Below are 922,746 nucleotides of genomic sequence, written 5' to 3'. Positions count from 1 at the left end.
GCCACCTGCCAAGCAGGTAACGGACAAATTGGTACACAGTGCCAGTCAAGCAAATACGCATGCCTATCAGTCTTATCGATCAATCCCTGAATTGAGAAGTGCTATTGCCAACTTCTATAGCCGTCATTATGACGTCACCTTGGATAGCGTTACTGAAGTTTTGCCCCTATTGGGTTCTAAGGAAGGCGTAATGTATATTTCAATGGCATTTTTAAATCCAGGAGATACCGTATTGATTCCTAATCCAGGTTATCCCGCATACAAAACGGCTGCCGAGATGATGGGTGCCAATGTAGTCTCTTTTGATCTGAAAGAAGAAAACAACTGGTTTCCTGATTTGGAGAATCTGGACAAAAACACATTGGCTGCTGCCAAAATGATGTGGGTCAACTATCCCAATATGCCAACGGGTCAGAGAGCGACCAAAGAAATATTTGAGCAATTAGCACTATTTGCTCAGAAGCATAACATTCTAGTCGTAAACGACAACCCGTACAGTTTCATCCTCAATGACCATCCGATGAGTTTGTTGTCAGTGCAAGGAGCTAATGAGAATTGTTTAGAGCTTAACTCGATGAGTAAGGCGTTTAACATGGCTGGCTGGAGAGTAGGAATGGTTTGTGGAAGAGAAGAGTATGTGAATGCTATTTTGAGGGTAAAATCTAATGTGGATTCTGGGATGTTCAAACCTGTGCAAGAGGCATCTGTAGAAGCCTTGAATTTGCCTGATTCATGGTTTGAAAACGTGAATCTGGAATATGCTCAAAGAAGAAAATTGGCTGAAAGAATATTGGATATTCTGGGATGTAGCTATGACGTGAAGCAGTCTGGTATGTTTATGTGGGCCAAGATACCTGTAGGCAGAAAGAGTGAAGAATTCATAGAAGAAATTTTGCAAGAGCGATTTGTATTTATCACTCCTGGAACCATTTTTGGTTCTAATGGTGAAGGCTATATTAGAATATCACTCTGTTCAAATAAAGAAATGTTTAATGCAGCCATTGAACGGCTAGAAATGATAAAAGCATGATCGTATCAATTATAGGACTGGGACTGATTGGTGGCTCTGCAGCACTCAAACTAAAGAAGAGTGGATTTGCTGATCAAGTGATTGGTGTGGATGTCAATGACGAACATGCAGATAAAGCCAAAGCTTTGGGTTTGGTAGATGATACGCTGGTATTGCCAAAAGCATTGGCCATTTCGGATTTGGTGATATTAGCAATTCCTGTGGATTCTATCAGAAAGTTATTACCAAGTGTGTTGGATCGGATAGAAGAAGGTACTACAGTCATAGATCTAGGTTCTACTAAATCAGGTATTTGTGGAGCAGTTCTGGGGCATATCAATCGAAAAAACTTTGTAGCTGCCCACCCCATTGCCGGTACTGAAAATTCTGGGCCAGAGGCGGCATTTGATTCTTTGTTTGACGGAAAAACAGGGATAATCTGCGACAAGGAAGAAAGTCAGGAATCTTCATATTTGTTAGCGAAAGCTTGCTTAGAAGCCATGGATATGCATGTGGTAGAAATGGATAGCAAGTCGCATGATTTGCACATTGCCTATGTCTCTCATTTGTCTCACATCAGTTCATTTGTTTTGGGACAAACCGTATTAGAGATTGAGAAGGATGAAGCCACCATTTTCAATATGGCTGGTAGTGGGTTTGAATCTACCGTTCGTTTGGCGAAGAGTTCACCTAAAATGTGGGGGCCTATATTCAAACAAAACCAAAAACACATATCAGACTCCTTGGGGGCTTATATAGAAAATTTAAAGGCATTTAAAAATATGATTGATGAAGGGCAGGAAGAAGCCATGATGGATTGTATGGAGAATGCCAATGAGATCCGTCGAGTTTTAGATGGGATCAATGATAAATCAAAAGAAAGAGAAAAACTGAATCAAATTATTTAGAGTATAAAGACATGGACGTAAAATTAACTTTATCCCCACTGGAAAATTGGATCGAAGGACTCGACCAACCCTTAGTGATATCTGGACCTTGTAGTGCAGAAAGCGAAGAGCAGGTGTTGGAAACAGCCAGACAACTGAAAGAGCACACCAATATCAAAGTATTGAGAGCAGGTATTTGGAAACCTAGAACTAGGCCAGGCGCTTTCGAAGGTATCGGAGTGGTTGGTTTGAAGTGGTTGAAAAAAGCCAAGGAAGAAACTGGTTTATTAACAGCTGTAGAAGTAGCTACAGCTGAGCATGTAGAGTTGGCCTTGAAGTTTGGTGTGGACATTCTTTGGGTGGGTGCGCGCACTACAGTCAATCCATTTGCCGTACAGGAAGTAGCAGATGCTTTGAGAGGATATGACGTGCCAGTATTGGTAAAAAACCCAATTAACCCAGACTTGCAATTGTGGATTGGTGCCTTGGAAAGAATCAATCAGGCAGGTATCACCAAGCTAGGAGGCATTCACAGAGGCTTCTCGCCAATGAGTGGTTCACAGTACAGAAACGATCCGTCTTGGGAGATTCCGATTGAATTGAAAAGAATCATTCCTGCATTGCCAATCGTATGTGATCCCAGTCACATTGCAGGTAACAGAACATTGATTGAGCCGATTTCACAAAAGGCATTTGACATGCAAATGAATGGGATCATGATTGAGTCTCACATCGATCCAGACAATGCCTTAAGTGATGCCAAACAGCAGATTACTCCTAAAACATTGGCTGGTATTTTGGATCGTCTGATCATCAGGGAACCTGCCACTGAAAATGTAGATTTCGAATTGAGATTGAAGGAGTTGAGATCTAAAATTGATAAAATCGACAACGAACTGCTTGAAGTGATGGGGGCCAGAATGCAAGTAGCAGAAGAGATCGCTCTTCATAAGAAGGAACACAACATTACCATCCTTCAAGTCAATAGATATGAAGAGATCATGAATGATCGTATTCAGAAAGGTAAAAATGTGTTGCTGAAAGAAGAGTTTGTCAAGCATTTGTATGAATTGATCCATGACAATTCGATCAAGCGTCAGACAGAAATTATGAATACAGAAAATAAAGCAGGAGAAACGGTCTAAGAGTTTTTGAACTCAAAAAGGAGCCGAATTGCTACTGTGTGATTCGGCTTTTTTATGTCTTTTGAAATCAATACTGAAATAATTCAAATAACCTAAAGCTCCACTTTGAATTAAAAATCAATTAGTATAGATTTGCACCTCGAAAATTAATAGCAGAACAATGGCTGTAACAAGATTAAAAAGAAAAGGAAGAAGAAATAAAGTGGTTGCAAAGGGTAAAGTAGCTACAATCCAAAGATTGAGCGCTACGCCAGTGATCAAGCAAGTAGATATTGAGCAAATGAAAGAAGGGTTCAAATCTGCTGCTAAAGCACCAAAAGCTGCTAAAGAAGAAACGAAAGCACCTGAGGCTGCTGTAGTAGAAGCGCCAGTTAAAAAAGCTGCTCCTAAGAAAAAGGCTGCACCAAAAAAGGACGCTGAAGCTAAAGAAGATACAAAACCAGCTGCTAAGAAAACTGCTGCAAAAAAGCCAGCGGCCAAAAAAGCTGCGGCGGCCGAAGCTGCTACTAAGAAGGAAGACAAAGAAGAAAAATAATAAGCATCACGCTTACACTCAAGAAACCATCTCGATACTTTTCGGGATGGTTTTTTTATGTACAAATCTGGGGTAGGAGTAATCTTTTTGCTCAAGTTTCAGTTGTCATTCTTATACGAAAACAAAAAATTGCCAGAACTCTTTCAGAGCCACTTGAATAGGGGTTGGAAAATTGTCTGATAGACCAATAATTAGTTTTTGAATAATTATTTTTCAACTTCATTAACCACATCAACCCAAATGGAAGATTCCATCTATTATCATCAGGTACTGGTCTCATCAAAAGACTGTACCAAGCATAAGACTATCAAACTCCCAAATTTGCTAGATCACATGCAGGAAGCAGCTTGGTCCAATGCGACTGCACTCGGCTTCTCTACTGTTGATTTGATGGAAAACAACATCACTTGGGTGATGAATAGGATGAAACTAGAAATTTATCGACTGCCTGTTCACAAAGAAGAAATTAAAGTCGAGACTTGGCCAGCTGATATGGATAAGTATTTCACCAAACGTGATTTTCGAGTTTGGGGTCCAGGTGGAGAACTGCTGGTAGAAGCCACTTCCAATTGGTTGGTGATGGATATCAATGAAAGGAAATTGATTGCCATTCCTGATGATATCAAAGCAGCTGATTTTGTAGTGGATCGAAATAATGTGGCTCCAATTATTCATAAGGTAAAATACGACAAGAAACGAACTGAGAGATCCAGAGATATTCAGGTCTCATGGTTTGATATGGATATCAATGATCACGTCAATAACATCAAGTACTACCAATGGATCTTGGACAGTTTGGGAGGGGAATATCTTGAGCATCACACCCTGAAAAAAATAGATATTACTTTCAAGCACGAAGGCAAATATGGAGACGCGTTTGTGTCAAAGTCTTATTTTGATCAACAAGAAGGGTGTTGGTTGCACGCATTGGATCATACGCAAACGGGGATTGCACATATTGTGGCCAAAAGTTGGTTTGAGTAAATGTATTGGAACCCTGATAGGGTTCTAAACCCTATCAGGGTTGCTCCAGAAGCGAGCTTAACAAAATTTAACATCATCCATTTTTCATTTCTTGAAAATTTAAAACTCACTTTCTATACTTGCGGACTCAGTTTAAAAAATATTGAACTCAATCTGTTTTAGTACATGTCGATAGTAATTGAAAATCTGACCAAAAAGTACGGAGAACAAAAAGCAGTAAACAACATCTCGTTTGAAATCAAAACGGGAGAAGTAGTAGGTTTTCTTGGACCCAATGGCGCTGGGAAGAGTACAACCATGAAAATGATTACTTGCTATATGTCTCCAAGTTCGGGCGATGTGAGATTGGACAACTTGTCTATTCTGGATCAACCTGAAGAAGTAAAGAAAAAGATTGGCTATTTGCCAGAGAACAATCCACTGTATACGGATATGCCCATTGTGGAGTATTTGCGCTTTGCTGCAGAAATCCAAGGGGTAGAAAAATCCAAAATTTCTACTCGAATCGCTGAAATGATCGAGATGTGTGGATTGGATTTAGAGAAGCACAAAAAAATCAATGAACTCTCCAAAGGATATCGCCAAAGGGTAGGCTTGGCACAAGCTATGATTCACGACCCTGAGGTCTTAATTCTGGATGAACCTACTACAGGCCTTGATCCTAATCAGATTATCGAAATTAGAAAACTGATTAAGAAACTAGGTAAAGAGAAAACAGTTATTCTGAGTTCTCATATTCTGTCAGAAGTAGAGGCCACTTGTGATCGAATTTTGATCATCAATAGAGGCCGTATTGTCGCAGATGGATCATCAGAAACTTTGCGCAAGCAATCGCAAGGACAGGAGCTACTCCATGTGAGCATAGAAGCTGAGGACGAAGAAGTGAAGAAGGAATTGCTTGCACTGGCTTCTGTAGAGACGGTAACTGCCATAGACGGAAAAGTTGGAATATTTACAGTGCAGAGCAAGCCTGAAAAGGAATCACGAAAAGCCATTTTCGATTTGTGTGTGAGCAAAAAGTGGTACCTCCTGGAGATGACTGGTATTGAGACCCAGTTGGAGGATGTATTTAGAGATTTAACGAACTAAAAACGTAAGAAATGAACAAAATTTGGATTATCACCAAAAGAGAATTAGCCTCATTTTTTGATTCGTTGATTGCCTATGTAATCATCATCATGTTTTTGGGGTTCACAGGATTCTTTACCTGGCTTACAGGCAACAATGTTTTTCTGATGGGGCAGGCCAATCTGCAGGTATTCTTCCAGATCGGCTTTTGGACGCTGTTTTTCTTTATTCCAGCTCTGACTATGAAGATGTTGGCAGAGGAAACCCGATCTGGCACCATTGAGCTCTTGAGCACAAAAGCAATTTCAGATTGGGAAATCGTAACTGGCAAATTTATGGCCTGCTTACTACTGGTAGTCATAGCACTGACCTGCACGATTCCATATTATGCAACAGTGAGCCAACTGGGATCTGTAGATCATGGCGCCATGATTGGTGGATATATGGGTTTGTTGCTGTTGTCGGCGGGTTACATCAGTATTGGCTTATTTGCTAGTTCTATCACCAATAATCAAATTGTAGCTTTTTTGATTGCCTTGTTAGTAGGTATATTCTTTCAACTACTGTTTGATATTATGGGATTCACCTTCAGAGGTGGTATTGGTAATGTATTGAACTATCTAAGTATGAGAACACACTTCGACTCCTTGTCTAGAGGTGTAATAGATAGCCGTGATTTGATTTATTTCTTTTCTGTGATTGGCGTAGGGTTGACCTTCGCACAAGCGATGTTGTCAAGACGCAATTGGCAATCCTAAATCTGAAGAAGAACAAAAAGCATAAAGAATTAAGAACATGAAGAAAAATACTGTAATAATCAGATTAATGGTGTTTGCACTCATTTTGGTAGTGGTAAACATGATTTCTTCGAAACTATATTTCCGATTAGATTTTACAGAAGATCAGCGCTATACTTTGAGTAAGGCTACTGATGATATACTGACCAATCTGGATGATGTCATTACTGTAAAAGCCTATTTTTCGGAAGACCTGCCAACACAGCTGATTAGCAATCGACAGGATTTCGAAGATCTATTGCTAGAATATGAAAACAGGAGTGGAGGCAATATTGTCTATGAGTTCATCAGTCCCAATGAAGATGAAACACTCGAAGCAGAGGCACAACAAAGTGGTATTCAACCCATCATCATCAATGTATCTGAAAAAGATCAAGTCCAGCAACTGAAAGCCTATATGGGAGCTGTGTTAATGATGGGTGATCAAAAGGAGATTATCCCAGTAGTTCAGCCTGGTGTAGACATGGAGTATGGTCTGACCACTTCTATAAAGAAACTTGCTGTCACTGATAAACCTAAAGTGGCTTTGCTGCAAGGCCATGGAGAACCTTCTTTGCAAGAAGTAGCTCAACTTGCACAACAGCTTACTGTGCTTTACGAAGTAGAAACTATCAATTTGAAAGAAAAAACTGAAGTACCTTCTTATGTCCGTACTTTGGCCATCATCAATCCCAGTGACACGATTTCCGCCATGGAGTTTTCCAAAATAGATGATTTCATGAGTAAAGGAGGCGCTGTGTTTTTAGCATATTCCAATATGAATGGTGACCTGCAAAGTGGCCGATTGAGCAAAGCCAATGATATTGGGCTAGAAGGCTGGTTGAGAAATAAAAATTTGAATTTAGGGAGCCAATTTGTCGTGGATGCACAAAGTGGTTCTGTCAGTGTGCAACAAAACAATGGGGTTTTTACCTATCGTTCACAATTGAAATTTCCTTATTTTCCAATGGTCAATGACTTTCCAGAACACCCAACGACCAGTGGCTTGGAGTCTCTCATGCTTCCATTTGTCAGCGCTATTAACTATACAGGGAATGATTCCACAATGACTTACAGTCCTTTGATGTTGACTTCAGAAATGTCTGGTCTGGCGCCTACGCCTTCTGGCCTTGATATTCAAAAAAGGTGGACTGAAAATGATTTTAGAGAAGGAACACAGACTTTGGCTGTAGCCTTGGAAGGTGCATTGGCAGGTAATCAAGAATCCAAATTGGTGGTGATTGCTAACGGCCAGTTCATTGTCAATGGAAATCCTCCCCAACAAATCAGTGAGGATAATGTTAACTTCGCATCAAATGCGATCGACTGGCTATCTGACGATACTGGACTGATTGATTTGAGAACCAAAGGGATTACGAACAGACCATTGGAGGCTGTGGAGGATGGAACACGTGAAATGATCAAATACGGCAACGTAGTGATTCCAATCTTGTTGGTATTTGTTTATGCATTCATTCGCAGACAGCAGTATATGAGTAAGAAGCAAAAATGGATGGAAGGAAAATTTTAATCAGTTAGCAATGAAGAAATTATCTAATGGAAAATTAGTTGGGCTATTGATTGCCCTATGTCTCATCTATTTTGTGGTGGACTTTTCTGGAAACAGAAGCAAGAGCAAATCGCTAAGGACTGAGCTGGTTGAGATTGATACGGCGAAAGTGACTAAGATCAGTGTGGAAGCACCAGACCATAAAAATGTGCAGCTTGACAAAGTGCAAGGCGAATGGGAACTGACACTTGCCAACGGCAAAAAAGTAATGGCCAGTCCGACTGCGGTAGACAATGCACTATATGCGCTGTTGAGCATCAAACCTTCCAGAATGGCTACTAAATCAGAGGCTAAATGGAAAGACTATCAGGTAGATTCTACTGGCACCAGAGTGAAGGTATATGAAGGTGGAGACCAGACGCTGGATTTGGTAATTGGAAGATTTGGCATGGAAGGCCAGCAAGCCTATCATACATTTGTGAGGCTCTTTGAAGACCAAGAAGTGTACGTGGCTAAAGACTTCATGGGATTCTCAGTGTCCTCAGATCCATCAGCTTATCGTGATCAGGTATTGGCTAGAATCAAAAAAGATTCTGTGGCTTCTGTTACTTTCAACTATCCATCAGACTCATCTTTTAGGTTAGAGCGAGTGGGAGAGACTTGGATGGCCAATGGTCAGTCTACAGATTCTGTTTCCGTGACCAAATACTTGAACGGATTGGGTTATGTATCTGGCAAACAATTTATGGATGAGGAAAAACAATTGGCAGTACCAGTGATGTCAGCAGCTATTGATTTGAATAATGGTCAAACAATTTTATTTGATGGATATCAAATGGAAGGGGAATGGGTATTTCATTCCTCAGATAATGAAAGAGGTTATTTCAAGGATGAGGCTATTTTAGACAAAGTATTTGTGGGGCTGTCACAGTTGAAGTAATCCAAAAATACTTAATGAAAGCGAGTATTGGCTATCGCCAGTTCTCGCTTTTTATATTTTTAACTGCACGCATAATATCTTTTTGACTGATTTGCCCTACCAATTTACCTGTCTCATCCAAAACAGGAAACCGTCTGATTTTCTTTTCCAAAAACATATTGGCGGCTTCGAAAATGTTGGTACCTGGAAGGATGGTAATCACATTTTGAGCCATGTGATCTTTTACTTTACCATCCATGATTGGGTGATTGTGGTATTTGCCTTTGACTACTTCTTTTAAACAATCTCCTTCTGATATCACTCCGCACAATTCTTTTTGATCGTTCACCACAGGTGCTCCAGAGATTCGATGTTTAAGGAGTTGGTCTACTACCTCCATCATAGATTGTTCTGGGTGAAAAGTGATGAGTCTGGTGGACATATAATCACTGACTGATACGGGTTGTGTTTCGACTGAGGTATCCTTTTCAATTTGGGCTCCTTGATAACTTTTGACCATGGCTAGTAGAATTTTGGTGGGTAATAAGTTACTCATTTTCTAGGTCATTCACAATAGGCAATATCAGGATAGAAAACATAAAAAAGCGAAGTCATCCAATCATTAGGGAGATTTGTAAATGATCAAATGAGCTTCGCCATCACCAAGATTGAGTGGCTGCCTTTTCAATTAGACGACCTTTTTATTTTCAGCTATTCACTGACCCTTTTTTTATTCATCCCTCAATACTTCGGAAGGATTAGATATAATCACCTTGTAAAAGTTGCTTAATACAGTAACTGAAGAAATGACAATGGCCAATGTGCCTGCCAATACATAAGGCCAAACGCCAATATTGATTCTGTAGGCAAAATCATCTAGCCAGCCTTCTACGAAATAATAACTAATAGGAATGGAAGAAATAAATGCAATAACAATCAAAATGAATTGCTCTTTGTAGCCAACATAGAACAGTTTCAAGAAATTGGCTCCTAGTACTTTTCTGATACCTATTTCTTTCATTTTTTGCTGCGCAATGAATGATGCCAGAGCGAATAGTCCTAAGCATGCAATGATTACTGTAAGTATCGCAAAGGTGCCCAAAATAGAACCCATATTGTTTTCCTCTTGATACAGTTTTCTCAATTCATCATCCAGCATTTTGTAAGTGAACGGGACATTGTTGACGTTCTTTTTCCATACTTCTTCCAGATGGGTCAATGTTGCCTGATCTGTATTGTTCAATCGGATCGCAATATGACGAGTGAAGAAATTGCCATTGTTATTCTGCCTGTTTCTCCTGATGTCCAGCGCAAAGGGGCCAATGGGAGAGTGCAAGGATTTGTAATTGAAATCTTCCACCACGCCTATGATTTTCTCGTTACCTCCTCTCGACACCATTCTTTGACCAATGGCATCTTCTGGATTGGCATAGCCCAATGTCTTAGCCAGTGTTTTGTTTACGATCATGGACATAGAGTCTTCTCTGGCGTATTTCACTGAGTAGTCTCTCCCGGCTATGATTTCCATTCCCAAAGAAGATACAAACTCCTCATCTACAACCAATGCCGGATAGTAGTTCCAGACACCTGCAGCCATGCCTTCATGGTTGAATTCATGATTGTTATTGTTGACGGCCAGAATATCACTCATGACCGTCACATTCTCAACGGCCACGTTACTCATGAGCTGGGTTCGGAAGGCGTCATAGGTTTGTCCTATTCTGGTATTCGCCACGTCCAGTACCATGATTTTATCTGCGTCAAAGCCATAGTCTTTGTTGTTCATCATGGCCAATTGATTATAGGTCACATAAGTGAATATGATGAGTACAATAGCAATCGTGAATTGAGCAATCACTAATACTTTTCTCAGAACCTTTCCACTGCCTTGTGAGATCATTTTGCCCTTGAATACCACCAGTGGATCAAACGATGAAATAAAGAAGGCTGGATAGACTCCTGACAGAAAGCCAATCAGAAATACAATGCCCGTCATGATAGAAAGCATCTTCAAATTGAATAGCTCGCCAACGCCAATTTCTAAGGAAGGTTCTAAGTAAGATATAGATACAAAGGAAATGCCCAGCGCAATAAAATAGGCAATGAAAGCAATAATGATAGACTCCGCTAAAAATTGAATGATGAGCTGACTCTTGGTGGCACCAGTGACCTTTCTGACACCAATTTCTTTTCCTCGCAAGAGAGAATAAGAAGTAGAGAGATTTACAAAATTCACCATGGCAATGATCAACAGAAAGACAGCACATGAAGCAAAGATGTACACGTATTTGATGTCACTGTTGGGTGCCATTTCGAATTCCAAATGAGATTTCAAATGCACGTCTTCTATAGGGATCAAATAATGTGAAGTCCCATCCTTGGATCTGGGATCGTAGTATTTTTCTATAAATTCAGGAAATTTGGCTTCGAAGTTTTTAGCAGATACATTTTCTTTCAAGGTGATGTATGTCCATGCTGGATTCCATACCCAGTTTTGTTGTAAGAATGGAAAGGCATCTACTGTGGCAAACGAGTGCAATATGTTCGTTTTGATATGTGATACTGAATTTTGTTTGTATACCCCAGTCACTTCAAATTGATTTTGAAAACCTACTCTGGTAATTTTTTTTCCAATTGGATTTTCCTCTCCCCAGTATTTTTTGGCTATTGCTTCGGATACTACAGTTTTCCAGGGTGCATCCAGCACCGTTTCCTTATTGCCCTTAATCAATTCGAAATCCATCATATCGAAAACAGCAGAGTCTGTGAAGTAGACATATTTTTCATTGTACAGTTCTTGATTTTCGAGTTGGATGGTGACGATGGGGTTCTGAAAATCGAAAAATCTGGTCATGTATTCGATATCATCTGGAAAGTCCTTGAGTAAAAACTTACCTGTGTTTGGCGGACAGCTGGCAGAGTTTTCCGTAAAGTTGTCGCTCTTGATGATTTCGGCTATTCTATACAGTCGATCAGCATGGGGGTGGCCTGTATCATAGCTGAGTTCTTTTTTGATATAAAGGGTAATAAATATAAAGGCAGACAAACTGATCGCCAAGCCTAGTATGTTGATGGATGAAATGAGTTTATTCTTGGATAGGCTTCTGAGTGTTACTTTGATATAGTCTGTTAGCATGAGTGTTGAGTTTTTTGATTAACTGCTATTACGAAGATGCAACTGTGCCGTTATTAGTTTTACATGAATGGTGATTTTTAGTGACCCAAAAACCATTTACCTTAGTCTAATGAACAAATCACCTTTAGCCCAGTGGCATCAAATGCTTGAAACCAAAGACATCAGTCTATTAGAGCAGATCATTGATGATAATTGCGTGTTTCATTCTCCCATTGTTTTCAAGCCGCAAGAGGGAAGGCGCTTGACCCTGATGTACCTGACTGCTGCTTTTCAAATGTTTAATGAGGCAGTTTATTTCAAATACATCAAAAAAATAGTTCAAGAGCAAAATGCCATGTTGGAATTCAATGCGGAAATTGATGGGATTCTGATAGATGGCATAGACTTGATCACCTGGAGTGATGCAGGCCAAATCACGGAATTCAAGGTGATGGTAAGACCACTAAAGGCCATTGATTTGATCAAGGAAAAGATGCTCGCCCAGCTGACCAACATGAGCACTATGGACAAGCTGAAACTCAAAGGAGGTATGCTTTGGGACAAGTTGAAGTCCTAATTAGACCAGGGGAGAGTCTCTTGTTACAAATGCACGAGTCGGGTAGTATTTCAATGATTTGATAAACCAGATAAATATAGATCTGATTATTAATTCAATTCTTATCGAACATGCTTCGTTTAAGTCCAGTATTGAATTTGATGTCAGTCCAAGTCACAATGACCCAAGGTGCATCACTTACTTCGGCATCCCAGGTGGATCTTTTATACTTTCTCTGGCTGGGTATCGGTAGACCGTCTATCTCTTCATATTCTACCTGCATGAGCAATGGGGTCTCCATCATATTGAAGTCCGCCACTGTAAATAGAAACTGATCTACCAGTGATGTCTCTTGGTTGATATAAACTTGGTAGGTATCAGTAGGTTTACCGTTTTCGGAGTTGAAGGTGATAGTCACAATATCGTAGGTTTTGGTTCCAATGAGTTTTTTGCCAAGATGTTCATAATTCAGCCCTGGATCGAGTAATTTTTGAAACATGGCAAACCAGTAGAAGTTTGTCTTTCTGTTGAACTGAACGCGTTTCATAAATTCTTCATTTTTCACGTATACTTCTTGATGTTTGAGCCAGAACTCTTTGCCATTGTATCCTTGAGTAAAGGCACCATCCAATTGCGGTAAGGTTCTTTCATGCTTGAGGTAAGTGCCCATGGACAACTCCCCATCAAAAATGTATTGTTCTGAAGAAACGTCTGTCTTACCATCTGGTGTTTGGTACGTGTAGGTGTACACCACATCTTTTTTGTCCAAAAGGTCTTGATAACTTCCAGTTCTCTCCACCATACCATAGATCAGTTCATGGCCTTTGTTTTGAAATTGAACAGTGGCCTGCTTCTGATTTTCTGAGGGTTTGCTTTGCTGGCATGCAGACAGGAGAACTAAAGGTAGAAAGAAAATGTAAAGCGCTTTTTTCATTATGGTTTTCTTTGATATTTTGATGGAAATCAATGGTTCGTATTAATGTAAACTATGCCCAACGCGACATGGACAGATTGGTTGATCTTTCGTCTCGAACTGCTGGACACACGCCTAACTAAATGTACTGTAGATAAGTTCCAGGTTTTTTTGACAGTGTATGAAAAACTGGTTGATTTATTTCTTTGCTGAATCTAATTGACCATGACGTCCAGCTATGGCATGTACCTTGGACTTTCAAATATCCTTAAAGTTTTCGGTTTATTCAATCACTGTCCAACTGCTCATTAGAGGCATGTGCTATATCGTTTGTTACATTTTGTTTTTACAGTAAAGAATAATTTGTTCCAGGACCGGTTCCATGACGTTCGATTAAATTCAAACTTAGCAAATCACTAAGTACACGTTTAACAGTAGGGTTTGGAATGTCAAGATTTTTAGCAATGTCTCCTGATTTGCATCCTGCATGGTCTGAAATGAATGCCAATATTGACTTTTCTCGTGGGGACAATTTTGAAGTTGTTCCGGTTTGTTCCAGTTTGGCCAAAAGCTGTTCTTGAATATTCATTAAAACACTGAAAAAGAAATTGATCCAAGTTGTTACATTCTCATTTGGCCTTTGGGCTTGACAGCTTCTTAATTCTCTGTAATATTCGGGTTTTCGACTTTCAATTTCATGTTCGAAACTGACATACTGAATCCATTTATACCCGCCTTTTAGAAGGAGTAGACTGGCTAATAATCTACTCAGTCTGCCATTGCCATCTTGAAAAGGGTGAATGGAAACAAATTCGTAGGAGAAAAGAGCGCTTTTGACGAGTTGGTGTGTTTGAGTATCTCTATTGTACCATTCGAATAGAGACCTCATTGCATCATCTGTTTCAAAACCAGGAGGAGTTGTCTCAAAAATCAGTTGTTTGGTACCATTAGGTAAATTTGCTTCCACATTATTACTGTGCTGCTTATAATCACCTTTATGCCATTGATCTTTTTCGCTATATTTCAAAAGGATATTGTGAAGGTTTTTTATTTCGTTTTCTGTTACTCGTATGTCATTGTATGATTCCGAAATAATATCTAAAGCTTCAAAATATCCAGCGACCTCTTGTTTATCTCTTTCGGTTAATTTGTCGATAGAAAGATTCCGTAATAAAATATCAACCTCTTCATCACTCATCTTCGATCCTTCAATGCGTGTAGAAGCACCAACACTTCTGACAGTTGCGATAGACTTTAGCTGTTTAAGGCTTTGACCTTCTCTTTTTTCGATTGAATTCCAGGAAGCATCAAATCGATCCAGTTTGCTGATGTTGTTGACCAGTTCCCAGTTAAAATCTAATTCAAAATTGCATACTTTCATTTAAAATGATACGATATGATCCGTAAATATACGATAATGAAACGATAAGTTTGATACGATATGAGCTAAAAATATACGTAAATGATCCGAAGCTTATGAAATGTAACGCCTGTGTAGGACGATGTGTGAGGTTGATGTGTTTTTGATTGGTCCTTCATCTTGTTACTAGTTTGGGCATACTACCTCCTGTCATCTTTGATAACTATTTTGATGGAAATCAATGGTTCGTATTAATGTAAACTATGCCCAACGTGACATGGACAGATTGGTTGATCTTTCGTCTCGAATAGCTGGACATACGCCTAACTAAATGTACTGTAGATAAGTTCCAAGATTTTTTGACGCTGTATGAAAAACTGGTTGACTTATTTTTTTGCTGAATCTAATTGACCATGACGCCTCTGTATGAATCGTGCGTTTTTGTGAAGATAATGTTTCGTCTACTAAATAGCCAACTCTGCGAAGTGGGCTATTACCTTTTTTATTTCTCAATAGGCCAATTCGCAGAATTGGCAGGGCTTCCCGAATGCATGAAACTTTCGTCTAGCACTATCAAAGCATGATTTCATCACAGCATGTTATGATCTTTATTCAGCCGAATAAATGATTACATCTAATTCTTCAACTTTGTCAAATGCTTTATCTGCGGTGAGCAAAGGTAATTTGCTGTAAAAAGATGATGCCGCTACAATTGCGTCAGGTAGTTTCAGTTTTCTTGATTTCCGAAATTCTATAGTTACTTTCTTGATACCTGAGTTGATGTTGAGCACTTGACATTCGCTGATCAGTTGCTCAATCAAAGACTGTTCTTCAGTTGATAAGTTCGGTACTGCCAGTAATTCAAGTTCAGTGATTACAGATATTACTAGTTGCTTGCCATCAAGAATTTGTGTGATTTCCGGGTCGCCATTAAGAAGATAAATTAGAATGTTGGTGTCAACAAAAAGCTTATTTCCAATCATTTCTTGAGTTCGACTGGTAATTGATTGGGTCTATTTTGTCTTTAAGTATTCCGCTGTACTTAGTTGCCGAAATACCCTTGTTTTCCTTGGATACTACTTCATTCAACTTCTGGAGTTGCTCTTGTATTGGAGTGCCTTTTTTTATTACTGTTACCATAAGACAAATATACGAAATGTTACGTTCAGAGTTCAATAAAGGCATTGATCATAACTCGCCTGTGTAGGACGATGTGCCCTCACAGCTTGATTAAAGCAGAAAGATAGCCGATCCGCGCACAACCACAAAAGCTTGTTTAGCCATTAGCCCAAGTTTGGATTGCTGTGGAAATCACGAATGCGTTATCGGTATTCTAGAGTTTCCGCGAGGAGCGATGGTGCTGATTCTGGCATTGATTCGGAAAGCTCGTAAGGGCATTCATGCCTACACCATGTTATATGGATTTATTTTAGGTGTGGTTTTAAATCCATTCTTTCGTGCAGAATTCTTACTACTTCTATTTCTTCTGCTGAGCTCTCGTGATAAAAAATGATGTGCTTGTTAATACTGTAACCCAAAATCTGAGATGATATTTCATTATATGGTTTTCCAATGTTGGGTTTGTTCGAAATATCTATGCAAGCAGACTTAATTGCTTGATAGTATTTATCCGCTTGGTTTTCAGACCAAGTTTCTGAGGTGTATTCCCAAATATCAGAAAGGTCGTTGATGGCTTCCTGTCTCAATGCGAGTTTAGCCATTTTTTGCTCGATTAGCTTTCAGAGACGTTAAGTGTTCATCAAAGTCAAAGTTTTCTACTCTCTGGCTATCCATTCCTTTTTGAATAGCTGCCTTGAGGGCGATGACTTTTTTTTCTTCTTCTTCGAGCAGTCTTAGTCCAGCTCGAATAACTTCACTTACGTTCTTATATCTGCCGTCTGAAATGCTGTGTTGAACAAATTCATCGAAATAGTTTCCAAGCGATATGGATGTGTTTTTACTCATACCCAAAAGTACCAAATATTGGTATTATATACAAATATGCTCTTTCCCTACAACGTCCAACTATCACCTGTAAGCTGGACTTTTCAAATATCTATAAAAGTATCTCATCGCACTAGCCCTTGCAAATAGCTCAGTTAGCTTATGGATGATAGTGTCTGTTAGGCTTTCGGTTTATAGTTCGGGTTCCAAGCTAATTGTATATTCGTGCCAATTTTCTCCTTTTTATAAGAATTCCACAAGGAGGCCATTACTCCTCCATCTTTTAACCTTGGACAACTGTTATCTCGATAATAATGTGCAGAACAAACGAACGCTGTATTATTTGGAAAAAGGTCGAATTTCCTGCGATCTGGATTGTTCACAAATACGTTTAAGAAAACGATATCTGCCTGTGTTTCTCCGAATTTAGTTACCTCATACGGGTTTTGTGGCGTTTTTAATTGTAGCATCTCGCCAACAATTCGTTCTACCAAAGTTCTGATGTCTTTTTTGCTGAATCGTTCATTCAGAAGCACTTTTGCTTTCACTCTTTTAAAATTCTCAATACTACAGTCCTTGATGTCCAAAACTTCATAATGCTTGGAATCCAGCTTAGGGAAGAAGTGATATTTATAAGCATTTTCATTGATCTCAGTCTCCATAATGGGCATGATCAAAATATCCTGAGTATCGATCAGTTTCTTATAAAGTTCAGCCACATCATCAGTAAGATTCAAATCATTACTTGCTAGTCTGATAAATCCAGATGAACTACGATTATGTGTGAAACCTACTAAATATCTATCATAATCAGGGAATTGAATTGAAGCCCCTTTTGCCAGTTCAATTAAAGCGAAAACCAAATGATTTTTATCTTCAATTGTAGTGTGAATATTGACATTCAATTGAGGTTGATTTAGTTGAGCTTCATCCAGGTATTTGATATGAGCTTTGGGGTTTTTATACATCAAGCGAAACCATTGTTGTGAATTCACTTTGGAGCTCTGAAAGTGCTTAATTATAATTTCAGGGTTGCTAGCAAGCACTCTTAGAAAACCAACCAAAATACCACAACCTATGTCGTAGCTGTCATCTATAATGCGGTCATATTCCCAATATTTCATTGAGGAATTTTCGTATGTCTTTGGAGATTTGCCATAGCGGTAACTTATGGTGTCTCCATCAACAAAAACATTCCCATGGTTTACAGCATTTCTTAGGTTTAAGTTAATTTCTGTTGAACAGTTAAATCCATTTTTTGAAAGACAAGGAAGTATTTGTCCGAGCGTGTTAAGGTTGGAATAGTCTTTTTCGGAATATTCGTCCACAATGTTTTTAATAACTCGAAATAGATTCATCAATAAATCTTCACAAATCTGAGCGAATGCAGGATTCCTAAAAAGAGTGGTTTTGAACGACTCTTCGAAGGCTACATGTCTAATCTCCGAAATTCCTTTTGTTATATTTTCGAAGGCCCGAATTGCTTCAAAAAACTCTACCGTGGAGTTCTCAAATCCATTTTCAAAAGGTGTAAATCCATTATCCAATAGTTGATTTAGGTTTACCTCAACCTCGTCTGCCACAGTTCGATTCCAATAATAAGGCGGTTTAGCAAAAGACAGTTCACGCAACAACCCTAGTAGAGCAATAGGAATATCGCCCTTAATTTTCGTTATCTTCTTAATTTTTTTGGAGTCCTGATCTAAGTCTTTTACACCACAGGCTTGGTTGTAGAAAATTAAACTTTGAAGAAATCTAGACTCGTCATCCATGTGTTGATTTTTGCGCTACCTCACTGAAGCCTAACATTCGTATATCACGCACTGGTGCGTGATATACGTTCAGTGTTTTCCTGCAAAATAGTTAATATCAATTACTTCTTCCTGTCATTCCACTTCAGATCCTTCCACGCTTTCTGTTGTGCTTTGGTGAGGAAGGTCCAAGTCACGATACGGCTGGATTTGTTGCCTTGACCCATGGGGAGGGTATGGACAATCGTGGCTTTGACCTTTTCCAGTGCCTCGTAGATGCCTTTGAGATTGGACTGCTTGGAAACCAATGAAGAGTACCAGAAGCAAGACTCAGGAAACTTACTGCTCTGACGCACCAGCTCTCGGATGAATTTTCTTTCACCACCCTCACACCAGAGCTCGTTGGTTTGCCCTCCAAAGTTGAGTGTTGCCTTTTTAGTCTTTTCTTTATTCAGATTGTTCACTTTTCGTAGTGAGCCTTTTTGCGCTTCTTCTGCTGAAGCGTGGAAGGGAGGATTGCAGATGGTGAGGTCTACACGTTCTTCTTTGGTGAGTATGCCATAGATGATGTCCTTGGGTTCAGTTTGCAAACGAAATTCTATTTTCCCATTCAGTGTTGGGTTTTGGTCTGCAATCTTTTGTGAAGAAGCCATGGACTTTGCATCTATGTCAGAAGCGATAAACCGCCAGCCATATTCTTTCTGTCCAATGATCGGGTAGATGCAGCTCGCACCTACACCAATATCCAAGCAGGTGATCTTCTCACCAGTAGGAATCTTACCATAATTGTGACTGCAAAGCCAGTCCGCGATATGGTGGATGTAGTCGGCTCGCCCGGGAATAGGAGGGCAGAGATAACCGTCAGGAATGTCCCAGCCTTCGACTTCGTATTGAAGTTTAAGCAGCGCTTTGTTTAGGATCTTTACACTGTCTGGATTTGCAAAATCAATGGAGTCGTCGCCGTGTAGGTTGGGACGGATATGTTCGGCTAGTTCGGGCAGGGCACCTGTCAAAGCATTGAAGTCATATCGCCCAGTGTGCTTGTTTCGCACATGTAGTTTGGGTATTGATTTTTCCTGTTTCTTTTTGCCTCCCATTTTTATGTTTATTCTATCTAGAATTATAGTTTTTTTGTCATTTCGAACGGATGTGAGAAATATCATCACCATTTAATCAGTACGATGAGATTTCTCTCGTTACCACCCTTTTGGTCTGCGTATCATTAGGTGCAGAAGAAGGCCGAACGGGATTGCTACGTCGATTCAAAGCCTGACGACAAAAGAGTCTTCTCGCAATGACGAAAACGTCATCCCTGTTGCTCTCTTAAGTAAGTCGCCAATAGTTTTTCTAGCAACTCCTCTTTTGACAAATGCTTCAGTTGATCTTTGAATTCTTGTTTGGTAGCAGTATCCAGTTTATCACCCACAGGTTTAGATTTTGCAACCTTTTGCGCCCAAACCATTGCTTTGCCCACCAGCTGATCCTTGGCACTAGGTACAGGCAGGGTTTTAAACTTAAGGTCTAAACCTTTCTGTATCTCATTCCATTTTTCTCTTTCTTCTGGAAAGATGAAAGTCAGGCTAATTCCAGTTTTGCCAGCACGAGAAGTACGACCACTTCTGTGCGTATAGGACTCCTTGGTATCTGGCATGTGATATTGGAAAACAATGCCTATGCTATCCACATCCACACCTCTAGAAGCTACATCAGTAGCAATCAGTGTACTGATACTGCCAGCTTTGAACTGATCCATGACTTTGTTGCGAAGGCCTTGTGGCAAATCTCCATGGATGGCTCCACAACTGAATTTGTTGGCTGATAGCTGCTTGTATAGCTTTTGCACGCCAGATTTGGTTCGGCAAAAGATGATGCTTTTTTCCTGGTTGTATTTTTTGAGAAACTGGAGCAGTACATCCAGTTTTTGTTCGGCCGCCAGCTCGATCAACTGGTGCTGAATTCCAGTGTTTGGAGTTTCAGCCTTGCCCACCAAAACTTTGATCAGGTCCTTATTTAGATATTTTTTAATCAGATGATTGACTTCATCTGGCATAGTGGCCGAGAACAACCAGGTGGAATAGGTACGATTGGCCGTCGCCAAAATCTTATCAATGTCCCCTTGAAATCCTTTGAAAAGCATTTCGTCTGCTTCGTCAAACACCACATATTTCAATGTTTCTAAATGCACTACATGGCGCTGAACCAAATCCATCAGACGGCCAGGCGTAGCCACTACGATATGGGTGCCATTGCTCAAATCGTGGATTTGTGTCTTGAGTGATACACCTCCATAGATAGATTCTGTTTTGAGATTGGGGATGTATTTCGATAGAAAAGTCAGCTCTTTGCCCACTTGCTCACACAATTCTCGGGTAGGCACCAATACAACAGCTTGCACCTTGCCAACAGAAGAGTCAATTCGCGAAAGCAGTGGTGCACCATAGGCGTAAGTTTTTCCAGTGCCAGTGGCTGATCTACCAATAAAATCGCCTTCATGGCTCATGAGGACAGGAATCGTCTTGGCTTGTATCTCACTGGGGACGTCAATGCCTTTTTCTGCCAGGGCTTTTTTGATATTGAGATGCAGATTGCTCGAAGAAAACTTTTCCATAGGTACTTACATGAATATAGGCGCAAAGCTAGCGATATAAATGGTAGAATTGATCGGCAATGTCATCTTCATAGCCTGTTATAAGTCATTGAAAGTTTAAGAAGATAGTATGGTCTGGATTGTCCACCATTCAAACCTTGGAGACTCATACTTTTTCTTGATAAAAGTATCGGTTTGCCGAAGTGGTAAAAGTCAAGAAAACTTAAACGTTCAGGGACTTTTCGCCACACCCCTCAACAATTTTTTCACCAGCACTGGTTGTCACATTTTGTAAATGCGGAAGAGATAAGCTTCTATTCATTGTATGAATATTAGATAACTAGATGAATGGGAGCCTATTTTTTGTCACAAGATCAAAGAAAAAGTTAAATTGTCGGGCTTTAAGTTTTGGGTGATCCCATAAAAAGAAACCACTGACTGAATGGAAGGATTTATCATACTGTTATTAATTGTACTCTTGATCATGGTGGTCAGGCTGATGGATAGGATTGACAAAATAGATACCAGAGTCAAACACATCCACGATGAAGTATTGGGCGAAATGGACGGCAGGCAGCCAAAATCAGTGAAACAGCCTGTGGTAGAGAAACCAAAGCCTGCTGTAGAGCCACCCAAAGAGGTGGTGAAAGAAAAAGTGCCTGACCCTGTGAAGGAATTGATCGCACAATCCCAGGCGCCAAAAGCTGCTGCCGTTCGGCCAAAAAGGAAGGTGGTGAGCAAACCACCAAGGCCATCTTTCATGGAGCGCAATCCAGATTTGGAGAAATTCATTGGAGAAAACCTATTGAGCAAAATCGGTATTGTGATTTTTGTGATTGGCATGGGATTTCTTGTCAAACTGGGTATTGACAATGAAGTAATTTCCGAGAGCATGCGGGTGGCGATTGGGATATTGATAGGTGGTGGCATGATAGGATTGGCGCATTATATGCGCACCTCGTTTAGTAAGTTTAGTTCTATTCTGGTTGGTGGTGCTTTGGCTGTTTTGTATTTCACCATTGCTTTGGCGTTTCATGAATATGCATTGATCCCTCAGACGGCTGCCTTCATTATTATGGTATTTATTACAGCCTTTGGTGTGCTGCTTTCTGTTGCTTATGATCGTAAGGAACTGGCCGTATTGGCTATCATAGGTGGTTTTGGTACGCCCTTTTTTGTAAGTACAGGCTCAGGCAATTTCAGTGTACTACTCACCTACATATTGATTTTAGATATTGGTATGTTGGCCCTGGTGTACTTCAAGAAGTGGAACGTGATCAACTATTTGGCATACGGGTTTACCTATTTGCTCTTTCTTGGAGTTTATTTTACCAAGTTTATAGACAATCAGGATGAAACCAGATTTCCTCTGTTTTTATTTCTGACAGCTTTCTACTTGATCTTCTTTTTGATGACGATTATCTACAACGTGAAGAATAGCAGGAAATTCAAGTATCCTGAAATTATGATGCTTTTGACAAATTCCAGCTTGTACTTTGGATTAGGGCTTGGATTGGTGCAGGGTTACAAAGAAGGCCTATTGAGTGGTTTGTTTACAGCACTGGTGGCTATTTTCAATTTCGGTTTTGCCTTTGTGCTTTATCGAAGAAAGGACATTGACAAAAATCTACTATTTTTATTGATAGGGCTGGTATTGACTTTTGTCAGTTTGATTGCGCCTATTCAGTTGGAAGGCAACTACATCACGCTATTCTGGGCAGTGGAGGCCGTGCTACTGCTATGGCTTTCGCAAAAATCTGGTATTCAATTGATGAAAGCTGCTTCTGCACTCATTACCATTTTGATGTTGATTAGTCTTACGATGGACTGGCAGCAAAACTACTATCCGCGATATGATTATGTAGTACTCCAAATATTCTTAAATAAGGCTTTTATGGCCTCGTTTGTTGCCATGACTTCTTTGATTGGGTCAATGTTTTTGATGAAGGCAGATGAGACTTTTGAAATAAAAGGGATGCAACTCACCTGGAGAAAATCATCTATTCAAGTGCTATTTGCTTTAGTTTTCTATTTGGGATTTGCTTTCGAACTTCATTATCAGTTTTTAAGTATGGATTGGGTGCTTTCGAAGCGACTCATCTTGCTGGGTATCTACAATTACATTTATGTATTGCTCGTGGTCATGGTAGCACGTACCAAGCCAAGTGCGCTACTGGAGAAGGCTAGTTTTGGGCTGTCCGTTCTGGCTGTGGGGTCATATTTGACCTATTATTTGAGTGCGGTCAATTATTCAATAAGTTTTCACATCTTGGACGACGGATTAAATACAGGTTTCTACTGGCATTATGTGATGTTGATTCTGTTTGTGTTGATCTTGATGAGTGCTTATCAATACATTCAAAAAAACTATACTTTCCAATCGAAAATAGGGCATGTCTCACTCTGGGTTTTGGCTTTTATTGGCGTGTTTGTCAGTTCGGCTGAGGTGGGACATTTGTCCATGTTGTATCAGTTTGGTTCTGGCAAGGAAGAGTATGAAGCTTATGATGCAGCTGTTCGATCCGTATATCCTGTGGTCTGGGCGCTATCTGCTTTGATCCTGATGGTAGTGGGGATGAAGCTAAGAATGAAGCCTTTGAGATTGGCTTCACTGGTCGTGTTTACCATCACCATAGCTAAATTGTTCTTTTATGACCTGGCTGGAAATTCGACAGGCAAAATCATTTCTTTCATCTTGTTAGGTGTGATTTTGTTATTGATCTCATTTCTATATCAGAAGCTAAAATTTATTATTCAAGATGATGAAAAAAAGAATTAGTTGGCTGATCTGCCTATTGATAGGCCTACAAGCCAAAGGGCAAGATTTCAAATTTGAAGCGTCACTACCTACAGTGGCTGACTCTGGTTTCCATCAGGTGGTGCTGTCGCCCGAACTATTGGGGCAAACTCAAAAAAACTTGTCTGATCTCAGGGTATATGATCATGCTGGGGAGGAGCAGCCATATCTTGTATGGAAGGAATCTGAAATTTCCACTCAATCGCTTTTTAGGGAATATGAGATCACAGAGAAGGAGTATCAAGAGGATGCTATTTCGTACTTGATCTTTAGCAATAAAGACAAAAAAGCAATTGATAACGTGAGTTTTCTGGTAAAGAATACAGACGTAAAAAAAAGAGCAAGATTAAGCGGCAGTAATGATTTGGAAAATTGGTATGTGATCAAAGACAACTACTTGCTACATGCTATGAGAAGTGAGGAGGAGACGTCAGAAATGAAAATCCTAAACTTCCCGTTGAGCGACTATGCCTATTTCAAATTGGAAATCAATGACAACTATCGTTTGCCTATAAATATTCTCAAAGTTGGCTATTATGACATGCAGCAGGCGAAAGGCCTCACCACCTCATTCCAATGCCCTAGAATAGAACAAAAGGATAGCGCCAAGGTTTCTTACGTGAAGATGACTTTCTCCGAGCCTATGTATATGGAGCAACTACAGTTTACGGTAAGTGGCGCAGAATATTTTTTCAGACCTGCCTGGGTGAAGGTGAAGCGAACTGGGGTGAATAAACAAAACAAGCGTTATATCTATTTTGAATCATTAGGCAGTTTTGACTTGAATTCTAATAGTAAAAATGAGCTTTCGTTTGAGGGAACTGTGGGAAAGGAATTCTTGCTAGAAATAGATAACCGTGACAATCAGTCACTCATTGTAGAATCCATTCAAGCTGCTTATCTCAATAGGTATGTGGTGGTGGACTTGTTGCCGTCTGCCAAGTATACTTTGAATTTTGGTGATGAGCAATTGAGAAAGCCAGACTATGATCTCAAGCAATTTGCTGATCAAATCCCTAGTGATCTTACCAGGATCAATCATCAGGCTGTGGTCGCTATTCAGCCAGAAGAAGATCAAGTCGCAGAGTCAGGATTCTGGAACAACAAATATCTGGTATGGTTGGTTATTGCTGTGGTGGGTTTTGGACTGACTTATATTTCACTGAAAATGGTGAAGGAGATAGGGGGGTGATGCTGGAGACTCATTTGATACTCAGAGCTCTCAATGAGAAACTCTGAGTGAAATCAAACCGATAATTTTTATTTTCTTTTCTTGTGATCTGGTCTTTTGTGCGCTTTGAATTCTTCCAAGCTCACAAAACCGTCTGAGTCAGTATCCATCTTTTCAAAGAGTAAGTCTGGATTCATTTTTTTAGATCTTCTTTCTTCACGAGCTTCACTCATTTTTTCGAATTCTGAATATTCAATGGTGCCATTTTTGTCAGCATCCATTTTGTCGAAAGCCTTCCTTGGGTCGCGCTTTTCCTTGAGGTCTTCTTTTCTTTTTTCTGCCCCAGATTTGAATTCTTCCTTGTCTAGCTTGCCGTCTTTGCTGGCATCCAATTTGGCGAATACTTCTTCTTTGTCGGGACGTGGAGGCTGTGCTTGTGTCTGAGAATAAAAGAATACACCTACAACAAGTGCGCTCATTTTTAACATTGATACTTTCATTTCTTTAGAATTTTTGATTTAAAGTTCGTTAGACTACTGAAGTATCAAAAGGTTTAATTGGAACCACAGATTCTTATTTTAATCAAAAAACCTCTTTTGCAATTTTCTGCACACTTGATGATTTTCCCATAGAGTAGTAGTGCAACACGGGTACGCCATGTGCCTTGAGCTCCTGAGACTGCTGAATACCCCATTCTATGCCCACTTCTTGTACCTCTTTGTTGTCTTTGCATTTTTCGACAGCATCTACCAAAGCATCTGGCAAATCAATCTTGAAAAAACTTGGCAGTACACTTAGTTGGCTTTTGGTTTTGAATGGTTTCAGCCCTGGGATAATAGGCACATCAATGCCAATTTCCTTGCATTTCTTTTCGAAGTCAAAAAACTTTTGATTGTCGAAAAACATTTGGGTCACAATATATTTCGCGCCCGCATCTACTTTTTGTTTGAGGAATTTCAAGTCAGAATTCAAGCTTGGTGCCTCAAAATGCTTTTCGGGATAACCTGCCACACCAATACAAAAATCAGTAGGATTGGCATTTTCCATTTCATCATCTAGGTATTTGCCTTCATTCATGCCTTTTACCTGATGAAGCAAATCGATGGCGTAGTCGTTTCCTCCTGGTTCTGGGGTAAACTTAGGCTCAGATTTGATCGCATCACCACGGAGCACGAGTACATTGTCAATCCCCAAGAAATTAAGATCGATCAAAGCATTTTCGGTTTCCTCTTTGGTAAATCCGCCACAGATAATGTGGGGCACAGGATCTACATCATATCTATGCTTCAATGCCGCACAGATTCCCACTGTTCCAGGCCTTTTTCGGGTGGTCTTTTTCTCAAGGAGACCATTCGGATGTTTTTTGTAAACATACTCCTCGCGATGATAGGTCACGTCAATAAAAGGTGGATTAAACTCCATCAGTGGATCTAAATGATCAAAGATGTTTTGAATGTTTTCTCCTTTTTTTGGTGGAATAATTTCCAGTGAAAAGAGCGTGTTGCCTTTTGCATTCGCTATATGTTCAGTTACTTTCATGGTTATTCAATATTCTAATTATAGTTTAGGTTAGGCGAAAGCCATTTTTCGACTTCTTCCAAGGTCATGCCCTTCCTTTTCGCATAATCCTCTACTTGATCCTTTTCAATTTTACCGAGTCCAAAATATTTAGATTCTTCATGAGCAAAATAGAAACCACTCACTGATGCTGCCGGATACATGGCATTTGATTCTGTTAGTATAATTCCTGTTTCGTTTTCTGCATCCAATAGACCAAACAAGATCGGTTTTTCGGTATGATCAGGACAAGCTGGATAGCCTGGTGCTGGTCGGATACCCATGTACTTTTCTGAGATCAAATGCTCATTGTCAAGTTTTTCATCAGAGGCATAACCCCAAAGTTCTTTTCTGACCTTCTCATGCATGAGTTCAGCAAAGGCCTCTGCCAAACGATCAGCTATGGCTTTGATCATAATGGCATTGTAGTCGTCGTGCTCCTGCTCATATTTCTCTACCAATTTCTCTATACCAAGGCCTGCAGTGACCACAAATCCGCCCAAATAGTCTTGTTTCTTGGTAGATTCAGGAGCTATAAAATCGGCCAAAGACATATTGGCGATATTGGCTCCTTTTTTTCCTTGCTGTCGCAGAAAATGAAAAGTTGACAGCTCTTTTCCAGAACGATCCGAGACTTTCACGTCTTCCCCATTGGTATTGACAGCTGGATAAATGCCAATGACTCCATTGGCCTGTAAGCTTCGTTTGGCTATGACTTCATCCAGTATTTTATTGGCGGCATTGTATAGCTCAGTAGCTTGCTCGCCTATGACTTCATCTTGCAATATTTTAGGGTACTTACCTTTCAGCATCCAGGTCTGAAAGAATGGCGTCCAATCAATGTATTTCCGTATTTCTTCCAGAGGAAAATTATTGAAAGTCTTATTTCCAATGAAATTTGGCTTTTGAATCGCAGTCTTTTCCCAATCAATCTTATAGTTATTGGCCTTGGCATCTTCAAACTTGATGTAATTCTTTGCCTTAGTTCTGGAAGCATGATTTTCTCTAGCTTCGGCGTATTCCTTCTTGGTTTTTTCTACAAAGGCTACTTTCTTCTCATTTAATAAATCTCCTGCCACAGGCACACTTCGTGAGGCATCCAATACATGAACGACTGGCCCACTATAGCACGGATCTACTTTCACTGCCGTATGAATTCGCGAAGTAGTAGCTCCACCAATGAGTAGGGGGAAGGTCGTTTTTTCCTTCTCTAGCAATTTGGCAAAATCCACCATTTCGTCTAGGGATGGGGTGATCAAACCACTTAGCCCAATAATATCGGCATTTACTTCTTTGGCTTTTTCCAGGATTTTTTCATTGGGTACCATCACACCCATGTCTATGATCTCGTAATTGTTGCAAGCCATGACTACCCCCACAATGTTTTTTCCAATATCATGGACATCACCTTTCACAGTAGCTAACAGTACAGTTCCTGCATTTTGTGCTGCTCCTTCAGCCTTATCAGCTTCTAGGAAGGGAGTCAGGTAAGCCACTGCTTTTTTCATGACTCGTGCACTTTTTACCACTTGTGGCAGAAACATTTTTCCTTCTCCAAAAAGATCTCCAACTACATTCATACCGTCCATCAAAGGTCCTTCTATCACATGCAGTGGCTTGTCAAAAGATTGTCTGGCTTCTTCTGTGTCAGTTTCAATAAATTCTATAATGCCTTTTACCAAAGCATGTTCGATTCTTTTGGCCACAGGAAGTTGTCGCCATTCATCATTTTTCTTTTCAATTTTATCGCCACCTTTTACTGTTTCAGCAAAGTTGAGCAGACGTTCGGTTGCATCCTCTCGTCTATCAAAAAGTACATCTTCTACATGCTCCAACAAGTCCTTTGGTATGTCGTCATATACTTCTAGCATGGCAGGGTTTACAATTCCCATGTCCATGCCTTGTCCAATGGCGTGATAAAGAAAAGCTGAGTGCATGGCTTCTCTTACTGGATTATTGCCACGGAAAGAGAATGACACATTACTCACACCGCCACTTACATGTGCGGATGGTAAATTTTCACGAACCCAGCGTGTAGCTTGAAAGAAGTCAAGTGCATTCGTCCTATGTTCATCCATCCCAGTGGCCACTGGGAATATGTTCAAATCGAAGATAATGTCTTCAGGTCTGAATTTGATTTTTGGCCCCACCATGAGCTCATAAGATCGCTTGACGATCTCAACTCTACGTTCGTAATTGTCTGCCTGGCCATCTTCATCAAAAGCCATGACGATTACGGCTGCACCATACTGCTTTACGAGTTTGGCTTGTCGGATAAACTCCTCTTCACCTACTTTTAAACTAATGGAATTGACCACAGACTTGCCTTGCGTACACTTCAATCCTGCTTCTAGGATTTCCCATTTCGAAGAATCAATCATCACAGGTATTCGGGCAATGTCTGGTTCGGCAGCCATAAGGTTGAGGAAATTGGTCATGGTCTCTATGCCATCCAACATGCCCTCATCCATGTTTACATCAATGATTTGAGCACCACCTTCTACTTGATTGCGAGCAACTTCTAATGCTTCTTCAAATTTTTCTTCTTTTATGAGTCTCAAGAATTTTCTAGACCCAGTTACATTCGTTCTCTCACCCACATTGATGAAATTCATGTCAGGAGTGACTATGAGCGGTTCGAGTCCACTCAGTTTCATTGGGGCAAGGTCATGCCACTTGTATTCGTATCTGCCTGGGTAGTCTGGATGTATGTTCATTATATTTTGTCCATAGTTAATAGTCCATAGTCAATAGATTCTTTTGCCATTTGAGTGAATTTCTTAGCCCTTGTAACATTTTGACAATGTCTGTGAGCTTATCATAGAATTGGTCAAACTCTCTTTGATCAATTAGTTCTCTGCCATTGCCTGGGTATAAACAATTGACGACTTCCAAAGCAGAACGAATGGCATAACCTAAGAATCTTGAAAATTCTGCATTGGATTGTCCTGTGCTTCCTTCTGTGAGATTAAGTGAGATCGAATCAGATGCCCGCTTGATTTGAGAAGTCAAGACATAGATCTCTTCTTTTGGCCATTTTTTGGTCATATTATGAATCTCAATCGAGAGATCAATGTTTTTTTTCCAGACGTCTAATTTTTCAAACTTGAATCCCATCTCAGTTTATTTATTGAACAATCATTTTCATCTGTCGACTATTGACTATCAACCATTGGTTGTTCACTTTCAATTTTTCTTGGTTCGTATTTAGCCGCCAACTCGGCAATGGCTTTGATGTGCTCGGGCGTAGTACCACAGCACCCTCCAATGATGTTGATCAAACCGTCGTCTAAAAATTCTTTGATCTGAGCGACCATGTCTTCTGGTGTTTCATCATAAGCACCAAATTCATTGGGCAATCCAGCGTTAGGATGCGCACTGATATTAAAATTCGATTTGCTGGAAAGTGTGCTTAGATATGGTTTCAGTTCTCTTGCACCCAAAGCACAATTCAAACCAATACTCATTAAATCCAAGTGAGAGACTGAAATCAGAAAAGCCTCAGTATTTTGGCCTGACAATATTCTGCCACTGGCATCTGTGATCGTACCAGAAACCATAATTGGAATACGAATACCTCTTTCTTCTGCTATTTGGTCTATTGCCATTAGTGCAGCTTTGCTGTTGAGTGTATCAGTGATTGTTTCTACCAATAATATGTCGACACCACCATCAATCAACGCTTTGGCTTGTTCGCCAAAAGCCTCTAATAATTGATCGAAAGTAATCGCTCGGAATCCTGGATCGTTTACGTCTGGAGACATGGATGCCAGTCTGTTTGTAGGCCCCATTGATCCAGCTACAAATCTTGGCTTGTCAGGATTATTAGTGGTGAATTCAGCGGCTACTTCTTTGGCAATTTTAGCAGATTCATAGTTGATTCGGTACACCCAGTCTTCTAACTCATAGTCAGCTTGCGCCACCCAGGTACTTCCAAATGTATTTGTTTCTATGATATCAGCACCTGCTTCGAAGTATGCTGCATGAATTTCTTTAATGATCTCTGGGCGTGTGACAGAGAGCAAATCATTATTCCCTTTGAGTGGGATATTATGGTCTTTCAATTCTTCATTGCGAAAGTCTTTTTCTTCCAAGCCATACCGCTGAATCATGGTGCCCATTGCGCCGTCCAATACTAAAATTCTTTCTTTTAGAATATCAAGAATATTCATATTCTTCAATTTGTTTAAAAATGAATAGTGGTTGGTCAATAGACAAAACACTATGATGAACCATCTCGGAAATATTCCGATACAGTACTTACCAAAAAAGAAATCTTATTGAGATAACCTATCTTTTTCTAAATGATGATTCATTCAGAATGGGAGTTGGCACAACATCCAGTATTGCGGCTTTGGATATGTTGCCAAGACGTCAACGGGCCCAGTCCCTCGGTCTTTCTTGATAAGTGAAGCAAAGATAGCTGAATTTGAAGTCCGCACAACAATTCAATGTATAATTAGAGAATTCTTATTAAAATGGGTTGTTTGTTGAGAGAATGGAAATGTGTCCCTGTAATTCTGGAAGAGAAAAATTATGTCTTTATTTTTTTGGCTAGTTGTTGAATTTAACGTCAGACGCCAGATTGGCCAAGATTTTTTGCTCTTAGGTAGTCAAATTCCTGTGACTAGCAAGCGAACTGCCTGGCTCTCAGGTATGCTAAAGCGTTTTCCTTCTGAAGTTGAATACTTCAGTATTTACACTGCCATCTTTTTGTTTCAATTTCAATGAGACTTTTAAATAATTGGGATCCACCAATTCATAGATGAGTCCTTTGAAAATAGCCTTATTGGGTTCCACGGACTGAAGGGTGAAGGTGACATATTTGTCTTTTTCTTCCCAGCCTGTCATGTCTGGATTAAAATGTTTAAGACGCAATCTAATGGTGTCATTTACTGTGAAAATATCCATGAACTCCATGAAGGTGGTTTGGTCATCTTTCATGTGCTTATAGATGCCATTCATTCTGCCGAGTGAGGCAGGCATCCACACTTCTTCTGATACGCCTCCAAATCCGTCGCCCACCCAGTAGCCACGAAGGAAATTAAGATCGTCGATGGTTGGTTTGTTTTCTTGTGCATTTGCCTGAAGGCAAAGGACAAAAAGAAAGGGAATGAGTAGATTTTTCATTTCTTTAAGGTAATTGTTTTTTCACCAGATCTAAAAAAAATGCTCTTTTATTACTTTTACGAACAACCCAAACCCATCAACACCCTGCCAAATTGTTAACTGGCTCACTTTAACATAAAAGATTTAATATAAATTTTTCAGTATTTTATTGATCTACTGTTCATTGTTGAGTTTAAATATGAAGCCAATGGAAATGCTGTAAGATTTAAACCACAAATCATAATCTTTGAATTTTTCTTCTCCCATATGGGTATATGTAAGCCTTCTATTATAATAGTATGTCAAGTCTTTAGAGTATTGATAATTGGCATTGAATGATGTTTTATTGTTGATTGGGATTTCAAGGTTTACCCCCAAATGAAATGAAGGTACTATTGATTTTGTATCAAAGTCTCCATAGGTTCCCATGGTTACATCATCAGCAGTCGAAATTAAACTATTTAAGCTAAATCCTGATTCCAGTCCTAATTTGAAGGCTGAACTTTCCAAGTTAATAGGTTGTATTCCTATGAGAATTGGTATTTGAAGAAAATTATATGGTCCATGAGTTGGGTAAATCACTCTACTGCCCTCTACATGACCATTTTTTTGATAGAACCCAACCCCAGATTTAAAGTAGAACAAATTATTAAATTCATGTTTTACCCGAAAAGCAATTTCCAACCCATTTTGCCTTACAAAGCTTGCACCTGAATTATCAAGTTCAAGATTAATTTGTTCACCTGTCATTTCGCATGATGTTAAGCCAATCTGAAATCCAATGAAGGTTGTGGAAATATTGTTGTTTCCCTGAAGGGTTTGTGAGTATCCATTGGTGATAATAATTAACAGACCAACAACCAAACTCGTTCTTTTCATTTATTTTTTAAGTTATTATTTCCACAATTATAAGGTATTTTTATTTCTCTATTTCATAGGAAATGAACACTTGGTCGCTGATGGTCAAATCTTTGGCTTCGAAGTTGGACATGTCGCTTTCGGCGAATGTTTTCATCATGCCCATATTGGCTGCGTAGGGACGAGGGCCACTATTGGAGCTACCATAGTTGATTTCCTTTATGCCTTTTATGCTGTATCCCGTAGCTTCTGCAAGCACTTCTGCTTTTGACTTAGCATCTGCTACTGCCATTTGCATCAGTTGTTTCTTTACCTTTTCCTCCTGTTCATCAGACATACCAAATGCGATAGATACAGATGGGGCAGATTCGTCAGAGGCTGTTTTGTTGAGCACTTCTAGTAGGCGTTTGGTAGAGTGATTGAATCGAATCTCCAACATTTGAGAAGCCACATATTCTTCCCCTTTGGGTTCGCCTTGTCTGTATTTTCTATTCTGTCGAATATTAAAGTTGGCAGTTTTGATCTCTTCTTTGTCAAAACCTATTTTCGTCAAAGAAGCTGTCAGTGCATCTATTCTTTTGGTCATCAAAGCTATGGCTTCATCATAACTGTCTCTGGTTTCATTAATTGAATAAGTGATAATGGTACGTTCGGGAGTGACGGAAAGAGTAGCTTGTCCAGTAACATTTAATTGAGCCAAAGCAGCTACCATAGTTAGAAGGTAGAAAGGGATTAGGATTAACTTTTTCATGTGTATTCAATTTGTTTGTTTGGTCATTTACAAAAATCAGCCCAAACTTATCTTCTTGACTTAGGTTTTACTCTTAATTAAGAATGAATTTTATCTGCCTGAAAAATTTTAACGATCTTTGTCACAAATATTGGACTTTCTTGTCCTTAGAGTATCAAACAATTGTAGTAGTATTTTATGAGTGACATTGAAATTAAAGCTTTTGCGAAGGAGATGATGGCGACGCTGCAGAAATATAAGCAGACGTCTTACACGAAGGCAATTTGGCAAATTTGTAATTCGATGATCCCGTTTGTAGCGATTTGGATTGCTATGTATTGGGCTTTTTCTTATAACCTTTTTTTATTTTTTGGATTGGGCATAGTCAATGCTTTTTTCCTTGTTCGAATATTTATCATTCAGCATGATTGCGGTCATCATTCCTTTGTGAAATCAAAGAAGTGGAGAAATGCCATAGGTTTTGTGTGTAGTATATTCAGCGCGATGCCGTATGAATATTGGGCTGATGCTCATGCGTTCCATCACAATCATAATGGTAAACTGGAGACCAGAGATATTGGTGATATCAATACCTTGACAGTAAAGGAATATCAGGAAATGGGTACTTGGGACAGAGTCAAATATCAAATTTTCAGATTTCCTATTGTTACTTTTATGATTGGCCCAATCATTTATTTTATAAGAAATATGAGATTGCCATTGGTGGTCTTAGAAAATAAAAAAAGCAGGGCTTTTTGGAGTGTGATGATCAATAATGTTGTGGTGATTGGTGGAGTAGTAGCCTTGTGTATGATATTCAACTGGCAGGCAATTTTGGCCACCTATTTGACAGTACTCTATCTGTTTTCAATCATTGCGATTTGGTTTTTCTTTGTACAGCATCAGCATGAAGATGGGTACAAAAGATGGGAAAACGACTGGGATCATTTTGTATCAGCAGTGAAAGGCAGTACCTATTATAAATTACCTGGATTGGTCAATTGGTTGACTGGTAATATTGGTGTGCATCACATTCATCATTTGTATTCGGCTATTCCGAATTATAACCTGGTTAAGTGCATCAAAGAAAATCCAGAGTTTAGCAAGTACACAACAATAGTGACGTTTTGGGAAAGCCTTAAATATATGAATCACAAACTCTGGGATGAAGATGCTCAGCGCATGATCACCTTTGGAGAGTATAAGAAACTATACAAGATGGCTGCCTAGTCAATAAGGTCGAAGAAATCAAAAATAGCCCATGCAAATCACATGTATGGGCTATTTTTTTGCACTCTTGGAGATGGTATATACTTTCTGCTCATTTGTTTGATGATCCTAAGATAGTTAATGATTGAATTTTATTGAATCCATCAAAAATGGCAGATTAGTGAAGTTTTTCGAAAGAGAAGTGAAGTTTGAAGGATTGAATTTGACCCTTGCTTACCACATGTACACATGCTATTTTTATAAAATTCCCGATTCATATCTCTATTTGCAATAGTAATAAGAGCAAAAAACTCTTCTGATTATTAAGAATCTAAACTATTGTAAAATGCAACTACACATTATCAAAAAAATTCTTATGGCTTTACTTGCCACCAACTTTTATTCCTTCCTTGCTACTGCTCAAAGTGACCATTATTGGGTTGGGGGGTCGGGTAATTGGTCTGACTTTTCAAATCATTGGGCTACGTCGTCAGGTGGAGATGAATTTCACGTTTCCTATCCATCCCAAACTGATAAGGTTTTTTTTGATGAGAACTCTTTTTCCGAAAAGGGGCAGATCGTTACCTTTGATTTGGAAGGAATATTGTACGTGCCTGAAATGGATTGGTCAGGATCGAATGAACCTCGTTTCTACCGTGGAAGCACTAGCGCGGTAATCGTTAGTGGGTCTTTAATATTGGAGCATGGGTTGGATTTTGATATTCCGTCAGTTGTCATTCGCCCACCTTCGTCAGATGAATTTGCGCTTGACACTAATGGAGCTAGCATGGCTGAGACGGATTTAAGAATTCAAGCCTTAACTGGAATTGTCTCATTCTTAGATTCTTTAAGTGTCAAAAATCTATCCTTAGAGGGAAACGGAGGAGATGTCAATGCGTTGGTGAAAACAAATGGGAACCCAATCTATACAAATTTGTTTGAATCCGTTTTTTTACAAACTGCCAGTTTTGATTTTTCTGGTTCGACTATATATGCCAAAGACGTAAAATTCATCTCTGCCAACAATGGGGGGACTGTTACTCCAGGTGCCAAATTGATCATAGATAGAGCTGATGGAGAGACTATTATCGATAGGGAAGAGTTTGTTGCTTCTCTTTTTGAAGAGTATATCATCGCAGAAAATCATTCCATTGTAACCCACAGCCCAATATTTGAAAATTTAAAAATTCAGCCTGGTGTAGAATTACAAATTGACCCGGCCATTGATATCTCTTTTGAAAATTTGACCGCAGTTGGTATTTATGATAGTCGTATTTCAATTAAGTCCAATACAGAAGACATGGCTGTTACCATAGAAAAGGCGACTGGGGTGGTAGAGGTGGGCTTGGTTGACTTGAAAGACATTGATGTCACGGGTGGAGCTACATTCAATGCCTATGCTTCTCGGGATAATGGGAACGTTTCTGGATGGCATTTTCTGAAAGCTGATCAAACCATCGAATTTGAGCTAACCAATAGAGATGCAGAGGACATTAATTCTACATTTGACATAGATGCCGACGCTACGTCAGGATTGGATATTGAATATAGCAGTAGCAATGCAGATGTAGCTGTTATTAGTGGTGGGAATGAGTTGTTGATACTAGGATTGGGTACTACACAAATTACCGCCAAGCAGGAAGGAAACGATGAATTCAACGAAGCTGAGGTTATTAGAGTCTTAGAAGTGACAAAGGCTTCACAAATAATTACATTCAACGAAATAGAAAGTCAATGGATAGGAGATAATTTTGTGAATCTAGATGCTAAGGTGTCATCGGGGTTAAATATCTCTTATGACGTAGTAGGCCCTGCTGAAATAGTAGGTAATGCGCTTGAATTTACGGATGTAGGACAGGTCCAAGTTACAGCTACTCAAGACGGAAATTCGAATTACTTGGAAGCTCAAAGTGTGAGCCGTTCATTTGATATATTTAAAAAAGAACAGATAATTTCCTTTACTTCAATAGAAGATATGTGGGTAGGTGATGAGTTTTTCCTTTTGGATGCTGCTTCAGATGTTGGTTTACCCATTACGTATGAAGTAATAGGTGCTGCTACCATAGAGGGAAGTACTTTAGAGTTTATTGGCGACGGACATGTTCAAGTTACTGCTACTCAAGACGGAAATTCGAATTATTTGGAAGCTCAAAGTGTGAGTCATTCATTTGAGCTATTTAAAAAAGCGCAAAGTATTGTTTTTGATGAAATTGAAGATGTTGCACTTGAGAATTCTTCACTCATTTTATCAGCGATAAGCACTGCAGGATTACTAGTAACTTATGATATTTCCGGACCAGCTGAATTGGAAGGAAATACAGTTTTGTTCAAAGAGGATGGATTTGTGACCATAAGGGCTAGTCAATCTGGAGATGAATATTATCTGTCAGCGGAGGCAATTGAAAGGACATTCGAAATTGTTTCCTCTTCAATTCCGTTGTCAATATCTGATTCACGGGTAGAACTATCTGTCTATCCTAATCCATTTACAGATTCGTTTAAATTGATGAGGGTTGGAAATATTCAAACTGAAGCTTATACAATCCAATTACTTACTTTGGCTGGAAAGACCATTAAATCAGAGGTGACCAAAGGAGTTGCTCCAGTTATTAATGCTTCAGATTTGCAAAGAGGAACATATTTATTGCAGATAATGACGGATCATGGACGATGGACAACCAAATTAGTAAAAGATTAAATCCCTTTCCGCAACAACCACAATTGAGCCCATAGGAAATATTCATGGGCTCTTTTTATATATCTCTTTTCTTCAATACCCAATAGCTCAGCCCGATGTTAATCATTAACCAACCAGATACAATCGCTAATTCTTTCCATGAGATATAATCTTGAATTTCCTGGAAGAAGTACTTCATGAAAGGTACGTGAATCAAGTTGTTGAGTGCTGTGACAGGTAGATAGTCTTTTATGAATCTGATTTCATCCCAGATGTATGGGAAGTGTTCTATGAATTTGGCTGCTACTGGATCAAAGATTAAAGTATACATGAGTAAGCCCACGATAACCAGGCCAGATTTTCTCACTAGTAGTGCGATCATTAAGGCAAAGGTTAAATAACAGAAGACCTCGAATCCATAGGCAAATAGAAACTGGAGGTCAGAAAACACATACTTCCATCCCAAGATATGTGAATAAATGCCACCAGTAATCAAGCCAATCAAGAACAACAGAACCATGGCACTTATGGATAAAATACCAATGATCAAAAGTTTGGTCTGTAGGAATTCCTTTTTGCTCAAACCATCTATGACGTTCTGTCTCATGGTGCGATAGGAGGCCTCATTGGCAATTGAAATGACTATGATAAACCCAAGAAGCACTTTGAAAAAGGTAGCCACATAGGAGATGTTGTGCCATACATCCGGGAAGTCGTAGATAGGAATTATTGTAGGGTCGATTCCGTCAAAATCAGCCCCTTGATTTTTCAGAAAGTTTAGGAATAGCATACCGCCCGAGCAGACGATAATAACACCTATGGAATACATGGCCACTAAAATCCAAAAAGGTCTGTTGTATTTGAGTTTAAGCCATTCTATTTGTAAGAGTCTAGTCATTTTCGTTGAGTATTTTGAGGAATTGCTTTTCTAGGCTACCACTTTTCTTGACCAGATGGGTAGCTGTGAGTCCTTTTTCGAAAAGAAAAGCGTTGATCGATTCAGTTGAAAGCCCATTCTCAGTAGTCAGAGATATGACATCTGTAAGCTTTTCTACTTTATAAATGCCATTCATTTTCTTAAGTGTTGCTTCAAGATGATCCAAATTGGAAGCAGCCACCTCTATCGTTTTCTGATCAGAAAGTGCTTCGTCTACACTGCCCTGATACAGTTTTTGTCCTTTACGCAGTACACAAAAATGTGTACAAACCTTCTGCACTTCATCGAGCAGATGACTGGCTAGAATAATGGTTTTTCCTGAAGAAGCAATTTGTTGAATGACCTCTCTTATCTCGACAATTCCCTGTGGATCTAGTCCATTGGTAGGCTCATCTAAAATAAGCACAGGCGGATCTGCCAGCAGGGCAGAGGCGATTGCCAATCGCTGTTTCATGCCCAGGGAGTAATTTTTGAATGGGTCATCTTTGCGTTCATAAAGACCTACCTGTCTTAGCACCTCCTCTATTCTTGATTCCCGACACTCCTTGATCTTGGCGATAATTCTAAGGTTTCGTACGGCTGACAGATAGGGGTAGAAACATGGTGTTTCCAGGATGGCCCCAATCTTTTTACGACTGTTGGCACTTGGTGCTTCGTCGAACCAGAGGTAGCTGCCACTGCTTGGCTTGGTAACCTCTAGAATCATCCCTAAAGTTGTGGTTTTTCCACTTCCATTCGGGCCTAGCAGTCCGAAGACCATACCTGGTTCTATGGTCAGATTGAGTTGATCTAACGCAGTAAGTTTGCCATATTTTTTGGTGAGCCCTTTGGTTTCGAGTATGTATTTCAATGGTTGAGTTTTTTTAGTCTACTATATCATCTCCTAGCTCCACCAGGTTTAGTATTTGTGAAAACTTGCTTTGAAAAGTTGAGTCATTTTCTGAAATGTATTGGTAGAGCTTGGGGATTTCCTTGAGTTCTAAACTACCAGCAATATCAAATACGTAATGCTCTTCATTCATCAAAGCCAGGCCTACCGTTTCTGTAGGTTTTTCTCTACCCAATAGATAGAACTTTTTGGTTGGCCCATCTATGACTACATATTCTTCAAAAGACTCTTCTGTTTGCAATTGCCCCACAAGATTGTACAAATCTATATTTTCAAATTTTCCATTCATTTTATAGAAAATAAGCTTTTCAATATCCTGAATGAGTCTATTGAATTCTTCGTTTTTATCCAGATTGACCATCCGTAAGGTGCTTGGGTAGAAGTACAAACTCAATTCCGTAAGTCGGTCTTTCTTCAAATCTGTAATTAGACTCGTTTGTCCAAATGAAAGATGAGTTCCAAAAAGCAAACCCAGCGTGAGTAAGCAAGCTCTGCTCTTTATATAAAGAGCAGAGTGAGTGAGTATTTGACCTATAAAATTTTTATTCATCATCACCACCATCTAGGACTTTTAGATGATCCATACCCTTCATTTTCATAATTCTGGAGAGCTTTGCTATTTGCTTTAAATCTATTTCACCAAAAAGGCTCATAATTAAAAACTCCTCTTTTCCACCTACTATCATCAGCAGTTCATTGATGATACTTCCTTTATCTCGGATCATGAATTTGACATTTTCATCACCATCTTCTACAGACATCAGCTCTTCGTAACCTTTGTCCTTACTTATTGTGGTTACTGCATTGCTGTACAATGTAGCTGGATCTTTTGGCTCCTCATTGATCAAAACCTTGATGCCCTTGAGTTTACTCAATGCCTCCAGTACTTCTTTCTCAGCTTCATCTTCTCCTTCTATTTCAGTAAATAGAGAAAACATCTTGCTGGTTACCGTCACTTTCGTGAAAGCCGTATCTGATACATGTTTAGCGAAGTATTTGCTGATGGCATTGTCCTGTGCCATAGTAGATACACTCCAAATCATGGCTATTGCTATTATTGATATCTTTTTCATATGCTTAATTGTTGAAATTCTGAGTTTTAATTTTTTGATGGGTTTCTTCGAATTTGGTGAGTCCATCCAGTGTGTACTGACTGCCTCTACTCATTTTGTCCGAAACCATAAAAAGGGCGCTTTTTGCAATTTCAAATGCCACTCTGGCTTCTTGTTGGCGTGCCAGTTGTCTTTCTTTGTATGAATGAAAGCCTCCAACCATGCCAATCATGAGTAAGACAGATGCCGCTAGCTGAAACCACTTTTGATGATAGAAGGAGACTGTTTTTTGTTCTGATTCTATTTTTTCAAAAAAGCGATCTTCGAAGTCATCACTGAGTTGTGCTGAGGAGAACTGCTCGATGGTTTTGAAGTACTCGACCTCCTGCGGATCCAGTGGATCGTCAGAGGGTGTAATGTTTTTTCTGAGTGCTCTTTCCTCTTCTATTGTCGTGTCAGCCTGCCAGTATTTTTCAGACAGCTGCTTGATTTGTTTCCACTCCATAGTTCAATATTTTACTCAATGATGCCCTTACTTTTTGTCTTGCCCTGAACAAGTACACTTTCACCTGAGTGTCATCCAAACCCATGATCTCCTCGATCTCCTGATTGGAATAGCCCAGTAATTCCCGCAGCCGAAAAATCTCGCGTTGTTTTTCGGGTAGCAGCTCCAGCGTAGATTTGATCTTTTCTATCAAATCATTATGGATGCTGAGGTGGTCCGATACCTGATGCCCTGATATTTGGTATTTGGCTTCCGAAAGATCCACCACATGCATTTTCTTTTTTCTCAATTTGTCCAAACATTGATTTCTGGTAATTGTCATACTCCAGGCTTCAATGTTTTGGATGTCTTTGAGTTTTTCTCGCTGGTTCCAAAGCTTCATGAACACTTCTTGTACGATATCCTCGGCCAATTCTACCTCACACACGATACTCAGGGCATATCGGTAGAGTTTGTTCTTGACTGATAAGACGTCGGTTTTAAATTGTTCTGTGGTCATGTTGCTTAGGAGACGCGGGGTGTAGCGCTCGGTTACAATGAGTTTGAAATATTTTTCATATTGGTGAGTCAAAGAGTTGATTTATTACAATCCACCAGTAGCATGCAACCAAATGACGAGTAGGTTGTCTACTTATAAGACTCTAAATTTTGTCATTATTATTGTTGCTAAATGTCACTCTTAGAAACGCATAAACGTCATTGGATCATTAAAGTAGTAATAGCATCTGCCCTACTTCTTGTGATTTACTACATCAGACTCCCTGAAATAGGTGCCGTGTTTGGTGTCATTTTTTTAAGCAGGAAATGGATAACTCAATTTTTTGGTTCCAAGCTAGGTCAGAGCTGGTATCCTCTTAAATTTATGATACTTGCTTTCCTTGTTGTTTTGTGCTCTGCGTGTGTTTATTTCTTAATTGCTTTGTTGAACCCGTCAGGTACTGATGATTTGATTTCGTATTTGCATCTAGGGAAATTGATTGTCTTTTCAATTGTGGGAGTTACCCTGTTAGCGGCTTTAGAGTGGAGGAGTGGCATGGTTGAGAATCGTGCTTTTTCTAGACAGATTATAGTTATTGGATTTCTAATCGTGTTTTTATTTTATTTTGGGAATCCAGATCGATTTGTCCAGGCCAGTTTCCCACTCGATGACCTAATGGATCTGATGTATTTGATCTCAACCATGTTGTTGAATTGGACGATTTATCAACTTGTTTCACCTAGGGTCAAGGGATTTATGAAGAAGTTTGACCATGTGATTTTTGTCATTGGTCATGTGATCGTATTGATGCTGGTGTTTCTGCCTCTGGACTACTTTTTGCTCAACTGGTATTTGAAAAATCATTATCAAACTGTTATTTATTCAGACTATTGGGTATTAGAAATGCCAATTAAAGCCATCTTGGTTATTCTGGTAGGCTACTTTGCAAGTAGAAGACAGGATGCAGAACGGGAATCAGAAACGCTGAAGTTTCATGTTAAAGCAGGAAAAGCCACCAAACTTCTTTCGGTCGACGAGATTCTATTTTTTCAAGTCCAGTATCAAAATACTTATGCCATTACTATCAGCCAAGAAAAAATGGTGATGGATGAGTCTCTGTCAAATTTGGAAACTAAACTTGATCCATTTGGTTTTTTCAGGCTGAACAGACAGGTGTTGGTAAAGAAGGAAGCTATACAAAGTTTTGAGCCATTGGCTAACAGAAAGCTTAGGATAAGGCTAGTTCCAGTACAAGATTTTTCACCATTTCATGAAATCAGCAGACTGAAAGCACCAGACTTCAAACGCTGGGTGGCTAATTAATCCGTACAATTCAACCTCATTTTTGGTACACTTCGACTTTTTCACTGTCTTCAAATCTGGTTGATAGGGTTCTGAAGTCTAGTATAGCGATATAATTTGAATTCGCCATGAATAGAGTAAAACATCAAGTTTTTTGTTCGATTGTAATTATGCTTATGCAATTGGGTTGTATACCTAAAAAAGATTCAAAGCATGAGATCGCCACAACTAACAGTCTACAACAATATTCAGATTTAGATCAATACATAGAAGGATTGATCGAGGGGTATCAAATAGGTGGGGCAATAGCCATTGGCGTAGTGAAAGACGGTGAGGTTGTTGAGGAAAAAGTATTTGGGTATGAAGATTTCGAAAATCAGAAGAAAGCTGATTTGAATACCAAATTCTACATTGCCTCTATGACAAAATCATTTATCGGAACCCTGATGAAGCTAATGGAAGATCGTGGAGAGTTGGATTTGAAAACTAAGATGAATGATTGTCTGAAAATAAATTTCCCATCAGGCATGCAGACAAACGAAATCACTCTTGAGGATTTGCTTATTCATACCTCCGGCCTTCAAAATACTTCCGTGGCCATTAAAACCGCCTATACTGGAAATTTCACTCAAGACGAACTCATTCAAGATTTGGAGACGTCGACGGGTCAGAGAGGTTTGGGAACATACGATTATACCAACCTAGGATATATTTTAAGTGGTATGGCATTGGAACAATTGACCCAAAAAGGCTGGAAACAACTACTGTATGAGGATATTTTCAGACCCCTGGACATGAAGAGCACCAGTGCTTATTTACAACCAAGTGCTAGTGTCGAATCAGCAAGTCTTTTGGCATTGCCTCATACTTATAGTAATGGCAGTATCAGGACTGGCAGTTTTATGAAGCGTGACGATACGATGCATGCGGCAGGTGGATTGATCACCACAGTTGCTGATATGAACAAATGGTTAATGGCGCATTTGGATACTTCAAATAATGCGTATTTCACACGGGCTGTATTGGATGATATTCATACTGATCGAATAGACTTTTACGATAAGTCCGCAGGGATCAATAACTATGGTTATGGTCTGGGTTGGGAGCAGGGTGACTGGCATGAGTATGATATCTCATGGCATGGTGGTGGTTATCCTGGTTATGTGTCTGTTCATGCGCTGGTGCGTGAAGAGAATTTGGGGGTGGTGATTATGATGAGCCAGCAAAGTCGCGCAATAGAGCTAATCTTAAATTATATACTGGCAGAGCAGTTAGGAGTGGATAATGCTAAAGAATTGGATGCCATGGAAGAATCTATTCGTGTTCGAACCAAGCGATATAGACACTACAAGGACAGCATTTTTCAGTCTGTGGATAGTGAAGAAATAAAAAACGTCTCACTAGAAAAATTTGTTGGGAGGTATGTTAGTGATCAACTCAATCAATTGGTAGTGAAAGCGAAAAACCAACAATTGATTTTGCAATTGGGCAATCTACTTTTCATAGGAGAATATATAGGAGATGATAAATTTCTGATCAAATCTGAAGTGGATGACTCCTTTGATGTTGTGGATTTTTATCATCTCAATTCTGCTGATCGTGAGTCTTATTTAGAGATGTTCGGACAAAAATTTTATAAAGGTCAAAATAATTAATACTCAAAATTCAAATATTTATGAAACTCAAAATATTTATTTATCTGTTCTGTTTCCTTTTTGCTTCACGTGCCTGGTCACAGACAGATGGCTACATTTCAATTTCAAGTAAAATTTTAAATGAAGAAGGAGAACCTATTTCATTTGCTCATCTCTTGGTGAAAGGTAAGAACCTTGGTGGCATCACTAACCAAGACGGTTTCTTTAGCTATAAAATCCCAGAGGAGTATCTGGAAGATACTTTGGTGGTGTCTTCCATTGGATTAGCTTCCTTGGAGCTTCCTATTAAGGAATTGACTGCCTCCAAAACACCTGAATACATCATGGTAGAGCAGGCGATTGAGTTGGAAGGAATTACTATTTATGCTCCGGCCAAATTACTGCAGAAGGCTTTTGAATCATTCTCTTCGCAAGTACCTCAGACGTCTTACTACAAATGTTCGGGCGTCTATACTATTACTTCAGAAGAGAATGAGACTTATACTTTGTTCGAGCAATTGGTTTTTGATGTTTACTACCGAGGAGAGCAGGACGATCCGGGTATGGATATCTTAGCCCACCGCAGAAGCATAGATTACTCCATGTTTCCTGTGCTATACTCTCAAAAGTCACAATCGCATATGTTTTCCGTGTCTGGCGAAATTTTGGGGCTACCTGTTTTTAAAAGAATTAATTCCAAACAAGATAAGCTGGATGGACTTGAACTGAAGATAACAGACATTTTGGAATTGGACGGACAACAGGTTTATGTCATTACCGAGTTTGCCAAAGGAGCCGATAATTTTATACATGAGTATTATCGCTATTACATCACAGAGGAGAGCAATCGGCTAATTAAGGTTTCAGAAATACTCGCTGATTTTTCTTTGCGACCGAATGAAAGGATGACAAATAGTGGAAAGTACAACAACGACTTGATAGAAACAAGACATTCTTATTGGTTGGCTGAGGTGAATGGTCAAATGAGGATTACTGAAGGGGAGCGGGTGTTCAAATGGCTCAATGTGGAGCGATTGACGGGAAACCTCTTGAAAGTTCATAAAGAAACCGCTCACACGCAGTTGTATGATTTTGAAGATTTGGATGTGCAGCCGCAGAAGTTTCCTTCTCGATTGAAGCTTCCAGATGATACGCCTTATGATGAGCCTTTTTGGAATGCCTGGGATTCGAAGCGCGATTTTAAGTTTGATGAAAGAGTGCAGCGTGACCTGACTGCTTATCTTTCATTGAAATCTCAATTCGCTCAGACGAATGGATTAATCAAATTGACTCAAAGCATGCGAGAAGAAACATTCAATAAGAAAGACCAAAGGAAGCAAACAGAGGTCTCCAATACAGAGCAATTCATTGAAGACTTATTGAGTAACAATTATAACTCAGGGTTTGCGCCAGATTTAGGTTGGGAAGATATTCCGGCGCTGATGGAAATTGTCAATTCGAATGAAATACTGACCAACTTTCCTAGGAATATTTTAGGCAGGTACTATGTCGATCAATGCCAGGCAGGGATTGTGGCGATGTGGCTCATCGACTCCATTCGAAAAAATGAAGGGAAAAAACCTCGAAAGGCATGGTACATTTCTCCGTTTCCAATTTTACAAAGTGAGGTAGATACCAGACAAATCAGTGAATTTATGAGCCAAGGAAACAGGGCCAATGTGATGATAAAAAACACGGAGGAGAAACTGAATCAAGCCCATGAATCCTTTGTGTCCTGGTGGACCATCGCTCAGCAGATGAACCCAAATAAAGCCAAACGAATCAACCCTTTAGCTGATTCAGATTTAAAGTGGATGGGGTTATAAAAGAGCACTTTTCAACGCTCTGGCAGACAATGATCAAATGGTTAAATCGAAATACTTTTGGCAAGATGGTCAGATTTATTCTCTAGAGGCATTAACTTCATAGGGTGAATTTAAAATGAACCCGTGCGCTTTATCATTGCCCTTTGTTTATTGTCTTGTTGTACAGATAGACTGGTAGAATATCCTGTCAGTGAAAAAACAAAGCAACTAGAGATTACTTCAGAATTTATAAATTCTTTCGAGTCGAAACAGGCGACTTATGTTGTACTTGTATCAATAGATGGATTTAGATATGACTATGCCAAAAGGTATGGCGCTGAGAATTTACTGTCGTTTGGTGTGAGGGCAGAGGGGCTGATCCCAAGTTTCCCTTCAAAAACATTTCCAAATCATTACTCCATTGTAACGGGCTTGTACCCTGGCAACCATGGATTGGTTTCTAATTCATTTTATGATCGAAAAATTGGTCGAGCTTATGATATACGCAATAGGGATGAGGTAGAAAAGTCCATTTGGTATTATGGAAAGCCGTTATGGACACTAGCAAGAGAACAAGGGATGGTAACTGCAAGCATGATGTGGGTAGGGACTGAAGCTCCTATATATGGATATCATCCTACTTATTACTATAAATACAATTCTCAAATAAGCCATGAAGACAGAGTAAACACTGTGGTGAACTGGCTGATGCTGCCGGAAGAAAAGCGGCCGCATTTCATTACGCTATATTTCTCAGATACAGATAACATAGGTCATAAGTTTGGGCCCGATTCTAAAGAAATAGCCGACTGTGTATTAACGATGGATGGCATTATCGGAGATTTACTGATGAAGCTAAAAACTACTGATTTGCCTGTGCAACTGATAGTAGTTTCAGATCACGGAATGAAGAGTTTTGATACTGAAAATTTGATTCGATTGAGTGAATTGATTCCAGAAGCTGGTGAGTCTACAGTTATTACTAAAAGTATGCCCACCATGATTTATAGTTCTGACAGTTCGTATCTCAACGAATGCTACCAAATTTTGTCTCATGATGAGCGTTTGGAGGTATACCGTATGGGACAATGGCCAGAAAACTTTTATTATTCAACCCATTCTAGAATTGGAGATTTAATAATCATTCCCAAACCAGGGTTTCAGATCAGTGAAGCCAAGGAAATGTCCCCTGGGAGTAGTACGCATGGTTATGCGCCCTTTTCTACTACGGAAATGCAGGGAATATTTTACGCAAAAGGATCAGTTTTTCTGCCTGATATTGAAATTGCGCCTTTTGAAAATGTCCATATTTATCCATTGATTGCCAATATTCTTGGATTAAACTTTGATAAAAATTCAATAGATGGAAATACAGAAGTGCTTAAACCTGTTTTAAAATAAACTTTGAATTTGAGGATTTATTTGTAGAGTCTGGATGTTGTGCGTTGAATAATAGAAAGAAACTAAGATATGGAGTTGAACTGTGAAGAAGGAGCATGCGAAGTGCCAAATACAACAATCAGCATAGAGAAAACGGAAACCAAGAAGCACAGGGATCAGCTCATTTACGTGGGGGATCCAATGTGTAGCTGGTGCTGGGGTATTACTAACCACTTGGAAAAAATAAAAGAAGAGTATGTCAATCAGTTTGATTTTGAGTTGATACTGGGTGGACTTCGACCAGGCGGAGGAGAAGAGTGGACGGAAGATTTTCGTGCGATGATCCGTCAGCATTGGGAGCATGTGCAGACCGCGTCTGGTCAGCCTTTCGATTATAGCTTTTTTGATCGCGAGCAATTCAACTACGATACTGAGCCATCCGCAAGAGCGGTTCGTGTGGTTAGAGATATGGATGCGTCGAAAGAATGGTTTTTCTATAAAAGACTGCAGCAAGCATTTTATGCTGAAAATAAGGACGTACATGATCTGAATACGTACAAAGCTCTATGTGAAGAATTGGGATTGAACTACACCACTTTTGAGTCGCTATTTTTATCCCAAGGCTATAAGCAGTTGGTGTATCAAGACTTTGCCAAAGCTCAGCAAATGGGTGTGCGTGGCTTTCCTGCCGTCGTGCTCAAAAAAGGAGAAGAGTACTTGGCCGTGAGCATGGGTTATTCGGATTATGATAAAATGAAGTCTACGATTGAAAGTATACTGAGTGCGTAGTCTCATTATTTAATTTGTTTTTTCCTCACTTGAATAATGATATAAAAAGGGATTCCTATGAGAAGAAGTATGAAGCCCCAAAATACTGTATCATTTCCAGACCCTGCAATCGCCCATACTGAGAAAATAAAACCTATGGCTGCTATTATGATTTTAGAAAGATGACCTTCCTTGCCAAACAGCCCTTTTTCTGCTGAGATAATAAAGTAACCAGCTGTGGAGAATACATAAGGAATCACACAGGCTATGGTCGCCAATAAAATCATGAACTGGAATTGTTTTATCAGTCCATCAGATTTGCCCATTACAACCAAGATTGATACCAGTACTGTGGAAAAAATAATGCCAAATAGTGGTGTGCCGTGTTTGTTGAGCTTTTTGAATTCTCTAGGGAATAGGGCGTCTTGTGCAGCTGCCAGTGGCATTTGTCCCACCAGTAGCGTCCAGCCATTGAGTGCACCAAAACACGAAATGGTTGCGCCTGCCGCAATTATATAGCGGCCATTTTCTCCCCACAAAATGGCTGCCGCATCCGCAAAAGGGGCAGTAGATTGCTGCAAATCCAAGGGAGAAACTAGGCCAATGATGGCTACAGAACTGATCATATAAAGTAGGCCTAAGACTGAGGTACCTATGACTGTAGCTTTGCCTATGTTCTTTTCAGGATCTTTTACATTTTCGCCAGCCACTGAAGCACTTTCTATTCCTAGAAATGCCCAAAGAGTAATAGATACTGTCGCTAAAATTGCTTTAAGGTCAGACTTGCCACTGATGTTAAACGACTCAAAGTGATTCCAGTCAAGATAAAAAATGCCAATGCACCCAACAAGAATAATGGGTAGTATTTTGATAATGGTAGTGACTAGTGCCAGTCTACCAGCAGTTTTAATTCCTTTGCTATTTACCCAAACCAAAAACCATAAAGTAGTCAAAGCCATAATGAGGCCTGCAAAAGAGTTTTCTGTCAAATAAGGAAAGAAAACACCTAAATAAGCTATAAATGCTGTAACAATTGCTGCTGAACCCACCCAAATGGAGATCCAATAACCCCAAGCCACCCAGAAAGCAGCAAAGTCACCAAAACTTGCCTTGGTATAAGCATAAGGGCCACCTGTTTTAGGGATGTGTTTTGATAAATATCCAAATGTCAAAGCAATGGCCATTGAACCCACGGTTGTAACCATCCAGCCTATTAGGCTAATGGAACCAAAACTTGCAAGACTAGAAGGAAGAAGAAAAATGCCAGACCCTATCGTATTGCCAACAACCAGAGCTGTAGTAGTCCAAAGTCCAATTTTACTTTGTTTTTCAGACATGTAGAGTTAAGAATTAATCTAGTAAATTGAGCTGTTATTGAGTAATATAGGCATTCAGAGCTATGAATCATAATTATCAAATTGACCCGGACATTACCAAAGCAGAAACGCTCCCAGCATCTTTTTATAAGGACTCCAGCGTATTTGACTTGCTCCGAGAGAAAGTGTTTTTAAAAACCTGGCAATTCGTTGGGGATGAGCAATTGGTGCCACTTACTGAAGATGTGTTTCCGTCTGTCTTGCTGGACAATTATTTGACAGAGCCTATATTATTGACCAGAGATCGATCTAATCAGATTAGGTGCATGACCAATGTGTGTACACATCGTGGGAATTTAATAGCCCAGCACCCTGGGAAGCAGAAAAAATTGAAATGCATGTATCATGGACGTCGATTTGGCCTAGACGGAAACTTTGAGCACATGCCTGAGTTCAAAGAGGCACAAAATTTCCCTAGGGCATGTGATGATCTCCATCAATTTCCACTTGAAAAGTGGGGGCCACTATTGTTTGCAGGTCTCGACGATGAATTTCCGTTTGGTTCTATCATAGGCAAAATGAAGGAACGTGTTGGTTTTTTGCCTATTCAGGATTTTCGGTTGGATACGAGTCGTTCCAAAGATTACCTGATTAATGCGCACTGGGCACTGTACTGTGATAATTATTTAGAAGGATTTCATATTCCGTTTGTACATAAGGATCTGAACGATGCATTGGATTATGGTTTGTATACCACAGAAATTTATGATTATCTCAATTTGCAAATTGGATATGCTGATGATGATACCGAATTATTTGAATTGCCAGAAGGACATCCAGATTTTGGGAAGAAAGTAGGAGCTTATTATTACTGGGTGTTTCCAAATATGATGTTCAATTTTTACCCTTGGGGTTTGTCCATCAATGTGGTTAAGCCAATGAGTCCTAATAAAACAAAAGTCTCGTTCATATCTTATGTATACGATGAAAGTAAAATAGACAGTAGTGCAGGGGCGTTGTTGGACAAGGTGGAGCGTGAGGATGAGTTTGTGGTGGAAGGAGTGCAGAAAGGAATTAGATCACATTTTTATCAAGCAGGTCGCTACTCCCCAAAAATGGAAAAAGGAGTTCATCATTTTCATCGTTTGCTTGCAGAGTTTTTGAGTAGATAGAAACTCTAAAATTTAAACATCTGCCCTTCGTGTACAATATTGAACCCCCTATCAAAGACTTGATTTCTTTCAGGCGATTCAAAAAGTGCTGGATTGGTATGGTTGAAATGAATAAAGTGTACTTTCGATTTTTCCTTAGCAGGAAGGTCTTTGAGTAAGTTCATCGTCTCTGTGGTAAACGGATGTGGAATTTTGCTCATGTCTCTTCCAGGCAGCTCACCATCTGCGAAAAATGAAGCATCCAGCAAGGCATAATCAACGTTTTTGATTTCTTTAGCTAAGTCTTTGTTCCACGTTTCCCATTTGTTGATATCTGGAATGAACAGAATGGTTTGATCAATCCCTTCCATTTCATAACCTACAGTTTCAGAATATTCATCTCTATGCGGAACCAACCAAGGTGTGACTTTCATTCCTCTGTTTAGCAAAACAGGGGATTCATTTTTCAATTCTTTGATCGAAATATTGTTGAGCGATACCAATTGGCTCCATGGGCCATTAGTTTCAAGAAATGCTTTCATCTTTGGCATGGCAAAAACGGGCATGTCTTGAGTCCCCATCACTTCACGACCCAGATGGATCAGTCCTGCATAGTGACCGACATGCGCATGTGTGAGGAAAATACCTGATAGCTCATAACCCAAGGTGTCCAAAGCATGCATTTGATACTTTATGTCTGGTGTGGCTTCGAACAACCAGGCTTGCTTTGTTGATCGATTGAGTAGTGCCAAGCATGTGGCATGTTGTCTTTTATTTGTGCCATCCCAGTAGGCCTTGCAGCACGACTTCTTACAGCCAGCCTGGGGATAGCCTGCGTCTTGAGCTATGCCCAAAATAATAATTTCCCATTCATCAGGCTTGGACATGCTATAACTGCAGCATATTGTTAATACGAGAATATGTATGAGTATTTTTAGTTTCATGCGCTATCTATACTAATTAGCATTGAATTGTCGTCCAAGTGCTTATCTTTAATTGGGATGAGGCGACTTCCGAAGATAGGAACATTCTGTTATAATTGTTACTTAAACAATTCTAAGCCTCCTGAACTAAGAATTTATGTTTGCACAAATCCAACTAAAAATTAAAGCGTCACCTGTATGGTCAGATTTGGTGAACGCTGTATTTTTTGGATTACTTTCCATTCTATTTGGTCATGTGAAAATTAATTTGCCTGTCCTTGCGGGTATTATTGCTGACTTTAGAGAGATTCCTTTGCTGATCTCAATTTTCTATCTTCGCTCTATTTGGCCTCTGGCCATTGTCTGTGGATTGACTTTACTAACTCCTTCGTCTGTTAGCCCCATTACAGTTTATTTTATGCATTTGGCAGCTTTGTTATTTGCATGGATCGGTTATCACTACTTGTTGGCCAGGATACAACTTGATTGGTATCGGGCATTGACATGGACGATTATTTGTACCATCTATTATTTTATTTTCATCATTCCACTTTTAATACTTATTAATCAATGGATTAGTCCAAATGAAGGGTTTAATTTTATTGATTTCTATTTAAAAATGACCAGACTCATAAAGTATGAATGGATTGTTACTGCTTTGGTGACAACTATGTACTTGGTACAACTGGACATCAGACGAAAGTTGGTAGACCACGAAATGACCCTTGAAAAACAAGTGAAAGATCGTACACAAGCGCTTGCATCAGCCAATGAAAAATTGCAGTTGATGAATGAAAACCTGGATGATCTAGCCATACAGAGGTCATTGAGGATCAAGGATCAATTAAATACACTCAATAAGTATGCGCACATGAATTCACATGAGTTGAGGGCACCTCTTTCAAATATTTTGGGGCTGGTGGACTTACTCAAAAAAGGCAAGGATGAAAAGGAGCAATTGTTGTTATTAGAAAAATTGGGTGTGTCGGCTGAAAATCTGGATACCATCATCAAGGAAATGAATTTACTCCTTGAGAAGGAAATGAAATTGCCAGCTGATCGGAAGAGTGTTTGATTTTCTTTTATGCTCCTGTGGGCAGGATGATTTTGAACGATGACCCCTTACCTTCTTCAGATTTCACCTCAATGGTCGCGTTTAGTTTTTGTGTTGTTTCTTTTACTACATACAGACCTAGACCTGACCCAATGCTATGATCATTTGCTCTAAAGAACATATCAAAAACACGGTCTATCACGTTTTTGGGGATGCCTTGTCCGTTATCTATCACTGACAATTCTATATTCCTATTGTTTTGACGAAGCATGACTTTGACAATAGGTGTAGGCTTATTGGTATCTGAAAAAACTACAGCATTGTGAATTAAATTTCTGAGAATAACTTTAAGTCTTGTTTCATCTCCAAGTATTTTTCCGTCCATGGAAAAATCATATTCAAGCGAAATTCCTCGTGGTGTCACACGCTCTTTCAGACCTTCCCAGATGCTGTCAATCACGACTTTGAGTTCAAATTCACGATATTCTATCTTGTCATTTTTGTTTTTGGAATAATTAATCAACTCATTGATGAAATGGTTCATTTTATCCGTGCACTGCTTAATGAGTCCAAAGTACTGATCACGCTGACCTGGGTCTTTTTCGTCAAGAGCAAGGTTTACAATCCCCATAGTAGAAGTCAGTGGTCCGCGAAGGTCGTGGGATGCACTATACACAAAATGGTCCAGCTCAGTATTCATCTTGCGAAGTACCTTATTTGTTTTCTTTATGTCGTAAACTCGCCAAGTGTACAGTCCCCAAGCTAAGGCAATAAAAAAGGCGAGTAGTCCAATTCTAAACCATAGGGTTTCAAAATAAAACGGCATGACAGTGAAAGAAAGTTTAGCACCAGTTTCGTTCCAAATGTCATCATTGTTGGATCCTTTAACCAATAAAGTATAATCGCCATAGGGGAGGTTAGTGTACTCTATCCTTCTTTTTTTGGTCGGGCCATTCCATTGCTCATCAATGCCTTCAAGCTTATACATAAACTGAACCTTAGAAGGGGCAAGAAAACTGAGAGAGGTAATATCAAACAAGTACCTGAATGTACCTGGTTTAATTTTTACACCATCTTGTATCGGAAAAATAGAGCTGTTGTCCACTTGTACTTGAGTGATATAGACATTGGGAATTTTTTGATTAATCACCTTTTGGCTTGGGTCTATGATCGCAACTCCTTCAAATGTGGGTATCCAGATTTTACCTGTTTCTTCATCAAAGTAACTTTTGGTGGCGCCTGTGCATTCTTGGCTTTCCATGCCGTCGTCTTCACCAAAAAAATCATAAGCAACGTAATTTTGGTTGCCTTCAAAGTAATTATAAAGTTCACCTTCTGTAATGCGAATTACGCCAATGGCTGAGCTCAACCAAAAGTTGCCAGTCTTATCATTCACTACATCAAAGAATTTTTCCATTTTCAATGAAGGGTGAAGCTGTACTTTTTCTATTTTGTTATTGAAAAATCGATAGAGTCCGAGGTTTGTACTGAGCCAGACAAAATCCTGATCATCAGTTAGAATGCCAAATATGAGTGATCCTGAGTCGTCCTCTTGGATAGAGTAATTGTTTAAAGTCCCATCAGGGGATAACACACTCAACCCACCAGCATTAGTGCCAATGAGAATATTTCCCTGCTTGTCTTCTGCTATTGAAAGTATGTAATTGGTCAGGAGGCCAGAGTCTTTATCATAGACCTTGTGTTGGCCGTTTTCATTAAACCTGATAAGTCCTCCAGTTCTTGATCCGAGCCAGATTTGATCATTTGAATCCTTGAAAATTGTTCTCAGGTTATTGTTGGGAAGTCCATTGCTTTCATTGATATACTGCTGATTCCCATTTGATATTTTTGCCAACCCTTTATAGTTGGCCACCCAAATGGTATCTTCCTCGAAATGTATGTCTCTGATTACATCTTTCCTAAATTCCTCTGATAGCTCAAGATATTGAATGTTTTCGCCATCAAATATGTTGATCATACCGTCTTGCGTGCCGATATAATAAAGATCATCTTTTCTATTGATGATGTGAACCTGATTTGTGGTGAGTCCATCTTTAATAGTTAAGTTATTAATTATTCCAGCTTTAAATCGCACCAACCCACCTTCATAGGTACAAACCCATAAACTGCCTTCATTATCAAAACTTAAGTCTACAACTCGTTTGCTGGGAAGCCCATCTGTTTCAGAAAATACCTCATAACTTTGCGGGTGTGAACTATATTTTGCAATTCCCCTTTCCGTACCAACCCATAACACGCCATAATCATCTACTACGATGTCATTGATGATTTCTTTGTCGAAGGCCTCTATTTTATCTACTTTATCACCAATTATTATATTCAGTCCATTGAGCGTCCCTATATAGGTGGTGTCATTTTTTTGATAGACCGTACTTATTAGATTGCCCTGAAGACCATCAAGAGTGGTAAATTGCTTGGTCTCCGTGGTATTTATTCGGAATGCTCCTTTATTGTCAGTGGCTACCCAAATATTTCCATGAAGATCCTCTGAAATATTGTGAATCGTAAGGTTTGGGATTTCTAGTTGTTTATTGAGTACTCCATTATTGTTTTTTACATACAATCCGTTGTTTTTAGTTCCTATCCATAGTCTTCCCTGGCTATCTGAGAAAATTGATACAATAGAACTTGGTATAGTGTCTGGTAGATCTAATTTAAAAAAATCTTTTCCATCATAACCAATGATCCCACTGGCTCCAGTACCAAACCAAAGTACGCCTTTTTTGTCCTGTGTGCATTCATAAAAAGTATTGGAAGCGAGTTCTGAGATATTAGTTTGATCGTAAATTTCAAATTTGTTTCCGTCAAATCTCTGTAGGCCATTGTAAGAGGTAACCCAGAGATAGTCGTTATTTGCCTGATAAATTGAGATTACATTGTTGGAAACTAAGCCACTCTTATTTGTCCAAGTATCCATGGTAAGATCCTTAAAGGCATATTTCGGATCAAATCCAATGCGTTGAGGAGTGCTTTGACCGAGCGACTTGAAAGTTAATATAAGAGCCAGACCAAACAGTAAACAAACAATTCTCATAGCTGCGTTTAAAAGTGCACATATTGACAGAAGATAAGGTACAGAATTTTGGCTGTTTGAAAAAGGCCCAGGTCAAAATATCAAGAGAGCTTTCGATAGTTGTGTCAAATTTTAGGTCGAATGAGATGAGATAATGCAGAATCTGACTGAAAAAAGAACAAAGTAGATTCAAATGTTTCTAAATGAAGCAAGGTAGACGATAGGTCAATTTTTGGACGTAGTCACGTATGTTTAGTGCTTTTATAATAGTTAATTCTATTTCCAAAGTATTGATTTTTGGTTTTTCGCAGCATTATCTATGTCCAGCCACAATGGGGTGCTTGACTCAATCTTTTATTTGAAGGTGGAGAAGCTGCCTATGTGGATCCACCTGATGCTTATGTTGACATGAGTTCCACGGCCATGCTGTCTGGTCAAGTGGATTTTCCATGGGGAGAATGGATAATTGGCGGAGCCTATATTGATGCTGTGCCAGCAGGAGGCAATGATGACTTTTTTCAGCCATGCTCCATAGGTCTATATTGGAAGTGGGATTATTATTCACACGGATTGATCCGCAAAAAAAATGCTACTGGATAGTAGCATTTTTTTAGATCTTTTCCGACGGAGTTTTATCTCAAGTCTTACTGAGGAATGGTTTGAAACTCCACAGGAGCCTCGTTGTCTTTAAATGAGGCTCTTGGTTTTAAATTCAATGTTTGGAACATTTGCTTGTCCATGTCCTCTTCTGGGTTAGGCGTAGTGAGCAATTTGTCTCCCGCAAAAATAGAATTGGCTCCAGCTAAGAAGCAAAGTGCCTGCTCCTCTATATTCATTCTCACTCTACCGGCAGATAGTCTCACCATTGCATTAGGCATGATGATTCGAGCAGTAGCAATCATTCTGATCATCTCCCAGATAGAAACTCTTGGTTGATCTTCCAATGGTGTGCCTTCCACTGGCACTAGAGCATTTACTGGTACAGATTCTGGATGCTCTTCCAACGTAGCTAGGGTATGTAGCATACCTACTCGGTCGTTATGGCTTTCACCCATGCCAATGATACCACCAGAGCAAACAGAGATTTTTGCTTTTCTCACGTTGTTTAAAGTATCCAAACGGTCATCATACGTTCGGGTAGAGATCACTTCTTCGTAATGCTCCTCACTCGTATCTAGGTTATGATTGTATGCATACAAGCCAGCATCTTTCAGTTTCTCAGCTTGTTCTTCAGACAACATACCAAGGGTACAGCAGACCTCCATGCCCATGCCATTCACGCCTTTCACCATTTCTAGTACTTTGTCAAAGTCTTTGTTGTCACGAACCTCTCTCCATGCCGCACCCATACAGAATCTCGTACTGCCATTGTCTTTAGCTGCCTTTGCAGAATCCAATACCTCATCTACTTCCATCAGTTTGTGTACTTTCACATCCGTGTGATATCTGGCTGCCTGAGGGCAGTAAGCACAATCCTCAGGACATCCTCCAGTTTTTACAGAAAGCAAAGTACAAACCTGTACTTCATTAGGGTCGTGATAGGCTCTATGTACGGTAGCTGCTCGATAAACCAAATCCATCACTGGTGTGTTGTATATCTCTGTAATCTCTTCTCTCGTCCAGTCGTTTCGAATGATCATGTTCAAAAATCTTTTGTTAAGGATTAATATTATGGAGCCGCTAAATTAGAATATTTTGATTATTTCATGTCCTATTCCTGTAGGTTATCTTGAGAAGATTTGTCTCCTCATGGAGTTCTTCTATTCTTTCAAAATCCATATCTTGCAGCCATGATAGCTACGTTTGGAGAAATACTTTTGAGGTTGACCCCGCCTGACCATGGCATGATTCAGCAGATGGGTTCTTATGATGCAAATTTTGGAGGCTCAGAAGCCAATGTGGCCATTTCTTTGGCCAATTTTAAAATTCCCACACGATTCATTTCTGCGCTGCCAGATAACGAATTGGGCAAAGCGGCCATTTTTGAATTATCGAAATATAAAGTGGATACCAATCATGTACAGATCAAAGGGCAGAAGATGGGTATTTACTTTGTGGAAATGGGCTCCTCTATTCGTGGCAGCAAAGTGATTTATGATCGCGAAAACTCTTCGTTTGCCAGGCTACAGGCGAATGATCTGGATTGGAAACAGGTATTCGACGGAGTAGAAAGATTTCATTGGTCCGGTATAGCCCCTGCCGTTTCACAAAATTGCGCTGCTGTGACTTTAGAGGCCGTGAAACAGGCGGCTAAGGCAGGAATTGAGATATCTACAGATTTGAACTTTAGATCTTCACTTTGGGGATATGGCAAGCAGGCCGGAGAAATTATGCCCGAATTATTGGAGCATACTTCACTCATGCTTGGAGATCCCAGATCACTGGAAATCATGACGGGCATCAAGAATCCGTTTGCGGGAGACATCAAAGAGGAACTAGATAAACTTTCGGCCTATTATGACACGGTTTTTTCTAAATTCCCAAATTTGAAATGGATTGCAACCTCACTCAGAACAATCGTGAATGATACACATCATCGCTGGATGGGTGTTATATATGATGGCACCAAATTGTATCAGTCGGTCGAATATGATTTGTACCCATTGATAGACCGAGTGGGAGGTGGGGATGCATTCATGGCAGGACTGATTTACGGTCGGGCCAAATACAATGACCCACAGCAAACTATTGATTTTGCCACTGCAGCTTCTGGAATCAAGCACACCATTTCAGGAGATTTCAATCTCGTGTCAGTAGACGATATCAATGACCTACTAAAGCGTGGAGGAGCTGGTAATATCAGTAGATAGATTTTAGCAAGATGAGTTATTCAACTTGAAGGATTAGAGTAGTCCTTTTCCAAGTCTGAAATGATTTTACCGTGGTGATGGTAAGATGTCTATAATTAGGAGCGTGCGTGCTTTTTGTTATTTTAAATTGGACACTACCTGGATTCTATCTGTACCTGATCACATAATGACTGAAAAATTTTCTAATGAAAGATTTATTTACATATTTGCTCAAAATAATTCAAAATATTCTCTAAATATTTCAATCGCTATAAATGTACTATCTCTTTAAACCTGCGATTGTCTGCCTTTTGTTATGTAATTTTTTGGGATCTGTTCAAGCACAAAACGGAGTACCGCCAGCAGAAAAACATCAGGTGACTAGCACAGGAGTATGGCTAGGCTTTTACACTAAATATCATTTTAATGACAAGTGGGCCTATTATGGAGAGTATCACCTTCGAAAGCGAGATGGTTTCAATGACATGGCACAAGTCTATTTGAGATTTGGAGCTACTTATTCATTGTCCAAATATGTGGATGTGACTGTCGGAGTTGTAAATCCCTATTATTGGGCTCCAGATCAGGATGATCCCAATTTGGATAAGGTCGTGCCACAGTTCAGAACTTGGGAGCAGATGGTATTTGCTACACCATTTGATCATATCAAACTATTTCATCAAATTCGAATAGAACAGCGTTACAAGAGAGGCTACGAAAAGGGATCGGATTTTAAACTGACGCATAGATTTAGATACAAACTGACTTTGTACGTACCCCTCAATAAGCCCGCTTTTGAAAACCACACTTTGTTTTTGAGTGCGTATAATGAAATTTTTATACAGGCTGGGAAGTCTGTTGTCTATAATTATTTCGAGGACAATCGCACATTTTTAGGATTGGGCTATAATCTCATGGATCAGCTACAAGTACAAGCAGGTTACATGTACACCTTCCGGCACTTTGGGGCTCCCAATGTTTATGAAAACCGCCATATATTCAGACTGAGCCTTTATCACCATTTGGATCTCCATCTCGACAAACATCGCGAGCACAAAGATCGTACTTTGCCGATTCATTGATTTGAAGGGGCGTCTGACTGCCCAATAGAATCCTGTGAGACACAAGGAAATAGAAGAGATTGTTAGAAAAGTAGACGTGCTCCATATAGTTGAGTGATGCCTTGTTTATCTCCTTCTTGCAGACCCTTGTAGTTGTATTTTTCAACGCCAGGATTCATGATGTTTTCAGACGATACATGCCCCAGTCCCAGGACATGTCCTATTTCATGAAGTGCAAAAATGTAAAACCTTTGACAGTTGTTGTCGGCTTTAGTATTGGCTTTGATTATGATGTTTCCTGCGAGTTGGTCGCATGGTGACTCTGGATAATTAGGAAATCCTATACCACTCACATGAATATCTGCCACAGCTATTTTGATAGCTGCCTCACTATTCTCAACCAGTTCTTTAAATCCAATGTTGGCTACATCAGCCCACGTATCAAAAGCTTTCCTGAATTGTGTTTTGGCACAATCAGGAAGTGAAATCAAGGATAAGCTTGGCAAATCGATTTGAGCATGGGTATTTACGAGTCCATTACTTTCTTGAAAACTGAAAGTGATGTGCTGAACTCCCAATTGAGGGCCCTCAGCATTCAACCCTTTGCTGTTCAAAGGATTTCCTTCACCCCATTTATAACCATTTAGGCAATATGCTCCATTGGAATCCGAACAAACACCAATTAATTGGTTGCAACTGGAATATCTGCTTGATTTGTTTTTTAAAGGCTTGTTGCAGCTTAGAAGGCTGATGAGAAGGAGGGATGTGAAGATTGGTTTCATAGACTGATAATATTTCCCCTTCTCCACCAGAGTTACTCGATAGAGAGTTCTGATTAAAAGCCAATCTAAACAGCGTTCTTTCGGGTGACTCTGAGTGGTGAGCATGGTATAGGTTTATTGTTTAAACTCTGTTTGGCAATCCTCACATTTGAAATTTGTAATCAAATTTCCCACTGGTGCTACCAAAAAAATTCCAATGAATATAATTTTTAATCTTTCGAGAATTGGTTTGGCCTTGTTTGAAATATTCTTTGAGTTACAGTTTGGACACTTTAATCGTCCATCTGGCAATTGAATTATTTCTTTGGCTTGATCTAGAAGTTCATCGGAAATCATCACTCGAACACCACTGCCAAGCAGGTTGTAATAATGAGGCATGAGATTGGTAAAGTTTTCATTGTTCAAAAAGCAAGGAATACCCTCGTGCTCAAGTTTCGTTCTGATTAAGTTGGCATCAATTGAATTATCGCATGTAGTAAGTAAAACTAGTTTCATTTCAACTCCACCTCAAAAGGCATCCTGGCTTGTACCCCCTGATATTTTTCCAGCTCCTTGATGGCGTCTATATATTTGGCCATTTCTCCATAGTTAGCATGGAAGATTCGGGTTTCTGTCTCTTCCAGCACTGTGCTGAAGATTTCTTCCCACTTGGATTTCAAATCAGGATAGTACTTCACAGCATAGTCGTCTGATATACCTGCTTTTTCTGCGGCTAGTTCTACGGCATCATGGTAGGTGCCCAGGATGTCTACTAGGCCTCTTTCTTTGGCCTGGCTTCCTGTCCATACTCTACCAGAGGCTACTGCTTTGATCGCGTCTTGGGTCATGCCTCTGCCTTCTGCTGCTTTGCTGGTAAAGGTTTCATAGCCGCGCTCTACTGAGGTTTGTATGATAGCTTTTTCTTGTGGATTGAGAGCGCTTGATACCCTATATAGATCAGAATATTGTCCAGTACTCACCCCATCATTGGTGATGCCAAGCTTGTTTTCCAAGAAACCACCCAGATTAGGAATCATACCAAAAATCCCGATAGAACCAGTAATAGTCATGGGCTGTGCCACAATGGTGTCGCAAGGCATGGCCATGTAGTAGCCACCAGAAGCTGCCATGTTGGACATGGAGGCAATCACAGGTTTTTCCTTTTTTGTTAGCATGATTTCATTCCACATCACGTCTGAAGCTACCATAGATCCACCAGGAGAGTTGATACGAATCACCACGGCTTTTACTCTCTTGCTTTCTCTTGCTTTGCGGATGGCTTTCATGAATTTTTCTGAACCTACTGATTCCAAATCGCCATTGCCTGATACGATCTCACCATCAGCCACGATCACTGCTACTTTGTTGGATGAGTAGTCAGAATCTATGGTTTTCATATAATTTCTCAGACTGACAAACTTGATTTTGTCCTTTTGAGCTAAGTCCAGTCTGGTCCTAATCATATCTTTCACCTGATTCTCATAGGCTACCTTGGTGATCAAACCAAACTCAGCTGCATCTTCTGCTTTTCTCACCAACATCTGATCTGAAATTCTCTTCAACTCGTTCAATTCAATGTTTCTTGAGGTACTTACATTTTTGAGAATATTGTCATAAATGTCATTGACGAAAGAAGTCATCTGCTCCTTGTTGGCCTCACTCATGTCTTTTCTGAAGAAGGGCTCTACGGCACTTTTGTAAGTGCCTACTCGGAAAATCTGAGCTTCAATATCCAGTTTTTCGAATAGCCCCTTGAAGAAAGTCACACTTGCATTTAATCCATTAAACTCCAGTGATCCAATAGGATTCAAAACGATCTCATCTGCAACAGACGCCACATAGTAGTTTCCTTCTGAGATAAACTCACCATAACTATAGATAAATTTACCTGAGCTTTTAAAGTCTTCGAGCGCCAGTCTGATTTCGTCTAAGGCAGCATAACCACCACTGATGTAGCCGTGCTCCATATAGATGCCTTCAATGTTGCTATCGTACTTAGCTGCCTCGATAGAGGCAAGTGTTTTTAGTAGTGGTAATTGTGTATCTCCTTCATCTGGAAATATTTCAGCAAATGGATCTTCTGCCACTCGCTCGGAAATTATACCACTGAGATTGATGTAGAGCATAGAGTTTTCTTCTACCACTGGTGCGTCTTCTGAACCCATAGCAGCCAATACTCCAATGATGGCGGGAATGAAAATGAACAAAAAGATAACACAGAAGATAATCAGTGCAGTGATTGTCGATAAGACAGATTTAAAGAAGGACATAGACTTAGATTTCTTTTATTTTCTATTATTGCAAAACTATAAATTTCAGCTATAGGCTGACTCAGATTCAAATTTATTTTATGAGCCAATGCCACTTGCTTTTAGGTACCAACATAGGTGACAAAAAGCACAATTTATTACAAGCAAGGGAATTGATAATAGCGCGTATTGGTAAAATCATCAAACCGTCGGCCATCTATCAAACCTCTGCCTGGGGCAAGGAAGATCAGGATGATTTTCTGAATCAGGTATTGGCTATTGAAACCGAACAGAGTCCTGAAGTTTTACTCGGCAAATGTCTGGATATAGAAAAGGATCTGGGTAGAGTGAGGTTTGAACATTGGGGCGAACGCCTGATTGATATTGACATACTTTATTACGGAGATCAAGTCATCACCAGCCAGCGTCTAACTGTGCCGCATCCTGAAATTCAAAATAGAAGATTTACCTTGGTGCCATTGGTAGAGATAGCACCAGAATACAAACACCCAAAAATGAACCAAACCAACAAGGACTTGTTGGGGCTTTGTACTGATCCACTGGAAGTGGTTAAAATCGAATAGACATGGAGTATTATGAATACCTATTGATCTTTGGTTCTGGGTTGATCGCCGGTTTTATCAATGTAGTGGCTGGTGGTGGTTCACTGCTTACACTACCCATACTTATTTTTTTGGGCTTGCCTCCAGCTATGGCCAATGGTACGAATCGTGTAGGCATTTTTCTTCAAAACATATTTGCTGTTGGAGGGTTCAAAAGCAAAGGCGTTTCTTCTTTTCGTTTTTCCATCTGGTTATCTATTTCTGCTCTGATTGGGGCTATACTCGGAGCAAAAATAGCTGTGGATATTAGCGGCGAATTGTTCAATCGGATTTTGGCTATTGTTATGATGATGGTCATTGCAATTACCGTATTTAAACCTAAGAAAAAAAGTGAGGAGGGTGTTGAGCTCATGAGCAAGGGGCGTCAAACAGTGAGTATCATTGCCTTTTTCTTTGTAGGCATATATGGTGGATTTATTCAGGCAGGAGTAGGGTTTATTATTATTGCTGCACTGACTGGTATCAATCATTTGTCTTTGGTGAAAACCAACAGCATTAAAGTTTTTGTGGCATTGATCTACACCCTTTTTGCTCTGGCAGTATTCACTTGGGAAGGTCAGGTGGATTGGGTGCTTGGGTTGACTTTGGCTGCGGGTACTTCTATTGGTGGGTGGTTTGCTAGCAGATGGTCAGTAGACAAGGGAGACAAATGGATTCGCTATTTCTTGATTGTGACAGTTTCGATTATGGCCGTGAAACTTTGGTTTTTCTAAGGTTTCAACATTTCATTGATGACCTGTGGCTCTTCTTCTAGCAAGACAGGAATACTGCCGATTCCTTTGATCTGCCAATGTTGTCTGTAGACTGATGAGTAGTTGATAATGACATTTGCTTCTCCACTACCAAAAATTTCTATCAATGGATGTTTGTAAGATGAATCTTTTAGGATTTGAAGAGGCCATATTTTTTCTCCTGGTTGCACGATTCGTCCTTTGCCCAATGTAGAAGTTCCTAAAGAATAAGGGAATTTTACTGTATCCAAATAAAGACGAGCAAATCCTCTGGGGTCAAGATCATAGATCGAATCTTTGTATGCGACTTTGATATCTTCAAGTATCCCTGGACCTAATCCTGTATTTTTTAGTTCTAATTGGTATTTAGTATCCAGGTTATTATTCCAAAGTTCGAGCTTAGGGAAAGAAGAATTTTCTTCATGCTCACGCATGATTTTGGATTGGTACATCAGCGTAATGAGAGTTGCCAAACTGATTACAAGTGCTGAAAGACTTAATACTTTTTCACTATTCCAACGCATGTTTATGGGTTTATTAGAATTTGGTATCGAATTTAAAGAAAAATGTAAAACTGAAATGTTTTATTTCAAAAGTGCCAAATCCTGAGGTGTATCAATATCCACCTGTGCTTCTGGATAGGAGATAATTTGTGTGCTTTTGAAGTGTTTTTGAATGACTTTCTTGGCGCCTTGCTCACCGTGGAGGTTGAGCAAGTCCAAAAATGTTTTTCTATTGAAAATGGCAGGTGCACCATAGGATTTGTCATATCCACAGGCTGTGATTAAATGATCTGATTCTTCATGAAAAAAAATCAACTCCGTAAGTATTTGCTCTGTTACATGTAGCTGGTCGCAAAGCAATATGAGGATATTTTTTGTGTATCTATCTTGGTTTAGAATCTGCTGCACACCAAAGGAAATCGTACTGCCCATGCCTTGTTGCCATTCTTCAAAGTAGGTTATTTTGGCAGAGGCATGTGGAACCATGGGCGCAATTTTTTCGTGACTGCTGCCAAGTATTACAAAAACTTCATTCGATAGACTGGAAGCTGTTTTCACCACGTTCTCGATTAGTGTTTTGCCTTTGAAGTGCAAGAGTTGTTTAGGTTGTCCCAATCGACTGGAGCTGCCTGCAGCCAAGATCAATATGGTAGGAGAGGTGCTAATTGGATTTTTGTTTAGGGAAGAAATTTTTAAGATATACTTGTCTAAAAACCTGATCCTCTTTTCCATCTCTGTGATGAATAGGCCCTGTTCTATATTTGATGAATCCCCCAGATCGATTAGAAAATTTGGCTTGAATTTCGCTGATGATGGATACTGCGATTTCATCTGGTGTCTCAGCACCAATGTCTAATCCAATAGGTGCATGGATTTTGTCCAGCTGGTGAGATGTAATGTCGATTTCATATTTGTCTTTGAGTGTCTTGAATATTTTTTCCGCTCTTTTCTTAGGCCCAAGAATGCCAATGTATGGCGCATCACTATTGATGATCTGGCGCATCACTTCTTCATCATATTTCAGATTGTGCGACATGAGAACCACAGCTGTAAAGGGTGTGATTTTGATTTCTTTTTGTACAAACTCCCTTTTGCAAGATTGCAACTGATTAGCGAGAGGGAAGTTGATTGGAACCAAGTGAGCTACGCATTCGTCGGTCACTCTCACATTCCAGCCAAGCACATGGGCCAGTTCGGTAACAGGCTTTGCGTCAAACCCGCCTCCAAAAATCAAGAGGTCTATTCCAGGTTGGATCAGTTCAAAAAAGACTTTGATTTTCTCACCTTGAATTTCAAAGCTTTTGATTTCTGGTTTTTGATTTTCTACCACTGCATGCAAATCTGCGATTAGTAACTGCTGCAGCTCATTTGAAGCGCCTGACAGTTCTTGTTTGTCATTCAGGTCAACTTTTGAGCCTACAGGAATATTTTCAGTGCTCGATTCAAAGACAGTTGCACTGGCTCCCAGACCTCCATAGTTTAGGAAAGTCTCAAGATTCGTGATGGGGTTGGATTCTTGATTTGGATCAATGGGTTCTATGATAATATCTATGATACCATTGCAGCCTAATCCGATTCCCAACTGATTATCATCATCATTGGATGTATCGTAGGTAACTGTTCTTGGCTCACCACTTAGTATGACCTGACGAGCTTTTCTGAGCGCATCCCCTTCCAGGCAACCACCACTGATAGAGCCTACCCATCTTCCATTGTCCAGCATCAGCATTCGCGCACCAGGACTGCGATAAGATGAACCTTTCACTTGAACGACAGTCGCCAATGCCACCTTGCGTTCGTTAAAATCTATTTTGTGGTATGCTTCTAGTATGGTTTTGAATTCTTTCATCTCATTTTTTCAATATCATTCGCCGTCAATTCTGTGGCCTTTCCGCCCCAGCTATTTCGAATGTAGTTTAGTACATCAGCTAGTTCTTGATTAGATAACTTTATTGGATCCATCAAACCATAATAGGTTTCATTATTTACTACAATCTCACCTTCCAGTCCGTTTGATATTGCTTCTACAGCCTTAGATATATCGTCTTCAAAGTAGTCTGAATTGGCCAAAGGAGGAAAAGCTCTCACCAGTCCTTCTCCATTTCCCGCATGACAAATCATGCATTCATTCCGATAAATGAGTTTGCCTCTGGTCATACTGCTTTCAAGCGAAGATTGAGCCATGACCTGAGATACGGGTGGACAAGAAATGAGTATAGCTACAAGCAGTCCGAGCACATTTTTTTTGAGTCTGATGTCCAAGTTTATTGATCTAGATGATTAATATTTATCATTATAAATATAAGAAAAAGAGCAGCTATATTTATTTCTTCGTGATGGACAACCACAATGGCCATATCAACGGCAATAAACCACCTTTAAATTACAAGCAGAGATCATGAGAGTAGACTGGAATCAGATTAGGGCTAACTATCAACTACCCAACGAAAAAGTATTTTTTGAAACACCCTATTTTGGGGCAATGTCAGATGCTACTGTGGAGAAACAAATGGATTGCATAAAAAGTCTTCAAACTCAGGGCAATACCCTGTATGCTGAGACTATTGAGAAGTCAGAAGATATTCGAGAAAAGATATTGGAGGTGACCAATGCAAAGCATCATCATGCTGCACTAATTGGGGATGTCAGTACGGCAATGGTACATTTGGCTGATAGATTGTCAGATAAAAAAATTGTGCTGTTGGATCAGGATTTTCCTTCTGTAACCGCCCCTTGGGTTGGGCGAAAATGTAACATTGAATGGATCGCGCGAGAAGGATATAATTATCCATTAGACAAAATTGAAGAGCAACTCAAGCGTGGGGCTGAAGTGCTGGTCTTGAGTTGGGTAATGTACAACTCTGGGCTGATCTTTGACTTGAAAGTCATAGGAGACATGTGCAAAAAGTATGGGGCGATTTTTATAGTGGATGGAACCCAGGGCTTAGGCCCGCATGAGCTTGATTTAAGTGAGGTTTATATAGATGTATTTTTGGCTACCTGCTACAAGTGGTTGTTGGCGGGATATGGCACTGGAGTAGCTATCGCCAGGCAACACTTCGAGGAAAAATACCCATTTGAAGTGGCAGGCCACTGTTCAATAGTTGATGGGAAAGAGGATGTGAAAGACGTTGATAATTATGTTTCTGGGGTCAGACGTTTCGAGTTGGGTCATGTCAAAACGCAACAGGTTTTCGCCTTGCATCAGTCACTTCATGAGTTGTTGGAAATAGGTTTTGAAAATATTCAAACAAGAACCAAGGAGTTGCATGCGTGCTTGGTTGATGAATTGTCTCGTATTGATATTGAACTAATCACACCCACTCCTATGAGTTCAAACATTTTAATGATTGAGGGTAGTGAAGCGCGAGTAAAGGCACTTCGTGCTGCGAATGTAGCTTTCACGCATCGCCACGGGTTGATCCGTTTGGGTATTTATTTTTACAACAATGAAAAGGATATTGAACGATTAATTCAAGCCTTGAAATAGTATTTAGATTCATTTGAGCTAATATTACCTTTAGAATATTTAGAACCCAGCACTTCATTAGATTTATGCTAAATCTCAATTTTAAGAAAGACCTTTTGCCACATGCAGTAGCTATTGCTATTTTTTGTTTAGCCACCGTTTTGTTTTTCGCTCCAGTATTTTTTGAAGGAAAAACGCTGCCACAACACGACATTACACAATGGGAGGGAGGAGCTAAGGAACTGATTGATTATAGAGAAAAGACAGGAGAAGAAGGTCTCTGGACCAATTCCATGTTTAGTGGAATGCCTGGGTATCTCATTAATGTCAGGTTTTCAGGTGATTTAATGAAGTATGTACATCGACTGTATGGGCTATTTTTGACCTACCCAATGTCAACAATTTTCGTGAGTTGCCTTTCGTGTTACCTATTGTTGTTGGTCATGGGCGTGCGATCATGGTTGGCGATTGCAGGAGGGCTGGCCTATGGATTTACAGCCTTTTCTATTATTGGCCTAATGGCCGGACACAACTCCAAAATCTCTGCTGTGTCTACTATGCCATTGGTGATGGCAGGGATTCATTTGGCCTTCAAAGGCAATAGAATTTGGGGATTTGTGGTTACTTCCATAGGACTGGCCATACACCTTCGTCCTAATCACCTTCAAATCACCTACTATCTATTGCTCATCGTGCTTGCCTATGGGATCATGCAGCTGGTCTCTGCCATAAAAGAAAAGACGTTTCCTGATTTTGCGAAGACCAGTGTCATATTAGTTGTGGCTGCACTTTTAGCAGTTGGAGCCAATTTTGGATCATTGATTACCACCATGGAATATAGTAAGTATTCGATTCGTGGTAAATCTGAATTGACAGAAGTAGGAGGGGTTGAAGCTAAAGCTGGCCTGGATACAGACTATGCCTTTCAATACAGCAATGGCATTTTTGAGCCATTGTTTCTATTCATCCCCAATTTTTATGGAGGATCTGCCAGAGAGGATTTAGGTAAGAATTCTAATCTGGAGGAAGCGCTAAAAAAGAATGGAGCTAATAGACAGCAGATCAAACAGCAAGTTTCGGCCGCACCAGCCTATTGGGGTGATCAACCACTCACTGCTCCTTATTATGCAGGAGCCATTGTGGTGTTTTTGTTCGTTCTAGGGATGATTTTGCTAGAGGCTAAGTACAGAATTTGGTTAGGGGGATTGGTCATTTTTGCACTTGTATTGAGCTGGGGAAGTAATTTCAGTTTGAATTATTTCATATTTGATTACCTCCCAGGGTACAGCAAGTTTAGATCAGTGACTTTTGCGATTATCATTGCAGTGTTTGCCATGATTTTGGGAGGATTCTTGGGATTGGAAAAATTGTTGTCATCTGACTTCAATAAACAAACTCAGAAGAAATTACTCATGGCCATTGGAGGTGTAGCTGGTTTTGCATTGCTATGCGTCTTATTTGCAGGTATGGGAAGTTACAGAGGAGCTGTAGATGCACAATTGGCGAATTACCCAGATTGGTATCTGAATGCCTTGCGAGCAGATAGGGCTTCTTTGCTCAGAATGGATGCTTTGCGCAGTTTGATCTTTGTACTACTATTTGCTGGTGTGATTTTGGCATTGCTTAAAGAAAAGTTATCCAAAGGAATAGCGTACACCTTGCTTATCCTTTTTGTTTTCGTTGATATGTTTGGCATATCCAAGCGTTTCATCAACTCAGATACATTCGTAAGAAAGTCTCGCCAGTCAGAATTTCAGTTGACTGAGGCTGATAAAAAGATTTTGCAGGATAAAGATACTGACTATAGAGTAATGAATTTGCTCAATCCATTCAATGACGCAAAAACCTCCTATCATCATAAGTCCATTGGCGGCTATCACGGAGCAAAGCTAGGGCGTTATCAAGAGTTGATAGAAAGGGCCATAGCACCAGAGCAGTCTCAGATCATTTCAGCTTTGCAAAGTGGGTCTTTTGATTTTGGCGAGATTGGCGTTCTTAATATGCTGAATACGAAATACTTCATTGCAGGGGCTTCCGCAAACGCTGTTTTACCTAACTCTACAGCTAACGGGAATGCTTGGTTTGTTCAAGATATTATCGAAGTCACTAGTGCAGACGAAGAGATCAATGCAGTAGGGCAGATTGACACAAAAAAATCTGCTGTTATAGATGAATCTAAATTTTCTATTTCAGATCAAGTACCTTCTGCTGATGGCCAAATTAAATTGCTGGAATACAAACCAAACTATCTAAAATACTCTGCTAGCAATTCGAGCTATGGAATTGGTGTTTTTTCAGAAGTCTTTTACCCTGAAGGTTGGATAGCCACAATTGATGGGGAAGAGGCTGGAATCTTAAGAGTCAATTATATATTAAGAGCTTTGGAAATACCGGAAGGTGAGCATGTGATTGAGTTTAGATTTGAACCAGCATCCTATACTATAGGAAATACGGTCACTTTAGTATCCAGCAGTCTATTGATTCTATTGTTGATAGGTGCTATTGGGTATTCTTTTGTTAAAAAGGAAGTACTACCTCAGGTTTAATTCTTGGTAAAATTCTATACCAAATTCACTGGATGAATAGTTGAATTTTTTGCGAATGGATTTGGCTGCGTTTTGCCCCAGTTGAGTTCGTAAAGTTTCATCTAAATACAATTTTTTGAGTTGCTTAGCGAAGTCTTCTGGATCATTGGCCTCGTGAATAAGGCCCCATGATTCACTTTCTATTAGATTTTTCTGAGCAGTACTATTGCTTGCCAGTATTGGTTTTCCAAGTCTGGCATATTGAAATAATTTGTTAGCATACGTGGTGTCGTGGTGTAAATTTCTAAGGATAGGGCAGAGGCCTACATGTGCGACATTTACATAATCGGCTAAAAGATTTTCAGATTGCCAGCCTTCTACAGAGACGAAATTTTCAACGCCTTCTTTTTGCATTAAAACTCTAAGGTTTTCGTCATTGCTGCTGGACCCCACAATGATCAAGTTGAGGTTTGAAATGTCATTGATCAATAGCGGGATGGCTTTCATAACTGATTCTAATCCTCTTCTGACTCCTGTATCTCCGATATAGAGCATATTGAATTTACTCTTGAATCTAGCAGCAAGAGATTTGTCGTATTCGGGTTTGATGAAGGAATCATCTGTGAAATTGGGGAGTACAAGTATTTTGCTATCATCTATTTCCACACGGGACAAGACCTCTTCCTTGGCTTCATTTGTCACCACAATGATAGCAGCTGATCGTTTGATAAATTCTTGCTCTTTCTTTTTCCAAACGACTGGATTGATTAGAAATTTACCTAGCCCTTTTTGTAGATGTGGATAGAGCTTCATGATTTCAGGTACATTTTCATGCAGATCCAGTACGATAGGCAGTTTTGCGGATTGGTTGATGTCAAAAACTGGTTGAGCCAAATTCATATTGTGAAGGTGTAATGTCTGCGCTTTACTGTTCTGTATAAATTGCTTGAGGTGTGAGCTCATCAGACGATGGTAAAGCGGGAAAGTATAGGCAAGTGCAGACAGCTTGTACATCCAGTTAGGTAGATAGGTGCGATGCACATTGATGCCCTTGTGCACAACCATGCCAGCTTTCTTTTTTTGATAAGTGACACAGAAAAGATGGATTTCTGCACCCTCTGAGATCAGATGTAGCGCCTGATTTTCTATCCTGGGATGAGTAGGGTACTCGCCATGAAAAATCATTCCAATGATTGTCTTTTGCATATCCAGGTTACTCAGTACTACCTTAATTGAATTTTTTGTGAGATTGGATGTAATCTAATATTCTTTGGGAGGACTTTCCATCCTGATATAGGTGAAATTGATCCCTTATTGATTCACGTTCGTTTGAATACTTGTCTATCCCACTAAAGATGTTAGATAGTTCCACTTTGAACTGCGCCGTATCATACACTTTAGCGCCAGGTGTGTTTTTCTCATAGTCGAATAAAAATCCTGGCTTAACACAAAATTGATCCATGTCGTAAGGAGCAAAAACCATGGGTCTGTCCAAAAGCAAGAAATCAAAATAAATACCTGAGTAATCTGTCATCAAAATATCGACATGAGGCAAAAGCTCCTGTACTTCCTCAAATTCGCTTTGTCCGGCCTTGAATATGTGCGTACATTCTGCCAGTTCATCGTACCCCATCGCTTTTTGGTAATACCATTCCCTGTGGTGCTTTCTTACCAATAAGTTGGTGTCATTCGCTGCCAAAAAGGCATCCAGTTCTTTCAAGTCAAAGTCATTGAATGGCAGAAGGTTGGTGATACCGTTATTTCTAAAAGTGGGGCAGTAAAGAATTGTTCTTTTGGCCAGTTCAGGATTTCTAGTGACTAAATCATCATTGGGTTGTTTATTGAGTAAATAGTCGTTTCTGGGTGTGCCCGATACCAAAATTTTCTCTGAAGAAAGTCCGAAACAATCATAGAGCGAATCGGCTTCCTTTTTAGAACTGGCAACAAATGCGTCAATCAATTGCATTTCCTTTTTTAGCTTCAGTGCATGGATTTTGCTCAGGCCTGCGGCAAGGCCAAGTTTTTTGATGGATATGCTATGCCACAGATTGATTACAAGCTTGTTGCCACTGACCTGAAAGGGATGAAAATCCCAATCAGCATAAGCATAAACCAGGCACTTGGATTTTACAAACTGGATAAAGGCACGGTACGAATAGGCATATAGAATATGGTAGCCATAGGTCTTGGATAGATGAATGTAATCTTCTTTTCGATTGACCGTGTAGAAGCAATTAACTTCATTTTCATATAGATAGCGGAACAAAAAACTCGAATTATCAGCAAACCGAAACCCTTGTGGAGCGGCAATGAAAATGGAGTGATTTTTTTTTATAAGTAATCCAGCCAATCCTTGTAGGAGAGCCATGAAAGTCCTCAAAAAATAACCAATGACAGGCTTTCTAAACCAACTGACTGGACTCATATATTCAGATATAAAATAAGGAAGTGACTGACATCTTTTGATTAATGGATGTCAAAGATAGAAATTGACTTATGTAATAACTAATAGATTGATATCTTCGCCACTTGAATTATTGATCTATGAGTGATAAAGAATTTTGGGAAGACTTTTATTCGAAGAAAAAGGGCACATTGGAGCCTTCTCCCTTTGCCACATTTGTATTTGATGAAATAGGACTGGCAGGCACTTTAATTGAGTTGGGCTGCGGCAATGGTAGAGACAGTTTGTTTTTTTCTGAGAGAGGAATTAGTGTGTATGGGATCGATCAGTGCGAAACGACAATTTCAAGATTGAACAAACTAAGCCGATCCAATGCCAAATTTGAGGTTCGTGATTTCACCACTCTGGACGGCTTAGGACAATTCGACAATGTCTATTCCAGATTTACACTTCATTCAGTCTCGAAAGAACAGGCCACGCAGACCTTGGTATGGGCATTTCAATCGCTCAACGAAGGAGGGAAGTTCTGTATTGAGGTTCGAAGTATAAAAGACGAACTCTTTGGTCAGGGAACTGAGGTGGAAAAAGATGCTTTCGTTACTGATCATTATCGAAGATTCATCAGAATAGATGAGATGCTAGAAGAACTCAAGGCTATTGGTTTTAAGATAGACTATTCCATCGAATCGAAAGGTCTTGCAGTCTACAAAGACGAAGACCCCTCAATCATACGCATTGTAGCTGTTAAATAACCTCACTCACTCCTAATCGCATCCACAGGATTAGCAATAGCAGCCTGAAAGCTGTGATAGAACACGGTAATGAATCCAACCGCCATAGCTCCTAATCCTGTGAAGAGAAAAATATCCCAGCCAATGCTGATCGAATAGGCATAGTTGTCGAGCCAGCTGCTCAATATGACAAATGCAAAAGGTGCAATGATGAGGTTGGCGATCAATATAAGACGCACAAATTTCCAGGAAAGGCTTCTGACAATTTGCATAATGTCTGCGCCCAAGATTTTACGAATACCAATTTCCTTATATTTTCTTTCCACCAAAAAGGCAGTAAGCCCAAGCAGTCCTAAACATCCAATGACGATACTAAGGCCTGTAAAAAGCACCAATAAATCTGCCGTGCGTTTTTCACTCTGATACAGTCGATCCAATTCATTAACCAAAAAAGTAGGCTCAATAGAACTTCCAGGCACGATTTGCTTGAAAGTGGCTTGGATGTGGGCCATAGCTTCAGGTGATTGATTTTTGTTGACTCTTACGTACAAATTGCTGATTTCATGATCAATATAAGTGAGTACCACAGGCCCGATTTTTTGATGGAGAGAAGTGAAGTGAAAATCTTCGACCACTCCAATCAATTTACCCTCAGGCATGGGTAGCATACTGAAATCTTTGCCAATCGCTTCTTCTGGAGTCCAACCCAATTTGTTAATTAATTTACGGTTAACAATGTAGTGCCATACGGAGTCATTTTCTGACGTTTTAGTGAAGTCTGATCCCGCAATCAATTGGAGTCCCATGGTGGCAATTCCATTTCTGTCTATAGAAAAACCTGTACAGCTGTTATTTTCTTTGTTGATGAGACCTTCCGCATCATAACCATAGCCAGCTCGCACGTTGCCAAGAACCTCCGAAGCCTTTGCGGTTTTTTGAATGGCAGGATGATTGCCCAGTTCAGCTTCTATGGCATCTAGCTTGTCAAAAGTAGCTTGGTCGGCTAATGGAATAACTATAATCTGCTCTTGGTCAAATCCGAGTTTCTTTTCGCTACCATACATGACTTGTTTGTAGATAATTATAGTTCCCAGAATTAAAAATATTGAAATAGAGAATTGAAATACAACTAATGCTTTTCTAAACTTATCACCAGACTGGGCGGATAAAAACGTGCCCTTCAGGACAGACACTGGTTTGAATGAGGAAAGAAATAAGGCGGGATAGCTTCCAGCCAAGGCTGTTATTATGACTCCCAGACTTAATAAAAATATTGGCCATTGCCAACTACTGGTAATATCAAATGGGATGTCAGAGCCTATGATTTGATTGATGTAAGGTGTTGATATTTCAGCAAAAACGACTGCTAAAACTATAGAGAGGTAGGTGAGTACAGCAGTTTCTCCCAAATAGCTTTTGATGAGTGCCTGTCTGCTACTGCCTAGTACTTTTCTGATGCCTACTTCTTTGGACTTTTTCTCTGACTGCGCTGTAGAGAGATTGATATAATTGATACAAGCAATGAGTAATATAAAGAGCCCAATAAATACAAATGCAAGTGTATTTTTTCTATCTCCACGATTTCCTACGTCAGCGGCTATGCCGTCCTGCAAATGAATCTCTGATAAGGGCTGTAAACTAAAATTTATATTGGCTACCTCTGTGGCTAATTCTCCCGTAAACTCTGTTTCTACCTTTTTCAAAAATACTTCTGAAATTTTTCTGGTGTCTGCCTGGTCAGAAACTAGTATGAACGTCATAAAATTCATTGGAAACCATTCTATCCCATAGCGTTTCTCGATCCGTTTGAAAGAAGCCAGTGCGCCAATTGGAAGGGAGGAGTTTTTAGGAGGATTGATCATGACTCCAGTTACGATCAGCTCAGTGTCACCATTTACGGTTACGGATTTACCCATGGGGTCTGCTGTACCAAAATACTTCGAGGCCAGTTGTTCAGTCAAGATGATCGTATTGGGTTCGTCCAAAGCAGTTTCAGGGTTGCCAGATTTGAGCTCGAAGTCGAAAATTTTAAGGAAAGAAGGATCTGCATAAGCAAAATCTGTTTCCTGAAACACTTTGTCTTCTACCTTCAGCGAAAAAGGGACTCTCGATCCTATTGGAAAATATTTAGCAACTTCTTGAACTTCAGGAATTTCATTGTCTGCAATATGTGAAACCTTAGTTCCAGTGACTACCAACTTTTCCATGCGATCACCACCCGACCAGTGTGTCAATACGCGATAGATTTGATTCTTTTTTGAATGAAAATCATCAAAACTTAATTCGAATAAAACAAAAGAGAGAATCACAATGGTGGTGGCTATGCCAAGTGAAAGACCCAGAATATTGAGGAGTGTGAAGAACCTGTCCTTTTTAAATCTACGCAGGCTGACTAGAAGGAATTGGTAAAGCATGGTAAAAAGGTTTACGTTTTGATTAAGTCAATTTCGCCAAGTTTGATGCCAAAACAAAAATCAATGATTTTGGTTAATAGACATGGTTTGAGTCTATGGGATATGTTCGATTCTGATACAACTTGTGTCAATTATGGACAGACATAAACGTCTACTATATTTGACCTATGAATATCAGCATCATCATCCCGACACTAAATGAAGCCAACTACATCTCTCAAACCATTGACAGGATTCGAGCCAATCAGTCCAAAAAATCAGATATTGAGATCATTGTCGTAGATGCAGGAAGTAGGGATGATACTGTAGGATTGGTTACCCAGAAGGTGAATCAGGTTTACGAGGATTCATCATTAGCTGGAGCTAAATATAAGTCCCTGAATCAGGGTGCCAAATTGGCCAAAGGAGCTGTTCTTCTTTTTTTGGATGCCGATACGTTTTTGCCACCAAATTTTGATAAGTATGTAGAGGAAGCACTAAGTCAGCATGGCGTGGTAGGAGGTGCCTTCGAGTTTGGTTTTGATAGAAAAGGCATAATTTATCGCATGATCCAATGGGTCAATAGAATCCGCTATCGTGTGGATAAAAGGTACTTTGGAGATCAGGGTATTTTTTGTAGCCAGAAGGTTTTTGAGCAGGTAGGAGGCTATCCAAATCAGCCCATTATGGAAGCCGCATATTTGTGTAAGGCCTTACGAAAGCTAGGGCAACTCGCTTTGATTAAGGTTCCTATCATTACTTCGACCCGTAGATTCGAGCAAGGCAATATCTTTAGCGTGTTTTTAAAGGACACTTGGATATGGATACAATTTACCCTTGGGTTAAACATCAAGAGATACGCTTTGGCTTATTGGAAAGAAAATGAAAATGGGGGATAACTTCTCTCGTTTTATTTTTGAAAGCAATTGAAAATTGTAGTACTTGTGGCCGTAAAAAATTTACTATCCGCCTGTCCCAATTTGGATGTGAATTTTCAATCAACTATGCAGAATTAATGAGTGAGGAGACGATCAAAGAAGTATTTGATATTATCGTCAATATGGAAGTCGTAAGGGCTCAGAAGGAGTTGCCCGAATATGACGAAGGAGATGCCAGCGCTTCCATAGTAGATGCACTTAATATTGTTACTGTCGCGCTAGAAGACAGACAATCCGAAATAGATAATCTTAAAGAGACCAATAAGGAACTACTACTTTCTTTGCAGGAAGTGAGTCGCTACCAGTCTGCACTGGATATTTCTTCCATTGTGAGTATTGGAGATGAGAACGGAAACATTGTTTATGTCAACGATCTATTCTGTCAACTTTCTGGGTATGAAAAGGAAGAGCTCATTGGTAAAAATCACAATATTCTAAAGTCAGATCAGCACAAAAGAATTTTCTGGGATGGCATGTGGCAGATCATCAGCCAGGGAAATATCTGGCATAACGAAATCATGAACCTCAATAAGGAAGGGATTGGATACTGGGTAGACACCACGATCGTACCTTTCTTCAATAGTAAAGGTGAAATCGTAAGCTATTTGTCCATGGGGCACGACATTACCAAAAGAAAACTACAAGAGGAGGAAGCCAAGGAGTACCATTTGCAACTCGAAAGTATCAATAAAAACCTTGAAGATTTTGCACATACCGTCTCTCATGATTTAAAATCTCCACTGAATAATGCGAAAGGTCTGGTGTCGATAATAGAAGCCTCCCTTGGTGAGGATCAGCCACCTGAGGTTAAAGAATATCTTTCCCTGCTCAATCAGACGAATGACAAAATGCGATCTTTGATTGACGGCATATTGCAATATTCTAAAGCCAGTGGTAGAGACGCCAAATTGGATAGAATCCTGCTTGAACCATTTATTAAAGAAGTGGCCAACACATTGACTGAAAAAGGCAAAGCGAAGCTGATATTCAGAAATACGCTACCTGAAATCAGCTACAACGAAACAGTATTGAAGCAAGTCATTTCAAACCTGATGAGCAATGCGATTAAGTTCAATGATAAAGATCAATGTGTGATTGAGTTTGCCAGCAGAATGGATGATCACTATTACCATATCAGCATATCAGACAACGGGCCGGGAGTTGCCAAAGAATTTCAGGAAGATATGTTCAAGCTTTTCAACAAAGTGAATAAAGATGAAACAAAGGATAGTTCTGGTGTTGGTTTAGCGACAGTGAAGAAAATCATCAATGAAGCTGGAGGCAACATTTGGGTAGATTCAGAGCTTGGTCAGGGGACTAAGTTTACATTTACCGTCAGGATAAAACCCAAGGTTCACTGGTAAAACATCACATCGTCGATCCAGAATCGACGTGTGCCGCCACCTGTCTGGTAGTCCACCCAGCCAATCATGAGCTCTTCAAAAACTGGGAAGACCCATTTTTCATCAAGATCATCAGAGACACAGCCCTGACCTTTTCCAATAACGGTTAGGTCTTCTATCAATTCATCATTTAACCAGAATTTCATCAGCTGATTATTGCCGTCAAATTGCCAGCCAATCTTCACCCATTCTTTTTCTGGTATGCCAGTGGCAGAATGCTGCCAGCAGTCTGATTTTTTCCTCTGGGTGTCGTAGTTGGCCATGAGTTTTTTGTTGTGCTGACCTCCATATCGCACTTCACTGCTGTAATCCTGATCTCTAACAGGCCCAGTCCCTTGCACCATTGTCCAATGAATGCCGTCAGGTGAGGCTTCTTCCAACCAGATATAAAATGATCCAGTTATTCTGTTGTACATAAAAGGGAATAATGGAGTTCCTTCAAGTCTTAGAAACGCCCGATTGGCGAATCCCTCCCCAGATTCAAAATAAACAGACTGTTTCCCTGAATGACTTTTGGTGGTGTCAACTTTTACGAGGCCATTCCCTGCCGTGCTCCATGGACCAAGTGGAGCAGTCCCAATATCATAAAATTCAAAGCTGTCGTGAAAGACCAAATCTCCATCCGACTTGCAACTACTGATAAACAATTGGACAATTAGGCAAAAGAGAATCTTAAATTTCAAATCTTGAATTTTGAATCCTAATCTCATCCTTTCTTGCTGGCATTGAACAGTTTCTGCTTTTCCTCTTTGCTCAGGCTTTCATAACCCGATTGGGAAATTTTGTCCAGAATTTTATCAATTTCTGCCTGATCAGCAATATTGCTGGCAGTTGATGATTTAGAAGTGTTGGTTGTCGAATAGGTTTTGGTTCTTTTCTGATTGCTGCTTACCTTCATTTTAGGTTGAGATACAAAGAAACTTTTGACAAAGCGCATCACTCCACCAACCCAAGCGCCCCAGTCTGTTCCTGATTGGAGTTGTTTGATGTACACGAATCCCATGAGCGCACCACCCAAGTGCGCAATATTACCACCAGCATTGCCTCCTACAGAACCTAAAAAGGAAATAACGATATAGAAACCTGCGATATATTTGATTTTGACAGGACCAAAAAACAATAGAAAGAAAGTATAGTTGGGCACAAGAGTGGCTGCCGCCACAGTGATGGCATAGACAGCAGCAGAAGCACCTACCATGCCATGGAAGTTTGAATTCTCTGCATAGAAGGGTACAAAATTATATACGAACAAATACAAAAGTCCTCCAGCCAGTGCACCCATGACATAAAGGTTAATCAACTTCTGATTACCTAAATACTCAACAATGAGTTTTCCAAACCAATAAAACACCAACATATTAAATAGGATATGGAAAATGCTTTGGAGGCTATGGGCAAAAGCATAGGTGATTAAGGTCCAAGGCCTCAGAATGAAATCTGCAAACAGAGGAGGAATTGAAAATTGGTCATATACGAAGTCGGATATTATCGAAAAACCGAAAATCTTACCGAATACATTGAGTACAGCCAGCACCAAAAATACCACCACATTGATGATGATAATCTGTGGTAGGGCGTTGTTGGGCCTGCGCCAGGCATCTTTAAACTCATGTAAAAAATTGTCCATCATATATACTGCAGAATTAAGCGTTTAATTTACAACTTCTGATTTATACTTCAATTACTTTCTATGGTTTCAAATTGCCCGGGAGATACTTCAATAGGTTCAGGAAACCCTTTGCCCAGTACTTTCATCTGATCAGTGTTCAGACCATCCTCATTCTGAAATCCCTCATTCACCACACGGTCAAAAGACTCCTTGCAATCCCAAACTACAATATTGACAAAATTAAATTTGTTTTCTGAGTTAATGGATTTATAGAAGGTAGAGCTTAAAAAACCAGGCTTGCTTTGAAAATACTTTACATATTCATTTCGAATATTAATTGCTATTTCTTCCCAGCCTTCTGGTACTATCAAAGAATTGATTACACTTATCGTCTTCATTCTTAATAAAAATTTCCGCGCTGTTTCTGCCAATATTTTAGAATAATAAAAGCAATGAGCATACCACTCAGATGCGTAAAGTGCGCCACGTTATCGCCTCCTGTTCTATTGATTTCAGAATAGAGTTCGTATGCGCCATAGAAAAATACAAGATACTTGGCTTTGATTGGGATAGGAGGAAACAGCAGCATCAGTTCTGTATTAGGGAAGAGCATGGCAAAGGCCAGCAGCACGCCAAATACAGCTCCAGAAGCACCAATCATTGGGATATTGCTAATGTCATTATAAATGGTGTTTACCACATCTACAGCCTGACTGGTATAGCTTGGGTTGTCATAATACTTGTCATTGAAATCTTCAATTCTGAGCATGTCGAACCTTCTGGATTTATAAGTATGGGTGTAGATATAGAAATCATCAGGATTAGGGTTGGCTATGAAGTTTTCGGTATCCTCACTCAAATTTCCTTTGCCAATCGTATCTACTACTCCATATAAAACACCAGCACCAATACCTGTAATCAAGTAGAAAGTCAGGAATCGCTTAGAACCCCAAACTCGCTCCAGCATGGGTCCAAAGACCAGGACAGCGAACATGTTACTCAGTAAGTGCCAAAATCCACCATGCAGCCACATATAGGTCACATATTGAAAAATGAAGAAATGTTCTGAGAATACATAGTGAACCCCGAAAATGGGGGCAAGATTTACATTCAGAAACGTTTCTAATGCCAAAAGCACGGCATTGATGATAAGTATATTCTTGACGATAGGTGTCAGTTGAAACATGCGCTATTGATTAAAAAATTCTGCAATTTTCTCAAGTCCCAATATAATAAATGTTGGGGTGCCGTTTGGCGTATAGTTGGGTTGGTGACAAGCAAATAGCCTGTCGATCAAAGTCCTTAACTCTATACTGTCATTTGAAATTTTTGTTTTGCTGGCTGACCTTTTTGCAATAGATCGAGCCATATTTTCTTGAGTACTCAGCGAAAGCTCTGATTTATTGAATTTGAATTGCTCCAATAATCCTTCGAAAAGTTCCTTTTCATTGATGTTTTTGATGTCAGCTGGAACACCATTGATGGCTATGGTATTTTTGCCAAATTCTTCAAACTCAAAACCCAAAGCACTGATTTCTTCTTTCAGTTCCATGACGAGAGAATAGTCTGCTGGATTCATTTCAAAGGTCACTGGAAACAAACTGCGTTGAGATGTACCTGATTTTTTATGAAGTGTTTCCAGATACTTTTCATATAGTATGCGCTCATGGGCTAATATCACATCCACGACCATCACACCTTTTTTCACCTGTTTGAGCACATACTTCTCATGCATCAAAACGGGCTTGGCATTGGACTCTTCAACTTCAAGATCAGCTGACTGCTGTGTATTTACTTCGCTTTGGAATATCATCTGGGGTGTATCCAACCCAGCCAATTCTTCTTGTCTGATTTCAGCAGGAGAAGGTCTGGACTCGTCAATGGCCTGTTCGTACATTTCGTCCCATCGTGTGCTTTTGCCTTGTTTATCCAAAGATTTAAAACTGCCATAGTTTCCCTCTGACTTAGTAGGGGCATTAAAATGAGAATTATCTATCGCCAAATTCTTGAAGTTCACGTCAGATCCAAAATCCAAACTTGGCGTCACATTGTGAGTACCCAAGGCTTGTTTGACAGCTGCTTTGATAATGCCGTAGACGCTGCGTTCATCATCAAACTTAACCTCTGTTTTGGTAGGGTGTACGTTGATGTCAATATGCACGGGATTCATTTCAATAAATAAGGCGTAAAATGGAAACTGGCCTTCCTGAATCATGCCTTCATAAGCACCCTGAACTGCATGATTGAGATAACTGCTTTTGATGAACCTGTTGTTGATAAAGAAGAACTGCTCGCCTCGAGTCTTTTTACAAAACTCAGGAGTACCAATATAGCCATGCACCTCCAGCCAGTGAGTTTCCTCCTGACAAGTAATGAGTTGCTTCTGATAATTTTTCCCAAATAGAGAAACGATTCTTTGACTCAGCTTGCCTGCTGGTAGCAGATAGATTTCTTTGTCGTTTTGGGTCAGTGAAAAGCCAATAGCTGGGTTGGATAACGCCACACGATGAAATTCATCCAGGATGTGACGCATTTCTACAGGATTACTTTTGAGAAAATTTCGTCTGGCAGGTACGTTGTAAAATAAGTTCTTAACGGCAATAGATGTACCTTGATTAGTGGAGACAGGTTGTTGTTTTTTGGTCTCTGAGGCTTCAATATGGATGAAAGTTCCGAGTTCGGCCTCACCTGTTTTAGACTTCAGTTCTACACGAGCGACAGCAGCAATGGAAGCCAATGCTTCACCACGAAAGCCCATGGTTTTAATTTTGAAAAGGTCTTCTGAAGTAGAAATTTTAGAAGTGGCGTGCCGCTCAAAGCACATGCGAGCATCAGTTTCAGACATACCTAAACCATTATCAATGACCTGAATCAGGACTTTCCCGGCATCATTGATAATCAATTCAATATGAGTCGCGCCAGCATCTACACTATTTTCAAGCAATTCTTTGACTACAGAAGCGGGTCGCTGTACTACTTCGCCTGCTGCTATTTGGTTAGCGATAGCATCCGGTAGTAGATTAATAATGTCTGGCATTAATTTTTGGATTTATTTCTTCCTTTTAGTCTAAAATAGAAATAGAGAGGAGAAAGTAATAAATAGATATAAAAGACGTCGTTGCCATAAAATACCCAACCTACAAATGTAACCAGCATAGCTGCTGCGATTAGCATTTGAACCACTGACGCTTGGCTCGACTTGCGTTCTCTTTTTCTAAAGGCAGCACTTATACTAGAGGCATATTGAGTAGAAGGATTCTCCGTGTCTTTATTGGCACGAGCAGCTTTGAGTTTCCCCTCAATCTCCTCTTTGATGGGGTCGTAGTAGCGAGGCTCGTAGTGAAACTGGCTGAATTTACTCGTACGGATTAATGAAGGGAATTTCATAAAGCAATATTCTTTATTCTCAACAAATCAAATCATAAATTACCATTGATGGAAAAAAATGGCACTCTTTATGCAAGGCGTTCGTTGGTTAATTATTATATGAATAATTTTCAGCCTAACTACTTCCATCCACCTGTAGTAATACTTTGATTATTCTGTATGCAAACTTACTTAGTTTCTATTTTATTACGGACAATTACAGGTAGAGTTGGTCTTCTTTTTTACCTGATAGGGATTAGTTTTTGCTCGTTTGGAGCAAATCGCATTTCGCCAGACCCAATAGAGAAGGATAGCCTTTTTGCTCAATGGGCGAAGAGTAAATCTACACTTCCCACACTATTTTACGAACTCATTGATTTTAATGATTTTGCGGATCGAGTGGAAGCAGAGAGCCTTATTCGTATGTATGGCATTGGAGGGGTTATTGTACCGAATGGCAATTCTGACGAAGTGAAAACATGGATAGTCAACAATCGAAAATGGCGATCAGAGCCGCTACTCCATATAGCTGCCATCCATGACATATTTGAATTGCCATTTAATGAATCATCTAATTATCCAAGCCAACTTTCAGTAGAGTGCTTTACCAATGATAGTCTGGTTTATTGGCTTGGGCAGGCTCATGCCAATGATTTGCGCGAAATGGGTTTTGGGCTAATTCAAATCAAAGAATTACCAGCTTATTATTCTCAGCATGAATTTAAGAAGGTGGCCAAATACCTAGATGGGCTGAATGCTGGAGGGATAGACTATTTCTTAACCAAGAAACCAATGGCTGTATTTTCAAAACATTCATTTTTTGATCAAAGTAAACTCAGGATTCTGGATGCCAGTCAGATTAAACCAGATGGAGTGCTAGATAAGACAACGCTCAAGAAATATAGAAAGGAAACCAAAGAAAAAAGAATTGTGCTAGGGGAGCTGGCTAATGTGGAAACTTCCGTAAAACAAATGGAGCGAGGAGTTGGAATCATGACCATGCACCAATCATCAAAACCACAAAGCTTCATCAATGCTATTTTGATTGAGGGTATTCCATCCAAGGGTTATTACAGGCATCAAGTGAGAAAATATTTTGGGTTGCTTCATCAGGTAGAGCAAGTGCTTCAAGAGCCATCAGATATTTCAACAGATTGGGATCAAATAAAAAACCTATTCAAATGTAGGGATGTCATATTAACTCAGCATTTGAATGATTTGGTGCCAATTGGCCATCTAGAAGGTTGGAAAATTCATACTATTTCTGATCAAATAGCATTTGAACAACATGTTGATAGATATCTGACAGGAATACATTGGCCACTGTCCAGTATGATTCAAGGTGTTGATTCCTTGATAAGCAAGACCTCTACTGATGCATTATTTCTTATTGATTTGACGACCCTTTCTGATTTGGTATTGGCTCGTGCATTTTGTGATTCTTTAAGTTCGCACAGGTCAGTTGTGGTGTTCCTTGAGGGAGAAGATAAAAGAATGCTGGCCGAAAATCTGAATGCCACTGTGATTTGGAATCCAGATGATTCGCATTCAAAACTAGAAATACTTGTGGAAATGGCCTTTGGCGCTCGAAGTATCTCGGGAGCATTACCAGGTTATTTTCAAGATGATTTGAGTAGAAGAGGTCTAAGTTCCCAGTCAATTGGACGATTAAAATATTTTCAAAATGATGAAAGTAAGGTGGATCGACAAATCTTGAGTCGAATAGATACATTGATAGCTCAGGCGATTCGCGAAGAGATGATGCCTGGCTGTCAGATTATGATGGTGAAGGATGGGCAGGTAGTTTACGATAAAAATTTCGGGTATTTGACTTATGACAGTTTGACCCCAGTGCAATGGGATCATGTATATGATATTGCTTCTGTTACCAAAACGGTAGCAACAGTTCCAGCACTGATGCATAGAATGCAACAAGGGAAAATGACTTTGAGTGCACATGTAGGGGATTATATCTCGAATCTGGATTCTACCAAGGCGCAACTGTCAGTGGATGATATTTTAACTCATCAATCAGGTTTGAAATCCTACATTCCCTTTTGGCGGAATGCCAAATACTTTTCTGATAGTGCTAGCTTCCTATATAAAGAACGCAAATGGCGAAGAAAATACTCCTATCATGCAATTAATTGGGGTGACTCCATACAGTCCTGGATTGCTCGTTCATCTTACAACAGTTTGTCTAACAAGGATGGCACTTACCGTTATCTATATAGTGACTTAGGCTTTATGCTCATGAAAGATCTCGTAGAGGAAAACTGTGCCTGCGATTTTGATCAATCATTAGATGAGTTGATCTATCGTCCATTAGGGATGGATTACACATTTTTCAACCCATTGAATAAAATTCCCAAGGAACAAATAGCGCCCACTGAAGAAGATAAGTATTTCCGATCTGAACTATTGCAAGGTATCGTGCACGATAAGAATGCTGCTTTATTGGGTGGTGTAAGTGGCCATGCAGGCTTGTTTTCGAATGCCAATGATTTGGCTAAGTATATGCAGATGCTGATACAAGGCGGATATTATGGTGGGGTAAGGTACTTTTCTGACTCTGTAGTTCAGATTTTTACTTCCAAAAAGAATGAAAATGATCGAAGAGCCATGGGGTGGGACAAACCTTATCAATCTGTAGGCAATGCATCTAAATATGCTTCAAAGCAGTCTTTTGGACACTCAGGTTTTACGGGTACACTGATCTGGGCTGATCCTAAATACAACTTGGTTTATATTTTCCTTTCAAATCGAATATACCCCGATCCTCAGAATTATAAACTTATAGAAAGTAATACTCGTACTAAAATCCACGACCTGATGTATGAATCGTTTTTAAACTTAGAAAAGGAATCGAACCCAGGAAGCTAATATTATGTTAGGATGTGAGTTTAGTAATGGTTAGCAACCTAATTTCGCAGCATCCAAGCCTAAACGTGAATAAAATTTTAAGCAATACATGAATATAGGAGTTGTTTGTTATCCGACTTATGGAGGATCTGGAGTAGTTGCCACTGAATTAGGCAAGGCTATGGCAGCAGAGGGGCATAAGGTTCATTTTATCACCTACTCTCAACCTACGCGACTTGATTTCTTCAACGAGAACCTATTTTACCACGAGGTAGATATCAAACCTTACCCTCTTTTTCAATATCCCCCTTATGAAATTGCCCTGGCCAGCAAAATGGTTGATGTAGCTAAAAAAGAAAAGCTAGATTTATTTCATGTGCACTATGCTGTGCCTCATGCCTCTGCTGCCTATATGGCTCGGGAGATTTTGAAAATGGAGGATTTGCATGTGCCGTTTATCACGACACTTCATGGTACTGATATAACAATTGTAGGTAAGGATGCTTCCTTAGAGCCAGTTGTGACATTTTCTATTAATCAGTCCGATGGGATCACAGCCGTGTCTAGTGATTTGAGCAAGGATACTTATGATCATTTTAAAATCACCAAAGAGATTAAAGTAATTCCTAACTTTATTGATCTCGACAGGTTTAAAAAACAAAAAAAGGATCATTTCAAAAAAGCCATTTGCCCAAATGGCGAGATGCTCATTGTACATACTTCCAACTTTAGAAAAGTGAAAAGAGTACAGGACGTAGTCAAAGTATTTAATGAAGTGAGGAAAACAGTCCCCGCCAAACTATTACTTGTTGGGGACGGGCCAGAGCGGTCGGTTATTGAAAAATTAGCAGAGCAGTCTTGCAGCATGGATGACGTGAGGTTTTTAGGCAAGTTGGAAGCCGTAGAAGAAGTTTTAAGTGTCTCCGATTTGTTTTTGATGACTTCAGAAAAAGAAAGCTTTGGTTTGGCAGCGCTGGAAGCTATGGCGTGTGAAGTACCTTTGATTTCCACTAATGCAGGCGGGTTGCCAGAGCTCAATGTGGATGGAGAAACGGGCTTTTTGTGTAATGTAGGAGACATTGAGGATATGGCTGCGAAAGCATTGCAGGTTCTTGACAAAGATAACTTGCCGCGTTTTAAAACTGCCGCACTCAAAAGAGCTAAAGAGTTCGAACTCTCCAATATTCTACCTATGTATGAAAACTTTTATCAAGAGGTAGTCTCCGAATTCAAAGAAAATATTGTTGTCAAATAATCTAGTGACATTTGTCATATTAAAATGAATTGCTTGTTATTGCATTTGTTTTAGGTTTATAGATATGTTTGCAGTTCAAAACTTGATTTAATTGTTAGTATTATTGTTTCATGGAAAACAAAGCCAAAAATTCTGGAACCGGAAGAGTTTTTAAGAATCCAATCTTAGAAAAACTAACCAGGACCCATATTTCAATGCCATTGATTGCTTTTTCAGTAGTCTCTTCCTATTTGATATATACTGGAGCCTCCGAATATGGCTTGAATGCAATCACCCTTGTTCTTTTATTTTTGGCAGGGATGTTAGCTTTCACGTTTGTAGAATACCTGATGCACAGATTTTTGTTTCACATGCCAGAAACCACGCCTGCAAGAAAGAAAGTCGTATATACCATGCATGGCGTTCATCATGATCATCCTAAGGACAGGGACAGACTGGCGATGCCCGTACCGTTAAGTCTGACTATTTCGTTTTTATTTTTCTGGTTGTTCAGATTTGCAATGGGTGAATTAGTCTGGGGGTTTCTCCCAGGATTTTTGATGGGCTATGCAGGATACCTTTGGATTCATTTCATGATTCATGCGTTTCAACCACCAAAAAATTTCTTCAAATTTTTCTGGGTGCACCACGGGATACATCACTATAAGCAGCCTGAGCGTGCGTTTGGGGTTACTACTCCCATTTGGGATTTGGTATTCCGGACGATGCCCAATAAGTGATTGGTCAATTGATCATTCTCCTATCATTACGAATGCCCCCCAGTTATAAGGGTTTTTAAATTCCTTTTTAAGTTTTAGCTGTGCTTGGTGGAAAGCCTGATGCTTTTTCATGCCTGACATCCAGTTGGTATAGAAAGCGGACATGAGCTTTTGAGTGGCCTCATCATTTACTTTCCATAGGCTCATGATCAGTGAGTTTGCTCCAGCTATTTGGAAGGCACGTTGCAATCCATACACACCTTCGCCAGCTTTGATTTCGCCCAATCCAGTTTCACATGCACTAAGCACCACCAACTCTGTATGGGTAAGATCAAGGTTGATGGCCTCGTAGGCTGTGAGAATGCCATTGTTTTGTACGGTTATGTCAGTGGAGACAGTGTCAATTAAGGACTGTCCTACATTGGCCAGTAATAGCCCAGATCTAAGCAATGGGTTGTTTTTTGCATTATCGTAATGCACCCCAAAAGACGACTCATTGCTCACCTCTTCGTCTGGTTGAAAATATCCGTGCGTGGCAATGTGCACTACTCCAGGATTATCGATCTTTTTAAGATTGTCTTCAGTAGCAGATTCCGACAGGTTTTTGGATAGTTTGAAACCATTGTTTGCAAGAAGCTTCGAGATAGACTCAATCTCTACCTGCGTGCCTGGAAGTGGGGTCACTTCGTCCGTTTGGTAGTCAGGATAGCCTAGTAAGAATGCATTTTTTGTAAGTGTGGATTTCTGTTGATTTTGGATGATATCTTTTGCATTTCCGACCATGACAATGTTGTATTTGTCAATTAGGTATTGATCATTTTGAGTTTGCAGGGTATTGATATTTACTTGATTATAGACGCCATCAGGCGAAAAGTAAATTTTGCTCTTCCCAATTATATGAGGCTCTATTGCTCCCCAAAAGTTGGCATAGGAGTGAGTGTCTTCAATTTTATGTTTAATGCTATTTCTATATCGCAGTAAGGATTTTCCTTCAAGCAAATTTCCATCTGGAATTTCAATTAAGATCGGACGTGTGGAGGTGGCATCTAGTATCAATGCCAGATAGGTGCTTTCTCCTGTAAAGTCTTGGTCATATTTATTCACCCTTATCATGTCTACAATAGCCTCTTGAGGGTTTAATTTACTTTTAAAGCCTGCAAGGTCTATTTCAACTGGAGAAGTTCCTGCGAAATTAGCAGAGCGCTCGGAGATACTTTTTTCCAATTGATTGGCTTCAGCTTCCAGCTGTTTCAAATCAATTTTTTGAGATTTTAGTTTGGCCTTTGAATAGGAATAAAGTCTGGCTAGTTGGTCTTTTTGATCTTGCCAAGCCAGATAGTCAGCTATGAGCCCCTCATTATTACTAGCTAATATTTGATTTCTTATTTTGGTGGCATTGCTTAGTAATATGCCTTTGGTATCCAGATTGTATTCGAATATTGTTTTTGTCAGCTCTGGCTTTTGTTCTAAATAAGAGATGGCAAAATTGTAAAATCGTTGAAATCGTGGAGAAGTGATATCCCAATAGTGTGTCTTTTCGGCCTCACTCATAGCAGGAAAAAAGTTGTGCAATAAAGTCATTGTTTGATCCATCACTTCTTGGTACAGGGGATAAGCCCTTTCTGGTTGATTCATTTTCCAATAAAGGATAGCCAGGCTTTCTTGCGACTCTACGTATGCTGGGTGGGTATTGTTCAGAAGTGATTTTCGAATGTCGAATGACTTGGTAAGCCAATTTTGGGCATCCTCATACTGTCCTTGGATCCTATGAAAATTACCCAAATCCATTGCGGTTTTGGCAAAGTAGATGTTGTTTTCACCCCAGCGTTTCTTGTAAACGTTCAAGGCTTCTACGAAAAGACCACGAACTTTTTCGTACCTATTCATTTGGATGTACAAAATACCGAGCTGATTAACCAGTGCTGCATATTCAGCGTTTTTGGTTTGTCGTCTGTTTTCTGCTATTTTTTTAAGTTCGAGCAGGATGGCCTCGGCTTTCTGGTACTGTTTAGCTGCCTGGTAGACAAATGCTAGATTGGCTTGAAACTTTCTGTTGTCAAATGAACGTTCCCCTTGCAATGGCTTTTTAATGGCTTGATTGGAAAGGTTATTGGCTTGTTTCATTAAATCAATGGCACGCTCATATTGACCAATGGTTTGATAGAGCATGGCCTTGTTGTTGAGGATGATAGCCTGCTGCATACTTCCATCATAATTTTCCTTTGAGAGCTCTAGTGCTTCGTCAAACATTTTTTCAGCTTTGGTGTATTCTCCCAGCAGCTGTTCTTTTTTAGCAAGATTATTCAGGTTGGCCAGATAGGCCATACTTTTAGACCCCAGCTGCTCTTCTGCTTTTGAGAGTGCTTGATTGATATATGCTGTAGCTTCAGCTATTTTTCCTTGAGTAAGATTGATTAAACCTAGGTTGGATATCACTCTAAGGTAGACAACTTCGTCTTCAAGAGACGAAGATTCCATATACTCCAAAGTCCTTTTGGTTTGGTATTCGGACATTTCGTACCTTCTGATATTGTACAAGCCTATGGCAATTTCAAGAGAATCTCTAGCCAGATCCAAAGGTGTTTTGTCCTCTTGTTCTTTAAATCCATAGAGTACCTTTGAAAAGGTTTCTCCCTTTTGTTCAATATCAAAAAAACCAGCACCTTGATTGATGGAAATGGCAAATTGGAAGTCAATAGAATCAATTGAACCTCTCATGTCAGTGCCTTTTTCGCCAATTTTGTCAGTAGCTAATTCACCTAATTGTTTTAAGAAGTTTTGTGCTTGCAACTGTGTAGCACTAATGATGAGGAAGAGCGGAAGGATTTTTTTCAGGTACATGGTGTTCAAAATAAAAAGAGTTAGCTACAAGATAGTTTGTTTCTTGTGGCTAACTCTTGTGGATATAATGTCAATGATTATTCAATAATTTCTCCACGTGATTTTAATTCATCTCCAATGAGTTTTAGGTTATTGCTCAATAACTCTTTGGTGGCAGACAGATCAGCTTTGGATGCGTCAAGTGCCTGAATGGACTTGTTGGTGTTTTTTACTGCACCTACAGATTTCATTTTTGGTTTGATACCCTTGGCGTTGCTGAGTACATCCTGACTTTTACCATTCAGTTCTGCCAGCTCCTTGGAAAGTGTACCTACAGCCTCAGTTCCTTCTTTAAGTGCTTTGTAGTTTTGTTTTAGTTTGTCTATACCAATGGTATTCATTGCTCCAGAGTAGGTTTTTACTTCATTGTCTACTGTAGTTGCACTTTCTTTCAGTGTGGCAGATTCTTTCATAATGTCGAAAGAGGACTTTTTGAAATTATCATATTCTGAGACGCCAATATCCTTGGGCTCAGCCAAGTCTTGTGCGCTAAGGGAAAAGCACAGTATTACAGTTAAAAGTGCGAATAAGTTTAAAGTTTTCATGGTTGTGTTTGTTTGTTAATATGATTATTGATAGAAAGTTAGAATTTATTGGGGACAAATAAAATTCAGAACGAAGTACTAAAAGTTAGATCAATACAGTGGTTATTTTTCCTTTTTATCTTTCTTGGGTTTTTTAGGCTTTGGCTCTAGAATCATTTTGAACGTAGTATCTCTGATAAAGAGAATAGTGTCCTGCACCAGAGTGGCGAATATGGGTCTACGTCCTGCCATTTGCGTTTGCTAATTTTTAGTTGGTAACTAGCCTCATTAAATTTATTAAAATTATACCAACATTAAGTGGTTAATCCAGTTTAATGTTACGAGTTTTAATAAGAAAAGAAGAGGATGATAGGCTACCGTTTTACTGAATTTATTCCTGAAAAAAAGGAGTCGAGCGACACCTTTGATAATCTATGGAACATTTTCAGGGAGTTGCTACTGATCACCTCTGGCGATCCAAACGAAGCTTTGAGTTGGTTGACTAATCTTGACAAACAGTACAATATCACCAGTGAAAATTATGGAATAGGAGACTTCATTGATGAGCTTAGAGAAAAAGGATATCTGGACGAAGAGCGACAAACTGGCAAACTAAAAATCACTGCAAAAACAGAAAATGATTTTCGTAAGAATGCCCTAGAGGAGATTTTTGGCAAACTAAGAAAATCAGGAAAGGGGGATCACAACACCTTCATTTCGGGTAGAGGAGAAGAAAAAGGAGCAGATATTCGAGATTTTCAATTTGGTGATTCTCCTGACAACATATCTGTAACTGATAGTTTGAGGAACGCTCAAATCAATCATGGATTTGGAGAGTTCATGCTCACTGAAGATGACCTGGAGGTAGTAGACAATGAGTACAAAACCCAAACCTCCACTGTGCTGATGATTGACATCAGTCATTCCATGATATTGTATGGCGAGGATCGAATCACACCTGCCAAGAAAGTGGCTATGGCACTTTCTGAACTTATATTAAGCAAATACAAAAAGGATACATTGGATGTCATTGTATTTGGCAATGATGCCTGGCAGATCAGTATCAAAGACCTGCCTTACTTAAGTGTGGGACCTTATCATACCAATACTGTAGCTGGACTAGAGTTGGCCATGGATATTTTGCGCAAGCGAAAAAACCAGAACAAGCAGATCTTTATGATTACTGATGGAAAGCCTACTTGCATGAAAGTAGGCATCAAGTATTATAAAAATAGCTTTGGGCTTGATCCTAAGATATTGAAAAAGACTATGAATCTGGGCGCAGCTTGCCGCAGATTAAATATTCCTATCACCACTTTTATGATTGCCTCTGATCCATACCTGAAACAATTTGTAAAGGAATTTACAGCCGTAAATAATGGCAACGCCTACTATAGTGATTTACAAGGTTTGGGTCATTTAGTGTTTGAAGATTTTAAGAAAAATAGAAGAAAGAATTTATAAATGACGAATGCATACGCAGGCCTGAGTGCCGATGAAAAATTGGCTATTACTACACTGGGTCAACTGAAAGCGGCAGGTTACGAACCGCAATCTATCAAAGACGAGTTGAGAACCAATTTAATTTCTGCCATTCAATCTGGAGACCATGTATTTGAAGGTATATGGGGATATGAGGATACAGTAATTCCCGACATTGAGCGGGCCATTCTATCCAGACACAATATCAATTTGCTGGGACTTCGTGGGCAGGCTAAGACAAGAATTGCTCGTTTGATGGTTGGTCTGTTGGACGAGTGGGTGCCTTTTGTACATGGCAGTGATTTGAATGATGATCCACTACAGCCTTTGTCCAGATATGCGATTGATTTGGTTGCGGAGAAGGGAGATGATACACCAGTCAACTGGCTGAATCGTAATGATCGCTTTACAGAGAAGCTGGCCACGCCAGATGTATCCATTGCCGATTTGATTGGGGATGTAGACCCCATCAAAGCCGCGACATTGAAATTGCCTTATTCTGATGAAAGGGTGATTCATTATGGTTTGGTGCCCCGTTCGCATCGTGGCATTTTCGTCATCAATGAGTTGCCAGATTTGCAGCCAAGGATTCAAGTGGCCCTATTTAACATTCTCCAGGAAGGAGATATTCAAATCAGAGGATTTAAGCTCAGACTGCCGTTGGATATTCAGTTTGTATTTACAGCCAATCCTGAAGATTATACCAATAGGGGAAGCATTGTAACGCCACTAAAGGATCGTCTGGGCAGCCAAATCATCACGCACTATCCAAAGACAGTAGAGACTGGTTTGAAAATCACTCAACAAGAAGCAGCTATTGCCAAAAATACTTCTGGCAACATTGTAATAAATGAATTAGCGAAGCTACTCATAGAACAAATCGCCATAGAGGCCAGGAGCAGTGAGTATGTGGATGTGAAGAGTGGTGTTTCTGCTCGATTGACGATTTCCAGTTATGAGAACCTGGTGAGTGCAGTAGAACGAAGAATGCTGAAGAACAAGGAATCTGATGGATACGTGCGAATTGCAGATTTTATTGGGATTATACCTTCTATCACTGGGAAGATTGAGTTAGTGTATGAAGGCGAACAGGAAGGGGCAGGTATAGTTGCTCAAAATTTGATTGGGAAGGCCATCAGAACTTTGTTTGTAGATTATTTCACGGATCCTGATCAAGTAAGGAAGAATCGTGAGATGAAAGATCCTTACAAGCCTATTGCTGATTGGTTTGGAGACAGCAATATGATTGATATGCTGCATGATTATTCCCAAAAGGAATATAAAAACGAATTGAAAAAAGTGCCTGGTTTGACTGAATTGGTGAAGGATCAAATCAAGGGCAACAAGGATGAAAACTTCAAACTGTTTCTGATGGAATTTGTGCTATTTGGGTTGGTGGAATACAGCTACTTAAGCAAGCATCCACTCGAAAATGGAATGAGAATAGATGATTTACTAGGGAGTATGATTTCAGGATTTACTGATCCTGGAGAAGATATTGATGATCAGCCGTAACGGAACGTGAAGTCAACCGTCCTAACAGAAATAAACGAATATGCCTGAAATAATTAAGACCACAGAAATTTCCAGAAAATATGTGATGGGTGCTGAGACCATTCACGCGCTCAAATCTATCAGTATTTCTATCAACAAAGGTGAGTATGTGGCATTTATGGGACCGTCTGGCTCTGGCAAATCTACTTTGATGAACATCATTGGCTGCTTAGACACACCCAGCTCTGGTGCTTATATCCTCAACACCCAGGATGTATCTGACCTGGATGAAAACGAGCTGGCGGAAATTCGGAATAAGGAAATTGGATTTGTCTTCCAGACTTTCAACTTATTGCCTAGATCTACAGCATTAGAAAATGTGGCCTTGCCGCTGGTGTATGCTGGAATGGGCAAATCAGATAGGGAAGAGCGAGCGCATGAAGTGCTTGAAGGAGTTGGCCTAGCAGATCGTGCACTACACAAACCCAATGAACTCTCGGGTGGTCAAAGACAACGTGTAGCCATTGCCAGAGCCCTAGTAAACAACCCTAGCATCATCCTGGCGGATGAACCTACAGGAAACCTGGATACCAAAACCTCTTATGACATCATGGAGCTTTTTGAACAGCTGCATGCGCAAGGTAATACCATCATTATGGTCACACATGAAGAAGACATTGCCCAATATGCACATCGTGTGATTCGTTTACGAGATGGCTTAATTGAGAGCGATGAAATCAATAAGGAGGTGAGGAAGGTAAAGGAAACTGTAGTGGAAGCTTGATGGATAATTGTATTTAGCTGCTGCATTTATACTTGCAGTTTTTCATTCGAAAGGGTAATCTAAAGCGTTTATATAAAGGCAGAAACTCTAAGGGAGAATAGCTGTCTGACTGTTCCTATTCAGAATCAAAAACTCAGAACCATGAAAAGATTGCTTTTAATGACTTGTGTTTCATTTATGGCAACACTCAATCTGTTTGCTCAAAATGAAGGCCTCAAAAAAATAGATTTCTTTATAGGCGAATGGGAGCTGACCACCAAGGCCAGTCGACCAGATGGCTCAGTGATGATGGGCAAAGCGCGGACAAAGGCTTATTATATCTTAGACCAATCTGCCATTCAGGACGATTTCTTCGCTCTTGATGCCAACGACAAGATAGTTTTCAGAGGCACCAGCATCCGAAGTTTCAATCGCCAAAGTGGTAAATATCAGATCGTGTGGGTGATGCCCGGAATGACTGGGATTACTGATATTTCAGGCGTGATGTCCAATGGGAAATTGGTAACTACAGGAAAGGGCTACGATGGTAATGGAGAGTTTCTTGAGCGCTTTGAATATTACAATATTGAACCCAATAGCTACTCTTTCAAAATGGATAGGTCGTATGACGGAGGGAAGACCTGGTTGGTTAACTTCTCAAGCTTTGAAGCAAAAAAAGTGAAGTAGTCGAAACTACTTCACTTATACATTTTTCTATTTGCTACTGACTCAGAGCGACTCTCCTAATGAAGCCAAGCGCTTGCTTGGAATCATACCTTTGATTGAGATAGACTGCTCGTTCATTATATATTTGAGTTTACCTTCAGAGATGTACACTACGGCATTGGCGCCTTTTTGTATGTGTGCTTTCTCCTCGCTTACTAGCAGAATACTTTTCTCGTATAAGCTGGCATAAAGTGGTTTGATCAAACCACCTTGCGCTTTTGATAGATAAACCAAATGACAACTGGCGGCTTCATTGGTGTTGTTCAATTTTACAACTTCAAGGTTTTCTTTGCGAGAAGCAAATCGTACCAGTTCATTGTAAATGGGCGAATTACCCATCACACCAACTTTGATTACAGAAGGACTATTGGGCCAAACAATATATTCGGTAAACTTGTATACAAGTAATGCCTTGAACTTGTCCGAATCTTCTGAGAAGGCGGAAAAACTCAAGATCATACAAAGTACTGCAACTACAAATGATTTCATCTTCTGATTTTTAGCGGTTGACAGAAATCAGTTGATTTACCAATTTCTACTTTGCAAAGATGAAGAGATAAGTAACACCTATCAATAGGGTATTCTCCGAATTTCATAGGGTATATGCGTAAATTAGGTACTACGCATAAACCAAAGAGTAATCCCTTCGCTCTTATAATCCCAGGTATGATACACTTCAAAGCCAAAGCGCTCGTACACCCTTTTGTTTTTGGCTATGGAAGTTTCCAGATAAATAGGTAGGTTTTCTTTTTCTGCTTCTGCAAAAACGGCCTTTTGAAGTTCATGTGCTGCACCTTGCCCTTTTCCCTCATCACTCACACCAAAAAACCAGAAGTACATAAAGTCTCCAGATTTGGGTCTTTGCTTCTTTACGTAGCTGTCCCTTTGGAGTACTTTAAAAATGCGTTCGATTCCAATGGCAGTAAAAGCCAGAACTGCCTGATTCCAGTAGTCCATCAAATTTTCTTTATGACTATTGAATCTGTAGCAAACGGCCACGCCAGTACGGTCAGAGGAGATGAAAATGGCATTTCTTCTGAGTGCTGTTTTGAATACGTATCGTGCCAGCCAGCGCATTCTTTGGGGTTCATGTTTGTCGTTTTTAATGACAGACAGCACGCTGGGATTGTAAGGAAAGGACTCAGCAATGATGTCTATGACCAGGGCTTCGTCGGCTTTGGTGGCTTTTTGCATAGGTAACTTATCAAAGCCGCTAAATTAATCGTTCGGATGGAGATTACTAATATAAAAAGCCACCGCAATGCAATGGCTTTTACCCCTCAATTCACCCCTGCTTTATATTTTCAAAATATGTTTATGGCCGTTTTATTAAATCTGGATTCCTATAAAGCCAAATTACTTTGTAAAGCTGTATTTAGCTTTGATTATAAATTCGCGGCTAGCGGCTGGTAATGGCGCATGACTACTGTTGTACGGTTGGATAAATGCATAATCATTATTTGTCAGATTGTAAACGCCAGCGCCTATTTGAAGACCAGGAATAAATAAATCCTTATAGAGCATATATAGGTTTAAAAAGGTTTCAGCATCAAAGTTTTGAAGAACTGGATCGTCACTCGCATCTGCCGTAGCGTATCCATGTCTTTCGCCTAAGTAGGTGATGGTAGGATTAATACTAAACTGATCTGTGACTTTAATGCTTGCCAGCAGATTGGCCTTGTTTTGACCAAAACCTAGTAGCTCATCATCGTTTCCATCTACGGAATAGGAGGCCACCTTATTGTTGCCTGCAGCAGTGTAAAAGCTATAGTTGAAACCGACAGATCCCCAGTCTCCTCTGTATTGGTAATCTACTTCAATACCTCTGGTTCCTGTTTTGTCATAATTTGTGTATCCCTCTTCATCTGTGGCTACGTCATAGAAATAGACTATTGGATCATTGATCAGAATGTTGTAAAAATTAGCAGTTAGCAGCATGTTTTGAGTCATCTGATATCCAGCTTCCAATTCAAAAACAGTAGTTGTTTCAGCTTTGATGTCCAAATTGGCATCTATGTTTTCTATACTTGGCGCTCTGAATGCCTGGCTGAGTAAAAGCTTTCCATGAAATTTATCAATCACTTTGGTAATACCAATTCTTGGTACGAAGGCAGATCCAAACTGCTCGTGCTTATTGTATCTGGCACCTACTGTGATTAGTGCAAAGTTGGTTTTGAATAGGCCCTGAGCAAATGCACTGAAGTTGTAAAAAGAGAGTGACGTACTGTTGTTACTGGCAAATTCATAGCCAGTTTGACTTTCTGCTTTGTCATTGTAGTATTGCATACCACCAATCAAATTCGTCTTTTCACTGATTTGACTATTCAATACAACTTCGCCTAAAATTTGGTTAATCGTTTTGTCATAGTATATATCCAAGTCTCTGGCAGTTTGATCATTTTGAACCCAAGGCTTTTGAGACTTGTATTGGATCTTAGGGGTTACAGTTAATTTTTCTGAAATTTTCGCATCGTATTTTACTTCGCCATAGATACCCTGAAACTTTATATCCGTAGTCACAGGGAGGATCGCATCGTACAAATCGCGTTGTTCCAAATTATAATCCTCAAAAATGAATCGAGTACTCAAGTTGTTCTTTTTGATTCCTGCATTGATCATGGTAGTTCTAAGTCCAGAGTTATCTTTCATGTCGTAGGCATCTCCGTAAAGGTCTGTGTAAATTCTATCGCTTCTATTACCATCTCCTATATGGAACTTAATATCATAACTAAGGTCTTCTTTGGCTTGACCAAACATGACATCAGCTTCTCTTCTACCGAAAGTGTTTTGCATTTGTCCATATTTCAAAGCCAAACTACCTCCATTGAGGTCTTTTCCTTTTTTCGTATGAATATTGATTACGCCAAGTTCGGCATAGCCGCCATAGGTAGCAGACCCTGGGCCTCTTATGATTTCAATTCTGTCAATTTGTTCCAGGGGGAAGTGATTGCCAATTTGTGAGGTAGCATAGCTTCTTTCATTCATTTCCTGACCATCTACTAGAATTAAGATTTTACCCTCATGACCCCAATTGCCTCTCAGTCCAATACCAACTACACCTTGCACATCAACGCCAAACTCAAATCCTGGTATGGTTCTTAAGACATCTATCAGATCCCGGGCTCCTGATTTTTGAATGTCCGAACTTGTGATTAAGGAAATAATGCCTGGAGACTCTCTGGAGGTCAATGCTTGTGTAGATGCAACAGTTACTTCCATATTCATCAGCTCTTCTAGCGACATTTCAAAAATGTCCTCGTCTGCAACCTGCCCAAAGAGATTTGAGCTCACTAGCGTAGATAAACCTAGTACGCTGTAGAAAAAAATGTTTGTTAATTGCTTCATGATATTTTTGTTTGGGGTGTGTTCGTTCATGCGATCTTCCGAAAGCTTGAAATTCAACAGTCTAAGGGTTTTTCTTTGGTTAGATGGTTTTACCCAATGCCAATAATTTAGAACTAGGTATCATTTTTTTGTCTCTGATACTTTTTTCGCTAATAAGGAATCTTAGTTTCCCACTTTCCAGATAGAAACCAATGTCTGAGCCTTTTCCGGTGAGGTCACTATTTTCAGATACCACCAAGACGCTCTTGCCACCTATTGCCGAATTATAAGCACTTACTTGATTGTCAATTGACTTAGGTAGAAAAACGATGTCGCATTTATTGACATCGCCAGGGCCCGCTATATCCAAAACGGTCATATTGCCTTTGGAAGCAGCAAAATTGGACAACTCCTTGGATACGTCTGATTTGCCTGCTACACCAACCGTCACATTTTTTTTGCCAGATGGCCATTCGATGTATTCTGCAAACTTGTAAATAAATAGTGCTTTGAATTTGCTCTCCTGTGCCTGACTCTGAAAAGAAGAAAGAATCCCAAGTATAAGTGCTAATCCAAATACAATTTTATTATGCTTCATTGAGTTTAGTTTTAAGTCTTTCTTAATCTTGATCTCTTACTTTGCTAATTTGAACTTACTCACACTGTCCTTAAGGGCTGTTGCCACATGAGTCAATTGTTCGGATTTTTGATTGTAATTTTCCATTCCAGAAGAGAGTTCTGTTGCCGAACTGGCAACTTCTTCCGTACCTGCTGCGGTTTGCTCTGCTATGACCACTACTGATTCCGTGATAGAAACTACCTTCCCAATATCGGTTTGTTGGAATTGAGTAGCGTTTACAATTTCTTCTGAGTAGGATAGGGTGCGACTGGTCGAATCAGCTATCTCTTTAAATACTTCTGACGCTTCAGTAGAGGCTTGTCCACCCACTTTTACGCTTTGATTCATGGTTTCCATTACCTGAGCCGCTTGTTCAGTATCTTTCTGCACGTCGGCTACAAGTGTTTCAATTTCTCTAGCGGAACTTCTTGAGTCTTCTGCCAACTTACGAATTTCTTCGGCCACCACTGCAAATCCTCTGCCGGCATCTCCAGCCTGAGCAGCTTCAATGGCCGCATTCAATGCTAATAGATTGGTCTGTGAAGCAATTTCCGTAATCACTCCCAGTACCCGTGTGATTTCTTCTGACCTCTGTGTTAAGACCTTAATAGAGTCATTGGTTTTCACTGAGTAAACAGAGATTTCTTCCATACTGGTAGCCACGTTGTCTACCATTTCCTTACCCTTTTTGCTACTCTCTACGCCTGACTTAGCTGCTTCATTGATGTTGGAAGCTTTACTTCCCATTTCATTGGAAGAGTTTCTGATGCCTTCTACAAGGTTGGATGCTTCATCCACTTTTACCACTTGGTTTTGTGCCCCTGCACTCATTTGACTTATGGCTGAGGCAATTTCACCAGTGTTTGACGACATTTCCTCACTGGCGTTGAGCATTTCTGTAGAAGCCTCTTCTACTACTACTGCACTATCTGATATTTTTAGTAGGAGGTCATTCAAATTGGAGGTGGCTTTGTTCAAGTTACTGACCAATGTATAGATGTCTCCTTTTGAGTCCAATAAATACTTGTGCGTCAAATCGCCATCGGCTAATGCTGTTACGATTTTGTTTACCTCAAGAATTGGGGTAGCTATTGAGTGCAAGAGGTGATTGATCGTTTCGCTCAATTCAAGCCATGCACCTGCTTTTGCTTCAGTGGATATGCGTGTATCCAGGCGACCATCTTCTCCCGCGGCTTTAACAACTTCATTGGTTTCGTTGATTACCTTTTTGAGATTGGTTCTCATAGATAATAAGGCATGTCCCAGTACATCATCTTCACTCAATGCTTCAAAATGTGCTTCAAGATTTCCTTGTCCTATTTCACTTGCGAATTCGGAGGAGGACTTAAACCCCAGTATCAATGAATTGATTCCATGACTCATTTCTCCAATTTCATCATTGTTCATCGCTGTTATAGATTCAGGAATAACACCTCGTCTTATTTGACCTATTTTTACCTGCAGGGCTTTTACCGGTTTGGTGATATTTCTTGACAACCAACCTGAGATCACTAAGCCAAACACTGCCCCCATGAGGCCAAGGATAAAAATGGCTACACTGAGACTAGAAAAAGACTCCTCCATAGTTGCACTGATAGTGCTAGTTTCAGCTGATTTTAGAGCCATAGTGGCGTCTAGTTTTTCTATTAACTCATCACAGATAGGAATGATATTGCCCTCTACTAAATCCTCACACACAAACAGTGTCATGGCATCTTCATAAGCCAGCGCAGTATTAAGACTTTCCATAACCGTTTTTTGATCACTTAATATGCCTTCGAATGTTTCTAAAATGGAACCAATTACTTCTGCTTCCTCCGGATGGGTTGTGGTAATGATTGCTTGAAGCCTTTTTTTAATTATTGGATAGGTTTCATTGTGTATAATCCTTAATTTTTCTTTGTCTTTTTCGTATCGACTCACATATACCCAGTTGGTGGAGTAGGCTTTGCTGTCTTTTATAAGGTTACGAAAATCACCATACGTGTTGAGTGTGGGATAGACATCTTTTGATACCTTGTTAAGCAAATCTATGCTATTGTTCAGCGTACTGTAGGTGTAGAGGCCATTGAGTATGATTACGCCTATAAGAACGTAAAAGCTAATTCGGATTTTTCTTCCGATTGTAAAGTTGAATGTAATCAGATGCCTAAGCTCCATCATTGTTTTGGTTCTGTTTTGTACCAACTTTAAGTTACTAAAATCGAAACAAACTGAGTTTATAATTGCTAATTCTCTTCAAACAAAGTGTATTTGAGAAATAACTTTTACAAAAGTACAATGGTGTCGTTGAGTAAGACAATAAGCGGAACTACTCAATTTTGAAATAGGAGAATATACGGATAGATATATGTAGGTACAGATAGGTAAAAAACCTGTTTCGAGTCTTAATGGGGTAGTTGAGTATATCAGCGTCTTTAAAATGTAGCTGAATGGACAAGTAGCTATAGATAACTCCCGCATCTGATTCAACAAACCAACTAATGAGAAAAGGAATTTAGTTCATTATAATACTTCGCTTTTAATGACCATGAGTTTTTCGCGTGTCATATCGTGCATAGAGTGAGGGATACTTCCTAACCCAAGTCCAGAGGCATCTCTTCCTCCAAAAGGCATCCAGTCCACTCTGAATGCCGTGTGGTCGTTGACCATTACCGCTGTAGCGTTGAGTTTTCTTACGGTATCTAGTGCGACATCTATGTTTTTGGTAAATATGGATGATTGAAAAGCAAACTCTAGTGCATTTGCTTTATTGATAGCCTCTTGTCGATCAGTATAAGAATAGACACAAACCACAGGGCCGAATATTTCTTGTGTGGACACCTTGCAATCGTCTGAGGGATTAAGCAGAATGGTGGGTTCATAGAAAGTGTTTGATATTTTTTGCCCACCACAAATAACCTTCGCACCAGCTTCTTTGGCTTCAGCAACCCACTCATGGACGCGGTCTACCTCTCTTGGTAGGATGAGAGGCCCCACTTCAGTCTCTTTTTTTAATGGATTTCCAGATATTAATGCACGAACTTGTGTATCCATTTCTTCTACTACTTCATCTACGATTGATTCATGGACGAAAATACGCTGTACAGACACGCAGACTTGACCTGCATGATAAAAACCTCCTTTGACCAAAGCAGGAATCATAGATTTGATTTCAGCATCAGGCTCAATAATGACAGGAGCAGAACCTCCATGCTCTAAGGCACATCGAGTACCTGGAGCAAGTTTGGATCTCAGATACCAGCCCACCTTGGCAGAACCAATGAAAGAAAAGAAGTTGACCTTTGGGCTTGTGACCAACTGTTCTGCTACATCATTATCACATGGCATGGCTGTGCACCAGCCTTCTGGGAGGCCTGCCGACTCAAATATTTCCACTAATAGTAGGCAGGTCAATGGTGTAGTGGGGGCAGGTTTGATAATGACGGGACTACCTACAGCAATAGCCGGAATAGTCTGATGTATGATTAAGTTGATGGGATGATTAAAGGCGCTTACTGAAGCTACCACACCAATGGGCTCTCGCATGGTGTAGGCCAGTCTATTGGCTGACGACACGGTGTGACCCATGGCTACTTCTTCGCCTTTCAAGTGTCCCATATTTTCTATAGCCAGCTTGACCCCATTGATTGCTCGTTTCATTTCTACTTCTGTATCCATCCAAGGTTTTCCACCTTCCATAGCTGAAATTTGAATGATTTCCTCACTTCGTTCTTCCATCAGAAAGGCAATGTTTTCAAGAATTTCCACCCTTTTATACTTTGGAAGCCATTTGGATTGATCCAGAAATAAGCCAAGCGCTCTGTCAATGGCATTGCTCATTTCTTTACTGGTAGCCAGCGGGATTTCTTTGATTAAAGATTGATCGAATGGGGCGTATACAGATAGTGTTGACATGGTGCTAGAATTGATAAATTGGCTTAGAGTGCTTTTGCTTTTTCTTTGATTTTGACATTGAGGATGGCATGATTGAGAGAGTAGTCTACTGGGCAATCAATCACGTGAACGCCTTCCGTATTTAGGCAATGATCCAGTGTTTTGCTAAAGTCTGCGTCACTTGTGATTCGGTGACCAAAGGCGCCATAACTTTCAGCATATTTCACGAAATCAGGATTGGTATAATCCAGCCCAAAATTGTCGAATCCCATGCCTTCTTGCTTCCATTTGATCATGCCATAGGCATTGTCATTCAGAATGATCACTACTACATGGAGTTTTTCTCTCACAGCAGTTTCTAATTCCTGTGAATTCATCATAAATCCGCCATCACCACATACAGCAATTACTTTCTTGTCTGGATGGATGAGCTTGGCGGCCATTGCTGAAGGCAATCCGGCACCCATAGTTGCCAGTGCGTTGTCGAGAAGCAAAGTGTTAGGTTCGTAGCATTTATAGTTTCGTGCAAACCAAATTTTATAAACCCCATTGTCAAGTGTCACAATACCATCTGACGGCATGATATTTCGGATTTCATTGACAATGCGCTGAGGCAGCATAGGATACCTTTCGTCTTCAAAATACTTAGAAATATGAGACTCGACCTCCTCATCTACTTTCTTGAAGAAGCTAAAATCCCAGTGGCTTTGCCTGGTGATTCCTTCCATAATATCCCAAACGGATGCAGCAATATCACCCAGCACATCTAGATCTGGAAAGTAAACCTGATCTACCTCGGCAGAGAAGAAGTTGATATGGATGACCTTCTTTCCACCATGCTCCATGAAAAACGGAGGTTTCTCTATCACATCATGTCCTACATTGATGATCAGGTCTGCTCTGTCAATGGCATAGTGTAGGTAATCATTGGACGAGAGTGCGGCCGTACCCAGGTGCTGGTCGTGCCTATTGTCAACTACACCTTTTCCCATTTGGGTATCGAAGAAATAGATGCCAGTTTTTTCGATTAGTTTCAAAAGTGCGTTGCCAGTTCTTTTTCTGTTGGCACCCGCACCAATGAGAATAAGTGGCATTTTTGCCGCCTCTATCATTTGTATGGCCTCCTTGATAGCCTTTGGGTCAGGTGCTGGTCGGCGTACCTGAGGTACATCAAACAAAGGTTCTTCGGCTGTTTCTGCTGCCACGTCTTCTGGTAATTCGATATGAGCCGCTCCTGGTCGTTCCTCGGAAGCCAAACGAAAAGCCTCTCTGATGATTGATGGGATGTTGTTGGCACTTACTACTTGCCTAGTGTATTTTGTAATGGGTCGCATCATATCTACGACATCAAGAATTTGGAACCTACCTTGTTTGCTTTTTTTGATGGGCTTCTGGCCTGTAATCATCAGCATAGGCATAGCACCTAATTGCGCATAGGCAGCAGGTGTTACCAAATTAGTAGCGCCAGGACCTAGTGTAGATAAGCATACTCCTGGTTTACCCGTCAATCGTCCGTAGGTAGCTGCCATAAATCCGGCACCCTGCTCGTGTCGGGTCAATAGGAGTCTAATTTTAGAATCCTTTAATGAATTCAGTAAGTCTAGGTTTTCTTCTCCAGGAATCCCGAAAATGTATTCTACTCCTTCGTTTTCGAGTGCTTGTACAAATAAATCAGAAGCTTTGGTCATGTTATTTTGTGTTTGGCTTGATCTACTTTGAATTTAAGACTTTAGCTTGGACGTGCCAAGTGTATAGATGATTTTGTGTACTTGAAGGGCGAATGATCGGTATTTTTACTTACCTTAATATTGAAATTATGCATCAAAATGGAAAAATTCATTGATTTTTTTACAAATGTTCCCCTTTGGTTTCGAGCTACAATTTTGATAGGAGGGCTGGTTGTTTTTTGGATTCTGGAAGGTGTCATTCCCCTTTTTAGGTTTCAATATAAAAAGGTGAAACATGCTGGCATTAATCTATTCTTTACCATGACTACTATGGTGATTGGGTTTGGAATGGCCAGTTTGTTGTTGCTTGCCTCTGATGCTGTGGCCAATAATGAATTTGGACTGTTGTATCTGATAGATATGCCACTGTGGCTTCAAGTTGTTGTAGGTGTGTTATTGTTGGATTTGATTGGTGCTTACCTTATCCATTGGGTAGAGCACAAAGTAAAATGGATGTGGAAATTTCATCTGGTGCACCATACAGATACCACCATTGATGTTACCTCTGGACTCAGGCACCACCCTGGTGAAACAGTGTTTCGCATACTTTTCACCATTATGGCAGTGATTGTCATAGGAGCGCCCATGGGCATCATCATGTTGTACCAAAGCTTGTCAGTGCTTTTTGCACACTTGACTCATGCGAATAGCTCGCTATTTGGAAAGTGGGATAGGGTCATGTCGTATGTGGTTGTGACACCCAACATGCACAAAGTGCATCATCATTTCACCCAGCCTTGGACGGATACCAATTACGGAAATATCTTTTCTGTGTGGGATAGAATATTTGGCACCTTTCAATATGTAGATGATATGAGTGAGGTTAAATATGGTATAGATACGCATATAAAACCTGAAGAACATGCAGAGTTGGGGAACCTATTGGCTATTCCGTTTCAAAAATACAGAGTACCACCAGAATCAAAATTTGGTTCGGAATGAATAATACCCTACTACTTTATCCGCCAAATCGCTAAATGATTTGTGATAAACAATGATGTCATAATTGTTTTCAGTCTGATAAAAAGAACCTTGTAAATCATAGGGATCATCACCATCTACCCAATAGATGTAGTCATACAATCCTTGCTTCAGCAGTACCTTAGAACTGTAGACTTGCGTTTCAGTATTGTATCTCAATAAACTTTTATCATCTTTTTGGTAATCATTGAAGCCACCTAGCACATATACAGGATCTGGTAGTGGGGCTGATTTTACCTGAAACTTGGTCAGTAGGTAATCGCAAGCAAGGTAATCTCCCATAGCTTCAGTTGATGCAATGATGAATCCTCCATTTTTGTCTTGCGTCTGTGAGTAAGCCTCTTGTTTGCGGCTTTTACCCATATTGACGGTAGCTTCTCTAGGATTTGCGTCTGGGTTGATGTGTGAAACATAAGCTCCTCTATAGCTATAGCTTCTCAAATCGGCCATTCTGAACTCATTACCTCCTTTGAAATTGTTTTCCATATTGAAATGCCTGTATTCAAGAAGTGACTTATCTCTTCTGATGGCAGTAGGTTGCAATCCCTCCAAGGTATTGTCCCATCTTTGATTTTGCCTGATCACAATTTTGAATTCAGTGCGAGGGTTTGAGGCTTTGATTCTACTATGAATAATATCAAAATCTATCTGCTGATTAAAGTCTCTTTGCATGACTCCAGTTGATATTCTGACGTTGGGTTGGATGCTGACGTTGTGGTCAAATACAATATACCTTCTTGTGAATAGCACATCTTCTTCGTCATTATTTTGATAGACTTGAATGATGTAATTGCCAGTTACTTTCACTCTTGGTATTTTAAACCAATAGTTGACATACAGTGTTTTGGCATTTATAGAATACTCAAAGTCGCGGAGATCAAAGCTGTTGTAGTCGTACAAAAACTCGATATCGTTCAGTACAGATTTAGTCCAGTCAGCATTACAGTGAACGATTTTGGCCTGCACATCAATGTATTCTTCTAATAGCAGATCAAATTGCAGTAGCAGAGATTCCACTTTGCTTCTGGGGACAATGGGTGCTCCTAGTTCTTGATCAGGGTTGTTTGTAATGGGATAGAGCTGTACCACTCCGACAAATGGCTCATATTTTTTGTTCTCGTATACAATTTCTTTTTGCTGAGCGATGCAAATAGGGCTAATTTTTGCTAGTAGAATGGTAACAATGAAAAGGCTAAGGCTAAATTTCATAAACTGGAATCAATAAAGGTATCAACGAAAGTACATTGGATTATTTTGAATAAAAATAATTTTCATTCCAACCCTTTGCATGGGGGTCGTGTCTTAACAGCAAACCAAAACAAATTTTCATTCCTGGAGAATGGCGATAGACGAAAATAAACTTATCAAAGGTTGTGTCCGAGGAGATCGAAAAGCTCAAGAGCAGCTGTATCGGCAATTTTCGTCGAGCATGTTTGCTATTTGTCTCAGATATACAAAAGCACAGCAGGAAGCTGAGGATGTGTTGCAAGAGTCGTTTATCAAAGTTTTCAAACAAATAAAAAACTATAAGGGAGATGCCCCTTTAGTGTTTTGGATCAAGCGAATTGTGATCAACACGGCACTTAACTCACAGAGAGGTAAGCTGTATTTGTATCCAATGGTGGATGTAGATGATCTGAAAGAGTCTCAGGGACAACAGCAAGAAGTCTCTGACTATACCATGAACGAATTGATGGCCATGGTGCAGGCTTTGCCGGGCAGTAGTCAGGTTATTTTTAACCTGTATGCCATAGAGGGTTATAAGCATCAGGAGATAGCTGAGATGCTAGGTGTATCAGTAGGTACCTCAAAATCACAGTATTCTAGAGCAAAATATTTGCTAAGAGAGCGAATGAAGGAAAATAAGAAGAATTATGGAAAAGGCTAATTCGACATTTGAGGAACAGTGGAGCCAGTCTTTAGCCAATGCTGAAGTGACTCCGCCAGAGCAAGTTTGGGTGGCGATAGATGGCCACCTCGCCAATGAGCAAGCCCTGGTTTATAAAAAACAAGCAGATTTTTATCGTTGGGTTGCTGCTGCTTGTTTGTTTTTGATTACGCTTGGAGGAGCTTTTTTCTGGATGAACGACACCTCAGAGATTCCATCTGATTTAGCTAAGAATGAAGATAGATCTGTTTCCAGGCCATCACTAGAGGAAAACGCTTTTTCTTCCTCAAAAGCCTTAATCTTGGAGGAAGAAGATAAGGTAGAGTTGAAAGAATTAGATCAGGCAATTGAAAACGTACAGCCTACTTTGGTAAATGCTTCTGCTAAAAGAATAAGTACCCCAGTGTTGACACAAACAGAACCAGCATTTATTCCTTCAACTGGCACTAAACAAGTTAAATCCCTGAGCAGATATGCAGCAACCCATCAGACGGTGTTTAATGCCCTGTCAGCTAAGTCAGTTGAACTGGCATCTGCAATAGAGCCTTGGGAAGCAGAACATTTGTTTGGTGTGGCAAGAACATGGGAGACCATTGCACCTAGCAAAGTAGTGAGTCCACTATGGGCAGGAGTGAGCTTTTCTACTGGCTCATTTGATCCTGGGTTTGGCAAGAGTTCAGGAGGGGACATGGCTTTTGCGAGTCAGGAGGGAATTTCCAATGATAGTTTTGTTCGTAGCCAAACGGCCAATCCTGTTTATGCTAGTGGCCAGTCTGTTGCAGGCGGTCTGAATTTGGGTAAAAAGTTTGCCAACCGTATTGTTATAAGCAGTGGGTTGCACTACAGTGCTTTTAATACTGGGTCTAGCTCTAGTCAGCTGGTTTCTGATCAGCAGGACAACACTTATGCATTGACTAATGAGAGAAATGACAGTAATCTGGAGAGCGCCCTGTCTGATGGAAATTTGAGATATGAAGGCCAACAGGTTCAGCTTGCTAATGAATATCAGTATCTGACCATACCAATCAAAGCTGGTTATGTACTGTTGGATAACAAGTTCAATATTACACTCAATACAGGATTATCCAGTAATATTTTGGTCGATTCAAAACTGGTGTCAGAAAGTGATGCTCAGAATTTGAATAACGACTTTAGTACTTCAGGCAGTTATGAAAGCGTTTATTTCAATTTCCTGACCAGCGTCGAATTCGGATACATATTCAAACGTCATTATCAGCTTTTACTTGAGCCTAACTACAATCAGGCATTGACAGAATTTACCAATGCAAACCATACGGATAAAGCAAAACCCAAAAACCTGGGAATAGCCATAGGATTCAGATATAATTTCTAAACCAAATGAACATGCGTACAAATCGAATGACGACTAATAGTCTAAAAGCCCTAAGTAGGCTTATTGCTTCAGGTATATTGTATTTACTCATGCTTTTCATTCTGGGGAGTTGTGACGACAAAGCGTGTGATACGGAGATGATCACTTATTACGAACCAGTTTTTGTCCCAAGGTCGGAAGTGGTGAAGGATGCAGAGTTTGCAGCTCCACAGCTGATAGAGAATCCTGGAAAAATCTACTACAAGGATGAGTATTTGTTTATCAATGAGATAGATCAAGGGATACATGTCATAGATAACAGGGACAGGTCAAATCCTGTTGAAATTGGATTTGTGGTATTGCCAGGGAATAAGGATTTAGCTGCTAAAGGCAATTTCTTATATGCTGATAACTATACTGATTTGGTGGTATTGGACATCAGTGACAAAACCAATATTACTGAGGTCAATAGAATTGAAGGTGTTTTTGACGCTTATTACTATTACACGGAAGCAGACGGCATGCTCATCTCCTATACAGAAGTGCAAGAGGAAATAGAAATTGATTGTGATAATGAAGACTGGATGTATTATACAGATGACTTGGTGTTTGCTAGTGCAGAATCAAATTTGGCACGAAACAGTTCAGGAGCAGGAATAGGAGGGTCTTTGGCGCGGTTCACAATTACAGATAATTTCCTGTATACCGTCAATGAATACCGTCTTAAGCTATTTGATATTACTGTGACAGACAGCCCCATAGAAGGCAATAGTGTGGATTTGGGATGGGGAATAGAAACCATTTTCCCCTATGGCGACAAGCTGTTTTTTGGCGCACGATCTGGCATGCATATCTATGATAATTCAAATCCTGCCGAGCCAGTATTTATTTCTACTTATGAGCATATCAATACCTGTGATCCAGTAGTGGTTCAAAATGACTTGGCTTACGTAACACTTCGATCAGGGACTGAGTGCGAAACTTTTACTAACCAATTGGATGTCATTGATATTTCGGACGTGAGCAATCCTGAATTGGTCATTTCGCATGACATGGATAATCCGCATGGTCTGGGCATCAGAGGAGACTGTTTATTTATCGCAGAAGGGGAATATGGACTGAAGGTCTTTAATGCGGCTGATCCATTGAAAATTGGAGAAAATTTGACCGCCCATCACAAAGAGATACATGCTTTGGATGTCATTCCTTTGGATGATGTTTTGTTCATGATTGGTAATGATGGGCTGCATCAGTACCAATACGATTGTAATGATCTATTTACTTATATCAGCACGATCAACTTTTAATGATTCGGTTTATTTGATTAGTAGAGGCTGGCTCATTAGAGTCAGCCTTTTTTGTTTGATAGGGGTTTGAATTTTAGTATGTCAGTTTTATTTGTTTAATTGGTAGTTAAACTTAAATCTCATGATCGATCAAAATCATAAATCTTATTGGAATAAAAACTTGAAATACTTAGCTGTACTGCTGAGTATTTGGTTTTTGGTTTCTTTTGGATGTGGTATCCTATTCGTAGATCAGCTCAATGAAATAAGAATTGGCGGATTCAAACTTGGGTTTTGGTTTGCTCAGCAAGGGGCTATTTATGTTTTTATAATTATCATTTTCATCTACGTCTACCTTATGAATAAATTGGATAAGACCCATGGTGTAGAAGAATAGCCAAGTATTGCAACATTACCCCAAGAGTACAATTACAAAACGCAATACTATATATCATGAATGTACAAATCTGGACTTATCTAATCGTTGGAGTCACCTTCGTCCTATATATCGGAATAGCCATTTGGTCACGTGCAGGCTCTACCAAAGACTTTTATGTAGCAGGAGGGGATGTCTCTCCTCTAGCCAATGGGATGGCTACAGCTGCTGATTGGATGTCAGCTGCTTCTTTTATTTCAATGGCAGGGTTGATCTCTTTTATGGGATATGATGGAGCCGTTTATCTGTTGGGATGGACAGGGGGCTACGTGCTGCTTGCGCTGTTACTAGCACCTTATCTCAGAAAGTTTGGGAAATTTACTGTTCCAGATTTTGTAGGTGATAGATACTATTCGCAGACGGCCAGATCTGTAGCCGTGTTTTGTGCCATATTTGTGTCATTCACGTACGTGGCAGGTCAAATGCGAGGTGTGGGCGTGGTCTTTTCCAGATTTCTGGAAGTAGATGTGACGACAGGTGTGATTATAGGCATGGTGATTGTGTTTTTTTATGCCGTGCTTGGTGGAATGAAGGGGATCACTTATACTCAGGTAGCTCAATTTTGTGTGTTAATATTTGCGTTTATGGTACCAGCCATATTCATCTCTATCATGATGACAGGCCATGCCATACCGCAATTGGGTTTTGGGAGCACACTCAGTGATGGAACTTATTTGCTGGACAAGTTGGACGGTCTACACGAAGAGCTAGGATTTGCTGCCTATACCATTGGAAAGAAAAGCACCATAGATATATTCTTTATCACGGCTGCACTTATGGTAGGTACAGCAGGATTGCCCCATGTAATTGTAAGGTTTTTTACAGTGCCTAAAGTCCGTGATGCAAGAGTCTCTGGAGGATATGCACTCTTACTGATTGCTATATTATACACTACTGCTCCGGCCATTGCAGCTTTTGCCCGGACAAATCTGATCAACACTGTCAGCAATCAAGAGTACAAGGCCTTACCAGAATGGTTTGGCAAATGGGAGGAAACTGGCCTGATCAAGTTTGAAGACAAAAATCAAGATGGACGAGTTCAATATGTAGGAGACGTAGAAAAAAATGAATTGACCATTGATAGAGATATCATGGTATTAGCCAATCCTGAGATTGCCAACTTGCCTGATTGGGTGATTGCACTAGTGGCAGCAGGAGGACTGGCAGCAGCCTTGTCTACTGCAGCTGGATTGCTGTTAGTCATCTCTACATCCATTGCGCATGATTTGGTAAAAAAACAGATCAATCCAAATATTTCTGATAAGGGAGAATTGGTGGTGGCCAGGGGAGCTGCAGCTGTGGCAGTTGTAATCGCTGGTATTTTCGGAATATATCCGCCAGGTTTTGTGGCTCAGGTGGTAGCTTTCGCATTTGGATTGGCAGCCTCATCTTTCTTTCCAGCCATTATCATGGGAATTTTCAGCAAGAGAATCAATCGAGAAGGTGCTGTGGCTGGTATGGTAATAGGGATGCTGTTTACAGCCTCTTATATTGTCTTTTTTAAGTTCATAAGCCCTGAACTCAATACAGATGAGAATTGGTGGTTTGGGATTTCACCTGAGGGTATTGGTACGCTGGGGATGATATTGAACTTCTTGGTTTCTGGTATAATTTCGCACTTATCTCCAGCCCCACCTCAAGAAGTACAGGATATGGTGGAGCATATTAGATATCCTAATTAATTCCAAAATCCATTTATCTTTTTGCTACTTCCACGAGGCATCTGAAGCCCACATCAGTTTTATATGACTGTGTATAATCTTCTTCGAAGAGAGCTTCTTCCGTATTTGAAGTCAGATAGCTGCCTCCAATGGAGTATCCTTCAGCAACTAGCTCTTTTACATTGCCATAAAGGTTGTAAAAACCTCTCTTATTTGGCTCGAAACTATAGATGTATTGAGGCATTTCAATTGGGATGCCTTGATTTTCGTACTTCAGATTTACATTATAACTGATAAAAGATGCCTTGAGAAGCATTGATTCTGTTGCAAACCTTTTTTTGATGATATCTTCTTCAAGAAATTGACTGCCCTTTTTTGTCACTTCGTGGGGAGCAATTCTAATTTCGTCAATAGGAGAACCTGCTGCAACCAGCCATTCTTCTTTCGTTGGGAGTCTGCCAATGAATTTGTATTTATTGGGCTCGTCCATCAGCATTTCTTTCAGACCAACATTCAACTGTTCTGCACGCCATTTACAATACGTTTCTGCAGTTTCAAATGACACAGCTAGTACAGGGAAAAAAGAAAATTCTGAGTTTTTGTAATAGTTTAGCACATATTTATTTTCCTGCTTGGGTATGTAAGTTCTGTCCTTATACCTACCAGAGTCTCTGACCATAAAGAACAAGAACTCCTCAAAATGGATATTGGCTACTTCAGTCTGGTCTAGGAATTTACCTTTAGCTATTGGGAGAGTACCAGGTGGCACAATATATCTCTGATTATAAAGTTCTGAATCTTTGTATTCTGAATCTTTCCATGGGTCGTATTTGCCATTATAAAAAATGGACTTTTCCGAATATTTATTAGCCACATAGACCTGCATCATTTCACCTGACTCATCAGGGTTATAGGTATAGATAGGAATGCCAGTTCGTTCACTACAGCAGCCTGGCGCAAAACTCACTGGATGTAAATCCTGTGCCAAAGTGAGCGCAGGAAAAAACAAAAAGAGTAATATTTTTTTCATAATAAGGTATCTAGCAATTAGCGGACAATTTTTGTTATGCACCTAAATCCAATATCAGTTTGGTAGTCGAAAGTTTCTGTATGTTCGTGCAGTTCAACATGTGTGTTTTTTGATTTATAACTACCTCCTATGGCGTAACCTTCATTTACAATTTCTTTCACATTTCCATACATATTATAAGTGCCAGAGGTTCTTGGCTCAAATCCATAGATGTAAAAAGGGATTTCCTTATTAATGGCAAAATCAGTTCCATGATCTAGATTTACATTGTATCCATAGACAGTTTCAGATTCCAATATTTTCTTATCAGCAAAGCCATTATCTACCACATCGTTTTTGAGAAACTCCAACCCTTTTTTACTTATTTCATAAGTTCTGTCTTCTATTTCTTTGGTGCTATGACCAGCAGCTCTTTTCCACTCATGTTCAGTAGGTAAGCGCCCCACATATTTATATTTCTTATAAGGACTTTCGTTCTCTAGAAACACCTGCAATCCTTCATTGAGGTTTTGTGCCCTCCAGTCGCAATAGGTTTTCGCACCCTTAGGGTTGATCCCTATTACTGGAAAGAAGTAAAACTCAGGGTTGTTGTAATAGTTTTTCATGTACTTCTCATCAAGTACTGGCAGGTAAGAGTCATGAATATCCTGTCCTGAATCTCTTTCTACAAAGTGCAAGAACTCCTGATAGTGAATATTGGCGACCTCTGTGGCATCTATATAAGTTTTCTTGAATAGTGGAATGGAGTGAGGTGGCACAATGTATAGTTGATAATATAGTGCATTGCTTTTGTTTTCCTTTTGTTTCCATGCATCAAAATAACCATCATAGAAAATGGATTGTTCAGAATATTCGTTCGCCTCGCCTAAGAATAAATGATCGATTTCATAAACACGGTTATAAGTGTAAATCTCACGATCCGTAACTTCAGAAACGGGTCCTGGCGAATTGGCTTCTGGGTGCTTTTTATTTTGAGCAAATGATGCCTCTCTGCTTAAATAAAGACAGGCAGAGACGAGTACCGCTGAATATATAAACGACTTCAATATTGTGTTTTTAGTTGCTACAAATCCATTCTACAGCTTCGTCCATCTGACCATAATCAAAACGTTTAAGTTCTGCTTTCACAAAGTGGCCAGCAAGGCCTGGAAAGGATGAAATCAAATTGTTCTCAGTCATGAACCCAACTTTACCTATCACCTTGTGATGGTCTTTAATGAATTTCAAATGGTGAAAAAAACTATCCAAATTATCCCACCCAGGAAACTGTTCTACTTTGATGATCAGGCCAGATAGCTGTCCAAATTCTTCGATGTATTGATCTACTTCAGTGGTCAGATTTTCTATATCAAAAACTGAAATAGGACCTGTTACCAAAAGAATTGCGTAGCCTTTATTTTTGTTAAGACTTAGATTAATCATAGATGAAATTTGATGATTGCTGCGTTTAAAAATACATGAATTAATTTGAAAATCCAGCAACCAAAGAACCGCTATTCGACGAATGACTAGAGTAAATTTTTCTAAAGAAGGCAATTCTTGGGATCGTAATAAGTTTTGTTTGTTCCGTACAGGATATGCAACTAGACAATCTGTGTTTTTCGGCCTTTTTTTGATTGCCCCATACTATCTTAGCGGCGAAGTGCAAGATTGAAATATGGATTATCTATTACAAATCAAGGAAGCTGTTGCTTTCATCAGAAAGCAAACTGATTTTGAACCTGACTTTGGAATCGTTTTGGGTACGGGTTTGGGTGCGCTAGTCAATGAGGTGAAGGTTGTCAGTGAAATCAATTATGAAGACATACCTCACTTTCCGTTATCCACAGTGGAATCACATTCAGGTAAGTTGATATTTGGCTACCTGAGTGATAAAACAGTTGTTGTGATGAAAGGGCGCTTTCACTACTATGAAGGCTACAACATGAAAGAGGTTACTTTTCCTGTTCGGGTGATGAAGTTGCTTGGTGTCAAAAAGCTCATCATTTCCAATGCATCTGGAGCACTAAATCCAGATTACCGGAAGAGCGAATTGATGGTGATCAACGATCACATCAATCTACAAACCGAAAACCCGCTGACTGGAAAAAATCTTGATGAATTGGGGGTGAGATTTCCAGACATGAGTGAGCCATACGATCAATCTATGATTGATACAGCTATTAGAATTGGTAAGGAAGAAAATATAACTTTGCATCAAGGCGTTTATGTAGGAGTAAATGGCCCGAATTTGGAGACGAAAGCAGAGTACCAGATGCTTAGGGTAATTGGGGCAGATGCAGTAGGCATGTCTACAGTTCCTGAGAATATTGTGGCCAGACAAATGGATATGCCAGTTTTTGCAGTTTCTGTGCTTACAGATTTATGCTATCCTGGTCACTTACAAAAAATATCCGTAGAAGAGGTGATTGCTGCGGCAATGAAGGCAGAACCCAATTTGACCAAACTTATCAGAAGGGTGATTGCAGAGGCTTAAGAATTAGAAAGATTGAAAATAGTATATAACAACATGAGTTTAGAAGGGAGAGTAGCCATCGTTACTGGAGCCAGTAAAGGTATAGGACTCGAAATCGTGAAACTTCTCCTTCATAAGGGAGTGAAAGTAGCAGGCTGGAGTCGAACAGATAATGATGTGACTGATCCAAATTACCTTTTCATATCAGTAGATGTGAGTGACCCAGAGAGTGTGGCTCATGCGTATAATCAAACTACTGAAATGCTTGGTGAAGACGTGGATATTCTGGTCAATAATGCAGGAGTAGGACATTATGGTATGATGGATGAGATGCCCTTTGAACAATGGAAGCAGATGTTTGACGTCAATGTGCATGGTATCTACTTTGTGTCGAATGCTGTCATCCCAAAAATGAAAGAACTAGACAGAGGCCATATTATTAATATTGGCTCTATAGCAGGCAAAAATCCAGTAAAAGGCATGGTAGGCTATTCAGGTACCAAACACGCCGTGACAGGTATCTCACATTCCATGTTCATGGAGCTGAGAGACTTTGGAATCAAAGTGACCTGTATTTATCCAGGTAGTGTGAATACTAATTTCTTTGATGACATTGAAAGCGTCACGGCCAACGAAAACATGATGAGACCACAAGATGTGGCAAGTAGTGTTGTGCACTGCTTGGAAACACATCCTAATTATTTGCCTGTAGATTTTGAGGTAAGACCCTTGCGTCCAAAGCCAACTAAATAATCCTAATTCAAACTGCATTTCCCTTGTCTATAGAAGTTCAAAACCTTACAAAAATCTACGGGCAGCAAAAAGCTGTCAATCAGATTTCCTTTGCGGCAAAGAAAGGAGAAATCTTGGGTTTTCTAGGACCGAATGGGGCTGGCAAATCCACTACCATGAAAATTGCCACAGGCTATCTGGGTGCTAGTGAGGGCAAGGTGCTGGTTGGAGGAATAGATGTGGGTCTTGACCCCTTGCGAGCCAAACAAATCATTGGGTATTTGCCAGAACATAATCCATTGTATTTGGATATGTATATTCATGAGTTTTTAGCCTTTTCGGCTAAAGTGAATAAAATGAAATCAGCTGAAATTAAAGAAGCCATAGCACGTGTCGTGGAGATGTGTGGGTTAACGCTCGAACAAAACAAAAAAATCGGCCAACTGTCCAAAGGTTATAGGCAAAGAGTGGGATTGGCTCAAGCGCTATTGCACGACCCAGAAGTGTTGATTTTAGACGAACCCACGACAGGTTTAGATCCAAATCAGATTCTTGAAATACGAAAGCTGATAAAAGAAGTGAGCAAGGACAAAACTGTCATTTTTTCATCACATATCATGCAGGAAGTAGAGGCACTTTGTGATCGAGTAGTGGTGATCAATAAAGGTGAACTAGTTGCTGACCAGCCGATTGCAGCGTTTTCTAAAGGACTCTCAGATGAAACCTTGCTTCGAGTGGAGTTCCAATCTGCAGTGGATGTAGAGTTGCTTCAATCTATTGCAGAAATCAAAAGAGTGAAGGAAGTACATGTGGGTATTTATCAGCTACTGGTTACCAATAGTGAGGAGGCTAGAAGTGCCGTGTTTAGATTGGCTGGCGAAAAAAATCTTCCACTGGTTGGTTTACAGGAAGAAGAGAGTTCTTTCGACGAAATTTTTCATTTACTGACTAAAGACAAATAGATGCTCGCAGTATTTGTAAAAGAAATCAATGGTTTTTTGAATAGTCTGATCGCCTACATTGTAATAGGTGTGTTTCTAACATCCATTGGATTATTGATGTGGGTATTTCCAGAAAGCAGCATTCTGCAATACGGCTATGCTGATATGAGTACCTTGTTCAATCTGGGACCCTATGTATTTATGTTCTTGATTCCTGCTATCACCATGCGTTTTTTCTCAGAGGAGAAAAGAACGGGGACAGAAGAACTTCTCATGACCAAACCACTGACCACGCTTCAAATCGTGCTTGGTAAGTACTTTGCGGGATTTGCACTGGTTATCATGTCAGTATTGCCTACTTTGATTTATTTCTATTCTGTCTATACCTTGGGCAATCCAGTAGGGAATTTGGATATTTCTGGTACTGTAGGTTCTTATGTTGGACTCATTCTTTTAGGTGGTGTGTTTGTAGCTATTGGGATATTTTCTTCTGCACTCACTGACAATCAGGTAGTTGCTTTTGTGTTGGCCGTTTTTTTATGTTTTGTACTCTATTCAGGATTATCATCTTTGGCCAATATAGACGTATGGGGGCCAGCTTCATTAGTGCTTCTGCAAATCAGTCTTGTTTTTCACTATGAGTCACTGAGTAGGGGATTGATAGACCTAGCAGATCTTGTGTATTTCATCAGTGTAGTTGCGACAATGATACTTTTTACTCAACTCAAACTAGACGCTAAAAAATGGTAAATCAGAAGCGAATAGAAAGCCTGTTGAGGTTGGGGATTGGTTTGCTCCTCATTGTGATATTGAATCAATTGGCAGGGATATTTGCTGCGCGATTGGATTTGACAGAAGAAAAAAGATACTCTGTAACGCCAGCAACAAGAGCCATGCTGGACGATCTTCAAGAGACAGTATATGTGGAAGTATTTCTGGAAGGAGAAATGCCAGCAGGATTCAAAAGATTGCGCAAAGCCATAGAAGAGACACTGAGCCAATTCGACTATTATGCAGACGGACTGTTGAAAGTCAATTTTATTGATCCATCTGCAGCCTTGAATGAGAAAGCACGAAACGAGTATTTTCGATCACTGATTGAACGTGGCCTTCAGCCCACAAATCTTTCTTACAAAAGAGATGGAAACAAAACGGAGAAACTCATCTTTCCAGGAGCCATTGTCAGCTATTACGGTCAGGAAGTGCCTGTGACCTTATTGAAAGGCAGCCAGTCTGCGACAGCAGAAGAGCGATTGAATCAATCCATAGAAGGGCTTGAGTATGAATTGGCGAATGCGATTCGAATATTAGCGAATGATCGCAGAAAAACTGTGGCATTGATACAGGGGCATGGCGAACCAGATAGTTTGAATTTAGCAGGATTGACCAATGCACTGTTGGAGAAATATGACGTGTTTAATGTGGATCTAAGTACTGAAGATAAAGACTTGAGTCGCTATGATGCCGTGATTTTCCCAAAGCCTACAGCGGCATTTACATCAAAAGAAAAGTACCAGATAGATCAATACATTATGAATGGAGGGAAGTCCTTGTTCTTTGTAGATGCGCTTAGGGTAAATATGGATAGTGCCAGTGGAGAAGGAACTTTTGCCTTTCCTTATGAAACTGGTCTGGATGATCTATTTTTCAAATATGGCGTAAGGGTCAATCGCGACTATGTACAAGATATTGTTTGTGGAGAATATCCAATTGTGGCAGGCAATATGGGTGATCAAGCGCAAATCAGAATGTTGCCTTGGCCATTTTTTCCTATGGTGAACAATTTCGGGAACCATCCTATAGTAAAAAACCTAGATGCGATTTCAATGAAGTTTGTCTCTACGATCGATACCGTGAAAGCGGAAGGTATTGAGAAGATACCATTGCTCAAAACTTCCCAATATTCTATGGTAAATCAGGCACCAGTCAAAGTGGCTTTTAATGAATTACGTAAGAATCTAGACCCTGAGCGATTCAATCATGGCTCTAAAAATGTGGCCTATCTATTGAAAGGAGAATTCACCTCCATTTATAAGAATAGAATTCTGCCCAAAGGAATTGATAAGAGTGGTTTTAGGGAAGTGGGAATGGAGACTTCCATCTTAATCTGCTCAGATGGTGATATGATCAGAAATGAATTTAGCTTAAAAGACGGAACGCCTATGGAACTGGGCTTGAGTCCGTATAGTCAGATGAAATTTGCAAATAAAGACTTCGTCATGAACGCTGTGGACTATATGCTGAATGAACAGGGATTGATAGTGTCAAAGAATAAATCCTTTGCGATTCGTCCATTAGACAAGGTGAAAGTGGCTAACGAAAAGCTCAAATGGCAGATGATCAACTTGGTACTCCCAATTGTGCTGTTGATAATATATGGCGTGTTGAGGGCCTATTGGAGAAGGAAAAAATATGCCAGTTTTAAGTAAATAGGAAATGACAAAAATCAAGAAGCTTAGTTTTGTTTTTGTAGGACTCCTTATGGTTTCCTTACTTCTGATGTGGGTAGGGAAAAAAGATCGCGCAATATCTTCTGTTGATAAAAATTTGTTTGCAATAGCTGATACCACTCAAATCACTGGAATAGTCATACAGTATGGAGGTAAAGCGATTGCAATCCAACGTGGAGATAATGAATGGAGTATCAATAACCAGCACAAGGCCGACCCACAGCTGATCTACTTGTCCCAACGCATTCTGAGTGCCGTTGAAACGCAGCGACCTGTGAGCAAATCTAATCTAGAAACTATAAAGAAAGAATTGCTCGAATCGGGTAGGCAGGTGACGGTGGAGCTTTCTGGGGGTGAATCAAAACATTTTTATGCAGGGGGAAATACAGCAAAAACTACTGCTTATTTTGGGAACCAAGACTTGACTAAGATTTTTACTGTAGCGATTCCAGGCTATCAAAGTTACCTGTCTGGCATATTTGAGCTTACACTCAATCAGTGGAGAGATCGTGTGTTGTTTGCTTCCAGTTGGCGTACTGTTCAACATTTGACTGTCGACTATGCTGATCCAGTTCTCAATGATTTGAATATTTATTTTGACAATCAATTTCTAGCTGTGAATGGAGTAAGTGACTTGGACACCACAGTACTCATGACTTATCTCCAGCCATTGGAATTTTTTCAATTGAATGATTACCTGAACCCAGGAGCTTTCCCAAGGTATGATAGCTTGTTGAATGTTGAACCTATTGCGCAAATTAGCCTGGAGGACATTAATGTCACCAACAATAGGCAATTGAAAGTGTACCCTAAAATAGATGGTCAACGTTTCTATCTGCTGACCAATGCTGCTAATGAAATGATGGTGGTAGATGAGGGGCGAATGCAAAGACTAATGGCACAGCCCGTCCAGTTTCAAAAAGAATAAATCCCTTTAAGGATGAGCTCGATAGTTAATATTAAAAACATGGTTTGTCCCAGGTGCATCACAGCTGTCGAGCACATATTTGACCAACTTGACCTGGAAGTGAATTCAATACAGCTGGGAAGAGTCGAACTCAAATCTAATTCACTGAATCAAGATCAAATTTCAGTGTTAGACTTTCAGCTGGAAAAGCAGGGGTTTGCGAGAATTGATGACGGCAAGTCCAAGCTGCTAGAACAAATCAAGACACTCATAATTGATATGATTCATCATCAGGATCATTCCAATTTCAATGTCAATTGGTCAACTTTTCTTTCCGAAAAATTAGATTACGAATATCACTATTTAAGTACTTTATTTTCATCTGTTGCTGGCATTACCCTTGAGCAATTTATCATTAGACAAAAGGTTGAAAAAGTAAAAGAGTATTTGATCTATAATCAGCTCTCCATAAAAGAAATAGCCTATAAACTGGGCTATAGCAGTGTAGCTCATCTCTCCTCACAATTCAAAAAAACAACAGGCATGACTCCCACGGTTTTCAAAACTGATCGTTCGAGCAACTTGCGCAAGCCTCTGGACAGTATCTTATAATTTTATAATTCTTCCTGAAGATTGTGTAATGCAAAATATATTGACCTTGTAGAGTTTTGTATAGGTTAATTTTATAAGCCAAACATGATGAAACATACTTATCAGATTACAGGCATGTCTTGCAATGGATGCAAGTCCCATGTGGAAGAAGCACTACTCCAAATCCCTCAGGTCAAGTCAGTCTCAGTGGATCTCAAGGCAGGGAAAGCGAATGTTGAAATGTCAGAAGACATTTCCCTTGACAAGCTACAAGAGACTTTAGCGAATGCTCAGTACGACATTTTTCCAGAAGACCATGAGGTAGAAGATCTGCAGTTGGCACCACTGCCTATTATTGATGTTAAAGGAGTGTACTATTGTCCCATGCACTGTGAGGGAAATAAGACTTACACTAAACCTGGTCATTGCCCAGTATGCGGAATGGATCTCGTGCCAGAAGCCAGTAGGCAAGAGGAAGGTGCATCTGAAGAGCAGAAGGCCTATGACGCATTGGTGAAGAAATTCAAAGTTGCCTTAGCTTTTACACTTCCTATTTTTTGTATTGCCATGTCAGACATGATTCCAAACAATCCTATGTTTGAATGGATGCCTCTTGAATACTGGAATTGGGTGCAGCTGATGCTCTCTATTCCAGTGGTTTTTTATGCAACTTGGATGTTTTTTATTCGAGCCTATTCATCCGTCATTTCTGGTATGTACAACATGTTTACCTTGATTGGGATAGGTGCAGGAGTGGCGTGGCTCTTTAGTGTGTTTGGTTTGCTTTTGCCTGACGTGTTTCCAGACCAATTTAGAACAGAATCAGGTACCATCCACATGTATTTTGAGTCGACGGTGGTAATATTGACCTTGGTGTTGTTAGGTCAGCTATTGGAAGCCCGTGCGCACAGCAAAACGTCAAGTGCAGTCAGAGAGCTTCTCAAACTGGCTCCCAGTCAGGCAATTAAAGTGGAAGGAAGTCAGGAGATTGTAATATCCATTGAACAGATCAAAGTAGGGGATATCCTGAGGGTGAAGCCTGGTGAAAAGGTGCCTGTGGATGGAACGATTTCAAATGGGCAAAGTGTGATTGATGAATCTATGGTTACAGGGGAGCCAACACCAGTGGATAAACAGATGGGAGATAAAGTAGTAGCCGGAACGATCAACGGCAATCAATCCTTTCTGATGGAAGCCACCAAGGTTGGGGCAGATACTTTGCTTTCGCAAATCATTGATATGGTTAAACAGGCAAGTAGAAGTCGTGCACCCATACAAAAAATGGCTGACAAAATTTCTGGCTATTTTGTTCCTGCTGTTGTAGGAATTTCTGCGTTGACTTTTATTGTGTGGTTGATATTTGGCCCTGAGCCATCTATGGTGTATGCGCTTGTCAATGCTATTGCTGTGTTGATCATTGCTTGCCCTTGTGCCCTCGGTTTGGCTACACCCATGTCTGTCATGGTTGGTGTAGGTAAAGGTGCTGAATGGGGTGTCCTGATCAAGGAAGCTGCCTCACTTGAAAAAATGAGTGAGATAGATGCAATTATTATAGACAAAACGGGTACGGTCACAGCAGGCAAACCATCTGTAGAAAAAGTAATGGCATTTGATTTGGATGAAGACAAACTAATCAGTTTAATGGCTTCTGCTAATCAACAAAGTGAGCACCCTCTGGCGGCAGCCATGGTAAAATATGGAAAATCAAAAAATGTTGAATGGCTTCCTTTAGAAGATTTTGAGTCTATCACTGGTAAAGGGGTAGTCGCAAAAATTGATGGGATTGAAATTGTGATGGGTAATGATAAACTCATGAATGATTTTAAAATTGATAGAAGTGAATCTATTGAGACACAAATTAAAGAACAGCAAGAGTTAGGTAAGACGGTTCCTTACCTAGCTGTCAGTGGTCAAATAGTAGGTGCTGTTGTGATTTCTGACCCCATCAAAGCTACGAGCAAACAAGCCATCCGAGAACTCAAAGAGAGTGGGATAGAGGTAATTATGATGACGGGAGACAATCAACTGACTGCCCGTACTGTAGCACGTGAATTGGATTTGGATGAAGTGATTGCTGATTGCCTCCCTGCTGATAAAATGAACCGAGTTGCTAAATTAAAGGAGGAGGGAAGATCTGTAGCTATGGCTGGTGATGGTATAAATGATGCACCAGCACTGGCATTGGCGGAAGTGGGCATAGCTATGGGGACAGGTACAGATGTAGCCATAGAAAGTGCAGCTATTACTTTAGTGAAGGGGGACTTGCAAGACATAATAAAAGCTCTAAAATTGAGTAAGGCCGTAATGAAGAATATCAAACAGAATTTGTTCTTTGCATTAGTGTACAACGGTCTGGGTGTTCCACTGGCTGCTGGTGTTCTGTTTCCATTTTTTGGTATCCTCTTATCTCCTATGATTGCAGCATTGGCTATGAGCTTTAGTTCAGTTTCAGTAATTTCAAATGCACTTCGTTTGAAGAGATTGAAAATCGATTGAAAAGTGATTTTTGAGTCATTAAAATGCAATGAAATACAAGTAGTTTTTTATTAGCATTTTATCATTAACTTTGGCTCAAATTTGGGGTGGCTTTGCCTCACGCAATTTTCTGAATCTACAAACTTAAATATAGACTAGCGAATGAAATTTATAGTTTCTTCCTCTTACCTGCTCAAACAGTTGTCTGCCATCAATGGTGTAATCACTACCAATCCAGTGGTGCCAATTTTGGAAAATTTCCTGTTTGAAATTGCCGATGGAAAATTAACCATTACGGCTTCGGACTTACAGACTTCTATGATCACAGAACTCGAAGTTGAAGCCAAAGAAAATGGCAACATTGCTGTTCCTTCTAAGATTTTGTTGGAGACTTTGAGAAACTTGCCAGAGCAGCCAGTTACTTTCAGTATTGACGAAGAAACTTATAGCATTGAAATCAATTCAGATAACGGTCGATACAAATTGGCAGGAGAGAATGCTACTGACTTCCCAAAGGTGCCTAGCGTATCTGATGGTAATGATGTAAATATCTCATCAGATGTTTTGGGTCATGCGATCAACAACACCATTCTAGCCACCAGTAGTGACGAGCTTCGCCCAGCTATGACCGGGGTGTATTTAAACCTGTCTGATACAAATACCACTTTCGTGGCAACAGATGGGCATCGTTTGATCAGATACAGAAGAGTAGATATTGCTGCGGACAATGGTGCAAGCATGATTATTCCTAGAAAAGCATTGACTTTATTGAAATCTACTTTGCCAAGCGGCAACACCAATGTAAACGTTCAATATAATGTAGCCAATGCTTTTTTCAAGTTTGATGGCATACACATGGTTTGTCGTTTGATTGATGAGCGTTTCCCAGATTACGAGAATGTGATTCCAGCAAACAATGACAACGAAATGATCATTGATCGAACGGAGTTATTGGGCTCATTGAAACGTATCGCGATATATGCCAATAAAACTACACACCAAGTAAGACTGAAGATTACAGGTAGCGAATTGGTGATTTCGTCTGAAGATTTAGATTTCTCAAATGAGGCCAACGAAAGATTGTCTTGCGATCATAATGGAGCAGATATCGAAATTGGGTTCAATGGCAAATTTTTAATTGAAATGCTTGCGAACATAGATTCGACTCAGGTGTCTATGAAGTTTTCTGAACCTAACAAAGCTGGATTGCTTTTCCCAGTAGACAAGGACGACAATGAAGATCTATTGATGCTAGTAATGCCAGTGATGCTGAGCAATTATTCGGCGTAAATGGGATCCAAATTTTAAGAAATTAAAAAGCCACTCAATCGAGTGGCTTTTTTGTACTCCGAAAATAAGGCTAGTTAATAGCCCAATGCGTGTTTCTCTTTTGTGCTCAACTTGATATAGTTAAAGTCGTCCCAAAAACTTTCTGAAAAGGTTGATGCTTGATGAAAGAAGATGTCGTTTTTAGTCAGTGATTGTGTCAACTCAGGCTTGGAGGTGATGGTTTCAAAGTCAGTTACAACCAACAATGCCTCAAAAGTGACGGTTCTACCATGCTGATCCCACTCGCCCAAATAGGACACCCTGTGGATATACCAGCTGCTATTGACTTCCTTATACTCTTCAGTCCATTTTGCTTTTTTCCAGAAATTCTGACCGTCTAGCAGGGGTTCGTATTCAGTACGGATGATCGCCTTGGATTCCGAATCTATGTATATGGTACCTCTACAATCCCCCTTTTTGGATTTGGGCTCAAAGTTGATCTGAAAGACTTCTTTCCCGTCATACCAAGTCAACCCTTCTTTTGTAAAAGTGTAGTGATCAAGCCTTTCTTTTTTTATAAAGCTGTCTGTTCGTCTGGTCACCCCATTGATCATGTCTGTGGCATGGCCATGAATCAATGGCATGTACATGGTATCAAGGTCTGCAAAATTTTTCTTTCGGGTTTTTCTCGCATGTATAGTAGGTTTCTCCTTGCTGTATACAGTCGGATAGTAGATATCAAAAATACCTTCCGCGAGGTAAATGCAGTCTTTATCCGTACTGAGAGTCTCCTTGTAATAGGAGGAGAGTAGTTGGTCCGAGTATTCGTAGTTGATTTGGTGATAGTTGTTTACATCTTTCAATACCTGATCTGCCGTAACCACAACTACCTCTTCCAGCATTTCTGCTTTTGGGATTAAATTGACTGATAAATTGGTGTTGTCATGGCTCAATGGAATGGCGGCAGTTTCATAGCCAATGAATTTGATAAGCAACAAGTTTTCTGCTCTGTGATAATTGATTTGAAACACGAATTCCCCTTCAAGATTCGTGGTAGTACCTGTTTGGTTATAGATGATGTTTGCAAAGGCCAGTGGTAGACTAGTCGCTTGATCAATAACTTTTCCAGATACTTTCAGTGAAGTTCCTTCTTCTAGGTTAGGAAGGTTGGCTTGCGTCCTGTTTGCTATCAAAAGCAACAAGGCAAATAAAACCAATCGCTTCATTGTAGTTGCACATTAATTGTCTAATAATTAAAATCTTTCTTAGCTGATTATTAGAATAATACCAATCCATGTGCTGGTGAATGGATGCAGTAATTTAGATAAAATAATATTATTTATAGCAATTATTGGTCGTTCGTATAACTGCTATTCGTCGAATTTGTTTCTCATCTATATGGGTAGAGTTATAATAATTCGTAGAATCGTATCATTTTAAGAATTTTCAAAAAATTCATCAAACAAATCCCTGATTTGAGGATCTGACGGGCGTGGCGCATTTGGATTTACAATATTTCCTTCTGGATCAATGATGATAAATCTAGGAATGCCATCTATTGCATAGGCTTTTACAAATTCAGATTGCCAGTCACTATCGGCAAAAAGTTGTACACCTTTCAGTTCCTTGTCTGCTATCATTTGCTGCCACTTTTCGAAATCCTTTTGTACATCTATAGAGATACTCACAAACTCGATGCGTGCATCATGATAATCATTTTCCAGACTTTTTAAAGACGGAATTTCTCTAAGACATGGGCCACACCAGGTCGCCCAAACATCCACATACAAATACTTTCCCCTGAGGTCTTTTAAAGTAACAGTCTCTCCATTAATGCTTTGATAGGCGAATGTAGCAGAAGGCATGCCTGCCTGCAGTTTTCTTATTTTTTCAATTTTATCCGATAGTTTGGAAATAGTGACACTATCTGTACTAATGGACACTATGCCATTATAAATGGCTTCAGCATTTTCATTGCCTGCTTCCACGTCATATATGAAGCTTGGGATAATGCCTTGCTTGATAGTAGACGATTCTATGTTTCTCATAGCGGTAAATGCTTCTTCGATCTCTCCACGTTGAATCATGGCGCCAAAGTAGCTCTGAATTAGATTCTTGTAATTTCTAAGGGTATTGAAATCTGCCTCACTGCTTAAGTCGATGTTGGTTAAATTCTTGTTGAAATTTTCGGATACCTTAAATTCAGAATCTTTAACTGCGTGTTGATGGTAATATTCGTAATTGACGAATTGAGCGAGATATTCATACTCAATGTTTCTTTGCTCAAGAGATACAAACTGATTGTCATCAATCCCTGCAGCAGCCAAGAGTTCGTTCATTTTAGATTTCCAATCTTGAAGAGTGGCTGAAAAAGGAGCCTCTTCTTGAGAAAACAAACTTTGAAAATCGACAGTCAGTTCTTCATCCAGTCGAGCCTTATTGGCTAAGTAATTATTGGTTTGAGTGCCTTTTCCTTCTCCTTTGAAGGTCAGTGTTTCATCAAACATAGGTTGGTCAATGGAAAGATTGATTGAATAGCCCTTGTCAAGGAAAATATTAGTTCTTTCTCTCCCTGAGTAGAATAGGTGGTAGCCTCTTTCAACCTTTAGGGTGTCGGAGAAAGTGCCATCTGCATTCAGATCTATGTCGTACGAAAAATCATTTCCTTTTACGGTAACATAGGCCCCATCTGTGTTGGTGATAGTTCCAGAAAAAAGAATGTAATCAATCTGGCTGGTCGGCTGACAGGACACGGTTAGTATGAATACAAGGAGTACAAGTGAGTGGAATTTTTTGAGTATTGACATGAGTAATGTTGTTTGTTTAGACCAAGATACTTATTCTTTTGGAAGTTCAATTATGAATTTCGACCCTTGGCCTGGTTGACTTTCTACTTTAATCTTTCCATTTAAAGCATTCACATGGTTTTTGACCAAATACAGCCCTAAGCCTCTGCCTTCCATTTTACCATCAAGCTTTTCGTAGATTAGGAAAAGGCGATTTTCATCCGCTTCCAGATCTATGCCTATTCCATTGTCGCACACGGATAGTACATAACTGTTTTGAGTTTCCTCAAAGCTGATTTTTACTTTAGGCTGTATGTTGGATCTTCTGAACTTGATCGCATTGTCTACCAAATAAGACAGGATATTTTTTATGAAATCATGAACTGATTTCAATTGTGCATCTGGAGAGATGTTGAATTCTACCTGAATGTCATTGTCTTCAATAATGCCACGAAAATTGACTAAAATTTCATGAGACATAGGGTAAAGGTCAATAACTTCACGGAGTTTTTTTTGACCTTCTCTTGCGGTCAATGTCTGATTCAAATCTTTGATGATTTGATCCAGGTTAACCGTGCTTTGCTCGATCAGGTTGAGAATTTCCAGATTATCGGAAGTTACTGAGGATTTGTCAAAAATTTGGGTTAGCCCCATCATATTGGATAGTGGGCTTCTCAAGTTATGAGAGATGATAAAGGCGAATTCTTCCAAATCTTTGTTCTGCCCCTTTAACGTTTCAATCAAATTGGATTTTTCTTTTTCGCTTTCCACGCGATCTGTAATGTCTTGCACAATACCATGAAGTTCGTTGCCCTCAATCAATGAATTCTGCTCACCAACAAAGGTGGTTCCATCACTTCTCTGGAATGTCATCTGATAATCAGTCAGTTTGCCACTTGCATTAAGCTCATCAAGTAGTTCTTCTCTATCTACAGGGTTTGCATATAAAGCAAAACAGTTTTGTCTGAGAAGTTCTTCTTCTGAATCAAATCCAAACATCTCAACCATGGCCTGATTCACAAATAGTAACTCACCCTTCACGTTTGACCTGAAAATGGCAACAGGCAGACTATCAGCTAATAGATGGTATTTTTTCTTTTCCTGAAAGAGTGACTTTGAAATTTCTTTTTGAGTAGTAATATCCTGTGCAGTACCGAATAAGCTATGAGGCTTTTTGTCCTTGTCAAAAATCGCACGACCAGTGGCTGCTATGTATTTGATATCTCCAGTGGATATTCGGATGCGATATTCCATCCTGCGCGAAACACGACCATTCAAGTGGTCTCTCATAGACTGATCAAACACAAGCCTATCCTCTTCAAAAATCTGCTTTCGAAGATTGTCGATGTTTGGTCCCTCATCTTTTGGGAGATCGAAAATGGCATACATCTCATCCGACCAATAAACTTCATTGGTTCGGGTGTTCCATTCCCAACTGCCGATTTTGACTTCTTGCTGTGCTTGCCTAAGCATAAACTTCAGGTTCTTATTCTCCTGAAGCAATTTTTTGTTAGGTGGTATGCGCTGCTTGAATCTCCGGCTCCAAGTGCCTTGATAAATTGAGTATACTCCGCTACCAAGTATTAGCATACCTAGTAGGGTACTCACTGTACTCTGTATTTCCATAAATGCTACTCTGCGAAACTGGTACAGGTGGATGTACATTTCGCATTTATTAAATCAAACCTTTCTTTCTCAAGCCTAATCTATATCAAAAGAAAATCCTAGCCAAAAATTCAAAAAAAACTTTAAACTAAACTTGAATGAAATTATTGTAACTCACTGAATATCAATGGATAGTTGTTGAATTATTTTTTCAATTGTTTAAACTCCTTCAAAAGCAGTAAAATCAATAGCTTCGCAGTTCTAATCTGGCTATGTTCAAATGAGTAAAATAAGAATTTTAGGGGTGGTGTTGGCCTTGTTAGGCGTGGTGCTTTTTTCTGCGAAAGCCGTTATGGTAAAGCTGGCCTACCAATATGATATTGACGCGGTTTCTCTATTGTTGATGAGGATGCTGTTTGCCTTGCCGTTCTACTTAGTAATAGCGTTGGTCAAAAGGCCGAAAGATACGAAAGTAATGAACTCCAGGATTTACTTGTGGATATTAGGGCTAGGTATAGTAGGCTACTATTTGGCTAGCCTATTTGATTTTTTAGGGTTGCAATATATCAAGGCAAGTCTGGAGCGAATTATTTTATTCATTTACCCTACAATTGTGCTGACTTATTTCGGTATTGTACTTGCTTTTTCACTGGAGCTTTCATTGGAAGGAAAGGGTTTGCTTATTGGTGGTAGCCTGATATTCCTCAGCGCGACTACTTATGCCTCATACATTGCTGGAAGTGGCTGGCTGATTCCAAAAATAGGAGCTACAGTTTTTACTTCTTATGCTATGATCGTGTCCTGCCTTTGTGTTCTGATACACTACGGATTAGTTGGAGATTTTAATCTTTTAAATTATCCTAATGAAGTTTATGGTTTGGGGCTGGCCATGGCAATTTTGTCCACAGTTATTCCATCATATTTGGTGTCCTATTCGATAAAAATGATTGGTGCACCAAGCTTCGCCATTGTGGCGAGTTTCGGACCCATTTCTACAATTCTGCTAGCTGATTATTTTCTGGGCGAAAGCATGCATTGGGCTCAATGGTTAGGAACTGTTTTGGTCCTGATTGGCGTCTTTTTTGTGACCAAAAAGGATTAACCAAGCAAAAAATGATTTTAATCATAAACTACGAGTTTAACTATTAGTACGTTTGCAGTTGGAAATTTTTGAGGTCTATCAATTTGCCAAGAATCAGTAGCCAGAAGTGGCAACTTAATTGAAATTACACAGTATATGATTTTTACTGCTGTAGGCATTTTATTATACCTAACGGTTTCATTAAATGATTGAGTTGAGGAGAGGAATCTGACATAATGATATTGAAATTTTTAAAACCACTGTTTTCTAACAAATTGACCACAGTGCTCTTAGTACTTTATGCCTTCACCATGGCGTATGCTACCTTTTTAGAGAATGACTTTGGCACACAGGCCGTGCTATCAATCATATATCGCGCTTGGTGGTTTGAAGTTATCATGGGACTACTTGCCTTAAACTTTGCAGGTAATATCTGGAGATACAAGCTATATCGTAAAGAGAAACTTGCTGTTTTAACTTTTCATGTTGCCTTTATTGTTATCCTCATTGGTGCCTTCGTGACGCGTTATGCAAGTTTTGAAGGACTGATGCACATCCGAGAAGGGGATTCATCCAACAAGATTGTTTCTCAGGATCGCTACTTGATGGTTGAGGTGAAAAAGGGAGACGAAGTGGAAAGTTTCGAAAAAAAATTGAATTTATCTGTATTCAAACAACCCGACTTGGTGGTGAATATGGGAGCCAATGACGAAATAGAAATAGAACCGAAAGCTTTTGTACCACAGGCAGAACAGCAGGTGATCGAGACTGAAAATGGATCTACAGTTTTGAAACTGGTGACCACATCTGGGGAAGGCAGGGAAAACTTGTATCTCGCCTCAGGTGGGGCTTTACTGATCAATAACTACCCAGTGACTTTCGATCGTCCAGTGGCCGGAGCAATTAATATTTTCAGCAAAGGAGACGAGCTATACATCCAGTCACCATTCGAAATGAATTTTATGGTGATGGCAACACAGACGGCCGGTATGCTGCCAGCTGATTCATTGATGCCTTTAAAAACCAGAGCGTTGTATCGAGGAGAGAACACACAATTTGTTATTCCCGAAGTCTACGAAAAAAGCTCAATCGTTTACTTGCCAGCCAAGGATCAAGAAAAAGGCAAGATGCTTGATGATTTACTTTTTGTAAAAATCAAATCTGAGGATCGAACACAAGAGATTCTTTTGAGCTCGTTTGATGGTAACTTCAGTGAAAAACAACACCTGGAAGTAGGAGACTATCACGTGGACATCAGTTACGGGCCAAAACCTATTGAAATTCCATTTTCAATTGAGTTGAGAGATTTTCAACTGGATAGATATCCAGGCTCTACAAGTCCCTCTTCATTTGCAAGCGAAGTGACCGTGATCAATGAAGATTCCTCTTTTCCTTATCGCATTTATATGAACAATGTATTGGATCACAAAGGGTACCGATTTTTCCAGGCCTCTTATGATACGGATGCACAAGGCACGGTTTTGTCGGTAAATCAGGATTTCTGGGGAACCAACATTACTTATCTGGGTTATACTTTAATGACATTAGGTATGCTGTTAACCCTTTTCGGGAAATACTCTCGTTTTCAAACGATCAATAAAAAACTGAATGACTTGAAGGCTAAAAAAGTAGCTGCTGCCGTCTTATTGGCCGTGATGGGGTTTGGTACTGCAACAGCGCAAGAAGGGCATAGCAAATTCAACTATGAACAGTCTCTGTTGACCAATGAAATCAATAAAGACCACGCATCTAAGTATGGTGAATTGATGGTTCAGGATATGGATGGCCGGATTAAGCCCATCAATACCTTGGGTTCTGAATTTTTGAGAAAAGTGCATGGTAAATCTACCTTCAAAGTGAGTGATGGAGACTACACGTCCAAACTCAATAGTGATCAGGTCTTCCTGATGATGCACGTCAATCCTTTAGTCTGGCAACAAGTGCCAATTATAAAAGTTGACCCTAATGGTGGAAAGGAGATCATGGACGTCATTGGTACGAATGAAGACCAATATTATTCATTTATTGACTTTCTGGATAAAGAAGGCAACTATCTCTTGACAGATATGGTAGATGTGGCCAGTCGAAAAAAACCAGCCGTACAGAATGCTTTCGATAAAGAGTTGATCAAAGTAGATGAAAGATTTAATGTGTTTTTTCAGGGTTTGACAGGCAATTACCTGAAGCTTTTCCCTAAGGAAGGAGACCCAGCCAATACTTGGTACACTGGCGCCTTTGAAGGTGGAATTTTCACAGGGGAGGATTCTACCTTCGTGCGACGAATTTTGCCTATGTATTATCAAAGCATCATGGAGTCTGTACGTGAAAAAGACTGGGCCAAGGCAGATGAAGTGTTGGGCTACATCAAAAAGTATCAAAACATCAAAGGTGCAGAGGTGCTGCCTGAAAGTGGTATTGTCAAAGCTGAGTTGCTATACAATAAGCTAAAGCTCTTCAATCACCTTTTTGGGTATTTGTGGTTATCTGGTATTGCGCTTCTTGCTGTAGCAATATTGAAAATTTTCAAATCAGAATCTCGTGGGATAAATATAGCCAGCAACGTACTCACTGGCTTGGTGTTTGTGCAGTTCCTGGCTTTGACATTCAACTTGGGCTTGCGCTGGTATGCTTCGGGTCATGCCCCTTGGAGTAACGGTTACGAAATGATCATTCTGGTAGGGTGGGGCTTGCTTTTCTTTGCTTTTATTTTTTATAAGAAATCGAATTTCGTAGTGCCATTGGGTGCTTTGTTTTCAGGCACCTTGTTGTTTGTTGCGTTTCTAGATTGGCTCAATCCTGAGATTACCAATCTGGTACCTGTACTCAAGTCCTACTGGCTCAAAATCCACGTAGCCATCATTGTAAGTAGTTATGCACCATTAGGTTTGTCAGCATTACTCGGCCTTATGACTTTGATTTTTATGATCATTGACAAAAAGAAAAATATCAAAATTGACATCAGTATCAAAGAAATGACCTACATCAATGAGATGTCAATGACCATTGGCTTGTTCTTGCTCACCATTGGCACATTTCTGGGTGGCATTTGGGCCAATGAATCCTGGGGGCGCTATTGGGGTTGGGACCCGAAAGAAACATGGGCATTGATTTCTGTCATTGTTTATGCTACAGTGCTACACTTGCGACTCATTCCAAAACTAAATGATGCCTATGTGTTTAATACGGCCAGTGTCATTGCCTTCTTCTCCATTATCATGACCTCCTTTGGGGTGAACTACTACTTGTCTGGTTTGCACTCCTATGCCAAAGGCGATCCATTGCCAATCCCAACTTTTGTGTACTACACAGTCGCGATCATTTTGGGGATTTGTACTTGGGCTTATTTTGCTAGGAGGAGGGTTGAAAAGGGTTGATATATTTGTAAGTTGAAGTGAATCTAGCTTCTAACCTAATTGAATTATATGAATAGTGAACAAATTCAAAGAATCGAAAAAACCCATTACGGTAAAGGGCTGATCTCTCAATATAACTCAAGTGTTAATCAGATAATTATTGGTATTCAATATTCTGGAAATGACGAATACTTTGCTGCTCCTAGAAAGTTAAATATAACACCAACTGATCGAGTTGTCCAATACATAGATTGTATCAATGACAGTTGTACAAAGGGAATTATTGATTTTACTTTTACATTGCAATTGATGCTGGCAAAAAGCCAAATGGAATATTTAGAAGATATCATTTGTGATGGTTATCAAGATGAAGAAAGAATGAGAGGAAACGGAAGCAGATGTAGAGCTAGAACACAAATCAAAATTTCTATTGAATATAGAAAATAATCTCCTGCCCTTGTTGGTCTTGTGACCAATCAAGCCTCAGCAGTCCTTAGCTGGCAGCTCCAGTTTGTTGAAGACAACGCCAACAAAGGCGAGCAAGTCCTCCTAAACCCTAGAACGTACAGAGTGATGGTACGACTTTCGACTTTGATTAGCGATTATATTTCATTGAGTCGAATAAGTTTAATGAGTCGTACCATCACTTGTGGCAGATGCTAATGTCCCTTGTGACACATTCGTCTTTTTAGATAACCTATGAGCCAAACTTTTTCATTTAGAATCAATATTGATCCTCTGAACCCTGAGTCATTTACGTCCATTAGTAAGTGTTGGGAGATTTCGCTAGTTTTATACTGGAGGCTCATGAAGCTACGCTCGCTCATCAAGGCCAACTGGCAAAATCTATTGAATCATGAAAAAGATATTTCTATTGTTGTTTAGTGTTGTTGTGCTTTCTACGAGTGTCTCAGCCCAGTCTAAAGTTGACCTGATTGATACCACTAACTATTATAGCTTTCATCTCAACTATTGGTTGAATATGCATCACTTCCTTTGGACAGAGGCTTTTTTGAATGTCAAGGCGGATAGTTCTATTGTGACGGTTGAATTTCCGTCAATTGATCGATCAAAGTTCGATAGTACTCTAAACTATTATAAGGAAGTTTTAGTAGGAAAAGACTTAAGGTACAATGACTACATGTCTGGTTTTAAAGACTGGATCACTGATCCGAATACGAGTTTTGAAGCTATTCCTGCTGAATTTGCTGAGCAGATGGATATATTGATCAATTTTGATCCAGTATATCAAAAGTATTTTTGGCTTGATCATCGTGCAGAAGTGATGGCAGTATTCAATGAAAATATTGATCTAATTCGAAAGACTGAAAACGAATTTGTAGATCGAATAACGTTGCTGACCAGACATTATTGGCAATTTGACCCACCTAGAGTCAGGGTAGACCTTAGTTATTTTGGTAAATCTACTACTAGGACTTTTGGCAATAATCCCTATACCACGCCATTCCCCACACACGTCGTAATGAATGTCGCGGGAGAGAATGAAGTACCAGGTAATTGGCTTGAACTGCTCTATCACGAATCTGCTCATGGCCTGATTCTTGGCAATTCGTACTTCGTGGCCGGAACCATAAAAGATTTAGGGGAAGCCGAAAATTTGAAACTACCTAGAAATCTCGAACACGTCTATCTATTCTATTTTACTGGTTATATCGCCAAGGAACTTCTTGAAAAACAAGGTGTCAAATATCCTCAAATGTATATGGAAAGGGAAGTCTATACTCAGTATTATCCATTGCTAGAAAAGTACTTGAAGTCTTATATAAAACGGAAATCAACCCTGTCTAAAGCGACCAGAAATTTTTTGAAAGAGTTGAATAAAGGCCAGTAACTAGAATGGAAGCTGAGAGACGAGGGGCATTACAGACTGATCCGTCATTAGGGTGTTTGAGATATCGCTTCTGAAATGTTTTACGGTATGATAAAACCAAAAAAGGGTGCGAAAATCACGAAGACCTTTGCACCCCCTTCAATGCACCTCAACCTAGGCCGAAGTACACTGCCAAACTACTGTAGAAAGCCATTCAATTGTAGAGATCAACTGATGTCGAACCTTTCTTTTGAAACCTCTCCGAACTTCGATCTAATTTGACGTGTCTCCTTAAATCTTCCCTTCTTTGAGATGGTCTTAACGACTGACTTTTTTCTCTTATTTGGTAATTCTAAGGTAGAAACTAAAACACCTTTGTACAATAATTTTGCCCTTCTCTTATCCGCAACTTTCCCACGTGATATGCACAGGTTTTGCACAATCCAGTGGTTAACCATTAAGTTATACCCAACCAATTGCTATCTGGGTCGTAAACTGTGATTTATAAACCAATAGCTCCATGACACTAAAAGACTTAGGCTATACACCAGCATTAGAAACATACAGCAATGATCAAGGGCTTGATTCCTTTGAAGTGGGTCGCGTGATTGCCGAACATCGCGAGCGATATGCCGTCAGGACGGCTGATTCAATTTTTGACGCCGAACTATTGGGCAACTTGAGATTTACTGCTGAAAGTAGAGAAGATTTTCCGGCCGTAGGGGATTGGGTAGCGCTCTCTATTTATGACGAGGACAAGGCTTTGATTCATGGCATCTATCCTAGACATTCAATAATTGCCAGACAGGCTGTAGGCAAAAAAGGGGAGAAGCAAATTATTGCAACGAATATAGACTTTGGTTTGATAGTCCAATCAGTCAATCGAGACTTTAACATCAATCGACTAGAGCGTTATTTGACGATCTGTCATTCAGCCGAGATTGAACCCATCATTGTTCTTAGCAAAATTGATTTGCTAGAAACGGGCGGATTAGAAATAGCACTGGATGAAATAGCCAATCGAATCAAAGATGTAAAAGTTGTTCCAGTCAGCAGCCAAACCGTGAATGGCTACAAGAAAGTAGCAGACATTATCGAAAAAGGAAAAACATATTGTTTGTTGGGTTCGTCAGGTGTAGGCAAGTCTACCTTGTTGAATCACCTTTCTGGGCGAGAACTAATGGAAACAGGAGAAATCAGTGAGAGCATTGATAGAGGGAAGCATGTCACCACGCATAGGGAACTAGTGGTGCTAGAAAATGGTGGAATTCTGATAGATAATCCTGGGATGCGCGAAGTGGGTATTGCGGATGCCACAGGTGGATTAGAAATGACATTTGATGAAATATTGGAATTGGCAGAAGATTGCAAATACAAGGATTGCACACATTTGCATGAAGAGGAATGTGCTATCTTAGAGGCTTTGGCTGAAGGAGAGCTGGATCAGGATGCCTATGACAACTACCTTAAAATGTATAAAGAAAAAATGCATTATGAGGCCAGTGAAGAAGACAAAAAGCGTAAAGACAAAGGTTTTGGTAAGATGATGAAGCAGGTCAAAAAAGCGAGAAAGCAGAATAGGTATTAATTTTATAAATACAGTCGTTTAATTTATTATGAAAAAGGTAGAAGTTACTTTATCAATTAATGGAACAGCCGAGAAAATAATAGAGGCATTTATCAATCCTGCAAGGCTAAAGGAATGGTGGCAGGTAGAGCAAGCATTGATTGAACCCAAAGTGAATGGTGTTTACACCTTGGTCTGGCAGGTTACACCTCAAGGGCTTGGTTTTGTGTCGAGTGGACAGATTGCCTCCTACGATCCGGCCAGTGAGTTGATTATAGACAAATTTGTTTATCTCAACCCAACCAAATCGCTGTTGGGGCCTATGAGTTTGACTATTCGCGTAAATCCCCAGGAAGCGGGAAGTGAATTATATCTCTGCCAGGATGGCTATCAATCAGGAGGAGATTGGGATTGGTATTATGCGGCAGTAAAGCAGGCGTGGCCTGATCTTCTTCAAAATTTTAAAAAGTATATAGAAGCTCGATAGCGCATGAGTTTGACTACTGATCATCAAACTGACTATCAATATCCTGCTCTTTTTTGATAGCAGGGCGGTAGATTTCGAACTCTACTCGGCGATTGAGCTTACGATCTTCTTCTGTCCGCTCTTCCACTATAGGCAGGGTACTGCCATAGCCTTCATTTTCTACTCGGTTAGAAGACACACCACCAAATATGACAATGTAGTCCCGTATAGTCTGAGCGCGATCCTTGGACAATTGTAGGTTCAATTGGTCTGAGCCATATTTATCTGTATGACCGGATATTCTCAGATAGAAATCAGGGTTGTCATACATGAAATTGATGATCTTGTTTAAGTCGCCATACATCTCTACTTTCAAGTTGGCCTGACCTGCATCAAATTCTATGGATTCAAATTTCACTTTGCTGGCTATGGGTTCTGTTACTTCATGGAACTGTGCTGGCCCGTCGAGGTAAAACATCTCTTCAATCCTAAAGTATTCATCACCTTGAATAATCAACAAATAATTACGATGGTTGATCAAATCAAATTCAAACGTCCCATCTGGTTTGAGATATTTTGGAGCTACAGCTGTACCTTCATCCAAGTCTATGACAGACACGATTCCAGTAAATGGCTTGCCTGTCAGGGAGTCAGTGAGTGATCCCGAAATTTGAGTAAGCGCCTCAGGTTGTGCTTCCATGGGTAGTGGGAAGGAGTACAAATCCAGCATGTTCAAATCATCAGTAGCAGACCTAGAATAGAAAAGATCTTTTGATTCCGAGTCAATCGAGAAATAGAATTCACTCCCACGTCCATTGACCAATGGGCCAATGTTGATTGGTTCACTCCACTGATCATTGTTGTGGTAGGATTTGTAGATATCAAATTCTCCAAATTTGAACAACTGTCCATTCGAGCTGAAGAAGAGGACTTCGTGGTTTGGGTGATAGAATGGGCTGACCTCATTTTTTCTAGTATTGACTACTGGCCCTAGATTCTGTGCGGGCATCCATTTGTTGTCTTCATTCTTATAGGTAAAGTAAATGTCAGACAAGCCAAACCCTCCAATTCGATCAGAAGCAAAGTATAAAGTATCTTCTGTGTGTGACAAGCTAGGGTGTGAATCCCAACTGACACTATTAATAGTAAGGCCAATATTTTCAATGTCAGTCCAAACACTATCCTCATTGAGTTTAGCCAGAAAGATATCGCAGTTGCCCATAGAGCCGGGGGAGTCGCATCTTGAGAAAAACAAGGTCTTACCATCTTTTGTTATGCAAGCAGAGCCCTCATTGTATTGGGTGTTGATCTCTTTCAAGTCTGTGCTCAATTCCCAATAACCATCTTCTTTGACAGAGATAAATAAGTCCTCATTTTTTCTATAGGTCAATCCTTGAAATCGCTCATTTCTTTTGGAAGTAAAGATCATTACTTGATTATTCATCCCCAAAGTAGGTGCATAGTCAGCTTGGCGTGAATTAATTTTTCGACCCATATTGAGGAGTACACCTCTTGGCGGCCGGATGGTATCAATGGCCTTTCTATGCTCTACCAATTTGTAGTAGTAATCGAGCGGCACAAAGTTGTCCACTTCTTGTGTGTTGAGCGAGTCATAATACAATTCAATCTCGCGAATGTCAATACTTTGATGGTGGTGTCGAAGAGCCAATTTGTACAGTGATCGAGCTTCCTGCTCTGTGCCGTATATCTCTGTCAATTTGGCCAGTCTCCATATCCAGTAGGTGTCTACATAAAAATTTCTTATACCAAATTGCATCACATACGATTGCAAGGCTGGATAAAGTTCAGACCAATTCTTTTCTGATTCTAATTTTTGAATGTGTTGTAACTTCGATTTGTCATAATATTCATTAATGACATTGATATTTTTGAAATTATAAATACTGAATTGGCCTTCCGTGCCTAGGGTGTCAATCTGCAAAATGGCTGTGCTTTCCTTTTTTTTGCCCAATAACTGGGCACTTGTAGGAGAAAGAGTCAGTAATAAAACCGATAGCAGTAAGAAGATATTTATGGATAAAGATCTAAACAATGAAAATTCCTTTTTTCGTTACAAGCACATCGGCTATCTTAAGTTTTTGTGAGGTACTGTCACTTTTTTCAAATTTAGCACAGTCAACTTTCATAACGAATGAAAGCTGCGATTAAATATACTTACTTTGGCATACCGATTGTAATTAAAGGGTGACTAAAAAATTGACCAGCTGCATACGTGCAATCGTGCCAATATGACAGCTTAGGATGAATACAATATGGAGTTGAATAATTTTTATAATTCTTATCTTTTTTCTGAATTGGCCGACGAAGATGCCGAAGAGCTTATACCTCTAGATCTTACGGGAGAAGACGATGAATTAGAACCTGGAGATCTTCCTGAAGAGCTTCCGATACTGCCTCTAAAAAATGCTGTTTTGTTCCCTGGAGTTGTGATTCCTATTACTGTAGGAAGGCAAAAGTCAATCCGCTTGGTGAAGAAGGCTTATCGTACCAACAAAATCATTGGTGTGGCAGCTCAGCTAAATTCAGGAGCAGAAGATCCAGGAGAAAAAGAAATATATAAAGTAGGTACAGTTGCCAAAATATTGAAGATGTTGGTGTTGCCTGATGGCAATACCACAATCATTATTCAAGGCAAAAGCAGAATGGAGATAAAACAGGTGGTTCAGGAAAACCCGTATCTCACAGCCAAGGTAGATTTGCTTCATGAGAATTTTATCGAGGAGGAAAACAAAGAGACGGTAGCGATCATATATTCTTTGAAGGATGCTGCAAAGAAGATTTTGAAGCTGAATCCAGAGATTCCAAAAGAAGCACAAGCGGCTTTGGAAAACATCAACAGTTTTAAGTTTCTCACCCACTTCTTATGTTCCAATATTAATACAGAAGTAAAAGACAAACAGAAACTACTTGAGATCAATGATGGCAACAAGAGAGCAGAAGCTCTATTGAAGTATATGCTGAAGGATATACAGGTATTGGAGCTGAAACACGAAATTCATGATAAGGTAAATACCGACATTGACCAGCAGCAGAGAGACTACTATTTGCGTCAGCAAATGAAGGTGTTGCAGGACGAGCTAGGTGCTGGGGGAGCTGAGCAGGAACTTGATGAACTAAGAGCCAAAGGGTTAACAAAAAATTGGTCTACAGAAGTTGCAGAGCATTTTGAGAAGGAATTGACCAAAATAGAAAGAATGAACCCCATGGCAGCAGAGTATCCTGTGGCTATGAATTATGCAGAGCTGCTTGTAGAGCTACCTTGGGATGATATATCTGAAGACAACTTTGATCTCAAGAGAGCAAAGAAAATACTGGATGCGGATCATTTTGGATTAGAGAAAGTAAAAGATAGAATTATTGAATATCTGGCCGTTCGAAAGCTGAAGAACAACCTAAAAGGTCCGATTTTGTGTTTGTTTGGTCCTCCTGGCGTGGGCAAAACTTCATTGGGTAAGTCGATCGCCAAAGCACTAAATAGAGAATATGTAAGAATGTCACTAGGGGGCGTACATGATGAAGCCGAAATTCGTGGTCATAGAAAAACCTACATTGGTGCCATGCCAGGCAAAGTGATTCAGAACATCAATAAGGCAAAATATTCCAATCCAGTGTTTGTCCTGGATGAGATAGACAAAGTGTCTTCTGACTTTAGAGGAGACCCTTCTTCTGCATTGCTCGAGGTGTTGGATCCAGAGCAAAATGAAACATTCAAGGACAACTTCCTTGAGGTGGAATATGATTTATCGAAAGTGCTTTTCATAGCCACAGCCAATTCATTGGATACCATCCAGCCTGCACTACGAGACAGAATGGAAATTATTGAAATCACTGGATATACTTTAGAAGAGAAAATTCAAATTGCTAAGAAGCACTTATTGCCAAAACAGCTTGAAGAGCATGGTATGAAGCCTAGTCAGTTGTCCATGGACAAAAAAGCATTTGCCAAACTAGTAGATGACTACACGCGCGAATCAGGTGTAAGAAATCTGGAACGGAAAGTAGGAGCAGTCGTGAGAGATGCAGCCAAGTCTTTAGCAATGGAAGAAGAGTACCAAAAGAAGGTCACTCCAGAAGAGATTAGGAGGATTCTAGGAGCTGAGGTATTTGATAAAGAACTCTATCAAGACAACAAACATGCAGGAGTGGTAACAGGCCTGGCTTGGACGTCAGTAGGTGGAGAAATTCTTTTCATAGAATCTAGTTTAAGTAGAGGCAAGGGGAAGTTGACTCTTTCTGGTCAATTGGGAGACGTGATGAAAGAATCAGCCATGACTGCACTGTCATACCTCAAGTCGAACGCAGAGAAGTTGAACCTCGATTATCGGGTGTTTGATAATTATGATTTGCATATTCATGTCCCTGCAGGTGCTGTGCCTAAGGATGGTCCATCAGCAGGTATTACCATGTTGACTTCACTAGCTTCCGTGTTTACCCAAAGGAAGATAAAACAAAAACTGGCAATGACCGGGGAGATTACGTTGAGAGGAAAAGTACTTCCTGTAGGTGGCATCAAAGAGAAGATTTTGGCAGCGAAAAGAGCTGGGATCAAAGAGATTATTCTCTGTCAGAAGAATCAAAAGGATATTGATGAAATAGACGATAGATATGTGAAAGATTTGAAATTTCATTTCGCAGAAACCGTGGAAGAAGTATTGGCTGTCGCCTTGCTTCCTCAGAAAGTTTCGAATGCGATGGAGTTAGTAACTATTGAACAAAAACCTTAAGTTCATATATCTTCGAACGTGCTAAGAACTATAAATATGAAAAAACCTGCTTTTGTCTTTCTGATATGGATGCAAGCAGGTTTTTTATTTGCGCAGATTGATGATTCGTTCCAATTTCTTAATCTTCCCGCAGGAGCCAGAGTAGCAGGTTTAGGAGGCGTGGTGACTACATCTACAGATGCTGATGTCAACTTGTTTCTGTCAAATCCTGCCTTGTTGGATTCGGTGAATGATAATCATGTGTCGTGGTCGCATCTGGCCTATTATGCGGATGTGAAATACAACACATTCGCTTACGCTAAAACTTTTGAAAAGGCAGGAACCTTTGGTATTGGGATTCAGCATTTGGGATATGGTACTATAGATAGTCATGATATTTCTGGAAATGCTGTGGGCTCATTTGATGCCAATGAAACTGCTGTAGTGGCCTCTCATAGTCATCAGTTGAGTGTTTTCAAACTGGGCGCTAGTTTGAAATATGCCTATTCAGGTATCTATACGTACAGTAGTTCAGCTTTGGCTTTGGATATTGGAGGTGTATTCATACACCCAGAAAAGGAGCTGATGTTTTCGATTTTGTTCAAAAATCTGGGCTTTGTGATGTCCGACTATTCAGGGACTTCAGATTCATCATTGCCAACAGATTTGCAGCTAGGCATGACTTTCAAACCAGAGCACATGCCCTTTAGGTTTTCATTTACAGGATATAATTTGTTTAGCCCAAATGAAAATTATGAAGATGAGTCTATCAATCCCAATGAAGGGAGATCAGCAATTGTAGACAGAGTATTTAGACACATCAATATTGGAACAGAAATATTGTTCAGTCGTAACTTCAATATGCGATTGGGTTATAACCATAGAGTAAGGAAGGAGCTGAAATTATCCGAAAAGGCAGGTTTGTCTGGTATATCCCTAGGGCTAATGGCAAGAATCAAAGCCTTTGAACTTTCTTACACCTTTACGAACTATCATGTGGATAGTGGGCGTAGTTATTTTACTATTACTAGTAATTTGAATCGAGTATTTAAGAAAAAGTCAATTATTTAGAATGTTATCAAAAGATCAATACCTCACTCCTAAGCAAATTGTAGAAGAGTTGGATAAATATATCATTGGACAGAATGATGCCAAGCGCAATGTGGCAATCGCCTTGCGAAATCGCTGGAGAAGAATGAATGTGAAAACTGAAATTCAAGGTGAAATTGTACCAAACAATATTTTGATGATTGGAGCCACGGGTGTTGGTAAGACAGAAATAGCTCGTCGCTTGGCAAAAGTAGCAGATGCTCCATTTGTAAAAGTAGAGGCATCTAAATTTACAGAAGTGGGTTATGTAGGGAGAGATGTTGAGAGCATGGTACGGGATTTAGTTGAGCAATCTGTCAGTCTAGTGAAACATGCACAAAAGGAAAAAGTAAGAGAAAAAGCTGAGGAGATTGTAGAAAATATCATTTTGGATGCGCTGATCCCCCCAGTCAAAAAGGCGCCCTCTCCAATGTCGACAAATTCAGATGGAACCCATACAATCCCAGTAGATGATGCAGAACTCAATGAGAAAACTCGTGAGCGATTCAGAGAAAAAATCAAAAATGGTGAGCTAGAAGACAGAAAGATTGATATCAGTGTAAGCCAAAATTCTTCAGGGGGAATTGGCATGATTGGAGGTGGCGGTATGGATGAAACCTCCATGATGAACATCCAGGAAATGATTGGGCAAATGATGCCCAAGAAGTCCAAGAAACGAAAAGTAACAATAGCTGATGCCCGCAAGTTGTTGATGGAAGAAGAATCATCTCGTCTAATAGATATGGACGAGGTGAAAGATGAAGCCATTACCAAGGCAGAAAATACTGGAATTATTTTTATTGACGAAGTAGATAAAATTGCTGTAGGTGCTTCTAAAAAAGGCGGGCCAGATGTGAGTAGAGAAGGGGTGCAGAGAGATTTACTCCCCATTGTAGAAGGCAGTGCAGTGAATACAAAGTATGGTGTCATCAATACAGATCATATTTTATTTATTGCAGCAGGAGCCTTTCATTTTGCTAAACCGTCTGACTTGATTCCTGAATTACAAGGGCGTTTCCCAATACGAGTAGAACTCGAAAACCTAACGAAAGACGACTTTGTCAGAATCTTGAATGAGCCCAAAAATGCCTTAACTAAACAGTACACCGCCCTGATCGGGTCAGAGGATGTGGATATTTCATTCAATCAAGAGGCGATTGAAGAAATAGCATCCATTGCTTTTAATATCAATGCGGAGATTGAAAATATAGGTGCTAGAAGGCTGCATACCGTCATGAGTCGATTGCTCAACGATATCCTTTTTGATATTCCAGACGTAATTGGGGCAAATGCAAAAATTGTGATAGACAAACAAAAAGTGCAGGAAAAGTTGGATGGAATGGTTGAAAATAAAGACCTCAGTCAATTTATTTTGTAAGTTGCAAAGTCCATGCTACTCACTACCAAGACTCAATTAAAGTATATTTTTAATAATACGAGGAAAAGAATATCTTTTGAACATTAGACAGCTGATCGGAAGTGATAATCTGCCAGATCAGCCGCCCAGTAGCGACTATTTTGTGATGTAGCTCGATTTTTTCCGAGCTTGTTTTCTAAAATTGATCGAATAGCGTTGTATATGTTTTTTGGTTGAAGAATAAATTCTTTAACTTATTCCTTATCTGAATTAGATGGCGATGTCATTATTCACATTTTTGGAATTGAAAGAAAGCATTCTAAACCACCCAAGAAAAAAAATAATCCAAACAGCACTGCTTGTTTGGATGGGACTTATCGTAGGTTGTAATGAGAGCGATCCCAAAACAGATCATATTTCTGAACGAAAGGATTATGGCTTATTTGAGCCAAGTAATAAAATTAATCTAATAGAGCCCGAGGAAATTGTAGTTGGTGATCTGAAAAAAACAAAAGCGCAAGGGAGAGTAGTAAAATCCAAACCTCCTAGAAGGAAAAAAATCACACCTTTTACTATTGAGAGCAAAGAACCTAAGATAGTACCTATCAATCGAAAAGATTTAGAATTGATTACTATCCCAGAGGATACTGAGATGGGTCGTATCACGATGGTGGACTCTATCCACCCTCAGCTCATTTCTCAACCCATACCAATCAAGGCTTTACCTATGAGATTCAAGGATGCAGCACAGTTTAATATTCAATATTTGGATGTTGAACAGGGAATTTCCTCTTCTTTCATTTACTCTATTTACGAAGATAAGAAGGGTAATTTATGGTTTGGAACCTACGGAGGTGGGCTTTGTCGTTACGACGGAAAAAACATTCATAACTATACGGATATAGAAGGGCTGTCTAATAACAGGATTAGGGTGATCTGTGAAGATCGCGCAGGTAATCTGTGGATTGGGACGAACGGAGGAGGAGCCATCAAATATGATGGACAGAGTTTTACCAATTACTCCATTGAAAATGGACTAGCCGATAATCGCATATATGGCATTCATGAAGATAGACAAGGTAAATTATGGTTTGGATTTGCCAATGGAAGCGTAAGTCGATTTGATGGTCATTCATTTTTTACACTCTCTGAAAAGGATGGCCTGAGTGGAGATCGCATTTATTCTATTTTGGAAGACCGTGCAGGTAACATTTGGTTTGGTTCAGACGGTGGAGGGATTTCTATTTACAACGGCAGTAGCCTGCTAAGAATGCAAGCTAAGGATGGACTGCCAAGTGATCAGATCAGAACCATAATTGAGGACGAATTTGGAGATATTTGGATTGCAACCAATGGAGGTGGGCTATGCAAGTATGATGAGAAGACACTGACAATATATGGTGAAAAACAAGGCTTGCCTAATGGAAAGATATTATCCATGATTCAGGACAGTAAGGGAAGTTTTTGGATTGGTACGTATGGTGGTGGTGCCATTAAATTTGATGGTAACCAATTCAGCCATTACATGGAAGAAGATGGCATGTCGAACAATACCGTGCTAAGTATTCTGGAAGATCGTAGTAGGAATATCTGGTTTGGTACCAATGGTGGGGGGGTGAGCAAACTTCGAGAAAACTCCTTCAATAGTTACGAGGGAAAGGATATTCTTGAGTATAATACCATTAGGTCAATACTAGAGGATCGAAGAGGTAATATGTGGTTTTGTACAGATGGTGAGGGGATGACTAAGTTTGATGGAACCACTTATGAAACCTATACCGAAAATTCTGGCCTACCCAATGGCAATATTTATTGCATGATTGAAGACAGGAAGGGTGTTTTTTGGTTTGGTACGCGTGGAGGAGGCGTTATATCATTTGATGGTGAATATTTTACTAACTACACTGAGCAAGACGGATTGGCCAACGACAATGTGCGAAGCATGTATGAAGATATCAATGGAAACATTTGGTTCGGCACCTATGGAGGAGGGGTTAGCCGTTTTGATGGCGATTCTTTTGTGACCATAAGTGAGGCAGAAGGATTAGGAAAAAATGTAGTACGATGCATCACAGAGGATCGAAAAGGTAATATTTGGTTTGGGACGGATGGTGGAGGAGTTACTAGATTTGATGGCGAAAAGCTCTACAATTTGACCGAGCAATCTGGTTTGCCAAGCAATATTGTTATGACTATTTATGAGGACAGATCTGGCAACATGTGGTTTGGTACGTGGGGTGGTGGCTTGTGTAAATTTGATGGGACACAATTTGAACATTATACTAAAGAAAGCGGATTAACGCATGATTTGGTGTTGTCAATTGTAGAAGATAGAAATGAAAACCTATGGGTAGGTACTGAGGCTGGAATTAGTGTTATTCAGACCAAAGGCACTCAGTATACCTGCACCAATATGACCAAGTGGGACGGGCTGAAGCGACTGGATTTAGCACTCAATTCAATCTGTCTGGATGATCAAAATCAGATTTGGTGGGGCCATGGCAAAGGAGTAACCAAATTGAATCTGAATTCTTTTGAAGTAAGTAAAATACAACCTGAAGTCCAATTGAACTATGTGGAGATCAATCAAGAGTTTGTAGATTTTAGGCGATTGGATGATTCTTCTTATGATTATTGCATTGCTTTTGGGATGCTTCCAGATGCTAAAAATTCTGTCATACCATTTTATAACTATCCTAAACAACTGAGTCTGCCATATAATCTTAACCATCTCACCTTTCACTTTTCTGCCATTGATTGGGCAGCTCCCCATAAGGTACAGTATCAATACAAGTTGGAAGGCTTTGATAAAGACTGGAGTCAATGGAATACAAATGGAATAGCCGAATATAGAAATATACCTTCTGGTAAGTATATGTTTATGTTTAGAGCCATTGGTGAATCCAATATCTATAGTGACCCTCTGAGCTATGCTGTGGAGATTGTCGCTCCGTGGTATGAGAATTTATGGGTCAGAATTATAAGCGGGCTGATTTTAGTTGGAATTCTTTATGGACTGTTCAAATGGAGGATTAGGCAGTTGAGTCAAAATCAAAAAGTGCTGATGCATATTGTGGACGAGCGAACCAAAGAGCTCACTGAGCTGACAGAAGAGATGAAGTTGGCCAATGAAAAGCTTATTCAAAAGAATGAACAGATTTCCAATCAATCAGAAAAATTAAACACAGCGAACGAAGCGCTCAATTCAGTGAATGCGAATTTGGAGAAAATGGTAAATGATCGTACCAAGGAGCTCACGGCCAAAAATAAAACCTTGTCAGACTATGCATTTATGAATGCTCATAATTTGAGGGTGCCAGTGGCAAATATTAAGGGTATCATTCAGTTATTTGAGTTTAAGCTCTCCATGGATGAAAGAGAGGAGCTTATTGAAAAGTTGAAAGGGCAGTCTGATGACTTGGATCAGGCGCTGATAGATATTACCAACAGATTGGAAAATGATAAACCACCCAATACAGGTTCTGATTAACTTTTGACTTGAGAGTAACTATATTAAGCTAACCCCAATAGCATGCAAACCTATAATAATCTTCCGGCTGGTTATTTAATGACTCACTGAATGCGCTTAATGAAAACCTAGAAAAAAACGTGATAGAACGCACCAACGAATTGGTAATAAAGAATAAAAAACCCTCAGATTATACCTTCTTAAATGCGCATAACCTGAGAGCTCCTGTGGCTAATATCAAGGGAGTGATTCAGTTGTTTGATATCAACTTAAGACTTAAAGAAGATACTTTAATCGATCATCAGGAAAAGGAAGAAATACTGAATCAATCGACCAATTCTTCTTCGTCCTCTTCAAGTTCCTCATCTTGAGTTTCAGCCACGGGTGTTAGATTTGATGGTATTTCATCATCCATTTCAGGAAAAACTTCAACAATATTTGTTTTGGCAATGCTTGAAATCTCAAATGGCACAAGCATATTATCAAGACTTTGCTCCACTTTTTCATAAGCGTCTTTTACTGATTCAGCACTGGTTAGAATATAAGTTGTGATTTTCACCTCTTTTTCAGAGTCACCATCCACTGTGGAGTATTGCACTTTGCATTTGTACCAATAGTCTGCATCTTCGAAGTTGATCACCTCGCCAATGTTAGTTTTTGAAATCGTCATGATTTGAAACTCTCCGCTCACAGTTCGTTCCATGGCGCCATAAATCCTAGATTCAGCATCAGTATAAGATACAGCATCCACCAGATGCAATTCTGACGTTTGTTTTACGATGCCTTCTTCGTTTTCCTTACCATATTTTGCTTTACACTGATACCAAATTTTCATAAAAAATGCTTTTTAAAATTTAAGAATAATTAAAAATGAAGGCGGCAAAAATAGAAAAGGAAAAATGGATTCCAAGCAGGAACGAAACTTATCGGTTATAAAATGAACACCATCTATTTGCATTAGTTTTACAATTAGTATAGAAATGAAATATTTTACAATTATATTTGTTTTACAAAATATATAAAAATGAAGAAAACACATTTGGGAGAGTTTGAAGAGTTGGTGTTGACCATGGTTGGTATCCTGGTAAAGGAGGCTTATGGAAGCACCATTGTGACCGAGATAAAACAGCAGTTGGATCGGACGGTAAACCTAAGTGCAGTTCATATTACTCTGTATCGACTGGAGGATAAGGGACTGATAAAATCAGAAATGCGTGGCGCAACAGCACAGCGGGGGGGGAGGAGAAAACGATACTTTGAGTTGACTCAAAGTGGTCTGGCCTTGCTTCGGGAGGTCAAAGCACAGCGTAGCAAGCTTTGGGAACTGATGCCACAATTAAATTTTAGTGGTGAACTTTAAACTTGATAGACATACAGAGATTAAGAATCCTCCAAAATGGCTTCTGAAGCTGTTTAAATGGATTTGCCCTGAATCTATTGAGGAAGGTTTGTTGGGAGATTTGTTGGAGCAATTTGCCGATCAAACCAAGCAATATGGGGAGCGAAGAGCTAAGATTCAATTTGTTTGGAATATCATCAGGCTCATACATCCATATATTTTATTTAAAAACAAATGGGTTGTGAATTTTCTTAATATGGGATTGTTAAAAAATCATTTGCTTGTAGCCATGCGCAGCATGATGAAATACAAATTTTACTCTTTTGTCAATGTTCTTGGCCTTGCTGCGGCAATAGCACTGGTATTTCTGGTGTCTGTTTTTGTACAGAATCAGTGGTCATTTGATCAGTTTCACAATAAAAAAGAAAAGATTTTTCGCTTGAGTAGTCGTAAAGTTGATCCTGTTTCTGGGGTTAAGATTAAAGAAGATGCCATTACTTCCATACCACTGGCACCTGCACTCAAAGCCGAAGTCACCCAGATCAAGGACTATACCCGTCTAGCCAGTACGAATGTTATCCTTATGAAGGATCAGACACCTTTTCGTGAGTCCTTGACATTTGTGGATCAGCAGTTTTTAGAAATTTTCGATTTTCCCATGCTAAGCGGCAGTAGAAGTAGTGCTTTGCGAGAGCGAAATGCGATCGTGCTTACTCAAGATATGGCGCAAAAATATTTCGGCTACGACGATCCCATGGGCAAATATATTGAGGTGATTATCAAAGACAGTACGCAAACCATGCAAGTTACAGGTATAGTGGATTCAAAAGCTGATCAATCCAGTATCACCTTTGACTTGTTGGTACCACTCATGATGTATCAGGTGGATGTTTCAGAATCAATATTTAATACTTTTGGAGTAGGAGTTCTGGAGTCTTTTGTCTTACTGGAAGAACCAAATAGTCTGAATGACTTAAGTCAATTGATGTCTGAGGTTGTTCAAAAATACACCCCACCTTCACATACGAAAATGGAAATAGGTTTGCATTCCTTGAGCAGTATGTATTTTGAGACCGAGATTACAGGCAATACAGCATTTATTAATCCTCAAAAGATTTGGATTCTTGTGGCCATAGCTACGCTGGTATTGATTGTGGCTACTATCAACTTTATCACACTGTCTACAGGCCACGCCCTCGTGCGTTTGAAAGAAGTAGGATTGAGGAAAACACTTGGTGCTTTCAATGGGCAGCTCAGAAGGCAATTTGTCGCAGAGGCCTTCTTTGTTTCGCTGATAGCCTGTTTTGTGGGTGTAGGTATAGCATTTGTAATGTTACCTCTCTTCAATAATGTCCTTGACGCCAACCTTAGTTTTGACTTGACATGGGACAGTTTGCAGGTGCTTTTTATTGTCTGCATATTGATTGCTGTGGTCGCAGGCAGTTTGCAAGGAATAGCCCTCATACAAACCAAAGCACAACAAGCACTTCGAGGAAAAGCATCTGGTTCTTTACGTGCTGGGTGGCTGAGCAGAATCCTCATTATTATTCAATTCTCACTTTCGACATTACTGATTATGGGGACACTGGTTATAAATGCCCAGATGGAATATGTTCAAAACAAAGAGCTTGGCTACGACAAAGAAAGGCTATTGGGACTGTCTATGGGTGGCTCAGAAGACCGGGACGCTAATCATCGTTTTTTCAATAAGTACAAAAATATGCTAAGCCAAGAACCTCAGATACAGGGGGTGTCAGCTGCCATGAATCCACTGAAGGAAAAGAATTGGACGAAATTTAGATTCATGCAATCAAATGAAGAAGAGGAGAATATATTTTTTAATCTCGTGACACCAGAATACGTCAAATCCATGGGTATCGAAATAGTTGAAGGCAAAGACTTCAGGAATGATGAACCTAGAGATTCTAAATCTATCCTTGTTAATGAGGCTTTGGTTAGACATTTTGGTTTTGAAGACCCACTCAATGCCCAAATTCCAGGAAAGGATTTTGATACCCCACACCGTATCGTGGGTGTGATGAAAGATTTTCATTTTAGCACGTTGCATGAAAAAATCGAACCCCTAATAATTGCAGTAAACCTCCAAGCCATTCGTAGTGGTATTAGTGGCGTGACAGCCTATGTCTGGCCACCTGATATCTATCAGATATTAGTGAAGGTGGGGCCTGGAGACCTCGAACCAGTTATTGAGAAAATGGAAGAAGCTTGGGGGAATATGGAAACCAACGAGCCTTTTCAATGTGAATTTGCGAACGAAATACTTGCACGCAGGTATCAAGAAGAACAACGCTATGAAAAAATCACAACAGCAGCATCTGTCTTTGCTATTCTGATTGCCTGGATGGGTTTGCTCGGAGTAACCAGACTAACAGTTCAAAAAAGAACGAAGGAGATTGGAATTCGTCGAGTTTTAGGATCTACAGAACTATCAATGATTTCATTGCTCACCAGACCATTTATAAACCTTGTTTTGGTTTCGCTTATTCTGGCAGCACCAATGGCTTGGTTTGTTGCTTCAGAGTGGTTGCAGTCTTTTACTTATCGAATAGATTTGAGAGCTTTAGAGTTTGTCATTGCTGGAGGAGTCGTTCTACTCCTGACCTTGCTCTCCGTCGGGTTTCAGGCCTATCGCGCTTCGCTGACAAGTCCGGTAGAAACCATCAGGTGTGAGTAAAATAAACTTACCTGAATCATGAGATATAGAAATATTGACTGAAAAATTTCAAGGTTTTGCCAAACAGTCCAATCACGCCCAAAGAAATGCTGCCCCAAAAGGAATAATAATCGATTATTCATATATTACAAGTCAGGTCTTTTTTAGGCGTTATTTATTGGTATTAATTTGAAAAGGTATGAAAATAATTATAGTTGGAGGTCATGGTTCTATTGGGAGGAGAGTGGTAGATGTACTAGCTAAAAAGCATGATATCATTACCGCCAGTAGATCCAAAGGGAATGTGAATGTGGATTTGGTGGATATTGAGTCTATTCGAGAATTGTACGAAACGGTAGGAGACTTTGATGCTGTGATTAGCATTGCAGGAGAAGCAAAGTGGGCACCAATGAACGAAATGAAAGAGGGGGATTATTATGTAGGTATTCGAAGCAAGCTCATGGGACAGGTGAATCTCGTAAGAGTAGGTATGGAATACATCAAACCCAATGGTTCGTTTACTTTGACTACGGGTATTTTGGCCGATTATCCTGTGGATCAAACTACAAGTGCAGCCATGGTGAATGGTGGCATCCACAGTTTCGTGAGAGCCGCCGCACTCGAAATGAGAGATGGCATCCGAATCAATGCCGTTTCGTCTGGCTTAGTAGAAGACGCCATAGACAAATATCAAGATCATTTTCCAGGTCACAATGCCATACCCATGCGCAAAGTGGTGAATGGATACATCAGAAGTCTGGAAGGAAAGGGCAATGGGGAAGTAATTCGGATATACGACAATCAGTAATAAGGTTTACTGACGAGGAACGTGCACTACTTTTTTCGTGTCAAAAAAATCTTCGTGGAAAAATTTTGGCAAATCATATAGCTTGTATCTCAATTTTGACTCTTGAAGTTCTTCAGCCAGGTCACCACCCTTTAAATACAAAATACCATTTTGGAGTTCATGATTGGACTCCTTTTTTATTTTGCCTTTGATCCAAGAATAAAAAGGTTTCATGCGAGTAACTGCACGGCTGACAATAAAATCAAACTGTTCTTCTATTTCTTCCGCTCGTGCGTGGAGGCCTCTTACATTGGTCAGGCCCAGGGCCTGCACCACTTCATTCACCACTTTTATTTTCTTCCCAATGCTGTCAACTAGTAGGAAATCCGTTTCTGGATGAAGGATGGCCAATGGAATACCCGGAAAACCACCCCCAGTTCCAACGTCCAAAATTCGAGTGCCAGGTCTGAATTTTTGAACCATGGCAATACCAAGAGAATGAAGTACATGACGAATGTAAAGTTCTTCAATGTCCTTTCTAGAGATTACATTGATCTTAGCATTCCAATCGATATATAAGGGCATCAGCTGAGCTATTTGCTCTTGCTGCCTGCTGGATAAATCTGGAAAGTATTTGAAGATTACTTCTTTGTCATTCATGACGCAAAGCTACTCAGTTACGATCTTGTAAAAAGATTAGATATGTTTCTTTTTGTCCTTCACCAAATCATACATGAGTTCTCTAGCCCTGTGCAGCTGAGCTTTTACAGTACCCAGAGGAGCATCGAGCGTCTTAGCGATTTCATCATAAGACAATTCATCAAAGTATCTCAGTCTGACCAGTCTCTGGTATTTTGGAGGGAGTTTGGATACAAACATCTGCACCAATTCTTTTTTCTGAGTGTTGATGGCTTCGTCCTGTGGATTTCTGTTTTTATCTTCTACATCAATGGTTACAGCCTCTCCACCATCATCTGTGAAGGATGTATTCAAGCTAAAAGTATTAAGCTTTTTCTTTCTGATAAAATCAATGGTATTGTTAGTAGCAATACGAAACAACCAGGTGCTAAAAGTATAGTCCTTCTTGAATTTGTGTAGGTTTTTAAATGCTTTGGCGAATGCCTCAATGGTAAGATCCTCAGCATCATCCGTATTTCTGATCATTTTCAGAATCATGTGATATACAGGTCTTTTGTAGCGCTCCATGAGCTCGGCAAAAGCTTGTTCATCACCTTCATTTACCGCATGATCTATGAGTTTGAAATCTTTTAATGCCTTATCTGAGAATTGTTTTTTTATTTCTTCCATCTAACCTTCTTAGTGAATAACGCAATTATGCCAAATATAGATGCATAACCCACGTACAAAATGTCCATCACGGGTACAAGCCAAATGTTCATACGGTAGCCGAACTTTTTGGATGTCGAATTGATCAAAATGGTCACAAAAATCATTCTGAAAACCAACAGTCCGGCAGGAATGAGGTAGTTATTGGTTTGTACGGCTAAAATAATCAAAGCCAGCCAAAAAACTAGGTTAGACAAATTTTGAAAACCTAGGAGCATTTTGTCTTTGAACCCATAGTACTTACCCACTGACCAATGCCGAAGTTTTTGATGTATGTACGCTCCCCAAGTTGCTTTAGGAATAGAGTAGGTAAGAGAGCTGGCCCCTAAGACTACTCTTGTATTTTTCTTATGAGCGTATTCATTTACCAATAGATCGTCATCACCACCTGTTACGTGCTGTATCTTACTAAAGCCCTTGTGTTTGAGGAAGGATGATTTTCTATAGGCCAGATTGCGTCCAACTCCCATATATGGATTGCCAGCTAGAGCAAACCCAATATAATTCATGGCTGTCCATTGTGTTTCAAACTGTATGAACTGACCCAAAAGACCACTGTCTTTTTCATAAGGAGAAATACCTAACACATATTGAGTGTCCTTAGTGAAGGCTCCTGTCATTTTAGAAATCCAGTGCTCAGAGGCAGGTATACAGTCAGCATCTGTTAACAATATGATGTCATGGGTTGCTGCTTTGATTCCCATGGTCAGGGCAAACTTCTTCGCATTGATATGATCGTGAACTTGATCTACTCGAGCAAACTTGAGTTTGTCTGACTGGTTTTCTAGCAGATAGTCGTAGGTGCCATCCTCTGACCGATCATCTACTATCACAACCTCAAAATCCAAGTGATCTTGATTAAGAAGGCGTGGGATAAGTTTTTTGAGGTTGTCTAATTCATTATGTGCGCAAACAATTACGGATACAGGATGAACCCTATTTGTTTTTGGCTTGAAGCCTAAAATTTTTGCTAACACAACTATCCAATAAATTACCAATACTGCCAGTGAACTGGTGGCGACTACCTCTACTATTTCTACCATTCAATCTTATTATTAATCGGAGGCAAAGATATGTGTCTGAGTGAAAAGATTATTTTATAAATCAACCTATTTTTGCCCGCAACATGAATTTTGAATTACTCCAGAAAGATCCCAAGTCCAAAGCCAGGGCTGGCAAAATCACAACTGATCATGGTGAAATAGAAACACCCATTTTTATGCCTGTAGGAACTGCAGGTACTGTGAAAGCCCTGCATCAACGTGAATTAAAGGAAGATGTGAAGGCGGAGATCATTTTGGGCAATACTTATCATTTGTACTTGCGTCCTGGCCTTGATGTGATAGAAGCCGCAGGCGGGCTACATCAATTCAATGGTTGGGATCGCCCGATGTTGACTGACAGTGGTGGATATCAAGTCTATTCGCTCAAGGATAGACGAAAAATCACAGAGGAGGGTGTGAAATTTCAATCACATATAGATGGTTCCCGGCATAATTTCACGCCTGAAAGCGTTATGGATATTCAGCGAACTATTGGTGCGGATATCATCATGGCCTTTGATGAGTGTACACCTTATCCGTGCGATGAAAAATATGCCAAGAATTCTATGGAAATGACACATCGTTGGCTGAAACGTTGTTGTGACCGATTTGATGAAACCGAGCCAAAGTATGGTTATGATCAAACCCTGTTCCCAATAGTACAAGGAAGTACCTATCACGATTTAAGAACCAAATCTGCAGAAACAATAGCCTCATTTGGCAGAGAGGGCAATGCTATAGGTGGGCTCTCAGTTGGTGAACCTGCCGAGATGATGTACGAATCTACGGATTTGGTCTGTAGTATTTTGCCAGAAGACAAGCCTAGGTACTTGATGGGAGTAGGTACACCCAGCAACCTGATTGAATGTATAGCATTGGGCGTGGATATGTTCGACTGTGTATTGCCTACTCGGAATGCCAGACATGGAGTTCTATACACTTCAGAGGGTATTATTAATATTAAAAATGAGAAGTGGGAAAAGGATTTTTCACCAGTTGATCCGAATCTGGCTGGGCATGTGGATATGAATTATTCCAAGGCTTATCTGAGACACTTGATTCGAACAGGGGAGATGCTAGGAGCTCAGATTGCTAGTATTCACAATCTTTCTTTCTTTTTGTGGTTGGTCAAAGAAGCACGGGCACATATTTTGCAAGGAGATTTTGCCTCTTGGAAAAATGCTATATTGCCCAAACTTTCTAATCGATTATAAGATCTAATAGTGAAGCTGCTCGATAAGTACATACTGTCTAAATTCCTCAAAACCTATGTTTTCGTTGTTGGGATTTTGGTAGTCGTGATTATGGTCATCGACTTTACTGAGAAAAACGAAAAGTACATAAAGAATGCAGTTCCTGCTGAGGCGATTGTACAATACTATTTGGCTTTTGCACCATGGATAGCTAACCTGATTTCTCCTATTACAGTGTTTATCACGACTGTTTTGGTTACCTCTGGAATGGCTGTGAAAACTGAAATCGTGGCCATTCTCTCTGCAGGTGTAAGTTTTAGAAGAATGCTTGTGCCGTATTTGATTGGTGCCTGTATGATAGCAGCTGTGAGCTTTTATGTCAACGGTTGGTTGATTCCGAATTCAAATAAGTATAGGATTGGGTTTGAAATTGAATACCTGAAAAAACCGTTTTACTTCAATGAACGAGACATTCATTTCAAGGTAGCAGACAACGACTACATTTATATTCAACGCTATAATAATAGGACCGAGTCAGCTTACAGGGTTACCTTGGAGCGAATAGTGAACAATAAATTAGAAGCTAAGCTCTTTGCAAAAAAAATGACTTGGGATGATTCCTTGAATAATTGGAAGTTTAAAGACTGGGAACTCAGAGAGATCAAGAACTTCAGGGAGGTGATTACAAGAGGAGAAGAAATAGACTCTGTATTTAACCTGTCTCCAGATGACTTCGACACCAAGTATCAGCTCAATGCCACCATGAACATGGATGAGCTGGAAGAATATATTGACCTGCTGAAATCAAGAGGATCGAGTGAGGTAGGTCTTTACGAAATCGAAAAATATATTCGCTACATGTTGCCCTTTACAGCAATTATATTGACCCTAATGGGTGTATCTGTATCTGCCGAAAAATCAACCAGAGGTGGAGCCGGGTTTAAAATTGCCTTGGGCTTTGTGATTGCTTTTGTTTTCATTCTATTATTTGTTTTGGTCAAAGCCATAGCAGAAGCGGGCTCCATGCACCCCATTTTAGCGATATGGATACCTAATATAGTTGGACTTGCTGCTGCGTTGGTGATGTACAGGTTTGTACCCAAGTAAATCTATACATGTCTACCATCAAAACACCCTCCATGCTGAATGCCTACCTGTTATTGCACTTCATTGTGTTTATCTGGGGATTCACTGCCATACTGGGAAAGCTGATAGAGATACCAGCTGTAGAAGTAGTTTTTTATAGGACGCTGTTCGCCAGTATCGGATTGTATGCGCTTTTGAAATGGAGGAAAATACCTATCAAAGTCCCCAAAAAGGAGCTTTGGACTATTCTTGGTACTGGTGTACTTATAGCTATACACTGGATTCTTTTCTTCTTGGCCGCCAGAATATCTAATGTTTCAATATGCCTTGCAGGTATGGCTACTGCCTCTTTATGGACGAGCTTCATTGATCCCATGGTCAATAAAAGGAAAATCAAATTTTACGAACCACTTGTGGCTATTGTGTCAGTCATTGGCATAGCAGTAGTGTTTCAATCTACCATTGATGCAGCCATGGGTTTCATTGTGGCCATAATTTCCGCTTTTTTGGCGGCAGTGTTTACAGTCATCAATGGGAAATTGGTAGCAAAACAAAATCACTTCACAATCACCTATTACGAGATGATTGGCGCTTGTGGGACAGTTGTCCTATTTTTTCCTGTGTATGGTTATTGGTTTACTGACTATGGATTGTCACTCCTGTTCACGACCAGTGATTTTATTTATCTGTTGATATTGAGTCTGATTTGCACAGTATATGCTTACTCCATTGCTGTGAAATTGATGCAGCGTTTGACTGCTTTCACTATAAACCTTACCATCAACCTGGAGCCAGTATATGGTATTACAGTGGCTGTGTTTTTATTTGGAAGTGAGGAAAAAATGGATGGTAATTTTTACTGGGGAACAGCTATAATTGTCTTATCAGTAATTATGTATCCGCTATTACGCAGATATTTTGATGGTAAAAATATCAAAAGAGATATCGTTCGGTAATCAATTTTTTTTAAAAATTTACGGAGGATTTTTTTCATTTGTCGAAGAAAGCACCTAATTCGTCGATGAAAAGGTTTGATTCCTCCAAAATATTTTCTAATTTAGAATTACAAAATTCCAAAAATCAGACTGACCTAAATCAGTTGATGAAACCATCCCACCCAGGATGGTTTTATTTTTTCAATTCATTGGGCAAAATTCCGACTTCAATATAAGAAGGTTTAACCCCAGACCTCCCAACAAAGTGCTTAGCTTTTACAAAGTCCTCTGGTTGTGCTTCAAAAATATTTTCTACATAAGTTTGTGGATTTATATCGACCAATGGAAACCAGGAACTCTGAACCTGAACCATGATTTGGTGACCTTTTTTGAACGTATGTAAAACATCCAGTAGGGGCAGTTTAATAACCTCCTCTTGCTTAGGTGCAAATGGCTTTGGCCTTTCATAACTATCTCTGAATCTTCCACGGATTACTTCACTTCTGACCATCTGATGATATCTTTTCATGGACAACTCAGGCTGATGAGGATAGGCTGGATGGTTGCTTGGGTAAACGTCAATGAGTTTTACTACCCAGTCTGCCGCAGATTGATCCGTTTTTACAACTAAGTTGGCAAGAATGGGGCCAGCCATAGTTAGGTTTTCTTCCAAGGGTTCAGATAGATAGTAGAGTACATCAGGCCTATCATTGACAAAGCTCTGATCGTCTGTCATATATGGTTTCGCTAGGCCTATATCTTTATAGGCTAGAAAAGGGACAGGATTTTCAGGGTCGCTATCAAATACATCTACTCCAAATTGATTGTCTTGAGGAGGCGTTTGTGATAAGCGTTTCTTTTCTTTGAAGTAAAACTTAACCTTCTCTATGTTTTTAGGCGGCCATTCGTCAAAAGTCTTCCATTCATTGATGCCAGTTTGAAACATGCATGCTTCAGGTAATTCATTTTCGCCTTTTCCTTTGAGGTGGTAAGCAAAAAATGGTTCGATCATGTGGTCGTTATAGAAGTTGGAAGTTTTTGCACCAAAATGCACATTGCCTAATACATCACCATCAGTTCTTCTCCAACCACCATGTCCCCATGGCCCCATAATCAAGGTATTGTTGATGTCAGGGTTATTCTTTTCAATCGTTTCATAGATTTTCAGAGGGCCATACAGATCTTCTGCATCATACCATCCACCCACAGTCAGGACGGCGCATGAGATATTATTCAAATGAAGAAGGATGTTTCTGTCTTGCCAGAATTTGTCATAATTGGGGTGCGCGACCAGATCATTCCAAAATTTAATGCTGTCGCTCAAGTATTGTTTTTTGGCCAAAGAAACTGGCGTGATGGATTTGAAGAAAGAATATCCATCGTTTGTGCCATGCTGGAATTTAGGTTTTTTAATCTGAGTGGGATTGGGTCGAGGTCTTCCGAAGCTCGAAAAGAAATTGAAAGCATGAGGGTAAAAGAATGCTCCATGATGGTGGAAATCGTCAAAGAACCAATCGGCAATTGGGGCTTGTGGCGATACAGCTACGAGTGCAGGATGAGAATCGATCATGCCAGCGGCTGCATAGAATCCAGGATAAGATATGCCCCATTGACCCACTTTGCCATTGTTGTTGTCTATATTGGCCAATAGCCACTCTATCGTATCAAAGGTATCTTTACTCTCATTCGTGTTTCGTTTGTGAGGGGTCATATCCTCAAATTCTCCTTCTGACATGTGCGTGCCACGTACATCTTGATACACAAAAATGTACTTGTCCCGAGTCATTCGCATATTCGGTCCCAAATCAATTTTGTAATTGTCTTCACCATACGGATTTACACTATATGGTGTACGATATATGATGATCGGGTAGGCTTCGTTTTTATCTTTTGGTGTATAGATAGCTGTAAATAACTTGGAACCGTCCCGCATTGGGATGTAAACCTCTTGCTTGTTGTAATTGCTATAAACGAACGTGGAGTCTTCTTCTGCTGTGAATGGGACATAGGGTTCCCGTTCAGAACTGCATCCTGAAATAAACAGGATCGATAAGATGAGGAGTGCAAAATGTTTTTTATTTGATTGGGTCATAAGGTTAAGCTAAATACATTTTTCCGATATACCATCCCAAGCCAGCGGCTGAGAGCCCAAGGATTAAACTGAGTGACATATACAATAGGGCTGATCCAATATGGTTTGCCAATAATAAATTTATATTTTCCACACTGAAAGTCGAGAACGTGGTGAATCCACCACAAAACCCTGATGTCAAAAGGACAAAATAGGATCGATCTACTTTGCCAAAGTAATGAAACAAGAAACCCAATAGAAAGGAGCCTAGTATATTGACCACTAGTGTGCCAGAGTGCGCTATTCCTGGGGTAAGTTTTAGCATCCATTGAGAAATGAAAAATCGCAGCATGCTACCTAGCATGCCACCTAGTCCTACAAATAGAGCTAATCTTATCATTTTTCTAGTTTCTTAAATTTCTTTTTAAGGTATTTCAGTGTTTTGTCGTATTCTGTGTTTTCTTGTTTGCTTATGGCAAGCTGCTTGCCTGAAATGAGTTTGATAGTGAGTTCTTCATACAAACCACCATAAGTTTTAATAGAAGTGTGAAACCAATGATCGATCTCCTTTCCCCCAAAGGAATATTTTGTCAATTTAAAAGGAAATTTTACTTCAAATTTCTCCTTAGATACCTTAAGTGTCTTTAGTGAAAAAAGAATCTTTATGAGCACCACGAATCCAATGGGTCCAGAGGTATATATCAGCACATACCACCAAGTACGATCTGTGGCTGATTGAATATGTACGAGGCCATACGTAAAAGCACCCAGGGCTAAAGTGATAAAAAGTCCTACGGAAAAGAGAGTGCCAATTTTTGGTTTGGAAACGATCATTTACTTTTTGATTTGATCGGTAAAATTATGGATATGGCTTAATATTTCTTCAAAAAATGCCTGAAATTCCTTCTCAAATCTGTCATAGTCTTCTGTCAAATTTTTGACTGCGTTTTCCATGCCAGATTTAAAGGAGGTTCTCTGTGCCATACCACTCAGGGCAAATTGAATGCCTTCTAAAAATTGATAGTTGTATAGCCAGTCTCCTGCTTCCATGTAGCTCAATAAATATTTGCATCTTTCTGGAAGCAGAGACTGATTCTCGTTGAGCAATTTGTAATGTCTAGAACAAAAAGTTTTAAGATCTTCCTTTGAGTACTTAGACCAATGCCTAGCTAAAAAGTGATCATAGTATACATCCATGATAACCCCGGCATAATGACGATATTCTTTTGCTAATCTTCTCTTGCCATCCAGAAAAATGGGATGATTGTCTGCATAATGATCTATTTCTCTGTGTATTAAAATTCCATGTTGAACCTCTAATGGGTACTCTAGATATTTTTTACCTTTAACAAAATCAGCAATGAAGTTGCCTATGGCTATGGATTCATCGTCAAATGAAAGGTATAAATGCGACAGATAGTTCATTGGAAGATAATATAGGCCTTTTCGTCTGATTTCTTATATTTGTTTAAAATCTAAACCAGCTGATCATGTCAAAAGCACATCTTAATATTCTTGTTCAACTCGCAAAGGTAGATGGTATTGTCGTCCAAGAAGAAGTGGATCTCATCAACGAGGTGGGCAAGGCAAATGGCATGACCGAGGAGGAAATAGCCTCTTGCTTTGATGAAGAATTGCCAATAGGAGATTTGTCTACACTCAAAGATGACAAAAAGTATGATTTGATTTATTCCATCGTGCAGTTGATGAAGATTGACGGCAAGTTGTACAATGAAGAAATTAAATTTTGTGCTAAAATGTCTGCTAAGCTTGGGTACGAGGAAGATGTACTCTTCGAACTGATGCTTAAGATTTATGCAGACCCTGATCTTTGTGCAGACAAGGAGTCTTTAAAAAAGCATATCCAAGAATTTCTGATTCCTTGATAGAGAGACCAAATGAGCCTGATCGTGCAGGCTGAATAAATTCATTTTCAAACTCTTTGCTTCTGATTTTAGTCTATTGGCATAAAATGGGTGGTTCGTTTGGTCAATAATCACTTCTTTAAAATCTACTATCCGATCTAGAATGGTTAAAGAATCTATAGCCTGGTTGGAAATGACAACAATATCTGCTTTCAGCCTGAATTGAATTTGATTGACATCGAATGGCTGAGTGAAGAATAGTGTTCTTTTGTTTTTGAAAATATGCATTCGAGCAAAACTGCCGAGTTGGGTTGAAATCAAATGTGGGCTTCTTGGAGGTGGAAGCAAATTATGTATTCTGTTAGGCGAAATGTGCTGTTCAAGTTTTTCAAAATCGAAAATAGAATCCAAAGTGAATAATTGAGCCTCGAATTTTTCTACTTGATCAATAATCGGACTTTTCCCCATGGAATAAAAAGCCATATCGTTAGTATTGGAGCGTATGAGGATATGCCAAATCCTGTCCAAACTGAACCCAGTAATGATAAATAACATCAACCAGGCATAAGAAATTTTTTTGTATCTGAGCAAACAGAGAAAGGCTATGATGGCCATGTAAATAAGGAAAGTTTGGAAGCTAGACATATAAATCCAGTCTATTACACTTCCATCCAATACCTGTATGCGTGCCACAAAACAATTCATGAAACCTACTAATTCTTCAAGAAACCATCCAATCCATGGTGTAAAAGATCCAAAAGCGAGAACACCTAATCCTAAAATCATGATAGCAAAAGCTACTGGAATTACAATTAAGTTTGCGATCAGGAAATAGGAGGGGAACTGATGAAAGTAGTAAATACTTAATGGGAAAGTTGCTATTTGTGCAGCCAGAGACACGCAGACTAGTTGCCATAAATAGTCCCCAACTCGATTCTGAATATCCCAAAACTGATAGAGTTTCGGATACAGATAGACGATGCCAGCCACAGCTAAAAAGGAAAGCTGAAAACCTATGTTGAACAGAAATGTGGGGTCAAATATGAGCAAAACGAAAGCAACAAAAGAGAGCGAATTGAATACTTGATTTTTTCTGTCCAATATTTTGGCAAAAATCATACAAGAAAACATGGTTACTGCTCTGAGTATGGACGGTGAAAATCCAGTTAAAAGTGCATACAGCCAAAGTGCCATGATGCTGATGGTAGGAGTGACGAAACGTTTGAAATTCCCAGGAGGAATGCCCTTAAATAACCAATTCAATAAAAAATAAATAATGGATACATGGAGCCCGGATACAGCCAATACGTGCATAGCACCTGCAGTCGCATACGCAGTTTTTATTTCTGGGTTCAACTGTCCTTTGATTCCCAAAAGTAGTGCCAAGACAATCGCCTCTTCATCCTTTCCGTTAATGTTGGATTTAATGACGCTTTCAAAATGACTCCTTATCCTATAAACTGCACTCATCAAAGCATTGGCTTTGTGTTTGCCAATCAATGTGATTTGATCGTGTGTGACAAATTGATGTAAATATATATGCTGGTCGGCCATGTACTTGGCAAAATCAAACTCATGGGGATTTTTGGCCTCGTCAATTAAATAAGGATGACCTTCTATTCTAACCTTATCACCGTAGACTAAGGTTGAGTTTTGTTCAGCAGCTTTCTTTTCATAAAGTAAGATTTTGGTAGGGATATTCAGAAAGCCTGAATCCTGAATGCCAAGATTCACATCCACATGGTAGACCATGTATTTTTCTTTTTCTGTGGGAAATGAAGTGATGGTGCCAATGAATGCTTTGCATTCATTCCATGTTGACTGGATTAGGAGCCTTTTATTGTAGCTGTTCGAACTGCCATAGTGGTGCATTCCTATCAAGCCTATAGAAACTAATAATAGGTTAGCGAGAATGATATTTGGCGTATTTTTAAAAACAGCCTTGACAACAACAACCAAAATGAATAAAGACAGAATCAAATATTGCAAGGCCAGTAGCGAGATTGTAAAATCATGACGAGCTGCCAAAATGCCTAAAGCAAAGGCCAGAATGATTCTCAGAAATGGGCGGTTGGTCCAAAGAGACATTTCAATAGTTAACTTGAAATGCTGCTGGCTTAAATCTAATTATTTAATAGAAAATGAAAGTTAATTTCAGGAGTTTTCTTCCTTGTCGTACGCTTCGATAATAGATCGGACGAGTTTGTGTCGAATAACATCTTTGCCGTCTAGCTCAACAAAACCTATGTCCTTTATGTTTTTGAGAATCTTAAGCGACTCGGCCATGCCCGATTTTTGTTTTGTTGGCAAATCAATCTGTGACATATCACCGGTTACGATCACCTTTGAATTTGGCCCCATTCTTGTCAAAAACATTTTGATTTGCATGGGTGTAGTGTTTTGCGCTTCATCCAACAAAATGAAAGCGTCATTGAGTGTGCGTCCTCTCATGTATGCCAATGGTGCAATTTCAATGACACCATTTTCCATGTAATATCTGAGCTTTTCACCTGGAACCATATCATGAAGCGCGTCATAGATAGGCCTTAAATAGGGGTCTATTTTTTCTTTCAGATCTCCAGGTAGAAAACCTAAATTTTCTCCAGCTTCTACTGCCGGACGAGTTATTATTATTTTCTTGACGTCACGATCCTTGAGCGCTTTTACGGCCAGTGCTACAGAAATGTAGGTTTTCCCTGTCCCAGCTGGCCCAATGGCAAAGACTAAATCTTTCTTATGAACGGCCTCTACTAGCTTCTTTTGGTTTTTGGACTTGGGCGCAATTTTAAAGCCTTTGGTTCCATAGATCAGCACATCTCCATCTGAATCAACAAATTTGTCTTCTTCTTGATTGAGATAGGTTTTGATTTGATCATTCGTGATAGTTCCAAACTTGTGGTAATGTTCCACCAGAGAGTTTAAAATCGAATTAATTTGTATGATCTCAGGAGATGAACCTTGGATTCTAATTTCATTGCCGCGTGATACTATTTTCGACTTTGGAAATGCCGAAGCTATATCATTGATATTTTGGTTTTCAACACCCAAAAAGTCAGTGAGTGGAATGTTCTCTAGGGTAATAATTTTTTCTACCAAATGAAGTTTCTAATTTGCGGTCAAATTATATTTTTGCTAGACAAAATAAACAGATTTTTCAATAGCTTGTATGGCCATCGTTACATTTCTTTCTGATTTTGGACAATCCGATCATTACGTGGCTGCCGTGAAAGCAAGCATCTTGGGAGAAAACCCAAATATCAATATTGTTGACATTTCTCATCAAATAGCTGTGGGTGATATTGGGCATGCTGCTTATGTATTAGATGCTGTTTTTCGTGATTTTCCAAAAGGCACAGTACATGTTTTTGCTGTTTCTAATACGACGAAGAGGATTGTTAAGAATGTAGCTGTAAAGCTGGAAGATCACTTTTTCATAGGAGAAGATTCAGGTCTTATATCCTTGCTTAGTGAAGAAAGACCAGCAGCAGTAGTGGATATCAACGGAGTGAAGCCAGTCAGATCACCATTTATAGCTAAGACTTTGTTTGGCCCGTTAGCAGGGAAGATTGCCAGTGGCAAGGATATTCAAGATTTTGGTAAACGACTAGAAGATGTCGAAAGGCTGATGCCACCTAGAGCTAAGGCGACCAAAAAGCAAATTGCTGGTAATGTGATCAGAATAGATCACTATGGTAATTTGATTACTAATATTATGAAGACGGACTTTGATGCTATATGGAAAATCAATGATCATTTCCCGTATGTAATCAACTTCAGAAGAGAGAAGGTCTTGCAATTACACAATCATTATTCAGATGTAACTTCTGGTGAATGTTTTGTTTTGTTCAATTCTATGGGACGTCTTCAAGTTGGTATTAACCAGGGGAGTGGAGCGGAACTGTTGGGACTGATGATAGGAGATCAGGTATTTATTGATTTTACGTTAGAGACATGATTATCAGGGTAGTAAGGATGACCTTCAAAGAGGAAGCATTGAATGAGTTTCTTCAAATATTCGAAAAGAGTAAAGAAAGGATCCGATCCTTTTCTGGGTGTCAACATTTACAGTTGCTGGAAGATGCGCATGCTTCAAATGTATACGCTACCTATAGTATTTGGGAAAGTGAAACTGCTTTAAATAGGTATCGTCACTCTGAGCTGTTTGGTCAGGTTTGGCCAGAGACCAAACAATTATTTGCAGCGCCTCCAGTGGCTCATTCCTACCTTCAAAAAATAAAATTGGATTGATTTCAATCCGAGTATTGACTTCTTGAAAATCTTTAGATATGTTTGCATCCCTTTTGAAAGAGAGGATACCAGACCATAGCTTTTTAGCAATAAAAAGTTCTCCGAAATGCCCAGGTGGCGGAACTGGTAGACGCGCTAGACTCAAACTCTAGTGGCTTCACGGCCGTGCCGGTTCGATTCCGGCCCTGGGTACTTTTTAAGAATTAAAGCCTTGTAAATCAATGATTTGCAAGGCTTTTTTTGTTTAGTCATGTGGATTCTGATCACTACATATTTCTTCGTGATTAGCTATCCTAACCTATAGTTTTTAAACAGTTACCTAATTCCTAGGTCAATAAAAGTCATTCTGTCTAGAGGTACGACGAGAGGAATCACGTTAGCTGGCAGCATGTAAATGTCCGGGCAAATCTTCTGCTAGACCTTGAGAAGATCACTCCGCAGAGCTACGAGATGAACCCTGAGCTTACGAGCTTACTCAGATATCCGAAATATTCTTCCCCCTAACTTTACCTTTAGGTTGGCAAAAGAGGAAATGATTGAAGGTATAGCGGCTATTGTTGTCGTAGAATTTTCTTTTTTTGAACAAATCGAGTCCAAGGGTCAAAATCTGATTTGGCCAAATAAAATTTTGTTCGTAACCTTGCGGAGCATTTCTTGAGATTAATTGATTCACCATTATTGTTGTGAATGATACTTAAATCGTAGTCTAAAATATATTCAATTGGCGTTTTCTTTAGTAATTCCTTGCAAGGGAAGAGGAACATGGTTTGTTTTCTTCTGTGCAGCACTCATTTCGTTAGTGTCTTTTCAAATCCGAGGTCAAGGCATTGGTTTTAATCATGTAACGGGCACAGCGAATATTTCAATTCCATTGTATGAAGTGGGCAGTGTCCCGGTAAGCCTTACTTATTCGGCCAGTGGGATCCAGGTGCGTCAGGTTGCAGGGCCTGTAGGCCTCGGCTGGCAGCTTAGGGCTGGAGGGCAGATTTCTCGTGAAGTTAAGGGACTGCCAGATGACGCGCTTGGTTTGGGTTGGATATATAATGGTGCCAAAGAGCAAATAGACAATTTCACCCTTCCTTCGGGCGACGATTGTGAGGCTTCCGAATCTCAAGATGAGCACACCCAAGTAGAAAGCCTGTATACTTTACCAGACACTGAGCCAGATATTTTCCGTATCAATACACCGTTTGTGTCAGGAAGTTTTGTGTTGGTCGTAGATGGTAATTTACTTCAGGGAGGGACAGTTTCTGCCGTTCAGATTGGGGGCTATCAGGATTTGCTCATTTCCTTAAAAATTGTCGAGGATATTGAGTCGTTTACCCTGACAGACGAGATGGGAGTAGTTTACGAATTCGATGTGGTGGATCAATCCACCAGATATGTCGATTTTGAAAAGAATGCCGCTTATTTTAAGAATATGCAAACCCATAGGTATTTGAGCAGGTCCAACACTACGTGGAACCTAAGTAAAATCATATACCCAAATGGTCAGCATGTGGCTTTTGATTATAGCACAGTTGGGAGAGCCATTGATTCAGGTTTTACTCAATTGTTGCAGCGTTCTTATCAAGAGGGTTTGGCCAAAAACTATAGGTTTAAGGGAAGTTCCGTAGGATATTTTGGGATTGTTTCCATTCCCAACACCATCAATACCTTAAAGTCCATTTCGAGCAGTGAAGGAGAAAAAGTAGAATTTCTGTTTAGCACCAGAAATGATGAGATATCGGAAAATAGGCTGGTAAAAGTAGAGATGTACCGTTATGGGCAATTGTTGTCTGCCTATGAATTGAATTATGCGGATGTATATCCAAGTTTTTTTGAAGGGCAAGAGCTTTCTGTCAAGACAAAAGAGTACGAAAAGAGAACCTTTCTAAAATCTGTGCTACCCAGATATGGGGACAAGGTATACCAGGGTTATAGTTTTGATTACCATGGGGTATATGACCTGTACAGCAAATTGCCCTCTCATGCATCTACATGGGTGGATATTTATGGATATTATAAGAAAAACAATAGCTCGACCGTCTCTGGTCGTTTGTACTACTATCCCGAATCAGAGTTTTTAGAAGAAGCTGTTTATTCAGAAGAAGCTTTTTCAGATTCTCATCCGGCCAAACCCACAGAGGTAGTGATAGTAAGAGAAATGATTCCCTCCTTATACTACAATCCGGCACTGGATCAAGCCAATCAGTACCGTTATGAACCCCTGCCAGCCAGCCACCCCAATAAAGGCACAGAGGTTGAGGTGACGGAATTTGACAGATCTGTTGATCCTGATGGTTTGCACTATGGGAGCTTGAGCAAGGTCACCTACCCTACAGGCGGGAATACTCGTCTGTTTTATGAAGCCAATACTTACCACGATCCAGTAGCACAAAGCAGCTATTATGGCCCAGGGATCAGATTGAAACAGACCATCGTCCATGATGGGGTAAGCAATAAAAATAATATAATTACCGATTATGACTATCAAAAGATTTCTCCGACACATGGTGTAGGAAAATTGATTGAAAGACCTGCTTTTGCCTTTGGGGCCACTTATCGAACATACTCTGTTGATCCCAAGATTGGATATGGAGGTATGGCCGATACGATCCCGGCCCTGTCCTATGAAGATATTGGCAGTGGCTTCACTGATCAGCAAAAAGCTGAGATGCTATCCGTTCGGACCAATTTTGATATGTCATCTGGCCAGTCCAGGGTATACTATGAAAGGGTGGCGGTATCCAATCCAGGTAAGGGGAGGACGGTTTATAATTTTGACGTAACGGCTACCATAGATGAGCAATCTGCCAATGGTGGGGACTGGCAGGCCACACAGGCGCATCTGGCAGGAGAATGCACTGGTGGGAAGGATTACCAGGTTGGCAGGTTTTCCACAGGCTATAATGTCTATCCCTTTCCCAGTAATCCCAATTACCATTTTCAAAGAGGTTTGCTCAGTTCCGTGGAAATATACCACGAAAATGGAAAGAAACTTTCGCAGTTGGAGTACACCTATACCAGGGTTCAACCAGAAAGCGGCACGGCAGTATTTGGATTTGTAGCGGAAGCAATCCCCACTTATTTGCCAAGTATTGGTGTACCCCCCCATGCTCATTTAACACTCAATTTTTATGTGTATGCAAAATACATGTTGTTCACTGAGGTAAGAAACTCAATCCAACGAGTAAAACAGACGCTATTTGATCCCAACGATTCAGACAAAAAAATAGTAACCGAAACTATCAGCTCTTACGATGGGACGCACGGCAGGAAAAATACTAGCCTGACAATCAATAGCGATGGATCAATAGTTCGGAGTTATAAAAAATACGTGGCTGATTACGCTATTAGCAGTCCGCAGGATGCAGCTTCAGAGGCACTTGAAATATTACAAAGTTTGCATCAAACGGGTAGAGCGGTAGAGTACCATAGTACAGTTAAACATCCAGACAATAGTGAAAAATTGATTTCTGCATCTCTGACCACTTTTAAGGATTTCGGCAACGGGGTAATCAACCCACATAAGCAATATGCTTTAGGCACAACCAAAGTTGCTTCCAGTTTTTCACCATCTACTGTCAGTGATGGGGGATTTGAACAGGACGTTGATTATGAATTGGTTCAGCAAAATTTGGGATATGATTCTAACCATAAAATATTGACCAGTGTCAATGAAAAAAGTCAGATGACAAGTGGATTGCATTGGGGAGACCAAAGTAGGAAGGTCATCGCCAATATACAGAATGGGGCCGCAGATCACTTTCTATATGACGGGTTCGAGGAAGGGACTGAATATGGCTTTCAAATTGATCAGGCTACACTAATGAGTGGATTGGCAAGAACTGGGAAGCGGTTTGTCAAGCTAGAAGGACTGATGGATTTCCTGTCTGGAAATATGATAAAAGCTGATCATACGGAATCTTTTGTTTTGTCTTTGTGGATCTCTTCAATAGGTGAAGCACAAGTGACTTATGATATTACCAATGTAGATGGTACCTCTTCGTTTGGAAACGGATACATAGATATTGAAAGTCCGTTGGGATGGACTTATCATGAAAAAGAAATTGACGCTAGCACCTTGCCTGCTGATTTTGTAATCAAAATAACCAGTGATTCAGAAGTATTTATTGATGATGTTTTATTGTATCCATCAGAGGCCAGTATCACTTACAGGAGCTTTGGGGAGAAAGGAGAGCTGTTGTCAGAGTCGGCGGCAGGAAAAACAAGTGCCTATTTCGAATATGACGATCAGCTGCGAAACACACTGGTACTCGACAATGACAGGAACATATTGAGCAAAAACGAATATTCAGATGTAGAAGTGGAAGTGCCCTTGCATTATGATTTTGTGTACAGGGGACTTAATCGATTGAATATGGTGGTTTTTGAGCTTAGACATCCTGAATTGGTAGCTGATGATGAATTCTTTTGGGATTTTGGTGATGGCACAGACTGGGTGCAGATGATCCCTGGGCAAAAAACAATTGGTCATCTTTATGCAGAAGAAGGTTACTATTCTGTAAAACTTAGAGTAGGGGATGTGACCAGCAGTGTAATTTCATCTCAAACGGTTTTTGTTCAAATTGAATCAGGGGTTAAACTTTGTGCAGAGGGTTCAAAAACAGTTGACCTTTGTTCTTTGGCTGCTGTGGAAACTTTCGCAGAAGGTTATTGTACTGGGTACTCACATGATTTCCGTACCAAATTTTCAATCAAATCAATTGACAGTTATGATGAATCTACCATATCATATAGTTGGCAAAGATCATTTGAAGATAGCCCTGATAATTGGGAGGTGGTTGGTAATCAGTCTACATTGGACTGGCTGGAAAATTCCAGTTACAATATAAAATGCATCATATACTTCGGTAGTTCAATTCTAATCTCTGATGTTAAATCAGTAAAAGTAGTGAAAAACGGTCTTTGCTCTGATTTACCCCTTGATCAATATTAATAATGTCTATAGCGATGAAAAAAGTATTTGCCGTATTATTTCTTTTTGTTTTTATTAATATAATCAACTCTAATGCACAGTCTATCAGTGGGCCATCTAGCGTATGCTTAAATGGAGAGTATACCTATAGTATAAGTGAGGGAGCATTTATCAATTGGTCTGTTACTGGTGGAACTATTATTGGTTCAAGTACAAGCACTTCTGTAGTGATTAAATGGACGAGCACGGGTAATAAAGTTTTATCTGTAAGCTATTTTGGTCAGCAAACTCCTGCACTTAGGTCTATTTCAACAGAAGGGTATATCATGGATGATACCAGCATGACCGAAAACAATAAGGAAAAAAGCAATGTTTCTCTTAAGAATGCTCAGAATAGCTCCAACAATATATCGGCATTACGCAGTGGAGGAGGTAAGAGTAATATTACTCTTAATAAATCAATTACGGTTAACTCCTCGAATGGAGGAACATTATCAGGCGGTGTGTCCGTATGTGGTAATGCAAAGGCAACACTTTCTATAAGTGGAGCCTCAGGGACAATAGAGTGGCAAAAAAGGCCTGAGGAGACTTCTAATTGGATTACAGTTCAAACCGGAGGAAGTACCTACTGGACTGGGTCTGTAAGCTTTAATACAGAATACAGGGTGAAAGCTACAAGTTGTAATGTAACCACATCAAATTCTGTTTGGGTGAGAATCAAACCTTCTTCTAAAGGAGGTGCTACAAGTGTTGGCGGAACGTTCTGCGAAAGTAAAAGTGGAACTATTACCCTATCTGGTCATAGGGGATCCATTCTGAAATGGGAGAAAAGAACTAATGGTGATCCCTGGGAGAAACTAAATAATGCAAGTGCCTCACAAGGTTATAATCACTCAACAGTAGGTGCATATGAGTATCGAGCACAGGTGAAGAATAATGATTGTCCAGCAGCGTATTCATCTAGCACAACTGTAATTATCAGTCCGGCTTCGGTTGGTGGTGAGGTTACCGTCAATGGCAGTTCCGAGATCAATGTTTGTTTGGGTGCTCTAGTACCTTTAGAGCTCAGTGGGCATATTGGGTATGTAAACAAATGGGAAAAGCGAAATATTGATAGCGAATTAAAGCGTTGGGAAACCATTTCATTAACTGACGCAAAGTATGATCTACGGGCTAATCAGGTAAATGCCACTGAATATATGGCACAAGTGCAAAGTCCAGCATGTGCAGTAAAATACTCAACTTCGATAACTGTAGTAACCGATTCTCCTGTTTCATTAGGAACCATGACTGGTGGTGGTACGGTGTGTCAAGGGTCAGATGGTGAAGTAACCTTAATAAATTCAAGTGGAAGGGTGTTGAGATGGGAAATGAGTGAATATAATGGGACTTCCTGGGGAATCACTACCAATATAGAAAATGTCACAACAACACATCCATATTCAAATATTCAAAAGACTACTCGGTTAAGGGCCATTTTTGCCGACCCTTGTGACGCTGGTGAAAGTACTTCTAGCTATGCCATACTTACTGTAACTCCCCTGACCGTAGCCAAACCTCTTATTATATCATCTGAGAATGATTGTTCAAGCCATTTCTCTGGTTTAGAAATTGACGGAGATACACAGGATTTAGTCGAATGGCAGGAATATATTGAAGGATCTGGTTATACGGCAACTTCAAAAGTTATACCAAAGCTTGGGGGTGACCAATTTTTGGTTTCAAACCTTGAGGGTGGCGAAATATTTAGAGCCATTTTTGACAATGGCTGCGGAGACCCTCAGCCATCTAATTCTGTCACCATTTATAAAAATGAATCAAAAACCGAAGGCACCATCACACAAGACAGTGGAGACCCCTTGGTCCTCAATGGTGGTTCGGGCACTTTATCAGCTACAGTCACCAATGGCGATACAGAATGGTGGGCATCTACAGATGAAGGGGCCAACTATGCCCTGATCCCTGGAGAAAACACCGGCAGTTATGATTACACTGTCTCCACTACCACCCAGTTTCAGGCCAGGGTCACAGATGTGAACTGTTTGACAAGAATATCCAGTCCATTGGAAATAGAAGTGCGCAGCAGTGGCCTACTTACAGGCCCTTCACAAGCAGCTTATGGCGAAGAAGTGACTTTAGACCTATCTGGCCATGAAGGCGCTATCATAAACTGGGAAGTCAGTTTTGATGGAGGCAGTACCTATCAATTGCTGGATCCCGACTTCAACAGTGGGGTTGGCGAAGAAGCACATTTCAGTGCTTACAGGTTTACCCTGTTGGAAGACACTTGGTTTAGGGCCAAAGTGGATATTGAAGACTTTGGGATACAGTATAAGTACAAGGAAATCACAGTAGACCGTTCGGCCCCGGCACAAACCAACTATCGCCAGGTCCAAAGCACCCGGTTGCTCGTAGAAGAGCACAACCCGTCTATGGTCCCTGCCTCGGGAGAAGGTGCACTCACCCAAGTGGCCTATGTAGACGGATTGGGCAGGACATTGAAAACCGTGGCCATCAACAGCACGTCGGCGAAGAAAGATGTGGTGGCTTTTGGGGCGTACGACCCCAACAGTACCATACAGACGGGCTTTATGCCATTCGTAAAGGACGATGCCACGGGCAGTCAGATTGATATCTCTGAATTGATCGAAGACCAGAAAGATTACTATCAGAGCGGTGGGGCAAACATGGCCCATTCGGGCAAAGCCACGGCCGAAGTAGAGCTCGAAGCCTCCCCGCTCGGCAGGGTACTGCAGCAAGGCGCAGTAGGGGAAGCCTGGCAGTTGGATGGTGGACATACCGTACGCTATGCCTATAGGACCAACGAAGAAGACGAAGTCCGACAGTGGAATCCAGATGCGTCTTCTGATGGTTTTTACCCTGCCCATTCACTTTGGGTCACTGAAGCCACTGACGAAAACGGCAATCGCTCCAGGACCTATTCCGACAAGTTTGGAAAAACAGTACAAACCCAGAGAGAGCATGCAGCCGACCAATGGCTCACCAAAGGCTACGTCTTTGATGAACTGGGAAGGACCAAAACCGTCCTGTCGCCCAAAGCCATGAACGGAGTACCGGCCAGTGGGGCCTATGCTTTTACAGCGGATATCTTGGGCACCTTGGCCTATGGCTATACCTATGACGGCCAGGGTCGTTTGGTCGAAAAGAAAATACCGGGCAAAGCCCCTGAATACTACATCTACGATACCATGGACCGTCTGGTACTCTCGCAAGACGGCCTGCTCCGGGAGACCGATCAGTGGAAGTACGTAAAATACGACCAGCGCCACCGCGTGGTAATGACCGGGCTGTACACCAATGACAAGAGCAGGGCCGATATGCAATCCCAGGTAGACAGTCATGCAGACAGTCACTACGAAGTGAAAGAAAACAGTACCGATCATGGCTATAGCAACCAGGCCTTTCCTACCTCAGGTACCGAAGTGCTGTCCGTGAGGTACTACGACAGCTACGATTTCGACAGGGACGGCACAGAGGATCATGGCTATGCCCCGTCAGGTTTAAGCCCAGGGCCAGTACCCTTTGACCGTGTGAGGGGATGGCCTACAGGCTCGAAAACCAAAGTGCTAGGCACCGCACAATGGCTCACCAGCGTGGCCTTTTATGACAAAAAAGGGCGGACGGTCCAAACCCAGAGCGACAACCACCTGGGAGGTACAGACGTGACCACGATGGTCTATGATTTTGTGGGGCGCGTGACCCACTCAAAAACCGTACACGATAACGGCAGTGAGCAGCATACCGTCCATCAGCGCAATACCTATGACCACGTAGGAAGGTTGCTGAAATCCTATATGCAGGTGGATGAAGAGCCTGAAATAGAAGTAGCCTCGCTCAGGTACAACGAGCTGGGCCAGTTGATCGAGAAAAACCTCCATCAGGTAGACGAAGGGGGCTACTTGCAGTCCATGGATATGAGCTACAACATCAGGGGCTGGCTCACTGGCATCAATGACCACACGCTCAACGGACAGGAAACCGAAGCACAGCCCGATTACTTTGGGATGGAATTTTTCTATACAGAAAACGAAGCTTCAAATAAGCTTTACGACGGCAACATAGCTGCCGTCCGCTGGAACAAAATGGGAGACGAAGGCGCGAGCATGTACGATTACACCTATGACAAGGCCAATAGACTGACAGCGGCCGACTATAAGATGAAAGGAGTAGACTGGGGCAGCAACGCCATCCAGCAAAACTTCTACAGCACTACGACAGATTACGATCTGAATGGCAACATCACCACACTGAACAGAAATGGGCTGGACGGCACCATGACCTCCATAGACCAGCTGAGCTATACCTACCAGGGCAATCAGATGCAAGCCGTGACAGACGCAGCAGGCCATGAGGCAGGTTTTAACGATTTGGCCAATGAAACAGACGAATATACCTACGATGCCAATGGCAACATGGCCAGCGACCTGAACAAAGGGATCGACAGTATCGCCTACAACTATCAGAACAAGCCCGTTTTCATCCAGTTTGCAGATGGCAGGACAGTGACCAACACCTATACGGCCAGTGGGGCAAAAATCAGGCAGCAGGCCACAGATACAGAAGGAGTGGTGCAGAAAGTAAATGATTACTTAGGCAATTTCCTATATCAAGACAATCAGCTGCAAGCTATCCAGCATGGCGAAGGACGCATCCTCTACCACCCAGAGGAATCTGACCAATGGGAGCATCAGTACCATCTGACTGATCAGCTGGGCAACGTGCGCATGCTGCTGACCACAGATCAGAAAAGTACAGTGACCCAGGCGACGATGGAAAGCAGTCAGGCCGAGGTGGAAGCTGGTATCTTCTTCAATTATGAAAAAGTGGCTGTAGTCAATGCAGACTTGTTTGATCACACCAACAGCCAGACAGATACGACGCGCAATTCCATGATGCTATCAGGAGGGGATACCTTGATCTTTGCCAGACAATTGAAGGTAATGCCAGGCGATACGGTCAAGATGGAAGTATTTGCCAAGTACTACGATCAGGCACAGTCCTCAGGGTGGACGCAATTGCTCAATACAGTAGCAGGCAATATCGCCAATGGCTCAGCTTTGATTGCCAATGAACTGGGGGGAATGGGCAGTACTGCCCCATTTATTGATTTTACACGCTCAGGCGTAGATCAAGAGGTGCCAAAGGCCTATCTGAACTATATGGTGTTCGACAAAGACTTTCAGTTGATCAGTGCAAAGACAGGGTTCGAGCAGATATCGAGCGCAGCCCAAGAAACAGGCACAGACACCCCACACGAAGCATTGAGCCATACAATAGCCATAGAAGAAATGGGATATGTCTATATTTACTTATCCAATGAAAGTGAAACAGGCGTGGACGTATTTTTCGATGATTTTACAGTAGAGCAGGTGCATGGGCCCATCGTACAGGCCAATGATTATTATCCGTTTGGCTTGCAGACAGCAGGCAGCTACGAGCAAGATCTAAATACCATAAACAACAGATTGTACAACGCAGGCAGTGAGTTGAACAGAACCACAAACAACTACGAGACCTTCTACCGAAACTACGACGCAGCCCTGGGCAGGTTCACGGGCATAGATATCATGGCCAGCAGCTTTACCTCTATGACCCCTTATCAGTATGCCTTCAACAATCCTATCAACTACAATGATCCTATGGGGGATATACCGAAGCAGATGGATAAGGGTGAATTACTGGAAAGCCTTGATGGAAGCAGTGGAAGCAGCTATGGAGGCGGACTGGCCAATAATGGCATGGGCGGCTGGGACTTCTGGGGAGGTATCGCAGCAGGTTATGGAGATTCGTATAACTCAGGCAGTGCTTTTGGATTTGGGCATGGGGGTACTATGGCAGAAATACAGGCAAGAAGAAGAGCTAAAGAAGAAAGTGAGGCATTGGCAGGAGAACAATCTGCTTTTGCAAGTGCAGCCTTAGCCAACAATGGAGGATACTGGCATTCTTCCACTAGAGGGAGAGGCTTATTATTTGCTAATAGTGAAGGAGGAAGTAGGCTGGCATATAGCTTTGGATCAAATTATAACGACTTACATAATTCTTGGAATAGCACTGAATGGTCATCAGGCCCAGTCTTGGCTTATTCAGGGTTTATCAGTGAGATGTCTGCATATGCAAGTGCAGGTAGAAGAGCAGCTAAGTCTGGACTGCTAGCGAGTAATGGGCAAGCAACGGGGGGTGACAATGATACTCAATGGGGTATAATGCCAGAAGGGGTTGATGGTATGTCTGGAGCTAGCAATACTCGATATCTCGGGCAAAATAATCCTAACCCTAGTCAGAATGTGGACATCAGTGGTCAGATTCAAAAGCAAATGGCTGATCTAGTACGTGAAAATCCTGATATAGCATTGAAAATATATACTACAGTGATGCCAAAAAATGAATTTGAAAATGGAGTACTTTTTGGTGTCGCTTATGGCACTTTAGGGGCTTTAACTGGGCTTTCTCAAGTTTTGTTCAATCCAGTAGTACATCCTAAAAGGCTAATGCAAGGTGTTGGAACTGGCGCTGTTGTTGGATTTGGCCTTGGATGGTCTCTTGGGTTTTCAAGTTGGAAAGGTGGTAGCGAATTTTCATCTAAAATACCTTAAACTTAATAAGAATCATGAAAATAAGATTTCCCAATTACTTCAAGGCTTTCGCCTTTATGATTTTATTTATTTACTTACTTTCCTTTGGAGGTTATTTGTATAGTGATGATGCAACTCTAGAAGAGTTATTTAATCTAAGAACGACTATATACATTCTTTTTGGTGCTGCATTTATGTCATTTATTCTTGGCGCTAAATTGACAGAAGAATAGTTAAGTAGAACAAAGAGGTTAAATAAGAAAGCTCAATCAGGAAACTGGTTGAGCTTTTTTTATTGCTGTAGCAGAGAGTCCATTTTGAACTTGGCAAAAAAGGCATCCATAAGAGCCCCTGCTGGTGCGAGCACAAATAGATAATCGCTGTTTCAAGCTTGCAGCTTGGACTTTACGGCCATACAGATATGCGGTGATTTCCGCTCGGTCGCAATTAGCGTAGGGTATTGCGACTGGGATCTTGCCGAAGGTGCTGTAAAGCAGTATTTGTAATGCGGAGAAGAAGTGTAAAGCTAGACTGAGCCAAAGAAACAAAGAGCCATCCTAGTTGGGGTGGTTTTTGGCGTAAGGGATAGGAGCATTTTGTTTGAGTCCGAAGCGGGAGGTGCGAGGGCAGACGAGTGCGTATAGCCCGACCCGAAGGGAGACGCCCCAATAGATACCACCTGACCGACCAGCTGGGCAATGTACGGATGCTGCTGACCACAGATCAGAAAAGTACTGTGACCCAGGCTCCCTCTGAAGGGCTATGGGACGACGCTGAGCTTGTAGTTTAAAATATCCCCCCCCCAAAAAAAAACTTTGCAGACTGATCCGTATTTACTTGTGTTATGCACCTCCCACTCATTTTTCATAAAGTGTGGGCGAGGCCTCTAAGCTGTGTGTTTGAGTATTTCATCCATACGTCAATTATTATTTCAATGGACAAATCCTAAAACATGGATATTTAATGATTGAATTGTACTAAAGTAATGATAGGTATTAAACAAACTGTATATTTGATGCTCAATTTTATTCATTCGATAATATCGCCTTAGATGCGTTGGGGAATTCGATTATTTAGTACGTATTGTTGGCTGTTTGCCTTTGTAGGTTCTTTTGCTCAAGAAGGTGACCTGTTTCTTACCCATCATCATCACAATATTCCTGGAATAGATGATGTGAACTATCAAATAAAAGCTGACAGCAAAGGGCAATTGTATATTGCGAACAGGTCAGGAGTCATTCAGTATGATGGAAATTCCTGGCGACATATCCCTACCCCAAGTGCGTCCATTTCACTGGATATGAATGAGAATGATCAGCTTTATATAGGCTGTGTAGGTGATTTTGGACTATTAAAAATTGTAGACAAAAAGTTGCAATATCAGTCGCTGGATTCAGTGGCCAATGATGACGGGCTCTATTTTCAAACCTTATATTTGGGCGCCTCAGTATACTTTGTGAATGAAGAAACTATTGTACGCTACGACGTAGCTGAGTCATCCACCTCACGAACGAATCTGGTAGATTACGATGATTTTTTCACCAAACTGTTTGTAGTAGATGGGAAGATCTTAGTGCAAACGGATAAGGAGCTGTACGAATATGCGAATGGTCAGCTGGTCAGCTTTGCCTGGCCGGAATCCAATTCAAGTGAATTTATATTTTTTGAAAAGCACCCCTCAGAGGACGTTTATCTGGCAGGTACCACGGACAATACCATCTATACCTATCAGGCAGGTATTTTTACGCGCAGTGAAGTATCTGCATTATTATTTGAGAATGAGTCTTTTGTAGACAATGGGATATGGATAAATGATGATCATTTTGCGCTAAGTACACTGGAAAATGGTGCTATTCTTTACAACTACAGACAGAATCGAACGGTAGAAGTAATCAATAGAGAAAAAGGCCTGCCTGACAATGAAGTGCATGCCATTGGTGTAGATCTGGAGCATGGTCTGTGGATCTCACATGAATTTGGATTGTCCAGAATGGAGTTGGGTATACCTTTCAAAACTTTCAGCAATTTTCAAGGGTTGCATGGGCATCTTTATGAAGCGTTTTTTTATGATGAGAGTTTGTATGTCGCCACTAGCGAAGGGGTGTATCACTTGACGAAAGTAGAACGATATAAAAATGTGGCTTATTACGAAACGGTCAAAAAGAGAGTGATCAAGTCTGTACCAAAGGAAGCGATAGATGATGACACATCGGAAAATGAAGGACAACAAGAGGTGGAGCAGCCACAGCGAAAACTTTCAAAAAGAGAACAAAGAATAGCACGAAGAAAGGCAAGAAAAGCAAAGAAACAGTCGGAGCAGAGTGAGGATCAGAATGAGGCGAAACTGGCCGAAGAAGAACACAAAAACAAACCTTCTCAAAAATTATTTAAGCCTGTAGAGGAAGTGACCATAGTTGCAAAAAACGTCAAATTGCGAAAAATGCGCAAAGAGTTGGTTGGTGAAGAATGGGTTTTCAAACAGGTAGATGGGATCCACTTCAAAACGGAGCGTTTTTTCGTGTATCAAGATGAACTCTATGCTGCGGGTACCAGTGGTGTATTTCACATCAGGGCTGACAGTGCCGAAATGGTGATCCACGAACCTGTTCGATTCGTGACTCCAGAGAAAAAGCATGACCGTCTCATAGTGGGCAACATGTACAACGAGGTCAAAATCTATTACAAAGAAGGTGAGGAATGGGTAGAAACAGAAAATCTCAACTTGCATGGTGATCTGGTTAAAACAGCCTTTAATGATGAAAATGGCCGAACTTGGTTTGCTACGCCTACAGCATTAATAGCGTTTGACGACATTACAGTGGATCACTTCGATTACAAAATTTTTAAGTATAAAAATCAATTCATTGACAACCCCAAGCTCACATTTTTAAATGAGAGATTGTATTTGATCAATACGGAAGGATATTTCTTTCTCGATTCTGTAAAGCTTCAGGTGGTGCCTGATCTAGCGCTGATGAAGCTTTTGGGGAAACCAGTCAAACACCTACAGCAACGGGACGGTGAAGTGTGGGTATTCAACGGAAAGAACTGGTACAAGATAGATCATGAAAAGAACGTCGAATTGATGGATGTTTTTGGCCTATTTCCCGACATGTCCTATGTATCAATATACAATGACCGCCATTGGGTCATAGACGGCGCGAACGAGCTCTTGGAATATCACAAATCGATTGATGATAGCCTATATACCATGAGTCGTAGCTTCATTAGGAAAGCCACAAGCAACCAAGGAGATATTGATTTAACAAGTATCAGGGTTTTTGACTATGATGAAAATACATTCTATTTTGAGTTGAGCAAACCAGACTATCGTGGTATTCTCAATACCACCTATCAGTATCGCGTCACTGGTGTAGATGGTGAGTGGTCTGAGTGGATCAGTCAGCCTCAGATTACACTGAGTTATTTACAGCCAGGTGCCTATAGTCTTGATATTCGTACGCAAGACGCCTTTGGAAATATTGAGCAACTAGAGTCATTCAACTTTGAGATCAATCCTCCATATTGGCAAACCTTGTGGTTCTATAGCTTGCAAATCGCGGTTATGATTTTACTGGTTGTAATTTCTGGTTTTATGAATCGTCGTGCCCGCGAAAAATACATCATCATCACAGAAGTACTTACAGTACTTGCCTTGGTTTTGATTATTGAGTTTTTGCAGGCTATTGCTGTCAATTATTTCAATGTAGAAAGTTCACCAGTCATGGATTTGGGAATAAACGTCCTCATTGCATTCTGTATTTTTCCATTAGAACAAGCGCTCAAACAATACCTCAAAGCCGAAGAAAATAGGGGAAAGGGTCTTGGAGGCAAAGGTTTTCTTGAAATCGTAGGTATTCCCAACCCCTTTGCTTCATCCATCAAAGGGACTGGTGATAAAAATGACAACAAATAATTCTGTTACTTCCGTTTGGTGGCCATTGTATGGTAGCTGAAACTGTTCTAACGCATCGTCCACAGGTTTAACATATAGTTCTAATGGAATTACAGGTCAATCTGGCAACAGAAACGTGACATTAATTCTTATAAAATGACCGAATTTCTCTCCTTAGACTCGATAGAGACTCGGCCAGTCTGGATGGCCTTAAGCATCTCGTTAAATACGGGAGTAGGTTTGCCTTTTTTGTCCTTGATAAAGTAGCTGTGGCCTTTTATTTCGCATTTATTATTAAACTCGTCGCAGTCAAATGCGAAAACATTTTTGGGAACTTTTTGCATGTTTTCTGGCCCTGTATGACCAAGTCTTCTTGAGACCACTTTGTTTTTAAGGTTGATCACTTTACTGGCTCTCAAGGCCAGGTCATCTGCTGCATAAAATACAGCTACGTTTCTTGTAGCTTCAGTGATGACCTTACCAGGGTGATCGTGGTGAAGGGTTTCATTGACCACATCGGCCGCCACCATGAAGATGTTTCTGAATACCATAGGCACATTATCTCCAAACCTGCTAATAGACTTAAAAGCCAATAAACTTTTCTTTAGTACACGATTGCCCATGGAATGGGCTAAAATATTAATTCGTTTCAGACAAGTGTCGTTGTTACCATAATCGTCATCTCTCCAGCCTAAAAATTTTTCAAACACGCGACTAAATGCGCCTGCACTGGCATAAGCAGCACGCTGATCGTCCCAGTAATCTTGAAGCATACCTTTATCATTGTCGCAAGGCCAAATCATAGGAATCACCTCAACAAGGTTTGGGTCTTTATCATCAAAAAGGGCTTGTAGTTGTTCTGCATTATGAAAGATCTCTCGGTCACCTTCAGGCAAATTATTAAACCCATGGATGTAGATTAAAATCTGTTTGGCTTTACTTTTTTTTACTTGTTGAAAGAAAGGTATGCTGCCAATTTCAGTGTATTTTCCTGCTTTAGTTCGTTCGCAAAAAAACACAGATGATCTGGCGTCATTGTCATCCAAATTAAAGTCTACTACAAGAGGTTTTTTAGGATTTGGCCGAGTAAGGCCACGATTGGTGATAAAAAGCATAGGTATGATAAATTAGGTTGTACTTTGTTAGTGGTATGAAGTTAATAGTTTTCCTTCATTTTTCTAAATATACTTCTTGAGCTATCAGATGGCCTACAACAAAAAACCATTCTCGTCCTGAACAGGAGAAGGTATATTCGTGTCATCTATCATTTCGCGTAGGTCAATTTCTATGCCTTTGGCAATAGATGTAATAGGTACATCATTGTATGTCCCTTCAAAAGGATTTTCCGAATAATCCCCAATTTTTTCCATTAAGAAGAAGACCCAGATAATTAAAGCAGAAATGACGGGCGATACCCAATAGACCCAACCATTGGCAGATTTAGCTATATCTAATAAACCCATGGGCACGAAACCACAAAATACTATGGTAAGCCAAACGGCAGTAGAAGCATATTGCCTTGGAAAAGGAAAGTTCTTGATTCTTTCTGCTTTACCTTGATCTGCATAAAAGCTCACTATCAATTGGTGAAATTCCATGTGTCTGAAGTCTTCAAAATATCCTTTATCTCGAAGGGCTTGCAGCCGAATGGCCTGATTTTTCATAATCTGGGTGGCAGTGTTTGTCTTGCCATCGAGCGCTAAAATTTCTTTTTCAGTTAAGAACGGTTTTAATTCTAAATCCAATTTTTCTGTATAGTCTTCACATACCGTAGGTGCGTATTTCCCATTTAGTCTGTTTTCTGCATGTTCCCAGGGTCTACTCAGTCTGAGTTGGTGCCTAAGTGCTGTAAGCCAGGCAACGTGTCGATAGATAAGCTCTTTGATGACCTGGTCTGAATCAGCACCACTGACAAAAGCCAATGCAGCAGCTCCAAAGCTTCTGCTATTGTTGACAATGCCTCCCCAGATTTTGCGGGCTTCCCAGGTACGGTCGTAGGCGCTATTATTTTTAAACCCTAGATAAAAGGCGACTGCTATACCTATAATGCTGATAGGCTGCCAAGGAATGTATATATGAAAATCTAGTATATACGATCCACCAAAAATGGCAAGTGAATAGATGAGTCCTAAGATGAAAGGTTCTTTGGACCAATTGAAAGTCATCCAAAAACCGTATTTTCTTTTGATATACATAGGGTGTGAAATGGGTGTTTAAATTATAGATATACGCTTCAATTAAAATTATCCCTTAATCTTTAATTAAACTAAAAAGCACTGCCATTTTTGATAGTAGTGCTTTTCTGCTATACCAAAAAAGTGTACTATTTCAAACTATGCAAAGCCACGCGATTACCCTCACAGTCTTCAAACACACCAATAAACCCGTACTCACCAATACTCATTTTGGGTTGAAGGGTTTTGCCCCCATTGTTGCCTATTTTATTCAAGGTAGCTTCAATGTCTTCAACACCTAAGTAAACCAAAGTGCCATCGTGTGATGGCACGTAGGTGTCACCTTTGAGCAAAGTGCCAGCCGCACCTGGTGCTTCAGGATTGCTTGGAAACCAGCCCATCAGGGCAGGCCCCATTTCATTGATGTCGATTTTGATGTCGAATGATTTCTCGTAGAAATCTTTGGCTCTGTCCATATCGTTGACAGGGATTTCGAACCAGGATACAGGATTCATAGTCGTATGTTTTAAGTTTTATAATTGATTTATTTTCTCACAAGACGAATAGATAAATTGATTTAGGACAACTCCCAAAAATATTTTTTTACATAGAATTATACCTATCATTCTATCTGTTAAATTTGGTCTGGTACTAAAAGTTAATGAAACCATGCTTGCGGTCATAGAAAGCAATCCTTTCTTGTTGAAGTTTGTCGCCATTGCACTTGCAGTGGTGATTGTTGGTATTTTATTAAGGATGCTGAAGCAGACACATGTGATTGTATATATTATAACAGGCGCAGTGGTAGGCCCTCACATGCTGGCCGTAGTAGATGACCCTGATCTGATAGGTTCGTTGGGCTCTCTGGGTTTGGTGCTTTTACTTTTTTTCATTGGTATGGAAATATCCTTGAAGAATTTAGTTGCCAATTGGAAAATATCTGTTTTGGGCACGGTTTTGCAGGTGATCATCAGCATATTGGCAGTCTGGCTCATTGGCCAATATTATGACTGGTCATTGGCTCGAATACTGACCCTTGGATTTGTGGTGAGCTTGAGTAGTACGGCAGTGATTGTGAAATTACTTCAGGATTCTGGAGAAATGGATCACGTGGTTGGTCAGAACGTACTAGGGATTCTTTTGGTACAGGACGTGCTGATAGTTCCTATGCTCATTACGCTCAATTACCTCTCTGGTCAAGAAACCAGCATGACTGAGATCTGGATGCAAATCATAGGTGGAATCTTGCTAATTGGATTTGTAGTCTTTCTGTTTTTTAGGGGAGAGCTTAAGTTGCCCTTTCACAAGGCATTAAAAAATGATCATGAAATCCAAGTCTTTTTTGCTTTTGGGGTGTGTTTTGGCTTTTCTATGATTACTGGTTTTTTCGGTTTGTCTACAGCTTTGGGCGCTTTTGTTGCTGGAATCTTTGTAGCCACCTCTAAATCCACAGAATGGTTTCACAAGAGCTTATATTCTTTCAAAGTCATCTTTGTAGCTCTTTTTTTTATCTCCATAGGCATGCTGATCAATATCAGGTTTTTATGGGAGCATATCATAATAATTCTAGCTTTGGTAGGCGTGGTTTTATTGACCAACCTATTTATAAACGCCTTAATTATGAGAGGGTTCAAAATGAGTTGGAAGGATAGCTTATATGCAGGTGCACTGCTTTCTCAAATTGGAGAATTCAGTTTCGTACTTGGACAATTGGCTTACTTCAACGAAATTATCACTGATTTTGCGTATCAAATGATTGTGGCAGTGATCTCATTGACCTTGCTTTTAAGTCCAATTTGGATTGGTCTCACCAGGCGTCTGACCAATCCTGTTTCTTGATGCCCTACAACGACACCCCCCGTTTCCACGGAATGAAATCTTCCTGATTCATCAACACGGCCTTGGATTGGATTTCACCACTGGCGATTTTGATCACTTGGTTCAACATTTCTTCGCCCATTTCTGGAATGGTTTTTTTACCTTCAATTACCTCTCCTGTATTGATATCAATAATATCAGGCATGCGTTCGGCCAGTTTGGTATTGGAAGATACCTTCAAGATTGGTGCAATGGGATTGCCAGTGGGTGTGCCCAGACCTGTGGTGAAGAGTACCACATTGGCTCCTGAACCAACCAAACCTGTTGTAGATTCCACGTCGTTTCCAGGAGTGCAGAGCAAACTGAGCCCAGGATGGTTGGCATATTCAGTATAATCGAGAACATCTACTATGGGTGAGGAGCCTCCTTTTTTGGCCGCGCCTGCGGATTTCATGGCGTCAGTGATCAAACCATCCTTGATATTGCCCGGAGAGGGGTTCATATCAAAGCCAGAGCCTACATCTTCAGCTGATTTGGCATAAGCACGCATCAGTTTGATAAACTTCTCAGCATGAGTTTGGTTGTTAGTTCTGTTGATCAACTCCTGCTCTACACCACAGAGTTCGGGGAACTCTGAAAGGATGGCTTTGCCACCCAATGCCGCAATCATATCAGAGACATGACCCAAGGTAGGATTGGCAGAAATCCCAGAAAACCCATCAGAACCCCCACATTCCAATCCAATCGTGAGTTTGGATAGAGGGGCAGGCTGGCGCTCTATTTTATTGGCTTCTATTAGTCCTTTGAAAGTTTCTTTGATGGCGCCTTCTATCAGATCCGTCTCTTTGCCTGTCTCTTGCTGATCGAAAACAAGCAAGGGTTTGGTCACTGTCCCTGATGTATCAGCTATGGCACTTTGCAAAGTGCTGACTTGCGCGTTCTGACATCCTAGGCTGAGTACAGTCGCGCCCACCACATTGGGGTTTTTAAGATAGCCTGCCAACAATCGACAGAGCGTATCACTGTCTTCTCGTGTGCCACCACATCCCGCCTGATGGGTAATGAATTTGATTTTTACGTTTTTGAAAAGGGTGCTTTGTGGCTGGCGCTGTGAAGCAGTTAATTTAACATCCTCAATAGAGGCGCCATTTTCATACTGGCTAACCAAACTGGAAGCAAAGTCGGCGAACGCATTGGTTTGTTCATAGCCCAAAGCCTTTTCAAAAGCCTTTTTGAGGGTCATGATATTTCTGTTTTCGCAGAAAACCAATGGAAAGACCAGCCATACGTTATCAGTTCCTACTTGACCATCTGCACGGTGATAGCCATTGAATGTTCGATTTGAAAATTTACTAACATCTGGAGCCGTCCACTGGAACTTTCCGTTTGTTTTGCTGGAGTATTCAGTGGCCTTATGTGCTGTATTTTCTACTGTAATGGCTTCACCTTGTTTGACGCCATGCTTGGCAGTACCTACCACCAAACCATACATATACATCTCGTCGCCCTGGGCGAAATCGTGTAGTGCAAACTTGTGTTTGGCCTGAATATCTTGTTTGAGCAATATAGTTTTTCCGTTCACGAGAATGGCAGTGCCAGAAGATAGATCTGCCAGTGCTACACCCAGATTGTCAGTTTCATTTATGGTTATCGCCTGATTCATGCCTTTGCAGTTAAAAAGTTCGAGATAGTTGTCCCGTCATTGAGCCTTTCTAGTTGACTGGTCATCAATTCGCTTAACCCTTCGATTTCGTTCAAATTCTGACCCCAGTATTCGGTTTTTTCCAAGACTGTTTTTATGATTTCTGTAGCACTGTGATAGCCTGATTTAAAAGAAGCAAAGAAAGTCTTCACTTCTTCACTGTCTTGAATTTCAAAATCAGATAAGTATAATTTAATCAAATGGGTGAAGGCCAGTACCAAACCTTCTGGTAATGTCTTTTTAGCATTCAGACTATCCAATAGGGAGGGGAGCACTCTCACTTTGTATTTTGAAATCGAATTGAGCGCAATAGTTTTCAATTCGTGTCTGATGTATGGGTTTTTAAAACGCTCTAATACCTCTTGGGCATACGCTTCCAATTCATCTTTAGGCAGATCAATGGTTGGCGCAATTTCGTCAAAAATAATCTGGCGAACGAAAGAGCCAACAGCCTCATCTTCTACTGTTTCTTTTACAGTCTCCAGGCCGTTTAGTAGTCCTACTGGTACCATGGAAGTATGTGCACCATTCAATATCCGAACTTTTCTCACACGATATGGTGTCAAATCTTTGGTGTAAATCACATTCAACCCGCATTGGTCTGCGGGAAAAGACGTTTGAATTTCTTTGCTACCCTCTATCACCCACAAATGAAAGATTTCAGACGAAACGATTAGGTTATCTTCAAAGCCCACAGTTTGTTGGATCTCTGCGACCTCATCTTTTGGATAGCCAGGCACAATTCTATCCACCAGTGTATTGGCGAAGTAGTTATGGTATTCTATCCATTTGGCAAATGCTTCTGGAAGCTTCCAGAGCTTTGCATAATCAAGAATGGCCTCTTTTAACTTCTCACCATTTTTGTCAATAAGCTCGACTGGAATGAACCTTAACCCTTTGGTAGAATCACCCCCAAAATGTTCATATCGCTCCCATAGCAGCTGTGTTACTTTTCCTGGGAAAGTGGCAGCTAAGTCACCTTTGGTGGGAAAGTCGTCTGCTCTGAAAACAATTCCAGCTTCAGTGGTATTTGAAATAACTACTTCCAATTCATCAGAAATAGCTACTAGATCGTATTCATTTCTGGCTTCAAAAGGATTGATGGCTGTTTGAATACATGAGATCAAACGAGTCTCACTTGTAGCTTTGCCATTTTGCAATCCTCTATAAATGTGATGGTACAGACTGTCTTGCTTTCTGAGCATATCCGTCATGCCCTGCGCGATGGGCTGCACCACAGCCACACCACAATTGTAGTCATGCGAATCGTTCATCAAATCAATCATCCAATCGGCAAATGCACGAAGAAAGTTTCCTTCACCAAATTGAAGGACTTTGATTGGAAGGGGAGTGATTGATGTTGTATTTCTATTCAATGCTTGCATAATTTTTTAATCAAATAATTGTGGTAAAAACAAACTGAGCTGAGGGATATAGGTCACCAAAAACAGCACGATAATCATGGCAACAAACAATGGGATGAGAGGTTTGATCACTTTATCAAGCGATATGCCTGCCACACCAATACCTACAAACAAAACGGATCCTACGGGTGGAGTACATAATCCTATACAAAGGTTCATGACCATGATGATCCCAAAGTGTACTGGATCAATGCCAATGGCGGATACCACGGGCAAAAAGATTGGAGTGAAAATCAATACAGCTGGCGTCATATCCATGAAAATGCCTACGCATAGAAGCAATAGATTGATCAACAATAGAATGACGATTGGATTGTCCGAAATACTCAATATCCCTGCTGTTACCGCCTGTGGGATATCAGCATAAGCCATGACCCAAGACATGCTCATGGAGCAGGCAATCAGGAGGGCAACCACTGCTGTAGTTCCCACAGCACTCACGGCAATGCTTCTAATTTTTTCAAAAGAAAGCTCTTTGTAAATGAGTGATAAGACGAACGTGTAAAGCACGGCAATCCCAGAGGCTTCTGTGGCGGTGAATATGCCTACCACAATACCACCAATCACTACAACCAACATCATCAAACTCGGAAAGGCATGAATGAATGTAGTGAATAGTATTTTTACAGTTGATTTTTCTCCTCTTGGATAGTTTTTGATTTTCGCATAGACGAAAGCAACGAGCATAAGCGCCAGTCCCATCAGAATGCCAGGAATGTAACCAGCCAAGAATAAGGCAGCAATGGATACACCACCACTAGCCAGTGAATAAACGATCAGGATATTGGATGGTGGAATGACTAATCCAGTCGTCGACGAGGCGATGTTTACTGCCGCACTGTAAGATTTTTCATACCCCTCTTTTTCCATACGAGGACCTAATGTCCCTCCAATAGCCGAAACTGCAGCCATGGCTGACCCAGATATAGCACCAAATAGCATTGCTCCAATGATATTGACATAGGCCAATCCTCCTGGGAACGAACCAACCAGTGCTTTCGCAAAAGCAATGAGTCGCTGTGCTATGCCCCCTTGATTCATGATTTGTCCAGCAAGGATGAAAAACGGAATAGCCAACAAAGAAAAGCTGTCCAATCCGGTAGCCATACGCTGAGCCATGGTGGTGTAGGCAGGCATTTGATCAATGTTGACCAAGACGGTCAGTAGCGATGATAAGCCTACACTATAAGCTACAGGCACTCCTACGACAAGGAAAAACAGAAAACTAATGACTAAGGTGTATACTTCAAGATGCTCCATGATTGCGCTTTAATTGGTTGAAAAAATCTGAAAGGGCATAATAACAAATGAGCACCCCACTGAGAGGTAAAGCCAAATACACATAACCCAAAGACAATTGCATAGCTGAGGAGGTTTGCCCTAGTTCAAAGGAAACTACCACTAATCGCGTACCACCAATGATTAGGGTAAATAGTGCAAAACCACAGATCAACAAACGGATGATCTTTTGCTGATATAGCTTTTGTTGGTCGGACAGTTTTCTTTCAAGCAATTCGATGGCTACATGCATGCCTTGGCCTGAAGCATAGGCTGCTCCTAGTAGTCCTACCCAAATCAACAAGTAACGGGAAAGTTCGTCTGTAAAGGCACTAGGGTCATTCAGTATATATCTGGAGGCCACTTGCCACAAGACGTTAATCACCATGAGTCCTAAAAGCAGACTGAGGCTCGTTTCTAATAGGCTGTCCAACTTATCTCTCATCTTCTTTCTTTTTTAATGGTTGATTTATTGCAGTGATTTCTTGTATGAGCTGATACAGCTCAGGATCTGTTTTGTACTGTTGGTACAGGGGTTCAACAGTTGCCTGAAATGGTGATTTATTAGGGTAATAAACAGTAACACCAGCTGCTTTTACCTGCTCTAGACTTTCTGCAACCGAGGCTGCCCATACTTTTTTCTGATAATTGACAGCGCGATCTGCCGCCTCTTGCAACCACTCTTTTTGCTGATCAGTGAGGCTATTCCAAAGATAAGTGCTCACAATAAGCACATCTGGGATAGTCGTGTGCTCGTCTATTGAATAGTGTTTACATATTTCATAATGACGTGAGGTAAAGAAGCTAGGTGGATTGTTCTCGGCCGCGTCCACTACACCTTGCTGCAAGGCCGTGTACAATTCCCCAAAGGAAACAGGAGTAGGTGTGCCTCCCAATGTATTGATCATATCAAAGGCAGATTGGCTGTTCATCACTCTAATCTTTAGGCCAGCCAAATCTTCAGGTCTTTGTATGGGTGCCTCTTTTGAGTAAAAACTTCGACTACCTGCATCGAAAAAGCAAAGGCCACGGAGTCGGTAATTGCTTCCTTTCATCAAAAGTCTTTTACCAATTGATCCTTGTAGCACTTGAGCTGTATGTGCCGAATCCCTAAATAGATAGGGGAGCGTCAATACTTTTATTTCAGGTACGAAGTTCTCCAAAGCTCCTGCCGAAACCTTGGTCATGTCAAGGCTGCCTATCTGAAGAAGTTCAAGGAGATCCCTTTCCTTGCCCAGCTGACCATTCGCATAGATGTCGATAGTCAATTGTCCTTTTGATATCTCATCGAGTAATCTCGCCATCTCCACCATGCCGATATGTACTGGATGTGTTTCGTTCAGTTCATGTGCCAGCTTAAGTACACGCACTTCTTTCTCGCTATTGCAAGAAAGAAGGCACATACTATTTACTAACAAAACAAAACCTATTAAATGAGTTCTTATTTTCATGCTTCTCACCTTATTGATCAAATTCAAAATACCTTTTTGCATTGTTGTAGCAGATATCTTCAACCATACTACCTAGCAATCCTATGTCATGAGGCAACTCTCCGTTCACCACGTCTGTACCTATCAGATTGCAGAGAATCCTTCTGAAATACTCGTGTCTTGGGAAGGACAAGAAACTTCTGGAATCAGTGAGCATGCCTATAAATCGGCTGAATAAACCCATATTGGAAAGCGAGTTCATTTGCGCTTCCATCCCCACTTTCTGATCCAAAAACCACCAGCCAGTACCAAATTGAAATTTGCCTATGGTCTTGCCATCATTGAAATTTCCAGCCATGGTGGCAAATAAATCATTGTCTCTGGGGTTCAGGTTGTAAATGATCGTTTTGGCAAGTTGATCTGTATTATCCAGATTATTAAAGAACTTTGACATACGCTCAGCCTGACTGAAATCGCCCATAGAATCATAGCCTGTATCTGGCCCAAGCTCTCTTAGACCTCTTTCGTTATTGTTTCTTAGTGCGCCTAGGTGAAACTGCTGTGCCCAGCCTTTGGCATGATACATTTTGCAAAGAGCAGTCAAAACGAATTCCTGCAAATTTTCTATGCTTTCAAGATCCAATGTCTTGCCTTCTAGGGCTGATAGAAATTGCTGGTCCAGTCCTGTAGCCTTTGGATTAAAGGCCGGAATTTGATTGAATCCCAAATCAGAAACTCGACAACCATTTTCATGAAAATAGTTCACTCTTTGCTGAAGTGCTTCTAATAAGGTGTCCAGACTATTGATGAAAACACCAGAAACTTCTGACAGCTTTTGTATGTAGCTCAAATGATCTTTTGAACCATCCATAGCCAGAGCCTTGTCTGGTCTGAAACTAGGATATACTTTAGGTGCTTTGATTCGTGCCTTGATAGACTGATGATGTTCTAAATTGTCCACAGGATCATCAGTGGTGCAAAGTGTTTCTACATTCAGCTGCAACAAAAGGCCAATACAGGAGTGAGAATCCTTTTTCATCAATGCAGCAGTTTCGTAATAGATTTCTGAAGCAGTCTGTGGAGAAAGCAATTCATCAATTCCAAAATATCTTCTCAATTCTAAATGCGTCCAGTGAAAGAGTGGATTCCTTAAAGTGTAAGGAACGGTCTCAGCCCATTTATTAAATTTTTCTTCATCCGTGCCAGCACCTGTGATGTATTTTTCATCAATGCCATTGGCCCTCATGGCCCGCCACTTGTAATGATCACCATACAGCCAAGCTTCAGTGATATTTGCAAACTGGTGATTGGAAGCCATGGCCTCTGGAGAGAGGTGATTGTGATAATCTATTATAGGCATATGAGCGGCATGGTTGTGATACAACTCCTGAGCCACTGTATTGCTAAGTAAAAAGTCTTGATCTAAAAATTTCTTCATTTTGTTAGTATCTGCGTGTTGTACCACTCATACGTTGGTACAACATGGTAAATCCTCACCACTCTGTGATAGAAATAGTGATCTTCAAGATTAGTGGCAAACGGTGGTGATGACTATTCACCATTTACCATTCTCTATTCTTTATTTGTAAGATTGATTTCAAAAGGTGCTTAGTGGTGGGGCAATTGATACTATTCCTACCCTGATGTTGATCAATAATTGGCCTCAGAGGGGCTTCATTTTGAGCAAATGGTTAGCAGAAAGGTGGGCGTAAGTGTGTCCAGATTTCTGCTCTTTTCTGTGTATTTTTACCACTTCTATTAGAAATGCTAGCAACTAATAGTTGTCCAAACAGGCTCCCACCTTCTCTAAATAGTGATTTACCAACCTTTCTAAAAAATGCTAGGCATATGTTAAGTATTGAATATTGAATCGAAAATCATCTGTTCAAATTTGAATATTCCGAATTGTATCTGGCCATTACTATTGATACAAGGAGGACGCTTAACGTAAGTCAAACTAAATAAGATGATATGTATACAAAACTACAATCTTGCTCTTCTAAACTGAAGAGGAAAATTTACCTGGGACTACTGGCTGTCCTATTTTCTACAGCCGCTATTGCCCAAAGCACAGTTTCCGGTACGGTGACTGATCCATCTGGGGCCACACTCCCAGGTGCTGCTGTGATTGCAGAGGGTACTACGGCCGGATCCGTTACAGATCTTGACGGCAAGTATTCGATAGAGGTTCCACAAGGAGTCACTAACCTTAAAGTTAGTTTTATTGGATATGCTACTCAGACGATAGCTATTGGAAGTAGAACTACCATTGATGTGGTATTACAGGAAGATGCGGCTACTCTGAGCGAAGTAGTTGTGATCGGCTACGGCACGCAAAAGAAGTCAGATCTTACTGGAGCTATTGTTGGTGTTGATTCACAAACCATTACCGAAAGAGGTACAACTAGCCCTATGCAAGCATTGCAAGGTTCTGTAGCTGGTATCACAGTTTCTAATTCTACCGGACGATTGGGAGATGATTTTAATGTAAACATTCGAGGTTCAAATTCACTAGTCAAAGAGGGTGATTCACCTGCACAACCTTTGTTTGTAGTAAATGGTGCAGTGGTGGATAATATTGACTTTTTGAATCCACAGGATATCGCAAGTGTTGATGTATTGAAAGATGCTGCATCTGCCGCTATCTATGGTTCGCGTGGGTCGAAGGGAGTCATCATTATTCAAACTAAAGGTGGCGTACATGTGCCAAAAGGGACAACTTTTTCTGTAGAATCTTTTTACGGATTTAAAGAGGCTGCTAGATTGCCCGAGATGATGGACTATGCTACTTGGAGAGAGTATCACATGGGTGCTTATCTGGCTACTACAGCTGACTACGACCTGTTGACACCAGATGAGTATTATGAAAAGGTAGCCTCACAGGCATCTAATTCAGTTTTGAGCACAAGATTCGAAAACCTAGATGGATTCGATTGGTATGATGCAGTACTCAAATCTGGTATGCAGGCTAACAACTACATTTCTATGAATCATAGAGATGGTGGCTCTTCCTATTCAATGGGACTTGGGTATCAAACGGAAACAGGCAATATTGTAAATGAGTCGCTTGATAAGTACTCTTTCAGAGCTAGCATTGATCAGGAGCTTAGTAAAAAGTTCAAAACAGGCGTTAGTTTTTCTGCCACCCTGACGAATAATGAAAGAGGAAATGCGAATGCGATGCAAGATGCGTTTCGTCTCAATCCTTTTCTTACGCCGTGGGCTGTAGATGAGAATCATGAGGAGATCGTAGGAGAGCTATTTCCAAATCCTGGAAAACTTACAGATCCAAATGACCCCACCGGCGCCACTTATTTGATTAACAAGACAAGTACATACAACCCCTTGTTGGAAATAGCTAATGCTACTGATCAAACACGACAATGGAACATGCTAGGTAATGTTTACCTGCAGTATCAGATTGCAGACTGGATCAAAGTAAAAACAGCCTTAGCGACAGCTACCAAACGCTACAGAAGAGGTAAGTATTGGGGAGTATTGACAGACAAAGGAAGTACGAATGGTAATTTGGCTTCGTCGGAAGTGGCCACATACGACAACTTTAACTATGCATGGGACAATCAGTTGGATATCAACAAAACGATTGGTAACCTGCATGCATTCAATTTCATGGCCTTGCAAAGTATTTTTGTGAATAGAACAGAAAGAAGCAATATATCTTCACTTGAACAACCATTTGAAACTGGTTTTCACAACGTAGGCTCAGGTCTTCAGAGTACCTTCAACTTAGGTAACTCATTTACCCAAAATCAATTGGCATCTTATGCTTTGAGATTGAACTACGTATTGGCAAATAAATATGTCATTACAGTAACCAATAGATGGGATGGTGCTTCTCAATTGGCTGACGGCCGAAAATGGCAATCGTTCCCTTCTGTATCGGGTGCATGGAAAATCAGTGAAGAAGCCTTCTTGAATGGCAATCCGATCGTTTCCGCCATGAAATTGAGAGCAAGTTATGGTACTACAGGTAGCCAGAGAGTATCTCCATATTCATCTGTGAATACGCTTAGCGATCAGGTTTATTACGATTACAACGGTACTTCCGCCAATGGCTGGGTAGCAGGAAGCCTGGCCAATAAACAATTGGGTTGGGAAAAGACTACAGAATTTAATATCGGATTGGACTATAGCTTGTTGAATTATAGGATTTCAGGTAGTGTGGACTGGTACACAAGAGACACAGACGAGTTGATATTAGAGCAAACGTTGCCTCTGGAGACAGGTTATGAAACGATTAAGGCCAACAATGCAGTGATCAGAAACACTGGAGTAGAGGTGCTTTTAAAGACAGTCAATGTAGAAACAGCTAAAGTGAGATGGGAAACCACATTCACTTTTAGCAAAAATGTAAATACCATAGAGGAACTTTATGGACAGTCTGAAAATGATGATGTAGGGAACAATTGGTTCATTGGAGAATCTGTGAATTCGCACTACAACTACAAATTCAATGGCATCTGGCAAGCTGATGAAGCGGAATTGGCTGAGCTATATGACCAAAATGAAGGACAAGCTAAGGTGTTGGATGTCAACGGAGACGGCGTAATAGATCCGGAAGATGATAGAATGATCTTGGGCTCTTCAGACCCTAAGTGGACTGCTGGTTTTAATTCAAGATTGACAGTTGGTAATTTCGATTTCAACATTAATGCTTACGCAAACCAAGGTGTTTTGGCATATAGTGAGTTTCATCAAAATTTTGAAGATGTAAGAGATAGAGGCCGTCAGAAGCTCAACATAGATAGCTGGTACATTCCAGCCAACAACGTGGGTGTGCCTGCTCAAGCTTCTAATACTTATCCTCAACCAAGAAATGCGGGTACGTATTGGAAGGATTCTCAAGTAGGATACTACAAGGACGCGTCATTTATCAAAATCAACAACATTTCATTAGGCTATACTTTACCTAATGCCCTGTTGGAAAAAATGAGAATCCAGAATCTAAGAGTATATGTAAACGTGCTCAATCCATTCGTATTCACAGATTATGACGGATGGGATCCTGAGTGGTCCGAGGCAAGTTTTGGAGCAGGTAGGGTGAGTACCATCACTACTCAGTTGGGTTTAAGTCTTAAATTTTAAATTAGAAAGACATGAAAAATATCATATCAATATTAATAATGACTTTAATCTTTTTGGTAGGCTGCGATAGCTTTCTCGAAGAAGAGAACAAGTCTAACGTGACAGCAGAAGAATTTTATGTCACTGTAGAAGGATATAGTGCATTGGTAAATGCAAACTATGCTGCATTGAGAGAAATATATGGAGATTTTGCCTGGATGTTTAGTGCGGGCACAGACATGTATTCAGAAGGAAGAGATCAGGAACCTGTAGGTTTGAGTCGTTATGTCAATCTGAACGCATCATCAGAAGGAGTAGATCATTTATACAAAACCTGCTATGTAGCGATCCAGAGAGCCAATACAGGTCTTTATTATGCTGACATTACTGAATCAACAGATGATTTGGCGCAACTAGTGGGTGAATTGAAATTTTTGAGAGCGCATGCTTACTTTCTCTTGGTTCAATCTTATGGCGGAGTGCCACTGATCACTGAATTTATTGCTGAGGCGATCACTGAATTTGATAGAAACAGTACAGAGGATGTGTACGTGCAAATTTTCACTGATTTGAACGAGGCGTTATCAGTTGTTAGCACCTCTGCCTATGACGGAAGAGTGAACCAAAGAGCTGTGCAGTTCTTATTGGCTAAAGCTCATTTGACGAGAGCATACGAAAGTTTTGCAGCAAGTACAGATTTTTCTGATGCTGCAAACTATGCTGATGCTGCCATTGCAGGTCAGGCTTTGGATATACCGTTTGGCGAACTATGGACACCAAATAATGAAATGAATGCAGAAACTATTTTCTCTGTACAGTTTGATGAAGGTTCTATAAGTGCTGATCCAGGTAAGTTGGGCAATAGACAACAAAACTTTTTTGGCTCTTACACAGGTGGCCCTGAAGTAGCAGGTGATGCACCATATAAGAGTTATAATTTGTGTCCAAACAGATTTGCTCTTAGCTTATTTGAGCAGGGAGATGATCGATGGGAAGGGACCTTCATGACTACTGTGTACGACAGATACTTCGATTATTTTGATGAAGCAGATCATTCTACATTGAATGCTGCACAGTTCTATGCACCATCATGGTATACTACAGCGGATAGCTTGGCTTTCAGAGCTACTCAGCCTACTGCTACCTATCGTGAGTTTGGTACTTACGATCCAGAAGGTGCAGACATTTCAGGCAACTGGGCTACGATTATCGTCAAGAAGTTTGATGATCCTACCTCACTGTTTGGTGCGGTTGGAGACGAAGGCCGTGTGAGCAAAAGAGACATAATTATAGGTAGACTTGCTGATGCGTATTTGGTTGCAGCAGAGGCCTACTTAGGAGCTGGAGATGCGACTACTGGTTTGGCTAGATTGAATGTGGTAAGAGCAAGAGCCAATGTAGCCGATGCGACTGCAGGTGAATTTGATCTTGACTATATCCTTGACGAAAGAGGACGTGAGTTGCTAGGTGAATACCACAGATGGTTCGATTTAAAGCGAACGGGTAAGTTGGTAGAAAGAGCTTCTGCTCATCACATGTTTATTGAAATTTCAAATTTTGCTGGAAATGGTGGAGAATTAAAAATTCTCAGACCAATACCTCAGGCCGCAATAGACCTGAATCAGAATAAGGATTTTGCACAAAACCCAGCATATAACTAAGAGATCATGAAAAATATATTTTATTCAATTTTAGCGAGTTTGACACTCGCCCTGGCTGTGTCATGCTCAGACGATGACAATACTAAGGATCAATCCATCTTAGTTGATATAGACCAAACACCTAGCGATTTTGCTCCTGTCGACCTAGATGGCGATTGGCCAATGTTTACAGGCAATATTGCTGCAGATGATAATTTGGTAAACGTTACGTTTTATACAGATGATAATGCGTTTCTAGAAGTAACATCCTTTGATGGAAATGCCAAATCTTATGATTTTGATGTGGCAGTACCATGGACACTTGGGATTTCATATGTAAGAGTGGTTGCCGAGTCTGCTTCAGGAGACGTAGTAGAAGCGCAGAGAAAAGTCAACGTAAAAGGAGGGCCAGAAATGACTGTTGAATTGACCGACTTGGAGGTCGACCTTTCGGTAAATCCTACTGAGACTATTTCTGGAACTATTACGTCCGTTTCAGGATTGGCTGAGGTGGTTTATACCTTGACTGAAAACGGAACAGCAAGTACTTATAAGACAATCAATCCTTCTGGAGCAGCCGCGAATGACTTTGAAATCTCTGAAGAAATTTCTTTTGCCTTGGGTATGGAAAATTTCAATATTCAGGCTACTGATACCAAGGGCAATGTGACCTCTCATAATATCACTATCAACGTGGTAGAGTCACCAGTTTTTGAGATGTTCTCATATACTGGGATCGAATTGCACGGTACTGACAAAAGAAAAACTGGGGTTTCAATAGGAATTTCTTTGGTTGATGGCAAGGAGCATGACTATGACGCCATTATTGGTGACACCAATGGAAAAGAAATCGATTTTATGATTTCTAGTGCAGATTCTGGCACGCCTCAGGTGAGATACTTTTCTCCTTTGACGGAATATGGTGATAAGTTCAAATTAGGCACAGAAGGAAATGCCGATTTGGTTTTGAATGATACACAGTTCTCTAAGCTAGATCGTGGGGATTCAGATTTCTTTGCTGCGGCCACAGCCGAAAGCATCCAGGCCATGACGCTTACGGATGAAGGGGCAGAAACTACTGATATTCTAAGAGATATTGGTCACTCATCTTCAGGTGTGGATATCATCAATGGTAAAGTAGTGTATTTCGAGACTGATTGGGGTGCGCAGTGCTTGGTGATCATCAGAGAAACCATTGACAACAATGGAAATAGAAAGGGGGATAGCTACAGGCTAGACTTCAAAGTAGTTTATCAAACGAACTAAGATTGAAATTTGAAGTCTCCTGAAAAGTTTAAAAAACTGTAGGACTGAGCGGAACGTCGCTCGGGCCGACAGGTTTTTCAAAAGTGGACTTTTCAGGAGACCTCTCCTAAATCACCCTTTATGCGATTTTTTCAAATCTGCCTGCTTGTAGTGTGCCTGAGCGCATGTCAGCCTGAAGAATACACCCTACATCTTGTAGGAGATTCTACCATGGCCGACAAAGACAATCCTGAAACCAATCCAGAGTTTGGGTGGGGACAAGTTTTACCCAAATGCTTTGATGATCAGGTAACTGTCGTGAACCACGCCAAAAATGGGCGTAGTACCAAAAGTTTCATAAATGAAGGGAGATGGCAAAAGGTAGTTGAGGAGCTAGATGCAGGAGATTATGTGTTCATTCAGTTTGGGCATAATGATCAGAAAGTACAGCACCCTAAGCGATACACTAATCCATATTCTGGCTATAGATTCAATCTTGAAAAAATGATTAGAGAAACTAAATCAAAAGGAGCTATTCCAGTGATGTTTAGTTCAATCGTACGAAGAAATTTCAATGAACACGGAGTACTCGAAGACACACATGGCGCCTATCCTTTTGTAGCCAGATCTGTTGCCAGTGAAATGAATGTCCCCTTTGTGGATATGCAAGTGGTGACTGAAAATTTAGTAAACCAACTGGGTGAAGAACCTTCAAAGGAACTTTATCTGTGGATTGAACCAGGAACGAATGAGTATTATCCTGATGGGAAACACGACAATACACACTTTTCAAAAAAAGGGGCAATTAAAATGTGCCAGTTGGTCATTGAAGAAATAAAAAAATACCGTTTCAATTTTCTCGAAAATTTAAAAAACTGATGCAAAAGCTACTGACAATATTGGTTTCAATTGCTTTCATAAACGAAATGCAGAGTCAGTCCCTTGCTTTTCCGGGCGCAGAGGGTCACGGTCGCTATGTATCAGGTGGTAGAGGAGGAGAAGTGGTGCATGTCACCAATTTGAAAGACAATGGCCCAGGAAGTTTACGTGCAGCGCTAAAGAAGGAAGGCGCAACAACTGTCTTATTTGATCTTTCAGGTACCATCTTTCTAGAATCTCCATTGGAAATCAAAAATGACAGTGTCACGATTGCTGGACAAAGTGCACCTGGAAATGGTATTTGTATTGCCAATTATCCATTGAAAATTAAAGCTGATCAAGTAATCATTAGATATATCAGAGTCAGAATGGGTGACTCAGCTGGTATAGAAGGAGATGCTGTGAGCGCCACTAGACACAACAATATCATTATTGATCACTGTTCATTTAGCTGGGGTACAGACGAGACCGCAACCTTCTATGACAATGAAAACTTCACCTTGCAATGGTGCATGATCACAGAGAGTCTTAATCTATCTGTGCATAAAAAAGGAACACATGGCTATGGTGGTATTTGGGGAGGAAAAGGTGCAAGCTTCCATCACAATCTTTTGGCGCATCATACCAGCAGAAACCCACGTTTCTGCGGTGCCAGATACCATAAGCAACCGGAAAAGGAGCAAGTTGATTTCTGGAATAATGTCATTTATAACTGGCAATTCAATGCTGCCTATGGAGGAGAAGAAGGCAATCACCAAATGATTAACAACTATTTCAAACCAGGGCCAGCAACTAAAAATTCTAAACGTAGTCGTTTTGTAGCACCTTCAGAACCGTATGGTAAGTTTTATGTCTCAGGCAATATTGTAGAGGAGGAAGCAGCTATTATTGAAAACAACCTAGCAGGAGTGATAGGTGACGTTCCTCAAGCCTATTTGCCGTCAAGCCCCATTTGGTCACTTAATGATGAAATTTCGTCATCACGTACTGCACTTAGTGAAGTATTGGCTCAAGCGGGAGCATCCTGCTCCAGAGATCAGTTGGATCAAAGAATAGCGGAAGAAGTAAGGGCGGGCACAGCAAGCAAGGGTACTGAAAAAGACGGAATTATCGATTCACAAAAAGATGTTGGTGGGTGGCCTGTGTTGGAAAGTAAAGTCTCTCAACTAGACACTGATCATGACGGCATGCCAGACGAATGGGAATCCAAACAGGGACTCAATAAAGAAGATGGATCAGATCAATCCGCTACCAATTTTCACCCATACTATACCAACCTAGAAATTTATCTCAACCAAATCATTGAAAATAAGATACCAAATGAATAGGCTCAAGCATATCATATTGTTAATAACCATTTCGGCCTGTAGTCAGTCAGTAGGTGAGAAAATCTCTACGAGTACTTCCACCATACAGACAGCTGTATTCGAGCAAATGGCTAATTCAGAATTAATTCGCCATCCTGATCCCAGATTGCTGGATTTTAGAGAAACGCCAAAGTGGGAATACTCCAATGGTCTGGTTTGTTCTGCCATGATGCGAACGTATGAAGCGACTGGAAAGGAGAAGTTTTTGAACTACGTTAAGTTTTATGCAGACTCTTTGGTTCGTGAAGACGGGAGTATCAAAACCTATAAGAAAAGTGATTTCAACATTGATCGAATCAATTCTGGTAAAATCCTATTTGATCTTTATAAAAAGACGGGGGATGAAAAATATAGACTAGCCATTGAAACGCTGAGAGACCAAATGAGACATCAACCCAGACTTTCGTCAGGTGGGTTTTGGCACAAAAAAATATATCCCTATCAAATGTGGTTGGATGGACTCTACATGGGGTCTCCTTTTCTCGCAGAATACGCCAAGGAATTCAATGAACCTGCACTTTTCGACGATGTAGCCAATCAATTCATTTTGATTGATAGCTATACTTGGGATGAAGAAAAACAGCTTTTTTATCATGGATATGACGAAAGTAGAGAGCAAAAATGGTCTAATGCTGAGACAGGTGTATCTCCTAATTTTTGGGGCCGAGCGATAGGTTGGTATGCGATGGCCTTGGTTGATGTATTGGACTATTTGCCAGAAGATCATTCAAAAAGACCTCAAATCTTAGCCATCATTACCAAAATGGCCAATGGTCTGGTTAAATATCAGGATGAGGAGACTGGGCTTTGGTGGCAGATTATGGATAGAGGTGGAGATGAAGGCAATTACTTAGAGGCATCTTGTTCTAGTATGTTTTCTTATTTCTTTCTCAAAGCTGTGGAGCATGGATACTTAGCAGCGTCTTATAGAGAAATCGCAAATAAGTCCTACGAAGGCGTATTGGACAGTTTCATTAAGTCCAATAAAGATGGTACCATCAGCTTAACTACCAACTGCGCAGTAGCAGGATTGGGAGGAGAGCCTTATCGCGACGCATCTTATGAATACTATGTGAACGAGCCTAAAAGAGACAATGATCCTAAGGGCGTTGGGCCATTTATAATGGCTTCTATCATTTATGAAAATGAAAAACAGGAGTCTCAAAACTAAATGAAAAGAACATTCTTTATATCTATTGCTTGTGTTTGGTCGGTCATTTGTTTTGGCCAGGCTCAATATGATATGGTAGTGGGTCAAGACCCTGATAGCGATTTTCAGAGCGTACAACAAGCCATAGACGCGATTCCTGATTTTAGAAAAGCCGTGACTACCATTTATATCAAATCAGGCACATATAAAGAAAAGCTTGTACTTCCAAAGTCCAAAAGCAACGTGCGATTCATTGGCGAAGATGTGAATAACACCATTTTGACCTATGATAATTTTGCCGATCGACTCAATTCCTTTGGTGAGAAAATGGGTACTTCGGGATCTGCCAGTTTCTATGTGTTTGCAGATGGGTTTACTGCCGAGAATATTACTTTCGAAAATAGTGCTGGGCCTGTAGGACAAGCTGTAGCTGTGCGGGTAGATGGAGACAGAATTGTATTCAAAAATTGTCGTTTTCTTGGATTTCAGGATACGCTATATACTTATGGAAACGACAGCCGACAATATTATTACAATTGTTATATCTCAGGTACAACTGACTTCATATTTGGAGCTTCACAGGTCGTTTTCGATCAGTGTACAATTTTCTCAAAAGCTGGCGGCCATTACATCACAGCTGCAAATACTTCTATAGAAAAGGAATATGGATATGTTTTCTTGAATTGCAAGTTGACTGGAGATGCCCCCAAACACGATGTATATCTAGGTCGACCTTGGCGAGACGATGCACGAACAGTTTTTATCAATTGTGAACTTGGAAAGCATATAAAGCCAGAAGGCTGGCACAACTGGGGGAAGAGGTACGCTGAAAAGCGGTCATACTATGCAGAGTATGGGTCTACTGGATCTGGTGCTAAGACTGAAGGTCGAGTGAGTTGGTCGCGCCAGCTCACAGATGTTCAAGCCAATCAATATACGTTGGATGCCGTGTTTGGAAATTGGAATCCGAATGAAAATGAAATCATAAAGCCCTAGTGGCCTTAAAATAAAAAAGATAAAATGATGAGTTTTGGAAAATTAGTCTTGGTAGGTGTTCTAACGATTCTAGGTGCTGGTGGGCTGAACTATAGTACACCAGCAATTGAAGAACAACAAGGAATATATGAGGGTGTTGAATTTGATATGCCCAGAGTACTTGAGCCCAATATCCCAGATTATACTGTGTCCATTGCTTCTTTTGGTGCTGTGGCAGACGGGATGACTGACAATACGGATGCTTTTGCTGGTGCCATTGCACAGGCTACCCAGAAGGGTGGTGGCAAAGTGGTGGTACCCAGAGGTATTTGGCTCACAGGGCCCATTACACTTAAAAGTAATATCAATCTGCACGTTGAGGCAGGAGCATTGGTCGTTTTTGACGATGATTTTGATAAATACCCTTTAGTGGCTACGAGCTTTGAAGGATTAGAAACTTACAGATGTGTCTCTCCCATCAATGGCAAAAATCTAAGCAATGTGGCCATTACTGGTGAAGGTACTTTCGACGGGTCGGGCGATTCGTGGCGTGCAATCAAAAAAGAAAAATTGACTGAAGGCCAATGGAAAAGAAAAATAAAATCAGGTGGTATTCTGAGCGATGATAAGCAGACTTGGTATCCTAGTGAAAAATCTAAAAAAGGTGATACAGCAGGCAATTTCAATGTACCTGATTTAGATACTATAGAGGAATTTGAAGCAGTAAAAGATTTCCTTAGACCTGTGATGGTGAGCTTGATTAGCTGCAACAAAGTACTGTTGGATGGCCCAACTTTTCAAAATTCTCCAGCCTGGAATCTCCATCCATTGATGTGTGAGAATGTGATCTTGCGAAACCTGAAAATTCGAAATCCTTGGTACTCACAAAATGGCGACGGGTTAGATTTGGAGTCATGCAAGAATGTATTGATCTACAACAATACCTTCGACGTGGGTGACGATGCCATTTGTATCAAGTCTGGTAAAAACGAAGACGGACTTAAAAGAGCCATCCCAACTGAGAATGTGGTTATTAAAAAAAATACAGTCTTTCATGGCCATGGTGGGTTCGTGGTAGGTAGTGAAATGTCTGGTGGAGTGAAGAACATGCACGTATCTAATTGCACGTTCATTGGCACAGATTGCGGATTGAGATTTAAAAGTACAAGAGGTCGAGGGGGAGTAGTAGAGAATATCTTTATTTCTAATATCGACATGATCAACATTGAGGCTGAGGCCATAAGATTCAATTTGTTTTATGGTGGCGAATCACCAGTAGGGTCGGATGGAGAAGTAGGTAAGACACGACAAAAAACTGATCCAGTTCCCGTAACTAGAACAACTCCTTCTTTTAAAAACATTTCCATGAAAAACATTACTTCAACAGGGGCAGGTATTGCTGGATTTTTTCAAGGTCTGCCAGAAATGAAATTGCAAAATATCACTTTAGAAAATGTGGTGCTGGAGGCCAATAGGGGGATCACCATTATTGATGCAGAGGCATTTGATTGGTCAGGTGTGACAATAAAGGTAGCAAAAGGAAAGCCAGTGACCTTGTTCAATACCAGTCAGATGAACTTTACTAACCTTACCCTTTCGGGAAAAAACGACAATGCATTGATCAATGTATATGGAGATAGTCAGGTTGATTTTTCTAACTCTACGATCAAGAAAGGCCAGATATTCATCAGCAAAGAAGTGGGTATGAAAAATGTAAAATTTGACTAATGCGTATTACCTTTTACATTTATGGAATGATACAATTAGGCCTCATGCTGATCGTGCTATGCTCCTGTGGGGAAGATGAAATGGATGAAAAAACTGAAGATGTAATTATCTATGCCGAATCTATAGTACTTACAGCAGAGGATCTCATTACCGAAACTCAACGACAAATAGAAGTTGCTTTCACCCCGTCCAATACCACAGATCAGTCGATAGAATGGTCTGTGTCTGACCCATCCCTTGCTGACATTTCTAGTGCAGGTATGCTCGTGGCAAAAAAAAATGGTTCCATAACAATAATTGGGACAGCAAAAGATCAGGGTACTATTTCTGGTGAGATTACTTTGGAAATCAGCAGTATAGATGAGGTGAGTGGCAAAGAGATCGAAGTGACCACTGGAGAGGAGTTAGAAAATGCGCTTTTAGATGTAGAACCTGGAGATGTAATCCTGGTGGCTGGAGGCATCTATAACATGACTGCTCGAATGGTTTTGAATGCATCTGGTACCGTGTCTGATCCAATTACAGTGATGACAAATCCGGAAGCCACTGAAAGACCTGTCCTGGACTTCTCCGTGCAGGATGAAAATTCGTCAAATCAGGGCATCCAACTCAAGGGTGACTACTGGTATTTCAAAGGTATTGATATTCGAAAGGCTGGAGACAATGGCATGCAAATTAAAGGAAGCAACAATACGATTGAGTTTTGCTCTTTTTATGAAAATGCTGATACAGGCCTGCAAATAGATGATGGAGCAGCTGATAATTTGATCCTGAATTGTGATTCCTATTACAATGCTGATGCAAGCATAGAAAATGCTGATGGATTTGCAGCCAAACTAGGTGTAGGCAGTGGTAATAAATTTGTAGGCTGTCGAGCCTGGCAAAATCTTGACGACGGCTGGGACGGGTATCTGCGTGGTGCTGATCATGTACAAACCACCTATGAAAACTGCTGGGCCATCAAGAACGGGATCATGAAGTCGGGAGAAGTTGGTGGTGGAGATGGAAATGGATTCAAAACTGGCGGCAGTGATGACAAAGACTTGTCGCATCATGCTACATATAAAAACTGCTTGGCAGTAGGTAATATCTATGACGGATTTGATCATAATAGCAATCGTGGTGCAGTGATTCTATTTAACTGTGCAGCCTATGACAATGGCACGAATTACAACTTTAGTTCTAGTAATTCCTTAGCCTCTTTAGAGGTAAAAAACAGTGTGGTAGTAGGGACTACTGGTAGTCTCAATGCGGCTAGCAAAGACATCAGCCACAACAGCTGGCAAGATGGCTTGAGTGCTACCAGTGATGACTTTGAGAGCCTTGATATTGATTTTTTACTAGCCCCTAGAAACGCGGATGGTAGTTTGCCTGTAGTGGATTTTATGAAATTAGCAGGAGATAGTGATTTGATAGATGCTGGCACAAATGTAGGCCTGTCCTTCCATGGCAATGCACCTGATATAGGTGTTTTTGAAAAAGAAAATTAGGCGTAATTATAAAATTTTGTCATTTATACCTCAGGAGAAATCTTGTCAGCGTTTGGTTGAAGCGATTGTATTTTTATACTTAGTTATGAAATGATTAACAAGGCTATTCTAATACTGGTATTAATACTTTCAAAAGCAAATATCTCCTGGGCACAATTTGTCCAAAAGGATACCAGCTACACCGTCAATAGAGCCTATCTAAAGTACAAAAAGGATTTTCCAAATATTAAAATAGCTGAAGCAAATGATTTGGATGTTTCCGTCCAGCAAAATGTGATCTATCACAATACAGGAACACGAGACTTGATGCTTGACCTATACAGGCCTGAAAAACAGACTCAAAACCTACCTGTGATCTTTATGATTCACGGAGGTGGGTGGAAATCTGGAGACAAATATCACATGCAAGTATTAGGCATTGTATTGGCTTCAAAGGGCTATGTGACCGTGGCCATAGAATACAGGCTTTCAGCAGAAGCACCATATCCTGCTGCAGTTTTGGATGTGGAAGCAGCAATGCAATGGACAGTTGAGTATGCGAAAGAACTTCATATTGATACGGCTGGGTTTATTCTTTTGGGATGTTCCTCTGGCGGGCAGTTGGCGACATTGGTGGGTGTGAATCCGAGTTTTAATTCACCAAAAATAAAAGCAATCATAAACTTGGACGGAATATTAGCATTTCATCACACTGAGTCTGAAGAGGGAGCTTCGGCTGCGCTTTGGTTGGGTGGATCTTATGAAACAGCAAAAGAGAATTGGGAAGTGGCGTCCCCATTGAAGCACGCCGGAAAAGGAGATCCACCCATTTTATTTGTGAACAGTCAGTATCCGCGTTTTCATGCGGGTAGAGATGAGATGATTACTATTTTGAGTCAAGCAAATATTTATACTAAAGTGCACGAGCTGCCTGATACCCCACACACTTTTTGGTTATTCGATCCTTGGTTTCTGCCCACAGTGGGTTATATACTCCAATTCCTAGATAAAGTGATATCAGACTAGTTATTGCTAGGCTAATGTTGATTATTGAATAAAGTGGATGTCATTGAAATCCTATTTTTATCCTCTATAATAGAATCAATAATTAGACATGATAAAATATAAAAACTACATCTGGGTGGCGGGCTTAGCACTCGCGGTAGGCTGCGGCACCCATGCACAAAACAGTCAGACAAAAGAAAATACACTTAAAATAAAAATTGAGAATTCTTTGCCTTCTGCGAGAACTGAGGTCATTACTTTGAGTGATGAGCGACTTTTTACTGAAGCTTTTCAAGTACAATCTGTATCCCTGCTAGGGCATAATGGAGAGTTGCTAGACACTGATCAAGACGGTTGGGCTGATCAGCTGGTAGTCCATGTGGAAGTTGCAGCTCAGTCCACATTAGCTATCAACTGGCCTGGGGATTTGACTCAGAATCAATCCTTGGAAAAAAAAGTACAGGCAGAAATATCTCCTAAGGTTGGTGGTGCATGGCAGGGTAGAAAGTATGTAGGTGGAGACTTTCAGAATGTGGATTTTCTCAGTGTACCAGCTGCACATACTGATCATTCTTACTATATCCGATACGAAGGTCCTGGCATAGAAAATGAATTGGTAGGCTATCGTTTCTATTTGGATTGGAGAAATGCCATGGACATTTTTGGTAAGAAAGTGGACACACTTGTGCTTCAGTCTGTAGGATTGGATGGGTTTGATTCTTATCATGAGGACGAAGCTTGGGGTATGGATGTGCTGAAGGCAGGAAAGTCATTGGGTATTGGCTCCATTGGCCAATATATCAATGGACAAGTAGAACACTTCCAGCAAACAGATTCTGTGACTTGCCAAATCAAAAAGAACAATAAGCTCTCAGCTGCGATTGAAACTTCTTATTATGGCTGGGAAACGTCAGACAAAAAGTCTAGCATCATATCAAATCTTTCTATTCGCACAGGTGATCGAGCCCTCAAGCATACTATTAAATTCGATCAGCCTATTGCAGATTTTTGTACTGGTATTGTAAAACATGATTCTGGAACAAGTTTTGCGTCCTTGGTAGGTTCTAGTGGATGGGCTTATTTGGCCACCTATGGCAAACAGAGTTTAGCTGATGACAATTTGGGCATGGCTATTTTCTATAATACCAAAGATGTGGAAGAAGTGCTAGAGGCGTCCTATGACCACTTGATTGTCTTCAAGCCTGCGAAAGAAGTGAACTACTATCTCCTAGGGGCTTGGGCGCAAGAAAAGAATGCAATCAAAAACCTAGAAGCATTTCATAAATACCTAGATGATAAGCTAGCAGAATTGAATCAACCATTAGAAATCAATATACAATAGCCATGACTTGGATTAGTAAAAAACTAACATTAATGGTGTTCGCATTTTTTGCGCTAATGGATCAGAGCTGGGCCCAAGAGCCTAGCTCTGATCCATTGGACATTTCAAGATGTGTGAATACTTATGATCCGGAAAAGGCAAGTCCTACGAAAGTTGGGCATCAATTCTGGTTTGTGAACAAAGAATCTTTAGATGGTAGAACCCTAAAGTTGAGTGCAGTTGGGCCTGGGATGGCTACACATCCACCTCATCAGCATGCTGAAGATGAATTCTTTTTTGTACTAGAAGGTACAGCAGAGTTTTTCTTGAATGGTGAGACGCGTATCGTGCAGCCCTATACCACACTTTATTGTCCATCTCAGTCTCTGCATGGAATTAAAAATGCAGGAGATACGGAATTGAAATACCTGGTGATCAAGAAGTACAATCTAACTAAGTAACTCTAACCCTAACAGGGTTTCAAACCCCGTTAGGGTGGTTAAACCGTGCCCTGTTCTGCGAATTGAGTAGGGGTGATACCGAATTCATTTTTAAATGCCCGGGTAAACGAGTTGGGCAAATCATAACCTACCATATAGCCCACTTCAGATACGTTGATTTTATTCTGCTCAAGGAGCTGTTTGGCTCTTGTCAGCCTGAAAGATTTGAGCAACTCCATTGGCTTTTTGTCAGTGAGTTGTTTTACTTTTCTGATAAAGTGCATGTGGCTCATGCCTATCATGTTACACATCTTTCCTATATCAAACTGGGAGTTAGATACATGTTCTTCCATCAAAGAAGCTATTTTTTCAAGAAACTCTTCATCCACTGATGTGACTTTTACCTCCTTAGGTTTGAATCTTAAATCAGCAGCAAATCGCTGCTTCATCTCGTCTCTAAATTCAAGCAAATTGCTGACACGTGCCATTAGTAATTCAGGCAAGAAAGGTTTTACAATGTAAGAGTCAGCTCCAGATTCGTACCCTGAAATTCTTTTTTCATCAAGCGCCAGGGCGGTAAGCAAGATCACTGGCAAATGACTGGTGACAGGATTGGCCTTTACCTTGTCGCAAAACGAAATACCATCTAGCTCAGGCATCATGATGTCACTGATAATTAAATCCACATATTCTTTGTCTAATACATCAAGGCCCACTTGTCCATTGTCTGCCTCTAGAACCACATAATGTTCTTGAAGCAAGCTGGTGATGAAAAAGCGCATGTCGTCGTTGTCTTCCACCACCAATATTCGCTTGCTTTCTTCTGTCACTTGTGCTGGCGAATGTTTCAGTGGGACTTCTGCGGCTAGCAGGTTGGCATCTACTGTTTGCATAAGATTATAATCACCCCATTCAGCTACTTCTTCAGAAGGTTTCATGTCCTCGGGAAGATAGACGATAAATGTGGTGCCTTTTCCTGGCTCACTTTGATAAGTGATCTTGCCCTGATGAAATTCTATAAGGTCTTTAATGTATGACAGCCCAATGCCACTGCTTTCCTGAAGTTCATTTTCTACTGGAGATTTACCCACACTGAATCGCTCGAATAAATGATCTTGTAGATTCTGATCAATGCCTGTTCCATCATCTGAAACAAGTAATTTAACGAAATTTTGATCTGCGTCATCTTTTTGCAATTTGACACTAATTCTTCCATTCCGTGGTGTGTACTTCATGGCGTTTGAGAGCAAATTGAAAAGAACCTTTTCGATTTTATCTTGATCAAAATAGATCGTAAGCTTTTCGAAATCAGATTGAAACGAAAGCCTGATCTCTTTTTCCAAGGCCTTGTTAGTGAATAGATTTTTCGTCTCTTCTACAAACGCTACCAGATCTGTTCTATGGAGCTGGAGCTCTAAGGTTCCAGATTCTATCCTTCTGATTTCTAATAGTTGATTAATGAGCTTTTGAAGCCTGAGCGCATTTTTCTTAATCAATCCATAGAAACTTTGATTATTTGAATGAGAGGGAGATTGCGCAGTAAGTCTTTCTATAGGTCCCAGTATTAAGCTGAGCGGTGTTCTGAATTCGTGGGTGATATTGGTGAAAAACCTCATTTTGGCCTGAGAGAGTTGGTCGATTTTCTGAACCAGTTCTTCCAGTGAATCCTTTTGTTTTTGAATCTGATCATTCTTTGTCCCCAACTCTTCATTCACAGTATGAAGCGAGCGATTCAATTTTTCAAGGATTTGCCTTTTCTTGATGATTTGATATTGATAGGTACCAATGGCAATCAAGAAGGAGGTGATGAGAAGAATAAACCAGGCTTGTTTCCAAATTGGTGGTTGTACCACAAATGTGGCAGTAGCCGGACTTAGGTCTATGTTGCCTTCTTTGTCCATAGCTCGCACCTGAAACTGATAGGTGCCATCGTCCAGTCCAGTAAATGTATGGTTGCTCAACTCAGAGAAGGTAGACCATTGGGAATCGTTGAGACGAAAGGAAAAGAGCAATTCTGAAGCATCTGTTTTGTTGAAATAATGCTTGCCCGACCAAAAAATAGTTGTATTCCCAGCATTATCTACTTCTTGAGAAAAGATGTTGATGGTGGTTTCAGGCGCAATGCTGTCTTTTACAAAACGGTGGGTGACAAATTTGTCGCGAACATTTTGATTGGGTGTTTTTCCTGTATAAACACGCCTTTTCCACTCCCTCAGCGATCTACTGATCCAGATTTCTTTTTTGTTGCCCAAGTGTACAGACCCCCCTTCGTAGGAAAGTGTCAATGCAACAGGAAACGTATTGTTGATCCAGAAATCTCCGTTGAAAAAGCTGTAGCCTCTATCTGTTCCCAACCAAATTTCAGTGCTATCTCTGGTGGCTATACTGATGATGTTGTTGCTAATTAATCCATTTTGTACTGAGAAATTTCTCCAACCATTCTGACCTAAAATAAATAGTCCATGTTGTCTGGATGCCACGTAGAGTTGTCCATTCTGGTCGGCCTGAACATCGTTCACATAATTTCGCAGATCTGGATTAGTACTATAACTCCAATCCGTGCCATTAAATTGGCAAAGCCCCGTTCCTCCTATCCACATACTGCCGTCTAGCGTTTGAGAGATGCCATAGGCATTCAATTGATTCAGCCCTTTGGTTCTAGCACGGTGATAGATGAGTTTTCGATTTTCTGAGTAAGGATTAATGATCTGAACCAACCCGCCGGTTTGCCCCAGTTCGAGAAAGACATCTGTGCTACCACCTACCCATACTGAGCCGTCTTGGGACTCAAGTATGGCACGATAATCAATGCCCCAAGAGAGGGAATCAAAAATGATATTGACCCATTTCCCATCCTTTAGATAGCCAGCACAGGCTTGTTTATTTAGACTACCCACTGCCCAAACCACATCTTGTGACGCACTGTAGAGGCTCACGGCCCCGTTCATCATACCCAGTTTGTTGTTGTATTTTTTCCAGGTATTCCCTTGATTGGCTATGGCATGACCATTGATGTCGAGAAACCAAGAAGTGCCATCTGATGTAGTACATTGATAGTTTATGCCTTGGTAGGTCTTCCATTTGGAATCGGATAAGTCTACTCTATACACTTCTGATTGATAACCAAGCACCCAGAGGTCTGTATGATTGGCTGTATGAAGTATAATATGACCTTGGGGAATGTTGAGTGTTTGAGAGCTGTATTTGCTCCATTTCCCATTGGGTTCCAAGGTGTACAGATTCCCAATGCCGCTGAGCCACAATTTACCGTCTTTTGTTTCGAGGATACTCTCAGAGTATTCGTCGTCCCCAAACTGTTGGCCGTATGGTATAGATTCCCAACGATAATTTTTGTATCTGATGGCTGGGAGGCGATTGGATTTGTTGATGATCCAAATGTCTCCTTTAGAAGTTTTTAAGATCTTCTGTTCGTACCCCAGTTGCACGTCATAGTACTTGCTAAATAAATTGTAGCTGGTTAGTTCTTCCGAAGTAATTTCCTTTTCAGAAAACATCATAATGTCTCCTTTCTCATCTTCAAGTTGATAAGTTACAGCAAGCCAAAGCTGTCCAGGTGAAACTTCAAAAACATCAGAGATATTGTCAAAATCATTGTGGATGAGCAGTGACTCGGGAATTTCTACAAACTGAAAGTTTGAAGCCAGGCTTTGAATTCGATCCCATTTGTTTTTCGTGGTGAGAAGGTACGTTTGGTCAGTGCTAACGAAAACAGCACCATGTGTAGTGCCGCATACCAGATTGCCACTTTGCAATTGTGTGATAGACTTAAAGTCAAATCTTATGTCTTCTGAAGTTTTAAATAGGTTGACCCACTTTTTTTGTTGAAAAACAAAAAGACCTGAAGCTGTAGCGGCAAAAACTTGATCCTGATGATCTACAAAAACCTTTTGTACAGGCAACCCAGTGAGGCCATCCTTTTCACCAAATTGTTGCCAGTCGAATCCATTGTACGACACCACTCCAGAATCTAACCCAAACCAACAGACATTACTTCCATTGGATGAGGTCATCGATCGAACACCTTGATCATCCAACTCAGGGAAATAAGAATAACGCCAATCCTCCATCATTGGATCGGCAAGATCTGGCGTATAGACACTTTGGGCGGAAACCTCTAGTGGCAACCAAACGAATAGTAAAAACAACTTCCTCAAATCAACCATCTTTCTCCTACAGTAAACTTTAAATTATCGAGACAGATACATGGTACTTACTCGAAATTTCAAACCATGTAAAATAATTAATGTGTGGGTTTTTAATGTAGTGAAAGAGGAAAATGAATAGGCAATGTTGAAAACTGAATAATTGATCAAGGGTTAGGCCATTACTATTGTAACTTAATATTTTCAGGTAAATAATCGGGTTCAGTAAGAACTCAAAAAGTACAAATAAGCATGAGTCATACAAACTATGAAGTGAGATATGCCATTGGCCCTGATGAGACCAGACAGGCAGGTACGGAAAAATTGAGAAGCGAATTTTTGATTGAAAAGCTGTTTGAAGCTGATCAAATCAATTTGGTGTATAGTCACTATGATCGTTATATTGCTGGTGGCACTTTTCCAGCTTCCAAGGCATTAGCTTTGGAAACGATAGATCCCTTAAAGTCAGAAAATTTTCTGGATAGAAGAGAAATCGGAATTATCAACGTAGGTGGAGAGGGAAAAATATGGGTAGATGGTGTTGCTTACGATTTGAATTATAAAGAAGCATTATACATAGGCTCTGGTACGAAAGATGTGGTTTTCGAAAGTAAGGATTTGTCCAGTCCAGCCAAATTCTATATTAATTCAGCACCTGCACATCAGAGCTACCCTACAAAAAAAGTAACTAGAGAAAAAGCCAATATCTTGAATTTGGGTACGCCAGAAACTGCCAATGCACGAACTGTGAATCAGATGATTGTGTCTGGTATAGTAGATACTTGTCAACTACAAATGGGGATGACAGAATTGAAAAGTGGAAGCGTATGGAATACCATGCCAGCACATGTACATGATCGTAGAATGGAAGTGTATTTCTATATTGAAGTGCCAAAAGATCAATCTGTTTGTCATTTTATGGGACCAACTGATGAGACCAGACACATTTGGATGCAAAACGAGCAAGCTGTGATCTCAGCTCCATGGTCGATTCACTCTGGTGCAGGTACATCTAACTATACCTTTATATGGGGCATGGCAGGTGAGAATCTTGACTATGGCGATATGGATGTTTGTGATATCAATCAACTGAAATAATAGCGTATGTCATTAGAATTATTTGATTTAAAAGGAAAAGTAGCCTTAGTTACGGGTGGAACGCACGGACTGGGCATGGCGATGGCTATTGGATTGGGCAAAGCAGGTGCCCAATTAGCGATCAATGGCCATTCGTCTCAAGTTAAAATAGATGAGGCCATTGCTGTCTACAAAGCGAATGGGTTAGAGGTGAAGGGTTATCTCTTTGATGTGACTGATGAAAGTGCAGTACAGGAAAATATAGCGGCCATAGAAGCTGAAGTTGGGATGATTGATATTTTGGTAAACAATGCTGGAATCATCAAAAGAACACCACTGGAAGAAATGGAAGTAGCTGATTTTGAGCAGGTAATCAAAGTAGATTTGGTGAGCCCATTTATCGTGTCTAAAACAGTTGTGAAAGGTATGATTGCTCGTAAAAGCGGCAAAATCATCAACATTTGTTCGATGATGAGCGAGCTAGGAAGAAACACAGTGGGTGCTTATGCAGCTGCAAAAGGTGGCCTGAAAATGCTCACACAAAACATGGCCACAGAGTGGGCCAGACACAACATCCAAATCAATGGAATTGGCCCTGGGTATTTTGCGACCAGCCAGACGGCTCCTATTCGTGCAGATGGTCATCCGTTCAATGATTTTATAGTGGGACGTACACCTGCTGGTAAGTGGGGGGATCCCAATGATCTACAAGGTGCAGCCATCTTCTTGGCCTCTAAGGCCAGTAGTTTCGTGAATGGTCAGGTGATTTATGTGGACGGAGGTATTTTGGCTACGATTGGCAAGCCAGCCAACGAAGATTAAGATTTTTATTTACCTACTTGTGAAAAAGCAGACGGGAGTGTCTGCTTTTTCCATTTTTCAGGGTTTGAGTGTCTTTAGCGCATCATATACCAATTTTGCCACTGCCTCTGCACCTTCAGGTTGAAAGTGTGTGTTATCTGATTGCCCTTCTGGATAAGCTTCGTAAAGTCCAGCTGGAAAATTCATGAAATATTGGTTGGTCACATAGTCCTGGCCTTTTGCTGAAAACGCATCCATAGACAATTGATTGAGATCAATAAACAATACATTCATTTCTTCAGCTATTGATTTGGCAGCATCAGGGTATTTGCCATGTACATTTTGAAGATGACCACCTTCCCAAGGATAATTTCTTGCCACTGGTGTAAGAATGATAGGAATGGCTTGTTTGTCACGACTTTGGCGCACATATAATCTAAGAAACTCCCCATAGCCCTCTAGGTTTACATATCTGAGTGGCTTCTGCTCTGAGGCGTCATTGTGCCCAAACTGCATGATGACCAAATCACCAGGTCTCAGACTGTCATACACTTTCCTCCAGCGACCTTCTTGAAAGAAAGTACGAGTACTTCTACCACCTCTTGCCTTATTTATTACCCTAAAGCTATTTGAAACCAGTGTAGCACTTAGGAGCGAATGTTGGTTGTCAAGAAAAAATCCTTGAAATACCTGACCCCAGCCTGTGAGTGGGAAACGTGTTTTGTAGTAGTCTTTTCCTTCATCATAATTGCCTGAATAGTCTGCCACGGTCGAGTCACCTATAAGATAAATCGCAGTTTCATTCTCAGAAGATATACAGGTAGCTAACAAAATTTGACATGCAATTAAGAGATAATATAATGTTTTCATTCAATGAAGGTAATGTAAGAATGTACTGGCCTATATTCAATGATTCACATTATTTCTTCATTCCTATTCATTCGAAAAAATTACTGAGAAAGGATAAGCTTTGCCATTTGTGAGAAATACCGTCCATGTGTTGATTAAATTTAATTTATACTTGTAAAAAATACGGTTATAATATTTTGAATAAGTTACTTCAAGTGGCATTGGCCACTTTTCTCTTTTTACAAGTTTCAAATGCTTTGGGACAATATGCCGTGGGTGACCTCAATCTTGATGGTGATATAGCCGCTTGGTATGACCAAAGTGTCGGATACAAAAACGTTCCAGTACTTGAAGGCTCCTTTTACCCACTGCCATATATAGCTTCAAAGCAGAGCCCCTATTTAGAGAGTAATAAATGGAGTGAAGGACAACTCACTTTTGCTGGAGAACAGTACAATGGACTCTATTTGCTTTACAATACTTATCACGATTTATTGATTATCAGAAATAGAGCAGTCCAGATTTCAGCCATTGAACCTACGCTTCTTAACCAGCATAAAGTGGATGAGTTTGTTATTCACGGTCATCAATTTATCCATTTAAAGGACTCAGTCGCACCTGGTCATGCGCCAGGTTTTTATGAGTTGTTTTTTGATGGACAGTCGATTGATTTTTATATCAAAAGAATTAAAAATGAATATATCAAAGGAAGGGAAATAGTGTTTCAAGATGAGGATCGATATTTTTTGTTCGACGGTCAGCAATTCATAAAATACAAGGGCAAAAAGTCAATGTATAAATGTTTCCCGGAGATTAAAGCCCAAATGAAATCTTACAGTAAGTCCTTGTATATGAATTTGAAAAAAAATCAAGAAGAAGGCATGCTGACCTGGCTGGCTTATGGAGATCAATTATTAACTGAAAAATGAAAAAACTAATACTCCTAGGTTGCTTAGTGATTGGTCTGATACCTCTTTCATCTGCTCAGTTGGTTCAAAAGCTCGACACTACACATTGGATTCCTATTCAGCGGGCCATAGCTTTTATTGAAAAGTCAGAAAACGTTCATTTCAATTACCGCGAGGAGTGGTTGGTGGATCAGCAAGTGGATCGTTCCATGCTGGCAGTCAGTGGGTTAGAGACGAAGATTAAACAATTGTTGGCGTCTACATCTATGGATTATTATCTGATAGGTGATCGAGTTATTTTACTCAATAATACATCAATAGTTACTGCTCCTGCGATTATTCAATTCTTTGACCAAAAGGCTAATGTGGAGGATACAGAAGTGATTTTTGCCCAAGATCAACGGGCAGAGGATCTCTCAGTCGAGGAAATACTCCATACTGTGGGTGTTAGGAGCAGGTATAAGAAGGGAACGAAAAGTACAGTGGCTGGGTATATAAAGGACATCCAAACGGATGAGGCTGTAGAAGGTGCATTCGTATATATCCAGAGCCCATATATTGGCACATCCACAGATGCCAATGGTTTTTATTCTTTAGCTGTGCCAAGCGGTAGGCATCATTTGTTTGTCCAATCCGTGAATATGAAAAACACCCATCGTCAGCTGATGGTATATGCTGATGGGAAGTTGGATATTGATTTGGAAGTAGACGTGATTGCGCTAAATGCAGTGGTGGTGAATGCCAATAGAGAATTGAATGTGCAAAGCCCACAAATGGGACTGACAAAAATAGACCCAGAGCGTATGAAAATAGTTCCTGCCCTGTTGGGAGAAAAAGATCTGATCAGGGTGTCTACTACTACTGCAGGTGTTCAATATTTGGGTGAAGGATCTGCAGGTATCAATATTCGCGGAGGAAAGGCAGACCAGAACCTGTTTCTTCTGGATGGTACACCCATTTACAACACCAATCACTTCTTTGGATTCTTTTCTGTTTTTAATAGTGACGCATTGTCAGGCATGGAATTGTACAAAAGTGGTATTCCGTCTGAGTTTGGAGGGCGCCTGTCTTCTGTGTTTGATGTGAAAACTAAAAAACTAGATTCACGCAAATTTTCTGGATCTGGAGGTATAGGCCCAGTGACATCGAGGCTGACATTGGAAGCACCCATAGGTAAAAAAGGGCCTTCATTGATGGTAGGGGGGAGAGCTACTTATTCAGATTATGTTTTGAAAAAAATCAAGGACTCTCCTTTAAAAAACAATGAAGCTGCCTTTTATGATTTGGTTGGAAAGTTGGATTATAAAATTGGAGAAAAAGATGAGTTAGCTGTTTCTGGCTATTACAGCTTTGATAAATTTCAATTGTCTTCTGATACACTACTTTCATATACAGACTTTTCATATTCCAATAAAGTGCTTTCTTTCAATTGGAAGCACGTATTCAATGATAAATGGCAAGGAAATTTGCATGGAGGAGTGACCAACTATGACTACCATATCGGCTATGACGTGTTGCCCACTCAGTCTTTTAGAATTGATTTTGCAGTAAAAGAGCGTTTGGCTTCCCTCAAGTTTGATCGCTTTATGTCAGAAAATTTGAATCTTAAATTTGGAGCGGAAGCTAAGGTTATTCACGTGCAGCCAGGTAGCAAAACGCCTACTGGGACTGCTTCTCTTGTATCAGAGGATGCCCTTAGCGAAGAGCATGGGAGAGAAACAGCAGTATTTATGTCGGCCAGATATTCGCCTAGTGAAAGGCTGACTGTAGATGCAGGACTTAGATATAACATCTACTCAGCAGTTGGGCCTGGAACAGTGAGAACGTATGCTGAAAATACACCAAAGGATATCAATTTTGTAGTGAATCAGACCGAATACAGTAGTGGTGAACGTATAGCCACCTACCATGGTGCAGAGCCGCGCCTATCAGGAAAATACTCTTTGAACGAGTCTAGCTCTGTCAAAGCCAGTTATGGGCGAACCAGACAGAATGTGCACCTATTGCTCAATGCTGCTTCTGTAGCGCCTACAGACATTTGGAGACTGTCTGGTGCACATGTCAAACCACAAGTGGCTGACCAATGGGCATTAGGGCTTTATAAAAATATCTATGGCAAGCATACCATTGAGCTCTCTGCTGAAACCTATTACAAAAAGATCCAAAACCTTGTAGACTTCAAAGTCGGAGCAGATTTACAATTCAATAAAGCCATTGAAACGGATCTGTTGCAAGGGCCGGGTAAATCGTATGGCTTGGAATTGTCTGTCAAGAAATCTTCTGGTTGGTTGACTGGATGGATCAATTACACCTATTCTCGTTCTCTGATACAACTTGATGGCTCATTCACTGATGAAGTAATTAATGGTGGTGAATTTTTTCCAACAGGTTATGACAAACCCCATTACTTAAATTCTGTTACAAACTATAAATTTTCCAGACGGCTCACCATGACATTGAGTGCAGTTTATGCTACTGGAGTGCCTGTGACATTCCCTATTGGGAAATGGAATTACAAAGACTCAGAAAACCTGGTCTATTCTGATCGCAATGCTTTTCGTGTTCCAAATTACTTTCGTTTGGATTTGGGGATAAACATAGAAGGCAGTCATAAAATCAAGAAGTTGGCTCACTCCTCGTGGAATTTTTCTGTATATAATATTTTAGGTAGAGACAACGTCTATTCTGTATTTTTTAGAGTAGAAGAGGGTGAAGTGAGAGGGTATAAAATGAGCGTATTCTCCAATCCAATACCTACCATCACCTATAATTTTACCTTCTAATCCATGAGAATAGATCAGACATTTATGTTGCTTTTAGTTGGACTCTTGGGATGCGTGGAGCCGTATGATTTTCAGGTGAGCGAAACGGTGGAGATACTGGCCATAGAGGCTGAGTTCTCCAATGAACTCGTGCAGCATCAAGTAAAGCTCTCTATATCACGCGCTCTGGATGAAGATCAGATTACCCCATTGTCTGGAGCCATGGTTTGGATCATGGAAGACGAAGTAGGACAAATAAATTTTGTCGAATCAGAAGGTGGTCTTTATGAAACGGAAAATCCTGTAGCGGGCAAAATAGGTAGCAGCTACGTGCTAAATATCAGGCTAGAGGACGGTACCACTTATCAATCCACTACTGAAGTATTGACAAACCCAGTAGAAATAGATAGTGTATATGGCAAGTATTTGGCGTTGCCTTCTCAAGAAGACGATGCAATTATAGAAGGCATTCAGTTTTTTGTAGACACGCATGACCTTACATCAGAGGCTTCCTATTTTAGATATGAATATGTAGAGGATTATCAAGTTAAAGTGCCTTATCCATCACGTTACGAGTGGGATTTTGAAACGGAAAGTTTTGATTTAAGGGAAATTCCAATAGGTACTTGCTATGCTCATGGAGAGTCGCTTGGGCTTATCATAGCGACTACTAATGGTCTGTCAGAGAACAGATTGAACGAGTTTCCTATTCGAATGGTAGAAAGGAGTGATGCCCAGTTGAATCAAAGGTATAGCATAATACTGAAGCAGTACGCATTGAGTCCAGGTGCCTATCAGTATTATAAAAATCTTAAAGAGAATAATGAATCAGCAGGTAGTTTTTTTGATAAACAAAAAGGTACTATAGCTGGGAATATTGCGCAAATAGGCAACACTGCGTCACCAGTTCTTGGTTTTTTTGAAGTAGCAGGTGTGAGTAGCGACACTTCTTTTTTCATCTCTAGTGAATTTGGCGAGCAGGGATTTCGTCCAGACAAGTTTTATGGGGGTTCATGTAATCCTGACGTAGAGTCCGATACGGTCAATATTAGTGACTTGAATAATACTTTGATGGAAACTTACAATATCGTAGATATTCCGATTATGTCACCCAATTCTGCTATTTTGTTTACCAGGCCATGTAGTGACTGTAGAGTGTATGCAGATATAAACAAACCTGAATACTGGGATTAATAATGAAAATAAACGTAGCGCTATTTTTTACTCTCCTGTCGACTGTTGTATACGGACAATCCAATATCCAAGAATCCGCATATACACACCTAAGTGCTAATGATCTGATCGTTGGGGAGACGTTGTATTTCAGTTCTTATGTCTATAGCGAACGGACTGGAAAATTGTCCGACCTAAGCAAACTATTATATATTGAATTGTTAAAGTCCAATGGGGAGCCAGTGTATCAGACCAAATTATTGCTTGAAAATGGCAAAGGTGACGGGCAGTACTTTATCCCTACAAACATAGAAACTGGAACCTATCACTTGGTAGCCTATACCAGATGGATGAAGAATTTTGATAAGTTTTCAGAACAATCCCTCACTATTGTGAATCCTTACCTCACTCAAAAATTTGAGAAAAAACCTGAGACTATATTGAATGTGAAATGCTCAGTGGAAGGTGGTACACTGATGCCCAACGTAAAAAACAGAGTCGTACTGCGCGTAACAAATCAATTTGGAAAAGGCATACAAACCAAGGGAAAGATTGTGGCAAAAAATGGAGGAGAGACTATAGATGTTTTGACGGATAATTATGGTTATTTTGGCTTTGACCTGCTCCCAAGTACCCAGTCAAATTACCAATTTATTTTAGAGACTAAGAACCAGTTTGAATTTTATGATTTGCCAAGGGTTAGCTCCACTGACATTGGAATGACGGTTATTGATGTGGGGGATGCGTTAGTATTCAAAGTATTGGGTGCATCCAGTGAAGATTTCGCGCAAGGCATATTGAAGATATCTAGTAGAGATCAGGTAGATATTGTTCAAACCATAGCCGTCAATACCGCTTTTTCAGTTCAGAAAAATACCCTGCCCCAGGGCTTATTATATGCTTCCTTCAGTATAGGGTCAGCCAATGTAACTGATAGGATACTTTGGAATGGCCCTTGGAATGTCAGACCTGTTGTGAATCTTGGGAAATTCAGGGCGCTATCAGATGTTAGCATGAGTTTTGAGGTGGCAGATTCTTGTAAATTATCACTCGTTGTAGAGCAAGTGGATCAGATCAATCTGGTTGATAATATCCGATCTGTTTCTACTTGGCGAAACCAATTGACTCCCAATTTATCACCAGCTTTTTTGAACTCTGTTAAGCTAGCTCAGCTAGATGATGTACTCATTGCTTCCACTTGGATTGAAAATGGGGACGCTCCAGACTCAGTAAAGTATTTACCAGAATTCAGGTCTGGACTGGTTCAGGGTACAGCATTTGATAGTTTGGGGAAGCCTGTCGCTCATGTGCCTGTGGGGCTAGCATTAGCTGGAGAAAATCGTCAATTTAGTGCTTCTCGTACCAATAGCGTTGGCGGATTTGTCTTGCCATATAGCCCGAACAATGAGCTAGATGTGACTACCCTTGAGGTGATGAATCATCAGACAAATATGACACTTGCAGTGGAACCTGAATTTTATTCAAAGTATAAATCATTCAATGACCCACCCATATTTTTTGACTCGTTATGGGTAGTAGATATTGTAAAGAGAAGTATTCAAAATCAGTTGATCAATGCATACAGTGATACACTGAATACAGCTAAATGGCCTGAACAACCTGAACAGTTTTATGGGATCAAATCTTATCACTTGGATGATTTTACACGGTTTTCTTCCATGAGAGATACTTTTATTGAACTCATTGTAGAAGTAGGAGTGAGCAAAAAGGAAAAAAATCATGAATTTAAAATGCGCACAGAAGAATCTGCGACAGGCTTATTTTCCAAAAGTCCAACTTTATTATTGCTTGATGGAGGATTTGTCCAGTCTGAAGATTTAATGAATTTATCCCCATTTGTTGTGGAACGGATCGAGGTACTGAACAAACGTTACTATTTCGGGGAAACCATTTTTGATGGCGTGATTTCAATAGTTACCTTTAAAGGAGATAGAGGGGAAGTAGAGCCTGTAGGTAATGATGTACCATTGGTGCCTGTGCAGGCTCATCAGCAAGAGGTGCAAGATTCCATGAGCTCAGGAGATAATGATAGAAGGCCGAATTTCAAGGACTTGCTCTATTGGAATCCAAAGATCCAACACGCAGGAGGAAAATTGCCCATTTCGTTCAGCACTTCTGAAGTCACTGGCCTTTTTGAAATTAGGCTAGAGGGAGTTTCTAACAGTGGCAAACCTATAAGTAGAAGCGCTTATTTTACCGTAGAGTAAGCATGTAATTCCAAAGCATATAAAGTATGCATGCATAATAAATTACTAATCCCTTCATCAAGTCGATAATATCTATTAAAATTAAGGTTACGCATTTAACCCAATAGATAAATCATGGCGCACGCTAAGTATCCTCATTTATTTGAACCTCTTGATTTAGGATTTACTACATTGAAAAACAGAGTCTTGATGGGCTCCATGCACACGGGTCTTGAAGAGACTAAAAATGGTTTTGAGCGAATGGCGACCTACTTTGGTGAGCGAGCTAAGGGTGGTGTTGGATTGATTGTGACGGGTGGAGTTTCCCCTAATCGTCAAGGCTGGGTGGCTCCTTTTTCTGCTAGAATGACCAAATCCATTCATGCCAAGAAGCACAGGATTGTGACAGAAAGGGTGCATGAGCATGACGGTAAAATTTGCATGCAAATTTTACACGCTGGGCGTTATGGATATCATCCATTGAATGTAGGGCCATCTGCGATCAAATCGCCAATTACTCCTTTCAAACCATTTGCATTATCTGAAAGAGGCATTCAAACGACCATCAGTGATTTCGCCAGATGTGCATCTTTGGCAAAAGAGGCTGGTTATGATGGGGTGGAAGTCATGGGTTCAGAGGGTTATTTAATCAATCAATTTATTGCTCAGCATACTAATAAGCGAACGGACAGATGGGGTGGCAGCTATGCGAATAGAATGCGCTTTCCTATTGAGATTGTCAAGGCCGTTCGCAAAGCAGTTGGTGAGGATTTTATAATCATCTATCGATTGTCCATGCTGGATTTGGTGCCACAAGGTAGCGATTGGTTGGAGGTGGTTCAGTTAGCCAAAGAAATTGAAAATGCTGGAGCCACGATTATTAATACTGGAATTGGTTGGCATGAAGCTCGAATTCCTACCATTGCCACCATGGTGCCAAGAGGGGCTTTTACATGGGTCACTAAGAAGATGAAAGGTGAGGTAAATATTCCCTTGATCACAACCAATAGAATCAATAAACCAGATGTAGCTGAAAATATTTTGGCCAATGGTGACGCCGACATGGTATCCATGGCGCGCCCTTTCTTAGCAGATGCAGATTTAATCATCAAATCCGAACAAGGACGAGAAGACGAGATCAATACATGTATCGGATGTAATCAAGCTTGTTTGGATCATGTCTTCAAAAACCAGCTTTCAACTTGTCTGGTGAATCCTAGAGCTTGTAAGGAAACAGAATTGAATTATTTGCCTGCGCTCAATAAAAAGAAAGTAGCAATTGTTGGTGCGGGCCCAGCAGGATTGGCTTACTCCACAACTGCCGCTGAACGTGGGCATGAGGTGACACTGTTTGAAGCAGGTAGTGAGATAGGTGGACAGTTCAATATGGCCAAGAAAATTCCTGGCAAGGAGGAATTTTATGAAACACTGAGGTATTTCAAAAAGCGCATTGAGCTTACAGGGGTAAATTTAAAGTTGAATACAAAGGTAGAGGCCAGCCAATTGGCTGAAGGTGGGTTTGATGAGGTGATAGTTGCGACAGGGGTAAATCCACGAAGCCCAGGGATAGAGGGTCAAGATCACCCCAAAGTTCTGTCATATATTGATGTGCTGAAGCATGAAAAAGCAGTTGGAGATAAAGTGGCAATCATTGGAGCAGGTGGTATTGGATTTGATGTAGCTGAATATTTAAGTCAGGAAGGTGAGAGTCCAAGTTTGAATATCGAGGACTTCATGCATGAGTGGGGCGTAGATATCAAAAATGAAAAACGTGGTGGGCTGGTCGAGCCAGAGATGCCTAAGGCCAAGCGTGAGATCGTGATGCTACAACGGTCAGAAGGAAAAATGGGTGCTCGACTAGGTAAAACTACTGGATGGATTCACAGAACAACCCTTAAGCACAAGGCTGTAAAAATGATTACGCATGTGAGCTATGATAAAATTGACAATGAGGGCCTACACGTCACTATAAAAGGTAAAGACAAACAAGTGTTAGATGTTGATCACATCATACTTTGCGCAGGACAATTACCTGAAAACTCGTTAGTAACCGAACTTGAACAAAAAGGAGTGAAGGTCACCAAGATTGGTGGTGCTGATGTGGCAGCTGAGTTAGATGCCAAAAGGGCCATTGATCAAGCTAGCAGACTGGCAGCTGATCTGTAATTCTTACTTGCTTCTGACTATATATTTTTGTTTGGAAACTTTCTTACTCAATTTCTTAGCGAATTTGGCAATGGAGTTTTCTATTTCCCTTGGATCGATTCTCATGATGATATCGTCAGTCATCAATTGTTTGTCGCTACCTACATGATAAATGTCTGATTGAATCTCAATTCTGTCTGAAGATACAGCATCAAAATAATTGCCATAGGCATAATCACCCCATGAATAGCTTTGACCACCAGCAATGACTACACCACTACTATTGGCTGAGGTAAATCCAGCTCCTGTGTACTGAGAACGTTGATTGTACGAATAACTGTTTTCCTCTTCTATATCTACCAGCCTAACCACTAGTACCCCATCAGCTCCATATTTGTCACAGACAGCCCTCACATCTTTTTTGGATAATCTTTCTGACCCAGCCAATCGTGTTTTGTGGCTGCTTACAGTAGAGATGCCATAGTCACCTAAATCATAACCCAACTCATCCTCCAGTGTCACCCTGTTTTCATTCGTTCTAAGGAGAACGATGAGTAAAAGCTTATTGATTATTGCCTCAGGTGCAGGATCTTGTTTGATAACTTCTACAGGATGGTTTGCCCAAACTAGATTTGAAAATAGGATCATTGCCACGAGGCTGAAAAGGGTCTGTTTAGTAAGAGTCATTGTACACTATTTGAAATAGGCCTCAATATTAATCAATGCCTGGCATTCAAGGGCGAATTTGTTTGAAATATGCACTATATGTCCATCTTAAATTGATAGAAAGGATTTAGTAGTTAATAATTTATATCCTTTTTCTGCAAATGCGTTTATCTTCGAGCAGCAATAATTAAGAGATAATCATGAGAGAGATATTTGCTGAAGTTCTCACCATTGGAGATGAGATTCTATATGGACAAATTCTGGATACTAATACCAAATGGATCAGCCGTGAGTTAGATGATATTGGGATAAAAGTTAGACGAAAAACGGCCATAGGTGATAAAAAATCGGAAATCACTGATGCACTTGAGGAGTCTCTCAAGAGGTCAGATATTGTATTGATTACAGGAGGCTTGGGGCCAACCAAGGATGATATTACCAAAAAGACTTTAGCGGAATATTTCAACATGGAACTTGAGCTTAATCCAAGCGCACTTGAAGATGTAGAGGATATTTTTCGTCGATTTGGCAAAGCACTTACTGATATCAATCGTCAACAAGCTTACCTGCCAGCAGGTTGTAGAAAAATAAGAAATGAAAGAGGTACTGCTCCTGGGATGTGGTTCGAAAAAGACAAAAAGGTGATAGTATCTATGCCTGGTGTTCCTTTTGAAATGGAAGCCATGATGTCCAAAACCATTCTTCCAAGACTCAAGAAACATTTTCCTTTGCCAACCATTGTGCATAAAGTGATTAAAACGATTGGCATTGGAGAGTCATGGTTGGCTGAAGAAATCAGTGACTGGGAAGACAATCTGCCCGAACATTTGGGCTTGGCTTATTTGCCTGGCAAAGGTCAGGTGCGATTGCGCCTGACAGGTGTAGGGGAGGAACGAGAGGCTTTAGAAACTGAAATGGACAAACAAATAGAAGAAGTATTGCCGTCCATTAAAAAGTATGTCTTTGGATTTGGTGATATTCAGATTGAAGATGCAGTTGGTGAGATACTGAAATCTAAAGAACTCAAAATAGCCACAGCAGAAAGTTGTACAGGTGGTTTTTTAGCACATCGTTTGACAGCCGTGCCAGGCAGCTCAGAATACTACTGGGGGTCTGTGATTTCCTATCATAATGATATCAAAAAGGATGAGCTTGGCGTGAGTGAAAAAACACTAGAATCCTATGGAGCTGTCAGTGAAGAAACGGCTTCAGAAATGGCAGTTGGCATACGAAAAAAGTTTAAAACTGACATAGGAATTTCAACAACTGGCATCGCTGGGCCAGATGGGGGAACAGAAGAAAAACCTGTGGGTACGGTTTGGATGGCAATATCCTTTGGAAAAAATGTAGTAACTCGAAAAATTCAGTTACCCGGAACGAGGATTCTCAATATAGAATATACAGCCATTCATGCCCTTAATTTCCTTCGCCAAACCCTTGATAAACAGTGATTTTTAGCGCTAAATCAAGTAACTTAGCAGCTTATTAGACCCGAAACTGTAATAAAACATTATGGCCTTAGTAGAAATGGTAATGCCCAAAATGGGCGAAAGTATAATGGAAGGCACCATCCTTTCGTGGCTTAAAAAAGTAGGAGATACCATCGAGCAAGATGAGTCTGTTTTGGAAGTAGCAACTGACAAAGTAGATACTGAAGTTCCTTCTACCCACGCTGGTGTATTAAAAGAAATTTTGGCGAATGAGGGCGATGTCGTAGAAGTAGGCAAACCAATAGCCGTCATTGCAACAGATGGTGCAGATGCACCTACACCTAGCAAGCCTGAGGCCGAAGTGGTAGAGCAAGCAGAGGCTTTAGTGGCTGAGGCTGTTGAAGCTCACTCGGCCAGTGCCGCAGCGCCTACACCTGTTCGTGAAAAACCAACTTCTGGGAGATTCTACTCTCCATTGGTACTCAATATTGCAAGAGAAGAAGCCATTCCTATGGCTGAGCTAGAAGCACTATCTGGAACAGGTAAAGAAGGTCGGGTGACTAAGAAAGATATTTTGGCTTATGTGAAAACCAGAAAGCCTAATGGTACTCCAGCACCAGTTGCAGCTCCAGCTGCTTCCAATGGTACAGCATCAGCCAAGCCAGCTTCACAACCCGTGTCGATATCTTTTACTGGGGAGGATGAAATCATAGAAATGGATCGCATGCGCAAGATGATTGCCGAGCGAATGGTAGCGTCCAAGCAAACTTCACCACATGTCACCTCTTTTGTAGAAGCTGATGTGACTGAGGTCGTGAAGTGGAGGGGTAAGCACAAAAAGGCATTCATGGAGAAAGAGGGTCAGGCCTTAACTTTTACACCTATCTTCATTGAAGCCGTAGTAAACGCGATCAAAGATTATCCAATGATCAATGTGCAAGTAGATGGAAACAAGATCATTAAAAAGGGATCTATCAATGTAGGCATGGCAGTTGCACTTCCTTCTGGAAATTTGATTGTGCCTGTTATTAAAAATGCCGATCAATTGAGTTTGAAAGGGATTGCCCTGAAAGTAAATGATCTAGCTCGTAGAGGGAGAGATAATAAGTTGACTCCAGATGATCTGAGTGGCGGGACGTATACAGTTTCCAATGTAGGTTCATTTGGTAATGTGATGGGTACGCCTATTATCATGCAACCACAAGTAGGGATTTTGGCTCTAGGAGCCATAGTAAAAAAGCCAAGTGTAATTGAAACACCACAGGGAGATTTGATTGGTATTCGTCATAAAATGTTCTTGTCCCACTCGTATGACCATAGAGTAGTGGATGGTGCATTGGGTGGTATGTTTGTCCGTCGAGTAGCGGACTATCTTGAGAAATTTGATCCTTCGAGAACGATTTGAAAATTCTAAGCTCAAAAAAAGAGGCAATCATTTGATTGCCTCTTTTTTTGAGCTTTTTTACCAAGTTTGATTAATCAAACTGAGTTTCTACGTAATTGAACTCTATGCCCAATAAGTCTGCGTAGTCTTCTCCAGCTTCCAGCATATCTTCATCATCTTCCTCATAGTACCAGTTGATAGATAGGTCAAAGCCATTTTCTTTGACAATATTTAATTTTCTGAAAATGTCAAAAAGGCATTTAGACGAACTTGTATTGAAATATTCAAATTTGAAATTCGCTATCAGATTTTGTTTGCCATTGCGTCCAAACTCTTCAAGATCTCTTATCAGATTGCTATAAAACTGGATTGAGTTTTCTGGGCTGGATTTTCCTCTTAGCTCAAGCAGACCACGATTGGGGTCGAAGTATATTAGGGGTGTAATTCTAGTGGGCCTAACAATCAATTTTTCCATAAATCCTCCATCTTCTATTCTCACAAACGGATTAGCTGGTTTTGTTACCGTCCGATTTGCCGATTAAGTTGCTTATTATCGTTTGAGGTTTGGGTACAGACAAGGAGGGCTGACCTAAGTCAGAATTCAACCTTTTCACATAGTACAAATATTTTTCTCCGTCTGCTGCTTGACTGATTAATAATTTTTTGTACAAAGCATACCTAATAACCTGTCGGCTAATATATTCTTTTAGGTTTAAAATATGAATATAATTCGAAAATTGTTTGATTATCTTATGTTTCATTCTGGCATTTATTTCACCTATTTATTAGGTGTTTTTTTATTTCATGCATGATTGCTTCGATTATCTTTGACTCATGAGCAAGAAGGATCTTTTGGTAGTAGTAGTAGGGCCAACAGCAGTTGGAAAAACGGCAATTACTATTGCTTTGGCTCAGTATTTCAAAGGAGAGATTATTTCTTCTGATTCCAGACAATTTTACCGAGAAATGGAAATTGGGACAGCAAAACCAAGTGAAGAAGAAATGAAACAGGTGCCTCATCACTTTGTGAATTCACATTCTATAGACCAGGATTATGATGCAGGCGCCTTTGCCCAGGGAGCAGAAGAATTATTAAAAAATCTCTTTCAGAAAAACCAAGTTCAATTTATGGTAGGTGGTTCAGGCTTATATGTAAAGGCTTTTTGTGAAGGTTTAGACGAAATGCCTGAAACTGACCCTGTGCTAAGATCTGAACTAAATAAACAGCTGGAAGGTGAAGGATTGGAGGCTTTGCTTTTAGAGTTAAAAAATAGCGATCCTGTATATTATGAACAAGTGGATCGAAAAAATCCTCAACGAGTGATCCGTGGGTTGGAAGTTACACGTTCTACTGGTCTACCCTATTCACAATTTCGACGAGGAAGTAGCAAAAAGGAACATGCATTTGATATTTTGAAAATAGGATTGGAAATGGATCGCGCGGAACTCTATGAGCGGATTGATCGTCGCATGGATTTGATGATTGAGAAGGGGTTGTTTGATGAAGCTCAATCGCTTTATCCACAAAAAAATAAGAATGCTTTGCAGACCGTGGGCTACAAGGAAATTTTTGACTTTTTAGAAGGTGGGTATGAGAAGCAGGAGGCGATTAGACTACTCAAGCGAAATTCAAGAAGATATGCCAAACGTCAAATGACCTGGTTTCGAAAGGACTCAGAAATTCAATGGTTTAAGCCTGATCAATTGGATGCCATCATAGAAGAAATTAAATGTCGAATAGAATGAGAAAGGAAAGGTTTTTCGCTTATTTGAAGTTCTTAAAGAATTTTTTGTAAATCCTTTTCAACCGTCGATCACTTTTTTCGTCAGTCACAACTAAGCCATTTACAGTCCTCTACAGCCAACTTATCTAATTAATTACTCTTCTGAATGCCTTTACATTTTTTTTGTAATAGTCAGCATTGAGATCAGATACAATGACTCCCTGTGAAGTAGAAGCATGAATAAAATAAATACCATCGTTTGAGACAGAGGTGATCATGCCGCTGTGGTACCATTTTTCTCTCTTTGCCTTGAACTTGAAGAAAACAATGTCACCTTGCTTTATTCCTCCCCAGCCAACTTTTTTTCCGTATTTTGATTGTGATTTGGCCGTACGTGGTATTTGGTAGCCAGCACGTGCATAAGAGTTTTGCATCAGGGCAGAACAATCTATGCCAGCCTTGGAGGTGCCACCATATCTGTATGGAGTGCCTTTGTAGGTATAGGCCGTATCTATTACTTTTTGAATGTCTTGTGCTCTTTTTCTTTTCTTCTTCTGAGCGTCAGCACCACCTGCAAGGAGGAGGAGAAGTACCAGAAGTATCCAGCTTGTTTTTTGCATATTTTAAATTTGTTTCCTGTCAATCAGTAATAATGCCAAATTTATCACCTCACGTTTTTAATGACGATTCCATCTTGGGAATTTTACAATAATTATCTTTGTTGAAATTTGAAACGCAATTATTATTGCAAACAGCATAAAAAAGGAATAATTATGTCTTGGCAATTTGAGGAAGAAGAGCTAGTAGATGTATTGGAGGATGAGAAGGAAGACGAAGGTAGAACCCTTGTAGTTTTTAATGATGAGGTCAACTCATTTGATCATGTAATTGATACACTGATTAAAGTGTGCAAGCACGAAAGGGTACAGGCCGAGCAGTGCACCTATATCATTCACTTTAATGGCAAATGTCAGGTGAAGAAGGGTACCTATGAGAAGCTCAAACCAATGAAGGAAGGCATACTAGATGCTGGAATAAACGCAGTGATTAATTAAATAACTGAATGGAATTTCCAAGTGAATTGATTGAAGAGGCGGTAAAGGAAATTTCCAAACTACCTGGTATTGGTAAAAAAACAGCACTTAGACTTGCCCTTCATTTGCTCAAAGAGCAGGAAGCTACCACGGAAAACCTATCAGCCGCACTTATACGACTAAGAAAAGAAACCAAATACTGTGGCACCTGCCATGTGATCTCTCATACCACGGATTGTACCTGTCGTACCATAAGTAGAGACTTGTCCGTGATATGTGTGGTAGTGGATACTCCGGATTTATTGGCGATTAGAAGTACTGGGCAATATCAAGGAATGTTTCATGTGTTAGGAGGTGTGATCTCTCCTATAGAAGGAATAGGCCCTGAAAATTTACACATAGACTCTTTGGTAGAACGAATAAATGCATCCGCAGGAGAAGTGAAAGAAGTGATATTGGCGCTGAGTGCTACTATGGAAGGAGACACCACTTGTTTTTATCTTTCCAGAAAGCTGGAGAAGACTGGAGTGAAAATCACCACTATAGCTAGAGGAATACCAGTAGGGGGTGAGTTGGAGTATGCAGATGAAGTCACTTTGGGGCGTAGCATAGTCACTCGAACCAATTATACTTCAGGACATATTTAGCAAATTGTTCTCTTTTTTAAAGAGTTGTCCTTTTCGAATCTCGTAGAGGAATCCCTATATCTTTGGAACTGAATGCAGTAAATCAGTAGTTTTTTGAACATATTTTAATGTAGTTGTTAAAATTTTTAATCTGATTGCTGTGCGATTGGCTGAGAGCTTATCTACTTTTGCCATATTATTTCAAGAAAATCAATCAATGGAACACTTATCGGATAGGATCAAAAACATGGCAGAGTCTGCCACGCTGGCGATGGCTGCTAAAGCTAGAGAATTCAAAGAAAATGGAATAGATGTGATCAGTTTAAGTCTGGGAGAACCAGATTTCAAAACGCCTAAACACATCCAAGAAGGAGCCAAGGAAGCCATTGATTCTGAAAAATATTTTGCTTATCCTCCTGTAAATGGATATGCAGATTTGAGACAAGCCATAGCTGAAAAATTCAAGAACGAAAATGGCCTGAACTACACAGCTGATCAGATCGTCGTATCTAATGGAGCCAAACAGTCGATTGTAAACGTGATGATGGCATTGGTGAACCCAGGTGATGAAGTGATTGTACTTTCCCCATATTGGGTAAGTTACACAGCTGCTATTGAGTTGGCAGAGGGTACGCCAGTATTGGTGAAGGGTGGTATTGAAAATGATTTCAAAGCTACTGCAGAGCAAGTGAAGGCGGCTTTGACTGATAAGACAAAAGCAATCATATTTTCTTCTCCATGTAATCCTACAGGATCTGTATTTACAGAAGAGGAGCTATCTGCAATAGCAGATGTATTGAGAGACACCTCCGTGATAGTGATCTCTGATGAGATATATGAGCATATCAATTTTTCTGGCGCTCACGCCAGTATAGGTGCTTTGCCGGGCATGTTGGATCAAACGGTTACCATCAATGGCATGGCAAAAGGATTTGCCATGACAGGGTGGAGAGTAGGATATATTGGTGCGCCTACCTGGATTGCCAAGGCATGTTCTAAAATTCAAGGTCAAGTGACTTCTGCTAACTGTAGCATTGCTCAAAGAGCAACTTTAACTGCTTTGACTAGTGATTTGGGACCCACTAAGGCCATGACAGAACAGTATGGTAAGCGCAGAGAGTTGGTGTTTGGGTTGCTAAACGATATCCCTGGTGTAAAGACCAATATGCCAGAGGGAGCTTTTTATTTCTTCCCGGATGTAAGTAGCTATTTTGGAAAGTCTAATGGTACCAACACGATCAAAAATGCCAGTGATCTTTGCTTGTATCTTTTGGAAAATGCACATGTATCCTTAGTGACTGGTGAGGCATTTGGTGATCCAGATTGCATCCGTTTGTCTTATGCAGCTTCTGAAGAAAACTTAAAAGAAGCACTCAAGAGAGTAAAAGAAACACTAGCTAAACTAAGCTAAAACTAACGTTAAAAGAGGGTTGCTTAAGCTAGCAATCCTCTTTTTCTTTCTCTTATATCGGCTGATTTAGTTAGTTTTATCTCTCAATGAATTCAGCCTGGAGTTTTACATTTCATTTTGCCACACCAAGCCCACTAAAGCACTTGATTCTTGGCTTGCTGATGCTCAGTTTTTGGGCTTCTGATGCACAAGAATTGCCCAAGGCGAAACAGGGGGTTTTGGATTTAAGAACCTGGCAATTTCAGAAAAATCAACCCATTTCTCTTGCAGGAGAATGGGAGTTTTATTGGGAAAGGATTTTATATCCAGCCGATTTTGACTCCATGAAAATTTCTCCAGTTTATCGCGAATTCCCCAAGTTGTGGAAAGGTGATGTGGTGAATGGAGACACAGTTAGCTCAGAAGGCTATGCTACACAGCGCCTGCAAGTAGTGGTCAACTCAGTCACGCCAGAACTAGCGATTACCATACCTCACTTTTATTCTTCTTATCTACTCTTTCTCAATGGAGAATACATTGGTTCTAATGGGCAGGTGGGTGCATCAGAGCATACATCAAAACCACATTGGCAATACATGACCCGTGAGTTTAAGGTTACTTCTGACACACTAGAAGTGGTTTTGCAAATCTCAAATTTTGAGCATTCGCGGGGTGGAAGTTTCTATGACATCAAATTAGGAGAAAAAGTAAAAATGCAGACGATTGAAGGCCGAGAACGGGCTTTTGATCTCATCATGTCTTCGAGTTTGTTTTTTATAGGGCTCTTTTTTATGGTGCTATTTTGGTTTGGTCGTCACGAAAAGCAAATTCTGTATTATTCATTGTTCTGCCTGTTTTATAGTTATAGATCTATAGGCTCTGGAAGTTATACGTTGCACTCTCTGTACCCAGAATTGCCTTGGCTGCTCACACTCAAGGCGGAATACATTACCATGTTTATGGCTGGGCTTTTCTTCTCCTATTATTCCTATTATTTATATAAAAGAGAAACGTCTAGACTGTTTTTGTTATTAGTAACTATAATAAGTGGCACATTCGTTTTAATGACCCTTTTTGCCCCAGTAAAATTCTTCACCACATTAGTAGGGCCATATTCTGTTACAGTGCTAATTGGTTTTGTGTATATGATGTACACTTATGTCATGGCAGTCATGAATAAAAGAGAGGGGTCGCTCATGTCACTCGTCAGTTCTTTCTTGCTGTTTTTAGTGATGGGAGCAGTGATTTTAGAACATTTCGGGTGGTTGAAGAACTCCATGCTTTTCTATTTTGTAGGGTATCAACAATTTTTCTTCTTCCAGTCTATCATTCTATTTTATAGATACAACAGGAAGATAGAGATAGCCAAAGAAAAAGCGGAATCTGCTGCACGATCCCAATCGGACTTTTTATCTATGATTTCTCACGAAATCAGAACACCACTAAATGCCGTAATAGGGCTCACCAATTATTTGATTGGTGATAAACCTAAAAAACAGCATGCAGATGATCTTAAGACATTGAAGTTTTCGGCAGAACATTTGCACGTACTGATCAATGATGTGCTGGACTATAGTAAACTAGATGCTGGCAAAATCGAATTCGAAGAGGTGGATGTGAATGTGGTAGATATGGCAAAAAATATCACCAAGGGATTTGATACCAGAGCCAAGGAAAAGGACATCTATTTGAATTTTTTATATGATGAAGATATTCCAAATTTCATTGTTTGTGATGGCTTAAGACTGAGTCAGATTCTCACTAATTTGATTGGCAATGCCATAAAATTTACTGATGAGGGAGGCGTGACTTTAAGCATGAATATCATCATGCAAACAAAGAAAAGAGTATCCATCAAGTTTTCTGTAGAGGACTCTGGGATTGGTATTCCTAAGGATAAACTCAAAACTATTTTTGATAGCTTCTCACAAGCCTCAACTTCTACGACTCGGGAGTACGGGGGGACAGGTTTGGGATTGTCTATTACCAAACGGATACTGGACATGCAAAACACGAAGATTAATGTTTTCAGTGTAGATGGGCAAGGTTCTAGATTTTATTTTACTCAAACATTTGCAATCAGCAACAATCAGGAGAAAGTGACAGAAAAAACATTAGAGACGCATAATCAATTAGAAGGAAAGAGCATCTTGCTTGTAGAGGACAATCCAGTGAATGTAATGGTGGCCAAGAAATTCTTGTCGCGATGGGATATCAAAGTAGATGTGGCTGAAAACGGTCGTGAGGCACTGGAAAAGACAGCCATAGAGACTTACGATCTGGTATTGATGGATTTGCAAATGCCTGAAATGGACGGGTATACAGCTTCAGAAGAACTGAGAAAAAGAGGCTTCAAAACACCCATTCTGGCTTTGACAGCTTCTGTCATGTTGGACGTAGGTGATCGTGTGTTCAAGTCGGGCATGAATGATTTTATCACCAAACCTTTCGATCCAGACGATCTTTTCAATAAAATCAGATTGCATATAGAGAAGCAGGAAGCCTCAGAAAAGGAAATCAACTAGCCTTCCAGTGCTTAACTGTTTCAATAAACACCTTTACCTTTTCAGGACTGATGTCAGGATATACTCCATGTCCCAAATTGGCAATGTGTCTATGTCCACCAAATGCTTCTAACATTTCTATGGTGTGCAATTCAATTTCAGCATTAGTACCATAGAGCACACAAGGGTCTAAATTACCCTGAAGCGTCTTGTCTGGGCCGATCAACCTACGTGAAGGAGCTACTGCCATATTCCAATCTAAGCCTATAGTCTCACAGTTCAACTGTCCCATTTGCTTACGCGCGAAATAGGCGCCCTTGGCAAATACAGTAACAGGCACGATATCTATGGCATCACAGATTCTAGAGATGTATTTCAAACCAAATTCCTCGTATTGTGCTGGAGAGAGGATGCCAGCCCATGAGTCAAATATTTGCACCAAATCGGCACCACACTTGATCTGCATTTGCAGGTACTTGATGGTGCTTTCCGTGATCATATCTAGTAGCTTGTGCGAAAGTGCTGGCTCCGTGTAGAGCATTTTTTTGGCTTTGGAGAATGTTTTGCTTCCTGCCCCTTCTACCATATAGGAAAATATCGTCCAGGGAGCGCCTGCAAATCCTATCAAAGGCACGCGGCCGTTCAATTCACTTTTGGTGATTTTGATCGCCTCAGCTACATAATTCAAATCTACTTCTGGATCTGCTATTCTGATTTTCTTAAGGTCAGCTTCTGATTGGATCGTATTTTCGAACCATGGGCCTTTTTTCTCAATCATCTGATAGGGCAAACCCATGGCCTCAGGAATAACCAAAATATCGGAGAAGATAATTGCTGCATCTACGCCCAATATATCTACTGGCTGCAGCGTGACTTCAGCAGCCAGTTCAGGTGTAGTAGCCAACTCAATAAACCCACTTACGCTCTCTCGTACCTTGCGATATTCAGGAAGAATACGCCCTGCCTGACGCATCAGCCATACAGGTACTCTTTCGGTTTCTTCACCACGGGCAGCTCTCAGTAGCAGGTCGTTTTGTAATAGCATAGGGTACAATTATATAAGGCCGCAAAGATAATAGGTGACGGGAGAAATGGGATGAGATGATTCGAAGAAATGCAGTTTTTTGAATAAAATCCTAGTGGATGTTATTTTTACTCACCATTTATGAATTGCAATATGTGCTTCAGAAAGGGTTCGGGTTGCTTCCGCCATTCCCAATAGGCTTTGGGCCAATTCCATTGACCACCTTTCAGACCTTGAAAGGTATTCATGTCATGAATGGCACCTTCAATTATTTTAACTTCATAATTAACCTGGGCATCGTCCAAATAAGTGCGCATCAGCGCTGTATTTTCTTTCGGCGGAACCAATGGATCAAACTCCGCAAACAAACTTAGCGTTCTGCATTTGATGTTTTTCAAGGTCATTTCAGGATCGTAATCATTCTTTCTCCACCAGTCGATATCTTCTTTTACTTCAGGACTGTTAACATACTCCACCCAATCTTTATTTTTTATATCATCCCAATAGGCATCCAGAATGGCATAGGTATTCTTGGAGTTATCCTTTACATATTGAAAATAAAGTTCGGTATAAGTGATGGCTGAATCAACTGCGACTTGCTTCCATCCATCCGCTTGCATGGTGTTTGCCACTCGATGAATGTCTTGCTGGAACATGGATACGGCGGGTCCAACATTTAAGATGAGAAAATCACAATCCTTACTTTTATTTGCAGCCATGGGAGCTATCCAACCACCCTGGCTCGTCCCAAGAAAACCAATTTCACCCGTTTTAAAATCTTTTCTGCCGACGAGGTAGTCCAGGGCAGCGAGTGCGTCATTTGCTAAGGTTTCGATCGATGCATTTTCAAAATTTCCCATGGAATGTCCTGTACCTCGTTTATCATAGAGCAAAACGCCTATACCATTTTTTGCCAATCGGTAGCCCAGAGAAATATAATAAGGCGACGAGCGATATTGAGCACCCGAACCATGTACCAATATCACATAATTGGTAGTTTTACCCAATGGCTTCGTTGGCTGGTAAATCATACCAGCCAATTGGATTGCTCCATTGGCGAATGATATTTCTTCTTTCTTGTAAGGTTTTTCTCTGGTGGCTGTCTTTTTTACATGCAGCCGAATTTTTGGATTCCAGTTTTCACTGATCCCCGTGATGACTTCTTGCTGTTCGTTGACAAAACAAAAGAAGTTGCCGTAATAAAATTTGATATGGAGTGTATCATTTTTTAATTCGATGCGATCTATGGGCACATCAAATGATCCGATTTCAGGAATTTCGTATGTGGCTTTTTGCATGCCCTCGGCTACATAAAAATCAAAATTTACGAGCTGTATTGAACCTTCTCTGCTTACTGCCCCCTCAAATCGTCCGGTCAGATGTTGGGCATGTAAGCAGTAAGTACCCAGCAGTAATATGATAAGCGGTTTCATTATTTTTTGTGGAAAGGTACGACTAGCCGGATAGAATGCACTTGATAAAACCTATAGAAAACCTTTTGTTTTTCTATTTTAGGTAATGACAGCTAAATAATACTTAATTATGAGGAAGTAAATAGAAAATGATATGATTAGGATTTCCAGCGATATTGAAATCTATCCAGACACGAACGAAGTAATGACTATGGCTGATGATCATGTGAAGCATAGGACAAAAGTAGAACCTCGAATCATGCATGTGCTTCAAATTCTAATGAACAACAGCCCGCAGGTGGTTTCTAGAGAACAGCTCATTGATGAAGTCTGGGATAACTATGGCGGAGCAGATGACGCTTTGAATCAGGCGATTTCTCACTTGAGAAAAGTCCTCAATGACACGAACAAAAATGATCGAATCATAGAAACCGTGGTAAAGAAGGGGTACCGTTTTACGGGTGAATTGGGCGTGAACTATCAAAGCTCACAAGAGCCAAACCATAAGTTTCGACTTTCAACACGCTGGATAGCACTGATCGCCATAGTCATGCTTTTTCTTTTGTTTGTGATTTACTGGATAAGATCAAGCGAGTCATATGTACCTAAAGCACCAATGGATAAAGGCACGCCTTACACCACTAATGAGCCTGTACCGAAGAGCGATCGAGAGTAATCAAAAACCGGAGCTGACGAACAACACCTGCTAAACACTACTATGGTGTTTAATGTCGGTTGTATCAGAGTGAATCTAATGGTTTTCTATAAATCAATTACATGGAAAAGAAATAGCATTTTAAAATTTAATTTCTGTCATTTTAAAAAAAGAGGGGTAGGACATTTATTCATCTACCCGTTTCAATAGTAATTCAAACACTATAAAAAGCACCAATATGAAGAAATCTATTATCCTTTTGTCCATGATATTTGGACTATTTGCGATGTATGCATGCTCGGAAGACGATGCTGCCACTGACAATGATGACGACAATGACGAAACTACTGGAGACGTGGTAGCCACACCTACTTTAGCCTTTGATGAATTCAATGCAAGTGCAGTAACTGTGTCTTTTGATGGTGATGAAATCACCATAGTTTCAAATGCACTCCCCAATCATACTTCACCCTACTGGTCTGCTAATGATGATTTGTATATTGATCCCATAGTTGCAGATGAGGAGAGTATTTCGCCCGGAAATATCACAGAAGCGAGCTATACCCTGACCGTGCCTACTGAGCCAGAATTGGCCTCTACAAGTACAGAAACTGGTTTGGGAGCTATTGGTATTTCTGTGACAGGTGTGCCCATTTATAACCAATCTGAAGGCCCCACTGACGTGACTGAAGGGACGGCTTCTGGATTTGATTGGTCAGGTGGACATTCTGGACCAACGGGTTATCATTACCACGTAGAAGCCAGGGATGTAGGTGAGACTTCTCCTTTGACTATAGACGATGACGAGCTATTGGGTATAATGTCTGACGGATTTTTGATATATGGGAGGAAATGTAATTCCATTGGTGATTATCCTATTGATGGCGACGCATCCAATGGACATTATGCCACTACACAGCACAGCACAGAGGAATTTTATCATTATCACATCGTCAATGAAATTTACCTAAATACGTATTATTTATTGTTTGGTGTAGACCTTCAGGGCACACAAAATGCCATCATGTAAATTTTTATAATCCTCCTCCAATTGTTACCTATGAATACTAAAGTACTATTGATCTGGCTTGGACTATTGTCCGCCTGCGTTCAAGATATCGCCAAGTCATCTGCAGAATTGAATGAGGCAAAGGACATAGTCCTTCCTGCCGTAGAGTATCAAATGGAGGAGGTTTTTTTTAATAGAAACAATAGTACTTGGTTATTGAAATTAGATTCTTCCAGGGTGTCAGGACACATACATGAGCGCTATCCAAACGGCACCTTGCTCAGAGCATTTGGCGTATTTGAAGGAAAAAGGGAAGGGTTGTTGATGACCTATTTCCCGAATGGGAAGTTGAAATACACAGAAAACTATAGGCAAAACAAATTGGACGGTACGGTGAAAAGATGGTCTCAGGAAGGTGGTTATCAACTACTGGCCCAACTTTCGTATAAATCTGGCAAGCTGCATGGAGAACAGAAGAAATGGTTTAGTTCAGGGGAGCTCCATAAGCTGATGCACATGAATATGGGGCAAGAAGAAGGCCGGCAGCAGGCTTTTAGAAAGAACGGGGTAGTATACGCCAACTATGAGGCTAAAAATGGTCGTGTTTTTGGATTGAAAAGATCAAATTTGTGTTATGAATTGGATGATGAGCAAGTGGTGTATCGAGATTAAAGTTTTACTGTTGCTGACAGTGACAGCAATTACAGGCTGTTCCAATGTTCGAGAAAAAACGAGCAGAGTAGAATATCTACCCTATTATAATGAGGCTACTTTCACGCCCAGGTGGCTGGTTCCTGGAAATGTAACCAGTGACTTTCATCAAATTCCCTCCTTTACTTTGTATAATCAGCTGGGTGAAAAGATCACGGAGCAGCATTTGAATGGCAAAATCACAGTGGTGGATTTTTTCTTTACCACATGTCCAGGGATTTGCCCTAAGATGACCAACAACATGCTACTGGTTCAGGAGGCGTTCAACATGGAAGATGGGGTACAAATCTTTTCGCATTCTGTGACACCAGCTTATGACAGTGTAGAGGTGCTGAAGGACTATGCCAGAATCAAGGGAATCAATAGTGACAAATGGCAACTTCTCACTGGAGAACGATCAGTGATATATGATTTGGGAAGAAATCAATATTTTGTGGAAGAAGACTTAGGACTGCAAAAAGACCCTGAGGATTTTATCCACACCGAGAATTTTTTACTCATAGATCAAAACAGAAGAATCAGAGGCATTTATAATGGATTGAATAAAACAGCTGTCAATCAGTTGATAACAGATGCCAAGACGCTGCTCTAGCCTTGGCATCCATTCATTTAGCGCACTTCAAACGCCAGTTTGTTTTCTCCCTCCAGTGTAAGCAAGAGTTGATCGCCAGGTTTGACCAGGCCTACACCATGTGCTGGTGTACCAGACAATAAAATGTCTCCAGGGTTTAGCGTCATGAACTGTGAAACATGCGCAATAATTTCTGGTAGTTGGTATACCATCAATGAGGAATTTCCAGTTTGAACGCGTTTGCCATTCAGGTCTAAAGCAAAATTGATTTCATCCTCAAACTGAGTGAGAGGAAAAAAATCTGAAATAGGCGTGGCGCCATCAAACCCTTTGGCCAATGCCCAGGGGCCTTTATTTTCTCTGCTTTTTGCCAGTACATCCTTGGCAGTGAAGTCTATAGATACTGCGACTGCATCCACATGGGACAGAGCATTTGCTTCGCTTATATTCTTTCCTTTTTTAGAAATTCTATAAGCCAATTCAACCTCGTAGGCTACCTCATTGGAGATAGCGGGTATTTCGAAAGGAGCACCATCCATCAGTAGTGTAGTTTCTGGCTTGGTAAATATGATAGGTTGCCATTTGGGCGATGGCATTTCTTTGAGTGTATTTACATAGTTTTTTCCGATTCCTACAATAGTCATATTCAAAAATTTAATGATTAATGAAACAAATATATACCATTATATAGTTGTCGTTATCGAGCACGGAAATTTATGTTTGATATTTTACCCTTGCGTTTATCGAATGCCAGGACTGCTCAAAAGAGCGTTTCTGCCTTTATGATTTTTAAGGACGTAATGCATACGATCCATTTGATCATGGGTAAACATATTCATAAGTTGATCATCAGACCACGTCATGTAATTATTGACTTGTGCTGTTTCTCCTTTACACCCAACAAAGGCAATATTGTACACGGGCTGATCTACTGCTGGTGTATCTTCACAATAGTCATTATTTTCACAATCATTACCTGCCCAGGTGTGTAATAACCCCAAGTAGTGACCCATTTCATGGGTCAATGTTCTTCCGTACCTTGCGTGACAATCTATATCAGACTCTCCAAAATGAAAGTGGTTAATTAGAATTCCTTCTTTGTCATTTGGCCCTGGGATCAGCAATAATTCTGTTCCTGGTAAATCCGTATCTGGTGCAGAAGATATTCCCAATGCCAAGCATATTGCTGATTCAGGTAAGGGCGTTGTCCAGATATTAATGTATTGACTAGAATTCCAATAAGCATATTGCGCATAGTGGTTTTGATTATAGCCTAAACTGGGCACATTAATTTTATTTTGATCTATTCTATTGATACCATTGGTAGGGTTTCCATCTGGATCTGTTTTTGCCAAAACAAATTCTATTTTGCTATCTGCTCCATCAGGGTGATTATTGAATCCCCTTGTATTGGCTTTCCTTCTAAAATCTTCATTAAGGATTTCAATTTGTCTTAGGATTCGCGCATCAGATAGGTTAGTACCATGACCTATGTCTTCACCCAAGTGGACAACGTGAACCACTACAGGTAAATAAGCCACATCAATACCCAGCTCAGGAACTTCAGGAATAATCTCGTCCTCCTTTGGAGCAACGTCCTCTTCAGTGCTACAGGAAAAGAGAATAAAAAGTGTACTGAGTATCCAGCTAGGAAAACGGTTCATTTGAATGCTATTTTGAGTTTTCATTATCAATTTCATTTAATGGCTCTTCCTCTGATCTGAGGGATAATTGCTACAAACGGAGAATATTGGTTGTAGTTTTCAATAGTGAGACTACTAAAACCAATGGATTGAAGTATGGAGGCTGTGTCCCTGTTCGTGTGGCATCCTTCGAAGAACCAATGCCAAGGTTTGTGTATGAGTCGTTGAAACCAGGCCAAGAATGTATTCTCTTTTGCCTTTACATGTTCAATAAATACAAATTTGCCGTCAGGTTTTAGTATGCGTTTGATTTGTTGTAAAACCATCTCAGGATCATGGACGCTACAGAGTACCAATGTGGATACTACAAACTCGTAAGAATTATCAGGTAGATCAATAGCTTCACCCACCAATGATCTGATCTTCAAATTAATGCCATATTGGTAAGCACTTTTGTGAAGATTTTCGTGCATGTGCAAATTGGGCTCAATAGCTATGAGATTGGTGCCTTTACTATAGTACCTCATATTTGCCCCAGCACCAGGTCCTATTTCTACTACTGTAGACGGATGGCCCTCAAAAAGTTTTCTTTTAGAGTCACCAAATAGTCGATTCATATAACTGCTTAATGCCTTAAAAATCCAGGCATTAAGCGGCCCTCTGAAATAATTGAGTTCGAATTCGTAGGTCATGGCTGAGAAGGTTTGGTTACATCTTTTCCTCTAAGCATATCTAGTATCCTACTTGAGGCATCGTCATAGTATCCAGTCTGATGCTCAAAAGTTTTTGGATTTTTGAATGTGCCGAACAAAATATCTATGATTGGTAGATCTGTATAATTGTACGCATGGATGCCTCTAGCATGGTGTACCGTATGACTTTCTGGTCTTTGAATGATATAGCCTAACCATTGTGGTGTATGGATATTGGCATGTTGAAAAACACCTAAAAAAGTAGTGAAAAAAATCATATTGGTAATTGCCTGTGGAGATAGTCCCATGATGAGTGAGAAACAGAGAGAACTGATTAGAGACAAACCAATCATATCATTGAAACTGAACATGAATGCACTCGAAACATCCAGGCGCTCGACACTGTGATGCAATTGATGAGAGACCCTAAAAAAGAAATTGGATTTGTGCATACTAATGTGCCACCCGTACTGCACCAGTTCGAATAAAAAGATGGCCATAAATGTTTGAATCCACAGGTTGAGGTGACTCAGGTCGATCAATTGATAGGAAGAAAGAAAATCATCCCACAGCAAAGGCGCATAGGAGGTAAACAAAATGAATACTAGGAAAAAAAGGAGACCTCTGATCCTCCAGTATTTCATACTTGGTAATGGTCGAGCTGGAAATATAGCTTCATATAAAAACAATCCACTAATTATCAGGTAAACAGAAATGGAGACCGGATCAGTAAGTATTTGATAAGGTGTCGGAAATTTTGAAAATAGTTCTTGCATAATCGTAATTATTTTGAGTTTAATTAAACAGACTAGTTGGTACAAATATAATTGTATTTTAAATTGTACCAACTAGTCTGTTAACATTATTATATTAGCCAAATGGGAAGAGATGGTAAACCAACACGAGCCAAGATATTAACCGAATCAAAGAACCTGGTGCTACAAAATGGTTTCGCTGGTACAACGATTGACCAAATTCTAGGAAAGACTGGGATTACTAAAGGTGCCTTTTTTTATCACTTCAAGTCTAAATCAGATTTGGCAAAGGCCTTGATTGAAGAGTATATTGAAAATGATAAGGCAGAGTTAGCGCATGCATTAAAAGATACGGAAGCTTACATTAGCAACCCTTTTGATCGATTACTTCATTTCGTGCAGTGGTTTATTGATCTCTTAACTGAATTGGAAGAAATCCCTGGCTGTTTATATGCTTCTTATAGCTACGAACCGAGCCATTTTAATGATGACATAAAGAAGTACATTTCAGAATCTATTTTGATGTGGAGAGGAGTCTTCAATCAAATGCTAACGGAAGTACTAAAAAGTCATACAACGAAAATGGAAATTGACACAAAATCATTAGCTGATCATTTTGTAGTGATTTTGGAAGGTTCATTTATCGTTTCAAAAGCTATTAATCGCAAGGAAATTTCAGCCAAGCAGCTGAAACACTTTAAAAATTATTTGGAAATAGTTTTTGAACAGAAAACATAGAAATATCTCGTTTCAGATAATCATTATGACATAAACTCCGCGTACATACATGGAGCTTTGGGTTCAATAGAAAGTCTACTGGTTTGGCAAATTGTGAAAAATGGTTTTCCATAATCTTTTGTTTTTATTTTGAGAACACAAAAGAAGCGGTATGAAATTTTTTTTGCTAAAAAAAGGACTTGATCTATGTTAGGAATTTAGCTTCTTCCTGATTCTACTCAAACTTTCGGGATGTATACCAAGATATTTGGCGATTTTGTTGACAGGTATTTGCGAAATGTATTGTGAATGTGTGGCAAACATCTCGGCATATTTTTCTTCAGCCGTTTTTGTGAGTAGCTCTTTTTCACGGTTAGACTTTCTGATATAACCTTGTTCAGTTAAGATTCTACCAAACTGATTGGCCTCCAACGAATGTTTATAAGCACTCATTAAGTCTTCGCGTTTGATCATTTCCATTTTGCAGTCTATCAAAGCTTTTATCTGCACATCTGTAGGTTGTTGGGTCAAAAACGAGGTGAATCCACAAACCATTTCGTTTTCGAAAAAAAAATCAATAATTTTTTCAGTCACGTAGCTCCTGATTGTCATTTCGACCATTCCTTCATTAATGAAATAAACCAGATTCTCAAGTTGGTCATATTTTGTAACGATCTCGCCTTTTTTGAAGTGAACTACTTTTATTGGGAAAGGAAGGTCAGTATTCGAATCTCTCGACGAATTAAGTACTGTATTATAAAAGGTTCGAAATGACATATAAAAACATTACTAGAACACTGCAAAGCTACTGTTTTTTTGAGTCGCCTACCTTCTGCGGCCACCACCAGACTTCTTCCTATTTGCAAAAAACTCTTGCTTGCGACGTTGTTTTTCTTTGTTCCATTCCTTCTTTTCTGCCTCTGTCATGGGCTTCTCTGTTTGCGGGAATGGATGGTCCTTGATGACTTTGATGGTCTGCTTTGTGAGCTTTTCTATGGCCTTCACATTTGTGTTTTCTTCTGGCTCTGAAATCGAAATAGCAACACCCGCCTCACCTGCACGACCAGAACGGCCGATTCTATGTACGTAAGTTTCGGCTTCACCAGGCACATCATAATTGATGACGTACTTTAGTTTATCAATGTCGATCCCACGTGCGGCAATGTCTGTGGCTACCAGCACCCTGATTTTTCCAGCTTTGAAATCTTTCAAGGCTTTCTGTCTTTGGTTTTGGGCCTTGTCGCCGTGTATGGCAGCTGATTTGATTTTGTATTTGTGTAAGTCTCTGGCTATTCTGTCAGCGCCATGTTTGGTTCTTCCAAAGATCAACACTTGATCCATTTTATCATCCTTTAGGATATGGAGCAGGAGTTTCTTTTTGGACTCCCTATTGGTATAATAGAGATACTGCTGAATGGTTTCGGCAGTAGACGAGACTGGATTCACCTCTATTTTCTTTGGGTTAGTCAGTATCTCATTGGCCAATTTGAGAATGCTGGTGGGCATGGTGGCTGAGAAGAATAATGACTGACGTTGCTTGGGTAAATAAGTCAGTAGCTTCTTCACATCATTGACAAACCCCATGTCTAGCATTCGATCAGCCTCGTCGAGCACGAATATTTTGATCTGATTCAAGGAGATATGTCCTTGGCTGATCAAGTCTAGTAGACGGCCAGGTGTGGCGACGAGCACGTGCACGCCTCTTTTGAGTTTGTCTACTTGAGAGCCTTGCTTTACTCCACCAAATATCACAGTATGCTTCAAGTTGGTGTATTTGCTGTACAGTCTGATGTTTTCATCAATCTGTATGGCCAATTCTCTGGTAGGTGTTACGATCAAAGAAAGCAACTGTGGCTTACCGCCATTTCCGCCTTCCATTTCATGTATGCGCTGAATGATCGGAATGGCAAAAGCTGCCGTTTTTCCTGTTCCGGTTTGGGCAGAACCTAGGACATCATTTCTGTCCAATACCAAGGGTATGGCTTTGGCTTGTATGGCAGTAGGTTCTGTGTAGTTTTTATCTTTAAGCGCCTTGAGTATAGGCGCAATGAGGGGCAATTCTTCGAATGTCATATAATGCTATAAAGTGCTGAAATGCACTTTTGGCATTTCTCTAAGCCGCAAAGGTAGGTATAAGTATCACCAAACGGTTAGGAAAGGGGAGAATAGATTTTTTTAATGACCACGCTGGCTAGTCGCCAATCCAATGAACGACAGTAGATGTAGTAAAGTATAAACCTTCTGGATCGTGGAATTTGTACTTTTCGGACATGGGTAGAATGGTTGGTAGGGTAGCGTAATTTTAGAAAATTTTTTCATGGTGGTTGCAGGCACCGCACGCGTTACGCTGTCGCTAAACGCGCCCGATTGGGGGTTTCGTTTTTATTTTATTAACAGATATCTCAAAACAAGATATACCACAGTCATTATTGCTAATATTATTGATGAATATTTTAGGTTTCTAAATAATCGTACTCTTTTTATTTTCCTTTTTTTCTTTTTCAAAAACTTCTTTTCTCCCTTGTCATAGAAGAAAGTACAATTATAAACATCGCCAATTTTCGGATTATCAATTTCCCATTCAAATCCATTTTCCGAAACATTGTAAGGTGAAGGTGAATTATATGACTTCGTTTTTAAGCCATAATAATTTAGTTCTTCCCAGTTATTAGATGGGATATTGGTCGGTTCTTTAAAACAAATAACTTTTTCTATAGGTATTTCAGTGTATAAAACACATTTTTGAAACCCAATTTTATATGCTATTGGTACTCTTATGCTGTCGCAATAATTATCCTTATCAAATTTATAGTTTGGTGTATAAGAATATTTGAAGTCCCAAACTTGGTATTTTTTTACGTCTTCATCAGGCTTAAATGTAACTTTAATTATACCATTTTTTTGTTTTTCTACATTAGTTACAGTTCCATTTAATTCTAGATTCATTGATTCGAATGATTCGCCTTCACTTGATTGCATTTTGATAGTAAAGTCATCCGGTTCAGGGTCTTTCTCAAAAATCATTTTCTGGGATAACGAATATTTTGAAGTGCCATTTTTGAAAATTATCATTTTATTTTCCTGCTCTAAAACAATATTTTTTTTCTTTCTAGTAACTTCAAAATATTTCATTGCCCTAGGGCGTAAAAAAAATAATATTATTAAAGTTGCGAAAACAATAATTAAGGCACTCGCAATGTATATTTCGTATTCCGTATTTATAATCCACTCAATCGACTCTGCTATTCCGATTATTGAAAAAACAAGTGTTATTAAATGCCAAATTCCAAGAATTGGGTCATCTTGATATGCATTAAATTTATTTTTTATTATCGTTAGTAATTTCATCGGTCATTAAATGAACGCCAACATACATATACACCATGGCGTATATTTATCTTTCAATTTTGATTCAATAAGTAATCTCTCTCAGAAGGGCTGCTGTCTGGCTGCTGACCAGACGGGATGTAAAATAGGAAAATCAGATGATGATCACAACTCATGGTCACAGCAGAGGGTCATTTAGGGGCAGTATCAAACCAGATCACTTCAGGACTCGAATAAGTTTAGATGCCCCTATTTTTAATTGGATATGGATAGGTGAGGAATTACAAACTCATTCATTTTAAGTTTATAATGTTTATTATATAATACAAAAATATTTATATTTGATTATTATAATAAACATTATGGATAAACGACGTGCAATATTGCTACCTAAGACAAGCCAAATTATTGAAATCGTAGGTGAACAAATAAAGCTAGCAAGACTCAGACGAAAGTTGAGTGGTGAAAGGGTAGCCGAACGTGCAGGTATTGGAAGAAGTACCTTGATTTCCATTGAGCAAGGGAAGCCGTCAGTCGGTATAGGGCACTATCTCAATGTACTAAAAGTACTAGGTCTTGAAAAGGATTTTTTACTGCTGGCAAAAGATGATGTGCTAGGAAGGAAATTACAGGATGCTGGTCTGTCGACAAAAGTCCGGGCACCAAAGAAGAAATAGCAATGGCAGGAAGAGAAATATATGTTTATGCAGATTGGCAAGAAATGGAAAGCCCCATGCTGATGGGCATATTGACATCAGAGCAACTAAGAGGAAAAGAAATCTTTTCATTTGAATACGATAAAGACTGGTTGGCATCCAAATTTGTTCACGTATTGGATCCTGATCTACAACTTTACTCTGGCCCACAATACCTCAATAATGAGGATAAATTCAACTTTGGTTTGTTCCTCGATTCTTCACCAGATCGATGGGGAAGGGTACTCATGCAACGGAGAGAAGCAGCAAAGGCCAGATTGGAACAGCGAAAAGCAATTAAACTTTTTGAAACGGATTACTTATTGGGCGTACACGATGGACATCGTATGGGCGGGCTAAGATTTAAACTTGATCCAGATGGGACGTTCTTAAATGATGACGAACGCCAGGCAAGTCCCCCTTGGACTTCCATCCGTGAGCTAGAGCAAATAAGCCTTAAATTGGAAGAAGAAGATGTCATTGACGATCCTGAATATTTCAAATGGCTGAATATGCTCGTTAATCCTGGGTCGTCTCTTGGAGGCGCAAGGCCAAAAGCAAGTGTGCTGGATACTGCCAATCACCTTTGGATAGCCAAGTTTCCCAGCAAAAGTGATGACGGAAATATTGGTGCATGGGAAATGGTCACCTATGAATTGGCCCTTAAGGCTGGAATAGATATGGCCGAATGTCAGGCCAAGAAATTTTCTAGTGATCATCATACCTTTTTGACCAAAAGATTTGATCGAACAGCTAATGGTAAACGCATTCACTTCACTTCCGCGATGACACAATTAGGCTATACAGATGGTGCTGATGCGGCTGCTGGAGTCAGCTATCTGGAGCTTGTTGATTTCATCATCAGTCACGGTGCGCATGTGAAGGAGGATCTTCACGAACTTTGGAGGAGGATTGTTTTCAGTATCTGTGTTTCCAATACTGATGATCACCTAAGAAACCATGGTTTCTTACTGTCCGATCAAGGATGGCGCTTGTCTCCAGCTTACGACATCAATCCTAATGAAAGTGGTAGTGGTCTGAAACTAAATATTTCTGACAATGATAATTCGCTGGATCTAGCGCTTGCTTTTGAAGTACACGAATTTTTCCGACTAGACAAAAAAGAAGCTGTTCGGATTATTGAGCGAGTAAAAAACGCTGTTGTCCAGTGGCGGGAGGTCGCGAAAAAGTACGGAATTTCAAAAACAAACCAAGAAATAAAGGCAGCCGCATTTCAGGGAATCTAGCAAGTCATGTTTGGCAAGGGAGTACAACTAAATTTGCGCTACTGTGCAATCAATTTTACAAAATATTATTGATCCCTGTCAAACCAAATAACTTCTGAACACAACTTATTTTCACTAAAATCTAATATGCGGTATGCAAAGCCAATGTTTTCTACTTCCGCTTTTTTGGAGTGTCTTTTGATTTGGATACTGGCAGAAGGCGTGACGGTTTGGCTGATGTTGTCTTCTGTCGTATAATCATCCAAATGTAAGTGCCCACAGTATACGTGCACAGGCCGATTATGAGTGAGTAAAACCTGTTTGACTTGATCAGCTCCTGCTAAAGGAAATTCGAGCTGTGGAGTGGTATGGGTTTGCAGGATAGGGTGGTGGATGAAAAGCAAAATTGGCTTTTCAGTTTGTACTTCTGCTTTTAGCCAATCCAGTTGCAACTGACTGATCATTTCGGTAGAAGTATCCAGATAGATCGACTTGAACCTTTCGTTTTCTTCACTCCAGTACCATTCCTCTCGATCGTTAATGGTGGCTGGTTTGTAGGATTGAACCACTTCGGCAAAATGGTCATGGTTGCCTAAGATGACTTTGTAGTCCAACTTGCTCTGATCTAACGCATCAAAAAACTGACGATGAGCCGCTTGAGACCCAATGTCACCCAAAAAAACTACTTGCTTGATTCCTTTGGCTTGGATGTCGGCAAGGATGATCTTCCAATTGTCCCAAGGGGATACACCATTTTTAGTAGTAAAATCTTCTTCAGCGTGTAGGTCAGTGACTAAGGCTATTTTCATTCTGGTTTTTTCTTGTAATATCTGGGCTTTCCGGGCTCGCGTTTGGGTTTCACTCTTCTGCTATAGCCTCGCTTGAGCACGTGCAAATAAAAGCGCTCTACCTTCTCTCTAGCCCATGGTGTTCTACGCAAAAACTTCAAACTGGATTTGATAGATGGGTCATGGGTGAAACAATTGATATTTACCTCTTGACCCAGATTTTCCCATCCACATTTTTCTACCAACTCTTCGAGCATGTCGGTCAATTTTACACCGTGTAGTGGGTTGTTTTTTTGTTCGTGATCACTCATGCTTGCTGTAAGTTATTTCAATAGACTGATTCTGACCTTCTTCTTTTTTAAGCGGCTGTTGTTGAGCTGCTTGATCAATTGATCCGACTTGGAAGCAGGCACGGCCACAAAAGCACAATCTTGTTTCAACTCGATCATACCTAATTCGTCTTTAGTCAAACTGCCTTGTTTCATGAATAGACCAGCAATATCACCCTTAGATATTTTGTCTTTTCGTCCGCCAGAGATGAAAAGTGTACACCAGGGGCTGTCTTGAAATTGACCCGAAGTTTGAAGAATTTCTTCTTCAACACCTTTCGCAAAATCTGGTACTTTTTCATTTTTGCTTTTGAGCAAATAGGATGTGCCGTTTTGACTCATTCTAGCTGTTCGCCCATTTCTGTGTGTAAACTCCTCTTCCTTGGGAGGCAATTGAAAATGTACAATAAAGTCTAAGGCGGGTACATCTATGCCTCTGGCAGCTAAGTCCGTAGCCAACAACAAACGACTGGTTCCATTTCTAAACTTGATCAAAGCTCTTTCTCTATCTTGTTGTTCCAATCCTCCATAGAAGCAGCTATGGCCTATTTTGCGATCCATCAGATAGTCACTGACTTCCTGGATAGTGTCCTTGAAGTTGCAGAATATGATGCCGTTGCCATTTTGAACATGTTCCAGAAGTTGGACTAGAGCGGCAAGCTTGTCATTGGGCTTTGCAGTCACCAATTTTAAACTCAGATTGTTCGAGGGCTGATCAAGGAAATCCAGTTGAGTTGGGTTTTTGAGGCCTACAAATGCTGGGATTTCTACCTTTTGTGTGGCAGAGGTCAGTATCTTCTTACTGGCAGTTCGGAGTTCATCAATGATCTCTATCATTTCTGTTTCAAAACCCACCTCCAGTGATTTGTCAAATTCATCCAAGACTATTGTATCTATATAATCTGTAGAAATAGTTTCTCTTCGAAAATGATCTGCAATTCTTCCAGGAGTCCCAATCAAAATAGCTGGAGCATGTTTCAATTCGGTTTTGTCCTTGGACCCAGCCCTGCCGCCATATACTGCATTGGCTTTAAAACCGCTGCCCATTTCTCTTACTACCTGCTCAATTTGAATCGCCAACTCACGAGAAGGGACTAAAATGAGCACTTGAGCTTCTTCTAAGTTTGGGTCCAGGTTTGCAATGATTGGCAATAAAAACGCCAGGGTTTTGCCCGTGCCAGTCGGAGAGAGCAGTACCACTTCATCATTTTCTGAAATGGCTTGCTGTGCAGCTAATTGCATGGTATTTAGCTGAGCAATACCGAGTTTCTCTAGAATGGCTTTTTGGTCTTTGATCTTTCCTGACATGAGGCAAAGGTAGAGCTAAAGAGTCATTAAAGCGGTTACTTGAAGTAACCTCTTTAATCAAGTCATTTATTCCATTGTAGAATTGAGTATGATCTCAAATCCTTGTCATTTTGAGTGACAGCGAAAAATCTTGTTAGAGTTTCTTGTAAAATTTCTCATACCATGAATTGACAAAGAAAAAAGTAATACGGATAGAGTTTTCATCCAAAAGTCATTTCGTCGAGAGGAACGACCGGAGAAAACTCCTTAGCTGCTGGCGGCATACAAATGCTTTTACAAATCTTCTGCTATACCCTGAGGAGATCCCTCACGGGATGACATTGAGGGTATGAGCTTGCCTAGGTTTCAGAAACATGCTGCCCCCAACTTTAGACTGATCCATGTTCTGCTTTGACATCTTTTAAGGTTAAAACCTAATTTATTTTCCTATTATTGTAAATGAAAAAATAGAAGAATATGACTAAAATAATATGCATTTTGATGAGTATGGTTGGACTAATATTAATTTCTTGTGATGATGAGCTTTCGTACTTAGAAAAGGGTGTTTTTAATCAATCTAATTTTGAGAAATCATTTACTCAATTAATTAATTCACCTTTTCTTCAAACAGACTATAAAGTTGAACATCAATTTGACGTCCATGGTGTTTTACTGAAATCAAAAGTAGTGAAATATTATAGTGATAAGTTCCACAGGGCTATTTATGAATACACACATGTTTATAATGAAAATGGTATAATAACTTCATCTGAGAATGCTTCTAGCTCAAACCTTGGATATTCTGAAGAATACTTGAAACAGTTATTACGGCTAAACTATGAGTTTGATCAAGAGGGTAGAATATCCAAATTGACATATCCAGATAAAGAGGAAAAGAATGAAACCAAATACGGGTATTCTAGAGAAGGAAATCTAGTATCAATAATATCCGATGATGAATATTTGAAGTTAGTATATAACAATGACAACAGGATAAAATCAATATATAGAGATAATAGATTGACTGTCGAGTATGAATACAGTGGGGCATTGCTTAAAAAAGTAATAGCACATCCCTTAGATTTTTTTACAGGAGAGGCTTTAGATACTCAAGTTGATTTTTATGAGTACGATAGCAAAGATCGAATTATCAGGCATATTAAAGAACGTAATGGGAGTGTGCAGAGCAAGAAAGAATTGGAATATGCTGAGAACTTAATATTAAGTAACTATTGGGGAGTAAATAGTAGACTCGACGACGAGATTATTTATAATGATGATTTGGAGGTTTTAAAAGAATATCATTACTTATACCGTAACAATGAATATTTGGGAGGGTTAACTGAAATTAAAAACTTAAACGAATTGGAGGGAGTTTTTTTTACTGGATCAAGGACTTCTCCATCTGTGCTAGGCTCATATGAATCAAAAAAAATTGAGAAACGTGATTATGTCATTAATATATTCAGTGAAAATGAGACCGAATTGTACGAAGTACACCTGAAAGAGAATGAATATGGGAATTTAATTAAAAAATGGTACAATGGAGGAGTGTTGTTGGAGGATAAGGATATTGATGAAACTTGGATTGTTAGATTTATTAATCATGACCGTTTTGAAAGGCTTTTTGGCTTTTAGTAATTTGTAAATTAAACAGCACTTTCAAAGGAGAAAAGCTGGTCTACCCCATTAACAACAATTGATTTTTACTTTCTTATAGATTTAATAATCTGTTTGTTTCCGTCATATCGTACCTTTGCGCCTCGAAATGACAACAGAGAAGAAAAGTATCAGTAAGGAAGATTTAGAAGCTTGTTTAGCAACCCTGCAGGGATTGGTTGAAGATAGTCAGCCACTCGTGGATTTGACTGAGGAGCAGCGTGTGGCTTTGATGAAGGCGGCAGGAGAAGTCTCTCGTCCTGATCGAACAGAATTGCGCAAGCGTAGAAAAGACCTTAAGAATAAGGAAAAGACACAAATTCGGAAACAGGATCGTCAGGCAAGAGAAGCTACGGGTATCCGCTCAGCTAGAACAGCCAAAATTTTCGAAGCGCCTGATCAAATCTTATTACCCGCGGCCAAACTAGAGATGGAAGGCCAGGAGCTGAATTCTCCCAGAAACTGCTACGTCTGCAAAGCAGAATACACCAAGCTGCACCCATTCTATGATACCATGTGTGAGACTTGTGGTGATTTGAACTATGCCAAAAGGTTTCAAACGGCAGACCTGACTGGGCAGGTCGCCTTGATGACAGGCTCCCGTTTGAAGATTGGTTATCATGTCACGCTGATGATGCTGAGGGCAGGTGCAACAGTGATTGCGACTACACGTTTCCCAGCTGATTCGGCCATACGATTTGCTAAAGAAAAGGATTATTATAAATGGAGCAAGAGACTGCATATCCATGGGTTGGATTTGCGTCATACGCCAAGTGTAGAGTTGTTTTGCACGTACATAGAGCAGACGTATGACCGTCTGGATATCTTGATCAATAATGCTGCTCAGACTGTTCGTCGTCCTCCTGGATTCTATGCTCACATGATGGAGAAGGAGCAGTTGCCTTTCGAGGAACATTCAGCTGATGTGCAACAGTTATTGACCAGTCATCACAACTGTTTGAATAGAATAGGAGTGGTAAGTCCATCAGGAAAGGATACCTCTTCACTGGCTGTTTCCTGGAACGAAAAGGCGCCAGGCCTTGGACTTCGTGCTTCTGCGCAATTGTCACAGATTCCATACAGTTATGATGGAGCTTTGCAAAACGAAGAGGTTTTCCCAGAAGGGAAATTGGATGTGGATTTGCAACAAATCGATCTACGGACTACCAACTCTTGGCGACTCAAGCTGGGAGAGGTACCAACCCCAGAATTGCTGGAGGTACAGTTGGTAAATTCCATTGCGCCCTTTGTGCTTTGCAATCGTTTGTCGACCATGATGAAACGAGAGAACACAGGTATCAAGCACATTGTGAACGTGACGGCTATGGAGGGTAAATTCTATCGTTTCAAAAAAGAGCCTCGCCATCCACACACTAATATGGCCAAGGCAGCATTGAATATGCTCACACATACTTCAGCAGGAGAATTAGCAAAACATGGTATCTATATGAATGCAGTAGATACAGGCTGGGTGACTGATGAAGACCCAGCTCAGATCGCCAAATTCAAGGAAGAAGTACATGACTTTCAGCCACCCTTAGATATTGTAGATGGTGCTGCAAGAGTGATGGATCCCGTTTTTGATGGCATCAATAGAGGGGAGCATTGGTGTGGGAAGTTTTTGAAGGATTATTTTCCGATTGATTGGTAGGTTCGAATTCAAGATTCAAAATTTGTGTTTTGTGAATTGTGGTTTCTCCCTAGTTTGAAAGCCTATATTAATCCCCTACCTTTGCGCCCTGAATAAAAAGACAATATAATGACAGAATTAAACACTGAAGAACAAAAATTCAGTTACGGACTAGGACAAAGTGTGGGTACTAACTTCACCAATGAAGGATTCAATGAAATTTTCGAAATCGACGCCTTCATGAGTGGATTGGGTGATTCATTTGCTGGCCATAGTGAGTTGACGGTAGAAGAAATCAACACAGTGATCCAAAAGAAAATAGGTGAATTGAAGGCGGCTACACACGGCGACGCCAAAGAAAAAGGGGAGGCGTTCTTAGCGGTAAATGCTGAGAAAGATGGCGTGACTGTTTTGGCCAGTGGTTTGCAATATGAGGTAGTGGAATCTGGAGATGCTGCGGGTACAAAACCAACACCTTCGAGTCAGGTAACCACACACTATACTGGAAGTTTGATAGATGGAAAAGTGTTTGACAGTTCTGTGCAAAGAGGTGAGCCAGCTACATTTCCAGTCAATGGCGTAATCGCAGGATGGACTGAAGCACTTCAGCTGATGGTGCCTGGAGATAAGTGGAGATTATACATTCCATTCGATTTGGCATACGGTGACAGAGGAGCAGGGGCGGATATTCCTCCATTTGCCGCTTTGGTATTTGATATAGAACTGATATCTGTCGCGTAAGCACAGCTCGAAAGGGCTAAGTCTAACGTTAAATTATAAAGTGGTCTTGGCATTTTGTCAAGACTTTTTTTGTTTTTGGCAATCCAAATTCTCCCTATATGAGCATTGAAAGTCAATTCTATGAGAATTGATAGAATTGAATTAATTTGGGATGATTTACCATGAGGTAATTAGGTTTGAAATGATTATTTCAAGCTGACTTTAATTTGATCTATACCAAACAATATTTAAACAATGACATCTAATTCATCCAATGATAATGGGCTGGTAAGTAAGCTACTCGGCCATGTAGAGCGCATTGGCAACAAGTTGCCAGATCCCGCTATTCTATTTTTAGTATCCATATTTATCGTGTGGATATTGTCTGCCTTGATGGCTTCCATTGAGTTTACAGAAATAAATCCCAGAGATGGCCTGCCGATCAGGGTGCAAAACTTATTAACGGGTACTGCACTGACTACTTTTCTAGCTAATCTGGTGAAAATATTCACAGGATTTGCTCCACTGGGAGTGGTATTGGTAGCTATGCTTGGCGTGGGTGTAGCGGATGGTTCGGGATATATCCATACGGCCATAAAGATGATGCTTAAGAAGACGCCCAGTTTTCTATTGACTCCTGTAGTAATATTTGTTGGAATCGTTTCTCATTCGGCTATTGACGCTGGGTACGTGCTGGTTATTCCATTGGGGGGAATTATATTTTACGCAGCAGGCCGACATCCATTAGCAGGCATAGCTGCTGCATTTGCTGGTGTCTCTGGAGGTTTTAGCGCCAATCCTTTGCCCTCTGCAATAGACCCATTGCTTCAAGGGTTTACTCAGCCAGCTGCTCAGATTATAGATCAGGCCGTTCAGGTCAATCCACTGGCCAATTATTACTTTACAGCAGCCTCCAGTATTCTCGTGACTTTGGTGGGATGGTATCTCACGGATAAAATCATTGAGCCTAGATTGAATAAAAATAATCCTGTGGATGCGGATGTGGAAAAAGCACCTGATATGGGCGAATTCACAGCTCAGGAGAAAAAGGGTTTTTGGATCGCTACCATAGTAACTCTTGTGGTATTTGTCTTATTTGTTTTGTCTCTGTTACCCGCCACTTCACCTTTCAGAGATGCAAGTGGATCATTGACCTCCTTTGCGGCACCAGTCATGCAGTCAATTGTGCCTTTGATCTTTTTGTTTTTCCTTCTGCCTGGGGTTATTCATGGCATTGTAGCAGGCAAGTTCAAATCAAGCAAAGATGTCATAGATGTCATGTCAGAGTCTATGAGAGGTATGGCTTACTATGTGGTGATGGCTTTTTTCTGTTCATTATTTATTTATGCTTTTGGTACTTCCAATCTGGGTGCATTGTTAGCGATCAAAGGGGCTAATTTCTTGAAGAGTTTGGCACTTTCGGGTCCTGTAACGATTACAGGAATAATTTTCTTGGCTGCATTTGTAAACCTATTTGTAGGTTCGGCTTCTGCCAAATGGGCCATGCTGGCGCCTATCTTTGTGCCCATGCTGATGCAGCTGGGGTACTCACCCGAACTGACTCAGGCTGCCTATAGAGTAGGAGATTCTTCTACCAATATTATCACACCTTTGATGCCATATTTTCCATTGGTGGTAGTTTTCTGCCAGAAGTATGTCAAAGGCACGGGCATTGGGACCTTGGTGTCTGTTATGATTCCTTATTCTATTGCCCTACTGATTCTCTGGACAATCTTTTTAGTCACCTTCTGGGTATTGGGCATTCCTCTTGGGTTGCAAGCTAGCTACATGTATGGCGGGTAAGTAAAATATTTTTAAGCGTTGAAGGTCTTGGTTTAACAGTCAAGACCTTTTTTTATGGACAGAAAAATAGAGATACATAGCCAGGTATTTTGGCTTTTTGACTGACTTGGAATACATTGAAATCACCAGCAATGTTTGATGTAGATTTTGTGATTAGTTCAGTTATTTTGTCTGCGTTCTTCATTTCTTCTCCTGCATCTACTCTGATCTCATAAGTTGCTGGAACTCCCATGCCTGGACGCTTGGTTACAGACTCGGGTAATATTCGAACTCTAATTCTTCCTTTAAAACCATTTTGCTCCAAGATGAATTTGACCTCACTCGCTAACGTTTCAGCTTCAAGTCCTGAGGTGCTACACCAAAATATATCATAATTCCAAAATTTATAATTCGCCTGTTCTGAAGCTTTAACTGATGGTTTGTCAAGGGGGTTAGTATAAGTTTGAGCCTCTTGATTTGAGTAAATTTTATCTTCTCCACTTTTTAATATCTCTAGAAAACCAGTTTTCATATTATCACTGGCCATTGAACTGACTATGACTTTTACGGCTAGGATTCTCTTTTCATTTTCGGACTCAAGCGCATCAGTTACAGATTCATATATTTTGAAGTTCAACTCCCTGTCACTCTTTTGCTTCGCGAGTTCATTGTTGAATTGATTGACTTTTATAGTATTGTAGGTAACTAGTAGAGCTGTAATAATGCTGACAAAAGTGGAGACTCCAGCGAGTGTGATTTTATTCATAGTAGATTGAGGATGGTCGCATATCTAAATTAATAAATACATAAAAAAATAAGGGAATAAAAATTTTTAATTTCTAAAAACATCCAAAGTGGCTTGAATCTCTTGAGCTTTTTCATTCTGATTCATAGCTAGATAAGCCGTTTTTTTACCTTGGAGGGCTTTGGCTCTAAGTGGCGTGCGAGCTAGCCCCTGATCAAACATCAAGATGGCTTCTTCATACCTGTCTTGAGTCATTAACCAATAACCATATTGCTCGAACGAAGGCAGTGGAATGTTTGGTGGCCCTTGAGGTAGGGGGAGTTGGCTTTCGAGAGTTACCGCTAGTTTGAGTTGAATTTCGGCATTCTCTGATTGGCCTTTTGTGATGTATAATAAAGCCTTCATCTGGTTCAATATAATTTCTGCACTCATTATAGTCTTTTTGTTAGGCGCATAGCGCGTGTAGCCCGCACTGCACATGGCTATGCCATCCGTAGTGACCAACAATTCGGCGGCAGCGATCTTCGCCTCAAGTGTTTCTATTTGTTCCTGTATGGTTTCCAGTTTACCCTCCTCGGCTGCCATAAGGCTCACAAAAAAGTGATGTTGAGCAATATTTACTATGCTCAGGTCTTCTATATCTATTACTAAAGGTGCTTGATTCAAATTCCAAGAACCAGCTTCCAGCACCTGAAAATTTTGCATGCTGACTAAATAGCCACGGGCAGATGGTGTTTGAGCATTCACTGCATAAGTCAACATATCCTTCATGAGTTGAGTGGCCTTGCCAAACCTTCCTTGTTGCAAGTAGGCATAGTGTAGCCATTGATAACTATGAAATCCACGGGCGCTGTCTCCAAGATTCAGTCTTTCCATTTTTCGAACACTCGCTCCATAAGAGTTTTCATTGGACGAAGCTACTTCATTCCACATGCCACGATTGAGATAGATGTGAGACGGCATGTGTAGCGCATGAACAGCATCTGGGGCAGTGCTGGCATATCTATTGGCTGCTTCTATTCCTTTGATCGCGAGGTTTGGACTGTCATACGCATGGATAGTATAGTGCAAAGCGCCGGGGTGATTAGGGTTCTCTGCCAATATGCCCTGTGCAATTGCGGCAGCATTGATGTTTTGATCTTGTGAGCCATCTCTAGGTGCCGACCATAAAAGGGACAGGGCATAAAAAGCCGCAATTTCTTGTTGGTCAGGGTTGGCCTTATGAAGCTGAGATAAATGATCAGCAAAAGCTTGATTCCGTTCTTTCAATTCCCCTTCACCAAACAATAACTCAAGTCCAATCCAAAAATCTCTTTCTATGCCTTCTTCTGTTTTGGCAATTCTCTCTTCTTGAGTAGCTGCTACCATTTGCAGTACTTTTCTGCCTTCTTCCACATTTTGTAGTCCCCAGAGTGCTTTGTAGTATGACATGGCCATGCCCCAATAAGCCATCATTTCGTTGGGGTCAGCTGCTGCAGCTGTGCCAAATGATTTTCTTGCATCTTCATACTCAAAACTGTGAAGTAGAAGAAGACCTTGTTCGAAATCAGCTCGTGCCTTGGCTGAAACAGGGAATCCATGTTGGAGTTCACCCAGTGTAGCAGATGGGGTGGTGTTTTCTTTTGGGGATTGGGTGCAGGAAGTGATCAATAGCACAAAGGCTAAAAATGGCGCAGCATTTTTCATGGTTGATGGATGTTGATATGTATTGAAAGTTAGGGGAATAAATCTGGACTGGCAATGACGGGAGGTTTTTGGGAAAGAAAGGTACAAGTTGCAAACTTACGCCAGCTAGGGGTGTTTTTGTAGGAGCCATATAATGTGCCTTAGAACTAGTGACAGTTAAGCCTTATGAGATTCCCTTGCTCGGATGCCAGATTTGGCTCAAATCTACGCGTGAATTGAATTCATCATGAGTATCATAAACGGACATTTCATTTATGAGCCATTGGTTTTTAACTTTTAATAGAGAATATAAGCCAATTCCTGAATCGTACATTTCTCCCTGGGCATTAAATCTTTTGTAACTAAAGTGAGCCTTAACCTTACTTTTTGTATTTATGTTATTTTGTATACCAAGTAGCTCCGTTTCAGAATGACTATAGTTTTGTTTGGCTAATCTTTTGAAAACTATTTTTGCCATTAATTTTGCTGAAATACGACCTTTGATTAAAGATGAAAATATACTTCCAGTATAAATTTTTATTGTTTTTCCTTTTCCTTTTTTACCAGTTGCATCTATTCCGTACTGATATACATTAATTTTCTGGTTTGGAACAAAATGGCTTAACCACCCATCCACATCCTGATTAGAAAAGTCATTATTGTATTCAATGCAAAATTTGTGATATAACTTTTCCCAAAGTTCCTTTAATTCAACTTCATTAGAAGTGTTTTTCATTTTGATTGTGTCGAATTGATGAATATTGAGCTCTTATGATCGATATTTCACTACCAAAAATAACCCAAAACCCCGACCAACAAAAAAGCCTCTCTGGTTTCCCAGAAAGGCTTCATATATCTAAAGTCTAGAATCTAGATACTAATATCTAGCATCTAACTTACTTCTTTTCATCCACTTCTTCGAACTCTACATCCGACACGTCAGAGTCAGCTGCACCTGCTTCTGGTCCAGCTTGTCCAGCGTCGGCTCCAGGAGCTCCACCTTCCGCACCTTGAGTCGCAGCGTACATCTCTTGAGATGCACCTTCCCATGCTTTGTTCATTTCTTCCATGGCAGTGTCTATCGCAGCCAAATCAGCACTTTTGTGTGCTTCTTTCAACTTCTCTAGTGCAGCAGTGATTTTGCCTTTGTTGTCATCAGACAATTTATCGCCAAATTCGTTCAACTGCTTTTCTGTTTGGAAGATCATAGAATCTGCTCCATTTAGCTTTTCTATTTTCTCTTTTTCAATCTTGTCAGACTCTGCATTAGCTTCAGCTTCTTGTCTCATTTTCTCGATTTCTTCTTCTGACAATCCAGATGAAGCTTCGATTCTGATACTCTGCTCTTTGTTTGTGCCTTTGTCCTTAGAAGTCACGTGCATGATCCCATTGGCATCAATGTCGAAAGTCACTTCGATCTGAGGAATGCCTCTTGGTGCTGGTGGAATACCGTCCAAGTGGAATCTACCTAAGCTTCTGTTGTCCTTGGCCATTGGTCTCTCGCCCTGTACCACGTGAATTTCTACAGAAGGCTGGTTGTCAGCTGCAGTAGAGAAAGTCTCAGACTTCTTAGTTGGGATGGTGGTATTGGCTTCGATCAATTTGGTCAATACACCACCCATGGTCTCGATACCTAGGGAAAGAGGAGTTACGTCAAGTAATAACACATCTTTTACTTCACCAGTCAATACACCCCCTTGGATTGCCGCACCTACAGCCACTACTTCGTCAGGATTCACACCCTTAGAAGGCTTCTTGCCGAAGAATTTTTCTACTTCTTCTTGAATGATAGGAATACGAGTAGACCCACCTACCAAAATCACTTCGTCGATGTCAGACTTAGAAAGACCAGAATCTTTCAATGCTTGTTCTACTGGTTTCATTGATCTTTTTACCAAAGCGTCAGCCAATTGCTCAAACTTCGCTCTAGACAATGATCTCACCAAGTGCTTAGGGATGCCGTCAACAGGCATGATATACGGCAAGTTGATCTCAGTGCTAGTAGAGCTAGACAATTCGATCTTTGCTTTTTCAGCAGCTTCTTTCAAACGTTGAAGTGCCATTGGGTCTTTTCTTAGGTCAATGCCTTCGTCTTTTTTAAACTCGTCGGCCAGCCATTGGATGATCACTGAATCAAAGTCATCTCCACCAAGGTGCACATCACCATTTGTAGATTTTACTTCGAATACACCATCGCCTAGTTCCAAGATAGAAATGTCGAATGTACCACCACCAAGGTCATACACAGCGATTTTCATATCTGCGTTTTTCTTGTCCAATCCATAAGCCAATGCCGCAGCAGTAGGCTCGTTGATGATTCTTTTTACTTCCAATCCAGCGATCGCACCTGCTTCTTTAGTGGCTTGTCTTTCTGCATCGTTGAAGTAAGCAGGGACAGTAATTACTGCTTCTTTCACTTCAGTACCTAAGTAGTCTTCAGCGGTTGACTTCATTTTCTGAAGGATCACTGCAGACAATTCTTGAGGTGTGTAATTTCTGTCTCCAATTTTTACTCTTACCACGTCGTTGTTTCCGCTTTCTACGGCATAAGAAACACTCTTCATTTCGTCAGAAACTTCTGCAAATTTCTTACCCATGAAGCGCTTCACAGAGCTAATTGTATTTTGTGGGTTGGTAATCGCCTGTCTCTTGGCTGGATCACCTACTTTTCTTTCTCCTTTGCCACCGTCCAAGAATGCCACGATAGAAGGTGTAGTTCTATGTCCTTCGCTATTTGGGATAACGACAGGCTCGTTGCCCTCCATCACAGCCACACAAGAGTTGGTAGTACCTAAATCGATTCCGATTATTTTTCCCATGATCTATTTGTTAATTATATCTTCTTAAAAATCTTTTACTAATCTGTAAAGCCTTTTAACAACAGCTATGCCAAAACAGTTTTGCTACTGACGTGGTGACAGATTGGCAGAATCGAATTTAGATTAAGGAATTGCGACTGACGAATTTGGGGTGATTTAAAACAAAACCCTGTCAAAATGTTTAGGGGATAGACTGGTTTTTCTTTTGCTCTTGGGTCTTGTGTAGGGAAAAAGTATGGCAGACATTTCAATAATCAATTAACTCAAAGTCCAACTTTAATCGAGCAAGTAGATGCAGAGGGTCAACCTGAGTTCATCACTCATGTTGATCATGATGTGCCTCAAAGCGCCATAAATCTGGTAGAACATGCTGAAGAAACTTATACTGAATCCAGAAAATATCATTGATTGAAAGCAACGTTTATGCGAAAGCTGAACCAGCAAAGGTTTTAGAAAAAGGCAAAATACCAAATGATTCAGTGCACAAGAGAAAGTTAGAATCCTTTGGCCTTGGCGCCTTTAGATTATTCGTGATTGCTTCTCTCGTAAGGTTTTCTACAGGTTTTACGCCATTATTGCTGATACTGATAGGTCTTTCTATGGTAGGAGGGGGATTGAGCTTTCAAAAAAATCTCATCCAATAAGAAAAAATGGAAAGGACGATTTTTTGGTGGATTTACAGTTGTAACCGGCTTGTTGCTGCTTATTTTGCTGGGGATATCAGCAGTAATACTTTCTGCTTTAGGCAACACCTAATTTTAAGAAATTAAGCCTTTCGAATTAACTTAAGTACGCCAAACAAAGCTGCAGCTATTCCAATGATCAAGCATACGTAATAAGAAGTTTCGTCCATGGTGTACGACCCACTAAAAGCATTGCCGATGGCCTGTCCTATTTTTTTAGGCGAATGGCTCTCCGCCCAATAGATGAAAAATGCGCCTACCAATAAATATATAATACCTGATTTGATGTTTTTGTTCATAATGACTTTGATCTTTGTCAAGTAGTAATGTACAACTAATCGTTCTTTATATTTCTTTAAAAAAGGAGAATAGAAGTGATTCATTGTCATAATCTAAATCGAACTTAATAATATGTACAAAGCCATCATAGCTTGCCTTCTACTTTTATCTATCCATGGATGTGTGTTTAAAAAATATGGGAGGTATTTCAATAATAATAAAAGTGCGATAACTACCTATCAAAGGCCAGTATTGGATGAAAAAACGGATGTTTTAGTTTCAATTACGATACCAAACTAAATAAGTTCGGAGAATCCAAATTATCAATTGAGCCGTCTGAATTGATAAATCAATCATTGGTCATTAAACCTGATAGTATTTCGCCAGTCAATCAAGACTCTATAGTGCATGACTACCAAAAGGCTGAAGCTGTTGAAGATGAGGATAATCGTAAAATCGAACCTTTTGGTGTTCTTGGACTTGGGCTGGGAGTTGCTGGAGTCATAGCAACGATCTTAATATTGGATGCTGGTGGCGTCATTGTTTTACCTCTGCTTGTTATTCTAGCTGGAATGGGCTTGGGTATATTCTCTTTGATCAGAATAAGGAAAAATAAAAAGAAGTGGAAAGGCAAAGGTTTTGCGATTGCTGCTACAAGCATAGTTGGTATAGTATTAGCTGCTGCAATGTTGTTTGCTATTATTTTAGCAAGTGCCGACCTTTCATAGTCTTGTTTGATTCTTCTAATTAATAGTATGATACTTTTATTCGGATAAATCTTATCTCTGCTATCTTTGCGCCCCGAAATGTAACCCTTCTATTGTCATTTCGACGATAGGAGAAATCTCATTATAGTTCGATAAGATTTCTCATTCCACTAAGTTGCATTCGAAATGACAAAAAAATATGAGTCTGACAGCAGAAATAAGCAAACGAAAAACCTTTGGTATCATCAGTCACCCAGATGCGGGAAAGACAACCCTAACGGAAAAACTCCTGCTTTTTGGTGGTGCAATCAAGACGGCAGGTGCCGTCAAGTCGAACAAAATTGATCGTCATGCTACTTCGGATTTTATGGAGATTGAAAAGCAAAGGGGTATTTCTGTGGCTACTTCCGTCATGGGGTTCGATTATAAGGATAGGAGAATCAATCTATTGGATACACCTGGTCACCAAGATTTTGCCGAAGACACTTATCGTACACTAACTGCTGTGGATAGTGTAGTGCTTGTGGTCGACTGTGTGAAAGGCGTGGAGATTCAGACCGAAAAACTGATGGAAGTTTGTAGAATGAGAAAAACACCAGTGATGGTCTTTATCAATAAACTGGATAGAGAAGGGCAAGATCCTTATGATCTGCTGGATGAGATAGAAGCTAAATTGGACATAAAAGTTCGTCCTTTGAGCTGGCCGATCAGTATGGGAAAAACCTTCAAGGGCGTATATAGTCTGTACGAAAAGAAACTGAAGCTATTTAAAGCTAGTAAGCAGCAGTTGGATAAAGAAAATGATATCAGCATTGAGGATATCAACGATCCTGTGTTGGACGAATTAATTGGTGAACGATATGCTGAAACACTTAGGGAAGATGTGGAGTTGGTGGACGGAGGCTATCCTGAGTTTGACATTGAAACGTATAGAAGTGGGGAGGTTGCACCTGTATTCTTTGGTAGTGCAGTGAATAATTTTGGTGTGCAGGAACTGTTAGACTGCTTTATTGATATTGCACCTGGTCCGGCACCTCGATATACAGAAGAGAGACAAATATTGCCTGAGGAGTCTAAGTTCTCAGGTTTTGTCTTCAAAATCCATGCGAATATGGATCCCAAACATAGAAACAGAATTGCCTTTGTTCGTGTATGTGCAGGTCAGTTTTCTAGAGGGAGTACTTATTACCATTCTAGGTTAGATAAGAAATTCAGATATTCCAATGCCACAGCTTTTATGGCTCAAAGCAAGGAGGTGATAGACGAAGCATATCCAGGAGATATTGTTGGCCTTTATGATACGGGTAATCTGAAGATTGGCGACACGCTGAGTGAAGGAGAAAAGGGTATGTACAAAGGTATCCCTAGCTTTTCGCCGGAGATTTTTAGGGAAGTGGTGAATATGGATGCCATGAAAACTAAACAGTTGGAGAAGGGTCTGACACAATTGATGGATGAAGGCGTAGCTCAATTATTTACCTATGAAATGGGCGCACGCAAAGTTGTGGGTACTGTAGGAGCACTTCAGTTCGAGGTGATTCAGCATAGGCTTTTGCATGAATATGGGGCAACGTGTAGGTTTATGCCAATGAATTTATTCAAAGCCTGCTGGTTTAGTAGCACGGACAAAAAGAAACTGGATGAGTTTATAGATTCCAAATACCGACATATTGCTAAGGATAAGGACGGTAAATTGGTTTTTATGGCAGAGTCCAAGGCATGGTTGCAAATGGTACAAGACAACTTTCCGGAAATAGAATTTCACTTTACAAGTGAGTTTTAGGTAATTTCACAGCTTAATAACGGAACGCATCTTTTATTGCAAAACTTGCATCTTTTATTAACGCAGCGGAGTTAAGGTTAAAACAATATTAAATAGTTACGTTTTGAGTATTTGATTGTCATTGGCGTACGTGAAGTAAAAGACAGGAGTGTCTTTGTCATGTATGTAATTTTTCAATCAAGGTCAATCAAACTTTGCCATTTTTCATGAATACCAATTTTACCAAAACCTCATTTTCATACTTAATTATAGCACTTCTTACTTTGGTAGGAAGTGTTAATGCTTTGGCTCAAAGCGTATCTGGGCGAATTTATTCAGAAGATGATAAAGAGCCACTTACCTTCGTGACTGTTGCGATTAGTGGTACTAGCACAGGTACCATTTCTGATATAGATGGAAGGTTTAATCTGGTGATACCTTCAGGGTATGATGGCAACATCACTTTTCAACATGTGGGATATATACGTTCTGTACTTACAGTTAGTCAGATTAAGGCTTCCCCAATCATTTATATGGAAAAGGAAGTGACTGAGCTTGAGGAGTTGGTCTTTGAGGCTGGAGAAAATCCAGCCAATATTCTAATGAGAAATGTAATAGAAAACAGAAAGAAGCATGATCCTAAAAGATTCTCTCAGTACAGCTATAAATCTTATACCAAGGATGTGTATCACTTGGATGCTGATGCCAAGACTGCTGATTCTCTTGCGAGAAAAATCAAAGAAGAAAGCCTGGCTAATGCTCAGGATACCAGTACATCTAAGGCCAATACTAAGTTTTTCAAAGTAGATAGTTCATTCAATACCAGACACTTATATGTAGCAGAGTCTTATTCTGAGACTAAGTTCATAGAGCCTGGTTTGAAGAATGAAACCATTTTGGCAACTCAAATATCTGGTTTGCGAGGAGGATTATTTGCCGCCTTCAGTGGTTTGTATCAACCCTTTGGATTCTATAATGACATTCTGGATATTTTCGACAAAGACTATATCAATCCGATTAATCCAGCGGGTTTATCCCAGTATGAATTTTATATAGAGGACACGACGTTTTTTGAAACGGATACCGTTTTTGTGGTGAGTTATGCGCCTAAAAAGGGTAAGAAATTTGATGGACTCGAAGGACTCTTGTGGGTGCATGCCAAAGACTACGCACTGACCAATGTTACGGCCAAATCCTCAGTGGCCAATTCTAAAATAGATGTAAGTATCCAACAGCGCTATGATAAGATTCTAGGCAACTGGTTTCCTGTACAGCTCAATACAGACATCATTTTCAAAGAACTCAAATTTTATGGTCGGAATTTGATACTAGAAAATAGAAGGTATTTATCAGATGTTAATTTGAAGACCAGTTTTACGCAAAAGGACTTTAGTGATGTTGGGATCACCCTGAACAAGGTAAATGCCAAGGAGCAAAAAGAAATTTTGGATGCCAATCGAGCAGTGCCACTGGACTCCATGGAAATGAACACTTTTGTTGCGGCGGATTCTTTGTATAAGAGTTTGCGTGTGGTAGAAGGTGTGGCTGAATCTATGCTCACTTTAAGGCTGAATATGGGTAAGGTCGATATTCGTGTAGATGATTTCTTTGGGATCAATAGTTATGAAAAGTTCAGATTGGGGGCTGGATTGGAGACTAATAATCGTTTCTCAGAGCGATTGATCATGGGTGGATATGCAGGATATGGTTTTGGAGATGAAGAATGGAAATACGGCACTAACTTAAAATATGTCTTTGATAGACGTACTGAAACGTGGGTACTCTTTACCTATCAAAAGGACTTGAGAGAAGTGGGTACGCAGCAGTTTTTTGAGGGTAAAATATCTAGTATAGAAGATTTAATTAGGTCATTTCAAGGTAATCTTTTCGATAGACAAGAAACGTATAAACTGAGTCTGAATAGGAGAGTGGCACCTTTTCTATACGCTCAAACCAGCCTGTCAAAATCGCAGCAGCAGTCCACCTATGACTATATGTACGACAATACAGACTATTCAAATAACTTTTTTGATATCAACGAAGTGTCCCTTTCTTTCAGATATGTAAGAAATGAGCAGTATTTGGATCTTTATGGAAAAAAAGTATTGTATGACTATGACTTCCCTGTGATGAATTTTAAATACAGTCATGCCAATTCCAGTTGGTTAGGTGGTGACTTTGATTACAATAGATTCGATGCCAGTTTGGAGTACAAGAAGAAATACTTTTTAGGGAAATCAAATATATTGATTCGAGCAGCTTATGTGTCTGGTGATGTGCCCTATGGCCACATGATTACAGGACTTGGAAACTCCACTTCCAAATTGAGTGTGCCAGAATATTTCCAAACCATGGAAATTTATGAGTTCTTGTCAGACAAACAGGTGGGGCTGTTTTTTAATCACAATTTTGGCAATTTCTTGATTTCGAATAGAGTGATGAAGCCTGAACTAATCCTATATCATAATGCCGGATATGGCACCTTGTCTAATCCTGAAAGACATCAGGAAGTACCATTCAAGACGATGGAAGATGTCTACTTTGAATCTGGTCTTGGCATCAAAAAATTGATTAGATTAAACTTTGTTGATGTTGGATACATGGGCTGGGGATTTGATGCCATCTATCGACATGGGGCGTATGCCTATGAAGCTACAAGCGACAATCTATTCTTTAAATTAAACATGAAAATCAATTTGTAATGGGGAAGCCATTTATATCTATATATGAAGACAATCATCTGCTTATTGTAGACAAAGCTTCAGGTGTTCTCGTACAAGGCGACAAAACAAGGGATAAACCACTGCTTGAATATTGTAAGGAATATATCAAAACCAAGTATAACAAACCTGGAGAGGTGTTTTTAGGCACTGTACATCGTCTAGATCGTCCAGTGAGTGGAGCTATAGTTTTTGCACGGACGTCCAAGGCGCTTGAGCGGATGAACAAGCTTTTTAAAGATAGAAAAATCAACAAAACCTATTGGGCGGTTGTGAAAAACAAGCCACCCAAGAAGGAGGATAAATTAGTGCATTATCTGAAAAAGGACGAGAAAATCAATAAAACTACAGCTTACGATCAGCCTACGGATGGTGCCCAAAGAGCGGAATTGAACTACAAAGTATTAGGTAAACTCAACGATCACTTCTTGCTTGAAGTAAGGCCCTTGACTGGACGGCCACATCAAATCAGAGTGCAATTGGCGTCTATGGGTTGCCCGATTAGAGGTGATCTGAAATATGGATTCCCAAAAGCAAATCCAGATGCAAGTATCAACTTACATGCCCGAGCGTTGGATTTCATTCACCCAGTAAAAAAGGAGCCAGTTAAAATATTGGCGGGCGTCCCAGTCAATGATTTCTGGGAGCAGTTTTTAGTCCTGGATAAATCAGCCAAAGAAATGGCCAAAAAGGATAAGTACAAAGACAAGCTCTATTGATTATGAGTTTCCTGCAATCTCTGAAATCAAGGTGGAAGCTGAAAAGCTTGGCGCAGGTTGTTTGGGTGCTTATCGCCTTTGCATGTACGGGTTTTACAGTAATGTTTCTTAAAACACCCATAGTAAACTGGATTGGAGGCAGTGAGGGCAATGACGCGCTGCTTACAATTGTTTACTACATTTTTATCCTTCCGATTTATAATATAATCCTATTGATCTATGGCTTTGTTTTCGGGCAATTTGCGTTCTTTTGGGATTTTGAAAAAAAGATGTGGTACCGAATGACCCGTCAAAAGCACAAGATCAAGAGTGAATAAAGCAGCAGCCATTCAGCAAATCAACTCGTTGGCCACATCGGGTACTCCTTTCTTGCTAATAGCTGATTTTACTTGTGAACATAATCATGTGTTGCCAATAAATCAGATCGATCCAGCTGAGATATTATTTGACATTAATGGAGTTAAAAATTTAGAAGAATCTACCAATCCAAGGACTAGTATTAAACTAAAGAGGTCACCCATTTCTTTTGATGACTTTAAAAAGAAATATGATCAGGTACATTCAGAAATAGCCAAGGGCAATACGTACTTGCTGAACCTAACCCAGCCTACACCCATTTCTACTTCTGCTGATCTTAAAGAAATATTTACTGCAAGCAATGCCAAATATAAGCTTTGGTTCAAGGATGATTTCGTGGTTTTTTCACCCGAGATCTTCGTTAAAATTCAGGAAGGAAAAATTTCTTCTTTTCCCATGAAAGGAACCATTGATGCTGATTTGCCCAAAGCCGCTGAAACTATTTTGTCAAGTGAAAAGGAAATGGCCGAGCACGCGACTATTGTGGATCTGATTCGTAATGATATGAGTCAGTATGCAAAGCATGTGAACGTTGAGGAGTTTAGATATATAGACGAAATTAGAACCAGTGAAAAGCATTTGCTGCAAGTCAGTTCAAAAATCACGGGTCAGCTGAGTGATGGTTTCTTAGCTCATTTGGGTGATATTATCTATTCATTGTTGCCGGCAGGTTCTATTTGTGGCGCACCCAAGGAGAAGACTTTGGGGATCATTGGAAAGGTTGAAGGGTATGAAAGGGGGTATTATACTGGCATTGTTGGGTATTTTGATGGAGAAAATTTTGACAGTGGGGTAATGATACGATACATTGAAAAGCAAAGAGAGCATCTTATATATAAAAGTGGTGGAGGTATACATTTTCTTAGTGATGCCGAAGCTGAATATCAAGAAATGATAGATAAAGTTTATGTGCCTGTTCATTGAAAGCATTTGTTGTGTGGATGGCGAATTGCAATTGTTAGACTTGCATCAAGCCAGAGTCAATCGAACCTTTTTTACCAACTTTGGCTTATTGGCCAAACCTTTTAAATTGACTAAAATCATTAAGCAAATTCCTACCAACGGAAAATACAAGTGCAGGGTGGTATATGATCAGAACCATTCAGATTTTGAATTTGAGCCTTATAAAACGCCGAAGATTGAATCCCTTCAAATCATAGATGGTGGGTCTATAGATTATAGGTTTAAGTATGAAGATCGCAAAGCTTTGGATCAATTATATAAGTATCGAGACGGGCGCGATGATATAATAATTGTCAAAGATGGCTTAGTGACAGATAGTTACTATGCCAACCTAGCCTTTTTTGATGGGGAAGAGTGGTGGACGCCCGAAAAGCCATTGCTTGAAGGTGTACAAAGGCAATCTTTATTGGATCAGGGACTGCTTCATAAAGCTATCATTAAAACAAAAGAACTTCACAAATACAGACGGGTTTCACTTATTAACGCGATGCTTGGCTTAGATGAAATTGAAGTGCCAATTCAAGCCATTATGTATTGATTAAAAACTGATAAGTATCATTTCCTTTCTAATACTAGCATCATTTTATAAAATGTGAGTAATGACTTACTTGTAATAGCCATTAAAACTGCTAAAAACAAAATGTCATGGAAGCAACAATCAAAAAACCTGGACGATTGAGCTTAAAGGCCAATCCTTATCGAGAGAAAATAAGCAAAGTCAAAACAGAAACTCAGCTGCTTGGGCAACCGCTTATTTTGGATAGACAAGATTATGATGATTTGATCGCATGGAAGAGGAATAGGCGCAATCTGCAAAGTAGCAGGAGTACCATGTACTTTTTTATTGGACTGAGCATAGCATTGGCTGTTGTTATTGTAGCGTTTGAATGGAAATTTCAAGACGATGCAATGGTGGCTGAGTTAGTACTAGGAGATGCGGAATGGGAAGAGATACAAGATATACCTCTGACCAATCAACCACCCCCGCCTCCTCCTTCACAACAAATCCAGCAACCAAATATCATTGAAGTGCCAGATGAAGAAATACTGGAGGAGATCGAAGTCAATATGGATGTTGAAGCTACGGAAGATATGGTGGTAGAAGAAGTAGAGTTCACTATGGAAATTGAGGAAGAAGTTGCTGAAGAAATATTTATAGTTGTTGAGGAGAAACCTGAGCCTATTGGCGGGGTGAAATCTTTCTATCAATATGTGGCAGATCATATAAAATATCCAGAGGAAGCTAGAAGGAATCATGTAGAGGGAAGAGTATATGTCCAATTTGTGGTGAACAGTGAAGGTAAGATCAGTGATGTTGTGACCATCAAGGGTATTGGAAGAGGGTGTGATGAAGAAGCCGTAAGAATAGTGGAACAAGCGCCAGACTGGAATCCTGGTAAACAAAGGGGTAAACCCGTGAGTGTCAGAATGGTATTGCCCATTACATTTAAGCTATATAATCGATAATTGGGTGACTTAAAAAGTATTTCCTTTTTTAAAAGAGAAGTACTTTTGTATTCTATGGATAGAAAAATAAAACTCATCTGGGATATGCATGGCCAACACGCCAAGGGCACTGCAGAGCATCATGCCATACATTTAACAGAATTTGCAGAAAGAGAGAAAGTTGTGACTATGGGCGTGGGTACGGAAAACCTTTCTGACATGCACAGCATCGCCTATATGGTAGTAGACGAGAAGGATATGATTACAGTGAGGGATGCCTTGAGACCACAAAGAGCTGAAGTGGCGGAGTAATAGATTCAAAATTCAATGTTAAGGTTCAATATTTATTGAAAAGGAAGGGGATGAGCATTTTAAATCTTTAACGTGGAATCTTGAACCTTAAATTCTCTGTATCTTTACAGAGACAACATTCCCCATTTAGAAATTCTGGGAAACTATGTCTGATTACAAAATCACGTTTTTGATCCAATGCCATGATAGCAAGGGGATCATTTCAAAAGTCACCACTTTTTTTTACGAAGAAGGATTCAATATCCTGAGTTGTCAGCAGTTTACTGATAACATTCAAGAGGCGTATTTTATGCGTGTCAGTCTGGATGCCAAAGATTTGACTTATAGCAGGGAAGAACTCAAATCTCGATTTGCCAAGGTGGCTCATAGCCTAAGTCTGAAATGGCGAGTACACTTTACAGAAGACAAAGAAAACGTAGTCGTATTGGCCTCGAAAACCACGCATTGTTTGTTTGACATTCTGGAGAAGCATGGTGAAGGCAAACTGCATTGCCACATTCCATTAATCATAGCTAACCATGAGTCTATCAAATATGTGGCTGACCAATTTGGCATTCCATTTCATTATTTACCCATTACTGGTGAGAATTGGAGGGAACGACAAGGTGTCATTTTAAAATTATTGGTAGAGCATCATGTTGATTTGATCGTGATGGCCAGATTTATGCGGATTCTTTCTTCTGATTTCATCAACCATTATCAGGAGAAAATCATTAATATCCACCATGCCTTTCTTCCTGCTTTTCAAGGAGCTAACCCATACAAAAGGGCTTATGAAAGGGGGGTGAAGATGATAGGGGCAACAGCCCACTATGCCACTGACGACCTGGATGAAGGGCCAATCATAGAGCAGGATGTAGAGCGTGTGTCTCATGCCAGTACACCTTCGAGCTTGGCGCAAATAGGTTCTGATATAGAAAGGAAAGTGCTGAGCAAAGCAGTGAAATATCATTTGGATCATCGCATCATTGTAACTGGCAATCGTACAATTGTCTTTCCAGAAACGGAGGATTGATCTTTTGTCTGCTGAACAAAATTAGCTAAATTGACAATGCAGATTTTGAGATGTCATGGTTTAACCTAACTGAGTATGACTTTTGTACATCCAACAATAACGATCCGTCTGGCACCTGAAATAGAAGAGAACTGTCTCATGTTTCAGTTTGAAAACAAATTCACTATTGACGCCTCTGTTCAAGCCACCAAATATTGGTCAAGCGTATTTGAATCTGACAAGTCTAGCTTATACAGTTTTATTTGGGATTGTTCTCAAATGTCAGGTTTTGAACCATCTGCAAGAAAGGAATGGTATCGCGCCATGAAGCTATATAAACATCGTGTTTCTCACATTACAATAATTTCCCCCAATATATTAATTCGTGGTGCTGCGCGCGTAATGATGGAAGTATTTGGTGTGAAATCAAAAATGCTTAAGTCCAGGGAGGAATTAAAAACAAGTGCTTAGAGTTTTTAAAGTGAAAATTTTTTTAAATCTAGCTTACACCTTTCTCCTTCCAATAAGGCTTTTGGTGTACTCTCAGCTAGCATATTAGTTACTTCTTTTACCTTCTGACGATAATCTTTTTTCAACTCCTTGCGCTTGATAGCTTCTAAGAACAAACGAACTTCTTCTTGAGATTCCAGGATCAACTCTGGTACTTTGGTAGGCTTATCATCATCACCTTTGGCCACCATAGTCACGTAAGAGTTGTTAGTTTTCTTGAGCGTGCCCTCCTTTACATTTTCTGCAATGACATTGATACCAACCACCAAAGAAGAATTGCCAACATAAACCACAGAAGCTTTGAGGTGAACCAAATCACCCACTTCTACTGGCTCAAGAAAGTCAACGTTGTCTACTGAAACAGTCACGCAGTAGTTAGCAGCATGCTTGCTGGCGCAGGCATAGGCTACTTTATCAATCAAAGAAAGCAGAATGCCTCCATGTATTTTCCCACCAAAATTGGCATAGGAAGGAATCATCAATTCAGTGATGGTAGTTTTGGAGTAGCTGACCGATTTGGCTTTCGCGTTATTCATTATTATGGTCTTGGATTAGAAAGGCCGAAATTACGCAATTCTGAGCTGCTTTTCTTGGCAAACATTCAATTTTAGAAGATTCATAATATCTCCTGATTCAAATTGAGAGTATCGTATTGCACTGGAACAATACCCAACACTTCTTCTATGAATAAACTCGTTTCATGAATAACGCTTTCAATATCATTGGATTGCAGGTCAGAAGCCATGACATGATTGCCAACATCAGGAAAAGCGACAACGCGTTTGAGAGATGCAGGTGTGTTGGTTTTGCTATCAAAATCAATAATGCCAGGAACAGATATGACATGATCAGATTCCTCGTCGTTTTTATAGTAATAACCAATAAAGTAGGGAGATTCTATTTTCTCAAATATTTGATCAATCATGGTTTGATCTAAAAGTTCTTGCAAGGCAACCAGAGCTTCCGAACGATAGGTAAGTGTCCAGTAGCGTTGGATTGGGGTGCCCACTTTTGTCGAATCACCTATTCTATAATCGCCTAGCACCAAATGAGTAAGCTCACGCCCCCAGGGCTTGTTGAGCAAGATGGCTGTGGGATCATCTATGGCAGTATTGGGCGAGTACATGATTTGGGCAGCAATTAAGTCGGGGTTATTGGCAGTGAGATAGATAGAAAGTGTACCACCAGTAGAGCATGAAATAAGGATTACTTTTTCGCCAATGACGTGGCCTACAGCAATGGCCTCTGCTGCCGAATGCATAAGTGCAGCAGGCGTGAGGCCTTCAAAGGCGTCTGACCCACTTAGTCCGTGGTGTGAAAGACGTGCCAAGTATAAATTGCATCCATATTTTTTGGCCAATGTTTGATGAACAGGATCTGATTCCATGACGCCAGCAGAAAATCCGTGAAGATAGACCATGGCGTAGGGCGTTTTTCTGACCGAATCTGCCCAAATGATTCGAGATTCGTTTTCTGGTTTGATGTTTGGAAACTGACTTTCGAAGGTAGCTATGGTACTGTCTATCTTATCGATTGAGATATCCAGTGTTTCGATGTTGCTCGACACTTTTTCAAACACTGGTCGTGGTCCCTGCCAATACACGAGGAAGACAAGTAAAATGATGGCAATCATTATTTTGTATCGTTTCTTCATAGGAGTAAGGTCGTGTAGATTTTGGAATTAGTCAATATGTTGTTTTAAATAAACCTTGGCTGGTTTGCATCTTTTAAACCCTATAGTGTTTAAAACCCTGTTAGGGATCCAGTTATAATTAGACACAAAAAAACCACGTCCGAAAGGACGTGGTATATATCATTGTTGCCAAAGACTTGGCTTTGGGTATATGTCTTTTACTCGTTGTGCAACCAAGCTTTTTTAGCCAAAAGCTCATCTTCTGTTTCTACGTAATCTGGATCATCAACACAACAATCCACCGGACAAACAGCTGCACACTGTGGTTCTTCATGGAAGCCGTTACACTCCGTACATTTTCCAGGAACAATGTAATACAAATCGTCATCAACGGGCTCCTGTGGCGCATTGGCATCCACCTGAGTACCGTCTTCCAGTTCAACTTCTGTCAAGCTAGTGCCTCCAGCCCAATCCCACTCGATTCCACCTTCGTAGATCGCAGTATTTGGGCATTCTGGCTCACAAGCTCCGCAGTTGATGCATTCGTCGGTAATAATTATTGCCATTTCCGTTTATTTATTGATACTTAAAATAAGTGTGCAAAAATAAGGATTAATTTTGCGTGCCAAAATGTTTGGCTCGTTAGTTTAACTATACTGATTTAATTGATTTATGTTGTTGAATGACAGAATAAAATCCTTCGAAACGCTCGGAATTCGTTTGAAAAATCTTTCAGAGGAGGAACTGGAGGAGCTGTGTTTAGGAGCAAAAAACGAAAATGCTTGGTTCGTGGATGACAACATCAAACTGGCACTGGATGGTGTAGGGTTGTTCTTAAACAAGACAAATCTGGAGTCATGGCTTGGTTCTTATCAAATAAATGCAGTAAATCCTAAAAAAATTGGCGTTATTGCTGCTGGCAATATTCCTTTGGTTGGATTTCATGATGTGATGTGTGTGCTGCTATCTGGACATTATTTGATGATCAAAATGAGTTCTAAGGATGGAGTTTTGATGCGATTCGTATTGGAAGAACTTTTCAAAATTGAACCTAAGTATAAACCCCAAGTCACATTCGTAGAGCGCATGAATGAAGCAGATGCCTTTATCGCAACAGGAAGCGACAATACAGCCAGATACTTCGAATACTATTTTAAAGACAAACCAAATGTGATTCGAAGGAATAGGACGTCAGTGGCTGTTCTGACTGGTAAGGAAACAGCTGAAGACTTTAGGAATTTGGGTCATGATATTTTCCAATATTATGGATTGGGTTGTCGCAATGTGTCTAAAGTTTTTGTTCCTAAAGATTATAATTTCAGTCCATTTCTAGATGCACTAAAGCCGTACGAGCCTATCATCCATCACCACAAGTACAGAAATAACTACGATTACAACAAGTCCATCTACCTGGTGAATAGTGAGCCATTCTTAGATACTGAGTTTTTGATGGTTAGGGAAAGTGAGGATTTGGTTTCCCCTATATCCGTCTTGTACTATCAGGAATATTCAGATAATAAAATGTTGGTATCTTATCTAAATGATAATGCGGATAAGATCCAATGCGTGGTTGGTGCTGACGATGACCAAATTCCATTTGGTCAGGCACAACAGCCTGGTGTCTCAGACTATGCTGATGGGGTAGATACCATGGCTTTTTTGACGGGCTTGTCTTAAGGTTGTCTTGATTTCACTTCGTTATAGGTTTCACGGTAGGCTTCGTGCGCTGTGCCCATCCAACGTCCCGACGGCTAAAATATAAGTCGTAGTTGGCATTGAACAGCTTGTGATGCATGTTGTGATGGTAGTTGCTCTGAGTCTAATTGACTTTGAGTTTACGAAAAAATCAACATTCTTCTAGATGGCAATGCTCGTTGGGAGACTCCAACTCTATTGTGACATGATCAATCTCCCCAGCCTTAAGGATTTCTCGGGCCTGTATTTTGATTTTAGCGCCAGTGTTCAGATCTACGTCCTGATCTAAAACTAAATGAATGGTCATTACATGGTAGTCGCCATCCATCGTCCAGGTGTGCATGTCGTGCACCTTAGCCACATGCGCTATTTGACATAGTTTGTTTTCCAGTTCACTGGTATTGACATCAGGGGGGATGCTTTGAAGTATGATTTTCAAACTGTTTTTAAGGTTGCTAAATACGTTGAATAGGATGTATCCAGCAATCATTAGAGATAGCAATGGATCTAGGATAGGGAAATCAGTAAGACTCATTACTACACTCCCGATCAGCACAGCTACCCAGCCCAGTACGTCTTCAAGAAGGTGAAGCGATACGACCTTTTCATTGGCAGTTTTTCCATTTCTTGTTTTTAGTACAGCAGCACCATTTACGATTACGCCTAGTATGGCCAAAACGATCATACCTTTAGCATCTGGTTGCTCAGGGCTAATCAATCTGGGAATGGTTTCCATCAAAATAAAAATGGATCCTACCAGAAGAACAACAGAATTCAATATGGCACTGAGCACGGAAAATCGTTTGTAGCCATAAGAGAACGTTTGGGTGCGTCCCTTATGAGAAATTTTCTGAAAGTACCAGGAGATTCCTAAACTTAAACAATCACCCAAATCATGTATTGCGTCCGAGATGATTGCCACACTGTTGACATAAAAACCGCCAACAAATTCAATAATGGTAAAACCTAAATTGAGAAAAAAGGCCGTCTTGATGTTGTCTACATCGTGATGGTTGTGATCATGTCCGTGATGATGATGTGGCATTTATATTTTTTGTCCAGTAGGCAGGCCATCTAGTGATACCATGTTTTTTTCTTTCCAGTATTCCTTTACTTTTTGTCTGCCTTTTTTGTCATGAGCAATATCTAACAAATCTCTGTGTTCTACAAAATCATAAAGTGGAACAGCCATACCACAAGAGTGTTGAATCTGCTCGACCTCTACCAAAAAGATTTGACGAGCGCCTGTATTTTCTTTGAACAGGGGGGCATGGGTAGTCCATTCTGGGTCTTGTTCATAGATGGCTTTTGCAGAACCATAAATTCGCATAATGTTGGGCTTACCATCAAAGGCGCACATCATGATGGTCATGCGATTGTTTTGCAAAATGTGAGCAGCCGTTTCGTTGCCACTACCAGTCAGGTTCAACCAGACCACTTGATTGGGTCCTATGATTCGGAAGGAATCTGTTCCCTTAGGGGATAGGTTGATCTTACCATCAGAAGCAGCTGTAGCTACAAAGAACATTTGCTGAGCTTCAATAAATTTTTGTGTTTTTTCGTCTATTGACGTCAGGAGTTTAGACATATAATTTAAGCGTTTAATAGAATTTAACCAGTTGTACGAAAAGATTGAATGATTGATTTACTGAGAGAAATTAATTATATTCCTTTGGAGAATTAATGCAGCATTTGTTGGGTATAATAAATAGAAACTAATGAAGTTTAACCTGTCATTTGAAGCACGAATTCTGTCCTTGATTTGCGTATTGGGCCTCATGCGCATGGGAGTTGGAGTCTATCAGATTTTTACTTTACAAGTAGGTTTGATTGAGCAAATACTTAATTACTCCTTTATTTTATTTTTCTTATTCAATTTGTATTTCGCTCTTGCATACAGATATTCTAAACTAGGAGTGGCAGTTTTCTGCTATGTCCTTCTGCTTATGTTGAGTGTCACTTGGCTGATACGTGATGGTCTGTCGAGTAATACAGATGCAGTTTTTATGGCTATTATGATTGTTTTTGCTGCTATCAGCAGAGGGAAGTTCCTTGTTGTAATAGTCTGTACTGTTTTATGTGTTGAGATTTTAATCTTATTGATGTGGTTGCACTTCCCAGATTTGTTTGAAACATTGAAAACAAATTCTCTTAATGAAGTATTAAGTTATCAGTTGCTGCTTGTACTGGTCGCATTAATTGTATTTTTTATGTCCTATGAGTATCAAGGAGACTTGGATAAGCTGGCTATGCGAAATGCTGAAATAAGATCGAAGATTCGTGAGCTTGAAGTAGAAAATCATCAAATTGAAAAAAACAGAAAGCAGCTTGAGCAGATCAATCAAGAATTAGCTGGTAAAATAGCCACCCGTGTTTCTCATCTGATAAAAACGACAGGGAAAATAGCCAAGTTTATACGTCTCAGCTCTCGTGAGATTTCTCCTTCATTAATTGAGCTTAAAACACAAATAGACGAATTGTCTAATAATAAGGCTGATCAAGGATATTTGGATTGGCTAAAGAAATCTGGGAATAGTTTGATTAACGCTTTTGAAGAAGTCAAATCTTCTTATGAAGAAAGAATGAGAGAGATTATATGACAGTATTTAATGCACACGACAATTTTCGCATTTTGGTATTCAGGATTACACTGTTTGCATGCGCCATATTGTTTTCATTGGAGTATTTGAGATGCTACTCAGTTTTTGGAGCGTCAGTCATACTATTTATGCATTGCTTTATGATTGTCGTGTCTTTAGGTTCGCTACTGGCGCAATACGTATTTAAGTCTTACCAGGTCAATTCAATGATTTTTGCCTTATGTTGGATGATCACCTTTGTTATCATGTGGTTGAGCTTTGGAGGGATTGACGGTCCTTTGACCTATTTCTTTTTTACGTTGCTCATTGTATTTACATTGATTCTTCATAGGCGATTTCGATTGCCATACATTGCAGTATTTACTCTGGTATGTATGGCCCTGAGCCACTGGTATCCTTATGGTCATGGACAAATGTCCCAACCAATGCTGGATGATGGTTATCCTTATTTGTCTTTGTATTATATTATAAATTCGATACTCATTGCTATTACTGTCATTTTTTTAAAGTCAAAACTTGATATTGAAAGAAGAAATGAAAATTTAGTCACTCAAAGATTGACCAATTTGAACAGTCAGCTGGAGACTAAAAGAGTGATACTTTTGAATCAGCAAAGAGAATTGGCCTCTATGCAGGAAAATCTGGAAAGTATGGTGTTTGAGCGAACAAATGAATTGTTTGAGCATAATGAAAAAATGAGTCAGTATGCATATAGCAATGCACATTTGATCAGAGGCCCTTTATGCAATATTAAAGGTGTTCTTGCCATAATTGAGCAAGAAAATGTACTGCCTAATAATAAGAAGGAGCTGAAGTCATTGGCATTGAATGCAGATAAACTAGATGATTTATTAGGAGAAATAAACTTACTTTTAAAGTAAAACAAGCATACTAACCTACCATTGGATCATAAAAGAGTCTCTTAATGCAATTTTATAAAAGCCAAAATCGGCAATTTGAAGCAGATATTCTTACCGTAGGTTGTATAGCGGGAATTATGCGCATGGTCATTGCGATTTATCGCGATCTGCCACTGCATGTTGTCAACCTTGATTTCATTGTCGACTGCTCTCTTTGTCTGATTTTCTTGTCTCCACTGATTCTGCTTCGATTAAAGGTTAGATTTGAATTTATAGCCGTTCCATTTTCTTTTCTTATGATTAGTTTTTTGTGTCTCAACTGGATCGTTCTAGATGGTATTAGTGGGATGGGTGAGTATTATTTTATTGGAGGAATGATATTGATTGCACTGATTAATAATGGTAAATGGTTGGTGTTTTTTGTCTCAAGCTGCGTGTTGCTGGAAATTGGATTACTGTACATCGCTATATTTAGAAGTGATTTAATGAACGAGTCAAATCCAGATGATCAGAATATCTATCACTACCTATGGATCACTATTGTAGTTACAATTGCATTGCTCTACCATAAAGCTCAGTTTGATTTCAAAAGACAAAGTTTGAGAGAAAACAAGAAAAATTTAGAACTCAAGGTCAAAGCACTGGAACGAAGAAATATCCAGCTTGAGGAGCAAAAGGAGATGCTGCAACAATCCAATGACTGGCTTGAAAAAAACATTACGCAAAGAAGTGAGAAGTTGATGAACCAGCGTAAGTCCATAGAACAATACTTGTCAGTTACCCTATTTGAGATTGGCCCTTTTTTGGAGTCGACCGTGCAGTCCATAAAAGGACTTGATGCGAAGACAAAAAAGACGCCTATGGGTTCATTACTGATGCAATCGACTGATCATTTGCAATCAGCCATCCAGTCAGTCACTAATAAAGTAAAGCAAGGCCTTTATTACAATCCAGAAAATTAAAAGCCGTCATTTGATTTCAATCAATTCAAATATCAAAAACAATGAATTCAAGCTTTTAAAAATAGTCTTGATTACATCTGTGGTATTTTGGTTTTTGGGGATGATCAAAGGATTTTGGTTTAATGGAGAGCAGACCATTCTGATTTTGGATTCACTGTCGTTTTCAATTGCTGTGGTCATTCTTGTTGCTTTGGTCCTGGGAGGAAATCCTGAATTATTAGCCAAATTATTTTGTCTTTCTTGGCTGCCCATGTTTGTGATATACTGGAAGTATTATGGGGGTGTAGAAGGGTCTATTACCTACGTGTATTTCACTGTTTTGGTCATTTTTTTAGGATTGCTCCAAGGTAAGTCGAGGCTGTTTATGACTATTATCCTTTGTTTGGTTAATTTAATTTTGACTTTGGATGCAGAGGCTGAGATTTTAATCAAGATTGCTCCTATAGAGAATTTGATTAATCCCTTGTCGGTTAATTATCTTTTTAACTCAACGATAGTGGCGGCCATCGTGGTTTTTATTAAAGTAAGGTTCGACAAAGAAAGAGAAGATATCGAAACCCAAAACCAATACCTAGACCGATTAAATCAGGAACTGTCGATCAAGAATGAGTTGTTGAGCAATCAGCAGCAGCAGATCAAGAGTATCCAAAACAATCTGGAAGAGTTGGTGCATGAACGCACGCTGGAATTAGAAAATAGAAATAAGGAGCTGGAAACTTATGCGTATGACAATGCGCATGTTGTGCGTAGACCGCTATCAAATATTTTGAGTTTGTTAGATATCCTAAATGAAGAGGATAGGGAGGGTATTCAAAAATCGCAATTGAAGGATATTCAAAAAAACGCCAAAGATTTGGACGAGGTTGTGCAGAAGATTAATATGATACTTCACTAATCACCTCAGTAGATACATTTTCCCGAACCCATTTTTAAAGCCTCTGTCAGCTGACGTTTCTCTATGTTTGAAATTTTCACCTGGGTTTTTGATGAGTATCCTATAGAGGTAAACACCATTGGCCAATTGATCGCCATAGTTGTCTCTACCATCCCAGGCGTAGTCTGTTCTATTGTTTCCTATGTTCAAAGGTCCGAGCTCATCCATAAAAATCTCTTTTACTACTCGGCCAGTTACTGTCAGTATCTGAATTTTTATATCCTCAGGAAACTGTGAACCTGTAAGGGTAAAAACAAATTGTGTACTCGAAGAAAATGGATTTGGGTAAGGATAAAAATTGGTAATCGTAGATTCATTGATGACCTCGAAGTTGATTTCATAAGGTTTTAACCCAGAAGGGTTGCCCGAGGCATCATTTGCCAGAACGCGAAGACTGTGGATCCCATCTTCTAACTGCTCTGGAGTAAATACCGTTTTGAAGTTTTCTTCAGTAGTAGCTGGAGACCACTCCACGAGTGCACTGCTAAAGGCCATGCGTTCGAAGTCACAGGTCTCACACGGTTTTTTCAGATAAATATTGATACCAGTAGTGTCTTCCATCAAGAGGAAGGAGTTGTCATCATTGATGTGAATCTCAATGGATGGAGTAGGAGAAACAATGTCTCCATCCATAATTTGCACGCCATCAAATGACACATCTACCAGTGGGTTTGTTTCATCAGGTGTAATATGCAGATAGTTGGCAAATCGAGCTGTATTGTTAAAAAAGTAGACCTCATTAGGATAATTGCGATTGGTGGATAAGATCAGATCATTTAGGCCTTGATTGCCTACTGTGGTGAAGCTAACGTCAAATTGTGCAGAGTCACCACTGCTTAAAGCTGGTAGATTTAATGAATCCTTGTACTGAATAGAAGTTGTTTCATTTAGTAATTCATATTCAACCTTTATGGAGTCTTGGAAACTTTTACTTGAATAATTCCAAAACGTATATGAATTGCTGATAGGCTGACCTTCCTGTACTTCAATAGGATCGCTTATGCCCATTTGATTGTTAATGAGCAGTAAACCTTCAGGTGCCGTTTCATAATCTACTCGCCAGGATCGGAGTTGCTGAGGTGTTTGTAGCACTACATCGCTAATATTCAATTCCAATCTTAAATAGGGGTAAACATTGGCATCTACTGTGCTGATATCAAAATCACCTACAGAAGCACTCTGGAATAAAAGTTGTTCCGTTTTGTTTTGAGTGATCCCATAAACGGAGAGCGTCTTTGTGTCATCTGATGGATTGGTGGAATCTTCTATCTCAGAAATGACCTGTGACCATGAAAGTGCAGGACCAATTTGACCAGACGAAATCTCGCCTGAGTCAAAACTTCCACCTAATATCTCTTCCAAATTCAATTGTTTTTGGTTGACATCAGGGGCTGAAGCTCTGACAATGGTGCCTGAATTGGAAGCCGCATCTTTAGCACCCAGCATAATGATAGGTTCATCGCCACTTAAGGCAATGGCATCTAATTCAGTTCTGTTCAGACCTAAGGATTCGAGATCATCAATAAGCGAAGAGGGAAGGGTAGTGTAGTCAAAATTACCTAACGAAAACACCAGTACCTTATCGCCACTTTCAATGTTGTCGATAAATACTTCAGGGCCATAAATACCTGGGACATCGCTCGCTGTATAGTTGTAGATCACTTGAGGAAACAGCCCACAGACCAATGCCTGATTCCCATCAAACCCAGGAGTGGCTACTGCTTTGAATGGTATATTTGATTGTCTTTTTAGAGCCAAAAAATTGATTGTGTTATTTCTGCATCCAGGGTCTATGGCATTATTGGTAACGAAATAATTTCTACCGTCCAGCAGCACTTCTGTGTCTGTATAGTCTAGTGTAGGATGACTGGAACCATAGTTTTCTACTTCGAGTTGGAGCTGAGAAGTCAGGAAGGTCCATTCACCAGTTATGGTGTCAAGTGAGAGCCCTTCTAAATTATTCTCAGCCAATTGAACTGGCTTGGTTTGTGTCCACCCTTCTCCAAGCGAGCGATCCAAAACAAATGAATTTGTGACCCATTCGTCTCCTTCTGATGGCAGAGGGTCAGTGAATCGTGTTCTCCAATAAAACACTGTGCCATCTGGAATAGAGCCATTGGCTTCAAGGTTGATATTCAACTTTCCAATGATTTTGCTGCTCACAGACTGACGCATGAGGTAAGTGGTGTTGAAAGCGGAAGAGGTGTCTATTTCAATATCAAAAGATCTTTCACCAACCAAGAGATTGGAAGATTGAAAATAAAATTCAATATCAGATTCGGATTGTATGGAGAAGTGAGCAGGAAACAAATTGAATGTGCTGCCTGAAGACAAAAACAGATCCAGTGATGCCGTGTTATTCGTTTCGTCCATTTCCTCTATTCTGCCAGTGGGATCAAGCTGAACAGAGAAAGAGTTTAAACCAGCTGCATTACTCACTTCATTTCCAATCTTGAAGCGAACAGTATCATCTCTTAGCACCTGATCAAATATCTCTGGTTCATACACGAGTGATTGCCCATCAGGAAAAGTTCGGGTAATCGCTATGTCAAACGTGTCATTGGCATATATCCCAAAGTTTTTTATATTCATTTCGATATAGAATGAATCAACAGTAGCGAGTAATTCTGATCCATTATAGGTCCCTGCCTCTAAGTAATTCTCATTGATGTCATAGTCAGGTTTGTCTGGGGCGAAAATAGTAACTGCTGGGTCACCCTGTAAGTTGATTAATTGCACTTGTGAGATCGCAGACTCTGATGATCCATAGGCTTCTACGTATCTTTTTTCTGTTTCTTTTTTCACCTCACCTACAGACTTACCACTAAAAGCACTTTCCGTGAAGGCGATCTCATAAAATAAGTTGGTGTACCTTCTTAGGTTTGTTGAAAAGGCTACATGGCTGTGCGCCATAAAGCTCAATGCCCCTAGATCTGGTGTTAAGATCCAATCAACACCAAAGGACTCATTTTCACTAAAGAAATCTCCTGCCAAACATCCATTAACCATAAAGACAGGGTATTTGCCTTTGTTGGAGTAGCCAAAGGCTGGATCAGAAACCAAGCCAATCTCAATATCAGTTACGCTGCCACTCGAATGACCAAAAAAAGTGACCATCATTACGCCCTCATTTATTTCATCTGAGATGTTGATCAATTCTACGGCACCATTGTTATTTTTTGACAGTTGAGTGGAGGCTCCACCTAGTAATTCTCCTCCCGCAATCGTGGCAAATCCGTCAACATAGGCCTTGAAAATATTTAATTCGGATTCAGTATTTCCACCACTCAGATGTACTAGATGTTTTTGTCTTAGCGTATTGAACGGAAGGGCTTCTTCTTCTATTACCTTATTTAAGTAGGCCTCTATATGATCTGGTTCGCTGGCATTGATTCTCCCTGTGGACAAAACTCCATATCCAACCCCACCATCAAAGCCAACAGAGAAAGGTACGTCTGCCCCAGGATGACCAAAAGTAGGGATGAAGTGACGATGCGTGGGAGCTGCTGGGTCTTGTCTGTAGTAGTTGGCTTGTACGTTTGAGGCTTTGCCTATAAGAAATAGGAACTCAGGCGTGCCATTGTCATACACATACTCACAAAATCTTTTGATAGCCAGGGGAGAAGGGTTTCCATAATTGTATTGATTGAATATGACTTCAATATCTATATCCAATACACTGTGGCTACCACCTGGCACAGATTCTCGATAGTTTTTATAGGCAGTCACCTGATCTCCCTGGCCACTAGAGGTATTGCCTCTTAAATCAGTGTGGCTCACCATGAGATAATTATAGTTGGCTGGATTGAAATTATTGAAAAAGACTTCTTTGAATGACAATACCGCATTTTGACCAGATTGTGCATGTAATGTTCTTTGACTGCTTGTATTATCTATGACTGCGTTGAAGGTTCCACTACTTTCATTTACACCTATGTTGATTGGATGGTAGTTATCAGTGATGTCATAAAGTAAAATATCTGATGGGGAGTTTGAAACTTCAATATAGGATTTATTACCCCCATTGGTTTTCATTGCAAACCGACTATTTGAAACCGATTCCATATCATAGGATTTGCTGTAGTTCACTTTTATATATGCTACTGAAATCCTATCTGCTGCACCTGATACGCCATTGACTGTGACGCGTACAAAAAGTTCTCCTCCAGAGGATAAATCGCTCCATTCTATATTCTCAGAAACTAAATATTTTTCGTCCGCATCAAAAGATGCAGTACCGATTTCCCTCAAAGAACCAGCATTTGGCCCGGCAAAGATGGTTGCATTATGTGAGTTGTTGTTTCCTCCAATTAGCAAAATTTCAATGGAGGGATCAATGTCATCTTGCACACTGCTCGTCAAGCCAGATATGGTGTGATCAATATTTTGACCAAGACTGGCAAAACTACCTGTCCAGCCTTCACTTAGGTCATAAGTAGGGAGCACAATTGAATTGGAAGAACCATAACTTTGACCTTCATAGTATGTAGTGGTAAATAACTCAATAGTTTCACTCAAGTGATAATTTTCAGCGACAAGTCCACTTACATTGTTTTCGGAAAATTCGCTCATTCTCAAACCTGTCTCTGCACTGAGCTTGTAGGTTAGGAAATAGGCTGAACTATCTGAGAAGATGTTATAATAAGTATGTGGTTGATTTGTGGGGGTGTCATACAAAGGAGTATCAAAGGTACCGTCACTCTTTTGTGCATAGAATTCCAGATAGTCCGAGGTATCAAAAGAGCCATCAATTTGACCTTCTATATTGATAGCAACTTCTTGACCAAGGTGATACAACTGAATCTTGCGTGGATCCACAGACCCGACTGGAAAGCCAAAACCAGATAAGTCAGAGCGACTCATTCGATATATTCCGTCTTCACCAATATTGATTTTAAAATATCTTTGATTTTGATCGATCCACTCATTACCATAGGGTTGCGCCAAAAGAGGTGTCCCAATGATTAGTAGCAGCAAGGTGATATAACACTTATTTCTTATCATCAAATCCAAGTTTAAGTGAAATAACGTGGGAATAAGGGGTTTCAGCTTGATCCCCAATATCAGTCAGTGCATAGTCAATATTAAAATTATTGAGTTTGACTCCTACACCAAAATTCGGCTGGTAGACCGTGGAAGTCGAGCGGTCAAAGTTCTCAATTTCTTGAAATTGTCCTGCACCAAACCTTAGAAAAAACATTGAGAGGTAACTAGCCTCTATGCCAAATTTGGGGTCCATGGAAGCTGTACTTGATTTTATTAAAGTATTTCTTTTGCCGTCAAACGTAGTTTCTAAATCGAGCGCTAGTAGAAGACCGAATTTCGTCAAAATATCAAACTGATAGCTGACGCCAAGAATGGCTCTGGGTAACGTGATTTCTATAGAGTTTTCAGGAATAACGTTGCCAGTTTGGGTGTAAATATCAGCAACTAGTTCTGTATTGTGAGACCAGGCATTGTAAGTGCCTGTAATGTCCCTGAGCATCAACGCCAAATTTAATTTTTTGATTGATTTAGATAGGCTTAAGTCTAAGCCATATCCCCAGGCAGTTGCAAAATTGCCTGCATGTCGATAAATGATTTTAGCATTGCCACCTACGTCAATACTACCAAGAGCGTTGATTTTTCTAGCATAAGAAAATAGAAAAGCATAATCCGAAGCCGAAAAGAATTGGATGTTGTCGTAGTTGAGTGCGCCATTGGCGTCGTATAAGAATCTGGTATCAGGAATGTCGTCTATGCCAAATCTGATGACAGAGAAGCCTAAAGAGCTCACGGAGTCGATTTTAGTAGCAAATCCCAAATAATCGTAATTGGCAATGCCTGCAAAATATTGAGCATGCATTAAAGAAACGTCATACTTACAGGCCAGTTGGGTGAGGCCTGAGGGGTTCCAATAGCCAGCACTCACGTCATTGGCTACAGCCGTAAAGGCACTGGCCATGCCTAATGCACGTGCATTCACTCCAATTGCCAAAAATTCATTGCTGTATTTTGGCGTGTTGGATTGAGCAAAAGAGTTGGAAATACATAGCCATCCCAGGATGGCGGCAATGACTATTCTCACGTGCATCAATTGAACTATATCAACAAATCTAAATACTCTCACTTTGCCAGTCAATTTTATTCTATCAGTCTACAAGATTTCTCGTCTGATAATAAATTATTTGGGTTGAAAACCTAAAAATGATTTTTGACCATAGTATCTATAACACACAATTGATATAAATAAATTATAATTATTAGGACAATTCACTGTACTAAATAAAGAAAATTAAAGAAATGTAATTTTTTTCACCCAGTACTTGGCCTTGCAAGGTACTATTCCGTATAGAGTTACCAAGGTCAAAAAGAATTTCAAAAATTAGTCACTTTCTACGCGAAAATGGCTCAAACTAAACGCACTAAAATTCAAGACTATGATTATTTTAATTTTTCTCTTGTTCGCATTGGTCTTCCAGTTAGTTGGGAGTCTATTGAATTGAGCAAAGCCCAAGACGATTGGATATGAAGATAGAAAACACACAAGTACAGATGAGAAAGGGCATTCTTGAGTTTTGCATTTTGCAAATCATTTCAAGAGGAGAGGTGTATGCTTCTGATATGCTCGAAGAACTCACATCAGCAAAAATCATGGTGGTAGAAGGGACGCTATATCCCTTGCTCACACGGTTGAGAAAGGCTGGATTGGTAGATTACAAATGGGTGGAGTCCAAATCGGGGCCGCCAAGGAAGTATTATACCATCACAGATGAGGGTAGCGAGTTTTTGGGTAAATTGGATGATACCTGGAAAGAGCTCATGTCGTCTACCAAAAAGATAAGTGCCAAAAAAGTATCAAAAACCAAGGCAACAAAATCATGACAATCAACAAAACTATAAACAGAAACTCACCAATGGGAGGCCATTCTATTGGATCAAGCATAAATTAAAAGACAATGAAGAAAAATATTAGTATCAATATAAGCGGTATTATTTTTCATATAGAAGAAGATGGATATGCTCAGCTGAAAGCGTATTTGGAAACCATCAATAACTATTTTTCTAATTATGAAGATAGCGCTGAGATCATTGCGGACATTGAAAGTAGGGTGGCAGAGATTTTCTTATCTAAGCTAGACGACGGCAAACAAATCATCAATCATGATGATGTAAAGGGGCTGATCGATACCATGGGAACTGTTGCGGATTTTGAAGCCTTAGAAGATGATGAACCTGCTGTGGCCAAGGAAGAACCTACTCCAGAGCAAAAGAAAGAAAAGAAGAAGGAAGAACAGCGCACACATGATGCAGCTGATCCGGGCAAACAAAAATTGCATCGCGATGAGAAGCGAAAGGTTATTGGAGGTGTGGCAGCGGGTATTGCATATTATTTCAGTATCGACCCCCTCTGGATTCGTTTGATAGCTGTGTTGCTTTTTCTCAACATATTTGTCAGCTTCTTGAGCGGCTCCGTACTCATTGCTTATATCATCTTGTGGATTGTAATCCCAGGATCTAATACACTGGGTGATGATGAGGAAGTCAAAAAGATGTTCCGTGATCCAGACAATCAGGTGCTTGGTGGAGTGTCTAGTGGAATCGCGGCGTATTTTGCTGCAGATGTTACCTTGATTCGATTGCTATTTGTATTGTCTATTTTTCTTGGCGGGACAGGTCTCATAATCTACATCATTCTATGGATGATAACACCAGTGGCTAAGTCCCTGACTGATAAAATGCAAATGCAGGGTGAACCTGTGACGCTTTCTAATATTGAACATAATGTGAAGAAAAGCCTCAGGCACGAAGAGGGTGAAGAAAGTTCATTGGCCAAAGTACTGCTATTCCCATTTCGATTGATTGCCGCACTATTTACTGCGCTGGCGGGTTTGTTGGGGCCCTTTTCTAAGGTCTTGATAAATGTGATTAGAATTTTTGCAGGCATTGTGGTCACCATGGTTGGCGTTTCTGGTATGGTGAGTCTCTTTGTGACGGCTGGTATTTTGCTGGGATTGTTTACCGGGTTTGGTGACTGGATCAGTGGCACATTTTTACCTGTTGGAATTGTAGCTGAAAGTGTATCTGGATTCACCTTTTTGGCTGTATTTCTCACAGCTTTCATTCCGTTTTTAGTCTTGTGTCTATTGGGTATTTCTATCATGACAAAAAACATGGTGCTTCGTGCACCACTCGGGTGGTCGATATTTGGAGTATGGGTACTTTGCTTGATTAGCTTATCTATAGCCATACCAAGTGTAGTAGGAGAGTTTAGAAATGAAGGGACTTATCGCGAGACGAGAACCTTTGATTTGAAATCTGATGAACCCATTTTGCTGACCTTAGATTACGTTGATTTTAGCGGAATAGATGCAACTAGTTTGAAATTGCGAGGACACAAAGATTCTGTCGTGCGATTGGATATGAGGTACGAAGCCCATGGACGCTCACGTCAGCAGGCTGAGGAAAATGCGCAAATGATTTCTTATGACATACGCCAAAAGGGCAATGAATTGATATTTGATTCTGACTATTCGTTCAAGGCCAGGTCTAAGTTTAGAGCCCAACAATTGGACATGACCCTCTATATTCCATACAATAGAAAATTTGTGATGGACGAGGATATGGTAGATATCATCGAGCATACCTTCAATAGAAACGGCTACAGAAGCTGGCAGATCACTTCCAGTAATGAATGGGTTTTCACTGAGGCAGGATTGGATTGTTTGACCTGTAGTGAAAGGCACAATTCACGTGGATTATTGGATAGAGGTGATCGTAGTAATGCAAGACCAAAAGCCAAAGATAAGGTGAAATACAAAAGTAAGTCTTATGAAGGCGAACCCATGACTTTCGATATTCAAGATTTTGATGAATTAGAAGTGGGAGGCATTTACAATGTATACCTGACCCAAGGTGATGAGTATAGCATAGAAGTAAAGGGCAGAGAGAGATACAAACGAGATGTGCTGATTAAAAAGTATGGCAATGTATTGGAAATAGACATGACTGGCAGGAAATGGGATTTGCTCAAAGACCTGGACGATGATTTGAGATTGGATGTTTTTATCACAATGCCTGGGCTTGAAAGAATCAACAGCAAAGGGTTGTCTTATTTTGAAATCAAGGATTTCGAAGTGGATGACCTGGATATTGATCTGGGAGGAGCCTCTTCTGCTGAAATGAATTTAGACGCAAAAGAATTAAAAATCTATTTGAATGGTGCTAGCTCTTTGGAGCTCGAAGGACTGTCAGATTACTTGGAAGTAGATGTATCTGGCGCTTCAACTTTGAAAGCCTATGAGCACCAAACGAAAACGGCAGAAGTATCTGCTTCTGGTGCTTCTAATGCTAAAATCAATGCGAGCAAAAGACTCACTGTAGATGCCAATGGCTTAAGTACTGTCCGCTACAAAGGGGATGCGGATGTAAATGTGATCAACGAAGATGAGCTGAGTACGGTACGTAAATCTGGCCGATAAGAAAATTACATTTCAAGTTTATAGTCTGTCCCGATTCGCAAGAGTCGGGACTTTGTTGTTATTAAAGAAGTGTCTCAAAGGTCAAATAAGCTACCAGACTGTATGGAACACCTATACCTCACTTACACAGTTTCTTGGATACTACCAATCTGTATTTTTTATACTGTTTTTTATTTCCTTTTTACTCAAAAGGATCAGACCATTTTTCATCTGTATAGACATTGCTTCCTGTCAAGGTTTTCATAAAGGCCAGGACAGCCTCTTTCTCTTGATCTGTAATGGCCAGGTTTCTTACCGTGTTGTTACCTCCACCACCACGTCTGCCATCACCACCAAACAACCTGTTGTCTGTATTGTTGCCCATAGCTACACTTTCATAGTGATCCAATACATCACTGAAATCAGAGGAAAAACCATTGTGCATAAATGGCCCATTGGCAGCGCCATCAGCCCCAAAAAGGTCTCTCAGTGATGGTGATCTGGTAACGTCAGTGTCTGTACTGCCATCTATGGCTGTAATCATGCCGTTGTTTCTAGAATCAGGGTCAATGTCAAATTCTGGCGCTCTATGACAAGTATTGCAATCGAATCCACCACCCACTCGTACACCTTGATTATTCAAATCTGCCCTTTGCATGAAAAGCCTTTTGCCTTCATTTTCCAGATCTGTGAAATTGGAAAAATTACCATTATTATTGCCTGCAGTGGCCCTGCCATCATCATATTTAGAATCAAAAGAAACAATGCTTCTAATAAACTGTGCTAGCGCATTTTGCATGCGTGATTCAGTAATTTTAGCATCACCAAAGGCGAATGTGAACAATTCCTCATAATATCCTTCCTGACCCAATTTGCTAATGAGACTGTCGAGGTCAGGATCACCATTTTCTCCACTAAAGCCCATTTCCAAATGATCTTGAATGGGCATGGTAGTTTGCTCTTCCAGACTATTGGCTCTTTCATCCCAGAAGAAATTATCTTCTTCGGCAAATCTCGCATTGATGAGGCGCATGGAGTGTCTACCAGTTGACCCGTTTACTCCAGCAGAGGCTACTGCCTGATCTCCAAAGGCAAATGCCTGTTGGTGACAGCTGGCACAGGAAATGGTATTGTTGGAAGATAACTTATTGTCATAAAACAAAACACGGCCTAGTAAGGCACCCTCGTCAGTGATTTCATTACCTGAGGTGTTGTCTTCATCAATGTAATTGGGAATGTTTTGATTTGTATAGCTGGGCAGATGGTCTGGGTCAATGTTTGCCCCAAAGGTAGCTATGACCATTTCAAAGGAAACATCTGGGGAGACTTCCAATTCTTCTGGGTCAGTAGAGTAGCAAGAGGAAAAAATGATTACTAACGCAAGTGGGATCAATCGATAAATAGAACTATTCATATCACGTGTTTATTTGTTTAAAATAAAACGTGAGAACGAGTATTAACCCTGCCACCTCTTAGAGGCAAAAAGAACTCATTCGTCTAATTATAAGACGTGTTGGTCGAAAGCTTCTTGTTGAGACTTATCTGGTTTGATTTCAATCTACATTCCTTCGTCTATGTAAGAAGCCAACTTGTTGATTTTTGACTCTTTACAAGTGCCACGAGTCGCCCACAGAATTTTCCCTTCTGGGTCTAAAATAAAGAAGTAAGGTGTGTCTTTTCTATCCATCATGTCCAAAATTTTTTGGTAGCTTTTCAAGTTACCTGTTTCAAATAGAGTATGAGGTTTCAGTACTTCATCCATTTCGCTAGCCATTTTGGCTTTGGCTACATCTTTTAGAGCTATCGTCATACCACTGAACATGTAAACAAAATGGACATTGACATCATAGCCAATTTGTAACCCTTGAGGCTCAGCGATAAACTTCTGATAGACTGGGACGATCCATTCTGGTATTTTATCTGCTGATTTTTTATTATAAGCAAGGCCAATGATCGAATATTTTCCTTTTACATCATCAGGAAGCATATAAGTGTTGTCAGAAAGGTCTTCAGCTTCCATGTCTGGAAATATCGAGCCAATCGTGTTTGATTCTTGTGCGAAAACATTCAATGTAAACGTCAAATAAGCCAGCAGTAAGGAGGTTTTCATATACGTGGTTTTATCTAATGAATATATGAATATTTTAGAATTAATTACCATTTCTAAAACAGATAATTAATTGTTTTCAACGCTAAAAAGACTGCTAAGTAGATTGATTAATTCGAATTACTTCCTCCATATTTCTTAGGAATTACTTCTCCTTCTGACTCCAACGTCCACAAGACGCTAACAATCCACCATCTCTCATCATAGAAATCGAGTAAGTAACTGGTGATTACCCTTTCTTCTGAGCCTTCAGCATCCTTCCCATAAAAACTCTGAAATACCTGTGCTATACCATTGTATTGATCCGACACTTGGTGAAATTCCTTTTCTGTATAACCTTGCTCGTACGTAATATGGATCCTTCAGTAGAACAAGGAATTCATTTAGGGAGACGGATTCTAAATTTGATGGATTGTTACTTACCATAGCGAGCTGTGCAGATGGATGAAATAAGTTTCTGATCGCCACACTGTCCATAGTTTCACCTGTTTCAATGGTGATTTGATCTAGTAGTTCAGATAGAACACTATTGATAAATTGAAACCGCTTCTTATTTTTTTCTTGCACTTGGCTATGACTTATGACCACAAAAGTGAAAATAGAAAGGAGTAGATTTTTCATATTTAGTTAATGTAAATCCTTGATTAAAGAATGCCTGCTGAATAATTCAATAAATTTATGTTCTTGATGCAACCTTAGCCAACCAATCTGCATCTAGTCCATGAATTCACAACCAATGGGTTTCAAAATAGGTCAAACAAACTCCGAATCTGAACTGATCCGTCAGTGTAAACGCCAGGACAGGCGTGCACAAAAGCTACTATATGAGCAGCAGTCTCCAGTCATGCTTACCGTGTGTAGACGGTATATCAGTGATGCGGACATGGCTCAAGAAATGATGCTCAGTGGATTTGTGAAAGTGTTTGGTAAGATAGAACAGTACAAAAGCGAAGGAAGTTTTCAGGGCTGGATCAGACGGATCATGGTGACAACCTGCTTGGAATGGATCAGAAATAATCAGCAGCTCTATAAAGAAGTGGATTTGGATGAAATCAATCCTGCTGTTGATTTCGAAACAGCAGATCAGAGCCTAGAAGCCGAGGATCTGATGCAGATGATTCAGGAATTGCCACAAGGATACCAAACTATTTTTAACCTATATGCGATTGAGGGGTACACACACAAGGAAATTGCTGAACAACTGGAGATTTCAATAAATACCTCCAAGTCGCAACTGAGTAGAGCAAGAAGCTTGCTGCAACGGAAACTAGCGGCAAGCGAAAAGGAAATTAAAAAAAGAAACAATGGAAGCTAGAGAGACTGATAAGTTATTTCGGGAGAAGCTGAAAAATGCACCCACTACTCCTAATGCAGGTGGCTGGGAGAGGCTAGAATCTATGCTGGATGAACAGGCAAAAGTTCCAATGTTTGGGTTTTGGAGAGTAGCTGCTGCTGTGCTCTTGTTGATTGTATCTGGCTTGGTCATGTTCTTTTGGGATGGAGATAAGTCACTGACTAACCAAGTGGCCGTCATAAAACCTCCATTAGAGGGATTGCAGGATCGTAATGTGATAATTCCTGAAATCAGAGTAATCGAGGACAAGGGAAATAAGTCAGCGGTTGGGTCAGAGGTAATTCAGACAAAAAATGAGAAAGCACCTAAAGCTATTGAAGCTACAAGATCTGTAATTAGTAAAGAAAAGGTTGAGGTTGTTGAATCAGAAGAAGTCGAAGCGCAGCAATTAGCGCAAGTTGAAACGGTAATACCTGATATCGAAGCCACACCTGAAAAGAAGAGGTTTAAATCCATAAAGATCACTTACAAAAGAGGAAACAAACCATTGCCCAAGCAGGAAGAGATGGTAGCTCAGCAAAAAGTAGATAGTACAGGGAATAATAAAATAAAGGAATTGTGGGAACAAACCCGTGAAATCAAACCAGGAGATCTATGGGCGGATATCAGAGATGCCAAAGACAATTTATTTCAAAGAAACTCAAAAAAGAACGTCAAAAACTTAAATAAATAATACAATGAAACGAATAGGACTCATCACGCTCTCATGTGCTATTGCTATTGGCGCACATGCGAGCGACCTTGTAAAGGAAGACACGGTGGTAATAGAATTTGGAGAACGGAGCAAAATGGTCATTTATGCAGAAACACAGCAAGACCTAAAAGACTTGGGAGATTACGATATCAATGCCATGATTGGTGAGCTCAATGCCAATTTAGACTCAATATCTACTGATACAGAAGAAGTAAGTATTGTGGAAGAGTCTGATAAATACCGCAAGGATTTAGATGAATCTACAAAACCCTTGAGCTATTATGGTGATGATCGATATGGAGATTCTGATAGGGATCAGTATGAGAGGCGGTACGACAGAAGGGATTATGGTAGCCGAATTGATGACTATGATGACAATGATTATGTCATAGTCAATAAAAATCGCACTGGAAGAAGAGGAAGTGGTACTTACGGCACTTTCGAAATGGAACTTGGGATGAACAATTGGTTAGAAAATGGCTCTTTTCCAGACAACAATAATGCAGCCTATGCAGTCAAACCCTGGGGTTCTTGGTACGTAGCCGTTGGAGGTGCCTATCATACTAGAATTGCTGGCCCACTGAAGTTAAAGTGGGGAGGTAATATGTCTTGGTACAACTGGAAGATGGAAAATTCATCTGTCAGAATTTCCAAAACGGACGCTGGGACTACGTTTGTAGAAGACCCAACGATCAACGGAAAGAAGAGCAAACTGGCAGCTACCTATGTGAATGCCAGCTTAATGCCCATGCTGGAGTTCGATTCCAGAGGACGAAACCGCAGCTGGAACTGGAGTAAATATCGAAATAGAGGCTTTAGAATGGGAGTAGGTATGTACGCAGGTTATAGAATAGACAGCTGGACCAAAATCAAATATTCTGAAAACGGGGAAAATAAAAAGGACAAAGACAAAGGCAACTATTACTTGAATAATTTCCGATATGGAGTGAAAGCACAAGTAGGATTTAGAGGTATGGATTTGTTTTTCAACTATGATCTGAACGAGGTATTTGCAACTGACAAGGGCCCCGAATTGCAAGCCATTAGTTTTGGTTTTATACTTTAAAAAAAGGCTGTTTCAAGAATTATTTATTCATTGTCTATAGCCATCACCTTGAGCGTATGGGTAGTGGTAGTGTTATAGCTCACATTTCCAGAAGTGCTTGATTGTCCGTTCGTAGTCGAAGGCTCAGAGCCATCTGTAGTGTAATAAATCGTAGGTGTGATGCCACTATCATCCGTGGCACTGATATTTACTTGAAAAGGAGTAGCTGACGTATGTGGGCCTTGAGGTGTTACCGTCACAGTAGGTGCCTGGTTTCCAGTGCCTCCTTTTGCCCATACTGCATAATTATTGCCAGACGCCTGGAGGACATAGTCAGAAGCATCTGACCACCCAGCTTCGGACGGGCTCCAGTTGCCACTTCCTATTTTCATGGCCACTTTGCCACCAATTAGTGCCGCATATACCGTACTTGTGGCTTGTATGATCTGAAGTGAACTGGTAGAAGTGATGCCATTATTTTTTCTCACGGCTATCAAAGCGTCAATTTCACCTTTTGCGCCCCAGTCGAAGTAATGAGGCCAATATATGGTAGGGATACCAGGATGGGTAAGCAAATAGGCATAAGCATGTCCTACATTGCTTGCACTGAGCACATTGTTGTCGGGGTCGTAACGGGGCGTATCATGATTTTCAATGAATGTGGTAGATTGACCAGGAGACCAACCGATCAAACCAGAGGCTTGTAGGTCGCCTCCCTCATTGAATGCCAAATAGCTGTAGTTATTGTCTTTGATGGCTGCCTTTAGTGCGTAGTACGTTGGGAAATCAAACCCCGTGGAGGTGGTGCCTGTACCATTGATCCAATCCTGAATGTGCTGCTTGTCATTCCAATCCTCACCTACAGAGAAACTGGCACCTGAAGCTGTGTTATATTCATTGATGTAGGAGGCAGAGAAGCCATGGACTAAGTCATATCTCCAGCCCTTATAGCCAGCGGATTTTAATTGTTCGAGCCATGACTTGATACCATCTCTTACGCCCTGATTGGTATGATCTATATCACGGGCAGCATCATAGCCATTGCCTGTATCAGCATTGCCTCGCTCTAAACCTTGGTATTCGGGCTGATTCCATACTTCATCGTTATTAGTAATGGACCATGTGCCCCAGGTAGGGTTTGTAAAATCGACCCAGTTGGTAGACCCTACGCGATGGTTGATCACTATATCTGCAATAGGTTCTATGCCCTGGTTGTTGAGATTGGATAACATAGCCAGATGTTCTGATGAAGAACCATAGCCATTACTTAGATTGCTCAATTCACGAGGCAAATATCCTTCGTCCGATCCGGCATCACTTGGTGGTGGCAGCCAGATCATGTCTATACCTGCGGCCGAGATTTCGGCAGCACGCCCAGAGACATGATTGTACCATCCTTCAGCCTTGGTGTCGTGTGCTTCCCAATAAAAGCCCTGTAATAATATTCTGGAATCATTCGCCTGCTGGGCGAAGAGTGTACTTGTCACGCACCACCAAAGGATAAGCAGCGAATGAAAGCGTTTTGAAGTAAACGTTTTAAACATATTTTTAAAGTTTTAGTTTTTGTAATGCTTATAAGATTAGCCAGAACAGGAATGGAATTCGAACCACTTTAAGAATAGTAGAAATGTGCCAAATCATTAAAGTGTCACTTTACAAAGTGAATCTTGTAATTGATTGATTTTGAGTAGTTTAATGGTTATAGATAGGTCTGTTTGTTGCCAATAACTTTTTAGAAGGTTAAGAATAGTCCTGGAGATATCCTCTTGGTGTGGCTCCTTTTATTTTTTTGAATGCTCGATTGAAAGAGGTTTTAGAATTGAATCCAGCAGCATAGGCAACAGCCAGAAAGGATTGATCTGAGTTTTCTGATTTCTTTACCTCTTCTATAAAATGATTGACTCGATACTCATTTACAAAATCAAAGAAATTTTTATTGAATCCTTCATTGATTACCCTAGAAAGTGTGTGCGTATTCGTATGAATCATTTTAGAAAGCTCTGCTAACGTCAGTTGAGAGTTGAGATAGGCTTTGTCCGTTTGCATGGTGTCGATGAGGGATGCTTTCAGTTCGTCTATGGCAGAATGACTGAGGTTGGAGTCTTTATATTTTTCCACTTCACCAATTTTGAAAATTTCAGGTTGGTTAATCGCAAAGTAGCCCAATATGAAATTGATGGAGGCAAATATTATCCAAACGGTGTCCGTAAGTAACTCCACGATCCAGGTCAATTCGAACTGGAACAAGTAGTCGTAAATTCCAAATAAATAAACCATGCCCCAAAGACCAAGACAAAGGGATAATAGCAGCAACACTGTACGCAGGTAGGTGATGTTTTGCTCGAACGAATGATTGTCGTCCAGGCGCTTGCCAATGTAGCGAATGAGGTTTTTGATAAGTACCCAATACCAAAGATTGTAAATCAACCCTGCAGCGCCCACTAAAGAAAAGAAGAAATCAAAATCACTGTCCACCTCTCTATCAATAAAAGTCTGGTGTTCCATTCCGAAATATGGGATATTGGCCAAGATGAAGATTAAAAAAGGAATAAATGAGAGCCAAAATTTGGTGACATTCTTTTTTTCGAATGTGGTGAGTTTTTGGATATAGCGAAAAAACAATGGGCCATATAAAAAGAAAATGAATTCGGGAATCAGTAAAATTTTAGGGAAGGATTGAAAAATAGAACGATCGTAAGCAGCCACTTTCGTGAATAATGAAATAGACACCAGCACAATAAGCGTAGATAAGTATAGATTGGCCTGTCTGTTGTTGTTTTGAATGCTGAATAGCGTAATGACAAGAAGAATGCCTTGGAATACGGCAAAAAGCATGATCAGCGAATACAAATTGAGTGGATATGATAAATCTTCCCAAGACTCTACCTTCATTTTTACTTCCTTGTCGTCATGACCACCAACTTCTATTTTTCTGTTTTGGCATGCCTTGCCATTGGGCCGGCCTTCTACTGACTTCCAATCTCCACGTGTGATTTTGCACTGAAAAGTATCCAGACCAGGCTCAAGGTTTAATAAATAGGTTTGGGTAAATATTTTTTTGAATTGGTATCGATCGTCTTTGGGATCCCACTCATTAAAACTCCCTGTTAAGTATAGGGAGGCATCGTGAGGTGTGTTTTCTGGGACTTCTAATAATATGGATATTTGAGGCTTTGCTATGATGGCCAGATCCACCCAAGATTGAATATTGTTCACGACAATGTTCTCGCCACTTTCATTAAATACAAAGAGGCGATTATCTATGTGATCTCCGTTCGAATTGCCTTCTACAGCGTGCCACCCACCTCTGGTAAACTTGTAGTTGAAGGCTTTTATATTTTCTTTGAATATATAAATATATGAGCCATCTTCTTGTCTATTCATCATGTACTGGGGGTCTTCAGCTGTCCAATTGTTGAAAGTACCCGCAAGAAAAACAGTATCTTCTTTGGGTGTGTATTTAGGGACACTGTTGGCAATGATGACAATGTCTGCTTTTGACTGTAGAGGTGTCAGACCCAACTGGATTACGATTAACAGACTCAAAAGAATTGTACATTTGATTCCCATAGCTTATAACAATTAATTTTTCACTCAACATTTCATAATGCTTTGGATTGCTTCTTTTGTGATCTAGATCACAGGGAGTCTAATAAACTTGGGGGGCTCAACAAGGTCAGACATCGACATATAGGGCTGCTTCCTTAAAGGTAACGATTTTTGAGAAATTGAAAGAGTGGAATAGCCTAGCCCTTTATCACCTTGTTTCTGATCTTATTGACTAGATAATCTCGCCCCAGGATATTACTACAAGTAGCTACAGCACTGATAGATGTGCCGAGTATGCCATGTAGGATTATGTTTTGGCCAGTCATGAACAAATTCTTGAACTTGGTTCTGGTACTTACTTGTGATTTGAGTGGTGCATTGTAGTCGTGCAAGACGCCATAAATGGCACCATCCACTGAATTGAGATAATCTCTTTGGGTCAGTGGGGTAGAGGTGTAATAGGACTGCACTTTCTGCCTCAGCCCAGGCAACACTTTCTCAGCACTGCTAAGCAATACTTGGGCTTTGGCTTCTTTGAAGTCCTCATAACCACTTCCTCGATCATGTGCTTTGAGGGTTGAATTAAAGGAGTTTTCCCATTGTTTAATCTCCTCAAAATTCATGTAAGCCATCACAGTTACGATACCTGAGTATGCAGGATCATCTTTGGCTGGAAGGGTAAATACCGCAAAATCCTTTCCCCAATTTTCGGGTTGGTACTCTGGCAAATGCCATACATCAGGCTGATGAAAGTGATAATGGTTATGATTGAAGTATCTCAGAGATTTAGGCTTGAGTACCAGGTATAAAGTAAAAACAGATACTGTGTTGGAGAGATTCATCAAACGACTGACGTATGATTTTCTAATGACTGATTGATCCAGTAATTTGATGGTTTGGGTAGGGTGAATGTTCGAAATGAAAATGTCACCTTTTATATTTCTTCCATCTGCCAAGGTTACACTTTCAATAGCCGTGTCCAGATGATTGATGCTACTTACCTCTGCATTTCTTTCTATATGGCTGCCTAGATCTCGAAGAGAATAATTCAATGAGCGACTAATTTCGCTACCACCATTTTGAAACTTATAAGAGCTGAGAATAAATGAGTTGATAATTAGGGCATGAATATAAAATGGTGTTTTATCCCCTGAGCCTGCATAAAGTAAATTAGAACCAGCGAGTACCTGACGAAGTTTTTCATTCTTTACACATCCATCAATAAATTCTTTAGCTCCTTGATATAAGAAGGGGAGTTCCTCTTGTGGTGGCCTGTTGGCCTGAAGATCATAAAGTGAAAATTTCTCGCAAAGTACCTGAATGCCGGCAATGTATTGATCCAAGCCCTCTTCTTCATCTGGAAAGAATTTGAGCAGTTGTTGCTTGAAATTGTCATAGCCCTGGGCATGCGGGTAGAAGTTGCTATCTCCATCAAATGAAATGAGGTCATAGCCATCTGCGTTCATTTTTTTGAGTTGGACATCTTGAAAAATCCCGAAATACTTAAAGTAGGGATAAAGTGGCTGCCCTTCATCAAGTCCGCCTACATAGTGTACGCCCGTGTCAAATTTTGCTCCATCTCTTTTGAACGTTTGTAGTGTACCTCCAATTTGAGCACCCTTTTCCAGAATACAGACCTTGTATCCTTCTTTAGCCAGGATCAGCCCAGTTGCCAACCCGCCCATGCCAGATCCAATTATTACTACATCATATTTCTCCTTTAGCTTTGCCATAATTCTAAATCACCCCTGTCTCAAGTCTATAAATCGTACGGGTTTTCGGCTGTTGTGTGCTCTGATTTTTGCCAGAATGGTAGATACATCCGCGCCATACAACTCTGGTTTTACTCTCAGTTTTTCAGTTAGAATTTGACTCAATGCTTCCAGGTTTGTATCGTCAGTCACAGAAATGACCAAATGATCTGTGCCTATGGATAGCGTAGTGGCTTCGATCACATAGGGGTTCTGATAGTTAGCGTCGTGCAGGGCGCTTTCAATTTGCTGAGGATAGATCGAGGTGCCTTTCAGTTTAATGAGTTGTCCCTTACGGCCTTCAATTGGCCCGAGCCTTGGCGTGATCCTTCCACAGGCGCAAGGAGCGGTATGAAGTCTTGCCATATCGCCAGTTTTATATCTCAGGAGAGGCATGCCTTCTACTCCTAGTGGCGTGGCAACAACTTCTCCCAATTCACCATCAGCAACCTTTTCCCCATGTTCGTCCACAATTTCCAGTATCATCAGTTCGGGCAGTAGATGTCCACCTTGTCCATATTTACATTCTGTGAAGGCAGTAGCCATTTCAGTAGATGCATACGTGGAAAACAAGGGGCATTGCCAGGTGGTCTGAATTTTCTGATGTAGCGTATTGGCTTCTAAGCCACTGCTACGAATAGCTTCCCCAATACAGATGATTTTTTTGATTCCCGTTTGGCTGGGGTCTATACCCTGATCCTGAAGAAACTGCCCTAACTTTAGTGCAAAGGAAGGAACTGCTATTAGTGTGGTAGGCTGATATCTTTTGATATTGTCTAGCTGAAAATGCAAATCACCAATACCTGATCTGATGACTGCTGCGCCAATTTTGGTAGCACCCATATAGTAGGCCATACCAGCCATGAAGCGCTTGTCCAGTGTAGTAGTAATCAAAATGGTGTCGTCCTCAGTGATGCCGCAAAGACTTAGCGATTGTGCTTCGTTGTGAGCTAACCTTTCCAAATCCTGTTTGGTCAATGCCAGGGTGATGGGTTCACCCAAAGTCCCTGATGTGGTCACGTATTCAACAATCTGCTTCTGATCCACGCATCTGAATTGCTCGTTTTTGGCTTCCAGATCGGCTTTGGTCGTGAATGGAATTTTTGGTAGTGATTCCATGACCCATAGCGATTTAGAGTCAATTTTGTTTTGAGCTAAAAGCTCCTGATAAAACGAAGAGTTGTCAGCAATGTACTTAATATGCTTCTGCCATTCAACCTGCTGAAGTTGATGAATTACATCTTTAGATTCAAAATCTTGAGGGTTGTTTTCTGACACTTTCTATTTCGTAATAATGACAAACGCCGAAGCGGACGCAGTGGTGTGACTCAATGATACAAATATCTCTTTGAGATGTGATTTTTCAAAGTGAACTTTTGATTCTCCGTGCAATTGGATGAATGGTTTGCCTTGGTTATCCTTTATAATTTCAATTTCTTTGAAATTGGCCTCTTTGGTCCAGCCCGAACCTAAGGCTTTCATATAAGCCTCTTTAGCTGCAAACCGAGCAGCAAAACTTTCAGCACTATTTTTTCTGGAAAGACAATAATCTATCTCTTTGATTGTGAAGATCAAATCGACAAACTGAGGATTAGCTAGCTTTTTATCAAAGCGTTTTATGTCCACCAAATCAGTACCTATCCCATATATGTTCATGGCTGTAAAGTTTTGATTTGATTGACGATAAAAATGGAATCTTCCTTATAAGCAATGTCTTTGGTCAACGCTATTTTGTAATGTTCAATGGCGGCCGAGCGATTTTTTAGTTTCGCGTAATAGTTGCCTACTAGTCTGTAAGTCTCATAATATTCAGGATTGGTCTGAATAAATGATTGAATGGTTTTGGGGTTGATTGGTGTTTCCTCTTTTGCCGATTGAATTATGTTTTCCTTTAAGCTTTTAAACTTTTGGAATCGTTCGTAATCTGTTGACCCATAGAATGGATCTGCTTCAATGAGTAGTGAGTCTATGGCTATTGGCAATACCAACTCTGGAGACCTCCACAGATCAAAATCATCCAGGTCATAAGCTTGAAAGGAGTTGATCTGATAGGGGTAGCTGGATACCCAAACTTGCCTGTCATAATTTTTAAATATGACTGCATGGTGGGCAATCAGTTGATTGATTAGCTCAGGATTTGAGAGGCCAATATCTTGGTCGTTGAGGCCTTTTTGATTGCGAAGTATATCAGCTATATGTTGAACATTCGAAATTTCGGATTCAGTTATTAGTTGCTTGGTACGTTCGAATCTGTTTACTGATTCTGAATTGGCTATATGAGTCAGATTAATAGGGGAGTCTTTCAGTTTAGTGCTTTGACAGTGGTTGGCTGCAATCAGCACAGTGTCAGACGGCCAAAAGATGTCGGTTTGTGTGGGCGTCTTTTCTATGATCGCCATTTTGCTATCTAAAGCAGAAGAAATGGTAAATGACTCTGAAACGAAGGAGGTGTATTTACTGGCGATAGCAGCTGCTTCTTCTATGGTACTTGCATACTGTAGCATATCACGAGCGATAATAGATACGGGCGTGCCTACTTGATCTGGAATCTCAGATTTCAAAGAGTTTAGCGTAATGCCCAAGCCTTTTTCATTCATTCCAGAGACTACGCCACAAAACCCTCCCCAAGTCACTGACAAATATTTGTAGCCTTCATCTGGGTTGACGAGCAGCACTATTTTTTCCTTAGCGAAAGCGTCACCCACATAAAAATCAAAATTCCGCCCAACAAGCATGTTAGTGCTGTCAGTTGACCATACGCCTAAGGCTGTACAACCTACCAATCGCATATTTTGCACGGCATGCCCTATGTCATGTGCTGCGTGATAGTTGATGAGTCGATTGTATTTTGGGCCAATGAAATCATACATATCAGAAAAATATTGTGAAATACCAGTTATCTCGGTTCGATATTCTATTGGAATGTATTGATCCAGATCTCTATTGAACCAGGCAATGCCGATCGTTAATAATCTACGATAAAAACTGTTGGGAATCTGATTTTTCAGTTCTCCCACAAAAGCTTCTTCCTGACCTACAATCAATTCCTGATGAAGTTTTCCTATAATTTGCCCTCTTTCTTCAGCATTACCTTCTATATAGCTTTCCCAATTGCCCGTGGCATTTTTTCTGAGCCAGCTGTTGCCCAAACGGTAATAATTGGAATCTACCTGTATGCGAGTTTCACCTATAGAACTGTTTGGGTTCAGGGTAGGGACAGTATATACCACACGCTGATAGAACCAAACGAGCGTAATCAGAAAAATTAGGAGCAAGGTGAGCGGTATGGTAATCTTTGGTTTCAATTTCTGAAAGTGGAAAGTGCGAAAATGAAAGAAATAATCGACTATCTATAATGGTTTGGCGTATTTTCGAATTTTAAAATTCAATCTACTGCCAATCAAATGAAAAAAATCTTTTTAACCGCCTGTTCACTACTTCTAATTTCTGTTGCCTTTGCTCAATTTCCCAAAGAGAAATATGAAACTACAGACCTGACGTGGTTTGGAATAGATTACACTCAATGCAGAATGGTAGGTGAAGAAGGATTCACCGATAAGAAAAAAATTGTTGAAGTATATTTCAATGCTTGGAATGATTTCGTCTTTACAGAAAAGAACAAATATGACGTTGCAAAATATATGATGAAGGATGATGTCAAATTTGATTTGAGCTTAGTGAAAGCCAAAAATACTCAAGTCAATCCTGACAGCATTGTATATGATGAAACGGCAACTTTAGTGAATGATCAAGTGTCTGCGTTGTTAATCGACTATGATTTTAGTAAACACAAGGGGCTAGGTGCCATGCTTTTTGCAGAATATTATTCCAAGCGCAATCTGGAGGCATCATACTTTTTCGTCATTTTTGACATTGATAGCGGTGAGTTATTATTGACCAAAAGGTATATCATCGGGCCAGGTGGGTTTGGCTTTAGAAACTATTGGGCGAGTACTTTTTACAATTCACTGAAGAATATGAAGTACGATGTTAAAAAATGGTTGAAGTAATTATAGTATAAGCCTGAATGAAAAAAATCCTAATAATTGGAGCCGGCCCTGCTGGATGTGTAGCGGCTTGCCATTTGGCAAACCAAGGATATGAAGTCACCATTGTCGAGAAGTCAAAATTCCCCAGATTTACCATCGGCGAAAGCCTGTTGCCTGTGAGCATGGAGCATTTTGAAGAGGTCGGATTGTTGCCTGCCTTGGAAGCTGCTGGCTTTGAGGTGAAGTCTGGAGCACTTTTTACCAGGGGTGCCACGGAGGAAATAGACATTTCATTCTCAGAATATTTCACCAAAGGCTGGACTTGGACCTGGCAGGTGCCACGAGACGATTTTGATCACTTGATTGCACAAACCACAGAGCAAAAAGGAGTTGAAATACATTATGAATCCACAATTGAGAAAATCGACTTTCAGAAGGATGGCGTAGCGGCAAGTTTTAGAAATGGCAAAGAGGAGGTAAATGACAAATATGATTTTGTGATAGACTCCAGTGGCAATGCTGGTGTGCTTTCTTCCATACTTTCCATCAAGAAGGTGTCTGCTCAATCAGGTCGCAGGTCATTGTTTACACAAGTGAAGGATGTGCGTCAAAGTCAGTTTTCGCGATCCAAAAGAATCACTTTTGATGTATTGGCTGACGACCTTTGGTTTTGGGTGATCCCTTTTTCTAATGGTAAGACATCATTGGGATTTGTAGGGGATGCCAGATGGTTTGAAGAAGATGAGGACAGGGATGTGCAGTTTGCAAAGCTGCTTCAGCAGTCGGACAATTTCAAATCTAGGTTTGAAGGACTTGATTATCTGTTTCCAGTAAGGGGAGTAGAAGATTATACTTGCCAGGCCGAACAGTTGTTTGGAGATAGATTTGTCATGGTGGGAAATACTGCTGGTTTTATCGACCCTGTATTTTCGTCAGGTGTGGCCATGGCTACATCATCTGGTTTACTTGCTGCCAAGCTGGTGGATAGACAACTGTCTGGTGAAACGGTAGACTGGTCAAAAGAGTATGCAGAATACATGAAGGGTGCAGGAGAAGTGTTTGGAGCTTTTGTAAATACCTGGTACAGTGGTGACTTGCACGAGGTATTTTTTCATTCCAATATCCGAATGGATATTAAAAAACAATTGACTTCTGTATTGGCAGGTTATGTTTGGGATACTACAAACCCTTTTGTAGTTAAAAAGGAAAAACTGATTAAGACCTTAGCCAAGGTCATCAAATTGGAAAATCAATTTCCCTAATGCTTTGTATGCTAGCCACACAACTCATCATTGAACTAAAAACAAGGCATTCGAAGATTGCTCAGATTGGGAGATTAACGTAATGCTCCGTCCATTCTGACTAGCCCAATCTTCCAAAAATGTTTGACTAAAAAAGTGCAGGTCACCACTTGTCTTATTGAACTTGATGATTTTTGTAGACCATTTTTCCGATTTTTCTGTCCAGGCGTGTTTTTCACTTACGTCAGCTAGCCCATCTCTAATGAGCAGGATGCCATTTTCATTGAGTCCAGCTAAACACTGATTGAGCACATTCACCTGTTGCTCTTCTGATAAATAATGCAATACATCAGCTAAAATAATGGCATCTGCACTGGTGGGTTTGTATAGACTTACATCCTCAGCCTCGAAGGTGATTTTGTTGTTGGTGAGGTAGCTGTGTTGAGCGAGAGCGATTTTCTCTTCATCAAAATCAACGCCCACAATGGTTCTCTCAGATTCTCGTAATAATAAAAAATGACTCAGATAGCCCATGCCACAGCCAAGATCATAGACTTTTTTGGCTCCAGTGCCAATCAATTGATTGTATTGTTCATAGTTCTCTTTTTCAAATTTCCATTTGATTCTAAAATACCATTCTGTGACTGGATCTTTGTAGCGGAAACTTCCAAGCAGTGGATCATAGGCATGTCCAGCCATGTCTGGTTTCATGAGCCTATCCTTATGTGCCTTTTTGAATGCTTTTGAAACGGCCTTAGCCATCGTGCGATAGTCTGGGCCTACACTTGGGTCATTCCATGCAATTCTTGGGAGCACAGTTACATCTACGAAACCATTTTTCAAGTAGAAGTCATTTTTGGGTAGGGCATAGCCCAATCCGTGAAGTAAGACTGGCGTGATATCTAGTTGCAATTCTTTAGCCAAGTAAAAAGCCCCTTTATGAAAGCGACCAATTTTCCCTTCTACTGATCTAGTGCCTTCAGGAAAGATACCTACAGAGTATCCCTTTTTAGTCAATGCCCTCACCTGATCCAGGTTCTTTTCCATGCCTTCAAAAGCAGGTAAAAAATCTGCGTAACGAATGATTTTACCAAACAGTGGCGAATGATAAACCCATTCATTGACCATGAGTACCAGCTTAGGGTGCAGTCTTAGCAAGGTCAGAATATCTTTAAAAGTGGTATGATTGGCAATAAGAATGGATGGTTTGTCAAAGTCAAGATTTTCAAAGCCAAAGTCTCTTCTTTTTACTGTGACAATGAGGGCCATTTGTATCTGACAAATTCGCTGGATGACTATATGAACCCAATATTTCTTTATTTCAGCAGAGATGAATGGAATTAGGCGAACGCCATAGCATAATAAAATACTAAGCAAGCAGCCCATAGCAAAACAAATGAAATTCAATCCGCCTATCAATAGGCCCAACAGAGTCATTGGTGGTTTGCCTTTTTGTACTCTTGCAGTAATAAAAAACCTGAAGAATATGGGTTGGACAAAGAAAGCCACAAACGCTATAATCACAATGCCAAGTACACTCAATGCTGCAATGGACCTCAGTGCAGGATGCCTGGCAAAGATCAGTACACCTGTACCCACAATAGTAGATATGGCGGAGAGAATAATGCCTGTTTTATAATGGGACAAAACCTTCTGGCCTGATTTGTATTTTTCGCGTAAACCATCCGTAATGAAAATGCTGAAGTCGTCACCCAAACCAAAGATGAAGGTCGCAATGATGATATTGATGAAATTGAACTTAATCTCTAATAAGGCAGATAATCCCAAGATCCATACCCAACTGATCACCATAGGCAAAAAGGAGATGAGCGTGAGTTCGAGACTTCCATATACAATGAGCATGGCTATAAACACAGCCATGCTGGCAAATAGCAGAAGATAATTGAAATCCGCCCGAACAGCCTCAATGAGTCTTGATACTATGCCTGATTCATCCAGTACAGTCACATGTGAAAGTTGATTAAGCTCAGATTTGATTAAGCCCACTTGCTCAACATTGCAAACAACACTAGTGATTAGAGTCGAGCTGTTTTCATTTTGTATAAAGAGTTTCTGTAGGGTTTCACTTTCACTGACCAACTCATTGAATGAGGTAGGTTCATGAGCTGAATTCAAAAGCTCAATAAAAGAACTAAATGCCTGGGCGTTAAATCCTGTAGCAGCAGCAGCTTCCTGCAGGGTGAGTATCGTCTTTTTCTTTCGACTGTTCCAGAAATTATTCCATCTTGTGATTCGTTTTTGCTGTTCAGACTCTGGGATTAGGAATAGTGCCAATGAAGCTTGCGAATGTATAGCAGATGCCAGTTCATCCGATTTTAGTTTATTGTCTAATAGAAAATTAGTTTGAATGGCTTCCTTTAGATCTGCATGGTTGGCTACGATTGTCAGTCTTTTCTCAAGATCAGGGTCTATATTTTGGAGGGCACGCTCATCTTTTTTGAGTGACTCAGGGTAGAAGTTCAATTTGTTTAAATCATCTTCAAATTCAACGTCTGAAGCAAAATAGGCAAACAGTATAGTGGCCATGATAATAGTCCAAAGCATGGGTTTGGCCACATGTTGATCTTGGATATCTATTTTTTCCATCCATTGGTCTAGCCTATTGGTTCGATCAAAATTGAACTTGGCTTGAAATGGTTTTAGCAAATAGGGCAAAATCATCAATACAAAAAACAAGGTGCCAGCCAGACTGAGTGAGGTCAGTAGTCCGAAGTCATGCAAGGCTTGCGATTGCGCAAATAACAAGGACAGGAAAGCCATTATGGTGGTTACAGCACTGGTCGAGAGTGGAAATAGAATTTGATTCCTGGTATGCACTGCATGCCGAGTGTGTTTGAATTGTGCAAAAAAATGAAAGCTATAATCAGCTACTATCCCAAAGATCACTGCACTGGCACCCATAGCTAATCCCGACAATTGGTTTTGGATCAAATAAATGGTACCCAATGCAAACAGTACACCAAAGGCGCCTGGGAGTAGAAATAGTAGAAGTATGACAGGTGAACGATAATAATAAAGTAACAAGGCTATGATAAAAATAACTGCAATGGTGACGGTTACAGCAATGTCCTTTTTGATTTGGGTTGCATTGGCATCAGCTATTAAAAATGTACCGAAATAGGACAGAGGATTATAAGGATGGCTTTCTTGCCATTCAGATTGGATAGCTGCTAGTTGTTCTGCTAATAGATGGTTTTGTTTGCTGTCTGAAATGTCATGTGTGAGCTCACCATATAAGAAAATTTGATCGCCAGTTTTGGACAAAAATAGGCCTTGACTATTTAAAGTTGTCGAACCATGCCCAGTCGATTTGGCTTTGTTTAGGGCTATAGGTAATAGGTGCAGTGGATCAGCAATCAACCACTTTTTGATACCAAATCCCTCTGGAGAGAGCAACATACGTTTGTTGTCCGCCAATTTTTTCTGAATGTTTTCGGCAGTAAGCTCGTGGTCTATATTTACGTAATCAAGTGAGTCAAGATAGAGAGGCAAATGGTGGTAAAAGTATTCGGCAAAATCATCTGAATCAATATCGCTACGATAACTCCAGTTAGCAATAGATCGTCTCGTCAGACTGTCTATTTGCAAAATCAGTTCATCAGCCAAGGATTCGTACTGTTCAGGAAGCCAGGAGGCATCCCCAGAAATAGCAAAGGCAATGCTTTTTTTATTTTGAGTGATTAATGCACTAAGGCCTTGTTCACCCGTAGCGCCTGGAATGGTTTCATCCAGATTTTCACCAATATTGATTTTAAAAATGGAGAAACTACCACCAATGATGACCATCAGTACGAAAAAAAAGAGAAATAACTGGTGCAATCGCCTCATATAATTTATTCCAAGAGCTTCGAACCAGCAATATTAATTGATCTCAGAAAATAATGACCTGATTAAAAAGATTATGGAAAATCAGCTTGTGATTTATTTTGAGAATGCTCCATTAGTCACTTAATTTGAAAAATTTTTATCACCACGTATTTAATATTCCAACACATTGGATAGGCTTTCTCTACTTCAAATCGAAGATATATTTTCTCGAAAATCTGAATATATTCTGACTCAGGATCAAAAGGAACGTGTGGCCAAATCTTTTGATTTTTTAATTGAGTTTTCAAAAGGTAAAGTAATCTATGGTATCAATACGGGGTTTGGCCCTATGGCTCAATATCGAATAAGTGATGAAGAGATGGAGCAACTCCAATACAATCTGATTCACAGCCATAGTAATGGGACGGGAAGTTTTGTAGACCCTGATTATGTAAGAATGGCCATGATTTGTCGACTCAATACTCTAGCGTTGGGCTATTCTGGCATCAGTCCAGAGTTTATTGAGACTTTGGCTAAGTTTATCTCACATGACATCATACCTTGTGTACCTGAGCATGGTGGCGTAGGTGCTAGTGGCGATTTGGTGCAACTCGCACATCTGGCGCAAACCATAATTGGCTACGGAAAAGTTCATTATAAAGGAGAAATAGAAGAGACGGCTGAGGTATTAAAAACTGTAGGGATCAAACCATCACCTCTGAAATTAAGAGATGGCTTGGGCGCCATTAATGGTACCTCATTTATGAGCGGAATAGCTTCCATCAATCTGGTGCTCTCACGAAGGCTGATCAGTTGGGGAATTCATGTGTCCTCCATCATGAACGAGTTGACGGCTTCGTATGATGATTCATTTTCTGTAGAACTCAATGAGGCGAAAATGCATCCTGGACAGCAAGAGGTAGCCGCACTTATGCGTGATTTGCTTTCTGACGGATCCGTGCTGAAGAAAAGAAACGAACATCTGTTCAATGGAGACCACATTGAAGGCCAGGAATATTTCTCCGAAAAGGTGCAAGAGTATTATTCCCTACGATGCGTACCCCAGGTGATAGGGCCCATTTTGGATGGTTGGAAAAATGCCCGAACGGTTGTTGAAAATGAAATCAACTCTGCCAATGACAATCCAATTATTTGTACGGATACTCATAATGTTTACCATGGAGGAAACTTCCATGGAGACTATGTCTCTTATGAAATGGATAAATTAAAAATAGGTGTTACCAAATTGAGCATGCTACTGGAGAGACAGCTTAATTTTTTAATGAATTCAAGACTGAATCAGATTTTTCCGCCATTTCTAAACAATCAAAAACTAGGTTTCAATTTTGGACTTCAGGGTATGCAGTTTACGGCTGTGTCTACCACTGCAGAAAACCAAACCCTTTCTAATCCTATGTCTGTTCATTCGATTCCCAACAATGGGGATAATCAGGATATCGTCAGCATGGGAACCAATGCTGCCTTAATGACCAAAAGAGTAATTGACAATGGGTTTGAGGTATTGGCAGTGCAGATGATAGCTGTGGCTCAGGCACTTGATATGGGTGAAAAACTAGAGACCATGTCTTCTGCTACTCGCGCATTTTATAACTTTGTGAGAGAGGAAGTACCCATGCTGAACGAAGACGTTTCATTGTCCGAACAACTGGGTCAGTTAAAGAATAAATTGATTAATACAGAAAAGAAATTGTTTTGAAAAAGTGTGCTTTAGTGACGGGAGCGTCTAGAGGATTGGGTCGAGCAGTAGCTATTAACTTAGCGAAAGATTTGGGACTTCACGTATTAATCAACTATGCCTCTAATCAGGCAGCTGCTGAAGAAACATTAAAAGCTATAGTTGATGCAGGAGGCAGTGCAGAGCTCATGCCCTTTGATGTAGCCGACCATGACACAACCAAACAAAATTTGGAAGAATGGTTTTCTAAAAATGCTGACTATCAACTGGAAGTACTCGTAAATAATGCTGGAATCACAAAAGACAACTTGATGGTCTTTATGGAAGAAGAGCAATTTGATCAGGTGGTCAACATCAGCCTCAAAGGCATGTATAATGTGACCCGACATGTACTACAACACATGGTCAGAAAACGTTATGGACGCATCATCAATATGGCGTCTCTCTCTGGTTTGAAAGGAGTGCCTGGGCAGGTGAATTATTCGGCCGCCAAGGGCGGAATGATAGCAGCCACCAAGGCCTTGTCACAAGAAGTGGCTAAAAGAAAGATCACAGTGAATGCAGTAGCTCCTGGGTTTATCACTTCAGATATGACAAAGGATTTGGATGAAAATCAGTTGAAATCTTATGTACCTATGAATCGGTTTGGAGAACCAGAGGAAGTTGCTGATTTGGTGAGCTTCTTAGCATCAAAAAAAGCAGCATACATCACTGGTGAGGTGATCAATATCAATGGTGGACTATATTCTTAAAATACAGATATGAGAGTCGTAATTACAGGAGTTGGGGGGTATTCATGCATTGGATCCAATGTGTCTGAAATTACTGAATCTCTTAAGCTCGGCAGGAGTGGCATTGGCTTAGAACCTAGTCGAAAAGCGTTTGGTTATCGCTCGTGCTTAACTGGAATATTGGCTGAGCCTGATCTGAAGGCTTTAGTAAAAAGACGTGATCGAGTAGGCATGTCTGAAGAAGCTAAATATGCTTATGTAGCTACCTTGGAGGCAATGGATATGGCAGGCCTAAGTATCGAGTACTTTATGGTTAATCGTGCAGGCATTATCTATGGAAATGATTCCTCTGCCAGAGCTGTGACGGAAGCTGTAGATATCATCCGTGCCAAAAAGGACACCATGATGGTGGGGTCAGGTTCTATTTTTCAGTCTATGAATAGTACAGTCACTATGAATCTGGCGACTATATTGAAGCTTACAGGGATCAACTATACAATTAGCGCAGCCTGTGCCTCAGGGTCACATGCTGTAGGCATGGGTTATCATTTGATCAAGTCAGGATTAGAAGAGATGATCATCTGTGGAGGCGCGCAAGAAGTCAACCCTTATGCCTTTGGAAGTTTTGATGGCCTGGGTGTTTTTTCCATGAGAGAAGATGCACCTCATCAGTCTTCCAGACCATTCGATCGGGATCGAGATGGTCTGATTGCCAGTGGTGGTGGCGCTACTTTGATTTTAGAAACGTTGGAATCAGCAGAGCGAAGGGGAGCTACGATTCTGGCAGAAGTAGTGGGCTATGGCTTTTCATCCAACGGCAATCATATATCCAATCCAAGTACAGAAAGTCAGATTGTTTCAATAGATCGTGCCTTGGATATGGCAGGTATGAGGGCGGCAGACATTGACTATGTCAATGCACATGCCACTTCAACACCAAAAGGAGATGAGTTTGAAGCAAAGGCCATTTATGAAATATTTGGAAATAAGACACCTGTAAGCTCTACCAAATCCATGACGGGCCATGAATGTTGGATGGCTGGCGCAAGTGAATTGGTCTATAGTATTTTGATGATGCAAAACGACTTTATTGCTCCCAATATCAATTTTGAAAATCCCGATCAGTTTTCCGAAAATCTTAATATCATTGCAGAATCAACCGAATCAAGTTTGAATGCTATTTTGTCCAATTCATTCGGATTCGGGGGTACCAATTCATCAATAATATTAAAAAAATATGAATAAGGAGGAGGTAGTAGAGAAAGTCAATGGTTTCCTTGTGGAGGAGTTCGAAATTGACCCTGTGGTTTTGAAGCCTGAAGCCGTGCTCAAGGAAGCTTTGGATTTAGATAGTTTGGACTATGTAGATTTGGTGGTGGTAATCGAGGACAACTTTGGATTTAAGGTAACAGGAGAGGATTTTGTTGGTATTACCACTTTAGACGATTTTTATAATCTGATTTGTAACAAGGCAGTCGCCGTTTAATGGCAACCTGGGACGGAAAGACAAAAGGTACGCTGCTTGGCTATCGAATCTTTGTTTTGATGGTCAACAACCTAGGCCTAACCGTTTCCTACTTTTTTCTAAGAATAGTTTCCTTTTATTATTTCTTTTTTGCTACTAAAAACAAAGCCACTCTTCGCGAGTTCTACATGCGATATATGGGATTTGATTTAGCCAAGGCCAATTCATTGGTTAAAAAAAACTTCTATCTTCTGGCCCAAAGTATCTTGGACAAGATTGCCTTTTCTATGGGACTTCAACATGAATTTACATTTTCAAATGAAGGGGAACAGCGACTTAAATCACTGGCTAAAGATAAAACTGGAGGCGTATTAGTTTCTGCACATTTTGGAAATTGGGATATTGCTGGACAAATCCTAAAGGATAGCAACACGCGAGTGAATGTGGTGATGCATGACAATGAGCACAAGCAAATAAAGGCTTATCTGGATCAGTTGGGTGGAGATAGATTTCATGTGATTGCACAAAAGGAAGATATGTCACATCTATTTAAAATCCATCAAGCCACTAAAAATGGAGAACTCATCTGCATACATGGCGATCGATTTGTAGATGCTGATCAAACCATTGAACTTGATTTTTTAGGAAGTAGGGCTCGTTTTCCTCTAGGGCCATTCAAATTGATTTCTAAACTTAATGTACCCTATGCTTTTGTGTTTACCGTCAAAACATCAGCCAGACATTATCATTTTACCTCTACAGTGCCGACCTTGCCAAATCTATCAGTGCCTCAACTAGCGGCTTCTTTTGCCAGTGTGCTAGAAGAAAAGGTGAGACAAAATCCAGAACAGTGGTTTAACTACCACGATTTTTTTCAAAAAGCAGATTCCAGTCATGAATAAGAGACCAATAACTGACTACATTCCTCAGCGCCCGCCTATGGTGATGATTGATCAGATCAAAAGCTGTGAGGGAAAAAATATTGAGACTTCATTTGAGGTAAAAGCTGATAATCAGTTCCTTTCTGGTCAGAGATTGTCTGAGTCAGGCATGCTAGAGAATATCGCACAAACTGCTGCGGCCAAAGTAGGCTTTGAGTGCCTGGAGAAAAATGTGCCAGTTCCGCTCGGTTTTATTGGAGCGATAAGCAAGGTGGAGATAGCTGAATATGCAACTGTGGGTCAGACGATCATCACACAAGTGGAGGTGACCAGGGAAGTGCTCAATGTGACCATTGTGAATGGTACTTGCTTGTACAAAGGGAAGGTACTGGCACAGTGTGAAATGAAAATCATATTAGACACTGCCCAATGACAAAATATATAGAAGACAGTACGTTAGTGAGGGTTCGATTCTCCGAGTCAGACGCCATGGGTGTGGTATGGCATGGCAATTATCTCAAGTATTTTGAAGATGGAAGGGAAAGATTAGGTGATCAGTTTGGGCTGTCATATCTCAATATTGCCGAGGCAGGCTATGTAGCGCCTATTGTCCATGTAGATGTGAAGTATTTATCTCCGATTACGTTTGGGCAGGAAGTGAAAGTTATCTGTAGATTGATTGACTCAAAGGCCGCCAAGATCATTCATGAATATGAAATTTGGAATAATTCAACCAATCAAATTAGCTGTAAGGGACGTACTGAGCAGGTCTTTTTGGATGACAAATCGAGGTCATTGGAATTGACCTATCCTGAGTTTTATATGGATTGGAAATCTAAACTCCCCTGGAAGACGCTTTGATCTATATTGGTGCAGAAAATATCATTTCACCTTTGGGCAACACGGCTCAGGCCAATTTTGAAAATGTATTGGAGGGAAAATCCGCATTAAAGAAATCCTCCAATTTCTCAACTCCCATTGGAGAAATTACATCATTCAGTCAGCTGGATGGGCTGACTAAGCTAGAATCACTATTAGTTGAATGCTTAAAAAGGACATCATCCGAATCCAATTTTGACGTAAATGAAGGTCGAAATTTAGTTGTACTCAGTACCACTAAAGGAGATATTGAACATTTGGAATCAGGCAATGTAGAAAAAGCCAAACCTGGTTTTTTACTAAGAAGAGTCATGGGACATTTGGCTTGGAAGGCAGATCAGAAAATTGTCAGCAACGCTTGTGTCTCTGGTGTCTTGGCTTGCATATATGCGCACGACCTCATTGCTTATGGAAAGTATGACCGTGTGATCGTAGTGGGTGCGGATTTATTAACCAACTTCACTTATCGAGGTTTTGAATCTTTTTTTGCATTGAGTGACGAGCCATGTAAACCTTTTGATGCGTCACGCAAAGGACTTTCATTAGGGGAATGTGTGGCTTCTGTGGCCTTGTCCAAAGATCAAAAGGACTTCAAAAGTAGTCCACACATATTTTGTGGAGGTGCGTCTGCTAATGATGCCAACCATATCTCAGGCCCCTCGCGCGATGGTGAGGGATTGTTCCGGGCTATTTCAAGGACACTCAAACTTATTGGCACACAGGCTAACGAAGTTGATTTTATTAGCGCACATGGTACGGCAACTAGATACAATGACGACATGGAATCTATTGCCTTTGATCGAGCAGTTTTGAAAGCACCTATCAATAGCTTCAAGGGATATTTTGGTCATACCTTGGGGGCAGCAGGAGTTTTAGAGCTCATTCTGAGTATGAAGTGTATTGAGCATGGCTTGCTAATCAAAAGTTTAGGATTTGAAAAAGAAGGTACAAGCCAGCAGTTGAATATGATTGAAGAAAATCAGCGTAAGGATATCAATACAGTGCTGAAAACAGCCTCTGGGTTTGGTGGTTGCAACGCAGCCGTCATCATCAAAAAATTGAAATGAATTCGGAAATCACATATCAATTAGTCATTGACATGGAAGGCGTCAGCCTCAATGGGAAGACGAGTGATGATTGTCCTGCAGTGACTGACTTACATCAATGGCTGACAGCATTGTATCAATACCTTGAGGTGGATTATGCGAAGTTTCACAAGATGGATCATTTGTGCAAGCTCGCATTTTTAGGCACAGAATTTTTGAAAAAGGAGGTGAATCTTGATAGATATGAAGATGATGATATCGCACTGGTATTTCAGAATAGCTATTCCAGTTTGGATACAGATCAAAAGCATCAAGCCAATATAGACCATCAAAAAGCGAGTCCAGCCGCCTTCGTCTATACCTTACCAAATATATTGTTGGGCGAAATTGCCATTCGCAATCGCTGGTATGGAGAAAATTTGTTTTTTTTGAAAGAACAATTTAATCTGAAAGAATGGATAGAGTCGAGTGAAACACTATTGCAATCTAAAAAGGCCAAAGTAGTCATTGGCGGATGGGCAGAAGTGTTGGGTCAGCACTTTGAATTGCGCTTGTATATGATCCAAGGAGGAAATTGAAAATTTAGATATGACATTAAAAGAAGAACTAAAGGTGAAGCTGATCGAACAGCTCAATCTGGAAGAATTGACACCTGAAGATATTGCAGATGATGCCGCTCTTTTTGGAGCGGGTTTGGGGTTAGATTCAATAGACGCCTTGGAGATTATCGTTTTGCTTGATACGCATTATGGTATCAATGTAGCTAACCCAGAAGAAGGGAAGGAGATATTTCAGTCAGTAGATACTTTGGCGAGTTATATAGCCAAGCACCAGTCTTAATGAAAATATTTGTCACAGGAATGGGAGTGGTTTCGGCTGCTGGTTTTGGTCTAGAAGAAAACTTGGCCTCTCTACAAAGTAGCAAGACGGGCATTGCTTCCTGTGATTTTGATCAAATCAAAGGGATTTGCCTTGGACGGGTCGAGCAATCCACTGAAGAATTAAGACATCAATTGAAATTGTCAGGTCAATGGCCAAGAACGGCCATGCTAGGGCTGGCTGCTGCTAAGCAAGCGTATGCTGGTAGTGAAAGGGTGTTGCTCAAAACAGGCTTCATAAACGGCACAACTACTGGAGGAATGGACCTATCAGAGCAGTATTTTTCCAAAGGTATTGAAGAGCAAAAGACGGATGGCTGGAAAGCTATTGCCACGCATGACTTGGGTTCAGTAACAAACTTGATTGCCAAGGAATTGGGGACATTTGATTATGTCAATACCATTTCGACAGCTTGCTCATCTGCAGCCAGTAGCATCATGTTAGGTGCTCGGTTGATCAAAGCTGGGACGTTGGATCGTGTGCTGGTGGGAGGCTGTGATGCCTTGACCTTGTTTACGATCAATGGGTTTAAGTCTTTGATGATTTATGATCCTGACAGGTGCAAGCCATTTGATCAAAACCGTCAGGGTTTGAATTTGGGCGAAGGTGCTGGCTATTTATTGTTGGAAAGTGAAACAGCGCAAAAGCAGTCTGGCAAAAAGGCTGTGGCCGAATTGACAGGTTGGGCCAATGCCAATGATGCTTACCACCAAACTGGAACTTCAGCCGAGGGTATTGGCGCTAATCTGGCGATGCAAAAAGCATTGACTTGTGCGCAATTAGCAGCAGAAGAGATAGACTACCTAAATGCTCATGGCACTGCTACCAACAATAATGATCAATCTGAATCTGCGGCCATTGATGCAGTGTTCGACCAGATAGATTTCAGTTCCCTGAAAAGTCTGACAGGACATACACTGGGTGCGTCAGGAGGTATAGAAGCTATATATTCCATTATGAGTCTGCAACAGCAATTGGCTTGGGCCAATGAAAATTGTACAACACCAATGGAAAATGCTAAGAATAGACCCATTCAAAAATTGATCAAAAAGTCTATCAATCATGTCATGTCCAATTCTTTTGGGTTTGGGGGTAATAGCACATCACTTATTTTTTCTAAAGCCTGATCTCCATGTATATCCAAGCAGCCAGTTCTATCACTACTCTAGATACTTTTGGAAAAAAGGACTTTGCCGAAGGTTTTTTAAAAAAACATAAAGGATCAAACGAATTGATTCAACCCATTTACAAAGACTACATCCCTACTGGTTTACTGCGTCGAACACCAAAAATTAATAAAATGGCTTTGGCGTGTATGGAAGATTGTTTGACTCAGTATCAAACTGAATTTGACGCCATTATAGTAGGTACAGGATTAGGTTGCCTCAGTGATACAGAAAAGTTTCTTGGGCACATAGCCAATGCAAAGCCAGATCAAATGCTTTCACCCACAGCATTCATTCAATCGGGTCACAATGCCATATCTGGCCAAATCGCCTTAATGAAAAAAAATCACGCCTATAATATGACCTATGCGCAAGGTGGATTGTCTTTCGAATATGCTATGAAGGATGCGCTTTTGTGTCTGGAAGAAGGGCAAAAAAATGTACTGGTGGGAGCAGTAGATGAAAAGATAGATTTGCTGGATGAATGGGTTGGAAAGTTTGATTTGGGCTTTCTTAATTCAATTACTGAAGGAGCTTCATTTTTTGTATTGAACTCAGTTCCTGGTGCTGTTAAAGTGGAGGATGTAATGGTTTGTACTGGAGATTGGCAGGAACCTCTGAATGAGATGCTCGAAAGAAAAAAAATGACTTGGACTGCTATAGATCAAGTTTTTGTAGGTCACAATTGGACTCATACGTTAGGTGTGGATTTGCCTTGTCCTACTTTTGAGTACACAAAATTTTGTGGGCGTTATCTGAGTAGTTCAGCTTTTGGTATGCATTTGGCGCAGGACTATTTGCGTCATAATGATAAGAAATGGGCGCTGGTCATCAATAGAGTAGAGGAATCTAAAACGGGCATAACCCTACTTCAGCATGACTAAGTATCAAATCACACGACTGTTCTTTTTTGCGATTCTTCTGGGGAGCGTGGTGTTGGTCTATTTGGCCTTTGTGTCATGGTGGATCATTGGAGTAGTAGTGATTTTTTATGCAAGTTTGATGTTCTATTTCTCAATGAATATCAGGACAGGTTTTTTCTTGGATGCCATTTGTGAAATGCCCGGGGAGAAGGTGATGCTTACTTTTGATGATGGGCCTGATACTGAGCATACACCTCAAATTTTAGATATTCTTAAAGAAAACGAAGTATCTGCTTTCTTCTTCTTAATTGGGAATAAGGCAGAACAATATCCTGAAATTGTCAAACGTATGATTGATGAAGGCCATCAGATTGGTGGACATTCGTATCAACATCTGAAATGGTTTGGCCTAATGGGAAAGCAAAAAGTGAACGATGAGATCATGTCAGCACAAAAAGTATTGGCTGAAATTGCAGGAAAACCTGTTCACTGGTTTAGACCTCCTTTTGGCGTGACCAATCCAAATGTTTCAGCTTGTGTCAGGCAAAATGGGTTAAAGATGATAGGCTGGAATGTACGCTCTTTTGATACAGCTATGAATGATGCCAACATATTGGAAAATAGAATGTGCAGCAGAATTGCTTCTGGTAGTGTGGTGCTGATGCATGATCGGCTGGCTCAGACAGTTGAAGCCCTGCCTGGTATCATTGCCCATGTGAAAGCACAAGGTCTGGAATTTGATGTATTGAGGGAAAATGATAATCAAAATTTATGAAAGTGATTTATAAACTAGTCGTGTTGTGGTTAGCCAGTTTGTGTATTGGAGAATCTTATGGTCAAGATATTTCGCAAACAGAATTTATCAACCAAATAAAAAATACCAAAACTGAAATTGAGTCTATTGCAAGTCAATTTGAGCAGACGCTGTCACTTTCTGTTTTAGCTAGCGAACAAAAGTCTACAGGAAATTTCTATTATCTAAATCCAGGTAAATTGAAATGGGAGCAACTAGATCCCTCAGTTTATACACTGGTTATTAATGGAGATGAGTCTTACAAAATAGAAGGTGATAAAAAGAAAGAATTAGCGGCTGGTGGGATACAGGTGGTAGGTTTCAAGCGATTCATACTAGGTACCATGGATGGCTCTATTTTTAATTCCGATCATTTTGAGAGCAGCTTCAGAAAGGAAAATGCAACTTGGCAAGTGGCCATGATTCCGCTGAAAAAGGCGCTCTCAAGAAGATTCGAAAAGATTAACCTTACTTTTGACCAAGAAAAAATATTGCTTCAGCAAATTGTTTTCTTAGAACCTGGCGGGGATACCCGAACCATTCGGTTTTTTAACCATCAAATCAATACTTTAGTAGACGATTCTAATTTTCAATAAACCATGACCACAGAAAATTTCGAACAATTGGTGCAGCTACAGGAGACAAACAGCAATGCGTCTGGATATACTTTTGAAGTAATTATAAATCGAGAGCATGCCATATTTAAAGGACATTTTCCTGAAAGGGCTATTTTGCCTGGCGTAGCGATGGTTGAAATATTTAGACGCGCTACGGAACTGGCTACTGGTAAAAAATTGAGAATGAAGAGTTCCAAAAGTCTTAAATTTTTAAAAATGGTTGAGCCCAGTCAAACCACTCGGTTGAATTTATCACTTTCCTTCAAAAGCATTGATAAAAAAATAGTTGCCCAAGGCGAGTTGAATACTGAAGAGGGAGTGTATTTCAAAGAAATGGCCACTTTCATTGAAGACTAAAGCAATGGACAGCAGTGAAGTGAATTATTGCGTGGTAGTTCCTACCTATAACAATGCATCCACTTTGAAAACTGTATTGGATAGCTTATTGAGCCACACCTCAGAGGTCATTGTAGTAAATGATGGTTCTACAGATCATACAGCAGAGATTCTTGGGCAATATGCCAATTTAGACGTCATCATTCACCTAGTCAATCAAGGGAAAGGAATGGCGCTTAGAAATGCATTCGAGCTGGCAACTAGAAGAGGGTTTGAGTACGCCATCACCATTGACTCAGATGGACAGCACAATCCAGGTGATTTGCCAGCAGTTTTAGGAAAGATTGCCGAAAACAGGGGGAAAGTTGTGATGGGATCCCGGGCTATGGAAGGTGAAGGAATTCCTAAGAAGAGTAGTTTTGGGAATCGTTTTTCTAATTTTTGGTTTTGGGCAGAAACGGGAATTCGTCTGGCAGATACCCAGACTGGTTTTCGCGCTTATCCATTAAAATCCATGCTTGGAATGAAATGGTTTACCCATCGTTTCGAGTTCGAAATAGAGGTAATTGTTAGACTGGCTTGGCGCAATGTGAAATTCGTAGAACAGCCAATAGCAGTAGCTTATCAACAAGACAGAGTAAGTCATTTTAGACCATTAAAAGATTTTGCACGAATCAGTGTGCTCAACACCTTTCTTTTTACGGCAGCATTACTTTTCTATTTGCCAAGGCTGTGGTTTATGAATTTGTCCCTGTCCAATCTGTGGAAGCAGGTGAAAAATGAGTTTGAAGCTGGTAGCGAAAGGCCAGTTAAATTGGCAGGAGCTGTTGGCCTTGGCTTGTTCTTTGGGGTTTTTCCTATCTGGGGGTTTCAGATGCTGGTGGCGTTTGCTATAGCAAGTATTCTAAGGCTCAATAGGCTCCTGGTGCTCTTTAGTTCTAATATAAGCATACCACCTTTTTTGCCTCTGATTCTCTATTTCAGTTTTCAGATGGGCAGTTTTTTCTTCAAAGAGCCAGTTCACTTTGCCAGCTGGGAGTCATTGGATTTGTCCACCATCCATAGCCATGTGATGCAATATGCTATAGGGGCTGTGCTACTTTCAGCTTTAGTAGGAATTTCCGGATTTGCAGTGACTTATTTACTAAGTGTCGTTATCAGAAATAGGAAACCCCAATAGGGAACTAAAGTCCTAATACTCAATGCTATTGTTGAGCTGCTTTGGCCCTCTCTTTCTCTATCTTTTTTTGAGACTTGCCCAAGGGGCCCAGAAAGTGTTTTGGGTTATTGTCAAAATGAATAATCAATTGATCCAAGTCCTCGATCGTCTTGTTTAGGTTGTTATACAGACTGTCTTCTTTCAATATTTTACCAACAGTACCTTTACCAGAGTTAATGTCTTCCATCATCAAGGTGAGCTGGGCCAATGTACCATTCAACGCATTGATAGCACTATCCAGAGGTAATCCTTGTACCATGTCTAAAGTAGAATCAGCATTGGCCAGTACGGGTTCCAGCATATCCACTTTATCATTTACATTGGCCAATAATGTATTTACACCTGTAAGTGTCTGCTTCAGATTGGCATTGTTTTGTCTGACGAATTGATTAACTCCTCTGAGTGTGGTGTTCAAAGAGTTTAGTACAAGTTTGATATCTTCACCAGCTCCTTCCATACCCAAAAGAATCTCATTGATCCTTCTTATGGTTACAGTCAGGTTGGAGGTGATGGGTTCAGCACTTTCAAATAAAGCCGCAATTCCTTTGTCTATATCTGATTTGAGTGTGTCGCCGCTTTTTAGGGGTTTGGACAAATCTCCAATCTGGAGCAAAATCGCTTTGCTCCCCAGAAAGTCACTGTTGGTGAGCTGAGCAACAGTAGTGTCTCCAAGGATTACCTTTTCATCCACATCCAGCTCTACGATGATTTTGTTGTCTCGTTTTTGCAATATCCCAATGGAGCTTACCCTTCCCACAGCATAGCCGTTCACAATGACAGGATTGGAGACATTAAGCCCATCTATGTTTTTGTACAGCACGTAATACTTATTGGTAGGGGAGAAGAAATCTATTCCTTTCAAATAGTTGAATCCGAGATAGAGGATGGCACCAGAGATGATAGCGAACAAGCCTACTTTTACTTCTTTACTCACGTTTAGGTTTTAGTTTTTAGATTCTATTTCGGTTTTGTAATCACGAAATGCACGGTATATACCAGATGCAATATAGGTTTGTTGTAATTTATCATTTAATTCTTTTTCCTCCTTAGGATTACTCAAAAATCCAGTTTCTACCAGAATGCTGGGCATGGCTGAACTCCAAAGCAGGTATAAACTTGATTGCTTTACTCCTCGACTTTTTCGTCCTACTCTGTTTTTGAATTGATCCTCTACATTTGTAGCTAGTAAGATGCTTTGTTCTTGATAGACGGATTGAGTTAGTGAAAATAGGATGTATGACTCAGGAGAGTTTGGGTCAAAACCCTGATAGGTTTCTTCATAGTTTTCTTCCAGTAGAATCACGGAATTTTCTCTTTTAGCAACCTCAAAGTTCCTATCGAAATTTTTCAATCCCATCACGTAGGTTTCTGTGCCATGTACTTCATTGCTCCAAGGTGCATTGTTGCAATGAATGGAAATGAACAAATCAGCATCGTTTTTGTTGGCCAAATCTGACCGTTCAAATAGTGTAGGAAAGCTATCATCCTGACGAGTATAAATAATCTCTACATCAGGCATATATTTTTTTATAATCTGACCTGTCTCAAGCGCTATGCTAAGCGCGATGTCTTTCTCTTTTGAATAAGAACCAAAAGTGCCCGGGTCTTTGCCCCCATGGCCAGCATCAATCACTATTTTTCTGACCGTCACATCCTTGACCCCAGTATAGCTAAAGGAGCTCAAAATGAACAGAATCGAAAAAAATGCTATTGCAAAAATATTTTTCATCCAGATACGCTAGTTTAAATTATAATGGCAATATTTTTGTACAAAAATGTAAATTTTTACTCGTAACTGAAAACCCTTAGTGCGCATTATCAAGTACGTAGTCATTTTAATTTTTCTCTTTTCCGCTAGGTTTTCAGCTTTTGGTCAAAATCCTGCTTTGGATACAGCTCAGATCCTGCGCCAATTGCCCCAATTGATAGATTCGCTTGGTTTACGAGACTCATTGGTGAACCATCCAGAATACCTTCCACTTATTGCAGACTCTGCTCAGACCATTATGGGAGCAAATGCAGAGATTTTAGATACCCTTCTTACAGAAACCGTGCCTGTGGCTACCCCGCCCAAACCTCGTGGTGATATCGAGACTACGATTGATTACAAAGCAAGAGATTCAATCTTTTTTGACTTACAAAACCAGATGATGTATCTGTATGGTGAGTCCAAGATTGATTATGGGGATATAAGTTTGTCTGCAGAGCGTATTTCTCTCGATTGGGTTACTAATGCCATACAGGCCAATTATGTGCTTGATAGTGCTGGAAAGAAAGTAGGGAAGCCTGTGTTTACTGAGCGGCAGGATGTCTATGAGACGGACGACATCAAGTACAATTTCAAGTCCAAGCGTGCATTGATTAATGGTGTGATTACAGAGCAGGATGGCGCCTTTATGCACGGAGAAAAGGTGAAGAAGAACGAAAAAGATGAAATGTTCATCCGTGGAGCTAAATATACTACCTGCGACCATGCTTATCCTCACTACTATATCAAATCATCCAAGCTGAAGGTTATTCCAAACAACAAGGTAGTCTCTGGACCCTTTAATTTGTACTTTGGGGAAATTCCTACACCCATAGGCTTTCCATTTGGAATGTTTCCTCAACCCAAAGAAAAAGCTTCAGGGATTCTCTTTCCGTCCTATGGCGAGGATCAGAATAGAGGGTTTTTCCTTAGAACTGGAGGATACTACTTCGATATCAATGAATATATAGATTTGAAATTGACAGGGGATATTTTCACCAATGGGAGTTATGGATTGCAGAGTATTTCTACCTACAGAAAGAGATACGCCTTTTCTGGAAATTTCAATTTAAGGTACAACAAAACCAACAGTACACAATTTGAAGATGATTCTTTTTCTAAGGATTTTTGGTTGAATTGGTCACACAGTCCACAGTCAGTGGGTACTTCCAGGTTTTCAGCTTCTGTTTCTGCAGGTACTTCTACCTATTCGGCCAATGCCAATAATGTAGGCTATGATTATCAGCAGAGTGTCAACGCACAATTCAATTCCAATATTTCTTATTCAAAGACCTTTCAAGGTACACCATTCAATTTAAGTTTGAATGCCAGACACAGTCAGAACATTAGCACGGAGGTAGTTAATGTCACGTTGCCAGAATTGAGTTTCAATATGAACAGGATATATCCGCTTAAAAATATCAGTGGATTGAAGAATGGCGTACTCGGGAAGTTAGGTTTTTCATATAATTTGGTAGCTAAAAGTGAACTCTCCAATGCTGCTGTGGCTAGTCCAAGTTTCAATGTCATCAATAGAAATGCAATGGATGATAGTCTGGTGGGCTTTAGTTCGGACAATTTGGCCACACTATTTGATAGAGCGAAACTGGGAGCGAGACATACTATTCCTATTGCCACCTCTTTCAATGTGATGAAGTACTTCACTGTCAGCCCAAGTTTTAATTATACAGAGGTTTGGTATCCAAAAGAATTGCAATACACCTATGATGAGGTGGAAGGTGGCGTGAGAGTAGATACTTTGCGTCAATTTTCACGAGCGGGCTGGTATAGCTCTGGAGCGTCTGTGTCCACACGTTTTTATGGCATGTATAATTTCGGAGGAGGCAAGGTTCAAGCCATTAGACATGTTATTACGCCCAGTGTTGGTTTTAGCTATAGTCCTGATTTTGGTGACCCTTCAAAGGGGCATTATGAAGAAGTACAAATTGATGATCAGGGAAATACAAGAATTTTATCAAAATATCAAGGGTTCGCCTATGGAGGCCCATCATTAGGGGAAAGTGCCAGCCTCTCTTTCTCTATGAATCACAATATTGAAATGAAGGTGAAGGCAAAAAATGACTCCATTGAAGAGTATAAAAAAGTAAAAATATTCGACAACCTCTCTATGTCCTCTGGTTATAATTTCTTAGCTGATTCCTTCAACCTAAGCAATATCAATTGGAACGCTAGAACCAGTTTATTCAATCGAGTGGTCAGTATCAATATGAGTGGAACAATTGATCCCTACGTCTATGTACTAGATAGTATAGATGCTAGTGATCGGGTATATCAGCGCAAGATAGATCGATTGGCTTGGAACAGTGGAGAAGGAATGGGTAGACTAACCAGAGGAAATGTAGCGATTGGTCTGAATCTAAAACCAAAGGGAAGTAAATCTCAAGAGGAAAGCAGTGATAATGGCAGAGATATTGGAATGAACCCTAGACATATCAACAACTCCGATCCTGATAACCCATTTCTTCCAGGACAAGAAGAAAATCAAATGGCTGGCAATGTGAATCAGTTTATTTCCAGGGATCCAAATCAGTATGTGCCTTTTGACGTGCCCTGGGCTCTAAATATCAATTATGCCTTTAACTATACAAAGAATGGCTTTAATGAACCCGTCATTACGCAAACGTTAAACTTTAATGGCAATCTCAGTATTACAGATAAAACCAGAATAGGATTCAACTCTGGGTATGATATCAAGAATAAAGAATTTACAGTGACCCGTTTGAACGTAGGCAGAGATTTGCACTGTTGGACGCTCAATTTTAACTGGGTACCCTTTGGCCCACGCCAATCTTATTTCGTAGAAATACGTGTAAACTCTCAACTGCTGAAAGACTTGAAACTTGATAAAAAGAGCCGTTCTACGTTCACCAGTTTCTAGGGTCTACCTGACTTCATCATTTTTAACAATTTTCTAATAGAGAAGAGATATAAGCGTCATGGGGTTTGTATGATATTCGGGTTAGCTTTGCGTGCCTACTATGAACAACACAAACTCAATTTTCACACTCCAGTTTGGGCTACTTTGCCTCAGTGGATTTCTGTTTTTCGGAAGTTTCAACATGATCATTCCAGAGCTTCCTTCCTATCTGGATAGTTTAGGAGGAGGAGAGTACAAAGGGCTCATCATTGCACTATTCACAGTTACTGCTGGCCTATCAAGACCTTTTAGTGGAAAGCTGGCGGATAAGGTTGGTCGAATTCCTGTGATGGTTGTTGGTGCTCTGGTGAGCGGGATTGCTGCCCTAATCTATCCATTCGTGACTGGAATCATTGGATTCTTTGCCCTGCGTTTTTTTCATGGTTTTTCTACTGGATTTAAGCCTACAGGCACTTCGGCTTATGTAGCTGACATAGTACCTGCCGCAAGGAGAGGGGAGGCCATGGGGGTGGTGGGATTTTTCAGCAGTTTGGGTATGGCGGCAGGGCCGGCCATTGGTTCCTTTATTGCAGCCAATGCTGGCATGAATACTATGTTTTATAGTTCATCTGCTTTTGCGATTCTTTCAGTTCTAATCCTTATCGGAATGAAGGAATCTTTAAAAGACAAGGAGAAATTATCCATCAGTCATTTCTATGTAAAACCTGATGAAGTATTTGAACCTAATGTAATATCACCTTCCTTGATGATGATGTTGTCTGTGTTTTCTTTTGGAGCTATTCTCACAGTGATACCTGATTTGAGCGACCAACTAGGCTTTCCAAATCGAGGGCTGTTTTTCACCTTCTTCACCATAGCTTCCTTGCTTGTTAGAATTGTGGCTGGTAAGGCCTCAGATAAGTATGGTCGGATTCCAGTCCTACGCATAGGCAGCATGATCTTGCTGGTGGCAATGCTGCTATTAGCCAATACAGACAATCAGGCCATGTTTATAATCAGTGGCGTGGCTTTTGGACTAGGCGTTGGGATTTGTTCACCCACCATTTTTGCATGGACGATTGATCTGAGCAATGAAGCACATCGAGGGAGAGGAATTGCTACTATGTATATTGCACTGGAGATAGGAATTGGCATGGGAGCCTTCTTGTCTGGTCTGATCTACAACAATGAACTCGCCAATATCTCTTTGGTCTTTTATATTGCTTCGGCTACGGTTTTAATTGGGCTCATCTATTTATATTCGAATCCAGTTAAGAAATTGGCATTGGCCAGTAAAGCAACATAGACAGATGAAAGACGAAAAAACCGCCCAAATTCTAAAGTATGTATTTATTGTCATTTCTGTGGCAGAATTGTGTAGCCATGCTTTTGAATGGAAGTTTTTGAATGAATTCACTAAACCATTACTGATGCCAGTCCTGTTGGTTTACTTCCGAAAAGGCATGAATGCACCAGTTAATTTATCATTTATACTGGCCGTATTCGCTTTGGTCTTTTCCTGGTTTGGTGATGTGGCCCTGATGTATGTGTACAAGAGGGATTGGTACTTCTTAGTTGGTTTAGGGGCTTTTGCTATCGCGCAAGCCCTCTACTTTTTCTCGTTTAAAAATGCAAAGTCAGGAGAGGAAGAGCAGATACCTTTATTGCAACATATTTTCAATGTCCTACCTTTTGCTGTATTTGTGATTGGACTGTTATATACGCTCTGGCCTTTTTTGGAGGGATTAAAAATACCTGTGACTATATACGCATCACTGATCTGTCTGATGGCCTTAGGTGCAGTTTATAGAAATGGTAGCACCACCACAGAAAGCTTTAATCAAGTGGTCTTTGGTGCCATTTTATTTATCCTATCTGATTCGCTCATTGCGATCAATAAATTCTACGCACCCATGGAAAACGCCTCCATTTGGATCATGGGCACTTACATTCTCGCCCAGTGGAATATTATTAATGGGTTGCACAAACATTTTAATAGTTAGGATCAATGTGTTCCCACACTTCATTTCAAAAAAAAAAACATAAGGATTTCCAATTTTTAATTAGATTTGAGGTGGTTCTTTTTTAAAAGTAGCTGTAAAAAGACTCATTTAACCAGAATAGGTTAATAAAACTTTACCCTAACCACGCGGTGCGGTCATCTATGAGAAAAATGATTATGCCAGTTATGCATGCCTTATTGGTATGTGTAATTCTGCCCCGAGCTTTTGCTCAAACGACAGTAATTTCCCACGATTTTAACGGTTCTGATAATGGATGGACAGTCACTTCCAATACCAATGGAGATTGGTTGAGGGGTTCGGGGATATTGGATGCAGGATCTGATGGTAGTTATTGGCATACCTCACCAAGTGCATACAACAATGATGCAGTCCTGATTGTAGAAAGTGGAACGCTGGATTTTTCAGGATTTACAAATCTTGTATTGCAAGTGGATGTTCGATATACCACTGAGGATGGATATGACGGCATGCAAATGGAATATAATGATGGCGGAGGCTGGAGTCTTTTAGGTGCAGTAGGTGATGGGTTTAATTGGTACAATGAAACCGACCTGGATGCCATAGGTGCAGATGAGGACGGTTGGTCTGGTGACAATGAAACTTGGGAAACGGCAATCATAAGTTTGCCAGCTGCTCTTGAAAATAATTCAACGGTTCAGTTTCGTTTTAGGTTTGAATCTGATGGAGGACTAACTGATGAAGGGGTTGCTTTTGATAACCTTACTGTGGTATCTGGAGGTTCAGATATTTACGTGGCTGGCAATGGTACTGAAATCAAAAATGGGGATAGTACTCCTTCTACTACAGATGATACTGATTTTAGAAGCGTTGGGATTGGGGCTGGCTCCAAAGTTAAGACCTATACGATCATTAACTTGGGTGGAAGCACATTGAGCCTTACTGGAGCAAGTCCGGTAACCATTGAAGGCACACATGCTTCAGACTTTAGCGTAGATGCGCAACCTGCTTCTTTGACTTTGAGTGGAGGAGAGTCTACCACTTTTTCAATAGCTTTTGATCCTTCTGCTACTGGTGTTCGATCTGCTGATATTTCTATAGCGAGCGATGATAGTAACGAAGATCCATTTACCTTCGACATACAAGGAACAGGCGTGAATGAGATAGTCTATCATTCTTTTGATGCAGGAAATGAAGGGTGGACAGTTACTGATAATACTAACGGAGACTGGGCACGAGGAACAGCCGCTCTAAGCGAGGGAGCTGATGGATCCTTTTGGTATACAACACCTGCTGGTGCGTATAATGCTAATGCAGTGCTCACCATTCAGAGTCCTGTAATAGACCTATCTGGTGAGTCAGATTTGGTGCTGTACATAGATCTTAGATACGATACTGAAGCAGATTGGGATGGCTTCAGAATCGAGTATAGCAGTGATGGTGGTACAGGATGGAACGATCTTGGTGCCGTGGGAGATGGTATAAATTGGTACAATGATACGGATGTGGATGCTATTGCTGATGGACAGGATGGATGGTCAGGTGATAATGATAGATGGGAGACCGCTGAAATAGAATTGCCAGCTATTTTGGAGAACAATACTAATACTAGGTATAGAGTAAGCTTTCAGAGTGATGTTTCAGAAAATGAAACAGGAGTAGCCTTTGATAATTTTATGATATCTGTTGGGGTTCCAGATATATATGTGGAAGGGAATTCACTTGAAATAATCAATGGTGCAGCTGGCACCTCCAATTTAAAAGGGACGAATTTTCGTAATGTAGATGTGACGTCTGGTACAAAGTCCAATTCGTTTACTATTTCTAACGTAGGCGGAGGCACTCTGAATCTCACAGGTGGTACACCTGTCACCATTAGTGGAACCCATGCAGCGGACTTTACTGTTACGAGTCAACCAGCCTCTTCTGCGCTGGATTTTACCGAGTCAACAACATTTACCATTCAATTTGATCCTTCAGCTACAGGAACAAGAAGTGCAACAGTCTCTATTGCCAGTGATGATAGCGACGAAGATCCATACACCTTTGCCATTGCAGGAGAAGGTGATAATGCAATTGTCTACTATACTTTCGATGCTTCGGATGAGGGATGGACAGTGACCTCGAATACCAATGGAGACTGGCTCAGGGGCAATGCTATCCTCGCGACTGGCGCTGATGGCAATTATTGGCATACCGACCCTTCGAATTATAGCAACAATGCAGTTTTGACAATACAAAGCCCTGTGATTGACCTTACTGGTGAGACTAGTTTAAGTCTTCATATTGATCTGAGATATTCCACAGAGGCTGAATGGGATGGTTATCAAATCGAGTACAGTGATGATGCGGGTGCGAATTGGTATAACCTTGGAAAGTATCTCGATGATATTAATTGGTACAATGACACAGATGTGGATGCTTTGGCTGATGGTGAAGATGGATGGTCAGGTGATAATGGGAGTTGGGAAGTTGCCGAGACTGATTTACCGGCCGTTTTAGAAGATAATAGTCAAGTCCAATTTAGAATTTTATTTGCAAGTGATGGAAGTGCTGTAGATGTAGGTGCAGCTTTTGATAATTTTGCCATTTATGGAGATGTATTGCCTTTGCCTGTGGAGCTTATCTCGTTTAAAGCGAGTCAAATGGGTGATTTGATTCGCTTGAGTTGGGTGACGGCCAGTGAGTTGAATAATGATCATTTTGATGTACAAAGATCGAATGATGGGGTTGATTTTGAAACCATTGGAACAGTGCAGGGTCACGGAACTTCTAATATTCAGCATGAATATCTTTTTAATGATAGATATCCATTGACTGATGTAGCCTATTATAGGTTAATTCAGTATGACTTTGATGGTGCCTTTGAAATACATAAGACTGTAAGAATTGAACAGAGCAGTGAGAATAGACCATTACAGGTATTGGCTTATCCCAATCCTTCCTTAGATAGAAATACTGTGAATCTTAGAGTGAATGCTGAGGAAAAGGCAAAAATTATAATACAAATTATATCAATCACTGGTGAAACTGTTTTCTCTGAAGTAAAAACTCTGGAAACTGGTGGTCATGATCTGAAATTGTATTTTAATACAGCACTAATACCAGGCATGTATGCGCTCTCAGTAAACCAAGGAATCGAGAGAAATACCACTAAGCTGGTAGTGAGGTAATAGTTCCAATTAATCTCTCTCAGAAGTGCAATTGTTAGGCTAGTCTTTCAGTGAGTAGGCCTGACTGCTAACAAGAATAAATGGACAGAAGCAGGAATACAAGTATTTTAGAATGAGATCGTCATCGCCTTTGCTTGTCAAGGCGATGTGTCGGGTTGAGGGCAAATACTTTAGTTACAGTCTGCCAAACCGCTGGGGATTACCCGAATAAATCGGGTAATGACGGAATGGAGATAAACAAAAAAAACCTCAACTTTCGCTGAGGTTTTCAATATTCTACATCTGACGCAGCTGCTTAGCTCGCACAGAATTCTTTCAATCTTTGATTCTTAGATGGCTCTCTCAATTTCTGTAGGGCCTTCTCTCTGATTTGTCTTACACGCTCACGAGTCAAACCCATGATGTCGCCAATCTCCTCTAGGGTGAATGGGTTGTCAGATCCGATGCCAAAGCTCATTCTTACTACTTCTCTTTCTCTAGCTGTCAAAGTAGATAACGCCCTGATAGTTTCTACTTTCAACGAATCGTTGAATACCATCTGGCCATCAGTAGGCACAGTAGTTTTGTTTTCCAATACGTCCAACAATGAACCAGACTCGTCTTCACCAAAAGGAGCGTCCATAGACATTTGCTTCACTTCAGCGCCTAATGTGTTTCTGACTTCACTAGGCTTCATGTCTAAGATGTCAGCCAATTCCTCTTCGGTTGGCTCTCTCTCGTATTTCTGCTCAAGTTCTGCATAAGCTCTTCTGATCTGGTTGATCGCACCAGATTTGTTCATTGGCAACCTTACAATTCTAGACTGCTCAGCTAGTGCTTGCATGATCGACTGACGAATCCACCATACAGCATAAGAGATAAACTTAAATCCTTTGGTTTCGTCAAATTTCTTTGCGGCCTTAATGAGACCTAGGTTTCCTTCATTGATCAAATCATTCAAAGGCAAACTTCTGTTTTGGTACTGCTTGGCAACAGATACCACGAATCTTAAATTCGCTTTCACTAATTTTTCAAGAGCAAGATCATCTCCTTGTTTGATTCTCTGTGCTAACTCTACTTCCTCATCAGGAGTAATCATTGGCACACTACTAACTTCAGTAAAATACTTTTCTAAGGTATGACTTTCACGTCTGTTAGTAATCGATTGTGTGATCTTCAGTTGTCTCATATGATATTGTTTTCCTTTTTTTAGGGCTCCTTGCCTAGTACTAGTGTAAACGAGCCCGCAAATTTAATATTTTATACGGTTTATTTCTAATAAGAGATTAACTATTCTGACATAATTAACACTCTTTTATAAATAAAGTTCAAACATTAGCGGGTGGTCAAAATTCCTTGGCTTGCCGTCAAACTAATAAACATATCTCAAATATCCTACTTAAATTGTATTTTATAAGGATTTTGCTTGCGAATTCGTCGAAAATATGGTAATATAAGAGTTCGTCTAATTTCAACTTCTAACTAAATCAACCATGGTAATGAACTTTAAAGGCGCTCGTGTAGAGCAGGAAAAAGGAATCAAATATGAGACTATTGCTGACTACATGGCCAAAGACCTAATCACTTTCAGTCCTGATCAAGAAATCGCAGAAGCTATTGACATCATGTTGAAAAAACGGATTTCTGGCGGGCCAGTTCTCAATGAGAAAAGAGAATTGGTTGGGATGCTGTCTGAAAAGGACTGTTTGAAAGTATTGGTTCAGTCGTCTTATCACAACATCCCCAGTGGAAAAGGGAAGGTGTCTGATTTTATGTCCAGCAATGTAAAAACACTAGAAATGGATATGGATGTAGTGGCTTGCGCTAACGAGTTTTTGAATACTTATTTCAGGAGATTTCCTGTTACGGAAAACGGCATATTGAAAGGACAGATCAGTAGAAGAGACATCATGCGTGCCGCTCAAAAGATTAAAGCGACTACTTGGTAAGCATCCCCCTAAACCCCTTTTTCTAAGGGGAATTTAACTCCCTCTTAAAGAAGAGGGTTGGGGAGATTGCGGTGCAGTATTTTTGCTATTTCAACCGATCTGGATTGTCAGACAAAAAGGCCTTCCAGCTTTTGGCAGAAGCCTGAGGTTTGCCCCCTTGATAGTGGTGACAAAGTGCTACGGCCAGTGCATCCGTAGCATCCAATAGTTTGGGTATTTCTTTGAGATTTAAAATAGACTGTAGCATTGCTGCCACTTGCTCTTTGGAAGCATTTCCATTTCCAGTAACAGATTGTTTTACTTTTTTGGGTGCGTATTCTGTAATAGGGATATCTCTGGTGAGCGCCGCTGCCATGGCTACCCCTTGTGCTCTGCCTAGTTTTAGCATGGACTGTACGTTTTTCCCAAAAAAAGGTGCTTCCAATGCTACTTCATCAGGTCCAAATTCATCTATTACATGAGTTACTCTTTCAAAAATCTTCGTGAGTTTTAGTTCATGAGATGCATATTTGCTCAAGTGAATGACACCCAGTTGAAGTGTTGTGATTTGGCTGCCTTTTACTAAAATCACGCCGTAACCCATTACAGTGGTGCCAGGGTCTAGTCCTAAAATGATTTTTTCCTTAGTTTTATTCATGGAGTTGGATAGCATTGCAAGATAGAAAGATTACCTTTTATGAAAAGTGACTTCCAGTCGAATATTTAGTAGATGATCAGAGCATTGGTAAATTATAACAGTAGTTGGGGGAGAGCCATTTGGTTGCTTTGGTCATGGGTACTGCCAGCAGTGATTTTGGGTGTTGTCATATTCAAACTTGTTGATGGAGCAGAAAGTATTGATCTGATCAAATCCGTGCATGTCAAGAATATGATGGGGCTTATCTTATGCTTGGCCCTACTTCCGTTAAATATAGGATTTGAATCTTGGAAATGGCAGTATATTCTTAAGCCCATTGAGGAAAAGTCGCTCTGGAATTGTTCAAAAATTATTTTGACAGGGAAGAGTTTAAACGTCATTAGTCCATTCGGAATAGGAGATGGATTTTCACGCTATGTGGGATTGTGCAAAGGGTCTAGGAATCAAATTTTCTCTGGGTTGGCTGTTGATAGATTTTCTCAAATGTTGCCTACCTTGGTTTTTGGGGTCAAGTCAGTGTTGTTTTTATTAGGAAAGGGGCTAGAAATACCTTTTGGTATTATCTGGACATCCTCATTGATGTCAGGTGTATTGGTTGCCAGTATTGTATGTGGCCTGTTTGTCTTTAAAAGCAGAATTAAGAACTATCTATTTCTAATTGGCAAGCTCAGGAGTACATCAGTCCTGAAAATATTAATGATTTCAGTTGGACGCTACTTGATTTTTGTGCTGCAGTTTTATTTTATATTCTGGGCGTTGGGTAGTGTGCTGCCAGTGAAAATTATTCTGCTTGGGATTGCTTGGATTTTTCTTGTCAAGACTATATGGCCTAATATGTCAGTGCTAGGTGATCTGGTGAAGAGAGGGGTTTCAGCCACTTTGTTTTTTAGTTTTTTCACTTCTGATTTGAGCTTGGTGTTAATGGCTAGTTTTTTAGTGTGGGTGATCAATATTGTGCTACCAGCAGTGACAGGACTTTTTTTTGTTTCTGATTTAAAGAAATCATTTTGATCTATTTGATTGCTGGTATTGCTACTTTGATTTATGGATGTTTTGTTCTGCTACTCCTGTGGCAATGGAATAACATACCTCAACCAGAAAATCAAGGTGCCACTTCCGTATTTGCTTCAATCATTATTCCGGTCAGAAACGAGTCTAAAAATATTGAAAGGCTCATTCATTCAATTTATAAAAGTGCAGGGGAGCAAAATCAGTTCGAAATTATTGTGGTAGATGACCATTCTGAGGACGAGACAAAAAAAATAGTTAAATCCCTTCAAGTGAAATATGACAACCTGAATTTGGCTCAGCTTCATGACAGCCAACAAGGGAAAAAGGCGGCCATTAGTTTTGGGATCAGCCTGTCCAAAGGAGAGCTGATGATCTGTACAGATGGAGATAGTGAGGTAGGAGAAGACTGGTTTGAAGAACACAAGCAGGCATTTTCACGAGGTGCGAAGTTGGCCTTTGGCCCTGTTAAGCTATTTAATGCAAAGAATACTAGATGGATTGATCTACTTAATCAGGAGTTGGCTGCTTTGGTGGCCATGGGAGCAGCCACATTGCAAATGGGGAAACCTACTGTGATTAATGGGTGCAATTATTCCTTTGCAAAGGAGGCATTTGAGGAAGTTGGAGGCTTTGCGGGCAATGAGCACATTGCCTCAGGGGATGATGAGTTTCTGCTGAGAAAGCTATTCAAAGCATTTCCCCATCAGGTACAATTTATTAAGTCAGAAAAAGCTTTGGTGATTAGTGAGCCTGTTGAGAGCCTTACACAATTTTATCATCAAAGAAGGAGATGGGCGTCCAAATGGAAATTTCATAAAGATGCTTTTTCTAAACTTACAGCAATTTTTATTTTTCTCATCTACAGCATTTGGGTTTGGTTAATTATAGATGCCGTGCTGACCAAAAACCTTCTTGGTGCTTTTATTTTAAGCATCAAGCTATTGATTGACTACATATATATAATTACAGCGAGCAGGATTCAGAAGCTTAATCCGTCAGTCTTCAATTTCTGCCTCCTTCAAATTATTTATCCATTTTATGTTGTATTCTTTGGGGTAGCCTCTAATTTTGGACAATACAGTTGGCGAGAAAGAACGCACAAAATCTAACCCTACTTGAACTATCTACCATGAGCGATCTGGAATTTGACATATTGGACGAACTATACTTTCTTATTCATTTCAATGATATGAAAGCAGCTCTGGGGCTATCTGATGAAGACTTGAAGCCTATTTTAGCTAAAATGGTACGAAAGAATTGGTTGCGTTGCTATAGCGAACCGGACGTCGAGTTGGATCCTGGAAGCATTGATATTGAGATCAATTTTAGAAAGTACTATTACCTGGCCTCAAAAGAAGGACTCAAAGCCCACACAAGCTAAATGGCAGAAACTAAGACCATAGAATCAAATTTGAAAGAGTTGGAATTGAATGCCCTGTTAGAAGTAACGGAAGCCATCAACAACAATTTGTCTGAAGAGTCTTTGTATAAGATTTATCACTTTACCCTGTTGGCTAACCTCAAGGTGAAGAAGCTGGCACTTTTTGTCGAAACAGAAGGGGTATGGAATTGTAAGGTGTTTTTTGGTGTGGCAGCTGAGATTGTTAACGGCATTCCTGTTGATCAATTTGAAGGGGAAGAAAAGGTAAAAGCCCTGGGGAAGACAGAGTGCCAAGAATTTGATCATGTCATTCCTGTGATGCACAAAAACCAACTATTGGCATTAGTATTTGTTGGTGATATCACGGAATCTGAAAGCGGGTTGACCAACAATTCAGCTACTACTTTTCTTGAAGCTCTGACCAATATTATTTTGGTAGCTATTGAAAATAAAAAATTGGCTCGCCAGCAGTTGGAACAGGAGGCGTTTAAAAAGGAGCTAGAAATTGCCAAGCAAGTGCAGAATTATCTGTTTCCCAAAAACCTACCAGCAACAGACCAATTTGAAGTAGCCGCTTATTATCAGCCGCATCATAATGTGGGAGGTGATTATTATGATTACATCCGGATTGATGAAGATCAGTTTCTGCTCTGTATTGCTGATGTATCAGGGAAAGGCGTGCCTGCAGCCTTGATGATGTCCAATTTCCAGGCTTCTTTACACACCCTGGTGCGCCAAACCAATGATTTGACTACGATCGTTTCCGAACTCAATCATCAAATCAAATTCAGCGGAAATGGTGAGATATTCATTACATTTTTTGTTGCTATCTATAGCAAATCTCAGCAGGTTCTACGTTATATAAACTGTGGACACAATCCTCCATTACTTCAAGTGAATTTCAAGGAGGACATGGAATTGACTCAAGGAACAACAGTTCTAGGTATGTTTGAGCCATTGCCATTTGTGGAAATGGGCATAGTGGAAAACCTGAAGGAATTTTATCTGTTTTGCTATACAGATGGGCTCAATGAGGCAATCAATCTTTCTGAAGAAGAATTTGGTGAAACTCGTATTATGAAGGCAATCAAAAGTGTCGAGAATTCCAAACCTAATGAGCTCAATCTCACCATGATGACAGCAGTGAATGAATTTCGTCAAGGTCAGGAGTACCGTGATGACGTGACCATACTTTCGGCAAAATTCAAATCATAACTTTTGGGTTTCTATTTGCATAGAATACCGTCCCTTATACAAAAAACATTTCCAAATCATACTTGGAGTATACCAAGTGATATGAAGAAAATCTATATCACTTTTGATGATGGCCCGACTCCTGGCGTGACTGATTTTGTGTTGAAAACCCTAAAAGAATATGTGTCCCAGGCTACTTTTTTTTGTTTAGGACAGCAGGTTGAAAAGTGTCCATCTCTGGTGACACAAATATTCCATGACAATCATCTAATTGCCAATCATGGCTATGCCCATTTGGACGGATGGAAAATATCCAAAGTTGACTATGAAAACAATCTCAGCAGGGGAGAGGAAGTGTTAAATAAGCTGATTGAAAGAAGTGAGCGCTTATTCCGGCCACCTTATGGCCATTTTAGAACTAATAAGCCAACAGTACTTTGGTCATTGATGAGTGGGGATTTTGATGGGAAATTATCAAAAGAGAAATGTCTTTCAAACTTGATTTCTAAGATGCGATCTGGTGATATTATTGTGTTTCATGATAATCTGAAATCGATTGAAAAATTGCAGTGGGTACTGCCACGTTTTTTAAACCATTGCAAGGAAGAGGGCTTTGGGTTTGACATAATTCCATTTGCTACGTGATGTGGATGGTCGCCATAGGAATTGTAGCTGTGTGGTTATCATTTTTGATGCTTCTTATTATAGAAAAGCCCACGCAAAAAAATAGAAAGTTTGAAAAGCCTCCTTTTGTTTCCGTCCTGATTGCCCTTAGAAACGAGGAGGAAAATGTAGCAGCTTTGTGTGACAGCTTGAAGCAGTTGAGCTATGCCAAATCTGATTTTGAAATACTGTTTGGAAATGATGATTCTGAGGATGATACCTTGAATCTGCTAGAACGGAATAAGCCAGTAAATTCTACTATCTATTCGTATGGGAAAGAATCAACTGGGAAGTTTGGGAAGCAGAGAATACTTTCTTATTTGTCAGAAAAAGCTAAAGGGGAGTATTTGTTATTTACAGATGCTGATATGCGATTTCAATCTAATTGGATTCAAAGCATGTTGACTCAGATGACTGATGAGAAAGAAATTGTGGTTGGATTAACTAGAGTGTCAGGAAACAGAAGGCTTGGATACCTGCAAAATATAGACTGGTTATTCAATGAATGGGTCATTGGTTGGTTTTCCAGAATAGGCATATATCTCACAGGATGGGGAAACAATATGTTGATTGCGAAATCTGCTTATAATGAAATTGGTGGTTACGCGGGTTTAGATGACTCCATAGTGGAAGATGTTGACTTGTTGCGACGCTTGAGACCTCTGGGAGGAGAGTTGAAAGTGAATATCAACTCAGGTGCTGTAGCTACAACACAAGCCCTGTTGGATGTAGGATCACTACTTCATCAGCGAAAAAGATGGATGAGAGGGTTGGCTGGTTTAAATCCTTTGATGCTTTTGGCTGGCATGATCAAGATACTGTTCTGGCCTGCCTTCTCATTTTTAGCTTTATATAATATTGTCTGGTGTTTTGTGGCTTTTGCTGTCATAGGGCTTAAGTACTTTCTTTTCATGCAGATTTCGAAATCAACAGGCTCCAGAATCTCTGTGATTCACCTTCTGCTGTTTGAAATATATGATTTCGTTTTTTATTTAATCACATTTGCGTTCTATCTTTTACCCATCCAGGTAGTTTGGAAAGGGAGGAAATATTGAGATAGATAGAACATTAATTTGAAATGCAGCTAGTAGAAACTCACGCACATATTTATTCAGACAAATTCAAGGATGATGTTGACGAGATGATCCAAAGGTCTAGGGAGCAAGGAGTCGAAAAAATATACATGCCCAATATTGACAGTGAGTCTATTGACGCCATGTTGGAGCTTGAATACCGTTATCCGGGATATTGCATCCCAATGATGGGGCTTCACCCTTGTTCCGTTGATAAGAATTTCGAAAAGGAGCTCTATATCGTAGAAGATTGGTTGAATAAAAGAGAGTTTGTTGCAGTTGGTGAAATGGGAACTGATTTGTACTGGGATAAGTCCTTTTATGAACAGCAAAAGGAAGCTTTTAAGATTCAATCCAAATGGGCAATTCAGCAGGATCGACCCATTGTCATCCACTGTCGTGAATCGATCGACGAAACCATAGCGCTTGTAGATGATCTTAAAACTGAAAAATTTCGTGGGATTTTTCACTGCTTCTCTGGGACAGTAGAGCAGGCCAATCAGATCATTGAGTTAGGCTTCTTATTGGGAATAGGAGGAGTGGCAACATTCAAAAATGGAGGGTTAGAACCCGTACTGAAATCAATCCCATTAGATCATTTGGTATTGGAGACGGATAGTCCTTATCTTGCGCCCGTCCCAAATAGAGGGAAACGCAACGAACCCGCGTATTTAAACTTGGTGGCCGAAAAAATAGCAGCCATTAAAAATATAACCAAAAATGAGGTGGCCAAAGCTACCACTGAAAATGCGTATCGTATTTTCAATTAAATGACAAGAATGACCCAAGCGAGTAAATTTAAAGTAGTCAACATTGCGACCAGTTCGGAAGATCCCAAATCTTCTATACTCCTCATTTATACGGGAGGCACATTTGGTATGGTGTATGACGAAGAGGGCGCCTTGGCACCCTTTAATTTCAGTCTGGTACTGGAAAAGATCCCCGAATTGCATAAGCTCGATTTGAAGTTGACAGTCATCTCATTTCCAGAACCAGTTGATTCTTCCAATATCAATGTGGAGCAGTGGAAGGATATGGCTTCGATTTTGAAGGACAACTATCATCAATACGATGGGTTTGTTATTTTGCACGGTACAGATACCATGGCCTATTCTGCTTCTGCGATCAGTTTTATGCTAAAGGGTGTGAATAAACCTATCATATTTACTGGAGCACAAATTCCAATTGGAGCGACCAGATCGGATGCCAGGGAAAACCTCATTACAGCACTAGAAATTGCTTCTGAGCGTAATGGCGATCATGCTATGGTTACTGAAGTATGTCTTTATTTTAATTATTACTTACTGAAAGGCAACCGAGCGCAAAAAATAAGAAGTAGCAATTTCGCGGCATTTGAATCTGAAAATTATCCCTACCTAGCCGAATCAGGTGTTGAAATAGTATATAACGAATCCTTTCTGAAGAAATACAAAGAGGAAGAACTGAAATACAGTCCTGAGCTGGATCCAGATGTAGCTATATTGAAAATTTTCCCCAATATTTCTCCAGCAGTTGTCAAAGGCATCTTGAATATTGAAGGTCTGAAAGGAGTGATATTGGAGTCTTATGGCTCTGGTAATACCATGAACTATGATTGGTTCAATGAGCTCTTGGAAGGTGCGGTCAACAGAGGCATTGTGATTTTGAATGTGTCACAATGTATAGGAGGAAGTGTAATACAAGGACGGTATGAAACGAGTAAAAAGTTGACTGAAATAGGAGTGATTAGCGGATTGGATATTACAACTGAAGCGGCCGTGGCTAAAATGATGCATTTACTTGGTACAGAAAAGTCGACCGAACAGGTAAAAAAGAAACTTAGCATTCCCATACGGGGTGAAATGACCATTTAATTAGCGATCTCCAAATTAATATGGTACAATTTGCAAATAGTGTATTTTTATAATTTATTTGTCGCTTGGAGAAAACTAAAAAAGTTAGAGAGAGGTGGCCGAGTGGCTTAAGGTGCTCGCTTGGAAAGCGAGTGTGCCCCACAAGGGCACCGGGGGTTCGAATCCCTTCCTCTCTGCACTGAATTAGTATTTAATTGAAAAGAATAACTTTTAAACCTTTATTAAAGATTTACTAAAAATTAGACTATGAAAAGATTAGTAATTTTATTGATGTTGACTGGTGTGTTCACTATGACTCACCTAAAAACAATGGCGCAGGATGACGTAGCTACAGAAGAAGTAGCATCTGATTCTACTGAGATGGTAGCTGAGGGCGATAGCACAGCCATGGAAGAGGAGTATGCGGAAGAAGAGTATGTAGAAGAAGAGGTGGCTGCAGCTGATTACGAAGAAGTAGCAGTTGAAGAGCCAGGTTTTCATCAAATCGTAAAAGATCAGTTCATCCAAGGTGGATGGCAGTTCATGGGCATCGTTTTGTTATGTCTAATTTTAGGATTGGCTGTTGCCATCGAGAGAATTATCACTTTGAACTTGGCTACTACTAACACTAAGAAGTTGTTAGAGCAAGTAGAGGGTGCTTTGAACTCAGGTGGAGTTGAAGCTGCAAAGGATGTATGTAGAAATACACAAGGGCCTGTTGCTTCTATCTTCGTTCAAGGATTAATGAGAATGTCGGAAGGCGTAGAAATGGTTGAAAAATCTATCATCGCTTATGGTTCTGTTGAAATGGGCAAATTGGAAAAAGGAATGGTTTGGATTTCACTTTTCATCTCTTTGGCTCCAATGTTGGGTTTCATGGGTACTGTAATTGGTATGATCGACGCATTTGACGCGATCGCAGAAGCTGGTGATGTATCTCCTGCCTTGGTTGCTGGTGGTATTAAAGTAGCACTTTTGACAACAGTTGGTGGTTTGATCGTTGCGGTTATTCTACAGTTGTTCTACAACTACCTTGTTTCTAAAATTGATTCACTAGTTAACTCTATGGAGGATGCTTCTATTTCTTTAGTAGATATCTTGGTTAAGCATTCTGCTAAATAAGATTTTCACTTAAAAAGAAAAAGAAATGGATTCTATAGATATAGCATTATATGTGTCATACACACTGACGATCCTAGCGGGATTAGCTGCGATTGTCTTTCCAATAATAAATTCAGTAAGTGATCCAAAGTCTTTGACTAAGGCAGGTGCAGGTGTAGCTGGTTTGGTTGTAATTTTTGGAATCTCTTATGCCTTGTCTGGATCTGAAGTAACGGCATCTGCTCTTGAGCTTGGTGTTGATGAAGGTCTGTCTAAGTTCGTAGGAGGATTGTTGACTATGATGTACATTTTGATCATAGGCGCACTTGGCGGAATTGTTTTTACAGAAGTTTCAAAAGCAGTAAAATAAGATTATGGCGAAAGGTAAAAATAGACCTGCGGCCGAGGTAAACTCGGGTTCGATGGCGGATATTGCCTTTCTTTTGTTGATTTTCTTCTTGGTTACTACCACGATTGCGAATGACAAAGGAATAGCAATGCTTTTGCCTCCGAAACCGGATCCTAATGAGCCGGAGTTGGATGTTAAAATGCATGATAGGAATATCTTTAAGATATTGGCTAATTCAAATGATCAGTTGCTGGTAGAGGATGAGCCAATGAGAGATATTACTAAATTGAGACCAATGGTTAAAGAATTTGTTTTGAACTTTGGCAAACCATCTGCGGATGGAAGATTGTTATACAATCAATTGCCAGCTACTTTACGTAGACAAGTCAATTCAAATGGAAGAAGTACAAATTCTTCAGATGAGCCTGGCAAGGCCGTAGTTTCATTCAAAGCAGATAGAGGGACAAGTTACGAATTGTATATTCGAGTACTTGACGAAGTCAATGCTGCTTATAATGAGATATATGGTGAGCGTGTAGGCATCTCAGCAGAAGAATTTTTGCAATTGGATAAAAAAGATCCAGAGCAAAAAGATATGTACATGAAAGCAAGAGCAGGTATTCCTAGAGCAATATCCATTGCTGAACCAAATAAAATAGGAGGTTGATATGGCAAAGTTTAAGAAAAGTTCAGGAACCACTCAGGAAATTCCAACAGCTGCACTACCAGATATTATTTTCATGTTGTTGTTCTTCTTTATGGTGACAACCGTATTGAGAGAAACAACAATTATGGTAGAGCAGAAGCTTCCGAAGTCTACTCAGTTGAGTAAATTGGAAAGAAAGTCGTTGGTGAGTTATGTATATATTGGTAAACCAAAAAGAACTGCAGTTTATGGTGTTACTCCTAAAATTCAGGTGAATGATGTATTCATTGAAGTGAAGGATGTAGTTCGATTTGTAAACCAAGAGAAGGATAAATTGAGTGAAGTAGAAAGAGATCAGATTACCATGTCTATGAAAGTAGATATTGATGCCAAAATGGGTATCGTAACTGATGTTCAGCAGGAGTTTAAAGAAGCAAATGCTAGAAAACTACTTTACAGTTCGTCTAAAAGAGTTGACTAATTACTAATCTTTAATAATATGGAAAGGTCTCGATTTATCGAGGCCTTTTTTTTGTCCATCTGATGAACCCTAACAGGGCTCAAAACCCTGCTAGAGTTGTTTGAGTATGAATAAAAACAAAAAAATACAACAAGCCTGGTGCATGTATGATTGGGCCAATTCTGCCTACTTACTTGTTATTTCTTCCACGCTCTTTCCTATTTATTTTAATGGAGTAACTAGAGGTGCCTTTGAATCAGAAAAGGTAATTTTCTTTGGGTTTGAAGTTACTAATACAGTGCTCTATTCCTATGCGATTGCTGCGTCATTTCTCATAGTGGCTTTCATCTCCCCATGGTTGTCTGGGATGGCAGATTATGGAGGGAAAAAGAAGTTTTTCCTCAAGTTATTTACCTACTTAGGTGCTATATCAACAGCAGGACTCTTTTGGTTTCGAGGAGATAATGTGGAATATGGGATCATTTGCTCTGTACTTGCTGGTGTTGGTTACTCAGGAAGTTTGGTGTTTTATAATTCTTATCTGCCTGAAATCACAACTGAATCTGAGTATGATCAATTGAGTGCTAAAGGTTATGCTTATGGATATATTGGCAGTGTTCTGCTTTTACTCGTCAGTTTCGCTATGATTATTATGCACGAAACGCTAGGATTTGAAGCAGAATCAGCTGTGGTACGCCTGTCCTTTCTTTTAGTTGGAATGTGGTGGTTGGGTTTTGCACAGTACAGTTTTTATTATTTACCAAACCATACGAGCCGTCAGAGAAAGGATGAGAATCTGTTTTTGAAAGGAGTGAAGGAGTTGAAAATAGTGTTTCATTCATTGAAAGATTTGAAAGTGATGAAGGTGTATTTATTGGCCTTTTTCTTTTATAGCGCAGGCGTACAGACGGTCATGCATCTAGCAGCGATTTTTGGTGAAAAAGAATTGCGACTTGAAGCTTCAAAACTTATCATTACCATCACAATCATACAATTAGTAGCAATAGCAGGAGCCTATTTGTTTGCGTCCATTTCAAGAAAATACAATAATGGCATTTCAATACTGTCTATGCTTGTGATATGGATTGGCGTATGTGGCTATGCTTACGTGCTGCATACAGAATTTCAATTTTATGGATTGGCAGTAGTAGTAGGACTGGTTATGGGTGGAATTCAGTCCATGTCCAGATCTACCTTCTCCAAATTGATACCTAACAACACCATTGATAATACGTCTTATTTTAGTTTTTATGATGTAGTCGAGAAGCTATCCATAGTGGTGGGGACTTTCTCATTTGGATTTATAGAACAGCTCACTGGTTCAATGAGAAACAGCACCATGGCGTTGATGCTGTTTTTTGTAGTTGGCGTAGGATTGTTGCTGTATTCGAAAATTCATAAGACTAATCAAATCTCATATGTTTGACAGAGTCGCCAGAATTGTAAAGTTCTAGCAAAGCATCAATTCCGATTTGAATATGTTTGTCAACAAAGTTACCCGTGACCTTTTTGTCGGAAGCATCTGTTTTTACTCCAGCTGGAGTCATCGGGTTATCCGAAACTAGCAGAAGTGCTCCTCTTGGGATTTCGTTAATAAAACCAACTGTAAATAGCGTAGCTGTCTCCATATCTATACCCATGGCTCTGATCTTTCTTAGATATTTTTTGAATTTACGATCATGTTCCCATACTCGTCTATTCGTGGTATATACCGTGCCAGTCCAATAATCCATTTCGTGCTTTTTGATCATTGAAGAGACCGCACGTTGCAGTCTAAAGGATGGAAGTGCTGGAATTTCTAATGGCAAATAATCATTGGATGTACCTTCCCCTCTAATGGCAGCAATGGGTAGGATCAAATCTCCTAATTGGGTTTTTTTCTTGAGTCCGCCACATTTACCCAAAAAGAGCACGGCTTTTGGCTCAATGGCGGACAGCAAATCCATTACCGTAGCTGCCATGGCACTACCCATTCCAAAGTTGATAATAGTGATGTTGTTTGCCGTAGCAGACTGCATGGGTTTATCTTGTCCTTGTACTTCTGTGCTGAATTTTTCAGCAAAAATTTCAACGTAATTGGCGAAATTCGTGAGTAGGATGTATTCAGCGAAATCTTCTAATTCAACACCTGTATATCTAGGGAGCCAGTTATCTACTATTTCTTTTTTGGTTTTCATATGGGTGAATGCTTTTTTGATTATAAGATGCTAAAGAGTAACATCCAGGTTAGGATTAAAAGTAAATGAATTGTGCTAATATTGAAAGTAAATTTTAATTAGTCATGGTGGAGTTGAATCTTCCTCAGTTTCAGTTCAAAGTAAAAGAGACAGAAAAGGGAAGAGAAATATGGGACGAGTTTAGAAAGAAGTACGTGGTACTGACTCCAGAAGAGTGGGTGCGCCAGCATTTTCTCAAATTCCTTAATAATTATTTGAAGTATCCAAAATCTCTTTTGAAGACTGAGTTTGAAATAAAATACAACAAATTAAAAAAGAGGCCTGATATTGTGGCTTACAATAATTCTGGACATCCGTTAATGGTAGTGGAGTGCAAAGCACCAGAAGTGAAAATATCCAATGACACCTTTCAGCAAGCAGCTATTTACAATCAAACACTTAAAGCGCGTTATTTAGTAATTACTAATGGAATGGATCACTTTTGCTGCGAGCAAGATTTAAAAACCGGAACCTTCCAATTTGTAGAGAAGATCCCGGTTTATGAGCACTAGATATATTTATCTAATGGCGTATAAGGTAGGTCGAAAGCTTCAGAAACGCCTTTGTAGACTACGTCTCCTTTGATGACATTCAACCCTAGTTTTAATTCATTATTCTCTTTACATGCTTTTTCCCATCCTTTATTTGCTAATTGTATAGCGAAAGGAAGAGTTGCGTTAGTAAGAGCCAATGTAGAAGTGTAAGGCACAGCACCTGGCATATTGGCCACACTGTAGTGAACCACGTCGTCTATGATGTATGTAGGATCTTGATGGGTGGTAGGTTTTGTGGTTTCAAAACAACCTCCTTGATCTACTGCTACATCTACCAATACAGTACCTGGCCTCATGTCTTTCAACATGTCACGAGTGATTAATTTTGGAGCTTTAGCGCCAGGGATGAGGACAGCACCTATAATCAAATCATGATCTTTGATCATTTCTCTAATGTTGTACTCGCTAGACATCAAAGTCTTTACGTTAGCTGGCATCACATCATCCAAATATCTTAATCTTGGCAGACTCAAGTCAAGAATAGTAACATCTGCTCCCATCCCTGCTGCCATTTTTGCGGCTTCAGTACCTACTATACCACCACCAAGAATCATTACTTTAGCTGGACGTACACCTGGGACGCCTCCAAGAAGAATGCCTCTTCCTTTCAAAGGTTTTTCCAAGTACTTTGCGCCTTGCTGAATAGACATTCTGCCTGCAACCTCTGACATGGGTACCAAAAGTGGTAATGACCTGTCCGCCTTCTCCACTGTTTCATAAGCTAAACAGACAGCCTTGCTGTCAATCATGGCTTTAGTCAATGGTTCGTGTGAAGCAAAGTGAAAATAAGTAAATACTAATTGATCTTCTTTGATCAGCTGGTATTCTGCTTCAATTGGCTCCTTTACTTTGATGATCATTTCGGCCTTGCCGTATACGTCTTCAATAGTAGGTAGGAGTTCCGCTCCTACGCTAGTGTATTCCTCATCCGCAAAACCACTACCTTCTCCAGCAGTTTTTTGCACAAATACTTGGTGTCCGTGTCTTTTCAGTTCTTTTACTCCTGAGGGCGTAAGCGCTACACGGTTTTCGTTGTTTTTAATTTCTTTGGGTACCCCGATAATCATGGCATAAATTGTTTAACTACAATAAAATATACGACAATAATTGTTACTAATAATTTACACAACCTTGTTCAGATTCGGAAGATAATTTGACGTTCTGAATCAACTGTGAAAATTAAAATTTCAAAAAACTAACATCATTAATGATTATCACTGAAAAAACCATAATAACCAAATAATATTCTGTTTAGTCTTTTTATTTTGTCTCAAATATAATATTATTTTGTAATCTTCATAAAAATATTTGATTGATGTGGCGTGTTTGTTAAATTTGTCGAGCGAGGTTCTTTTATAATCGTCCTAAAAATCTTAACTTCAAATGGTGAAAGTCTCAGAAAAAAATACCGAAATCATGTCCTCAAAGAAGGAAATTTTGAACGATTACAAACTGGCAGTAGAAAGTAGGGAGGATAGCTATATTGGCCGAAAGGAGGTCTTCATGGGAAAGGCCAAATTTGGAATTTTTGGAGATGGAAAAGAGCTGCCTCAAATCGCAATGGCTAAGGTTTTTAAGAACGGAGACTTTCGATCTGGCTATTATCGTGATCAGACTTTTATGATGGCGATTGGTGAGATGACCTCACAACAATTTTTCGCACAACTTTATGCACACACCTCTGTAGAGGATGAGCCTGCTTCAGCAGGAAGAATGATGAATGGCCATTTTGGCACCAGATCTATTGATGAAAATGGTGAATGGAAAGATCTGACTAAAATGAAAAATTCTAGCTCGGATATTTCTTGTACTGCTGGACAAATGCCGCGACTATTGGGATTGGCTTATGCTTCTAAACTGTATAGAAATAATCCCGCATTAAAAAAATTCAAGCAATTTTCAGTCAATGGAAATGAAATAGCATTTGGTACCATAGGCAATGCTTCTACTTCTGAAGGTCATTTCTTTGAGGCAATGAATGCAGCTGGGGTGTTGCAGGTACCCATGGTCATGGCCGTTTGGGATGATGAGTATGGGATATCTGTTCCTAAAGAGTTTCATACAACCAAAGGAAGCATATCTAAGGCGCTGGCTGGATTGCAGCGCACAGCAGAAGAAAATGGATTTGAAATACTTACCACTCGTGGTTGGGATTATGTAGACCTCTGCAAGACTTTTGAGAAAGCAGAGAAAATAGCTAGAAATGAACATGTACCTGTACTGGTACATGTGGAAGAAGTCACACAGCCACAAGGACACTCTACGTCGGGATCTCATGAAAGATATAAATCTAAAGAGCGTTTAGAATGGGAAGCCAAATTTGATTGTATCAAAAAAATGCGCGAGTGGATCTTAAATGAGAAACTGGCGTCTGGAAAAGAGTTGGATGCAATTGAGGAGGAAGCTAAGCAATTGGCAAAAACTGCTAGAATGGACGCCTGGCGTGCATACACATCTGCAATTGATACAGATGTAGCTTCCCTTATCAGTATGATAGAAACTGTAGCTGAGAAAAGTGCGGAAAAAACCAAGTTGATTTCAATTGCTAAAAACTTAAAGGAAGGACTGAATATCAATAAATTGGAGTTGACCAAAGGAGCGAAGAAAGCTTTGAGACTCACAAGAAATGAGTCTTCGAGAAGTCGTGATATGTTGATTCATTGGTTGAAGAAAAATGATGAAAAACGATTTGATGAATATTCTTCTCATTTGCATAGTCAATCAAAATATTCAGCTATTAAAGTTGGCGAAATAGCAGCAAAATACTCTGATCAATCAAAAATGGTTGATGGGCGTGAAGTTCTGCAAGCTTGTTTTGACGAGGCCTTAAATCAGAATCCGTTGGTCTTTGCCCTTGGAGAGGATGTTGGAAAAATAGGAGATGTAAATCAAGGATTTGCTGGACTTCAGGAGAAATATGGAGAAATAAGAGTGACGGATACAGGTATACGCGAAACCTCAATTATAGGCCAGGGGATTGGAGCAGCTTTGAGAGGTTTACGTCCCATTGCTGAAATCCAGTATTTGGATTACTTGCTGTATGCTGTACAGACGTTGTCTGATGATTTGGCAACTCTCCAGTATAGAACCAAAGGAGGTCAGAAAGCACCTCTTATCATTCGTTCTAGAGGACACAGACTAGAAGGTGTGTGGCATTCTGGTTCACCTATGGGTATGATTATCAATGCCTTGAGAGGTATTTTTGTGCTCACGCCTCGAAACATGACTCAGGCAGCTGGTATGTACAATACGCTTCTTGAGTCTGATGATACGGCCCTAATGATTGAATGTTTGAATGGTTATCGTTTGAAGGAACGAATGCCTGATAATGTGGGTGAATTTAAGGTTCCTTTGGGTATTCCAGAAATCATTAGAGAAGGAAAAGATGTTACTGTGGTCACGTATGGCTCAATGTGCAGAATTGTAATGGAGGCGGCGGTTGAATTGGCCAATTATGGAATAGAGATCGAAGTCATTGATGTTCAAACATTGTTGCCTTTTGATAGGCATCAAAGTATTATTTCATCTATTAAGAAAACGAATCGTTTGATCGTGGCTGATGAGGATGTACCTGGCGGAGCGTCTGCTTATATACTAGAAAAACTAGTAGTTGAGCAGGAATGTTTTAGATACTTAGATAGTCAGCCTGTGACAGTTGCTGCCAAAGAACATCGTCCAGCTTATGGATCTGATGGCGACTACTATTCTAAACCTAGTGCAGAAACTATCTTTGATAAGGTATATGAAATGATGGCAGAAGTGGATCCAGAGTCATTTCCTGACATTTATTAGCAAGTAGCTATCTATCTGATCAATTGATCTAAAGTGACATCTCCCGTTTCAACTATATTACTTTTGTTGAAATGGTGATCTAGAATATGAAATCTGAGCTTGAATTCATCATTTCTGATGGTCACTCTGAAACCTAATGAAGGCATTGAATATTTTATTGTTCCTTCAAGTGACCCTCCTATGTTCTCAACATCTAATAGTGGAAATCGACCATTAAATGGTATGATGCATCCGTTTTCATCAGGTCTTGAAATATTTAAAACCTCGTATTCAGTGCCTCTTTTTCTAAAGAAGTCAATATAAAAATTGTATCTGTTTGGGTTTCGATAAACCAATACTGTGTCTAGTACATAACCAGTAGGAATTTCAGATCCTATATCTGCCAGTTCAATAATATCTTTTAATTCTTCATTAATGTAGACGGACTCAAAATATTCGCACTCATAGTCAGGCATGGCTGAATAAGGATCTCCGAATGGTCGAAAATATTCATTTTGGCCAATTGCTCTTGCCGCATTCTTGAAATACCCTGGAGTAAGTAGATATTGATCGGTTGGTAAAGTAGATGAGATAGTGATCGGGTTCGTGTTTTCATCTGCTATGATGTAATAATCGTGTACTGGATAGTAATTGTCGTCCGAAGGCAAACCTAGGTCACCATCTCCGTCTTCGAAATCGAAGTACAATATCAAAGAATCCGCAACGCCATTCTCCTCTATTTCTACATACTCCAGGTTATTAAATTCTATATGGGGTGTGGTGGGAAAGGGATCTGGTTCTTGACATGTATAAAGGAGAGAGGAGAGAACGATGATAAGAGAAATCGTCCCAGTCGAAATTTTATTCCAATATTTAGTCAGTACCTTCATTTAATAAAAATTACATTTGCTAAAATTACTGATATTAATACAATTGTGGTCTTGCAACCCCTTACTATTTCTAACTTATGAAGCTTTTAAATAGTTTCAAAAAAAAGAGCAGTAAAGTTGATAAAGAGACTTTTTGTTCGCTTGCACTCGAACTATTTCATTATCAGTCTCGCGCGTGTGCCATTTACCAGAAGTATCTTAATTATTTAGGTGTTGATTGTATTCGAATTAATTCTATCGAGCAAATCCCTTGTTTGCCTATTGATTTTTTCAAGGAGCACAAGATAAAGACTGGAGATTGGGAGGAAGAAGAGGTTTTCATGAGTAGTGGTACCACTGCATCTATTCGTAGTCAACACTATATTGAGGACTCAAAATTTTACTTAAACAATGCAAAAACTATTTTTGAAGAGTTTCGAGGTGAATTAAACCAGCATGCATTTTTTGCGCTACTTCCATCATATCAAGAACAAGGACATTCTTCTTTGGTGAAAATGGTTGATTTCTTTATCCATAAGAGCAATCAGGGAAACATGGGCGGGTATTACCTGAATAGATTAGAGGAGTTGGTTGATGATTTATTGCGCGCCTTGAATCAAACCTCTAAATCAATTGTATTATTTGGGGTTGGTTATGCACTATTGGATTTGGTGGAAATTGCAAAAAAAAGAGGTGCTCGACTGGATGGTCTGGTAATAATTGAAACTGGAGGAATGAAAGGGCGAAGAAAAGATTTAGTCAAAAGTGAGTTCTACTCCATTCTCAAAATTGGATTGGGAAGTGTTCGCGTATTTTCTGAATATGGAATGACCGAATTATTGTCTCAGGCTTATTCTTTAAATGAAAAGTCCTATCAACTACCTGATCAGATGAAGGTGTTGATTAGAGATATTGAAGATCCCTTTAATTACCTAAAGGTAGGGGAGACAGGGGGCGTAAACGTTATAGATTTAGCAAATGTGCATTCTTGCGCATTTATTGAAACAAAGGATTTAGGTCGTCTGTCTAATGACAGGGAGTTCGAAATTCTTGGGAGATTGGATAATTCTGATATTAGAGGCTGTAATTTGCTGGTAGATTAGACGTTCATCGAATAACTTCTCTAATATTTTATAGAAAACAGATATTTCACTTAAAGTGTAATATTTTTTATATATTTATGTTCTAAAATTGAAGCAGGTAATTGATAATAACAAAAGATGAAAGTAAAGATACTTATAGTGGCCCTAGTAGTTTTTGCAATGAGTGCATGTACCCAAAGAACGTGTCCTACTTATGCAAAAAGTGATTCTAATTCGACTGAATTGTCTAAATAGTAAAAGGAAAAACGGTAAAAAATATACTATGCGGATCACATCACGGTGTGTCCGCATATTTTTTTACGTCTGTGGCAGTTATTGCATTGTCAGACATGATAATCAGGCGCTCAACTACATTTCTTAACTCTCTGATATTTCCTGTCCAATTCCCCTTTTTGAGCTGATCTAGCGCTTTTTCGTCAATTTCCTTTTTGCTGGTGCCATACTCTGCGGCTATATCCCCTAGAAATTTATCTACTAACATGGGGATGTCATCCACACGTTCTTTGAGTGACGGAACCTTAATCAATATAACACTCAAACGATGGTATAGGTCTTCTCTAAATCGCTTTTGATTGATTTCTTCTTTCAAGTTTTTGTTTGTGGCAGCCAGCACCCGAACATTGACTTTAATTTCCTTTTCGCCACCTACACGGGTGATTTTGTTTTCTTGTAAGGCTCTGAGCACTTTGGCTTGAGCAGACAAACTCATGTCTCCAATTTCGTCCAAAAACAAAGTGCCATTGTCAGCCAGTTCGAATTTCCCAATACGCTGTTTTACAGCTGACGTAAACGATCCTTTTTCATGTCCAAACAGCTCACTTTCAATAAGCTCTGCTGGAATAGCTGCGCAGTTTACTTCGATTAGTGGCTTTTTATTTCTATTGCTTAGTTTATGAATGGCATTGGCGACCAGCTCTTTCCCAGTACCGTTTTCTCCAGTTATTAAAACCCGCGCTTCAGTGCTGGCTACTTTTTCAATGGTCTCTTTTACTTCTTGAATGGGCCTAGATTCTCCCACTATTTCAAGAGATTTAGCAACCTTTTTCTTCAGTACTTTGGTTTCTTGAATAAGGTTGGACTTGTCCAATGCATTTTTAATGGTAAGTAGTAGACGATTGAGATCTGGTGGTTTTTGAATAAAATCAAATGCACCTTTTTTCGTTGCATCCACTGCAGTGTCGATAGTGGCATGAGCAGAAATCATGATGAACTGAGGGGTGTGATCTAGCGTTCTGGCATTTTCCAATACCTCAATACCATCCATTTCTGGCATTTTCACATCACAAAGAACTAGATCGAAATCTTCTTCTTTTAACTTATCTAGTCCTGCTTTGCCATTTTCTGCTTCGTCAATATGATATTTCTCGTACTCCAGAATTTCACGAAGCGTATGACGAATACTTTTTTCGTCATCAATAATTAAAATCTTTGTCATATTATCTTATATAATAATATAGGCCTATAAGCCGGGTTCTGTATCCCAATCCCGATAGCTATCGGGAGGGATCCTTATCATTTCTCTGGCTCTAGTATTGCTACTAGAATCTATCAATCTACCCATTCTACATTCTGACTAATGCCAAATCGAAGCGAGCCACTTCTTGCAGAACCTATTTGATCTTTCAACTCGTAAGGTTTACCATGCCTCCTTCATCACTGTCGGAGCGGTGAGCTCTTACCTCACCATTTCACCCTTATCCCGACTTGTCGGGACGGTTTGTTTTCTGTTGCACTTTCTCCCATGACGTTTCCGCCAAGGACTTCCCGTTAGGAAGTACGACGCTCTATGTTGCCCGGACTTTCCTTTCCGCTATCCTGATAGCGGAACGATAAGGCAGCCTATGCAACAAAACTAATAAATAATGCAGTTGAGAAACCTAATGAGAGAGATTAAAAAATATCGCGTCCTGTGATATTCATTTCCCATTTGTCGGCGAGGTTGGCAACTTCCTGAATGGCTCTTTTTAAAATTTCGTCTGAAACTATATCTGCTGGAGATCTGGATTCTACCTTTAAGAAATCGTTTACAATTGTAAACTTGCCGAAAGTTGATCTGTGATTTTCTTCGAGTAAATCCTTAAACCTTATTCCATCTTCCACGACACAAACTTTAGATGAGATAGAAATCAGATTATTCTCTGGATCTATCTCACCAACAACAGCCTGTTGACGATCCATTTCAAGAGGTACAACTATGACTGATCTCTGATCATCATACTCGGAAAAATTGCCTTTGATTTCCTCGGCGTAAGACTTCATGAAATTGTTCAATTCCATCAATTAGGGGTTTAGAATTCTTATCTAAATGTAAACATAATAAAGGGTTAGCCGAAGTCTAAATGGAGAATATTTTAGATTTCCTTTTCACTCTCAGTAGCCTGAGGTGAGTTTTTTCTTTGTGAGAGATTTTTTTTCCGATTGTCAGAAAGAATTTGATTGAGCTGATCGAAACTTTTGATGTATTGAAGGCTAAATCCAGTTTCAAAATTACTTTCGCCCAATTGGGAACTGACATCATCCAAATCTGACCTGCTATACATTTTTACTCTAAATCTACCATCCTCGGTTAATAAATATTCAACAGTCCAGTCCCCTATAATAGTGCTTACATCTCCTTTTGTTTCTTGATTGGGCAAATTTCCACCTCTGGTTACTCGCAATCTGCCGTCTAGGAAGGTGTATGAAAGTCTCAGCTGGAAGGTATTGTAGGCGTCGTCTGACAATCCTGCCAAGTCCACATCTACTTCAAGATTTTCATCTACTTGAGTGGCCCAATAACTCAGTTGGTTTGAAACAAATTCGCTCAAGCTGTTTCCAATCGTTTGACTATTCACTTGAAAACTGTTTTCTGACGAAAATTTTCTTAAAATAATTAGGCTAAAAACCTGCCTGTTCATTTCTTGTTCATTATTTCTTAGGTTGGCCTTAAATGCTGTGACTACTTCATCAAGGGTGACAGAACTATTGGGCAGCTGATTGTTAGGAGGGTAATCTTCAATGTTGATATCAAAATTAATATTAGGGCTCAGTAAAATTCCCTTAAGTTTTAGGTCTACAATAGATGGGTATTTTTTTCGAGTTTCTGGAGAATTGATATCTTCTGGATCAAGAAATTTGGTCATCAAGGGAGCCAAAGATGCAAGTTGACGATAAGATGCTGATATATTCAAATTGGCACCATAAGGATCTCCATACCATGAAATGGTACTGCCTTTTTTAATGTCAAATTCTTTGTTGATGATGTTATAGAGTGTAAAATTGTATCCACCATTCTCAATGGAATAATCCCCGAACATAGTAAAGTCACCGTCAGTATTGATTTGTAATTCAATGTTTCCAGTACCTCTACCCCTTATGATATCGCCAGCTTGAACATCAAAAATTAGCTCAACGTAGGCGTCAGGTGTGAATTCGAGATTGAAATCTAGTTCAATGCCTCTGATTTTTAAATTTTCTTGTTTCAGTACTTCTTCTATTACTTCTTGAGCATTTTGATTGTGTTTGAGGTCTACGAATTCAATGTATTCTTTTTGTTCAATTTTAGAATTCGAACTTTCGCCAAGCGGAATAGAGAGTCTTGTGCCTTTGCTTGTTTGTGCCTCTGCAGTAATTTGAATGTTGTCTATGGCTCCAAGGAAGCTAATATTCCCTGTGCCGTAGGCCACTCCATAGTAAGCATCATTGTCCGCAGCAGTTGTATTTAGAAGCTTGAAATTCACGAATTCCCCTTGGAAATCTAATACTGGATTTTTGAATCCATCGTGAAAAATACCTCCAGTTAACTGTGCCTTGTTGTTTTCACTGTCTTCAAGGATTAGATTTTTGGTACTTATTTCATTTTCATCAAAATACAAATCTCCATTGAATTTGTATTTTGTATTTAAGTAGTTTACTAGAATTTTTCCTTCAGTCACTTTTCCTTTGCCTTTAAGAACTGGATATTTTGGTGTGCCTTTTATAGTGAATTGCCCAGAGGCTAGGCCTCCAATGTTTGTAAAATTTTTCTTGATAAATGGTTCCGCAATTTTCAAGTCAGCACTATCAAAACGTGCCTGAAGATCGAGTTGATCAACCTCTTTTTTTGGATAGTAGAGACCTCTAACTTCGATTTTTTTCTTTCCATTTTGAATGAGATCCAGATTCATAGCAAGACGTTTCTGTTCGCTTTCCCATGTAGAGATCCCAAATACGTTTCCTAACAAGAGACCATCTATTTTTAAAGCCCTTGCTATAAGATTTCCCTCTATCAAATCATTTTGGTTTTGCCTTTTTATTTTGATTCGTCCATCAATAGTACCTTCCACATTATTGGAGACAAAAGATTGTATATTTTGAATATTGAATTCTTTCAAATCAATATAAAGTGACTTAGATGGGGCTTGGGAATACATGCCTGATATTTCCAATTTTTCAGGTCCATTGGAGGCCTTCATAGCTTTGAAACTCCATTCTCCATTTTTGTGCGTTATTTTGTTCGTTCTATCCCATACCCATTTTTTACCTAAAATTTCTATATCAGAATTTTGAAAGTGCAGTTGAGTAGAGTCAGTAAAGAACAATACTGAAGATTCGATCGCAACTTTATTTGAGAATTGGGGTTGTTCAATATTCATGGAGACTGACATGCTATCATCAAACCATATAACATCAGCATAGGCATTCTCTGTTTCGTACCTGTCTGACCAACGTTGCTGATTGGATGCCGCAAAGGCAGAGGCAAGTGTACTCCGATCAAAGAATTCTTTTGAAATGTTTATATCAACATAATTGCTTGTTAATGACAAATTAGGCAACTCCAAAGAGTCAATGGCTCCATAGAGGTTTAGTCTTGATATGCTATCTTGAAGAAAAGACCCATGTAATTTAACTTCCTTCGAAATATTAAATTCAGGATAAAAGGGCTGAACAAACTTGTTGAGATTCCAAAGATTGAGATCTATTTTCACATTGTATTTTTCAAGATCTGCCTTGCTTTTGTTTGCGTAGTATTCGCTTAAATCGTCCTCGTTGTTGTTTAGGTTAAGTTTTACTTCCTTATAAAATTCTTGAATGGTACGGATAAAAACGCTATTTCTGAATTCTCCCTTCATTTCACCCGTCAGGCCATCAGTTTCAAAGTGAATAATTCGTGTGGGGCCTATTAGTGATGATAAACATTTTAATGAATCGATTTGGAGGGATTTACCTTCGTATCCAACATGATTGTCATATAAATTGATATAGCCCACCAAATCGTCCATTTTAAGGCCTTTCATATCAATGTCAATGGCAGAAGATAAATTCACCTCTTTATCAGTAAGGCCAAGTGGTTTTAAATTCACTGTATCTAATTTCGCCTTGATATTGACCTTATTCCTTTGATTTCTTAAATCAATTTCTACTTTACCGTTGAAATTCAAATTAGGATCATTTGCGGCTAATTTGCCTTCAAAAAAACCAGATTTGAAATGACCGTTTGTGGAAAGATTACGATAGGTATAATCCTGAATCTGTAAGGAATCTACATTTGCATTTAGCGTAAAGTCCGCACTATTCTCGTTTAATCCACTGCCATTTATCTTTCCGTTAAGTGTGATGTACTTAAGCTTATCTTGCTTCTGTAGCACACTACTAAGATCAAATTGTTTGAGGTCTAATGATCCAGAGTACCATGCTTGACCACCATCTTTAATTTTAAAGTTCACGTCCGTTTTAATTTGCCCGACTGAAGAATTGATTTTTCCGTCAGCAACAAAATCTGATAAGAATCCCGCGTACCTCCCTTGAAATTTCATGATCCCTAAATTCAAAATCTGTTGCTGAAATTTCGGATCAGCAAATGTCGAAACATCATACGGGTTGATGGTAGAGTTTTTCACCTCTAAGTCTATAAATGTCTCGGAAACATTAGGAAGTCCATTAAAATTGCCATGACCGACTAAATAGCTACCTCCTTTGGATTCAATGTAAAAATTGGTCACACCAAGTCTATTTATTCTCCCTAATAATTGACCACTAAATGTTAGTGTTTTATTTATGTTTTTTAAGGCAGGGCTAAATAATGCGAGTTCCTCAAAACTAATAACCGAACGCTTCAAATTGACGAAAAATGAAATGCTGTCTACAAAGTATTTGAAGTTAGCTGGGTGGTCATACGTAAATACAATAGAATCTTTAATGCTACTTTGATTAGTGTTCAGCTCTAGGTTTGAAAAGGTCATTTGTTCCTTTGTGAAAGAAAAGTCACTTATGAAATTTTTGATGTCCAGCTGTTGACTTGGATCAATGGAAGTTAAATAGTTGATATTCATTCCTAGACTGTCATTAATGAACCCAAAGTAAGACACATGTGATTGAATGGAATCGAATACAAAATGATGATAATCTTTTCCTTCGACGATGGAGTCATATCTGAGATCATTGTAGGAGAATAATCCATCTTTGATGATAATTTCATCCAGCGTGAGCGCAGTTTTTTTCTCTTTCCCCTTTCTGTTTTTTTTAAAAATATCTTTTAGATCTGTGATGAATCTAGAGATGTTCACCTCAGTAGAGTCGTTTTCTTTAATTACATGTACATAAGGCCTTTCCAGTTCTAACTTATCCGCATTCAACTTTCTGTTGATCAAGAAATCATAAAGCTTAAAATCAACTTTGACATTTTTGACGAAGATCAGTGTGCTGTCATTTTGATGATCATATAATCGAACATTTCTAAGAATCATGTGATCAAACCAGGTGAGATTGGCATGACCAATTTTTATATTAAACCCTGTGTTCTCAGATATGAGAAATGAAATTTCGTTAAGAAACCTGGTTTGTACTTTTGGTATTTGAAATGCAGAGAAGGCTAAAATCCCTAAAGCAAGTAGTAACACAGGAAGCCACAGAAATAGCCTGGATAACCGGCGCCTTAATTTTGACTTTTTTTGAGAATTTTCCTTCATGAAACTACTGCTCCGCAAAAGTAACTTGGATTATTTAAACGATAATCATTGGTAATTACGGAACTTTGAATGATGGTACAAAAAATATGCCCAGTTTTGTACTTTTGAGCTTCGACCAAGACAATCAATTTAAGTTATTTAGGAAAGTGAAAAATGTTATTTTGGCCATTGAGTCCTCGTGCGATGAAACGTCGGCCTCTATTTGTGTAGATGGAAAGGTAATGAACAATGTGATTGCCACACAGGAGATTCATAGCAAATATGGTGGTGTAGTACCAGAATTGGCTTCCAGAGCGCATCAGCAGGCCATAGGGCCTGTGGTAAAGGAAGCCATGGCAACAGCAAATGTAACCATGTCTGACCTGGATGCGATAGCCTTTACTCAGGGGCCAGGTTTGTTGGGTGCTTTATTGGTAGGAGGTGCATTTGCTAAGTCAATGGCTTTGGCGTTGAATATACCATTGATTGGTGTGCATCACATGAAGGCGCATATTTTGGCTCATTTTATCGAAGAGCCCAAACCCAAATTTCCTTTTTTGTGCCTAACGGTTAGTGGGGGGCACACACAGATTGTAAGAGTAGATGATTATTTGGATATGGCCATACTTGGACAAACTACTGACGATGCCGTGGGAGAGGCGTTTGACAAATGTGCGAAATTGATGGGACTTCCTTATCCTGGTGGGCCATTGATTGATAAGTTGGCCAAGGAGGGTAATGAAAACAAATTCACCTTCAACGAGACTTTAATGCCAGGATTGGATTATTCATTCAGTGGAATAAAGACTGGGTTCATGAATTTTTTGAACAAAGAAAAAATGAAAGACCCAGATTTTGTAGAAAAGAATAAAAAAGACCTTTGTGCTAGTATTCAAAGGCATTTGATTGACATGCTTTTAAGTAAGCTTGAATTGGCGGCCAGACAAGAACGGGTAAATCAGGTCGCTATAGCTGGTGGTGTTTCTGCCAATAGTGGTTTGAGAACTAAACTTGAGCAATTGTCAAAACCAAATGGCTGGGAGGTCTTTATTCCTCGATTTGAGTATTGCACGGACAATGCAGGAATGATTGGCATGACTGCCCATTACCAACAACTAGCGGGAGATACTGTGCCGCTCACTGCATCTCCTATGCCTAGAATGAAATTTTAAATTCTTCCTTACTCTTTTTTGGGTATGGGAAAGAAATATTAGATATTATAACTTTAATTTGATAGTGTAACGATGAGCAAGGGTAGGTTTTCAAATCAAGTAAATATTCGAAATAAAAAAGCAAGTTATGAATTCGAGTTCATAGACAAGTATGTAGCTGGTTTGGTGCTGAAGGGAACTGAGATTAAGTCCATCAAAGAAGGGAAAGCCAGCTTGCAAGAAGCGTATTGTTATATATCAAAAGGGGAGATGTTTATCAAAGGCATGCACATTGCAGTGTATGAGCAAGGAACCTTTAATAATCACGAACCATTGAGGGAAAGAAAACTATTATTGAATAGAGTGGAGTTGGATAAAATCGACTCCAAGGGCCAAGAGAAGGGATTGACCATCATCCCAATTAGGCTATACATCAATGATAAAGGATATGCCAAATTAGAATTGGCGCTAGCTAAAGGAAAGAAGATTCATGATAAAAGAGACAGCATCAAGGAGAAAGATGTGAAAAGAGAGCTAGAACGAAATCAATATTAGCATGAACGAAAGCCCTAAGGGTATTTGCCGTCTGAGTGTGGTTGCCATGAGAACGACAGCTAAGTCAGATGCCAGTTTGGTGTCCCAACTCCTTTTTGGTGAGCACTATACTGTGTTGGAAGAAAAGAATGATATGTTGAAGATCCAATTGCACTATGACAATTCGGAAGGTTGGATAAGTAAAAATCAACACACATCTATAAGCAACGAGTATTTCAATCAAGTCAATTTATCTGATTATAAGGTTTGCATTGATCTGAGTGGCACCATTTACTTTCAGAAGAAACATGTACATATTTTGTTTGGTAGTGTACTTCCTATAACAACTAATGAACTTTTTAAACTGGAGGAGCAAGTGGCCTTCAATGGTGAATCTAAAAGCCTTTCTCAAAAAAGAGAGTTTGAGTACATGAAAGAGGTGATGAAGAAGTATCTGAATGCTCCTTATTTGACTGGTGGGAAAACACCTTTTGGTGTTGATGCTGGAGGGTTCATCCAACAAGTGTTTAAGGTCTGTGGTTATAGACTACCTCGCACTATTGACGAACAAATGAAGTCTGGCCAGGAGGTTCATTCCATTGATAGTATCATTCCGGGAGATTTGGTTTTCTCTGCAAATAAACCTGAAGTCGGGTATATTTTTTTAGGAGGGGATGATTATGCAGGTATATATGGTGGAGAAGTGAAAAAAATAGGATTGGACGACCTTGGTGAAAGTGGACTGAAGGCTCGTAGAATACTCCTGAAAAAGCTGACACCAGAACAAGCCTAACACTGATCTCATTGATTTATTTTCAGATTTAACTTATAATTGGCTATTTTCATTGATCGTAACGGATATCTGAGTTTCCGTAATGAAAACCAAAAGCCATGTCAGGAAAAGTACTAGTATTGAATCAGGACTACAGCCCACTCACGGTTTGTACTGTTCAGCGTGCTTTTTTGCTCGTATTTTTGGGAAAGGCAGAGCTGCTAGAAGCTGATAGCCAGGATGAATTAAGAACTGTGTCAAAAAGTTATCCGCTACCAGCAGTAATTAAGATTAAAAACTATGTTCATGTTCCATATCGTGGTGTTGTGCTCACGAGGCATAATATTTTTAAGCGAGACCATGGCCTCTGTCAATATTGTGGGATAGATAGAGACCTGACACTGGATCATTTGGTGCCAAGATCTAAAGGAGGGAAGTCTACTTGGAACAATCTCGTAACTGCTTGTAAGGCCTGTAATGCAAAAAAAGGTAACTATACGCTAGAAGAAGCTGGATTGGTCTTGAATAAGCCACCATTCAAACCTTCATACATCATGTTTCTACGCAATAACCTAGGAGCTATGAAAAAGGAATGGATGCCATACCTCAATGCCTCGGCAGTGGCCTAGCTCATTTCCAATATTTTTTATAACATTAATAAGTCTTTTGAGAGTTTGGTTATATTCACTTTTGTATTGAGAAAAAGTAACCAATCTACAACATGAATCAGACCTTTGATATCTCCAATATCAATGAGAGTATGTTGGAGCAGTGCCGCCTACGAACTGACCCAATAGCAGACCAAACCATCGCGAAAGTAATAGACGATGGATTTGAGCGGCAGATGAATCAAGTATTTTTAACTATTGTACAAAATGATCAATTTGATCGAGATACTTTCCTGCCACTAGGTGCGGAACTAGGAAATATTTTGTTTGAGTATTTTGAATCTACCTGTCATTTGCCCGAATGGGCTGATCCTGAGTTGGTATTGAAAGGGGAAGAAGTATTTGCCAATTATGGCCCCGAGGTATTCATGCTCCTCAACGTGAGTTCGTTGCCTCTGTGCTACACGTGTGCAAAGGGTGCGCAAGTACTTTATGATACAGGTCGATTACTTACACATAAGGAAAATGTAGATCCACTCGCTCGACGGCTCATGGAAACTGCCCAAATGGTGGTGAACGTAATGTCTCCAGGAGGATTGGTACAAGGAGGGCAGGGAATTGTCACCATTCAAAAGGTGAGATTGATCCATGCTTCCATACGCTACTATTTGAAGAATAGAAGAGATGGACAGACTTGGGATACAAGCACATTTGGTGAGCCCATCAACCAAGAGGATTTAACTGGAACGCTGATGTCCTTTGGCCCAGTCATTCTATCAGGTTTGAAACAGCTAGATGTAAAGCTGACTCCAGACCAGACTAATGCTTATATGCATTCTTGGAAAGTGGTTGGCTATTTAATGGGTATTGAAGAACAGTTATTGCCAGATACCTTTGAAGATGGGTTTGCACTTGCAGCTAAAATATTGCAGCATCAAGCGACTCCATCAGAAGCAGGAGAAGCGTTAACTAGTTCTTGTATTCAATTTGTGAATCATATAGTGCCTGGTGATGCTTTTGATGAATTGCCAGGTTTTATGATGCATACCTTTTTACAAGAATACTCAGATGCTAGTAGTGTGGACTTGGCCAAATGTATAGGGTTGATTCATGACGCAGGAGCAGCAGAAAATTTAATTTTAAAATTGACTAAGCTGTTTATAGGTACGTTCAGTTTTTTTGAAAGGGATCATTTTATCAATCAAATATCCAAGCCATTTAATAAAATGCTGTTGGAAGGCATTATCAAATTTTATAATGATGGACAGCGGACACATTTTCCAATTCCTCCGTCATTGAAAAAAAACTGGGGGATCAAAGACAACTAAACTTAAACCTTATTAAAAATGGAAAGAGATTTAATTGCTGGATTAGACAAGCAAACTACAAGGGTTATTTTAGCTTCTTCTGGTGTTTTGTTGGGTTGGTCCTTTGTAAGTTCAGTATGGAGTTTGGGGCCAATTACAGCAAGTATTATTACTTATGCACTGTATGGGTTTTATTGGTTCTATGCCATAAGGCATAAAAATCCGCTCGTCATGCGACTAGTGATTTTTGGTACTGTGGCTGGCCTTTTGGAATTGGTTACTGATCATTATTTAGTTGATACGATCAACAGTCTGGTTTATCCAAATAAGGAACTCATGATCTGGAGTTCACCTGCTTATATGCCTTTTGCCTGGAGCAATGTTATCCTTCAGCTTGGATTTATTGGCGTTCTACTAACCAGAAAGTTCGGTATTCTGAAGGCGTCAATTATGCTGGGCATAGCTGGAGGAATGTATATACCCCTTTACGAACATCTGGCGAACAATGCCGGGTGGTGGTGGTACAAAAAGAACACACTGATGGTTTTCAATGCCCCTGTATATGTGATTGTATGTGAAGCATTAATTTCACTTTCTTTGCCATGGTTGATTCAACATGCCGAAAATCATTCAGTAAAGAAGACGCTAGCTTTAGGCGGCATAGTGGGCATCTGGATTTTGATGAGTGCATATATAGCATTTTCTATTGCTGGCTAGATGAAAATTGTCTTTCAAGGAAGGGAGTGGAGGTTATTTCCCGTTATATTAGTGGGAAGGTTGATTTTTTAAACTTAAAGCTATGTATGAAGGTCTCTGCACTAATTGACTACTTCATCCACCACGAGTATTTTACCGCTCCAGATAAGCTGAGGAGAGCGCGTCTTTTTGTGAGGGCGTGCTTACTGACTAGTTTGTTCTCTAATGCGTATATCTGGCTCAGTGCCTACTTTGAATACGAAAAAGGCGTGCAGCTCATGATCTTTAATGTCGTTGGCTTTCTACTCTTGCCATTATTAACCAAGACAAAGATTTCACTCAACATTCTAGGAAATCTTTACGTCCTCATAGGGGCATTGGCTGTTTATGTTCTTACTTATTTTTCAGGCGGAATTTGGTCGGCTGTATACCCTTGGATAATTTCTGTACCTGTATTGGCGCTTTTGGTAGTGAATCGCGTATCAGGTTTGGCCTGGGGAGGAATCTCCTATCTAGTGATGCAGTGGTTTGGTATGCTGGCTTTAAAAGGAGAACAGTTGCCTATCGAATACAACCCTGAGATGAAAACTGCCTGGTTTGTTTCTGTGCTTCCAGGTTTATTGCTCATCGTATTATTTATAGCCTATGTTTTTGAGAGTATTCAAAGGAAGGCACTTACAGAATTGGAAGAAAAAAATAAAATACTAAACGAACAGAAGGAAACCATCAGCATCCAATCTGCAGATCTAAGGAAACATGTAGAGGAAAAAGAATATATCATTCGAATTCTGGCTCACGATTTGAAAAATCCATTATCAAACATTACAAGTTTGATACATCTGATGGCCACAGAGGAAAAACCAGACATGAGAGAAAAATATGTGGAGATGATTAGCCAATCGTCTGAAAAATCACAACATCTTATTAATAGCGTTTTGGAAATGGAGCTGTCCGATCAAGAAAATCTTAAAATCAATTGGGAAGATGTTGATCTAAAGGAGATGCTCAAAGATATGGTGGAGCAAATGGAAATGAGGGCTCACAAAAAGGAAATAAAACTTATTCTGGAAGATCATGAAGCGCAGCATGCCACGGTGAAGGGAGATAGGACATACCTACCATTGATTTTCGAAAATTTCATTTCTAATGCATTAAAGTTTTCGGAATACAATACACAGGTAAAAATTTTCATTGAAAATCAAGCAGATCATATCCAAGTCAAAATTTCTGATCAAGGGCCAGGAATAAGGGAAGAAGAGCGAGAGAACTTGTTTAAAAAGTTCTCCAAATTGAGCGCAAGGCCGACAGATGGTGAAAGTTCTTCAGGTCTGGGACTGTCTCTGGTCAAGCGCTATGCAGAGCTTTTGAATGGTCGCGTGTGGTATGAAGGAGAGTTTGGTGTGGGATCTACTTTTGGTGTGGAGTTTCCAATTGTTAGTAATCAATAGGGTTTTTGGCCTATAAAATTCCCAGGAGGGTTATAGTTGCAGACCCATATCACTGAGCCGTCACAAATGCTTTTTGCACAGCCCACTTCCGTAGTATTTTTCCATACAATCTGAGTATAGTGTCCGCACATCTTATCTGTCTGGCATTTGTTCTTTTTGTAGTCGTAATCTTGCTTCTCAGCTCCCCAAGAGTCTACAGCATCACCTACAGTAAAATAGCCAACAGTTCCTTTGAACAAGTTCTCGCCATAAGCATTCTGGCTATGCTTAAAGGAGCATCCCTGAGTCTTCAATTCTATAGCCCATTTATTGGCCACATTTGCCAGTTCAGCGGAGTAGTTGATGTCACTGACCCCAACGTCCGATCTCCAATAGTTATGCCTTTCGATTAGCAATTCTATTTCCTTGTCATCGGCTTTTTGTGCCAGAAGCAAATCAGAGGAGGCTATAAACAAAAGCAGCAGTACGACAGACTTTTTCATATTGGTTATTTTAAACCAAGTTACTAAAATCTGTCAGCTACTTTTTAAAAATTTCGACTGAAAAGTTATTGTTAGTCTGTAAGCATTTGAGATAAGACTGATTCTACTTTCTCAGCTGATGGTATCATGGCTGCTTCAAGCGTTGAGTTTAATGGAATAGCTGGCATATTTTCAGAGCCAATCGTTCTGACTGGGCCATCAAGATATTCAAAACAATTTTCCTGAACTCTGGCAGCTATGCTTTGCGCAAATGTATTGTTGACTGGTTCCTCTGTCACTACCAGGCACTTGCCGTGAGTTCTTACGGATTGATAAATAGTTGCAGTATCTAGTGGATGTAGTGTTCGGAGATCAACAATTTCTATCTTTCCTTTGAATTTTTTAGCTGCATTTAATGACCAGTGAACCCCCATACCATAAGTAATGATGGTCATGGTTTCTCCATTTTCAATTGCTTCTTGAGAAGCTTTCAGCGCAATTCTGGCCTTTCCGAAAGGAATGACATAATCCGCATCTGGCTCTACAGTTTTGGCTGCATCAGTTCCTTTTACCTTGGACCAATATAATCCCTTATGTTCAAAAATTACAACTGGATTTGGGTCATAATAGGCTGATTTCATCAATCCTTTCATATCTGCACCTGTACTAGGATAAGCTATTTTAATTCCCCTGATATTAGCTACCACAGATTCTACGCTGGAAGAGTGATAAGGACCACCACTGCCATAAGCACCTATTGGTACCCTGAGTATCATACTGACTGGATACTTGCCATTGGTGAGGTAGCAAGAACGGCTCACTTCAGTGAATAATTGATTCAACCCTGGCCAGATATAATCGGCAAACTGTACTTCAACAATTGGCTTTAAGCCCACGGCTGACATACCCACAGTACTCCCTACAATGAACGCTTCTTGAATAGGTGTGTTGAATACACGATCCTTACCAAATTTCTGTGCCAACGTAGCAGCTTCTCGGAATACGCCACCTAGGCGATGTCCTACGTCCTGACCATAGAGCAAACATTCGTCATGCTTCTCCATCAATTCCTGAACGGCAAATAGGGCACTGTCTACCATGACTGCTTTTTCTTTTCCTTTGGGTTCGCGTTCACCTCTTTCTTCCGTAATAGGCGTTGGGGCGAAATCATGAGTGAACAAATCATGCGGACTTGGGTCTTCTGCCTTCAGTGCTTTGTCATAGTGATCATCTACAAGCAATCGTGCATCTTCTTCTTTGTTGTCCAATTCCTTTTTTGAAATGCCCATATCTTCCAATTGCTTTCTAAAGAAAGGATACGGGTCAAACTGCATATGTTCCTCTAAATCATCACGATACCATTCTTTTCTTACACCAGAGGTATGATGATTGAGCAATGGTACTTTGGCATGTACCAGCACGGGTTTTCGTTCTTTTCGAACATACTGGATCGCTTCCTCCATGGTTTCGTAGCATTTCAGAAAATTGGTGCCATTTACTTTCATTGCCTTGATACCAGGAAAACCTTTGATATATTCAGTGGCATCACCAGATCGAATTTCACTTGCATGGGCTGATATGTCCCATTCATTGTCTTGTACAAGGTAAATGATTGGCAACTGCTTTAATGCCGCCATTTGAAAGGCCTCAGATACTTCTCCTTCAGTGATACAAGCATCTCCTAGTGAACAAACCACTACAGGTGCTTCTTTATGCTTTTCGCCAATGTTTCTTAGTTCTTTGTATTGAATACCCATGGCAATACCTGTCGTAGGAATGGCTTGCATACCAGTAGCAGAAGATTGATGTGGTATCTTGGGTTTGTCCTCATCTTTCAAACTGGGGTGAGCGTAGTAAGTCCTTCCGCCCGAGAATGGATCATCCTTCTTCGCCATCAATTGGAGCATCAGATCATGTGGTGTGCACCCGATCGACAATAACATGGCATCATCACGGTAGTAGGCAGACAGATAATCCTGAGGAAGCAATTGCATGCCAGTGGCTATTTGAATGGCCTCATGCCCCCTAGAAGTGGCATGTACATACTTTGAAACCACTTTGAAAGTTTCCTCATATTTATCAGCTAAGGTTTTAGCTGTTGCCATGAGCTTATAGGCCTTCAGAAGATTTTGCTTACTAATGTTTGTTAGTTTATTTGTTGCTTTTTTCGTAGTCGCCATTATTGGGTATTTAATGATTTATATCTACCGTCCTGTAAGGACGAAATGATTCAATTACTTGTTTTTAAATTTATGGATCGCGTTTCGAGTAAAATCTGAAAGTACCAGTTTTCCACTCATTCCTGCTCGCTCTGCCAATAATTCGTCCCAGTGCTCAGTACCTTCCCAGAATATTTGTTTGAGTAGGCGCATGGCTTCTGGATTTGAAGCGGCTAGCTTTTCAGCCAATTCCTGAATGCCAGCATCCATATCTTGTACGCTATCATATACCTCTGTATAAAGGCCTTTATCCTTAGCCCATTGAGCCGTTTGCCATTCAGTAGCATTGATCGCCATTTGGGACATAGCAGACACACCTATTTTGCGCTCTACTGCAGGCCCTACCACAAATGGGCCAATGCCTATGGCTAACTCACTGAGCTTCACAGAAGCAAACTGGGTAGCCATGCAGTAGTCTACAGCACTGGCCAGTCCTACACCACCACCAACTGCCTTGCCTTGTACACGCCCAATGATCAGTTTAGGGCATTTTCTTGCAGCATTAATCACGTTAGCAAATCCAGAAAAGAAAGTCCTTCCGGTGTCTAAGTCATCTATCGAAATCAATTCATCAAAACTTGCACCCGCACAAAAAGCACGATCACCTTCACTTTTTAGAACAATGACTTTAATTGCTTCGTTCGTCCCTGCTTCAGAAATTGTTTGAGCCAAAAGGTTCAAAATCTCTCCTGGCAAAGAGTTGCTTTGAGGGTGGAAAAAGGTGATGGTACCTATGCCTTTGTTGATTTCTATGTTTACGCTTCCGTTCATTTTTTTTGTTGTTAATAAGTGCTGTGTATGGTTTTAAGTGTTTTATGTTTGGGAGCTTAGTTTTGATTTGTTGTAGTTTATAAAACCATTTAAAAGCTTTTTACAAAGTTCAATGTGGACTTTAAGTCGTTTTTTCCCTTTTCAGTAATAAAATTGAAATCCAATGCCACAAACATTTGGGTTTTCAATTCGAACAAAGAACCTCTGCTTATGTAAAAGAATTGAAGTTTGTCTTTGGTTGTGTTTCTTCCAGATCCTTCAGCAATGTTAGAAGGAACAGAAATGGCTCCTCGTCTAATTTGATTAGTCAATTCATACATTTCTTCTTTAGGAAATTTTTTAGATGCTCTATAAATCTTTGAAATCAAATTTCTAGCCTCTATCCAAACTTCTAAATTTTCATGTGTTACAAATCCTGTAGTCATAGCCAAACACTAAAAACTTAACACTGTTTACTACTGTTGATTCTTTTTCCTAATCATCGTTAAAATCGTTGCGATAGCAATCGTTTCGCCTGTTTCGTCATAGACGTCTACCAAGAATTTCACGATGCCTTTCGCTATATCGTCCTTCTTTTCTTGATCAATTTTTTCTTTCACAGTTAGGCGTACGCCAATGGTTGTACCTGCATATACAGGCTTGGTAAATCTGCATTCTTCTAACCCATAATTAAGTAATACAGGGCCTTTCTTAGCCTGAACAAATAGTCCAGCTGCAGCTGAAAGGATGAAATATCCATGTGCTACACGCTGTTCGAAAATGGTGCCATCCAGAGACGTGACATCTGTATGTGCGTAAAAATGATCCCAACTTACATTGGCAAAATTCACTATGTCACCTTCTGTAACAGTTCTTTTGGCTGTGATGTATGTTTCACCTATTTCCAATTCTTCCCAGTGCTTGCTGAATGGGTGTGCTATATCTTCCTTGTAAGCGCCTCCATATTGATACACATTGGCAATTTCTGTAACGGTGGTTGGGTGACCTTGCACTGCACATCGCTGCATGTAGTGCATAACGCCTCTTTTGCCACCCATTTCTTCCCCACCTCCAGCACGGCCAGGTCCGCCATGCGTAAGTAATGGCATGGGCGAACCATGGCCTGTACTTTCCTTAGCAGAGTCCTTATTCAAAGCCAGTATTCTTCCGTGATAGGCAGCTGCACCTAATACATATTGCTTGGCAATTTTATCATCAGCTGTTACAATAGATGAACAAAGTGACCCGAGTCCCTTTTTAGATATAGCAATAGCTTCATCTAAATCCTTATAAGGCAGTATCGTGCTTACAGGGCCAAAGGCTTCAATAGTATGAACTTCAGTATTATTCATTGGATCTTTATTGAGCAATAAAATAGGGGAGATGAATGCTCCTTTAGATTTATCAGCTCCAAGAACCTCAAAATCCTCATTGTTATAGACTACATCCGAAGATTTTTTGAGCAACTCTATTTGTTGCTTCACGATTTCTACTTGCGTTTGGTTAATTAATGCACCCATTCGCACACCTTCTACATCAGGATCACCAATAGTAGTTTTTGCTAAAGCTTTACCTAAGGCGATTTGTACGTCTTCGACAAGCCTTTCTGGTACAATAATTCTTCTTATTGCTGTGCATTTCTGTCCACACTTTACTGTGATTTCTTTTCTGACTTCTTTGATGAATAAATCAAACTCTTCAGTACCTGGTACAGCATCTTCACCTAAGACTGTGGAGTTTAAGGAATCCGCTTCCATCGTGAATGGAATGGAATGTTCTACTAAGTTAGGGTGCTGTTTTAGCATTCTGCCAGTTTTGGCTGAGCCAGTGAAGGTCACCACATCTTGCATACCTACATGATCCAAAATTCCTTTCCCGGAACCTGCAATGAGCTGCAAGGCTCCATCAGGTAATATTTTGGAATCAATGATCTCTTTCACCATCAATTCCGTCAAGAAGCAGGTTTGTTCGGCTGGCTTCACGACAGCAGGCATACCCGCCAACCAGTTGACAGCTACTTTTTCTAACATGCCCCAAACTGGGAAGTTGAATGCATTGATGTGAACAGCCACACCCTCCTTTGGTACCATGATGTGCTGGCCAATGAAGCTACCACCTTTGGATAGGGGAGCAGTCTCACCATCAATGTAATGTGCTTCATTTGGAAATTGCCTTCTTAGACTGGCATAGGCAAATAAGTTGCCAATACCTCCTTCAATATCGATCCAAGAATCCACTCTGGTGGCTCCAGTAGCTTTACTAAGCTCATAAAACATTTCCTTTTTGGAATGTAGATGCATGGCTAGTGCTTTGAGCATCAAGCCTCTTTCTTGGAAGGTCATTTTACGCAAAGCAGGGTTGCCTACTGTACGACCATATTCAAGGATGTCTTTAAAATCCAGACCTTTGATGGAGTGGGTGAATATTGGCTCACCAGTAATAGCGTGGTGAAGGACTTCTCCATCTCCGCTTCCTGTAGTCCATTGTCCCTGGGTGTAATGTTGTATTTTTTGTGGGTTCATTAAGTGATTGAGTTATAAGGTTATTTAGTTAATAAGTAAGTTGAGTCACTTGATTAATATTTAACCTTTCTTTTTCTTTAAGTGAGCGATGTATCCATTAATTAGTTTGAGAAGATGTTTTATGTCTAAATCATATCTACTGAACTGCTCTTCATTTATATAGGCTTCATCTAAAGCAACCGTCAAATGATCATACATTTCAGTAATAGACCCTCTTGCCTGACGACAATATTGAATATTTTCTTGATAATGAAACCTTCCATATCCTTCTGCGACATTGGCGGTTATAAATCTTGAAGCTCTTATCATTTGATCAATTAATTTATATTTTTCTTCATTGGGAAATATCTTGCACAAAGCAGAGATTTCATTTCTAAATTCCCTTCCTTTTCTCCAAACCTCTAATTCTTCTAGTTGCAACATGCCTTAATGACTAATTAACTAATAACTTAATTCTTCGATTTCTTCCAAGTCTTAAAATTTACAATCTGTTCAGGTCTATTCGGTTCGGCTTCTGTTAATGGTTCACAGGGAATCAGAGTATCCATACAGTTCTTTGGCAATTCTTGATAAAGTCGAGTGCCTTCTGTCTTCCAGGCAATTATCTCATCCGAAACTTCTTTGATGATTTTAGCTGGATTCCCCGCCACTAGGCTTCTGTCTGGAATCTGCATTTCACCTTTTACAAACGCCAAAGCACCAACAATACATTCTTTGCCAATCACGGCATTATCCATCAAAACGGCATTCATGCCGATCAATGAATTTTCGCCCACTTCAGCACCATGAATGATGGCTCCATGTCCAATATGAGCTCCCTTGCGTAAGTAAACAGTAGTTCCTGGAAACATGTGTATGGTGCAATTCTCCTGAACGTTGCACCCATTTTCTATCACAATTTTTCCCCAGTCTCCACGGATGGCTGCAGATGGCCCAATGTACACATCCTTGCCAATGAACACGTTTCCAGTCACAGTAGCCTGTGGGTGCACATAGGCACTCGGGTCAATCACGGGTTTTAGTCCTTTGAATTCAAATATCACTTTGTTCTGGTCAATGGTCGATAGTCCATGGTCGGTTAGTATTGTTGGTCAACTATGGACTATTGACTAATTCAACAATTCATATATTTCCAATTTCTTGTTTTGCCTTCAGCAATCCATTCGATCGCCTGAGCCATTCTTTTATCTCTGGTTGCCTCTCTCTTGGCCTCAACCAACCATTCTATGTAGTCTCTACGCTGGGCTTCTGTAAAATTTTCAAATACAGTTTTGGCTGCAGAGTTATTATTCAGAGCTTTTTCAAAATAGTCGGGTGTTTCCAACTCCTTCTTTCTCACATAATCAACTTTGATGTTCTTCTCGTTGAGAACAATAGCCTGTTTGACATAGTCCTCAAGTGCTTTGATATTTACATCTTGGAGCGTTTTGTAGTGAATCATGCGATTGCCTTTCTCTGCATCTTCACTTTCCACAAATGCTTTAAAGGTATCCTTGATTAATGAACCCTTATAAAAATTAAGACCTACGTGCAATTTGAATCCAACAAACCAACAAACCAATCCATCCTTGTAAAAACACGGTGCGCTCCACTTCCAATCTTCCTGAATTCGATCATCTACGGCATTGACGGTCTTTCGAATCAGGTCTAAAATTGGACGTTGTTCCTCTGAGACTGTTGCCAGATAGGCATCAATCTTTTTGGTTGCATCTGGATTTACCTTTGGTTTTGCCATGATTTATGCCTTTTCGAAAACTGCCGCGTAACCCTGTCCAACTCCTATACACATGGTCACGAGTGCGTATTTTTTATTTGTCAAATTCAACTCTAAAGCTGCAGAATAGGCTATTCGTGCGCCAGTCATTCCTAGTGGATGTCCGATGGCAATGGCGCCTCCGTTTGGGTTGACTCTGGCGTCATCATCTGCCAATCCCCATTCACGAGTGCATGCTAAGCTCTGTGCTGCAAATGCTTCATTCAATTCTATCACGTCCATATCTGCCATTGTCAAACCAGCTTTCTCTAATGCCTTCAAAGAAGCCTTTACAGGTCCAATACCCATGATTCTTGGTTCAACCCCAACAACCGCTGATGAAACAATTCTCGCCATTGGTTTTAACTTGTAATTCTTCACGGCATCCTCAGAGGCTACTAAAACTGCTGCGGCGCCATCGTTTAGACCTGAAGCGTTGCCTGCAGTGACGGAACCATCTTTTTTGAATGCTGGTCTCAAGCCTGCCAGTGCTTCCAGTGTGGTATTGCCTTTGATAAACTCATCGTCTGAAAATATAATAGGATCCTTTTTCCTTTGAGGAATGGAAACAGGAACTATTTCTTTGGCGAGTCTACCAGAAGACAGAGCGACAGCAGCTTTTTGTTGAGATCGAAAAGCAAATGCATCTTGATCCCTCCTGCTTATACCAAACTTTTCAACCAAATTTTCTGCAGTCATCCCCATGGCGTCAGTGCCATAGTGGTCATGCATTTTCGGATTGACAAATCTCCACCCAAAACTTGAGTCGAACATTTGAGCATCAGTTCCAAAAGGCTTAGCTGATTTGGCTATGACCAAAGGGCTACGCGTCATGTGTTCAACACCACCAGAAATAAATAGATCACCATCACCTGTTTTGATGGCTCGATTGGCTTGGATGATTGATGAGAGTCCTGATGAACAAAGTCGATTGACAGTTTCGCCTGGAACTGAATAGGGAAGGCCAGCCAAGAGCGCAGCCATACGAGCCACATTTCTATTGTCTTCTCCAGCTTGATTCGCACAGCCTAAAATACAATCGTCAATTAGTGCAGGATCGAGCGATTGATTTCTACTTATCAATGCTCTGATTGCATGTGCTGCTAAGTCGTCCGTTCTAACGGGACTCAATGTGCCTCCAAATTTGCCTATTGGTGTTCTTACTCCATCTATGATATAAGCTTCTTTCATATTATTTTTCGCTCCAAAGCGCGTCTTTTCTAAATACTGTTCCTTTAAATAATGCGACTACTTCCTCGTCTTGATTGGTGACGGTAATAGTATAAATGCCTAACCGATTGGCCAGATGATCTTCTTTGGCAATGGCCGTTAATTTATCTGCTTCGTTGACTGCTTTTGTATGAGATATGGACGTCTCAATAGATACTGCATGCCTACCTTGTGAATTGGAAGCAAATGCAAAAGCGCTATCAGCCAAAGAATAGGTAATGCCACCATGGGCAATGCCAAAGCCATTGAGCATGTCACTCTTTACTGTCATACTTATTTTAGCATATCCTTGTTCTACTGATTCCACAGTTATACCTAGCCATTGACTAAAGGTATCCTGGGCATACATCTGATCCACTATGGCTTTTGGCGTCATCATTAATAAAATGTTTTTTTGTCTCTGACCATTCTACGAAGCAGGGGACTACACCTATATCTATCTTCCAGATACTCATCATATAATTGATCCATTTGCTTTACACAATTGTCAATCCCAAATTCATCAGCCCAGCGTAGCAAACCAGCAGGGTAGTTTACTCCTTTGGTCATAGCCAAATCAATATCTTCTTTGCTGGCAATGTCCCAGAATAGGGCGTCAGCTGCTTCATTGATCAACATGACCAAAATTCTGTTGAAGATTTGATTACCCAGTGCTTTGTCAAAATAAGGTTCGGGTTTTGTGGCACCTTCCGAATAATCGTAATAACCCTTTCCAGATTTTCTACCCAGATAACCAGCTTCTGCCAACCTTTTCTGAGTGAAGGCCGGTTTGTACCTTGGGTCGTAAAAGAAGGATTTAAAAACAGTTTCAGTGACAGTGTAGTTAATGTCATTTCCGATAAAATCCATCAACGTAAAGGGACCCATTCGAAAACCACCTATTTCTGTCATGGCCCAGTCTATGGTTGCTACATCTGCAATACCTTCTTCCAATACTCTTAATGCTTCACCATAAAATGGTCGAGCTACGCGATTAACAATGAAGCCTGGCGTGTCTTTGGCTTGTACTGTAATCTTACCCCAACTTGAGATGGTTTTTTTAGCTTCTGAAAGTATGGATTCATTGGTTTGTATCGCTGGAATGATTTCTACCAAGGGCATCAAGGGAGCAGGATTGAAAAAATGTATACCCAGGACCCTTTGTGGATAGTCGCATGCACTTGCTATGGCTGAAACAGATAGAGACGAGGTATTGGTAGCTATGATGCAGTTTTTACTTACTATACTTTCGAGTTCTCTGAATATCTGTTTTTTGATATTCAAATCTTCAATGATGGCTTCTATGATTAACTCGCACGGATCAAATTCTTGTAGTTGATCTGTGAATTGAATTCGATCCAAAATAGATCCAGCTTCGTTCTTAGTCAATTTGTCTTTTTCGACTAAACGATCTAATATCTTTTTAAGGCCTTGTTCTGCCTTTTGCAGCATGGGTTTGCTGCTATCCAACAATATGACTTCATGTCCAGCAGTGGCAGCCACTTGAGCTATCCCACTTCCCATTGACCCCGCGCCGATGATTCCTATTACTTTCATACCTTTTTCAAATTCCAATATTCAAAAGACAAATTATAAGGGGTTACAAACAACTTATTTTGATTTTTCTATCATTGCTGATAATACCTTTTTCAACTCTGTAGCTTCTTGAAGCAATAATTTTACTTAGTCCACATTTTGCGATTCGTTAGTTTCCATTAATAATCTCACCTGTTTTTCAAATTCATAAATTCGATCTTCAAGGTCATATTTTTTTTTGGTTAGTCATTGGTAGGTACGATTTGTTATTTGTTTTTTTTGAAATTTGCTATTTCGTTTATTTCCCTACAAACTTAGGTTTGCGTTTCTCTAAAAAGGCCTGAACGCCTTCATTATAGTCTACAGTTTTACCAGCTTTTGATTGATAGATTTCTTCTTGATCCAATTGCTCTTTGAGATTATTTGTCATACCAGTATTGAGCAATTTTTTGGTGTAAACCAACCCTAAAGTTGGCATTTTGGAAATCGTCTGAGCGATTTTCATAGACTCTTCGTCAAATTCTTCAGTACTGAATACCTTATAGATCATACCCATTTTTTCAGCATCCGTTGCAGAAACTTTGTCACCCATCATCATCAGAGCACTCGCTTTTTGAAAGCCAATAAGTTTTGGTAGAAAAAACGTGCCACCACTGTCTGGAATCAAGCCAATTTTGCTAAAGGCTTGAATAAACGAAGCTGTTTCAGTCGCAACGACTATGTCGCAAGCCAAAGCCAGATTGGCCCCAGCACCTGCTGCCACACCATTGACTGCGCAAATGATTGGCTTTTCTATTTCTCTGATTCTGCGAACAATAGGATTGTAATGCTCGGCTACAATATTTTCAATGAAAGGGGCATCAGACGCAGTAACTTCCGCTAAATCTTGTCCTGCACAAAATGCCTTACCATTTCCTGTGAGATAGATAGCCCTTACTTTATCATTTTGACCACATTGATCCAATAATTCTTGAAATCCCAATGCCATCTCACGATTGAAGCTGTTGAAGACGTCTGGTCTATTGAATCGGATGATGGCTATGCCGTCTTTGATTTCGTGTTGTAGGGTATGGGTCATTTTTGTGTCTTTGTGTTTGGTTTCAAGTGTTTGGCATCAAATACATTTAAAGTAATCGAAGGGCTCCAAGCAGTCTTTGCATTTGTATTGTGCTTTACAGGCCGTAGAGCCAAATTCGCTAACCAGTATCGTGTTTTTTGAGTTGCACTGAGGACAGGGTACAGTTTCGTCTTCGAGAAACAATGCGCGCTTGGAAGTGCTTCCTTGTGGAGGAGCGATCCCGTATGCTTTTAGTTGCTCTCGACCGTGCTCAGTCAACCAGTCTGTTGTCCATGCGGGTTGGAGTACTGTTTTTACCTGCACACCTTCATAACCTTCTTCCAACAAACATTTTTTAATGTCTTCTTCAATGGTGTTCATGGCAGGGCATCCTGAGTACGTTGGTGTGATGGTCACAATTAAATGATCCGTTACTTCTATATGTCTGATCACACCCATGTCCACTACGGACAGTACAGGAATCTCAGGATCCATCACAGTGCGCAAGGTATTCAAGATTTGATCTGGTGATATGGTACCTGTATTTACCATTCAGCACCTGGAAATGATCTTTGTAAGTGTTGCATTTCTGCCAATAAATAGCCTAAGTGCTCAGAATGCATGCCTGTTTTCCCCCCTGTTTGATTCCAATTGCTCTCTGGAATTGAGAGCGTGGCCTCGCGTAAATGAGATTCAATTTCTTTCTTTACTGTTTCAGCTATTTTTTCAAGATTAGCTCCAATACCTTCAGTGGCTATTTTTTTGTCTAGCTCGTCTGGTGTGATGCTTTCAAATGCGTACGCCCAGAAGTGATCCAAGGCAGTTTGCATTTTAGTTTGACTTTCCTCCGTGCCATCTCCCAAACGAAGCACCCATTGTCCACTCCATCTTTTGTGATAGGTCACTTCTTTGATGCTTTTCTGAGCAATGGAAGCAATTGATTCATCTTTGCTTGAAGTCAATTCATTCAGCAAATGAAAATGAAATACATCAAACAGGTATTGTCTAATGATGGTGTAAGCAAAATCATTGTTGGGTTGCTCTACCAATAGTAAATTTTGGTATTCTCTATCATTTCTCAAGAAGGCAATGTCGTCTTCAGACTTCTCTCCACCTGTAAGCTCGGCTGCATATTGATAGTAATTTCTGGCCTGACCGATCAAATCCAGTGAGATGTTGGTCAAAGCAATATCTTGTTCCAACACTGGTCCATGACCGCACCATTCAGCCAATCTTTGTCCCAAAATCAAGCAATTATCAGCAAGTCTCAGGACGTAGTTGTATGTATCTTTTTGCTCTACCATCTTACATGTTTTTGAGCTCGTCAGGTAAATTGTAGAAAGTAGGGTGGCGGTACACTTTGCTTTGTGCAGGCTCGAAGAGCTCGGCCCCCTCCTCAGGGTCAGATGCCGTGATTTCACTTGATGGCACTACCCAGATACTCACACCTTCACTTCTGCGTGTATAGACGTCTCTGGCGTTTTCAACGGCCATTTCTGCGTCAGCGGCATGTAGACTACCCACATGCTTATGATTGATGCCTGATTTGCTTCTTATAAATATTTCCCAAAGGGGCCAATTCTTGTTGCTCATGATTATCAAATTAGGAATTATGCTGCTGATTTTTTCTTTCTTTTTTCGGCATGTGCCAAGGCTGCTTCTCGTACCCAAGCACCATTTTCATAGGCTTTCTTTCTAGTTGCAAGTCTTTCTTTATTGCAAGGGCCATTGCCTTTCACAACTGCCCAGAATTCATCCCAGTTGATTGCTCCAAAATCATAGTGCCCAGTTTTTTCATTCCATTTTAAGTCTGGATCTGGAATTGAAATACCCAAAATATCGGCTTGAGGTTTCGTGGCGTCAATAAATTTCTGTCGCAGCTCGTCATTAGTGAATCTTTTAATTTTCCAATTCATGGACTGAGCTGTATGTGGTGAGTCTGCATCGTTGGGGCCGAACATCATAATGGATGGCCACCACCATCTATTCAATGCATCTTGTGCCATGGCTTTCTGCTCTGGAGTGCCCTTGCAAAGCGAAAGCATGATTTCATAACCTTGTCGCTGATGAAAGCTCTCTTCCTTGCATACACGAACCATAGCTCTGGCATAGGGGCCATAAGAGCATCTGCAAAGTGGTACCTGGTTCATGATGGCTGCGCCATCTACTAACCAACCAATCGCTCCCATATCAGCCCAAGTCAGGGTAGGGTAGTTGAAGATGGAAGAGTATTTGGCTGTACCTGTGTGTAATTGATCCAGTAAATCATCACGCTCCACGCCGAGTGTTTCGCAGGCACTGTATAGATACAAACCATGACCAGCTTCGTCTTGTACTTTGGCTAAGGCGGCTACCTTTCTTCTTAGAGAAGGGGCACGTGTCAACCAATTCCCTTCTGGCAGCATCCCGACAATCTCAGAATGGGCATGCTGTGAAATTTGTCTGATCAGCGTTTTTCGATAGTCGTCGGGCATCCAGTCTTTGGGCTCGATTTTCTCCTCAGCATCTAGCTTACGCTGAAATTCTTTTTCTAAATCTATCGTGTTCATCTTTTGGGCCTTTCTATAAATTTACTCAATATCCTATCCTTAGTCAATGACTAGTTTTCGTCGAAACTTAAGACCACTCGGTCTGTTTTAGGGTGCGCCTGACAACTCAGTACATATCCTCTGTCAATTTCATCTTGTTCTAAGGCATAGTTGACAGCCATGTCCACTTCACCTTCTATCAATTTTGCCTTGCAAGTACAGCACACACCACCCTTGCAAGCGTAAGGGAGATCAGCGCCTTTTTTTGCTGCAGCATCCAAAATTGAGTCATTGCTGTTATAATCGAAGTCCATTTTTACACCATCTATTTGGATGGTGACTTTGCATTTTACCTTTTCGAAAGATTCTTTCTTTTGGCCAGATCCAGTGCCAAGTTTACCTACAGGGCTGGTAAACAGTTCTATATGAACTTTTGATTTATCAACGTTTAAATCCAATAAAGCAGCTTGTATTCCCAGCATCATAGGCTCTGGTCCACAAATAAAGAACTCATCTGTTGAATTGAGATCAATGATGGTTTTGGAAAATGCAGTCACTTTTTCTTGATCTACAAACCCTTCAAACAAGGGAAACTCTGTATGTTCCTCACTGAATACATGGAAGATATTCAACCTCTCCATGTAAGTATTTTTTAATCCCTCGATTTCCTCTTTGAAAACAATTGTGTCAGTTCCACGATTTGCGTAGATCAGTGTAAACTCACTTTTAGGTTCAGTATCCATTACTGACTTAAGAATGGAAATGATAGGAGTAATACCACTGCCACCAGCAAAACCAACATAATTTTTGGCTTGCTCGGCTTTAAGTTCTGAATTGAAGCTTCCAGATGGTGGCATGACTTCCAGCTCTTCTCCTTCTTTCAAGTTGTCGTTGGCGAAAGTTGAAAATGCTCCGCCATCCACTTTCTTAATTGCTACTTTAAGGCGGCCTTCCTTTGGACTGGTACAGATGGAGTAGGAGCGTCTAACGTCTTCTCCATTTATGGTTTTCTTAAGCGTAACGTGCTGCCCTTGTTTGTAAGAAAAGAGAGATTTGTTTTCATCAGGCACATCAAACTCTAAAGAAACACAGTCATTGGTTTCTTTAATGAGTTTTGATATTTTAAGTGGGTAAAAATGATGCATCTTAGTTTTGGATAATGTGGTTTGCTTCAACGTAACTTTTGAATTCACCCCGATCAATGATGTCTAAAATATCTTCGTGGTTAGCTAATGCGTCAAGAATCAAATCTTGTTGATTTCCTTTTCTTACGGCTTCACTATAAGGCGTATGGGTGAAGGAAACCATAGAATATTGTGGGATGAAATCTTTTGGGAAGGTTTCATAAAGTGCTCTTTCTATTTTCTTTCTTTTTAAGAACCAATCCTGACCTACCAGGTCTCTCATTTCAATAAAATTCTTAAGTGCTAAATCAGCAATGGCATCAGCATCTGGTTTACGAGATGTTTCGAATGCTTTAAAGAGTTCAGACCAATTTTCACCATGCTCGTCCAGCAATTCATTTAAAATTGAAACATCCTCAAATCCTGCATTCATCCCTTGCCCATAGAATGGGACAATGGCATGAGAGGCATCGCCAATCAGAGCTACTTTGCCATTGTGAGTCCAAGGAAAGCATTTGATAATCACAAGAGGGGAGGTGGGGTTTTCATTGAATAAATCAATGAGGTTAGGAATCAATTTGAGGGCGTCAGGAAATTTGTTTTCAAAGAATGTTTTGATTTCAGATTCAGAATTTAATTTTTCGAATGAATTCTCACCTTCATAGGGAAGGAAAAGCGTGCAAGTAAAACTGCCGTCTGGATTTGGTAGCGCTATCAGCATGTGACTTCCTCTTGGCCAAATGTGTAGCGCATGCTTATCCATTTGGAAATCACCATTCTTAGCTTCAATGCTTAATTCCTTGTAATCGTGGCTGATATATTCTTGAGAATAGTTGAAGTGTTTCAATTTCTGCATGACTGAACGAACAGCAGAAAAGGCACCATCTGTACCGAAAATCAAATCAGACTCTACGTACTTTGTTTTTCCATTTGCCAGTTCAAAGGATGCAACTGGAGTATCCAAATCAATATTTACACATTTGTGTTCGAAATAAAAGTTGACATTTTCATATTCATCCGCATGATCTATGAGTATTTGATTCAACCCTGCTCTGGAGATGGAATAGATGGCTTCACCTTCCTTTCCGTAAGGTTGGAAGGTCAATGATTCGTCCGTACCATGCATCATACGGCCTTTCATAGCTATGGCAGCTTCTCGTACTTTGTCGCCAGCACCCACTAGGTCTAGTGCTTTCCAACCCCTGGCTGAACATGCCATATTGATAGATTTGCCAGCAGAGATGTCTGCGTTTCGAATGTCAAGTCTGCGTTCGTACACATGGACTTGATGACCTCGCTTACCAAGCAAAGCAGCTAGTAATGAACCAACCAAACCTGCACCTACGATGGTTATTTGCTTGCTCATGCCTTTTTAATTCCATTCATTAGTAACCCAATAATTGTTTCTTTGACGGATTCGACATTCATGTCTTTATTGGAATGATACCAGTGTTGCAACCATCTTATGGACGACAGCATAGTATATAGGGCAACTTTTGAATCAGAAACAACAACAGATCCATCCGCTATGCCTTCTTCAATGATTGTTAGGAAGTGGTTTTCGTAGGCGCGTCTTTTTTCTAAGAATTCGCCATGTTCGGGTTCAGTCAAATGGCGCCATTCATCATTCATGACACTAGCCAAAGGGGAGCTCATGGCATTGATTTCAACATGTAGCAAGAGTAACTCTTTGATTTTGTCAATGGCAGATTCATTTGAGTTGAGAATGACATCCATTTTTGAGGTGTACGTGTCTGCCAATGAAAAACAGATTTGAGAGAGGATCTGCTCTTTTCCCGTAATGTGATTGTAAAGACTTGCAGCTTCCACGCCGACTTTGCCTGCGATGTCTCGCATGGTAGTTGCGGAATATCCCTTTTCTCTGAATAGGGTAGCAGCCTCTTCTAATATGATCTGCTTCTTTGTTTTTTTAGCTCTGGTTTTTGACATCTCTCTCAAAACTAACAAATGTTAGTTAACATGAAAAAGAATTTAATAATATTAAGTTAAAAAGATTGCACGTGGCATTTATCAATTGTCCCAATTCATTCTTTCTGTCAAGTTCATAATGTGAGCCAAATGATGATTGCAATGCCAGGCATATAACTCAATATTCTCATACAGCTTTACTTTCCTCCCATTTTGGGGATGAATGAATGCCTTTTCCATATCCTCATTGGATAGGTTGTTGAGCAAACTTGTCCATTTCAAATGAAGTGCTGTCAGTAGCAGAAGGGAGGGTTCAATAGCATCATGTTTGGCATCCTCCAGGGCTGCCCATGCTTTTTCATCATAGGCTTTAATGACGGGTTCTGGCTCTGTCAGTGTCCACTTGAAGCGGACATAGCTGTTGGTGTGACTGTCTGCCAGATGATGTACTAGTTGGCGAACAGTCCAGCCATCTGGTCGGTAAGGTGTGTTCAATTGATCATCAGAGAGATATTGTACAGTTTCTCTTAGAACCTGTGGAAAATGGCAAATGGTATGAATGCCATTTTCAATATCTTTTTTTGAAAATGATTTAGGGAATTCAAATTTGCCAATAGGGTATTTTAGTTCTTCCAATTCTTCTGTGCTCATATTTTTTTATTATAAAGTAAACGTACCAGAATGTGAGACACTACTATTCACCTTGAGAAGAACTAATAGGTTAGATTAGTTTGTTGCAAGGACTAAAATAAATTAGACAGTTTCATCGCAATGGACATATCACCATCCACTTTGATTTTGCCCATCATAAAGGCACCCATGGCATTCATATCGCCAGACATCAATTTGTTGAAATTCGACAAACTCATACGAACTGTGCAATCTGCAGGGTCGTCTGCATTTGAGACAAGAGTGGGCGATGTGGTGTCATCCAGATAAATGACGCCTTCATCAAACTGGAATTTAATTTTGGAACCTATGGCTCCGCTTTTTTTTGATGCCAAATCTTGTACTTTGGCTGTTGTTTCTTCTAAATTCATGTTATATGTTGTTTGCAGCTACTAGCTGGATTTCAAATAATTTAGGCCACCACTTTCCAGTGACATAATATCTATCTATGTTCTTGTTGTAGGCAATGCCATTGAGTACATCAATTCTTCGATCATAATTTGAATAGTCGAATATTCCCTCCAGATCCAATATACCTTTGACTTTACCACTGTCTGGGTCAATGATGTATATTTGCTCTGTTTGCCATCGTACGGCGAATAGGTTTCCATTTACGTATTCTAATTCGTTTAGGTAGTCTATGGGTCCATTTTGGTCATACACTTTGATTTGTTTGATTTCTGAAAAATTTTCAGGTTCCATGAAGCGTATGATAAAAGTGCCATCACTCATGATGAGTGCATTGTCGTTAGATGTCATTCCCCAGCCTTCTGTAGGGTATGAGAATTGTCTGATCTGTTCAAAACTATTTTTGTTAAATACAAAGCCTGTTCGTTCCTTGTAAGACAGCATGTAGATATTGTCATTCATCAATGCGATGCCTTCGCCAAAATATTGAGAGGATAAGTTAACTGATTTCTGAATTTTCCCAGTTTTTAAATCTACCCGTCGTAAAGTGGATTGACCTTTTTCACCTGTACTTTCATATAATTCATTGTTATACATAAACAACCCTTCAGTAAAAGCATCAGGGTCATGTACAAAAGTATTGGTTATTCGATAAGTGTACCTTATTGGCTCAATGTCTGAAAGTAGCGTGACTGAATGTCTCTTTTTTTCTACAGTTCCATTGCTCAAATAGACAGAGACTGTTAAATCTTGTTTTCCAGGCATTTCTTTACTTGTATCCCAGATCAGTTGGTCATTCAAAACTGATTTGCCATTGTTAGATACCAGAACAGAATCAATCTTGATCTCCGTATTACTTGAAGTGATTTTGAAGGATAAAGTATCACCAATAGTCTTCCGAACTCCATTACGTGGAGATTCGATTTTGGCTACACTCTTCACTCTCGGACTTGGTTTATTTTGTTTTTTATTGGTTGACTCGCATGCACCTAGCGCAGTAATTAATATGAATAAGACTAGTGATTTGTATTGACTCATTAGTGATCTGTATTTAACGTTGGCAATAATATGATGATTGATCTGCTTACAAAAATGAATTATATAATAATAATGAAAGTTCCGACTGGGATTCAGTAAATTTAGCTTGAACCTTAAGATTTTTTATTTTCTAAACTTAGTGCTATGAAACGAATATTAGTCCCTATTGATTTCTCTAAAGAATCTATGAATGCATTGAATGCTGCACATTCTCTGGCCGTAAATACGGATTCAGACGTCCTTTTGCTGCATATCGTGGAAGATCCAAATATTGAGACCATGAAGATCTCTGGCGAAACTCATTATGATCCAATGGATAACTTATATGTGAAATTATTGCTAGACAAAACCAAGGAGCGTTTGGAGGCGATAGTCAATGATCCAAAGAATAGTGATTTGAACATGAGCTATAAGATTGAAATTGGTAATGCGTATTCTTCCATTGCAGAAAACATAGCTAGTCATAATTCAAGTCTCATTGTTATGGGCTCGAGTGGGGCGACAGGTCTACAGGAAATCCTAGTTGGTTCTGTAGCAGATAAAACGGTGAGATATGCAAAATGTCCAGTTATTGTAGTGAAGGAAGAATGTTCTATTGAGAAAGTCAGTGATATAGTTTTTGCAACGGATTTAATGGATGACCAAATACAAATCATTGATGATTTGAAAGAGCTTCAATCTTACTATGGAGCCAAAATCCACATGATTAAAGTTTTTAACTCTGAATGGACTACTGCGGGCGAAGTACAGGAACGGATGAAGGCATTCATATCCAAAGTCAAACTTGAAAACTGTACGACAGTAGCCAAAAACTCTTCAGATTTGGCTGAAGCTATTTTGGACTATGCGTCAAGTATTGATGCGGGAATGATTGCAATAGGAACGCATGATCGGCATGGACTGCTTCACCTATTGGCGAGCCATGTATCTAAAAATGTACTAAATCATGCGCATCGTCCAATTTGGACTAAGGCCATTAGATAAAATTATTTTCGTGGGAAGGTGATCCTCATCAGCTTTGGAATGGTAAGCCCTTGATAAAGTACAGAGCAAACCACCACAGTATAAGTCATGGTGATGATCACTTCTTTTCCTTCAAATTCAGGCAGAGATAAAGATAACGCTATAGGGATACCACCTCTAAGCCCTCCCCAAGCCAACACATGAATGGTGTTTTTCTCAAAGCTCCTATAGGTACTCATCGCAGCAATTGGTACACTCACACTTACATATCTGGCGAAAAGTACAATGTTAAAAGCAAAGAATCCTGCTGCAAAGTAGTCTAGTCTCCAAGGAATAATTAGCATTTCTAGCCCAATCAAAACAAAGAGCATGGCATTCAAAGTTTCTTCGATCAGGTGCCAGAATTTGAATACATAATCACCAGCAGCACTGGTTACATGACCACTTTTACCTTCGTTGCCAATAACTAGTCCCATGACAACAACTGCCTGTTTTGCAGATACGTGGGCGAATTCAGCCAATTGTGTTCCTGCCATGACCAAGGCCAAAGTCATTAGCACTTCTACTTCTACTTCATCATTGTCTATGTATTTCAGTAAGCGATAGCCTAAATAACCTAAAAATAAGCCTATGACAATTCCTCCAACGATGTCTGTGCCAAACACCCAAACAATATCTACGAATCCCAAGAAGTGGTCTTCTCCAGCATGTGCTAGATCCAAAAGCGTCAAAGCTATTACAACGGCCATCCCATCATTGAATAGTGATTCGCCTGCAATTCTGGTTTCAAGATTTTTGGATAAACTATATTTTTTTATGGTAGAAGTAACTGCGATTGGATCAGTAGGGGAAATCAATGCTCCAAAAACCAAACAATACATAAAGTCGAGAGGGATCCCTATCCAAATCAGTAAGTAATATACAAATCCACCAATAATGAATGTGGATATCAGTACACCTAAAAGTGCTAGAATCAGCACTGGAGTACGTTCTTCAGCCAATTTTTTAAAATCTATTTGCAGTGCTCCTGCGAATAGCATGAAGCTTAGAACGAGTTGGTAAAGGACTTCGTGGTAATCGTAATCCTTCAATATTCTTTCCGTACCTAATTTGAATTCAGGAATGATTTGCTCGATAACTAACAACGCAAACGAGAGACCTAAGGCCAAAATCATTAGACCTACAGATGAAGGAAGCTTGAGGTAGTATGTGTTGACGTAGATAAAGATGCCCGCTAAGCAGATAAACAGGGCTAAAATATCTAAAATGTTCATGTTGCTGTATTAAAAATGTCCTGATTAAAGTGGTGGTCTTTAATTTTCCATGGCAATATTAATACAAATCCTGATAGATTTTCACCGCTATATTAACTAAAAAAATATAAAAAATTCAATATTCCTTATTAAATAAAGAGCATCTGATTGCGCATGGTATTCGAAAAATGCAAATATTACGGGTTTGAAAATTGAGTCTTGCACTAGATTTTTCAAATGACACTGAATGATGATTAAATAAAACAACATGGCTTTGAGAAATGAAATACTAATGGCCTTTGATTCTTTGGAAGATAAGCGAAGAAATCTTGAGGAAAGACTTGATTTGATGGATGCTGAGTTATTCGTAATTCCTGAAGCAAATAAAAAATGGTCTATTAATCAGGTTTTATCACATTTGTCAAATTCGGAATTTGGTACGGTCAGATACATTAAAAAGAAAATGCTGGGACTAGATACTGTGGGCAAGAGAGATTTCGCTTCCAAAGTTCGCTCAAAGCTTTTGAAATGGCTGCTAGACTCGCCAGTAAGGTTCAAAATGCCCAAGCAACTGCCAGAGCCGTCTAATGAGTATTCCTTTGAAAAATTGAAATCGCAGTTTGAAAAGAATAGAAGTGAGATTAAAGATTTGATTGAGACTTTTCCTGAGGAGTCTCTAGATAAGTTGATTTTTAAGCATCCATTTGCTGGAAGATTTTCACTGCTTCAGGCCATCACATTTTTAGAAGATCATTACAATCATCACGTGAAGCAAATAGATCGAATTCTAAAGGCGATTGAGAATAGGGGCAAACTTGGTTAGTTCAGTTGTGATGTTCTTTTTTTAGGATTGTTTTGTATCTGTAATAGCATACACCCAAAATGCTAATTGAAAAAAATAATAGAATAGAAACCATAGCTAGTAATTTTTAATTCTTATTCAAGATACTGATAATAGAGGCCTTATCAAAATTTGAGCGATTATATGTGTTTATGTTTTTTAGGATTATGAAATTTTTACATTTGTAATTATTCAAATAAAGAAACTATGATTAATAGAATAAATAACGTACTAATCTCTGGACTCATTGCATTGACGGTAGTGGCGTGTAATTCTGAAAAGAAAGAGCAACAAGCTTTGTTTGATGAAGTCATGTTGGTGCACGATGAGGTCATGCCTAAAATGGGTAATCTCAGAGCACTGGCTTCTGAGCTTTCTCAAAAGGCTGATTCACTTGCTTTAGATTCTTTGACGGATAGCTCGGAAGAAATCAATGAAATGAGATCCCTTTCAAAAAAGCTGAAAGATGCCAATGAAGGTATGATGGAGTGGATGCGGAAGTTTGAGCAGGTAAAAGAAGGGACACCCCATGGTGAAGTGATTCAGTACCTCAAAGAGCAAAGAGAAAGTATTCAAAAAGTACGAGATGATATGATCAACTCAAAAAATGAGGCTGAAAAGTATTTGCTTGAGAATAATTAATCCAAGCATTTTTCAAGTGCAGTTTTCACTTCATTTATATTGACCATGCCATAATCGTTGTCCCAAGAGTTGCTGATGTAGGTCATTATTTCAGCTATTTCGAGTGGAGTCAGTCTAGGGTTGTTTGGCATGATACCATCATAAGCAGTGCCATTGATTTCCATTGGGCCTTCAAGGCCGTGTTTGATTCCGCAAATCGCCAAATCCTTTTGTTTAGTGATGAAATCAGTGGTCAAGGGAGGAATCAATTTGCCCAATCCAGTGCCATCATTCTGATGACAATTGAGACAGCGTGCAGCATATAACTGTTCTCCCTGAAACATATACTGATCGAACTTTATGGCTTCACTTCCAGAGTATCTGTTGTCAGATCTACAGCTGAAAATAATTAGGCAAAGTATGACCAGTGGAATGGAATGATTAAAAATGCTCATTTCTTACCGGCCAGTTCTTTGAGCAATAAATCGACATCTGAAAGTAATATGTCTACCTGTTCTTCCATGGTACCATCGTAAACGCCTCGAATGCGTCTTTGATCATCTATGAGCAAAAAAGCACCACTATGGATGTAACCGCCAGGAGCATCCACTTCTTCACCAGCAGTCACCATATAACTTTTCTCACCCAGTTTGTAGATCGTATCTTCGTCACCTGTCACGAAGTGCCATTTAGAACTTTTAACACCCAGGGCTTCCGCGTAATCATGGAGCACTTCCACATTATCATGCCTGGGATCAATGGTATGTGAGAGTAATGAAACATTAGAATTTTCCTCAAATTTGGTGTAGACCCTCAGCATTTGTTTTTTCATTTTTGGGCAAATCGTAGGACAAGAAGTAAAGAAAAAATCTGAAATGTAAATCTGATTTTTAAAAGTTTCATTGGTGATTAATGAACTGTCCTGATCGTAGAAGGCAAAGTCAGCTATCCTATGATCCAACGTGTCCATTACTACTTTTCCGTCCACTTCCCTTTCTACGATTTTCTTCCTGCCCATAATTGGTAATTCGTTTTTGCCATAAGGCTGATCGCAAGAAGTAATCAATAGCGTAATGAATAGGAAAAGAAGGGTAGGTGCTATGTTTTTAATCATTTCTAAATTTTTTATAAAGCTTAATACCTAACATGAGTAGAATGCCAATAAGAATAATTCCGATTATTCCCCAAATCCAGCTCAAGGTGTTTTTTAATACCACAATAAATACGATAGCAAACAAGAAAAGTGTAGCCACTTCATTCCAAATGCGAAGTTTTGTGGAAGAGTACTTAAAAATTCCGTTTTTCATCTGTACGAAAAGCTTATGGCAAATAATGTGGTACAGAAAAAGACCAATCACAAATAGAAGTTTCAAATGAAACCATGGCATCGTCCAAAAGCCACTTTCTAGAGCTAACCAGGTACCCAAAATCCATGTTGTGACGGCTGACGGCCATGAAATAATATACCAAAGTCGACTTTGCATCAACAGTAATTGCTTGAGCAAAATAGACCTTTCAGGTTCACCCTTGACAGAGGCTTCTGTGGTATAAATAAATAGCCTTACCATGTAGAATAGCCCAGCAAACCACGTGACAACAAAAATGATATGAAGTGACTTTAAGTATAAATAGGTCATCGTATAAGATATGCGGCAAATATAAATGTGATGTAGATAAACCCAAGGATTGATAGAAATTAAAGACATTTCTCCATCAGCTTTCAATAGTGGTAATTGATCGCTTGGGTGTTTAGGTAATTAGTTGGTCAAAATAATAACACCTCAAGGATATGAAGAATAATGGATCAGATATACTTCTGGAATATGGTGAAAAGATACTTTCCTCAAGTCAAATTACTTATCAGAAAGATGATTACGTTTTCAAAATAAACGAACCTTCCGATCTGATTTATTTTATTGAAAAAGGAAGTGTGAAGTTGGCCAAGGAAGATGACTCAGGACACGAAGTCGTCAAATCTATTCTAGGTGAAGGGAGTATATTTGGAGAGATGGCTCTGGTAGAAGAAGAAAAAAGATCTGAGTATGCTCGAGTACTTTCTAATGATACCATTATCCGTGTGCTGGTAGTCAGGGAGCTGCTAGATGCAGCCAAATCTGATCAGTCACTGTTTTTAAGGGTTCTGGGTCTCATGGGCAAAAAAATTGAGAAACTTGATAAACGCATTGAATCTATCACCTCCAAAGATTCACGAACTAGAATTGTGGAGTTCTTAAGAGAATTGGCAGTGGAAAGTGGACAGAAAGTGGGTTTTGAAACTTTAATTCAAAACAATTTCACACACAAGGACATTGCCAATCTCACAGGCACTTCCAGACAAACAGTAACGACCACTTTGAATCAACTCAAGGAAAAAAATATCATCAACTTCGACAGAAGGAGAATCCTGGTCAGGGATATTGATTTATTGGTCTAGCAAAATTTTTATTTTTTCTTCTTTACCTTTTTGGCTGGGGCTTTCTTCTTTTTGGCAGGGGCGTTTTTCTCGATTATCGCTTGTACTTCATCTAAACTTAATACAGTCGCATCCACTGTTTTGGGCAGCTCGATTTTCACCTTCCCTTTTTTGATAACAGATCTTCCCCAGCGGGCTTTTTCTACTACAATACCTTCTTCTTCCCAGTTGTGGATTACTTTGTCAATTTCTTTTTGAATTTTTTCCTTTATGAGTTCAGTGATGTCAGCTTCGGAAAGGTTATCAAAGTCATATCTTTTGTTCACATTAATGAACATGCCATTCCATTTAATAAAAGGACCAAATCTGCCGACACCTTTCTGAACTGGCAACTCATCATAAAATGCAACAGGAGCATCTGCTTCTTGCTTTGCTTTTATCAACTCAATCGCACGATCTAGGCTTAATGTCATTGGATCTTCGTCTTTGCCTAAAGAGATGAATTTATCATCGTGTTTGACATAAGGGCCAAATCTTCCGATCGCTATCGTAATCGTCTGACCTTCAAAGTCCCCAACTTCACGAGGCAATTTGAATAGTTCGAGTGCATCCTCTAAAGTCAAACTCTCAAGGAATTGCCCTTTTCTAAGGCTGGCGTATTTGGGTTTTTCGGCTTCTTCATCCTCGTTGGTTTCGCCCATTTGCACCATGGCCCCAAATCGTCCCATACGAGCGATTATTGGCTTGCCTGTTGCGGGGTCGTCACCCAATTCTCTTACCTTCCCAATCTCAGACCTTTCTACTTGCTCTGTTTCTTCTACTGTCTTGTGAAATCCACCATAGAAGGACTCAATCATGCCATTCCAGGTTTTTTGACCATGGGCGATTTCATCAAACTCCTTTTCTACATTGGCTGTAAATGAAAAGTCAATAACATCAGGGAAATAGTCTACCAAAAAATCATTCACAATCATCGCGATATTGGTAGGGAAGAGTTTGTTCTTTTCAGCTCCAGTTATTTCGGTTTTCACTTCCGTTTTGACTTGACCATCCTTGAGAATAATCTCCGTGTAATTTCTCTCATAGCCGTCTCGTGCTTCTTTGACTACGTATTCACGCTTTTGGATTGTAGAGATGGTGGGAGCATAAGTAGATGGTCGGCCAATGCCCATTTCTTCCAATTTCTTTACTAGGCTGGCTTCTGTATATCTGGCAGCATGACGACTAAATCCTTCACGAGCTTTTAGTTGATTGAGGTCTAATACTTGTCCTATATTCAATGGAGGCAACATACCTTTGTTTTCTTCCTCTTCGCTCTCATCGTCAGTAGATTCTGTATATACTTTCAAAAAACCCTCGAATTTCACCACTTCGCCTGAAGCAGTTAAATTTTCGTCGCGAGTAGATATATTGATCGTTGCCACTGTTTTTTCTATTTCAGCTTCTGCCATTTGTGAGGCAATGGCTCTTTTCCAAATCAACTCATAGAGTCTTTTCTCGCTATCATCTCCTCCAGCATACCTTTCCGAAAAATTGGTCGGACGAATGGCTTCGTGTGCTTCTTGTGCTGATGCGTTTTTAGTCTTGAATTTTCTCGTCTTTACGAAATTATCACCATAGCTAGAGGAAATTTCTTTTTTTGCGCCAGCAATTGCCTCATCTGATAGGTTCAATGAATCCGTTCTCATATAGGAGATCTTACCTGCCTCATATAGCTTTTGTGCTACGCTCATGGTTCTAGAAACTGAGAAACCAATTTTTCTACTTGCTTCTTGTTGTAGTGTAGAAGTAGTGAATGGTGGTGCAGGCGATTTTTTACCAGGCTTCTTTTCGAGATTCTTGATGTCGTATGATGCACTTACACAGTCCTTAATAAACGCTTCAGCCTCTTGCTTGGTCTTGAATTTAGAAGGCAGTTCTGCATTGAGTGTTTTTCCTTTTTCTAGTGAAAACTCAGCAGTTACTTTGAAAGTAGATTCTGCTGTATGAGCGTCAATTTCTCTTTCTCTATCCACTACCAATCGTACAGCTACCGACTGAACTCTTCCAGCAGACAAGCCTGTTTTAATTTTTTTCCAAAGAATAGGGGAGAGCTCAAATCCTACCAATCTGTCAAGCACTCTTCGCGCTTGTTGGGCATTGACAAGATCTACATTTAATGCTCTCGGATTATTGATGGCATTGCTGATCGCGTTTTTAGTGATTTCATGGAATACGATCCTTTTCGTTTTGGATTCATCCAATTTCAATGCCTCTTGCAAATGCCAAGAAATGGCTTCCCCTTCGCGGTCATCATCACTCGCGAGGTAGATCGTTTCAGCGTTCTTGGCTAATTTCTTTAAGTCTCGTATGACATCTTTTTTGTCTTTGGAGACTTCATAGGTGGGTTTAAAACCGTTTTCAATGTCGATGGCGTTGTTGCCTTTTTGTAAGTCTCTGACGTGACCGTAGCTCGATGCTACTTTATAGTCTTTTCCTAAATACCCCTCAATCGTTTTCGCCTTGGCGGGCGACTCTACTATTACCAGATTCTTCGACATAGAATTCAAAATTAATTCCTAAAAGCGTCAAAGATGATTAAAAAAAATTGATTTTAGCAAATACGAAATTTAGATTTCTAAATAAATTGCCCAATTGTAAGATTGATTACACCACATGAACAAAGAACTTTTTCTGGTCAGGCACGCTGAAGCAGACTCCACAAATTTCGATATCAAGGATATAGAAAGACCACTCACGTCAGATGGTGAGATAGACGCATCAAAGTTGGGTAAAACCATGGCTGAATTGCTGGGAACACCTGATTTGATTCTGTCGAGTACCGCGATTCGTACAAGAACTACCACCGCACTGGTAGCTGAGCAATTGGGCTATGACCCTGTGAATGTGGACTATCTGGAGGATCTTTATGAGTCGTCTACAAGGATACTGCTTCGGGTAATCAATGAGCTCGAAGATAAAAATAATAAAGTGGTGATCGTGGCACATAATCCCGCCATTACCTATTTGGCAGAGTATGTAAGTGGCGCGGTGATAGGCAATGTGTCTCCTGCAGGTTTGGTTCATTTGAAATTCAAAGGGTCTTGGGCTGAGATTTCAGACAAGACTATGGACTTGGTGAAATATCACAAACCGGTTCGTCCTGCCCAGACCTGATTCACTATGTCTAGCTCAGCTAACTATGATCCAAGTGCAGTAGGTGTCAAAGGGTCGATTTTCGGATTGCCTTTTGGGGAAAATGACGCTTCTATTGTGCTTCTCCCAGTACCGTGGGATGCTACAGTTTCTTATGCTGCAGGTACGGGCAACGGACCTCAAGCCATTCTAAATGCCTCTGCTCAATTAGACTTAGAAGTAGTAGGCCAAGAGGCACCTTGGAAACAGGGGATTTGGATGGCTCCTATTGATACTGAAATTAGAACCAAGAGTCAAGAGTTAAGACTTCTTGTGGAGCCGTATATAGATTTATTGGAATCAGGTAAAGCACATCCAAAAGCGAAAGAAATTATCACTTTAGTCAATGCCGGTACATTCGCATTGAAGGAACAAATAAGAAATCAAACTTCAGCTTATATCAATAAGGGAAAGGTCGTAGGCCTTGTAGGTGGAGATCATAGTTGTCCTTTGGGTTATTTGGAAGCGCTAGGAGAAAAGCATGAAGACTTTGGCATTCTGCAGATAGATGCTCACATGGACTTACGAGAGGCTTATGAGGGATTTGAAAATTCCCATGCCTCTATCATGTACAACGCGTTGAAAGTGCCTTCAGTCTCCAAACTGGTACAAGTAGGGATTCGAGATTTTTGTGAGGAGGAAATGGCTGTCGTCAAAAAAGATCAAAGGGTAGTTGTTTATTTCGATCAAGAATTGAAATGGCAACAATTTGAAGGCAGTACTTGGCAAACCTTGTGCAAAGAGATGGTGGCTCAGTTGCCAGACAAGGTATATGTCAGTTTCGACATTGATGGTCTTCAGCCTTCCTTATGTCCTGGGACTGGTACACCTGTGCCTGGAGGCTTAGCGTTTGAGCAGGCAGTTTATTTGATCAATCAAGTCAAGGCCTCAGGTAGAAAAATCATTGGCTTTGATCTTTGTGAAGTGGCTCCACAGGACAATGATAAGGAATGGAATGCCAATGTAGGGGCAAGGGTGCTGTATGCGCTTTGTGGGGTGGTATGATTTATTCGATTACTTCTATAAGTTCGAACTTTAAAAGTTGATTCTTGTAATTTTTTATAATCATTTTCACGAACCCATAATTGTTATTATACCAAAAATCATGATAAGAATTTCCAAACTGAGCGTATCCTATACTGCTTACATGCCATGCCTCTAATGAGCCAATGGAAAGTTGTACAGAGTCTTTACCTATAACTTCATATTGGTTTTTTATCTCAGTATCCGACCAATCTCCCCAGCCCTCATAGATGTTTAGATTTGATTCCCATGTCTTTCCTGTTTCTAATGGAAAATTGACTGAAGGAAATGGTGCGATTTCCGTGAAAATGTACTGATTTTGACGAAATGGATGCATCCAAGTGGTATTGCCATTTTCAATGATACCGGTAGTTGTTTTGTGTTTCCAGGATTGCTTCAATTGGCTATTTATATTGTACTTATCAATTTTGTCAATTAGATCTTTATTAAAACCGTACTGAATAACAATTTGGTCTTGACTTTCAGGTTGATGTTCCCAATCTATTCCAGTGGCCATCATTGAGATGTTTTCGTCAGAAATTAGATTATAATTTTCATCCCAATATTTAGCTTGATAGATATATTTCCGACAAGGTTTAAATATTTGTTTTAGATTGTCATTCTCAGATCGATCACTTGGAGAACAGGGTATATTCTCGAAGTTCTTGTTTTCAGAACAGCCTAATGCTATAAAAAGAAGAGCACAAATCAGGTTGGTTTTCATGTGTTAATAAGTTATTTGTTCACTAAATATATCAATTCTAAAAAACTTCAATCGCCCTCGTCTCACTAGGTCGCAAGTCATTTGTGACTGTTATCTTCATTTGGCATTTTAAATGCCAGCTAAAATGAATCACGTATCAAAGATACGCCAGCCAATTTGTTAATTCTTAAAAACCTGCACAGGAGCTGTTTCAGAAATCAAATACTTCTTCTGATTGCTGGTGAGTTCGCAGAGGCTTCGGGTGCGTCTCACTTCTAGTTTGCGGTAAACTTTTTTGTTGAAGAGAAATTTGCTTCCTGCTTCTACTTCTTTCAATAATAATCCACTTTTGTTCTCATCATGATTGCGCAAAGCAACAAATAGCGCCTTGTCAGAGGTGCTTGTGGCTTTAGGGTTTTTCATGTGTCTAGCCAATGGGCCAAGTACATCCATGGGGAAAATATCTTCTCTAAGCATAGGCAGCATGAGTTTTTTGAATTGTAGCTTCCACTCTTCTCCATGAGGGGAAACACTTCGCTTGTGTTTCTCAAAGGTGAACAAGTGTGCGACTTCATGGATATAAGTCACTAAGAAAGCATAGGGATTCAAATCGTGATTGACAGAGATTGTATGTGATTCTGTAGCTGGATCGTAGCGATAGTCGCCGTATTTTGATTGTCTTTTACGTGTGATTCGAAAATTAAACCCCAATTCACTCCATAGCGAGTAGCAGTAGTCCACTGCCTTTTCAGGCAAGTGGTTTTCAAACAATCGACGATGCTTGGCTTCTGACAATCTTATTTCTGTCTAAAGTAGATTTTGATTGGAACGCCACGAAAATCGAAATGTGAACGCAATTTATTGGTCAAAAACCGCTCGTAAGGTTCCTTGATATACTGTGGCAGATTACAGAAGAAAGCAAACGATGGCGTTCTGGTAGGCAGCTGAGTGACGTATTTGATTTTGATATGCTTGCCTTTGAGTGCTGGTGGTGGATAGTGCTCGATTTCAGCGAGCATGGCATCATTCAGCTCAGAAGTGGTGATTCTTCTAGTTCTATTGGTATTTACTTCAATGGCTAATTCAATCGCCTGGAAAATCCTTTGTTTTTCAATCACTGAGGTGAAAATGATTGGAATATAGGAGAGCGGGTTGCCTAATTTTTCCTGTATCTCTTTTCTAAATTTATCAGCCGTTTTACTGTCCTTGTCTTCGATCAGGTCCCATTTGTTGACCATGATCATGATGCCTTTTTTGTATTTATCAGCAAGCGTGATGATGTTCATGTCCTGCGATTCAAAGCCTCTTTCTGCATCAATAAGCACTACACAAACGTCACTGTCCTGGAGGGATTGAATAGCTCTTAGGACTGAATAAAATTCAATGTCTTCTTTGACCTTGGCCTTTTTTCTAATCCCAGCTGTATCTGTAAGAATAAAGTCTTTGCCAAAAAGTTTGTATCTGGTGTTGATGGCATCGCGCGTGGTACCCGCAATATCTGTAACTATGGATCTGTCTTTGCCAAGTAAAGCATTCAAGAAAGAAGATTTCCCAGCGTTGGGTCTTCCTAAAATAGAAATTCTTGGTACACCTTCTTCCGGATTCTCCAGGTCACTGTCTTCAAAATGTTCGACTACCGCATCCAACAAATCACCTGTACCAGAGCCACTTGTAGAAGCAATCACATGAATGTCGCTTTCTAAACCTAGACCATAAAATTCAGCTGACATCAAAGTCAAGTCAGGGTTGTCTGCTTTGTTGGCTACCACAAATACTGGCTTCTTCAGTTCCCTTAAGATATTTGCAAAATCCTTGTCCATGTCTGTCATACCATCGTGGCAATCCACCATGAATAGAATCACACTGGCCTCATCCAAAGCCATTTTCACCTGATCTCTAATGGCTTCTTCAAATATGTCATCAGATCCTGTCACGTACCCGCCAGTATCAATTACCGTAAAGTACTTTCCGTTCCACTGACCAAAACCATAGTGACGGTCGCGAGTCACACCACTTTCATCGTCCATGATGGCTTTTTTTCTCTCTACGAGTCGATTGAAAAGGGTGGATTTACCTACGTTTGGGCGGCCTGTTATTGCTAGTATATTCGACAAAGCGATTTGATTTTTTTGAATTCGCAAATTTAGACATAATAGCGTATAACGCGCGCTCAAATCTTAAATTCCAAATTCCAATTTTTAAATAGGGAATATTAATTTCAAATTAAAAACTTTCAATCGCAAGAATTCTATTTGAAGTACCCTGCTCAATCTAGTTTATAACAATTATTATTGATTGAGTTAATATTTTAAAATATCCGTTTATAATTCAACAGAACTCGATTTGAAAAGCCAAAGTCTTTATAGATTTGTCGTATTAGAATAGTGAAAATACATGTCGGTAGAAGAGGCAAAAAAAGAAATAGCAGCGCTAAGCGAACAGATCAATTATCATAACCAGAAATACTATCAGGAGAGTGTGTCTGAGATTTCGGATTATGAGTTTGATCAGCTACTGAGCCAACTCATACAGCTTGAAACCGATTTTCCCCAGCTAAGAAAATCAGACTCTCCATCCCAAAGAGTAGGAGGAACCATTACTAAAAATTTTGAGACTGTTACACATAAATATCCAATGCTCTCACTGGGGAATACCTATTCATCAGAAGACTTGAAAGACTTCGATACGCGCGTGAATAAAGGGCTTGAAGGAGAGGCTTATGAATATGTTTGTGAGTTGAAGTTTGATGGTGTGGCATTGAGCTTGACTTATGAGAATGGAGCGTTGATCAGGGCGGTCACTAGGGGAGATGGAACCAAGGGAGATGATGTAACCGCCAATGCCAAAACTATTAGATCTGTACCTCTCAGGCTTACAGCCAGTGATGTTCCAGAAAGCTTCGAAGTACGCGGAGAGGTCTTTATGCCTAATATAGTATTTGAAGCATTGAATACGCAAAAAATTGCTGATGGAGAAGAGCCTTTGGCCAATCCAAGAAATACAGCTTCAGGCACTTTGAAAATGCAGGATTCTTCTGTAGTAGCTGCTAGAAAACTGGACTGCTACTTATATAGTTTGATGACGGATCGAAATGCAGTGCCTACACATTTCGAGGCGGTTGAATCACTGGCTAAATGGGGCTTTAATGTTTCACCTACGTATAAAAAATGCAAAGGTATTGACGAAGTATTGGCGTATATCGAACTTTGGGAAGAAAAACGTCATGAATTGCCTGTGGAAACGGATGGCATTGTGATCAAAGTCAATAGCCTGAAACAGCAAAGTGATTTGGGATTCACTGCCAAAAATCCACGCTGGGCCATCGCATATAAATACAAAGCAGAAAGTGCCACTACCCGCTTGAATGGTGTGACCTACCAAGTGGGACGAACAGGCTCTGTAACACCAGTCGCGGAACTTGAACCAGTGCTGCTGGCTGGGACTACAGTTAAGAGAGCCTCACTTCACAATGCAAATGAAATTCAAAGGCTAGGTGTGAGGATTGGGGATCAGGTTCATGTGGAAAAGGGAGGAGAGATCATTCCTAAAATCACTGGGGTAGATATGGCATTCAGGCCAAAAGACTCTGAAGATTTGCATTACATTGAAAACTGTCCAGAATGTAATACAGCCTTGGTCCGATATGAAGGAGAAGCCAATCATTATTGCCCCAATGTGGATGGTTGCCCACCACAGATCAAGGGCAGAATAGAGCACTTTATTCATCGCAAGGCCATGGATATTGATTCTATGGGTGAGCAAACCATTAAAACCTTGTTTGAGAAGGGACTCCTTAATAATATATCAGACTTGTACGATTTGAAGTATGAGGACTTGATAGACCTGGAGGGGTTTCAGGACTTGAGTGTGAAGAATCTACTCAAGGGAATAGAAGCCTCGAAACAAGTTCCATTTGAACAAGTACTTTTTGGTATGGGCATTCGATTTGTTGGAAAAACTGTGGCTGAAAAACTAGCCATTCATTTCAAAAGCATGGATGCATTGATGGCTGCAGATTTTGAGTCATTGATTGCTGTGCCAGAAATTGGCGATCGAATTGCAGAAAGCCTGATTCAGTATTTTGGTAAAGAAGAGAATCAAGCATTGATTCAGAAGCTAAAATCTTCAGGTCTCCATTTTGAAGTTGATGAAAGTCAATTCCAAACGAGCAGTGATGTGCTGGGAGGGAAGACTTTTGTAATCTCTGGTGTATTTGAAAAATATGGTAGAGATGAACTAAAATCCATAATTAAGGATCACGGGGGGAAGGTGGTGAGTTCAATATCTGGTAAGCTAGATTACCTTGTGGCTGGCGACAAAATGGGGCCATCCAAGTTAGAAAAAGCTGAAAAGCTTAACATCAACATTATATCCGAGTCTGACTTTGAGCAGATGATCAACTAATACCCAAACATGATAAGAAAGTTATTATTAAAAATAAAAACATCCTTAGCGCTAAAGAAGAATGATGCGATACGTATTTCTGATGCTTATAAGGAGGCAAAACGTATTGGCTTGCTTTATAGCTTAGATGAGAAAAGATCTGATGTGATGTTAGATGACTTGATTAAAAAATTTGAGGCTGACAAAAAACAAGTGAATACGATGGCTTTCGTACCTCTGGCTGCAAAAATATCAGATCCAGGATATGCCTATTTTAATGAGAAGGATTTGAATGCAAAAGGCAATTGGTCAAAAGAATCAGTAACTCAATTCAAAAATGAGCCTTTTGATTTCTTGGTAAGTTTGGATTGGAACCAAAACAAATACACCCAAAATATATTGGCCAAGTCTAAAGCAAAATGCAGGGTAGGCAGATACGAGGAAGGAAAAGATCAATACTTTGAAATGATGATTAACCCAAATGATGACAAGTATACGACGTATCTTGAGCAAGTGTATCACTATTTAACAAATGTAAGAAATGGATAAATTTAGAGGGACTGGGGTGGCGTTGGTGACGCCATTTAAGGAAGATCTGAGTGTGGATTATGACGCACTCGAACAGTTGGTCAATCATGTGAGTGAGGGAGGCGTGGACTATCTGGTAGTGATGGGTACCACAGCTGAGTCGCCTACATTAACTGGAAAAGAGAAGTTGGAAGTCTTAAAATTTGTAATTTCTAAGAATAACAAAAAGCTTCCTATAGTGTATGGCCTAGGTGGTAATGATACACAGGCCTTGGTTAATAAATTCAAGAATTTTGATATTGACGTAGATGCCTTCTTGGTAGTTTGTCCTTTTTACAACAAACCGTCACAGCGTGGATTGCAATTGCATTATGAGGCAATTGCCGAGGCGGCTTCCAAGCCTATTATTCTGTATAATGTACCAAAGAGAACATCAGTAAACATGGTGACCAAGACCGTGATAGCTCTCTCACAGCATCCGAATATTATTGGCATTAAAGAAGCTTCTGGAGATACTGTAGTGCAGGCTGAAGAGATCGCCCGAAAGATGCCTGATGACTTTATTCTAACTTCAGGAGATGATGACTTGATTACGCCATTTATCAAGTGTGGTGGACATGGTGTGATTTCTGTAATAGCCAATGCACTGCCTGGTCATACTTCCGATTTAGTAAATGCTGCTTTAGCGGGTGATTACTCTCGATCTAAAGTAATGGCTAACGATATGGAAGAGATGCTGAGATTGATATTTTCAGAAGGTAATCCTACAGGCGTGAAAGCTCTTTTGCAACAGATGGGAATTGGTAATGGTAAATTGAGACTGCCATTAGTAGAAGCCAGTGAATCTTTGCGATCACAAATCGCAGAAGAGTATAAAATATTGAACACAAAAAAAGGGATGATTTAGTCATCCCTTCTATTTTTTATTAACTCAGCGGATTAAGCTTTGTTCTTGATATCTTGAACCTCGATTCTGATTTCTTGAGCAAGGTTTTTAAGGTCTTGCATTCCTTTTCTTACTCTAGTACCAGCAGCCTGATTCTTTTTGTCGTAGAATTTTTCGAAATCTCCCTCTAAAGAAGCGATAAGGTCTCTTACTTCATTAAATCTTTTCATATTATTTTACTATTTAAGGTTATTGAATATTAAACAAGAGTTGGCAATTTATACTAAAAAACCATAAATCAATGGCGTAGGCCATGTTTTTTAATATTTTTTTAAGTTATGCCAATTGTGATATTTCTGCATCTCTGTATACACCAGCATCTAGCTTTTCTTTGATGGCTTCAAATACCGTGATGGTTTCCTTCACATCGTCCAAACTATGCGCAGCTGTAGGTATGATTCTTAGCATGATAACACCCTTAGGTACAACTGGATACACAATCATAGAACAGAATATATTGTAATTGTTTCTAAGGTCAGTAATCATATTGGCAGCCTCTTTCCATCCACCGTTCAAGAGAACAGGAGTAACAGGTGACTGTGTCTTACCCAAATTAAATCCTTTGTCTCTTAAGCCGGACTGGATCGCATTTACAATAGTCCAAAGCTTATCTTTCATCTCAGGACGGGTTCTCAAAAGCTCCAACCTCTTCAAAGCGCCTATTACGAGCGGCATTGGAAGTGATTTAGCGAAAATCTGAGATCGAACGTTGTATTTTAAGAATTCGATTACGTTTTTGCTTCCAGCTACGAATGCACCAATGCTTGCCATTGATTTTGCGAATGTAGAGAAGTAAAGGTCAACACCAGCTTGACAATTTTGATGTTCGTCAGTTCCTGCACCAGTTTTACCCATTGTGCCAAATCCGTGAGCATCGTCAACTAATAGTCTGAATTCAAATTTCTTTTTGAGCTCGATAACACCAGCAAGGTTGCCCATGCTGCCAGACATACCAAATACCCCTTCGGTAATAACCAATACACCACCACCATTTTCTTTGGCTAGCTTTTCAGCTCTGACCAACTGCTTTTCTAAGCTCTCCATATCATTGTGGAGATACACGAATCTTTTGCCCACGTGAAGTCTCAATCCATCAATGATAGATGCATGACACTCAGCATCGTAAACTACTACGTCTTTTCTATTTACGATCGCATCAATGATAGACATGATGCCTTGGTATCCATAATTAAGAAGCATACAAGACTCTTTCGAAACAAAGTCTCCTAGCTCATTTTCTAACTGTTCGTGATATTTGGTGTTACCAGTCATCATTCTGGCACCCATAGGATAGGCAAGTCCCCAATCTTCAGTAGCTTTAGTATCCGCTTCTCTTACCTCTGGCATATTGCCCAAACCCAGGTAGTTATTTAAACTCCAGGTTAAGACCTCTTTACCTCTGAACTGCATACGAGGAGCGATTGGTCCTTCCAACTTTGGAAACATATAGAAGTTAGTGTTATCCATGTCGGAGTGCTGACCTAGAGGGCCTCTATCCTCATTAAATTTTTCAAATAAATCCATTAATTTGCTTTGATTTAATGCAACAATGCTGTTTTTAAAACGAGTGCAAAGTTAACATTTCTGTTAACATTTACGCAATATTATTTGATATTCCCGATAGCAATTTCTTTGCCATATTTTAATCTATATTCGCTACTAGATTGATTATTCGAACAATACTTTATCCCAAATGAAGAATATTAAGAAAATATTAATAGCCAATCGAGGAGAGATTGCAATCCGTGTAATTCGTTCTGCTAAGGAAATGGGAATATCCACAGTTGCTGTTTTTAGCGAGGCTGATCGATTAGCTCCACATGTGAAGTTGGCTGATGAAGCAGTATGTGTAGGCCCGGCAGCTTCTGCTCAATCCTATCTGGTGATTGATAACATTATCAAAGTGTGTCATGACCTCAATGTAGACGCAGTACATCCAGGTTATGGTTTCCTTTCGGAGAATGCAGAATTTGCTAGAAGGTTAAAAAAGGCCAACGTGATATTGATAGGCCCATCTGCAGAATCTATGGAAGTAATGGGGGACAAGCTGGCAGCAAAGAAAGCTGTGGCCACTTATAATATTCCTATGGTGCCAGGGATCAATGAAGCCATAGAGGATTTGGCCTTGGCCAAAAAGGTGGCCAGCGAAATTGGATATCCCGTTTTGATCAAAGCCAGTGCTGGTGGAGGCGGAAAAGGAATGAGAGTGGTAGAAGATACTGAAGGGCTGGAAGAGGGAATGACTCGCGCAATCAGTGAAGCTAAGTCTGCATTTGGAGATGGTTCTGTATTTATTGAGAAATATATTGGTTCGCCAAGGCACATAGAAGTGCAAGTGTTGGGTGATGAACATGGGAATATTCTTCATCTCTTTGAAAGAGAGTGCAGTATCCAAAGACGACATCAGAAAGTGATAGAAGAAGCTCCTTCTTCTATCTTTAATGAGGAAAAAAGAAAGGCAATTGGAGAAACAGCTATCAACGTAGCGAAAGCTTGTAATTACGTAGGAGCAGGAACAGTTGAATTTATTGTGGATGAAAATCATGATTTCTTCTTTTTAGAAATGAACACCAGACTTCAGGTAGAACATTGTGTGACTGAAGAAATCACTGGAATTGATTTAGTAAAGGAGCAAATCAAAGTGGCAAGAGGAGAAAAGCTAAGTTTTGCACAAGAAGACCTGAAAATAAATGGCCATGCCTTAGAGGTTCGTGTGTATGCAGAGAATCCTAAAAACAACTTTCTTCCAGATATTGGAAAACTGATTACCTATAAAAGACCACAGGGCCCGGGCGTAAGAGTGGACGACGGATACGAAGAGGGTATGGATATTCCAATTCATTATGACCCAATGATCGGCAAGTTGATCACCAAAGGAGCTACCAGAAAGGAGGCTATTGCCAGAATGTCTAGAGCAATAGATGAATTTCAAATCAATGGCATAGAGACAACACTTTCGTTTTGCAAGTATGCCATCAATCACGACGTATTCGTCAGTGGAAACTTTGATACCAAGTTTGTTGATCATCATTTTACACCTGAGGTTCTAGATACAGGTACTGAGAATGAAGAAAAAATTGCAGCAATTATGGCAATTATGGCCTTGAGTGAAACAAATCCTGCTGCCGTGAGTACCCATAAGAGTTCGAAACAATGGAAGGCTAGAAATAGCTACCGTTAATTATTATACAAGTACTCAATGGCTGAAATCAAACCTTTTCGCGCATGGCGTTATAATGAGATATTAGGAGAAAATATAGATGAACTCACTTCTCCCTTATTTGATGTAGTTTCTGAAAAGTATCGCGAAAAACTTTATAAGAATGAGTTTAATAGCATTCATATTAGTGTTCCTAAGGAGGGGCCAGATGGTGAGCTACTCGAACGTAGAATAGAAGATTGGAAATCGAAAGACGTAATTATTCAGGACAAGACCCCTGCGATTTATGTCTATTATCAGTACTTCAAATTGCCCCGAGATTCTAAAGAATATTGTCGCAAGGGATTTATTTGCAATATCAGGCTTTACGATTGGGAAGATAATGTATTGCTCCGGCATGAAGACACGATGCCACACTCAGTTGATGATAGGAAGAAACTGCTAGAGCATACCCAAATGCATGTGAGTCCTACACATGGACTCTATACTGATCCTGAGAAAAGTATTGAAACATATATGGACAATGCGATACATAGTCCTATCTACGATTGTGAAGATTATCAAGGGGTGAGGGATGTACTTGGTGTCATACATGATTATGAAGTCATTCAGGAGATCATGACCCTGCTGAAAGACAAGCAGGTAATTTTAGCAGATGGGCATCATAGGTATCAAGGAGCATTGGCTTACTTGCATCAGCAGCGCCATAATAATTCGAACCATACTGGAGACGAACCTTGTAATTTTCACACCATGTATTTGACCAATACGGAATCTGATGATTTGCGTATTTTTCCTACGCATCGTTTGATTAGAAAGATTAAAAAGTTTAATCCTGAACAGTTTCTGGAAAAATTATCTGAGTACTTTCATATTCGCTCATTGGACAATGATGAAGACGTGAACGAAGTTATTTCAGGTAAGAAATGGGCTTTTGGTCTGATGATGGGAGATGAGGTCTATAAAATTAGATTAAGACAGGAAAAGTATTATGAAATAGAATGGGAAGTACCAGAGGTTCTCAAGCAATTAGATATTACAATTCTCCACTACTTTATTATGGAAAAGGTCTTGGGTATTAAGAAAGAAAAACAGCCCAGTTCGAAGAAGATTAGATTTGAGCGCAGCATGTCAACCTGTATTAAGAAGGCGATTTCGGGCAGCGTTCAGGCCGCTATTGTTACTCAGGAGATACCTATGCAGACAGTAAAAGATGTGTGTTTTTCAGGGTACACCTTGCCACAAAAATCAACTTATTTTTACCCGAAAGTGATCTGTGGATACTTATTTGGGTCAATCAAACCAGAAGATAATAATGCAAAAATTGATCGTAGCTTCTAATTCAGCCCGTCGTCAACAACTGATGAAAGATGCTGGATTTCAGTTTGAGGTGCATGTGCTTGATGTAGATGAGTCATTGGCAGAGAGTATTGCCAATCAAGCTATTGCAGAGTTTCTGGCTGAGAAAAAGAATAAGGCTTATCGAGCTATTTATAAAAATGAGGTGATTCTCACCTCGGACACTGTGGTCATAGCTAATGACCAAATACTAGGTAAACCAAAAGATGAAAAGGAGGCCTTTCAAATGATAGCTTCCATGTCTGGTAAATCACACGAGGTTGTGTCAGGAGTATGTATATCGAGTGCTGATCACAAGGTTAGTTTTAGTGATGTAACTTATGTTCAGTTTGAAGATTTATCTCCTGAGGAGATCAGTTATTACATAAAAAACTACCAGCCTTATGATAAAGCTGGTAGCTATGGTATTCAAGAGTGGTTGGGAATGGTTGGGATTCAATCCATTCAAGGCTCCTTTTACAATGTTATGGGTTTACCTATTCACAAGGTGTATCAAGTTTTGAGATCGGAGTTTGGCATTTCTCCGTTGGATTAGCGTTGACCAATATATAGGTCAGTGTTAAATCTGGCCTATATATTGGCTGATTCAAATGTTTTATTTAAAACCTAAAAAGTCTTCCTGCTTCTCCCCAAGGAATTCTTGACAGCATAAGTACCAGTGCGATAGAGAAGAAAATCAACTGAGCTTTGAATTTTTCAGAATCAGTTGTGGCCTTTTTTGCCTTTGCCTTTCCTATAGAAGCCATAGCAATGGCAATGAACATGACGAACGCATGTTCGACAGCCCAGAATCTGAGCGTAGCATTTTTCATCACAGATTCAGATCCTGCGAAAGCCTGATAAGCGTATGGGCTGATGAAATACAGAATCAAACCAAAAAGGAAAGTCAAATGCAAACTTCCTACAAAAGCAGCTGCCAGACTTTTTTCAGATTTACTGTAGGTCAAATTGCCTCTTGTGCCTACAAATGATTTGTAGATATTTATGAGTGCGAGGATCAAAACTATCCACCTCAACCAAGAGTGCGCAAATAAAAGTACGTTGTACATGTTGTTGAATTTCTAGTGAAGGGGCTAAGGTAATACAGACATAAAAAAACCCTGACTGTTTGGCCAGGGTTTCTTTCTTCAGAAGATAAATTTATTATCTCTTATTGATATTTGTATAACCTCTTTCTTTTTCGCCCACATAAACTTGTCTTGGACGACCAATGGGTTCGTTATTTTCTCTCATTTCCTTCCACTGAGCAATCCAGCCTGGTAGTCTGCCTAATGCGAACATCACAGTAAACATTTCAGTTGGGATGCCTAATGCTCTATAGATGATACCAGAATAGAAATCTACGTTAGGATAGAGGTTTCTTTCTACGAAGTAAGGATCCTTTAATGCAACTTCTTCCAAACCTTTGGCGATATCCAAAACTGGATCTACTACGCCTAGCTTGTTTAAAACATCGTCTGCAGCTTTCTTGATGATCCTAGCCCTTGGGTCAAAGTTTTTGTAAACTCTATGTCCAAAGCCCATCAACCTGAATGGATCATTTTTGTCTTTCGCTTTGTTCATCCACTTTTCAGTGTCTCCTCCGTCAGCCTTGATGTTTTCAAGCATTTCAATTACTGCTTGGTTAGCTCCACCATGAAGTGGTCCCCATAGCGCATTGATACCTGCGGATAACGAGGCGTATAAGCTAGCCTGAGACGACCCAACGATTCTTACAGTAGAAGTAGAGCAGTTTTGCTCATGATCAGCATGAAGGATCAATAATGTATCCAATGCTTTAGCTACCACAGGATCAATTTGGTAATCTTCTGTTGGTAAGGCAAACATCATTTTCAAGAAATTGCTACAGTAGTCCAGACTATTGTCAGGATAAACCACGGGCTGGCCTACTTCGTTTTTGTACGCCCATGCAGCGAATGTTGGCAATTTTGCCAAAATTCTAATGATGCTCATATCTACAGCCCCAGCTGATCTGTTAGGATCAAGTGATTCAGGATAGAAAGCCGTCAGTGAGGTTACCAAGGAAGATAAAACGCCCATTGGGTGTGCGTTAGAAGGGAAACCTTCCAATATCTTCTTGATGTCCTCGTGCACCAAAGTATGATGGGTGATACCCGTTCTGAATTCTTCCAATGTTTTGGTGTCTGGCAAGTTGCCATAGATCAACAAATAAGCCACCTCCAAAAAAGTAGATTTTTCTGCCAGTTCTTCTATTGAGTAACCTCTGTACCTCAGGATTCCTTTTTCGCCATCCAAAAAGGTGATAGCGCTTTTGGTAGCTCCTGTGTTTTTATAACCAGGGTCAAGGGTAATTAAACCACTTTCTGCCCTTAGCTTGCCAATGTTGATGGCGGTTTCATTTTCGGTACCGGTTATTAATGGAAGTTCAATGCTTTTATCTCCTACTTTGATTTGTGCGGTGTCTTCTGCCATTGATTTTTTCTGATTTAGTGAAAGGACTAATAAAATTTTACGCGAAAATAATGAATTATTGCTTCAATTTAAAGTCTAATTATTGTTTAATATCAAGGGAAGGCCTTCATCTCCACCCCCAATCACCACTACTTTCGAATTTGGTGACTTTGATAGCTCAATAGTAGCCTCAATCCCTCTCATTTTCAGTAATTCGTTTGTTAAACTACTGTTAATAATTTTGTTAGCTGCTGCTTCACCCTCTGCTGCGATTCTCTTTCTCTCTGCTTCACTTTTTTCTTTATCAAGTCGGAATTGATAGGCTAATGCCTCTTGCTCTTGTTGTAACTTGCTTTCTATGGCTTGCTTGATTTGAGCGGGTAGGTTGATGGCGCGAATCAAAAAAGCCTTCATGATCACGTTATTTCCTTCTTGACCCAGCACTTCTGCAGTTTCATTTTTAATGGCTCCTTCTACTTCTGACCTTTTGGTAGAATAGATTTCTTCTGCAGTATATCGACCCATTACTTGTCTCACAGATGATCTTACTTCTGGTACAACTAAACGGTTGATGTAGTCCTTTTGAAAAGTTTCTTGTAAGTGACCGATTTTAGAAGGCATGGGTGTGAATCTTACTGATACATCCACGCTCACAGATAATCCACTTTTGTCTAATACATCCATACTCTCTTCAATTTTGTTTTCAGAGACATCATAAACATATACACTGTTCCAGGGTGCTTTCACATGAAAGCCAGGGCCAATAACATTTTCTTTGTCCAAGCCTTGGCTGAATTTATAAAAAACTACAGCTCGCTCGGCTGGACCTATAGTGTAAAATAAACTAGAGGAAAGGCCTATAATGACAAAAAGTCCGAAGCCAAGAATTAGTAAAAGAGGTAAAAATTTTCTGTTATCCATGTTATTAAGGAATTTTGGTTATTTCAATTTCAAATGTACGATAAAGAATTTGCTCGTTGGTTAGAGATTAGGTCTTTTGTTTTTTCTTCTTTGCTGCTGGGAATAGGATGTTATTCAATATCAATCGATAACCAGGGGAGTTTGGATGGAGATTCAGGTCAGTGGGTTCTTCATTGACCAGGTGTTGATAATCCTCTGGGTCATGTCCGCCATAAAAAGTCCAAAATCCCTTCCCAAAGACTCCATGAATATATTTGGCCTCGTCAATGGATTTGGTTTCCCCCAATAATATCACATCTGATTTAACTAAACGCTTTTTGAAGGCAGTTGTCTGCCCCATGAATCCTTTAATAATATGCTCATGATTTTGAGTAAGCATGGTTGGGACGGGATCCCATTTGGCTGAAAATTGAAAAAGAGAAAAATAATCGTTGTTTTCTCTGAGCCCTCTTTGGTTGGGTTGGGTATCTATGTTGGAAAATTCATAGATGTATGGATTGCGTTCTAAAGTAAAATTTTCGAATGCGAATGTCTTTTTGAAATCGAGCTTGTTTTGTGCTTGTGGGTCTGCTGGATCTCCGTCGAACATGCTTTCACAAATGTCTACACCCTCAGCAGAGAGTGCGATGTCATAGGTGTCCGTAGCAGAGCACATCGCGAAAAGAAAGCCTCCACTTGCCACATAGGCTTCTATTTTTTTGACTATCCCGAGTTTTAAGTGAGATACTTTGGCGAATCCATGCTTTCGGGCAGATTCTTCATATTCACGTTGTTGCTGCTGGTACCAGGGGTAGTGTTGATAAACTCTGTAGAATCGCCCATACTGACCAGTAAAGTCTTCGTGATGAAGGTGAAGCCAGTCGTATTTAGGAAGTTCATCATACATCAGCTCATCGTCAAAAACTACATCGTAAGGTATTTCTGCATAAGTAAGCACAAGTGTGACAGCATCATCCCAAGGTTGTTTGCTTTTAGGAGAGTAGACCGCAATTTTCGGATATTTTTCCAGTTTCATGGCATCCATGTTAGACGATGGGCTTGCGATTTCGCTCAAAATGCCATTGGCTTGAGCATCAGAAATCACCAAATAACTTACGCCCCGAATGATTAACTCATTTTCAAAACTCTGAGCGTATTTGAACATGAAAGCACCACCTTTATAGTTGAGTAGCCAATCTACTTCGACTTCATTTTGTAAAATCCAGTAGGCAATACCATAGGCCTTCAAGTGATTGGCCTGGGTATTGTCCATAGGAAGAAGGATGTGTGATCCTTTAAGGCCAAATGAAACAATAAAGAAGAAAAAAATTAAGCCTTTGCGCATGTCCATCATATTAGGTTGCCAATTTACAAACTCCTCTTTTTTAAACTCAAACTTTTAAATATTAGTTGCTTACTTGTAATAAATTACCACGACATACGTCTAAGTCAATAAGCGTTTGTCTATGAATCTAATCGAAAATATCAGGGAGGCAGTCAAATCCATTTTGGCAAATAAACTCCGAACCATTCTTACAGCAGCCATAATAGCCATAGGGATTACATCCTTGGTGGGCATTCTTACAGCAATAGATGGTATACAAAATTCTATCAATGATAGTTTCTCAAATTTGGGGTCAAACACATTTGTGATTGAAGATAAGCGTGAAGAGAGAGGGAAAAAGTCTGGAGTATCTCAGAAAAGTTACTCAGCATTAACTTTTGATGAAGTTTCCCAATTTGTAGATAACTATAATGTAGGAGAAGTCACTGCGCTATACACGACCGTGACCCGTAATGCTGAAGTTAAATATGGGTCAGAAGTCACTAATCCAAATTTTTCGGTCTTGGGAGGAGATATCAACTATCTCTACGTAGAAGGATATGATGTAGAAGAGGGAAGAAGTATCTCTGCTTTTGAACATCAAAATGGGTCTAATGTGGTTTTGATAGGTAATGAGGTATTAAGCACATTATTTAAAGAAAATGAGCGCGCAGTCAACAAATCCATTTCTTTTCTGGGCTCGAAATTCAAGATAGTTGGTGTATTGGCCAAACAGGGAACGGAAGGAGGTCGCGCAGATCGTGCAGTGGTTGTTCCACTGACAGTAGCACGTCGATTAGCCAAAAACAGATCGCTTAACTATCGAGTGGGTGTATCTGTAAAGAACCCCACAAAAATGGATCATTTGATGGGAGAAGCCACAGGGCTGATGAAAGCTATACGAAGGGATACACCTGGAAGTGAGGACTCTTTTGATATACAAGAAAAGAAATCTTTGGCCGAACGGCTGGGAGAGATTACTGGCTATTTACGAATTGGTGGATTCACTATTGGCTTTATTACGCTTTTAGGTGCGTCTATTGGATTGATGAATATCATGTTGGTATCTGTGACAGAACGCACGAGAGAGATAGGTGTAAGAAAGGCCATGGGAGCGACCCCAAAGCGCATTCGACAACAGTTCCTAATAGAATCTATTGTGATTACTCAGATTGGAGGATTTGGAGGAGTGATATTGGGATTTATTGTAGGCAATGTTATATCCAATTTATTGGCTGATACTTTTGTGGTGCCTTGGCTCTGGATGTTGTTTGGTTTTCTTGTGGGGATGATTGTTGGGCTATTATCCGGGTATCTTCCAGCCTATAAAGCATCAAAATTAGATCCCATCGTTTCTCTACGTTTCGAATAGAATTGTATTATTTTGGGATGGAGTTTCGTTAAAAGTAAAAATATTACGAAATTTACTTCAATTCCCATAGCGTAAAATGAAGCGTAATTTAATTTTTCTTATATTCTTGATTTCGCAGACTGGTTTCTGCCAAGAACTTTTGCTCACAGGCGTGTACAAGGGTGAGGGATTGTATATTCAAAATCCATACAATGCCGACTCAGGCAAATTTTGCGTTCAATCTATTTATGTGAATGGGAAAAAAACCAAAACCAATCTATCCTTAACAGCCGTTCGATTGGCATTCCGCGAGGTTGATTTATACACACCAGTTTCAGTGAAAGTGGTGTATGGTGATAGTTGTAAACCTAAAATTGTCAACCCAGAGGCAGTGCTTTATCATAGTAATTTCAAATTTGATAGTTTAGTGCTCAATGACTCCATTATGCACTGGTACACGAAAGGCGATAGAAGAGATGGTAAATTCAAAATTGAAAAATTGAAAGGAGACTATTGGGATGTGGTGAAAGTAATGCGGTCGAAAGGAAGGTTTGATGGTGCGCAATATGTATTCTTTCCTGAGCATACTGATGGCGGCAATAAGTACAGAATCAAATATGAATTGCCTGAAGGCAGATATTTGTATTCTACAGAAATGGAGCACTATCACTATCCTGAAAGTGTGACTTTCTCGCCCAAACTTGTCATAGATAAAATGATTTTCTCCAGAGAGGCTCGATACGAGATCCTAAAGGATGGTGATATTATATTGCAAGGCAAGGCCAAAGAAATACCTCTCAAACGTCTGGCGCCAGGAGATTACTCTATCATTATAGAAGGAGAAGAAGATACTTTCGTGAAGAAATAGGATTTGTTGATTCTACAAATTCCAAATCCTAGGTTTTCACTGTCAATAGGTTCCCTGATACTAATTAATAATATCCACCCCAAAGAAGTTGCTGAGAACCACCATGACGAATAGGATGCCAAGAAGCGCAGGGCATAGATACCTTACGGCAAACCCTATAAATATTTTTACTCTAGAGTTTTCGTATCCCTCGTAGCCAATAGCTATTTCCTCATTCAGGTTTTCCTTCTTCCACACATATCCCGCAAAGGTCACGATTAAGAATCCGCCTAAGAGCAGCATACAATCAGCTAAATGGCCTAAGAAGTCCATAAAGCCAACAGGCTTTTCTGCACCTATATAAGTGACAAAAGAGGTAAACATTTCGCTGTAGCCATTGCCCACGAGCGAAGGAAGTCCAGCTATGAAAATAACTCCTGCTGTAATAGCTGTTGCTTTAGGTCTGCTGATCTTGTGTTCATCCACCACGTATGAAACGGGTACCTCGAGAAGAGACACTGTAGAAGTCAAGGCCGCAAATGACAATAACAAAAAGAAAAAAGCACCTAAAATGCTTCCCAATCCTGCACCTAAAGATTCAAATACACTTGGTAGCGCTGCAAATATCAATCCTGCACCTCCTTGTATATTTGACATATCGCCACCTGTACTATAGGCGACCAATGGGAATAACATCAACCCTGCTAAGAAAGCGATCCCCACATCGAATAAGGTCACAGATACTGTTGAACTAATAATATTTTCTTTCTTGGACAAGTAACTGCCATAAGTAATGATGGTACCCATGCCCAGAGAAAGCGAGAAGAATGACTGCCTCAAAGCTCCTCCAATAGTTTTTAGGTTCAATTCACCAAATTCAGGAATCAAATAATATTTTACACCAGTCATGGCATTTGGTAAAGTCAGTGAATAAGCCAAAAGGCCCAAAATCATAACAATCAGAGTAGGCATCAAAATTTTAGCACCTTTTTCAATTCCGGCAGAAACTCCTCTGGAAACGACGAAAGCTGTAAGGGCCATAAAGATGACTGCATAGATGCCAGTTGTGCTAATGTTTGAAACGTAAGATCCAAATTCTTTGCCAACACTAAAATTGCCTTGTGCCATTTCAAAGAAGTAACCCAATGCCCAGCCTGCAACCACATTATAAAAAGAGAGAATCACCACACCTGCTACAATCCCCATTTTTCCAATGATGTTCCACTTGCTATATCCCAGTGCATTGAAAGCACCTACAGCATTTTTGTTGGTTTTTCTACCAATGGCGATTTCTGTCACCATCACAGGGAAGCATAAAAGAAAACAAAAGATAAGATAGATGAGTACAAATGCGGCTCCTCCACCAGCTTCTACCTCGAAGGGAAATTTCCAAATGTTGCCAAGTCCTACTGCTGAACCAGCTGCTGCTAAAATAAATCCCAAACGATTGCTAAAATTTCCTCTTCCTGCCATTTTCTGTTGTTTTGTACGTTGTCGCAGTACATGGGTCAATGCACGAATTTTACGACATTTTAAAAGTTATGCTTTTACTCGAAACCACGAATATAAAAGAGGAAATGGAATAACCCACATTTTTTTTAACAAAGGCAGATTATGATGATTGGTGACCTATACAGCAGCGGTTTGTCCAGAATATTTGAACATTTTTTTCTTCTTTATCAGATTTGATACTTTATGAGGGACAAATACTTCCCATCCAGCTTCGCCTTTTTGAATCATGCTTAGCACATGATCAGAAATGATATGAAGGTTTTCTGTTTTGGCATTTTTAATGTCCTGAATGAAGTGGTTCGTTCGCAGATGTTCGTATAAATGAGTGAGGTGTTCTGCTGTTTGAAAATTCTCACTGGTTCTCAATTCATCTGAAGAGTCACCCTTGCTAGGGTAGACCAATACTTGCTGATTGGCAGCAAAAAGTTTTCCAAATGCCTCCATGATTCCGCCCGGAAGGTTGGTATAGTACTCTTCTTCAAAGAGGCGGGCTAGGTTATTTATCCCTAGTATAAAGGCAATTTTACCTTTCTTAGTGATACGACTCAAATAGACGGCCAGGCGATAGTGCTCCTGATAGTTTGAGATGAGCACGTTTTGTCCGAGAGAATTCAACAAATCCACACGATCCAAAAAGTCCTTTTCATCTACTTCGCCATCAAGAGTTAAATCCTTAAGGGTCAACTCTGTAATTACATCAAACAGCTCATTCTCCTTTTCCAATTCTTTCTTGAATTGGCGAACGCCAGCAATCATCATGTCTACGTTGACATGCGTGACAGGTCTGAATCTGCCTCTGAGTACCAAAACATTTTTCTTGTATAAAAATGACGAGGGTTGTTTGACCACACCATGCTGATTGAAAATAGCTGCTCTCGTCAGTTTGTGTTTGACCAATTGCAAGCTCATCAGACGATTGTCTATACCGTCAAATGCAGGGCCTTCCAATCTGAACATGTCTATTTCAATTCTGTCTTTGCTGAAATTATCAACAATGGATGTCATTAATTTTTCTGGGTCATCAAAATGATTAAAACAACCATAAATTAGATTGACACCAATCTTGCCCAGAACCTCTTGTTGCCAAAGCATATCTGGGTCTTTCAGTATTACGTGAATGATGCAGTCATTGGGTTCAGCAAAAGGCGTAAGTTGAAATCTGACACCAACCCAACCATGACCTTCGTTAGTTTTTTGGTAATTGATGGTTTCAACCGTATTGGCGAAAGCAAAAAAGCGAGTTTCATCTGCTCGATGGTTCAACCGTTTGGAAAGCAAATGGTACTCTTTGTCCAGCATCTTGAGCAATTTTTCCTCACATACATAGCGCTTTGTAGCGCCATAGATGGCGTCAGAAAATTTCATGTCATAAGCTGACATGGTTTTCGCTATGGTACCTGAAGCTCCACCTGCTTTAAAGAAATTGGAAGCCACTTCCTGTCCCGCACCAATTTCGGCCAACGTGCCATAAATGGATTCGTTCAGATTGAGTGAGAGTGCCTTTTCTTTAGTAGTATGTACGCCTGATTCCATAATTTCTTTGCTTGCACAAAATTATCCAGAAGGTAGTCGATATGAAAGGAGGAACCTGCCGAATTTGCTATTTTCGGATATTATTTTGAATATTTGAATCTGGCGATCAATTTCTTTGTGAAATCGTCGTTCATTCTATGTAAAACCAACAACAAGCCTTTGATATCGCTTTTTCTCCTTAATGGAACTGTAACGTTGGATGAGAGACTCATCTGGGGAGGTATTATTTTCTTTTCACTATTTTTTTTAGGAGTGGTTGCGGCATATATTGATTCGCTCAATCTGTTTTACTATCGCAAAGTTTTTTTCAAAGTAGGAGATATTGAAATTACCTACTGGTACAAATGGAAGCTTTTTACAAGTAAAGGATCTCCATTTTTCATTTGGCGAAAAATGAAAGTCAAGAATACTATGATGGATACGGCATCTGAACATATCCTCGACCCAGTGAGTGAAAAGGGGCACATCTTGTATTTCTATTTCGATCACAACTATGAAACCCATACTGGTATGCTTTTCGACGCACTGGTCGTCCGAGACTCGGATATTTCTATGGGTTTTGATGTTTACTCTCTGGACTATTTAGGTACCCACTATGTCTATGAAAGAAGAGAAGAAAAGACAGAATATCTAGGAATGATAGAGCGTGGAAAATTTTATAAATCTGAGGGTATGTTTCGAAATGTAGAAAGTAGAGAACTGAATTACTAGAAAAAATGGTAGTCAGGAGTCTGAAGAGAGGGGCTTCTTCTAGCTTCGGACTCCCGACTTAAAACTCACTTGACTGCGTAAGCCACCACTGTATTTCCAAAAAATGTGGGGATTAAGAGTAATTTTTTTTCTGACAAATAGCAAATATCTGCAGCATTTTGACCGGCTGACTTAGTGTCTAAAATTAGTGTACTAGAGCCCGTGTTATCAACAAAATACACTTCTCCATTCCAGGTGGATACCATGTAGTGATCACCATAGGAAACAATGCCATCTCCACCTGGGATTGAATCAGTAATAGTTTCTCTCATTTTCGTATTGATATCTATACGCGAGAATTCATCTCCATAATAAGAGGCCACCATAATATGGCTGCCTTGATGCAAGAGTCCGTTAGGCCCCACTAAGGTGCTGTCATTGAGCCATGTCCTAATATCTCCATTGTTTAATACATGAATGGTGTTGGTACCAGTATCACTAATGTAAACGTCTTCATCATTGGTTACACTGATATCATTCAAGAATGCCGCACCTTCGATTGGATATCTTGATACGATCATACCACTTGGTATGTCGATTTCTACTACTTCGTCAATATTTGTTACAAAAAGGCTACTGTCTACAATGCCCATGCCTTTAGGTGCAGAGATTTCAGTGACCCATTCCTGTTCTATGACTTCACCGTCAGTAGAAATGATGGATATGAATCCGTCGTTATCTTTTGCTGTGGGTGGGACTCCATTGATGTTAGCGACGTACAACACGTCACGAAATGTATCATAGATGACTGATTCGCAGGTAAGCATAGTTGAGTCAGTTTCCCATGCTTTGGTAAGAGTAGGAGGAGCTATTTTTTCGGGTGCCGTCATGGTTTCCTCTTTTTGTTTGGTGGGTTGACAAGCCAGCCCAAATAAGACAAAGGAGGCCAATATCATAGTAGTTCTCATAGTATTTAGTTTAGATGTGGCTCTAATTTAATAAAATGAGTGCATAAAAAAAGCGACCCGAAGGTCGCTTTTGAGTTCTTGATGGAATGGTGAATTAATCAGTTACGACTACTTTTTCCATTTTAGTTCCTTGCTCGATTTGATCAATCACGTCCAAACCTTCCACTACTTTGCCAAAAACCGTATGGTTTCTGTCCAAGTGAGCTGTGTTGGTTCTGCTATGGCAGATGAAGAACTGAGATCCTCCAGTGTTTCTGCCTGCATGTGCCATAGACAATACGCCACGGTCGTGGAATTGATTGTCGCCGTCCAGCTCACAGTCTATTTGGTAGCCTGGCCCACCAGCACCAGTGCCATCAGGACATCCGCCTTGGATCACAAAGTCAGGAATGACTCTGTGGAAAGTCAATCCATCATAAAAACCTTTTTTAGCTAAGTCAGTAAAGTTTTTTACTGTATTCGGAGCGTCTTTCTCGAAAAACTCCAACTTCATTACACCTTTGTTAGTGTGGATTTCTGCAGTCATAATTTTTTATTCTAATTTCAAAAAGGCAAATCTAAATGCTTAATTTCGGAAATTGATTGAATCAGCCAGTAGATTCAAAAAAGTATTAAACAACACCCATGACTAAAAACCTGAAAATTGATATGCATACGCATATCTTGCCTGAAAAATTGCCTGACTTTGCCAAGAAATTTGGCTATGGAGATTTTATCCATTTGGTGCATAAGCGACCTCACTTTGCTGATATGATGAAAGGTGGAGAGTTTTTCCGGGAGATCAATGAAAATTGCTGGGATCCGAAAGTCAGAATCGAAGAATATGAAAAGTTTAATACAAACTATCAGGTGGTTTGCACTATTCCAGTCATGTTTAGCTACTGGGCGAAGGCGAATGACTGTTTGGAGCTGTCTCGATATCTAAACGATCACATTGCGCAAGTGGTCAACGACTATCCAAAGCATTACATTGGATTAGGTACAGTACCTATGCAGTCTGCTGATCATGCCGTGAAGGAGCTCGAACGAATCAAAGAATTGGGCATGCCTGGCATTCAGATTGGCTCAAATATCAATAATAAAAACTTGGATGAGCCAGAGTTTTATCCGATATGGGAGGCTTGCGAGCAGTTAGGTCTTGCCATCATGATACATCCATGGGAGATGATGGGTAGAGAGCACATGGCAAAGTATTGGTTGCCTTGGCTGGTGGGTATGCCTGCAGAAACCTCTCGTGCAGCTTGTTCGCTGATCTTTGGAGGAGTGATGGAGAAGTACCCAAAAGTAAGATTCAACTTCTCACATGCAGGAGGCTCACTGTTGGCTACGATTGGTAGGGTAGAGCATGGTTTCAACTGTAGACCAGACTTAGTAGCCATAGATAACCCAATCAACCCAAGAGAATACCTAGGCAAATTCTGGGTGGACTGTATTACACACGATCTACCTTACCTCAAGTACATTATAGAGATGATTGGCTCAGAGAAAATCACTCTAGGTACAGATTATCCATTCCCCCTAGGGGATTTGGAGATCGGGAAGTTTATAGAAGAAAGTGATCTGCCACAGTCAGACAAGAACAATGTCATGTATCAGTCCACGCTGGATTGGTTGGAGTTGAATTTGTAGCTCTTAGAATAGGCGTCAGACAAGTAATTCAATGCAAATGATTAGTAAATGATAGGTTTATCAAGGTAGTTTATAGATTTGGGTAATGAAATAGCGTTGATACGCTTTGCAAAAGCGCTAACGGCAAGATTATATCAGTAAGGCTTCTCCCCAATAAAATTTCCTGGTGGATCATATTGACAAACCCAAATATCCAGTCCATCGCAAGTAGCTACTCCACAGCCGACCTTTGTGGTATTCTCCCAAACAATCTGAGTATAATGTCCACAGTCTTTGCCAGCAGCACAGGTGTTGGTTTCATAATCATAGTCAGCGATTTCAGAAGCCCAACTGGTTACTACATCAGTAGGAGTAAAGGCTCCTTCAGTACCAGCCCAGATATTTTCACCATAGTCTCCCCCAGAATGCTTGAATTCGCAGTTGGAGGCCAGTTCTTCTGCCCAGGCCTGCGCAGAAACTGCCACATCCTCTGACCAGCTGATATTCGCAATACCCACATCACTTCTGTAGCTGTTGTGTGTATCTAAAATCTCATGAATTACAGCATCTTCTAGCACGTTACTGGAGTCATTATTGGGATTGTCGTCATCAGACCCACAGCTGAATAACAAACATGAAAACAGAAATACGAGTAGAGTATTTTTCATTTTGAATAATGGTTTTTAGTAAAGTAAACAATTTCAGTGCATCATTCCATTAGGTTTTACGTTCAGTGGTAGATTATAAGTTAGCAATTGGTATGTTCTGAATTTTGCTAATTTTATTTCTTACTAAAACTCAAAAAACCAATGCGCAGCACACTACTACTCATTTTGCTGTTTTCCTATGCTGTTGCCTCGGCACAATTAGACTCCTTGAAACAGGTATTGGCAGAAATGCCAGATACTGAAGAAAAGCTCAATTGGATTCCGCGTACTTGTTTTGCTTATCGGAAAAGTGATCCAGATATTTTGGAAGCTTTAGCCCAAGAAGGGTTGGTCATTGCCAAGCGGATGGAAAATCAGCACATGCCTGCCGTTTACAATAACATTTTAGGATCAGCTTATTGGCTGAGGGGTGATAATGAAAATGCCACAATTTATTATTTGGAAGCGCTGCGAATAGGTACGGAAAATGAAGATTATAGAAGCATTGCGTCAAGTAATTCTAATCTTGGGAATGTATATGATGCCATAGGTAATTATGAAAAGGCAATTGATCATGGGAGACTGGCTGTGGCTGCTGCAGAGGCCATGCAGGATACGGTTCGTTTGGCCTCTGTCTATTTAAACTTGGGGAAGTCGCTTGCTGAAAATCAGGTTTTGGACACCGCGCTTTTTTATTTCTACAAAGCAATAGCTTTCAAGCAACTCATAGGTGATGTAGATGGAGAAGCCCTGCTACACAATAATGTAGGCTCGATTTTATTAAGAATGGACTCTTTGGATGCTGCTGAAATTCATTTGAAAAAAGCCAACGCTACTTTCGAAAATGAAAGACATTTTTTAGTCAATGATCTGTATTCCAATCTGGGTGTGTTGTATGCCAAAAGAGGACGTTTCAAATTGGCTCATAGCTATTTAGACTCAGCCATTAGGATGAGTCAGACTGGAGACGACAAGATTAGTTTGATACATGCCTATCAGGAGAAGAGGGATATCTCTGCTGCAGAAGGAAACTATAGGGAAGCGTTTGATGTATTTAGTAAACTCTACGAATTGGATCAATCTTTTAGGGGAGAGGAAGTTCAAAAGAAGGTAGAAGTGCTGCAGTTGAAATATGAAGAAGAGAAAAATCAGAAGCAGATTGCTTTATTAGAAAAAGAAAAGGCAGAAGAGCAACTCTTTTTATTTCGTACAATGATTACAGGTGTCTTTGTGATTATTTCTCTTTTGTTTATGATATTAATACTAAGGCTTAAAGTGAATAACTCGAAGCTGAAAGAAAAAGATTTGCAAAATCAGCTCATTCAAAAGAAAAAGGAATTAACCTCCTATGCTTTAAATTTCATTCAGAAGAATGAATTGATGAGTGATTTGACAGAAAAGATCAATGAACTGAAAAAGGAGTCTCTTCCAGATACGAATAAAGGATTGAGCAAACTCAATCATTTGATCTCTGACAGTTTTCGTATAGATCAGGATTGGGAAAATTTTAAGCTCATGTTTGAAGAAGTACATCCAGATTTTTTTACGTTGCTCAAAAAGCAATATGCCGAATTGAGTAATGCTGAATTGAAGTTGTCTGCACTGCTACGCTTGAATATGAATTTGAAAGAATCATCACGTGTCTTGGGCATATCTCCTGAAAGTGTGAAAACTGCCCGCTATCGGCTGAGAAAGAAGCTGAAACTAGAACATGATGATAATCTGGTGGATTTTTTCTTGAAATTCAATGATGAACTAACTGCATCTAACTAAGTAGATATGGAGTTTATTAGTGTTTCTTTTCTGTCCTTTATATTCATTACCACTATTACGCCAGGTCCTAATAACATATCCAGTGCGTCTATGGGTATGCTTTTTGGTTACCGAAAAACGTTGAATTATCTATTGGGAATAGTCTCGGGCTTTTTCTTGTTGCTATTTGCCTGTGCCGTACTTTCGAGTTCGTTGATGCATTACGCCCCCTGGATACAGCAATACTTGAAATATGTAGGTGCTATTTACATTGTCTGGCTGGCGTATAAAACCTTTAACTCCAGTTACACTGCCAATCAAAATGGTACGCAGCTGGCTAGTTATTCCAGAGGTTTGTTTTTACAAGTCGTAAATCCTAAAGGACTCTTTTACGGATTGACGATATTTACCACTTTTTTAGTAGGAGCTAATGAATACCCTTTGCTACTGTTGATCTGGACGATTTTTTTGGCTTTGGTTTGCTTTTTTAGTGTTTCCGTATGGGCACTGTTTGGGGCACTCATTCAAAGGTATATGAAGAACGAAAAGGCCAAAATGTTCATTAATGCTATCCTTTCTTTGGCACTAGTCTACACGGCATTGGACATTCTTGGCTGGATGGGATGAGTAATGAATCTAGATTAGTCCTGTATAGGAAATAATCTAGATTTTCTGTACTTTGGCGGCATGCTTTCTTCAACTCTTACTCAAAAATTTACACACCTTTTTAAGATTCTTGATTTCGATCATGATGGCCTTCTCCAACAAAGAGATTTCCAAAGTCTTGGGGATAATGTGGCCATATTTAGATGTTTGATGCCACCTTCAGAAGTGGAGGATTTCATCACCAAGCGTGGGCAAGATTTTTGGAATCAATTAACTACATTTTTAGCCAATCAAGAGCCAAGCAGATGTAACCTAACCAATTGGCTTAAGTATTTGGAAGCAGTGGCTGTAGATGAGATGTATGGATCATTTGAAAATGTAGCCAAACAAGTTGCGGAAGATATTTTCTACATCTACGACAAGGATCATAACAATTTTCTGTCTAAGCAAGAGTATATGTGCTTTTTCGTTTCTTTGCGAGTAGAAATAAAATTCATAGACATCTGTTTTAAAAAGCTAGACCTAAACGGAGACTTACAATTGAGTAAAGAAGAATTGGCTTCCGCGATCATAGATTTTTTCACCAGTGAGGATACGAAAAAACCAGGTAATCTTCTTTTTGGCAATCCTGAAACTTATCAATTTGATACAAGACGTACTGTGTACACGGAAGTGTAAAAGAGCTTGTTCCAAAAGCTATGGTTTGGGATCAATCAGGTAAAGTTGGGGGGAAATTTTTGGATGTCTGAATAAACTTACGAGCTCAGCGTCATCCAATGTTTGAATAGAGAAGATATCTTCTCAAGGTCGAGCAGAAAATTTGCACAGACATTTACATGCTGTTGCCAGCTGACAAGGTTTCTCTGGTCGTACCTCCCTTTAGTTCGCAAAGGTTATTGACTCAGGATTAGCCAACTGTTTAAGAACTATACATTAGGATGGGTCTAATCCCTGAAAAATATGGATTGATCCACGATTTGTTCTAAAATGAGTTTTGAGGGATCAGTCTGTAAAGTTGGGGGCAGAGTTTTTCATACCGAGGCAAGCTTACTCTCTGAAGGTCATCCCGTCAGGGATCTCCTCAGGGTCAAGCAGTATTTGTAAATGCATTGGCATGCTGCCAGTAGCTAAGGAGATTTCTCTGGTCGTGCCTCCCGACGAAATGACCTTTATATCGTAAAAAGTATTGGTAGAGAATTATTATTTATTTCTATAAGATGAAAAATATTCAATCCCCCAGAAATACAGACTGATCCGTTTTGAGGGAATCTAGTAGGCATGGAGCATAAAAAAAACACCAAGCTCACACTTGATGTTTTTAAGTGACTGGTCTGGGGCTCGAACCCAGGACCCACGCCTTAAAAGGGCGTTGCTCTACCAGCTGAGCTAACCAGTCATTAGACTATGGACAATAAAAAACTCGGCTGGTACCGAGGTCTTTATCAGTAAGTGATTCGTCTGGGGCTCGAACCCAGGACCCACGCCTTAAAAGGGCGTTGCTCTACCAGCTGAGCTAACGAATCAAACTTTTTTCGCAGAAGAAAGTTTCATTTTTATTGACCCTTCCCTTATTTTGCGGTTGCAAATGTAGGCACGAGATGAGTAAAAAACAAAACAATATCTTCAATTTTATTACAATACTTTTGGTCGGCTTGATGACCTCTTCTTTTTCTTCATTTGGAGGCGATATGAAGGGGGAATTAGGACAAGCAGATTCACTATTTAAGCTTCAAAAATATACAGAGTCTTTCGAGATATATGAGCAGTTGTTGGATGAGAACAATGAAGCCTCTCCGCAAATGCTTATGAAGATGGCCTACATCAAAGAAGGTTTAGGTGATTACAGTCAGGCATTGCTTTATTTGAATAGATATTATTTGCAGACCTCTGATAAGCGTGCGCAAAACAAAATGGAGAAATTGGCCACAGAACATAGTTTGAATGGTTATTCACTTTCGGATACCACCTTCATTAAAGGCCTGGTTAATAAGTATTATGTAGCGTTTAATCTGCTTGTTTTAGGTATTACTCTTTTCTTATTTGGCATTGTACTTTATAGAAAGATTAAGTCTGGGTCAAACGCAAAACCGTATGCGGTATCAGCAGTCGTGGTTTTACTGATTTTCTTTTGGGTGACCAATTTTGAATTGAGTGAACCGCAAGGCATTATTACAGAAAATCATGCTTATCTCATGACAGGGCCATCTGCTGGTGCTGATTTGGTAGAAGTGGTGCAAAAAGGCCATCGTCTCAAAATCTTAGATGAAGAAGGTATTTGGGTTAAAGTAGATTGGAATGGACAAGAGGTCTACATTCGATCGAAGATGATCAAGCGTATCAGTTAGTCTTTTCTTTTAGTGGTGAATCTGGTTCTTTAGCCAATACATTATATACGATTTTATCCATAAGTCTTGGTACGAAGTGGTTGAGAAAATTGAGCCACCAGCCCAAAGGAGTGAGAATAAAGTTTCTCTTTTTTTTCTGATGCCCTTTGTAAATACGAAGTGCTACTTCTTCAGCAGTCATCATTTTACTTTCGTCTTTTGGGGATTCTCCTTGGATTTTTCCATGGGCTGTCAGGGCTGTGTTTCGAATATTGGTTCCAGTATATCCTGGACTGGCTACTAGCACGTGTACACCACGATAGAGTAACTCTGTTCGCAACGCTTCGAAAAAGCCTACCATAGCAAATTTGGAAGAGGAGTAGGCTGTTCTTGCAGGTGTACCTCTGTGCCCATTGATCGAGGAGATACCTATGATAGTTCCTTTCGACTCCAGTAAATGAGGCAAGGCATATTTTACATAATTAACAGTGCCCATAAAGTTGATCTCCATCACTTCTTTGAATACCTTCAAGTCCAAATCTTCGAACATGGCACGCATTGAAACACCAGCGTTGCATATCAGCACATTTATAGAGGCAAAGGTCTTGATTGTTTGTTCTATTACTTTTTGTGCACCAGACTCACTGGCAGCATCCGCTTGAATACCCAAGATGGGATAACCTGAATTTTTGAACGACTGAACGACTGAATTGAGCTTCTCAGTGTCACGGCCAGTAATAACAATATTGTATCCTTTGGAGGCATAAAGCTCAGCGCAGGCCTTACCAATTCCTGAAGTTCCTCCTGTGATGATTACGGTCTGATTTTTGGGCATTTGTAATTTAATTCTGACTCGAATTTAACAAGTCTTGAGGTAATACTCGTTTTTGAGATAAATTGTTTCCAGCTTTGAATTCTTTATTAATTTGTCTTTGAAATTGCTAAAAGGACAGCTACTTCATGCGTCTATATTTAAAAAATGCATTTATTGGTTTATTGCTGAGTGGTCTTCCGTTTCAGGGGATGGCAACAGAGCTATTTGGCACCGTGACTGATCAAAGTGGTGAACCCTTGCCGTATGCCACTTTGTACATCTTAAATACAACTAAAGGAACTACTACCAATATAGAAGGCAAATACAGCCTCGATCTGCCAATAGGTCATTACGAGTTGGTTTACCAGTATGTGGGTTACAAAAAACAACAAATCCCGCTTAAGGTTGATCATAGACGAATTCTCCTAAATGTAGTGCTCGAACCAGAAGTGTTTCAACTAGATGAAATAGTGATTAAGGCAGGAGGCGAGGATCCTGCGTATGCTGTGATTAGAGAGGCCATAGCCAAAAGAAAATATCATTTAGAAGAAGTGCAGGCTTACAAGTGCAAGGTGTATATCAAAGGCATGCAGACTTTAGATGAAAAACCAGATCAAATATTAGGCGTCAATATAGCCTTGGATACAGGGATTGTTTATTTATCAGAGTCTGTCTCAGAGCTCAGTGTAGCTCGTCCAGACAAGATAAAGGAGGTGATGATATCCTCTAAGGTAAGTGGAAGCAATTCAGCTTTTAGTTACAATCAAGGTTCTCAAATGCTCATTTCCTTTTATGATAACTTATTGACATTTCCTGGATTGTCAGAAAGAGGGTTTGTATCGCCAATAGCCAATAATGCCTTGTTTTTTTATGATTACAAACTGGAAGGTACAATTCTAGAAGGAGGGATTTTGGTCAATAAAATCAAGGTCATTCCTAAGAGAAAAAATGATCCAGTTTTTGAAGGTTTTATCTATATCATAGAAGACTCCTGGCGACTGCATAGTATTGATTTAAAACTCACCAAGGAGCATCAAGTTGAATTTATAGATCAGGTGAATATCTATCAGGTATTTGCACCTGTGCGAGATGATATTTGGATGCTACTGTCTCAACGGTTCACTTACTATCTCAATGTATTGGGATTCAGAGGAAACGGCAACTTTGTTGGGATACATTCGGAATATGAAATCCAGCCAAACTATGAAGTCAATGGAAATAATGATTCACAGTCCCCACTTTTCCCAAAAGATTATTTTGACAATGAAATATTGAAAATTGAAAATGAGGCCAACCAAAGAAATGCCAACTATTGGAAAGAAATCAGGCCAATTCCTTTGACTAAACTTGAAAAGGTTGACTACTTATGGAAGGACAGTCTGCAGGTGTTGATGGAATCAAAACCGTATAAAGATTCAGTAGACAAGGCGGTCAATAAGTTCAATTTTGAGAACCTATTTATTGGCGGGTATTTTTATCAAAAATCTTTCAAGGAGCAGTACTTCAGATTTCAGCCTATTTATGATTTGGTGCAATACAACACAGTAGAGGGAGGACTTGTCAATTTCAAAACCATTTATACACGAGAAAAGGAGGGGATATGGAAGTATCAAATAACCCCAACTGTACGATATGGTTTTTCAAGTAATGATTTCTATTACAAGGCCAAGTTCTCCTATCAGTTTGATCCAATTAAAAGAACGAGGGCCTTTGTCGAAGGAGGCCAGTTCGTGTCTCAGTTTAATGCAGATTTGCCTATTACTCCACTAATTAACTCTTTTGAATCCTTGATCAATCGTCGGAACTACATGAAGTTGTACGAGAAATCATTTGTGAAACTATACTTTTCGAGTGAGGTGGTGAATGGTATCACGTGGAAGTCTACTCTGGAATATGCACGAAGGAATGAGTTGTTTAATACAGCAGACCATTCATTTTTTTATTCAGATGATCGTGAGTTTTCACTCAATGCCCCTGCTAGTGCTGAATTGCAAAACACATCTTTCGGAACAAATGATGCATTGATCTTTAATACGAGTTTACATTTTAAGTTTGGGCAAAAATATATTACACGACCTGATCAAAAATTCAACCTTGAGAGCAATTACCCCATGCTGTATTTAACTTATCGAAAAGGTATAAGTGCCTTTGGGTCTGAGGTAGATTTTGATGAGTTGAGCGTTCGAATATTTCAGGATGCTAACTATGGTTTGTTGGGCAGTGGCAACTACACCCTCTGGGCTGGTACTTTTCTTAATGATGATCAAATGACATTTATGGATTATCAGCATCATAGTGGTAATCAATCTATTTTTGCCAATTTTGATAATGACAATTACCAGCTCTTGGATTATTATGAGTTCAGTACGAGAAAGTCTTGGATTGGCGCGCATGTTGATCATCATTTCAATGGTTTTATACTGAATAAATTGCCATTGGTCAGGAAGTTAAAAGCTCAGGTAGTTACATCAGCCAATTATCTATACACGGAAGCTGCACAGCATTATGTAGAATATGGAGTTGGATTGGAGCATTTGTTTAAGGTGCTCAGAGTGGACTATTATGGTGCGATACAAAACGGTTCCAACTATGGGCATGGACTTCGGGTTGGTTTGGGTTTTTAATCTATCTTATTAGTGTAATCACCCCTTTATAGTCAGTATTTATATAATCTATATGGAAGAAATAGGTGCCATTTTCAGCTCCTTGTCCGGTCCAGTTAAATTCTCTATCAGTTGATTTGAAAACCGTGCCCCCAGCTCTATCAAAAATCACAATTGACTGAAATTGATCTGCGCAATTGTCTGGCGGAAGATTGTAATACTGCTCAGTAAGATTGGATAAGGAATAGGTGTCATTTCGGCCATCTCCGTTAGGAGTAAATGCATTGGGAGGTGCAAATTGACCATATTCAACCGTAAGTTCTGTTACTTCAAAAGTTATGGTATGCACCTCAGATTCTATATTTGGACAGTTGTCGTCATACACAAAAAAATCTACTGAATAGGTGTTGGATTCGAAATTGTCACCAAGAAGACCACATTCTGGAGTCCAGGACAAACTGGAAGATACTCTTCCAATTCCAGTGCTAGGTTCAAATGAAAAGCCCTCAGAAGGTGGTGCAGAATTATTGGATAGTAAATCGAGTGTCAACAAATCTGTATTGTCTCCATCACTGGCCACAATATCCAATTCAAACTCTTCATTGACACTCAAAGTGTAGTTGTTTTCCACTTCGAATGTTGGCGTGTTGTTAGGCGGAACGATCACATTTACAATGACTTCTACAGTGTCTTTATTGGATTCATAACATACATCTTCATCTTCTGAAGTAAAAAAAATCTTATAGGTCTGACTACTTGTAATATTCAAATTCTCACAGGACAGATCCCAAAAGAAATCTGAAGAAACATTTCCATCACCTGACTGGTTTTCAAAAACAGCTCCCATACTTTGAAGGTTAAATCCATCCCCGAAAGCAGTTAACGTGATTGGATCATTGTCTGCATCTGTAGCGCTAACTTCAAAAGGAAGGTTCGTTTTGATTAGACGATTGTAGGTATTAGATGGTACGGATATAGTTGGCAGTGTATTGTCTGGCAGGATAACTTCTAGTTCATAAAAAAGAGTATCACCACTGTCAAGGGCGCAAGTGTCATAATCCTCTAGGACAATACCTAAATCAAAAATATTTTGATCACCAAATGGATATGATTCACAACTCGTATTCCAATTGAATGTAACACTTCTTTCCCCTAAAGTGTTAGTTTCAGGTACAAGAGACATACCATAATCTTCTGGGGCGTATCCATCAGCCACAAAGAAGAATCTTAGCGAATCCATATCGTCATCTTTGCCAATGAGTAAATCGTCAATGGCAATCACCTGTCCTTCTTCTTCTGTTCGCTGAATTGGGAATGCACTACTCGGACTTTCATAAAATGGATCGTTATTGGCCGGAGGCTCCACATTGAAAATCATACGTACAGTATCCCTTTGTGGGAGAGGGCAGGCATTGTCTGAGGCAATCAGATCAATGATAAAGGGCTCGTCTTGTTTGTAGGGGCAATCAGAAATACATACCTCTACTCTTAAAGTATCACCTTCCTCATTGATAATTGTACTGCTATCTATTTTAAAAATATCTGATACTTCTTCATCAAAATTGACACCTACAGCTTTAAAGCTTACATTTTCTCCTGCATTGTCAACAACCAAATATTCAAAGCATTTTTCATCAGCTGTAGAATAACTAATGACAGTTCCTTCTGTGTATAAATCCGTTTCCCCTTCAAGCCTGACTTCTGCAACTGGTGGTGTAGGAGGATCACATCCATCAACTACCAGCATCTGAAAATCTCTTCTGAGTTCACCCAATTTTTCACCATTTCTAAATTCTTCTACCAAAACTGAAAAGACATATAGGCCAATGTTGGTTGGGTTGACAGTGAGATAGCCATCATCTGAGATGGCAAGTGAGGGACTTCCAGGAATCACGTTGTCAATACTAAAACCACCTGAAAAGAAAATTTCTGGGAAAGGCTTGGGTTGAGGAATGGGTAGTGGAGTTCCTCCAACAGAACTGTTCAAAGGTGTTGAAAGCGAATAAGCAATCGAATCTCCATCTGGATCTGTACCAGAAAAATCTGCGTAATAGATTTGGTTTATGCAAGCATAATCACTCAAGGGTGGAAATAGCTGTGGTGAGGAATTAATAAATTGTGCACCTTCTTTCACTACTGGAGGAAACTCAAGCACATAAGTCATGCCTTGACCAGAGGGGTTAACTATGTTTGATATGGAGGCATTTCGACAACATCTTTCCCAAGTTACATAATACCCTTCTTCTTCATTGAAAATATCTGGATCAAGCGTTATTTCAGCAGTATAAGTAACTCTCCCAGTCTGCAGATCACCTATTGCGCACTCTGGGTTAGTATATGCTACGGATTCATCACTCGCTTGAAAAAGAGTCTCAGTTCGAATAAATGTGTGATCACTATTTCTAAAAAAATACACAGTGGCCGAAAAATCTGGCCCCGGGTTAGTGCTCTGTGCACGATCAAAATACTGAATGAGATTGAGTTGATATGTATAATCCTGCAAATGTGTGAGTTCCATTTCGCCACCCACAATATGCCAGGCCCATATCTTTGCGTGCAGAGCTAAGCAAGTGATTATGAGAAAAAGGACTTTTTTCATAACACACAATATAGTGACATGAAGTGATTTTTTTGCAATCAACACTTCAGTTTTAGGATGGTCTGTCTGGTTTTGACTTTTAAAAAGAAAAATGGGATTTAAAAATTGAATATTGGACTGTTGGATTATCTAGTTTTGCAATTCATGGCACGAAAGAAAAAGAATATTGTAATTGAAAACCTGACAGTTGAGGCAGTAGCAGCAGAAGGCAAAAGTTTAGCACGTCAGGATGGGCAGGTGATCTTTATAGAAAGAACAGTTCCAGGGGATGTGGTAGATGTACAAGTACGAAAGAAGAGAAAGGCATATTTGGAAGGTTACCCTTTGAAATTCCATACCTACTCTGACCTAAGAATAGAACCTATTTGCGAACATTTTGGCGCATGTGGAGGGTGCAAATGGCAGAATCTGGCTTATGATTCTCAGCTAGCATTTAAGCAGCAACAAGTGGAGGATCATTTGACTCGTATTGGTAAAATAGAACTGCCAGAAGTTTCCCCAATCATTGGCTCTGCCAAAACTGATCGTTACAGAAACAAGCTGGAGTTTACTTTTTCCAATAAAAAGTGGTTGACTAAAGAACAAATTGAGTCTGATGAGGTAATCGAACGAAATGCGTTAGGCTTCCATGTACCCCGTCTGTTTGATAAGATTGTGGATATAGATACTTGCCATTTGATGGCTGATCCAGCCAATGCCATTAAAAATGAAATTCGATCTTTTGCTATTGCCAATGACTATTCCTTTTTCGATATCAGAGAACAAGTAGGGTTGTTAAGAATTTTAATGATTCGATATACAGATGCTGGCGAATTGATGGTGCTGATTCAGTTTTTCGAAAATGATGAAGAGAAAATTGGGACTTTGATGAATCATTTGAAAAGCAAATTCCCAGAAATTACTTCCTTACTATATGTGATTAATCAAAAGAAGAATGATACTATTTATGATCAGGAAATCATAACCTTTTCAGGGAAGGATCACATTGTAGAAAAGATGGGAGACTTAGCATTCAAAATAGGTGCCAAGTCTTTCTACCAAACCAATTCTGCACAGGCTAAAATATTGTATGACAAAACAGTAGAATTTGCTGATCTGCAAGGAGATGAGTTGGTGTATGATTTATATACAGGTACGGGTACTATCGCCAATTATTGCGCCAAGCAGGCAAAAAAGGTAGTAGGCATAGAGTATGTAGAGGCGGCTATTCAAGATGCATTTGTAAATGCAGAAGTGAATGGTATCACCAACACTGATTTTTATGCTGGAGATATGAAGGACCTGCTTAATGATGAGTTTGTGTCTGAGCACGGCCAACCTGATGTGATCATCACAGACCCCCCAAGAGCAGGTATGCACGAAAACGTAGTGAATATGATTATGAAACTGGCTCCTCAGAAAGTGGTATATGTGAGTTGCAATCCTGCTACACAGGCCAGAGATATCGCTTTGATGGATCAACAATATCAGGTGACCAAGGTGCAGCCTGTAGATATGTTTCCTCATACACATCATGTGGAATGCATCTGCTTATTAGAATTGAGAAAATAAATAGGAAATCAAATGAGAAATTTCTCATGAAAGTTGGGAAATCGGATCAAAAACAGCGTTTTTAGGCTTTTTCCATTTCTTATGCTTTCCTATCGTTTCTCATCCATTCCCAACATTTTCCTAGATTTCCACATGTTTTTGTCCGTTTTTTGTCCAAGGGCAAAGAATTGACAAACATGTCTAGCGGACAATGAACTTTAATGCTTACTTCATCATAAAAGCGGTTTATATTTTCTAACTGAAAAGGACTAAAAGTACCTTTAAGATCGGTTTTTTAAACCAAAAGTTGTTATGGTTTAAAATTCATGATAGATTGGTACTATGAATACCGAAAAAGGAAGTAAAATAAACCAATTACTACAATCTCAACCCAAGGGAATTGTCTTCCTGGCTTCCTGGCTATCAAAAAAAGGCTACAGCCTTGACTTACAAAAGAGATACCGTAAAAGCAACTGGCTTTTATCTATCGGCACAGGTGCTATGATAAGAACCGGAGATGAGGTCAATTATGAAGGCGCATTGCATTCACTACAACAACAAGGTGATTCAAGTATACATCCTGGTGGAAAAACTGCATTGTCTCTATTGGGTAAGTCTCATTACCTTGAATTTTCTACCAAGAGAATAACACTGTTTGGAGGGAAAGAAGAAAACCTACCAGTTTGGTTTAAAAATTACGATTGGGGTACTGAATTCAATCATTACCAATCAGGTTTCCTTCCCAAGGATATAGGCCTCACTCAAATCGAAAGAAAAAGTTTTCCGCTTAAAATATCTAATTCAGCAAGAGCACTCATGGAATGTCTATACCTGGTCCCAAAGTATCAAGACTTGCGTGAATGTTACGAACTAATGGAAGGGCTCAATAATCTTAGACCAAAAGAAGTGCAAAAACTGTTAGAAGCATGTGCTTCAGTGAAAGTTAAAAGGCTTTTTTTATTTCTTGCAGATAAGGCAGAACATGCTTGGCTGAAGCACATAGACCTTGACCAAATAGACTTGGGTAAGGGGAAAAGAAGTATCATAACTGGAGGTGCTTATATTCCCAAATATCAAATCACCGTAAACAAAGACCTGGGCTTAAATGATGAATGAAACTTACAGAGGACAGGTATCCTTATTACTATCTGTTCTACCAGAGATAGCCAAAGAAAAATGTTTCGCATTACATGGGGGAACTGCTATCAATCTCTTTGTGCGTGAAATGCCTAGGTTATCTGTGGACATTGATTTGACATACCTACCGATAGAAGATCGTAAGACCTCATTGGACAATGTTTCCGATGCTTTGGAACGGATACAAGGCCGAATTCTTACAGCTCTTCCCAAAGCAAAAGTTCAACATCAAATGGAAGTCTCCAAACTTCAAGTTTCCAATCGAAGTTTTCAAGTTAAGGTAGAGGTAAATCAAACCAATCGGGGTGTTCTTTCTGATCCTGTTGAATATCAACTATGCGAAAAAGCACAAGATCAATTCGATGCATTTTGCTCAATCCCTGTGGTTCCACTATCCCAATTGTATGGAGGGAAAATATGTGCTGCGCTAGATCGACAGCACCCACGTGACCTTTTTGATGTGAAATATCTATTACAAAATGAGGGCATCATTGATGAAATAAAGAAAGGATTTCTTCTCTCAGCTATCAGTAGCAACAGGCCTATTCACGAATTACTTCAACCCAACTTACAAGATCAACGATCTGCTTTCGAAAATCAGTTTTCGGGGATGACCGCTGAGCCATTTACCTATGATGATTTTGAAGCAACGAGGAACGCCCTTATCTCTAAGATATCTGAGTCCTGGACTGATCCAGACAAACAATTTCTAATCGGATTCTCAAAATTGGAACCTGATTGGGGTATCTATGACTTTGAAAGATTCCCATCGGTTCAGTGGAAAATTCAAAACCTGACAAGGCTTAAACGATACAACCCTAATAAGCACGGGGAGATGGTCGGATTGTTAGAAAAGTCATTTTCAGAAAAATGCAAAGTTTAATACCCCATTAATAGTGAACTCTTTAAAACCTTCGGCAGATCAACTTGGACTTTACAAAGCTCTTTTTAAAGTCAGAGAAGATGTATTCGCTATCCGTTGGGAAAAGGGAAATAAGAAAGGGTATTCTCCAGCTTATCATTATGACCCGTACTTATATAAGCTTCATAAAATGAAGGGAGGTTCTTTTGCTAATTTTACTGAGAAATCCTATCTAAAACTTGATGATTATCAACTCAAAAAACATTTTTCAGGAGAACAACATATTGGGGGATATCCTTTACTAGAGGACAATACTAGTCGGTTTATCGCAGCTGACTTTGACGGTAAAAAGTGGAAAGAAGAAAGCTTAGCTTTTCTTGAGTTATGTTCAGAAAACGGTATTCCATCCTATTTGGAGAGGTCCCAATCTGGAAATGGTGCGCATGTCTGGGTCTTCATTGATAAGAACTATCCAGCTGTTAGAAGCAGAAAGGTGATGATTACGCTTTTAGAACAAACAGGCGCATTCTCAGCATTTGATAAATCTTCCAGTTTTGATCGGCTGTTTCCTAACCAAAATTTTCATTCGGGCAGAGGTTTAGGGAACCTCATTGCGTTACCACTTTATGGAAATTCACTCTTAAAAGGAAATAGCTGGTTTATTAATCCTGTGACTTTTGAGCCTTTTGAGGATCAACTAGGTTTTCTGTCCTCAATACGAAGAATTGATGCACTTGTGCTTGATAAGTTATATGATAAATTCACCAATGAGGCAGGAAAAAGCACTTTCTCAGATTCCTCTTCCAAGTTGGAAATCAACTTGGGTAGTAGCATTCACATCAATAGAACATCATTAACTCTACCCCTCATCGATTTTTTGAAGGAGGAATTGAATGTTGGTAATTCTGAATACTTCGTTAAAAAGAAATCGGGTAAAAATACTTGGGGGACCGAGAGGTATTTTAAACTCATTGAAGAGAAGGAATTTGAGCTAATCATTCCCAGAGGTTTCACAGGAAAACTTATCAGACATTTCAAAGCAAACGAGATAGACTATGAGTTCAATGATCTGAGAAAACTCAAGAAGAAAGTCACTTTCCAATCCAGTATTGAACTCTTGGCACATCAAAAACCTATTATTTCTTCATCTGGAAATAAGGACTTTGGTATCATCGTGGCACCTCCGGGAGCTGGTAAGACAGTAATTGGATTAAAAATCATTGTAGATAAACAACAACCTGCTTTGATCATTGTCCATAGAAAACAGCTCCTCGATCAGTGGGTTGAACGTATTCAAGCTTTCTTAAACATTCCTAAAAAGGAAATTGGAATTATTGGTTCCAGTAAAAACAGAGTTGGAGAAAAAATCACTGTTGCGATCATTCAGAGTTTATCCAAACAGATAGAAATAAAACCTGAACTCAAAAATCATTTTGGTACACTCATCATTGATGAGTGTCACCACATTCCAGCTAAAACATATTCAAATACCATCTCAAAACTAACCCCCTACTACCAATATGGGTTGACAGCAACTCCATTTAGGAAGCACTCAGATGGCAAACTTATTTTCATTCATCTGGGTGAAATTATTGGAGAGATCAAAGTTTCAGAAATCGAAAATTTTAAAAGAGCCAGGATTGTAATTAGAACTACTGGTTTCGACTTCCCTTTTGATCCAAAAACTGATGAATTTGAAGTGCTATCAAAGGCTTTAGTACATGATACTACACGAAACAGACTAATTCTCAACGATGTGATCAATGAACTTAAACAAGGTTTTAAATCCATTATCATCACGGAAAGAAAAGAGCATATTGACACCCTCCATCAGTTTTTAAAGCAATCTTATGAGGTGGTGACACTTTCTGGTGACGATTCGAGTAAGTCGAGAAATGAAAAGCGGGAAAGGTTAAAGAAAGGAGATTATCAAGCACTTATCACAACAGGGCAGTATTTTGGTGAAGGCTCTGACCTTCAAAACGTTTCCAGATTGTTTCTTGCTTATCCTTTTTCATTCAAAGGAAAGCTAATTCAGTATATTGGAAGGGTACAGCGTTCTGAAGTGACTCCTGTCATCTATGATTATCATGACCATAAGATTGGCTATTTGCATCGGCTATTTCTAAAACGAAATGTTCACTACCGTAACCTGGATAGACAAGCTTCTCTGTTTGATGATTCAACTGAGCAACCCCCTCTGAATAAAGACTTAATTATTGACCGTGATGTCAAAGTATCTTTTGATGAGCTAGAATTTCAATACGGAGGTATCTCATTCAGACATTTTATAAAGGAAACCAAAACTGAACTGGATTTTGAAATTGAGAATTTAGATATCCGACCAGAATTTAACATCCTCAAGCCCTATTTTTCGAAGGTGCTGAAGTTGAAATATGTTTCTGTAGAGATTCATGCTGAGTTTCAGGATCATATTTTACAGGCTCAGAGCGCTGAATCCAATGATCTTTTGAAGATAAACCGTGAAGTAATTGATAGTGTAAAGTTTCATTTTGTCAAGAAGAGCTTTCTTAAAAAGAATGCTGAAATCACCGATGAGGAAACAAAACAGAAAGACCTAGAAGCACTCTATGGTTCAGGGAAAGATTTATTGGACGACCTGCTTGACAAACACAATGTAAAACACGGAAGGCAGCTCAAATATTTGGCATCAAAGCATGGGTTTGGCATTTTGAAATTGCGTTTTGTTCTTTCGCCATTTTCTTTCGTCTTCCTCATTTCTGGAAACACAAAGTTTCACATTGTATTGGAAACATTGGATACAGAAGAGGCTACCTACATCTGGCACATTAGCAAAGACCGCATCATTCTCAAGAGTAGGCTTGAAGAAGTCGATCGACATATTAGAGTTATCAGAGAAAAGGGAAGGCAATCTTTCCTGGAACAAGCTCCATCTTATTTCTCTAAGATTTTGCATGATTATAAAGATGATAGAAAAGGATTTGTAATTTGGAAAGATCAATTGGAAGAAAGGTTGAGCTAATTCATCTTAGCATATTCGCAAAGCGTGGAAGACTGGACTTTGAAAGAATTTAATACATTCTTCAGAAATGAACCTATTTATGTCCGTTCTTTGTCCGCGAAAAGTTCCTAAACGCAAAAAACGGCCTATACTAACAAATAAAGACCATTTTTCAGCCAAACAAACACATCATGTGGAGAATATTGTACTGTTGGAAAGGAGAGGGTAGACGATTTTTTTTATTGAAAATTTTAAGACATGATAGAAACTATAAGTTACCCGAAAATCAATTTTACTGATTTCTCATTTCAGGTTTATATGAATCAAAAAAAGACACTCACAGCTTCTTGACCTATTAAAGGTTTAGTCCAACAAAATTTCGCAAAGGAAGCCATTCGTTCTTAACATTTTTATGATCTGGTATTCTGATATGTTACCACTCGTAACTATTCTCAGTACATTATCTATGTCCTCCATATCGATTGACCATTCTACAATGGAAGAATTTTGATTGAGAATATGGCCAGCAGCTTTGCCCCTTTTTTTTGTGGCGAGATTAGTTTTAAAAACTAATATTTCGGTTGGAATGTCGGCTTGACATAAGTGAATTTGACTTTTCATGAGTAGGTATTTAATTGTTTGATGGAATTATTCATTAAGAAATTTTAAAATAACTTCCTGCACTTTTCCAGCTCTCAAAATCTTTAGTTTGAAGGAATTCCTCTCTTTTTCATCCATGAGTGAGACGGATTTGATCAGTTCTATAATACTATTCTCAGATACAATTGGGATATCATTTACTTCTAAAATGATATCACCTCCAATATTCAATTTCTGACCATTTAGATGTAATGGTATATTGCCACCTCTCAAATCAGCCATGAAAGCAGGAGATAAGGCCACTACACTCTCAATAAGTAGACCGCTTGATTGTGGGATATTGAGTAATCGGGCCAATTCTTGATCCACAAGAATTCCGTTTATTCCTGTCCACTTTCTATCACTATCAATCACCAACTGCTTGGTCATATTAATAGTAGCGGCAAAACCTATTCCGTCAAACCCGCCAGACTCACTAACAATATAGCTGACCAGCCCTATAACTTCTCCTTTCATATTGAACATTGGCCCTCCAGAATTCCCGTGGTTTATAGCTGCATCCGTTTGGAAAAATTCAGCGAAGGTAAAATCTGCCATTCGTGACTGTCTCACACCAATGCCACTGATTATTCCTTTAGACAGTGAGTATTCTATTCCAAATGGTGCACCTATTATGAATATGTCATCACCAACATCTGTGAGGTCGGAATTGCCTAATTCGATGACAGGATAATTGCCATTAAAATAGATTAACTTAATTAGGGCTACATCAGCCACCACGGCAAGACGTACTACTTTTGCGGGAACCCGTTGCCCGTCATGAAAAATCACTGTAATGCTCTCTGCATTATTTACTACATGAGCGGCCGTGAGTATCTCCCCTTGGTCAGAAATAAGTACTCCCGATCCTTTTGAGCCCATATAACTCGCATGACCGTAGGTGTTTTCTGTTTTCTCCTTAGTTTCAATTACAACGACACTCGGACTTACTTTTTTGTAAAGGTCACTTAATGACTGAGCGTATAAGACGGAAGGGATAAAAATGATGGTTAGAAGAAAATACTGTTTCATGGTTGTTGTGATCTTGAAATTTGATCCTTAGTGGTTGTTTTTTTTGATGGCACAATGGCAATTCCAAATTGAAAAAATGGACTATTGGATATATCGTAATTTTCATAGTTTGAAAGGTCATCTTGAAGTCTCACTTTTCGCGCGATTGTGAGACCTCCTGAAGCTTCAATAAGTATAACTTTTCCCACACAATAGCTTAGTGAAGGTCCGGCTATCATCCGCGTATATGATAATTGATTCACTTGTACAATTTCATTTAGCGCATCAACTCTTGAATAGTTTGCATTATAGCGTGAGCCATTTACTGTTACTTGTATGCCTGCCGTAAATTTCCCGAAATAGTGATCATAAGTAATACGTCTTGGTAGTAACATTTCAAATTTTGCATGCTTTGAACTGAATGTTAGTTGCATTGTTGGAATAAACCTGGGCAGTCCGTAGCTCGATGTGAGGGCTATGCCGCTACCAAACTCAAAGTGGTCTGACTTTTTCTTTACAAAGTGTAGAGAACCATTAATAAGAAAATCATCTTGGTTGAGTGCCGTATTGAAAGTAGAAGATAATGTAGGGTTTAATGAAAATAACATCTTCCATTTGCGCCCCAACTGATGTAGTGCTGCGAATCGATAGCCTATCACATGTAGTTGCTGTCCTTCCAAATCCAAATTGAGATTATTGTCGACAACAGGAGTGGCCAGTCGGTACTGGAGACCATTGATCAAAATGATCTTTTCATTCTTTAATACCTTGGGAATGTTAAAAAAGAAATTATATTCATTTACTTCCATTTCTTCATTGGATGGAGAGTCTAATACTTTAGCATTTGAGAATTTTGTATAGCTAAGTCCTGCAAGTTGAAGATCCTGTGATGTAGCGAGTGAGCTGCTTAGTAAGAGTAGTCCACACATCGTATTAAATAGTAGTTTATATGAGTGCATCATCGAGCCTTTACTTAATTTTCGTCCATTCCAAATCTGCAGATGCGAATCGGGCAGTTACCTCAAGGAGCAGTTTGTTCCCTTTCACTAGACATAATACATCCAAAAGCCTTTCTCTCTTTTTGGAATATATTTTCCCTACCCATTTACCATTTTTATATTCAAGGTTGAGTACTTCTATTTCTGTGTTTCTCTCTCCCCCTGAGTTGATGGGGTTTCCTATGTATCTGCCATCTACTTTATAGATTTCTATGTGCACGTCACGCGTATCCCAGATTCCAATGATCTTATTTTGATCCCCTTGGTCAAATGGATGAAATGACATAATACATACTGCTATACCTATTAATGTGATGAAGTTTTTCATGTATCTATGTTTTGATTTCGACGCGAAACTATTTGAGAACTCAGCGCGCATGAAAAAAGATTTATTAACCATCCAAATAAATGTACCAAATGGTTATTTTGATGAACAAAGTCTTTCAATTAGTCAAATGAATCTTTCATGCGACAAAATGATCGTTTCATTCATTTGATCGGGTTCAAATAGAATTTGAATATATTATTGCAATGATGAGTCAAGCATTATCGAAGACAGAACGTTTCCTTAAAGTGGGGCCTAATATCCTCTGGTTTGGCGTGAATAGTGGCATCACATTCGTGTTAGCTTATCAGAGAGGCCTGGCGGAGACCATGTACTATTTGGTCTCTTATTTCTTTTTTGGCTCAGTAGTCATTTGGTTTTTTGGATATAAACTTTTTCCAGAATACTTAGCAAGGGAAGGGAAGATTGATCAAAGACTGGGATTACTTGCTGGTATCAATATCATTCTGTTTGTTATAGGAATTAGTGCTCATTCCATAACTGCCGAAGTGTTGGGCCTAACGCAAATCAGTGATAGATATTCTCCTAAATCAGTTAGGATAGCCTTATGGCTGTTGATGGTATTTCTGGGGATGATTTACATGGCCAGCATCCGTGTGGCACAGGTCTATTATCAGAACGCCGTCCAAAAAATTGAGCATAAAGCCCAAAGAGTTGAGGCTGAATTGAAGTTGTTAAAAAGTCAGATCAGCCCACATTTCCTTTTTAATACGCTCAATAATATTTATGGGCTGGCCTATCTGAGAGATGAACGAGCGGCTGAAATGATTTCAAAGCTATCTAAGCTACTGCGCTATTTATTGTATGATTGTGATCAGGAGAAAGTTCTTTTATCGAAAGAAAAGGAGCTGATCGAACATTTTTTAAGCATTCAAATGCTTAAGCATGAAGACCCAATGAATATAGATTTCTACCATGCTGGTATCACCAACAACCATAGAATTGCACCTATGATTCTTATTAATTTTATTGAAAACTGTTTTAAACACTCGGGTCTGGAAAGTAACCCACAGAGTTGGATCAAAATCAGCCTGGAAGTAGATAATGGTGAACTTAGTTTTCGAACAGAAAATACAGTCAAGGAAGAAGTGGAGGAAACTCGAATAAACCGTAAAGGAATTGGACTTACAAATTCGTTAAAATTACTTGAGGTTAATTATCCCGAGAAACACAAAATTAACATCACTCGTGAAGGTCGTGTGTATCTGTTAGACCTAAAGATAACATTATGAAAATGAAGTGCCTGATTGTTGATGATGAAAATATTGCCCGAAAAATCCTTTCGGATTATGTGAGTAAAGTTCCTGAATTGGAATTGGTGGCAGCTTGTAGTTCTGCACTCCAGGCTCTCAATCATATCAAAAATGACCACATTGATGTCCTGTTTCTAGATATTCAAATGCCTGATCTTACAGGACTTGATTTTTTGAAAATTTTACCCGACAAACCTGCCACCATTCTCACTACGGCCTATTCTGAATATGCAGTTCAGAGTTATGAATTGGATGTGGTAGACTATTTATTAAAACCCATAGATTTCGACCGATTTTACAAGGCGGTTGCCAAAGTCATCTCTGCTAAAGACTCCAAAGTCGACATTCTCCCAGAGCACACCTCTTCGCAGCAAACTGATAAACTATTCATCAAAGCTGATAGCAAGATTGTTAAGGTCTCATTTAATGAAATAATTGTAATTAATGGTGATGGACCTTATGTGAAAATCATCACAAAAGATGGACGAAAAATCATGTCGCTACAGTCTATGAGTAAGCTAATCCAAATGCTTCCAGCCAATTTTTTCAGAGTCCATAGATCACACATTGTGAACATTGATCACATAGATTGCATTGATGGTAATGTGATTAGATTAAAAGATCATTCTGCCGTATTGAGCAAAAATAAACGAGACGAATTTCTGAAACTGATCGATCAGTTAAATCTATTGGGAGATTGAATGATGGTAGTTATTGATGAATAGCAGAATAATTGCTCTCGTTTTGTGTGACAATTCTAGAACCAACTTTTTAATTATTCTTTATAAGAAATCAGTCCGTTTTCCCTGCTATTTTTTAGTTTTTGAAGCGTTAAGAAAGATTTCTTATCTTTTTTTGAAATGAGAAAAAGCTGAGAAAGTGACATTTTTTTGTAAGTTCTTGTCCGCAAAACAAATAAGGCCTATAAAAATACCTCATAATTGGCGTAGAACTGATTTTAAAATATTGTGCTTTAGGAAAAGAGAGGGTAGATCAATCCAATTGAATCTAAATCTTTTACTTGGCTCAATGTATGGCTTCTTCAAACGATTATAAAGTATCTTTGTTAGCCTCTATTCTTTAGCAAGTACGTTAGCACATCTGCTTTTGATATGCAGATACCCGTTTTTTCCATTTGAGCAAATAACCGATAATGAAATTATACATCAAGTACATGGTCAGTTTGCGATGCAAAATGATGGTAAAAGAAGAGCTCATTTCGTTAGGTCTTCACTATGTGGTAGTGGATTTGGGAATGATTGAAATTTTAGAGGATATATCTCCAGATCAAAGACTTCAGCTCAAGACCAATTTGATGAAATCAGGATTGGAACTACTGGATGATAAGAAAAGCATCTTGATAGAAAAAATCAAAAATTTGATTGTCGAAATGATCCACTATACAGATGAGTTACCCAAGGTTAATTATTCTGATTATATCAGTGAAAAATTGGGATACGACTATACTTATTTAGCCAATATCTTTTCAGAAGTGAAAGGAATCACTATTCAGCAGTTTATCATATTACACAAAATTGAGCGTGTGAAGGAACTGCTCATATATGATGAGTTAAATTTGACTGAGATATCATATAAGCTGCATTACAGTAGTGTGGCTCATCTGTCGAATCAGTTCAAAAAAATTACCGGATTGACCCCAACTTTTTACAAACAACTAAAGAATAAACGTAAAGCTAATCTGGAGGATTTATAGAGGTGGACAAGATATAATTTGATGCACTGTGCTCAACTCCATTGAAAAACATCATTTCTGCATTTTCATCTCTTGTTAAGAGAGTAGCAATTTTGCATCAAACCAATTCTTTCACTGCATCAAAAAGAGCAAATGCAGAAGTAGATAGGTATCTAAAAAAGGTTGAAAGATCAAATTTATAGCGTATCTAGTGTCACTAGAAGCTATTGAGCTTTTGATTGATGGTAAGTGTGAGTCAATATCTGTATGGTCTGAATTGAACTTGGTTATTGAAAAGGAAAGGCATTTCTACCTTTTGTTCAATAACAGGAAAATCATGTTAATTCTGAAATACACAGTTCAATCCGATTGCTATATTGAGCTATTATATCTGGCAAAGACCAAAGCAAAAACAATTATCTAAACCCCTAAAATCAATAGGACAACAATATTCCTCAAATACTTTCTTCATCACCAGAAGTGGGATATGTGTAACGTTGGTTTGACTCAGTGTAACACATTACTCCCTGAATAGACCAACTTTTGTATTGAACATAAATTGCCGTTATGGCGATTCATTATTAATCAAGATAACCATGTCAAAAGAAAAAGAGGGAAAGAGCAAATCAGGCAAGAAAGCGCCTGAGAAAACACTGAAGGAAAAAAGGGCGGCAAAGGCAGCCAAAAGAAAAGAAAAAAACAAAGGGGAGTAAAGGAAGGAAATAAAAGTAAGGCCTACTTAAGTTATTAAAAAAATAAGCATATCGCAGCTATCAATGAAAAATATTGAACTGGAAAAATCAGCCAATCATCGATTAGTCGATATGGTCGAATATGAACCTGGGTCAGTGGTGACTAAGGTTATCTTAAGAAAAAAAACAGGAACAATAACCATTTCTTCTTTTGATACAGGTGAAACTTTACCTATTAGGGCGTCTCCCTTTGATCACATGATTCAAATCCTAGATGGAGAAGCTGAAATAAGCATAGACGAGAAACCTATCAACTTATGCACAGGTCAAGTCATAGTAATCCCAGCTCATATTTGGAATAGTATAAAGGCCAAGCAACAGTTTAAAATGTTGTCAATCATTATCAAAAGTGGTTATGAGGATGTAAGTCTGTAAAATTTAACTATTAAAACAAACATGGAAGATAGCGATAATAAGTATCAGGTAGGTGATTCGATTTATGCCAAAGTAGCTCCAGATGTTGAGCTGGTGGTGAGGCGATACATCAAGAGAATCTACTATTGTACACTGGCCGATCATCCTGAAACAAAAGATCGGGTGTTTTTCGAAAGGGAAATCCTGAATAAAGGCACGCAATAGATCATACTTAAGAAATTCGACTATATAATGAATATTACTAGAAGTTGGCGAGAACAAATGGTTATGCTCAAATGGAGATTTCCATCACTATGTGATAAGGATTTGATATATGAGGAAGGACAGCGGGAGTCTATGCTCAATAGACTCATGGTGAAACTAGAGAAAACCAGGACGGAGTTAGAAGTGTTACTAGCAGAGTTGCAAACCTATTGATTCATCGCCCTGAGTAGGTTTTATAAAACTACCTGAGGTATGACAGTTAAGAAAGAGACTGGGTTCCAATCAAAACGACAATTATTTCATTTTTATATGTTTACAACAAGCAAGCTCAAAGAAAAAATATGGTATAAGCTTAGAAGAAATATGGTGGCTATCTTAAAGTCTCATGATTCAGATAGAAAAGTGGCATATAGTTTTGCTTTAGGCACATTTATTTCTGCCTTTCCTACACCTGGTTTCAGCGGAATAATTGTGGTTTTGCTGGCTATCTCATTTAAAAAACTGAACAAGTTCGCGATGATTTTGTCCTTGCTTATTTGGAATACTTTCACCATGATGCCTCTGTATTGGATTGCAGGTCTGATAGGTAGCTTTATTTTTAAACAATCAGAAACCATACTATTCAAATATGCCTTGCTTAATAACGCATTTCAATTTTCGAAACAATTTTTGATAGGAGGAGCGATCGTTATACCACCATTCATACTTCTCAATTATTGGCTCATCCGGTTGATAGTAAGAAAAATAAAAGACAGAAAAGCCAATCAATTAAGAGTAATCCCTAAGACATCTGTCAGTTGGTCTTGTTAGTTGTATGAAGGCCAGCTGATGGGGCATTTCATTTTTTGTTCAAATAAGAGGAAGTAGGTATTGGGAATGTTGAGGATTTTTTGTCTGGCAGAAGTGTGATTTGTGTAAACCTCTTATTTGAATGTATAACTCTTCTGGTAAACAAAAGACGACCTTTGTATGGTGTTTAAAACCAAAGCCAATTCCGCATAGCTGTTTACACAATAGTTCAAACATTTCCCAGTAAGCAGACAAAATTCCGAAAACCTCAGGAATGAGAATTTGTCCGTGCGACCTACTGGTTAAATAATGAAACATGAAAAGCATGTTCAACATCTGACTTTCAGAAGGATCTGATAAAGGGATGTAAACCAATAAATTATAAAAAAATGAAAATGACTGCATTAGTCTATAGCGAAAACGAATTAGGAAAACTTGATGGTAAAGTGGCCAATGGCCTGGTCAGGCATTCTGAAAAATATGACATAGTAGGCGTGATAGACAGTACAAAAAAGGGTCAGGATGCTGGAGAGTATTTGGACGGGACTAAAAATGGAATGCCTGTTTTTAGTAGTATTGATCATGCCATCACCTCATTGAATCAAATTCCTCAATATTTTATTTACGGTATTGCGCCATTAGAATCTTTTCTGAATGAAGATCAAAGAAATGTGATTATTCATGCCATGAAATCTGGTATGAATATCGTAAATGGACTGCCTGAGTTTTTTACAGAGGATGAAGAGTTTGTCCAAAACGCTGCTAAATATAGCGTAACCATTAGCGACATCAGGAAACCTCCAGCACGAAAAGACCTTCATATTTTTTCGGGCAAAATTCATGCTATTAAAACACCAGTAATTACTGTTTTTGGGACGGATTGCGCAGTTGGAAAAAGAACAACAGCCGTGAAGTTGGTAGAGGCGCTCAAAGGCGAGGGAATCGACGCCGTGTTTATCTCAACTGGGCAGACGGGATTGCTTCAAGGCTCTAAATATGGAATAGCTATAGATGTTTTGAGTTCAGGGTTTTCTACCGGTGAAGTCGAAAATGCCATTCTAAATGCCGTGGAAAGCGAAAACCCAGATATTATTATTGTTGAAGGACAGGGTGCTTTGAGTCATCCAGCATTTACATCTTCAACTGCCATTATCAGAGGGGCACTGCCCAAAGCCATCATAGTTCAGCATCCGCCTAAAAGAATCAATCATTGCGATTACCCAGCCATTGCTATGCCTACATTGGCGAGTGAGATTCATTTGATTGAAACCTTTTCAAATTCAGAGGTGATTGCGATTACAATCAATCATGAAGATATGTCAGATCAAGAAGTGGATCAAACGGTGTTGGATTATGAAGATGAGTATAAACTACCAACCACGGATGTGCTCAAACATGGGTGTGGAAAATTGATGAAAAAATTATTTGAGGTGTTTCCAGAGCTTGCAAAAAAGAGCCAAGTTCCATGTCTAGTCCAGAAATAGTCGTTGATCTTGAAAAAATCGCGAGTAACGTCCGAGCCCTGAAAGCGCTTTATGGTGCTAGAGGGATTAATATTTTTGCTGTTACCAAAGCGGTTTGTGGTGACCCTAATCTGGCTAATATTCTGGTAAACAATGGGCTCAATTTTCTGGCAGATTCTAGATTGGAGAACATTAAGAACATCTTGGATGCTGGCGTACACGCCAAATTTCTTTTATTAAGAACCCTTCCCAGTGAAGTGGATGCTGTCGTGAAGTATACAGAAATAAGCTTAAATAGCAATCTGACAGTCATCCAGCTGTTATCAAAAGCTGCTGTAAAGGTGAACGTGGTTCATAAAATCATACTGATGATAGAGATGGGCGATTTGAGGGAAGGTGTGATGCCCATTGATCTCAATGATATGGTTAGAAAAATACTCAGACTTCCCAATATTAAACTCATTGGAATCGGAACCAATTTGGCATGTTTTGGAGGAATTAAACCCAATGCCCGTAAGATGAGAACGTTATCTTCATTGGCTGTAGACTTGGAAAAAAGATTCAATATTATACTATCCATTGTTTCAGGAGGAAATTCTGCTAATTATAATTGGTTTACCAAGTCAGAAGTGCTGGGAAGAATTAATAACCTTCGCCTGGGAGAATCCATATTTCTTGGCCGTGAAACATTAGAGAGAAAACCCATTCCTGATCTACATACAGATGCCTTTGCTTTGTCAGTTGAGGTCATAGATTCTGGTGTCAAACCTTCTATTCCTTTTGGAGAGTCAGGTTTGGATGCCTTTGGCAACAAGCCTGTATTTGAGGACCTGGGTCAGATTAACCGTGCCATTTTAGCCATAGGAAAATTAGATGTGCAGACAGATGGCCTAATCCCTCCTGAAAATATGACGATACTTGGAGCCAGTAGCGATCATTTGATTTTGAATACTCACGAAAAAACATTGGAGGTAGGGGATCGGGTTACATTTAGTCTAAATTATGGTGCATTGCTTTCTGTCATGGGCTCACAAACAATTATTAAAAATTATGTCAACACAAATGAATACCGACCAATATTGCAAAATGGTAGAGGAGAAAGACCTAAAGCACAAAATGCTTTTTCCAACCATAGAGATTAGAGAAGATTTTTCTCCCATGAGAAGTCTTTTAGACGCGGGATTCAAATTGGTTTATGAGCCATCTATTAAAGAAGATTATCGATATTTGGTACGAGAGTCTATTTTTGAAAAAATAGGGAGAATTAGTCGTGCTTTGGATAAAGATGATAAAAGACTGATTATTCGCTCGGTATGGCGATCTTTTGATCATCAAAGAATGCTATGGGATGAGTGCGTGGCCTTACAGCTCAAGAAATATCCAGACATGGGAATGGATGAAATTCATAAAATTGTTTCTTATTTCATTGCACCAGAAAAGGAATCGACACACACCACTGGAGGAGCAGTTGATGCTCTTATTTATGATCTGAAAGCTGATTGTGTGATGGATTTTGGAACAAACGATGGATTGAAAATTGATCTCAATAAAAAATGCTACCCTCACCATCCTGAAATATCAGCAGAGGCGAAAGAAAATAGAGCATTGCTCATCGGACTTTTTGAGGCAGAGGATTTTGTGGTAGATCTTAAAGAATACTGGCATTTTGATTTCGGAAATGCTGGATGGGCACTCGAAAAAGGAAAAGATCATGCACACTACGGAATTATAGAAAATCAACCTGATGTGATTGAATAAACCGCAACTACTTCAATGAGACTATGCGGTAAGAAGGGTTATGCCTTGTAGGCATGCGGTAAATAAAAAAGTGAACAAATTTTCACATCTCGTTGCGACCAAATTTTATCATTCGAAATGAGGATTTCCAGAATTGTATTTATTTTTATTCATCATTAGAACTTCACAACTCCAAATTCATGGCTATCTCCAAAACTTCAATATTTTTTTTAATAGGTTGTTTTTTTGCAATTTCATGCTTTGGACAACAGACGATTTCGGATAAGGTAGCCTCACTTCATCATTCAGAAAAAAGCAAAATCAGAAAGCCATTGTACGAATTTCTAAGTACATGGAACACCACGGCTCCAAAACTTAAGCCTGTTGCTAAGGAAATAGAAGTCAAAAAGAAAGAGAACAAGCAGAAAGGGAAAGATCCATTGGCAGGAACAAAAAAACTTCAAGAGACTTATGATGAATTAGTTGTTCTAGATGGTACAGAGCGTTCTTTTATTGCTGAGAGTTTTGCTCTGCCCATGCAAAAGGAGCTAGAGGTAAAAGGGGCTTCTTTGGATGCAGAAGATATCTATGCCGTTCAATATATCACCAAATTTGTGCTTGGTGTCCCCAGATTTAATCATGGAGAATTGGATATCAATGACTTGAATCAGGTAGATCGTGAGCTTGCCAAACTGATTGAAACCTATCCTGACAATGACGCTCATAATCAAGAAGTAGATGGACATGTTATAGATATTTTCAGGGAAGAAGCTCAAGCCTTTTGGAACTCATTTGTAGCCGAAAACAAAGCCCAATACAAAAAAGGGAAGGGTAAAGGTTCCAATGGTGCTGAATTGACAAGCATGAATTGTGGGGAAAAGTATAAGCTCCTAAAGGAAAAGGGGATTATGCATTAAAACAACCCAAAATCTGCGGATCCATCGTTGTCAAAAGAAAGTATCTCTTGAATTGTAACTCTGCGACTCAAGATTTTCATAAAGTCAGATCAAGTGGGATATATTCTTTTGCCGATCAGGCATTCCTCGCTAATTTTGAATCTTGATTCTCTAATTTTTGAATAGACAATGAATAACGATCCAGAACTAAGCGGCAAATACTTGGGAACTATCACCCAGGACTTTATCAAAGTATCAGACAATCTGAAAGAAGCTTCTTATCAAATAAGAAGTAGGGGATTCTCGGAGTATCCCATATTTCCTATTGCTAAAACAGATGTAGGCGTTGGACAGATTTTGATCAAACAGAAAGAATTGGATGCTGAATGGAACTACTCGGCCTCTTATTTGGATGAATTCGTGCAGCGTGATTTAGTCAAAGAAAAGAACGTTGACATTTTCAAGGAGGCTTATAAAAATCCAGATGAATTCTGTTGCCTATTTGTGGTAGATGAAAAGTTCACCAATTTCATTTTCATTCCTTACCCAGAGGATTGATGCCCAAACCTCAGATCGTAGATGTAATTATCCCCGTGCTCAATGAGCAGAATGCTGTTGGGATGGTGATAGATGAAATCCCAAAAGAACGTGTCAGACATATCATAGTGGTAGACAATGGCTCCACTGATGATACCATAGAGGTGGCAAAGGAGCGAGGCGCAGTGGTTCTTGAAGAATCAGCTAGAGGGTATGGCAGTGCCTGCTTGAAAGCTATGTCCTATATCGCCAATGAAATAAACCCAAAACCTGATGCAGTTGTGTTTTTGGATGGTGACCATTCAGACTATCCAGAATATATGCATGCCCTGTTAGAACCCATTAGAGTTGGTAACGCTGATTTGGTGATTGGCTCCAGAGCTTTGGGTAAAAAGGAAACCGGTTCTATGACTCCCCAGCAAGTATTTGGAAATTGGTTGGCAACCTATCTACTGAAGGTTTTTTACAAAGTGCAGTACACTGATTTAGGGCCATTTCGTGCAGTAAGGTATCAAAGCTTGCTTGCCATGGATATGCAGGATAAAACCTACGGCTGGACAGTGGAGATGCAACTGAAAGCCGCCAAGCTAAAGATGCAAATAGCTGAGGTACCTGTGAACTATCGCAACAGAATTGGTGTATCAAAGATATCTGGAACCATTAAGGGAACGCTATTGGCCGGATTCAAAATCATTCGAACGATATTTAGATATTTATAGATGGAGTGGATCGTAGTGATCGTGTATGGTACGGCTTTGTTGGCCATATTTTTGTTTAGTCTGGGGCAGTTGCATCTGACATGGGTATATACGCGTCCAAGAAGAGGAGAGCCCTCTTTATTTGATCCCGAATTCTTACCCATAGTGACTGTACAGCTACCTATTTACAATGAAAAGTATGTAGCAGAACGTTTGATTGATTGTGTGGTCAGGTTGGATTACCCTAAAGAGAAATTAGAGATTCAGGTTTTAGATGATTCTACGGATGAAACGGTAGATCTGATCGCTAGAAAAGTGAATTTTTATCAATCACAAGGGTTTGATATTCGACATGTTCAACGTGAAAATCGAACGGGGTTTAAGGCAGGTGCGTTGGCGTATGGAACTGATTTTTGCAAGGGTGAGTTCACTGCCATATTTGACTCTGATTTTTTACCAACTACAGATTTTCTCAGAAGAACAGTCGGCTTTTTTGTGAATGACAAAATTGGAATGGTGCAAACTCGCTGGGGTCATGTGAATAAAAATTATTCTATGCTTACCGAGATGCAGGCCTTTGGTTTGGATGCACACTTTACAGTAGAGCAGGGTGGTCGCAATCGCTCAGGAAGTTTTATGAATTTTAACGGAACGGCTGGAATCTGGAGAAAATCCTGTGTATTAGACGCAGGGGGATGGTCTGCGGATACCCTGACTGAGGATTTGGATTTGAGCTATCGTGCACAGCTTAGAGGATGGCAGTTTCAATTTGATGAAAGCGTGGAGTCACCAGCAGAACTCCCAGTGATCATGTCTGCGATTAAATCACAACAGTATCGCTGGAACAAAGGGGCAGCCGAAACCGCCAAAAAACATTTGTTCAAAGTTTTTAGATCAGATCAGAGTTTTAAAACTAAGGCCCATGCTGCCATTCACTTACTCAATAGCAGTGTTTTTGTGCTATTACTCTCAGCATCTATTTTGAGTATTCCTATGCTCTATATTAAGGATGCCAATGCTAGTTTAGAGTGGTTATTCAACCTAGGTAGTCTTTTCCTAATTGGTTTCTTTTCAATTGCGGCTTTCTACTATGTGGGTATGAAGCAAATTGAAAAAGTGAATCCCAAATTGGTATTTCTAAAGAAATTCCCCCTTTTCTTATCCTTTTCAATGGGATTGGCTTTGCACAATGCTATTGCTGTTATGGAAGGTTTTTTAGGTGTAAAGACACCATTTGTCCGAACCCCAAAATTCAATGTGACCAACAAAAAGGAAAGCTGGTTTGGCAATCAATATATCAAACCAACGCTTACTTGGGGGATATTGATGGAAGGGCTACTTTGTGTTTATTTTATTTGGGGCATTGTTTCTGCATGGCTTCTTCATGATTTTGGCTTGATTATTTTTCATATCATGCTAGCTGTTGGTTTTGGGATTGTTTTTTTTCACTCTATCAAGCACATCAAACATGCCTAAAAAGCCATTAGGATGGACTACTGCATGGCTTGGTTTTGGCTTGGTTTTGCCCATTCTTTTTTTGCATTATGAAACGGCCAGAAATAGTGCTTGGCTCCTGTCGCTTTTTGGAATTTCATTTGTAGCCTATGGTTTGCTCTATTTCAAATCTGAATTCAGTTTCAAACAAATTTTGATTGTTGCTATTTTCATACGATTGGCCCTATTTTTTGGAGCACCCACTTTGTCTGACGATTATTTTCGTTTTATTTGGGATGGTCATATTAGGGCCGAAGGTATAAATCCTTATGAATCAACTCCAGCTGAGCTGATCAAAGAACAGCCTGAAAATTTGAATGAGGTATTCGAAAAATTGAATTCTCAAGAATATCATTCTACCTATCCACCTTTCAGTCAATACGTATTTTCAATTCCATCTTATTTAGGTATAAAGTCTCTGTTTTGGACTTTGACCACGTTCAGGATTATTCTATTATTATTTGAAATTGGCGTGATATGGTTGCTTTTTCAACTAACGTCTAGTGCCTCCAGAGTAGTGCTTTACGCTTTGAATCCTTTAGTTATTTTGGAGTTGATTGGAAATGTGCACTTCGAGGGTATGGTATTATTCTTCATTCTGTTGGCCTGGTGGTTTTATGAAAAAGGCAATTGGAAAAAAGCTGCTTTGGCCTTGTCTTTTGGTGTGTTGACAAAGCTGACTCCTTTGATGTTTTTGCCTGTATTATTTAGAAAGCTGGGCTGGCAAAAATCCATAAAAAGTTATGCCCTAATAGGAGTGAGCATAGTATTTTTCTCACTTCCCTTTTTGGATTTTCAAATGCTAGATGGAATGGGCAGTGGTTTGGATCTGTTTTTTCGGAAATTTGAATTCAATGCGGGCTTGTTTTTTCTCATGCGAGCCATAGGGTACTGGGTCAAAGGCTACGATGTGGTGCAAACTGTAGGGCCATGGCTTTCCGTCATAGCTTTTGGTCTTATTATGACTTATTGTTTATATAAGGTCAAAGAACATACGGATTGGGCTAAGGCGTTTACTATCATTTTGCTCATTCAATTGATATTTGCCACCACAGTACATCCCTGGTATGTCATTCCACTGATTGCATTTGGTTGCATGAGTGGTTATGCTTTTCCAATTATCTGGTCTGGACTCGTTTTTGTATCATACTCAGGGTATACGGAGAATGGTTATCAGCACCCTATGATTTGGATAGCTATTGAGTATTTTATTGTTATTGGTGTAGCTTCTTTTGAGTTATATAAAAACAAAACATTATTAAAACATGTCTAAAAATGCTTTGATTATTTTTGTTAAAAATTCTGAAATTGGAAAGGTAAAGACCCGTTTAGCAGTGACTGTGGGAGACGAACAAGCACTTCATATATATAAGCAGCTTTTGTCTTTTACCCAACGGGAAACGGCCAAGGTAAATGTGGATGTTATAGTTTACTACACTTCATTTATTCCTGAAAATGATTCCTGGGCGGCCGCTCAAAATAAACTTCAGTCATCTGGAGATTTGGGTAACAAAATGGAAGAAGCCTTTAAGGTAGAATTAACAAAATACAGTAAGGTATGCATCATTGGAACTGATTGTGCACAGTTATCGTCTGACATAATCACTAACGCATTTGACAGGCTTCAACACCATGACTTTGTGATTGGCCCAGCTAATGACGGGGGCTACTATTTATTAGGCATGAAGCAACTGGATTCAGCATTATTTGAGGGTATCAATTGGAGTACGGATCAGGTTTTAAGTCAAACAATCGATCAGATCAAGTCTCTGGGCAAGAGCTATGATCTATTAGCTGAATTAATTGATGTCGATACTTTAGATGATTGGAATCTGGTAAGGGAAAATTTCCAATAATCATTTTAGATTTGAGCATTAAAATCAAAATTCTGTAAAATGAAAAAGAGCTTATCCTTTCTATTTTTGGTGGTACTTGTACTTTCTGCCTGTGATTCAGGAGTCGTAACTTCTGGAGGTGCCGAAAGTATTGACAATCTACCAGACTATGCCGAAAAAATCGAATTTGATCACATGCCAGGCTTAGTCAAAGCCACCATGAAATTTGGCGAAAAATTGGAGCAACAAGGAGATTATTTGAATGGCTTTAGAAATGGTAGTTGGATTACGTATCACCCCAATGAGTTAGTGAAGTCCATTTCTACTTATGTCAATGGCACTTTGCATGGTACGCACCTAGAAATAGATAATAACGGCAATCTGACGCTAAAAGCTGACTATGTCAATGGCATAGAGCATGGTGAATTTATCTATTATAATTATGGCAAGATTGTTGAAAAAAGAAATTATATCGCAGGAGAGTATCACGGCAAGCGTTCACAATTTTATGACAATGGTAAAATCATGGAAGAGAGTCACTGGGAGAACGGAAAAATGCATGGTATTGCCAGATGGTTTGACCAAGATGGAAACGTGACGTTGGAATACGAATACAACCAGGGCGTGTTATTGAAAAAGTAAATAGTTTTTGTTTATCCCTTCATTGCGAAAATCAATCTTTTGGCATCAACTATTTCTACTATATTTGCGTTTTCGGACGCATAACAATATTTTAAATAACAATAGAGATGAACAAAGCAGTAGAAATCACAGACAGCAATTTCAGTGACGTATTAGCAACGGATCAGCCAGTATTGGTGGATTTTTGGGCAGAATGGTGCGGACCTTGTAAAATGATCGGACCTGTAGTGGAAGAGCTTGCTGGAGATTACGAAGGGAAAGCAGTAGTAGGAAAAGTAGATGTAGACTCTAATCCCGAAATGTCTGCTAAGTATGGTGTGAGAAGTATCCCAACTTTGCTCGTTTTCAAAAACGGTGAGGTAGTAGATAAGCAAGTAGGTGCAGTGCCAAAGAATGTATTGGCTGGCAAATTAGATGCTCAATTGGCCTAAGCCATTAAGAAATTTTTAAAAAACCGTATTGAGATTTCGATACGGTTTTTTTGTGTCAAAGCCTTCTTATTGCTGAGAGATAGGTACAGATACCATGGTTTCGTCCCAAGCCATATTCAACTGCAATCCTGTAGAATCACTATCAAAAGTCATGGTCAATAATTCTAATTGCTGAGCATTTGACTTTACAGGTACTTTTACCTTGAGTACATCCAATGTATAGTCTGGTTCGAAAAAGCCAAATTCTCCCAATTGACTATTGAGTGACAACTCCCAGTTGTCCGCATTAGGGACAGCATAAAATCTATAGCGTCCGGCTGCGATGGGTTCTCCTGCGAAATTCACATCTTGACTAAATGTAATCTCTGTGGCGTCATTAGCGCCTAATCTCCAGTATTTTCCATTAGGAACTAGCGCATCATCACTTTCATTACCGAAGATCAATCTTCCTTTTTTAGAAGGTTGACAATAGTCAACAGAAACAGATAAGTCGCCTGATTTTCCTTCTGCAGATGTCAAAGGGCTGTGAGAACGATGGGTCATAAAACCATAACCAAAGTAGCCAATCACAACCACGACAATGCCAATTATTACTTTTTTAATCATAGTATAAGTTGTTTTTTGTAACTAGAAAGCTACAGAATATAACTTGAATGGTTTAGCAAAATCCTCCTAACCTTTGTTACAAATCTGACGATAAGCGCAGTACTGACATTTTTGTTCATCTTCAGTTTGCGAGAATGGAATGTGAGGATTGAACATCTCTGTGAGCAAATACAGCAGTACATCCTTGAACTCCTCTTCGAAATCTGTGTAATTCAAAACGGGTCTATTCTTTCTGTCAATGGTCTGTGTGAGCATAGCATCAAACTTATCATCAAAAAGATCTTTACTGTTGAATAATCCAGGTTGAATAGGTTTTTTGATATCAGGATGGTTTTCCTTGTAAAGCATGCAGTAATAAAACAGTTGAAAAACTGCTTTGTTTCTTTTGTTAGACTTTCCATCAATCAAATCAAACATTAGTCCAAATTTGCGATCATCACGTCCAGACTTATAGTCCAATACTCGTACTACTTCTTTAAATTCGTCTATTCTATCAATAATACCTTTCAGACCCACCTGCACACTACCATCCATGGTTTCTATAGGAAAATCAACAAAATAATCTGTGGCTTCGAGGCCTAGAATATCAAACGGGGCGTGTTGCTCATCAAAGGCTAAAATGCGTTCCATATAGGCTTTAATCACCTCGTAAGCAATTATTTGGCGTCCGGTTTGTTCATTGTTTTCTGTCAGTTTTTGATCAGCAAAAGATTGTTTAATGGCTTGATCCAGACTGGATCTGGCATCTGATATATCTTCTGCCTTCCAGTGTTGTCTGCCAGTGTAGAGGTGCTCCATAGCCCCATGCAATAAATTCCCAAAGAGAGAAGGATCCATGTCTTCTAGGAGCTCATCTGGCTCTCTGATTTTTTCAATATGCTGGAAGTAGAATTTGAGTTTGCAATCTATATAGGTGTTGAGCGCAGAAGGGGAGAGTCTTTTGTTCGTGCCTCCTTCATTGACCAAAAATTCATTAAGTCCATTCAGGACATTCTCTCTTTTTTGAATCGTAATCACGGGTTCTGTACCAGCTGATATAGGATTGACCAGACTCGCTAGCTTAAATGACAACTCAGATTCATATTGCAACTGGCGGACGTATCGGCTGAGTTCGCCATTGTGATTAAACTCAGAGATGTTATTGTACGATATCCATAAGTTCTCTGCGCTATGCAATAATCTATAAAACAAGTAGGACTGCATGGCATCTTGATGTTCTACAGTCGGGAGTTCAAATGCCTTTCTAATGTTGTATGGAATGAAAGAAGTATTTGAACTGTCCTTGGGCCAGCTACCCTCGTTCATGCCCACGACCAGCACATGCTTGAAAGATAGATTTCTGGTCTCCAGAATTCCCATGATTTGAATGCCTTGCTTGTGGTCTCCAGACAATGGCAATTTCAGTGTACTTCCCAGCTTCAGGAATAATTTGTAAAACGAATTGAAATTTAGCTGCACATTGTGCTGTTGCATGGCAGTATTTATTCTTTTTAGCGTACCATGTACCAATACTGCCACTGATCTGTCTATGTCTGAAAGAAGATTTAGGTTTTGATCTTTGATGAATGCAATCAGGTTTACTATTAAGTCCTGTACAGAGTCTACAGATGACAGGAGAACAGCCATTTCAGGAAAAAATTCCTGTGCATTTTTGGTTAGTTGATATACACTATTTGATTTGAGTGCTTCAACATCAAATTTGCTTATTCGATCCGAATCAATAGCCAGCAAATCATTGTATTCCAATAAAGCCAAAATTTCTTTATGTTGGATTTTCTTTAATTGATTGGATTGATACTTATCATGTAAGGCTAGAACTTTAGATAAAAAAAGGTAAGCTCGGGATTGTGCTATGTGCCAACCCATAGTGACATTGGCATGCTCGATCTGATCTGGGAGGGCATGCAAAGTGCTTTGCAGCAATGACTCATCAGTAAGAATGATAAGCAGCTCAGATTGTTCTGCTTTTGTCAATGATAGCTGCTCGATTTTCTGCGCAGCGCCTTTGATCTGTCCCATACTAAAAGGAGCAGATAGAATTTCAATTTCTAGTTTAGCCTGACCAATGGTTTCTTTTAAATCTCTAGAAATAGAAGGTTTGAAATGTTCGTCCTGAGCGTACTCCCTAAAAAAAGTACCAGATTCCTGATTCTGATCATTGTAATAATAGGCATCTACATCCCAAAAAATGTCTGTATTTCCATTTTTTAAATACGATTTGATGATAGACTCTTCTGCTTTGGTCAAGGCATTGAAGCCTGCAAACCAAAAGGTTTCAGAAGACTCTAAAGAATCGACTTGTTCAGCATAGTCGCGAAACATACGCCCCTTATAGATCAGACCGTTTTCATTTAGAAGGTCATTGAATCGATCATAGAGCTCAGTTAAAATCGACCAAGTGGCGATGAATTCATTCTGTTTTTTGTTGGGAGTAGGGAGAAAGCTTTTCCAAAAGCCCTGAATGGTTTGTTGGTCTTTTTCGGATAAATGGCGAAAAGCTTCATCCAGTTCTTTTTGAGATTTGATGACTCGGAAAATGTGTCGGACATCCACTAGATAGTTGTCAATGTCATTGTAATCTTTCAAGATCATTTCCCCCCAGGGAAAGAACGCATCAAAATCTTCAGGCTGTTTGACGATCTCTTTATAAGCCTTATACAGTAGAAAGATCATTTGAAGGTCATCTGCAAAATGTTTGTTTTGCTTCTGTTCTACAAACTCTTCAAAACTTAAGATTGTAGGAGACCAGATAGGCTGGGCATACAGCTGAGCGAGATAGTCAGCAAAGTATACTCCAGCTCGTTTATTTGGAAATATTACAGTCAGTTGATCACACTGAAGTTCAAACTGTGTCTTGCATTTTTGAGCCAGTGATTGAAGGAAGTTGTGGTTTGTTTTCAACTGTATTTTGGTCGATTCGTCAGGCTGTAAATTAATAACGAATTGCAAACGTACACAGGTGATCAACTAATTCTGATTATTTTTTGTTTAATTAGTCATTGTGAAAACACGTCCAGGAATTGCCTAAAGTAAATTGTTTGTTGTTTTGCTGCAAGAACTTGGTAATTCGTAATTATCAATGGATAATAATCAAATGACAAAATTTTATTCTTAGAACAGGGGTCTTTGGTTTTTAAGTTGATATATTTAAAATGATCAATATACTGTCAACCAATAAATTTTATCTTATGAAAAAATTATTACAAACTACACTTTTAGCCTGCTCTTTACTTTTTATTGCATCATGTAGCAGTGACGATGAGGAGCCACCGCATATTGTTGGAAATTGGACTCTTGAAGAGTTTGGTTTGATAAATTTGGGACCTGGATATACAGAATCTGGAGAACCAACTATTCCATTAAACGCATTGAGTTTTGGAGGGGTAGTTATTAAAAGTTATGAGCTTGATATTAGTAAGAATGGAACTTACGTAAGGACTATTGGGATTGAAGGTTCACTTGAAGAATCTGTTGATGAAGGAACCTGGGAATTGAAGGATGATGAGTTTACATTGACTACGACTGATGGTGATGATCAGGGTTGGGAAGTGCAGTTAAATGAAAATAGCAACCTTTGGCTCAGTTTCGAAAGCCAGTCTCCTTTATTGTTAATTTCTGATGAAGTAAGAGATGAAATCAGAAGTGTATATACAACACAGGAAGAGATAGATGATTTTTTTGAAATATATGATCTAGAAGGTGAAGATGGTGACACTATTTATAGTCAACCTACTGTAGATTTTATTTATTCCTTTTCAAAACCTTAAGTAGTAATTTCATTTGTACAATAGGTTTATGAGAATACTTTTCATCCTTATTGCCAGTTTCTTTTTATTTCAGCATTTCCAAGTGCTAGCGCAATCAGGAAAAGTATCTGGAACTGTCGTAGATACGAAGGGCGAGCCAATGGTGGGTGTTTCTGTTGTTATCGAAAACACCAGCATTGGTTCGATTACAGATTTAGATGGTAATTTCAGCTTTCAGGCAAATTCAGGAGATGTGCTGGTGATAAGAATGCTGGGCATGAAGGAGCAAAAGATAAAGGTTTCCAATCAAAATCAAAATTTTCAAATCAAACTTGAAGAAGAATCAGTAGCACTTCAGGAAGTAGTGGTTAATGGCTTTCAAGAGGTAGATCGAAAGCTCTTTACTGGCGCATCTGAGCATCTAAAGATGGCTGATATCAAGGCGGAAGGCATTGTGGATGTGAGTCGGGTATTGGAAGGGCGCGTAGCAGGTGTAAATGTAGACAATGTCTCAGGTACCTTTGGATCTTCCCCTAAAATCAGAATTCGTGGAAATGCCTCAATCAATGGAAACAATCAACCTCTTTTTGTAGTAGATGGCGTGATTCTGGAGGATTTGTCCAACGTAAATACAGATGATTTTATCTCGGGTAATGCCAATACACTGATTAGCTCGTCTATTGCCAATATCAATCCAGACGATATTGAATCTTTTCAAATATTGAAGGATGCCTCTGCGACTGCCATATATGGAGCCAGAGCGGCCAATGGAGTCATTGTGATTACTACCAAAAGAGGAAAGAGTGGCGCACTGCGGGTGAATTATTCAGGCAACTATTCCGTAAAATTAAGGCCTACATATAATCAGTTCAGTTTGCTCAATTCTGCAGAGGAAATGTCTGTCTATCGTGAGATGGCACAAAAAGGACTGATTGATATCACCACTTCAGTGAAAGCCCAGAACTATGGTGCTATGGGGAAGATGTATACACAAATCGCCCAGCACCAAATACCTTGGGGGCCAGGAGTAGGACTGAAATTGAATGAATCATTTTTGAATCAATACGAAAATGCAAACACAGACTGGTTTGATGTGTTGTTTAGAGATTTTGGGTTGCAACAGCAACATTCTCTCAGCTTTACATCTGGGACGGACAAATCCAATAGTTATTATTCTATCAGTTACCTTAATGATGCAGGCCAGACCATAGCAGATAGAGTACAAAGGTTGACAGCCAGTGCTCGCAATACGTATTTTTTATCAGACAAATTTACTTTTGGTTTGAAACTGTCAGCCAGTTACAGAGATCAAACAGTTCCTGGTACCAGAAACAGAGAGTTTGATCCAATAACAGGGAAATACAGTCGAAGTTTTGATATTAATCCTTTGAGCTATGCCCTGAACACCAGTAGATCCATTCGTCCTTATGATGCTAATGGTGAGTTGGAGTACTTCAGAAGAAACTATGCTGACTTCAATATACTGGAAGAATTAAAATACAATTTTATAGACATCAATGTCACAGATGTATCTACACAAACAGATTTTGAATTAAACCCAACAAAAAACATTTCTTTGAAGGGAGTGATGCAATTGAGATATGCATCTACTCAGCGTGACCATACCGTACACGAACGCTCCAATCAATCAGAAGCTTATAGAGCCAATAGTACACAGTTTATTCAGGATGCAAACAATTTGTTGTACAAGGATCCAGACAACCCAGGCCTAAATCCTGTAGTGGTTTTGCCCATTGGTGGGTTCAACTACTTGGACAAAAGTGACATGCTCAATTTTTTCAGTAGAATTAGTGCAGAGTGGTCTAAAACGTATCGCGAAATTCATCAGGTAAATCTGCTAGGGGGGCAAGAAATCAGATTTACCAATAGAAGTGAAAAAAGCACAACTGGACTAGGTGTAGTTTATGAAAGTGGCGGAATTGCCGTAACAGATCCTAATATCATAGAGTTCTTTAATTCCCAGAACATTGATGTTTACTCACAAAACAATTTGCGAGATAGATTTATAGGTGTATTTCTAAATGGTGGGTACGCCTACAAAGGGAAGTATGTTGCCAATTTTACGGTAAGGTATGACGGCTCTAACCAACTTGGTGAGAGCCAAAACGCAAGATACCTGCCCACCTGGAATGTAAGTGGGGCTTGGAATATGCATAGTGAAAATTTTATGTCCAACCTAAGTGTCATAGATTTATTAAAAGTAAGAGCTACCTACGGAATCTCAGGAAACCTTCCTCCAGATGCAAGTGCACTGCTCAATCTCCAGGCAGACGTCACTGTTAGACCTACTGATCAGGAACCTTATCTGTATATACAAGATTTAACAAACTCTGAATTGACATGGGAGAAGTTAAGAGAGTTAAACATAGGAACGGATATGGGATTGTTTGATAATAGAATTAGCATTTCAGTCGATTGGTATCGACGTCAATCATTTGATTTAATAGGCCAGGTAGTTACAAGTGGAGTAGGAGGACAAAGTATAAAAACGGGAAATTTTGCCGATATGGAATCTAATGGTTTCGAATTCACCTTGAACACAGTGAATATGACCAGAGGGAATTTTTCCTGGACTACCAATTTCAATATTGGATACACCAAAGACAAAATTACAAGATTGGATTTTGGACCAAGGTTAGTAGATGCTTTGGAACAAAATGGAGCCGCCGTACTTGGAGGCCCAAGAAGGGGGTTGTATTCTACCAGATTTGCTGGCTTGACTAATTTTGGTTTTCCTACATTTTATGATGAAAATGATGGTCGAGTTTTTCAATATGATTTGCAGAGCAGAGAGAACTTAGCAGAAACCCTCAAGTTCGAAGGATCCACAGAACCCAGAGGTAGTGGCGGATTAAGTAATACGTTTACCTGGAAAGGCCTCTCTTTCAGCTTTTTGCTTTCATATAAGTTTGATTACAAAATCAGATTAAACGATGTTGTTGAAACTGACGCCAGATATACTGATTTTGATGCTTTGCCTGCAGAAATGGCCAACAGATGGGTGGTGCCTGGCGACGAGGAAATCACTAATGTGCCTGCCATTCTTGAGCAAAGCATAGTTGGAGAAGGAGGACAGGATCTTGATAGTTATTCTTTGTACAATCTTAGCGATCTACGAGTAGCAGATGGTGATTACGTTCGTTTGAAAAATGTGAGATTATCTTACCGACTTCCTGGCCCTCTGGTTCAACGAATAGGTTTAAATAATATAAACTTAAGTGTAGAAGGGCAGAACTTATGGCTGATTTATTCTGATGATGCATTGAACGGTCAAGACCCTGAATTTTTTAGTTCGGGAGGCGTTTCATTGCCTCAGCCGAGACTGGTAACATTTACACTGAACATTGGTATCTAGTAATATGAAGAAACTGATTCACATATTTCCAGTAGGTGTTAATTCGTTATTGCGAGCAAAGCGAAGCCATATTGTGTTGGCTGTACTGCTGGTATTTTCGGCATGCGACACGTTTTTGGAGGAGGTGCCTGATAATAGGGTCTCTTTGGATGATTTAGACAAAGCAGCCCAATTATTGACCAATGCCTATTCTAATGCCAGTTATGCTTTTACGGATTGGATGTCAGATGATTTTACCTACACAGTAGGTACTACGCTACGGACAGAGCATCAGCAAATGTATGTTTGGGATGATCCTTTTTCAAATCCTGATGATCAAGATACGCCGGCATTTTTTTGGTATCAAACCTATACTGCTATTTCTCATGCCAATGAGGTGCTACAGATAATTGACGAGCTGGAGGTGGATCAGGAAGATAGAGAGAGGCGGGATGCAATAAAAGCGGAAGCTTTGTTAACCAGAGCATACGGCCATTTCATGTTGGTCAACTTGTTTGGAGAGGAGTTTAACTTTGGTAATAATGGTTCCGGCCCAGGAGTACCCTATATTTTTGAACCAGAAACGGAGTTTCTTGTCGAATATGAGCGGGCATCAGTGCGTAGTGTATTGGATGATGTTGAAGATGATTTGAGAGATGGATTGGAATTGTTGAATGATTCCTACTATTCAAATAGTGGAAAATATCATTTCAACAGAAATGCAGCGTTGGCTTTTGCCTCAAGGTTTTATTTGTACAAAGCTGATTTTATTAGATGCAAACAATACAGTGACGAGTTGCTGGGGTCTAATCCAGAAGCATTTGTCAGGGATATGACTTCAGAGGAATTTAGAGCGTCAAAAGCTTCTACTTCAGGTTATCCACAGCTATATTCTTCACCAGACTTGCCAAGTAATTTGTTGCTCATCAGGAAAATTTCTCTGGTACAAAGAACGGATTTTGCTTATGGGGTGGATGAAAACAATTATGGATCCCTATTTGCCACTCATCCTTTTGATGATGCAACTGATGAACGAGAGAACCCTGCCTGGGTAAAGGGGCTAAATGCACTGTTTCCCGTACGATATGAAAGCCTTTTTGAAAGAAGTAGCATCAATTCCAATGTAGGAACGCCTTATCATATCGCCTTGGCTTTTAGGGGTGAAGAGGTACTGCTCAACCGCGTAGAAGCCAGTATATATAACAATCAATTTGATGACGCTATAGCTGATCTGCAAGTATTGTCAGATAGGCGGTATACTGGAGGAGATGTCACGCTTACGATGTCAAGACTTAGGACTTTTTTTAATGCAGACGATGATGCCAGCTTTACAGATGATTTAATACTATTAAACTATTTGTTGCTAGAGCGAAGGAAAGAATTTATTGGGCAGGGGATGAGATGGTTTGATATCAAAAGATATTCGCTTGCGGTAGATCATCGTGGCCCTGACGGTTCAGTTATAGCAAGATTGGAAAGAGATGATAATAGAAAAGTCTTACAAATACCCAAGTCAGCAATCGAAGTAGGGGGGCTCGAACCTAATGAAAGATAAAATGAAAAACATATCATCTACCATGGGGGGTGGGAAGTATTGGCGCAAGTGTTTGTTGTTATTGGGGATGATTTCAATAATTACTTCTTGTTTTGAAGAAGATAAATTGGAAGAGCCAGTTCAAGGGGTAGAAGAAGCCAAAACAGATCTGGACAAGTATATAGAGGCCAATTTTACAGAAGAATATGGAATTGCGATTCGATACAAATTCGTTGATAATTTCGTGGATCCAGGCCAAAGAGTAACGCCTCCTAAGCTGGAAGTAGTACGTCCCATGCTAGACTTGATTGAGGAGTATTGGATAGATGTTTATGCGGATGTTGATGGTGGTGAAGCTTATTTCAGAAGGTACGTGCCAGCAGAGCTGGTTTTTTTAGGCGGGTTGATTTTCAATGGCGATGGTACGGTAACCTTGGGTACAGCTGATGCAGGGGCAAGAATAACTTTCACGGATGTGAATTCAATTGATTTTGATGATGACGAATGGTTGCTGAGACAGTTACATACTGTCTATCATGAGTTTGCTCATATTGTGCATCAAAATGACAAGCTACCAAGTGCATTTGAAGAAATAGCCGCATCTGGGTACAGTAGTGCTGGTTCTTGGTTCAATCTAACTGAAGAAGATGCGCTTATGAGAGGTTTTGTTTCTCCTTATGCTACAAGCAGTCCAAATGAAGACTTTGCCGAAACCATAGCATTTTATATGGCAGAAGCCGATTTTATTGATGATTATATCACTTTAGAAGACAATTGTACTACTGCTGCTTGTGAAAATCGTAATGCAGGTAGAGTGCTTATTTTAGAAAAATTAAATGCAATTAAAGAGCATTATCTGAGGTCTACTGGAATAGATTTGGATGAATTGAGAGCATCTGCACAATCTAGATTATGATCACTATGGTAAAAAATATTTTATTACTTCTTGTAGCAATTGTTTTCCTTTCATCATGTGATAATGGACTGGAAAAAATAACGCCCCCGGCTGAACGAAGTGCAGAGGCCATTAGTAATTTACGTGATGATCTGGTTGCTCCGACAAACGGATGGGTGCTCAATTATCAGCCAACACTTGAGTCTGGAATATTTTATATTCTTCTCAATTTTAATGATGATGGTACGGTAAGAATTCAATCCGACGTCCCAGGAGATAACGATTATTTTTACGACCAAACTGTTTCTTATCGGATAGATACCAGACTGAGTTTGGAATTGGTTTTCGAGACGTATGCTGTACTGCACTATTTGTTCGAACAAAACCAATCCACATTCGGTGCTGAGTTTGAATTTTACTATGTGGATAAGGAGGGAGACAACTTAAGGTTTGCTAGTAAATCAGATAATGATGGTGAGCAAACCGTCATATCTTTAGAGCCTGCTGGTGCTGATGCTTCAGATGTTTTTTCAAGAGAATTGGCGGAGAATTTATTAGCTTATGATACCATTAGCTCACTATTTATTGGCCCTATGCAGCAAATCGCATTGACAGACAGGAATGTGTCTATTTTTTGGTCAATGAATCTTGTGGAGCGAAGTGTAACCATAAGAAATTTGGCTGAGGGAGTGACGACTTCGGATATTTCTGCCACAAACAATACCCTTGAGCTAGAGCATGAATCTGGATACGGGTTTTTTGATGGAAAATTGGTGCTGACCGAACCTTTGGAGACTACTTTTATGGGAGCAGCATTCAATTTTTCAGAAATGACTTTATCTACCTTTTCGGAAACTGGAGAAATACTTTGTACGGGTGGCACGGCCAACTCACCAGTGTATACAGGTTCGTCCACGGGTCTTGGTAGTGCAACTATGTACAAGACATTATATGATGTAAAAGGGACTGAATTCCAACCCATGGAAGATAGCCCATACAGTGTGAATGTGTTCTTTGTGGCTGATGCAGATGGTATCTCCATGTCACGAGCAGGATCAATTAATGATTACTTCCCAACGGCAACAGGTTTTGCCTTTAATTACGGTTTTATTGATAGTGACAGTGCTTATTACGCTTGCAGTGCGGATTCGTTGGTGCAACCAGAGAACGCTGTGGGATTGTATTATGAGGATGAAAATGGTAATTTAAGATTGGGATTAAGAAAATTTGATGTAGTAAGTGCTGTAGATAACAAAGTGGAGATACAATTCACTACAAGTACAGACCCCTTGGATGATTACTATCCCTGTGATCTTACCAATGAAGAAAGAACAAACTTAGCAGCTATCACTGATGAAATTTTCGGTACTGGAGGAGGTGAAATTCATGCAGCGTATGATTTTTTCAGGAGCAGTGGATCTGATTTGGATGTTTTCACCCTCTACAATGCTTGCAATAACTATGAGTTCTTGCTGGTTCAGTAGACCCTAGGCCATAGCAAATTGCACAATGAATTTGGTGCCCTTGCCTAGTTCACTTTCATACCAAATTTTTCCCTTCATTTGTTCTACATACTTTTTCACGATTGAAAGACCCAATCCTGTGGATACTTCGTTAGCAGTTGGTTTGGCACTTAGCGTTTGAAATTTCTTAAAGATTTTGTCTTTATCATCTTCAGTTAGACCGGGCCCCTGGTCTTGTATAAATATTTGAGCTGCTTGACCTACGATTTCTAACCCAAGCGTAATAGTGGTGTGAGGCTGTGAAAATTTCAAGGCATTTGACACAAGGTTTTCGAGAACCTGATGAAGGTGTACTTTATCACCCAAAATGGCTACCTCTTGTTCTGGAAAGTTCCCAACTATTTTGATTTGTTTGGTTTTGGCACTTGTCCCGAAACTACCAATGGTTTCATTCAATACCTGAATGACATTCACCTTTTCTAGATTTTCTTTTTTTGATTCAATATTGAGTGCTTCTACGTTCAAGATCTTGCTAATCATTGAAAGTATACGGTCAGACTCACTTTTTATAAGATTAAGTGTTTGGTTTTCCTTAGCTCCAAATTCTTCATGCTCAGATTGATGAATTTCTGTAAGACCTTTAATATTATTGATAGGAGCCCTAAGGTCATGAGAAAGAATGCGGATCAGATTATTCTTTTCATTATTTATATCAATCAAGTCGTTATTGTGTTTATAGGCCTTTTCCTTTTGTTCTTCAATCTGAGCATTTAACTTTTTGCGTTCATTGCTAGACCAGAAGGCAACTATCGCGACTATAAGGAACAGCACACAGGCAATAATCGCTAGTGCTATAATGGCTCGCTGACGCTTAATAATTACTTCATTGAGTCGCGTTTGTTCTCTTAGATATTTGGTTTCTACTTCAGTTTTTTCACTTTGGTATTGGGCATGCAAGGACTCGATTTTCCTTGTGTTTTCTTCATTGAAAATGGAGTCTTTGGTAGCCACATACAGTTTGAAATATGATAATGCCTGATCATAGTCTTGTGATTTTTCGAGTATTTCAGACAGCAGTTGAAGAGCTTGTGATTCGTTATTTATTAGCCCGTGAGCTTTGTTTAGAATCATGCTTTTTTGAATATATTCTTTCGCCAATACAAGATTCTTTTTCATCATATAAGTACGTGCAATATTGATATAGCTCAAACTCAAGGTACTGGTGTGATTCAGATGTTTGACATTTACTAAATTCTCTGTGAGCAGTTTTAGTGCTTTGTCAGGCAAGTTTTGTTTGATGTACAGTTCTGCCATATCTACATTTGAAATAACAATCCCTTCAAGATCATTCATATTCAAACGAATCTCTTGTGCCTTTTTATAATTTTCTTCTGCTGCCTGATACCTTTCTAGTCCCACTAGTGATCTCCCAATGTTTAGATAGCAATAGGCAATGATGTTTTTGTTGTCAATCATTTTGGCATTTTCTAACGCACGCTGGAAGTAATCAATGGCGCCTTCATAGTTGGTTTGAAATATATATATGTTGCCAATGTTGATAAGTGTATAACTGATTTCTTGCAGATCTTTTGAATATTCAGAAGACTTGAGTGCTTCAAAAAACAGTTCCAATGCCTTTGAGTAGTTGCTACGATTTCGGTAAGCAATACCTAGGTAGTTTAAGCTGTGATTTATGCCATTCAAGTAATTTAACTCTCTAGAAAGCAGGAGCGCTTGTTCTGCAAAATGAATAGCAGAGTCGATATCAATGTTTCTATAACTCCAACTCAACTCATTGTAAATATCTACCAAAGAGCTATCTGCTGAAACTTTTGTTAAGGATTTCAGACTGTCAATACTTGAAATTGACTGATTCGATTGTGCCATTGTAGATGACACAGTTATCCCTATAAAGTAAGACAGTAAGATCAGAAATCTCATTTCAGTTTATGCTCAATAAATCAAGATAAATATGTGATACTAAGATGGGGTAAAATAAACAAAACTAGCTGACAAGACCGAGTCTAATTATATGGGAATGACTAAGGCTTACAATTAATTTGTTCATTCAGTTAGATGTGTAAATTTGCAATCCAAATAACAATGATCCAATGAATTTCGATGAGATAAGAAAAAACGTCGTTGGCTGTAGCCAATCTTTCGATACACCTTTTGGTAGTTTTGAAATGTTATATGCGGATTGGGTGGCAAGTGGCAGATTGTATGCTCCTATAGAAGATGCGATTTCTAATAAATTTGGTCCTTGGGTAGCCAATACCCATTCTTATTCGAACAAGACAGGCAGCCTGATGACTACAGCTTACAATCAGGCCAAACAAATCATTCGAAATCATGTGAATGCTTCTGAAGAGGATATGCTGGTGTTGACAGGGTCAGGAATGACTGGTGGAGTGCTTCGCTTGCAGCAAATTTTGGGACTGTGCGTTCAGCAAAATATGCCTCAATTGGCAGATGCTGACCGTCCAATTGTTTTTATCACGCATATGGAGCATCATTCTCATCATGTTTCTTGGATGGAAACAGTGGCTGATGTAGTGATCGTTCCTCCAGGCAAAGATTTGAAAATAGATCTTGCACTACTGCAAACTGAAATCGACAAGTATGCAGATAGGAAATTGAAGATTGGCGCTTTTACAGCTGGCTCTAACGTTACTGGTGTGATTACACCTATTCATGAAATGGCTGAAGTGATGCACAAGAATGGTGGATATTGTTTTGTGGACTATGCGGCCACTGCACCTTACGTCTCACTCGACATGCATCCAGAAAATGAGTTGCAACAATTGGATGCTATCTATTTTTCCCCACATAAATTTTTGGGAGGGCCTGGTGCTTGTGGAGTAATGCTTTTTGATAAGAACATTTATAACGGAAAATCGTGCGTACCTGGAGGCGGAAATGTGACTTGGACGAATCCCTGGGGTGAATATGGATTTACATCTAATGATGAGGCAAAGGAAGATGGCGGTACACCAGGGTTTCTTCAGGCGATTAGAGCTGCTCTTGCGATTCGGCTAAAAGAAAAAATGGGAACTGCTGAGATCGAAAAAAGAGAGGAGGAACTGGTTGCCAAAGCTTTCAAAAGAATGAATAATATAGAGGGCGTAAGAATAGTAGGAGAGCAGGAATCCAAGCGGATTGGAGTGGTTTCTTTCAATATTGACGACATTCATTATAATGCAGTGGTTAGGATTATGAATGATCGATTTGGTATCCAGATAAGAGGTGGCTGGGCTTGTGCTAGTACATATTGTCATTATTTGTTTGAATTGGATCAATCTCAGTCTAAACGTTTAACGGATGGAATTGACAATCAAAACCTGACAGGTAAACCAGGCTGGGCCAGAATGTCCCTTCACCCCACAATGACAGATGGTCAATTAGACCGAGCACTTGATGCCATCGAGTACATAGCCAAAAACAAACAGGAATTGAAAGAGGACTATGTCTATGACATAAAAACCAATGATTTCACACTGCAAAAATCAGCTGTAGATAATAATGAGGAACAAGCGGCCAAAATGTTTGAGATATAAAAAAGGGACGCTTGCTTAAGGCGTCCCCAGACTATACTTAAAATTATAATTTTTGACTAGCTAGCTTCTTTGATTTGAATTTGAGCAATGGCTTGACTTTCGCTGATTTTGCCGGCATCCAAGTCCAATAACGTTTGATTTTTTACCAGTACGTTAATTTCATTAGGTATATCACAGCTATTGCATTCTGTAAGCCTGATTTGAAAAAGCATGGATTCGTCCTCAGCTAAACTCTTAATGGTTTTACCATAGTCTATGATGTTCTTTTTGAACTCTCTGATGAACTGCGGATATAAGGCCATGACCTCTTTATTTCTTTCCTCTCGACTAAGATTGCTCTTGCGCTGTGTCGGCATTCGATAACTATCTCTGCCCATGGATACAGACGAATACATTTTCATTCTATAGATGACGCCAAAACTTTTTAATCTTTCGTAAGAAATTGGTGAAGAAGTATAATAGGTAGTTGCCAAATCAGTTTTATAAAGTCGCTGAAGTATACTCGAAAATAATTCTAGATCAGCAGCTACTCGTTCTTCTCCTTTGCTTTCAGCGAAATTGATTCCATTTTCAAAAGCCGTTCGTGAAACTCTACCAGCTTTAAAATCTGCAATATTTTTTCTTGTGGTAGACGCACTAAACTTTCCTGCCTGATCTGTAGAAGTTAAATAAACTGCTCCAAACCCTTGAGGCCCACCTTTAGTGATAAGCATGACTTGTTCGTTGTCTGCAAGTTGCCCAATCAGGTCTGCATAATCAGTTAAGAAAGTGGTCATGACCTTTCTATATAAAGGCTTTAAATCTTCAAAATCCTTCTGATAACCACGAGTTACATATCTGTGACCTTTATCGTCCTCATCATTTTCGTCAGAATTACTATAAGAATAGCGATAAGTGTATTCATCGTCAGTATCTATCACTATTCTGTTTACTTCGCTTCGTTTTATTCGTTCTCTCTCATGCTTCATTCTATCTTCTTCTCTTTCGCGTTGTCGCTCTAGTTGTTCCATTTGCCTTTCTAGCGCACGTTCTTTTTCTTCCAATGCGCGTTGTTGGTCACGGAGCATTCTTTCATTTTCCCTTTCTATGATTTCAGCTTGATGTTCAATTTCTTCAGCTTGTCTGGCTAACATTTCAGCTTGCATTTCAAGTTCTACCATATCATTGATATCAATTCTGAAATCCTCCTCGTCAAAAGAAAATCTGAAGTCGAAGGAAGGGTCAAAATTATTTGAGTAGAACTTACCCGAGCTATTAAGGTCAATCATGACCCCAAAACCAGGGATATAGCTGGCCTTAGGGCTTGCTGCATAAAACCTACCATCATTAGATTCCCCTTTTACAAGAGAGGAGACCACATCTTCAGCAATTTTGAGATCACGATCCATCTTTTCTTGATCGATTTCCTGACCCCAAAGAGAAGTGCCTTGGATAAGGAATGTTGTTGCAATTAGCAAATACTTAATTTTCATACGTGTGCTTATTTACTTTGAGTTTTGACCATGTCGTACAGGCTGGCGAGCAACTGGTCTTGTTCCAATTGCTTCACATCCTGATTGTTTTGTATTTTGCTTAAGCTAGTCTCAATCAATCGCATGTCGTAGTTTCTCTGATTCTGATAGAATTCGTTGAAATCCGCCATGACTGTTTTTACATATTTCTTTTGTTTCTCTGATGATACGGTAAAGAAATTTTGGATAATATCTTTGTTCTCGTCATTGAGTTGTGCCACATATTGTTGCATCAATTGACCTGTGCCAGCAGCGTGACTTTTCATCATGCTAGACATCAAGGCTATGTTTTTCTGATCCTGACTTTCCATTTCAGAAGTCAGTTTGGTCTGTACAGCAGCAATTTTCTGATCTGTACTAGTTTCATATTCATCCATGACCTCAGCCATCCAAACTTTCACGTTTTCCTTGTTCAGCTCTTCATCAGGCAAAGGGGAAAGAGCTCCAAATCCAATTTGGATGCTTTGGGGAGTTCTGGACATATTAAAGTTCAATAATGCTGCAGAAACTAGCAATAAAGTAAGGCCTGCCGCAATAGATCCAATCCATCTAAATGCAGAAGATTGAACAAAAGAAATCGTGTCTTTCTTATCGTTGAATATATAAGTAGGAGGGATGGTTTCTTTATCTTCAAGAGATTCTAAAGCCAGACGTGTGGCTTGCATGCCTGCCATTTCCAGTTTCATTTCTGGATTTTCTTTCAGCAGGGTTTCTATTTCTTTGATCTCCTCTTCGGGCAATTCACCATACAAATAGTCGATGATTTTTGCCTCATCAATTTTATTTTCCATCATGGTATGACTCGTTAAATGCTCTACTTTTTTCTAATATTTTTTTCAAATGGCTCAGTCCGTAATACAATCTGGACTTTACTGTATTTTCAGAAACGTTCAATACTTCGGCAATTTCTCTGAATTTCAACCCTTCATATTCCTTCATGATCAGCACGGCCTTCTGCTCTTCACCCAATTCATTGATCGCTGCAGTTACTATATCGCTCATTTCAGTCTTTACATAATCTGATTCAGGACTACTTGTTTGTTCCTGTTTGTATTTGACTTCACTCACTTCATCAGAGGAAACAAACATCTTGGACAAACGACCAAACTTGCGATCTTCTTCACGACATTGATTCAAAGCAATCACATAAATCCAGGATTTGAATTTTTCTACTTCCTTCAATTGTCCCAGATGGTCGAATACCTTGATAAAGGTTTTTTGTGTTGCTTCTGTCGCCAGATCATGGTCATTGAAATACTTAAGAGAAAAGTTATAAATTCTCTTATGCCAGAGACTTACCAGCTTGTTGAATGCCCCCTTGTCTCCAAGTTTGGCACGATCAATGATGTTCTCCGAATGATTCATCGCAATGTCTAGCAATGTCGCGGTACTCATAAATACTTAATCGGTTAATTGTGCGTTTCGGTATTATGATGAAGGTGACATCAGAAAAGTTTTAATAATTTTAAAAAAGATAAGGATTAAAATTTAATAACTATGAAAAAGCTCAGTTTACTCATATTAAGCACTATTTTTTTCTTAGCATGCTCAGATGAAAAAGATCAATTGGATGATCTACAATCTACGGAACTACCAGATAGTTTTACAGTAGATATTCCCAGTACGTTAAGTAATCCTGCTGGACTTAGTGCTGGAAGGGTGAAGGAAAGTCAAGAACTTTCGGCTTCTGATATTTATGGTGGCCTCAGGGGATTTATTTATGTAGGTGAGAATGCGGCTGATGCGCTGGAGGAAATTATTAAAGTGGCTGCTGTGGCTCAAGTAGCTGGCCTCAGTGAGTTTACCATAGAAAGTGAAGACGATGGAGTTTCTAAAACTTTTAATTTCAACCAAGATGTGACTTATGCTTCAGTAACTTATGATAATGAAATGAGGATTACAGATGAGGATGGGGATCTGGCTTTACAGGTGGTTTGGAATACAGACCCAGTGAGTGGCACTGCGATTCTGAATCCTTATTACCTTGATCACACAGAAGGAGAAGATTTGATAGATACATTTTACCGATTGGACTATAGTGAGTCGGCTGATGGCAATACACAAGAAATGACGGTTTCGATTTCAGGAATTCCCTTAGATGAAGGTTTGAATAACTTGAAAATGACCGTAATCAAGACTGGAGATATCGTGGAAGTGTTTGGCAATTCCAATCATCCAAATTTGACTATCATTAGCGAAGAACTAGTACAGGATAGAAATTATGCATTTAGAGCCAGAGCAGATGAGTCTAATGATATTGCCGTGGCTGAAGTAGCACTGCCACCCTCAAGTGTGGAGACTGCTGACGTGATGGAAGATTACTCAATATATACAGTATTGGACGCAGAAATCAAAAGTGCAGGAGTGACAGATCAGGATGAAATCGATGCCTATTTAGCAAATGCAGTCCCTCCTGCATATTTCGATGATGTTATAGGATTTCTAGGAGCAGGCGAGGAAGTGCCAGCGAATGATGGGTTTACATCAGAATTCATTGATTTATCGGATCTGGCACCCTACGTACCTCATGACATTGCCAATATGACTGTAGGATTCTTGAAATAGCATTTTCAGCATCAAAAGCAAAAAAAGGAGAGTCTATGGCTCTCCTTTTTTTGCTTTTGAATATTGAAGGGTATTACTCCGTATATGGTTGATTGAATTGCTCCCAGGTGATAGCTGTACAAGTGGCTTGACTTTGATCACTTGCAATAATAAGTTCGTCACTATTCAATCCTCTGAGTGTAAATTCGACACTTTGTATGAAAATGGCCTCTTTGGTTTCTGAATCTACCCACTGCCAGCTGCCAACCCTTGTCGCAGTTCCTTCTTTACCAATTTTGGCATAGTATTCTCCCGAAGAATAGAAAGCGTAGTAGTAGCCATCAGTAATCTCTTGATCTTCATTATCCCCACATTCGCCAGAGAGATCCACTTTACTTACTTTTTGTTTCCACCATTTTTGACCTACTGCTAAAATTCGACCACCAGAAGAACTTGCCGTTCCAGATAGTGTAACATCTCTAAGATCTACATCAACGATCTCACTACTAGGAACGCCTGCAAAAGGGTCATCATTATCGTCATCATCTCCACAGCCGAAAATAAAGATTGATAGGGTTAGGATTGAAAATAAAGTTTTTAAATTCATAATTAATTTTTTTAAAAGTTTACATCTGGCATAAAATAAGCCATCTCTTAAAGCTATTGAATTTAGAAACCTAAATACCAATGTTAATCCATGAACTACGGAAAAATACCTAGAATTAGGTACGTTTAAAGTGAATTATAGAAAGCTGTGATGCGCACGATGTCCCTCATTTCATCTGTCTTAAGCTTGTTCTCTTTTATATACTCCTTGACCTGATTTGAGTTTTCGTTTAGTATTTCAAATAAGTGATTCTTCTTTCCATTGTATAATGTCATATTCCCCTGAGTGTCTACAAAGTAATAGGTAAAAGCAAGTTTTTCAGAAGTAGCTGACGGGCCATTGAAATAAGCTTGACTGTAAGGGTCTGTCGTCATGACTATCTTTTCTCTGACCAGCAATGACGTTTTCCCCTCGTACAATACTTCAAACAAGATCGGAACTTTGTAATTTGATTCTATCTGATAGGGAATTGCATAAAACTGCCTATAGGTTTTTAGTAGGTTGTCATAAATTTCGAAGTAAAGAATTTTTTTGCTGCTGTAGGTATTGATTTTTTGGTTGCCAATGACCACTTGTACGGCATTGGTCTCCATATCATACTTCACATCACCTCTTATTGTATCTTGATCTTCTGTGACCAGCCAACCCTTATGAAACAAACGTGAAGAAAACTCCTGAGCCATGCAAGGCAGCCCAAGAGCAATAAGAGCAATAAATACGAAAATCTTTTTAACCATTCTTTAGTATGCTATGACCCATTTTATCTCTTTTAGTTTCAAGATACTTTTTGTTATGCACGTTTGGATCCACTTCGATTGGTATGTTTTCCACAATTTCCAGGCCATATCCCATCAATCCCACTCTTTTTGTTGGATTATTGGTGATCAACTTGATTTTTTCTACGCCAAGGTCATGCAAGATTTGTGCGCCTACGCCATAATCCCTATGATCCCCCTGAAATCCTAATTTTTCATTGGCTTCTACTGTATCCAGTCCCTCTTCTTGAAGCTTATAAGCTCTGAGCTTGTTGAGTAATCCAATTCCTCTACCTTCTTGGTTCATGTAAACGATTACTCCTTTGCCTTCTTTTTCTACCATCGTCATGGCATTGTGCAGTTGCTCGCCACAGTCACATCTACATGATCCAAAGATATCTCCTGTCAAACAAGACGAATGCACTCTAACCATAACAGGTTCTTTAGGTTCCCAATCGCCTTTTACTAAAGCCAGATGGTGTTCTCCGGTACTGATTTGCTTGTAAGCTGTCATTTTGAAATTACCCCACTCAGTTGGCATATCTACTTTGATTTCTCTTTCGATCAATGACTCTTTTTCCATGCGATAGGCAATCAAATCCTTGATAGAAATAAGCTTGAGCTTAAACTTGTCAGCCACTTTTCTTAGCTGAGGCAAACGAGCCATCGTTCCGTCTTCATTGAGAATTTCTACCAATACACCTGCAGGCTCCATGCCAGCTAATCTTGCTAAATCTATAGCTGCTTCCGTATGTCCAGCTCTTCTCAGTACGCCGCCTTTTTTGGCTTTCAAAGGAAAAATATGTCCCGGTTTTCCAAGTTCTTCAGGTTTCGTATCTGGGTTGACCAATGCTTTGATGGTCTTCGATCTATCACTTGCTGATATGCCAGTGGTACAGCCATATCCTATTAGATCAACAGAAACAGTGAATGGTGTTTCGTGAGTAGCAGTATTTTTTCCCACCATGAGTTCCAGTCCCAATTCGTCACAACGCTCCTCGACGAGTGGGGTACAAATGAGCCCCCGGCCATGAGTAGCCATGAAATTTACAATCTCTGGTGTGATGCTTTCTGCAGCACAAATAAAGTCTCCTTCGTTCTCTCTGTCTTCGTCATCTACTACAATGATTACTTCTCCTTTTTTAATAGCCTCTATTGCTTCTGATACAGGGTCTAGCATGTTTCTTGGGTTTACTTCACGGTTACATTTCCAAGGGTTTTTGCGATGGTCATTTCCATGCTTTTTAAATCTCCCTGGATGCTCAAAAATTTATTTATCTGCTCTTCTTCACTCGCTGATTTTATGTTTTCCATGTTTTCAGCAATCATCTTTTGAATGATACGGAATTTGAGTCGCAAGATATTGGTATAAGTCGAATTTTTTAATGTTTGTGATTCATGTGCTACATTAATCTGAAACTTTTCTGACCAATTCGTACTGATTTCATAGCGCTCAGTAGATAAGTCTACAGCTGCTTGCTTGATTGCTTGGTCTTCATGGTCAAGGAACTGCTGGATGGTACTGATCTGACCTTTAGCTAAATTTTCTTTGAAAATTTCAAGAATCTTATTGTAAATGGGTGTTTCAAAAGTGATGTCTTCTGATTCTGCCATAAAATAGTCTGCCAAATGCATTTCACCATCTTCCATTCCATCTATTAGCTCAGATCCATAATTGATCAGCATACGAATGCTTTCTCTTTCCTGAACTTTAATGATCTCGTCGCGACTGATTTTGGTTTCAGTTTGATCAGGCGAAAAAGCTTCAGGAGGTAGTTCTGGAATTGGGGCTTCCCATTTTTCCTTACTGTTTTTTAAAAGCAGCTTATTGGTTTCACTGATCAGTGTTTCCTCATCTACATGTAGCAAACGACTGCATTCCTGAATATAAACTGTTCTCTGAATTGGATCTGGAATCAGCGAGATGCTTTGGACAATCTCACGAATGCTTTCAGCTTTCTTTATCGGATCGTCTCCTCCATCTTTTAAAAAGATGCCAGTTTTAAAAGCAATGAAGTCTTGTGCATTGTTATCTAAGTATTTCTTAAATGCCTCACCTCCCAATTGCTTGGAATAACTATCTGGGTCTTCTCCTTCTGGGAATGGAACCGCTTTAACGTTCAACCCACCGGTGAGCATCATGTCGATACCACGCATAGAAGCCTTGATGCCCGCTTTGTCACCATCAAAGAGTACGGTCACATTTTTAGTATAGCGTTGGATCAGTTTGATTTGATCTTCTGTCAATGAAGTACCAGAAGAGGCTACTACATTCGTGATACCAGCCTGACTCAAAGAAACTACATCAGTATATCCTTCTACGAGGTAGCAGTTCTCCTGATTTCTGATTTCATTTTTTGCCTGAAAAATGCCATAAAGAATTTTACTCTTGGTATAAAGTTCAGTCTCTGGGCTGTTGATATATTTCGGGCCTTTTTCATTGCTTTTGAGCGTTCTGGCACCAAAGGCAATTACTTTGCCCGTGATGTTATGAATAGGGAAGACGACTCTGCCACGAAAGCGGTCATAGGATTTGTCTTCTTTGACTATTTTAAGTCCCGTTTGTTCTAAAAACTCGTCTTTGTGGCCTGCAGTCTTTGCAGCATCTATCAGTCCTTGCCACTGATCTAATGCATAACCTAAATCAAACCTTTTAATGGTTTCTTCACTAAATCCTCGTTCTTTGAAATAGGAGAGACCAATGCTTTTTCCTTCATCTGTTTCCCACAAATTTTCAATAAAATGATCCTTCGCAAAATTGAGCGTGATGAAAAGGCTTTCTCGAATGCTTTGCTCAGCCAAGTAGTTGGGGTCAGCCTCATCTTCTTCGATGGTAATGGCATACTTCTGAGCGAGATATTTCAAAGCCTCGATATAGCTCAGTCCATCTACTTCCATGAGGAATGAAATGGAATCACCGCCTTTGCCCGTACTGAAGCATTTGAAGATCCCTTTAGCAGGAGACACCATGAACGATGGTGTTTTTTCGTTGGTGAAAGGGCTGAGGGCTTTGTAGCTAGATCCTGACTTCTTGAGTGCAACAAAGTCACTCACTACCTCATAGATGTCCATCCTGCTTTTGATTTCTTCTATGGTTTGATTTTTAATCAACTAAATGTAAGGATTTTGATTTTGCCCGTATGGGTTACAAATCTAAAACGAATTTGCTTGATTATTTGATACAAAAACAGGGATATCACTTAACTTGCCAAAAAATTGTAGAACAAGCCATTTTTAATCTTGAAAATCACAGAAAAGGAAGTATTGCAGGCGTTGAGTAAAGTTCAAGATCCAGATTTGAAAAAGGATTTGGTCACGCTGGGAATGATCCAAAATATAGAAATTACAGAAGAGGCTTTAAGTTTTTCTGTAGTGCTAACTACACCAGCATGTCCACTCAAAGAAATCATTAAAAATGATTGTTTGGCTGCGCTAGAGCCAATAGTTTTTGGATTAAAAATCAGCATTGATATGACTTCTAATGTGACAAGCATAAGAAGTAAGTCTATGATTTTGCCTGACGTAAAGAATATTATTGCTGTTGCTTCTGGTAAGGGAGGAGTAGGTAAATCAACCGTGACTGCGAATTTGGCAGTGTCTTTGGCAAAAACAGGAGCAAGTGTTGGGATCATTGATGCTGATATCTTTGGCCCGTCTATGCCAACCATGTTCGACTGTGAGCACGAACAGCCCAACATGGTAGAAGAGAATGGCAAGAACATGCTCATTCCTATTGAAAAATATGGAGTAAAGATTTTGTCAATAGGATTTCTGACTCCAAAAGACAATGCCATTATATGGAGAGGGCCTATGGCAAGCTCTGCATTGAAGCAGTTCATCAGTGATGTGAAGTGGGGTGAGTTGGATTATTTATTGATTGATTTGCCGCCAGGAACTAGTGATATTCATTTGACGTTGGTACAGTCAGTACCTGTGACTGGCGCAGTGATAGTGACTACACCACAAAAAGTGGCAATTGCTGATGCTCAAAAAGGCCTGTCCATGTTTAAGCAACCACAAATTAATGTGCCCCTTTTAGGTGTGGTAGAAAATATGGCCTACTTTACTCCTGAAGAGTTGCCAGATAATAAGTACTATTTGTTTGGAAAAGAAGGTGGAAAGAAGATGGCCGAAAAGTATGAAATTCCATTTCTTGGAGAAATTCCTTTGGTACAGTCCATTCGTGAGAGTGGAGACAGTGGCTACCCAGCTGTGATGAAAGAAGGAGTGACAGAAGAGGCCTTTAATGAGTTGGCGCAGTCAGTGGCTCGTCAAGTAGCTATCAGAAATGCTTCAAAAGAGAAGACAAAGATTGTTCAAATGAACTAAATTTACAGTATCAAGTCATTGACGATATGGATGCAGATAAAAAACAAGAGCTTTTAGCTAGAATTGATCAAGCGATTAACAATATCAGACCTTACCTGGAGGCTGATGGTGGTGATGTGAAACTGGTTGATATTGATGATGATTATGTTGTCAAAGTTGAGCTTTTGGGTGCTTGTGAGGCTTGCCCTATGTCTCCCATGACCATGAAGGCCGGAATCGAAGAAGCTATAAAAAGAGTAGCTCCAGAAGTGAAAGCGATAAATGCCATAAATATTGCACCAGTTAGCTAAGTCAATTAATAACCTAATTCCTCAATTATTTCAGCCAATGAACGTTTTCTCAAAGTTATTTGATGGGAGACGACTTGTTTTGAAATTTATATACTGTCTCTTTTTTCTGGTTTTTGGATATGTGTCTTTCGGACAAGAAAGATGTGGATCCATGGTTTTTAATAGTTCTTCAAGTGGTATTTCTAATGAAGAATCAAAGACTCAATTTGAGAATTGGTTGAAAACCAAAAAGAATCAAAAACTTTCTCAATTAAAATCTACTAGTCAGACAAGAGCAACTGTATATCAAATTCCTGTTGTTGTACATGTTGTGCATAATGGAGAGAATTTGGGAGATGTTGGGAATATACCTACAGAGCAAATACTGTCTCAAATTACTACACTTAATGAAGATTTTAGAAGGACAAATGCAGATCAATCTGAAACACCAGATGATTTTTTGGACGTAGCAGCTGATGTAGAAATTGAGTTTGTACTTGCCAAAAGGGATCCAGAAGGATTACCTTCTGATGGTATTGTTCGTGTGGTGGGGAATCAATCTGAATTTACCATACACGAGGGCGAAGAACTGGCGGCTAATAGTTATTGGCCAGCTGAAGCATACTTCAATATTTGGGTAGCAGATTTGATAGATGGCAGTGGGGATCTACTGGGATTTGCTAAATTCCCAGTTTCCAATGAGCCAGGCATGGATGATGATCCCAATCTCAATCGTATGATTGATGGGGTATTTATGGATTACAAATATTTTGGAACGGGATATAATACAGACGACTTTTCTAAAGGACGAACCATGACTCATGAAGTGGGGCACTGGTTGGGACTACGGCATATATGGGGAGATGGTGGATGCTCGGTTGATGATTTTTGTGATGATACTCCAATGCAAGCTGGAAGTTCTTCCTTCAACAAAACTTGTGAGGACTTAGTGGACACTGATACTTGCACTGAGCATGAAGGAATGGATATGTATCAGAATTACTTGGACTATACAGCTGATGAATGTATGAATTTGTTCACTGAATGTCAAAAGGATAGAATGCGAATCGTGATGGAAAATAGTCCCAGAAGAAAGGAGTTGCTGGTGAGTAATGGGGCCATTGAACCCAGTTTAGTGGCCAATGATTTGGGTATAAGGACTATTGAATCACCTCATTTCGGCAATTGCGAATTGGTTCTTGAACCAGAAATTGAGGTGCGCAATTATGGAACGAATGATATTACTGAGTTCAGTATTGACTTACTGATAGATGATCAAATTGCAGAGACTGTGACGATAATTGAAACGCTAACACCATTGCAAGCCATGTTTGTTGATTTTTCATCCAATACCGTATCAGCTGACACAGAAAATTTTTCGTTCAAGGTGAATCAGGTAAATGGCACTGTAGATCAGAATGTGGATAACGATTGTAAATGGATCAGTATCTATTTTCCTGAGCATGCTACTATACCCTTTGTCGAAAGTTTTGAGGACGTACTGGGAGCAGGAAATTCCTTTTGGCAAATAAGAAATAGTGGTAACAATTTATCTGCTTGGGAATTTGGGTCAGCCCCAAAACTAACAGTAGAGAATGAGGCCGCAATTCTGAATTACCATGGCTCGTCCAATGAAAAATTTGGTGAACTAGATTACTTAATTAGTCCAGTATTTGATCTGTCAGATTTGTCGACTGCAGATATTAAATTCAAATATGCTTATTCAGGCTTTCCTAATAACTACAGTGATGCACTCACAGTAGTCGTATCTACAGATTGTGGTGCTTCATTTCCAGAAGATCAGGTTTTGTTTAGGAGAATTGGAGCTGAATTGTCTACCACTGCCTCTACAAGTTCTTTATTTGTTCCACAAGGGCCTAGCGATTGGGGAGAGTATGAAGAAGACCTTAATGAATTTTTGGGAGCAGAAGTGGTGATAGCTTTCATTGGGAATAATGGAGGAGGGAATAATATCTATTTGGATGACGTAGAAATCTTTTCAACAGCCTCACATGATTTTGATATTGGTATTTATAGCGTTGAATCTTTGCCAATTGTTAGCTGTGCGCAAGAAACATCATTGGCCCTAACTGTAAAAAATTATGGAAAAGAGGTAATTACGAACTTTAGCATTGCGTATACCCTAGAGGGTGATGTCATCAGTATGCCCGTAACAGATGTGGTGCTTGAATCAGGAAAAACAGAGCGTATTGAGCTGGAGCCATTTGAGACAGAAGAAGGATATCAACAAATTTTGATAAGCGTGAATGAGCCAAACGGAATGGAGGATGAAGATATTTCTAATAATAGTGAAACTAATTATTTTGTAATTGACAATGATGCGGCTGTCATTCCCATTCGTGAAAAATTCAGTAGCAGTTTTGAGTCTTCTGATTGGAGTATCGTTCGAACGGATGTAGCCTCTGACTGGATTATCACCACGTTTGGAGAAGGGGTTGAGAAAGACTATGCGGCTACTTTTAATGGGTATGATATTGTAGAATTAGGCATAAAAAATTGGCTGGTTAGCCCTGTACTTGACTTTTCTAATACGAGAGAGGCTTCCATGACTTTTGATCTTTCTTATGCGAACAAGGTTGGCCGTAATGACGAATTAAACGTACTTGTTTCTACCAATTGTGGAAATACGTACCCTTTTGAAATTTATAGTAAAAAGGGTTCTGAGTTGGCAGTGTCTCAGAGTGAAACAGCTTGGTTGCCAGATACGGTTACAGATTGGAGAAAGGAATTTGTCAACCTGGATGATTTTGTAGGTGCCTCAGAGGTGCGGGTGGCATTTGTTGTGACCAATCAAAATGGAAACAATCTTTATTTAGATAATATTGAATTCTATGAATCTTCAGAAGTGCCCATTGTGATTGAAGAGAGTATGAAAAGCTTTCCCAATCCTGCCAATGAATACGTTGAAGTCAAATTTAATTTTAATATTAAAGAAGAAATTTTGCTCAGAATAGTAAGTCTTGATGGTGATGTGATCGCAGAACAGATATTTCCAAATACGCTCAATCAGGTCTATCGCCTTAATCAGATACAAACTGTGCCCAATGGAATGTACTTGCTTCAAGTGCTGGGAAACAACACCAACCTGTCAGATAAAATATTGATCCAGCAGTAGCTTAGACTGAATTTTTGATTTGCTTCTCTTTTTCGAATCTGGCAATTGCCAATTGCAACAATTGATCAATTAAATCTGTGTAGGCAATACCAGATGCTTCCCATAATTTAGGATACATGCTGATTTGCGTAAAGCCAGGGATGGTATTGATCTCATTGACCAAAAGGCTGCCATTTTTCGTGAGGAAAACATCCACCCGTGCAAAACCTTCACATTCTAATACTTGAAAGGTCTCGATCGCCAGGCGTTGTACATCCGAAATTTGCTGATCCGTAATGTTTGCCGGGATGTCTATTTTATAGCCCTGATCGTCCAGATATTTAGCTTCATAAGAGTAAAAGCTATGAGTAAAGGAGATTTCCCCAGGAATTGAGGCCTTAGGATTTTCATTTCCCAGAATAGCACATTCTATTTCACGACCTTCTATAAATTCTTCAATGATAATTTTGTGATCAAAAGAAAAAGCTTCGTCTAGGGCATGTTGATATTGTTCTTCAGTATCTACCCGATTAATTCCTACAGACGAACCAAGATTAGCAGGTTTTACAAAGCAGGGCAGGCCAAGTTGCTCGGTTACAGCTTTAAAACTTGGTCGTTCCTGATGCGAACGAATGGTTAGATATTTTCCGATTGGGATTCTAGCGTCTCGCAAGAGGCGTTTCATAATGTCCTTGTCCATACCTACAGCAGAGCCAAGTACTCCTGCGCCCACAAATGGAATGTTCGCTAGTTTGAGCAGTCCCTGGATGGTGCCGTCTTCACCCATAGGGCCATGAAGAATAGGAAAGACTACATCTATTTTTTGCGTAGTGCCAGACAAATGACCTTCACTCTGAGGGATAAGTGCCACACTATCACTCTCACGATTTAGACTAATTCTTTCAATGTCATCTGAATGGAGAATCAGGGCTGTACGCTCATTATAAAGCCATTGCCCGTTTTTATCAATTCCTATAAGTACGGGCTCGTATTTGTCTTTGTCAAGAGCCTCTATCACGTTTTTTGCAGATCTTAGCGATATTTCATGTTCAGCAGATTTGCCACCAAACAAGATGCCTACTTTGATTTTATTCTCCATATTGGTGGCAAATGTATATAAGAAGAGTTTTAAGTGAACATTATTCTATTTGACTTTTTATCAAGCCTATTTATTTAATTTTTTCAATGATTCCATGTAATTTGCCGCGTCACCTACAGAAAGAAAGAAATGAGTAAATCCGAACCTTCAAAGAAGGACTTGTTGATTCATATTGGGCTAGCTGGAATAGCTTCAGTGGTTATTCTATTATTTGTGTTTTATGTCTATTTGCCTTTTACAACTAATCATGGTGAAAGTATGACTGTACCAAATTTGGAAGGGATTCTCTTGGAGGATTTGGATGAATTTCTGGAAGAGAGAGATTTAAGGTTTGAAGTCGAACCAGATTCAGGCTATTCACCCAAGTTTCCTCCATTGGCTGTGCTTAAACAATTTCCTTTAGCCAATGCCAAGGTAAAAGAGGGTAGAAAAATCTATATCACACTGAATGCTTCGCAACCACCTGTAGTGAAAATGCCTTCTCTGATACAGCGTTCCTTGAAAAATGCTCAGTTAGAATTGAGAAGTTTGGGGCTCTTGCTAGGAGAAATAAGATACAGGCCTGATTTTGCCTTGAATACCATTCTTGGCCAATATTATAATGGAAAGAAGATAAAAGTAGGAGACGAAATACCTAAAGGTTCTAAGATAGATTTTGAAGTAGGAGATGGGTTGGGCAATCAGACCTTTCAAATGCTGAATCTTACAGACATGGTTTTAGATGAAGCTGTATTTGTCATGAGAGGTTATGGCTTGAAACTAGGGGATGTTTTCTATGAAGAGGAAGGCAAAATTGTCAAAGAGAAAGATGGCACGGATGGTGAAGTCTTGATAGAAAGAATAGAGGCTCGGCCTGGTAGAGTGTTTAAACACTCACCTAATGCCAAAAACACAGTGAAAATTGGTCAGGAAATAGACCTTTGGATTGTAGAAGTGGATTCTACAGCTGTGGAAGAAGTACCTACACTAGATTTGACTTCTGATTGATATAAAATAATAGTTTGATTATTCGTTGATTACAATATGCATTTGAATGTCTGTCGTTTTGGTTTGATCTTAGGGTTTGTCCTTATTGTACAGAGCAGCTATGCGCAATTGCAGGTGAGAAACATCAATCGTATGCCAAGAAGTCCATCATTGCCAAGCAATGCTCGGGTAAAGGCTACGGGTGATACGATCCTGCTACCTTTCTGGGACGATTTTTCGTTCTCCTCAATTACGCCAGACAGCATACTTTGGGAATCAAATACTGGTGTGCTGATAAACGGAACGCAGGGCAAGTCTTCACCAACCCTAAATGTGGCATCATTTGATGGTGCTGATATTTTTGGCAATCCGCATAACCCCAGTGGCGTCAATAGTGAACTCGTTGATGTTTTGACATCAAGACATATTGATTTATCTGGGATTCCAGTTGACAAATGGGATTCTGTATTTTTCTCTTTTTATTGGCAAATGGGGGGGCTGGCAGAGGTGCCGGAGCAGAGAGATGCTTTGATTGTAGAATTTTTGGATAGGGACGAAGTTTGGAATGAAGTATTTAATAAGTCTGGAGTAGAAGAAAACCTTCATGATGTGTTCATGAAAGAACCTATACAGCTAACAGAGGAATACTTCCATGCTGGTTTTCAGTTTCGCTTTAAAGCCACTGGCAATAGTCTGGGGCCTTATGATGCCTGGCATATAGACTATGTTTATTTGAATATTGATAGGTATAAAGACAATGAATCCATAAGGGATGGAGCAATCGCTAGTACGCCCACCTCCATTTTTAGCGAATACACTAGGATTCCTTATGATGTATTGTTCAACTTCCCAGATACCATATATAAGCCAATAGAAGTAGAATTATCTACTTTTAAAAACGTGGTTCACCTTGTTTTTGTGGAGGCGACACTTCGCGATACATTGTTGAATCAGGTGCTCGACTATCAAGATCCGTCATCAGGAGATATTGCATTAGGGTCGTTTGCGAGAGGTACATTTATTTCAGACGAAGACCAAATTATTTCGTCAGCTGATTTAATGACTGCGCCAACTGATTCCTTATTTCTTGAATTGGAAATGATATTTGATACCAAAGACGAATATTTCGTGTCAGAAGAGACCAATAGTGGATCAGTTTATTTTGTTGATGACAGTTACAATTACAGGCTAAATGATACAGTTAGGACCTATCATGAAGTCCATCATACTTTAGCCTATGATGATGGAAGTGCCGAATATGCAGCAGGACTAAATAAATATGAATCACAGCTAGGTATATACTTCAACATTCCGAGCGAAGACACCTTGACAGCTGTAGATATTTACTTCCCGCAATTCTCAAAATCTGCTGATGACCCTGTCTCGCCTACAGGAAAGGAAATTGTCTTGAGTGTACTAAAAGATTTGTCTGGGTCGCCTAATTCGGTCGTCAGGTCACAAGAATTTGTTATACCTGGTAGTGCTCAACTCAATGAGTTCAATCGTTTCACATTTGATCTGCCAATAATTCTTTCAGGGGGATTTTATATCAGCCTTCAGCAATTTACAAGTGAGTATATCGGCATTGGGTTAGATAATAATAGCCTCCTGGGTAAGCAGAAGATCTTTGTCAATATAGAGGACGAATGGGAGCCTAACCTCAAAGTTGAAGGAATGGTAATGGTACGAGCCATATTCGAAGATTCTGATTTTGTAGTGTCTGATGTTAGGGATTTCAATGAGGAGTTGAAATTGTTTCCTAATCCCGTAAATGATATGCTGACCATCCAGGGAAGTTTTGATCAATATGAACTCATGGATTTATCAGGCAAAGTCCTGATGTCAGGAAACGCTAGAGAATTTTCTGTTTCAGCTTTAATGAATGGTGTTTATTTCATTAAAATAAGAATAGGAGAGTCTACCAGTACAAGAAAAATCGTAATCCGGCACTAATTAAGATAAGCGCTGCTTATAATCTGAATAGTCAAAAGCTCTAATCAAATCAAATGACCCATCTTTTCTTTGAATACCTATAGCAGGGTGTTGGACACCATTAAAAGTGCTGGTTTTAACCATAGTATAGTGAATCATATCTAAAAACTCTATTTCATCACCAATACTCAGTGGTTGATCAAAAGAATAGGCTTCAAGGAAATCTCCAGCCAAACAGCTTACACCACCCAATCGGTATTTGAAAGCTCCTTTTTCTGAGTCTGAATATCCGTTGGCCAACTTAGGTCTATAGGGCATTTCTAGGCAGTCAGGCATGTGGCAAGTAAACGAGCCGTCAATTATTGCAGTTTTGACACCTCCATTTTCAACAATATCTATTACGGTAGTTTTTAGTATACCTGTTTCCCAGGCAAATGCACTCCCAGGTTCAAGAATTAAATGCAAGTTGTGTTTAGCCTTGAAATCCTTCAATATTTTGATTAGGTGATCAGTGTCGTAACCCTTTCTTGTCATCAAATGGCCACCTCCCAGGTTCAACCATTTTATATGTGGGAGCAAATGACCGAACTTATTTTCAAATGATGCCAATGTTTTTTCCAGTGCAAAGGAATTAGATTCACAAAGCACGTGAAAATGCAAGCCTTCAACATATTCAGGAAGATCAACTTTGATGTTCTCGGACTTTACACCCAACCTGGAAGTGGGAGAGGATGGATTGTACAGATCAGTTTCAACATCAGAGTATTCAGGATTGACTCTCAATCCAATTGATACTCCTAAGTTCTTTGCCATAGACCCAAAACGATCCAGTTGGCTGAGTGAGTTGAAAGTGATATGACTTGAGCCTTTGAGTATGGTCTCTATTTCAGTGTTTTTATAGGCGACAGCATACGTATGGGATTTTGTTTCCATATATTCATTGCACAGCATCATTTCGTGTACAGAACTGGCAGTTGCACCATTGATGAATCGTCTGACAATGGGAAACGCACTCCACATAGCAAATCCCTTGAATGCTAATATGATTTCAACCCCAGCCTGATCAGCTACATTTTTGATCAGGCTAAGGTTGTTTTCTAGCTTTTTCTCATCTAGTATGAAACAAGGTGAAGGTATTGTGCTCTTCATTTATTTGACCTCCAAATCAACATCATGCTGTTCATGCCAGGGTAAACCTTCAGTATTCAACTTGTCCATAAATGGATCTGGGTTAAATTCTTCAACGTTAAACACACCTGCACCAGACCATTCACCTGTTAGTACCATCATGGCGCCAATCATAGCAGGTACACCTGTGGTATATGATACGCCTTGTGCACCTGTTTCATTGAAGGCATCTTGATGCTTGCAGTTGTTATATACATAGTATGTTTCTTCCTTACCATCCTTCAATCCTCTTATTCTACAACCTATTGAAGTCTCTCCCTCATAGTTGTCACCCAGACTTCCTGGATCAGGTAATGTTTCTTTTAAGAATTGTAATGGAACAATATCTACTCCTTTATATTTTATAGGCACTATAGATGCCATGCCTATGTTTTGAATGACCCTCAAATGTGTCAAATACTCTTGGCCAAAGGTCATCCAGAACCTTGCGCGCTTCAAACTCGGAAAGTTTTTGGTAAGTGACTCAAGTTCCTCATGATATAACACATAAGAGTCTCTAATGCCAATGTTAGGGTAGTTCAATTCTTGCTTGATCTCAAATGGTTCGGTTTCTACCCAATCTCCATTTTCCCAGTAGCGACCCTTCTGGGTAATTTCACGAATATTGATCTCTGGATTAAAATTAGTGGCAAAGGCCTTGCCATGATCTCCTCCATTGCAGTCAACTATATCTAGGTATTGAATTTCATCAAAGTAATGCTTGGCGGCATAAGCAGTATAGATACTTGTTACGCCTGGATCAAACCCACAGCCTAAGACTGCTGTAAGTCCAGCATTTTTAAATTTGTCTTGATAAGCCCATTGCCATTTGTATTCGAATTTTGCCTCGTCCTTGGGCTCATAATTGGCAGTGTCAAGGTAATGAACACCAGTTTCAAGGCAAGCGTCCATAATGGTTAAGTCCTGATAGGGTAAAGCCACGTTGATAATGAGCTTAGGCTTGATGGTTTTAATGAGTGCCACTAATTCAGGTACATTGTCAGCATCTACTTGAGCAGTACTTATTTTTACTTTTAAGTCCTTTTCAACATCTTGAGCGATTTGATCACACTTGGACTTTGTTCTACTGGCCATCCAGATATCAGAAAACGCAGAAGAATTTTGTGCGCACTTGTAGGCAACTACTCGTCCTACTCCTCCAGCACCAATAATTAAAATTCTAGACATAGTGATAAGGTTTTTAAAAGCCCAAATTTATATAAGAGAACTATGTATTTACTAAAAATGGAATTTATTAATTCTGCTATATGATAGTATCTTGAATAGATAATTTTTATTTAACTTGTATTGTTCAATCATTATCATAATTGTATTGATGCTTCAATTGTAAATTAAAAAAGCCGATGACAAGAACATGTTTAATATCAATCAGGAATTACTTATTTCTTGCCACTGTAGTGGCGTTAAGTGGTTGCCTTTCCCAGAAGGATTTCATCACTGATTCAGACTATAGTTATGGTGGCAAATTCAAGAAGTACAGAACTTATAGCTTTATGTCTAGCCCAGAAAATGATACGTTGTTTCATCGAGAAATCCTTGAAAAGACTATTGCTTCGCGAATGGGAGCACAAGGTTATTTTAAGGATGTGAAGAAACCCGATTTACTGGTGATGTATAAAATATTTTATGATAATTTTTCTCTCCGTGGGTATAATCAGCCTCATTTTGAGAGTTGGGTAAATAATGACATTGTTTCAGATTCGGATGATAATGAAGAACTTGATGAATTTTTTAGGGATGAACCTGTAGAAGGGGAAGAATACAATGTGAGTAACTATGAAATGAATGATGGCACATTGTTGGTTGTTTTTTTTGACAGGAAAAAGAAACAAACCGTGTGGCAAGGATATGCCTCAGGAGTTTTTTCAAAAGATAATAGAGACGCAAGGAAAAATATTAAAGTAGCGACATCAAAAATATTTAATGAGTTTAGATTAATCGCAGATGGCTATGTCATCAAGGGTGGTTAATTTTTAATAAGCTTTGAGAAATGAATGGGACCCAATGAAAGTTGGGTCTTTTTTTTCGTTTACTTTGTTAAAAAAAACTATAGTATTTATGTCCAAGCCACTCATATTAATTTCCAATGACGATGGGGTCACATCCTCAGGGATCAGAAAACTTGTTGAACTCATGTCTCAGATTGGAGAGGTCGTGGTAGTTGCGCCCGATGGGCCACAGTCAGGAATGGGACATGCCATTACAGTAGGAGATACATTGAGGCTCTCCAGAACTGATATTTTTGGAGGTATTCAGGCATATAAATGTTCTGGAACTCCAGCTGATTGTATCAAGTTGGCGAAGCACGAAGTGCTGAAAGGGAGAAAAGTAGATTTAGTGGTAAGTGGAATCAACCACGGCTCCAATACCAGTATCAGCGTGTTATATTCAGGCACCATGTCCGCGGCTATAGAAGGCGCTATTGAAGGTACTCCAGCCATTGGATTCTCATTATGTGATTTTAGCTGGCATGCAGATTTTTCTCATGTTGACGAATATGTGTTGAAAATTGCCAGTCAAGCACTTAAAAACGGATTGCCTGAAGGCATAGCTCTTAATGTAAACATTCCACCAAAACAGAATGAAGATATAAAAGGCGTCAAGATAGCTCGTCAGGCCAATGCCAGATGGGAAGAAGAATTTGATAAAAGGAAAGATCCACATGGCAGAGACTATTATTGGATGATAGGAAATTTTGTGAATCATGACAAAGGAGAAGACAATGATGAATGGGCGATTGCCAATAACTACATCTCTATTGTTCCTTGTCAGTTTGACTTGACGGGCCATCACGCCTTCAGTCATTTGAATGAGAAGTGGGACTTATGATTGAGTTGAAAGTTTAAAAGAGGAAAGTCTAAAGATTAGAGTCTTTTTACTCTTAAACTTTTCACTTTCGACTCTTTTCTCTACTTTTGCACTTCAAAATTTTTAAACTAAATATTTCATAATGAAAAATTACGAGACGGTATTCATTTTAACTCCCGTTTTGTCTGATGATCAGATGAAGGATGCTGTCGGAAAGTTTAAGAAGGTACTAGTAGACAATGGTGCGAAAATCATCAATGAAGAAAACTGGGGCCTTAAGAAATTAGCTTATCCGATTCAGCACAAAAAAACAGGATTTTATCAATTGTTCGAGTTTGAAGCAGAAGAAACTATTGTGGATGCGCTTGAAACTGAGTACAGAAGAGACGAAAAGATCTTGAGATTCTTAACTACTGCATTGGACAAGCACGCATTGGCTTACAATGTGAAAAGAAAGAGCGGTGCATTTAACAAAAAGAAAGAGGAGGCAAAATCATGACACTAGTAAACGAGCCAATAAATAGAGCCGACCAGAAGAAGAAATACTGTAGGTTCAAGAAGAATGGTATCAAGTATATCGATTATAAAGACGCCAACTTCCTTTTGAAATTCGTAAACGAACAAGGTAAAATTTTACCAAGAAGATTGACTGGTACTAGCCAGAAATTTCAGGGTAAAGTTTCTCAAGCTGTAAAAAGAGCGAGACACCTTGCGTTGTTGCCTTATGTTACTGATTCACTTAAATAAGACAAGGACATGGAAATTATATTGAAAGAAGATATCAAAGGCCTTGGTTATAAGAACGATACAGTAGACGTAAAGCCAGGGTACGGAAGAAACTATTTGATCCCTCAAGGATTTGCCATTATAGCAAGCGTTTCTAATAGAAAAATGATCGCTGAAAACATCAGACAAGCAGCTCACAAAGCTGAGAAGCTTAGACAAGATGCGGAAGATTTGGCTAAATCAATTGGTGACGTAGTACTGGAGATCAGAACTAAAGCTGGAGAAAGCGGCAAAATTTTTGGTGCAATTACTGCATTGCAAGTTTCTGATGCTTTAGCAGCTAAAGGTTTTGAGATCGACAGAAAGAAAATCAGTTTTGATACGCAAGTGAAAAATGTTGGAGAATACAAAGTTTCTTTGGACTTACACAAAGAAGTTCAGCACGATGTAAGCATCAATGTAGTAGCTGAGTAAGCGATATCAAACTTAAAATATCGAAAAGCGACACTAGAAATAGTGTCGCTTTTTTTGTGCCCTAACACGGCTAAATGCGAATGAGATAAGAATTCGATTTTAGACCAAATATCCAATCACTATGATCCTGTTTTAACTCCAAGTAGTATCTGATAAGTGCTCAATAGGGTAAAACACTAGATAAAAACCATTTTGCAAGACTTTTTCGGTTTTTTTAGCAGTTCCGCTACAACCGAATCCCATTGAGCTAAATAATTCCAGAAACAATAAGGGAATACTTAGCTTCTAAAATGGTAAGCGCATACCGAGTTTAAATTAATTGTATATCCAAACTAACTAACTATGAAACACTCATATCAGATTATGAGCAGGAAGTGGTGTGTCTATCGCAGACTGCACCTACTATCCTTTTACTTATTATTGCAGTTTTTGTTTATTTATCCAGCTCAGGCTCAAGTCAACACTGGAGGAAATGCAACGACATCAGATCATACCAAGCAAATCATTGGGTACATCACCAACTGGGATGCATGGAAAGCCGCTAATGCTGGCTTGCCGTCTGCAGGCGCTCTTACACACATGAATATTGATTATTCCAAGTACACCATTTTAAACTATTCTTTTTTTGGTGTGGCCCAAGATGGGTCATTACATAGTGGAGATCATAGAAATAAAAACATCTACCAAGAAGGCCAAGTCCAGGCTCCTAGTGAATTGCTATTTACAGACATTTATAGTAGCTGGGATTTCCATATCCTATTTGGTCAGCTAGATGCAGTTCAGTACATCAATGAAGAGGTGAAAACAAGAGCCGAGTCTTATGGCTATGTCGTAGAAGTAGGCGGCAACTCTTGGAGTCATCCTGCATGGGGACTTTCAGGTTCACTTCCTCTGCCTTTACCTACAGAAGGAGGAGCACCTGGTCTTTTGGAGATGGCTCATCAAAATGGGGTCAAAGTAATGGCTTCTATTGGCGGATGGAGTATGTGTAAACATTTCCCTGAAATGGCTGCTGACCCTATAAAGCGGGCCGCTTTTGTGGCTGATTGCCAAAAGTTGATCAATATGGGTTTTGACGGCATTGATCTTGACTGGGAGTACCCAGGGCCTTATGCGGGTATGAACTTCACAGGTTCAAATGCAGATTATGCCAATTATACCCTGCTGGTTCAAGAAATCAGAGAAGCCATTGGAGCAGACAAACTAATTACGGCTGCCTTTGCTGCTTCTGTTCAAAAATTGCAAGGATTTGATTGGCCAGCTTTATCTCAGACCATGGACTATTTCAATATCATGTCGTATGATTATAATGGGGGCTGGTCCAACATTGCTGGACACAATTCACCACTTTATCCCTATGATGGAGCTGAGGCGCCAGAATTCAACTGGCACAGCACACTTACGGGCTTGATCGGAATAGGCGTTCCTGCAGCTAAGATAAATATGGGGTCTGCTTTTTATGGGAGAGGTGTAATTACAAACGGTGCTGCAGATTTGAATGTAGCTACTGTCAAGCGCAATGAAACGGTACAACCAGACGGGCCGATTACGACTTGTGCTGATTTTACCAATTGGCCACGAGAGGTATATGATGGCACTCCTAATTATTACTACATCAAACAACAGGCTCTGGGGGCAAGTAGCGGATGGATAGAGCACTGGGATGATCAAGCCAAGGTTCCTTATTTGACCAAGGATAACTTTTTCTTGAGCTATGATAATGAACAATCTATTGGCCTAAAAGCTCAGTATGTAGTTGACAATAGTTTAGCTGGAACGATCGTATGGACGGTTTATGGGGATTTGGAAATCAGCGGAACAGTGCAATCTTTTGGAACCAAACTGAAACGTTGGTCTAATGTAAGCTCAGAGTTAATTAATACCATAAACGAAGTTTTCGCAGATGGAAGCAACCCCCTAAATCAACCACCTACTGCCTCCCTAACCAACCCACAAAATGGTGCTTCTTATCAAATTGGTGAATCAATTTCATTGAATGCTGATGCTGCTGATGCAGATGGCACAGTCACCAAAGTAGAATTTTATGCGAATGGGAATAAATTGGGAGAGGACAATTCTTCCCCTTATAGCTATTTGTGGACTAATGCCACATTAGGAGATTACTCTCTAACTGCAAAGGCAACGGACAATGAAGGGGCAACAGGAACCTCCTTGGCTGTAATGGTAAGTGTTTCTGATAGTACAGTTGGCATGGCTCCACAAGTGAGTATGACGAATCCTTTGTCGGGCGCTGAGTTGACTACGGGTACAGCCCTTACATTGACAGCCACGGCTTCAGATAGTGATGGAACTATTGCAAGTATTGTTTTTACAGTGAATGGACAAGATTATGCAGGCACATTGAACGGTTCGAACTATACAGCCAGTTGGACACCTGCTGCGGATGGATCATATTCTATAGTGGTAACTGCAACTGATAATGATGCACTGACTGCGTCTGATCAGGTGTCTGTGAATGCGACTACACCAAGTTCTTGTTCAGTGGCTGCTTGGGATCCTACTACAGTATATCATGGAGGAGATCAAGTATCTCACAATGGTACGCTTTATCAGGCCAATTATTGGACACAAGGAAATAACCCTTCGACAAACAATGGTCAGTATGCACATTGGTTGGAAATAGGGCCATGTGGTGACCCACAAAATCAATCGCCATCAGTATCCATTACAAGCCCAGCTAATAATGCTTCCTTCAGTGAAGGGTCCATTGCAATAGAAGCAAGCGCTACAGATTCAGATGGATCGATTGTTTTGGTAGAATTTTTTGTTGATGGTAGCAAAGTGGGAGATGATAATGCAGCTCCTTATGAGTTCTCACAATCCTTTTTGGCTGGCAATTACTCACTGACTACAGCAGCTACAGACGATCAAGGTGCCAGCACTACTTCTTTGCCAGTTAGCATCTCAGTAAGTGCAACTGGAAGCAATGTTCCTCCAGTAGTGAGCATTACAGCCCCAACAGATGGTTCGAGCTATGTAGAAGGAGATTTAGTGTCTATCACTGCTGATGCTAGTGATGCAGACGGAACAGTGTCAAAAGTTGAATTTTTCTTGGCTGGAGCAAAAATTGGTGAGGACACATCTGCACCTTATAGCATTGACTGGACGAGTACGGAAGGAAGTTTTGCCTTGACTGCTGTGGCAACGGATAATGAAAATGCCACAACTACATCAGACGCGATCAGCATTACAGTCACTGTAGATGGTGGTGGAGAATGTGATTCACCTCAATATCAAGAAGATGGTGGTTATGCAGCTGGGAGCGAAGTGCAAAATGGTGGTAAAAAATACCAGTGCAAGGACTATCCGTTTAGTGGATGGTGCAATGGTAGTGCCTGGGCTTATGAACCAGGCGTAGGAGCACATTGGCAAGATGCTTGGAATGACTTGGGTGATTGCGGAACCAATCCTTCCGAAAATGAGAGCCCAGAGGTTTCAATTTCTTCACCTACTGCTGGTACTAATTTTAATTCTGGCGCTGTTGTGAATATTCAAGCAACTGCGTCCGATACAGATGGTTCTATTGCAACGGTTGAATTCTATGTAAATGGGTCAAAAATAGGAGAAGATTTATCCTCGCCATATAGCTTCTCATGGACGTCTACTGATGGCAATCATCAGTTGATGGTCAAGGCGACTGACAATGAAAACGCTTCTGCGGAATCAGCCCAAGTGAACATTACAGTTGGTACAGTTACTCCTCCAACTGGAGACTTACCTGACCGTGTTTTGGTAGGTTATTGGCATAATTTCATCAATGGAGCAGGTGGCATGAGGCTTAGTGAAATATCTGATAAGTGGGATGTAATTAATATATCTTTCGCCGAGCCGTCAACACAATTGGGTTCCACTATGGTCTTTACACCAGACCATTCTATATACCCTACAGTACAGGAATTTAAAAACGATGTGGCAGCACTACAGAGCCAGGGTAAGAAAGTACTGATATCATTAGGAGGAGCCAATGGTGCCATACATTTAGATGATGCAGCTGATGCACAAGCTTATAGCAGTTCTATGATCAATATCATAACAGAATATGGCTTTGATGGACTAGATATAGATTTAGAAGGCAGCTCCCTCTCACTTAATGCAGGGGATACTGATTTCCGTAATCCAACGAGCCCTAAAATTGTTAATTTCATCAATGGTACGCAAACGATTCTTAGCCATTTTGGAGCTGGGTTGATTCTTACTGCTGCACCTGAAACGCTCTACGTACAGGGTGGACTCAATAATTATGGTGGAGGAGCGGGCGCATATTTACCTGTGATTTATGCCTTCAAGGATCGTCTGAATTACATACATGTCCAGCACTACAATACTGGATGTATGTTGGGCTTAGGACAAAATAGTCCATGCTATCAACAAGGCACTGCTGATTTTCAGGTGGCTATGGCTGAAATGCTTTTACAAGGATTTCCAGTGCCTGGTCATGCGACAGGATTCCCAGCATTGCGGCAGGATCAAGTGGCAATAGGACTTCCTGCTTCGCCTCAGGCCGCTGGTGGTGGATATACCACGCCAGCCACTGTGCATCAAGCATTGGATTATTTGGTGAAAGGCATTCCCTATGGTGGAAATTATACCTTGGTTAATCCTTCAGGCTATCCAAACTTCAGAGGCCTGATGACTTGGTCTATCAATTGGGATGAGTACAACAATTTCGAGTATTCAAACAATCACAGGACATATTTGGATGCTTTGGGCGCTACGAGTGCCAGAAGTTTAAATCAGCCTGAAAGTTTGGACGAGACCATTTTCAAGGAAGAAATGGACGCTTTAGTATGCTATCCAAATCCGTTTAATGATGAAGTCAATCTCTCTTTTACTCTTAGACAGGAAGGTAAGGTGATTTTGTCCGTGTACAATCAAATAGGGGCGAAGGTGGTAGATTTGGTAAACAATGAATCATTTGGCTTAGGCAGTCACAAAGTGACATGGGATTCAGACCAGCTACCTAAAGGATTGTACCTTTTTAGACTTGGGATTGGGGATGAGATCACTACTTATCGATTGATTAAAAAATAAACTGACTTACAGGAACCACTAATTCTAATGAGTCAGTAGGTGTTTTTAAACCAGAAATACTCTCAGGAGTGTTTCTGGTTTTTTCATGAAGAACATTTGAAGAACTGTCCCTAATTCTAGGGGCTTTTTGTGTTCTGCAAATTGAAATGCATTATAGCCTATCTTTGATGCATGATTATCCATAATGCGAATAATTTCCGAACAGAACTTCATCCGAAACCTTCTCAACCACAGATTGGTTTTGATAGCAAACTCTTGACGATAGGATCATGCTTTTCGGAAAACATAGGATTGAGATTGCAAGAGAATAAGTTTCCTTCATTGGTCAATCCATTAGGAACGGTTTATAATCCAATTTCAATATTCAAATTGTTGGGTCAGGAGTCATTGGATGAACATAAATTTATTGAAATAGGACGACAGTGGTTTCATTTGGACTTTCATTCTCAATTTACAGGAAGAGATAAAAAAACACTTGAAACAGTACTGAAGCTGAAAATAAAGGAGCTCTCAACGTATTTGTCTGAAGCAAAGGTGGTGTTTGTTACATTAGGTACAGCCTATGTGTACGAATGGAAAGAGAGTGGTGAAGTGGTCGCCAATTGTCATAAAATACCTCAGAAAAATTTTATAAAACGCTTACTGACATTAGAAGAAATGAAGGTAGGTTTCAGCAAACTGAAGACTAAACTGAATGAGATCAACCCTTCCATTCACTTTGTTTTTACTGTAAGTCCAGTACGACACATCAAGGACGGAATTGCTGAAAATCAACTAAGTAAATCGCTACTTCGAGTACTTTGTCATGAGTGGTCTCAAGAAGAGGATCAGGTGGATTATTTTCCTGCTTATGAAATGATGATGGATGATCTTAGAGATTATCGTTTTTACAAGACCGATATGATTCATCCCAGTGAGATGGCAGAAGATTATATTTGGAATAAATTCCAGTTGACTTATTTTTCAGATCAGATCAGAAAGATCTTAAAAGAGTGGAGTAAAATTAAGGCAGCTTTAGCACATAGGCCGTTCAACCCTGAGTCTGAAAGTCATCAGGAATTTTTAAAGAACCAGCTCAGTAAATTGGAAATCTTCTCAGCATATTTCTCTACTGAAGTAGAGAAGAACATACTTCAGCAGCAGATAGTGTAGCTAACTCATTGCAAATCGTTCAATATTCAGTCGATATTTTAGATGATCTCTAAATATTTCATGATTTATTAAAAATCAAAACAAAAGATTGCGTGTTAATAAATCCTTTGGCTTTCTTTGTAAAACTAAGATGAACAATACGCAAGTACATATCGCTTTCATCACTGCTACTCCTGCACCTAGGAGGAACAACAGGCCCGTAGGGGTCTGCTAATACTGGGTTGCCTATGCGGTAACCTGAATTCCAACATTATTTCAAAATATATTATTTAAACCATTAAAGTTCATTGGTTATGAACGTGGATGTGCAATACGCAACCATAGAGCATATCAAATATGCTCAGGAAATTTGTGATCTGATAGAGTCTGCTGCTAAGGCACGTGGAACTGGTATCGCAAAAAGAGAACCTGATTACATTCGAAAGAAAATCGAATCTGGTCAGGCTGTAATCGCTTCTTATGCTGGTGAGCTGGCAGGTTTTTGTTATATAGAAACCTGGCAAGACAAGCAGTATGTGGCCAATTCGGGATTGGTAGTCAGTGAAAAATTTCGAAATATAGGACTGGCTAAAACAATCAAAAAGAAAATTCTAGAACTCTCTAGAGAGAAATTCCCTGGGACTAAGCTATTTGGTATTACCACCAGTTTAGCAGTACTGAAAATCAACTATGAGTTGGGTTATCGTCCAGTGACGTTCTCAGAGTTGACTACAGATGATGCCTTTTGGAATGGCTGCAAAAGTTGCCCCAATCATGACATTTTGGAACGAAACAATCGAGCCAACTGCCTATGTACAGGTATGCTTTTCGATGAAAAATCTCAGGTGAAAGAACCTGAAAAGCAAAAAGGGTCAATTGCAAAGCGTTTTCAACGCCTGACCAATTTTAAAAACAAAAGAAAATTGAATAAAAAGTAATGAGTGATAAGAAAGTAGTACTGGCATTTAGTGGAGGTTTGGACACTACCTATTGTGCGTTCTATCTCAAGGATAAAGGACTGGATGTTCACACAGTGATAGTAAACACTGGTGGATTCTCCAAGAAAGAACTTGAAGAAACTGAGAAAAGAGCTATGTCCTATGGCGTGGATTCTCACAAATGCTTAGAAGAGACTTCCAGTTTCTACGAAAAATGTTTGAAATACTTAATTTATGGTAATGTGTTGAAAAACAACACGTATCCATTGTCTGTAAGCGCAGAAAGAGCATTTCAAGCTCTAGCCATTGCGAAGTACGCCAAGTCAGTGGGCGCAGATTATATTGCCCACGGAAGTACAGGTGCAGGCAATGATCAAGTGCGTTTTGATTTGATCTTTCAGATTATATGCCCGGATATAGAAATTATCACACCCATCCGTGACAATAAATTGTCTCGTCAAGAAGAAATTGATTATCTGGCCACCAAGGGGGTAAATATTTCGTGGGAGAAAGCCAAATACTCGATCAATAAAGGCCTTTGGGGAACTTCAGTAGGTGGAGATGAGACTTTGACTTCTCATTTAGGTTTGCCAGAAAGTGCATTTCCCAGCCAAGTAGAAAAGGAAGGCAGTGAAGTAGTAGAACTTCAATTTGAAAAGGGTGAATTGGTCGGGCTGAATGGAAATAAATTGGATTCAGTTGATGCAATTTTTAAACTGAATGATTGGGCTTCCAAATATGGAATTGGGCGTGATGTACACGTAGGTGACACCATTATTGGAATCAAAGGACGAGTAGGTTTTGAGGCCGCTGCGCCTGTGATCATTCTGAAATCACACCACACTTTAGAAAAACATGTATTGACCAAGTGGCAACAGCACTGGAAAGAGCAGTTAGCCAATTGGTATGGGATGCTACTGCACGAAGGCCAATTCCTGGATCCTGTCATGCGAGATATTGAGGTATTTTTAGAAAGCACCCAAAAGAATGTGACGGGTACAGTTACTGTAAAATTGGCTCCTTATCGTTTTGAAGTAGTAGGTATTACGTCTGATAAAGACTTGATGAAGTCAGAGTTTGGACAGTATGGAGAAATGAACAATGGCTGGTCTGGAGAAGATGTTAAGGGCTTTACCAAGATTCTGGCTAACCAATCTAAAATCTATAATTCCATCAACTCATGATCAAGGTAGGTGTAGTAGGAGGAGCTGGCTATACGGCTGGTGAATTGTTGAGAATTCTGGCCAATCACCCACAGGTGGAGATTAGTTGTGTGCAAAGCTCTAGCAACGCGGGAAAGCCATTTCACGAAGTTCATCAAGATTTGATTGGAGATATGGAAGGCACATTTGCCACAGATTTAGATCTAAATGTGGATGTGATTTTTATTTGTTCAGGGCATGGTAAGACCCAGGAGTTTTTGGATACTTATCAAGTGCCAGAAAATGTAAAAATCATTGATTTGAGTAATGATTTCCGTTTGGAGGCTGTAGATAATGACTTCATTTATGGATTGCCAGAACTAAATTTGGAAGCTATTAAATCAGCCAAGCACTTAGCCAACCCTGGTTGTTTTGCCACAGCCATACAGTTGGCTGTCTTGCCTTTGGCGGCAAAAGGAGTACTGACTGAAGATGTGCATGTCAATGCGGTTACTGGCTCCACGGGAGCAGGTCAAAACCCTAGTCGCACGACGCACTTCAGCTGGAGAAACAATAATGTCTCGATCTACAAAGCATTTAGTCATCAACATTTAGGAGAGATCAATCAGTCTGTTAAGCAGTTGCAGAACGACTTTGCTCATGACATCAAATTTTTGCCTGTGCGAGGCAATTTCCCTAAAGGGATATTTGCCAGCTTGTATACGACAGTAAAAGCAAGCGAAGAAGAGGTGGTGAGTTGGTACAGAGACTTTTACAAGGAGGCTGCTTTTGTACATGTGTTGGACGAGGCACCAGATATGAAACAGGTTTTGAATACCAACAAATGTCTGGTTCATGTAGAAAAGCATGGAGATACCGTATTAGTGACTTCCGTGATTGATAATCTAATCAAAGGAGCTTCTGGGCAGGCTGTTCAAAATATGAATCTGATGTTTGGATTGGATCAAAAGGAAGGACTGAGACTAAAAAGCAGCAGCTTTTAATCTTGAACCTTGAATTTAAAATCTTGAATAAAGAATTATGAAAATAGCACTCATAGGCGTAGGAAACTTGGGATTCTCTATTGCTCAAGGCATAGCCGAGCAGACGGGATTTCATGTAGACCAGCTGACACTCACCAAAAGGAACGTTACAGGACTTGCTGAGAAATTTGATAGCAACAAAGTGAAGGTAACTTCAAGCAACATTGAGGCTGTGCAGCAGTCAGATATTATCATTCTTTGCGTTCAACCTGGGCAGATCAATAGTGTACTCAATGAAATCAAAGGTGTGCTCTTGGAAGGTCGTCATGTATTGATTTCTACAGTCACTGGCCGTGCCATTGCTGACATAGAAGAGGTGATCAAAAAGGACATAGCAGTGATCAGAAGTATGCCCAATACAGCTATTTCCGTAGGACAGTCCATGACTTGTCTAAGTGCCAACGAGCAGGGCAAGGAGCAAATGAAGATCGCACAGCAGATTTTTGATGCACTGGGTCAGTCATTGGTGATAGAAGAAAATATGATGCAAGCCGCTACTGTCATTTGTGCCAGTGGCATTGCCTTTTGGATGCGATTGATCCGGGCAACTACACAAGGTGCTATTCAGCTGGGGTTTGACGCTCCGGAAGCTAAGAATATGGCTACACAGGCTTGTATGGGAGCGGCAAGCCTATTGCTCAACTCTGATAGCCATCCAGAAGAAGAAATTGATAAGGTGACCACGCCACGTGGATGCACCATTTCTGGATTGAATGAAATGGAACATGAAGGCATGAGTTCGGCATTGATCAAAGGGTTGATGAAGTCTTACGACAAAATTTCAGACATTATCTCGGAGAAATAGATATGGAAAATTATAAGGTATATCCTGTTTTTGACATCAACATAGTAAAAGCGCTAGGCGCCTATGTATGGGATGATAAAGGCACCAAATATTTAGATATGTATGGCGGACATGCAGTGATTTCCATTGGGCACTCGCATCCAAAGTATGTATCAAACATCACCAAACAGGTGCAGCAAATTGGGTTTTATTCTAACTCAATAAAAATCCCAATTCAGGAAGAATTAGCCTTAGAGTTAGGAGAATTATCAGGTTTGACTAACTACAATCTATTTTTGTGCAACTCTGGTGCTGAAGCGAATGAAAATGCCTTGAAACTGGCTTCATTCGAAACAGGCAGAAAGAAGGTATTAGGCTTCAAAAATGGATTTCATGGCCGTACTTCTTTGGCTGTTGCGGTCACTGATAACGCCAAAATTCAAGCCCCTGTCAACCCCACGGATCATATTGATTTATTTGAATTAAACAATCTGGAGGCAGTAAGTAAAGCACTGAAAAGTAAAGAATATGCAGCAGTCATTATTGAAGGCATTCAAGGCATAGGAGGGATATATAAGCCTACCAATGAGTTCTTAATTGCATTAGAGCAAATCTGTAAAAAGACTGGAACCATGCTCATTCTGGATGAAATCCAATCAGGCTATGGTCGCTCAGGAAAGTTCTTTGCCTTTCAATATGCAGGCATCAAGCCTGATTTGGTCACTGTTGCCAAGGGCATGGGCAATGGCTTTCCTATTGGAGGTGTTCTGATCGCCCCCAGGTTTGAAGCCAGTTATGGACAGCTGGGCACCACATTTGGTGGCAATCATCTAGCGTGTGCGGCGGCTTTGGCTGTATTAGACGTGATGAAAGAAGAGGGTCTGATCCATAATGCAGCTGATATGGGGAATTACATCCAATCTCAGCTGGCTGATGTCACTGCGATCAAAGAAGTGCGTGGCAAAGGATTGCTTCTTGGGTTGGAATTTGATGAGCCAGTGAAAGAGATAAGAGGTCGATTATTGACTGAATATAAAATATTTACAGGTGCAGCCACCAGCCCGAATGTATTAAGATTATTACCCCCAATGGGAATTGGAAAACAAGAGGCAGACACATTTGTGAAAGCTTTAAAAGAAATATTATCATGAATTTTTGCTCCATAAACGATGTGGATAATCCCCAAGGGTGGGTAGATGAAGCGTTGGCACTTAAAAAAGAAATAGAGACTTACGGCCCGAAAGTATACACTGGCAAGTCTATCTGCTTACTGTTTTTCAATCCCAGTCTGAGAACCCGCCTGAGCATGCAAAAGGCATCTTTCAACTTGGGTATTCAGTCTTTCATTTTTAATCTGAATCAGGAAGGTTGGCAGTTGGAGTTTGAAGATGGCACAGTGATGAATGGCTATACCAGTGAGCATATCAAAGAAGCAGCTGGCGTATTAAGTAGTTACTTTGATGCTATTGGTGTACGTTCTTTTGCGTCCCTGAGCAATAAGGAAGAAGACTATACTGAGAAGGTATTCAATCAATTTGTGAAGCACTGTTCCATCCCTGTGATCAATATGGAGTCCGCCACCTTGCATCCTTTGCAGTCATTGGCTGATATGATTACGATTAAGGAATTTGCCCAAGTGAAAAAACCTAAGGTGGTGCTTTCATGGGCGCCACATCCCAAAGCTTTGCCACAGGCTGTGGCCAATTCGTTTTTGCAGTGGGCTGGTCAAATGGATTATGATTTTGTAGTGACGCATCCAGAAGGCTATGAGTTGGCACCAGAGTTTATGCAAGGTGCTAGGTTAGAATATGATCAGAAGAAAGCCTTTGAAGGTGCAGACTTCATCTATGCCAAAAACTGGTCTTCTTATGAGGAGTACGGACAGATCTTGTCGCAAGACAAGAAATGGATGATTGATAAAGTAAAAATGAACCTGACCAACAATGCCAAATTTATGCATTGCTTACCAGTACGAAGAAACGTGATCGTTACTGACGAGGTAATTGACAGCGAAAATTCAATCGTGATGCAGCAGGCTGCTCATAGAGTGACTTCAGCGAATCTGGTATTGCGAAAATTAATTGGATAATGGAAAAACTTACAGTTGTAAAAATAGGAGGAAAGGTCATCAATGAAGAAGCTTCTTTGGATGGCTTCTTGAAGAAATTCGCAAAAATAGAAGGGAAGAAAATTCTTGTACATGGAGGAGGGAATATCGCCTCCGAATGGCAACGAAAACTAGGGATAGAACCCAAGATGATTGAAGGTCGTCGAATCACAGATCAAGACGCGATTGATGTGGTGACGATGATCTTTTCAGGGTTAAATAAAAAGATGGTTGCTAAACTACAAGGACTTGATATTCAAGCATTGGGAATGTCTGGTGCAGACCTAAACTTGATCAAATCCCATAAACGAATGAATGTAGTAATTGACTACGGTTATGTTGGTGATATTGAGAAAGTTAACGATGAAATATTGAATTCATTAATCAATCTAAATATTACACCTGTGGTATGTGCATTGACGCACGACAACAAAGGACAACTGCTCAACACCAATGCAGATACGATTGCTGCAGCCTTGGCTACAGGGATGTCTGAGACGCATGAAGTAGACTTGGTCTACTGCTTCGAACAGCCTGGCGTATTAAGTGATTTTGAGAGCAAAACAGTCATTCCATTGATTGTAAAAAAAGACTATGATGGATTGAAAAAGAATGGCACTATCAATGATGGGATGATCCCAAAAATTGATAATGCTTTTCACGCGATTGATGCAGGTGTTGGTCAGGTGAAAATTTGTCATTTTGACGCGATTGATAAAGTACAAGCTGAAGACTACCCTGGGACTGTGATATGTCGAAAATAAGCATAACATACGACCCAAAAACACAGGAAGCTATTGACCTGCTTTCGGGAATGATAGAGATTCAATCCTTTAGCAAAGAAGAAGATGAAGTGGCAAATTTTGTGGCATCCTTTTTCAAGGAAAAAGGTCTGTCACCTAAGCGCTCAGGAAATAATCTCTGGCTCAAATCAAAGCATTGGGATCAGAACAAGCCGACTATTCTTTTCAACTCACATATAGATACAGTAAAGCCTGCCTCTTCTTATACGCTTGATCCTTTCAAGTCACAAGTGATGGAAGGGAAGCTGTATGGCTTGGGCAGTAATGATGCTGGTGGGCCTTTGGTTTGTTTGATTCAGGCTTTTTTGCATTATCAAGATCAAGAGGATTTGCCTTACAACTTGGTTATGGCTGCTACTGCAGAAGAAGAGATTTCAGGAGCCAATGGTGTGGCATCTATTCTTTCTGAACTAGGAAGAATTGACTTAGGGATTGTAGGGGAACCAACCCTGATGGACATGGCTGTGGCTGAGAAGGGCTTGGTTGTCCTGGACTGTGAAGCCAAGGGAGTCAGTGGACACGCCGCCAGAGAGGAAGGGGAGAATGCCATTTACAAAGCACTGAAAGAGATAGAAAAATTAAATAATTTTCAATTTGAGAAGGAATCTGCTTACCTCGGGCCTATTAAAAAAACGGTGACCCTGATAAATGCCGGTACCCAACACAATGTTGTCCCAGACAGCTGCAAGTTTGTAGTGGATGTACGAACGACGGATGCGTATACCAATGCGGAAACCGTTCAAATCATTGATGATTTGATGGATGCATCAGTGACACCAAGATCGATTCGACTGAACTCGTCTGGCTTATCACAAGATCATCCTATTGTGAAGCGTGGGGAAGTTTTAGGAATGAAGAAGTATGGTTCGCCTACTTTGTCGGATCAGGCACTGATGCCGTTTGATACGATTAAGATAGGGCCTGGTGATTCTGCCCGTTCGCATACGGCAGATGAGTATATTGGGATTGATGAAATTGAGGCTGGGATTAAAGGGTATATTGATTTGTTGGATGGACTGTATATTAATTAATACGTCATCACCCGACTTGTTCGGGTGAACTTAAGATTGTCCGAATAAATCGGACAATGACGGTTCTAAAATTGAAATGATTGAACATGAAACTCTGGGATAAAGGAACAAACGAAGTATCAAAAGAAATAGAAACCTACACAGTAGGCAGAGACCGTGAATTGGACTTGCTATTGGCGCCGTTTGATGTGTATGGGTCTATGGCTCATGCCACCATGCTGGAGCATATTGGACTGCTGACCAAACCTGAATTGGAGAAGCTACTCGTAGAGTTGAAAAATATACTGGGCGTAATCAAAGCTGGTGATTTTGTGATCGAGGATGGGATTGAGGATGTACACTCACAGGTGGAATTGCTGCTTACAAGAAAGCTAGGAGATACTGGCAAGAAGATACACAGTGGACGTTCTAGAAACGACCAGGTTTTAGTCGATTTGCGTTTGTTTATTCGTGATGAGATTCGAATCATTACCGAGTTGGTGGGAGAGTTGTTCCACACGCTCAATGACCTAAGCAAAAAACATAAAGATATCCTTATTCCGGGCTATACACACTTGCAAGTGGCTATGCCATCTTCCTTTGGCCTTTGGTTTGGTGCTTATGCAGAAAGCCTCACAGATGATTTACAGTTGCTTTTAGCCGCCTATAAGATCGCCAATCAGAATCCATTAGGTTCTGGAGCTGGCTATGGTTCGTCATTTCCTTTGGATCGCAAGATGACCACTGAACTGCTTGGATTTGAAGATCTGAGCTACAATGTAGTCTATGCCCAAATGAGCCGTGGGAAGGTAGAAAAATCCGTCGCCTTTGCCATGAGCAGTATCGCAGCCACACTTTCACGCATGAGCATGGACATCTGCTTGTACAACTCACAGAACTTTGGTTTCTTGAAACTGCCCGTAGAGATGACGACCGGGTCGAGCATCATGCCACACAAGAAGAACCCTGATGTATTTGAACTGATTAGAGCCAAAATGAACAAGCTTCAATCACTGCCCAATGAAGTGACACTCATTACTACCAACTTGCCGTCTGGCTATCACAGAGACATGCAGACGATCAAGGAGACATTCTTGCCTGCTTTCGCAGAATTGAAATCAACGCTAGAGGTATGCACATTTGCCATGAAAAATATCGAGGTTAAATCGGACATCTTAGACGACCCTAAATACAATGATCTATTCAGTGTAGAAGAAGTGAACCGTCTGGTGAATGAAGGCGTGCCTTTCCGCGACGCGTATATCCAGGTAGGCAAAACCATTGAAGCAGGAGGGAGCACCCTCAATAAATCAGTGAATCACACACACTTAGGCAGTATCGGCAATCCTGCCAATGATGAGATCGAAAACAAATTAAAAAATGTACTGAGTGGTTTTGGGTTTGAAAAGGCCGATGGGGCGATTGGGAAGTTGGTGAAATAAGTCGAATCACAGCTGATGCTGGCGCAAACTTTTTCTTGCTAGGTTGTATATGTTATGCGATTTTACTTTTAGAGCATTTTAAATGCCTAGGAACACACAGTCGCAATATGATTGCGACCAAGTATGAATGGAAGCACCGAACCTTCGGTTGGCACTTTTCCCCACATTACGTATAGCCAATATTGGCGGTTTTTATTCGTCTTTGTTTCGTTCGGTCAAATCCACCAAATTCTGATTGAATGAGGATAATTTATCCCCTAAAGCCGAAAAGAAATCCATATCGGTATTTTCAACTGCTGTCAGTGCTTTCTGAAGGACATTTGCACCTTCATTTGTCAATTTTATGACTTTGGCTCTGGTGTCTGTTGGGTGTTCTTGTCTGCTAATAAATTTCTTTTCTTCCAATGTCCGCAAAACTTTTGAAACCATCATTCTGTCTGCGTTTCCTTGATGAGCAATGTCAACTTGCGTAACATTGTTGTTTTCTCTCGAAAGCCAACCTAATGCGGCCAAAAGAACAAATTGTGTCTGTGTCAAGTTTAAAGGGTCTAAAACTTTTTTGTGTTTTCGTTGCCACAACAATGTTACTTGTCCCAAAAGATAACCCGGACTTTCATTCGGACTTTTGAACTTAAACTCAATTTTTTTCATTTTAAGCGTTTGGTTGTAAAAAAGTCAAAGTGTAGCCGTCGGGGTCTTTCACAATTACAGTTTTTCCAAAAGGTGTGGTGTTGACTGTTCCTAAAATTGCAATTCCTTTCGCTGTTAGGTCTGCTTGCAAATCTTCAATTGTGCCCTCAATAGCGAACCAAAGTTGAACACCAACGCCAAGTTCTTTGTCGTCTATGTTCGTCACAGGCGTTCTTATAGCAAAACTTGCTTCGCCCTTGTTGAACTTAAAAACATAGGCATACGGATTTGACAATTCGGATACTTCAAATCCTAATTTGGTAGTGTAGAAGTCTTTTGAAACTTCTAAATCTCTTACTTGAAGAGATGCAAATTCTAATCTTCTCATTGTATGAAATATTTTTGTTGCCGCAAATATAATATATACGACAACAATATAATAATATTTTTTGTTTCTCAATTTTTAAGCCGTTGAAAAATTTGATGTTTTGAAGTAAATAAGGGTACATTACCTTAGATCCAGAGGAAAAAAACCTATTAGCATTCTGGATGTAAAAGAATAACCTCTGAAATCGACCTCATCAAAAAGAATTGTGTCAAATGTAGTAAGACATAAAATACCAATAATGGTGGTAAATAGTTTCTTAGATAAGTTAGGTTTATTAAAAAATGCTGATAGGATCAACATTATCCCTTGGATCAATCCTAGAATAAGGATGACGTTATAAAAATCAATTTCTAGCTTCAAATGGCACTGGCTGAGTTAATAATGGGTCAGCGAACGATATAAGTTCCTTTTACTAATTTAAAGAATTTGCTGTGAATATTTCAAAATTTGAATTGAGCATATTATATTCTAAAGCTTTTTTGAATGAATAAGTCTTCCTTATTCTTTGGATTCCTTTTCGAGATATTTTATTTGGGTAGAAAGATGGCTGCTTAAGCCATCTCCAGATCCCGCTTTGATTTTCTATAAAGGAAGGAGTTGAAGATGTTTCTTTTGGCAAAGCGGAATTGTTTTTCTGCATTCACGAACTTGAGATACAAGTTTCTATTTACCCCAAAGTACTCGTATGTGGTGCCGTCTGTGAATGATACTTCCAGAAGCAAGCCTTTGTGTTTGAAGTCAGCAATTCCTGATTCTGTGGTGGTTTTGGTGTATTCGTCCAGATTGGCCGCTTTAGTCTCTGGTGCAATGCTCACTAAGAAGTGATACGCGTCAATGATCTCCTGGCTTTTGATTTCAGCTTCAGATTTTTTGACCTCGTCTTGAAACTTGTCTGGATGCCATTCTTTTACCAAATTTCTATAGGTAGATTTCAACTGCTTCAGATCTGTGTCTGCTTCTACGTTGAATAGCTGTTTGTATGCTTTGACGCGTTTCATAGGGGTGTATTTATTTGCAGGCGCAAAGCTACGGATTAATTCTGCCAAAAAACCATAAAGCGAATAACGAGTGATAAAGAGGTGAAGTCGAACGTCAGAACCTATCTCTGTGAAGCAGTCACTTCCCAGCCCTTATTCATTTTAATCACATCACGGTCAGCGTTTTTTAGCATCAGATGCAGTTTGATGCCATAGTAGATGAGTGGGACACTTACCCCCATCAATCCCAGGCCTAATGCAGCATGGCTGCTGATTGTGACTATGCCACCTGCTGCTGCACCTCCACCCAAGAGCAAGGATGTGGCACTGGAAGCACTTACCACAAATCGCACCGTGCCTGTAATGGGGTCTTTGCTTCCCTCATTGTAGGCTGTGATTTTTTTAATGTTGGCCATGGCCAGCTTTTGGGTACTGTTTTTCTGTTTTAGATGAAGTGCTGTTGTAGATCCTCCAGTGAATTCACCCACTAGCTTTTGATGGTCATTGGTTTTGATTTCCACTAGCATCCCTGTAGTTAGGATTACTTTTTGCTCCGTTTTGAAATGAATAAAAGTGAGACTGTCAGATACATCCTGTGCAAACAGTGCATCTACCGAAAACAAAAAGATCATAACCAGTAGGCTGATGTGTATTTTTTGTGTCAATGAGGTTTTGGTCGTAAGCATGAGTTTTAGGATCAAGTTATTTTTCAAACAATTGTACCCGATTGCCATCCGGGTCCAAAATGACGACCATGCGTTTATTTGTGAGGTCATCCGTAACCACGCGGCCATTGAATTGAACTTGTTGACCTTCAAGATACTCAATCCAGGCATCAAACTGATCCACCTGAAAGCCGAATTTGAAAAGGCCAATTACTTTAGTCTTGGCATTATAGTTTGGAATGACTTCTTGAAGACTTATGGCTGAATTCAATTCAATCAATTCCAAATTGGCTGGGCCATTAGAAAGGTTGGCCTGTTTAAACCCCATTTCAGGAAATTGTTTTTGATTCAATATCTCATACCCTAAAATCTTTTGATACCAAACTAATGCGCTATCTATATTGCTGACAACTAGGGCATTGAAGTATGGGGTGAGTGCATTTGGTGGGGTGCTTTGCGCATGGCTTTGAAAACAAAAGCAAATGGAAACAAATATGATAGTCAACCACTTCATAACTAAATGCCTAAGGTCATGTTTGGGATAGTCACAGTAAATTTGGTGCCTTCCCCAAAGGTAGACTCCACCTCGATTTGGCCACTGAGTTTTTCCAAAGTTTCTTGTACAATGTACAAGCCCAACCCTGAGCCCTTGGCTTCTGGTGAAGCGCGATAAAACATATCAAATATGTGATCCAAATATTGCTCCTCAATACCCACACCATTGTCTTCGATTTCTACTTTGAGCTCTGTGGCTGTGATCTCAGCTTCTATATTGATAAAACTATCTTCAATATCTGGTTTCTGATATTTAATGGCATTAGAAATCAGGTTATTGAAGATGATGGAAAGCCTGCGATCATCACTGTATAGCTTGGCATGATCGTCTATATTGATCAGTTTGAGTAGAGTGGAGCAGCCAGGCATATAGTTCAAGTGCTTGAAGCTTTCGTCGATTATGGTAGTGAAATTGACTTCTACACAATTGACCTCTAATCTGGTATTTCTCGAATAGTCAATAATGTCACTGATAAATCTGTCGAGTTTTACTGTGCTATCTCTGAGCAGCTTTAGATAGCCTTTGATATCGTATTGGGTATTTTCATTTTCAATGATATTGAGCAAACCCAGAATCGAGAGGAGTGGAGCACGCAGATCATGCGAGGTGCTATAGACAAAACGATCCATTTCCTCGTTTAGCTTTTTAAGTTCTAGATTAGAATCCATCAATTCATCTGAACTCAGATCCATCACTCTTTCTACGAGTTTTTGATCTCTTTCGAAATTATCATAGAACTCACTGATACTATTGAATAGTGGCCCAAGATCATCTGGAATACCTTCACCATTTGAGTATTTTTTGATTTGCCGATTCAATATTTTGTTGTACTCAGACTTCATACGAGCTCTTTAAAGGTGGTAATGGTCATGGTATGGTTGTGAAGTGCGCTCTTTTGTTTTGGAGCCTGAGGGGCAATTTCTCCATAAGAATAGAAACCAGCCATTGGCATGTCATCACCAAACGCGGTTGTTACTCCTTCTATTTCTTCATTGATCCAGTCCTGAAGTACAAACTGTCGGCCAACACAACTGACACAAATAGCCAAATCAGGTTTTTCTATTTCAAAAGGTTCCATACTTGAAATAGCAGCTTCTCCAGCCGCATCAATCAATGAATTCACATTGGATCGCATCATTCTCACTTTGGCACCTTCAGGCATGTCACCAGCAAAAAGTGCTCCTCCATTTTCTGGATTATAATCCAAAAATGCTCTCAATAACCGTTCATGTCCATGGTCTGTTTTTATGCCTAGGGGATAAATCCTTATGGCTTCGACCATATCTTCAAAAAGACCATCAAGGTATTTTTTATAGAAGTCCAGTATGGGTTCTTCGTTCAATTCGAACAATATATTATTGGTTGATTTAGTGATAAATCGCTCAGGGCCAAATGGTGTCCAGCCTGCTTTTGAGGAATGACCGATCTTCAGATGCTCCCCATAAAAACCAATGCCGATGACTTTGCCTTCTGTACCAACTGTATTTAGCCCTGTATAAGTAGATGAAAATGGGTCGTATGCACCTGCTAGTCCTCCAGTAATGGGTACAGCTTCTGATAGATTGAATTGAAGTCCAGTGAGAAGGTGGGAGCCATTGATTTTATTACCATTAGAAAAAATCATAAGGTTAGATAACCCGTCTTTTTCTATTTGGGCAGAAATGTGTGCGCCTACGTCAAAACTATCTTTTACGTCGTCCAGATTAATTTCTAAAGTTTTGATTGTGGTTTTTTCGAAGTGCAGTGCCGTAACGTTTAGAGTGTGTTGAGACACTTTTCCGGCTATGATTTCTCCTGAGCCAGAGCTTACTACAATTTCAGCATTTGGGTAAGTGGATCTAACTTCTCCAAACAGATTTTGATCTTGTACCAGATCAGTAGACCCAAATACAAATACCAGCTGGGCATTTGATCCCAACCCTAGGTCGGATAATATTTTCCAACCTGCTTTTTTATTCCATTTTCGTTGCTCTACACGCATTCAATAACCTTTTCATCATGTAAGGATCCACAGATAGCTGGCAGGAAAGGCAGTTGTAATTCTAAATATATCACAAGATATTTAAACTAACGATGATTGATCGTAATAACCAAATAATTTCTACGACTGGAGCGATTTATTGACTAAAAGGGACTGAATGGCCTGTGAGAGTAGTGCTGTGTTGCTTTCAATTTCATCCAGAGACATGGAGGCAAAACCAAATCTGCAAGCATATTCAGTGTGTTCATAAATATCAATTTTCAAACTAAGTTTTAGCCTATGGGCTGACTCTATCAGTGCCGCAATTTTTACGTTTTTGAAAGCGACCCATACGGCCATGCCACCATCAGGAATTTCAAAATTTATTTCATCTGCCAAGGTTTCCTTGAGTCGTAAGCAGAATAAATCCCTGCGCGCTTTGTATGTATTCACAGCCTTTTTAAGAAATCGATCAATTTCATTGCTGGCAATCATTTCTGCCAATGCCCGCTCCATGATTGGGTCACCCAATTTGTCGATAATCATGCGAAGTTGACCACATGACTGAATGATTGATGAATGAGCAAACATATAACCTATGCGAATAGAGGGCACAAGGATTTTACTGAATGAGCCTATATAAATAATTCGTCCGTTTCGGTCTATACTTGCCAGTGGCAAGATGGGTGAACGATTATAGTGGTAATCGTAATCATAGTCATCTTCTATAATGTAGAAGTCATATTTTTCGGCCAATTCAAGCAGTCGCATTCTGTTTTCCACAGGCATGGTCACTGTAGTAGGGTATTGGTGGTGGGGCGTCACATACATGGCTCTAATCGCCTTGCTTTTGGCCGCTTTTTCCACTGCGTCTAGGTCTAGCCCATTTTCTGCTACAGGTACTTTTATTAGATCTCCGCCAGCAGTGATGATGGCTCGATCTGCAGAATGATAATTTAATTCCCCAACAACAACGCGATCACCTTTTTCCAACAGTGTAGCAAAAGCCAGATAGATAGCCATCTGACTGCCTCTGGTAATTAGAATGTTGTCAACATTTCCATTGATGGCTCGGGTAGCAGACAGGTAAGAGGCTAGATTCTTTCTTAACGTATTTTCTCCAAAATAGTGATTGCCCAGGAGTACGGATTTTCCTATGGCTCCTTTAGAAACTGATCGAGCCGTTTTGAGCAACAAATCAATAGGTGCCAATCTATAGTCTGGCGTACCATCATCTATTACGTGTTCGCCTCGTGGTATGTCATATTTAGTTGCAATACTAGGCGTGCTGGCTGGTAATTGGCTTGCGGCTTCACCCAAAGGTCTCAGTTTGATTTCAGGAAGTGATTCTTTAATGAAGGTACCTTTAGTAGGTATGATTTCCATCCAGCCTTGTGCCATGAGTTCATCATAGGCTTGTAGAATGGTTTTCCGATTGACCTTTAGAAAAATAGCCAATGATCTGCTTCCTGGCATTTTAAAACCTTTTTGAATTCTTCCCTGCATGATTTCGCTGATGATTGTATCAGAAATTTGGAGATAGACGGGGCGCGTGTCAGATCTATTAATCGTAATTATGGATTTCCAAGGTAGCATAACTGGACCAGTTGTTTTGTGATTAATGGATTACAATGATAATCCAGTTGATTGATACATTTGACCTGAGATTAAAATTTATTACAATGGAACAATACGAAAAGACAGCTAAAAACAAAGTAGTCAGAGGCGCCAAAAGGGCAACTTATGACAAAGAACAGGTTTTTAATATACTGGATGCAGGTTGTATTTGCCATATCAGCTTTGTGATGAATGGAGAACCCTTTATCATCCCTACGGCTTATGGGCGCGACGGAGAAACCATCTATGTGCACGGCTCAGTAAAGAGCAGAACGATAAAGGCTGTAAAAGAAGGTATACCTGTTTGTATGGCTGTCACTCATCTGGATGGGTTGGTGTTGGCACGATCAGCCTTCCACCATTCGGCCAATTATAGGTCTGTGGTATTATTTGGAACAGCAGAGGAGGTGGAGTCCAATGAAGATAAGAACCATGGGCTTTTTGTGATTACCGAAAATATCCTCAAAGGCAGATGGGATGAATGTCGGGTACCGAGCCAAAAGGAATTGGATATTACTTCTGTATTAAAATTTAAGATTGATGCGGCTTCCGCCAAAATCAGGACTGGAGACCCTGTCGATGAATCGGAGGATTACAATCTTAATGTATGGGCGGGGGTATTGCCCATCAACAATCGTTATGATGAGCCAATTCCAGATCAAAAATTACGAGATGATATAGTCGTCAGTGACTCGGCTATACTTGCATGGCAGAATTCAAACGAATAGATTTGTTGTAAACAAATCTTGGGTATGAGTTTGATCAGAAAACTGAATGGCATAGAGCCAAAATATGGAAGTGATTGTTGGTTTGCAGAAACGTCAGTGGTGATAGGAGATGTTACTATGGGGCATCATTGTACAGTTTGGTACAATGCTGTGGTTCGTGGGGATGTCAATTCCATTACCATTGGAGACTATACCAATATTCAGGATGGAGCAATTATTCATTGTACGTATCAGAAAGCTGCAACCGTGATTGGCAATCGTGTATCTATCGGGCACAATGCCATTGTGCATGGATGCACACTAGAAGATAATGTATTGATAGGAATGGGAGCAATTGTGATGGATCATGTGGTTGTAAAAAGTGGTTCTATCATTGGTGCTGGTGCTATTGTATTGGAAAATACCATTATAGAACCCAACTCCATTTATGTAGGTAATCCAGCTCGAAAAGTGAAAGAAATAGGAGAAAAAGGCCTTGGCATGATCGAACGAACGGCAGACAACTATGTGAAATATGCTGGCTGGTTTAAGGAGTAAGCTATGATACTTCGTCTCACATTTTTTCTTTTATGGATATTAGGCGGTTTTGGCTTGCATGCACAAACCATGGAGGAACAGGTGACGATTTATTTGGAAACGTTTTTAGACCAAAATAAATCTACCATTTTTGACAAAATGCTGAACGACTCTGAGTGGACTACCTCTGATCTTATGGGAGAGAGCAAGATAAATTTTGACGCCAATAAAAAGTTCAAAAGAGAGAATGGCGGTTTTCAGGCCACCACCAATAAGGTAAGAGGACATTGGTATATCCACAATGAGTATGTAGTACTGGAAGTGAAGAAAGTAAAAACGCCCATGTACATCTTAAAAAATGGAGATCAGATTGTATTGATTGATGATGACCAAATTGACATATTGAAACAATTGCTTACTGAAGCCTCGTACAAGGATGGTGCACTAAAGCCTTATAGTTACGATGAAATTTTCACTTTTCTCAATGGATTTACTTTAGAAAACAAATGATAAAGATTGCGAAACCTGAAGTCAATGAATACCACGAATTTTATGCAGGCTACATAGGCCATGTGGGTGAGACTGACGTAGTTCAATTGATTGTAGAGCAGAAGACTGATTTTATTCAGTTTATCCATGCCATCCCAGACGATAGGTATAATTACGCCTATGCAGCAGGCAAGTGGACCATCAAACAGTTGGTCAGGCATATCATAGATGCCGAACGGATGTTTGGGTTTAGAGCCATGTCTATTGCGAGGGGTGAAAAAGCCAAACTTCCCGGATTTGATGATCACCTCTATGTCGAAATGGTTGATGATTCCAAAAACTCCATTCAGGATTTATTAGGAGAATTTGAATCCTTAAGAGAGTCTCATATTGAAATGATTTCTAATTTCACCAGTCAGGCCACAGAGCGAATAGGCAATGCCAATGGATCTGACATTTCGGTTCGGGCAATTATATTTATAATTGCAGGGCATGTGGCCCATCATAAACAAATCATTACCGAAAGATATTTAGAGCATGTTTGAATTTGACCCTTCTAAGAAGTATCAAAAAACGACCAAATCAAGGTCAGTTATTCGTTTCCAAGATTGTGACCCATTGAAGCATTTGAACAATGCTAAGTATTTCGATTATTTCTTTAACGCCAGAGAGGACAAGGTTCCTAAATTGTATGGGATGCAAATGTCCGAAATTTATAAGGCATTTGATGCTATTTGGGTGGTTTACAATCACCAAATAGCCTATATCAAACCTGCAGGAATGGGTGAATGGGTGAAGATTTTCTCAAGGATTATCTGGCACAACCACAACTCCATGGTCGTGGAATATTTCATGACAGATGATGAAGAAACAGAGCTGAAGACTATGCTCTGGACGAAGCTTAGATATGTCAATGAAAAAGGGCAATCTACCACACATCCCTCAAAATTGGTGGAATTCCTATCATCCGTTTCTTTTGATGATATCGATTATGAAGATATTGATTTTGATATGCGGGTTCGTCAGCTCAAAAATGAAGTGGCAAACGCTGCCATAAAAATTTTCTAAAGACCCTGGTTCACCAGATTGATGGTGTGGACAGCAGCAAGTCCAGCAGTTTCTGTACGTAGCACATGTGTGCCCAGGCTTACCAATTCATAGTTTGAGGATTTAAGTAGTTCCACCTCATCTGGCGAAAAGTCCCCTTCAGGTCCAATGAGGATTAGGCACTGGGTATGGGGTTTGATCTTCTTTTGCAGCAGGTCTTCAAGACCAGTCTCGACGTAGGCAGCGAATTTTTCAATAGTGTCTGATTGTTGAGAAACAAAGGCTTTGAAACTCACCAATTCATTGATGGTACACTTCCAGAAATTTTTGGACTGCTTCATGGCACTGATAGCCTTTTTTTCTAGTCGTTCCAGATTGACTTTTTTTCTCTCAGATCTTTGGGTTAGAATCAAAGAAACTTCATCAACTCCCATTTCACAGGCTTTTTCCACAAACCATTCCAGCCGATCCATGTTTTTTGTTGGAGCTATGGCGATATGAACACCATAGTTTTTTTTCTCTTTCTGCTCTTTTTTTAAAATTTCAAAGGCACACTTTCTTGGGTTTGCATCAGTGATTTTGGCTAGATAGGTATGCCCTTGTCCATCCATTATGGCTATTTGATCTCCGTTTTTTGCACGAAGCACTTTTATCAGATGAGCTGATTCTTCAGCACTAAGCGTAGTGGATTCTTCAGGATTGGGGTGATAATAGAAATTCAATGGTTTGCTTTTCGGCTAAATTAATGAAATGTTGAAAGTTAAAGGATGCGCAAAAACAAGGAATATTGATAAATACGTAATATTTGATCGAAAAACTGAAAAAAGTAGCAATTCAGGTGTAAAAATTACCTGTTTAGATAAAAAAATACGAAATATGAAAGTGAATAGACTAAAAACGGAAGGGAATATTTATTTTTGTTCAATCAATTTGAAATATAAACTATACACATAACATGGCGCATTTAAGATTCAAAGCTCTGGACATGGTACAATCCAGAAAGAACGTTGAATTCCATTTACCAGAAGGCAAGATCTCGGACTTCTTTGGAGAACTGGCTTTTGGTTCAGACCAGATGAGGGCTTCACTTTCATCTGACGTCTTCAAGAAAGTAGACAAAGCCATCAAAAGAGGTAAAAAAATTGACGCAGAAACAGCCGAAGCTGTAGCTGCAGCAGTGAAGACCTGGGCGATGAGCAAAGGGGTAACGCACTATACGCACTGGTTTCAACCATTGACAGGTGCTACTGCAGAGAAGCATGATTCTTTTTTCGATCCTTCTAAAGGCTTAGAACAATTCAAAGGAAGTGCGCTAGTTCAGCAGGAGCCGGATGCTTCTTCATTCCCTAATGGAGGAATTAGAAGTACTTTCGAAGCCAGGGGATATACAGCCTGGGATCCAAGTTCACCCATCTTTATTATAGATACTACACTTTGTATTCCTACAATTTTTGTAGCATATACTGGTGAAGCGCTCGATTACAAAGCGCCATTGTTGAAATCAATGGATGCAGTAGATAAAGCCGCGACTAAAGTCTGTAAGTTGTTTGACCGTAACGTCACTCAGGTAACAGCATCTTTAGGATGGGAGCAGGAATATTTCGTGGTGGACAAAGCCTTGTATGCGGCACGACCAGATCTGGTCATGGCGGGAAGGACAGTGTTCGGTCATAATCCAGCCAGAGGCCAGCAGTTGGATGATCACTACTTTGGTACAATCACCCCTAGAGTATTCGAATTCATGAAGGAATTTGAATATGAGTGTCAGCGATTGGGTATTCCTGTGATGACTCGTCACAATGAGGTGGCACCTGCTCAGTTTGAGTGTGCGCCAATGTATGAGGAAGTAAACAAAGGAACGGATCACAATCAGTTGTTGAAGGATGTGATGGACAAAGTGGCTTTGAAACATGATTTGAAAGTGCTTTTCCATGAAAAGCCTTTTGCAGGATTGAATGGAAGTGGAAAGCATAACAACTGGTCGCTATTGACAGATACTGGAGTGAATTTATTTCAACCAAGCAGCAGTGCTCGGGAAAATTTACAATTCCTGGTATACTTAGTTTGTACTTTGAAAGCTGTACATGAGCATGCAGATTTGCTAAGAGCCAGTATTGCATCTGCAGGGAATGACCATAGATTGGGAGCCAATGAAGCACCTCCAGCTATCATTTCAGCATTTATTGGAGAGCAGTTGACAAGTGTTCTTGATGAATTAGAAAAGAATAGAGATGTACAAGTAGACAAAGGTGATAATGTATATATGAAATTGGGAATTGATAAAATTCCTGAAATCATCCTGGATAATACTGATAGGAACAGAACTTCTCCATTTGCCTTTACAGGAAATAAATTTGAATTCAGAGCTGTGGGATCTGATGCCAACGTGGCCAACCCAATGACTGTTTTGAATACCATAGTGGCAGAGAGGCTCAATCAATTTTATGCGAAGGTCACTGGTCGTATAGACAAAGAAGGAGTGGATAAGAAATTGGCGATCATAGGCGAACTGAGAGAGTACATCCTACAATCTAAGGCAATCAGATTCGAAGGAGATGGCTATTCTCAAGAATGGGCAGATGAAGCTGAAAAAAGAGGATTGTCTAATGTAAAAGATACGGCAAGAGCACTTGATTTTTATGTGAGCGATGCGGCCAAGGCGGTATTTAAAAACAACAAAATCATGACTGACATTGAGATTGACGCACGTCATGAAATCATGTTGGAAAACTACATCATGAAACTTCAAATAGAATCTCGTGTGATGGGCGATTTGGCACTGAATCATATTTTGCCTACAGCTATTGCTTATCAAAACAAGCTGATTAAGAATGCGCAAGGTCTAAAAGAGCTAGGTATAGATAATACAGAAGTAGTGGAAACTATTAAGCAAATATCTGAGTATGCATCTAGTGTGAAAGCTAATACTCTAGCCATGATTGAAGCGCGTAAAAAAGCGAACGACATAGAAGAGAGCAGAGAAAGAGCCATTGCATATTGCGATAATGTAAAAGGTGAATTCTTTGATAAGATCAGATATGCAGTGGACAAATTGGAATTGTTTGTAGACGATGAAGATTGGCCATTAGTTAAATACAGAGAAATGTTGTTTATTAGATAATTCATCAAATAAACAGGACTAAGTAAAAGCTTCGATTCATTCGAAGCTTTTTTTGTTTGTACCCACTAGTTTTCAAAGCTTGTGATAGTTTTGTGCTAGTATCAAATAAATAAACTTCTATCATGCGTCCATACTTAGTACTGGCCATAATTCTCCTATTTACCTCATGTGGCCCCAACAATAAGCAGAATCGAATTAAAAAAACCTTTGAGTCAGCTACACAAAAGCTCAATGATGCTTATTATGAAGATGCCATTGCACTGTATTCTAAAGTATTGGAGATGGATCATGAGATAGTGGATGCTCATCTGAATAGGGGTGTGGCTTATTATGAGACTGGACACTACGCATTGGCTCTGGCGGATTACAATCAGGTGAGACAGGTTCGCCCTGACTTTGATGACGTATTATTCAATCGAGCCTACACCTATCTCGCTATGGAGCGATACGACATGGCATTGAGTGACTTGAATGTTTTGAAGAAGCTACATCCAGATACGGCATTGGTATATAGTATAGAAGGATACGTGTATGGTCAGCAAGAAAAGTATGTGCAAGCAAAGAATAGCTTTGAAAGTGCCATAGCCAAAGACAACAAGCACTTTGATTCTTGGACTAACCTGGGCGTAATGAATTATCACCTGAAGGCTTATGAAGAGGCAGAAGAAGCATTTAATTCTGCTTTAAATATTCGAAATAATGCACCAGAAGTCTTGAACCCAATATCCTTGGTTTACTTAGCGCAAGGCAAACTTGAACTTGCAGATTCTGTGATAGATGTTGCCATAGGAATAGTAAAAGATCAGCCATACTTCTTAAACAATAAAGGGTTGATTCAGATCCATTTAGGCAACTATGAGTTGGCAGATTCATTAATTGTTAGAAGTCTACAACTGGACTCTACTAATGCCCTGGCTAAGGAAAATTTGGCATTGTTAAAGTCTAAGCTTTAATAGTCTTTGACACAACGTACACTGTTTCTGTGTGTCTGATTGATTTGATCAGAACTGAGGTATTCTTCACCTGTATGAAAGGTGATTAATCCTGGTGCTTTGGCATTTAGATCAGCCGTATTCCAATAGTAGCCATTGACGCCTATATCAATATAGGAGCCATCCTGTTCTCCAAAACCTGACATTTTAATTTCAAGTCCACTATCTCCACCTTCTTTGATCTCTGCTGCAGCAAACTGCACCCCACCATAAGATGTGGTAAGCATATCCCATTCCTCTTGGGTAGAAAGATGCCACCCTGTAGGGCATGCGTCCATGGCGGCTGTCCAGGCATAAAGTCTACCATAAGAGTTGCAATACTCTTGATAGTTTTTGTAACAGAAAGAGCCCTCTTTTTCAAAATTAAGATTGGTGGTAAACCATTCTCTGACAAGGTTTGTTCCATCTATTTCAAATTCTAAAATGACAGTTTCGTACTCTTGCCTATCTCTTGGGTCATAAAATACACCTGCGAGTTCTTGTGCGAACGCCGAACTTAGGCCCATCATAGATAATAGAAATGTAATGATCGTTTTCATTTAAAGTAGAGTTAAGTCTTTAAAATTTTTTTCCTCGAAACAATTTGCCTGTTTTGATTCTCACCTTGCTGTATTTCACCCCATGATTGCCTGAGGTCTTATGTCCATAGCCATTATGGTCATGGCTGTAGTGAGAGATGATGAGTTTGCCTGTTTCTTTGCCTTCTATTTTATAACTGAAGTCCTTATAAATCTGCTCAGTAGGATAGGTGTCTATGATTTCTTTTATTCTCAATCCCCCAAATAAGTACGGATTTAAGTGTTCTTTGAAGTTTGAGTCTTTCATGTTTTCGGAGAAATGACTTGATATTTCGTCATCTATTTCCTCGAACTCCTGATGATCATAAGCAAATTCAATTGTTCTACTATTTCCGTAATCTACTTTTTTTAGTATTCCAGCTTGCAAGTATTCCAGAGAATAATGCTTTGATTTCCCTTCCTCTTGAAGGAGCTTTTCTGGCTGACTATAATTGTAAAAGTCTGAAGGGGTAATGTTGTATAAGTCTTCCTCACCATTGTAATACCCCCATAGGTCGCGAGCATGACTTTCTTTGGATGGGAGCATGGCATCTTCTTCATAGCTGAATTTGTAGCCTTTGGATTGCGTTCTGTTTTGTGTGTTTAAGCTATCTAGCTTTAATCTTTTGTACAAGAAGGCGTCATTCCCGAATAGGTCTTCATTAAAGTAGGAGTAGAAAAATCTGCTGGTGCTGATTACATCACCAGATTTAGAAACTATAACCTCGTCTAGCTGTTGACGCGCATATCCTTCTGGTATTTCTGTTAAATATTTTCCACCAGCCAGTTCCGATTTTTTGACTTTAAGCTCATTTTGAAACTCTTGTTCAGATTTATTGAAAGCTACAGTATAGTCTCCATTCGTGATTGATTTGAGGTAAACATCACGGTGCTGGTTCTCTGATACGATTTGTACATTTTCAATGCCTGGCGGAAAACAATAAGATGAGTAATGCAAATCCCAAATGTCGCCATCATTGATATTCATTTTATGGCTCGTACTATTACTGGCAAATGGGCTAGAGCCACTTTCAGTAATGTCATATTGAAATTGTGCCGTGGCGCCTTGTGGAGATTTTACTTCAGTCAAATACCATGAAGTGGTGGCTTGATTGAAATGTTCGAGAAAATGAAGCTTATGAGAATCCAGCTTATAGTCATAGTAATTGTCGAATGAATTGGTAATTTCTCTTGCTTTGAACGTATACGAAAAACCTCGACTATCTGTGGCTGTCCAGTAATTGTCTTTGACATAAAATCGAACCTGAATTTTTCTAGGTTGGATCATATTGATTTCTATATATGCTTTGTTTGGGTCATGATCAGGGGTCATCAAAAATTTACCCTTCATTCCCATGATATCAAAAAAGAATATATCAGGATCTGAATCGATTTCTCCTGCACAGACTTTTTGATGAAATTCATCATTTTCATTTTCCTCACAATCATCAAAGCAGGGCTTGATATGCTCAAAAGGATAACCTAATGCTTTTTGTGTATCTGTTTCCTCTGTCACGGAAAAATCATTTTCTCCACGGATGATTCTTGTGATAACGCCTCCAGCATTTAATCGCCAACCCAGCCCGACCCATGTGGCTTCTTCTTCTACCTTAATACCTATGGAATGATAGGTTAATGAAATCGGAATGTACAAATCTTTGTTCACCAGCGTTTTGATGGGGTACTTTATTTTGGGTATGCCGTATTTCGAACCTACTGGATGATCACAATACTTTATGAGTGCTGAAGCCTCAAAAGATGGTGGTGTGACCTTATCAATTCTGAGCTGTGCTTGCGCCAAATAGGGAGTAACGAAGGTGAATAAGAAAACGGCCTTACGTAGGATACTGGCAGGTGAGAAGAGTGCTTTGATCAATACTGATGGGATTATTTGATTTGTAAATATAATACAATCGTTCAAAGCCCAACTTCAATGGATAGGAATAAAAAAAGCCATTCTGCAAAGCAAAATGGCTTCCATAATTGGAATTTTATTGATTATTTCAAAGAAGCAATGAGATCTTCGTTTCTTTTGATGTAGCCGAAATCACCACCTTCAAAAGCTTTAGCAGCAGCCATAGACTCCTTTGCTACTTTGATGGCTTCTTTCTTGTTGCCTTGCTTAGCTAGTATTTGAGCTTTCACATGAACATTCCAGAATTGCGTACTATTGTCTCCTGTAGCCAAATAGGTGTTGACCCAGGCCAAGGCCTGATTCAGATCCTTATCTGCTGATAGGTAATATCTAGCCGCAGTCATCAGGTTTCTTGGATTCACAACTGTGTTTTCTGCAATTGCCTTCATCACTGTCTCATCAAAAGATACTTGTACAGGCACGTTTACAGCCGTGTTTTCCCAAGCCAATTGAATATTAGCATTTTCGCTGTTCTCGCTGATCTCTGAAATATTGTAAGTCAGTGTACCAACAGTTTCAGTCAGTTTAGAAGACTTTACTTTTGCTTTTAGCGCAGCTTTGCTGTCGTCATAGGCAGACACGTTTCCTCCTAAAGAGATGTCTGAATAGAAAACAACTTCCCATTCAGAAGCTCCAGGAGTAGCTAAGAATAGATACTCTCCAGCAGCTAAGTCCTGTCCAGCTATTTTTACGTCGTCACTAAATTTTACAGTAGTACCAGCATTTGCGCCAGCTCTCCATAATTGACCATTTGGGACCAACGCATCACTGTCACCAAAGATTTTTCTGCCTTTCATTTGAGGTCTAGAGTAGTTGATTTCAATCTCAGTAAGACCCACTGTAGCTGATACTGAACCTGCAGGGCTTGGTGCAGGTGTATTAATTTGAGCAGTTCCGTTAAAAGAAATGGCAAAAAGTGCCACTGCGAAACTGAGTTTAAACAGTTTGGTTTTGTACATAATTAAGTTCATTTTGATTGTTAAAATTACGGGGTGTTATACGTTCATCCTGATTTCAGGTTTGCGAATGAAGAAAGATAGTTTAAATATTTTGCCGAACGGCTTTTACCTCAGGTCAAATGTCGTGGAAGTAGCTAGGGATTTGCTTGGAAAAGTGCTTTGCACGGAGATAGATGGGCAGCTTTGTAAAGGAAAGATCATAGAAGTAGAAGCCTATAGTGGTAGCCATGACAAGGCTTGTCATGCCAACAATGGCAAGCGAACGCCTCGTACTGAGGTTATGTATCAACAGGGTGGTTGCGCTTATGTCTATTTGTGCTATGGTATCCATCATTTGTTTAATGTGGTGACCAATAAGGAAGGCACTGCTGATGCGGTACTTATCCGTGCTTTGGAACCCGTGAAAGGGCAATATATAATGGCGGAAAGGCTAAAATCAAATAATAAAAAGTTGACCAATGGTCCTGGTATTTTAGCTAAGTCTATGGGGATCACTACACAACTAACTGGAGCATTACTCCATGAATCTTCAGTTTGGATTGAAGAGGGCGAAATGGTCGAGGACTACCAAATCATTGAAACCACAAGAGTGGGAGTAGACTATGCTGAAGAAGATGCGTTATTGCCCTGGAGATTTTATGTAAAGAATAATCCTTGGGTGAGTAAAAAATGATCTGGTATATTTGAATTTTAAATAAATAATATGGTCAATAAAACTCTCATTACGGGATTTTTGGTATTAATCCTTGCTTTTGAATCTATAGCTCAAAATAGTGTGTTCTCAAAATCAGAAGTAGATATTGAGGCCATGGCTGAAAAAATCAGAACTAATTATGGCGAAGATTCCTTAGGAAAATTCTATGATGCTTATCTAGATTATCGTAGATATCATCGCGCACTGAAAAGATTGGAATCCTATCGTATGTCAGAAACATTAGATTCCTTACAAGAGTTGGATTTATCCAATTGTCATTTGACAGAAATTCCATCATTCGCCTATAAATGTACCAATATCACATCACTCGATCTTAGTGGCAATACCATAAAAGAGTTGCCTGATGAGTTAAACCACTTGCCTAAACTTAGAAAGATCAGATTAGATAGAAATGTTTTGTCCATAAAGAAAATGAAGGTGGCTCACCTTTCAAATATTGAAGAAATTACCCTAAAGAGCAATGAATTGCGTACTGTTCCACGACGAGTAAAACACTTGAAACATTTGAAGCTATTGGATGTGAGCTACAATGATTTGAAGCGCGTGCCCAATCGCGTAAAGCGTTTTAAGGATCTGAATTCACTTAATATTTCTGGAAACGAAGGACTAAATCAAAATTTTAAGGTTTCAAGAAAGCTGCCAAACTTGGAGGCACTGTATGCTTCAAGTATGCAGTGGACACTGATCCCAGAGGATGTTTACCAAATGACTAATCTGAAAAAACTGATTGTCCGTGAAAATAAACTGATCAATATCTCTCCTGAAATTAAGAATTTGAATCAACTCACAGAGCTCTCTTTCTATAAAAATGAATTGAGTGAACTGCCTGTAGAAATTTTTGGCTTGACAGCGCTCAAGGAGCTAGATCTTTTTTACAATCAGCTAAAGGAGATACCTGGTGAAATCTCTAGTCTTGTACAGATGAATAGCTTATTTCTGGCTTTTAATCAGATCAGTTATCTGCCTGAGTCACTTGGCGAAATGAATCTCAAGCAAATGTTTATTCATCACAACAACTTATCAAGTTTGCCCAACTCATTAAGCCAGCTGGATGCTTTGCACACCATACGTTTCAACTATAACCAATTTACAGAATTTCCTCAGTCCATATTGCTTTTGAAACAGCTGACATTTATAGACATGAGCAATAACGACATCAAACAAATCCCCACAGAACTAAAAGGAATGAACGAACTAGAGATATTGAGTATTGATAAGTATGATAACAGTATAGATGATAAAATTTATGCTGAGCAAAATGAAGAAGTACTGACTGTGCTTTATGGGAGAGGTGTGAACGTCAATTTTGGTGACCCTGATTGATACTTACTATTACATGAACGGTACTCTTTTAAGTAGGTGGAGTTTATAAATTGATTGTTAGATCAAAAAAAACGTCAATATGAATAACTCAAAATTATACGCTCTATCCATCATTGCCCTTTTCTTTTCATCATGTCAGTCCACACAGCCTGTTGTGGAACAACCCGTTGAACCTGTAAATGCTGAGGTGCTTAAAGAAACTGATCGTGCCTTTTCTCAACTTTCTTATGAAAAAGGCATGAACCATGCATTCGAAACATACATAGCAGATGATGGTGTGGTGTTAAGAAACAATTCATTGCCGATTGTAGGCAAGGATACGGTAATTAATCGTCATTTCAGTAGGCCAGATTCTACTTTTAGGTTGACATGGCAACCTATGTTTGCAGACATAGCCAAATCTGGCGATTTGGGCTATACGTATGGAACCTACTTGATTTCTTCCATAGCTGGAGATTCTTTGGGTGTGGGTAGCTATGTCAGCATTTGGAGACAGCAAGCGGATAAGTCATGGAAGTTTGTATTTGATGCTGGTAATGAAGGATTGTAATTACCTTTCGAATATTTTTAAATCTTGACAACTCATACCATTAAGTCTGGTCAGTACCCCCTGTGGCGATTCCTTGCCATTAGCTCAGGCGTTTGGTTTTTAGTTTTTGCCCTGACTGTTTCAGAAAGTCTGTTTTTCTATCAGATTAATCAAAAACCAGCACCCTATTGGAATATCATTCTCAACGATTTGTTCATTTTGTGTTGGATTCCTATCTCTCCCGTTTTGTACTTTTTTACAAAACGATGGTATAAGCATAAATCAAATTGGCTCAATTTCTCTTTGAAGTTGCTCTTGATATTAATTGGTGCGTTGGCCTTTGTGCTTTTTTCTGAATCCCTGATTCATTACTTTGAAAGATTAGGTTCTGATCGTGAACGGACATTTGATAATATCTATTTCCAGCTCATCTCTTTTCGATTTCATTCGAATCTAATTCTGGGCTTAGGCTTTTTAGCCACTTCTGTGGCTGCTTTGGCTTATACAGAGTCAAGGAAGTTGGCTGAGCGGCAAGAAGCCTTGAATAGAAATCTGGTAGAGGCACAATTGGGCATTCTGAAAGCGCAAATGAAACCACATTTCTTGTTCAACTCCTTGCATGCCATTTCGGGCTTGGTACTTAAAAAGGAAAATGATTTGGCTATTACAGTAATAGCCAAACTCAGCGATTTGCTTAGAGAGAGTTTGAATATGGATGAGAAAAATTGGATAACTCTGAAAGAAGAGATTGATTTCATAAAAAGGTACTTGGAAATTTACGCACTGAGATTTGGTGAGCAACTGACCTATACTTTTGACATAGAAGAAGAAACTGAACTGGTGCTGGTACCTCCAGCATTTTTGCAACCAATTGTGGAAAATGCCTTAGTGCATCGTGTTATTCCAAATGATAATCGTGGACATGTTTTGGTTAAAGCTTATATACAGAATGATAATCTTAATATTTCAGTAAAGGATATAGTGGAAACTGAGCTTCAATTTGATGTCCAATATAAAGAAGGTATGGGACTGGGCAATACCCGAAAAAGGCTAGCCTCCCTTTTTGGTGATCATTTCAAACTTAAGTTTGATCCAGTTATCTGTACTACAGAAGTAGTATTTCCAATCTTAAATACTTCTGATTTATGAAACTGAAAGTTTTAATAGCTGATGATGAGCCATTAGCGCGAGAGATAATCGTTTCGTATTTAGAGGATTTTGAAGAAGTGGGGGCCATCACAGAAGTAGCCAACGGGGTAGAAGCAGTGAAGACAATCAACTTACATGCGCCTGACTTATTGTTTCTGGATATTGAAATGCCCAAAATGAATGGTATATCTGTGTTGGATAGTGGTCAGCTGGAGCATCAACCTTTGGTGATTTTTACTACAGCTTACAACCAGTACGCGATCAAAGCCTTTGAATTGAATGCAATTGATTATTTATTGAAACCATTTGACAGGGTGCGATTTCATGATACCATGAAGAAAGCACTTGAGAAACTGAGATTGGCTCAGTTGGATGATTTTCGAATGGAGTTATCCAAGTTTCAGATGGATTATGCGAACTCAATTTTAGAAAAAGAGTCAGGTCATTTTCCTACCAAGTTAGTAGTGAAAGACTCCAAGAAAATCAAACACATTCAGATTGAGGATATCCATGTGGTAGCTGCTGCTGGTGACTATGTGGAGATACACGAGAACCAAGGAAAATTTCTGCTTTACAAATCAATATCCGAGATTCAGAAAAAGCTACACCCAAAGTATTTCCGAAGAATTCATAAGTCAGCCATCATCAACATTGACAAAATTGCTGAGATTAGGCCACACACCAATTCTGAATTCTATTTTCACATGCACAATGGTCAAGTGGTCAAGTCAGGGAGAACCTACAAGGATCAAATTAATGATCTCACCACTGGCAATATCTAACAGTTCAGCAAGCCATTGTACCAGTTTAACGAGTATCCCAATAAGCAATAGGGCGAAATGAAAGGGGCTATGTTTCATTGTAGTAATTAAAAACTATAACCATGAAATTTTACCTTATTCCCATTTTTTGCTTGAGTTCACATTTTCTGCTTGGGCAATCTTTTGAAAAAGTTGACAATGCTGTGACTAGTCATGCTGGAAGCTCCAGAGCAGCCACATTTGCTGATATTGATAATGATGGTTGGCTAGACATCTTTATCACCAATGGTGTAAAAGGTGGCGAGGACAATGAATTGTATATGAATGATGGGACTGGAGGATTTACTAAAAATGAATCAGAGATCATTGTCAATGATCAGAGCCAATCTGATGGAGCCACTTGGGGAGATACAGACAATGATGGAGACCTGGACTTGTATGTGGTGACCTGGTATGGTGCAAAGAATTACTACTACACCAATAATGAATCGCAATTTAGCATAGACAATTCTATCAACAATTCGGGATTCTCAGAGACTGCCAGTTGGGCGGATTTTGACAAAGATGGTTATTTGGATTTATATATTACCAATAGTTCAAACGGGAGTGGTTCGACCAATCAATTTTATATTAATCAGGGTGATGGATCATTTCTAACTGCTACGGGTTCATCTATTATAGAATCTTCTTTCAATTCAAGGAGTGTCAATTGGATTGATTTTGACAATGATAATGATCTCGATCTTTTTGTATCAAACGAAGGTTCGCAAAATCAACTTTATATAAATGCAGACGGAGAATTCACGAGCCAGAGTAATTCTATTACTACCAACGCGAATAAATCCACGGGGAGCAGTTGGGCAGATTACGACAATGATGGAGATCTGGATTTATACGTAGCCAACTTCGCCCAACCTAATGAGTTGTATCAAAACAATGGTGACGGAACATTTACAGCCCTATCTGCCAGTCTAGTGATCAATGGGTCACACTATTCGTTTGGCACGGCCTGGGGTGATATAGACAATGATGGAGATTTGGATTTGTTTGTTGCCAATGGCTTTAAAGGTGGCACTAAAATCTCCAATAATTTATATTTCAATAATGGTGATGGCTCGTTTACAGAAGATGCTGATCATTTGGTAGTGGAAGAAACAGGTTGGTCATTTGGAGCAGCGTTTGGGGATTATGATAATGATGGATTTTTAGACTTGCTCGTGGCCAATACTTTTAACGAAAGTCAAACGAATGGCCTTTATCACAATTTAGGCAATGACAACAATTGGGTTATTATAGACTTAAAAGGTACGGCTTCCAATCAGTCTGCCATAGGAGCTAAGGTGAAAGTCACGGCAACTATCAATGGAGAGGTGACTGTGCAAATGAGGGAGGTGTCGTCACAGTCATGCTACAATGGACAAAATAGCCTAAGGGCACACTTTGGCCTTGGAGATGCTAGCTCGATAGATTTAGTTGAGGTGATTTGGCCATTAGGCCAATCAGAATCCTTTGATGACGTTGATATCAATCAGATCACAAGTATTACAGAAACTATCCCAACTGATTTTGTTAGAACCAATTTCAAAATTTTGGATCGAGCCATCTTTATTGGTGATAAGATTGAAATTGAGGATTTATCAGTCTACGCCACGTCCAATGAAGTGGAATATGCCTGGGATTTTGACAATGATGGAGTGGTAGATGCTGATGAAGTGAATCCTGATTATGCTTATGAGACAGCTGGCACTTATTCTATTAAGCTAACTATTACTGATGGGAGCGAAGTTTATGAGAAAACCCGAGAGGATTATGTGATGGTGACAGACCCCAATATTTTGAATATTTCCGATATTAACCAAAGTTTGAAGGTATATCCAAATCCAGTAATTGATAGATTAAACCTCAGTACAACATTAGAAATTAGCACCATTGAAATCATAGATATGACTGGCAAGCGCCACACATATATAGAAAATGTTGGGTCTGACTTATCTTACCTGGATATGAAAGCATTTGGCTTGAGAGCAGGCGCATACCAACTAATTCTGACTGACCATACAGAAAGACAGATCATAAAATTTTTAATCAAGAACTAAAATGATATCTACCACAACAACTTTTAGAATGAAAACTAATAAATATTCTTCGGTAGAATGGTTGAAGCATGGGCTGGCGTTGTTGGCCCTGCTTTGTGCCATATCGCCAGCTCTGGCACAAGAACCAGAACTTTTCATGTCGGGCAAGGTCTCCACCAAATACAAGGAAAGAGATCTAACTATTTCGGCTGAGGACAATCATTTGCTTTATTCTATCCATAGCTATAATGATGAGACACGAATGATTGTAGAAATACTGAAAGAAGGCAAGGAATGGGGCGAGCCAAAGTTGGTGTCGTTTTCAGGAATCTATAAGGACATAGAGCCAATGTTTGACCCAAATGGGAAAAAATTGTATTTCGCATCCAATCGTCCATTGTTTGATGGAGACGAAAGTCAAGATTACAATATTTGGTATGTGGATAAACAAAAAAATGGATGGGGAAATCCAATGGCTTTGGATACTATAATAAATACTGAGGGAGATGAATTTTTTCCATCAGTATCCAATAGGGGGACACTGTACTATACTGCCACCCTAGAGGTGGGCAAAGGCAAGGAAGACATTTACTATAGCCTATTAAAAGACGGAGAATATCAAGCCCCCATATCAATGGACAGTGCTATTAATACAGCTACTTATGAATTCAATTCTTTTATAGATCCAGACGAACGTTTTATTATTTTTAGTTCATACAAAAGACCTGATGGGCTGGGGGGAGGAGATTTATACATAGCATATCAAACGAACGGCATTTGGCAAATGGCACAGCCTCTTGGAGACCAAATCAATTCCACCAAATTGGATTATTGCCCTTTTGTTTCGGCTGACGGGAAGATCTTCTATTTCACCAGCAATCGGAAACAGCAGGTTGGTGCTAATTCAATTAAGGAATTGCGACATTTGATGGATAACCCACAAAATGGGTTTGACGATATTTATACCATTTCATTTGACGAATTGCCCAAACCATAAGAAAAACTTAAAAAGGTGTTTAAGTTTTATAAAACACCTTTTTAATGATTTTGTGTTACCCTTCTTTTCTAATTTTTCCACTGCTGCTGGTGTCTACATAGACCTTATCAGGTGAACCTTTGTAGTAGACCCTTCCACTACTACTGGCTTTCCCTTCAAGTAGGCCGTGTACTGTGACTTCTGCTTTGCCTGAACTGCTCACACTTATATCCACTTCCTCACTGTCCAAACCATAAGCAGACAGCCTTCCTGAGCTACTGATATCAATATCTTGATACTTTGCCTTTCCATCTAAGAACACATCTGCACTGCTAGATATTCTTACGTCTAATTTTCTTACATTGAGTAACAAGTCCGCTCTTCCTGAGCTACTGGCTCTGATGTCAAAATCTTCCACGGCTATTTCATCTTTACTAATGACAGATGCGGAAGAGCTTACTGATACGGCTTCTAATTCCTGCGCGTAGGTCAGGTCTATTTCTACATTTTTGGAAAAGTAATTTCCTCTTTTCATTCTAATGTAAAGGGTGGACCCTTCCACCTCAGTTTCTACTCTGTCAGCATCCACACCACGTGTTTCTATTTGAGCAACATTGGCGTTCCCTTTTTTTAGTCTTACAGTGATCGACTCCGAAACACGTATTTCATTAAATGAATCAAGATTTCGAGTTTCGCTAGTTTGAGCATTTGCGAGTAAAGACGCACCTAGCAGGATACCTAGGCAAGTGATAATTCTTTTCATGAGTTTTACTATTTATTGTTTGAAAGTAAAGACAGAGGTTGGATAAGGAAGTTGCAATATTTAAAATAAAAAGCCTCACATTTTGAAGATTCGAAAGCTTGGCCTACTTTAGGCCCTAGACTTTAATTGATACCAACCTAAAGAAAGACGCTTCATTGAGAAAAAGGTAGAGAGATTTACCTTGGAGAAAGCCCCTAGTGGGGCTTTCTTTTTTTTAGTAGCTTTGCGCTTTATTCTATTTGCATGAAAAAAGTAGCATTTTATACCTTGGGCTGCAAGCTCAATTTTTCGGAGACTTCAACCATATCCAGGCTTTTTGAAGAGGAGGGATATGAAAAGGTGGCTTTTGAGAATAGACCAGATATTTTCGTGATCAATACATGTTCTGTAACAGAGAATGCAGATAAGAAATGTCGTCAGATAGTAAAAAATGCTAAAAAGATATCTCCAGAATCTTTTGTGGTCATTATAGGATGCTTTGCACAATTGAAGCCAAAGGAGATCTCTGAAATTCCTGGTGTTGATGCCGTACTTGGTGCTGCAGAAAAATTCAAATTGCTTGAGCACCTTAAAGATTTTGAAAAACAAAAAGAAGCAATTGTCTGCGCTTCTGAAATTTCCAACGCCACAGAATTCAATAATGCTTATTCAGTTGCAGATCGTACCCGTACATTCTTAAAGGTTCAAGATGGGTGCAACTATGGTTGTGCTTTTTGCACCATTCCATTGGCTAGAGGCAAAAGTCGAAGTGATAGTATAGAAAACATACTCAAGTCAGCACATGAAATTGCAGCTACAGAAGTGAAAGAAGTGGTGCTGACTGGGGTTAACATTGGAGACTTTGGTGTGCAAGGTGGGAGAAGAAAAGAACGTTTCCTTGAATTGGTGAAAGCCTTGGATGAGGTGCAGGGAATAGAGCGTTTCCGAATTTCATCCATAGAGCCTAATTTATTAAACAATCAAATCATTGAGTTTGTAGCACAAAGCAAGAGATTCGTTCCGCATTTTCACATTCCTCTACAGTCTGGAAGCAATAAGATATTGAAGTTGATGAACAGGAGGTATCTACGTGAGTTGTATGTAGAACGGGTAGCAAAAATAAAAGAAGTGATGCCTGACGCCTGTATTGGTGTAGACGTTATTACTGGATTTCCTGGAGAGACTCATGAGGACTTTTTGGATACCTATAATTTCATCAATGAGTTGCCAGTTTCCTACTTGCATGTATTTACCTATTCTGAGCGAGCCAACACGCATGCTGTAGATATGGAAGGTGTGGTACCTAAAAAAGAGCGAAATGAGCGCTCGAATATGCTGCGCATCTTATCTGAGAAAAAGAAGCGGGCTTTTTATGAGTCACAGATTGGGAAAGAGTTTTCTGTACTTTTAGAAAATGACATCAAGGATGATTTTATGTATGGCTTTACAGAAAATTATCTCAAAGTAAAATTACCTGCTCAGGAATCATTGATCAATCAAGTCAAGCTGGTAAGCCTTCAAGCTTTGGACAAAGAGGGAGTGATGACGGTAAGAGAGGTAGTAGTGGCTTGATTAAAGCGGCATCACCAAGAAGTCAAACTTAAGTTTGTCCCAAGCAAATTCTACAACACCAGTCTCTTCTATACTAAATGTCATTCGTTCGCTCATTTCATTGTTGGTACTTGGTTCGACTTCAAAGCGTAAAACGTCCAGTGACTCATCATAATCGTAGGCACCCCATACTTCATATTTTGTATTCAGTATAACTGTCCATTTGTCTTTTGTGGGGATGGTATATAAAGCATAATTTCCAGCCAACAGGGTATCCCCATTGACTAGTATGTCTCCTGTGGCAGAAAGGACAGTTGCCTCATTGGCGCCAGTTCTCCAAATTTTATCATAAGACACCAAGTCGCCCCATATAGTTCTTTCTCTGACTGCAGGTTGGCTATAGGTAATAAAGACATCAGTGTCTCCCATGGTAGTGATGGCTCTAGCAGGAGGAGAGGGTCTGGAAGCACATTTTTTTTGATAGGATTCGAATTCCTTCAAGTCAGAAGAGATGAATTTAGATGGATATTCAGGGCGATAGCAGCCACTGAGGGCAATAGGGGTAAGGATGACTAAGAGTTTCCACCAATTGCGCATGTTCATATTTGTTAACCGTTCTTTCAATTTGCCAAATTAATATTTTCTAGAGTTTTGTGTACGTGCACTACATAAATATGTTCAAACATTTATTTTAAATACTCACTTTGCAAAAATGATGCACAATAATCGCACATCTTATGTATCAAAATCGTTCATTTTTCAAAAAACAAAAATATTGTAACTATCAGTGATTCAGTAAGATAAGTGGTTAGGTATATTTTTTGTTAACATAAATTAACTATATCACATAAAACTTGAAATTATGAGTATCATCGGAATTGAAATCCCTAGGCTGGAAGAAGATCAGGACATCAGTGTTGAAGTTAAGATCAATGGAATCAAGAAACAGTACAACTACAGGGTTGAGATTTTCTATTGGGAAGAATGCCCTTTTCCAACAGAAGATAGAGTAGAGTGCATCAAAAATTTGGTATCAAGTTATGATCAAAGATGGGATTTGGCTCATATAGGGCTTCCTACTGATGAGTATATTCCGATAACCTTTAGAAAAAAAAGAGAATAAGCCTACCATCTAATCAAAGGAACCTTTATTATTGTTAATGATTTCAACTGGTTATGTTTCAAATTAGAGTACATAACCTCAACTATATAACCACGTGTAAGCGTGGTTTTTTTGTTGCCATTCTTTTATTTATCTACATCAATATTACCTAGATAACGCTATATTTAAAGTTGAAACTGAGTCTTGATTTTTAATTGGCTCAGTTTTTGGCTAATTGACGATTATGAAACAGATACTTACTTTTTTACTGATTTTCACCTTGGGAGGTACACCTGATGAAGGTTTTGAGATTGGTGATACTGCACCTGACATTGTGCTTCCTAATCTTAATGGGGAGCCTGTAAAATTATCTTCTCTTCGTGGTCAAATGGTATTTCTTGATTTTTGGGCTTCATGGTGCAAGCCCTGTAGAAAAGAAAATCCTGAGATAGTGGAGACTTATCTAAAATATAAAGATCAAGAGTTTGAAAACGGCATGGGATTTACTGTTTATGGTGTTTCATTGGACAAAAAGAAAGAAGCCTGGAAAAAGGCTATTGAAAAAGACAGTCTGATTTGGGATAGCCATGTGAGTGACCTGAAAGGTTGGAGAAATGAGGCAGCAGTGGCCTATGGCATATCTAGTGTGCCTATGAGTTATCTATTGGATGGAGATGGTGTGATCGTAGCGATAAACCCAAGAGGAGATAAACTAGAAAAGGAACTTAAAAAGAATCGTAAATCTGATTCTTGGCTTAAGTCCCTTTTCGATAAATGAAGGTAAACTAATCTCTTTTTAGAGATTAGCTTTTGCTTTTACTACTAGCGCTCGGAATTGCTCGGCTATTCTAGACTTTCCGTCTACTGGCGCCTTATTACTAGCGGAGCATTCCGAATCTTCTAGGGCATCTTCGATATTGTCATATTCATTATCACCCACTTGATATTTGCAATTGTCTGATCCTTCAGTACAACAAACCGTGACGTCCACAGTACAAATACTGTCATCATTTTGACAAGATTCCTCGTCATCTCCACCACAAGAATATAAAGCGAAAGAAGCAATGGCAGTCATAGCCAATATTTTTAAGTTAATTTTCATAGTCCTTTTATTTTATAAGAATTAGTTCTTTAATAAAGCTAATGCTGTCTTTTGATAAAAATTGCATGACAGTCTATATTTTATCAGCTCCAGTGTCAAAATTAAAAAATTGTGGCTGAAATCTGAATTCAAGTATTTTTTCTTGAGTCTTGACTTTGAGTTTCATAGCATCTCTATCTTTTGGATTGTCCAACCCACTCTTATATTTTCCTTTTCTTCCTTCTGCCTTCACTCGAATCATTTTTTTCCTCTTGGTATCTGAGTCGTCATCAAGACTGGAGGCTTTCTTTTTTCCTAAGACCTGACCCAGATTTACTCCCACATGATATCTATAGTCTTCTCCAAAACTTTGCATTCCAATTACGTCTACGTCAAATATACTGGTCACCACATAAGTTCTTGGTACATAGACCGCGTCCTTGAACAAGAACATATGGGTGTTAATGGTTTTAAAGCTCATGGTGTCAAGGTTGTCGACTTTTCGTAGGTACTGTGCCATATCTTGCACTGGAGGATATTGGTAAATGCCACCATCTTCAAATGTCAGATCACATGTCATCCGCATATCATCGTACACGATGGAGTCACCTATCATGGTCATTCTTAGGAAGAAATTATTGGATGACACTACACCATTCAGTTGTTCGTATGTCATTTCTGTTTGGTCGAAATTTTTCATTTCTTTCATCAATCTACGGATGTCCAGATTGGCAATGGTGCTTTTCATTTCGATTTCCATTTCATCATTTTCTTTCATATTCACTTTTATGGAAGAATTGGTTTCGCCGCCAAAGCCTTTTACTTTCAATTGGTCTATGGTATAAACAGTGTCATTCACGTTATAGAGGGCTGAAATTTCCTTAAGCCACGCATCCTCATATTTCATGTCCGTTATTGCCAGTTTTCCTTTGGTTTCATAAGTGGTCATGTCCACCACATATTTAGTTGATAGATTATTGATAATAGTTTGGTCATATAATGTTTGATCAATTTTCACATTGCCTTTAATCAGATTCGTGGCGTCTTTGATGTTATAGTCAGTTTCAATTCCTTTAATAATGATATTGTCATATCTAAAGCTTTGGACAAATGCCTGGCCTGTGATTTCATAATTCCAGCGTGTGGGTTCGGACTCCTCTTGGCTAGGTGGTGTGTCTTCCTCTTCTGATACAAAGGCTCCCAAAATCCTATAATCCAGATCGCCAAAACGATAAATTCCATCTACTTTCAAGGTGCCAGGCTGATTTTGTATAGCAGTTCTAAAAGGGTTGGAGACGGTCGTTTTTTCAATGGCAAAATCGATCCCTTGATACAATCCACTCAAATCATCAATTTGGATGACTTGATTTGCCATTTGAATGCGTCCGTTCAAATTTTGAATATTCATCAATGTGTCTGTCATATCTGTCTCAATATTCTTGAATTGAATATTGAGACTGGTTTGATCATATAGAATAGATTCCATCTGACTCTCTATAGAATCAATATGAAACTGTCCTCTAGATTTGATATCAGCTATGAATTTACCTTTCATGCTTTTGACCTGTGCATCAGGCGCATATTGCTTTAGCTCTTTAAGATTTAGATCCAGATGAGAGTTGAGATCAAACGCAAATATTTTCCCATCTTTAAACGAAGCGCTGCCTCTGAGTCTGGCATTTTTATTTCCAAAATTGAAGGAAGGAATGTTTGCATGCATTTTGTCTGGATTCATTAAATCACCACTAAGCTGCAGCTTTAGCGAGTTGTTGACTAAACTTTGTTTGTAATCGGGGAAGTATGCATTGAGATTCTTAATTTCTATTTCTTTTGTTTGGTAACCCAATTGAGCAGATAACTTTCTTATATTGATGACTGAGTCTATGGACAAGTGAATATTGTCTGCTTTTATATGGGCTATTGTATTGTTGGCCATAGTCTCTATAAATTGACTATCAACAGAGTCTGGCATTACACCTTTGGTGCTAAAACTTGCAATAATCTTCCCACCTAAACTTTTGAAAAGAGAGTCTGGGATATAGGCTTTGGAAGCATCTAAATCAAGCTCAAGTTTTGATATTAAATTAAAATTTAATTTGTCCAAATTACTGAATTGGCCACTGAGTTCTATATGGTTTCCACTACAGTCTGCTTTGAATGTTTTCAAACCAATAGATGTGGTGCTATTGTTTTTTCTCTTGCCATTGGTTGCAGAGGTTTTGAGTTCTACATTATAAACCAATGGGTAATCTTGATATTTAATACTGGCCTTAAATAAGTCCACATTTGCATCATAAAAAGGTAATTCATCTCCTACAATTCCTTTGAGTTGGGTACTCATGCTCAATTGACCAGATACCTGACTGATGCCATATTCCTTAAGCATATCTTCGGGAGCATATTTGGTCAAGGCCGCAAGACTTGGAGCAAATACAGACAAAGATAGATCTGTGTATGTTTGATCTCCCACAAAGACTTTGCCTTTGGCATCCATTGTTACGTCGCCAGCATCTAGTTTGAATAATTGAGCGAAGACAGTGTCTGCGGCATAAGACACATCAAATTCCAAATCAATTTTTTCTACTCTATCAGCTTTTGTGTCCTCAAATTTTAATTTAGATAATTCAACTTTTCCGTTGGCTGTAGCACTCAAATTGATATCATCCATTTGCACAGTTGCGATCAATTCAGGAATAAATACATTGGCTTTGGCCTTGAGTTGATCATCACTATATAAAAGTTTGAAATTTGTAAGTGAGATTTCATCCACGGTCAAATCAAGAGGGGCAGAAGCTTCTTCATCAACTATGGCGGTGGTGTCCACAGGAATCAAATAATCATAAGACATGGCTCCTGTGGAGTCAATTGCATAAAGCACAAAACCATCTTCAATTTTCACATCTTGAATTTTTATCTCATCATCCATTAATGCTTTAGCATTCAAGCTGACATATAGTCTTTGAAACTTTGCCAACGTATCAGTACCAAGTATCTCGTTAGACTCGTCGTATTGGTATCTGCCAAGCCAGATGTTGTCAAATTTCAAGCTAGCCTGGGGGAAGTCGCTTATTAAGGAAAAAGAAACTTTGTCAGCTGCGAGTGGTGCACCAAAGGTGGTGCCCATTTCTTCCATGGCAAAACGGACAATGCGATCTTGAAGGAGCCAACCAGCTGCTAACAGGGTAGTTAGCGTAATAAAAAAAACTAATAAGCTGATCTTTAGGATTTTTATAAATAGCTTCATGAAGTCTGTTGTTGGTCTTTGTGTAATTAGGCTTCAATTTAAGTTGATTTAAAGAAATGAGGTAATCAAACAAGAATTATTCTTGGAGAATTCTCTATTCGCAAATGGTAATGCCAGCAGTGGGATAAAGAAGATAAATAGCAGGGCTGAGAAAGGGAATGTTGAGATCCAGTCCACGGATGATCAGTAGACAGCCAAGGGTGAAAATAAAAATAGTTGAGATCTTATTTAGATTGATCTGTGATAGACCTTTGAGTGTTCGCCCAGACAAGGCCATTGCAAACATGGCAGGAAAGGTGCCAAGCCCAAACACGACCATGTAGATCAATCCATCAGACAAATTAGCAGTAGCCAATGCACCTGCCACTGCGGCATAGACTAGCCCACAAGGAAGGAAACCATTCAGAGTCCCTAAAATGAACGTGCCTGATAATTTGGTCGTTCGTAGCGATTTTGATAGCAGTTTTTTTAACCCTTGAGCAAGCTTATACATAGGTTGGTAGATTTTGCCTCTGAGTGGACTGGAGACTGCTAAGGCTACCATTATCATGAATAAACCCATGCCAATGGAAAATGCTTGTTGGTATCCACCAAATGAGATCATTTCTCCTATCAGACCAAACAAAAGACCAATCAATGCATAGGTACAGATTCTTCCAGAATTATAAAGAAAGCGACTCAGTAGAAATTTGTATAATGATTGTTGACCAGGGAGTGCGAGCGCGATAGGACCACACATGACCACACAGTGTAGACTGCCCACGAAACCTAAAAAGAGTGCCGTCCAATACATTAGAGTACTATTTGTTGTTCGAAAAAGTACTCTTTGTTTTCAGATTTCCATCTGAGTTTTGTCTTCCATAATCCAGCATTAAATACTGAGGCAGGAAAGGATTGCTGATATTGATTGTTTAGTTTGATTTTGATTTTTTTATCTACCCCATGATCAGAAGGTCTAAAGAAATGAACTTCCCCAGATTCTATCTGCCTAGCAATTTGTACCGGGAAACTTAGAACGATTTTGTCTCCATTCCTGACGATAGTAGGTTTGTCTTTGAGTGCCTCAAAATTCCGAATGCGATTCATTTGATCTTCATAGGCCAATTCCTCCTCATAATAATTGTCTGCCACCAAATTGACATCGTGCTGCATCGAGATGGTTACCATAGTAATGATAAGAACAGCAAACAACACAAAAGTTAAGACAATGCTTTTACCCCAATTCATTTTTTTATTTTTACAGGCCCCAAAAATTTGGTATCAATTTCTTCTATCATTTCGCCATTCTTAAAAACACCAATGTCAACACTCGACTTCGTTTGTGAAATGTTGGAAGTAGGCATTTTTATAAAGAATACTCCTTCGTATTTATCATTGGCAGGAATGATAATTTTCTGCGTTCCAACTCTATCTATATGAGCACCTTCTAGATTCAAAACTTTCAGTTCCAATTCCATTTCCTCAAAAGTTTTGTTAATAAACTGAATGTTGTAGAGGTTAGAAATCTGTCCGTCATCAGTTTTTTGATACAGCGTACCTGGTACCTTCAGCACGGTAATCTCGACATCAGATCTCGAAACTAACATGAACGAAAGAAATGTCAACATGGCAATAAGCACAATGGAATAACCTGCTACTCTTGGCGTGAATAGTTTTTTCTGTCCAGTTTCGATTGCTGTATGTGATGACAATCGAATTAATCCTTCTGGTTTGTTGATTTTAAGCATGACTTCGTCGCAAGCATCCATGCAAGCCGTACAATTCACGCATTCCAATTGAGTGCCATTTCGAATGTCAATACCAGTAGGGCAGGCATGAACACAGAGTTTACAGTCAATACAATCACCTGCATCCGATGCCTGTTTGGATTTTTTCAATTTGGATCTAGGTTCGCCTCTCAGCCAGTCGTACATGACGGCTATAGTATCTTTCACAATCAGCACACTTTGCAGCCTGCCATACGGGCACACAGCGGTACAAGCTTGCTCTCTGAAATAGGCAAAGACCCAATAGAAAATACCTGTAAAGACCAACAGTCCAATAAATCCACTCATATGAGTAGCAGGAGGTTGAGATATTATATTTAACACATCATCGATCCCAACTAAATAGGCCATCACAGTATGAGCTATTAGTATGGCAATCGAGAGGAATATGATATGTTTTAGAGATTTTTTCCAGATTTTTTTACTATTCCATGGTGAAGCATTCAATTTTCTTTGTTGGTTGGCATCACCTTCTATCCAGTATTCAATTTTTCGGAATACCATTTCCATAAATAGGGTCTGCGGACAAGCCCATCCACACCAAACTCTTCCAAATGCCACGGTGAAGAGAATGATGAAAACAAAAAAAGTAACTGCCAATAAGGCCAATAAAAAGAAATCCTGCGGCCAAAATGCTTGGCCGAGGATGATAAACTTTCTTTCAAAAATATTCAGTAGCAGCAGGGGGCGTCCGTCTATGGTCATAAATGGCCCAGAGAATAATAGGCCCAATAGTACCACAGTCACTAGAATACGATAGTTGTGAAACCTTCCTTTTGGCTTTTTTGGATAAATCCAAATTCTTTTGCCAGATTCGTCTACTGTCGCAATAGTATCTCGATATTCTTCTTCAAACTCGTAGTGATTATCCATTTTTATTCTGATGCCCCTTCTTCTGCCAGTACTTCTTCTTTATATACATCACCTTGAGGTGCTTTTGCATTGTCTGGGTTTGTTCCTTTTAAGGTATGAATGTAGGAAGAAACATCATTCATTTTGGATGGAGAAAGTACATCTCCCCAAGCAATCATACCTTTATCAGGCACACCATTTTTTATGGTGTTATAAATGTCCTGAATACCTCCACCATGTAACCAATAGTCATCTGTAAGATTTGGGCCAATCCCCCCTTCACCTGCAGCCTTATGGCAAGCGACACAGTTTCTATCATAAACAGTCTTCCCACTCGCTAATACAACTGGGTCATCAGAGAAGACAATATTGGATTCATCAATAGAACTACCTTCCTCAACATTGGGTTTATTAGCTTGAGCTTCGGCCATGGCTATTTCATATTCTTGTACCTGCAATGGAAGCGAACCATTTATATGATACATAAACATGTAGACAACTGCGAAGACTATCGAGGCATAAAACATGTATTTCCACCAGGGTGGTAGGTGATTATCCAATTCACGAATTCCATCATAATTGTGATCTAGTTCTACTGTAGCTTCATGCTCAATAGGAACAGCATCAGTCAATCCTGCATAAAATTTAGACCAGGCACTTGGTTCTTCCACATACTCCACACCCTTTTCTTTGGCTCTTCTGATGGCATCTTCTCTCACCATGAATCGCAAGATGATTAGAAGGTAAAAAGCCACTAATAATACCAAAAGCATCACTATGAGAACCAGAATGGTCATGATTTTTGAAGGATCAAGTGATTCCATCATGCCTAGGCTTTCAGTCTGTGCAAAAGTTATGGGTCCTGTAAGAAGTAATATCAAACAAACCCCTAGCCCTTTAATATATTTTTTGATATTCGCCATTTGATTAAGATTTAAGGGTTTTATTGATCGGAAGATTTTTCATTTCATCAATGTATGAATTGCTTACTCCTTTGAATACCCACCACAGCAGGCCAACAAAAAAGATAAAAAAGATGGATAAGGAAATAATTGGCCATATTTCCACACCATTTACCTGTTCGAAATAGTATTTAAACATAATTTTTTTCCTTTTAGTCTTTTACAGTAATATCCTTTCCTAGTCTTTGTAGATAAGCAATCAATGCTATGATTTCTGCATCTCCTGATATCTCAATATCTTCAGCTGCAAGATTGTCTGTGATGGTTTTAGCCTGAGCTTGCAAATCGTTATTAGCGCTTTCTTCATATCCATCTGGATAGGGTACACCTACAGTCCTCAATGCATTGATTTTACTAGCAGTTAAGCCTTGGTCTATGCTTTGTTCAAATAGCCATGGGTATGGAGGCATGATTGATCCTTCTGATACTTGAGCAGGATCTAGCATGTGATAGAAATGCCAGGAATCAGATTTTTTTAGTTTCCCCACACCTTCACGTGCTAAATCTGGGCCAGTACGCTTTGATCCCCAAAGGAAGGGGTGATCGTAAACAAACTCGCCAGCTTTAGAATATTCACCATATCGCTCTGTTTCGGATCTAAATGGTCTGATCATCTGAGAGTGACAATTATTGCAACCTTCTCTGATGTAGATATCTCTACCGAACAATTCAAGTGGAGTATATGGTTTTACAGAAGCTATGGTGGGGACATTTGATTTGATCAAAAACGTAGGGACCATTTCTATAATACCACCAATTAAAATGGCAACTAAAGACAAAGCAGTAAAAATCACAGGTTTTCTTTCCAGTACGCTATGCCAGTGTCCGCCAGTAATTTCTTTCTTTTCTAAGGCTGGCGCTTCAGCTTCTTCGTCACTTACAAAAGATCCAATACCTGCGGTTTTAATCAAATTGTAAATCATGATGAATACACCAATCAAATACAAACTGCCACCTACTGCACGTAGCATGTACATGGGTAAGATCTGAACCACAGTTTCTAGGAAGTTTTTATAAACTAAGAATCCCTCTGCATCAAATTGCTTCCACATAGAGGCCTGCGTGATGCCTGCAATGTATAGAGGTAATGCATAAAAAATAATTCCTAGCGTACCTAGCCAGAAATGTGTATTGGCTAGATTTCTGGAAAATAGTTCAGTCTTCCACATTTTGGGAACAAGCCAATAGAACATGCCAAAGATTAGAAACCCATTCCATCCTAAACCACCTACATGAACGTGAGCCACAATCCAATCTGTGTAGTGAGCTATGGCACTTACATTTTTAAGCGAAAGCATAGGGCCTTCAAAAGTAGCCATACCATAAGCAGTCACTGCCACCACCATAAATTTTAGTACTGGATCTTCTCTCACACGATCCCAAGCACCTCTAAGAGTTAAAAGTCCATTGAGCATTCCTCCCCAAGATGGAGCGATGAGCATGATAGAAAATACCACGCCTAATGACTGTGCCCAGTCTGGTAATGAAGTGTAAAGTAAATGGTGAGGGCCAGCCCAGATATAGATAAAAATCAATGACCAAAAGTGAATGATCGAAAGTCGATAGGAGTATACTGGTCTATTGGCAGCCTTAGGAAGGTAGTAATACATGATTCCTAAAAATGGGGTAGTTAGGAAAAATGCAACAGCGTTGTGCCCGTACCACCATTGTACCAATGCATCTTGTACACCAGCGTACCAGGAGTAACTCTTAAATAAAGTAACTGGAATCTCCATGGAATTTACAACATGGAGAACAGCTACAGTGACGAACGTAGCTATATAGAACCAAATGGCAACATACATGTGACGCTCACGTCTTTTGATAATCGTCCCTATCATGTTGATTCCGAAAATCACCCAAATCAAAGTGATCGCGATATCAATTGGCCATTCTAATTCCGCATATTCTTTACTGGTCGTAAAACCCATGGGTAACGTAATAGCTGCTGCTAGAATAATCAATTGCCATCCCCAGAAATGAATCCAGGAAAGTAGGTCGTTGAACATTCTGGTTTTCAAGAGCCTTTGCATGGAGTAATAGACACCAGCAAACATGGCATTGCCTACAAAAGCAAAAATGACGGCATTGGTATGCAACGGTCTGACTCTGCCAAATGTCGTGTATTGTAAGTCGAAGTTGAAAGCAGGGTAGAAGAGCTGTATAGCTGCAGTCAGACCTGCCAACATAGCCACCACTCCAAATACAATGGAGGCAATAGTAAAGTACTTGACAATCTTATTGTCATAGCTGAATTTTTCTAGTTCCATATCGAGGCAATTGATTTTATGATTTGAGCACTAAATTAAGTTACAATGTCAGGTCTTGGAATTTTTATAATCATTCAAAAACATGATTAATATCATGTGAAACAGTTTGCTGTTCAGTAATTTCAAAAAAAGAATATTCAGTTTTAAGAGTCATTTATGCACTCAATATTTATACCTGAACCAGTAGGCGATTGGGCCGATAAAAGGCACTAAAATGATAAGTGCAAACCAAAGGATTTTTTTATTCGTACTTAGCTTGCTGTTGGCGACAGCAATGAGTGCCCAAATGGCAAATGCTGAAGCAATCAATGCGAAAATAATTCCGTTCATAGTTCAGGTTATTTTTCGTGTATGGTCATTAGAGGTATGGCGATATGCTTAACCATGGACTTGGTATGTCTTGTTCCAATTAATCTTTCTATGATTGAGTGGTTTTTGGGAAGCATAAATAGCATGCCAAGACCTAAATCGTTTATGGCCTCATTCAATATTTCATCAAGTGGCCTGCTATCAGTGAAAGTGTGGTAAGACTGCTTGAGACCATTAAAATAGTCGGAAATACGCAGTTTTACGTCATCATAAACGAAAAGCTTATGCTGCTTTTCTGTCACATTCAAAAAACAAAGTGATGAAAAATTGAAAGTAGCAAAATCCCTAAGAGGTGCTAATATCTCAGGATCTGTGAAATCTGAGTAATCTACGGCTACACCAATTTTCTTGAATGAAGGTGACTTAACACGCTCAGGAATGACAAGAACTGGGATTTTAGCTCTTTCGACCATGTCCATGCTATTGCTCCCAACTAACTGGGTGAGCCAGTCCTGCTGGGACTTGGTACCAGTGACTATCAGGTCGCATTCATTTTGTATGGTGCAGCTGTATATGGCGTCGTGTAAAGGAGCATTGTACTTAGTGTTTGTTACTGAAACTTCTTCGATGTTACTTGAGGAAATTAATTCTTCGAATTGTTGGTCTAATTGCTCATGATACTCTTGAAGAAGTGGTTGGATAATGCTAGCTGCCCCGACCACCTCTGCGTGTATATGAGGCATGTGTGACACAGATACTACTTGTATATTTGCCTGAGCCTTTTTTGCTAGAATCAGAGCCGTTTCAAAAGCGTTTTTTGCACAAGGTGAATAGTCCATTGGGACTAGAATAGTATTTATTTTCATGACGATTTTATTTGATTGTACAAGTCCATACTGGAAGGTTGCTATGGTTTACCACATCTTCAGCCACACTGCCTACAAATAAATGAATGAGTCCTTTATGACTATGTGTGCTCATGGCAATCAGGTCTGCTTTTATCTGCCATCCAAAAGTTAGTATGCCTTCTTCTGGTTGGAATGCTTTGGTTACGTGCACTTCGTAATTTTTCAAGTGATTATCAATGGCCAGAGCTTTAAGTCTCTCTTTTGCTAGGTCACCATTTACAGAATTATGTGGAGTGTCTACCCACACCAAATGTAGTTTGGCATCAAACAACTCCTGATAATACTTAAAGGTCTGTAATACTTTGCTATGCGTTCCATCAAGGTCAGAGGCAAAGACCACATTTTTAATTGCATTGATATCACATTTCTTATGAATGGCTAGAACAGGACAGTGGGCGTTACGAACGATTTTTTCTGTGTTAGAACCTACAAAGAGCTCTTTGAGGCCTGTAGCGCCTTTGGTACCCATTACTATCAGGTCAGCTTCAGTTTCTTCTATTTGGTCAGTGATGCCATCGTATGCTTTGCCCATGAGTATGGTTCGCTGTATAGTAACATTCTGATTGTGGTCTGATATGACTTTTGCCATTCTCTCATTGGTTTTTTTGATCAGTTCAAGGGCATAAATCTTATCCATGGGCTCATATTCTTCAACTTCACCCGTTACATTAAAGGTTGTGGCGAGCGGATATTCTATCACATGAATGAGCCTGATAGTAGCATTGGTTTTTTCTCCGATCTGGATGGCAAAATCTAATGCGGCCTCTGCGTACTCACTAAAATCGTATGGAACAGCTATTGTTTGCATGATTTAATTGTGTTTGGTTATTTAATGACACTAAGGTAGAGTAGTCCTAAGGGCAATCCTCTGAGCAATCTCAAATCAAAAAATGATTTAGATCAGGTTTAGATCGTTAGACTGAATTTTTGCTGTTGATCAGTTTTATTCCACAAGTGGATATCCAAGGCCATGCAAGCATTTCTCACAAAAGGCCTGCCTTTTTTGGTGATTGTCAAACGACCTGGTATGAGCCTGACCAAATCATCCGCGATCATATCAGTCAGTTTGATGTCAACAGAGCTGAATACTTCAGTAGCTAAATCTGACGGTTCCCAGGAGGTCTCAAATTGGCACATGAGGTTAGTGATGTGTTTGCGAACAAAAGATTCCTTTTTTGTGAGGACGTGAGTTTTGAATATAGGAAATTCACCAGTCTCTACCACTTTTTTATATTCCTCTACTCTTTTTAGGTTTTGCCCATAAGCATTCCAAGAATCTCCAATGGCTGATACACCAAGTCCTATGGAAACCGTACTGTGATGCGTGGTGTATCCCATAAAATTGCGATGCATATCTCCATTATGAGATGCCATATACAATGAATCTGTAGGTAATGAAAAGTGATCCATTCCAATTTCCCCATATCCGATCTCAGTGAGCAACTGCTTGCCTAGTTCATAGAGTTCTCTTTTTTCTTCATGGCTGGGTAGATCTTTCTCAGTAAACATGCGTTGGCCGGGTTTAACCCAAGGCACATGTGCATAACTGTAGAAAGCAATTCGATCAGGTTTTAGAATTTGAACTTTTTGACAGGTGTCTGTAATACTTTTTTTAGTTTGCAAGGGAAGTCCATATATCAAATCAAAGTTGATAGATTCATAGCCTATGGTTCTAGCTTGATCCACAACTTTTTCGACCTGATTATAAGTTTGAACTCTGTTGATCATCTTCTGAACTGTAGGGTCAAAATCTTGAATGCCAAAACTGACACGTTTAAACCCTAGATCATATAAGGTCTGTAAATGTTCTTCTGTTGTATTGTTTGGATGACCTTCAAAACCAAATTTGGCACCTGCCCTGACCGTCACAGTTTGCCTGATACCTTCAATAAGTCTAGCCAAATTTTTAGGGTCAAAGAAAGTCGGTGTGCCACCACCTAGGTGGATTTCTGTCAATTCAGGGACATCCTCAAATAAATTCAAATACAGTTCCCATTCTTTCAGTACGGTGTCAATATACGGTTTTTCTACCGCGTGATTAACTGTGATACGCGTCGTGCAACCACAGTAAGTACACAGACTTTCACAATATGGTAGGTGGATGTAGAGACTGATGCCTTCATTCTTATTTGTGAGGTGGAAGGTTTGCTTGAGTTGTTGTTTCCAATGATCTAGGTCTAATTCTTCTTTCCAGAGGGGCACGGTAGGGTAGCTCGTGTATCTTGGGCCAGGTATGTTGTATTTGCGAATAAGAGAAGTTGTCATGAGATTTATGTTTGTAGCAAAACAACTATCTCATTGCCTGATTTCTAAAGTCCTAAATCATTGGAAAACATGATTTGCATCATTGATTATCCTTGACGTTCGAGGGTCTAGGTTTGTCGTCGTAGAAAATCCTCATGGCTGGAGAATCTGTATCTTCATACTGATCTGATTTCACGGACCAAACAAAAAGCGCTAAAAAAACTAGTGCAATCACCAAACTTACCACAATAAGTATGACGAGAATTTTCATGCATTCAGTTTTAATGAGTGACTTAAATATTTAATACCTAAGGTAGATAAAGCGACTACAGATATGCTACTCAATGGCATCAAAATAGCAGCGATTACTGGTGTGATGAATCCAGCTACTGCTAGTGATAAACCTATAACATTGTAGAGAAAGGAGATTAAGAATCCAGCCATTATTATTTTTTTTGAGTGATGAATTAAAGTCAAAAATTTGGGTAATTGCGTGAGCTGATTGCCCAGTATAATAATATCACTCGCAGGAGTAAAGCTCGATCTGTGCTCAGCTACTGACACTCCAATAAAGCTGCTTTTGAGAGCGCCTGCATCGTTCAATCCATCTCCCACCATCATGGTTTTTTCTTTAACTTCAAGCGCTTGTATGACCTTTAGTTTATCGGCTGGGGTTTGATTGAAAATTAAGGGTGTGTTTTCAGGGAATAAAGAAGTTAAATTGCTGAATTCATGATCATTATCCCCAGATAGTACAGTAAAATGATAATCGTTTTCCAGTTGGCTAATCATAGTTTTGAGTCCATCTCTGTATCCATTTCTAACTAAGAAGTAGCCAAGAACTGCTTTGTCGACTTTTAGGCCAATGATAGAACCTTCAATATTCGAAATAGAAAGTCCCACAAAATCTGGAGAGCCTATTTTCATTTGACAATTATCTACTACACCAGAGATACCTTGTCCCTTTTGTTCATCAAATTGTAGTACCTCCTTGTTAGTTTTGTTGTCACGCAGGTAATTTGAGAGTTGCACGCTCAATGGATGCACGGATTGAGAGGCCAAGACTTGAATTCTTTCTTTTTCTATGGTACTTAACTTTCTTCCGTGCCACTCTATTTTCTCATTTGATAGCGTGGTTATGGTGCCGGTTTTGTCAAATACAATTCTTTTTATTTGCCATATTTTTTCAATGATATGAGTTCCCTTCAGGTACATGTTCTGCAGTCCTAGCGTATTCATTGTCGAACTCAAGGTAAAAGGTGCCGCAAGGGCCAATGCACAAGGACAGGCTACAATCAATACAGAAGATACCACGAAAAGCACTTTCGAACTATCCATAAAAAACCAGTACACACCAGCAGTGAGGGCTATGAGCAAGATGATAGGTGTGAAGTACTGACTCACCTTATCAATGAGTGAAGGGGTGCTTTGTCCAGTTGGGTCGTCAAATGAGGAATGATTCCAGAGTTGAGTTAGATAACTTTGAGACACAGCCTTAGTCACAATCATCTGCGTAGCCGTACCTTTTATTCTTCCTCCTGCATAAATCTGGGCTCCTTTGTCTATAGCAGTGGGTTCTGATTCTCCTGAGACAAAACTGTAATCTATTATAGCCTGTTTGCTCACCAAAACAGCATCACATGGGATGATTTCCTCATTTCTTACCTCGATGAGATCGTTGATCTTGAGTTGTGACACTAGCACGCTTTCTTTCAATTCATTTTCAATTTTTTGAACGGCAAGAGGGAAATAAGACTTGAAATCCCTATCGAAAGCTAACCCCTCATAGGTTTTGCTCTGTACCCATCGTCCAATCAATAAGAAGAACACCAAAGCAGACATAGAGTCCAAATAACCTGGGCCAATCCCAGTGAATATTTCGAACAGACTTCTTACAAATAGCACGAGAATTCCAATAGCAATGGGCAAGTCTATGTTCAAGAATTTTTTACGAATGCCTGCGATGGCAGAAATGAAAAAAATGCTAGAGCAATAGAATAACACAGGTAACGACAAACCCAAACTGAGATAAGTGAAGTAGTTTATGAATTCAGAATCCATTTCTATTCCTAAATATTCAGGGAACGCTAGCAGCATAATGTTGCCAAAGCAAAAACCCGCTATTCCAATTTTCAGATTCTCACTTTTGTTTTTATCTGCTGGTATATCCTTTTTTTGATCCAGTGATATTTCAGGCTCATAGCTGAGCTGGTATAGTAAATCGGCGAGCTTTCTGAGGTTAGTTTTAGTAGGATTGTAGTCTATCGCTAGTTTTTTCTTAGCGAAATTGATTTTTGACTGAATAATACCATGATCAAACCGTTGAATGTTTTCCAAAAGCCAGATACAGCTACTACAGTGAATTGATGGAATGCTCAATGTGATTTTGGCCAATTGATCTGATTTGAAATCAAGTAAATGATCTACTATTTCCTGATTATCAAGGAACAAATATTTGTCTTTTATAAAGTGACTTAGCTGGTTACCTGGGTTGGTTTCAAACGTGTAATAATCACAAAGATCATTTTCAGTTAATAGCTCAAAGACGGTCTGACAGCCATAGCAACAAAAGGAATGTGCATGATACCATATAGGCTTTTCATTGCAATCGTCTCCGCAGTGGTAGCAGAGGGTTTTATCTTTAGTCGCTGATTGTGGCACAGAAAGTTTTAATTAAAATTAATTATTATCAATTGAAAAGTTCCATTTAAAGTGTCACTAAAAATGGGGTATTAGGACGTTTGTAAATTTCATTCAAAAAGTGCTGAGGCTGATTGGAGAAATCCGAGCTGCTTATGGTTTTTTCCACATTGGGAATGTTTTTTTTGAGATTTATGGCTTCTGTTATCAGCATCACAGGAGTAGATCCAGAACTTAATAGTTCAATGAGTTCGTGATTGCTTTTACCAATTTTTAATGCATACACTATCAGGTCAATGTGGCATTCAAAGGACAAGGTATGTATGCCGTTAGCTGTAAATCCTAATTTCATTCCAAATTTTATGTTTGGACCGTATTTATCAAGATCTAAGGTTCTGCTAAATTGATTAAACTTAATTTCTAGTTTTTTTTCAATGGCCATCTTGAGTTTGCGGGGTGCATCACGATAGGAAGTATAGTCGTCAGATATAAGTCTATAGCAGTGGAGTAAGATTAATTGGTCGCCTTCTTTATATTCGTTGGACAATGCGTATTTGACCGCTAGTTTCGAGGCATTTGAGAAATCAATGGGTATAAGCAGCGTGCGATTTGTATTCATTCTGACGACGTTGAAGTTGGTTTCAAAAATAGGCTGGGGTCTAATTATTATTTATGCCAACGATCAAGTGAGAATATGATAAATGTCAGTTTTTTGAATAGTTGATCATCATAAATTTGAAACACCATAAATACAGTACATGAAAAGTCCTAATACCTATCAAAGCATATTTAATTCCTGTGTGGAAGGCATTCTCCTGGTCAATAAGGGGGAAATTGTCCTGGCAAATCCATCGAGTGAAAATTTGTTTGGTTATAAGATTAATGAGTTAGTAGGTATGAAAATAGAGCATCTAATGCCGCAAAAAGTTCGAAAGTCTCACGAGGCAGTGAGGTCGAATTACGAAAAAAAGCCAGAACCCAGACAGATGGGAGTGGGTAGAGACCTAGTAGCACTCAAAAAAGATGGCACCACTTTCCCTGTTGAAATCAGTTTGAACGTAGCTGAAGTAGATGGGGTAGCCATGACAATTGCTTACGTGATAGATATTTCCATGCGCAAAAAGGCAGAACTAGAACTTCAGCGCAGCGAGGAGCAGTTGATCAGTTATGCTGCGGAACTGGAACAGCGCGTAAAAGACAGAACAAAGAAATTGAATGAAGCCATTGAAGGGCTTCAGAAATCCAATAAAAATCTAGAACTGCAAATCAAAGAGAGGATCAAAGCTGAAAATGAAGCAAGAATTGCCTTGGAAAGAGAGAAAGAGCTCAATGAACTGAAAACGCGATTTGTATCTATGGCTTCTCACGAATTCAGAACGCCGCTCAGTGCGGTTTTATCTTCTGTCTCCCTGATAGGTAAGTATATATCAGAGGATAATAAAGAAAAAAAAATGAAGCATATCAATCGTATCAAATCCAGTGTAGGCGAATTGACAAATATCCTCAATGATTTTCTCTCCATGGATAGATTGGATGCAGGCAAAATGAATGTGGCTGGTAGAGAGGTTTTAATTTGCAATTTTTTGCATGAGATCACTGATGAAATGAGCGAACTCATGAAAAAGGATCAGTCACTGGATTTGAAATGCTCGACTCCTGATGCCATATTTTACACAGATCCGCAGATACTAAAGCAAGTACTTGCCAACCTGATATCCAATGCAATAAAGTATTCTCCAGAAGGAGAAAGGGTGGTTTTAGAAGTGGAGTTAGATAAAGATGACCTTCTGGTCAAAGTCATTGACAAAGGAATTGGTATTCCTAAGGTTGATCAAAAACATCTTTTCAATAAATTTTTCAGAGCGAATAATGCTTCTCATATCCAAGGAACAGGTCTTGGATTAAATATTGTACAAAAATACCTTGAACTGATAGGGGGGCATATAAAATTTGAAAGTACAGAGGGCAAAGGTTCAACATTCATATTAAGCATCAAATCTTTAAAAAATGAATAAGATACTATTGATTGAAGATAATGTAGAGGTACGCGAAAATACGGCCGAAATTTTAGAATTGTCTGGTTATAAAGTCATGGTGGCAAGCAATGGAAAGGAAGGGCTTGACATACTAAAAAGTATAAAACCTGATTTGATTATATGTGACATAATGATGCCAGTTTTGGATGGCTACGGTGTACTGCATATTGTTTCTAAAAATCCGTCTACAGCCCACATACCCTTCATTTTTCTTACAGCAAAGGTTGAGAAAATGGATATTAGAAGGGGAATGAATTTGGGTGCAGATGACTATCTGACCAAGCCATTTGATGATATTGAATTGCTTGGAGCAGTAGAAGCCAGACTAAAGCGAACCAAGCAAATTCAAAGTGAATATGATGCTAATATTTCAGGATTAGATAGTTTTTTCAATGATGCAAAAGAAATTGAGAGTCTGAAAGAATTGTCTAAAGAAAAGCGTATTAGACACCACAAAAAGAAAACGAATCTGTACTACGAAGGAGATTATCCTAACTATCTGATATTTATCAATAAAGGCAAAATAAAAACATACAAAACCAATAAAGACGGAAAGGAGCTAATTACTGGCCTATATGGCCCAGGTGACTTTATTGGGTTCAACGATCTCATTACGCAATCAGATCATAGTGACTCCGCCATGGCCATAGAGGATAGTGAATCCTACTATATTCCTAAAGACGATTTCTTACAATTGATTTATAAGGATCGATCAGTAGCTTCTAGATTTATTAAAATTCTCTCGGGAAATCTAAAGGATCAGGAGGAAAAAATGCTTCATATTGCTTATAACTCTGTGAGACAACGTGTGGCAGAAGCGTTACTTACAGTTCAAAAAAATTATGGTGCAGAGGGTAAGAAATTTCAATTTTCTCGAGAAGACCTGTCGAATATAGTGGGTACTTCACCAGAATCTGTGATTCGCACGCTGTCTGATTTTAAGAAAGAGGGATTGATTGAGATCAAGTCTAATCAGATCACTTTGCTTGACATGAATGAATTGACAATTATCATTTCCAGAGGGTATTAGTATCTTACTGATATGGAACTGGACAAGCAGAAAATCAAAGAGATTATTAGAGAAGAGCTTATCAAGGTTGAGCAAGACATTGTTGTTCTCAGAGATTTCACACAACCCATATCACCAGAAAACGCGATTGGAAGAGTAAGCAGGATGGATGCAATCAACAACAAAAGTATCAATGAAGCTTCATTGAGAAAATCAGAAGAGAAGTTGAACAAGTTAAAGGTGGCACTATCTAAAGTAGACGATAAGGATTTTGGGATTTGTATCCGTTGCAAGCGGCCTATTCCTGTGGGTAGAATCCTACTCATGCCTCAATCAAATAAGTGTGTAAATTGCGCTTGAATTTCAACGCAGATTAAATATGAATTTAAAAGTAGGTGACAAGGCACCAAATTTTGAGGCTAAGATTCAAGATGGATCGAGTATCAAACTTTCCGATTATCTAGGTAAAAAAGTAGTGCTTTATTTTTATCCTAAGGACAATACCCCAGGGTGTACGGCTCAATCATGCAATTTGAGAGACAACTATGATTCCTTGTTGAAGCAAGGATACATAGTGCTTGGTGTCAGTACGGATACTGAAAAATCGCATGTTAAATTCATCAACAAGTTTGAACTTCCTTTTGACCTGATAGCTGATCCAGATAAAATGGTTCATAATTTATATGGCACTTGGGCCGAAAAACAAACATTTGGCCGTAAGTATATGGGTACGGTTAGAACTACATTCTTGATAAGTGAGACTGGTCTTATCGAAGAAATCATCTCTAAGGTCAATACCAAAAATCATACAAGTCAATTCATAAATTGACCATATCATAGCCATATTTTTTGACACTTTTATGTTCCATACCATGTTATTCTTTAGTATCATTGTGGGATTAAATAGGGTCAATGCATTTAATGTCAACCCGTTTTCAACTAGCACTACCTCGTATTTTACTTTTTCGTAGAGAAACTTTGCGCATTCGTCCTATAAAAGGACTAAGTGTAGGGTATCTGGGGTAAATTGTTTTGGTTTTAAGCGTAAGCAGCATTAAATGAGAAAGTTACTAGCAGCATTGATTCTGACCTCATGGTCATGGAATGTTTATTCAGAAGGTTCAAAAAACCTCACTCCGTCCAACACTGGTGTCGTCAATGGTACCAATACCTTTGTAGGTTATCTTGAGCATGATGCAGCGGGATTCTCAGGGGATTTCTTGCATTCTGATGCAGTGGCAGAAGAAAGGGTCTATGTGTATATCAAAGCAGGGGAAACATTATACTGGGGTCTTCGGCGTGTACCTACCAACGATGGGAATACCAATCAAGATCTTACGGTTGTGTTGTACGAGAATGATGGCACAATTGCGAATTCTTGGACACTCACCGACGATGACGGAAGTACCAATAGTGCCAGCTTTGATACGCCTCAAAACGGAGTTATAGAGTCTCATGCAGAAGCGGCAGCAGGCCCTGCCATTCTAGTAGGGGCTTCAGGATATGATGCTCTATCCTATACAAACAATACTGGATCCGATCAAGATTTCTACATTGCTTTTGTGCAATTTGATGGAGGTAGTACCAATGAAGCCAACAATATAAACGGGCGTAGCTGGTACGACCTTTGGGACTTCTCAGTTTATGCAGGTACTGAAGAAAAAACCGGTCGGTTACACTCTCAGAAATGGAATTTTACCGCAGGTGACTTTAACAGGCTGTTGTCGACAGATTTTCAGTTGTTTTCTTTAATTCCTTCTACCGTGGGAGGGGTTAATGCCGGCTACTATGTAAAAGAAGTGGATATATCTGGCATTGATCCTTATTCGGTACTGGTATATGCCAATTCTACAGGTGCGGATCCAGTTCTGGCAGGTACGACAGATTTTACTTTACTAAGACAATCACAACTTGTAGATAATGCATTAATTGAATACGATCTGTTTATCAATAATCCAGATTTAGAAATTTATCCTACTAGTTCGTTGCCAGCCGTGACCATTACTGACGCAAATATTTTTTGCAATGCAGCTGGAACAGGAGGTGAAGCTGTGATTTCGTTTGAATCCAATCAAACTGGGCAAGTAGCAGTAATCATAGATTTGAATGGAGTGAATGGCTATCAAGATGGTACTGCTGACGTAATAATGGAGGCCGAAATAGCAAGTGAAGGATATTCCACCATTCGCTGGGATGGATTGGATGGAAACGGAGTAGCTGTAGCTTCTGGTACAGAGATCACTATTACAGGAAGGTTTACTTCTGGGCCTTTGCACGTTCCTCTTTTTGATGTTGAAGACAATACTGCTGGTATACGAATGTTGGATGTTAGGCCTGCCACCAGCTTTGACCTCATTTTTTGGGATGATTCCAATGTTACAACTAATCAAACGCCAACAGTCGAACTAGATGGTTCAAATTCAAACAACCACAATTGGACAGGTACAGACGAAGACCTACACAACACATGGTCTTTTGGATACTATCAGGTCAATGCTCAAACCATTGACTTTGATTTTGTTTGTGATTCAGATGGAGATGGAATTTTAGGTTCAAATGATATTGACAGTGACAATGATGGTCAGACGGACTCTGATGAAGGTGATTACCTCAATGATGCTGATGCCGACAATATTCCTGATTATTTGGATGAAGATATTGTAGGTTATGTTGATACAAATGGTGATGGTATCAATGATAACTATGACTTAGATCTGGATGGCGTTGTCAATGCGCTTGATAAAGACAGTGATAATGATGGCATCCCAGATATTCTAGAACTAGGATTGACAGATGCCGACAATGACGGTTCGTTGGATGATGGTGTGGGTATCAATGATGTGAATACTAATGGTCTTGCTGATGAATACGACCCAAATTGTGCCAGTGGTGCACAAGCAGGAAATGCTACTGCCGTTTTTGATTCGTTTACTGTAGGTGCTCCAACTGATGCGTTAGGTGTGCCAGGAGCTACATTTGCTTTATTTGATAATATATTTGATGTGCTGGTATTGGATATTGGCGTGGGCGTGCCTGCGGGAGAAACAATCGTCATAACCGCAACTACTGAAACTGGCGGAGTAGAAAGCTATACTGTTGAACAGTCTATCAATGGTATCGATTATTCCACACCAAACACTCAGACTTTTGGACAGAATTCAACATTCCCAGCCACTCAAACGGATAACTATGTATTAACAAATCCGGCTCGTTATTTAAGGTTTACATCTTCTACCATATCAGCAACAGAAAGAATTGGTATTTATGGATTGAGTTATAGTTATACAGGTAGTCCGTGTGGTGCGATTACAGGTGTGGCCATTACAGTTCCTGACACAGACAGTGACGGTGTAGACAACCATTTTGATATAGATTCCGACAATGACGGCCTGCTTGACGTTTACGAATTTGGTGGGACAGCCGATGCCAACGCTCAAGTTTCAGGGTTTACAGATACTAATGGCAATGGATGGAATGATGCACAAGAAAGTACCCCACTCTCATTTATTGACACAGATGGGGATGGCGTTTTTCCAAACTACTTGGATATTGATTCTGACAATGATGGGATACTGGACAATACGGAAGCACAAGCAAGTAACGTATTTATAGTTTCAGTTGCTGGAGATGCCAATAATAATGGATTGCTTGATGTTTATGATCCTAATAATGGCGGAACCTTGATCACACCAGTGGATACAGACACTGATGGAAACGAAGATTATATTGATACAGACGCAGATGACGACGGAGTTTTTGATCTAATTGAAGGACATGATGCCAATTATGATGGGTTTGGTGATTGGGATGCTACAGGTTCTAACAACGACGTAAGCGACGAAACTGGATACAATGTAGATACTGACAACGACGGCTTATGGGATGTGTTTGATACCGACAATGGAGGAACGGCAGCAGCAGTTCAGAATTCTGATGGTGCGGATTTAGACAACTTTCAAGATACAGATGATGACAATGACGGTAAACTCACAGCAGGTGAAGATGCCAATAGCAATGGAGATTGGACAGATGACTTCACAGAAGGTCAGGGGTCAGGTACGCCAGATTACCTATATAGAGGGGATTACGACGGAGATGCTATTGCAGATGCGTCAGATTTTGATTCTGACAATGATGGAATAAGTGATGCCACAGAGAGTAATGGTGAATCCATAGATCCAAGTGGAGATGAAGATGGGGATTCGGTACCAAACTACAGAGATTTATCTGATGCAACTGTAAGTGGTGGACTTACATCAACCAATGATATCAATGGTGACGGAGTTTATGATGTGTTTGATTCAGATTTAGATGGAGTACCTGATTTTCTGGATTTGGATTCGGATAACGATGGGATGTTGGATGCTATAGAAGCAAATAATGGAGAAGTTCCATTTGGACTCAACGAGTCTACGGGTATGTTCAATTTACAAGATCCTGATAATGACGGTCTTATGAACTATATCGATAGTGATGCCGTAAATCCTGGCGGTAATTCCACTTTGGCCAATGCAGATTCTGATGGCGATGGAATAAATGACTATCGTGATATAGATAGTGATGGAGATGGAATTGTAGATATTATTGAATTTCAAACAACTGCTGGATATATAGCAGCGAGCGGTTTGGATAATGATGGTGATGGTATAGACGATAGTTTTGATCCAAATGATGGTGGCACACTAATAAGTGCCATAAATTCTGATGGGGCTGACTTGGCTGATTATTTAGATGATGATTCAGACAATGATGGCGTGTTAGATATTATTGAAGGGGACGATACCAATTTTGACGGGTATGGAGACTGGGATACAGATAGTGATAATGACATTACTGATGAAGGAGGCAGTGGATATGGTATTGATAGTGATGGAGATGGTCTTGATGATATTTTTGATACAGTTGCACTGGGTTCAGGAGATAACGCAACTGGGACTAATACTGATTTACAAAATACAGATGGTACTGATTTCAAAGATTGGAGAGACAGTAACGACGATAATGACGGGGCGAATACCATAGATGAAGATAACAATGGAAATGGAAACTATGCGGATGATCAAACCAGTGGCCAATCTGGAGCAATTCCTGATTATCTCTATAATGGAGATTTTGATTTAGATCTTATCGCAGATGCCTCAGATATTGACTCGGATAATGACGGGATTTTAGATACAGATGAAGCCAATGGTGAAATAGTTGATCCGAGTGGAGATGCAGATGCAGATGGTATTCCTAATTTTAGAGATTTAGATGACCCAGGAGTCATCAATAATATGGTCGAAATAGATTCAAATGGAGATGGTATTTGGGATAATTTCGATAGTGATTTAGATGGCTCACCTGATTTTAAAGACCTTGATTCAGACAATGATGGCATTCCTGATTTGGTGGAAGCAGGAGGAGTTGATGTTGATGGAAATGGAGTAATAGATGGTTTAGACGACTCAGATGGTGATGGTATTCCAGATAACGTGGATGTGGACCAAACTGGAGGTGTCGATTCTGACGGAGATAGTATTGACGATATATATGACTTTAGCGTAAGCGGGGGAACAGATACTGATGGAGATGATATTCTGGATACTGGTGATCTGGATATCGATGGTGACGGTTTAGCCAATGTCTATGATTCAGATGATGGAGGTACACCACTAGTAGTTGTGGACTTTGATGGAGATGGTAAAATAGATGCTGCAGACCTTGATTCTGATAATGACGGTTTACCAGATATAATAGAAGCTGGTGGTACGGACGCCGACAATGATGGCAAAGTGGATGACCTGACAGATACAGATGCAGATGGATTTGTAGATAGTGTAGATTCCGATAATGGTGGAAGTGCTTATACAATACCTGATGCAGATGGTGATGGTCTATACGATTACAAAGATTTGGACTCTGACAATGACGGCATTACGGATGCTACAGAAAGCAGGTTAGGGGATACAGATGGAGATGGTATCGTGGATAATGCAACAGACACTGATGGAGATGGTTGGCCAGATGCAGCAGATCCAGACAATGGAGGTACGCCTGCTGGAGCACTAGATGATGATAATGATGGCATACTGAACCACCAAGACTTGGATGCAGACAATGACGGACTTCCTGATATAGTAGAGGCTGGCGGTACAGATGCAGATAACGACGGAATGGTCGATGACGCACTTGATGCGGACATGGATGGTATCCCTGATAACGTAGATGTTACTTATTTTGCAACGAATGGAGGCTCAGGTGTGGATTCAGATGCTGATGGAATTGATGATAGCTTTGATGTAGACCAAACAGTAGGAAACGATACTGACGGAGATAGTATAGATAATACCTTTGATTCAGATGCTGACGGCAATGGATTAGATGATTTGGTTGAGGCCAATCCTTATGATAACTTAGATACTGATGGAGATGGAAACCCTGATTCTCACGATTTAGATTCAGATAATGACGGAATTACCAATCCCTACGAGTACGGACAAACGGTTGATCCTGCTACTGGGCAACTTTCTGGTTTTACGGATGCCAACGCCAACGGATGGAATGATGCACAAGAGGCCACACCAATCACACCTCCAGATACTGATGGAGATCCATTTGGGATCGCGGACTTTGTCGATCTTGATTCAGATGATGACGGTATTCCTGATAATATTGAAGCCCAAAACAAGTCAGCATATATTGGTTTGTCAGGAGTAGATACTGATGGTGATGGATTAGATGATGCCTATGATCCAGATAATGGAGGGACTCTACTCACTCCTGTGAATACAGATGGCACTGGCGATGAAGACTATCTGGATACTGACGCAGATGATGATGGAGTGAATGATGATATTGAAGGGGCCAATAGTGACCGTAATCAATGGGCAGACTGGGATTCCAACAACAACAATGATCCAACAGATGAAACGGGCTGGGACGATGATGTGGATGAAGATGGTATTTTTGATTTGTTTGATAGCTATAATGGTACTGGTGCTGCTAACGTGATTGGAAGTTCTTCCGCAACTCAAGATAGTGATGCAGATCAAATCTGGGATTTTCAGGACGATGATGATGATAACGACGGTATTTTGACTTCCGCAGAAGCTACTACACCTGTTACAGACCCTAACGGTATTATTCCAGATTATCTATATGGAAATCAAGATACAGATGGAGATGGACAAAATGATGTAGCCGATTTAGATGCTGACAACGATGGATTGAGAAATGTCCTGGAAGATGGTGGTTTGGCCATTGATCCTTCAGGAGATGAAGATAGTGATGGACTATTAAACTATCAGGATGCTGATATGGATGGTGATGGTATTGCAAATGCAGCAGATACAGATGCAGATGGCGATCTAAATACAGATAGCTTCAGCCTGACAGATACCAACTCTGATGGAGTGATAGATCAGTTTGATAAGGATTTGGATGGTGTTCCTGATTTTCGAGACCTAGATAGTGACAATGATGGTATTGCTGATATCATTGAATTTGGTCTCACTGATGCCGATGAAGATGGCACATTAGACGAAGGAGGTGGAATTACAGATGTGGACAATGATGGTCTTGACGATGCGTATGATCCATGTACTGCCACGGCAGGGGCAGCGGGCAATGCTACAGCAGTGTTTTCTTCTACAAGTGTAACCAATGATACCAATGTGATAGGAGGTAATGACAATGGGTATGCATTTTTTGATGCTGGTACTGATGAAATGGTCATTGATTTGGGTGTGGATATTCCAGAAGGTCAATCTGTACAGTGGCAAATTGCCACAACTGTTCTAGGCAGTGAAATTACAATAGAACAATCCACTGACGGAAGTGATTTTACTGCCCCTAATCTTCAATCTTATTCATTTGTTGCATCAGGTGTAGAAGAGGATTATTATTATAAGTTGATAGGCGGATCGGCACGTTACTTCCGATTTAGGATTTCCAATTTTGCAGGAGGACTGATCCTCATTGATTATTTGAACTATAACTATGCCGCAAATGCTTGTGGTGTGGATGACGGATCAGGGCTGATTGCAATTGATACAGACTCAGATGGTATAGATAACTACCTCGATTTGGATTCCGATAATGACGGCATTTCGGATAACCGTGAGGCTCAATCAGCGCTTACTTATGTTGCTCCATCTAGTGGGGATACTGATGGTGATGGTATTTTGGATGTTTATGATGAAGACATTTCTGCTGGTAATGCCATTGATCCAATAAACAGTGATGCAGCCGATAATGACGACTTTCTGGATACAGATTCTGACAATGACGGCATTCCTGATGAAATTGAAGGATGGGACGGCAATAGCAATGGCTTTGCAGATTGGGACACTGATGGCGACAATGATATTACAGACGAAACTGGATACAACATTGACACAGATAATGATGGAATCTGGAACATTTTTGACAGCAACAGTGGTTTGGGTTCTATTGCCAATATAGATGGATCAAACCAATCGCTTCAGGATACTGATGGTGATTCGAACCAAGATTTTAGAGATGACGATGATGATGAGGATGGCACATTAACAAGTGCAGAAGATACAGGAGATGGAATGGGTGGAGGTGCTGATGGAGACTGGACCAATGACTTTACTCAGGGCGGTGGAAGCATTCCAGATTATCTATTCGCACCCGACAATGATGGAGATGGTGTATTAGACATTGTGGACCTTGATTCTGATAATGATGGAATATTAAACACAGACGAATATGCTTCAGCAGTTTACAATGCAGGTGGTACTCCTTTTGATGATGCTGATGGAGATGGAATTTATAACTACCTAGATGATGATGATATCAACAATGGATCTTTCGTAGATGTCAATAATGATAATGTTGACGATCAAGTCGATCAGGACAGGGATGGAATTCCAAACTTTTTTGACCTTGATTCAGACAATGATGGCATTTATGATGCCATAGAGGCCAATGATGGAATAGTCCCTGTGATTGGTGGATTTGATCTCAATACAGGTAGATTTAGCGGCACTGATAGTTCTCCTAATGATGGTCTAGTAGATGCAATAGCTGCTTCTCCACTAAACAAAGATAACTTGGATGGTGGGGCACTTGATGATTATCTAGACCTAGATAGTGATAATGACGGATTGACTGACAATATTGAAAGCCAGATTTCAACTGATTTTGTTGCTCCTTCAGGAAGTGATACGGATGGTGACGGTCTGGATGACAGTTTTGATAATGACAATGGTGGTACACCTATCACACCCACAAATTCGGACAGTACGGATGAGCCAGACTACAGAGACACTAACTCTGACAACGACTTAAGTAATGGATTAACGATCCCAGATTTCATAGAAGGATATGACGCCAATCGAAATGGGTTTAGTGACTTGGATTCAGATTTAGATGGTTTAATTTCTGATGAAACAGGCTACAACACAGATACAGATGGTGATGGATTATGGGACTTGTTCGATACTTATTCTGGTAGGGGAGTCAATAATATAAATGGTAGCCATGCTGATCTTCAAGATACTGATGGTGATGAGATTCTTGATTTTAGGGATACAGACGATGATCAGGATAATATTACCACCATAGTGGAAGACGTAGATGGAGATGGTATCTGGACAAACGACAAAACACAAGGTGGTGGTGCTACTCCTGATTATTTGTATTTCAATGACTCTGATAAGGATTTAGTAGCTGATGGACAAGATTTGGATGGTGATCAAGATGGTGTATTAAATGATGATGAGTACTATTTGACCTCAATTGATCCATTTGGGGATGCAGATGCAGATGGTATATACAATTACAATGACCCTGATAACCCAGGTGGGTTGACAGATTCTGATGGAGATGGTGTCTGGGATGAGTATGATACTGATTTAGATGGCGTACCTAATTTCTTTGATTTGGATAGTGATAATGATGGTATTCCAGATTTGGTTGAGAATGGAGGAACTGATGCGGACGGAGATGGTAAATTGGACGGCTTAGATGACGCTGACAATGACGGTTTGCTGGATACTTATGACGTAGATGTGACTTTGGGAACTGATGTAGATGGTGATGGTATTGATGATGCATTTCAAGATGGGCCTGATGCAGATGGTGATGGTATAGAAGATGATGTCGACAGAGATGATGACAATGATGGGCTCATTGATACCATTGATCCTGATGAAGGAGGAACAGCACTTGTTATTGATGATTTTGATGGAGATGGGATTGACAATATGTTTGATAAGGATTCAGACAATGACGGAATTGTTGACCTTATTGAAGCTGGAGGAAATGATGCCAATGGAGATGGTATTTTGGATACTGTAGGAGATACAGATGGGGACGGTTGGAGCAACTTGGTGGATGCTGATAATGGCGGCACCGCACTTACCATACCTAATACAGACAGTGCTGATAATCCTGACTATCTTGATTTAGATGCTGATGATGATGGGACATTTGATTACTTAGAAGGCTTTGATGATGATGAAGATGATGCATATCAAGATGATTATGAAGCCAGGGCAATAGCGTATGGTAATGCTAGTCATTACAATCAATTAGATATGACTTGGTTTAATAGTGATACGGACGCAGATGATTGGCCTGATTTCCTAGACCCAGATTCTGGGTGGTATATAGATTCAGATGGTGATGGTATAATTAACCTATTTGATACAGATCAGGGTGGTGATTTCTATGGAAATGTAAGCGGGAAACCAGATAATGATGCCGATGGGAAGGAAAACTTCATTGACAAAAACGGTGATTTCATAGTGACCCCTACCTTTATTACAACTGGTGAGGATGGAACAGCTGACAGTTTTGATGTCTCACTTACACTGATGCCAATCACTGATGTGGTTATAAGTATTGCAATAACTAATGCAGCAGATGAAGTGTCGTTGGATAATAACAGCCTCACCTTTGATAACGGCAATTGGAATATTCCTCAGACAGTAACTGTCACTGGAGAAAATGACGCACTTTATGACGGAGATGAACCTTTTGAAATAACCGTTTCCGTAAATGATGCCAGTAGCGATGACGATTACGACGATGCAGAGGATCAAATTGTTGATGGTATCAATGAAGACAATGAAGGGTCCATTAGAGTATCCACGAATACAGTGACAACCACTGAAGGTGGGACTGATGTCACATTCTCTGTTGAATTGAGTGTTCAACCAGCTACTAATGTAGTGGTAGATATAGATGATGGTTCTAGTGACGAAGGGACTGTAAGTCCAGCGACACTGGTCTTCACTTCACTGGATTGGGACACACCCAAAGATGTAACTGTCAGTCCACAGGACGACAGTGAGTTAGACGGAGACCAAGGATTCAATATTACTCTTTCTGTCAACGATGCATTGAGTGATGATGCCTTTGATTCTGCTGGTGATGAAGTGATCGCAGTGACAAATGAAGATGATGAATTGGGCGTAGTGTTGAGTACGAATAGTGTGACTACTACAGAGGATGGTACTACAGGTAGTTTCACAGTTGTACTGGATGTCATGCCTGCTACGGATGTAAATATTACCATTGCTGAAAGTAGCGATGAGGGGGATGTGAACCCTACCAATATTACTTTTGACAATGGCGATTGGAACATTCCTCAAGTCATCACTGTGACTCCCGCAGACGATGTAGATGAGGATGGCAATCAAATATATGCCATCACTGTATCAGTGGATGGAACTAGTGATGCCGCATTCCTTTCAGTGGCCGCACAGACTGTTGTTGTGACGAACGAGGACGATGAAACAGTCCCTCTTCCATTGGATTTCTTATCCTTTTCTGGGCACTATGATAATGAGGAAGTCCAGTTGGATTGGGTTACAGCTAATGAAATTAATGTTAGTCATTTCGAAATAGAGCATGGTTTGGATGGAAGTACATTTGTTGCAATTGGAAATACTGAAGCAGCCAACGTAAAAGCCTCTGAAAACGACTATAGCTATACGCATGGATCACCTTCGATTTCTACCAATTATTACAGAATTAAAGTAATGGATTTTGATGGGGAGTTTACTTATTCTGAGATCATAAAGGTAGATTCTCCACTATACACATTTGAAGTGAACTATTACCCTAACCCTGTAGATGAGATGCTAACCATTGAAACCAATGAAAAGTTGGACAATGTTAACATTCAGATTATTTCAATAACTGGTGGTGTAGTTCTACAGCAAGTATTGAGTGGTATCTATTCATCTGAATTCAAAATAGATGTCTCAAGCCTAAAAACAGGCGTGTATCACGTATTAATCAATACCAATCACAGTAATGAGAAATTCAGAATACTTAAGAAATAGATAGTTCACTTATCTGATATATAAATGCCTCTTTGATTATTCAGAGAGGCATTTTTTTTTAACCAATTCAGGATGTATAAGATTCTAAATTCAGTAATTTCTCCCTAATCAAATCCGTAAAAATGCGGAAGGTTTCAAACCACATTTCGCCCTAATATTGAATTCAGATTAGAATTTTAATTATTTGAAGATGAAGCAAATAATAGGTGGTATTATCCTTCTATTTAGCGTTGTAGATGTTTGCGGTCAGGAAGTTGAAGGTGAACTAGGCGGGTGGTTTTTGATACTCAATCATTATTCTATTAATGAAAAATGGAGAGTAGGGAATGAATTGCATGTTCGCAGAAACTATGGGATAAAAGAACAAGAACAGTTTCTCATTCGTCCCTACATAGACTACAAATTAAATGAAAATGCCATACTAACTGCAGGATATACATATCTAAAAACCTCGCAAGTTGCTCAGACTCAATTGCCCATTGCAGTCCCAGAAAATAATGTCTGGGAACAATTGACACTAAATCAAACGTATGGAAAACTAATGATTTCCCATAGATATAGAATGGAACATAGATTCATAGGTATGCCAGAGGAGGATGCTCAAGGAGACTATGTGATAGACGGCCACAAATTCGCTAATAGATTTAGATATAGGTTAACTGTAAAAAGAGATTTGGGAGATATCTGGTTTGCTCATTTATTCAATGAGGTTTGGATTCATCAAGACGGCTTAAAACCATCTTCATTCGATAGAAACTGGTTGTATGCAGGAGTAGGGTATCGCGTGGCAAAAACAGGTAATGTGCAACTAGGCTATATGCATCAATGGGTTAAATCTGGTTCGGAAAACTATATGAAACGTCCCACCTTGCAGTTGACTCTGCAATATGATTTTTAGTAGAGGGTAGAGTATCTTTTGTTAGCTACCAGACACAGAACTTTCTCCATTGTTCTAAATCTGGTAGCTTTTTTATTCTTTTTATTAATGCTGATGTCCACCTGGCCCGTGTACATGACCATGTGCCAGCTCCTCGGCTGTCGCTTCTCTTACTTCTATGACTTCACCCGAAAAGAAGAGATCTTTTCCGGCCATTGGGTGATTGAAGTCCATTCTTACATGCTCATCCGTGATTTCTTTGACTAAGCCTTGTAAGGGGTTGCCTTCTTGATCTTTCATAGGCAGGAAGTTTCCAACCTTCACGATTTCTCCCAATTTACCATCCGCCTCGAACATGTTTCTTGGTAAATTTACAACTGCATTGTCATCCACAGGCCCATACGCCTTGTCGCTTGCTATACCAAATTCGAATGTGTCACCAATCGATTTGTCTTTTAGATTAATTTCAAAATCAGGTAATACCTGTTGTGTTCCAAACAAAAACACGAATGGTTCTTTACTGTCCACTTCCTGGACTACCTCACCACTCTTATTTCCCTCTTGGAGCTTATAGGTGATGGATACTACTTTTTCGTTTCCTATATTCATGCGGCGAAGTTAGGACTATCATTTGACGAATGCCAATTGACTTTCATCGTATATCTTTACGTCAATAAAAGGAGAACTATGATTGAAAAAATTAGTGCGAAAATAGATGCAATCAATGCCGAGGATCCCAACATTGTTATTTATCATGGAGAGGAGTGTCCCAAGGAATTGGTTTATGGACAGCGAATGACTGACATGCTGCATGAGTATGACTCTACACCTTCATTAGCCATGCAGATTGCAGCTCGTGGTCAGCATATTCAACGATGGGCGATCCCAAGGTCTGATTATCCAATGGATAGAAAAGGCTATTTGAAATGGAGAACTGAATTGAAATTGATGCATGGTGAAATATTATCTGAAATTCTTCGAGAGGAGCAAGTCGATATCTCCTTGATTGAGAAAGTGAACGATTTGGTAACCAAAAAGAGGTTGAAAAATGATCCTGAAACTCAAGAGCTAGAGGATGTCATCTGTTTGGTTTTCCTGAAATATTACTTCTCAGATTTTGCTGCTGAGCATGAAGAGGAGAAGATTGTTTCTATCGTTCAAAAGACCTGGGCTAAAATGACAGAAAAAGGTCATGAACTAGCTCTGAAGCTTGACTATTCAGAGAATGACCTCACTTTAATCAAAAAAGCACTGCATTAATTAGATAAAAAATAGATCATATTGAATTATTCTAATGGCTCTAGCCTTTGATTGTTAGGATAATTCATGGTCTTGGGCTATCTTATTCGTCAGAATTTTTAATCAACTAAATGCATAAGAAGAAATGGTCTTTCCTGATTATTTACAAACACTAATTAACTCTCTCCACGAAATCATGCCAGGCGTGTTAGGCGCTTTGGTTGTCTTCATCGTAGGCTGGCTTATAGCTGTCGTAATTCGTAGGGTCGTACATGGTCTCATGAAAAAAACAGATTGGGATGAACGTCTGCTAGGCAATACCATAGTAGACACAAATAAATTTTTAGCTAATCTGGCCTACTACATTTTCATGGTGATCAATTTATTGATTGTACTGGAAATGTTAGGATTTAGCTATGTGCTGGATCCAATTAGAAATATGCTCGATGAGTTTTTGAGCTTTATTCCAAAAATAGTAGCTGCAGGAGCAGTAGTATTCATTGGTTACATCTTAGCCAAATTTGTTTCTAATTTGGTAAAAATGGCCGGTAGCTTTTTGGATAGATTAGGAGATCAAATTGGTTTTAAGGAAACTGATAAGCTGGTTTACTTCCTTCAGCAAATCGTTTTTATTGCCATATTTATTCCTGCTATCATTCAAGGACTAAATGCCTTAGAGTTGGATGCAATAACCACTCCAGCCAATAATATTTTGCACAAGCTGATGGACGCAGTACCACATATTATTGGTGCAGGTCTAATCATGACAATCTTCTTTATAGGAGGGAAGTTTATAGCTACTTTCATCAATGACTTATTGGTCAACATAGGTGTAGACAAGCTGTCAAAACAACTCCACTTGTTCATCATATCGGATGATCAATCATTATCTAAAGTGATTTCTCACGTGTTGCATTTCTTCATTGTATTCTTTGGGGTGATCTCTGGAGTCGAACTTTTAGGAATGGATCGTTTGACTGAGGTCATGCATAATATCTTGAATCTATCTGGAGATATTCTATTTGGATTAGTAGTCATGGTGCTTGGAAATTTTGTGGCTTCAGTGGTTTATGGCTCTATGAGTAAAAAGAAAGAAAATGAATTTGCTGCAGGTGTAGCTAGAATGGCCATCATAGGCTTATTTCTTGCGATTGCGTTGAGAACTATGGGAATAGCCAATAGTATTATTGACTTGGCTTTTGGTTTGACGCTAGGCTCATTAGCCGTAACTGTCGCCCTGGCTTATGGTTTAGGTGGACGTGAAGCAGCTGGTAAGCACATGGAGCAAATCCTCAAGAAATTCAGAAAGGATTAATACTGAGTCTAGTCATAAAAAAACCTCAACTCACAAAAGTTGAGGTTTTTTTATGGATTAATAATTAGAAATGGAGCCAGTGTCCAAAGCTTTTTTGCCATTCATGGCACACGCATTGACCACGCCTATGAGTCCTGCAAAACGTGGGTCTTTCGTCAGTCCTTTTTTATATCTGGCATAAATCTGCTGACAAATCACACCTAGTTTGAAACAAGCAAAAACATAATAGAAGTGTATGTTGGAAGTATCTATGCCCGTTTTTTCGGTATATCTTTCTAATACCTGCTTTCTATTCAGGTTGCCAGGCATCCAGGTCAGGTTAAATGCTTTAAGTGCCGGAGGGTCAATCAGTTCAACCCAATAAGCCAAAGCAGTTCCTAAATCCATGAGTGGATCACCAATGGTAGCCATTTCCCAGTCTAGTACAGCCAATACATCTGAATAGTTGTCAAGAGAAAGTACAAGATTGTCATACTTGTAGTCATTGTGTAGAAGCGTAACCGCTTCACTGTTTGGTATGTTTTGACCTAACCAATCACCAAGTGCTTCCATACCTGGTAGCTGATCTGTCTTAGATTTAGCATATCGATCAATCCATCCATCAATCTGGCGCTCAACATAGCCTTCAGGTTTACCCAATTCCCAAAGGTTGTTTTTATCAAGATCCAATTGATGTAAATCACACAATATGTCTACTGCATTTGTACTTATGGTTTGCATAAGATCAGCAGTCATAGGCATATTTTTTGGTGGTGCATTTCTGAGGATTATACCCCTGACACGTTCCATAATAAAGAACTCATCTCCAATAATGTCTTTGTCTTGGCAATGCAGAATAGGCCTGGGAGAATAGGGGCAAACGGGATTGATTTTGGTTAGTAGATCATATTCACGTTTCATGTCATGCCCACCTTTTACGTCAGCTCCAATTGGAGGTCGGCGTAAAACAAATTCCTGATCATTACATTTCAACAAATAAGTAAGATTAGAGAATCCACTAGGAAATTGCTCCACACTAATGCTCCCTTCTTCAAAGTCAGGAGAGGCTTTTAAGAACTCACTTAGTTTATTCAGATCAAGGCTTTCGCCATGTCGGATCATCCCTGATCGATCCATCAACATGTTTTTTTCTCTCAGACTCATCAGGTTATTGTTCTTTAGTTTGGTAGTCCTTCAAAACGGATCTGGCGATAACAGACTTATGCACTTCATCAGGACCATCATAAATTCTTGCGCCTCGCTCGTGTCTGTACCACCAAGAGAGGATTAAGTCGTCAGTTATACCCATAGCGCCATGCACCTGTATGGCTCTGTCGAGTACCTGCTGTAGCACATGGGCTACATAGTATTTGATGGAAGAAATTTCTTGTTTAGCTGCCTTACTTCCATGGATTTCAATTTTATGGGCAGCATGTAGCACCAGAAGACGGGCAGCATCAATTTCCGTTCTTGATTCAGCTATCCAGTTTTGGATTGTTTGTTTGTCACCCAACACTTCCTTACTCGAAATTTTACGCTTGGTGGCACGTTTGCACATTAAATCCAGTGCTCGTTCACATATCCCAATCCAACGCATGCAGTGATGAATTCTACCGGGACCAAGACGCTGCTGCGCCAGCATAAAGCCTTGGCCTTCTTCATGAATAAGATGACTGGCAGGAACCTTACAGTTGTTGTATCTAACCTCTGCATGACTCACATACCTCGCGCCTGCTTCTCCCATGATAGGAATATTTCTAACCAATTCAAAACCATCAGTTGTTGTAGGCACTACAATCATACTCGCCCGTTGATATGGACTTTCAGCTTCCGGATTTGTGACAGCCATTACAATAGCAAAGGCTGCACCATCTGCCGAAGAGGTAAACCACTTGTGCCCATTGATGACATAGTAATCGCCATGTTTAACAGCAGTTGTGCTTAGATATTTTGGGTTAGAACCAGCGTGTTCAGGTTCTGTCATAGAAAAGCAACTTCTGATTTTCCCTTCTTGCAATGGAGCTAAAAAAGCAGACTTGATATCATTGGATGCGTAACCTTCAAGCAACTCCATATTACCAATGTCAGGTGCTTGACAGTTGAATGCATAATGACCAAACGGGGTCATGCCCATGACCTCACTCACTTGGGCAAATTCGACAAGATTGAGTCCAAGACCCCCATGTGATTGGGATAGATGTGGAGCCCAAAGACCAGCTATTTTCGCCTTTTCTCTTAGCTTCATGAGCTGCTGTTCATGTGCATTTATGTCAGAAACATCTAATAATTGAAGCTCAATCGGGATTACTTCTTCCTCAATGAAAGTAACGTATTTAGGGATTAGCTCTTGGACTTTTGTTGTAGCAAAAAGATCAATCATGGGTATGGTTTGATGGAGTTTCAAGTTAGTAAATTGATTGGATTATAGGAAGGGGCAAGGGTAGTCAAATTTGATTTTTTGGAATTAATAATTGCAGGTTGTTGAACCTGTTAATACTGAATTTATTGATTATTTCATTGCCAAATATTATTTGGTTTGAATATATAAATTACTTTTTATCAAATAGTTATAATTATGTAATTAAAGTAAAATGGAATACATGTGTATGAAATAGAATATGAGACGTTCATAGTCAAGTCGATCTACAGTGATGTTAATAAATTAACACAAGATGATGGCTTCGTGAAAATGAAAGCAACGTATATGTTTTTCGTACTTCGAATTGTAGCTAGTTTTGTGGTACATATATGAAGGCCTCTGTAGGCAAATTAAATTAGAATTTAAAAATGGAAGACATCAAAAAAATCATAGAGTCAACTTGGGAAGATCGTTCGAAACTTGAAGATCCTGAAGTGGTAAAAACCATTGAGTTTGTACTTGAGGAATTGGATAAAGGAAGATTGAGATGTGCGCAGCCAACAAGCGATGGATGGCAGGTAAATGACTGGGTAAAAAAAGCTGTGATTTTATATTTTCCAATTCGAAAAATGGAAAAAATTGAAGTGGGACCTTTTGAGTTTCACGACAAGATGGCTCTCAAGTCGGACTATGATAAGTTAGGTGTTCGTGTGGTTCCTCACGCAGTGGCCAGATATGGTGCTTACCTTTCTAAGGGTACGATTTTGATGCCTTCTTATGTCAACATTGGTGCGTATGTAGATGAAGGAACCATGGTGGATACTTGGGCCACAGTTGGAAGCTGTGCTCAAATAGGTAAAGGTGTGCACTTAAGTGGTGGTGTGGGTATTGGAGGTGTGTTAGAGCCAGTACAAGCTGCACCTGTGATTATTGAAGACAATGCCTTTATTGGATCAAGATGTATCATTGTAGAAGGAGTAAGAATTGGCAAAGAAGCTGTACTTGGCGCTAATGTGACATTAACAGCAAGTTCTAAAATTATTGACGTGACTGGAGATGAACCTATTGAATATAAGGGGTATGTACCACCTAGGTCTGTAGTCATCCCAGGGTCGTATGCCAAGAAGTTTCCAGCTGGTGAATACAATGTGCCATGTGCCATCATTATTGGCAAAAGAAAAGAAAGCACGGATAAAAAAACTTCCTTGAACGATGCGCTTAGGGATAACAGTGTAGCAGTATAAAGTTTACTTTGATTAGATTTATTGGTATTAAGTAAATCCAATCATATGAGAGTTTTATTCCTGATATTTTCCTTGCTGATAAGCTTTTATGTTGAGGCATACGAGACCATTAAAATAAAAGCTTCTGATGGAGTAGAGGTGACGGTAGATTTACATATATCGCATCCAGATACTGTTCCATTCGTTGTTTTGTTTCATCAGGCAGGTTGGAGTAGAGGAGAATATCAGGAAATTGCACCCATGTTGAATCAGTTGGGATTCAATTGTATGACCGTAGATCAACGCTCGGGCAATGCAGTGAACGGCGTACAGAATCTGACCTTTGTGAGTGCTCGAAAATTAATGAAGGAAACAAAGTATGTGAATGCCCTGCCTGACATGAATGCGGCAATTGATCATGCCAAATCCTACCTAGCAAAAGGAGACTTGATTATTTGGGGCAGTTCTTATTCTTCTGCATTGGCCTTGAAAATTGCTGGAGATCGCCCAGGAGATGTAAGTGGTGTGTTGGCTTTTTCACCAGGAGAATATTTTCAATCTATGGGTAAGCCTAAAAATTATATTACCACCAGTGCTATGAACATCAAATGTCCTTCATTCATTACTTCTGCCAGAAGTGAGAAAAACAGCTGGTGGTCTATCTATGAGGCGATCCCTACAGATTCAAAAACCTACTACTTACCCAAAACTTCAGGAAATCATGGGTCTAAAGCCCTCTGGAGTAAATTCACAGATAGTCAAGGATATTGGGAGGTGGTTATTGCATTTCTGAATCAGTACCTCTAATTACTTATTAGTAGATACACTCAATACATTCATAATTGGGCAGAATTTCGTTATTCCTGTTTTCAGTAAAAGGGGAAATTTTATTCTAGGGAGGTGACGGATATTATGAACGACTTGTCTAATGACAAAAATCTAAACAGAGATGGTCTCTAGAAAATCCTCTTACCACAAGAGAACTTGAAATTTTACACCTCATTTGTCATTTGTGAAGAGCATGCTGATAAGGAAATAGAGGATGAGAACTGTGGGCGTGCACAAAAGAAATTTGCCAAAAAACAGGCAGCAAGAACGTTGCAGGCCAGGCGGTCTATGCATTGGAAAGGAATTTATTTGATGATTTATAATTGACTTATTTTTTGTTTTAAAAAAAATGAATAGTAAACCCGTACTAATTTTGTACGATTTTGAATCAAACATCAATTCGAAAAATTCGTATCTTTGGGGTAACCAGGCTATTTTATGTATGAAATTTCTTCGTAAATTTTTTGACCAGATCAAAAAGAAATTTGGGTGGTCAACCCCAAAGACCAATCCAGTGAATGTTGAGTATTTCCTCACTCGAAAGGAACATAATCATTGTTGATATACTAAAATTGATAATGGAATGTTTATCCTTGACTGTTAATAAAAAAACATGAAAGGTAAACTGGTATGTATCCTAGTAAGTGTCCTGCTGACCATTGACTTAGCTTACAGTCAGGGCAAGCTCGATTTTTTAGAAATTGAGGGTACGGCTGTTGACATCTATACACCTCCAAACTACTCGCAAGACAAGAACTATCCTGTGGTTTATTTCAATGATGGGCAGATGTTATTTGGGCATCCATCAATAGGTATGGCACTTCAGGTGACTTTAGACAGTTTAATTCAAAACAACCTTATTCAAGAGTTGATTGTTGTAGGGATTGCCGCAGACAGAATGCGAACTGAAAAATATGTTCCCTATCAGGACGATAGCTTTAAGCGTATGCCAGATGGTGGTACTTATGCTGCATACTACGCAGATTTGATCGTGAACAAGATTGTGCCATTAATTGATGAAAAATATAAAACCATCCAAAAATCTGAGGGGAGAGCCATATTTGGATTTTCATTTGGAGGGCTAAATTCACTTTGGATGATGTTTAATTATCCTGATTTTTTTTCAATGGCGGCTGGATTTTCTGCTTCATTTTGGGTCAATGATTTTGAAATGTTTAATGAAGCACCCAAGTATCAAATGGGTCAAAAGATTTGGTTTGACATAGGAACTGCTGAATGGAACTACTATGTGCCATTTCAAAAGCTGTTGAAAGACAATAGTGCTAAAGTCAATGAGGATGTTTTTTATTTGGAAGTGCCTCATGCAGCACATACAAGTACAGATTGGCAAAAACGAATGGCCATGCCCTTTTTGATTTTTGCAGGAACAAAGCCTCATACCATTACCAAAATGGAAGTGGAGATTGAGATTATTCCAAGCCAGTCTACGCCTGGTAAGAAATTTACCAGACTCAATCCTGTTGTGACTTGTAAAGATGGTCTCAAATACTCGTTGGCCTACGAGGCCAAGTATGAAGTGATCAATCCAGAAGCAGGAAGGGTATATGAGGAAGGCAGATTTGAATTATATGGAAGTGAAAATCTGGAAGTCCTTGTAACCTACAAGGAATTCAGCAAGAAGGTGAAAATCAAAGCCAAGCTACTAAACTGATTAGTCTTTGGTTACAGTGTTCAAGTCTTTTTCTATACTCCTCAAACGATCCTGGCAATATTTGACCAATTCATTGGCACGTTTTACCAAGTCCGTAATTTGATCCACATCTACTTCTTCAGACTCTAGCTGCTCACAGATGGATTGAAGTTCATTGTATGCAGATTGATAAGTAAGTTTCTTTTTGCTCATTTGATTTTATTTATGGTGCTGGTAATTCTATTAGTAGCCGTCTGGGTTTCCAACTCATCACCAGGCTTGATTTTTTGATTCTTTAATGCTTTTCCATTCACTCGAGTAATAGAGTAGCCCTTGTTCAGTAAATTTTGTGGATTATAGGCCTCAATAAGTTTTTCGCTGTGCAATAAATTGGTTTTACTCTGATTGATGATAGACTGGGGTCTATGTTCAATCGTGTGGTTCATTTGCTCTAGTTGATAGTTGCTACGTTGGACTATTTGTTTGGTACTCAACTGCCACCTGAAATTCAAATCACTGATCTTTTCAGTTTGACGATATAATAATTCCTGTGTGTGCTGTGCTATATGCTCCTGCCACTGATTAATCTCTGATTCGAAGGTTAGCATTCTAGATATCAGAAACTCAGCAACAGAGGTAGGGGTTTTCAATCTGGTGTGAGCGACTAAGTCTGCAATGGATTGATCTCTTTCGTGACCAATGCCTGTAAGGACGGGAATAGGAAACTGTGCCAAATGAGCACAGAGTTCATAATCGTCAAAGCAATCCAAATCCATCTTTGATCCACCTCCACGAATTAAAACTATGGCTTCATAATCCTTTTCAGACTCATGAATTTGATGCAGACATTCAATAATAGAACCAGGAGCTGTATCACCTTGCATGGTGGCAGGAAATAGATCCAAAGTGGCTTGATAATGGTATGGATTGTTTTCAAATTGATTCATAAAGTCCTCATAACCTGCAGCAGTTTCAGAACTGATTATAGCCAAATGCTGAACCACAATCGGCAATTCCAATTCATGATTCATTTCCATGATACCTTCTGCTTCCAGTTTTTGAAGCGTCTCTTGCTTTTTTCTTTCCCTTTCTCCAATAGTGAAATTGACATCAATGTCTCTAATGTTGAGACTCACACCATAGACTTCATGAAACTCAAAAGAAGCATTGAGCAATACTTTCATGCCTTGCTTTAATTCTGTGCCCGTTTGCGATACGAACCAAGGATGTATTTCTCTATAGACATTGGCCCAGATAGTACCACGCGACTTGGCTTTTACATAGTTGTTGTCTTTTTCCACCAGTTCCAGGTAGCAATGACCATTGCCATGTAAGTTAATTTGGCCTATTTCGGCTACGATCCAGTAGGATTTTTCTAGCTGTTCAGAGAGGACTTCTTTGACTAGTAAATTGAATTCGTGTAGGGTGTAGTGATTCACAGGCCAAAGCTCATAGGGGAAATGACAATATCCAAATTCCAAGCATCAAATCTCAAAAGCTCAAATGAAATTTAGGCTCATTTTGGTGATTTGTTTTTGATGCTTGTGATTTTAAAGACTATTCTGTTCCCAGCAGCAGGTTCTTAATGTCCTTCTGATAGTTGCGACCGATAGGCAAGAGCTTATCTGCAATCTCTACTTGATTGCCGTCTATGGCTTTTACCTTGTTTTTTGCAATGATGTATGAGCGATGAATTCTCACAAATTCGTCACCAGGTAGAATTTCCGCAATGCCTACCAGGTTATTATGATTGATCAGGCTTTCGTCATAGGTTTTGATCCGAACGTAGTCTTTTAAGCTTTCTATATAGAGAATATCGTCCAAATAGACTTTGATCATTTTCTTATCAATCTTAAAAAACACATGTGCTTTTTCGCCATCATCAGAAGAGCCACCCTCATTGGTTTCTTTTTCGGCACTTCGTTGTTCGATACGATTGATGGTCTTCATGAATCGTTGTAAAGAGAAAGGTTTTACGAGGTAGTCAATAACATCCAATTCAAAACTTTCTACTGCGTACTCTCTATAGGCCGTAGTGATTACCACAGCAGGAGGGTTTTGCAAACTTCTTAGAAAGTCCAGTCCAGATATAGTTGGCATATTGATGTCAAGAAATATAACATCTACTTCTTGACTGGATAAAAAATTAAATCCTTCCACAGCGTCCTTACAAGTGCCTACAATTTCAAAGTTTTTGAAATTGACCAGGAAATTTTTTATCACATTGATGGCTAAAGGCTCATCGTCAATTATCAAGCAATTAATTTTCATTCAGTGGAATATTTAAAATTGTTCTGTACTTTTCCTCACCTTCAATCAGTTCAAGAGAGTAGTCTTCTTCATATATCAATTTAAGCCTTCTTTTTGTATTTTCTAAACCGACTCCATGATTATATGTCTGTAAACCATTGTCGGCAATGGGCCCTGGAGACTTATTGTTTTCTGTGATAAATGTCAATCTACCATCTTTCACACTTAGCGATATGAGGATTGGAATATCTTGTCCAATAAGCCTTGTGCCATGTTTGAAGCTGTTTTCAATAAATGGCAATAAAAGGACAGGAGGGATGAGTTTACCTTCTATATCTCCAGAGATCTCAAGGTCTACATTGAGCCTTTCTCCATAGCGAAGCATTTCCAAATCCAAATAGTTTTGAATATGCTTGATCTCATTGACTAGGGGTACTTGTTTTTGTTTGGCGTCATAGATGACATAGCTCATCAGTTCTGATAATTTCAGTACAGTATATGGTGCTTTATTTGACTTGTCTAAGGTGAGTGAGTACAAGTTGTTCAGTGTATTGAAGAAGAAGTGTGGCTGTATCTGAGATTTCAGGAAAGCCAGCTCTGTTTCCAGATTTACTTTTTGAAGCTGGGTGGTTTTATTTTTGAATTGAATCCAGTCAATGGTCATTTTGATTGCAGTACCAATAGCAACGACATAGATTTCCCCAATGAAAGAGGCCATGACATAGTTGAAATTAAAAAGCGGTAAATCCTGAATACCGGACTCTTTGTATACCTCTGTGGTTACTAATAAATAAGTGAGTATGATTCTAATAAGAGTAATGCCAAGTGTGGAGAGAAACAAGACAATGATATACCAGGTCACTTTTTTAGGGATAAGCCTAGGCATCAAATAGTAGATATTGAAATAGACAATGACAATATGAAGCGGAAACTCTACTAGATTAGATCGAAAGGAATAAGCATAATCATCAAAGTAAGATCCCCAGCGTACCCAATTAAAGGAAAAGTAAGTCACCCAAAACAGGGTGTGATATACAACTGGTCGCTTAGCAAAGCTTATGGTTCCTTGCATGAGAGTATCTTCTGGCTTAAAAAAAAGTTGATCGGAAGTTAACACTATTACTTTCAGTTGTAAAATGAATTTCGGTAGATATGATACTTAATTATATGCGACAGATGAGAATATTTAGCCAAGTAGTACAAAAACGAAGCTAAACGGCATCATGTCAAAAGGTTGGTTAAGGAATTAATCCTGCGCCAGGATAAGTTTTAAATTGCCATTATTACTAGCTGCCAAAACTCCAAATGTGGAACCTATTTGAATACAGTCCAGCGCCTTTACGTCTGAATTGAACGAAATTCCAGATCGCTCAAATTTTACAGGTTCGAAGTTGCCCTTTCCATTGCCAAGCATTAGAAGGCCTCTGCCCGCATCAGCTCTTGGTGTTTCTATTTCTGATGCATACAAATTGCCTGCAATAACCACATCAGCATGTCCATCCTCATTAATATCCTTGATAAGGAAATCATTAATTGGTGCAATTTGGGCTTCCATAGGCAAGGGGTGAGCTTTGAACTTTGCGCCACCAAGATTTTCTAAATAGATGCTAGAAAAACTTTCGACTTGATAAGTTAAAGCACTGGCTAATTTTTCTGGAGTATATACTTGGCTGAGCGTTGCGCCAGCAAATTCAGTATACGTTGGGAATTCTTTTTTCAGTGAAGGAACCTGACTGGCAGAGCAAGACCTGCCACGTAGTGGATACTCCTTGCCAAAATTGTAATAGCTCAGTATAATATCATTGGAATTGTTGTCATCAAAATCATAATAATGAACACTAAAGGGTTCCTTTTCGGAGGCTTTATATTTGTAATTCAACCCTAAGTTGCCGACTAAATAGTCCTGGTCTCCATCTTTATCTATATCTGAGCCCTCTATACTAAACCACCAGCCATGACTATTTTGCAAGGATGGAATTTCTACTTTCCTCAGTACATTATTTTCATTTTTCAGCAGGGTTATTGGCATCCATTCTCCTACCACTATCAGATCTGTACTGCCATCTCCATTGAAATCTGACCACATGGCATCTGTAGCCATACCCATGTCCAAAAGATCTGGTGCTATTACACCTGTCACGTCAGTAAATACCCCATTATTGTTTTGGAGTAATCTGGAAGAAGTAGGAGCAGGATAATTGTGTGGATCTAATCGCCCAGTTAGTAATAAGTCGAGGTCATTGTCCTGATCAAAATCGAATGGTCGGATTTTTGACCCACTCATGCTGATCTCAGGGAGAAGATTATTTGAAAGACTAAATGAACCTAAACCATCATTGATGTACAGACGGTCATGGTAATACTTTGAACCCAATTCAAATTCATTGCCTCCACTTACGATATACAAGTCAAGATCACCATCATTGTCAAAATCGATAAAGGCAGCATCCACATCCTCAAACTTGCTATCTTCATCTTTGAAGTTTTGTCTGCTGAAACTTCGTTCCATCGTTTGAAAGTAGATGGCTCCAGATTGTCCTGATGCTCCTCCCACAAAAAAGTCATCAAGTTGGTCATTATTTAAGTCGCCTATTGCTAGTGCTGGACCAAAATTCGAAAGCTTATGAGGGAGTAAAATTTGTGACTCAAAATCATCAAATTCATTTTCTTCATGAACAAAATCAATACCCATGCTGTCAATAACTGAAGTGAAAAATTTTGAAGTGGGTGGACTTGCAGGAGCAGGGTTCCCTTGTGCTAGATCTGAGTCAATGATCAGTGTTTGGTTTACCTTGACTTCGTAAAGGGTTGATTTTTCACCATTCAGCCACTCTACTTCCAATAAATCAATGGATTCAGTCTTGCCCAAACCAAAATGAATAATACTTTCACTGGTAGAAAACATGCCACGAACATTGGTTAGTTCCTGATACTGAGTCTCTTCACCATATTTTATTTTCACTTTAGTGCCAAGCATGGTTTGATTGATTGTTGGTTTGATCTGCACTCTCAGATAGTTATTTTCCTTATTAAAATTATTTCTATAGATGGAAGCCTTGTCGTTAATGTTGTTTATTACTAAATCCAAATCACCATCATTGTCCAAATCAGCATAAGCAGCACCATTTGAAAATGTTTTTTGATTTAATCCCCATAGATCAGATACCTTGGCAAACGTGAGATCTCCGTTATTTTTGAAGGTATAATTGGCCAATTTTTGAGAAGGAATGATTGACAAGGCTTCTTCAAGATCAAGAATATCCCAAATGCTCACATCACCTGCGTTCGGATTGGCCTTGATGTAATCGTTGATTGTGTTTTCAACATACTTCGGGAATTTCTTTTTAGCATCTGTATTTCGCATATCACGCAATAGGCCGTTGGCTACAAAGACATCCTGATAGCCATCATTGTCAAAATCAGCAAAGAAACTTGACCAACTCCAGTCAGTACTTGACAAGCCGCTTAGCTGGCCAATATCACTGTAGGAAGAGTCTCCTTGATTCATCTGCAACATATTGTACATGTATTGATAGTGACCACCATTTTTCACCACATTCCAAAATGCTTTAGGATTCATCCCGCTCATATTGGCTTTTAGTCTGAAATTGTCTTCAGCAGACATATCCGTGACCATTATATCCAACTTGCCATCATGATTAATATCAGCTGCATCCACACCCATACTGAAATAAGACATATGGTTTAGCTGTTTGACAGCTTGATCACTGAATGTTCCATCGCCGTTATTTATATACAAAAAGTCTGGGGCTTCGAAATCGTTGGTCACATAAATATCGATCCACCCATCTCCATTTAGATCAGTTGTAATGACACTATTGCAAAAACCAGATTTGAGCAATTTCGCCCTCACAGTAACATCTATAAACTTACCATTTCTGTTTTCAAGTAATCGAGGACTATACTGTGGCGCTAGTAAGTCTATCCCATAGTATGCTGAGTAGTTGCCAGGGTTGGGGGGTTGATTAAGCAAAAAGACATCTGGATCTCCATCTTTGTCATAGTCGAAAAATGAAGCATGTCTAGTTCGTTGATTTTCGGCCAATCCATATTCCTGAGCTCGTTCCGAGAAAGTCAAATCACCATTGTTGATATATAATTTGTTTTCTCTCAGTTTGGGAGATTCATCATAAAGTTCACGACTCAGATAGATGTCTAAATGACCATCCATATTTATGTCGACTAACGTCACTCCAGACGTCCAACCTCCATCATTGATGATTCCAGCTATTTCAGTTTGATCTTGAAATGAGAATTCTCCCTGATTGATGTACAACTTATCACTAACCAAGTTGCCGCCGAAAAAGATATCTGTTAGACCGTCATTATTAAAGTCCCCAAGCCCAACACCACTTCCTTGATAGTAATTGTCATAAATCAATATATTTCTTTCAGTTTCGTCTACGATTGTGTTTTCAAAAGTTATTCCCGACTTTTCTGAAGGAATGAGGGTGAATTTTTTTTTCTCTGTGTTGTCGGCCTTATCGCATGCGCCTAGCATGATGATCACTACAGCAACACATGAAGATTGCTCAATTATTCGCAAGAGGACTGTCAATAATTTTTTCATTATTAAATATTTTTGGTCTAGCGTGATTCAAATATTATCAACTACATAATTATATGCCAATATGAATTAAAATACTCTCAGGTGATATAAAGTTTCGCTGAATAGGCAAGCATTGTCTGCGAATAGCAGGAATTGATAGGTTAAGATAGAATTGCAAAAGTCAAGTGCAAACAAAGGATATTTAGCACCATTCAGCTAATATTTTTTGCCTCTAGCTATAGAATAATGAAAATTAAGGATGCTAAAATCTATTAATAATGACTAAATCTAAAATTTAAGTCTATGAAACAGAGAATACTTTTATTAAGTTTTATGATGTGCATCTTTGTATTTGCACACGCACAGACCCGAACCGTATCAGGTAATATCATCGGGTCAGATGATTCATCGGGACTGCCCGGTGTGAACATAACACTAAAAGGAACCACAACAGGTACTATAAGTGATATGGACGGTAACTATAAAATTGAAGCTTCAGAAAGTGACGTTTTGATATTTTCATTTATTGGTTACAATACCCAGGAAGTTACTGTTGGTGGGAGATCATCTATCGATATCACTTTGAACCAGGATGCCACACAATTGAGTGAGGTGGTGGTGACATCTTTGGGTATTGAAAGAGAAAGAAAGTCTCTTACTTACTCAGTATCAGAGTTGAAAGGGAAAAGTTTGACAGAAAGCAGAGAGTCAAACATAGCCAATTCTCTTTCGGGTAAAATTGCAGGTGTTCAAGTAAGCAAAACAGCTTCAGGTGCCTCTGGTTCTACCAGGGTGATTATTCGAGGCAACAATGTATTGGACGGAAATAACCAACCACTTTATGTAGTTGACGGAGTTCCGATTGATAATCAAAACCTTCAAGCTGCTGGTAGATGGGGTGGTATAGATTATGGAGACGGAGTCTCTGATCTAAACCCAGACGATATTGAGAGCATGACCGTATTGAAAGGTGGTAGTGCTACTGCTCTATATGGATTTAGAGCTGCTAACGGTGTCATCTTGGTGACTACTAAAAAAGGGCAAAATAAAGAGGGAATTGGAGTCGAATACAATTCGAATTTTACTTTTGAAAATGCACTTATTACTCCTGATGTTCAAAATGAATATGGACACGGAATTGGAGGTAATTTCCCGACAACTCAAGCAGAGGCACTTAGCCTAGGAACGGGTGTAAATGGTACAAGTTGGGGTGCTCGAATGACTGGACAGTCAGGAGCTGCTTTTTGGGATGGAGTAAGTAGACCCTATAGTGCTCAACCAGATAATATTAAAGATTTTTATGAAACAGGAACAACCTTCACTAATACTTTAGTCCTTTCTGCAGGTACAAAGGCCAGTGATTTCAGAATGTCATTGTCTAAGTTGGATAATAAAGGGATTGTGCCTACAAGTGAATTTGAAAGATATTCTGTGAGCTTTAGAGGGACTTCACAGATTACGGATAAACTATCAGCTGATTATAAGTTAACCTATATTAAAGCTGAAGCGAAAAATAGAGTAAATATGTCTGATATCATGGATAACCCAGCCAACGGTTTGCTTTTTCTTCCACGAAGTGTGCCATTGTCTAGTTTACAGCCTTACAAAACTGAGGACGGATTGCAAAGACTATACACTACTGATGATTTCAGGTTGAATCCTTACTTTGCAATGAACGAAAACACCAATAATGATCGTAAGGATCGTATGATGGGTTATGCTGCATTGAAGTATCAGTTTACTGATTGGTTAAGTTTGCAGCTAAGAAGTGGTACTGATTTCTATGCATCTGATCGATCAAATAGAGTAGTGGTTGGAACCAGATATAGAATGGGAGGCCAGATTATTACAAATCAGTTCAATGTAAGAGAAAACAACTCTGATTTCTTGGTTACTGTAGCAAAAGACGTGACAGAAGATATATCATTTTCAGTAAACCTTGGAGGAAATCATTTATTACAAGACACCAAGCAAGTTGGATTTGATGGTCAAGGGCTAGTTATACCTGGTTTTTATCACATTTCAAATGCTCAAACGGTAACTAATCTTCAGAACAACTCTACCACAGAAGTTAATTCTCTTTATGGAGCTGCTTACGCATCTTACAAGAACTTCTTATTCTTAGATGCTTCAGTTAGAAATGATTGGTTTTCCTCTTTGGCACCTGGAGATGTTTCGGCACTTTATAGTTCAGCTGGACTTGGCTTAGTGCTTACAGAGGCATTGAATGTGGAGTCAGATGTCTTATCATTTGCTAAAATTAGAGCATCTTATGCAACAGTGGGTAATGGATCACCTGCACCTTATTTGAATTCGTTGACTTATGGTGTAGCTACTTCAGCAAATCCAACATTTGGGTTCTTAGGTTCGATTGACAATCAATTTGTACCTACCAGCAATATTCCAAATTTGGACCCAAAACCTTCATCTACCAAGGTTCTTGAATTCGGAGCTGATTTAAGATTCTTCAACGACCGATTGAGTTTTGATTTTGCTTACTACAAAAATCAGGCAGTTGATCAAATCTTAAGATCATCAGTATCTAAAGCTTCTGGGTTTGACAATATTACATTTAGTGCAGGACAGATCGACAACAAAGGTTTTGAATTCCTTGTAAAAGGTACACCAATTCAAACCAGCGATTTGAGATGGGATCTGTCATTCAATTTTGCTAAAAATGAAAATATAGTTCATTCACTTGCAGAAGGAGTAGATCAATTTGTATTGGGACAGGATAGAAATGTATTTATTACAGCTCGTCCAGGTGAGTCTTATGCATTAATTGAAGGCTATGACTACCTGAGAGATGATAATGGCAATAAAGTTTTTGGATCGAATGGGTTGCCATTAAGATCTGAAGAGACTGAAGTACTTGGTACAGCTACTCCAGATTGGACTGGTGGTATAGGAACAACTTTGACTTACAAAGGTATTTCTTTCAACGCATTGATTGATATCCGTCAGGGTGGAGAAATGTTCTCAATATCAAATCGAAATGCTACAATTCAAGGAAATAGCGCTCAATCTCTTGAAGGAAGAGATGCTTGGTACGCAGGTACTGGAGGATATGTAGGTGCTGGAGTAAGCCAAGATGGATCTACCAATACAGTAGCTGTAGACCCAGAAGTTTATTGGAATACGGCTCCTGTAATCGTAGATGCTTCTGATGCCAATGTAGGAACGGGAAGCGTTTCAGCGCAAGGTATTATTACAGACTTTATATATGATGCAAGCTATATCAAGATGCGTGAAATGAGCATTGGATATACGCTTCCTCAGTCACTTGTGGGCAATATCTTTAGCTCAGTTAAAGTGTCTGTTGTTGGAAGAAACTTATTCTTCTTGAAAAACAATTTACCAGGGTTTGACCCAGAGTCAAACTACAACAATGGTAATGCTCAAGGAATTGAATCTGGTTCGATTCCGACTACTAGAAGTTTTGGATTCAATCTAAATCTTCAGTTTTAATTAATTGATTTACTATATAAAATTTATAATATGAATTTTTATAAAAATATTAAAATGACACTAGGCATACTTGCAATAGTATCCTTGGTCAGTTCATGCGACGATGGATTTGATGAATTAAATGTAAATCCTAATGCTTCTCCCGTAATTTTGTCTGACATGCTGTTGGCATACACGCAAAATGGTATAGCGGCTCATAGATATGAAGCTTGGAGATCTAATTTATTGCATGCAGCTACGAATGCCAATCACATGATGACGCCGTGGAGCACGCCTTATGCAACTAATGAAGGTTGGAATCCAGCGTACTGGGATAGAATGTATGTAAGAGAAGTATCCAACATCAAAGAATGCATCTCTATCATTGACAACAACAGTGAGCTTAGTGATGCTACCAAACTAGGTAAAAAGTCAATTGCCAGAATATGGAAAGTTTTCATTTTCCATAGAATTACTGACTTTTGGGGAGATGTACCATACAGTGAGGCTGGATTAGGACATACTGCTGATGGTACTGTTACCCCTGCCTATGACACGCAAGAGTCGATTTATGCTGATATGCTTAATGAGCTTGCAGAAGCGGTAGGTGATTTGTCTCCAGGTGGGAATTCATTTGGAGCTAATGATATTCTTTATGGTGGAGATCATGACTCTTGGATTGCATTTGGCAATTCTCTAAGACTGAGATTAGGGATGAGATTGACCAATGCCAATGCTACATTAGCGCAATCAAATGTAGAAGCTGCTGTAGCTGGAAGTTTGATTTCGTCTAATGCAGGTACTGCAAGAGTTCCTTTCTATTCAGCTTCAAATGATGATCAATGGAGTGCAGAAAGTAATGGTAGTTCAGCACCAATTCAGGCTTTCACTGGAAGTTTTATGACCGCTGATTTTATTAATGTCCTAGTTGACAATGCAGATCCAAGGCTGCCTGTTTATGCATTGCCTACTTCAGGCACTGTAAATAACGGCAATTACATGGGTGTGCCTAATGGTGCACCTGCTACACCAATCACTCCTGCTATTGGAGTAGACTACTCATTGCCAAATAACACAACAGTTTTTGCAATAGATGCAGACGCAGTATTGTTAGGTTATCCAGAAGTGTTGTTTCTTCTTGCTGAGGCAGCTGAAAGAGGATGGAATGTATCTGGTGCAGGTACGGCACAGGAACTTTATGAACAAGGTATCTCGGCCTCTCTTCAGTATCACAATGTAGATGATGGTGGTACTTACAGTGCAGGTGCTAATGTAGTGTTTAATACAGGAGGATCTACTGAGGATAGACTAGATCAAATTGCTACTCAAAAATGGTTAGCTCTTTTTGGTGATGAGTACGAATCCTGGGCTGATTTGAGAAGAGCAAAGGGTAGTGCTGGATTAGATTGGTTTACCCAAGTCAATGGTGCAATTCCAGAGAGATTGGATTATCCAGTGACAGAGCAGACCTTAAATGGTGATCAATACACTGCAGCTGTTGCAAGACAAGGAGCAGATAATGAGGCTACTAAGATTTATTGGTCGAAATAGTTTAAATAATAGTTAAACTGCTGGTTTGAAGATTTTTCGAATTTGACAGTTTGACAATTCTAAAAAGGAGGTGAAATTAAATTCACCTCCTTTTTTTTGCTGAAGAGCTATGATATAAATGCATCCAGCGAAATAATTTCCTTGCCTTGATGAACTACTCTACATTAGTCATCACATGAAGTAATAGTACACAAGAAATTAAATTAGAGTTTTGGGTTAGAAAGGGTCACGTTTTGCGTGATCTTTTCTTTTTTAGACCCTTTAGAAGCTAGTTTCCCGTTTAGCTTCAAAAAATATCCCTTTAGCTAATATATTTCCTCTCCATGCTGTCAATATCTACTTTTATTTCTCAATAAAAGAGGTGAAAGTGTAATTACTCACTTTCTAAAGAAAATTGGATATGAGTGTAACAATGGTAAAAGGAGCTACAATAGCCACATCGAAGAGAACCAGTCGCAAGGAGTGGAGTGCGATGGAATCCACCAAATTCGAGAAGATACATACCGAGATATTTGAAGGTGCAGATGAAGCATCAAAAATCATAGCGCAAGAAATTGCCGCACTGATCAGGTATAAAACAGAAAAGAACGAGAAATGTATTTTGGGATTGGCCACGGGTTCTTCACCCATCCAGGTGTATGCCGAATTGGTCCGAATGCATAAAAAAGAGGGTTTAAGTTTCCAGAACGTAGTTTCATTTAACCTGGATGAATATTATGGATTGGATAAGACAGACAGCCAGAGCTATATACACTTTATGCATCATCACCTATTTGACCATGTGGATATTCTTCTGGAAAACATCAATGTACCAAGCGGAAAGATTGCCTTCGAGCATATTGCAGAATACTGCACCCAGTATGAAGAAAAAATAGAAAGCTATGGCGGACTGGATTTTCAGCTCCTGGGCATTGGCCGTACCGGCCATATCGGGTTCAACGAACCCGGCTCTAAGATCAGTTCAACCACACGGATGATTACGCTAGATTACCTCACCCGTCAAGACAATGCCTTTGCTTTCAACAGCATGGCGGATGTGCCCAGAAAGGCAGTGACCATGGGGGTAGGCACCATTCTCAAAGCCAAGCGAATCGTCATCATGGCCTATGGCATGAAGAAGGCCGAAATCGTACGAAAAACTGTAGAGGGTGAAATGTCATCAGATGTGCCGGCCACTTTTCTCCAACAGCATGACGATGTTTCTTTCATTCTGGATGAAAACTCAGCGAAAGATTTGACCAGGTTCGAAACACCATGGATAGTAGGCGATTGTGAATGGACAAAAGATCTAAAAAGGAAAGCAGTGGTTTGGCTGAGCCAAAAATTGAACAAACCTATTCTCAAGCTTGCTGATCGCAACTATAACGACCACGGCATGTCAGAGATACTAGGCGAAGGTGGCGCTTATGAGGTGAACATCAAGATGTTCAACCACTTTCAGCATACCATTACCGGGTGGCCAGGTGGCAAACCAAATGCAGACGACACCAACCGTCCAGAGCGAGCCAATCCTGCCAAGAAAAGAATTATCATATTTAGTCCACATCCAGATGATGATGTGATCTCCATGGGAGGTACCTTCTTGAGGTTAGTAGATCAAGGACATGAAGTGCATGTAGCCTATCAAACTTCAGGAAACATTGCAGTGGCAGATCACGAAGCCCATCGTTTTGCAGAGTTTGCAAAGGAGCTTTATGAATATGCAGCCGGCGAAAAAGCAGACCATAAGGTATTTGATAAACTTTTAAAAGACCTAAGGTCAAAGTCAAAGAAAGAAGTCACTTCAGTAGATGTCAGAAAGGTAAAAGGACTGATCAGGAGAGGAGAAGCCATCAGTGCCTGTAGGTATTATGGTATTCCGGACAACCAGGTGCACTACTTAGACTTGCCATTTTATGAAACGGGCAAGGTGGAGAAGCATCCGTTAGGCAAAGCTGATGTAGAAATCATCAAAAACCTAATTGCAGAAGTCAAGCCTCATCAAATATATGCTGCTGGCGATTTGGCAGACCCACATGGCACCCATGAAGTATGCCTGAAAGGGATTTTTGCAGCTTTGGAAGACTTGAAAAAACAGAAGTACATGAAAGACTGCTGGGTATGGTTGTACAGAGGCGCATGGCACGAGTATCCGATTGACGAAATCGAAATGGCTGTTCCCATCAGTCCAGAAGAGCTATTGAAGAAAAGAATGGCTATTTTTAGACACCAGTCGCAAAAGGACGGCGTGGTATTTCAGGGAGATGATAGTCGTGAATTTTGGCAAAGGTCTGAAGATCGAAACAAAGAGACTGCCCAAATGTACGACAACCTTGGCCTGGCAGAATATGAAGCCATAGAAGGATTTAGAAGATATCATTTCCTTTAAGTTGGATAATGAAATTGCTCGACGAATATTTCGTCGAGCCAACCTTTAATTCCATAATTTGAATAAAGATCGACTCCTTAGCCTCGATGTTTTCAGAGGCCTCACAATTGCTGCCATGATATTGGTAAACGACCCTGGTTCTTGGTCGTATGTTTATTCACCATTGCTGCATGCCGAATGGCATGGATGCACACCTACAGATTTAATCTTTCCGTTTTTTCTTTTTATGGTAGGAATGGCTGTTTCGATTGGAATGCCAAAAACAGGTGAAGCCAGGAAACAAATCACCAGGAAAATATTAAAAAGAAGTCTATACCTCGTCCTTATAGGTTTATTTCTGAATGCATTTCCAAGTTTTGAGTTTGCTTCACTTCGGATTCCAGGCGTACTTCAGCGAATAGCCATGGTATTCTTGGTCATTGCTTTGATGCATCACTATATGAGCCATAGAGCTCAAATAATTATTGGTTCAAGTCTTCTGATAGGCTATTGGATTATCATGACTTTTGTACCTGTACCAGGTATTGGTGAGGCCAACTTAGAATCAGACACGAATTTTGCTGCTTGGTTTGATCGTCTCTTCCTTACTGATCATATGTGGAGTATGAGTAAGACTTGGGATCCTGAAGGATTGCTAAGTACGCTACCAGCTATAGGTACTGGGTTGTTAGGAATTGTTACAGGGCAGTTGCTTTTCAGAACTGAAGAGAAGTTGCATGGACTGGCCAAGGTCTTTGTATTGGGAAATCTCCTGATCATGGCTGGGTTGATCTGGGATATGTTTTTTCCTATTAACAAAAGTTTATGGACCAGCTCCTTTGTCTTATATACTGGGGGTGTGGCTATGAATTTCTTTGGAGTACTTTATTGGTTGCTTGATGTATTAAGGTATCGATCAAAACTTACCTTCCCCTTTGAAGTGTTTGGGTCTAATGCAATTACTGCCTATGCTTTGTCTGGCATCTTAGCCTCGCTTTTTGGGATAATTCCGCTAGGAAATAGTTCTATACATCAAGTTTTATATGATGGTTTGGTTGACATTTTTGATGATTATTATTTTGCATCATTCATCTATGCGCTCGGATTTGTCGTTCTTTGTTATTTACCTGTACTGTTGTTGTATAGAAGGAATATTTTCATCAAGGTGTAGGTGAAATTTAAAATGTCATAATAAATTTAAGTTTTATTGTAATTTATTTTAAGAAAATCGAGCAATACGAAGAATACATTTAATTTCGAGTTCAAGCCAAAAATTCAATATGATACTCATCGGCACTAGCGGATCATCTAAATGCGACTGGGAGCTTATCCAAGACAACAAAAAAGTGTTGACCTTGAGTTCTAGCGGAATCAATCCATATTTTCATACTGAGGATATTATTGAAGTATCTGTGCGCTCTTTGGGAGAACTGGTGGCTCGCATGGAAGAGATCGAAGTAGTTTTCTTTTATGGTAGTGGCTGCTCTAGCAAAAAACTTCAGAATATTGTCGAACGATCTTTATCTAGAATTTTCACAAAATCGCATATTTATGTCAATCATGACATAGTAGCGGCTGCATTTGCTACCTATGAGGGCACACCCAGCATTACCTGTTTGATGGGCACTGGAGCCAACTCCTGTTTTTTTGATGGGGACATTGTCCGGCAAGAAGTTCCTGGGATAGATTATGTATTAGGAGATGAAGGGAGTGGGGCCTACTTTGGTAAGATTTTGCTTCAGTCATTTTTGCGCAAGCAGCTACCACCTGAAATCGCAACAGCATTCGAACAAACATACAACATTACCAAGCATGATATTTTGCAAAATGTTTATATGAAACCTTTTGCAAATGTGTATCTGGCATCATTTTCACAATTTATTCACGAACACAGAGATCATCCATTTTTTAGAGTAATTCTAAAAGATGGAATCAGAAAGTACGTTGAAATTTATTTGGAGTGTTTTTCAGATCATAAGAATTACACGGTTCATTTCGTGGGTTCAATACCATACTTTTTCGAGGACATTTTGAGAGAAATTTTAATAGAAAAAGAAATTGCTCTAGGCCAGATCATCAAGGAGCCTATTGAGCATTTGGTACAATATCATATTAATAAACACTACACTACAAAATAATGCTTGAATTAATAGTTGGAATAGATATAGGAGGTACCAGTACGAAATTTGGTCTGGTGGATACGACTGGCAAAGTAAGGATACATAGCAGTATTGCGACAGAAAACCCGAATATTGAGGGTTATATTACAGAATTGGCCCATGCGGTCAGACAAGCTAAAGACAGTTTGGATGAACCCGTCGAATTCTTGGGCATTGGTGTAGGTGCGCCAAATGCCAATTACAAAAAGGGAACAATCGAAGATGCCCCAAATCTTCCATGGCAAGGTACTATTCCACTTGCTAGTCTTTTAGAGGATGAATTTAATGTATCAGTAAAGCTAACGAATGACGCCAACGCAGCCGCCATGGGCGAAATGATGTTTGGTGGAGCGAAGGGCATGCAAGACTTTATTGCTATCACCCTAGGGACTGGTTTAGGTTCTGGTTTCGTCGCGAATGGCCAATTGATCCAAGGGCATGATGGACATGCCGGAGAGCTGGGACATATCGCATATAAAATAGGAGGGGGTCGCCTATGTAAATGTGGAAAAAAGGGCTGTTTGGAAACCTATGTTTCAGCGACTGGATTGAAGAGAACGGTCTATAAATTATTGGCTGATCATCACATGGACAGCGAATTGAAGAGATATAGTTTTGATGACCTCAATACCAAAATGGTAGCAGATGCGGCTAACAATGGTGACATTGTGGCAAAAGAGGCATTTGAATACACAGGAAAAGTGCTGGGGGCTAAACTTGCTGATGCTGTTGGGCATACAAGTCCTGAAGCCATTTTTATTATGGGTGGATTGGCCAAAGCAGGTGATCTCATTTTCAAACCTACCATCAAGCATTTCGAGAAGAATCTGCTCAATGTTTATCAGGGAAAAATCAAAATATTACCATCCGAATTGGATAGTACGCACACACCTATCATTGGTGCAGCCAGTTTGATCTTGGAAGATATAGAAAATGGCAAAAGTGTACCAGTTTAATGGAGCCCGTAGAACCGTCTTAAAACGTTTCTTTGGTAAAGGTTGATTTGAAAGGATGACCTATTATTGCAGTTCTATATTTATGGAATTATATACTTTGAACTGTATTATTTAATGACTCTTCTTAAGGTGAAATTTTTATTTTTTTGCTCTGCATTTCTGCTCAGCTTATTTTCCCATGCTCAAACTGGATTTCTGTCAGGTATTTACATTGATGCACCTGACACAGTCAACCTTGTATACTCTGAAGAAAATATCTGGATAAATGATTCTACGGCACTTGTTGAAATTGAAGGTGGCACTGAATTAGCTTTCAAGGCGAGCATACAGTCTGTTCTGTATTTAAGTGGTCAAAAGGTACAGGTATTAAAAATTGATGGTAAGTGGATTTTTGTGAATACACTTATAGACAATGGAAAAATCAATTTGTACAAGACCCTTGTGTCCAGCAAACTTATTGCTCAAAAAGGAGATAGCATATTGGTCTTTGAATTGGATCGTTTTAAATCCGATTTGCAATCTTTTATCAATGACAACCAATCAATTGTAGAACTGATAGATGATTCCTGGGTCGAACCATACAATCTTAATCAGTTTGAAAGTATAGCAGTTTCCGTATGTCAACAATACAATAACGTCACTGATTCTACAGAAAGTCAAATTCAAACCCATAGGATACAGTACAAAAGATTAGCAACTATAAAGGCCGGACTTTCAAATGAATTCGGCGTATTTACTGATGGAGTTTTAACCAATTTCTTTTCCAAAAATATCGCAATAGACCTTGGGTTCAGTATAAAATTCCGTAGCTACAGAAAGGAGAACATGATAAATAATTTAGTGCCAAGCAATACTGATGTTAATTTATATGGATTGATTCTTCCATTTGGGGTAAGGTATTATTTGAGCAGGAAAACAACTAATATAAGTTTGGTAGGCGGGGCTGAGGTTGGTATGGAGTTTTTCAGTAGTTCTCAAGATGGAAAAAGTAAATCCAATTCAGCTGAATCTGGAATTTATCTGGGTCTGGGGATGAGCTGGCCGATCAATACCAAACAATTAATTGGCTTTGAAATGAAATATGCTACGTTAGAAAATTTTGGTTCATTTAATGTTGGTGGAACCTTTACTTTCTAAAGCCAAATTATATGCAATAGAAAATCCAAAATAGCCATTAGATTCAAATTCATATTCTGCCCCATCCAAGTTGCGCGGAATGTTATAGTTATAGCTCAAGTAGAAATTCAGCCTTTTTTTGGTTTCAAATAGTATCGGAAGCGTCAGGTAGTAATTCATCAAACTAAAGGTAGTTTCAGAAGAGTCTGAAAGAAAGAGGAGTTCGTATGCCTGAGTCTGAATGGCGTTAAGTTCCTCTCCTGAATTCACGGCATCCCTCATTCGAATCAGAAAACCAGCAGTAGTATTAGTATAGCCAGCATCACGAAGGCGATCAGCAAAAAATATCATTTCTCTATCACTGGCGTGCTGAAATCTGGTGAGATGATTGGTTCGTGTATATTGAGTAGTTATGTTTTGATTGCCAAACAAAACAGCAATGGATGGAAGAAAGGTGATACGTTTAAGTGGTCCAAAACCTTTGGTTTCCAAATTCCCAGTTAGATTCCAAATCAATCTATGTGCAGTTTCTGACCCAAAAGAAAAGGAATAATCAATACCCGTATAAACGTACTTAAAATCCTGTGTGATAGAACTGCTGAGCGAGTTGGTCAGTGTTTGATAATCTTCTTTTTGGGAATAAAAAGAGTGATCGTAAGAAAAACTGTAAGTTGTCTTTTTTTTGATCTGACCTATATAACCCAAAGTAAAAACAGTAAGGTTGTACTTTGGGTCAAATTCACTATTCCAGAAACCAGTTGCATCAGCATATAAACCTGAGTAATGATAAAAAGATAGGGCTGGAGTGAGGCCTTGCTGATCAATGCCAAAATCTCGGCCTGCTGATGTCACTCTACTGGAATAGCCAAATCTCATCTGAATTTGAGATTGCTTGGGCTCGGGTTTTAGAAGCTCATCTATCAGTGCAAATAGGGAAGTAGAGTCTGATTCATTTTCAAATATGGCATCCAATTCCGCGTCAAGTACTGCCAGCTCATCTTGAAGCTGAGTTTGAGCATAGGTCTGAAAGGGTAGGCCAAATAATCCTGCCCAGAGGGTCATAAATATGGTTAAAGTACGGGTATGCAAAAAGAAGGATTAATTGTTTCTTTTGTTTCTCATGCGTTCATTGTTTTGTCTTCTGAGCTGCTCGCTAGAGTTTTGTTGCTGTTGTCTTCTTTGATCCAGACGATCAAGCAACATTCTTTTAAAATCACGTTCAGCATTTTGAAGATTCATGAGCTGTTTGGAATCTATTACTTTTAGCATTCTATCTGAATACTCCTTTTCCAGATTAAGTTGTTTCTCTTTCACCTCGCGACCAAAATTCAGCATGTCCTGTGTTTCTTGTTCAGTTGCGGTTTCAGGGTTGAAATTTCTTCTGGCCTGAGCAAATTCGTGGTGGTTTTCTCTTCGCTTTTGACTGTACTCATTATATATGGGCCAAAATTGCTGGGCGTCTTCTGGCGTAAGGCCCAGCCTCTCACTGATCAGAGCGATTTTTGCTGACTCGATTCGTTGACGGGCTTCATCATTTTGAGCCTGTGCAATTGTGGCTATTGCGAGCAGCATGATCGCTAGGAATAGTTTTTTCATTAGTACAAATATATTCATGGCTTTTATTTTTAATATCAGTGCTTACATAATTTCTGTTGAGTAATCAAGTTCCGAGTAAATGGATTCCAAATCCTCTTCAGACAAGTTTTCGTCTATGATTACGTCTTCGATTAAACTTATTTCATCTAGCAAATAGTTTTCATTTATGGCTGCAATAATTTCATCAGTGCTGATGTCTTCTTCATATAGATATTCAATTAAGTCTTCCGAATTTAGATCAGCGAGTATCTGTTCTGTTGTGGATAGCTCAGTCCCTTGAGGATACCAAAACCAGCCAATAAAAAAAAGTGCAATTACGGCGGTCGCACTCCACACCATCTGCATTCTAGTTATGAAAAAAACGCTTGATACTCCATTCTTCTGGTTGATCCTTGACTGGATTTTTAATGGTAAACCATCAAAATATCCATCAGGTACTTGATGGATGTTCTTCCTATCAAGTGATTCTATATCTATTTTCTTATTTTTCATAACATAAGCGTCTGAACATTAGACAGTCCATTCGAATGATGGTTTAATCAAGCTGTAAAAATTGTTCAATTTTTTTTACTGCTAAGTGATAACTGGCCTTTAAAGCACCTTCACTGGTTTTCGTGATTTCTGCTATTTCTCTGAATTTCATGTCGTCAAAATATTTCATGTTAAAAACCAGCCGCTGTTTGTCCGGCAGCCTCAATAGTGCTTTTTGCAACTTCATTTGTATTTCTTCCCCACTGACGTGCGAACTTTCATCCAATTTATCAGACAGTTCATTGGCGACATCATTGATGGGTAGAAAAAACTTGTTTCTTTTCTTCTTTAAAAAATTCAGACATTCGTTGGTGGCAATTCGATAAATCCATGTGTAAAGACTTGAGTCCTCACGGAATTTGTGAATATTATTCCAAACCTTAATAAATACATCCTGTACCAAGTCATCCGCATCATCGTGATCAATCACCATCTTCCGAATATGCCAATAAATCCTTTCCTGATACTCACGTACCAGCAAATTGAACCCATAATTTCGGCTCTCCTCATTGCTGAGTTTTTCTATAAGTTCCTGGTCAGTCAAAGTAGTGCAATTTGCAACTTAGATGCTTGAATCGAGTAATGGTTTAAAATGAATCTGATTAAATTTGTTATTCGTATTTTGGATTTATCCAAACTTCCTGTTTTTACTACACTTCTCAAAATATTATCTAGCCCGTCCCAAGATTATTAAGTCTAATACCATAACTTTGAGCCCCGTAACAAAAGTTTCGAATACACATCAAATGACATCTACAAAATACATTTTCGTTACGGGCGGGGTTACCTCTTCTCTTGGTAAAGGAATCATATCAGCATCTTTAGGTAAGTTATTGCAAGCCAGGGGGTTTTCAGTGACCATTCAAAAATTGGACCCATACATCAATGTAGATCCTGGTACGCTCAATCCTTATGAACATGGAGAATGCTACGTCACAGATGATGGTGCCGAAACTGACCTTGACTTAGGTCACTACGAAAGATTTTTGAATGAACCCACCTCTCAAGCAAATAATGTAACGACTGGTCGTATTTATTACAATGTCATTAAAAAGGAACGGGAGGGAGAGTTTTTAGGCAAGACTGTTCAGGTTGTTCCGCACATCACAGACGAAATCAAAGAAAGCATTTACCGACTTGGTAATACTGAAAAATATGATTTTGTAATTACTGAAGTTGGCGGGTGTGTAGGCGATATTGAATCCCTGCCATTTATAGAAGCCATGAGGCAGGCCAGATTCGAATTGGGACCCACCAATGCGATCAACATTCATTTGACATTAGTGCCCTATTTGGCAGCAGCTGGAGAATTAAAAACTAAACCAACTCAGCATTCAGTAAAGCAATTGTTGGAAGCGGGAGTTCAGCCAGATATTTTAGTATGCAGAAGTGAACACAAACTCAGTGCTGACCTCAGGAAAAAAATAGCACTGTTCTGTAACGTACCTGTAAATTGCGTAATAGAAGCACAGGATGCGGATACTATTTATGATGTGCCATTATTGATGAGAAAAGAAAAACTGGATGAAAGGGTACTCGCCAGAATGAAATTCTCTTATAAAAAGGAGCCAGGACTAGAGCACTGGAAGAATTTTTTAGGTAAGCTCAAAAACCCTGTCAATGAAGTGAATATCACGGTAGTTGGAAAATATGTTGAACTACAGGATGCGTACAAATCTATCTCAGAGGCTTTTGTACACGCAGGTGCGGAAAATGAATGTAAAGTAAAAGTGAAATGGTTGTCTTCAGAGTCTGTAACACCAGACAATGCTACCAAGCAACTGGAAGGTGTTGATGGGTTGTTGGTCGCACCAGGGTTTGGAGAAAGAGGAATAGAAGGAAAAATTGAAGCAATCAAAATTGCCCGTGAAAGTGGTATTCCTTTCTTTGGTATTTGCCTAGGTATGCAATGTGCGAGTATAGAATTTGCAAGAAATGTATTGGGACATAAAGATGCCAATTCTAAGGAAATGGCTGAAAAACTGAAACATCCGATCATTGATATCATGGAGGATCAAAAAAATATCACAGAGATGGGGGGGACCATGAGATTAGGGGCCTATGATTGCAACATCCAAAAAGGCACTAAGGCGTACAATGTCTATGGGCAAACGAAAATTCAGGAGCGTCATAGGCACAGATATGAGTTTAATGATGCCTATCTAAAAGACTTTGAAGATAATGGCATGATAGCTTCAGGGAGAAATCCTAAAACAAATTTGGTTGAAATCATTGAGTTGAAAGATCACAGATGGTTCGTGGGTGTTCAATTTCATCCAGAACTAAAGAGTACTGTTCTCAATCCACACCCACTTTTCGTAAAGTTCGTAAAAGCGGCCCTATCATATAAGAAAGATAATTTATCAGAAAATAATAATTAATTAAATGGATAAAAACCAGATCACAGGTTTGGTCTTGATGCTTGCATTGATGACCATATATTTTCAATTCTTTGCTCCGGAAGTGCCAGAGCAGCCTGTCGAAACAGAAACCATTGAAACTGCTGCACCTGCTGCAGTACAACAAGCCAAAATTTCAAATACTACCGTTTCGGTTGCGGAAGATTCTTTGACTTCAGCTCTTCATAAAGAACGATATGGCGTTTTTGCGCCATTTGCTACTGGGGAAGCAGAGGAAGTTAATATTGAAAACGAATCGGTTAAAATTGTTCTTTCCAGCAAAGGTGGTATAGTAAAAAGAGTCGAACTCAAGGACTATTTGACTTATCAGAAAGACCCATTGGTATTAATAGATAGGAATAGTAGTCAATCAGATTTATTGTTGGCTAGCAACTATAAGCCAATCAACGTTTCTGAACTGTATTATCAAGTCGATTATCGCAAGCTTAAGGTGGAAGGGGAAGATTCCTTGACTGTAAGCTTTAAAGTAGCTTTGGATAATGGGAGATACTTAGAACATAAATATACCTTGGGAGGTACAGGATTTCAATTGAGATATGAAATCAATCTCGTAGGTATGGATGGGGTGATTGATAATCAAGATGCTCAACTGACTTGGGTGGACAACATGAAGAATGTTGAGCATACACTCAAAGAGTCAAGAGCAAAAACTACAATCAATTATTTGCCTATTGGCGGTGACTTTGATGACCTGGGAATAAGCGAGGGAGCAGAATCTGAAACGATAGAGCAAGGACTGAAATGGTTTGCTTTTAAGCAGAGATTCTTTTCGGCAGCTCTAATTGCAGAGAACAAAATATCAAAAGCCACTTTAAGTACCTACGTAGATACATCTGATAGCACGACTGTAAAATCTGGTACTGCAGTGCTGACTTTGCCCATTGGTGATTTGAAGACTGGCAAAGGCCAATATCAATACTACTTCGGACCCAATGATTATACGGTTCAAAAGAAGGTAGTTGATGGCTTTGAGCAGAATGTTGATCTGGGTTGGTTTATCTTCAGATTGGTTAACAAATGGTTGATTATACCCATATTCAATTTATTGGAAGGTGTGATTTCAAACTATGGTGTGATCATTATCATCTTGGTATTTGTGATTCGATTGATCTTGGCACCATTGACTTACAAGTCGCACATGTCCATGGCGAAGATGAAAGTACTGAAACCAGAAATGGACGCGATCAAAGAGAAGCATGATGGTGATATGCAGAAGTCTCAGCAGGAAACCATGGAACTCTATAGAAAGGCTGGAATCAATCCATTGAGTGGTTGCATCCCTGTATTGTTACAGTTTCCTTTCTTACTGGCCATGTTTAACTTTTTCCCTAATTCAATAGAATTGAGACAACAAGCATTTCTTTGGGCGACGGACTTGTCTACTTATGACAACGTCCTGAATCTTCCTTTTGAAATTCCATTTTATGGTTCTCACGTCAGTTTATTTTGTCTATTAATGACTGGTTCTACGTTGTTGTATACTTGGTCAAACAGTCAAATGAATACACAAATGCAAGGGCCTATGAAGTCGATGCAGTACATGATGCCTATTATGTTCTTGTTCTTTCTGAATAGTTTCTCTGCGGGTTTGACCTTCTATTATTTCGTGTCCAACATTGTTTCTTTCGGACAAATGGCTTTGTTTAGAAAGTTTGTAGATGAGGATAAGATTCTGAAAGTAATGGAAGAGAACAGAAAGAAGAATGCCAATAAAAAGAAATCCAAATTCCAGCTCAAACTGGAAGAAGCGATGAAAGCAGGCGAAGAACAGCGCAAACAAAAAACTAAGAAAAAGAAGTAGTACGTACTCAGAGTTACCTGCAAGGAACTTTGAGTTAGAATTTAATTTCAGAGTTCTTCATGAAGTAACTCTGAGAGGATAAGAAAAAGAAGTAAATTTAAAGTCCCGCAACTAGCGGGACTTTTTCGTTTCTAGGCAATTAGCTATTTATCAACATTTGGATGTGGAGAAGTTTCCAGAGACAAATAGAATAAATGTGGAAACGAAAATTATATTTGCCAAGGTCGATGAGGTGTAATTATCGACCTACTGACAATTTTCATTAAATCTGACAACGAGCTATATGGGCAAGATCATCTCAATTGCAAATCAAAAAGGTGGAGTAGGGAAAACTACTACAGCGATTAATCTGGCAGCAAGTTTAGCCGCACTGGAATACAAGACGCTTTTAGTAGATGCTGATCCTCAGGCCAACTCTACGTCAGGTATTGGTGAAGACCCTAAGCAAGTGAAAGCTGGGATTTATGAATGTATGGTGGATGCTATTGACCCGTATGAGTGCATCATAAAATCTGAAATTGATTATTTGGATTTATTACCTTCTCATATAGACTTGGTGGGTGCTGAAGTAGAACTGGTAAACTACGATGAGAGAGAAATGAAAATGAAAACTGCATTGGAGGCTATCAGAGGAGATTATGATTTTATCATTATTGATTGTTCTCCGTCACTTGGCCTCATTACAGTCAATGCGCTAACTGCTTCAGATTCTGTAATCATTCCTGTGCAATGCGAATACTTTGCCCTAGAAGGTTTGGGCAAATTATTAAATACGATTAAAATTATTCAATCCAGGTTGAATCCTGATTTGGAAATTGAAGGCATATTACTTACGATGTACGACATGCGTTTGAGGCTTTCAAACCAAGTGGTAGAAGAGGTAACCACACATTTCAAATCAATGGTATTTGACACCTTGATCCCAAGAAATATTAAGCTCAGTGAATCGCCAAGTTTTGGTTTGCCAGCTATCTCTCATGATGCAGAAAGTAAAGGAGCTATAAGCTACTTGAATCTTGCAAATGAAATTGTGGCCAACAATGAACAACTGGCTGAAATGGCCTAACTGACCGATTAAAAAAGATACTTAGATGAGCCAAAAGAAAGCAAATAGAAGAAATGCGTTAGGTAGAGGGTTAGGTGCACTATTGACTGATGATGGTGGCGGAGAGAATAACGTATTGGCTAAAAAGCCTCTTCGTGAAAGAAGTGCTTCTGCTGGTAGTATTGCAGAAATTAATCTGGATCAGATCGAAGTTAATCCATTTCAACCCAGGACTGATTTTGATCAAGAAGCCCTACAAGAACTCTCTGAATCTATTAAGGTTCAAGGCATTATTCAGCCCATCACAGTTAGAAAATTGAACAATAACTCTTTTCAGTTGATCTCTGGAGAGCGAAGGTTCCAAGCGAGTAAACTGGCTGGACTGGAAAAAGTGCCCGCCTATGTAAGGACTGCTGACGATCAGCAAATGCTAGAAATGGCGCTGATTGAAAATATACAACGTCAAGATTTGAATGCCATGGAAGTGGCACTGAGTTATCAGCGTTTGCTTTCTGAATGTGATCTTAAGCAAGAGCAATTGGGGGATAGAGTAGGCAAGAAAAGGTCTACAGTCAATAATTACTTGCGCCTCTTGAAGTTGCCACCAGATGTTCAGGCAGCTGTAAGAGACGGGAAGATATCCATGGGCCATGCCAGGGCATTGATTAATGTAGAAAGCACCTCCCTGCAATTAGAGCTTCTCAAGAAAATACTAAATGAAGATCTTTCAGTAAGAAAGGTTGAGGCCTTGGTGAAGCAGGCATCATTTCCTGATGAGCCACAAGAGGCTCCTGAGCAAAAAGTAGAGAGTAAAGAGATATTAAGTGTTCAAGACAAGTTATCTTCGCACTTTGGGACGAAAATCAAGATCGCCTCAAAAGATAACAACAAAGGAGAGATCAAAATACCTTTCACTTCCGTCGCGGAATTGAATCGTCTTTTGGAAATCATTGACGCTTAAATACAAAGTGAAATCATCGGTACTTGTCTGGATAGGATGTTTAGTCATTAGCACATCAGCTATGTCTCAAAATGAAACTATTATTCGTGCCAATAGGGACTCTACAGTGGTCATGTCTGGGTTCGACAAAATTGACACCTTTCAAAGTAAATCAACACTTGACCCTGATAAGGCAGCACTTTATGCGGCCATATTACCAGGTCTTGGCCAAATGTATAACAGGCAATACTGGAAGCTCCCAATATTATATGGAGGTGCCATGGTGATTGGCCATTTCATTAAGTACAATAATGATTTTTATAATGCCTTTCGCAATGCCTACATAGCGGAAACAGATGGCAATGAGGACACAGTAAACCCATTTGATCAATTTTCTGAGCAAGCGCTGCAATTGAATGCTGAAAGATTTAAAAGAAATCGTGATTTTATGATCATTATGGGGGTGGTCTATTATCTTGTTCAAATCGTTGATGCTCACGTATCAGCTCATCTAATAGAATTCAACATCAATGATGACTTGGCTTTGCAGCCAACTTATTATCCACGAGAAAAATATTTTGCCCAAAATGTAGGGATGTCTTTGGTTTTTAAATTGAATAAATAGTAATAAATCAAAGATGGCTCGCACTAATCAACTGTTTAATAAATTAAAGTACTGAGTAATGAAAGTAGGATTGGTAGGGTATGGAAAAATGGGGCAAGCCATTGAGAAAATTTTGATAGCCAAGGGTCACAGTATTTCTAAAATTATCAATATTGATAACATAGACGGAATCAAAGCAATCAACCCTGAAAATACTGATGTTGTTATTGAGTTTACAGCTCCTGAATCTGCTCTCCACAATATCAAAGCTGTACTAACCAATAAGGTACCAGTAGTTTCTGGAAGTACAGGATGGTTGGATCATTACAGTGAGGTGGTGGATTTCTGCAACCAGCAGGGTGCAGGTTTCTTCTATGCTTCTAATTATAGTTTGGGTGTAAACATTTTCTTTAAGCTCAATGAGCAATTAGCAAAAATGATGAATGGCCAGAACTATGAAAGCTCAATGATAGAAATTCACCATACGCAGAAATTGGATGCGCCAAGTGGTACGGCCATTACATTAGCAGAAGGCCTGATAGCTAATAATGACAGTAAGACCAAGTGGGTAAATAAAAATTCAAACAACCCTGAAGAACTTGAAATTATTTCTGAGCGTGTAGATCCTGCGCCTGGGACACATGAGATTACTTACAGCTCAGTAGTGGATACCATCAAGATCAGCCATGAAGCACATAGTAGAGAAGGTTTTGCTCAGGGCGCAGTACTTGCAGCAGAGTTTATGGCTGGAAAAAAAGGAATTTACTCCATGGACGATTTGCTCCAACTTTAGGATTCATATAATATCATATATTTGCCGAAATTAAATCAACTATGAATTGGAATTTTTTTAAGCCCAAAAAGAAAGTAGAAAAGAAAGGTCCAGTAAAGGAATGGGTAGATGCCATTGTCTTTGCAGTAGTAGCAGCAACCCTCATACGTTGGGCATTTATGGAAGCGTTTACAATTCCTACACCTTCTATGGAGAATTCGCTGTTGGTAGGAGATTTTCTTTTCGTGAGCAAAATCAATTATGGCCCCAGAACGCCAAAAACCCCTTTGCAGTTTCCGCTTACTCATGCAAAAATATGGGGGACGAATATTCCTTCTTATACAGATGCCATCCAATTGCCACAATTTAGATTTCCTGGATTTGGTGATGTAGAACGAAATGATGTGGTGGTGTTTAATTACCCTCCAGAATTTGAGCATCCTACAGATCTAAAAACACACTACATCAAAAGATGCGTGGCAGTGGGTGGTGATACCATAGAAGTAAGGGATTCTCAAGTGTATATAAACGGAGAAAAAGGAGAGAATCCAGAAGATATGCAGTTTGCTTATTACTTACGAACTGATCAAAAAATTAATGATCGCGTCTTTAAGAAAAATGGGGTTTGGGATTATAATCGGGGCGCAAACAATGGATTTTATCAAATGCATGCTCGGCCAGAAGATGCCAAGAAATTTGAAAATTTAGACTTTGTAGAAGAAGTGATCCCTCACAAAGAGCCAGAAGATTTCGTAAACCCTAGAATATTTCCGAATGCCTCAAGATTTCCATGGAATGCTGATTTTTTTGGACCACTAGTCATACCGGCAGAAGGCATGACTATTGATCTTACAGAAGACAACGTGGCTATGTACGGCACTACTATCCGAAACTATGAGGGGCTTGACAATGTAGACCTGAAGGAAACAGAGCTTTTCGTTGATGGCAAAAAGGCAACTTCTTATACGTTCAAACAGAATTACTATTTTATGATGGGTGACAATCGTCACAACTCAGAAGATTCAAGATTCTGGGGTTTTGTCCCAGGCGATCATGTAGTAGGTGAAGCCTCATTTATCTGGATGTCTATAGATCCAAACGAAAGCTTCTTCAGCAAAATCAGATGGTCTAGACTGTTTAACGGGATTGACTAATTGATTTAAAATTCAAGGTTCAAAGTTCAATGCGCTGAGTAGTGAATGAATTTTGAACTTTATGCTTTGAATCTTGAACATAATTACCACTCAATTTCCTTTAAGCCATTTTCTCTCAAATATGTATTGGTCTTACTGAAATGTTTATTTCCAAAGAATCCTCTATGAGCTGCAAAAGGGGAAGGGTGAGGAGACTCTAGTACGCAGTGTTTGGTTTGGTCTATGAGTGCTCCTTTCCGCTGGGCATACGCACCCCAAAGTAAAAAGACCAGTTTTTCCTTTTCTTCAGAAAGTACTTGGATCACGGCATCTGTAAACTGTTCCCAGCCTTTATTCTGATGTGAACCCGCTTGATGTGCACGGACAGTCAAGGTGGCATTCAACAACAATACGCCCTGTTCGGCCCAACGATTGAGGCAGCCATGAGGTGGCAGGTCAATATCAAGATCATCTTTGATTTCTTTAAAAATGTTTTGAAGAGATGGAGGCATACGTGTGCCTTCTTGTACAGAAAAACAGAGCCCATGTGCTTGTCCTTCACCATGGTACGGATCCTGACCAAGTATGACCACTCGTGTATCATCAAATGAACTCAAGTCAAACGCGCTAAATATATTTTTCGCGGGTGGAAATATTTTATGTTTCTGATATTCAGACTTCACAAAGAGCGTCAGGTTCTTGAAATACTCAGCTTCAAATTCCTCTTGAAGTCTAGGCTTCCAGCTTTTTTCAATTTTTACATCCATTATTTTCGAAAATAAAATAAATTCACTTACTTGTACACTCAAGATAGAGCTATTTCATTTTTAATAGTGATAAAAAAGTGATGGTAACAGAGATAACAAAAGGCATAAAAGTGAGCGTGGAGACAGAGTACCAGCCAAAGTATTCTAGCCCCAGACAGTTTCATTATGTCTTTACTTACAAGGTTACTATCGAGAACCAAAGTGAACACACCGTTCAACTCAAATCAAGACATTGGTATATTAAGGACGCTGCATACAGTGATCGAGAGATAGAAGGTGAGGGGGTAGTTGGACAGCAGCCAATTATCGAACCAGGCCAAGAACATGTATACGTATCTGGCTGTAATCTTAAAAGTGGATTAGGTAAAATGATTGGAACTTATCTGATTGAGAGAATCATAGATGGGAAGAAGATTGAAGTGCGAATCCCTGAATTCGTCATGGTCGTTCCAGACAGATTCAACTAGACCACCTGCTTTTCTTGAATTTCAAAATTATTTTTTTTCGAATCTTTCGATACATTAAGTATTGGCTTTTAGCCATGGACGAGCATAGTTTGCAGTCTCCATTCCTATTTCGAGTTTACCAAAAGGCTTTAAATCCAACTTCAAGAAAAAGTGTCCATCATCAAAATATAGAGGAGCTCAGACAGCAGCTATATTTAGATAGTAGAAGTATCAAATCAAATAACTTTGGGTCTGGCTCAAGTCTATCATCTAATCGCTCAAAAGAGGTAAGCTCCATAGCTAAGTCTGGCATCACAGAAAGATGGCAATCTGAAATACTGATCAATCTTATAGAATATAATAAATGCCAAACCTTACTTGAACTGGGGACTTCTCTGGGCATTAATGCTATTTACCTTAGCCATGCAAAAAACATTAATCAGGTGGTTACAATAGAAGGTAATCAAGAATTGGCTCATATTGCGCAGGCGAATTTTAAGCAATTGGCTCCTCAGGAAATTGAATTAGTCGTCTCAGACATTGATCATTTTCTTGGTCAGAATAGTAGGCCATTTGATTTTATATATATTGACGCTAACCATGCTTTTGACGCGACTATGAGCTACTTTGAGCAGTCTATGGAAATCATTTCAGAGCAAGGAATAATTGTTTTAGATGATATAAACTGGTCTTCAGATATGCGTCGAGCCTGGCAAACTCTGATCAGCAAATTCCCCGATCACCTATATATTGAGAATCATAAACTTGGAATAGTTTTTGTAAATGTAGCACTCAATAGAAATCATTTCATTTTGAGATTTTGATTAATATTTTGAGTAAATAAATGGCAATTGCTTATGTGCAATTATCTTATATTTTTGCAGCTATATAATTAACTATGGAAAATCAAGCTTCAACACCAGAAAAGAAATCAACACCTGAAAAAGGACAGAGCAAAAGGATTGTTACAGTTGTTTTGGTTTTGCTTTTGATGGCCTCTGGAGGTGCATTCGTTTACAAATTTATTGAGTCATCTGAGTTGACGAAACAAAATCAATTGACTCAAGAGCAGTTAGATCAAGCTTATAACGACCTGGATTCCATGAGCAATGAGCTTGATACAAGAATACTGAAAATCGCACAGCTGGGAGGTGAGATTGATACCTTGCTGCAAATCAAAACAAAACTTGAAGAGGAGAAAAAGGCGTTCAGGAAGAAAACATATAAGCAGATCAATGATCTTCAAGGGAAGGTTCAAGGGTACAAAGAACTGTTGCTTGCTCAAGATGTAGAAATAGAAAGACTTAAAGTCCTAAATGATTCTTTAATGGTGGAAAATACAGAGCTTAAAGTAGAGGCCAATAGCCTGACTGAATCCATTAAAGACCTAAATCAAAGCAAGGCAAAACTTGAAGAGAAGGTAGCAACTGCATCAAAACTTAAAGTAGAGAGAGTAGATATTTTGGCTATTAGCTCAAGTGGTAAAGAAAGACCATCACCTTTTAAGAATAGACATATAGATCATTTGAAAATTGATTTTGAAATTCTTGAAAACCGTGTGGCACCCATAGAAGGAAAAGGCATCTTGGTTAAGATTACAGCTCCTGACGGGAACGTGATTTTTGATGTCGCTGCTGGATCTGGTACTTTCGTTTTTGATGGTAGAGAGAGTTTTTATACCGTCAAGAAGGATATCCTGTTTGATAGAAACAGTCAAGCACTTACGTTCTTATACAATAAAGGGAGTGATTACGATCTAGGTAAATACACCCTGGAGGTATTTACAGATAGTTATAAAATGGGAACAGCTTCTTTTATAGTAAAGTAGTTATTTGCCAAAGTAAGCAAGCACATTTCCCTTTTCGTCAAACAATACTTTGGTGCAACACATGAGTACAATAAGTGCCATGACCATAAGTTGACCACCATCATTGCCTACAATTATTCCAATAAAAAAGATATGGGACAATATAGCACCCATCATTAGTCCTACACCTAATAAGGCGCCAAGACCAGCGTGCTTTGGCCACAATAAAAGAATGGAGGCAATAAGTTCCAAAATACCCGTGCCCACTCTAAAAATGGCCTCAAAATCTCCGTGACCAAATATGGCAGTTGTTAAATTAATGAAAAGAGATCTTGACTCATTCAAGAAGGCTTCTCCTCCAATGCCAAATTTGAACAATAACGTTTCCAGCAAAATAATAGCTGCTATTATTCTGGGTAGGTACTTAACAATGCTTTTTAAAGTCATCTGAAGAGCGTATGATTTGAGACATAAGTTACAACAAACCAATAAAATGTTCCTCAATATTGGAGTTCAATATTTATGTGACTAACATTAATGTATCGACATTAGATACAAATAATACTATTGTTATGGGACTTAATAAAGACATAAAGCAAAAAAAATTCAAATCTGAATTCGAAAAAGCAGTGGTCAATTTGATATACACCAGAAACTGGTTTGAGCAACAGCAGCAAAGGGTACTGAAACCTTATGGCCTAACATTGGCACAGTATAATGTAATGAGAATTCTAAGAGGTCAGCATCCTGCAGTCTGCACAGTAAACCTAATCATAGACAGAATGCTTGACCGTATGTCTAATGTTTCTAGGATCGTAGACAAGCTTGTTTCAAAAAAATTAGTATCTAGAATTCCTAACAAAGAAGACAGGAGAGCAGTTGATGTGCGTATCACTGATACTGGACTTGAAGTCTTGGATAAATTAGATGTCTCGCTTCAGCACCTTTTTGATGAGATCAATATTTTTTCAAATGAAGAGTGTAAGCAAGTGAATAGTTTCCTGGACAGATTTAGAGGTACAGAACCTGATTAAATCCCTTTCAGAATATCCAAAAGACCTTTTTGTTTGTCCTTAGATCTAACCACCAAAATAGGAATCTCAGAGTGAAGCTGGACTAACTTTTCAGCACTGCCACCAATAAACAATGAAGCTGCTGCCGTAATTCCCTTGGCTCCAATGACAATGGCACCTGCTTTTATTTTTTTAGCAGTTTTATATATGGAAGAGATAATATCTTCATGTCTATCCAAGGTGTAGATAGGCTCAATGCTCAAATCAGTCTTATCGAATTTCTTTTGAAATACTGCATAGTCTTTTTTGGCATGCTCTTCCATGATGGCGGCAAATTCTTCAAAAGACTTACCTGTGTAATGATAACCACTAGGGACTTGATACACATGCTGAGTAATACACTTTGGTTTAGGAAAATGATTAATGTTTAAAAGGTCAATCGTTTGGTTGACTGCATCTAACGAGTTTTTAGAGAAATCAATAGGAACCAAAACTTTACTAATCCTTTTATTGAACCCCTTGGGTATAATGAGTAATGAACAAGCCGCTCTTCTGGCCAGCCTGCTGATAATCACACCACCACCTGGTTTTTCATTTTTTCTACCCACAATAATTAGATCTACTTCCTTGCTAGCACTAAACTTCAGGATGGATTTGGTAGGCTGACCTGATTTAATTTCGACACTTATTTTTGAATTATTGTGAATATAGTAACGATCAATCTCTCGTTCGATCTCTCGTTTTCTTTCGGCAAGTGCATCCTCAACAATGTTTGGAAACTCCTTTTTTATTGCCGCAGGAACATTCAAATCTTTAATTACATTAATAAACTTAACTAGCTTGGTATCAGCAAGTTTAGCAATCATAGACGTAGCATAAATCAACTCCTTGTCTAGATCTGAATGATCTAGTGCTACCAATATTTTTTCGAATTTATACATCAGATTCGTTCGTTCAGGTCGTAATAAAACTTACAGTATTCAATTTAGCACAAAAAGATAAATCAAATTTTAAAAATCCAACTGATTTATCTCATCAACTAACATTTCTATCTGTTCTTTGGAATGTGTGGGAAAAGAAGCAATGCGTATGTGTTGATTTTTAAATTGACCATAACCACTACCTATATTGAGCCCTTTTTTAGCTAATGCTTCAATTAACTTTTCAGAGCCGCCTTGAACCTGAGCAACACCCACGGTCTGAGACCTAAATTTTTTCTCAGTTACAAATGATGTTAGTTTAGGGTGAGACTCAAACAAATGGTATAATACAGCACTTTTGTATGTTGCTTCCTGCCTGATTTGACCAATGCCCTTCCTAAGCATGTCTTGTACTACCTTTCCTAGTAGGTATATATTCATCACATTTGGCGTACACGTGGTTTGGTGCTTTTTGGCCATTTTAGCAATTTTTAATATACTGTTGTAGGAATCGTGATATTTACCTTCAGACTTTAGTTTCTCAGCCTTTTCTATACATCGCTCATTGAATGTCCACACACCCAAGCCAGCCGGAAGACCAAAAGATTTTTGCACTGAAAAGTATAAACTATCCAATTGATGGAAGTCGAATTCAGGTATGGGAAGTGAGCTTACGGCATCAACAGCCAGAAGTGGGTCTGGATATTTGCTGCGTAGCAAATTTATGTCTTCTACAGGCATAGCAGCGCCAGTACTGGTTTCATTTTGAGCAAGCCCAATAAGCTCTACTTCCTTGTCAATTTCAACTGTAGCCAGGTTGTGATGGGTTCCAGCCTCTGTGATTCTAGCTTCAGCATTTTTACCGTGCGAGGCTACTGCGCTATGAAATTTCTTTGAGAAGTCGCCATTTACAAAATGTAGTGAATAATTGGCAATCAAATTTTCACTCATTCGATCCCATATTTCTGTGGCTGAAGAGGTAAATCCAATGGTGAAATTGTCTGGCAACTGAAGTAATTCCTGTAGGGCCTCACAGGTTTCTTGTTGCATTTTTACATAGTCTTTACTTCTATGACTTATAGAAGGAATATTAGACCTTAGAGCTTCCTTTAAATGTTGCTCTACTGTGAAATAGAGACCAGATGGGCCAGGAGTAAAGAATATGTTTTTCATAAGAATTTTGAATCAAAAAAATAGATAATAAAGAAGAATTTGACTGCTAATATTCATTGCAAAATGAATACATTTGTTGGACAAATCTCTGGGTTTTTGAATGTTTATTAAGCTAATACTATAAAAATGACCGAGTGATTTCTGTGGCTAAATCGGGCCTCATTCCGACCTCTGGTCGGAACTCTTAGGAGATAACAGAGGAAGATTGAATCATTTGAATAGCTCAAATCCTTACATTTTCAGGTTTAATTAAACCGATTCCCAGAGATTTATTAAAAAGTCTTCCCGATAATATCGGGAAGACTTTTTTTCGTTAATACAGTACTCTGAAACGTATGGTGCCTTCAATTTTCCTAAGGTCAGCAATAGCATCTTTATCATAATCCTTATTGATATCAGTGATTACATAGCCCACCGTATCGTTTGTTTTTAGATACTGTCCCATCACATTGATGTCGTGCTTAGCCAATGTATTGGTAATTTTGGCCAAGACGCCAGGCTGGTTGTGATGTACGTGTATAAAACGATGTGCGTCCTGAAGAATTGGGAGGGTAAGATTCGGAAAGTTTACGCTATTGGTGGTCGTCCCTGTGTTGATATAATCAATGATTTTGGTAGGAACAAATTCCGCAATATTTTCCTGAGCCTCAAGAGTGCTTCCACCAATATGTGGTGTAAGGATGACATTTGGAAGCCCTCTAAGTTCGGACACAAACTCATGGGCATTACTTAAAGGCTCTTCTGGGAATACATCCACAGCAGTACCAGCAATTTTTCCACTTTCTATATTCCTTTTGAGTTCTTGAATGTCAACCACATGACCTCTGGAAAGGTTCATGAATATGACTCCATCTTTCATGTAGCCGAATTCTTTCTTGCCTATGACATTGGCATTTGTTTTTCTTCCATCTACATGAAGTGAAACTACGTCTGCTTTTGACAATAATTCTTTCAAGGATTTGCATTTGGTTGCATTACCTAAAGCCAGTCTTTCATCAAGGTCATAGTAGAACACATTCATGCCTAATGCCTCAGCCAATACTGACAGTTGTTTGCCAATGTTGCCATATCCAACTATGCCTAATTTCTTTCCTCTGATTTCAAAACTACCATTGGCAGACTTATCCCATTTGCCCTGATGCATAGAGAAAATTTTATCTGGCAAGTTTCTGATCAATAGGATCATTTCGCTGATTGCCAACTCCACGACTGACCTGGTGTTGCTAAATGGAGCATTAAACACAGCAATTCCTCTCTTGGTGCATTCAGCTAAGTCAATTTGGTTGGTGCCAATGCAGAAGGCCCCAACAGCCATCAACCTATTGGCGTGCTCTAGCACTTTTTTGGTTACTAGAGTTTTTGAGCGAATACCCAAAATGGAAACGTCTTTGATTTTCTCACAAAGATCGTCTTCGTCAATACCCGCAGGGTAGATTTCTATCTGATAACCTTCCTCTTTTACTATTTTCACGCCTTTCTCATGGATGTTTTCCAAAAGCAGGACTTTGATTCTATTCTTAGGATATGATAATGCTCCTTCCATTTTATTATGATAAAGTATTTCGTCTAAAGAGGGGGCCACGTGATCGGCATTTTTCACCACATCTTCACGAGCAACATTCTCAGTAAATGCATAAAACCTGTTGGCTTTTCCTTCTTTTCTTATTTCGTAATCATTGTAACCATCACCTATCACATGAATTTCCCCTTCCAATTTCAAGGCTTCTATTTTTGCAGGCTTACCCTTGCTTTGTGATAAGATGTTGTTTTCATCAAATCCTATAATATTTCCGTCTTCGTCGAATACAAAGGTGTTGGCATGTACGTTTTCCTCTTTGATTCCATACTTCTGTACAATAGGGTAGATAAATTCCTTGAACCCATTAGACAGAATGAAAACGTGGTCTGCGTGTTCTTTAAGAAAAGTTTTGTTCCTTTTGAAGGATTTAGAAACCAATTTTTTGAGCATGGTAATGAGAATTGGAATATGCTCAGCCTTAGCATCTAGGATTTGTATGCGCTGGTTCAAGGATTCCCTAAAAGAGAGCTTTCCACTCATAGCCAAATCCGTAACTTCAGCTATTTTTTTTAGCCGATCAATTTTTTCTGGGTGATTCTTGAGTGATATGGATCCCAGCACATCTAATGCTTCAACACTTGTAAAAGTGCTGTCAAAGTCTATCACGAAGTTTTTTGTAGCCGTTTCCGTCATGCTATGCAATGCCTAATTAATTGAATGACTATTTACTTTTTAATATCACCAGGGGTTTGTTGGTGCAAAATTATTTTGATTCTTTGTATTAATGCTTATATCTGCTATAATTTATAACAACAGGTTGTATATTTTGATAAATCTTTAAAAAAATGAAATATTGTTAGTGAATTTCAAAAAATACAGGAGTAAACCAAATGAAATTTTCCTTCAGTGAAAAGGTCAGCAGAAGATTGTTATCTCAAGTCTACTGCTAGATTTTATAGACCATGAATAGAATCCATTCTATGGTCATATCTTTAAGGTATGCTCAAAACCTGTGGATTGAATAATTGTGAATGTACGGATAGTTTATTTGTAGTATATTGGTGATATTCTTAACAAATAGTATAATTGCACTATTGGAAGAAAATTGAAAGTGGAATTATTATAGCAACTAAAACTAAAACTTTGCTCAAATGGGTATTTTAGACCTTATCACCTTACTTATTTTCCTAGCCGCCGCTTTTACACTTATCAATATTACCTTTCTAAAATTACCTTCGACGATAGGATTGATGGCCATTGCCTTGGCTTCATCTGTTGCCATTGTTTTCTTAGGATTTGCTGTTCCTTCAGTTATGAATGGAGCCAGCCATATTGTTGAAGAGTTTGACTTTAAAGAGGTATTGCTGAATGTAATGCTTAATTTTTTATTGTTTGCAGGAGCCTTATCAGTTGATCTAAGCAAACTGCTGCAGGAACGATTGCCAATTATTGTACTAGCTACCATAGGTACTTTAATGTCCACATTTATTGTTGGATTTTTAATGCAGTTTGGTTTTGGACTGGTTGGTAGTGAAGTTGATTTGATTTATTGCTTGCTGTTTGGTGCTTTGATATCACCTACAGATCCTATTGCAGTATTGGCGCTTACCAAAGAATTTGGTTTGGATAAAAACTTAGAAATTAAAATCGCTGGAGAATCATTGTTTAATGATGGCGTTGGTGTGGTTATATTTTTAACCATTTCTGGCATTGCTATGGCAGGCCATGGTGGTGGACATGGAGCGCACGGAGGTGGAGAGGAAATTACGGCCATGAGCGTAGCTGTTTTATTTATTAAAGAGGTAGCTGGTGGTTTACTATTAGGAGCAGGTTTTGGGTATTTAGGTTTTAAGCTTCTGAATTATATTGACAATGATCATGTGGAGCTAGAAGTGTTGGTGACATTAACACTCGTGATGGTAGGAGGGAGAGTAGCTGAACTTATTCATGTTTCTGGTCCTCTTGGCATGGTTGTGATGGGTCTTTTCATTGGAAATGAAGGCAGAAGCGAGCATTTGGCCAATGCCACTGGCGAATATGTTTTTAAGTTTTGGCACTTATTAGATGAAGCCTTGAATGCCATACTTTTCATTTTAATAGGACTTGAAGTAATCATTATAGCGCAAGATTTTAAAATGGAATTCTTAATGATTGCACCTATAGCTATTGTAGTAGTTCTCTTTGCTAGATTTTTGGGGGTGTCCATTCCCATCAAAATCATGGAAATGATGGGCAAGAAATTTGAGGATAAAAGTATCATTATATTGACGTGGGGCGGTTTAAGAGGAGGAATTTCTGTAGCTTTGGCGCTTTCATTGTCAGATGAGATACCTCACAAGGATATTATTTTGGCAGCTACCTATGCAGTAGTTGTTTTTTCAATTCTTGTTCAGGGTTTAACGATCAAAGGGATATTGAAATAAAGATTGAAATCAAATTAGTAGAAAATAAATTACGATTAGATGAAACTAAGTTTAGCAGAAGGATTGATGTTGATTGCACTGGATGACGAAGAGGGAAGATTGTTGTCAGCAGCTGAGCATTCTATTGATCACGGGCTACTGTCCATTTTGATATTGGAATTATCCCTTATCAAAAGAGTTGGATTCGAAGACAATAAGATCATTGTGAAGGATACAACAGGCACTGGAAATAAAGTACTTGACAATGTACTGAAAGCAATTGGTGGGGGTGGAGAATCAGTCTCCAATACCGTAAAGAAAATTGCTCCTGGATTTGATGGTATTCAAGATGAAATGATTGAACTGTTGGTTCAGCGAGGAATATTGAAAGTGGAATCAACCAAGCTTTTGTGGATTCCTGTTTCTGAACGAATGGATAATGCGAATTATGCATTTGAGCAAGAAATTAGAGATACGCTAAAGGCAGTGGTTCAAAAAGGACAAAAACCTACACCTGCGATCATTATACTAATGTCTATGATTTCTAATTGTAAAATATTGGAAGAGGTGTTCAAAGAGAAAGATGAACTGATAGATGCAGTAAAGGCTGCAAAAGACATTACTAATTCACCAGTAATTGACCCAGAAACACAGAAAGTATTGAGCGACTTAAAGACGCATTTCTTGACTTTATAAAAGTAATCAAGCATAAAAAAAGGGAGCTGATCAGATTTGATCAGCTCCCTTTTTTTATGGGTTTATTATCCCTTAATGATTTGCTGTTCCTCAAATGAAATTGGAAAAGCGAATTGACACTAGATTCGGCCTCTTCCACAGATATTTCATTTTCCTTCGCCAGAAGTTCTACCTGAATATCAATCAAAGTTTTTAAGTAGGCCTTAATGGAATCTTGATTTGCCATGGTTTTATTGGCCTTCATAGCCATAAAACCAAAACCCTCGTGAGGATTGTTTCTATCTCTCTCAAGAATGTAATATTCATGCCCCTCTATCTCTACCTGATCAAAGTGATATTGAATGTCTTCATGTATCTCGCTAAAATTCGGGCCATCTGCGTGATTTACATCTCTGTTTTCGCAAGCACTCAGGCCTACAAGAATGAGTCCTGACCATATTAATTTATTGCTCAAATTCATATCAACTTTCTTTAAAGTAACCTTCTTGCACATTAAAAGCACTTTGAATTTGCTGAAATGAGCTGCCATTGACAATAATGATCAGATAGTCTCCTAGCGAAATAGTAAATTTTTTCTCGGGGTTTTTGATCAATTGCCGTTTGCCGTTTTTATCCCTTTTGCTCATACCAATAAGTATCCCATTATAGATTTTTTTGATATTGTCGAATGACTCATGATAGTCTTTGTTGAGATATGGGTTATCATAGGTGACCAAAAACTGCTTGATATCATAATCTGTAGGTGTATGAGCAAATGACATAATATCTTCTGTATAAGCTGCTACATCCGGCTCGAACATATAACTGGCCAATATTTTGGATGAGATGTCATGGGGTGAAATGGCGTTGGTTACTCCAGCACTAATAAAGGTATTTTTAAGATTAGCATTTTCTAGCGTTACCACAAATTCAAGGTTCTCAAATACCTTTTTCATATTGAGAATGAAAACCAACTTTTCTGTGTCATCATCTAAGTTTACAAAGACTACAGTAGATTCTTCTATGTTGGCCTTTTTAAGCATGTCAGTATTCTCAAAATCAGAATAAAGCGTAAAGACCATATTATTGTCATATTTCTCGTGAATATGTTCAATGTGGCTTTTGATATTGGTAACTATGGCTACCTTTTTGTTAGCACCAATAAGCTGTTCTACGACGAGTTGTCCAAAGTCGCTCCAACCAATCATTACGACATGTTGTTCAAACATGGTTCCGTTGTACCCTAACATTTTGTTTTGTTTTAAAGTGGTAATTAAGTTCGTGATTTGCCCTATGAGTAATCCATAGATGCCTACACTAGTCAGTACAAAAATAAATCCGATAAATCTTCCATAAAGCGTTACTGGATATATATCTCCGTATCCTACAGTAGTTAGGGTGGCGATAGTAAACCACATGGCTTGGTGGTAATCAGTGATGCTAGACTGGCTGCTATCTTTCTCAAAGTTGATGAGCAAAGTAATAAGTACTATATAGATAATGGCTCCTACAATCGATCCAAATATGAAGCGATTTACTCGTCTTCTTTCACTTGCGTTTAGCATTGATTAGTTATAAAATACAACTCAATTTATAAAAAATGAAGATATCCAAAATTGATATCCTAAAGAAATTTTGACAGGATTATTCTTGAATTGAGTTAGGCCAATAAATTTGAATGGGAGTGATATTCTAAATAAAAAAAGCTCCAGAATATCTTCTGGAGCCAGCAGCATTTTGAGAAAAATTAATTATGACTCTAAAGTAGAAGGGGTCGATTTCAAAATGCTGCCAACGTTGTTAAAAATCTTGCCAAAGCCCCATTGCAGCCGCTCAGCTACTTAAATTCTATGGGAGTTTTGCCAAATCTTTTTTTGAATTGGGTATTGAAATGGCTGACATTGTTCATTCCGATCGCTTTGGCTACTTCCGAAGCGCTACTCACATTCTTTTCTTTGAGGATCTGAAGTGCATATTGCATTCTTACTTCTTTGATAAATTCAAATGGCGTGCTATCCGTCATCTTCTTGATCATACGATAGAACTTGCGCTCACTGACTGCAATCTGATCGGCTAAATAATTCACTGATAAATTGGGATCATCAATTTTTTCAAGAATTAAATGCTCTACCTTTTTTAGTAAAGATTGCTCTATTTCATCAAGCGTTTGTTGATTGTTTATGAAGAGAGCTCCTTCATTGTTGTTGTTCCAAATCTCTTTCCTGTTCAGTAAATTTTCAATTCTTTTAAGGAGCTCTTCAGGATTGAAAGGTTTACAAAGAAAATCATTGACGCCCTGTGACAGCACCTTGGTTTTGTCTTCTTCAGACGTTCTTGCTGAAAGAACCAGAGCCGGTATTTTTCTGAGCTTATCGCTCTCTTTCAGCTTTTCCAGTAGTTCAAATCCATCAAACCATGGCATCATGAGGTCTGTAATGATCAAATCAACCTCTTCTTTGTCCAGTACTTTAAGTGCCTTTTGTCCGTTTGGTGCCGTGAGTACATTATACTTTTTTTCTACTATGTTTTGAATGAATTCCCTTACTTCTGGATGATCTTCAACAATGAGCAGGGTTGCTTTATCTGAGGAGCGTTTATTTACATTAACAATAGGGTTGTCATTCCCTAATGGCTCGTCCAATTCACGGAATAGTACTCTCGTTTGATCACTATAGGTGAGCGCATACAGTTGAGTAAGGTTCTCAGATGGAACTGATTCTTGCTGAATTGTGATTATAAATTCGGAACCTTGGCCAAGTTTACTTTTCACCTGAATATTTGCATCATGCTTGTTGATGATTTCTTTAACCAATGCCAGGCCTATGCCAAATCCTTCTTGAGTTTTGAAGGTGGTATCTGGTGCTTGATAGTATCTTTCAAAAATATAGGGTAAGTTCTGCTCAGGTATCCCTTCGCCAGAGTCAATCACAGATATTAGTAATTGATCGCCGTCTTTATTTAGTGCTACCGTCACGGAATCATCCTTTTTTGTATGCTTTAACGCATTGGTAATCAAATTGAATAGGACCTTTTCAAATTGAGAAGGATCTATATGCACATAAGAATCTCCTTCAAAAATAGATTTTGAATAAGAGAGGTGTACACCTTTTAACTCGGCCATTGAATTGAACATTTTGACAAAGAGATTCAACATCTTATCAATGTCAACGTATTTTTTATTGATGGCTAATTTCCCATCTTCCAATTTGATCAATTCATTAATCTCATTAGTTAGGTGAATAATTCGTTCTCCGTTGAGCAGTCCTGTCTTCAGCTGCCTTTCTGCTTTTTCTGTAAGCAACAAATCCTCACTTTTCAATACCTGTTCTATGCCGCCCATTATTAATGTCAATGGTGTTCGAAGATCATGTGAAATATTCGCGAAAAACCTGGATTTGGCCTCATCCAGTTGCTTTAACCTGTCAGACTGTTGCTGTATTTTAAACGAGAGTCTTTTGTTTATCAAATAGGTTCTATAGATGATCAACGCAATAACCACAACCAAAAATAAGCCAAGACCCACACTATAAAGGAGAATATTTTGCGCTCTTATGGTTTCTTGATCTGCAATTTTTTGTTGCTTAAGTAATTCATTTTCATTAGCTCTTTTTTCGGTCTCTAACCGCATTTGTATTTTATACTTGTAGCTATTGTTTTGAATCCGTTCAATAGAGTCTTCTATTTGTTTGAAATTTTCTTGAACAAAAATGGCTTCCTTGTACTTTTCATCCTTAATTAATGCCTTGTACATTAATCTTGAAAAAAATACAGCAGCATTCAAATCTCCTATGTTGTACGCTATTGGAATCTGTGATTCGCATAGGCGGTAAACTTCAGAGTACTCTTTTAGATTGTAGTGGATATAGGCTAATTTTAATGAACAGTCCAGTGAGTGGTCTATTGAATTGATAGAAAGATAGCCGTCGTATGCCTTTTGATAATTGAAATAAGCTTCTGAATACTTTTCTTGTATGAAGAAGTTATATCCCAAAGATCGTTGGGCGTAATATTGATCTTTAAGTTTGTTTTGCGTCAATGCTAACTTCAATGCACTGTCCAGATACAATTGAGCCATCGCATAATTTTCGTTTCTAGTATACAGTCTGGCAATTTGCGTGTAATTATGACTTTCAGCTTGAACGTTATTTTTTTTTAGCAATTCATTAGCCTGTACATAGTATTTTAATGCCTCATCATAATCTTCTAAGTTGTTATATATTAAGCCAACACTAGAAAGCACCTTGGAAACTTCAGAATATCTTTTTTCTGAATCATAAATCTTCTTTGCTTTAAAATAACAATCTAGTGCAATATCGTAATCGTCAAATTGGTAGTAAGCGTTGCCGAGGTAGCTATAAGTATATCCTAAAAGGGAATCCTTTTTAGGATATCTGAAAATAAACTCTCTGGCCAAAGAAATGGACTCAAGGTAGTTTCCTGATAAATATTCACTCTTTACTCTATTGTACAAAAGTTCATAATAAAGCGTACTAAACTTTTCTCCTCCAAGTATTATACTTTCAGATTCATCACTGAGTAGGTTATAAGCCATGTCAAACTCCTTGTAATTGACAAGTGAGTCAAAAGTCTTGGTGAATTTTTCGTATGATGTGTTATTAGTTTCTTGAGCTACAACATTGTGGCTAAGCACCAAATATGTATAGACTAGAAAGATAGGTTGGTATATAATATTCTTTATCAATTAATTAATACTAATATTTCTCAAAATGCTGCTTTTCTAATTAATTACGCCCGTCTGGTACTGGAGGTGGATCATTTTCATCATCCTCGTCTTCTGGCAATCTACTGATGTAGTTTAATTCATCAATAAGTTTCATAGCTTATGTATTTAAGTTTAAAATTATTTTAATGTCAAGGTAGTTAAACATTGATATTTCATCAAATTTTTTCTAGTCTTTGATTGGCATAGTATGGTTGTATTCTGGACATTTGGGGCAACAAATAAAGTATCTGTCATGAGGCCATCAATGGCTACAAACAATGTCTTACACATCTAATAGGTAGTTAACCACAGATGAATGAGATGAGCTGACAGTTAAAAATTTGTTAATTACTTAGCTACTTGAGTCAATTTTGTTTGTTTTACGTTCCTAAATCATTAATCACATTTTATGATGAACAAAACTAATTTGTTAAGCCTGTTTACTCTCCTATTTATTTGCTGTCATCTTATAGGGTCAGCACAAGATATTGATACTGAAAAGCGAGCATACAAGATTGAAATTATTGTTGAAGGTATTGAAGACAGTGTAGCTTACCTGGGTTACTACAGAGGAGATAAAAGATATGTATTGGACACCACATCAATTTCAAATAAGGGTTACATGCTTTTTGAAGATAAAAAATTGATCAAGACTGGTGTTTATTTTCTGTATACAGGCTCTTACACCATGGATTTTTTAATTGATCGTTCGCTGGAATTTAGTCTTACCACTAAAAGGGAAACCACATATCCCGATTTATCAATTGAAAATTGCCAAGACAATGAGCAATTCAAAGCGTTCCAGCTTGTAATGATCAATCATCAGCAAAATATGAAAGAGCTGACTAGTACTCTGGATTCTACCAGTGTATCGTCTGATACCCTGCGGGTGAGAAAAAGAATGTCCGAGTTGAATGAGCTGAATACGAACAAACGGGATAGTCTGCTTCAGTCGTTTGGTGATACGTATATGAGTCAAATTTTGATCATGATGGCCAAATCGCCAGAGTTAGAGATTGATTCAGACTCACTCACTATGGAGCAGAAAAAGGCTCAATACAATTATTATAAAGATCACTTTTTTGATGGTATTGATTTTAGCTCTGATGGATTGATTCGTGCACCTAATTTTTATGGAAAAGTTAGAGAATATATTGAGCGGGTAACTTTTCAACATCCCGACTCAATTATTGCCTCTATAGACTACGTACTGGCTAAGTGTGAAAGCAATCCAGAACTCTTTAGATTTTGGATGGGTACTTTTTTTCAAGAGTATCAAAACCCAAAGATCATGGGAATGGACAAAGTGTTTGTACATCTATCAGATAATTATTATCTGAACGGAAAAATTGACTGGGCGGATAGCACTTTGCTTGCTGAGTTGGAAAAGGAAATGAAATTTCAAAGAGAAAATCAAATAGGGCTCAAAGCGCCTCAAATTCATCTCATTGACACATTGGAAAACAGGACGAGTTTGTATGACATTAAATCAGATTATATGGTGTTGTATTTTTATGACCCTGACTGCGGACACTGTAAGAAGAAGACCCCTGTACTCTATGACCTTTACAAAAAAATGGAAGGTGATTTCGACGTAGCTGCCATCACGGTAGGAACAGACATAAAAAAGTGGAAAGATTTTATAAAGAAATTTGACCTCAAAGGATGGACCAATTTAGGAGATCCTTATTACAAAAGTAATTTTCGTGTGCAGTACAATGTACGCAGTACACCACAAGTTTATATTGTAGACAAGGATAAAAAAATAATCGCCAAAAAACTAGACGTCGAGCAAATTGAAAATTTCATAAGTGATCGAAAACGGATGGATCAATTAAGCCAATAGGGGATTTACTTAGTGCGCTCGTTTAATACGTAAATTACATTGAAAATTTTCTGATTTAGTTGAATTAGTTTATTTTCGATTTTTTAAACCAATAATAAATTTCAATCAGATGATTAAGGAATTCAACACGTTGCGTGATGATGAAATAGAGGTGTTGCTGAAGGCTCCAGTCTTGGTATCTATTCTTATAGCAGGAGCCGATGACAAGATAGACAAGACTGAAATCCATCAAGCTGTGGAAATTGCTAATAGCAAACAATCTAGAGCTAGAGAACAACTTATCGAATACTACAAAGAGGTAGGTAAAGATTTTAAAGAGAAGTTTGAGCAAATAGTAAATGAGATGCCTGACTCACCTGAAGGTAGATCTGAAATTATTGGCAAAGAGTTAAGAAAATTAAACTTCATCTTACCTAAAATCGAACATAAATTTGCCATCAAATTACACGCAAGTTTGAAAGATATGGCTAAGAAAGTAGCAGAGGCTTCAGGTGGTATATTAGGCTATATGTCTGTGAGCTATGAAGAAGCAAAACTGATGGAACTGTCAATGATTGACGATCCCTCGGATTACTAAAATCCTGAAAACAATAACCCCGCAAGTCGGGGTTTTTTTTGCTCCAAACCTGAACTATGTACACCAGATATCGAGCTGATATAATTTACCCGCTACGTTTGACATTTGTCATTTGGTTGGTGTTCACCTTTCAATTTTATTCTCACGTCGATCTTGGGTTTCTGGGCATTTATCCAAGAACCATAGAGGGCCTAGTAGGCATTATTACTGGACCTTTGGTTCATGGAAATACACAGCATATATTGTCTAATACATTGCCTTTGTTGTTCTTAGGGGTAACAATATTTATTTTTTACAATCGGATTGCACTTTGGGTATTTGCGAATTGCTATATCCTCACAGGCATATTGGTTTGGTTTTTTGGAAGACCATTTTATCATATTGGCGCAAGTGGGTTGATTTATGGTCTGGCTTTCTTTCTTATTTCATTTGGATTGTTTCGAAAAGATTTTCGCTCATTGGCTATTTCCATAATAGTCGTTATTCTCTATGGAGGATTAGTTTACGGCATGCTGCCCACAGTTTCAAATATTTCTTGGGAGTCACACGCCTTTGGTGCTTCAGTAGGGATTGGACTCGCCTTTATGTATCGCAACACACGTAAGTTGGATTAACTATAAGTTTAATACAAATCCATAAATCTGCTTGGCATAGTCAGATTCGTTAATGGTGAAGTTGTCCATTCTGGAAGCTACATCAAATTGATACAATTCTTTGAAATCCAAAGAGGTGGCGTTCATGAGCTTATCCATATCTTCTGAGGAATATAAAAAGTTTTTTGAGCCATGAAGATAGAGGATGCCGCGCAAATTTTTTCCAGGTGTTTTTTGCACTACTGTCAAGGCATTAAAATCATTGTTTTCTATACCATCTGGCAATGTCATTACCGCATTTATTTTTCCAAATTGAGCTTTTAATGCAGTGAAATCCACAAAAGGTTCATCCGCAATAATTCCTGCTATATCTTCTTTTTGATACCCTCTGCTTACGGAAATACCAGCACCTATTCCCCAGCCATAGGCAATGAGTTCGTGATGAAATCTATTTTCACAATAATTGTAAACAGCATCAAAGTCATCGTAAAATTCCTTGTACACATATTGAAACTTATTAATCTTAAAGTCACTACTTTGACCAAACCCACGATAATCATAGATCACCACACTAAAACCGTAATGCACTAGGATTTTCACACGCTCCAGATAATCACCCATATTGCCGACACCATCATGACTGATAATCATGAGTTGATCACCCAAATCAGATGGGAAATACCATGCATTGAGCTGAGCACCACCACTAGAGGGTATGGTAAGCTTTTCGTATGTCATATGAAAATCATGGGGCGTATGATTGTAAGTGCGTTTAGGAGACAGTGCCATGAGCACAGTAGAAAAAGTTATTATAGTCAAAAGGACAATCAATCGCATAGTAAAAATTCAATTTGGGTTAAAGAAAGCATTTTTCTTTTGGAGAAAAAAATCAAGCATTAGGTTTAGCTAATTTCCGTCGAATGGCGATAGATACTATTCCTTCAGAAGGAGAGAATAGAAAGGCAATCAAAAACAATAGGCCAGCAACTGTAGACATGGCGCCAGCAATAGATCCATCCAAAAGGACAGCCAGATAATACCCAGCAGCTGATACTATGACGCCCAATAAAGCCGTTACTACCAACATTTTTGGGAAGCTATTGGTGAGCATATAGGCCGTGGCTGGAGGAGCTATGAGAAGTGCCACCACCAGAATTGCACCCACAGATTCAAAAGATGCAACTGTGGTGAGAGAAACTGCTGCCATCAACAAATAATGCCAAAGCACTGTAGATACTCCAATGGCAGTAGCAAATGCAGGGTCAAAGGTAGTGAGGTACAATTCCTTATACCCTAAGACAATAAATCCAATAATGACCAAAAACACAAAGCCCGAAACATACAACACCCGTGGCCCTAATATCACACCAGAGTCTGTAATCCATAAATCAAGCGGCACGTATGCGATTTCACCATGTAGCACACAATCCTGATCCAAATCGACTTCATTGGCGAATACAGAGATCAAAATAACACCAAGGGCAAATAGCCAGGTGAAAGTAACACCAATTGAAGCATCAGCCTGTAAATTTCCTTTTTTATGAAAAAATTCAATTAATACAGTCGTTAAAATGCCTATGACACCCGCACCCAAAAGCATCACCACAGAATCCCTACTTCCGCTAATCAAAAAAGCCAATACAATCCCAGGCAGTACTGCATGAGATATGGCATCCCCAACCATCGCCATCTTCCTAAGAATGAGAAAACATCCCAATAGTCCACAAGTAATGGCAACTAAAGAGCCTGCAGTTATGATGTATAGTGCATCCATTAATTCTTAATTGGTTTATTGTATGGAATATTGGATTCATGAGGATCACTGGTAGGGTATTGCAAGAGGGCCTCTAATCTTGCTTCTAATTCTGGGGTAAGAATATGCTCGATATTATCCGCATCCTCGTGCACATGATCTGGCGCGATACGCAAATATTTGGTCAGATAGACCTCCCAAAGTCTATGTAGTTTCACAATCCTTTGGCCTTTTTTCTGACCTTGACTTGTCAACTGCCAGCCTCCATTTTGGTATTTCAAAAACCCTTGATTGGTTAATTTGTTGAGTCCTGATAGGAGGGTGGGTGTTTTTATTGGTCGCTTAGCTTGAATCTGTTCTCGATTTCTTTGCTCTTCAAAATTGTTATCGATTTCCCCTAGTTGATAGAACAGTTTAAGGATATTCTCACTTAGAATACGTTTCTTGATTTTTGACTGACGAACCAATTTGTACAGAATTCCCTTTTCGGGCGCAACGAAAAAGGAGACTATAGCGATCATTGATATCACCATCACAATCCACGGCCCAGTGGGCATAGAGGGAGCTACATAAGAAATATATGCGCCACTCACTCCAGAAAAAGCCCCAAAAATGGCAGCCAAAAGAAGCATGATATTCAACTTGTTGGTCCAGAATCTTGCAGCAGCAGCTGGAGTAATAAGCATAGCAGCCATCAGAACAACACCTACAGCTTGTATGCCTGTCACTACCGCTAAGACAGTTAAAGTTGTTAGGGCCAACTCAAGTCGTTTGACTGGAAAACCAATGGATTTAGCAAAATCTTCATCAAAGGAGATTAAGGCAAATTCTTTATAAAACAGTATCACACCTAGCAGAAGACAAATACTGATCACACTAAAGATCATTAAATCCTGACCCACCAAAGCTGCCGCCTTTCCAAACAAGAAAGAATCCAGACCGGTTTGAGCAGCATTGCCTGAATGCTGAATCATGGTCAACAACAGGATGCCAATTCCAAAAAATACAGAAAGGATAAGCCCAATGGCTGTGTCTTCTTTAATTTTTGATTTTCGCGTAATCACATCTATCAAAATCAGAGACAGCCATCCCGTGATGAATGCCCCAGTAATTAGATATATCGGATTTTTGGTGCCAGATATAAGGAAGGCCAAACAAATGCCTGGCAATACAGCATGTGCAACTGCATCTCCAACTAGTGCCTTTTTCTTTAGAAAAGTGAAACACCCAACCAGCGCTGAGCTAATCGCTAACAATACTGATCCTCCAGTAACATATCTAATGTTCGGATTCTGAAATGAGAAAAATGTGATAAGGTCTTCCATCAATAGTCTAGGTCAAATCACGTGTTGGAAATTGTTGTTTTTTCAGAAGATTCCCAACCTCAGAAAGAATACTCAGTTTGCCACCATAAGTTTCTTGTAGTAGTTCTTGAGTGAAAGCCTGATCAATGGGGCCAGACGCAACCAATCTGGTGTTCAATTGCACCACCCAGTTGAAATATTGGGAAACAGTTTGTAAATCGTGATGTACGACTACCACAGTTTTGCCTTCTTCAGACATGTTCTTCAGGATGTTGATAATGGTCTTCTCTGTTGCTGCATCTACACCTGCAAAAGGTTCATCCATGAAATAGATTTCAGCATTTTGAGCTAAAGCTCGCGCCAAAAATACGCGTTGCTGTTGCCCACCAGATAACTGGCTGATTTGGCGACTGGCAAATTGCTGCATATTTACTTGTTCAAGTGCATAATCAGCTGCTTCATAATCGGCTTTTCTTGGTCTTTTAAAAAGGCCTAATTCAGCGTATCTGCCCATCACAACCACATCTCTAACTGATGCAGGAAAATCCCAGTCTACAGATTCCTTTTGAGGCACATAACTTACTCGATTTCTTATTTCAGTAATAGGTTGACCCAATAACTCAACCCAACCACTGCTCAGTGGAACAATTTCCATTATAGCTTTGATCAGCGTGGATTTTCCCGCACCATTGGGGCCAATTACACCTACCAAAGCTCCTTTGGGCAAAGTGAGGTCTACTCCCCATAGGACTGGTTTTCTACTGTAGGTAACCGTCAGGTCATGAATTTCCAAGACTGGGTTTTCGACATTTATAATCATTTCAGTGCGTTTACTATGGTTTGAACATTGGTATGAACCATACCAATATAAGTGCCTTCAAATTGGCCAAAAGGCCCCATGGCATCAGAATATAAACTTCCACCTATGATCACATCATGTCCGTTCTGTTTGCAACCTTCCACTACTGCGTTGATGGCTTTCTTAGATACTGAAGTCTCAATAAAAACGGCTTTAATTTCATTTTCAACAATAAGATTGACTAAATCAGCAACGTCTTTTAGACCTGGCTCAGATAGGGTAGAAATCCCCTGAAGTCCTTTAACTTCTATGTTGTACGCTTCTCCAAAGTAGCCAAAAGCATCGTGCGCAGTGATCAGCATTCTCTGTGACTCAGGTATTTCTTGTATCGCAGCATTGACTGCAAGATGTAAGGAATCTAAGGAGTTCAGATAGGAAACTGCATTTTGATCGTAATAAGCTTTGTTTACGTCATCTATGAGGATCAGATTTTTGTGCACGTTTTTTACTGCTTCTTTCCATAGAGATACGTCAAACCAGATATGAGGATCGTAAGTCCCAGGATACAATTCACTGGCACGGAACCTGGAGGTTGTTATATCTTCAGACACGGCCTTCACAGATTTAATGCGACCTAGTTTTTCAAATATTTCACCCATTTTGCCCTCCAAGTGCAAGCCGTTGTAAAATATCAGATCTGCCTCCTGAAGTTTTTTTAAATCTCCTTGTGTGGCTTTGTAGAGATGTGGGTCTACACCTGGCCCCATCAAAGCCAAAGCTTCAACGCTGTCACCAGCAATATTAATAACAGCATCATAGATCATACCCGTGGTAGTCACTACTTTGAGCTTGCCATTTCTGGCATTCTTATTTGGTTGGCATGCGCAGATTAAAACCGCCATAACCATTAGGTGTATATATGAATTGTTTTTCATTCTGTTACTAATAAATTGTCTGCTACTTGTTTTGAGATGAAAATGGTTTTCTGATTACTCAATTCTATTTGCATAGACCCATCAAAAGAGTTCTTTTCCTGTATTAAAATTTTAGTTCCTAGCGCAATTTGAATCTTGTCCAAATGTGATAGGAATTCCGAATCAGAATCTTCCACACCTGTGACCAGCACCGTTTTGCCTACTTGTATCTCTGATAAGGGTACTTTCTTTCCTACCACTATTTCTCCTCTTTCATCAGGAATGGGGTCACCATGAGGATCTATCCTCGGGTAGCCTAAAAACTTATCCAGCTTCTGGGTAAGGATGGGGGACTTGATGTGTTCCAGTTGCTCAGCAATATCATGCACCTCGTCCCAATTGAACTGAAGTTTGTCTACCAAGAACACTTCCCACAGGCGATGCTTTCTTATGATCTGTAAGGCCTCCTTTCTGCCCTTTACAGACACGTTCACTCCTTTATATTTCTGATAATTGACAAATCCCTTATCTGACAACTTTTTGATCATATCACTTACGGAAGCTGGTTTGGTTTGAAGTACCTCTGCAATGGCATTGGTGGATACATCAGATTTGTCAGCTTGTGATAAATGATAAATAGCCTTGAGGTAGTTTTCTTCTGCGTGACTTAACATTTACGTTCAAATGGGTTTATGCAAAGAAAAACAATTTTTAGATTAATCTAAAAATATATTTTGATGCTATTGAAATAGTTGCAATCACTACTTCTAGTGATTTTTATTTCGTATTTAGAATTTGTCTAGATAAAGGTTGTGTCAATTGGATTGCCATGTACTTTTGCAATATTATTTATAATCAGTCTTAATAAACATAATATATTTGCGACTTATGAAATTCAGTAAGATTTATATTGGTATACTATTCGGGGTAACATTGGTATCGTGTAGTGATGATGATACTACTCCATCTATTCAAACGCCAGATACATACACTTTTACCAGAGATGGAGCTAGCACAGTTTCGTTCAGTGGGCAGACCACCAGAATAGCTATGACACACGAACTGGGCACTGCCATAAAGGACGAGACAAAAAGTAAAGCCGAATTATTAGCTATGTTCGATCATGCTGAAGGTGATGCTGATTTCTCTGATGCAGACCTTAATGCTTCTGATAAAAACATCAGAAGTAAAACTGCAGCTTCTTCCGATTATTTTTCCGACAACGCCACTGACGCTGCGGAAATAAAAGCTCAAATTGATACCTGGATAGGCAACCAACATGATGAAGTATTTCCACAATGGGAGGCTTCGGCTTCAGCCGGAATGGCAGGCCAAATGGCAGATGGCACTTCTACAAGATATGTAAGTGCTGAAGGGATAGAATACAATCAGGTGATAGCAAAGTCTTTGATAGGTGCTCTTTTTGCTGATCAAATTCTAAATAACTACTTGAGCAACTCTGTTTTGGATGAAAGCACTAACGTGGAAGATAACGATGCTGAAGTACTAGCTGAAGGCAAGACATATACTACCATGGAGCACAAGTGGGATGAAGCTTATGGCTATGTATATGGAGGTACAGATGATGACCCAAGCTATTTGCTCAATTACATTGGTAGTGTAGATGGCAACGAAAATTACACAGGCATTGCCAAGACTATTGAAGATGCTTTTATTCTAGGAAGAGCGGCCATTGTAGCTAAAAACTACACAGTTAGAGACACACAAGTAGAAATCATAAGAGAGAACGTTTCAAAGGTGATTGCAGTGAGAGCTGTTCACTACTTACAAGGTGGTAAAGATTTGCTTGAAACACAGGAATTTGGTGGTGCTTTCCATGATCTATCTGAAGGTTTAGGATTCGTGTACAGTTTGCAATTCACTAGAAAACCTAATACAAACTCACCTTACTTCTCCAAGGAGGATGTAGAAGAATTTGTGGATGATATTCTGGCCAATGAAAATGGTCTTTGGAATGCTTCATCAACTACACTAGATGAGGTATCACAAGAAATAGTAGATGCATTTGGCCTAGTGATGGCTGAGGCAGCACAGTAAAGTAATTGATGATTTAAAAATATAAATGAGGCCATTATTACTATTGGCCTCATTTTTCAGTTTGTATGAAAGTATCTAAAATTCTCTTATCCGTTTTTACCATTGCCTTGGCTTCCTGTGATTCTGGTACCAATGAATCAACAGAAGATAGTTTTGATCGTGGAGCCATGCTCACTAATTGGGCAGACCACATCATTATGCCTGCTTATGAGAACTATTTAGATGAAATTGAAGCTTTAGTCATAGCGACAAATACATTCAATACAACTGTCAATGAAGCTAATTTAGCCTCCTTAAGAACCCAATGGCAATCGGCTTATCTGGCCTGGCAGTGGGTAGCTATGTTTGAAATAGGACAGGCAGAAACTGTCAGCTTGCAGAGTTATACCAACCTTTTCCCAACCAATTCAACAGAAATCGAAGCAAACATCACTTCTGGCAACTATAACCTTGAGCTTCCCTCACGCAGAGATCAGCAAGGTTTTCCGGCCATAGATTATTTGATTAATGGAGTTGGTGAATCAGAGGCTGCCATTGTTGGTATTTTTTCTGACACGCAGACTGGAGAAAAATATAGAAATTATTTGTCCGACATAGTGGGCAGACTGAATTTGTTGACTACTCAAGTAGTTGATGATTGGCAAAATGGCTACCGAGAAACATTTGTGAACAATGATGGATCGAGTGCAACTGGAGCAGTAAATAAAGTTGCCAATGATTACATATACTATTTTGAAAAACATCTCAGAGCAAGCAAAATCGGCATTCCCGCTGGAGTATTTTCTGGAACACCAGATGCCAAAGATGTAGAGTCTTATTATGGCTCAAGTTTTTCAAAAGCCTTATATGAAGAAGCATTGGCAGCAAGTCAGGCTTTTTTCAATGGACAGCATTTTGAAAGTAGTACCACAGGAGAGGGATTCAATAGTTATTTGGATTATCTGAATTCTATCAAGCAGGGAGAAGACCTGACCAAATTGATCAATGACCAATTTGTAACTATAGAATCAACAGGCAGTCATTTGTCTGATGACTTGTCAGAACAAGTAGAGACTGATAATGCCCTGATGCTCAATACTTATGATGAGTTGCAGAAGAACGTGATCCATTTTAAAGTTGACATGTTGCAGGCCTTGAATATCAAGGTAGATTATGTAGATGCTGATGGTGATTGATACCAGATCTTCATATCCCAACCAAACGATACAGGCCGCTCCACTAGCGGTCTTTCGTATTTTATTTGGGAGCCTCATGTTTATCAGTATGATTCGATTTTGGGCTTATGGTTGGATCGAAAAATTATACATTGATCCAGCATTTCACTTTTCTTATTATGGTTTTGAATGGGTAAAGCCTTTGGGTGAATTCACCTATGTTCTATTTTTTGTTTGTGGAATGTCGGCATTATTTGTTGCCTTAGGCTATAAGTATCGTGTCGCCATTGTGATTTTCTTTTTGAGTTTCACTTACATTGAGTTGATGGATAAGACTACATATCTCAACCACTACTATTTTGTCAGTCTGGTAAGCTTTCTCTTAATTTTTCTTCCTGCTCATACTTGTGCATCATTAGATGCTTTTAGCAATCCAAAACAAGCTTATGATCGAATTCCCAAATGGCATGCAGATGCCTTGAAACTCATGCTTGGTATTGTCTATTTCTATGCTGGCCTGGCCAAACTCAATTCAGACTGGTTGGTACATGCCATGCCGTTAAAAATGTGGCTGCCAGGCGCGTATGACCTGCCACTATTAGGTGATTGGCTACAGCAGACCTGGGTGCACTATGCGCTAAGCTGGATAGGAGCCTTTTATGATCTAACAGTGCCCTTTTTACTATTGTATGCTACCACCAGATGGTTTGGGTATTTTATGGTCATTGGATTTCATCTGCTGACGAGTATACTTTTTCCTATAGGTATGTTTCCTTACTTGATGATAGCTTGTACGCTGATTTTCTTCACACCAAATTGGCATGCCAACCTACTGAACAACTTGGGTCAATATGTACATTGGATGAATCCAAACCCAAACCCTGGTCGGGAACTGACCTTAAATTATAAATCTTTTAAGCAGAGGGCAAAAGTAAGCTTGATTATCGTTTTCTTTGCGCTCCAATTGACGATTCCATTCAGGTATTTAAGTTACCCAGGTGAGTTGTTTTGGACTGAAGAGGGATTTCGTTTTTCCTGGCGCGTGATGCTTATGGAAAAAGCAGGTGTGGCCAATTTCAAAATTGTAAACGGAGAAACTGGTCAATATTTTTATGTGGACAACAGTGATTTTTTAACACCATTTCAAGAGAAACAGATGTCTTTTCAGCCTGATTTCATATTGGAATATGCGCATCACTTAGGCAGGCATTTTATGCCACAGGGTCATAGGAATGTCGAGGTATATGTAGAAAGCTACGTCGCGCTCAATGGAAGATCTAGTCGTCCATTCATCAACTCTGAAGTTGATTTAATGAAAGAGAAAGAATCATTTGAACCTAAGCAGTGGATTTTACCATTCGAAGATGAAATTAAAGGTCTGTAGTATAGTGGGTATGTTGATGTTGCTGGCTCAAATTTCTTGGGCGCAATTTGAACTGAAGGGTAAAGTGACTGACTCAGTATCCAAAAAAGGTATTGCCTCAACTCAAATTTATATTGAGGAATTAAAGAAACTCGTTGATACTGACAAGGATGGAAACTTTCAGTTTAAGGATATTCCAAGTGGAAAGTACACTTTAGTTGTTTTCTCTTATCAATACGAAACACTCGCCACCCAAATTGAATTAAGTAAGAATCAAACCTTAGAATTTGAACTGAGCGAACTTACTACTGAACTCTCAGAGGTTGTTATTAATCAAAAGAAAGAGGAGATATTTGGTCTCAAGCGGCTACAGCCTGTAGAAGGCACAGCAATCTACGCGGGTAAGAAAAGTGAAGTAATCCTACTTGATCAGATGGTTGGGAATCGAGCCAGCAACAATGCCCGACAGGTTTATTCTCAGGTTGTGGGTCTCAATATCTACGAAAGCAATGATGGGGGACTACAGCTAAGTATAGGAGGTAGGGGGCTAGACCCAAACAGAACATCCAATTTCAATACACGACAAAATGGCTATGACATTAGTGCAGATGTATTGGGTTATCCAGAGAGCTATTACACACCACCTGTAGAAGGATTAGAAGAGATAGAAGTAATTCGAGGTGCTGCTTCGCTACAATATGGAACACAGTTTGGTGGTTTGATCAATTTCAAAATGAAAAAGCCAGTGGCTGACAAGAAAATAGAATTGAAATCACGCCAAACCATTGGCTCATTTGGCCTGTACACTAGTTTCAACAGTTTGAGTGGTACTGTTGGCAAGTTTAGTTATTACACTTATTTCAACTATAAGCAGGGCAATGGCTATCGTCCAAATTCTGAATTCGATTCGAAAAATCTCTTTGCCAATGTCAGATATGCTTTCAGTGATGAAACGAGTATCACAGCTGACTTTACGTATCTCAAATATCTGGCACAGCAAGCTGGTGGGTTAACAGATAGTCAGTTTGCAGACGATCCCATGTTCAGCAATCGCGAAAGAAATTGGTTTGAAGTGGATTGGAAGCTCTATGCTATACGATTGGATCATAAATTCTCAAATCGAACAGACTTCAGCCTCAACGTGTTTGGCTTAAATGCAGAACGAAATGCCCTTGGTTTTAGAGGGATTCCTGGTTTAGGAGGACTTAATAGAAACCCTGTAAGCGAACCAGACTGGAAGGATGAACAGGGAAATTATATTTATCCTAGAGATTTAATTAAAGGCACTTTCAATAATTGGGGAATAGAGGCAAGGTTGCTCACCAGATATGGTTTGTTCAACAGAGACGCAGTACTTTTGGTGGGTTCAAAATACTATCATGCTGAAAATGGCTCCATACAAGGGCAAGGAGCTGATGGTTCAAGCGCTGATTTTAGTTTCCACAATAGCCTTTCTGATTATCCTAATAATTCGAATTATATTTTTCCAAATAGAAATTTGGCCTTTTTTGGCGAAAACATCATCTACTTGAATGACCATTTTTCCATTACGCCTGGTATTAGAGTAGAGCATATTCTGACTCGAAGTAAAGGCACATATCTTGTAAACAGCCTTGGATCCAGTGCTGTGGATACGGATTCTACAGAATCACTTTCATTACCAAGAACTTTCGTGCTATTTGGTCTTGGACTAAGCAATGAATTCAACCCCAATCTGGAGCTTTACTGGAACTTCTCTCAAAATTATCGCTCAGTTACTTTCAGTGATATCAGAACAGTCAACCCCTCTTTTATTATTGATGAAAATATACAGGACGAAAATGGCTATACATCAGACATTGGGTTGAGAGGAAAGTGGAAAAAGTATGTTTCCTATGATGTGGGTGCTTATGTGATGATGTACAAAGATCGAATTGGTATTGTGTTTGACGATCGCGCCAATCGTGTCCGTACCAATATTGGTGATGCCATGATTTATGGGCTTGAGTTTTTTGTTGATTGGAATCTTATAGAAACATTTCAGGGGGATAATAAAAAGATGAAATTCAACTGGTTTGTAAATGCTGCATTCACAGGGTCTAGGTACCTCAACTCCATTGAGGGCAATAACAATGTAGATGGGCATAAGGTAGAATTCATCCCTGACGTCAATATTAAGACTGGACTCAATATGGGGTACAAAAACCTACTCTCCAGTATTCAGTTTACAAGCTTGTCCAAACAATTCACTGACGCCGAAAACTCAAATGTGGCGGAATCAGGAAGCGCAAGGGAAGGGGTAATAGGAGAGATTCCAGCCTATTATATTGTGGATTTCTCATTATCCTACGCATACAAAATGTTGAAGTTGGAAACAGGTATCAATAACCTGACAGACAATAACTATTTCACAAGAAGAGCCACAGGGTATCCTGGCCCGGGAATTATTCCTTCAGACGGAAGAAGTTTCTACTTAACTTTAGGCATCAAGTTATAGTTAGCCAAAAGCACATATCCAACAATGAAACAGTGGGTCTTATTTTTCTTTGTACTGATAAAGCATGGCAAATTGTTTCAACCACTTTTATACCCAGAAAACGAGATTGACCCAGACCAGGCCAAATGGAAAACGATAATGCTCAAGACACCAATTGTTTGCCAAATAGCATCCTTATTTGGACTCTATAGATTGAACAAACAATGGCCGCATTATGTATATCATTGGCCAGAAAAGAAATTGGCTTACATCTGGATATGTAAAACGGGAAGTACATCAATTTTGGCTGCTATGCTACAAGCGCATTATCCAGAGTGGGATGTTGCTTCAATGTCTGTGACTGAAATTCATCAGAAGGCTAAAGCGAATATGAAACCTTATGTTGAAGACGGGTTTGAAGTATTTACGATAGTCAGAGATCCTTATGATCGAATGGTATCTTGCTTCAAGGACAAAGTATGGAATCGGAATCAACAATCGTATTTTCATAGCTTGTATTTCGGGCTATTTTCTAATCAGACGTCTTTCGAAAAATTTGTCCATTTGATTAAAAAAATCCCAGATTCAATCAAAGAAATACATTTTTTACCTCAATATATCTCACTACAAAACGTAGGAAGAGTGAAAATTTTCAAAGTGGAAGAAATTGAAGAGAAGGCAGTCCCATACCTGATGTCTTACCAAATAGAATGGACAAATCAAAGGCTCAATAAGAGTCAAACCATAAATGTTTCAGATCAATCAAATATAGTAGCAGAGATCTTCTCTGAAGATTACGAGAGATTTGATTATTGAATTGCCACTATTTCACACCTGGCAAACTCTTGACCCAAGTGATTAATTTTTTCGTTTGTTCATCCGTAAGGCTGGCTTCACCATGGATCAAGGTATATGAAGTCAAAGGCATCTCACCTTCTTCCACTTCTTCGTAAAATTCTTCCAGTTTATGCAGCGCTTTCTTCTCTGAGTATGTGCCCCATTCTGACAAGTTGAAATGTTCACGACCTTCTTCAATATGATCTCCTATCCACCATGAAATAGGCGCAACACTTGTATACCAGGGATACTTTGTATGATATGAATGACAATCATAGCATGAAGTTTTGATGATTTGAGCAATTTCTGTAGGCGGATTCATAATTTCGATAAAATCATTTTCAGCAGCATAAGATGGGTTTTCTTTGTCTATGCCAAAGAATTGAATAATGATAAATAGTGCTAAAATGCCAGTGGAAATTTTTGTCTTTAGTGTCATTGAATTAATCTTAATTTGGATTCGAATATAGTAGTTTTAGATAGTAAATCCACCGTCTGCTGTATAAACACCCCCTGTGCAATAAGAAGAGGCTTCAGAGGCCAGAAACAACGCCAATCCGGCAATTTCATCTGATTCACCAATTCTTTGGAGGGGCAAGTGCTTCACAAATTTTTTAGTCAAGTCATCATTAGTCCAAAGGGCTTCACTAAACTTGGTTTTGATCAAACCAGGGCAGATCACATTGGCTCTAATGCCTTGTGGTCCTAGTTCTTTAGCCAATACTTTGGTCAGAGATATCAAAGCAGCCTTACTCACACTATATATGCCTAGATGAGCTTCTGGCGAAATGCCCCCCACACTGCTGATGTTGATAATAGATCCTCCAGCTTCCATGTGAGGCACGCACAGTTTGGCCAATTCAAAAGGCCCTTTTACATTCACATCCATGATTTTGTCAAATGCATCAGTGCTGGTCTGAACCACTGGACCAAACACTGGGTTGGTAGCTGCATTGTTTACCACAATATCAATTTTACCATACGCTTCCAAGGTCTGATCTACCAAATGTCCAATTTGATCCATATCGCCAGTATTACACGCAACACCTATGGCTTTAAATCCACCTTCAGTGATTTTTTCGGCCACTTCATCCACGGCCTCCTGTTTTCTGCTGGATACCACTACTTTGGCACCTGCGGCTGCATATATACTGGCCATGGCTTCGCCAATACCTTTACTTGCACCTGTTACAATTGCTACTTTGTCTTTAAGTGAAAATTTGCTCATTGGGTATGATTTGATTTAATGTGAATATCTGTTTGAGGAAAGGGTATTTCTATTCCATTCTTATGAAATAGGTCATAGATTTCGAATCTAATATCACTCTTGATTGACTCTATCTGCCACATATTTTTGCACCAAAATCTAATTTCTAAATCAAGAGAAGAATTGCCAAAATCTATGAACCTGGCAAATGGCTGAGGTTTTTTGGCTACTTCAGGATGGTTGGTAGCTGCTTGTTCTATTAAGGCTGTTGCTTTTTTTACGTCCGTGCCATAGGCAACTCCTACCTTAACCACAAAACGAGTGGATTGACGGTTATGTGACCAGTTGATCACTTTATCACTGACTAATTTGGAATTAGGCACTATGATAATGATTCCATCCCTGGTAACCACCTGAGAAGTTCGGATATTGATTTCTGTAATTTTGCCTACCAGTCCCTCCAATTCCACAATGTCTCCAATAGACACTGTACCTTCAAAAAGCAATACTAAACCAGAGACCAGGTCATTGAACTGCTGCTGCACCCCAAGTCCAAAGCCTACCAATAAAGCCGCCGAACCTGCCAATAGCAACGTCAGCTGAACACCTATCAGTTCCAGACCAATAGCAATAGCTGCTACAATGATTACGTATTTAATGATCTGATAAAAAGCCCAAGCCCGGCCTTCATCAAATTGACCAACTTTAATCTGCCTCTTGAAAAATCTTCTGAGCAGGAGCAAGGCCAGTTTGGTCACAATCACCACGCCTACAATGGCCAAGATATGATACACCATGATATTGATGTCTCCGAAATGGATAAGCTTGAATTGAAGGAATTCTTTCATGTGTAGTCAGGAACTAGTAAGTACTAATCCATAATTTCCATAATTGGCTTCTGTACTGCAAGATTATTGGGGTAAAAAACAATTTTTTTCTTCTCAACTTCAATGTGCAATGAGAAGAGTGTCATATCTACAATAGACCCCTCTACAGTATTGTCTCCATCTATAATTCTGATTTTGGAGCCGATCCTATGTGGAAAGCTAAAGAACAAAACGGCGCTGGCTGTAATATTGCTCAGGATAGACCAGCTAGCAAATAATGCGATACCAGCCACTGTGAAAAAAGAAGCAAAATAGATGGCAAGGCCTTCAAAAGTGATATTCCAGATAAAGCCAAGAATAATTAAGCTAACTATTAAAAAGGTGCTGTTGATGATCTTGGCAGTATCTGCTGCGCGACCTTTTTTGAATTTTCGACTTGTGGCAAATTTCTCCGTGTATCTTCTGGTCAGGAATTTGGCGATCGAATAAACAATCAGCAGACCAACTGATAAGACACTTTGTATGATTAACTTCTCTTGCATTGTGAATGACTGTCCTTTATTGTATTATTTAATATAGGGCCGAAGTTATGATTTAATTATTCAATTTATAATCACTGATGAAACAAAATCAGTCTAATTTTGATTGACTGAAAGAAAAATATTATTATGAAACTTACAAAAGGGATAATTGCAATTTCAATCTTGCTTTCTGCGATTGGATGTGCTGAACTAAAGACAATCCTAGACCAAAATTTGGGCTTGTCTAATGAAGAAATTGTAGCTGGTTTAAAGGAAGCCTTGAATATTGGGCTTGACAAATCAGTAACATCTGCCTCTACCGTGAATGGATATTTAAAAAATGAAGCTATTATGTTGATATTGCCTCAAGAGGTAAAATCCCTTCAACAGGAAATTAATGCTGGCTCAGTGTCCCTACTAAATGGTGCTGTGAAAGTATCCTACAAAAAGATGCTCGATACTTATGTGTCAGTAAACCCAAATTTGAATTCAGATCCATTCGATGAATTGGTAATAGCTATGAATAGGGGTGCCGAGCAAGCTGCAAAAAAGGCTGTGCCTATTTTTGGTGAGGCTATTAGCACCATGAGTTTCTCAGATGCACTTGGTATTTTAAAAGGAGGGGAGCAGTCAGCCACAGATTACTTTTACACTAAAACCAAAGCCAATTTACAATCAGCTTTCAGACCTGAAATCAAACAAGCCTTGAATAATACACATGCTACTGAAATCTACGGATCTGTTGCTGATTTTGTGAACTATGAATATGAGGTTAATTATTTGATTAACAGCTACACTATCAAAACAAGAGATTATTTGAAGTCAGAAAAACTACCAGCAACACTTGATGGTTATGCCACTGATAAAGCGATTGATGGGCTTTTCTACCTCATTGGGAATGAAGAGAAAAAGATTAGAGCAAATCCTATGGATTACACGAGTGCAATAATTAAGAAAGTGTTTTCAAGTGACGAAGCACAAGGAAATTAATCCTTTGATTCCTATCGACATTATATACATTTGTGGTTTGAACTGACGCAATAAGATGATCAAAGTTACCAAGTTACTTTACACCCTTTCCATTTTCGTTTTTCTCGCCATCCTACTTTATGTGTATGCATTTTTACCAGATCAGATAGGTGTATTTTTCGAATCCAATGGTGATGCCAGTGTATTGATCCAGCGTGCTGATTTTTTCTATGCGGCTTTGGGGTTATTTGTTCTCACGAATGGCGCTATTCTTTTGTACAGAAAAATGAATAGGGGCCACTTAAATCTTGGGAAGACGGATTTTGAAGACATGTCCTCAGCAGAATTGGTTTATCACTGGCTGATGGGGCTATCGTTCGTCATCAATGTGATTTACATCTTCTCTATCATGTTCGTGGGTATGTATCACAACTCAGAGCATTTTGACATCACCAACTATGTTGCTTTGATTTACATTGGGCCAATACTTTTGGCAGGTTGGATTTTTTGGTTTATTTATTTACAATTTTCAAAGAAGTAAAAAGTTCTTGTCTGTCAATTAGTTATCTAGATTGAATTAAATAATCAGTCAAATAATTTAATCGTTTTGGGGTTGACGCATAGGTATTTTGGGTTGATATTTTTACTCCAAATGCTCTATATTCACCTCCGATTTTGGAAAGTGTAAAACCCCCATTTTTAGTTTTTGATTAATAATCTTTAGGAATAGGAGACGTATGGCTGCTAGTGTAGAATATAATGAAGATAGTATTAAGTCACTCGATTGGCGTGAGCACATCAGGCTAAGACCTGGTATGTACATAGGTAAACTCGGAGACGGTTCGGCTGTTGATGACGGGATCTATGTCTTAGTAAAAGAGGTGATAGACAACTGTATAGATGAGCACGTGATGGGACATGGTAAAACCATCCATGTGAAAGTAGGTGATCACAGGGTAGAAGTTAGGGATTATGGTCGCGGGATTCCTTTAGGAAAAGTGGTAGACTGCGTGTCTAAAATCAATACTGGAGGTAAGTACGATTCATCTGCATTTCAAAAATCAGTTGGACTGAACGGGGTAGGTACCAAGGCAGTAAATGCACTGTCCACGTATTTCAAAGTACAGTCCTTCCGCGAAGGAGAAACCAAATTAGCTGAGTTCAATACAGGTGAATTGACCAATGATGCTAAAATCGTTAAATCAAGTGAGCGCAATGGGACGCTGATTACATTTGAGCCAGACAATACCGTTTTCAAAAACTACCATTTCATTCCTGAGTATCTCGACAATCAAATTTGGAACTATGCTTTCTTGAATGCTGGACTGACCATCAATTTCAATGGTGAGAAATATCATAGCGAGAATGGACTGTTAGATCTATTAACCAGAAAATCAGATGTGGATAATATCAGGTATCCAATTATACATTTAAAAGGAGACGACATTGAGTTAGCCATTACCCACTCCAATCAGTACGGAGAAGAATACTACTCATTCGTAAACGGTCAGTACACGACCCAAGGCGGTACACATTTGGCTGCATTCCGAGAAGCTGTTGTCAAGACCATAAGGGATTTTTATAAGAAGGACTATGATGCTGCAGATATTAGAGCCAGTATTGTTGGTGCCATAGCTGTAAGAGTACAAGAGCCAGTTTTTGAGTCGCAAACTAAGACAAAGCTAGGTTCTTTGAATGTGGCGCACGAAGGACCTACCATGAGAAGTTTTGTGCTTGACTTTGTGCGAAAGGCCTTGGATGATCACTTGCATAAAAATCAAGCAGTTGCAGATGCGTTACTCAAACGTATTCTACAGTCAGAACGCGAAAGAAAAGAAATAGCGGGCATAAAAAAATTAGCCAATGACAGAGCCAAGAAAGCAAACCTGCATAATAAGAAATTGAGAGACTGCCGTCTTCATTTTGACGATAAGAAAGGAGATGAGGATCGCTTGGCAGAAACCATGCTGTTTATCACAGAGGGAGATTCAGCTAGTGGGTCTATTACTAAATCTCGGGATGTACAGACACAAGCTGTATTTAGTTTGAGAGGGAAGCCATTTAACTGTTTTGGACATACCAAAAAGGTAGTTTATGAAAATGAAGAGTTTAATCTGCTTCAGCATGCACTCAATATTGAAGATGGAATAGAAGGACTCCGTTATAGAAAGATAGTTATCGCTACTGATGCGGATGTAGACGGCATGCATATTCGACTTTTGTTGCTTACCTATTTCTTGCAATTTTTTCCTGAACTGGTTAAAAGTGGCCACGTATTCATTCTGGAAACCCCTTTATTTAGGGTTAGAAACAAGAAAGAAACCATCTATTGCTACAGTGACGAAGAGCGACAAAGAGCCATTGCCAAATTAGGCAATAAACCTGAAATCACCCGATTTAAAGGGCTAGGAGAGATTTCACCAGAAGAATTTGGTGAGTTCATTGGAGAGGATATCAGATTAGAGCCAGTCATTCTCAAAAAGGATACTAAAATCGAAGATCTCCTGAAATTCTATATGGGTAAAAACACCCCAGATAGACAAAATTTCATAATTGATAAGCTTAGAGTAGAAAAGGATCTAGTAGAGGAAGAATTAGTTTAACCAATGGAAGAAAACAATAATATCAACGGTCAAAACAAATCAAACGAGCCCATACACGATGTCATACCTGTATCAGGTATGTACGAAAATTGGTTTTTGGACTATGCATCTTATGTAATTCTTGAAAGAGCCGTGCCGGCCATCAATGATGGATTAAAACCTGTGCAACGCCGCATCCTTCATGCCATGAAGGAAATGGATGATGGTAGATACAATAAGGTGGCCAATATCATTGGTAGCACCATGCAGTACCACCCCCATGGAGATATGTCTATTGGTGATGCCATGGTCAATATGGGGCAGAAAGAACTGCTGATAGATATGCAGGGTAACTGGGGAGACGTACGAACTGGAGACCGTGCAGCTGCCTCACGATATATTGAGGCCAGACCTTCCAAACTGGCCTTAGACATTCTTTATAATCCTCAAACCACAGAATGGCAATTGTCATACGATGGACGAAAGAAAGAGCCTGTTACACTTCCAGTGAAATTTCCCTTGCTATTGGCGCAAGGCGTGGAAGGTATAGCTGTTGGTCTGTCAACCAAAATATTGCCACATAACTTCTGCGAACTTATTGATGCTTCTATCAAACACCTAAAAGGTAAGAGCTTTAAGTTGTATCCAGATTTTCAAACTGGAGGCACTATTGATGTAGAAGAATACAATAAAGGACATAGAGGGGGGAAAATAAAGGTTCGTGCGAAAATAGAAGAATACGACAAGAAACAGTTGGTGATCAAAGACATTCCATTTGGCACCACCACCACCAGTTTGATTGAATCTATCATCAAGGCCAATGATAAAGGGAAAATCAAGATCAAAAAAGTAGTAGACAATACAGCCAAAGACATTGAAATCCTAGTGCAACTGGCACCTGGCGTATCACCTGACATTACTATTGATGCCTTGTATGCATTCACAGATTGTCAGGTATCCATTTCACCCAATGCCTGCGTGATTGTTGATGACAAACCTTTGTTTACCAATGTACATGAGATTCTGAGGATCAACACAGATCAAACTGTTGATCTGTTACGTCAGGAATTGGAGATTCGAAAAGGGGAGTTATTAGAAAAGATACTCTTTTCTTCTTTAGAAAAAATATTTATCGAAAATAGAATCTATCGTGATATTGAAGAATGTGAGACTTGGGAAGCTGTAATTGAAACCATTGATAAGGGTTTGGAGCCATTTAAGCCTCAATTTTATCGAGTAATCACACAAGACGATATTGTTCGTTTGACAGAAATTAAGATTAAACGGATCTCTAAATTTGATTCATTCAAGGCGGATGAATTGATGAAAAAGCTTCAAGAAGAATTGACGCAAGTAGAGCATCATTTGGCCAACATTATTGACTACGCAGTAGCTTATTATCAGAATCTGCTCAAAAAATATGGGGAGGGCAGAGAGAGAAAAACAGAAATATCATCAATTGAAACCATTGCTGCAACTGCCGTGGCAGCCAACAATGCCAAGCTATATGCCAATTATAAAGACGGATTCATTGGCTATGGTCTAAAGAAGGATGAATTCATCTCAGACTGTTCAGATTTGGATGACATCATTGTCTTCAGAAAGGACGGTCGTTGCGTGGTCACCAAAATACAAGACAAGGTCTTTGTTGGTAAAGACATCATATATGCGGGAGTCTTCAAAAAAGGAGATGAGCGCATGGTGTATAATTTATGCTATTTGGACGGGAAGTCAGGCCGCACCATGATCAAAAGATTCAATGTGACCTCTGTGACCAGAGACAAGGAATATAACCTGACCAAGAGTGAAAAAGGCTCTAAAGTCCACTACTTCACTGCCAATCCAAATGGTGAAGCAGAAGTTGTCACAGTTTATTTGACTGCAGGCGCCAAGGCACGTAAGAAAGTATTTGATTTTGATTTCGCTGAAATCGACATCAAAGGCCGGGGGGCTGGAGGTAATATCCTAACCAAATACCCAGTCAGAAAGATTGATTTAAAAACTGCTGGTAAGTCTACACTGGCTGGAACCAATATTTGGTATGATGCCACTATTGGTCGTTTGAATCGTGATGAACGTGGTATCCATTTGGGTAATTTCAATGCAGAAGATTATGTCATTGTTTTCTACAAAGATGGCAGCTATGAGCTCACGTCATTTGAGCTATCTAATCATTACAACCATGGCCAGATCTTCAGTATCCATAAATTTGACCCAGATCAAGTATTAAGTGTAATACATCAAGATGGGGAGTCTAAAGTGGTGTATATCAAGCGATTTACCATTGAGACTTTAACTGTAGGCAAAGCCTTTTCATTTATTAATGAATCACCCAATTCTAAGTTGCTGCATATTTCCGTGGTGGATAAACCACAGGTGAATGTGACTTATAGAAAGAAAGGAGAGCGATCTAAGAGTGAAAGAACGTTTCATTTGGCCGAACTGATAGATAAGAAAGGTTGGAAATCAATCGGAAATAAATTTCCAGTTCAGAACATCTCTAAAGTTGATGAACTGAATACTGGGGAAAAATCTAAAGAAAACGAAACTACAACCGTAGATCCCTCTCTACTTGCAGACTTAAAAGCTGAGGTGCAAAAAGAAGTGGAGGAAGAAGAAACGAAAAAAGAAGGTTTTGATGTTGGTAGTTCTATTGACTTAAGTAGCTCCAAATCTGAAGAAGAGGAGGATGATGAAAAACCACAATTGGGGCTCTTTGAATAATATCCAATATCAAAAAGCACTATTGGCCTATTTATCCGAATATGTCACTGAGCATAAAAAGAAGCGTTTTGAAGACATTCTCAGCCAGCGAACACGTTATTTGACTGTGGTGTTGGAAGATTTATTTAAAGCTCACAATGCAAGTGCAGTGATGCGTACGGCAGAAGGATTAGGGATACAAGACATACATGTGGTCGAACAGCGCAATGCTTACGATTATAATCCCTATGTGCTAAGAGGGGCAGGCAAGTGGCTGACATTGTGTAAATACAATAAAACGCATCAAAACATGAAAGTATGCTTTGATCACCTTAAAAGTGAAGGATATCAGATTCTCGCTACTTCACCACATGAATATGCAAAGGACTATCGCGATTTTGAAGTGACATCTAAAACGGCAGTTGTGTTTGGGGCTGAGGAAACTGGCATTAGTGACTATGTAAAGGAAAACGCAGATGGGTTTGTTAAAATACCTATGTTTGGTTTTACAGAAAGCTTCAATATATCTGTAAGTGCTGCTATTGTGTTAGAAGAATTTTCAAGACAAATTCGTAATAAAGAAAATATTGGCTTATCGTCAGATGAAATATTTTCGCTGAAACTAGAATGGTATCAGAAAATGGTGCCAAACGTAGATGCGCACATCCGCGCATTTGATAAAATTTATACCAATCCAGAGAACAACTCCTAGATGCTAAAAACAATAAAATGGCTAGTAATCTGTACTTTTTCATTCATTGTAATTTGCAATGTTTGGATCGTGGGGTCGACTCATCAGGGGATAATTACAGACAGCAGAGCACTTATTGGAGCCGAAGTGGGCTTGGTATTTGGCACGAGTCAGCATCAGGTAAATGGAGAGTCCAATCCCTTTTTCGATCATAGAGTAGAATCGGCCAAACAATTGTTGAAAACAGGTAAGGTTGAACGTCTGATTTTAAGTGGTTCCAAAGATTCCATTTATTATGACGAGGCCGAAGCCATGAAAAAGGCTTTGGTGAACCAGGGGATTGAATCTGATGTATTGGTATTGGATAAGTATGGCAATCGTACCATAGAGTCTTTGGAACGTCTAAGAGATGTATATGGCTACAACCAATGCATTTTGATTACACAAGAATACCATGCCTATAGATGCCTGTTTATAGCAAAAAGCCTTGGGTTGCAAGCGCAATGTTTTGTGGCAGAAACCCCTGATAAAAAATCGCATATCTGGGCACTTCTGAGAGAATTACTGGCTCGAACCAAGGCAGTGATCGATTTGTATATCCTTTCTGACAACGATTCTTAGTTGTTGATTAAATCAAATCAATATTTTTTTTCTTAACCCCTTATAATAACTTCGCTTCAAACTTGGTGAATTAGGCGGTATACGCTTATTTTATCAGTCTGACTTAAATGAAGCCTGAATAAATGGAGATCCTAGATACTTATCTTGAAGATAAAAGTACTTATCAATTTGGTGAAGAACCATTATCCCTACAAAGTGAGTATTTCAACGTTAGCATTTTAAAAGCAATTGAGCAACTTGGAGGTAAGATTGACCTCAAGCCAGTCCTGGTTGTTTCTGCCCAAGTACTGAGTTATGCGCAGTTTTCTAAGTTTTTCGAAGAGCAGCGCAAAATGAAAGAAGAGGATCGCAAGAAGTTTATTGAAAACTATTTTGCGCATTGTGGATTTGGTAAATTATCTGTTCGCTCAATTTCCAACAAAGGAGGTCATGCCGATCTCAACTCAGATCATTATGCATCAACCTGGATCAAGTACTTTGGTGAAAGACCAAAAAATCACCCTGGTGTGGGGTATTTTACTTGCGGTTTTTTGTGTGGTGCTATAGAAGCCATGTATGAAGTACCTTGTGGAACCTTTGACGGAAAACAATCGCAATGTATGTCCAGGGGGGAGAGCAAGAGTCGTTTCGAAATATTTAGGGGGCTCAGAAGAAAATTAAACCCATCCCCGTCCTTTGGCAAGCAGCAGGAAGAAGACGAGCCCTTGACAGATACGAGTGGAATCAATGACTATAAAATCATTGAGTTAATAAAGAATTTACACCTGACAGGATTAGCCACAGACAACGGTTTCATAGACGCATTTGACTCTACGTGGACCAAGCATTACGCCAATTATCACCCATTGGTGATGATTAAATTGCTTATGCAAGCTGAAAAAAAACTCGGCAAAGGTGGTGTTGGACATATTCGTAAAATATTCACAGAAGCAGCAGAGGGTAATGCCTATTTTACTCTGGGTAAAATATTGAACTCGAAGTTCTGGAAAGAAAACGTGACTGGAATTGCCAGTACGGACATGAACGGTAAGTGGCATTCGTGTCTAGATATTATGACTGGATTTGGTTGTGGTAGATGGGAATTGGCGGAAGGCAGTTCCACTGAGTACAAAGTGAATGTAATCAACAATCCTGAGACGAACGCTTTCTTAAAATTAGTGGGCAATACTAAAGCTCCTTTGGGTTATTCTACAGGCGGTTTTCTAATGGGATTAGCAAACTATATTCAGAAAAACCCAAGTCCTGAGGCTGTGGATACCGATTTTGTGGAACAGATGAAATCTGCTAAAGGAGACATATCTTATAAGGAAGAACAATCTAGAATGGTCGGATCAGAAAAAGACACGCTCATGATTCTTGTTCATTAAATCACGAGCGCATTACTAAATTTTAGTCAGATAGTTGGCCAGACATATACCAAGCACCACCAGCCAACGCAACATCTTTGAGTAGACTTGGCATGCTCATGTCATTCCCATTCATTACAGAAACCAGGTGAATGAGTAAAGCAAACAACAGGAGCATCAATCCTAATAGTTGAGTAGCCAATTTTGCCTTCTTGCCAATTATAATGGCTACGGCCGCGGCTATCAGAGCTGCTCCAGTTAGGTAAACCCAGAATACACCTCCTGGAATAAATGAAGGCACCATTCCCCCCATATCACTGGCACTCATAAAGTGAAATAGCCCAAATACTGCCATGGGGATAGCATACATAAATTTTCCAATTACTGGTAAGTTGTTCATAATTGTGTTGTTTTGTTGAATGTTAATAAATGTATCAACACAGAAATTACTCATTTTTGAGCAGACTTGCAATAAAGATACGCGTCCTATTCCAGGTGGTTGCTGTCATAATTAGAGTATCCAAAGGCACCTGAGCCAACGGGTTGTAAAGAATTATTAAGCTTTGTAAACAGGTTACATCTATTTTTTTGTTAGACTTGTATTCTAAATGAAAGGCATCAAATCCACATCACTATCTGTGTTCTTTATTATCGCGGCAATCGTGATGGGGTTGGATTTGTGCTGCGAAATCAAACAAGTTCCTAATCTGATAGATCACTATACAGAGCATAAAGCTCAAGATGGAGACTCTTTTTGGGACTTTTTGGTGGAAGATTATATTGATCATGGCAAAGGAGAAAACCACCATGACGAAAATGAGCACGACGACTTGCCTTTTCATGGTAACCACCAATGTCAGCATACAAATATTTTGATTTCTTCTACGATCATCTTTTCTGTTGAACTTGACATTAATCCTTTAGAGCCTTCTAAAGGAATTTATCAATTTATGTTCTCCTCTCGATATTTGGAGACTCCTTTTCAGCCGCCTCGGGCTTGATAACTCTCGAATAGTTTAGTGTTGCTATCGCTCCAGGTATATGGAGTCGATGGGCCATGATATTTACTGTTCGACAAGTTTCTCAGGACAATTCATGTCCCATTTAATAATTATCAGAAATTATAAAAAAATATTATGCTGGATAAAATCATATTATTTTCAGTTAAAAACAAACTGATCATTGGCTTGCTCACGCTTGCTCTGATTATTTGGGGAAGTTTTTCACTCACGAAACTTCCAATAGATGCGGTGCCAGATATCACAAATAATCAAGTGCAAGTCATCACAAGCTCTCCCTCTCTGGCGGCAGAAGAAGTAGAGCGACTAATAACTTTTCCTATAGAGATTGGTATGGCCACCATTCCTCAACTAGAAGAAATTCGATCTTTCTCTCGCTTTGGATTGTCCGTTGTTACGGTAGTATTCAAAGAAGATGTTGATGTTTATTGGGCAAGGCAACAGGTAAGTGAGCGACTGGTAGATGTCCAGTCACAAATACCTCCTGGAGCAGGTCAGCCAGGTATGGCTCCTATCACCACAGGGCTTGGAGAAATTTACCAATATGTAGTAGGTACGAAACCAGGATACAAAGACCAATACGATGCTCGCGAGTTACGAACCATTCAGGATTGGGTAGTACGTAGACAACTCTTAGGAACGCCTGGAGTAGCGGACGTGAGCAGCTTTGGAGGTTATCTAAAACAGTACGAAATAGCTGTAGATCCAGACAGACTAAGGGCCATGAATATTTCAATTGCCGAGATATTTCAAGCATTGAAAGATAACAATGAAAATACTGGAGGTGCTTACATTGAAAAAAACAAGAATGCCTATTTTATACGCAGTGAAGGCTTGGTTGGTAGTATGGATAACATCAGGAGCATCTTGGTTAAAAGCAATGCAAATGGCATTCCAATACTAATCAAAGATGTCGCGCAAGTTCAGCTAGGAAGTGCCGTTCGCTATGGGGCTACCACTCGCAACGGCGAGGGAGAAGTAGTCAGCGCTATTGTTTTGATGTTGAAGGGGGAAAATTCGGCCGAAGTCATTGCCAATGTAAAGAATAGAATTTCTGAGATACAAAAAACATTACCAGAAGGTGTCACCATAGAGCCATTCTTGGACAGAACCAAGCTAGTTGACACAGCTATAGGTACAGTGACCAAAAATCTAGCTGAAGGGGCACTAATTGTAATATTTATTTTGCTACTGCTTTTGGGGAATTTCAGAGCAGGCTTAATTGTGGCATCAATGATTCCATTAGCGCTGATTTTTGCATTCGGAATGATGAATCTATTTGGGGTGTCAGGTAATCTCATGAGTCTTGGGGCAATAGATTTTGGGCTAATTGTAGATGGAGCTGTGATTATAGTTGAAGCCACTCTTCATCATTTGGGCTTAGTGAAATTGGGAAGAAGGTTGACACAAAATGAGATGGACGAAGAAGTCTACCAATCGGCTAGTAAAATTCGAAATTCAGCTGCATTTGGAGAAATTATTATTCTCATCGTATATCTGCCCATCCTGGCTTTAGTGGGGATTGAAGGTAAAATGTTTGGGCCAATGGCTCAAACTGTAAGTTTTGCCATCTTGGGAGCATTCATTCTTTCTTTGACTTATGTGCCTATGATGTCAGCCTTGGCACTGAGCAAAGACACGGTCTACAAACCCAATATTTCAGATAAGATCATGTCATTCTTTCACAAATTGTATGAGCCTACAATTCTTTGGATGATGCATAAAAGGCCATTGGTTTTGACTGTTACTTTAGGAATGTTTGGTATTTCTCTATGGGTATTCTCCAATATGGGAGGAGAATTCGTTCCTACTTTGGAAGAAGGTGATTTTGCTGTAGAAACCAGGGTGATTACAGGGAGTTCATTAGATCATACGATCAGCGCAACTACTCAAGCAGAAAAAATTTTATTAGATCAATTCCCAGAAGTAGAGCAAGTGGTTTCTAAAATTGGATCAGGCGAGATACCTACGGATCCTATGCCTATTGAAGCCGCTGACCTCATGATCATACTAAAAGACAAATCGGAATGGGTATCTGCTTCAAACAGAGAAGAATTGGCTAACCAAATGGCCGAAGCACTGGAAGTGATTCCAGGTGTCACTTTTGGCTTTCAACAGCCAATTCAAATGCGATTCAATGAGCTGATGACAGGTGTTCGACAAGATGTAGCTGTCAAGATTTATGGAGAAAATCTCGATGAACTTTCGGAATATGCAGACCAAGTAGGTCAAATAGCCTCAAATGTAGAAGGAGCTGTTGATTTGTACATAGAGGAAGTAACAGGTATTCCACAGATAGTCATTAACTATAAACGTGATCAATTGGCCAAATACGGCTTGAGTGTCAGCAATGTGAATAATGCTGTGCAAGCGTCTTTCGCTGGAGCATCCGCTGGGCTAGTTTTTGAAAATGAAAGGAGATTTGATCTAGTAGTCAGGTTATCAAAGATAAATCGCCACGATGTGAGTGCTGTGCGTAATCTCTACATCACTCGTAAGGATGGCCATCAAATACCATTGTATCAAGTAGCAGATGTGGAAATAGAAGATGGCCCCTATCAAATTCAGCGGGACGATACGAGAAGACGAATCATTGTAGCATTTAACGTTCGAAACCGAGATGTCGAAAGTGTAGTAACTGAATTGAAGAATAAAATTGATAAATCGGTTGTTTTTGCTCCCGGATACTTTGCTGCTTATGGCGGACAATTCGAAAATCTACTGGAAGCTCGCGAACGACTAAGTTATGCCGTTCCTCTAGCTTTACTTCTGATTTTTGTCCTGCTTTATTTCACATTCTCTTCTATCAAACAAAGTCTTCTCATATTTACTGCCATACCCCTTTCCGCAATTGGAGGAATTGCAGCCTTAACGGTTAGGGATATGCCTTTTAGCATATCCGCAGGAGTTGGATTTATCGCACTTTTTGGAGTAGCAGTTTTAAATGGAATAGTCTTAATCGGTGAATTTAATCACCTGAAAAAGGAAGGTGTGCAAGATGTATTTGAACGAATCTACAAAGGTACAAGCATACGTCTCCGACCAGTTATTATGACTGCTGCAGTAGCATCTTTAGGATTTTTGCCCATGGCACTCTCTCAATCTGGAGGCGCAGAAGTTCAAAGACCTTTAGCTACTGTTGTTATTGGTGGGTTGATAAGCGCTACTTTCCTAACCTTGATCGTGTTGCCAATTCTGTACTATTATCTAGAAAGAGGGATAAAATTGAAAACAAAAGTGATTACTCCCTTGTTGGCTATAAGTCTCTTACTTTGCCAAACTGTGAAGGTAAATGCACAAGAGGCTAGCCACACTTATACATCTTTAGATGAAGCTATTCAAATGGCTATTGCCAATAACCCTAAAATGAAAGTAGCAGCACTCCAGACACAACAAGAGATAGTACAAAAAGGGTCTAGTTGGAATTTCCCTAATACGAACCTTAGTTTGACCCATGGTCAGTATAACAGTGTCCTTGACAATGATAGCCAGTACAATATCAGTCAAAACTTTGCGTTTCCGACGGTTTATAGTAATCAAAACAAGTTAGCCAAAGCGAAAATTGCGGCTAGTGAATGGATGCTCACAGCTACACAAAACGAGTTGGTACAGCAAGTAAAGTCAGTTTGGTACACGTTATGGTTCGAAAAATGCAAGAGAGATCTGCTTCTAGATCAGGACAGTATCTATCAAAGTTTTGTAAGGGTTGCCACGTTACGTTATCAAACGGGCGAAAGCAATCTTTTAGAAAAGGCCACAGCTGAATCACAGGTAGCTGAAATAAAAGTGCTCATAGATCAAAACAGATCAGACATAGAAATTTTTCAAACACATTTGAGAATCCTATTGAATACTGAAGAACCAGTTGAAATAGAGACTAAAGTTTTGGAAGCCAGAGAAGTCAAAACTTTACTAGAAAGTACCGACCTATCAGGTAATCCTACGTTAGCTTGGTTTCAGCAGCAAATTGAAGTGGCCAAACGAGAAAAATCCTTGGAACAATCTCGTTTTATGCCCGACTTTTCAGTGGGTTATTTCAACCAATCGCTCAATGGGCCCAATCAGGATATTAATGGTAATCCTATCAATTATGTATCAAGTGACAGGTTTACTGGTTTTCAGGTAGGCATTGCCATTCCAATATTCGGAGCTAAATCTAATCTTTCGGGAATAAAAGCTAGTGAGTTGAAAATGCAAGAAAGTGAGGCTCAGCTAAAAGTCATAACTAACGAATTAGAAGGCAAACTGAAATCACTCCTGCAACAGTTCAAAAAATTTCAAAATAGTTTGGAATACTATCGAGCCAATGCACTTCCGCAAGCAGACTTAATTCTAACGCAAGCTCAAAAAGGATTTGAAAGTGGAGCGATTGGTTATGTGGAGTACACACAAGGACTCAGTAGGTCACTTGATGTTCGATTCAATTATTTGAACTTATTAAATCAATACAATCAGGTTATTATACAAATTGAATTCATCTCAGGAATTCAATAATCAAAAATAGAAATTCGATGAAAAATTTATTTCAATATATCAAAGGCACATTTGTGCTTGTCCTACTGGCGCTTGTTGTGCTAGCATGTGAGACTAAATCAAAAGTAGAACAAGAAAAACATCACGTAGAAGAGAATATCGTTGAGCTGACTCAAGCACAATTTGAACAAGCCAAATTGCGCATCGGCTCTATTGAGAAGCGGATTATTGGCGAGGAACTACAGGTGAACGGCATGATTGATGTTCCCCCTCAGAGCAATATTTCCATCAATATGCCTTATGGCGGTTTTATCAAGTTTATAGATATGCTACCAGGGACATCAGTAAAAAAAGGTCAACTATTGGCTGTCATTGAAAACCCTGAATTTATCCAATATCAGCAAGACTATTTGGAAGGCTTGGCTAATCAAGAGTATCTAAAAGCTGAATTTGATCGTCAAAAGGAATTGTATGCTGAAAAGGTTGCTGCTGGAAAAACATTTCAACAAGCTAAAAGCATCTATCTAGCCAATGAAGCGCGCATCAAAACAATGAAGGCTAGATTAAAAATGATAGGACTAAATCCGACAAGTATCCGAAATGGAAAAGTCTCTACTTCAACCAATATCTATGCTCCAGTATCAGGTTACGTAAGGGAGGTTTACACCAATATTGGCAAATTCGTCAATCCACAAGACGTTATCATGGACATTACCAATGCAGATGATTTACATGTAGAGCTCACCGTCTATGAGAATGAAATCTCTGGAGTAAAAAAAGGTCAACGGATTCGTTTTTCTCTAGCAAATGCACCAAATCAATGGCGTGAAGCAGAAGTATTTTTAGTTGGAAGAAATGTTCGGGAAGATCGCTCTGTCACAGTGCATGGACACCTCAAAGAGAAGTATGAAGATTTACTTCCTGGCATGTATGTATCAGCAAGAGTGGAAACTGACAGCCGAGAAGTGTGGGCTGTGCCAGAACAAGCAGTCGTTCGTTATGGTGGCAAGCACTTCGTTTTCGGATATGTGGAAGAACATAATATAGAAGGAGGCGAAAAAACACTTACTTTTGAAATGTTGGCAATTCGCACAGGCAATTCTGAAGATGGCTTCACACAAATAGAATTTCTAGATAGCACTACAGAATATAAAGAAGTGAAGCTGGTTACTCAGGGTGCTTTCACATTGTTGGCAAAAGCTAAAAATACTGAGGAAGAAGGTGAAGGACATGGGCATTAGATCTAAGACAAGTTAATTTTAGATTACCGCATTATTTTATGTAAGTACATCTACATAAAATAATGCGGATATTAAAGCACAGACCTATTGATCATGCAATGAGCAGCTAATTCTTTTGTCTTTTCGGCTCGACCAACACCACTTGTTCTTTAGACAGAAGTACTTGCCCAGGCAATGCCCCTTTTGGTTTTCTAACAAATTTTTTAGGGGTGTAGATCACTGGACATAATGTGTCAGACTTGCGTTTAGAGTGCCATGCAGCTATCTGAGCCACTCGTTCTACTACGTGCATAGGAATATTCAACCCATTCGGATTTCTAATAATCACATGCGAACCTGATACATCTCTGGCGTGCAGCCAGAGATCATCCTTTTTTGCGAACTTCTGTGTGAGTAGATCATTGTTTCTGGCATTTTTTCCTACAAACACCTGAAAGCCCTCAATATTGAATTCCATAAATGGTGTAGACGTCTTGATACTCGTAGAGGTGGGCTTCTCATGAGCTTTGAGTCCTTTCATATCACGAATAGACTCAATCTCCTGTGCTTTGTTTTTTAGAGATTCAAGCAGTATCCTCTTGGCGGAAATGTTTTTCTTTAATATTTGAATTTCTTTGTTTTGATTTTTGGCCTTTCTGTAAAGGTTTTCCGCATTTAATTGAAGAGATAGATTAGGTTTCAATTTGATTTTGATAGGCTTATTGGAGTAAAAATCAAACAATTCAATGTTGCTGGAGGCTGGTTCTACTTTTATATGCAAGTTGGCCATAAGGATATTGGCCAACTCCTCATAGCCTCTGCGATTCTCAATCTCGGCTAATTTGTTATCATTCTGATTGATGTAAGATTCGCTTTTCTTTATTTCTTTATTGACTTGAGCCAATAACTTATTCTTGAGCTGACTGAATCCATGATTGGTAAAAAATTCACGGGCCAAATGATTTGACGCTGAAATGGGACTTGTAAAAACCTGGTGTTCAACTGCTGGTTTCAAAAGTTTTAAATCAGGGGAATCCACTGATACATAAAACTGACCATCATTTAATTGATCCAGCAACTCATGTAGTATGCTAAGTCTAGTTTTTTGATTCACCTCATCATAGAAGCCCTGAGATTTTAAGTGAGCCTTGATGTGCTTATCGAAAGTGGGGTAGATTTTAAATAAATTAAACTCAGCCGCCCTAATCGCTGCATCACTTTGATCAATTGGACGGTCCAATGCAGCTAACGTAGTCTCCTTATCCTTTTCAATGCTCTTTTTAAACATGGATTGCCATGCACCCTTATGGAAGAGTAAAACATTCGAATGCCTTCCATGGAGTTTAAACAACAATTCATAGTCTTCTGTCAACTTAATAGAAAAAGAACGCTCATTGAGAAACTGTCTGATATCAATTACTTCTTGTCCTTGCAAATCTCCAAATAGGTCTATCGAATTTTTCTTGGCACGTGCAAATACAGTTGGAAAGGAGAGGAGAGACGTCTGACTATCCAAGTTTGCCTTGATGAAGCATTCCGACCCCTGACCAGTAAAACACAAGATCAGCTCATCTTTGTTTTGAGAAAAGGCAGAGGATATACGTTGGCCTACCAGACTATGGCATAGCTCTTCAGAAAGGGATTTAAGAAAATAATAGTTGAACTGCATTTATCCGTGCAATATTAGACCATCATAGGCCAAATAAACATTTTCGGGCAACTCGTTTTGGACATCTTTGTGTAAGCCCATATAGTGCCCAACATGGGTAATGTATGCCCTTCTGGGATTTATATCTGCTATAAACTGGATGGCCTCTTCTAGTGTAAGGTGAGAGATATGTGATTTCTTTTGTAGTGCATTGATGACTAGGACATCCAAATCCTTTAGTTTTTCTCTTTCCGTATTGGAAACGGTCTTAGCATCAGTGATATACGCCATATCACCAATACGATAGCCATATACAGGTAATTGGTAGTGCATCACTTCAATAGGCTGCACCTTCACCTGATTGATAGTGAATGGCTTGTTTTCGATTTCGTGCAAAGTGACACTGGCAACACCAGGGTATTTGGACTCGGTAAACATGTAAGCATAATCTCGCTTGAGCTGGTCTAGAACTGACGGCCTTCCATAAAGTGGCATATCCATTTTTTGTTTGAAATTATAACTTCGGATATCGTCCAAGCCAGCAGTATGGTCTTTATGCTCATGGGTGTAAAGCACGGCATCCAGTCGTTTTACTCGATTGACAAGCATTTGCTGTCTGAAATCGGGGCCAGTATCTATTAGAAGATTAGTGCCTTCATATTCAATCAGTACAGAAGTCCGCAATCTTTGATCATGGAAATCTACACTACGACATACTTCACAATTGCAGGCAATGACAGGAATACCTTGTGAAGTACCAGTACCAAGAAAAGTGAGTTTCAAATCTTAAGTGCAGTTTGAGAAAGCTCTTTGAGCAATGCTTTATTTTTATCGTTGAGATGAGTCGTATCCAGTTGCACCTCTTTTAGAATTTCCAATAAGCAATTGATTTTTCCATCCAGTGTATAGAATTTATTAACTATCGCCACCTTAGTGTCTTTGAGGACACAATATCCAGATTGGAAATTTCCCTTTTCATACCTCAGCACATAGTCCGACTCTGAAAAAAGATCTTCCAGTTTGTTCAGAAAGTGCTTAGAGTATTTAATCATCTGATGAAATGTAGTTCTTTACTTTATCCACCAGAATATCGAAATTCAGTGGCTTTGGAATATACTCATTGATTCCTACTTCTTTGAAATCATTGATTGAGTAATTTTTGGCATTACCTGTAATGGCCAAAATTGGAATTTTGGACTTGATGGGATCTGCCATTTTTCTTATGGCTTTGGCGCATTCCATACCATCCATTTTAGGCATATTGATATCCATGAGGATCAAATCATAATCTTCTGCATCTAATTTTTCTAAGACTTCCTGCCCATTTTTCACAGAAGTGATACTGAAATTTTGAATCTCTAGTATTTTTTTGGTTAAGTTTTGAATGACTGAACTGTCCTCTGCAATAATTATTTTTTTCATAGAAGATTAATTAAATGACCTGCTTCCTCAAGCGCTAAACTAGGCGTCAAGTTAAAAACAAATCAATCACATTTGAAGTATATTTTTGTAATTTTCTTTAAACTCAATAAAACACTCTTGAATCGTATCCAATTGAGGCTTTAAGTTTGTGGTATCAGCTGTTTTGAGTTGTAGTTCGAGCTTGATCACATAATTTGCCAATTTTTCTATCCCCAACGTACCCGCACTGCCTTTTAGCGTATGAAGTTCCTTTCTAATCTCCTCGATTTGGTTGTCGGCAAAATGAATCATGCATTTTTTTATTAATTCATTTGCTTCAGATTCAAAATCAGACAACACAGTTTCCAACAATTCTGGCCCGCCAAATTTAGCCAACTGATCAAGCGTCTCTTTATTGATTAGTAAATCCGTATTGTCACCTGTCTGCTCAGCCACTGCAACTCCAGAGGCGTCATATTGAATGTATTCTTTGACTTTTTCAATAATTGTAACTGCTCTGATCGGTTTTGCTACATAATCGTCCATGCCTTGAGACATGAATTTTTCGCGATCATCCTCCATGGAATAAGCCGTCATGGCCACAATAGGGGGAAGGCCCTTTAAGCCAAGTGCTCTTATATTTTGCATCGTCTGAATGCCATCCATATTTGGCATTTGAATATCCATAAAGATCAGATCAAGTGTATTACTTTTAACAATTTCAATGGCCTCAGGGCCACTTGCAGCTACGTGTACCTGGCATCCTGACTTTTCAAGAATCTGACTCGCAACCGTTCTGTTCACTTTATTGTCATCTACCACGAGTATTCGCGGTACCACGGATATGAACTCTTTTGTAATCTGCATAGGTTCATCAGGGTCAGAAGTACTTGCTTCTGTATTGTCCTCAAGCATTTCTCCTTGGAAGGTGAACCAGAATGTACTGCCAAGTCCAGGTGTAGAAACCACACCAATCTCTCCACCCATCGAACGCACCAACTCCTTCGAAATAGCCAGACCTAAACCCGTACCTGAATAAACTTTCGTACTAGAGTTGTCTAGCTGATTGAAGTTAATGAACAGGTTCTTAATTTGTTCTTTAGGAATACCTATTCCCTCATCTTTGATTTGTACTTTGAATGTATATTTCTCATCCGTTATGGATTTCACCATTAAACTAATGTCAATGGTTCCTTTTCCATCAGAGAACTTTATCGCATTGCTCACCAGATTGGACAAGACCTGCAACAATCTAGTTTCATCTAAAAGAATGACTGCAGGAGTTTCCGTATCTAGATTGTAGTTCAGGTATATATTATGCGCATTGGCTTCCTTAGAGAATAAATCGTACAAACGTTGGAAAGATGACATAAGGCTCACAGGACGTTCTTTAAGCTCCATTTTACCTGCTTCTATTTTAGATAGATCCAGTATATCATTGAGGATGTCCATCAGGGTTTGTGAGGACTTCTTAATTGTCTTCACATAATCCATTTGCTCAGTATCAAGATCCGTACTTCCTATCAAGTCAATCATTCCAATGATCCCATTCATTGGCGTACGTATTTCATGACTCATATTAGCCAAGAAGCTTTCTTTGATTGCCAATGATTTCTCTGCAAATTCCTTGGCTTTAGAGAGTTCTTCGTACGCCCTTTTTATTTCAGAAATATCACGGGCCACACCTTCAAAACCAACCGCCTGCTTATTCCTGAAGAGTACTCTAACGTTGCATAAGAAGTCGATTTTCTCATCATCTTCGGTTTTGAATGAGGCCTCAAGATTTTGAAATTTATGCTGTTTCAATAAGTTCCTCAAGATAATTTCGGATGATTCAGATGAGGTGAAAAAATGAGTGATGTTTCTTCCAATTACATCTTCAGGCAACAAACCCAAAGACTCCTTTGCGGACGGGCTCACCATCAACAGCTTGCCATTGAGATCGCATCTGAAATAAATATCCTGAATGGATTCGAATATCTCTCTAAACTTAGATTCACTTTCGGAAAGGGCTAATTCCGCATTTTTCTTTTCAGTAATGTCATTTGAGATAACAGAAACCTCGTCGATCGTACCGTCCTCTTTTACGATAGGGTTAATAAATACTTCTGACCAGTGAGCAGTTCCTTGTTTGGTCTTCACTTCGTTTTGAAAGTTTAAAGCCTTCCCTTTAAATGCAGCATTGTATTTCTTCTCCCAAAATTTATTGACTGAATCTGCGAGCTTATTTTTTTCTTTGGCATATTGCTTCCCCACCACTGTATTGATACCAAAGCTGTCTTTCATCCAATTGGTATGATTGATATTGAAAGAGGTAAGGTTATAATCATCATCTACTGACCAAATCTGATGACTACTGCTTTCAAAAATTGCCTTCAAACGAGCGGCCTGATCCACAATTTTTTCTTCATTGATTTTTCGTTCAATGGCCAATGAAATCTGACTGGCAATGAAGTAAAGTAATTCCAAATCCTTTGCGCCAAAATCGGATCTGTCATCAAAGGAATGGGTGCTTAGTAAGCCAACAGGTGAATTTCCAACTGTAATTTGAACTCCTAACCAAACCTTAGGATACTCACCATCAAATTGTTTTTTTGATACTTGCTCTTTGATTTGCTCCTCATAAATGATCAACTGTCTGGTTTCACCATTCATCAGTTTGGCAATCAAATCATTTATCGTCTTTTGATTTTCTAGCCGGATCGGATCCTTAAACTCTGACCGCACGTAGGGTGCTGAAGCATTGGATTTATCGACAACATTAAGCTCAATAGACAGGTTCTTAATATTTAAAAGACTTTTGAGCTCTTCAAACAGTTTTGAATACAATATCTCTAGCTGGGGGCCTTCAATGTTGAAATCTGCAATTTTGTAGTACAGACTTTGCGCTTTTTCTGCTCTTATCCTTTCTGTAATGTCATAAAATATGCCCCTGAACTGGGCATTGCCATTGATGTCAAAAGAACAGTTGACTCGACCAGATACGAAGATGTTTTTTCCCATATCCGAAACAAAAACTGTTTCAAATCTATCTACAACCTCGCCTTTTATGAGTTTATCTAGATTGGCTACAGTTTGTTCCCAGTTTTTCGGGTGAACCAAGTCTTTGAATCTGATATCATCCAAACGATCGCGGTAGCCCAATTTTTCTACCCAGGCCTGATTAACGAACTGAAAAACGCCATCATGATCGAATGTTTGGATCAAGTCATAAGAGTTGTCGAAAAGTTCTTTTAACTGGTCATTACTTTTTTCTAACTGCTTTTTGACCTTATTCTGTTCAGTTACATTTTCTCCAATTAGGTTGATTCCCGAAACTTCATTGAAACTATCTTTAAGTAGGACCACATTAAATCTCACATAAATATCCTGTTTCTCTTTGGTGAAGAATTTACCTGCTAATGCACCACTGTATTTCCCATCAATAGCGATCTGACCATATTTTTTTTGATTGATTTTAGTAGCAGCGTCAGGAATGAATATGTCAAATAGGTTAGACCCAACTATGTCCGTCTTTTTTAGCCCAAGCGTGCCCAGTAGTTTATTGTTACAGAATGTAATGCTACCTTCTGTATTGGTAGTCATGGCGACTACTTCTGACTCATCCAAAGACTCCTGAATTTTATGTTCAGATTCTGTAATGGCGCGCTCTCTAGTAGCTTCTACTTCAAGACTCTTTCTCTCTGTGGTATCTATAGCGGCTGCAGCATAACCTATAAATTTCTTGTTCTTAGAAAACCTGGGTGTACCTGATTCTAATAACCATCTGTATGCTCCCTTTGCATCTTTTATTCTAAAAGAATATTCATAATTTTTTTTCTTAGAAACAGAAAAATCCACAGTAGAGGTATAGGCTGAGATATCCTCTTCATGAATATTATTGATCCATTCTGTGTACGTCTTTTCGTCTTTACTACCCAAGAGATCAAACCAGCCTTTGCTGAAATATGTAACCTTATTTTTCTCGTCTGTGATTTTAATAAATACTGGTGCACTGTCAGTAATTGCATTTCCTGACGAAACCAAATTTTCAGTATTTTCCACAAGGTCAAAATGAACTAGAAATCTTTCATCTTTGACTTTGCTTATAGAGGCTATAGTGGCAAAGGACTGGCCATTCTTGTCGAGAAATTCAAATTCAAAAGGTTCTGACTTTGATCGACGAGCAATTTTAAAATTGTCTTCCCAAGTTTTGCTGCTACGATCCCCACTCACTTGATAAATGGGCATGAGTTCATCAATAGTTTTATCGGCAAAATCACTGGCAAATACGAACTTTTCTTCTGCTTTAGGACTAAACTCTATCACATTCCCTTCCTCGAAAATCACGAAGTAACTCGCAGATGACTCAAGCAATAAGTCATACTTGTTATGAAGCTCTTTTAGTTCAGATTTGAGCTTCTCTACTTCATTCAACAGTTCAGTCCTGCCTTGATTGAGCATGTGCAATCGAAAAGTGATTAAGGTTATCTTTGAGTAGGCTAGTAGAGTAATTTATATTTTTTCGTTAAAATATCTATGGATAAAGAACCTCATAATAGGATTTTTCGACCAAATTATTTTTTGAGCTCGGCTAAAACTTTTTTTCCACGGCTAATGAGACCAGCACTTCCATTCTTAATCACATCTTCAACAACAATAAATAGCTCATTTTTCAGCTCAGGGTATATTTTAGCCATATTGGATAGGACTGTCATTGAAAATGCTTTCACGGCAATCGTTTCTTTGCTTGATAGTAAATATTCAAAGCACTTTTCTACTAATAAACCTTGATGTTCTTCAGGGATTATTTGTTTCTGAAGTACTCGAACTGTATTTCTCTTAATGGCTACCTTGGGATTATTGTTTAGGTTATTAACCATTTTACCAATGTATGGTGTGATAAGTTCGGGAAAGACATCCACACAATGACTAACGGCATGTGCTGCTCTTTGTGAGATGCTATAATCTTTATGAAAAAACAAACTCATCAATTCTGCAAACAGATTGGCATCATCACTTATATGTTGAGCTATATACTGAGCATTCTCTTTGCTATGCGCTTTTTCGAGTTGTGCAAGGAAGTCCATTTTGCTAAATTTTTGTCATAGGAAAGAGCAAGGTAATTTGGGTGAACTTATTTTCTTCAGATACCAATTCAACTCTACCACCATGCAAGTTTAGAATTTGTTGTACCAAGCTCAGACCAATCCCAGAGCCAGTATTTTTAGTCGTAAAAAAGGGTACCAAGGCTTTTGATAATACGTCTTGATCCATCCCTATACCACTGTCTCTTAAGCTCAAATTCATCCATGACTTTTCACAGAAAAATTTGACAGTAATACTCTTTTCTTCCTGATCTTCTAAGGCTTGAATACTATTTGTGAAAAGATTTACCAAAGTCTGTTCCAGCAATACTGGGTCTGCAAATATTTCCTTCTGTTCATAGACTTCGAAAACTTCAATAGTATCTAGCTGGCTTTGAAATAAGTTTAGAATACCTCTTATTTTTTCTTTAATATCAAACCATTCTGGCTTGGGTTGAGGTAGTTTGATCATCTTCCTATAATCCTCCATAAATGACAATAAACCTTCAGAACGATCTTTAATCGTTTTAAGACTCAATTCAATGTCTTCCAATCCTGTTGGTTTAGTTTTTTTCAGGATCAGTAAAGTCGTTTCTGACAATGAGGTGATGGGGGTAAGTGAATTGATGATTTCATGTGCCAAAATTCTGATCAATTTTTGCCATGAGGCTATTTCCTTGGATTCTAAAGGACTAGAAATGTCTTTAAATGTGTAGATGGTTTGTGGTTTATCCAGTAGTCTAAACGAAGACTGATTTACCAATAGTTCGACTTTCTGGCCTGATGAATTTTGACCACTCACAATCTGAGAATCATTTATTTGCCCTAGTATGGAAATCAGACCTTGGTTGTTTCCAAATTGATAATCTATTCTCATTTGACGGGCCACTTGATTGATCAGTACAATTTTGTTGTTTTCATCAAGTGCCAACAAACCAGTTTCTATGTTGTCAATAAGCTCCTGAATAAAAAGAAACTGAGCCTCATACTTGGTTTCCTTGGTTTTATAAAAGTCAAGTGTATTTTGAAACCGCTCATATAATAGTGCAAAAGATTCATTATCGGCCTTTGAAAATTTGGCAGTATAATCCGTATCTCGCAAGGCAAGTATAAACTTAGACAACTCATGGTTGGTTTTATTCACAAATCGAACCAGGCTAATGGTTTGAGCTATGACCAATACAGCTAACGCAAATAGCGTATAGAGCAAATCCCCACGATCAAAAAGATAGGCCAGCCCAATTAAATTCAGCAGGATGAGCAAAATTCGTAAAACGATATATAGAGAAAACTTATTGTATGCCATATTTCTCTAGTCTTCTGTGTAGCGCCAGGCGGTCTATACCGAGTTCTTTAGCAGCATGCGTGATGTTGCCTAGATGGATTTTCATTGCTTTTTCAATAAAAGCTATTTCCATATCTTTTAAATTCAGAGAATCCGATGGAGGTGAGCTCTTTTCTGCGGCTCTGATATTCTGAAAGTCAGAAGCACGCAGATTATCTTGATCAGCAAGTATCACAGCACGTTCTGTAGCATGCTGAAATTCTCTTATGTTTCCTGGCCAATTCATACGTTGTAGCTTGGCTACTTCATCTGGGGATATGTTTAACGCTCGTTTTTTGTACCTCGCTTTAAAAGCACTCAAGAAGTAATCCAACAGAATAGGTATATCAATCAATCTATCGTTTAGTGAGGGCATCACCAGTTCCACAGTATTGATTCTGTATAAGAGATCTTGCCTGAAAGTTCCTTGTTCTACCATTTCGTACAGTGGCATATTGGTAGCACATATCAATCGCACATCAATATCTATTTCTACATTCGACCCTAAGCGACTGAACTTTTGATTTTGAAGCACTGACAACAATTTGGCCTGAGCTGACAGTGACAAGTTGCCAATTTCGTCCAAGAAAAGCGTGCCTTTATGAGCTAACTCCAGACGACCTTTCTTTTGCTGCGAGGCATCTGTAAAAGAACCTTTTTCATGACCAAACAGCTCAGATTCCATGATAGATTCGCTTAGTGCGCCCATGTCTATCGTAATCATTGGGCGTTCGTTTCTGAGAGAATTTTGATGTATAAATTTGGCAGCCAGCCCTTTTCCAGTACCATTTTGACCTAGTAAAAGCACACTGGCATCAGTGATGGATACTTTCTCCATGGTATGCTTCACCTGTAGAAACAGAGGAGCTTGTCCTATGAAACCTTCGGTTTCTTTAGCCTCTTGCTCGGACAGATATTGTCTCGAGTTTTTCAGATCTTCTATTTGTCTTCTACTCTGAGCCAATTTATTGGCTGTTTCTATCGTGGTTAGGAATTTTTCATTTTTCCAGGGCTTGGTCACAAAATCAATGGCGCCTCCTTTCAATGCCTGAACTGCCATATCAATGTCTCCATAAGCTGTCATGAAGATGACTAATACATTGGGTTGAATCTCTAATATTGTTTTGAGGTATTTGAACCCATCTTCACCGTTATTTTTACCCTTTTGGAAATTCATGTCCAATAGCACAATATCTATTTGGTTCTTATTGAAGTGATTCTTTATTTTTTCTGGATTGAGTTCTACATATACTTTCTTGAAGTATTGTTTGAGAAAGAGTTGAGCAGAGGTTAAAATACCTGCATCATCATCAACAATAAGTATATTTCCATCCTGATAATTAGGGAGTGATTCCATTCTTTAAAACTATCAATAAAGGTTCGCAATCAAACAATGGACTGTTTGAAATCAAACAGTTGAAAGAGTATTTTTAATACGAATAAATCATAGTATGCTATATATCAATAAGTTACAAAATGTGGCATTGGGGTTGTATGTGGATGTGCTACGCTAAACACCAAGCATTATGTTTAAAAATTATCTCAAAACAATTTATCGAAACATCAAAAGAGAAAAGCTCTTTACCATGCTCAACCTGTCCGGATTAGGATTAGGACTGGGTTGTGTGTTGGTCATATTCAAGATTATTACTTACGAGATTAGTTTCGATAAGCATCATTCCAACTACGACAACATTTACCGAATTGTACGTGAATCAAAAATCAGTAGTGGAATCAGTTACAACGAAGGCGTCCCACATCCAGTAGGTGAGGCACTCAGGGCCGACTACCCTGATCTGAAAGTAGTCAGAACTCATTACGAACCGTACCATCAGCTTGCGATCAAAAGAGAAGATGGAGAATATGATCGATATCAAGATGATGAAGGCTTAGTATTTGCAGAGTCTAGTGTCTTTCAAATTTTCGATTTCGAATTTATTGAAGGAAACCCTAATAACTGTCTGGATGAGCCCAACTCAATCGTGTTATCCAGATCTCAGGCCAAGAAGTTATTCAGTCTCAATGACGCTAACCTCAATGAGGCCATGGGAAGACAAATATTATTCGCAAACGAATTGGATTTGACAGTCAAAGGATTGGTGGAAGACTATAAAGTAACGACCAATATGCCTTTCAATGTGTTTGTTCATTATGAACATCTGGATGGGATAAATCCATATTACAGAAAGGGTAATTGGGGGAGCAACAGTTCTGCCACCAACTGTTATGTACTTGTTCCAGATAATTATGATGTGGATAATTTTGAGGAGTTACTTGTCGGATTCGTGGAAAAATACCACGGAGAAGGCGCTTCTATTGATGGCAAGTATCTCATGCAACCACTTAGTGATATACACTTTAGTGAAAAGTTTGACAACTATAATGAAAAGTCGATTTCCATGGAGTTCATTAAAGCACTTGGAGTTATAGGCATATTTTTAATTATCACTGCTGCCATCAATTTTATCAACCTCACCACAGCACAGTCTATCAAAAGAGCTAAAGAAATTGGCATCAGAAAAACCTTGGGTGGAAAATCTTATCAGCTGGCCATACAGTTCTTATCTGAGACCTTAATTATCACATTAATTTCTTCTTTTATAGGTTTGATATTCGCTGAGGTTTTGCTTATTTATTTGGAAGATATTTTGGGCTACAAGCTTTGGATCAATCTATTTGAAGAACCCAATACACTTCTATTTCTGGTTATTAATATTTTGATCATAGGTCTATTGGCAGGAATCTATCCCGCATTGTCCATGTCCAAACTGAATCCAATAGCTGCTTTACGAACTAAATTCAACGTAAAGGATGGTAGTGGTTTCTTGTCTTTCAGAAGGGTACTGGTCATTGTTCAATTTATAATTACTCAGGTCTTGATCATAGGGACTATTGTGGTTCAGACTCAGATGGATTTCTTTTTGAACAAAGATTTGGGCTTTACAAAAGACAATATCATCCTTACTGATTTACCAAACAAAAATGAAGAGGATCTCAAACGCTTAAAGACCAATTTGCTGTCAAACCCAAATGTCAAACAAGTGTCTTTTACTCTGAGCGCTCCTATGGGTACATCCAATTCAAATTCTCATATTAGTCACCACAGCATACCTGAAGGTGAAAATGTGCGTGTCAACTTCAAATTTGGCGACAAGGATTTTCTTGACATGTATGGATTGAAACTAGTAGTAGGAGAATGGGTGGAGAAAACGGATACCAGTCGAATCTTGGTCAATAGAAAATTAGCTGAAGCGCTTGGGTATTCGAATCCAGAAGACGTCATTGGAGAAAAGATAGGTGGATGGTATAGAGATATGCAAGTTGTAGGTGTGGTTGAAAACTTCCATACGCACTCATTGCATCAGGACTTTGCGTATTGTATTTTTATGAACAATCCCCGAATGTTCTACGAAATGGCAGTGAAAATCAACTCTGCAGGAAAGGGAGTAGATGAAGTAGACCCAACACTGGCATTTGTACAAAAAGAGTGGGAGAAGGTATTCAATAAGGACATTTATGATTTTTACTTCTTTGACAAGCAAGTGGCTGACTGGTACGAAGAAGAAAAGAATATGGGTAGTATGTTCAAATTGTTTTCAATCATTGCTATTTTCATTGGGTGTCTGGGCTTGTATGGATTGATCTCATACATTGCCAACAAGAAGACCAAAGAAATTGGAGTGAGAAAGGTGTTGGGGGCAAGTACTTTCAATGTGCTTCAAATATTTTCGAAAGAAATGGTCATTCTGGTCTTTATCTCATTCATAGTTGCGGGGCCTGTCAGCTATATAGTAATGAATGACTGGCTCGATAATTTTGCCTACAAGATTGAATTGTCCTATTTGATCTTTGCCATAGCGTTACTGATCAGTTTTGGTATTGCCATTTGTACTGCTGGATACAAGGCAATCATGGCAGCAAGAGCAAATCCAGTGCTTTCTTTGAAAGACGAATAGGGTACAACAGTGCATTAAAAAACCGATTCTAACTTGGGATCGGTTTTTTTCTTTTGATCAATCTTTTTAATCTTCCTCTTCAAGCGCCTCTAGGATATCCGCTAGCTCGTCATATTCTTTAAACCCAGGCTTATCTTCTTGAGATCCTTTCAATTCAATACCCGAAAACGGCTGTACCTGAATGATATGATCTAATTGAGATAACTCTACATCGTATGCTTTGAGCAATGGAGTTTCACTTCCTGTTGCCAATATATCCTCCACGGCTGGGATTAGTTCTGGCGCCTGACATGAAACGATAATATGTGCATATTCATTGGCAATAGCCTGAGACAACTCGTTGAGACCCTCTTGAGACTTAATATTTACTTGAAGTATGACTTGATGGTTCTTACCTTTTAACTCATCAGCTACGGCCATCAAATTTACTTGCACGTATGGAAATTTATTTTCCTCCTGTAGTTTTAGTATTTCAGCGGCAGTCATATCACCAAACTCCGCAACAAATGCTGGCCCTGCTACCCAGCCCATAATTTCATTTGCCTGATCCAAAGAAATATAGTTTTCTGAAGAAGGGTTGATGTCAAAACCCAAAAGATCTACACCAAAGCCTGCACAAAATCTGGCATCACTCAAATTAGTGATACTTCCTACCTTCACAAACGTTTTTAATTTCATATCAATAGAGACAATTGTCCAATCAAATAATTTTATGCAAGAAAAATTTCTTCGTGCGCAAACTTCAGTAGAATTGCATTAATAATCAATGATAAAATCATGGAAGTAAAAGAAACTATAGATAGCCATTTTCAACAAGAAATTTCAACAGCTGATAAAGCCATTGTAAAATATTACGCCGATTGGTGTGGGTCATGTCGATTGTTCAATCCTAAGTATAAAAGACTAGCCAAGGATGACAGATTCAAAGGCATTTCATTTTTGAACGTGAATGCGGAGGAAAACCAAGAAGCACGAAAAGCTGCGGGTGTCACTAACCTTCCTTTTTTTGCTATTTTTAAAGGTGGAAAGTTGATTGATACCATTGCAAGTAGCAAGGAAGAAGCAGTTGTAGAACTATTGAACAAATTGAATTAAGATGCAAATACCTGTAATTAAGAAATTGGTAGAAAATTACTCAGTTGAAGAACTGGAAAATGCTGAATTCTGCTTGATGGAGGAAAAAGAGCTTCCTTTTGAGGTAGAAGGGAAGGATGATGGAGAGATACTAACACATTTGATAGCAGCAGGCTGGATCATTGAAAAAATGGAAAAAGACGATATTCCATTTCCCAAAGCACTTAGAGCCTATACTGAAAAGGTGAGAAGTTCGATTTCTAGTTAAAGACTATAATAAGCGGAGACTTTATCACCGGTTATGGAGGTTTCGAATACCAGTATTTTGTATTCGTCACCTTTTTTTTAGAAGAAATCCTTAACCCAATAGGTTAGTAGAAAAATTACTAATCTATGAAAGCACATAAGGCACTAATAGCTACGATTTTAATACTGATTATATACTCCGTTGAGTCTAAGAGTCAGCAGCACACAATTGCCAGCGCAGGCAGCTATAGTTCATCCGGCAACCACCAATTATCCTGGACACTTGGTCAAGTGTCTAATCTTTCCGCCACTAAAAACTCCATTTATTTAGGTGTTGGAATTCATTCTGGACAAAAACCTATTACCATAGTATCTGGATTGTCTGATATCAATCAGCAAATAAGCATTTATCCAAACCCCACCACTGATTATGTATCGATAAGTCCTTCCTCTGGTCCTTATAGAGGGAGCTATTTTCTAATCAATACGCTTGGAAAAATTGTCCTAAAAAAAAATGAAGTTGATTTCTCTGATGTAGAGATAATCGAAATGCACCACTTTTCTAATGGAGGATATGTGCTAAGGATAGACCTTGAAGGCCAGCCAACCCAACAATATAAAATAATCAAAAACTAAGCTTCGCAACTGAATTTTAAATCATGAAAAAAATAGTCTTAATCATATCCCTTTTGACTTTAGTTCAAATAGGATTTTCACAATCTTCTAGCCAAATACCAACTGGATTTCAATATCAGGCAGTCATCCGAGATGATAGCGGTGACGCGTTATCAAAACAGGATGTTACCATTCGATTTAGCTTGCTACAGGGTTCAGCCTCTGGCAGTTCTGTGTATGCAGAAACGCAAGAAGTAAGCACCAATGCTTTTGGATTAATTTCTTTATCCATTGGTCAAGGGGAGATTGTATCTGGCAATCTAAGCACTGTGAACTGGTCACTTGGGTCTTACTTCCTTCAAACTGAAGTAGACTTTGGCTCAGGTTTTGACGATTTTGGTACACACGAGTTACTATCAGTTCCTTACGCCTTGTATGGAGAAGATGCAGATGCGGACGCTACCAACGAAATTCAGGATATTAGTCTGGATGGAACTAGTCTAACCATTTCAGGAGGTAGCACTGTTGATTTAGGTGTGCTAGAAGCTAATACTGATGAGCAAGATTTAGCTGATGTCCTTGGTCAAGGTGCTGATGCCAATTCACTTGTAATTTTTAATTTGGCAGATCCCACAAATGCGCAAGATGCAGCAACCAAAAGCTACGTAGATGCAAATGATAAGGGAGCCTTTTCAAACGAATCAAATGTTATCTCAGCAGGTGACTCTGATGACGATTTTGTATTCGGGTCTGATCAGTTGGTAGATGATAATTCATCTTCGGAAGATGATTCAAGAATGTTATTTGACAAGAGCAAAGGGGCTTTTCGTGCAGGCAATGTAAACGCTGACCAGTGGGACGAAACGAATATTGGAAATTATTCAACCGCTTTGGGCATCAGTGTTTTAGCCAGTGGGTACAGTTCTGTAGCCATTGGAAATGATAACATAGCAACGCTAAGTGGTGCTGTTGCTATAGGTACGGGTCTGACAGCTTCACAAGACTATGCTGTCGCCATTGGTCAGTACAATGAAGCCAGTGGTCTCAACTCAACAGCCTTTGGTATCAACACTAGTGCTTCCGGCTCGAATTCAACGACTATGGGTAATAGTACAATAGCCCGAGGAGATAGCGAATTAGCCATAGGTAGCTTCAATACCGATTATACTCCTGCAGGTGATGATACAGATAGGATATTCGTAGTCGGTAATGGAACAGAGTCAGGATCAGAATCTGATGCTTTTACTATATATAAAAATGGTAATGCCTTGCTGGATGGAACCTTATTTGTGAATGAGCCTACCGATGACACACATGCTGCAACAAAAAAATATGTTGATGATAATGATGAAGTAGGTGCATTCACCAATACTTCAAATGTAATTTCAGCAGGAGACGATGATGACGATTTCGTTTTTGGCGCGAGTGACTTATACAACGATGGAACCAGAATGTTTTTTGACAGAAGTGGTGGTGCTTTCCGTGCAGGTGTAACTTCTGAAAGCGAATGGGAAGAAGCTTCTGTGGCTCAATGGTCATTTGCCTCTGGATACAAAACTACTGCTTCTGGTATTGGTTCTGTCGCATTGGGACACTCTACTACTGCTACAGATCTAGCCGCCACGGCAACAGGTAGATTAACCGTAGCAGCTGGACGAAACTCCTTTGCCGCTGGCATTGGCACAACTGCCGGGTCTTATGCAGAAACGGCAATAGGATCATATAACACAACCTACAGTGTAACTAACTCACAAAATTTTAATTCAGCAGATCGATTATTCGTAATTGGTAATGGTTCTTCAAGTGTAGCCTCAGATGCTATGATTGTGCACAAAACTGGTGACGTGATTATCAATGGCAATTTATCTATCGACGAGCCAACAGTAGATGAGCATGCAGCCACAAAGGCTTACGTAGACAACTCAATGGCTAGTTTGAATGATTTTGATGAGGTTGGAAATATTGATTTTGAGGTGCTTGTTCAAGGAGAAACAAAAGATGTCGATTATTCATTTGCAAGTGTAAGCAAATCCACAAAAGAATCGAGAGTAGGGCAGTCTTTCAAAGCACAAATTTCAGGAAAAATAACCAGAGTCGTTTATAGAATGATATTTAGTAGCACTACGGGAAATGAATTTGTACTATACGATGGAACTGGATTCGGAGGAAGTGAGTTGGCTCGCATCCCATTTACTCCGGGTGGTACTTCTATTCAAAATGTGGATATTACATTTTCGGAAGACATTGAGTTAGTAGCAGATCAATCCTATACCGTGGCTGTGGAAGGCACTGATGTAGAATGTGTTTTAACCAATGACAATCCCTATAGTGCAGGTACAGCCTACTGGGGATCTTCAAACGGTGGAGGTACATGGGATTCGTACCAACTCACCACCTATATGCTGGATAGAATTACGCCACAAACGGCTATTTCTGCAAATGAGACATCTGTAGGTGTATGGACTGATGCACCGGATGCAAGTGCCGCACTAGAAGTTAGCTCTACGAGTGGCGGACTTCTCATGCCTAGAATGACTACCACAGAAAGAGATGCGATTTCGTCCCCTGCAGATGGCTTAATGATCTACAACACCACGACAACAACTTTTCAAGGAAGAGCAGGTGGAGCTTGGGTTGACTTAAATTGATTAATTTTCTCCCATAGCTGGTAAAACCGGTCATCTTCGGATGACTGGTTTTTTCTTTGTTCATTAAGAATTAGTTTGCACGATCATTATTGTTTTCAAACATGTCTCAATTCATCAAGCGAATTTTACTTCTCTATTTGACTCTTTTTTTTATTCCAAAAGGTCTTTTCTCGCAGCCGTCGACAACCGTGGTCAAGGGAGCAAATCCGCCGATGGTAAAATATGACGCAGATGATTTTGAAGGCAATGCGCAAATCTGGGATGTCATTCAAAACGACCAAGGCTTGATTTACGCTGCGTCATTTGGTGGCATTATGGAGTTCGATGGAGAGGTCTGGAAAGTCATAGATCCATCATTGATTCAAAGTTTTGAGCCTGATTCAAGCGGAAGGATTTATGCGGCTGGTTATGCTTCTATGGGCTATCTAGAACAGGCAAAAGATGGTGGCGTAGCCTACCATTCTTTGTTGGACAGGTTGCCAGAAAACGTGGTAGTCACTTTAATAAGAGATATTCATTTGCAGAATGGAAAGGTGTATTTTATCGGTCATGAATACGTCTATTCGTATGACCCAAAGCAAAATGCGATTACCGTCATATCTTCAGACTTGCAATTGTACCCGAGTTATAAATTTGGCGATCAGATAATCATCATGGTAGACCAAAAAGGCTTGCATCAAGTGTCAGGCGATAGTTTAAAGTTGATGCCTGGCGGAGCCTATTGGGCTGATTTGTCAATAGACAAAATAGTTGACTATGACAAGAATAGCTTTATGACTTTGTCATCCAAATATGGTGCCCATATTTACAATAAAAACAAACCTTATCCTTCCGAACTCCTAGATGATCCATATTTTAAGAGTAATCAGTTGTTTGGAGCTAACAAACTGAATAACGGTGATTATGGCTTATGCTTTCTTACTGGAGGCTTCGTTCTAACCGATGGTGAAATGAATCCGAAATTGGTGCTAGACAAATCCGCCGGGATCAATAATCAAGTTCACAATGTATTTCAAGACCAAGAGAGTAACCTGTGGATTTCCACCAACGATGGGTTGATATACTTAAACATCACATCACCCATCAACAAAATCAGCAAGCCTCAAGGATTAGAAGGTAATGTCAACGAAACAGTTATTTATAAAGGAAATCAATATGTAATAGGGTATGCCGGAACTTACTATAGAGGCTTGCCTGACCAGATCAATATTCTGGATCCAAATGAACGCTTTTTCAAAAAGGTAGATAATTCTGAAATTGGAGGCATATCTATATTGGCTTCAGAAGATTGGTTGTTTTCAGCCCATACCAGAAAAAAAGGAGAGATTCGAGATCACCAATTTATTCCGCTGCTAGAAAACAAAAACACCTATCATGCTTTTGCAGTCTTTTCTAAGGATGATAACGTGATATTAACATCCAAAGAAAGTGGAAATGAAATAGAGGTTTTTAAAAGTATCAAAGGGAGTTGGAAACATGACAATTCAATATTAGATGATCGATTGCCTAAGGATCACATCCATACTATAGCCTATGACAAACTGGCAAAATGCTATTGGGCGGCTTCTCTTTACGGTTCAGTCTTCAAGTTTAAATTAAATCAATCAAATGATTCGATAGCGGAAATTCTTATGCTTGATGATAGTCATGGGTTGCCTCCAGATTCGCAAAACAAAATATTGGCCTTAGAAGACAAAATTTACATCGCTACTTCCAAAGGACTCATGTATTTTTCAGATTCAGACCAAAAGCTAAAAAAAGATATGCGGTTTGGTGATTATTTTGATAACACAGGAGTGTACTCCTTGGCAAAGGAAAATGATAGTAGTTACTGGTATGTTACTACCAGTCAGGAAATTGGTCATTTAATAATGAATCCTCTTACTTCTGATAAATCATCAGAAAAATCATTATTCTCAACGATAAATCCAGGATCAATCACTCATTATTTTGAAATTTTAGATGATGGTCATTTGGCTATAGGTGGACTGGATGGATTCTATGCCATTCAAACGAATAAAAAAGAAACGCATAGTTTCAATTTTGACCCTATCATTCGGTCGGCTTCAATTATTCAAGAGGACTCGATCATATATAGAGGTTCAAAGGATAAAACGGTGGATTATGTTTTAGACCATGATTTTAATTCCCTAAACTTTAGATATGCGGCTCCTTTTTTCAAAGGAGTGTCGAAGGTTTTGTACAAAACTAAATTGGATGGGTTTGACGAAGGTTGGTCTGAATGGAATGATAAAACTGAACAGGATTTTACAAATATCCCATTTGGGAAATATACATTTTCTGTTCAAGCCAAAAATGTGTTTGGTGAATTGAGCTCAGTCGCTTCTTTTGATTTTGAAATAGAACCCCCTTCATATTTGACGTGGTGGGCCATCATGATTTATATTGTCATATTAGTCATTATAATTATGGTGATTGTCAGGTTGAATGCCCGAAGACTTATACGCAAAAACGTAGAACTCGAAGCAACTATTAAGGAAAGAGTAAAAGAGATAGAAAAGCAAAAGGATATTATAGCCAAGTCATTAATTGAAAAAGAATCCTTACTTAAAGAAATCCACCATCGGGTAAAAAACAATCTTCAGATCATAGCAAGTCTCTTGTATTTACAATCAGGGAAGTTCGAGAATGAAGACTTTAAGCGGGTGCTAGAAGAAGGGCAGGGTAGGGTAAGGTCTATGGCGCTTATTCATCAAAAATTATATGAAAATGACGATCTGAAAAGCATTCCATTCGATGAATATCTCACAGAGTTGGTAGGAGAGATTAGAGCTTCTTTTGGTATGGTTCAAATACAACTCAATGTAGAGGCCAAAGACATCTTCTTTGATGTGGATACCGCAGTGCCGCTTGGTCTTATAGTTAATGAACTAGCGACTAATGCCTTTAAATATGCTTTTGCTAAAGTGCCTAAAGGATCGTTTAGTATTTCACTTACACAAGAAGGAAATCGCTATATGCTAAGTGTTAAAGACGATGGCCAAGGTATTCCTGACGAAATAGATATTAAAAAAACAAAATCTCTCGGGCTTAGATTGGTTCGAATGCTTAGTCAACAATTAGAAGGAGATTTTGTATTCGAAAGCAAAGATGGAACCAATTTTAGTTTAACATTTGCCGCATGACAGCACTTAAAATAATGATCGTCGAGGATGAGATGATTACTGCAGAGTCGATCAAAGACATGTTGGAAGAGTTGGGTTACGAGGTGGTAGGCATTTGCATGAGAGCCGAAACCGCTTTGAATGCTATTATGAGTGAAGAGCCCGATTTTGCTTTGCTGGACGTAAACCTCAAGGGAGAAAAAACGGGAATTTGGCTAGCCGAACAATTGAAGCAAAAGCACAACATTCCCTATGTATTCTTAACTTCCTATGGTGATAAAAAAACTATAGAACAAGCCGCAGAAACCAATCCATTCGGATATCTACTAAAGCCAATCGATAAGCATCATTTGTATGCTGCCATTGAAGTGGCGATCAAGAAGTTCGCAGAAATTAACAACTCTGCTTCTTCCAATGTTTTGGAAGAGATTGTATTGAAAGATTCACTGTTTATTAAAGATGAATACCTCTTGGTAAAAGTCAAATTTGAGGATATTAATTTAGCAAAAGCAAATGGCAATTATATTGAAGTACATACCAATGGTAAAAAGCATTTGATCAAAGGGACACTTTCAACCTTTATGGAAATTCTACCTAAAAGACAGTTTTTTCAGACACATAGATCTTATCTCATCAACATAGAAAAGATAAATGCCATTGGTGGGAACTATGTGAAAGTCGATCAAATCAATGTGCCAATCACCGCAACTAATAAAGAAGAATTAATGACTCAACTAAACCTTTATAAAAAAGGGTAAAATGGGTTGAAATTTAAAAACAGATAGGAAGAAGAAAGTAATCTAGACTACCTTATACATAAGCTGATCCAGATGAACAGCATCCAGCCTGCCTAAAACTTCTTCGCTCAGCTTCATGAAGTCATCTCCTACCTCATTCTTTTCTTCAAAGCTATAAATGGATCGATGACTCCAATTGGCCTCACTCACCTTAATGCCTTGTCTAATTGTCTGATTGAGTAGAAGTTCCCCAAGTTCTTTTGCTGCTTCATCTTTTATCATACGGTGATGCCGGGTGTTTTTACGGTACAAGTTGAAAAATATTCCTAGTACGTTGAGCCGAGCATCTCGCTCCACCTCGCTTAAATAAGTAAGTAATTTCCTAAATCCAAGTGTTGAAAATGAATCAGCAAGCGCTGGAATTAGTATACTTTTCACGTTGGCAATAGATGATTTGACTACCGTACCAAAATGTGTAGGACAGTCCAAAAGTATAAGATCATAGTTTTGCTTTAATGGTGAAAGGAGTTTGTAAAACAACCCATTTCCAAAGGAGATGAATTCTGAATTCTCTTCAAGGTTAGTCATTTTATAGTCACCAGGGATGATATGTAAATATCCAGACAATTCGACTGGTTCGACCTTGCCCAGTCGATTATGTATGATGTCCTTCAATATGGTATATAAATTGGACTTATGATTTATATGACCAGTCAATGTATGCGTGAGATTAGCTTGAGGATCACAGTCAATCACTAAAACCTTGAACGATCTTGACCAACTTAATGCCAGATTGAGTGTAGTTGTAGTTTTGCCCACACCGCCTTTGAAGTTATAGATTGCTATTGTTCTTGACATTTTATCATAGTAATGATTCGGTCATCTTACCAATCTAGCCAAGAAAAAAGCATCTTTTGAAAGGGGTTATTTTAATTTCAAGAAAAAAATTAGAACGGTTTTCTTAAAACAAACCAATGCAAAGTCAAGAAATATTTTTCAAAATACTACTTAGTTATCAGCTGATTGAGGTAAAAATATAGCTAAAAAATATGGATTTTTATAATCAACCTTGAACTGATTATGCTTGGTATTAAAATCCCTTACACTTAAGACCAATCTTAATCTCAAGAAAACAACTTCTCATTTCAATCACACCTAAGGAATTTATGCGAAGTTAAAAGATGCTAAATCAAATTTCAGCATTTGTTAGCTATAGCATTAGCAATAGATTCAGTGTAGATCAAATCCTTTTTATTGATGTAGTTTTGCAGCTCAAATAGAAATAATGAGTGCAAAGCAAGGAGCGTCTGGGAAATTAACTAAATATCAAATCAGTCAGTGTATTGCCATTTTGCAGTCCTTGAATGAGGATACTGATCAAATTTTTGATATTCCCAAAGACCAACGTCTTGCACTTCTCATGGCAGCAGGCAAACTATCCAGACCAGAGAAAGAAGAACTACTCAAACGCAAAAAAGGAGCGCGAAAACTCGAAAAGAAAAAGAGCCAACTAAAGGATAGATTGGCTAGAAATTCTACAGGCATACGCAGTGCCCGTGAAGCGTCAGTTTTTGTGGCTCCTACCATGATAGCACTGACGGGCGAAGCGTTAGATAAAGAAAGTGAACTGGTTTCCCCCAGAACTTGCTACGTATGCAAGGAAGAGTTCAATAAGCTTCATCACTTTTATGACACCATGTGCAAGTCATGTGGAGACTTCAACTATGCCAAAAGATTTCAAACGGCTGACATGTCAAATCAAGTGGCTTTGGTTACAGGCTCTCGGCTCAAGATTGGTTATCACATTACACTAATGATGCTAAGGGCAGGTGCAACAGTAATTGCCACCACTAGATTCCCTAAGGATTCGGCCATTCGATTCGCCAAAGAAAAGGATTTCGAAAAATGGGGTCATCGTTTGAAAATCCATGGCCTAGACTTAAGACATATTCCAAGTGTCGAGATATTCTGCAATTTCATAGAGCAGCAATACGATCGACTAGATGTGCTCATCAATAATGCTGCTCAGACCGTACGACGACCTTCTGGTTTTTATCAGCACTTAATGCCCAATGAAGAGCGAGCCACAAAAGACCTTCCTCCATTTGCTCAGGAAGTTCTTGCAGATCATGAGCGCTGTCTTCTGGAATTGAAGACTTTGAGTGAAGGGTTTGAAAAAGGAGAGAAGAAAAACCTGCCAGTTTCCTGGCATGGAAAACAATTAGGAGTTGGGTTGAGCGCATCTGCACAGCTCTCTCAGATTCCTTATAGTATTGATGATTCATTGACGCCAGAGGAAGTTTTCCCAGAAGGCAAACTGGACGCAGATCTACAGCAAGTGGATTTGAGAAAGACCAACAGCTGGCGCTTGAAACTTGGAGAGATCAATACCATTGAAATGGTTGAAGTTCAGCTCGTAAATGCTGTGGCTCCTTTTGTTTTAAACAACCGCTTGGTGAACTTAATGAAAAAGGAAAACACGGGAGCTAAACATATCATTAATGTATCAGCCATGGAAGGCAAGTTCCATCAGTTTCACAAAGAAGCTCGCCATCCTCATACCAATATGGCGAAAGCTGCACTAAACATGATGACTCTGACATCTGCTGCTGAATTGCCCAAATTTGGCATTTTTACCAATGCTGTGGATACAGGTTGGGTTACAGATGAAGACCCATCAGAACTGGCCAAACGCAAAGAAGAAGAGCATGACTTTCAACCACCACTTGATATAGTGGATGGAGCTGCAAGAGTATTGGACCCGCTTTTCGAGGGTATAAATACTGGCAAACATTGGAATGGAAAATTCTTAAAGGATTACAAACCTACCTCTTGGTAGTTCTTCCATTTGCGCAATTCCACTGACGTACTTTTTTATTACAATTGAATGCTCACTCCAAAGTAGGGCGAGACATATTTGGTCGTCTTATAGCCGCTTTCAGTCGCAGTGAAAGAATAAAAATAATCTACGCCAGTCACAAGAAATTTATTCAAATGATAGACGAATCTAACCTTAGCAAGAGATCTTTCATCTAAGCTAAAAGCATCCCCTAAATCCGTCAATCCTCCTTTGTAATATCTGGCGTGCATGGAGAATTTATTGAATAATCGATCCACGTCTGCGTTTAGCGTCACCACGGCAGGAGCCGTTTCACTAATTTCGTCTGGGATCATCAAGCTGCCTCCTAATGTTAGCTTTTTCAAAATATGACCTTTCAAACTACCATAAATACCCTTCATTTTTTCAGCACTTGCCAAAGCCAGAATTTTTGAATCTTTATCTATTTCATAGGCTCCATCAAAGAATTGAGGGAGGTAATAATCTGAATAAGAGAGCCTCTCAATTCTGATGTCAGTACTTAGTAGGTCAGCTATAAAATTGAATCTGAAATTGAATCCAGCGCTGACGCCACTTCCTTTCTCAAATGAATTCGTAGGCATGGAAATAAAACCAGCCGTTTGCAGTACGCTTAAGGTATCTGCTAGTGCTTCTGTAGCTACATCCAACTTTGAGTAATTCGCAAATAGATCGATTTGAATAAAAGGCACGGTCAGCAGTGTGACCCCCATGTCTATACCAAATGCTCTGATTCCTTCTTCAGTAAATGCATAAGTAGAACGAGCTTCTTCTGAGCCAATCAGCGTGGTTTGGTCGTGATCTGATAAAATGGTGGTGCCAATTTCTAGTGTTTTTACAATAGGAATAAATGTCCAACTCAAAGGTCTCACATAAGGCCTAATGACAAATAAATTGAAAGAGGCAGGATCAAAATCACTGCACATACCTTCTATGCCTGCAAGACCTTTTACATTAATATCATAATGTAATCCTATCTTTCGTTTTTCATAACTGACACTATTTGTATAATTGTTTACCAAGCCACCAAAACCTATCATCGTTCCGCTGAGATCACCTACCTTCACATATACAGGGTCTACTTTTTGCTGACCATACCTGACATACCTGATCAATCTCAACGCTCCCACACCATCTTCAAACATTTCAGTTCTGATGGTTTTATCATCTAGTCCATACAGTATGGGAACATCAATACCCACGCCTACTTTTCCAAACTTAAGCTCTGGAGCTAACACAAGCCCAGCATACGCTTTTCCATCAATATTAGTATAGGTGAGGCCTCCATTTAATGACGAGCCAGCACTCGGCGATGGCAACCCTGCACGAAAGTCTTTGGCAGGTTCTTTATCCTTTTGTTTTTCTTTTCGTGCCTCACGTTTTGCGTCTTTTTCAGCTTGGCGTATAGAGTCTTGAGTACTATTGACTTCTTTTGCTACCAAAGAATCTTCTATGAGATTGGTGGAATCGACTACAACAAGCTCTTCTTCTAAACTTGTACTATCCACTTGCACTGAATCCACAGGTATGGAGGATGTTGTTGTTACGCTAGAATCTGCGGCTACGTCTGCAACCTGCGCCTCAACTTTCTGCTTTTTCTTTTTGTCCTTTTTCTTCTTTTTAGAATCTTCCCAGAGGTAGGAATAATCCGAAAACGGGTCTTCTTCAGTGCTTTCCTGGGCAAAGCCCAGAGAGGCAAATCCAGTAATAACCAGTAAAAACAATACAGTTCTTCTCATAGCTTATTTCTTCAATTTACACTGCAATTGGCGCATTATTCTCCACCACAGCAAGTTTGAATGTTAACGTACCAATCAGAATTAATTGTCGGAACATTCATTTTTTCAAGCGCAAAAATGCCTGAATAAAACCATAATACAAAAGGACAGGGAAGGGGCGATCCTAATTGACAGTATTAAATCATGGATACTTATTTTGAATCAAACTATTTGCTTTAATTTTGCGGATACAATAAATGTCAACACCAGGCTGTGAACCTGGCAATAAAACATCAGAATGAGTACAAAAGGACGAGTGCTTGTAGCCATGAGCGGCGGGATAGATAGCTCAGTAGCTGCAGTGATGCTTCATGAACAAGGATATGAAGTTATCGGAATGACAATGAAAACCTGGGATTACAATTCATCAGGTAGCAGCAAAAAAGAAACAGGCTGCTGTAGCCTAGACTCTATCAATGACGCAAGAAATATTGCAGTCAATCTTGGGTTTCCCCATTACATATTGGATATCAGAGAAGAATTTGGCGATTATGTCATCAATCATTTTACAGACGAATATTTAGCTGGGCGTACGCCCAATCCATGCGTACTTTGTAATACACATATCAAGTGGGATGCACTTCTTCGTCGAGCAGATAAACTGGGCTGTGATTTTATTGCCACAGGCCATTATGCCAATGTGCGTGAAGAAAATGGTAGATATGTGATCAGCAAAGGAGTGGACGAAATGAAGGATCAGTCCTATGCACTCTGGGGGGTATCCCAACAAAGCCTGAGCCGAACGCTATTGCCACTTGGTCATTTAAAAAAATCCGAAATCCGAGAAATGGCTCGTGAGCGAGGTTTTACAGATCTTTTGAACAAATCAGAGTCCTATGAAATTTGCTTCGTTCCTGACAACGACTATCGAGGCTTCTTAAAACGAAGAGTGGATGGATTGGAGGAAAAAGTAGCTGGAGGTGAATTCGTTTTGGAAGACGGGACAGTAGTAGGTACGCATGAAGGCTACCCGTTCTACACGGTTGGACAAAGAAAAGGGTTGGGTATCGCATTAGGCTTTCCAGCTTATGTTGTCGAGATTATTAAAGAAAAAAATCAAGTGGTTTTGGGTACGTTTGACGAACTATCCAGAGATGGCATGTACGTTAATCAATTGATTCTTGGTAAGTACAGTGGCCTTTCAGACAGAATGGATACCATCACCAAAGTACGCTACAACGACTCTGGCAATCCTGCCGTCATAGAGCAGGTAGGAGACACGATGAAGGTGTTTTTTGGAAATGGCGTATCTGCCATTGCGCCAGGTCAGGCAGCAGTATTCTACGAAGGCAATGATGTCATTGGTGGGGGCTGGATCAGTAATAGTTTTAACCAATCCAAACAACGTGCGATATAGCGTCCTTCTACTTCTTGGATGGATGTTTATATCCTGTTCGGAGTCTGAGTTGGCTTCTGACACTGATCGACTGGGCTTGAACTACTTTCCATTAGAAGTGGGCAATTATCGTATTTATGACGTGGTTGAAACTAAGTACACAGTATTAAAAACCACAGTCGATATTTATGAATTGAAAGAATCTGTAGCAGATTCTAGCCTTAATATCAGTGGTAATCTTCAGTATATCATTCACAGATCCACCAGAGCGGATGGTACAGAGTCTTGGACGTTAGATTCGATTTGGACGGCTCAAAAATCCACAAGTATAGCGGTCTTAACAGAAAATAATGTCCCTTTCGTAAAACTAAGCTTCCCCATAGCACACGAACGGGAATGGGATGGAAATGGTCTCAATGCGCTTGATAGCGAATTTTATTGGTACAATACGGAATTGGCTGACACTGCATTATCAGGTGTCATCTATCAAGACCTTGTCAAGGTCATACAAAACGACAGAGGAGAAGATTTTCTGGGATTTGAAAACAAGTCCGAAATTTTTGCTCCTGATATTGGAATGATCATAAAAGAAAGTGCAATATTGAGTTACTGTCAGACAGCGTGTGCCACTGAAAAGGAAATTCAGTCGGGACGGGAATTGATGATGACCTTAAAAGAATATGGGAAAGAATAGAGGTAGAAGGTTGATTTTCGGGTTGATAATGGTCTGTTATAGCCAAATGCTTTTGGCTCAGACTGAAACCAACAGATACGTGGTATATCTGAAAGACAAGACGAACTCACCCTATTCAGTTGACAACCCTTCTGCCTATTTGTCTCAGAAAGCCATAGATAGAAGAACCAATCAAAATATCTCTATTACGACTGAAGATTTTCCTGTCAATGAATCCTATGTTCAATCCATTAGGGATTTAGGAGTTGAAACCTATTTTACCTCGCGCTGGATGAATGCAATTTTGGTAGAAGCGACGCCCGATCAGATAGATCTGATTGAAGCTGAAGAGTACATTCTACATGTGGACTATGCAGCTCCTGGTCAGAAATTAAATGAGATACCTGATCAAGAAAACACTACTCGCGAAGAGCATTTGCCCAGCAACTTAGATATGTTGAACTCCGATAAGCAAGTCACCATGCTTTTTGCTCATACCATGCATGAAGAAGGTATTACAGGAAACGGCGTTTGGGTGGCAGTTTTTGATGATGGTTTCTTAGATGCCAATCTATCTGCAACTTTTGCGCACACTTTTGAAAACGACAAGCTAAAAGATGTCATGGATTTTACTACTGGAGGCAAAAATGTATTCCAATATGATGATCACGGCACAGGTTCATGGAGTTGTTTGGGAGCAAAATTAGAGCCTTCTTTCATTGGCACGGGTTATAATGCGGATATCAGTTTATATGTAACAGAAGATGTATTTACTGAATATAGGATAGAAGAATACAATTGGCTATTTGCTGCAGAAAGAGCAGATAGTGCTGGTGTAGATATCATTACTTCATCGCTCGGATATGACGATTTTGATGATCCATCCATGGACTATAGTGTGGAAGATCTTGATGGAAACACTTCCATTATTTCACAGGCAGCGAACTTCGCCATTGACCGAGGCCTATTGGTCGTGACCAGTGCGGGAAATTCTGGAAATAGCACAGATTGGCCTTATATATCAATGCCAGCAGATGCGGAAAACGTAATCGCTGTTGGAGCATTGGATCATAGCTATAATTTGGTGGGTTTTAGTTCAGTAGGCCCAACTGCTGATGGGAGAATTAAACCAGAAGTGGTCGCGTTGGGTTCGCAAGTTACAGTGCTGAGTGAAGGCCATCTGCTAGCGCTCAAAAACGGAACAAGTTTCGCAGCGCCTCTGATTGCAGGATTTGCAGCTGGGCTGTGGGAGAAGTTTCCATCATTGACCAATTTGGAATTGAGAGATTTGATACTCTCTTCATCTAATAACTTCGCGTCGCCCAACAATCAGATAGGCTATGGTCTTCCTGATTATAATGTAGCTGTGGGCAACGAGCCATTGGCTGTAGCTCAGGTTGTAGATGACGCTATCAAAGTTTACCCTAATCCAATCACAGGAGATCATATTAATTTATTGATTGAAAAGCATTCCATTCCAATGCCACTAAAGATGAGTTTATATTCGCAGAGCGGAAAACTCATTAATGAAATGACTATAAAAAGAGCTAAAAAAGGCATGATCGCGGAACTGGGCTTCAAAGAAAATGGTCAGGGCATATATTTTCTTCACATAGAATGTGATAACTATTCCAAAAATGTTAAAATATTGCGCTACTGATTCGCAGGGCGATGTATATATTGCGGTCGATTTGTAGCAATGAATTCATGGCCAATCACTTGAAATATACCTTCTTAACTTTTCTGTTCCTTACGGTTTCCCAAACCAGTCTAACAGCCCAAACGATGATAGTCAAGGGTGAGGTCAAAGACTCATTGAACCTTCCCATTAGTGATGTTTTTGTTTTGTTGCTGCCTGATTCCAGTTCTACACTGACAAATAAAAAAGGTGAGTTTTCAATAAAAGTTAGAAATGCCAAAAAGAGAAAAGTAATATTCTCACACCTGCAGTATGAAAATTTCGCAATAGATATAACTACAAGTGACAAAGTCAGTGTAGTTCTCAAGGAAAAAACGCAAGTCCTTTCTGGTATAGATATACAAGAGCGGCGTTTTGAAGAAACACAGGAAATAGGCAGTATAGAAATTGATGCAAAAAATGCCTATACCTTACCGTCAGCTACTGGTGATTTCAGTAAAATACTAGCCACACTACCTGGAGTGACCAGTAATAATGAACTGGCTTCCGTCTATTCAGTTCGTGGAGGAAACTATGACGAAAATCTCATTTATGTAAACGGAATGAAAGTCTATCGCCCTTTCTTAGTAAGTGCAGGTAGGCAAGAAGGACTGGGCTTTATTAATACGGACATGGTTGGTCATGTGCAGTTTTCTGCAGGAGGGTGGCAAGCAAAAGACGGAGATAAGTTGTCCTCAGTACTCAAAGTTCAGTACCGTGTGCCAAAGCGCAATGAAGCCACGATAAATGCGAGCCTTTTAGGAGGGAGCTTGCACTATGGCGGCGTGAGCAAAAAAGGGGATTTACATTATTCATTTGGCGTACGCCACAAAAACAGTAAGTACCTGTTAGGAACTTTAGAAACAAATGGCAACTACTTACCAAAGTTTACGGACTTTCAGGGGTTCATTTCCAAGCAGCTGGGCTCAAAAACTACACTGGGCCTACTAGCATCCTCAGCGCACAACAACTACTTAACTATCCCTGAATCAAAAGAAACTGAGTTTGGAACTATTCAGGCATCATTCAGAGTCTCTACGGCTTTTGAAGGTAGGGAGAAGTTAGACTATCACACCAACCAAGTGGGATTGATACTCTCTCATTCCTTTAGCGAAGATTTCATTTCTAGACTGGTCGTATCAGGTGTCCATTCTAGTGAGCGTGAAAACTATGAAATAGAAGGAGCCTATTTGTTATGTGACATCAATAGAAATCCAGGGTCGAACAGATTTAACGAATGCGTAACAATCAGAGGCATAGGTAGCAACTATGCTTATGGAAGAAATAAGTTGGAAGCTGAAGTGTTGAGTATAGATCAGAAAAATGAAATTTACCTTGGCAATGATGTCCTGTCGTTTGGTATGTCCTGGGACTATGAGAATTTAGACGATAGATTGAAAGAGTTTGCATTTACTGATTCGGCCGATTTTTCAAATGTGACCTTCAGCGCTAACAATGCCATAGCTATTCAATCACATAAAGTGTCTGGCTTTGTACAGTACACATTGAATTCTAGAGATTCTCTTCATACAATCAATGTGGGAACAAGACTGAATTACTGGACTTATAGTGAGCAGTGGCTTGTGAGTCCAAGAATACAATACGCTTATAGAATGGGCATAAGAAGGGCTTCTATCTTAAGATTGGCTACAGGCGTGTATCAGCAGCATCCCTTTTATCGAGAATTGAGAAACAGGACAGGGGTAATCAATCCTGAGGTAAAAGCACAATCTTCTTTTCATGTTGTTGGGGGTATAGATCATTACTTTAATGCCTGGGGCAGACCTTTTAAACTGTCTTCAGATTTTTATTACAAATACTTATGGAATGTCAACCCTTATGATGTCAACAACATTAAGATAAGGTATTTTGGAACCAATCAAGCCACTGCTTATGCGTATGGTTTGGATTTTAGAGTCAATGGAGAATTCATTGAAGGTACTGAATCGTGGTTTAGTCTTGGTATTCTGAATACAATGGAAGATTTACAAGAAGGGGATGGCTACGTGAGAAGGCCCACAGATCAACGTCTCAACTTAGGTATATTCTTTCAAGATCATCTGCCTAATGATCCAAGCATTAAAGTCAGCGTCAATACCCTGTTTGGGAGTGGCCTTCCCTTTGGCCCGCCTGGTCGTGACGATCTGAGGAATTCATTTCAAGGAGATCAATATTTCCGACTGGATTTAGGCTTTTCAAAAAGCTTTGAATTTGAGAATGATAAAACTTTGAGCCCTAACTCATTATGGATTGGGCTAGAACTGCTCAATGCATTAGGGGCTGATAATACAATTTCTTATACTTGGATACAAGACGTAGTAGGCAATCAATTTGCAGTGCCCAACGCATTGTCGGCAAGGTTTTTGAATGTCCGGGTCATAGCAAAATTTTAACTTCAAAACGTTTCGATAATCAATTGGTGAAACAGAAATATCTGAATAATTTCATATTGTAGTATTTTGCAGTACCAACTTGATTAACTAAGATTCAAAAAAAATAAACGATAAACAGATGAAAAGACTAACCATTATTTTGACAGCAATAGTTCTCATGACATCATGCGCACGAACAGTGACGCGTGTGAGTCCAGATCAACAGATTGATCTGAGTGGCAGATGGAACGATACAGATTCTAAACTAGTAGCTGAGGAAATGATCAGAGATGTACTCAGCAGACCCTGGATCAGCGATTTTAGAAATGCCAATGATGACCGACCTGTAGTGATCGTAGGGATCATTGCCAACAAAAGCTCTGAGCATATTGAATCAGAGACTTTCATCAAAGATGTAGAAAGAGAATTCATCAACTCTGGAACTGTAAGAGTAGTTCAAAATTCTGTTTTTCGAGAAAAACTACGAGAGGAAAGAGCACAACAGGGCGATTTTGCCTCTATAGAAACACAATCCAAATGGGGAAAAGAACTGGGAGCTGACTTTATGATGTTTGGTGTAATTACTTCAGTTACTGATTCTTACAAAAAAGAAAAGGTAGTCAACTACAAAGTCAATCTTGAGCTGGCCAGTATAGAAACAAGTGAAAAGGTATGGATTGGCGACAAAGAAATTAAGAAGTACATCAAAAACTAAGTAACCAGATTCAAAAAACTTCTCCTTAAACTGATAATGAAACGATTTTATCAAGTACTGCCGCTATGCTTCTTGCTGAGCTGTGCCACCTATTATCAAATGAATCTTGCCTTTAATCAGGATTTTGAAAGTGGTAATATGGAAGCAGCTGAAAAGGTGTTGGTGCAAAACCCCAAAGCAGCAGACAGTAAGGAGAAGTTTTTATACTACCTCAATAGAGGAACAGTGGCTGCCATGCTAAATAAGCCTGAAGAAAGTAATATTTACTTTGAGAAGGCTTTTATCTATGGGGAAGATTACCGAACCAATTACTTCAATGAGGCAGGTGCTTATCTACTGAACCCAACGATCATTGAATATAAGGGGGAAGATCACGAACATCTCATACTGCTTTACTACAAGGCTTTGAACTATATAAAATTAGGAGATAGAGAAGCTGCCCTTGTTGAGTGCAGGAGATTAAATAATCGATTGGCCAAACTCAATGATAAATACAAAAGTGATTCTAAATACAAACGAGATGCCTTTATACACAATCTAATGGGATTGATCTATGATGCCGATCGAGATTACAATAATGCATTTATTGCTTACCGAAATTCTTACGACATCTATAAGGAAGATTACAGCAAAATGTTTGGTGTAAAACCGCCTAAACAACTCAAAAAAGATTTATTAAGAACGGCGTATCTCATGGGATTCCAGACGGAGTTAATGCAATATGAAGATGAGTTCAAAATGAAATTTTCCCCTGACAAAAAGGAAGGTGGTGATTTGATCTTTCTTTGGAATAATGGCCTTGGACCAGTGAAAGATGAATTTTCGATCAATTTCACTGTCGTGCATGGCAAGGATGGATTGATCACATTTGTAAATAAAGAACGAGGATACAACTTTTCCTTTTATATGGATACCAATGACGAGGAGGATGAAAAGAAAACTGACCTTTCTGATTTGGAATTTTATCGAGTAGCCATCCCAAAATACAATGAAAGAAAACCAATTTTTAGCAATGCCACACTCAGTGTAGGCAAGAGTAATTTCAGACTAGAAGAGGCTGAAGACATCAATAAAATTGCTATATATTCTCTAAACCAAAGAATGGGGCTCGAATTGAGTAAATCTCTTTTGAGGCTGGCCATAAAAAAAACTGCTGAAAAGCAACTCAGGGAAGAAAGTGAGGGATGGGGAGCAGCATTAGGTGCTTTCAATGCTTTTACTGAGAAAGCTGATACCAGAAACTGGCAGACCATTCCCCATACCATTTATTATACACGTGCCCGTTTGCCTGTGGGGGTAACCAACGCAAAACTTTCCATAAAAAGTGGCAAAGAATTAAGACAAGAACATGATTTCACTTTTCATGTTCAAAATGACCAAACTATATTTCACTCCTTTTACTCCCTGGAAAGCGTTCCACAAAGTAGGCTTTATTAGTTGATCTTAGCATTTACGGCTTCCACGATTTTTTTCGAATTTCCAATAAATATTTCCTCATCAATTATAAATACTGGGCGCTTTAGAAAAGTGTACTCTTCTACAATCAACCTTTTGTAATCCATTTCCGACAAGTCTTGACTGCCCAAGCCCATAGACTTGTATTTCATAGCTCTCCTGCTAAACAACGACTCATAACTTCCACTCAAAGCTTTCATTTCATCCACCTGTGCCTCAGTCATGGGTTGCGTTTTTATGTCCTGCATTTCAAAATTTGTTTCGGTAATGCCCAACTCTTTAATTATTCGAATGCAAGTACTACAGGTCGAGAGATAGTATATTTTTTTCATTGATTATGGTCTTTATGATTATGTTGCGAATATAATTACTCTCGACAATCTGCTGGATTAATCCACATTTTACTTGACATATTGAACCATGAGGCCTTTATTCGTGATTGGTTTAACTGTTAACTATTAATAATTACATAAAAATGAAAAGTGTGAAGTTGAAAAATAGTCTACTTGTTTTTGGTTTATTGATTGCCTGTCTGGCTATCTGCCCAAAAACAATGGCACAAGACACAGAAATAACAAGTGAAGAACTAACTCAATATGCTCAGGTAACTGCAAAAATTGACTCACTCAAAGCTGATATGAAAGCGAAAATAAGCGAGTCCGTGAAAAGCAATGAACTGATGGATGGAGGAAGACTTTACAACAAACTAAACAAAGCGAAAGGTGATGAAGCAAAAATGGCTGAAATAGGTGCTACAGAGGAGCAGCTTGCAGCTTATGCTGAGATTCAAGCAGGCATTGAGGCTTTTAAGGCTGAATTTAAAGAACAATATACCACAGTGGTGAAGGATGAAATAGGTACTGGCACTTTCAATAAAGTAAAAAAAGCGTTGAAAGCTGATGAAAGTGTGAAAGCACAGTATGATGATATTGTGGCTTCATTGACTACTGTTTCTGATGAAACTGAAGGTGAAGAATAAGTTCCCCAGTTTTTAAAACAAGAAAAAGGCATATCACTCGGTATGCCTTTTTCTTTTGCTAGTTTTTCTAATTCGATAATACGTGGTAAATTTCTAAAGTAACAAAATGCTCAGGTATGTTCACGGAATATGAAATAGAAACCTTAATTGAAAATGAGGTCATAAAGAAGGCTACGTTTGAACTCAAAAAAGAATTTATTAAGAACGAGGCACCTTACCTGGAAATATCTGACCAGGATTTTTTCTCCCTCATAGTAATGACTCCCACAGTAGGTGTTGCCCTAGCTAATGGCAGTGTAAGTCTTTGGGAAGAAATGGCCCTCAATAAAAAGGCAAGAAAATTATCGAAAGGTGGTTATTTCATGAAGAAAGATCCTGTAGTCTTTGGTTTGAAATATTTGATCAAGCAATACGACAACTGGGAGGATTCATTTCTTGGAATCATTAGACTCACAATGGAAGAAACTTTTAGTATAAGTAAGCTGGAAGCTCCCTACGACAAAAACCAATCAGTGAGTGAGTCTGCCTATCGAGATGAAGTACTCAAGGCCCCTTATATTCTGATCCGTTTTTTGTCCTCTTTCTTTTTGGACGACGACGAAGACATCATCAGTCAGCGCAGCATTTCAAAAGTTGATTTTGGGCGTGTACAGTCCATTGGCGAAAAATTGGGACTCCATAAGATTCCTCTTTTTCACTATTTCTGTAGCACCTTCAAGGTGAATTGAATTGGCAAAAAGATATTATCGAAATTTATTTCCATTCTCGTCGTTATTTCATCAATTTGTGAAAAATAGCTGGACCTTGATTTTCAATACAAAAAACTTACGTTTCTTATTTGCCCTTACGAGCTTGTTTTTGCTTTCCTATTGCAATGATAGCAGCGACCCTACCATAGATCAAAATGCTGGAGATCAAGCAGAAATTGAAGCCTATCTTGCAGAAAATGATACACTGGCTGTAGCTGATGAATCTGGTATTTATTATCATGTAATTGACACAGTGCCTACAGGTACTTCGGTAAATAGCGGCGACATATTGAGCATATACTATACGGCTCAGGTGATGAATGGAAGTGTCATTGATCAAATTACTAGAGGTGAAGAAGATTCATTATTACTCAGGCATGGTGTTGACGCTATTTACCCAGTAGGTTTAGATATAGGTTTAGGTTTAATGAAAGAAGGTGAGACTTACAGGTTTTATATTCCTTCTTCTTTAGCTTATGGTGATTATTCATTCAGTTCTTTAATTCCTGAAAATGCGATTCTCGAAATTGTGGTGGAGATAACGGCCATTCACAGCATAGCTGATATCATAGACAATCAATATGATCAGATTATCGAATACATTTCTGACAATCAGCTAGACAGCACTATAATAGATAGCACATTTAATACGACACTTGGTCAGTGGGTACATACTGATACCACATTGTTTCATCCACTCGATTCAGTTAGATATTTTGCCTCTGAGCAAATTTTTTACAAGCGTTTGGCTGAAGGCACAGAGAATGATACCCTCAGAAGAAATGATCTGGCCACTATCAGTTATACTGGAAGCACATTGGACGGAGAAGTTTTTGACCGAATACCCAATGCTACACCACTGACCTATACGTTTGACGTTGGAGAGGTTTTGGAAGGATTAGATGTAGGTATATCTGCCATGGAACGAAGTGAAGATGCTTTAATTATTATACCTTCGCATAAAGCCTATGGAGAAAGTGTTTTTGTAATCCCCAGGTTTACAAAACAAGATTTTGTGGATTTAGAAATCATTCCTCAATATGCGGCGAAAGTGGCTCCTTATGAAATAATTATGTTTGAAACCAGCCTGCTAAATAATCCATAATCATCGATCTACAACTCATTGAAATTTAGATTACTACTATATATCACCTTATTCTCAGCTGTTGCCAAAGCACAAGAATATCCCATAGACCCTGATGATATATATCGACCTCCAGCTCGGGCAATACTCAATCAGTTTTCAATAACAGTCACCACGGGTTACAACTCTACCAATTATAGTCACGACCTGTCTGGTTTCTGGTATCTGCAGTCAGCCAGTCAACAGTTTATATCTCCAGATCTGGGCGAGCCCTTAGGAGAAGAATTTGATGTTTATGACAACTGGTTTAACAATCCCGTCTTAGCACAAGCTGTGGTTTTGATTGACACATTTGATGTGCCATACCCACCACTGTCTAACCCTGTCAATAATCCTTTGTTGATCAGGGATTTGGTGCCATACCATGCAGACTCAATAGGTTTGGGATTTGAAGGCAGAGGATGGGGCATACCAATAAATCTCGCCGTCCGATACAACTATCAGAAATTCCGAGTGGGATTGGGGTTGAGCCTTGAGTTTCATACCATCAAGTCATTGAGTCCTACACGTGATGATTTGGGTATTAGAAATTATGAACCAAATTTTAAAAAGGCAGTTTTCTTTAGCTATTATATGAATCTGGGCTATCGTTTCTACGATTTCTGGGATTGGTCTTTTGCCGGAGAATTAGAATTTGGCAAACAAAAAATGGGGAAAAACTGGAATTCAAGCCTGATGAATCAAAGTTTGTTTTTTAACCTGGGTGTTTCAATTGAGAAAAACCTTTCGGAATATTTCAGAATCGTAATCAAACCATCCTACGACTTTAAGAATTATGGAATCAATGTGCCAGAGACAGGACTGAATATTCAACATAAGAATCCGGCTTTCGAAGTCAACTTTGGTGTCAGTATCACTATTCCAGAACTTAGGAGATCACCTATGAAAAGTGACCATGTACAACTCAAACACCTCTATACTGATCCCCAAACAGGACGAGTGGAGGAAGTAAGAGGCCAGCCAATCTGGAAAAAGCAGAATCCTAAAGTAGGAGAGAATCATAGAAAACTTTGGCGATACAAGTTCAGAAACAGAAAGAAACTGAACCCTTATTGATAAGTACACTAATTCCTTGTTTTCCTGTCCCATTCAGGCCAAAAAAATACTTTATTTCTTTGCCCATATTGTTGCAGCAGATAGTGAATTTTAGGTTTAATTTTCGTTAAATTGCGCTCTTAATTTTGCTTGTCATTATTTAAAATTTTATGGCTGAAGACAACGAAAACCTACCTCTAGGGGATCAGAATATAATACCTATCAATATCGAAGATGAAATGCGTGGCGCATACATTGATTATTCAATGTCAGTTATCATTTCCAGAGCTTTACCAGACGTAAGAGACGGATTAAAACCAGTGCATAGAAGAGTACTCTATGGTATGCTGGATTTGGGTGTTTTGCACAACCGTGCCTATAAAAAATCTGCTAGAATTGTCGGGGAAGTATTAGGTAAGTATCACCCGCATGGTGATTCGTCTGTTTACGACACCATGGTGCGTATGGCTCAAGAGTGGTCATTGCGATACCCGTTAGTGGACGGACAGGGTAACTTTGGTTCTGTGGATGGTGATTCACCAGCTGCCATGCGTTATACTGAAGCCAGATTGAAAAGAATGGCTGAAGAGCTTTTGCATGACATCAACAAAGAAACAGTTGATTTCCAGCCCAACTTTGACGACTCGCTAAAAGAACCAACTGTACTACCTGGAAAATTTCCAAACCTTTTGGTGAATGGCACATCAGGTATTGCTGTGGGTATGGCTACCAACATGGCTCCTCACAACCTTACTGAGGTCATCAATGGTACCATTGCCTATATAGACAACAATGACATTGAAATACCTGAATTGATGGAACATGTTACTGCTCCTGATTTTCCTACAGGTGCAACCATTTATGGCTATCAAGGCGTAAGGCAAGCTTACGAAACGGGTAGAGGCAGAGTAGTCCTTCGGGCAAGAGCGGAATTTGAAACTTTGAAGTCAGGTAAGGAACAAATCATCGTATCCGAGATTCCTTATCAGGTGAATAAAGCAAACATGATTGAAAAGACAGCTGCTCTAATCAATGATAAGAAGCTGGAAGGCATTTCTGATATCAGGGATGAATCGGATAGAGATGGTATGCGTATCGTGTACGATATAAAAAAAGACGCGATTCCTAATATTGTCTTAAACAACCTCTACAAGTACACACAACTACAATCTTCATTTGGTGTAAACAATGTAGCGTTGGTAAAAGGTCGTCCCCAGACCTTAAACCTTAAAGACTTAATCAAATACTTCGTTGAGCACAGACACGAGGTCGTCATCAGAAGAACGCAGTACGAGCTGAATGAAGCTGAAAAGAGAGCTCACATCCTTGAGGGCTACTTAATAGCTCTTGACAATCTGGACGAAGTCATCAATTTGATTAGGGCTTCGCGAGATCCAGAAATTGCAAAAGCAGGATTGATGGAGAAATTTGGTTTGAGTGAAATTCAAGCCAAAGCCATTCTTGAAATGAGGCTTCAAAGATTGACAGGTCTTGAAAGAGAGAAAATCCAGAAAGAGTATGATGAGATCATGAAGTTGATTGATCATTTGAAGGCCATTCTTGAAAGCGAGGAAATGAGAATGGACATCATCAAAGAAGAACTTTCAGAACTAAGAGATAAATATGGGGATGAGCGCCGTTCGGATATAGAGCATGCGGCAGATGATTTCACTGCCGAAGACATGATCCCTGATGAGGAAATGGTCATTACCATTTCGCACGAAGGGTACATCAAAAGAACACCACTTACAGAATATAGAACGCAGGGCAGAGGAGGTGTAGGTTCAAAAGGAGCTACTTCCAAAACTGACGATTTTACAGAGCACTTATTTGTTGCTTCTACTCACAATTACTTGTTGATATTCACAGAGTTAGGTAAAGTCTTCTGGAAAAAGGTTTGGGAAATCCCTGAGGGTCAAAAAGCTACAAAAGGAAGAGCTATTCAGAATCTCATCAATATCGAAAGTGAAGATTCTATCCGTGCTGTCATCAATGTAAATACCCTTTCAGACGAGGATTATATCAATAATAATTACATCGTGATGTGTACTAAGCAAGGAGTAATTAAGAAAACCTCTTTGGAAGCATACTCACGACCGCGTCAGAATGGTATCAATGCCATTACCATTCACGAAGGAGATGAATTGCTAAATGTCAACTTGACCAATGGCAACAATCATATTGTGATTGCTAAAAAGTCAGGAAAGGCCATTCACTTTAACGAGCAGGATGTTCGTCCAATGGGAAGAACGGCTGCAGGTGTGAGAGCTGTACGACTGGAAGGAGCTGATGATTATGTCATTGGTATGGTTTGTGTAGCCAGAGAGGACGCTAACTTGTTGGTAGTGACTGAGAAGGGCTATGGTAAGCGATCTGACATGGATGCCTACAGAATTACTAAACGTGGTGGTAAAGGCGTGAAAGCCATGAACATCACAGAAAAGACTGGCGCATTGGTAGCTATCAAAGAAGTGGTAGACACGGATGATTTGATGATCATAAACAAATCAGGAATTACCATTCGATTAGCCGTTGCCAACCTGAGAATAATGGGAAGAGCAACACAAGGTGTTAGATTGATTAAACTTGGAGACAAAGACGAAATTTCTTCAGTAGAAAAAATTGAAAAGATAGAAGGAGAGGAGCCTGAAATTGAAAATCAGGATGATTCTACTTCAACAGAAGAAAACAACGATAAAGAGTAAAATTAAACCAGATTAGGAACCAGCAGGTTCTAGTAAACATTAAAAATTATGAATACAAATAAACTGTTTGTGCTCACGCTTACCCTACTTATAAGCGTAGCTACTTTCGCACAGAAAGGGTCTGTTACTAAAGCAGATTCTTATTTGGTCAAAAGCGATTACGCCAATGCGAAAGCAGAAATAGATGTAGCTATTACAATTGAAAAAAATGCTACAAAATCTAAGACTTGGTTTGTAAGAGGTAAAATCTATCAAGCGATCGCTACTAGTGCTGATGAGGCCGTTACGGCAATTGATTCAGATGCTTTGAGCAAAGCGATAGCCGCTTACAACAAAGTATTGGAAATGGAGAAAGAAAATAGTCCAAACCATTTGATTGCTACCACAAACCTTGATGCGATTTGGGGTAATTTCATTAATAATGGCGGAACTTTATATGGAGAGGAAAAATATGGAGAAGCTCTCCAAAATTTTGAAAAGGCACTTATAGTAAAACCCAGTGATTCTGTCACACTTTTATATGCGGGTGTTGCTGCTCAACTATCTGAAAAAAGTGATAAAACTTTGACCTACTACTACAAAATGCTGGATTTGAATGTGGCAAGTTCAGACGTAGTATCCACTCTGATTTATATTGAAAGAGCAGAGAAAAAGAATGATGAAAAGGCACTTGAGCTGGTAAGAAAGGCTAAAGAATTATTTCCAGAAGATACCAAATTTGGGCAAGAGGAAATCAGCTTGCTTTTGAAAATGGAAAAAGTAGAGGAGGCTAAGACCAAACTCGAGGCTGCCATTGCTGAAGACCCAACTAACGTGAACCTACACCTGAATCTTGGTGTCTTGTATGACAACTTAGCTAGTGTAAAACTGGATGAGGGCAAAAAGGAAGAGGCCAGAACGAATTACGCGAAAGCAAAAGAGTCTTATTTAAAAGCCATTGAAATCGACCCTAGCAGTTATATCGCTAATTTCAATACAGGCGTGATCTATGTAAACATGGCAAAAGAATATTACGACGAAGTTCGGGATATGAATTTGAAGGACTATGATAAATATGGCCCAGCTAAATTGGCCAAAGCTGACAAAATTTTGAAAGAAGGCTTGCCATACATGGAAAAAGCCACAAGTATTGAGCCTGATGATTTGAGTGGACTGAAAGCGTTACAGCAAATGTACACACAACTGAAAATGATGGATAAAGCAGAAGCTATCTTAGATAGAGTAGACGCTTTAGAAGCAGGTCAATAAAAGACATTAGAAGTCATAGACTTCATGACCGGGTAACTACAAGAAGTATATTCCGTATGCTTTCAAATGGTTACCCGGTTTTTTTATATGCTCATCCTTCTTATACTACCGTTTCAAGGCATTGCACAAACTGAGCATATCCGAAAAAGCATTTATTTCCCAGGTGGACAATACTACATCACACCCTATCAACTAGAGACACTTCGGGAGTTTTTAGACTCCATACCAGACCTCCATCACTATAGTATTACGATCCATAGTCATACTGACAATATTGGAGGAGTTTCCTATAACCAATGGTTGTCTCAGATGCGAAGTACCACCACAATCAATGAACTTTTGAATAATAATGGCATTTTGCTCGAAGCGATTGAACAAAAGGACTTTGGCCAATTTAATCCTGTATATGACAATAGTACACCACAGGGCAGGCAAATGAACAGGAGAGTAGACATTGTCTTTTGGCCTATTTCATTATAATGAAATAGATATAGAATTTTCGATCGTAGTATATCAGCCAAATTTGGAAAAGATTGGGGTCTTGATCAAATTACGGGTGGTAAGCATTAACTTCTCCATTCATGGATTCCCTTGAAATAATTGTAAGCATTCGTAAAATTGTACGTTCATTAAACCTTGAATCAAAAGGCATTCAGAAGGAATTTGGCTTGAGCATCACGCAGTTGCTCTGCCTGGGGCATTTACAAAAGAGTCCAAACTATCAATCCAACCATAAAGAGTTGATGAATCTGTTGAGTCTAAATTCGAGTACTGTCACGGGTATTATCAATAGATTAGAGAAAAGAGGGTACGTGGTTCGATTACCCAAACAAGGTGATAAGCGAGTTACTTCTATCACGCTTACGGCCTCAGGAATCAAATTACTGGAAGAGACTCCAAATGTTCTACACGACCGATTGGCTAAAAAATTGGACAACTTAACAGATGACAATCGTTTAATGATAAAAAATGCTCTGGAAATAATAACATCAGCCATGCAAATTCACAAATTGGATGCTTCTCCATTGCTCACACCAGAAGAACCTATAGATTAATTTACTGTAAAGAAACATTTCGATATTGAACTATTTAATAATATGTTCTGTAGAACCTTTTTATTACATTTGTCTAAATTTATTTATGTCGTATAGAACATATCTATACAGGACTGACATTTAAAGAGAAAGGACAGTAGTATTTATGGGTAGAAAAAATTTCAACGCATTTATTAAAAGACAAAAAGCTGAGAAAAAGAGAAAGAAAAAACAAGAAAAACAACTCAGAAAAGAAGACAAAAAATACGAAGAGACGAGTGGAGATCTACAAGATATGATTGCGTATGTAGATGAGTTTGGCAATATACTCGAAGAGCCACCAGAAGAGCAGGAATCTACGGCTGAAGCCAAAGAGGACAGTGATCAAGAAAAAAAGTAAAACGCTCAAATTATGACAGTACTAGCCATATTATCCTGGGTTTTATCAGTCAATTCATCAAATATCGAATTCTCGAGCGCAAGTTTGGATATCAAATCCAATAGCGGCTATATCCAATTAGAGTGGACGAGTAGTGATGTGACAAATCACATTTTAGAACAATCTATTGAGCCAAATTTCAGACATGCCAAAACAATTTACCAAGGTCCTGATCAAGCTTCTTTTATATCTGGACTAGATAATGGCACCTATTACTTTAGAGTGGGGGATCAAAAGGCCAATTGGTCTGATACACTCAAACTAACTGTAGCACATCAACCTTTATCACTCGCCTACACCTTATTCGGAATAGGTTTTTTGGTGTTTGCCTGCACGGTCTTCATTGTTGTCAAAGGCGCTAGAACTTCCAATACTAATTCATGAATAAACAATCATTCATAATTTCCCCAGAAACAGGATGGATTCTGTTAGGCACGCTAGGTTTGATGTGGATCGTTTTAGGCATCTATTGGGGTAGAAAAGCCAAAAACATGGATGGTTTTATGGTGGCAGGCCGTAATGTAGGATTGGCTTTTGGAGCTGCTACTGCCATGGCCACCTGGGTGACTTCAAATACCACCATGCTCGCTCCACAGTTTGCACTCCAGCTAGGTATCTGGGGAATGATTGCCTATTCTACTGCCTCATTTGGATTATTCCTTTTCGCACCCTTAGCCAAACGAATTCGGCAACTGATGCCATCTGGCTATACCAGTGGAGATTTTATTAGACTTCGGTATGGTAAGCCTACCTGGGTATTGTTTCTAGTCATAAGTATATTCTATGGTTTTACCTGGCTGGTGAGCATGGGTATGGCTGGTGGTATACTCATGAATGCCATAGCCGGCATACCTTATGAATTGGGTATGACAGTTATCCTACTGGTCTGCGTCATATATACCTTGTTTGGAGGGATGTATGCGGTTATTGGGACTGATTTCATTCAGTCATTGATCATATTGGTGGGGATCGTAATTGTAGGGATTGGTGTTCTGACACAAATTGACTTTAGTGCCATATACACTAACGTATCAACTGAAAAACCCATGCTGCTTAATGCACTGATGCCAGCAGCTATCATGTCCATATTCAATAATATGCTATTTGGTCTGGGCGAAGTGTTTCATAGCAATGTATGGTGGAGTAGAGCTTTTGCCATGCGACAAGAAGTAGGGAAAAAGGCCTATTTACTTTCTGGTTTATTTTGGTTCCCTGTACCTATTGCTGCTGGGTTCATTGCACTAACCAGTGGCTCTTTAGGGATCAATATCACCAGCCCTGATATGGTAGGGCCACTAGTTTCAGCAAGCGTTTTAGGCCAAGCAGGCGCCATCATTGTCTTTGCAGTATTCTTTTGTTCACTCGCCTCTAGTATAGATAGTTTACTGGCCGCTACTTCTGATTTGATCACTGAGGATATCTACAGAAAGATGCTAAATCCTTTAGCAGGAGAAAAGACATTGAGAAAAGTTTCTGGCAGTATCATCATTGGCTTGGGGCTTTTAGCCTGGGCTTTCTGCATGCCAAGAATAGGTACGTTGGCCACAGTATTGTTTTTTGCTGGCCCTATGGTAGGCAGTACCATTTGGCCTATTGTCACTGGATTGTTTTGGAAGAAAGCCAATGCCAAGGGCGCCATCTGGGGCATGTTATTAGGAAGTACAGTAGGCCTGATGGCCTATTTCCAACTGGGCTGGTATACAGCCTCATTGATTGGAGCAGCCGTGTCTATGCTCACAGTGCTTTTGATGACCTACATCTATCCAGACAATTTTGAATGGAAGACCTTAGACGAAAATCCACAACCTAAATAATTGGACATGTATTTTTCACAAACTTTTTTGAGCGTATTAATAATGCTAGCCCTGGCTGGAATTATTGCCACAGTGGTGTCATTGGTATGGCTTTTCATAAAGGACATTAAATCGAAGAAACTATGGTAACAGATAAATTTAATCCCGAAGAAAGCACGCTTGATCAAGACCCCTTAGAATCAGATGGACTGAATCTGGATCCACAGGGACTTATAGAAAAGGATCCCATCAATCTTGAGGTTTTAAAAAAACTAACTGGCCAAAGTGTACTTTCCGTAGATCAGTTCGACAAAGAACTGGTTCTCGAAGTCTGCAAATTTGCTGCCTTACTTGAAAGCAAAGAAATTGCCAAATCTCATCCATTAGATGGTAAAATTATCATTACAGCCTTTTTTGAGGCAAGCACAAGAACGCGCTTATCGTTTGAAAGTGCAGTGTTAAGATTGGATGGTAAAATCATAAGCATACCAGAAGGCAAATCCACAGGGCAAGCCAAAGGAGAATCTTTACCAGACATTGGAGAAATGTTCAATGCCTATGCAGATTGCGTGGTTATGCGCCATACTGATACAGATGCAATTGATGAAATTATGCATAATCTAAGGGTTCCTTTGATCAATGCTGGCAATGGTACTGGAGAGCACCCCACACAATCACTGGCAGATTGGTTTGCCATTCTGAAATGGAAACCCAAGCTCAAGGGGAAGCTAAAACCTGAAAACAGAATTCATTTAGGGATACTGGGAACACCCGGAAGTATGCGGGCAGTCAATAGCTTTTTGCGTATGTCATTGCTGTTTAAAGACAGTATCAAAAAGATCTCTTTGATTTCTGAGATGGCCGACCCATTGGGTGAAGAATTGACTGAAAAAGTAGAAAAATCTGGCATTGAAGTCTTTATATCCAATGATGTCAACGATGTGGTGAGCGACTTAGATATTATCTATATGAACTCCATTGCCTTTTTGGGTGATAGTTATAAATCTCTGGATTCCAGATTCAAACTGGACGAAAATACCAAAATGAAAGATGATGCAGTAGTGCTACACCCATTGGCTCGACTCGACGAGCTCGATCCCATGCTGGACGGCACCCATCATAATTTATACTTTACCCAAGCGCATGGAGCTGTCTTTGTAAGGCAGGCGCTATTTATCTCCATTCTCAATAGATTTCATAAAATACCAAAAGACGAAATACAATAGGTCATGTGCGGAATAACTGGATACTGGAAAGCAGGGAGATTAGAGCCTGCTGCGGAAATGAACTTAAAGAATATGGCCAGCAGCCTGCATCATCGCGGCCCGGATGGTTATGGGTTTCATTTCAATGAAGAAAAAGGACTGGCCATGGGGCATGCCCGTTTGTCCATCATTGATTTGGATACGGGTTCACAGCCCTTATACAGTCAAAACAAAAAGAACGTACTGACTGTCAATGGTGAATTTTATGACTATAAAAGAATCAGAACCAATCTCAGATTAGAAGGGTTTGCATTCGATTCTAAAAGCGACAGCGAAATCGCGTTGCCGCTGTATCAAAAGCATGGTTTGAGTTTTGTAGATCACCTCAGAGGAGAATTTGCCATTTCCCTTTACGATGAAGAAAAAGATCGTTTGATCTTAGTCCGAGATCGCTTTGGTGTAAAGCCCCTGTTTTATCATATCAAGGAGGCAAACGTATTTTGGGGTTCAGAGATCAAATCGCTCTTTGCTCACCCAGAAGTGCCCAGAAGTTTTGATAATCAGGCAGTGCTACATCAGTTGATGCATACCATGGTGCCAGGCACCAGTGCCTACAAAGATATTCATGCCCTCAGACCAGGGCACATGCTCATCATCCAACGTAATGGAGACAGTCTCGACATTCAAGATCAGAAGTACTGGGATATGGATTTTCCAATGGAGAACGACAGAGATCTGAGTAAACCAGCAGACTACCATATCAAGCGAGTACAAGATGAACTTTTAGAGGCTGTCGCCTTGCGCTTGGAGGCTGATGTACCCGTGGGGTGCTATCTATCAGGTGGTATAGACAGCTGCTCCATGTTGGGATTGGCTTCTTCCATGCAGCAATCGCCAGTCAAAGCGTTTACCATCAGTTTTGACAATAAAGCCTATGACGAGGCACCAATTGCCAAAGAAATGGCCGACCGTGTACGGGCAGATCAAGAGCAGATCAACCTGTCTGCCAGCGAGTTATATGGCGATAATTATATCAAAACCTTATGGCATGCAGAGCGCACGTTCTATAATACACTAGGGGTCGCCAAATATCGCATGAGTAAGCGAGTCAATGAATGTGGCTATCGGGTAGTGGTGACTGGCGAAGGCTCAGACGAACTATTTGGTGGTTACCCAGCACTGAAAAGAGACATGCTCAAATATGGCTATTCTTCACTCAATGGTACCAACAGCGCCAGCAAGGAAGAGCTAAAAAGCTACCAACAATTGATGGACAAAACCAACAGCTTGTTTAAGGGTGCCATTCTTTCTGAAGAGCATTTGAACCATCCAGTAATGGACGGCATCTGTGGATTTACCCCTTCATGGATTCAGCCGTGGATGCATACTTTAGGTATTGCAAGGCCGTTGCTGCACGATGACATCTTGGATGACATCAGAGATTACGATCCGATTGCGGCCATCGCGCAAAGCTTCGATCCCAACCAACTCAAAGGCCGTCATGCTTTGGACAAAGCACAGTACACCTGGAGTAAAACCATGCTGGAATGTCAAATTCTCAACTGGGGTGGTGATCGCGTAGATATGGCGAATTCAATGGAGTCTAGACCAGCTTTTCTAGATCACCATGTGGCGGAAATGGCTCGGGATATTCCACCACATTTAAGAATCAAAGGCAACACAGAGAAATGGGTGCTACGTGAAGCCATGAAAGAAATCTTGCCTACCGTGCTTTATGAGAGAGAAAAATTCGCTTTCATGTCTCCACCAGCACATACAGAAGAAAAGAAAAAACGAGCCCTCAATTCATTATTGGATCAGTACATGAATGAAGATGTAGTCCGTGAGGCAGGATTGTTTGACCCAAAACGTTTGAATCAATTCATGAAGGATTACCAAAACGACAAAGATCCTGTTTCGCTCGTGCGAAAAGATGCGCTGATCAATCATTTACTAGGATTGCATGTATTACACAAACAATTCGTGGTGGGTCAAGAGCCTGAGTTGGTGGTTTAACTCTCCAGTAGGAGCAACAGAAAAAAGTGCATCATGTTTTTGGTATCATTTCGACGAATGAATGGAGAGATCTAAACGACAATTATGACGATTAATTTTGACAGACTGAAGGATCATATCAATACACTGGCACAAATTGGCCGACAGGAAGATGGTGGCATCTATCGCATGGCTTTCACTCCAAAAGAACAGGAGGCAAGAAAATGGCTGAGTGCTCAATTGAAATCTGCCCGAATACCCTCACACCTGGATGGAGCACTCAACATGATTGGGCGACTAGAAGACACCAACAATCAAGAACAGCCAGCTATTCTGATAGGTTCACACATAGATACTGTACCCAATGCTGGTGCATTGGACGGAGCTTTGGGCGTGCTTGTTGGTCTGGAATGCCTAACCAGAATCAAAGAAGAAAACATCCAAACCTCAGTTCCTTTGGAATTGATCGCATTCAGTGATGAAGAAGGCAGATTTGGTGGAATGTTTGGTTCCAGAGCACTGTCTGGTCAATTGAACCCTGGCATAATTGAAGAAGCAACAGACTTGGACGGACAGGCGCTGAAGGAGGTCGTTAAAGCCTTAGGGTATGATCCATACCAAGCATTGGACGCATCCAGACCTTCAGAACAAATCAAATACTATCTGGAATTGCACATTGAACAAGGGCCTGTATTGGATGTAGAAGAGTTGTCCGTGGGGATTGTTACTGATATTACAGGTTTGTTTAAATGGCAAGTGCAACTCACAGGGGCAGCCAATCACGCAGGTACTACGCCCATGGAATTGCGCAAAGACGCCTTTATGGGCTTGGCAGACTTTGCCCATGAGATTCCCAGAATCCTGGATGAAAATGGGAGCGAGGCTTCCCGTGTCACCATAGGAAACGCCGCACTGTATCCAGGATCTGCTAATACCGTTCCGGGTAAAGTCGAGTTTAGCATTGATGCCAGAGATGTAAATATTGAAGTACTTGAAGAAATCAAAACAGCCTGTAGAAAGACTTTGTCTGCGATTGCACGTAGGAGAGGACTCCAATTTGATTTTAACGAAGTAAGCGTGATAGAACCAGTTGCTTGCGATGCTGTCATTAAAAAAAGTATTGAGGCGAATGCCAAAAAACTGGCCTATGGTTATAAATTGATGCCTAGTGGCGCGGCACATGATGCACAAATGATGGCAAAAATAGCGCCCATTGGAATGATTTTCGTTCCCAGTAAAAACGGAGTGAGTCACTCGCCTCACGAATGGACTGACTGGCACCACATCGAACAGGGTGCCAATCTGATGTTGAACACCATCTTAGATTTATCAAAATGACAGATATAGACAGACCCCTTATTCCAGCAGATTCTTTAGACCCCCTCAAAGAATATTATCATGATATTGTAGATGACAAGACTGAAGAGCGGATTGAACATCTGGAGAACCATGAAGTAGCCCTTCTGGTGATAGACATCCAATATTTGGATGCCGCCAGAGGCCATGGAGTCTTCAAGGATGTAACGACATCTGGAATTCCTAAGGCCCAGCAAGATTATTATTTTGACACCCTGCAGGCAAGTGTTTTGCCCAATGTACAAAAGCTTTTGAAAACCTTTCGTAACAAAAAAATGGAAGTGATTCATACCAGAATTCAATCACTTACTCAGGACGGAAGAGATCGTGGTAACGGTCACAAAAGATTAAATCTACTGGCGGCACCTGGATCTAAAGAAGCAGAATTTCTCCCAGAGGTAGCACCTCAAGGAGATGAAATAGTGATCAATAAAACCGCCAGTGGGGTATTTTCTTCTACCAACCTGAATTACGTGCTTCAAAATCTTAAAATCAATGAACTGATCGTGGCCGGAGTGTATACCAATGAATGCGTAGAAACTACCATTCGAGATGCCTGTGACTTGGGCTACCTGGTCACGCTAGTGGAGGACGCTTGCACCACAGTGACTCCTGAACTTCATCAAGGCAGTATTGATAGTCTGAAAGATCGATACGCCTCAGTACTCACTACTAAAGCAATTGAAAAACGATTCAAACCTTTGGAGGAATGTGCCCTAGACCCAGATGAGGTATCGCTCATCAGACGCAGTAGTTAGTCCGTGCAGGTCGTAAGGCCATCAAAAAGCAGAAGATTAACTCATAAATTCCCTAATATCCATAACATACTATACTTTACTCAGGTATTAACTATTATGTGCAGTTACGAGCAACATACAAGTATCAACAATTCAAAATAGATGGATATGAAGTGGACTTATTCGATTAAGCAAAAATTCAAAGCAGCCATGTCTTTGGCTATGGTTTTTCTATTGGTGCTGGCCACCAACTTGATAGACAGAAATCATTTTACCGAATTGCAGGAATCCTTTTCATCTGTTTACAAAGATCGCCTGCTGGTAGAGAATTATATCTTTAAGCTTTCAGGTTTAATTCACCAGAAACACATGCTTTTGCACCACAGTGAAGCAAGTGAATGGAGTGCCAAGAATCAAATACAAATAAACGAAGCCATTGACACCCTGCTCATGGCTTATGAAAAGACCAAATACACAATAATAGAAACACAGTTGTTTGAGGAATTCAAAGCAGAATTGATGCAGATCAAAAATCTGGAGCGTCTCTACTATGCAGACAGCACCTCAAGCGAAATGATCTCTGAAATAAAAAATAAACAGCTACAGCTGATGACTTTATTAGAAGGCTTGTCCAACGTGCAAATCGAAGAGGGAGAGCGGCTGATCAACGAATCCAACAGTGTGATAAATACCAGCCACTCTATATCTAGAATAGAAATAGTCATTCTTATCGTGATTGGCATTTTTGCGCAAGCTTTGGTGCTCACATCCAAAACGTTGAAACCCAAAAAGCCTCAAAATTTTAATCTCAACTAAGAATCTTTCAGGCTTTTGTTCGGGCAATGGAAATCAGCTAAAATTGCAGCTGACCAATGACAGAGCAGCTCAAATCAATCATTCTAAAGGCTACACAAGCCCAATCCATAATTCAAATCACTCAGATCCAACAGCTCTGGAGTGGCTATGGGCAGATGATGCGTTGCACTTTGGCAGGAGGGATTCAACCTTCCGCAGTAGTGAAGCACGTACAGTTCCCTGAAGCCACCAATCACCCCAGGGGTTGGAACACCAACTTGTCGCACCAGCGAAAACTCAAATCCTATCATATAGAAATGAGCTGGTATGACAGCCTGGCAACCAGATGTGACAAAGCTTGTCGTGTACCACAGATCTATCATCTCACGGATCAAAGCCATGAAATGCTCATGGTAATGGAAGACTTAAATGTGGCTGGATATCCCATCAGAAAATCAGAGGTTTCCAAGATAGAGATGAAAGCGTGCCTTAGCTGGTTGGCGCATTTTCATGCGAAATTCATGGGAGTCAGACATGGGAAGCTTTGGGATATGGGTACGTATTGGCATTTGGCAACTCGACCAGATGAACTGGCCGCCATGAACGACCGACCACTGCAAGGCGCAGCCTCAGCTATAGATCAGACCCTGACGAATGCCAAATACCAAACTTTGGTACATGGTGATGCCAAACTGGCAAACTTTTGTTTCTCTGTAGATGGCTTACAAGTAGCTGGTGTAGATTTTCAATATGTAGGCCATGGCTGTGGCATGAAAGACGTCGCTTATTTCCTAAGCAGTTGCTTGCATGAAGAAGACCTAACTCACTGTGAATCAGAGTTGTTGACATTTTATTTTGAAGTGCTAAAAAAAGCTTTGACACAGTATGGTCAACGGATTGATTTTGAGGAAATTCAGCAGGAGTGGAGCTACCTTTATGATTATGCGTGGGCAGATTTTTATCGTTTTTTAGATGGCTGGAGTCCAGGACATTGGAAGATGCACAGCTACAGCAAAAATATCAGAGATAGGGTTTTGAAGGACTTGTCATGAAGCTGAATACGAGCAATATAGAAGAACTAGCCCAACTGGCACAACAAGCTGCACAGCTAGCTGCAGACTATATTCAGACGCAAGTACGTAAAACACACGAAATTCAACACAAAACGGGTGTATCCAGCCTGGCCACTCAAGTAGTAACCGCCATAGACGTAGAAAGTCAGCGCATCATTTTGGACCATTTAGCACCAAGTATTAAGTCTTACAAGCTCGGCATACTGACAGAAGAATCGATAGATGATGGCTCCAGATTTGAAAAGAACTATTTCTGGTGCATTGACCCACTGGATGGTACGTGGCCATTTACGCAGCAAAAGCCAGGCTATGCAGTGTCTATTGCGTTAGTCAGCCGCTTAGGCGACCCGATCATTGGAGTGGTAACTGATCCGTATCATCAGGTGAGCTACCTGGCTATGGAGGGTCGTGGCGTATTGAAAAACAATCAAGCCTACGAAAAGGCTAAATCCAAGCCATCAGGTGTCTTGCATTGTTATTTTGATGAGAGTTTTTTGGCGTCAGCCAGCTATCCATCTACCAGAGATCAGTTACATCTTATTAGTGAACGTCTGGATTGTACAGACCTAGAAATTCATTCTGGGTATGGAGCAGTGATGAATGCGCTGAGTTTGCTGGACACGGACACGGGGTGTTATTTTAAATTTCCAAAAACTAACCGTGGTGGTGGCTGCAGCTGGGACTATGCGGCTACCAGGCTGATTTATGAAGAATTGGCTTTGTGGGCCTCTACAGCCCAAGGAGAGCACATTCCACTCAACAATTCGGACACACCCTATTTGAACGAGCACGGCGTGATCTACGCTACGACTAAAGAATTGCATCAAGAATTGATTAGTTTAGAAGCTCAACGCAAACAGCCCCACTAATTTCCCTAACAATCATAAGCATCAGTTTACCCATGGATAATAACAAACCAGAGCAGCCCAACAATCACAGACCCATTCCTAAATTGTTTTTTGATGACCTCACGGGTGCTAGGATGAATAGGTGTATTTCTTGCGAGCAGGATTTGCTAGACAGCCAAATGCCATACTTTATAGAGAAAGCCATCAAGCCACATCTGGGTTACAAAGCCTATGCGACAGTGTTCGAATATGCCATGTGTATCAACTGCATGAACGAACACAAGGGAAAGATATCAGCTTCGTCTTTGACGAATATCAATCAGTACTTTCAAAAGCACATAGACATCAGCAGACGGCAGTATTTGGTGGCTCATGAACTGTATGACGATTTAGGTTTATGGATGGATCATTGCATGGTCACTGACAGGCACATCACCACAATTGGTGAATGCCAAATCTATGCACAGTGTGTGGGTGATCAGCTGGCGATGGGAGATTGTCCCTACATGATCAGTGGCGAAGCATTGGACGCTGTGATCAATTTGTTGTCCGCTGAAACGATTGATGCTTTCGACAAGCTTAAGGACGAACTGGTTGGGCCTTCAGCTTTTCAGGATTTATTGAAAGGAGGGCCACGGGTGCTGTTGTAGGAGGATCAGTTTTATTGTCATCAATTAGAAATATTAGCCAAAAACAATCACAGGGCAGAATTGGATAAAGTATTATGCTAGTAAGGTCTATAAGTTGAAGTTCATTTTAATCATAAATACTTGAATCATACGTTCTTAAAAAAAAATTAAAAATATATTGTTCATTTAAGATGTTCATATTTGACATATTAACCGATTTTAATTTTTCAGAAACCATTTGTCTGATTAAACGACCGTTTGATTAAACCTTTCAAAAGTCCTCACATATATCTATATTCAGTCTCATAAACTCGTCTCACGAATGAGTTTTACAAATAGACGTTTAATTGAACTCAAATGAAGATAGGATATGCAAGGGTTTCCACTCAAGATCAGAAACTAGAACTTCAGGTATCTGAACTTGAAAAGTATGGATGTGAAAATATTTACAAGGAAAAGAAAAGCGCTATTAAGGACAGACCTGAGCTGGATAATATGCTTGCTCATCTTAGGTCAGGTGATGCAGTTGTAGTTTGGAAATTGGATCGCCTTGGAAGATCCCTGCGGCATTTGATCAACCTAGTCGCATTGTTTAAAGAAAAGGGAGTGGACTTCATTAGCCTTAATGACAACATTGATACCACTACCATCCAAGGAAGACTCATTTTCAACATCTTCGCCTCATTTGCCGAGTTCGAAAGAGAGTTGATCAGCGAACGAACAAAGGCTGGATTGAAAGCTGCAAGAGAGAAGGGTAGAGTAGGAGGAAGGAAACCAGGACTCTCGGATGAAGCCAAGACTAAAGCTTGGGCAGCTCATCAATTATATGAACAAGGAGAAATGCCGGTGGCTGATATACTGAATCAGTTACATTTCAGTAAAGCTACCTTTTACAGATACCTTGAATGGGCGAAAGAAAATCTTAAGGATAAGCCAAAAAGAAAGAAGAAGAAGTAAAATCCATGATTCGAATTGAAGAAGATATTAATATTTTAGGAAAAGTTTCTGTGAATTTTCTGGATCTATCCTCTAGAATATATAAGATATACGAAAAAGAGAATGAGACTGTCAGACAAAGTACAACACCACATTTAGGGTTGATATCAAGAGCATTTCCAACAGTTAATCATTCTAGGTATGAATATTTGATTTTGCAGTGTGTAATTTCTGAATTAGTTGAGAATACCTTTAAAGGAACAACAAGTGCTCAAGGGTCAATCAGAATTAATGGTAAGGAATATTTAGGCAATGACATTATTAAAGCCTGGTGCCTTTTGTCAAACTTTGGGCATTGTAAGAATACTATAGGCGATGAAAAATCACTTCTACTGGCAGCCTTGCAAAAAAGAGGATTACGGAGTTTTCTGATAAATTCTTTAAGAGATCCTGAATTAAGGAAATGGGGCGAGAAAGTTATTGATTCATATGATTACCTTGGTTTTCATCATATTCTTTCAATCTGGCGGTTGCATAAATGTTTGCCTAGAAAGCTTGAATTTCAAAACGAGCTTCTTTCTATCTACAAACTTCTTCTTCTTGACTCTCATTTAACTGCTGGAATCGCAGAGCAATTAAAGGTGGAGCAATTAAAAAATATCTACAAAAACATAAGGGTTTTAGCAATTATTGCTCTTGACTCTCGTAATTCTTCATTGCCAATAACTACTGATATATTATCCACGGTATTGTCATTTGATTTTTATGAAAACAGATTTAACCAATCGAATGCAAGTGAATTGCTTAATCCTCAATTAGTTATACTTATTGATTACTTATATCATAGTATACGTTGTCAAGAATATCAGAGGTCTTATGAAATAGATGCAATTTCTAGTATGAACTCTACTAACTACTCTGACTATTGTAGTCAAGCTATAAGTTTCGGGTTAGGTAATTCTTCGAAATGTGACTTAAAACACTTCTTGAGGTTAAAAGGCAATCTCGATTATAATAAGTTGAGTTCTGATCTACGTACTGCTTTGACGATTAAAAGAGGTGGATTAAATGTTGAAGCTTCCCTTGATTATAATTCCATTTCCCAAACCCAAATAATAGACTTTTATTTAATTGAAGAGAAGTTTCAACTCTCAGAGTTTCCGAGTTTTCTAACAAATATTGTTGGTATCATCCGAACTCAAATGAGTCAATTTATTGATGCTATCAAAAAGTCTACAAGTAAGTTAAAAGAGAACATTGATAAGGAGTTGGAAACGTTGGGAATTGATGATCAAGCTAGAAAGGTAATTGAGGGACCAGTTCAATCCTATATATATGGTGAAGCTAAATTGGGAATGGACACTCACTACATTCCTGCATATAAAGAAATTCTAATTGCCATACTAAAATTTCATTTAGGTGAGAGTTACTATTTTGATATTGATCATCATGTTCATAGAAACTTTAATTACTTCGGTATAAAAAAAGATAATAGTTATGATCTGATGACAAGAGATATTAATAGCGCAATAAGTGAGTCAAATGATCCAGACAGAAAGCATGAGTTGAATCATTTGAGTAAGTCCGTCAATAGAAAATTTGATGGAATCAAAATAGCCTGCTTATCTAGAATCACAATTTATGACTATTCTAAGAACCCTAGCGAAAGAAAAGTAACCGACATTGATTCAGTTTTATTAAAATTCAATTCAGAAGTGATGATACTAGAATTGAACGAGTCAAAAAATACTCGTAGACCAGAACGAGATGCTAGGAGGGATATCAATAAATTGAAAAAGGTACTCAACAAAAATAGCAAGGGTTACCGGATACAGGAAGTGAAGGGATATGGAGCGAAATTGGTAATTAAACACTAAATACCATGCCAATATGCACGAAACTTATATGTCTCACAAAACGAGAAATAATAGAACCTAATATATGTCAATAAGGCCAAGAAGTCATATCCTCGAAGATGAATCCAAGATAGCTCTTAAGAATACTTTACCAAGTAATTGGTTGGTATCGGAAAATTCTCATGATTATGGAATCGACTTGCAAGTAGAAATATTTAACGAGGATGGAAATTCATCGGGTTTTGTATTTTGGATCCAATTAAAAGGTACTGATTCCAAAAAAGAATTAGATCAATGTAATTTGCGCTTATCACACGATAAACTGAATCAACTAGCTTCATATTCCATCCCTGTTGTCATTTTTAAATACTCCAGCGTTTCTAAGAAGATTTACTTTCAATGGGTTGGTAAATTGTATTATCTCAGTATTGGGAAGAAATCTAAGACAATTACCTTAGAATTATCTAGTGAGTGGAATCCTGAGCATTCTCCTATCGAAATTCTGAGTTATTTAAAACTACATAACAAAATTCTTGAAGGACAATATCAGCTTCCCCTTACTTGTAGGATTAATCCATTGGAACCAAGTCTGTCTCGATTTTCTAGAAAATTAAGGAACTCTATAGAGAACTCAAGTAAGACACTCAAGATAAAAAGGGGAGATAAATCAATGGTTCAACTAGAAGTCTATCTAAGCAATAATGAGATCATTTTATCGCTTGGTGATCATCATGGCACATATTTTACAGGAAATAATTTATTTGCAGAAGAAGCTGACAAATTCAGAATTCTTGTTCATGTTGGGCTATTGATGGTTTTGGGGCAAGCATCTAAATACGACCTTTTTCAAGCTGTATTGCACAAAGAGGGCCTCTGGAATCCGATATCATTAGATAAAAGTATGTTCACTTATTTATTACCGCACTTACTTAACCCGCAATATGCAAGTCAGAATTTGGAAAAATTGGATAGTATTCTTCAAAAGAAAAAGGAACCTGAGTTAGAAGCCGTTGTGAGTTCGGTTTTATTGAACCTTAGAAGGAATGAAGATGAACAAATACACAAATCAGTTGAGAATTTCTTGAGAAAAAGATACAGAAGAGCTGTTAAAGAAGGCAACAGTTTACAAGCAGGAGTAGATTCATATAATCTAGGTAATTTTCACCGTGTAGAAGGAACAGTAACCAGTGCCTTTAGATATTATAACCTTGCGAGAAAACACAACTCTAAATATTTGGAACAAGATTATTACTTGAGAGAGGTAGGTAATGTTCTTTACGAAGGAATGAGGTATGAAGCGGCATTAGACTTCTTCGATAGGGCACTGAAGTTGAACCCAGAAGACATTTTGTTATATTCATTTAAAGGAGATGCCCTTTTGTTTACAGGAAACTATGGAGAAGCCATGGAGGCTTATGATACATTCCTACTTAGAGCGGATCCAAAAAAGGTTAATACCCATGAAGCACATCTAAAATTCACATGTCTTGCTACTCTGATTGAGAACGGGTATCCTCAAAAACAAAAGCGCACTCCAAAAAAGGCAACTTTGTTAGCTGATATAGATAGCCTTAAGAAAGGAGAAGATTATCTAGAAAAACTAGAATGCGCCTTGATAGAACATGATATGATGTCTGCTTTGGCGTGGTATAATCTAGCATGTCAATTGGGATTAAAGAAGCATGAAAAGAAAGAAGATGAAAATATAATAATGGTTGCGATTGGATACATAATGACAGGCCTAATAAATAGGGGAGATAAAATGGCCTGGAGAAATGCTATACTAAGCTATCTATATTCTCCTGATTTGATTTCATCCATTGGCCATGTGTTAAACACAGCGTTGTTTTATTGTGGTCCGGGATTGCTTGAAGAAATTCAAATGCATATTGAGAACAAGTATGAGGAAAGTGGCGTTAAAAATCAAGGCCAGATTGAAAATCTCATGCAGATGCTAGATGGGTTGATAAGTGAAGTAAAAGAGCCAAATACACTCATGACATCAGTAAATGACGAGGGAATAATAAATCTGAGACTTGAATATATTTAAGAATGGTCTCTCAAAAGAAGAATCTTCTTAATTGGCTATTTTTGATGTTAAGATATATTTTAATTTAACGTAATAAGTGGTGTTCACACAATTGTTACCTACGATCCATGTAAAAAAATGATGCTTCTAGATCTAATATGTTTTGATTGCTTAATGGAACAGGTAAAAAAAGGAGCTCCTCATTCTACTGGGGCTGATCCTATATTAACTCCATTTGAACCAGTTAATGAGTCAGGGATTTATACTGTTAATTGCCCAAACGGACATACTTCAACCACGATTATTCATAATATAAATTTTGAAATACTGTTCGAATATGGTATAAACGGACTGGCAGATGAATATTTTAGAGAGGCAGTTTCTTCATTTACTTCAGCGACAGAACGCTACTATGAATTCTGCATTAAAGTACTTCTTAGGTCTTCAGGCCTTGAGTTCAACAAAATTGCCAGAGTGTGGAAACTAATTTCAAACCAATCTGAAAGACAACTTGGAGGATATGTAATTCTGTTTTCTCAAGCGTTCAAAGAAGAACCAATACTTTTGACAAACAAGGAAGTTTCCTTTCGGAATTCGGTAATTCACAAAGGATATTTTCCAAATAAGAATGAGGCAATTGAATTTGGAAATTCTTCTATGCAAATAATAGAAACATCATTAATAAAATTGAAGGAGAAATTCCCAACTCAGGTAGAAGAAACATTTGATTTTTTTGGATACAAACGAAAGGCTGAAGAACTCCTTGATAAAAAAGAAAAAGAAACTGGTGAAGAACAAAATTTTGCGTGTGTTAATATTATGACAGCATTAGATGTAATGCACGGAAGAGAAATAAACATTAATGATGGGCGAAATGGAGATATGAAAATGCAAATTGAACGTGTTCTTCGCAGGAGGCTTCCGAGAAAATTAACGTTGCTAAAAGATCTCCCAGAACTAGATTAGCGGCAGGTAACATACGATTTGAACGTATGCCTCAAACTACCAGTTTGAATCTAATCTACAAATCGCCTATTTTAGAAAATATTTATTGCGTCGAGAGGCACAGCGTCATATCTGGTCGTTTTCAACAATATTCTTCCACCCTTGATAAACTTCATTATTAAATTCTTATTTCGAATGCCTGAAGACCTTGTGGTACTTCTAGGAAAAGAAAAGCAGAAGGAATCAATATTTGCTGCAATCTATACAAGAGAACTCTGGAAGGCGGAACCTTTCAGAAATAAGCTTAAAAGTATAATAACCATACACTGGCAACCAAATGAAAAGATTATTCAACAATTTGCTAGAGAAACCCTACTTAGAGAAGTGTTTGGAAGCAAAGCGGATTATGGTGATAAATTATTCGAACTGATTGACTGGCACCATTCAAGAAAGTGGAAACTTGATCACCTAACTAAGATAGATAAGATGAAATCGGATGCTTTTAACGGTATGACTGGGTTGACTAGGATACGATTTTGGGAATTACTTCCAGTTTCATTTAACCTTAAGCTATTTGAAAGGGCTCCTCAAATGTGCGTTTTAGTCGATGCTATGGTTGTGAAAATCCCCGTTGTATCTTTTCAATACTATATGGACATCCATATGAGTTTTGCCTTTAATTCGATTAGAAAGGCTGGTCATCCATTAGCAACCGATTTAATATCATACATTTACGACCTGCAGTTTATCCAGCAAAAAATCGCAATTTCACTACACGAATTTCTTAGACTTGTGATTTATGCTGAGAATCAAAAAGAGAACGCTTTTTTCATTAATGCTGAGATAAATGCAATTATGGGTGCTGATCTCGTATTTTCATACTTGAAGGCCTCAATCGAAAAGATAATCTTAGTCGTAGCAATAACTCATGGAATAAAAAATCTCGACGGCAAAAAAGAACATAGACAAAAGCTTAATGCATTGAAGGAAAAGCTTCCCAAACATGTAAAAAACCAACATTATTGTCAATTTATCTTAGAATTCATAGAGTCAGAAAATCTCTCTGAATTAAATAATTATCGATCAGGAATTCTTCACAAAAAAGGCATATCCGACTTGCAACCACATAATTATGTTGGAAGCAAAGCCTCTGACATTCCTCTAAGAAAGATTTTCGAAGTTCTTGTTGAACAACATTCCAAAAACACTGCAATGCTACTTGGAGCATATGCACTATTAACAGACGAACTTGTTAGAAAAGATCCTCCTAATATTAATCCAACAGAAATACCCAACTAGAGCTGATAACAGATGCTAAGCTCCTTAGGTTTACTCAGCTATTTGTGAAATGCTATGGGAAGAGATACTTTTATTAGATATTTGGAAAGTTCAGCTTACTGACCTTAGCTTTCAGCCACAAGAATAGAAAGAGTGCCTCACAAAACGAACACAATATGGATGAAATAGAACAGCAACTAAACGAAATTCATGATACTCTGAATGCAATCCAATCCAGGATTCTACCGGATTTACAGGGCTACTCTGACAATGATGTAGACTCGGGAGTAATATCAAGTTTGACCAACATTGAGCAATTGTGCAAAATAATGAGGGAAACAATTGAAGGTGGTTTAGAATCTTAATTATCTCGGTAAGGAAATATGTTGTAGTCTCACAAAACGAATGAAAAAGATTATTCCAATTCTGCTATTGACACTTCCCATTCAACTACATGGCCAATCATTATCCGATACTTTAACGGTGGATATTGATGGGAAAGGAGCACTTGAGCTAGTATACTTTGGTACAGGAAGTTGCAAAACATTGATTATTTCGGGTGGCGACCTAGATTACAACCTGGTTATGGGTTGTGGAACAAAAGTCGCTCATATTGATGAGTTTAATTGGGTCGAAAACTGGAAGGTTGTAGAGAAAAAGGAAACCTGGAAAACCACGTTTTTGGATAATGGAGATATTGATGATACAAGAATGATCCAAATGCAAAATGATGGAATCTATGTTGGGCAAACAGATCCAACTGGAGGCGGTATAATTACCTTTATGGACGGGAAACTCACGTGGATTCACCAAGGAGATTAGTCTGACAAAACGAGAAATGGATATTAAAAAAAAATATAAACTGAATTGGATTATTTGGATTATGAGAGTTTGTGGAATAATAGTCGCAGCTCTAATGCTTATTGCAATTTGGGTTTATATAGATTGGATTGAGGTATCTGATAAGAAAATGACCATGTTCATGCTATTAATTATTATGGGAATTGGATCGTTTGTTTTAACATATTCAGTTGCTCTTGGTTTTAGAACGCTAAGGGAGCGAACAAAATAGTTTCACAAAACGAACAATGAAGATTGAAAAGGATTACATTAAAGATCTCTTAAATAGAGTTGAAAAGACAGAAAGGTCGGTTTTTAAGATAAGTGATATCGCAGATCAACAGGAGTATCTATCTGAAAAATTCATTCAGCATATGAGGATACTATCAGAGAAGAGCTTAGTTGTTTGTGATGCACATAATTCCATGGATATTGGCATTAACAGATTAGGGAATGGAGCTGCAATATGGGGAATCAAGTGGTTGAGATTAACTTCGGAAGGTTACGACTTTCTTGAAGCTATAAATAACAAAACTGTATGGAATAAGATTAAAAAGGAACTTAAGGCCCCTAGTATTTCAACCTTAATGTCAACTTCAAAATTCCTGTTACAGGAAGCAATTAAAAGTCAAATGAGACAATAGAAAACATCTCACAAAACTAATGAGTGAGTCTTTAAGAGTTCTAATTCTTAATATCTTTTAGAAGAATGATTATAAGTCCTAATACTTGGAATGTGATTGAAAAATTTCTTGCCAAAGCACTGTCTCTATTAAGTTCAAACAACTCTTTCTCTAAAGAAGCTTTACTTTCCGCTCTATTTTTTGCAAATTCTCTAAATTGATTTGAATATACAATTCGAATGCTATCAAGATATTTATAATCTTCGCGCTTTAGGGGAATCGAATTTCTTGTTTTAATATCTGATATTTTTTCTAAATGCAGCCAAATGGTTGAATCATTTTTGTTTATTGGATACCCTGCTTTACCTAAAATAGCATCAGTAACACTCGCAATATATATTAATTCATATTGGCTTTGAATTAGGGCATGAAGAGATTTTTCTCTTGGTGTTTTAGGTTCGAATTCTTGGAGTTTTATCTGAAGTAGGAAAGATCTATAAGAATTTTCTAAAGAAGCTCGCTGCATTTCTCTGGCTAAATTACTTCTATAGTTCAAACTATCGATATTCTCTTTAACATACAATTTTCGGTCATTAGTTGGTCTTATGTACGTCCAATTTATCACAAGTGATAAAAGCGAAATGATGACTCCTAAGACAGCCACTTTTATTTTGTTCATCCGAGATACATGATATGTGAATAAAGTAATTTACATATAAGTGCTCATTTCAAATAGGCTGAAAGATTATAAGTCTCACAAAACGAACCTCAAACCTTTATTCAAGTATTTACTTAAATACTGAACGCGCTCTCCTTTTGTTACGTATATTTAAGCAGTCACTTAAATACGTTCCGAATGACAAAATCATGTATTAGGGTTTACGCCGACGTTGAGCAGATAAGTCAATGTAAGCAAGACATAGAAAAAGTAGATGCAGCTATCAGCAAACTGGCCAAGGCACTTGACCTAGCAGGTAACGAAGTTCGGCTCAAAATGCTTTTCCTCTTAGACAAAGAATCCAAAATGTGTCCTTGTGATCTAAGTGATATTTTGGGTATGACAGTACCTGCGATTTCGCAACACCTAAAGAAGCTAAAAGATGCTGGGTTAGTCGAATCAAACAAGGTAGGACAAACCATATTTTATTCTATCGCTAAATCGAGCAATCTAATTCTAAATCCTATACTCAAGCTCATAGAAAACGAAAAAGTCACAACTCATGAGTAGCAAAAAAACGAATCCATGGGTTATTTCAGGTGTTTTAGCTGCAATTAGCGCGTCACTTTGCTGCATAACTCCTGTACTTGCATTTCTTGCTGGATCTAGCGGTGCTGCAGCATCATTTTCTTTGATTGAACCATTTCGTCCTTGGCTAATTGGTTTAACCGTTGTTGTGTTGGGGTTTGCATGGTATCAAAAGCTGAGATCACGAACTGAAGCGGAAATTGAATGTGTTTGCGAGGATGAGGAAAAACCTTCCTTCTGGCATACCAAGAAGTTCCTCGTAATAGTAACAATATTCGCTGCAACTATGCTCGCCTTCCCATATTACGCTGACTCGTTTTTTCCAAAAACCGAGTTGTCAGATTCTATAAATGTCAACCTAGAATCTACTTATGAAATTGAAATTTCTGGAATGACATGTGCAGGATGCGAGGAACACGTAAAACATGAAATATCTCAGCTAAAAGGCATTTCAAAATTGGATGTGTCGTATCAACAAGAAAGTGCAGTTGTATCTTTTGACGAGTCCAAAACAAGCATTGAGGAGATCAAAACAGCAGTAGCCCGAACAGGTTACAAAGTAGAATCCGTAAACAAATCAAAATGAGTGAGGTAGTTCTTGAATCAGCGATAACATGTCCGAAATGCGGACATCAGAAAAAAGAAACAATGCCAACAGATGCTTGTCAGTTTTTCTATGAATGCGAAAATTGCAAAGAAGTGCTTAAACCAAAACAAGGTGACTGTTGCGTTTATTGCAGTTACGGAACCAATGCGTGTCCACCTATTCAGGAAGGCGGTAAAAGCAATTGTTGTTAGTATTTTTGCCAAGTATATCATGCTCGAACAAAAACTAGAAGACAAAAACATCAAACCAACTGCCATGCGGCTATTGGTTTTAAAGCAATTGGTGGAGAATGCTGCAGCTATCAGTCTTAAGGACTTGGAAGCTAAATTTGAAAAAGCAGACACAGCAACGCTTTACCGTACGCTCAAAACCTTTGAACAGAAAAGACTCATTCACAGTATTGAAGACGGAACAGGGTCTTTGAAATACGCTCTTTGCGAAGAAGGTTGTGAATGTGCGCCGCAAGATCAACACATTCATTTCCACTGCGTGGAATGCGGTGAAACTTATTGCCTAACGAAATCCAAGATACCTCAAACACAAATTCCTTCTGGCTTCAAAGCTTCAAGTGCCAGCATGGTGTATAAAGGAACCTGTGCTAATTGTAATTAACCAACTATTGAACTTTGCAAACAGGTTGCATTGTTTATTTCCTATGTTTGCCTTATGCGATCAATAGCAATCATATTGGCATTGTTTATTTTGGGACTATCCTTAGTTCCATGTGCGGATAATGATTTGAGTCAAGTTGACTCGGTATCGATCTCTGCATTGAATGCAGATCATGATCATGATGCCGATGTTGATTTATGTTCACCGTTTTGTGTGTGTCAATGTTGCCAATCGCATTTTACCACACATCCTTCTTTTTATTCTAATCTAGTAGTGCTTCCATATATTCTTCTTGAAACCAGCTATTCAGACCTATTAACCGATGGGTTTCAAATGTCGGTTCTGCAACCTCCCAAAGTTTAAATTCAGTCTATCATAGGGATAAATCTGTTCCTATAGTTGATTGTGAAGATCGGCTATTCATTATTATTTCAAACTGAATATTAAACTCATTTTAATATGATCAATGCTTTAATTGAGTTCTCAATTAAGAATAAACTCTTAATTGCAATACTCACTATAATACTTATTGTCACGGGCATTTGGAGTATTACCAAAGTTCCGCTCGACGCTGTACCAGATATCACCAATAATCAAGTACAGGTAATCACGCAAGCTCCTAATTTAGGAACTGAAGACATTGAGCAATTCGTCACCTATCCAGTGGAGATTGCCATGTCCAATCTTCCAGGAGTAATAGAAATTCGCTCCATCTCTCGGTTCGGTCTTTCTGTAGTTACTATTGTTTTTGAGGATGATCAGGGAACCTACCTGCCTCGTCAGTTAGTTGCAGAAAAACTAACTGAGGTGAAAGAGGATATTCCAAAAGGTTTTGGTGAACCCTCGATGGGGCCAATTAGTACTGGATTGGGTGAAATCTATCAATACACTTTAAAGGTTGATGAAGATCATCAAGGTCAGTATACACCTACAGACCTTAGAACAATTCAAGATTGGATTGTCCAACGACAAATGGCAATGGTGCCCGGTGTCGTAGAAATCAATGCTATTGGTGGTAAAATCAAACAATATGAGGTGGCCATAGACCCTGATAAGCTCAAGGCCATTGGTATCACTACATTGGATGTTTTTCAAGCGCTTGAAAATAACAATCAAAACACAGGCGGAGCATATATTGAAAAAGACCATCAAGCAAATTTCATTAGAGGAGAAGGATTAGCTCGAAGCCTTAAAGACCTAGAGAATATCGTAGTGAAAACCACTAATGGTCTGCCTATACAGATAAAGGATGTCGCAAAAGTTCAATATGGATCAGCCATTCGCTACGGTGCACTCACTCAAGATGGAGTTGGTGAAGTTGTCGGTGGGTTGGTAATGATGTTAAAAGGAGCTAATTCCAATGATGTCATTTCCAATGTCAAAGAGCGAATGAAGCTAATCCAACAGTCACTTCCGGAAGGAGTGATTATTGAACCGCTGCTTGACCGAAGCAAACTGATTGCGAAGACCACTGGAACAGTTGGACAAAACCTAACAGAAGGAGCTTTGATTGTCATTTTTGTGTTAGTCTTTCTATTAGGTAATTGGAGAGGTGGGCTAATCGTGGCATCCACCATCCCTCTTTCATTACTATTCGCATTCATTCTGATGAATGTGTTTGATGTGTGGGCAAACCTCATGAGTTTGGGAGCCATAGACTTTGGGATCATTGTAGATGGTGCAGTTATCATTGTGGAAAGCACCGTTTTCCTATTGCATGACAGGGTACTCAAAAAGCAATCCGTCACTAAGGAATTGAGAGATGAAGTTGCATATAGTGCTTCTAGCAAAATGATGAATTCTGCCTTTTTTGGACAGTTAATTATCCTAATTGTATTTATTCCAATATTGGCCTTAGAAGGTGTAGAAGGAAAAATGTTCCAACCTATGGCACTTACTTTCATGTTCGCCATGATAGGTGTCATGATTTTGTGTTTGACCTATGTTCCTATGATGTCGGCTTGGTTTATAAGAATGGGCAATACGGACAAAGTGTCCTGGGGAGATCGTTTCGTAGTATGGTTAGAAAATATATATGAACCTGTTTTGGGCAAGGCTTTGAAAAAGAGCTGGATATTGATGTCCTCTGCTATCGTGTTATTGGTACTCGCAATATTCACCTTTTCCCGAATGGGAGGTGAATTTATTCCTGAGTTGGATGAAGGGGATCTTGCCTTCCATGCCATATTGAAGCCGGGCAGCTCCTTAACTGAAACAATTGAAACCACGACTAAGATTGAAAAATTAGTCAAGCAAGAGTTTCCAGAGGTAGAAAAGATAGTTAGTCGTATTGGCGTAGCAGAAGTCCCTACAGACCCCATGCCCATGGATTTGGCTGATGTTTTTGTTATTCTCAAACCAAAAGATGAATGGACGTCTGCTTCTTCAAAAGACGAGCTGGTGGAAAAAATGAAGAAGACTGTTGAGCAAATTCCAGGAGTTAATTATGAGTTCACTCAACCCATTGAAATGCGTTTCAATGAATTGCTTGAAGGTGTCCGAGAAGATATAGCCATTAAGCTTTATGGAGAGGATATCAATATTCTGGCCAGCAAAGCAGAAGAAGTAGCGAAAATCATAGCAGGCACTCCGGGTATTGGAGATATGCGCGTGGAAGCTACAAAAGGCCTTCCACAAATGACAGTAAAGTACAATAGATACAAACTAGCTCAATATGGGCTTAATGTGAATCAGCTTAATTTGATACTTGAATCATCATTTGCAGGAGGAAAGGCAGGAGTAATATTTGAAGGAGAAAAGCGATTCGACCTTGTGGTGAGGTTGAATGAAGAGCATCGAAAAAGCATTGATAACCTTAAAAATCTTTACATAAATATTCCAAACGGTTCACAAATTCCATTAAAGGAAGTAGCTGAAATAAGTTACCAGCCAGGGCCAATGCAAATCAGCAGGGATAATACCAATAGAAGAATCTATGTAGGTATCAACGTCAGAGGTCGAGATGTGAAATCCTTAGTAACTGAAATTCAGAAAAAATTAGAATCCAAGTTGGAGCTGCCAGCGGGATACTACATTCGTTATGGCGGAGCATTCGAAAACCTAGAAAGAGCAAGCAAAAGACTTCAGGTGGTTGTACCAGTAGCTTTAGGCTTGATCTTCTTATTAATCTTCTTTGCACTGAAATCGTTTCGACAGTCTCTTATGATTTATATGGCCATTCCCCTCGCTGCTATAGGTGGTGTCTTCGCACTTTGGTTGCGTGGCATGCCTTTTAGTATTTCAGCTGGGGTAGGCTTTATTGTGCTTTTCGGAGTAGCGGTATTAAATGGACTCGTCCTTATTGGCGGTTGGAACGAATTGAAAGAGGAAGGAATGACCGATCTCAATCGACGGATTCGATTGGGTGCTAAGAGACGGATAAGACCCATCTTGTTGACAGCTCTTACTGATGTGCTTGGGTTTTTACCTATGGCTATTTCCAGTTCTGCTGGCGCAGAAGTACAACGTCCATTGGCTACTGTGGTAATAGGTGGAATGATCACCGCAACATTTCTGACCTTGTTCGTGCTTCCTGTTCTTTATCAATGGGTTGAGAGTAGATCCAGCAAAATTACCTTACCAAAAGCAAGTCTAGCATCTGTGGTGATTGGTTTACTCTTTGTATTCTCAGTAAATGAGTCTAAGGCACAGGGCTCGGAACAACAACAAATTACCACCCTTGCGCAGGCTATTGAAATTGGGTTGGCCAACAATGGGAATGTGCAGGTAGCCAAAACCAATATCGAAGCAGAGCGACAAAATAAGCGAGGAAGTTTCAATCCTGGCAAAACTGATTTCGGTATTCAATACGGACAATACAACAGCTTTGAAAATGATTTTGCCTGGGAATTGAACCAGAGTTTTGAGTTCCCAACTGTATATTCAAACCAAAGCAAATTGGCCAAAGCACAGATTTCTGGTTCTGAAAAGCTGCTCAAGGTTACTGAAAACGAACTGAAAAGGAATATCAAGCAATCCTGGCTCCAACTCGTCTATCTCAGAGAAAGGCAAGAATTATTGGCCTTTCAGGATAGCCTTTTCCGACGTTTCTTACATGCTGCCAACATCAGATATGAGACGGAAGCATCTGGCTACTTAGAAAAAGCAGCAGCGGAAACACGGGTCATGGAAATACAAAATAATCTGCAATTGTTACAATCAGATACCGAGATTCAAGAGTACGAGCTTAGGGTACTTTTGAATGCAAAAGATGAGATGACCTTTAATCCTGAACAATTGGGAGTAAGAGGCCTCATTTCTAATATTGATTCAGCTCGAATAGATGATAATCCCAAGATGGCTTATATCATTCAGCAAATTGAGATTGCAGACGCAAATGTGTCGGTCCAATCCTCAAAAATGCTCCCTGGTTTATCCGTTGGATATTTTAATCAATCTTTAACGGGTACAGTAAATACCAATGGAGAAATTGCTGGTTCTTCGGATCGCTTCAGTGGCATACAAGCTGGCATTTCTATTCCATTGTTTTACGGATCTGACAAAGCCAAGATCAAAGTTGCCAAGCTCAAGAGTGAAATGGCACAAACGAGGGCTGATTACTTTTCAACAGTTTTAAAAGGTCAATATGACCAGCAGTTACAAGCGGTTTTCAAGTATCGAGGTAGTCTGAATTACTATCAAGAAAAGGCGGTGCCTCAAGCTGAATTAATTATCCAAAACGCTCAAAAGAGCTTTGAAAATGGAGCCATTGATTACGTGGAATACTTTCAAAGTCTCAATCAGGGATTGCAATTAAAATTCAATTACCTCAATACTATAAATGAGTACAACCAAGCCATAATAGAATTGGAATACCTCATAGGCCAATAATTAATAGAAGAAATTAAACGAAATCGAGGGTGTTAAATACTCTCTGAAACGATAAGAAAAATGAGTATAACGAATATAAAATCAAAAATTCTCTTCCTACCAGTAGTGATATTGATGGTGGCTTGTGGAAAACCAACAGTTACTGAAAACAATGATCATGAAGAGAAAGAAGGGCATGGAGACAAGGTGCACTTTTCAGTTCAGCAATTCCAATCACTGGAGATGAAAGTAGATACGATTCCACGTAAGAACTTGTCATCCTATGTAGAAGCAAATGGCGAATTGGAGGTGCCGCCTCAAAATGAGGCTACTGTCACAGCCATTATTGGAGCCAATGTCTCACTTATAAAAGTAATAGAAGGTGACAAAGTACGAAAGGGGCAAGTTCTAGCCTACATCAGTCACCCTAATTTGATTCAGTTACAGACAGATTATGTTAACGCATGGAACCAATTTCACTACTTAGAAAAAGAGTATCAAAGACAAAAGAAACTCTATGAGGAAAAGGTTGGCTCAGGAAAAGAGTTTCAAAAAATTCAGGCCGAGTTTAAATCGATGGATGGTACGGTAAAAGGTTTAGAAGCTCAGCTCAGATTATTTGGGCTCAATACGGGTAAGATTCAAACAGGCAAAATTTATGAACAGGTGCCCGTGAAAAGTCCAATTGAAGGTTTTATTCGGTTAGTAGAGGTGAAAACCGGACAATATGTTCAACCTCAGACAGAAATGTTTGAGGTCGTCAATATTGATCATATTCATGCAGACCTGATGGTCTTTGAAAAGGATATGAGCAAGGTGAAAAAGGGTCAAAAAGTAAAATTCAAAGTAGAGTCGTCGCCAGATAAAGAGTTGGAAGCAGAGATATATTCTGTTGGCAAGGCGTTTGAACAAGATCCAAAAGCCATCCATTTACATGCGGAAATTGAGAACAAAGAAGGGCTACTCATTCCTGGCATGTACGTTCGGGGACGCATATTGGTTGACGAAGTTAAAGCTTATGCTCTACCTCGTCAGGGGGTCGCTCAAGAGGGAGAAAAATTCTACATATTTTCTGCAACAAAAGAAGATGAAGGAGGTGAAATAGAATGGGAATTTGAGCCCATTGAAGTGGTTTTGGGAACTGAAGATGATGGTTGGGTTGAAATTAAGCCACTTGAAACTTTGAATAAAAACAGTATTGTTGCCTGGAACAATGCCTACTATTTATTAGCAGAAATGAAGAAAGGAGAGGCGGAACACGAACACTAAAATTACAACAATGAATTTCTATCAGATATTCCTACCAATTGCGACACTAGTTTACTTGTTATTGGTCTTTGTTCTAAGGTCAGTTATTCTCTGGAAGCAGACGGGTGTAAACCCGTTTGTTTTCGGAAAAACAGATAAGGCGCATGGCTACATCGGACGTGTGTATAAATTAATGGTTCTGGGAACATGGATGTCCATTGGGTGTTATTCATTTTTTCCTGACCAATATCAATATCTTATTCCCATTGATTATTTGGAGTCTGATCCCTTGAGGGTTTCAGGACTTATCCTGTTAGTTCTTTCTTTTCTCTGGACTAGCATATCCCAATATCAAATGTCCAAATCATGGAGAATTGGAATTGATTATAATGAGAAGACCGAATTAATCAATCATGGACTATTCAACTATTCACGAAATCCCATATTTCTAGGCGTGCTGATTTCGTATTTGGGTACTTTTTTGATCATTCCAAATACACTTAGTTTTTCAATTCTATTTGTGACCTTTATTACTATTCAGACACAAGTTCGACTAGAAGAAGAGTATTTAGAAAATGTTCAAGGGCAGGATTATTTAAAATATAAAGCAAAAGTAAGAAGATGGCTATAATTCAAAAAAGCACATTCATAATTACAAAGATGGATTGCCCTTCTGAAGAGCAAATGATTCGAATGAAGTTGGAAGGCATTCCTTCTATTCAGCGGTTAGATTTTGAGCTTGCGAATAGAAGGCTTACGGTATTTCATACAGGGGAAGTCTCAGTTTTCGAACAAGAGATCTATGCTTTGAAATTAGACGCTACGCTTATTGATAGTATGGAATCAAATGATGAAATAAAAGAAGATAGCGATGACCATCTCCAAAAGAAAGCCCTATGGTGGGTACTTGGTATCAATTTCGGGTTTTTCATTATCGAAATGACATTTGGGTGGATTTCCAGATCGATGGGGTTGGTGGCTGATTCATTAGATATGCTGGCAGATTCCATAGTTTATGCATTGAGTCTCCTTGCCGTTGGAGCAGCTGTTGCCAGGAAAAAGTCCATCGCCAAGATGAGTGGGTATTTTCAAATCACACTGGCTGCCGTAGGTCTGATAGAAGTGATTCGAAGGTTTGTAGGAGTAGATGAAATGCCAGTTTTTCAAACAATGATCACCGTATCGTGCTTGGCTTTAATTGCCAATTCAGTCTCACTATACTTGATTCAAAAAACAAAGAGCAAAGAGGCCCATATGCAGGCTTCTATGATATTCACTTCGAATGATATCATCATTAATATTGGTGTGATCGTAGCTGGTCTATTGGTTTATTTCACTTCCAGTCCATACCCGGATCTAGTTATTGGATCGATGATATTTTTAATAGTTATCAGAGGGGCACTTCGCATTCTTAAACTTGCTAAATAATAATAAATGAAAATTTGATGTAAGTCTGTTCGTTACAAATTTCACATGAGTCAATTAGTATTCAGATTGAAAATTATGTAACGAATTCTTGTAATTATATAAATCTAAACCTTCTATAATTACGTATCTTTGGTTGTAGTGAGAAAATTTATATCCATATCGTTAGCAATTATTCTACTCGCAGGCAACTCAGGTTTCTCGTTGGCCACTCATTATTGTAGTGGTCTTGCTGTTGAATCTAAAGTTGTCCTTGGGCATAAAGCACTTGATTGCGGAATGGCTAATATGGATAAAGAGTGTGAAAACGATTCTCCGATTGGCACCCACATTAAAAAAGGGCCCTGTTGTGAGAATACATACCAGTCTCTTGATATAGAAGATGATTTCAAACCTTCTATTGTTCAGAGTAGTGTTAATGTTGAGTTTGTAGCTGCATTTATAATCACATTTCTTCACTTACCTATCTCCTCAATCAATGAAGAGGTTCAATACGCAAACTATTCACCCCCTCTGATCGATCAGGACATTTCTGTTCTGCATCAGGTATTCCGCATATAAGACCGCATAATATGATTTCTTAAACCTGGCATTTCTGTCGGGTCAAAAGGCTATTCGCCTTTTTGAACAAATTCTTTATGTTCAATTCTAATCATTCATATTATGCTGAATCGAATAATAAAATACTTTTTAGAGAACAAGCTCGTCACTTTACTTATTCTCATTGGCTTTATTGCCTGGGGCATAGTAACCGCTCCATTTGGCTGGCAGGTTGGAGCTTTGCCTTCTGATCCTGTCCCAGTTGATGCCATACCTGATATAGGTGAAAACCAACAAATTGTTTTCACTCCATGGCCAGGGCGTTCTCCTCAGGACATAGAAGATCAGATTTCATATCCTTTAACTACATATCTTTTAGGAATACCGGGAGTAAAGTCTATTCGGAGTTCTTCCATTTTCGGGTTCTCTAGTATCTATATCATCTTCAGTGAAGAGATAGAATTCTATTGGTCACGTTCACGTATTCTGGAAAAACTAAACTCCTTGCCTTCCGGGTTATTGCCGGATGCTGTACAGCCGGCACTTGGTCCTGATGCTACTGCTCTGGGTCAAGTCTATTGGTATACCATAGAGGGGCGGGATAAAAATGGAAATCCTACCGGAGGTTGGGATCTGCATGAGATTCGTACCGTTCAAGATTTCTATGTGAAGTATGGGCTTAACGCTACGGAAGGGGTTTCCGAAGTGGCTTCAATTGGAGGTTTTGTAAAAGAATATCAGATAGATGTTAACCCTCATGCACTGAAAGCATACAACATCCCATTGCATAAAGTAATGATGGCGGTTAAAAAATCTAATAGAGATGTAGGAGCCAAAACCATAGAGATCAATCAGGCTGAATATCTAGTGAGAGGTTTGGGGTATGTGAAAAAGGTAGAAGACATTGAAAAGGCTGTGGTCACTGTTCAGGATAATGTTCCAATCCGTATTCAAGATATTGGAGTAGTCAGTCTCGGCCCAGCTACCCGAAGAGGTCTTTTGGACAAAGATGGAGCTGAAGTCGTAGGTGGAGTAGTTGTAGCTAGGTATGGCTCCAACCCTTTGCAGGTGATCAACAATGTAAAAGACAAGATAAAAGAAATAGCACCGGGGCTGCCCAAGAAAATATTGAGTAACGGAATAGAAAGTCAATTGACCATTGTGCCTTTCTACGATCGCTCGCAGCTCATTTACGAAACATTGGGCACACTGGAAGAAGCCTTATCTCTGGAAATCTTGATTTCCATTTTGGTAGTCATTGTGATGGTTTTCAATTTGAGAGCCTCTTTACTTATTTCCAGTATCCTTCCCATTGCCGTCCTTATGGTATTCATCTCCATGCGGTACTTTGGTGTTGATGCGAATATAGTCGCATTGTCAGGCATTGCCATTGCGATTGGTACCATGGTCGATTTAGGGATTATTCTCTCTGAAAACATCATCAAGCACATTGATGAATCACCACCGGGCCAAAAACTTATTGATACAATTTACAATGGAGCGTCCGAGGTATCATCTGCAATACTCACCGCTGTTTCTACTACCATTGTCAGTTTTGTTCCAGTCTTTACGATGCAAGCTGCCGAAGGTAAACTGTTTCAGCCTTTGGCTTTCACCAAGACTTTTGCCTTGTTGGCTGCACTTATTGTAGCACTCTTCATTTTGCCAACACTGGCTCACTGGTTTTTTGGACTAAAGATCAAAAGAAAAAGTACAGCCATGTGGCTCAATATTGGACTGATTCTAATCGGCCTAATCGTATCGATCTTTCAAAGCATGTGGATGGGCATGGTGCTCATAGGATTTGGAGCATCTTATTTCATTCAGGAATACAGCCCAAAACAAAACTGGTTTACCCGTAATCTCACATTGATCATCTCGGTATTTACCGTCACTTGGTTGCTGGCCAAGTACTGGCTTCCATTGGGTGCGCAGCAATCCTTGATGATCAACTTCATCTTTGTGACGCTACTCGTCGGTTTGATCTTGGGCAGCTTTACCCTACTTGAAAGGTATTACAAACCTCTGCTTGGATGGTGTCTGGACAACAAACTCAAATTCCTATTAATCCCTTCATTCATTGTACTGTTTGGAGCTACGGCTTGGTTAGGTTTTGACAAAGTTTTCGGTCTGGTTGCAAAAGCAGCTGATGCTGTTAATTGGGATCTGAGAAGTTCAAAGGGTTGGTCAGGTTTGACGAGTACTTTTCCTGGTGTTGGTAAGGAATTCATGCCTTCTTTGGACGAAGGAAGTTTTCTTTTGATGCCTACTTCAATGCCTCATTCCGGCATTGAATACAACCGCAAAGTTTTGGGGCAATTGGACATGTTACTTTCCAATATCCCCGAGGTTGAGTTGGCTGTGGGCAAATTGGGTCGAGTAGAATCTGCACTAGATCCAGCACCTATTAGTATGTATGAAAATACTATCAACTATAAACCTGAGTACCTACTTAATAGGAAAGGACACAGAGTTCGATTTGAAGTAGACAAGGAAGGTAAGTTTATTTTAAAGTCTGGTGAAGCTGTCGCCCATAAAGAAGCACTAACTCAAGGAATCGTCTTTGATGATTTGACCGAAGATAGCAATGGGACGTACTTCCGAAATTGGCGCCCACATATCAAATCACCTGATGATATCTGGGAAGAAATTATCAAGGTGACGAAAATCCCAGGAGTAACATCTGCTCCTAAACTGCAGCCCATCGAAACCCGATTGGTCATGCTTCAAACCGGGATGCGTGCACCCATGGGAATCAAAGTATATGGGCCCGACCTGCTTACCATCGAAGCTTTTGGAATGCAGTTAGAAGGAATATTGAAGGAAGTCTCTTCGGTAAAAGCAGAAGCAGCATTTGCTGACAGAATAGTAGGTAAGCCGTACTTGCATCTGAATATTGATCGAGAGGAAATTTCAAGATATGGTCTGAATGTAGAAGATGTGCAACAGACCATTGAAACGGCCATCGGTGGAATGAAGGTAACGTCTACCGTGGAAGGTAGAGAACGCTTCCCAGTACGGGTGCGCTATCCAAGAGAGTTAAGAGATGATCCAGCCTCATTGAGTAAAATTCTTATTGCAACTCCTACTGGAGCGCAAATTCCGATGGGTCAGCTAGTAGATTTTGAATATGTCAGGGGACCACAGGCCATCAAAAGTGAAGAGACCTTTTTAGTGGGCTATGTTCTGTTTGATCGAAATGACGGTTATTCAGAAGTAAGTGTGGTAACTGATGCACAAAGAGCAATCCAGGAAAGGATTGATTCAGGGGATCTGAAGGTACCAGCCGGTATTAGCTACAAGTTTTCCGGCAGCTATGAGAATCAAGTAAGAGCAGAGAAAAGACTATCCATCATTGTACCTCTGGTTCTGGGAATTGTCTTTCTGATCCTCTACTTCCAGTTTGGTTCGGTTTCCACCTCACTCATGGTCTTTTCCGGAATAGCCCTAGCTTTTTGTGGCGGGTTTATCATGATTTGGTTGTACGGTCAGGGATGGTTTGCCGATTTCGCCGTGTTCGGAACTAATCTCAGAGACTTATTTCAGATGCATACCATCAACTTGAGTGTAGCTGTTTGGGTAGGTTTCATAGCTCTTTTCGGTATAGCCACCGATAATGGAGTTTTGATATCGACCTATCTCGATCAGAGCTTCACACGCAATAAGCCTGATACAGAAGATGGTATCAGAACATCAGTAGTTGAAGCCGGAGTAAGAAGAATCAGACCGGCATTGATGACAGCTGCGACCACTATGATTGCCTTACTTCCTATCCTGACGTCAACAGGTCGAGGATCAGACATCATGATACCAATGGCCATACCGTCTTTTGGTGGCATGGCTGTTTCGTTGGTCAGCATTTTCATCGTGCCTGTACTATACAGCCTCAGAGAAGAACGAAAACTTAAAAAACTACAATCATGAGAAAGAACATTATTATATCATTAATACTATCTGCTTGTAGCTTTTATGACCTTCAGGCTCAATCGTTAGTGGATTATTTCCATCAAGCTGCAGAGCATAATCCTGGACTTCAAGCCGAATACAAAACGTTCGAAGCGGCCTTGCAGAAGATCCCGCAGGCCAAGGCACTGCCAGACCCGACATTTTCAATTGGATATTTTCTATCTGCTGTTGAAACAAGAGTTGGTCCGCAAAGAGCAAAGTTTTCATTGACTCAGATGTTTCCCTGGTTTGGTACGCTCAAGGCCAAAGGAGATGCAACAGCACTATTGGCAGAGGCAAAGTATCAGGCATTTTTAGATGCGCGTAACCAACTCTACTATCAGGTGGCGGCTTCCTATTATCCATTGTATGAGTTGGAGCAATGGACTGCACTCGAACAGGAAAACATAGAGATACTGGAGTCCTATAAAACTATTTCAACAAAGCAGTTTGAGAATGGCAACGGTGCAATGGTTGACGTACTGCGAGTAGACATCATGTTGAAAAATGCAACTACTAATCTTCAAATTCTGAAAGAGAAGAAGAAGCCGTTAGTGGCTGCATTCAATGTATTACTCAACAGAAATGAAACGGAAAACGTGATTGTTCAGGACTCACTTGTGATCGAAACTCAGCGCAACGATTACCGAAGGGACAGCCTGCTTGCTGACAATCCAATACTAAAGGAAATAGACTTGAAATTGAAAGCAAGTAGGGAAATGGAGCAAGTTGCCATTAAGCAAGGACTGCCAAAGTTCGGTGTGGGACTAGATTATGCCATAGTAGGAAATAGATCGGATGTAGAACTACCAGATAATGGCAAGGACATTTTAATGCCTATGGTTTCAATGAGTATTCCCATTTTCAGAAGTAAGTACAAAGCTTCAGTAAAGGAAGCTCAGTTAATGCAGGAAAGCTATCAGTTCCAGAAAGGAGAATACACCAATAAGTTAATCTCCAACTATGAAACAATGGCATTTGAACTTAGCAAACAACGACAAATGATTGGATTGTACGATCAACAAATAGCTGAAACTCAACAGGCACTAAATCTACTATATACGGCCTATGGCAATTCAGGTATAGCGTTTGAAGAAGTACTCAGAATGCAGCAGCAACTATTGAAATATCAAAAAATGAAAGCCACTGCACTTACAAAATACCATACAGTATTGGCAAAAATCGATTACATCACAGCTAAAGATTACTAAGATGAACATCTCAATAAAAACACTAATTACCGTAGCACTCGCCACTTTAGTAGGAGGTTTATTGCTAGGTTGGCTATTCTTTGGAGGTTCAGAGAATGGCACAAAGGAAGAACACAATCATGCTACAGGGATAGCTAGTGAAACTACCTGGACATGTTCAATGCACCCACAAATAAGGAGCGATGAACCAGGTTCTTGCCCGATTTGTGGAATGGATTTAGTTCCTGTCGATCAAGATCAGGGGGAAGTAAATGCTATGGCCGTAAGCATGTCTCCAACGGCCATGCAATTGGCCAATATATCTACTGAAGTAGTAGGGAAAATGAGACCCATCAAATCCCTTAGGTTAAATGGTAAGGTACAGGAAGATGAAAGGCTAGTCTACTCTCAGTCTTCTCATATTCAGGGAAGAATTGAAAAACTTAATGTTAATTTCACTGGTGAATATGTGCGCAAAGGCCGACCCATTGCCTATATCTATTCCCCCGATTTGGTCACAGCTCAGGAAGAACTCTTTGAAGCAGTAAAGATCAAGGATAGTCAACCAGCGTTGTATCAGGCCGCCAGAGGAAAACTTAAAAATTGGAAGCTGACCGATAGACAGATTGACGACATCATTAGCAGTGGAAAACCGATAGATGAGTTTCCCATCAATGCGGACATTTCTGGATATGTAACACAAAAGAAAGTGAACCTTGGGGATTACATCAACAAGGGACAGTCCATTTATGAAATAGCCAACCTTTCCAAGGTTTGGGTGCTATTTGATATCTACGAAAGCGATATGGCTTGGGCAAAAAAAGGGGATCTGGTGACCTTTACAATCGCCTCATTACCAGGAGAGGAATTTGAAGGTCAAATAACCTACATAGATCCTGTAATTAATCCTAGAACAAGGGTAGCCAAAGCAAGGCTGGAGGTTAACAATAAAGGCTTAAGACTAAAACCTGAGATGTTTGTCTCCGGTACTTTGGAAGCGCAACTATCTTCTGGTAGCTCTGATGCTGTGATCATTCCTAAAACGGCAGTAATGTGGACGGGCAAAAGATCAGTGGTCTATGTCAAGGAAACAACGGGCAACGGCATAAGCTTTTTGATGAGAGAGGTGAAATTAGGGTCGACTTTAGGAACCAGCTACATCATTGAAGAAGGCTTAGAGCAGGGAGAAGAAATTGCTGTCAATGGCACCTTCAGCATCGATGCTGCAGCACAATTAGCAGGAAAACCGAGTATGATGAGTCCTGAAGGAGGGCCTGTGATGACAGGCCACAATCATGGAGGATCAACAACGATAGCTTCAAAGCCTTCGATTCAAGAACAAAATAAAAAGGTAAATGTTAACACCAAAGCCAAGGAAGCTTTGAAGCCCTTGTTGATGGATTATTTAAAAATCAAAGACGCATTGGTCAATGACGATTTGGAAGGTGCGAAAAAGGCAACAACCTTGTTTCAGGACGGCTTAGGCAAGATAAATATGTCAGTTTTTACTGGCCAGTCGCATCAGATATGGATGGACTACAGTAGTGAGGCAAAAGAGGCAATGCAACATGCAGCGCATTTTCAGAACTTAGGGGAAATGAGAAAAGCTTTTCAGCTATTGTCCAACTCCATGATCGGCCTAGCAAAATCCTTTGTTCCATTAGAGAAGGATATTTATGTCCAGCACTGTCCAATGGTAGATAATAATAAAGGAGCAGATTGGCTCAGTCTTTCAGACGAAATCCAAAACCCCTATTTCGGAGCGGACATGCCCACTTGTGGAGAAATAACAGAAACTATAAAATGAAAGAGTGTTGTAAGAAAGGGGATGTAAAACCTCAATCCAAACTAAAAATATGGGCTACTCGAATCATCTGGGGGATTGTGATCCTCCTGGTGATTACTATAGCCACAATTCAAATGTTTAACTATTAAAATTCATAAAATGAAAAAGTCAATTTTAACATTAACAGCTTCGATACTTATTCTATGGGCTAGTAGCTTATATCTGACAGGATGTAGCCAAAAAAGGAATGAAGCTAATCATGAAAACATGATGGAAGAATCATCAGAGAGCAAGGTCTATGCCTGTCCAATGCATCCGGAAATAGTAGGTAAACAGGGAGACAAATGCTCGAAATGTGGGATGGCACTAAAAGAATCTGATAGAACTAGTAATTCAGATCATGAAAACCATAAACACTAGAATTAATTTTTAGGCTATGAAGTAGGAAAATATAAATTCAAATATTCAAAGTACAAATATGAAACATACCTATCAAATTACTGGAATGACCTGTGAAGGATGCAGAGGCCATGTTGAAAAAATTTTGGGCCAAGTTCCAGGAATCACAGAAGTCTCGATTGATTTAGGCAAGGGAGAGGCGATGGTCAAAATGGATAAACATATACCAATTGAGCTTTTGAAACAAGCACTTAAAGATGACGGTGGCCGATACGATATTCATCCTCAAGGAACACATACCCAGACCCATCACCCCATGCCTGAAATCAAACAAAAGGATATGGATAGCACTGGAAAATACTATTGTCCAATGCTTTGTGAAGGGGATAAAAAGTACGATAAGCCTGGCGATTGCCCTAAGTGCGGTATGGATTTAGTGAAAGAAGAAGCATCGTCAAGTTCCGGGACCATCTATACTTGTCCAATGCATCCCGAGATTGAACAGGACCATCCTGGTTCTTGTCCCAAATGTGGAATGGACTTAGAACCCAAAGAGGTGTCAAGTGAAGACGGTGCAGAGGAGCAGAAAGCATATAAGAACATGCTTGCCAAATTCTGGACTTCAGTTGCTTTTACGCTTCCGGTATTTTTCATTGCCATGAGTGATATGATTGGTGTAACACTTTCAGGAATCAGGAACGAAGAAACATGGGGTTGGGTACAATTTGCCTTGAGTACTCCTGTCATTTTTTACTCTTGTCGGAATTTCTTTATTAGAGGGTACAAGTCTATTGTCAATCGTTCTCCAAATATGTGGACATTAATCACCCTTGGAGCTGGAGCAGCGTACCTTTTTAGCATTTTTGCTTTGATATTCCCTGAAATTTTCCCTGATCAGTTCAAAACTGAAGGAGGAGTTGTGCACTTATATTTTGAGGCAGCAGTCGTTATTCTAACGCTGATTCTCTTGGGACAATTACTAGAAGCGAAAGCAAGGAGTCAAACGAACTCAGCTATCAAGGAATTACTCAACCTGGTACCGCCTGAAGCAACTGTAATCAGAGATGGTGTCGAAATGATCATTCCTATGGAGCATGTTAAATTGCATGACATTATTAAAATTAAGCCTGGAGAGAAGATACCCGTTGATGGAGAAATTACTGAAGGAAAGAGCAGTATTGATGAATCTATGATTACAGGAGAGCCCATTCCGGTTGAGAAGTCTGAAGGAGCTAATGTCATTGGTGGCACGATCAATGGTACCAGTGTATTTCAAATGAAGGCACTTAAGGTAGGAAGTGACACATTGCTAGCGCAAATCATCGATATGGTTAACAAGGCCAGCCGAACTAAAGCACCAATCCAAAATTTGGCAGATAAAGTCTCGGGTTACTTCGTTCCAGTTGTAGTTGGCATTGCCATTCTTTCATTTATTGTTTGGGCTGTTTGGGGTCCTGACCCAGCACTGGTCTATGCTTTTACCAGTGCAGTAACTGTTTTGATCATAGCATGTCCATGTGCATTAGGATTAGCAACTCCAATGTCCATTATGGTAGGAACCGGTAAAGGTGCCAAACAAGGAATCTTAGTAAAGAATGCTAGCGCCATAGAGGAAATGCATAAAGTAACAACGTTGGTCATTGATAAAACTGGGACTATTACTCAAGGCAAACCAACACTGCAGCATGTTGAGTCTTTAAACGATAAGTATACCACGCAAGAGATTCTTACATTGGCTGCTTCTTTGGAACATAACAGCGAACACCCGCTAGCTCATGCAATTGTTTTGGGCGCAGAAAAAAAAGGATTTAAAATTCAGCGTGTTGATGATTTTAACTCGATTACCGGCAAAGGAGTAACGGGAAAGGTTGCTGAATTGAATGTGGCTATAGGTAACAGTAAATTGTTAGAAGAATTCAACCTGCGGTTAGAAACCAAATTTAATGAAGAAGTAGAGAAACGACAGCTAGAAGGTGAAACCGTAATGTTTGTTGTTATTTCAAAATCTATCGTTGGGTTTATTAGTGTAGCCGATTCCATCAAAGAAGCATCTGGTTTAGCCATAAAAACACTTCAGGACCAAGGTTTAGAGGTAATAATGTTAACCGGAGATAACAAGAATACTGCGCAAGCAGTAGCTAACAAATTGGGTCTAGATGGCTACGAGGCTGATCTTCTACCAGAACATAAATATGAAAAGGTAAAGGAACTTCAGAGAGAGGGAAAAATAGTAGCCATGGCAGGAGATGGTATCAATGATGCTCCAGCCTTAGCCCAAGCCAATGTTGGCATTGCCATGGGAACAGGTACAGATGTAGCCATTGAAAGCGCAAGTCTTACACTAGTAAAAGGGGAACTTGATGGGATCGTCCGGGCACGTAAGCTTAGTACAGATGTCATGCGTAACATTAAGCAAAATCTGTTTTTTGCTTTTGTCTACAATACGCTGGGAGTGCCGGTAGCTGCAGGAATTTTATTTCCATTTTTTGGCCTTCTACTTAGTCCAATGCTTGCCGCTTTGGCAATGAGTTTGAGTTCGGTTTCAGTTATTGGAAACAGTCTTAGGCTTAGATGAAATGGAATAGACGTTTTTTGATTGAATGGAGCTAATTGAAAATTAGTTAAATCTAGTCAAGCAGCTTCCTCAATTTTCTTTACAAATTCATTTGGTAGATAGCCTAATTCTTTGGCTATTCTAAAAATCACAGACAGGGAAGGTTGTCTTTTGCCTGTTTCTAAAAGAGAGATATAAGTAGGATGTAGGCCAGCTTTAAATGCAAGCTTCTCTTGCGATATTGATTTCTCAATACGCAGCTTTTTTAAAGTCTTACTATACGCCGCTATGATCTGTTTGTCCTCCATTTATGGAGACCAAAGTAGATTATGCGAAGACTGCTATCCACAGACTATAGTCTGTGGATGTAATTTAGTTTTTATATCTTGACCGCCATTTTTAAGCAGAATAATTTGATTATGGAATTAGAACAGTTTGTTAAGGCGAGAACTGAGCCAAAGAGTAGTAAGTATAGGACGGTAAATTTGGATGAAGACTTACATTTATTTCTCAAAAGAACTGCCAATCACTATAATATAGCCTTAGCTGATTTAACATATAATATTTTAGCTCACTGGAAAAGACAATATCAATCCGATATCAATAGAGATATTATGAACCAATTTCGAGATTGAATTTAGTTATGACTGGCAAAAATGAGCTAAGACCAGTTCTTGTAAACGACAAAGGAAAAAGCATAAAGGGATTCTTTCATCGTTTCGTTTACAAGCTGGCAAATTACCACAGTGAGACTCATGTACTCGTAGAACTTGAAGATGGAAGATTAAGGTACTTTGAACCTTTTTATGTTCAATTCTCTGATAGAAAAAAGAACTCAGATAAGTCAAATAATGACAAATGCGAAAAGCCAAATAAAAAGAAAGAAGAAACGCCCTAATATGAGATTTCAATACGCATCTGATCTCCATGTCGAATTTGACGAAAACTATCACTTTCTTATGCGGAATAAGATAAAGCCTGTAGCTCCGTATCTGATTCTGGCAGGTGACATAGATATCATTTCAGGTGGTCAAGTCACTCGACCCGAGTTTTTTCAATACTTATCCGACCATTGGCAGGAAGTATATATTATTCCAGGAAATCACGAGTTTTATAAAAAAGGAAATGTTGCAGCTTCATTTAACCTAGAACTCACCATCTACACGAATGTTCGATATTTGAATCATCAGGTGGTTACCATTGAAGGAGTAGATTTAATATTCACCACACTTTGGTCAAGAGTCAACACCTCTTTAATCAAATCACACATTGCTGATTTCAGACAGTGCAAATACGCAGATGGTCCATTTAAATACACTCAGCATGATAACCTTCATGGGAAAGCAGTTACCTGGCTCAACAAAGTACTGAGTCTCGATAAGAAACGCCCTAGAGTTGTGGTTTCCCATTTTGTTCCATGTCAGCAAGCGAATGGCTATCCAAAAAGTAATGACAATTATTTAGGACCTATTATCAACCGGTACTTCGTAGCGGATCTAGAAAACCGAATCCGAGACTGGGATATCGACTACTGGATCTATGGCCATAATCATTGGAATAAAGATGTAGATATACTTGGGGTGAAGTTTATATCTAACCAATTCGGCTACAGTTTTCAAATGGAGCACACGGATTTTGAGTATAAAAAATGTGTTGAATTGTAATATCGGAGTGAGTGCTAATAAATTATTGCCTTGACATATGAAAACGAAAGAGATTACCTTTGAACTCATATACCAGTTTGGTGAGGATGTGTTCGAAGACAGAGAATATTTTATCGAATGGCTAACGTTGCCTTGTAGAAATCTTGCAAACAAAAAGCCAGTTGAACTGCTAGATAGTGGTATGGGTAGATTGGAGGTATATAATGCATTGGGTAGAATTGAGTATGGTATATTCGGCTAGCTAAACATTTTTGTTCTATCTAATGATAGTGAATAAAATTATTCGTGTGGATTAAAAATAGGGTAGAGGACATCTTCCAAATTAATGCCTTTCATTTTTAAACCATTCATTATTGATGCATAGTCAGCAACAGCTTGGTCTCTTTCTCTTTTTAATTGTTCATTTTCAATTCTGAGTTTAACTAACTTTTCATCATCTGTTTTTTTCCTAATTCCTGTTTTGGTGATGTTAAAATTTCTGCGTTGCTGATCTGCATAATGATCTATAAGTTTACCTCTTTCTCCTACTAACGTAGATCGGCTGGATTGACCAAGTTTTCTTTGAATTAGGGATCTAGTAATCCTTGCTACCCGAGGGTCCTTACTTATATACTCCTGGCATATTCGCTCTATTTCGTCAGTTAACTTTTGTCCCCTTAATTTACTAACCTTAGTCATCTGTTGTTGAACTTGTCTTATCTTTTCCTATATTTTGCATGTATTGGCTATCTGGAAATACTTGATATGGCTTTTTACTATTATCAATTGTATCATTATCCAACACTTTCCTTAAGTTACTAATCTTAGAATTCAAATCTGATGTCCAGACCGATCCTTCTTGTAATTCTTTGGCTTGTTTTTCTTTGAGTTTTTCTAGACTACCTAGCAATTCTGTCAGTCTTCTTGTTTCATTCTCAGTACCAGTTCTATGAAGATGCGAACAACCATTCCAGCACTGAAGATGTTTCAAACAAGGGTTTTGACTAAAATCATGTGTACAACCTCCAAATGGAGTAATGTGCAGTGAATTGGCATGTATGGTTAGAAATTCATCAGCATCTCTTGCGGATTGCTCTTTTCTAATCTTTTCATAAAGATTGGTTATTGAACCTTTTATGGTTCCATTTTTTATCCCTTTTTGAAGATAAGTGATTTTTTCCTGATTGTTATTAAAACGTAAAAAATTTCTGTGATTTTCCGTTTTTTCTTTTAATGTTTCATGTTGATAATATTTGTTTTGGGAAATGTCATTTCGTCCCAATGCCAAAGCTTGTTGAACGTCTGACATACCAGTTAGTTGATATATGGTATTTCGCCAGTGCCGAAAGGAGTGAGAAGTTGCTCCTAGTCTAGTCCCATCCTTTTCTGTGAGGTTACGTCTTTCAAAAATTGTTTGATAAACACTCTTTGAGCCTAGAGCACCATTTATTTCAGGTAATGTTGTTCTATGGGGAAATATTTTTTTCAAATGTGATCCCCTTATTTTGAACTGAAATGCTCCATTAAATCTAATACTAAGGATTTCCGATGTTTTTAGTACAGTTTCAACTTTTGAATCAAATTTGGAACGGAAATCAAAATGATCTGGTAAATCATTTTTCAATACATTTTCAATGTCACCAGCACGATAATAGTATCTATAATTATAGAATCTATTGGAACTGAATTTCTCATTACGATCATGATCGGCATCAGAGCTAACTTTATAAACTCCTTTTCGTCTCAAGTAAGTATGTAAGTTTAAAAAAGTCTTAAACTGTAAATATTTCGATATTTCGGTGTCGCTAATTATTGAATCTGGCTTGATCTCCCAAATTCTATCTGGATTTCCTTCCTGAAACAATGCCACATTCCGAGCTTCTTTAGTTAAAATCTTGAGTCTGTCAATTGCTCTTTTTGCAAAAGGCCAATCAATATCTGATAAATAATGTATTTTAGGTTCAAAGTTTTTTTCGCTAAAGTATTTTAAACCATACGTCATAATAGGTTTACCATGACCATCATTTATTATTTCGCCTGAATCAGTGTAATTATATTTTTCTATAATGCAATCATATGGTATAACTGTTACCTCATTTCCTCTCTGTCCAAGAGCTATTAATAAATCGATGGTACGTAAAAGTATTTCTTCATTTTCATTAATAGGATTATTGGTACAATAGGCATATGCTTGAAAGAATTCTAAACTGGGCAGTTTATCAATATCTCTTTCATTGTCATTGCTGACAATGTTCGATTTTAATGAGTTATGGTGGTGTTTACTTTTTAATCCATGTTGAAAATTTATTTTTGTTTCACAAATATTCAACCTGTCAATTAGATCGGCTATGAGTTTAATATTTGCAGCTGAATTATAAATATTTTTATAATTCTCTTCTTTTCGAGTTCTAAGAAGTTGTTCAAAATGCCAATTAGAAAGTAGGGAAGGGGCAGATTCACCCCTAATAAATAAGACCAAAGAATACATTCGTCGTAATTCATTGACATAGTTACGGACTGACATAAATCCTGTTTTTCTTGATCTATGCATATAAACTGCTAATGCCTTCATAAATTCAGAAAATTCAAGAGGAATGATTTTACATATATTTCTACTCTTAATTAATTTAGATTTAATAGGTTGAAAAATGATATAGCGATCCACCCCACGATTTGGTATCCAATGGGAAACATCCCATCGATCATCATCCCAAACAATTGTAGGTACAGATTCCTTGAAATACTTTTTTTGTTCATCAATAAATTTTGATAGCTCTCTCATTTATTGAACCTTTCAATAGTTCGAACAACAGATTCTATTGTTAACTCAAGTTGGTCAATAGAGCGATTGAATTGTATATCTCCAGATGATGTGGCTTGTTCAATAAATAGCTGTACCTCTGCTTGTAATTTATCTAGCACTTCCTGATGAGGACCATCTTTGAAGGGATGAAATTTTTGACAGGTATAACAGGAGTAAATTGGATTTTTGGGACATTGATTATTGGAAGGTAATCCACATCCACCTATTCCACCTATATAGCCATTGCCGACTACTCCATGAACCCAGCGGTCCTTTTTCACTTCATCTTCTTTTTTTGGCTCTCCAGTCATCAGCATATCAATTATTTCTGTAAACCTTTTGCTTTTCCCAAGAGCTTGTGTTTTGATTTTTGAAATTGTTGGTACAGCTTTTACATAAGCATTTGATGCTGTAGTAGAGTTATGACCCAATATTGATGCTATTATTTCGGAAGGGCTGCCTTGATTTGCAAGTGATTGAGCCAAATTATGTCTCAATATTGTATTTCCGAAATAATCCTTAGTATTGATACCAATTTCTTGAAATTCTGCAGATATGAGTTTGCAGATTTTGGTAGATGAATACCTCACTAAATTACGAGGAGAGAAGAACATTGGGTCTAAATGATCAAGCTTGTTCGCAGATATATACTCTGCTATCTTATTCCCCAATTTAATGGATATAGCTCTTTTTGTTTTTTTGTATTCCTTTTCTGATCTTTTTTTTACACTTAATATATTTAGAGAGCATAACCTTTCAGTTTTATGAGTATGAATGGTTAGGTCAGCAATGTTAAGCGCATGTATTTGAATCGGACGTAATCCGAGTTCATAGGAGATCATAAGCATAAGACCAGTTTGAACTTTTTTCGTATTGAACCGGGTAATGTAGTTTAGTTTATTCTCAAAATGTTTAATCAAATCATGTTGCGTTCTTTTGGAAAGCTCGTAGTGTTTCGACTCCAAATTGTGATAAGGCTTTCTTGATTTTGGGCGTAATTCTATAATATCAAAGTTTAATTTAGATTCAATTTTTACAGAAGTATTTTCATTGAGCCATTGAACATATGATTTAAAGGAGTAATAGTCTAATGAAAGATTTTTGATTCTTACTTTTAGTTGATCAGGAATTATCTGAATATCAAGAAAAGACATTTGACAACTATTAAAAAATTTTAGTAATCGCATGTCTTTAGTTATAACTGATGGCGACTTTGTCTCTAATCTTGAAGCAATAAAACCTTTATAAGTCTCCAATTCTGGTCCTTTTGAAAATTTTTTCCACGCTACTGTGTAGAGAATTCCTGAGTGACGAATGAGCCATACGTCTTTGGCTAAGTCTATTTCAAAATATTCATTGCCAACTTGTCCTATTTTTTGAATCTTGATAGTATCGATTCGATTAAACTTGTAGTTCATGCTTTAATAAATTGAATTTAATCGTTTGATGTTATCTTGATCAGCAAGCTGGGCAATGTAATTTGCAGCATATTTGTCTGGCATGGTTGATTTGCTGTCCCAGCCCATAGAAGAACGGAGTTTATCTTTTGCTAATTCGAGGGAACATTGTTCAATTTCAATAAGATATTTTAGAAAACTATTTGCAAATGCATATCTAAATGCATGTGGTTTTAAATCATATGATGAATTATTTAATATGTTGGCTTTGTCTTGAGCTTTGTTCAGCACTTGATATATCGTATGTTTTGATATTGAACGCGCTCTATTTGACACTATTAAAAACTGCTGCTTATGTTCTTTTAAATTAATAACCTTTCTTCGTATGACAGTTACATAATGATGAATGATTGAATGCAGTTCGTCTGATATTGCTACATTTCTAACGCTTTGGGGATTTTTTATTAGTCCAGTCGAAAATCGGGTGTCGTTAATTTTATCACTTAATCCGATACTCAAATAATAGTTTTTATTGGAGGAAAAATATGAGTTTAAATCTAAACTCATTAGCTCTCCAAGACGTATTCCGGTCTCATATAAAATTCTTATTATAATGTAGTTTCTCCATCTCAGACCCAAATCTGGGTGATATGGATTTAATTCGCTTTCCGGAGATACAACTTGCAGGACAATTTCAAGATATTCTTTCGTAATTGTCAGATTTGATTTTTTAAATTTTGTTGAAGTTTCAATCCTTAGTTTAGAGAATATAGAATTGTAGGGTAGAAGGTTAATCGTAAGTGATCTGGATTGTACATAATATTCTATGAAATCCCGAAGAGCTTTTAATAAAACGTATCTGTACTTATTTGAATATTCTTGTTTTGATTGAGTATTGAGAATATATATTTTATAAGCATTTAATATTTTTTCGAGTTCGTCAGAGCTGTTTTTTTTAATTAAAGCATCAATGTTTTGATTGAAATTTTGATGGGCATAGTTATAAAATTTTGAGACTGCATATGCTTTGTCTCTTAAGGTTGATAAAGGGTGAGCATATCTTAGTTTAAAGAGAAGATATTCGAAATAGTAATAACTAGGTTTAGATGTACTGTTGATAAAGAGTACAGGTAGTTTATAATTTTCTTGAAATGAAATTGTTTTTACGTAGCTCATAAGTCTTTACTTATGAGCAATAATAGATTAATAATATTTTGAAAGTCAATATCAAGACAATATGAACAAATTGAAGTATAGACCTTATTTAACATAATATAAATTATATAACATTACTAGTGATTTGCGTATGCGCAGCATTTAGCATAAAATCAGTTATCGGATGTGAGTCCGATCAACGGCAATGATTTTATGTTAAAGCAAATCACGGCTCATGCCAGTACCCATCATTGTTATATAATGATATTATGTCTGCGCTCATTCTTCGCTTGCCCTCGCCACGGCGCTCGGGTAAATTATCTCTGCGTGCTGACGCTCCTGGACGTACACTGGTTCAGTGCTCCTTATGATGTTGTTATATAATTAGACGTTATATTAAATAGCCGCTCGGCCAGCGCACATTCCATCGCTCGGCCGTTCCCTGACCAAACGACTATTAATAGTTTTCCCACCCGCTTGTGAGCTAAGGCTCACTGACCAGCCCTGAGCAAGAGAATCTCAGGCAAAGCTTGTCGATCAAAATTTCGTTATTCGGGTAATTGTTCAGTTCGTTTTCAAATATGCTATTCTCAGGCATTAGGATTTTGCCTGCGATACACTTGCTGGCCAACGCTCTGTTTGGCTCACAGCACAAGCCTTTGCGTCATTCCTGACGAAGTGCAACGGAGATCAGGAATCTCATCGTATAGTTATGACGGAATTTGTAAAGCTCACAGTTCAGTTTTCATTCATCTGTGTTCGCTGTATGCCCTCATGCCGGGCAGGCAAATACTTTTGGCATTGGCCCAAAAGTATTCAAAAACCCTAGACAAAATAATCACTCCCAACACACGACCCACCGCACCCTCGGTATTTTGCCTTGCTGACCCGCCTGGACGAAACAGATTATACTTAACATAATGTTAAGTCAGTATTGCTTTATCAGGTTCTATAAATCTAAAATAGATGGCTATACTGCTTGCCTGATATCGTATTTGGTGGACCTGTTCGCTCCCAACACACAACACCTAACCTCTGGATAAGAATTCATAGCATAAAAAAACTGCTCCAGATATGAAGCAGTTTATTATAAAAATATTTTTTGTTAAAGAAATAATTATAAAGCTCTTAATCTCTTCATAAATAAATCAGCATCATCTTTCGTTTTAATTGCTTTATCCAGTGCATTGGAATCATCTGATCTTAGATGATTCTTTTTGGAGTTACTTTTACTACTACTTGCAGCTTTAACTCTTATTTCTGCTATTTTTTCTAATAACTTTTCCATTACTACAACAGTTTCAATAACTATTATAGTGTAAATATACGAAATATTACACTAGCTGTTGTATCTAATACTACAATTCCTAAATCTCTATATCCAATTCTATGGTAATTGAACTCCTTCTTTAAGTTTGAAAATAAAGTAATTGTACATTTTATCGCTACTAATTTTTTCTCCTTTTTGAATAGGTCTAGGAATTGCTTCCATATCATTACTATCAACTGGATGGCTACTGTCCGTATCTTTAGTCTTTCTTAGGATTCTTACGTAGTAATTCACTCCAGATATTTCAAAATATTGAGATAATTGATCATAGTTATTTTGAATTATTCTGAAGTACAGATAAGCCCTAGCATTATTTGATCCATCAATACCGAGATATTTATCGGGGTTAGCAGATAAAAAAGTCAATGAGGCTAATACAATAGTTGAAAACGTCTTTGAATGATCTTTATGAGTCAGTTTTGCCGTATCATTAATTGCATTATTCTTATCAACAGGACCAAAAGCAAGGTTATATACCTCAGTCAACAGAGTGTGAGAGGTATTGCCAATTAATACCCCTATTTCGACCTCTGAATCGTCACTTAGAGTTGTTACAAATTTCGAAGAAGATAAGTCGTTTGAAACATCTTCAAGCTCATAACAATCACCTAGATTTATTTTAATATTTAATGCCACGCCTTATGCAATTAAAAGTATTTACGAGCCTTCAGCTTGAATAGCTCTTCTGTACATTCTTGTAATACTTTCCATAAAAACGTAGGAACTTTCTGTCTTACCCATATGCTGAGGGTTTGCCCTCGATAAGTCAGAATAAACTTGATGTATGAACCCAATTAAATCATTTTCATCAAGGTGAGAAGGAATCATCAGAGTCCATCTGTCATTTACTTTCGTAATGAAATTTGAGTATGCAGCCAATATAGGAAACACAAATCCATCAGATACTTCTTTTATTGACCTTCCCTCCCATTTCAGGCCATTCCGAATATTTCTCCCAATGAATCCTTGATGGTGCTTCCATTTTTGATACAAATTGTATCCATCAAAAACTAGGTCCAAGTAAAACTGATAAAGTTCTTTGAGTTCAGCATGTTTCGAATCTTCAGGATTTTTTGCTGCTTCGTAAGCATCAGCAAATTCTTTAAGACATTTAGACTTCATTGAATATGCATACGCTTTATTATAATGAGTCTTTGGTTTGGTTCTTTCCCAGAGCTCTTTGGGAATTAATGTCACTAGAATTTGAAGAAGCTTTTCTGTTCGAATAATATCTTCAGATAGATCACTTTCACTTTTTTGAAGTTTTAATCCTCTTTGACCTCCTGGGTCTAAGGCATTTTGTAATTCATCAAATTGCCCTCTTCTTCCTTCAATGCTTAATAGTCTAACCGCATTTTGATAGTTTCTAGATATTGATGTTTCAGCAATTAGATTAGGATCTCCTGTTACAATAATTTCAAACTTGACGATACCTTTGAATTCATTACGAGCATCTTCTGAAAGATTATTGTAATGATCTCTAATGACACCCTGAGTTTGTGAACCATTAATAATCGATGAACCCACAAGTTTCATCTCTTTTTTGTTATCGTCTATTGACAGGGATTTGGCGACTACAGTAATACCTGAGTTAAGCACATTGAAATCAGCATCATTATTCTCTAGGGTTTCTAATATTTCCCTATGAACTTGAGTATAGCTTCTCCTTTTGGGACTCGCTTCAGGGAGGAATTCCCTGACGTTTTCATCAGAAGGAAGATCTAGAATTGAAAAAGCTGAAATTTGACCAGTGTAAATTTTCCTATTGTTTTCTTGGTCTTGAATAGTCGAAATGTTCCTCAACGTAAGGAACGGAAGGACAATAGGATCCTTCCCATGTTTGTTTTTTGTCATAAATGTTATTTTATGCCTTGCCTCGCTATTGATGTCAATCTATCCAGATTGCATCTCTTAAGATCAAGACTGATTTATACTGGTTGTAAAGATACAATTATTTTTGGATAATATAAACTTTCTTGATTCGCACACATTTGCCATTCACTCTTCCCTCCCACCTGCCAAAAATGTCAAAAGAGTGCTCGCGAGTGCTAGAAATTGAAGTGATCGTTTTTAATTGATGTTAAAGGCCTCCCCTAAACTATTAATGCCACCCCTCAACCCAAGCTATATTAACATAACGCAGGCCATTATATAACATTCATGAACGTTTAGAAGGTTGCCTGTGGCAGGATTTAGTGAATGAAGGCTTGCAGAGCTGGCTGCTGATAAGGTCATTTTCTTCGTTTTAAAGAAAGGAAAGAGTCATTCACTCCACGATAGAGTTCTTGTAAAGATGAAATCCACACTCGGGTAATATGAACAGCCCGTTCCTGAAATTCCTCATGATCTTTACTCATTTCAAATTCCATTTTAAGTCTTGCAATGTATGATGGTCGAATCGTTTGCGGCATTCCCAATTTCAAGAAATCTTGCTTTGCCTTTTTTTGTTCTCGGGCAAAAATCAAATCATTTTTATCATCATCATCTGACATGGTGAAATCGAGATACTGTTTTATTCCATTCACAACCTCTCCGAGCGCATTGAGAGATTCCAACTCGTAAATTTCGTAAAGTCGTGTTCTCAAATTATCCGAAACGAGACTGTCATCCAAAATCACATCCCAAACGTTGTGATTTATATCAATAGGCTCTTTACTCTGTTGGAGAATCTTCAGATATTTATGCAAAGACCTAATATAATCCTCATGCACTACCTCGAATGATACTCGTATAGGTTCTACGGTTTCTTCATACCATTTCTTACTTCGGGATTCCCAGGATTCGGCCAATCCATATAGACTCCTGAAAATGCCTATAAATTGAATAAATTCCATGAGATTCTTTTTTATTTAATTATTCCACAAAAAGTGCTCGTGACTGCTTCTAAAGATAAAAACAAGCCAAACCCTAAACTATTAACCTATAACCAATATTGTTGCATCCAATTACACATGGAAGATTACCATTAGATTAGATTAGTTCAACAATAATTCCAACTCTGCTTCTTTTACAGCCAGCTCGATCATTATACTATCGGAAGTCGTATGATAACTATTGAGCTGAGTTTGAATGTTTGCTAGCTTCTTTGCTAGCTTCTGTCGATCTGTTGGACCCAGAGCCGCACTCATTTGAGCTTCAAGTAAATCAGCCTCATCAGCCGACAAGTCAATCACCTGGTCTTGAATGGCCTGATACTTGGCTCTTTCAGTCAAAATTGCCTTACGGACATTGAAAATCAGGGCCTCCTTTTCTTCTTTTTTAGCCGTTTCTTTTTTCTCTTTTTCCTGACTCTCCTTTTTCCATTCTTCTACTTGAAAACGCTCTGCTTTCAACTGAGAAAAGACTTGCTTGGCTGAAGTTGCCGAAGAAATAATAGCTCCTGACAAATCGAATCCTGGATTGGCCAGCTTTTCAAAATAGTTTTTGGTCTCCTCTTGAAGGATCTTTTTAGACTCCTGAATCCCCTGACTCAGTGCCGTTCTGAAGGTAGCCGTGAGTGCCTGACCACTGCCATCCAAGGCAAACCCTCTGTGCTCATTTTCTATTCTAAAAAGGACATTGGACAGGTCTATTTTAGCTTGGTTAAAACTACTGATGAAGTTTCTCTTTTCTATCCAAGCTGTCAACCATTTGTGAATGGCAAAAATAAAGGTCAACACAACAGTGACGATAGAAGTAATTTGTTGCCCAGTTTCCCAATCCCTATAATTGACAAATTCAGTAGTACCCCAAATGGCAAAAGGAATCGCTACGATCAATATCAAGGTGATTAGATTATACCTCTCTCTGTATGTCTCTTCATCAACTATTTTGTATTTGTACCAGAGGATATTCATTATATTCTCATGACAAAATGAACGAATTAATTCTTTGTCTTTAATCGCCAATGTAAGCTGCACCCAGTTCGAAGCAGGGTTCATTATTTCTACACGCTCAGCAAACGTTTCTGCCTGTTCTATGAGCTCTTTGTGATATTCAGAATCTTTCTTTGGCGTAAATGCATATTCTCTGGCCATGATCTTATAGTTTGGTCCAACTGGTGAACTGATTGAATAAACCAAAATCACCTTCTTCTTTTAATAATTTTAAACTCTTTAATTCTGCCATGCGGCTATCAAAGTACTTGGTATTTATACCATCATAATCCAGGTAATCAACTGATCCCTGATACCCATCCAGTAAACTGTAGTTATCGTCTATTAGATGAAAGACATATTCACATACCTCATTGGGCTGTAGTTTCTCCCAGGTTTTGTACAGCTTCATTCTTTTCTTTTTGGCCAATTTTTTTATCCTGTGTTCGGTAAGCTTAACTAAGCCCAGTGGGCCATAATGGGCAGAGTGAAAAAGATCGGGCATTTTTGGCGGGGAGGCCATTTGATTTGTGTATACGCCAATTTCTTCTGCAAATTCATCAATGTGATCGACATCCTTTTGCCTGAAAAGGTTTTTAAATGCAATCTGAAAGGCCATTTGCCCTACAAAAAAATCATGTTTGATACCAGGTTTGGCATGTACGGATCTGATGGGGATTACGGGATGATAGCTATTGGCTACTTTGACAAGTACATCAAAGTAATCTTTGACAAAATACAACGAATTGAAATGCACACTTAAATGCTTGACTCTTTGATCAGGGAGAATAGCGACCAGTCGGTCTATTTGAGCAGTGATTTCTGTCTCCAACTGGCTCAGTTCGTCTGATCTGTGTGCCTGCTTGGGTCGTTTGATGTTTCCGTAGTGCTTGAATTTTGAATGTTTATCTGTAAAATAGGTAGCATCTGTAAGGGCGTAACCCGAGCATATCGTGAGATGTACCCCAACATCAATATTGGCATTGGCAGCTAGTAATTTTTCCACTGAATTTTCAAACCCATCTCTATTGGTAAATGTAGCTACCGAATTGATCAATCCATGTGCAGCTGCATAGACGATCCCTTTGTCAATGGCTGGCACAACGCCAAAATCGTCTGCTGTAAAAATTAGTTTAGCCATTCTTCAAATATTTTTGTTACTCCTTTTTATTTAGCTGGCCTAGGTATTCTATGATGGGTATATCAAATCCCAGATTAAAAAACCAATTCTTGCTTTCTATAGAGCCCTGGGTGAATGGCACTGCCATAGACGCACTTATAGCCAAACCATTAAAGAAAGTCATCCCAAGACCTGTGCCCACAATCGCCTGATCAAAACTCTCTTCTGATTTGAGATTGACAAGGTTGTACAACAATCCTGAGGCATAAACCATGTAATACATGTCGCTAACTACTGTCTGTTTTCTGGGTCTTTTCCATACCCGCCTCGTTCCTTTGTAAGTAAAAGTTTCTCCAGGTTTAAATGACCGAGTATATTTTGTATCAAACAATTTTACCTTCAAACCTACTTTTTCACTGGCATAATAATAATTGGTTATATCATTGACATTGCCATCTGCATCTGTTCTCAATACATTGGTATCATCTATAAAATAACCATAGTTAGTTCCTATCGTCAAAAATGGTCTGGGATTGATGATCCAATATTTCGATGACATGCTGCTCTTTCTGGATGAGCTGTTGTAATGCTGGTCGAGTGCTGATACCAAACTCTCAATATCCACATAAATAGTAGTTGTTTTCTTGTCATGATCAGTAGTTTCTTCCTGGATCAGGGTATACTCCAAAACGAAATCTGAAACTTTGGCCACCACACTATTTTCAAACTTTAAAGATAGTTTCTCTATCACATCCCTAATGATTGTGCGCATAGCCAAATACTGTTCTTGGGTGAGCTCAGTTAACCCAATATCCTCAGCCTTGAGATCATTATAAAACTTATAGAGGGTGACGAAACGTTCTACATTGTCCTTGCTAAATAGCTCGGCAACCTTATCGTACTGAGGCATACCTGTCATCGTCTGATACAGTTTGTCTAGTTGTGCTTTCAATTCTGCTTCAGTCAGACCAAGATTTTTGAAGAGTTCGGTTTTAACCAGAGCGTCCAAAGCGGCTGTCAGGGTTATATTTCCAGCTTTGACCTTTCCGAAATAATCCATGACCATGGTTTTTGCGTCATGGGTAGTCTCCAGAAAAACAGGCACTTGCTTCACCACCTGTTCTACAAAATCATAATTTTTGATAAACCCGTCTACATTCTTTTTCATTAAACCTCTGATAACCTTAGCTGCCTTGCTGATACTATCTACTTTAGAATTGGCATATAATTGATATCTGCTATCGGCTTGATACCAAATCGAAACCTCTGGATCTTTCTCAAATTTGTCTTTAAAAATTTTCCGTGATTTAATTTCTTCGTTATTAATCAGCAGATCAAAAACTACATCCAATAACAAATTGATACGTTGATTATTTCTTGGATTGCTATAGTCGATCGCCCCTCTTCCTACTGCTCTTAGTTCGCCCAAATTCTCTTTCAGGTCTGACATTTTCAACGAATAATCGTCACTAGGTGCTGCCGTCATGGCCTGATTTACATCATATAGAGCCTTCGCTTTGGCCTTGGTCAATTCACCATAAGGAAAAATGACACCCAACGCTTCGAATAGATTTTCCCTCTCTGTCTGGCTCAAATGATTCGCATTTCCGTATTCCAGACAGTAGGCTGTGATTGCATAAGTTAAGGCAAATTCAGAGGTATGCTGTAAGATATTTCTGGTGATGATGGTTTTGTTTTTCTCCGCAATGATGGTTTCCATCACATTGTATATGTAGTAGTAGGTGGCGAAGTTGTTGAACTTTGAATTGGTTCTATTGAAGTAGTTGATAACCACATCTCTAAACACCTTTTCTTTAAGTTCCTCTTGCTTACTTTGAATAATAGCAGTTAGCACTTCTGTGTCAATTGTGCCTTTGGTCAAGCCATCAAACCCTACCTTTTGGGCAATAATTGGTTTGTAGCAGATCATTAATATAATCCATAGAATAGTAAAGCGCGAAGTTTTCATTTTGGTTGATTTAGGAGTTAATACAAATAGTTAAGTTTTGAAGTCCAATATGATATAAAAGCAGGCTTTAGAAAACTGGGAAAACATGCCATAGCCCAAACCCATCTGAGTCTGTCAAAAAGCAAGAAATTGAAGAAATCATCTCGGAATAAAAACCCAAACGCTCTGATAGAGCAATGACCTTTGGTAGAATATGTAGTGCACCCCAGCATGGACATAAAATAACTTTTATGTAATTCTCAAAGTGCTAATGAAATTTAAACCAATTCAAAGACAAATGGAAATATGCCTACAAATGCATCAATTTTAGCATACTCAATATTAGATGATTACTATTTTATTGTAAAACCAGATATCATTAACCCCTTGCCATTCGATCACACAAACTAAACATCTCTAAATTTATACCAGTAGCTTTGGGGCATATCTAATTTACGTGCATGAATTCTAATTATTTCTCGGAAAACCCAAGATGGCTCCTTGCCATTATTCTGCTGATATCAATTACACATATTGGCTCTGCCCAAATCAACCCATCTGATGTGGATGACTTTATCCGTCAGACGGCCTATCAACAAAAAAGAGCCCTGACTGATCTTGAAACTATTATCAATCAGGCGGAATTTCAACAGGGTATCATTGAAAAGATGAACCGTCCGGCTGAAGGGAGTATGACTTGGGAGCGCTATCGAAAAATCTTCATGACGCCCGAACGCATAGCAGTTGGTGTGGATTTTTGGGCGACCAATGCGGCCATACTAGACGCTGTGAGTAAAGAAACTGGTGTAGCTGAAGAAGCAATCATTGGGATTCTTGGAGTAGAGACTTATTTTGGTCAGCGAATGGGAAACTATCGCGTGCTGGATGCTTTGTACACATTGGCTTTTGGTTATCCCAGACGTGCTTCTTTTTTCAAAGCTGAATTATCAAAATTCCTAGAGTTGTGTGAAAAAGAAGGCCTAGATCCTCTGGTTATCAAGGGTTCCTATGCTGGCGCCATGGGCTATGGACAATTCATGCCAAGCAGCTATTTGGCGTATGCCAAAAGTTATAACGGAAATTCTGGTGCTGACCTGATGAACCAGACTGATGATGCCATCGCGAGTGTCGCGAATTATCTAAAAGTTCATCGTTGGCAGCAGGGAGGTCTTGTGGCCATCCCGGCCAGCAAGAGTGCCCATGCTCAAAATCTACCCAAACAAAAGGTGAAGCCCACTCATGCCCTATCTTACTATGCTCAAAAAGGCTATGAACCATTAAAATCAGTAGATTCAGCTGAATCAGTTTCTCTTCAGGTCATGGACATGGAAAATGGAAGTCTAGCCTATTGGTTTGCTTTTCATAATTTCTATGTGATCACTAGATATAATCACAGCCCACTGTACGCTCTGGCCGTCTTTCAGCTGGGTGAAGCCATCAAAGCTGCACGTAAATCAACCCAATAGAAACTAATACTCTAATACCCAAACTGCATCTCCATCAATCGAACTGAATGAAGTGGAAGCGGCTATGGCATTATCCCAATTGTCGTAATCACCCAACGATACCCGATAGAACTTGATACTCCCATAAGGCTCGATAATTTTCACGCTATTGCCTTCTTCAGCCATTTTGTTGCCATAGTCCATAGCCAAATCACCATCTATGCTACTAGATACGACCACATAAAAACGTCCAGTAGCAGACGAAAGGGTTTCTACAGTCCCAGCCGAATTTGTTTGAACAGCTATTTCGTCCAGTTTTTGATTGACCAATACCAATTGATCTTTAGGGTACTGCTCTTTAGGAAAAAGTGAGGAGGCTTCAGCATAAGAGGACTTAGCCGTCTCCCAATACTCTTGTTCAAATTCCTTATCGGCATTTGTGATCAATTGATCATATTTAGTCTTTTTCAGTGCAGCTGCCTCTTCCCTCTTTTTCTTAGCAGCTGCTTTGGCAAGTTGCTCCTGTCGCGCTTTCTCTTTGGCTTCTTGCTCAGGCTTGTAGCTAAACCAATACCATGCACCCCCTAGGATCACTATGACTACTAAAATGACTATGATGATACCTGTTGCTTTATTGGTGCCGTTCGAATTTTCTTCCATTAAGTTTAATTGTTGGTTTCTTAAAAGTACAAAATCGAATCTTATTCCCAATTTTCACTAAACTTTTATTTTGATAAAAAACGTCAGACATAAATTAAAATCAATTCTTTCCCTGTTAGGGATGTGGCATAGGTCTATGAAAGACACTCGGCAAGGATGATGAATTCAGAACAATTAATGCAGAAACAAGTCTTTAAAACCCTCAATCACCTGATCTGGCTCAATATCAGATTGTCAAACAAAGTCCCCATCATACTTCCCTGTTTGCACCAGATACGCTGATATTCCAAAGCGCTGTGCCCCGTCAATATCACTATCATTCTGGCTGTGGCGCCGAAAGTTCGGTCTAACATAGTGATCTCCCTCTTCTCCACGGCTCATAACGCAAATCAATATCAGGAAACAAAAGAATTGTTTTGATCAAATGAATAAGATTGTTCATTACAATATTGTCATTCCATAACTGCGTACATGTGACCTACTGTAGCAGAGGTGGTTCCCGCATCTGAACCCTGGATCCAATTGAAGGTTGATGAAACCCTAAGCCACATACTTTGTCCTCCGTTTCCAAAGAATCTGCCTTTGTTCTCAGCACTAGCATCAAAGACGGCAATTTTATTACCTTGAGTTAAATTACCAACTCTTACAGGCATAGAAAAGCCGATTTCATCACCACCAGTATCAAATCGAAATACTCCAGTGCCAACTAAAATCTCTCCTTCAGGATTTTCAAAGTTTTCGAGGTTGGTTGTAAAATTGGTAATTTGGGCAGTTAACGTCTGAGAGTCAAAATCTACTGTTAGCTCTACATTTGCGAAGTAATCAATCTTAGATTCTGATGTATTGTCTCTTGCAAAAAACTCACCGCTATGCATACCTGTGTATATCGCTACTCCACTTGTAGGTAGTTCATCAATTCTAGTAAGCGCAACATCTAATCTATCTTTTAGTATTTCATACTCTTCTTTAGCCTCTTGGTATGTAAATGTGGCGATATCTTGTGTATTTGATTCATTATCATCAGCTCCACAGCTACCAAAAAGCAGGCTCAAAAATAACATTGGGATATTTTTCATTCTTGATCAATCTAAATTTTGATCAAAACACGTACATGATTGACTAAAAGGCTTGTCCTAATCCGTCAAATGCTATAACAAAACCGACTAGGAATAATTAATACAGAATCAAGTCTTTAAAACCCTCAATCACCTGATCTGGTTCAACATCAGACTGAGAAACAAAGCCCTCATCGTACTTCCCTGTTTGCACCAGATACCCTGGGATTCCAAAGCGCTGAGCCCCATCAACATCACTATCAATATCATCTCCTATCATAATCACTTCTTTTTTTCCTAATTCCATGCCTTGGAGAGCGGCTTCAAAAAACGAATGGTTGGGTTTGCCAATGACTGTGGCTTTTTTTCCAGTAGCGAATTCTAGACCGTTTACGAATAGGCCAATGTCTAGCTGAAGAGCGCCCTCACTTTTCCAGAATTTACCTTTGTGCAAGGCAACCAATTCGGCACCTATCATCAGGCATTTGAAAATATCATTGAGCAAATCGTAATTCCAATCCTTGCCTATATCACCTATGACAACAGCCTCTGGTTTGTTTTTGTCTATCCTGAAAGCTTTGAACTCAGATAGAATATTAGCATTTACCACTGGGTAAATGCTGCTATAGCCCTTGGTGTTTAAGAACAATTGAGCTGCTACTGGAGCAGTAACAATCTCCTGCACGTGGATATCAAATCCCAATTGGTTCAGCATTTGATGAATTTCTCCTACGGTCTTGGTTGTGGTATTGGTGAGTAACCTGACTTTGTATGTGTGCTTTAGATTGTTCAAATGATCAACAGCACCTTTGATGGCGTGTCCATCTTCAACTAATACGCCATCTATATCTATCAGAAGCCCTTTTATTTGATTCATTGAAGTTATTGCAACACTCAAATGCCGCTAATTTGCAAGACTTATTTTAGATTCAGAATACAGGTCATAAACTGCAATTAATGCCTCCTGGATAGTAGAATAGGGATAAATTTCGAATGACTCAATACTCTCTTTATCCTCTACGAAAACTGGCAAGTACTGCTCTTCTAAAGCATCCCAAACAATGAGTAAATAACAATATGGGATTTTGCTTTCGCGACCCATTTCAAGCCAGTTATCAAATTGTTGTTCATCTAGGGATTTGGGGTAGTCTGATCCATCAAACATTTACACAGCAATTATTTTTTCTTTGGTGCAATTTACCAGCTATCCTTTCAATCACAAAATGAGCTTATACCCTTCTTCTCTATGAATGCCAAAAGTAAATTCTGAGACAAACTAAAAATTAAAGTAGGGAAAAATACTACTTAGCCGTCTTAGACCAAAGAACAACGCTAACCATTTGATACCCCCTAATCAATTTATTATAAAGTTTAAAGCTACAGTTTAGCGACCAAATACATCTAGTCAGCAACTTATATATGAAGATCTCAAATTATTGCTTTGTTCTCTCATTTTTCATCTTATCTATTTCGTCAGTCGTCCAAGCTCAGTATGCCATGACTGAGACTGGCATAACTATCACTTTTGATAATTTTGATGCTGACACTGGCCCATTAGCTGCCAGTCCATCATCTACTCAGCTTGATTCTGACAATTGGGCAGTCGACTTAGACAATGACAATAATTTTGACATGGATGGTGGTGGTGGATTTGGAGATGCTTATGCCAATGGAGAAAAATTTACTGCTAATGAAGAAGGAGATGAATGGGATGACTACGATTCTGAAGATATTATTCACTCTTACGATTTTGATTTAGATGGGCTCAATGCTTCAGCACCATCTATTGGTATGGCAGTCACTGCCAACTTTGGTACTAACGTAGATGCATTGATCACAAAAATTCAAAATACAGGTACTCTGGAAATTACTGATCTAGAGCTTGAACTGGATGCCTACTATTATTATGAGATTGCTTCATCTTCTATTGCTTATGGTACTATTGGCATTTATTATTACGTTTCATCTACTAACATTACCAATGATTTATCCAGTGCAAGCTGGACTGAGTTAACTACTTTGAACAACAACAATGAATATTCCAATGGATGGAAAAAATTTGAAGATGAGACTTTCGAAATCAATGGGGTTTCGCTCGATGTGAATGAATACCTTTATGTCAAGTTTACTTTTGATCCCAATTCCCCTCCTCAATATGGTAATGATCAAGCATTGGCATTGGATAATATCTTCATTAAGCCAGTAGGTTTTGGTGGTACGGATGCCACTACCACTTTAGTTATTGATGAATCAGGGTCATCCACTGCTGTGGATCCCACTTCAAGTTCGGTAGAAATATTTCAGTTTGACATTGTAGACGATGGTGCCTCAGACGGCTATGCCACTACATTCTCTCAATTGGTTATTGCAGATGGTACTAGCAATGCTATCAATGATTGGACTGATCTATTTGAGACTGTGACACTTACAGATGAGACAGGTGGTGGAAGTAGTACGGCTACTATTGATGCAAGTACACTCACCTTTTCAGGGTTAAATTATGCTACAGCCACTGACATGGGATATGTAGGAGATGGAAGTACTAAAACCTATTCATTGACCATTGATTTTGTTGACACCTACTCAGGTACACAAGGCATTGATAATGAATTACTTCAATTTCTGGTTCAAGCCTCCACATTCGAAATAGAAGGTGTATCTAGTACTTTTCAAACGGCCAATCAAATAGAAACTAGCAGTTCCAACAATATATTGGATGTGACTGCATCTGTATTGGAGCTTCAAGACGAACCTACTGTAGTCGGTACTGGTACTACTTCAGATGTGTATTTTGGATTTAGTTTGAGAACAGTAGATGCTGCTGGACATTTGGACGAAGATGTGACTAGCTCTTTTACTATTACAGAAGCCACTGAGGTTCTGGAGTCTGGTAGCCTTACTTTTACTTCTGGAGCTGCTACAGCAAACTTCACTGCAGGTGTTTATACATTTTCAGACCTTTTTTTTGACACTTCAGGCAACTATACGCTCTTGTTCACATCAGGAGCTGGATACACTGGAACTAACTTCGCAGTAACTGCGGCTACTTCCTGGCGGACTGCTGCTGATGGAGACTGGGGCAACAGCTCAGGAACTGTATGGGAATATTTTGTAGATGGAAGTGGATGGGTCACAGCAGGAACCAATGAGAATCCCAATGCCACATCTGCCAATGTAGGCCCTATTTATATCTATAATACAGTGGCTATTGAAACTACGGGCTATAATGCTGATCAGCTATTTATAGAATCCGGAGGGATATTGGATGTAAACAATGCTTTTACAATAAACGATGACGGAACGAGTGAATATGATCTCAATATTGCCGACGGAGGGACATTGGACGTAGAGGCAGCTGTAACCATTACTGGTACGTTTTTGGTCGAATCTGGCAACTCTACAGCTGGAGGAGGAATAATTACATCTAGCAATGCAGACTATGTAATCAACTTTGGCGTGAGTACTAACGGATATTGGGAAACCTACAGCCTTTTGAGATATACGACAAATGCATCCATAGTCTTAACAGGAAATGAAACATTCTTTCCAAATGCAAATTCGAATCAATATCCTATTTTGGAAATAACTGCTATACGATATAAAAGTCTATCTACAGGAGGGTTTACTATGACAGTAAATGGTATTCTGTACTATACAGACACTGAAAGAATAGAATTGATCACCAATGATTATGTGATCAGAAATGGATTGATTTCAGAATCAGGTTCAGATCTCCGATATGATAATTTAACTTCTATGCCTGGAGACACTTTGTTTTTTAGTGGCAATATATATAGTCAAGGAGCTGAACTAGACCTGACTATTTCCTCATCAGCTCCTTCGGTTATTGAGCTTTTGGGTGATGTGACATCTAGTGGAAACGACAAAATTAATTTTGAAATGCAATCAGGGGGAACTTTGATTCTTGGCGACTACGATTGTGATTTTGGTGACTATACCTTTCAAAGTGGCTCAACTATCAAAGTCTCTAATTCTTTGGGGTTTGGTGCCAATCAATTTGCAGATGCAGATGCTTTGGTGATCAACAATGGCACGATATTCCATTTTAATGGCTCAGTAGCACAAACTACAGGATTTGGCACATTAAATGGCGGAACTACCTCAGTGGCTAAAATAGTAGTTGATAATTCGGCGGGCTTGACTCTGGACAGTGACATCACAATCACCAGTCTCCTAACATTTGAGGATGGAATCTTCAATGCCCAGCCTACTGCACCTGGGGTTATGACTGTTTCTTCATCTGCTAGTTTTTCAGGGTTTTCCTCATCATCTCACATTCAAGGACCTGTGACATTTGAAGCTTTTGCCAGTTCCAAATTCATCCCAATAGGTGACCATGACGCAGGTACTGATTATTACCGACCCGTAATTGTGGATCCTGATGCCAGCATGACTGTGACCACAGCATACATACGCTCTGATCCATCTGCCATTAGCACAACTTTCGATATTGACGGTTCATATAATCCTCAGGCTATTACAACTTCAGGCTATTACGATATCACTTTAGGAGCAACTGGCACTGTAGACATCGGGCTCTATTTTGACCCAACAGATGATGCAATTGCTAGCAGTGATAACTTGGTGGTAGCCAAATACGACAATTCAGCAGGTGAATGGGTAGGATATGAATCCATAAGCTATGGTGCTGATTATATATTGGCCTCGGTAACAATAGATGATCTGGCAGATACCTATTTCACTGTAGCTTCAGTGACTTCGTCCTTGCTACCTGTAGAGTTGGTTTCCTTTTCAGGAAAATATGACAAGAATGACATCGTTTTGGGTTGGACTACAGCATCAGAGCTTAACAATGATCGATTTGAAATAGAGCATAGTGAAAATGGAATTGACTTTCACAAAATTGGTCAAGTCACTGGTGTAGGAACAAGCAATAAGAAACAATCTTACTCCTACAGACATAGCTATCCTAATGTACCGATCAACTACTACATGCTGAAGCAGGTAGATTATGATGGCATATTCGAGTATAGTTCAATAATAACTGTGAGCCTGAATTCCTTTGGAAATGCACTCCACCTTTTGGGAAATCCAATCAAAAACCAAAGGTTAAAATTTTCATACCAAGATTTATCAGAGGTAGATGTAAGGATAGTGAACTTGTCTGGTAGGAAATTCCTAAACAAATCAATCACTTCAACTTCAGACACTTTCGAAATGCATGTCAATCAATTGCCGCCAGGCATGTATTTTCTTTTCGTAAATGAAGCTGTTGAGCGATTTGTTATTTACTAAATGCAGAACAATCAAGATTTTTCAAGCAAAAAAGCCACCTTCATAGTAAAGGTGGCTTTATAAAACTGCTGTGTTGTCGTGAGTTAATTTTTAATAATTCTTCTAAAATACTGCTGACTCCCTATGACAACTTGCAATACATACGTCCCACTATTCATATTCCCCAAATCTATTGACGTGGTATCTCGATAAGTAGCAATCAACTGTCCGGACAAGTCAAAAAGCTGCAAAGACTCTGTCATCTCATTTCCAAATTCAATGTTGATGATATGGCTGGTTGGATTTGGATATATCCTCAGTGTATAGCCCTCACCTATTCCTCCCAAAACGTATGGCTCAACTGTCACCAAAAAATCGTCAGCTACTTGCCCACCATTGTTGTCACTCGCAGTTAGCGTGACCACTGCATCTCCAGCCGAGACTTCAGTAATCACCAATTGATTATTTTCAATGGCAACAGTCACGACAGATTCGTCACTTGAAGAAGGTGTTATATCCAAATCGTCGTCATCTGCATCGTCAAAAACCAGACTGATATCCACTGTAGATGTAACAAAACTATGTGCCAGCACCATATCTGAAAGTGGATTCATGACAGATGGCACTCTGTTTACATCCAGCACTTCTACCACAAAAGTATCCGTGGCTTCTCCCTCATTGCCATCATTAGCTGTAAGGGTAATGGTAGCCTGACCTACTCCCACCTCAGTAATGGTGAGATCAGTTCCTGATAGACTTAATGTAACCACTGAAGTGTTGGAAGAAGAAAATTCATAAGTAAAGGAATCCCCATCTTCATCACTGAATACCTCACTGATATCAACCACAGTTGAAGCAAACCTTTCATCTAATTCCAAATCTGAAAGTGGATTCATCACGGATGGTATTCTATTCACTTCCAATACTTCTACCACAAAAGTATCCGTAGCTTCTCCCTCATTGCCATCATTGGCTTTAAGTGTGATGGTAGCCTGACCTACCCCCATCTCCGTAATGGTGAGATCAGTTTCGGATAGACTTAATGTAACCACTGAAGTGTTGGAGGAAGAAAATTCATAAGTAAAGGAATCCCCATCTTCATCACTGAATACCTCACTAATATCAACCACAGTTGAGGCAAACCTTTCATCTAATTCCATATCTAAGATGGGGTTGGTTGTCTCAGGTATAGTATTTATTTTTTCTTCAATTATAATTGATTGATTTACTGATAGTTGACAAGACTCATTGTAAGTAATAATCAGAGATATATCATATTCATTGTCTGATCCAAAACTGTGTGTTGGGTTTTGATCTGTACTTGTTTCATCATCTCCAAAGTTCCAATACCAGGCATCAATTGTATGTGCTCCCAGATCAGTCAAGTCTGAGAAGTTGATGGTCTCTTCAGCATGCAAAGTGCCATCATACTCAAAGTCTACCTTTCCAACATAAGCACAATCTGACAAGGACATTTTTGTCACAAATTGAGAATAATTATCATATATAGGAACTGCTATGGTATCGAGACTGACCTCTCCTACGAACTGTCCTGTGATACTCAAATCATTATTGGTGTCAACGTATATACTTTTAAAAACATCTTTATCATCTCCTTCCAAATAGTTGGTAGGGTATCCCCAATGGTACCCTTCCATCAATTCTCCATCAGTTGCACTATAAAGAAGCAGCAAGGCTTCAATCTCATATTCTCCAGATCCGCCTGGCTGATAGTCATCAAACGTGGCGTCATCACCTTCATATTGACCCACCACGATCACGTTTCCTGCTGTATCCAGTGCAATGGCCTTACCTTGATCTCCAGGTTGGGCACCACCACCAGACTTCATCCATTGGTAAGTACCTTCATGGTCATACTTTACTACAAAAAGCTCCTTGTTGGTACCTGTAACTGATTGGCCTGAAAGTGTAAGATTATTCGTGAAATAGCCTGTCAAATACACACTGCCATCAGTGGGGTCACTGGCGATACCATTGATGACATCAGCAGATGGGCCTCCCCCGCCAACTACCCATTGAAAATTTCCATCATAATCATAATTCGCAAAGAAAATATCTTCGAAGCCTTCTGCAATCAGATTTGTACCTTCAAAATCAAGGTCATCTGTCGTGTATTTTCCAGAAATATAGATACCGTGCTGAGCACTCACGCTCATTTTGTATTCATCCGTATCATTCACAGATTGTACCCATTGGGCTTCTCCAGAATTATTGTATTTCGCTAGAAAAAAGCCTTGTTCGTCGTAACTCATAGCCACGTCATTTCCGAAATGCTTTGGGCTTCCCCCTCTAGCGTCGCCATACAAGTAAATGTTTCCACTCTGATCTATTCCCACGCTCTGAACGAATAAATCTCCTTCCGTACTAGCGGCCAGCATAGCAAAATCTAAATCTCCAGATTCTGAATATTTGGCCAGGAAAATTTCCTTGTCCTCATCACCTGATAATTCCTCTTCCTCAATATACATGGAAACTGACCCGTCATAGACATCGAACACCCCAGTCACATACAATTCATTATCGTAAGTGGTCAGATCTCCTAAATAATCATCCAATTCTGAACCAAATACTTTTCTATAAACCAGACCACCTAAGGCGTTATATTTTTCTACTAAAATGTCGGTACCCCCTTTAGATCTGATCATCCCCTCACCATCTTTCATGATACCAGAGAAGCTACCACCTACATACGTATTACCCTCATCGTCCAAAACTGATTTGGCATAGGTCATAGAATAACCATAGGTTGATGCCAACCAATCTGGTTCTACCGAGAGATTGGATTTGCATAAAAATAGATTTTGGTCGTTTGAAGTCCAGTTCCCTAATTCTCCATAATATATATTCTGATAGAACCATCCTCCAAAGACGATTCGGTTACTTGAGTATGCTTCTATGTCATAGATGTATTCTCTATCATTAGGCCCCTTAGAAGTGGATAAATTAGATTCAATACTAACTCCTGTAGCATCGGATAACTCCTCTATATAGCTTTGAAAATTCATAAACCTACTTAGATAGACAGAATTACCATTTTTGGCTATGGCATATCCATAGTCGTAGTTTGAGTTCCCAACTTCTGTTGCCCATTTATATATTGCAGACCCCTCATTGTCAGTAATCTTGAATGCCAGAGCCTGATACTCTGTTTGCGTCAATGGTTCATCCTGCCCGTCCAGTTGAATACCTCCTCTGAAATAACCCGCAACGTACAAATCACTTCCATAAGCTTTTAAATCATAGGCTTGATTAAAAAATGCAACTCCTGAATCAGTTGATCCTGCTTCATGGGTCCACAGCAATTCGTTATCCGAGTCTAACTTAATCACGGATATAAAGTATGATTTGGAAGTGGTGCCCTCTCTATAGTTCACTCCCCAATACACCGAACTACCGCTGACCTCTACTCCATAGCTCAAATCATAATTATCAGCATCTCCAAAACTTCTAGCCCATACCGTCTGACCTTCGTCATCGTATTTGGCTATGAATGCATCATGAGAACCCGAACTTGTCAATGTTGTCTCAGATGGATCATTAAAACCTAAATCGCCAGCATAATGTCCAGCTACATACACTTGGTTTAATTCATCTACCGCCAGATCTACTGCAACTGCGTGGTCAGCTCCTTGGCCCCACGCATATTGATAGGTTCCATCTTTAGCATATTTGGCCACAAAGAAGTCACTTGTGGCTTCTGAGTTGGTCAAAGTTTCTTCATCAAAAATAAGCTTGCCATGATACACAGATGATATGTAGACGTTGTCATCATCATCAACCGCCAATCCTACTTGATTATGAGTAATTGTCAAATAGTCATCACATTCAATCTTGTTGGCCCACTCTACATTTCCATTAAGGTCGTACTTGGCCAGAAAGAAACTCGTACCACTCTCAGACTCTTCTAATTCGAAGTCTCCTATATGAAGGGCGGAATTGAATGTGCCGAAGGCAACAATTCCTCCATCCTCCATGACTTCAATAGCTCTGATATCACTGGTATGAGCATGTGATTTGGCCGATTCAGCCCAATAAAATTTTTGCCCGTAAGATGTTTGGGCGAGAAGCGCAATTGCTAATAGTATTAAAGCATTTTTCATTTCCACATTTAGATATTTGGTTGTGGCGAAATACGGAAATGGTTGTGCTGTTTGCTAAAAAAGTAGGTAGACAAGAGGTGAACATGAGTGTTTTTGATTCGATAAAGTCGATCAACATGGATTTTTCTTGGATGAATAATTTTACTTCCATACATTTTTTATGGTCAGAAAAAACATTGCAAATCTAATTTTGTCGATTTGAATTAACGATTTGTTCCATTATTAATAGAAAGATTTTGATGTTTTAAGAGCTTATCCTAAGAGGAAAGGTTTCTTTATTAAAAGGATCAGTTATCCTTTTCCAGTTTGGATTGAATATCTATTAGGACTTTGTCAATTTGATCTGATTGTCCTTTGACCAAATCAAGCATTTCTTTGGTCTCTTCGTAAGATCTCTCAACATCAAAAAGCTGTATAATGCCCTGAATATTGGTGATAGGTAATCGAAGATTGTGAGCATTCATAAATGCGTATTCTTCAAGTTTTCTATTTTTTTCAATCAATTGTTTGGTTCGTTCGGCTACGGTTTGTTCCAAATTTTCATTGAGTTGGTTGAGGTTGTCGTTGTAAACAAGCAATTCTTCAGCTTGCTGAACTATTCGTTCATTTTTTTCCTCTAGTTCCTTCGTTCTTTCAGCAACTACATTCTCAAGTACCTTTTTTTGCGACTTCAATTTTCTCATTCTCAACTTATACAAATAAGTAGCCATGCCAATTACTGCTGCGATCAATATAATTCTCGCCCATATTGTTGCCCACCAAGCGGGTAAAATTGTTAATTGAATGCTTGTTCCTTCGTTGTTCCATAACCCATCGTTATTGGATCCTTTCACTCTGAATACATATTTGCCTGGGGGTAAACTTGTGTAAGAAACGTATCGTCTGCTCCCTACATAATTCCATTCATCCTCCAGACCCTCAATCATATATGCGTACTCATTTTTTTCTGGGGTAGCGTAGTGAAGAGCTGCATATTCGAACGCAAACACCCTATCAGTATGGAATAATTCTAATGATTTGGTTTTGGTGATTGATTGAGATAGAATGGTTCTGCCATCTTCCATAACTCCAATTGGAACTTCTTTGTTGAACAAAGTAAAATTGGTAATTACAATATTTGGCACATCTGGATTATTGGCTATTTGCTTAGGATAGAACGAGTTAAATCCATTGATTCCACCAAAAAACATTTCTCCTGTTTCAGATAAAAATGAGGCTCCTGTATTAAATTCATTACTCTGCAACCCATCTTTCACATCAAAGCTTTTAAAATCCATCTTCTCAGGATCAAATCTAGTAAGTCCACCATTTGTGCTGATCCAGATGTCACCATTGCCATCTGATATAATCGAATAAACCACATCATCAGGGAGCCCATCCTTTTTAGTGAAAGTCACGAAGGATCCAGTTTCTTGATCCATTTTGCAAAGACCAACGGAGGTTCCAACCCAAATGTATCCTTTGCCATCTTTATAAACAGATAGTACAAAGTCATTGCTAATAGTCGAGTTCTCACTTATCGAATTTTTGTAGTTGGCAAATAGCCCTGTTTCTTGATTTAATTTCGAAAGGCCTCCTCCATAAGTTCCTAACCAAACATTTTCAGAAGCATCAATATACATGGCGTATATTCTATTACCTGCTATACTATTGCTATCGAGTGGGTTGTGCCTATAATTTGTAAATTTTTTTGTTTCGGGATCGTAAGTATCAAGCCCACCTCCATTTGTTCCTAGCCATAATTTTCCTGATTGATCAATATTAACTATTCGGACATGATCATTGCTCAAACTATTAGCGTTCAAAGGATCATGATTGTGATGTTTGAAAGTGTTAGTTTCAGAATTATACTCATTTAGCCCACCTCCATCAGTAGCTATCCAGAAAATACCATTTTTATCCTCTTTGATATCATATACATGATTGTTACTTAGGCTATTGTTATCTGAATTATTGTTTCTGTAGACTTTGATTTCATTATTACTTCTATCAATTCTATTTAGGCCTCCTCCATCAGTGCCAACCCACAAAAAACCTTTGCTATCTTCGAAAATGGGCCGAATATCATTGTGACTAATGCTATTGATATTGTTGGGCTCATGCTTATAATGGATAAATTTTTGAGAATTTCGATTATAAATATTTACACCTCCTATCCAAGTCCCCACCCATATAGAGCCAGTTTGGTCTTCGAATATGGAAGTCACGCGATTGCTGCTGATACTATTTACATCTTCTTCGTGTTTTTCGTGGCGATAGAATATTTTAGATGTGCTATTCAATACATTAACTCCAGCTGAATAAGTGCCAATCCAAAGCGCTCCATTTTTGTCTTCATGCAAAATACTGATATGGTTATCCCCAATACTCAATGGATTATTAGGATCATGACGGTATTTGATGAAAATATTATTTTCATCATCAAATTCATTTAAACCACCAAATTCCGTCCCGATCCATAGTATACCACTTTTATCTTCGAGCAAACACAACACATTGTTATCGCTCAAACTTCCAGCAATCTTTGCATCTTGCTTGTATCGAGTAAATGTCTTCTGATCTTCATTAAGTCTGTTGAGTCCACCGCCCAATGTGCCCACCCAGATTTGGTTTTTGCTATCTTCTAGAATGGATGTGATCGTATTATGACTGACACTATTGGGATCTGTTGGGTCATTTTTATATCTGATAAACTGATCCTTTTGATTGTCGTACTTATTCAACCCATTTTCCGTACCTATCCAGATTGAACCATTCATGGTTTCAATAACTGAAAATATTCGATTGTTGCTTAAGCTATTTGGATTCGATGAATCGTGGAAAAACCTTTGAAATGTCTCTGTCTTTGGATCAAACCTGTTCAATCCTTTGTCCGTCCCTATCCAAAACGAACCATTTTTAGCTTTGAAAATCACATTTACGATATTATTGCTAATGGCAGAAGTATCGCTTAAACTTTCGAAGTAAACCTTAAAATTATAGCCATCATACTTATTCATTCCGCTCTCAGTTCCGAACCACATAAATCCTTGTTCATCTTGAACAATCGTATTAATGGTACTTTGAGACAATCCATCTTTTAATGACAAATGTTTGAATCTGATATTTGCTCCATCAAATTTTGATTCGGAAAAAACGGTTGATTTTGTAGCGGAAGGAAAATCGAACTTTGGTGCATGCTCAAGCGCGTTTCCAAGTGAGGACATATAGGTCAGTCCCACTAAAAAAATAATTTTAATTTTTACCAATCGGTAACGAAAGTACATCCAGTAAAAATGATTTTTCACAAAAGCAACTTTCATCTTGTCTCAATTCAATTATTAGACACTCATTGAAAACTTCATTCTGCGATTAAGTGGCAAAACAAATGATAAGTAGTAATACTGCTGCTACTGTAAAATAAGCAATTATTGCTGGACGCTTATTATTTTAAGGTCAATATTCAAAAGTGTGCCTATACAAAATCAAAAAAAGAAAAGCCAAAATCAAGTTCTGTAAAAAGTTTGATATGGCTTGTATGAACCAACACTAGGCGGCTATTTGTGATTATAATTCTTCTGCTTGGGTTATTAAACATATTCCATCCAAGGTCAATCTAGGCGCATGGGGACATTACACAGCCAATCGTCAACAGAAATATTACTCGGGAAGTCTAGTATCAGAATGGCAATTAATTATCTTTAGCCATCAGCCAATAGATACAAGCTGTCCATATCAATTAGATCTAAATGAGCTACTCACGCAGAATAAATATGCACCATTTCACCTTCCTTGTTTTGCTAGTACTGCTTGTGTCCACGCCCAAGACACTAGCGCAAACCTGCTTGCAAAAAATGGACAGTGTCTACCACTTTAAATATTCAGAACCAGAAAAAGCCAGATTTTATGCTACTGCTCTACTCGAAGATTTGGATTCTGGAAGATGCGTCACTGAACTGGGATTGGCTGCGCTATACAACAATATTGGGCTATCCCTTTGGGAAATTAGTGAAAAGAAAAAGGGATTAGATGCTCTGCTTCGTGGTCTCCACGAAGAACTAAAAACCAAGCCAGAAACTCACCCTGACTTGTTGGGCCTGTATTATAATTTATCCACTTTTTATAGAGAGTCTGCAAATTTTAGAGCCGCTCAAGAATCTCTCGATAAAGCTGAACACATCATCACAAGGCACTTTGCAAATGACCAAAAGAAAAAAGTAGGGTTCCTGTACAACAAGGGCGTTTACAATAGAGAAAAAGGGGACTTTTCCGAAAGTGTTGATGCATTAGAAAATGCAATAGACCTGATCAACAATCCCTCTGACTCCACTCAGATCGCACTACAAATTGAGCTGGGTACGACTTACCGTAATTTTGGGGATATGGCTCAAAGTGAAGCCACCCTGATCAAGGCAATCCAAGCGGCGGAAGGAAATCAAGAACTCCTTTTATTGAGAGCTATCGATCGGCTGTCTGCTTTGATGATTGAACTGGGGGATTTTTCTGACTCGGAAACTTACCTTCTTGAAAACCTAGCGCTCAAAGACAGCCTCTTCAGCAGCAGACCCATTCTTAAACTTGAAACCTATAACAATCTAAGCATACTTTATTATCAGCTTAATGATTTAGAATCCGCCGAAAAGTATATAGCCATGGGCTTGGATGAAAATAAAGATATACGATCTGTAAAACCCAAATTGCTCAATAATCTGGCTACGATCTATATGCGTGAGGGTAAATTGGACGAAGCAGAAAAATATTTCAATGAAAGTGCTGAAGACTTTCAAGAAATATACGGTAGCATCAACCCAGATTATGCCACCACCCTGAGCAACTTGGCAGGTATTTATAAATTGAGGGGCGAACTAAACAGGGCTTTAGACACCTACTCCAAAGTATTGGATATGGATCGTGCCATATATGGCACCAATCATCCCACGTACGCAACTTCTTTGAGCAACGTGGGGCTTTTGTATATGCAGTTTGGCAGTATGGGCTTGGCTAAAAAACTACTCAATCAAGCCAAACAAATTAGATTGAAGACCTTAGGCGGCTATCATCCATTGTATATCAAAACAGTGAATGATCTGGCAATCTATCATCTTATAGCAAAAGACACCCTAGCGGCCATGGATGCTTTCGACCATGCATTAGATGCTGAAATCCATCACATGCATGATATTTTTCCAGTACTTACAGACAACCAACGCAAGCTATATTTTAACGAAACAAGAAGCAATATTGAACGATATTGTGCCTTGGCCTTTCAACCCAGCTTTGTACATACCCCTTATGCCATCCATGCCGTAAATCATTTCATCAACACCAAAGGCATGCTATTTTATGCTTCCGAAAAAATGCGTAGAATCATATTGGCTAGTGGTGATGAGGCGATTATTAAAACCTACAATACCTGGAGAGAGGAAAAATACTTGTTGGCACAGGCCTATTTGCTCACAAAGGAAGAACGCGAAAAACAAGGATTGGATATAGAAGAAATGGAGGTCTATTGTGCGAATCTAGAAAAAGAACTGGCTCAGACTTTCCATGTGTTTCTGGAAGAAGAACGAAGTGCCTATCACACCTGGGAGGAAATTAGTGAGGTCATTCCTGACAGTACCGCTATGATTGACATCATTCAATACAGAAATTATCATGCTAAAGTAGTGGATCAGAAACTAGATCAGGGTTTTGAAGACCAAGCCCACTACGTGGCATTTATTATAAAAAAAGACAGCGTGATCGAGGCAGTCACATGGGATAGAGCTATTGATTTTGAAAAAGGCCTGAAACTCTACAACAATGCTATCAAGTTTGGGATAAAAGATAAACTTACCTATAAGATATTTTGGGAACCAATTCAGACACATTTGTCTGATGTCAAAAGAGTCTACCTCTCTCCTGATGGGATTTATCACAAACTCAATCCTGCCATCCTCTACGACAATGACAATCAAAAATATGTAGCAGACAAAATCAATATATCCAACATTACCAGTGGCAAGGATTTGATTTATAAAGAAAACAAACCACTCATCAGGGAAGCCAGAATTGTGGGAAACCCCGACTTCTCCAACGTACAAACTGAGTACATGCAACTCAAACAATTAGCGGGTGCTGAGGAAGAAGCCAAAGACATTACAAAAATATTGGACGTGAGAAAGTGGCATACTGAATCCTATTATTTTGCAGAAGCTACTGAAGACCAAATCAAGGCATTTCAGAATCCTGGAGTAATCCATATTGCCACGCATGGTTTCTTCAAAGATGATCCAGAGAACGTAGATCCTTTGCATAGTTCAGGCATCTTCTTAAGTAAGAAGGAAGGAAGTTCTAATGACGGTATACTGACCGCCTATGAAGCCATGAATCTTCAGCTTGATCAAACCAGTCTGGTGGTACTAGCCGCGTGCGAAACTGGTCTAGGAACAGTCAAAAATGGCGAGGGTGTATTTGGGCTTCAAAGGGCATTTTTGGTAGCAGGTGCAGACAATGTCTTGATCAGTTTGGTGAAAATAAATGATCAAGCCGCACGGCGTTTTATGAACCTTTTGTATGAGCAATTACGAGATTTAGAAAATCCTCAACAGGCCTTTTTCAAAGCCAGAGCACTCTATCGACAAGAAGATGAAAATCCATACAATTGGGGTGCCTATATATTGGTAACCAAAGGCTGATCAAAAAACATCCCAGATATTCTCTTCAGTAATAAAATATTTTGAATCGAGTTTCTGATTCTTTGGAATATACAATCGGACAGACGTACCTGGCACCAAGACTTCCTGATTAGATCCATTCCACTGATACACTTCCAAAACATCAAGGTTTAGCTTTTCAGCAATCATATCTAAGGACAATGGTTTTCGCAAGATCACTTGCTTTGCCACAGCCAACTCAATAGGCTCAGGGCTATCTACATGAAGCTCTACCCTTCTATCCATAACTCGTCTAAACCAATGGTCTCTTTCTTGTTCAGAACGCAACTCCCCTCTGGCCAGCACTTCTATTTTTTCCGAAGGCATGCCAAGAGAAACCAGATAGTCCTTGGCTGCGTTCCCCCGTTTTTTGCTCAAATCCACATTGCCCTCATCAGACCCTAAGTAATCTGAATACGAAAGTAAGTTGACACGTGTGTAAGGCTGAGCTTTAATATTTTGATACATATTATTCAGAGCTTTTTCAGATGCCTTGCGTAGACGAAAATCACCATAATCAAAATACAAACGTTCCACATCATCTGCAGATTCATAAATCTTTAATGGCTCTGGCTCTGTCGGTTTGGTTTCAGCAATAGCTGCTCTGCGTGTTTTCGTTTTGGCTGATCTCACTTTACTTGCAGATTCCAAATTGGATGCTATGGTGCCGTGTTCTACTGCACTGGAGTTAAACAATTTCCTCAAATCTTTTTTCTTGGCCACTACAGGCTGAAACAGTGCATAACCTTCATAGTCTTCCGCTCTGAAAGTCACCAAATCCACGGCTCCTACATCTCGATATTTGGACATGATTTGTCCATCTACCATCAATTCCCCTGCAAACAATAGCGCCAGAAAAAGCTTCTCATCTGGAACTGAAAATGTGTATAAATCCAGCACTTCCTTGTTTTCCTTGTTGGACGACAGGTAACCTGTGCTATCTCCAATATAGAAATAAGTGTCATCCCAGGTAGAATTAAATGGAAAACCCATGTTGAATAAATCAGGCGTAAAAAATGAATTGCCCTTGGCTCCATAAAGATCATAACCACCATAGCCTACGTGTCCATTGCTACTAAATACCAGGCTCTGGTGTGGAGAGGAATAATAAGGTGTGATCTCATTTTCTGGTGTATTGATCACCTTGCCCATATTAATAGCAGGCAACCAAGACTCTCCATCATCACCTCTCAAGCTCATCCAAATATCACTTCCTCCCTGACCCCCTGGTCGATCTGAAGAGAAGAATAAAGTGTCTCCAGTAACAGATAAGGATGGGTGTTTGTTTTCAGAATTTGCTTCGTTTATAAAGTCATTGAGAACCACTGGGTCAGACCATTTGTCATTGATGAGCTGACTAAACTTAATCTTGCAACCCGTATTTCCTTCATCATTTTCACAAGAAGTGTAATAGAACTTATCACCTGAAGCCTTGAAAACACCAGAACCCTCTGACCATTTGGTGTTTAACCTGTCGAATCGCTGTTTACTACTTATATTATGATAGTTGCCATTCTCCTTCAACTCGTACATCATCATATCAGGTAATAGACCACTGTACTGACTGCCCTGGTATTGTTCACCAGACAAGTTTCTAGATGTGGCAAAAACAACGTTTCCATTGGCTGGGTTTTCTGTAGCTCCATAGTCATGGAAATGGCTATTGAGCTTTTTGATAGGGTCTACCTTAAAATTTCTGTTTTGCCCTTGCTCTCTTTTGGCCAACAGGCACCCTTCACGCTGACGGTTGGCAAGATCTAGCAAGGCAGGTGAAATATCTGGCATTTTGGCCAGCTCCAAATAGATGGAGTCTGCCAGATCAAAATTACTGTCGCGTTTATTGAGCGTTGCATACTTATAGATGGACTTTGTTTGATAAGCATGTCCTGATTTCTCGCTCAACACCCTAAATGTTTCCAAGGCCTCTTGAAACTGTAAGGTTTGTTCATAGCATAAAGCCAACTGATAACCAGCATAATAATTGGCTTTGCTTATCGCATACACTTTGTCGTAGTAAGGTATGGCCTCCAAGTACCTATTATTCTCAAATTGCTCATCACCTAGTTGCAAAATCTTAGGGATGGATTGAGCTCTGAGACCAATCACACTTATGATGAACAATATAAAGAGTAGAGCTTTTTTCATTTAGAACATGGGGTTAGACAACCTTCTGTAGGATTTGTGAAGTTCAAAACTATAGCCCAGGGTTATTTCATAAGCAGACACGTTACCTCCCACCTGCTCATTCAAGCCTTGGTTAGTCGCGTTCATATCTACACTAAATCCTACTTTCAACTGATCAATCTTTAGTCCAATTAAACCAATAAAGGAGTCATCTACACGATACCATGCGCCCGTTTGTAATTCCACTCCTAAATTCGAGCGGGATGAACTCACAAAGGTTGAAATATACATCCCCAAATTGAATTGTGTACTACCGTTAGAATTTAGAACGTAGGCAGAAGGGTGTCCATAAAATCTGGCACCTATTGGAAATTGAAAAACAGCAAAAGCCTTATAAAGCATGGCCTTTTTTGCATCAAACCCTTCTACTGTACCTATTTTAGGGCGATTCAAATTGTCGCCACTAATACCCACAGAAAATGCATAGTCTCTGATTTTATAATCATCATTATCATAGGTGGTATACAAGGCCCCAAAATTGATTACTGGATACCAGACAGGATCAAATGTCACGCTTTCTCCTGCTAAGTCACCATCATATCCGCCGTCTAAGTACTTATTAAATTGAGATCCCCACCTATATCCATCATCTGAAAGGTTTAGCTGGGCATAGCCCCCTTGAATTCCAAAAACCAACAATTGGTTCCTGAGTTCTGAAAGGTTTACTACATAAGAGAAATTACCCAAGATTTTCTGGTTTCTGTACACCCCTTGATATCCTCTGTTTTCTCTAAAAAAGGTGACACCTACACTGCCAAAGTATTCTTCTTTGGTGGTTACTCTTCTCAAGGGGTAAGAAAATGAGCCCTGCATCAGCTCGACATGATTTTCTTGATCTGGACTGCCTGCTCGTTTGTAGTTGGTATTGAAGTTTATTGTGGTAATCGTCCCGGGAAAAGCAGGGTTCATCAAGGCACCACTCGCAAAATATTGCGAGAACTGTCCCTCCTGCCCTGTGGCAGATAGCGCACTTAGAAGAAAAATAAATAAAAGCGCTTTTCTCATTTTTATTTAAGTAACATCACTGAACCCAACTTACTAAAAGACTGCGTTTGATCTCTTTCACCAGAATTGAAAAATTCATCACTTACCTCTTCACTGATCAAGTATTCTATACTGATGCTGTAGTAATACACTCCCTCAGGTGCTTCCAGTCCACTTTTCAACGTTCCATCCCAACCCAAATTCTCTAATTCTATATCCTCTCCCGATTGACTAGAAGAGAATACCTCTCTATTGAATGAATCAAAGACAGTGAACGTGATGGCATTGACAATGGCTCCTCCTATGAAGGGTCTAAATATTTGATTATCACTCAAAGTGGCTCCTGGTGTAAAAATGTTGGGCACGTAGACTTCTGGTTCAGTAAGCACAGGAGACAGGCCTAAGGCAAACCTGCTCGGCTTCGCCGTGATCCATATTTGATTTGAAGTTTTGATTGTGCCTTCTGTGGGAATTGAAGTGCCTGTATTAGCATTATTCGACTCTGTGGTTCTTAATGCATGAAAAAGTGAATCGCTCTTATCATATTTTTGAAGTGTGGCATCATACGCTCTTGCATTAATAAAATTGGGGGAATTTGTAAAATCAACACCAGAATATTCTACGGACACGCTCATCTCTGCGCTATCAGACAAACTTTGAATAGTCCATTCCACATCCGCTGCCAAACCCATAGTTTCATCATCTGTAAATAAACTATCAGGATCTGGCATTTTGCATTCCACCTTTACAGTTATTCCAGACTGATTACTGTTTAATGTCAAATAATTTGGAAACCCATTAATTCCCATTGGGAAAGTAGTTTCACCATCAGAGGTAACTGCCAGCATCTTGCCTTCTACATAAGCGGGGGCAGATGAATTGGCCGCATTCACATTTATGTTTCCTGCGACCAGAAAGTTTTCCTGATTAGTAGTATTTAATACCCCCTGAGCTATCGCCAATTCAGACCTAATCAATACAAAATTAGATGGCAAGGTTACTTTTCCAGAAATATTTATGCTCAAATGATCTATAAATATCGAATCTGCACTGCTCACCAAAATTACCTCAGCAATTGATACACCCCGACCAACATCATCAAAAGTCAGGTCGCCCAAATCTCTGTTATGTTCAAAGTTTAGTTGTGCGTCTGCAAATGAAATTATTTCTCCGCTATTAGACAGATCACCAGTAAAATCTGTAGTGCCCCCAAGAAACATTTTTTGAGTGTTAATCATATCACTTCCAAAGGAAGAAGTTCCATTAAAAACGGCTTCATTGTTATTCGTAACAGTACTGTAAAAAACGGCATCACCAGCTACCTCAATGATTCCACCATTCTCAAATGGGCCAATTTGATCTAAATTACCTATTACCGTAGAAGACGCACCATCAGGGTTTGCATAGGTGCCTGTTCCAGTCACTGATAAATTTCCCAAAACATTCAATACGCCTATGTTATTTAAGCTTCCTGTCAGGCTAACATCACTTTCAAAAGTCAATTCATTATGGTTCTCCATTTGACCGTCAATTGTGGTTTCGGAATCTGCTTTTATGAAAAACTCTCCGTCATTGACAAGGGTTCCTTCTAATCCAGTATCACCTTCAGAAGACCAAACAGCGCCCGAATTATTATTGAGAAGTGCAGATGTAGATACAATGGTTTCTCCCAAAATATCTATAAATCCATTATTTTCTGTTATACCATCCAACAAAGCATTTCCTTCAATCGTCAATGAGGCTTCTGCATTATTTGTAAAAAATGATGACGGCAAAAAGTTAGTATTCCCTTTTACAGCTAGTAATCCACTATTAGCCAGTTTGCCCTCAATTGAGGCCTCACTGTTTATATAAAAAGCAGCGTTGCTCCCTACATCCACACTTGTAGAAGATCCAAAATTGGTGGATTGAGAAACCGCCACTTGAGCGATCAGGGTAAATATGAAAATTGCAATATATCTCATGCCCTTAATCTACGCTTGTGACGGTATATGTAATTCTAGCACCAGTAAAATCCGCAGTCGATCCACTACTAGTGGGTATATCAATATAGATAAAATAGTTATTAGAAAAGTTGTCAATTATTTTACCTACAGATGCTGCTATTTGAAAACCCGTAATACCAGAGGTTCCATCTGGAACAATCACAGTATCGTCGAATGTCACAGCAGTAGAGTATGACTTAGCCATAAAATGTACTGTTGCATTAATGCCTGTTGTATTTCGGCCAAATATTTCTACAGCCTGAATCTCTGCACCATCTGGCAAATGCACTGGAGCAGAAATTTGTGCTCCGGCTGCTGCAGATGCAGAAGATATGTAAACCGAATTGCCATTATTGGCCACTAATACATTATCAGCAGCAGCTTGTTGAATCATATTGAAATCGCCAGGCGCAATACCGTAATATTTGGTTATTGGGTTATTGTATTTGTAATAGTTGGCATTTACTTCACCTACATCATCTATCTTAAGCCCTTCAATCAAACTACCACTGGTTACCACACTCAATACTAATTCTGAAGACTCAGCTCCTGAGGTAGTACTGGTCATTAGAGTTTCAATTTTCCCCAAAGTAGCTGGATTCGAGACACTGTTCATACCTTCTAGCACCAATGAACCCCCAGTTCCAATGCCTCCATTATCATTATACAGATGCATGGTGGGTGCGTTTGATGCAGACCCTCTCCTTACTGTAAACTCGAAACCATTTGCTGCTATTTCTGTAGTGGTATTGAGATTGCCACCCAGTTCAATATTTGATCCATTCACATTTAGTCCATTAGTTGCTCCCGTTAGAGTACCAGCGCCTAAAAGTTGCCAAGATCCACCATTCCAATATTCATAACCAGAACCCAGAACATATTTGAGCATACCTTCATCTGAGGTGTCCATTGTATTCCCTGTATCTCCAATTTTGATAGCTCCAGACAACTCAGCGTCGCCATCATGTTTTAGGCTCAGGGCTTTACTTAGTACCGCTCCGTTGCTCACCTCAAACTCCAAATCACCAGCAAACCCGGCTGCGGTTCCATCTAACACATTGCTCGTAATTCTAGATACATTATGCAAAACGCTTCCATCGTCGAAACTGGCCAAGGTAATACCACCAAGTAGACCTGTGCCTCCAATACCTAAATCAGTATATACCTTCAGGGTGGCGTCTAAATCAGAACTGTTTCCAAAACTGGCGGTAGTACCTCCTCCCACATCTGTATTGATCAATTCGAATAGGGGAACTGCACTAGACCCTAAACCATCAGAATAAGGTAAGGTCAAAGCAGAACCACTTCCTCCCAATGGTTCCCAAGAACCCAACACCAGGCCTTCAAATCCTTCGAATCCAGATTCATTACTGTATCTGATCATACCATCCTGAGGAGAAGCTATGGCACTTCTGTCTGTATCATTGCCGACAGGTAGTGCTATAGCTTCATTGGACTTGAATGTGACATTCCCTTCAAATTCTGCTGAGCCATCTGATAAAAGCGTCAGAGAAGATTCTACGTCGGCATTCAAATCTGCGGCGGCATCTGCTGCACCTGAATTTACATGTATAAATGAAGTCTCACCATTTTCAAAGAAAATGAAACTTCCAGGAGCACCTGAAATTCGTCTTAGCTGATTATCTGTTGTATTCGACTTGTCCACGTACAATTCAGATCCTATAAAATTCCCAAAAATACCTTCAGTAGAGTTTTGAAACCTAAAAAAACTCAACCCGTCTTCTACCTGCAAAGGTGATAATGGCGTCACTGTTCCAATCCCGACATTTCCAACCGAATAATTGATATCACCTGCGTTTTCTGCCCACAGGCCAGTGGTAATGTCACTTATCAAGGCAATTTGTCCACTGGCGTCTGGCATCAAATAAGATTGGTTAGTGGTTAGTCCACTCAGTTCAAATGCCACATTATTTCCTGTACTTTCATCTTCTAAAAGGAAAGTATTATCCGCTTGGGTCAGGCTTGAGCCTGTAATAGTTCCTCCAGTTACATTAATATCTGAGAAATTCGATTGTGCACTAAAATCAGCCAGAGCATCTATGTCCAATGTACCAGCACCATCTATCAATACGTCTGAACCAGCAGCTGTTATTATGTTGGCAGTCTCCGTAAGTGCTCCACCCAAATTCAAATTGGTTCCTGACACGGTAACTCCATTTCCCGAATTCACGGACGTAGGCAAGTTGATCAATTGTGAACCATCTACTGGCGGTAGTAGCCCTGCGGCATCTAATTGCACAATTTGATCTGAACCTGTCCCTACATTTACAGCCAGTGGGGTAGCTCCTCCATCTCCATTGATTGTAATGCCATCCGTATTCACTACTGATGCACCTTCAATCGCCATAGGCAACCATTCTCCACTGAACCAAATGTAAAGCTGGCCAAGATCGCTGTCAAAAACCATCAATCCATTATCCTCATCAACCAATGTCATACCTATTCGTTCAGCAGTTGTTAATCTTGGAATCAGTACACCTTGAACTTCTCCACTTACCGGTCTAATATCTAAGGCTGCATTCGGATTGGGCGTATCTGTATTCACGCCAATAGAATTTTGAGCATTTGCATAAAATACAGCCAATAATAAGGCTACAGTATAAAGTATTTTTTTTGCCATATTCATTTTGCTTAAAGGATACTTAGAAATAAACCTAAACACTTTTATAAAGTGATCTAATGCTAATGCATTAGAAATTATGGGGAGGAACAGGAAGGAGGTTTGCGGAGAGGGTGAATTTTTTCGCATTTCTATGTTAGCTACAATAGTTACATCCATACACCTTCTTCATTTTACAAAGTAACTAGGTAGAAATGATTTTAAAGAAAGATTTCGATGAATATTTAAAATAAGAAGATCAATAATGGGCAGTATAGGATTTAAGCCATGGATCAAGCCTTTCCTCAATCAATTCTGAAAAAAATCCTTGAAATCAAGTTCCACAAAAAGTTTGATAACTCTGATCATAGCCAGCTGGCACGTGTTGCATGTCCTGGCGAGTGTATGGTTCTGACAGTTTTTGCATCAGATTGATGAAGGTGGACATCTTTCCGTCTACTGCGTCTGATAGTGCGTCCTCTACCAAATGATTTCTTGGTATGATTACAGGATTACTTTGATCCATCAGAGCTAAACCATCCTGCTTGTTTTCAGATCGGTTGAAAGCTTTTTGCCATCTCTTGTGCCAGGCAATAAATGCCTCATCTGCAAGCAATTTTTCATCTATAGATTCATACCTCATGGAGACAAAGAAGTTGGTGTAGTCGATCGAATGCTTAGTAAGTATTGATAGAAGTTCTTCCACTAGTAGTTGATCTGATTTTTCGTGATATACAAAACCCAGTTTCTGGCACATCATGGATGTAAATCTCTTGGTGTATTCTTCAGGAAAAGTGTGGAGGATAGATTCTGCCTGAGCAATAGCTTCTTTCTCATTATGGTCTATCAATGGCAGCATGGCATTCGCCAATATAGACAAGTTCCAATGTGCCATGTAAGGTTGGTTGCCATAAGCATATCGACCTTGGCGGTCAATGGAGCTAAAGATCGTTTTTGGGTGATAGGCATTCATAAACGCACACGGGCCATAGTCTATCGTTTCTCCTGCAATTGACATGTTATCCGTATTCATTACACCGTGAATAAAGCCCACACGCATCCAGTCTACAATCAGATCTATCTGTCTGCTCATGACTTTTTTCAGAAACTCAATGGCATAATTGTCATTTCCTAATAATTCAGGATCATGTCGTTGGATGACGTATTTGGTAAATGTCTCCAGTTGATCAGTATAAAATCTTGCATATTCAAAAGTTCCTACACGAATATGGCTTTTCGCTATTCTGGTTAGGATTGCACCTTCATTCACGTGTTCTCTATATACTGAATCACCTGTTTTAGCCACAGCCAAACTTCTTGTAGTTTTAATACCTAAATGATGCATGGCCTCGCTCATCAAGTACTCACGGAGCATGGAGGACAAGGTAGCCCTGCCATCCCCTCGTCTGGAAAATTTGGTTACACCAGAGCCTTTGAGCTGAATATCGTAGCGATAGCCATCCACCACCTGCTCTCCCAATAATACTGCTCTCCCATCCCCCAGCATGGTAAATTGCCCGAATTGATGTCCCGCATAGGCTTGTGCTATAGGGTTTGTATGCTTAAGCACTTGTTTTCCTGATAAGATGCCTTTAGCAAATTCAGGACTTGAAAATTCCTTGGTCAGGTTCAAGGACTCAGCCAGTGACTCATTGAAACAAATCAATTTGGGATTTGCTACAGGCTCTGGTGCCTGATCGTCATAAAATATTGAGGGCAATTCTGCACGATACGAATTTTCTAATTCCAGCATAGGTTATTCGCTATCCACAAATGCTTGCAAATCGGCTAGCATTTCTTCTACTTCTACCTTTTTTAATTCAAAGACTTCGTCGTGTTTTACATTATTTTCATAATGATGCCAGGCTTTAGTCGCCTTCTTGATTACCCTGGGAGTAATGTCAAATTCCTTGTGATCTAATAAATCCTGAGCCACAGTTGCTACTTTGAAATTGCCAAAAAGAGAATACTTAAAGATGGGAACGTACTTCGCACTCAAATCAAACCCTTCCAATTCTACCAAGAGTTCTCCAGCTATAGCAGGATTGTTGTCGATAGCCTGAAGCAAAGCATCCAACGCACTTTGATTGTTTTCAATTGCCCCTAAGGTTCGGGCAGCCATCACTTTGGAGTCGTCTTGAGGATGTTCCAGCAATTTGATCATTTCAAGAACCACTTCCTCTGATCCAATTTTTGCGAGTACGTCAGAAGCCTTATATGTTTGATCGTCTAATACTCCTGACAATTGATTGACTAATGCTGATATGTCCATGTGCTTTCGTGTGCTGATATAAATTAGAAAAGCTTTTGCTTTCCTACCTATGGTTGATTTGATGCTACTGTCAACTTGCTAGTTACTTGAAAAGGTATGCCAGACTGACTAATTCCCTCAATATTTACAAAAAAGTCTTTTTGCACATCTGAAGTATAAAATACCATTGATAAACTATCTTTCTTTTTAATAGAAACACTGGGCTGCCAATAAAGCAGGTGTCTTAAATCAGGGATACGATTAGTATAAGTATTATTCATCTCATACTTTGGTGAATAATATTCTCTGGTCAGTGAAATACCATAATAGTCTACAGCATTGGAGGTTCCATTCAAAATGCTTTTTTCGTTAAAAATATCCTTTGTTGTAATTGAAACAAACCCATAAAATCTGTGATCGGAATAATCATATTGACCAATAAACACTTCCACTTTTTCAATATTGTCATATTCAAGGTTGTTAAAAACAAATTCTTCATTGAAAATGGGTATTCCATTTAGAAAAAGTGTAGCAGGTTTATCATTAAAATCTGGAATTTCCCTTCTGATTTTGTTTGGCAGTTGCTGGTACTTATACACGAAAATTTTGTTTTCTCCATCTACTTTTCTCATTGAAGTGGAAGGAAGTAATTCCCATAACAACTCCTTAAGGTCATTTAATTCGACGTACTCTTCAGGCTTTACGACGTACTCAGGTGAAGCCAATTTTTGCCCTACTTTGAAAGATTCATAAGCCTGAGGGGTACGCCAATTTAACGAAGTACTGGGCGCATACAATCTATAATTGTCTATGACAAGATCATCTGTTTTTTTAGATTCTAAGTAGCTTGTCCAAGGCGTGCTAACTCTATCTTGAAACGGTATATGCGTAAACTCAAAAGGATCATAGGATTCAGATGACCATAGTTGATATTGGTTTAAGGAATCTTGGCCAAACATGTTTACGAACAGCTTTTTCTTATCGTAGAATTCATGGAGATGGAAGGTAAACTCACCGTCTGCTTTAGCTCTGTCAAACAGAAAGTTCGCTCTTCCATAAAGTTGTGAAAGCATAAATAAAGTATCTGTGACGGGCAAATTAGTTTTCCTATTAATCAGCTTCCCTCTAAAAACAATTCCTTGATTTTCAGCTGAGTATGACAAGTTCATAGCAGTAGAGTCTCCTATCTGCTTCCAATTAAAACGCACCCATCCCTGAGTGAGCATGAGGTGGTCAGCAGCAATTCTTGCACTGTCCGTATCATTCAAATAGAATTTGGGTTCTTCCACCTGACCCTTCAAATCCGAGTCAAGAAGCAAATAGTTAACAATATTATCAGACCCAACTGGCGGGCGATCATGAACAGAAATAGTAAAATTCGCATCTTCTGTCATGGCTGAACTTACGCTCAGTTCCACCTCAGTCCTTTTGCCATAGATATTACTTTGCTGAGAAATAACCAAATCCGAATCCACTTCTGGTGGTATGAACAGTAGTCTTTCAGCTATAGGCAACCCATCTTGATCAAAAATTGTAATATGGTTAATGCCAGCTTGCATTTTGGCTCTGGGGATAAAAATGGTGCTTTTGGAAACGGCCTTACCTTCTGCAGCAAAACTCACCTGTCCCCTACAATGTGAAATAAGAATAATTTTTTGTAGATTTTTAACTAATTCCTTGGTCAGGTTTATAGCTACACTTACATCATTCATGGAATCGAGATTCACTCTTAGATTTGCTCCATTTTTTTCAGCTTCAGGTAATTTATATCTCCTTACCTCACCCTGCCATTCAAGATGTAGCTCATAAGCTTCCTTTTTCTTAGGCCAAAGAAAAAAACTTCCCATACCCAACTTGTAGGTATTGATCTTTGCGATAGTATCCATCTGATCATTGAGCACGTAGCCTTGTACGTCTACCCCTAGTCCACGACTATCAATTACTTTAAACCCTACTTTGTTGGTCATTGATTCGATTAGCGTACCACCCTCAGGGAAGAAGGTCACATCTATTTCTCTATCATTCCATTTCACAGCATCTATTTTTTCACTTGATTCATTCACAACAAAAATTTCTTTGCTGAAGAACATATCTTGAGAGAAATTCTTCATCCATTCTGTATAAGCCAATAGGCTGTATGTTCCGCCAGATAAAGTGTCTTCTAGTAATATATCAGCATGCCCCACACCATCAGTGGTTAGAACTTTTTTATGACTGCGTTCATTACCTTGATCATCTAAGAGTTTCACATGCACGACCCTACTCAACTTCGAATAAGTGTGATCCTGAGCGTCTAATAGTCTGGTACTCAACCAGACCACGTCTCCTGCAAAATAAACATCTGTATCAGTTTGAATATAAATTTTTTCCTGATAATACTTGAGATGGTATTCTTGTAGGCTCAAGATTAATCGTTTCACAGTGTTGGTATTACTTGTGAAAATAAAACCTGAACACACCAAGAAAAAAAGGCCGCATATTACCTTAGAACTCGTTCTCATTTTTTTAGCAGAATTTCCTTTCCTCATGGCCAAAATATAGGTTTCTTACTTGTACTTGATGGTAGTGCAGTACAATCACTGCACCAGTCAGGAGGGTTCAGCTTTTCTGGTGCACAAGCTGCAGTTGCCAATATGGGAGACTCAGCGAAGTCCGTTGGGTTAATAAACAAACGTTTTTTTCTGATTGAATTGACCTCAAAAAAGCCCAATATTGTTTCCTCCTTATCACTATAGCTAAGATTACCTTCTATCCTGGCTGGTGGAGAATCGAAAACTGAACCCACATTATTCTGCTGATCGTCAATTTTTTTCCAATAGTTGTATGCATCATCAGTCATGGTATATTGGCTCACTTCTATACTGTACCCTATGGAAAATTTTCTACCATTGGGTTCTAAAAATATTAAGCGTTTCGAAAACAAGTCCTTGTCAGAAGAGATGCTTTCAGCCAATCCAAAAAAACCAAAGTAACCATCATTCACATAACATGAAAATCCTGGCACAGCAGGAGCCTGAAACTCGTAGGTACCGTGCAATGTCCATTTATAATAATGTGATATTACTTCACTTTGATTCATGTACAGATTGAGATTCAAACCGTCTACACCTATTTCATTATTACCCACTTGTTCTAGCTCAGTAAATTGCTCCAAGAGCAAATCGGCTACTTCAGGCCCAGGTTTTAATGTTTGAGGGCTTGACACAATTTGGTCACCATTAGGCATCAAGATTTGAATATGATAAGCTCGGCCAACTACACCTACTGATACCCCTGCATAATTACCATCTCCCTGATCTAAAAGCACTTCTTGCGGACCGTCCTCATCATATAAGGTAATCTGTAAACCTGTGATTGCTTCATTCACTTCCGAACCAGTAGACAAGTCATTGGTGTTTATCGCAACAGTTCTTTCAACTTTAACTGAGGTAGCAGAAATATCAGAAATACCACCAGTCACAACAATATAAGACGCATTCAATTCAATACCAGGCTCGTAAGACTCGACACAACTACTAGCTACTAGTACTAACATCACCAATCTCTTTATCATCACAGCATTTTAATGTTTAACGTAACTGAAGGTACAGGATTAGCTAAAATCGATAGTTTTTTAGCTGAAGGTAGATTTCCCTCTCTTACAAAATATATGGAGTACGCATTGCTTCTGCCATACGCGTTGTACACAGAAAAAGACCAGCTGAAGTCCCAGTTTTTCTGAATTTTCAAATTGGGGGTCTTCCAATTTAGTGATAGGTCAAGGCGATGATAATCGGGCATTCTATACTCATTCCTTTTGTTATAAAACAAAACAGGTGTACCACTCTGATTGTAAATAGCTTCTGGATAAGAAATTGGTCTTCCAGAGTTATAAAGCCAATTAAAAGACAAACTCCACGTTCGGGTCAATTGATAATCGCCTGTAACGGATAGGTTATGTGGGATATCATAATCAGAGGCGTAATACTCTCCTCCGTTAATTTGGTTTTCCGAAATACTACTTTTCATCTCGATCAAGGAACGGGTGAAACTATAGGCCAGCAGTCCAGATAATTTACCCGTTTTTTTAATTACCTGAAATTCTGCTCCATACGCCCTGCCTGTGCCTGACACCAGATCTCGATCCAGATGTGGATTGTTTATGAGTACAGCGCCATTTTTATAATCAGGTAGGTCATTGATTTTTCTAACGAAAACTTCACTGCTCAGCTCAATAGTCTTATTGTGAAGTGTTCTGAAAATACCAATTGAAGCTTGATCAGCTTTTTGAGGTCTCAGGTTGGTATCACTCAATTTCCAGATACTCAGAGGAGAAACTGAAGCTGCATTTGATACCAGATGGATGTACTGGTAAGATCTTCCTGCATTGAACTTCAGTGCCAAATCATTATTTATTGCATATTTAACAAAGAGCCTTGGCTCTAAACCACCATAAGATTGTATGAGTTCGCCTCTTGAATAGGTAGTAGAATCTATTACACTTGATGAACTTTTTGCCTCTTGAGATTCATATTGGTAAGAGGTCCCAGATCCGATCAGGAAAAAATTAGAAAATCTCAAGCCATAGCTTAACGTAAGTTTATCATTTATCAAGAATTCATCACCTGCAAAAACAGATACTTCAAGACCATGCTCTTTTTCTATTTGTACGGATGAAACACCATCCGTCTTTGTCAACTGTTCTTTTCCTGGATCAACGTTTGTAAAATTCGCCTCAAGGCCTACATTGATGGAATGATTTTCAATGCTGTAAAAGGAAAAATCTGATTTTATCAAACCTGTTGTGATTCGATTTTGAGATGATCTGTTTAGCAGAGAATCTTGTGAGCCTATGTGACTTTCGTATGTGCTATAGGCCAGTGTGAGATGGTTGATAGAATTTTTAGAAAAAGTATGACTCCATTTTAACGAAGCCAGTCCAGTGTTGTAATTGATCTCATCACCATTAGGCAGTGTGAAATCATCATTGCTCAGCAAACTATTGATACTAAGTAAATCATTGTCCGAGGGGCTATAAGTGAGTTTTGCATTGACATCATAAAAACCCCCTCTACTTTTTCTGATATTAGAATTTTTCAATCTGTCCAGATATCTATTGATATAAGACACTCGTCCTCCCAGTACAAAATTCATTTTTTTTGACAATGGGCCTTCCAGATTTAATCTGCTAGATATCAACCCTATGCCAGCTTCACCTACAATCTTTTCATTTCTTCCATCTTTTACGTTGATATTCATTACTGATGCCACACGCCCACCATATTCCACTGGCATCGTACCCTTATAAATTGTAGTGTTTTCTATTACTCCGGGATTGAAAATTGAAAAGAGGCCAAATAGATGAGCTGAATTATATACTGGAGCGCCATCTACAAAAAGAAGGTTTTGCCCCAAATTACTTCCTCTCACAGAGTATCCATTGGTTCCCTCTCCAGAGACAACACCAGGCAGCAGTGCAATGGTTTTTACTACATCTCTTTCCCCCAATAGTGATGGTACATACTCAATTTGTTTCATCTCCACGACCGACATACTCATAAGAGCCTCACTCACTACATCTTTTTCTGCCTGACCAGTAATGGTAACCTCATCCAGGGAATTGGTATTGCGAACCAAAGAGACTTCTATCTGTCCATCTGAAAATAGTACTAAATGAAGTTTGTCCTCGTGAAACCCCACACTACTTAGTGTCATAATATGTTCGCCAGCAGGGAGTGAGATTTCAAAATTTCCTGTATAATCTGACGCGGTACCTTTTTTTAGCGTCTTGGAATACAGCGTAGCACCTACTACTGGTTCGCCACTTTCAGCATCCTTGATGTGTCCTTTGACTGTAGCTATATCAGAAGTCCGCTCAGCATCTCCTACAACCATTTTTTTTAAAACTTCACCATTTTCAAGCCGGCTTTCTATCACCTGGCCGTCTTTCAATGCTTTCAAAAAGATGTATGAATCTTGGTTGTATTTAATAGTACTTAGTCCAAAAGGAAAAAGCAATTCATCTATTAAGTCCTCTAAAGTCCTCGCGGTATAGGTTCCATTGACATTGAGGCCATCAATCCAATCATTCACATAATAAAACTGAACCTGATTGTCCTCTTCAATTTTTGTTAATGCGGATTCTAGAGACTCCTCCTCAAAGGTGTAAGAAACGTTACCCTGACCAACAGATTCAAATGAATTGATTGCAATAAGAATTGCTAAAAATATGAATCTAAAAATAATATTATTTGGCATGACGGTTGGTCACTCAATTAGTTAAGAATTATCTACTAAAATGCAAAATATAAATGAACTGTAAATTAGAACATATAAATAGCTTTTTTTTATTCAGAGTGAATTATCAGCTGCTGACAATCCAAGAATAGAAGTCTGAGTGGTAGAAATTTTGAGTAATCAATTTTAACAAAAGCAGTTAATGCTTGATCCATTATTCAACTGCTAGAGAATAGTCATGAATCAGCTGGTAAAGTGGTGGCGAGAATAATTCCGATATCTGAGTAAACTTATGAACTCGGGGTCATCCCGTACCTCCCGACGAAATGACTTTTAGTTCGCAAAACTTACTGACCTAGGATGAGGCAGCTGTTTAAAAACTATACGTTAGGATCGTCAAATCTACCAGAAATACGGAGTGATCCATAGTCCTATTCGAAATCCCTATCTAGAGAAATGATTCAAATGCTGTATCATACTTTGAATCATAAAAAAGTATGGGAGCCAAGAGTTTTTTAATGGTCTTATCCAAATGGGTGAAATTGGATTGAGAAATGTGCAATGGGATTTTGTACAGTCGTGCATCCTTCTTTCCGAAAGGACAAGCGACCTTAGACTGATGTAAGTATGGAACTAAAGTAGTACTACAGTTGATTGCTATTCGATCTACTTTTTTTTGACTTAATACTTGAGTCAAAGTAGTATTTATTTCCTCAAAGAATTCTAACGTTTTGGCCAATCTCACTCTAGATCCAGCTCTTGATTTGCCCTTCTTGTTTAAATATTTAATCTGGCTGACCCCTTGCTTCTTTCTGGTCATATAGGCGGAGAAAGTGGTATGATAAGCGTTGATCTTTCCGTCCATCAAACAAATGGCTCCATTACCTGATTCTATGCTAACGTAGAGTACCCTTGCCTGATCACTCAATATTTCAAGCTGATCATCTATGACCACATGCATGGGCAACCGAATATATCCCAGCCTATCGCGTTGATTGTTTTCAATTTTGATCATGTGCTTCTCAAAATCATATTGAAACCTTGGAAAATGTTCTTTGACCCTGCCAAACAGTTCCTCAAATGGTATTTCGTACAAATTAAGCGAAAGCTGAGACATGAAAACCTGTAACTAAACTCTTACAAAAAGTCGCAAGTTAATCAATAGGTCTCAGCTATTTCATTGAATAATCTACTTACCAGCCACTACCATCATTCGGCCAGACTGGGAGCCATTGATAGCACTCCACGCAGAAGTAAGAAGTAGGTCTACCTTTCCATCTCCATTCACATCTCCAATTCCAGTAGCATCAAAGCCCAGTGTTTCGCCAGCCACCTGTCCAGTCAAGGTTCGCAAAAGGCTGCCATCCTTTCCAGAGTACAGATAGATTTTGCCTCCAGAAGGTGCCGCAGAGGCATGCTGCCAGGCTCCTATCACAAGATCATCAAAGCCATCACCATCTGTATCTCCTGCATCCGCTACTCCAATACCAAAACCATCACCTGCTGCCTCTCCTGTCAATATCATCAATTGCTCACCATTTGCACCTGAATGGATATAAGCCCTGCCAGTAGAGTTTCCTAAAGCTGCATTAGCAAAGTCTGAAGCATAGACATCTTGTACACCATCTCTATCTACATCCCCGACTACAGACATAAACATGCCACCCAGTCGACGACCTGTTGTATCTGGTTCTATCTTAAAAAATGGTTTCTTTTCCATGCCCTGATACACATACACTTGCCCACCATTGGTCACGCCAGGTGCACCTACCATCAGCATGGAAGCACCATCAGTAGTTTTGCCTCCCAGCGCCGTTCCAAAACCGTCACCTATGCTTTCCCCGCTCCATGATTGCAAAATGGAACCGTCCTTTCCAGAATATAAATAGGCTTTTCCCGCATGCTCTACTTTGGTACTATTTAATGGCCCACCCCAGATCTGATAAGGTTCACCAATTAGAATATCATCATATCCATCTTTATTTACATCTCCTGCTCCTCTCACTCCTCTGCCAAATGCACCTTTCTCATCAGCACCTTTCCATTCATAGAGTACCTTCCCGTTTTTACCAGAAAACACCCAGGTCTTATTTACATAAGGGGCACCTGCAACCACATCAGGCGTGCCGTCACCATCAACATCGCCAGCAGCTTCAATGCTCATACCCAGTTGGCCATTGGCATCCTTGGCTGCATAGGCCCATATAAGCCTGCCAGTTTTTCCAGAATAAACATAGATTTTTCCAGCTCCAACTGCTCCATCATTATTAGTTGGGGCAGAAGAAGTAATATCCATTACACCATCTCCGTCCACATCTCCAATGTTTCTACCAATCCACCCAAACTGATCTCTGACATTTTCTCCCTTCCAATCATGAATAATTTCAGCACCAGCTTCCACAAACGGATTTGAGTACTCCTCAGGAGTTGGAAATAGATTTTTGAATCTGGGATCAGGTTTTAGAATCTGAGCAGCTGGGCTCAAACCCACGTTGGTAATATTGAATGTATTACTCTCCTTTACTTTCATTAATGTCTCAAAAGCCAGGTCCTTATTCTCTGCCAAAGCATAAGCTACGCCAAGGTTGAATTGTCCTTGTGAGTTTTCTGGTTGGGCTTCAGCTGCTTTTTTGTAATACTTCACGGATTTTTTATAATCCTGTTTTCTCCTGTATGCCAGCCCTAGCATCCCTAAGGCACCCACATGATCTGGATCGTCTACAAGTATGGCATTAAGATCAGCAATCGCCTCGTCTAGACTTTCTGAGTTGATTTTTTGAAAAGAGGACTGAACAATTTGTCCAGAGTTAGGTTGCGAGAAAAGTGGAGCATATAAGCAAAATGAAATAACGAAAATGAGAATTGACCTAAACATATTTTTATACTTTGATTTTGGTATAAAAATGCGCTCTACACATGAAGCACTGGGTAAACCCGATCAAAATTTACTTTTCTTTCTCAATCCATCCATGATGCAAGCCCAAGCACTACACTATAGCCTGCTAAAAAACAAATGACAAAGGAGATGTCCTTGGGTTTTAAAGTAAAATCTTTGACTTTCTTTTTTTCAATTCCAGGGAAGCTTTTTTCTGTCCTCCCAATACGAACTTGTCTCAAAGGCAAATGACTGTAGCATGCCTATCTCTTCTTGAGCAAGTTCGAATGTTAAAGCCATTAAGTTTTGGTCCAATTGGAATCCATCAGAAGCTCCACTCAGCACTATAAAGGGATCAATACTATCCATGCAAAAACGAAGGGCTACGGCATCCACACCCACATCGTATTTATTGCCCAAAGCTTCCAGATAGCTGTAGACTTTTTTATACGCTGGATAATTGCCATTTCTAAAAATTCTTCCGTTTGCCAAAGCTTCTTTGATGATCACACGCTTTCCATTCAGGCCATTCGCTACAGATGCGAAACTCTGATCAAATACGTTGTAGGTAACCTGATAAGTATCAAAGAATTGTGTACCATTGTTTTGCACCTCCAAAGCAGCCTTTATCACCTCTGTTTGACTACTACCTGTCGTGGTCAACCCTATGCTGATCTTATGCTTTGCTTTTAGTTCTGATAGTCGCTCAAGAACACGATCATTAGTCAATACTCCTGTTTCAAAAGTGGCCGAGTGAATCTGAAGGGTGGTTAAGTAAGGAAGCAGTTTCTCAGACGCTATCCATTGCTTGTCTAATTGTCTAAGGCTGTGATCTTTCACTTCATGAACCTTGGCATTTGGAGAAAAATCAGCTACATAACTATAACCCCATTTGGTTGCAATTTCAATAGAGTGATCTTGTTTCTTCTTTGCCCAATCAATCATCAATTGTTCGGCCATGCCATATCCAGGAGCCGTATCAAAATATCTTACCCCCCTTTCAAATGCCAGATCTAACAACTCAAACCCTTGTTTTTTAAAGGTTTCAAAATCAAATGGTGCATTCGGTTTTGATCTTATATTTATATACTGTGGTCGGCCTAGGGCTGCAGTGCCTAAACCTATCCTATCAATGCTAGACATGATTTAATCTAGAAGTTTTACTCATTCGATTTCAAACATAACTAAGTCGTCAGACACTTAGTTTATCGAATTGATTTAATAAATTTCTATATTGAGAAAGGATTTATAAAAATATCCTATTTAATTTTCGGGTTGCAGTTGATGGGAAAGCTATGATTATTTTGAATTTTGTACTGATTTTATCCCCACCAATCCAAACAGAAACTACATCTACCTTAGAGTCCTACAGTATTTTGAATATGGCACTCTTGGTATTGTTGTGCTGTATAGGACTGTATGCCCTTTTCAAACTTTATACTCGTCGGGCACAAATTCAAAAACTCGTATTGCAAAAAAAAGTAGAAAAAAGAACCTCAGAAATATCCAAACAGAAAGAAGAGCTTCAAAAGCAATCTGAAGAGCTTAAAAAAGCTTACGAGGAAATCAAAGTAAAAAACATTGCGATTGAAGAAGCTTTCGAGCACTTGACTAATTCGTTTGCCAAACTCTCTGACTTAAACAGAGAGAAGGATGGGATAATTAGTATTGTAGCTCACGATTTAAGAACTCCACTCAACAACATTGAAGGATTAATTCAGCTTGTATCCATGGATGGCAACTTGAGCGATGACCAAAAGGACTACATTATTAAAATTCGTACTGTAGTAAAACATGGGAATGAAATGATTCGTGATCTTCTTGACATCAATCAAGCTAAAAACCAAAAACCTGAGTTAAAAATTTCAACAATTGACCTCACAGAATTCATTACCAACTGGAATGTACACTTTGAAAAATCTCTGGCTGCTAAAAACCAACAGCTAGTCTTGACTAATGAATTTCAGGATTTGACCATACAGACTGACGCTGGTCTTCTATCCAGAATTCTGGATAATCTTATGACAAATGCCATTAAATTTTCTGAGAAAGGCACTAGCATATATATCAATATCAACTGTGAAGATGACAAACTCATTTTGAGCATTAAAGATGAAGGCCCTGGTATCAGTGCGGCAGACCAGCAGAAAATGTTCAAGCCATTTACAAGACTTTCAGCAACTCCTACAGGTGGAGAGCCTTCTAATGGACTTGGCCTTTCTATTATTAAGAGCTTGTGCCAACAATTAGGTGGAAAAATAAGAGTTGAAAGTGAACTGGAAAAAGGAACAACTTTCATAGTTTCTATCCCAATGCAGATTGAAACTGCCAAAGCCTAGTCCAAGAACCACATCCTTTACAAATTTCAATATTATCTTTAAATAAAACTATTTATGGCTCGTTAGTCAGAACTGGAACGCTATTTGTAATAGTGCACACGTTTGAACAAATGAATATTAAAACACATTTCAATTATTTCAACCATGACAAAAAACATATTGAATAATTCACCATTTGTGCTTGCCATTTTGGTGGCTCTTATCGTCGGCACCTCTTCGTGCAAGACCAAAAAGAACCTGGCACAAGTAACTCCAGTAGAGGACGTAGAACCTATAGAAGATGAAATAGTAGAAGAATTAGAAGAAATTCCGGAAGCAGTAGAAGTAAGAGTTCCGGAGAAAATTGTTTCTAAAGAACAAAAATTGAACAACTATTTCAAAGCAGTAAGTGGTGCCTCTTCTACAGAGGCAGCTAACAAAAGCATCAATGAGGCTTTGACCATGTTTAATAATCCAGATGCCCCATTATTGATTGTAATCTATAATGATGGAGCAAATCCAGATTATGACGAGCCTACCACAATTGGTAAATATCTGAACTACCTAAAAGACACTAAGAGTAAGCCAGCAGCAGTAGAAGAAGTAGTTTATGATTCCAATGGACGTATCAAGGAATTGGTGCTCAAAAAATAAATTTTAACCAGAAAGAAATAAAGACATGCAATTGATAAAATATACTGTGCTCTCGTTAGCCATTTTGGTTTCGACAGGCGCATTTGCACAAAACAATATTGACCCCAGGCGTAAGCAAGCCATAGATTCATTGGCTCTCGAAAAGGTCAAAGATTTGAGTAAGTACATTAGCATAATTGGGAAAAAAGATACCCAGTTCTCAGAAGCACAGCGTGTCATGGACAGAGCAGAAGAGCTTTTTGCAGAAGGAAGTGAAATGGGTGTTTCTTCTTTAGAAAGAGAAGAAGTCAATTACTACAAAGTCAGAGCATACTTTGAAAGGCTAATGGCCTTGAATTACGACCAAGTTAAAATCCAGTGGTATGACATCCACTATGTGAGTGATCTTGAGCAACAACCTGATGGCACTTTTGTAGGTGTAATCACTGTCTATCAGCGATTTGAAGGCACCTCTAAGGATGGTCGGCTTGAATATAAGGACACCACTAAAAAGGATATTACCATATTCGTGAAACGTAAGGAAACTCAGATTGCGGGACGTATCATAGAATTTTGGGATGTCATGTTGGGAGATATCAGAGTAACAGAAACTTCTGCATGAGAACCCTCCTATTCGCGTTATTAACAGTTTTAGCAATTCATAAGTCAGTGGGTCAGGGACTCACTGACGACATGAAGGACACAGAAGAACAACTCCGTGCTTCTACCAAGCAGATCAATCAATTCTTTAGAAGATTTAATGGTGAAGAAGATGAAAATGGTAAACGCTACTACCCTAGTGATAAAAGGTATCGTGACGCCAATTTGAGAAGAAAGTATGTGCCTGTTTTATTCGACACCCAAACTGGACAGCTGGATGCCACAACAGCCAAAGAGTTTGTAAAAGTAGTCACAGACAAAAAATCTCCAGCCTTTCTGAACTTTCATCAGGATGACTGGTGTGCCGAGGTAGAAACTACCTTCAAGTACAAAGGGAGAACCATCAATGGCACCTTATATATGAAACTTCAGCCTCAGGGACAAGGCTATGAATGGGTCATACAGGATGTAGCTTTTAGACAATTGAGCCAATGGTTTGACAAGGATACTAGCAATGAAAAACAGTTTCTACATCCTATGAGTCATGAGTTGGATTTCATGACTTTGCGCAAAGCACTAAGCAATCAAAAACATGCTGAACAATACACGAGTGATGACTACCAACCAGATTATTTGAGTATTTTTCTGTATGAACTGAATCAAGGCAATTTAACATTTGTATCTGCTCGAAATGTTGCTTTTCACTTTTTTGCCATTGATGGCTATTATTTTTCAATTGCCAATTTTAACCGACCAGGATATAATTCAGGTTGGCTCATATCAAGTCTCGTTCCCCTGGCTAATGAGGATCAAAAACAGCAAATGAAAGACTATATCTATCGTAAAAACTAACTATGAAATACCTCTTTTCATTTATACTCATCCTTTCTTCTCTTTTTAGTCAAGCACAAGAATCAGTGGACTCTACCCGAGTGGATGAAGTGCGCAGCCTTGTGAATTTTTACGAATACATGCTCAATACTATTGGGGCTAGTAAGACTTCTACGCGCGATAAGGAAGTAATCATCAAGGAGAGTTATAAAAAGGTATTTAAAGATCAGTTTGTGCAAATAGAGGATGATCTATTGCTAGACAGAAAGGTTATTACCAACAAGGATGTTTCTGCCTATTTGCGTGATGTGGACTTTTTCTTTGATGACATACAATTTGACTTTAGCAATATTGAAATCGAAAAAATTGACAAAGAAAATCAAAGCTTCTACTATCTGGTTTCTTTAGAAAGTGCACTGGAAGGAACCACAATTGAAAACGAAAAACAAACCAGCACCAAACAAAGATTTATTGAAATCAATCTCAATGAAGAGTCCAATGACTTAAAAATAGCCAGTGTCTACAGTACCAAAGTCAGTCGTGACAAAGAACTAGAGCTCTGGTGGGAAAGTCTGTCATTTGGTTGGGTCAATATCTTGAGTGACTATGTGCCACACGATTCCATTTCAAATAAAGTCTTGAGAAAAATGGCAGCTATAGACAGCTTGAATCTATCAGGAAATCAGTTTATTCTGGACTTAGAACCTTTATCAGCACTCAAGAACTTAAAGAAGTTAGACATCAGCAATACAAAGATTTCTGACTTGAGCCCATTGAGATATGCCAGAAACCTCAAACAGCTAAATGCCTCTAATACAAGTATAGCAGACATCTCTGCTATGCAGTATTTCGACCAGTTAGTCAAGCTAGATTTATCTCAAACACACATACGCGACATTAGTGTTTTAGAGCGCTTCAATGATTTAAAGGAATTGAATTTATCCAGCACTGAACTGACTGACTTTAAGCCAATAAAACAACTTAAAACATTGCAAAGCATCAATGGCTCGAATACCAAATTTGATGACCCTACCATTCTCGCTTCCAGTACTGGACTGAAGCAAGTAGATTTATCCAGAACACTTGTTGATCATCTGTTTGTTTTTCAAAGCTTGCCTGCAGTAGAAATACTCAACCTATCTGAAACACAGATAGTTAATTTGAATGGACTAGAGCAGCACCCTGCTTTACAAGAGTTGTCCATCAATCAAACACAGGTAAAAAGCCTCCTGGCTCTGGAGGCTACCCCCAAACTAAAAAAAGTATATGCTGATCTCTCAGGTATTACAGCGGTCACAGCCAATAATTTTATGACCAGTCATCCACAAGTAGTGGTTGTCACCAATAGCCAGCAAGTCCTGAAGTGGTGGGTAGAACTCCCTACCAATTGGAAAACAGTTTTCGAGGAAATCATAGGTCACAAAGAACCGGGCAAGGAAGACTTGGCTAAACTTCTTATTCTTGATTCATTGAATATATCTGATCGAAAACTTTACATAGAAAAGCCATTGTTAAAATTCAAGCGTTTGCGCTATCTGGACATCAGCCACAACGATTTTGTGAGCTTGGCTTTTGCCAAAGAAATGCCTGATCTGGAGTATCTCATTTGTACGCATGTACCCATTGAGTCTACTTCAGATTTAGCAACCAATAAGAAACTAAAAGTGCTAAACTTGAGTAGATCCAAATTAAAGAATATGACCTCTCTGGATCAATTGCACAAATTGGAAAGATTGGATGTAGAAAAGACACAGATTGGGCAACAACAAGTGATTGAATTGCTATCCACCAATCCTGGCACTGTAGTCATCTTCCAATCTGACTCATTGCTCGCCTGGTGGAACAACTTGTCACCTACTTGGCAAAGCACTTTTGATTTATCTTCCAGCAGCTCTTTTGAATTACATCAATTAATTGAAAAACAGGAAATAGAAATTTCAAATCAAAAGATTCAATCCTTAGCCCCTCTTCAGACCTTCATCAATCTCAAATCTGTGACGCTAGACAAATTGCCACTGACAAATTTGAAAGAATTATACAGACACCAGGGTTTGAGATCATTGACCTACACCAATGGTCCTTTACAAAGTCTTGAGGGTATAGATCAGCTCAGACAATTGCAATCCCTCAATATTTCTAACACAGCTATAGAGGATCTGAAAGATTTGTATTATTTAAGCTCACTCAAACATCTCAACTGCTCTCGTACGGGTTTGAAAAACCTGAGGGGCATAGAAAAGTTGGTAGACCTGGAAACGCTAGACATCAGTAACACACGTATTTGGAGACTTGATAGACTAGCTGGGATGAGGAGAATCAAGACTTTGACTTGCAACAATACGCGCATAAGCCAATCTAAAATAGATGACTTCCAATTGTTGGTTCCAGATTGCGAGATTACGTTTTACTGATCTAACTCAATGGTCATTATTTCTCTGACCTGATGGTAGATAGTTTTGCCTTACTACCTTAGCTCACGTCGTCAATCTGTCAGGGCTTCACAACTGAAACCAAAGGTTTGTACCATATCAATGACATCATCTTCTGATAAGCTATTAGAGGCCTCCACCCTTAACACTTTGTCAATATCTTGAAGATCAACATTCCAATTAATGATGTATGGATGCTGATTGAAAACCCAAGCGAATTGATCCATTCGTTTACGGGTTTTAATATCAGTTCTAAATACTAATACTTCCATGGTATTATATTTCAAGAAAACGAAAGGCTTCATATACGAAGAATACAGGCCAAACGACCGCCTTGAAGAAGCCTCCTACGCCCAGCCAAAATCCAGCGGCTGTAGAAATAAAATAATAGGCAGCGCCAAAGAATCCTAAGAAGTAAAAGCAACTGCCGCTTGAGCTTGATGATTTGAATTTATCTTTCATGGTTTTATATTTTCTATTGTTAATCTGTTATTTATAAGGGTCATCCAAAAATTCTATTTTGGAGTTTCCGATAGTTTCATAAGAGGTATAAATGAACTTGTTTTCTTTTCCAGTCAAATGGCTTGCATCTAGTTTAATAGTCATGGAGTCTAATTGAAAATTTTTAAGTGTGACATAAGCATTTTCGGCCTTGACCCCGCGCAATACTGGCGTGATCACTTTGGCTTTCACTGCTATGGAACTATCCCCTTTGATCAAGAAATGAAGGGTGTCGTTTCTATTTTCTAATTGAGGTAAATACCGATTCTGAGAATCGAAAGCCACTTCCACTTGGTACGTTCTACCCTGCCGGACCTGCACATTCCAATGGCCTGCAAAGTGTAACACGCCAAATGCTTCTACAGGTACAGCGGTCATTTGCACATCGGCGGTCTGACTCGCATAGATGGCTTGCACATCACTGCGCATGACCATCAGACTGCTGATAAATAGTGCCAAGAGAATTCCTACGGTGGTGATTAATACTTTCTTACTGGTTTGCATGGTTTATATCGTCTTAAGTTTTTTGGTTAGTTCTTTTGAGTTTCTTTCAAATGCTGCTGGTAGTACTTCGAAATGTCTTCTATGGATAAATGAAGTAAATCCATGGCTTTAAACAATCGTGGCAATTCACTGGTAACAAAGTCCTCCTTCCTCAGTGCGTTGGTCTTGATTTTGCCATCTTCCGACACGAAGTAGCCTATGCCTCGCTTGTTATAGATAATTCCTTTTTCTTGTAGATAGGTAAATGTCCGCATCACAGTATTGGGATTTACTTCTATGCTTACCGCCATTTCTCGGACTGATGGAATCCGATCTCCTGGTTTCCATTTTTCCAACAGGATGGTTTCACAGAAGTGATCGGCAATTTGGAGATATATAGCTTGATCGTCTCTAAACTCCATCTTACACCTCCCTGTCTTTCAATCCCAAATAGGTCACCACCCAACAAAACGGAGCCAATAACCACCAAAAAATCCACTGTGCCAACAGCCAAATTTTGTATATGGGCTTGTCCACCAACGGATTATTGTCAGATAAGCACTCCTGATCATCCTGCATCAAATCACCCATGATCAGGTAGAATAGCGTACCAACTACAATAGCCATCAGGATTACGGTGAAAATAGTTTTCGGAAACACGTAACCTTTGAAGTGTGCTGCGCCTAACAGAAACAGACCTTGTAATATGAAGTAGTATTTCATCACCGAAACTGCAAACGGACTCAGTGGATCAAAATCCTCAAATCGCATATTACTATCGATCATAGTCCCGATAGGATTGGCGACAAATACAGTATACAAATAGTAGGTGAAGCTGAAAAAGGCTATCCACCCCACAGAAGTCAACAACCACATGGATAGAAACTTCTCGAAAGTAGAAGCAGGTAAAGTAAGGTAATTGCAGCTTTTAAGTGAGTTACTTAAATCATTGAAAGCCAGTGAACTAAGCACAAATCCTCCAATAATCAATGTAAAAGCATAACCACCCGTATGCTCAAAGAAGACCATGCTGTCCTCTACGATGATGGACATGAGCAACCCGACAAAAAAGAGCATACCGAAAGTGATCTCAAAGGTCATGAATATGCCTCTAAAACTCCTAAACAACTCCAGCTTGAGCAGCTTCAAAAACCGATGGATATTAAAATATTGACTCATCCTTCTACCGTTTGATTTTTGAATATTTCTTGCACTTTTTTCGTGTTGTTTACCACTGCATTGAATAGGATCTCCAGATTCATATTGGACTCCACATCGCTCCTGTTTTCTTCTACCACGGTGTAGCCACTAAAGTTGGACTCGGAGTACACTACCTGGTCGCTCGGTGGAAGGGTCTTGACTTTGCTTACAGTTAGCTTCTTTGATATTTGCTCGTAGTCTTCAAAGAAGACGATCTGGCCTTCATCCAGAATAATGATCGGATCGATCAGATTCTCCATGTCTCGCGCCTGATGCGTGGATATGATAAAACTTCGCTCCTCGTGAATGGCACTGGCTACTACTTTGCGAAACTGACTCTTGGATGGGATGTCCAACCCATTCGTGGGCTCGTCCAGAATCAAAAGCTGACAATCAGTAGCCAAACCGAACGACAGTAGAAACTTCTTCTTTTGTCCGTACGACAATGCGGTCAGCTTTTCATCAGTCGGTAAGCTGAATTCGTTCAAATACGTTTGAAATAACGCCTGATTGAATCTGGGGTAAAACGGACTGTACAAATCCACAAATCGTTTCATCCCCATGGCGGGCACTTCAAACTCCTCAGTTACCAAATAGATTTCGCTGAGAAACTCGGGATGCCGCTCTTTTGGTAGACATCCACCGACATGCAAACTTCCCGCTCTAGGAAACAATAAGCCAGCAATCAGTTTGAGCAAACTGGACTTCCCTGCCCCATTCTTACCCAGGAGCCCATAGATATTTCCCAATGGCAAAGACACGCTCAAGTCCTCAAAGAGCTGCGGTTTGGAAGGATATCCAAAAGAAACATTTTCAATATGTACCATACTTTTCTTGAAGTAAATTAGTGTACTATCATACTAATACACCTCAAAAGTAAATAAGGTTTCATTTCAGAAAAAATAATTTTAGTTTTTATCCTTTATGATGAGGAAACTATTTGGGATATGTGATTAAATCAACCATATTAGGCTGGTAAAGCGCATAGTGCACTTTATTCGAATGTTATAGGCAATTCAGACTGACGAAATGAATTTATACAAATATGTATCATCAGAAGATGCAGTCAAGAACATTATTGATGGCAAAATAAAATTTGCGACACTTGAAAGTTTGAACGACCCAACAGAATTACTTCCCAGAATCTACGAAGATGAGTTATTGAAATCTTTAGAGGACAAAAGGAAGAACGGATACAACCATGAAGACCTTGAAGATTTAAACAATCAGGAACGACTATTCGGAAAACTGTCACCTGAGACTATGGTTATAAGTGCTCCTAAATCAATTGAACAAGCAAATTCTATTGTAAAACTTTCAGTTTATGATAATGTCGATTACCTAAAGAAAATGTTTGATAAAACCGTTGAGTTAATGTCTTCAAGGTGTGGAATTTTTTGTATTTCGACCAGAAACAATTCATTACCGATGTGGGCACACTATGCCAACAATGCATCGGGATTTGTAATTGAATTCGAAGATTTGGAAAACGAATTTTTAGGGGATGGAACAGGAATATTGAACCAAATCAAAGATGTAGATTATAAACTAGTAAGATCAGGAGTTACTTTTGAGAGAGGCTCATATCATTCCGTATTCTTTGAGAAAGACAAAGACTGGGGATATGAATCCGAAAAAAGGATTGTTGTAGATCTAGCTAGTTGTACAACACTTCAATTTGAGAATGGGAAATTGTTCATTAAAGAAATAGATAAACGTAGAATATCGAAAGTTATATTTGGCTGGAAAGTAACAGGCAAAAAAATCGAAAAACTTTCAAAAGAGATAAAAGAAATTAACCCGAATATAGAAACTGTTGCTGCAACAATTAAAAATGGATTTATCGAAATAAAAAGCCTATAACAGATGCTGTGAATGAATGGGGTTTCATCGGTCATGATATTTTAGTGAGGATTGGAAAGTCCATCACAAGTTATAATTTTAACTCACCAGGTCCCGTAGGCGCGACATGTACGTAACGTGAGTTTATAGCTTTCTATTAGCCACTCGTTCAAAGCTGATCATTATACCACCTTCACATATCCTTTCCCAACTAAACAATCACCCAACTTTTAAACAAAGTAAAAACGACTTTTGAGCAAAGTCATAAGTTTTCTTTCTCTTGATCTTTGTTTCACATAAATTGAAACAAGACAGAAATGAAAAACAATAATCAATGGAACTTTTAAAAGTGGCTCAAGAGTGGGCCAAAGCGGAGGTATTCTCCACACGATTCTTTATCCTATTTGCCATTTTATTTTTAGCCGCCAGTGCAGGTTTTTGGCAACTCGGCAAAACCGAATTGGCCAAGGCATACATTATCCCTATGCTGGTAGCAGGCAGTTTACTGATGACTATAGGGCTCGGACTATTTTTCACCAACAAGTCAAGAATCAACCAATTTGAAAAAGCATACCATCAAGATGCTTCTGCTTTCGCAGACTCAGAAATAGCTCGTGTGGAGAGTACTTTAAAAGAATACACAGTGGTTTTTAAGGTTGTTCCTATTATTATCGTCATAGCTGCCTTATTGATTGTTTTCGTCAATACACCCACTTGGCGAGCGATTGGAATTACTACGATCGCCATGATGGTTGTCATTTTATTAGTTGATGGTACAGCGTACGCAAGAATAGATGCTTATTATAAGCAGCTGATTGCTCTCGTACGGTAAAAAGCTATAGCTCAGAGACACAATCATCCATAAGCTTACCTATTATTTGTAATGGCTAATGCGATCCTATACATTTATAGCACCCAAAAAAAGGCTAGGGTACGGATGTTAACTGACCTTTCTTTACTCACTCTCAATTAAATTCAATGAACCTCACAAAACTCTACTCCATTCTTGAGCGACTAACTACCAAACGAGTAATCCTTGTCTTATTCGTTGTGGCTCATCTGGTACTGCTCCTAATGATGCTATTTACTTTTCCTCGCATCAATGCCCAATTGGAAACAGAAGCCTTTGATTTGAAAGCTACAGGCTATACCGTAGAAGAAGCCACAGCAATGCTTCAAAAACTTGATCAAGCTACCATAAATCTCTATCTGTTTCCACAGCTATTTCTACTGGATGTCCTCTACCCTTTCTTGCTGGCACTTCTACTGAGTACCTTGATTATTCGATTGTCTGGTTTGATAAAAATGAGGGCTCATCCTCTCCTCTCTCATCTCTACCTATTGCCCTTCCTGGCTATGGCATTGGACTATGCAGAGAATGTTTCCATAGCCCTAATGATTACCAATACATCCCAAATATCAGCAGGTACCATTCAAACCGCCAGTCTTTTTACTCAATTGAAAAGTGGAATAACTACGATATGCTGGCTGGTGGTGATTATATTGTTTTTTGTTTGGTTGGTCAATCGCAAAAGAAGCTCTGCCGAAGCTAATTGAATACACCAAAATATGATCTGTTTGGCTTTATGTGAAAAATTAAAGAAATTGATCCAATACCAAACCTATAAGGTTTTTAAAACCTTATAGGTTTCGAAATCAGAAAATGAAAGGCCTAGAAAAATTCCAACCAGACATCTTCTATCACCTTGTCAATCACGCTGTAGGTGATGAGAGTCTCTTCCGAACGGATGAGAATTATCACTACTTTTTAAGAAAGTACGCCTACTATATTTCTTCAGTATCGGACACGGTTTGTTACTGCCTAATGCCCAATCACATTCACATCCGCATCAGAACGCATAGCGAAGAAGTGCTCCAAAAGCATCAAAAGTATAAGGGCGATTTTCATAAGCTGATCATGCAACAAATAAGTAATCTATTGAACGCTTATACTAAGGCATACAATAAAAAATATGAACGAAAAGGAGCACTTTGGGTAGACTATACCAAACGATTTGAAATAGAAACTGACAGGCATCTCACAACAGTCATTAATTACATTCATCAAAACCCGATCAAACACGGATTTACTCAAAATCTGAACGATTGACCACACAGCTCCTATCCTTCCCATATCTCAAATAAACCAACACTGTTGACAAGAACTAAGGTGCTAAAATGGTTCGGAGGTATCAATGAATATGTGAAATTTCATGTTGAAAATACAGCAGAACTTTTAGATCACTGGGAGAATTAAACCTATAAGGTTTTAAAAACCTTATAGGTTTGGAAATCAGCCTATTCAACCTTCAAGCCATCGGCAGCATTGGATTGAGAAAGCTTACGCACCTGCACCCAAGTCACGATACATAAAACCGCTACCAGAAACACACCTGAGATGATCAAGCCTATATAGTTCATTGGCATGTGGTAAGCAAATACTGTATCAAATAAACTTTGGATGAGCCAATAGCCCAAAGGCGCTCCCAGTAGCATTGAAACAGTGAATAGAGGCACATACTGAGTAGATATAATTTTTGCGATATGACTCAAACGGGCACCTAATACCTTGCGGATGCTAAATTCTTTGATACGTCCGGATACATTGAGCGTAATCAATCCATACAAGCCCAGACTAGCCAGCAAAATAGACACAAAGGCCAGCGCCCGCATGAATTCCGCACTACTGTCGAGGTACTCAAAATAGCCATTGAAAACGCCGCTCTGATAGCCCCCACGAAATGGTGTGTTAGGTAAATTAGCTATCCATTGCTCTCGTAGCGCCTGGTAAACTTCCGGCTGTGTGCCTTCGCTGACTTTCACAGATAAGAATCTGAAATCGTTTGTATCCGTGAGACTAAATACAATGGGCTGGATTTTGATATCAAAATCACGATTATGAAAGCTTTTGACTACTCCTATGATTTCGTACCTGGCACTATCCACTTTGATCACTTCTCCTATCGGATCATCCATCATCAGGTTACTGGCAAACTCTTCATTCACTAGAATTTTTTGTTTGTCCTGTTCGCTATGATCTTCGAAAACCCTACCTGTCATCAGTTCTATACCCATGGTATGTAAGTAATTACTCCCAACCCTCATCATACCGACTGTATAGTCTCGATCTGGACGTGAGATACTCTTTTGCGGAATATGGTGGCCCATGTGCTGGGTAGAGCCCGAGATGGAGACTACATCTGGGTTTTGTGACATGGCGGCGTGCATTTGCTCAAATGCCAAACGATCTGGCACATCCACATACAGCACTTTTTCAGCATCGTATCCCCAGCTTCTAGTCGCCTGATAGGCATTATTTTGGGTAAACCAAACACCACCTGAAATAGTAATGAAAGCCAGTATCAGCTGAAAAGTCAAAAAGGCCTTAGTTATGAAGCTTTTCTTACCTAATGGTATGGACCCTCTAAAAATACCCACTACTTGAAATTTAGAAATGTACAAAGCCGGATAAATACCAGACCCCAAACCTGTGATCAAAAGCATACTTCCTAAGAATAACCAGAGCGTAGGCTGGGTAAGTACGAGTTCCAATCCACGGCCAAAAAGACTATTGAACCAAGGAATGAAGAGGCTGTAGGCCAAAAACAAACCAAACAAAAGCGCAAAACTGGTCAGCAAAATATTTTCAGTAAGTAACTGCACCAGAACGAGTCTACGGTTAGCACCAATCACCTTGCGTACCCCAATTTCCTTGAGTCGTTTCGCTGCGGATACAATACCAATATTGATATAATTCATGCAGGCTACCAGCATCACAAAGCTTGCCATTATAGACAAGATGACCCAGCCTTCTTTGCGAACACCATAAGAAATGCCATTCTGAATATCATTTGAGACCATATGCAGATCAGCCAATGACACCAATGAAACTGCATTAATGGTTTGCTTAGGATTGGATTCGTTTTGTAATTTCCTATAGCGATCCAACTGGTCAATTACCAAATCTACATCGGCAACCTGATTGATTTGAATCAATGTAGCTGCAATCAACTGATCCCAATTGTCTTCATCATAATTATCAGTAGCTTGTTTTATATTGTCAAATTTGATGAGGAAATCAAAATCTATGGCATGGGCTTTCGGAAAAGGTTCAGCTACCCCTGAGATGGCAAAGGATTTCGTTTTATCATTACCAAAAGTGATTAATAAATCTTTTCCAACAGGATTGAGGTCTCCGAAATATTTGATCGCCATGTCATTACTTAAGATGATACTTGAAGGGTCATGGAGTGTTTCTGGACTCCCCCATTGCATCGGGAAGGTGAGCATATCCAGAAAAGCGGGATCTACGAGGCGAATCCTTTCATGGAATACCCGATCTTCATATTTGACTATAGTATTGATATCCTGCACCCTACTGCTTTTCTTAATCTGAGGCAAGTCCGCAGTCATGTGCGTAGCAAGTGGCAATGGTGACTGTCCATATTGAAGTTCTTCGCCATCCCGATCTGCAAATGCGGTCACTAAATAGACTTGATGTTTGTTTTCATGAAATTGATCCACGCTAATATCCTGATCGATAAAAGCATACACAATGAGGCAAATACCGATAGCTACGGATAAACCAAAGATGTTGATAAATGAACTGAGTGGGTTCTTCATCAAACTCCGTATGGAAGTTTTGAAATAATTTTTGAACATAATAAAATGGTTAAATTTTGAGTGAAATTGACCGAATCCAACAACTGATGGTCTTAACATTTTAAAGACTTCTAGTCGATAGATGTGACGCGCTTTGGCTACGCCGTGAGTATTAATATTTTCGATAAAAGCTTCTTCTAGATCCCCTTGCAACTCTTCGTACAAGTCAGATTTGCAGAACCATTCGAAGAATCGAGCAAACCATCTGGGTAAATGAGAAGGAATCATGATAAGCTGAGTTTGGGTATCAAGCTCCACATCTCATCGCGCAGCTCACGGGCTTGTTTGAGTGCTTCTTTGCCAGCATTAGTCAACGTATAATAGCGCTTTCTTCTGCCACCCCTTTCTGCAGTGGCGCCACCTGTATGTGAAGTGATAAATCCCTTCTCTTCTAATCTAGTCAATGCCGTATGTAGCGCTCCCCTGCTCAAAGTACGTTTGAGCCTTGAACTTAATTCTTGCTGTATTTTCAAACCATAAGCCTCATCGTCCAGTATGAGAATGGACAACAATACCACTTCCTGAAACTCGCCCAGATTTGATCCTTTCATGATTTATTTGTTTCTGTTTTGAAGACCAAACGTAACAAGTTTTTATTTGTTTCACAAATGAAGACTAAATGAATGATGTGACTATTTCACATGCTACGGATTATATAAAGTAAAAACTAACACTTATGAAACTCAAGAAACCAAAATTAGAACCTAAGGTATCTGCTGGCTCAATGGCGGACATTGCCTTCCTTCTTCTTATTTTCTTTCTGGTAAGCACCCGTCTACTCCAAGATAAAGGCCTTATGCTCCAACTGCCTACTGACCTAGAGCCCACTGAAACACCCATTCATGAGCGAAATCTCTTCAAAGTACTTATCAACTCAAAAAATCAATATTTAATTGAGGGTCAAGTCAGGTCTGACCTATCTGGTTTGGTAGAAGAAATTAAAAGCTTTGTTAAAAACCCAAACTCAAACCCTACCCTTTCAGAAAGTCCTGAAAAAGCAATTATTTCTATTAAAACACAGCGTGGTGCTCAATATGCATCATTTATATCCGTACTTGATCTTATCAAAGAATCTTACTATCAGCTATATGGAGAGAGTGTTGGACTCAGTTCAGATGAGTTTAGAAAACTCAGCAAAGCCAATCCCTCCGAGCTGGCCTTATATCAAAAGGCTCGAAAGGCATTTCCAATGAACATTTCAATTGCAGACCCAGATAAACTTAAATAATTATGAAAATCAGAAAGAAAACAGCAGCTACTGCAGAAATATCAACCGCCTCTATGCCGGATATTGTCTTTTTATTATTGTTCTTTTTTATGGTAACAGCTACCATTAAAGTGAATGAAGAGCAATTGAATGTTCAAATTCCAAATGCACATTCACTTACATCAGTGGATAAGAAATTCTTAATCAAAGAGCTTTTTGTAGGCATTCCTAAAGACTCAAAACTTGGTGCTTCGCCAAGGATTTCAGCTAATAACAAACTGATCAGTCTAGATCAAATTGCACAATGGGTGCAAGAACAAAAGTCAGACCTAGGTGAAGTTTACAAAGATCAGCTGATCGTCATGCTCAAAGCGGATGAACATGTGGATATGGGACTTATTGGAGACATACAAATGGAGCTAAGAAAAAATAATGCAAGAAAGATTTTATACCGAACGCTAGATCATCCGCTGAACTATTAATAGCTTTTTTTGTTCAGACTTTCAGTCCATTTGGTAAAAGCAATTAAGGCCTCATTCTGCATCAGCTGACGTGTGAATAGCTTTCGATCAGTAATTGGTTTGGCCAATTCTTCATAGATAAATTGGTCATCAAATTGAATAGCAGCTGCATCTGCTTTGGTATTTGCAAAGTATAGTTTGTCGGGTCTAGCCCAATAAATTGCACCTAAGCACATGGGACAGGGCTCGCAACTGGTGTACACTTCACATCCATCAAGTTGAAAAGTGCCCAAGGATTGGCAAGCTGCTCTTATGGCTACCATTTCAGCATGTGCAGTAGGATCACTGTTGGCTGTTACTTGATTGGTACCTCTGGCAATTATTTCTCCATTTTTCACTATCACCGCACCAAAGGGGCCTCCAGCATTAGATTCGACATTGTGAATAGAAAGTCGAATGGCTTCCTTCATGAAATTGTTTTCGCCTTGATTCATTTGCTTACTTTTAAACATAAAATTCCTAAAGTAACACTTATCTACAAAATATTTTTTTCAAAGAAAGAATCACAATTATACAATTCATTTATAACTCAAAATGCAGGGATAAATGTTTCTACATATAACTACTACTATCATCTATTAAAGCCTATCATTCAAATATTGAAGGCCAATTGGGCTTAATTTTAATCCTAAATATTAAATTCATTCTAACACAATTATATAGTATATAAACTTGATTAAGTACTATTTAGACCTCGCAGTATTTGAAAACAAATTTGCTTTATTAAAATGCTAAACATATATTCGGGGTTTCGTTAACCAAAATATTATTCTTTAAACAACCTAACCGGCCGTGAAAAGACTTTGCCTGACCTACCTAAATGAAATATTCTATGGAATATGCCATTTAACACAAAGCAACTACCCGATGAGAAAGCTATTCTACCCCAACTCCGCTAGTCGTCAATTGCAGAATCACAATCTTGAGATATACTGCAGTCAAGAGTGGGTCGTATAGACTTATCCCCTCATTCTTCTTGAAATACTCTACCATGCGCCAGGTCGCATCAAGAGGAAAATACCGTCTTTATAAAATCATAATTTCAAATGACGAAAAGAACTTCATTGAAACAATAATTATGTTGTTTCAATCAAAAGCTCAATTCAATAAGGATGGTCATTTCTTAATACTCAACAACTATTACTAACTAATTATTCTTATTATCTAAACCCATTTAAGATGAGAAAAGCTTTACTAATGCTAATTTTTCCACTCGTTTTTGGAACTGGCTTTGCCCAGACCAAAAACAATAGCTGGACATCCAGTAGTCCTACTGGAAACACCCTGAATTCCAGGGTAAAAACCACACAATCTGAGGTATATGACCTTGATCTCGATGCGCTAAAGCAAAACCTGACCCATGTTACGAGTAGAGAAAACTCAAACGGTCGTACCAATCACATGATTAGTTTTCCTACTGCTGATGGCACCATTGAGGCATTCAGAGTCGTGGAAGCTTCTGTGATGCATCCTGATCTTGCTGCTAAATACCCAGGTATAAAATCGTATGCAGGACAAGGTATTGATGATCCAAGTGCTACTATCAGGTTCAGTTTATCTGATCAGAAAGGATTCCATGGTATGATCCTTTCTGGAACGAAGGGATTGAGCTACATAGATCCTACTACTGAAGACCTTAAAAGTTACCGTGTTTATGCACGTAAAAACATTGACAATCTGGTTTCAGAATTTCAATGCATGACAGATGAGGAAATAGACTTGCCATCCCTAATGAATGATGGCAATGGCAGCTCTCTACGTACCAATGACAAAAAACTTAGAAAGTACAGATTGGCTATGTCATGTACAGCAGAATACGGAAATATATTTGCTGGATCAGGAACCAATGCGCAAAAAATAGCAAACATTCTGGCACAGATGAACATTACCATGACCAGAGTCAATGGTGTTTATGAACGCGATTTAGCTATCACCATGGAACTAATCGCAAACAATGACGCCATCATGTATTATGGCGCTACTAACTCTGATCCATGGACGAATGAATACAATAACAAAACACAACAAGTCATTGATGCGGCTATTGGTGATAGCAACTATGATATCGGTCACAACTTCAACACCACTGGTGGAGGTAATGCTGGCTGTATTGGCTGCGTTTGTACTAGTGGTAGCAAAGGAAGTGGTTATACAGGTAGATCAAACCCAACGGGTGATGCCTTTGACATTGACTATGTAGCCCATGAAATTGGACATCAATTTGGTGGTTATCACACGCAAAGCAACTCAAGTTGTAGAAGTGGCAGTGGCGCTACAGAAGTTGAACCAGGTAGTGGTAGCTCAATCATGGGTTATGCAGGTATCTGCTCTGCCAATGTACAAAACAACAGTGATGCCTATTTCAACTATGTAAACATTAGAGATATATCATCTAATATTCAAACTGGCACAAGCTCAACGTGTGCACAAATCACCAACATCTCGAACAACCCTCCTTCTGCGAATGCAGGAGCAAACTATTCAATCCCTAAATCAACCGCTTTTGTTTTGAGAGGTCAGGGTTCTGATCCTGATGGTGATGCTATTACTTACACATGGGAGCAAAATGATCCAGAGAATCCAAATTCTAATTCTGCTCCTTCTTCGACCAGAACTTCTGGCCCTATGTTTAGATCTAAGGAAGGAACAACTTCTCCTGACAGATACATGCCACAGATTTCTGATGTAGTAGCTGGCAACCTTACGCCTACTTGGGAAGTGGTACCATCTGTAGCCAGAAGTATGGAATTTGCACTTACCGTGAGGGACAACAAAGCAGGAGGTGGACAAACAGATGATGATTTAATGACTGTTACTGTAGTTAATGTCACTCCATTTACCATGTCTGCACCTAATACAAACGTGACTTGGAATGTAGGCCAGACAGAAACCGTGACCTGGAATGTGGGATCAACTGGTTCTTCTCCAATCAACTGTGCGAATGTGAATATCTTATTATCAACAGATGGAGGATACACCTACCCAATCACACTATTGTCAAATACAGCCAATGATGGTTCTGCCAACATTACTGTACCAAACAATGTTTCTACTTCATGTAGAGTAATGGTGGCAGCAGCTGATAACATCTTTTATGATATCTCTAATACGAACTTCTCTATTGAAGGAGCTATTGCGTGTAACGCAACTGTACCAACAGGATTGGCTGCATCTAGCGTAGGATCTACTACGGCCACCCTTAATTGGAATGCTGTAGCAGGTGCTTCTTATCAGGTGAGACATCGTGCAACTGGCACTTCAACTTGGACCACTACATCTGCTGGCAGCAACAGTCTTTCGCTTACTGGATTGTCTATTCTTACTGAATACGAAGCGCAAGTAAGAAGTGTATGTACAAGTTCAAATTCTAGCTATAGTTCGTCTGTGGTATTCACTACTACTGAGGTTCAGTTAAACTATTGTTCGTCCAATGGCAACAATACCAGTGATGAATACATTGGCAGAGTTCAGCTGGGTAGCATTGACAATAGCACAGGTGCTGGCTCTGGTGGATATGCAGATCACACCAACTTCAGCACCAACCTAATCATTGGTGATGCTAACACCATTACTGTAACTCCTACATGGACAGGGACGGTATATAATGAAGGCTATGCAGTATGGATTGATTACAATCAGGATGGTGATTTCACGGATTCGGGCGAACAAGTATGGTCTGCATCTGCCTCAAAAACTACACCTGTAGGTGGTTCATTCACTGTACCTGGGTCTGCAGCTGTAGGGAATACAAGACTAAGAGTTTCTATGAAATACAATGGTGTACCATCAAGTTGTGAATCATTTGACTATGGTGAAGTAGAGGATTATACTGTAAATATTCAAAATGCGACAGCTGACACTGAAGCCCCAAGTGTTCCTGGTGGATTGGCCACAGCCAATATTACAGAAACGTCAATGGATCTTACTTGGAACGCTTCTACTGACAACGTAGGAGTCACAGGTTACAACGTATATCTGGACGGAAGTTTGGATGGCACAACCACTGGAACTTCTTATGCATTCACTGGACTAACTGCAGGTACAAGCTATACACTAGCCGTAAGTGCTGTGGATGCAGCAGCTAATGAGTCTGCTACTGGAAGCACAAGTGCAAACACATTGGATCCTGTGACGGGATGTGTTGGTGGAGTTTCTTCTTTTCCTTATTCAGAAGGGTTTGAAAGTGGTATTGGTGCCTGGACACAGAGTACTGCTGACGATTTAGATTGGACTGTAGATGCGAGTGGTACTCCTTCAAGTAGCACTGGGCCATCTTCAGCAACTGAAGGGTCAAACTATCTATATGTAGAGTCTTCAGGTAATGGTACAGGATTTCCTAACAAGGTAGCTACAATCAGTAGCCCATGTTATGATCTTTCAGCCGAATCTGCCGCTACTTTCAGTTTCTCCTACCACATGTATGGCAGTACCATGGGAAGCCTCAACCTTCAGGCCAGTGTTGACGGAAGTTCTTGGGCATCACTTTGGAGTCTTTCTGGCAATCAAGGAAATGCTTGGTCAAATGCTTCTATTGACTTGGCAGCTTATGTTGGCGGATCAGTACAGCTTAGATTTGTAGGCACTACTAATTCGAGTTATACCAGTGATATGGCTATTGATAAACTGAATCTATCATCTGGAGCTAGTGGTGGCTGCACTGATGTTACTTTGACACTGACATTAGATAACTATCCAGCAGAAACTTCGTGGTCTATCACTGATGATCTTGGCAGTACAGTGATGTCTGGTGGATCATATACAAATGGTGACAAAAACACAACTAAGATTGATACCAGCTGTTTGGAAGATGGATGTTACACATTTACAATCAATGATTCTTATGGTGATGGTATTTGCTGTAGCTATGGCAATGGTTCTTACGCGTTAGAAGATGCAAGTAGCAATTTATTGGCATCAGGTGGCGCTTTCACCAGTTCTCAGGCTACGAACTTCTGTCTCAACAGCTCATCAGCAAGAGGACAATCTTTGGTTGAAAGATTTGAACCTACTCAAGAACCAAACATTTACCCCAACCCTGCAAGTACCATGCTTTATGTGAATACACCAGCAGATTTGGTCTCTATTCGGATTTTGACGGTAAGTGGGCTTTACGTTAGTGATGTGAAAATTACAGACAATGGCATTGACGTATCAAATCTAAAAACAGGCGTATATATTGTATCTGTCCTGACAGAGAAAGCAACAATCAATTCAAGGTTTATTAAGAACTAACCCATACTATTTACTTTCTAAGTAAATTGAACAAGGCCTCTGGAGTAAATTCCAGAGGTTTTGTTTTGTAATATGTGGTATCATTATTGACTCATTGTTTTAAAAAGACCCCTATTAATCTATGAAGATTCGAGTTCTAAGCTTCTTTCTTTTACTATCCATTTCTGCACATGCTCAAATTGATACAATAGTCAAAATTGAATTCCAATCTCTGTCCAGAGGGTATTATGAACATATCTCAATCACTGAGGATAGCTTGGTTGTAAGAAAAAATGAAAATCGTTCAGCTGAAGAATCAGTGAATAAAAGAGCTCTTTCAAAAAAGGAATGGAAATCCCTTCTCAAGGAGTTCAATCATGTGAACCTGGAATCACTTCCAGTTTTAGAGTCCCCTACGATGAAGCGTGCGTATGATGGTGCTAGGCATTCGTCCCTTAAGGTTTACAGCACTAAAAGCTTTTACGAGCATTTATTCGATGATGACAATCCACACACCAAGCTGCAGCCTGTAATGAAATGCATCAGGTCAATAGCTAATTAGTTATTAATTTTTTGTTAAAAATCACCTTTGCAGTAACTAATCAAACGTTGAAGTGCTAATTTTGCTCTTTCTTAATTAACTTAAGACAAGTCATAAACCACATTTTACTTGTTGACAGAGATTCAACAAATAAAATATAGCCACTAAACTTATTGATTAATCTACAGTCTATAGAGTCCTTTTTTCTGGCGGGTTCTGCTTCCAATCAAAGCCATACTTCAAAAGAGCGAGTCATTTTAGCTAATGTGCTCTTTCTGGTTGTGCCAGTGATCATCCTGATTTCCTATCTGTTGGACTACAAGGAATATATAAAACCCTGGTCCGAATTCAACTTTGATCAATTTACGAGGTTAATGTTTGCTATGGCCTCTGTGCTGTGCTATTTCATCAACCGTCAAGGACTTTTCACCATAAGCAGATGGCTCTATTTATTGTCATGGATTGCCTTTTGGCTTGTTCTGGATCCAGTCATACAAGGCACAGAAGTCGATTACTATTTTCACTTCGATCTGAGTATTATAGGTTTCGCTGTGGTTTGTCAAATACTTTTCTCGTTCAGAAAATCACCTTTTGCCTTTGGTTTTCTGCTGCTCTTTAGTCTGATAAGCATTTTTTATCAACAATCGTATCTGTTGTATTTTGATAATAACAGAATAGAGACAGAAAAATTTCTGGACAATGACTACACCTACTTTACCTCCATCTATTACTGGGCCATATTCAATATAGTCATTGGCTATTTGTTATATATATATGAAAAGTCGAATGTCCGTCTGCTAAATAACAACATCAAACTAGACCAACTGACTACGAATCTTGAAGAAGTGGTCAAAGAAAGAACAACTGACCTTAGACAAAAGCAAAGTCAGTTAATCGGAATTACAGAACGACTACAGGAAAGTGAAGAAAAGTACCGCAAACTATTTACTAATAGTTTTGAGGGCATTGCCAGACTTGATTTGGAAGCGCCCATGCGCATTGATTTACCCAAAGAAGAACAGATTGATTATCTGCTCAATCATCTGAAATTGGTGGAATGCAATCATGTATTTGCGGAACTCTACCTCCACAAAAATCCCAACGAGCTTATTGGCAAGAGTCTGTCATTTGTCATGGATCATGAGGAATCGGCTGTAAATCTGCTCCATGCCATTGTTGACAACAGTTATCACCTCAATGGCAAAGTGCTTGCCGAATCTATACACGACACAGACTGCTGGTTTATCAGCCATGTCACCTCGCAACTTGATGATGGTAAGTTGAGCTGGATGTGGCTCAACAAATTGGATATAACAGAAAAAAGCAGACAGGATCAGGAACGTAAATTATTACTTCAAAACCTGGAAGAATATGCTTTTCAGACTTCGCATGAATTGCGTGGCCCCCTCTCACGATTGCTTGGATTAACGAGTCTGATGCAGGATAAAAATACTTTCAAACAAGATGAGCTGCCCGAAATGCTCAAACATATCAATGATACATCCATTGAGATCGATGATGTGATCAGAATGATGAATCAAGTGCTAACCAAGAGTACCTTTGAAAGCAAGCTAACTAAAGACAGGTCTACAAATCATGACAGTTGATACCCTTTAAGATTATCTCCTCTTCTTTTTATTTTGATTTTTATCTCCTCTGGTCTTTGGCTTTTTGTGCTTTGATGCCAGTTTGCGCTTGTATGAACCCCCTAAGTTTACCTTTTTGTTTTTCTCCTTTTTTTCTTCGTCTTCCGAGGTTGCTACACGTGGCTTAGTGTTTCTGTTGTAATTGCTCTCTGCCACTTTAGGTCTTTCTTCAGGTATCAATTCATTAGTGACTTCAACTGCTTCCGGAAAATCCATATTTGGGATTTGGTAATCCATCAGAGTCTCAATCGTTTCTTTGAGTACCTCTTCTTTTTCTGTATAAAACAAAATTGATTTGCCAAGCTCCTCTGCCCTACCCGTCCGACCAATTCTATGCATATAATTCTCAGCATAATTGGGTACATCAAAGTTAATGACGTGAGACACCCTTTCTAGATCAAGTCCACGGGCTATCACGTCTGTTGCAATCAATATTCTCTTACTGCCTTCATCAAATTCTTCTACAGATCTCAAACGGTAGTTCTGTGATTTATTTGAATGAATGATACAAACCTGTGAGCCATAAGATTCTTCCACAGCATCAAACAATCGATCCGCCAATTTCTTATTTGAAATGAAAACCAAAACTTTGTGGAATTCAATTTTGTTCTCCAACAAATGATTGAGCAACCTGGTTTTGGTATGAAAATTCTTAGCTGCATAACTGGATTGAGCAATGTTGTCTAATGGTGTTCCACTGACTGCAACAGCTATTTTCTGAGGTGTAGTGAAAAAGTCTTCAATCAAGGCGTCAACTTCCTCAGTCATTGTAGCTGAGAACATGATGTTTTGTCTACGCGTCGGAAGTAATTCAAAAAGATTGGTTAGCTGAACTCTGAATCCTAAGTCTAGCATGACGTCCACCTCATCGATCACTAATTTGTTGATATCCCTTGGTTGTAGTGCTCTATTTATGATCAAATCATAAAGGCGGCCTGGTGTAGCCACAATGATATCCTGACCTTCAAGTAAAGCCTCCTTTTGTACTTTGATATTAGATTCCCCATAGACACCAAGTACTCTCACATTGATATATTTTGCTAATATTTCAATTTGTTCTACTACCTGCACCACAAGCTCTCTAGTAGGGACAAGAATCAAAATTCTGGGAGTGCTTTGCTTTGAAAATTTAAGCTCTTGCAGCAGGGGTAGTACGTAAGCGAAGGTCTTTCCAGTTCCAGTTTGTGAGATTCCTACTAAGTCTTTACCTGATAATATGACAGGATAAGCCTGAGCTTGAATAGGTGTAGGTTTCTCAAAGCCCAAATCAGTAATAACATTAATTAGAGGGTTTTTTAACTGTAGGGAATCAAATGTATCCATGCATGAAATCTTTCGGCAAAACTAGATATAATCCAAGGGACGAAAAAGTCTCATTACTACTTCTCCCATTCATTTTCACTTTTGTGTAACTTTGTTGTTGCCCATTTGTGGTTTGATTATTATGTAACCAAAATTTGTTCAATGAGAGAAAGTAAACATATTCTTTACCTACTGATAGCTGCTATTTTCTTAAACTCGTGTAGTGAAGCCACAGATCAGCTTCTTGGGCTCACACCTGCCAATGACGTAGAATTAGGTAAATCAGTAGTTGCTCAGATTGAGGCGGATCCAACCAACTACCCCATTCTTCCAGAAGCAAATTACCCTGAAGCATACGAGTATATCCAGAATATGACAGCCGCCATAGTTGCCTGCCAGTGATGATGTTAAATATAAAGACCTATTTCATTATAATGAGGTGAAAATTATTGACGCGGATGTTTTGAATGCTTTTGCAACGCCTGGAGGCTTTATTTATGTTTATACAGGTTTGATTAAGTACTTGGATACTGCAGATGATTTAGCGGGTGTTATGGGACATGAAATTGCTCATGCTTCAGAGCGCCACTCAAGTGATCAAATGAAGCAGCAAGTTGGACTCCAATTGCTTAGTCAGATTATTCTAGGTGAAGCGAGCAATTCTCAACTGGCGCAACTAGCTACTGGTTTCTTTGGTCTTAAATTTAGCAGAGATGACGAAGCCGAATCAGATGAACACTCAGTTATTTACTTATCAGATACAGAGTATGCATGTAATGGTGCAGCTACCTTTTTTGAAAAGCTCACTGCCGAAGGACAAGCCGGAGGGCCAGAATTTCTAAGTACACATCCATCTCCAACTTCGCGAGTTGCAGATATCAATGCAAAAGCTAATGACATCAATTGTAGCACTGACAAAATTAAAGAAAGTGGAATGAGTTATGATGATTTCAAAGCTAGTCTTCCATAGAAGCCTAAGAATTGAATAGGTCAAAAACGTGTAAACACGATATTTTTTCGCTAGATTAAGTACTAGCTATGTGACAAATTTCCTTGACTTAACCAAAGACAATTCATGCGTTGGCTCAACATGACTGACTATAAGATCCAATCCAATAAGGTATTCTTCTCTGTCCTTATTGTAAATCTTATGGTGTCGGGTATAATGGTCATTGTTGACCTTACAGTTGATCTTAGGTCTGGGTCGATTATAGTATATACCTCTTATTTCGTGGCCAGCCTTGCTGTCACCTTGCTCAGTATAAGATTTGCTCATGCTACGTGGATAAGGTTCCTTATGCCTCTACTCATATTTATATTAATTGAATTTCTATTCCTCGCTCAACCCCAGACATTCAATACTACCATTTATTGGTTTCCATTTATACCCATTTTGGCAGTATTAATTCAGGGACTTCAAGCCTCTAGAATTTGGTTTATTATTATTTTGGTCTCCTATCTTTTCAATTTTTTGATTGTGCTCGAATCTGTAGGAAGTACTTACAATTTATTAGTTTCAAGCAGTGCATCTTATTGGTCAGGAGTGGTTTTTCTTGGTGCCATTCTAGCGTCTACCTATTTATTGTATAATCTTCTGGGCGAAGCTTATAGCAAAACAGTCGAAAACAATCAGGAGCTTACTAATCTTAAAAATAGCGTAGAGCAAAAAAGCCTGCAACTCACTGCATTCAATGCTGCACTGATTGAATTGACAAGGAATCCTGAAGCATTTAAGACTACTAAAAATCTTTTTGAGAATGTTTGTGCCTTGGCTCAGGATTCATTGGAAGTAGATCGCGTTAGTATTTGGCTGTTCAATACGGATCGAAACATATTGGAATTGAAGTATTTAGTTGAAAATGGCTCAGAGAATACAAAAGAGATTGTCATCAGTCAGGTTGATTATCCATCCTATTTCGAAGCCGTAGAAACCAAACCCTACATTATGGCACATAATGCCATTTCTAACCCTGACACTTCAGAGTTCAAAGACAATTATCTGGCACCTCTAGGTATTAAATCCATGCTCGACTGCCCTATTTTGCTAGATCAGAAGGCCATAGGCGTGGTCTGTTGTGAGCATATCAGGAACACAAGAAAATGGGAAGCAGAACACGCCCTGATCACTCAATCTTTAGCAGATTTTATTGCTTCTCATTATAAAAACAAAAAAATAAAAGAGCTGCTAAACACACTGAAAAGTCAAAACAAAGAACTTTCACTGAGCAGTACCATGATTGAATCAATGAACAAAGAATTACATCAGCTCAATGAAAAATTGATTGAATCTAATGGCTCACTTGAAGCCGCAGTAGACAAAAGAACCCAGAAGCTTCTCATACAAAACAATCAACTTAAGGAATATGCTTTTGTCAACTCACACATGCTGAGAGCTCCTCTATCCAGCATTCTGGGAATATCAAACTTGCTTCAAATACACAATACATCTATACAAGATGAAGAGCTTTTGAAAGCCCTACATGAATCAACCAAAAATCTGGATGAAATTGTAAGGAAAATAAGTTCAACACTGGAAGATGGAAGCAACCTGACCAGAAAGGATATAGATTACATTATCAACAAACGCTTCAAAAATTCTGAAATCAAGTAAGAAGTATCTTATTCAAATCTATGAAGTAACCCCTGTGATAAATACTTTTCAGATAGGGCAAAAAAAAAGCGAGTTCAAATGAACTCGCTTGACTTTTTTGTATGATATCAAAAGAAAGGATTAACCCAGAACTTTTACGTTTACTGCGTTGATGCCTTTTTTACCTCTTTCGGTGTCAAATTCAACTTCGTCGTTTTCTCTGATTTCATCCACTAGACCTGAAGTGTGTACAAAAATGTCGTCTCCTCCATCTGATGGCTTAATGAAACCAAATCCTTTGGCGTCATTGAAAAATTTTACTGTTCCTTGCATTGTTTATTAAATTATTAAAAAAAATCTTTGTTTAAGTTCTTGGTCGCGGAAGGGAAGCATCTTTTTTTTCATCCTTTTTTTCGACTTTTGGCTCTGGTGGTTCGGATAAAATATTTCCAAATTCATCAACGTACGCCATCATGTCAGATAACTCTCCTCCTTTGTTGTTATTTTCTTGTCTTTCCTTTCGTCGCTCCTCTTTTTCCTTCTTCTTCAGCATTTTTTTCTTTGCCTTCTGATTCTTGATGAAGCTATTCTGGGATTTTGACATATCGTATATTTAGATTTAAAAATTGAGCACTTTACCCAACTATGGAAATACTAAAACCTAAACAGATAAGCCTAAAAAATTATGTAGAAAGGACAAATACGGAATGGTTCTTCTTGATTCCAGCGACAAAGGTAGTTCTTTAATTTAATATAAATACCAACATTCTGTTTTATCAAAAATATCCTTGGAGTTTCTACACGACCTAATGATCAATTCTTACGGAAAATGATTGAATCTGATCTCTAATTGCAAGTTTTAAAATATAAAAACCTGCCTCAAGATGCGCAATCGGAATGAACAAGTTGTTTGACTCAAATCTGTAAGTAACTGGATAATCTCTCCCTGAAATATCAATAACGTTTAAGGAAGTAATTTCGCTAATTGAAGTTTTATGTTCAAAAGATACATTGATCACTTCCTTGGCTGGATTAGGGTAAACCTGAATACGAGTATATCCACTTTCAATCATAATCACATCAGATGAATTGGATTTCCCATCGTTATCTACCTGAGTAAGCCGATAATAACTTTTCCCTTGTAAAGGTTTTTTGTCCAACCATTTGTAATCTACAATTTCGTTGGAATCGTCATTGCCATCTACCCTCACTATCTCTTCAAATGAATCTACATGCTGACTTCTTTCGAGTATAAAGTAGTCATTATTGAGTTCACTCAAGGTACGCCATGTGAGTTCTATTCCAAGATCACTATTCAACCCTTTGAAAAAGGCCAGATCAATCGGCAGGGCAGAATTAGGGTTCCCAGGTTCAAAAAAAGCTGCAAAAGATGAAAAACTATTCACACTAAGTGTGAACTGGTAATCACTTCCTCTAAATTGTTCTCCTCTACTATGAATAAGTTCCGTACTACTCCCTTCTTCAAATGGATTCAGGTCATTTATACCACCCTGTTTAGTGAAATTGATGCTATCCTGAACGAAGTCAGCCATCACATCAGGGTCGTGTCCATCATTAGTTACTTTGGTCCAAAGATCTTGAGGCTCTGAGGCAAGTGAATAAAATCGTAAATAAACAGGATAATCTCCTGCTGGCTGAGTAGTGGGACTGATCCACCAATTTCTATTTAATACATACTCTTGAAAAGCACCCAGCATTCTGTTTCTTACATTAGACTCACCATCCAATTTCCGAACAGCCCAACACGTCTCTCCCAGATCATTTCCAAGCGGGTTTATTGAAAAAACAAGGTTGCCCAGATTGTCTGTGACGTCTACCCATTGATAACCATCAAGTATTTCACAATTGGGATTAGTGGCTTGATAATCTGCTTGCAAGCTCCTGATAGTGGTAATGTCAGATGAAACTGTCGGGCTATTTTCGTTGAAGGGGTCTGTATTGCCAATTACTTCAATATAATCAGGAATGCCATCTTCATCTGTATCACTTGAAAGTTCAATGGGTGCTGTTGCACCAGATTCGATGAGTAGGCTTTCCAATGCATCACTAATGACAGGGGCTGATCCTTCAGCTGAGCCAGTAGCATCATTGACATCGCTTAGGGCTCCACCTCCTGGCAATGGTTCGTCGGCATCACTAGGATCGTAACCATTCAATACTTCATAATAATCAGGAACGCCATCATTGTCTGTATCTGTACTTGAATCTGGGTCTACTGCCCCTCCTTCAGCTGCTATTATAGCTTCTAGTCCATCACTCAATCCATCTCCATCAGAATCAACATTTCCGTCACTAGTTGGCGAATCTGCATCAAAAGGATCAGTTCCATCCCGAACCTCCCTCCAATCTGATAGCCCATCTTCGTCTGTATCTGTATTTCTTGATACAGGGGCTACTACACCCTGATCAATTAAGAGCTGTTCTAATGCACTACTAATCCTACCAGAATTTAGTGAAAGGGTAGTTTCTAGTGGGCCATTGGCATCGTCTGCATCAGTAGGTGGAGATCCAGCTCCACCAGCCACAGGACTGTCTCCATCATTGTAGTCGCTTCCATGCGCCACTTCAAAATAGTCTGGAATTCCGTCACCGTCAGTGTCGCTAGTGATGTCTATTCCTGTAGCCAGACCAAAATGAGTAGCACCTGAGAAATCTACATAGTTAATTGTTACAATTTCAGAATTGAATGAATGAGCAGCAATAATGTCAAGTACGCCATCCGTAAAGTCATCATTATCATCCAATATCAATGCAAAGTCAGCTACTACATAGCCTGTATTGTCTTCCGATGATAGATCGAAAGAAATGCTCACAGTTCCTACATCATTGACTTCATACACACCCCATTTACGGGTGACACGTTCTGTTACCGAAACTGGAAGGCCTGAGGAAATATAGTTCAAGGAACCATTATCATCTCCAATGACTAAACCATCTAAATTATTTAATGAAGATGGGTTATTCACCTCTATCTCGTCACTTCCATTTATACTGCCCGTAGAATCCAAGTACAAACCTTGATCATTATTTGCCACTATTCCACGCACCCGAGTATTATAACCCGTTCTATCGTAGATGGTCGTTCCGCCATTGTATGTATAGTCACTGGCAGATATATCTAAATCAATTCCGTATTTTAATGCATAGTAGCTTTCAACGTCTCTTCGATCTGAAGCAGAAATTGCCGTACTCCAAAATCCAATTTCGGCCAAATCACCATTGAATCCAGAGCTGCCAGTTGGGGTAGCTCCAAGGCCTAAACCTGCACTGCCTCCAGCTAAAGTACCAGCATTTGAAGTACCATCACTTGAATTTCCGTTGACATAAATATTATTGCTCGTGGCAGAAGTAGATTGATAGGTGATAATTTGAAACTCTGAAGGAGTGACAATATCTGTACTGCCAATCGCTTGTTCACTTGAACTAGCGTCTACAAATATCATAGAGGCATTGCTTCCATTCAAACCAAAACCTGCCCTGTTGGTACTTGATGTTTCCCATACGGCCAGATAAGTGCCTGAATTAGGCCTTACGACCGCCATGACCGTGTTATCAGTAGTTCCGAAAATTGTTGTCCCTGTTATAATTCCGTTGGATTCTAGATAAGTGGAGCCATCAAATGAAATATAATTGTATCCATTCACTGATGCTATTTGAGGAGGTGAGCCATCTACATCCTCTAAGGCACTTAAGCCTGCTGCCGAAACTTGGTTGTCCCATTGGGTGACATCGCTACCACTGGTAGTAACGCCTGAATCAGATGTAATCCATAAGGTGCCATTGCTGATACCAATTGCACCAGATGGTAAAGCTGGTAGCGTAAGCGTAAAATAATCATCATTTGAAAAAGTGACATTATTAAATATGATGGTGTCACCAGAAAAACTGCTGCCCTCTATGGCTGTTTCAACAGTAGAAAAATCATTCGTGTTATTGATCAATAGAGCATATAAAGAAGGTGCCTTGTTCAGTAACGAATAATTTGTAACTCCTGCCAAATATGCCTTGACGGTCACGGCTCCAGGTGAACCTGTAACATCCACTTGCCATTCGGTAGTGAGGCGTGTACTATATGCTGATGGTAGCTCTGTTGTCTGCGTCAATGTTTTATCACTTCCATCATTCCCCCACATCAAATATTCTCCTGACTCCAGGGCTGAACTTCCAGATACTTTAACTGCTGATCCTGACGCGGTACTTTGAGAAGTTAACTGAATGAGTCCATGATCCAAATTATAACCAATACCTGCAATTTCATTAGCATAGGCATTATTATCGTAAATAGTAGCGCCATTGGCAGTATATCCCTCGACTGAAATATCTAATGAAATACCATATTTAATAGCTAAATAACTCTCAACATCTCTATGATCAGCATCTGAAAGTCGAGAATTGAAGCTAACCACTTCTGAGATTTTGCCGTCATAGCCATTTGTTCCAAGAAAGTTGTTTCCTAATCTGAAATATGAATTAGATCTGTTGGCAAAAGTTCCGTCATCTCCATTGTCAACTTGGATACCATCTACCAGCAATTCTTGTGCTGTTCCACCGTCATTATTTCTGGAGTTGAGCATAATGACTGGACTAGTTATTGACGCCACACCGTCTTCGTAGGCAGACCTATAGCCATCCACTTCATGTCCAATCAGGGTATCTGCCCCCACGCCCAAGTACAAACCTGCATCTGTGCCATTTTGAAGTCCTAGTACCTGACCATTGCTTGCACCCGCAGCAATGGCTAAATCAGGTTTTAAAATGATGAAATACTCCTGCGTGTTAAACCCTGCAATGCCATCCAGAAAATCATCTGAAAAATCAATAGCATCATTGTCATTGATTTCTGCACTAACCAAGCTAGGCTTTTCATCACTATCCCCTTGATCAGCATCATTTCCACTCCCGCTCACATCTTTCCAAGAAGTAACCAAATTACCGCTCGTTTCTAGCCCTTCGTCTGGACGCAACCACAGGGTAAGTCCTGATGATATTCCTCCAGGAGCAATAGTTTGAACATCTCCACCTATGGTGAAGAAATCACCATCATTAAAATCCACATTACTAAATGTAAGAATATCATGTCCTCCCTGATCTGTTACATTTCCTCCAATGATCAAAGCCGTTACTGCGTCATTGGCTAAATCCGTAGGCATGGTCGCAGATGATGGAGCAATTAACAAATTCAGTGTGGTATTGTCCTTATCTACAGCCAGATTAGTGATGTCAAAATTGATTGTAACTGCACCCACATCACCAGTCTCCTTTACCTTCCAAATTCTCTCCAAGCGTTCCGTAATTCCTGATATGACGTCGTCTGTGGTAAATGAATTCGTATTATCATCATTTCCCCAAACAAGGTATTCGCTATCATCCAAATCGTCTGCGGCTTCAATATTTACAATTGTCGCATCATTCACACTTTGGCTACTAGACTGGTTCAATTCCTGTGCTGCTTCATCCTTGCCAATACCAGCTACATCATGATGATAAATTTGGTAATTGGCATCTGTAGTTCCAGGCCAAATGAGAGTTCCTCCGTTGATTTGATAATCAAAATTAATGGTAGCACTCCCTGGATTAGTATCTAATGTAATTCCATATTTAATGCCCAAATAAGTAAATATATCTTGTTGATCACTATCGGTTAGCCGTCCGGTATAACTAATCACCTCGCCTATGCTTCCTTGAAAATCATCAGCAAGATCAAAACCATAGCCTAAGATATAAGGTTGATCACTGAAAGACACAAAATCACCATCCGGGTCTACCTCAATGTTGTCCACACGTTCTCCATTTACAAAAATGTTTTGCCCGTCACTTGTTGCATTAATTCGATCATTAATAATCATAGGGTTGGCCAAAACCACTTCACCAGTCAAATCCTGATAAGCAGATCTATAGCCAGGATTTGGGTCTATTGTATGAGTAATTAACTCATCATCTAATTGTACCGTTGATGAACCAAATTCAAGACTGCCGACGCCACCCACTTGATAACCCAGTATATCTCCCGTTTCGGCAGACGAACTGCTGATAAAATCGGGATCTAGTACGATAAAAATTTCTTGCGTGTAAATACCTGCTGCGCCCTCTATGTGACTATTGTCAAAGTCAATAACAGAGTTATTATTGATCATTTGACCACTTGCAGTTGGTCGATCGACACTGGTTTGCTCATAAGCATGATTCTCATTGCCACTTTCATCTGCCCATGCTCCAAGCTCACTACCGTCAGTTAGCCCTCTAGAACCTGCTTTGAGCCATAGAGACAAGTTGGTGGGCACATTGCCCGGTGAACCATTTGAAGAAGAGTAACTAGTAACTGTAAAATTATCAAAGCCAGCACCTACTCCAAGTGTTTCGTTGTTACCCAGACCTGTGGTGCCTGAAGCGAACCTTATCCTAAATAAAACCTGTGCATTATTCTCTAAAGCATCAGGTAACGGCATTTGGCTAGTAATCCAACCCCCACTTTGTCCATCCCAGCCAGGTAAACCAAAAGCGGTGACATCATCATCATTGAACCAGTTTATACCCTCCTGATCACTGCCAAGAGTAAACCAACCTCCTCCATTATCAGGGGAATATTCTATGGTGAACCCATCTTGTCGATTATCAAACAGGCCAGGGCCAGAGTCATCTGTATCATAACTTATATCCACGGACAGAGCCAAATTATAAAATCCTGTCAAATCAATGACTCCACTTGTAGCCGTCACATCTATGCCTGCAGCGTAATCATCAAAACTTGTGGGATGAAGATAATCTCCATCTGAAGTCCCTAAAGCACCATCGGCATCTCTTGTCCAATTGGTTGTAGTCCACCCATCAGTATCGACTTCGAAGTCAGCTGAATAAACGGTTGTTTGAGCCGTAGAAAATGAACATAAGAAAACTTGGAAAGCGCAGCATAAAACAATCCTTTTCATTTGAAATAGACTTAGTGTTAGAAATTGAACTAAACATCCAAATCAATTAATCTCAGCTGCTGTAAAAGGTGTTTTTTGCTTCTTTATTATGATGATTTCTCAGATCATCATTTATAAGATAGATATATACTCCATGATTTACAATAGTTTGAATTTATATATGAAATATATAGGCATAATCACCTAGATATCATAACGGCAATTTACCTAGTGAAAAATATTGCGTTTTTTACTCTTATTGGCACATTACCAAAAACTCGGACAGGTGTATACCTGACTCTTATTTTCACTAGGTAGAAGTTAATCTTAAAGGTTCTTCCAGGACTCGAAAGACACCAATGCAGACAGGTCAAAGTTAAGAAGTGCCCTTTGTTCTGCCATTCTACTATCAAAATAGCTAGAATCTATACCTGTATATTTTGATTTAGAAAATTTTGTTTGATTGCAATACTCACCTAATTTGGCGTAGTCATCATCTATAAGATGAAACACATACTCCATGACTTCTTCTTCAGGTGCCTCCACACTCAGGTCTTCTCTAAGTGCCAGGTTCTTTTCGTCAGCAAAGGAGCTTATTTCCTCATTGTTTAGATTATTAGTAGGCAATGCCAATGGGCCATAGTGCACGGTATTTAATGCAATAGGCATTTTAGGCAATGCTTCGAAATGAGCAAGAAATGTTCTCATATTGCGTGAGTGGTTTAAAATGCACTTTCGGTTTTCTTTGCTCATATTATCAAACATTCTTAGTACGACCATGGATATATAGAGGTCGTTCATTGCCTTGGGAATGTTTAGTGGTGAGCGAACCGCCAGGCCGTTTTCTTGTGCGACTTTGAAAAATATTTCATGAAAATCCTGAAAGAAAAACAGTGTGTTGTGATGACTACTCAAATTGGTAATGGGTACATTGTATCGATCAAACTGCTCTACTTGTTTACTTAGTTCATAGTGCAAATCATTAAGTTCACGATCAGTATGCTTAGACCTGCGCATCTGAGTGTACTTTTTAAAGTACTTTCCTTTACGCAAGCTCAGTGTACCCGACCTTGTCAATAGCCCAATCTTTCTTCCAGAGACGGGTTTGCCTGAAGAGATCGTCAGATGACAACCTATTTCAAAAGTTTTTTCAGCACAAGCGTCTTGCAGTTTTTTAATTTTGGTTTCAAAATGATCGTGATTTGAAAACGCAGCAACAGAGTTAATTTTACCAGCATTTACTGCTTTAATAATTCCTTCGTCTATAGCAGGTATGGCTCCGTAGTCATCCGCTGTAAAAATGACCTTATTCATGGGCTATGTTTTTTAAATCATTTCTATTAACAGCATCTCCTCAATGCTATTTTAAGTTACTCTATTTTTTATGTAATGCGGCAAGATTTCTTAGTGTAATCACAAAAGAGGTTCCTTCATCTTTTTTCGATTGAATTTCTATGATGCCATGAATTTTCTCCAAGGTCTCCTCTACAATATAAAGTCCCAATCCTGAGCCCTCACTGGCTGTTGTTGCTCTGTAGAACATATTAAAAACCTTTGATTGATCCTTTTTCTCTATTCCCGGGCCATTATCTACAACTTGTATTTTCACGTCTTTCTTGACGTTTGACACCTCAATGGAAACAAACGGGTCATCAACTCTATCTGGTGTATGATGTTTAAAGGCATTGGTTATGATGTTGCTTAGAACCACTTTGAGTCGTTTGGAATCGCTATAAAATTTGCCCTCCAATGTATATTTTGTATTGCATCTTATGATATCAAAATTTTTGGTATGGCTGATGTCAGCCAATATATTCGATATAGTGGTTTCAAAATCTACTTCATCAACTTCAATTCCCAGGCGTGCATTCCTAGAATAATCTACGATGTCCTGAATAAAATCATCTAACCTGTTGACGCTCTTTTCGATATGATCAAAATACTGGTGTTGTTTTTCGACCTCACCCATTCTTGCTAAGTTGATCAACCCTAAGATGGAAGCAAGAGGAGACCTGATTTCGTGAGATGCACTATAAACAAATCTGTCCAATTCGGCATTGACCTTTTTGAGTTCTATGTTTTGCCTATTTATAAATGAAATTCTCCATTTGTATATGATCAGAAATAGACCAATAATAAAAAGTACTACTAATAAGTAAAACCAGATGGTCTGATAAAAAAATGGCTTCACCCGAAAAGTAAAACTGACTGGCTCTGTGTTCCAAATGTTACTTTCATTTGCCCCTATTACTTTAAAAGTGTATTTGCCTGGAGGCAAATTAGTGTATTCGACCCGTCCATCATAAACAGGGTCACTCCACTCCTTTTCAAATCCTTCCAGATTGTATCTAAATTGATTTCGTTCGGGAGCAGCATAACTTAGTACAGCAAACTCAAAAATATACCTGAGTGCACCTGCCTCTATGACCGTTTGGTCTTCGTCAATCCGTAGTGACTCACTATCCACCAAAACATTTCTAATACATAGCCTTGGCTTCCGCTCACCATCTTTAAGTCCGGTAGGGTTAACTTCACAAACACCACCAAGCGTAGGAATCATAATCTTCCCTTGAGCGGTTAATAACGATCGTGTTGCTCCCGTACATTCCTTGTTATTCATTCCATCATTCTCATCCAAAAGGATATAAGGCAATTCTTCTATTTTTCCATCACGATATTGTTTCCATTGAGACTTTTCGATTTGTAAAATTCCAAGGTTTGAGGTCATCCAAAAATTCTCTTTCTCATCATCTACAAGATCAAAATATGTCTTACTTCTTTGATCAATCGCCAAATCAATCAATCTCAAACTATCTTCATAAAAGTGTATCAAACCAATATTCGCAGTAATTAATGCTTCTGAGTCAGAAATCAAATCAATGTTAAACAGCAACACGCCTGAATCATCTTCTTTTAAATGGTATGTAATGGTCTGTCCAGAAGGCTTCAGTATGGTCATCCCACCACTGTGAGTTCCAATATACAAATCACCATTCTTTGATTCTGTTGCGCTCAAAATGAAATTAGATTCTAGTTTATTTTGGTTGTTTAAGATTTCCAGAATCTGACCATCTGCAAACTTCACTAAGCCACCTGACCTTGATCCAAACCAAAAAAATCCATTTTTGTCTTTGATAACTGTTCGGAAATTATTGGCTGGCATTCCGTTCGCGGTCGAATAAAGTGTTTCTCTATTTCCCATCTTATGTATGATTCCCACATAAGTGGCCAGCCACAAGGAACCATCACGATCATGATATATATCACGCACCCCATTACCCCCTAGATCAGTGTTAATTTCCAACTTGCTAAATGATGAGCCATCATAGATATCAAGGAGGTTCTGATCCGTTCCTATATACAACTTACCGTTCCAAGATTCGTGAATTATATTGACTCTATTGCTAGATATATTGGGTTGGGTCAGGTTGGATAGCTGGCTTTCTTTTAATCTCATCAAGCCAGTCCTGCTAGAGGTCAACCACAGGCTATTCTCTTCGTCCTTTATGATCGAACTGATTCGTACTAAATCAATACCACTCTTCCCATAAACCCAATCCACTTTATCACTCATTGGTGACCACCTGGCTAGTCCGTTTTCCGTTCCTGCCCATACAGAATTCCACTCATCTACCTGTAGGTAATTAATATAAACGTTGGTCAAACCTTTCACTTCATTGAGTTGCCCATGATCATCAACAAATTGCAACCCTTGAGTAGTGGCAACCATCGTATATCCATTACTTGTGCAAATCAAGCTCTCCACATAATCATCAAGCAGTCCATTTTTTATTGAATAATGAGATTCTACTTGTTCATCTCTAAGGCCAAACAGACCTTGGCCTTCAGTGGCAACCCAAAGTTTACCTTCTCCATCTTCCTTAATATTACTGATGGTACTTTTATTGAGCATTGGAACATCTACTTGTGAAGCTATTCCATTCTCTAGTTTGAACAAGCCTTGATTATTGCTACCCACATAAAGTGTCCCAGATTTGCTTACTAGCAATGACGGCACGGACTTTGGTAAAGAACCAGAAGAAATCTCAAGTTCAGAAAAACGACTATTTGAATAGCTGATTATGCTACTTCCTTGAGAACCTAAGTAAATCACACCATCATCGTCTTCAACAACAGTATAAAAGCCATCTGTTTCTAATAGGTCAAGATTATTTATGTCATACACTTCGATTCGCTCACCATCATAGATCATTACTCCATTGAATGAAGTAACCCATAGCAAGCCTCTACTGTCTTGAAATACGTTTGTAAGATTATTGGATGAAAGTCCGTCTTCAGCTGTCCACTGTGTCAGACTAAAGTTTTGTATAGGCTCTTTTGGGTCGAAAGTACTGCCTTGTCCTTTTGCAACTACCGTTACAAAAAAACTAAAGACTAAAAAAACAAGGAGTAATCTCATGCATGACTTTTTTAACTAACTAAAAATGTAAGTACCTCGTTCACAAAAGATAAATCAAAATCCTTTGATAAAAAAGAACCTACATTTTTAGTTGGCTTACAAAGATCCCTTGTGATTTAGAATTCAACAATTACGAACTCTGTTCTGCGATTAGCTTTACGACCTTCTGCAGTACTGTTATCTTCTAGCGGCACAGACTCTCCATATCCCTTGGCTTGAAGGCGAGCTTCTTCTACTCCAGCTAATTTCAAATACTTTACTACGGCATCTGCTCTTGCCTGTGAGAGTCTCTGGTTAGCTTCTTCCGAACCAAGATTATCTGTATGTCCACCTACTTCAATCACCATGGTTCCATTCTGCTGCATTAATTCTACTGCCTTATTCAATTCAACGTAACTGATTGGCTTCAATTCTGCTCTGCCAGATTCAAAGAAAATATTGTTCAGCACCACTTTAGTACCTTTTTCGATCGGCTCTAAGTTGATGTTTTTTGTAATCTCTTGATAAGTGGTGTCTTTTGGCAAGTCAAAGCTTTGAGAATAGAAAAAATAACCATCCCTACTCGCAGAAACACTGTAATTTCTACCAGCAGGTAGCACCACTAAGTATTCTCCGCTTTCTGAGTTACTCTTGTTAATCGCAATAAGCTCCCCTGTATCAATATCTTCAATCATTACTAATGCTCCCAAGGGCTCTTCTGTATTAGCATTCGCTACAATACCCTCAATAACAGCAGTTGGTTTTGGTTTTAAATAATCCGGCAGATCGGTCTTGTATATATTGTAGCTATCACCCACTCTAGATGATGAGAAGTACGCATCTCCTGAACCAGAAATACTGAAATTTTTATCTTCTCCAGATGAGTTGATTGGTGCTCCTAAGTTGATTGGTGTAGCCCATTTTCCATTCTCAAATACACTATAAAAAATATCAACACCACCATGGCCTGGATGTCCACTGGTGGCATAGTACAAAGTTTTACCATCAGCTGCCAGAAAAGGGCTATTATCGCTTAATGGCGTATTAATAGTACTTCCTAGATTTTGAGGGATTCCCCAATCTCCCAAATGATTTAGCTCCGTCATATACAAATCCGCGCCACCATAGCCACCATCCCGTGATGAGGTAAAAATGATTCGAGTACCGTCAGAACTTATTGTGGGTTGAGATTCCCAGTCTTTACTATTTACCACATTACCCATATTTACAGGCTCTGACCATTTAGTGCCGTCAAGTGTGGTGATGTAGAGGTCACAATTACCTACACTTTCTTCACCTCCACATCTTACATATACCATGGTCTGACCATCACCTGTAAAAGCTGAACCAAAGTCGTCATTAATCGAATTGATAGGCTCGGGCAACATTATGGGTGTACTCCATGCACCATTCTTGAGATTCGAAACATATATATCTTCACCATAATGGTTCGCTCTTGAGCTATCTTGCACGTTATCAAAGCCACCTTGACGAACACTAGTAAAATAGAGTCTGGTGCCCATAGGGTTTACTTGTGGGGCATAGTCATTTGAATTACTATTTAGCTGTGATACCAATTCAGGTTCGGAGGTAGCGTTTGGCTGTTCTCTCACTTCATTGCTCTTCTGAGCGTAAACCAGTCTATTTTTGGCTTCATGCCTTTTTAAGGTGTTGTTCGGAATATCTGGATAATCTGCCAAAAATTTCTCATAATATCTTTCAGCCCTTGATAACCTGTTCAACTCGATAAATACCTCACCACCCTCAAAATATTGTGCCGGGTTATAATCAGGATTAACTGCTCTGAGCTTTTCAAATGCAATTGAAGCCTGCTCAGGCTGATCATTACGCTTGAATGACATGGCTAGATAAAACCATGCCTTATCTGATCTATTATTGTATTTCAACGCCTCGTTGAATTTTTCTATGGCTTCGTCATATCTCGCATGTTTAAAGTATTTCCCTCCATCTTTGAAAGCTTCAACAAAATTTTGAGCCTGAAGATTAACCGCAAATAGACAACTTAAAATAATAATACAGAATATTCTCATAGTGATAATTGGTTGATGCAACTGCAAAATAAGAAATCTTTATTAAAAACAGGCACAGCTTCAATTTCACTAGAGATTATGAAAAGACATACAAGTGACACTTATGGATTTTTATATCAATCAACCCTAAGCATTAAGTATATAAATTCTATTTTTGATTAAATTGAATTCGTGTAACTCAAAAAAACTCATGAAAAACCGATCATCCATACTCGTAATTCTTCTTCTAATTTCATTGCCACTTCTTGCTCAGAAGAAGCCCAGAGATATCATATTTATTGTGGATGAATTAAGAACAGCTTGGGATATTGAAGCGCTCAAAATGGAGAGCTATGAAGGAATGAAAACGTACTGTCATTCAAAAACATACAGGAAGGAGATATTGGATTTGCTTCGTCAAATTCATCACTATGATACAACTCTGTATTTTACTGTTACTGATAAGTATGACACCAATGCTGATCCAGCGGCCAAGGAAACATTGGATGACATTGTGACCCTAGAGACTGACTATACAAATAAAAAATTCGTGGCCTTTCTCAAAAATGAATGCGAAAAAGTAATTCATATTGAAAAGAATTTGGCAAAAAAAGATAGTGGCGGCTTTGATAAAGATATTGCTGCTCTTGAGGATGAGCTCATTCTATATATAGACGCAGTTACGGAAAGAGTCGATCTCGTAGACGAACACATTCATCATCTCAAAGAATTGGATCCTACCGCTTTGGAAGTTCCTAAAGAAAAAAATGAAGGTACGGGTTTTTAATCCATTTCATTTAGGTGGACAGTAAACTTGGCACCTTGTTTTGGACGACTATCTACAATCATTTCACCATGATGATAACTCAAAATCGTGCTAATAATATACATACCTAGCCCACTTCCATTTACATGAGAATGTAGCCTTACAAATGGCTTCATGATCTCCTCCTTGTATTTCACAGCATCAAAACCTAATCCAGTGTCTTTAACTACAAGCGTAACCCTGCCCTTATTCACTAGAGTTTTAATCTCTATCACTAATGGCTTTTCTGGGTTCTTATATTTCACGGCATTTGTAAGGAGATTCTGCATGATACTCTTCAGGTGCAATGGAGGGTAGTTGATTTGCTTGCAGGCTGAAAAGTCCTTTCTAAATGTTGCATTGGAATCTTTAATATCCTGAAGCATGCCTTGCGCCACTTCAGCCAAAACTTTGTCGAACGAAACCATCTGGGCATCCTGATTTAGGGAAGCTCGAAGGTGATTCACATCATTCAAGGCATTTACTGTCATAGATAATTGATCCGCACTTCTTTTTACATTTTTCAGCACGGTATCATAGCTATTGTCACCCATCTTTGTGTTCTCCAGCATTTCAATGAGTGATTTCATATTATTCACAGGAGCCTTCAAATCATGTGCTGTACTGTAAGAAAAATGCGTAAACCTTTCTATTTCTTCTTGTGCATCCTGTAAGCGATCTGCCATATTGTTAAAGGCATCTACCAAATCTTCCGTAATACTTTCTGGTTTTAATTGTATTCGTGTATCCAAATTACCTGCACCCAATCTTTCCGCTCCCTTTCTAATTTGCTCAAGAGGCACCCATATTTTGTAGCTAAAGGTATAAACTGCCACTAGGGATAGCGTGGTGAAGAAGATGGTTAACACTACAATCCACTGCATGGATAGCTCCTCTTCTTGCTCAACGGATTCTACTTGAGATTCCGTGAACATTTCTAACCGCATCAAAACACCTTCAATCTGACTGTTAAATTCATTCTCTTCAGATTCTACCTTATCAGACTTCAACATAGCAGATGCTACATCACCTTCTTCCAATAGCTCCATAACTTCTATGGCATGATTTTCATAACTGGTGTGTTCAGATTCCAGCTTGGTAAGCGCCACCTCCAATGTCCTGAGTTTCGATAGCTGACTACTGCTAGTTGTATTCCTTAATGCTCGTTGAACCTGCTCATCTGCATCCAATAAATCTTGATCCACAATCGCAGCCAGATACCTAAACGTGCTATCCGCCCGCAGGAAATTTTCTCTGGCAAACTGGTGCTTGTCAAACTCTTCAGCATATCTTATGGCTCTTTCGAAATTAATAGATTGCTCTAATTGGTTAGTTTCTATTTGGGTCAGAATTTCAACCAGTGGCAAATCAATTCGTGCAACATCATCAATATCCTGATGTGTAGCAAGCATTCTAAGCAAAGCAAAGGCACTTAGAATGAGCAACATCAAAATGATAAAACTGCTTCGTTTTAATATGGTATCTCTTACTTTATTCTTCATGCTTTTGAGCTTACAATTCTTGTGATATTGTTTTTAATCAAGGTCTAATTTAGCATTCATTACTCTAATTACCTCATCCAAATCCATAGTGGCAATTTGCAGATTTGCCATGAGTTCTTCATAGCTTTTTCTATCATCCCAGGTCATTTTTATCAAATCTAAAATTCCTAAAATAGATGATATGGGTCTTCTAATATTATGAGAGGCATAAAATGCATAGTCCTCCAATTTGGCAATCAGTGCTTCCTTTTCTTCGCGCTGTTTTTTATCCTTGGTAATGTCTATGGCTACTGCAATCCTCGCCTTTTTTTCTCTATACGTAGTGGAGTGTCCAGAAATCTGAACTATAAAAATTGAGTTGTTTTTCTTCCTATGCTTCCATTCAGAAGCTTCCCATTTGGCATTGATTTTTTGTTCGTAATCTAAGTCATCAGACTTAGAGGTAGCCCCTGCATTGGCTCTTAGATCCAAAAGGGTCAACTCCCTAAATTGATCCAGATCATAACCATACAAAGAAATGGCTCCATTGTTTGCATCCAATATTGTATAAGTACCAGGGTCGTAGATAAACATTGGTACTGGGCTATCATTAAATACAGAATGATAACTGGCTTCTGTGAGCTGGCGCAACCCCTTTTCCTTAATCCTTAATTGAGAGCTGTAGGATTGTGAAATGTATGAAGCAGCAGTGGTCAAATAAATTTTGTCGTGCGTAGTCCAGCGATGTATTTCGGATTGTTTCTCTACAAATATCACCCCAAGGATTACTTCTTTGTACCATACTTGAATCCCTAACATTGATTTAAGTCCGTTGGGCTCAACGTAGGATTTTCTAATCTCTTCAGTAAGTTTTGTATTGGCAGCATCATCAATTTTGATAATGAGCTTTGTTCTCAGTGTATCATAGAAATTAGGACAGGCCTCCTGTTCAAAGGTATTCCCTTTAACAAAGGTGTCGTTTTCTTTATCATAAAGAAACAGATTCTTAATCTGCATATTCTCCTGACTGAAAATCCAAAAACCAGCACGCTCCACATCCAACTCAAAACTCAGTGCAGCCAAAACTTCATGCACCAATTCCTTGAATCTACCATTGTGCAGATAGTCTGATTTAGAGAGTTGTAATAAAGTTTTGTGTTTTGATTTTGTCCTAACCATTAATTTTTCATTCACCAAAAATGCACACCCAAGCCTTCGCTAATGGATCAATAGGATATCGGGGAGAGTCTAAAATAGCTGAACTACAATAGACCCGCAAGTTAATGATATTCTATTTTTTGCTATTCTGTTAATGAAAAATAATTTACAGGGACGTCGAGATTAATTTACTCGTCTCTTAGAGATCTTGCTGGATTTGCTCTTGCCACTCGCCCAGCCTGATTTCCTACTATCAGCAAGGAAAAAACAAGGGCAACAACCCCAACAATTGGAAATATCCACCACTGTACATCCACTCTAATGGGGTATCTTTCGAGATATTGATCAAGTAAATACCAGGTAACTGGAGTAGAAATCAAAAAGCCTATCAGTACGAGTTTTGAAAAATCCTTTGACATCAGACCAATCAATCCAAGGATGCTCGCACCAAGGACTTTGCGAATACCAATTTCTTTAGTCCTCTGCTCTGCTGTAAACGAAGCCAAACCAAACAAACCAAGCCCAGTAATGAAAATTGCTAAAAGAGAAAATATAGTAGCGAGACTTTGCGTCATATTAATAGTATCAAATTTGCGTTGAAACTCAACATCTGCAAACTGATAGTCAAACGGGTAAGCCGGGTTATAACGATCAAATATAGATTCAACAGTCTTGATATTTTCATTCATACTTCCATTATTCTTTAGCCGAACAGTAATGGCATTGATCCAATTGGGGTTGACTATCATAAACAGAGGTTTCACTTCTTGATAAGGAGAGCCCATGATCACATTGTCCACTACTCCTATAAGTTGTCTTTTATCACCCCACAGATCAAGTGTCGTCCCTATTGGATCCTCTAAGCCCATGAGGTCTAGCGCGGTTTTATTGATAACAATTGCTGAAGTATCTGTCGAAAATTCTTTAGAAAAATCTCGTCCGTGCAATACCTTCACTCCCATAGTCTTACAATAGTCATATTCGGTAGAAATTGTGGTAAATATGACCTTTAAGTTTTCGGGTTTGCCAGGCCAGCTAAGGAAGTTATTTGAATTGATTGAAGTAATACGGCTATTCGAACGGGTGACTGCGTCTACCGCACCGGACTGCAAAAGCTGCGTTTTTAGTACATCATAATTCTCTGCAAGCTCATCACTATAGTCAATGGAAATAAGATTAGACTGATCATATCCCAGATCTCTGTCCTTCACCAACTCAATTTGCCTAAATATAACCACTGTGCTCACAAGCAAAAGAATAGAAAATCCGAATTGCATGACAACCAGAATCTTACGAGGTGAAGTAGCCCCCCTCCCTACCTTGATCGTTCCTTTGAGCGTCTCTACAGGTCTAAATGAAGATAAATAAAAAGCTGGATAGCTCCCCGCTAGTATACCCGTCAGGAAAATGATACTGAATCCTATCTGCCAAAATTCCCATGACTGATAATCAACAAATAATTCTTTGTCTACCAAATTATTATATGCTGGCAACACCAGCTCTGTCATAGCAATAGCCAACACAAATGAAATAATGGAAATGACTAATGACTCTCCAATGAACTGTAGTATCAGATACTTTCTGGTTGAACCCAAACTCTTTCTAATACCAACTTCACGAGCCCGCCTTTCAGATCTGGCGGTTGCCAAATTCATAAAATTGATACACGCAATAACCAAGATAAATATGGCAATAACAGAAAAAAGCTTCACATGATCATTTCTTCCTTCTTTGGCCACACCATTCACAAAATTGGAATGCAGCCTCCATCGCTCCATTGGGTGCAAAAACAACCGTCTAGGCATGTCATCTTCACCATTTTCAGCAAGCATTGTAGCAATAGTTTCATCTACAGAAGCCTGCGCTTGTTCATTGCTTAGTTCCACGAAAACCTGGAAAGAGTAATTGCCCCAGTTAGTTTTATTATTAACTACCCATTCATTCAGTATTTCTCTCTGTTTCCAAGGCACTAAATATTCAAATTCAAAAGAAGAATTGTTGGGGACGTCTCTCAGAATACCTGTTACATTTAGATTCGCCTGGTCTTCCAACCTAATAATTTTCCCAAGTGGGTCTTCGTTTTTAAAAAGCGTCTGAGCAAGAGACTGACTAATCACAATGGAATAGGGATCATCCAATACTGTGGCGGGATCTCCACTAATGAGTGGATATTCGAACATTTCAAGAAACTCTTCACTCACATAATACCCTTGTTTAATCACGCGAGTTTCATCCACAGTTAGTAATTTATCTCCTCCCCAGCCAGTCACGGTAGAGTTTATTATACTGCTGTTGGCAGTCTTCATCGCTTCATAAGCTGGCAATGGTATCGACCGCCATGTATTGACCTTTCCATCAAAAGTGGCATGTACCCATACTTGATGGAGGTTCTTATATCGAGGTAGAAATTTATCAAATGATGCTTCATCAGCAACCCAAAGCCAGATCAAAATACTGCAAACGATACCTATCGACAGCCCAAAAATATTAATGGTGGAATACAGTTTGTTCTTAATAAGATTTCTTAGCGTAATTTTTAGAAAGTTTCGCAACACGGTTATGCATGAGTTAGTGAACTCATTAAGGATTGTTTAACCTTAACAATAGTTGCATTGATCGACTAATAATTTGTCCTAATCGAATTAATTCTTCTTAATTCTATCCAGAGGTCTAAAAAATGCATTAATATCAGATTATTTCATAGCTTTGATACTTGAAGCAAACCTCAGGAACAATGAAAAATTTATTGATTTTAGTTTTAATGCTCAGTTTACCGATTCTAAGTTCATTCGGTCAGACAAAAAAAGTAGCAGAACTTGAAGATAATTCTGGAGAAATCACGGAGTTTCAAGTTGATGAAAACAACCAATATATTGCAATCGGAAATGAAATCGGAATTCTAACCGTATTCGATTTTTCTACAAAAGAAGAGCTCTACAAAATCAGACCTCATAAGGAAAAAATCAAGTTTATTCGATTTTACTCAGGACAAAACCAAGTTGTCTCCTTTACAGATTCTGAAATCGTATTTTCAAATGCTTCTGACGGCGCTCAAATCAGCAAAATTTCGCTGTTCGAAAAAATTGACTGGGTTGATCTGAATAACAGTTCACAGATGCTCTATTTATTGAGCACAAAAGGTGTTTCAGACCCTTCTAAAAGAATATATAAAGTCGAACTCCAAAGTAGAAAATTTGATGTCTTTCATGCGAGCACAGGCGGCATTGGTACATTTAAAACTAGTTATGATGGAAAGCTCATGTATTTAGCTAAAGGAGATGAAATTTTGGTGAAAAATATTGATTTGGATATCATAGACAAAAAACTAAAAGGTCACGAGGCTAATATTGAGCATATTGACTTAAACCCTTCTAAGACAGATTGGATGACCACAACTGATAAGTATTCATTAAGGTTTTGGAAGATCTCTTCAGGTAAAAGTTATTTACTAAAATGGAAAGCGGTACCTACCCCTGAAGATTTTGACAAACTCTATTATTCTTGGGTATTGAATCAGCAGAACAAAATTTTAATACATGGAGAAGAAGGCCTAAAAATCAGAGATGTTTCTAATCCTCATGATGAAGTTTCTATTATTTCTTCGACTGGCTTGAAAATCGAAAAAGTTGCGTTAAGTCCTGATAAATCTAGCATATTGATTCAATCGCGTGATAATAGCATTGAAGTCTGGAGTTCGGGTGAAGCCCCACAAATCGCATCAAACGACACCAATACCCGATCTACCGAAACAACTACACCTGTAATCAATAGCAGTGATGAAATTTATAAAAAATATAAAGTTGAAATAGATAAGGAACTTAATCTTCGTGCAGAACTCTACAAACCAAGGGGTGAATTTGAGCGTACAACTGACTATGAAGCGAGACTGGATGAAGCCGAAACTTATAAAGAAGGAATTTTTGATTATTACCGTGATTTAGCAAATAGAGAAGCCGAAGTTGCAAAAGAATTAGAAGCTGCAAGACTCAAAATATTAGCTGAAAGAGAAAAAAGAGATAGTGAAAGAAGGGCAGCACTTTTCAGAGATAAGATCAAAGGATCTTACCAAGAATACTATACACGTATCTCTGAATTAGGGACTTATAATGCGGACACTGAGGAATTTCCGATCACAATAGATGGTATGACCCACAGTGTAAAGGTACCTTTTGATAAAGCACGTGCCTTTAAGCAAAACTCCCCTTTCTTCAAAGTAGTTGGCAACAGTCAACTATTGGATGATGCGGTTACGTTGGAAAAATTCAACTATAAAATTGTCACAGACTCAAAGGAAGTATATGAATTTGGTAAGCAAAAGAAAGCGCTTTTTGTAGCTGACGAAGCTGATCTGTTGCTAAATGGCTTGATAAAACCCACACAAGCAACTGCTGCGGCAACACCTGTTGTCTCAAGACCTGCTACGGCCAGTCCAGAAACCGAGGAGTCAGAACTTGACAGCAGAATTGTTGATTATTTCAGCACGAAAACTTATCATGCCTTGTTAATAGGTGTAGACGAATATAGAGACCCATCTATTACTCAACTTGATGGCCCTATTGCTGATGCAGGTAGATTAAAAGATGTCCTTACCAGAAATTACACATTTGAAGAGGAGAATATCACATTTCTTCAAAACCCAACGAGAACAGAAATCATAGAAACTTTTGATGAACTTCAGTCAAAAATTGACGAGGAAGATAATTTATTGATTTTCTATGCTGGTCACGGTGTATGGGACGAAGACCTTAAGCAAGGATTTTGGTTGCCTAGTGATGCCAAAAGAACTTCTAAAGCAGCCTGGTTATCCAATGCCATGATTAGAGATTACATTGGAGGTATTCACACGAAGCATACACTTTTAGTTGCTGATGCTTGTTTCAGTGGTGGTATATTTAAAACTAGAGACATGTTTATACAAAACATGGCTTCACTAGAACTGGCTAAGCTTCCAAGTAGAAAAGCAATCACAAGTGGAGCCATGAAAACTGTTCCAGACAAAAGTGTATTCATTGAGTATTTGACCAAGCGACTTGAAGAAAATGAAAGAAGTTTGCTTCCTGCAGAAATATTGTTTAGTTCATTTAAGATTGCAGTGATGAACAACAGCCATGGTCAAGTACCTCAGTTTGGCGATATCAAGGGTGCTGGAGATGAAGGCGGAGACTTCATCTTCCTCAAAAGATAGCTAATCAATGACATCAGATTTATAGGACAATGGAGTTTGTCCTGTAAATTTTTTAAAAGCTTTATTAAACGAGACTTTGTTATTGAATCCAGCACGATAGGCTAATTGAATAACGTGCTCTCCTTGACATTCTGGTTTAAGGAATAGCTGCTGAACATAGTCAATCCTATATTTATTAATGAAATCAAAGAAATTTTGATTGAAGTACTTGTTGATTACCAGAGATACATTGTGTCTGGTAGTATTTGCCTGAGCAGCCAATTGATCAAGGTTTAGATCATTATTCAAAAAAAGCTGCTCTTCCTTCATCAATTGAAGCAATTTCATTTTCAATTCCGCTTCTCCCCTTTCTGTTAATCCCGAGTTCTTATACTTATGCCTTAGGATAATATTAGTTACTGGCTTACCAGCCAATACTTGCGGGTATATATAACCCAGAAAGCTCACACAAAAAATGAAGAATGACATGGCAAAAGAGATCATATAATCCCATGTAACATCAAAAAAGCTAAGATTTACCAATGCATAATAGAGTACAATGGTCAGATAGTAACCTGAATAGCTTATCAACAAATAATGAAACCAAGGTTTCAAGTAGGAGTCCTTTAGATTGGCTAAAAAGTAATGTCTAAAGCTCAAAAACAAATACAACCCCAGGTATACCAATTTCAAATATGTACTGAAACCAATCAAAAGAAATGGACGATATCTGTCATCTAAAGTTAGATGGCGCACGCCTTGGAAATTATCAATATAAAGAGGCAGCAGACATAGCGCCACCAAAAGTGGAATTACAAAATGCAACCCATCAGTTTTTTTGAGCACCTGCTGATTCACAATATTTCTAACGTAGAGATAGAACAAAGTCCCTGACGTCAAAAGCAAGGGATGAAACCAACCATTTAGATAGGCGAATTTCTGATTATAATTCGTCCAATAAAGTACATAGCTAAAAAGAATCACTGCAAAAGTGAGTAATAACAATGCCAGAATTTTATTGGCTTGAGATTGTGCTCCTTTCAGGTTGAAAAGGGCCACAAACACAAACAGTGCCTGCAATGAAACAAATAGAAAGAGAGATGTCCATGTGTCAAATGAAGGTTCTGGTAATTGATTTGAGGATTGTCCAAATGCAAGACTAGATACCAATATAAGGCCTATCACCCACCCAATTTTTGAGACTGCTATCCTAAAACCCACTTTCATTTGATACCATTTTGTAATTACAAATAATACTACACGTTTCAATTTAGAGGTAAATCCGATAAAGGTTAACGGAATATTCGATAATTCTAACGCTTCATATAGCTTTGCCACCCTTACGATAACAGACAAATATGATTGCAGTCATCTCGCCAGCTAAAACCTTAGATTTTGAAAAAGAAATCCAACAAGACTCTTTCACTACACCAAGATTACTGACACAAACCAATAGACTCATACGCGAATTGAGGCTTAAGAAATCAGGAGAGATCCAGCAGCTGATGAATGTGAGCGAGAACATTGCAAAACTAAATGTCGAACGATACAGGGATTATCGGCGCGAACACACTGTAGAAAATTCAAAACAGAGCATTCATGCCTTCAAGGGTGACGTGTATGTCGGACTGGATGTAGACCAATTGAATGCAGATGATATTGAATTTGCTCAAAAGCATCTCCGAATTTTATCTGGGCTATATGGCCTCCTTCGTCCTAAGGATATTATCCAACCCTATCGATTAGAAATGGGTACTAGTTTGACTGTAGGTAATGAGCCCACGCTCTATAAGTACTGGAATGATCGAATTGTGAAACTGGTACACTTGGACCTGAAAGAACATGATGATAACACAATAGTGAACTTAGCCTCAAATGAGTATTTCAAGTCTATAAAGCGTAAAAGCCTTAAAGCTCGGGTAGTAAACGTTGAGTTTTTAGATTTAAAAAACGACAAGTACAAAGTCATTTCTTTCTTCGCTAAAAAAGCTAGAGGGATGATGGCTAGATATATTATCAAAAACAGAATTAATGAAGTGGAGCTGCTCAAGGCATTTGACTATGAAGGTTACTACTTTGATCCTCAACCTTCTTCAGACACTCACCTGGTTTTCAAACGAGATCAAGCATCTGCTTAAATTCAGGGAAAATCTTTTCATAGTTTTCAGACCTCATCTCATCCATTACTTTGAGTTGTTTTTTCAATTTAGGAAGCTGATGTGTCCAACTATCTTGATTCATAAAATCAATGACTGACCTGAATTCAGAAATGACAGTTGTTGTTGCACCCTGAGTAGATAGCCAATCTATATGTTGTGAGATAGCCTTGCTGGCCTTCTTTTTCACCTCACTTGGAAGAATTTTTACATTGAAATGGTCAGGACGCGAAAGCACATTTATATAAATAGAATTGATATCAATCAGGCCTGCATCTACAAAGTAATGGTGAAGCTCACCTAGCTTTAGAACATTGAATATGCTGATGGTAGGAGCGATTTCTAATTTTATATGTGGAAGGTTAGATTTGATGCTATGCATATTGCTCTCAAACTTTTCCCAAACCAGTCCTTTGCGAATATATTCCCCTTGTTTCCCCAGCCCATCAATACTCGCTGAGACAGTAACTCGATCAAATTTCTCCCATAAGTCTAATACATTCCGACCCTTCAGTGACAGGATACTCAGATTGGTATTATATCTGAGATGAACTTTGGTTTGAGCATTTTTAATAAGTCCTTCAAGCAAGTCATAATGCTCTTTCATCATCAATGGCTCACCTCCTGCAAAGTATATTTCTTCGATATCTACTTGTAGACCAAGTACTTGATCAATAAATGATTGGCTGTCCTTACTCGCCTCTATGATGGCTTTCTCTCCAAAATTTTGCTTTAGAACATTCGCTTCTTCAAACCAGCTCGAACTGGCTCCATGCCAGCAAGTCCTGCATCTTAGATTGCATAAATTATTAAACCTAATATCAAAATAAATGGGCTTAGAATCTGGTGATATTCCATCAATATGTGTGTTTTTTACCCAACTCATTTTATGAGAAAATTTTGCCAGCGTTTCTTTTCTCATGCTATGCTTGCCAGCCTTTTCTCTGTCGAAACAAGAAGCACAACGTTTATCCTTTTCTCCTGCTAGCAAAAGCCTTCTAAACTTCCGAATGGGTTCGCCCTGCCAAATCTCATCTATGCTTTGCTCATTGATATTTCCAAATGTAATGTTGCCATTGCAGCAAGCTTTTGCTCTCCCACTGGTATCAACGTACAAGTGCAACCAGGGCATCAGGCATAAGTTTTGGTTTGAATTTTGCAAGAACTCGGATTTGATGAATTAAATTTAGTGTTTGGTAGCATTGGCTAAGTCAAAATTACATTTTTTAAGCGTTCAAAGCTGTACCATTGTTCACCCAATAGTGAGAAATATGATTCTAAAATTTGGTAAGTCCTTTTTCCTTCTGATCATTTTCATAGCTCACATGCTCAGCGCACAATCAAATGATTTGGAAAAGCCAGAAGAAAAAAAAGTTGAAAACCTGAAATATAAATTAAAGTTAGGTTGGTTCTCAATTGGTAGTGGAGAAGTCACGATAGATAGTGAAGCTAAATGGAGGGGCTTCCCATGTTATAAGGTGGGAGTCTATGCAGAAACATTAGGTTTGGGCAATTGGCTTGGAAGCCTAGATGATTATTATACTTCTTACATTGATAAGAATTCTATCAAGCCAATTTATAATGAAAAAAATGTGGTCAGTGGTCATGCCACCTGGGAACAATGGACGAATTACAACTATGATTCAATGGTGGTAGATGTTAAAGTATTGGATCATAAACGGGATGATCCAAATCGAGCATGGAAAGTCAAACTTGAGAATGACACACAAGATGTGCTCGGAACTTTTATGTTTTTCAAGCACTACAATTGGTTCGGAATGAGCGTTGGTGATTCTGTCATGCTCACCACCCATTATGAAAAAAAACTTTATAAAGTAGGCGTACGATTTATGGGGCAAGAAGTCATAGAGTTTAACGGCAGAAATGTAGGTGCTTATCGCTTACATCTGCTACTCCCAGAAAATGAAAAGCTAAAAAAAGATCGTCCTGTTGAAATCTGGATCAGCTCAGACAAAAACCAATACCCTCTATTGATTCAAACTAAGCTTCCTTTCTTAGGAAAAGGTAGAGTAGAGCTTGTAGAGCTCAACCATGGTGAACCCATATTTTAGGATAATTTGAATGTCTCTAGAAATTGAGACTTTTTCTTTGGTGATACTTCCAATTCTGCCAGATTTTCCATCGTTACGTATCCGCCCTTACCTTTGGTGTACCTCACGACATAGTCTGTATTGATCAAGCTAGACCTGTGAATACGAACGAATTTGCCCTTAGGCAACATGTCTTCAAAATACTTCAATGTCTTGGAAATCAATAAGGGTTTTGCTGAATTTTTCAGATGAAACTTGGTGAAATTATCGTCTGCTTCACAATAGATAATTTGATCTATAGGTACTATTTCGAACCCTTCAAAAGTTGGGAGCATGATCTTCTTTGAGCGTTCATTTTCTTGTTTGATATTGTCCAATAGTACTTGGACATGAAAGGAATCCCTGCTCTGTTGTCTTTCAGCATGAATTTTATCAACAGCACTCACTAACTCATCAATATCTAAAGGCTTGAGTAGATAGTACGCAGCACTCATATTTAAGGCCTGAATGGCATAATTGTCATACGCCGTGACAAAGACTGTTTCGAAATCTACCTCATCCACCTGCTCAAGCAAATCAAAGCCAGTGCCATAGGGCATTTCTATATCCAAAAAGAGTAAATCTGGCTGGTGTTTTTTGATTGCAGCCAGGCCTTCCTGTATATTTTTACATACTGCTAATAGTTCCACTTGAGGGCAATATTTAGACAAATAGTTAGATAGGATTTGCCTGCTATCCTGCTCATCATCTACGAGTATGGCCTTGAGTTTATCCATGATTTTTAGGTGTCAATATCTCTACTCGAGTACCAGATTCATCATCATTCAAGTCAGAAATTTTGATTGTATAATCTGTTTGGTACACTTCATTAATAATGCCTATTCGTTCAAGGGTATTTTTTAGCCCTACAGAATTTTTCTTTTTTTGATTGGCCGTTTTTATTCTGGCAGATTCAGTTCTTCCTATTCCATTATCTTCAATGCTAATTTTGACGCCTGCACCATTTTGATAAACGCTCACCAGCAAGTGGCCTTTGTCTGCTTTATATCTCAGTCCATGCCAAATCGCATTTTCAATATAAGGTTGAATAAGCATAGGAGGAATTTCAATTTCATCCAAATCAAGGTCAGGATCAACATTGAATTCATATTCAAATTGATCTCTAAAACGATAATGTTCTAATTTCAGGTAAAGGGCAATCATCTCCTGCTCTTCTTTTAACGTAATAAATTCCTTTTGGGAATTGTCCAGTACCATGCGCATGAGCTTTGAAAATTCTGCCAAAAACTTATTAGCTGCTCTTTCGTCATTAAGTGCTACAAATTGATTCACAGAGTTTAGTGCATTGAATATGAAATGTGGATTCATCTGTGATCGTAGTGATTTCAATGCAAGCAACTGCCCCACCCTTTTGATTTCCTGAGCCTTTCGGTAAATAAAATAAGCACCTGTAACGACCACAATCAACAGGCCTAATAGCCCATATATCAAAACAAGCTGGTTTCTGAGTTGCTGGTCTTGAAGCTCTGTGGTTGTCTCCTCAAGCAAATAGCTCGATTCATCCAATGCCAAATCTTTTGTTAAAGTCTGAATGTTTTGCTGCTTCTTTAGTAATGATTCTCTAACACTTCTTTGTGTTTGTTGCTCCTGGATCCAGGATTGCAGAGCAAGGCTATGTTTTTGATAAGCTGAAAGTGCCAAATCCTTTTTAGCCGATTTAATATATGCTTCTGCTAATGCCAGGTAAGCACTAGCCTGTGCTTGCGAGTCCCCAGTAGAATCCGCCAACATTGCCGCTTGTTCTAATTGGAGTACTGCCTCTGAAGTTCTGCCTTGTTCGATCAATACTTTGCCTATAGCTTGTCTCTGCTGACTCGCCTGAAGTGGCAAATTAGCATCAGACTTGGAAGAAGCTATTTGCTCTCTCAATTGCATTTCTTCATCCCTTTTATTCTGCTGCTGATAGATATTTATTAGCTCATCAGCCTCAAGGTTCTCTAAAACCACTTCTTCTGTTTCTCCTAACATGGCATCAGCAGTTAGGTCTAACACCTCTTCTTGTTCTGGAGCTAAAATTTCTTCAGCAGCAGCAAAATTTTCCTCTTTGGCATACGCTCTGGCTTTTACGACCTTTCCTTTGGATTGTAACCGTCTGGACTGATTATAGGTGGCGGATGGTTCCAATTGATTCACACGTTCAAGCGCCTGAGGTGTTTCTCCAAGTTCCACTTCTATTTCGGCCAATTTCAATTCAATCTCTAAGCGTCTATTCTCGTCTACATCTGTTTCAATGAGGCGTTGATAAAATCGTTTTGATTGATCAAAATTCTTCAATGTATAATTAGCGACAGCTAATCCTTCCAAAGTCTCTTGATAGGATAAAGTATTGGTATATACCCTTCCCAACTTTTGATAAGCATCCGTATAGTTCTGAATGGCCAATTCAAACTCCTTTTGACTTTCATTAATTTTGCCCAGTACCAAATAACATTTGGCTTGATTTTGCACATTTTGCTCTGTAATACTTGTGGCTAGTGCCCGTTCGACCAAATCAAGTGCAACAGAAGGATCAGAATTTATCAACCCTTCAGCTTCATCAAGCAAAGCCATGGCATCTTGACCTGTCGTGATATTACGCTCAGATAGACTTTTATACTTAGACGCTTTCTTACTCTTCTCTTGAGCGCAGATGCCTGCATTCAAATTCAAGAGAGCCAAGAGTATCCATATCGTTTTTGATGATATCAAGAATCTAATTTTTTAATCGGGAACCAGACTTCTTCCTCAGAATCAGGATGGTTATTGATATACTTATCTCCTAGCAACTCATATTGAGGCCGTGAATTGTCAGGCTCATAACCCGAAGTTGGCATCCATTCATTTAGTATGTATTGCAGTGTTGTTGGAAAATAGCTTGGCAACCCCCTATGGACAAATACAGCGTAACGTCCACCCACCAAATCTAAAGCCTGCATACCTTCAGGAATACTATTCTTATCACTAACTTCCATAGTTGCCCATTTCACAAATTGCATATTGGCTTCTAAAGTGTGCCAATCAAAGTCTTTGTTGAATACTTGTAGCGAAAATTTATCCTGAGACACTGCATTGGCAATTTCCATTCTTCTTGGCATGAACTGGCTCCATAGCTTTCCCGTGGACGATTGGGTCGCAAAGGTCATCTCCATGGAAAGTCCAACCAGGGTTTTTGGCAATGATTCAACAATTCTAGGTGCTTGCATTTTTTTGGTTCTTATTCCTACTCCAACAAATTTGCACACAAAAGCAAGGAATAAAAAATGCCATTTTCTGTCAATTGAACCAAAAATACAGCACCACTAAATCAACCCCCTCCTTCCCTAACTGAAAACACCCATTCCCTCATTGCAGCTATTTTGTTTCATTGAAGCCATCGACTTTTGAACCATAATTTTAAAATAAAAAGTCATGAAAAATTCAATCTCAGTATCCGTAAAAACTATCGCTTTCTTTCTTATTACCGTGTTTACCATTGGGTGTTTCTCACCAAGTAGTCAAGCCAAACCTAAACCCAGTCCTGACAAACAAAAAATTATGCTGGCTTTACTCCTTGATACAAGTAATAGTATGGACGGTTTGATCGATCAAGCCAAATCACAACTTTGGACCATTGTGAATGAATTGGCAGCAGCCAAATGTGGGAATGGCACAAGACCAGAGATACAAATCGCATTGTTTGAATATGGCAATGACGGACTACCACAATCCGAAGGGTATATGCGAATGGTCACTGACCTTACGACTGATTTGGATGATATCTCTGAACGTTTGTTTGGCTTGTCTACCAATGGTGGTGACGAATACTGTGGATATGCGATAGACAAATCTATCAAAAAATTGAATTGGTCAAAATCCAAAGCGGATTTGAAAATGATCTTTATTGCTGGCAACGAGCCCTTCAGTCAGGGAAATGTGACCTATGAGTCAGCTTGTAAATTGGCTAAGGAGCATGACATAGTAGTGAATACCATCTTTTGTGGTGATTACAATGAAGGCATTCGTACCTCCTGGAGGCACGGAGCAACCCTCACAGGTGGATCATACATGAGCATAGAGCAGAATCAAAAAACTGTATATGTAAGAACCCCCTATGATGACAAAATAGATCAGCTAAATAATGACCTGAACAAGACCTATATCTACTATGGCTCCCAAGGAAAAAGCAAAAAAGAAAAGCAAATGAGACAGGATCAAAATGCTGAATCTTATAGTCAGGCCAACAAGGTTAAACGAGCCATATCAAAAAGCTCTCATGCTTATAAAAATTCGAGCTGGGACTTGGTAGATGCTTATGGAGATAATGAAGAAGTCCTTGAGACAGTGGAGGAAGAATACCTTCCAGAACCTATGCAAGAAATGGATGCTGACGAGCGCAAAGCCTATGTCAAAAAAATAACTGATGAGAGAGAATCAATCAAAAATGAAATTCAAAAATTGAGTACTCAGCGTAAACAATACATAGTAGAGAACAAACCAACTGAGGCTCCAGAAAACACTTTGGACCAAGCCATGGTCAACGCAGTGAAGGCTGTAGGTAAATCTAAGCAATTGATTTTCGAGTAGGGTCAGCAGATAAATCAAAAAGCCACCATAATTAAAGGTTACTTATGGTGGCTTTTTTAGTATTAAGTCAAGACTTAAGGTTTAAAACAAACCTATTGCAGTGCTAGAAATCATGCGTTTAAAAAATTTGAAAATAGCATTAATGTTGGTGTTACATTCTTATTTTAATGCTATAATTGGACTATAATTCCTAAACTAATCTGTCATGATTTACATATTGTTTGTTCTGGGTTTTTTGCTACTGATCAAAGGGGCAGATATACTGGTTGAAGGCGCATCTTCAATAGCTAAAAGAAACAATATCCCAGAGTTGGTCATAGGCCTTACGATAGTTTCATTTGGCACGAGTATGCCAGAACTCATAGTAAACTTATTAGCGAGTTTTGATGGCAGCTCTGAACTCGCCATAGGCAATATTTTAGGCAGTAATGTTGCCAATGTGCTTTTGATACTTGGAGTTGCGGCAATCTTTAGTCCCCTTCCTATAAAGAAGAGCATCTATTTTACTGAAATCCCCATCTCACTTCTGGCCACCTTTATGGTTGGCTTTTTGGCCAATGCAGATTTGTTCGTAGATGTAAAGGGGCTTACACTGAGTAGGTATGATGGAGCGATACTTTTATTCTTCTTTGGATTATTCATGACCTACATCTATGTGGTTTCTAATACCAAACAAGAAGAACAAAATGCTATACATGCTGATTCAACATTTTTATCTAATGCCAAATCAATAGCCTATGTGGCTGCTGGATCCATAGGACTTTTCATAGGTGGCAAGTGGGTAGTTGATGGTGCTTTCGAAATCGCTCTTTTATTTGGTCTAAGTGAAACATTTATTGGCTTAACTGTTGTTGCTATTGGTACTTCACTTCCTGAGCTTGTTACGTCCGTGATTGCGGCTCGGAAAGGTCAGGCAGATATGGCCGTTGGTAATGTGGTAGGCTCCAATATCTTTAATTTACTTTGGATTTTAGGCATTAGTTCTTTGATCAGACCATTGCCTTTTGATGTGGTTTCCAACTCTGACATATTAATGGTCATAGGATCTGGCACGCTATTGATCGTAGCAATCGTCATTGGGCGAAAAGCAATGATAGGGCGAACGATGGGGACAATTTTCGTTCTTACTTATATCTGCTATCTAGCCTATTTAGTCAGCAGAGGTTGAAATAGTTTTAAACCCTTAAGGATTAAAAACCTTGGAGGTTTTCTTATGAAAAGACCTAGTTTTGCCACATGATCGAAATTGGTAAATACAATACACTCACAATAGCCCGAATTGTTCCTCCTGGAGCCATACTAATCGACAACGAAGAAAACGAGGTTTTACTGCCCAACAAATATGTCCCTGAAGGCGCCAAAGACGAAGATGTGTTGGACGTATTTGTATACACGGATTCTGAAGATCGCATAGTAGCGACTACACTCACACCCAAAGTCATGCGCAACGAATTTGCTTGTCTAGAAGTGAAAGACGTGAATAATATTGGCGCATTCATGGACATGGGATTAGAAAAGGACTTACTCGTTCCATTCAGCGAACAGCAAAAAAACATGCGCCCAGGTCAATGGCACATGGTGTACGTTTATCTGGATCAGATTACTAAACGTCTGGCTGGCAGTGCCAAGGTTCATTATTATATAGAATCCGAAAATATTGAATTGGAGAGCAATGAAGAAGTTGACTTAATCATAGGGGAAACTACAACTCTTGGTACTTCAGTCATTGTGAACAACAAATACCAAGGCTTAGTTTATGAAAACGAAGTTTTTCAAGAATTGCTCAAAGGGGCTAAAATGAAAGGATTTGTAAAGGAAGTTCGTGAGGATGGCAAGATTGACATCAGCCTAAGAAAGACTGGTCTAGAACAATTAGAAGATGGTGCAGCTAAAATTATCGAGAGACTAAAATTGAACAATGGCACGTTAGCTCTTCACGACAAAAGTGCACCTGAAGAAATTCAAATGATGCTTCAGATGAGCAAGAAAAATTTCAAACGCTCACTAGGAATTCTGTATAAACAGAAGCTTGTTGTATTGAAAGATGATGCAATACAGTTGATTTAAAAGTCATTACTGATCAGCAGTATGCGCTGTGATGTGCTTTTTAAATGAACGAGAAGAACTCACCTTAAATCCATTTTTCAACGTAAATTGAAATTCATTATTGCCCTGATAGCTCTGTTTTACAATCCAATTCTTATTAAGGATATACGTACGATGAATTCTGACAAAGTGCTTAGGATCCAATTCCGTTTCTAATATATTCATAGCAATCCTGAAGAGGTAATGTCGCGATGTGGTTACAAGCTTTACATAATTGCCCTGAGTCTCCATGTAAATAACATCATCCACTTGCACCTCATTTTCAAACCCTTTTTCCTTTATCAAAAAAGAGTACCTGAATTGGTCGTTTGGACGGTCAAACGTCTTCAATAAACTCTTCATCTGATTCGTCAACAATGCTGATTGATCTGCACTTATTCTTTCTTGTACAAGCTTCAAAGAATCATCCAAACGATCCTCGTCAAATGGCTTAAGCAAATAATCCAGAGCGTGTATATCAAAGGCTTTAAGTGCATAATGATCATAAGCAGTAGTAAACACTATATATGGAATCTTGTCAAGCTTATTAATCACTCCAAATCCATCCAAATCTGGCATTTGGATATCAAGAAACACCAAATCAGGAGCTTTGGTCTGAATGAGTTCCACTCCCAACTGACCATTTCTTGCCTCACCAATTACCACCACATCAGATTGACTATTAAGCAATTTTTTGAGCCTCTCGCGTGCCAAATATTCGTCGTCTATTATTACGCACTTAATCATGTCTTAATTGGTATTCTAATTTCAGATTTGTAATGCTTGTCATCCACACGGCCAAATTCACAAAAATACTGTTCAGGGTAGTTTTGTGCCAATCTTTTCTTTACGTTCTGCAATCCAATCCCGAAGCCATTTCCATGACTAAGATATGCTCTATTGCTCTCAGAATTGTTGATTTCCAATTTAAGCCATTGATGATTAGTCCCATTTTGACAGATAGTCGCCGAAACTAAAATATGACTCTGGCCTGTGCTTTTCGATACACCATGTTTAATGCAGTTCTCTACCAATGGCTGTAAAATGAGACTCGGTACCTTATTTTGAGCCAGGCGGTCATCAATATCAAACGAAATGCTCATTCTGTCCTGAAACCTAATTTGCTCCAGTTCCAAATAATTACGAATAAAGTCTATTTCTTCTTTTAAAGTCACGAATTCTATCTCATCATAGGCAAGCATACTTCTGAGTAAATCGCCCACTTTAGTAATCATGCGTTGCGCCTTTTTCATATCCATATCAATCATGGATGAAATTGAATGTAGGGTATTAAATATAAAATGAGGATGTAGCTGCATCTTGAGTGCGTCAAGTTGAGCTTTTGCCAAATCCCTTTCCTTGTTCGCCAACTTCCTTTGATAATCCACGGCCATAAACAGGCCTATAATCACCACACATTCGATCAAGCTGGTGAAAAACCCAGTGATTAAATCTGAACGATTATTATCTCCAAAAAATGAACGCATATAGCCACTTTGAAGATAATAACTGAAATTGTACAACCACAAAGATGAAAGATTGTGCAGGAACGCAATAGCTAGAACTAAAACTAATTGAATCAGGTTTTTAGATGACAACCTATTAAACGTTGTCAGTGACCTTGCCAGTGACAAAAGAAGTGGACTTAAACCTGCCCATAATAAGTTGCCAATTAACAGTTTTGCACTAATGATTCGCCAACTGAAATCGAAATCAAATCCATTGGCCAGATGATAGGCATATTGCTGTAATAACTGAAAAATAGTCACCACACTCACCAATCCAGCCACTGCGACAGCTGAAATGGGCAATCTTCCAAAGTAAATTTTTATAGCGTTTTTGTTTTGCACTTTAGCACGTCATTGAAGCACTAAAGATACGATAAGACGCAAGTCAAAGATGAGTAAGTGTGACTATTTGCATAAATAGTGATGACTAGGCCGTGGGAACTGGCCCGTCACCAATATTATTATTTCTCTTGAGCTTCCTCTGCAACTGCAGCTACTTCCTCAGGCTCAGCTACTTCTTCTTTGGCTTCCTTAAGCGTGATTTCCAGATTGTACTGCTTGTCCATAGAAAACTCATATATAGCCCCTTGAGACAAGTCCACAGCAGTCATTGATTGATCCAAGACGGCAAATAGGCTCTTGGCCACCATTGAGGTCTTCACTTCCTTGCTTGGACGACCATTAGACAATTCCATGCTAAACGAATGCCCTCCCTTTTCTTTAGGGTTGATATCATGAAACTCGTGCTTCTGAAATTTATACTGCTGAGGCTTGTCTGCTGCATCCTTCATCAGCTTAAGAACCATAGGACGGTACTTATTCCAGAGATATGAATATTTAAGATTGTCTAATACATGATTTTCCATGTCAGTTCAATTTTTTAATTAGTTAAAAAGTTAATATTTCTCAAGCCATATTGAGAATGTGCTGCTAATACAGGTGGTGGTGAATAAAATTTCAAATAAGAAGTGAGCGGGAAATCCCAAAGAGAAAAATTAATAGAGCTGTAACTCTGCAAATACTGTCTCTAGTTCGGCACGAGTCTTACTCAATTTAGCAGCAAGCCGATCCAACATGTGTTCTCTCTCTCCAGGTTCAAACAAAAAGTCCTGATCTCTCAAAACAGGAAACCATATTTTAAGCATGATTTTTTGTTCTCTCCAACTTCTTACAATATTCATACCCGCAAGTTACACATATCCCTTGGCAATAAGAAATTCAACGATTTTTCACTGATCCTGCCAAGAGATATGAAACAAAAAATCATGGATGCTTGTTTATGCCTATCGTTGGTGATTATATTTCCTGTTAACTTTAATTATTATTGCAACAAATTCAACGCTATACTACTCATGCATAAACAGTCTGTTCTTATCTTGGTACTTTTTCTAAGTATTTGCTCTTGTAGCAAAAGAACAACAGACCCTTCTGCTCCTCCAGAGGAGAAACATACGAGTGAGTTAACTTATATGGACATTTACAATCTCGCCCTTGCCTCTGAGAATGGAGGTGGGATGGATTTCCATGGAGACGCATTCGGCAATGAAGCATCTGATGATTTAAGTATATATGCGAATGGTAGTTGTGGAAAAGGAGATTGTGGTATTTCATTGATAATGGAAAACAAAAATATTGAAAGATCCATATCAGCAGTGATCAAAGCAAAATTTAGACTTCCTGGTAACGACATCAATGAAATGATTCGTATGTACCAACTTCAACCAGGAGAAGCCTTATCTATTGGTTGTTCTCACATTTGTCATCAGGACAATTCATATATGATTCAAAGAGAAGTAGTTTCTGCTGGCTATATAGAAGATGACGCAGGTGTAAGCACTTTGGATGCAGTTGAAAGCCCGTCATAAATTTATTTCATATTGAATGCTGGAGATATATTTAATTGATCTCATGTCAGATATGAAAAGGCCATCATTTTTTGCTTTATTTCACATAGTTTCTTTCAAATGAGCAATTAATCCTAGATATTAGGCTGTAAACATATCCCAGAATTGATTTCAATGTTTAACCCGCTTAAGGTAGAAGTTACATGGATAGTAGAATCATTTCAGATTACTCAGAAATATTTGAGACATATCAAGAGTTCAAGGGTGACTTTCTTGAAAGTCACATCTCAAAACTCAAAGAGCTAGATAGATACATCCCGCATAGTACGACCTTCTTTTGCATAACCAATACCACTACACGATCCTTTGAATACGTAAGTAAAAACTTTCATCCAAGTACTGGATTAGACACTGAAACCATGTGCCAACAAGGCATGACTTTCTGGTGGGAGCACATGCACCCTGAAGAAATGAATCTCTGGCTTCAATCTTTAAATGACTTGATGGCTTTTACCATGTCCGACATAGACGTAATGGATAGGAAAAAAGTCAGTTACACCTGGAACTATAGAATCAAAACGGGCGATGGCACTTATCAGCCCATCCTACAGCATACCACACCAATGTACTTCGACGAGGAAGGCAAGCCAGTCATTGGTCTAGCACATTACAGCGTACTGCCATCTGCTGCCAGTCCATTACCTATTCGTGCAACAGCCAAAATACTCAATGAAAAAAATGAATACGAAACTATCTTTTTCAAAACCTATAGTGAACAAAAACTAATCACTGAACAAGTTACTTTTAGGGAAAGAGACATTATCAGACTCATATCATTTGGTTATAGTACAGACGATATCGCGGATAAATTATTTATTTCTACCAATACAGTAAACTCTCATAGGAGAAACATACTAAAAAAAACAGATTGTAAAAACACCTCCGAGCTTGTTTCCAGAAGTATCAGAGAAGGTATGATATAAACCTTTTTTGACATACTCTATCATTTCCAAAGCAATGCTTATCATTGCACCTAGGTATCAAAACCGATTGCATGAATGAAATAGTTCAAGAAATACTGAGCTATGCACTTAGCATTGACCTATATGAGTTTTTTGGACTTGTTTTTGGACTGCTAGCCGTATGGTATTTAATCAAAGAAAGCATACTCACATGGCCTGCTGGTATCCTTTACGTGATAGTTTCTTTTGTAGTCTTCTGGAAAATACAACTCTATGGAGACCTTTTACTTCATCTAATTTTTCTAGTCCTCAATATCTATGGCTGGTATTTCTGGGTGTTTGGCAAAAAGAAGAATGAAAAAGAACTACCCATCACAACCTATAGTTTAATGCAAAACGCTTACATCTTGCTTCTATCAATAATGGGAATATTAGGGTTTGGATACTTTTTAGCTCATATCCATTTCGTCTGGAGTCACATTCCTCCTGCGGCACTTCCCTATTGGGACTCCACCACTTCTATTCTAAGCGTTACTGGTATTTGGTTGATGACCAAAAAGAAACTAGAGAATTGGTATTATTGGTTTATTGTAGATGTTTTGGCCTGTGGTATCTATTTTTACAAAGGCATTTATTTTTATTCATTTTTATACGGCATATACATTGCCATGGCAGTGTCGGGCTATCTCGCATGGAAAAAATCACCAAACCTACTTTTAAGGTCGTAATCACTGGACCTGAATGCACGGGCAAGTCAACTCTGTCTAGACAACTGAGTGAGTACTTCGAACAACCATGGCTACCCGAATACGCCAGGACCTACCTAACGGACCTGAATCGCCGCTATAAAGACGACGATTTGCTGGAAATCGCAAAAGGACAGATCAATAACGAGGATGAAGTGTTGTCTAATGGGGCATCATTGGCTTTTTTTGACACCAGCATAGAGGTAATAAAAGTTTGGTCAGAATGGAAATACAAGAAATGTGACCCGTACATCCTGGATCACTACAATACTAGAACTGCAGATCTTTATCTTTTACTTTTGCCTGATATGGCTTGGGAAGCTGACCCCTTAAGAGAAAACCCACATGATAGGGATATCATTTTCGATATTTATAAACAAGAGCTAGAATCACGCAATAAGCCATTTGAAATCATTTCAGGACTTGGACTTCTACGAACAAAAAGAGCGATTAGAATAGTTGAGAATGAAATAAAAAAAATCAACCAGTAAATACACTATTTTAAGAACATGAGACCCATAAACTTTCATGTGTCGAATCTAAAATTCACCTACATAGCTCTGGCATAGTAAGATGTTATCTTTTCTTAAAACCTCCATATCAAAATTTTGATCTACCTTAAACACACAATTCGAATCAAATAATTTGGTGCTCAATTAACTACTTAGCTAGCAAGTTTGCTTTTTTTAAAACTATTCTCCTACCTTTGTCTCATAAGGGGGTGCCTAAATAGAATATACCTACAGGCTGAGATTATACCCATAGAACCTGATGCCGATAATGCGGTCGAAGGGATGTAGTGGTACGCTAAAGACAAGAGTGCCCTTAGCTTTTGTCAAGTATTAACTAAGAAAAATCTGTAATGAAAAAGTATTTATTTGCCGTAGCAATGCTGTGTAGCACCATCGCGTATGCGCAAAAAGCAATTGCACCAGATTCCATCAAAACGGTAGATTTGAAGGAGATAGTTGTTTCTTCTACCAGAGCGACTACAAAAACGCCAATGACTTTCAATGAAATCAAACAAGAGGAAATTGAAGAGAACAACACAGGCAAAGATCTACCCTACCTCCTTGAAATGACTCCATCAGCAGTCACTACGTCTGATGCAGGTGCAGGTGTGGGATATACAGGAATAAGAATCAGAGGCAGTGACCCTGCGAGAGTCAATGTGACACTCAACGGCATTCCTTACAATGATCCGGAGTCTCAACAGGTCTTCTGGGTAAATCTACCTGATTTCGCATCTTCTGTTTCTTCTATACAAGTACAGCGAGGCCTAGGGACTTCTACTAATGGAGCTGGTGCTTTTGGAGCTTCAGTAAACATTGAAACCAAAGGATTAAACAGAAATTCATACGCTACTCTGGACAATTCCATTGGCTCTTTCAATACTAGAAAACATACTGCTATGTTTGGCACAGGGCTAATTGCTGACAAATTCGCTTTTGATGGTCGTTTATCACAGATCACATCTGATGGTTATGTAGACAGAGCTACTACTGATTTAAAATCCTATTTTTTGTCTGGTGGATACTATGGACAGAAATCGCTAGTTAAGTTCAACATTTTCTCAGGTCATGAAACTACTTATCAAGCTTGGTATGGTGTCCCTGAATCAAGAATGGATCATGACGTTGATGAAATGAACGCCTACGTGGCACGCAACTTCATAGGTTCGGCAGATTCGCTCAATCTGTTGAATTCAGGTAGAACATACAATCAATACACCTATGACAATGAGATAGATGACTATGATCAAACGCACTATCAATTGATTTCTGCCTTTGATCTGAGTGAAACCATTACCCTAAATGTATCAGCCTTTTTGATTCATGGAGAAGGCTATTTCGAACAATACAAGACTGATAGAGATTTGGCTGATTATGGTTTGAATGACATTACCATTGGAACGGAAACCATTACAAGCACAGACTTGATCCAGCGTCGTTGGCTGAACAACAACTTTTATGGTACTACTTTCTCGTTAGATTATCTGCCGAATAATGGTTTTAAGTTCACATTGGGTGGCGCTTGGAATCAATATAATGGTGATCATTTTGGGAAAGTTATATGGGCTCAATATGCCAGCAATGGTACTATTCGTCATCCATATTATTTCAACAACAGTTTGAAAAAAGATTTCAATATTTTTGGAAAGGCTATCTACAACCTTTCGGATCAGCTATCGCTATTTGGAGATTTACAATACCGAACAGTGGATTACACCATGGAGGGTGATGACAATGATGCTCAAACTATTGACCAGTCTCATAATTACAATTTCTTCAACCCTAAATTTGGTGTCAAATTACAACTCAATGACCAGTCTAGTGCTTATGCATCTGTAGCCATTGGAAGCAAAGAGCCTGTTCGCAATGATTTCACAGACAACGTTTCTACCGCGACGCCGAAAGCTGAAAAAATGACAGATTTAGAGATTGGCTACAACAGAAAGACAACCAAGTACACTTTCAACGCCAACCTCTTTTGGATGGACTACAAGGATCAGTTAGTAGTTACAGGAGAATTGAATGATGTTGGATCCTCACTCAGAACCAATGTCGACAAAAGTTATAGAGCTGGTATAGAACTCCAGTTAGGCTATCAATTGGCAGACAAGCTTAAACTAAATACCAATGTATCCTTTAGTCAGAATAAAATTGATGGCTACAATGAAACCATATACAACTATGGCATAGGTTGGGATGAATATAACGCTGATGTAATCTCTTATGGAAAAACTGATATTGCCTTCTCACCAAATGTAGTAGCAGGAGGAAATTTAGAATACTCCCCTATTAATGGATTGAATCTTAGATGGATTCACAAATATGTAGGTGAGCAGTTTCTAGACAATACCTCTACAGATTCTCGCAAACTGGATGCCTACTACGTAAGTGATGCCATTGCGACTTACACGCTGACCGGGAACAGCTTCAAATCAATAAGCCTCAAATTTGCTGTCTACAATTTGTTTAACCAAATGTATTCTGCAAATGGTTACACTTGGGGCTACAGAGGTGGTGGAGAAGAAATCAGAGAAAACTTCTACTATCCACAGGCGGGTACCAATTTCATGATTGGTTTGAATATCAAACTATGAAAGTAAAACTCAATGATCGCGAAATTCAGATTCATACAGAAAACAATCAGCTCATAGAATTAATGAAAACCAATCAGCTCTATCACGAAAGTGGTATAGCTGTAGCGATCAATGAAGAGATCCTGCCCAGAACAATTTGGGAACAATACCAAGTACAAGACAACGACAATATTTTAATCATCACTGCCACTCAGGGTGGCTAATAAAAAAATATGGCTAAATCAGACCAAATACCTTCAGAAGAAAAAATTACAAGAGATCCATTTCCGGCATCCAAAAAAATTTATGTAAAAGGAGAAATTCATGATATTCAAGTAGCCATGCGCGAGATATCCTTGAACGACACAGTCTTAAAATTCAATCCTTCAGCACCTAAGGAATGTAACCCTCCTGTAACTGTCTATGACACCAGTGGACCATATACTGATCCAAATATTAAAATTGATGTAAAAAAGGGTCTACCTAAACTTCGAGAACCATGGATACTTGGCAGAAACGACGTAGAAGAAATGGAAGGCATCTCTTCCAAGTATGGAAAAGAAAGGCTGAACGACAGGTCTCTTGACGAATTGAGATTTGAATATTTGGCTAAGCCTAAAAAAGCAAAGCAGGGAGAAAACGTCACCCAGTTACACTACGCAAAAAAGGGCATTATAACCCCTGAAATGGAATATATTTCCATTAGAGAAAATCAAAAAATAGAAGAATGGGGCCATCTCAACGATCAACACCAGGGAGACAGTTTTGGTGCCAATACACCAAAAGGTAAGATCACACCTGAGTTTGTGCGAGAAGAAATTGCTGCTGGTCGCGCCATCATCCCCAACAACATCAACCATCCAGAATCTGAGCCTATGATCATAGGTAGAAACTTCCTAGTGAAGATCAATGCCAATATTGGAAACTCAGCCGTTTCATCTTCTATTGAAGAGGAAGTAGAAAAGGCAGTGTGGGCATGTCATTGGGGTGGTGACACCATCATGGATCTATCTACAGGCAAAAACATCCATGAAACCAGAGAGTGGATTTTGAGAAACTCTCCAGTACCTATTGGAACCGTTCCGATCTATCAAGCACTAGAAAAGGTGAATGGTAAAGCAGAAGACCTGACTTGGGAAATCTTCAAGGACACGTTGATAGAACAAGCTGAGCAAGGTGTGGATTATTTCACCATCCATGCGGGTGTACTGTTGAGATATGTCCCAATGACTGCCAAGCGGGTGACTGGTATTGTGTCTAGAGGTGGCTCCATTATGGCCAAGTGGTGCCTCGCGCATCATAAGGAGAGTTTCTTGTACACCCATTTCGAAGAAATTTGTGAGATCATGAAGGCCTACGACGTGGCTTTCTCTTTAGGTGATGGTTTAAGACCTGGTTCTCTAGCAGATGCCAATGATGAAGCACAATTCGCTGAACTAGAGACACTTGGTGAGTTGACTAAAATCGCTTGGAAGCACGACGTGCAAGTAATGATTGAAGGACCAGGTCATGTCCCCATGCACATGATCAAAGAAAACATGGACAAGCAATTGAAAGAATGTCATGAGGCACCTTTCTACACACTTGGGCCATTGACTACTGATATTGCCCCAGGATATGACCACATTACATCTGGCATTGGAGCAGCCATGATTGGCTGGTACGGCTGTGCCATGCTTTGCTATGTGACACCAAAAGAACATTTGGGTCTACCCAATAAAAAAGATGTGAAAGACGGGGTGATTACCTATAAGATTGCCGCACATGCTGCAGACCTCGCCAAAGGTCACCCAGGTGCACAATACCGAGACAACGCGCTCTCCAAAGCACGATTTGAATTCAGATGGGAAGATCAGTTTAACCTGTCGCTTGATCCTGATACGGCCAAAGAATTTCATGACGAAACACTTCCGGCTGAAGGAGCTAAAGTGGCTCACTTCTGCTCTATGTGTGGACCCAATTTCTGCTCAATGAAAATCACACAAGACGTAAGAGAGTACGCAGCCGAAAAAGAAGTGGCAGAATCAGATGCCCTATCCAAAGGCATGGAAGAAAAAGCGAAAGAATTTGCAGAAAAGGGTAACGAACTATACCTCGAACAATAAGCATTGAAAACCATAGTCATCACACCAGAAGCGCAAGCAAAAGGCGAAATCGAAACTTGTAACTTATTGCTACAAAGCAATATAGAACGGCTGCATGTAAGAAAGCCTTTTGCCAGTGCTGAAAGTCTGAAGGATTATGTGGAGCAGTTGGATAGCCGATATTATTCCAAAATAAGTCTACATAGCCATCATGAGCTGGTGGATGAAATGGAACTGGGTGGCAAACACTTCAAAAGCAATCAAGAAGTAAATGCCAAAAGTTTGGCTTCCAAGTCTTTTCATTCCTTTGATGAAATAGAAAATGAAAGCACCCCCCTGTCCTACGGATTTCTCAGTCCTATTTTCGAGAGTATTTCCAAGGTATGTTATGCTGGAGAATTCGACCAAATGGAATTAAAAAAATGGTTAAGACGCTTCAATCGGTTTCCTGTTTATGCCCTTGGTGGCATGACCGCAGACAAGACACATGTCGTGCGCGACATGGGCTTTGAAGGTATGGCTCTTTTGGGTGATCTATGGAGTGACTCTATTGTGTCAAAAAGAATTGAAAAAGTAGCATCTGTATTAAATGCCTGACAACGAGCAAAATATCGTATTGAGTGTTGCAGGTTTCGACCCATGTGGCGGCGCAGGTCTTTTGGCTGACGTACAGACGCTACAGCAATGCAAGGTGCAGGCCATGGCCGTGCAAACAGCGCTCACTGCTCAGAATGAAGATGACGTTTCAAAGGTCATTTGGCACGATATGGATGGCATTAAGATACAGTTAGATACACTATTTAGAAAATACAAATTTGAAGTAGTCAAAATTGGAATTATAGAGGATTTGGAAAAATTAAGTCAGGTCATTGACCTTCTACTTTCTCAAAACCCTAAAGTTCAAATCATCTGGGATCCTATTTTACAATCTTCTACTGGCTTTGATTTTCTGAAAGATTTAAACCCAAAGTTGCTATCAAAGGTATTGAGCCAAATACTACTCATTACCCCTAATCTTCCTGAGTATCAATCATTGGCAAATGCCTTGGAAGGGAGGCCTTTTGCAACCAATATTTTACTCAAAGGTGGGCATACTGATGGAGACGATACGTCTGACCACCTTATCGACCAAGAGGGCAATCAAACTAAAATAGCTGGACACAGAATCAAGAACAGCAAACACGGCACAGGATGTGTCTTGTCTTCTGCGATTGCTGCTGGGCTATCCAAAGGGATGAAATTAAAAACTGCTTGTACCTTTGGCAAAAGGTACGTTGAAAGCTATCTTAAAAGTGGTATCAACAAATTGGGAGCACATTATACAATAGAAATATGATAAGTCGATTACACTACATTTCGCAAGAAACGGACGAAAAGAGTCATCTGGACAACATCAAAGAAGCCTGTGCGGCAGGTATAGACTGGGTACAACTTCGGGTGAAAGATCGTGAGTTGGATGAAATTGAAGAAATGGCTTTTGAAGCCAAAACCATTTGCAAAAAATACGGAGCCAAATTAATTCTGAATGACCATGTGCAAATCGCCAAGGCAGTCCGCGCCAATGGTGTGCATCTCGGGCAAGAAGACATGGATCCTGTGGAAGCTCGTGCCATTCTTGGCGACAAACCTTACATTGGCGCCACTGCCAATACCTGGGAACAAGTGGAGTTGTTGTACGAATCCAAGGTGGTAGATTATATTGGCTTAGGCCCATTCAAATTTACCACCACCAAAGAAAATCTGAGTCCTGAACTTGGCATCAGGGGCTATACCAATATCCTAAATAATATGATCATTCAGGAAGTTGATATCCCTATTATTGCCATAGGTGGTATAGAAATGGAAGATATTTTTGATCTACAACTGACCGGCTGTCATGGCATAGCTGTGGCCACATTGATCAATAACTCTTTCAATAAAAAAGAAACAATAGAAGAAATTAAACTACTCCTTCCAGATGGAACATTTGACGATAGCGGGGAAGACTTTTAAGTCTCGTCTGTTTACAGGCACTGGCAAATTCAAAAGCAACAAAGACATGCAAGAAGCCCTGGAGGCTTCTGAGTCAGAATTGGTCACTGTGGCCTTGAAGCGAGTAGATGTGAAAGATCAAAATGATCAGATTGTCAAGCACTTAGCCCATCAACGGATCAATCTACTTCCAAACACTTCAGGCGTTAGAAATGCGAAAGAAGCGGTTTTTGCAGCAGAGCTGGCACGAGAAGCTTTGGAAACCAATTGGATAAAATTGGAAATTCATCCAGACCCCAAATATTTAATGCCAGACCCCATTGAGACTTTGAAGGCCACAGAAGAGTTGGCAAAAAAAGGATTTGTAGTGATGCCATATATCCATGCTGATCCGGTTTTATGTAAAAGATTAGAAGACGCGGGCACTTCAGCTGTCATGCCACTAGGCTCTCCTATTGGGAGCAACAAGGGACTGAAAACCATTGATTTTCTGGAGATTATCATAGAGCAAGCTAAAGTGCCAGTAGTAGTGGATGCGGGTATAGGCGCACCATCAGATGCCGCCAAAGCCATGGAAATTGGTGCGGATGCCTGCCTGGTGAATACGGCCATTGCTGTAGCGCAAAACCCTGTGCAAATGGCCATTGCTTTCAAAATGGCCATAGAATCTGGACGAATGGCCTATGAAGCCAAACTCGCCAAACCAGTCTCCAATGCTGTGGCCAGCAGTCCCTTAACAGCTTTTTTGGATGCCTAATTTTAAAGACCTTTTTGAGCAATACAATTGGGATGAAGTGAAGGCTTCCATTTATGGCAAAAAAGCCATTGATGTAGAAGCGGCCCTTAACAATTCTGATCGTACCTTGGGGGATTTTAAAGCACTGATCTCCCCAGCTGCAGCCCCTTACCTGGAACAGATGGCGCAAAAAAGCCATGAATCAACCTTACAACGTTTTGGCCATACCATGCAGCTATTTGCGCCCATGTACTTGTCCAATGAGTGTCAAAATATTTGTACCTACTGCGGGTTTAGTCTGGACAACAAGATCAAACGCAAAACGCTAAATGATATTGAAATAGCACGAGAAATTCAGGCCATCAAGCAACTGGGGTTTGATCATGTGTTACTAGTGACAGGCGAAGCCAATCAAACCGTTGGAACAGATTATTTGGAGCATGCGATTAAAAGGATTCGTCCACACTTTGCCAATGTGAGTATGGAAGTACAACCCCTAGATCAGGAGGATTATGAACGGTTGATACCTGCAGGCTTACATGCTGTGCTCGTTTATCAAGAAACTTACCACGAATCTGATTACAAAAAACATCACCCAAAAGGCAAAAAATCTAATTTTCAATATCGGCTAGATACGCCTGACAGATTAGGCCGAGCTGGTATACACAAAATGGGACTTGGGACATTGATTGGATTGGAAGATTGGCGAGTGGATAGCTTTTTCACAGCCTTGCATCTGGACTATCTGGAGCGTACCTATTGGCAAACAAAATATTCCCTCTCTTTCCCCAGGTTACGCCCGTTCTCTGGTGGCTTGGAGCCAAAAGTGGCTATGAACGATCGCGAACTAGTCCAGCTGATTTGTGCTTATCGACTTTTCAATCAAGAGGTTGAATTGTCTTTGTCTACCAGAGAAACCAACACTTTCAGAAATCATGCCATCAGACTTGGAATCACCACCATGAGCGCAGGCTCCAAAACCAATCCTGGCGGCTACGAAGTGGAGCCACAATCACTTGAGCAATTTGAAATTTCAGATGAAAGGTCTCCTCATGAAATCAAAGAAATGCTGCAAGCTAATGGTTATGAACCTGTGTGGAAAGATTGGGATGTGGCTTTGGAAAGTACTACATAAAAAAGTGGCTTAAGCCACTCCTATCTATTTCTTCTTACCCTTTTTCAGTTCTGCCACCTCGTCATCGCTCAAAGCTCGGATATATTTTTCTTTCACTGCACCTTCTCTTCCGCTGTGCCATTGGCGTACCCAATATTTTTTCTTAGAAAAATGACTGTGAACCACAGCTTCTACTTGAGACCCGTCCTTCATAGTGACCATCACGTGCTGATGGACATGGAATGCTTTAGGCTTTGTTGATTCCTTTTGTGGCTTTGATTTATAGTTCTTCTTTTGAGCCAAACTGACTTGAGCTGTAAGGAAAACTAGCAATAGAGTAGTTAGAATTAGTTTTAAATGTTTCATAGCGAGTTGTTTTAAAGTATAATTCAAAACTAATAAGCCCGTATCAAAAAAGGCAATAAGTGGACATAAAGAGGGGTGAAAAAATTCCCCTGTTTTTTTTCAATTATTGCCTCTCATTTTGGGTGGAAATTATTCACTGATTACTATCTTGCGCCCATGGAAAATTTTGTAGTATCGGCACGAAAGTACAGACCACTCGGCTTCGCTGAGGTGGTAGGTCAAAGCCATATTACAACTACACTTAAGAATGCCATTGACAATAATCACTTGGCGCAAGCCTTGCTGTTTTGTGGTCCGCGTGGTGTAGGAAAAACAACTTGTGCCAGGATTTTGGCACGAATGGTCAATAAGTTCGATGACCAAGGTAATGCTGAGTCAGCCAATACACTCAACATCTACGAACTTGATGCTGCTTCCAACAACTCAGTAGAAGATATTCGAAACCTGATAGATCAGGTGAGATACCCACCACAACAAGGTACGCATAAAGTATATATCATTGATGAGGTTCACATGCTCTCAAATCAGGCCTTCAATGCCTTCCTGAAGACACTTGAGGAACCTCCTGCTTACGCCATTTTTATATTGGCTACTACAGAGAAGCATAAAGTCATACCTACCATTCTTTCGCGATGTCAGATTTTTGATTTTAACAGAATTGAAGTTGAAGACATTACCTATCAGTTGAAAAAAATAGCTGAGAAGGAGGGGATTGACTGTGAAGAAGAAGCCTTGCATTTGATTGCTCAAAAAGCAGATGGTGCGCTCAGAGATGCACTCTCCATATTTGATTTGATTGTCACCTTCTCATCTGGCAGTAAAGTCACCTATCAGGATACCATTAAAAATCTTCACATTCTTGATTACGACTACTTCTTCAAACTTGCAGGGATGTTGGATCAGGGCAATGTGTCTGAGGCACTTTTGATCTATGATGAGATTCTGAAAAATGGATTCGACGGTCACAACTTTCTGATAGGGCTATCTGAGCATTTCAGAAACCTCATGGTATGCAAAGACCCTGAAACGGTTAAATTGCTCAACGTTTCTAAAAATATTCAAGAGAAATATCTCGAACAGGCCAAAGCCATTTCCCTTTCCTTTTTGATGTCAGGATTGAATATTCTGAATTTGGCGGATTTGAATTTCAAATCGAGCAAGAATCAAAGACTTCACGTAGAGCTTGCCTTGATGAAGCTGGGCTATTTGGATCAAGCTTTAAAATTATCAGCTGGTGCGCCAGCTGAACTAAAAAAAAAAGTGACAGCTTAGCAGCTTCAAACGCTCCTACCACTTCTGTTGCAACAACAAATCCTTCTTCCGAACCAGCTAAGCCAAAACCAGTTCCACTAAAATCTATCACTGCTCCAGTTCAAAAAACACCAAGTCTAAAGACCATATTCAATAAAAAAACAACTTCAGACGAACCCAAACCTGAAGCTCAAAACCTAGCCCAACAGGAACTACAAACACCTATAACTGAAGCAGATGTTCGTCAAAAACTAGATCAATATATTATTGACAAGAAGGTTTCCAACACCATTAAAATTATCTTGTCAAAACCGATTAAGGTCATTGAACATCAAATTCAGCTGACCATTACAAATTCTGTTGAGATCGCCATGGTAGAAGCAGTTGAGGTTGAATTATTGGGTTATTTGAGAGGTGAATTGAAAAATACTTCAATAGCATTTAACTATCAAATTTCTGAAGGTTCTGAGGAACGTCGCCCATATACAGCCGAAGAAAAATTCAAAGCAATGGCCAAAAAAAACCCAGCTCTTTTGAAGTTGGCCAAAGAGTTTGGCTTGGATACAGATCATTAAATCAGGTATTGCAAGTATCAAAAATAAAAGTGGTACCTTGATTTGATTTGGATTCCACTTTTATTGTCCCTCCCAAACTTTCCACTAATTTCTTTACAGTAGCTAGTCCAATGCCTGTCCCTAGCTCTCCCCTTCTGTCTTTCAATCCTGCAATTGAAAACAGGTCAAAAGCCTGGTCTAAAAATTCACCAGGCATCCCATCACCATTGTCGATAACTTCAAAAGCATTGAGAGATTGGTTGGCCTTGATTTTAATGGTCACCAGGCGCTCAGATTTACCATTATATTTCAATCCATTGACCACCAAATTCAATAAAATTTGCATGATGGCCGCTCTATTGATTTGAATGCTTTTTGTATTGCATTCAAACACTAACTTAGCATTGGGCTCATTCACAGCCATATTCTCTAGATCGTTGATTAAGTCTTGAACCCGTACCTTTTCAACCTTGTGATGCACAAGCTCTTCACTCTTGTAAAACTCAAGCATACCATCTATGTACCTTCGAAGTTGATTTGAGGATGATCTCAAATGCATCAAATAACTTTGGGCTTCTTCAGACAATTTGCCCTGACTTTCTCCTTCGAGCATATCTGTCAAAGAACTGATGTTAGCCAGGGGAGATTTTAGGTCATGAGAAACTGTAGCCGCAAACTTTTTGAGTTCTTCGTTCCTTCCCATCAGGCGCTTTTGCAAACGCATCAGTTGGAAATTTTTATATCGCTGATCGAATAGGTTGATTACTTGTTTGGACATGGCCTTAAGCGCCATAATCTGTTCTTCATTTAGCTTTCTTGGCTTATCATCATATACACAAATAGTACCTAGTTTAAAACCAGAGGGGTCTACCAGAGGCACTCCAGCATAAAAAACGGCCTTGAAATCTTTGACTAACGGGTTGCCAGCAAATCGCTCATCTGCTCGGGCATCTTCTATAATAGTAATATCATTTTCTGAATTGATGGCGTGTCCACAAAAAGAGATTTCTCTTGGTGATTCGTTGATATCAACACCATGGTGGGATTTCAAAAAATTACGATCATTATCCAGTAAAGTGATTAGAGATATAGGCACGTTGCAGATATAGGCCATCAGTGCCGTGATGTTATCATAACTTTCTTCTGGAATGGTATCGAGCAGCTGGTATTTTTCCACAGCCTTCTGCCGAAGACTTTCATCATTAGGTAATTCAGGAGGTATCATTTGCTGGTTGTGATTCTTTACTCAAGGTCACCCACGACCTCTGGCTAAATATAACCAATATACGTAACAATAGGTTGCAGTGGATTTTGTAACCACTGTGCTTCCATATGGACTATCTTACCCTCAACCTTTCCCCAACATCCAAATTAAAATTTTCCTTTTGGTTTAACTTCAAAAGTTCGGCTACTTCCAAACCATATTTTTTTGAGATTCCATACATGGTATCTCCTGGCTCTACCACATGAAAATTGACTTCAGCTTTTTCAGGGGTTTGGATGTTTTCGTCTACTAAACCATGGATGATTAGGTTTTGTCCTACTTTGATTGAAGTATCATACAAGTTGTTCCACTCAATGATATCCGCAACGGATACTCCTGTTTGAGTAGCTATCCCATAGAGGGTTTCCCCTTTCATCACGAGGTGATTTGTAATAGCCATAGGTTCGTCTAATGCTGAAATAACCTGAGTCACTTGATTGTTAGCCTCTGGTAAGTCTATCTGCTCTGTCTCAAGTTTTTCCTCTTCACTGGGTAAAATCTCCTGTTCTTCCTCCTGTGTTTCAATTTCTTCTTCAATTGGTTTTGGCACTTCCTTGACTGGTATTACCTCATCCACTGGCATTTTTGGTAATTCTCTATACTCTATGGGCATATTAGCTGGGCGCTTTTTATGAAGCCATAGTACACGACCAGGTTTGATTTCGTCAATCGTGGCCATGCGATTGAGCTTGGCCAGCTTCACCAGTTTAATCCCAAATTTTTGTGAAACATCCCAAAGCGTTTCGTTCGGCTGTACTGTATAAAAGTATATTTTACCCCTATTCCTCTTGGATCTCGTATAGTATATCTCTCCTTCTTTAATTATACTATTCATTTTAAGGTCATTGTATTTTACGAACCGCTCTGGCGTCAGATTGGCCTTCTTAGCTAAGGCATTGATGCCATCTCCACTTTTTGCAAGAATGGATGGTAGTCCATTGATTTTGATATAAATGGTACCTGAGATATTGAGGTCTTTATCAATGGATGGGTAAATTTTCACCGAAATCAATCCATCCTCATCTCCTTCCTCTTCTTTTGCCTTTTTGTCATCAGACTGATCAGATTTCATTTTTGGAGCTTTTCCTCTTACGGGAATCATGACAGAGTATTCCTTTTCCCCGGGCACTTTATTGGTCTTCAGCCATTTGTTGTATTTCTTTAATTCTTCCTCATCCACTTTAGCTTCTTTCGCAATAGCAGCAAGTGATTTCCCTTTTCCTTTATTATATTCAACTAATTTCAACCCTTCTGAATTGGCTCCTCCAGTAATTCCTTCATAGGCAATCTTGTGAGCCAAAAAGCGCACTACATACCAATGGGTTTTTCCATCTAAGGTCATTCTTTTCTTTCCAAAATTACCTTTGTCCACATACTTTCCTGCTCCACCCCTTCCTGTCATGTGAGCAAGGATGGTATACACCCAGTTGTCGAAATAGAAATTATGTCTTTTGAAATACTTGGCTGCACCATGTGTAGAAGCCACAATATTCAATCTTTCGTCCACACTTCTATCAATTCTTAAACCCACCTCGCGTCCAGTAAAATCTTTGAATTGCCAAAAACCCACGGCATTGGCTGATGACACGGCATCAGAAATCAGTGCGCTTTCCTGCAAGGCCAAAAACTTAAAATCTTCAGGAACCCCTTCTTCTTTAAATACTTTTTCAATAATTGGAAAATAAATACGGGCACGATCAGCTTTGATTTCCATGAACTTTGGACTCTTGGTCAAAGCATCTACATCCTTCTGAATATTTCTCCTGGCTGCATCAGAAATTTTGAGTTTCATGTCACCCAAGGTGATCTCAGAAGGCACTCGCACCTTTCTGATGTCATCACTGGCAAAGAGCTGAAAGGAAAGAAAACACGACAGGCAAATAAGGATTTTCTTCATAGCACACGCAGAATCATTAGTCCATCACGAACAGCCATTAAGACATTTTCCACTCTGGAATCTTCATGAACTTTTTGATTGAATTCGATCAATGCTTTGGTGTCTTTGTCATTGGCCTTTGGTGTGGAGGTCACTTTGCCGCTCCACAAAATATTGTCTGCAATAATAAAGCCTCCTTGAGTTACCTTATTTATAACTAAATCAAAATAGTTTGAATAGTTGACTTTGTCCGCATCTATAAACACCAAATCAAATTTTTCATTCAGGGTTGGAATCAATTGCATGGCATCACCAATCAGGTATTTCAATTGATCAGTATATGGTGATTCATCAAAATATTTCTGAACAAGTGGTTCGAGTTCCTCATTGATATCGATTGTAACTAGCTCTCCTTTCGAATCCAAACCTTCTGCCATGCACAGTGCTGAATAGCCCGTATAAGTACCTATTTCCAAAACACGTTTGGGCCTAATCATGTGAGACAGCATAGACAAAATGCGTCCCTGAACGTGACCAGAAAGCATGCGTGGTCTCAGCACGTTTAAGTGAGTCTCTCTATCAATCTTCTCCAATAGCTCACTGGCTTGCGTGGTATGGCTTGCCGAATAGTCCTGAATGTCCTTATTTATAAAATCCAATGGTTTACTTCTTTGTCAGAATTTGATTCAAAAATATATACAAAAATTGTACATCTGACTGACCGAAAGAATTTATCCACATTCTATGTTTGATGCCACTATTAATCCACCCAACTATTACCTTTGTTCACATGGCAGATCATCCCAAACATATTGCAGTATCAGGAAATATTGGTGCTGGAAAAACAACCTTAACAGCCATGTTGGCTAAGCATTATGGATGGCAGGCTGAATTTGAAGCCGTAGAGAACAACCCATATTTGGCGGACTTTTATGGAGATATGAAAAAGTGGTCCTTTCATCTTCAGGTCTATTTTTTGAATAGTCGTTTTGAGCAGATAAACAAGGTGAGAGAAGGTGAAAAAACGGTTATTCAAGATCGTACCATTTATGAGGACGCCTACATTTTTGCCAAAAGTTTGCATCACCAGGGTTATTTCAGTGATAGAGACTACCAAAACTATTTGACGTTGTTTGACTCTATGATCAAATTTGTACAAGCTCCTGATCTTTTGATTTATTTAAAATCTGATATAGATAAGCTGGTTAAAAACATAGAGAAACGTGGGCGTGAATATGAAAGTGCCATTCGCATAGATTATCTACAAGGGCTCAACGCGCACTACAATGATTGGATTGACAACTATAACGAAGGCAAACTTCTGATCATTGATGTCAATCATATTGACTTTGTCCAAAATCAAGATCATTTCGCAGACATCGTTTCCAAGATTGATGTAGAATTACACGGTCTTTTTAGCTAGTCATCCCATATATTATCCACTCCCAACAATTAGATATGGTCATTTCAAACATGAATCGTATATTGCAAAATTGTTTAAATAACAAACCCTTTAAGACATGAGAAAACAGTTAATTTATTTATTATTAATTCCTTTGACTTGGGCTTGTACTCCTTCTGCCCAGGAAGAGCAACAACCAGTAGTTGAAGACGACTTTGTTTGGAAAACAGAGCAATTTGCTGATCTGAAAATGATCAGATATCAAATCCCAGGATTTGACAAACTGAGTTTAGACCAGAAAAAATTAGCCTATTATTTAACACAAGCTGGCCTATCTGGCAGAGATATCATTTGGGATCAGAACTATAGACATAATTTGGCCATTCGTACTGCTTTAGAAAACATCATCAATAATTATGAAGGTGATCGAGAAAGTGAAGATTGGAACGAATTGATGACCTACGCCAAGCGCGTATGGTTCTCAAATGGTATTCACCATCACTATTCAATGACCAAGCTTGAACCTGGATTCAATCAGGAATATTTTCAGAGTCTTCTTGAATCTACTAATACGGCATTGGCAGACGAAGCAATCAATACCATTTTCGATCCGTCAATTGATGGTAAAAAGGTAAACCTTGATCCTGACAAAGGGCTCATGGTAGGCTCTGCAACCAATTTTTATGATCCTGATATTACTGCTGAAGAAGTTGAGGCATTCTATGCGCAAATCACAGATAAAAATGCCGAAGAACCTATCTCCTACGGATTGAACTCCAAATTAGTCAGGGATGAAAATGGCCAAATGAAGGAAGAAGTTTGGAAATCTGGTGGCATGTATGGTGCAGCTATTGATGAAATGATTGGTTGGTTAGAGAAAGCCACTACAGTAGCTGAAAACGAAGAGCAAAAAAGAGGTTTTGAATTGTTGATTGAATATTTCAAAACTGGCTCACTCAAAACCTGGGACGAATACAATGTAGTATGGGCAGCAGCCACCAAAGGAGACATTGACTACATTCTTGGTTTTATAGAAGTGTATAATGACCCTAAAGGTTACAGAGGATCTTATGAATCCATCATTCAAATCAATGATTTTGACGCTTCTGAGCGAATGAAAGTATTGTCTGAAAATGCACAGTGGTTCGAAGACAACTCACCTATCATGGATGAGCACAAAAAAGAAAATGTAGTTGGCGTAAGCTATAAGGTGGTAAACGTAGCTGGTGAATCAGGTGATGCCTCTCCCTCTACTCCTATTGGTGTCAACCTACCCAATGCGAATTGGATCAGAGCAAAACACGGGTCTAAATCTGTGAGCTTAGGCAACATCATTGATGCCTATGACAAAGCGGGTACTTCAGGCTTCTTGGCTGAGTTTGCCTATGACGAAGCAGAAATGGAAAGAGCCAAAAAGCATGGAGAAATAGGTGACAAAATGCATACAGCTTTGCATGAAGTGATTGGCCACGCTTCTGGTAGATTAAATGCCGGAATAGGTACACCAAAAGAAACTTTGAAAAACTATGCTTCTACGATTGAGGAAGGACGAGCTGATTTAGTCGGACTATACTATTTGATGGATCCAAAATTGGTTGAACTTGGACTGATTGAAAGTCTGGAAGTAGGAAAAGAAGAATATGATGGGTATATCAGAAATGGTATGATGACCCAACTCAGAAGGTTGAAGATGGGAGAAGATATAGAAGAGGCCCACATGAGAAATAGAGCTTGGGTTTCTGCCTGGTCTTTTGAGCAGGGCAAAGCTGATAACGTAATTGAAAGAAAGCAAAAAGATGGCAAGACTTATTTTGTGGTCAATGACTACGAAAAATTAAGAGCAATCTTTGGTCGATTATTAAGGGAAACTCAGCGAATTAAGTCAGAGGGTGATTATGAAGCGGCAAAAGCACTGGTAGAAGGATATGGTGTGAAGGTTGAGGCTGAGTTGCATCAAGAGGTTCTTGATAGAGCTTCTAAATTGAAAGGTGCTCCTTATGGTGGATTCATTAACCCTGAACTAGTGCCAGTCATGGATGACGCGGGAAATATCACTGACGTAGAAGTGACTTATCCAATGGACTTCACTAAGCAAATGCTAGACTACGGCAAAAAATATGCTTTCTTAACGAAATAAATATGTGTAGAACTGTTTCAAAAGTCAGTACTGGTTCACAAGTCACTTTGAGATTCTCGAAATATCTGTCTGCAATTGCAACATGGTTTCGAGTGTCTGCGTGGCGTTCTGCTCAGCTGACAGTTTAATTGACTTTTGAAACAGTTTTTTTAATTAACTAAGAAAAATTGTATTATTAATAAATGGCAAAAAAGGATCAAATACTAGATGCAGCCAAGTTGCTCTTCAATAGACAGGGATATGCAAAAACCAGTGTAGATGACATTTCACAGGCAGTAGGCATGCGCAAATCCTCTCTCTATTATTATTTCAAAAACAAGGAAGATCTTTTCATGTGCTCGTTTAGAAACGATTGGGAAGAGAAGTTCAAAAAATTTGAAACTGAGGCCAACAAAGAAAATAATCCTACAAAAAAAATACTCACCTATATCACTCAATCACTCAATTATTATGAAAAAGTAGTTATTGAGCACAAGATTCCAGTAAAGGCACTTATAGAAACTCGAAACCTATATCGGTCGTTCGTCAATAAGATCAATCGTGGTGGCATTAGTTTTTATGTTGGGGCTATCAATGAAGGTATAGCCAGTGGAGACTTCAAAGCATGTGAAGTAGAAAAGGTGGCTGAAGCTTTGTTCTTGATTAAATTTTCGATTCAGTATGATCAACTGAGCATGTTTCTGCACAGCTACCCTACTGAGGATGACTGGACTCATATTCGAGAGCAAATACTTTATGCAATAGGTTTGGTTTTAGACGGTATTAAAAAGAATTGAAAAATAATTTTCGAACAAAACAACCTTTTGTTCGAATCTTCGTTTAGATTTGCAAATGACTCCCGAAAGGGATTTTATTTTGATTCAAATTCGAACGTTTAACCAATTTGTTCTAAATATCTAAATCATGAAAAAACTAGCTTTAATTATTACTGTAGCCATATTATCTTCACTCGCTACTGTTGCGCAAGAAATTCCAAAGAAGGAATTTACCATCTCGGTATCAGACAAAAACATTGCTGTTCAGCCAGGAGAAACTAAAAAGTACTTTGTGACGCTCAACAGATCAAAATCATACAAGAAGACTGAAATTGATTTGTTAATTGATTCATCTCTACCAGAAGGGATTTCTGTTTCATTTGAGAATGGACTGGATCCAATGATCAACCGTGTGATGGTTGTCTCTGCCACTGAAGGTGCGGCGCCTTACAACAAGGCCGTGATTCTCAAAGGGAAATCACTCAGAGCCAGCAAAGGCATTATGCTTAATTTAAGTGTAAATGACCAAACCTATACGGCCAACTAAAAATATCATTATTGTTTTGTTGAGTAAAAAGACAGTCTTAAATAGGCTGTCTTTTTTTATGAACACGCGACCCTAATATCGTCTAGCACCTCTCGATAATCATACTGCAAATCTTCATGCAAAGTGGCTAAAGCCTTTTCAACCTTTTTGATTTGATTCAATAGCAGATTCAATAATACCTTGCTTTCATTTAATGGTAAACTGAGACCAATCAAGCTTTGGCAGAAGAAAAGCAATATTTCTACTTCTGTCTGCTTATTTCCTGAAAACCTGATCTGTTTTGTAGCTAATCTCAACGCCTTTCTGATAGTCTTCTTGGCCAAATACAAACTGGAAGGATTGATAGTGGAAAATGCCTCTGTAATATCGTCTTTGACTTGCTCTACATAAAAAACCTCATTTCCAGACTCAAGAAGCAAATAATGCAGCAACTCCTTGTTGTCCTTTTTGTATCGTGCCAGCCTTAAACACACGGCCAATAATTCTACTTCTGACAATAGTTTGAGTTCCTTTTTTAGTTCGCTAAGAGAAGCCGTATACATATTTTTTTATTGAGTTTGTAATTATTTTTAATTTCATGCACCTAACCTGCAACTATTGGACATAAAATGGCATCTAATAAAACAGGCGATCTAACAGATGCAATTTGCAATAAGAAAACTCAAATCAAAAACTCAAAACCATGCTTAAAAATTTTTATCTCACGGCCATCAGGAATCTACTGAAACACAAAAGCTACTTTCTGATCAACATTAGTGGTCTTGCCATTGGCATTGCTAGTTTTATTTTCATTTCACTTTACATTATTAATGAACTGAGCTATGACAAATTTCATAGTCAATCAGAAAACATTTATCGCGTCCATGTACAAGGGCAAATGATGGGGCAAGGCATGGATATGGCAGCAACTGCTTCTCCTATGGCACAAGCCTTACTCAGTGAATATCCTGAAGTAGCTAAAGTAACACGAATCAAAGAAAGTGGTGCCTGGTTTATTGGACGGGGCAACAAAAAATTTAACGAAGATGGCGTGCTTTTTGGAGACTCAACCTTCTTTGATGTGTTCGATTTCAAACTGCTCTCTGGTGATGAAAAAACTGCCTTAATCAATCCTAGATCAATTATACTTACTGAATCCTACGCAAAAAAATACTTTGGCGACGAAAACCCTTTGGGTCAGAAGCTGACAGTAGAGCAAGACACTATTTTTTACACAGTTACAGGCGTGATGGAAGATGTCCCAGATCACTCTCACATGCAATTCGATATGATGGGATCTATGAGTACTTATAAACACTGGAACAATAACCAGTGGGTGAGCCACAATCACTATACTTATGTTACCCTTCATGAAAATACAGATGTAGCAGTATTTGAAGAAAAGATGCAAAATTTGGTCTACAAGTATGTAGGCCCTCAGGTGGAACAGTTTTTGGGTACGACAATGGAAGCGTGGGAAAGTGCTGGCAACTCGTTTGGGTATTATCTCATGCCCTTGGAGGACATTTATCTTTATTCCAATGTAGATGAAGAAATGCAAGCCAACAGTGACATATCCTATATCTACATCTATTCACTCATTGCTCTCATTATTTTATTTATTGCTATCATCAATTTTGTGAATTTGGCGACTGCCCAATCTTCTTCACGAGCCAAAGAAGTAGGCATCAGAAAAGTCGTAGGCTCCAGCAAGCAAAGGCTCGTTTCTCAATTCATATTTGAGTCTATTGTAGTTTCAGCCTTGGCAACTATCCTGGCCTCTCTTACGGTATTTTTACTCACCCCGTCATTCAATCAACTCATTGGGAAAGAAATTGCCTACTCACTGACCTCTAGTGTATGGAGTATTGCACTACTTGGTGCATTAGCCATTGTCATTGGCATTCTAGCTGGCTTCTACCCTTCTTTTGTGTTAGCAGCATTTCAGCCCGTACATGTACTAAAAGGGACTATGAGTGCAGGTGCCAAGTCTGGTTGGATGAGAAATTTGCTGGTTGTAATACAATTCACGGCGGCTATCGTCATCATCATTGGCACCATGGTCGTATACAATCAAATCGATTTCATGCTCAGCAAAAACCTTGGCTTTGATAAAGAACAAACTTTGGTAATCAGAAGATCTGACGTGTTGAGGGGTAACATAGAGAATTTCAAAAATGACCTCTTGAAGAACCCAAACATAAAAAGTGTGGCCAATGCTTTATCTATTCCAGGAAAGAGCCGATACAACAACAATGCATATATGACTGAGGATAGTCCAGATTCTCCATATCTATTGTATGAAAACAACGTCAGTTTTGGTTACGCAGAACTTATGGGACTGGAATTGGTTGAAGGTCGATTCTTTTCTAAAGACTTTCCATCGGATTCCACAGCGGTAATTGTAAACGAATCTGCCGTAAAGGCTATGGGCTATAATGAACCCATAGGCAAGCGCTTCGTGAATCAAGATCGTCAGGGCAATGTCCTCTATATGCCAATTATTGGTGTAGTCAAAGACTATCATATAGAATCGCTGCATAAGCCCATTCAACCTGCCGTATTAAGAGTAATGCGTGGCAATCAAGAAGGCTATGCCATGATCAAGTTGAGCAATACGCACAACATCCGAGAAACGATACAATTTGTAGAAAACACTTGGTTTGATCATTCTTACAACAAACCATTTCAATATTTCTTTTTTGATGATGACTATGCCAACTTGTATAGATCTGAATCTACAACTGCTCAAGTTTTTGTCGTTTTTGCAGGCCTATCTATCTTCATAGCCTGCCTAGGACTGATCGGACTGGTCACCTATACCGCATCCATCAGGAAGAAAGAAATTGGCATTCGAAAAGTTTTAGGAGCTAGTACAGGTACTCTTGTCAAATTGCTTTCCAATGAAATAGTGAAACTGATCATAGTGTCAACACTAATTTCCTGGCCTCTCGCCTACTTTGCCACTGATTATTGGCTACAAAATTTTTCTGACAGGCTCTCCATTAGTCCATGGATTTACATTCTATCCACCGTTATAGTGGTATTCATTGGCAGTCTGGCCATTAGCTTTCAGACGATTAAGGCCTCCATGAGTAACCCTGTGGATTCGTTGAGACAGGAATAGCCAAGCCATAAGAAAAGAGTCAGCACTATCAAGTGCTGACTCTTTTCTTATGCAACTGACATGAAGGATTAACTTGTCCTAATTGCTGTTATCCTTTACGACTCAATAGCTGTTTGTAATGAACTGACATATACTCTTCAATCGTGTCATAAAATTCTTCTAGCTCCATTTCATCCAAGTCAATCGTCAGTTGAGCATGATCAGTCATGGACACATCAAGCTTACTTAAGATTCCATCCTCATCTCTAATCAAAGACATCGTCTGTATATCTGCCACTTGTATGGTACCCTCTAGCTCATTGTTTTTGTATTCTATCTCCTTTTCGGTCAACCTTAAGAAGTCATTGTAGTTATTGATTCCTGTGCCAAGTTTTCCAGCTACAGGTGCTATTAAGCAGACCAACGCAAATGGAATAAAACTGAATAGATTGACCTCATAATTGACAAAAAGAAATACAACAATAGCGGGAATGGACAAATAGATAAGCACTTGTATTTTGAGCTTATTTCTGTGATTCCTGAATATCACTTCTTCGTCGGTAGGATCAATCCTAACTGGAAAGAGTAATTCCTCCCAAAGTATCAATACCATAATTATCACAGCCACACTGGCCAATAACATGCCAACATACAAGTTGGGGACTTGATCAGCATCAGCCATCTGTGTTTCAAACAAGCGGCCTGATAAAAAATATGATAATACAAAAATTAATAAAAGGATTCCTATACTATACTCAGTTGGAAGTTTTTGTCGAATTACTTTTCCCATAGATTTACGTTTTTGTTGAATGACAAAAGAGGCCGTCTCAAAAGCTTGTCATTTCGACTAGAAAGGAGAATTCTCATTAAACTTATTGATGATAAATAATAAGTTAAGATCCCTCATCTCTTCGCTATGCCAATTTATTTCGCTTTTAGACAGTCTCTTCATTATAATCTTTCGCTCATGGATCAATCCCATCCGCCACCAAGGGCCTTGTAGATATTAATCCAAGTATGTAATTGTTGCATTTTAGTTTCTATTAAATCAAACCTTGAATCCAGCGCCTCGCGCTGTGTAAGCAATACTTCCATATAGTCAGCTCTTGCCGATCTAAATAAGAAATTGGAAATCTCAATGGATTGATTCAATGCTTCTACCTGCTGTGCTCTCAAATCGTAACTACTTTGGAGGTTATCCTCTTTAGACATCAGATTGGCCACCTCTATATATGCATTCAAAATAGTACGCTCGTAATTATACACGGCCTGAATCTGAGCTGAATTGGCACTGTAGTAGAGGGCTTTGATTGCATTTCGATTGACTAATGGCGCTACCACATCTCCTGTCAAAGAAAACGCCAATGACTCTGGAGTAGAGAGCAAATGACTCGGGTTGAATGCCTGATAACCTACGCCAGCCGAAATGCCAAGAGAAGGATAAAATCTTGCCTTGGCTACTTTGATGTCCAGCTTAGCTGCTTCCAAATCCAATCCAGCTTGCTTGATATCTGGACGATTTTCCAACAGCTGTGAAGGAATACCTGTTTTCACCACGCCAGGAACAAAGCTTACAAATGTATCCGCATTTCTTGCGATTGGCTGAGGGTATCTACCTAACAAAAAGTTGAGTTCATTTTCAGTCTCTACGATCTTTTGCTTGATGTCGTATTGAAGACTTCTAGTATCCAATACCTGAGCTTCAAATCTCCGAACAGCCAATTCAGTAACACGAGATGCTTGTTTTCGTAATCGTACGATTTCCAAAGCATCAGACTGAATCTTAATATTCTGCTGCACCAGAGCCAATTGATTGTCCAGTGCCAGCAACTCATAATAGGCATTGGCTATCTCAGCTATCAAGTTGGTGACCATAAAGTTTCGACCTTCTACGCTAGATAGGTACCTCGTGAATGCCGATTTTTTAGCATTACGTAGCTTGCGCCAAATATCCACTTCCCAGGTAGCAGCAGCCCCTACCACAAAATCCGGTAACGGCTCTGGAAATTCTTCCCCAGGTTCAATATCTGTTGTGGCTTCTAAGGCTCCATTTCTGGTATATCTACCTACCTTGTCTACTCCTGCACCTGCACCCACATCTACTGAAGGTAATATTTCACCTTTTTTTGCTCGAACTTCATTACGAGCAATGGCAATCTCCTGCATAAATATATTGAGCTCCTGATTGTTAGACAGTGCCGTGTCGATCAAAGCAATAAGGTATGGATCAGTAAAGTAAGTTCTCCATTGAATATCTGCTGTATTCGTCGAATCCTGCTGAGCGTCAAATTGCTCAGGCACATCTAGATCAGCCTCCATTATAGTCAGTTTAGGAGCACATGCCTGGATGGCAATTGCTGCGAAAGCAACTACCAAACCTTTATTAAGAAATTTAATTTTCATGTCTCTCATTTGCTTTTACCTTTTTGATCCGCATCTAGTTTGCTTTGATGTATTTGTTTGAGCATCTTATCCCGATCCTCCATGGTATGTACATATTCTTCAGATAATGGCTCGTGCTCTTCTCCTTTTATGAGGTTTCGCCCTTCGGCCAATGTGTCAAACACGTAGTACAATCCTGGAATAATAATTACGCCGAAAAATGTTCCAATAAGCATACCCCCCATGGCAGATGAGCCAATGGTTTGGTTACCTACTGCTCCGGCACCATGAGAAATCACCAAAGGAATCAACCCTGCTATAAAAGCAAATGAGGTCATCAAAATTGGTCTAAACCTCACTCTGGCGCCTTCAATTGCGGCATCCAAAACCGACATGCCTTGCTGGTGTTTCTGAACCGCAAATTCTACGATCAATACTGCATTCTTACCCAGCAGACCCACAAGCATAATCAAACCGACCTGTGCATACACGTCATTGGCTAAGCCCATGAGTTTTAGGAGTAAGAAGGATCCAAAAATTCCAACTGGCAGAGAGAGAATAACAGCCAAGGGTAACAAGAAACTCTCATATTGTGCTGCAAGTACTAAATACACAAATATGAGTACTACGGCAAAAATGTAGATGCCTTCATTTCCACGTCTTGATTCGTCGTAAGACAAATCTTCAAAGGCAATATCATACCCACGAGGTAGGTTTTTTTCCGCTACTTCTCGAATGGCTGCAATCGCATCCCCAGTAGTATATCCAGGTGCTGGCAACCCTCTGATAGAAGCAGAGTTGTACAGGTTAAATCTGGTAATCTCGTTAGGTCCTTGACGCTTGGTCAATTTCATAAATGATGAATAAGGCACCATTTCTCCGCCTTCATTTTTGACAAAGTATCCATCCAAATCCGAAGGATACCTTCTGTATTCTGGAGAGGCTTGCACATAAACCTTAAAAAACCTACCAAACCTGATAAAGCCCTGTTCGTAGGTGCTTCCTATCAGAATATTGAGATTCTCCATAGCTGCACCAATGGACACTCCTTTTTGCATGGCCACCTCATTATCTATCTCAATTTCATATTGAGGATAATTCGCAGCAAAGAAGGTAAATAGTCCTGTGATCTCTTTACGCTCTTTTAGCGCATCCATGAAGCTACTGTTAATTTTGTCAAATTCCTGATAGTCAGTAGAATTGGTCTTATCCAACATCCTCATAGAAAATCCACCTGAGGTACCAAAACCAGGAACAGCTGGCGGCTCGAAAAATTCGATAATAGCCCCTAAGTTTCTTGTTTCCTCTTCCAGTTCTTCCATAATCTCATGTACAGAGTGTTGGCGTTCTGACCAGTTTTTCAAGTTGATCAGGCAGGTACCTGCGTTAGATCCGCGACCTTCCGTCATGATCTCATATCCTGCCAAAGCTGAAACTGATTCAATACCATCAATTTCTTCAGCTATTTTCTGAAGCTGCTGAGCCACTTGGTTCGTTCGTTCCAGAGTAGCACCTGGAGGTGTTTGTATAATCGCATAAATGGTTCCCTGATCTTCATTTGGAATAAACCCTGTAGGGAGTACCTGACCCTCAAAGTAAATGCCTACACAAAAGGCAATTAAAATTCCAAAAGTTACCAATCTTCTATTTACAATTAGCTTCAAGAGCTTCACATACTTATTGGTTACCTTTTCAAATCCACCATTGAAGCCGTCAAGTAGTTTATTCATCAATGATCGTTTCTTCGGACGACCATGTGTATTTTTTAATAACATGGCGCAGAGTACAGGAGTCAATGTGAGTGCTACCACTGCCGATAAAATTATAGAACTGGCCATGGTAATGGAAAACTGTCGATAAAAAGTACCCACTGGACCAGGCATGAACGCAATCGGCACAAATACGGAAACCATTACTAACGTAATAGCGATAATTGCGCCACTGATTTCTCCCATCACTTCCTTTACTGCATGATAGGGAGACAGGTTCTTATCGTGCATTTTGGCATGTACTGCTTCTACGACTACAATGGCATCGTCTACCACAATACCTATAGCCAATACCAACGCAAATAGTGTAATGAGATTGATGGATAATCCGAACATCAACATCACGAAAAAGGCTCCAATCAACGAAACTGGCACGGCTATAATTGGAATCAAAGTAGATCGCCAATCACCCAAGAAGACGAAGACCACTATGGCAACAAGTATAAATGCATCTCTCAGTGTATGAACCACCTGTTCGATTGAGGCATCCAAGAAATTGGAGACGTCATAACTGATCTTGTAGTCCATGCCTGGAGGAAAATCTCCTTTCATTTCATCAAGCTTGGCTTTAACATCTTCAATGACGCGAGAAGCATTACTTCCTACCGTTTGTTTTAAAACAATAGACGCGGATGGGTCGCCATCTAGGTTAGAGTAGATATCGAAAAATTCACTACCCAACTCTACATTTGCAATATCTTTTAAATGGATGTTTTGACCTTCTTCATTAGATCGAATAACAATATTACCATATTCCTCTGGCTTGTTATATCTTCCCTGATAAGTCAACACATACTCTAGCGATTGTGCTTCCTTACCATCAGCTCTTCCCAGTCTGCCCGGTCTACCAATGATACTCTGGTCAAGCATAGCCTCCATTATTTCCTCTGCTGATACTTTATAGGCTCTCATACGATCAGGTTTCAGCCAGATTCGCATGGCGAATTGTCTACTGCCAAGTATTTGTGCTCTGGCTATCCCGTTAATTCGCTGAATCTCAGGAATCATTTTGACATTGGCGTAGTTGTACAGGAATTTCTCATCAGCGTTTTTATCCTTGCTATATAAATTCACATACATCAACATACTTGGCTGGATAGGTGAAATAATCACCCCTTCCCTTTGAACAAGTGGAGGCAGCAAAGGCATCACCTGATCCACCCGTGTCTTGACACGAATCACGGCCTGATTGGGATCAGTACCTGGTTCAAAAATCACTCGAATAGTGGCCTCTCCCGCACTTGTCGCATCTGAAGAGATGTAGCGCATGCCTTGCACCCCGTTGATGGCCTGTTCCAATGGTATGAGTGTAGAATTAACCAAAACTTCTGCACTTGATCCAGGGTAGGCAATAAACAAATTTACCGTCGTAGGAGCAATAGATGGAAATTGGGAAATGGGTAACGTCCTGATTGCTAGCCCACCTAAGAACAAAATGACCACGGATATGACAATGGCCAATACGGGTCTATGTATTATTCTGCTTAAAAACATTTTATTATTGTTTTTTTGAAAGATTAGATTACTCTGCGTAGAGTTCAAGTTGAGAAAGAACTGTGATCGGCTCCACAAACTCAGTTGCGATTTTATCACCTTCTCTAACCTTTCGAAGACCCTCTAATAGGATTCTGTCCGATTCTTCAAGCCCCTCGATCACTTCATAGATATGTGGCAACTCCGCCCCTACCTGAATATGTCTGGATCTGACTAGTCCATTTTTATCAACTACAAAGACGTATTTTTTATCTAAAATTTCATAGGTGGTTTTCTGTGGAATCAATAAGGCATCTTTTAGAGAGGCTTCCACTAGAACATTTCCTGTTTCTCCATGTCTCAATAGACCTTTGGGGTTAGGAAATGTTGCTCTGAAGGCTATATTTCCCGTTTCATTATTAAAATCTGCCTCTATGGTATTTACTTCACCCATATTTTCAAATAGCTTGTTATTAGCCATCATCAGTTTCACTCTCAGAGGATGCTCTTTATCCGCACTTAGTTCCACTTTATAGTCCAAATACTCAGCTTCGGGTACATTGAAATAAACCCACATTTCATGATTGTCTGAAAGTGTAGTTAGCAACTCCCCTTCTTCTACCAAACTGCCAAGTCTCACATGCAGGTGATCCATGATACCATCAAATGGTGCTCTCACTTGCGTAAAGTCCAAGTGAACCTGTGCTAGTGCAAGCTCCGCCTTGGCCTTATCATATTTGGCACTGGCTAACGCCAACTCTGTTGCTGCCACTACATTACTTTCTGCCAGTCGCTTTGTGTTTTCATATTCGATTTGTGCGTAGTGCACTTCTGCTTCAGTTCTTTGCAGCTCTGCTTGATAGAGCCGTGGCATAATCTGAAACATCAATTGACCTTTTTTTACGAATTGCCCTTCGTCAACAAATATTTTCTCCAGATAGCCTCTTTCAAGTGCTCGGAGTTCAATATGCTGGGATGAATGGATTTGGCTCACATAATGCTTAGTTACGGATGTATCCATTTTGATAGGGCTAGTCACCTCATATTTACTTTCTAGTTCATGATGACCTTTGTGTGAGTCACAACTTGAAAAAGCAATTGCGCTCAAAGCCATCAGTTTATAAATACTCTTCATCATAATTTCTCTATTATTGAGTGTTTGAATTGTAAACTCATGTTGAATTTTTTTAGACTTAATAAGTCAATCAAGACCTATCTTTATTTGTTTAGAATTCAAAACAAGAACCCAATTCTGAATAAAATCTGCAGATTCAGAGAATTTGAAAAAAAGTAAGGGAAATTTTATTTATCCTATGCTATGAAACCTAGAGTTGGTTTTCTATTTAGATAGAACGTGAAGTAGCCTATAAGGAATACTGATGATTGACCAAAACAGTCGAATTCTGATTTAGCCTTTAGATAAACTTCTAAATCAGAAATGAATTTCTATTTTGTGATTTACTTCCTGAACCGTATAGGTCACTGTCATTTGATGAATATCACATACTTTTTTGATCAAGGCCAGACCCAATCCAGAAGAATCGTGTGATACGTTGCCCTTTTTGAAACGCTGAAATAAAGACTGGGGATCAACATTGGATTGATGACCAGAGTTTTCAAAAACCATTCTGTTTTGAAATGTATATATCCTTAAATATCCTTTATCCACATTGTGGCGGATGGCATTCTTTAGAAGATTATTGATAAGCAAAAAGGCTAGTGTACTATTCATCTTCAGTACGGGATGAAACTCATAACTTTTTTTCAAATATATTTTTTTCAGGTCAATCAGTTCTTCAAAGTAAGTGAGTTTATTTTCAATGAAATCTACCAAATCAATGGACTCCATATCTTCAAATTGATGGTTTTCCATCTGTGTCAATAGAATAAGATCCGTGTTCAACTTGGAAAGTCTATTGGCAGCTTCATTTATCTTATTTATCTCGTCAAGATCCTCTTCAGGCAAATTTCCATCTTGGAGTAGAAGCTCAGATTTTGATTTAATGATGGCTAGAGGTGTTTGAATTTCATGAGAAGCATTCTCAGTAAATTCCTTTAGGTTGTTGTAATCAGCTTGACTTTTGTCCAGCATTTTTTTAATCTCGTCATTCAATTCTTCAAACTCAAAGATTTTACTTTCCTCAAAATTCACTTCAGAGGTAGTAGAAATTTTGAACTTCTTGAGTTTCGCAATCGTCTCATAAAATGGCGACCAAATCCGTTTGGAAATCTGACGGTTGACCACCAATAATGTGACGATGATACTGCCCATCAACAACAAAATGATCTCGCTTATCCCAGTAATCAAATCCTCATTGGGCAGTAGTGACTTGGTGATAGAGACCGAGTAGTTTTTACCATCTAGTTGATCTGAAAATCTCAATACCCTAAAAGGGAGTATACGCTTTTCATAGTCATCCCACATGAGTGTATCTCGCATGGTCATAGGAGCCAAGGTACCTACAGGCAACTCTTTGATACTAATTCTATCTCCTACATTCAAATAAAAAACTTCCTGAATCTCTTCATAGGTGTGCCATTCGAACAAAAATTGTTGGCGATCAGCCAGTAGCTTCTCATTGAATTCATGATTCACTATATTTTTGATAATATAATAGGCAAACACGCCGCCTATGGATAAAATGATTACGATAGATAAAAAATAATAACGACTGGTAAGAGAAAGAAGCTTCAAAACTGAGTGAATTTATAACCAACACCATATACAGTCTGAATATAATCATCTCCGCCAAGAGCAATGATTTTTTTTCTTAGATTTTTGAGATGTGCATAAATAAAATCATAAGAATCTGCCATATCCATATAATCACCCCAAAGGTGCTCTGCAATGGAACTCTTAGAAATCACCCGATTCTGATTAGAAATAAAATAGAGTAATAAATCGTATTCCTTTTTGGTAAGATTAAGCGGTTTGCCGCACACTTTCACACTGCGCTCAACGGGTAAAATCGTGATTTCTTTAAATACGATTTCGTTATGCCCACTAAAATTTCTACGTCTAAGTACTGACTTGATCCGGGCATTGAGTTCGGATAAGTCGAATGGCTTGGACAGGTAGTCATCGGCACCAATATCCAAGCCTTCTATCCGGTCGTCTACCGAATTTTTAGCTGAAATGATAATTATACCTGACTCAGATTTATTCTTTTTCAATCTCTGCACGACCTCCATGCCACTCCCACCTGGCAGGGTGATATCTACCAGCAGACAATCATAGGTATAGAGATGAATTTTCTCAAATGCCTCATTTAGTGTAGCTACCCATTCGCAGTGATAGCCATCTTTATTCAGGTATTTGATGATAGACTCAGCCAAAGCTGGCTCGTCTTCTATAATTAGAATATTCATAACGTCAAGTAAAATAATTAATTCGTTGACAAGGCTGCAATGGGTGATTTCTTTTGTTGTCTATGACCACAATATGAGCACTCATAATGCTTCATCATTTCGCCTTGTTCAGTTTCAGAAGGCTCCTTTACTACTTCCTCTTTGATGTCTCTGGCGGTTCGATAATTGCATTCATTACATATAATCAAATGTCGGTTGACCTCATATTTCTCAATGATCTTCTCTCCATTGGTTTCATCCAACCAAACATCATATTCATACGCACGAATATTCTCATGTTCAATCATTTCCTTGGTTAGATGTACATCTTCCTCCTTTTCTGTAAGCAGTCTCATTTCAACTCCAGTTTTTGGCGATATTCTGCTACGAAACCTAAGTTTGTTCAGCCTTTTTTCCAAACGAAACGGGTAGTATACATTGAGATAAGTCTTGATGGCGCTAGCAAAAAGCAACCCTATAATCAAGGAAACAAATGTCTTGACCCCAAGAATAAACTCTGTTCGAGTGACATGTACTCTTACGATTGACGAGTTGAGAAAAAAGGCAAACGTCAATGATAAGCTCATTCCAGCGTACCACAGATATTTAATCTCATTGGTACTTATGAAATTGTATTGCTCTACCAGACTTCTCTTCATATTGAGTACAATAAAATAGTACATGAGAATAAGAACAGAACAGCCTAAAAGAATTTGTGACCAGATGACCACCACTTGATGCCAGTGATCTACGAAAATATCAAAATTGTTATCCATGACTTTTTTTCTTCAATCTTAAATGGCAATTCTGAATAAAATATGAATTAAAGAACTTTTACAAATGGCCAGTAAATAATTTCATAACCCTATTAATTCATCTATACAGCGCCTTTTGATCTCATTGAGTTGCTATGATGAACAAAATAAATACTACAGAAATTATTCAGAATCCAGTTTTACTTTCACTTTAAGAAGCAAGATTAAAGCCATGTCGAAAACCTTAAAATACAAACTTATTATCATCACTACTCTGACCATGATTCTCATGGCCATCTTATTAATCATTCATTACCCGTAATGATATTCTCGACTCACTGGCCAAAACTAGCACATATCAAACACTGCATTTTGATGAAATCAATCTAGAGATTGAAGCCCTTTTAGGAAACGGCTAATTGAGCATGCAACTGGAATAATCTATGAATTACAAGGACTTAATTTACCTATGATGAAAAACAATACTATCGCCATTTGGAGCATCGTGCTCATTTGCGTGAGCATGTTTTTGCTGTCCCAGTTTAGTAAGACTTATTATAAATCCAATCTCAGCGAATGGCTAAGTACAGCACCTATATTTTTTCTATCAAAAGCACAGCTGGAGTTCAACAGGCACCATATTTATGATGCCACTGAAATGCTCCAAAAGGCAACTCATGCCATGCAGTCCATAGAACGATACAGCACACCAGATGCTAATTCCTATGTGGACAAATCAATATTTGAGCTTCAAAAACTGACTGTATTGATCAGTCAGGAAAATATTAGTGAAACCGAATTGAATCAAGCTTATTTTAGATGCATCAATTCAGTAGCATACGCTGAGCTTAGGATTTCTGAGAAGGAATTTTTAGAAGGCCAATATTTGAAACCACTCGGGCTTATGAATACTGTATTGATCCTATTAAATAAATCAATCACATATATAAAGGATGAAAATTCCGCCTATTTATTGAAAGAGAAATCCATCATCAAGCACGTACACCATCTTATTGATCAAATAGAAAAGACTGGGAAGTTGGATGCAGTTGATTATGAAAAAGTCAATCAGGAAATCAGGGACTTACTGGATTCTTTTGAATTAGAATATTACTGAAGAAATAATATTTTTTTCAATATGAAATTCAAGAATTGCAGAAAATACGGATTGACTCTTTCATTCTTTATGATGCATATTTGTTTATCTCAATTTTAGATAAAAAAATATGAAAACGTCATACAACAAACTAATCAAAGGCAATGAAGAATGGGTAAAAGAAAAACTCGCTCTTGACCCAAACTATTTTACAAATTTAGCGAAGGGCCAGAAGCCCGAATTTCTTTGGATTGGATGCTCAGATAGTCGAGTTCCTGCCAATGAAATAACAGGTACTGAATCTGGAGAGGTATTCGTCCATCGCAATATAGCCAACCAAGTGATCCACTCAGACACGAATATGTTGAGTGTACTACAATATGCTGTCGAGTACCTTCATGTCAAGCACATTATTGTATGTGGTCATTACGGTTGTGGTGGTGTTCAAGCTGCCATGGGCAATGGCTTTGTAGGCTTAGTAGGCCGATGGCTGGCTTATGTTAAGGATATTTACCAAAATAATAAGTCTGAACTTGATAAAATTGAAGACCCTGTAGCCAAAGAGAATAGAATGGTGGAACTCAATGTTATCGAACAAGTTCACAACCTAGCCAAAACTTCATATGTTCAGCGAGCATGGAAAAATAGAGAACTTGAAATTCATGGCTGGGTGTATTCACTGAATAATGGAAAGATCAAAGATTTGGACTGCAAATACTCCAATATTGACCAGTTAGAGGGTATATATAGATTCACTGGCTTAGATTAAGTCAAAAAGTGATGTTGGGTCTGATAACACAATCTCTGGAAAACGAGAATGATTAAAAGGACATCCTCACAAAAAAGGCTCATCAGAAAATCTGATGAGCCTTTTTTTATATCTTTCAAAACAGAACCTACTTCCCAAAGACATATCTGGCATTGATACCAAAGCTATCTCCCCTAAAGTCCGTTTCTTCTATTAGCCAAAAGGTAGGGCGCCAATCAGCTCCCAAGGCCAATGGAAAATCAAAATGATACTCGATTCCTATTTCACCACTTGCGCCTAAGAAAAGGTCATTGGCAATCAACACGGATGGCCCTACCCCAATATACCAATTGAGTCCTGGCACATCGCCCACTGGTTTATAAAAAAAGTCATACAGGACTTCCAAGCCAACTGTACTTTCGCCAAACTGCTTGCCAAAACTCGCATCAGCATGTATTCTGCTAAAATCACCTATCGAAAAAATGGCGTCTACTGCTGCATCATTGCCCAACACATCTCCCAATCTAATCCCAACCTCCTGGGCTCTAGCCGATGAAAGTATACTTACAAATACAACAGTTAAAACTAATATTTTCTTCATGTTAAGATCATTTAAGATTAAGTAATTAGAAACCACAAAGGAGAATAGCTTCATTGAATATTACAATGTTTTATTGATTAAGTTTTAACTAAAGGTATTCAAATTAATCAAAATCGAAGTTGTGCGATTCTATCTTAACCTCACCTGTTCAAATCAATTAATGAACCTCATGCATGAGTTTCTTCAGAAATGGTGCTAAAATCAAAGCAAGCAATCCGAGTCCCAGGCCAAAAGTTCCAATTTTTTCAAACCCTTCTACATATACATTTAATGAATCCATGCCAGAGGCTGCTTCTATATCACTGGTATTGATAGCCATGCTTCTACCAATCCATCCGCCAATATTGAAGGCATAGGCTACTGCCATAAACCAAATACCCATCATAAAGCCTACTAATTTCTTTGGGGTGAGCTCGGTAATCTTGGACAAGCCCACAGGAGACATATTTAATTCCCCAACTACTAAAAGAAAGTAGGCCACAACTAGAAATAGCATAGGCACTTTGCCCTCACTATTGGCAAATCCACCACTCATTGCCAATACATAAAATCCTACACCAATGAGCAACAAGCCTATTGCAAATTTATAAGGTGTTCTTGGGTTTAAATTTTTCTTCTTTAAGGCGATCCACATGGCTGAAAAAGGGATGGCCAGAAGCACTACAAAGATGGCTGTGATGCCATTGGTACCTGCGGCAGTAAATCCAACAAGCTCTACATTTCTGTCTGCAAAAAGTGTCAGCAAACTCCCTGTCAGTTCATAAAACGCCCAGAAAACTGTCATGAGCAAAGTCATATAAAGAACCATAAACAGCTGCCCTCTCTCCTTTCCAGACACTTTCGTAAATGTATAAATGAGATAGCCCAACACACCCAAAACCAAAATATTGAATATGAAAGAAACAATTGTTCCTTCAAACATGACACTTCCAAAGGCCTCTAGCACAAAATCACCAAACTGGATCAAATAAGCAATGACTGGAACCAACAACACAGCCACGACTGGCACCCAATGTTTCTTCTTTAAACCAAAAACATTTTCATTTAAAGCTTCTTCTGATGGTGGTAATCCATGATCTCCAAAAACTCCATTCACTGTTCCATTGTAGAACACAATCAAACCAGTAAGCATACCAATACCTGCTGCTCCAAATCCATAGTGCCATCCATAAGTTACACCTAACCAACCGCAAAGAATTGGCGCAACAGCTGCGCCCACGTTGATTCCCATATAAAAGATGGTAAAACCAGAATCTCTTCTCACATCTCCTTTTTCATAAAGTGTCCCTACAAATGAGGAAATATTAGGCTTAAAGAAGCCATTGCCTATAATCAACAAACCTAAGGCTGTATAAAATGCAACAGGGTGCTCAATGGCCAGAATAAAATGGCCTGCCGTGAAAAACACTGCACCCAACATAACTGCACGTCTAAATCCTAGCAACTTATCTGCCACTACGCCACCTATAGCTGGCGTGGCATATACCAACATACCGTATGCGGCGTAAATACCAAAGGCAATGCTATCTCTTTCTGCAGATGCACTAAACATCTCATTGACCATGTACAGTGTGAGCAATGCCCGCATCCCATAGAAACTAAATCGTTCCCAGAGCTCAGCAAAAAATAAATAAAAGAGCCCTTTGGGGTGGCCGAATAACTCGGGTTGTTGTTTTGCATTCATATATTCAATCTTAAAAATTTGACGAATATAATAAGATTGAACTATTTGGCCTGTCTGCGTGCTATCAATGGTTAATAAAACGGCTGAATGGATCAATTTTGGCACAAAAAAACCGCAGGACTGACCTGCGGTTTTCTATCAAAAAATTTAATACCTTCTTAATTTACGCCATGCATACCCTTTTTCATTAAAGGAGCCAATACAAACAGTACCACGCTGATAGCCACTCCTACCCACATCAATGAAGAGAAAAAATCAGCATATACAGCGCTCGCAGCTGCTACGTCTGTCACTATACCTCCATCTGTGTCTATGGCGGCAAATTTGGCGATTTGTGCTGCTACGAGCTCTGAATAAGCAGTGGCCAAAAACCAGACGCCCATCATGAAACCGACCACCTTAGGTACAGAGAGTTTGGTGACGGCAGATAGCCCTACAGGTGATAAGCAAAGCTCACCTGTGGTATGTAGTAAGTAGGCCAATACAATCCAGATGTAGGCCACTTTTCCAGAAGCATCAGGCATGGAAGCGCCAATTACCAGTGCGCCAAAACCTAAGCCAGCTTGCAAAATACCAAGTCCAAATTTCAATGGAGTTCCAGGTTCTAATTTATGCTTGCTCAAAAATGTCCATAACCAAGCAAACAAAGGCGCGAGTAAGAAAATAAACATTGCATTCAAAGAACCCGTTTGCACAGCTGTCACTTCCCATTTTACAGGAAGTCCAGAAGTGGATGCTGCAACTGCACCTGCAAAACCCAAAGCATCAACTCCTAAGTAAATCAAGGTAGCAGCTATCAGAATGAAAATAGACCCAGAGATTTTCTTTTCGGAATCGTTCATAGCACCAAATTTTGCGCGGCCAAAGAATCCTACGACAAATGGAATAGCAATAAGCACAAAAGCCATTAGGTATAGCCCTATCGTTTCATCAGGCATGTAAGTCACATCTACCAAGACGCGATCCACTACTCTATCAGCATACAAGGTCATAGACGCAGCACTCTGTTCAAAAAGTGCCCAAAAAACAACAGTAAACAATGTCAAAGAAGCCAATACAGTCATTCGCCCACGTTCTACTTTATCACATTCCTTGTAAAGAAACCAGACCAGCCAAGCCAGCACGCCAAATGCCATGGCGTTCAATGTATTATGTACAATCGCGTTCGACTGAACCAAAAACCAAATGAGTGGCACACTTACTAATGAACCCATATAAATCGTCAATTCTTTATTCAGTCCCAGAAAGCCTTTTTCCTTTAAAACCTCTGGATTATCGGGCTCGGCATGTCCTTGAAGAAAACGCTGCCCCCAAAGAAATACCACCAAGCCCAACAGCATGCCAATTCCTGCTAAGCCAAAACCATAACCCCAGCCATAATTTTCTCCTAAATACCCACATAGTATAGTAGCAGCAAATGATCCAAGGTTGATGCCCATATAGAATATCGTGAATCCAGAATCTCTTCTTTCGTCTCCTACTTCATATAGTTTACCTACAATAGTTGAAATATTTGGTTTCAAAAATCCCACACCAACAATGATTAATGCAAGTGATAAATAGAAAATATTCAAGGCAAAATTATCCTGTACAAGTGCACCATCTACCATGGTCGCCTGATCTCCTTCAAAAGCCAATCCCAAATGTCCGAAGCACAACATAATTCCTCCAAATATGACAGCCTTTCTCATGCCCAAATACCTATCGGCCAGCATGCCTCCAATCACAGGTAATGCATATACTAAACCTGCGTAGGCACCCAGTACATCCAAGCTCAATCCATCAGTAAATAAGTGGTATTTCGTAAGGTACAAGAGTAATAAAAATTTCATTCCATAGAATGAAAATCGTTCCCACATTTCTGTAAGGAAACAAATATAAAGTCCCTTGGGGTGTCCAAAAATTTCTTGTCTGTCTTCCATAATGATTTTAAGAATTCTAATTTCTAACCGCCTCTACCAACAACTTAAACTCTCTCTATTTCCATTTCAAATACAGACCATTCTCATGCCTTACAAACCATGTTCTGGCTGGACAAAAGATGTCTTAAAAAGTAAAATGAAATTCGTTTGAATCCGACGAGGTTAATCAATTTTGGATGTTGTTTGATATAGATCGAACCGCCAAAATAAAAAGAATAATCTTAAATCAAATGGATGTGAAGTTTAATTCATGGCATTGATCAAGAATGTATCAGTACCTGACCAAGGCACGTAGCATCTGAATGCTACTATCAACAGCCAAACATTTGATCCTTGATTCAAAGAAATTTTATGAATTTCAGATCTTCTATGGCTGATCTCAATGGTTCATGGATGTAAAATCCAATTTCCTGATCTTATTAACTTAATTATTGACTTTTAAGCATATAAATACACTGATTTATAAGTATTTAAACATTGATTTTTAGATACGTCTAAAAGTAGAATTTCAAGCCTAATTGAATTGTTTCATAAATTTTTTAACGTTTTTACTGACATCTGGAGTTTCTGCAATTGCTTTTACAAAAGCGCTACCTATGATCCCTCCTTTTGAATATTTACAGACCTGATTGAAGGATGTTTTATCTTTAATACCAAATCCAGTAATCAATGGATTCTTCAAATTCATTGCCTCCAATCTCTTTGCAAAGGCTTCAAAGTCTGAAGTGAAATTCTTATTTTCACCCGTGGTACTAGAAGACGAAACCATATAGATAAACCCATCAGTATTTTCATCTACCAAGCGAATTCTTTGGTCAGTAGATGCTGGGGTAACGAGAATGATATTTCGCAATCCGTTAGCTTCAACAATCGATTTGTAATTGTCAATATATTCTTCCACGGGTAGGTCAGGAATGATCAAGCCATCCACATCTATCTCTTTACATTTTTTACAGAAATCCTCGAAGCCATATTGAATAATGGGATTGAACGAACTCATCATTATAAGCGGTATATCCACTGCCTTTCTTACATCCTTCAACTGCTCGAAAAGTAGTTTGACGGTCATGCCATTTTCGATGGCAACCGTATTGCTATGCTGAATGGTAGGACCGTCTGCTACTGGGTCAGAAAACGGGATTCCAATCTCCAGCAAATCCGCTCCCAACTCTTCAAGTTGCTCTATGATATTCATTGTATCATTCAGGCCAGGATATCCAGCAGTGAAATAGATTGAAAGGATATTATTTTTATTCTGAAGTAAGTTATTTATTCTGTTTTTCATCACTGAATTTAATTCGATATTAGAAGCATAATAATTATAGTCTCTCAAGATAGGTTTCCAAATCCTTGTCGCCCCTACCAGATAGGTTAATAACAATGGTCTCCCCAGGTCTGATATTAATTTTATCCAAAGTGGCCAAAGCATGCGCAGATTCCACTGCTGGGATGATACCTTCCAAAAGACACAATTCCTTGCCAGCAGTCATGGCCTCTTCATCAGTGACGGCTTCGTATTTCACTCTACCAGACTCAAACCAATGGGCCAAAGCTGGTCCAATACCAGGATAGTCCAAACCCGCAGAAATAGAATGTGGCTCTACGACTTGCCCATCATCCGTCTGCATAAAAAGTGTTTTACTTCCGTGTAAAATTCCACTCTTTCCCTTGAATGTAGCAGCAGCAGTAAACCCTGACTCTAGGCCTTTACCAGCAGCTTCGGCTGCAATCAGCTCTACCTGTTCGTCCTCAATGAAGTGGAAGAAGGCACCAGAAGCGTTGCTCCCGCCTCCAACACATGCTATTACTCGATCTGGAAATTCAGTTCCAGTTTTCTCCTTTAATTGCTTCCTGATTTCTTCACTTATCACGGACTGAAAGCGCGCTACCATATCAGGATATGGATGAGGGCCTACAACAGAACCAATAATGTAATGCGTATCAAACGGATTACTGATCCAGTAACGCATGGCCTCGTTTGTGGCATCTTTTAACGTCTTACTTCCAGAAGAAACTGGAACTACTGTCGCCCCTAGCATCTTCATTCGCCCAACATTTGGTGCTTGTCTGGCTACGTCAATTTCACCCATGAACACCACGCATTCAATACCCATCAAGGCACAGGCCGTAGCTGTAGCCACACCATGCTGACCAGCTCCTGTTTCAGCAATGATTTTCTTTTTTCCAAGTTTTTTAGCCAAGATGATTTGACCCAAGGCATTGTTGATCTTATGTGACCCTGTATGATTGAGGTCTTCCCTTTTCAGGTAAATATGAGCCCCATACTTGTCAGAGAGCCTGGTTGCCAAATAAAGTGGAGACGGCCGCCCGACATAATCAGACAGCAATTTTTCAAACTCTTGTCTAAATTCGTCACTAGCCATAATTTGCTTGTAGTTCTCGCGCAATTCAGTGACATTGGCCTGCATCATTTCGGGAATGAACGCACCACCAAAACTTCCAAAATAACCACGCTCGTCTGGTTTCAACTTGGTTTCCATCTATCTATTACTTCTTTAGTTCTTCAATAAAATTTCCTAATAAATGCTCATCCTTTAGCCCAGGAGCCATTTCAAACTTACTATTCACATCCACTGCATACAATAGTGGGTGTGACAAGCTTTTCAATGCCACTACATCTTGAGTACCAATACCACCACTGAGGATAAAAGGTGTCTTTAATTGGTATTCATCTAATACCCTCCAATCAAACTGCGTCCCATTTCCACCATAAGAGACTCCTTTCGTATCAAAGAGAAAATAATCAACTACGGATTCATATTCTTCAAGATTACTGGGTAGTTGGTCATAGATGGAAAAGGCCTTAAGGAGCTTATATCCTTGGGTTTTTAATTGCTTACAGTACGCTGGTGACTCATCCCCATGAAGTTGCAGGTAGTCTAGTTGATAAGCTTCAGCCAATCTCTCGACTTCTTCAATGGCTTCATTCACAAAAACACCTACTTTTTTCTTGCCCGACTGGATAGCCCCCTTTATATCACCATCATGAAAATTCCGTGAAGATTTACTATAGAAGATGAAGCCAATAAAATCCACCTCAGCCGCATTAAGAAAGGCTAAATTGGCCTGATTTCGGATGCCACAGACTTTGATTTTCATCTTTGAGCCCATTGAGTAGTCATAAATTTCTTTAGTTCATTTGCTGGATCTACATGTTTCATAAACTGCTCCCCAATCAAAAAACCTTTATATCCTTCTGCGGCCAGAATATCCATTTCCTTCGTGGAGGATATACCACTCTCTGATATTTTCAGTTGATCCTGTGGTAGGATCTTAGCTAAGTCAATTGAATTCTGAATGGTCGTCTTGAAACGTTTCAAATCTCTATTATTCACTCCCAGAATATCTACAGCATCATAATACCCTTCATTAAATTCTTCTTCATTATGAATTTCGAGCAATACTTCCAACCCTAATTTATGAGCAAGATCTGTGAATTTTACTATGTCCTCCTTAGTGAGTATTGCTGCAATCAAGAGCATCAAATCTGCTCCAATGGCTTTCGTTTTATAGATTTGATATTCATCTATGATGAAATCCTTTCTCAGCACAGGACAAGTCATGTGTTTTCTAGCCCTTTGCAAATCTTCAATACTTCCGCCAAAATAATCCTGATCAGTCAAAATCGAAATAGCTGACGCGCCAGCCTGACAATAACCTTTCGCCACTTCTGCCACGTCCACTTTATCATTTATAATCCCTTTGGAAGGAGATTTGCGTTTGAATTCGGAAATAATACCATAAGGTGATGCAGACTCTAAGTTTGCAACTGTAGAATGGCAGGCACGATCGAAATAACTTGATTTGATTAAATCATCAATGGATATTACCGATTTTTGGTAAGCCGCTTCTTCTTTCTTGGTCTGTACTATTTTATCTAAGACATTCATGACTAGGAGACTGGGATTTGAGTTTTGTTTGGATTTAAAAATGTTTTGAAGCTCTGGTAGGCGGCACCACTGGCAATAGACTCCTTTGCCAGTGCTACACCCTCTTTGATATCCTTCAACCCTTGACCTACAGTCAACGCTAAACCAGCATTTGCCAATACTACTTCTGTTTGTGCTTCTGTGGCCTCACCTTTTAAGACATTCAAGAAAATTTGAGCTGAATCTTCCACTGTATGACCGCCATTAATTGATTCTTGCGTGACTGGGTTCAACCCTAAATCTTCGGGATAATAAACTGTTTCGGCTTGATTGGTTATCACTTTAAAAGCACCAGTCAGTGATATTTCATCATAGCCATCTAAGGCATGCACAATCGCGCAATCGCGATTTTCGTTTTGATGTAGGTATTGATATAACCTAGCTAATTCAAGATTATACACGCCAATCAACTGCTTTTCTGGTCGACTAGGGTTCACCTGGGGACCAAGCATATTGAAGAACGTTTTTAAACTAAGATCTCTGCGAACTGGCGCTACATTCTTCATGGCAGGGTGAAAAAGTGGGGCATGCAAAAAACAAATACCAGCTTCATCCAGACTTTTTCTTAACTCAGATTCTTCTGCTTTAAATTCATACCCCAAATGCACTAGCAAATTGGACGAGCCACACATAGATGAAACGCCATTATTGCCATGTTTGGCAATATTTTGACCTGCTCCTGCTACTACAAAGCAAGACGTAGTTGAAATATTAAAAGTATCCTTGCCATCTCCGCCAGTTCCACACATATCCATGGCACCATACCCACTCAAGTCTATGGATTTACAAAGCTCCAGCATAGCTTCTTTGAATCCTGCCAACTCATGGGTACGAATGCTTCTCATCAAATAAACAGTCATAAAGGCCGCCATTTGACTCTCATTGTAAGCGCCGTTTGCTATTTCCACCAGAGTATCCTTGGCCTCTTGCTGAGTCAGGATATAGTTATTGGTTAATTTTTGAAGTATCTCTTTCATCAGCTTATGCTTTAATCCAGTTTTCCATGAGTTTGATTCCGTGCTCAGTCAATATTGATTCAGGATGAAACTGAACACCTTTCACATCATATTCTTTATGGGCAATGGCCATGACCTCTCCATTATCATCCACAGCTGTGACTTTCAAATCACCAATTTGCTTTGGGTCTATGGCCCAACTGTGGTAACGGCAAACTTTGAAGTTTGCAGGCATACCATTAAACAGCCTGTCTTCACCATCTACTTTTACATTAGTGGCGATTCCATGCAGCACAGTAGGTAAATTATAGAGCTTGGCTCCAAAGATTTCTCCTATCGCCTGATGTCCCAGACACACACCAAATATTGATTTATCCTTGGCATACTTTTTTATCACCTCTAACAAAATTCCACTGTCAGATGGGAGTCCAGGGCCAGGTGAGAGCAAAATACGATCGTATTTGCCTACTTCATCAATTGCAATTTCATCATTGCGAAAAACCTCCATATTTTCATCTCCTTCCAGCTCGCGTAGAATATGAACCAGATTGTAGGTAAATGAATCGTAATTATCTAATACTAATGTCTTCATTATTGCTGTGCTTCAAGTTTTTGATTGATATGATCCGCCTTTTGAATGGCCGATTGAAGTGCTCCTACTTTATTGTAAACTTCTTGAACTTCACTATCAGGATCAGATTTGGCTACTACGCCTGCACCTGCTCTGAAGTGTAGTTTATTATTCTGACTTAGAAATGAACGTATCAGAATCGCATGATTGAAATTGCCATGAAAATCCATCAATCCAATCATCCCTCCATAATAGCCACGTTGTGAACTTTCATACTCGTCAATCAACTGCATGGCTCTATGCTTAGGCGCTCCAGAGAGCGTTCCTGCGGGAAAGGTGTCTGCTGCCAAATCAATTGCAGTTTTTCCATTCTTGAGGAAAGTAGATACTTTAGATACCAAATGAATGACATGAGAAAAAAATTGAATTTCTTTGAACTTCTCTACAGTCACCTGATCTCCTGACTTACTCAAGTCGTTTCGTGCTAAATCCACCAACATCACATGCTCAGACGTTTCTTTTTCATCTTCTGACAGCGCTTTTGCCGCCACTGCATCCTGTTCGTCATCTCCAGTCCGTTTATAAGTACCCGCTATAGGGAAAATGGCTGCTTGGCCATCATTCACTTCCAATTGCGCCTCTGGGGAGGAACCGAAAATCTTAAATGAACCATAATCAAAATAAAATAAATAAGGAGATGGGTTGATACTACGAAGCGCACGGTACAACAAGAATTCATCTCCTTTAAACTCTGTATTGAAGCTTCTCGACAATACCATCTGAAAAGTATCACCAAGCTGGCAATGTTGAATGGCCTTTAACACGCTGGCTCTATATTCTTCATCAGTCATATTTGATTTGATCTTTCCATTGGACTGAAAAGAATACTCTGGCGTATTATTAGAAGAAATCAGCATTTCTATTTCATCTAAGTTATATGACTGACTCTTATCTGCCAATGCATTGTGCGTAATGAATATTTTATTAGAAAAATGATCAAAGGCAATGACATACTCGAAGAAGAAATACTGCATCAGTGGAACATCAAAGTCCTTGGTCTTATCTGGATTGAAAACAATATTTTCGAATAACTGCACCCCTTCGTAAGCTGTAAAACCAAAAAGTCCTGCCTTAGTGTAGCCTGCACTTTCATCCTTATCAGTTTTGAAACTCCCTAAGAACTTTTGAAAAGCCGCTAGAGCATTCGTTTGATCCAGGGGTGTAAAGTTCGCAGCCCTGCCAGGCATTTGCTTAATCACATACCCTTTGTCTACCTTGAATTCAGCTAATGGAGAGAATGCGATATAAGAAATACTATTTTCCTTGGCATGATAATCCGAACTTTCAAGAAGAAATGAATTCGGAAAACGATCTCGTATTTTGAGATATATGCTCACTGGGGTCAATATATCCCCTAGAATTTCTCTTGTTTTTGAATAAATATTAATTTGTTTCATGTCGATTTTAAGCAAAAAAAAAGCCCCGTCGACCGGGGCTTTTGTTATCTATATTTTTCAATACATACTAGTTCCGATCACATTTCGCTTGCAAAATGCTCCACCACCAGTTTGTATTGTTGTTTATCATTTTCATTAATGCAATTATATTCTAGGAATAGACCAGAACCAAAATTAAATTCAAATTTTTAAAAAATATTTTCTCCGAAGAGCTATTATTAAATTATATATTTCAAAATTTCATTTAATTTGAATATTAGAAACAAATTACTGAACTTGTACTTTCTTTAAGAATCAAGAACACAGCCTAAATCAATATATATATGTCTTCAGAGTTAGATGTAAAACAGCAGTTAAGTTTGCTTGTTCACCTGTCAAAGGTTGATAATTTTATCGCAGAACCTGAATCTAAGATGATTCACTATCTGGGCAATTTGCATGGACTTACTGAGGATGATATTGAAACAATTATCGACAATCCTATGCCTATTCCCGATCTACGAGATTTGGCACCAGATACAAAATTTGAATACCTATTCAATATTGTTCAGCTAATGAAAGTGGATGGTAAAGTATTTCAGTCTGAAATAGATTTTTGTGAGAAGATTGCTTTGAAACTTGGCTACAAGCCTGGTGTTATAGCTGATCTATCAGCTTACGTATATAGTGATCCCACTATCAATACTAGCAAAACTTTTTTGAGGAGTATAGTCGATGAGCACTTGATGCCACGTAAGAAATAATTACTACCTCTTATATTTCTTGGCTTTCTTCCCACCTACATTTGAGGAGCTTTTGCCCTTGACATTTAAAGCAGGATTGAAACCAAACATATAGGATACTGATATCATTAGCATGTGGGATCTGTATTCCATATCTTCTTTATAGTTCTCGATATTCGAAAAAGCTACTCCATCATTAAAAGCCATATTAGAATGTGCCCAACTAATTTTCGCATCAACTATGACTCGTTGTGAAGGTGTAATATCAAATAACCATCCCACACCAAAATCAAGTGCGTACTGCAAGCGATTGGGCTTGGTCACAATCAATTTATTTTCATATTCAGTTGGATTTATTTCATCCAATTCTTCATTTAGAAAAAGAACTTTATAATCTACCGCCTGCCCCAGGACAGTCGCATTTTCTTCTGTTTCATCAGATACGATACTACCCTTTCCTCCTAGCCACCAACTCAATCTTGGCCCAGCTTCTGCAAACACTTTAAAACGGCTGTTTTTCATAAATACCACCCGAGCCATCAAGGGTGCGGTTAGGAAATGATTGACCGTTTTGTTATCCAAACTCTGATCAGGAAATATGGACTTTGCTCTAGTCCGATTATTTATCCGAGCATACACTATTTCAGTATGCACTTCGAAGTGGCCTTCTGTTGAATAATCCATGGCAATACCCGCATGCCAATTGACTTTATTCGATACCTTGAAGGTATCTGAATGAGACTTTGATTGATACTGAGGTATAATAATTTGAGTTCCAAATTTTGGTCCAAACCAAAATTGAGCTTGACTAGAGAACGAAACCAACAAAAACCCTAATATTAATAACCTTTTCATGTTTCTATTTATTACTCACCTGTTTAAGCATCAAGATTTGCAAAATACAATAATAAAATCATTATCGTCAATCATGCTGCACAATGCACAAAAAATATTCTCGTTTTGATAATAATATCGATTTTTTCCAATTATTGTATAGAGTCCAATCTAATTTCTGTAGTTTGTGAATTTTCAATTAGATTTGAACAATACAAATTGTCGAAATAAAAGATCTAATTAGATAGCCTTTTACTTTAGCAAAACAGGTGTGTAGCATATGAAAAAAAATACATTAATATTCCTGCTTTCAGCATTTCTTGCAGGACACGGTCTTATGGCACAAGATCAAAAAATCTACAGTCAATTTTTCATGAATCCTTATGTAATCAATCCAGCTTATGCTGGAGCAACTGGTTACACTACTTTCTTTGGAGTACATCGTCAGCAATGGCTAGGCTTGGAAGGTGCCCCTGCCTACTCCCACATCAGTTTTAGTACGCCCTTGGAAAACAATATTTCTGTAGGCGCCATGGCCTACAACAGCAGTGTAGGGCCTCTCAATTCATCTGCCGCAAAAATCACAGGAGGATATTTATTGGAATTGGATCGAAAGCAATTTATTCGCTTTGGTATGTCAATTGGGGGTGGTTACACTTCCTATGATCTGGACAATTCATTAGACCCTTCCATCATACAGTTTCAACAATCAAGCACTTCTTTTATAATGGCCGACCTTGGGGTCTCCTATTATTATGAAAATTTCAATGTAGCCCTATCTATTCCAAATCTGATAGGTCGAAATGAAGTGGATGCCAATGGATTTAGTGAAATCAATATTGAACCATACAAAGATTTGACATTACAGGCCAATTACAGGCACTTTGTAAACAAAGATTTTTCAATAGAACCACACCTTATTTATAGGTTTTCTGTTGATAATTTATCTGAGTATGAGGGAGCTGTTATTGCGCACATTGGCCATGTCATTTGGGCAGGCTTGAATTACAGACAGGATTATGGGATGGGCGCCTTATTTGGACTGAAAATTCAGGAAAAAGGCGCTGTTGGTTTTGCCTATGAATATGGATATTCTGAATTGGAAGGAGCTACTTCAGGCACTTTTGAAGTTAGTCTTGGATTGCAACTAGGTGACAACAAGAAAAATCAAAGACAAGCAGTTTCTTTTATTCATAATTTCAAAAAATCGAAACATGAAAAATCTAAGAGTTCAACGCGAAGTCAGTACTTAGCGCAACAAAGAGCTAAAGCGGCAGAAGAAAGAGCTCAGCAAGCTGCTACTGCAGCTACAGCTGCCCAAACTGCACAACAAACAACAACGCCTGCTGAAACAACCCCAACTGAAGAACCTGTAACTAAGACTGAAACGGCAACTACAAATACATCTTCATCTACGGTAGTAAGTGAGACCATAGATCATGATACTCCACTTCAGCACAGAACCACAGATAAAGGGATATGGGAAATTGGCGCTACTTATATTCAAACAAGGGCAGATAGTACTAAAACCAAGGAATTGAAATGGCATGATGCATTAACTGACACACCAGATCATGCTGAATTGCCACCAAACACACATCGTAGAGTTCCTGGCAACATTTTGGAATTACCAGCAGGACACCATGTAGTAGCAGGAGAATTCGACACGTATGAAGAAGCTGAAGATTATAGTGATAAAATCTTTGAAATGGGATTTCATGGTTCTTTAGTTGGTCACCTCGAATCCCTGGAAGACAAAAAATACGTAGTTGTGGTGCACAAAGGTGCTACCATGGGTATTGCTAGAGAAGAGCAGGACAAATGGAGTAAGCGTAAGAACCTGAATCATGTATATATATTAAACGTGGTAGAGTAATCAGATATGAGAATGAACAATCAATCAACATATAAATATTATATCGTCTGCTTCTTGCTAGTTTTTGGAAGTTTGACAGCCATCGCTCAGGCACCCTATATCAACAGCATCAATCCTTCATCAGCAAGTGTTGGGGAAGTGATTAATATCTCTGGAAGTAATTTTACTGGCGTCTCAGTAGTACTATTTGGTGGGACACGTGGCACAAACCTGACCATACTTGATGATAATTTAATCACTGTAGAGGTTCCCTTTGGCGCAACGTTCGATCAAGTCAGCTTACTACATACCACTAATGGCAGCGGCTACTCCATAGAAAAATTCAATCTCAGCTTTGACGGACAGTCCATAGATGATGGAAGCGAGATGATAAACAACGTCAGTAGTCAAACCCCCTTTGCCACTGGCAAAACCCAAACACAAGATTTATGTACTTGCGATTTTGACAATGACGGAAAATTGGATGTGGCCGTATCTAATGCTGGAAGCACGGATGGGGTTATTATATATATCAATGAATCTTCAGCGGCAGGTACTGTTGATTTTGTGGAGCCAGCAGTTGTAGTAGAAAGTAGATTCACCACTACCAATGTGATATGTGGAGATATAGATGGTGATGGGTTTCCAGACCTAGTGGCCAACCAACTGGGTAATCAAGGAAGCATTTACACTTATTTAAACGATGGCGCCGGAAATTTTGCTACTGGTGAAGAATGGGTTATCCCAACAAATAGCGAGGGTGACTTCAGAAAACCCGGGCGTTTGGCTCTTGGAGATTTAGATTTGGATGGATTGCCAGAAATTGCTGTAGCCACTGAGGATGAAAATATAGTTTATTACTTCAAAAACACCAGTACATCTGGAAACATCAATTTTGTGTCAGTTCCCCTTTCATTGTCAGCCAATTCAAATAGCGGATCAGCAGGACTTGGTGGCCTTGATATTGCCGATATGAATAATGATGGCTTTCCAGAGATTATCACTTCCAATTTCACCGAAAGTGGTTTCTACATTTTTCAAAACAACAGTCAAATTGATGACATCTCGTTCAACGCTCCTTTGTTTACACCTACGGGGACAAGTATCAGAACCTTAAAGACTGGTGACTTAGATAATGATGGGTTTATGGATGTGATACTTACCAATTCAGATATTTCAAGCAATAACGTCATTGAGATTGTAGAAAATACCACAACCACCTCTGGTACAGATGTGGTCATGGGCACTTCATTTACCCTTTCAGGTATAAGACAGAGCTGGGGGCTTGACTTAGGAGATATTGATGGTGATGATGACTTGGATATAATTATAGGCTCTGAAATAGAGAATGGATTTTACACAATAATGAATACCAACTCATCAACCATTGCAGCATCAAGCTATAGTGTAGGTCTGGTCGCAGTGAGCAATGCCAACAATGCAAGAAATATCGTAGTCGCAGATGTTGATTCAGATGGGCGTCCAGATTTTATTTACGCCAATAAATCTACTTCTTCAGCCACTGGAAACCTTGCCCTTAGACTGAATGAAGTTTGCTATGTTCCAGTCATTAGACCAGATGCATCTACTGCACTGTGTGACGCGTCTACAGTGAACTTGATTGCGCCAGCATCAGGTTTTACTTATAAATGGATGAAAGATGGAGGGGATCTGGCTGAAACTTCGAACACACTATTGATTGATGAAAGTGATGGAGCCGTGGGAGGAGATTATACTGTAATCATAGAAGATAATGCAGGCTGTCAGCTAGAATCAGCTGCTGTGACCATTACTACACCAGGAGAGTCTTTTGATGCACCAACTATTACAGTTTCTGACAATACTGCTTGTAGTGGTGATGATATTTTATTTAATGCGACCGCAGGCGCTACTGGAACCACAATCTCTTATGTATGGACAGGCCCAAATGATTTCACCAGTACTGATGAGGATCATGTCATTACAGGAATAAGTGCAGACCAGTCCGGTGAATATTACGTCACTGCCACTTCTAGTGCGGGCTGTGAAAAGTCTTCTGCTGTTGAGGTGATATCTGTAACCAGTTTGCCCATAGTAAGTGTACAAAACCCAGCACTAGATTTTTTCTGCGAAGGCAATTCACTTGATCTTTCTGCAACAGATTTTGGAACTGATTATACTTATGATTGGAAGTTGGATAATGTGAGCTTGGGAGAAAGTGACCCTTCCCTACTGGTGGCAACTACTGCAGGTGATTACAGCATCTCAATAAGTGATGGTACCTGTACTAACACCAGTGCCGCAAGAAATATAACCAGCATCTCTGCTCCCACCTCGTCATTTACAGCGTCAGATGTTACAATATGTGAAGGTGTGGAAGTAGACTTTACTGCCACGTCAACTGGAGATCATGAAGACTTAACTGTTATTAATAATTGGGATTATGCCGGAGAAGGCACAGATATGGGTAATAGTGTAAGTCATGCTTTTGCCACGATTGGAGATAAAATTATCAGCCTCACGGCTAAATATGATGGCATAGCAGATGATGACTGTGATTATCAGCCCGTGACACAAACGGTAAGTGTGGAGGCCGCTCCCACAGATGTGGATCTCATCATATCTGACAATACGGATGCAAATAATTTTGAAAAATGTGCTGAGGCTGATTTGAGGATCAGAGTAGATGGCACCTTTGAGTCCTATAATTGGATTATAAGTACCGAAAGTGTAGGGTCAACTGCAGTACTGGATGTAAGTGAAGAATCAACCGTTTATGTTGAATTGGAAAATTCAATTAAATGTCAATTTTCGACTGACCCTGTCAATATAACAAACTACACCAATGGTGGGATTGAAATTGGTGTACAAAACCCAAATACTTTAGAAATAGACCCTACGTTAGGAAAAGTAGTGAATGTGGAGGAAAGTACATCCATTATCACTTTAGGTGTGTTAGACGCAACAGATCCAGCATGGGAACCAGCAATTTTTATTGAGGATACCACTCTGACTACCGTCCAAGTCGCTGTGAAAAACAATAGGCTTATAAAGGTCTATGGAATAGATGCATTAGGTTGTCAGGAAGTGGATTCAGTCACTTTAAGAGTGCCAGGTATACGAGCAGATAAAAATTTTACGCCCAATGGGGATGGTATAGGAGACTGCTGGAGTGTATCTAATGTAGGCGGCACAGATTGTAAGGTGGTGATATTTGATAGCAAAGGCAGGCGAATCAGGGAGCTATCCTACAATGCAGACAGTGATGATGATTGTGTCTGGGAAGGTGATAAATCGAATGGTTCACCACTTCCTGATGGTGTGTATTATTACTTTTTAAGTTGTTCAGATAGTGAAAATGAGAGTAGCGGATCGATATTTATGGTGAGATAACGGGCGTAATTTTTACCTAGTCCATAGGGGATATCCGTAAATTCATCGAAAAACGACCTTCCATTAGTGATATTTTATATTAAAATAGTACACAACATTTTTTTTCAAGTACCTTTAATGCAAAATTGGCCATGTTGAACTCAAGAATGAAACCAAATCAGCTCAAAAGCACCTCGGTTACTTTTCAGTTCGCAAGGGCATTAAAAAGTAGAACTTTTTTCTTCAATCGTATGAATAGCTATAGAAAGATTTTTATCCTCGTCCTGTGTATTGTCCCTAACCTACTGCTTGCGCAAGAAATTTGCGACGATGGTGTTGACAATGACGGCAATGGATTTGTAGATTGTTATGATAGTGCGTGTTCGGGTACAGAAGAATGCTCAGAATTTTATTTTGGAAATTCAGTAGTCTGTGATGACCCTGCCACTCAAAATCCTGTATTCCAAATCAAACTGCAATGGTCTTCCGCAGACGAAACAGCTTTTAATTCTGTAACTCCTGCTATAGGCGATATTGATAATGATGGAATTCCAGAAGTAGTATCTACTAACCGTGTTCAAAATACCGTTACTGTATTAGATGGAGCTACAGGAATCACACAGCACGGCCCAGTGAATGTAGGATTCGACGTAGCTAAGACTGTAGCAATCGCAAATTTAGATGATGATGATTGCGCTGAAATATTCGTACGAGGATTCAATAACAACAATCTAGCCATGTACAGTTGTGATCTTTCCACAGAAATTTGGAAAGTAAACACTACAGTGTCCAAAGTAAATATGATTTCTCTAGCTGATTTCAATGGAGATGGTGTAGTAGAACTTTTGCATGGAAATGAAATCAGAAATGCCCATGACGGAACCGTTATTATTGCTGGAACCGGAAATTTTGGATCAGAGGTAATTTATGCCTCACTACCCATTGACATATTACCAGATGCAGCTTGTGCTAATTGTGAAGGCCTAGAAATAGTGGCAGGCGGTAAAATCTATTCAGTAGATATAGCCAATCAAATTAGAACTTTAGAAAGAGATATTAATGACGTATTGCCAGCAGGTAGCCAATACGCTATTAAAGGTGGTAGCTTCAATAAAAATGCAGTATCAGTAGCTGATTATAATCAGGATGGTAATATCGATGTAGTTTTTAGTGGCGCGCAATATGTTGGTAGCTCAAAAAAGACTGCAGTTTTTTTCTGGGATGTCATAAATTTCAACGTTATTTCCTATCTCCCACCTCAGAATCATGGTGCAGGGACTGGTAGAATCAATATCGCAGATATTGATGGTGATGGTGAATTGAATTGTACGTTCGTCTCCAAAGAAAGACTTTATGCATTAGACGAAAATATGGTTCCTCTTACCACTTGGAATGGTGGTTTAGGATACAAAGATATCACAGAAGGTTCATCAGGGTTTACGGGTTGTACCGTTTTTGACTTTAATGATGACAAAGCTGCTGAGGTAATATATAGAGGTGAGCAATACGTACATATTATTGACGGAACTACTGGTGAATCACTGAAGCAAATTAAATGTACTTCTAGAACATTTGAAGAATATCCAATTGTAGCTGACGTAGATGGTGATGGTGCGAGCGAAATCTGCGTTTCATGTTCATTTGATGACAATACACCTTTTACTCCATATAATAATGGTCAATATGCTCACATAAGGGTTTTTGAGGCTGATGGAGGAGAAAACTGGCAACCTTCGAGACCCATTTGGAACCAACACGGGTATTTTAATGTCAACGTAAATGATGATTTGACCATACCAACCAACCAACAGGATCCTGGCAAAGTATTCTCCACTAATGTATGTACCACTGGGGATAACAGACCACTAAATGCATTCTTAAATCAGGCACCCTATCTCAACGAAACTGGGTGTCCTTCTTATGTTTCTCCAGATGTAGAATTGGTGGAGGTCACAGGTGTGGGAGCTGCACAATGTCCAGAAGGAGATTTTGACATTACTGTAGTGATACAAAACACTGGAGATATCGAACTGACTGGTTCTTTGCCAATCACATTTTATAACGGTTCTCCTGATGAATCTACTTCCACTAAATTAAATACAGTTTACACCACTTTTACCAATTTTGAAGTGGATGCCACTATGGACATCAATACATTCGTTTCTGGAAGTGGGGGAGATTTTGATCTGTATGTGTCCGTAAATGACGATGGATCACAAGCCCCACCAGTTACTACTTTCATCAGACCAGTGCCTGAATGTGATGAAAATAACAATTTGACATTTACTAGTGTTGTTGCAGATCCTTTTGAACTTACACACGAAGTAGTCAGTAATAATATAAAATGTGATCCGACCAAACCTGACAACGGCGATGCCAGAGTATTTTATTTTGGTACTATCTCGGCTACAGTTGAAGAAATCTGGAATGAAGATTTTGAAGATTTATCTCCTGGTACAGAGGTAGATAACGGAAGTACTGCATGGAGTTTTATAACTGCTCCTTCGAGTGCAGATAATTTAGAGGTTTCGTTTACAGGATCTACCAATGAGTTATTTTTTGCAGATACCGATAATCAAGCCGACTGGAGAACAGAATATGTGGACTTCAGTGCCTACGAATCTGTCAATGTTTCTGTCAGTACACGTTCGAGTGCAACTTGTGAAAGTGGTGATTATTTGAGACTTTGGTATCAGGTAGATGGAGGTAGCTGGGTCGTGCTCAACAGTGGGAAAAGAAGTGGAAATTTCGGGACTTACACTGCAACTGCAAGTGGCATTACAGGTAATGAAATTAGAGTTATTGCCCGAGTAAAAAATAGTGAGGACAACGAATTCTATTATATAGATGACGTTGTTTTCGAAGGAGTGAAAGACGAACTCAGTGGAGAAATTACTTCAGGATTCGACTTCTACTGGTTTCAAAATAATAATTTCAATGATACCGTTTTTGTTGGTAGCAGATACACGGCGCTAGCTGCTGGAAATTATCAAGTAGTAGGAGAATCACAAAGTAACTCTTGTATTTCGAACGTCGAAGAAATCACAATTACAGCAGAAGACAACTCTCCTACTGTTGGTATTACCAAAACGCAAAACCTAACTAATTGCGAGGTTCCAGATGGGATATTGGATGCCTATGTCATAATAGATGGTGTACAGGTGACAGACGGGTTTGATTTCACTTGGTATGTAGGAAATGATTTCACCACTATTAAATCTACAGGTGCTACTGCCAATTTTCTGAATGTGGGCACCTATTCTGTAGTGGTAATAGACGAAACTTCTGGTTGTGAAACCACACTTTCGGAGACTGTAGACTCAGATCAAGAGCAACCTGGAGTTTTTGAAGTGGAGGTGCAGCATATCACAGATTGTACCGATCCGAATAGTGGTTATATAATCGCTGGTTCAGATGGCGCTAATTCAAGTTATACTTTTAATTGGTATGATGGATCAGAAATAAAAGCATCACCTGATTTTAGTGCATCTGGAAATAATGGTTCTGGAAACTCGGGACAAAAATACAAAAATATTGAGGCGGGATTTTATACTGTTACAGTTCAGCACAAAACCTCAAAATGTATCTCAGATCCATTGACAATAGAGGTACGTGATGATTCTAGTTCTCCAGAAATCGTGATGACCATAAATGACAATACCTCATGTTCAGAAAATGGAAATGGATTGGCATCAGCAGCAATTAGTGGGGAAAATATTAATGATTACACGTTCAAATATTATACGGGCTCAAATGCCCTGGCCGAAAATGAAATTGAAACGGTAAGTGGAACACAAGGAGAAGTAGCTCAACTACTCTCTCCAGGAAACTATTTGGTTACAACAGAAGAAACAGCCACAGGCTGCGTTGGCCGTTCATATTTCACTATTAGCGATGATTCAACCGAACCCATAGACATTTCTCCTGCTGGATTTAGCAATGTTGTTGTGGCACATGTGGCCTCTTGTAATGGCACATTGGATACGGGTACTGGTATAATAGATGCTACAGGAATGCCACTCCCAAATGTGGATACAGACGAATTTGAAACAGTAGTTAATGGTAGTTTTGAAGTTCCAAATATTTCCAACCCTCCATATAATAAAGGTGGGAGTTGGACGCTTCTTGATCAATCGGAAGCATTGGGATGGTCTACCACAAACTCTTCGGGCAACCTTGAGTATTGGGATGATGGATTTCTAGGCGTTCCTGCTTATGAAGGAGAACAATTTGCAGAAATTAACTCTGATGGATTTGGGGCCTTTTATTTTGATGTAGTTACTAAGCCTGGTATACGCATGGTTTGGTCTTTTGCTCATAGAGGTAGAAATGGAACGGATGTAGTCGCCCTGAGAATAGATGATCCAGCTGCCGCGACTCCTGATATACAATATACAGCTACTACAGGAAATACTGCGTGGGGTGAATATTCAGGGGAATATGTCATTCCAGATGGCCAAACAGTCACCCGATTCTCTTTTGAAGCTATTAGTGCAGCCGGAGGAGCTACTATCGGCAACTTCTTAGATGGTATTGTATTTGAAGTGGCACCTTATTACTACCAGCTTTTTGCTGGGGGTAGTTCATCTGGTACTCCTCTAGATGAAAATACAACAGGATATTTTGATGGATTAGATGTAGGCACCTATACCTTATCTGTAGTGGATAACATTACTGGTTGTAAAGCCAACGATATTGTACTAGTGATAGAGGCAGTAGAAGAGTCCCCTGTGTTAGTAAGACAGCTCAAAACAGCAGACACCTATTGTATTGATGGGAATGGCTCACAAATTATTAGAGCTTCCGCGAGTGATGCAGACTTATTGGGAGAGCCAGTAGATGGTTATAAATTTGAAATTTATTCAGGCACAGATACTACTGCCACGCCATACGCAGGTCCGTTTACAGGCACTAGAGCTGATGACGACTCCCCTACTACGTATCAATTCACTGATTTAGAGAATGATACTTACAGAGTCTTAGTTATCAATCGTGACAATGAATGTACAGCCTTTACGGATATTACAATTATTGATAATTCAGAAATCCCAGCATTCTCTAATATGATTGTAAACAACAATACGTCCTGTGATGCTGGAACACCAAATGGGCAAATAATTGCTAATGTTTTTGGGGAATCCAAAACTGACTTCACCTGGTCGTGGTTGGATGACGGAGGCAATCCTGTAGCGGGAAAAACTGCCATTGATGGAGCCTCAGATACAGAAGCTAACTTATTGTCAGGACTAGGTGCTGGCACTTATCAGGTATATGCTATTCATACTGAGACTGGATGTGAAACGGGTTTTGCTTCAGTAGATGTAATAGATGAACCTTCAGGTAATTTTCCTGTTCTGTCATTAACAGAAGTTGCTGAAAACACAAATTGTGGTGTAGGCAATGGATCTTTGCAAGTGCAAGTGGATGAAGGAGCTGGTTTTATTGACCCAGACGGCTATACTGTTGAATGGTTCTTGGGTGATGACACTTCTACTTCAATCTCTGATGGAGTGGATCCAGGCAACAATTCTTTGCCAGACGTTTCTGGTAGTGCCAACCATATCCTCTCTGGATTAAATGCTCCTATAGGAAATAATGAGTACACTGTTCGCGTGACAAATGCTGATAATTGTGCAAATACATCTACGATTACTTTAACTAACAATCCATCTGCTGGAGAAATTACTGGCAATTCTATAACTCAAGTAGAGAGTTGCCCTGGTGGTACTACTCACCCTGATGGAGCCATTGAAATAACTGCTGTGACAGAAGTTGGTTTTGGCGATCCTGTCAATGATTATACTTACTCATGGTATTTTGGGTCTTCTAATGATATAGCCAATGTTCTGGCCAACGGTGATAATATTGGAACAAAAAAGGGCGCTGATGCAGTCGCAGTAACTATTTCTGATGCAACAACTAATCACATAAAAGGGTTAGACGCTGGCTTCTACACCGTAGAGGCTACCAACACCACTACGGGCTGTACTTCTGATCCTGTCACTATTGAATTGACCGAAAACCTCGCCACCATCACCATGGGTGAGGCCAACAATACCAACCAAACCAATTGTGACGACAACTTCAATGGCAGCATCGATATCTCGGCTACTGGCGCAGGGGAAACCTTCGTCTACACCTTCTTTGTAGGGGCCAATACAGATGTGGCCAACCAAATCGACATCAACCCTCGTGCTGCCGAAGCAGATTATGATCAGGTGGCCATCTCTAACGATGTCAATACCAACTTGGCAACTATAGAGAACCTGCCAAAAGGTACTTATAC

Annotated in this window: 779 protein-coding genes, 4 tRNA genes, 1 other RNA gene and 2 riboswitches (1 of these 786 only partly in view); of the genes, 434 read left to right on the top strand and 350 right to left on the bottom strand. The window is 39.4% G+C overall.

Features of this window, described 5'->3' with window-relative positions; all coding sequences use genetic code 11:
• The 9 genes from B9A58_RS03915 to B9A58_RS03875 all read left to right on the top strand — a co-directional run.
• Positions 1–1,030 carry the 3' portion of a pyridoxal phosphate-dependent aminotransferase gene (locus B9A58_RS03915; RefSeq protein WP_084371109.1) on the top strand. Its footprint begins 128 nt before the window's first position, so 1,030 of the gene's 1,158 nt are visible here — the last part of the coding sequence; its start codon lies beyond the left edge, outside the window; the stop codon is at positions 1,028–1,030.
• Positions 1,027–1,917, top strand: coding sequence for a prephenate dehydrogenase (locus B9A58_RS03910; RefSeq protein WP_084371108.1), 891 nt, complete (start codon positions 1,027–1,029; stop codon positions 1,915–1,917). Before B9A58_RS03915 ends, B9A58_RS03910 begins: the two co-directional genes overlap by 4 nt.
• Before the next feature lie 11 nt (positions 1,918–1,928).
• Positions 1,929–3,041 carry a chorismate mutase gene (locus tag B9A58_RS03905; RefSeq protein WP_084371107.1) on the top strand — a complete coding sequence of 371 codons (1,113 nt, stop codon included), beginning with the start codon at positions 1,929–1,931 and terminating at the stop codon, positions 3,039–3,041.
• Positions 3,042–3,201: 160 nt separating this feature from the next.
• Positions 3,202–3,576, top strand: coding sequence for a hypothetical protein (locus B9A58_RS20310; RefSeq protein WP_084371106.1), 375 nt, complete (start codon positions 3,202–3,204; stop codon positions 3,574–3,576).
• A 240-nt stretch (positions 3,577–3,816) separates the two neighbouring features.
• Entirely contained in the window at positions 3,817–4,560 is a 744-nt protein-coding gene (locus tag B9A58_RS03895; protein ID WP_084371105.1) for an acyl-[acyl-carrier-protein] thioesterase, read from the top strand.
• 165 nt (positions 4,561–4,725) lie between these two features.
• The gene (locus B9A58_RS03890) at positions 4,726–5,649 is read left to right on the top strand and encodes an ATP-binding cassette domain-containing protein (RefSeq protein ID WP_084371104.1); all 924 of its coding nucleotides are present in this window, start codon (positions 4,726–4,728) and stop codon (positions 5,647–5,649) included.
• Positions 5,650–5,660: 11 nt separating this feature from the next.
• Complete coding sequence (locus B9A58_RS03885; RefSeq protein ID WP_084371103.1) at positions 5,661–6,386, top strand: ABC transporter permease; 726 nt, start codon at positions 5,661–5,663, stop codon at positions 6,384–6,386.
• A gap of 37 nt (positions 6,387–6,423) precedes the next feature.
• On the top strand, positions 6,424–7,935 hold the full coding sequence (locus tag B9A58_RS03880) for a GldG family protein (RefSeq protein ID WP_084371102.1): 1,512 nt from the start codon (positions 6,424–6,426) through the stop codon (positions 7,933–7,935).
• 10 nt (positions 7,936–7,945) lie between these two features.
• Complete coding sequence (locus B9A58_RS03875) at positions 7,946–8,854, top strand: DUF4340 domain-containing protein (protein ID WP_084371101.1); 909 nt, start codon at positions 7,946–7,948, stop codon at positions 8,852–8,854.
• A 31-nt stretch (positions 8,855–8,885) separates the two neighbouring features.
• On the opposite strand, the gene B9A58_RS03870 is transcribed toward B9A58_RS03875, so the two are convergent.
• Together B9A58_RS03870 and B9A58_RS03865 are read right to left on the bottom strand one after the other, a co-directional pair.
• Positions 8,886–9,389: a CBS domain-containing protein gene (locus B9A58_RS03870; protein WP_317042049.1), complete on the bottom strand. Its 504-nt coding sequence runs from the start codon at positions 9,387–9,389 to the stop codon at positions 8,886–8,888.
• Positions 9,390–9,563: 174 nt separating this feature from the next.
• Positions 9,564–11,969 (bottom strand): ABC transporter permease, encoded by a 2,406-nt coding sequence (locus B9A58_RS03865; RefSeq protein WP_084371100.1) that lies wholly within the window; start codon positions 11,967–11,969, stop codon positions 9,564–9,566.
• A 109-nt stretch (positions 11,970–12,078) separates the two neighbouring features.
• On the opposite strand from B9A58_RS03865, the gene B9A58_RS03860 reads away from it, so the two are divergent.
• Entirely contained in the window at positions 12,079–12,525 is a 447-nt protein-coding gene (locus tag B9A58_RS03860) for a nuclear transport factor 2 family protein (RefSeq protein WP_084371989.1), read from the top strand.
• A 94-nt stretch (positions 12,526–12,619) separates the two neighbouring features.
• Here the strand turns inward: B9A58_RS03860 and B9A58_RS03855 are convergent, their stop codons facing one another.
• The 9 genes from B9A58_RS03855 to B9A58_RS03820 all read right to left on the bottom strand — a co-directional run bounded on the left by B9A58_RS03855 (position 12,620) and on the right by B9A58_RS03820 (position 21,080).
• Positions 12,620–13,438, bottom strand: a complete 819-nt coding sequence (locus B9A58_RS03855) for a DUF6503 family protein (protein WP_084371099.1) — start codon at positions 13,436–13,438, stop codon at positions 12,620–12,622.
• 325 nt (positions 13,439–13,763) lie between these two features.
• The gene (locus B9A58_RS03850) at positions 13,764–14,798 is read right to left on the bottom strand and encodes a Fic family protein (protein WP_084371098.1); all 1,035 of its coding nucleotides are present in this window, start codon (positions 14,796–14,798) and stop codon (positions 13,764–13,766) included.
• 587 nt (positions 14,799–15,385) lie between these two features.
• Positions 15,386–15,760, bottom strand: coding sequence for a type II toxin-antitoxin system VapC family toxin (locus tag B9A58_RS03845; RefSeq protein WP_084371097.1), 375 nt, complete (start codon positions 15,758–15,760; stop codon positions 15,386–15,388).
• The gene (locus B9A58_RS20305) at positions 15,747–15,917 is read right to left on the bottom strand and encodes a hypothetical protein (protein ID WP_176214669.1); all 171 of its coding nucleotides are present in this window, start codon (positions 15,915–15,917) and stop codon (positions 15,747–15,749) included. Before B9A58_RS20305 ends, B9A58_RS03845 begins: the two co-directional genes overlap by 14 nt.
• Before the next feature lie 284 nt (positions 15,918–16,201).
• Positions 16,202–16,498, bottom strand: a complete 297-nt coding sequence (locus tag B9A58_RS03840) for a type II toxin-antitoxin system RelE/ParE family toxin (protein ID WP_084371096.1) — start codon at positions 16,496–16,498, stop codon at positions 16,202–16,204.
• Positions 16,491–16,742, bottom strand: coding sequence for a type II toxin-antitoxin system ParD family antitoxin (locus B9A58_RS03835; protein WP_084371095.1), 252 nt, complete (start codon positions 16,740–16,742; stop codon positions 16,491–16,493). The genes B9A58_RS03840 and B9A58_RS03835 overlap by 8 nt, the downstream gene beginning before the upstream one ends.
• Positions 16,743–16,900: 158 nt before the next feature.
• Positions 16,901–18,493 (bottom strand): hypothetical protein, encoded by a 1,593-nt coding sequence (locus B9A58_RS03830; RefSeq protein WP_084371094.1) that lies wholly within the window; start codon positions 18,491–18,493, stop codon positions 16,901–16,903.
• A gap of 101 nt (positions 18,494–18,594) precedes the next feature.
• Positions 18,595–19,569 carry a 23S rRNA (adenine(1618)-N(6))-methyltransferase RlmF gene (gene rlmF, locus B9A58_RS03825; RefSeq protein WP_084371093.1) on the bottom strand — a complete coding sequence of 325 codons (975 nt, stop codon included), beginning with the start codon at positions 19,567–19,569 and terminating at the stop codon, positions 18,595–18,597.
• A 209-nt stretch (positions 19,570–19,778) separates the two neighbouring features.
• On the bottom strand, positions 19,779–21,080 hold the full coding sequence (locus B9A58_RS03820) for a DEAD/DEAH box helicase (RefSeq protein WP_084371092.1): 1,302 nt from the start codon (positions 21,078–21,080) through the stop codon (positions 19,779–19,781).
• A 421-nt stretch (positions 21,081–21,501) separates the two neighbouring features.
• On the opposite strand from B9A58_RS03820, the gene B9A58_RS03815 reads away from it, so the two are divergent.
• Both B9A58_RS03815 and B9A58_RS03810 read left to right on the top strand, forming a co-directional pair.
• On the top strand, positions 21,502–23,838 hold the full coding sequence (locus tag B9A58_RS03815; protein WP_084371091.1) for a DUF2339 domain-containing protein: 2,337 nt from the start codon (positions 21,502–21,504) through the stop codon (positions 23,836–23,838).
• Positions 23,819–25,048, top strand: a complete 1,230-nt coding sequence (locus tag B9A58_RS03810; protein ID WP_139793731.1) for a DUF3999 family protein — start codon at positions 23,819–23,821, stop codon at positions 25,046–25,048. The genes B9A58_RS03815 and B9A58_RS03810 overlap by 20 nt, the downstream gene beginning before the upstream one ends.
• Positions 25,049–25,116: 68 nt before the next feature.
• Here the strand turns inward: B9A58_RS03810 and B9A58_RS03805 are convergent, their stop codons facing one another.
• The 8 genes from B9A58_RS03805 to B9A58_RS03770 all read right to left on the bottom strand — a co-directional run bounded on the left by B9A58_RS03805 (position 25,117) and on the right by B9A58_RS03770 (position 33,302).
• The gene (locus tag B9A58_RS03805) at positions 25,117–25,527 is read right to left on the bottom strand and encodes an EF-hand domain-containing protein (RefSeq protein ID WP_084371089.1); all 411 of its coding nucleotides are present in this window, start codon (positions 25,525–25,527) and stop codon (positions 25,117–25,119) included.
• 82 nt (positions 25,528–25,609) lie between these two features.
• Entirely contained in the window at positions 25,610–26,566 is a 957-nt protein-coding gene (gene metF / locus B9A58_RS03800) for a methylenetetrahydrofolate reductase [NAD(P)H] (RefSeq protein ID WP_084371088.1), read from the bottom strand.
• A 14-nt stretch (positions 26,567–26,580) separates the two neighbouring features.
• The gene (gene metH, locus B9A58_RS03795; RefSeq protein ID WP_084371087.1) at positions 26,581–29,301 is read right to left on the bottom strand and encodes a methionine synthase; all 2,721 of its coding nucleotides are present in this window, start codon (positions 29,299–29,301) and stop codon (positions 26,581–26,583) included.
• Positions 29,302–29,317: 16 nt separating this feature from the next.
• Positions 29,318–29,701: a four helix bundle protein gene (locus B9A58_RS03790; protein WP_084371086.1), complete on the bottom strand. Its 384-nt coding sequence runs from the start codon at positions 29,699–29,701 to the stop codon at positions 29,318–29,320.
• A 38-nt stretch (positions 29,702–29,739) separates the two neighbouring features.
• A complete protein-coding gene (locus tag B9A58_RS03785) occupies positions 29,740–30,756 on the bottom strand; it encodes a homocysteine S-methyltransferase family protein (RefSeq protein ID WP_084371085.1) in 1,017 nt (338 codons plus the stop codon).
• 115 nt (positions 30,757–30,871) lie between these two features.
• A riboswitch (SAM riboswitch) is annotated at positions 30,872–30,995 on the bottom strand.
• 248 nt (positions 30,996–31,243) lie between these two features.
• The gene (locus tag B9A58_RS03780; RefSeq protein WP_084371084.1) at positions 31,244–31,714 is read right to left on the bottom strand and encodes a DUF6265 family protein; all 471 of its coding nucleotides are present in this window, start codon (positions 31,712–31,714) and stop codon (positions 31,244–31,246) included.
• A 153-nt stretch (positions 31,715–31,867) separates the two neighbouring features.
• On the bottom strand, positions 31,868–32,572 hold the full coding sequence (locus B9A58_RS03775) for a hypothetical protein (protein WP_084371083.1): 705 nt from the start codon (positions 32,570–32,572) through the stop codon (positions 31,868–31,870).
• A gap of 40 nt (positions 32,573–32,612) precedes the next feature.
• Positions 32,613–33,302 (bottom strand): SIMPL domain-containing protein, encoded by a 690-nt coding sequence (locus tag B9A58_RS03770; protein WP_084371082.1) that lies wholly within the window; start codon positions 33,300–33,302, stop codon positions 32,613–32,615.
• Positions 33,303–33,584: 282 nt separating this feature from the next.
• On the opposite strand from B9A58_RS03770, the gene B9A58_RS03765 reads away from it, so the two are divergent.
• Together B9A58_RS03765 and B9A58_RS03760 are read left to right on the top strand one after the other, a co-directional pair.
• Positions 33,585–34,511, top strand: a complete 927-nt coding sequence (locus B9A58_RS03765) for a fatty acid desaturase (protein ID WP_221407806.1) — start codon at positions 33,585–33,587, stop codon at positions 34,509–34,511.
• 325 nt (positions 34,512–34,836) lie between these two features.
• A complete protein-coding gene (locus B9A58_RS03760; RefSeq protein ID WP_084371080.1) occupies positions 34,837–37,188 on the top strand; it encodes a T9SS type A sorting domain-containing protein in 2,352 nt (783 codons plus the stop codon).
• Between the two features lie 55 nt (positions 37,189–37,243).
• On the opposite strand, the gene B9A58_RS03755 is transcribed toward B9A58_RS03760, so the two are convergent.
• The 6 genes from B9A58_RS03755 to B9A58_RS03730 are packed head-to-tail and all read right to left on the bottom strand — an operon-like array spanning position 37,244 to position 41,121.
• Positions 37,244–38,065, bottom strand: a complete 822-nt coding sequence (locus B9A58_RS03755) for an ABC transporter permease subunit (RefSeq protein ID WP_084371079.1) — start codon at positions 38,063–38,065, stop codon at positions 37,244–37,246.
• Complete coding sequence (locus tag B9A58_RS03750) at positions 38,058–38,954, bottom strand: ABC transporter ATP-binding protein (protein WP_084371078.1); 897 nt, start codon at positions 38,952–38,954, stop codon at positions 38,058–38,060. Before B9A58_RS03750 ends, B9A58_RS03755 begins: the two co-directional genes overlap by 8 nt.
• A gap of 13 nt (positions 38,955–38,967) precedes the next feature.
• Positions 38,968–39,546 (bottom strand): hypothetical protein, encoded by a 579-nt coding sequence (locus B9A58_RS03745; protein ID WP_139793730.1) that lies wholly within the window; start codon positions 39,544–39,546, stop codon positions 38,968–38,970.
• On the bottom strand, positions 39,536–40,066 hold the full coding sequence (locus tag B9A58_RS03740; RefSeq protein WP_176214668.1) for a DUF4252 domain-containing protein: 531 nt from the start codon (positions 40,064–40,066) through the stop codon (positions 39,536–39,538). The genes B9A58_RS03745 and B9A58_RS03740 overlap by 11 nt, the downstream gene beginning before the upstream one ends.
• A 4-nt stretch (positions 40,067–40,070) precedes the next feature.
• Positions 40,071–40,550: a hypothetical protein gene (locus B9A58_RS03735; protein WP_084371075.1), complete on the bottom strand. Its 480-nt coding sequence runs from the start codon at positions 40,548–40,550 to the stop codon at positions 40,071–40,073.
• Entirely contained in the window at positions 40,519–41,121 is a 603-nt protein-coding gene (locus B9A58_RS03730) for an RNA polymerase sigma factor (protein ID WP_139793729.1), read from the bottom strand. The genes B9A58_RS03735 and B9A58_RS03730 overlap by 32 nt, the downstream gene beginning before the upstream one ends.
• Positions 41,122–41,220: 99 nt before the next feature.
• Here B9A58_RS03730 and B9A58_RS03725 point away from each other — a divergent pair, with 99 nt between their 5' ends.
• The 5 genes from B9A58_RS03725 to B9A58_RS03705 all read left to right on the top strand — a co-directional run bounded on the left by B9A58_RS03725 (position 41,221) and on the right by B9A58_RS03705 (position 47,938).
• Positions 41,221–42,351 carry a LytR/AlgR family response regulator transcription factor gene (locus B9A58_RS03725; protein WP_084371073.1) on the top strand — a complete coding sequence of 377 codons (1,131 nt, stop codon included), beginning with the start codon at positions 41,221–41,223 and terminating at the stop codon, positions 42,349–42,351.
• 107 nt (positions 42,352–42,458) lie between these two features.
• The gene (locus B9A58_RS03720; RefSeq protein ID WP_084371072.1) at positions 42,459–43,985 is read left to right on the top strand and encodes a serine hydrolase domain-containing protein; all 1,527 of its coding nucleotides are present in this window, start codon (positions 42,459–42,461) and stop codon (positions 43,983–43,985) included.
• A 20-nt stretch (positions 43,986–44,005) separates the two neighbouring features.
• Positions 44,006–45,790, top strand: coding sequence for a DUF4943 family protein (locus B9A58_RS03715; protein ID WP_084371071.1), 1,785 nt, complete (start codon positions 44,006–44,008; stop codon positions 45,788–45,790).
• Positions 45,791–45,913: 123 nt separating this feature from the next.
• Entirely contained in the window at positions 45,914–47,170 is a 1,257-nt protein-coding gene (locus B9A58_RS03710; protein WP_084371070.1) for an alkaline phosphatase family protein, read from the top strand.
• A gap of 69 nt (positions 47,171–47,239) precedes the next feature.
• Positions 47,240–47,938 (top strand): DsbA family protein, encoded by a 699-nt coding sequence (locus B9A58_RS03705; protein ID WP_084371069.1) that lies wholly within the window; start codon positions 47,240–47,242, stop codon positions 47,936–47,938.
• Positions 47,939–47,943: 5 nt separating this feature from the next.
• Here the strand turns inward: B9A58_RS03705 and B9A58_RS03700 are convergent, their stop codons facing one another.
• Positions 47,944–49,254, bottom strand: coding sequence for an amino acid permease (locus B9A58_RS03700; protein WP_084371068.1), 1,311 nt, complete (start codon positions 49,252–49,254; stop codon positions 47,944–47,946).
• A 62-nt stretch (positions 49,255–49,316) separates the two neighbouring features.
• Here B9A58_RS03700 and B9A58_RS03695 point away from each other — a divergent pair, with 62 nt between their 5' ends.
• Complete coding sequence (locus B9A58_RS03695) at positions 49,317–50,405, top strand: aromatic ring-hydroxylating oxygenase subunit alpha (RefSeq protein ID WP_084371067.1); 1,089 nt, start codon at positions 49,317–49,319, stop codon at positions 50,403–50,405.
• 5 nt (positions 50,406–50,410) lie between these two features.
• Here the strand turns inward: B9A58_RS03695 and B9A58_RS03690 are convergent, their stop codons facing one another.
• Positions 50,411–51,328 (bottom strand): MBL fold metallo-hydrolase, encoded by a 918-nt coding sequence (locus B9A58_RS03690; protein ID WP_084371066.1) that lies wholly within the window; start codon positions 51,326–51,328, stop codon positions 50,411–50,413.
• A 136-nt stretch (positions 51,329–51,464) separates the two neighbouring features.
• On the opposite strand from B9A58_RS03690, the gene B9A58_RS03685 reads away from it, so the two are divergent.
• Positions 51,465–52,382 carry a histidine kinase dimerization/phospho-acceptor domain-containing protein gene (locus tag B9A58_RS03685; RefSeq protein ID WP_084371065.1) on the top strand — a complete coding sequence of 306 codons (918 nt, stop codon included), beginning with the start codon at positions 51,465–51,467 and terminating at the stop codon, positions 52,380–52,382.
• 7 nt (positions 52,383–52,389) lie between these two features.
• Here B9A58_RS03685 and B9A58_RS03680 read toward each other — a convergent pair whose 3' ends face one another.
• Positions 52,390–55,416 (bottom strand): sensor histidine kinase, encoded by a 3,027-nt coding sequence (locus B9A58_RS03680; RefSeq protein ID WP_084371064.1) that lies wholly within the window; start codon positions 55,414–55,416, stop codon positions 52,390–52,392.
• 360 nt (positions 55,417–55,776) lie between these two features.
• Between B9A58_RS03680 and B9A58_RS03675 the strand changes: the two genes are divergently transcribed.
• Positions 55,777–55,995 carry a hypothetical protein gene (locus tag B9A58_RS03675; RefSeq protein WP_084371063.1) on the top strand — a complete coding sequence of 73 codons (219 nt, stop codon included), beginning with the start codon at positions 55,777–55,779 and terminating at the stop codon, positions 55,993–55,995.
• Positions 55,996–56,039: 44 nt separating this feature from the next.
• Here B9A58_RS03675 and bioB read toward each other — a convergent pair whose 3' ends face one another.
• Positions 56,040–57,035, bottom strand: a complete 996-nt coding sequence (bioB, locus tag B9A58_RS03670) for a biotin synthase BioB (RefSeq protein ID WP_084371062.1) — start codon at positions 57,033–57,035, stop codon at positions 56,040–56,042.
• Between the two features lie 150 nt (positions 57,036–57,185).
• Here bioB and B9A58_RS03665 point away from each other — a divergent pair, with 150 nt between their 5' ends.
• Entirely contained in the window at positions 57,186–58,205 is a 1,020-nt protein-coding gene (locus B9A58_RS03665) for a sugar kinase (protein WP_139793728.1), read from the top strand.
• A gap of 254 nt (positions 58,206–58,459) precedes the next feature.
• Complete coding sequence (locus B9A58_RS03660) at positions 58,460–59,266, top strand: DUF2490 domain-containing protein (protein WP_084371060.1); 807 nt, start codon at positions 58,460–58,462, stop codon at positions 59,264–59,266.
• A 62-nt stretch (positions 59,267–59,328) separates the two neighbouring features.
• Here B9A58_RS03660 and B9A58_RS03655 read toward each other — a convergent pair whose 3' ends face one another.
• The 3 genes from B9A58_RS03655 to sppA all read right to left on the bottom strand — a co-directional run bounded on the left by B9A58_RS03655 (position 59,329) and on the right by sppA (position 62,276).
• Complete coding sequence (locus B9A58_RS03655; protein WP_176214667.1) at positions 59,329–60,027, bottom strand: matrixin family metalloprotease; 699 nt, start codon at positions 60,025–60,027, stop codon at positions 59,329–59,331.
• A gap of 114 nt (positions 60,028–60,141) precedes the next feature.
• A complete protein-coding gene (locus B9A58_RS03650) occupies positions 60,142–60,522 on the bottom strand; it encodes a putative signal transducing protein (RefSeq protein ID WP_084371058.1) in 381 nt (126 codons plus the stop codon).
• The gene (gene sppA, locus B9A58_RS03645) at positions 60,519–62,276 is read right to left on the bottom strand and encodes a signal peptide peptidase SppA (protein WP_084371057.1); all 1,758 of its coding nucleotides are present in this window, start codon (positions 62,274–62,276) and stop codon (positions 60,519–60,521) included. The genes B9A58_RS03650 and sppA overlap by 4 nt, the downstream gene beginning before the upstream one ends.
• An 80-nt stretch (positions 62,277–62,356) precedes the next feature.
• On the opposite strand from sppA, the gene folK reads away from it, so the two are divergent.
• Together folK and B9A58_RS03635 are read left to right on the top strand one after the other, a co-directional pair.
• Positions 62,357–62,839, top strand: coding sequence for a 2-amino-4-hydroxy-6-hydroxymethyldihydropteridine diphosphokinase (gene folK / locus B9A58_RS03640; protein ID WP_084371056.1), 483 nt, complete (start codon positions 62,357–62,359; stop codon positions 62,837–62,839).
• Positions 62,840–62,841: 2 nt separating this feature from the next.
• Entirely contained in the window at positions 62,842–63,591 is a 750-nt protein-coding gene (locus tag B9A58_RS03635) for a sulfite exporter TauE/SafE family protein (protein WP_084371055.1), read from the top strand.
• Here B9A58_RS03635 and B9A58_RS03630 read toward each other — a convergent pair.
• From B9A58_RS03630 to B9A58_RS03615, 4 genes are read right to left on the bottom strand one after another with little or no spacing between them, the layout of a single operon-like run.
• Complete coding sequence (locus B9A58_RS03630) at positions 63,588–64,133, bottom strand: hypothetical protein (protein ID WP_139793727.1); 546 nt, start codon at positions 64,131–64,133, stop codon at positions 63,588–63,590. The two genes, B9A58_RS03635 and B9A58_RS03630, sit on opposite strands and share 4 nt — an antisense overlap.
• 60 nt (positions 64,134–64,193) lie before the next feature.
• On the bottom strand, positions 64,194–64,844 hold the full coding sequence (locus tag B9A58_RS03625; RefSeq protein ID WP_084371053.1) for a nucleotidyltransferase family protein: 651 nt from the start codon (positions 64,842–64,844) through the stop codon (positions 64,194–64,196).
• Positions 64,774–65,961, bottom strand: coding sequence for an XdhC family protein (locus B9A58_RS03620; protein WP_084371052.1), 1,188 nt, complete (start codon positions 65,959–65,961; stop codon positions 64,774–64,776). The genes B9A58_RS03625 and B9A58_RS03620 overlap by 71 nt, the downstream gene beginning before the upstream one ends.
• Positions 65,958–66,374, bottom strand: coding sequence for a c-type cytochrome (locus tag B9A58_RS03615; RefSeq protein WP_084371051.1), 417 nt, complete (start codon positions 66,372–66,374; stop codon positions 65,958–65,960). Before B9A58_RS03615 ends, B9A58_RS03620 begins: the two co-directional genes overlap by 4 nt.
• Before the next feature lie 136 nt (positions 66,375–66,510).
• Here B9A58_RS03615 and B9A58_RS03610 point away from each other — a divergent pair, with 136 nt between their 5' ends.
• Positions 66,511–67,602, top strand: a complete 1,092-nt coding sequence (locus B9A58_RS03610) for an aminotransferase class V-fold PLP-dependent enzyme (protein WP_084371050.1) — start codon at positions 66,511–66,513, stop codon at positions 67,600–67,602.
• 65 nt (positions 67,603–67,667) lie between these two features.
• Positions 67,668–70,127, top strand: coding sequence for a glycosyltransferase family protein (locus B9A58_RS03605; protein WP_084371049.1), 2,460 nt, complete (start codon positions 67,668–67,670; stop codon positions 70,125–70,127).
• On the opposite strand, the gene B9A58_RS03600 is transcribed toward B9A58_RS03605, so the two are convergent.
• Positions 70,113–71,312, bottom strand: coding sequence for a glycosyltransferase (locus B9A58_RS03600; protein WP_084371048.1), 1,200 nt, complete (start codon positions 71,310–71,312; stop codon positions 70,113–70,115). The two genes, B9A58_RS03605 and B9A58_RS03600, sit on opposite strands and share 15 nt — an antisense overlap.
• A gap of 22 nt (positions 71,313–71,334) precedes the next feature.
• A complete protein-coding gene (locus B9A58_RS03595) occupies positions 71,335–72,531 on the bottom strand; it encodes a CDP-glycerol glycerophosphotransferase family protein (RefSeq protein ID WP_084371047.1) in 1,197 nt (398 codons plus the stop codon).
• 119 nt (positions 72,532–72,650) lie between these two features.
• Here B9A58_RS03595 and B9A58_RS03590 point away from each other — a divergent pair, with 119 nt between their 5' ends.
• Positions 72,651–73,262, top strand: coding sequence for a class I SAM-dependent methyltransferase (locus B9A58_RS03590; protein ID WP_084371046.1), 612 nt, complete (start codon positions 72,651–72,653; stop codon positions 73,260–73,262).
• 2 nt (positions 73,263–73,264) lie between these two features.
• Here B9A58_RS03590 and B9A58_RS03585 read toward each other — a convergent pair whose 3' ends face one another.
• Positions 73,265–75,655, bottom strand: a complete 2,391-nt coding sequence (locus B9A58_RS03585) for an ABC transporter permease (RefSeq protein WP_084371045.1) — start codon at positions 75,653–75,655, stop codon at positions 73,265–73,267.
• Positions 75,656–75,822: 167 nt separating this feature from the next.
• On the opposite strand from B9A58_RS03585, the gene B9A58_RS03580 reads away from it, so the two are divergent.
• Positions 75,823–76,533 (top strand): TIGR04283 family arsenosugar biosynthesis glycosyltransferase, encoded by a 711-nt coding sequence (locus B9A58_RS03580; RefSeq protein ID WP_084371044.1) that lies wholly within the window; start codon positions 75,823–75,825, stop codon positions 76,531–76,533.
• Positions 76,534–76,649: 116 nt separating this feature from the next.
• Positions 76,650–77,936 (top strand): sensor histidine kinase, encoded by a 1,287-nt coding sequence (locus B9A58_RS03575; RefSeq protein ID WP_084371043.1) that lies wholly within the window; start codon positions 76,650–76,652, stop codon positions 77,934–77,936.
• Here B9A58_RS03575 and B9A58_RS03570 read toward each other — a convergent pair.
• From B9A58_RS03570 to B9A58_RS03545, 6 genes are read right to left on the bottom strand one after another with little or no spacing between them, the layout of a single operon-like run.
• Entirely contained in the window at positions 77,927–78,658 is a 732-nt protein-coding gene (locus B9A58_RS03570; RefSeq protein WP_139793726.1) for a hypothetical protein, read from the bottom strand. The two genes, B9A58_RS03575 and B9A58_RS03570, sit on opposite strands and share 10 nt — an antisense overlap.
• A gap of 23 nt (positions 78,659–78,681) precedes the next feature.
• Entirely contained in the window at positions 78,682–79,605 is a 924-nt protein-coding gene (locus B9A58_RS03565) for a rhomboid family protein (RefSeq protein WP_317042046.1), read from the bottom strand.
• A 47-nt stretch (positions 79,606–79,652) separates the two neighbouring features.
• Positions 79,653–79,982 (bottom strand): antibiotic biosynthesis monooxygenase family protein, encoded by a 330-nt coding sequence (locus B9A58_RS03560; RefSeq protein WP_084371041.1) that lies wholly within the window; start codon positions 79,980–79,982, stop codon positions 79,653–79,655.
• Positions 79,983–79,984: 2 nt separating this feature from the next.
• Complete coding sequence (locus B9A58_RS03555; protein ID WP_084371040.1) at positions 79,985–80,770, bottom strand: rhomboid family intramembrane serine protease; 786 nt, start codon at positions 80,768–80,770, stop codon at positions 79,985–79,987.
• A 3-nt stretch (positions 80,771–80,773) separates the two neighbouring features.
• The gene (gene mutL / locus B9A58_RS03550) at positions 80,774–82,621 is read right to left on the bottom strand and encodes a DNA mismatch repair endonuclease MutL (RefSeq protein WP_084371039.1); all 1,848 of its coding nucleotides are present in this window, start codon (positions 82,619–82,621) and stop codon (positions 80,774–80,776) included.
• Positions 82,621–82,971 (bottom strand): hypothetical protein, encoded by a 351-nt coding sequence (locus B9A58_RS03545; protein ID WP_084371038.1) that lies wholly within the window; start codon positions 82,969–82,971, stop codon positions 82,621–82,623. The genes mutL and B9A58_RS03545 overlap by 1 nt, the downstream gene beginning before the upstream one ends.
• 159 nt (positions 82,972–83,130) lie before the next feature.
• Between B9A58_RS03545 and B9A58_RS03540 the strand changes: the two genes are divergently transcribed.
• From B9A58_RS03540 to B9A58_RS03530, 3 genes are all read left to right on the top strand, one after another.
• Positions 83,131–85,833: a serine hydrolase domain-containing protein gene (locus B9A58_RS03540; RefSeq protein ID WP_084371037.1), complete on the top strand. Its 2,703-nt coding sequence runs from the start codon at positions 83,131–83,133 to the stop codon at positions 85,831–85,833.
• An 88-nt stretch (positions 85,834–85,921) separates the two neighbouring features.
• The gene (bshA, locus tag B9A58_RS03535) at positions 85,922–87,067 is read left to right on the top strand and encodes an N-acetyl-alpha-D-glucosaminyl L-malate synthase BshA (protein ID WP_084371036.1); all 1,146 of its coding nucleotides are present in this window, start codon (positions 85,922–85,924) and stop codon (positions 87,065–87,067) included.
• Between the two features lie 110 nt (positions 87,068–87,177).
• On the top strand, positions 87,178–87,786 hold the full coding sequence (locus tag B9A58_RS03530; protein WP_084371035.1) for a sterol desaturase family protein: 609 nt from the start codon (positions 87,178–87,180) through the stop codon (positions 87,784–87,786).
• 12 nt (positions 87,787–87,798) lie between these two features.
• Here the strand turns inward: B9A58_RS03530 and B9A58_RS03525 are convergent, their stop codons facing one another.
• The 3 genes from B9A58_RS03525 to B9A58_RS20685 form a co-directional block, all read right to left on the bottom strand.
• Positions 87,799–90,606: a CHAT domain-containing protein gene (locus B9A58_RS03525; RefSeq protein ID WP_084371034.1), complete on the bottom strand. Its 2,808-nt coding sequence runs from the start codon at positions 90,604–90,606 to the stop codon at positions 87,799–87,801.
• A gap of 77 nt (positions 90,607–90,683) precedes the next feature.
• A complete protein-coding gene (locus tag B9A58_RS03520; protein WP_139793725.1) occupies positions 90,684–91,190 on the bottom strand; it encodes a hypothetical protein in 507 nt (168 codons plus the stop codon).
• Positions 91,191–91,292: 102 nt separating this feature from the next.
• Positions 91,293–91,421: a hypothetical protein gene (locus B9A58_RS20685; RefSeq protein WP_262501968.1), complete on the bottom strand. Its 129-nt coding sequence runs from the start codon at positions 91,419–91,421 to the stop codon at positions 91,293–91,295.
• 114 nt (positions 91,422–91,535) lie between these two features.
• Between B9A58_RS20685 and B9A58_RS03515 the strand changes: the two genes are divergently transcribed.
• From B9A58_RS03515 to B9A58_RS03500, 4 genes are all read left to right on the top strand, one after another.
• The gene (locus B9A58_RS03515) at positions 91,536–92,633 is read left to right on the top strand and encodes a vWA domain-containing protein (protein WP_084371032.1); all 1,098 of its coding nucleotides are present in this window, start codon (positions 91,536–91,538) and stop codon (positions 92,631–92,633) included.
• Positions 92,634–94,166, top strand: coding sequence for a sigma 54-interacting transcriptional regulator (locus tag B9A58_RS03510; RefSeq protein WP_084371031.1), 1,533 nt, complete (start codon positions 92,634–92,636; stop codon positions 94,164–94,166).
• 40 nt (positions 94,167–94,206) lie between these two features.
• Positions 94,207–94,929 carry an ABC transporter ATP-binding protein gene (locus B9A58_RS03505; protein ID WP_084371030.1) on the top strand — a complete coding sequence of 241 codons (723 nt, stop codon included), beginning with the start codon at positions 94,207–94,209 and terminating at the stop codon, positions 94,927–94,929.
• 141 nt (positions 94,930–95,070) lie between these two features.
• Positions 95,071–95,595, top strand: a complete 525-nt coding sequence (locus tag B9A58_RS03500) for a DUF1579 family protein (RefSeq protein ID WP_139793724.1) — start codon at positions 95,071–95,073, stop codon at positions 95,593–95,595.
• Between the two features lie 42 nt (positions 95,596–95,637).
• On the opposite strand, the gene B9A58_RS03495 is transcribed toward B9A58_RS03500, so the two are convergent.
• From B9A58_RS03495 to B9A58_RS03465, 7 genes are all read right to left on the bottom strand, one after another.
• Positions 95,638–96,123, bottom strand: coding sequence for a YfiR family protein (locus tag B9A58_RS03495; protein WP_084371028.1), 486 nt, complete (start codon positions 96,121–96,123; stop codon positions 95,638–95,640).
• Between the two features lie 123 nt (positions 96,124–96,246).
• Positions 96,247–96,828 carry a GNAT family N-acetyltransferase gene (locus tag B9A58_RS03490; RefSeq protein ID WP_084371027.1) on the bottom strand — a complete coding sequence of 194 codons (582 nt, stop codon included), beginning with the start codon at positions 96,826–96,828 and terminating at the stop codon, positions 96,247–96,249.
• A gap of 162 nt (positions 96,829–96,990) precedes the next feature.
• The gene (locus B9A58_RS03485) at positions 96,991–98,979 is read right to left on the bottom strand and encodes a TonB-dependent receptor plug domain-containing protein (protein ID WP_176214666.1); all 1,989 of its coding nucleotides are present in this window, start codon (positions 98,977–98,979) and stop codon (positions 96,991–96,993) included.
• A 79-nt stretch (positions 98,980–99,058) separates the two neighbouring features.
• A complete protein-coding gene (locus B9A58_RS03480) occupies positions 99,059–99,556 on the bottom strand; it encodes a YfiR family protein (RefSeq protein WP_084371025.1) in 498 nt (165 codons plus the stop codon).
• A 36-nt stretch (positions 99,557–99,592) separates the two neighbouring features.
• Complete coding sequence (locus B9A58_RS03475) at positions 99,593–101,740, bottom strand: HAMP domain-containing methyl-accepting chemotaxis protein (RefSeq protein ID WP_084371024.1); 2,148 nt, start codon at positions 101,738–101,740, stop codon at positions 99,593–99,595.
• A 342-nt stretch (positions 101,741–102,082) separates the two neighbouring features.
• The gene (locus tag B9A58_RS03470) at positions 102,083–103,489 is read right to left on the bottom strand and encodes an aldehyde dehydrogenase family protein (RefSeq protein WP_394334425.1); all 1,407 of its coding nucleotides are present in this window, start codon (positions 103,487–103,489) and stop codon (positions 102,083–102,085) included.
• 8 nt (positions 103,490–103,497) lie between these two features.
• Complete coding sequence (locus B9A58_RS03465; protein WP_084371022.1) at positions 103,498–105,141, bottom strand: acetolactate synthase large subunit; 1,644 nt, start codon at positions 105,139–105,141, stop codon at positions 103,498–103,500.
• Positions 105,142–105,279: 138 nt separating this feature from the next.
• Between B9A58_RS03465 and B9A58_RS03460 the strand changes: the two genes are divergently transcribed.
• Positions 105,280–106,122 carry a sterol desaturase family protein gene (locus tag B9A58_RS03460; RefSeq protein ID WP_084371021.1) on the top strand — a complete coding sequence of 281 codons (843 nt, stop codon included), beginning with the start codon at positions 105,280–105,282 and terminating at the stop codon, positions 106,120–106,122.
• Here B9A58_RS03460 and B9A58_RS03455 read toward each other — a convergent pair.
• Positions 106,102–107,370: a type IX secretion system plug protein gene (locus B9A58_RS03455; RefSeq protein WP_084371020.1), complete on the bottom strand. Its 1,269-nt coding sequence runs from the start codon at positions 107,368–107,370 to the stop codon at positions 106,102–106,104. The genes B9A58_RS03460 and B9A58_RS03455 overlap by 21 nt on opposite strands.
• Positions 107,371–107,500: 130 nt before the next feature.
• Here B9A58_RS03455 and B9A58_RS03450 point away from each other — a divergent pair, with 130 nt between their 5' ends.
• The 5 genes from B9A58_RS03450 (at position 107,501) to B9A58_RS03430 (ending at position 112,786) form a co-directional block, all read left to right on the top strand.
• Positions 107,501–108,049, top strand: coding sequence for an RNA polymerase sigma factor (locus tag B9A58_RS03450; protein WP_084371019.1), 549 nt, complete (start codon positions 107,501–107,503; stop codon positions 108,047–108,049).
• Positions 108,036–109,403, top strand: coding sequence for a hypothetical protein (locus B9A58_RS03445; RefSeq protein ID WP_084371018.1), 1,368 nt, complete (start codon positions 108,036–108,038; stop codon positions 109,401–109,403). Before B9A58_RS03450 ends, B9A58_RS03445 begins: the two co-directional genes overlap by 14 nt.
• An 11-nt stretch (positions 109,404–109,414) precedes the next feature.
• Positions 109,415–110,689 carry an LVIVD repeat-containing protein gene (locus tag B9A58_RS03440; RefSeq protein ID WP_176214665.1) on the top strand — a complete coding sequence of 425 codons (1,275 nt, stop codon included), beginning with the start codon at positions 109,415–109,417 and terminating at the stop codon, positions 110,687–110,689.
• A 121-nt stretch (positions 110,690–110,810) separates the two neighbouring features.
• On the top strand, positions 110,811–111,065 hold the full coding sequence (locus tag B9A58_RS03435; protein WP_084371016.1) for a DUF4212 domain-containing protein: 255 nt from the start codon (positions 110,811–110,813) through the stop codon (positions 111,063–111,065).
• 56 nt (positions 111,066–111,121) lie between these two features.
• Positions 111,122–112,786, top strand: coding sequence for a sodium:solute symporter family protein (locus tag B9A58_RS03430; RefSeq protein ID WP_084371015.1), 1,665 nt, complete (start codon positions 111,122–111,124; stop codon positions 112,784–112,786).
• Between the two features lie 13 nt (positions 112,787–112,799).
• Here the strand turns inward: B9A58_RS03430 and B9A58_RS03425 are convergent, their stop codons facing one another.
• Genes B9A58_RS03425 through B9A58_RS03415 form a run of 3 tightly spaced genes read right to left on the bottom strand, consistent with a single transcriptional unit; the run spans position 112,800 to position 115,217 of the window.
• On the bottom strand, positions 112,800–113,795 hold the full coding sequence (locus B9A58_RS03425) for an SUMF1/EgtB/PvdO family nonheme iron enzyme (RefSeq protein WP_084371014.1): 996 nt from the start codon (positions 113,793–113,795) through the stop codon (positions 112,800–112,802).
• Positions 113,796–113,812: 17 nt separating this feature from the next.
• On the bottom strand, positions 113,813–114,841 hold the full coding sequence (locus B9A58_RS03420; RefSeq protein ID WP_176214664.1) for an SUMF1/EgtB/PvdO family nonheme iron enzyme: 1,029 nt from the start codon (positions 114,839–114,841) through the stop codon (positions 113,813–113,815).
• Between the two features lie 10 nt (positions 114,842–114,851).
• Positions 114,852–115,217 carry a SpoIIAA family protein gene (locus B9A58_RS03415; protein ID WP_084371012.1) on the bottom strand — a complete coding sequence of 122 codons (366 nt, stop codon included), beginning with the start codon at positions 115,215–115,217 and terminating at the stop codon, positions 114,852–114,854.
• Between the two features lie 235 nt (positions 115,218–115,452).
• Here B9A58_RS03415 and B9A58_RS03410 point away from each other — a divergent pair, with 235 nt between their 5' ends.
• The 9 genes from B9A58_RS03410 (at position 115,453) to dnaN (ending at position 125,636) form a co-directional block, all read left to right on the top strand.
• Positions 115,453–116,271: a purine-nucleoside phosphorylase gene (locus tag B9A58_RS03410; RefSeq protein ID WP_084371011.1), complete on the top strand. Its 819-nt coding sequence runs from the start codon at positions 115,453–115,455 to the stop codon at positions 116,269–116,271.
• Between the two features lie 12 nt (positions 116,272–116,283).
• Positions 116,284–117,003 (top strand): SDR family oxidoreductase, encoded by a 720-nt coding sequence (locus tag B9A58_RS03405; protein ID WP_317042045.1) that lies wholly within the window; start codon positions 116,284–116,286, stop codon positions 117,001–117,003.
• 23 nt (positions 117,004–117,026) lie between these two features.
• Positions 117,027–117,944, top strand: a complete 918-nt coding sequence (gene gldA / locus B9A58_RS03400; RefSeq protein ID WP_084371009.1) for a gliding motility-associated ABC transporter ATP-binding subunit GldA — start codon at positions 117,027–117,029, stop codon at positions 117,942–117,944.
• A complete protein-coding gene (gene gldF, locus B9A58_RS03395; RefSeq protein ID WP_084371008.1) occupies positions 117,945–118,673 on the top strand; it encodes a gliding motility-associated ABC transporter permease subunit GldF in 729 nt (242 codons plus the stop codon).
• A complete protein-coding gene (gene gldG, locus B9A58_RS03390; RefSeq protein WP_084371007.1) occupies positions 118,667–120,352 on the top strand; it encodes a gliding motility-associated ABC transporter substrate-binding protein GldG in 1,686 nt (561 codons plus the stop codon). The genes gldF and gldG overlap by 7 nt, the downstream gene beginning before the upstream one ends.
• Positions 120,353–120,359: 7 nt before the next feature.
• A complete protein-coding gene (locus tag B9A58_RS03385; RefSeq protein ID WP_084371006.1) occupies positions 120,360–121,301 on the top strand; it encodes a hypothetical protein in 942 nt (313 codons plus the stop codon).
• A 12-nt stretch (positions 121,302–121,313) separates the two neighbouring features.
• Complete coding sequence (locus B9A58_RS03380) at positions 121,314–121,892, top strand: helix-turn-helix domain-containing protein (protein ID WP_084371005.1); 579 nt, start codon at positions 121,314–121,316, stop codon at positions 121,890–121,892.
• Positions 121,893–121,976: 84 nt separating this feature from the next.
• Positions 121,977–124,367: a heavy metal translocating P-type ATPase gene (locus B9A58_RS03375; RefSeq protein ID WP_245826982.1), complete on the top strand. Its 2,391-nt coding sequence runs from the start codon at positions 121,977–121,979 to the stop codon at positions 124,365–124,367.
• A 141-nt stretch (positions 124,368–124,508) separates the two neighbouring features.
• Positions 124,509–125,636, top strand: a complete 1,128-nt coding sequence (gene dnaN, locus B9A58_RS03370) for a DNA polymerase III subunit beta (RefSeq protein ID WP_084371004.1) — start codon at positions 124,509–124,511, stop codon at positions 125,634–125,636.
• A gap of 74 nt (positions 125,637–125,710) precedes the next feature.
• Here the strand turns inward: dnaN and B9A58_RS03365 are convergent, their stop codons facing one another.
• The 3 genes from B9A58_RS03365 to B9A58_RS03355 form a co-directional block, all read right to left on the bottom strand.
• Entirely contained in the window at positions 125,711–126,841 is a 1,131-nt protein-coding gene (locus B9A58_RS03365) for a carboxypeptidase-like regulatory domain-containing protein (RefSeq protein ID WP_084371003.1), read from the bottom strand.
• A gap of 210 nt (positions 126,842–127,051) precedes the next feature.
• Positions 127,052–128,422 (bottom strand): TlpA family protein disulfide reductase, encoded by a 1,371-nt coding sequence (locus tag B9A58_RS03360; protein WP_084371002.1) that lies wholly within the window; start codon positions 128,420–128,422, stop codon positions 127,052–127,054.
• Between the two features lie 30 nt (positions 128,423–128,452).
• Positions 128,453–130,066 (bottom strand): sensor histidine kinase, encoded by a 1,614-nt coding sequence (locus B9A58_RS03355; protein WP_084371001.1) that lies wholly within the window; start codon positions 130,064–130,066, stop codon positions 128,453–128,455.
• Between the two features lie 220 nt (positions 130,067–130,286).
• Here B9A58_RS03355 and B9A58_RS03350 point away from each other — a divergent pair, with 220 nt between their 5' ends.
• The 6 genes from B9A58_RS03350 (at position 130,287) to B9A58_RS03320 (ending at position 138,325) form a co-directional block, all read left to right on the top strand.
• Entirely contained in the window at positions 130,287–131,108 is an 822-nt protein-coding gene (locus B9A58_RS03350) for a DMT family transporter (RefSeq protein WP_084371000.1), read from the top strand.
• 263 nt (positions 131,109–131,371) lie between these two features.
• Complete coding sequence (gene ccsA, locus B9A58_RS03345; protein ID WP_176214663.1) at positions 131,372–134,461, top strand: cytochrome c biogenesis protein; 3,090 nt, start codon at positions 131,372–131,374, stop codon at positions 134,459–134,461.
• A 48-nt stretch (positions 134,462–134,509) separates the two neighbouring features.
• Positions 134,510–134,887, top strand: a complete 378-nt coding sequence (locus B9A58_RS03340) for a hypothetical protein (RefSeq protein ID WP_084370998.1) — start codon at positions 134,510–134,512, stop codon at positions 134,885–134,887.
• A gap of 409 nt (positions 134,888–135,296) precedes the next feature.
• The gene (locus B9A58_RS03335; RefSeq protein WP_084370997.1) at positions 135,297–136,292 is read left to right on the top strand and encodes a hypothetical protein; all 996 of its coding nucleotides are present in this window, start codon (positions 135,297–135,299) and stop codon (positions 136,290–136,292) included.
• 499 nt (positions 136,293–136,791) lie between these two features.
• Complete coding sequence (gene rsgA / locus B9A58_RS03325; protein WP_084370995.1) at positions 136,792–137,859, top strand: ribosome small subunit-dependent GTPase A; 1,068 nt, start codon at positions 136,792–136,794, stop codon at positions 137,857–137,859.
• A 28-nt stretch (positions 137,860–137,887) separates the two neighbouring features.
• Positions 137,888–138,325, top strand: coding sequence for an SRPBCC family protein (locus B9A58_RS03320; protein ID WP_084370994.1), 438 nt, complete (start codon positions 137,888–137,890; stop codon positions 138,323–138,325).
• Between the two features lie 13 nt (positions 138,326–138,338).
• Here B9A58_RS03320 and B9A58_RS03315 read toward each other — a convergent pair whose 3' ends face one another.
• A complete protein-coding gene (locus B9A58_RS03315) occupies positions 138,339–140,357 on the bottom strand; it encodes an OmpA family protein (RefSeq protein ID WP_084370993.1) in 2,019 nt (672 codons plus the stop codon).
• Positions 140,358–140,577: 220 nt separating this feature from the next.
• On the opposite strand from B9A58_RS03315, the gene lon reads away from it, so the two are divergent.
• The 4 genes from lon to B9A58_RS03295 all read left to right on the top strand — a co-directional run bounded on the left by lon (position 140,578) and on the right by B9A58_RS03295 (position 148,964).
• Entirely contained in the window at positions 140,578–143,049 is a 2,472-nt protein-coding gene (gene lon / locus B9A58_RS03310) for an endopeptidase La (protein WP_084370992.1), read from the top strand.
• Between the two features lie 36 nt (positions 143,050–143,085).
• The gene (gene porQ / locus B9A58_RS03305; RefSeq protein ID WP_139793722.1) at positions 143,086–144,099 is read left to right on the top strand and encodes a type IX secretion system protein PorQ; all 1,014 of its coding nucleotides are present in this window, start codon (positions 143,086–143,088) and stop codon (positions 144,097–144,099) included.
• A gap of 1 nt (position 144,100) precedes the next feature.
• Entirely contained in the window at positions 144,101–145,495 is a 1,395-nt protein-coding gene (gene hslU / locus B9A58_RS03300; RefSeq protein WP_084370990.1) for an ATP-dependent protease ATPase subunit HslU, read from the top strand.
• Positions 145,496–145,754: 259 nt separating this feature from the next.
• Entirely contained in the window at positions 145,755–148,964 is a 3,210-nt protein-coding gene (locus B9A58_RS03295) for a two-component regulator propeller domain-containing protein (protein ID WP_176214662.1), read from the top strand.
• Positions 148,965–149,268: 304 nt separating this feature from the next.
• Here the strand turns inward: B9A58_RS03295 and B9A58_RS03290 are convergent, their stop codons facing one another.
• Positions 149,269–149,778, bottom strand: coding sequence for a DUF4494 domain-containing protein (locus tag B9A58_RS03290; protein ID WP_084370988.1), 510 nt, complete (start codon positions 149,776–149,778; stop codon positions 149,269–149,271).
• 189 nt (positions 149,779–149,967) lie between these two features.
• Here B9A58_RS03290 and B9A58_RS03285 point away from each other — a divergent pair, with 189 nt between their 5' ends.
• From B9A58_RS03285 to B9A58_RS03275, 3 genes are all read left to right on the top strand, one after another.
• Positions 149,968–150,303 (top strand): PadR family transcriptional regulator, encoded by a 336-nt coding sequence (locus B9A58_RS03285; protein WP_084370987.1) that lies wholly within the window; start codon positions 149,968–149,970, stop codon positions 150,301–150,303.
• Positions 150,293–152,977 (top strand): ABC transporter permease, encoded by a 2,685-nt coding sequence (locus B9A58_RS03280; RefSeq protein WP_084370986.1) that lies wholly within the window; start codon positions 150,293–150,295, stop codon positions 152,975–152,977. The genes B9A58_RS03285 and B9A58_RS03280 overlap by 11 nt, the downstream gene beginning before the upstream one ends.
• Before the next feature lie 178 nt (positions 152,978–153,155).
• Positions 153,156–153,764, top strand: coding sequence for a short chain dehydrogenase (locus tag B9A58_RS03275; protein WP_084370985.1), 609 nt, complete (start codon positions 153,156–153,158; stop codon positions 153,762–153,764).
• 6 nt (positions 153,765–153,770) lie between these two features.
• On the opposite strand, the gene rsmG is transcribed toward B9A58_RS03275, so the two are convergent.
• Genes rsmG through B9A58_RS03260 form a run of 3 tightly spaced genes read right to left on the bottom strand, consistent with a single transcriptional unit; the run spans position 153,771 to position 156,133 of the window.
• Positions 153,771–154,403, bottom strand: a complete 633-nt coding sequence (rsmG, locus tag B9A58_RS03270) for a 16S rRNA (guanine(527)-N(7))-methyltransferase RsmG (protein WP_084370984.1) — start codon at positions 154,401–154,403, stop codon at positions 153,771–153,773.
• A 36-nt stretch (positions 154,404–154,439) separates the two neighbouring features.
• The gene (locus tag B9A58_RS03265; RefSeq protein WP_084370983.1) at positions 154,440–155,051 is read right to left on the bottom strand and encodes an RNA polymerase sigma factor; all 612 of its coding nucleotides are present in this window, start codon (positions 155,049–155,051) and stop codon (positions 154,440–154,442) included.
• Positions 155,039–156,133, bottom strand: a complete 1,095-nt coding sequence (locus B9A58_RS03260) for a glycosyltransferase (protein ID WP_245826981.1) — start codon at positions 156,131–156,133, stop codon at positions 155,039–155,041. Before B9A58_RS03260 ends, B9A58_RS03265 begins: the two co-directional genes overlap by 13 nt.
• An 83-nt stretch (positions 156,134–156,216) precedes the next feature.
• Here B9A58_RS03260 and tgt point away from each other — a divergent pair, with 83 nt between their 5' ends.
• Genes tgt through B9A58_RS03245 form a run of 3 tightly spaced genes read left to right on the top strand, consistent with a single transcriptional unit; the run spans position 156,217 to position 159,368 of the window.
• Positions 156,217–157,347, top strand: a complete 1,131-nt coding sequence (gene tgt, locus B9A58_RS03255) for a tRNA guanosine(34) transglycosylase Tgt (RefSeq protein WP_084370982.1) — start codon at positions 156,217–156,219, stop codon at positions 157,345–157,347.
• 9 nt (positions 157,348–157,356) lie between these two features.
• Entirely contained in the window at positions 157,357–158,433 is a 1,077-nt protein-coding gene (locus tag B9A58_RS03250) for an LptF/LptG family permease (protein WP_084370981.1), read from the top strand.
• Between the two features lie 8 nt (positions 158,434–158,441).
• Positions 158,442–159,368: a DMT family transporter gene (locus tag B9A58_RS03245; protein ID WP_245826979.1), complete on the top strand. Its 927-nt coding sequence runs from the start codon at positions 158,442–158,444 to the stop codon at positions 159,366–159,368.
• A gap of 172 nt (positions 159,369–159,540) precedes the next feature.
• Here the strand turns inward: B9A58_RS03245 and B9A58_RS03240 are convergent, their stop codons facing one another.
• From B9A58_RS03240 to B9A58_RS03225, 4 genes are read right to left on the bottom strand one after another with little or no spacing between them, the layout of a single operon-like run.
• Entirely contained in the window at positions 159,541–161,439 is a 1,899-nt protein-coding gene (locus B9A58_RS03240) for a CocE/NonD family hydrolase (RefSeq protein ID WP_084370980.1), read from the bottom strand.
• 4 nt (positions 161,440–161,443) lie between these two features.
• The gene (gene crcB, locus B9A58_RS03235; RefSeq protein WP_245826978.1) at positions 161,444–161,818 is read right to left on the bottom strand and encodes a fluoride efflux transporter CrcB; all 375 of its coding nucleotides are present in this window, start codon (positions 161,816–161,818) and stop codon (positions 161,444–161,446) included.
• A complete protein-coding gene (locus B9A58_RS03230; protein ID WP_084370979.1) occupies positions 161,815–162,252 on the bottom strand; it encodes a hypothetical protein in 438 nt (145 codons plus the stop codon). Before B9A58_RS03230 ends, crcB begins: the two co-directional genes overlap by 4 nt.
• Entirely contained in the window at positions 162,253–162,843 is a 591-nt protein-coding gene (locus tag B9A58_RS03225) for an acyl carrier protein phosphodiesterase (protein ID WP_084370978.1), read from the bottom strand.
• A gap of 65 nt (positions 162,844–162,908) precedes the next feature.
• On the opposite strand from B9A58_RS03225, the gene B9A58_RS03220 reads away from it, so the two are divergent.
• Positions 162,909–163,304, top strand: a complete 396-nt coding sequence (locus B9A58_RS03220; RefSeq protein WP_084370977.1) for a hypothetical protein — start codon at positions 162,909–162,911, stop codon at positions 163,302–163,304.
• Here the strand turns inward: B9A58_RS03220 and B9A58_RS03215 are convergent.
• Positions 163,269–165,371, bottom strand: coding sequence for a ComEC/Rec2 family competence protein (locus tag B9A58_RS03215; RefSeq protein WP_084370976.1), 2,103 nt, complete (start codon positions 165,369–165,371; stop codon positions 163,269–163,271). The two genes, B9A58_RS03220 and B9A58_RS03215, sit on opposite strands and share 36 nt — an antisense overlap.
• Before the next feature lie 66 nt (positions 165,372–165,437).
• Positions 165,438–166,379 carry a PhoH family protein gene (locus B9A58_RS03210; protein WP_084370975.1) on the bottom strand — a complete coding sequence of 314 codons (942 nt, stop codon included), beginning with the start codon at positions 166,377–166,379 and terminating at the stop codon, positions 165,438–165,440.
• A gap of 70 nt (positions 166,380–166,449) precedes the next feature.
• Here B9A58_RS03210 and B9A58_RS03205 point away from each other — a divergent pair, with 70 nt between their 5' ends.
• The 7 genes from B9A58_RS03205 to B9A58_RS03170 all read left to right on the top strand — a co-directional run bounded on the left by B9A58_RS03205 (position 166,450) and on the right by B9A58_RS03170 (position 182,961).
• Positions 166,450–167,238 carry an SAM hydrolase/SAM-dependent halogenase family protein gene (locus B9A58_RS03205; protein WP_084370974.1) on the top strand — a complete coding sequence of 263 codons (789 nt, stop codon included), beginning with the start codon at positions 166,450–166,452 and terminating at the stop codon, positions 167,236–167,238.
• A complete protein-coding gene (locus B9A58_RS03200; RefSeq protein WP_084370973.1) occupies positions 167,235–167,531 on the top strand; it encodes a putative quinol monooxygenase in 297 nt (98 codons plus the stop codon). The genes B9A58_RS03205 and B9A58_RS03200 overlap by 4 nt, the downstream gene beginning before the upstream one ends.
• A 108-nt stretch (positions 167,532–167,639) precedes the next feature.
• Positions 167,640–167,723 (top strand) — tRNA-Leu (locus B9A58_RS03195).
• Between the two features lie 529 nt (positions 167,724–168,252).
• Complete coding sequence (locus tag B9A58_RS03185) at positions 168,253–172,473, top strand: PKD domain-containing protein (RefSeq protein WP_139793721.1); 4,221 nt, start codon at positions 168,253–168,255, stop codon at positions 172,471–172,473.
• A 14-nt stretch (positions 172,474–172,487) separates the two neighbouring features.
• Entirely contained in the window at positions 172,488–179,066 is a 6,579-nt protein-coding gene (locus tag B9A58_RS03180; protein WP_176214661.1) for a DUF6443 domain-containing protein, read from the top strand.
• A gap of 14 nt (positions 179,067–179,080) precedes the next feature.
• Positions 179,081–179,278: a hypothetical protein gene (locus B9A58_RS03175; protein ID WP_084370969.1), complete on the top strand. Its 198-nt coding sequence runs from the start codon at positions 179,081–179,083 to the stop codon at positions 179,276–179,278.
• Positions 179,279–180,096: 818 nt separating this feature from the next.
• Entirely contained in the window at positions 180,097–182,961 is a 2,865-nt protein-coding gene (locus B9A58_RS03170) for a ligand-binding sensor domain-containing protein (RefSeq protein ID WP_084370968.1), read from the top strand.
• Between the two features lie 128 nt (positions 182,962–183,089).
• Here B9A58_RS03170 and B9A58_RS03165 read toward each other — a convergent pair whose 3' ends face one another.
• From B9A58_RS03165 to B9A58_RS03155, 3 genes are all read right to left on the bottom strand, one after another.
• Positions 183,090–184,055, bottom strand: a complete 966-nt coding sequence (locus B9A58_RS03165; protein ID WP_084370967.1) for an alpha/beta hydrolase — start codon at positions 184,053–184,055, stop codon at positions 183,090–183,092.
• Between the two features lie 93 nt (positions 184,056–184,148).
• Positions 184,149–185,135, bottom strand: coding sequence for a bestrophin family protein (locus B9A58_RS03160; RefSeq protein ID WP_084370966.1), 987 nt, complete (start codon positions 185,133–185,135; stop codon positions 184,149–184,151).
• Between the two features lie 128 nt (positions 185,136–185,263).
• Positions 185,264–185,629 (bottom strand): VOC family protein, encoded by a 366-nt coding sequence (locus B9A58_RS03155; RefSeq protein ID WP_084370965.1) that lies wholly within the window; start codon positions 185,627–185,629, stop codon positions 185,264–185,266.
• A 154-nt stretch (positions 185,630–185,783) separates the two neighbouring features.
• Between B9A58_RS03155 and B9A58_RS03150 the strand changes: the two genes are divergently transcribed.
• Positions 185,784–186,953 (top strand): cation:proton antiporter, encoded by a 1,170-nt coding sequence (locus tag B9A58_RS03150; protein WP_084370964.1) that lies wholly within the window; start codon positions 185,784–185,786, stop codon positions 186,951–186,953.
• Between the two features lie 4 nt (positions 186,954–186,957).
• Here the strand turns inward: B9A58_RS03150 and B9A58_RS03145 are convergent, their stop codons facing one another.
• From B9A58_RS03145 to uxaC, 6 genes are read right to left on the bottom strand one after another with little or no spacing between them, the layout of a single operon-like run.
• Complete coding sequence (locus B9A58_RS03145) at positions 186,958–188,595, bottom strand: UxaA family hydrolase (RefSeq protein WP_084370963.1); 1,638 nt, start codon at positions 188,593–188,595, stop codon at positions 186,958–186,960.
• A complete protein-coding gene (locus B9A58_RS03140; protein ID WP_084370962.1) occupies positions 188,592–190,019 on the bottom strand; it encodes a tagaturonate reductase in 1,428 nt (475 codons plus the stop codon). Before B9A58_RS03140 ends, B9A58_RS03145 begins: the two co-directional genes overlap by 4 nt.
• A gap of 6 nt (positions 190,020–190,025) precedes the next feature.
• Positions 190,026–191,318 carry a TRAP transporter large permease gene (locus B9A58_RS03135; RefSeq protein ID WP_084370961.1) on the bottom strand — a complete coding sequence of 431 codons (1,293 nt, stop codon included), beginning with the start codon at positions 191,316–191,318 and terminating at the stop codon, positions 190,026–190,028.
• Positions 191,305–191,781, bottom strand: a complete 477-nt coding sequence (locus B9A58_RS03130) for a TRAP transporter small permease (protein ID WP_084370960.1) — start codon at positions 191,779–191,781, stop codon at positions 191,305–191,307. The genes B9A58_RS03135 and B9A58_RS03130 overlap by 14 nt, the downstream gene beginning before the upstream one ends.
• Positions 191,771–192,787, bottom strand: coding sequence for a TRAP transporter substrate-binding protein (locus B9A58_RS03125; RefSeq protein ID WP_084371970.1), 1,017 nt, complete (start codon positions 192,785–192,787; stop codon positions 191,771–191,773). Before B9A58_RS03125 ends, B9A58_RS03130 begins: the two co-directional genes overlap by 11 nt.
• 10 nt (positions 192,788–192,797) lie before the next feature.
• The gene (uxaC, locus tag B9A58_RS03120) at positions 192,798–194,204 is read right to left on the bottom strand and encodes a glucuronate isomerase (RefSeq protein ID WP_084371968.1); all 1,407 of its coding nucleotides are present in this window, start codon (positions 194,202–194,204) and stop codon (positions 192,798–192,800) included.
• Positions 194,205–194,737: 533 nt separating this feature from the next.
• Here uxaC and B9A58_RS03115 point away from each other — a divergent pair.
• From B9A58_RS03115 to B9A58_RS03060, 12 genes are all read left to right on the top strand, one after another.
• Positions 194,738–197,872 (top strand): SusC/RagA family TonB-linked outer membrane protein, encoded by a 3,135-nt coding sequence (locus tag B9A58_RS03115; protein ID WP_084370959.1) that lies wholly within the window; start codon positions 194,738–194,740, stop codon positions 197,870–197,872.
• Positions 197,873–197,883: 11 nt separating this feature from the next.
• Positions 197,884–199,512: a RagB/SusD family nutrient uptake outer membrane protein gene (locus B9A58_RS03110; RefSeq protein WP_084370958.1), complete on the top strand. Its 1,629-nt coding sequence runs from the start codon at positions 197,884–197,886 to the stop codon at positions 199,510–199,512.
• Between the two features lie 6 nt (positions 199,513–199,518).
• Positions 199,519–200,757, top strand: a complete 1,239-nt coding sequence (locus B9A58_RS03105) for a hypothetical protein (protein ID WP_084370957.1) — start codon at positions 199,519–199,521, stop codon at positions 200,755–200,757.
• A 120-nt stretch (positions 200,758–200,877) separates the two neighbouring features.
• Entirely contained in the window at positions 200,878–201,615 is a 738-nt protein-coding gene (locus B9A58_RS03100; RefSeq protein WP_084370956.1) for a rhamnogalacturonan acetylesterase, read from the top strand.
• Positions 201,615–202,943, top strand: a complete 1,329-nt coding sequence (locus tag B9A58_RS03095; RefSeq protein WP_084370955.1) for a pectate lyase family protein — start codon at positions 201,615–201,617, stop codon at positions 202,941–202,943. The genes B9A58_RS03100 and B9A58_RS03095 overlap by 1 nt, the downstream gene beginning before the upstream one ends.
• Entirely contained in the window at positions 202,936–204,153 is a 1,218-nt protein-coding gene (locus B9A58_RS03090; RefSeq protein ID WP_084370954.1) for a glycoside hydrolase family 88/105 protein, read from the top strand. Before B9A58_RS03095 ends, B9A58_RS03090 begins: the two co-directional genes overlap by 8 nt.
• Entirely contained in the window at positions 204,154–205,128 is a 975-nt protein-coding gene (locus tag B9A58_RS03085; RefSeq protein ID WP_084370953.1) for a pectinesterase family protein, read from the top strand.
• A 24-nt stretch (positions 205,129–205,152) separates the two neighbouring features.
• Entirely contained in the window at positions 205,153–206,835 is a 1,683-nt protein-coding gene (locus tag B9A58_RS03080; protein ID WP_084370952.1) for a glycoside hydrolase family 28 protein, read from the top strand.
• Entirely contained in the window at positions 206,835–208,325 is a 1,491-nt protein-coding gene (locus B9A58_RS03075; RefSeq protein ID WP_221407805.1) for a right-handed parallel beta-helix repeat-containing protein, read from the top strand. The genes B9A58_RS03080 and B9A58_RS03075 overlap by 1 nt, the downstream gene beginning before the upstream one ends.
• A 90-nt stretch (positions 208,326–208,415) precedes the next feature.
• Complete coding sequence (locus B9A58_RS03070) at positions 208,416–209,330, top strand: alpha/beta hydrolase (RefSeq protein ID WP_084370951.1); 915 nt, start codon at positions 208,416–208,418, stop codon at positions 209,328–209,330.
• Positions 209,331–209,418: 88 nt separating this feature from the next.
• Positions 209,419–210,651 (top strand): DUF4861 family protein, encoded by a 1,233-nt coding sequence (locus B9A58_RS03065; RefSeq protein WP_084370950.1) that lies wholly within the window; start codon positions 209,419–209,421, stop codon positions 210,649–210,651.
• A gap of 2 nt (positions 210,652–210,653) precedes the next feature.
• Positions 210,654–211,091 (top strand): cupin domain-containing protein, encoded by a 438-nt coding sequence (locus B9A58_RS03060; protein ID WP_221407804.1) that lies wholly within the window; start codon positions 210,654–210,656, stop codon positions 211,089–211,091.
• 38 nt (positions 211,092–211,129) lie between these two features.
• Here B9A58_RS03060 and B9A58_RS03055 read toward each other — a convergent pair whose 3' ends face one another.
• Positions 211,130–215,236 (bottom strand): ATP-binding protein, encoded by a 4,107-nt coding sequence (locus B9A58_RS03055; RefSeq protein WP_176214660.1) that lies wholly within the window; start codon positions 215,234–215,236, stop codon positions 211,130–211,132.
• 249 nt (positions 215,237–215,485) lie between these two features.
• Between B9A58_RS03055 and kduI the strand changes: the two genes are divergently transcribed.
• Complete coding sequence (gene kduI, locus B9A58_RS03050) at positions 215,486–216,331, top strand: 5-dehydro-4-deoxy-D-glucuronate isomerase (protein ID WP_084370948.1); 846 nt, start codon at positions 215,486–215,488, stop codon at positions 216,329–216,331.
• Positions 216,332–216,337: 6 nt separating this feature from the next.
• Positions 216,338–217,132, top strand: a complete 795-nt coding sequence (locus tag B9A58_RS03045; RefSeq protein ID WP_084370947.1) for a gluconate 5-dehydrogenase — start codon at positions 216,338–216,340, stop codon at positions 217,130–217,132.
• 57 nt (positions 217,133–217,189) lie between these two features.
• Here B9A58_RS03045 and B9A58_RS03040 read toward each other — a convergent pair whose 3' ends face one another.
• Entirely contained in the window at positions 217,190–217,981 is a 792-nt protein-coding gene (locus B9A58_RS03040) for a rhamnogalacturonan acetylesterase (RefSeq protein WP_084370946.1), read from the bottom strand.
• A 176-nt stretch (positions 217,982–218,157) separates the two neighbouring features.
• Here B9A58_RS03040 and B9A58_RS03035 point away from each other — a divergent pair, with 176 nt between their 5' ends.
• The 5 genes from B9A58_RS03035 (at position 218,158) to B9A58_RS03015 (ending at position 227,176) form a co-directional block, all read left to right on the top strand.
• Positions 218,158–218,889 (top strand): hypothetical protein, encoded by a 732-nt coding sequence (locus tag B9A58_RS03035; protein ID WP_084370945.1) that lies wholly within the window; start codon positions 218,158–218,160, stop codon positions 218,887–218,889.
• On the top strand, positions 218,886–221,651 hold the full coding sequence (locus tag B9A58_RS03030) for a TonB-dependent receptor (RefSeq protein WP_084370944.1): 2,766 nt from the start codon (positions 218,886–218,888) through the stop codon (positions 221,649–221,651). The genes B9A58_RS03035 and B9A58_RS03030 overlap by 4 nt, the downstream gene beginning before the upstream one ends.
• Before the next feature lie 3 nt (positions 221,652–221,654).
• Entirely contained in the window at positions 221,655–222,824 is a 1,170-nt protein-coding gene (locus B9A58_RS03025; protein WP_084370943.1) for a DUF4249 domain-containing protein, read from the top strand.
• Positions 222,825–222,826: 2 nt separating this feature from the next.
• A complete protein-coding gene (locus B9A58_RS03020) occupies positions 222,827–225,031 on the top strand; it encodes a hypothetical protein (RefSeq protein ID WP_084370942.1) in 2,205 nt (734 codons plus the stop codon).
• 114 nt (positions 225,032–225,145) lie between these two features.
• Entirely contained in the window at positions 225,146–227,176 is a 2,031-nt protein-coding gene (locus B9A58_RS03015; RefSeq protein ID WP_084370941.1) for an NADPH-dependent 2,4-dienoyl-CoA reductase, read from the top strand.
• 3 nt (positions 227,177–227,179) lie between these two features.
• Here B9A58_RS03015 and B9A58_RS03010 read toward each other — a convergent pair whose 3' ends face one another.
• A complete protein-coding gene (locus tag B9A58_RS03010) occupies positions 227,180–227,842 on the bottom strand; it encodes a hypothetical protein (RefSeq protein WP_084370940.1) in 663 nt (220 codons plus the stop codon).
• A gap of 179 nt (positions 227,843–228,021) precedes the next feature.
• Between B9A58_RS03010 and B9A58_RS03005 the strand changes: the two genes are divergently transcribed.
• A complete protein-coding gene (locus B9A58_RS03005; protein WP_084370939.1) occupies positions 228,022–229,272 on the top strand; it encodes a competence/damage-inducible protein A in 1,251 nt (416 codons plus the stop codon).
• 61 nt (positions 229,273–229,333) lie between these two features.
• Positions 229,334–230,656, top strand: coding sequence for a dihydrolipoamide acetyltransferase family protein (locus tag B9A58_RS03000; RefSeq protein WP_084370938.1), 1,323 nt, complete (start codon positions 229,334–229,336; stop codon positions 230,654–230,656).
• Between the two features lie 70 nt (positions 230,657–230,726).
• On the opposite strand, the gene B9A58_RS02995 is transcribed toward B9A58_RS03000, so the two are convergent.
• Together B9A58_RS02995 and B9A58_RS20165 are read right to left on the bottom strand one after the other, a co-directional pair.
• On the bottom strand, positions 230,727–231,134 hold the full coding sequence (locus B9A58_RS02995; RefSeq protein WP_139793720.1) for a DUF1987 domain-containing protein: 408 nt from the start codon (positions 231,132–231,134) through the stop codon (positions 230,727–230,729).
• Positions 231,135–231,141: 7 nt separating this feature from the next.
• Complete coding sequence (locus B9A58_RS20165; protein WP_139793719.1) at positions 231,142–231,396, bottom strand: hypothetical protein; 255 nt, start codon at positions 231,394–231,396, stop codon at positions 231,142–231,144.
• Positions 231,397–231,469: 73 nt separating this feature from the next.
• On the opposite strand from B9A58_RS20165, the gene miaA reads away from it, so the two are divergent.
• Complete coding sequence (gene miaA, locus B9A58_RS02990; protein ID WP_084370936.1) at positions 231,470–232,381, top strand: tRNA (adenosine(37)-N6)-dimethylallyltransferase MiaA; 912 nt, start codon at positions 231,470–231,472, stop codon at positions 232,379–232,381.
• A gap of 124 nt (positions 232,382–232,505) precedes the next feature.
• Here miaA and B9A58_RS02985 read toward each other — a convergent pair whose 3' ends face one another.
• Positions 232,506–232,979: a C40 family peptidase gene (locus B9A58_RS02985; RefSeq protein WP_084370935.1), complete on the bottom strand. Its 474-nt coding sequence runs from the start codon at positions 232,977–232,979 to the stop codon at positions 232,506–232,508.
• A gap of 153 nt (positions 232,980–233,132) precedes the next feature.
• On the opposite strand from B9A58_RS02985, the gene B9A58_RS02980 reads away from it, so the two are divergent.
• The 4 genes from B9A58_RS02980 to B9A58_RS02965 all read left to right on the top strand — a co-directional run bounded on the left by B9A58_RS02980 (position 233,133) and on the right by B9A58_RS02965 (position 237,934).
• Positions 233,133–233,414, top strand: coding sequence for an ATP-dependent Clp protease adaptor ClpS (locus B9A58_RS02980; protein WP_084370934.1), 282 nt, complete (start codon positions 233,133–233,135; stop codon positions 233,412–233,414).
• 8 nt (positions 233,415–233,422) lie between these two features.
• Positions 233,423–234,040 (top strand): recombination mediator RecR, encoded by a 618-nt coding sequence (gene recR, locus B9A58_RS02975; RefSeq protein ID WP_084370933.1) that lies wholly within the window; start codon positions 233,423–233,425, stop codon positions 234,038–234,040.
• A 196-nt stretch (positions 234,041–234,236) separates the two neighbouring features.
• Complete coding sequence (locus B9A58_RS02970) at positions 234,237–235,430, top strand: pyridoxal phosphate-dependent aminotransferase (RefSeq protein ID WP_084371962.1); 1,194 nt, start codon at positions 234,237–234,239, stop codon at positions 235,428–235,430.
• An 86-nt stretch (positions 235,431–235,516) separates the two neighbouring features.
• Entirely contained in the window at positions 235,517–237,934 is a 2,418-nt protein-coding gene (locus tag B9A58_RS02965; protein ID WP_084370932.1) for a response regulator, read from the top strand.
• Here the strand turns inward: B9A58_RS02965 and hemE are convergent.
• Both hemE and B9A58_RS02955 read right to left on the bottom strand, forming a co-directional pair.
• Complete coding sequence (gene hemE / locus B9A58_RS02960) at positions 237,927–238,958, bottom strand: uroporphyrinogen decarboxylase (RefSeq protein ID WP_084370931.1); 1,032 nt, start codon at positions 238,956–238,958, stop codon at positions 237,927–237,929. The genes B9A58_RS02965 and hemE overlap by 8 nt on opposite strands.
• A 107-nt stretch (positions 238,959–239,065) precedes the next feature.
• On the bottom strand, positions 239,066–240,370 hold the full coding sequence (locus B9A58_RS02955; RefSeq protein ID WP_084370930.1) for an alpha/beta hydrolase family protein: 1,305 nt from the start codon (positions 240,368–240,370) through the stop codon (positions 239,066–239,068).
• Between the two features lie 133 nt (positions 240,371–240,503).
• Here B9A58_RS02955 and B9A58_RS02950 point away from each other — a divergent pair, with 133 nt between their 5' ends.
• The 4 genes from B9A58_RS02950 to B9A58_RS02935 all read left to right on the top strand — a co-directional run bounded on the left by B9A58_RS02950 (position 240,504) and on the right by B9A58_RS02935 (position 243,316).
• Positions 240,504–241,025: a winged helix-turn-helix domain-containing protein gene (locus tag B9A58_RS02950; RefSeq protein ID WP_084370929.1), complete on the top strand. Its 522-nt coding sequence runs from the start codon at positions 240,504–240,506 to the stop codon at positions 241,023–241,025.
• 217 nt (positions 241,026–241,242) lie between these two features.
• Positions 241,243–242,034 carry a YHYH protein gene (locus tag B9A58_RS02945; RefSeq protein ID WP_139793718.1) on the top strand — a complete coding sequence of 264 codons (792 nt, stop codon included), beginning with the start codon at positions 241,243–241,245 and terminating at the stop codon, positions 242,032–242,034.
• A gap of 30 nt (positions 242,035–242,064) precedes the next feature.
• Entirely contained in the window at positions 242,065–242,685 is a 621-nt protein-coding gene (locus B9A58_RS02940; protein ID WP_084370927.1) for a toxin-antitoxin system YwqK family antitoxin, read from the top strand.
• Complete coding sequence (locus B9A58_RS02935) at positions 242,648–243,316, top strand: SCO family protein (RefSeq protein ID WP_245826976.1); 669 nt, start codon at positions 242,648–242,650, stop codon at positions 243,314–243,316. The genes B9A58_RS02940 and B9A58_RS02935 overlap by 38 nt, the downstream gene beginning before the upstream one ends.
• Positions 243,317–243,333: 17 nt before the next feature.
• Here the strand turns inward: B9A58_RS02935 and B9A58_RS02930 are convergent, their stop codons facing one another.
• From B9A58_RS02930 to B9A58_RS02915, 4 genes are all read right to left on the bottom strand, one after another.
• Positions 243,334–243,939 (bottom strand): fumarylacetoacetate hydrolase family protein, encoded by a 606-nt coding sequence (locus B9A58_RS02930; RefSeq protein ID WP_084370926.1) that lies wholly within the window; start codon positions 243,937–243,939, stop codon positions 243,334–243,336.
• 96 nt (positions 243,940–244,035) lie between these two features.
• Entirely contained in the window at positions 244,036–244,983 is a 948-nt protein-coding gene (locus tag B9A58_RS02925; protein ID WP_176214659.1) for a M43 family zinc metalloprotease, read from the bottom strand.
• An 8-nt stretch (positions 244,984–244,991) separates the two neighbouring features.
• Positions 244,992–245,630 (bottom strand): class I SAM-dependent methyltransferase, encoded by a 639-nt coding sequence (locus B9A58_RS02920; RefSeq protein WP_084370924.1) that lies wholly within the window; start codon positions 245,628–245,630, stop codon positions 244,992–244,994.
• Positions 245,627–246,406, bottom strand: a complete 780-nt coding sequence (locus B9A58_RS02915; RefSeq protein ID WP_084370923.1) for a sterol desaturase family protein — start codon at positions 246,404–246,406, stop codon at positions 245,627–245,629. Before B9A58_RS02915 ends, B9A58_RS02920 begins: the two co-directional genes overlap by 4 nt.
• A 102-nt stretch (positions 246,407–246,508) precedes the next feature.
• On the opposite strand from B9A58_RS02915, the gene B9A58_RS02910 reads away from it, so the two are divergent.
• The gene (locus B9A58_RS02910) at positions 246,509–247,123 is read left to right on the top strand and encodes a TetR/AcrR family transcriptional regulator (RefSeq protein WP_084370922.1); all 615 of its coding nucleotides are present in this window, start codon (positions 246,509–246,511) and stop codon (positions 247,121–247,123) included.
• Positions 247,124–247,312: 189 nt separating this feature from the next.
• Here B9A58_RS02910 and B9A58_RS02905 read toward each other — a convergent pair whose 3' ends face one another.
• The 3 genes from B9A58_RS02905 to B9A58_RS02895 form a co-directional block, all read right to left on the bottom strand.
• Entirely contained in the window at positions 247,313–247,879 is a 567-nt protein-coding gene (locus tag B9A58_RS02905; protein ID WP_084370921.1) for a Crp/Fnr family transcriptional regulator, read from the bottom strand.
• Positions 247,880–247,927: 48 nt separating this feature from the next.
• Positions 247,928–249,175: a DEAD/DEAH box helicase gene (locus B9A58_RS02900; protein ID WP_084370920.1), complete on the bottom strand. Its 1,248-nt coding sequence runs from the start codon at positions 249,173–249,175 to the stop codon at positions 247,928–247,930.
• Positions 249,176–249,484: 309 nt separating this feature from the next.
• Complete coding sequence (locus B9A58_RS02895; protein ID WP_084370919.1) at positions 249,485–250,450, bottom strand: hypothetical protein; 966 nt, start codon at positions 250,448–250,450, stop codon at positions 249,485–249,487.
• Between the two features lie 341 nt (positions 250,451–250,791).
• Here B9A58_RS02895 and B9A58_RS02890 point away from each other — a divergent pair, with 341 nt between their 5' ends.
• Together B9A58_RS02890 and B9A58_RS02885 are read left to right on the top strand one after the other, a co-directional pair.
• The gene (locus tag B9A58_RS02890) at positions 250,792–251,106 is read left to right on the top strand and encodes a helix-turn-helix domain-containing protein (RefSeq protein WP_084370918.1); all 315 of its coding nucleotides are present in this window, start codon (positions 250,792–250,794) and stop codon (positions 251,104–251,106) included.
• A 2-nt stretch (positions 251,107–251,108) separates the two neighbouring features.
• Positions 251,109–252,371 (top strand): type II toxin-antitoxin system HipA family toxin, encoded by a 1,263-nt coding sequence (locus tag B9A58_RS02885; RefSeq protein ID WP_084370917.1) that lies wholly within the window; start codon positions 251,109–251,111, stop codon positions 252,369–252,371.
• 65 nt (positions 252,372–252,436) lie between these two features.
• Here B9A58_RS02885 and B9A58_RS02880 read toward each other — a convergent pair whose 3' ends face one another.
• From B9A58_RS02880 to B9A58_RS02870, 3 genes are read right to left on the bottom strand one after another with little or no spacing between them, the layout of a single operon-like run.
• Positions 252,437–253,159 (bottom strand): metallophosphoesterase family protein, encoded by a 723-nt coding sequence (locus B9A58_RS02880; RefSeq protein ID WP_084370916.1) that lies wholly within the window; start codon positions 253,157–253,159, stop codon positions 252,437–252,439.
• On the bottom strand, positions 253,156–253,449 hold the full coding sequence (locus tag B9A58_RS02875) for a VF530 family protein (protein WP_084370915.1): 294 nt from the start codon (positions 253,447–253,449) through the stop codon (positions 253,156–253,158). The genes B9A58_RS02880 and B9A58_RS02875 overlap by 4 nt, the downstream gene beginning before the upstream one ends.
• A gap of 12 nt (positions 253,450–253,461) precedes the next feature.
• The gene (locus tag B9A58_RS02870) at positions 253,462–254,775 is read right to left on the bottom strand and encodes a DEAD/DEAH box helicase (RefSeq protein WP_084370914.1); all 1,314 of its coding nucleotides are present in this window, start codon (positions 254,773–254,775) and stop codon (positions 253,462–253,464) included.
• A gap of 456 nt (positions 254,776–255,231) precedes the next feature.
• On the opposite strand from B9A58_RS02870, the gene B9A58_RS02865 reads away from it, so the two are divergent.
• From B9A58_RS02865 to B9A58_RS02850, 4 genes are all read left to right on the top strand, one after another.
• The gene (locus B9A58_RS02865; protein WP_139793717.1) at positions 255,232–256,392 is read left to right on the top strand and encodes a hypothetical protein; all 1,161 of its coding nucleotides are present in this window, start codon (positions 255,232–255,234) and stop codon (positions 256,390–256,392) included.
• A 130-nt stretch (positions 256,393–256,522) separates the two neighbouring features.
• Positions 256,523–258,064, top strand: a complete 1,542-nt coding sequence (locus tag B9A58_RS02860) for an SDR family NAD(P)-dependent oxidoreductase (RefSeq protein WP_084370912.1) — start codon at positions 256,523–256,525, stop codon at positions 258,062–258,064.
• A 108-nt stretch (positions 258,065–258,172) separates the two neighbouring features.
• Complete coding sequence (locus B9A58_RS02855) at positions 258,173–258,784, top strand: BamJ family beta-barrel-assembly machinery protein (RefSeq protein WP_084370911.1); 612 nt, start codon at positions 258,173–258,175, stop codon at positions 258,782–258,784.
• Between the two features lie 234 nt (positions 258,785–259,018).
• Positions 259,019–260,566, top strand: coding sequence for an AbgT family transporter (locus B9A58_RS02850; RefSeq protein ID WP_084370910.1), 1,548 nt, complete (start codon positions 259,019–259,021; stop codon positions 260,564–260,566).
• Positions 260,567–260,618: 52 nt separating this feature from the next.
• Here B9A58_RS02850 and B9A58_RS02845 read toward each other — a convergent pair whose 3' ends face one another.
• The 4 genes from B9A58_RS02845 to dnaK form a co-directional block, all read right to left on the bottom strand.
• Entirely contained in the window at positions 260,619–261,311 is a 693-nt protein-coding gene (locus tag B9A58_RS02845; RefSeq protein WP_084370909.1) for a hypothetical protein, read from the bottom strand.
• A 66-nt stretch (positions 261,312–261,377) separates the two neighbouring features.
• Entirely contained in the window at positions 261,378–262,976 is a 1,599-nt protein-coding gene (locus B9A58_RS02840) for a tetratricopeptide repeat protein (RefSeq protein ID WP_084370908.1), read from the bottom strand.
• A gap of 163 nt (positions 262,977–263,139) precedes the next feature.
• Positions 263,140–263,691, bottom strand: a complete 552-nt coding sequence (locus B9A58_RS02835; RefSeq protein ID WP_084370907.1) for a hypothetical protein — start codon at positions 263,689–263,691, stop codon at positions 263,140–263,142.
• Positions 263,692–263,851: 160 nt separating this feature from the next.
• Positions 263,852–265,774 (bottom strand): molecular chaperone DnaK, encoded by a 1,923-nt coding sequence (gene dnaK / locus B9A58_RS02830; protein WP_084370906.1) that lies wholly within the window; start codon positions 265,772–265,774, stop codon positions 263,852–263,854.
• Positions 265,775–266,178: 404 nt separating this feature from the next.
• Between dnaK and B9A58_RS02825 the strand changes: the two genes are divergently transcribed.
• A complete protein-coding gene (locus tag B9A58_RS02825; RefSeq protein ID WP_084370905.1) occupies positions 266,179–266,418 on the top strand; it encodes a hypothetical protein in 240 nt (79 codons plus the stop codon).
• 122 nt (positions 266,419–266,540) lie between these two features.
• On the opposite strand, the gene B9A58_RS02820 is transcribed toward B9A58_RS02825, so the two are convergent.
• Positions 266,541–266,756, bottom strand: coding sequence for a DUF3185 family protein (locus B9A58_RS02820; protein WP_176214658.1), 216 nt, complete (start codon positions 266,754–266,756; stop codon positions 266,541–266,543).
• A 321-nt stretch (positions 266,757–267,077) separates the two neighbouring features.
• On the opposite strand from B9A58_RS02820, the gene B9A58_RS02815 reads away from it, so the two are divergent.
• The 11 genes from B9A58_RS02815 to B9A58_RS02765 all read left to right on the top strand — a co-directional run bounded on the left by B9A58_RS02815 (position 267,078) and on the right by B9A58_RS02765 (position 277,187).
• Entirely contained in the window at positions 267,078–267,464 is a 387-nt protein-coding gene (locus B9A58_RS02815) for a hypothetical protein (RefSeq protein ID WP_139793716.1), read from the top strand.
• A 178-nt stretch (positions 267,465–267,642) separates the two neighbouring features.
• Complete coding sequence (locus B9A58_RS02810; RefSeq protein ID WP_084370902.1) at positions 267,643–269,226, top strand: peptide chain release factor 3; 1,584 nt, start codon at positions 267,643–267,645, stop codon at positions 269,224–269,226.
• 206 nt (positions 269,227–269,432) lie between these two features.
• On the top strand, positions 269,433–271,907 hold the full coding sequence (locus B9A58_RS02805; RefSeq protein ID WP_084370901.1) for a DUF5686 family protein: 2,475 nt from the start codon (positions 269,433–269,435) through the stop codon (positions 271,905–271,907).
• The gene (locus B9A58_RS02800) at positions 271,907–272,644 is read left to right on the top strand and encodes an RluA family pseudouridine synthase (protein ID WP_084370900.1); all 738 of its coding nucleotides are present in this window, start codon (positions 271,907–271,909) and stop codon (positions 272,642–272,644) included. The genes B9A58_RS02805 and B9A58_RS02800 overlap by 1 nt, the downstream gene beginning before the upstream one ends.
• Before the next feature lie 2 nt (positions 272,645–272,646).
• Positions 272,647–272,961, top strand: a complete 315-nt coding sequence (locus B9A58_RS02795; RefSeq protein WP_084370899.1) for a DUF6787 family protein — start codon at positions 272,647–272,649, stop codon at positions 272,959–272,961.
• The gene (locus B9A58_RS02790; RefSeq protein WP_084370898.1) at positions 272,954–273,925 is read left to right on the top strand and encodes an aminodeoxychorismate synthase component I; all 972 of its coding nucleotides are present in this window, start codon (positions 272,954–272,956) and stop codon (positions 273,923–273,925) included. Before B9A58_RS02795 ends, B9A58_RS02790 begins: the two co-directional genes overlap by 8 nt.
• Positions 273,909–274,502 (top strand): aminotransferase class IV, encoded by a 594-nt coding sequence (locus B9A58_RS02785; protein WP_084370897.1) that lies wholly within the window; start codon positions 273,909–273,911, stop codon positions 274,500–274,502. Before B9A58_RS02790 ends, B9A58_RS02785 begins: the two co-directional genes overlap by 17 nt.
• Before the next feature lie 107 nt (positions 274,503–274,609).
• Positions 274,610–275,431, top strand: coding sequence for an energy transducer TonB (locus B9A58_RS02780; RefSeq protein ID WP_317042036.1), 822 nt, complete (start codon positions 274,610–274,612; stop codon positions 275,429–275,431).
• A 54-nt stretch (positions 275,432–275,485) separates the two neighbouring features.
• The gene (locus tag B9A58_RS02775; protein WP_084371948.1) at positions 275,486–275,722 is read left to right on the top strand and encodes a hypothetical protein; all 237 of its coding nucleotides are present in this window, start codon (positions 275,486–275,488) and stop codon (positions 275,720–275,722) included.
• A gap of 145 nt (positions 275,723–275,867) precedes the next feature.
• The gene (purU, locus tag B9A58_RS02770; RefSeq protein ID WP_084370896.1) at positions 275,868–276,737 is read left to right on the top strand and encodes a formyltetrahydrofolate deformylase; all 870 of its coding nucleotides are present in this window, start codon (positions 275,868–275,870) and stop codon (positions 276,735–276,737) included.
• Between the two features lie 75 nt (positions 276,738–276,812).
• Positions 276,813–277,187 (top strand): hypothetical protein, encoded by a 375-nt coding sequence (locus tag B9A58_RS02765; RefSeq protein WP_084370895.1) that lies wholly within the window; start codon positions 276,813–276,815, stop codon positions 277,185–277,187.
• A 5-nt stretch (positions 277,188–277,192) separates the two neighbouring features.
• Here the strand turns inward: B9A58_RS02765 and B9A58_RS02760 are convergent, their stop codons facing one another.
• From B9A58_RS02760 to B9A58_RS02750, 3 genes are all read right to left on the bottom strand, one after another.
• Positions 277,193–277,762, bottom strand: a complete 570-nt coding sequence (locus B9A58_RS02760; protein WP_084370894.1) for an acyl-CoA thioesterase — start codon at positions 277,760–277,762, stop codon at positions 277,193–277,195.
• A gap of 80 nt (positions 277,763–277,842) precedes the next feature.
• Positions 277,843–278,880 (bottom strand): alpha/beta hydrolase, encoded by a 1,038-nt coding sequence (locus B9A58_RS02755; RefSeq protein WP_084370893.1) that lies wholly within the window; start codon positions 278,878–278,880, stop codon positions 277,843–277,845.
• 197 nt (positions 278,881–279,077) lie between these two features.
• Positions 279,078–279,425 carry a 4Fe-4S binding protein gene (locus B9A58_RS02750; RefSeq protein WP_084370892.1) on the bottom strand — a complete coding sequence of 116 codons (348 nt, stop codon included), beginning with the start codon at positions 279,423–279,425 and terminating at the stop codon, positions 279,078–279,080.
• 106 nt (positions 279,426–279,531) lie between these two features.
• Between B9A58_RS02750 and B9A58_RS02745 the strand changes: the two genes are divergently transcribed.
• Positions 279,532–280,536 carry an acyl-CoA reductase gene (locus tag B9A58_RS02745; protein ID WP_084370891.1) on the top strand — a complete coding sequence of 335 codons (1,005 nt, stop codon included), beginning with the start codon at positions 279,532–279,534 and terminating at the stop codon, positions 280,534–280,536.
• 169 nt (positions 280,537–280,705) lie between these two features.
• Here the strand turns inward: B9A58_RS02745 and B9A58_RS02740 are convergent, their stop codons facing one another.
• Together B9A58_RS02740 and B9A58_RS02735 are read right to left on the bottom strand one after the other, a co-directional pair.
• A complete protein-coding gene (locus B9A58_RS02740; RefSeq protein ID WP_084370890.1) occupies positions 280,706–281,599 on the bottom strand; it encodes a cation diffusion facilitator family transporter in 894 nt (297 codons plus the stop codon).
• On the bottom strand, positions 281,600–282,142 hold the full coding sequence (locus B9A58_RS02735) for a pyridoxamine 5'-phosphate oxidase family protein (protein WP_084370889.1): 543 nt from the start codon (positions 282,140–282,142) through the stop codon (positions 281,600–281,602).
• 130 nt (positions 282,143–282,272) lie between these two features.
• Here B9A58_RS02735 and B9A58_RS02730 point away from each other — a divergent pair, with 130 nt between their 5' ends.
• From B9A58_RS02730 to B9A58_RS02715, 4 genes are read left to right on the top strand one after another with little or no spacing between them, the layout of a single operon-like run.
• A complete protein-coding gene (locus B9A58_RS02730) occupies positions 282,273–283,154 on the top strand; it encodes a hypothetical protein (protein WP_084370888.1) in 882 nt (293 codons plus the stop codon).
• The gene (locus tag B9A58_RS02725; RefSeq protein ID WP_139793715.1) at positions 283,151–284,035 is read left to right on the top strand and encodes a hypothetical protein; all 885 of its coding nucleotides are present in this window, start codon (positions 283,151–283,153) and stop codon (positions 284,033–284,035) included. The genes B9A58_RS02730 and B9A58_RS02725 overlap by 4 nt, the downstream gene beginning before the upstream one ends.
• A gap of 44 nt (positions 284,036–284,079) precedes the next feature.
• The gene (locus B9A58_RS02720; RefSeq protein ID WP_084370886.1) at positions 284,080–284,976 is read left to right on the top strand and encodes a hypothetical protein; all 897 of its coding nucleotides are present in this window, start codon (positions 284,080–284,082) and stop codon (positions 284,974–284,976) included.
• A 10-nt stretch (positions 284,977–284,986) separates the two neighbouring features.
• Positions 284,987–285,871 (top strand): phytochrome family protein, encoded by an 885-nt coding sequence (locus tag B9A58_RS02715; RefSeq protein ID WP_084370885.1) that lies wholly within the window; start codon positions 284,987–284,989, stop codon positions 285,869–285,871.
• Here the strand turns inward: B9A58_RS02715 and porU2 are convergent, their stop codons facing one another.
• Together porU2 and B9A58_RS02705 are read right to left on the bottom strand one after the other, a co-directional pair.
• Complete coding sequence (gene porU2 / locus B9A58_RS02710; RefSeq protein WP_084370884.1) at positions 285,872–290,914, bottom strand: putative type IX secretion system sortase PorU2; 5,043 nt, start codon at positions 290,912–290,914, stop codon at positions 285,872–285,874. It lies immediately after the preceding gene.
• Complete coding sequence (locus B9A58_RS02705; RefSeq protein ID WP_084370883.1) at positions 290,901–291,983, bottom strand: putative type IX sorting system protein PorV2; 1,083 nt, start codon at positions 291,981–291,983, stop codon at positions 290,901–290,903. Before B9A58_RS02705 ends, porU2 begins: the two co-directional genes overlap by 14 nt.
• Before the next feature lie 434 nt (positions 291,984–292,417).
• On the opposite strand from B9A58_RS02705, the gene B9A58_RS02700 reads away from it, so the two are divergent.
• Positions 292,418–292,774, top strand: coding sequence for a PadR family transcriptional regulator (locus B9A58_RS02700; protein ID WP_084370882.1), 357 nt, complete (start codon positions 292,418–292,420; stop codon positions 292,772–292,774).
• A 74-nt stretch (positions 292,775–292,848) separates the two neighbouring features.
• Positions 292,849–295,371, top strand: a complete 2,523-nt coding sequence (locus B9A58_RS02695; protein ID WP_084370881.1) for a PspC domain-containing protein — start codon at positions 292,849–292,851, stop codon at positions 295,369–295,371.
• Between the two features lie 181 nt (positions 295,372–295,552).
• Here the strand turns inward: B9A58_RS02695 and B9A58_RS02690 are convergent, their stop codons facing one another.
• The 3 genes from B9A58_RS02690 to B9A58_RS02680 form a co-directional block, all read right to left on the bottom strand.
• Positions 295,553–296,764 (bottom strand): cytochrome-c peroxidase, encoded by a 1,212-nt coding sequence (locus B9A58_RS02690; RefSeq protein ID WP_084370880.1) that lies wholly within the window; start codon positions 296,762–296,764, stop codon positions 295,553–295,555.
• 144 nt (positions 296,765–296,908) lie between these two features.
• Positions 296,909–297,460 (bottom strand): hypothetical protein, encoded by a 552-nt coding sequence (locus tag B9A58_RS02685; RefSeq protein ID WP_176214657.1) that lies wholly within the window; start codon positions 297,458–297,460, stop codon positions 296,909–296,911.
• Between the two features lie 246 nt (positions 297,461–297,706).
• A complete protein-coding gene (locus B9A58_RS02680; protein WP_221407803.1) occupies positions 297,707–298,078 on the bottom strand; it encodes a hypothetical protein in 372 nt (123 codons plus the stop codon).
• Between the two features lie 100 nt (positions 298,079–298,178).
• On the opposite strand from B9A58_RS02680, the gene B9A58_RS02675 reads away from it, so the two are divergent.
• Genes B9A58_RS02675 through B9A58_RS02665 form a run of 3 tightly spaced genes read left to right on the top strand, consistent with a single transcriptional unit; the run spans position 298,179 to position 300,571 of the window.
• Entirely contained in the window at positions 298,179–298,772 is a 594-nt protein-coding gene (locus B9A58_RS02675) for an RNA polymerase sigma factor (protein ID WP_245826972.1), read from the top strand.
• A complete protein-coding gene (locus B9A58_RS02670) occupies positions 298,762–299,484 on the top strand; it encodes a hypothetical protein (RefSeq protein WP_084370878.1) in 723 nt (240 codons plus the stop codon). The genes B9A58_RS02675 and B9A58_RS02670 overlap by 11 nt, the downstream gene beginning before the upstream one ends.
• Before the next feature lie 4 nt (positions 299,485–299,488).
• A complete protein-coding gene (locus B9A58_RS02665; RefSeq protein ID WP_084370877.1) occupies positions 299,489–300,571 on the top strand; it encodes a hypothetical protein in 1,083 nt (360 codons plus the stop codon).
• Positions 300,572–300,594: 23 nt separating this feature from the next.
• Here the strand turns inward: B9A58_RS02665 and B9A58_RS02660 are convergent, their stop codons facing one another.
• From B9A58_RS02660 to B9A58_RS02635, 6 genes are all read right to left on the bottom strand, one after another.
• Positions 300,595–302,094 (bottom strand): alpha-amylase C-terminal beta-sheet domain-containing protein, encoded by a 1,500-nt coding sequence (locus B9A58_RS02660; RefSeq protein ID WP_084370876.1) that lies wholly within the window; start codon positions 302,092–302,094, stop codon positions 300,595–300,597.
• A gap of 196 nt (positions 302,095–302,290) precedes the next feature.
• A complete protein-coding gene (locus tag B9A58_RS02655; protein WP_176214656.1) occupies positions 302,291–304,096 on the bottom strand; it encodes a helix-turn-helix domain-containing protein in 1,806 nt (601 codons plus the stop codon).
• A 200-nt stretch (positions 304,097–304,296) separates the two neighbouring features.
• Entirely contained in the window at positions 304,297–305,832 is a 1,536-nt protein-coding gene (locus tag B9A58_RS02650) for a phytoene desaturase family protein (protein ID WP_084370874.1), read from the bottom strand.
• A 9-nt stretch (positions 305,833–305,841) separates the two neighbouring features.
• Positions 305,842–307,128 (bottom strand): flexirubin biosynthesis putative acyl-CoA ligase FlxY, encoded by a 1,287-nt coding sequence (locus B9A58_RS02645; protein WP_084370873.1) that lies wholly within the window; start codon positions 307,126–307,128, stop codon positions 305,842–305,844.
• 3 nt (positions 307,129–307,131) lie between these two features.
• Positions 307,132–307,506: a holo-ACP synthase gene (gene acpS / locus B9A58_RS02640; protein WP_084370872.1), complete on the bottom strand. Its 375-nt coding sequence runs from the start codon at positions 307,504–307,506 to the stop codon at positions 307,132–307,134.
• Positions 307,503–309,155: a C45 family autoproteolytic acyltransferase/hydrolase gene (locus tag B9A58_RS02635; protein ID WP_084370871.1), complete on the bottom strand. Its 1,653-nt coding sequence runs from the start codon at positions 309,153–309,155 to the stop codon at positions 307,503–307,505. The genes acpS and B9A58_RS02635 overlap by 4 nt, the downstream gene beginning before the upstream one ends.
• A 99-nt stretch (positions 309,156–309,254) precedes the next feature.
• Here B9A58_RS02635 and B9A58_RS02630 point away from each other — a divergent pair, with 99 nt between their 5' ends.
• Positions 309,255–309,860, top strand: coding sequence for a hypothetical protein (locus tag B9A58_RS02630; protein ID WP_084370870.1), 606 nt, complete (start codon positions 309,255–309,257; stop codon positions 309,858–309,860).
• Between the two features lie 17 nt (positions 309,861–309,877).
• Positions 309,878–311,101, top strand: a complete 1,224-nt coding sequence (locus B9A58_RS02625) for an NAD(P)/FAD-dependent oxidoreductase (RefSeq protein ID WP_084370869.1) — start codon at positions 309,878–309,880, stop codon at positions 311,099–311,101.
• A gap of 27 nt (positions 311,102–311,128) precedes the next feature.
• Here the strand turns inward: B9A58_RS02625 and B9A58_RS02620 are convergent, their stop codons facing one another.
• A complete protein-coding gene (locus B9A58_RS02620) occupies positions 311,129–314,929 on the bottom strand; it encodes a trifunctional MMPL family transporter/lysophospholipid acyltransferase/class I SAM-dependent methyltransferase (protein ID WP_084370868.1) in 3,801 nt (1,266 codons plus the stop codon).
• Positions 314,930–315,095: 166 nt separating this feature from the next.
• Between B9A58_RS02620 and B9A58_RS02615 the strand changes: the two genes are divergently transcribed.
• The 16 genes from B9A58_RS02615 to B9A58_RS02540 are packed head-to-tail and all read left to right on the top strand — an operon-like array spanning position 315,096 to position 327,440.
• Positions 315,096–316,625 carry a flexirubin biosynthesis tyrosine ammonia-lyase FlxA gene (locus B9A58_RS02615; RefSeq protein ID WP_084370867.1) on the top strand — a complete coding sequence of 510 codons (1,530 nt, stop codon included), beginning with the start codon at positions 315,096–315,098 and terminating at the stop codon, positions 316,623–316,625.
• Positions 316,622–317,356 carry a flexirubin biosynthesis SDR family reductase FlxB gene (fabG, locus tag B9A58_RS02610; protein WP_084370866.1) on the top strand — a complete coding sequence of 245 codons (735 nt, stop codon included), beginning with the start codon at positions 316,622–316,624 and terminating at the stop codon, positions 317,354–317,356. Before B9A58_RS02615 ends, fabG begins: the two co-directional genes overlap by 4 nt.
• A 9-nt stretch (positions 317,357–317,365) precedes the next feature.
• On the top strand, positions 317,366–318,580 hold the full coding sequence (locus B9A58_RS02605; RefSeq protein WP_084370865.1) for a beta-ketoacyl-[acyl-carrier-protein] synthase family protein: 1,215 nt from the start codon (positions 317,366–317,368) through the stop codon (positions 318,578–318,580).
• The gene (locus B9A58_RS02600; protein ID WP_084370864.1) at positions 318,573–318,821 is read left to right on the top strand and encodes a phosphopantetheine-binding protein; all 249 of its coding nucleotides are present in this window, start codon (positions 318,573–318,575) and stop codon (positions 318,819–318,821) included. Before B9A58_RS02605 ends, B9A58_RS02600 begins: the two co-directional genes overlap by 8 nt.
• Positions 318,821–319,702, top strand: coding sequence for an LpxL/LpxP family acyltransferase (locus B9A58_RS02595; protein ID WP_084370863.1), 882 nt, complete (start codon positions 318,821–318,823; stop codon positions 319,700–319,702). Before B9A58_RS02600 ends, B9A58_RS02595 begins: the two co-directional genes overlap by 1 nt.
• Positions 319,695–320,114, top strand: a complete 420-nt coding sequence (locus B9A58_RS02590) for a hotdog family protein (RefSeq protein ID WP_084370862.1) — start codon at positions 319,695–319,697, stop codon at positions 320,112–320,114. Before B9A58_RS02595 ends, B9A58_RS02590 begins: the two co-directional genes overlap by 8 nt.
• Positions 320,111–320,542 carry an acyl-CoA thioesterase gene (locus B9A58_RS02585; RefSeq protein WP_084370861.1) on the top strand — a complete coding sequence of 144 codons (432 nt, stop codon included), beginning with the start codon at positions 320,111–320,113 and terminating at the stop codon, positions 320,540–320,542. The genes B9A58_RS02590 and B9A58_RS02585 overlap by 4 nt, the downstream gene beginning before the upstream one ends.
• Positions 320,539–321,627, top strand: coding sequence for a beta-ketoacyl-[acyl-carrier-protein] synthase family protein (locus B9A58_RS02580; RefSeq protein ID WP_084370860.1), 1,089 nt, complete (start codon positions 320,539–320,541; stop codon positions 321,625–321,627). The genes B9A58_RS02585 and B9A58_RS02580 overlap by 4 nt, the downstream gene beginning before the upstream one ends.
• On the top strand, positions 321,624–322,184 hold the full coding sequence (locus B9A58_RS02575; RefSeq protein WP_084370859.1) for a hypothetical protein: 561 nt from the start codon (positions 321,624–321,626) through the stop codon (positions 322,182–322,184). The genes B9A58_RS02580 and B9A58_RS02575 overlap by 4 nt, the downstream gene beginning before the upstream one ends.
• Before the next feature lie 10 nt (positions 322,185–322,194).
• On the top strand, positions 322,195–322,446 hold the full coding sequence (locus B9A58_RS02570) for a phosphopantetheine-binding protein (RefSeq protein WP_084370858.1): 252 nt from the start codon (positions 322,195–322,197) through the stop codon (positions 322,444–322,446).
• Positions 322,446–323,612, top strand: coding sequence for a beta-ketoacyl-[acyl-carrier-protein] synthase family protein (locus B9A58_RS02565; protein WP_084370857.1), 1,167 nt, complete (start codon positions 322,446–322,448; stop codon positions 323,610–323,612). The genes B9A58_RS02570 and B9A58_RS02565 overlap by 1 nt, the downstream gene beginning before the upstream one ends.
• 5 nt (positions 323,613–323,617) lie before the next feature.
• Positions 323,618–324,535 (top strand): beta-ketoacyl synthase chain length factor, encoded by a 918-nt coding sequence (locus B9A58_RS02560; protein WP_084370856.1) that lies wholly within the window; start codon positions 323,618–323,620, stop codon positions 324,533–324,535.
• Positions 324,528–325,289, top strand: a complete 762-nt coding sequence (locus tag B9A58_RS02555) for a polysaccharide deacetylase family protein (protein WP_084370855.1) — start codon at positions 324,528–324,530, stop codon at positions 325,287–325,289. The genes B9A58_RS02560 and B9A58_RS02555 overlap by 8 nt, the downstream gene beginning before the upstream one ends.
• On the top strand, positions 325,286–325,903 hold the full coding sequence (locus B9A58_RS02550; protein WP_084370854.1) for a flexirubin biosynthesis/transport protein LolA2: 618 nt from the start codon (positions 325,286–325,288) through the stop codon (positions 325,901–325,903). Before B9A58_RS02555 ends, B9A58_RS02550 begins: the two co-directional genes overlap by 4 nt.
• A gap of 3 nt (positions 325,904–325,906) precedes the next feature.
• Positions 325,907–326,281, top strand: a complete 375-nt coding sequence (locus B9A58_RS02545) for an ApeI family dehydratase (RefSeq protein ID WP_084370853.1) — start codon at positions 325,907–325,909, stop codon at positions 326,279–326,281.
• On the top strand, positions 326,271–327,440 hold the full coding sequence (locus tag B9A58_RS02540) for a DUF2062 domain-containing protein (RefSeq protein WP_245826970.1): 1,170 nt from the start codon (positions 326,271–326,273) through the stop codon (positions 327,438–327,440). Before B9A58_RS02545 ends, B9A58_RS02540 begins: the two co-directional genes overlap by 11 nt.
• Before the next feature lie 25 nt (positions 327,441–327,465).
• Here the strand turns inward: B9A58_RS02540 and B9A58_RS02535 are convergent, their stop codons facing one another.
• Complete coding sequence (locus B9A58_RS02535; protein WP_084370851.1) at positions 327,466–328,413, bottom strand: MlaD family protein; 948 nt, start codon at positions 328,411–328,413, stop codon at positions 327,466–327,468.
• A 9-nt stretch (positions 328,414–328,422) separates the two neighbouring features.
• Complete coding sequence (locus tag B9A58_RS02530; protein WP_084370850.1) at positions 328,423–329,208, bottom strand: N-acetylmuramoyl-L-alanine amidase family protein; 786 nt, start codon at positions 329,206–329,208, stop codon at positions 328,423–328,425.
• Positions 329,209–329,365: 157 nt separating this feature from the next.
• On the opposite strand from B9A58_RS02530, the gene B9A58_RS02525 reads away from it, so the two are divergent.
• The 4 genes from B9A58_RS02525 (at position 329,366) to B9A58_RS02510 (ending at position 337,259) form a co-directional block, all read left to right on the top strand.
• Positions 329,366–332,125, top strand: a complete 2,760-nt coding sequence (locus B9A58_RS02525) for a putative LPS assembly protein LptD (protein ID WP_139793714.1) — start codon at positions 329,366–329,368, stop codon at positions 332,123–332,125.
• 100 nt (positions 332,126–332,225) lie between these two features.
• A complete protein-coding gene (locus B9A58_RS02520; RefSeq protein ID WP_084370848.1) occupies positions 332,226–333,410 on the top strand; it encodes an MFS transporter in 1,185 nt (394 codons plus the stop codon).
• Positions 333,411–333,414: 4 nt separating this feature from the next.
• Positions 333,415–334,107: a lysoplasmalogenase gene (locus tag B9A58_RS02515; protein ID WP_084370847.1), complete on the top strand. Its 693-nt coding sequence runs from the start codon at positions 333,415–333,417 to the stop codon at positions 334,105–334,107.
• A 161-nt stretch (positions 334,108–334,268) separates the two neighbouring features.
• Complete coding sequence (locus B9A58_RS02510; protein WP_084370846.1) at positions 334,269–337,259, top strand: choice-of-anchor D domain-containing protein; 2,991 nt, start codon at positions 334,269–334,271, stop codon at positions 337,257–337,259.
• A gap of 295 nt (positions 337,260–337,554) precedes the next feature.
• Here the strand turns inward: B9A58_RS02510 and B9A58_RS02505 are convergent, their stop codons facing one another.
• Positions 337,555–338,427: a sigma-70 family RNA polymerase sigma factor gene (locus tag B9A58_RS02505; RefSeq protein ID WP_084370845.1), complete on the bottom strand. Its 873-nt coding sequence runs from the start codon at positions 338,425–338,427 to the stop codon at positions 337,555–337,557.
• A 304-nt stretch (positions 338,428–338,731) separates the two neighbouring features.
• Here B9A58_RS02505 and B9A58_RS02500 point away from each other — a divergent pair, with 304 nt between their 5' ends.
• Positions 338,732–339,187 (top strand): CBS domain-containing protein, encoded by a 456-nt coding sequence (locus B9A58_RS02500; protein WP_084370844.1) that lies wholly within the window; start codon positions 338,732–338,734, stop codon positions 339,185–339,187.
• A gap of 85 nt (positions 339,188–339,272) precedes the next feature.
• Here the strand turns inward: B9A58_RS02500 and ruvC are convergent, their stop codons facing one another.
• The gene (gene ruvC / locus B9A58_RS02495; protein WP_139793713.1) at positions 339,273–339,824 is read right to left on the bottom strand and encodes a crossover junction endodeoxyribonuclease RuvC; all 552 of its coding nucleotides are present in this window, start codon (positions 339,822–339,824) and stop codon (positions 339,273–339,275) included.
• A gap of 72 nt (positions 339,825–339,896) precedes the next feature.
• Here ruvC and B9A58_RS02490 point away from each other — a divergent pair, with 72 nt between their 5' ends.
• The 14 genes from B9A58_RS02490 to B9A58_RS02425 all read left to right on the top strand — a co-directional run bounded on the left by B9A58_RS02490 (position 339,897) and on the right by B9A58_RS02425 (position 350,960).
• Positions 339,897–340,835 carry a lysylphosphatidylglycerol synthase domain-containing protein gene (locus tag B9A58_RS02490; RefSeq protein ID WP_084370842.1) on the top strand — a complete coding sequence of 313 codons (939 nt, stop codon included), beginning with the start codon at positions 339,897–339,899 and terminating at the stop codon, positions 340,833–340,835.
• A complete protein-coding gene (locus B9A58_RS02485) occupies positions 340,832–341,944 on the top strand; it encodes a glycosyltransferase (protein ID WP_176214654.1) in 1,113 nt (370 codons plus the stop codon). Before B9A58_RS02490 ends, B9A58_RS02485 begins: the two co-directional genes overlap by 4 nt.
• Positions 341,945–341,964: 20 nt before the next feature.
• A complete protein-coding gene (locus B9A58_RS02480; RefSeq protein WP_084370840.1) occupies positions 341,965–342,216 on the top strand; it encodes a hypothetical protein in 252 nt (83 codons plus the stop codon).
• Complete coding sequence (locus tag B9A58_RS02475) at positions 342,217–343,431, top strand: PP2C family protein-serine/threonine phosphatase (protein WP_084370839.1); 1,215 nt, start codon at positions 342,217–342,219, stop codon at positions 343,429–343,431.
• 81 nt (positions 343,432–343,512) lie between these two features.
• Positions 343,513–344,055, top strand: a complete 543-nt coding sequence (locus B9A58_RS02470) for a polysaccharide deacetylase family protein (protein ID WP_084370838.1) — start codon at positions 343,513–343,515, stop codon at positions 344,053–344,055.
• A gap of 47 nt (positions 344,056–344,102) precedes the next feature.
• Positions 344,103–345,128, top strand: coding sequence for a glycosyltransferase (locus tag B9A58_RS02465; protein WP_176214653.1), 1,026 nt, complete (start codon positions 344,103–344,105; stop codon positions 345,126–345,128).
• A gap of 23 nt (positions 345,129–345,151) precedes the next feature.
• Entirely contained in the window at positions 345,152–345,916 is a 765-nt protein-coding gene (locus B9A58_RS02460) for a TatD family hydrolase (protein WP_084370836.1), read from the top strand.
• A 9-nt stretch (positions 345,917–345,925) separates the two neighbouring features.
• On the top strand, positions 345,926–346,999 hold the full coding sequence (locus tag B9A58_RS02455) for an asparaginase (protein ID WP_084371944.1): 1,074 nt from the start codon (positions 345,926–345,928) through the stop codon (positions 346,997–346,999).
• A gap of 88 nt (positions 347,000–347,087) precedes the next feature.
• Positions 347,088–347,175: transfer RNA gene (locus tag B9A58_RS02450), tRNA-Ser, on the top strand.
• A gap of 70 nt (positions 347,176–347,245) precedes the next feature.
• Positions 347,246–348,100: a MotA/TolQ/ExbB proton channel family protein gene (locus B9A58_RS02445; protein WP_084370835.1), complete on the top strand. Its 855-nt coding sequence runs from the start codon at positions 347,246–347,248 to the stop codon at positions 348,098–348,100.
• 25 nt (positions 348,101–348,125) lie between these two features.
• Complete coding sequence (locus tag B9A58_RS02440) at positions 348,126–348,449, top strand: hypothetical protein (protein WP_084370834.1); 324 nt, start codon at positions 348,126–348,128, stop codon at positions 348,447–348,449.
• A 4-nt stretch (positions 348,450–348,453) separates the two neighbouring features.
• Complete coding sequence (locus B9A58_RS02435; RefSeq protein WP_084370833.1) at positions 348,454–349,095, top strand: ExbD/TolR family protein; 642 nt, start codon at positions 348,454–348,456, stop codon at positions 349,093–349,095.
• A gap of 1 nt (position 349,096) precedes the next feature.
• On the top strand, positions 349,097–349,555 hold the full coding sequence (locus B9A58_RS02430; RefSeq protein ID WP_084370832.1) for an ExbD/TolR family protein: 459 nt from the start codon (positions 349,097–349,099) through the stop codon (positions 349,553–349,555).
• Between the two features lie 106 nt (positions 349,556–349,661).
• On the top strand, positions 349,662–350,960 hold the full coding sequence (locus tag B9A58_RS02425; RefSeq protein WP_084370831.1) for an MFS transporter: 1,299 nt from the start codon (positions 349,662–349,664) through the stop codon (positions 350,958–350,960).
• Here the strand turns inward: B9A58_RS02425 and B9A58_RS02420 are convergent.
• On the bottom strand, positions 350,938–351,711 hold the full coding sequence (locus tag B9A58_RS02420) for an AMP nucleosidase (RefSeq protein WP_084370830.1): 774 nt from the start codon (positions 351,709–351,711) through the stop codon (positions 350,938–350,940). The two genes, B9A58_RS02425 and B9A58_RS02420, sit on opposite strands and share 23 nt — an antisense overlap.
• 104 nt (positions 351,712–351,815) lie before the next feature.
• Here B9A58_RS02420 and B9A58_RS02415 point away from each other — a divergent pair, with 104 nt between their 5' ends.
• Positions 351,816–352,262: a type I restriction enzyme HsdR N-terminal domain-containing protein gene (locus B9A58_RS02415; RefSeq protein WP_084370829.1), complete on the top strand. Its 447-nt coding sequence runs from the start codon at positions 351,816–351,818 to the stop codon at positions 352,260–352,262.
• On the opposite strand, the gene ald is transcribed toward B9A58_RS02415, so the two are convergent.
• Entirely contained in the window at positions 352,259–353,371 is a 1,113-nt protein-coding gene (gene ald / locus B9A58_RS02410) for an alanine dehydrogenase (protein ID WP_084370828.1), read from the bottom strand. The two genes, B9A58_RS02415 and ald, sit on opposite strands and share 4 nt — an antisense overlap.
• 349 nt (positions 353,372–353,720) lie before the next feature.
• Here ald and B9A58_RS02405 point away from each other — a divergent pair, with 349 nt between their 5' ends.
• Entirely contained in the window at positions 353,721–356,096 is a 2,376-nt protein-coding gene (locus B9A58_RS02405; protein ID WP_245826969.1) for an alpha-ketoacid dehydrogenase subunit alpha/beta, read from the top strand.
• An 11-nt stretch (positions 356,097–356,107) separates the two neighbouring features.
• On the opposite strand, the gene B9A58_RS02400 is transcribed toward B9A58_RS02405, so the two are convergent.
• On the bottom strand, positions 356,108–356,965 hold the full coding sequence (locus tag B9A58_RS02400; RefSeq protein WP_084370826.1) for a hypothetical protein: 858 nt from the start codon (positions 356,963–356,965) through the stop codon (positions 356,108–356,110).
• A 77-nt stretch (positions 356,966–357,042) separates the two neighbouring features.
• On the opposite strand from B9A58_RS02400, the gene B9A58_RS02395 reads away from it, so the two are divergent.
• Positions 357,043–358,047: a long-chain-fatty-acid--protein ligase gene (locus B9A58_RS02395; protein WP_084370825.1), complete on the top strand. Its 1,005-nt coding sequence runs from the start codon at positions 357,043–357,045 to the stop codon at positions 358,045–358,047.
• Between the two features lie 274 nt (positions 358,048–358,321).
• Here the strand turns inward: B9A58_RS02395 and B9A58_RS02390 are convergent, their stop codons facing one another.
• From B9A58_RS02390 to B9A58_RS02375, 4 genes are all read right to left on the bottom strand, one after another.
• The gene (locus B9A58_RS02390) at positions 358,322–359,482 is read right to left on the bottom strand and encodes a sigma-54-dependent transcriptional regulator (RefSeq protein WP_084370824.1); all 1,161 of its coding nucleotides are present in this window, start codon (positions 359,480–359,482) and stop codon (positions 358,322–358,324) included.
• An 11-nt stretch (positions 359,483–359,493) separates the two neighbouring features.
• An RNA gene (gene rnpB, locus B9A58_RS02385) (RNase P RNA component class A) lies at positions 359,494–359,893 on the bottom strand.
• 44 nt (positions 359,894–359,937) lie between these two features.
• Complete coding sequence (locus B9A58_RS02380) at positions 359,938–360,324, bottom strand: type III secretion system chaperone family protein (protein WP_084370823.1); 387 nt, start codon at positions 360,322–360,324, stop codon at positions 359,938–359,940.
• A 74-nt stretch (positions 360,325–360,398) separates the two neighbouring features.
• Positions 360,399–364,904, bottom strand: a complete 4,506-nt coding sequence (locus tag B9A58_RS02375) for a translocation/assembly module TamB domain-containing protein (RefSeq protein WP_176214652.1) — start codon at positions 364,902–364,904, stop codon at positions 360,399–360,401.
• Between the two features lie 155 nt (positions 364,905–365,059).
• Between B9A58_RS02375 and tsaD the strand changes: the two genes are divergently transcribed.
• The 7 genes from tsaD (at position 365,060) to B9A58_RS02340 (ending at position 371,468) form a co-directional block, all read left to right on the top strand.
• A complete protein-coding gene (tsaD, locus tag B9A58_RS02370; RefSeq protein ID WP_084370821.1) occupies positions 365,060–366,124 on the top strand; it encodes a tRNA (adenosine(37)-N6)-threonylcarbamoyltransferase complex transferase subunit TsaD in 1,065 nt (354 codons plus the stop codon).
• Between the two features lie 72 nt (positions 366,125–366,196).
• Positions 366,197–366,658: an SsrA-binding protein SmpB gene (gene smpB, locus B9A58_RS02365; protein WP_084370820.1), complete on the top strand. Its 462-nt coding sequence runs from the start codon at positions 366,197–366,199 to the stop codon at positions 366,656–366,658.
• Position 366,659: 1 nt separating this feature from the next.
• The gene (locus B9A58_RS02360) at positions 366,660–367,430 is read left to right on the top strand and encodes a C40 family peptidase (protein ID WP_084370819.1); all 771 of its coding nucleotides are present in this window, start codon (positions 366,660–366,662) and stop codon (positions 367,428–367,430) included.
• A 98-nt stretch (positions 367,431–367,528) separates the two neighbouring features.
• Entirely contained in the window at positions 367,529–368,038 is a 510-nt protein-coding gene (locus B9A58_RS02355; protein WP_084370818.1) for an HNH endonuclease, read from the top strand.
• A gap of 92 nt (positions 368,039–368,130) precedes the next feature.
• Entirely contained in the window at positions 368,131–369,345 is a 1,215-nt protein-coding gene (locus B9A58_RS02350) for an oxygenase MpaB family protein (RefSeq protein ID WP_084370817.1), read from the top strand.
• 18 nt (positions 369,346–369,363) lie between these two features.
• Positions 369,364–370,041 (top strand): DUF6989 domain-containing protein, encoded by a 678-nt coding sequence (locus tag B9A58_RS02345; RefSeq protein ID WP_084370816.1) that lies wholly within the window; start codon positions 369,364–369,366, stop codon positions 370,039–370,041.
• 86 nt (positions 370,042–370,127) lie between these two features.
• Complete coding sequence (locus B9A58_RS02340) at positions 370,128–371,468, top strand: sensor histidine kinase (RefSeq protein WP_084370815.1); 1,341 nt, start codon at positions 370,128–370,130, stop codon at positions 371,466–371,468.
• On the opposite strand, the gene B9A58_RS02335 is transcribed toward B9A58_RS02340, so the two are convergent.
• The 22 genes from B9A58_RS02335 to B9A58_RS02230 all read right to left on the bottom strand — a co-directional run bounded on the left by B9A58_RS02335 (position 371,462) and on the right by B9A58_RS02230 (position 390,671).
• Positions 371,462–371,950, bottom strand: coding sequence for a pathogenesis-related family 1 protein (locus B9A58_RS02335; RefSeq protein WP_084370814.1), 489 nt, complete (start codon positions 371,948–371,950; stop codon positions 371,462–371,464). The genes B9A58_RS02340 and B9A58_RS02335 overlap by 7 nt on opposite strands.
• A gap of 71 nt (positions 371,951–372,021) precedes the next feature.
• Positions 372,022–374,109: an alpha-ketoacid dehydrogenase subunit alpha/beta gene (locus tag B9A58_RS02330; protein ID WP_084370813.1), complete on the bottom strand. Its 2,088-nt coding sequence runs from the start codon at positions 374,107–374,109 to the stop codon at positions 372,022–372,024.
• A 54-nt stretch (positions 374,110–374,163) separates the two neighbouring features.
• On the bottom strand, positions 374,164–374,919 hold the full coding sequence (locus tag B9A58_RS02325) for an enoyl-CoA hydratase/isomerase family protein (protein ID WP_084370812.1): 756 nt from the start codon (positions 374,917–374,919) through the stop codon (positions 374,164–374,166).
• An 89-nt stretch (positions 374,920–375,008) separates the two neighbouring features.
• The gene (locus B9A58_RS02320) at positions 375,009–375,344 is read right to left on the bottom strand and encodes a four helix bundle protein (protein ID WP_221407802.1); all 336 of its coding nucleotides are present in this window, start codon (positions 375,342–375,344) and stop codon (positions 375,009–375,011) included.
• 30 nt (positions 375,345–375,374) lie between these two features.
• Positions 375,375–377,420 (bottom strand): phenylacetic acid degradation bifunctional protein PaaZ, encoded by a 2,046-nt coding sequence (paaZ, locus tag B9A58_RS02315; RefSeq protein ID WP_084370811.1) that lies wholly within the window; start codon positions 377,418–377,420, stop codon positions 375,375–375,377.
• Positions 377,421–377,480: 60 nt separating this feature from the next.
• Positions 377,481–377,843: a four helix bundle protein gene (locus tag B9A58_RS02310; protein ID WP_084370810.1), complete on the bottom strand. Its 363-nt coding sequence runs from the start codon at positions 377,841–377,843 to the stop codon at positions 377,481–377,483.
• Between the two features lie 26 nt (positions 377,844–377,869).
• Positions 377,870–378,463: an acyltransferase gene (locus B9A58_RS02305; RefSeq protein WP_084370809.1), complete on the bottom strand. Its 594-nt coding sequence runs from the start codon at positions 378,461–378,463 to the stop codon at positions 377,870–377,872.
• Positions 378,464–378,534: 71 nt separating this feature from the next.
• Positions 378,535–379,155: a YdeI/OmpD-associated family protein gene (locus B9A58_RS02300; RefSeq protein WP_084370808.1), complete on the bottom strand. Its 621-nt coding sequence runs from the start codon at positions 379,153–379,155 to the stop codon at positions 378,535–378,537.
• Between the two features lie 3 nt (positions 379,156–379,158).
• On the bottom strand, positions 379,159–380,364 hold the full coding sequence (gene pcaF / locus B9A58_RS02295) for a 3-oxoadipyl-CoA thiolase (RefSeq protein ID WP_084370807.1): 1,206 nt from the start codon (positions 380,362–380,364) through the stop codon (positions 379,159–379,161).
• 1 nt (position 380,365) lies between these two features.
• Positions 380,366–380,782 carry a hydroxyphenylacetyl-CoA thioesterase PaaI gene (gene paaI / locus B9A58_RS02290; RefSeq protein ID WP_084370806.1) on the bottom strand — a complete coding sequence of 139 codons (417 nt, stop codon included), beginning with the start codon at positions 380,780–380,782 and terminating at the stop codon, positions 380,366–380,368.
• Positions 380,782–381,939, bottom strand: coding sequence for a 3-hydroxyacyl-CoA dehydrogenase NAD-binding domain-containing protein (locus B9A58_RS02285; protein WP_084370805.1), 1,158 nt, complete (start codon positions 381,937–381,939; stop codon positions 380,782–380,784). The genes paaI and B9A58_RS02285 overlap by 1 nt, the downstream gene beginning before the upstream one ends.
• A 277-nt stretch (positions 381,940–382,216) precedes the next feature.
• Positions 382,217–382,996, bottom strand: coding sequence for an enoyl-CoA hydratase-related protein (locus B9A58_RS02280; RefSeq protein ID WP_084370804.1), 780 nt, complete (start codon positions 382,994–382,996; stop codon positions 382,217–382,219).
• Between the two features lie 36 nt (positions 382,997–383,032).
• Entirely contained in the window at positions 383,033–383,527 is a 495-nt protein-coding gene (gene paaD / locus B9A58_RS02275; RefSeq protein ID WP_084370803.1) for a 1,2-phenylacetyl-CoA epoxidase subunit PaaD, read from the bottom strand.
• Entirely contained in the window at positions 383,521–384,279 is a 759-nt protein-coding gene (gene paaC / locus B9A58_RS02270; protein ID WP_084370802.1) for a 1,2-phenylacetyl-CoA epoxidase subunit PaaC, read from the bottom strand. The genes paaD and paaC overlap by 7 nt, the downstream gene beginning before the upstream one ends.
• Position 384,280: 1 nt before the next feature.
• Positions 384,281–384,568 (bottom strand): 1,2-phenylacetyl-CoA epoxidase subunit PaaB, encoded by a 288-nt coding sequence (gene paaB / locus B9A58_RS02265; protein ID WP_084370801.1) that lies wholly within the window; start codon positions 384,566–384,568, stop codon positions 384,281–384,283.
• Between the two features lie 17 nt (positions 384,569–384,585).
• Positions 384,586–385,524 (bottom strand): 1,2-phenylacetyl-CoA epoxidase subunit PaaA, encoded by a 939-nt coding sequence (paaA, locus tag B9A58_RS02260; RefSeq protein WP_084370800.1) that lies wholly within the window; start codon positions 385,522–385,524, stop codon positions 384,586–384,588.
• 50 nt (positions 385,525–385,574) lie between these two features.
• Positions 385,575–386,648 (bottom strand): 1,2-phenylacetyl-CoA epoxidase subunit PaaE, encoded by a 1,074-nt coding sequence (gene paaE / locus B9A58_RS02255; RefSeq protein ID WP_084370799.1) that lies wholly within the window; start codon positions 386,646–386,648, stop codon positions 385,575–385,577.
• A 1-nt stretch (position 386,649) separates the two neighbouring features.
• Positions 386,650–387,993, bottom strand: a complete 1,344-nt coding sequence (locus B9A58_RS02250; protein WP_084370798.1) for an FAD-dependent oxidoreductase — start codon at positions 387,991–387,993, stop codon at positions 386,650–386,652.
• Positions 387,990–388,577: a TetR/AcrR family transcriptional regulator gene (locus tag B9A58_RS02245; protein WP_084370797.1), complete on the bottom strand. Its 588-nt coding sequence runs from the start codon at positions 388,575–388,577 to the stop codon at positions 387,990–387,992. The genes B9A58_RS02250 and B9A58_RS02245 overlap by 4 nt, the downstream gene beginning before the upstream one ends.
• Positions 388,578–388,658: 81 nt before the next feature.
• Positions 388,659–389,207 (bottom strand): YfiT family bacillithiol transferase, encoded by a 549-nt coding sequence (locus B9A58_RS02240; RefSeq protein WP_084370796.1) that lies wholly within the window; start codon positions 389,205–389,207, stop codon positions 388,659–388,661.
• 92 nt (positions 389,208–389,299) lie between these two features.
• Positions 389,300–389,596, bottom strand: a complete 297-nt coding sequence (locus B9A58_RS02235) for an SCP2 sterol-binding domain-containing protein (RefSeq protein ID WP_084370795.1) — start codon at positions 389,594–389,596, stop codon at positions 389,300–389,302.
• Position 389,597: 1 nt separating this feature from the next.
• Entirely contained in the window at positions 389,598–390,671 is a 1,074-nt protein-coding gene (locus tag B9A58_RS02230) for a glutaminyl-peptide cyclotransferase (RefSeq protein ID WP_084370794.1), read from the bottom strand.
• Between the two features lie 144 nt (positions 390,672–390,815).
• Between B9A58_RS02230 and B9A58_RS02225 the strand changes: the two genes are divergently transcribed.
• Positions 390,816–391,655 (top strand): universal stress protein, encoded by an 840-nt coding sequence (locus B9A58_RS02225; RefSeq protein WP_084370793.1) that lies wholly within the window; start codon positions 390,816–390,818, stop codon positions 391,653–391,655.
• 2 nt (positions 391,656–391,657) lie between these two features.
• Here B9A58_RS02225 and B9A58_RS02220 read toward each other — a convergent pair whose 3' ends face one another.
• Positions 391,658–392,908: a cation:proton antiporter gene (locus tag B9A58_RS02220; protein ID WP_084370792.1), complete on the bottom strand. Its 1,251-nt coding sequence runs from the start codon at positions 392,906–392,908 to the stop codon at positions 391,658–391,660.
• Between the two features lie 247 nt (positions 392,909–393,155).
• Between B9A58_RS02220 and B9A58_RS02215 the strand changes: the two genes are divergently transcribed.
• Positions 393,156–393,710: a DinB family protein gene (locus B9A58_RS02215; protein WP_084370791.1), complete on the top strand. Its 555-nt coding sequence runs from the start codon at positions 393,156–393,158 to the stop codon at positions 393,708–393,710.
• Between the two features lie 225 nt (positions 393,711–393,935).
• Positions 393,936–394,370, top strand: a complete 435-nt coding sequence (locus B9A58_RS02210) for a hypothetical protein (RefSeq protein ID WP_084370790.1) — start codon at positions 393,936–393,938, stop codon at positions 394,368–394,370.
• Here the strand turns inward: B9A58_RS02210 and B9A58_RS02205 are convergent.
• The 3 genes from B9A58_RS02205 to B9A58_RS02195 are packed head-to-tail and all read right to left on the bottom strand — an operon-like array spanning position 394,367 to position 395,986.
• Positions 394,367–394,804, bottom strand: coding sequence for a c-type cytochrome (locus tag B9A58_RS02205; RefSeq protein ID WP_084370789.1), 438 nt, complete (start codon positions 394,802–394,804; stop codon positions 394,367–394,369). The genes B9A58_RS02210 and B9A58_RS02205 overlap by 4 nt on opposite strands.
• Complete coding sequence (locus B9A58_RS02200) at positions 394,801–395,463, bottom strand: SCO family protein (RefSeq protein ID WP_084370788.1); 663 nt, start codon at positions 395,461–395,463, stop codon at positions 394,801–394,803. Before B9A58_RS02200 ends, B9A58_RS02205 begins: the two co-directional genes overlap by 4 nt.
• Entirely contained in the window at positions 395,456–395,986 is a 531-nt protein-coding gene (locus B9A58_RS02195; protein WP_084370787.1) for a CopD family protein, read from the bottom strand. The genes B9A58_RS02200 and B9A58_RS02195 overlap by 8 nt, the downstream gene beginning before the upstream one ends.
• A 152-nt stretch (positions 395,987–396,138) precedes the next feature.
• On the opposite strand from B9A58_RS02195, the gene B9A58_RS02190 reads away from it, so the two are divergent.
• Positions 396,139–396,783, top strand: a complete 645-nt coding sequence (locus B9A58_RS02190) for a Crp/Fnr family transcriptional regulator (RefSeq protein WP_084370786.1) — start codon at positions 396,139–396,141, stop codon at positions 396,781–396,783.
• 8 nt (positions 396,784–396,791) lie between these two features.
• Here the strand turns inward: B9A58_RS02190 and topA are convergent, their stop codons facing one another.
• Positions 396,792–399,302: a type I DNA topoisomerase gene (topA, locus tag B9A58_RS02185; protein ID WP_084370785.1), complete on the bottom strand. Its 2,511-nt coding sequence runs from the start codon at positions 399,300–399,302 to the stop codon at positions 396,792–396,794.
• 115 nt (positions 399,303–399,417) lie between these two features.
• On the opposite strand from topA, the gene B9A58_RS02180 reads away from it, so the two are divergent.
• Positions 399,418–399,918, top strand: coding sequence for a SixA phosphatase family protein (locus B9A58_RS02180; protein WP_084370784.1), 501 nt, complete (start codon positions 399,418–399,420; stop codon positions 399,916–399,918).
• Between the two features lie 6 nt (positions 399,919–399,924).
• Entirely contained in the window at positions 399,925–400,941 is a 1,017-nt protein-coding gene (locus B9A58_RS02175) for an agmatinase family protein (RefSeq protein ID WP_084370783.1), read from the top strand.
• A gap of 1 nt (position 400,942) precedes the next feature.
• On the opposite strand, the gene B9A58_RS02170 is transcribed toward B9A58_RS02175, so the two are convergent.
• From B9A58_RS02170 to der, 3 genes are all read right to left on the bottom strand, one after another.
• Positions 400,943–401,683, bottom strand: coding sequence for a hypothetical protein (locus tag B9A58_RS02170; RefSeq protein ID WP_084370782.1), 741 nt, complete (start codon positions 401,681–401,683; stop codon positions 400,943–400,945).
• Between the two features lie 159 nt (positions 401,684–401,842).
• Positions 401,843–402,457, bottom strand: coding sequence for a SprT-like domain-containing protein (locus B9A58_RS02165; RefSeq protein WP_245826968.1), 615 nt, complete (start codon positions 402,455–402,457; stop codon positions 401,843–401,845).
• A gap of 2 nt (positions 402,458–402,459) precedes the next feature.
• Positions 402,460–403,776 (bottom strand): ribosome biogenesis GTPase Der, encoded by a 1,317-nt coding sequence (gene der, locus B9A58_RS02160; RefSeq protein WP_084371942.1) that lies wholly within the window; start codon positions 403,774–403,776, stop codon positions 402,460–402,462.
• A 280-nt stretch (positions 403,777–404,056) separates the two neighbouring features.
• Between der and ligA the strand changes: the two genes are divergently transcribed.
• From ligA to dapA, 3 genes are read left to right on the top strand one after another with little or no spacing between them, the layout of a single operon-like run.
• Positions 404,057–406,066, top strand: coding sequence for an NAD-dependent DNA ligase LigA (gene ligA / locus B9A58_RS02155; protein WP_084370780.1), 2,010 nt, complete (start codon positions 404,057–404,059; stop codon positions 406,064–406,066).
• A gap of 9 nt (positions 406,067–406,075) precedes the next feature.
• Positions 406,076–406,594 (top strand): DUF6913 domain-containing protein, encoded by a 519-nt coding sequence (locus tag B9A58_RS02150; protein ID WP_084370779.1) that lies wholly within the window; start codon positions 406,076–406,078, stop codon positions 406,592–406,594.
• Positions 406,587–407,480: a 4-hydroxy-tetrahydrodipicolinate synthase gene (gene dapA / locus B9A58_RS02145; protein ID WP_084370778.1), complete on the top strand. Its 894-nt coding sequence runs from the start codon at positions 406,587–406,589 to the stop codon at positions 407,478–407,480. The genes B9A58_RS02150 and dapA overlap by 8 nt, the downstream gene beginning before the upstream one ends.
• 32 nt (positions 407,481–407,512) lie before the next feature.
• On the opposite strand, the gene B9A58_RS02140 is transcribed toward dapA, so the two are convergent.
• Both B9A58_RS02140 and B9A58_RS02135 read right to left on the bottom strand, forming a co-directional pair.
• A complete protein-coding gene (locus tag B9A58_RS02140; protein ID WP_084370777.1) occupies positions 407,513–407,689 on the bottom strand; it encodes a histone H1 in 177 nt (58 codons plus the stop codon).
• 106 nt (positions 407,690–407,795) lie between these two features.
• A complete protein-coding gene (locus B9A58_RS02135) occupies positions 407,796–409,043 on the bottom strand; it encodes an aminotransferase class I/II-fold pyridoxal phosphate-dependent enzyme (RefSeq protein WP_084370776.1) in 1,248 nt (415 codons plus the stop codon).
• Between the two features lie 169 nt (positions 409,044–409,212).
• On the opposite strand from B9A58_RS02135, the gene B9A58_RS02130 reads away from it, so the two are divergent.
• Genes B9A58_RS02130 through B9A58_RS02120 form a run of 3 tightly spaced genes read left to right on the top strand, consistent with a single transcriptional unit; the run spans position 409,213 to position 412,573 of the window.
• Positions 409,213–410,700 carry an acetyl-CoA carboxylase biotin carboxylase subunit gene (locus B9A58_RS02130; RefSeq protein WP_084370775.1) on the top strand — a complete coding sequence of 496 codons (1,488 nt, stop codon included), beginning with the start codon at positions 409,213–409,215 and terminating at the stop codon, positions 410,698–410,700.
• Between the two features lie 18 nt (positions 410,701–410,718).
• On the top strand, positions 410,719–412,020 hold the full coding sequence (locus B9A58_RS02125; protein ID WP_084370774.1) for a DUF1015 domain-containing protein: 1,302 nt from the start codon (positions 410,719–410,721) through the stop codon (positions 412,018–412,020).
• Complete coding sequence (locus B9A58_RS02120) at positions 411,995–412,573, top strand: Maf family nucleotide pyrophosphatase (protein WP_084370773.1); 579 nt, start codon at positions 411,995–411,997, stop codon at positions 412,571–412,573. Before B9A58_RS02125 ends, B9A58_RS02120 begins: the two co-directional genes overlap by 26 nt.
• Positions 412,574–412,637: 64 nt before the next feature.
• On the opposite strand, the gene B9A58_RS02115 is transcribed toward B9A58_RS02120, so the two are convergent.
• The 4 genes from B9A58_RS02115 to B9A58_RS02100 all read right to left on the bottom strand — a co-directional run bounded on the left by B9A58_RS02115 (position 412,638) and on the right by B9A58_RS02100 (position 416,695).
• Complete coding sequence (locus B9A58_RS02115; RefSeq protein WP_084370772.1) at positions 412,638–413,087, bottom strand: hypothetical protein; 450 nt, start codon at positions 413,085–413,087, stop codon at positions 412,638–412,640.
• 94 nt (positions 413,088–413,181) lie between these two features.
• Positions 413,182–414,471, bottom strand: a complete 1,290-nt coding sequence (locus B9A58_RS02110) for a citrate synthase (RefSeq protein ID WP_084370771.1) — start codon at positions 414,469–414,471, stop codon at positions 413,182–413,184.
• 75 nt (positions 414,472–414,546) lie between these two features.
• A complete protein-coding gene (locus B9A58_RS02105; RefSeq protein WP_084370770.1) occupies positions 414,547–415,371 on the bottom strand; it encodes a prohibitin family protein in 825 nt (274 codons plus the stop codon).
• 67 nt (positions 415,372–415,438) lie between these two features.
• Positions 415,439–416,695, bottom strand: a complete 1,257-nt coding sequence (locus B9A58_RS02100) for an asparagine synthetase B (RefSeq protein ID WP_084371941.1) — start codon at positions 416,693–416,695, stop codon at positions 415,439–415,441.
• A gap of 121 nt (positions 416,696–416,816) precedes the next feature.
• On the opposite strand from B9A58_RS02100, the gene B9A58_RS02095 reads away from it, so the two are divergent.
• Both B9A58_RS02095 and B9A58_RS02090 read left to right on the top strand, forming a co-directional pair.
• Complete coding sequence (locus tag B9A58_RS02095; protein WP_084370769.1) at positions 416,817–418,046, top strand: ABC transporter permease; 1,230 nt, start codon at positions 416,817–416,819, stop codon at positions 418,044–418,046.
• Positions 418,047–418,122: 76 nt separating this feature from the next.
• Entirely contained in the window at positions 418,123–418,893 is a 771-nt protein-coding gene (locus B9A58_RS02090; RefSeq protein ID WP_084370768.1) for a hypothetical protein, read from the top strand.
• Between the two features lie 60 nt (positions 418,894–418,953).
• Here B9A58_RS02090 and B9A58_RS02085 read toward each other — a convergent pair whose 3' ends face one another.
• Positions 418,954–420,345, bottom strand: coding sequence for a sodium-dependent transporter (locus B9A58_RS02085; RefSeq protein WP_084370767.1), 1,392 nt, complete (start codon positions 420,343–420,345; stop codon positions 418,954–418,956).
• Between the two features lie 156 nt (positions 420,346–420,501).
• Positions 420,502–421,917: a nicotinate-nucleotide adenylyltransferase gene (locus B9A58_RS02080; protein ID WP_084370766.1), complete on the bottom strand. Its 1,416-nt coding sequence runs from the start codon at positions 421,915–421,917 to the stop codon at positions 420,502–420,504.
• Positions 421,918–422,076: 159 nt separating this feature from the next.
• On the opposite strand from B9A58_RS02080, the gene B9A58_RS02075 reads away from it, so the two are divergent.
• Entirely contained in the window at positions 422,077–422,628 is a 552-nt protein-coding gene (locus B9A58_RS02075; protein WP_139793711.1) for a hypothetical protein, read from the top strand.
• A 65-nt stretch (positions 422,629–422,693) separates the two neighbouring features.
• Here the strand turns inward: B9A58_RS02075 and B9A58_RS02070 are convergent, their stop codons facing one another.
• Positions 422,694–423,575 carry an NHL repeat-containing protein gene (locus B9A58_RS02070; protein WP_084370764.1) on the bottom strand — a complete coding sequence of 294 codons (882 nt, stop codon included), beginning with the start codon at positions 423,573–423,575 and terminating at the stop codon, positions 422,694–422,696.
• A gap of 94 nt (positions 423,576–423,669) precedes the next feature.
• The gene (locus B9A58_RS02065; RefSeq protein WP_084370763.1) at positions 423,670–424,104 is read right to left on the bottom strand and encodes a peptidylprolyl isomerase; all 435 of its coding nucleotides are present in this window, start codon (positions 424,102–424,104) and stop codon (positions 423,670–423,672) included.
• A 95-nt stretch (positions 424,105–424,199) separates the two neighbouring features.
• On the opposite strand from B9A58_RS02065, the gene B9A58_RS02060 reads away from it, so the two are divergent.
• On the top strand, positions 424,200–425,204 hold the full coding sequence (locus tag B9A58_RS02060) for an amidohydrolase family protein (protein ID WP_245826967.1): 1,005 nt from the start codon (positions 424,200–424,202) through the stop codon (positions 425,202–425,204).
• Between the two features lie 134 nt (positions 425,205–425,338).
• Here B9A58_RS02060 and B9A58_RS02055 read toward each other — a convergent pair whose 3' ends face one another.
• Positions 425,339–425,851 carry a pathogenesis-related family 1 protein gene (locus B9A58_RS02055; RefSeq protein WP_084370762.1) on the bottom strand — a complete coding sequence of 171 codons (513 nt, stop codon included), beginning with the start codon at positions 425,849–425,851 and terminating at the stop codon, positions 425,339–425,341.
• A 141-nt stretch (positions 425,852–425,992) separates the two neighbouring features.
• On the opposite strand from B9A58_RS02055, the gene B9A58_RS02050 reads away from it, so the two are divergent.
• From B9A58_RS02050 to B9A58_RS02040, 3 genes are read left to right on the top strand one after another with little or no spacing between them, the layout of a single operon-like run.
• Positions 425,993–427,603 carry a tetratricopeptide repeat protein gene (locus B9A58_RS02050; RefSeq protein ID WP_084370761.1) on the top strand — a complete coding sequence of 537 codons (1,611 nt, stop codon included), beginning with the start codon at positions 425,993–425,995 and terminating at the stop codon, positions 427,601–427,603.
• A gap of 6 nt (positions 427,604–427,609) precedes the next feature.
• Positions 427,610–428,209, top strand: a complete 600-nt coding sequence (locus B9A58_RS02045) for a LysE family translocator (protein ID WP_084370760.1) — start codon at positions 427,610–427,612, stop codon at positions 428,207–428,209.
• Positions 428,210–428,269: 60 nt separating this feature from the next.
• Positions 428,270–428,866, top strand: coding sequence for an EF-hand domain-containing protein (locus B9A58_RS02040; RefSeq protein ID WP_084370759.1), 597 nt, complete (start codon positions 428,270–428,272; stop codon positions 428,864–428,866).
• Positions 428,867–429,511: 645 nt separating this feature from the next.
• On the opposite strand, the gene B9A58_RS02035 is transcribed toward B9A58_RS02040, so the two are convergent.
• Both B9A58_RS02035 and B9A58_RS02030 read right to left on the bottom strand, forming a co-directional pair.
• Positions 429,512–429,584: transfer RNA gene (locus tag B9A58_RS02035), tRNA-Lys, on the bottom strand.
• A 54-nt stretch (positions 429,585–429,638) separates the two neighbouring features.
• Positions 429,639–429,711, bottom strand: a tRNA-Lys gene (locus tag B9A58_RS02030).
• Positions 429,712–429,786: 75 nt separating this feature from the next.
• Here B9A58_RS02030 and B9A58_RS02025 point away from each other — a divergent pair.
• Positions 429,787–430,533 (top strand): SH3 domain-containing protein, encoded by a 747-nt coding sequence (locus tag B9A58_RS02025; RefSeq protein ID WP_084370758.1) that lies wholly within the window; start codon positions 429,787–429,789, stop codon positions 430,531–430,533.
• On the opposite strand, the gene B9A58_RS02020 is transcribed toward B9A58_RS02025, so the two are convergent.
• Positions 430,526–431,347 carry an SDR family oxidoreductase gene (locus B9A58_RS02020; RefSeq protein ID WP_176214651.1) on the bottom strand — a complete coding sequence of 274 codons (822 nt, stop codon included), beginning with the start codon at positions 431,345–431,347 and terminating at the stop codon, positions 430,526–430,528. The two genes, B9A58_RS02025 and B9A58_RS02020, sit on opposite strands and share 8 nt — an antisense overlap.
• A 125-nt stretch (positions 431,348–431,472) precedes the next feature.
• Here B9A58_RS02020 and B9A58_RS02015 point away from each other — a divergent pair, with 125 nt between their 5' ends.
• On the top strand, positions 431,473–433,950 hold the full coding sequence (locus tag B9A58_RS02015) for a DUF5686 and carboxypeptidase regulatory-like domain-containing protein (RefSeq protein WP_084370756.1): 2,478 nt from the start codon (positions 431,473–431,475) through the stop codon (positions 433,948–433,950).
• Position 433,951: 1 nt separating this feature from the next.
• Here B9A58_RS02015 and B9A58_RS02010 read toward each other — a convergent pair whose 3' ends face one another.
• Entirely contained in the window at positions 433,952–436,528 is a 2,577-nt protein-coding gene (locus B9A58_RS02010) for a T9SS type B sorting domain-containing protein (RefSeq protein WP_084370755.1), read from the bottom strand.
• A 144-nt stretch (positions 436,529–436,672) separates the two neighbouring features.
• Between B9A58_RS02010 and rlmD the strand changes: the two genes are divergently transcribed.
• The 4 genes from rlmD (at position 436,673) to B9A58_RS01990 (ending at position 443,061) form a co-directional block, all read left to right on the top strand.
• Complete coding sequence (gene rlmD / locus B9A58_RS02005) at positions 436,673–438,079, top strand: 23S rRNA (uracil(1939)-C(5))-methyltransferase RlmD (RefSeq protein WP_084371939.1); 1,407 nt, start codon at positions 436,673–436,675, stop codon at positions 438,077–438,079.
• Between the two features lie 321 nt (positions 438,080–438,400).
• Positions 438,401–439,174, top strand: coding sequence for a type IV toxin-antitoxin system AbiEi family antitoxin (locus tag B9A58_RS02000; protein ID WP_084370754.1), 774 nt, complete (start codon positions 438,401–438,403; stop codon positions 439,172–439,174).
• Positions 439,164–440,078: a nucleotidyl transferase AbiEii/AbiGii toxin family protein gene (locus B9A58_RS01995; RefSeq protein ID WP_221407801.1), complete on the top strand. Its 915-nt coding sequence runs from the start codon at positions 439,164–439,166 to the stop codon at positions 440,076–440,078. The genes B9A58_RS02000 and B9A58_RS01995 overlap by 11 nt, the downstream gene beginning before the upstream one ends.
• Positions 440,079–440,091: 13 nt before the next feature.
• A complete protein-coding gene (locus tag B9A58_RS01990) occupies positions 440,092–443,061 on the top strand; it encodes a DEAD/DEAH box helicase (protein ID WP_245826966.1) in 2,970 nt (989 codons plus the stop codon).
• 342 nt (positions 443,062–443,403) lie between these two features.
• On the opposite strand, the gene B9A58_RS01985 is transcribed toward B9A58_RS01990, so the two are convergent.
• From B9A58_RS01985 to B9A58_RS01970, 4 genes are read right to left on the bottom strand one after another with little or no spacing between them, the layout of a single operon-like run.
• Positions 443,404–443,661 (bottom strand): hypothetical protein, encoded by a 258-nt coding sequence (locus B9A58_RS01985; RefSeq protein WP_084370752.1) that lies wholly within the window; start codon positions 443,659–443,661, stop codon positions 443,404–443,406.
• 27 nt (positions 443,662–443,688) lie between these two features.
• The gene (locus B9A58_RS01980) at positions 443,689–444,711 is read right to left on the bottom strand and encodes a S1C family serine protease (protein ID WP_084370751.1); all 1,023 of its coding nucleotides are present in this window, start codon (positions 444,709–444,711) and stop codon (positions 443,689–443,691) included.
• A complete protein-coding gene (locus B9A58_RS01975) occupies positions 444,708–445,652 on the bottom strand; it encodes a DUF6268 family outer membrane beta-barrel protein (protein WP_139793710.1) in 945 nt (314 codons plus the stop codon). Before B9A58_RS01975 ends, B9A58_RS01980 begins: the two co-directional genes overlap by 4 nt.
• Positions 445,653–445,659: 7 nt before the next feature.
• The gene (locus B9A58_RS01970) at positions 445,660–446,016 is read right to left on the bottom strand and encodes a DUF2147 domain-containing protein (protein ID WP_084370749.1); all 357 of its coding nucleotides are present in this window, start codon (positions 446,014–446,016) and stop codon (positions 445,660–445,662) included.
• A gap of 203 nt (positions 446,017–446,219) precedes the next feature.
• Here B9A58_RS01970 and B9A58_RS01960 point away from each other — a divergent pair, with 203 nt between their 5' ends.
• From B9A58_RS01960 to trxA, 18 genes are all read left to right on the top strand, one after another.
• The gene (locus tag B9A58_RS01960) at positions 446,220–447,266 is read left to right on the top strand and encodes a sensor histidine kinase (protein WP_084370747.1); all 1,047 of its coding nucleotides are present in this window, start codon (positions 446,220–446,222) and stop codon (positions 447,264–447,266) included.
• A 2-nt stretch (positions 447,267–447,268) separates the two neighbouring features.
• Entirely contained in the window at positions 447,269–447,988 is a 720-nt protein-coding gene (locus B9A58_RS01955; RefSeq protein WP_176214650.1) for a LytR/AlgR family response regulator transcription factor, read from the top strand.
• A gap of 452 nt (positions 447,989–448,440) precedes the next feature.
• Positions 448,441–449,001, top strand: coding sequence for a helix-turn-helix domain-containing protein (locus B9A58_RS01950; RefSeq protein ID WP_084370745.1), 561 nt, complete (start codon positions 448,441–448,443; stop codon positions 448,999–449,001).
• A 755-nt stretch (positions 449,002–449,756) separates the two neighbouring features.
• On the top strand, positions 449,757–450,107 hold the full coding sequence (locus B9A58_RS01940) for a cupin domain-containing protein (protein WP_084370743.1): 351 nt from the start codon (positions 449,757–449,759) through the stop codon (positions 450,105–450,107).
• Positions 450,108–450,128: 21 nt separating this feature from the next.
• Positions 450,129–450,311 carry a hypothetical protein gene (locus B9A58_RS01935; RefSeq protein WP_084370742.1) on the top strand — a complete coding sequence of 61 codons (183 nt, stop codon included), beginning with the start codon at positions 450,129–450,131 and terminating at the stop codon, positions 450,309–450,311.
• A gap of 27 nt (positions 450,312–450,338) precedes the next feature.
• Positions 450,339–450,524, top strand: a complete 186-nt coding sequence (locus B9A58_RS01930) for a hypothetical protein (RefSeq protein WP_084370741.1) — start codon at positions 450,339–450,341, stop codon at positions 450,522–450,524.
• Between the two features lie 39 nt (positions 450,525–450,563).
• Positions 450,564–451,121 carry a DUF2062 domain-containing protein gene (locus B9A58_RS01925; protein ID WP_084370740.1) on the top strand — a complete coding sequence of 186 codons (558 nt, stop codon included), beginning with the start codon at positions 450,564–450,566 and terminating at the stop codon, positions 451,119–451,121.
• 374 nt (positions 451,122–451,495) lie between these two features.
• The gene (locus tag B9A58_RS01915; protein ID WP_221407800.1) at positions 451,496–452,584 is read left to right on the top strand and encodes an N-acetyltransferase DgcN family protein; all 1,089 of its coding nucleotides are present in this window, start codon (positions 451,496–451,498) and stop codon (positions 452,582–452,584) included.
• Positions 452,566–453,705, top strand: a complete 1,140-nt coding sequence (locus B9A58_RS01910) for an alanine/ornithine racemase family PLP-dependent enzyme (RefSeq protein ID WP_084370737.1) — start codon at positions 452,566–452,568, stop codon at positions 453,703–453,705. Before B9A58_RS01915 ends, B9A58_RS01910 begins: the two co-directional genes overlap by 19 nt.
• Complete coding sequence (locus tag B9A58_RS01905) at positions 453,650–454,321, top strand: M15 family metallopeptidase (protein WP_245826965.1); 672 nt, start codon at positions 453,650–453,652, stop codon at positions 454,319–454,321. The genes B9A58_RS01910 and B9A58_RS01905 overlap by 56 nt, the downstream gene beginning before the upstream one ends.
• A gap of 179 nt (positions 454,322–454,500) precedes the next feature.
• Positions 454,501–455,217: a hypothetical protein gene (locus tag B9A58_RS01900; RefSeq protein ID WP_084370735.1), complete on the top strand. Its 717-nt coding sequence runs from the start codon at positions 454,501–454,503 to the stop codon at positions 455,215–455,217.
• Between the two features lie 168 nt (positions 455,218–455,385).
• A complete protein-coding gene (locus tag B9A58_RS01895; protein WP_084370734.1) occupies positions 455,386–455,754 on the top strand; it encodes a hypothetical protein in 369 nt (122 codons plus the stop codon).
• Positions 455,754–456,452 (top strand): glycosyltransferase family 2 protein, encoded by a 699-nt coding sequence (locus B9A58_RS01890; protein WP_084370733.1) that lies wholly within the window; start codon positions 455,754–455,756, stop codon positions 456,450–456,452. Before B9A58_RS01895 ends, B9A58_RS01890 begins: the two co-directional genes overlap by 1 nt.
• On the top strand, positions 456,453–457,907 hold the full coding sequence (locus B9A58_RS01885) for a cellulose synthase family protein (RefSeq protein ID WP_084370732.1): 1,455 nt from the start codon (positions 456,453–456,455) through the stop codon (positions 457,905–457,907).
• Positions 457,900–459,198, top strand: coding sequence for a polyprenol phosphomannose-dependent alpha 1,6 mannosyltransferase MptB (gene mptB / locus B9A58_RS01880; RefSeq protein WP_084370731.1), 1,299 nt, complete (start codon positions 457,900–457,902; stop codon positions 459,196–459,198). The genes B9A58_RS01885 and mptB overlap by 8 nt, the downstream gene beginning before the upstream one ends.
• Positions 459,191–459,781 (top strand): TIGR04282 family arsenosugar biosynthesis glycosyltransferase, encoded by a 591-nt coding sequence (locus B9A58_RS01875; protein ID WP_084370730.1) that lies wholly within the window; start codon positions 459,191–459,193, stop codon positions 459,779–459,781. Before mptB ends, B9A58_RS01875 begins: the two co-directional genes overlap by 8 nt.
• A 39-nt stretch (positions 459,782–459,820) precedes the next feature.
• Entirely contained in the window at positions 459,821–460,402 is a 582-nt protein-coding gene (locus B9A58_RS01870; RefSeq protein WP_084370729.1) for a toxin-antitoxin system YwqK family antitoxin, read from the top strand.
• A 107-nt stretch (positions 460,403–460,509) separates the two neighbouring features.
• Positions 460,510–460,833 carry a thioredoxin gene (trxA, locus tag B9A58_RS01865; protein ID WP_084370728.1) on the top strand — a complete coding sequence of 108 codons (324 nt, stop codon included), beginning with the start codon at positions 460,510–460,512 and terminating at the stop codon, positions 460,831–460,833.
• A 66-nt stretch (positions 460,834–460,899) separates the two neighbouring features.
• Here trxA and B9A58_RS01860 read toward each other — a convergent pair whose 3' ends face one another.
• On the bottom strand, positions 460,900–461,439 hold the full coding sequence (locus tag B9A58_RS01860; RefSeq protein WP_084370727.1) for a DUF2911 domain-containing protein: 540 nt from the start codon (positions 461,437–461,439) through the stop codon (positions 460,900–460,902).
• 66 nt (positions 461,440–461,505) lie between these two features.
• Positions 461,506–464,340, bottom strand: a complete 2,835-nt coding sequence (locus B9A58_RS01855) for a PD-(D/E)XK nuclease family protein (protein WP_084370726.1) — start codon at positions 464,338–464,340, stop codon at positions 461,506–461,508.
• A 287-nt stretch (positions 464,341–464,627) separates the two neighbouring features.
• Here B9A58_RS01855 and B9A58_RS01850 point away from each other — a divergent pair, with 287 nt between their 5' ends.
• From B9A58_RS01850 to B9A58_RS01830, 5 genes are read left to right on the top strand one after another with little or no spacing between them, the layout of a single operon-like run.
• Positions 464,628–465,206, top strand: a complete 579-nt coding sequence (locus tag B9A58_RS01850; protein ID WP_139793709.1) for a hypothetical protein — start codon at positions 464,628–464,630, stop codon at positions 465,204–465,206.
• Between the two features lie 28 nt (positions 465,207–465,234).
• The gene (locus B9A58_RS01845; RefSeq protein ID WP_084370724.1) at positions 465,235–468,561 is read left to right on the top strand and encodes a SusC/RagA family TonB-linked outer membrane protein; all 3,327 of its coding nucleotides are present in this window, start codon (positions 465,235–465,237) and stop codon (positions 468,559–468,561) included.
• Between the two features lie 4 nt (positions 468,562–468,565).
• Positions 468,566–470,095, top strand: a complete 1,530-nt coding sequence (locus B9A58_RS01840; protein ID WP_084370723.1) for a RagB/SusD family nutrient uptake outer membrane protein — start codon at positions 468,566–468,568, stop codon at positions 470,093–470,095.
• A gap of 1 nt (position 470,096) precedes the next feature.
• Complete coding sequence (locus B9A58_RS01835; RefSeq protein WP_176214648.1) at positions 470,097–470,990, top strand: putative zinc-binding metallopeptidase; 894 nt, start codon at positions 470,097–470,099, stop codon at positions 470,988–470,990.
• Between the two features lie 5 nt (positions 470,991–470,995).
• On the top strand, positions 470,996–472,453 hold the full coding sequence (locus B9A58_RS01830; protein ID WP_176214647.1) for a DUF4302 domain-containing protein: 1,458 nt from the start codon (positions 470,996–470,998) through the stop codon (positions 472,451–472,453).
• Between the two features lie 3 nt (positions 472,454–472,456).
• On the opposite strand, the gene B9A58_RS01825 is transcribed toward B9A58_RS01830, so the two are convergent.
• Positions 472,457–474,319 (bottom strand): ATP-binding protein, encoded by a 1,863-nt coding sequence (locus B9A58_RS01825; protein WP_176214646.1) that lies wholly within the window; start codon positions 474,317–474,319, stop codon positions 472,457–472,459.
• Positions 474,320–474,543: 224 nt separating this feature from the next.
• Between B9A58_RS01825 and B9A58_RS01820 the strand changes: the two genes are divergently transcribed.
• The gene (locus B9A58_RS01820) at positions 474,544–475,989 is read left to right on the top strand and encodes an aminotransferase class V-fold PLP-dependent enzyme (protein WP_084370719.1); all 1,446 of its coding nucleotides are present in this window, start codon (positions 474,544–474,546) and stop codon (positions 475,987–475,989) included.
• 56 nt (positions 475,990–476,045) lie between these two features.
• On the opposite strand, the gene B9A58_RS01815 is transcribed toward B9A58_RS01820, so the two are convergent.
• Genes B9A58_RS01815 through B9A58_RS01805 form a run of 3 tightly spaced genes read right to left on the bottom strand, consistent with a single transcriptional unit; the run spans position 476,046 to position 478,895 of the window.
• Positions 476,046–477,461 (bottom strand): hypothetical protein, encoded by a 1,416-nt coding sequence (locus B9A58_RS01815; protein WP_139793708.1) that lies wholly within the window; start codon positions 477,459–477,461, stop codon positions 476,046–476,048.
• 8 nt (positions 477,462–477,469) lie between these two features.
• The gene (locus B9A58_RS01810) at positions 477,470–478,294 is read right to left on the bottom strand and encodes an anti-sigma factor family protein (RefSeq protein WP_084370717.1); all 825 of its coding nucleotides are present in this window, start codon (positions 478,292–478,294) and stop codon (positions 477,470–477,472) included.
• On the bottom strand, positions 478,281–478,895 hold the full coding sequence (locus tag B9A58_RS01805; RefSeq protein ID WP_084370716.1) for an RNA polymerase sigma factor: 615 nt from the start codon (positions 478,893–478,895) through the stop codon (positions 478,281–478,283). Before B9A58_RS01805 ends, B9A58_RS01810 begins: the two co-directional genes overlap by 14 nt.
• Before the next feature lie 102 nt (positions 478,896–478,997).
• Between B9A58_RS01805 and B9A58_RS01800 the strand changes: the two genes are divergently transcribed.
• A complete protein-coding gene (locus tag B9A58_RS01800) occupies positions 478,998–480,065 on the top strand; it encodes a hypothetical protein (protein ID WP_084370715.1) in 1,068 nt (355 codons plus the stop codon).
• Between the two features lie 73 nt (positions 480,066–480,138).
• On the opposite strand, the gene B9A58_RS01795 is transcribed toward B9A58_RS01800, so the two are convergent.
• The 4 genes from B9A58_RS01795 to dnaG all read right to left on the bottom strand — a co-directional run bounded on the left by B9A58_RS01795 (position 480,139) and on the right by dnaG (position 484,517).
• The gene (locus B9A58_RS01795; protein ID WP_084370714.1) at positions 480,139–480,651 is read right to left on the bottom strand and encodes a hypothetical protein; all 513 of its coding nucleotides are present in this window, start codon (positions 480,649–480,651) and stop codon (positions 480,139–480,141) included.
• A gap of 125 nt (positions 480,652–480,776) precedes the next feature.
• On the bottom strand, positions 480,777–481,388 hold the full coding sequence (locus B9A58_RS01790; protein ID WP_139793707.1) for a hypothetical protein: 612 nt from the start codon (positions 481,386–481,388) through the stop codon (positions 480,777–480,779).
• Positions 481,381–482,586: a bifunctional 3,4-dihydroxy-2-butanone-4-phosphate synthase/GTP cyclohydrolase II gene (locus B9A58_RS01785; RefSeq protein ID WP_084370712.1), complete on the bottom strand. Its 1,206-nt coding sequence runs from the start codon at positions 482,584–482,586 to the stop codon at positions 481,381–481,383. Before B9A58_RS01785 ends, B9A58_RS01790 begins: the two co-directional genes overlap by 8 nt.
• Positions 482,587–482,597: 11 nt before the next feature.
• Positions 482,598–484,517, bottom strand: coding sequence for a DNA primase (gene dnaG / locus B9A58_RS01780; RefSeq protein WP_084370711.1), 1,920 nt, complete (start codon positions 484,515–484,517; stop codon positions 482,598–482,600).
• A 129-nt stretch (positions 484,518–484,646) separates the two neighbouring features.
• Between dnaG and B9A58_RS01775 the strand changes: the two genes are divergently transcribed.
• The 3 genes from B9A58_RS01775 (at position 484,647) to B9A58_RS01765 (ending at position 489,140) form a co-directional block, all read left to right on the top strand.
• Positions 484,647–485,735, top strand: coding sequence for an Mrp/NBP35 family ATP-binding protein (locus B9A58_RS01775; RefSeq protein WP_084370710.1), 1,089 nt, complete (start codon positions 484,647–484,649; stop codon positions 485,733–485,735).
• A 26-nt stretch (positions 485,736–485,761) separates the two neighbouring features.
• Entirely contained in the window at positions 485,762–486,025 is a 264-nt protein-coding gene (locus B9A58_RS01770; protein WP_084370709.1) for a NifU family protein, read from the top strand.
• A 79-nt stretch (positions 486,026–486,104) separates the two neighbouring features.
• Positions 486,105–489,140, top strand: a complete 3,036-nt coding sequence (locus B9A58_RS01765; RefSeq protein WP_176214645.1) for a T9SS-dependent choice-of-anchor J family protein — start codon at positions 486,105–486,107, stop codon at positions 489,138–489,140.
• A 1-nt stretch (position 489,141) separates the two neighbouring features.
• Here the strand turns inward: B9A58_RS01765 and ddlA are convergent, their stop codons facing one another.
• A complete protein-coding gene (gene ddlA / locus B9A58_RS01760) occupies positions 489,142–490,218 on the bottom strand; it encodes a D-alanine--D-alanine ligase (protein ID WP_084370707.1) in 1,077 nt (358 codons plus the stop codon).
• 129 nt (positions 490,219–490,347) lie between these two features.
• On the opposite strand from ddlA, the gene B9A58_RS01755 reads away from it, so the two are divergent.
• Both B9A58_RS01755 and B9A58_RS01750 read left to right on the top strand, forming a co-directional pair.
• Positions 490,348–491,205 (top strand): PASTA domain-containing protein, encoded by an 858-nt coding sequence (locus B9A58_RS01755; RefSeq protein WP_084370706.1) that lies wholly within the window; start codon positions 490,348–490,350, stop codon positions 491,203–491,205.
• Positions 491,206–491,241: 36 nt separating this feature from the next.
• Positions 491,242–493,137, top strand: coding sequence for a T9SS type A sorting domain-containing protein (locus B9A58_RS01750; RefSeq protein WP_084370705.1), 1,896 nt, complete (start codon positions 491,242–491,244; stop codon positions 493,135–493,137).
• Here the strand turns inward: B9A58_RS01750 and nspC are convergent, their stop codons facing one another.
• The gene (gene nspC, locus B9A58_RS01745; RefSeq protein WP_084370704.1) at positions 493,138–494,265 is read right to left on the bottom strand and encodes a carboxynorspermidine decarboxylase; all 1,128 of its coding nucleotides are present in this window, start codon (positions 494,263–494,265) and stop codon (positions 493,138–493,140) included.
• Positions 494,266–495,471 (bottom strand): saccharopine dehydrogenase family protein, encoded by a 1,206-nt coding sequence (locus tag B9A58_RS01740; protein WP_084370703.1) that lies wholly within the window; start codon positions 495,469–495,471, stop codon positions 494,266–494,268. It abuts the gene before it with no gap.
• Between the two features lie 176 nt (positions 495,472–495,647).
• Here B9A58_RS01740 and B9A58_RS01735 point away from each other — a divergent pair, with 176 nt between their 5' ends.
• The 16 genes from B9A58_RS01735 (at position 495,648) to argH (ending at position 513,764) form a co-directional block, all read left to right on the top strand.
• A complete protein-coding gene (locus tag B9A58_RS01735) occupies positions 495,648–496,274 on the top strand; it encodes a DUF4136 domain-containing protein (RefSeq protein WP_084370702.1) in 627 nt (208 codons plus the stop codon).
• Positions 496,275–496,362: 88 nt separating this feature from the next.
• On the top strand, positions 496,363–497,133 hold the full coding sequence (gene surE / locus B9A58_RS01730) for a 5'/3'-nucleotidase SurE (protein WP_084371937.1): 771 nt from the start codon (positions 496,363–496,365) through the stop codon (positions 497,131–497,133).
• Between the two features lie 121 nt (positions 497,134–497,254).
• Entirely contained in the window at positions 497,255–497,611 is a 357-nt protein-coding gene (rpsF, locus tag B9A58_RS01725; RefSeq protein WP_084370701.1) for a 30S ribosomal protein S6, read from the top strand.
• On the top strand, positions 497,608–497,859 hold the full coding sequence (gene rpsR / locus B9A58_RS01720) for a 30S ribosomal protein S18 (protein WP_084370700.1): 252 nt from the start codon (positions 497,608–497,610) through the stop codon (positions 497,857–497,859). Before rpsF ends, rpsR begins: the two co-directional genes overlap by 4 nt.
• 9 nt (positions 497,860–497,868) lie before the next feature.
• The gene (gene rplI, locus B9A58_RS01715) at positions 497,869–498,312 is read left to right on the top strand and encodes a 50S ribosomal protein L9 (RefSeq protein ID WP_084370699.1); all 444 of its coding nucleotides are present in this window, start codon (positions 497,869–497,871) and stop codon (positions 498,310–498,312) included.
• A gap of 342 nt (positions 498,313–498,654) precedes the next feature.
• Positions 498,655–503,364, top strand: a complete 4,710-nt coding sequence (locus B9A58_RS01710; protein WP_084370698.1) for an Ig-like domain-containing protein — start codon at positions 498,655–498,657, stop codon at positions 503,362–503,364.
• Positions 503,365–503,535: 171 nt separating this feature from the next.
• Positions 503,536–504,516: a GSCFA domain-containing protein gene (locus B9A58_RS01705; RefSeq protein WP_084370697.1), complete on the top strand. Its 981-nt coding sequence runs from the start codon at positions 503,536–503,538 to the stop codon at positions 504,514–504,516.
• A gap of 293 nt (positions 504,517–504,809) precedes the next feature.
• Positions 504,810–505,433, top strand: coding sequence for a GNAT family N-acetyltransferase (locus B9A58_RS01700; RefSeq protein ID WP_084370696.1), 624 nt, complete (start codon positions 504,810–504,812; stop codon positions 505,431–505,433).
• A complete protein-coding gene (argG, locus tag B9A58_RS01695; protein ID WP_084370695.1) occupies positions 505,433–506,617 on the top strand; it encodes an argininosuccinate synthase in 1,185 nt (394 codons plus the stop codon). The genes B9A58_RS01700 and argG overlap by 1 nt, the downstream gene beginning before the upstream one ends.
• Complete coding sequence (argC, locus tag B9A58_RS01690) at positions 506,614–507,579, top strand: N-acetyl-gamma-glutamyl-phosphate reductase (protein ID WP_084370694.1); 966 nt, start codon at positions 506,614–506,616, stop codon at positions 507,577–507,579. Before argG ends, argC begins: the two co-directional genes overlap by 4 nt.
• A gap of 37 nt (positions 507,580–507,616) precedes the next feature.
• Complete coding sequence (proC, locus tag B9A58_RS01685) at positions 507,617–508,423, top strand: pyrroline-5-carboxylate reductase (protein WP_084370693.1); 807 nt, start codon at positions 507,617–507,619, stop codon at positions 508,421–508,423.
• Between the two features lie 2 nt (positions 508,424–508,425).
• Entirely contained in the window at positions 508,426–509,553 is a 1,128-nt protein-coding gene (locus B9A58_RS01680; protein ID WP_084370692.1) for an aspartate aminotransferase family protein, read from the top strand.
• Positions 509,550–510,491, top strand: a complete 942-nt coding sequence (locus tag B9A58_RS01675) for an N-acetylornithine carbamoyltransferase (RefSeq protein ID WP_084370691.1) — start codon at positions 509,550–509,552, stop codon at positions 510,489–510,491. The genes B9A58_RS01680 and B9A58_RS01675 overlap by 4 nt, the downstream gene beginning before the upstream one ends.
• Positions 510,491–511,273, top strand: a complete 783-nt coding sequence (argB, locus tag B9A58_RS01670; protein ID WP_084370690.1) for an acetylglutamate kinase — start codon at positions 510,491–510,493, stop codon at positions 511,271–511,273. Before B9A58_RS01675 ends, argB begins: the two co-directional genes overlap by 1 nt.
• Positions 511,261–512,343: a M20 family metallo-hydrolase gene (locus B9A58_RS01665; RefSeq protein ID WP_084370689.1), complete on the top strand. Its 1,083-nt coding sequence runs from the start codon at positions 511,261–511,263 to the stop codon at positions 512,341–512,343. The genes argB and B9A58_RS01665 overlap by 13 nt, the downstream gene beginning before the upstream one ends.
• 86 nt (positions 512,344–512,429) lie before the next feature.
• Positions 512,430–513,764 carry an argininosuccinate lyase gene (argH, locus tag B9A58_RS01660; protein WP_084370688.1) on the top strand — a complete coding sequence of 445 codons (1,335 nt, stop codon included), beginning with the start codon at positions 512,430–512,432 and terminating at the stop codon, positions 513,762–513,764.
• Positions 513,765–513,956: 192 nt separating this feature from the next.
• Here the strand turns inward: argH and B9A58_RS01655 are convergent, their stop codons facing one another.
• The 8 genes from B9A58_RS01655 to B9A58_RS01620 form a co-directional block, all read right to left on the bottom strand.
• Complete coding sequence (locus B9A58_RS01655; protein ID WP_084370687.1) at positions 513,957–514,415, bottom strand: MarR family winged helix-turn-helix transcriptional regulator; 459 nt, start codon at positions 514,413–514,415, stop codon at positions 513,957–513,959.
• 1 nt (position 514,416) lies between these two features.
• Complete coding sequence (locus B9A58_RS01650; protein ID WP_084370686.1) at positions 514,417–514,782, bottom strand: VOC family protein; 366 nt, start codon at positions 514,780–514,782, stop codon at positions 514,417–514,419.
• Positions 514,783–515,333: 551 nt separating this feature from the next.
• On the bottom strand, positions 515,334–515,780 hold the full coding sequence (locus B9A58_RS01645; RefSeq protein WP_084370685.1) for a J domain-containing protein: 447 nt from the start codon (positions 515,778–515,780) through the stop codon (positions 515,334–515,336).
• A gap of 101 nt (positions 515,781–515,881) precedes the next feature.
• Positions 515,882–516,445, bottom strand: coding sequence for a hypothetical protein (locus B9A58_RS01640; RefSeq protein WP_139793705.1), 564 nt, complete (start codon positions 516,443–516,445; stop codon positions 515,882–515,884).
• Positions 516,446–516,461: 16 nt separating this feature from the next.
• Positions 516,462–516,938 (bottom strand): VOC family protein, encoded by a 477-nt coding sequence (locus tag B9A58_RS01635; protein WP_084370683.1) that lies wholly within the window; start codon positions 516,936–516,938, stop codon positions 516,462–516,464.
• 2 nt (positions 516,939–516,940) lie between these two features.
• Positions 516,941–517,822 (bottom strand): sensor histidine kinase, encoded by an 882-nt coding sequence (locus B9A58_RS01630; RefSeq protein ID WP_084370682.1) that lies wholly within the window; start codon positions 517,820–517,822, stop codon positions 516,941–516,943.
• A complete protein-coding gene (locus B9A58_RS01625; protein WP_084370681.1) occupies positions 517,819–518,961 on the bottom strand; it encodes an FIST signal transduction protein in 1,143 nt (380 codons plus the stop codon). The genes B9A58_RS01630 and B9A58_RS01625 overlap by 4 nt, the downstream gene beginning before the upstream one ends.
• A 120-nt stretch (positions 518,962–519,081) precedes the next feature.
• A complete protein-coding gene (locus tag B9A58_RS01620) occupies positions 519,082–520,536 on the bottom strand; it encodes an aminotransferase-like domain-containing protein (RefSeq protein WP_084370680.1) in 1,455 nt (484 codons plus the stop codon).
• A gap of 86 nt (positions 520,537–520,622) precedes the next feature.
• Here B9A58_RS01620 and B9A58_RS01615 point away from each other — a divergent pair, with 86 nt between their 5' ends.
• The 5 genes from B9A58_RS01615 to B9A58_RS01595 are packed head-to-tail and all read left to right on the top strand — an operon-like array spanning position 520,623 to position 523,358.
• Complete coding sequence (locus B9A58_RS01615; RefSeq protein ID WP_084371935.1) at positions 520,623–521,285, top strand: pyridoxamine 5'-phosphate oxidase family protein; 663 nt, start codon at positions 520,623–520,625, stop codon at positions 521,283–521,285.
• 24 nt (positions 521,286–521,309) lie between these two features.
• Positions 521,310–521,822, top strand: coding sequence for a gamma carbonic anhydrase family protein (locus B9A58_RS01610; RefSeq protein ID WP_084370679.1), 513 nt, complete (start codon positions 521,310–521,312; stop codon positions 521,820–521,822).
• A gap of 3 nt (positions 521,823–521,825) precedes the next feature.
• Positions 521,826–522,311, top strand: a complete 486-nt coding sequence (locus B9A58_RS01605) for a hypothetical protein (RefSeq protein WP_139793704.1) — start codon at positions 521,826–521,828, stop codon at positions 522,309–522,311.
• The gene (locus B9A58_RS01600; RefSeq protein WP_084370677.1) at positions 522,308–522,835 is read left to right on the top strand and encodes a DinB family protein; all 528 of its coding nucleotides are present in this window, start codon (positions 522,308–522,310) and stop codon (positions 522,833–522,835) included. Before B9A58_RS01605 ends, B9A58_RS01600 begins: the two co-directional genes overlap by 4 nt.
• On the top strand, positions 522,828–523,358 hold the full coding sequence (locus B9A58_RS01595; protein ID WP_084370676.1) for an acyl-CoA thioesterase: 531 nt from the start codon (positions 522,828–522,830) through the stop codon (positions 523,356–523,358). Before B9A58_RS01600 ends, B9A58_RS01595 begins: the two co-directional genes overlap by 8 nt.
• Here B9A58_RS01595 and B9A58_RS01590 read toward each other — a convergent pair.
• On the bottom strand, positions 523,355–524,059 hold the full coding sequence (locus B9A58_RS01590) for a 16S rRNA (uracil(1498)-N(3))-methyltransferase (protein ID WP_084370675.1): 705 nt from the start codon (positions 524,057–524,059) through the stop codon (positions 523,355–523,357). The two genes, B9A58_RS01595 and B9A58_RS01590, sit on opposite strands and share 4 nt — an antisense overlap.
• Positions 524,060–524,292: 233 nt before the next feature.
• On the opposite strand from B9A58_RS01590, the gene B9A58_RS01580 reads away from it, so the two are divergent.
• Positions 524,293–526,458 carry a glutamine synthetase III family protein gene (locus B9A58_RS01580; RefSeq protein ID WP_084370673.1) on the top strand — a complete coding sequence of 722 codons (2,166 nt, stop codon included), beginning with the start codon at positions 524,293–524,295 and terminating at the stop codon, positions 526,456–526,458.
• Between the two features lie 122 nt (positions 526,459–526,580).
• Positions 526,581–527,411 carry a tetratricopeptide repeat protein gene (locus tag B9A58_RS01575; protein WP_084370672.1) on the top strand — a complete coding sequence of 277 codons (831 nt, stop codon included), beginning with the start codon at positions 526,581–526,583 and terminating at the stop codon, positions 527,409–527,411.
• Here the strand turns inward: B9A58_RS01575 and B9A58_RS01570 are convergent.
• The 3 genes from B9A58_RS01570 to B9A58_RS01560 form a co-directional block, all read right to left on the bottom strand.
• Positions 527,408–527,989 carry an FISUMP domain-containing protein gene (locus B9A58_RS01570; RefSeq protein WP_084370671.1) on the bottom strand — a complete coding sequence of 194 codons (582 nt, stop codon included), beginning with the start codon at positions 527,987–527,989 and terminating at the stop codon, positions 527,408–527,410. The two genes, B9A58_RS01575 and B9A58_RS01570, sit on opposite strands and share 4 nt — an antisense overlap.
• Before the next feature lie 19 nt (positions 527,990–528,008).
• A complete protein-coding gene (locus tag B9A58_RS01565) occupies positions 528,009–529,883 on the bottom strand; it encodes a hypothetical protein (RefSeq protein WP_084370670.1) in 1,875 nt (624 codons plus the stop codon).
• A 122-nt stretch (positions 529,884–530,005) separates the two neighbouring features.
• Positions 530,006–530,881, bottom strand: coding sequence for a DUF2911 domain-containing protein (locus tag B9A58_RS01560; protein WP_084370669.1), 876 nt, complete (start codon positions 530,879–530,881; stop codon positions 530,006–530,008).
• Positions 530,882–530,948: 67 nt separating this feature from the next.
• Between B9A58_RS01560 and B9A58_RS01555 the strand changes: the two genes are divergently transcribed.
• From B9A58_RS01555 to B9A58_RS01525, 7 genes are all read left to right on the top strand, one after another.
• Positions 530,949–531,554 carry a DNA-3-methyladenine glycosylase gene (locus B9A58_RS01555; protein ID WP_084370668.1) on the top strand — a complete coding sequence of 202 codons (606 nt, stop codon included), beginning with the start codon at positions 530,949–530,951 and terminating at the stop codon, positions 531,552–531,554.
• 30 nt (positions 531,555–531,584) lie between these two features.
• Positions 531,585–532,919 (top strand): leucine-rich repeat domain-containing protein, encoded by a 1,335-nt coding sequence (locus tag B9A58_RS01550; protein ID WP_084370667.1) that lies wholly within the window; start codon positions 531,585–531,587, stop codon positions 532,917–532,919.
• A 79-nt stretch (positions 532,920–532,998) separates the two neighbouring features.
• Positions 532,999–533,469 carry a YybH family protein gene (locus tag B9A58_RS01545; RefSeq protein WP_084370666.1) on the top strand — a complete coding sequence of 157 codons (471 nt, stop codon included), beginning with the start codon at positions 532,999–533,001 and terminating at the stop codon, positions 533,467–533,469.
• A 24-nt stretch (positions 533,470–533,493) separates the two neighbouring features.
• Positions 533,494–534,597, top strand: a complete 1,104-nt coding sequence (locus B9A58_RS01540; RefSeq protein WP_084370665.1) for a sensor histidine kinase — start codon at positions 533,494–533,496, stop codon at positions 534,595–534,597.
• Entirely contained in the window at positions 534,594–535,379 is a 786-nt protein-coding gene (locus B9A58_RS01535; RefSeq protein WP_084370664.1) for a LytR/AlgR family response regulator transcription factor, read from the top strand. Before B9A58_RS01540 ends, B9A58_RS01535 begins: the two co-directional genes overlap by 4 nt.
• A 101-nt stretch (positions 535,380–535,480) precedes the next feature.
• Positions 535,481–537,454 carry an FG-GAP-like repeat-containing protein gene (locus tag B9A58_RS01530; RefSeq protein WP_084370663.1) on the top strand — a complete coding sequence of 658 codons (1,974 nt, stop codon included), beginning with the start codon at positions 535,481–535,483 and terminating at the stop codon, positions 537,452–537,454.
• Positions 537,455–537,482: 28 nt separating this feature from the next.
• Positions 537,483–538,430: a PD40 domain-containing protein gene (locus tag B9A58_RS01525; RefSeq protein ID WP_176214643.1), complete on the top strand. Its 948-nt coding sequence runs from the start codon at positions 537,483–537,485 to the stop codon at positions 538,428–538,430.
• 55 nt (positions 538,431–538,485) lie between these two features.
• On the opposite strand, the gene B9A58_RS01520 is transcribed toward B9A58_RS01525, so the two are convergent.
• On the bottom strand, positions 538,486–539,172 hold the full coding sequence (locus tag B9A58_RS01520; protein ID WP_084370661.1) for a head GIN domain-containing protein: 687 nt from the start codon (positions 539,170–539,172) through the stop codon (positions 538,486–538,488).
• 243 nt (positions 539,173–539,415) lie between these two features.
• Between B9A58_RS01520 and mtaB the strand changes: the two genes are divergently transcribed.
• Entirely contained in the window at positions 539,416–540,723 is a 1,308-nt protein-coding gene (mtaB, locus tag B9A58_RS01515; protein WP_084370660.1) for a tRNA (N(6)-L-threonylcarbamoyladenosine(37)-C(2))-methylthiotransferase MtaB, read from the top strand.
• Here mtaB and B9A58_RS01510 read toward each other — a convergent pair whose 3' ends face one another.
• Positions 540,724–541,299: a DUF2911 domain-containing protein gene (locus B9A58_RS01510; RefSeq protein ID WP_176214642.1), complete on the bottom strand. Its 576-nt coding sequence runs from the start codon at positions 541,297–541,299 to the stop codon at positions 540,724–540,726.
• Between the two features lie 265 nt (positions 541,300–541,564).
• Here B9A58_RS01510 and B9A58_RS01505 point away from each other — a divergent pair, with 265 nt between their 5' ends.
• Together B9A58_RS01505 and B9A58_RS01500 are read left to right on the top strand one after the other, a co-directional pair.
• Complete coding sequence (locus B9A58_RS01505; protein ID WP_084370658.1) at positions 541,565–541,825, top strand: hypothetical protein; 261 nt, start codon at positions 541,565–541,567, stop codon at positions 541,823–541,825.
• Between the two features lie 223 nt (positions 541,826–542,048).
• Positions 542,049–542,582, top strand: coding sequence for a peroxiredoxin family protein (locus B9A58_RS01500; RefSeq protein WP_084370657.1), 534 nt, complete (start codon positions 542,049–542,051; stop codon positions 542,580–542,582).
• Positions 542,583–542,600: 18 nt separating this feature from the next.
• On the opposite strand, the gene B9A58_RS01495 is transcribed toward B9A58_RS01500, so the two are convergent.
• The 15 genes from B9A58_RS01495 to B9A58_RS01425 all read right to left on the bottom strand — a co-directional run bounded on the left by B9A58_RS01495 (position 542,601) and on the right by B9A58_RS01425 (position 558,699).
• On the bottom strand, positions 542,601–542,906 hold the full coding sequence (locus B9A58_RS01495) for a hypothetical protein (protein ID WP_084370656.1): 306 nt from the start codon (positions 542,904–542,906) through the stop codon (positions 542,601–542,603).
• Positions 542,907–542,979: 73 nt separating this feature from the next.
• On the bottom strand, positions 542,980–546,129 hold the full coding sequence (locus B9A58_RS01490) for an AsmA family protein (protein WP_084370655.1): 3,150 nt from the start codon (positions 546,127–546,129) through the stop codon (positions 542,980–542,982).
• Positions 546,130–546,223: 94 nt separating this feature from the next.
• Positions 546,224–546,922: a sulfite exporter TauE/SafE family protein gene (locus B9A58_RS01485; RefSeq protein WP_084370654.1), complete on the bottom strand. Its 699-nt coding sequence runs from the start codon at positions 546,920–546,922 to the stop codon at positions 546,224–546,226.
• Positions 546,922–547,356 (bottom strand): FixH family protein, encoded by a 435-nt coding sequence (locus B9A58_RS01480; protein WP_084370653.1) that lies wholly within the window; start codon positions 547,354–547,356, stop codon positions 546,922–546,924. The genes B9A58_RS01485 and B9A58_RS01480 overlap by 1 nt, the downstream gene beginning before the upstream one ends.
• Complete coding sequence (gene ccoG / locus B9A58_RS01475; protein WP_084370652.1) at positions 547,353–548,768, bottom strand: cytochrome c oxidase accessory protein CcoG; 1,416 nt, start codon at positions 548,766–548,768, stop codon at positions 547,353–547,355. The genes B9A58_RS01480 and ccoG overlap by 4 nt, the downstream gene beginning before the upstream one ends.
• Positions 548,769–548,770: 2 nt before the next feature.
• Positions 548,771–549,670 (bottom strand): cbb3-type cytochrome c oxidase N-terminal domain-containing protein, encoded by a 900-nt coding sequence (locus tag B9A58_RS01470; protein ID WP_084370651.1) that lies wholly within the window; start codon positions 549,668–549,670, stop codon positions 548,771–548,773.
• A gap of 4 nt (positions 549,671–549,674) precedes the next feature.
• The gene (locus B9A58_RS01465; protein WP_084370650.1) at positions 549,675–549,848 is read right to left on the bottom strand and encodes a cytochrome C oxidase Cbb3; all 174 of its coding nucleotides are present in this window, start codon (positions 549,846–549,848) and stop codon (positions 549,675–549,677) included.
• A 13-nt stretch (positions 549,849–549,861) separates the two neighbouring features.
• Positions 549,862–551,979, bottom strand: coding sequence for a cytochrome-c oxidase, cbb3-type subunit I (ccoN, locus tag B9A58_RS01460; RefSeq protein ID WP_084370649.1), 2,118 nt, complete (start codon positions 551,977–551,979; stop codon positions 549,862–549,864).
• Between the two features lie 162 nt (positions 551,980–552,141).
• On the bottom strand, positions 552,142–552,309 hold the full coding sequence (locus B9A58_RS01455) for a PLD nuclease N-terminal domain-containing protein (protein WP_084370648.1): 168 nt from the start codon (positions 552,307–552,309) through the stop codon (positions 552,142–552,144).
• 8 nt (positions 552,310–552,317) lie between these two features.
• Positions 552,318–553,154, bottom strand: coding sequence for a universal stress protein (locus B9A58_RS01450; protein ID WP_084370647.1), 837 nt, complete (start codon positions 553,152–553,154; stop codon positions 552,318–552,320).
• Between the two features lie 7 nt (positions 553,155–553,161).
• Positions 553,162–554,004 carry a universal stress protein gene (locus tag B9A58_RS01445; protein WP_084370646.1) on the bottom strand — a complete coding sequence of 281 codons (843 nt, stop codon included), beginning with the start codon at positions 554,002–554,004 and terminating at the stop codon, positions 553,162–553,164.
• Positions 554,005–554,102: 98 nt separating this feature from the next.
• The gene (gene hemN, locus B9A58_RS01440) at positions 554,103–555,461 is read right to left on the bottom strand and encodes an oxygen-independent coproporphyrinogen III oxidase (RefSeq protein WP_084370645.1); all 1,359 of its coding nucleotides are present in this window, start codon (positions 555,459–555,461) and stop codon (positions 554,103–554,105) included.
• A 79-nt stretch (positions 555,462–555,540) separates the two neighbouring features.
• Positions 555,541–555,711: a cbb3-type cytochrome oxidase assembly protein CcoS gene (gene ccoS, locus B9A58_RS01435; protein ID WP_084370644.1), complete on the bottom strand. Its 171-nt coding sequence runs from the start codon at positions 555,709–555,711 to the stop codon at positions 555,541–555,543.
• The gene (locus tag B9A58_RS01430) at positions 555,708–558,101 is read right to left on the bottom strand and encodes a heavy metal translocating P-type ATPase (protein WP_084370643.1); all 2,394 of its coding nucleotides are present in this window, start codon (positions 558,099–558,101) and stop codon (positions 555,708–555,710) included. Before B9A58_RS01430 ends, ccoS begins: the two co-directional genes overlap by 4 nt.
• 46 nt (positions 558,102–558,147) lie before the next feature.
• On the bottom strand, positions 558,148–558,699 hold the full coding sequence (locus B9A58_RS01425; RefSeq protein ID WP_084370642.1) for a universal stress protein: 552 nt from the start codon (positions 558,697–558,699) through the stop codon (positions 558,148–558,150).
• 139 nt (positions 558,700–558,838) lie between these two features.
• On the opposite strand from B9A58_RS01425, the gene B9A58_RS01420 reads away from it, so the two are divergent.
• From B9A58_RS01420 to B9A58_RS01395, 6 genes are all read left to right on the top strand, one after another.
• Positions 558,839–560,095 (top strand): sensor histidine kinase, encoded by a 1,257-nt coding sequence (locus B9A58_RS01420; protein WP_084370641.1) that lies wholly within the window; start codon positions 558,839–558,841, stop codon positions 560,093–560,095.
• Positions 560,088–561,146 (top strand): response regulator, encoded by a 1,059-nt coding sequence (locus B9A58_RS01415; protein WP_084370640.1) that lies wholly within the window; start codon positions 560,088–560,090, stop codon positions 561,144–561,146. Before B9A58_RS01420 ends, B9A58_RS01415 begins: the two co-directional genes overlap by 8 nt.
• A 12-nt stretch (positions 561,147–561,158) precedes the next feature.
• On the top strand, positions 561,159–561,485 hold the full coding sequence (locus B9A58_RS01410) for a TraR/DksA family transcriptional regulator (protein WP_221407799.1): 327 nt from the start codon (positions 561,159–561,161) through the stop codon (positions 561,483–561,485).
• 19 nt (positions 561,486–561,504) lie between these two features.
• Positions 561,505–561,954, top strand: coding sequence for a thioredoxin-dependent thiol peroxidase (bcp, locus tag B9A58_RS01405; RefSeq protein ID WP_084370639.1), 450 nt, complete (start codon positions 561,505–561,507; stop codon positions 561,952–561,954).
• 229 nt (positions 561,955–562,183) lie between these two features.
• On the top strand, positions 562,184–573,427 hold the full coding sequence (locus tag B9A58_RS01400) for a T9SS type A sorting domain-containing protein (protein WP_084370638.1): 11,244 nt from the start codon (positions 562,184–562,186) through the stop codon (positions 573,425–573,427).
• Positions 573,428–573,617: 190 nt separating this feature from the next.
• Positions 573,618–574,325, top strand: a complete 708-nt coding sequence (locus tag B9A58_RS01395) for a DUF2490 domain-containing protein (RefSeq protein WP_084370637.1) — start codon at positions 573,618–573,620, stop codon at positions 574,323–574,325.
• Positions 574,326–574,409: 84 nt separating this feature from the next.
• Here B9A58_RS01395 and B9A58_RS01390 read toward each other — a convergent pair whose 3' ends face one another.
• The gene (locus B9A58_RS01390) at positions 574,410–574,913 is read right to left on the bottom strand and encodes an FKBP-type peptidyl-prolyl cis-trans isomerase (RefSeq protein WP_084370636.1); all 504 of its coding nucleotides are present in this window, start codon (positions 574,911–574,913) and stop codon (positions 574,410–574,412) included.
• A 78-nt stretch (positions 574,914–574,991) separates the two neighbouring features.
• Here B9A58_RS01390 and B9A58_RS01385 point away from each other — a divergent pair, with 78 nt between their 5' ends.
• Positions 574,992–575,564: a DUF4202 domain-containing protein gene (locus B9A58_RS01385; RefSeq protein WP_084370635.1), complete on the top strand. Its 573-nt coding sequence runs from the start codon at positions 574,992–574,994 to the stop codon at positions 575,562–575,564.
• Between the two features lie 124 nt (positions 575,565–575,688).
• Positions 575,689–576,858, top strand: a complete 1,170-nt coding sequence (locus tag B9A58_RS01380) for a mechanosensitive ion channel (protein ID WP_084370634.1) — start codon at positions 575,689–575,691, stop codon at positions 576,856–576,858.
• 57 nt (positions 576,859–576,915) lie between these two features.
• Here the strand turns inward: B9A58_RS01380 and B9A58_RS01375 are convergent, their stop codons facing one another.
• Together B9A58_RS01375 and B9A58_RS01370 are read right to left on the bottom strand one after the other, a co-directional pair.
• Positions 576,916–578,001, bottom strand: coding sequence for a phosphotransferase family protein (locus tag B9A58_RS01375; protein ID WP_176214641.1), 1,086 nt, complete (start codon positions 577,999–578,001; stop codon positions 576,916–576,918).
• 4 nt (positions 578,002–578,005) lie between these two features.
• Entirely contained in the window at positions 578,006–579,217 is a 1,212-nt protein-coding gene (locus tag B9A58_RS01370; protein WP_084370633.1) for an acyl-CoA dehydrogenase family protein, read from the bottom strand.
• Positions 579,218–579,624: 407 nt separating this feature from the next.
• Here B9A58_RS01370 and B9A58_RS01365 point away from each other — a divergent pair, with 407 nt between their 5' ends.
• The 4 genes from B9A58_RS01365 (at position 579,625) to B9A58_RS01350 (ending at position 582,919) form a co-directional block, all read left to right on the top strand.
• Complete coding sequence (locus B9A58_RS01365; protein ID WP_176214640.1) at positions 579,625–580,440, top strand: 2,3,4,5-tetrahydropyridine-2,6-dicarboxylate N-succinyltransferase; 816 nt, start codon at positions 579,625–579,627, stop codon at positions 580,438–580,440.
• 45 nt (positions 580,441–580,485) lie between these two features.
• Positions 580,486–581,226 carry an alpha/beta hydrolase gene (locus tag B9A58_RS01360; protein ID WP_084370632.1) on the top strand — a complete coding sequence of 247 codons (741 nt, stop codon included), beginning with the start codon at positions 580,486–580,488 and terminating at the stop codon, positions 581,224–581,226.
• A 177-nt stretch (positions 581,227–581,403) separates the two neighbouring features.
• On the top strand, positions 581,404–581,574 hold the full coding sequence (locus tag B9A58_RS20295; RefSeq protein ID WP_176214639.1) for a hypothetical protein: 171 nt from the start codon (positions 581,404–581,406) through the stop codon (positions 581,572–581,574).
• A 286-nt stretch (positions 581,575–581,860) separates the two neighbouring features.
• Positions 581,861–582,919 (top strand): alpha/beta hydrolase, encoded by a 1,059-nt coding sequence (locus B9A58_RS01350; protein ID WP_084370630.1) that lies wholly within the window; start codon positions 581,861–581,863, stop codon positions 582,917–582,919.
• Here the strand turns inward: B9A58_RS01350 and xseB are convergent, their stop codons facing one another.
• The 5 genes from xseB to B9A58_RS01325 form a co-directional block, all read right to left on the bottom strand.
• Positions 582,920–583,111: an exodeoxyribonuclease VII small subunit gene (gene xseB / locus B9A58_RS01345; protein ID WP_084370629.1), complete on the bottom strand. Its 192-nt coding sequence runs from the start codon at positions 583,109–583,111 to the stop codon at positions 582,920–582,922.
• On the bottom strand, positions 583,108–584,379 hold the full coding sequence (gene xseA / locus B9A58_RS01340; RefSeq protein ID WP_245826963.1) for an exodeoxyribonuclease VII large subunit: 1,272 nt from the start codon (positions 584,377–584,379) through the stop codon (positions 583,108–583,110). Before xseA ends, xseB begins: the two co-directional genes overlap by 4 nt.
• Before the next feature lie 76 nt (positions 584,380–584,455).
• A complete protein-coding gene (locus tag B9A58_RS01335) occupies positions 584,456–585,169 on the bottom strand; it encodes a LytR/AlgR family response regulator transcription factor (RefSeq protein WP_084370628.1) in 714 nt (237 codons plus the stop codon).
• Positions 585,159–586,220, bottom strand: a complete 1,062-nt coding sequence (locus B9A58_RS01330; protein ID WP_084370627.1) for a sensor histidine kinase — start codon at positions 586,218–586,220, stop codon at positions 585,159–585,161. The genes B9A58_RS01335 and B9A58_RS01330 overlap by 11 nt, the downstream gene beginning before the upstream one ends.
• Before the next feature lie 174 nt (positions 586,221–586,394).
• Entirely contained in the window at positions 586,395–589,739 is a 3,345-nt protein-coding gene (locus B9A58_RS01325) for a VCBS repeat-containing protein (RefSeq protein WP_084370626.1), read from the bottom strand.
• A 282-nt stretch (positions 589,740–590,021) separates the two neighbouring features.
• Here B9A58_RS01325 and B9A58_RS01320 point away from each other — a divergent pair, with 282 nt between their 5' ends.
• From B9A58_RS01320 to B9A58_RS01290, 7 genes are all read left to right on the top strand, one after another.
• Entirely contained in the window at positions 590,022–593,186 is a 3,165-nt protein-coding gene (locus tag B9A58_RS01320; protein ID WP_084370625.1) for a SusC/RagA family TonB-linked outer membrane protein, read from the top strand.
• 30 nt (positions 593,187–593,216) lie between these two features.
• The gene (locus tag B9A58_RS01315) at positions 593,217–594,716 is read left to right on the top strand and encodes a SusD/RagB family nutrient-binding outer membrane lipoprotein (RefSeq protein ID WP_084370624.1); all 1,500 of its coding nucleotides are present in this window, start codon (positions 593,217–593,219) and stop codon (positions 594,714–594,716) included.
• A 400-nt stretch (positions 594,717–595,116) separates the two neighbouring features.
• Complete coding sequence (gene nagB / locus B9A58_RS01310; protein ID WP_262501963.1) at positions 595,117–597,084, top strand: glucosamine-6-phosphate deaminase; 1,968 nt, start codon at positions 595,117–595,119, stop codon at positions 597,082–597,084.
• A gap of 58 nt (positions 597,085–597,142) precedes the next feature.
• On the top strand, positions 597,143–598,234 hold the full coding sequence (locus B9A58_RS01305; protein WP_084370622.1) for an acyltransferase family protein: 1,092 nt from the start codon (positions 597,143–597,145) through the stop codon (positions 598,232–598,234).
• A 109-nt stretch (positions 598,235–598,343) separates the two neighbouring features.
• Complete coding sequence (locus B9A58_RS01300) at positions 598,344–599,201, top strand: hypothetical protein (RefSeq protein ID WP_084370621.1); 858 nt, start codon at positions 598,344–598,346, stop codon at positions 599,199–599,201.
• Positions 599,201–600,178, top strand: a complete 978-nt coding sequence (locus B9A58_RS01295) for an ROK family protein (RefSeq protein WP_084370620.1) — start codon at positions 599,201–599,203, stop codon at positions 600,176–600,178. Before B9A58_RS01300 ends, B9A58_RS01295 begins: the two co-directional genes overlap by 1 nt.
• A gap of 114 nt (positions 600,179–600,292) precedes the next feature.
• Entirely contained in the window at positions 600,293–601,315 is a 1,023-nt protein-coding gene (locus tag B9A58_RS01290) for a hypothetical protein (RefSeq protein WP_084370619.1), read from the top strand.
• Here B9A58_RS01290 and B9A58_RS01285 read toward each other — a convergent pair.
• Genes B9A58_RS01285 through B9A58_RS01270 form a run of 4 tightly spaced genes read right to left on the bottom strand, consistent with a single transcriptional unit; the run spans position 601,283 to position 603,965 of the window.
• Positions 601,283–602,356 carry a hypothetical protein gene (locus tag B9A58_RS01285; RefSeq protein ID WP_084370618.1) on the bottom strand — a complete coding sequence of 358 codons (1,074 nt, stop codon included), beginning with the start codon at positions 602,354–602,356 and terminating at the stop codon, positions 601,283–601,285. The genes B9A58_RS01290 and B9A58_RS01285 overlap by 33 nt on opposite strands.
• 36 nt (positions 602,357–602,392) lie before the next feature.
• A complete protein-coding gene (locus B9A58_RS01280; protein WP_139793702.1) occupies positions 602,393–602,908 on the bottom strand; it encodes a hypothetical protein in 516 nt (171 codons plus the stop codon).
• 24 nt (positions 602,909–602,932) lie between these two features.
• Positions 602,933–603,382 (bottom strand): hypothetical protein, encoded by a 450-nt coding sequence (locus B9A58_RS01275; RefSeq protein ID WP_084370616.1) that lies wholly within the window; start codon positions 603,380–603,382, stop codon positions 602,933–602,935.
• A 43-nt stretch (positions 603,383–603,425) separates the two neighbouring features.
• The gene (locus B9A58_RS01270) at positions 603,426–603,965 is read right to left on the bottom strand and encodes an RNA polymerase sigma factor (RefSeq protein WP_084370615.1); all 540 of its coding nucleotides are present in this window, start codon (positions 603,963–603,965) and stop codon (positions 603,426–603,428) included.
• Positions 603,966–604,167: 202 nt separating this feature from the next.
• Between B9A58_RS01270 and B9A58_RS01265 the strand changes: the two genes are divergently transcribed.
• The 7 genes from B9A58_RS01265 (at position 604,168) to lepB (ending at position 612,157) form a co-directional block, all read left to right on the top strand.
• Positions 604,168–605,802 (top strand): CTP synthase, encoded by a 1,635-nt coding sequence (locus tag B9A58_RS01265; RefSeq protein ID WP_084370614.1) that lies wholly within the window; start codon positions 604,168–604,170, stop codon positions 605,800–605,802.
• Between the two features lie 4 nt (positions 605,803–605,806).
• The gene (gene yidC, locus B9A58_RS01260; protein WP_084370613.1) at positions 605,807–607,642 is read left to right on the top strand and encodes a membrane protein insertase YidC; all 1,836 of its coding nucleotides are present in this window, start codon (positions 605,807–605,809) and stop codon (positions 607,640–607,642) included.
• A 283-nt stretch (positions 607,643–607,925) separates the two neighbouring features.
• Positions 607,926–608,708 carry a ParA family protein gene (locus B9A58_RS01255; RefSeq protein WP_084370612.1) on the top strand — a complete coding sequence of 261 codons (783 nt, stop codon included), beginning with the start codon at positions 607,926–607,928 and terminating at the stop codon, positions 608,706–608,708.
• Between the two features lie 25 nt (positions 608,709–608,733).
• On the top strand, positions 608,734–609,648 hold the full coding sequence (locus B9A58_RS01250; protein ID WP_084370611.1) for a ParB/RepB/Spo0J family partition protein: 915 nt from the start codon (positions 608,734–608,736) through the stop codon (positions 609,646–609,648).
• Positions 609,649–609,709: 61 nt separating this feature from the next.
• The gene (locus tag B9A58_RS01245) at positions 609,710–610,252 is read left to right on the top strand and encodes a DUF5683 domain-containing protein (RefSeq protein ID WP_084370610.1); all 543 of its coding nucleotides are present in this window, start codon (positions 609,710–609,712) and stop codon (positions 610,250–610,252) included.
• 58 nt (positions 610,253–610,310) lie between these two features.
• On the top strand, positions 610,311–611,024 hold the full coding sequence (dapB, locus tag B9A58_RS01240; RefSeq protein ID WP_084370609.1) for a 4-hydroxy-tetrahydrodipicolinate reductase: 714 nt from the start codon (positions 610,311–610,313) through the stop codon (positions 611,022–611,024).
• A 41-nt stretch (positions 611,025–611,065) separates the two neighbouring features.
• On the top strand, positions 611,066–612,157 hold the full coding sequence (gene lepB / locus B9A58_RS01235; protein WP_084370608.1) for a signal peptidase I: 1,092 nt from the start codon (positions 611,066–611,068) through the stop codon (positions 612,155–612,157).
• An 83-nt stretch (positions 612,158–612,240) separates the two neighbouring features.
• Here lepB and ung read toward each other — a convergent pair whose 3' ends face one another.
• Entirely contained in the window at positions 612,241–612,903 is a 663-nt protein-coding gene (ung, locus tag B9A58_RS01230) for a uracil-DNA glycosylase (RefSeq protein WP_084370607.1), read from the bottom strand.
• An 80-nt stretch (positions 612,904–612,983) separates the two neighbouring features.
• Between ung and apaG the strand changes: the two genes are divergently transcribed.
• The 3 genes from apaG to B9A58_RS01215 all read left to right on the top strand — a co-directional run bounded on the left by apaG (position 612,984) and on the right by B9A58_RS01215 (position 615,177).
• A complete protein-coding gene (gene apaG, locus B9A58_RS01225) occupies positions 612,984–613,370 on the top strand; it encodes a Co2+/Mg2+ efflux protein ApaG (protein WP_084370606.1) in 387 nt (128 codons plus the stop codon).
• A gap of 74 nt (positions 613,371–613,444) precedes the next feature.
• Entirely contained in the window at positions 613,445–614,173 is a 729-nt protein-coding gene (locus B9A58_RS01220; protein ID WP_084370605.1) for an O-methyltransferase, read from the top strand.
• Between the two features lie 74 nt (positions 614,174–614,247).
• Positions 614,248–615,177, top strand: coding sequence for a coiled-coil domain-containing protein (locus B9A58_RS01215; protein ID WP_084370604.1), 930 nt, complete (start codon positions 614,248–614,250; stop codon positions 615,175–615,177).
• Here the strand turns inward: B9A58_RS01215 and B9A58_RS01210 are convergent, their stop codons facing one another.
• The gene (locus B9A58_RS01210) at positions 615,178–615,603 is read right to left on the bottom strand and encodes a hypothetical protein (protein ID WP_084370603.1); all 426 of its coding nucleotides are present in this window, start codon (positions 615,601–615,603) and stop codon (positions 615,178–615,180) included.
• 125 nt (positions 615,604–615,728) lie between these two features.
• On the opposite strand from B9A58_RS01210, the gene B9A58_RS01205 reads away from it, so the two are divergent.
• Complete coding sequence (locus B9A58_RS01205) at positions 615,729–616,190, top strand: MarR family winged helix-turn-helix transcriptional regulator (protein WP_084370602.1); 462 nt, start codon at positions 615,729–615,731, stop codon at positions 616,188–616,190.
• Here B9A58_RS01205 and B9A58_RS01200 read toward each other — a convergent pair.
• The 3 genes from B9A58_RS01200 to serA form a co-directional block, all read right to left on the bottom strand.
• Complete coding sequence (locus B9A58_RS01200) at positions 616,187–617,110, bottom strand: universal stress protein (RefSeq protein WP_084370601.1); 924 nt, start codon at positions 617,108–617,110, stop codon at positions 616,187–616,189. The genes B9A58_RS01205 and B9A58_RS01200 overlap by 4 nt on opposite strands.
• A gap of 69 nt (positions 617,111–617,179) precedes the next feature.
• Positions 617,180–618,262, bottom strand: coding sequence for an aminotransferase class V-fold PLP-dependent enzyme (locus tag B9A58_RS01195; protein WP_084370600.1), 1,083 nt, complete (start codon positions 618,260–618,262; stop codon positions 617,180–617,182).
• A 313-nt stretch (positions 618,263–618,575) separates the two neighbouring features.
• Entirely contained in the window at positions 618,576–620,474 is a 1,899-nt protein-coding gene (gene serA, locus B9A58_RS01190; RefSeq protein ID WP_084370599.1) for a phosphoglycerate dehydrogenase, read from the bottom strand.
• Between the two features lie 458 nt (positions 620,475–620,932).
• Between serA and B9A58_RS01185 the strand changes: the two genes are divergently transcribed.
• On the top strand, positions 620,933–622,204 hold the full coding sequence (locus B9A58_RS01185; RefSeq protein WP_084370598.1) for a cation:proton antiporter: 1,272 nt from the start codon (positions 620,933–620,935) through the stop codon (positions 622,202–622,204).
• 39 nt (positions 622,205–622,243) lie between these two features.
• Positions 622,244–622,879, top strand: a complete 636-nt coding sequence (locus B9A58_RS01180) for a GOLPH3/VPS74 family protein (protein ID WP_084370597.1) — start codon at positions 622,244–622,246, stop codon at positions 622,877–622,879.
• A 40-nt stretch (positions 622,880–622,919) separates the two neighbouring features.
• Here B9A58_RS01180 and B9A58_RS01175 read toward each other — a convergent pair whose 3' ends face one another.
• The 3 genes from B9A58_RS01175 to B9A58_RS01165 all read right to left on the bottom strand — a co-directional run bounded on the left by B9A58_RS01175 (position 622,920) and on the right by B9A58_RS01165 (position 627,509).
• Positions 622,920–623,339, bottom strand: coding sequence for a hypothetical protein (locus B9A58_RS01175; RefSeq protein ID WP_084370596.1), 420 nt, complete (start codon positions 623,337–623,339; stop codon positions 622,920–622,922).
• Position 623,340: 1 nt separating this feature from the next.
• A complete protein-coding gene (locus tag B9A58_RS01170) occupies positions 623,341–624,423 on the bottom strand; it encodes a potassium channel family protein (protein WP_084370595.1) in 1,083 nt (360 codons plus the stop codon).
• 272 nt (positions 624,424–624,695) lie between these two features.
• A complete protein-coding gene (locus tag B9A58_RS01165) occupies positions 624,696–627,509 on the bottom strand; it encodes a response regulator (RefSeq protein ID WP_139793701.1) in 2,814 nt (937 codons plus the stop codon).
• Between the two features lie 481 nt (positions 627,510–627,990).
• Here B9A58_RS01165 and B9A58_RS01160 point away from each other — a divergent pair, with 481 nt between their 5' ends.
• The 3 genes from B9A58_RS01160 to B9A58_RS01150 all read left to right on the top strand — a co-directional run bounded on the left by B9A58_RS01160 (position 627,991) and on the right by B9A58_RS01150 (position 630,618).
• Positions 627,991–629,427 (top strand): thioredoxin-like domain-containing protein, encoded by a 1,437-nt coding sequence (locus B9A58_RS01160; RefSeq protein WP_084370593.1) that lies wholly within the window; start codon positions 627,991–627,993, stop codon positions 629,425–629,427.
• 109 nt (positions 629,428–629,536) lie between these two features.
• A complete protein-coding gene (locus tag B9A58_RS01155; protein ID WP_084370592.1) occupies positions 629,537–630,004 on the top strand; it encodes a hypothetical protein in 468 nt (155 codons plus the stop codon).
• A 56-nt stretch (positions 630,005–630,060) separates the two neighbouring features.
• Complete coding sequence (locus B9A58_RS01150) at positions 630,061–630,618, top strand: rhomboid family intramembrane serine protease (protein ID WP_084370591.1); 558 nt, start codon at positions 630,061–630,063, stop codon at positions 630,616–630,618.
• On the opposite strand, the gene B9A58_RS01145 is transcribed toward B9A58_RS01150, so the two are convergent.
• Genes B9A58_RS01145 through B9A58_RS01120 form a run of 6 tightly spaced genes read right to left on the bottom strand, consistent with a single transcriptional unit; the run spans position 630,619 to position 636,041 of the window.
• On the bottom strand, positions 630,619–631,434 hold the full coding sequence (locus B9A58_RS01145; RefSeq protein WP_084370590.1) for an alpha/beta hydrolase: 816 nt from the start codon (positions 631,432–631,434) through the stop codon (positions 630,619–630,621).
• Between the two features lie 52 nt (positions 631,435–631,486).
• Positions 631,487–632,371, bottom strand: a complete 885-nt coding sequence (locus B9A58_RS01140) for a metal ABC transporter permease (protein WP_084370589.1) — start codon at positions 632,369–632,371, stop codon at positions 631,487–631,489.
• Entirely contained in the window at positions 632,371–633,675 is a 1,305-nt protein-coding gene (locus B9A58_RS01135; protein ID WP_084370588.1) for a metal ABC transporter permease, read from the bottom strand. Before B9A58_RS01135 ends, B9A58_RS01140 begins: the two co-directional genes overlap by 1 nt.
• A gap of 7 nt (positions 633,676–633,682) precedes the next feature.
• Positions 633,683–634,474 (bottom strand): metal ABC transporter ATP-binding protein, encoded by a 792-nt coding sequence (locus tag B9A58_RS01130; protein ID WP_084370587.1) that lies wholly within the window; start codon positions 634,472–634,474, stop codon positions 633,683–633,685.
• On the bottom strand, positions 634,471–635,355 hold the full coding sequence (locus B9A58_RS01125) for a metal ABC transporter solute-binding protein, Zn/Mn family (protein ID WP_245826961.1): 885 nt from the start codon (positions 635,353–635,355) through the stop codon (positions 634,471–634,473). The genes B9A58_RS01130 and B9A58_RS01125 overlap by 4 nt, the downstream gene beginning before the upstream one ends.
• Before the next feature lie 29 nt (positions 635,356–635,384).
• On the bottom strand, positions 635,385–636,041 hold the full coding sequence (locus tag B9A58_RS01120; protein WP_084370585.1) for a metal-dependent transcriptional regulator: 657 nt from the start codon (positions 636,039–636,041) through the stop codon (positions 635,385–635,387).
• Positions 636,042–636,255: 214 nt separating this feature from the next.
• Here B9A58_RS01120 and B9A58_RS01115 point away from each other — a divergent pair, with 214 nt between their 5' ends.
• From B9A58_RS01115 to B9A58_RS01095, 5 genes are all read left to right on the top strand, one after another.
• Positions 636,256–637,425 (top strand): DUF4856 domain-containing protein, encoded by a 1,170-nt coding sequence (locus tag B9A58_RS01115; protein ID WP_084370584.1) that lies wholly within the window; start codon positions 636,256–636,258, stop codon positions 637,423–637,425.
• A 65-nt stretch (positions 637,426–637,490) separates the two neighbouring features.
• Positions 637,491–638,600: an imelysin family protein gene (locus B9A58_RS01110; protein WP_084370583.1), complete on the top strand. Its 1,110-nt coding sequence runs from the start codon at positions 637,491–637,493 to the stop codon at positions 638,598–638,600.
• On the top strand, positions 638,584–639,963 hold the full coding sequence (locus tag B9A58_RS01105; RefSeq protein ID WP_245826960.1) for an HTTM domain-containing protein: 1,380 nt from the start codon (positions 638,584–638,586) through the stop codon (positions 639,961–639,963). The genes B9A58_RS01110 and B9A58_RS01105 overlap by 17 nt, the downstream gene beginning before the upstream one ends.
• Complete coding sequence (locus B9A58_RS01100; RefSeq protein ID WP_084370582.1) at positions 639,944–642,418, top strand: TonB-dependent receptor; 2,475 nt, start codon at positions 639,944–639,946, stop codon at positions 642,416–642,418. Before B9A58_RS01105 ends, B9A58_RS01100 begins: the two co-directional genes overlap by 20 nt.
• 24 nt (positions 642,419–642,442) lie before the next feature.
• Complete coding sequence (locus tag B9A58_RS01095) at positions 642,443–643,213, top strand: sulfotransferase family 2 domain-containing protein (RefSeq protein ID WP_084370581.1); 771 nt, start codon at positions 642,443–642,445, stop codon at positions 643,211–643,213.
• A gap of 7 nt (positions 643,214–643,220) precedes the next feature.
• On the opposite strand, the gene B9A58_RS01090 is transcribed toward B9A58_RS01095, so the two are convergent.
• The 4 genes from B9A58_RS01090 to B9A58_RS01075 are packed head-to-tail and all read right to left on the bottom strand — an operon-like array spanning position 643,221 to position 645,810.
• Positions 643,221–643,673 (bottom strand): heme-binding domain-containing protein, encoded by a 453-nt coding sequence (locus B9A58_RS01090; RefSeq protein WP_084370580.1) that lies wholly within the window; start codon positions 643,671–643,673, stop codon positions 643,221–643,223.
• A gap of 36 nt (positions 643,674–643,709) precedes the next feature.
• Positions 643,710–644,462: a glucose 1-dehydrogenase gene (locus B9A58_RS01085; protein ID WP_084370579.1), complete on the bottom strand. Its 753-nt coding sequence runs from the start codon at positions 644,460–644,462 to the stop codon at positions 643,710–643,712.
• Entirely contained in the window at positions 644,459–645,289 is an 831-nt protein-coding gene (locus B9A58_RS01080) for a mechanosensitive ion channel family protein (protein ID WP_084370578.1), read from the bottom strand. The genes B9A58_RS01085 and B9A58_RS01080 overlap by 4 nt, the downstream gene beginning before the upstream one ends.
• 23 nt (positions 645,290–645,312) lie before the next feature.
• The gene (locus B9A58_RS01075) at positions 645,313–645,810 is read right to left on the bottom strand and encodes a mechanosensitive ion channel family protein (RefSeq protein ID WP_084370577.1); all 498 of its coding nucleotides are present in this window, start codon (positions 645,808–645,810) and stop codon (positions 645,313–645,315) included.
• A 126-nt stretch (positions 645,811–645,936) separates the two neighbouring features.
• Between B9A58_RS01075 and B9A58_RS01070 the strand changes: the two genes are divergently transcribed.
• The 7 genes from B9A58_RS01070 to B9A58_RS01040 all read left to right on the top strand — a co-directional run bounded on the left by B9A58_RS01070 (position 645,937) and on the right by B9A58_RS01040 (position 654,722).
• Complete coding sequence (locus B9A58_RS01070; protein WP_084370576.1) at positions 645,937–646,779, top strand: DUF4197 domain-containing protein; 843 nt, start codon at positions 645,937–645,939, stop codon at positions 646,777–646,779.
• 55 nt (positions 646,780–646,834) lie between these two features.
• A complete protein-coding gene (locus tag B9A58_RS01065; protein WP_084370575.1) occupies positions 646,835–647,299 on the top strand; it encodes a hypothetical protein in 465 nt (154 codons plus the stop codon).
• Positions 647,300–647,495: 196 nt separating this feature from the next.
• Complete coding sequence (locus tag B9A58_RS01060; RefSeq protein ID WP_084370574.1) at positions 647,496–649,361, top strand: DNA topoisomerase IV subunit B; 1,866 nt, start codon at positions 647,496–647,498, stop codon at positions 649,359–649,361.
• Positions 649,362–649,364: 3 nt separating this feature from the next.
• Positions 649,365–652,064, top strand: coding sequence for a DNA gyrase/topoisomerase IV subunit A (locus tag B9A58_RS01055; RefSeq protein ID WP_084370573.1), 2,700 nt, complete (start codon positions 649,365–649,367; stop codon positions 652,062–652,064).
• The gene (locus B9A58_RS01050) at positions 652,030–652,755 is read left to right on the top strand and encodes a TrmH family RNA methyltransferase (protein WP_245826958.1); all 726 of its coding nucleotides are present in this window, start codon (positions 652,030–652,032) and stop codon (positions 652,753–652,755) included. Before B9A58_RS01055 ends, B9A58_RS01050 begins: the two co-directional genes overlap by 35 nt.
• On the top strand, positions 652,756–653,355 hold the full coding sequence (locus tag B9A58_RS01045; protein WP_084370572.1) for a SanA/YdcF family protein: 600 nt from the start codon (positions 652,756–652,758) through the stop codon (positions 653,353–653,355).
• A 122-nt stretch (positions 653,356–653,477) separates the two neighbouring features.
• Positions 653,478–654,722, top strand: a complete 1,245-nt coding sequence (locus B9A58_RS01040; RefSeq protein ID WP_084370571.1) for a hypothetical protein — start codon at positions 653,478–653,480, stop codon at positions 654,720–654,722.
• Between the two features lie 22 nt (positions 654,723–654,744).
• Here the strand turns inward: B9A58_RS01040 and B9A58_RS01035 are convergent, their stop codons facing one another.
• On the bottom strand, positions 654,745–655,101 hold the full coding sequence (locus B9A58_RS01035; RefSeq protein ID WP_084371919.1) for a DoxX family protein: 357 nt from the start codon (positions 655,099–655,101) through the stop codon (positions 654,745–654,747).
• A 208-nt stretch (positions 655,102–655,309) separates the two neighbouring features.
• Between B9A58_RS01035 and B9A58_RS01030 the strand changes: the two genes are divergently transcribed.
• The 3 genes from B9A58_RS01030 to B9A58_RS01020 all read left to right on the top strand — a co-directional run bounded on the left by B9A58_RS01030 (position 655,310) and on the right by B9A58_RS01020 (position 661,434).
• Positions 655,310–655,702: a hypothetical protein gene (locus B9A58_RS01030; protein ID WP_084370570.1), complete on the top strand. Its 393-nt coding sequence runs from the start codon at positions 655,310–655,312 to the stop codon at positions 655,700–655,702.
• Between the two features lie 135 nt (positions 655,703–655,837).
• Complete coding sequence (locus B9A58_RS01025) at positions 655,838–660,214, top strand: CusA/CzcA family heavy metal efflux RND transporter (protein WP_084370569.1); 4,377 nt, start codon at positions 655,838–655,840, stop codon at positions 660,212–660,214.
• Positions 660,215–660,231: 17 nt separating this feature from the next.
• Positions 660,232–661,434 carry an efflux RND transporter periplasmic adaptor subunit gene (locus B9A58_RS01020; protein WP_084370568.1) on the top strand — a complete coding sequence of 401 codons (1,203 nt, stop codon included), beginning with the start codon at positions 660,232–660,234 and terminating at the stop codon, positions 661,432–661,434.
• Between the two features lie 106 nt (positions 661,435–661,540).
• Here the strand turns inward: B9A58_RS01020 and B9A58_RS01015 are convergent, their stop codons facing one another.
• From B9A58_RS01015 to B9A58_RS00980, 8 genes are all read right to left on the bottom strand, one after another.
• Positions 661,541–663,082, bottom strand: coding sequence for an NFACT RNA binding domain-containing protein (locus B9A58_RS01015; RefSeq protein WP_084370567.1), 1,542 nt, complete (start codon positions 663,080–663,082; stop codon positions 661,541–661,543).
• Positions 663,083–663,844: an MBL fold metallo-hydrolase gene (locus B9A58_RS01010; RefSeq protein ID WP_084370566.1), complete on the bottom strand. Its 762-nt coding sequence runs from the start codon at positions 663,842–663,844 to the stop codon at positions 663,083–663,085. It abuts the gene before it with no gap.
• Complete coding sequence (locus tag B9A58_RS01005) at positions 663,841–664,113, bottom strand: hypothetical protein (RefSeq protein ID WP_084370565.1); 273 nt, start codon at positions 664,111–664,113, stop codon at positions 663,841–663,843. The genes B9A58_RS01010 and B9A58_RS01005 overlap by 4 nt, the downstream gene beginning before the upstream one ends.
• Positions 664,106–664,483, bottom strand: a complete 378-nt coding sequence (locus B9A58_RS01000; RefSeq protein ID WP_084370564.1) for a response regulator — start codon at positions 664,481–664,483, stop codon at positions 664,106–664,108. Before B9A58_RS01000 ends, B9A58_RS01005 begins: the two co-directional genes overlap by 8 nt.
• 66 nt (positions 664,484–664,549) lie before the next feature.
• Complete coding sequence (locus B9A58_RS00995; protein ID WP_084370563.1) at positions 664,550–668,905, bottom strand: PAS domain S-box protein; 4,356 nt, start codon at positions 668,903–668,905, stop codon at positions 664,550–664,552.
• Between the two features lie 113 nt (positions 668,906–669,018).
• Positions 669,019–669,531 carry a hypothetical protein gene (locus B9A58_RS00990; RefSeq protein ID WP_084370562.1) on the bottom strand — a complete coding sequence of 171 codons (513 nt, stop codon included), beginning with the start codon at positions 669,529–669,531 and terminating at the stop codon, positions 669,019–669,021.
• A gap of 4 nt (positions 669,532–669,535) precedes the next feature.
• On the bottom strand, positions 669,536–670,834 hold the full coding sequence (locus B9A58_RS00985; RefSeq protein WP_084370561.1) for a sensor histidine kinase: 1,299 nt from the start codon (positions 670,832–670,834) through the stop codon (positions 669,536–669,538).
• A complete protein-coding gene (locus B9A58_RS00980) occupies positions 670,821–672,209 on the bottom strand; it encodes a sigma-54-dependent transcriptional regulator (RefSeq protein WP_084370560.1) in 1,389 nt (462 codons plus the stop codon). Before B9A58_RS00980 ends, B9A58_RS00985 begins: the two co-directional genes overlap by 14 nt.
• 169 nt (positions 672,210–672,378) lie before the next feature.
• Between B9A58_RS00980 and B9A58_RS00975 the strand changes: the two genes are divergently transcribed.
• Complete coding sequence (locus tag B9A58_RS00975; protein WP_084370559.1) at positions 672,379–674,808, top strand: ABC transporter permease; 2,430 nt, start codon at positions 672,379–672,381, stop codon at positions 674,806–674,808.
• 66 nt (positions 674,809–674,874) lie between these two features.
• On the opposite strand, the gene B9A58_RS00970 is transcribed toward B9A58_RS00975, so the two are convergent.
• The gene (locus tag B9A58_RS00970; protein ID WP_084370558.1) at positions 674,875–675,486 is read right to left on the bottom strand and encodes a hypothetical protein; all 612 of its coding nucleotides are present in this window, start codon (positions 675,484–675,486) and stop codon (positions 674,875–674,877) included.
• A 99-nt stretch (positions 675,487–675,585) separates the two neighbouring features.
• Here B9A58_RS00970 and B9A58_RS00965 point away from each other — a divergent pair, with 99 nt between their 5' ends.
• The 6 genes from B9A58_RS00965 to B9A58_RS00940 all read left to right on the top strand — a co-directional run bounded on the left by B9A58_RS00965 (position 675,586) and on the right by B9A58_RS00940 (position 683,274).
• A complete protein-coding gene (locus B9A58_RS00965) occupies positions 675,586–675,903 on the top strand; it encodes a thioredoxin family protein (protein ID WP_084370557.1) in 318 nt (105 codons plus the stop codon).
• 1 nt (position 675,904) lies between these two features.
• Positions 675,905–676,150: a DUF6952 family protein gene (locus B9A58_RS00960; RefSeq protein WP_084370556.1), complete on the top strand. Its 246-nt coding sequence runs from the start codon at positions 675,905–675,907 to the stop codon at positions 676,148–676,150.
• 125 nt (positions 676,151–676,275) lie between these two features.
• Positions 676,276–676,764 carry a T9SS type A sorting domain-containing protein gene (locus tag B9A58_RS00955; RefSeq protein ID WP_084370555.1) on the top strand — a complete coding sequence of 163 codons (489 nt, stop codon included), beginning with the start codon at positions 676,276–676,278 and terminating at the stop codon, positions 676,762–676,764.
• Between the two features lie 23 nt (positions 676,765–676,787).
• Positions 676,788–679,391, top strand: coding sequence for a hypothetical protein (locus tag B9A58_RS00950; protein ID WP_084370554.1), 2,604 nt, complete (start codon positions 676,788–676,790; stop codon positions 679,389–679,391).
• Between the two features lie 101 nt (positions 679,392–679,492).
• Positions 679,493–682,537, top strand: a complete 3,045-nt coding sequence (locus tag B9A58_RS00945; RefSeq protein ID WP_084370553.1) for a histidine kinase dimerization/phosphoacceptor domain -containing protein — start codon at positions 679,493–679,495, stop codon at positions 682,535–682,537.
• The gene (locus tag B9A58_RS00940; protein WP_084370552.1) at positions 682,534–683,274 is read left to right on the top strand and encodes a LytR/AlgR family response regulator transcription factor; all 741 of its coding nucleotides are present in this window, start codon (positions 682,534–682,536) and stop codon (positions 683,272–683,274) included. Before B9A58_RS00945 ends, B9A58_RS00940 begins: the two co-directional genes overlap by 4 nt.
• 42 nt (positions 683,275–683,316) lie before the next feature.
• On the opposite strand, the gene B9A58_RS00935 is transcribed toward B9A58_RS00940, so the two are convergent.
• On the bottom strand, positions 683,317–684,111 hold the full coding sequence (locus B9A58_RS00935) for a ParA family protein (RefSeq protein WP_084370551.1): 795 nt from the start codon (positions 684,109–684,111) through the stop codon (positions 683,317–683,319).
• Between the two features lie 427 nt (positions 684,112–684,538).
• On the opposite strand from B9A58_RS00935, the gene B9A58_RS00930 reads away from it, so the two are divergent.
• Positions 684,539–686,092, top strand: a complete 1,554-nt coding sequence (locus tag B9A58_RS00930; protein ID WP_084370550.1) for an SDR family NAD(P)-dependent oxidoreductase — start codon at positions 684,539–684,541, stop codon at positions 686,090–686,092.
• A gap of 38 nt (positions 686,093–686,130) precedes the next feature.
• Here B9A58_RS00930 and B9A58_RS00925 read toward each other — a convergent pair whose 3' ends face one another.
• Entirely contained in the window at positions 686,131–687,849 is a 1,719-nt protein-coding gene (locus tag B9A58_RS00925; RefSeq protein ID WP_084370549.1) for a hypothetical protein, read from the bottom strand.
• A gap of 277 nt (positions 687,850–688,126) precedes the next feature.
• Here B9A58_RS00925 and mnmA point away from each other — a divergent pair, with 277 nt between their 5' ends.
• The 6 genes from mnmA to B9A58_RS00895 all read left to right on the top strand — a co-directional run bounded on the left by mnmA (position 688,127) and on the right by B9A58_RS00895 (position 696,099).
• The gene (gene mnmA / locus B9A58_RS00920) at positions 688,127–689,245 is read left to right on the top strand and encodes a tRNA 2-thiouridine(34) synthase MnmA (protein WP_084370548.1); all 1,119 of its coding nucleotides are present in this window, start codon (positions 688,127–688,129) and stop codon (positions 689,243–689,245) included.
• Between the two features lie 22 nt (positions 689,246–689,267).
• Positions 689,268–689,918 (top strand): hypothetical protein, encoded by a 651-nt coding sequence (locus B9A58_RS00915; RefSeq protein ID WP_084370547.1) that lies wholly within the window; start codon positions 689,268–689,270, stop codon positions 689,916–689,918.
• Positions 689,905–691,557, top strand: coding sequence for a S8 family peptidase (locus tag B9A58_RS00910; protein ID WP_084370546.1), 1,653 nt, complete (start codon positions 689,905–689,907; stop codon positions 691,555–691,557). The genes B9A58_RS00915 and B9A58_RS00910 overlap by 14 nt, the downstream gene beginning before the upstream one ends.
• 11 nt (positions 691,558–691,568) lie before the next feature.
• Positions 691,569–693,968 (top strand): TonB-dependent receptor plug domain-containing protein, encoded by a 2,400-nt coding sequence (locus tag B9A58_RS00905; protein ID WP_245826956.1) that lies wholly within the window; start codon positions 691,569–691,571, stop codon positions 693,966–693,968.
• Positions 693,969–694,086: 118 nt separating this feature from the next.
• The gene (locus tag B9A58_RS00900; protein WP_084370545.1) at positions 694,087–694,662 is read left to right on the top strand and encodes a penicillin-binding protein activator LpoB; all 576 of its coding nucleotides are present in this window, start codon (positions 694,087–694,089) and stop codon (positions 694,660–694,662) included.
• Positions 694,663–694,698: 36 nt separating this feature from the next.
• Positions 694,699–696,099 carry a COG3014 family protein gene (locus tag B9A58_RS00895; protein WP_084370544.1) on the top strand — a complete coding sequence of 467 codons (1,401 nt, stop codon included), beginning with the start codon at positions 694,699–694,701 and terminating at the stop codon, positions 696,097–696,099.
• On the opposite strand, the gene B9A58_RS00890 is transcribed toward B9A58_RS00895, so the two are convergent.
• A complete protein-coding gene (locus B9A58_RS00890; RefSeq protein WP_084370543.1) occupies positions 696,096–696,449 on the bottom strand; it encodes an arsenate reductase family protein in 354 nt (117 codons plus the stop codon). The genes B9A58_RS00895 and B9A58_RS00890 overlap by 4 nt on opposite strands.
• Positions 696,450–696,592: 143 nt before the next feature.
• On the opposite strand from B9A58_RS00890, the gene B9A58_RS00885 reads away from it, so the two are divergent.
• From B9A58_RS00885 to B9A58_RS00750, 28 genes are all read left to right on the top strand, one after another.
• Positions 696,593–697,096, top strand: a complete 504-nt coding sequence (locus B9A58_RS00885) for a hypothetical protein (RefSeq protein ID WP_084370542.1) — start codon at positions 696,593–696,595, stop codon at positions 697,094–697,096.
• Positions 697,097–697,212: 116 nt separating this feature from the next.
• Positions 697,213–697,824, top strand: a complete 612-nt coding sequence (locus B9A58_RS00880; protein ID WP_084370541.1) for a hypothetical protein — start codon at positions 697,213–697,215, stop codon at positions 697,822–697,824.
• Between the two features lie 76 nt (positions 697,825–697,900).
• Positions 697,901–698,950, top strand: coding sequence for an FKBP-type peptidyl-prolyl cis-trans isomerase (locus B9A58_RS00875; RefSeq protein WP_139793699.1), 1,050 nt, complete (start codon positions 697,901–697,903; stop codon positions 698,948–698,950).
• Between the two features lie 18 nt (positions 698,951–698,968).
• Positions 698,969–700,045 carry a hypothetical protein gene (locus B9A58_RS00870; RefSeq protein ID WP_084370539.1) on the top strand — a complete coding sequence of 359 codons (1,077 nt, stop codon included), beginning with the start codon at positions 698,969–698,971 and terminating at the stop codon, positions 700,043–700,045.
• A gap of 149 nt (positions 700,046–700,194) precedes the next feature.
• Positions 700,195–702,729 (top strand): DNA gyrase subunit A, encoded by a 2,535-nt coding sequence (gene gyrA, locus B9A58_RS00865; RefSeq protein ID WP_084370538.1) that lies wholly within the window; start codon positions 700,195–700,197, stop codon positions 702,727–702,729.
• A 48-nt stretch (positions 702,730–702,777) separates the two neighbouring features.
• Complete coding sequence (locus tag B9A58_RS00860; protein WP_084370537.1) at positions 702,778–703,977, top strand: tetratricopeptide repeat protein; 1,200 nt, start codon at positions 702,778–702,780, stop codon at positions 703,975–703,977.
• 87 nt (positions 703,978–704,064) lie between these two features.
• Positions 704,065–704,457 carry an OmpA family protein gene (locus B9A58_RS00855; protein WP_176214638.1) on the top strand — a complete coding sequence of 131 codons (393 nt, stop codon included), beginning with the start codon at positions 704,065–704,067 and terminating at the stop codon, positions 704,455–704,457.
• Between the two features lie 101 nt (positions 704,458–704,558).
• Entirely contained in the window at positions 704,559–705,032 is a 474-nt protein-coding gene (locus B9A58_RS00850) for a MarR family winged helix-turn-helix transcriptional regulator (protein WP_084370535.1), read from the top strand.
• A 145-nt stretch (positions 705,033–705,177) separates the two neighbouring features.
• A complete protein-coding gene (locus B9A58_RS00845; protein ID WP_084370534.1) occupies positions 705,178–705,411 on the top strand; it encodes a cold-shock protein in 234 nt (77 codons plus the stop codon).
• A gap of 12 nt (positions 705,412–705,423) precedes the next feature.
• Positions 705,424–705,834, top strand: coding sequence for a hypothetical protein (locus B9A58_RS00840; protein WP_084370533.1), 411 nt, complete (start codon positions 705,424–705,426; stop codon positions 705,832–705,834).
• Positions 705,831–707,264: a sodium:solute symporter family protein gene (locus B9A58_RS00835; RefSeq protein ID WP_084370532.1), complete on the top strand. Its 1,434-nt coding sequence runs from the start codon at positions 705,831–705,833 to the stop codon at positions 707,262–707,264. The genes B9A58_RS00840 and B9A58_RS00835 overlap by 4 nt, the downstream gene beginning before the upstream one ends.
• Positions 707,265–707,386: 122 nt before the next feature.
• The gene (locus tag B9A58_RS00830) at positions 707,387–708,469 is read left to right on the top strand and encodes an aspartate/ornithine carbamoyltransferase family protein (RefSeq protein WP_084370531.1); all 1,083 of its coding nucleotides are present in this window, start codon (positions 707,387–707,389) and stop codon (positions 708,467–708,469) included.
• 3 nt (positions 708,470–708,472) lie between these two features.
• The gene (gene asnB, locus B9A58_RS00825; protein WP_084370530.1) at positions 708,473–710,464 is read left to right on the top strand and encodes an asparagine synthase (glutamine-hydrolyzing); all 1,992 of its coding nucleotides are present in this window, start codon (positions 708,473–708,475) and stop codon (positions 710,462–710,464) included.
• Between the two features lie 84 nt (positions 710,465–710,548).
• Positions 710,549–711,781 (top strand): Zn-dependent hydrolase, encoded by a 1,233-nt coding sequence (locus B9A58_RS00820; RefSeq protein ID WP_084370529.1) that lies wholly within the window; start codon positions 710,549–710,551, stop codon positions 711,779–711,781.
• Positions 711,778–712,557, top strand: a complete 780-nt coding sequence (locus B9A58_RS00815) for a cysteine hydrolase family protein (protein ID WP_084370528.1) — start codon at positions 711,778–711,780, stop codon at positions 712,555–712,557. Before B9A58_RS00820 ends, B9A58_RS00815 begins: the two co-directional genes overlap by 4 nt.
• 147 nt (positions 712,558–712,704) lie before the next feature.
• Positions 712,705–713,352 carry an MCP four helix bundle domain-containing protein gene (locus B9A58_RS00810; protein WP_176214637.1) on the top strand — a complete coding sequence of 216 codons (648 nt, stop codon included), beginning with the start codon at positions 712,705–712,707 and terminating at the stop codon, positions 713,350–713,352.
• Between the two features lie 56 nt (positions 713,353–713,408).
• Positions 713,409–714,383, top strand: coding sequence for an oxidoreductase family protein (locus B9A58_RS00805; protein ID WP_084370526.1), 975 nt, complete (start codon positions 713,409–713,411; stop codon positions 714,381–714,383).
• On the top strand, positions 714,380–715,273 hold the full coding sequence (locus B9A58_RS00800) for an inositol monophosphatase family protein (protein WP_084370525.1): 894 nt from the start codon (positions 714,380–714,382) through the stop codon (positions 715,271–715,273). Before B9A58_RS00805 ends, B9A58_RS00800 begins: the two co-directional genes overlap by 4 nt.
• Positions 715,274–715,305: 32 nt before the next feature.
• Positions 715,306–715,902, top strand: a complete 597-nt coding sequence (locus tag B9A58_RS00795) for a hypothetical protein (protein ID WP_084370524.1) — start codon at positions 715,306–715,308, stop codon at positions 715,900–715,902.
• A 336-nt stretch (positions 715,903–716,238) separates the two neighbouring features.
• The gene (locus B9A58_RS00790; RefSeq protein ID WP_084370523.1) at positions 716,239–716,838 is read left to right on the top strand and encodes a recombinase family protein; all 600 of its coding nucleotides are present in this window, start codon (positions 716,239–716,241) and stop codon (positions 716,836–716,838) included.
• A 5-nt stretch (positions 716,839–716,843) separates the two neighbouring features.
• Positions 716,844–718,694, top strand: coding sequence for a hypothetical protein (locus tag B9A58_RS00785; RefSeq protein WP_084370522.1), 1,851 nt, complete (start codon positions 716,844–716,846; stop codon positions 718,692–718,694).
• Positions 718,695–718,758: 64 nt separating this feature from the next.
• Complete coding sequence (locus B9A58_RS00780; RefSeq protein WP_084370521.1) at positions 718,759–720,723, top strand: tetratricopeptide repeat protein; 1,965 nt, start codon at positions 718,759–718,761, stop codon at positions 720,721–720,723.
• Between the two features lie 153 nt (positions 720,724–720,876).
• Positions 720,877–721,668 (top strand): hypothetical protein, encoded by a 792-nt coding sequence (locus tag B9A58_RS00775; RefSeq protein ID WP_084370520.1) that lies wholly within the window; start codon positions 720,877–720,879, stop codon positions 721,666–721,668.
• 174 nt (positions 721,669–721,842) lie between these two features.
• A complete protein-coding gene (locus B9A58_RS00770) occupies positions 721,843–722,946 on the top strand; it encodes a hypothetical protein (RefSeq protein ID WP_084370519.1) in 1,104 nt (367 codons plus the stop codon).
• 155 nt (positions 722,947–723,101) lie between these two features.
• Positions 723,102–723,290 carry a hypothetical protein gene (locus tag B9A58_RS00765; protein ID WP_084370518.1) on the top strand — a complete coding sequence of 63 codons (189 nt, stop codon included), beginning with the start codon at positions 723,102–723,104 and terminating at the stop codon, positions 723,288–723,290.
• A 40-nt stretch (positions 723,291–723,330) separates the two neighbouring features.
• Positions 723,331–723,747 carry a hypothetical protein gene (locus tag B9A58_RS00760; RefSeq protein WP_084370517.1) on the top strand — a complete coding sequence of 139 codons (417 nt, stop codon included), beginning with the start codon at positions 723,331–723,333 and terminating at the stop codon, positions 723,745–723,747.
• A 16-nt stretch (positions 723,748–723,763) separates the two neighbouring features.
• Complete coding sequence (locus B9A58_RS00755; RefSeq protein WP_084370516.1) at positions 723,764–723,997, top strand: hypothetical protein; 234 nt, start codon at positions 723,764–723,766, stop codon at positions 723,995–723,997.
• Between the two features lie 16 nt (positions 723,998–724,013).
• Positions 724,014–724,409 carry a DUF2513 domain-containing protein gene (locus B9A58_RS00750; protein WP_084370515.1) on the top strand — a complete coding sequence of 132 codons (396 nt, stop codon included), beginning with the start codon at positions 724,014–724,016 and terminating at the stop codon, positions 724,407–724,409.
• Between the two features lie 40 nt (positions 724,410–724,449).
• Here the strand turns inward: B9A58_RS00750 and B9A58_RS00745 are convergent, their stop codons facing one another.
• Positions 724,450–725,067, bottom strand: coding sequence for a hypothetical protein (locus B9A58_RS00745; protein ID WP_084370514.1), 618 nt, complete (start codon positions 725,065–725,067; stop codon positions 724,450–724,452).
• A 177-nt stretch (positions 725,068–725,244) separates the two neighbouring features.
• On the opposite strand from B9A58_RS00745, the gene B9A58_RS00740 reads away from it, so the two are divergent.
• The 15 genes from B9A58_RS00740 (at position 725,245) to B9A58_RS00675 (ending at position 744,770) form a co-directional block, all read left to right on the top strand.
• Positions 725,245–725,616, top strand: coding sequence for an ArsR/SmtB family transcription factor (locus tag B9A58_RS00740; protein ID WP_084370513.1), 372 nt, complete (start codon positions 725,245–725,247; stop codon positions 725,614–725,616).
• A complete protein-coding gene (merTP, locus tag B9A58_RS00735) occupies positions 725,609–726,220 on the top strand; it encodes a mercuric transport protein MerTP (RefSeq protein ID WP_084370512.1) in 612 nt (203 codons plus the stop codon). Before B9A58_RS00740 ends, merTP begins: the two co-directional genes overlap by 8 nt.
• Positions 726,217–726,432 carry a GDCCVxC domain-containing (seleno)protein gene (locus B9A58_RS20580; protein ID WP_084370511.1) on the top strand — a complete coding sequence of 72 codons (216 nt, stop codon included), beginning with the start codon at positions 726,217–726,219 and terminating at the stop codon, positions 726,430–726,432. Before merTP ends, B9A58_RS20580 begins: the two co-directional genes overlap by 4 nt.
• Positions 726,386–726,853: a Fur family transcriptional regulator gene (locus B9A58_RS00725; protein WP_317042033.1), complete on the top strand. Its 468-nt coding sequence runs from the start codon at positions 726,386–726,388 to the stop codon at positions 726,851–726,853. Before B9A58_RS20580 ends, B9A58_RS00725 begins: the two co-directional genes overlap by 47 nt.
• A 54-nt stretch (positions 726,854–726,907) precedes the next feature.
• On the top strand, positions 726,908–727,216 hold the full coding sequence (locus B9A58_RS20770) for a DUF6660 family protein (protein WP_394334421.1): 309 nt from the start codon (positions 726,908–726,910) through the stop codon (positions 727,214–727,216).
• 96 nt (positions 727,217–727,312) lie between these two features.
• Positions 727,313–731,683 carry a CusA/CzcA family heavy metal efflux RND transporter gene (locus tag B9A58_RS00720; protein WP_084370509.1) on the top strand — a complete coding sequence of 1,457 codons (4,371 nt, stop codon included), beginning with the start codon at positions 727,313–727,315 and terminating at the stop codon, positions 731,681–731,683.
• A 60-nt stretch (positions 731,684–731,743) separates the two neighbouring features.
• Positions 731,744–732,931 (top strand): efflux RND transporter periplasmic adaptor subunit, encoded by a 1,188-nt coding sequence (locus tag B9A58_RS00715; protein WP_245826955.1) that lies wholly within the window; start codon positions 731,744–731,746, stop codon positions 732,929–732,931.
• 10 nt (positions 732,932–732,941) lie between these two features.
• Positions 732,942–733,541, top strand: a complete 600-nt coding sequence (locus B9A58_RS00710) for a methyltransferase family protein (protein WP_084370507.1) — start codon at positions 732,942–732,944, stop codon at positions 733,539–733,541.
• Positions 733,541–734,338, top strand: a complete 798-nt coding sequence (locus B9A58_RS00705; protein ID WP_185117750.1) for a cation efflux transmembrane domain-containing protein — start codon at positions 733,541–733,543, stop codon at positions 734,336–734,338. The genes B9A58_RS00710 and B9A58_RS00705 overlap by 1 nt, the downstream gene beginning before the upstream one ends.
• 138 nt (positions 734,339–734,476) lie before the next feature.
• Entirely contained in the window at positions 734,477–734,896 is a 420-nt protein-coding gene (locus B9A58_RS20840; RefSeq protein ID WP_084370505.1) for an HYC_CC_PP family protein, read from the top strand.
• 102 nt (positions 734,897–734,998) lie between these two features.
• Complete coding sequence (locus B9A58_RS00695) at positions 734,999–738,799, top strand: efflux RND transporter permease subunit (protein ID WP_084370504.1); 3,801 nt, start codon at positions 734,999–735,001, stop codon at positions 738,797–738,799.
• A complete protein-coding gene (locus tag B9A58_RS00690; RefSeq protein WP_084370503.1) occupies positions 738,796–740,031 on the top strand; it encodes a TolC family protein in 1,236 nt (411 codons plus the stop codon). Before B9A58_RS00695 ends, B9A58_RS00690 begins: the two co-directional genes overlap by 4 nt.
• Position 740,032: 1 nt before the next feature.
• Positions 740,033–741,817: an efflux RND transporter periplasmic adaptor subunit gene (locus B9A58_RS00685; RefSeq protein WP_084370502.1), complete on the top strand. Its 1,785-nt coding sequence runs from the start codon at positions 740,033–740,035 to the stop codon at positions 741,815–741,817.
• Between the two features lie 138 nt (positions 741,818–741,955).
• Positions 741,956–742,216, top strand: a complete 261-nt coding sequence (locus B9A58_RS00680; protein ID WP_084370501.1) for a heavy metal-binding domain-containing protein — start codon at positions 741,956–741,958, stop codon at positions 742,214–742,216.
• Positions 742,217–742,274: 58 nt separating this feature from the next.
• Positions 742,275–744,770 carry a heavy metal translocating P-type ATPase gene (locus B9A58_RS00675; protein ID WP_084370500.1) on the top strand — a complete coding sequence of 832 codons (2,496 nt, stop codon included), beginning with the start codon at positions 742,275–742,277 and terminating at the stop codon, positions 744,768–744,770.
• Positions 744,771–744,826: 56 nt separating this feature from the next.
• Here B9A58_RS00675 and B9A58_RS00670 read toward each other — a convergent pair whose 3' ends face one another.
• On the bottom strand, positions 744,827–745,057 hold the full coding sequence (locus B9A58_RS00670; RefSeq protein WP_084370499.1) for a helix-turn-helix domain-containing protein: 231 nt from the start codon (positions 745,055–745,057) through the stop codon (positions 744,827–744,829).
• 335 nt (positions 745,058–745,392) lie between these two features.
• Between B9A58_RS00670 and B9A58_RS20290 the strand changes: the two genes are divergently transcribed.
• From B9A58_RS20290 to B9A58_RS00655, 3 genes are read left to right on the top strand one after another with little or no spacing between them, the layout of a single operon-like run.
• Positions 745,393–745,647 carry a hypothetical protein gene (locus B9A58_RS20290; protein WP_176214636.1) on the top strand — a complete coding sequence of 85 codons (255 nt, stop codon included), beginning with the start codon at positions 745,393–745,395 and terminating at the stop codon, positions 745,645–745,647.
• Between the two features lies 1 nt (position 745,648).
• Complete coding sequence (locus B9A58_RS00660) at positions 745,649–746,413, top strand: metallophosphoesterase (protein ID WP_176214635.1); 765 nt, start codon at positions 745,649–745,651, stop codon at positions 746,411–746,413.
• A 37-nt stretch (positions 746,414–746,450) separates the two neighbouring features.
• On the top strand, positions 746,451–746,654 hold the full coding sequence (locus B9A58_RS00655) for an MbcA/ParS/Xre antitoxin family protein (RefSeq protein WP_084370496.1): 204 nt from the start codon (positions 746,451–746,453) through the stop codon (positions 746,652–746,654).
• A gap of 38 nt (positions 746,655–746,692) precedes the next feature.
• Here the strand turns inward: B9A58_RS00655 and B9A58_RS00650 are convergent, their stop codons facing one another.
• The 11 genes from B9A58_RS00650 to B9A58_RS00605 form a co-directional block, all read right to left on the bottom strand.
• Positions 746,693–747,091, bottom strand: a complete 399-nt coding sequence (locus B9A58_RS00650) for a hypothetical protein (RefSeq protein WP_084370495.1) — start codon at positions 747,089–747,091, stop codon at positions 746,693–746,695.
• Positions 747,084–749,174: a hypothetical protein gene (locus B9A58_RS00645; protein ID WP_084370494.1), complete on the bottom strand. Its 2,091-nt coding sequence runs from the start codon at positions 749,172–749,174 to the stop codon at positions 747,084–747,086. Before B9A58_RS00645 ends, B9A58_RS00650 begins: the two co-directional genes overlap by 8 nt.
• Positions 749,171–750,613, bottom strand: coding sequence for a tyrosine-type recombinase/integrase (locus tag B9A58_RS00640; protein ID WP_084370493.1), 1,443 nt, complete (start codon positions 750,611–750,613; stop codon positions 749,171–749,173). The genes B9A58_RS00645 and B9A58_RS00640 overlap by 4 nt, the downstream gene beginning before the upstream one ends.
• A gap of 3 nt (positions 750,614–750,616) precedes the next feature.
• On the bottom strand, positions 750,617–751,768 hold the full coding sequence (locus tag B9A58_RS00635) for a tyrosine-type recombinase/integrase (RefSeq protein ID WP_084370492.1): 1,152 nt from the start codon (positions 751,766–751,768) through the stop codon (positions 750,617–750,619).
• A 1,096-nt stretch (positions 751,769–752,864) separates the two neighbouring features.
• Positions 752,865–753,035, bottom strand: a complete 171-nt coding sequence (locus tag B9A58_RS20285; protein ID WP_176214634.1) for a hypothetical protein — start codon at positions 753,033–753,035, stop codon at positions 752,865–752,867.
• A 99-nt stretch (positions 753,036–753,134) separates the two neighbouring features.
• The gene (locus B9A58_RS00630) at positions 753,135–753,713 is read right to left on the bottom strand and encodes a DUF6934 family protein (protein ID WP_084370491.1); all 579 of its coding nucleotides are present in this window, start codon (positions 753,711–753,713) and stop codon (positions 753,135–753,137) included.
• Positions 753,714–753,734: 21 nt separating this feature from the next.
• Complete coding sequence (locus B9A58_RS00625; protein ID WP_084370490.1) at positions 753,735–754,931, bottom strand: AIPR family protein; 1,197 nt, start codon at positions 754,929–754,931, stop codon at positions 753,735–753,737.
• Positions 754,932–755,308: 377 nt separating this feature from the next.
• On the bottom strand, positions 755,309–755,911 hold the full coding sequence (locus B9A58_RS00620) for a hypothetical protein (RefSeq protein WP_084370489.1): 603 nt from the start codon (positions 755,909–755,911) through the stop codon (positions 755,309–755,311).
• Positions 755,912–756,052: 141 nt separating this feature from the next.
• Positions 756,053–757,093 carry a hypothetical protein gene (locus B9A58_RS00615; protein ID WP_084370488.1) on the bottom strand — a complete coding sequence of 347 codons (1,041 nt, stop codon included), beginning with the start codon at positions 757,091–757,093 and terminating at the stop codon, positions 756,053–756,055.
• Between the two features lie 4 nt (positions 757,094–757,097).
• Positions 757,098–758,072, bottom strand: a complete 975-nt coding sequence (locus tag B9A58_RS00610; protein ID WP_084370487.1) for a ChbG/HpnK family deacetylase — start codon at positions 758,070–758,072, stop codon at positions 757,098–757,100.
• A gap of 16 nt (positions 758,073–758,088) precedes the next feature.
• Complete coding sequence (locus B9A58_RS00605) at positions 758,089–760,020, bottom strand: hypothetical protein (RefSeq protein WP_139793698.1); 1,932 nt, start codon at positions 760,018–760,020, stop codon at positions 758,089–758,091.
• A 440-nt stretch (positions 760,021–760,460) separates the two neighbouring features.
• Here B9A58_RS00605 and mltB point away from each other — a divergent pair, with 440 nt between their 5' ends.
• On the top strand, positions 760,461–761,465 hold the full coding sequence (mltB, locus tag B9A58_RS00600) for a lytic murein transglycosylase B (RefSeq protein ID WP_084370485.1): 1,005 nt from the start codon (positions 760,461–760,463) through the stop codon (positions 761,463–761,465).
• Positions 761,466–761,468: 3 nt separating this feature from the next.
• On the opposite strand, the gene B9A58_RS00595 is transcribed toward mltB, so the two are convergent.
• The 5 genes from B9A58_RS00595 to B9A58_RS00580 all read right to left on the bottom strand — a co-directional run bounded on the left by B9A58_RS00595 (position 761,469) and on the right by B9A58_RS00580 (position 764,324).
• Positions 761,469–762,104 carry a hypothetical protein gene (locus B9A58_RS00595; RefSeq protein WP_084370484.1) on the bottom strand — a complete coding sequence of 212 codons (636 nt, stop codon included), beginning with the start codon at positions 762,102–762,104 and terminating at the stop codon, positions 761,469–761,471.
• A gap of 234 nt (positions 762,105–762,338) precedes the next feature.
• Positions 762,339–762,485, bottom strand: coding sequence for an HAD hydrolase-like protein (locus tag B9A58_RS20765; RefSeq protein ID WP_139793697.1), 147 nt, complete (start codon positions 762,483–762,485; stop codon positions 762,339–762,341).
• A gap of 71 nt (positions 762,486–762,556) precedes the next feature.
• On the bottom strand, positions 762,557–763,180 hold the full coding sequence (locus B9A58_RS00590) for a HupA family protein (RefSeq protein WP_084370483.1): 624 nt from the start codon (positions 763,178–763,180) through the stop codon (positions 762,557–762,559).
• Positions 763,181–763,277: 97 nt separating this feature from the next.
• On the bottom strand, positions 763,278–764,036 hold the full coding sequence (locus B9A58_RS00585) for a TIGR01458 family HAD-type hydrolase (RefSeq protein ID WP_084370482.1): 759 nt from the start codon (positions 764,034–764,036) through the stop codon (positions 763,278–763,280).
• Positions 764,037–764,063: 27 nt separating this feature from the next.
• Positions 764,064–764,324 (bottom strand): hypothetical protein, encoded by a 261-nt coding sequence (locus B9A58_RS00580; protein ID WP_084370481.1) that lies wholly within the window; start codon positions 764,322–764,324, stop codon positions 764,064–764,066.
• Positions 764,325–764,578: 254 nt separating this feature from the next.
• Between B9A58_RS00580 and B9A58_RS00575 the strand changes: the two genes are divergently transcribed.
• Complete coding sequence (locus B9A58_RS00575; protein ID WP_139793696.1) at positions 764,579–768,436, top strand: T9SS type A sorting domain-containing protein; 3,858 nt, start codon at positions 764,579–764,581, stop codon at positions 768,434–768,436.
• A gap of 83 nt (positions 768,437–768,519) precedes the next feature.
• Here B9A58_RS00575 and B9A58_RS00570 read toward each other — a convergent pair whose 3' ends face one another.
• Together B9A58_RS00570 and B9A58_RS00565 are read right to left on the bottom strand one after the other, a co-directional pair.
• Positions 768,520–772,536: a T9SS type A sorting domain-containing protein gene (locus B9A58_RS00570; protein ID WP_084370479.1), complete on the bottom strand. Its 4,017-nt coding sequence runs from the start codon at positions 772,534–772,536 to the stop codon at positions 768,520–768,522.
• A gap of 287 nt (positions 772,537–772,823) precedes the next feature.
• Positions 772,824–775,838, bottom strand: coding sequence for a two-component regulator propeller domain-containing protein (locus B9A58_RS00565; protein ID WP_084370478.1), 3,015 nt, complete (start codon positions 775,836–775,838; stop codon positions 772,824–772,826).
• Positions 775,839–776,264: 426 nt separating this feature from the next.
• On the opposite strand from B9A58_RS00565, the gene B9A58_RS00560 reads away from it, so the two are divergent.
• Positions 776,265–779,192 carry a CHAT domain-containing protein gene (locus B9A58_RS00560; RefSeq protein WP_084370477.1) on the top strand — a complete coding sequence of 976 codons (2,928 nt, stop codon included), beginning with the start codon at positions 776,265–776,267 and terminating at the stop codon, positions 779,190–779,192.
• Here B9A58_RS00560 and B9A58_RS00555 read toward each other — a convergent pair whose 3' ends face one another.
• The 12 genes from B9A58_RS00555 to B9A58_RS00500 all read right to left on the bottom strand — a co-directional run bounded on the left by B9A58_RS00555 (position 779,193) and on the right by B9A58_RS00500 (position 799,468).
• Positions 779,193–781,355: an OmpA family protein gene (locus tag B9A58_RS00555; protein WP_084370476.1), complete on the bottom strand. Its 2,163-nt coding sequence runs from the start codon at positions 781,353–781,355 to the stop codon at positions 779,193–779,195.
• The gene (locus B9A58_RS00550; protein ID WP_084370475.1) at positions 781,356–782,399 is read right to left on the bottom strand and encodes a PorP/SprF family type IX secretion system membrane protein; all 1,044 of its coding nucleotides are present in this window, start codon (positions 782,397–782,399) and stop codon (positions 781,356–781,358) included. It lies immediately after the preceding gene.
• Positions 782,400–782,401: 2 nt separating this feature from the next.
• The gene (locus B9A58_RS00545; protein ID WP_084370474.1) at positions 782,402–784,342 is read right to left on the bottom strand and encodes a hypothetical protein; all 1,941 of its coding nucleotides are present in this window, start codon (positions 784,340–784,342) and stop codon (positions 782,402–782,404) included.
• Positions 784,343–784,346: 4 nt separating this feature from the next.
• The gene (locus B9A58_RS00540; protein ID WP_139793695.1) at positions 784,347–787,004 is read right to left on the bottom strand and encodes a hypothetical protein; all 2,658 of its coding nucleotides are present in this window, start codon (positions 787,002–787,004) and stop codon (positions 784,347–784,349) included.
• A gap of 313 nt (positions 787,005–787,317) precedes the next feature.
• Complete coding sequence (locus B9A58_RS00535) at positions 787,318–788,736, bottom strand: protein adenylyltransferase SelO (RefSeq protein ID WP_084370472.1); 1,419 nt, start codon at positions 788,734–788,736, stop codon at positions 787,318–787,320.
• Between the two features lie 3 nt (positions 788,737–788,739).
• Positions 788,740–789,255, bottom strand: a complete 516-nt coding sequence (locus B9A58_RS00530; protein ID WP_084370471.1) for a HEAT repeat domain-containing protein — start codon at positions 789,253–789,255, stop codon at positions 788,740–788,742.
• A 47-nt stretch (positions 789,256–789,302) separates the two neighbouring features.
• Positions 789,303–791,654, bottom strand: a complete 2,352-nt coding sequence (locus B9A58_RS00525) for a hypothetical protein (RefSeq protein ID WP_139793694.1) — start codon at positions 791,652–791,654, stop codon at positions 789,303–789,305.
• A gap of 104 nt (positions 791,655–791,758) precedes the next feature.
• Positions 791,759–792,787: a DUF4249 domain-containing protein gene (locus B9A58_RS00520; protein WP_084370469.1), complete on the bottom strand. Its 1,029-nt coding sequence runs from the start codon at positions 792,785–792,787 to the stop codon at positions 791,759–791,761.
• Positions 792,787–795,471, bottom strand: a complete 2,685-nt coding sequence (locus B9A58_RS00515; RefSeq protein WP_084370468.1) for a TonB-dependent receptor — start codon at positions 795,469–795,471, stop codon at positions 792,787–792,789. The genes B9A58_RS00520 and B9A58_RS00515 overlap by 1 nt, the downstream gene beginning before the upstream one ends.
• Positions 795,472–795,898: 427 nt before the next feature.
• Positions 795,899–796,567, bottom strand: a complete 669-nt coding sequence (locus B9A58_RS00510; protein WP_084370467.1) for a hypothetical protein — start codon at positions 796,565–796,567, stop codon at positions 795,899–795,901.
• Positions 796,568–796,639: 72 nt separating this feature from the next.
• Complete coding sequence (locus tag B9A58_RS00505; RefSeq protein WP_084370466.1) at positions 796,640–798,325, bottom strand: FG-GAP-like repeat-containing protein; 1,686 nt, start codon at positions 798,323–798,325, stop codon at positions 796,640–796,642.
• Between the two features lie 192 nt (positions 798,326–798,517).
• A complete protein-coding gene (locus B9A58_RS00500) occupies positions 798,518–799,468 on the bottom strand; it encodes an aldo/keto reductase (RefSeq protein ID WP_084370465.1) in 951 nt (316 codons plus the stop codon).
• 326 nt (positions 799,469–799,794) lie between these two features.
• Here B9A58_RS00500 and B9A58_RS00495 point away from each other — a divergent pair, with 326 nt between their 5' ends.
• The 5 genes from B9A58_RS00495 to B9A58_RS00475 all read left to right on the top strand — a co-directional run bounded on the left by B9A58_RS00495 (position 799,795) and on the right by B9A58_RS00475 (position 805,118).
• A complete protein-coding gene (locus B9A58_RS00495; RefSeq protein ID WP_176214633.1) occupies positions 799,795–800,664 on the top strand; it encodes a sensor histidine kinase in 870 nt (289 codons plus the stop codon).
• Between the two features lie 144 nt (positions 800,665–800,808).
• Positions 800,809–801,297 carry a hypothetical protein gene (locus B9A58_RS00490; RefSeq protein ID WP_084370463.1) on the top strand — a complete coding sequence of 163 codons (489 nt, stop codon included), beginning with the start codon at positions 800,809–800,811 and terminating at the stop codon, positions 801,295–801,297.
• A 25-nt stretch (positions 801,298–801,322) separates the two neighbouring features.
• Positions 801,323–801,898, top strand: coding sequence for a hypothetical protein (locus tag B9A58_RS00485; protein WP_084370462.1), 576 nt, complete (start codon positions 801,323–801,325; stop codon positions 801,896–801,898).
• Positions 801,895–802,728, top strand: coding sequence for a hypothetical protein (locus tag B9A58_RS00480; RefSeq protein WP_139793693.1), 834 nt, complete (start codon positions 801,895–801,897; stop codon positions 802,726–802,728). The genes B9A58_RS00485 and B9A58_RS00480 overlap by 4 nt, the downstream gene beginning before the upstream one ends.
• A gap of 2 nt (positions 802,729–802,730) precedes the next feature.
• Complete coding sequence (locus tag B9A58_RS00475; protein WP_084370460.1) at positions 802,731–805,118, top strand: leucine-rich repeat domain-containing protein; 2,388 nt, start codon at positions 802,731–802,733, stop codon at positions 805,116–805,118.
• A 71-nt stretch (positions 805,119–805,189) separates the two neighbouring features.
• On the opposite strand, the gene B9A58_RS00470 is transcribed toward B9A58_RS00475, so the two are convergent.
• From B9A58_RS00470 to B9A58_RS00445, 6 genes are read right to left on the bottom strand one after another with little or no spacing between them, the layout of a single operon-like run.
• Positions 805,190–805,408 (bottom strand): hypothetical protein, encoded by a 219-nt coding sequence (locus B9A58_RS00470; protein WP_139793692.1) that lies wholly within the window; start codon positions 805,406–805,408, stop codon positions 805,190–805,192.
• Positions 805,409–805,412: 4 nt separating this feature from the next.
• On the bottom strand, positions 805,413–805,598 hold the full coding sequence (locus B9A58_RS00465) for a hypothetical protein (protein ID WP_084370458.1): 186 nt from the start codon (positions 805,596–805,598) through the stop codon (positions 805,413–805,415).
• 27 nt (positions 805,599–805,625) lie between these two features.
• Positions 805,626–806,141 (bottom strand): hypothetical protein, encoded by a 516-nt coding sequence (locus B9A58_RS00460; RefSeq protein ID WP_084370457.1) that lies wholly within the window; start codon positions 806,139–806,141, stop codon positions 805,626–805,628.
• A 26-nt stretch (positions 806,142–806,167) separates the two neighbouring features.
• Positions 806,168–806,542 (bottom strand): GntR family transcriptional regulator, encoded by a 375-nt coding sequence (locus tag B9A58_RS00455; RefSeq protein ID WP_084370456.1) that lies wholly within the window; start codon positions 806,540–806,542, stop codon positions 806,168–806,170.
• A gap of 1 nt (position 806,543) precedes the next feature.
• On the bottom strand, positions 806,544–807,299 hold the full coding sequence (locus B9A58_RS00450) for a hypothetical protein (protein WP_084370455.1): 756 nt from the start codon (positions 807,297–807,299) through the stop codon (positions 806,544–806,546).
• Positions 807,296–808,147, bottom strand: a complete 852-nt coding sequence (locus B9A58_RS00445) for an ABC transporter ATP-binding protein (protein ID WP_084370454.1) — start codon at positions 808,145–808,147, stop codon at positions 807,296–807,298. The genes B9A58_RS00450 and B9A58_RS00445 overlap by 4 nt, the downstream gene beginning before the upstream one ends.
• A 202-nt stretch (positions 808,148–808,349) precedes the next feature.
• Between B9A58_RS00445 and B9A58_RS00440 the strand changes: the two genes are divergently transcribed.
• From B9A58_RS00440 to B9A58_RS00425, 4 genes are all read left to right on the top strand, one after another.
• Complete coding sequence (locus B9A58_RS00440) at positions 808,350–809,183, top strand: DUF2971 domain-containing protein (RefSeq protein ID WP_084370453.1); 834 nt, start codon at positions 808,350–808,352, stop codon at positions 809,181–809,183.
• 313 nt (positions 809,184–809,496) lie between these two features.
• Positions 809,497–809,994, top strand: coding sequence for a hypothetical protein (locus B9A58_RS00435; RefSeq protein WP_084370452.1), 498 nt, complete (start codon positions 809,497–809,499; stop codon positions 809,992–809,994).
• A 146-nt stretch (positions 809,995–810,140) separates the two neighbouring features.
• On the top strand, positions 810,141–810,719 hold the full coding sequence (locus tag B9A58_RS00430; protein ID WP_139793691.1) for a hypothetical protein: 579 nt from the start codon (positions 810,141–810,143) through the stop codon (positions 810,717–810,719).
• A gap of 106 nt (positions 810,720–810,825) precedes the next feature.
• Positions 810,826–811,272, top strand: a complete 447-nt coding sequence (locus B9A58_RS00425) for a hypothetical protein (protein ID WP_084370450.1) — start codon at positions 810,826–810,828, stop codon at positions 811,270–811,272.
• Positions 811,273–811,460: 188 nt separating this feature from the next.
• On the opposite strand, the gene B9A58_RS00420 is transcribed toward B9A58_RS00425, so the two are convergent.
• A complete protein-coding gene (locus B9A58_RS00420) occupies positions 811,461–814,052 on the bottom strand; it encodes an ABC transporter permease (RefSeq protein ID WP_084370449.1) in 2,592 nt (863 codons plus the stop codon).
• Positions 814,049–814,375: a PadR family transcriptional regulator gene (locus B9A58_RS00415; protein WP_084370448.1), complete on the bottom strand. Its 327-nt coding sequence runs from the start codon at positions 814,373–814,375 to the stop codon at positions 814,049–814,051. The genes B9A58_RS00420 and B9A58_RS00415 overlap by 4 nt, the downstream gene beginning before the upstream one ends.
• Before the next feature lie 125 nt (positions 814,376–814,500).
• Between B9A58_RS00415 and B9A58_RS00410 the strand changes: the two genes are divergently transcribed.
• Both B9A58_RS00410 and B9A58_RS00405 read left to right on the top strand, forming a co-directional pair.
• Positions 814,501–815,052: an ExbD/TolR family protein gene (locus tag B9A58_RS00410; protein WP_084370447.1), complete on the top strand. Its 552-nt coding sequence runs from the start codon at positions 814,501–814,503 to the stop codon at positions 815,050–815,052.
• Between the two features lie 2 nt (positions 815,053–815,054).
• Positions 815,055–815,513 (top strand): ExbD/TolR family protein, encoded by a 459-nt coding sequence (locus B9A58_RS00405; RefSeq protein ID WP_084370446.1) that lies wholly within the window; start codon positions 815,055–815,057, stop codon positions 815,511–815,513.
• Here B9A58_RS00405 and B9A58_RS00400 read toward each other — a convergent pair.
• Entirely contained in the window at positions 815,510–815,986 is a 477-nt protein-coding gene (locus B9A58_RS00400) for a nucleoside deaminase (protein WP_245826954.1), read from the bottom strand. The genes B9A58_RS00405 and B9A58_RS00400 overlap by 4 nt on opposite strands.
• A 745-nt stretch (positions 815,987–816,731) precedes the next feature.
• Between B9A58_RS00400 and B9A58_RS00395 the strand changes: the two genes are divergently transcribed.
• From B9A58_RS00395 to B9A58_RS00385, 3 genes are all read left to right on the top strand, one after another.
• A complete protein-coding gene (locus B9A58_RS00395) occupies positions 816,732–820,784 on the top strand; it encodes a reprolysin-like metallopeptidase (RefSeq protein WP_084370445.1) in 4,053 nt (1,350 codons plus the stop codon).
• 121 nt (positions 820,785–820,905) lie between these two features.
• On the top strand, positions 820,906–821,325 hold the full coding sequence (locus tag B9A58_RS00390; RefSeq protein ID WP_084370444.1) for a hypothetical protein: 420 nt from the start codon (positions 820,906–820,908) through the stop codon (positions 821,323–821,325).
• A gap of 152 nt (positions 821,326–821,477) precedes the next feature.
• Positions 821,478–822,911: a nitrogen regulation protein NR(II) gene (locus tag B9A58_RS00385; protein ID WP_084370443.1), complete on the top strand. Its 1,434-nt coding sequence runs from the start codon at positions 821,478–821,480 to the stop codon at positions 822,909–822,911.
• Between the two features lie 12 nt (positions 822,912–822,923).
• Here B9A58_RS00385 and B9A58_RS00380 read toward each other — a convergent pair whose 3' ends face one another.
• The gene (locus B9A58_RS00380) at positions 822,924–824,273 is read right to left on the bottom strand and encodes a DEAD/DEAH box helicase (protein ID WP_084370442.1); all 1,350 of its coding nucleotides are present in this window, start codon (positions 824,271–824,273) and stop codon (positions 822,924–822,926) included.
• 141 nt (positions 824,274–824,414) lie between these two features.
• Between B9A58_RS00380 and B9A58_RS20575 the strand changes: the two genes are divergently transcribed.
• The 3 genes from B9A58_RS20575 (at position 824,415) to B9A58_RS00370 (ending at position 826,863) form a co-directional block, all read left to right on the top strand.
• Positions 824,415–824,654 carry a hypothetical protein gene (locus tag B9A58_RS20575; protein ID WP_245826952.1) on the top strand — a complete coding sequence of 80 codons (240 nt, stop codon included), beginning with the start codon at positions 824,415–824,417 and terminating at the stop codon, positions 824,652–824,654.
• Positions 824,655–824,691: 37 nt separating this feature from the next.
• Positions 824,692–825,222, top strand: a complete 531-nt coding sequence (locus B9A58_RS00375; protein WP_245826949.1) for a M48 family metalloprotease — start codon at positions 824,692–824,694, stop codon at positions 825,220–825,222.
• A 105-nt stretch (positions 825,223–825,327) separates the two neighbouring features.
• The gene (locus B9A58_RS00370) at positions 825,328–826,863 is read left to right on the top strand and encodes a GAF domain-containing protein (RefSeq protein WP_084370441.1); all 1,536 of its coding nucleotides are present in this window, start codon (positions 825,328–825,330) and stop codon (positions 826,861–826,863) included.
• Between the two features lie 120 nt (positions 826,864–826,983).
• Here the strand turns inward: B9A58_RS00370 and B9A58_RS00365 are convergent, their stop codons facing one another.
• From B9A58_RS00365 to B9A58_RS00340, 6 genes are all read right to left on the bottom strand, one after another.
• Positions 826,984–827,175, bottom strand: coding sequence for a cold-shock protein (locus B9A58_RS00365; RefSeq protein WP_084370440.1), 192 nt, complete (start codon positions 827,173–827,175; stop codon positions 826,984–826,986).
• A gap of 31 nt (positions 827,176–827,206) precedes the next feature.
• Positions 827,207–827,446 (bottom strand): cold-shock protein, encoded by a 240-nt coding sequence (locus B9A58_RS00360; protein WP_084370439.1) that lies wholly within the window; start codon positions 827,444–827,446, stop codon positions 827,207–827,209.
• Between the two features lie 202 nt (positions 827,447–827,648).
• Positions 827,649–833,789, bottom strand: coding sequence for a DUF8202 domain-containing protein (locus B9A58_RS00355; protein WP_084370438.1), 6,141 nt, complete (start codon positions 833,787–833,789; stop codon positions 827,649–827,651).
• A gap of 306 nt (positions 833,790–834,095) precedes the next feature.
• Positions 834,096–835,082 (bottom strand): ChbG/HpnK family deacetylase, encoded by a 987-nt coding sequence (locus tag B9A58_RS00350; protein ID WP_084370437.1) that lies wholly within the window; start codon positions 835,080–835,082, stop codon positions 834,096–834,098.
• A gap of 61 nt (positions 835,083–835,143) precedes the next feature.
• Positions 835,144–838,188 carry a sensor histidine kinase gene (locus B9A58_RS00345; RefSeq protein ID WP_084370436.1) on the bottom strand — a complete coding sequence of 1,015 codons (3,045 nt, stop codon included), beginning with the start codon at positions 838,186–838,188 and terminating at the stop codon, positions 835,144–835,146.
• Between the two features lie 116 nt (positions 838,189–838,304).
• A complete protein-coding gene (locus B9A58_RS00340; protein ID WP_084370435.1) occupies positions 838,305–840,218 on the bottom strand; it encodes an OmpA family protein in 1,914 nt (637 codons plus the stop codon).
• Between the two features lie 190 nt (positions 840,219–840,408).
• On the opposite strand from B9A58_RS00340, the gene B9A58_RS00335 reads away from it, so the two are divergent.
• Positions 840,409–840,984: a hypothetical protein gene (locus B9A58_RS00335; protein ID WP_084370434.1), complete on the top strand. Its 576-nt coding sequence runs from the start codon at positions 840,409–840,411 to the stop codon at positions 840,982–840,984.
• Here the strand turns inward: B9A58_RS00335 and B9A58_RS00330 are convergent.
• The 3 genes from B9A58_RS00330 to B9A58_RS00320 all read right to left on the bottom strand — a co-directional run bounded on the left by B9A58_RS00330 (position 840,981) and on the right by B9A58_RS00320 (position 846,196).
• Positions 840,981–842,504, bottom strand: coding sequence for a sensor histidine kinase (locus B9A58_RS00330; protein ID WP_084370433.1), 1,524 nt, complete (start codon positions 842,502–842,504; stop codon positions 840,981–840,983). The two genes, B9A58_RS00335 and B9A58_RS00330, sit on opposite strands and share 4 nt — an antisense overlap.
• A gap of 33 nt (positions 842,505–842,537) precedes the next feature.
• On the bottom strand, positions 842,538–843,662 hold the full coding sequence (locus B9A58_RS00325; RefSeq protein ID WP_084370432.1) for a PAS domain S-box protein: 1,125 nt from the start codon (positions 843,660–843,662) through the stop codon (positions 842,538–842,540).
• Positions 843,663–843,829: 167 nt separating this feature from the next.
• Positions 843,830–846,196: an ABC transporter permease gene (locus B9A58_RS00320; RefSeq protein ID WP_084370431.1), complete on the bottom strand. Its 2,367-nt coding sequence runs from the start codon at positions 846,194–846,196 to the stop codon at positions 843,830–843,832.
• A gap of 179 nt (positions 846,197–846,375) precedes the next feature.
• Here B9A58_RS00320 and B9A58_RS00315 point away from each other — a divergent pair, with 179 nt between their 5' ends.
• On the top strand, positions 846,376–848,826 hold the full coding sequence (locus tag B9A58_RS00315; protein ID WP_084370430.1) for a caspase family protein: 2,451 nt from the start codon (positions 846,376–846,378) through the stop codon (positions 848,824–848,826).
• On the opposite strand, the gene B9A58_RS00310 is transcribed toward B9A58_RS00315, so the two are convergent.
• Positions 848,827–850,032: a helix-turn-helix domain-containing protein gene (locus tag B9A58_RS00310; RefSeq protein WP_084370429.1), complete on the bottom strand. Its 1,206-nt coding sequence runs from the start codon at positions 850,030–850,032 to the stop codon at positions 848,827–848,829.
• 131 nt (positions 850,033–850,163) lie between these two features.
• Here B9A58_RS00310 and yaaA point away from each other — a divergent pair, with 131 nt between their 5' ends.
• Positions 850,164–850,943: a peroxide stress protein YaaA gene (gene yaaA, locus B9A58_RS00305; RefSeq protein ID WP_084370428.1), complete on the top strand. Its 780-nt coding sequence runs from the start codon at positions 850,164–850,166 to the stop codon at positions 850,941–850,943.
• Here the strand turns inward: yaaA and B9A58_RS00300 are convergent.
• A complete protein-coding gene (locus B9A58_RS00300) occupies positions 850,918–852,093 on the bottom strand; it encodes a twitch domain-containing radical SAM protein (protein ID WP_084370427.1) in 1,176 nt (391 codons plus the stop codon). The two genes, yaaA and B9A58_RS00300, sit on opposite strands and share 26 nt — an antisense overlap.
• A 139-nt stretch (positions 852,094–852,232) precedes the next feature.
• On the opposite strand from B9A58_RS00300, the gene B9A58_RS00295 reads away from it, so the two are divergent.
• Complete coding sequence (locus B9A58_RS00295) at positions 852,233–853,033, top strand: DUF3108 domain-containing protein (RefSeq protein WP_084370426.1); 801 nt, start codon at positions 852,233–852,235, stop codon at positions 853,031–853,033.
• Here B9A58_RS00295 and B9A58_RS00290 read toward each other — a convergent pair.
• The 3 genes from B9A58_RS00290 to B9A58_RS00280 are packed head-to-tail and all read right to left on the bottom strand — an operon-like array spanning position 853,030 to position 856,254.
• Complete coding sequence (locus tag B9A58_RS00290; RefSeq protein ID WP_084370425.1) at positions 853,030–853,788, bottom strand: LytR/AlgR family response regulator transcription factor; 759 nt, start codon at positions 853,786–853,788, stop codon at positions 853,030–853,032. The two genes, B9A58_RS00295 and B9A58_RS00290, sit on opposite strands and share 4 nt — an antisense overlap.
• On the bottom strand, positions 853,781–855,730 hold the full coding sequence (locus B9A58_RS00285) for a tetratricopeptide repeat-containing sensor histidine kinase (RefSeq protein WP_084370424.1): 1,950 nt from the start codon (positions 855,728–855,730) through the stop codon (positions 853,781–853,783). The genes B9A58_RS00290 and B9A58_RS00285 overlap by 8 nt, the downstream gene beginning before the upstream one ends.
• A gap of 26 nt (positions 855,731–855,756) precedes the next feature.
• Entirely contained in the window at positions 855,757–856,254 is a 498-nt protein-coding gene (locus B9A58_RS00280; protein ID WP_139793689.1) for a GyrI-like domain-containing protein, read from the bottom strand.
• Between the two features lie 205 nt (positions 856,255–856,459).
• Here B9A58_RS00280 and B9A58_RS00275 point away from each other — a divergent pair, with 205 nt between their 5' ends.
• The 3 genes from B9A58_RS00275 to B9A58_RS00265 all read left to right on the top strand — a co-directional run bounded on the left by B9A58_RS00275 (position 856,460) and on the right by B9A58_RS00265 (position 859,681).
• Entirely contained in the window at positions 856,460–857,614 is a 1,155-nt protein-coding gene (locus tag B9A58_RS00275) for a vWA domain-containing protein (RefSeq protein WP_084370422.1), read from the top strand.
• Between the two features lie 205 nt (positions 857,615–857,819).
• On the top strand, positions 857,820–858,782 hold the full coding sequence (locus B9A58_RS00270) for a calcium/sodium antiporter (protein ID WP_084370421.1): 963 nt from the start codon (positions 857,820–857,822) through the stop codon (positions 858,780–858,782).
• A gap of 68 nt (positions 858,783–858,850) precedes the next feature.
• A complete protein-coding gene (locus B9A58_RS00265; RefSeq protein ID WP_084370420.1) occupies positions 858,851–859,681 on the top strand; it encodes a CvfB family protein in 831 nt (276 codons plus the stop codon).
• A 6-nt stretch (positions 859,682–859,687) separates the two neighbouring features.
• On the opposite strand, the gene B9A58_RS00260 is transcribed toward B9A58_RS00265, so the two are convergent.
• From B9A58_RS00260 to B9A58_RS00245, 4 genes are all read right to left on the bottom strand, one after another.
• Positions 859,688–860,446: a LytR/AlgR family response regulator transcription factor gene (locus B9A58_RS00260; RefSeq protein ID WP_084370419.1), complete on the bottom strand. Its 759-nt coding sequence runs from the start codon at positions 860,444–860,446 to the stop codon at positions 859,688–859,690.
• Positions 860,443–861,549, bottom strand: coding sequence for a sensor histidine kinase (locus B9A58_RS00255; RefSeq protein ID WP_084370418.1), 1,107 nt, complete (start codon positions 861,547–861,549; stop codon positions 860,443–860,445). Before B9A58_RS00255 ends, B9A58_RS00260 begins: the two co-directional genes overlap by 4 nt.
• Before the next feature lie 119 nt (positions 861,550–861,668).
• Complete coding sequence (locus B9A58_RS00250; RefSeq protein WP_084370417.1) at positions 861,669–862,073, bottom strand: hypothetical protein; 405 nt, start codon at positions 862,071–862,073, stop codon at positions 861,669–861,671.
• 129 nt (positions 862,074–862,202) lie between these two features.
• Positions 862,203–862,388, bottom strand: a complete 186-nt coding sequence (locus tag B9A58_RS00245) for a hypothetical protein (protein WP_084370416.1) — start codon at positions 862,386–862,388, stop codon at positions 862,203–862,205.
• A 171-nt stretch (positions 862,389–862,559) separates the two neighbouring features.
• Between B9A58_RS00245 and B9A58_RS00240 the strand changes: the two genes are divergently transcribed.
• The 12 genes from B9A58_RS00240 to thiH all read left to right on the top strand — a co-directional run bounded on the left by B9A58_RS00240 (position 862,560) and on the right by thiH (position 873,770).
• Entirely contained in the window at positions 862,560–863,072 is a 513-nt protein-coding gene (locus tag B9A58_RS00240; protein WP_084370415.1) for a hypothetical protein, read from the top strand.
• A gap of 182 nt (positions 863,073–863,254) precedes the next feature.
• On the top strand, positions 863,255–864,034 hold the full coding sequence (locus tag B9A58_RS00235; RefSeq protein ID WP_084370414.1) for a LuxR C-terminal-related transcriptional regulator: 780 nt from the start codon (positions 863,255–863,257) through the stop codon (positions 864,032–864,034).
• Between the two features lie 71 nt (positions 864,035–864,105).
• The gene (pnuC, locus tag B9A58_RS00230) at positions 864,106–864,741 is read left to right on the top strand and encodes a nicotinamide riboside transporter PnuC (RefSeq protein WP_084370413.1); all 636 of its coding nucleotides are present in this window, start codon (positions 864,106–864,108) and stop codon (positions 864,739–864,741) included.
• A complete protein-coding gene (locus B9A58_RS00225; RefSeq protein WP_084370412.1) occupies positions 864,705–865,250 on the top strand; it encodes an AAA family ATPase in 546 nt (181 codons plus the stop codon). The genes pnuC and B9A58_RS00225 overlap by 37 nt, the downstream gene beginning before the upstream one ends.
• 216 nt (positions 865,251–865,466) lie before the next feature.
• A riboswitch (TPP riboswitch) is annotated at positions 865,467–865,573 on the top strand.
• A gap of 48 nt (positions 865,574–865,621) precedes the next feature.
• A complete protein-coding gene (locus tag B9A58_RS00220) occupies positions 865,622–867,865 on the top strand; it encodes a TonB-dependent receptor (RefSeq protein WP_084370411.1) in 2,244 nt (747 codons plus the stop codon).
• A complete protein-coding gene (gene thiS / locus B9A58_RS00215) occupies positions 867,862–868,068 on the top strand; it encodes a sulfur carrier protein ThiS (RefSeq protein WP_084370410.1) in 207 nt (68 codons plus the stop codon). Before B9A58_RS00220 ends, thiS begins: the two co-directional genes overlap by 4 nt.
• A gap of 9 nt (positions 868,069–868,077) precedes the next feature.
• Positions 868,078–869,949: a phosphomethylpyrimidine synthase ThiC gene (gene thiC, locus B9A58_RS00210; RefSeq protein WP_084370409.1), complete on the top strand. Its 1,872-nt coding sequence runs from the start codon at positions 868,078–868,080 to the stop codon at positions 869,947–869,949.
• Between the two features lie 3 nt (positions 869,950–869,952).
• Positions 869,953–870,525 (top strand): thiamine phosphate synthase, encoded by a 573-nt coding sequence (locus B9A58_RS00205; protein ID WP_084370408.1) that lies wholly within the window; start codon positions 869,953–869,955, stop codon positions 870,523–870,525.
• Positions 870,518–871,264 (top strand): hydroxymethylpyrimidine/phosphomethylpyrimidine kinase, encoded by a 747-nt coding sequence (locus tag B9A58_RS00200; protein WP_084370407.1) that lies wholly within the window; start codon positions 870,518–870,520, stop codon positions 871,262–871,264. Before B9A58_RS00205 ends, B9A58_RS00200 begins: the two co-directional genes overlap by 8 nt.
• Positions 871,261–871,920 (top strand): thiamine phosphate synthase, encoded by a 660-nt coding sequence (locus B9A58_RS00195; protein ID WP_084370406.1) that lies wholly within the window; start codon positions 871,261–871,263, stop codon positions 871,918–871,920. Before B9A58_RS00200 ends, B9A58_RS00195 begins: the two co-directional genes overlap by 4 nt.
• Positions 871,886–872,656 (top strand): thiazole synthase, encoded by a 771-nt coding sequence (locus B9A58_RS00190; RefSeq protein WP_084370405.1) that lies wholly within the window; start codon positions 871,886–871,888, stop codon positions 872,654–872,656. The genes B9A58_RS00195 and B9A58_RS00190 overlap by 35 nt, the downstream gene beginning before the upstream one ends.
• Positions 872,649–873,770, top strand: a complete 1,122-nt coding sequence (thiH, locus tag B9A58_RS00185) for a 2-iminoacetate synthase ThiH (RefSeq protein WP_084370404.1) — start codon at positions 872,649–872,651, stop codon at positions 873,768–873,770. The genes B9A58_RS00190 and thiH overlap by 8 nt, the downstream gene beginning before the upstream one ends.
• 24 nt (positions 873,771–873,794) lie before the next feature.
• Here the strand turns inward: thiH and B9A58_RS00180 are convergent, their stop codons facing one another.
• On the bottom strand, positions 873,795–874,115 hold the full coding sequence (locus tag B9A58_RS00180) for a hypothetical protein (protein ID WP_084370403.1): 321 nt from the start codon (positions 874,113–874,115) through the stop codon (positions 873,795–873,797).
• A 156-nt stretch (positions 874,116–874,271) separates the two neighbouring features.
• Between B9A58_RS00180 and dnaX the strand changes: the two genes are divergently transcribed.
• The gene (gene dnaX / locus B9A58_RS00175; RefSeq protein WP_084370402.1) at positions 874,272–875,387 is read left to right on the top strand and encodes a DNA polymerase III subunit gamma/tau; all 1,116 of its coding nucleotides are present in this window, start codon (positions 874,272–874,274) and stop codon (positions 875,385–875,387) included.
• A gap of 281 nt (positions 875,388–875,668) precedes the next feature.
• Complete coding sequence (locus B9A58_RS00170; protein ID WP_084370401.1) at positions 875,669–875,941, top strand: hypothetical protein; 273 nt, start codon at positions 875,669–875,671, stop codon at positions 875,939–875,941.
• 1 nt (position 875,942) lies between these two features.
• On the opposite strand, the gene B9A58_RS00165 is transcribed toward B9A58_RS00170, so the two are convergent.
• The 3 genes from B9A58_RS00165 to B9A58_RS00155 form a co-directional block, all read right to left on the bottom strand.
• The gene (locus tag B9A58_RS00165) at positions 875,943–877,145 is read right to left on the bottom strand and encodes a sensor histidine kinase (protein WP_084370400.1); all 1,203 of its coding nucleotides are present in this window, start codon (positions 877,143–877,145) and stop codon (positions 875,943–875,945) included.
• A gap of 112 nt (positions 877,146–877,257) precedes the next feature.
• Entirely contained in the window at positions 877,258–879,081 is a 1,824-nt protein-coding gene (locus tag B9A58_RS00160; protein ID WP_084370399.1) for a LysM peptidoglycan-binding domain-containing protein, read from the bottom strand.
• The gene (locus tag B9A58_RS00155; protein WP_084370398.1) at positions 879,078–879,719 is read right to left on the bottom strand and encodes an O-methyltransferase; all 642 of its coding nucleotides are present in this window, start codon (positions 879,717–879,719) and stop codon (positions 879,078–879,080) included. The genes B9A58_RS00160 and B9A58_RS00155 overlap by 4 nt, the downstream gene beginning before the upstream one ends.
• 92 nt (positions 879,720–879,811) lie before the next feature.
• Between B9A58_RS00155 and B9A58_RS00150 the strand changes: the two genes are divergently transcribed.
• The 4 genes from B9A58_RS00150 (at position 879,812) to B9A58_RS00135 (ending at position 883,901) form a co-directional block, all read left to right on the top strand.
• Positions 879,812–880,483 (top strand): deoxynucleoside kinase, encoded by a 672-nt coding sequence (locus B9A58_RS00150; protein WP_245826947.1) that lies wholly within the window; start codon positions 879,812–879,814, stop codon positions 880,481–880,483.
• A gap of 97 nt (positions 880,484–880,580) precedes the next feature.
• Positions 880,581–882,599, top strand: a complete 2,019-nt coding sequence (locus B9A58_RS00145) for a dipeptidyl-peptidase 3 family protein (protein WP_084370396.1) — start codon at positions 880,581–880,583, stop codon at positions 882,597–882,599.
• A gap of 182 nt (positions 882,600–882,781) precedes the next feature.
• A complete protein-coding gene (locus tag B9A58_RS00140; protein ID WP_084370395.1) occupies positions 882,782–883,375 on the top strand; it encodes a TetR/AcrR family transcriptional regulator in 594 nt (197 codons plus the stop codon).
• 127 nt (positions 883,376–883,502) lie between these two features.
• Positions 883,503–883,901, top strand: coding sequence for a hypothetical protein (locus B9A58_RS00135; RefSeq protein WP_084370394.1), 399 nt, complete (start codon positions 883,503–883,505; stop codon positions 883,899–883,901).
• 56 nt (positions 883,902–883,957) lie between these two features.
• Here the strand turns inward: B9A58_RS00135 and B9A58_RS00130 are convergent, their stop codons facing one another.
• Positions 883,958–884,443 (bottom strand): hypothetical protein, encoded by a 486-nt coding sequence (locus tag B9A58_RS00130; RefSeq protein WP_084370393.1) that lies wholly within the window; start codon positions 884,441–884,443, stop codon positions 883,958–883,960.
• Between the two features lie 140 nt (positions 884,444–884,583).
• Between B9A58_RS00130 and B9A58_RS00125 the strand changes: the two genes are divergently transcribed.
• A complete protein-coding gene (locus B9A58_RS00125; protein WP_084370392.1) occupies positions 884,584–887,007 on the top strand; it encodes an ABC transporter permease in 2,424 nt (807 codons plus the stop codon).
• Between the two features lie 88 nt (positions 887,008–887,095).
• Here B9A58_RS00125 and B9A58_RS00120 read toward each other — a convergent pair whose 3' ends face one another.
• The 7 genes from B9A58_RS00120 to B9A58_RS00090 all read right to left on the bottom strand — a co-directional run bounded on the left by B9A58_RS00120 (position 887,096) and on the right by B9A58_RS00090 (position 896,734).
• On the bottom strand, positions 887,096–887,776 hold the full coding sequence (locus tag B9A58_RS00120; protein WP_084370391.1) for a hypothetical protein: 681 nt from the start codon (positions 887,774–887,776) through the stop codon (positions 887,096–887,098).
• 182 nt (positions 887,777–887,958) lie between these two features.
• Entirely contained in the window at positions 887,959–889,389 is a 1,431-nt protein-coding gene (locus B9A58_RS00115) for a TolC family protein (protein ID WP_084371916.1), read from the bottom strand.
• A 5-nt stretch (positions 889,390–889,394) separates the two neighbouring features.
• Positions 889,395–892,631, bottom strand: coding sequence for an efflux RND transporter permease subunit (locus B9A58_RS00110; RefSeq protein ID WP_084370390.1), 3,237 nt, complete (start codon positions 892,629–892,631; stop codon positions 889,395–889,397).
• Positions 892,632–892,659: 28 nt separating this feature from the next.
• Positions 892,660–893,745 (bottom strand): efflux RND transporter periplasmic adaptor subunit, encoded by a 1,086-nt coding sequence (locus tag B9A58_RS00105; RefSeq protein ID WP_084371915.1) that lies wholly within the window; start codon positions 893,743–893,745, stop codon positions 892,660–892,662.
• 297 nt (positions 893,746–894,042) lie between these two features.
• On the bottom strand, positions 894,043–895,305 hold the full coding sequence (locus B9A58_RS00100) for a sensor histidine kinase (RefSeq protein WP_139793688.1): 1,263 nt from the start codon (positions 895,303–895,305) through the stop codon (positions 894,043–894,045).
• Complete coding sequence (locus B9A58_RS00095) at positions 895,302–895,979, bottom strand: response regulator transcription factor (protein ID WP_084370388.1); 678 nt, start codon at positions 895,977–895,979, stop codon at positions 895,302–895,304. The genes B9A58_RS00100 and B9A58_RS00095 overlap by 4 nt, the downstream gene beginning before the upstream one ends.
• Before the next feature lie 17 nt (positions 895,980–895,996).
• Positions 895,997–896,734 carry a hypothetical protein gene (locus tag B9A58_RS00090; protein WP_084370387.1) on the bottom strand — a complete coding sequence of 246 codons (738 nt, stop codon included), beginning with the start codon at positions 896,732–896,734 and terminating at the stop codon, positions 895,997–895,999.
• A gap of 448 nt (positions 896,735–897,182) precedes the next feature.
• Here B9A58_RS00090 and B9A58_RS00085 point away from each other — a divergent pair, with 448 nt between their 5' ends.
• Entirely contained in the window at positions 897,183–897,830 is a 648-nt protein-coding gene (locus B9A58_RS00085) for a hypothetical protein (RefSeq protein ID WP_084370386.1), read from the top strand.
• A gap of 109 nt (positions 897,831–897,939) precedes the next feature.
• On the top strand, positions 897,940–898,578 hold the full coding sequence (locus tag B9A58_RS00080; RefSeq protein WP_084370385.1) for a carbonic anhydrase: 639 nt from the start codon (positions 897,940–897,942) through the stop codon (positions 898,576–898,578).
• Positions 898,579–898,705: 127 nt separating this feature from the next.
• On the opposite strand, the gene B9A58_RS00075 is transcribed toward B9A58_RS00080, so the two are convergent.
• The 10 genes from B9A58_RS00075 to B9A58_RS00030 all read right to left on the bottom strand — a co-directional run bounded on the left by B9A58_RS00075 (position 898,706) and on the right by B9A58_RS00030 (position 909,698).
• On the bottom strand, positions 898,706–899,158 hold the full coding sequence (locus tag B9A58_RS00075) for an outer membrane insertion C- signal (RefSeq protein WP_084370384.1): 453 nt from the start codon (positions 899,156–899,158) through the stop codon (positions 898,706–898,708).
• Positions 899,159–899,315: 157 nt separating this feature from the next.
• Complete coding sequence (locus B9A58_RS00070) at positions 899,316–900,842, bottom strand: peptide MFS transporter (RefSeq protein WP_084371914.1); 1,527 nt, start codon at positions 900,840–900,842, stop codon at positions 899,316–899,318.
• A 158-nt stretch (positions 900,843–901,000) separates the two neighbouring features.
• Positions 901,001–902,764 (bottom strand): peptide MFS transporter, encoded by a 1,764-nt coding sequence (locus B9A58_RS00065; RefSeq protein WP_084370383.1) that lies wholly within the window; start codon positions 902,762–902,764, stop codon positions 901,001–901,003.
• A gap of 514 nt (positions 902,765–903,278) precedes the next feature.
• Entirely contained in the window at positions 903,279–904,049 is a 771-nt protein-coding gene (trpA, locus tag B9A58_RS00060) for a tryptophan synthase subunit alpha (RefSeq protein ID WP_084371913.1), read from the bottom strand.
• A gap of 34 nt (positions 904,050–904,083) precedes the next feature.
• Positions 904,084–905,265: a tryptophan synthase subunit beta gene (gene trpB / locus B9A58_RS00055; protein ID WP_084370382.1), complete on the bottom strand. Its 1,182-nt coding sequence runs from the start codon at positions 905,263–905,265 to the stop codon at positions 904,084–904,086.
• A gap of 7 nt (positions 905,266–905,272) precedes the next feature.
• Positions 905,273–905,884: a phosphoribosylanthranilate isomerase gene (locus B9A58_RS00050; RefSeq protein WP_176214632.1), complete on the bottom strand. Its 612-nt coding sequence runs from the start codon at positions 905,882–905,884 to the stop codon at positions 905,273–905,275.
• Positions 905,881–906,675: an indole-3-glycerol phosphate synthase TrpC gene (gene trpC / locus B9A58_RS00045; protein ID WP_084370380.1), complete on the bottom strand. Its 795-nt coding sequence runs from the start codon at positions 906,673–906,675 to the stop codon at positions 905,881–905,883. The genes B9A58_RS00050 and trpC overlap by 4 nt, the downstream gene beginning before the upstream one ends.
• Before the next feature lie 2 nt (positions 906,676–906,677).
• Positions 906,678–907,691: an anthranilate phosphoribosyltransferase gene (trpD, locus tag B9A58_RS00040; protein WP_084370379.1), complete on the bottom strand. Its 1,014-nt coding sequence runs from the start codon at positions 907,689–907,691 to the stop codon at positions 906,678–906,680.
• 4 nt (positions 907,692–907,695) lie between these two features.
• Positions 907,696–908,262: an anthranilate synthase component II gene (locus B9A58_RS00035; RefSeq protein ID WP_084370378.1), complete on the bottom strand. Its 567-nt coding sequence runs from the start codon at positions 908,260–908,262 to the stop codon at positions 907,696–907,698.
• On the bottom strand, positions 908,262–909,698 hold the full coding sequence (locus tag B9A58_RS00030; RefSeq protein WP_084370377.1) for an anthranilate synthase component I family protein: 1,437 nt from the start codon (positions 909,696–909,698) through the stop codon (positions 908,262–908,264). Before B9A58_RS00030 ends, B9A58_RS00035 begins: the two co-directional genes overlap by 1 nt.
• A gap of 323 nt (positions 909,699–910,021) precedes the next feature.
• Here B9A58_RS00030 and B9A58_RS00025 point away from each other — a divergent pair, with 323 nt between their 5' ends.
• Complete coding sequence (locus tag B9A58_RS00025; RefSeq protein WP_084370376.1) at positions 910,022–910,441, top strand: tellurite resistance TerB family protein; 420 nt, start codon at positions 910,022–910,024, stop codon at positions 910,439–910,441.
• Between the two features lie 3 nt (positions 910,442–910,444).
• On the opposite strand, the gene B9A58_RS00020 is transcribed toward B9A58_RS00025, so the two are convergent.
• Positions 910,445–911,275, bottom strand: a complete 831-nt coding sequence (locus B9A58_RS00020; RefSeq protein WP_084370375.1) for an outer membrane beta-barrel protein — start codon at positions 911,273–911,275, stop codon at positions 910,445–910,447.
• Positions 911,276–911,534: 259 nt separating this feature from the next.
• Between B9A58_RS00020 and B9A58_RS00015 the strand changes: the two genes are divergently transcribed.
• The 3 genes from B9A58_RS00015 to B9A58_RS00005 form a co-directional block, all read left to right on the top strand.
• On the top strand, positions 911,535–913,130 hold the full coding sequence (locus tag B9A58_RS00015; RefSeq protein WP_084370374.1) for a PorP/SprF family type IX secretion system membrane protein: 1,596 nt from the start codon (positions 911,535–911,537) through the stop codon (positions 913,128–913,130).
• Positions 913,131–913,142: 12 nt separating this feature from the next.
• On the top strand, positions 913,143–916,481 hold the full coding sequence (locus tag B9A58_RS00010) for an FG-GAP-like repeat-containing protein (protein WP_176214631.1): 3,339 nt from the start codon (positions 913,143–913,145) through the stop codon (positions 916,479–916,481).
• 230 nt (positions 916,482–916,711) lie between these two features.
• Positions 916,712–922,746: hypothetical protein (locus tag B9A58_RS00005; RefSeq protein WP_221407798.1), on the top strand; the 6,035-nt coding region annotated here is incomplete at its 3' end.

It is taken from the genome of Reichenbachiella faecimaris (assembly GCF_900176375.1).
In the GTDB taxonomy this organism is placed as follows: domain Bacteria; phylum Bacteroidota; class Bacteroidia; order Cytophagales; family Cyclobacteriaceae; genus Reichenbachiella; species Reichenbachiella faecimaris.
The sequence above is the reverse complement of the archived record's forward strand: the minus strand, read 5'-3'. Positions and strand labels throughout refer to the sequence as shown.

Bases quoted from the DNA above. Each gene is read 5' to 3' on its own strand.
- B9A58_RS03910 (WP_084371108.1), top strand. From the start codon at position 1,027: ATGATCGTATCAATTATAGGACTGGGACTGATTGGTGGCTCTGCAGCA.
- B9A58_RS03905 (WP_084371107.1), top strand. From the start codon at position 1,929: ATGGACGTAAAATTAACTTTATCCCCACTGGAAAATTGGATCGAAGGA.
- B9A58_RS20310 (WP_084371106.1), top strand. From the start codon at position 3,202: ATGGCTGTAACAAGATTAAAAAGAAAAGGAAGAAGAAATAAAGTGGTT.
- B9A58_RS03895 (WP_084371105.1), top strand. From the start codon at position 3,817: ATGGAAGATTCCATCTATTATCATCAGGTACTGGTCTCATCAAAAGAC.
- B9A58_RS03890 (WP_084371104.1), top strand. From the start codon at position 4,726: ATGTCGATAGTAATTGAAAATCTGACCAAAAAGTACGGAGAACAAAAA.
- B9A58_RS03885 (WP_084371103.1), top strand. From the start codon at position 5,661: ATGAACAAAATTTGGATTATCACCAAAAGAGAATTAGCCTCATTTTTT.
- B9A58_RS03880 (WP_084371102.1), top strand. From the start codon at position 6,424: ATGAAGAAAAATACTGTAATAATCAGATTAATGGTGTTTGCACTCATT.
- B9A58_RS03875 (WP_084371101.1), top strand. From the start codon at position 7,946: ATGAAGAAATTATCTAATGGAAAATTAGTTGGGCTATTGATTGCCCTA.
- B9A58_RS03870 (WP_317042049.1), bottom strand. From the start codon at position 9,389: ATGAGTAACTTATTACCCACCAAAATTCTACTAGCCATGGTCAAAAGT.
- B9A58_RS03865 (WP_084371100.1), bottom strand. From the start codon at position 11,969: ATGCTAACAGACTATATCAAAGTAACACTCAGAAGCCTATCCAAGAAT.
- B9A58_RS03860 (WP_084371989.1), top strand. From the start codon at position 12,079: ATGAACAAATCACCTTTAGCCCAGTGGCATCAAATGCTTGAAACCAAA.
- B9A58_RS03855 (WP_084371099.1), bottom strand. From the start codon at position 13,438: ATGAAAAAAGCGCTTTACATTTTCTTTCTACCTTTAGTTCTCCTGTCT.
- B9A58_RS03850 (WP_084371098.1), bottom strand. From the start codon at position 14,798: ATGAAAGTATGCAATTTTGAATTAGATTTTAACTGGGAACTGGTCAAC.
- B9A58_RS03845 (WP_084371097.1), bottom strand. From the start codon at position 15,760: ATGATTGGAAATAAGCTTTTTGTTGACACCAACATTCTAATTTATCTT.
- B9A58_RS20305 (WP_176214669.1), bottom strand. From the start codon at position 15,917: ATGGTAACAGTAATAAAAAAAGGCACTCCAATACAAGAGCAACTCCAG.
- B9A58_RS03840 (WP_084371096.1), bottom strand. From the start codon at position 16,498: ATGGCTAAACTCGCATTGAGACAGGAAGCCATCAACGACCTTTCTGAT.
- B9A58_RS03835 (WP_084371095.1), bottom strand. From the start codon at position 16,742: ATGAGTAAAAACACATCCATATCGCTTGGAAACTATTTCGATGAATTT.
- B9A58_RS03830 (WP_084371094.1), bottom strand. From the start codon at position 18,493: ATGGATGACGAGTCTAGATTTCTTCAAAGTTTAATTTTCTACAACCAA.
- rlmF (WP_084371093.1), bottom strand. From the start codon at position 19,569: ATGGGAGGCAAAAAGAAACAGGAAAAATCAATACCCAAACTACATGTG.
- B9A58_RS03820 (WP_084371092.1), bottom strand. From the start codon at position 21,080: ATGGAAAAGTTTTCTTCGAGCAATCTGCATCTCAATATCAAAAAAGCC.
- B9A58_RS03815 (WP_084371091.1), top strand. From the start codon at position 21,502: ATGGAAGGATTTATCATACTGTTATTAATTGTACTCTTGATCATGGTG.
- B9A58_RS03810 (WP_139793731.1), top strand. From the start codon at position 23,819: ATGATGAAAAAAAGAATTAGTTGGCTGATCTGCCTATTGATAGGCCTA.
- B9A58_RS03805 (WP_084371089.1), bottom strand. From the start codon at position 25,527: ATGAAAGTATCAATGTTAAAAATGAGCGCACTTGTTGTAGGTGTATTC.
- metF (WP_084371088.1), bottom strand. From the start codon at position 26,566: ATGAAAGTAACTGAACATATAGCGAATGCAAAAGGCAACACGCTCTTT.
- metH (WP_084371087.1), bottom strand. From the start codon at position 29,301: ATGAACATACATCCAGACTACCCAGGCAGATACGAATACAAGTGGCAT.
- B9A58_RS03790 (WP_084371086.1), bottom strand. From the start codon at position 29,701: ATGGGATTCAAGTTTGAAAAATTAGACGTCTGGAAAAAAAACATTGAT.
- B9A58_RS03785 (WP_084371085.1), bottom strand. From the start codon at position 30,756: ATGAATATTCTTGATATTCTAAAAGAAAGAATTTTAGTATTGGACGGC.
- B9A58_RS03780 (WP_084371084.1), bottom strand. From the start codon at position 31,714: ATGAAAAATCTACTCATTCCCTTTCTTTTTGTCCTTTGCCTTCAGGCA.
- B9A58_RS03775 (WP_084371083.1), bottom strand. From the start codon at position 32,572: ATGAAAAGAACGAGTTTGGTTGTTGGTCTGTTAATTATTATCACCAAT.
- B9A58_RS03770 (WP_084371082.1), bottom strand. From the start codon at position 33,302: ATGAAAAAGTTAATCCTAATCCCTTTCTACCTTCTAACTATGGTAGCT.
- B9A58_RS03765 (WP_221407806.1), top strand. From the start codon at position 33,585: ATGATCCCGTTTGTAGCGATTTGGATTGCTATGTATTGGGCTTTTTCT.
- B9A58_RS03760 (WP_084371080.1), top strand. From the start codon at position 34,837: ATGCAACTACACATTATCAAAAAAATTCTTATGGCTTTACTTGCCACC.
- B9A58_RS03755 (WP_084371079.1), bottom strand. From the start codon at position 38,065: ATGACTAGACTCTTACAAATAGAATGGCTTAAACTCAAATACAACAGA.
- B9A58_RS03745 (WP_139793730.1), bottom strand. From the start codon at position 39,546: ATGATGAATAAAAATTTTATAGGTCAAATACTCACTCACTCTGCTCTT.
- B9A58_RS03740 (WP_176214668.1), bottom strand. From the start codon at position 40,066: ATGAAAAAGATATCAATAATAGCAATAGCCATGATTTGGAGTGTATCT.
- B9A58_RS03735 (WP_084371075.1), bottom strand. From the start codon at position 40,550: ATGGAGTGGAAACAAATCAAGCAGCTGTCTGAAAAATACTGGCAGGCT.
- B9A58_RS03725 (WP_084371073.1), top strand. From the start codon at position 41,221: ATGTCACTCTTAGAAACGCATAAACGTCATTGGATCATTAAAGTAGTA.
- B9A58_RS03720 (WP_084371072.1), top strand. From the start codon at position 42,459: ATGAATAGAGTAAAACATCAAGTTTTTTGTTCGATTGTAATTATGCTT.
- B9A58_RS03715 (WP_084371071.1), top strand. From the start codon at position 44,006: ATGAAACTCAAAATATTTATTTATCTGTTCTGTTTCCTTTTTGCTTCA.
- B9A58_RS03705 (WP_084371069.1), top strand. From the start codon at position 47,240: ATGGAGTTGAACTGTGAAGAAGGAGCATGCGAAGTGCCAAATACAACA.
- B9A58_RS03700 (WP_084371068.1), bottom strand. From the start codon at position 49,254: ATGTCTGAAAAACAAAGTAAAATTGGACTTTGGACTACTACAGCTCTG.
- B9A58_RS03695 (WP_084371067.1), top strand. From the start codon at position 49,317: ATGAATCATAATTATCAAATTGACCCGGACATTACCAAAGCAGAAACG.
- B9A58_RS03690 (WP_084371066.1), bottom strand. From the start codon at position 51,328: ATGAAACTAAAAATACTCATACATATTCTCGTATTAACAATATGCTGC.
- B9A58_RS03685 (WP_084371065.1), top strand. From the start codon at position 51,465: ATGTTTGCACAAATCCAACTAAAAATTAAAGCGTCACCTGTATGGTCA.
- B9A58_RS03680 (WP_084371064.1), bottom strand. From the start codon at position 55,416: ATGAGAATTGTTTGTTTACTGTTTGGTCTGGCTCTTATATTAACTTTC.
- bioB (WP_084371062.1), bottom strand. From the start codon at position 57,035: ATGATCATTCGAAACGACTGGACGAGAGAAGAGATTACAGAGATATAC.
- B9A58_RS03665 (WP_139793728.1), top strand. From the start codon at position 57,186: ATGATAGCTACGTTTGGAGAAATACTTTTGAGGTTGACCCCGCCTGAC.
- B9A58_RS03660 (WP_084371060.1), top strand. From the start codon at position 58,460: ATGTACTATCTCTTTAAACCTGCGATTGTCTGCCTTTTGTTATGTAAT.
- B9A58_RS03655 (WP_176214667.1), bottom strand. From the start codon at position 60,027: ATGAAACCAATCTTCACATCCCTCCTTCTCATCAGCCTTCTAAGCTGC.
- B9A58_RS03650 (WP_084371058.1), bottom strand. From the start codon at position 60,522: ATGAAACTAGTTTTACTTACTACATGCGATAATTCAATTGATGCCAAC.
- sppA (WP_084371057.1), bottom strand. From the start codon at position 62,276: ATGTCCTTCTTTAAATCTGTCTTATCGACAATCACTGCACTGATTATC.
- folK (WP_084371056.1), top strand. From the start codon at position 62,357: ATGAGCCAATGCCACTTGCTTTTAGGTACCAACATAGGTGACAAAAAG.
- B9A58_RS03635 (WP_084371055.1), top strand. From the start codon at position 62,842: ATGGAGTATTATGAATACCTATTGATCTTTGGTTCTGGGTTGATCGCC.
- B9A58_RS03630 (WP_139793727.1), bottom strand. From the start codon at position 64,133: ATGCGTTGGAATAGTGAAAAAGTATTAAGTCTTTCAGCACTTGTAATC.
- B9A58_RS03625 (WP_084371053.1), bottom strand. From the start codon at position 64,844: ATGGAAAAGAGGATCAGGTTTTTAGACAAGTATATCTTAAAAATTTCT.
- B9A58_RS03620 (WP_084371052.1), bottom strand. From the start codon at position 65,961: ATGAAAGAATTCAAAACCATACTAGAAGCATACCACAAAATAGATTTT.
- B9A58_RS03610 (WP_084371050.1), top strand. From the start codon at position 66,511: ATGAGAGTAGACTGGAATCAGATTAGGGCTAACTATCAACTACCCAAC.
- B9A58_RS03605 (WP_084371049.1), top strand. From the start codon at position 67,668: ATGCTAAATCTCAATTTTAAGAAAGACCTTTTGCCACATGCAGTAGCT.
- B9A58_RS03600 (WP_084371048.1), bottom strand. From the start codon at position 71,312: ATGCAAAAGACAATCATTGGAATGATTTTTCATGGCGAGTACCCTACT.
- B9A58_RS03595 (WP_084371047.1), bottom strand. From the start codon at position 72,531: ATGAGTCCAGTCAGTTGGTTTAGAAAGCCTGTCATTGGTTATTTTTTG.
- B9A58_RS03590 (WP_084371046.1), top strand. From the start codon at position 72,651: ATGAGTGATAAAGAATTTTGGGAAGACTTTTATTCGAAGAAAAAGGGC.
- B9A58_RS03585 (WP_084371045.1), bottom strand. From the start codon at position 75,655: ATGCTTTACCAATTCCTTCTAGTCAGCCTGCGTAGATTTAAAAAGGAC.
- B9A58_RS03580 (WP_084371044.1), top strand. From the start codon at position 75,823: ATGAATATCAGCATCATCATCCCGACACTAAATGAAGCCAACTACATC.
- B9A58_RS03575 (WP_084371043.1), top strand. From the start codon at position 76,650: ATGAGTGAGGAGACGATCAAAGAAGTATTTGATATTATCGTCAATATG.
- B9A58_RS03565 (WP_317042046.1), bottom strand. From the start codon at position 79,605: ATGATGGACAATTTTTTACATGAGTTTAAAGATGCCTGGCGCAGGCCC.
- B9A58_RS03560 (WP_084371041.1), bottom strand. From the start codon at position 79,982: ATGAAGACGATAAGTGTAATCAATTCTTTGATAGTACCAGAAGGCTGG.
- B9A58_RS03555 (WP_084371040.1), bottom strand. From the start codon at position 80,770: ATGTTTCAACTGACACCTATCGTCAAGAATATACTTATCATCAATGCC.
- mutL (WP_084371039.1), bottom strand. From the start codon at position 82,621: ATGCCAGACATTATTAATCTACTACCGGATGCTATCGCTAACCAAATA.
- B9A58_RS03545 (WP_084371038.1), bottom strand. From the start codon at position 82,971: ATGAAATTCCCTTCATTAATCCGTACGAGTAAATTCAGCCAGTTTCAC.
- B9A58_RS03540 (WP_084371037.1), top strand. From the start codon at position 83,131: ATGCAAACTTACTTAGTTTCTATTTTATTACGGACAATTACAGGTAGA.
- bshA (WP_084371036.1), top strand. From the start codon at position 85,922: ATGAATATAGGAGTTGTTTGTTATCCGACTTATGGAGGATCTGGAGTA.
- B9A58_RS03530 (WP_084371035.1), top strand. From the start codon at position 87,178: ATGGAAAACAAAGCCAAAAATTCTGGAACCGGAAGAGTTTTTAAGAAT.
- B9A58_RS03525 (WP_084371034.1), bottom strand. From the start codon at position 90,606: ATGTACCTGAAAAAAATCCTTCCGCTCTTCCTCATCATTAGTGCTACA.
- B9A58_RS03520 (WP_139793725.1), bottom strand. From the start codon at position 91,190: ATGAAAACTTTAAACTTATTCGCACTTTTAACTGTAATACTGTGCTTT.
- B9A58_RS20685 (WP_262501968.1), bottom strand. From the start codon at position 91,421: ATGGCAGGACGTAGACCCATATTCGCCACTCTGGTGCAGGACACTATT.
- B9A58_RS03515 (WP_084371032.1), top strand. From the start codon at position 91,536: ATGATAGGCTACCGTTTTACTGAATTTATTCCTGAAAAAAAGGAGTCG.
- B9A58_RS03510 (WP_084371031.1), top strand. From the start codon at position 92,634: ATGACGAATGCATACGCAGGCCTGAGTGCCGATGAAAAATTGGCTATT.
- B9A58_RS03505 (WP_084371030.1), top strand. From the start codon at position 94,207: ATGCCTGAAATAATTAAGACCACAGAAATTTCCAGAAAATATGTGATG.
- B9A58_RS03500 (WP_139793724.1), top strand. From the start codon at position 95,071: ATGAAAAGATTGCTTTTAATGACTTGTGTTTCATTTATGGCAACACTC.
- B9A58_RS03495 (WP_084371028.1), bottom strand. From the start codon at position 96,123: ATGAAATCATTTGTAGTTGCAGTACTTTGTATGATCTTGAGTTTTTCC.
- B9A58_RS03490 (WP_084371027.1), bottom strand. From the start codon at position 96,828: ATGCAAAAAGCCACCAAAGCCGACGAAGCCCTGGTCATAGACATCATT.
- B9A58_RS03485 (WP_176214666.1), bottom strand. From the start codon at position 98,979: ATGAAGCAATTAACAAACATTTTTTTCTACAGCGTACTAGGTTTATCT.
- B9A58_RS03480 (WP_084371025.1), bottom strand. From the start codon at position 99,556: ATGAAGCATAATAAAATTGTATTTGGATTAGCACTTATACTTGGGATT.
- B9A58_RS03475 (WP_084371024.1), bottom strand. From the start codon at position 101,740: ATGATGGAGCTTAGGCATCTGATTACATTCAACTTTACAATCGGAAGA.
- B9A58_RS03465 (WP_084371022.1), bottom strand. From the start codon at position 105,141: ATGACCAAAGCTTCTGATTTATTTGTACAAGCACTCGAAAACGAAGGA.
- B9A58_RS03460 (WP_084371021.1), top strand. From the start codon at position 105,280: ATGGAAAAATTCATTGATTTTTTTACAAATGTTCCCCTTTGGTTTCGA.
- B9A58_RS03455 (WP_084371020.1), bottom strand. From the start codon at position 107,370: ATGAAATTTAGCCTTAGCCTTTTCATTGTTACCATTCTACTAGCAAAA.
- B9A58_RS03450 (WP_084371019.1), top strand. From the start codon at position 107,501: ATGGCGATAGACGAAAATAAACTTATCAAAGGTTGTGTCCGAGGAGAT.
- B9A58_RS03445 (WP_084371018.1), top strand. From the start codon at position 108,036: ATGGAAAAGGCTAATTCGACATTTGAGGAACAGTGGAGCCAGTCTTTA.
- B9A58_RS03440 (WP_176214665.1), top strand. From the start codon at position 109,415: ATGCGTACAAATCGAATGACGACTAATAGTCTAAAAGCCCTAAGTAGG.
- B9A58_RS03435 (WP_084371016.1), top strand. From the start codon at position 110,811: ATGATCGATCAAAATCATAAATCTTATTGGAATAAAAACTTGAAATAC.
- B9A58_RS03430 (WP_084371015.1), top strand. From the start codon at position 111,122: ATGAATGTACAAATCTGGACTTATCTAATCGTTGGAGTCACCTTCGTC.
- B9A58_RS03425 (WP_084371014.1), bottom strand. From the start codon at position 113,795: ATGAAAAAAATATTACTCTTTTTGTTTTTTCCTGCGCTCACTTTGGCA.
- B9A58_RS03415 (WP_084371012.1), bottom strand. From the start codon at position 115,217: ATGATTAATCTAAGTCTTAACAAAAATAAAGGCTACGCAATTCTTTTG.
- B9A58_RS03410 (WP_084371011.1), top strand. From the start codon at position 115,453: ATGGATTATCTATTACAAATCAAGGAAGCTGTTGCTTTCATCAGAAAG.
- gldF (WP_084371008.1), top strand. From the start codon at position 117,945: ATGCTCGCAGTATTTGTAAAAGAAATCAATGGTTTTTTGAATAGTCTG.
- gldG (WP_084371007.1), top strand. From the start codon at position 118,667: ATGGTAAATCAGAAGCGAATAGAAAGCCTGTTGAGGTTGGGGATTGGT.
- B9A58_RS03385 (WP_084371006.1), top strand. From the start codon at position 120,360: ATGACAAAAATCAAGAAGCTTAGTTTTGTTTTTGTAGGACTCCTTATG.
- B9A58_RS03380 (WP_084371005.1), top strand. From the start codon at position 121,314: ATGAGCTCGATAGTTAATATTAAAAACATGGTTTGTCCCAGGTGCATC.
- B9A58_RS03375 (WP_245826982.1), top strand. From the start codon at position 121,977: ATGATGAAACATACTTATCAGATTACAGGCATGTCTTGCAATGGATGC.
- dnaN (WP_084371004.1), top strand. From the start codon at position 124,509: ATGAAATTTATAGTTTCTTCCTCTTACCTGCTCAAACAGTTGTCTGCC.
- B9A58_RS03365 (WP_084371003.1), bottom strand. From the start codon at position 126,841: ATGAAGCGATTGGTTTTATTTGCCTTGTTGCTTTTGATAGCAAACAGG.
- B9A58_RS03360 (WP_084371002.1), bottom strand. From the start codon at position 128,422: ATGTCAATACTCAAAAAATTCCACTCACTTGTACTCCTTGTATTCATA.
- B9A58_RS03355 (WP_084371001.1), bottom strand. From the start codon at position 130,066: ATGTACATCCACCTGTACCAGTTTCGCAGAGTAGCATTTATGGAAATA.
- B9A58_RS03350 (WP_084371000.1), top strand. From the start codon at position 130,287: ATGAGTAAAATAAGAATTTTAGGGGTGGTGTTGGCCTTGTTAGGCGTG.
- B9A58_RS03340 (WP_084370998.1), top strand. From the start codon at position 134,510: ATGAATAGTGAACAAATTCAAAGAATCGAAAAAACCCATTACGGTAAA.
- B9A58_RS03335 (WP_084370997.1), top strand. From the start codon at position 135,297: ATGAAAAAGATATTTCTATTGTTGTTTAGTGTTGTTGTGCTTTCTACG.
- rsgA (WP_084370995.1), top strand. From the start codon at position 136,792: ATGACACTAAAAGACTTAGGCTATACACCAGCATTAGAAACATACAGC.
- B9A58_RS03320 (WP_084370994.1), top strand. From the start codon at position 137,888: ATGAAAAAGGTAGAAGTTACTTTATCAATTAATGGAACAGCCGAGAAA.
- lon (WP_084370992.1), top strand. From the start codon at position 140,578: ATGGAGTTGAATAATTTTTATAATTCTTATCTTTTTTCTGAATTGGCC.
- porQ (WP_139793722.1), top strand. From the start codon at position 143,086: ATGAAAAAACCTGCTTTTGTCTTTCTGATATGGATGCAAGCAGGTTTT.
- hslU (WP_084370990.1), top strand. From the start codon at position 144,101: ATGTTATCAAAAGATCAATACCTCACTCCTAAGCAAATTGTAGAAGAG.
- B9A58_RS03295 (WP_176214662.1), top strand. From the start codon at position 145,755: ATGTCATTATTCACATTTTTGGAATTGAAAGAAAGCATTCTAAACCAC.
- B9A58_RS03290 (WP_084370988.1), bottom strand. From the start codon at position 149,778: ATGAAAATTTGGTATCAGTGTAAAGCAAAATATGGTAAGGAAAACGAA.
- B9A58_RS03285 (WP_084370987.1), top strand. From the start codon at position 149,968: ATGAAGAAAACACATTTGGGAGAGTTTGAAGAGTTGGTGTTGACCATG.
- B9A58_RS03275 (WP_084370985.1), top strand. From the start codon at position 153,156: ATGAAAATAATTATAGTTGGAGGTCATGGTTCTATTGGGAGGAGAGTG.
- rsmG (WP_084370984.1), bottom strand. From the start codon at position 154,403: ATGAATGACAAAGAAGTAATCTTCAAATACTTTCCAGATTTATCCAGC.
- B9A58_RS03265 (WP_084370983.1), bottom strand. From the start codon at position 155,051: ATGGAAGAAATAAAAAAACAATTCTCAGATAAGGCATTAAAAGATTTC.
- B9A58_RS03260 (WP_245826981.1), bottom strand. From the start codon at position 156,133: ATGGTAGAAATAGTAGAGGTAGTCGCCACCAGTTCACTGGCAGTATTG.
- tgt (WP_084370982.1), top strand. From the start codon at position 156,217: ATGAATTTTGAATTACTCCAGAAAGATCCCAAGTCCAAAGCCAGGGCT.
- B9A58_RS03245 (WP_245826979.1), top strand. From the start codon at position 158,442: ATGTCTACCATCAAAACACCCTCCATGCTGAATGCCTACCTGTTATTG.
- B9A58_RS03240 (WP_084370980.1), bottom strand. From the start codon at position 161,439: ATGACCCAATCAAATAAAAAACATTTTGCACTCCTCATCTTATCGATC.
- crcB (WP_245826978.1), bottom strand. From the start codon at position 161,818: ATGATAAGATTAGCTCTATTTGTAGGACTAGGTGGCATGCTAGGTAGC.
- B9A58_RS03230 (WP_084370979.1), bottom strand. From the start codon at position 162,252: ATGATCGTTTCCAAACCAAAAATTGGCACTCTCTTTTCCGTAGGACTT.
- B9A58_RS03225 (WP_084370978.1), bottom strand. From the start codon at position 162,843: ATGAACTATCTGTCGCATTTATACCTTTCATTTGACGATGAATCCATA.
- B9A58_RS03220 (WP_084370977.1), top strand. From the start codon at position 162,909: ATGTCAAAAGCACATCTTAATATTCTTGTTCAACTCGCAAAGGTAGAT.
- B9A58_RS03215 (WP_084370976.1), bottom strand. From the start codon at position 165,371: ATGTCTCTTTGGACCAACCGCCCATTTCTGAGAATCATTCTGGCCTTT.
- B9A58_RS03205 (WP_084370974.1), top strand. From the start codon at position 166,450: ATGGCCATCGTTACATTTCTTTCTGATTTTGGACAATCCGATCATTAC.
- B9A58_RS03200 (WP_084370973.1), top strand. From the start codon at position 167,235: ATGATTATCAGGGTAGTAAGGATGACCTTCAAAGAGGAAGCATTGAAT.
- B9A58_RS03180 (WP_176214661.1), top strand. From the start codon at position 172,488: ATGAAAAAAGTATTTGCCGTATTATTTCTTTTTGTTTTTATTAATATA.
- B9A58_RS03175 (WP_084370969.1), top strand. From the start codon at position 179,081: ATGAAAATAAGATTTCCCAATTACTTCAAGGCTTTCGCCTTTATGATT.
- B9A58_RS03170 (WP_084370968.1), top strand. From the start codon at position 180,097: ATGCGTTGGGGAATTCGATTATTTAGTACGTATTGTTGGCTGTTTGCC.
- B9A58_RS03165 (WP_084370967.1), bottom strand. From the start codon at position 184,055: ATGCTTTTTATCACCAATCGTGGCCTTACTCGGCCAAATCCTAAAAAA.
- B9A58_RS03160 (WP_084370966.1), bottom strand. From the start codon at position 185,135: ATGTATATCAAAAGAAAATACGGTTTTTGGATGACTTTCAATTGGTCC.
- B9A58_RS03155 (WP_084370965.1), bottom strand. From the start codon at position 185,629: ATGAATCCTGTATCCTGGTTCGAAATCCCTGTCAACGATATGGACAGA.
- B9A58_RS03150 (WP_084370964.1), top strand. From the start codon at position 185,784: ATGCTTGCGGTCATAGAAAGCAATCCTTTCTTGTTGAAGTTTGTCGCC.
- B9A58_RS03145 (WP_084370963.1), bottom strand. From the start codon at position 188,595: ATGAATCAGGCGATAACCATAAATGAAACTGACAATCTGGGTGTAGCA.
- B9A58_RS03140 (WP_084370962.1), bottom strand. From the start codon at position 190,019: ATGCAAGCATTGAATAGAAATACAACATCAATCACTCCCCTTCCAATC.
- B9A58_RS03135 (WP_084370961.1), bottom strand. From the start codon at position 191,318: ATGGAGCATCTTGAAGTATACACCTTAGTCATTAGTTTTCTGTTTTTC.
- B9A58_RS03130 (WP_084370960.1), bottom strand. From the start codon at position 191,781: ATGAGAGATAAGTTGGACAGCCTATTAGAAACGAGCCTCAGTCTGCTT.
- B9A58_RS03125 (WP_084371970.1), bottom strand. From the start codon at position 192,787: ATGAAAATAAGAACTCATTTAATAGGTTTTGTTTTGTTAGTAAATAGT.
- uxaC (WP_084371968.1), bottom strand. From the start codon at position 194,204: ATGAAGAAATTTTTAGATCAAGACTTTTTACTTAGCAATACAGTGGCT.
- B9A58_RS03115 (WP_084370959.1), top strand. From the start codon at position 194,738: ATGTATACAAAACTACAATCTTGCTCTTCTAAACTGAAGAGGAAAATT.
- B9A58_RS03110 (WP_084370958.1), top strand. From the start codon at position 197,884: ATGAAAAATATCATATCAATATTAATAATGACTTTAATCTTTTTGGTA.
- B9A58_RS03105 (WP_084370957.1), top strand. From the start codon at position 199,519: ATGAAAAATATATTTTATTCAATTTTAGCGAGTTTGACACTCGCCCTG.
- B9A58_RS03100 (WP_084370956.1), top strand. From the start codon at position 200,878: ATGCGATTTTTTCAAATCTGCCTGCTTGTAGTGTGCCTGAGCGCATGT.
- B9A58_RS03095 (WP_084370955.1), top strand. From the start codon at position 201,615: ATGCAAAAGCTACTGACAATATTGGTTTCAATTGCTTTCATAAACGAA.
- B9A58_RS03090 (WP_084370954.1), top strand. From the start codon at position 202,936: ATGAATAGGCTCAAGCATATCATATTGTTAATAACCATTTCGGCCTGT.
- B9A58_RS03085 (WP_084370953.1), top strand. From the start codon at position 204,154: ATGAAAAGAACATTCTTTATATCTATTGCTTGTGTTTGGTCGGTCATT.
- B9A58_RS03080 (WP_084370952.1), top strand. From the start codon at position 205,153: ATGATGAGTTTTGGAAAATTAGTCTTGGTAGGTGTTCTAACGATTCTA.
- B9A58_RS03075 (WP_221407805.1), top strand. From the start codon at position 206,835: ATGCGTATTACCTTTTACATTTATGGAATGATACAATTAGGCCTCATG.
- B9A58_RS03070 (WP_084370951.1), top strand. From the start codon at position 208,416: ATGATTAACAAGGCTATTCTAATACTGGTATTAATACTTTCAAAAGCA.
- B9A58_RS03065 (WP_084370950.1), top strand. From the start codon at position 209,419: ATGATAAAATATAAAAACTACATCTGGGTGGCGGGCTTAGCACTCGCG.
- B9A58_RS03060 (WP_221407804.1), top strand. From the start codon at position 210,654: ATGACTTGGATTAGTAAAAAACTAACATTAATGGTGTTCGCATTTTTT.
- kduI (WP_084370948.1), top strand. From the start codon at position 215,486: ATGAGTCATACAAACTATGAAGTGAGATATGCCATTGGCCCTGATGAG.
- B9A58_RS03045 (WP_084370947.1), top strand. From the start codon at position 216,338: ATGTCATTAGAATTATTTGATTTAAAAGGAAAAGTAGCCTTAGTTACG.
- B9A58_RS03040 (WP_084370946.1), bottom strand. From the start codon at position 217,981: ATGAAAACATTATATTATCTCTTAATTGCATGTCAAATTTTGTTAGCT.
- B9A58_RS03030 (WP_084370944.1), top strand. From the start codon at position 218,886: ATGAAAAAACTAATACTCCTAGGTTGCTTAGTGATTGGTCTGATACCT.
- B9A58_RS03025 (WP_084370943.1), top strand. From the start codon at position 221,655: ATGAGAATAGATCAGACATTTATGTTGCTTTTAGTTGGACTCTTGGGA.
- B9A58_RS03020 (WP_084370942.1), top strand. From the start codon at position 222,827: ATGAAAATAAACGTAGCGCTATTTTTTACTCTCCTGTCGACTGTTGTA.
- B9A58_RS03015 (WP_084370941.1), top strand. From the start codon at position 225,146: ATGGCGCACGCTAAGTATCCTCATTTATTTGAACCTCTTGATTTAGGA.
- B9A58_RS03010 (WP_084370940.1), bottom strand. From the start codon at position 227,842: ATGACTCTTACTAAACAGACCCTTTTCAGCCTCGTGGCAATGATCCTA.
- B9A58_RS03005 (WP_084370939.1), top strand. From the start codon at position 228,022: ATGAGAGAGATATTTGCTGAAGTTCTCACCATTGGAGATGAGATTCTA.
- B9A58_RS03000 (WP_084370938.1), top strand. From the start codon at position 229,334: ATGGCCTTAGTAGAAATGGTAATGCCCAAAATGGGCGAAAGTATAATG.
- B9A58_RS20165 (WP_139793719.1), bottom strand. From the start codon at position 231,396: ATGAAACATAAGATAATCAAACAATTTTCGAATTATATTCATATTTTA.
- miaA (WP_084370936.1), top strand. From the start codon at position 231,470: ATGAGCAAGAAGGATCTTTTGGTAGTAGTAGTAGGGCCAACAGCAGTT.
- B9A58_RS02985 (WP_084370935.1), bottom strand. From the start codon at position 232,979: ATGCAAAAAACAAGCTGGATACTTCTGGTACTTCTCCTCCTCCTTGCA.
- B9A58_RS02980 (WP_084370934.1), top strand. From the start codon at position 233,133: ATGTCTTGGCAATTTGAGGAAGAAGAGCTAGTAGATGTATTGGAGGAT.
- recR (WP_084370933.1), top strand. From the start codon at position 233,423: ATGGAATTTCCAAGTGAATTGATTGAAGAGGCGGTAAAGGAAATTTCC.
- B9A58_RS02970 (WP_084371962.1), top strand. From the start codon at position 234,237: ATGGAACACTTATCGGATAGGATCAAAAACATGGCAGAGTCTGCCACG.
- B9A58_RS02965 (WP_084370932.1), top strand. From the start codon at position 235,517: ATGAATTCAGCCTGGAGTTTTACATTTCATTTTGCCACACCAAGCCCA.
- hemE (WP_084370931.1), bottom strand. From the start codon at position 238,958: ATGCTATTACAAAACGACCTGCTACTGAGAGCTGCCCGTGGTGAAGAA.
- B9A58_RS02955 (WP_084370930.1), bottom strand. From the start codon at position 240,370: ATGAAACCGCTTATCATATTACTGCTGGGTACTTACTGCTTACATGCC.
- B9A58_RS02950 (WP_084370929.1), top strand. From the start codon at position 240,504: ATGATTAGGATTTCCAGCGATATTGAAATCTATCCAGACACGAACGAA.
- B9A58_RS02945 (WP_139793718.1), top strand. From the start codon at position 241,243: ATGAAGAAATCTATTATCCTTTTGTCCATGATATTTGGACTATTTGCG.
- B9A58_RS02940 (WP_084370927.1), top strand. From the start codon at position 242,065: ATGAATACTAAAGTACTATTGATCTGGCTTGGACTATTGTCCGCCTGC.
- B9A58_RS02935 (WP_245826976.1), top strand. From the start codon at position 242,648: ATGAATTGGATGATGAGCAAGTGGTGTATCGAGATTAAAGTTTTACTG.
- B9A58_RS02930 (WP_084370926.1), bottom strand. From the start codon at position 243,939: ATGACTATTGTAGGAATCGGAAAAAACTATGTAAATACACTCAAAGAA.
- B9A58_RS02925 (WP_176214659.1), bottom strand. From the start codon at position 244,983: ATGAAAACTCAAAATAGCATTCAAATGAACCGTTTTCCTAGCTGGATA.
- B9A58_RS02920 (WP_084370924.1), bottom strand. From the start codon at position 245,630: ATGACCTACGAATTCGAACTCAATTATTTCAGAGGGCCGCTTAATGCC.
- B9A58_RS02915 (WP_084370923.1), bottom strand. From the start codon at position 246,406: ATGCAAGAACTATTTTCAAAATTTCCGACACCTTATCAAATACTTACT.
- B9A58_RS02910 (WP_084370922.1), top strand. From the start codon at position 246,509: ATGGGAAGAGATGGTAAACCAACACGAGCCAAGATATTAACCGAATCA.
- B9A58_RS02905 (WP_084370921.1), bottom strand. From the start codon at position 247,879: ATGTCATTTCGAACCTTTTATAATACAGTACTTAATTCGTCGAGAGAT.
- B9A58_RS02900 (WP_084370920.1), bottom strand. From the start codon at position 249,175: ATGACATTCGAAGAATTGCCCCTCATTGCGCCTATACTCAAGGCGCTT.
- B9A58_RS02895 (WP_084370919.1), bottom strand. From the start codon at position 250,450: ATGAAATTACTAACGATAATAAAAAATAAATTTAATGCATATCAAGAT.
- B9A58_RS02890 (WP_084370918.1), top strand. From the start codon at position 250,792: ATGGATAAACGACGTGCAATATTGCTACCTAAGACAAGCCAAATTATT.
- B9A58_RS02885 (WP_084370917.1), top strand. From the start codon at position 251,109: ATGGCAGGAAGAGAAATATATGTTTATGCAGATTGGCAAGAAATGGAA.
- B9A58_RS02880 (WP_084370916.1), bottom strand. From the start codon at position 253,159: ATGAAAATAGCCTTAGTCACTGACCTACACGCTGAAGAAGATTTTACT.
- B9A58_RS02875 (WP_084370915.1), bottom strand. From the start codon at position 253,449: ATGAGTGATCACGAACAAAAAAACAACCCACTACACGGTGTAAAATTG.
- B9A58_RS02870 (WP_084370914.1), bottom strand. From the start codon at position 254,775: ATGTCAGGAAAGATCAAAGACCAAAAAGCCATTCTAGAGAAACTCGGT.
- B9A58_RS02865 (WP_139793717.1), top strand. From the start codon at position 255,232: ATGACTAAAATAATATGCATTTTGATGAGTATGGTTGGACTAATATTA.
- B9A58_RS02860 (WP_084370912.1), top strand. From the start codon at position 256,523: ATGACAACAGAGAAGAAAAGTATCAGTAAGGAAGATTTAGAAGCTTGT.
- B9A58_RS02855 (WP_084370911.1), top strand. From the start codon at position 258,173: ATGACAGAATTAAACACTGAAGAACAAAAATTCAGTTACGGACTAGGA.
- B9A58_RS02850 (WP_084370910.1), top strand. From the start codon at position 259,019: ATGACATCTAATTCATCCAATGATAATGGGCTGGTAAGTAAGCTACTC.
- B9A58_RS02845 (WP_084370909.1), bottom strand. From the start codon at position 261,311: ATGAATAAAATCACACTCGCTGGAGTCTCCACTTTTGTCAGCATTATT.
- B9A58_RS02840 (WP_084370908.1), bottom strand. From the start codon at position 262,976: ATGAAAAATGCTGCGCCATTTTTAGCCTTTGTGCTATTGATCACTTCC.
- B9A58_RS02835 (WP_084370907.1), bottom strand. From the start codon at position 263,691: ATGAAAAACACTTCTAATGAAGTTGAATTAAAGGAACTTTGGGAAAAG.
- dnaK (WP_084370906.1), bottom strand. From the start codon at position 265,774: ATGGGAAAAATAATCGGAATCGATTTAGGTACTACCAACTCTTGTGTG.
- B9A58_RS02820 (WP_176214658.1), bottom strand. From the start codon at position 266,756: ATGAACAAAAACATCAAATCAGGTATTATATATTTATTGGTAGGCGCA.
- B9A58_RS02810 (WP_084370902.1), top strand. From the start codon at position 267,643: ATGAGTCTGACAGCAGAAATAAGCAAACGAAAAACCTTTGGTATCATC.
- B9A58_RS02805 (WP_084370901.1), top strand. From the start codon at position 269,433: ATGAATACCAATTTTACCAAAACCTCATTTTCATACTTAATTATAGCA.
- B9A58_RS02800 (WP_084370900.1), top strand. From the start codon at position 271,907: ATGGGGAAGCCATTTATATCTATATATGAAGACAATCATCTGCTTATT.
- B9A58_RS02795 (WP_084370899.1), top strand. From the start codon at position 272,647: ATGAGTTTCCTGCAATCTCTGAAATCAAGGTGGAAGCTGAAAAGCTTG.
- B9A58_RS02785 (WP_084370897.1), top strand. From the start codon at position 273,909: ATGTGCCTGTTCATTGAAAGCATTTGTTGTGTGGATGGCGAATTGCAA.
- B9A58_RS02780 (WP_317042036.1), top strand. From the start codon at position 274,610: ATGGAAGCAACAATCAAAAAACCTGGACGATTGAGCTTAAAGGCCAAT.
- B9A58_RS02775 (WP_084371948.1), top strand. From the start codon at position 275,486: ATGGATAGAAAAATAAAACTCATCTGGGATATGCATGGCCAACACGCC.
- purU (WP_084370896.1), top strand. From the start codon at position 275,868: ATGTCTGATTACAAAATCACGTTTTTGATCCAATGCCATGATAGCAAG.
- B9A58_RS02765 (WP_084370895.1), top strand. From the start codon at position 276,813: ATGACTTTTGTACATCCAACAATAACGATCCGTCTGGCACCTGAAATA.
- B9A58_RS02760 (WP_084370894.1), bottom strand. From the start codon at position 277,762: ATGAATAACGCGAAAGCCAAATCGGTCAGCTACTCCAAAACTACCATC.
- B9A58_RS02755 (WP_084370893.1), bottom strand. From the start codon at position 278,880: ATGAAGAAACGATACAAAATAATGATTGCCATCATTTTACTTGTCTTC.
- B9A58_RS02750 (WP_084370892.1), bottom strand. From the start codon at position 279,425: ATGGCAATAATTATTACCGACGAATGCATCAACTGCGGAGCTTGTGAG.
- B9A58_RS02745 (WP_084370891.1), top strand. From the start codon at position 279,532: ATGTTGTTGAATGACAGAATAAAATCCTTCGAAACGCTCGGAATTCGT.
- B9A58_RS02740 (WP_084370890.1), bottom strand. From the start codon at position 281,599: ATGCCACATCATCATCACGGACATGATCACAACCATCACGATGTAGAC.
- B9A58_RS02735 (WP_084370889.1), bottom strand. From the start codon at position 282,142: ATGTCTAAACTCCTGACGTCAATAGACGAAAAAACACAAAAATTTATT.
- B9A58_RS02730 (WP_084370888.1), top strand. From the start codon at position 282,273: ATGAAGTTTAACCTGTCATTTGAAGCACGAATTCTGTCCTTGATTTGC.
- B9A58_RS02725 (WP_139793715.1), top strand. From the start codon at position 283,151: ATGACAGTATTTAATGCACACGACAATTTTCGCATTTTGGTATTCAGG.
- B9A58_RS02720 (WP_084370886.1), top strand. From the start codon at position 284,080: ATGCAATTTTATAAAAGCCAAAATCGGCAATTTGAAGCAGATATTCTT.
- porU2 (WP_084370884.1), bottom strand. From the start codon at position 290,914: ATGATAAGAAATAAGTGTTATATCACCTTGCTGCTACTAATCATTGGG.
- B9A58_RS02705 (WP_084370883.1), bottom strand. From the start codon at position 291,983: ATGCACGTGAGAATAGTCATTGCCGCCATCCTGGGATGGCTATGTATT.
- B9A58_RS02700 (WP_084370882.1), top strand. From the start codon at position 292,418: ATGAAGATAGAAAACACACAAGTACAGATGAGAAAGGGCATTCTTGAG.
- B9A58_RS02695 (WP_084370881.1), top strand. From the start codon at position 292,849: ATGAAGAAAAATATTAGTATCAATATAAGCGGTATTATTTTTCATATA.
- B9A58_RS02690 (WP_084370880.1), bottom strand. From the start codon at position 296,764: ATGAATAGTTCTATTTATCGATTGATCCCACTTGCGTTAGTAATCATT.
- B9A58_RS02685 (WP_176214657.1), bottom strand. From the start codon at position 297,460: ATGAAAACCTCCTTACTGCTGGCTTATTTGACGTTTACATTGAATGTT.
- B9A58_RS02680 (WP_221407803.1), bottom strand. From the start codon at position 298,078: ATGAAAAATCTACTCCTTTCTATTTTCACTTTTGTGGTCATAAGTCAT.
- B9A58_RS02675 (WP_245826972.1), top strand. From the start codon at position 298,179: ATGAATTCACAACCAATGGGTTTCAAAATAGGTCAAACAAACTCCGAA.
- B9A58_RS02670 (WP_084370878.1), top strand. From the start codon at position 298,762: ATGGAAGCTAGAGAGACTGATAAGTTATTTCGGGAGAAGCTGAAAAAT.
- B9A58_RS02665 (WP_084370877.1), top strand. From the start codon at position 299,489: ATGAAACGAATAGGACTCATCACGCTCTCATGTGCTATTGCTATTGGC.
- B9A58_RS02660 (WP_084370876.1), bottom strand. From the start codon at position 302,094: ATGTTTAAAACGTTTACTTCAAAACGCTTTCATTCGCTGCTTATCCTT.
- B9A58_RS02650 (WP_084370874.1), bottom strand. From the start codon at position 305,832: ATGGCAAAGCTAAAGGAGAAATATGATGTAGTAATAATTGGATCTGGC.
- acpS (WP_084370872.1), bottom strand. From the start codon at position 307,506: ATGAACATATATGGGATAGGTACTGATTTGGTGGACATAAAACGCTTT.
- B9A58_RS02630 (WP_084370870.1), top strand. From the start codon at position 309,255: ATGAAAAAAATCTTTTTAACCGCCTGTTCACTACTTCTAATTTCTGTT.
- B9A58_RS02625 (WP_084370869.1), top strand. From the start codon at position 309,878: ATGAAAAAAATCCTAATAATTGGAGCCGGCCCTGCTGGATGTGTAGCG.
- B9A58_RS02620 (WP_084370868.1), bottom strand. From the start codon at position 314,929: ATGAGGCGATTGCACCAGTTATTTCTCTTTTTTTTCGTACTGATGGTC.
- B9A58_RS02605 (WP_084370865.1), top strand. From the start codon at position 317,366: ATGAGAGTCGTAATTACAGGAGTTGGGGGGTATTCATGCATTGGATCC.
- B9A58_RS02600 (WP_084370864.1), top strand. From the start codon at position 318,573: ATGAATAAGGAGGAGGTAGTAGAGAAAGTCAATGGTTTCCTTGTGGAG.
- B9A58_RS02595 (WP_084370863.1), top strand. From the start codon at position 318,821: ATGGCAACCTGGGACGGAAAGACAAAAGGTACGCTGCTTGGCTATCGA.
- B9A58_RS02590 (WP_084370862.1), top strand. From the start codon at position 319,695: ATGAATAAGAGACCAATAACTGACTACATTCCTCAGCGCCCGCCTATG.
- B9A58_RS02585 (WP_084370861.1), top strand. From the start codon at position 320,111: ATGACAAAATATATAGAAGACAGTACGTTAGTGAGGGTTCGATTCTCC.
- B9A58_RS02575 (WP_084370859.1), top strand. From the start codon at position 321,624: ATGAATTCGGAAATCACATATCAATTAGTCATTGACATGGAAGGCGTC.
- B9A58_RS02570 (WP_084370858.1), top strand. From the start codon at position 322,195: ATGACATTAAAAGAAGAACTAAAGGTGAAGCTGATCGAACAGCTCAAT.
- B9A58_RS02565 (WP_084370857.1), top strand. From the start codon at position 322,446: ATGAAAATATTTGTCACAGGAATGGGAGTGGTTTCGGCTGCTGGTTTT.
- B9A58_RS02560 (WP_084370856.1), top strand. From the start codon at position 323,618: ATGTATATCCAAGCAGCCAGTTCTATCACTACTCTAGATACTTTTGGA.
- B9A58_RS02555 (WP_084370855.1), top strand. From the start codon at position 324,528: ATGACTAAGTATCAAATCACACGACTGTTCTTTTTTGCGATTCTTCTG.
- B9A58_RS02550 (WP_084370854.1), top strand. From the start codon at position 325,286: ATGAAAGTGATTTATAAACTAGTCGTGTTGTGGTTAGCCAGTTTGTGT.
- B9A58_RS02545 (WP_084370853.1), top strand. From the start codon at position 325,907: ATGACCACAGAAAATTTCGAACAATTGGTGCAGCTACAGGAGACAAAC.
- B9A58_RS02530 (WP_084370850.1), bottom strand. From the start codon at position 329,208: ATGAAAAATATTTTTGCAATAGCATTTTTTTCGATTCTGTTCATTTTG.
- B9A58_RS02520 (WP_084370848.1), top strand. From the start codon at position 332,226: ATGAACAACACAAACTCAATTTTCACACTCCAGTTTGGGCTACTTTGC.
- B9A58_RS02515 (WP_084370847.1), top strand. From the start codon at position 333,415: ATGAAAGACGAAAAAACCGCCCAAATTCTAAAGTATGTATTTATTGTC.
- B9A58_RS02510 (WP_084370846.1), top strand. From the start codon at position 334,269: ATGAGAAAAATGATTATGCCAGTTATGCATGCCTTATTGGTATGTGTA.
- B9A58_RS02505 (WP_084370845.1), bottom strand. From the start codon at position 338,427: ATGAGACAACTGAAGATCACACAATCGATTACTAACAGACGTGAAAGT.
- B9A58_RS02500 (WP_084370844.1), top strand. From the start codon at position 338,732: ATGGTAATGAACTTTAAAGGCGCTCGTGTAGAGCAGGAAAAAGGAATC.
- ruvC (WP_139793713.1), bottom strand. From the start codon at position 339,824: ATGAATAAAACTAAGGAAAAAATCATTTTAGGACTAGACCCTGGCACC.
- B9A58_RS02490 (WP_084370842.1), top strand. From the start codon at position 339,897: ATGATCAGAGCATTGGTAAATTATAACAGTAGTTGGGGGAGAGCCATT.
- B9A58_RS02480 (WP_084370840.1), top strand. From the start codon at position 341,965: ATGAGCGATCTGGAATTTGACATATTGGACGAACTATACTTTCTTATT.
- B9A58_RS02475 (WP_084370839.1), top strand. From the start codon at position 342,217: ATGGCAGAAACTAAGACCATAGAATCAAATTTGAAAGAGTTGGAATTG.
- B9A58_RS02470 (WP_084370838.1), top strand. From the start codon at position 343,513: ATGAAGAAAATCTATATCACTTTTGATGATGGCCCGACTCCTGGCGTG.
- B9A58_RS02465 (WP_176214653.1), top strand. From the start codon at position 344,103: ATGCTTCTTATTATAGAAAAGCCCACGCAAAAAAATAGAAAGTTTGAA.
- B9A58_RS02460 (WP_084370836.1), top strand. From the start codon at position 345,152: ATGCAGCTAGTAGAAACTCACGCACATATTTATTCAGACAAATTCAAG.
- B9A58_RS02455 (WP_084371944.1), top strand. From the start codon at position 345,926: ATGACCCAAGCGAGTAAATTTAAAGTAGTCAACATTGCGACCAGTTCG.
- B9A58_RS02445 (WP_084370835.1), top strand. From the start codon at position 347,246: ATGAAAAGATTAGTAATTTTATTGATGTTGACTGGTGTGTTCACTATG.
- B9A58_RS02440 (WP_084370834.1), top strand. From the start codon at position 348,126: ATGGATTCTATAGATATAGCATTATATGTGTCATACACACTGACGATC.
- B9A58_RS02435 (WP_084370833.1), top strand. From the start codon at position 348,454: ATGGCGAAAGGTAAAAATAGACCTGCGGCCGAGGTAAACTCGGGTTCG.
- B9A58_RS02430 (WP_084370832.1), top strand. From the start codon at position 349,097: ATGGCAAAGTTTAAGAAAAGTTCAGGAACCACTCAGGAAATTCCAACA.
- B9A58_RS02425 (WP_084370831.1), top strand. From the start codon at position 349,662: ATGAATAAAAACAAAAAAATACAACAAGCCTGGTGCATGTATGATTGG.
- B9A58_RS02420 (WP_084370830.1), bottom strand. From the start codon at position 351,711: ATGAAAACCAAAAAAGAAATAGTAGATAACTGGCTCCCTAGATATACA.
- B9A58_RS02415 (WP_084370829.1), top strand. From the start codon at position 351,816: ATGGTGGAGTTGAATCTTCCTCAGTTTCAGTTCAAAGTAAAAGAGACA.
- ald (WP_084370828.1), bottom strand. From the start codon at position 353,371: ATGATTATCGGGGTACCCAAAGAAATTAAAAACAACGAAAACCGTGTA.
- B9A58_RS02405 (WP_245826969.1), top strand. From the start codon at position 353,721: ATGTCCTCAAAGAAGGAAATTTTGAACGATTACAAACTGGCAGTAGAA.
- B9A58_RS02400 (WP_084370826.1), bottom strand. From the start codon at position 356,965: ATGAAGGTACTGACTAAATATTGGAATAAAATTTCGACTGGGACGATT.
- B9A58_RS02395 (WP_084370825.1), top strand. From the start codon at position 357,043: ATGAAGCTTTTAAATAGTTTCAAAAAAAAGAGCAGTAAAGTTGATAAA.
- B9A58_RS02390 (WP_084370824.1), bottom strand. From the start codon at position 359,482: ATGACAAAGATTTTAATTATTGATGACGAAAAAAGTATTCGTCATACG.
- B9A58_RS02380 (WP_084370823.1), bottom strand. From the start codon at position 360,324: ATGGAATTGAACAATTTCATGAAGTCTTACGCCGAGGAAATCAAAGGC.
- tsaD (WP_084370821.1), top strand. From the start codon at position 365,060: ATGCCCAGTTTTGTACTTTTGAGCTTCGACCAAGACAATCAATTTAAG.
- smpB (WP_084370820.1), top strand. From the start codon at position 366,197: ATGAGCAAGGGTAGGTTTTCAAATCAAGTAAATATTCGAAATAAAAAA.
- B9A58_RS02360 (WP_084370819.1), top strand. From the start codon at position 366,660: ATGAACGAAAGCCCTAAGGGTATTTGCCGTCTGAGTGTGGTTGCCATG.
- B9A58_RS02355 (WP_084370818.1), top strand. From the start codon at position 367,529: ATGTCAGGAAAAGTACTAGTATTGAATCAGGACTACAGCCCACTCACG.
- B9A58_RS02350 (WP_084370817.1), top strand. From the start codon at position 368,131: ATGAATCAGACCTTTGATATCTCCAATATCAATGAGAGTATGTTGGAG.
- B9A58_RS02345 (WP_084370816.1), top strand. From the start codon at position 369,364: ATGGAAAGAGATTTAATTGCTGGATTAGACAAGCAAACTACAAGGGTT.
- B9A58_RS02340 (WP_084370815.1), top strand. From the start codon at position 370,128: ATGAAGGTCTCTGCACTAATTGACTACTTCATCCACCACGAGTATTTT.
- B9A58_RS02335 (WP_084370814.1), bottom strand. From the start codon at position 371,950: ATGAAAAAGTCTGTCGTACTGCTGCTTTTGTTTATAGCCTCCTCTGAT.
- B9A58_RS02330 (WP_084370813.1), bottom strand. From the start codon at position 374,109: ATGGCGACTACGAAAAAAGCAACAAATAAACTAACAAACATTAGTAAG.
- B9A58_RS02325 (WP_084370812.1), bottom strand. From the start codon at position 374,919: ATGAACGGAAGCGTAAACATAGAAATCAACAAAGGCATAGGTACCATC.
- B9A58_RS02320 (WP_221407802.1), bottom strand. From the start codon at position 375,344: ATGACTACAGGATTTGTAACACATGAAAATTTAGAAGTTTGGATAGAG.
- paaZ (WP_084370811.1), bottom strand. From the start codon at position 377,420: ATGAACCCACAAAAAATACAACATTACACCCAGGGACAATGGACTACA.
- B9A58_RS02310 (WP_084370810.1), bottom strand. From the start codon at position 377,843: ATGTTGCAACTAGAAGAATTAGAGGTTTGGAGAAAAGGAAGGGAATTT.
- B9A58_RS02300 (WP_084370808.1), bottom strand. From the start codon at position 379,155: ATGGCAAAACCAAAGGTAAATCCAGATGCAACCAAAAAGATTGATGCC.
- pcaF (WP_084370807.1), bottom strand. From the start codon at position 380,364: ATGAAAGAAGCTTATATCATAGATGGAGTAAGAACACCAATAGGCAAA.
- paaI (WP_084370806.1), bottom strand. From the start codon at position 380,782: ATGATGACGCCAAAAGCCATAGTGGATCAGATGTATGCCCAGGATACC.
- B9A58_RS02285 (WP_084370805.1), bottom strand. From the start codon at position 381,939: ATGAAAGTAATAGGAATCATCGGCGCGGGGTCAATGGGAAGTGGGATA.
- B9A58_RS02280 (WP_084370804.1), bottom strand. From the start codon at position 382,996: ATGACCCATACCCTACAACACGAAATCAAAGACGGCATAGCCATCATC.
- paaD (WP_084370803.1), bottom strand. From the start codon at position 383,527: ATGGTAAATACAGGTACCATATCACCAGATCAAATCTTGAATACCTTG.
- paaC (WP_084370802.1), bottom strand. From the start codon at position 384,279: ATGGTAGAGCAAAAAGATACATACAACTACGTCCTGAGACTTGCTGAT.
- paaB (WP_084370801.1), bottom strand. From the start codon at position 384,568: ATGAGCAACAAGAATTGGCCCCTTTGGGAAATATTTATAAGAAGCAAA.
- paaA (WP_084370800.1), bottom strand. From the start codon at position 385,524: ATGAACACGATAGATTTAGAAAAAGAATTTCAGCGTAAGCTAGATGCT.
- paaE (WP_084370799.1), bottom strand. From the start codon at position 386,648: ATGCATCATTTTTACCCACTTAAAATATCAAAACTCATTAAAGAAACC.
- B9A58_RS02250 (WP_084370798.1), bottom strand. From the start codon at position 387,993: ATGAGCAAGCAAATAACCATCGTAGGTGCAGGTTTGGTTGGTTCATTA.
- B9A58_RS02245 (WP_084370797.1), bottom strand. From the start codon at position 388,577: ATGTCAAAAACCAGAGCTAAAAAAACAAAGAAGCAGATCATATTAGAA.
- B9A58_RS02240 (WP_084370796.1), bottom strand. From the start codon at position 389,207: ATGAGCACAGAAGAATTGGAAGAACTAAAATACCCTATTGGCAAATTT.
- B9A58_RS02235 (WP_084370795.1), bottom strand. From the start codon at position 389,596: ATGAATTTAGAAGAAACAACAGCCAAAGTACAAGATTTGGCATCAAAA.
- B9A58_RS02230 (WP_084370794.1), bottom strand. From the start codon at position 390,671: ATGAGTCAATACAAATCACTAGTCTTATTCATATTAATTACTGCGCTA.
- B9A58_RS02225 (WP_084370793.1), top strand. From the start codon at position 390,816: ATGAAACGAATATTAGTCCCTATTGATTTCTCTAAAGAATCTATGAAT.
- B9A58_RS02220 (WP_084370792.1), bottom strand. From the start codon at position 392,908: ATGAACATTTTAGATATTTTAGCCCTGTTTATCTGCTTAGCGGGCATC.
- B9A58_RS02215 (WP_084370791.1), top strand. From the start codon at position 393,156: ATGGCTTTGAGAAATGAAATACTAATGGCCTTTGATTCTTTGGAAGAT.
- B9A58_RS02210 (WP_084370790.1), top strand. From the start codon at position 393,936: ATGATTAATAGAATAAATAACGTACTAATCTCTGGACTCATTGCATTG.
- B9A58_RS02205 (WP_084370789.1), bottom strand. From the start codon at position 394,804: ATGAGCATTTTTAATCATTCCATTCCACTGGTCATACTTTGCCTAATT.
- B9A58_RS02200 (WP_084370788.1), bottom strand. From the start codon at position 395,463: ATGATTAAAAACATAGCACCTACCCTTCTTTTCCTATTCATTACGCTA.
- B9A58_RS02195 (WP_084370787.1), bottom strand. From the start codon at position 395,986: ATGACCTATTTATACTTAAAGTCACTTCATATCATTTTTGTTGTCACG.
- B9A58_RS02190 (WP_084370786.1), top strand. From the start codon at position 396,139: ATGAAGAATAATGGATCAGATATACTTCTGGAATATGGTGAAAAGATA.
- topA (WP_084370785.1), bottom strand. From the start codon at position 399,302: ATGTCGAAGAATCTGGTAATAGTAGAGTCGCCCGCCAAGGCGAAAACG.
- B9A58_RS02180 (WP_084370784.1), top strand. From the start codon at position 399,418: ATGAACAAAGAACTTTTTCTGGTCAGGCACGCTGAAGCAGACTCCACA.
- B9A58_RS02175 (WP_084370783.1), top strand. From the start codon at position 399,925: ATGTCTAGCTCAGCTAACTATGATCCAAGTGCAGTAGGTGTCAAAGGG.
- B9A58_RS02170 (WP_084370782.1), bottom strand. From the start codon at position 401,683: ATGAAAACCAACCTGATTTGTGCTCTTCTTTTTATAGCATTAGGCTGT.
- ligA (WP_084370780.1), top strand. From the start codon at position 404,057: ATGTCGGTAGAAGAGGCAAAAAAAGAAATAGCAGCGCTAAGCGAACAG.
- B9A58_RS02150 (WP_084370779.1), top strand. From the start codon at position 406,076: ATGATAAGAAAGTTATTATTAAAAATAAAAACATCCTTAGCGCTAAAG.
- dapA (WP_084370778.1), top strand. From the start codon at position 406,587: ATGGATAAATTTAGAGGGACTGGGGTGGCGTTGGTGACGCCATTTAAG.
- B9A58_RS02140 (WP_084370777.1), bottom strand. From the start codon at position 407,689: ATGAAAAGATTTAATGAAGTAAGAGACCTTATCGCTTCTTTAGAGGGA.
- B9A58_RS02135 (WP_084370776.1), bottom strand. From the start codon at position 409,043: ATGGATTTATTTGAAAAATTTAATGAGGATAGAGGCCCTCTAGGTCAG.
- B9A58_RS02130 (WP_084370775.1), top strand. From the start codon at position 409,213: ATGAAGAATATTAAGAAAATATTAATAGCCAATCGAGGAGAGATTGCA.
- B9A58_RS02125 (WP_084370774.1), top strand. From the start codon at position 410,719: ATGGCTGAAATCAAACCTTTTCGCGCATGGCGTTATAATGAGATATTA.
- B9A58_RS02120 (WP_084370773.1), top strand. From the start codon at position 411,995: ATGCAAAAATTGATCGTAGCTTCTAATTCAGCCCGTCGTCAACAACTG.
- B9A58_RS02115 (WP_084370772.1), bottom strand. From the start codon at position 413,087: ATGTACAACGTACTTTTATTTGCGCACTCTTGGTTGAGGTGGATAGTT.
- B9A58_RS02110 (WP_084370771.1), bottom strand. From the start codon at position 414,471: ATGGCAGAAGACACCGCACAAATCAAAGTAGGAGATAAAAGCATTGAA.
- B9A58_RS02105 (WP_084370770.1), bottom strand. From the start codon at position 415,371: ATGGATAACAGAAAATTTTTACCTCTTTTACTAATTCTTGGCTTCGGA.
- B9A58_RS02100 (WP_084371941.1), bottom strand. From the start codon at position 416,695: ATGCGCAAAGGCTTAATTTTTTTCTTCTTTATTGTTTCATTTGGCCTT.
- B9A58_RS02095 (WP_084370769.1), top strand. From the start codon at position 416,817: ATGAATCTAATCGAAAATATCAGGGAGGCAGTCAAATCCATTTTGGCA.
- B9A58_RS02090 (WP_084370768.1), top strand. From the start codon at position 418,123: ATGAAGCGTAATTTAATTTTTCTTATATTCTTGATTTCGCAGACTGGT.
- B9A58_RS02085 (WP_084370767.1), bottom strand. From the start codon at position 420,345: ATGGCAGGAAGAGGAAATTTTAGCAATCGTTTGGGATTTATTTTAGCA.
- B9A58_RS02080 (WP_084370766.1), bottom strand. From the start codon at position 421,917: ATGGAATCAGGCGTACATACTACTAAAGAAAAGGCACTCTCACTCAAT.
- B9A58_RS02070 (WP_084370764.1), bottom strand. From the start codon at position 423,575: ATGAGAACTACTATGATATTGGCCTCCTTTGTCTTATTTGGGCTGGCT.
- B9A58_RS02060 (WP_245826967.1), top strand. From the start codon at position 424,200: ATGACTAAAAACCTGAAAATTGATATGCATACGCATATCTTGCCTGAA.
- B9A58_RS02055 (WP_084370762.1), bottom strand. From the start codon at position 425,851: ATGAAAAATACTCTACTCGTATTTCTGTTTTCATGTTTGTTATTCAGC.
- B9A58_RS02050 (WP_084370761.1), top strand. From the start codon at position 425,993: ATGCGCAGCACACTACTACTCATTTTGCTGTTTTCCTATGCTGTTGCC.
- B9A58_RS02045 (WP_084370760.1), top strand. From the start codon at position 427,610: ATGGAGTTTATTAGTGTTTCTTTTCTGTCCTTTATATTCATTACCACT.
- B9A58_RS02040 (WP_084370759.1), top strand. From the start codon at position 428,270: ATGCTTTCTTCAACTCTTACTCAAAAATTTACACACCTTTTTAAGATT.
- B9A58_RS02025 (WP_084370758.1), top strand. From the start codon at position 429,787: ATGAGTAAAAAACAAAACAATATCTTCAATTTTATTACAATACTTTTG.
- B9A58_RS02020 (WP_176214651.1), bottom strand. From the start codon at position 431,347: ATGCCCAAAAATCAGACCGTAATCATCACAGGAGGAACTTCAGGAATT.
- B9A58_RS02015 (WP_084370756.1), top strand. From the start codon at position 431,473: ATGCGTCTATATTTAAAAAATGCATTTATTGGTTTATTGCTGAGTGGT.
- B9A58_RS02010 (WP_084370755.1), bottom strand. From the start codon at position 436,528: ATGAAAAAAGTCCTTTTTCTCATAATCACTTGCTTAGCTCTGCACGCA.
- rlmD (WP_084371939.1), top strand. From the start codon at position 436,673: ATGGCACGAAAGAAAAAGAATATTGTAATTGAAAACCTGACAGTTGAG.
- B9A58_RS02000 (WP_084370754.1), top strand. From the start codon at position 438,401: ATGAATACCGAAAAAGGAAGTAAAATAAACCAATTACTACAATCTCAA.
- B9A58_RS01995 (WP_221407801.1), top strand. From the start codon at position 439,164: ATGATGAATGAAACTTACAGAGGACAGGTATCCTTATTACTATCTGTT.
- B9A58_RS01985 (WP_084370752.1), bottom strand. From the start codon at position 443,661: ATGAAAAGTCAAATTCACTTATGTCAAGCCGACATTCCAACCGAAATA.
- B9A58_RS01980 (WP_084370751.1), bottom strand. From the start codon at position 444,711: ATGAAACAGTATTTTCTTCTAACCATCATTTTTATCCCTTCCGTCTTA.
- B9A58_RS01975 (WP_139793710.1), bottom strand. From the start codon at position 445,652: ATGATGCACTCATATAAACTACTATTTAATACGATGTGTGGACTACTC.
- B9A58_RS01970 (WP_084370749.1), bottom strand. From the start codon at position 446,016: ATGAAAAACTTCATCACATTAATAGGTATAGCAGTATGTATTATGTCA.
- B9A58_RS01960 (WP_084370747.1), top strand. From the start codon at position 446,220: ATGATGAGTCAAGCATTATCGAAGACAGAACGTTTCCTTAAAGTGGGG.
- B9A58_RS01955 (WP_176214650.1), top strand. From the start codon at position 447,269: ATGAAGTGCCTGATTGTTGATGATGAAAATATTGCCCGAAAAATCCTT.
- B9A58_RS01950 (WP_084370745.1), top strand. From the start codon at position 448,441: ATGAAATTATACATCAAGTACATGGTCAGTTTGCGATGCAAAATGATG.
- B9A58_RS01940 (WP_084370743.1), top strand. From the start codon at position 449,757: ATGAAAAATATTGAACTGGAAAAATCAGCCAATCATCGATTAGTCGAT.
- B9A58_RS01935 (WP_084370742.1), top strand. From the start codon at position 450,129: ATGGAAGATAGCGATAATAAGTATCAGGTAGGTGATTCGATTTATGCC.
- B9A58_RS01930 (WP_084370741.1), top strand. From the start codon at position 450,339: ATGAATATTACTAGAAGTTGGCGAGAACAAATGGTTATGCTCAAATGG.
- B9A58_RS01925 (WP_084370740.1), top strand. From the start codon at position 450,564: ATGACAGTTAAGAAAGAGACTGGGTTCCAATCAAAACGACAATTATTT.
- B9A58_RS01915 (WP_221407800.1), top strand. From the start codon at position 451,496: ATGACTGCATTAGTCTATAGCGAAAACGAATTAGGAAAACTTGATGGT.
- B9A58_RS01910 (WP_084370737.1), top strand. From the start codon at position 452,566: ATGTCTAGTCCAGAAATAGTCGTTGATCTTGAAAAAATCGCGAGTAAC.
- B9A58_RS01905 (WP_245826965.1), top strand. From the start codon at position 453,650: ATGGTAGAGGAGAAAGACCTAAAGCACAAAATGCTTTTTCCAACCATA.
- B9A58_RS01900 (WP_084370735.1), top strand. From the start codon at position 454,501: ATGGCTATCTCCAAAACTTCAATATTTTTTTTAATAGGTTGTTTTTTT.
- B9A58_RS01895 (WP_084370734.1), top strand. From the start codon at position 455,386: ATGAATAACGATCCAGAACTAAGCGGCAAATACTTGGGAACTATCACC.
- B9A58_RS01890 (WP_084370733.1), top strand. From the start codon at position 455,754: ATGCCCAAACCTCAGATCGTAGATGTAATTATCCCCGTGCTCAATGAG.
- B9A58_RS01885 (WP_084370732.1), top strand. From the start codon at position 456,453: ATGGAGTGGATCGTAGTGATCGTGTATGGTACGGCTTTGTTGGCCATA.
- mptB (WP_084370731.1), top strand. From the start codon at position 457,900: ATGCCTAAAAAGCCATTAGGATGGACTACTGCATGGCTTGGTTTTGGC.
- B9A58_RS01875 (WP_084370730.1), top strand. From the start codon at position 459,191: ATGTCTAAAAATGCTTTGATTATTTTTGTTAAAAATTCTGAAATTGGA.
- B9A58_RS01870 (WP_084370729.1), top strand. From the start codon at position 459,821: ATGAAAAAGAGCTTATCCTTTCTATTTTTGGTGGTACTTGTACTTTCT.
- trxA (WP_084370728.1), top strand. From the start codon at position 460,510: ATGAACAAAGCAGTAGAAATCACAGACAGCAATTTCAGTGACGTATTA.
- B9A58_RS01860 (WP_084370727.1), bottom strand. From the start codon at position 461,439: ATGATTAAAAAAGTAATAATTGGCATTGTCGTGGTTGTGATTGGCTAC.
- B9A58_RS01850 (WP_139793709.1), top strand. From the start codon at position 464,628: ATGAAAAAATTATTACAAACTACACTTTTAGCCTGCTCTTTACTTTTT.
- B9A58_RS01845 (WP_084370724.1), top strand. From the start codon at position 465,235: ATGAGAATACTTTTCATCCTTATTGCCAGTTTCTTTTTATTTCAGCAT.
- B9A58_RS01840 (WP_084370723.1), top strand. From the start codon at position 468,566: ATGAAGAAACTGATTCACATATTTCCAGTAGGTGTTAATTCGTTATTG.
- B9A58_RS01835 (WP_176214648.1), top strand. From the start codon at position 470,097: ATGAAAAACATATCATCTACCATGGGGGGTGGGAAGTATTGGCGCAAG.
- B9A58_RS01830 (WP_176214647.1), top strand. From the start codon at position 470,996: ATGGTAAAAAATATTTTATTACTTCTTGTAGCAATTGTTTTCCTTTCA.
- B9A58_RS01825 (WP_176214646.1), bottom strand. From the start codon at position 474,319: ATGGCACAATCGAATCAGTCAATTTCAAGTATTGACAGTCTGAAATCC.
- B9A58_RS01820 (WP_084370719.1), top strand. From the start codon at position 474,544: ATGAATTTCGATGAGATAAGAAAAAACGTCGTTGGCTGTAGCCAATCT.
- B9A58_RS01815 (WP_139793708.1), bottom strand. From the start codon at position 477,461: ATGAAAATTAAGTATTTGCTAATTGCAACAACATTCCTTATCCAAGGC.
- B9A58_RS01810 (WP_084370717.1), bottom strand. From the start codon at position 478,294: ATGATGGAAAATAAAATTGATGAGGCAAAAATCATCGACTATTTGTAT.
- B9A58_RS01805 (WP_084370716.1), bottom strand. From the start codon at position 478,895: ATGAGTACCGCGACATTGCTAGACATTGCGATGAATCATTCGGAGAAC.
- B9A58_RS01800 (WP_084370715.1), top strand. From the start codon at position 478,998: ATGAAAAAGCTCAGTTTACTCATATTAAGCACTATTTTTTTCTTAGCA.
- B9A58_RS01795 (WP_084370714.1), bottom strand. From the start codon at position 480,651: ATGAATTTAAAAACTTTATTTTCAATCCTAACCCTATCAATCTTTATT.
- B9A58_RS01790 (WP_139793707.1), bottom strand. From the start codon at position 481,388: ATGGTTAAAAAGATTTTCGTATTTATTGCTCTTATTGCTCTTGGGCTG.
- B9A58_RS01785 (WP_084370712.1), bottom strand. From the start codon at position 482,586: ATGCTAGACCCTGTATCAGAAGCAATAGAGGCTATTAAAAAAGGAGAA.
- B9A58_RS01770 (WP_084370709.1), top strand. From the start codon at position 485,762: ATGGATGCAGATAAAAAACAAGAGCTTTTAGCTAGAATTGATCAAGCG.
- ddlA (WP_084370707.1), bottom strand. From the start codon at position 490,218: ATGGAGAATAAAATCAAAGTAGGCATCTTGTTTGGTGGCAAATCTGCT.
- B9A58_RS01755 (WP_084370706.1), top strand. From the start codon at position 490,348: ATGAGTAAATCCGAACCTTCAAAGAAGGACTTGTTGATTCATATTGGG.
- B9A58_RS01750 (WP_084370705.1), top strand. From the start codon at position 491,242: ATGCATTTGAATGTCTGTCGTTTTGGTTTGATCTTAGGGTTTGTCCTT.
- nspC (WP_084370704.1), bottom strand. From the start codon at position 494,265: ATGAAGAGCACAATACCTTCACCTTGTTTCATACTAGATGAGAAAAAG.
- B9A58_RS01740 (WP_084370703.1), bottom strand. From the start codon at position 495,471: ATGTCTAGAATTTTAATTATTGGTGCTGGAGGAGTAGGACGAGTAGTT.
- B9A58_RS01735 (WP_084370702.1), top strand. From the start codon at position 495,648: ATGACAAGAACATGTTTAATATCAATCAGGAATTACTTATTTCTTGCC.
- surE (WP_084371937.1), top strand. From the start codon at position 496,363: ATGTCCAAGCCACTCATATTAATTTCCAATGACGATGGGGTCACATCC.
- rpsF (WP_084370701.1), top strand. From the start codon at position 497,255: ATGAAAAATTACGAGACGGTATTCATTTTAACTCCCGTTTTGTCTGAT.
- rpsR (WP_084370700.1), top strand. From the start codon at position 497,608: ATGACACTAGTAAACGAGCCAATAAATAGAGCCGACCAGAAGAAGAAA.
- rplI (WP_084370699.1), top strand. From the start codon at position 497,869: ATGGAAATTATATTGAAAGAAGATATCAAAGGCCTTGGTTATAAGAAC.
- B9A58_RS01710 (WP_084370698.1), top strand. From the start codon at position 498,655: ATGAAACACTCATATCAGATTATGAGCAGGAAGTGGTGTGTCTATCGC.
- B9A58_RS01705 (WP_084370697.1), top strand. From the start codon at position 503,536: ATGATTATCCATAATGCGAATAATTTCCGAACAGAACTTCATCCGAAA.
- B9A58_RS01700 (WP_084370696.1), top strand. From the start codon at position 504,810: ATGAACGTGGATGTGCAATACGCAACCATAGAGCATATCAAATATGCT.
- argG (WP_084370695.1), top strand. From the start codon at position 505,433: ATGAGTGATAAGAAAGTAGTACTGGCATTTAGTGGAGGTTTGGACACT.
- argC (WP_084370694.1), top strand. From the start codon at position 506,614: ATGATCAAGGTAGGTGTAGTAGGAGGAGCTGGCTATACGGCTGGTGAA.
- proC (WP_084370693.1), top strand. From the start codon at position 507,617: ATGAAAATAGCACTCATAGGCGTAGGAAACTTGGGATTCTCTATTGCT.
- B9A58_RS01680 (WP_084370692.1), top strand. From the start codon at position 508,426: ATGGAAAATTATAAGGTATATCCTGTTTTTGACATCAACATAGTAAAA.
- B9A58_RS01675 (WP_084370691.1), top strand. From the start codon at position 509,550: ATGAATTTTTGCTCCATAAACGATGTGGATAATCCCCAAGGGTGGGTA.
- argB (WP_084370690.1), top strand. From the start codon at position 510,491: ATGGAAAAACTTACAGTTGTAAAAATAGGAGGAAAGGTCATCAATGAA.
- B9A58_RS01665 (WP_084370689.1), top strand. From the start codon at position 511,261: ATGTCGAAAATAAGCATAACATACGACCCAAAAACACAGGAAGCTATT.
- argH (WP_084370688.1), top strand. From the start codon at position 512,430: ATGAAACTCTGGGATAAAGGAACAAACGAAGTATCAAAAGAAATAGAA.
- B9A58_RS01655 (WP_084370687.1), bottom strand. From the start codon at position 514,415: ATGAAAAAAATTGAGTTTAAGTTCAAAAGTCCGAATGAAAGTCCGGGT.
- B9A58_RS01650 (WP_084370686.1), bottom strand. From the start codon at position 514,782: ATGAGAAGATTAGAATTTGCATCTCTTCAAGTAAGAGATTTAGAAGTT.
- B9A58_RS01645 (WP_084370685.1), bottom strand. From the start codon at position 515,780: ATGAAACGCGTCAAAGCATACAAACAGCTATTCAACGTAGAAGCAGAC.
- B9A58_RS01640 (WP_139793705.1), bottom strand. From the start codon at position 516,445: ATGCTTACGACCAAAACCTCATTGACACAAAAAATACACATCAGCCTA.
- B9A58_RS01635 (WP_084370683.1), bottom strand. From the start codon at position 516,938: ATGAAGTGGTTGACTATCATATTTGTTTCCATTTGCTTTTGTTTTCAA.
- B9A58_RS01630 (WP_084370682.1), bottom strand. From the start codon at position 517,822: ATGAAGTCTGAGTACAACAAAATATTGAATCGGCAAATCAAAAAATAC.
- B9A58_RS01625 (WP_084370681.1), bottom strand. From the start codon at position 518,961: ATGCGTGTAGAGCAACGAAAATGGAATAAAAAAGCAGGTTGGAAAATA.
- B9A58_RS01620 (WP_084370680.1), bottom strand. From the start codon at position 520,536: ATGCTACCTTGGAAATCCATAATTACGATTAATAGATCTGACACGCGC.
- B9A58_RS01615 (WP_084371935.1), top strand. From the start codon at position 520,623: ATGGAACAATACGAAAAGACAGCTAAAAACAAAGTAGTCAGAGGCGCC.
- B9A58_RS01610 (WP_084370679.1), top strand. From the start codon at position 521,310: ATGAGTTTGATCAGAAAACTGAATGGCATAGAGCCAAAATATGGAAGT.
- B9A58_RS01605 (WP_139793704.1), top strand. From the start codon at position 521,826: ATGATACTTCGTCTCACATTTTTTCTTTTATGGATATTAGGCGGTTTT.
- B9A58_RS01600 (WP_084370677.1), top strand. From the start codon at position 522,308: ATGATAAAGATTGCGAAACCTGAAGTCAATGAATACCACGAATTTTAT.
- B9A58_RS01595 (WP_084370676.1), top strand. From the start codon at position 522,828: ATGTTTGAATTTGACCCTTCTAAGAAGTATCAAAAAACGACCAAATCA.
- B9A58_RS01580 (WP_084370673.1), top strand. From the start codon at position 524,293: ATGGCGCATTTAAGATTCAAAGCTCTGGACATGGTACAATCCAGAAAG.
- B9A58_RS01575 (WP_084370672.1), top strand. From the start codon at position 526,581: ATGCGTCCATACTTAGTACTGGCCATAATTCTCCTATTTACCTCATGT.
- B9A58_RS01570 (WP_084370671.1), bottom strand. From the start codon at position 527,989: ATGAAAACGATCATTACATTTCTATTATCTATGATGGGCCTAAGTTCG.
- B9A58_RS01560 (WP_084370669.1), bottom strand. From the start codon at position 530,881: ATGTACAAAACCAAACTGTTTAAACTCAGTTTCGCAGTGGCACTTTTT.
- B9A58_RS01555 (WP_084370668.1), top strand. From the start codon at position 530,949: ATGAAGAAAGATAGTTTAAATATTTTGCCGAACGGCTTTTACCTCAGG.
- B9A58_RS01550 (WP_084370667.1), top strand. From the start codon at position 531,585: ATGGTCAATAAAACTCTCATTACGGGATTTTTGGTATTAATCCTTGCT.
- B9A58_RS01545 (WP_084370666.1), top strand. From the start codon at position 532,999: ATGAATAACTCAAAATTATACGCTCTATCCATCATTGCCCTTTTCTTT.
- B9A58_RS01535 (WP_084370664.1), top strand. From the start codon at position 534,594: ATGAAACTGAAAGTTTTAATAGCTGATGATGAGCCATTAGCGCGAGAG.
- B9A58_RS01530 (WP_084370663.1), top strand. From the start codon at position 535,481: ATGAAATTTTACCTTATTCCCATTTTTTGCTTGAGTTCACATTTTCTG.
- B9A58_RS01525 (WP_176214643.1), top strand. From the start codon at position 537,483: ATGAAAACTAATAAATATTCTTCGGTAGAATGGTTGAAGCATGGGCTG.
- B9A58_RS01520 (WP_084370661.1), bottom strand. From the start codon at position 539,172: ATGAAAAGAATTATCACTTGCCTAGGTATCCTGCTAGGTGCGTCTTTA.
- mtaB (WP_084370660.1), top strand. From the start codon at position 539,416: ATGAAAAAAGTAGCATTTTATACCTTGGGCTGCAAGCTCAATTTTTCG.
- B9A58_RS01510 (WP_176214642.1), bottom strand. From the start codon at position 541,299: ATGCGCAATTGGTGGAAACTCTTAGTCATCCTTACCCCTATTGCCCTC.
- B9A58_RS01505 (WP_084370658.1), top strand. From the start codon at position 541,565: ATGAGTATCATCGGAATTGAAATCCCTAGGCTGGAAGAAGATCAGGAC.
- B9A58_RS01500 (WP_084370657.1), top strand. From the start codon at position 542,049: ATGAAACAGATACTTACTTTTTTACTGATTTTCACCTTGGGAGGTACA.
- B9A58_RS01495 (WP_084370656.1), bottom strand. From the start codon at position 542,906: ATGAAAATTAACTTAAAAATATTGGCTATGACTGCCATTGCTTCTTTC.
- B9A58_RS01490 (WP_084370655.1), bottom strand. From the start codon at position 546,129: ATGAAGCTATTTATAAAAATCCTAAAGATCAGCTTATTAGTTTTTTTT.
- B9A58_RS01485 (WP_084370654.1), bottom strand. From the start codon at position 546,922: ATGTATTGGACGGCACTCTTTTTAGGTTTCGTGGGCAGTCTACACTGT.
- B9A58_RS01480 (WP_084370653.1), bottom strand. From the start codon at position 547,356: ATGAATTGGGGTAAAAGCATTGTCTTAACTTTTGTGTTGTTTGCTGTT.
- ccoG (WP_084370652.1), bottom strand. From the start codon at position 548,768: ATGGATAATCACTACGAGTTTGAAGAAGAATATCGAGATACTATTGCG.
- B9A58_RS01470 (WP_084370651.1), bottom strand. From the start codon at position 549,670: ATGGCGAATATCAAAAAATATATTAAAGGGCTAGGGGTTTGTTTGATA.
- B9A58_RS01465 (WP_084370650.1), bottom strand. From the start codon at position 549,848: ATGTTTAAATACTATTTCGAACAGGTAAATGGTGTGGAAATATGGCCA.
- ccoN (WP_084370649.1), bottom strand. From the start codon at position 551,979: ATGGAACTAGAAAAATTCAGCTATGACAATAAGATTGTCAAGTACTTT.
- B9A58_RS01455 (WP_084370648.1), bottom strand. From the start codon at position 552,309: ATGAACGGAATTATTTTCGCATTGATTGCTTCAGCATTTGCCATTTGG.
- B9A58_RS01450 (WP_084370647.1), bottom strand. From the start codon at position 553,154: ATGAAAATAAATACTATTCTAGTCCCAATGGACTATTCACCTTGTGCA.
- B9A58_RS01445 (WP_084370646.1), bottom strand. From the start codon at position 554,004: ATGCAAACAATAGCTGTTCCATACGATTTTAGTGAGTACGCAGAGGCC.
- hemN (WP_084370645.1), bottom strand. From the start codon at position 555,461: ATGACAACTTCTCTTATTCGCAAATACAACATACCTGGCCCAAGATAC.
- ccoS (WP_084370644.1), bottom strand. From the start codon at position 555,711: ATGAAAATTCTCGTCATACTTATTGTGGTAAGTTTGGTGATTGCACTA.
- B9A58_RS01425 (WP_084370642.1), bottom strand. From the start codon at position 558,699: ATGAATACAAATCGCACGCTGCTTATACCCATTGATTTCTCAAATGCC.
- B9A58_RS01420 (WP_084370641.1), top strand. From the start codon at position 558,839: ATGAAAAGTCCTAATACCTATCAAAGCATATTTAATTCCTGTGTGGAA.
- B9A58_RS01415 (WP_084370640.1), top strand. From the start codon at position 560,088: ATGAATAAGATACTATTGATTGAAGATAATGTAGAGGTACGCGAAAAT.
- B9A58_RS01410 (WP_221407799.1), top strand. From the start codon at position 561,159: ATGGAACTGGACAAGCAGAAAATCAAAGAGATTATTAGAGAAGAGCTT.
- bcp (WP_084370639.1), top strand. From the start codon at position 561,505: ATGAATTTAAAAGTAGGTGACAAGGCACCAAATTTTGAGGCTAAGATT.
- B9A58_RS01400 (WP_084370638.1), top strand. From the start codon at position 562,184: ATGAGAAAGTTACTAGCAGCATTGATTCTGACCTCATGGTCATGGAAT.
- B9A58_RS01395 (WP_084370637.1), top strand. From the start codon at position 573,618: ATGAAGCAAATAATAGGTGGTATTATCCTTCTATTTAGCGTTGTAGAT.
- B9A58_RS01390 (WP_084370636.1), bottom strand. From the start codon at position 574,913: ATGAATATAGGAAACGAAAAAGTAGTATCCATCACCTATAAGCTCCAA.
- B9A58_RS01385 (WP_084370635.1), top strand. From the start codon at position 574,992: ATGATTGAAAAAATTAGTGCGAAAATAGATGCAATCAATGCCGAGGAT.
- B9A58_RS01380 (WP_084370634.1), top strand. From the start codon at position 575,689: ATGGTCTTTCCTGATTATTTACAAACACTAATTAACTCTCTCCACGAA.
- B9A58_RS01375 (WP_176214641.1), bottom strand. From the start codon at position 578,001: ATGAGTCTGAGAGAAAAAAACATGTTGATGGATCGATCAGGGATGATC.
- B9A58_RS01370 (WP_084370633.1), bottom strand. From the start codon at position 579,217: ATGATTGATCTTTTTGCTACAACAAAAGTCCAAGAGCTAATCCCTAAA.
- B9A58_RS01365 (WP_176214640.1), top strand. From the start codon at position 579,625: ATGGAAGACATCAAAAAAATCATAGAGTCAACTTGGGAAGATCGTTCG.
- B9A58_RS01360 (WP_084370632.1), top strand. From the start codon at position 580,486: ATGAGAGTTTTATTCCTGATATTTTCCTTGCTGATAAGCTTTTATGTT.
- B9A58_RS01350 (WP_084370630.1), top strand. From the start codon at position 581,861: ATGAAAGGTAAACTGGTATGTATCCTAGTAAGTGTCCTGCTGACCATT.
- xseB (WP_084370629.1), bottom strand. From the start codon at position 583,111: ATGAGCAAAAAGAAACTTACTTATCAATCTGCATACAATGAACTTCAA.
- B9A58_RS01335 (WP_084370628.1), bottom strand. From the start codon at position 585,169: ATGAAAATTAATTGCTTGATAATTGACGATGAGCCTTTAGCCATCAAT.
- B9A58_RS01330 (WP_084370627.1), bottom strand. From the start codon at position 586,220: ATGCAAGGAACCATAAGCTTTGCTAAGCGACCAGTTGTATATCACACC.
- B9A58_RS01325 (WP_084370626.1), bottom strand. From the start codon at position 589,739: ATGAAAAAATTATTGACAGTCCTCTTGCGAATAATTGAGCAATCTTCA.
- B9A58_RS01320 (WP_084370625.1), top strand. From the start codon at position 590,022: ATGAAACAGAGAATACTTTTATTAAGTTTTATGATGTGCATCTTTGTA.
- B9A58_RS01315 (WP_084370624.1), top strand. From the start codon at position 593,217: ATGAATTTTTATAAAAATATTAAAATGACACTAGGCATACTTGCAATA.
- nagB (WP_262501963.1), top strand. From the start codon at position 595,117: ATGAGTGTAACAATGGTAAAAGGAGCTACAATAGCCACATCGAAGAGA.
- B9A58_RS01300 (WP_084370621.1), top strand. From the start codon at position 598,344: ATGATACTCATCGGCACTAGCGGATCATCTAAATGCGACTGGGAGCTT.
- B9A58_RS01295 (WP_084370620.1), top strand. From the start codon at position 599,201: ATGCTTGAATTAATAGTTGGAATAGATATAGGAGGTACCAGTACGAAA.
- B9A58_RS01290 (WP_084370619.1), top strand. From the start codon at position 600,293: ATGACTCTTCTTAAGGTGAAATTTTTATTTTTTTGCTCTGCATTTCTG.
- B9A58_RS01285 (WP_084370618.1), bottom strand. From the start codon at position 602,356: ATGACCCTCTGGGCAGGATTATTTGGCCTACCCTTTCAGACCTATGCT.
- B9A58_RS01280 (WP_139793702.1), bottom strand. From the start codon at position 602,908: ATGAATATATTTGTACTAATGAAAAAACTATTCCTAGCGATCATGCTG.
- B9A58_RS01275 (WP_084370616.1), bottom strand. From the start codon at position 603,382: ATGAAAAATAAGAAAATAGATATAGAATCACTTGATAGGAAGAACATC.
- B9A58_RS01265 (WP_084370614.1), top strand. From the start codon at position 604,168: ATGACATCTACAAAATACATTTTCGTTACGGGCGGGGTTACCTCTTCT.
- yidC (WP_084370613.1), top strand. From the start codon at position 605,807: ATGGATAAAAACCAGATCACAGGTTTGGTCTTGATGCTTGCATTGATG.
- B9A58_RS01255 (WP_084370612.1), top strand. From the start codon at position 607,926: ATGGGCAAGATCATCTCAATTGCAAATCAAAAAGGTGGAGTAGGGAAA.
- B9A58_RS01250 (WP_084370611.1), top strand. From the start codon at position 608,734: ATGAGCCAAAAGAAAGCAAATAGAAGAAATGCGTTAGGTAGAGGGTTA.
- B9A58_RS01245 (WP_084370610.1), top strand. From the start codon at position 609,710: ATGTCTCAAAATGAAACTATTATTCGTGCCAATAGGGACTCTACAGTG.
- dapB (WP_084370609.1), top strand. From the start codon at position 610,311: ATGAAAGTAGGATTGGTAGGGTATGGAAAAATGGGGCAAGCCATTGAG.
- lepB (WP_084370608.1), top strand. From the start codon at position 611,066: ATGAATTGGAATTTTTTTAAGCCCAAAAAGAAAGTAGAAAAGAAAGGT.
- ung (WP_084370607.1), bottom strand. From the start codon at position 612,903: ATGGATGTAAAAATTGAAAAAAGCTGGAAGCCTAGACTTCAAGAGGAA.
- apaG (WP_084370606.1), top strand. From the start codon at position 612,984: ATGGTAACAGAGATAACAAAAGGCATAAAAGTGAGCGTGGAGACAGAG.
- B9A58_RS01220 (WP_084370605.1), top strand. From the start codon at position 613,445: ATGGACGAGCATAGTTTGCAGTCTCCATTCCTATTTCGAGTTTACCAA.
- B9A58_RS01215 (WP_084370604.1), top strand. From the start codon at position 614,248: ATGGAAAATCAAGCTTCAACACCAGAAAAGAAATCAACACCTGAAAAA.
- B9A58_RS01210 (WP_084370603.1), bottom strand. From the start codon at position 615,603: ATGACTTTAAAAAGCATTGTTAAGTACCTACCCAGAATAATAGCAGCT.
- B9A58_RS01205 (WP_084370602.1), top strand. From the start codon at position 615,729: ATGGGACTTAATAAAGACATAAAGCAAAAAAAATTCAAATCTGAATTC.
- B9A58_RS01200 (WP_084370601.1), bottom strand. From the start codon at position 617,110: ATGTATAAATTCGAAAAAATATTGGTAGCACTAGATCATTCAGATCTA.
- B9A58_RS01195 (WP_084370600.1), bottom strand. From the start codon at position 618,262: ATGAAAAACATATTCTTTACTCCTGGCCCATCTGGTCTCTATTTCACA.
- serA (WP_084370599.1), bottom strand. From the start codon at position 620,474: ATGACGGAAACGGCTACAAAAAACTTCGTGATAGACTTTGACAGCACT.
- B9A58_RS01185 (WP_084370598.1), top strand. From the start codon at position 620,933: ATGGGTATTTTAGACCTTATCACCTTACTTATTTTCCTAGCCGCCGCT.
- B9A58_RS01180 (WP_084370597.1), top strand. From the start codon at position 622,244: ATGAAACTAAGTTTAGCAGAAGGATTGATGTTGATTGCACTGGATGAC.
- B9A58_RS01175 (WP_084370596.1), bottom strand. From the start codon at position 623,339: ATGAATTTGAGCAATAAATTAATATGGTCAGGACTCATTCTTGTAGGC.
- B9A58_RS01170 (WP_084370595.1), bottom strand. From the start codon at position 624,423: ATGCTAAACGCAAGTGAAAGAAGACGAGTAAATCGCTTCATATTTGGA.
- B9A58_RS01160 (WP_084370593.1), top strand. From the start codon at position 627,991: ATGATGAACAAAACTAATTTGTTAAGCCTGTTTACTCTCCTATTTATT.
- B9A58_RS01155 (WP_084370592.1), top strand. From the start codon at position 629,537: ATGATTAAGGAATTCAACACGTTGCGTGATGATGAAATAGAGGTGTTG.
- B9A58_RS01150 (WP_084370591.1), top strand. From the start codon at position 630,061: ATGTACACCAGATATCGAGCTGATATAATTTACCCGCTACGTTTGACA.
- B9A58_RS01145 (WP_084370590.1), bottom strand. From the start codon at position 631,434: ATGCGATTGATTGTCCTTTTGACTATAATAACTTTTTCTACTGTGCTC.
- B9A58_RS01140 (WP_084370589.1), bottom strand. From the start codon at position 632,371: ATGGATGCACTATACATCATAACTGCAGGCTCTTTAGTTGCCATTACT.
- B9A58_RS01135 (WP_084370588.1), bottom strand. From the start codon at position 633,675: ATGGAAGACCTTATCACATTTTTCTCATTTCAGAATCCGAACATTAGA.
- B9A58_RS01130 (WP_084370587.1), bottom strand. From the start codon at position 634,474: ATGATTATAAATGTCGAAAACCCAGTCTTGGAAATTCATGACCTGACG.
- B9A58_RS01125 (WP_245826961.1), bottom strand. From the start codon at position 635,355: ATGGCGGTTTTAATCTGCGCATGCCAACCAAATAAGAATGCCAGAAAT.
- B9A58_RS01120 (WP_084370585.1), bottom strand. From the start codon at position 636,041: ATGTTAAGTCACGCAGAAGAAAACTACCTCAAGGCTATTTATCATTTA.
- B9A58_RS01115 (WP_084370584.1), top strand. From the start codon at position 636,256: ATGAAATTCAGTAAGATTTATATTGGTATACTATTCGGGGTAACATTG.
- B9A58_RS01110 (WP_084370583.1), top strand. From the start codon at position 637,491: ATGAAAGTATCTAAAATTCTCTTATCCGTTTTTACCATTGCCTTGGCT.
- B9A58_RS01105 (WP_245826960.1), top strand. From the start codon at position 638,584: ATGCTGATGGTGATTGATACCAGATCTTCATATCCCAACCAAACGATA.
- B9A58_RS01100 (WP_084370582.1), top strand. From the start codon at position 639,944: ATGAAATTAAAGGTCTGTAGTATAGTGGGTATGTTGATGTTGCTGGCT.
- B9A58_RS01095 (WP_084370581.1), top strand. From the start codon at position 642,443: ATGAAACAGTGGGTCTTATTTTTCTTTGTACTGATAAAGCATGGCAAA.
- B9A58_RS01090 (WP_084370580.1), bottom strand. From the start codon at position 643,673: ATGACACTAAAGACAAAAATTTCCACTGGCATTTTAGCACTATTTATC.
- B9A58_RS01085 (WP_084370579.1), bottom strand. From the start codon at position 644,462: ATGAGCAAATTTTCACTTAAAGACAAAGTAGCAATTGTAACAGGTGCA.
- B9A58_RS01080 (WP_084370578.1), bottom strand. From the start codon at position 645,289: ATGAAAGAATTCCTTCAATTCAAGCTTATCCATTTCGGAGACATCAAT.
- B9A58_RS01075 (WP_084370577.1), bottom strand. From the start codon at position 645,810: ATGCAAGAGAAGTTAATCATACAAAGTGTCTTATCAGTTGGTCTGCTG.
- B9A58_RS01070 (WP_084370576.1), top strand. From the start codon at position 645,937: ATGAAACTTACAAAAGGGATAATTGCAATTTCAATCTTGCTTTCTGCG.
- B9A58_RS01065 (WP_084370575.1), top strand. From the start codon at position 646,835: ATGATCAAAGTTACCAAGTTACTTTACACCCTTTCCATTTTCGTTTTT.
- B9A58_RS01060 (WP_084370574.1), top strand. From the start codon at position 647,496: ATGGCTGCTAGTGTAGAATATAATGAAGATAGTATTAAGTCACTCGAT.
- B9A58_RS01055 (WP_084370573.1), top strand. From the start codon at position 649,365: ATGGAAGAAAACAATAATATCAACGGTCAAAACAAATCAAACGAGCCC.
- B9A58_RS01050 (WP_245826958.1), top strand. From the start codon at position 652,030: ATGATGAAAAACCACAATTGGGGCTCTTTGAATAATATCCAATATCAA.
- B9A58_RS01045 (WP_084370572.1), top strand. From the start codon at position 652,756: ATGCTAAAAACAATAAAATGGCTAGTAATCTGTACTTTTTCATTCATT.
- B9A58_RS01040 (WP_084370571.1), top strand. From the start codon at position 653,478: ATGGAGATCCTAGATACTTATCTTGAAGATAAAAGTACTTATCAATTT.
- B9A58_RS01035 (WP_084371919.1), bottom strand. From the start codon at position 655,101: ATGAACAACTTACCAGTAATTGGAAAATTTATGTATGCTATCCCCATG.
- B9A58_RS01030 (WP_084370570.1), top strand. From the start codon at position 655,310: ATGAAAGGCATCAAATCCACATCACTATCTGTGTTCTTTATTATCGCG.
- B9A58_RS01025 (WP_084370569.1), top strand. From the start codon at position 655,838: ATGCTGGATAAAATCATATTATTTTCAGTTAAAAACAAACTGATCATT.
- B9A58_RS01020 (WP_084370568.1), top strand. From the start codon at position 660,232: ATGAAAAATTTATTTCAATATATCAAAGGCACATTTGTGCTTGTCCTA.
- B9A58_RS01015 (WP_084370567.1), bottom strand. From the start codon at position 663,082: ATGCAGTTCAACTATTATTTTCTTAAATCCCTTTCTGAAGAGCTATGC.
- B9A58_RS01005 (WP_084370565.1), bottom strand. From the start codon at position 664,113: ATGATTAAATACTCTAAGCACTTTCTGAACAAACTGGAAGATCTTTTT.
- B9A58_RS01000 (WP_084370564.1), bottom strand. From the start codon at position 664,483: ATGAAAAAAATAATTATTGCAGAGGACAGTTCAGTCATTCAAAACTTA.
- B9A58_RS00995 (WP_084370563.1), bottom strand. From the start codon at position 668,905: ATGCTCAATCAAGGCAGGACTGAACTGTTGAATGAAGTAGAGAAGCTC.
- B9A58_RS00990 (WP_084370562.1), bottom strand. From the start codon at position 669,531: ATGGACTTCCTTGCACAACTCGAAAAAGCGCATAGCAAAGAGAATGCT.
- B9A58_RS00985 (WP_084370561.1), bottom strand. From the start codon at position 670,834: ATGGCATACAATAAGTTTTCTCTATATATCGTTTTACGAATTTTGCTC.
- B9A58_RS00980 (WP_084370560.1), bottom strand. From the start codon at position 672,209: ATGGAATCACTCCCTAATTATCAGGATGGAAATATACTTATTGTTGAT.
- B9A58_RS00975 (WP_084370559.1), top strand. From the start codon at position 672,379: ATGTTTAAAAATTATCTCAAAACAATTTATCGAAACATCAAAAGAGAA.
- B9A58_RS00970 (WP_084370558.1), bottom strand. From the start codon at position 675,486: ATGAAATTAAAAACGTTTGTGAAGGTAGGAAGTATCACTAATTTGAGT.
- B9A58_RS00965 (WP_084370557.1), top strand. From the start codon at position 675,586: ATGGAAGTAAAAGAAACTATAGATAGCCATTTTCAACAAGAAATTTCA.
- B9A58_RS00960 (WP_084370556.1), top strand. From the start codon at position 675,905: ATGCAAATACCTGTAATTAAGAAATTGGTAGAAAATTACTCAGTTGAA.
- B9A58_RS00955 (WP_084370555.1), top strand. From the start codon at position 676,276: ATGAAAGCACATAAGGCACTAATAGCTACGATTTTAATACTGATTATA.
- B9A58_RS00950 (WP_084370554.1), top strand. From the start codon at position 676,788: ATGAAAAAAATAGTCTTAATCATATCCCTTTTGACTTTAGTTCAAATA.
- B9A58_RS00945 (WP_084370553.1), top strand. From the start codon at position 679,493: ATGTCTCAATTCATCAAGCGAATTTTACTTCTCTATTTGACTCTTTTT.
- B9A58_RS00940 (WP_084370552.1), top strand. From the start codon at position 682,534: ATGACAGCACTTAAAATAATGATCGTCGAGGATGAGATGATTACTGCA.
- B9A58_RS00935 (WP_084370551.1), bottom strand. From the start codon at position 684,111: ATGTCAAGAACAATAGCAATCTATAACTTCAAAGGCGGTGTGGGCAAA.
- B9A58_RS00930 (WP_084370550.1), top strand. From the start codon at position 684,539: ATGAGTGCAAAGCAAGGAGCGTCTGGGAAATTAACTAAATATCAAATC.
- B9A58_RS00925 (WP_084370549.1), bottom strand. From the start codon at position 687,849: ATGAGAAGAACTGTATTGTTTTTACTGGTTATTACTGGATTTGCCTCT.
- mnmA (WP_084370548.1), top strand. From the start codon at position 688,127: ATGAGTACAAAAGGACGAGTGCTTGTAGCCATGAGCGGCGGGATAGAT.
- B9A58_RS00915 (WP_084370547.1), top strand. From the start codon at position 689,268: ATGTTTATATCCTGTTCGGAGTCTGAGTTGGCTTCTGACACTGATCGA.
- B9A58_RS00910 (WP_084370546.1), top strand. From the start codon at position 689,905: ATGGGAAAGAATAGAGGTAGAAGGTTGATTTTCGGGTTGATAATGGTC.
- B9A58_RS00905 (WP_245826956.1), top strand. From the start codon at position 691,569: ATGTATATATTGCGGTCGATTTGTAGCAATGAATTCATGGCCAATCAC.
- B9A58_RS00900 (WP_084370545.1), top strand. From the start codon at position 694,087: ATGAAAAGACTAACCATTATTTTGACAGCAATAGTTCTCATGACATCA.
- B9A58_RS00895 (WP_084370544.1), top strand. From the start codon at position 694,699: ATGAAACGATTTTATCAAGTACTGCCGCTATGCTTCTTGCTGAGCTGT.
- B9A58_RS00890 (WP_084370543.1), bottom strand. From the start codon at position 696,449: ATGAAAAAAATATACTATCTCTCGACCTGTAGTACTTGCATTCGAATA.
- B9A58_RS00885 (WP_084370542.1), top strand. From the start codon at position 696,593: ATGAAAAGTGTGAAGTTGAAAAATAGTCTACTTGTTTTTGGTTTATTG.
- B9A58_RS00880 (WP_084370541.1), top strand. From the start codon at position 697,213: ATGTTCACGGAATATGAAATAGAAACCTTAATTGAAAATGAGGTCATA.
- gyrA (WP_084370538.1), top strand. From the start codon at position 700,195: ATGGCTGAAGACAACGAAAACCTACCTCTAGGGGATCAGAATATAATA.
- B9A58_RS00860 (WP_084370537.1), top strand. From the start codon at position 702,778: ATGAATACAAATAAACTGTTTGTGCTCACGCTTACCCTACTTATAAGC.
- B9A58_RS00855 (WP_176214638.1), top strand. From the start codon at position 704,065: ATGCTCATCCTTCTTATACTACCGTTTCAAGGCATTGCACAAACTGAG.
- B9A58_RS00850 (WP_084370535.1), top strand. From the start codon at position 704,559: ATGGATTCCCTTGAAATAATTGTAAGCATTCGTAAAATTGTACGTTCA.
- B9A58_RS00845 (WP_084370534.1), top strand. From the start codon at position 705,178: ATGGGTAGAAAAAATTTCAACGCATTTATTAAAAGACAAAAAGCTGAG.
- B9A58_RS00840 (WP_084370533.1), top strand. From the start codon at position 705,424: ATGACAGTACTAGCCATATTATCCTGGGTTTTATCAGTCAATTCATCA.
- B9A58_RS00835 (WP_084370532.1), top strand. From the start codon at position 705,831: ATGAATAAACAATCATTCATAATTTCCCCAGAAACAGGATGGATTCTG.
- B9A58_RS00830 (WP_084370531.1), top strand. From the start codon at position 707,387: ATGGTAACAGATAAATTTAATCCCGAAGAAAGCACGCTTGATCAAGAC.
- asnB (WP_084370530.1), top strand. From the start codon at position 708,473: ATGTGCGGAATAACTGGATACTGGAAAGCAGGGAGATTAGAGCCTGCT.
- B9A58_RS00820 (WP_084370529.1), top strand. From the start codon at position 710,549: ATGACGATTAATTTTGACAGACTGAAGGATCATATCAATACACTGGCA.
- B9A58_RS00815 (WP_084370528.1), top strand. From the start codon at position 711,778: ATGACAGATATAGACAGACCCCTTATTCCAGCAGATTCTTTAGACCCC.
- B9A58_RS00810 (WP_176214637.1), top strand. From the start codon at position 712,705: ATGAAGTGGACTTATTCGATTAAGCAAAAATTCAAAGCAGCCATGTCT.
- B9A58_RS00805 (WP_084370526.1), top strand. From the start codon at position 713,409: ATGACAGAGCAGCTCAAATCAATCATTCTAAAGGCTACACAAGCCCAA.
- B9A58_RS00800 (WP_084370525.1), top strand. From the start codon at position 714,380: ATGAAGCTGAATACGAGCAATATAGAAGAACTAGCCCAACTGGCACAA.
- B9A58_RS00795 (WP_084370524.1), top strand. From the start codon at position 715,306: ATGGATAATAACAAACCAGAGCAGCCCAACAATCACAGACCCATTCCT.
- B9A58_RS00790 (WP_084370523.1), top strand. From the start codon at position 716,239: ATGAAGATAGGATATGCAAGGGTTTCCACTCAAGATCAGAAACTAGAA.
- B9A58_RS00785 (WP_084370522.1), top strand. From the start codon at position 716,844: ATGATTCGAATTGAAGAAGATATTAATATTTTAGGAAAAGTTTCTGTG.
- B9A58_RS00780 (WP_084370521.1), top strand. From the start codon at position 718,759: ATGTCAATAAGGCCAAGAAGTCATATCCTCGAAGATGAATCCAAGATA.
- B9A58_RS00775 (WP_084370520.1), top strand. From the start codon at position 720,877: ATGGAACAGGTAAAAAAAGGAGCTCCTCATTCTACTGGGGCTGATCCT.
- B9A58_RS00770 (WP_084370519.1), top strand. From the start codon at position 721,843: ATGCCTGAAGACCTTGTGGTACTTCTAGGAAAAGAAAAGCAGAAGGAA.
- B9A58_RS00765 (WP_084370518.1), top strand. From the start codon at position 723,102: ATGGATGAAATAGAACAGCAACTAAACGAAATTCATGATACTCTGAAT.
- B9A58_RS00760 (WP_084370517.1), top strand. From the start codon at position 723,331: ATGAAAAAGATTATTCCAATTCTGCTATTGACACTTCCCATTCAACTA.
- B9A58_RS00755 (WP_084370516.1), top strand. From the start codon at position 723,764: ATGGATATTAAAAAAAAATATAAACTGAATTGGATTATTTGGATTATG.
- B9A58_RS00750 (WP_084370515.1), top strand. From the start codon at position 724,014: ATGAAGATTGAAAAGGATTACATTAAAGATCTCTTAAATAGAGTTGAA.
- B9A58_RS00745 (WP_084370514.1), bottom strand. From the start codon at position 725,067: ATGAACAAAATAAAAGTGGCTGTCTTAGGAGTCATCATTTCGCTTTTA.
- B9A58_RS00740 (WP_084370513.1), top strand. From the start codon at position 725,245: ATGACAAAATCATGTATTAGGGTTTACGCCGACGTTGAGCAGATAAGT.
- merTP (WP_084370512.1), top strand. From the start codon at position 725,609: ATGAGTAGCAAAAAAACGAATCCATGGGTTATTTCAGGTGTTTTAGCT.
- B9A58_RS20580 (WP_084370511.1), top strand. From the start codon at position 726,217: ATGAGTGAGGTAGTTCTTGAATCAGCGATAACATGTCCGAAATGCGGA.
- B9A58_RS00725 (WP_317042033.1), top strand. From the start codon at position 726,386: ATGCGTGTCCACCTATTCAGGAAGGCGGTAAAAGCAATTGTTGTTAGT.
- B9A58_RS20770 (WP_394334421.1), top strand. From the start codon at position 726,908: ATGCGATCAATAGCAATCATATTGGCATTGTTTATTTTGGGACTATCC.
- B9A58_RS00720 (WP_084370509.1), top strand. From the start codon at position 727,313: ATGATCAATGCTTTAATTGAGTTCTCAATTAAGAATAAACTCTTAATT.
- B9A58_RS00715 (WP_245826955.1), top strand. From the start codon at position 731,744: ATGAGTATAACGAATATAAAATCAAAAATTCTCTTCCTACCAGTAGTG.
- B9A58_RS00710 (WP_084370507.1), top strand. From the start codon at position 732,942: ATGAATTTCTATCAGATATTCCTACCAATTGCGACACTAGTTTACTTG.
- B9A58_RS00695 (WP_084370504.1), top strand. From the start codon at position 734,999: ATGCTGAATCGAATAATAAAATACTTTTTAGAGAACAAGCTCGTCACT.
- B9A58_RS00690 (WP_084370503.1), top strand. From the start codon at position 738,796: ATGAGAAAGAACATTATTATATCATTAATACTATCTGCTTGTAGCTTT.
- B9A58_RS00685 (WP_084370502.1), top strand. From the start codon at position 740,033: ATGAACATCTCAATAAAAACACTAATTACCGTAGCACTCGCCACTTTA.
- B9A58_RS00680 (WP_084370501.1), top strand. From the start codon at position 741,956: ATGAAAAAGTCAATTTTAACATTAACAGCTTCGATACTTATTCTATGG.
- B9A58_RS00675 (WP_084370500.1), top strand. From the start codon at position 742,275: ATGAAACATACCTATCAAATTACTGGAATGACCTGTGAAGGATGCAGA.
- B9A58_RS00670 (WP_084370499.1), bottom strand. From the start codon at position 745,057: ATGGAGGACAAACAGATCATAGCGGCGTATAGTAAGACTTTAAAAAAG.
- B9A58_RS20290 (WP_176214636.1), top strand. From the start codon at position 745,393: ATGACTGGCAAAAATGAGCTAAGACCAGTTCTTGTAAACGACAAAGGA.
- B9A58_RS00660 (WP_176214635.1), top strand. From the start codon at position 745,649: ATGAGATTTCAATACGCATCTGATCTCCATGTCGAATTTGACGAAAAC.
- B9A58_RS00655 (WP_084370496.1), top strand. From the start codon at position 746,451: ATGAAAACGAAAGAGATTACCTTTGAACTCATATACCAGTTTGGTGAG.
- B9A58_RS00650 (WP_084370495.1), bottom strand. From the start codon at position 747,091: ATGACTAAGGTTAGTAAATTAAGGGGACAAAAGTTAACTGACGAAATA.
- B9A58_RS00645 (WP_084370494.1), bottom strand. From the start codon at position 749,174: ATGAGAGAGCTATCAAAATTTATTGATGAACAAAAAAAGTATTTCAAG.
- B9A58_RS00640 (WP_084370493.1), bottom strand. From the start codon at position 750,613: ATGAACTACAAGTTTAATCGAATCGATACTATCAAGATTCAAAAAATA.
- B9A58_RS00635 (WP_084370492.1), bottom strand. From the start codon at position 751,768: ATGAGCTACGTAAAAACAATTTCATTTCAAGAAAATTATAAACTACCT.
- B9A58_RS20285 (WP_176214634.1), bottom strand. From the start codon at position 753,035: ATGGAAAAGTTATTAGAAAAAATAGCAGAAATAAGAGTTAAAGCTGCA.
- B9A58_RS00625 (WP_084370490.1), bottom strand. From the start codon at position 754,931: ATGACAAAAAACAAACATGGGAAGGATCCTATTGTCCTTCCGTTCCTT.
- B9A58_RS00620 (WP_084370489.1), bottom strand. From the start codon at position 755,911: ATGGAATTTATTCAATTTATAGGCATTTTCAGGAGTCTATATGGATTG.
- B9A58_RS00615 (WP_084370488.1), bottom strand. From the start codon at position 757,093: ATGGCCAGAGAATATGCATTTACGCCAAAGAAAGATTCTGAATATCAC.
- B9A58_RS00610 (WP_084370487.1), bottom strand. From the start codon at position 758,072: ATGGCTAAACTAATTTTTACAGCAGACGATTTTGGCGTTGTGCCAGCC.
- B9A58_RS00605 (WP_139793698.1), bottom strand. From the start codon at position 760,020: ATGAAAACTTCGCGCTTTACTATTCTATGGATTATATTAATGATCTGC.
- mltB (WP_084370485.1), top strand. From the start codon at position 760,461: ATGAATTCTAATTATTTCTCGGAAAACCCAAGATGGCTCCTTGCCATT.
- B9A58_RS00595 (WP_084370484.1), bottom strand. From the start codon at position 762,104: ATGGAAGAAAATTCGAACGGCACCAATAAAGCAACAGGTATCATCATA.
- B9A58_RS20765 (WP_139793697.1), bottom strand. From the start codon at position 762,485: ATGAGCCGTGGAGAAGAGGGAGATCACTATGTTAGACCGAACTTTCGG.
- B9A58_RS00590 (WP_084370483.1), bottom strand. From the start codon at position 763,180: ATGAAAAATATCCCAATGTTATTTTTGAGCCTGCTTTTTGGTAGCTGT.
- B9A58_RS00585 (WP_084370482.1), bottom strand. From the start codon at position 764,036: ATGAATCAAATAAAAGGGCTTCTGATAGATATAGATGGCGTATTAGTT.
- B9A58_RS00580 (WP_084370481.1), bottom strand. From the start codon at position 764,324: ATGTTTGATGGATCAGACTACCCCAAATCCCTAGATGAACAACAATTT.
- B9A58_RS00575 (WP_139793696.1), top strand. From the start codon at position 764,579: ATGAAGATCTCAAATTATTGCTTTGTTCTCTCATTTTTCATCTTATCT.
- B9A58_RS00570 (WP_084370479.1), bottom strand. From the start codon at position 772,536: ATGAAAAATGCTTTAATACTATTAGCAATTGCGCTTCTCGCCCAAACA.
- B9A58_RS00565 (WP_084370478.1), bottom strand. From the start codon at position 775,838: ATGAAAGTTGCTTTTGTGAAAAATCATTTTTACTGGATGTACTTTCGT.
- B9A58_RS00560 (WP_084370477.1), top strand. From the start codon at position 776,265: ATGAGCTACTCACGCAGAATAAATATGCACCATTTCACCTTCCTTGTT.
- B9A58_RS00555 (WP_084370476.1), bottom strand. From the start codon at position 781,355: ATGAAAAAAGCTCTACTCTTTATATTGTTCATCATAAGTGTGATTGGT.
- B9A58_RS00550 (WP_084370475.1), bottom strand. From the start codon at position 782,399: ATGAGAAAAGCGCTTTTATTTATTTTTCTTCTAAGTGCGCTATCTGCC.
- B9A58_RS00545 (WP_084370474.1), bottom strand. From the start codon at position 784,342: ATGAGATATATTGCAATTTTCATATTTACCCTGATCGCTCAAGTGGCG.
- B9A58_RS00540 (WP_139793695.1), bottom strand. From the start codon at position 787,004: ATGGCAAAAAAAATACTTTATACTGTAGCCTTATTATTGGCTGTATTT.
- B9A58_RS00535 (WP_084370472.1), bottom strand. From the start codon at position 788,736: ATGCTGGAATTAGAAAATTCGTATCGTGCAGAATTGCCCTCAATATTT.
- B9A58_RS00530 (WP_084370471.1), bottom strand. From the start codon at position 789,255: ATGGACATATCAGCATTAGTCAATCAATTGTCAGGAGTATTAGACGAT.
- B9A58_RS00520 (WP_084370469.1), bottom strand. From the start codon at position 792,787: ATGATAAAGAGATTGGTGATGTTAGTACTAGTAGCTAGTAGTTGTGTC.
- B9A58_RS00515 (WP_084370468.1), bottom strand. From the start codon at position 795,471: ATGCCAAATAATATTATTTTTAGATTCATATTTTTAGCAATTCTTATT.
- B9A58_RS00510 (WP_084370467.1), bottom strand. From the start codon at position 796,567: ATGTCTCAGCTTTCGCTTAATTTGTACGAAATACCATTTGAGGAACTG.
- B9A58_RS00505 (WP_084370466.1), bottom strand. From the start codon at position 798,325: ATGTTTAGGTCAATTCTCATTTTCGTTATTTCATTTTGCTTATATGCT.
- B9A58_RS00500 (WP_084370465.1), bottom strand. From the start codon at position 799,468: ATGTCTAGCATTGATAGGATAGGTTTAGGCACTGCAGCCCTAGGCCGA.
- B9A58_RS00490 (WP_084370463.1), top strand. From the start codon at position 800,809: ATGACAAAAAACATATTGAATAATTCACCATTTGTGCTTGCCATTTTG.
- B9A58_RS00485 (WP_084370462.1), top strand. From the start codon at position 801,323: ATGCAATTGATAAAATATACTGTGCTCTCGTTAGCCATTTTGGTTTCG.
- B9A58_RS00480 (WP_139793693.1), top strand. From the start codon at position 801,895: ATGAGAACCCTCCTATTCGCGTTATTAACAGTTTTAGCAATTCATAAG.
- B9A58_RS00475 (WP_084370460.1), top strand. From the start codon at position 802,731: ATGAAATACCTCTTTTCATTTATACTCATCCTTTCTTCTCTTTTTAGT.
- B9A58_RS00470 (WP_139793692.1), bottom strand. From the start codon at position 805,408: ATGGAAGTATTAGTATTTAGAACTGATATTAAAACCCGTAAACGAATG.
- B9A58_RS00465 (WP_084370458.1), bottom strand. From the start codon at position 805,598: ATGAAAGATAAATTCAAATCATCAAGCTCAAGCGGCAGTTGCTTTTAC.
- B9A58_RS00460 (WP_084370457.1), bottom strand. From the start codon at position 806,141: ATGCAAACCAGTAAGAAAGTATTAATCACCACCGTAGGAATTCTCTTG.
- B9A58_RS00455 (WP_084370456.1), bottom strand. From the start codon at position 806,542: ATGGAGTTTAGAGACGATCAAGCTATATATCTCCAAATTGCCGATCAC.
- B9A58_RS00450 (WP_084370455.1), bottom strand. From the start codon at position 807,299: ATGAGTCAATATTTTAATATCCATCGGTTTTTGAAGCTGCTCAAGCTG.
- B9A58_RS00445 (WP_084370454.1), bottom strand. From the start codon at position 808,147: ATGGTACATATTGAAAATGTTTCTTTTGGATATCCTTCCAAACCGCAG.
- B9A58_RS00440 (WP_084370453.1), top strand. From the start codon at position 808,350: ATGAATTTATACAAATATGTATCATCAGAAGATGCAGTCAAGAACATT.
- B9A58_RS00435 (WP_084370452.1), top strand. From the start codon at position 809,497: ATGGAACTTTTAAAAGTGGCTCAAGAGTGGGCCAAAGCGGAGGTATTC.
- B9A58_RS00430 (WP_139793691.1), top strand. From the start codon at position 810,141: ATGAACCTCACAAAACTCTACTCCATTCTTGAGCGACTAACTACCAAA.
- B9A58_RS00425 (WP_084370450.1), top strand. From the start codon at position 810,826: ATGAAAGGCCTAGAAAAATTCCAACCAGACATCTTCTATCACCTTGTC.
- B9A58_RS00420 (WP_084370449.1), bottom strand. From the start codon at position 814,052: ATGATTCCTTCTCATTTACCCAGATGGTTTGCTCGATTCTTCGAATGG.
- B9A58_RS00415 (WP_084370448.1), bottom strand. From the start codon at position 814,375: ATGAAAGGATCAAATCTGGGCGAGTTTCAGGAAGTGGTATTGTTGTCC.
- B9A58_RS00410 (WP_084370447.1), top strand. From the start codon at position 814,501: ATGAAACTCAAGAAACCAAAATTAGAACCTAAGGTATCTGCTGGCTCA.
- B9A58_RS00405 (WP_084370446.1), top strand. From the start codon at position 815,055: ATGAAAATCAGAAAGAAAACAGCAGCTACTGCAGAAATATCAACCGCC.
- B9A58_RS00400 (WP_245826954.1), bottom strand. From the start codon at position 815,986: ATGAATCAAGGCGAAAACAATTTCATGAAGGAAGCCATTCGACTTTCT.
- B9A58_RS00395 (WP_084370445.1), top strand. From the start codon at position 816,732: ATGAGAAAAGCTTTACTAATGCTAATTTTTCCACTCGTTTTTGGAACT.
- B9A58_RS00390 (WP_084370444.1), top strand. From the start codon at position 820,906: ATGAAGATTCGAGTTCTAAGCTTCTTTCTTTTACTATCCATTTCTGCA.
- B9A58_RS00380 (WP_084370442.1), bottom strand. From the start codon at position 824,273: ATGGATACATTTGATTCCCTACAGTTAAAAAACCCTCTAATTAATGTT.
- B9A58_RS20575 (WP_245826952.1), top strand. From the start codon at position 824,415: ATGAGAGAAAGTAAACATATTCTTTACCTACTGATAGCTGCTATTTTC.
- B9A58_RS00370 (WP_084370441.1), top strand. From the start codon at position 825,328: ATGCGTTGGCTCAACATGACTGACTATAAGATCCAATCCAATAAGGTA.
- B9A58_RS00365 (WP_084370440.1), bottom strand. From the start codon at position 827,175: ATGCAAGGAACAGTAAAATTTTTCAATGACGCCAAAGGATTTGGTTTC.
- B9A58_RS00360 (WP_084370439.1), bottom strand. From the start codon at position 827,446: ATGTCAAAATCCCAGAATAGCTTCATCAAGAATCAGAAGGCAAAGAAA.
- B9A58_RS00355 (WP_084370438.1), bottom strand. From the start codon at position 833,789: ATGAAAAGGATTGTTTTATGCTGCGCTTTCCAAGTTTTCTTATGTTCA.
- B9A58_RS00350 (WP_084370437.1), bottom strand. From the start codon at position 835,082: ATGAATAAGGTCATTTTTACAGCGGATGACTACGGAGCCATACCTGCT.
- B9A58_RS00345 (WP_084370436.1), bottom strand. From the start codon at position 838,188: ATGAGATTACTCCTTGTTTTTTTAGTCTTTAGTTTTTTTGTAACGGTA.
- B9A58_RS00340 (WP_084370435.1), bottom strand. From the start codon at position 840,218: ATGAGAATATTCTGTATTATTATTTTAAGTTGTCTATTTGCGGTTAAT.
- B9A58_RS00335 (WP_084370434.1), top strand. From the start codon at position 840,409: ATGAAAAACCGATCATCCATACTCGTAATTCTTCTTCTAATTTCATTG.
- B9A58_RS00330 (WP_084370433.1), bottom strand. From the start codon at position 842,504: ATGAAGAATAAAGTAAGAGATACCATATTAAAACGAAGCAGTTTTATC.
- B9A58_RS00325 (WP_084370432.1), bottom strand. From the start codon at position 843,662: ATGGTTAGGACAAAATCAAAACACAAAACTTTATTACAACTCTCTAAA.
- B9A58_RS00315 (WP_084370430.1), top strand. From the start codon at position 846,376: ATGAAAAATTTATTGATTTTAGTTTTAATGCTCAGTTTACCGATTCTA.
- B9A58_RS00310 (WP_084370429.1), bottom strand. From the start codon at position 850,032: ATGAAAGTGGGTTTTAGGATAGCAGTCTCAAAAATTGGGTGGGTGATA.
- yaaA (WP_084370428.1), top strand. From the start codon at position 850,164: ATGATTGCAGTCATCTCGCCAGCTAAAACCTTAGATTTTGAAAAAGAA.
- B9A58_RS00300 (WP_084370427.1), bottom strand. From the start codon at position 852,093: ATGCCCTGGTTGCACTTGTACGTTGATACCAGTGGGAGAGCAAAAGCT.
- B9A58_RS00295 (WP_084370426.1), top strand. From the start codon at position 852,233: ATGATTCTAAAATTTGGTAAGTCCTTTTTCCTTCTGATCATTTTCATA.
- B9A58_RS00290 (WP_084370425.1), bottom strand. From the start codon at position 853,788: ATGGATAAACTCAAGGCCATACTCGTAGATGATGAGCAGGATAGCAGG.
- B9A58_RS00280 (WP_139793689.1), bottom strand. From the start codon at position 856,254: ATGCAAGCACCTAGAATTGTTGAATCATTGCCAAAAACCCTGGTTGGA.
- B9A58_RS00275 (WP_084370422.1), top strand. From the start codon at position 856,460: ATGAAAAATTCAATCTCAGTATCCGTAAAAACTATCGCTTTCTTTCTT.
- B9A58_RS00270 (WP_084370421.1), top strand. From the start codon at position 857,820: ATGATTTACATATTGTTTGTTCTGGGTTTTTTGCTACTGATCAAAGGG.
- B9A58_RS00265 (WP_084370420.1), top strand. From the start codon at position 858,851: ATGATCGAAATTGGTAAATACAATACACTCACAATAGCCCGAATTGTT.
- B9A58_RS00260 (WP_084370419.1), bottom strand. From the start codon at position 860,446: ATGATTAAGTGCGTAATAATAGACGACGAATATTTGGCACGCGAGAGG.
- B9A58_RS00250 (WP_084370417.1), bottom strand. From the start codon at position 862,073: ATGGAAAATCATGTATTAGACAATCTTAAATATTCATATCTCTGGAAT.
- B9A58_RS00245 (WP_084370416.1), bottom strand. From the start codon at position 862,388: ATGAATATTGTAAGAAGTTGGAGAGAACAAAAAATCATGCTTAAAATA.
- B9A58_RS00240 (WP_084370415.1), top strand. From the start codon at position 862,560: ATGCATAAACAGTCTGTTCTTATCTTGGTACTTTTTCTAAGTATTTGC.
- B9A58_RS00235 (WP_084370414.1), top strand. From the start codon at position 863,255: ATGGATAGTAGAATCATTTCAGATTACTCAGAAATATTTGAGACATAT.
- pnuC (WP_084370413.1), top strand. From the start codon at position 864,106: ATGAATGAAATAGTTCAAGAAATACTGAGCTATGCACTTAGCATTGAC.
- B9A58_RS00225 (WP_084370412.1), top strand. From the start codon at position 864,705: ATGGAAAAAATCACCAAACCTACTTTTAAGGTCGTAATCACTGGACCT.
- B9A58_RS00220 (WP_084370411.1), top strand. From the start codon at position 865,622: ATGAAAAAGTATTTATTTGCCGTAGCAATGCTGTGTAGCACCATCGCG.
- thiS (WP_084370410.1), top strand. From the start codon at position 867,862: ATGAAAGTAAAACTCAATGATCGCGAAATTCAGATTCATACAGAAAAC.
- thiC (WP_084370409.1), top strand. From the start codon at position 868,078: ATGGCTAAATCAGACCAAATACCTTCAGAAGAAAAAATTACAAGAGAT.
- B9A58_RS00200 (WP_084370407.1), top strand. From the start codon at position 870,518: ATGCCTGACAACGAGCAAAATATCGTATTGAGTGTTGCAGGTTTCGAC.
- B9A58_RS00195 (WP_084370406.1), top strand. From the start codon at position 871,261: ATGATAAGTCGATTACACTACATTTCGCAAGAAACGGACGAAAAGAGT.
- B9A58_RS00190 (WP_084370405.1), top strand. From the start codon at position 871,886: ATGGAACATTTGACGATAGCGGGGAAGACTTTTAAGTCTCGTCTGTTT.
- thiH (WP_084370404.1), top strand. From the start codon at position 872,649: ATGCCTAATTTTAAAGACCTTTTTGAGCAATACAATTGGGATGAAGTG.
- B9A58_RS00180 (WP_084370403.1), bottom strand. From the start codon at position 874,115: ATGAAACATTTAAAACTAATTCTAACTACTCTATTGCTAGTTTTCCTT.
- dnaX (WP_084370402.1), top strand. From the start codon at position 874,272: ATGGAAAATTTTGTAGTATCGGCACGAAAGTACAGACCACTCGGCTTC.
- B9A58_RS00165 (WP_084370400.1), bottom strand. From the start codon at position 877,145: ATGATACCTCCTGAATTACCTAATGATGAAAGTCTTCGGCAGAAGGCT.
- B9A58_RS00160 (WP_084370399.1), bottom strand. From the start codon at position 879,081: ATGAAGAAAATCCTTATTTGCCTGTCGTGTTTTCTTTCCTTTCAGCTC.
- B9A58_RS00150 (WP_245826947.1), top strand. From the start codon at position 879,812: ATGCCACTATTAATCCACCCAACTATTACCTTTGTTCACATGGCAGAT.
- B9A58_RS00145 (WP_084370396.1), top strand. From the start codon at position 880,581: ATGAGAAAACAGTTAATTTATTTATTATTAATTCCTTTGACTTGGGCT.
- B9A58_RS00140 (WP_084370395.1), top strand. From the start codon at position 882,782: ATGGCAAAAAAGGATCAAATACTAGATGCAGCCAAGTTGCTCTTCAAT.
- B9A58_RS00135 (WP_084370394.1), top strand. From the start codon at position 883,503: ATGAAAAAACTAGCTTTAATTATTACTGTAGCCATATTATCTTCACTC.
- B9A58_RS00130 (WP_084370393.1), bottom strand. From the start codon at position 884,443: ATGTATACGGCTTCTCTTAGCGAACTAAAAAAGGAACTCAAACTATTG.
- B9A58_RS00125 (WP_084370392.1), top strand. From the start codon at position 884,584: ATGCTTAAAAATTTTTATCTCACGGCCATCAGGAATCTACTGAAACAC.
- B9A58_RS00120 (WP_084370391.1), bottom strand. From the start codon at position 887,776: ATGGGAAAAGTAATTCGACAAAAACTTCCAACTGAGTATAGTATAGGA.
- B9A58_RS00115 (WP_084371916.1), bottom strand. From the start codon at position 889,389: ATGAAAATTAAATTTCTTAATAAAGGTTTGGTAGTTGCTTTCGCAGCA.
- B9A58_RS00110 (WP_084370390.1), bottom strand. From the start codon at position 892,631: ATGTTTTTAAGCAGAATAATACATAGACCCGTATTGGCCATTGTCATA.
- B9A58_RS00105 (WP_084371915.1), bottom strand. From the start codon at position 893,745: ATGAAGAGTATTTATAAACTGATGGCTTTGAGCGCAATTGCTTTTTCA.
- B9A58_RS00095 (WP_084370388.1), bottom strand. From the start codon at position 895,979: ATGAATATTCTAATTATAGAAGACGAGCCAGCTTTGGCTGAGTCTATC.
- B9A58_RS00090 (WP_084370387.1), bottom strand. From the start codon at position 896,734: ATGGATAACAATTTTGATATTTTCGTAGATCACTGGCATCAAGTGGTG.
- B9A58_RS00085 (WP_084370386.1), top strand. From the start codon at position 897,183: ATGATGAAAAACAATACTATCGCCATTTGGAGCATCGTGCTCATTTGC.
- B9A58_RS00080 (WP_084370385.1), top strand. From the start codon at position 897,940: ATGAAAACGTCATACAACAAACTAATCAAAGGCAATGAAGAATGGGTA.
- B9A58_RS00075 (WP_084370384.1), bottom strand. From the start codon at position 899,158: ATGAAGAAAATATTAGTTTTAACTGTTGTATTTGTAAGTATACTTTCA.
- B9A58_RS00070 (WP_084371914.1), bottom strand. From the start codon at position 900,842: ATGAATGCAAAACAACAACCCGAGTTATTCGGCCACCCCAAAGGGCTC.
- B9A58_RS00065 (WP_084370383.1), bottom strand. From the start codon at position 902,764: ATGGAAGACAGACAAGAAATTTTTGGACACCCCAAGGGACTTTATATT.
- trpA (WP_084371913.1), bottom strand. From the start codon at position 904,049: ATGAAAAACAGAATAAATAACTTACTTCAGAATAAAAATAATATCCTT.
- trpB (WP_084370382.1), bottom strand. From the start codon at position 905,265: ATGGAAACCAAGTTGAAACCAGACGAGCGTGGTTATTTTGGAAGTTTT.
- B9A58_RS00050 (WP_176214632.1), bottom strand. From the start codon at position 905,884: ATGAAAATCAAAGTCTGTGGCATCCGAAATCAGGCCAATTTAGCCTTT.
- trpC (WP_084370380.1), bottom strand. From the start codon at position 906,675: ATGAATGTCTTAGATAAAATAGTACAGACCAAGAAAGAAGAAGCGGCT.
- trpD (WP_084370379.1), bottom strand. From the start codon at position 907,691: ATGAAAGAGATACTTCAAAAATTAACCAATAACTATATCCTGACTCAG.
- B9A58_RS00035 (WP_084370378.1), bottom strand. From the start codon at position 908,262: ATGAAGACATTAGTATTAGATAATTACGATTCATTTACCTACAATCTG.
- B9A58_RS00030 (WP_084370377.1), bottom strand. From the start codon at position 909,698: ATGAAACAAATTAATATTTATTCAAAAACAAGAGAAATTCTAGGGGAT.
- B9A58_RS00025 (WP_084370376.1), top strand. From the start codon at position 910,022: ATGTCTTCAGAGTTAGATGTAAAACAGCAGTTAAGTTTGCTTGTTCAC.
- B9A58_RS00020 (WP_084370375.1), bottom strand. From the start codon at position 911,275: ATGAAAAGGTTATTAATATTAGGGTTTTTGTTGGTTTCGTTCTCTAGT.
- B9A58_RS00015 (WP_084370374.1), top strand. From the start codon at position 911,535: ATGAAAAAAAATACATTAATATTCCTGCTTTCAGCATTTCTTGCAGGA.
- B9A58_RS00010 (WP_176214631.1), top strand. From the start codon at position 913,143: ATGAACAATCAATCAACATATAAATATTATATCGTCTGCTTCTTGCTA.